Below are 922,746 nucleotides of genomic sequence, written 5' to 3' on the forward strand. Positions count from 1 at the left end.
TTTGTCATCCGCAACGTAACGGCGCCTTAAGCAGGATTCTATGGAGCAAACATTAAGTTCCCGCGTCTTCGCTCAAGACGATGATCCTATGCGCGGCGCTTCGGTATCTTTGACCGACTTGACGAAGACTTACGCCCGCTCCACGGCTGTGGCCGGGGTGTCGCTTGACATCTGCTCGGGCGAGTTTCTTACGCTATTGGGCCCCAGCGGTTCTGGCAAAACGACCACGCTCATGATGATCGCTGGCTTTGAGGTTCCCAGCACTGGGGACATCGCCATTGACGGGGTGTCGGTGGTCGAAAAGGCACCCTACCATCGCAATATCGGCATGGTATTCCAAAACTATGCGCTCTTTCCGCACATGACCGTGGCCCAGAACATCGGCTTTCCCCTGAAGCAGCGCGGCGTACCAAAGGCGGAGCGGGCGAGACTGGTCGGCGAGGCGCTTGAGATGGTGCGCCTGCCGGGCTATGGCGCGCGCTATCCGCGCCAGCTGTCCGGCGGTCAACAGCAGCGCGTGGCAGTTGCGCGCGCTATCGTCTTCAAGCCGCGCCTGCTCTTGATGGACGAGCCACTGGGCGCGCTCGACAAGCAGCTGCGCGAGACCCTCCAGTTCGAGATGCGCCGGCTGCATGCCGATCTCGGCATCACATTTATCTACGTCACGCACGACCAGGAAGAAGCGCTGACCATGTCGGATCGCGTCGCGGTCATGAACGAGGGCAAGATAGCGCAGGTCGGCCGGCCGGAGGATCTGTACGACCGTCCCTGCGATCGCTTCGTCGCAGGTTTCATCGGAGAGTCCAACTTTCTGCCAGCTGTCGTGTGCGGCCTCGAAGACGGCGTCGTTGTCGCAGAATGCAACGGCGTCCTAGTGCGGGCTGTCTCCTCCGTACGGCCGGCCACCGGCAGCAAGGTTACATTGACGACCAGGCCCGAACGCCTGCGCTTCGCGGACACGCCTGACGAGTCGGAGTCCGGCGTTAACCGGATGAGCGTTACCGTGGGCGAGGCCGTTTTCGCCGGCGAGCGTTGCCGCTTTGTGCTGAAGACCAATGATGGGACCACAATGGTGCTCAAGGAGCCCTCAAGTGCAGCGATCCGGCGCCGAGCGGTTGGTGAGCGTACAGAGATCGCGTGGTCGGTCGCGGACACGGTTCTTGTGTAAGGCGAGCAATGGCTGAGGTGATCACGGTTCCACCCCCGCCTGTCCTGCTCGGACGCAGGCAACCGCACCGGCGGCATCGCGCACTCGAGTGGCGCATTCCGTTGCTGCTCGCGACCCCACTGCTGCTGTACATGCTGGCGTTCTACGCTGTGCCGGTCGTATCGATGCTGCTGCGCAGTCTCAACGATCCTACCTGGTCGTTTGATCACTACACGGCCCTGCCAAGGGATGTGGTCTTCCTCAAGGTTTTCTGGGTTACGCTCAAAACCTCTCTTGTAGTAACGTTCGCCACGCTGGCGCTCGGCTATCCAGTGGCCCTGGCGCTGTCTCGCGCTCGCTCGAGCGCACCCCTTATCCTGGTCGTCATCGTCTTGCCTTTCTGGACCTCCGTCCTCGTGCGCAGTTATGCCTGGATGGTGCTGCTGGGCCGTCACGGCCTGATCAACGAGGCTCTGCTGGCACTCGAGCTAATCGCGCAACCGATCCGGCTACTTAACACGACGCTTGCAACTGAGATCGCTATGACGCACATCCTGTTGCCCTACATGATTCTGCCGATCGCCAATGCGCTCCGGCAGATCGACCCGTCGCTGGCGCGCGCAGCCGCGGGACTCGGCGCCACGCCATGGGGCACATTCCGGCAGGTCATCCTGCCCTTATCAATGCCCGGCGCGGCCGCTGGCGTGGTGCTGGTGTTTGTACTGGCGCTTGGGTTCTATATCACGCCCGCTATGTTGGGCGACTCGCGCGACGTCACGCTCTCGATGTTGATCGCTCAGCAGGTCGAACAGTTCAATTGGGGCTATTCGGCGGCGCTGTCCGTTGTCCTACTCGCGACCGCGCTCGGCCTCCTTGCTGTTGCACAGCGCCTGCCGGGCGTCGGCAACGCCTTTCGGATGAATCTGCGATGAGCGCCGCGCTGAACTTGGCGACCCGCCTGCTGCCGACGACGATCGTAGGGCTAATCCTGCTATTCCTCGCCTTCCCGATCCTCGTGGTGTTCGTATTGTCATTCTCATCGGCGAACTACCTCACCTTCCCACCGCCAGCCTTCAGCTTTAAATGGTACCGAGCCTACTTCGGCAACACCGACTGGCTGGACTCAACCTGGCTCAGCATCTGGATCGCCGCTTGCGTTGTGCTGTTGTCGACAACGCTCGGGACACTGTCTGCGATAGGTATCACACGCCTGCCGCGCGCTCTACAGGTTGTCGCGACCAGTCTCATCCTATCTCCGTTGATCGTGCCAGTGATCGTAGTGGCGATCGGGATCTATTACACATTCTCTCGCTATGGCCTCGTTGGCACGCCGATTGCGATCGTGCTGGCGCACACCTGCCTCGCCGTACCGTTCGTGGTGACCAGCGTCGGCGCCAGCCTAGCCGGCATCGACCGCAGACTTGAACAAGCGGCACTTAGTCTGGGCGCCACGCCCGCCGGCACGTTCTGGCAGGTGACTTTGCCGCTAATCCGGCCGGGCGTTCTCGTCGGCGCGTTGTTCGCGTTTATCACCTCCTTCGACGAGGTGGTCGTTGCACTGTTTCTGTCAGGATCGGGCGCGGTCACGTTGCCACGGCGCATGTGGGACGATGTGCGCTTGGAGATTAATCCAACGATTGCGGCGGTATCGACGCTCACAATCTTTCTAGCAGCTGTGCTCCTCGCCACTGCGCATATTCTGCGCAAACGCACCGAGCAGCTGCGAACCTTGAACTAACCGAATCTTGGTGCCAGCGGGCGACGAAGACTAGAAAGTCCGCGCTCCTCGCGCGCCTCCGGGCATAAAAAGAATGTAGTCGAAGAAGAACCAAGACTCATTCGAACGTAAGAGCTGACATCACTCGTGGCGACTTTTAGGCTTACCTACTCGGAGAACGAAAACCTGAAGCTGCACAATACCGCAGCGAAGCCGATCGGCAGTTGCTGACCAACTTGGCATCACCGACGGGCTATCGCAAATCATTCGCGGCCAGGAAGTCGAAACCGCAAAGGTCCATGTATGAGGTGTGTCGAAACATGGCCAGGTTAGCGCACTACAGACCCAAACAGAGGATCCGCAGCCTGATACCAAGGCGGGTTGCATGCGGGGCGCGCATTTGCGTTTGAGCCGGGCCACTTCGCTGCGAGACAGTAGCGGACGCTGACATTGCGCGATCGCGCTGATCCTGCGGCACGCATGTACCCGATCCAGCCGGCTCAAGTGGAGATGGTGGTCGTCCTTCCATAACGACGGAATAATGAATGAACAACTCATCAACCAATTGCAATGGGTCAATCCTCCAGCAAGCCGGGGCCGCTGTCGATTGCCATGTCCACGTATTCGACTCAAGTCGAGACGTCGCATCGCCGCGCTTTCCTCACCCCGAAGAGCCGGCCTCGGTTGCTCAACTCGAGCTTGTCGGTACGTCTTGCAACATTCAACGCTACGTGCTGACCCAGCCGAGCTTTCTCGGGTTCGACAATAGCCATCTGTTGAAAGAGCTGGCACTTCGGCCGCAGAACTTGCGCGGCGTTGTTTGGCTCGACGCCGATACAGATCCTGCAGCGCTTCCGGGGCTGGCTGCTTCCGGAGTGGCCGGTCTGCGCTTCCCGATGTTTTATTCTCGTGAGATGCCTGACTGGGATGCCTACGCCGATCTGGTGTCCGCCGCCGCCTCCTGCGGCATTCATGTTGAACTCGGTCTGCACGGGAGCGAGCTCATCAAAGCTCTACATTTTGTACTTAAGCGAAGTGCGAAAGTTGTTCTCGCTCATCTCGGCATGTTCGATTCCGAGGCTGGACCAGAGAGTGATCCCAGCTTCGGAGCGTTGCTGGATGCCGCCGCAACCCGTCAAGTCTGGGTCAAACTCTCGGCGCCCTATCGCACGACCGCCTTACACGCGGCCCGCGCATGTGAATGCCTCATCTCAACTCTCGGCCCGGAACGTCTGGTCTGGGGATCCGACTGGCCGCATATTGGTGCCCCTCTCGACCGCCGCGCCGCCTATGCCGAAACCATGCATTGGCTTCATCGCTGTGTTCCCGAGGCTGATCTCAGACGTAAAATTCTCGAAACATCGCCGGCCACACTCTATCACTTCGCTCTACCTGCGGGAGCCGAATAGCTAGCTTTCCATATGTTCGCCGCCGCCGAATAGACCCATTGCGCTACGCGCGACGCGGCCCGGACGCGCTTGGCGGCAATCTGTTGCGCAAGTTCTCCTCCTTTGCGCAAAGCTATATACTCGTCGCTACTGCTGCAGAAATTTGCAAAGAGCACCCTATTCTTGAGGGCGCGTGCCGGCGTGTATGAGGAGTTCATCGCCAAGACGTTTGTCTTGGCGCGAACGCGTCGTGGTTGGATTGTCGTCCGTGTGGAATCGTAATCTGGCAGACCGGCTTTTTTGCGATTGCAGGGTGTTGATGCTTCGGGGATCGGAACCTTGCAATTTCATTTTCAGGATTCCGTCGAATCGCCAGTCATGATTCCCTCCTCGCATCGGAGGGGGCGATGCGGCCGAAGAAGCAGAAGGCGATGGGATCGGGCGATCTGTTCCGGGCCAGACTGGACCAGATCATCAATATGAAGCACGAGCTGGTTCAGCTCGCCGGCAGGGTCGACTGGGACTGGATCGACGGGGAGATCGCGCCGCTCTACAGCGAGAACGGCCGGCCGGGCATCGCGACCCGCTTCGTGATTGGGCTGCTGCTGCTCAAGCAGATTTACGGCCTGTCCGACGAGGGGGTGTGCGAGCGCTGGGTCCACGACCCGTATTTCCAGTACTTCACCGGCGAAGAGTTCTTCCAGCATTCATTGCCGCACGAGCGCTCGGATTTGAGCCACTGGCGCAAGCGGCTCGGCGACAAGCTGGAGCTGCTGCTGGCCGAGAGCCTGCGGGTGGCGCACGAAGCCGGTGCGTTACGCAGCCAGGACCTCAAGCGTGTCACGGTCGATACCACCGTGCAGCTGAAGGCGATCACCTTCCCGACCGATGCCAAGCTGCTGCACGCAGCGATCAAGGGGCTCAACCACATGGCGAGAAAGCACGGGGTCAAGCTGCGTCAGTCCTATCTGCGCGTCGCCAAGACCGCGGCAATGATGGCGGGACGCTACGCCCATGCCAAGCAATTCAGGCGGCATCAGCGGGAGTTGCGCATCCTGCGCAGCCGGCTGGGCCGGATCATCCGCGATATCGGCCGCAAGATCGAAGGTCGAGCTGTGCTCGAGAACGCCTTCGTCCTCCCGCTCAGCCGGGACTTCGCAGATCCGCTCGCAACAGCAGCGTCAGCGGGGCTGGAAGCTTTATTCCTTCCACGCCCGGGAGGTGGAGTGCATCGGCAAGGGCAAGGCTGCCGCGCCTTACGAGTTAATGGCATGGACCACGCCCGCTCTCAGCGGCAACGTGCAGCCCGGCGGGGGGCAGCAGCAGGAGCGCAAGCCATGTCGAATACGAACCTTGTCACAATCGGCATCAATCTCGGGAAGAACACATTCCACGTCGTCGGTCTCGATGCCACAGGCGCAATTACGCTACGCAAGAAGCGGTCGAGAAATCAGCTTGACCAGTCGCTGGGCAATATTCCGCGTTGTCTGATCGGAATGGAGGCGTGTGCAGGCGCACATCCTCTGGGGCGCAGGCTCGAGAAATTAGGCCATTAAGTACGGCTCTTGCCGGCGCAGTACGTCAAACCATACCTCAAGGGTCACAAAAATGACTTTCGGGATGCTGAAGCGATCGCCGAGGCCGCTCAGCGGCCGACAATGCGGTTCGTTCCAGTGAAGTCAGCCGAACAACTTGATTTACAGGCACTACACAGAGTTCGCAGTCGATTGGTGACGCAGAGAACGGCGGTCATCAATCAAATCCGGGGCTTTTTGCTTGAGCGAGGGCTACCAGTGCGGCAGGGAGCGGCAGCACTCCGACTGGCACTTCCTCAGATTCTCTCAGCGCCAAACGACAACTTATCGCCTCGCGTGATCCAGCTCATTCAGGACTTGGCCGAGGACTGGCGCTATCTCGACCGACGGGTCGCGTCAATGACGAAAGAAATCGACGAACTCGCTGATCAAGATCCACACTGTCGCCGCCTAATGAGTGCGCCCGGCGTCGGGCCGATCATCTCAAGCGCGATGGTCGCCGCCATCGGAACCGGTGATGCCTTCCATAAAGGCCGAGACTTTGCAGCATGGCTTGGTCTGGTACCAAAGCAAATCTCGACCGGCGATCGAACCATTCTCGGGCGCATATCGAGGCGCGGTAATCGGTACCTGCGAACGCTGTTTATTCAAGGTGCCAGAGCCGTACTTCTGCAGCGTCAGAGTTGGCCTCGGCATGGCTTCGCAGCCTGGTTAGAGGCAGCGTCGAAGCGGCTCCACTCCAATGTCTTGGTTGTTGCCCTGGCCGCAAAACTTGCGCGCATGGCCTGGAGCATGCTCGCAAAGGGCCGTGACTAAGACGCCAACCTCCTGGGCCGCACCGCATAAGAAACAGGGCCGGAAAGGAAAATCCAAGGTCGGGATCAGAAGGCACAATAACCCGCCGAGGTTTGCGAGACGGAAAGGACGAATGGAGAAACGGTTCCACCGACACTCCTGAAGCCTGGTTCGACTCCATGGCCCTTCTTGAGGCCGGCGAGTTATTGAGGACAGAAGTGAGCGGATATCCATGATGGCTCGGGGCAACAGCCCCAAATTGAAACCGGATAGATTGGCGCAAACCGCTTCATCCCTTTGTCGATTCCTCTTGCAACGCGGGCGTGGTCCAAAGCCTCCATCGTCACCAACAACCGCCGTGCTCCCGGCGGCCTGTTCGTGCTGCACGCCAGGGCGCTACCCGATAACCCATATGATGGTCACACCTTGCGGGACGTCATCGACCGCACCGAGACACTCACCGGCTGCGCGATCGAGCGGGCCGACGTCGACAACGGATACCGCGGCCACGACGCACAAAATCCCCGCCGCATCTTCATCTCCGGCCAGAAGCGCGGCGTCTTTGGGGTCATCAAGCGCGAGCTGCGCCGCCGCTCCGCCATCGAACCCATCATCGGACACCTGAAGACCGATGGTCACCTCGGCCGCTGCTACCTCAAAGGCCGCGCCGGCGATGCGGCCAACGTCATCCTCTCGGCCGTCGGCCACAACTTCCGCCGCATCCCCGCCTGGCTGAGAGCTTTTTGGCGCCTGATCCTGACCACCCTCATCGCAGCCACCCGCGACCGCTCACCGCTGAAATCGAGTGCTTAACGGACGACTGGATTGTCTACCCTCTGCGGGACCGGAGTAGCGGATAATACATTTGAATCCCCTTGAAGCGAAATCCACAATATCTCCATTGCTTGCAAATGGGAGATCGCCTTGGTGCCCGATGCCGCTACCACCGCGCTCCTCGCGCCGTCCTCGATGAGGTTTACCAGAATCTATCGCGGGAGGCCACCGCGCGTCGCCTCGAGGATTTTGGAAGCCGCCAGCAGAGGTGAGATTACGCCCAAGGGCCTCAAGCAAATCGGTTGCAGCCCTTTCCGAAACGCCGACGATATGGCGGTAGGCCCGAAGGAATTGATGTTCAGATGAACTTCCAGGTCGCAGTCCTGATTTTGGTAAGCTATGCGCGGATGGGTTCGGCTCGATGGCGGAGCTTAAGCGCGACATGGCCATATTCGCAACGAGCACGCGAGTTGATGGGCGCACCAGGAGATTGGCCGCGTGCACCGAATCTCGACCTTTTCTCAACCGTTCGTTGAGCGAAGAAACAGTGGCTGGCGTATCCCGAGAAGGGACGAGCGGTCCTCCAATTCATCGAAACGCGGCCGTGGGGAAATCCGATGGGAGAAGTGGCGGCCGCCGGGCGGCGAAGCCATGATACCTCAATTGCCTCCTCTTGAAGTGGGCTCCCCTAAAGGGCCGTGATCGTGCGCATCGCTAGTCTTCAAATTGGCATCGCCGAGCTGCCCATGGCGATCGTACCGGCGTCCACGGCGCACAAGAGAAGACGATTGAAGCGTTATTGTCTGGTGTTGATCGGCAGCCCCCGGAAGATCGAACGACAAGGTTTGGCATCTGGCCAATCTTTTCATCCGAGGCTTACCCAAAAAAATGGTATAATGAGACGATGATGCATTGGCAGTAAGTAACCAAAACTGGGCCACAACGGTGACGGTCGAGAACGTGCAGTAGGCGTATACAAGCTATCCCGGGCCGCAGTAGTGCGGGCGATGGCGTCGGCTGTGGACGCGACAGAAGCCGTTTGGGGGCTGCTGATCCGCTTCGACGGCCCATATGGCCCGGCGTCGACGTCGGAAACAGGATCGTTATATTGCAGGATTTTCTGCAGTGTTGGGTCGATCTTCGTGCTCTTTAGGCATAAGCTCGCCTTAGATTTGCTTTGAGCGCTGTTGGACGGCGATAATCACCGTAGGTTGCTCCCAAGCTCCGAGCAGCTGGAGCGTGAAAGAATGTCGTGGGCGCACATGCGGCGACGGAGCTAATGCTTTGGCTTACTGCTCCGGCGGCTGTTCCAAACAATTCCGGTGCTGTTCATCGTTACCGGTGATCTTCGGCATGCTGCAGACGATTCCCGGCCATTCGGCGCGCGCTTTCGTTGGCCCCGGCGAGTTGTTGGACGAGCAGCAGCTCAATGTCATTCGCAAGGAACATAGTTTCCATCGCCGGTCGTTCTTCAACAGGCGCTCAGGCTCGGCAAGATCGTGCAAGGTGACATCGGCCGCTCGATACAGACCAATCGTCGAGTGGCCGGCGATCTGGCGGAGCGGCCCAGGTCACTCTCGGCTTTGGAATGATGGGTGCGCTGCTCGCGCTTGTGCTCTCGCTGCCAGTGGGCATCGCGTCCGCGATTTGTCGCGGACGATTTGCTGATCATGTTGCCACAGTACTCTCCGTCGGCGCCCTTGCCATCCCAGGCTTCTGGCTCGGAATTATCACGATCCCGCTGTTCGATGTGCAACTACGATGGCTGATATTCACCTTGTTGAGCGAGACGCGCCGCTAGAGCGGTACGGCATCAACCGCTTCTCGTCGAATGGTCCAGTTGGCATCTACCCTTGCAAGGAAGGCTCGGTTGGCATCGGTTGGCATTACTGCGACAACGCCGGATCATTGGAAATTGCTGTGCGTCGCCTAAAGATGGAGAGAGAAAGGGCCGAGGAAAAGCTCGCGACGAGAGAGCTGCGGTTTAAACGGCTCGATGAAGTCGAGCAGGCAATGATTCGTGCTCTGAGCGCGGGAACAGCTCTGCTGTGGGCCGAACTTGGCCGCCGGGTGCGGATCGTCGTCCTGTCGGACGCCGCCGGAATTCTGAGCCATCCGATCCTTGCGGCGCGAGAGTCGCAACCCTTTCCACGCGCGGCGGCCAGTTAAGGGTGCCTCGCACGCCCTCCGGTCTCAGCAAAACGCCGACGAGCAGAACACTCAACGCAGTGGACGGCGAGGAAATCGCTCTACCGCCGTCGTCCGCTCCTTCACCAGAAGGCCGAGCCGCTCAGAATGACTTGTCATTATCCGGCCTCACTGTTGTTGATTTCACCATGAAGTGGGCCGGACCGCTGGCGAGCCGGTTGCTCGCTGACCTTGGCGCGGAGGTTCTGAAAGTTGAGGCCGGCCGCTATCGCGATTGGTGGCGAGAGATGAATTGGACGCCGGAATATATCGCGAAGCAATATGAAGACTCCAAGCACTACTGCGCGCTCAATCGCGGCAAGCGTCGCATCAGCCTCGATCTCAAGAACGCTGCAGGTAAGAAGCTAGCGCTCGCGCTTGTCGTCAGGGGCGATGCTGTCATCGAGAAGCAGGCTGCCGGCGTGATGGACAAGTTAGGCCTCGGTACGGCGATCTCGTCACGGTAAATCCCAACGTCGTCATGACTTCAGATGTCGGCGTTCGGAATCGGCAAAGCCTGGTCAGACACGCGTGCATACGGTTCAACATTGGAACAAGGATCCGGACTGCCCCATTGCATAGGCAATTCCGGTACACCGCCGTCGATGGCGCACCTAGCCTGCGGCGATCCGGTCGGCGGGCTCTACGGCTGTGGGGCGCTCCTTACGGCGCTTGTCCACAAACGCCATGCCGGCGAGGGATAATACGTCAATCTCGGCTTGGTCGATTTCATGCTGCAGTTCACCACGCCGGCCTTACTGCGATATCAAGCCGCTCCCAACGCTCCGCTGCGGGCGGGGGAACAGGCATCCGCACTTTGCGCCGCACGGCATCTACCTGTGCGCGGGGGAGGACCGTTGGCTTGCCATCTCTGTTGACAGCACGGAGGCGTTCGCTAGCCTAGCGCGCGTGATCGGGCGCAGCGAATCGATCGGCGATGCCGCATTCGACTCGGCTGCATCGCGAAAGCACCATCATGATGATATCGATGCTGCTATCTCAGCCTCGACGAAAATGCAGGAGCCGCATGAAGCGGATGCGAGACTCCAAAGGGTTGATGTTGCGGCGGCGCCCGCCTTGCACACCGAGGACATCGTTCAAAGTCCACACCTCATCGCAGCCGGGCTTCTTCATCGATCCGCGGTATTTCAGGACCGCAGCGCCAAGCAGGTGTTGCTATCACGCAAGAAGGCAATCGTCCCGAGGCTCACACCCCGGCGCCACTACTCGGTGAGCACAGCTGGCTGGTTCTTGAGCGGTATCTCGGGATCGAGCGCGCGGCCTATGAAACGTTGGTGAATGACGGCGTTATCACGTTCGCTCCAACGTCCCTTCGAAGCATGCTGCAGCAACCAGACGATAAACGTTCACCTAAGTTCGCGAAGAGCGGAGTCCTCGTTTGAGCTCGACGGAACGCAACTGATTTGATAAGTGCAGTGCGCGTCGGCACCTGTTGCTCACAACACCCGCGGCATCCTGGAGGTCGAGCTGCGTCTCGTGCTTCAGCAACATCAGCTGGATCCTTTGCCCGCTTGATCGCCTCTGCATCTCATCGATCTCTTTTGTGTTCAGAGAGATCCGCGCGTACTTCGGCGGTTCAGGCTCACCTCTTGGGCCAGTGCTTTGAGGTGTGGCCTAGAACAGTGCACTCCATGGTGGGCTCCATCATGCCCTCTCGGGTAATCTTCGCAGGAGGACGGCGCTTTCACACTAACCGGCCAAGCTGCGGCTATTCTCGCCCGAGCACTGGAATCGCGAGATTGTCTCGGTTCTCTCCTTATAGTCCGGCGCACTTGACGTAAAAGGAAGCGAGCTGTTCCATACATATCGCTTATGACGCAGCGTCGAAATCTGCCGCGGCGCCCCTCCATTTGCATATTTTCTGCAATTGCGGAGGATTTCCGCTGTCTTTAGATGTCGATGCGCTCTTATGCTCAGCTAGCTCCTGCGATCTGATCAATCTGTCGTAACACGAATAAGTCGAATGATGCCTGCTGTGAAGACTGAAGGGAACGGGAGCGGCAGCAGGGCGCCGGTCCGTAGCGACTGGGAGCGCTCCGAGGCCAAAGCGCTCTATGGCCTGCCATTTGCCGACCTGATGTTTCAGGCGCAGAGCATTCATCGCGCGAACTTCGATCCAAACTACATCGAGACTGCAAGCCTGCTCAGCATCAAGACGGGCGGCTGTCCAGAAGACTGCGGCTACTGCTCGCAGAGCGCGCATTACGACACCGGCTTGAAAGCAACCCGCCTGATGGATCGCGACGATGTGATAGCCACTGCGCAAAGCGCCAAAGATGCTGGCGCGAGTCGCTTTTGCATGGCCGCGGCTTGGCGGAGTCCAAAGGACCGCGATCTTGATCAGGTTTGCGACATGATTGCCGCAGTCAAGCGGCTCGGCATGGAAACCTGTGTCACGCTCGGTATGTTGACGCCTAAACAGGCCGCGCGGCTCTCCAAGGCTGGGCTCGACTTCTATAATCACAACATCGACACCTCTCCAGAGTTCTACGGCAGGATCATCACCACCCGCACCCTGCAGGATCGCATCGACACGCTTGCGCATGTCCGCGAGGCGGGCATCAAGGTCTGCTGTGGCGGCATTATCGGTATGGGAGAGCGTGCCGAGGACCGCCTGGGCATGCTGGTGCTTCTTGCCAATCTTCCCAACCATCCGGAAAGCGTGCCGATCAACCTGTGGAACAAAGTTAACGGCGTGCCGGTCAATGACACTGCGGAACGTCCCGATCCGATCGCTCTGGTGCGGTTAGTTGCTACCGCACGGATCATGATGCCGAAGACCGTAGTGCGCTTGTCTGCCGGACGGCAGTATATGACCGATGAACTCCAAGCGCTGTGCTTCCTGGCCGGCGCGAATTCGCTCTTCATTGGCGATGTGCTATTGACGACCAACAATCCGGAGCGTGATCGCGACGCGCACTTGCTGCACCGGCTAGGCATTACCTCAGGGCTTGGGTGATGAAGCGCCTAGGATCCTGCGGACCCACAGCTTGGCTCGGACGCAAATCGCGCTCATGAACGGCAATGTCCATCGCACTTCCATAACCGACCCCAATCTGAACTGTGAGATCTCCATGTTTGGCGGCAAAATCATCATCGTGGGATATGCCTTATTCGAAGAGGAATATGCCAAGCCGTTCATTCCGCGCGTCGTACTTGTCGACTGGGAGACTCAAATATCGCGGGCGTGAAATTCTGAGGACCGAAGCTGACGCTTCGCAATTAATGAAGCTTTGCGTGATTGGGGTCCGTTCCGGGAGAAATAATGAAGACAAGTCATGCGGCCAAAGGCGGCGACTATGTCGCGGCTTTGCGTGCTCTGAAAGAAGCTGACCGGCTGCGCGGCCTCAAGCCGCGCGCGGGGATTGATTTTGTCTCGAACGATTATCTGGCGCTCGCGACTGCGCCGCGTATCAAGAACGCTATCTCAGCCGCGCTTGAGGCAGGCACCCCCATCGGAGCCGGCGGGTCGCGGCTTTTGCGCGGCAATTGTGAGGAGCACGAAAAGCTCGAAGCTCAAGCGGCTCGGTTCTTCGGAGCGGAGACGGCCCTCTTCTTTGGCGGCGGTTATGTTGCAAATTTCGCCGTCTTAACAACCGCTGCCACAGCGGGATGACTTGCTCGTCCTCGATGCCCTCGTGCACGCAAGTGTACATGAAGGTGCGCGAGCCGGTCGGGCCGAGTTTCGGATCAGCGAACATAATGATCGTCAGTCGGTCGAGAGCACGATTTGCGAATGGCGCGCGAACGGCGGCATTGGGCGCGTTTGGATCGTGGTCGAAAGCCTGTACAGCATGGATGGCGATTTCGCGCCACTCAAGGATCTGGTGGCTATCGGCTGACCGTTACGACGCGTTGTTCCTGATGATTGACGAGGCTCATGCCACAGGCGTTTACGGCGAGTACGGACGAGGACTCACGGCGCCCTACGAGAAGCGCGAATGTCCTAGTGGTTCACACCTGCGGCAAGGCGCTGGGCGCTGCTGGCGCACTCGTTACGACCACACGAGTGCTACGCGACTTCTTGGTAAATCGCTGCCGTCCATTCATCTTCGCCACTGGCTGTCGCCGTGCGAGAGGCACTCTTGATTCTACGAGAGGAACCTGAGCGGCAACAGCAACTGGCCAGCCTTGTCGCGTTTGCGCATCGGGAGATCCGCGTACGCGGTCTGCGGACTCCTTCGGGCTCGCAGATCATCCCCTACGTCGTTGGAGAGAATGCCCGTGCAATGGGCCTGGCATCCGCGTTGCAGGCTCGCGGCTTCGATATCCGCGGGATCCGGCCGCCAACGGTGCCAGCGGGCACGTCCCGCCTCCGGATTTCAGTCACGCTCAATGTCGGGGAGGACGAGGTCCGTTCAATGCTAGATGCTCTGAAAAAGGAGACGACGAACTGGTCTCAGTCAGCCGGTGCATCGTGGTGACCGGCACAAATACCGCAGTTGGAAGAACGGTCTTTTCTGCCGGTTTCGCCAAGCTCCTCGGCGCGAACTATTGGAACCGGTTCAGGCTGGCTCCGACCGAGAGACAGATATCCAGCTCGTCGCACGGTTGGGACGTCTCCCATCTTTCACCTAACGGAGTTCGGATCGACGCAGATTCGCTCCAGCTCCCGAATACTCGGAAACGGCCGCTCGTGATCGAAGGCGCAGGGAGCTAATGGTGCCGCGGACGCAAAGTATTCTTTACATTGACGCTATTCGAGGGATGGCGGCTTCCGATTGTGCCTTGTGCGAGCACGACTCGGCGCAGTGATTTACTCTCGACTTTCGATGGAAGCTCTGCGAAGGCGCCAGTTCAGAAATCGTGGAATGGCATTCATTGGCGAACGAAATGTCGACATTGAGAGGGCCATTTGCGAGATTGGAGCCGTACGTCGGTTGGGACGTTCGCCTTGGCTTTCTCCTCGCACCGCAGACGCGCTGCAGGCGCTTTCAGCGAATCGACGAAGTCGCCGATCTGGCATCCGTTTACGCAGCACGCGCTTCAGGACGATATGACGAAGATTGTGCGTGGCGATGGTGCTTACCTGTACACTGCGGATGGAGCTAGTATCATTGATGCGATCTCATCGTGGTGGGTCGTGACGAATGGTCATTGCCACCCACGAATTTTGAACGCAATTCAAGATCAGCCAAGCAGACCCAACCAGATCATCTTTGCCGGGTACACTCATGATCCGGTCGACGAAGTCGCGACGCAACTTCTGAAACTTACGCCCGATGGGCTTGAGCATGTCTTTTTCTCCGAAAGTGGTTCCACGTCCGTGGAAGTTGCTCTAAAAATGGCGCTCGGCTAGTGGCATAATGTCGGCAAGCGTCGAACGCGCATTGTCGTAATGGAACATTCCTATCCCGGCGACACGATTGGGGCGATGTCGGTCCGTTCCCGCGGCGTGTTCAACGTGGCGTGCGGGCCCCTGCTCTTCGACGTTGGCACAATTCCGTTCCCGACGAAGGGTCAAGAGCAGGCAAGTCGATGCGCTCGACTCCATTTGCTGAAAAGAAAGGCCAGCCGCCTTTATAGTTGAGCCGCTGATATTGGGGGCGGGCGGAATGCTGATGTACCCAGCCTGGGTGCTAAGACAAATGAAGCAGATCTGCGAGGCCTCGGACGTTCTGTTGATTGCCGACGAGGTCATGACGGGATGGGGCGCACCGTTACACCGTTCGCCCGCGAGCAAGCCAATGTCACGCCCGATACCGCCTGCTATTCCAAAGGTCTCACGGGTGGGGCGCTCCCTCGTGCGGTGACACTCTGCCGTGCGGATATTTTCGGCGCGCATTACTGGAAAGATCGTACGCGTACGTTCTTTCATTCGAGTTCATATATCGCCAATCCAGTAGCCTGCGCCGCCGCAACGGCGAACCTGGATCTCTGGCGGGACCAAGACACTCGTGAGCGTGTAGGGTTGGTCGCCGCAATGCAAGAACAGGCACTGGAGCCATTCCGCACCGACTCGCGCTTTGAAATGTTCGTCGGACCGAGACCATCACAGCGCTCGATCCGAAAACGGCCGATCCGGGTCATCTAGCGGGCATCGGCCCCGAAGCTTGGAGCCGTCTTCAAGGACCGAACTCTGCTGCTGCGGCCGCTTGGCAATACGATTTACGTGATGCCGCCGTATTGTGTCACGGCGGCAGACCTGGCTGGAATCTACGCCGCGATTAATGACGCTGCCGACACTGTGTAGCCGATCTTGTATCGGCTAGCTGTCTGAGGTTTCAGAATCGACTTGCCGGATGAACTCCTGCGCTAAAACGTGAAATTAGTCCGAAATGCGCAAATCTCGACAAAAGCGGGCCGATTTTCCTCCCTTGGATAGAGGTACCTTCCGTTGCTGGCGAGTGCTAGGAGGGCGCAACGGGTCAGCCGAAGTGAGCAGACGCGGCAACAAACGTGGCCGGATGACAAATTGCGACGCGATGGTTGACTAAGCGAGTCTCAGCATCACGAATGTGTCCCATGAAAATGCAACGCCACAGCTTCGGCCTTAGACGCGGCAAGGCCTTCTCATGGGAGCAACACGCGAACTCCTGTCTTCTATTATCTGGAAGGCGAGAGCAGGTGAGCAAGGAATGACTTAGGATGCATCGGTAGCGCCGCGCGCGTTCATGATGCAGGCATTTGGAGAGCACAGGATGGGATTGTTGGACGGCAAGGTAGCGATCATCACCGGGGCAGGCGGCGGTCTGGGCGAGGCTTATGCGACGCTGTTCGCCAAAGAGGGCGCGGCCGTCGTCGTCAATGACCTCGGCAGCTCGGTCGACGGTTCGGGCGCTAGCGGCGCGGCTGAAAAGGTAGCGGCTAAGATCATAGCGGCCGGCGGACGGGCCGTGGCCAATAGCGATGACGTATCCACAGTGGCCGGAGGTGAGAATATCCTCAGAACCACGATCGAGGCATTCGGCCAAGTTGACATCCTGATCTGCAATGCAGGAATCCTGCGGGACCGGACATTTGCCAAGACCTCGGAGGAGGATTGGGATCTCGTCGTCAAGGTTCATCTGAAGGGGGCCTACTGTTGCTCGCTACCCGTTTGGAACTGGCTCAAAGATAACCGTCGACCAGGCGTGATCATTATGACGTCCTCAACGTCAGGGCTTTTCGGGAATTTCGGCCAAGCAAACTACGGAGCGGCCAAGGCGGGTATCTATGGCCTGATAAGAGTTCTCTCCATCGAGGGTCGCAAATATGGCATCCGCGTTATGGGCGTGGCGCCGAACGCGGTCACTCGCATGTGGGCGGACGTTCCAGGCATCCGAGAGGGCGAACCCGATCCCATCTTGCGTCCCGAGAATGTCGCTCCTGGCGTGCTCTTCATGGCGTCCGACTTGGCGGCGAACCATTCGGGCAAGGTCCTCGCCGTATCGGGAGAAGAGATCGCTGAAATTAAGATGCTGATGCCTGAGGGCTTCCATCCTAAAGGACCGTACACAGCGCAGGACGTGGCGGCTCGTGCGTCTTCGGTATTCTTTCCGGCAGATATGAAGCGGATCCCATCGAAGGCCTCGGGGTAGGAAAAAATGAGCGCTGGCCGAGTCGGTCAAGGAGGGTCCGATGGAGCAATTGCGCGTTTGGTTGAACCGAAGGGGGGATTCCGGGACGGGCCGGTTTGTGATCCAAGATGCTGGCTGGGGTGGAGGCCCGCATCAAATGGGCCGCCCTTTCTCCCCTGGATTCGCGTGAGCGCAACGACCTACGGCCGCGATGCAACTAAGCCGCGACTTTCTCCACATCAGACGCTTGGAGCAACCCTGGCGTCCGCAACGAGGCGTTCGAGGCCTTTCCGCCGCGGACCCTCGCCATGATGCGATCACCTCATCTGGCCGTCGCCGGTCGAGGTGGTTGCGATCTCCTTCCAGAGCGCGTGGATGTCGCAGCGCCGATACGCCGTCTCGACTGCGCATGGTACCCGCCGGCGGATTAGCGACCGGGTTCGGCGATTAAGCCGCAGTAGCTCCTCGTTCTTACAGAAATTCCTTAAGCTCAGCGAATTTTCAACGCGTTAATTGGGTGCTCTTTACAAATTACGACCAATTGGGGAGAGGAAAAGGCATGATTGTCGTGCGTGTTCTTGCGGCCGCGTGTGGTCTGCTCGCGCTCAATGCAATGGTCTCTGCAGAAACCAAGGATACGCTTGTCGCTGCGCTTGGGGCGGAAGCCACAATGCTTGATCCAAAAAGGTACTCCGCCGGCGTCGATCACTACTTCATCGGGCAAATGTTTGAGCAGCTGATCCGCTTCGATCCGGACCTGAAGATGGTCAACTGGCTGGCCGAATCCTGAGCGATCGAGGGAATGTCGGACAACCCGATCATCGGCGGGCATTTCCGACAGGCGCCTTGGCGCGAGATCTTTGGATCCCTGAGCCGCTCGTAGGGGAATTCGAACTCACCCGAGGTCAATGATTGCCGTTGCGGAACTTGCCCCCTTTACGGATGGTGCAGGCGGGCGTTCCCATCACTCGATCCTGTTCGCGCTATCCAAACTTCCTCGTCGACCTGTCCTACAGCATCATCGATCTAAGGATCCCGCCCGTGAGTGCAATCTCGGCACCAACTCTTGTTACTGCCGTGGGGGACACGACCCGCGGACGTTTCTGATCCGTTTCCGGCTGAAGGGCAGGTCGTGGATTCCGATTCTGATCCTGTTGCTGATCATTGCCGCAGCTATCGGGGCGGAGACAACACCCAACGCCCTGAACCTGGCGTTTCGGCCGCCGTGCTGACAAGCTCGCGGCAGCTACGGATATTTGCTCTCACCGACAATCTCGGTCGAGACGTCTTCTCGTACATCATCGCCGGCTCGCGGGTATCCGCTATCGTCGCCCTCTAGCGATCGTATCATCGCGGGATACTTCGGATACTTCGGCAGCATCATTTGATGCAGTGATCATCCGCATTGCCGAAATCATGATGGCGATCCCCCGGTCCCGCGCTAATAGCGCTGACCTTTTCCGCAGCAATGGATCCCGGTCTTTCCGCGGTCGTCATCGTTATCATGCTCACCTATTAAACCTGGCAGCGCCGCATCATCTGCAGCGAGATCCTGTCGTTGCGCGAGCGGGATTACGTGGCATTCGCCAAAGTCGCCCGCTCACGATCGTCTTCCGGCACCTCCTGCCAAACAGCTTCAACTCACTTCGGGTTCTGACGAGGCGGCCGATCGGCCGGGCGGTGAACTTCGGCGGCAAGAGCCTCGGCAGGATGTCAAGGCACGAGACTAAGGCGCTCCTTCGGGATCCGTACGCCTCCCTTAAGCCGTGCTTAACGGTGCGCAGATCATACGGAGCCGACTACGAGCGCGACCACGCGAGGTTGAACGCACGATTGACCGAGCTTCTGGAGGCCGTCGAGCTGTCGCCATCCGCCGCTGACCTCTGCCTGCACGAATTCTCCGGCGGACAGCGGCAGCGTAACGTCATTGCGCGTGCTCTCAATCCGCTCATCATCTTCACGATGGACCGCTCGCGGCGCTCGACGTGTCGGTCCTCGGCGCAGCTAGCGAAGACCAGATCCCACCCTCACCAAATCCACATGCGACGTATTCATAGAGTCGTGCTGCAATATTAGTCTGGCGGATGCGACCCGGTACTGATCTGGTTTCCGCGGCCGAGTGACAATGAATCCCGTACTCGCCGACCTGTCGTGCTCAGCGCGTCGTCGCGACCGATACACGTGCCGTGATCAATACATGACAAAGATCGACTGACGCGGCCGTCAGTCTTGCTTCGGCCGCGAACTATCTTAGTTCGCATTCCTGTTTGACCCGTTCGACGTTCGGGCGCTGCCGCCATTACGACCTTGGTGTGATCCAGAACGGGTTCGCGACGTTTGGACGCACTGGGCTAGACCTTGCAACGGAAGAGCCATGCGCGCCTTCGAATATGGCGAGGGAGCGTACGACTGCAGGACTATACGGCTCGAATGGCGTTCGCTCTGCGTGAGCAAAAAAATATAGGCTGCACGCAGAACTGTCAGCAGTTTCGAGCTTAAGGGCGAAAGGCCGATCGCTCAATCTCGCGAGAAGCTCTTGCCGCGCGGTCATGAATTCCACGGCGCTAGACTAGGGGAGATCGGTTTCAAAGCCGGTGCTTGCGATTGTCAGCTCCGCCTGCAAGTTTGGGTAGCTTGAGCTGTTCTTCGAGGAGTTATAACCCGTATCGGGTACTCGCTAGAAGACGCCGAACTTCAATTCGCACGAGCGTATCATATCGGTCGATCAAGCCCGGAGTTAATGTCGTGCTCGTGACAAAGAAAGCGGGCGCGCGGCCGAATCGAAATCAGAATTGCGGCGAAGCATTGGAGAAATGTGGCTTAGGGGCAATGCAAGTTAGCGTAATCCGATAGTGGGCTGTATGCAGGTAGCCGTTGGGGCAATCGACCACATGGAGGGATCATGAACGGTTCGGAAAGTCTGGCGAGAATGCTGGTTGCGGGCAAGGTGGACGTGTTTTTCACCAATCCCGGTACTTCGGATATGCACTCCGTATCCGCGCTCGATCGCTTCGAGAGCGTGACCGGTCTGTTCGACGGCCTCGTGACCGGTGCCGCCGACGGCGACCACCGCATAAAGGGAGCGCCTGCGTCGATGCGACAATGGGATTGCCAATCTTCATACCACCAGGAAGGGCAAGTCCGGTATCGGGTTAGGTGCACACGTCGCCCGACGCGCGATCAGTGGCGCGCGACGGCGCCGCCGCGATAGAGGCGGGGCGGCATCGCCACGGCAGATCGTGATCCTGCGAGCGGACACCGCCTCGAGTGATGTCGACGGCGTCGCTGAAGTCGGCGCGATCTCGCACCAGCCGAGATATCGGCGTCGGCTCGTCGACGGCGTGGCAAAGAATCTCAAACGTTGGGAGTGCACATGTTAGGACGGGTCCAAGGAAAGGTCGCGCTGGTGACGGGCGGCGCGTCGGGCATTGGGGCTGCGATCGTGGAACTGCTGTCGCAGGAGGGCGCGACGGTCGTCGCGACCGACATCAACGAGATGAACGGACCTGAAATCGTCACGCGCCTGAAGAAGGCCGGTCGCGAAGTGAGCTTTCTCGTGCAGGACGTCACAAGTGAGGAGCGCTGGATCGAAGTCGTAGCCGAGATCGGCAAGCGCCATGGTCGGCTCGACGTGATGGTGTCCAATGCGGGGATCGGCATCGGCGTGCCCTCGATTGTCCACATGTCGCTGCAGGATTGGCGCCGGCAGACCGCGATTAATATGGACGGCGTCTTCCTGTCGGTGAAGCATTCTTTGCCGCTGATGCGCAAGCATGGCGGCGGCTCGATCATCATGATGTCGTCGATCGCTGGCCTGCGTGGTTCGGCAAATCTCGCCGGCTACTCCGCGACGAAAGGCGGTGTGCGGCTGTTCGCCAAGTCGATCGCAATGGAGTGCGCGCAAGTTGGCGATGGCATCCGCGTCAATTCTGTGCACCCCGGTATCATCGATACGCCTATCTGGGGCAAGATCCCGACCGGCGCTCCTGGCACCGGCCAGAACGCGCCGATCGGTCCGGAGGAGCGTGCAAGAGTCGTGGCGCCGCTTGGTCGTGCCGGGCAGGCAATCGATATCGCGCAAGGCGTGCTGTATCTAGCCTCGGATGCGTCACGGTATACGACCGGCACCGAACTCGTCATCGACGGCGGCATCAACGCCGGCGGTGTGGTGCGAGCGCAAGCCGCGGCTTGCTAGTGACCTGCCACTGCGTATTTCCTCCAGAAGGAGTTAGAGTCGGGCCCGAAGAAGGACGGACGAATGAATGAGCAAGGTTCACGAAAGAGCAGATTATCGCGGTATTGAAGGCGCATGAGGCTGGGGGCGAAGACCGAATTGAATCAAGAGGACCTGCGGTATGCCGTCCCGGGCGGCATCTTTTACTTCGATATTGGAGCAACTTTGGATCATGCAGTTGAACGGTGATCAGAAACTAGAGGCCTATCGGCTGATGCTGCGCATCCGTCGATTTGAAGAAGAGGGTATGCGCCAGTTCAAAGCTGGGAAGATCCCAGGTTCCTTCCACGCGAGCGTGGGTCAGGAGGCCGCTATCGTCGGGGCATGTCTCCCGCTTCGGGACGATGACGCCGTGACTGGAACTCATCGTTCGCACGGTCATCCGATCGGGAAGGGCGCCCATCTGGACGCGCTCATGGCTGAATTGATGGGAAAGGAGGGCGGCATTTGCAAGGGGCGCGGAGGTTCGATGCACCTTGCAGACAGATCGGTCGGGATCATCAGCGAATCGGCCATCGTGGGAGGGGGCATTCCTCTCGCCACAGGCTGCGCGTTCAGCGCCAAGGTGCGAGGCGTCGATCAGGTTACTCTTTGCTTTTTCGGCGATGGAGCGGTTAACGAGGGCACCTTCCATGAGAGTCTCAACATGGCATCGCTCTGGAAGCTACCGGTCATCTATCTTTGCGAGAACAACGGCTATGCAGTTTCTACCTCGGTAGCGCAAAGCCACGGGCAGCCGGACATCGCGCTGCGGGCGGCGGGCTACGGCATGCCAGGCGTTAAGGTTGACGGGCAGGACGTGAGCGCCGTCTACGAAGCCGCAGCGCAGGCCGTCACGCGAGCACGCGTGGGCGATGGGCCAACTCTCATAGTGGCTGAGACCTATCGGTTCGATGAGCACAGCTTCGGCATGGTGATTTCGGGGCCGCCGTACCGGCCGACCGAAGAAGTCGAGCGATACAAGCGCGAGCGAGATCCGATTGTACTCTATCGCAGCGAGTTGCTGAAACAGGGTGTCGACGACAATATCTTAACAGCGATCGAAGAAGATGTCATCGACGCCGTAAAGCAGGCTGTAGAATTTGCCTTGTCCAGTCCAACGCCTTGTCCGGACACTTTGGCCGACTACATGTTTAGTTCGCCGCTTCCGGACCATTACAGCTCCGTCAATGGGCTGGAGAGGAATTAGTCGACATGCAAACCGACGCCCAGAAACTTGCCGTGGCGCCCAGCACCTATGTTCTGATGAGCTATCTTGAAGCCATCCTACAGGCGCAGATAGAGGAAATGGAGCTCGATGAGCGCGTCATCCTCATGGGAGAGGACATTTCGGTGTATGGCGGCGGCAAACTCGTCGAACTATTCGGGACAAATCGAATTTGGAACACACCGATCTCAGAAGGCAGTTTTACCGGCGTCGCGGTCGGCGCCGCCATCAACGGGTTGCGTCCGATCGTAGACCTAACAATTGCGAGTTTCGTTTATCTGGCCTCGGACCAGATCATCAATCAGGCCTCAAAGTTACGATACATGACAGGAGGTCAGATCGACGTTCCAATCGTGGTTCGCGCCTGTATGTACTCGATGAAGTCGCTGGCAGCCCAGCATGCTGACCGACCTTATACGTTCTTCATGAACGTGCCGGGCCTTAAGATCATCAGCCCGACCAGCCCCGCAGATATCAAGGGGCTTTTGAAATCGGCCATTCGCGACGGCGATCCTGTACTCGTCTTCGAAGACGCCCGCCTATGGCCGCTCAAGGGAAATGTGCCCACAGATCCGAAACACATAATCCCGATTGGCAAGGCGGATATGAAACGCGAGGGAACAGACGTAACGCTCATCGCCGTTGCCGGCGCCATTCGGCCGACGATGCAAGCTGTCGACGCGCTCGCCAAGCAAGGCATTTCGGTCGAAGTCATTGACCCACGTACGTTGAAGCCGCTCGACCATGAGGCGTTCAAGAAATCGGTCGCGAAGACCGGAAGGCTTGTAATCGTTGAGGACGCGCACCCTGTCTGCAACGTCGGAAGTGAAATCGCAGCTGTGATGGTGGAAGAGGCTTTCGATTTATTGAAGCGACCCATCCTGCGCCTGAGCGCTCCGGACATTCACGTGCCCTTCAGTCCGTCCCTTGAGAACGACTTCTACCCGACGACGGAGCGCATTGTGGCTGCCGTACGGCGGCTGCTCTGAGATCCTCGAAGACTCTGAATAGAATGGAAGTAAAGATGCCGACAGACATCATTTTACCCTCCAGTGGAATGGGTATTGAGGAAGCTACGATCGTTCGATGGTTGAAAAACATCGGAGATAAGGTCAGGGAGGGCGAAATCATCGTCGAAGTTGAGACCGCCAAGGCCGCTGTAGATATCGAAGCGCCGGTGACCGGCATATTGACGACGATCGTCGCGCCGGAAGGTGTGACGATCGAGATCAACGCGGTCATTGGACACCCCTTCACCGAGAATCCACTGACGCCGTTGCGGAAAGCCATCTCCGCCCGGATGACACATGCAAACCAGACAATTCCTCACTTTCGTCTAGTTTCTAACATCGACGTTGATGCTCTCTTGCATTGGCGCACAGCGACAAATGCTGGGAATCCGACGAAAACACTATGGTCTCATCAAGGCGCTTGCTGGCGCAAGGCCCGTCACCGGCGATAGCCGACACGCGGCAGCGGGGAAGAAGCAAGGAGGTCTTCATGCATAAGGTGGTGGTGAATGGCGCGGCGATCCCGGTAATCGGGCTTGGGACCTGGACGCTCAAGGGCGAGGTGTGCTCGGAATTGGTCGCGAACTCGCTTTCGCTCGGCTATCGCCATCTCGACACCGCATCGACCTACGACAACGAGAGCGCAGTGGGCGAGGGACTGCGATTCTCCGGCGTGCCGCGCGACGACGTCTTCGTCACAACCAAAGTTTGGGATATCGCTCCCGGAGACCTGGAGCGATCGGCCGAGGAGAGCCTGAAGCGCCTTGGTCTCGAGACGGTCGACCTGCTGCTGATCCACTGGCCGAACTCGGAAATTCCGTTGGCGGGATCCATCAAGGCGCTGAACGCGGTTCGCGATTCCGGCATGACGCGGCACATTGGCGTGTCGAACTTCCCCACCGCGATACTCGCGGAGGCGGTTCGCCTGTCGGATGCCCCCCTTGCCGCTAACCAAGTAGAGTATCATCCATTTCTTGACCAGACCAGGGTCCATGCGGCCTGCCGAGCGGCCGGCATGGCCATGGTTGCGTATGCTCCGCTCGGTCGCGGCGAAGCGTTGTTCGAACAAGCGGCGATCACGGATGCCGCCAAGCGGCACGGCAAAACCCCGCCACAGATCGTTCTTCGATGGCACGTGCAGCAGGAAGGCGTGGTCGCCATTCCGCGCACCGAGCGCAATGAGAGGCTGGCTGAAAACCTCGATTTGTTCGATTTCGAGCTTTCCGGAGAGGAGATGTCCGCGATCTCGGGGCTCCGGCCGCGCAACCTACGCATCTACGATCCCGATTACTCGCCGCAATGGGACGAAGGATGAGCCTACTTAGTGTTCTGTCCCGCAAATTCGTAGCATATTTTTGGGTCTGTTTCAGGTATCCCGAGCGAAGAAGATAGCCGATGTGCACCGGACCCCGTAAGGCGATCCTAACGATTTCCAGCGAAGAAAGCGCGCAGACTGACGGCCATTGATCGCCCTTGCTCCCTGGGGCCGACGCTGCGAGCCAAGATCGTGCTGACCTGCGAACGTGGGGCGAGCAACATAGTCGTGGCGACGTGGCTTGGTGCCTTCCACCATACGATCAGCAGATGGCGCAATCGCTTCAATCGCATGGAGGATCGCTACGACGAGATGAGTGCCGGCAGGCCACGCACGGTCGGGCGAGGCCGTGGCCGAGCTGATCACTAAGACACTCGCTCGCAAGCCCAAAGTCGCGCCCCATTGGAGCATCCGCGTCATTTCAAACGAGATGGGAATTGCCAAAAGCACGGCTTATCGCCTGTTCCAACTCTTCGGCCTCGAACGAGCACTTGGTCCACGTAAGCCTAAAGGCAAGCCCTTTGATCGCTTCATCGAGTACCATCGCTGGACCGTGCCCGACAGGCGCAGGCCTGCGACGAAGAAGTTATCTTCCATTGGACCGCACGGGATGCAGGCCCCGCAGCCGCGGAGCTCGCGCCGCGTCATGTTGGTCGACGCACATGTCTCGTGAACGAATATGTGCTTGTCAGGATGACGCCAATCTCGTCCTCGAGATCCCATTCTTCTCGTTTATCCGGGACGTGCGGCCGCTCTTGCTCGGTGGTGTATACAGTCTTTTTTGAGCATGATCTTGCGACGCTGGAGAAAGCGCGACAACGCGGAGACGCTGAAAGTGTATTCGTCGGCGGCGATTCCGCCTTCAGCTCCTCCGATGTGATCTTCCCCCAACAAGTGGACGGGTTTTAAGCGCCTTTTAGCTCCATTTCGATCGGAGGATATATCCGATGGCGGAATGGAGCCGGGTTCGGTTGTACAATAAGACTCAAGAACGCCCACAAAACCGTTCTTCGCGAGGTTCTTTATCGATTTCATCCCTGGTTTGGTCGCCGAGTTTGCTTTCATGGAACGGTCGGGAAGGCTGATGATGTCGCTTTCCGCTGCTCTCTGGATGGATCGCAAGCGGATCGATGGTTGGAGGTTCCAGCATGGATGTTCGATCGGGCAGCATGCCCTGACGCCGAGCTTTTGGCAGCTCAGCCGTTTGTCAGCATCGATGCACTTGCGGCGCTCTCTGCGCTTGTCGATCTGGCGTTGAAGGGTCGAACGCCATCAGCTGCCCTGCTTTCTGGCGCATCCAGAGCCTCTCACGACCAGAATCGGGGAGCGACTCATGTCACGCCAGACGGCAATGCCAGGGAGCGGATACCGACACAATCGACAACCGCGGCCGCAGCCGCAGATGGATCTGTTCGGGAGTGGCCTGTCAAACGGCGCCATCGGCGCGCCCGCGTGGCTGGAGTTGCCGGCGGAAGCCCGGGAGGCCCTCACGGGCCTAATGACGCAGTTGATCCTCGACCATGCTGCGAGGACAGCAACGCTGCCCGCGAAGGAGGTCGATCATGATCTCTGACAAGGTCAGGCCTCACCATCTGGAGCGCAAGGCGATTCTTTACGTCCGTCAATCCTCGGCCCATCAGGTGTTGCACAATCGCGAGAGCAGCGCGCTGCAATACGCCATGCGGGACCGGCTGACGGCGCTCGGGTGGTCAGAGGTTGAAGTGATCGATGATGATCTCGGTCGTTCAGGCGCCGGCAGCATACAACGCGCTGGTTTTGCACGGATGGTAGCGGAGGTTTGCCTTGGCAAGGTTGGTGCGGTTTGCGCCCGCGAGGTCTCGCGCTTCGCCCGCAACAGCCGGGATTGGCAGCAACTCATCGAGATGTGCCGCGTGGTCGACACCGTTCTGGTCGATCAAGAGACCATCTATGCGCCAAGACACGGCACGACCGCCTGCTGCTCGGGCTCAAGGGCAGCCTCAACGAGTACGAGCTGGATCTGTTGCGCCAGCGCTCGCTCTCGGCCCGCTACGAGAAGGCGCGCCGGGGCGAGTTGGTTGTGACAGCCCCCGTCGGCTTCGTGAAGGCCGGCGACCGTTATGAGAAAGACCCGGATCGGCGTGTCCAGGAGGCGATCAAGCTGGTGTTCGACAAGGTCGAGGAACTGGGCAGCGCGCGCCAGGCGCTCTGCTGGCTCCACGAGTACAATCTCGATCTGCCGGTGAAGCAGACCAATGGCGACACGGCCTGGCGGCGACCAAACTACTCTGCCATCCACCGGATCATTGAGAACCCGGTCTACGGCGGCGCCTATGCCTATGGTAAGACGGCTGTGGCGGCGGGATACAGCACCGCGGGCGTGAGCGTGAAGATCCGCCGCAAGGCGCGGAACGCATGGCTGACGCTGAAGCCCAACACTCACGAAGGGTATGTGAGCTGGGAGAAGTACGAGGCGATTCGCACCATGGTCAGCAGCAATGTTCCCACCGGTCGGCATCACGGCGCGCCCAAGCATGGTGACGCGCTGCTGGCCGGTCGGATCCGCTGCAAGCGCTGCGGTCGCAAGCTCACACTCCGGTACTCCGGCATGGAAAGCCGTATCCCGCGCTACAGCTGCAGCCGCGCCTGGATGGACAATGGCGGGCCCCACTGCATCGCCTTTGGCGGACTGCGCGTCGATGATGCAATCGAGGAAGCACTGCTAGGCGTTGTCGGTCCGGGCGCTTCGTCGCTGCAACCACTGCCGCCAACGAGGCCAGCGAACGGCGCGATCAGGTGCGCGATGCTCTCAGTCGCGACCTCGAAGCGGCGCGCTATGCCGCCGACCGGGCCTTCCGGCAATACGATGCCGCTGATCCCGCGAACCGGCTGGTGGCGGGCGAGCTTGAAGCGCGCTGGAACAGGGCACTTGCTCACGCGGCGGAGGTTGAGGGCAAGATCGCCATGCATGAGGCGGCGACACCCACCCCCATTGCTGATCCAGCGTCGCTCGGCGTTCTGGCTTCGGACCTCAAAACGGTCTGGGATGCGCCGACGACAGATGCGCGCCTCAAGAAGCGGATTGTGCGCACCCTTATCCATGAGGTCGTGGCCGATATCGACGATGCGGCCTCCGAGATCATCCTCATCGTCCACTGGGTCGGCGGCGTTCACAGCGAGATACGCCTGCCCAAGCGCCGGCGCGGGCAGCGTAACGGCACCTCCGCCAACATCATCGAAGCTGTGCGCCGACTGGTGCTGATCGCGAGCGACGATCTGATCGCCGGCCTCCTCAATCGCAATGGCCTCAAGACCGGTAACGGCAATCGCTGGACCCGCGAGCGCGTCACCTCGATGCGCTCGAACTACCGCATCCGGGTGTTCAAGCCCGCCGAGGACGGGATCGAGCCCTGGCGCAACCTCAGCAACGCGGCAAAGCTCCTAAAGATTGCGCCCAAGACGCTCCGGCTCGCCGCCGAAGCAGGCGAGATCGAGTCCATCCATCCTCTGCCGGATGGTCCTTGGATCTTCGCCCGCACCTCGCTGATAACAACTGCTGCTCAATCTATCGCCGAACGAGGGCGACAGAACCCAAAATACCCCGCGGGATCGCATCCCGCTCAACAAAATCTCTTCTCTTCAATCACATAGCCAGATGGGTGTTCTGATGCGCAGTTGTAGAAGCCTTCGATGAAGGCGAAGATATCACGCCGGGCCTCGGTGCGGGTCTGATACTGCCGATGATGAACGAGCTCGGCTTTGAGCGTGTGGAAGAAGCTCTCCATCTGAGCATTGTCGTAGCATTCGGCTTTGCGGCTCATCGATGCGATGAAGCGACGGCAAGGGCCGCGCGATATTCGTGTGAAGCGTACCGGGCGGATTCAAGCGATCGTCGCAACACTACTCGCTAATGGCAGCAACTTGTTGAGCGCGTTTTCCAGCCCAGAGTCCTTCTCGGTCGAGCATTGAGGGCCGCTGCCAGGGCCGCCATTTCGTGAGCGCTGTGGGGTCTGTGCCTTTCGGGAAGTACATGATGTAGGAGGCCATTGGTGTTCTCGTTGGTGCCGCGCTGCCATAGTTTTGCAGTTCGCAGAAGTGGTTGGACATCCGCATCGGTCTTGAGACGATCACGTTGGGCCATTTCGGCTCAGTGATCCCAAGTCAGCGAACGACGCTGTTCGCGGGCAAGGTGATGGTGCTGCGCGTAATCGCCTCGCGCGCGGCTTCGCCCCCGTGTCCACGCGCGCATGGCCGTTCTTCGTGCGCCGAGCTTGACATGTCCCGGTAGCCGGGAAGATGCAATGGCCGAACTTCGCCGCGATGTCGCCTTCCAGCAGCCGGTCGCGGTTCTCCGAGAACTCCGAATGATCCCAGGCTGCGTCGTCAACGCCAATTCCGACGAACCAACGGAACAGCAGGTCCTATTCCAGCCGCTCCATTAGAAGCCGCTCGGAGCGCATCGAATAAAAACGCCTGCAATAGCATCGCCCGCAGCAGCTTCTCCGGCTGGATCGACGACCGCCCAATCGGCGAACAGAACGTGGCAAACTCGCGCTCCGGCGGCGCCAGCGCCTCGTTTACAATCGTCCGGATCGCTCGTAGCGGATGATCTCGCCGCACCGGCGCCTCCACATCGACGTAGCTGAACAGCTGGCTTGTTCGATTGTCGCCGCCGCGCACGCACCATCTCCGAATCTCGTCGGAGCCAATGAAACATGGTCGCTGGTCCGCGGCGAGCGCTTTTTTCAACAGCCTGTCTCTCATGTTTGCTGTCAAGGGACTCGATAAAGCGGAGCCGCTTCCGGCTGAGCGCCCGGACGCTGCACTTCGAAGGTGCCCACGGTAGGAGGTCAGGGCCAAAGACGACGGTTGATCAAGCTCTCATGCACGGGTTGGGTATCGCATGACCGTGGTTTCGTCTGGGGCTGCCCTGGTCTAGAGGGCGAGAGTCGGCAATCGCCGACCTCGGCAACCACCGTCACGGCAACGATGAAGGCGATGCCGCGCACGGAATGTACGGCCTCAACGAGTGGCGTCATCGAACATTGTGGCGCCAGCTGTTCGATCCGCTTGGTCAAGCCCTCCACACGGGCCTCAGCATCGGTCACGGCATGAATGTAGTCCTGCAGAACGATTGGCTAGCCGGGTCATCGAAGCGCACCGTGGTGAGCCAGGGACGATAAGCCAGGGTCCAGCCTTTCTTGCCGGCATAGATACGCCCATATCGCAGCAGGAAGCCTAGTAGATGTTTCCGCGCCTTGCCGACTACACGCATCGCCGTGACGCGGGCTCTCACCAAAGTCGCGCATTGCCTCACGCGCAGCATCCGAAACCCGCACCGCCGTCAGCTCGCCGCTCCGGTGCAACGTGGCCGGCATCGCCGCGTCGCGCCGGTCCGCCCTTGACGATCCCCAGCCTTCATCGGGATCAGCAAGGGGACCACCACGATGCAGTTGTGCCCCAGTCCCGTCACTTCTCGATTCAGGCATAGCAAAAACTTACCTGCCGGTCACCATTGCCAAGCTTCTTCGCCAGCTTGGCGATTTGATCAGCGCGGCTCGCTGTTACGCGATCACCTCAGGGTGGTTGCGAATCTCCTTCGCGCGCGGCCTGGGTGTCCCAGGGTTCGACTGCGCGTGGTATCAGCGAAGTGGAATTGTGACGGAGGCTCGGCCTTTAAGCCGCAGGAGTGTCCTCTTCTTTGCAGATTTTCCCTAATGCAGGGCCAGTTTTCAGCGCTTTTATTCCTGAGCAGCCCTTTACGATTGTTCGGCAAATCGGGGAGGAAAAAGCATGATCGTCTTGCGTGTTCTTGCGGTCGCGTGTGGCCTACTCGCGCTCAATGCAACGGTTTCGGCACAAACCAAGGACACGCTTGTCGCGGCGCTTGGGGCAGAAGCTACGATGCTTGATCCCACAAGGTCCTCCGCCGGCGTTGACTACTATTTCACCGCGCAGATGTTCGAGCAACTGGTCCGCTTCGATCCCGACCTGAAGATGGTAAACTGGCTCGCCGAGTCCTGGTCCATCGAGGGTACGCCAGACAAGCCGATCATCGACGTGCATCTCCGTAAAGGAGTGAAGTTCCATAACGGCGATCCATTAACCTCGGCCGATTTCGAATTCTCCTACGAGCGGCTCAGGGATCCAAAGATCTCGCGCTTATCTTACACACAGGCGAATGTCGAAAAGTTCGAGATCCTTGATGACCATCACTTCACGCTGCATTTCAAGGCGCCGGACGGTAACTACATCCCCAACGCGCTGCAGCTCTGGGCAATCCCTAAAAAGTATTTCGAGGCGGTGGGCGAGGAAGGCTTTGCCAAGGCACCAGTCGGCACCGGCCCGTGGAAGTTTGTATCACGTTCGATTAAGGAAGAGCTGAAGCTCGAGGCGTTCGAGGGTTACTGGAATAAGGATGCGCGGCCGAAGGTCAAGAACCTGGTCGTGAAGATCATTCCGGAAGACCTCACGCGCGTTGCGGCGTTCAAGTCGGGGGCTGTTGACTGGATCGACGCGGTTCCTGCGTCGGCCGTCGATGAGATCAAGAAGATGCCGGGCGTGAAAACCTTCTCGGCGAATTCGTCAAACAATCTCTACATCGATTTTCCCGCCTATAAGCCGGATTTACCCTTCAGCAAGCTGAAGGTGCGGCAGGCGGTGGCGCACGCAGTTGACGTCGACGCCATCATCAAGGGCGTGCTGTTCGGGCAGGGCGAGCGCTATACCGAGGTCGGCAAGGGCGAGGCCGGCTACGATCCGGACCTGAAGCCATACTCCTACGACGTGAAGAAGGCGAAGCAACTGCTAGCCGAAGCGGGCTATCCGAATGGCTTCGAGATGCCGTGCTACAACCTGATCACGCCGCGCGAGCCGAACGTGAAGGAAATGGGCGAGGCCGTGTTTGCCTATCTCAGCACCGTCGGCATTCGCTGTAAGGTGCAAGGGCTTGAGTATTCGGCCTGGATCAATCTTGGTCGCCGAGGCCGCAATGGGCCGCCCGAGATGGACGGTATCTTGATGTGGATGTGGGGCCATGGCCTCCCGGGTGATCCGGCTGAGCCATGGTCAGGGATGCTACACAGCTTCGTCCCCGGTAAGGGCTTCGGTAGCTATTCATATACAAACGACCCCAAAGCCGACGAAATGGTCGAGGAACTGAAGAATACCATGAACCCGGAGAAGCGGGTGGAGCTGATCAAGCAGATCGCCAGATACAAACATGAGAACGTACTCGGCGGCGTGACCACGTATCGTCCGGTCATTACGCTGGCCTGGCGCGACAACATCGATTTCCGGCCGTGGCCGTCCGGATCGTGGCGCGCGTTCCAAGAAGTCAGCTTCACGAAATAGCCCGAGCTCTCCCCGGGAAAGGTCAGGCAGTTGTGAAAGCGGTTTTTGCCAAGGGGTTGCTCAACGCCCTGCTCAGCGTTCTCGGTGCGAGTGTAATCATTTTCGTGATTTCACGCCTTTCGGGAGATCCGGTCGCACTGATGCTACCGATGGACGCCCCGCAGTCGGCGATCATTGCGCTACGACAAGATCTCGGGCTCGATCGCCCGATTTGGGAGCAGTTCCTGCTGTTCCTATGGAAGGCGCTCCAGGGCGATTTTGGTCAGTCCTATCGTTGGCAGATGCCGGCGCTGGCACTCGTGTTTGAACGGTTGCCGGCGACCATTTTCCTGGCCACTGCGGCGTTTGCCTTTAGTCTCGCACTCGCGATTCCGCTTGGCGTGTTGTCGGCAGTCCGTCGGGGCTCGTGGGTCGACCAAATCGGACGGATCATCGCCATGCTGGGCCAGGCTGTGCCCTCGTTCTGGGTTGGGCTTATCCTGATCCTGGTGTTCGCGGTCACACTGCACTGGCTTCCTGCCTTCGGTGCTGACGGTATTCAGCATGTTATCCTCCCAGCTATCGCGCTTGGTTGGTATCCTGTCGCAGCGCAGACGCGCATTATTCGTTCCGGCATGCTCGAGGTGCTCGACAGCGACTACATTCGCATGGGGCGTTCCGTCGGCACGCCGGAGCGCCTGCTGATCTGGAAATACGCTTTCCGCAATGCGTTGCTGCCGCTGGTCACCATCATGGGGGCCTACTTCGCTTCGATGCTGAGCGGCGCTTTCGTGGTCGAGACGGTATTCGCTTGGCCCGGACTCGGACGAACGGTCGTCGAAGCGGTGTTCGCGCGCGATTATCCAGTGGTGCAGGCGGGCGTGCTCGTCACGTCGATCTCGTTCGTGCTCTCGAACTTCCTCGTCGACTTGTCCTACGGCCTCATCGATCCGAGGATCCGCTTGTGAGTGTAGCCTCGGCACCAACGCCGGTTAGCGTCGTGGCGGATACGGCGCCGCCGCCATTTCTGGTCCGTTTCCGTCTCAAGGGCGCGCCCTGGATTCCAATTCTGATCCTGTCGCTGATCGTTGTCGCAGCCATTGGCGGAGAGAGCATCGCCCCCCATGATCCCAATGGACTGAACCTAGCCGCCGCGTTTCGGCCGCCGTTCTGGCAATCCGGCGGCAGCTACGGATATCTGCTCGGCACCGACAATCTCGGGCGAGACATCTTCTCACGCATCATCGCGGGCGCGCGGGTATCCGCGATTGTCGCTCTCTATGCGATAGTGTTTTCCGGCGCGATCGGCACGATGCTCGGGATCATCGCGGGGTATTTCGGCGGCATCGTTGACGCAGTGATCATCCGCATTGCCGAAATCATGATGGCGATCCCCGGTCTTGCGCTGGCACTGATCTTCTCCGCAACGATGGATCCCGGTCTTTCCACGGTCGTCATTGTGATCGTGCTCACCTACTGGACCTGGTATTGCCGCATTATCCGCAGCGAGATCCTCTCATTGCGCGAGCGGGACTACGTGTCTTTCGCCCAGGTCGCCGGCTGCGGCCCGCTCATCATTTTCTTTCGGCACCTCTTGCCTAACATCTTCAACACACTTCTGGTCCTGATGACGCTGCAGGTTGGCCAGGTGATCATCTTCGAGGCGTCGCTGTCATTCCTCGGCCTGGGCATCCAAGCGCCCGGCACGTCGTGGGGCCTGATGCTCGCCGATGCGCGGCAGTACATCACCTATGCCTGGTGGGGGATCACGATGCCGGGCATAGCCATCATGCTGACCTGTCTTTCCTCGAATCTCGTCGGCGACTGGCTGCGCGATCTGCTCGACCCGAAACGGAGACAACTGTGACCGCGGCGCCACTTCTGCAAGTCGAGAATCTCCAAATGCACCTGCATCTGCGCCGCGGCGTGGTGAAGGCGGTGGATGGCCTTTCATTTCAGGTGAACGAAGGCGAGACGCTTGGCATCGTCGGCGAGTCCGGCTCAGGCAAGACAATGACTTGCCTGTCGATCCTGCGCCTCCTACCAATCCATGGTGACGGCAGGCTGGACGGCAGTGTGAAACTCGACGGTGAGGACCTGCTGCAGCTCAGCGAAAAAGAGATGGCGAGCCGCGTGCGCGGTCTGAAGGTTGCGATGATCTCGCAAGATCCGATGACCTCGCTCAACCCGGTTTTCACGGTCGGCGACCAGGTCTCTGGGCCGTTTCTCTACCACAAGCTGGTCAGGACCGTTCGCGAGGCGATGGGTGCCGCCGCCGCCGGGCTTCGGCGGGTGCGCATTCCCTCACCGGAGCGGCGGCTGAGGAACTATCCGCACCAGTTTTCCGGCGGCATGCGCCAGCGTGTTGTAACCGCCATGGCGATCGCCTGCTCGCCACGCCTGTTGATCGCCGACGAGCCGACCACCGCGCTCGACGTCACAATTCAGGTGCAGATAATGAGCCTGCTGCGCAGTATTCAACGGGACTCGAGGCTCGGCATCATCCTGATCACCCACGATCTGTCGATCGTCGCCGGCCTCTGCCACCGCATTGCGGTGATGTATGCAGGCCGCATCATCGAAACCGGCAAGGTGAACGACATCTATCGCAACCCGCAGCATCCGTATACTCAGGCACTGCTGGAGGCGATCCCGCATCTCGGCCAGAAACGCAAACGTCTCGCCGCGATTCCCGGCCAGCCGCCAAATCTGATGAACCTGCCAACGGGTTGCCGCTTCGCGCCGCGCTGCCCGAAGCGGATGGCGGTCTGCGACGACTATCCGCCAGCGACGGAGCTGGGGGACGGCCATGCCGTAAATTGCTGGCTCGCGGCGAAGCAGTAACGATCATGGGTCTCGAACTTCACGATCTCTCAAAGCACTTTACGGTCCGCAGCGATCGTGGCGAGGCTACGGTGCGCGCGGTCGAGCGCGTGAATCTGGACATTCCCGAGGGCCAGACGGTCGCTCTCGTCGGAGAGTCCGGCTGCGGCAAAACCACGATCGCCAAACTCGTCCTCAAGCTCGAAAGGGCGACGTCGGGCGCCGTGACTTTCGACGGCAAGAGCCTCGAGGAGATGTCGCGGAAGGAGATCAAGGACTATCGCCGGCATGTGCAGGCGGTGTTCCAGGATCCTTATGCGTCGCTCAATCCGCGCCTGACGGTGCGGCGGATCATCACCGAGCCGATCACTGCGCACTACAAGCGTGACCGCGCGACGCTGAACGCGCGGGTGATCGAGCTTCTGGAGATCGTCGGGCTACCGCCGTCCGCCGCCGATCTCTACCCGCACGAATTCTCCGGCGGCCAGCGGCAACGCATCGCCATCGCGCGGGCGCTTGCGCTCGATCCGCGCATCGTCATCCTCGATGAACCGACCTCGGCCCTCGACGTGTCAATCCGCGCGCAGGTGCTGAACCTGCTGATGGACATCCAGGAGAAGTTCGGCCTCACTTACCTGTTGATCGCACACGATCTCGCGCTGGTCGAGCACCTCTCCACGCGCGTCGCGGTGATCTATCTCGGCAGCGTGGTGGAGACCGGTGAAAGCGCGCAGATCTTCGCGGCGCCAAGACACCCCTACACGCAGGCGCTGCTGAACGCGGTGCCGCGGCCAGATCCAAACTACGTGCCCCATGCGGCGGAAGTTTTCGATGATACCGGCAGCGCACTTGAACTGCCGAGCGGCTGCAAATTCCATCCGCGCTGCCCGTACGCAATGGCGGTGTGCAAGACCGAAAACCCGCCGCTCACGAAACTCGCCGATGGCCGCCAAGCTGCGTGCCACCTCCTCACCGGCCCGCATTCGGATCCGACCGATTAGAGAACAACGAAAAGAAACAGGACAATGGATAACACGCTCTTGGGTGTGACAATTATTGAAAATCCCGACGGCGTAGCGCGGCGCTGGAACGGCCGACTACGTGGGCCTGAAGCTGAAGCACACGCTATCGACGCCGCTCAACTTGCCAATTACTGGGCTTGGACTCCATGAAGAAGCTTCTTATCGCCAATCGTGCCGAAATCGCGATCCGCATCGCCAGATCCGCTGCCGACCTTGGGATCGAAACCCTTGCTGTGTTCGCTGAGGACGATAGCGGGTCCCTCCACGTGAAAGTGGCGGATCGCTCTGCTGGTCTCGGAAGAAAGGGGGCGGCAGCCTATCTCGATTGGGAGCGCATGCTCGACGTGGCGCTCCAGAACGGCTGTGATTCCGTTCACCCCGGATATGGCTTCCTCAGCGAGAATCCGGCCTTCGCGGCTGCATGCGAAAAAGCAGGGGTGACCTTCGTCGGACCAACGGCTGCGACGCTTTCGTTGTTCGGCGACAAGGCTGCCGCGCGCCGCGCAGCAGAAGCCTGCGATGCGCCCCTCTTGCCCGGCGTGAACCGCCCCGTCACCTTTCTTGAGGCTCGAGAATTTTTCGAGTCTCTCGGGCCGGGGCGCGCTGTCATGCTCAAAGCCATCGCTGGCGGCGGCGGGCGCGGGATGCGGCCGGTGATGTCGGTGGAAGATCTCTCCAGCGCCTTCGAACGTTGCAGTTCTGAGGCCCTCAAAGCCTTCGGATCCGGCGATCTCTACATCGAGGAGTTCTTCCCCCGCGCGCGTCATATCGAGGTGCAGATTATTGGCGATGGCCAAGGCGGCGTCGCGCATTTGTGGGATCGCGAATGCAGCCTTCAGCGCCAGCGTCAGAAGGTGATGGAGATCGCACCCGCATTCAAACTGCGCCCAGAGGTCCGCGAGCAAATTCTTGCTGCATCCGTGCGGATAGCGAAGCACGCGACATATCGGGGGCTTTGTACAATGGAGTTCCTGGTCGAGGCGCGGCCTGGATCCAAGAAGTTCGTCTTTATCGAGGCGAACCCTCGAATCCAGGTCGAACACACCGTTACGGAGGAGATTTTAGCACTCGACTTAGTCGCCGCGCAGCTGAAGATCGCCGCTGGCGCGACGTTGGCTGACCTGCAGTTGATGCAGGAGAATGTGCCCAGCCCGCGTGGGTTCGCCATTCAGGCGCGCGTCAACATGGAGCGCATGACGCCCGATGGAACGAGCGTCCCAACGGGTGGCGTGATCGATGTATACGAGCCGCCGAGCGGGCCCGGCGTTCGTGTCGACGGGTTCGGCTACGCTGGATATGAGACAAGCATCCGATATGACAGCTTGCTGGCCAAGGTGGTGGCGCATGGCCCAGATCTCAACACCGCCATCGCGCGGTCCCTGCGCGCGCTGAGCGAGTTCCGGATTGAGGGAGTCACAGTCAATCTTTCCTTCCTCCAGGCGCTCCTGAAGAGCTCCGCTCTCAGCGGCCACCATCTACATACCCGCTACATCGATGAGCACATCAAGGCCCTCATCGCGGAAGCCGGCGAGAGGCCACGGTACTTCTCGGATGTGAGCGAACGGTCGCCTCTTGCCGGACCCGACCTCGATTTGGATGACCCACTGGCGGTCCTCAACCTTCGGCCCGGTCAAACATTGAAGTCTCCGCCGCGTAAAGCGCGGAAAGCAACGCCGGCGGGTCCGCCCGGCTGCGAGGCGGTCGCGGCATCGATGCAGGGAACTGTTGTCACGGTGCACGTGCAGGTTGGGGATCAGGTCCGGAAAGGTCAGGCAGTCGCCGTAATCGAGGCGCTGAAGATGGAGCACGCGATTGTGGCAAGCGCGTCGGGCATCGTACGCGAAGTCGCCGTGATGCATGGCAGCGTTATCCATGAGGGCGCTCCGTTGTTGTTTTTAGAGCCGGCAGAGGTCACGGGTGGCGAACTGGTCGCCGAAACGTTGGTGGATCTTGACTCCATTGGCCCCCACCTCGCGAAAGTTCAACAGTTCCACGCGCTGACGCGCGATGACGCGCGAGCAGAGGCGACGGCGAAGCGAAGGCTAGCCGGGAAGCGTACCGCGCGGGAGAACATCGAGGATCTCTGCGACCAGGGCACGTTCCTCGAGTATGGCCCTCTGGTAACGCCGGCACGCCGACACAACGAGTCGCGAGATGAATTGGAGGCACGAGTCCGAAAGGCCCCGGCCGATGGCCTGGTCATGGGAATCGGTCGAGTGAACGGGGCTCTCTTCGGACCCGAACGATCACGCTGCGTCGCCATCTCTTACGACTACACGGTATTCGCCGGCACTCAGGGCGGGAAAGGCCACGAGAAAACAGACCGCATGCTCGAAGTCGCCGAGCAGCAGCGGCTTCCTTTGGTGTTCTTCACTGAAGGCGGCGGCGGTCGAACCATGGGCTATCCCGGCGATCCGCCGGCGCCGCCAGCGTACACGGGCGGGCTCAAGTTTGGCACATGGCGCCATCTTGGAAAGCTCTCGGGCTTGGTCCCGCTCGTGGGCATCACGTCGGGGCGCTGCTTCGCCGGAAATGCGCTCCTCCTCGCGCTGTGCGACGTGATCATTGCGACCCGAGACTCGACAATCGGCATCGGCGGACCGGCCATGATCGAAGGCGGCGGGCTTGGGCGGTATGCACCGGAAGAGGTTGGTCCCGTCGACGTCCAAGAGCCCAATGGGGTAATCGACATTGTTGTCGAAGACGAGGCCGAGGCCGTTGAGGTCGCCAAACGTTACCTGTCGTACTTCCAAGGACTTGTGACCGATTGGACCGCCCCAGACCAACGCGCCCTTCGTCATATGATTCCGCAGAACCGGAGATCTCCGTACGACATCCGGAAGATCATCGCCACGATAGCCGACGAGGGTTCGATGCTCGAGCTTCGTCGGCGATTTGGTCTCGCCGTGGTGACGGCGTTCATACGGGTACAAGGCCGCACGGTTGGCGTCATCGCCAGCAACAGCAGTTCGCCGACCGGCGGGGCTGTGGACTCCGATGCCGCCGATAAGACGGCTCGGTTTATGCAACTGTGTGACGCGTTCGACATCCCGATCCTCTCGATGTTGGATGTGCCCGGTAACATGGTTGGACCGGAGGCGGAAAAGACTGCCACGGTTCGGCATTGCGGGCGGCTTTATGTGACCGGCGCGAACGTCACCGTGCCCATGTTTGGGGTCGTCTTGCGCAAAGCGTACGGCCTTGGTGCGCTCGCGATGACGGGCGGGGGCTTCCATGTGCCGTCGTTCGTGGTGTCTTGGCCTACGGGGGAGTTCGCTGGGATGGGCCTCGAGGGCCAAATCAAGTTGGAGCGGCGCGGGGAACTGGCGGCCATCGAGAACATCGCCGAGCGCAAGGCTCGCTTCCAGGAACTTCTGGCGCAGGCCTATGACTGGGCATCCGCCGTGAACGGCGCAACCGTGTTCGAGTTCGATGACGTAATCGATCCGGCCGACACCCGGCGCTGGATCATCATGGGGCTTGAGGCGACTCCCCTCCCAGCGCCGCGGGAAGGCAAGAAGCGCGCCTTCGTAGACACGTGGTGATGACGTGGTGCTGCCACCCTTACCGCGCTTAGCGACGCGATCGTCTCCGCAGCGCTCATGCGTCAGTGCCAGGGCCTCTAGTTGACTGTACACCATCAAGCTCGGAGCGTTGGCGTTGACTGCAAGGCTGGGCGCAGCACCTCCGACGCAACCCGCACCATGCAGAGAACTGCCTACTTTGCGACGGTGAACACAGTCTTCTGGGCTACAACTCGAGGCTCCGTGACCGCGGGAGGCTTTCCGTCAAAGCCGCCTGTCCGTTCGGCGCGACGAATGGTTTATCCAGCATCACAGCTCGATGCTGTTCGGTGTCTGGAAACTGTCGAGCGATGCGACGAATAGCGTCAAGCATTCAACGCGAGGATCTCGAGGTGTTCAGCGCTCGCAAGTAGCCGGGGCAGATATCGAGCGAACAGCCCGGTCAGCTTTCACCGACACCAAAACGCAGCTGCCATGCTGCTGCTTACCAGATGGCTCGATCCTTGCACTTCGATGCGCCGCCGAAAACGGGCATAGCCCACCTTCGGTTGGCAGAATTTCGCGTCTTCTGGATCGGCTTTTGCTGCCATCTGTCGTCGTCTCTTGCATATGTTTTGCCTAGGAGAACAGCGGCAAGAGTGTTTGATGACCACAGTTCTGATCACAGGCGCGAACCGAGGCATCGGCCTTGCGCTCGCGCGCCAATACGCCGCGGAACGTGCCGATGTGATTGGCTGCTGCCGCGAGCCAGCAAGAGCAAAGGAGTTAAAGGAGGTCGCGCCGACGTCTGGCGGTCACGTGCAGATCATGCAACTGGACGTGTCCGACGAGGCCTCGATCGCGTCGCTGAAGGGCGCGCTCAGCAATCAGCCGATTGATATTCTCATCAACAACGCGGGAATCGTCGGCCCAGAGACTCAGTCAGCCGACTGCATCGACGTCGAGGGCTGGATTAAGACGCTGCGCGTCAACGCCCTTGCGCCGATACTCATAGGCCAGGCGCTGCGCGACAACTTGAGGCGCGGCTTCGGGAAGAAGCTGGTGGCGATCAGCAGCGATGCCGGTTCCATCAGCATCGACTGTTACGCTGGGAGCCCTTCCGGCCGTAATAGATACGCCTACCGGGCTTCGAAGGCGGCGCTCAACAACGGCATGCGTGGGCTCGCGCGCGACTGGGCGGACGACGGCGTGCTGGTCGCGATACTAAATCCCGGCTTTGTGCGGACCGACATGACAGGTAGACGCGCCGCTGGCTCTTCCGCATCCATCTCCCCCGAAGAGAGCGCGCGCGGCATCATCCGACGGATCGCCGAGCTGGCGCCGAACACCAGCGGTGCCTTCCAGGATTATCGGGGCGAGCCAATACCGTGGTAACCCCTTTCGCTTTAGCCTGAGCGCTCAGCGCAAGGACCCGCCCAAGGGGCGTCGAGACGGTTGGGAATAGCCGCCCATTGCGCATAATCTGCGCCGTTCGACCGAGATGCCGCGCAAGTGGGTGAGCAAAGTATGCGTACCAACACCGATCACTCGCAAGCCGATGCAGCACCTCTGGTCCGGCGCTGCTTGACACGGAAGCACGGTGGGCTGGTCCTCAAATACGCTTTTCTTCGGAACGGCGCGCCATGAAGTATAGGAACCGGTGAGCCAGTCGCTACGCTACTGCGCCACGCGGGCGCGCATCCGATATCGCGCACCCAGCTGCTGCAATCGGTCAAGAAGAGCATCGCGGTCTGGTCGCCGATGGGCGCCGCAATGATGAGAGCGCCGCGAGGCACTCCAAGGCGTTTTTAAGGTCCGAGCTAGACAGGACCCTAGTCTCCGCCGCCAAGGACAAGAACGCGCCCGAAAGGTTTCGGAGTAGCAATGAGCGGGCCGGACCGGCCGCGCTTCATGCTCACAACCGCCAGTGCAGAACAGCCTTATGGGAAAGCGTTGGGAGTTCAAAGCCGGCGCGGTGATCGCCGATGAGCTATCACAGCAGCGGGTGTATTCTAGCCGGCTGGCGGCCGGGCTCGACAGGAAGATTGGGGCCCTCACGAAGCAAGCGCAGCTTCCTCCGTGAGGGCCCGGCGCCGATCAGGAAACCCGGGACTGGAGGACGTCCGACTGTTCCCTTCTAGGCCACCGCACGTGAAATCTCGCAAGGGAGACGGGCCGGCCTCCGCTGAAGGGGACCTCAGAAGATCTCGAAGAGACCGGCGGCGCCCATGCCGCCGCCGACGCACATGGTAACGACGCCGTACTTCGCGCCGCGGCGCTTGCCCTCGTACATCAGGTGCGCCGCGCAGCGGGCACCCGTCATCCCATACGGGTGTCCGATGGAAATCGAGCCGCCCGAGACATTCAGCTTCTCGTTTGGGATCCCCAACTTGTCGCGGCAGTAGAGTACCTGGCTCGCGAACGCCTCGTTCAGCTCCCAGATGTCGATGTCCTCGATCTTAAGTCCGTTGCGCTCAAGCAGCTTCGTTATTGCGAAGACCGGGCCGATGCCCATCTCCTCCGGCCGGCACCCGGCCACCGCCATGCCGCGATAGGCTCCTAGCGCCTCCAATCCGCGCCTCTCGGCCTGCTTGCCCTCGATCAGGAGTACGGCGGCAGCGCCGTCCGCGAGCTGGCTGGCGTTTCCGGCGGTGACGTACTTGCCTTCCTTGACATAGCGGCCGCCCTTGAACACTGGACCCAACTTTTTGAGATCCTCCAGCGTGGTCTGCGCCCGGTTGCACTCATCTGCGGCGATCGTGACCTCCTTGACGGCCGTCTCCTTGTTGAGCACGACTTTCATCATCGTGGTCACCGGCGTGATTTCGTGTGCAAAGCGTCCTTCGGACTGTGCCTGGGCGGTCCGCCGCTGGGATTGCAGGGCGTACTCGTCCTGTGCCTCGCGGGATACGCCATAGCGCTCGCCCACGAGCTCAGCAGTTTCGATCATCGAAGTCCACAGCTCCGGCACATGCTCGTTGAGCCACGGATCGAGAGCCATGAAGCGGTTCACCTTATCGTTCTGCACCAAGCTGATCGACTCGATGCCGGCGCCGATCGCGATCGGCGCACCGTCATTGATGATGTACTTGGCAGCGACGGCGACGGCCATAAGGCCAGAGCTGCACTGCCGGTCGATGGTCATGCCCGAGACGGTGTTCGGAAGGCCGGCGCGCAGGGCAGCTTGGCGGGCGATGTTGTCGCCCGTCGTGCCCTGCTGCATCGCAGCCCCCATCGCGACGTCGTCAATCTCGCCCGGATCGACGCCGGCCTGGGCGACGACGGCCTTAATGGCTTCGCCGCCGAGCGTCGCGCCATGGGTGTTGTTGAAGGCGCCGCGATAGGCCTTGCCGATGGGGGTCCGCTTGGCGGCGACGATGACGGCTTCACGCATGTTGGGATGGTCCTTTCATTATCTTACTTGGTGGGAGAGATAGGCCACATCGCGGCCCGGGCGCAAACTGAGGGGAGAAGACGTGGAGCGTGAGGATGACCAAAGTCTTCCGCACGCTGCTGCTTTGCTTGCCAAGGTCCGTCATAAGGGAAGGGAGACTACGCCGGTTGACTAAAATCGGCGAATTTCCTACCCTCCGCGACCAGGGTTTCCAGCAGGGCGGCCGGTTTGAATTCGTCGCCCATGGTAACCTGGAGCTCCCTCATCTTGGTGAGGACCCCATCAAGGCCAATCTGGTCGGCGTAGTACATCGGCCCGCCGCGATAGATTGGCCAACCGAAGCCATAGAGCCAGACTACGTCGATATCCCCCGGTCGCGCAGCGATTCCTTGTTCGAGAATCCGTGCACCCTCATTGATGATCGGGTACATCATGCGTTCGAGGATCTCCTCGTCGCTAACGGCGCGACGCTTTCGCCCAAGGCGGGCCAAAGTCTGCTCGATCAGTGTTTCGACCGCGGGATCTGGTATCGGCGTCCGCGAGCCGGCTTCATATCTGTACCACCCCTTGCCGGTCTTCTGGCCAAAGCGACCGGCTTCGCAGAGGGCATCCGCGATCTCCGACTTGATCCCGCGATCTTTGCGCGAAAGCCAACCAATATCGTTGCCGGCCAAATCGCTCATCACGAACGGCCCCATGGGCATTCCAAATTTCGTCAGGACTGCATCGACTTGTTGCGGCAGCGCGCCCTCAAATAACAGCTTGCCTGCCTGCTTGCCGCTCTGATCATACATGCGATTGGCAACGAACCCATCGCAAAGGCCGACGACCACCGGCACCTTGGCGATCTGGCGCGAAGTCGCGACCGCTGTTATCAGCGCGTCTGGCGCGGTTCGCGGGCCCCGCACGATCTCGCAGAGCTTCATGATATTGGCCGGCGAGAAGAAATGCATGCCGAGCACGTCGTGGGGACGATTGGTCGACTTCGCGATCTCGTCGATGTTGAGGTACGAAGTGTTGGAGGCGAGCACCGCGCCGGGCTTGGCGAACTGGTCGAGCTTGCCGAACACTCCCTTTTTCACCGCCATGGTTTCGAACACTGCCTCGATCACCAGGTCGGCGTTTCCGACGTTCTCGATGCCCACTACGCCGTTGATCAGCGCCATGCGCTTGGCGGGCGCATCAGCCGGGATGCCGCCGCGCGCCGCGGTCGCTTCCCAGTTCTTCTGCATGATGCCCATGCCGCGCTTGAGCTGCTCTTCGCCGGGCTCGATCAGGGTGACGGGAATGCCGGCATTGGCAAAGGACATCGCGATGCCGCCGCCCATAGTGCCGGCGCCGAGAATGGCGACACGCTCCACCGGTCGCGACTTGGTGCCTTCAGGCACGCCCGCGATCTTGTGGGCCTTGCGCTCGGCAAAGAACGCGTAGCGCTGTGCCTTGGACTGATCGCTGGTGAGGAGCTTGAGGAAGCCCTCGCGTTCCTTCTTCAGACCTTCGTCGAACGGCAGGTCGATGGCATAGCCGACAGCGTCGGCGGCCGCGAACGGCGCTTCCAGGCCACGCGACTTCTTGGTCATGGCGGCGACCGCATTGGTGAAGATCGAGCGGTCGGCCTTGGCCGCCGCGATCTTGGACTCGTCATCGCGCAGGCGCCGCAGCGGGCGCTTCTCGGCGAGCACCTTGCGGGCGAACGCCTCGCCGCCTGCGGCCGGCCCTTCGATGATCTCCTCGATCAGCCCGTTCTTGAGCGCCTCGGCTGCAGGAATCGGATCGCCGCCGACGATCATCTTGACCGCAAGCTCCGGCCCGACTGCGCGCGGCAGACGCTGCGTGCCGCCGGCGCCGGGCAGCAACCCGAGCTTAACCTCGGGCAGGCCAAGCTTCGCTTCTTTAGTCGCGACGCGGAAATGACAGGCGAGCGCGAGCTCGAGGCCGCCGCCGAGCGCGGTGCCGTGAATCGCGGCGATGATGGGCATGGGCGAATTCTCGATCTCGGAGAGCACGTCGTTGAGCGCTGGCGGCTTCGAGGGCTTCCCGAACTCGGTGATATCTGCACCGGCAATGAAGGTGCGGCCCGCACAGGTCAGCACGATTGCCTTGATCGCGGGATCGACGATCGCATCCTTGATGCATTCCAAGATTCCGCCGCGCACCGCGGCGCTGAGCGCATTCACGGGAGGGCTGTTGACGGTGAGAACGGCGATCATGTCATGACGCTCGAGTTTGATAACTTTATCCAAGCTGCACCTTTTTGGTTTTTGTGTCTTCCATCGGCTTCCTGACTGATGAGACTCTCGGAGCGAGGCGAGCTGTCAGGTGATGACCGATACTCCGATAGACGCGCCGTCATGGTTATGTGCTTGGGCCATCAGTGGCGCCTCGTCTCCGGGTACCTGCTACTCTCTACCCGTAAGAAGTCCTAAGGCTGCCGCGGGCCGCACTTCAATCGCGTGCCGCTGATTACGTCTGGTCCACGACGGTCGCCGCGTGGGCGATACGCTCTTCACGCAGCTGACTGCGGCGCACCTTGCCAGCTTCGTCACGCAGAGGCTCGGCGACGAACTCAATCGTGCGCGGAAGCTTATAGGTTACCAGCCGCTCGGCCAGATGCACTAGCAGCGCGTCCGCAGTCAAACTGGGGTGAGCTTGAACGATGGCGTGGATTGACGAGCCCATGTCCTCGTGCGCCAGGCCAATTACGGCGCTCGACATAACCTGCGAGTGCTCGTCGATCGCCGCTTCCACCTCGGCCGGATAAACGTTAGACTCGCCCACCAGGATCATGTCAGTGCGCCGGTGAGCGAGGTATAAATAGCCATCGGCGTCGAAATAGCCGATGTCGCCAAGACTTTCCCAACCGCCCGGTAGGACGCGGGCTGTAGCACCGCGGTAGGAGTAGGAGGGCGGCGAGCCGTCCGGACGGCGCATATAGATCTCGCCCACTTCGCCTGGTGGCAGCACGTTTCCGCTGGCGTCGAAGGCCTTCATTTCACCTCTGTACACGCGCCCGACGGAGCCGCGGTGACCGAGCCATTCGCCTCCGGTGATGGTGGTGCTGGCCTGCTCCTCCGAGCCGCCATAGAGCTCCATGATCACCTCGGGCCCCAGCCAGTTAATGAAGGCCTCCTTGAGCCACGGCGGACAGGGCGCACCGAAATGCCAGAGCGTTTTCATCGATGAGACGTCGTAGCGGGCTCGCTCCTCCTCCGGCAGCCGCCAGATGCGGCTCATCATGGTGGGCACCAAGTAAGACCAGCTCGCCCTACGCCGCTCGATCTCCGCGAGCACGCGCTCGGCATCGAAGCGCAGCATCAACACAACATGAAGGTCGCTAGTTAAAGCGTCCATGGCGCACCCGAAGGGACCATTGTGATAGAGCGGTCCGGGAATCAGCGCCGTATCGCCGGGGCAAAAGCGCCAGGCCCAGCAGGCCTCAATGAAATCGACGCCGTTTGGCAGGCCGATGGTGACCAGATCGCCCAGTTTGACACCCAGTTCCTCCAAGGCGCGCGCAATGCGGTTGGCCCTCGCCTCCAACTGGCCCCAGGTGAGAGTGATCTCGCCACAACTAACCGCCGGGGCGTCCGGCGTCGCCTGGGCGCGGCGGGAAAGCTTCTCGCCCAAAGGGATGATCGCTTCAGCCATCTCTGTCACAGACCTTCCTTTTCAGTCGACCTTTTCACTCCGCGCCGGCTGGTTGCATGAGCAATCCGCCCACACCCAGCACAAGCAAACGCTGTAGGATTAATTGATCCTGCAGAAGAAAATCGCTTACATCTTCGGTGCGACACATAAATAAGTCGATTATTGCCAGCATGCGCAGCGAAACCTCGCCATGCGTCAGCCGCGTATTGCGCTTGCGCCGCTAATCACTGTGGTCACCCCGTACGGTCTTTAGGTGCCCGGCCGAGTTGCCCGAAGCTTACGCTAGCCATCACGTGAACAGATGGCACGCGACCATGCCGTCCCCCTCGGCAAGCAGCTTCGGCGTCCTCTCTTTGCATACCGGCATCGTGTGCGGACAGCGCGGATGAAAGCGCAACCCGGCGGTGGGCGCTGTGCGCTTGGCACCTCGCCTTGGATAGTCTGATGGCCGCGCCTGGCCTCAAGAGGGGATTTGGGATTGGAATAGCGCCCATTAGCACCCTAGTGTAGGGATGCTTCGGATTCGAATAGAGCTCCTCGCGCGCAGAGATCTCGACGATTGTGCCGAGATACATCACGGCGTTGCGCTGGCTCACATGCCGCACCGCCGCGGGATCGTGAGCGACGAAGATCATGGATATCCCGAGCTCTTCCTGCAATTCTTGAAACAGATTGACCACCTGGGCTTGAATCGACACGTCGAGCACCGAGACCGGCTCATCGCAGATCAACAGAGCCGGCTCTACTGCGAGGCGCGGGCGATGCTGACGCGCTGTCGCTGACCTCCCGAGAACTGGTGCGGATAGCGGTCGATCATATCGTGCCGCAGCCCGACCCATCGCGAGCAACTCCATTACCCGCGCCGCCCGTCTCTCCGCCTTGTTGCCGCGCAGTTTGTGTATCTCCAGCGGCTCGCCGATAATGTCGCCGACCCGCATGTGCGGGTCGAGCGATCCGAATGGATCCTGATAAACCATCTGGATGCGCCGGCGAACCGGCCGCATCTGCTTCCGATTATAGTTGGTGATGTCGATGCCTTGGAACGCAATCTTTCCAGACGTGATCGGCAGCATCCGCAGTATCGCAAGGCCTGTTGTCGACTTGCCGCACCCGCTCTCTCCGACCAGCCCCAGCGTTTCACGTTCATGCACCTGAACGACACACCGTCGACCGCCTTGACGGTACTGACCTCACGCTCCAGCAGCCCGCCATACACGGGAAAGTGGACCTTGAGGTGCTGAACGTCGAGCACCACAGTGGATTTTGCCGCGCCGCGCGGCTGCTCACGGGTCAACACATCAGACATGGGGCGCCGCCCAGCACGCGTGCAAATGCTTGTCGTTGGCCTTCATCAGTTCCGGCATGTCGCGTCGGCAGCGGTCCAGCGCCTCGCTGCAGCGTGGATTGAATGAACAGCCGAGCGGCAGCTGCGAGAGGTTTGGCGGCTGTCCCTTGACCGGGACCAGGGCCGTCCGGCTGGCTGGTCGAGAACGCGGGATTGAGGCCATAAGACCGCGGGTGTAGGGATGCATCGGCCTAGCGCAGAGATCGAGCGCGCTTGCCGTCTCGATGATCCTGCCGCCATCATCACACACACACGGTCGGCGTAACGTGCGACCACGCCGAGATCGTGCGTAATCAAAATCAGCGCCGTCCCGATCTCATGCGCTAGTTCCTTCAACAGTCCGAGGACCTGCGCCTGGACGGTCACGTCAAACGCGGTCGTCAGTTCGTCGGCGATGATCAGCTTTGGCTGGCAGGCGAGCGCCATGGCGATCATGATGCGTCGGCGCATTCCGCCCGAGAACCGGTGCGGATAAGCCGAAAGCCGGCTGCGGGCGTCCGGCATCTGCACGCGATCGAGGCATACGACGTTTGCTCGCACTAATTCCGACGCTAATCTTCGCCTCCCTCATAGTTTTTGTCACGATCCGCCTGATTCCCGGCAACATCGTCGACCTGATGCTGTCGCAGAACGACCCGAGTGCAGCCAAGCAAAGCCGGGAGCAGCTGGAGGCTGCGCTTGGGCTCAATACGCCCATTTACATCCAGTATTTCAAGTGGATCGGCGCGCTCTTGTTCAAAGGAAGCTTCGGCAACTCGCTCTGGACCAACACTCCGGTGATGGACGAAATCCTCTATCGTCTGCCGATTACTTTCGAACTCGGTCTGCTTTCGCTCATTGTATCGCTCATGTTCGGTATTCCGATTGGCGTCTATGCGGCGCTGAAGCAGGATACAATCGGCGACTACGTCCTTCGGACGTTCTCCATACTTGCGCTCGCAATACCGGGCTTTTGGGTCGGCACGCTGGTGATGGTTTTCCCGTCGATCTGGTGGGGATGGTCGCCGTCGGTGAAGTTTATTCGCTTCTCGGAAGCCCCTTTGGGCAATTTCCTGCAGCTGCTTATTCCGGCGCTGATCCTTGGTAATGCGTTTTCGGCCATTACTATGCGGCTGCCCCCCACGCTGATGCTAGTCAGGTGAATCTCAAGTTCGCCACATAAAGTCTGCTGGGCTTTGTGGCAGAAGCGTTTGACGGAAGCCAAAATCTGGTCTGCGGACTTGGTCCATTTGAAGGGCTTCGGGTTGTTGTTGTGCAGGTCGATGAAGGTACGGATGTCGGCCTCGAGCTGCCTGACGGAGGTGTGAACACCTCGCTGGATCTGCTTTCGGGTGAGCTCAGCGAACCAGCGTTCGACCTGATTGATCCATGACGCGGAAGTCGGCGTGAAGTGGACATGATAATGCGGCCGACGGGCGAGCCACGCTTTGATCTTGGGTGTTTTGTGAGTGGCGTAGTTGTCCATGACGATATGGACATCGATCCCTTCAGGGACTTGAGCGTCGATCTCTTTGAGGAACTTCAAGAACTCGACTGCCCGGTGGCGCTTGTAGCATTTGCCGATGACGAATCCAGAGGCGACATCGAGCGCGGCAAACAGCGAGGTCGTACCATGCCGCACATAGCTGTGCGTGCGCCGTTCCGGTACGCCCGGCATCATCGGCAGGACCGGCTGCTCGCGATCCAGGGCCTGGATCTGGCTTTTCTCATCGACACTGAGGACAAGGGCTCGGTTCGGTGGGGAAAGGTAAAGGCCGACGATATCGCGGACCTTGTCGACGAACAGCGGATCGCTCGACAGCTTGAATGTCTGGCTGCGGTGCGGCTGCAGGCCGAACGCCGTCCACATTCGGCGGATCGTGGTGTGAGAAAAGCCAGTTTCCGCAGCCATTGAGCGGATCGACCAGTGCGTCGCGTCGGGTGGCGTTGTCCGCAATGTCCGCTCAATTACCTCAGCAACCTGATCGTCGTCGATGGTTCGAGGGCGGCCAGGGCGGGCTTCGTCAAGCAGGCCATCACAGCGATCCTTCAAGAATCGGCGGCGCCACTTGCCAACGGTGTGTTCGTGAAGGCCGAGTTCGGCAGCTACAGACTTGCTTGGCAATCCATCCGCGCATCGCAGGACCGCGCGGCACCGCTCAGATAGCGACCGGGCAACACGATGACGACGAACTTGCCTCTCCAAGTACGCCCGCTCCGGCGGACTAAGCACCAACGGCGCGATCGGCCGGCCTCGCACACGTGCATTCGCCACTAGCGCTCTCCTCGAGATTCGAGCAATCAACTGATGCGACGAATTTGCGTTCCAGATGACTAAGGCTCGGACTCAATTGATCCAATAGGCAACGATGGCGGCGAGATGGATGGCAGCCAAGAAGTTCCTGGCTAGTTTGTCGTAGCGAGTTGCGACACGCCTGAAATCCTTGAGGCGGCAGAAACAGCGCTCGATGACGTTGCGCCCCTTGTAGGCGCGTTTGCTGAAGCTGTGGAGAGTGACCCTGTTGGATTTGTTTGGAATGACGGGCTTGGCACCACGATCGACGATTTCGGCTCGAAAGCCGTCGCCGTCGTACCCTTTGTCGCCAATGAGGGCAGACATGGGTGGCGCGAGTTCCAAAAGGGCTGGCGCTGCGGCAATATCAGCGTCCTGGCCTGGAGTGAGATGAAATGCGCAAGGTCTGCAGTCAGGGTCGCTCAGCGCGTGGATTTTCGTGGTCCGCCCGCCGCGCGAGCGGCCGATCGCTTGCTCATGCTCCCCCCTTTTCCGCCGCTCGCCGAGCGATGCGCTTTGATCGTGGTGGAGTCGATGGACAAAGTCACGCCGTCTTTGCCGCAGCGGGCGAGCGCTTCAAAGATCGCCCGCCAATGTCCGCGCTTGGCCCAGCGATTGAAACGATTGTAGATCGTCGTGTAGGGACCATAGTCGGGCGGGCAATCGCGCCAGCGTGCGCCGCACTGAAGCATGTGAATGATACCGCTGATGACGCGTCGATCGTCGTCGCGCACCGGTCCGGTCTGGTTCGTTGGCAGATGCGGCTCTATCAGAGCCCATTGCTTGTCGTTGAGCCAGAACAGTCCTTTGCGCATCGAAGTCCCCCGCGTGGAATCAACCCGCTGCGAGGGAATCAGAGTTCGCTAACTAGGTACAGACCCTAGAAGTGACGCGGCAGGACTATATCCGCATCTGCCGATTTGCTGGCTTCAGCCTGCTGAGTCTCCTGCTCACGTCCGGTGCGGCATGGTCCCAGACGAAGGTTGAGATGCCGAAATACAGATCCGCAAAAATGCCGGCAAATAGAAAAATGACGCAGATCAACGCGCCGGCAGCACCGAGCGGCTTCTCACGGACCAGGCGACATAAGAATTCGAAGGCGGCATTCGAACGTTTGACTGAGGCCTGAGGGATCGCGAGCGCGGTCTCGTTGATCTCGAACATCAGCGATCCCTCACTTTCGGGTCAAGAAAGCCGTAGCTCAGGTCGACCAGCAAGTTGATGAACACAATCGCAGAGCCGAAGATTAGGAAGACGCCGGTGATCGTCGGGTAGTCGCGCGAGCTCACGGCTTCCAGCAGCAGCAAGCCCATGCCAGGAATGACGAAGATCTGCTCAAGTATAACGGCGCCGCCAATCAACGCACCGGCTTGCAGACCGACCAGTGTGATGACGGGGATCAGAGGTCTAACATAAAAAGCATAGATGAAACCTGCACAGTTTGAACGCCCGAAGGTTACCGCAATTTTCAAGCCCCAACGGGCGGCGCTATTAAAACGTCCGCCGACTCATCAGGGCTCCGGAACATCTCGAACAGGCCCGTCGCACTCATGGCACCGCCAAGGCATTGGCGGCGGCCCTAGTTTGCGCCGCGGCGCTTGCCCTATATGAGGAGGCGGTGCAGCGGCCGCCAGTCAATGCCGTTGCGATGACCATTGAGATCGGGGGCGCCGGGGGCGGTCAGCTTGTCCTTGGGCTTGGGCTCACCCCAGCTTGTCGCGACGGTGGTGCGGCGGAAAGGCGAAGGCCTCATTTACTTCCCAGATCTTGATGTCGTCCATGGAGCACTTCCTACAAATCTCAATGCACAACGCCTGAGTACGAGCTGAACACATGAAAAATGAGCTCGAGGGCCCGGTCATCTAGAAGACGTGCTGTTGTTCGTAAATGCACGCGGTGAAAACGCTGAAAACGGACATGGGACGCGGAAGATCTGCGGATTTTGCATTTCATTGCGGGAAACGAGATTAAAAACCCGGTCACAATCGCTGACGGCTCAAAGCCAGTGGTGGAGCAGGCAGTTGGCTCTACCACCGTATGCGCGCGCGATTGGTACGTGACGCACAGCGATAAACACAGGGTCACGTTCACCCAAGCTACGTCACTTTCGGAGAGAGAAACATGGCAGGCGAAAGCTCCGCACTCACCGTTCTCCTCAATATCCCTACCGCGGAAGCCTATGCGCGACTTATCGCGGAGCGTTTCCCGAAGGTTCGTGCGATCGTGGCGTCGGACCCTGAGCGCCTTGTGCAGTACGTAGGGCAGGCGGACGTGCTGCTTGCTGCTCGCTTCCCCGTTGAGGTATTCGATCAAGCGAGGAAACTGCGATGGTTCCAATGTATTAACGCCGGTGTCGATTCCATGCTCCCAATCCGCGATAAGGCGAGGCACATCACGGTCACAAATGCCCGCGGCATTCATGGCGATATCATCGCGGATTTCGTCATGGCCGGCGTGACGATGCTGCACTGGGATTTCCGCAGGTATCTGCGCGAGCAATCGGAGCGGAAATGGAGACCACGATACGACGTGGCGCCATTGGCCGACAAGACACTCGGTGTATTGGGACTTGGGTCGATCGGGGCAACGATTGCCCGGCGCGCGAAAAGTGCCGGCATGACCGTCGTCGGCTCTAAGCGGGATATTTCCGTCCCGGTCGAAGGTGTCGACGCGCTGTTCGCTTCCGATGCCCTTGAGGATCTGCTCCCGCTTTGCGACTTTCTGGTCCTGGCCGTGCCGGCGACCGTAGAAACGGTGGGGCTCATCGGCGCGGCCCAGTTAGCGCGGATGCGGCGCGACGCCTTTCTGATTAACATCGCCCGGGGCTCCGTCATTGTGGAGGCCGAGCTGATCAAAGCGCTGCAGACGGGCACGATCGCCGGTGCGATGCTCGACGTTTTCAAGCGGGAGCCTTTGCCGTACGATAGCCCGCTCTGGGACATGCCCAACGTGATTGCAACACCTCATGTGGCGGGAAGTCCAACAAATTATACGGCGCGGGTGTTCTCTATCTTTGCGGACAACATCGAGCGCTTCCAGAGAGGCCAAGCATTGAAGAATGTCGTGGATCTGGGACGCGGTTATTAACCGGCAGGCACTGCGCGGCGAAAATCCGCTCGATGCTCGTTTCCGGGCGTCCCATGGCTCTTGCAAAGCAAACAGGATGCCAGAGGATTAGACGGGCTGCACGTCGTCGCTGTGCTGCCGCGCCCTCACGCGCAGGTATGTTAACGACATGGTGCACAACGAAATCCCGCCCGAAACATGCGAATCGGCCTGATATCGGCGCATTCCGGCCCATAGCCGGCTGATTTTCATCTTCATGAGAATGTACGGTTTTTCCGTTGAGTGCCCTTCTAATGGCACGGGCTGTTAAGCCGAATAGCGACCAAATAACTGCCTTCTGATCGGATGCCGACGTTCAGTCTGCGCAGGAAGTTATGTCAAAAAGAGCTCAGTGGAATGTCTAATAAACCTGTTGCGCGAAAATCTCACTCGGCGGCGGCCACGACAGTTGAGGATGTGGTCAGCGCGGGGCTCTGCGCAGGGTGCGGAATATGCGCCAGCATCGCGGGCCCCGCCATATCCATGGGCATCAATATCGAGGGCAACATGCGGCCTCTCGCTAGAACTGAAATCGGGCACGAGACGAACGCGCAGATCATGTCCACGTGCCCAGGCGTCTCGCTGCAGGGGCCCGCCAAACCTCAAGGAGTACCAGTTCATTCCGTGTGGGGGCCGATGCGTGAGATACATAGATCATGGTCGAGAGAGCCCCTCGTCCGTCACAAGGCCGCGGCAGGTGGCACGTTGACTGCGCTTGGCCGCTATCTTTTGGCTAATGGCCGTGTTGATGCGGTATTGCATGTCCGTGCCGATGATCGAAAGCCATGGCTTACGATGGCCACGGTCTCGAAAACGCCGGACGAAGTGCTGGCTGGAGCTCAATCGCGGTATGGCCCATCTTCGCCTCTCATCCATATTCACCGGCTGCTCGATGGAGGCAAGCCCTTCGCTGTAATCGCTAAGCCTTGTGACATCTCCGCTCTTCGCGCTCTTGGGCGTAGCGATCCCCGGGTGGAACAGCTCATCCCATACATGCTGACGATATTCTGCGGTGGCGTTCCCAGCGCTCACATAAGTTCGGCAATTATGCGCCACCATGGGGTTGACGATCAGGATGTCAGACTGTTTCGATTTCGAGGGGAGGGGTGGCCTGGCCCACTTCGAGTCCAGACACGCGATGCGACTATTTACGACTTGCCATATCCTGACGGCTGGAAAGGTAAGAAATACTCCTATGATGTTCAGTTCCGCTGCAAGATCTGTCCTGATGCGGTAGGAGAGGTGGCGGACATTTCTGTACCGGACGGCTGGATACTGCGATATGGAAAGCCGGTTTTTGATGAAGCACCGGGAATCAACGTCGCGCTCGTTCGCACTGCAGCTGGCGAAGAGCTGTTGAATGAGGCCATCGCTGCAGGATACCTTGAGGTTTCCCCTGTCTCCATCCAGGAAATCGAACAAATGCATTCGGAGAAGCCAGATAGGAAGGCGGGTGCCTTTACTGCCTTGCTCGCTTTGCGACTTATTGGTCAAAGGGCAATCAAGGTTTCAGGCTATCGGAGTGCAGACGCCCTGAAGCGTGCCGGCTTGCGCAGTTTCTTTCGGCAATTTGCAGGTGCGATCAGGCGGGTGATAGATGGAGACAACCGAGAGCATCTTATCTAATCATCGACGAGCAAAAGCGCGGGCCTCTCGTTCGGGCGGCATGCCCTAATGCGTGGGCATCATCTCGCGCCAGTTCCTTATTGCGAATCACGGTCGCATGGGGAGCTGGGAAGAAGCCGGCACCTTACAACGGATGGTCAGATACTTATTCGATCAACGATGAAATCGGGCCAGAGCTCGCAGAAATGCTCGGCTCGCGACGGCAAACTCGACGGTCGGTCTGGCCGGACCCGCCATGCTTGAACGGCGCGAACTTAACTTAGAGCTATGAGACCGGAAGAAGGCGGGCTGGTGAGCCTGCAGGTCCCGAACGGCGTGGTCAACATTGCGGATGGGGACAACCGAGGTCGTCGCAACGGCCATCAGTATCTATCGAATTATCGGGGCACGCTGTCCAACTAGCAATGGGGCGGGCCAGCGTCTACTTCGGCATATCGTGCCGTCCGACCGCTCGCGGACCCTGCGACATGCGCAAGCCAATCGAGACGCCACCGGATCGATGCTGGAGATTCGCCGTGAGTTCGGGGGGGCGGCATGATCATGGCGCTGATCAACATCGAAGCTAGGCCGATCGGAGTTTACGCAGAGAACAAGAGTGCGCGATGCGTGACATTCCGCTGCTATTCCTCTGCACACGCCAGGCATCATGGTAGGAGACAAGAGTGCCATACTCCCTGAGTGGGCCAAGCCATCTGGAGTTCACCTACTCGGCGGCACAACTGCAGAAGTGTCTCCAACATTGCAGAATTTCGCTAATTGCGGGGCGATTTTCAGCGTTTTTATTCTTGAGCAGCCCTCTACGATTGTTGGGCAAATTGGGGAGGAAAAGCATGATCGTCTTGCGTGCTTTTGCGGCTGCGTGTGCCCTGCTCGCGCTCAATGCAACGGTCTCGGCACAAACCAAGGATACGCTTGTCGCGGCGCTTGCGGCGGAAGCCACGATGCTTGATCCGACAAGGTCGTTCGCCGGCGTCGATTACTACTTCATCGGGCAGATGTTCGAGCAACTGGTCCGCTTCGATCCCGACCTGAAGATGGTAAACTGGCTCGCCGAGTCCTGGTCCATCGAGGGTACGCCAGACAAGCCGATCATCGACGTGCATCTCCGTAAAGGGGTGAAGTTCCACAATGGCGATCCATTAACCTCGACTGACTTCGAATTCTCCTACGGGCGGCTCAGGGACCCAAAGATCTCGCGCTATTCCCACCTGCAGGCGAACGTCGAAAAGTTCGAGGTCATTGATGACCATCACTTCAAGCTGCATTTCAGGGCGCCGGACGGTAACTACATCCCAAACGCTCTGCAGCTCTGGGCAATCCCGAAAAAGTATTTCGAGGCGGTGGGCGAGGAAGGCTTTGCCAAGGCACCAGTCGGCACCGGCCCGTGGAAATTCGTCTCGCGCTCGATTAAGGAAGATCTGAAGCTCGAAGCATTTGACGATTACTGGAATAAGGATGCGCGGCCGAAAGTCAAGAATCTGGTCCTGAAGATTATTCCGGAAGACCTTACGCGTGTTGCGGCGTTCAAGTCGGGCGCCGTTGACTGGATCGACGCGGTGCCGCTGTCAGCGGTCGACGAGATCAAGAAGATGCCGGGCGTGAAGACCTTCTCGGCGACTTCGTCAAACAACCTCTACATCGATTTTCCCACCTACATGCCTGATTCGCCCTTCAGCAAGCTGAAGGTGCGGGAGGCGGTGGCGCATGCCATCGATGTCGACGCGATCATCAAGAGCGTGCTGTTCGGGCAGGGGGAGCGCTATGCGGAGGTCGGCAAGGGCGAGACCGGCTACGATCCGGACCTGAAGCCATATCCGTACGACGTGAAGCAGGCGAAGCAGCTGCTGGCCGAAGCAGGATATCCGAATGGCTTCGAGACGCCGTGCTACAACCTGATCACGCCCCGCGAGCCGAACGTGAAGGAAATGGGCGAGGCGGTGTTTGCCTATCTCAGCACCGTCGGCATTCGGTGCAAAGTGCAGGGTCTTGAGTATTCGGCGTGGCTTAAGGTTCTCGTCCGCACCCCTATCGGCCCGCTGGACGGTATCGTGATGCATATGTGGGGTCATGGCCTCCCGGGTGATCCAGCGGAACCATGGTCAGGCATGCTACACAGCTTCGTTCCGGGCAAGGGCTTTGGCTCTGGTTCGCAAACCAACGACCCCAAGGTCGACGCGATGGTCGAGGAATTGAAGAATACGATGAACCCGGAGAAGCGAGTGGAACTGATCAAGCAGGTCGCCCGCTACAAGCATGACAACGTCCTCGGCGGGGTGACCACCTATCGACCGGTCATCACGTTCGCCTGGCGCGACAACGTCGAGTTCCGGCCGTGGCCGTCCGCATCTTGGCATGTGTTCCAGCAAGTCAGCTTTACGAAATAGTCCGAGTTCCCGGGAAAGGTCAGTCAGTTGTGAAAACCGTTTTTGCTAAGGGGGTGCTCAATGCCCTCGTAAGCGTTTTCGGTGCCAGTGTAATCATTTTTCGTGATTTCGCGCCTTTCGGGCGATCCAGTCGCCTTGATGCTGCCGATGGACGCGCCGCAGTCGGCCATCGCGGTGCAGGGCCAGGCAGTGCCGTCGTTCTAGATCCCGCTGATTTTCGTTCACACCCACTGCGACTGCCTACGTTGGCGAGCTGCGTACGTTATTTTGATCTTGAAGGAACTTTGGATCATGCAGTTGAACGGTGATCAGAAACTAGAGGCCTATCGGCGGATGCTGCGCATCCGTCGATTCGAAGAAGAGGGTGCGCGCCAGTTTAAAGCTGGGAAGATCCCAGGTACCTTCCACCTGAGTGTGGGTCAGGAAGCCGCTATCGTAGGGGCATGTCTCGCCCTTCGGCGCGATGACGCGATGACCGGAACGCATCGTTCGCACGGTCATCCGATCGGTAAGGGTGCGCGTCTGGACGCGCTTATGGCCGAACTGATGGGAAAGGAGGGCGGCATTTGCAAGGGGCGCGGAGGTTCGATGCACCTTGCAGACAGATCGGTCGGGATCATCAGCGAATCGGCCATCGTGGGAGGGGGCATTCCTCTCGCCACAGGCTGCGCGTTCAGCGCCAAGGTGCGAGGCGTCGATCAGGTTACTCTTTGCTTTTTCGGCGATGGAGCCGTGAACCAGGGCACCTTCCATGAGAGTCTCAACATGGCATCGCTCTGGAAGCTACCGGTCATCTATCTTTGTGAAAACAACGGCTACGCAATTTCTACCTCGATAGCGCAAAGCCATGGGCAGCCGGACATCGCGCTGCGAGCGGCGGGTTACGGCATGCCAGGCGTTACGGTCGACGGGCAGGACCTGAGCGCCGTCTACGAAGCCGCAAGGCAAGCGGTCGCGCGAGCACGCGCGGGCAATGGGCCTACTCTCATAGTAGCTGACACCTATCGGTTCTATGAGCACGCCTTCTCCTTGGCCATTCGCGGCAAGCCCTACCGGTCGGCCGAAGAAGTCGAGAGATACAAGCGCGAGCGAGATCCGATTGTACTCTTTCGCAGCGAGTTGCTGAAACAGGGTATCGGCGACAATATCTTAACAGCGATCGAAGAAGATGTTATCGACGCGGTAAAGCGGGCTGTAAAATTTGCCTTGTCCAGTCCAACGCCCTGTCCGGACACTTTGTTAGACTACATGTTCAGTTCGCCGCCTCCGGACTATTACAGCGCCGTCAACGGGCTGGAGAGGAATTAGTCGACATGCAAACTGACGCCCAGAAACTTGCCGTGGCGCCCAGCACCTATGTTCGGATGAGCTATCTTGAAGCCATCATACAGGCGCAGATAGAGGAAATGGAGCTTGATGAACGGGTCATCCTCATGGGCGAGGATGCAGCGGTATATGGCGGCGACAAACTCCTCGAGCGGTTCGGAAACAGAGTTTGGAGTACACCAATCTCCGAAGGCAGTTTTACCGGCGTCGCGGTCGGCGCTGCCATCAACGGACTGCGCCCGATCGTAGACCTAACAATTGCGAGCTTCGTTTATCTGGCCTCGGACCAGATCATCAATCAGGCCTCAAAATTACGATATATGACGGGAGGTCAGATCGCCGTTCCACTCGTGGTTCGTGCCTGTATGTACTCGATGAAGTCGGTGGCGGCCCAGCACGCCGACCGGCCTTATCCGTTCTTCATGAACGTGCCGGGCCTTAAGATCATCAGCCCGACCAGCCCCGCAGATATCAAGGGACTTTTGAAATCGGCGATTCGCGACGGCGATCCTGTACTCGTCTTCGAAGACACCCGCCTATGGCCGCTCAAGGGAGATGTGCCCACAAATCCGGAACGCATAATCCCGATCGGCAAGGCGGATATGAAATGCGAGGGAAAAGACGTAACGCTCATCGCCATTGCCGGCGCCATTCGACCGACGATGCAAGCTGTCGACGCGCTCGCCAAGCAAGGCATTTCGGTCGAAGTCATTGACCCACGTACGTTGAAGCCGCTCGACCATGAGGCGTTCAAGAAATCGGTCGCGAAGACCGGAAGGCTTGTAATCGTTGAGGACGCGCACCCTGTCTGCAACGTCGGAAGTGAAATCGCAGCTGTGATGGTGGAAGAGGCTTTCGATTTATTGAAGCGACCCATCCTGCGCCTGAGCGCTCCGGACATTCACGTGCCCTTCAGTCCGTCCCTTGAGAACGACTTCTACCCGACGACGGAGCGCATTGTGGCTGCCGTACGGCGGCTGCTCTGAGATCCTCGAAGACTCTGAATAGAATGGAAGTAAAGATGCCGACAGACATCATTTTACCCTCCAGTGGAATGGGTATTGAGGAAGCTACGATCGTTCGATGGTTGAAAAACATCGGAGATAAGGTCAGGGAGGGCGAAATCATCGTCGAAGTTGAGACCGCCAAGGCCGCTGTAGATATCGAAGCGCCGGTGACCGGCATATTGACGACGATCGTCGCGCCGGAAGGTGTGACGATCGAGATCAACGCGGTCATTGGGACGATTCAAGACTGATGGCCCACCCCTTCACCGAGAATCCACTGACGCCGTTGCGGAAAGCCATCTCCGCCCGGATGACACATGCAAACCAGACAATTCCTCACTTTCGTCTAGTTTCTAACATCGACGTTGATGCTCTCTTGCATTGGCGCACAGCGACAAATGCTGGGAATCCGACACAAAAAATATCGGTCAATGATTGTCTGATTAAGGCGGTTGCTCTGTCGTTGGTCGACAACCCCGCCGTTAACTGTCAGCTGACTGATACTGCGATCCAAAGATTTCAAAGCGCAGATATTTCGGTAGTAATTGCTGTTGAAGGTGGACTTGCGACGCCCGTCGTGCGTGGGGCCGAAGGTAAGTCTGTCATGGAAATCTCCACGATAGTAAAGGATTTCGCCGAGCGAGCAGGTCGCAACGCGCTCAAATTCAGTGAGGTATCGGGTGGATCGTTCAGCGTATCCAATCTTGGCGGGTATGGGGTTGAACAGTTCGACGCAATCATAAACGCGCCGCAATGTGCAATTCTGGCCGTGGGACGCGCGGCGCCGCGAGTAGTCGCAGATCCGCTTGGCGGAACGAGGCTCACAACGACGATGACCTGCACGCTCTCAGTTGACCATCGCGCGATCGATGGCGCCGAGGCGGGCAAGTTCTTGCAAAGTTTGCGGGACGTCCTTGCGGATCCAGAAAGATTGAGAAGAACTTAAGTCATTCCAGTTCCGGTAAGGAACACAGGTGGGTTTAAGAAACGCGCCGACGCCGCTTTTTTGTATACAGCCATTCTCGACGCGGAGAAAAGGAAGTGAGGCTCTATGAATAATGTGATGGTGAATGGCGCGGCGATCCCGGTAATCGGGCTGGGGACCTGGACGCTCAAGGGCGAGGTGTGCTCGGAATTGGTCGCGAACTCGCTTTCGCTCGGCTATCGCCATCTCGACACCGCATCGACCTACGACAACGAGAGCGCAGTGGGCGAGGGACTGCGATTCTCCGGCGTGCCGCGCGACGACGTCTTCGTCACAACCAAAGTTTGGGATATCGCTCCGGGAGACCTGGAGCGATCGGCCGAGGAGAGCCTGAAGCGCCTTGGTCTCGAGACGGTCGACCTGCTGCTGATCCACTGGCCGAACTCGGAAATTCCGTTGGCGGGATCCATCAAGGCGCTGAACGCGGTTCGCGATTCCGGCATGACGCGGCACATTGGCGTGTCGAACTTCCCCACCGCGATACTCGCGGAGGCGGTTCGCCTGTCGGATGCCCCCCTTGCCGCTAACCAAGTAGAGTATCATCCATTTCTTGACCAGACCAGGGTCCATGCGGCCTGCCGAGCGGCCGGCATGGCCATGGTTGCGTATGCTCCGCTCGGTCGCGGCGAAGCGTTGTTCGAACAAGCGGCGATCACGGATGCCGCCAAGCGGCACGGCAAAACCCCGTCACAGATCGTTCTTCGATGGCACGTGCAGCAGGAAGGCGTGGTCGCCATTCCGCGCGCCGAGCGTACGGAATGGCTGGCTGAAAACATCGATCTGTTCGATTTCGAGCTTTCCGGAGAGGAGATGTCCGCGATCTCGGGGCTCCGGGCGCGCAACCACCGCATCTACGATCCCCATTACTCGCCTCAATGGGACGAAGGATGAGCTTGATTCGTCATCAAAACTTAGGATCAACCGCTAGACGGGGTTCCGGTCTAAAGTAAGTCGCAAGGTTGATAGGGCGCTCGCCAATTCATTTCACTTGACCTAGGACTCAAAGACGTGTGCGGAGAAACGATGTATTCCAGCAGCCGCGCCGTAATGTCGGGGAGATCGATTCGTGTCGTGCGATCGAGCCGATCGCTTCGATTTGCAGCGTGGGCGACCGCCTGGTCGGAGTGGGACACCGCAGATCACGGATGACGCCCAAGGGTCGGTGACGGCGCTAACAAAAAGGCCGGGACGCGACCACGACCATCAGCAATACCATCGTGAGTGAAATGGTCGGCAGCGTCGTGCCGAAGTTCTGGGTAGCCATCCGCAGCAGCCGAACGCATATTCGGTCTTCCACGCAGGGATCGCTTCGCCAGTCGTGCCCCGCACAAATTTGGTTCAGCGCTTACGAACTCTTCGAAGCCTTTGCGCCGCGCCTAAAGGACATTCTCGCCCCATTGTGCGCGTTCCCTTCGGTTGATGGGCGTTCATAGGGATTTTGGAACTTTTATCAGTTGAAATCCTTGAGCCCAGAACAGCGCGCAGACAGATCGCGCCTTCCGGTGGTCCGGCGACGTCCACGAACGGCCGTCCGTTCATCGATCTTCCTTGCTTGATCGAGGGTGATCGGCCTCTTGCGGTCACGCTTTGCTTCAGGGGCTGTGAGTCGCCCGGGTCGATAACCGCCTGAAGCCGGCGATCTGATGATCTTCGACAATCGCGCGAAATTCCACTTGCCGCGACGTCTGGAACCGATGGTGGTCCGGGCGGTCATGCATCTCGGCTCCCAAGCTGAGCCGGCTCAAAAGGCGGAATAGCCACCGTCAATCACGAGAGTGTCAGCCGTGTGGTAAGATGACGCCTTGCTCATCAGATATACCGCGATTCCGCCAAAATCGGAGGGCTCGCCGACTCGTCGTTGCGGTATTCTGGGCACGACTTTGTTGATGAACCTTTGGTTGATTATGGTCTCGGCTGTCATATCACTCTTGATCCAGCCTGGGAGGATGGCGTTTGCGGTGACACCATAGCGCGCCAATTCCACACCGAGCGCGCGCACCACCGCGTTTATTGCAGCCTTTGATGCCGCATAATGCTCGTAGCGCGCCGTCCCAAAGATGGAAGCCAGGCTTGAAGTAGCAATCAGGCGCCCGAAGGCATCGCCAGCGTTGGCGCGCTCGGTCATGTGCCTAGCGGCGGCCTGTAACGTGAGGAAAACGCCGTCGAGGTTGGTGGCAAACATCTCATGCCATTCTTCTTCCGTTCGGTGGATAAAGGCGCGCCCTCCCGCGCCGCCGATGCCGGCGTTGGCGAAACAACCGTCGACCCGACCGAAGGTGTCAAGCGTCGCCTTCATTGCCGCATCGACGGATGCCCGGTCTGTGACGTCGCAGATACGTGTATGGACTTTGCCTGGCGCCCCCGCCATGCTGGCTGCAGCACTCTTGTTCTTCTCAGCGTTGCGGGCCCAGATCGAGACGCTGCAGCCTTGGGCCGAGAGCGCCTGCGAAATTCCGAGACCTATTCCGCTATTACCGCCGGTGACCACTGCAACACGGCCCGTGAGATCAAAGATATTCATGAGCATTACCTCTTGAGGACGCAGTGCGAGCAAGCGAAGCGGTGGGCTAGCCGGCAGCTACTTTCATCCGCGCGATTCGTTCATCACGCAGCTTGGTTCTGCGCACCTTGCCCGCCTCATCGCGAAGAGGCTCGTCGACGAACTCAAAAGTCCGCGGGCGCTTATAGCCCACCAGCCGGTCCTCGAGGTGTGCGAGCAATGCGCCCGCAGTGAGCCCCCCCCCAGCTTGGACGATGGCGTGAACAGTTGAGCCCATGTCCTCGTCTGGCATGCCGATGACAGCGCTCGACAGCACAAGGGGATGCTCTTCGATGGCGGCCTCAACTTCAGCGGGATACACGTTAGCGCCGCCGACAAGAATCATGTCGGTGCGTCGGTCGACGAGATACAAGTACCCATCCTTATCGAAATAGCCGATATCGCCCAGGGTTTCCCATCCGCCGGGAAGGACAGAAGCCGTCCCACCCCGTACGGTGTAAGCCGCTGGTCTATCGGCCGGGCGTCGCATGTAGATTTCGCCGGCCTCGCCCGGCGGCAGTACGTTACCGTCAGGGTCCACGGCAATCATCTCTCCGCCATACACACGTCCGACAGAGCCGCGGTGCTCAAGCCATTCGGATCCGGTGATTTGGGTATACACTGGGGTCTCGCTTCCGCCATAGCACTCCAAAATGGCCTCAGGCCCCAACCAGCGGATGAAAGCCTCCTTAAGCCACGGAGGGCATGGCGCAGCCAGGTGCCACAGCGTCCTGAGTGACGAGACATCGTATCGGTCACGCAACTCTTTTGGCAGCCGCCAGATCCGGTTCATCATCGTCGGGACAAGATAGATCCACGTTGCGCTCCGGCGTTCGACTTCTGCGAGCACAAGCTCGGCGTCGAAGCTAGGCATTAGCACCAAGTGGGCGTGCTGAAGAAACGCTTCGAGCGCACACAGAAAAGGCCCACCATGATACAGCGGCGCCGGTATGAGCATCGTGTCGTCGGCTCGCACGCGCCAGCTGCCGTCGCCAGCCGGCGCGGCAAAGGTCAAGCCGGGTGAGTTCGTGAAAACAAGCTTAGGACGACCTGTAGAACCGCCTGACGTCATAGCTTTGATACACGGAGAAACGCGCGACTTTAGCGGCCGGTCATCATCGCAAAGCGCCAGGAGATCCGCCACGCTAACTCGTCGCCGGTCCACCTCCATGCCGGGTAGGGCGATCACGACGCGTGCATCGGCTACATCGAGGATGGCCTGCAACTCGACGTTCGTTAGCCGGAAGGACACTGGTTGCGGCGTAGCGCCGAGTTTCCATGCGGCCCAGCAAGCCTCGATGAACTCAATCCCGTTTGGCATCCCAATCGTCACGACATCGCCAATCTTAATGCCGAGTTCCTCAAGCGCGCGCGCAATACGATTCGTTCGGGCTTCCAACTGCGCCCAGGTGAGGGTTGTCTCTCCACAACTAACTGCTGGCATATTGGGCGTCGCGTGGGCTCGTCGAAACAACATCTCGCCCAACGGGATCATGTCTTCAGTCATTTATTTCGCTTCCAGTACAGACTTTGCCTTTTCGCAGACGCGCTTGGACAGCTCGGCCGCGTCATGCCCACGCAGCCTAATGTATTGAGGGTTCAGCTATTGCTCGATGCAATCAAGGGCATGGTCACGCTGAATTTCCACATTTTCTTGATTAACTGCGAGGAAATCCTGCGCCCACCCGCTACGCCAACGCTCGGTTGTTTTCTCGGTGACCTCCCGAGTCTATTGAGCACCTGGGCCGTGAATTCGCGAGCGTGCGCTCTGATACTTTTAGTCGCCGCTCTAGCGAGAAAGGCAACAAGTGGAGAAGTGCGTCGGCTAGGTTACCGAAGTTAGTTGCCAACCCTCACCGACTAGACGGCCCCAAATGGGCCTCTTCACGCACGGTCGGGGTCGACTCCAAGCTAGTCTCCACCATGGAAATGGACTCTACCCGCCGGCGACAACGACATCCATGCGATTCGACCACCACCCGTTTTTTGGCAGCAATCGCGACTGCGATCCGCCAAGAGGTGCTGACGTTCGATTGTCATGCCTGAAACAAATACAGGTAGGCCCGCGCGAAGGGCAGCTGTTCGAGCAACGGGCTGTCGTACCTGGTGGAAAGTGCCGAGGCAAAAATCGCTCATCGATTTCAGCAAGATCGATGCCCGAGCGCTCGATCGCGGCTCGGATTGCATGCGCCGCGCGAGTAAGGGAGGGCGAAAGCGCCCTTGTATGCTCGCCCTATTGGAACGCGGGCTGTTGAAACAATTAGCGCTTCGCGCTTTGAAAAACTCCTGCCGATCGTGATTGGTCTACAAGAGGATGGACATTCGCGAATGCTGGCGTTTACAGCTGCGAGTCCGCTAGTCGCGGTCAAACTGGGTAGGCGCTTCGAATGTGAGTCGCCACGATCCTCGACAACCGACCTGGTCCGCCCAGTGAAAGGGTCCGCCATCTATGTTGGGGCTAGACTCATAGCTCCAGATTGAGATCGCGAGGTGCATTTTTGACCCTAGTACCCCGCTAGCTTCGCTAAGAAGTTCGCATGGTAGTCGGCGTCGCCGAACAATTCAGCCAGTACTCGCTGTCGTTTCATGTATAAGCCGATATCATACTCGTCGGTCATGCCGATGCCGCCGTGCATCTGTATGCCTTCCTGAACAGCGAGCGCGCTAGCCATGCCGCTCATGGCCTTGGCTACCATCACCGCCTGATCGGCCCTCTCGTCTTTGCCGTCCAGCAGCTGCTGGGCCTTGAGCACGGCGGCACGGGCAACCTCCATCTCCGCATAGAGATGGGCGGCGCGGTGCTGCAACGCTTGGAACGAGCCGATCAGGCGACCGAACTGCTTGCGCTGCTTGAGGTAACCGACGGTCATGGCCAAGGCGTGAGAGCCTACCCCCACCAATTCAGCCGAGACACCGGCGCGCAATGCGCTGAGCGTTGCCGTCAGGATGCCGAACCCGAGATCTATCTCTCCAATGACTGCGTCCCGGGAGACCTGTACGCCGCCGAACTTCACACGAGCGGCGAGGCTGGCGTCGGCGAGCCGGTCGGCTTCGGCCGTGAGATTAGCAACATTACTCTCGACTAAAAAGAGAGTGATGCCTAGCGGCTCGTGCTCGGAACCTGCGGTCCGGGCCGCCACGATCAAGAAGTTCGCCACGTGGCCGTAGGTCACGAAACGTTTTTCGCCCAGCAAGCGGAAGCCGTTGCCGACCCGCTCGGCATGAAGCCCGATCCGCTCCGGCCGATGGCGGGCGGTCTCGTCAACGGCGAGCGCGCCCACCGCCTCGCCGGCCAAGACGCGCGGTAGCCAGGCCTGGCGTTGAGTCGCCGATCCGCCTTTCAGCGTCGTCACCGCACCTACCGCCGTTTCAAGAAACGGCGAGGGCGTCAGGTTACGCCCAATCTCCTCCAGCACAATGCCGGCCTCGACATGACCGAGTCCTAAACCGCCGTCGACCTCGTCCATCAGGACGCCGGTCAGGCCGAGCTCAGCGAAGCGCTTCCAGAGCTCAGGCGAGAAGCCGGTCCGGTCGTCGGCATCTCGCAGTGCGCGCATATGGCTGACCGATGCTTGCTCGGCAAGGAACGGCCGCACCGTGTCAGCGAGCATTGCCTGGTCTTCGTTGTGAAAGAGAGGCACAGCGTCAGACTCCGGGGAGCTCGAGGATGCGCTTGGCTATGATATTGAGTTGCACTTCGGAGGTGCCACCTTCGATGGAATTGGCCTTGGTGCGGAGCCAAGCACGAACATTGGCGCCGCCGCGCGAGCGCTCGCTCTCCCACTCCAGCGCATCCGACCCACCGGCGTCCATCATCAGTTCGTGCCGCTGCTTGTTCAGCTCTGTCCCGAAGTACTTAATAACCGAGGCTTGGGCGGGGTGGGCCCGCTCGTGCTTCAATTCATCCACAAAGCGCTCGGACACGGCACTAAACGCCTGCGCGCGGACCTCGAAGAGGGCGACGCGGGCCCGCAAAATCGGATCATCCAGCCGACCGTCGGGTTCGGTACCGGTCGTCCGCTTGGCCATCTCGCCGAGCTCTAACTGGCCGCTTCCTGAGCCAAAGCCAGAAATGCTCTCTCGTTCATGACCCAACAGGTATTTGGCGACGTCCCAGCCTTTATTTAAAGCACCGACCAGATTCTTCTTCGGCACCTTTACATTATCGAAAAATGTCTCGCAGAAGGGTGAGGCGCCGGAGATCAGCTTGATCGGCTTTGTCAACACGCCAGGCGTTTCCATGTCGAACAGCAGGAAGGAGATGCCGCTGTGCTTGCTCGAGGTGTCGGTCCGCACCAAGCAGAAGATCCAGTCGGCCTTGTCGGCGTCGCTGGTCCAGATCTTTTGACCGCTCACGAGGAAGTGGTCGCCTTTGTCTTCCGCCCGCGTGCTCAGCGAGGCGAGATCGGAGCCTGCGCCTGGCTCGGAATAGCCTTGGCACCAGAGGATTTCGCCCCGGAGCAACTTCGGCAAGTGCTCCTGCTTCTGCTCCTCGGTGCCATATTTCAGCAGTGTCGGACCGAGCGTGGAAAGGCCAAACGAACTCAATGGACTGCGGCAACCGAGCCGGCCCATCTCGTTTCGAAGTATTTTTGTTTCCTCGGGCGAGAGTCCACCGCCCCCGTATCGCTCAGGCCAGTCCGGCGCTGTCCAGCCTTTCGCGACCATGCGGTCCAACCAGAGTTTTTGGGCTGGCTCCTTGTAGACGGCGCGACGGCCGCCCCAAACGAGATCCTCCTCGGAACGAATCGGCAGGCGCATCTCCGCCGGACAGTTCGCCTCGAGCCAGGCGCGCGTCGTTTGGCGAAACGTCTCAAGATCGCTCACGCCGTGAGCCTTTCCCGTTTAACCGCCTTCTTCTTGCGAAGCTCCGGCATTTTGCAGGCACTGCCCTCGGTGATCGTCGAGGGCCAGACAGTGCCGGCCCGGAACAACGAGTGTAGTGCAAGCCACAGCAATTCTTCAAAGCAACATCGGCGACGGAGGCGCGCTGCCTGGTGGCTTTCTCCAGGACTAGGTCGTCGCTCAACATCGAATGTTCTTTAGCCATTCTCAGCTTTCAAACACGCACTCGGTCTGGGCACGACGGCGTTTTGTGGGGCCGGATAAGTTTCAGGCTAACGCACCTCAAGCGAATAAAACCGCAAATTTCTCGGAACTCTACGCAGTTTTTCTGACGAAAGGCTCGTTTGGCGCGCTTCCTCGCGCAATTCGACTCAGACGTCAGATTTTGACTAAGGAATGCGCCCCGCGAGCGGCATGCCCTGATTAGATCGTGCAGTTCCGGAATCTGCGTATCCAGTCAGGCTGCCGCCGAGAGTCGGATCCCGCTTAGGCCGCCGCCTGCGTTGGCTTTGATGGTTCGTCCAAAGCCGGAAGCACGTGTCGCATAAGGCCTCCTTGTGTCAGTGCGACACGTGACCTTAAGAGCAGGGACTGCGTGCGAACCATGCCCCTGAGCTGTTGGTTGCCACAAGTCCTATCATCGTCTCTCAAGCAATCCGAGCGCCGGGCCAGGAGGCGAGAGCGAGGCACGTCCAAGGCCAGCTAGTTCATCAGATCTCGATATTTAGAAAGGTGTTTTCCAATGGTGGTATCGAGCCAAATTCCCCTGGTGGGAAGGCGATAGTAAGATTTGGCCCCCGCGAACGGCGAGTCGCGAGCCGGCGCCGACCTGCGATAGGAGGCGGGTCAGCGTCACGTCGATCACTTCATCTGGGTGGCCGGGCTGAGGCTAGCGCAGATCCATCCATAAATGCTGAACCGCGACGTCATGCCAGCGCTTCGGCCGTTCTGAGCTGCCGACTGCAACTGGGACTTGAAGCAGCGCAGAGCAGGTCGCATAGGGTGGCTCGGCGCATCGCCTCCGTCGAATGGTTACTCGGGCTAATACAGACGGCGCGACAAAGAGTATGCAATGTGCTGCGTATGAAACCTCCAGTCAGCTGGTGGATTCAACGCAGCGTGACCAAAGTGAGCTTGATGTCGGTGCCCAGCTTCGGGTTGAGCGCTCCCCATGCAAGCGGGAAAACTGCGTCGAATTGAACAGGAATGAAGGAACGCCGCGCCATCATCGTAAACCAAGAGGCAATCAGCATTAAATGAACGTATTGTTTTCGAGTTTGCAAAAGCCAGGGGGCTACAAAGGATGAGCAAGCCGAGCCGCTTGGTGCCAGTTCTCGATAACCGCATGGGATGATTTCCAAGTTGAGGCGAGCGCGACTTGAGGCGTCGAAATGACAAACCAATTAAGCACGAGAGCATTGTGCCCCTCGCTTCACGTATTCCGGTGCAGGGCGATCAGGCTCCCCCCACACCTGTGACAGTGGTTGATCGTCGCTCACTTGAGCGCAATACGCGACTTAGCATCGGCGCCGTGCTTCGCAGCCTGCCGCTATTCGCCGCATCACCAGAGAGCAACGCCGTGCCCGGCCCCGACATCTCGGACGAGGTGAACCGCGGAGGTTTCATGATCCTGAAGCGTCTCTCGTGTTGTGCCCTGCTGCAAAGTCTCGGCGGCACCAACGTCGCATTCGTGGCGGTTCACGGCGGTGCCCGTTTCAGGTCGGAAACGGCGCACACGTCATCTTCGCTGCTCATTGAACGTCATCTGGCAGGATCGAGACAGGCGCAAGGCTATCAAGAGCCACGGCGAGAAGAAGATCACAGCGTGATTGGACCCCTCGCTCGCGCAGCGGGCGGCCCTTACAGACAGCGTCCAAATCGAAGTGATGGCGATCGCACCCATAGAAGATAAGTCCCGAAATTCTTATCGGGTTCACATTTCCGGAGGAAATTTCATGCCGATCTACTACCCCGACATACTGGAGCGTAAGACCAAACCCCGCACCTTCACCTATCGTGAAAAGGACGTGATGCTGTATGCGCTAGGGATTGGCATGGGCCGAAATCCTATGGACGAGCGCGAGCTGTCGTTCCTCGATGAGAAGAACCTCAAGGTCGTGCCGACGGCTGCGACTGTGCTGGCATGGGGCATGGGACGGCGCGCCGATCCCGTGCTGGACAAGAAGACGGGGCTCCGGACCAGCGAGCTGGATCTCCTGACGCTGGTACATGGAGAGCAGAAGGTGGAGCTACATAAGTCACTCCCATCGGTAGGGACGTTCACGACAACAACCCGCACGATCGGCGCCTACGACAAGGGCAAGAATAAGGGCGCGATTGTTGTCGAGGAAACAGTGTGGATCGATAAGGCGGGCGAGAAAGTCGTCACTCTCATCGGGACAACCTTCGCCCGTGGCGACGGCGGCTTCGGCGGACCGTCGAAGGGTGGACCGGAGCCGCACCCTGTGCCGACGCGCAAACCAGACCTGTCGATCCCATTCGAGACGCGGGTGGACCAAGCGCTACTCTATCGATTGAACGGCGACCTCAATCCGTTGCATTCTGATCCCAATGTCGCCAAGCGGGCGGGATACCCCCGACCGATCCTGCATGGGCTGTGCACCTTCGGCATCACGTGCCGCGCTGTGCTGCAGGAGTACTGCGATTACGATACCAGCAGGATCGTGAGCCATCAGGCGCGTTTCTCAGCGCCTGTGTTTCCCGGCGAGACCATCGTGGTCGATCTCTGGCAGGATGGGGACGTGATCTCGACTGAGGCCCGGGTATTGGAACGCGGCGTTAGGGTGATCAAGAACGGCAAGACCGTGCTGCGCGGTGTAGTGGGCCCCGAATGATGCACAGGTGCAGGACCATTGACGGCGACGATGTGGGCCGCTCAATATAATGGACGCCCCATCGTTGCGAGTCTGAGAAACAATTCGCCGAGCTGCCGAACCGCCCAATCAACTGGCGCCGCAACTCCATGCATACGCGAAAGAAATTGTGGAGGTCGCCACGCGCATGGGCGGCCGGGCACTCGCGATGTCTTGTGTGATCTAGCACACGTGAAACCGGCCCTGGTAAATGCCCATACCTTTCTGAAAGGAGGGGAGATCTCCAAACGCTGGACGGCACTATGCCGCGCTTATTTATACAATACCGGATGAGGTCTGCGTGAACGTGGAGAATCGTAAGATGATTTCCGCGACGATCCGACATGTCATGCCGCTAGATCGTTCGGCTGGTCAGCCACGGGCGCGATGAAGAGATCGTTGAATGAGCACCCGACTGCGAGGGGGCTTTGGAGGAGACAATTAAGAATGTCAACACGTTGAGCGGGCGACTTGTCAGTAAGTGAGATGGCGCCCATGGAGAACATTTCTATAACATGCACGGCGCAGACATCTGGGATGCTTCATCGCGGCGTTGCGATGATTGCAGCGTTTGCGTGTGGGGCGCCGTGACTTTTGCGCATGGTCAAATCGCATAGCCTGGCGTAGGAACGTTTTTGAGACCCACAACATCTTGCTGGGGCTCTGCAACGGGGTAGACTGGCGGTTTTAGCCATGCTGCTCGGTATCGCGATCGGCGTTGTCTTTGATCAAGCGGCTTTCGGGCAACCGTCCTCAATTGTGCGACGGCTATATAAGTGTGTTTTCCCGTGACTTGCCTTCGCTGCTGCAGTTGTTGCTGTGGTTCAACCTAGCCTGACATCGGCATTCCGGCTGGTTCGAGCGAACTGTCGATATCGGGACGTCTTTAGTGCGGCGCTGTTTGATAAATTAGGGAGCTTATTGAAGCGGTGCGTGCCGCCTGTTGTCTGTCGATCAGGGGCAGTATGAGGCCAGCGCGATCGGCATGCATCCTCTCCAGACGCTACGGCGAACTATTCGTCCCCACGCGATGCGAATGATACTGTGGCAGATCCGAGGAGCCTGTAATCCGCGGGAACGCGTGTGAACGAAATCGGCCGCCCGCGGCCGAGCGCCTGAGTGGGAAACGTTTCGCGCTCGGAGTTCAGGAAACCGTAAGCCGCAAGCATATCGTTGCGTGATGATGAAAGTCGCGCCAGCCGCGTCCCTCGAGGAGGCCGAGCCCGACCTCCTGCTTGAGTTTCCTGATAATCGCGTTCGATGCGCCTGCGCAATTAGCCGTCTCAACGAGCGTTCGGAATGCCACGTCTTCGGTAATTTCGAGAGCCACTACTTGGCAGGCTGGTCCTCGCCTTACGGCCATTTGATCAGCAACAATTCATCCAATCGGCGCGTGGTTTGCCAATAATCACGATTGGGACGAGAGGAGCAGACCGCGTTCGAACAGCGAGCGACTCTCAGGGGCGCTCTAAAATGGCAAATGGTGCGACTGCGCACGATCCCAATAATTTTCCGAAGCAGGGGCACGCCTTCGCATACAGGAATTTGCAACGATAGTCCTTGTGTTTCGCTGCTGCGGCTTTGGCACAACTGGTTGGTTCGTAGGTCCTTCACCTTACTGACGGACCGGAGTTTCGCGAACGAACAGCAATCCGCTTTGGCCGAAAAAACCCGGGTACTCTGCTGGCGGCGCCGCGAACCGTAGCAGCACTCAGTCTATGGGGTGGAACGGGACCGACCATGCTGCGCGGGTGACAAAGCGTATTGGGCTCACAGCGGATGAACTATGAGCTGCCCGGCGCCCACAGCCAGGCCCCATCGAGCGACCACACTTTCCGCAGGACCAAGGCTGGTGTTGATTGAAGGTAATCCGCTTGGGAACAAACGATGTGTCTGGAGTCCGCTCAAGCGCGGAAGCTCGGCTTGGGCTGCGCCTTTACCTGCCGCGTTCAGAGCAAGATCGGGGCTTCGGCAGCGACCTCGTTCAATTCGTTCGGAGAATTCAGGTCTGCGGATGCTCTAGATAGCCCTATTTGATCTGGTAGCTGTTCAAGCGAGTATCCAGTGGTTTAGTTCGCTTGAGTAAGGGGATCGAGCTGCCCGTATAATTTGTAGAGTATGGCCATGTCGCCAACCGCTCGCTCAATCGGGGCACAGTGAGCGGCAGGTGTGGTAGAGCAGGGGCGAGAATGAAGAACAACAGCGGATTTCGCTTTCTGGACTGCTATCTGTCGGAACAGTTTCGTACCACCGACGCGTATCTCGATGCAACTGAGCCAACGGGTCTTACGTTTGCCTCAAGGGTCCAGAAACGAACGGGCCATTTTCTCGGGACAACCGGCTCCTTAGCAGCCGTCGTTGCCGCGACGTTTCGGTCGAGCGCATTCGGGAAGGCCTTCGGAAGTTCAGCGCGATATTTTTCGGAGGCAATGCTGCGCCCGCGCGGAGCCTGATCAATGCATAAACTCGAACACTTTCTGCGTCCGAAATCGATCGCCATTGTGGTGGGCAGCCGACCGCCCGGTCGCGCATCAAGTTGGGCTTGGGCGGCGAGAGTTGGCGCTCCCAACAGGGACGAAGTTGCTGGCCGCGAGGTTCACCGTTTAGTGGTTGAACTGTCGGCGGGCATCAAGCGGTACCTAAAATCGAGGTGGTCAAGATATTGCCCAAATGCGATGGCGACGACGCGTTGTCGGCCGGCTTTCTTGAAACCGCAGGCCATGTCCGGCACATGTCGGCTAGCTGTGAATTCAACATGCTGGTGCGACTTTCCGTGTTCGGAGCGCTGCCTGCACACCGACCGGCTGCCGAACTCTCGAGCGCCGGGGCTCAAAACCGACGAGGCGCAGGCTGATCGTGTCCTCGCTGAGGAGAACATGCTGGAGGAATCTTCAACGGACATAACGGCGTGTACCATCATGTTCGGCACATCGGAAGCCATGAACGCAGCTCAAGCGTGGTGCGCAATCTCCTTGGCTGGGGCGACGCCGTACAGATGCCACCGACGTGAAGATGAGGTTTGGCGATAGCACAGCTTTCCGAGGAGCACGCGCCGAAGATCATCAATGTTCCAGGTCGGCACCGGCACGGATACACAGTCGGCTCAACCATCCACATAGAGATGTCCATCCACAGGAACGAAAATCATGCTCGACTTTTCACTCAGCGACGAACAGCAGATGATCCGGAACTCCGTCCGCGCGTTCATCGACAAAGAAATCATTCCGCTCGAGACGCAAGTTCTTCGCAACGAGCGCGAAGGCCGTCCTGGTCTCGAGCCGGGGCAGCTGCAACAACTACAACTGAAAGCGAAGCGTGCGGGCTTTTGGGGCTTTGCGACCCCGAAAGAGTACGGCGGAGCCGGACTCAGTGCAATCATGGACTCACTCATCTGCATCGAAAGCGGGCGCACCTTCGTCCCATTCAATTTCGGCGGATACGCCGACAACATCCTATTCTCCGGCACGGAGAGCCAGAAGAAGGAATATCTTATCCCGGCGATCGAGGGCGAGCGGGTCAGCTGCTTTGCGATCACCGAGCCTGGCGCCGGCTCGGACGCTAGCGCAATTCGCACGCGTGCCGTGCGCGACGGCGACGACTGGATAATCAATGGCGAGAAGACCCTCATCACCGGCGGACACGAGGCCGACTTCGTGATAGTCTTCGCCGTCACCGATCCGAACAAAGGCGCCTCGGGCGGCATCACCTGCTTCCTCGTCGACCGCAAGATGGGCTGGCGGTCGGAACCAATCCCAACAATGAGCGAATGGAGCCCGGCATCACTCGTTTTCGAGGACGTTCGTGTCCCGAGCCGCAACATCCTCGGCGAACTGGGATGGGGCTTCAGGTTAGCGATGGAATGGATTGGCGCCGCTCGCTACGAGACAGCCTCGGTGGCCGTTGGCGCATCGGAGCGCCTGCTCGAGATGGCGATCGAGTACTCGAAGAACCGAGTGTCCATGGGACACCCGATCGCAGAATACCAGGCCATCCAGTGGCAGATTGCCGATTCACATGTCGAGATCGAGGCGGCGAAGTACCTGGTCCTCCTCGCCGCATGGCAGGCGGAGAATGGACACGACGCTCGGCACACATCATCGATCGCGAAATTGATCGGTTCGATCACCGCTAACAAAGTGGTTGATCGGGTCATGCAGATCCACGGCGGGATAGGCTATACTAAGGAGCTGCCAATCGAGAGGTGGTACCGAAAACTACGAGTATACCGTATTGTTGACGGCAGTGACGAGATCCAGCGACGCATGATCGCGCGAAATCTTCTTAAGGGGCACGTCAAGCTCGGTGTGATTGGCGCCTAGCCGGTCTTTAAAAAGGTCTTTGTGACGGCGATTCAGGCCGCAGGCCCGTAATCGGGCGGCCGCGAGGCGCCTCCTCAAAGGTGTCCGGCGCAGCAACCACGCGAGCGCACCTGCGCCGGCTCGCCCAAAGGCGTGGAACAATCGCGCCGAGTTGGCTCGAGGGATCCGCGCAAGGGGCAACAGGACAGCAAGCCCAGACCGGCGCGCGTACAGGTCTCGATCGCCGCTCATACTCGCAGTCGACATTGTTGTAGCGGTTTTGCACTGAAACGATGTAGGCTTGGCGCTGCGCCGCCGGGAGCTGCGCCGGGTTGAAGTTGGACATGCCGATGTGCCGGATCTTGCCGCCTCGCGTTGTAGTTTGACGAATGCTCCAAGCGGCTCGGCAAATGGCACTTTCGGATCAATGTGCTTGGGTCCTAGCCGCTTGAGGCCAGCCTCGCATGCCGCCGCGAGCCGATCAGGGCGGCAATCGACGCCCAAGATATCGGGGCCGGGCATGGCGCGTTCTCTTTGCACGCGCCCCTGACGTGGTACAGCGACTGCAGGTGGCCGGGCCCGAGCTGGCGCTGGATCCCCCGAGGGCGCGAGGTCCAGGCGGACGCCGGCCAAGCTCATGACGCTGATCCAGGGCATCGTCGGCATCTGTGTGAGCGACGCGCGCCGGAACGGATCAGGGGCCCGCCGCCACAGCCTCAACTACTGTGAACAAGCACCGGCTGCAGGTCGAGGCAACCGACCAGGCAAAGGCCGGTCCGTCTTGCCCGAGTGAGGCGCGGGCCGTCCATCACACTGCGCGACGCCCCAGATGGTCCCGGTCAAATGGCAAGGAGCTGGACATGTGCGTTATGAGGGGCGGCCATCCGCCGCTCAGCACGATCTTGCCGTTTCGGACGCGCAGGGTAGGCGCTACCTCATCGGCAGAAACGGACATATGGTTTGACTGTCCGCTTGCTAGCTGAGGCACTTTTCGGGCGCGCCGCGACTGCCCACCCACTTAGCGGCATTATGCCGAAAAAGGCGAGGTCCTTGGAAGAATCACAGCTTAAGCGGTGCATCACCGTACAAGCATGATACCGCACCTGGGGTTAATATCGAGCGCGTCAGCGATGACAAGCTCGGGCCAGAGGCGACCGCTATCACAGGAGGCTCCGCCTTCCAATGCGAGCGTATCCGATCCGCGATCAGAATGTCGGAAGTCCGACGATCTGTAGCGTCACATCCCATCGCAAGCTACCTTCATGTGCTTTCTCTCATTATGCCGCCGGCGGCAGAGCTTATACGGGTGGCACGCCGATTGCTCGTTCCTAGGAGCTCAGATGAGACCCGATCGATGATTCCAGTTGAATGCGCTGCTGTTCACGGTACGGAATCGAGAAGCGGTGAGATCAATAGGTGAAACTTACGGCGCGTCTGGCTTGGCCTTGTGTCAAGCTTTGAGGGAGAGGAGAAGGTCAAGATGATCTCCGAAGTGTTCATCACTTGTGCGGTCACGGGGGCTGGGAAGGCGCCGAGTAGCCCGTATGTGCCGGTCACCCCGGAGCAGATAGCCGTCTCCGCTATCGAGGCCGCGCGAGCGGGAGCAGCAGTGGTGCACATCCATGTGCGTGACCCCAAAACCGGGCGAGGGTCGCGGGATCCTGCGCTGTTTCGGGAAGTGGTGGGGCGCATTCGAGAGTCGGATGTGAAGCCGGTGATCAACCTGACCGCTGGAGTCGGCGGCGATCTCACGCTAGGTGAGCCGGATTGTCCTCTGCCGCCGAATCCGGCGGCGACAGACATGGCGGCCGCGCTTGAGCGTCTAGCGCATGTGGAAGAGCTGCGCCCTGAGATTTGCACACTGGATTGCGGCACGATGAACTGGGGTGCCCGCAGCCAATACATTATGGTGAACACCGCCGGGACTCTGCGCGCGATGGCCGCACGTCTAAAGGAGATCGGTGTGCGTCCAGAGCTCGAGGTGTTCGATACCGGTCAGTTGGTGCTGGTACACGACCTCATCGAGGAGGGGCTGATCGACGAGCAGGCGTTGATTCAGCTATGCATGGGAATTCGCTACGGTGCGCCGGACGATCCGACCACGCTGATGGCGCTGGTGCACAAGCTTCCGGCGCGGGCCGTCTACTCGGCCTTCTCGATCGGGCGGATGCAGCTTCCGTATGCGGCATTGGCCCCGTTGGTCGGCGCCAACGTGCGCGTAGGGTTGGAGGACAATCTGTACCTCTCCCGCGGGCGGCTTGCGACAAACTCCGAACTCGTGCAGCGGGCAGTGGAGATTGTCGAGTGGATGGGTGTGCGGGTAATGCGCCCCGATGATGTGCGCCAGAAGCTCGCGTTAAAAGTTCAGGGTTCAGAGCTCAAAGTCCACGTCTGAGAAAGAGGATAAAGTCCATGTCTGAGAAACGGCTGCGAACGGTTGGGTTGCTTGGCGGAGGGATCATTGGCGGCGGGTGGGCGGCGCGGTTTGCCCTCAACGGGGTGGATGTACGGCTTTATGGTCCGTCGGCTAGTGCGGTAGAGCGCGTGAAGAAGATGCTTGCCAATGCACGGCGAGCATATCGGCGCCTGACGCAGGTCCCACTCCCGCCGGAAGGCTCACTGACCGTTGTCGAATCTATTGCGGACGCGGTGCAGGGCGTGGAACTGGTGCAGGAGTCTGCGCCGGAGCGCCTGGACCTTAAGCAGCAGCTGCTCGCGGTTGCCAGCCGGGCGGCATCGGCTGACACCCTGATCTGCTCCTCGACGTCGGGGCTGCGACCGTCCTTGCTGGCGATTGGGATTGACCACCCCGAGCGCCTGCTCGTTGCGCACCCGTTCAACCCAGTGTATCTACTGCCCCTGGTTGAATTGTGTGCCGGACAGAGCACGGCGCCTGAGACGCTGGCACGCGCGTCGGAGGTCTACCGAGCAGTGGGGATGCACCCGCTGGTGGTACGCAAAGAGGTGGATGGGTTCATCGCGAATCGGCTGCAGGAGGCGATGTGGCGCGAAGCGCTATGGCTGGTGCACGACGACGTGGCTTCCGTGCAAGAGATCGATGACGCGATCCGTTATTCATTCGGGCTGCGTCGGGCCGTCATAGGCCCCTTCATCATCGGCGGCGGAGCCGCTATGCGCCAATCGATTGAGAAATGGGAACCTGAGCTGAGGTCGCCATGGACTAAGTACACGGACATGCCAGAGCACAGCGAGGCTTTCATCGACAAACTTGCCGAGCAATCAGATGCACGAGATGACAATCTGACCAGCCCTGAGCTCGAACAGAAGCGCGATGACTGCCTTGTGGCCGTGCTGCAGGGGCTGAGCGCTCAAAGCTATGGCGCGGGTGAGACGCTTGCACGCTGGGAACAGGGGCTACTCGATCGTGTTTGCACAGCTCAAGCAAAAACGCGATAGAAATCGTCTGACGATCGACTGGCGAGCTATCGCGATTTTGCTCACGGCGGGGCCGGTTAGGCTGCCGGGTTTTATGGACTGACGGTCGGCCGGCTTGGCGATGACCTCGATCCCGTCGTTGAAGGTCACACCAATAACGAGCTGCAGCAACCGGTTGTGGCAGTCGAGACGGCGCCAGCTTTTCTGTGCGCCCTCAACCAGTTTGAAGACCGTGGCGAGCGCGGCCCATTCGACAGACAAGCCTTCGATCGGATGGTGCGGTGGCGCACGGTAGCAAGGTGTTCGATCTTTGGTTAGACTAAAGAGTCGGCCGCCTTCTAGGGTCTGTACCTAGTTAGCGAACTCTGATTCCCTCGCAGCGGGTTGATTCCACGCGGGGGACTTCGATGCGCAAAGGACTGTTCTGGCTCAACGACAAGCAATGGGCTCTGATAGAGCCGCATCTGCCAACGAACCAGACCGGACCGGTGCGCGACGACGATCGACGCGTCATCAGCGGTATCATTCACATGCTTCAGTGCGGCGCACGCTGGCGCGATTGCCCGCCCGACTATGGTCCCTACACGACGATCTACAATCGTTTCAATCGCTGCCAAGCGCGGACATTGGCGGGCGATCTTTGAAGCGCTCGCCCGCTGCGGCAAAGACGGCGTGACTTTGTCCATCGACTCCACCACGATCAAAGCGCATCGCTCGGCGAGCGGCGGAAAAGGGGGAGCATGAGCAAGCGATCGGCCGCTCGCGCGGCGGGCGGACCACGAAAATCCACGCGCTGAGCGACCCTGACTGCAGACCTTGCGCATTTCATCTCACTCCAGGCCAGGACGCTGATATTGCCGCAGCGCCAGCCCTTTTGGAACTCGCGCCACCCATGTCTGCCCTCATTGGCGACAAAGGGTACGACGGCGACGGCTTTCGAGCCGAAATCGTCGATCGTGGTGCCAAGCCCGTCATTCCAAACAAATCCAACAGGGTCACTCTCCACAGCTTCAGCAAACGCGCCTACAAGGGGCGCAACGTCATCGAGCGCTGTTTCTGCCGCCTCAAGGATTTCAGGCGTGTCGCAACTCGCTACGACAAACTAGCCAGGAACTTCTTGGCTGCCATCCATCTCGCCGCCATCGTTGCCTATTGGATCAATTGAGTCCGAGCCCTAGCACTACTTTGGCAGATTGTGCTTTCGCCGCTGTTTTTCAAGGATTTGCTTTCGGCAATATGGGCAGTGCTGAGGCGGCGGCCGGAGGATGAGATCGACGATGGCGTGGCGTACGGCGGGCATGGTTGGTTGAGGCGGAGGCCCGTTGATTCTTTTTTTCCGCCCGCGTGTGCGAGGCGACGATGTTGCAGGAAGGCGTAGGCAATCATTGTCATCAGGGCGTGGCGATGAAGACCCTGCCATGATCGCCCCTCGACGTGATCAAGTCCAAGCTCCTCCTTCAGCTGCTGATGCGCCTGCTCACAAATCCACGTGCCTTGATGGTGGCGGCCAGGGTGCGCAGATCCGTCGCCGCCGGAGGATTGGCGAGATAGTATTTCTTCTCGCCGGAGGCGCGTTGCTCGCCAATGAGCCAGGCTTCGTCGCCTGGGAGATGCTGCTGTCCTTTATCCCATATCCGCTGCGGAGGGCCGTCGGCGGTCCGGACGCGGAGAGCAGCAAATTGGGCTTTGAGCCGACCTTTCGTTCCGCTACGCCAACTCACGGTTTTCCATTTGGCGCTGGCCAGCATTTGTTCTGCCGCAATCGACAAGATATCGGGCACGTGGTGCTTTCGTGGTTTCCCGCGGACTTTGGTATTCGGCCAAATGAGCTTCACATCGACCGGATACACTTTCAGGTGCCGAGGGATACCAACAGCCCAGGCCAGCCCGCGCTGTTAGCCCTTGTCGAAACGGTGCGCTGAGGCCGTATCCTGCATCAGCCAGCACACATCCAAAGCGCACGTTAGCTGCCATCGCGCGGTCAATCTCGGCCAAAGCAATCTCCGGCTCGGACCGTGGCGTTCGGTGTTCGACTGGCACCCGAGCGCGCTTCAAACGAGACACGTCGCTTGTCCAACTGTCAGGCAGAAAGAGACGTAACGGGACCATCTCTGGCACTTCGCCCCGGGAAAGCGTTACAGAGCCAGCGTTTGGCAATTTGCCCTTTTGCCGCGGGCCGACGCGTACTCAGCTTAACACCGACCGAGCGGCTCACCCTTCTTCGGCAGTGAGGTGCCATCAATAACCAGAAATGCATTCTTTCCGCCGACAAGTCGGTCCGCCTGGTTGAGAAGCTTTGTCTCCAGCGACGTCGCGTCCCAGACACCGTCCGCAATGAAATGGTGCAACTGGTCGTAGCTGCTCGTGGCAAGGCGTTCTGCCATCGGCTGAACGCTCTTGCGATCGCCAGGACCGATCAATCCCGCAACATATAGAGGACACATCCGCTGCCGGGTCTTATGACCCAGCCGGTCCAAGAACGGCATCAGCCAGCGTTCGAGTTCGTCTTCCCATCCCGGCATGGTCAGCCCTCCAAGAGCCGACCACCCATGAATCATTGAAAAATTGATTCGGGAATCCTCTAAAACGCGGCAAAATCAACAATCTGCCAAAGTAGTGCTAGTATTTCAGCGCGTAGCTTCGATGAAGGCGACTAACGCCAGCTCGCTAGCAACCTTCGTTTCGCTCCTGCAAGCGCGGTTGACTTTCGGCTGCAGACCCTCGGCAGCTTGGCGAGCACGTTTGCAGTCTTGTGCACCCAGCAGCGCTGCCCTCGCGTTTTTGGCCCGACCTCGCCGGCCGCTTTCCAGAAGCCGAGTGCGCCATCGGCGATGACGAGTCGCGGAGGCACCTCGAGCCCGCGCCGCTCCAGATCGAGCAGCAGTTCGCGCCACCATCGGTGAAACCGACCAGTTCCTTGCAGCCTTCCAACATAAAATCGATCAGCACGAGGATGCACTGCTTTTCAAGCAGCGCTTCCAGATGGAAGTCATCGGCCAGATGTAAACGTAGCGCTTCGCCGACAGATCGCGCATCTGCCACGCGGTGCGCTCGTCGACCCAGCATCCCTGACCACCAATGGCGGATGCGACAACCCGGCAACATCCTTGCCGAGCAGCGCAGCCAGCGACTCCGAGAAGCGGCCTGTCAAGATTCCTTTCAGGTAAAGGATCGGCAGCAGCGTCTCGATCGGCTTCGAACGCACATGTATGGTGGCGGGATCGGACGGGGAGAGCCGAATGCGTCGGGATCGGTGGCGTCCGCCTCGCGATCTCGCACACCTGGGTGGCGGATAGCGACCGGACCGATACCCGTGATCACCTCGTGCTCCAGCAGGTGACCGCGGCCGACGATGCGCCGGTGGCCGTCCGTCTTCATACCGTGAAAGTCCTTGACCTCGGCCAGGGCCGCCTCGGGGAAGGGCACGTGCCCGTTGCGCAACACTTCTGTGAGTTGATCGGCGGCGTTTCCTGGTTGAATCAGCTTGATGATGTTATCTTTGGGCGCAGCATATCGCTCCTTCCGTGGAGAAGTGGAGGGTTCAAGCAACGAAGGTATGCCGCCTTTCCGATTCCCGATCGTCACCAACTTTCGGCGATAGCTCTCAACTAACAGCGGCCACCGCACTGAGAGCGATCTGCAAGCGGTTTGCTCAAATCTGGCGACTGGCTTTATCAGTTCGTCCTAGCTTTCGCGATACTCTTTCAGGTTTGAACGAGGTGTAGCGACATCTCCTCGTTTCGAGTCTGAGGGGTCTTCTCAACGAGGATAGCAAATTGGCTTCGTGCGAAAAGGCCGCCGATAGTGTGTGGTTTCTGACTGCTAACGACGATTGTGGCGTTGAGAACACTGGGTGTCGTTAGAGGCGTGCGAGCTTTTTTCAAGCGCAACAGACGCTTCTGCACTTGAGCGCCGCTGGCATAGCCCTTGCTGTTGAGAATAGCCCCAGCGGGTGTGAGGGTGGATCAACGCACAAACGCGCAAGCAAGTATCGTAGCAAGGGTTGCGCTCGCCGAACAGGTTAACGGCACTGCCGAGGTCAGTCACCAGTTCTCGCTCGTTCGCAGGGCTATGAAGGCAGGTTCGATACTCGAGCCGCCCTCCAAAAAGAAATTGGACCGGTCCCAACTTTGCCGCTCTCCAGCTTCAGCAGATATCAAGGAATTACACGTCCATGAACAGTGAGAAGCAAGCAGCGAGCGATCCGCAGCTATGTCGTAATCTTCAATTCCTTTTCGAACCGAAAGGAGTTGCCGTTGTGGGTGCCTCGCCGAAACCGAGCCTCGCGAAAAGCATTCTTAACAACATTGTGTCCTCCGGCTTCGATGGAAATCTCGCTGGTGTCAATCCGAACTACAGTATTGTTGACGACGTGGACTGTTACAGGTGCATTTCAGACGTTCCGTTCCAGGTCGATCTGGCCATCCTATGCGTTCGAGCTGAGAACATTCTGCCCATTCTAGAGGAATGCGAACTAAAGTCAGTGCGGGCCGCACAGATCATCTCCAGCGGCTTCGCGGAAATTGATTCGAATGAAGGACGCGTTAGGCAGCAAAAAATTCTGCACTGGGCAAAACGCGCGACGACAACAATCGCTATCGGGCCCAACAGCTTCGGAGTCATCAATATGCACCGGCCGATGATTGCCGTTGGGGAAAGCAGCATAGCCAAGATCGCCGCTGGAGGCGTCAGCGGCGTCTTTCAGAGCGGACAGATGGCTGCAGTAGTGCATCCGCTGATCGGTAGGGGTGTCGGTATTGGCAAAATCGCAACGACTGGTAACGAAGTCAGCGTGACAACAGCCGAAGTTGTCAATTACTTCGCGGTCGATCCACAAACAGAAGTCATCATCAGTTATTCGGAAGGGATCAAGAATCCCGAAAGTTTCGCGGCTGCCTGCGCGCGCGCGCGGAAAGGAGGAAAGCCGATCATCATGTTGCGCGTTGGCGCTCATCCTGAGGCGCGAAGGGGCATCGGCCGACATACAGCGACACAAGCCGTAAACAACTATCAACGCGAACTCAAGTTCCTCGAAGAACTGGGTGTAATCACGGTCGGATCGGTCGAGGACCTAATCGAAACGGTTATGGCTTTCAAAGCGTCTGGCAGACCACGTGGGAATCGCGTTGCTTTCGTTAGCTTTTCAGGCGGAATGGGAAACATTATGGCCGACTCAATTTTGTCGACATCGGGCTTGAAGCTCGCTTCGTTCTCGGGCCGATTGTGCAAACGACTGGCAGATGTCCTTCCGAATTTCGCGAACAGCTTTAATCCCCTTGATCTGAGTGCCCAGAGTGCGTTCGATGCCGGGGTCCTGAGCGATTGCATGCAGGTACTCGGACAAAGTGGGGAATTTGACATCCTTCTCTGGGGCAAGGACTTGCCGATAAGCATCGATGATGAATCACCCGTTGGCCTCATGCTTAAGGAGCTAGTGCTCCAACATCCTGAAATCGTTGTTATCCCAGTTTCACAAATGAATGGACTCTGCCGAGATAGCGAGGGTGGTTCCCCACCCATGTTCGCCGGCCGACCTCTCTTGCAAGGCACGGGAGTCGCGGTTCGAGCACTGGGCAAAGTGATCGACTGGCATAGGTCAATTTAGATATTGGTGAGCCCGACGATCATACCGCAGGCGCTGTAGTGAGCATGAACCGCGTCGGGTCGAACCAGGATCGAAGCACAAGCCAAAAGTTGGGCGACACTTATCGTCAGGCGGACACAACTGGCGTGGTCGTAGCGTTACCGCAGATCTGGTGGTAAACAAGGCGAGGCGTCTGCTGCGGCGGACACCGCGACACGAAGATTCGCCGAAGACAGCGATACCTGAGCGTCTCCTGACTCTGTCTGCACTCTCATCGGTTTACGATCGGACTGCTGGGCGTAGTAGCGCTTCGGCTGCTTGCCCTACTCGCGATGGAAGCTGCTACCGCGGCCATCCAAACGTGGCACACGCGGCGAGGCCCCTGGTCGGTGGAGCGCCTGGTATGCAGCCGTCTGGATTGTGGTTGATCGGAGATGGGCGGTATCGGTACGCATGTGGCGCGGATGGCGGCGGGCTTGGATGCCGTGGTGACCATCCTCGATCCGATTGGTCGGCTTCGCTGATGAATTATTCCATGGTAGCACTCGAACGAGGTTCTCGGCAATCGAAAGCTATCGAGAAACGGTCTCCGCAGCCGACGTGTCATCGGGAGAGTGCTTGTGTGTGCAGTCCAGGGATCAGGAACGGGCGTTGAGCAGAAGCGCGGAGCGCAGGCGGCGTCGACGCGCTCATAGCCCAGTGCGGCTGCGGGCGCTCGTCGCTGGGCCGATCGGAAGGCAGCGGAAACAGGCGGGTTCTCAGCCGGACTGGAAATGGTGATCACCATCCTCTCCTACTAAGGAGTGCTTGACACGAACGAGAGCGCAACCCGCTGGTTCGCGGTCTCGGATATTACCGTCTTGGTTCGATCGTCGACACTCGTCGAGGTTATATTCGCGCTCAAAGCCGCGAGCGTCCACTGTGTGGTTCGGGCGGGTCCTGACCTCCTCTCCCAGCCTGAAGTTCTTCTCATGCTCAGCGGTTTACGCCTCAAGTTAGGACGAAAAGCGTTCGGCTGTGACGAGATCACTGCAAGAGCATGCCGGACCGCATCAATGACCGACCACATCGTGTAAGCTGCAGAGCGGTTGCTTACGGCCGCCCCAGGTGGCCAGCGGCTTGCGCGCGGAGAAACTGCGAAAGTATCCGATCTCCAGTGATTAGCGTGCGCCCATCAAACAGCACGAGCTGCAGTAGCTTACGCTGTCTTAGAACATTCGGTTCATCAGAGAATTGGTCGTGATTGTAGCAGGAGCTTCCCGGCGTGTTCGAGCGTGAGTGGCGGGACCTTCCTGCTCATAGCGGTTTGTGGAGACAGGTCCCGATAACGCTACCAGCTCGTTGGGTTGTCCGCGTGCATGATCTGCTGCAATCCGCAGTTCCCATCGACGCCGCCGATACTGACCTGGTGACCTTGCCCCCGAGTTTTATCCAGTTCTGAATCGCCCCGGTCGTTCGATTTGCCCGGTTGGGCGGTGGAAGCGACGGGAGCTGGCGCGGAGCCTTCGGCATAGCGCGGCGCCAGATGCCGGCGCGGCTGATAGTGAAGGCGAACTTCGACGGGGCTTTCCACCCGAGCTGCGAGTGTGGTCGTGCGTCGTTGTAATCGGCCCGCCAGCATCCAAGCGTGACGCGGGCCTGGGCCAGCAACGCGAACAGCGTCTCGTTCCACGGAGCCGGCCGTTGAAGCTCTCGATGAAGGCGTTCTGCATGGGCTTGCTTGGCGCGATGTAGTGTCACGCGACGCCGTCTGGTCGGCCTAGGAGCGGATGTGTCCTCCGTATGTTGCGGGATTGATCGGCCTCGGCGATCGCAAGAGCGCCCAGCCGATGGCCCGAACGTCTTCCTACGAGCAACTACGATCAGGTACACCACCTCATTGCGGATGGTGTCTGGGACGCGACGTCGCTGGAGACAAAGCTTCTCAACCAGGCGGACCGACTTGTCGGCGGAAAGAATGCATTTCTGGTTATTGATGGCACCTCACTGCCGAAGAAGGGTGAGCCGCTCGGTCGGTGTTAAGCTGAGTACGCGTCGGCCCGCGGCAAAAGGGCAAATTGCCAAACGCTGGCTCTGTAACGCTTTCCCGGGGCGAAGTGCCAGAGATGGTCCCGTTACGTCTCTTTCTGCCTGACAGTTGGACAAGCGACGTGTCTCGTTTGAAGCGCGCTCGGGTGCCAGTCGAACACCGAACGCCACGGTCCGAGCCGGAGATTGCTTTGGCCGAGATTGACCGCGCGATGGCAGCTAACGTGCGCTTTGGATGTGTGCTGGCTGATGCAGGATACGGCCTCAGCGCACCGTTTCGACAAGGGCTAACAGCGCGGGCTGGCCTGGGCTGTTGGTATCCCTCGGCACCTGAAAGTGTATCCGGTCGATGTGAAGCTCATTTGGCCGAATACCAAAGTCCGCGGGAAACCACGAAAGCACCACGTGCCCGATATCTTGTCGATTGCGGCAGAACAAATGCTGGCCAGCGCCAAATGGAAAACCGTGAGTTGGCGTAGCGGAACGAAAGGTCGGCTCAAAGCCCAATTTGCTGCTCTCCGCGTCCGGACCGCCGACGGCCCTCCGCAGCGGATATGGGATAAAGGACAGCAGCATCTCCCAGGCGACGAAGCCTGGCTCATTGGCGAGCAACGCGCCTCCGGCGAGAAGAAATACTATCTCGCCAATCCTCCGGCGGCGACGGATCTGCGCACCCTGGCCGCCACCATCAAGGCACGTGGATTTGTGAGCAGGCGCATCAGCAGCTGAAGGAGGAGCTTGGACTTGATCACGTCGAGGGGCGATCATGGCAGGGTCTTCATCGCCACGCCCTGATGACAATGATTGCCTACGCCTTCCTGCAACATCGTCGCCTCGCACACGCGGGCGGAAAAAAAGAATCAACGGGCCTCCGCCTCAACCAACCATGCCCGCCGTACGCCACGCCATCGTCGATCTCATCCTCCGGCCGCCGCCTCAGCACTGCCCATATTGCCGAAAGCAAATCCTTGAAAAACAGTGGCGCAAACACATTGTGTCAAAATCGATGGATACGAACAGGCCCTTGAAGTCGCCCTTGCCAGCTCGTCGACCGCCGCTCCAAACACTCTCCCGCCTTCTATCGTGATACCTGACAACACCGCTCCTTCAAACAGCCAATAGAAATGCGGCCCACTAGAACAGGTAGTGCCTAGATACTTGTTAATGATGTATGAACCACAAACTCTGCGTCTAGGCTAGTACCAGCTCATCAAGGCAGGATAAACGTGCAGCAATAGCGGGCTCACCTAATCCGTTACTCTCACGGCTTCTCGGGTACACTATGAACGCCCTTGCTTCTAATAAGGACGCCCAAGATGAATGGGCTGTCTCGATCACCCGGCCACGCCGAGTCAAAGGTGTACACGTTGCCGCGTCTCACGCCTGCTGCACTGGCAAGCCGAGATCTGGCAGATACGTTGCGCCGAGAGTCGCTCCGGTGATCGGCAACCTCGGAGAGCCTTCAAATAGAAGGTTGCTGCGCCGTTCGCAGACCTGTTTTGTGTCCCCTGAACCAGAAGAGCTTCAATGACGACACTTACAAAGTTGACACAACCCGAGCTGCAAGATCGCGTCGCAAATGCGTTGCGCAAGATCGATGCGCTGGAATCCGCATACGAGAGCGTCACGATCGGCCAGCTAGTCTCAATGCGGGCGAGAACGCACGGTTCAATGACCGCAATCGAAGTCTTCGAGCGCGGCGAGCGCGCGACGTACTCGCAGATGGACCGATTGACTAACCGATATGCGCGTGCCCTACGTGCAATCGGCGTAAGGAAGCGGGATCGTGTTGGTGTGATGCTGCCCAATCGGATCCAATTCCCGATCCTGTGGTTCGCGATGGCCAAGCTCGGTGCTGTAATGGTCCCCATAAACATGCGCTACACTCCGAGGGAAATCGAATATATTCTCAGCGATACGCAGGCCAAATTCGCCGTCATCGATGGGGCGGCGTGGTCAGTCTTCTCGATCATGGATCCATGGCCGCAACACCTCGCCAAGGAGCGAGTAATTCTCGTTGGACAGCCTTCCGACGGCGCACCCAATACCCTGGATAAGTTGCTCAAGGGAGTCGACAGTTCTGTGGTTGAGGAGGATGTCCGCCCGGACGACCTGTTGAACATTCAATATACTTCGGGGACAACGGGCTTTCCGAAGGGCTGCATGTTGACGCACGACTACTGGGGCGTGACTTCGTACCAAGGTACGTGCGGGGATGGGGAGCCGTACCAGAGGTATCTTGCTACACAACCGTTCTTCTATGGCGATCCGCAGGGATATCTTCTGAAGTCCTATCGTCAGGGCGGCACTCTCTATCTGGCTCCGTCACTCAGTTCGACGCGCTTCATCGGTTGGCTCAGGCAACACCGTATAGAGTGGTGCGTGTTTACCGAGTTGATAGCGCGTCAGGCCGAGGCGGCCGACGAAGACGGAGCGACATGTCTTAAGCAGACCCTGAATTGGGGTTGGAGTCCTGACACGGTGCGCCAGTTCCGCAAGCGGTTTCGAGTGCGCACACAGGATGCTTACGGGATGACGGAAATTGGGTTTGGTGCGACAATGCCGAAGGACCTTGACGAGATGGCCGACTCCGGGTCGGTGGGCATTCGTGCGCCCTTTCGGAACCTGCGACTGATGAATGACAATGGCACACCCACCCCGGATGGCGAAATTGGTGAACTGTGGATTAGCGGTCGTGGAATCTTCAAGGGCTACTGGAACCGCCCGGAGGCGAATGCAACTTCGTTCCAGGGGGAATGGTTCAAGACAGGGGACCTGCTGCGGCGAGATGAATTAGGCTTTTATTGGCTGATAGGACGCACCAAGGATATGATCCGACGCTCGAGCGAGAATATTGCTGCGCGCGAGGTGGAAGCTGTCATCCGCGAGATTCCTGAGGTTGCGGACGTGGCCGCCGTACCCGTTCGCGATGCAAAGCGCGGCGAAGAGGTCAAGATCTACCTGGAACTGAAGGAAGGCCTCACACCAGGTGATCTGCCAATCGAGCGCATTCTTGAACATGCTCGTGCTCGCCTTGCCGTGTTCAAGGTGCCGCGATACATCGCCTTTAATTCGGCGCTCCCCAGAACAACCTCCAGCAATAAAGTGCTCAAACGCGAGCTGATGGCCGTGAGTGATCCGCTCGCCGGCGCCTACGACACTGAAGAGAAGCGCTGGCACTGAAGCCGAGTTCTCATGCCAGTTCTTGCATGCTGCACTGATTGGGGGATCGAGGTATCGCGCTATTCTGGGATAGGAATTGTTTAGCCCGGCCGCGACACAGTCGGCAAGATCAATCGCTTGCTGCAGCGTAAATGCTTGAGCGCTTCCATTCTCATTGTGGTCTGAAATAGTACGACTTGCGGGCCCTATCCGTAATGCGAAAAGAGACCGCGCCGGTGATCACGAGTGACCTACTCCGCGGCTCCTGGCAGCGGCGGTGCGAGAATACCCCCTTTACGCGTTTAGCCCTCTTTGATTTGGTAGCTATCCAAGCCAGGCACCCAGCGGTTTAGTTCGTAAGATTTGCGAAGGTCCACTTCTGCTCGATATTGCCAATCCCTGCGGTTTTTGCGGGCGCAGCTGAGTGGTCACCTGCAACCCCTTGGAAAATGAACTGAGAATGAAATGCACCAGCAGATCGCTCCCACCGATATGGATTGCCTCACTGGAAAGTCTCGGAACTTCGCCCACGTGATAACCGAGAGCAAGCCATGTTTAGATGCCGGCGAGATGGCTGGCCTTATGACCGTCCGTGGACGTTCGGGGCGCGCGATTGGTTGGAGCAAGGATCCGCTTAACACCCGTCGGGAGGTAATTGACTTCGTGCGATGCTCTTACCTGGGCCTCGACAATCATCCGGTGATCGTCGCTGGCGCGATTGAAGCGATCGAGGCGCAGCGGTCATTGCATGGCTCCTACGCCCGAACGCGGCTCGATTTCGATCTTCTGGGAGAGCTTGAAGGACTCCTGTCCGAGCTGTTCCGTGCGCGCGTGCTCGCCTTCTCCAGTGACATGCTCGCTAATCTTGGCGCAATCGCCATCCTTGCTTCGGGTCAATTGACGGGCGGCAGGAAGCCGGTCGTCGTGTTCGATCACTCCGTACACATCTCGCTCGCTTATCAGAAGCCGGTTGTGGCTCAAGAAACGCGAGTGGAAACGTTAGCGCACAACGACGTCGAGGCGCTCGAGCGCTTGTGTAGAGAGCATCCAGCAGTTGCGTATATATGCGACGGCGTTTACTCCATGGGAGGGCATTTGCCAGTCAAGGAACTGCGCCATCTCCAAGAACATTATGGACTCTTTCTCTATATTAACGATGCCCACGGCATATCGATCTTCGGATGCCAAGGCGAAGGATTCGCTCGCTCTCAGCTTCCGCAAGTGCTCGATGAGAGAACGATTATTGCAGCCTCGTTGTCCAAGGGATTCGGTGCATCAGGCGGAGTGTTGATGCTTGGTGCGGCGGATCACGAGGCGCTGCTTCGAGGACAGTCTATTCCCGATGCGTTTTCAGCGGCCCCCGATCTGGTGGCTATTGGCGCTGCACTCGGATCGTGCAAGATTCATCGATCAGCAGAACTCTGCCAGCGGCAGCGGCGATTGGCGCAACGCGTCGACATCTTTGATCGTCGTGTCGCAACTGCCGAGCAAGGCAATTTACTTCCGATCAGAACGATCACGATCGGATCGGAGGCCAATGCGATTGCGATCGCAAGAGGGCTTCTCGATTGCGGCTTCTATACGTTGGCGACGTTCTTTCCCCGGCAACGAAGCGCAGGGATTCAGGTGTGCATTACCGCGGAGCATGAGGTCCGCGACATAGAGCGGCTGTGCGACTGCATTTTGAAAAAAGCAGCTGAAACCACGGGAAAGCCCTACCCGTTGAGGTGATCCGATGACTCAGCAGACGCTTGGAAGGTGCACTGGATTCGTTTGTGGGTGAGAACCGCTCGGAACTGGTAAGGGATAGCCGCGACCCGAGGAAGGCCGCGGCTGACGCCAGTTGCCACGAGTTCGAACTTACTGAAGCGATCCATCGCGACATAGAGGTAGAGCATGCCTCGGGCGGTCTGAGTTCGGCGAAGTTAACCCGCAATAAACCTTGACGCCCTTCTTACGCAGGCCTGCTGCCTTCAATCTGTGGCAGTCGGCTGATGCCAAAGCGTTACCGCAGCGATGCACGCAGGTACGCGTCAGATTGGGGGCGACTGCAGATATCGGCGAGCGGCACCATCGCATGCTGCCGCGGCCTCCTCCTCGATGGAGAGCGCGGTGGACTGGTCTTTTCTTGGGGGCTTGTCGGGAGGTCGGCTACGGTCTCTTGCTGCTTCCACTTTGCGGCGGTTTCTAGTTTATTGCAGAACGCTTGGCGAGGCGTCTCAGGCTCTCTAGCATTCTGTATTGCTCGACGACTGCCTCCATGTGCTGTGCGGAGCCGTGTAAAATCTGACCCATAGCGCTTCGTTCGAAACGTGCAATTAAGATGCAGGTTCAACGATGGGGACGTTCCATCGCGGTGCGCTTTGGTAGGTCGCATTCAGATGAGAGCTGAGGCTTTGGAAATAAGCTTGGTCACGACGTTTCGGGCCGGGCCTTACGCCGCGTCGGCCGTGCGACGCGCCTTTGTTTGCGCAGCTGTCTCGGTCAAATCGCATCTTGCCGAAGCAAACAAAGTTTGTTTCGATGTCGCCACGGTCGACCGTTTGCATCGGTCATGAGATGGGCCGCAACGACGCTTCGGCTACTCAAGCTGCGGATTCCGACGAAGTCGCCCGGGTGTACCGATATGAAGTCGCCCGGGGATTCCGAGACGATGTCGCCCACCTTTCCGATTTGATCTCGCCCGGGAGCGAGGCATTCTGGCCGATAGATTTTCTGGCATTGGGCGAGCCGGGCGGTCAACCCGGAATCGCGGCTTGAACTCTTCTGTTTCTGTTGCGGTTGCTGTGGGCATGTGGGCAACGCCTTGGCGTTGTCCAAGCGCAGCGGCATGTCCACAGGGCGACGGGCTCAGGTCTTTCGGGCGGGTTGCCGGCTTCGGCGCAGGCTCTCACCGGTGAGGTCGAGCCGATGGGCATTGTGGACGAGGCGATCGAGCACGGCGTCGGCATAGGTGGGATCTCCAATGAGCAGATGCCACTGGTCCACGGGGAGCTGGCTGGTGACGATGGTGGAGCGATGACCGTAGCGATCTTCGAGGATTTCCAGGAGGTCGTGACGGGCGCCGGCATCGAGCGGCTCGAGCCCCCAATCATCGAGGATCAGCAGATCGACACGGCCAAGGCCGCGCAACAGGCGTGGATGGCGACCGTCGCCGCGGGCGAGCGCCAGATCGTCGAACAGGCGCGGGACGCGCTGATAGAGCACGGAGCGATTGTCGCGACAGGCCTTGTGGCCGAGCGCCGAGGCGAGCCAACTCTTGCCGACGCCGGCCGGGCCGCAGATCAGGAGATTGACGTGGTCGTCGATCCAGCGGCCCTCGACAAGCTTGGCGAACAGCGGACGGTCGAGACCGCGCGGGGTGCGGTAGTCGATGTCCTCGACGCACGCCTGCTGGCGCAGCTTGGCGTAGCGCAGGCGGGTGGCGAGCCGTTTGTCGTGCCGCAGCGAGGCTTCACGTTCGAGCAGCAGAGCAAGCCATTCGGCGTGACCGAGGCTTGCGGCCTCACCGGTGGCTTCGATGTCGGCGAAGGCCTTGGCCATGCCGTGGAGGCCGAGGGCGTTGAGGCGGTCGAGGGTCGGATGGGTGAGCAAGGGATGATCTCCTAATTGTAGTAGCGCGGTCCGCGGATGTTGGCATGCAGGATCGGCGCATCGTCCGCGGAGCGCTGGTGAGCAGGACGCCGATCGAGATTATTGGCGAGGATCGACTTGACCGAGCCATAGGTGCGCGCGCCGATGTCGATCGCCCGCGCAGCCGCGGCGTCCAGCCGTTCGCGCCCATAGGAGGCGGCGAGCCTGAGGATGCCGAGGCAGGCGCGGAAGCCTTGCTCGGGGTGCGAGCGCTCGTCGAGAATGAGGTCGCACAACGCGCTGGTCGCCGGCCCGATCGCGGCGGCGTCCTGGCGGATACGCGCGATGGTCCAGCCGGCGTAGCGCCGATGGCTGGAGGCCATGTGCTCCGGCACGGTGGTGTGTTTGTGATTGCCGCTCATGCGCTGATGCGCGGCGATCCGCTCGCCCTTGTGGAAGATCTCGACGGTGCGGGCCGTGAACCGCACCTCGACCTCGGCGCGGGCGAAGCGATGCGGAACGCTGTAGTAATGCTTCTCCACCTCGACGTGGTAATCGAGACTGACGCGGCGGATCCGCCACTCGGCGAGGACGTAGGGGGACACCGGCAATGGCTTGAGCGCCGGCCGGTCGACCTCCTCGAGCAACCGGCGGCGTGTCACGCCGAGCCGTCGGATCGGCCGTTCCTCGTTCAGCCTCGTGAGCAGTTCGCCGATCGCCGCATTGACCTCGGCCAGGCTGTAGAAGGTGCGATGACGCAGGCGACCGAGCAGCCAGCGCTCGACGATGAGGACGGCCTGCTCGACCTTGGCCTTGTCGCGCGGCTTGCGCGGCCGCGCCGGCAAGATGGCGGTGCCGTAATGCGCCGCCATCTCCGCATAGGTACGATTGATCTGCGGGTCGTACAGGCTCGCCTTGATGACCGCGACCTTGGTGTTGTCGGGCACCAGCAGCGCCGGTATGCCGCCGATCGCCGCGAAGGCGCCAACATGGGCGCTGATCCAGTCGGCGAGCCCCTGCGTCCACGTCGCCTGCGCGTAGGTGAAGCTCGATGCGCCGAGCTCGGCGACGAAGATCTGCGCCGTTCTGCGCTCACCGGTCAGGCGGTCGACCACCACCGGCACGCCATCGCCGGCGTAGTCGACGAACAGCTTGTCGCCAGCCACATGGGCCTGGCGCATCGTCACCGACAGACGGCCCTCCCAGGCGCGGTAGAGCTCACAGAAGCGCGAGTACCGGTATCCGCCGGGCTCGGTGGCGATATATTCCTCCCACAGGATCGACAGCGTCACGTGCTTGCGTTTGAGCTCGCGGTGCACGGTCGCCCAGTCGGGCTCGGCGATGCGGCGGTGACCCTGACGGTTGCCATTGCCGGTCTTAGCGAACAGGCGAAGTTCCAGAACCGTGTCGGTGACGTCGTCTGGCAACGGCCAGCTCAAGCCCGCGGCCTCGAACCGCCGGAGCGCCAGCCGCACCGTCGAGGGTGCCGCGCCCACCCGTCGCGCAATCTCGCGGCTCGGCAGCCCCGCCGCCTTCATTCTGATCACATCGCGCACACGGCGCATCGCAAGCCTCTCCGTCGGCATCCAGGTCCCCTTCGCAAAGCCGAAAGGGTTGACCCTATGGGAGCCAGAAGAGGTCTCGTCACCCGGGCGACATCATCCCGGAATGGTGGGCGACATCATCTCGGAACGGGCGGGCGACTTCAAATCGGAATGGTGGGCGAGATCATCTCGGAATGGTGGGCGACATCGAGCGGAATCCGCACTCAAGCCGCTCAGGACTAGTCGCGATGCGTTCTCGTCATTGTGATCGCCGCAGTTCTGAAGTTCGTGAGATCGCCGAGTTGTTTTCGGCCGATTTGGCGGCGAGCGACGCGCTGATAGGCAGCGCTGCAAAAGCTCGTTTTTGGTAGGCGCGAGCTTCTTTATCACTCAAACCGTGCACAGCATTGCGGAGCGACGCCTACGCGGGCCGAAGGACGCCAGGTGCCGCGTCTGTTTGCCGCCAAGCGGAGTATAACTGAAGCTTCGGAGGGTCTCGGCCGGACGAGGAGACCTATCCGAGGGCGTCGTAGGCCGCCTTTCCGCAAGAGGCCCGGTGCTCGCCCTCTGGGGCGTTTGCGACACTCTCGAACTAGAGTTTACTAATCTTGTCGGGAAGATCAGGCAGTGCGCGGTAGCATGCGGTGTCTGTCTGAAAGCGATTGCTTCAGCTCGGTCAAATTGCCGCGAGCGCGACTTTGCGGAGCAGAATGCTCACAGCAATTCGCACCAGTGACCTGGCCCAAATCCTGCACACACCTCATGGAACTTGCTCGGCACATAGGCAAGCACGGCTCTGCCTGCCAAAAGCATGATGCAGTCGCAAGGCCGTCCTTGATGGGAGCACGTCACGTGACTGTTTGAGACAGAGTCGGTCCAAGGCTTCGCTGCGGTACATTATCGGTGGTCGAGAGACAGGTCTTAAGGGCGCCGGGCCATGATTTATAAACCGACTTCTGAGTTGCGAGACCACGGTAGTGCCATGGCGCGGAATGACGTTGAACAAACCGAAAGCACATAAATGTCCAAAGCCCTGCGCGCGATCCTCGAGCTTGAGGAGATCGAGGTGAATTTGTTTCGCGGAAAGAACCCGAATCCCAGTTTACAATGGGTGTTCGGCGGCCAGCTGATCGCACAGTCTCTGATGGCGGCATCCCGCACGGTGGGACTCAGGATGGCGCATTCGCTACACGCCTATTTCATTCGGCCCGGCGACCCCAAGGTGCCGATCATTTATAAGACCGAAGATCTGCGCGACGGCAAGAGCTATTCGATTCGTCGCGTCACGGCGATCCAGCACGGCATGCCGATCTTCTCTGTCATGTTTTCGTTTCACGCCGAGGAGCAGAGCGCCTTTGACCACCAGGCCATAATGGCCAACGTGCCGCCGCCGGAAGAACTCACCGACGAGAAGACGCTATCCAAGCGATCGATGCTGGCCGGACTGTCAAAGCGAACCCGTCGTCGGTACGGACCCAATCGCCCGATTCAGATGCCCTCTCCTCAGATTGAATTGCGCGCGGCTGAGATAGGCCGGAATGTGGGGCAGAAGACCGGCGATGGCCGCGTTCATCTCTGGATTAGAATTACTGAGGATCTGCCCGACGATCCGGCGCTGCAAATGTGCGCGCTGGCCTATGCCTCGGATTGGTCGCTACTTGATGCGATAATGGCGCGCTATGGCCGCACGTTACTCGATGGCCGTATGCTGGCGGCAAGCCTCGACCACGCGATGTGGTTTCACCGACCATTCCGGGTCGACGACTGGCTGCTGTACGCCCAAGAGTCGCCGAGCGCGCAGGGCGGACGCGGCCTTGCCCGCGGCATGATCTTCACGCGTGATGGCACGCTGGTGGCGTCCGTCGCCCAAGAGGGCTTGGTGCGCGAGCGACGCTGAATCACGACGTCACGCTTAGTTGGGCTTGCGAGGATATCCGCCTTCTCATGCGGGAATTCAAAACGGAGACACTCCTAAGGTCCGTGTCGTGGAAGGGTGAGGCGGGGACGCCAGACGCGGTCGATTTGACAACTGCGTTACGCTGATCATGAATCGTCTCGAAGGCGAGTGTCGAACTGAATTTTGCCGCGTTGCTCCGACCAGCAGCTCGTGATGAAGGGAGGGTGTAGCCCGACCGGAGTGACGAGCCCGGCGTCGGCGCGATGCGCGAGATGCCTGGCTTGAACTTGCATCGCGGGTCTTGTTGGTGACCAGCACTGGCCACGCCACAGGTAATCCTTGCCCTTCATACAAAAATGCCAGCGAGCACAGTGAGCGAGCCACGGCCACCCCGGCGATTTGATGGCCGCGCCGGACCAGGTCTTCCGCTAGAAACCTTGGCACCGAGAGATCTCATACCCGCTACGATCCCGGTCGACGGACTGGACCGGTGGCCACGCAAAATCATCAAAACCCGCGGCAGCTTCGCGAACGAGCTCTTGTCGCTCGCCATCAAGAACGCCGACGTCCGCCCCGAATACGTTAGCAATTTTGACACGAAAACTCCGCAGGCCTTTGCCACGATCGCCCACCGACCCCCGGTCCCACAGTAAGACCTCTCAACCGCTGACAGGTCCTGTTTGGGGAACCGATTTCTCGGCCGCGGCAACTACAATCCCACTGTTCTTCATACCACCGCGTTGAACCGCGTCTGCGGCTGAACGACGGAATTCATCATCGATCATTTCGATCTCGGACCATCTGAGCGTTGTCAGCCGGTCTCGCATGGCGTATCGCAACGCGCCACTCTCGCGGTTGTGCAGCACCTGATGTCCTTGAGGAGTGACGCACGTAAAGAAGTGCCTTGCGCTCCAGATGATGTGGTCGGAGGTTATCAGAGATCATGATCGGCCTCATTAACCGGCCGGCATCGCTGCTGTCGCAGCATGGTCGAGGATCAACTGCATCATCAGGCTTTGCGCGCCGCCCGCGCTTCCGCCAGAAGCTCCGGCCACGCGGGCGCGCGGATGGCGCCGTGCGAACGGCCGGTCGCCCGAACAGATCCATCTGCTTCGGCCACGATTGTCGATTGAGGGGTATCCGCTCCGTGGCATTGCGCGCTTCGAGCACATGAGCCTCTCCCCGATTCTGGTTGTGAAATGCGGCAGAAAGCAGGGCAGTTGATGGCCTTCGATCGTTCAACGCAAGATCGAGAAGCGCAGTAAGTTCCGCAAGTGCTTCGATGCTGGCAACGGTAGAGCTCGGCGTCAGGGTAAGCCGTCGGGTCGAACGTCCATGCTGAACTTCCAGCCAACGACCTGCTTGCGACCCGTCCGGGGTTCAGCGAAAAACGACATCTTGCCGACAGTCCCATGAACGGAAGCTCGGCGGCCACACCAAGAGTGATGCCGATGATCTTGCGAAGAACGGTCGTGTGGGCGTTCTTAAACGTCGTTGTAGTCGTTCGTGAAGAACGTCCCTGAGCACCGTTTTACGCAAGGTGTGATTGCGATAGGTGGCGACAGAGCATCCATAACAGGCCGCATAAAAGTTCGGTGAGCCAGCGGCGGAGCAGGCTGAAGTTGTAGCCGGCGGCGGCGAGCACGGCGTTGGTGCGGTCGCCGTCGCGACCCTTGAGATGGTTACGGCGCATTCGGTGGTCGTCCTTGAGATGGCCGATCACAGGCTCGACGGCGGCGCGACGCCGCATCTCGCGGCGGATGGCTTTGGTGACACGGCGAACCTGGCCACTGATCCAGACCTTGAACCGGTCAGGATAGTTGTGGCCGCGGTAGCCCTTGTCGCCGTGGATGCGGCGCGCTGCAACACCAGTGAGCTTTTCGAGGTCGGCGATGACGGGACCGAGCGTGTGGCCGTCATAGGGATTGCCGTGCAGGGCCTTGGCATGCAATACGAACTGCCCGCCTTTGGGCGCGGTGGCAGGCGTGGCAATCGAGACTTTGCAGCCAAATTCGTAAGGTGCCCGGGCCTTGCCTTTGCCGATGCACTCCACCTCGGGGGCGTGCAACGAGTAGACCTTGGGACCGCGCTGACGCTGCTCTTGATGGCGAACCCGGTGGGCGAGATCGAGCAGCGGACCAAAGCGATCCTCAAGCGCAGGGTCGCCCTCGATCTTGCGTCTGATGTCACGGATGATGCGGCCAAGCCGGGTGCGCAGGAATTTGAGCTCTCGCCGGGCACGCTTGAACTGGTGGGCATGCGTGTAGCGTCCCACCATGATGGCGGCGCGCCTGGCCACGCGCAGATAGCTTTGGCGCAGTTCGACGCTCTCGCGTTTGGCCAAACCGACCAGCTTCTCGATCGCCCGGTGCATGAGCCGTGCATCGCTCGGATGCGCGATCGCCTTCTCCTGTACGGTGGTATCCACAACGAGCCGCTCGAGATCTTTGGTCTCGATTGCCCCAGTTCGATGCGCCACCGAGAGGCTTTCTTGCAACAGCGCGGCGATCTGCTCCTCACCCAGCCGCTGGCGCCAGCGGGTCAGCGACGAGCGATCGAATGGCAAGTCGTGCCGGAACACCACCTCGCCGCAGAAATGCTGAAAATACGGGTTCTCGACCCACCTGTCGCACAGCGCCTCGTCAGAGAGATTGTGCATGTGCTTGAGGATGAATAGTCCGGCTACCAATCGTGTCGGCAACGGTGGCTGCCCCGGCCCGAGGCGACAGACCGAACTGAAGCGTCCCGCCAGGAAGTCCCAATCGATCTCCGCCGCCAGACGCACCAACGGATGGCGAAGGTTGATGATCTTCTCCAGAGATGGACGAAACAGATCGTCCTGACGATCGTCGCGCGGATGGCTCATGGGTTCTCCCCAATAGCGAATCTCGCCGTCAAAGGAATCACGAAGCCGCCCAATCCGGAATCCAAAAACGCAAGAAAACCAGGACCTACCCACGGCATTCTTGCAAAATCGAATACTTGCCCGCGTCAAATCACTGCGACAGATCAATCGCTTCCGAATTCTTCACGGGCGACGTTGTACAACGACGAACGACGCTAGGGGATGGAAGACCTCTGGTGTTCGCGTTCACCTGCCATCCGCGTGAAATTCGGCGCTGCGCTATGCCGAACGCTCCGCGCCAACTTCCGTCGCTGCGACCGCCCAACCGGGCAGGCCCAACGACCGGGCGAACCCAGAACCGGATAATACTTGCGGGCGCGGTCAAAACCCATACAGAACGGCAACGTCGAATCTTCTGACTTGCTCAACCGCGGGTGGCCGGTTTCCCCTCCTCGAAACATCCGACAGATCATCCGCCACAGCCCCGGCCTGACCCCACCACGATAGCGCTCAATAACGATCTGGCGCCGTCATGCGCTCTCACGTGTCAACGCCCCGCTTTTCCGATGCCGAATACGAGATTGCCACACCAGAGTAGGTAGTGTTTCGGTTTATTTCTAATCATGTAGTATAAGGAAATAAGCTTCTTATGATGAAGTAAGGTCCAGCAATGACTAACTCGCTTAATCACCTGCAGATTTCGCGCTTTCTTCAGAGGTATGATGCCGCGGCCAGCCAAAAAGGCATTAAGCTTTCGACAGGGCTCGATTTCCATAAATACATTTCGATCACACGAGCCACTCCAACCAAGGACCCTACATCTCGAACTTTCCAGCCCCGGATCAAAGCAGGCGATGGATTTTGGATGATAGGCGTCGACAATAATAATGACGTCGCTGTTTTACAGGCTGTTCGACTGTACGAGCTTTCGTGCATCAATTTTGCAGAGCATCTTGAAAAAGTGTTTGGCGACCGCCCAGCCGCCCATGCACATCCTTACGACAGTTGGACCTGTATAGCGCCAAGCGCGAAGAAGATCACGGGGAAAGTCGCCTACCACGGGGATGTATGGGTGCGCAGAGATTATAGAGGACGCGGTATGCCCAAGATCATGGGAGGGGTCGCATTCGGGGTATCTTTTGCGATGTGGGCTCCTGACTACGTATGTGCTCTTGTAACGCCCTGGCAACTCGATAAGGGCGTTGTTGCGCAATACGGATATGCACACCATGAGGCCGGCGGGCTACGGCAAATTGGGCAAAACGCTTTGAACGAGTATCTGCTAGTTTGGCTAACTGGCGAGGAGTTGAGGAGCCGTGTTGATCGCCGCGACGACAGCGAGCTGATTTCAGCCGCATGAGTTTCGCCGACGTGACCGGCTGCTACACAGAAATAACTCCGGTCTCTTGAACTATATCGGAGAGCCGCGCTTTGCGCGAGCGTCCTTCATATGTGTTCCGCCTCGAGAACGATTTGTACAGCGGGCCTGGCGTGATATGGCTCTGGTCCTTGCGCGGAAGCCCAGCCCAGTTCACGCATGTTTGGTCTTCTTGTTACCTTGAGCAATTTTCTTGACTGGCTAGGGCGGTCGTCGCGCCAACCGCGCCGATTCGGCCCGTTCGGCGCTGCAGAAAACAAGGCGCTTCCTCATTCAAAATTGCAGCGACCGTGCTTGCTTCATCGGCAGCTCTTGCACCGAACTATGATTTGACCGTTCCGGCATAAACTCCCGCCCTAAAAGCGAGTTAATACACTAAAAGGCCGGATCACCATCAACTTTCAGTGTCGACAGGTGCCGCGCTCAGGGCGAAAGATCCTGTCCCTAGCCTGGTGTAGCTGGCGGCGGGTCACCGCGTTCGCCCGCAAGAGCCGGACTGGTCAGCTGGCAATAGCCGGAAGGCTAACGGTTGGATCATCGCTCAATGGTGCGATGGTTTCCAGCGTCATGTAGCGGGCACGCTGGACGGCCCATTCATCGTTCTGTTCGAGCAGGATCGCGCCGATGAGCCGGACGATGGCGTCCTCATTGGGGGATGCCGACCACCTCGGTGCGCCGCTTGATCTCGCCGTTAAGGCGCTCGATCGGGTTGGTGGAGTGCAGCTTGGTGCGGTGCTGCGGCGGGAACGTCATGTCGGCCAGCACATTGGTCCCGGCCTCGTCGAGGAAGCCGGCGAGCTTGGTAGCTTGGGGCGGAGCTGATCGGCGACTTGCGCCATTGCGCGCGTGCGGCCTCGGCATCGTCCTGGGCAAACGCTGTGGCAATGAAAGCGGAGACGACGCGGCGGCCGCTTTTGCTGGCATGGGCCAGCGCGTTGCGCATGAAGTGCACGCGGGGATCGTTGAAAAAGTCCGAATTGACTGATTCCATTCTTGTTGGCGATTCGCGATCGGCGGAGCAAACGAGATGCTGGGGCGCAAGGAGCGGGATCAGCTTGAGCTCTTCATCACCGGCTCGCTCAAACAACTCGTCCCCGACGAGCACGTGCTGGCGCGGGTCGATCGTGTGCTCGACCTATCCTGGCTAAGGGAAGAGGTCACCGACTGTTACTGCGCGAATGATGGCCGGCCCGGCATCGATCCCGAAGCGGCGGTACGGCTGATGCTCGCCGGTCTGCTCACCGGCATCGTGCACGATCGCAAGCTAATGCGTGAAGCTCAGGTCAACACCGCGATCCGCTGGTTTGTCGGTTTTGGCCTGCATGAGCAACTACCGCACCATTCAAGCCTGACGCGCATTCGCCAACGCTGGGGCGAAGAGCGGTTCCGTAGGATCTTCAAGCGCACGGTCGAGGCCTGCCTGAAGGCCAAGATCGCCACTGCGGAGGTGGTCCACATCGATGCGTCGCTGATCCGCGCCAATGTGAGTTGGGACAGCCTCACCGAGCAGCATGTGGTGGATGTCCTGAGCGAAAATCAAAACGAGGATGAAAGCGAGGCTGAGAGAACGGGCCGGCAGAGCGGCAAATACAAGAAGGTCTGCACGACCGACCCCGATGCAACGATGGCCACGAATGCCCGCAACCGGCGGCTGGAGCCCTCTTACAAGCAGCGCACTGCCGTCGATGACAAAGTAGGAGTCATTTTGGACGTCGCGGTCAAAACCGGACAAACGAACGAAGGCGAGATGATCGAACCGCAAGTCGACGAGGTTGAAGCGATTACAGGTATTGACATTAAAACGGTCACCGCCGATGCCGGCTATGCCTCCGCTAAAGTATACGGTGCTCTCGAACGGCGCGGCATCGATGCCCTGATCCCAGCTAAAGCTGAACCGATCAAGAGTCGCGTACCGCTCAGGCGCTTCCGGTACGACGCCAAGAATGACATCTTGAAGTGCCCGCGAGGACGTATCTTGCGGCCCGCGCGACCCATCAAGCACGGCCGTTTCTTTTACTCGAAGGCAAAGGATTGTGCCCGGTGTCCGCTCAAGGGTGACTGCCTATCGAAGGGGCGAGTTAATAAGGCAGTTGTTGTAGGGAACGACTATCCTGCACTACTCCGCGCCCGGCGCCGTCGCGAACGATGGAGCTGGCAGGATCGACGGATCTATCAGCGCCATCGCTGGCGTTCAGAGGGCTTCCATGGCGAAGAAGACCTGGCATGGGCTGGCGCGCGCCATACGGCGTGGTCTACCGAACATGAAGATCCAGGCCTATCTGACGGCCGCCGCCATCAACCTCAAGCGGCTGGCAGCCGCTCTTGTTGCGCTTCTTTTGTGCTTGACCTCCTTCGACGCTTCGCAGTCGGCCTCGCGAGGAGTGCCGGGTTGATGTGAAGGCATGAATGGACCGGTTGCTGCATCGAGCGGATCCGTGAACCACTTCTTCAACGACCCCACGCGGCAACGCTGCCAACTAGCGTTGAGCACTTTGGCGACGGTCGCCTTGATGCCCTCATGGACCAGCTTGACGGCGCGCAGGCCGCGGAGGGCGAACTTGCGCAGGAACGCCGTGCAGAATGTCTCGGCTTCCGAGGGACCAATGTCCATGCCGAGAACTTCGCGCCGACCATCGCTGTTGACGCCGACTGCGACGATCACTTTAATGCGTGTGAAGTGCCAAGGAGGCATGGTTGATCTTCCCCCGAAAAATGGACGGGTTTTAGCAGCTTTTAGCTCCATCTAGATTGGGGCGATATATCCGATGGCGGAATGGAGCCTTGTTCGATTGTAGAAGCCCTCGATGAAGGCGAAGATATCGCGCTGGGCCTCAGTGCGGGTCTGATACTGGCGATGATGGACGAGCTCGGTCTTGAGCGTGTGGAAGAAGTTCTCCATTGGGGCATTGTCATAGCAGTCGGCCTTGCGGCTCATTGCTGCGGTGATGCCAGTGGCGGCAAGGGCCGCGCGATATTCGTGTGAAGCGTACTGTGGCGCCTTGAGATCAGATGGTACCGCAATCGAGATCGGGTTGGTGCCAAGCCGCGCCTCGCGCCCGCCAAACGGCGCGACATATTTACGTAAGCGACCGGAATAAGCGGCCGCAAGCCCGATCATGCCGGCGCTTGCCGCCATCAAGGGATAGGCGGCGAGCCGTCCGACATGGCTTTGCCTGAAGACTGTGCAGGCCACGACGTTAGCGGTCTTTGCTTTTTCGATCGCGAGCGCCATCGCCTTGGCGTTGACATGAAAGCCAAAGCCGCAATGGCCATCGATAACAGCCGTGGTGGGAGATTCTCGCACAATCGTCTACTCTGCGCCCGGCACGATATCCCCCGCGTTCATGCTGTCGATGTAGCTCGGAAGGGCGATGACTCCATGGGAATCACGACCAACCAGATTGGCATTAACGCAGCCGGTGGCGACTGCTTGCGCCTCGTTCTCTGAGGCGCCGGCAGCTTTCAGTAGCGCCGCTATCGGCAGTCCACACCTACGCGAGTTGCGGGTTGATCAACTCGAAACTGCGAAATCCGTAGCCCGAGCTATAGGTACCCACCCGTATTGGTAGCTGTGTCCTCTTGCGGCTATCGGCAGTGTGGGGACAAGCTATAAATATCAGCATTGGTGGGTGCTGGAAGAGGTTCGATTGACTGCGAATTTGGCGATGGTGCAAGCGCGACAAGAGGAATCGATGTACTGTGACCGACGTTGCAAGGGCAATGTTCGCTGTTGCTTTTTCTTCGCTTCGCTGGAAGCCTTTCTTGCGATGCCATTACAATTCCTGGAAGCGGAGCACATTGTAAACGACAGCCGGACGTCTAAAGCCACTCGACCGACGGCCCACCGCAACGGCGTGTCTTAGCCGTAAGCTGGTGGTCTTGATGCAGCCCAATGGTTCTTTGACCCGCTTACGGTTGATCTGCCGCTGGCCGAAATACCGGGTAGAACGTACGAGGAAACAGTCCATGCTCAGCGCCGAGAAGGCACACACGATGATCGACAAGGTCTTTGATCGCAGCAACGCCCTGTATGTCAAAAATGTGCCACGAAAAGGCCGTGGCGTATTTGCAAATATTCCGTTCAAAGTTGGAGATCTAATCGAGCGCGCTCCGACCTGGGGATTTGATGATGCCGCAGCCAAGCTGCTGGATCGTACAGGCGTCTTCGAGTACTACTTCGTGCGGCCCGATCAACATCTCATGAGCGGCCCTCTGACAGGCTACGTTGTTTTCGGTGTGATCTCGATGGTGAACCACTCGTTCAACCCGAATGCACAGGTAGTGTGGAACGATGAAGAGTCCGGCACTTGGGCGAGTATTGTGGCAATAAAAGACATAAGGGTGGATGAGGAAATAACACATCGCTATATGAACATATCGGCTTATCCTTCTAGCATCAAATTCATTGATTGAAGTGCAAAGCTCGTTGCTTGATCGATCTAAGAGCGCGTATGAGGATCAGAGAGCAAGTCATTTGCACGCGAGTGTGTCGCGGGACATCGCCGCAGATCGGGGCATGGGCAGACCAGTCTTGATTCCGGCGCCTGCTCTTCATCGACGAAATCTCGATCCAAATGACTCCGCTGCGCGGCTGGAGATGGAAGGGCGACCGAGTAGAGGCTTTGCACCGCATGGCCACTGACGAGCGTTGACGTTTCTCCGCGCTCTGCGATGGGATGGTCTCACCAGCCGTTGTGTGTTCGATGGATTGATCAACGGCGCATGCTTCAGTGCTTATGCCGAACATCAGCTCCGCAAGCCGATACCCCATCATGAGCAATCTGGGCAGCAAACATTTTATGAGCATCGCACATAAACACACCCGATGCCGCCGTCTGCCGAGCCGCCCCCTTATATTTGGTAGTATGCCAGGGTTGTCAGGCGTCTCGCTTTCGGGAAGCAGATCGGCGATAACTTTTCGTCTCCCCGTTCACTCGCTTGGCTCGACATAAGAGACCGAGTTGAAACTCGATGGAGTCAAAACAATGACGATCAGCAAAGGGCCGCAGGCATTCCCACGAACAGAGTACCTGCGAAGGCTTGCCGCGGTCAAATCGCAAATGGAACAGCGGGATCTCGATGCGCTCGTCGTAACGGACAGCTCCAACCTTACTTACCTTACGGGCTACACGGCAAAGTCACCAAGTGATCCAAAAGGACTAGTAGTGTCGCTTCATGAAGAGGAGCCGACGTTTATCTTGCGTAAGATGGATATGCCGGCAGCATTGCATCAGACATTTATCGAGCGTGGCAAAGTAGTCGCCTATCCGGAAGCGCTCATCGGAAATGCAGAAATGGATGGCTACGACGCATTGATCGATTTCCTCTTCGAGATAGGCAACGCAAACGGGGGCGTGGGTCTCGAACTTGGGGCCATGTCGGTACACTCGGCGGAGAAGTTCAAGGCGCGACTGCCGCATGCGAATATCGTGGATTGCACCGGCACAGTAACTAAGATCCGAATGGTTAAGTCCGATATCGAGATAGTGGTCATGAAAGAGGCCGCCGCTATCACTGATGCCGGAATTGCGTGTGCGGCGGATGTGATGCGCCCCGGGCTGCGGGAAGCCGATGCGATGGCGGAGATCTTGGCGACGCTGGTGCGCGGCGCCAATGGCAAGCCAGGAACGATGATTGAAATTCCGTATTTATGCTCTTCCCCGCGTACGGGAACAAGCCACATCACGTGGAGTGAGGACGTCTTCCGCCAAGGTTCACAGATAAACCTTGAAATCTCCGGTGTGCGCCACGGCTATACTGCCCCGATCAGCCGCACCTTCTCAATTGGCCGGCCCTCTGACCGTCTACATCGCGTGCATGAGGCTGGAGTCGCTGGCTTGGAAGCCGCACTGGTTACTGTCCGCGCGGGATGTACCTGCAGCGACATCGCCAAAGCAATCCATCGCACGATTGAAAAGCTGGGCCTCAAGAAGGAATCGCGCTGTGGCTACCCTGTTGGTATCGATTGGATGGAGCGGACTGCCAGCATTACGGAAGAGGACACGACAGTGTTGACGGCGAACATGACCTTCCATCTGCATTTAGGGAACTGGATGATTGATGAGGACTTCGGGTATGTCATCAGCGAGACTTTTCGTGTGACCGAGTCCGGCGCCGAGGTATTGACGAGTGCGCCACGAAAGCTTTTCGAGCTTGGCTAAAGACAGGTTCTAAGGAGTAGTCGCCGCGTGTCCTGCCCGAGCGCGGCGCTTAGTGGCTGGCTGCTACCAGAGATCCTCCCTCCTGGCTCGATCCGAGCGGCTAGGAGAGCACTTCCTCTTGCTTGGGTTTGTGGTGCCGCGCGGAAACATGATGCTGCGTCGCCGGAGCCCAATTACGGATGTCACGTCCTCGATCATGCGTCGGCGGAGGGACTCACCTGCGCCACCGAAACAATTTCTGTCTGAAGCTCTGAAAAGCCCCGATCCTCTCAGAGAGGAGGCGGGCGCTACGATTCAACCTAACCCCATCCCGTGTAGTAGGCTTGCTCTGTGCAATTGTGATGATCCAGCGGTCGGGCCGATCGGCTCCGCCCAACCACGTCACCCCTTCAAAACTGGCAGGAGGGCTCCATTCCCGGCTATCGCTGTAAGTTCGCGACCGAAGTCGAAGCTTGGTTCGCGACTGAAACGCACAATTTTGGAGGACGGCTGCCCGGGAAATGACCATTCGAGGCTACCAAATGAGAGAGCGCCAGAGACTGTTACGCACCAGAGATTCGTAAGAACTTTGACATGGTACCAAACTTCCTCGAAACACTCCAATGGTCTGTGCATGTGACCACTGAGGATTGATTAGATGCTCGGCAGGTGTCATTCCTCGCATCTGCCGACGACAGCATTTGAGCGCAGATGAGCGGATGCTAGTCGATTACGATTGCGAGGTCGGGCTCGGCCGCGACCTAATTCCGGCAGAAGCGGCCGGTCAATGCACTGAGATTAATGAACATCTGTGCTCATGCCGATTTAAATTTCAATAGGATGCTCTTTACCAAAATAGGTAGGGATTCGTTCCGTTGCTGATGCAGTAGTCTCAGTCAGACCGCTCTACAGTTGGCGACGCGGACTATCACGATGACAAGGGGTGCAGGAATGCAAAGCGCAGCTGCTACATTAGGCGCCTCACGGCTCATTCAAGTACATGATGACCACGCCGCTCGCAAAGACATTAGATTTTTGATAGGATTTGATTTCAATGAGTATATATCAATCGCACGGGCGACTCCAACTAAGGGGCCGACAAATCCGAATTTTCGTCCAGATCGCTCGCAAATTGATGCAGGCGAGGGGTATTGGATCGTGGGTTTTGACAGGAATAACAATGTCGCAGGGCTTGAAGCTGCTCGACTATACCGGCTTCCGCATACCAACTTTGCGGAATGTCTTGAATCCTTGAAGGCCTTTTACGCCGACCCGAAGAGGCAAGCCCATCCTCAAGACTGCTGTACTTGCACAGCACCAAGCGCGAAGAAGATCACCGGGAAAGTAGCCTACCACGGGGACCTTTGGGTCCGCGGAGACCTTAGAGGACAGGGGATACGCAGGATCATAACGCAAATCACGCACGGCTTTTCTTTTGCCATGTGGGAGCCTGACTTCTTATGTGCGCTTGTAGCGCGCTGGACTTTGGATAAAGGAGTCGACGATATGCTGCATCATGAGGCCGGTGGCGCGAAATTGAAGCTGGTGGAAGACGATATTGTGGAAGACAATTGGCTTTCCTGGACAACGGGTGTGGAGTTGAGGAGCCGGCTTGATCACGAAGGTGGGATCGACGTGCGCCTAAGTCCGTCATTGCTGCCGGCAGGGTCAGGTGGTGCTTAGCGGGCGTGCAGCCGCGCAAATGCTCTAAATGTGATCCGACGGCGGGGCCCCCTTGCCACGGCCGCACGTTAACTCCCCGCCGCAAGCAATCGTACCGCTGCTATCTTACGGACGGTAAGACCCAGTAATTGCAGCGATAGTGTTGTCGCACGGGCAAAAGCATGGAAACGAAGCTGTGCTTCATGGGCTGGCGCTGATAGAAGACTGCAGCGACCTGCTGGTCAACGCCTGTCTGACGCAGGTCGGGCGTGCCGAGCGGGGCGCGTTGCACATGATCGAGCATCGTGCTTTCAGCCGATAGCGATCACGCTGCGTGGCGAAAAAGGCAACATGTGGAAGACTTGATCGACGAGGTGCGCTCGTTGAATGCGGCGTAGCATGTTGCATAGAACACCAGCGGTCGCAGCTCTACGAGTGACGGGCGAACTACCGGTCGCGGCGACTATGCTGTCAGCCAGCTCACCCGCAAGCGGATCGAGGAGGCATTCGACTGCTCGAGACGGTCGCGGCGCAAGAGAAGACCCGCCCCTGGCGGTGATCGCATCTAATGGGCCCTTTCGCGTGCTGCCGCCGCCTCCGATCTGGTGCGGTTGCTCAAGCCGACCGCGGAACCGGCTTCGCCACGCCTTTGCTGGGCGCTGGCGCATTGTCGAGATACCTAGTGTCCAAACCGCCGAATCTGGCGGGCCTAGTGGTGAGCAGTGGCGCAAGCCTCGATGCCCATCATTCACGGCTCGAGCGAGGAGAAGAACGAATAATCTTGCCTCGCCGGAGGCTTCGTAGATTGCTCACTTGGCCTTTGCTATCAACTGCATGGACGTGAAATACGTGTTTCGAAACGCAATTGTCGCGGCTTAAGCGCGCCACTTGGCGCACAAAACTCCGAAGACTCTAAACTGCTGCTGGATGAGACACTCAGCGGTAGTGTCACATGAGCCCCGCCTCCCGACTTCACCTTTCAGGCTGTTGAAGAACTCCGCCGCATTCGCATACGAAGGCTGTCTCGTCGCCAATCCGCGCCGGGCGCCATGAAGTTCCGGTCGAGGCAGCATCCTTACACCAAACGAGCATGGCGCTGCAGGTGAGCTCGGTGCCATGGTCGGACACGATCATTCCCAGTGTGCCACGCCGAGCGATGATTGCCGTCACTTTCGCGGGCCACACGTCGACGACAATGTTGAGGATGCGCAAGCCTCACCGTTGGCGAACAATCGTGGCCAAGTCGAGCGACCAAGGCGCGTTGGGCCTTGCCTCGACCAGGATCGGGGCTCGAGCTCCCATAGCCTTGCGGCGCGATAAAGCAGGTAGATCCAGGTGATCCCCATGGCTCTCCCTCCTGCCGCAGCAGGACGAACAACCGGTGGTAGTCGAAACGCCGCCGCTCACTGGCGAGATCGCGCGATCGGTCACGCAGAAATGAGTCCGGCGGCGGACAGCTGGAGCAATAGCGGATCATTCTCGTGTCCGCACTCCAGGACCGAGCAGCCCGGCATTTCCGACAGGCTCATGATTGCCTACAGGCGCGTGACGCAGCGCGCTTGGCGGCGGGCGTACCATTCTTTTGATAGGAGCTCACGAAGTGCCGCCGCATGGAGCATGTGCTCGCCCACAATTAACTTCCGTCCTCCTCCTCCAGGGCGCTCAGACGCTTTGCTGCGGAAACGTGCCACCGAATTGTTCCTTCAAGCTGTAGATCGCGGCTTCGGAAACATTGTGCTTGCGAGCCAGGTGAGCCGTCTTCGCCCCAGCGCCATGCTCCTTCAATATCGCGATGACCTGCTCCTCTACATGTTATCGCCTGGCCATTTCTTGAAGTTGGCCTAGAAATCTCTGCCATATCGTTCGAACCGGCGATGTCGATGGCGCGGTGCCATGTCGCTTGCTTGAGGCAGACGAGAGCCAAGCCGGGAGATCCTTACCAGAGCTAATATCGGTCTTGAGGCGCGCGGCCATATTGACCGCTCTTTCTATGATGCGGCACGGTGATGGAGACTATCTGGGCGCGAGTTGCGTGTTGACGCTCCATCATCTCTAAAAGTGTGCGAAACGCGCCTGAATTATCTGGACTTTCCTGCTGTTCGGACACTGCCGCGACGGCACCCGTTAGATCATCTGACCCACTTCCTTTGGTAGCTACGCGCGAGCCACCGAATGGTCTAGTTCGTTGAAGAAAGGCAAGGCCGACTTGTTCGTAGGAGTTCCAGGATCTGCACGAGTCGCTCCAGATGCCGAGTATAGGTAACTTGGTGAGAGTTATTTCTTCACGAGAATGGAAAACTGAAATGCTCCAGCTGACCGAGAGTCTTTATACTTCCTCCAGGCAGGCCCCTTCGGAGCATCGCTAGCCTTGGTTACCGCGTCTGGTCGAAATAGTCGCGTAGGCGTGCCTCTCGAAAGTTCTCGCAGCTCTTTCCGAACCGTTCCCAAGGGTAACGGTGATAGAGAGGTTGGCGGAGCTTTACGCCAACACCGAAGCACTGTCGCCGGACTCGACGTTCAGGAAATAGCAACGCCGTCGATGCCGTCGAATCTGCGCCGTAGAGGGCGGTCTTTTGACGCGAGTCCCCCAGTTGCCTCACCTGGGAGGCCTCAGGCTCGCATTGGTCAGAAGGTGACTTTCCACCGCGCATATGAATTGACGGAACTATGGAGACATCGATGGAAGTGTTATCGCATATGCGGGTCATCGAGATCGGTAGCTCCGCTGCAGCCAGCTATTGCGCCCGGCTATTTGCCGATTTCGGAGCCGATGTTCAGAAAGTCGAACCGCCAGTGGGCGATAGTCTCCGACGAAGCGCACCACTTACACCTGGTGGGCAGAGCGCGTGGTTCGCATTTCTGAATTTCAATAAGTCGAGCATCATCATCGATGCTAAGGACCCAGATGCGATCACTCGGCTGACGAAGCTGATCGAGGATTGCGATGTCCTCGTCGACGGCCGTGATGTTGATTCTGCGGAGTGCCCATCGATTGATGTCGCAGCGATCCGCAAGAGGCGCCCCGAGTTGATCCACCTCGGCGTAAGCTGGTTCGGTCAAGAAGGCCCCTACGCCGGCTTCGCGGCAACGGATTCGGCGGTCCGCGCGCTCGCTGGTCTTATCAAGCTAGTTGGACCTCTCGAGGGCCCGCCATTGCAGGCACCGGATTTTCAGACGGGTATCGTAGCGGGCCTTTGGGGGTTCATCGCTGCCGCGTCGTCGACGCTTGCCAAACAGCGCGGTAGAGCAGGGCGCTCATGGACGCTCAATACCTTCGAATCGAGTCTTGTGCTGTCCGAATATCTCATGTGTGAGGCGTTCGTGCGAGGCGACGTTATGCAGCGGCTCGGCATCAATCGGTTCTGGCCTAGCTTTCCGGTCGGCATTTATGACACCAAACAAGGGTGGCTCGGCGTCACACTGCAAACGCCAGCTCAGTGGCTCGCGTTTTGCGATATGCTTGGTTTGTCCGAGTTGTCGAATGACCCGGCGCTCCTCTCCGGCGAAGATCGTCTGCAACACATGGACCAGATCGACCTGCACTTTGCGCCGCCGCTGAAAACGCGGACAGCGCAAGAATGGTTTGCGGAGGGGCTGAAACGAAAAATCCCCATCGTGCCGCTGCCTGAGATAGCTGATCTGCTCGAGGACTCTGAGAAGAAGGCGCGCGGCGCGATCGTACCTATCTTTATGAGCAATGAACAGGGCTTGACCGCCGGTTCGATGCAGCGGCTGACACTAACACCGCCCCGCCGGGGCGGAAGAGTTCCCGCTCCTGGCGAGCAGCAGGTTCGCTCGAACACGCGAAGGCACCTATCCAACTCTGGGGCACAGTCGTCTGGCTCCATCGATGCCGATCGGCAGCCATTGCATGGGATGCGCGTGATTGACTTCTCTATGGGCTGGGCTGGGCCATTGTGTACGCGCACATTGGCTGATCTGGGCGCGGACGTCATCAAGATCGAGGCCATCCAGTATCCGGACTGGTTCCGCGGCGTTGACCGTCGACCTGATTACGTCGACGCTGAGATGTACGAAAAAAGAGTACGTTTTAGCATCCTGAACCGCAACAAACGCGGTATCACACTCGACCTGAAAAGACCGAAAGGCCTCGCCCTTGCAAAGCGGCTTATCGCCGGAGCTGATGTGGTTGTTGACAATTATTCAGTTGATGTGCTGTCGAAGCTCGGTCTTGGATATGACGAGCTGAGAACACTCAACCCGCGGCTCGTTATGATGTCGATGTCAGCCTTTGGTGCGAACAGCGTTCATCGCGATTGCCGGGCCTACGGTTCGACTCTCGAACAGGCATCGGGGTTGCCGGGCGTGATCGGGAATCCCGATGGGCCACCGCTGATGAGCCACACCGCCTTTGGCGACCCCATCGGCGGGTTAAACGGCTGCGCTGCCGTTCTGGTGGCTCTGCTTCACGTGCACAGCACGGGACAGGGGCAGTTTATCGATCTCGCGCAGATCGAATGCATGATGCCGTTCGTGGCCCCATGGATGACCGTCCAATCGATCGGCGGCACGCCGCCGATAAGATACGGTAATCGACATCCGCAGTTTGTGCCGCACGGCTGCTTCCGATGTGCGGGTGAGGACAGCTGGATCGTGGTGGCGGCGACCGACTCGGAGATGTGGCATAGGCTTGCGCTGCTCATTGGCCGGCCCGACTGGGCGAAGGATGATTCGCTCAAATCTAATGAAGCTCGCCGGGCGATTGAGAGCGCCATCGAGATGGAGATCGCAGGTTGGACGCTTAGCCGCGATGCGGATACCGCCATGTCGGAGTTGCAGAGCTCAAAGGTTGCCGCGGGCGTTGCCCGGCTTCCAATTGACCTGCTCAAAGATCCGCATCTTCGGTCGCGTGCATACCTCCAGGAGGTCGAACGAGCTTTCATAGGTTTGCATCCGCAGCCCTCGATGCCAATTCGCGAAGGAGGAAGACCCCAATCCATCCGCACAGCGGCGCCGACGCTCGGGCAGCATAATAAAGAGATCCTATCAGAGCTTATTGGCCTCTCCGAGAGCGAAATAGCAGAGCTGGCGAGGGAAGGCATCATCGGCACGAAGATGCTCTCCGAACGAGAACTCGCGAAATCAAACAACGTGTTGTCGGACTGAAATATCGGCCTACCCTCTAGATTAGCGACATTTCGGCCTTGGCAGATGGGCCGCTTACTGACTAGGGATTTGTCGTCGCGCAAGACCCGACCCAGTCTCCGCCCGAGTGCGCGACGCAGCACCACTTCACGGCAGGCCGAGTCTCAAGCGCCTAACTCTGATGCATGGAGGACTACCAGCAAGAGTAGGTTCATTGCTGTCGATCCGCAGGTAAGTAAACAAGTCATTCTCGGAAGAAGGCTGTCGCTACTTCCTGAACCGCTTATTTACGAAGGAGACAACTATGGCTGGAGCGACTGGCGATTCACGTCGTTTGCAGACTTTCGAAGCATTAGAATCAAACGTCCGGCTATACTCGCGTTCGTTCCCAGCCTTGTTCAGTCGCGCGCGCGGCTCCATTATGCTATCGGAGGGGGGGCATAAGGTCATTGATTTCCTGTCTGGTGCTGGAGCCCTGAACTACGGGCACAACAATCACCAAATCAGAGCCGCCATTACAGAGTACCTGGCATCGGATGCTGTGGTGCATGGACTTGATATGGCCACTCCTGCAAAGCTCGAATTTATGGAGACTTTCAGCTCTGTCATTCTTCAGGAGCGGGGGCTGAAATACCGATTTCAATTCACAGGACCAACAGGTGCTAATGCAATTGAGGCAGCTTTAAAACTGTCTCGCAAAGTCACGGGGCGGCAAAATATCGTTTCATTCACGCATGCATATCACGGTCTGAGCTTAGGGGCGGTTGCTGCGACCGGTAGTCGTTTTCATCGCACGGCCAGCGGAGTCTCGTTATCGGGCATAACTTTCATGCCTTATGACGGCTATTTTGGACAGGCTATTGATACGGCTGAGTACATGCGGAAAGTACTGCTGGACAGTAACAGCGGCATTGATGCTCCAGCAGCCGTTCTCGTCGAATCTATACAGGGAGAAGGGGGTATAAACGCAGCAAGCAAGGAATGGCTGCAATCAGTTCAAGCCATAGCAAAAGAAGCTGGTGCTCTTTTCATAGTCGACGATATCCAGATGGGCTGTGGCCGCACGGGCGAATTCTTTAGCTTCGAGTTCGCGGGGTTGTCGCCAGATATCGTCGTAATGTCGAAATCGCTCAGTGGGTACGGTCTGCCATTGTCAATGTTGCTGATCAAAGAGGAGATCGATGCATGGGAGCCCGGAGAGCACACGAGTACCTTCCGAGGTAATAACCTTGCGCTTGTATCTGCAACCGCCGCTATTAATATCTATTGGCGCAGTCAGACGTTCTCGGAGGGTGTTCAACGTCTGTCAGACCTTGTTCGGCGCCGACTTGAGGCCATCTCATTCAAGCACGGAAACAGGTTTGCCGTTCGAGGGCGAGGTCTGGCCGTAGGCTTTGATTGCCAGATGGCCGAAATCGCAGAAGTGACCTCGCGTAAGGCGTTTGACAAGGGATTGATTGTCGAACGATGCGGACCTGATGATCAGGTTTTAAAAGTATTTCCTGCGCTCACGATTGACTCTGATACGCTAAGTCAAGGTCTTGAGATATTCGAGGAATCCTTGACCGAAACACTAAGAAGCTCGAAGTTATCGGACATCTAAAACGCGAGCGGCCGCCGACGGATTGGTACTTCTTCAGCATCTTTGCTTCGTCGCCGCTTTGGGCGATCGCCGTCGCAAGCAGGATAGATTCCGCCTGCGGCGCCAGCCACCGAACAGCCTGCAACAATTTGCGGCCTGTAGGTAGTCGTTCGTGAAGAACGTCCCTGAGCACCGTTTTACGCAAGGTGTGATTGCGATAGGTGGCGACAGAGCATCCATAACAGGCCGCATAAAAGTTCGGTGAGCCAGCGGCGGAGCAGGCTGAAGTTGTAGCCGGCGGCGGCGAGCACGGCGTTGGTGCGGTCGCCGTCGCGACCCTTGAGATGGTTACGGCGCATTCGGTGGTCGTCCTTGAGATGGCCGATCACAGGCTCGACGGCGGCGCGACGCCGCATCTCGCGGCGGATGGCTTTGGTGACACGGCGAACCTGGCCACTGATCCAGACCTTGAACCGGTCAGGATAGTTGTGGCCGCGGTAGCCCTTGTCGCCGTGGATGCGGCGCGCTGCAACACCAGTGAGCTTTTCGAGGTCGGCGATGACGGGACCGAGCGTGTGGCCGTCATAGGGATTGCCGTGCAGGGCCTTGGCATGCAATACGAACTGCCCGCCTTTGGGCGCGGTGGCAGGCGTGGCAATCGAGACTTTGCAGCCAAATTCGTAAGGTGCCCGGGCCTTGCCTTTGCCGATGCACTCCACCTCGGGGGCGTGCAACGAGTAGACCTTGGGACCGCGCTGACGCTGCTCTTGATGGCGAACCCGGTGGGCGAGATCGAGCAGCGGACCAAAGCGATCCTCAAGCGCAGGGTCGCCCTCGATCTTGCGTCTGATGTCACGGATGATGCGGCCAAGCCGGGTGCGCAGGAATTTGAGCTCTCGCCGGGCACGCTTGAACTGGTGGGCATGCGTGTAGCGTCCCACCATGATGGCGGCGCGCCTGGCCACGCGCAGATAGCTTTGGCGCAGTTCGACGCTCTCGCGTTTGGCCAAACCGACCAGCTTCTCGATCGCCCGGTGCATGAGCCGTGCATCGCTCGGATGCGCGATCGCCTTCTCCTGTACGGTGGTATCCACAACGAGCCGCTCGAGATCTTTGGTCTCGATTGCCCCAGTTCGATGCGCCACCGAGAGGCTTTCTTGCAACAGCGCGGCGATCTGCTCCTCACCCAGCCGCTGGCGCCAGCGGGTCAGCGACGAGCGATCGAATGGCAAGTCGTGCCGGAACACCACCTCGCCGCAGAAATGCTGAAAATACGGGTTCTCGACCCACCTGTCGCACAGCGCCTCGTCAGAGAGATTGTGCATGTGCTTGAGGATGAATAGTCCGGCTACCAATCGTGTCGGCAACGGTGGCTGCCCCGGCCCGAGGCGACAGACCGAACTGAAGCGTCCCGCCAGGAAGTCCCAATCGATCTCCGCCGCCAGACGCACCAACGGATGGCGAAGGTTGATGATCTTCTCCAGAGATGGACGAAACAGATCGTCCTGACGATCGTCGCGCGGATGGCTCATGGGTTCTCCCCAATAGCGAATCTCGCCGTCAAAGGAATCACGAAGCCGCCCAATCCGGAATCCAAAAACGCAAGAAAACCAGGACCTACCCACGGCATTCTTGCAAAATCGAATACTTGCCCGCGTCAAATCACTGCGACAGATCAATCGCTTCCGAATTCTTCACGGGCGACTAGGTACGAACCGCCTCCACCGCGCGTTGCCCGAACCCAGGGCCGAAGTTTGGCACAAAGCCCACGAGAAACTTGGGACATGCGGCTCGTTTCCAGAAATGGACAGGACGACGCCCTCGCGAGCCATGCGGAGCCAAACTTCGTGATCGACCAGTGGTGCCAAAGTCGTTCGCCGTCTCGATGTTTCGCCGAGCGGCGCGGCCGGGGCGCAGCACGCTGATCCGCGCGAGCTCCCATGCGGCGTTACAGAAGAATTTGTAGCAGTCGTGGCTCAAGTCGATAGTCGCCATTCCGGAGAATCTGGTCTGTTAGAAACGTGCGACCACGTAAAGTATGGGACCGGGACCAACCCGCCACGAACATATCGGCAGAGACGATATCGTCGCAGAATCCGGCCGCGCAGGCTAGCATCCTAACCCGTCATCGAATCCATTAGCTAAGACGGAGGTCGTGGCCGCCTGGTCGAAGCCACAAGGAGAGCCGCGATGGCCTCTTGCTCGAGCCGGACGGCCCGCCCTTCAAGTACCGAATGACGCGAACGTGTTCGCCTGCGAGGTTGATGAAACCACGCAGCCCTCTGGTTGCTGCTGCGGGAGAACGGCAAATATAACCTAGCTCCCAAAGCCCACCCGAAGGGATCGGGCAGCTCGTCTTCGTGCGCGCGGCTTGCCCCAGCTGCTAGTGAATCCTCGCCTCAGCTGGCCTCATGATGTTGGCCTCGGACCATCTTGCTCCGTCGAGCGGCCTCACACCGTGGGATTGCACCGCCTAAGCTCCAAATTGCTGACGGGGATTCTTGAAAGCGCCGGAGGCCTCGGAGCGTTTGTTTCGCGTGAACGTTCTATTTGGTTGCTTGGTTAGCTTATGGCTCGGCAACTTGCACGACGCTCAACCAGGCATAGCGTTCCGTTGCGGGCTCCTGTGCCACAAAGTGATTCTACGTGAGGAGTTCTATTTGGTATCGCGTGGGCGCTTCGGCTTGCGGCCTTTGGGCAGGGTTTTCGGAACTGTCGCCCCCTGGTCTGGCTGAACAACCAAGTCAGTCAGGGGAACACCTAACGTATCGGCGATACGCTCGATAAGATCAATCGTCGGGTTCGCTTTTCCGAGCTCCAGACCGCTCATATAGGAGTTGTCGATGCCCGCATCGTAAGCGAGTTGCTCTTGCGGAATGCCGCGATCCACGCGGATCCGGCGCACATTCCAGCCTACCAGCGCACGAGCTCTCATGCGCTAAAACAGCCATTTGTTAGGCCATCAAAACACGGTATAAAACCAAACTATTACAGTAAGTTTGTTCCTGATACAGGTAAGCGGAGCCTGCGCTTGGCGGCTGGATTGTCCCGCATCTTGATTGTGCAAATGGCGACGCCGCCTGGCTTGAGAAGCCCCAGATCCTCCGAACAAATTCATCTCTAATTCAGGGGCGTCCATCGCATTAGTTGATGCCTGTCACCTAACCATTGCGTCCCCACGTTAGTGCGTCGGCGAAGCGAGCGCGGTCGTGGGGACAAAGACATGGCATTTTCAACTCAGTGCATTGGCTTACATCGTTGCGACTTTGCGCAAGGTAAGTCGACGGCCGACATTGTTAGTCCTCATCGAATTGCGAGCGCGCCGATAGAGCGTCGTGTGAGCGTACCTCGTACACGCCGCACGGTCAGTTCATGTGCGCGCGCACCTCTTTTCTTAGCCGTGTATGTGCGGCGTACTGAGCTGAGGCAACGCGAGCATTCCGTAGCCTGCAGGGGATGTTCTGCGCGCAGCGAGTTGCCGACGGTGCCCGGTCACGCCGAGCACGAGCGGCCTGATGTGTAGCGCGTTCGCTTCTCGTTAGTTTGGTGCCGCGCGCGACAGGGGCGAACACCGACATCGACGGGTTTGTATTTTCCTACGTGAGAAACATAGGGGTCTATGTTTGCGTACTTTTGAGCGGAGAACTTCGGTGCTGAAAGACATCTTCGGACTAAGAGCGGATGGGCCAACCCTCTATTCAATAATATCTTTCCGGTCGTTGCATCGCCGCCGCGAGGGGCGTCGGGGCTTGTTGACCAGAGTGGCCGAGACCAAGTCACGCTCTGTCGTGATTGACGCGAGCGCTGAAGAGCCCCCGCTCTATTCGAACACGATTGTTAAGAAGGTCGTGCTGGCTTCAGCGGCAGGCGTGATCGCCTCTGGCGGGGCGCAGGCGGCCGATTTTCCCGTCAAAGCCAAAGCGATCGAGTACGTGAAGGTGTGCTCCACCTATGGTGCCGGATTCTATTACATCCCGGGCACGGACACCTGCATCAAGCTGGGTGGTTTCGTTCGCGCCGACGTGATGCTGGGCAGCAATAGTTTTGTTCTGAACCCGGTTTCCGGTGTCGGTGCTGCGCACAACCGCCTGAGCAATGCCTACACCGCTCGGTCTCGCGCAGACCTCAGCATCGACACGCGTACAGCAAGCGAATACGGCGTGGTCCGCACCTTCTTCGAGGGGAACTTTACCTGGAAGACGGGTTCGACGAGTGCGGCCGGATCGGGCGCAACAGCGTATTCCGGCGATGGGATCGGGCTCGGGACGCTTAGCATCTGGTATGCCTTCATCCAATTCGCGGGCTTTACGATGGGAAAGGCGGTCTCCCAGTTCAGCGCTCCTTGGACAAACTATCCGGCGAACAACTTCTTCGATGGTCTGCCGGGCGGCGGTGGCGATGCCTCGGGTGTCAACCAGTTCAGCTATACTGCTGACTTCGGCCAGGGGATTACGGCGACGCTTTCTGCGCAGGATCCAACGGCCTATTACCAGACCAATATCTGGAATACGACGAATGCCACGGCCGCCGGCATCGTGACGGGTACTTACGGCTCGCAGAGTTATGGCGGCACCGTGGCTCCCGATATTGTCGGCATGATGCGGATCGACCAGGCTTGGGGTCTCTTCCAGGCGTCGGCCGCGGCGCACAACAACCATGCGGCGTACTATGGTGGGAGCGAAGTCACAGGACACGCCGACGATAAGTGGGGCTGGGCCGGTCAGCTGGCGCTATCGATCAAGAATATTCCGACCGGCCCGGGGGACACGATCAATTTGCAGGCGGCTTACACCAAGGGTGCCAGCAGCTTTAGCATCCAGGAAAACATCCCGACCGCGTGGGCGATGTACGGGGGCACTGGCCGACCGGGGGCGTATCAGAGCCTCGGTTTCGCCGGCGTTGCTGATGCCATCTATTCCGGCTCGACGTCGGCAACTAGCACGGCTTTTCAGCTGACCACGACGTACGGCTTCAACGGTGGTTACATTCATAACTGGGATCCGTATTGGAATACTGCGGTTTACGGCGGGTGGGCCGCTATTCGCTACACCGATGCGGCCAAGGCTCAGATTTGCGGCAGCGCTGGCATGGCCGCACTCGGGTTGACAGGTGTTTGCAACCCCGACTTCAATATTGCTGCGGTCGGCACGGTTACGCGCTGGACGCCGGTCAGAAACCTGACGTTCTCCGCGGATCTGTTCGCCACATTCCTCGATCAGAAATATTCTGGCACTATTGCGGCGCCGGCGGTCCCGGCAGTTGCCAAACCTGCTGCAGTATATGAACTCAAGAACCAGAGCGCGTTCAGTATGCTGCTGCGCATCCAGCGCAATTGGTAGGTCGTCGCTTCGACGGGCGGAAATATGCTCCAGAAGAGTTCGCGAGGGTCGAGGCGGCCGTCCTCGATCGGGTGGCTAGCTCGGTGCTAACATCATTGTAAGGCGGCCGACGCGCGTCGGCCGCCTTCCAAGCTGAATACGAGGGTTCGATTCCTTTCACCGGCTCCAAAGGAATTTTGTCCGGCCCGGAGACATAGGTCACGGATCGTACCTAAGAGATGGGTGACAACCTCGTGCCGAACGGGTTGTCGAGGGGTTGCAGGGTTTTCTGCTCCAGGTCGAAATATCCCAAATCATAGTGCATGAAGCTGACGAGCCAAATGCCGTCGTCGACCTCCTTGATGCCGAGCTTTTGTCCGGCCAGCACGGTGGAGAGATTGATCCGCTTGCGATGCAGGCAAAGCCGTCCGCAGGCGGTGACGAGCAGCTCGTGATCGTGGAACGGATAGGTCAGTTCCGGCAGGCCGGCATAGCAGCGCGTTGAGGCCAGGTAGCGCTCGGCAGGGCAGTTCATGTCGAGGGCCTCGTGGGGAAGCTCGGCGTTGAACTCGCGGAGGAACGCGTCGAAGCGCTCCTGCTGCTGCAAGCTATTGGCGCCCGGCGGCCGAGTGGTTTCCTTCTTGAGGGTGAGATGCATGCGCTCGTGACGTCCGTTCTGCTGCGGATGGCCCGGCTTGATGCGCTCGATCGCAATCCCGAGCCGCAGCCACCACACCGAGAGCTTTGAGAGATTGAACAAGGCGTTGGGACTGGCGAAGGGCACGCCATTGTCGGAGCGGATGGCCAGCGGCAGCCCGCGCTCGCGAAACAGCCGCTCGAAGGCGGCAATGGCCGGCTCCTCGCGGGTGGAATCGAGCGCGTCGCACAGCAGCAGGAAGCGCGAGGCATGGTCGGTGACGGTCAGTGGATAGCAGTAGCGGCCATTGCCGAGCTTGAACTCGCCTTTGAAGTCGGTGCACCACAGATCATTGGGTCCAGCGCCCGCGGACAGCGGCGTGCCGCGCGCGCGGTGGCGCGGCACACCGCCGCGTTTGACCAAGCCATGGCGATCGAGCACCGCATGGATGGTGCTTTTGGCGGGAAGCCTGACATCGCCGTCGAGCCGCCGGATCAGCAGTTCACGGATCTTGCGCGCGCCCCAGTGCGGCTTCTCGGCTTTGAGGCGCACGATCAGGCCCTCGACCTGCTCCGGGAGCTGATTGGCATAGCGTACCGGCCGCCGCGAGCGATCGCTGAGGGCCGCCACCCCCTGTTCCTTGTAGCGATCGAAAATCTTGTAGCCGGTCTTGCGCGATATGCCGAACTCCCGGCAGACGTCCGTCATGGCCTCCCCGTCCAGCAGACGGGCGACAAAGCGAAGGCGCTCTTCCATCACCGAACTCGCTTTCCACGGCATCCACACCTCCCGCAGAACAAAAGCGGAAAGTGTAACCCATGTGTCCGGTACGGACCGTTACCTATCTCTCGGGTCGCTCATTTCCCTCAATGAAAGCAGGATATTGCATCCGCTTTTTGGGCCAGATTTTGTTGCTCGCTCTCGATTTTCATATAACCACCGTACCGAGCCCAAAGGCGGCCTGACGCGGCGCTCCGCGCGCCAATCTGGCTGGGCGGATCGGGCTTTTTTGGTCTCTACCCGGCAGTTCAACGCCGGCGTGGACCACTAAAGCAAGATTAACCCTCGCGGTTAGTCGCCGATTTCGCCGTTGACGCTGCGCACTCCTCTCAGCTCTGGTCACTCGCCATAGCTGAAGACATGTCTGCAAAAACGAGATCTAAGAAGGTGGATAAAGGTTCTTCGCGCCCTTGTGCAAAACGGCGCCGACAGTTGCCCGGGCTTGCCCCCATCGAGCCCTCCATCGCCACGCTGGCCCCGCGCAACATCCCAACCGGACCATTGGCTCAGCTGGTCAAGGGTATCTTGGAGCGCATCAGTGAGATGGCGAGCGCGCTCGGGGCCTATGAGGCGCTTCTTGCAGTACTCATCCTCACCGGCATCGCCGCGTTGCAATGCGCGAATGCGATAACGTTGCAGCCGATCTTCAGCTTGATCGCCCTCGGTGCGGTCCTCCCACTCGTTGCTCGGCTCATCAAGTCACGAGATTGATCTCACCTTGATAGAGAACTACCGGCAGTACGGCGTTTTTGACGAAACCGACCAGCGCTGCGCATTCTGGCCTAGGCGTCCCGCAGATGGCGTCAGGCCCTCGCGTGGCCTGGCCCTCAAGCAGTCGCGTCGCCAACGAGTTTCAAGACAGACACTACGTCACGATCGAGATTGCTTCTCACTTGAATATGGTTGACTTGCGTGGCGACGGTGCTGTCCGTATGGGAGTTCCGACCGATGTTGCGCGGGCCTCAAGGCAAACGCTGGCGCGACATCGGTCGCTCGCTTGGCACGAACATCCGCCCGGGCCAGACGGCATCGTCTATCCGTCACGGTTAAACGGCCAAACGAACCTCGCAATCTTTGACCGCGCGGTGCCAAAATTGAAAGCTATCGGAGTGCAGCCTCTGAGCGGCGTGGCCGGCCTCGCGACTGTGCTGGACGACCTTATGGTCGAGTTGGCCCCTTGAGCCGATCAACAATCAAGACTGCAGTGGCGGTCATTCGTCGTCGGACGGAACGATCGACATCCTTGTCAATATTCTTCCGACGCCAAGGCCCGCCCACCAGCCATCGCCGCCTTTGATGAGGAAGACCGAGCTCCCGGCGAGGTTGTTCCGCGTGACCTCTCGCCACGTCTTGAGATCGGTCCCGGATGGCGTCGACGAAAATCCGGGATGCGTATGCCACTCACCAACGAACGTATGAGTGCGCCCGCTCTCGGTCCATCGCCTCTTGGCGAGACCCTGATGCCCGGGATCGTCTCGATCAAACCGAAGTTGTGCACGGCGGTCGCGCCGCAGAGGCTCCGAACATTCGGTGATTTCGATGTGGGGACCTCTGTAGCAGCCGATCAGGATCCCTCCAGCCTCTGTCGCATTCTCGGGAATGCGCAAGTAGCGTTCTATCCTCATCATCACTTGGTTGTGGACGACGACGAGCCGCATGCCAGCGCGGAAGATCATTGAGCCCGTGTTTGGCAAGCTGGGCACTCTGGAGCGGGTGTGAGGTTCATATCTTTGATCTGGAAGCTGCGGTCGGGATCGAGCACACGTGTTCGGTAGCGATGCCTTGGCTCGCCGCTATTCCATGCGAGAACGAGGTCGAGCGCCAAGGCCGCCGCTGACATCGATGCCGAGACCGGGAACGGTGCATAGAGCCCGTCTCCGCAGGCCGGATTGCGTAGCAGCTCGTTGTCGGAGTCTGGACGCATGACCCGGTAGCGCGGCTCGCCAGCAAGCTTGGGCTTTCGGCATTTGAAGCACCCGTGCTCCGGTCCGTCGCAGAGCAAAACTTGAGCCGCACCGCCGTTGCCGACAATCCAGGCGTGAAGAACTGGCGGATAGTTCGGTCGCTGCGACACGGCATGATGGTTCAAGGCGATGGAGAACGGTTCCTCACCCGTTGCGTCGATGACCAGGTCGCCCGACAATCGCTTCAGGGTCGCTGTCGCGTCCACAGGACGGCTGTCGACGGCAAGGTGCGGAAGCTGTTCGCGAATGTACTCGGCACAACCGCCCGCTTTGTTCTGGCCGAGAAATGAGATTCCGAGAATATGCCGCCCTAGATTGGCCGGCGATAATCTGTCGGAGTCAATCAGCGTGAGGCATCCTCCTAGCGACCCGGCGCCGCTTTGCGCGAGATTGTAGGCGAGAAAGCCGCCGATGGTCCCGCAACCGATCAGAACAATGTTCTTTCCGGCGAGGCTCGGCACAGTCCCAAGATTGCGCTGGTAGAGGAAGCGCTCATCGATTGGAGAACCCAGATGGCGTTCGACCGCCACATCCTCGGTGCGGTCGAGCAGGAGCTTGGGCAGGGCCGACTTCCGGGATTTCATGAATTCGGGGCGATCAAATCGTTTGGGAATCTGGATCTCGGCGAGACAGATGGCATTTGGTGCGCAGATCGCGATCCAACGCGTCAGACCGGTGCCCAGCTCCAGCGCGAGCTTCAATTCGTGTGCTACGCCAATCCTGTCGAGGAATGCGGCAAGGCCTCGAAGATTGCGGGGCAGGGCTCCGCCTCGATCTGCGCCAAGATCGCGGTCCACGCGCACGATCCGGCAGGGGGCTGTTTCCGGAGTGGCCTTAATGCCGCGGTTAGCCGCATGTAGTGCCTTGAGGGAAGGGGCGAGGCCGTCCTTCGGTGCCAGCACCAGCTTGTCTTTAGCCGTCCGCGACAGCCCGACATAGAATATCTCACCTTCGCCTCGAAAACCCTGTGGCAGATCCACCAGGATTGAAGGCCCGGCGGTCCAGTACTGGCTGAATTCGTCGACGTAGTCGAGATCGGAGCGGCCACGAAGCCCGTCGCCCAGAACCTTCTCCGCCAGCTTTAGACATTGCAGAACGGTCCCGCCGGGATCGTACCGATCCAACACCATGGCGCTTTTTGCGACATAGCAGACCAGGTCGTCCGGCCCGAGCAAATGTGGCGTTCGCTTACCTTCCGCTTTGCCGCGCGAGAGCAGTTTGATGACCGGCGGATCGACGAAATCAAGGTCAGGCACCTCGATCGACACCTCGGCCTCCAGACCATGCCGTTCGATCCGTCCGACGTAGTATGGATGCGCGCTCTGGCTCCAATCCTTCTTGAAGCCCTCCTGTCTTAGTGCCGCATCGATGGTTCGGAGGACCTCCTGCTCATCCACTGGTCGACCGTCCCACAGACGGCGCCGGCGAGATGATGGCCGGTGCAGCTACAACAGCCGCAGCCGCAGCAGCGTGAGCCTTGACAAGATCGGGACGATTGGGAATTCGCTCGCCAAAGATGGCTTTCAGATGGTCCACGGCGACCTCTGGCAGGTAGCAATGGTTGATCGCGTCATCCAGCTGCTCGTGCATCGCGTTGGCAGCCTTGATGGCCTGCTGACGTTGCTCGCCGGTCCAGGATGACCCGAGAACTTCAGCGGTGTCGGCCGGATTGAGAATCTCACCGGCGAACATATCGGCCAGGCGCGAAGTCACCTCGAGGAGCGCGAGATCATCGCGGCGCGGGACACTCAGATGGCCAACGTCCTCGAATGCGTAGAAGGCGCAGGCCATCAGTATGATCGACGAGATATGTTCAAGTTTGTGATAATCCCGCCAGGCCTTCAGGTAGCGGCATTCGCGCCGCAAGAGTTCGCCATAGAAATCGACGGCATTGAGAAACCAGTCATGAATCTTTCGCGGGTCGGACTGCTTCCAGTTGTCCTTGCGGTGCGCGAGCAGAACCTTGTCGGAATCGACCTGATCCCAGCGGTCGATCCGCATCTTTCGCGAACCCATAAAGTCGATGTTGTCTTCGGAGTCGGCAATAGCCCGGTCCATCGCAGCCTTAGTCAGCCTGCCAAACTGATCGTCGGGAATGGCATACAAGGGGACGTCAACGTGGAGGCAATCGTCGATGATGACCCGCGCGCAGGTGTCTTTCTCCTCGAAGCCCTTCCACTTCTCGCGCTTGATCAGTACCTTCAGGGCGGCGTCGATAATGTCGAAGTAGAGTTTCGCCGCTTCGGCGGGACCGTTGCCCTTGACGAATGTCATCGGCAGATAGAGGCCGTCGTCAACGTCAATCTGCTGCGGCGGCATCCATGCGCGCCGATTGAGCAGTTTGTACGCCTCGCTGCCCTGCGTGAAGAAGCGCGGCGTGATCTGTCTTCCGAACTGCCGTTTCGTCTCGCTCGCGATCACCGTCCTGAGATGGTCGCGGATCTTTCGCTTGGCGTTTTGTAGCTTTTCCTGTTCGTCAGCTAGCAGCTCGAGCTTGGCAAGAAGATCGACGGCCCCTTGGGCGCCGTGAAGCAGCTTATCGACGTTTGCCACAGTGGTACCTTTTCTGGTTACAGCTCGCTCGCCACCGACGGTTCGGCGATCCGGGCGTCGGGGACGGCTTGCATCCAGCGGCACGAATCGATGGCTACGCTATAGAATAGCGCTTTTGGGGGGCTTTGGAGAACGAATTGACAACAGAATCCACCAAAAAGAAGCCGTTTCAGATACTTGCGCTCAGCGGGGGCGGGTACCTCGGGCTGTACGCGGCCGAGATCCTTGCCCGCCTGGAGGAAAGGGCTGGCAGACCCATTGGAAGCTGTTTTGATTTGATCGCTGGCACTTCCGTCGGTGGGATCCTTGCAGCGGGCGTTTCGCTGGATGTGCCGGCTGCCCGGATGCGAGACCTCTTCATCGAGCGGGGTCGAGACATCTTTTCGGGCCGGCCGCGGCCGAAGTTCGGCTGGATCGACGCGGGGCGGTCAGTGCTTGGTCCGAAATACGATGGCGAAGCCTTGCGGAGCCTTGTTTCCGAAATTATTGGCGACCAAACGATGCTGGCTGCCTGCAAGCACCGCTTGATCATCCCCGCGGTCAACATGACGAAGGGGAGTGTCCAGATGTTCAAGACGGGCCATCACCCGGATTTCACGCTGGATCCCAAGCGGCGATTGGTCGACGTGGTCATGGCGACCAGCGCCGCGCCGACCTACTTCCCACTGGCGGAGGTTGGCGCTGCGCACTATGCCGACGGCGGTCTCGTCGCCAATGCCCCTGACCAATGTGCCCTGCACGAGGCAACGCACTTTCTGAAGCAAGATGTGTGTCAGATCTCGATCCTCAGCATCGGCACCACTTCGACCGGATTTTCCCTCAAGCGATCCCTCGGTCGCGATCTCGGCAGCGCGAAATGGATGATGCGAGGCCGGCTATTGAGAACGATCGTTTCCTCACAGCAGCAGCTCGTCGATTACATGCTGCGCCACCAACTGGGCGAACGCTATCTGCGAATCGATGCCACCCAATCGGAAGAGCAGCAGGCAGATTTGGCCCTGGATGTTGCTGACGCGAACGCTCAAGGCACGTTGCTTGGCTTGGCGGAAGGTAGCTTCCAGAAGGTTTCTGCTGATCCTGCACTTCAAAAATTTCTGACTCACAAGCCCGATCCGCCCGACTTTCCCGGCGTGACCTCGGCTTAGACGGCGAACGCTCTAAAGTCGGTACCTGGAAGACCAAGTTCTCATAGGCGTTTCTTGAGTTGGATCGATCCCTTGGTATTGCGATCGGTCCAGTAATGACCGCTCATCTTCTTCGGCGGCGTACCGATGACGCGGTAGCGGAATGCGCCATAGTGGATTTCGGTCTGCGTGCCGCGGGCGAGAATGTCGGGGTCGCTCTGGTAAACGCCAATCACTTCATAGACACCGTCATTGTGACGGATCAGCCGTCCAGCTAGCTGAAAGGATCTATTTGTGTTGGGCTCTTCGCCTGTCACCAATCGAACCGATAACGATGTGTAGGTTTGCGTAATCGTGGCGGCGCCGGTTATCGTCTTGTTCTCTCGGCCACCCTGTTCGGCGTAGGAGGACAATAATTCAGCGCCCCACTCGCCGGAGAGGTCGGGTGTCTTGTGAAAAAGCCGGAACGGCCAGTGCCGCCATAATACCCGGTCGAAGGCCGTCAAGAGGCCGGTGACGACCGCGACCGTGACCGAAAATGGCTTGGCGTAATCCCAGGATAGGTCTACTCCGAAGTACAGGAGTGAAATTGCCCAGACCGCGGCCGCAACGATGATGATAACTGAGATCGAAAAGCCTGAAGGCATGTCCGAAGCAAATGTCTGAGGAAATGGATATCGAAGCGCTGCTTCGGAAAGTACATTCTGAAGGCCTTCCTCGCTACCCTTTGCTGGTCGTGTTCTTCACCGGAAGCGAAGAGCCGCCGGATTGTGTTTCGATGCTTCGCGTTCCGATGCTGAGTGGAGGCTTTGTCTTTGGCGAGGACTTTGGCAGCCGGGTTCGGCAAGCAATGGCGGATAACGAGAGCGCCCACGATGGAGCGGTTGCGTTCGGCCGATCGAGGAAGTCCAGCTCCTATAAGTGTGCGGGCTGGTCTTACCGCATTGTCGCGACAACAGCATCTGGTGCGGCAGAGGCAAACAGGGGTGCGGCTTACAACAGCGCAATTTCATTGTCGCTGAGCCGCGGTGTCGATCTCGTCTGCCTGTTTTCCCTGGATCTGGAGATCTTCGTGGGTGGGAGGCGGGCAACCCTCGTTGAAGGTCGCTAGTTCATATCATATGGGAAGCGATTGCGGTTGCTCCGCCGATAACCAGGCCGTCTGAATACCGATCCAGCCCAGCACGCTGGACGGGGAGGGCAGGAACCACCTTTTTGTCTCCAAAAAAAGGTCCGAATCGGCCGTAATCGCGTAAATCATTGATTTGGCAACGAAAACCTTTTTGAAATCTAGCTCTTGTAGGGTGTCAGAAGTTCTCCTATGTTTCTGACAACTGGAGTGAGAGCCATGACCGCCCTTAGCACCCGGATTTTGGAAGTCACCAAAGAACTGCCCGAAGGCGCGCCGATTGCTGCCAAGGCGCTTTTGCACCTTGGAAAGCGTGCTGCTGTCGATCAGGCCCTTTCGCGTCTTGCCGAGCGAGGAAAGCTCCTGCGCGCGAGGCGAGGGGTGTATCTGCGTCCGGTCGAAAGCCGTTTCGGGGTTAGAGCTCCGTCGGTCGAAAAAGTCGTCGAAGAAACCAAGGCTCGCAGCGGTGAGACCATTGTTTCCAGCGGCGCGGCGGCGGCCAACCATCTTGGTTTGACAACGCAGGTACCTGTCCGTCAGGTTTACCTGACCTCTGGTCCTTCTCGCGAGCTCCACCTTGGCAAGCAAGTTGTCCAGCTCAAGCATGCGCCGCTTTGGCAGCTTACGCTGGCGAACCGTCGTGCTGGTGAGGTGGTGCGTGCGCTTGCCTGGGTGGGTCCCAAGACGGCAGAACGAGCATTGCGGTCGGTCAGTCAGAAACTGACACCAACCGAAGTGAGGGAACTCAAGTCCGCGGCGTCTTCATTGCCGACTTGGCTTGCCAGGCCGGTAAGCGAACTACATGTCTGACAGGTTCCTAAATCTGTCTGACGCCGAGCGCCGAGAGGCGCTCGGCGTTGCTGCTTCCAATTCAGGACGTCCGGCACATCTCCTTGAGAAAGATGTCTGGGTTGTTTGGTGCTTGAACGCACTCTTTTCCTCTCCACTGGGAGAGCACCTCGTTTTCAAGGGCGGAACCTCCCTTTCCAAGGCGTACGGCGCAATCCGCCGCTTCTCAGAGGACGTCGACCTTACCTACGATATTCGGGCAATAGCCCCTGATCTCGTGAAAACAAGCGAGAGCAATCCCGTCCCTCAGACCCGAAGCCAGGGCAAAAAATGGAGCGACCAGGTCCGAGAGCGACTTCCAGTTTGGGTGAAAGAAAAGGCGCTTCCCGTTGTCAATCAGTGTCTGGAAAACGACAAGCTGAGTGCAAAGGCGGAAGCCGATGATGACAAAATCTTCGTCCGATACGCTCCCTTGGAGACAGGCAATGGCTATGTAAGCCCCGCCGTCATGCTTGAATTCGGCGCAAGATCCACCGGCGAGCCGAGCGAGCTTCACGACGTGGTTTGCGACGCCGCCCAGTATCTTGAAACTCTCGAGTTTCCCATTGCACGGCCGAAAACCATGAAAGCGGAGCGCACCTTCTGGGAGAAGGCGACCGCCATCCATGTTTTTTGTGTCCAGGGCAAACTGCGAGGCGAGCGTTTTGCTCGCCACTGGTACGATCTCGTGAGGCTGGATGACGCGGGGATCGCGGACGCCGCATTAAAAGACCGAGAACTGGCCAACACGGTGGCCGGGCATAAAACATGGTTCTTCTCTGAAAAGGACCGTGCCGGTACGACGATTGACTATCACAAGGTAGTCAATGGTGCATTGAAGCTCGTCCCTGAAGGCGAAGCGCGAGCCGTTTTGGAACAGGACTATCAACACATGGTCGACGACGGCCTCTTGCTGGATGAGCCGGAGACCTTTGAGACGCTAATGCAACGGTGTGCGGACATCGAACGCCGAGCGAACAGACCAGCCTTGAAAATCTAGAGATGGTCGGAGTTCATGCGCTGAGCTCGATCAGTTATCGTGCAGATCACCTAAACCGCGACGAAAACTCCGCTTACAGCTCGTACTCGAGCGACAGGTGCTGGATTGGCGGCTACGGATTCTCGGGGCTGCCGCCTGCCGCAGAGGGACTTCACGAGAGACCCTGAGGCGTGTGCCGCCATCGTTGGGCAGGTTGAACCCGTCTGTGCCGCCTCTCTCCCGGCTCCAACAGGAGCATGAAGCCGTAGCCGGGCGATGCGCTAAAGGGATTTCACCCGAACAGTTGCGGATTGGGCGGACCAGGCCGGATTCAATCCCCGCAGCAGTTTATTAAACTCGTTGGCGATAAGTCGTTGATCGAAGTGACGGAGAATGACGGTCTAAGCTATGTCGACTGGTGGCACGACGCGTCATTTCCGGCGAGATAAACTCCAAAACTGCCGACCGGGATATCGGCCAGCAAAGCCGCTGCATGCTGAAAAATCTGGCGCATCCGACGCGGCTACAGGTATTCCGACTCAAGGACCTTCGCTTGCGCGGCGAGACGGAGAAGTCTCGCGTCCCGTTCGACCACGAATTGAAAAGGCGGCCGAGATGTTCAAGCAGGCGATGGCGGGGCAAGCATGCGTGAGTTGCGGAGGGATCAAAGCGCAGCGTTCAGCGAAGGAAGCGAGCTTCAGCGGCCTTGACCTCGCGCATCTTCTGGAGCCTAAAAATCTCCTCCACCGGCAGAATATCCTTGTGGACGTTCTGAACGCCACCGTCAGCAATGATCCGGCGGAAAGTCTCCTGCATGGCAGTTGCAGCAGCGCGGATGCCGTAATTGCCATAGATCATCATACGGACATTGCCCAGCGCCTTGACCCGTTCGGCGTCGAGATCCGGATAGGCGTTCGGCACGATCACGAGCGGCACCGGATCGGTCCAGGCGCGCGAAAAGCTTTCGATCTCGGAGGGATCCCGCTTTTTCGAGTGGATCAGGATCATGTCAGCGCCGGCGTCCACATAGGCGTGGGCGCGCTGCAGAGCTTCCGCTTCGCCGAGGCCTGCGATCAAGGCCTCGGTGCGGGCGATCACGAGGAAATCCGGCTCCTGTCTCGCCGCGACGGCAGCCTCGATCTTGCCCTGGAACTCCGCAATGCGCAGCAGCTCCTGGCGCCCATCGGCTGCAAGGCTCGTGACCTTTGGAAAGGTCTTGTCCTCGATGACGACGGCGCTGGCGCCGGCGCGCTCATATTCGCCGATAGCATGGATGACATTGATGGCGTTGCCGTAGCCCGTGTCGATGTCCGCGATGATTGGCAGCGTCGTGCGGCCGGCGATCGCCCGCAGCGTATCCAGATGCTGCGTCATCGAGATCAGGCTCATATCCGCCAGGCCGTAAAGCGCTGACAGCTCGAAGCCCGAGGCCCACAGGCCCTCAAATCCCGCCTCTTCGGCGAGAATCGCTGAAAGAGGACTATGGGCAGCCATGATGTGGAGGAGGTTGGTTTCGGAGAGGCGCATACGGAGGCATTTGGCCGGGGGCATCGGCAGATCTTTCAGGACAGGGCCGCGCAGGCGGCGATGATGCGGTCACAGGCGCGGGTGAGGTCCTCGAGTGAGGAGGCATATGAAATGCGGATATAGGGCGAGGCCATAAAGCCGCTGCCGGGCACGACGGCCACGGCGATTGCGTCGAGCAAATACATGGCAAAATCGGTGTCGGTTTCGATCACCTTGCCGCCGGGCGTGCGCTTGCCAATGACTCCAGCGCAGGAGGGAAAAACGTAAAAGGCTCCGTCAGGCACCCGGCACGATAAGCCCTCGGCCTGGTTCAGCTTGCTGATCACGAGGTCGCGGCGCTCCAGAAAGGCGCGCACGAATTCATCGATATGGTCTCGTCCGCCAGACAATGCCTCAATGGCGGCGTATTGCGAAATCGAGCTGGTGTGCGACGACGTCTGGCCTTGGATGAGGTTCATGGCCTTGATCAACGGGAGGGGCCCCGCACCGTAACCGACACGCCATCCAGTCATTGCATCGGCCTTAGACACGCCGTTGACGGTCAAAGTGCGCTCATAGAGGTCGGGCGCGACGGCGGCCATGGTCGCAAAGTCGGCGTCATAGGTGAGCTTTTCATAAATGTCGTCCGACAGCACATAAATTTGCGCATGCCGCCGCAGCACCGCGGCGAGCGCAAGCAACTCGCTTCGGCTGTAGACTGCACCGGTTGGGTTGCACGGCGAATTCAGCATCAACCACTTAGTTTGCGGCGTGATCGCAGCCTCCAGCGCCTCGGGACGGAGCTTGAAACCATCGAGCTCATCGCAGGCGACAAGAACTGGCTTGCCACCGGCGAGCGCCACCATATCGGGATAGGAGACCCAGCACGGTGTCGGGATCACAACCTCGTCGCCCGGATCGAGGCTGGCAAAGAGCGCGTTGAACACAACCTGCTTGGCACCGCAGCCGACCGTGATCTGGTCGAGAGCGTAATCGAGCTCGTGGTCACGGCTGAAGCTCTCGCGGATCGCTTGACGCAACGGCTTGATCCCGGCGACCGCAGTGTACTTCGTCCGGCCGCCGCGGATTGCCCGGATGCCGGCTTCGCAAACAGCGGCTGGCGTGTCGAAATCCGGTTCGCCCTGACTGAGCGTAATCACATCGATGCCTTGCTCGCGCAGCTCGGCGGCACGCGCTGTCATGGCTTTGGTTTCAGAGGGGCGGACGGCGCGGAGGCGCTCTGCAATGAGAGACACGATAGAGGACCTGCGGACTTGGAAGGACAAATTCTTTACAGTTCCTACCCGCTTCCAAACAGTCTAACCAATCGCACAATCATGTTTTTGCATGAAATAATCGAAAGTGGCGATGCTTAGTTGCCGTCTCCGCCGGACCTGCCGCATCTGCGGACCGTCCAGGCGGCGATGGAAGACTCGCGGACGTTGAGACTGCACGGCCAGCCGCCTCGGTTCGGCACTCGATACCGCCTGGCAGCCCCAGGTGTCTTCGTACGGCGAGGAACCGTCGCGGACGCGCGTCGGAGTGAACAGTGTGCGAGGCGACGGTTGAGGCTTGAATGTCATCAGTCGACAGGATCGATCTTGTTGCGCCGGCGCACGCCAGCTCGGTTTCCGCTCTGTACGTTCACGACGGATCTGTGGGGAGGCGTTCCCGGCTAGAGCAATGGGTACCGACGGATAGAGCGCACTAGCAGCACGCAAAGTGGCTGGTGGCGATTGCGCTGCGTCCAGACAGATCAGATTCCGCTAAGTCGTAGATGTCCCAATGGTCTGAAGGACATCAGCAAAGGCGCGCATTGACCTGTGCTTGAAATGATGAGTGATCGTGTACATGCATGGTGAGCTGATGAGTTGGTTTGCAGTCCTATCCAACTTCGACGGGAACGGTTGAAGATCTTCACGAGCCTCGGATTGGTAACAATCGTAAATGGGGCGCGACGGGCGAGCAGTTCGCATCCATCTTGTCGAAGCAGCCAGCGCTCAGCAGTTGACGAGCGTCTGCAGGGCCTCAACGGCAACCCGGAGAGAGGCTGACGGACGTAGGCAGTCCATTATTGCGACTGGCGCGGGTGATCGGCTTCGAACGAGATAGGGCGCTGCGCTGGATCTTAACGAGCATAAGCGTGCTCCGGCCATCGCAGCAAGCGCGTACTTTCTTCGCGGCCAATCTGTCAGAAAGGAACACGTTGCTTCGAGCCGCAGCGCCCTTCGACATCTCGTCTTGGGCATCGCGTATTTGGTTGGTTTAGATCGAATTATTCGCTGACTGTCATCCAACTGTAGCAGGCCGGGTTTTGAAGCTCCTAACGGCGGCCGATGCGACGAGAGAAGTGGAATGGTTCTCGTTCGCTGCGAGTTTTCGGGACGATATGGAAGCGCTCGATTGGAACCTGAATTCGTCGGCAGCATCTGTTCGATTACGCGGCTCGTACGTCTCTTCAGTTGGCAAGCTCGGATCGTGATGTTGATCTCAGAGGCCCTCAGGCCATGGACCGCGATGCTCATCCTGCCCCGACCCGGGCCGGCATCCGTTTTTGTTGCCGCACGTTGCGGGCCAGGCATTCATATCTTTGGGCGCCGTGCAAGTGGGAGCCCAGCGCGGCCCCGTTTACGCCAACACCTGCTAGCGAAACGGTGGGCCGCAAATGCGAGCGCTCCATTGAGGGTGTCGCGCCGGATCGCGATCTTCGAGGCTCTCATTAAAACCACGCGGGGCCATGAGTCCGCGGGCGAACGCATCTGCAAATCGTCCATCGTGGCGCAGGAAGAGAGCGACGGGCGTTGCCGTTCACCGGCAATCGTTTCCAGCACGATCTCTGATGCACTGCACCGCGCGATCTTCTCGAGCCTCACGTCACTACAGATACAATCACAAACGGCGGAACAAGCACATGTCTAAAGATCATCAGGCCCGAACGGCGCCTATCAGCCTTGAACGGTCAACTCCACCGGCTTGTCCGAACCTGAAAGAGACAGTCAGAGAGGGCCTGCGTGCACTCAGTGCTTCAACGGCGATCCAAAACGGCGTAAGACAACATCGGTTTTCCGGAACAGAAGCGGACAAAGCTCATGCCGCGAACTGGCTGGCCTTGCGCTTCCTGCGGGCTGTCGATCCGCAACGCATCATCCTCACCAATGGGGCCCAGAGCGCGATGGTTCTTGCCCTCGCATCAGTCGCTGCGCCGGGCGATACCATCTTAACGGAGGAGCTCACCTATTACGGTTTTCGCAAGCATGCGCATCTTCAGGGCATCCGGACAGAAACAATAGCGATGGATGACGACGGCGCGGAACCTCAGGCGTTCGAGACGGCGTGCCGCAAATTCGCGCCGAAGGCGCTCTTTCTGATGCCGACTATCCACAACCCGACCACGATCGTCATGTCGCTCGAGCGACGACAACGAATCGTTCAAATCGCAAGGCAATATGGAGTGAGCATCATCGAAGATGATGTGTATGGAGTGCTCGCAGACAGCGTTCCAGCTCCCTTTGGCGCGTTGGCACCTGAGATAACATGGCATATCACAAGTTTTGCAAAATGCGTCGGCCCTGGTGTTCGGGTTGGCTACCTCGTTGCGCCTCATGGCAAGGCGGCGCAAACAACGCTTGACCGCTTCTATGGCATGTCGACTTGGTTTGCGGCCCCTTTCTCTGTCGAACTGGTGAACCTCTGGCTCGCCAGCGGTTCGATGCAAAAGATCGTAGCCGGCGTCAGAGAAGAGGCGGTCGCCAGACAGAGGATTGCCACGCAATGGCTCACTGGCATCTCATTTCGGACCCGGCCGGATGCGCTTTTCCTCTGGCTCGATCTTGAGGGGATTATCGATCAGGACGAACTGGTTGCGCAATGCGCTTCAAGATATATCACCATCCGGCCAGGGCGGATTTTTGCAACTGATCCGAAGTTGCCTGTAAACCATGTCCGTCTTGTCATCGGCAGCCCCGAGAGCCGCGATGAGTTGGAGGCGGCTATGGCTGTGGTTGGAGGTGTTCTCCAAGCGGCCCGTAAGGGGGCTATGGCGGGCGTTCGCTGATGTCTCGCGATCCCCGTTTTATTATCGCGAGCTTTGATGGTTTGCGCCCCGACCTCATTAGCCCGCAATTGACTCCTCATCTTTGGCGCATGAAGGCGGCTGGAGTGACGCTTGCTAAGCATCGCACCATCTATCCGAGCGAAACCCGATCCGCTTTCCCGAGCCTTGTCACCGGCGCCACCACCGACCGGCATGGCATGGTCGGCAACAAGTACCTCGATCGAGCCGTGACCCCGCCGCGCTATATCGACACGTCCGACGCGGTTCTGCTGCGCCGGCTCGATGTCGAGAGCAATAGCCGGCTTTATTCGGCGCCATCGCTCGGCGAGATCTTGGCGGCGAAGGGGCGGAGCCTTGCTGTCCTCGCCACCAACACAGCGGGTACCACCAGGCTATTCCACCACAAGGCCGAGGATTTCGGCCATATCCGTCTGTCCGGTCATTTTCGTGAGGCCTGTGCGCCAGATGATGTGCTCACCGAGATCGAAAGGCGTGTCGGGCCATTGCCTCCAGCTCCACCCAAAACCGAGCCCGATCGCAGCGGACAGGACTGGATCACATCCGCCTTTCTCGACGTCGTTTGGCCGAAATATCGACCCGACGTGACGATTCTCTCCTACGGTGAGCCGGACGTCACCTCGCATTTCCACGGCACGGCTGCCGAGGCGACACGCTCCATCATCGCTCATTGCGACCGCCAGTTCGGTCGCGTGCTCGACTGGTGGCAGGCCGAGGAAAAGCAGGCTGGGGTTCAGATTTTCGCGATCTCGGACCACGGCCATATCACCGGCCATACACGAGTCTCAGTCGCCAATAGTCTGCGCGCGGCAGGGTTCAACCCCGGTACGGCACCGTCTGCCGACGTTGACGTGGTGGTGGTGCCAGGCCAGGTTGGTGCTCTCTATCTTGCCAATCCAGAGGAGGCAAACGTCGCGCGGCTGGTTGCGGCTATGACATCCGAGCCATGGTGCGGTCCGCTGTTCACGCGTGCAAAGGATGAGGTCAACGGCATTGCCGCCGGGAGCCTGTCAAATCGCCTGATTTTTGCGGATCATCCCCGCGCCCCGGACGTCGCGTTTTCCTTCCGCGCCGACGATACCGTCGACCCGTTCGGCCTCTTAGGCGGCACCTTCTATGACAATGACCGCCGAGCGGGTCTCGGTCTTCACGGCGGCCTCCATCCGAAGGAGCTCGCGGCAGTCGGCCTCGTCGCAGGATCAGTGTTTCCGAATGCCGGATGCGCATCTTTCGTTGCGTCAGGTATTTGCGACATCGCACCGACAATTCTGAATCTGCTTGGCATTGAAGCACCCCCGACGATGAGCGGGCGGGTGCTCCATGAATTGCTTCGGCCGTCCGAAGCCTTCGACAGTCCTGTACGCGAGGAGAGCTTCGAGACGCGCCTCGGAGGCTACAGGCAGTTGCTCCGGCGCGAGCATGTCGGCCACGCCTGTTACATTGCCGGCGGTTGGAATTCCTATTGAAGTGAGAGGCCGCAAAGGTTTCACGCCAAGCGTCCATCGCGGATCATATGCATCTGTCAGATGCCGCTCATTCGGTAAGAAAAGATCGAGGCTATCAGCAGGAACGGGACCGCGATGGTGGCGGCCTTTGAGGTGCCAAGGCGCGATCCTCGGGACCTTAATCGAGTACAGCGTATCTGCCTCATTGTCGCAACGCGCGACGTCTTGGATGTCGCGGGTCTCGTCAGCTTCGTGCTGTGTGGCCGGTGGGAGCACGTCTGGTTTGCAATGCGCCGTCGACAGCCGGATCGGCCGTCCGTCAGTCCAGGCCAGCAGTGTTGTGGCGCCGACGCAGACCGGTTGATCACAATCAATGGTCGAAGGACCAAAAGCGCATGCCAAAATATAAGTTGGCGATCGGTGGGGTATGCCGACGCTGAGCCGGCATCGAGGGTATGGACATCAATGGATTCTGCCCATGTCGCATAATACCTGAAGGTCCGAAGTGCGCTTAGACGTGGGCCTTGAGAGCTCCGCAGGAGCAGCGCGCTGCTTGCGTTTGGTCGCGCGGACGCGCGCAATATGCAGTCAGTTCTTTGTTGTTGCCGGGTCTCGGATCGCATTTGGCCGAGATAAATTTCTAGGACCGCGAGCTATGGCCTGACGAGCATGTCACGCCTTGCTCAATTCCGGTCGCAGCAAGGTCTGCAGCGCTTCACGCGTTGCTGCTTCGACACATTCTCTTACCGAGCATCGGACGTCATCGTATTCGGACAAGCTCACATCGAATTATTCGATAGTCGTCATCCGGCTGTAGCAGTCCGATCTTTTAACGTCGCGCACAACAGCGGACACGCCCAAACGGGATTAAGCGATCTCAGTGCCGTGCTCAGCAACGCGTTCACGATGTGGGAGTAACGGCGATGGCATCGGTATCGATTGACGGGATCGTGAAGAACTACGGCCCGACGCCTGTCTTGCGTGATGTCTCGCTCTCGATAGCGGATGGTGAGTTCCTGACGCTGCTCGGCCCCTCCGGGTGTGGCAAGTCAACGCTCTTACGTGTGCTGGCAGGGCTCGAGATGCAGGATGCCGGCTCGATTTCAATTGGCGGACGGGTGGTCGATGGCCTCAGGCCGAAGCGGCGGGACGTGGCAATGGTGTTCCAGTCTTACGCCCTCTATCCGCATATGACGGTCGCCGCCAATATTGCGCTGCCGCTCCGGATGCGGCGGCTCACGGCGATCCAGAGGCTTCCCCTTGTCGGCCGTCTGCTTCCAGGAAGGGCGCGGATTGCTGCCGAAATCGATATGGAAGTCACCCGCACCGCCAAGTCCTTAGATATCGGCCATCTATTGACCCGCAAACCGGGACAGCTCTCCGGCGGCCAACGCCAGCGCGTGGCAGTCGGCCGGGCAATGGTACGCCATCCGGCTGTCTTTCTGATGGACGAGCCGCTGTCCAACCTGGACAGCAAGCTGCGCGTGCAGATGCGCGCGGAGATCAAGGAACTGCACCAGCGTCTTGGGGGAACCTTCGTCTACGTCACCCATGATCAGGCCGAGGCCATGACCCTGTCGGACCGCGTCGCGGTGATGCTCGATGGCGAGTTGCTGCAGGTCGCTCCGCCGCAGGACATTTATGGCGATCCTAGCGATCGGCGCGTCGCAGAATTCATCGGCTCGCCCAAGATCAACATACTCGAGGGCGTGATGCGCGAACGCGGGTTCATCGACGTGGCCGGATCGACAATCAAGATCGATGCCGCTGCACTTCCCGGTATGCATCTGAGCCTCGGAATCCGCCCGGAGGCTCTTCATCTCGCCGACCAGGGCGGGCAAAGCACGCTGACTGGTTCGGTTCGCATGATCGAGCATATGGGCTCCGATCTGTTCGTCCATCTCGATCTGGCGGGCCCCGACCAGCCGCTGGTCGCAAGACTTCCGGCCGAATACGGGCCTCGTATCACCCTCGGCCAGACCTTGCATGTCGGTATCAGGCCGGAGCGAGTCCTTCTCTTTAGCCCCGATGGACGGCGTTTGCGTGGCCAAGTCGAACTTAGCCGGGCATCGGTCATGCCGCTTCGCGAGGCCGCTCGATGAGGCGGCCTCGTGCGATGACTGGTGCATGCCACGAACTCTCCCCGAGGGGTGGTGCGTCGACGTTCCGATGTCCCGCCGCGTCCAAGCCGCCCGGACGAGGTCTTCGCGAAGCCCTGGCGGCTTGGATCTTGGCCGGGCCGTCAGTCTTCTTTCTGCTCATGCTCTACTGCCTGCCCGTGATCGGCGTTTTCGTCATCGCATTCACCGACTGGCAGTTCGGCATGGCGACGCTCTCCTTTGTCGGCCTCGACAACTTCCGCGAGGTCATTGCAGACGAGGACTTTAGGTCCTCACTTCGCAATACAGCGATCTACTTGCTGGTCGTCGTCCCTGGCACTGTCAGCGTCGGATTTTTGATCGCTCTCCTGATCGAAGGCGGCAAGTCCTGCCGCTCCTTCTACCGCGCGATTCACTTTTTGCCCTTCATGGCGACGATGTCTGCCATGGCCATTGCCTGGGAGGCGCTGCTGCATCCGACCATCGGCCTTGTCAATCAGACATTGTCTGCGATCGGCATGCCGGCCGCCAACTGGCTGCGCGACGAGCACACCGTTCTGCTGGCGCTCGCCGCAATAGGCATATGGCAGAACCTAGGCTTCGCGATGGTGCTGTTCCTCGCGGGCCTCAAGAGCATCCCTAAGGACATCTACGATGCGGCCAATGTCGACGGTGCTGACCTGTGGCTGGACCGCCTGCGTACCGTCACGCTGCCGATGCTCGGCCCGGTCTCGATGTTCGTTGTCATCGTTGTCGCGCTGAGAGCGTTCGCTTCGTTCGACACCGTAAAAGTGCTTACCCAAGGCGGCCCCGGCCACGCCTCGGAAATGCTGCTCTACACTCTCTATCGAGAGAGTTTCGAGTATCTGCGCACCGGATATGGCGCCGCGGTCGCCGTCGTCTTTTTGGCCATCGTCGTGACCCTCACCCTCGTTCAGGCCCACCTCATGGACCGGAAAGTGCACTACCAATGAGCACCAGAGCGCTTCGCGCTTGCCTGTTGTTGTCTCCGGCTGCGGTCTTCCGGCATACCGTTCTGCTCGCCACCGGCGCGCTCATCCTCCTTCCTTTCGTCTGGATGGTGTCGCTGTCAATCAAGCCACCGGGAGAAATCTTCCGGACCAGCTTTTCGTTCTGGCCCGTCCAATTCTATGGCGTCGAGAACTATACAAAGGCAGTGACCCAGGCGCCGTTGCCACGCTATCTCGGCAACGGCGTCATGATCTGCACATTGATCTTGGCGCTGCAAATCCTCGTCTGTGCCCCGTGCGCCTACGCACTCGCCAAACTCCGCTTTGCCGGCCGTGATACTCTCTTCGGCTTGGTGCTGATCGGGCTCCTGCTGCCGCATCAGGTACTTTCGCTGCCGCTCTTCATTCTCGGTTATCAGATCGGCATCCTCAACACCTATGTGGCACTTGTTTTTCCCTATGTGGTCTCGCCCTTCGGCATATTCCTATTCCGGCAGTTCTTTAAGACCATCCCAGACGACGTCGTTCACGCCGCGCGACTCGATGGTCTCTCCGAAATTGCAATCGTGTGGAAAATCATGGTGCCAATGGCGTTGCCCGCCGTGATCGCCTTCGCAATTTTCTCGATCGTCTCGCATTGGAACGATCTGTTCTGGCCGCTGATCGCGGTGCACGATCAATCGCTGATGCCGCCGCCGCTCGGAATCATGGTCTTCAAGAGCGAGGAGGCGGGCACCGACTTCGGCCCGCTCATGGCCGCAGCAACGCTTGTCGTTCTGCCTCTTATCGTCGCCTTCCTGGCCGCACAACGTTGGTTCATCGAAGGCTTGGCGGAAGGGGCGATCAAGTAGCAGTAAAAACCTGGCTGAAGTCGCCGAACGCCGCCTCAAACCATAGCGAGCGACCATAGGATCCGCTCGCGAGAAATACGAAATATTTCCAAAAATGGAGAAAGCCAGATGTGGCGCTATTTGAAAATCATTGTCGTCATCTCCCTCGCTAATGCCCTTGTTGGAGGCATCATGAGTCCGGCGAAGGCAGAGGACGGCAGGACGTTAAGGGTAACCGCAGCATCCTCTGACCTTAACGCGATGTGGGTCGAACTCGCGAGGACTTTCGAGAACGAACATCCCGGCGTCAAAGTTGAGCTGGATAATTCGACCAGAGGTTACGACGATCTCGTCCAGGCAACTCTGCGCGCGTCGCTCACAGGTTCGTTGCCGGACGTGTCATTCCAGGGCGCCAATCGTCTGCGAATCTACACCGATCGAAACCTTGCCGTTCCGCTCGGCCAATTTCTGAATACGGACACGAGTGACAGCCGAAAAGCGCTTTCTCCAGCGGTTGAAAAAATTGGAGCATCCAAGGGTGATAGCTATGCGCTAGGCTTCGGCGTCGCCGAGCCTGTCGTCTTCTACAATCTAGACCTCCTCGCCAGAGTTGGCGGCGATCCTTCTCACCTCCCGACGACATGGGACGAGATCATAAGACTTGGTTCGAGTATCACCAAGCTGGGCGAAGGAAATGTCGGACTGATTTTTCAATACAATAGTGAGGATTTTTTCTGGGACGCTCTGCTCTTTAGTCAAGATGCGACTATGATGAATTCTGATGAAAGCAAGATAGCTTTTGATGGACCGGAAGGCCTGAAGGCGTTGGAAATCATCAAACGGATCGGAGAATCGGGACAAGCTTCAGTTGATATGTCGAAAGACCAGGCTCGGTCTTTGTTTGCCGCCGGGAAGGTCGGCATAATCTTCGACTCAAATTCAAATCAGCTGCGCTTCGAAGAGGATAGCAAGGATAAATTCAGGCTTGCGGTCGGCAGGTTTCCTCTGATGGCAGCGAACGGCACGCTTCCCGCCGCCGGATCGATCGCAATGATGTTTGCGACCAAACCGGAGCAACAGAAGCTCGCCTGGGAATTCATGAAGTTTGCGAGCGGTCCAGCCGGACAGAAAATTGTGGCACTCAAATCCGGATGGCTGCCCGCGAACGACTTCGCTACGCGCGATTCAATAGAGCTCTCCGGCCACTTTGCAAAGAATGCCAACTATAAGGCGAGCCTCGAACAGCTACCGATTCTTCGCGCGTGGTACGCTTTTCCAGGAGAGAACGCGGCAAAAGTCACCAAGGTCATCGTGGACGCTATGCGCTCTGTCATCACACTCCAGAAGGCGCCTGAAGCGGGGCTCCAAGCAATGGCGTCGCAGGCGCGAAAGCTTCTCGGCGTTAAATGAGTGTTTGAGGCTAGCAAGCGAACAGTACCGATGGTCAATGCAGGCCTTTATCCGGACGAAAGATATGGGATGGCTTGCGCCATCCCGTATATCGAATGGAGCCGTCCCGGGAGAAAAGAGTGCGCCTTGGTGCTCTTCTTGACCGGCGGTGGTCATCTGGGGCGGATTTCTTATGGCTATCCTGACGGCGATCCCAGGGATTTTCTCGCCTATTGGCTAACTTCGATGGGGTACAATTTGGTTGTACCATCACCTCCGATCGAACACCCGGTGTTCAACTCTGCTGTTTGTGGACTGGATGTCACAACCTGGTCAGAAGTCTTGATCGATCTGGTGGCGGCAAAGCTGCATGCATGGAAGCTAAAGCCGCGTGTCCTGGTCGTTGGCTGGAGTATGGCCGGTAGATTTATTTCACGTCTGGCCGCGACGGCTTCCCGCAGAGACATTGCCATAGAGGCATTCGTAAGCCTTGCGGCAACGCCTCCGCTTCCAGGCCTCTCGCCGGTGAATCTCGAGGAAACACCCCTGTCGGCGCATGGCTTTCGATCCTTCCTTGCTCCATCCGAGGGGGGGGGCGAGCCGCTCAACCGATGCTGGCTGGCTGCTCTATCAGAACAGGATCACCTGGAGGGGAGATCAATTATTCCTTCCGAAATATACTTTAGACAGTTCGTTGGTGGCTCGCCGTTGAATCTGCATGGTGAAGCTCTTCGCTGGCGCAATGGGCGGATCCAACATTCGTTGTGGGATGCGGCGAAGGACGTGCTGGCTATGGAATTTCAAGGTGCTCCGCTGTGCGCAGCCATCATTCCGACTGCCTCGAGTGATAGGCACCACCTGCTAACGGATCGGGCCAACTGGTCATTCTTTAATGCCCACGTGATCGCGGCTCGCGCCGCCTCATTCGCTCCCAGTGCTCTAAATAAGGTCCGGTCACTCGTCGAGTCGCTGCCGAAGCGCTTGTCGCGAGAGACCACTGGCGGACATTTCTTCTTCGTTGGCGCGAAGGGGGCCTGCGCCACCGCGCAGGCAATTCTTGCACTTCATGCCGAAACGCTCGCTGTCGAGGCGGACCTGAAAAGCTGCTCGTAAGGATCAGTTTGAGCCACAGCCCCCGCGGTCGACTTTCGCGACAATGTTCGAGCAGAAGCGGCGGGGGAGCAATCTCTCAATCTCGATTCGCAGTCGCTGCTGTCCATGCAAGCCATCGAGCAGCCAGCGGCGGTTTTGCTTTCGGCGTACTCGCATTTGGGTTAGCGCTGTCCTCTATAAGCCGTGTTTGTCAATCTACATCCGTTTGCGGCAATGATGGAGCTAAGGCGCTTGCTAGCATTCAGAATGACGACTATTGCTGAGCGCGTCATACGAAGATCGAAAGCAGGGCTCCCCTCGCTTGGTGGCGGTGGCTTCTATGATGGCAGCGCTCAGGGGTGATTGAGCGACAAAGCGGGAGCAGGCCGCGTCGGCAAAGCGCGGCTTCAAGCGATCCGCTGAAATTGTTCCGATTTCTGAGGCTGCTGTATGCGCAATGCGCGTAAGATGTCACTGAGCAACGGGTAGGGCGGTTGTCACCTCGGCTGACCAGGAAAATTCGATCCTTCCATCCATTGCAGCATATCGCTCAAACAGCAGGCGGTGCCACCTCATCGTATCTTCCAGGCCGTTGATCTCAATGATCTTCTTGGTGTCGCTACGGGATAAACTCAGGCCCTCGAACTGCTCCCATGTTAAAAAGTCGTCCCAATAGAGCGCAAAATGGCGGACCTTGCGAAACAGAGGCGATGATTTGAGCTCATGCACGAAATTGACGGGTGCGTAGCGTCCGTCGCTGCCCTCAAAGCCGCCGATTACAAAGCCACGAATGTGCTGCTCGTGGTAACGCTCGTAATCTCGAAGCATCGCGCTTCTATCCAGATCCCGTCGAATCATGAGCACCGCGATAAGACCTGATGGGGTCAGGACCCGGTTCGCCTCCGTGTAGAATTTGGGTCGATCAAACCACGTTGCTGCGCTCGCTGCTGTCACCAGAGAAATGGTTCCGCTCTCAGCTGCAAGCCGTTCAGCGCTGCCTGGGATATGCTTGATATTCAAGATGCCCGCAGATCCGCAGATGGCTTTCAGACGCATATCGGCGTTCGGCTCGACGCCCGTAATGCTAGCAGAAGGGGGTAACAGCCTCGCCAGTTGCCTTGTAAAAAGTCCTGTGCCACTGCCGATATCAAGCACAGAGAGAGCGCAAAGTCCTGCAGGCTTCACGCGCTCGGCAATGAAGCTTACTAGTTCATCCGGATAACGCGGCCGATAGCTGTCATAAGCATCAGCAAGCCCTGTGTAGGCAGAGTGCGCATCGACCGTTTGACGGCGCATCGTTCACCTCCGATCGCTTGTTGTGGAACGAGAAAAGCCCGCTTGAATGGACGCGCCGCAGATCCTGCGAGGATGTCCTAGGCGCCGTTTAGAACGGCTACGGTACTTGGATGTACGAGCCCGATCCGGTTGTCTTGGATCTCGGGGGCGTTTCCGCAACAAAGTCATCGCTCGCAGAAGCAGGGCGGCCGCTAGAATCGGCGCTCTAAGGAAAGTTGTTTGTTCTCGCCGGGAGCTAGACATGAAGAACGTACTGGTTTTATTAAAAGCGCATCACGCGACAGCAGAGTTGCGTCGAATGCGGAAGGGCAAATTTGTCCCTTGCCAAGCCACAGCTTTCGTCGTCTCAATCGTTCACATACTCTCATTTTTATAAACTACCCACGTTGGTCGTTGATTGGAACGGCAGTTGCTTCATTTATGGCGAGTGTCGACCAAGCGCGCCAGCGAAGTCTCGCTCACATTCGGCCGGCAACCCTATCGATCCAATCATCCTGGTGGATCAACTCTGTCTTGCAGTGGTTCTCGCCCGCTGAGAGCGGGCGGCGGCCGCAGAGCTCTTGAGGAGAGGAGGAGGAATTGATCTTGGTGTTGCTGAGCAGCGTTGCTGGGCACCGTGAGCGGGCGAGAGGAGGCCACGGAGCGCTTCGGTGGGCATGAAGGCCTCTTCGACCATACTCGCCTTCGAGAGATCGTATGGTCTCGCTCTTCAGCGAGCCTCGGCCACCAGGCGCGAACGTGGATGTCTCCGAACTGGCAAGCATAGCGTTGTCTCATTGCACTGCTTACTTCAACTGGAGCCAGCAAAATGAATATCCCTGGCGGTCATCGACATGGAAAGCCAATCAGTCTTATAAGAACCACTCCGCCGACCCCAGAATGGATGGGGGCGGAGTTGTCGAGAACGCTGCTTGAGATATCTGAACGAGGGGATCTCGCAACACTGTTGAGATATCATCGTTTTCAAGGAACTGATTCTGATCGCCAAGCTGGAGCGGCGTGGCTAGCGAAGCGCTTCGGGGCTGCGCCGTCGATTGGCCGGATCATCGTTACGAACGGTACTCAGAGTGGCCTCCTAATCACATTGGTCAACGTGGTTGGAAGCGGCAATGTGCTGCTGACAGAAAGCTTGAGCTATTACGGGTTGCGGCGGATTGCCAGCTTCTTGAACATTTCCGTCAAGGGCATCGCCATGGATGACGACGGAGCGGCGCCGGAGGCGTTCGAGGACGCGTGTAGAAAGCTCAGTCCCAAAGCGCTATTCCTTACGCCGACACTCCATAACCCAACCACAATCACGATGTCGCAGGAACGACGGCTCGCGCTCGCCGATGTCGCGAGGCGACATGGCGTCGTGATTATTGAGGACGATGTTTACGGGCTGCTTCCACCGGAAGCTCCGCCCCCGATCAGTGCGTTGGCCCCTGACGTAACCTGGTACGCCGCAGGCCTCGCCAAGTGTATTGGCCCTGGTTTGAAGATTGCCTATCTGTTGATGCCCTCCGCTCAGGCGGGCACAAGCGCGTTTGATCGCTTTCACACGACCTCGACTTGGCATGTCACGCCCCTGTCCGCTTTGGTCGCTCAAAGCTGGATTGCCGATGGCACCGCTGAGAAAGTGCTGCTCGCTGTACGCAGTGAGGCGGTCGCGCGACAGGAAATGGCAGCAAGGTCGTTCATTCATGCAACGTACCGGAGCAAGCCGGAATCACTACACCTGTGGTTGGCGCTTCCGCGCAGATGGACGCAGCGGAGCTTTGTCGCGGCGGCAGCCGAGGCTGGTGTCTTGGTTCAGTCCGGAAGCATGTTCGCGGTCGATGAAGATACTTCCCCTAAGGCCATTCGCATCGTCCTAGGTAGCCCGGAAACTCGTGCCAGCCTTGGAGAAGCCTTGACAGCGCTCAGGCCTCTTGTGCACGAGAATATATAGCCTTCCGAAAAGCGAAGACTGTTGCGGAGATCGGCACATCCAGGTCGCTCTCGCAAACGATGAGCAGGGAAGTTCTGCCTCGACCTGAAATGCGGCACAAAGCGCAGGGCTCGGATCTGATTCAACAGATGCGGGGAGAAGCGATGATGTAGAATGACTGCCGATCGAACGAATGCCCGTGCCGTGCTCATCCAGAATAGACGAAACGGTCCGGTTCAGGGGGCCCGCTGGCGCGAGAACCCGAGCGGATGGCCTGAGCTGAGCCTGATCTTCGATTTGTCGACGATCAGCGACCTTGGCCCATTAGCGCTGTTGCCATCGGTGTTGCGCGAAAGCGTAAAATGGGTTGAGATGACAATAGCCGCCTGCACCAGATGCAGTGGCCATGCACTGGCCATAGGTGGAGAACTGGCAAATGCCAGGATATCCCCAGGGACGCCCTTTCAGACAATAAATGTCTTGTATGGCAGGCAGCACGTATTCCGCACGATGTCGGGCATCGGCGGTTGATAAGCCGGCCAGGGCGCAAACTGCGATCGCAATTATGAACTGAAGGTAGCGCATGGACGCCTCCGTCCCGAGAACCTTGTTACCTACAACTTTATTGAAGCTCAAACCGTCCGAATTGTACATTCACACGTTGGTCAAGCCCGAATGTCCGGCCGCGTGCGCCCGCCGCAGATCGCTTTCGGACCGCGCGTTCCCTTCGACTAAAGCTCAAAGGCGAGCAGGGTCGAGCGGAGCGAGAAGCCGCAATCAGTGGTGCGAGGTCGCCAACAGCATCAATGATTGGACGGCATGAGAGAAGAGAGAGGATCAGTTGGGTGAGCTGTTGGGGGGTAATTGTGCGCCTAAGGCAGGGACTATGCATTATTCCAGGTGACCGCGGTTGGAATGACGCATTTTTCCGGCTCTTGTCTCGTTCGGTGCGCAGGTATACCGCGTCATGGCCGCTACGCTTACGTTGAGCTGAGTGAGGGGCCTTCTGGTTCTGCCCAAATGGGAGTTTCGTCCAGTCTACAGAGGAGACAGGATCGCCCCGTCGCAAACGCGGCCCGCCAGTTGGCGCCGACCCTGCGGGTGGGCGAAATTTGCGAATCGGACATGACCAACACGAGGTAGTTGTCGTACGCTGCCACTACTTGTGAGTTGCTGGTTCGTTACTCGTCGTCATTGCCTTTAGGCAAAAACTTGTTCTGATCTTCTCGCGCATAACAGCCAAATTGGTGAGCGCTCTCCACTTATAGGCGGGTGGACGGATTTTTTTCTGCTCATTGCCATGGAGCCTCGCAGATGTCCCTCAAAGCAGTACCTTTCATGTTGTTCCTCGCAGTCGCTTTTGGTGCCCCTGCTTCCTCGCAAGCTGCAAAAGGGTCGGTGAGGCGTGCGGCGGCTTCGGCGGGATCAAATGTGACCGCGGACTTTGGTGCGATCCAACGCCAGGCCAATGTGGTTTTGCTGTTTCTTCAGGCGTATGCGTCAAGGCCGGCAAGCTTTGTCCGCAATCGCGTGCAAAATCAGTGATCCCGGTCGTGTCCCCAGTGATGGTGTAGCTCGGTAGAGTGAAGCCGTCCGCACGCGCGCCCTCAGATAGCGCCGTAGCGGGCGGACGGCTTTGCGGTGGTCACCGGCAGTTCGCCGGTAGGGTCGGGCGAGATGATGAACCTTCGCGCGCTCGTGGAGAAGGCCCCAGACGCCGATCTGCTTCGCGAGATGATTGGCTTTGCCGCCCAGCGATTGATGGAGCTGGAGGTCGCCGGGTTGACCGGAGCGGCCTACGGCGAGAAGAATGCCGAGCGCCTTGCCTAGCGTAACGGCTACCGTGACCGGACCTGGGAGACGCGCGCCGGCGCGGTCGAGCTGCGCATTCCCAAGCTGCGCAAAGGAAGCTACTTCCCGGGCTTCCTGGAGCCGCGTCGGATGGCCGAAAAGGCGCTCACCGCGGTGGTGCAGGAAGCCTATGTGCAGGACGTCTCGACCCGATCCGTCGATGATCTGGTCCAGGCCATGGGCATGACTGGCATCTCCAAGAGCCAGGTGAGCCGACTGTGTGCCGAGATCGACGACAAGGTGAAGGCCTTCCTCGCCCGCCCGATCGAGGGTGACTGGCTGTATCTGTGGATCGACGCCACCTACGTGAAGGTGCGCCAGAATGGCCGGATCGTCTCGGTCGCGGTGATCATCGCGGTCGGCGTCAATAGCGACGGCCGGCGTGAAGTTCTCGGCATGGACATCGGTCCCTCGGAGGCCGAGACGTTCTGGACCGCGTTCTTGCGCAAGCTCGCTCGGCGCGGGCTTCGTGGCGTCAAGCTCGTGATCTCCGATGCGCATGAGGCATCAAGGCCGCCGTCAGCAAGGTGCTCAACACCGCCTGGCAACGCTGCCGCGTCCACTTCATGCGCAACGTCCTGGCCCATGCCGGCAAGAGCGGAAGACGCGTCGTCTCCGCCTTCATCGCCACCGCCTTTGCCCAGGACGATGCCGAAGCGGCCAGGGCTCAGTGGCGCAAGGTCGCCGACCAGCTCCGTCCCAAACTGCCAAAGCTCGCCGCCTTCATGGATAAGGCCGAGCCAGACGTGCTCGCCTATATGAGCTTCCCGCCTCAGCACCGTGCCAAGCTGCATTCGACCAATCCGATCGAGCGCCTCAACGGCGAGATCAAGCGGCGGACCGAGGTGGTTGGCATCTTCCCAAATGAAGACGCCATCGTTCGCCTGGTCGGCGCGATCCTGCTCGAGCAGAACGACGAGTGGGCGGTTCAGCGGGCCCGCTACATGACGCTGGAAACCATCGCGCCCTTGAGCGATGATCCCATCGTCGGCTTGCCCGCCGTGGCAGGCTGATGCCTTCCGACCCGCCGGAAAATCGGCGGTGACCTGCCGTCAGCTACACCACGCCATGGGACACGATCGTGATCCCAGTCGGCGGTTGTGACGGAAAAAACTTACAACAACTATTGCGAGCGTCAGAAGAAGCGCGCCGGCAAGAAGAACGACGGAAGCTGTTGACGCGGATCGGCCTCTCATCGAGGAGGCGTGTCCGCCTTAGTATCCCTCAGGTTTGCGTGCCTTAGGTAGCTGCGATTGTTGTCACGAAATTTCTCGCTGGTAGGAGGCAAGATGATTTCAGCGAAGATATTCGGTGCACGTAGTGCACTTCTAATTGTTGGAGCGGCTAATTGTGCCGTGGCCGCCGATCTTCGTATCTATCGCCCCGATGGCAGTTTGCAATGCAACGAAAGAAAGGCCCGTACTCTCGATCAAGACAAAGCCGTGCTGGAGAGTCTCGGAGCTCACATTATTAGCCAAGAAAAGACAATCAAAGACTGCGGTTGTCTTCAAATATGACGGTACTATCCTTTGTGCCGAAGGCAGCGGAATCAAGCTTGACGAGATGGCCAACGAACTCACGCGCGCCGGAATTACGATTTTCAGTCAAGAGAAAGCCACCGACGGTTTGATGCGGCTCGTTCACCGGAGGCGTAAATGCCTACGAGATTGCGTCTTCCGACCTTCAAAAGCGCTCGACCTCGGCTTCTCCTATTTAATCACGCCTCAAACAGCGCCGTCCATTGTCGGCGAACAGGCTTCCAAGAAAAAGGCGCTTGATCCGGTTCCGGCTCGTTGCGAGCTACATTGAACGGTCCAGCGACAGCGTTGGCTCACGCCAATCGGCATCTTGCGCAATTGATCGCCTGGGCCGATAGGCGCCTAGCTCGCTGGCCTCATTCTCTTGCACTATTTCAGCTGCGACGAGGCGTCCTGCTAACGGGCCCAGGGTTATTCCGCCGTGCATGACCGCTACGTATAGTGTGCGGTCTTCGTCAATAGGGCCAATCATCGGCCGACCATCCGCCGGCATCGGGCGTACACCAACAGCCCATCTTTGTCCCATTTCCGCGAAATTCATGATCCACTGGCTTGCCGAGCTGATCAGAGAACGGCGCTCCTCCTCCATTCGCTCATGCTCGGGGCCGTCACCAGCGGCGGCCGCGACGCCAGCCAGAAATCCTCCGTGGTCACCCGGCCTGATATGGAGCTTGTCGGCATAGATAGCCCGTCGCACGCCTTGCGAGCCCAGCGAACAAGTGAGGTCCACAAGCGGGCCAGGTGCTGCCGTCAACCTAAGTGACATGAACCCGGCAGACGTGAGCAGTGCATTGGTGTCATTGCCGGCCGCCAGTACGAGAGAGTCGAATACCTCAATTCCTGTCGTTAGGCGCAAGCGTGCCTTTGACTGCAGCCTCTCAAGAGCCTGTACTCGCTCCCGCCGATACCGAACCGCGAACCGTCTGGTAGAGAGGTCGATCAGAGCCCCGCATAGCGCTCCCGCATTCACCCATCCTTCTTCCGGGACAAACACTACTTCGGCGGCCGATTCAGTCCTGATAGATGGCTCGAGGCGACCTGCTGCGGCCGCTGAAATGAATTCCACCTGACTTCCGTACTTGGAAAGGGCCTTGGCATTTTGTTCGAGTTTTTCAGCAACATTTCCAAAGGAAGCGAGCCGCAGCGTTCCAGTGGTGTGGAGGTTTCGCTCGCTTCCGACGTCGCGCGCGATCTCGCTGTGGTACTTGATTGCGTCGAGCCTAAACGGCAGGTCGGCTTCGGCTTGGCCAAACGCATTAAGACATGCAAATGATGTGGAGGAGACTCCGTTTCCAGGTTCGCCAATATCGAAAACCGTCACTCGCGCACCGGCCTTCCCGAGGTGATAGGCAATGGAGCTGCCAATGATACCAGCCCCGACGACTCCGATTTTCATCGGCTCCTCCTTCGTGAAAAATCTGCTCAAGTACTGGCGGTGAGCCCGCCATCAATGCGAAGAATCTGGCCCGTCACGAAACGGGATAGCGAAGACGCGAAGAAGTGCACAGCTCCCGCGACATCCTCAGGCGTAGCCAATCGCGCAAGCGGAATGTTCGCGGTGGCTCGCTTGAATGCGGCCGGGTCATCTAAGGCTTTTGCGTTCTTCTGCGTCCGTACCAGCCCAGGCGCGACACCATTTACGGTGATGCCGTACGGCCCCAATTCCGTTGCCAGTTGCTTCAACAATACCGCGAGCCCGCCTTTGGCGGCGCAAAAGGCGCTATAGCCGCGGTTTCGGAAGCCAAGCGATGAGCGCACGGAAAGAAGATGAATGTGACTCCCGCCCCTTCCGGCGGATAATTGCTGAGCAGCGACCGCCTGGGAGAGAAACATTCCGGCACGCAAGGTCCTGGAATAAACCTCATCGAAGGCTTCCGGCGTTACCTCCAACAGCATCTGCTCCTTATTGAAGCCAGTGCAGTTCACCAAAATATCTATGGAACCATGTTGTTGTTTCAAACACGCAGAGACCGCGTGCGCCACGTTGACGTCGCACGCGTCTAGCTCGATACCATGGGCAGAGAAACCTTGCGTGGCCAGCTCAGCGGCGAGAGCCAACGCCTGGTCGCCGCTTCGTCCCGCAATAATGGTGGTCGCACCCGCAAGGGTCAACACTTCCGAGATTGTTGTGCCGATCGCTCCGTAGCCGCCAACGATTAACGCCACCTTGCCATGCAAGCTCATCGGATGCTCGGATCCTGCTTCGATCGTTTGAACGTTCATTTGAATCTCCGTTGGATCCGGCGCGATAGGGTGGAGCTATCAGGAGTTACGCGACTTTGCGATGCATGAAACTCCGCCGAACCGTATTGGCCCTTGAAAACTGGTCCGAGATGCTCTTTTGCGCTGCCACCGAGCTGGACCGTTCCACTGATAGTGCCATCTTCGGCGACTTTGCCCTCGAAGCCATAGAATAGGGACATCGGTATCTGCTCGTGCGCAGCCTCGAACCGGATGTGGTCGCCGTGAATTTCACCGGACAGCTTGCCGGAAGATGATCCGGTGTGATGGACGCCTGATATGTGCGTCTTATTCTGCTCAAGGTCGAGATGATGTGTCGCCGAGCCATGAAGGAATTGAATTTCGATACACCAACCTCCTGAGACGTCAGCTTCGGCCTGAAGCGTTGACGGTCGTTCAGCAATGCACCGGGGCTCACGAAACGCGCGGGCCAACGCACGTCCGACGATTTCCGCCTCGTCATCGCCGAGATTGACGGGGTCGAGCACTATTGAGGTCGGCGTCGACCAAAAATCGTGGATGAGAATCCGTGGTCGCTGCCCTAAGAGCGCAAGCCGTAGATCTTCCGCGCTGAATGGAACCACTTCCTCGTCCCAGCTCACCTTGAGCCGGACTGCTGTGACAGAACCAGGCCAGGACAGCACCTCAGTTCTGACGCCAGGCTGGGTATTGAGCTCCGCCGCAATCAGCTTTAAGCGCGGAAGCCATTGGTCACGGTCGTGTTTGGCAGTTGCGAAATTCATCCAGCGGTCGAGTGCCACGACAGCACCCACAATCTCCTCTTTACCCAACTTCATCGCCCGGCCGAAGGCCTGGTGAGGCGCTCCGTTCCACCAGATTGCCTTGCATAGCCGTTCACTACCAAGCACGATGGCAGTCGATTGTGGGGCCCGGAGATATTTGCCGCCCGCATAAACCACCAGGTCGGCGCCGCATTTGACCCAGCGATCAGGCTTTTCTGGCGAAAGCCCGGCGGCCTCGACAAGAATGGGCACGCCGTGAGCACGGGCGAGGGGGACGGCTGCGCTCAATGGCAAACCGGACGCTGAATCCATGCGGCCGAGCAGACAGATCATCGCGGCGCTTCCGTCCAGGGCCTCTGCAAGTCCTTCTACAGTGGCAACACTCACAATCTCGCCGCCTGCGATACGGATTGCCTGTTCATAGGAAAACCGTTGGTCAGAGGGGATCAATACCTTGTTGGGTAGCCCCGATGTTTCCGGCAATCGCAACATCAATTCCGGATTGTTTCCGGCGATGCACGCCGCTGTGGCTAGCGCCAGTGTCGCCGCAGTGCCGGCGGTAATCACACCCCATTCGGCGCTCGTGAGTTCAGCGAGCCGTCGACCTGCAGCCTCTGCCAATTCATCCATGTCGACGAAAGCCTCTGCAGCCGCGTTCATTGCTACAATGACTTCGTCACTCGGATTGCTTGCTCCATATAATGTACGCACACCGGCGCATTGAATGAACGGCTCGACGCCGATTGCCCGAAAGATCCAGCCTCGCTCGTGCTCTCGTTGACGGGGACGCTGCAAGAGTTCAGGCCGGATGGTCATGCCAGCCACCGACGCAGGTACGATGCCCCCCCGACAATAGGTATCTCACGACCAAGGACGTGATGCCGAGCTGTTTCGGAGCTCAGAGAGATACAACGTTCAGGCAAGTGGCTACCGACCCGAATGTAATAAGTCGTCCGGCCAGGAACCCTACCAGCTGCTCGGATCATGCCTGCCTGCACATAGCTCGACAATCTGCCCATGGCTGTCAAAGAGAACGGCTAGCTAAGGTGGCCGAAGACACCACGACGAATATGCTAATTGCCGCATACATCGCCGGGCTGGGTGACGGCACGCGAATAGACGCGACGTGAGCGGCGGCAAGCAGCAGGAAACAGACGTTGACGAGCCACTCAAATAGTGCGGCTCCAATGAACGGCTTTAAAAGGAACAAGAGAGCCATTAGCGGCACGTCGTACGACAGAGGCACACCCAAGAAGTGCCCGTCGGACGATCTGCCGAAATTTGCAAAATAGCTAAGCCTGATGGCTCCCGCCACGAGCAGAGCAGTGGCCGTCGCGAGGGAAAGAATGGAGGCGTGGCTGAGCTGAATCACAATTGCCGTGGGCAAGACGGCTCCATAGATAATGTCCCCGAATCCGTCCAGGCTCTTGCCCATTTTTGCAACTTCCGGGTCACGGTTCGGCGTCCAGTTGGCCACGATTCCATCGATGTGATCTGCCAGGACAGCCCAAAGAGCCACTGCCACCGATAGCTCAAGCTTTCCGGATAGAGCGAGGAATAGACTAGCGGAAGAAAAAACAAGTCCCCCCGCAGTGATGGCATTTGCGGGATCCCAAAGGTATCTTAGCATTGGCACCTCACTGATCGCGCTGGTCACAGGATTTGCGAGCGCCATGCGCTCGTGAGAAAATGCGCTCTGCGAGATGCAGATCTTCGGCGGTATCGATTTCGCACCATCGGAGATCATCGCATCGCGCGGCTGTAAGCTGCAGGCCACGCCTCTCCACCAGATAGCCAAGAAGCTCCTCGGTGTAGGCCTGCCTGGCTCCGGACCCGATAACATCGTCCAGTGCAGGAACGATCGTTGCCTTGAGGGTCGAGCCCGAAAATCGTAGCAGGTTCATAGTTTTGAAAAGCTGCGGGCCGGCTGTGATAATGTTGGCCGCCGTTTGCTTCATGCGGAAACCTGTGATGAAGCCGTCGTCGGACAAAAGAGCTGCAGACCCTTCCATCGATTTGTCGAAGGGAGCGACTGCGACCACATCGCCCGCTGGGCCCGTCAGGCGGCGCAATGCATCTTGCTCGAAGAAAACGTCTCCCTCGAGGAGGAGGCAGTCTCCCGAAAGCAGTACCTCACGCGCCAACCACAGGGAATAAGCGCTCCCGGTGCGATCGAAAATCGTCGATTCGACGTAGTTGATCTCGACCCCGCCGAAGCGGCTGCCGCAGGCATACTGGATGGCGTCCTTGCGGTAGCCCACGACAACAGTCACCTCACCGACGCCGATTGCCTCCAGATTCCGCAGAGCGTTGTGCAGGATCGGCCTGCCGTTTACCTCGACCAGTGGTTTTGGCCGGAGATCCGTCAGCGGCCGCAGGCGCGAGCCGAGGCCGGCTGCAAGCACGATAGCGCGGCGAGGTACTTCAGCCATAGTGCTAACCTTCCGCAACGCTAAGCATACCGAACCCACCAGGGCTTCAGTTCCATGTGTTTAAAGTCACCGACAAACGCCGCAAGCCCTTGTCGAGCGAGCCAAGGTCAAATCCCATAGGAGAGCCGGACCCCGTCTGGATCGCCAAAGATTGTGCCCGAAGCTGCCGCGACACCCGCGTTCAGCAATACGTTAACGACATCATCGGCGTTGAATTCGGGACGCGGCCCCTTGGTGCTTTGCCGAAGTCCTTTGATATCTAAATAGAAGTAGAATCCGCCTTGAGCTGAAGGTTGCGGAATCGACTTCAGGGTCGAAAGAATCGAGAGCCCAAGCGTTCGCGCCTCGCTGACCTGACGTTGAAGTTTTTGTTGGAAGACGTCATCACTGGACTCCAGATGATGAAGCAGTGCATGTTGGGAAGTGACATCTGGGGTGCAGCCCGTATCGCGTTGTAGCGCCAGCGCGGCGTCTATAACGGATTTTGGACCGGCGAGATAACCGATTTGCCAGCCGGTCAGGGCGAGAGATTTGGAGAGCGAATTAGCGATTAGAGTGCGGTGACGCGCCTCGGCAGCGGCCGACACAATCGAATGATGGGTGTGTGGAGCATGGGCGAAAGCCCCATAGGATTCATCGAACACAATCCAGAGATCCCGCTCAGCCGCAAGCTGCGCAATTTCAGTAAGAATTTCGCGGTCGTAAATCGTGCCTGTCGGATTGTTCGGGGGGCTGACAACGATCGCTTTAGTCTTCGACGTAACTGCCGCAGCTAGATCTGAAGGCTTCGGCACGTACTTGGTGTCCCTTGTCTCGATGAAGATCGGCACTCCGCCTGCCATGAGAACCTGCGCGAGGAAAGAAGTCCAATGCGGAATGGGGATGAGCACCTCATCTCTCGGATTCAGAAGCACCATAGCTGCGTTGAAGAGAGCATGCTTGGAGCCGCTCGTAACTGCGACTTGATCCATCGACCAGGGTTGACCGGTCTCGGAGGAAATTCTGCGAGCGATCGCCTCTCGAAGCTTCGTCGGGGCGCCTGTCTCAGTGTCGCGGGTGATACTGCGATTGATCGCGATGATGGTGCCCTCGCGCACCATCGGCGGCAGATCACTCCGGATCTCCTCAGCGGTCAGATCGATGATCTGCTCGCCGCTCACTATAGCTGCTTTGGCCGCGGTCCATGCCGCAGCGCTGTCCGAGTGTTTTAACAGGGCTGTTCGCTCCGCCAGCATGTGCGCTCTCCATTAACTCGGCATGTCACGATTGCCGCTGCGAGGCGAACCTTTACATCAGCCGCCGACAAAATCGATGCCGCCGTTTGAATGAAAAGCCCCGCATCGCTGACCAGTCAGATATCGAGCTTCCGCTCGTGCCACTTCGTCACATCTTAGCAATTCAAAGACCTCATCAAGCGTCGCGATACGAGGCACAATGCTCGCAGTGTTCTCCTCGGTCATAATACGACGACAGACTTGCCGCATTGCCGCTCGCATCGAGCGATCCGCCCAGATCAGTGTGGAGATGCAAGCTTTGCGATACACAGAGATTGGCGCTTGATGATATTTCGTAGGTCGCGAGGGGATGTTCTTGCCAAGCGCGTCCAAACGCAATGATCTCTGCGGCACTCCTCGCGAGTGAATGAGGATCGCGTCGGCTCCGGCGTCCGCGTAAGCGCGCATCATTGCCTGGTCCATCCCTTTACCACCAATCAGTGCCTCGATCCGGGTTAAGAACGAAGTCTTCGGCCAATGCATCCTTCCGCGCGCAGACGGCCGGAGAATTGGTTGACTTCCGCGAGCGGATGTCGATCGCCAACAAATGAGCTCAACTTGGGAAAGTAGCTGTCCTCCCAGCGCGACACCGGTTGCGCTCTCGGTTGATGGACGAGCATTGAAGTTTCCAAAGCCGCCATCACCGTCGACGAGGACAGGTCGTCGGGTCGGGTCCACGATCCGCTCGACTACGTCGGGGAGTTGGCTCCAAGACGCTTCGTTCGCGACACGGTAACCGAGCGAGCGCGCGACCGACAGATCAGATGCCCAGAGCCCTTTAAAGCCTGCGCGATCGGCGATCGCGGCGGAGAGTGCGTCATGTGCTTTCATAAGGAACGAGAGTTGGTTGCTGGAGCAGACTTCGGCCGCCAACATTTCTGCAGCTGAAGAATCAGCGGAATGATCTGGTCGATTGGCGAGAACAGACTGGGACTGATCTTGCATGCCAATTCCTCGCTTAATCGGCCGACGTTCGTGCAGTGAAGATGACATCCATCTGTCACGTGAATCAATTACGAGGTTTGGTAGTTGACCGGAGTCGCAGGAACTTGGCTGAGACCAAGAGTGCATGTTTCCGCCGCTGCATGTGTGCGCAAGGGTGTCGTTCGCGCGTCCTGGAACTCTGCACTACCGAACGTCCGGCGCTCTGGCAATGTGGAAGGGTAGGTCCGTTAGAGCGAACGCAACTTCGCCATCCGTTTACAAGCACATCGTTTCTGGTTGGCACTCGAACAGCTTCTCATTGGATCGTCCCCTCTTAGTCGATCAACCGGAATGCGACAGCGGCACAATCTCGCTTTGCGCGCACTGGATGGGCGCTGGAAAGGCAACATTTATCGCACCATCGCGGAAGGCCGTTTTGGGCAGACCTTTATTCCCGACCGACACGACTGCGCAGACGGACCATTCGTCTGGTTAAATGGGGCTGCGCCTCATGCGGGGCGGCTATCGTGAGTTGCTCCTTACAAGAACAAAGACCAGCGCAATCCCGAGCGCTAGTCCAAATCACGCGTGCACGTGGGTTCAATCGAATCAAAGTTGAGGCGAGCTCTCGACACCGATAGTAAGTCGGGTCGTAAAGCATGGCCTGACAGCTGAATGATCAATGTTGGCGTCAGCCTGCCGTACCATGAAGGCTCACGTCGTGTAGCTGCTCCCGTCGGCGGCTACAGTCTTTAGAAGAAGGTCAAAAGCCGAGGCAGTAGATCGCCGAACGATCGGCGATGGGGTGTTTTGCGTTCGGTGCGGATGCGTGCTGATGCAGCAACGCGGGACCACGCCGGCCAGGCGCCCGTGCAGATTGCCGAGTTCATCGCTCGACAAATGATGTGCTTCTGTCATCTCGATCAATTGCCCGAAATGGTGGGAGACACTAATAGAAAAGCGTGCACTCCGGGCCGGACGTTGGACCGGCGAAGCCGAGATCCGCTTTTAGCTCAACATCGTGCTCATGTACGGAAGGGTTCGAGAGAAAAGCATCGGGCCATCCTGAAACGTCTTCTGATAATACTATGCAAGTTCGCCCGTAGCGGAGCGTATGACGAGGCGGAGCGTCCAGTATTCGGGCAGTGCTCATGGATCGGTCCGAAAATCGAGTTCAATTGCACGCGTTACCTCGATGATGCTTTCTGGATGGCCGCCGTTCTCGAAGAGAGCATATCTCAGAGCTTGGCTGCGGCTGATAAACAAGCCGCCAAAGGCGCCCCGTCGTTCGCGGGCGACCCAGTTACCGGCCCGATCTCGGCCAACGAGAACAACCCGTGGGGAGGAGCCAGGCGAACGGGGCTCGACGGGCGACTTATACTGCGCATGATGGAATGACATTAAGGATCATCTTCGTCGCGGCCCGCATAAGCTATTGCGGTTAGGTCGTGCCAAGCACGGCTGGTGTAGAGTACTTCAATTGCGGACCGGGTTCTCCTATCAGTTTTAGCAAGTGGGAGAGTCGCGGAAATGCGTGGCGAGAGCGCGGTGACGTCAAAAGCGGCGCGTGGCCTACTTTTGGTCTGTAGGGAGTGGGTGTCGCAAGGGCGGACGTCGATCGCTGCAAAAACTTCGGTTTGTCCCGGTCTGCCCTGGTCATCTTGAACGCAAATTCGTCGCATTAGTTGATTGCTCGAATCTCGAGAGGGGAGCGCTAGTGGCGAATGCAGGTGTACGAGGCCGGCCGATCGCGCCGTTGGTGCTTAGTCCGCCGGAGCGGGCGTACTTGGAGAGACAAGTTCGTCGTCATCGCGTTGCCCGATCGCTATCTGAGCGCTGCCGCGCGATCCTGCGGTGTGCGGATGGCTTGCCAAGCAAGTCTGTGGCTGTCGAACTCGGCCTCCACGAACACACCGTTGGCAAGTGGCGCCGCCGATTTTTGAAGGATCGCTGTGATGGCCTGCTTGACGAGGCCCGCCCGGGCCGCCCTCGAACCATCAACGACGATCAGGTTGCTGAGGTAATTGAGCGGACATTGCGTACAACGCCACCCGACGCGACGCACTGGTCGATCCGCTCAATGGCTGCGGAAACTGGCTTTTCCCACACCACGATCCGCCGAATGTGGACGGCGTTCGGCCTGCAGCCGCACCGCAGCCAGACATTCAAGCTGTCGAGCGACCCGCTGTTCGTCGACAAGGTCCGCGATATTGTCGGGCTTTACCTGTCCCCGCCGAACCGAGCCCTTGTGCTCAGCATCGATGAGAAAAGCCAGATTCAGGCACTGGATCGCGAGCAGCCGGTCCTGCCGATGATGCCGGGCGTACCGGAACGGCGCACGCACAGCTATGTGCGGCATGGTACGACCTCGCTGTTTGCCGCGCTCGATGTCGCCTCTGGATTCGTCATCGGCAAATGCTACAAGCGCCACCGGGCAGTCGAGTTCTTGAAGTTCCTCAAAGAGATCGACGCTCAAGTCCCTGAAGGGATCGATGTCCATATCGTCATGGACAACTACGCCACTCACAAAACACCCAAGATCAAAGCGTGGCTCGCCCGTCGGCCGCATTATCATGTCCACTTCACGCCGACTTCCGCGTCATGGATCAATCAGGTCGAACGCTGGTTCGCTGAGCTCACCCGAAAGCAGATCCAGCGAGGTGTTCACACCTCCGTCAGGCAGCTCGAGGCCGACATCCGTACCTTCATCGACCTGCACAACAAAAATCCCAAGCCCTTCAAATGGACCAAGTCCGCAGACCAGATTTTGGCTTCCGTCAAACGCTTCTGCCACAAAGAGACCTCTTCCTCGAACGTGGCAAAATGCCGGACTCAGGTCCTTCCTCGAGCGTCCGTTCTCAAGAAAGGCACGTCGCCCGCTTGGATCGCGCCGCCGATACGATCAGCGCTGTCGCCTGAGCGTCGATACTGACGGGAGGCGAGGGGTGTTCGCATCGCGCGGGCTTCGAGAGGACAACGTTAGGTGACAAAACCCGTCATCATAGATCAGCGGGGCTGCAGATATCGCTTTTCAGCCAATCCGAGTTCGTCATACCTCAGAAGCTCAAAGATCTCACTGACTGGAGCAATATGAGATTCAATGCTCGCAACGCTCTCGTGAGCTGCGATACTATCACAGACCCGCCGCATTGCAGCTGCGGCAGCTCGCATGGAGTGATTGGCCCAGACGACCGTGGAGATGCGCGCATCGCGGTAGGCAGAGACTGGCGTTTGAAAGTACGTTGTCGGAACAATCACGACAGGGAGCCGGTACCGCCACTCTGTGACGAACGAAAGTATCTCGTCCGCGGTACTCTTTCGCGAGTGAATCAAGATTGCATCGGCTCCCGCGTCGGCATAAGCGTGAGCACGCAAGATAGCTTCGTTCAATCCGCGCCCGGCGATCAGCGCTTCGATCCTGGCCACGACAACAAGGTGTTCAGCAACCGTATCCTTCACAGCCCGCAGACGACCTGAGAATTCATCGATATCGGCGAGCGGATGCCGTTCACCAATGAGCGAGTTCAGCTTCGGGAAGCAGCTGTCCTCAAGCGAGACGCCCGCCGCGCCAGCCTGATGAAGCTTTCGTGCGAGGAGGCGAGCATTGTTGAAATTACCAAAGCCGCCATCTCCGTCAACGAGCACAGGGAGCTCTGTAGAGTCCACTATGCGTTCGACGCTCTGGACGAGCTGGGTCCATGAAGCTTCATTGGCATCGCGATAGCCGAGCGAACTGGCAATCGACAAACCAGAGGCCCAGAGCCCCTTGAATCCTGAGCGCTGGGCGATCGTGGCAGACAGGCCATCATGTGCTTCCATCAGAAAGGCGAGCTCATCATTCGAGCAGACCTGGGCGCGAAGCATTTCGACAGACGACTGCCGAGCGCATTGACGACCCGCCGTAAGCCGAACGGCTTGTGGTTGATGCTGCATGCCAAACCCCCGCAAGCCGATCCTCGATTGCCGCCAACGTCACCGTTCATATCTTTTTGGGGGAGCGCCGATCAATGACCAGCATTGGTAGTTTTTTGAGACACGCGGATTTTTATAATTGCGTAGGAGTGGCGCCGAACGCAAAGCTTTCGCTATGGGACTGATTAGGGTCCCTAAAGGCTGGAAAGAAGGGCCTTGGTTGCAAAGGAATGACCTCGGTTCGCGAGCCTGGTCCTACGGCCCAAGGGAGAATTCCCCACTCCTTGGCGGGGAGGAGTGCTTAGCGAGAGGGTGATATCCGGCTTACATAGAGTTGGACAGAATTCCGACAGCCACGATTGTCGTAATGCTGATGTCGTGTTTACGACACATGTCGCAAGCCTATTGACAGGGCTGCACTGCGATGGCGATCTCGCGCGAATGTCGCGGCAATTGCCGAAGAAGTCATCCCGCCTCGCCGTGTTTGCTGGCGCCACTGAGTGGCATCGCATTTGCTGATGCCTCTCCTGTTCTGTAAAGTCCAGGAGGAAATCATGGCGGATGTGCAAGAGGTTGTGCTGTCGGAACGGGAAAAACAGTGTTTGCGATGGATCGAGCAGGGGAAGTCATCATGGGCAATCGGAGTCATCCTGAACGTGAGCGAGAACACTGTCAACTTCCATGTCAAGAACGCGATGCGAAAGTTGGAAACGACCAGCCGGACGCAGTGCGTCGTTAAGGCGCGGCGCTTGGGTCTTATTTAAAGTGCCGGCCGCGGCAGTTGTCGCTCATGTAGATCTAGCAACGCGTGGGTTGCTCCGGCGGAATGCGAGGCGGATTACGCGCCGCAGCTGTGGAGCTAAAGACGCAGTTACTCTCAGCAGGACGTGCTTCTATTTTCGCCGCCGATCGTCAAAGGGCGTCGCTGTCGATTTGGGGGCAGACGATGGGGTCGATGCTTAAGGGCCCTAATCGGAGCTGGACAAAAGCCGCATCACCGCTCCGGCTGATCAGCTCCACCATCTCAGCCTCGGCTGAGCCAACAATGTTCAAACGCCCCTGTGTCAAAATCATGCCGCGGCGCTGAGCGCTCATAATGCGATCGATCCTGCTGATGCCGGTTTGAAAGGAGGACGCCTATGCAGACGTGCAGTTGGCCTTTGAGGCACTAGCGGCCCCACTGAAGCATACACAGGACAGGCTCTGCGATCTTCCGGTACGGCGGCTCTGGCTGAACAGGGCGATGCCTATGTCGTTGCGAACCTGCGTGGGGGCGGCGAATTTGGCGGCAGCCAGGGTGGCCTCCTCGTTGGCGCGGCAATCACCCAACGTCCCGAACTCTTCAACGCGGCGATCATCGAGGTGCCGCTGTTTAACATGCTTCGATACACCAAACTAGGCGCGGGCGCCTATTGGATCGGAGAGTACGGTGACCCCGACATTGCCGAGCAGCGTGCGTAGATCGAACGGTACTCGCCCTACCAGAAGCTGTGGCGGGCAAGACCTATTTCGCGCCCTAAATTCTTGCCTCCACCAGGGACGATCGCGTGCATCCAGCGCACGGCCGCAAGGCTGCCGCGAAGCTCGCCGCGCGGCGCCAGCCTTACCCTTTATTACGAGAACATCGACGGGGGACACAGCGCCGCGGCCAGTCTCACTGAATACGCGCGTCAACTGGCGCTTGAATACACCTATGCATGGAGGCGGCTTTGTTCGGAGTAAAGTTCCGGCAACGGGCTGACCGAAGCAGATCAAATCGAGACCATTGGTTTTCTCAACGGCTTCACGTCGCTTCGCTGAATTCATCGAACCAAAGAGAGGCTGATCAGCCTCCGGCGGCGCGGCGAAGTTCGTCAGACGCGGAACTTACCGGTTTAAACCAAGCTCCGCCGTTTCCGAGCGGGTTTGGGCTTCCCAAATACAACATGACGAGCGGATAACTTGCCAAATGCGCTTCCTTGAGGATTGTCTCGGCAGACCCGTTCGTTTCGACAGGGCGTGACGTGCGGTTGACATCGGAAGACGAACAGCCAAAGCGTAGCCCTGCGAGCGTCTTCATGCTTGAGAAAGCATGTCAGGTATTTTCATGCAGGCATGCTCGGATTGATAATCCTCCTCCAGGCTGCGAAGGAGTTCATGGCCGCCCTGTTGTTCAACGTCGATGAAAACCATCCGCCGGCTCTGGATGAGCCCGGCATGTTCGAAGCTTCGCAACTCTTCTGTAAGCCGGTGGTGCGCGACGAGTGAAGCGAATATCAAAACGTCATCTGGGCTGAAGCCTTGCGGGAGAAACTGTCGTCGACGTCAGGTTGTTTGTCCCTTGCACGATGCGGCCGTAGCTAGACCAGGCGATACAGAAAACGAGCACGTGACCAGCGCAGCGATTCTAGGCATCTCTTGCCGTCGGTCTTGATGGCGGGGAGACTCTTCGTTAGATCACGATGGTTCACTATGGAGATGTCGCCGTGGCAATGGGTATTGTGAAGTGGTTCAACCCGACCAAAGGTTATGGGTTCATCAGGCCTGAGGACGGAAGTCCCGATGTCTTCGTGCACATCAGCGCCGTCGAAAAGGCCGGTTACACCACCCTCGAAGAGGGGGCCCGGGTAAGTTATGAGCTCAAGACCGGGCGTTCGGGTAAGACATCAGCTGAGGATCTACGCGTTGGCTGATCTGACCCGCCTCCGGACACTGCTCTACAAAGCGTGTTCTCGCACCTGTCCGGTGATGCCTGTCACGGCGCGCCGGGCATTCGGCCTTTCGAGCGTCTCTTCTACGCATGGGGCTGTCTCGTAAACCGCTTGAGAGCTTCGATCTTCTGGGACCATTGACCATTCGCTGCAGCCAGAGTCACAGCTGTACCAGCCAGGTCGCCGTGCCGCTGTGGCAACATATTTCGGCCAGCTAGAGCATGATGTTTTCATATGGAAACATTAAGTAGTTGGTGCTGCCTCCACGTCACGGAGCTCGGCAGCTCGCATGAGATGTTTGAGTCTGGCGAAGACCTGCTCGATCGGATTGAGGTCAGGGCTATATGGTGGCAAGAAGATGCTGTGGGCCTCTCTGGCGCGGATGGCTTCGCGAGCCGCTTTGCCCTTGTGGCTGCCAGGATTGTCGAGGATGACGATCTCGCCCAGTGCGAGGGTTGGTGCCAACACCTTCTCGACGTAAAGAAGAGCTCACCATTGATGGGACCATCAATCACCCAAGGCGCGCTGATCCGATCGTGACCCAGCGCCCCCATGAAGGCATTGTCCTCCAATGGCCGAAAGGTGCAGAGACTTAGAGGCGCTCCCCACAAGCCCCCCAGCCGCGCAGCGGTGCCATATTGGTTTTGATCCACGTCTTGTAGATCGTCGATCCTGCCTTGATGTGCTTTCCAGCGGGTCCGCTTACGGGCGACGTCAGGACGATCCTGCTCGGCTGGTAGAAGTGTTTTTTTAGGCTGAGCCCTTCGCCTGAACAAAAGTCCACACCGCCCGCACGTCTGTCTTGGGCGGTACTTCCTGTCTGCGCTGGAGAAGGCCTTCGCCGATCAAAGAGAGCGGCCCCGGTCAGCCAGGCTTCAGCCTGACGCGCGCGCCGGTCCAGTGACGGGTGGGGCCAGTTCGGAGCATGTCAGCGCATATCAAGAAGATATCGCCTTGCTCGTGCGCGGCTTGATCGCGTTCGATCAGGCACGAAAATGAGCTTGATCCCGTCATCGCCGCTGCCGTGCTGGCTTTCGGGTTCGTCTAGCAGAGCGGAGGGCGCTCGTCGGTTGAGTGCAGCGCGCAGTTCGTGCCGATTCCCCCTCGTTATAGCCCTTAAAGCTACTAAGGCATTGAATTAATAGAATAAATCATGCATTGACAGAGCAATATCACCTGCGTAATCCTTGGGAACAATTTGCTTGCGAGCGTTTTGGGAGCGGCTTATATTGTCATGCGTGTCATCGCAAAGGGAACGTTGCGCGACTTCTGGTGTCGGTACCCCGAGGCGGAGGAGTCCTTGCTCGCTTGGTACCGCGAGGCGGAAGCAGCCGATTGGGATCAACCCTCGTCTGTGAAGGCTAAATACCGGAATAGCAGCATTCTGAAAAACAGCAGGGTCGTCTTTAATATCAAAGGGAACGAATTTCGGTTGATCGTGAGCATCAATTATCCTCATCGGGTCGTCTACATCCGCTTCGTGGGGACGCATGTGGAGTATGACAAGATTGATGCGGAGGAGGTGTGAGATGAATGTGAAGCCGATTAGAACCAAAGCTGATTATGAGGCGGCTCTTGATCGCATTTCCGAGCTGATGGATGCGCGCGCGGGTACGCCCGAAGGCACTGAACTGGATGTGCTCGTTGACCTTGTCGAGCTGTATGAATCCAAGAATGTTCCGATGGGCTTTCCGAGCCCTGTTGCTGCTATTGAATTTCGCATGGAGCAGGCGGGCCTTTCGGCGCGTGACTTGGTGCCGTTTATCGGTAGTAGAGCGAAAGTCTCTGAAGTGCTTTCCGGGAAGCGCCAAATCACGATGACGATGGCGCGCGCCCTTCACGAGCATCTAGGTATTCCAAGCGATGTGCTGCTCAAGGGAAATTCTGTCGGAAGCAATGAAGAGTCTGAGATCGATTGGGCCAAGTTTCCCGTTGCCGAAATGATGAAGCTCAAATGGCTCCCGAAGCGCCCTAGAGTGGCGCAGTATGCCGAGGAAATAATGCGGGGGCTCATGCAACGAGCCGGGCGAACAAGTCTAGTCGTCGAAGCCATGTACAGAAAGAATGACCATGCCCGCGCAAACGCGAAGGCCGATCCATTTGCCCTAAATGCATGGTGCTTACAACTGCTGGCGTTGGCCTCGGAGAGAAAGCTAGCCAAGGAATATCGGCTGGGAACAGTTACTCAGGATTTCCTTAGGCAAGTTGCGAAATTGAGTTGGTCTGAGAATGGACCGCTATTAGCAAAGGAATTTCTTGAAAAGAGCGGTATTCATCTGATCATCTTGGAGCACCTTCCAAAAACGCATTTGGATGGAGCGGCTCTAAAGTTGGCAGATGGTACGCCCGTTATTGGGCTAACGCTGCGTTATGATCGGATCGATAATTTCTGGTTCTGCTTACTTCACGAGTTGGCCCACATCGGTAGACACTTTGACAATGCAGCAGACGTTGGTTTTGTCGATGACCTCACACTACGTGATAGCGCTGGAGCGAGCCGCGATTCTAGAGAGGTTGAAGCTGATCAGTGGGCCGAAGAAGCGTGCATTCCTCGATCCATTTGGGAGAATAGCGACGTGCGGTTTCGTCCCACTCCGACCGGCGTGTTGAATCTTGCGAGCGCACTTCAGATTCATCCCGCCATTGTCGCCGGGAAAGTAAGACATCAGTTTCGGAATTATCGGTTGCTATCCCACTTTGTTGGGACAGGTGAGGTGCGAAAGCACTTCAAGGGTTACGAAATGTCTCACTAGAACACCAAAGCGAAAAGGTTATGGCGGGTGCCTATATGGTGAATGTTCTCGATGTGGCGAGATCGCTTGGCATTGATTTCCACAAGGGTTACTCCCGAGATGGTGGCCAATGGCTAATCGCGGACTACATGAAGAAGCGGCGAGGCGGCTTTAACTACAACCCCGCTATTAACATAACCTTCGAGCTCTTCCCTGCCGGTCGTCGTCGATCTCCTCTTCACTCAACCGAGTTGGTATTGGGAGCGGAATTCCCAATCGGTAAGTCTCTCGGCCACGCAGCCACGCTTTGAAGGTAAATGTTCCCGCTCGGTAACTTTTCGCTGGGCTGAGCTACCCCACAAGCCCTTCCTCTTCGGCGAAGATGGCGTGTCGATGTCGCTTGCCGGTGTGCAGACGAAGCTCGCCGTCGCTCTGGATGGCGACACCCTGCACATACCGATCGACGGCGCGCCATCGACCCACATCATCAAGCCCGATGGCGAGCGCTTGCCTGGCCCCGTCCAGAACGAGGCATTCTGCCTAACGCTCGCGCGCATGATCGGAATCCCGACGCCGAAGGTGACGACCGGGACGGCAGGCGAACGTAGCTACCTGCTGGTTGAGCGCTATGACCGACGTCATGACGACAAGAGGTGGCGGCGGCTGCATCAGGAGGATTTCTGAGCGTTTTCGTTAATCGGCAGGTGACCCGTACCGTTGCGGTCTGGAAAGTGTATGGCTCTTGACCTTGCCCCCCGGGCTTAATCCAGTTTGAAGTTCGTTCTGGCCCACGACAAGGACCAGAGCATGAAGCGCAGCCGCTTTTCGGAAGAGCAGATCATCGGGATTTTGAAGGAGCATGAGGCCGGCGTGTCGGTCGCCGATCTGTGCCGCAAGCACGGCGTCAGCGACGCCAGCATCTACAAATGGAAGGCCAAGTTCGGTGGGCTGGAGGTGTCGGAGGCCAAGCGGCTGAAGACGCTGGAGGACGAGAATACGCGGCTGAAGCGGTTGCTGGCTGATGCGATGCTGGACAATGCGGCGTTGAAGGACCTCCTGGGAAAGAATGTATGACCCGCCCCGCCCGTGCAAGGGTCGTTTCGATCAGGACGATGCAGTCTGCACAAATGTATCCGGCCTCTTGCAAGTGGGCCGCTGTTGCGGCCAGGCCATGATGAGATCCGCGCGTGCCGTTCCCAGATAAATGGTCCGGGCTCAAAACCCGCTTTTTTGCACAGGGCTTACGGCGCGCCGATCGACTGTCTCGTCATCACTTTCACGAGCCTCGCAGTCTGGAACAAACGGGATCAGCTAAAGGCCGGATCCCGCCGTTCGTAGCTTGCGCCGGGCTTGGTCATCACCACCCATGCGATCCGCGCAATCTTTGCCGCCAAGGCGACGGTGACCTTGTTGGTGTGCATGCGTGCCTGAAGTCCATCAAGCCAGGCGCCAAGGTGATATCGCGAGCGATCAAGATGTGTCACGCAGGAGCGGGCGCCGTGGATGATCATCCGGCGCAGATATCGGTTGCCGCGCTTGCTTATCCCCAGCAGCTTCGTTTTGCCTCCCGTGGAGTATTCTCTGGGAACAAGACCCAGCCAAGCTGCCATATCGCGGGCCTTTTTGAACTGTCGGGCAGATCCAGCTGCTGCCAAAAGCGCCGTCGCCGCGAGTGGACCAATGCCCGGGATAGTCATTAATCGACGTGCGGTATCGCTTTGAGAGGCAACCGCCTCAATCTCGCGGTTGACTTCAGCGATCCGCAGCTCCAGCTGCCGCAGCTCGTCGAATGTAGATGCCAGAATGCGACGCATGGCCGACGTTAGATCATTCGATTCATCTGCCAAAACTCTCGGCAGATCTGCCTTGAACTTGCCGGCGCCCTGGTGAATAGCGATCCCATATTCCAGGCAAAAAGCGCGCATCTGATTTATGAGGCACGTCCGTTGCGACATCATCCGATCGCGAACACGATGCAGCGCTTGCAGGTCAATGTGCTCAGGCGACCTTAGCTCGACGAAGCGCATTGTTGGTCTCGTCACGGCTTCGGCGATCGCCGCGGCATCGATGATGTCATTTTTGTTGGACTTCACATATGGCTTCACGAATTGAGCTGGGATAATGCGAACGGTGTGCCCCATGGCGGCGATCTTGCGGGCCAACCATTGCGAGCCGGAGCAGGCCTCCATCCCCACCAAAGCCGGTCCTGCACGTTCGAAGAACTGCAAGAGCGTATCGCGCCGAAAGGTCGCCTTCTGGATCGGCATTCCGGCGGCGTCGAGTCCAACGACGTGGAAAAGGTTCTTGCCAATGTCGATCCCAAACACCGTTGCCGGCCTGGGCTTGTTCCGTGTCCTCATTGCTTCCTCCTTTCAAAAGCCAACTCAGTCTGACTGAGAGGACGGGGCGGGTCATCCCATTAGTGGTGACGCCCGCCGCCGAGCGGAAAGCAGTCGCCCATCTGCGAACGGCATTCGGGATGAGCGAACGGCGGGCGTGTAAAGCCATCGGCTGCTGCCGTATGACAGTGAGATACCAGACGGCCCGAGCGGACGATGCCGGCCTTCGCCAGCGCATGAGGGCGATCGCCCAGGAGCGCCGTCGCTTCGGCTATCGGCGCCTGCACGTTCTGCTCAAGCGAGAGGGTTATGTGATCAACCACAAGAAGCTGTTCCGGCTCTACCGGGAAGAGAAGCTTGCGGTGCGCCGCCGCTGCGGTCGCAAACGGGCGATCGGGACCAGGGCGCCGATGACCGTGCCGATGGCGCCCAACGACCGCTGGTCGCTCGACTTCGTGTCGGATCAGCTCACCGATGGCCGCCGCTTCCGCGTCCTGACCGTGGTTGATGATTGCACCCGCGAGTGCCTGGCGCTGGTGGCCGATACTTCGCTCTCCGGTACCCGGGTGGCGCGGGAACTGGACCGGCTGATGATGGAGCGCGGCAAGCCGAAGATGGTGGTCAGCGACAATGGCAGCGAGTTGACCAGCAACGCCATCCTGACATGGGCCGATGAGAGCCGTGTCGCATGGCACTACATCGCGCCGGGCAAGCCCATGCAGAATGCCTTCATCGAGAGCTTCAACGGCCGTCTGCGGGATGAACTGTTGAACGAGACGCTGTTCACGTCGCTGGCCCAGGCCCGCGTCGCGCTCGGATGCTGGCGGGCCGATTACAACAACGCACGACCTCACTCGCAGCTTGGATGGAAGACGCCGTCCGAGTTCGCCTTTACCCGCCACCCGCGCCGGGATCTGGCGCTGCGCTATGCCGAGGGCTCCGCGCCAGCTCCCGTCGCTACCACCGCCCAACCGGGCAAACCCAACCGTCAGGGCGAACTGAGGACTGGATAAAACTTGGGGGCAAGGTCACTCTCCCGACTGGTTCCAGGATTCCGCTGGCCAGATCATCGGCGTTCGCGGAATGCCCGAAGTGCCGGCCGGATACTCGCCGCTGATGATCACGCCAGGCATCGATAAATACCGGCTGACACATGGCGAGCCGTTCCGAACGATCTTGGGCTGCAGCGACGCTGCGCTGGAGAACGCCCGCGCCTATTTCTGCGTTGGTTATGGCTTTAACGACGAACACCTTCAGACCAAGCTGATCGAGCGTTGCGACCGCGATTCCGTCCCGCTTGTCGTGATTACCAAAGAGCTGACCACGTCCGCCCGGACCTTCCTTGGCGGCGGACGCTGCCGGCGCTACCTCGCGATCGAGGAGGGGACGATGGGGGCGCGCCTACATGCACGACGTGCCCAACGGGTTCGACGTAGATCAACCGATCTGGCGGCTCAACCGCTTCCTCAATGAGATGACAGGATTTTCCGCGTGAGCATTCTGAATTTTGCGGACGGAGAAGCGCTGGGTCGCGTCCAATCGGTCGACACGACCACGGTGATCGTCCACGTCGATGATGTCGAGGCGCTGCGGGCGCTGCAGGTGAACCGGCTGGTTGCGCTCCAGAGCAGCCTTGCCGGCCATAAGTTAATTGGTGTGATCCAAAAGATCATCCGTACCGCGCTCAATGAAGCGAAGATCGCCGATGTCGAGCTAGACGAGGCCGCGCATCCCGAAGTCAATCTGGTTCGGATTATGTTGATCGGCACGCTGCTCGATCGGGACGGACCGCGCGCCAATGTCTTCCGCCGGACGCTTGAGACCGTCCCGGAGATCGATGCCTGCCGCTTCGCTCTCGAACGCGAGCGCCTTACGCGCTTCATGGGGGGATTTCGGAGGTGACCGGCGGCGCGCAGCGCCTGTCGCTTGGCGCCTATTCACTCGATACCAACGCTCAGGCGTTCGTCAATGGCAATCGGTTGTTCCAGCGTCATGTGATCATCGTGGGCAGCACCGGCTCGGGCAAGTCGTGGACGACCGCGCGCCTGCTCGAGCAAATCGCGGAGCTCGACAGCGCCAATGCCATCGTGTTCGACATGCACGGAGAATATGCGTCGATGGCTGGCGACGGTTTCGTCCATCTTCGCCTCGCGGGCCCAAGCGACATCGAAGCGGGGAAGGGGCTGAACGATGGTGTGCTGTATTTGCCCTACTGGCTCATGAGCTACGAGGCGCTTGTCTCGATGTTTGTTGACCGCTCCCATCAGAACGCCCCAAACCAGGCCATGGTCATGTCGCGTACCGTCGTCGACGCCAAGACGGGCTTCCTGAAAGCCGGCGGTCATGTCGAGGTGCTCGCCAACTTCACGATCGACAGTCCGGTGCCTTTCAGAATGGAAACCGTGCTAGGCGAGCTCAACCGGCTCAACGCCGAGATGGTACCGGGAGCCAAAGGTGGGCACTGAGAAGCAGGGCGATTTCCACGGCAAGCTCAGCCGTCTAATCCAACGCCTCGAGGGCAAACGCACCGATCGACGCCTCGGTTTCCTATTCCCTGCGTCCGGCGTGGCGGACAGCTATGATTGGCTCGATCGCGCAGTTGAGCTGCTGCTCGGTGGCAGGGCGGCCAAAGGCGGCCACGGTGGCGTCAAGATCATCGAATTCTCTGAAGTTCTATCCGACATTTTGCCGCTGATCGTCGGCATGGTCGCGCGGATGGCCTTCCACATACAGCAGTGGAGCACGCAGGGGCCTCGCCATCCGGTGGCCCTGTTCTGTGACGAGGCGCATCTTATATTCCACAGGATCCGACTTCGGGCGCCGCGGAGAATGCGATCGCTACCTTCGAGCGCATCGCCAAGGAGGGGCGGAAATATGGCGTCGGGCTGGTGGTGATCAGCCAGCGCCCCGCCGAAGTGAACCGCACGGTCGCCAGCCAGTGCAACAATCTCATCGCGATGCGGCTAACCAACGGTGACGACCAAGCTGTCGTGCGACGGCTGCTGCCCGACAGCCTCGGCGGCTTCGGCGACCTGCTTCCGGTCCTCGACACGGGCGAAGCACTCGTCGTTGGCGATGCGATTCTACTGCCCACGCGTATCCGCATTGCCAAACCGATGAACGAACCGCTTAGCGGCACGATCCAGTTCTGGGATCGTTGGGCCGACCCAGCGGCTGCGGCGACGCTCGACAAGGCTGTCGAGAGCTGGCGCCGTCAGACGCTTGTCAAATAGTTGCCTTCCGGCAAGCCTCTCGCGCATCGCGATGCTGGGCGCGACGCTGCAGAAACTGATCCGGAGGGTGATCCTGCCTGCTTCCTACCATCCTTCTGCACTCGTCTTGGCAGTGCGTCCGCTACGTGGTGCTGATGCCGTCCGAGATGGTTGGGCGAAGGCAAATCTTGGCTGTCTCATCATCAACAGTCAGTACACGTTCCTGATACCTCAGATGTAGGGCATCATCAGCATCACGATGATCCGACTTGCCTTCAACGCCGTTCTAGAGGCGTTGGAGCGGCGCCTCATGCGGTGAAGGCGCCGGGCACAAATTGAGTGCGGCGGTGGCTGATCGGGCTCCTTCGATGAAGGCCGCCTTGGAAGATGGGATGCGGAGAGCAACTTCTTTCATCAAGGTGACACATAGCAAATTTCTGATCCCGAGATCTTGGCCGCAACGCCGGCTCGGTCAGAAAAGCCTACCTACGCGCCGCGCCGACTGGCCGCGGATCATTATTTACTCTTGAGACCAGCCAGCGAATTCACACGGCGCTTCGCGCCATCAGCAATCGATATGGCCATCTTCTCCGGAAATCCTTTTGGAAGCGCATTCAGCACCTGATCTATGGCTTTTGCGGCTGTATCGCCGAGCTGCTGGATGACAGCCGTGACTGTTTTGTCGGATAGACCGCAGCTTTTCGCAGTCTGCACGAAATGTCGGCCGAGAACCGTGTGGACGACGTAATGCCGGTTGCTACCGATCGCCATGGCCAGCTTCATTTGGTTTTGGCTGATCTGTCCAGCGTCCAGGCTCGGTTGGGTCGAAATGATGTCGTAAAGCGGAGCAAGATGAAAACGTCCGCCCGGCGCCAAATGAATGCTAAAATTCTTCGCATGGCCATCGGTGGCGGCAAGCAGCCAGAACACGATCTGCGCCTTGAAGAAAATGGCCCGGTCGTCCTCAGGCGTATCGCTGCCCTTGAGGAAATCCGAGATTTTGCGGATGCCAGGTCCGCCGTCGGATTCATGCTTGCGCGCGGGCGGAACCGATAGTGCCTGGCAGCAGTCTTCCTGCGGCAGCCGCAACAGGCGGCCGTCGCGCGTCCAGGTGCGATCGAACCGCTCAACTGCGAGCACGCGGCGCCCGGCGAAATCGATCATGCTTGATTTGGCGACCGGCAAGCCGAGTGCGGCAACCAGCTCGAGGCACAGATGCTCGTTTTCAACGCTGCTGGTCATGTCGATTCCGTTCGGCAACTTCCCGATCTGCGGCTTGATGATGTGCGTAGTTGCGGTCGTGCCATGAGGAACGTACCACTTGTCTTTCCAGTAAAGCAGCGCTGTCTTTTCCTGCGCACCGGCCAGAGAAATACGGAAATCCTGGTCGGGGCCGATGCCGAGTGGATTGCTGGCAAGATTGCCGAGAATGGCTGCAATCTCCTGATCGCTGGCGGCACGGCCATTAATAGCGCCGGCGGCTCCGGGCGTGGCACCATCGGGCAGGAACTGCAGCGCACCAATGCAGTCGCGGCCGATGGCGGAGAGCAGGCTGTAAGCGTCGGGGCCGTCAGCATGCGCACGTTCAGCGACGCGTTGGCGAATGTCGTCATTGTCGGGCAGAAGATTGTCAAAGACAGCGACGACTGGATCGCCAATATAACGATCCTCGCGCAGAGGCAGCGACACCGAAACAGGGATGGCATTTTCCCACGCGAGCCACTGCCTATCGTACTGGAAATCGATTGCGCCGCTGCTCTCGCGTCGCAGCCGGCCGACCAGCCGCGTGTTGAGGTAAACATTGAGCGGCGCCCGGGCAGGACGACGCGCCATCAAAAGAGATCCTCAATCGCTTCAGCCGTTAATTTGGTGCGCGGCCGGATGACGAGCTCGAGGTCGAGCCCGGCCAGCGCATCCATCAGAATGCGCAGCTGCGTTGCAGGTTCGCCGGCCTCGAGCTTCGAGACTGTCGCTTGACGCGCATGCATCTTCTCACCCAGGTCACGCTGGGTAAGCTTCTTCTGCCGCCGGAAGCGTCTGATTCCAGCGCCAACTTGTTGTGGGGTGCGGGCGATCGTATCCATCAAATCACGATACGCGAGTGCGTATATGACGTCAATATGCGCGTTCGCGAATATCCATCGATTATGCGCGTCCGCGTATTTGGCGAAGTGGCAACGATGCGGTCGTATCTCGCGCGCCAGCAACTCCTTGAAAGGGAAGAATTACACAAATAGATTCAAGGGCATGACTTGAGGCCGGATTGTTCCGCATGTAAAGACCGGACATAAACTCCGATCCGACTTTTGGAGCCTCGACAGACTGAGCTGGAAAGTTATATTAGAACATACTAAGAACGAATTGATCTTCCGGTTGTATTTTCGAAACCCACTTTCAATAAGGTTGTCCGGCACATCATGCGTTTAGCGCCGCCATCTCAGGAAGTCGGGCCCAGGAGCCGCGTCATTGACCTTGTTCCGCCATTTGCATGACGACGCGTTTTTGGCCTTCTCGCGCGATCACAAGCACCTGTACGCGGCCTGTCTGCTCGACCTCCATGAACGCTTCTTTTCAGGCGCGCCGTCGTTTCCGACCCCCCAGCAGGTCGTCCATGCCATCTATGACGTCATGCGCGCCAACCCCGCCCTCTGGAATGAGGGCGATGATTTCGGCAGCCTGCCGGAAATGATCTCCGCGGGACGCCGCCGGATCCGAAAGGCCGACGTCGCGCTCGCTTCCGAGAAGGGCGACAAGGCACTCGGTCTTGCCCGACAACTGTATGCAAGGCTGCTCGCCTGGGGATGGCTTGAAGAGGAGGAATACGGGCTTCGCGTTACCGTGGACATGGCTATGGGACCGCTGCTCGTGATCCAGCGACTCGCAAGCCTCAACAAGGATCTCTCGCAGCGATTCGGCGGCTTGATAGTGCAAATCCGCCTCAACCTGGAGGCGGTCGAAAAACTGAGGCCCGAGATCACCGACCGCAAGCAGCGCGAAGCCGCGCTCGCCGTCCGCGAGGCGCGCAATCAGGCCGACCAGTTCACGAAGAGCCTGCGTGCCATTCTGGCCGACCTGAAGCGCGTCCGACGGATCGTCATGGAGTCGAAAACAGTCGCTACCCGGCTGGAAGCCTTTTTCGAGGAGTTCGTCGACCAGCTCCTGCTGAAAGATTTCGAGTCCATCCTCACCGTCAACCATCCGTACCGCTTCCGCGACGCCATCGTCGATCTCGCGCGGAGGATCTCCTACACCCCGCAAACCATGCAGGTCCTCGCCGAGGAGTACACAGCCTCCAGCATGGCAGCCGACGTCGAGGACGGCCGAATGGCCGCGGCCGACGACCTGCTGGCCATCGAAAGCATCTTCGATCAGATCGGCGAGATGTTCGATAGGATCGAGGCCTTCCGCAGGCAGCTCGAAGCCCGGGTTCGCAACACCATTAAGTACGCCGAGCGGGGCGGGCAGGGACTCGTCGGCCGGGCCGGCGACCTGGTGCGGCGCCTGGATGCCCTACTGCGGGACGGCAGACACTACAAGGCGACAATCGAATGGAGCATCGAGCCGCTGCGGTCCCCCTGGTCCGAGCACCATCAGGCGCCGGCCAGGCAGCCGCGCCGCCCCGTCGAGGCAAGGGAGCTCGCCGAGCCGCCGTCGGACCCGCTGTACGAACTGCGGAAGAAGCTCCGCCTCGAATATATCGCTCGCATCGCGCCCCGCCCCGAGGATGTCAGACGATTCCTGGAGGGCCAGGTGCCGCCATTTGCGACCAGGGAAGCCCGCTTCATGGAAATCGATACCGTGGACGACTTTCTCGCCTTCGATTGCGCCCGCCGATATGCGTTGACGGGCGAGATTCCGGCGCACGTCGCGGCCGGGTTCGATCTGGAGCCGCGCCCAGACACGCCGCCCCACGACAGCGAATGGCTTCGGTGTGCGAACTTCGTGGTCAGGCGATCCGGCCCCCTCCGGAAAGCAGAGGCAGCCCGTGCTCAGTGAGTTCGAAAACATCGAGCGCTCCTACGGCGCGGAGAAGGCGGCAGACCTCCGCAAAGCGCTGCACTTCCTGCTGCGGCGGCAGTTCGTGTTCGCTGGAGATCCCCGGACTGGGACCATCTACAACACGATCATGGACGGCCGCTTTCGCGAGGTGGTCGACGGCTTCTTCGACAGTTGCGGATACAGCGTCCACCGCGATCCGGAGGCGCAGTGGGCCGGCATCGTCGCCATGGACGAGGACGTGCCGCTGCCCCGAATGAAGCTCGACGAAACCATCGTCATGCTGGTGCTGGCAGCCTACTGGCAGCAGGAGGTAAACGTCGGAGCGGTCGAGGACCGGGCCGTCGTAGTGGCCACTTTGAACGACCTGTTCGATCGCTACCGCGAGATGGCGCAACACGGCGGCGGAGGCGCGATCTCGGCCACCCGCTTCCGCGACATCCTGCGCGAGGCCGCCCAACGCAGTTTGGTCGAGATCGGTGATTTTGACGACGAGCAGCAGGACTGCGAGATCAGGATCCGCCCGATGATCAAGCTGATCAGTGGCGGCGATGCCCTCCAACGGCTTGAGCGCTACGTCCGCAGCGAGGAGGCACGGTTTCCGCAGCCCGCAGGAGACGAGGCATGATGGAGCTACGCCACCTGACCATGGTAAACTGGCACCTGTTCGACGTCGCCGACATCGACGTGACAGGACACGTCGGGGTCCTGGGCGAGAACCGGTCCGGCAAATCGACAATCCTCGACATGGCACAGGTCGTTCTCACCGGCGGGAGCCGGCGGTTCTTGCGCCTGAACGCGGTCGCCGGCGACAGCGGAAAATCGCGCAGCGGCTCGAAGCGCAGCGTCGTCGATTACTGCCTTGGGACCCTCGGCGAAGACCAGCGCCGTCGCGACGAGGCGCGCACCTACGTGGCGCTAGGCTTCGAAGACAAGGAAGGCGATCGACCGCCGGTCACGATCGGCATGGCGTTTGAGGCGCGCAAGTCCGACAGCAGGGAGACCGTGCTGGCACTTTTCGTCGCCGTCGGGACCGTTCTGAGCTCCAAGGATTTCATCGAGCAGCGAGGAAAGTCGCAATTCCCGGCGCAGTGGGATGACGTGCGCGCCCGGATCGTCGCTGCGGTCGGCGAAGGCAACTTCGTCAATCATCGCGACCGGGCCAGCGACTACGTCCGCGAGTACATGCGCCATCTTCTGCCGCATTCGCCCTATGGCGAGCAGAACGCCAGCGCGCTGCAGAAATCAATCGTCAACGCGATGACGCTCGACCACAACCAGACGGCCACGCAGTTCGTGCGGAACTACATCCTCGAGGACAGTCCGATCGGCATCAAAGAGCTGCGCGAGTCGATCCAGACATACCGCAACATCAGCGAAACCATCCGAAAGATGCGCCTCAGGCTCGAAGCCCTGAGGGCGCTTCGGGGCGTCCTCGGCACACTTGAAGAAGCGCTCGAGACCAAGTTCAGGGAGGAGTGGATCGCAAAACGCGCGACTTGGCTCGCGGCGCGCGCGACAAACCTGGACTTCAAGACCAAGCGGCGTACCGAGATGGCGCGCCGGGACGCGGCAGCAAAAGAACTCGATTTCATCGACGACGACGTCAAGGCCATCGATAACGAGATCGAACGCCTCACGGCCGCGATCGCCGAGCACGATGCCAAGACCGGCAGAAAGTCCCTGCAACAGACCGCAGACGTGGCCGGGCAGGCGGCGCACCGCGCCTCGACGGAGTTCAAGGCCCGCATGGAGAACATCCGTCGCCTGGAGCCGCTACGCGCGATGTGCGCGGACGGTTTCGAGGACTTCGTTCCTGCGCTTGAGCGTCTTCTGACCGCCACCGCCGGGGCCGACATCGGGCGCGTCTCCGACGAGCTCTCCGCGGCCGAGAAGTCCTTCGCGGTAAGCGGCGCGAAATGGCTGCCGAAGATCGACGAAGCGCGTCAAACGATCATCGCGGAGCTTTCCGGGCTCCGAGGCCACCGCGACGAGGTGCTCGAACGGATCCGACAGCACGCCGCCGGAGGCGCGCGCGCCTATCTCGGCGATGACACTGAACTCCTCTGCCGCAGGCTGCGGCAGAGGGGAATGGTCCCGCGCGTGCTCTGCGACATCATCGAAGTCGCCGAACCCGAGTGGGTAGGAGCCGCCGAGGCGCTCCTCGGCCGCGACCGGGAGGCCGTGTTCGTGGACAGGGCGGATATCAGCGCCGCCACCTCAATCTTCAAGGAAGGTCGCCGCGAGTTTCGCCATGCATCGCTCGTGAGCCTAAACAAGCTCGAGCAGTTTAGGGCCAAGCCGGAGCGCGGCACTTTCCCCTCGATCTTCCGGAGCCAGGATCCGGACGCTATGGCCTTCATCATGCGCCGCTACGGCAATGTCCGCCTCGCGGACACGCTCGACCAGTTCAACAGGCCCGGCCGGGCCATCATGAAGGACGGCCTCTACGACGACGGACTCGTCAGGACCCATCGCTGGATCGAAGCCGCGCAGCACAAGATTGGAAAGGCGGCCCAGGCGAACGCCCTGCGCTCCCTGCAGGATCAGGCCGAGGAACTGGATCGGCTTCAAGCGGAAAAGAGCAAGGAGACCCAGGCGGCAGAGCAGGCCTTTGCCGCGCTGAAGAACATCTGCGAGGGACGTGACGATCTGAAGGCGTGCGCCGCTGCCTTCGCGGCCGCGCAGACCGAGATCGCCGAAGCCAAAGCGAGGCTCGAAGCACTCGACGGCGCGGGCGACGGTGGACTTCGCGACAAGAAAAGGGCCCAGCAGAATCTGAAGAAGAAGAGGCTCGATGAGCAAAAGATCCAGCAGAAGGCGTTCGGCGAGCATGACGGCGAGGTCAGATCGGCGGAGAGGAGGCTCGGAGAGGGCGAGAACGTGCCCGGCTCCGAGCTCAACCTGCGGGTCGCCCGGTCGATCTATCGCAGGTCCTTCCCGCTCTACTCCGCCGCGAAGGGCAGGATCGTCTACCGCCAGCGCCTCGATGCTGCAGCCCAGAAGGGCTTTGCGGAGAAGCACCGCGCCATCGCGGACAGGGCGCTGAAGGATGCGGACGCCTCGGACGCAGAGCGCGCCCGCATCGAGCGGCGGGTCCGCGAGTTCCTTTACGATTACTTCGACCAGTTCGGGATGAGCTCGCAAGTCGGCGCGGAGAGCGAGCCGCTGCGGGAGGTGAAGCCCTGGATGGAGCAGCTCATCGCGGATATCGAATCCAACGAGCTCCGCCAGTACGAACGGCAGGCGCGGGAAGCGGCGGAAAAGGCCTCCACCCTACTGCGCGGCGAGTTCATCAACGCGCTCACGGCCCGGATCGGCAAGATGGAGCGGGAGCTGCAGTCGTTGAACCGCAGTCTCTACGCACATCCCTTCCACAACGAGCGCTATTCATTCCACCGCACCCAGGTCGTGGAATTCCAGCCGATCCTGAAGATCATCGAGATCGCCAAGACGTCCCCGGAGGCGCTCGATATGCTGTTCCGGGGCGACGTGCCCGATGACTTTCCGCACAAGGATACGATCGTCGCACTCGAGGCGCTGCTTGAGGACCCCGACAAGGATTTCACCCAGTTCGAGGACTACCGCAACTTCTACACTTTCGAGATTCACATGGAGGATGTAGCTACGGGTCGTTCAACCCGCTGGGAGCAGCGGCGCGGCACCGGGTCCGGCGCCGAACAGCAGGTGCCCATCTACGTCGCCATCGGCGCTTCGCTGGCCGCCGTCTACGGCAGCGCCGAGCGTCGCACGGGCAAGCCCGCCGGCTTCGCCCTCGCGATGTTCGACGAGGCCTTCTCCAAGATGGACGGCAAGAACCAGCGGCAGATGATGAGCTTCTACAAGAACCTGGGGCTCCAGTTCGTGATCGCGGCGCCGTTCGAGAAGCGGGTCGCCGTGCTCGAGCACATGGACACCATCGTGGAGGTGGACCGCATCGGCGAACAGTCCAGGGCCACAGTGGTGGAACTGAAAGAGAAGGCCAAGCGCGAGCTGATGGCCATCGATCCGGACCTGATGTCCGAAGATGAGCTCGCCACCCGTCTGGCCGCCGAGTAGCTATGGCGCGACGTTTCACGGACGCGATCGGCCTGCTGAATGACCTGCTCGATCGCTTCGAGGCCGGGGCCGCAAGCCCAATCGCCCACCCCGACTATGCCGCTTTCTCGTCGGTAGTCGCGGCGGACGCTTTCCTGAAGCAGATCAGGAACGCCGAAAGTGCCGGCTCGATCTCCATTGGCTGGGGCCGCGGCGCCAAACGAGACCAAGTGGCGCATGTGCGGTTGGCCTCAGCGGAGATCTTATACCGATATCTCGGCCGCACGCCGGCGTCGCGCCTCGCGGAGGACGCCGCCGCGCGGCTGGTAGCCGGATTGGCGCTGAACCAGTCCCTGAAGAACAGCGGCTCTCAAATCGCAGAGGTGTGGGCGCGGGGTAAGACGTGGCATGGATTCGCTTCGTCCGACGTCGACACGCTACGCCACGCATTCGTTCTCGCCCACGCGATCCTGGATAACAAGCATCTGGACGTCGACTACAAAACTTTCTCGCGACGTACGGTGGGGCACAGCAAGATACTCGAGCGCACCGAGGGTGCCGTGGTCCGGCTTTTGAACGGCTTAATGGACTTTCCGCCTGGCGCCCGCCCCCGCGATGCACTGCGAGCGATCGGACTGGAGCGCTTCGCGCCGCCGCTGCTGATCGCGGGCAAGATCGACCTGGACGGAGCCGATCTTTCCACGATATCTCCGCATTATCTCGGAATCGCTCCCAAGGAAGCAGATCGCGTCCGCTTCCGAGAGCCGCCGGCCTACGTTCTGACGATCGAAAACTTCGCAAGCTTCAACCGGCACATCGCCGAGGCAGACCCCGGCCGATTAGGAACGACCATGTATGTCGGCGGGTACCCCTCGCTTGCCACCCAGCAGGCGCTGCGGACGATCGCAGGATTAGTGTCCGAACAGACGCCGATCTTTCATTGGTCGGACATCGATCCGGACGGCACCTGGATCTTCAACACCATCGAGCGCGCCGTCGATCGACCGATCCGTCCCCACCTCATGAGCGTCGAAGTTGCCGAGCGCTTGGGACAAGTGCCGTTCAAAAAATCGGCACCCGCTCGATGTCCACCGGACTCCGGTATCGCGGCTCTGGCAGCGTACCTGGCGGAAGATGGAGCCAAGACGCTCGAGCAGGAAGAACTCGATCCAGTCCTGCCAGAGCTTCATTAGAAAATGCGCGCGGATCAACGCGGTGTCGATCCCGATGAGCTTCGTCGGTCGATGACCTCCGTCGGCCTTTGTGAACAACACCTGCGTTCCGCAGCGCGAACGCCATGACTAGGGCGGCTCCTTGCCGTACTTCGACAATCCCATTGGCACCACGGCGACAAGGCCCCGAAGCACCGCCGCTCGCCTCCAGCAGTGAAGAATGGGAATCTCTTATAACCGAGTGTTAATCCGTTGATTCGCCTACGAAAGCCCCAGCCGATCAACGGTTTGTAGACAATCACCGAAACAAGACCACTAACGTTGGTGCCGTCTCCATAAACGAAGCGGCGATGATCGCATCGCCGATCGACACTTGATGTCGTCCTCGGTGGTGATGCCGAGCTCGACCTTAGCCGGGTGCCAACGCCGCTTTAATGCCGGCAAGATGCCCCAGGCCAGCCCGAACAGACATTGTTGAGCTAGCCGCGCGATGGCTGGTTCGTGGCCGAGCGCAAGCACAATTTGCTCGCCCTGCAGCGGTAAAACCATGATCGGAGCCCACAGAATGATTGCAAATCCATAGCCCCATGCGCACTGGGCGCCGTACCAGAGCTCCGTCCGCCGCACCACATGCTTGGGCCGCGAACGGACCTGCCGCCGAGATCACCGGCTGCGAAGGTCACGCCGACCGACAAGATCATGCCGGCAAGCGCGGCTGCCGCCACTGCCTCAGTGCCGATATGGCCGATCCAGGCTAGATCCGTCGCCATCATCGTGATCTGTCCGAGCTGCGTGAGCGCGATCGGCGTGGCGAGTGTTGCCGTTGCGGAGAGTTCGTCGGTGAGTTGACGGCCAGCTACCCATTTCGCCAGCCGACGAGGCCGCGATGCGGGCGTTTTTTCTGCTGTCTTCCTCATGAACACGCTGCCCCGGATTGCGCGCTTCAGCTATCCTTTTCCTCGCTGACGCGATCTTATCGCTGAGGTCGCGTTCGCATCATCGGCGCCATGGCCAGCGATAGCAATTCTCATAGAACAACGCACCGCTCAAAAATGGTGAGAGCATTCTGGCCGACGTCCGCAAAATCTTCTCTATATTGCCCGCTGCAATAGTGAGCGCTGCTATCACCGTAGCGGTTGCGGCTTTGGCTGTCTCATTCAAGACGTCGTTTGTTTAAAAAACCGACAACAGCACCGCCGCCAACTACATGCTGCGGGCAACTGACATCGTTTCTTCATAAAAGCGCTCAAGCGGCATTGGCATGCCAGTTGCTTGAATATGTGACGAACCACTTTTGACTATGATGCTCATTCGGCATTCGGTCGAGGTATTCAGATGAAACTTGCTTAATCGGTGGCAGAGGTCTCCTGATGCGCTTTCCAAACCGTGCGGCTAACTCTGCCATCTTCGGATCGCGCTCCGGTTTGCCGGGCCGGAATCCGATCGTCTTGTAAAGGACTCGCGACGAATGGCGGTCCTCAACAAGATGGCGTACACCAGGGTAAAGGCGTATACCAGCACGATTGTTTGCGTCACTTTTGGCCGGTGACCCAAGCGCGCGCATCTGCGAGATGCCGAGCCTGGGTTCGTAGAGCTGCGCGGGCGGCCTTCAATCAGTGCTTTGCAGATGGTCAATGAGCTGATGCAGGACGATTGGGATCTCGATAAAATAGTCAGGCAACAGGACGAGCTCAAGGTCAAGCTGCTTCGCGCCCAATCGGTTGTCGAGGAATGTAAGGCAGGATTGGCGGATCTGGAGCGGAGGCTTGAGCGTCGAGCGGTCTCATCATCGATCGATGAGCGCCAGCGCAACCCTGCGGCCAACAGTTCAATACGTAACGCCCGACCGCACAAATCCCGAAGCGTCGATGATTCTGTTGATCAGAATGCTGGTGTGGCCTTTTCGAGTCGATCATGGGACCGCTGAAAACTGCCGCCGCGCCCATAGCGGCGAAAGGTTTTGTCGCGGAGTTGGTGAAGATCTCGAGACGCATGGGGTTGCGAGCCCGGCGGGCGAACCGGACAACCGGGTGCGGCCCTGTCGATAGGGTAGGCTTTTTGGCTGATCGCGATGCGTTGGCCAGGGGATGCGCGCAGAGTAGCACCACATACGTGACGTATCGCCGCGTCTTTGGCTAGAGCCTCCTGTTCCGGGGGCTGTGCACGGAGATGTCCAGAGTCGAATGTCAAAGCTCGCCACCTTGAGCCAGTTGGGTCGCTTTGTCCGTCTTCAAAGCGTTCAAATTGCCGGTAGACGTGTCTCGAGAGGGGCGCGAGAGGGCGCGTTCACTGACACGCTGGTCCGCTATGACCGTGGAGCAAGGCATGCGATGACGGGCGGTGCTGACCGCGGAAGCCATGCCTCATCCGGCATCGCATGGAGGATGATGAGAACTGGCTGACTATGTCCGCAAACGATCCCAATGCACCGAAAGAGGGCAGGTAACGGCAGTCACCCAAGTTCTTGAAACGCCAGGAAGAGGTTTCCCAGGCGAATGCGATGTGGTGCTGTCCGCGGCCTCGTCAGCTTCTCGAAAGCTTCTCCGAATAGGGACTGGCCCAGTGATCCTTGACGAGGAAGGTGGCATGGACTCGCACGATTTCGCCATATCCAATGCCGCACCTCCGCTATCGGTCCAGCACGCCGTTCTAGACGATCACCAACCGAACCAAGCGCGAGAAGATGCCTTTGAGCAACGACTGGATGCGGCGCGCGCGGCCGATTCCGCTGGTCTTGCCCGGCGCCCCGGCCGCAAACCTCCGCCGAATGTGTCGCGCGCCGATTTTGATTACATTCACGAGATGATGAGCGGTGTCAGTAGCTGTCGCCGTTGAGGCGAGTAATCATGCCGACGAGTTCCAACGTCGCTTTTCGGTCCATCCAGCTAAAACAAAACGTCGCTTCGGAATTCGGAATCGGCGGCTTAAGTTCTTCACGGACGGCGAACTCCGGCCGATGCTCGACTGTTGATTGTTACCCACTCATTGTCTCGGCGGCGTTGCACCGAGCAGGGAATGCGCATGGCTTCGCGGTACTTCGCGACCGTGCGGCGGGCAATATCAATGCCCGAGGCGCGCAAGCGTTCCACGATGGTATCATCCGACAGGATCGCCGAGGGTTCTTCCGAATCGATCAGCTGCTTGATGTGGTGACGCACCGCTTCAGCGGAGTGCGCCTCGCCGCCGTCGGCCGAGGCGATTGAGGTCGTAAAGAAATATTTCAGCTCGAACGTGCCGCGATTGGTCGCCATGTATTTGTTGGCGGTGACGCGCGACACCGTGGATTCATGCATCTGGATGGCGTCGGCGACCGCCTTCAGATTCAGCGGCCGCAGATGCGCGACGCCATGGGTGAAGAAGCCGTCCTGCTGGCGCACGATCTCGGTCGCAACTTTCAGGATGGTGCGGGCGCGCTGATCCAGCGCGCGCACCAGCCAGGTCGCATTCTGGAGTGCGTCGGTCACATAGGACTTGTCGCCGTCCCTGCCGATCTTCTTCGATAGCTCGGAATAGTAGGTCTGGTTGACAAGCACGCGCGGCAAGGTGTCGCTGTTGAGCTCGACATGCCAGCCGCCGTCGGGACCCGGGCGGACATAGACGTCGGGCACCATGGTCTGCAAGCGGGCCGAGCCGAACTTCATGCCGGGCTTGGGATTGAGGCGGCGGATCTCGCCGATCATGTCGGCGATGTCCTCGTCGTCGACGCCGCAGAGCTTGCGCAAGCTCGCGATGTCGCGCTTGGCCAGCAGATCGAGATGCTCGACCAGGGCCTGCATCGCGGGATCGTAGCGGTCGAGCTCGCGGAGCTGGATCGCCAGGCATTCGCTCAAATTGCGCGCGCAGACGCCGGGCGGATCGAATTTTTGCAGCACGGCAAGAACGTCGTCGACGTCCTTTTGCGATGCGCCAAGACGCTCGGCGGCCTGGCCGAGATCGGGCGGCAGATAGCCGGCCTCGTCGACGAGGTCGATCAGGTACTGGCCGATCATGCGCTGCGCCGGCGCGGTGAAGGCGACCGCGAGCTGCTCGGCGAGATTCTCCAACAATGTTGTCTCGGCTGCGACAAAAGCTTCAAGATTGTAATCTTCATTACCTGAGGCGCGGCCACCCCATTCGGCATAGGTGGTCGGCGCCGGGACCTGCGCGTTGTACGCGACCGCCTCGGCCGGCTGTTCGGCGCTGACCTGATCAACCTCAGTCAGGGATTCGATGCCAGTTGCATTGGCACTGGCGCGCTCAAGCAGAGGATTGCGCTCGAGCTCCTCCTCCACGAAGGCCTTGAGATCGAGATGGGCCAATTGCAGCAGCTTGATCGCCTGCATCAACTGCGGCGACATGATCAATGACTGCGAATGCCGTAACTCTAATCTCTGCGTGAGCGACATGAAGCGAGAACCAATACTGAAGCTAACCGCGTTTTGCTCATCTACTCAGGAGCTGATCCACGCGCTTTGATGCCGCGCAAAAAGCAGATCCGAGGTGTGATTCTGGTGCAAATGGCTGGAGGGACGGCAGATCCTATCGAGGCGTCCCTCGGGAGGGCCCATGTGCGCGCCACCACTCGAGAAATAGATACTAGCTGGTGGCACTGTGACTCGAGCGCATGGGCTGGCCCAGGCACTTCGGATGACGATAGTCCTGCAGACGGTGAATATCTCTTTATCCTGGCAGTACGGCAGAGGTCGGTAGATTGCCCCAGAGCGACTAAGATTTGGAAGATGAGCTCGGCACCAGCAAGTTCCGCAGCATATTGTTTCCAATAGCCTTTAAGTCGACGAAATTGCCGCACGAGCGAAAGTTGGTGCTGATTCAGTGCGCGGGCCTCGGCGCAGATTACATCAAACCTTGGCGTCGGGTCTCTGACATTGCTTGGGAAAGCTATTTCAAAAGAGCCTGCGCGCGCGCCCGGCTGACATGAATGAGGCGCAGGCATAGTCCTTGCTCAAGCAACCCGGATGACGTCAATGCGGATCTGCTGCGAGCCATATCCTTGGTCTGTCGCTTGGCGGGTTCACCCGGCTGGGTCGGCTAAAGAAGAAAGACTTTGGTGCGCACAGTCGTTCAGGCGTTGGCGCCTCTGTTGAAGACGACAGCCCCGCTAACGCAACAAGCTCAGCGCGAATAGAAACTCAAGCTGCGGAATAAGGCAGCACACCGAACCACTTCACCCAGTACCGCGAGGCTCCAATGAATAAAGTTCTCAGGGAGGCCAAGACTGTTCAGCTTGTGTTTCACAACGGTGGCAGCACACCTTTTGAGTTCGTGATGGATTTGTTACGGGAAGGGGCCGGCGGGCGTGAGCCTGATGCCCGCGCAGTGACCATTGCCCGACAGGGCAAGGTCTCCTGCGGCCCTTTTGAGCCATCAATCGCAAGGGTGATTCTCGATAGGGCGCAGGAACGCATCCAGGCTGCGGGACATCCGCTGCAGATCACCAGCGAGCCAGCCGGCGAAACAAAGGCGCCTCATTCGTCGGAAATGCAATTTAAATGGGCGATCGATGCGCTTAGCGATCTTGTCGGCAGCTTCCCGTCCGCTGCCAGATGACGGGCCTATGCCGGTGAATGCGGTGACCCACAGCCAGTTACACCACGCCCAGTGACACGATCTTACGCTTTCGTCAGAAAGACTGTCCCGGCACAATTACGGCCTCGCGGACAAGGTATCGCGAGATTGCTCTGTCAGGGAGAGCATCAGTGGCAGCCCTACCAGCACCGCTGGATTCAGCGCTGAGCATGGCTGCGTCATTCTCTCAAGCCTGCTTAAGGTCGGACTACAAACCTGACGCAGATCGATCAACTGGCGGATCTGTTAGTTTGCGCTAGTTACGCCAAACTCTTGCCGCATCGCCTTGAGATGGGGCTGTTCGTATGTGGGTGCACAAACGAAGAAAGCGAAATCTCAGACAGTTGCGGCGGGTAGAGCAGATTTGCCGGGCTGAAGCGGCGCGTGCCCACTTGGATCTCGAGCGGAGTGGGCTAATGAACATCGCAAAAGACTGCCGGCGCGTGGCCGAGGAGATCGAAAAGGCTTTGCAAATGTCGACATTGATCGGGCCGCTTGTGTGGACGTTCGGTTTTATGGGCTTGGTACTGTTCGTCGCGCTGTATCTTCCATGGTAGACCTTGTCGAGCTCTGCAAGTTTGGGGTCGAGGCAGCATCTTGTGAAGCTGGTGGCGCTGCGAAATCCCAGATTCTGTCCTGTGTATGCTTCAGCGGGACCGCCAACGCCTCAAAAGCCGACTTCACGTCTATGTAGGCAGCTTCCTTTAGGGCGCCAGCCGCGGGATCGATCTCGTTATAGGCGGTCAGCGCCGCTGCATAATTTTGATAAAGCGGCATTTGGGCCTCGTTGGTCCAGCCCAGACCGAGATGGTGGAACTGATCAGCGGGAACGTTGATGCGGCTTTTATCCAGCTCTCGGAGGTAGTCGGCCGACCAGTCGTGGATGGTATAGGATTCAATCTTATCCATCATCGACCGCCAGCGCTTGACACGCTCCTCCAGCGGCATGTTGGTCGCCTTCGAAATAGCATCTGCCATCTCTTCTGGATTGTTCGGGTCAATCAGAAGCGCCTCGTCTTCGCCGAAATCTTCAGCCGCTCCCGCAAACTTGGATAGTACGAGAACCCCGGGATCTTTCGGATCTTGGGCCGCGACGTACTCCTTTGCCACGAGATTCATGCCATCGCGCAGCGGCGTGACGAGACCTACAGGTGCGGCGCGGTAGAGGCGCGCGAGTGCAGCCTGGCTGAACGAATCATTCGTATAGTGGATCGGCCTCCGCTCGTCCATGCCGTGCTTAGCATTGACGTGACTAATCGCATTCTCCACGTCCTCCTTGTACTTCTGATATTCGTCAATGTCCGCTCGGGAGGACGGCGCGATCTGCAGCAACGAGATGCTGCTAGAACTCGCGGCTAGAAGGTGGCCCAACGCCTCGACCCTCTTGTCGATACCCTTCGTGTAATCGAGCCGGTCTACGCCGATCGCGAACTTGGCGCCTTCGAATTTCTGCAATAATGACGAAAGTGTTTCTTCTTCTGCGGGCGAAAGATCTGCCGCAAGATGCGCCGCGAACTGCTTGGGATCGATGCCGATCGGGAATTTTTGGAGATGCGTCTGGCCACGTTCCGTTGTCACGATGCCATCCTTGCTTTCCAGCGCGAAATATACCTGCAGACAGGCCAGGAAATTGTTGAGATCCCGGTTTGTCTGAAAGCCGAGCAGATCATACTCCAGCATCAGCTTCATAAGCTCGCGATGGTGGGGTACGCGCTCGATCATATCGGGCGCCGGCCATGGCGTGTGCAGAAAAAAGCCGGCTGGCCGATCGATGCCGAGCCTATGAAGTTCAGCCGCGAGCGGAAGTAAATGATAATCATGGACCCAGAATGCGTCACGATCCCGCACGTCGAAGGCGGCTCGCGCTATAAACGCGTTGACATTTCGATAGCTGTCATAATCGCCTTCGGCACCCGACATCCGCTGGAGCAGGGAGTGCAATGCAGGCCACAGTGTCGAATTGGAAAAACCTCGATAATAGCCGTGATAGTCTGCCTCTGGCAGGTCTAGCCTCGCCACGTCGCCTGCACCGGTCTTCACCAGCGGCAAGGGCTGGTCGATCCCATCTCGGCGGGTATCCGAGGAACCCACCCAGAGTGCACCGGAACGTTCGACGACCGGCTCCAGGCCCGCCGCAAGCCCGCCGGTCTGGGGCTTATCAGGGTCGAACGGGGCAACCCGGTTCGAGATGACGACCAGCTTCATATCGGGCTGCTGGTTTACGGTGTGGAGGCCGTCCTCCAGGTCGCTTAAGACAACAGCAGCGGAAGGTTCTGCTCCTTCGTGTTGCCCGTGCTCCAACGGCACCCCGTCCAGTTGCCTGTCGAAGGCAGTCGGGCCTCCACTTTCATCTCGCTCCGTAGCGCCTGAAGTTGCGGTGTCGACCGTGTCATGGATTCGAACCATCTCGCAACTCCGTTTGACGATGTTTCCGCTTGATGCATTCGCGGGTCGACCGAGAAGATCTCCACAATGCGAGACTGGCAGGTCCAGCTTTCTGGAAGCTGACCAATTTCCGGGTCAGATAGCCGCACAGACGCCGCTCCATGGGCGACGCAAGAGCAGCAGGCGGCCAAGGAACCTGCTGACGAGGCGGATGCGCGGTTTGGTGAGCTGACGCCGAAATCGATTGGCTGAAAGCAAAACGGTCGGCCTATGATCGTTAGGACTACCGCAGCCGGCGCGTTTCGTGTTCCTCAACGACGAGAGCACGCTCAGATGAAGCGTGCGTCCGCCCGCTAAGCTGATGAGAGCGCCACGCAAGAAGTGCAGGACAAGTATTGTTAAGCCAGACGCACGCACGCGTGTGGCTCTGGCGGAGCGCAAGCACAACGCGGCCGCGCAGAAGCGGTAAAACCATCATCCGCGTCCCCAGAACAAGTACAACCCATCGACCGTCTTATCCAAGCCTGTCCCTCATGGCGAGCTGTCCAAGCTACGTGAGTGCGATCGGAGCCGCGAACTTTGAAAATGCGTCTGGTTCGTCGGTGATTTGATGGCCTCCTACCCATTTTAGCCCTCCCCGGGGGCTGCGATGCCGTGCGTTGGCAGGTATCCATCTCATTTTACCGGCCGCTCAGATTGCACGCGCTTCAGCTATCGAGTCCGATGCGATCTGCTTGCTGCAATCGCGTTCACTTGATCTCGAACCGCGATGCCGTGCGCAAAATAGTGAGATTATGCTGACCTAAATCGGCAAAAGTCATCTTTTTCACTGAGTGCTGTCGTAGTGAGCGCTGTTGCGGACGTCGTGGCTGCGACTGTCGCTGTGTTGCTCAAAGGCATCGGTTGTTTCAAACGCAACAATAGGGCGCCAGCAACTAGGTGGCGCGGGAACGCCTAGGTGGTGTTCTCTACAGCTCAAGTGCATTGGCATGCCGGTTTCTTGAACCTGTGACGACACCACTTGTGACCATGATGCTCATGCAGCATCCCAGCCGGGATATGGGACGAACGGCGCGGGCGTCATATCGTGACGCTCCACTACAGCCGCGGCGCTGGGCACGCGACGGCCGTGGCCGTCGTGGTTGCGGATAAATGGCCTGAACCGGAATCGCATGAATTATGACGAGAACTGGCTGGCTACGTCCCACACAATGTGGCTCGGAGGGAAGTCGGCAAACAGCAGTCACTTGGCCCGTGTGGCGTCAGACAGAGTATTCCCGGCGAATGTAAGTCCGGCGCCGACCGTAAACTCGTCAGCTTCTCGAAAGCTTGTCCGAATACGGACTGATCAAACTGACCCGAACGAGAGGTTGCTGTGGACTCGTACAATTTCAAGACATCCAATGCAGCGCCTGCGCCATCGATGCAGCATGCCGCTTTGGATGATCAGCAGCCGAATCTAGCTGAACAAGACGCCTTTGAACGGCGACTGGATGAACCGCGTGGCCGATCCCTTGGGCTTGGCCGACCGCCCGGCCGCAAACCGCCCCGGAATGTGTCTCGCGCGGATCATGATTACATTCATGAGATGGTGCCACGTGTCAGTACTCAGCGAAAACTGTGAACGTCAACGGCTGAGAAGTATCTTCGAATGTCTTAGGGCGTTGGGTTTGGCGATCTAACCCGCGCCACATTTGCTGAGCGAGTGTCAGACAGTTCGCTTTAATGGCCGAACCGCAGCTACTATGTCGGCTGGGGGGCGGTCCCGTTGTCTTTTGGCTCGAGGCGTCGGCCGAAGGTGGAGGCGACGGAGCGCGCGGATTCCTTACCGGTCGTGCCTATAATCAATGCGGGCGCATAATTCATGAAGCGCTTCGAGCTCTCGAACCGTCGCACAATGCCCTATCGTTTTAGGCGCACATGCAAGGTGCTTCTGCACGATCGCAAGGTCGGGACTCCTGCTGCGTCTTACAAATGTCATCTTGCACAGGCCACTGACACGCGGACGGCTCGATCGAGCCAGCACTCCAGCAGACGCCACCGGCAGAGATGCACCTGACAAAGCACGAGGAGGTCGATGACAAAGCGTTTTCGCAACCGGGCCCTATTCTCCATACTCGTGTCCATGATTGTCTGCCCCGCCGCAAAAGCGCAAGACCGCCGGACTATCGCCGAACCTGTTGCACCTCATACGGTCTGCGATCGCCCTGTGCCTTCCGGCAAGAACGATACAGTTAACCTTCAGGACGCCATTGAACATTGTCCCGCTGGAGCTGCAGTCTATCTCGGGCGCGGCGAGTTTCACTCGGGTCCACTCGAGATGAAATCGGGCGTGACCTTATGGATCGGACGCGGTGCGGCGCTGATCGCCATCCCCGAACCAGCTGCTTACGACAAGGGCCGGGGACAATGTGGTCGCATCATGGGTAAGGGCGACGGATGCCGGCCATTCATCAGCTTTTCCAAAACGCGCGGCGGCGGCATCTACGGCGAGGGCATCATCGATGGTCAGGGCGGCGCAATGATGGGTGGCGGGGCCGAAACCTGGTGGCAGCTGGCCCGCCGCGCGCAAGCTGAGGGCGGCAACCAGAACGCCCCGCGCTTGATCCAGATCGATCATGCGCAAGACATCACGTTCTCTGGTATCACCTTGCGCAATGCCCCCAATTTCCATGTCGCGATGAACCGGGTGGAAGGTGCCACTTTCTGGGGCCTCACCATCGATTCACCGGCGGATGCGCGCAATACCGACGGCATCGACCCCGGCGCGAGCCAGGATGTGACCATCACCCACAGCTACATCCGCACGGGAGACGACAACGTTGCAATCAAGGCTGGCGACAATGGCTCAAGCAGCCATATCTCCATCCTTGATAATTATTTCGGCTGGGGGCACGGCATGTCAATCGGCAGCGAGGTGAATTCCGGAGTTAGCGACATACTGGTGCGTGATCTGACGCTGGACGGTACGACGTCTGGCCTGCGCATCAAGAGCGATGTCAGTCGAGGCGGTCTGGTCGAGCGCGTGACTTATGAGAACGTGTGCCTGAGGGGCAACCGGTGGCCGGTGGCGTTCGATGCAAAATATGATCCGCGCGCACAAGGCACGAGGATCCCGGTCTATCGGCAGATCGTTCTGCGCCATGTGCGTGGTGACAATGGTGTGCTGCTGATGCGCGGCGTAGACGAGCGCCATGCCCTCGACGTTGCATTGGAGGATGTCCGATTTGCCAGTTCCGCGACTTGGCAACTCGAACACGCCAAGGTGACCGCAAGTCCCTCTGACGTATCGCCGCCGCTGCCGGGACGAGCCACAGAACCGCTGCGCGGATTGGAGGCATGTGCCAGAGCATTCCGCGACGCCTATCGTTAAGTACGACACCCGGCGCCGAACCCGGCCGGTGAGTTCGGCGGCGGCCGCCTAAATCGCTGGTCTTGCAGACCTCAGCCTCAGGTCCGGTACTTCGTTGCTGGCCGCCGCCGGGTTTGCAGGACCGCAATTGCGAGAGTCGCGTGGGAAATCTGGGCTGGCGAGGAAAATGTGTTTGACCATGCATGGCGGCTATCCCCGGCGGTATCTCATATCGACTGCGTCGAACGGGTCGCGAACTCAACGAAGAGTGAGATCACATGCGAATTTTCGTGCCTTCCGCTGCGCTTCTGGCCGGATGTTTCTGCATCCAGGCAGGGTACGCTGAGCCACTATTCGTGTCGCATGCCGAAAATGCAGACTATCACTCCGTGCAGCAAGCCATCGACGCGTTGCCGGCGGAAGGCGGAAATGTCCGGATCGCGCCGGGCGTCTATCGCGAGAAGGTCAAAATCTCCAAATCCGGCATTCATATCGAAGGGACTGGCAGGAAGCCGGAGGATACGATCATTGTGTATGGCGACGGCGCGATCAATGTAGGAGGAACCGGCCGTTCGGCGACGCTGGATGCCGCTGGCGATGACTTGCGGTTCGAGAATCTGACCATCCAGAACGACTACGCCCTCAATCCGGCCAATCCCCCCTCGCAGGCCGTAGCATTGTCCGTTACCGGAGACAGGGACCTCGTTACGCGCGTCCGCCTGCTCGGTGCCCAGGACACGCTATTTGCTGGAAAGGGACCAAACGGCAGAATGTCACGACAATACTTCTCGAACTGCTACATCGAAGGGCATGTCGATTTCATCTTTGGTAACGCCAAGGCCTGGTTCCGGCAATGTGAGTTGCACGGCATCGCTAATCAAGCGGTCATCTATACCGCTCAGAGCAAGGCAGCGCCGGATGAGGACAGTGGCTATGTTTTTGATCATTGCAGGTTAACTGCCGCCCCTGCTGCGGGCTATATCGCACTTGGCCGCCCTTGGCGTCCCTACGCCACAGTGGTCTTCTTGTCAGCGAAGATAGATGCCCGCGTGATCGCGGAAGGGTGGCGCGAATGGACGCCCGGCAAGACCGATACCTTGAGGACAAGCTACTATGCTGAATACAGATCCGTCGGCGTCGGGGCCAACCCCTCAGCTCGCGAGCCTCACTCCCATCAACTGACAGATGGCGAAGCTGCGAGATGGTCGCTGAGCGTGTTCTTCGGAGGCGCCACAGATTGGCTGCCAAAGGGAACCATATCGATGGAAGACAAAGCAACGGTGACGAGACGACGGCGATCGTCGGATGAATGACGGGGGAGTGCGGATATGACGGCGGCGTAAGCTGTCACCGACATCGCGCTGGGTACCATATTTGTGGACAATCGAAACCTCACCAGACGGTTACTCACGAACAGGAAGACGCGCAACTGCGTGCGATAGCCCAGTGCTTGACGAACGCGATGCACGTGTGGAGCGCGATCAAGTTCACGATGCATGCCTTGCCTCGCGGCGATCGGCAGAGCCCTTGAGATAGGTCGGTGGCGAGGGGCGCTACAGCGCCTGGCTATGTCAGAAATGGCCGTGAACACCGCGATCCATCGGCCTCTTGATCGATCATTAATCCGGCGGCACCGAGCGAATAGGCCTGGACGGCTCGCTTCTGCGCCGAAACCCTTTCCATGAAGGCGCCGAGTATCCCCGGAAAGGTCTGTTCTCTCGAACAACGGAGGGATCGATCGTGCGCAACTCCTGTTGAGTTTCGAAGGTGGAACCGGCGGTAATAGCGACCTAGCCGTCAGGAGTGGAAGGTGCCGTTTGGCGTTTCCACGAGCTCACCGCTGGGCCGATGCAGCCGCCACGTGCGCAGGATCTTGCCGCATCCCTTTTTCCGGCCCTTCTTCCTGCCCGCTGCGCAGAACAAAACGAACAGGTCATGGTGTCGATTGTCCGCCATGGTCGCCGGAAAGCGTTAGCCAGGGAAGTCAAACTGCCCGCGTAGCCAGAGCAAAGCTCTGGATGGTTCCGTCCTCCACTTCCGATGCGCCGTTGAGGCCCGCTGAGATGCACGGGCTAGCTCTAGCGCACCACGGTCTTCAGGTACTGGTAGGCCTTAATGATCTCGACCAGGCGATCCTCCGTGGAGCGGTCGCCGCCATTGGCATCGGGATGGTGCTGCTTGACCAACGTCTTGTACTTCGCCTTGATCTCGCCGAGCGTCGCATTGGCATTCAGGCCCATCACCTGCAATGCTTTGCCCTCGCCATTGAAAATCTTACGCGCCTCAGGCTTGGCCTTCGGGCGGTGGCGGGCACCGCCGCGTCCGTTCAGCTCGGCGAGCGTGCAGAGTGTATGCCAGTCGTCCTCGAAATTAACAGTGCTGCCGGTCATTTTGTGTGCGCTGATGTTCTCGCCCATCTTCCAGGTCGGACGATGGCCGGTCAGCGCGTCCTTCTGGTAGCGCGCGACCGCTTCGGCGTCCATCCCCGAGAAGAAATTGTAGGACTGATTGTATTTGCGAACATGCTCGATGCAGAAGTGCCAATAGGCGCGCGCCTTGTCGCGGCCCTTGGGCGCGGGATGGGTAGCCTTGTTCTGGCAGCCGGGCCATTCGCATAGCGCCGCGGGCTGTCGCTCCTGCGCTTCCTGCTTATTGATGCGAATGGAGTCGAAGATTTCGGACGTGTCGATCAACATGACCTGGCTCCGTTGGCGCAGCGGCAGTTACAGCGCCGCTTCTATGCTAGAGACTTGGTTCGGACGGCAGGTCGGGTCTGACTCGGCCTTTGCGTCCAGTCAGTCGCATCATGTAACAGGCACTTCCTAGCAATGGACATGCCAGGACGCGCGAGCTTGGTTCAGACCATCATCTCTTTGCGATTTCAGATCAGCTCAATCGCAATTTGCTGTCGGGTTCTGCACACGGACGTCTTTAATGGGACCGGTGCGAATATTCTCAAAAATCCAGAAGGGCAATGCTCGGCGGTAATCTGCGCAGCGAGGAACGCGAGCGGCGTCTTATTTTGTTTAGAAGCTCGGAAAGTCTTCCGTCTTCTAGCGAAACAGAAAGCGCAATGTCGCGATCTGAAGGGAATTCGGCCCCGCTCGTTCACCGATCAATGCAAGTCACAGTACCCGCCCGCCGCTGACAAAGCCCCCTGCTCACCAGCCGACCCAGCAAAGTCTCGAACGATTCGCACTGTTAGGGCAGGTGGATGCTGGCACTGACACGGCAGCCGGGATTGTAGGAGGTGCGTGGCAAAGCGCTGGTCCACGTCCCGGATGCAGCTCTAAATGGCTATGTCGAGGCAACGTTTGCGGGGCGGGTCGGTGCAGCCGGATCCTATAAAACACCAGTTTATCTCCAATTGCCTCAAAGTACCGTGTGCCGAAGCGTCACCAGCGCGGCGATGTCGCCTTTGGACGACCGTTTTCGAGCCCCTGGCGCTTTTGGCGGCTTGGCGACGACGGGACATGCACCGTGAATAAGAAATTGGATCTCGATTATGCCGTCATCGGGTACTGGAATGCATGACCCCAACAAGCGAGATGAAATAATCGTGCCGATCAGTCAGCGAATATCCGTCCTGAATGATCGGGCAGAAGAGCATTTCAGACATCGTGCATGAGCAAAACCCGCCTGTTGTCGGAGTTGCAGCCCTATGCGCATTCGGCGCTGCCGGCCCGCAGTGGCGGCGATGGTTTTCGGCAACGCAACTGTATTTGCCCGAAAAGTTGCAGAGCCTGGACCTCACGCTTTTGTAAGAAACAGCTCTACCAATCTAGAGAGCGACCGCGCTCAAGACGTGAAATTGCAATCGGGCGAGTCCGTCATTAGGTCGACCCCATGATCGGTTCAAACTCTCCTACAGCCTGCGCACCTCCTCCGCCGCTTTACGGCGACAATCATCGTTGCCGCCGCTAGCCCTGTCCAATAGAAGGTCACCTTGATCCGAGGGCGTCGCGTTTGCGTGTCGCGCCGTCCGCCCGCATTCTATTTGCAGATCAGTATGTGCGGTGATCCGGCGGTCCCAGAGTAGGAATCCAATAGAAGATGGCGCACTATCGGCCTGCGAGGCGCTTTCGGCCAGCAACCCGTCAAAACAACTGTTTTGCATCCGGAAAGACCGGTGCGCAGCGATCCCCGGGGATCTTTCCGTCCGTCATGTACAAGTGCCCCATTGCCTACAAGTCTGCTTGCACCGTCTCATCATCGGATGTCGAAACGCCCAGCTTCCCGCAGTAAGAAGTCATATCGAGAGACATAGGGTTGGATGCCGCGCGGTATGCGGCGCGGGCGCCGACCATGAGGGGCAGCCGAGCCGTTGGATCTCGGTCAACTCACTGCCTTCGTCGACTGCCTGTCGGCAACGCAATAATTTTTTGCGGGGCCGTCGGTGGCTGGAGTAACCGCTCGAACCCACGTGGTACATGCTCGGAGATACTCCAATGCGTTTTGAGTGCGTTTTGTTGTCAGCCCACGAGGATTTTCTGCGCAGCTCGGGTGGCGGGCGCGGTAATTCAACGTTCGTGTTGCCAGTGGACCCTGCAATTTAAAAACGAAGTATGGGGTCAGTCGTTGATGCGCGCAAAGCGGACGACCTGCATTTAAAGAAATTTGTTAACTTCGGCCGACTTACAACCGGAGCGAACACGCAGCCGCTGCGCATGTAGTCGAGTTATCCGCAGAACCATTCGCATGACTGCGACGCTCGTATTTTTGAGTCACTTTGGTCGAGGTTCAAAATGCTCAATGTCGTGAAGTTTCGTCGACCTGGTGCGCCCATGCGGCGCACTGAGTTAATGCAAACGATGGCGATTGCTAAGCGTGACGCGCCATTAGCTCCGTTCGCAATAGCATGTGATTCCGGTCGAGGTGCAAATCAGCGGCTCAAAGCCGCCCGCGCCAACGCCAAGCTCACGATCGCGCATGCGATTGCCACGCTGGAGGAGAACCATCGTCAGATACGAGCGCTCATACATAAGATCGCCGATTCGTCAGCTGGGGCCAGGCTGGAAGCGGATCTCGATCTAATCGAGCGAGAGCTTGCTCTCGCCAAACGGAAATCTGCCAGCCTTTAGAGCTGACGTTCCGCGTTTTACGATGGGATCGCTGAAGTACATTCGAGGTAAGACGACCACCCTTTAGCAGAGAGCCACAACGAGTGTTCAAACATCAAAATCACCGGTCGATTGATAGCTGGGTTTGGATCACTTCTTCTGATGTCCGTTGCAATTGTCGGTTACTCGATCCATACCTCCCGGAGCGCGAACGAATTGTTGGCGACTGTGGTTCGCCAAAAAGACCACGTAGCCGAAGATGAGCATCGAAAAGCAAGTATTTGAAGCTCGGATGCATGTATGGATGGCCTTGGCAACCGATGATCCGTCGCATTGGGAGAACGCCGCAGACACCTATAGGCGAACATTTGCGCGGCTTGAGGATCTCGCTGCCGACACCAAGGACTTAGGACGCCGGGTGCGAGTGCTGGATCTCAAAAGAGCTATCGAGGACGATGAAACGAAGGCGCTCGGACTGAAGGAATTTAGAGGGAGAAATAGCGCGCTAGATACGCCCGCGGCGAGATCGGCCGTAAGTTCCGCACTCGCCGCCGGTGGTCGGGTTGACGAACTCTCAGAGCCGCTCGCGATTGATTACGAGAAGGCTTCGAGAGCCACTGCGTTAAAGGCGGAAGATGACCTTGGATTGGGTGTGATGATAGCCTTGATCCTTGGCGCTCTCAGTTTGCTGCTGGGTGTCCTCCTCGCGGTGTTTACCTCGCGCAGCATTAGCAGCCCGATCCGGAATCTGACAGCATCGATGCTCGAGCTGGCCGAGGGCAATTTCGATGTTGTACTCCAAGGCCTTGGTCGCAAAGACGAAATTGGGGAAATCGCGAATGCGGTCGAAAGGTTCAAGGTGAGGTCGGCCGAGAAGGCGGAGGCGGAACCCAAGCCAAACTTGCTCATGATCGTATCGCTGCTGAGCAACGAAAGTCCGACATGCGCGGGCTTGCAGATGCGTTCGACGCGGCCATCGGGGAAATTGTCGAAACCGTTTCCTCGGCGTCCACAGAACTGGAAGCGTCGGCTCGCTCACTGGCAAAGACTGCCGAATCGACACAGCGACTCTCGACCGCTGTAGCGTCGGTCTCCGAACAGGCGTCCGCGAACGTTCAGTCCGTTGCATCGGCCACAGAAGAAGTGTCGAGTTCCGTAAATGAGATTGGTCGGCAAGTCCAGGAGTCAGCTCGTATTGCCAGTGAAGCCGTTCGAACAGCCGCGAGCGCTGACAAGCGCGTTCTGTCTCTCTCCGAGGCCGCCGGCAAGGTCGGTGACGTCATCCAATTCATCAACACAATTGCATCTCAAACAAATCTTCTGGCCTTGAACGCGACAATCGAGGCAGCCCGCGCCGGAGACGCTGGGCGAGGGTTCGCGGTTGTTGCATCAGAAGTCAAAATGTTAGCGGACCAGACCGCGAAGGCGACCAAGGAGATAAGTGATCAGATTTGTGGAATTCAGTCATCTACCAAGGAATCGGTGGCAAGCATCAAAGAAGTCACTAGCGTTATTGGCCGAATCTCAGAAAGTTGCTCGGCCATTGCGTCTGCTGTGGAACAACAAGGCGCTGCAAACCAAGAGATTGCCCGGAATGTGCAGCAGGCGGCAATTGGTACGACCCAGGTCGCCACAAATATCGCCGAAGTCAATCGAGGTGCGGATGAGACGGGTACCGCGTCAACGCAGGTGCTTTCCGCTGCCAGGTCTCTAGCTGAGGATAGCGATCGTCTGAAGCTGGAAGTGCAGAGAGTCCTGGCCAGGGTAGCGGAAGCTTAGCAAAGCTTTGACGCTTCTGAAGAAGCGCTGCTCCAGTGCGCAATGTCCCTTTATCCTGGTCGGATGTATTTACCACGCCGACCTCTCGGGGGCGCGACCGACGGACAAGAGCCCCAATAGGGCTTGAGGGCAGCAGCTGCCGACAATAGGTACTCCATCTCGTGCAAAGCGCCACTTTGCGTGGAATGAGTGCACCTATGAATGGGATGATTGCCGCTTTTCGTCAGGTGTCAAAGCTAGATGCCGCGGTGGAGCACGTTCGCGGCAGCTCCGAACTTGGTCAAGCGACATCTGTTACTGTACGTCTGATCGCTCCAGCGGCTTCGAGCGAAAGAAGCCGAACCTGCCGGAATGCGTTCAGGCCGCCATCAGCTCGGCTGCCCTTTCAATACAAGAGCGGCCAATCGATAGGCCTATAAGTCCACTGCGGTTGATCTCAGCAAGCAGACTGTCAGCGCGATGTCTTGCCGGAATTCCAACGAGCCGTGCGCCCGCTGTCGCATCCGTCGCCACCGGATCACGAATGAACTCATACATCCTAATAATGAAATGGTCGGCAAGGTCTCGCGAAATCCTCCTCCGACCTCTTGGTGCTTACCGTAGAATCCTTGTGATCAAACTCCAGCTCGCCCAAACTATCGCTGTAAGCCAGGCGATCATTACGATCGTGGCAACTCCCCAGGAATCCGATAGGAACTAACTCATTGCCATTTCGCCGCCGTTCGCCTGCATCCAGGGTAAGAGACAATCAGAGCTGCCCGCCTGCATACACCGGCGAGCTGAGACAACGATCCGGGTTGAGCAGGACCTAGGAGTGACCGGGCCGGAAGCTGCTCTAATACTGCAAAGGCCGCTTCATAGGGTGGCCGTGCTCATCGAGCACCTTATCTCTAAGAGCCCCCTTGATCTCACGGGCGATCTCTTTGCGAACTGCGGCGCCCAACCCTAGCTTGGCATCCTCGACAAGGTCAGCTTCGACCCCGATCCAACCTTTGTCGGTGAGCTGTTGCTGCAGCCGGCTGTGGAACTCCGTGCCCATTGCAGCAAGGAGCTGCTCGTGCGCCCTGGTGTGGTCTTCGGGTGCGATGCGACTCACGACGTCGCCCCAGCGCTGCCAGTCCACCGCCAAATAGTCGGCGAATTCCGCCGCCTCTCGGTTGCGCACGGATGTCTCTGCGCTGTCAACGTCAGCGTCGGTCACACCGGAAACCTCAAGGAAGCGCATCTTCGGGGCGACGTGTCGCAGTCCCAGCCGCTCGCGGAGCTTATTTTGATAAGCAAGAGAGACCTCAATGGCGTCGATGTCTTCGACGTTGTTGGCCGAGCCTAGCGCGCGAACCTTCTCGCGCGCAATTCTGTCAAGCGCGTCCATGCGGAACATGACCCGCCCCAGATCGATGAGATCGGGAAGCCGGGCCTTGTGGTTATAGGCGCCGTTCTCGACCTCTGCGATGAGGCGTGCGGTCTCCGGTAGATTCGTCAACTGATTGTGGCTGGCGCGGAGAAACTGCAGCAAAGGACGGAGCACCTCCGGCAGTTCCTGCAACTGATTGTGGCTGAGGTCGAGAAGCTCGAGCTCAGCAGGTAGGACCGCAGGCAGGCTCGTCAGCCGGTTTAAGCTCGCGTCGAGACTCTGAGCTCGATCGGAAGCTCGGGCAGGGTGGTCAGCTGATTGCCCCTAACGTCAAGACGGCGGAGCGAAGCAGGGAGGTTATCGGGCGGAGTGGTCAACCGATTGAAGAGCGGACGTTGGAGAGCGTGCGCTCTTGCTTCGCAGGCAGTTGGACAAAGGCACCGCCGCCACGCGCGGGCTGAGCTGCTGCCGGTTTGATGGACACTGAGCTGCTGCCGGTTTGATGGACACCGAGATTGGGTGTTTTATCAAGCCGGAGGGTTGGTCATGCAGAGACGGAAGTTCAGCCGAGAGTTCAAGATCGAAGCGGTCAAGCTTGTCAGGGAGCGCGGGGTGTCGGTGGCGCAAGCCGGCCGCGACCTGGGGGTTCATGAGAACGTCCTGCGCAAATGGGTGAAGGAGTTCGGCTCTGACCCGGTACAGGCGTTCCCCGGCCACGGGCAGATGAAGCCGGAGCAGCAAGAGATCGAGCGGCTGCGCCGTGAGGTGGCTAAGTTGAAGGCCGAGCGGGATATCCTAAAAAAACTGTCACGGGCCGTTGCCCGCCTGCGCGCGGTAGAAACAGCCCGTGCTATCCTCGTATCTCGGAGGGTAGCGGCCGTCAGCTTATTGGAGGCACTAGTCCCCGTTAAAAAACGTGGTCCATGGGTGCATGCGAACTTGAGAGTGGTGACGCCGTTCCTGCGGCGATCCCGATTAGGAAGATGACGATTGGCATAGCCCAGACCCTCCTGCCCACAATCGGATGGAGGATTTGCGATGCCCAAGAGGACGACCGGTGACCGCCCGGAATTGAATCCCGTCAATGTTGGCGCAGCCGCCATCGACATTGGATCAAAAATACACATGGCAGCGGTCGACCCGATCTGCACCGACACTCCGGTACGTGCGTTCGGCACATTTACGCAGGACCTGCATGATTTGGCAGACTGGTTCAAAGCCTGCGGCGTGACTAGCGTCGCGATGGAATCCACCGGGGTCTATTGGATCCCAGCCTACGAGATTCTCGAGCAGCGCGGGTTCGAGGTCATTTTGGTCAATGCGCGTTACGCCAAGAACGTGCCTGGGCGCAAGACAGACGTCAGCGATGCCGCATGGCTGCGCCAGCTCCATTCCTATGGTCTGTTGCGCGGGAGCTTCCGCCCTGATGCCGAGATCGCAACCCTGCGGGCTTATCTGCGTCAGCGCGAGCGGCTAGTGGAATACGCGGCCGCTCACATCCAGCACATGCAAAAGGCCCTGATGGAGATGAATCTGCAACTTCATCACGTTGTCTCTGACATCACCGGTGCGACCGGGATGCGGATTATCCGAGCGATTGTCGCGGTCAGGACGAGCGCCATTGCCATCGCCCGGCCGGCCGTCTGCGGCCGGACGCGATGAACAGAATAGATTTTGGAAGGCGATTGCCACAGGGCAGAGCAGCGAAGATGCTGCGTTTGAGGCCGGATTATCGCAACCTGTCGGAAGCAGATTGTTCCGAAAGGCAGGCGGCATGCCACCAGCGATGTTCAGATCTTCGGCCAAGCCTCTCTCCGGGCGCTACCTTTCATTGGCTGAGCGCGAGGAAATCGCCCTTTTAAAGGTGCAGGGCCATTCCATACGGGAGATTGGGCGCCGCTTGGGGCGGGCCGCTTCGACGGTTTCCCGTGAATTGCGGCGGAACGCGGCCACCCGCGGCGGCGGGTTAGATTATCGAGCAACAACTGCCCAATGGCATGCAGACCGATCTGCCCGCCGGCCCAAGCCGACCAAGCTTGCGCCGAACGCAGCCTTGCGCACATATGTGGAGGAGAGACTTGCCGGCAGTGTTGTGGCCCCGAGCGGAGCTTGTATTGCTGGCCCCACCGTTCGGTGGAACGGCCGCCGGCATGGCCCGCGCAAGGATCGGCGATGGGCCAAAGCATGGAGCCCTGAGCAGATTGCCCGACGCTTGCCGATCGACTTCCCGGACGACAAGACGATGCGCATCAGCCACGAAGCCATCTATCAGGCTCTCTTCGTTCAGGGCCGGGGAGTGCTGCGCCGCGAACTGACGGCCTGCTTGCGAACCGGACGCGTGTTGCGCGTGCCCAGGGGGCGCGTACGCAGGCGGGGCAAGGGCTTTGTCTCGCCGGAGATCATGATCAGTGAGCGCCCCGCTGAAGCGGCCGATCGAGCCGTGCCGGGACATTGGGAGGGAGACCTCATCCTCGGTCTTGGCAGCTCGGCGATCGGCACGTTGGTCGAACGCACCACGCGCTTCACAATGCTATTGCACCTTCCCCGGTTAGCGGGGCATGGCGAAGCTCCGCGCGCGAAGAACGGGCCCGCCCTCGCGGGACATGGGGCCGAAGCCGTGCGCGACGCGATCACGCGCACCATCATCACTTTGCCCGAAGAACTACGTCGCACGCTGACTTGGGATCAAGGAGCCGAAATGGCTCAGCACGACCGCCTAAAGATCGATGTGGGCATCCAAGTCTACTTCTGCGACCCGCAAAGCCCTTGGCAGCGCGGCACTAACGAGAACACCAACGGGTTGCTGCGGCAGTACTTTCCGAAAGGTACAGACCTGAGCATCCACAGCGCCGACGAGATATCCGCTGTAGCAGCGGCCCTCAACGCCCGACCGAGAAAGACACTGGGCTGGAAAACGCCGGCAGAAGCGCTTGACGAATTACTGTCATGAGTGAAAACAATTGGTGTTGCGACGACCGTTTGAATCCGCCCAGTACACCAGCGAACAGTTCCAGCGCCTGATGGCCGATCACGGCATCGTTTGCAGCATGAGCCGCTCCGGCAATGTCTGGGACAACGCGGCGATGGAGAGCTTCTTCTCCTCGCTGAAAACCGAGCGTACGGCCAACAAGATTTATCGAACCAGAGACGAGGCACGCGCCGATGTGTTCGACTACATCGAACGATTTTACAACACGACCCGGAGGCACTCGACCATCGGCTATCTCAGCCCGGTTGAGTTCGAGCGCAAGGTGGGATTAGCTTAACCGGGTGTCCATCAAACCGGCAGCAGCTCAGGCTTTATACTCGAGCCGCTGCTGAGTGGTTATGCGCGGAAACGCGTCAGTGGAAAATATCTTACGGTCGGGCATCGGCCAATCAAACTCCTGCACCCAAGGACATGCCAGATTCGTTGCCATCGAGGCCACTTACGGCGACAGTCTGTCAGCTTATCGAAAGCTAAGGTCCTAGAGCATTGTCCACCGTGCTGGTAGTTGCCGTTGGTGGCGAGCCAAACGATCTGCGTGTTTTTGCGGCGGCACTCGTCAGCTGATCGACAGGTGGGCGTGCTAACGGCGGAGGGCTGCCACCGTCGACGCTTCTTCGGACTCATCTGGCCAACGAGATGGCAGGCTGCGGGCGCAGCATCGATCTATTGTCCAGGTTGGGCTCGTATCGGCCCGTGTCTAAGAGGTGCTGGACGGCAGTCGCGGGCCACGCGCACAGGCCTTCGAATGATCATTTGCTCTGCGGACCTAGCTGCTTCGCGGCATTGGGAAGCGGAGGTGTACTCGTTAGTTCTGACGATGGTGAGATTGATGGACACAGGACACGCACAGCGGAGCGCGGCTTCCTCCCCGGACGCATTTGAAGAGGTGGAGCAGGAAAGCTATCTCGGCGGATTCAATCGTGCCGTCGCGAATTTGGTCGAAACGTTGACAGGGTATCGGACCCCAGCCTCCGCGCGCGCGCAGATCCTGGACAATTGGGTTGCCGAAGAGGGGCAGGGCGAAGCCGAGAATAGGCGACAGGGGCGCAGACGAATCAGGAATTCGGATAACACTGGCTCGCGCTCGCTGGATTTGTCCTCGCTCTCCCTGACCGCTCTGCCCGCCGCCCTGCCGCCAAGGTTGCGGGAACTGCGCGCCAGGCATAACGAGCTAAGCAGCCTGTCTGCCATGTTCCCACCCGGTCTCCAGCATCTTCTCATTAGCCATAATCGCTTGACCAGTTTGCCGGACGATCTTCCGGCGACCCTCACTGAGCTGGAGGTCGCTGATAACAGCTTGACCAGTCTGCCGGCAAACCTTCCGGCCGGGCTCGAGATCCTGAACGCAAACGACAACCGGCTCATCAGCCTGCCGGACGCTCTCCCGACCGGGCTCACCGCGCTTGCGGTCAGTGGCAATCAGCTGACCGAACTCCCCGAGTCCCTCCCATCGTGGCTCATTGAACTCAATGCCAGCGGTAATCAATTGGCCAACCTCCCCGACCCTCTTCCGAGCACGCTGCAATCACTCAATGTCAGCGGTAACCGGCTGACCAGCCTGCCTGAAGGTCTTTTGGATGCTCTTGTGCCGAATAATAGCCTCTACTACCCGCATCTGGAGAGCCTCGAATTGGAGGATAACGCGCTGCCGGACGACATCCTCGCTCATCTGGCGGCGGCTGAAGCGCCGCCGCAGCTTGCGCAGCAATCCCCGCATGAAGCTGCCGCACACTGGCTCGCAGACGAGCCGGCCACGCTGGCCGAATGGCAGCACTTTGCGGATGAGCCCGGCGCCCAAGACTACGCACAGTTCCTGGAGAAGCTACGAGGCACGGTCAACTACGGCAATGACGAGTTTCGGCAGGCAGTAGCTGATGATCTACGGCACGCGGCCGCCAATCCGACATTGCGCGAACAGTTCTTTGCGCAGGCTTCCGAGGCCAACACGAGCTGCGAGGATCGCGTCACCTTGCACTGGAATGGTATGCAGACCGCGCGCATCAACGCTGACGTCAAGGACGGGGTATATGACGATCGGCTTGGCGATCTGATTCAGCGCGGACGTGTCGCCTTCCGCTTGGAGGCGTTGGACGAGATCGCGCGCGACAGGATCAACTCGCTCGCGAGCGGCAACTCGAACGTAGACGACATCGAAGTCTATCTGGCCTATCAACATCGGCTGCGCGAGCCGTTGGAGCTCAATCATCTCGCCCCTGACATGCGCTTCCTAGAGGTCTCTCACGTCAGCGAGGATGATGCGACGGAAGCGCTCGACCTGGTCCGGGAGCGGGAAGCAAGCCAGTTCAACGCCTACATGGCAAGCCGCTGGCAACCCTGGGACACGGTGCTGAGGCGCATCGCTCCAGACGAACATGCCGCGATGGGAGACCGGGTGCGCGACGCCATGGGCGAAGAGTTTCAAATCCGATTGGATCAGCGCCTCGCCGAGTATGGTCTTCGAGGCGATCCGGATGCCGAGCGGGTGCTCGGAGCCCAAGTCCGAAACGAGATTGCTGGCGAGATCAAAGGCGAGGTCATGCAACGTGTGCTCGCAGAGCGTGGCCTCGAACTATGAGGCTCCCAAACCGCCGCAGCGATATCTATTATTGCTCCGCGGCGGTACCTAAACATCGATCGTGAAGGCTCGGCCATCGCTGCCAAGGTGCTTTTGCGCTTTGGCAATGCGCTCCCGTCGATCAGGGTCTTTCGGTCTTGCCGAGTGACGAAAATTCCCGCGTGCCAGGCGAGGGCGTATCTACGTCCAGTCGAACGCGCTTCGTGACGAGAGATTCTCGGTCGAAAAGTTCGAGGAGTCCAAGGCGCGCAGCGGTGAAATCATCGGTTGCCGAGGCGCTGCCGCAGCCTTCGGCGCACGATCGATAGGCGATCCATTGTTGCGCCCGCCGAGGAATTTCGTCAGCTCGAACTGGCCGGCGAAGAGGTGCGGCAAAACTGGAGCGATGCCGTCCCTGGTCAGGCGAGTGCCGATCCTAGGCGAGCCTCGCGCCCAGCAGTATCCTGATCTCGTCAGTTTTTCGAAAACAACAATCGAGAATCTGACTCTTGCGGAACGAGCTGCTATTTGGCCGTAATCCAGACCGTACGGATTGCTGCAGGGTCCACGCAAACATGAGGAGAGCAGGATGGATCCGGTTGACCCATTCTTCCATTCAGGAGCCTGGATGCGAGAGTACGCCGGCCCTTCAGGGGCGATGTGGGCAGCGAGCGGGCAACCCAAGCGAGCAGGGTGACTTTGAAGGGCGGCTGCAGGACTTGAATCTCGATCCGTCTGATGAAAGCAAGTCGGTTTCGCCTGAGCGGCCTCCCGCAGGAGGTGGTCGAACAGTCCGGCGGGACGATTTCGGCGGTTCGATGCGGGTGCAGCCGCACTCCGCTTTCAGGGAGAGTGCGCTAGTCGGCGCGCGACGGAGCGTAGACATTCCCAGCTTCCAGCTTCCCACTTCGACGCAAGTGCCGCAGTCTAGTTTGCGAGATGATTTGTTCAGCAGCGCACGTTACAGCTTTACGGGCGCAGAGTCTGCCGTCTCGGCCAAGAGCGGAAAATGCCGCGGATTATGGTCGCGCTTCAAGTCGGGAATCGGCAGGCCCTTGGCGGAAAGTCGTCGCGCGACGCGGTCCAACCTGACGTCTCTTCGACGAATGTACGAATTGATTATGCAAGGCAGCCGGGCCGGACGCGCGGGGTCAATTCGGCCGATGAGGAGCTCATTGAAGATTTCAGAAACAAGGCGGCGGGTAATCTCAGCGACGGCACCATCAAGAATGCGGCAGCCGATTTGCGCCATTTGAGCGCGCGCCTGGCTCAGTCAGTTTTCTCAAGCGGCAACCTCTCCACTGTCCGTACATCAGGCCCGAGCCTGGCTCGAAAGGTTGCGAGGCGACAGTCTCTTAAGCGAGCGCGGCGTGAACCCGATTGAATCATACGACCGGGTACGTGCGCTGCAAGATCCGCATGTGAGACAACATCTGGCAGCTGTCAAATTGCATGACGACGGCCTCTTGGTACCATCACGTTTACTGGTACGGCATAGGGAAGAACGAGCACGCTTGTTTCCAGAATTCGCCCATTGTCGCTGCGAACAGCCAGATCCGGAGGCGCTAAGTCCGGAACCAGTGGCAAAACACGAATCCCGACAGAACCAAATCACGAGAGCAGGCGGCCACAACGAGGAGGGAGGCTGTTCCGGTTGCCGTTCTGAGTCTTGATGTTCGGGACAGGCTGCCCATGATCGCCAGAGTTGAGGCGACATCGGTCCGTCAAAGCCAGGAAGACCAGCGTCGTCCAGGGCTATCTCGCACCACAACCGCTAATCGATCACCCATCGCAGAAGGGCCTGCCAATGAGAGAACCCGCCTCTACTCGGTACAACAACCCCGATGCCATGTGGGGCGGATCGATCCTCGCTAAGAAATGGGGCGCAAGCAAATGGTTGGCCTCAACGATGGCTCGGCGGGGCAATAACGTCGCGGTATTCCCGACGGTCGCTCATGAGAACTCTGCTCCGCGCCGAAAGGCGATGTGCCCTTGCCTGAAAGCGGACATCTCGCCCTTCCTAAAGCTCGTCTGGTTATTAATCATCGAGCAGTCGCCGAAGCTCCTCTGGAGAAAATTGCTCTGGCCCGAAAGTAAATTCTTCTGGATCAATGGAAACAGGAGGAGCGAAGTGATCATCCCGGAGTCCGTGAAGCGCGTCGTGCAAGTTCTTTTCCAGTTGCCGCAGCTCCTCTGGAGGGACGGAGACGGACGAGCCGCTGGGTTGATCACCGAGATGATCCAGTACTCGCCGAAGATCTGCCTGAGGGAGCTGCTCCGAATCGGATGCGACTTGCTCCTGGATGAAAGCCGAGGTGGCGGGTTGATCATCTCGCCCCCCGGTAAGCTCCTGTGCGTCTTCATCATCGAGCAGTCGCCAAACCTCCGCTGGAGAGAACTGGTCTAGATAGATAGACTCTTCTGGATCAAAGGGAAACGAGGGATCAGGGGGATCCTCCGATTGCTGGTGAAGCTCGTCACGCAACTCCTTTTCCAGCTGCTGAAGGTCCTCTGAAGGCAGGGAAATTGGCGAGGGGATAGCTTGGTCATCAAGATGGTCGCGCAGGCCCCGAAGCTGCTCCTGAGGAAGCTGCTCTGGATCGACCGCAACCTGTCCTTCGAGGAGAGCCGATGGGACAGGTTGATTGTTGTGTCCTTCCTGATGCTCCTCTTGCCGACTAGCTCCGTACTGCGGAGCGGCGCTGTCGATGCGTGTCGATTCTGTCAGTAAAACGGTTTCGGGATTGATGAGCGCCGCGTTCTGAGGGGCGGGATTGAGTTTAGCGCGAGTGCGCCCTGGACGCACGATGGGCACGACACCCCCCCGTCGACCGAAAGGTCCGCAGATGCTCCAATGCTTTAACGAGTCTGTTGCTTTTAGAGGCACCGCTGAACTCGCGCACGTCACTGCCATCGCTCAGCGATTTGCCGTCTAGCCGAGCAACAATGCTTGGTTTGTTTTTTGCGAAGAGCCAACGGCTATAGCCAATAAGAGAACCTGCATGCTGCTTCGCCGTAACGGCGGCCGTCCCGCCCTCAATAAGCGCCTCCTCAAGCCGGAAGATATCGGCAGCATCCTCGGGATGAAGAGGCCGCTTGTCCCACTGCCCCCGGATTATGACGCCGGTTGAGGCGACCGGCATTGCTCGGCCACTTCCTCATGAAGCGGCGCTTGCGCTCGGTTTCCGATATACCAGAACCTCTTCCAGATCGTTCAGCGTCCTGTGTCTCTTCGCTGGTCTCGATTGAGCCGTGTCATGTTCATGATTGATGGGGACCTCCTCGCTTGCCAGGAGATTGCTCCGGGCACGTGGATCCATCGCATCGTCCTGGGATCGCGGGCCATGGTTGGAGGCGTCTTTCGCGGAGGGGAGCGTGCGCGGTCGCCCGCGAGAAACCAAATGATCGGAATCATGAGACGCACGAAGGACGCTTACACCTGTCTTCATGAGGGCGTCATTGGGAAAGTAAGTATCTAGATGATTAACCAGGGACTGGTGGTCCCTTAGATCAATCGTTTGGCCACGGGCGCGGAGATCATTCGCCAGTCGGCGAAGTGCCTGAGTATAAAGCTTGACCGTGTTCGGTTGTGGGTTCTTCTGATCCACATATTGAGCAATCGCCTTGTCGATAAGGTCCCGGTCTTCTGTAGATAGATGGGGATAGGAGCCTCGACCGCCGACGGAAGCGGGTTCGGTCAGCCTTGCCTCAGCCAAGTGCTGCTCAAAGCCTCCGGCCTGGCTCGTCTTCGGCTCTTGCGAGACGTCGTGCTGCACCTGCGACCAAGCTGGCACGTTAGAAGGGTCAAAAGTTTGGGAGTCCACGCTAGGCTCACTCCAGGATCACCTGAACAGGTCTACCTAGTTCGGCAAGCTTTCGAGAACCTGACTTGGCTATGGTTCCGCGGCGAAGAGTTATTCGGGGTGGCCAACCTCGGAAATGACGGATCAGGCTCTCCTGAACAATCCGCCTCACTCTCCCTGGGATCCCACGACATCTTTCGTCCATACGCTCTTACAGTGGGGCACCCTTAGATCCCAACGGGCTCGTCTGGCGCCGGTCCCTCCAACAAGATCGCAAAGCTCAAGTCCCATGCGGCTCGAGAAGGCGGCAAAATGGCACTTGCGATGGTCAGAAGAATATTAACGTAGATACCAACAGATTGAGCGCGTGTTCCGTTTGGGGCGTGTGCGTGATGCTTGTGGGGTTATGAATGTATGATAATCCAACGCCTGCATATATTCCCGGAGCAAGACGGGCGGTATATGTTCCGGTGATTGCCGTGGTATCACGATGCGCAAGCTGGCCTTTAGCCAGGGCAGCGTCCACCGCAAATTTGCTCCAGCTCGTCTTGCTAGCAACGAGTGCAATCAGATCACTGGGCCGGCTATCAAAGGGGCCTTTTGCATAAAGACGAAGCTCGCAATATTGGCTAATCCTGTTGAGGTCAGGCGGAGCTCCCATGATGGAGAAGCCGCCATAGATGCCGCGAGACGGCAACCCAAGGGGGTCGCTCTGCCAGAGCTGCCTGTCTGCAGCGATGTAGTGAAAATGATTCCCAGTCTCCCTTTGTTGCTTGGGGTCCGCCAAATTCGTGTAGCGGCTACTGTTCAAACCAACGCCCGCCCGCAGCCACGTGTCGGGTACGCCGGGAGCCGACTTGCTCTTGTAGCCGGCTTCGTCAACGAGAAGGATGCCTGCATTGGCCGTGCTCCAGTTCAGGCCGGTGGGATTCTCGATTATGTGGGAATAGGCACCATCTGGACTGATTGAGCGCTGGACGGAAACCTTGTTGTACAAGCGATCGTCAAAATTGTACTTCAAGTTGACCGCCGGCGTCGGCGCAGCATTGGTGCTCATCCCTGCCTGGAACAAGGCAGACATGTTCGATCCTGTAATCCCTCCGAACAATGTGCCGGTGAACTCATTTTGGTTTCTGAGGTAGCCAAGCTTGAGTTCTAGCGTCCTGTCGAAGAAAGTCTGGTAGTAGGCGAGCGTATTGATTCCTACTCGATCTGGTCCCGGGCGATCCCACGTCCAGTATTGCTGCTCGGCTCCTACGACAATCTGTCCGTCGGCAATGCCAAACCGGCTGAGATCGTAGGTAACGATCATGAGGGTTACCGACGCGAAGGTCGGATTCTGGCCCATATAGAGCTGGTTTGCGATAGTGCTTCTGGCCGCATTCGGCAGCTGGTTGTTTACAAAGCTGTTGTGTGTCCAGCCGATGTAGCCGATGCCGACATCTGCCAGCGCCGATTTAACGCCGTTCTTGTCCTGATCAATCGTGTCCGCAGGGCCAGGTATGTTGAACCATAACCCTTTTTCACGCAGCTTGTCGTATCTTTCGAAGGGATCGATCGTCTGTTGCGGTCTCGTCTGAGCACCCCTGCCCGCATTGCCGCGCTTCTCAAAAGGCATTCCGAGACCTGCTGCTGGAGCCGAGGCAGAAGCGCGGATTTCCTGACGGATCAGGTCGATCGGGAGCCTTGCGGCCCGATTGGGGGTCTTTCCTCTTTTGCTGGCCTGATCCACGGAGTGGTTAGTCGGATCAAGTCCGCTAGCGGTTTGTGCCAGTACGGAATTGCCGACGAGACAAGCCGCTAGCGAGAGCGCGATAACAAGCCAAAATTGCTTTCCCCTGGATCGCAAATTGAACGAAAGTGCTGCCGTAGCCGAGTTTTTCCGAGGTGAACTCGTCGCAAGTAGGCAACCGCGCATGGCGTACTTCGGGTCAATGTGTGCCGGCGATGAATAGATTGAACTGCGGCCTGATTGGCCAGAGTGAGCTCCCGGCGTTTGCGCGTCCGAGGGCGAGGGGGAGCCAGAACACGATCTATCCGAAGAGGACCACTGAGGTTTCCTGAACCTCTCACCCCGTGGCACGACGATGATCTGGTCCGAAACTTTGCTGGTGCATAACGCCGGTGCGCCGAGGGCCAAAGCAGGGCGCTGGCTCGGCAAATGCTCACGACGAGCGTGCGGGGGCTCGCTGTCCTGGCCAATAAAACATTGCGAATGTCCGCCCTGCTCACTGTGAGTCTGGCGGTGTCGCGCGTCTGCATCGAAGGCGGCTTTCGGGACGAAGCGGCAGCGACCGGCAAGCAAGGCTCTCCGTGCAAGAAGCTTGGATTCACGAAGGGCTTTAGCGGTATCGTTCTCAGCGAAACACAAGACAATAGCCAGGCTTGAACTTGCTCGCGCGCCAACCTCACCACAACATCCATAGTGATGGCCTAAGAGACCGGAGGAATCATCTATCGAGCAGCTTTGGCGAGTATCGGCAAATAGTTGCTGGCTGCCATGAGCGCGGCACAACCCGTCCTGCATCCGAATCCTTGACGTACGCGGCGTTCGTTGGTCACCCTTGCCACGAGCCCGTCATCTCGAACAATCTGCCGAAATTGGTAGTTGACCAGGTACAGTGCTTGCCGTTCCAATCGGCCATTGCCGCTTGGCCGATCAGCCGTGGCCGCCCCGGATGAGGTTGCTGCTCCGGCAAGAGGGGCTCCATCGAACACTCTGCAGGAATGAGTGGACGGTTTGCATTCCTGCCGCGAGTAAGAAAATCGCCAAGGTTCTCCTGAATGGCGAGAAACGGCTGCGCCATCGCCGGCGAAGATGAGCACCGTTGCTCGTGGCGACGCTATCATGGAGGACGCGCGCAAATTGTCGCGTTGCGTTCCTCAAGAAGCAGCGTTTCATAGGAGCAGGGTGGCCGATCGGGAAGATCGGCAAGATGGAGTTATTGTCGACGCTCGCAGCTCCTGGAGCGCGTGAGCATCGCAGCCTATCGCGTCGACGAAACAAGCCTGCTGGAATAGGATCTTGAGCGAGGGACAATGGACTTGATGGATCAAGCGGCCGCTTCAGACTTGAGGCCGCTTTTGCGCGGGCCGTCAAGACGGATCCTCCCGGTTTTGGTGCTCCCGCTTGTCCTCGTTGGCTCGTGTGCCGCTGGCGCCTGGCTTTGGGCTAACCTTGAAGCCTTTGTCGAGACGCCGGAAGCTTCAACGATGAGCCTGTCACTGGAGGACAGGGCATCCTTGTTTGAGATAAAGTGGGCACAGCAGAAAACCGGAGATGAGATCGCAGTACTCAACAGCCGGATCGACGCTCAGCGGGATGACCTCAAAGGGATCCTGGATCAGATCACCATTCTGGCTTCGCGGATCGATTCGCTGCAGAGTTTAACACCTGTTCCTTCTGCTGCTTCCGAGCCTCCTTTGTCGCCAGCCCGGGCTGCTTCGAGCGTCGCCAGGAAACGCTTCGGGCGATCCAAACCAGAGGGACCTGTTTCCGTCGGAGGCGCGCCAGTGATCGCCGCACCAAAGACAGCCGAGCCTTGAGGTCTGAGACGCTGCAGGCGCGGTCGAGTCTCCAACTGTGCTCGATGAGGTGGCCCGTAGGTTCGCAAAGCTGCCTCCGGCCGTAAAATACACGGAGCTTGTGCGGGCGCCGTCGTCTCCAGCGGCATGTAGTGAGGCCGTCACTGTCATCGAGAGCACTCCAGGGCGGGTGGTGCAGAGCACTTTCCGCATGATCGAGCCGTGGCCCTGAAGCGCATTTCCTTTAAATCAGCTCTCTTCCAATCAGCCTCGCCAGTTTTGAGATCATATCTGAAAGGTCGTGTCATCACACCAATCTGGCGTGCCTGCCCGATGGCTTCTTCGGATCGCCCCCGCGAAGAGCTTAGAGGTCTGGGATCTGCTCACATGCGTGGCTTAGTTAATAGGGATGCGGTCGAGATAAGTGTCGAACGCGGCAGCAACAGCGCGAACGACAAACCGGTGCTCCTGCTTGACCCGAATAAATCCCTTTTCAATGTCTACTACCCCATCTTCTGCAAGCATTCCCAGGCGGTCGGCCGAACCGAGAAGAGGAATCGGATCAAATCGGTGAGCAGCACAGATCGCTGGCACGTCGGCCTGCAAATCGCACATCAGACGCTCGATGATTGCGGCGCGGATGCGATCTTCGGTGGTGAGACAGTAGCCTTTTGAGGTTGCCAGGCGGCCGGCCTGAATGTGTTGGTGATAGGAAGCGGTTGCGATCTCGTTCTGCACGTAACCGTCGCGCAGACGGCCGATGGCTGACGGACCCAAGCCGATTACGGTTTTGCAGGTATCAGCCGAATAGCCCAGAGAGTTGCGGCGCAGCCGACCAGCTTTCTGGGCCAGCGCGAGCTCGTCATTGGGCAGGGCGAAATGGTCGAGCCCGATCTGGCGGTAGCCGGCCGAGACCAGCGTATCTGCAATAGCCGCGGCTTGCTCAGCGCGGGCGACATTATCCGGCAGCGCCGTCTCATCGATCTGGCGCTGACGTTTCATATAGGAGGGGACGTGAGCATAGCCGAAAACCGCAAGCCGGTCTGGCCGCATGGCTAGAGCCGTCCGCGCGGAGTCAACGCAGGACCGCACCGTCTGATGCGGCAGTCCGAAGAGAAGGTCGAAATTGATGCGCCTTATCCCATGCTGGCGAAGCCTTTCGACGACAGAAGCCGTCTGTACCTCGCTCTGGACTCGGTTGACCGCTCTTTGGACTACGGGGTCGAAGCTTTGCACGCCTATGCTCGCGCGGTTGATCCCCGCCGCTTGTAACATTTCGACCATCTCGGCCGTGACCCCACGCGGATCGATTTCTATGGCGATGGTAGCTGATTTACTGAACGCAAAGCAGCGGCGCAGGAGTTCCATCAAGGCGAGAAAATCGCTCGGTGCAATGGTGGTCGGCGTCCCGCCGCCGAAATGCACGTCGCGCACCGGCAGAGCGCGAGGCACTTGCTCTGCGACCAAGCGTATCTCGTCCCGCACTGCTGCCAAGTAATTGCGGACCGGTCGCTCACCGCGCGTGAGGCTTGTAGGAAAACCGCAATACCAACAGATAGAGCGACAGAACGGAACGTGGATGTAGAGCGATACGGGCTCGTCGGGAGGCAGCCGCCTCAGCCATGTCTCAGAAGTCTTGGCACCGACCATCGCGGAGAAATCCGGTACGGTTGGATAGATGGTGTACCAAGGCAGGCGAGCATCGCAATACTTGTTTAGAAGGGAGGTCTGCAAGATTTAACTTTCCCATGCTCAACAGCATGAAGCTGACCGATGCCCTCAATTGTGTCTTTGCGTTATGTCAAACGTAGTGGTTTCTGAGATCTGGTCCCGTTTTCGATGTTACTGCCAACGCGGCTTAGGGGGCAGAGCAAGGAGTGAGAGCCGCTCGTTGGCGATTATTTGGACGTTTAGGTATGAATTCTCTCGTCCGAGCACGGTTGAAGCGGCTAGAGAGCCGGCGCGAGCGATCAATCGCTCATCCGAGGGCACGCCGGTGCGCATCCGCTGACGGCCCGTCATTTTTGCGACAACACAGGGACTTGTAGGTCTCACCAAGAGCAGCTCGGCTTCTCGATCTTCAAACCGGTTTTAAAGCAAAGCCGATTGGTTGCTCACAGAGTTCGACGGATGCCTCCGTCAAAGGCCGGCGTGACACAAAAGATAAGTTGCTTGCTAGATGAGAGCGCGAGGAGCGCAATAGCACAAAACCTGACGCAACGTGCGATTCAAAGTCCTTTAGCGCGGCCGACGATAGCCATTCTTAATCTCTAGTATCGAACGCATAAGCCTCAATTCCGCCACGCTGGTTGTCTCATTGCCACAAGCATCATCACGGATGTACTGATGGTGTTGGGGCGACCCCAGCGCACTTTCAGCCCCCCGGCGAAGTGCGTCGGGGCGCCTTGGTTCGGCGGCATCGTCGCTGTCTAATGCAGCTCACCAACTCACAACGACTTTGGACGTCCGCTGATGGCAAGCGAATCCCGGCCAGATGCAATCGGACGAGACACAATCTGCAATAGTTTCTATTCTGCTTCAAACTGGGTTGTTTTCTTTTTACATCGGCTTTGGAGCTATCGATCCCTGCCAGATCGCGCATATCTATTCCGTTAGCCTCCATTGGCGTCGTATCGATGCGATGCACCTGCAGCTCTCAGCTTCACATAGACCGCCTGGTCAGGTTTCGACCGACCCGTCACTGTGTTCTGATGCTGCGAGCTGGGGCTGCCATGCAGGAGCCGACTACGCTTCATACCGCTCGCGCGCCGTGCCGACATTGACCCTCCCGGCAACTGGAAAGCGCGAACGGGATGTGACTAGGTACGGACCGCTCGGCTCATGACGATCAGCTGGGATGCACGAGGTGATCCGCCCCATCGCCGCTCGATCCGACAGCTTTTCGTCTTCGCGTTGGCGGCTTTCAGAGTTAGTCAAGGCACGCGGACAGACATAAGCTGCCGCCTTCATCATGTTGCACCCCGATCTCACCGTGCTGGATCTCCTGCCGATCCACGAAAGATGGGAGTTGAGACTTTCAAGCGAGAACCAATTGGATGCCGGCAACGAGCATAACGGCAACAAGGATAAATCTGATGCCCGCGGGGTTCAGGCAGTTCAGGCTGACTATCGTTCCAGCGACCGCACCCGCCAGCGCGAAGATAGCGTAAAGAACCAAATCCGGAGAGGGAAATTGGCCGCTGAAAAGAGCTCCGACGAATCCGACTGTGGAATTGGCCAGAATAAAAGGGGGTGATAACGCGACGGTCTGCTTCGGTGATGCCCAATTCAGTGTGATGAGCGTCGGCGCGAGGAACACTCCACCACCCACGCCGGTCAGACCGGAAACCAGGCCAAGGGCCGCGCCAATGCTCACGATTGCCGTGAGCGGAGTTTCACAAACACGATCAGCCGCGCGTCCCCGCTGCATGATCATCACGGCGCTCGCCAGAAGAAGAACGAGCCCGGTCAGCGTCTTATACATGTGGTCATCGAGCGCAATCAAGCCGCCGGCAAGCGACGCTGGCACGGACGAAAAGAGAAGCGGGCGCAGGATGGCCCAGTCAACGACCTTGTTGCGGTTGAAGAGCCACGTAGAATAAGCCGCGACGACAATGTTGAGACCAAGTGCCGTCGGGCGCATCTCTGTCGATGACATACCAAAAAATGCCATTAGCGAGAGGAATGCAGTGCCACCAGCCTGGCCAACGCTCGCATAGAGCAGTGAGATGATCGCGATGAGCAGACAAGCCATGCTTCACCGATCTTGGCGACGATCTTCGCCTTTTTTCACCGAGCCCATCATGAGTCGCGCAATCAGGTGCGGCCTGACTGTTTTTGCTTGGGGACGGATCGACCCCCGCTTCGCCGGAATAGCTGGCAAAGGTCCAGTCAGTTCAAGTTCCTTTAGCGAGTGCCATGTTTGGACCGTCCAATCAATTGCCGTACTTGGTACTTGACTGGCGGGAATAGGACTGTGTTGCGCCCTGAGGAAGCAGCACTCGACGGGCCGCCGAGGTGAGCTGCATTTCTTGCTGTAACTCACCTCGTGTCGCGTCTCGCGACGTGCTGTCGGCTTTCCGCATGTCATGAATGCTTCGACGGACCTACGTCGCGCCAACCATGCGCGTTCGAAGCTCTTTCTGGTCTGTTTTTGTGAAATCAGCAGTTGGTATGACACTTGCTGGTCTGGCGCGGGTCGTCTCCCTGCTGGAGAAGCGCATGCAAAATGTCTTCCGCATCAAGCAGATCTCGCGGTTACGAGTATCTATCGTTGCGCCGTTAAGGTGGTCCCTTTCTGCACGTTTGGTACGTTTGCGCCAGGCCTGCCGGACGGATTCGATGAGACGGCGCACAATGATGCGGGGAGTATGGCTTCTGCCTCGACTGTTCCGTGTTGCTCATCGATCCCGTGCCCGGCGCCGTCGCACGGAGAAGAATCGGCGAACGGTTAGCGATGGCAATTCGCAAGATTGGGAAAAGACATGAATCTCGTATTGTTCGTCCCCAAGCAAAGAATGGATGCTCACAGGACGCTCCTCGCGTCCCGCGCCGCCAAGCCCCTCGAGCTTAGCCGTATCGCGCAGATCAGAGCCCAGGATCTCGTCGTGCTCGGCCTCGAGACAAACCAAAGCGTCGTTCGGCTGCGTTCTCTCGCCATGCACGCTCAACAGAGCCGAACCTCTGGCCGGCGGAGCTGTTTGGAAGCTCAGTCCGGGACCCGCGGACCATCGGGGCCGCCATGATCAAACGGGACACTGTTGGTTGGTATCGATGGCATCATCCTTCAACACGGATCGCGGGCGATGATTTCCGACCTGGCCAGTGCGTTATCGGCAAGCTGGACCGATCACTTCAGCTCAGCCTCGGAGACAGGGATGATGGCGCTATATCTGGTGGTTTTTGATGCGATCCTGCCGGCGCATTCGGCGGGGGCGCAACGAATTCGTCCAATGGCGTCCAGCATAGCGCGAGCGCTCAGACTGGACGAATAAACTAACCCTCGAGTTCAGCTCATGGACTGGAATTTGGCTCGGCCTGAAGCAAGCGCAATCGAACACGATGAAGGGGAGGTTGATCGTCGTACTGAAGCGTCCAGCATGGACCTCTTTAGCTTCACCGAATGCGCTAACCAGACTCATTCACTCAGAGCACTATTCGAGCTTCTTGTAGGCTGTGCCACGAGGGAAGGCTTCAGTGAAGTTGCATACGGCGCTCTCAACTTCGTTGAGCCACTTCGGCTGGCGGAGTATCCGCCCCCGACTGTGGCTGTGAAGTGGCCGCCAGACTGGTGCGACCGATACTTCAAGCGCAAGTACCATACTATCGATCCGGTGGTCCGGCGTACGCCGATGCTTTCGCGGCCGTTCTTGTGGGATCAACTCGCCGACGACTACCAGCTTCAACCGGACGAAAGACGCGTACTTGACGAGGCGAGAGAGGCGGGGCTGAAGCATGGCATGAGCGTCCCGTTGTTTGGCCCGTTGGGTCGGATATCTGTGGTGTCGTTTGCATCTGCGTTCGATGATGCTGATCCTCAGGATCGCATCGGGCATCTCAACGCGCTGGCTTGGCAGTTTCACACCGCCTATGGCGACATCGCTCGTCCCTGCGATAATGGTTGCGACAGAAAAGTTGCACTGTCGCCGCGGGAGACCAGTTGCATGCGGTGGGTGGCAGAGGGGAAGTCGTCATGGGAAATTGGGAAGATCCTGGGAATCAGTGTTAATACAGTCAACTTTCATGTCAAGAACGCAATGCGAAAGCTGGGGGCAGCCAGCCGGATTCAAGCGCTGGTTGTGGCGGTTCGCCTAAATGTTCTTTGAATTTGAGAACGGGACACTAGCAGCCAAATCGTGGGCTTCCAGCTTCTGACATAGTGCATGGCACCTTCGGCGAGCTCGCCACACGCCTTAGAGCAAGTCCGTTATCTCACGCTGCGTGAGGTTGTGGGACTGTCACGAGAGCGATGAATTCTCGAATCGACTGACCTGTTCCTCCAGTGTGTTGGCGGCTTCTCGGCCACACTCCAACTGGCCTCTGGATTCCATTACTCAGACGAGCGCGCACCTGGTGCTTCGGAACTGATTGGGGCCGGCAGGGTGAGGAGCAGCTGAGGAAAGAACCCCGACCGGGGGTCGGGGTTCCGATTCACGCGACCGCGTGGAGGTCTCTATTTGGCAAAGGGCGAGCCAAACTTATAATTGAGTCGCGCCGTGATGAGATCGACATCCTGGTGCACGCGATCCGCGCCAAGAGCCGCTGGGAAGCTTATGTTACTGCGTTGCATGAACAAGTGGTTATACTCGACGCCAGCTGACCAGTTTGGCGTGAAGCTGACTTCGGCACCGGCGCCCAGCACGCCACCCCAACGCACGTCATTGTTTTTGCCAATCTCGGCGCCAGTAGCCACCGAGTTGACGTGATAGATGTTGCTCGTCACCGCAGCGCCGCCCTTGCCATAAAGGAGCACGGCATTGAACGCGTATCCGATATGGCCCGTGAGTAGACCGAATGCATCTGTCGTGGTGCCAACGGTGTCTGCCGGGAACGCGGTGCTGACATTGGAACCGTTGAAGTCGGCCCAGTTGCCCTGACCTTCGATGCCGTAGACCATGTTGAAGATTTGCCAACGATAACCAATCTGGCCGCCAATGGTCCCACCAGTCGAATTATGGCAGCCCTCGGGGGTAACACCATTGAAATCCCAGCAGTTGCGGCTCGTTCCCCAGCCACCATTGACGCCGATATAGTAACCAGACCAATCGATGATCGGGGCTGCGGCTGGCAGTGGTACCGCCTTAACCTTGGCAGGTTGCCCCGCCAAGTCGGTGCCGAATGAGGGAGCGGCGGCACCGAGTGCGCCGATGCTTGCAGTCAGAATGAGAATCTTTTTCATTCGAGTGTCGTTTCCTTTCGGTGCCCCCCGGCGCCGTGCGTTTAACAATATGAACGCGAATTGCTGTAACTTCCGCACAACATGTCTTCGAAAGAAACGGGTCCAATCGTACGCCGCGTCAGATTGTGGAGCGCGCAACTTGCCATGCACTGCCTCGACCGAAATGCTGGGGCCGGGACACTGGTCGCTTGGCGCAGATGATTCTTTGAATACGATCCGTTCATGATGGCTGTGACGGGACGCAGTGCTACGAGCTGTTTGGCTCTCTCTTTCGCTGACTTGCGACAAAGCCAGGCTGCGCCAACACGTCCCGGGCATGCTCGTTCAGAGAGTTCGGCAAATGAAGACTGCTGATCCAGAACGCGTCTCTTGCGATCAGGCTCACTTCCCGGCAGGAGGATCGTGCTGCCGCTTGCAATCGTGAGTGATACGGCGATGATCGATCGCAGGCTTGGACCGCTCTGGCTCAGGACCTATCGCAAGTTTAGCACGATGTTCCTCAACCTCGACCTCGATCGACGGGTGTCAAGGAGCCGATGCGGCTGCTTGACGAGGCTCTTGCTTGAACTTGCGGGACCTCGTGCCGAGCCAAAACTCAGGAGAGGAAACGGTATGGCTCTTCCTGGCGCCAGCGAATATTAGGGCGGCTGTCCCGGCTCGTCGCCGACATGCACTGGATTCTAGGTGGCTGGTCTGGGGTCACCATAATAGTCGTCGCGAACGTGCTCCTCTTCAACGGGCTGAACATGACTGGAGGGGAAGCTCCACCACGCTCTGCCCCGGTGTTTTCCGCCGCATAAGGTCCCCAAGACCCTCAACAAGCCAAGCTTATGTGGCAGTACGGGTTCAGGCGCCTATTGCTCGGTCGACCGCGCCAGCTCAGCCCGCAAGTTGCGTATCGCCTCGTTCGCCAGATTCAACGTATTCCGTTCGCCCTTCTTTATCGAAGACTCAAGGAAAGTGCACAACCGGCTATGGAGGACCGTCTTGCGATTATGCGCCAGCAACGGATCCTTCTCAACAAAGCGCCAGGCTTTATCAAATGCGACGCTCACGATAGCATCTTGCATCTGCTGATCCATCTCAACACTCCACGCCGTCCTGATACAAGGAAGTACCTTCGCAAAAGCAAACCGAGCGTCTGTGGCTTGTCCCAGCTAGTAAGACATCAGAGCCGCAGCACGCTCGGACATCGAGCTGCTCTCGATGTTCAATGAATTTACAGATGTTTGTTGAAGTTCCGATGACCCGGCGTGTCGGATTGCCAGGCGCATTCGAATAATTCTGAAGCGGCTGAAACGAGCTCGCGCTGTTCGCGCGGCTTCGTTGCCGAAGTGCTCTTGTTGCTCGGTATCGGTCGATAATTGAGGCTCTTCTTCCTGCAATCGGAAGACCGGGCCATGCCAATCACGAGTACGGCCGAACATCGATGCAAATGGATCGTTCCCCTCCTTTCCCAGTCTCTAGCTAAGACGCGTTCATCGAAGCGTGTGGCGTTTTCCGGCCACTGCTTGTTTGCTTTCTGACATGTGTCCGCGGGGCGTCGTTCTTTGCTCGACCCTTCGCGACCTCCTGCTCTGGGTGCGGGCTACCGCTTTTGAGCGTGGTGGCGAACAGTTGTGATTCGGAAAGGCCAGCTGAACCGGCTCGCTTACGGGACGGTAGCCCATAAACACCGAGTCGCCGATCCCTGGCGTACGACCGTCGCTGTCAGCCCAGCGATAAACGTTCAATAAAAGCGGCATCAACCACAGAGAAACCCAAATGAAATCTCAGTCTACTGTTGCACGTGACAGAATTAGTTTCGCGATCTTCATTTGATTAGCGGGAGTTCGGAGCACTTCGGGTAATGCCGCCACGGCCTGATCGAAAAGGCGTCCCAAAATTTGAAGGTCTTCTGGGTAGTAAACGCCACGGTCTCGCGAGAGTCGCGTCGTTTGCTGGTCGCGGGCGGGGTCCCCGGTTTTGGCATCCCCGAGCTGCCCGAGCTCCAGTTCCGCCATGATCATTTGGTTTGTCAGGGCATTTAGCAGTCGGACCGCTTCGAGCTCGTTGCCTTCTTCGCGTACGAGGGCGGCCACGAGGTCGAGTTGCAGGTCGATGCGATCCTCGAGGTCCTCTGAGCGTGAATTGGAAGGGTCAAGTTCCACGGTGTTTGCTCCGGTTAGTTAAATGCAGGAAGTAGGCTGAGTAAGGGTTGTGTCGTGCTTTCCCGGCCGCGAGACCGCAGACGCGGCGAATGAACGAATGGCTGCTGCACAAGCCAAGGTGCGCACGCGCGGTCGCCGAAGGGAGAGGGTTGCAGGCATGTGCCACGAAGAGAGCGCAAAGGCGGAATCGACCAGAGAACGCTGTGAACTGTCCTGTGATTCGACCATTGAGCCGATCCAGCGCCTCGACGGTCGCAGTACCTCCAGCCGGCGGGGACGCCGCGATGACGGCAAGTCGAGAATTGCGGCTCGAACTGCTGCACGATTGCTTGTCGCCTGACCTAGCAATCCAGACGTAACCGGAGGCCTTGCCAGGCAGAGTGCCACAAAGTGCGTTCGGCGCTGGACGAAGCTGTTGCTGAAGGCGCGCCGTCAGCTGCTCCAGACCGGTCTGGTCATCATGCCAGACGTTTATGGCCCAGCTCATGCAGGCAACCCAGAATTAACCCGCTTCACATGTCTGCGGTTTCTCTCTGCATTCGTTGACAGGCGATGCCTGGCCCGGCGAGGGGGCGGATCGGCTCCTGGAAGGGGGGCGCGATAAGAGACAAGACCGGCAGATCGCGTCCACCCCTCGTTGCGGTGGCGATGTAAGGATTGCAGAGAAGGGATAACCGCGCCGGGGTATGGTCGAAGAGGGCCGGCGCATAGAATGAGATAGGGTAGCGTCAGTCTGTAGGAAATGGGTGCGGGAGCCGCCCGTCGACGAAGAAAGAGGACGCGCGCAGAGTGAGAATCCACGATCACACGACTTGTAGGGGTGGGCAGTAAGATCGCGAGGCTGGTCGCATCACACCGATCGACATCAGTGCCTCGTCCTGGCCGGAGAATAGCGTGGTCAGATAGCCAACTGCACTGCTTTGTTTGGAGGCCGCAACGGCGTCGGATCGTCGGCGCTGCCCGCCTGGTCAGGGAAAAAAGTGCAGCCTGCACCGGTTTAGCGGACGGTTCGCCTGCCCCAATTCTATGCAGCGCACGCATTTGCCTTGGCCAAGCAGTGTGCGTGAGAGTCGATCTTCCTGGAGGGCCTTAGTATGATTGCAAAGGAGGAGGCGCCAGCGCGACAGATTACGCGCCAGACGTTGCGATTAGCGATCTGACCGCATTTACGCCGCTCGTGCGTCGATGCCAAAGATTGATGGCTGTCGTTGGCGAAGCAGCCACGAGAACCTTGAAGCGCCCTGCGACTATGCTGAAAGTAAAATGGGTTCATTTCTCAAACGACATCCGTGGAATGTGCTTTCCGGAAACCGGCGATCGACTTATGGGTATTTGGCTGAAATTGGTAAAATCGAAAGTGTCGATGGGATGCATCCAGTTCGTGGATCGCGGACGGGCGTAATCTCACCTCTTACATCGAAAGCGGGTCAGTTAGTTGTTTCCTGCCGGCTTGGTGCAGTGAGCTTATGGGCCTCTTAGACGAGCTTGCTGATTCGTTGATGACCGGCGGCCTAGAAGGGTCACAGCAGCGAGCGCAGGCGAATACCTCTAAATTGGACTCCAGATCTCACGAAGGTGAGAGAAACTCCTCGATCCCCATAAGGAAGGGAGGGTCATAGAGTCTCGTCCGGACTGTCCGAGCAGCTCCGGCCTCCCGCAGATGCAGGATGAGCCCTGAGCAATCGCGGGTCTTCATTGAAAAGGTCCGCGTGATCAAAGCGGACGAAGAGCGTTCGGCCGCGGATAAGTTGATAAAGCGGTTCGCAGACAACTTAGCCAAAGCTGTCCCCAAAATAGGAACGCGAGGCGGTCAGATATCGCCGCCATTGAGGCTGACGGTCGCCTTGCCCCGGGCAACGACAACCAATATGGCAACCAGCCTCGGATAACTTCAGTGCGTCGGTATACTTACCACGCATATGATCCCCCAACGCAGTCATTATCCGCCGAAGCTACCGAGAATTTCAGTTTTAATTGCAGTTGCGGTGTACACGGAAATCTCCAGCGGTAGGTTTCCGAATGCAAGCTGGCAAAGCAAGTAGTTGGCACCCGCCACTTCCATCTGCTGGAGAAGGACCTGTCGGACGGAAGCCGGCGTTCCAACGACGCACAATTCGTTCTCAAGTGCTGCATCGAAGGTCAGCGGAAGGGCGGGCGGTGTCGGAATGGCGTTAAGCTCGTAAAGAAACTTAAAGCTCTCCAGCCATCGGCGATACGCAGTTTCGGCCGCCGCATGAGCGTCCTGATCAGACTTCGCAATCACGACCATGCGGGCCAGCCCGAGAAGTGGCTCGCGGCCGTGTGCGGCTGTGTTGTGGGGTCGATGGGAACGGTAGGCGTCCGTAACGTTCCGGACAGCGCAGGCGGGGCCTATGCACGCCAGATTGGCGCCATTTGCCGCGGCCCACTGCGCCGACTCTGCCCGATTGCTTGCGATCCAGATGGGCGGAGATGGACGTTGATGGGACCTCAACGCCAAGGGTACGTCGCTCAACTCGAAGTGGTCTCCCTGATAAGATAGCGTGTGTCCCTTCAGCGCAATATTCAAGATTTCACTGGCTTCCGCATAACGACTTGGTGCAGCGTCTGCACTGATGCCGAAATAGCCCCATTCAATCGGCTGGGAACCGCGGCCTATCCCGACCTCGAGCCTGCCGCCGCTCAATTGGTCAAGCATGCAGATCTCTTCGAATGCGCGCAATGGATGATAAAGGTTGAGCAACAGTACGAGCGGACCGAGCCGTAATCGCCGGGTGCGCTGCGCGACACTTGATAGGAACAGGTGCGGCGAGGGCCCTCTGCCATGAGGTGTGCAGTGATGTTCGGCCAGGTGATAAGCGAAGAATCCGAGCGAGTCGCAGACCTCGATCAGCTTGAGACGATCTTCATATTGTCGTGCGGCATCTTGGCCGTCGTCATCCAAATGGTCGAAAATGCCACACCTTAGTCTTGAAGAAAGGCCACTCTTCACTCGATCAATCTCCGATTACGGTCAGATGGCGGGTCCTGGTTGCTTCGTGCCTTTGCGCTCAAAGGGGTCTCGTTCGTCGTTTGACCGGTCAGGCCGTTTTTTCTTTGAGTGCGTGGATCTGGGCTTGCACCATGTGAGCGGGTGACGAGAATGCGAAATGCTGTCGCCGCGCCGTTGATAGACGTCCGCGAACCGCCTCCAAAAGCGAGTTATGCTTGACCAGAAGCATCGTTACTCGCTTCAGAGGTCCTGTGCCTCGCGAGTCAGATCAGCCCGGCACGGCTACTATTTATCTATCATTGGACGTAGCGTCTCCGTCAGGGCGACGTCGGGTAGCTCTGCAAGCGCTGCAACGAACGCGAAAAACGCTCCAAAGGCTGCAAGTATGAGAGAGCTTGCGAGTATCGCTTCTCCGACCTGAGCGCGTCTCATTGTCCGTGTCGCTTTGGCTTCGGGGAGATGGCGATAACGCCAATCAGTTCTGCTCGACAGTTTCAACACGGCCCTCTCGCCAACGGTAAACCAGAAAGCCAGGAGCCGCATTGTCTCCCTTTCTATCGAACCGGACTGGGCCAATCACGGTATCGGTCGGCCGTGAACGAAGTGCGCTAGCTACGCGCGCAGCATTCAAAGAACCGGTCCGGTTCACCGCCTCTGCCCATGCTTGCACGGCCGCATAGGCGTAAAGCGTGTAGCCTTCAGCGGACAGGTTGGAAGCTTTGAGTGCGGCCACCACGCCGGCCGCATTGGCATTCCTGGCGGGGTCCGGCATGAAGGTAAACAACGTGCCATTTCCGGCGCTGCCTGTAATGGCCCAGAATTCAGAGGTCATCAAAGGATCGTTCGCCATGACCATAAGTTCCGCTCTTGCTTCTGACGCCTGGCGTACAAACAATCCGATTTCGGTATGATAACCGCCGATATAGGCGACACGCACCCGTTCCTTCTTCATCCTTGAGACCAGCGCTCTGTAATCCTTTTCACCGGCTACATAGCTTTGCCGAATGACTTGTTCACCGAATCTCCGAAGCTGTGCTTCAACGACGTCGGCGATACCCTTGCCTGCGGTGCTCTTGTCGTCGAGCACTGCGATCTTGTGGTTAGGGAAGGTCCGGTGAATATACTCTGCGGCAACGATGCCCTGTTGGTCGTCGCGGCCGCAGATCCGAAAGACGGTGTCAAGGCCCCGTTCTGTTAGCTGAGGATTTGACGAGCCAGGTGACACCTGAATGATGCCTGCTTCGGCGTAGATCTCGGAGGCCGGGATCGACGCAGAAGAACAAAAATGGCCAACGACCAACCGGACCCGCTCTGTTGTGAGCTTATTCGCGACCGCGACAGCTTGCTTCGGGTCGCACGCGTCGTCGGCGACAGTCAATATCACCTTGGTATCGAGAAGTAGACCAGAAGCGTTCAACGCCTCGACTGCCGCAGCTGCACCATCGCGCATTTGTGCGCCGAACGCAGCGCTGCTTCCGCTCATTGGGCCAGCCACGGCAATATTGACGTCGGAGCCGCGCGCAACAGAGGCGAGGGCGCAGAAGAGAAGCGCGACACTCGCAGCAGGCGCACAACGATTTAACATTGTAAAGCTCCCAATGTTCACCTGAAGTCTAACCGCCGGCAGCTGTGATCAGACGTGTCTACACGTTGAGATTGTCTGTCAAAGCGAAGCTTGCGTTGGTCGCCAGATTGCGACCACGGTAGAACTTACAATTTGACGTTAGGTGCGTTTCAAGGCCGTTTTTTTTGAGCCACGACGGTGCATCAGGGAGCGCGGATTGACGGGGTCACGACGACTGTCCGGTTTAGTCCATAAAACTGTTGGCCCGCATCAGAGCCGACGAGCGCCTATCGGCAATGCCGTGCGGAGCCGGCCAGGAGGACGTCAGTACGGCTGATCCTCCAACCCGCCAAGGGCCAAATCGAGATATTGCATGAGGCAGGGATCCCAACCAGCCAGACTACGGGGGGCGCTTAATCGTGCAAGTACCTTCAGGATCATCGAAACGCGTGAATCGGCGCCAGCGATTTCGCCGATCAGCAAGCGTGCTGCAACTGCGACAGCCTTTGCCCGCTCGCCGCAAGGATGCTCGCCTCGATCCATACAATCACGCAGGTCGTCGCGGATCCGCCGCCACCGCTCCTCGCGATCTGCAGCTAACTTGCAGGTGCATCGGGACGTCTGATTATGCGTCTCGACCCGCGACATGGCATTGAGGGTGGCAGGCAGCTCATCCACACTTACCTGGATATCACTGTCGATGGTCATGTTGCGCAAGCGATCTCGCAGCAGAGTTGCTCGAGCGACTTGAAGTTCTATCCGTTCTAAATGTTTGCGCAGAAGATCGGTAAGTGAGGTCGTGCCCTCCATAGCTTTACGGATCTCGACAAGGGAGAAGCCAAGCTCACGTAGCGCTCGAATTTGGTGAACCCGTTGCACACTTTCGCGGTCGTACATCCGGTGGCCGCCGTCAGTACGCTCTGAAGCTGCTAGGAGCCCGGTGTGTTCATAATGATGCAGCGTGCGTACCGTTACTCCGGTCGCCTCTGCAAGTTCGCCAATGCGCCATCGACGCCTTCGTGGTGTAGCTTTGCTCATGTTGTTCATTTCAAAGCCTACAACCTGACGTCACGTGTGATTCAAGCTATTTCAAAGCTCTAGCTGGATCGTCTTCCATTCCAGCGACGAGACTGGTGACTATCCTCAGAATGGCGTGGGATCAACCCTGAGGGGAAATGGTGATCAACAAGTTCGTCAGGCATGCCAGTTGAGCCTCGCCAGCCGCTGTACGCTCCAGGATGAGTTTGGCGATTGCTGTGCGATTTTCCGGACTTCGCATCGATGGGGGTAGCGCGGCGATCGCACTATCATAAAGGCGTCCCAGGGCGGAAAGCTCTTCCGGATCGAATACGCCGCTGCATTGCTCCAAGTTCAGCTCCTTGTTTGTCATTGCGTCATGGCAGCGCACGTCGTCAAGACGTTTGGCTGCGATAGGGCCAAAAGAAGTCAGACCCGCGGCGCGGAGCGACGAAGATGCGATGTACTCCCATGTGATGCGACAGGGCAACATGCCTGCGCGAGGCTTGCCTCGACGCCGCAAGAGATCGTGGTCATGTGCATGATCGATGACCATCACGCGCACGGTGCGTGATGGTACGGCTTCCGAAGAAGCACAAGCGTCTCCGCTCTTCGGGAGCCACTGCTGATTCGGAGAGTTGACGAGGGCAGCCCAGCGCCGCTTCTGCTGTATCGACAGCAGGTGCGCCAGGCGGCCGGGTGCAACGTACGCCCCTATCTTTAAAACCAGGCCAACACTGACCCGCCGCTCGCACGTCGAGCCTATTGCCAACGTGCGGAAGACGTACACATCGTCGTCATGATAGCCGTCTGTTGCGATGATCTTTATAGAGCGACCATGAATTCGAGCGAGGCGAGCCAAACTGTATGCGTTGAGACATTCGTTGGGATATGAGGCTCGCAGATCCTGCGAACGTCCTTACGACAACGGCGAGGCAGATCGTGCGAAATCCCCGGCAGAATGAGCTCGTTCCGAAGTGCAGATCATGGAGGCTTCTTGCCCAGTTGCCATGCGGGTAGCTTCCTGCAACAATATCTCTCGCATCCACAGGCTTTCCGGGTCGCTATTGTGAAGGACGGGCCATTGAACCGCCTCAGTGAAGGCGGGAAATGGCTGCGGGAGCTCCGCAATGCGAAGGGGCATTGTTCTTTGGAAATGCTTTACGAGCCCTAATGGCATCGTCCCTATGCGGTTGGTGCCCACCAGCAGGGGCGGGATCATGCTGAAGCTCTGCACGAGAATGTCGATGCGCCGATTGAGACCTAAATCGAGTAAAAGGGATTCTTCGACCGGCGTCTGGCGCGCGCCTTTGACCTTAACCGCAACGTGGCCCATCGACATATACCGATCAAATGTAAGCCCCCGTAGTAGTTGGCTGTTCGTGGAGCAGCCTACGCAGACGAGTCTCTCCTCGAATAGGGGCGCCCTGGGGTGCGCGCCGGACATGAATAATTCCGGCAAGATAACAAAATCGACTTCGCCGCGGCGGAGAAGCTCATCGTGCTCATCGGTGAGCGCGACCAGTTCGAAGCTGACGGCCGGTGCTTCTCGCGCGACGCGCTCCACGACATTTCGGAAGAATACGACTGTTATAAAATCAGAAAGGCCGATCCTGAATCGCCGGTTCGATCGAGCTGGATCGAACATGTCCCGCGCGATAATTGAAAGATCGATGTGCGTTAGAGCCTCGCGTACAGGGGCTGCGAGTCCTTCCGCGCGTGAGGTCGGGACAAGTTCCCGCCCCCTCATCCCAAACAGCTCGTCACGGAAGTAGGATCGCAGCCGGGCAACGGCTGCGCTCATGGCCGGTTGACTAAGATTAATCTTGCGGGCCGCTGCGCTGAGGTTGCGCTCGGTCATTAGAGCATCCAGCGCGACGAGAAGATTTAGATCCAGACCTTTGAAACGCATGTCTTCTTATCCGGCACGAACGTAATTGGGCGCATACACCAAGCGATGACGGCTGCGTCTGGAGAGGTCCTTGGCTCGCACGAACGGACATCGTTTCCATCCTACGACCGCGAAAAAGACGCTCGTGCAATGATCGCAACAATGGAGAGCAAGGCGGTAGGCCGGCCAGCAGCGGCCGGAAGCCGTCAGGAGTCCCAAAGGTGATCGGTGTCGCCGGTTCCGGCGACCCACGCGACAGGACCCGGCCGGTTGGTTAATGGCAGATCAACCCAATGTCCGGCCAGTGCCGTGAGTTCGCCAAAGCGTCCAGTCGAGAGCCGCCTAGCGCAGCTTTCATCACGGCGGTCAACCTACAACCTGACGCAGTGTGTGGTTCAAGCGATTTTATGCGACAGGCCAAACATTATTGCACTGGAGGAGGCGTGTTGTGCCGCGATAGTGCCGGGCGTCGCCTGTTTGCGGTGCAAGCGCCTCATCTGCGAGGTCACCACGCTCGACTCGGCAAGTCTTCGCAGCCGATCGCCCGTCGCTGGCAGCTTGGCCTCAGAGACGTTGAAGTGACGAAAGCGGCCGAGTAGGTCGAAGGATTGTTAGCGTATTTGGAACATGCCGAGAGTGGCTTACGGTGAGCCTAGCAGCGCCTGCGAGTTGGAGGCTCCTGATGCCCAGATGCCATGTTGGATGCTTCCTCCAACAATATCCGCCGCATCCAAATGCTCGCCGGATCGGTATTGTGGAACGCAGGCCACTGCACAGCCTCGGTGAACGTGGGCAGGGCGAGCGGCGGTTCGACGATCCGCAGTGGCATCCGCTTTTCGAAGTGTTTGGCGAGTCGCAAGGGCATTGTGCCGATACGGCCTGTGTCTAACAATATCGGCGGAATCAGGCTAAAGCCCTGCACAACGATCTCAATGCGTCTCTTGACGCCGTGCTCAAGCAAGAACCACTCTTCGATGTTTGGTCTGAGCGCCCGTCCGAACTTCGCCGTAACGTGCCCCATCGAAATGTATTTCTCGAATGTCAGCTGCCGCGATAGCTGCTTGTTCTCGCGGCATCCGACGCATACGAGGGTCTCGTCAAACAGCATCGCCTTAGGATGCGCGCTCGACATGAACAGCTCCGGCAGAATGAGAAAATCCACCTCGCCCCGGCGGAGCAGCTCATCGGGTTCGTCGGAAAATGGCAGCAATTCGAAGCGCACCGCGGGAGCTTCCTGTGCAATACGGTCCACAATTTTGCGAAGAAAGACGATCGTCATGAAATCGGAGAGGATGAACCTGAAGCGTCGGCTCGACTGAGTAGGGTCGAACGCGTCCCGCGATATGATCGAGAGTTGGATATGCAGCAGGGCTTCGCGCACCGGACCTGCAAGCGCCTCCGCGCCTGGTGTCAGGACGAGCTCGCGACCTCGCATGGTGAACAGTTCATCGCGGAAATAGGTGCGCAGCCGCGCGATCGCAGCGCTCATAGCGGGCTGGCTCAGGTGAATTTTGCGCGCCGCCGCTGTGAGGTTGCGCTCCGTCATCAGAGCGTCGAGCGCAACGAGAAGGTTTAGATCAAGTCCCTTGAACCGCATGTTGTAAGTCTATCCATCGTGTGGATGTGTTCCATCGGAACAATCGATTTTACCAAATTGCTGGACGTTGGATAGCAAACATCAGTTTGCAAAAGTAATCAGGCATACCACGATGGCTGCTGCTCGCTCACGCTGGCTCAGAGAAAAGCTCCTGGATGTGCGAGCAGCCGGCGCATCCGCTTCGAGGGCGGCCATGGGCGCGCCGTGCGAGCCGCGTCGCTTCGTCTCGATGCGAAGGTCGCTCGATAGAGACGCCAGGCAGATCTCCGTAAACCTTGGTATGCGTGTTTCATCCGTTTCCATATTGCAGGTTTACCCGCGTACACTTGAGAGCGCGTTCAGCCGCGTTCTAGTGTCGGGAAATAGCGGCAGGCGCAGATTGCGGATGCCCAGTCATTCAGGCAGCTCTCCAAATGGCTCGCCTGTCCATCGCATTCAGGGCGCGTCGAAGATGTATAAGAACCAGTGTGATCTGATGCCACTCGGCTGCGCCATCGATGAGGCGCCGCGCATCGAAGGCCTGCCCGCAGACCTCAAAACGTCTCCAGAGATGTTAGACGAGGCCGAAAAGCTCCGTGGTGCAGATAGGATCTGGCTAGTCCAATCGCCTCACCGGCATCTTCCGGCCTATCTCGCGCAGGGCATTGGCCGGATGACGAGCGCGAGCCATGAGATCGCTTCGTCGCGAGCGAAGGCGCCTGGCGCGGTGCAGGCGAGGAGTGCCGCGCTCCGAGGGGCATCGCAGCGCATTTCAGTATTGATCAGCGGTTCGGCGACTAGCGAATTCGCGTGACCATCTCCGCTCATAATTCCACTGGCGCAAGGAAGCCCGCCATGAACATTGCCGCATCCCGGACTGCGGGAGCCCCTACTGCGCGCGCTCAAGTGCAGTGGAGCCTCCGCTGGGAAAGCGAACTGCGGCTCGCTGATCATGCGGAGCTCGCCGAGTTCTTCCGCAAAAGTTACGGGCCGACTGGTGCGTTCAATGCGCAGCCATTTGAGGGCAACCGAAGTTGGGCCGGTGCAAGACCTGAGGTCCGCGTAATCGGTTACGACGCGCGCGGGATAGCTGCTCACATCGGGCTACTACGCCGTTTCATTAATGTTGGTGGGGTCGATCTTCTCGTTGGCGAACTGGGGTTATATGCGGTGCGCCCGGATCTTGAAGGCCTGGGAATTAGCCAGGCAATGCGCGTGATGTATCCCATGCTGCAGCAGCTTGGGATTCCATTCGGCTTTGGCACGGTTCGGCCCGCGCTTGAGAAACATATGACCCGACTGGTCGAAAGGCAGGGGCTCGCCACCCTCATATCTGGCATTCGCGTCCGCTCCACGCATCCGGATGTCTATCCCAATTTGTCGCCGATCCGCATCGAAGACGTGATCGTGGTGGTTTTTCCGGTTGGACGCTCGATAAGCGAGTGGCCGGCCGGGACCATCATCGATCGGAACGGGCCCGAGTTATGAAAGAGCTTTTCCCCCTATCTGCTGTCCGTTGTGACTACGCTGACGTGAGTGGAAGTCGCCCCGTGTATTTGACCTTTGATGATGGGCCAAATCCATTTTGCACGCCAGAGGTGCTCGATGTGCTGGCGCAACATCGGACTCCGGCGACGTTCTTCGTGATCGGCACGTACGTGGCCGAACAACCTGAACTCGTTCGACGAATGATCGCGGAAGGGCACGAGGTTGCAAACCACACGATGACGCATCCGGATCTATCCAGATGCGGACCAGCGGAGGTACGCGATGAAGTTCTGGCGGCGAGCGAGGCGATCCGTTCGGCGTGCCCGCAGGCCTCACTCAGGCACATGCGAGCACCTTACGGCATGTGGACACAAGAGGTGCTCGCTGTATCAGCGAGCGCTGGTCTCACAGCTGTGCACTGGTCTGTCGATCCGAGAGATTGGTCCCGCCCTGGGGTTGATAGAATTGTAAATTCAGTACTGGCGAGCGTTCGCCCGGGTGCAATTGTGCTCCTGCACGACGGATATCCTCCTGATGAGGAGCGACCGTGCACTGATGCCACGCTGCGAGATCAGACCACCATCGCGCTGTCACATCTGATCCCGGCGCTACAACGGCGCGGGTTTGTAATCCGTCCACTCCCTCAAATTCACTGAAAAAAACAGACACCCTATGGACCTGCTCGCTACAACAAGCGCTGTCGCTGTTTCGTCTTATGCGCTGCTCTCGACGATCTACAAGAGCGCGCAAGCGCTTTATGCCCAACCGACGACGAACCTCCCATCGCGGCAGGACAACCTGGGACGATCGGAGCCGGTCCTTCCCAGTGTAGACGTCATCGTACCGTGCTTCAACGAGGATCCAATCACGCTCGCCCAATGTCTGGAGTCACTTGCGAGTCAAGACTACACCGGAAAGCTACAGGTGTATGTGGTAGATGACGGATCTTCAAATCGCGACGTTGTCGCGCCTGTACACAAAATCTATGCGAACGATCCGAGGTTCAGCGTCATCTTGCTGGCAAACAACGTTGGAAAGCGCAAGGCGCAGATCGCCGCAATACGCAACTCATCCGGTGACTTGGTCCTCAACGTCGATTCGGATACGATACTTGCCGCTGACGTTGTCACGAAGCTTGTATTGAAGATGCACGACCCGGAAGTCGGCGCGGCCATGGGTCAGTTGATAGCGAGCAACCGCAGCCAAACCTGGCTGACCAGGTTGATCGATATGGAATACTGGTTGGCATGCAACGAGGAGCGCGCGGCGCAGGCGCGTTTCGGTGCCGTCATGTGCTGCTGCGGCCCATGTGCCATGTATCGTCGCTCCGCGCTCGCCTTGCTTCTCGATCAATACGAAGCCCAATTCTTTCGTGGGAAGCCGAGCGATTTCGGCGAGGATCGCCATCTAACGATCCTCATGCTCAAGGCGGGATTTCGAACGGAATACGTCTCGGACGCGATCGCAGCAACAGTCGTCCCGGACAGCCTTGGGCCATATCTACGCCAGCAACTCCGCTGGGCGCGCAGTACCTTCCGGGACACGTTCCTTGCATTACGCCTGCTGCCAGAACTCGATGGCTATCTGACGCTAGACGTTGTCGGGCAAAATCTCGGCCCGTTGCTTCTCGCCCTGTCATCACTGGCTGCGCTCGCACAGCTCCTAATCGCCGGTTCTGTACCCTGGTGGACGGGATTGACGCTTGCAGCAATGACAATGGTCCGCTGCAGTGTGGCGGCCCTTCGTGCTCGCGAACTGCGGTTTCTCGGCTTCGCGCTCCACACACCGATCAATATCTTTCTCTTACTTCCTTTGAAGGCCTATGCGCTTTGTACCTTGAGCAACAGCGATTGGCTATCGCGCAAGGTCGCCAATGTGCCGGCCGAAGGGGAAAAGCAGTCTGTCATCCTGCACCCGAACGCTGAACCAAGTGCTGCAAGTAAATGGGGAATGTCTGGAATAATTCATAAGGCGGGGCTTTCGAGCCCTGAATCGAGCCTGACGGCAACGAAGAGTGTTTGCGGTTGCGATCGTTCGACCGCCTGCAAGTAGGTGATAGGCTCATGATCCCGGACGCAAACCATCAGCTATTAGAGCGAGAGTTGTCTGCCGACGATCCATGGCGCCTCGACAGTAGTTCCTTCGAGCAGGAGCGATACGCGCAAATGCTCCGGATGTCGCGTTGCAATGGAGACGTTGCGTGTGCCCTCGAAGTGGGATGTGCAGCCGGTGCATTCACCGGCATGCTGGCGCCGCTATGCGAACGGCTCACTGTGGTCGATGTCATGCCGCAGGCCATCGAGCGAGCGCGACGACGGACCAGGAAGTGGTCGCATATCACGTGGGTGACCTCCGACATCCAGCGGTTCTCGACCATCGAGCGGTTCGATTTGATTGTCGTGGCCGAAGTTCTTTACTACCTCAAGGACATTGTTGAGATGCACGCGGCTATCCGCAACCTAGTGAGTATGCTTGCGCCAAATGGAGCTCTGATTTTCGGGTCCGCACGTGATGCCGCATGTCAACGATGGGGCCATGCTGCTGGTGCCGAAACGGTGATCGCTCTCTTCAACGAGAGCCTATCGGAGATCGAGCGTCTGCATTGCCACACCGAGTCGGTCAACGAAGACTGCTTGATCGTCCGGTTCCGGAAGCCGGGTCATTCGTCAGAACAATCAAACGTCGGCCACTAGACCAGGGGATCGTATGCGCATCTGCGGCATCAAGTTAACACATGACGGGGCAATTGCTGTCGTCGAGGACGGGCGGCTTGTCTTTTGCACCGAGCAAGAGAAGCGCGGCAACAGTCCACGCTATCAATCCGTCGAGAATCTCGATGCAGTCGTGCTCGCCTTGGCGGAGCATGGCCTGGATCCGCGGGATATCGATCAGTTCGTCATCGACGGCTGGGATGGGGAGATTGAGTCGCAGTTCCAGGTCCTAAGTGGCGCTGTGCCGATCGCGCTGAAAGGGGCGCCGTATGTCGAGCGCCATGCTGAGGGCCTTCTTGATTCCGTCGACGGCTTTGGCCTGATCCTCGGAGGCAAGGTGTTTCCATATAAGAGCTACCCGCACGTTACGGGCCACGTCGCGTCAGCATATAGCACCAGTCCCTTTGCCAGCGCGGGAAAACCCGCGTTCTGTCTGGTATGGGATGGCTGCATCTTTCCGCGCCTTTACTATGTGGAACCCGGGGGGGCACGGTTCATCGCATCCCTGTTTCCGATGATCGGCCATGCCTATGCTGCCGCGGGCCTTCACTTCGGCCCATACAGGCAGCCAAACCGCTCCAGTTGGGATTTAGGCATCGCCGGCAAGCTGATGGCTTACATCGCGCTTGGTTCTATCGACGAAAGCATTGTGGCAGTGTTTCAGGAGCTCTATGAAAAGCGCTTCGCCGCTGACACGGAGCAGGCTCGTTGCTACCGCGCTGACATCAACAATGCAGAATCGTCGCTTGCAGCTGTGCACGACTTCTTCGAGGCAAGCGCATTGCGCCTGACGGCCAAGCGAGCGGAGGACGTCCTTGCGTCGTTTCATGTGTTCGTGGAACGTCTTCTTGTCAAGGAAATGGCGGTGGTTTTGCTGCGATACTCGTCGCTTCCGGGAGCGCGAAATCTATGTATCGCCGGAGGTTGCGGTCTCAATATCAAATGGAACAGCGCGCTTCGTGCGGCGGGATTGTTCGATGATGTTTGGGTGCCGCCGTTTCCGAATGACAGCGGCTCGGCAATCGGCGCTGCTTGCGGCGCGATGGCAGCGCAAAATGGCTTCGGGCCATTGGAATGGTCAGTCTACAGTGGTCCGGCCCTGCAGGACAGCCAGCTTCCGCCGGATTGGGAGGCGGCGCCATGCAGTCTGCGTGAACTTGCGGTGATTCTGGCCGACAACAAGCCCGTCATCTTCCTTTCGGGGCGCGCCGAGCTTGGGCCGCGGGCGTTGGGCGGCAGAAGCATTCTTGCAGCGCCGACCTCCCCGGCAATGAAGGATCATCTCAACGAGATTAAGCGTCGCGAGCACTTCCGGCCGGTGGCGCCGATCTGTCTGGAGGACCGGGCGCCAGAAATTTTCAGCCCGGGTACGCCAGATCCTTACATGCTGTTCGATCACCAGACCCGGGCGGAATGGCGCGACAAGATCCCCGCTGTGGTCCATCTTGACGGCTCCGCTCGGCTGCAGACCATCTCCCGCAACTCTCCGCACAAAATCGCCGCGCTTCTCGTCGAATTTGAGCAACTCACGGGGATACCGCTGCTCTGCAACACGAGCGCCAACCTCCACGGGCGGGGATTCTTCCCGGATGCTGCCGCGGCCTGCCAATGGGAGCGTGTCGAGCATGTGTGGTGCGACGGCCAGCTCTGGACCAAAACGGTGGTAAGGAAGCCATTGTCGGCCGAGCGACTTTTGTCAGCCTAAGGGTGACCATGTCCACCGTAGCAATCGAGCTTGCCGACGTGAAAAAGTCATTTGGCGACAAGGTCATCGTCAATGAACTATCGTTCTCGGTTGCGCGCGGAGAATGCTTCGGCCTGCTTGGTCCAAATGGAGCTGGCAAGAGCACGATTGCGCGTATGCTCCTCGGCATGATTTCGCCGGACGCAGGCAAGATTACGGTCCTCGATGAGCCTGTGCCTTCCCGCGCTCGTGTGGCGCGCGTGCGCATCGGCGTGGTGCCGCAGTTCGATAACCTTGAACTCGAGTTCACCGTTCGAGAGAACCTGCTTGTGTTTGGTCGCTATTTCGGCATGAGCGCTCGCAAGATCGAGGCGGTCGCGCCATCGCTGCTCGAGTTTGCGCGCCTCGAAAGCAAGGCGGACGTGCGCGTGTCCGAGTTGTCCGGTGGTATGAAACGGCGGCTGACGTTGGCGCGTGCGCTAATCAATGACCCGCATCTGCTCGTGATGGACGAGCCGACGACTGGCTTGGATCCGCACGCCCGCCACCTGATTTGGGAACGTCTGCGAGTTCTGCTTGCGCGCGGCAAGACGATTCTCTTGACCACTCACTTCATGGAAGAGGCCGAACGCCTGTGCGATCGGCTGTGTGTCCTCGAGGGTGGACGCAAGATCGCCGAAGGCAAGCCGGACGACCTCATAGATGAGCATATTGGCTGCAACGTGGTCGAAATCTATGGCGGTGATCCACATCAGCTCTGCGAGCTGATCAGGCCGCATGCAAGGCACCTTGAAGTGAGTGGAGAGACGCTCTTTTGTTATGCGCCATATCCGGACCAGGTACGCGTGAAACTGCGCGGGCGAGCGGGCCTTCGTATTCTGCAGCGTCCCCCGAATCTCGAGGACGTGTTTTTGCGGCTGACCGGGCGCGAGATGGAGAAGTGAGCGATGGGTGAAAGTTTTACGGCGGTGATGCCCGCTAACGCGTACAATTGGATTGCGGTATGGCGTCGGAACTTCCTAGCATGGAAGAAAGTCGCACTTGCATCGATTCTCGGCAACCTCGCAGATCCTATAACCAATCTGTTTGGCCTCGGCTTTGGCCTCGGACTGATCGTGGGGCGCGTTGAGGGGACATCGTACATCGCGTTTCTGGCGGCAGGCATGGTCGCGACCAGCGCCATGACGTCCGCGACCTTTGAAACCATGTATGCAGCCTTTGCACGCATGGACGCCAAGCGCACCTGGGAAGCAATCCTCTCCACTCAGCTCACGCTTGGCGACATCGTTCTGGGTGAACTGGTGTGGGCGGCGAGTAAGTCCGTTCTGGCCGGAACAGCGATCTGGATCGTCGCTGCCACGCTGGGTTATGCGTCATGGCCATCCATTCTGTATGCGATGCCAGCAATCGCCCTTACTGGCCTTGTCTTCGCCAGCCTGGCGATGGTCGTCATATCTCTTGCGCCAAGTTACGATTACTTCGTGTTTTACCAGACACTTGTCCTCACTCCTATGGTGTTTTTGTGTGGCGCGGTCTTTCCGACGAGCCAACTGCCCGGCTCATTTCAGCATTTCGCTGGCTTGTTGCCTCTCGCACATTCGGTCGACCTTATTCGCCCAGCGATGCTTGAGCGCGGCGGTGACACCGCTGCCCTGCACGTAGGTGCGCTCTGCGTCTACGCGGTCCTGCCCTTTTTCGCGTCGACAGCACTATTTCGGCGCCGCCTGCTGCGTTGATGTGAGTTCAGCGAAAATGGCGAAAGTCACATCGATACAATGTCACATGCGTTCTGCGGAAGCTCGGGATGACCTGGTCTGTCACAGCAGCTGCTTCAATGGCCTTAAGAGGCCCCGATCGAGCAAGGTCTACGGCCGTCTGTTCGGTCGATCGTGCGGACGCCAGCACCTGTACTTTCTGAGCGCCTGTCGCTAGGCGCCTAGAGGGACTTTGCAAAATTGTGTTGTGCTGTCTGGCCCGCGCACCCGACGGAGCGTGACTGTCCAGATTAGATAGGTGGGACGCAGTTAGCGTTCCCGGCAGGATCATATGGAGAACGAGATGTTGTGCCTGGGAGTGAGTGGCGGACTTGACAGAATCTATGAAAGCACGCCGGAGCTGCCGAATACATTTCTTCACGATGGCGCTGCGGTTCTTGTCCAGGATGGCCGCGTGATCGCTGCTGTCGAAGAGGAGCGCCTCAACCGCGTGAAGCACTCTAACAAGTTCCCGAGCAATTCGATCCGATACTGCCTTTCTACCGCAGGAGTTGAGCTCGGCGAGATTGACCGTATCGCGTTCTACGCGACTGAAGCCTACTGCAACACCATGCTCGAGCGCCTTTCTGTTTCTCAGCCCGTTCCGTTGGACGCCAAACTGTTGCTGCGCCAGCTGCTAGCACGGGAGTTCGGCGCTGAGATCGATCCGTCGCGGCTTTCCTTCGTGAATCACCACGAAGCGCATGCCGTGAGCGCGTTTGCCATGTCCGGCTTCGAGCAAAGTCTCGTTTTTGCCGTCGACGGCGGTGGCGATTTTCTCTCCGGCTTATTGGCGGTGGGATCTGGCACCGAAATTGCGCAACTTGCAAGCTTCCCGGAATATAACTCCCTGGGGCTGTTCTATCTCGAGACGATCCGATATCTCGGCTACGGGTTGTTCGACGAGTACAAAGTGATGGGGCTTGCCCCGTATGGTGATCCCGCTCCCTATCGCGAGCTCTTCGCGCAGTTCTACGAATTGTTGGAGAACGGTGGCTATCGCGTTCACATGGACCGGATCGGTCCGGCCCTGGTCCGCAACATCGAGGTTCGGCGAAAAGGAATGCCATTCACCCAACAGCATCGAGATGTCAGCGCTTCGCTGCAGGAGGCGCTGGAGCGGATCGTGTTTCACATCCTACGGCACCATCGTGAAGCGACGGGCATTACACGCTTGTGCTTGGCTGGGGGAGTAGCCCATAATTGCACACTGAATGGTAAGCTGCTTTATTCCGGGCTATTTGACGACATCTTTGTTCAACCCGCGGCGCACGACGCCGGCTGCGCGCTCGGCGCTGCGTTGATGCTGTCAAACGAGCTGGGCAGGCCGGCGCCGCGGGAGCGACTGCCGGACGTTTATTGGGGGCCCGATCTCGGCAACGAGCAAGCCGTTGAGCAGGAGCTCAACGCATGGTCAGGCCACCTCGACATTCAACGAAGTGAAGACATAGCATCTAGTGCGGCAGACTGGATGGCGAATGGCGATGTAATCGGCTGGGTTCAGGGCCGCTCTGAGTTCGGCCCACGTGCGCTTGGTAACCGCAGCATTCTTGCGGACCCGCGGCCTGCGGAAAACAAGGACCGCATCAACGCGATGGTCAAGAAGCGCGAGGGCTATCGCCCCTTTGCGCCATCTGTACTGGAGGAGGATGCGAGCGAGTTCTTTGAGCTCCCGGACGGCACGCGGCAGCTCCCCTTCATGAACTTCGTGGTTCGTGTGCGTGAAACCAAGCGTACCGTGCTCGGTGCGATCACACACGTTGATGGGACCGCTCGGCTGCAGACAGTATCGCGCAAGGCAAACCCCACCTACTGGGATGTAATTAATGCGTTCAAGAGGCGAACGGGCATCCCAGTTCTTCTGAATACCTCATTTAACAACAATGCCGAGCCGATCGTGGAGTCCGTGTCAGATGCGATCACCACGTTCTTGACGACTGACCTGGACGGACTTGTTGTTGGGCCGTTCCTCGTCAGAAAGCGGCCAGCATCACTGCAGGATTGGAGTGCGCTGGGCGTTTCATTGCCGCCGTATGCATCCCTGCATCGTGTTCGCTCCCACACAGCGCCAGAACGTCAGGAAACGGTCTGCGAGATCCGCACAGGACATTCCGCCCACGATAGTATGCGTATCTCACATGAGCTTTTCGAGATCTTGATGCGGATCGAGGGCGAGGCGTCGCTCGGCTGGCTTCTCGACGCAACCATGCAGGACCAGGCCAAGCGTGAAGATCTCGTGAAGGAGCTGCGGCTCGTGTGGGAGCTGCGTGGCGTTCGGCTGCATCCGCCGCGCGCGGCTTGCGGCTGCAATAAAGTGCAAAGCGAAACATAGCCGGAACTCATGAGCATGGCCATGCCTATGCCTGCATGTGAGGAGGCCAGACCATCCGACGCACGGGGGGGCATCGGGAATCCGACTGAAATCGGGCACGTCGACGCATCACCGATCAAGAAAAGACGGAAAGTGTTGCGAGAACGCGGCCCATCACGGATAGCGCTGCTATGAAGTTCTACCGACGCAGCTCGCCGGCACCGCGGTTTCAGACCGTGACGTCGGACAAGATGATACGTGAGACGTCTGCAATGACGTCTCTTGTCCAACCAGGAGCCCGGGAAGAGGCAATGCAGAGCGGTTCGAAGAATGATAGGTTCGTAGTTTCCCGGCGACGCACGGGGTTCGGCGACTGCCTGTGGTCACTGGCGGCAGCTTGGCGTTTTGCAAAGCAGACAGGACGGACGCTAGCCATTGATTGGCGGGGATCTTGTTATCTCGATGAGCCATCCACGAACGCCTTTCCAGTCTTCTTCGAACCGGTTCAAGGCATTGCTGGCGTGCGGGTGATTTGCGACAACGAGATCAATCATTATTCATTTCCGGGACCATTCTTCCCGGCATGGTGGAACAAGCCATCCATCGATTGCATCTACCGTCCGGACGAACAGATTTTCCGAGAACGCGACGAACTCGATCAACTGTTCCAAAGTCGGAAAGATAGTGACGCTAAGACGGTTGTGTGTGACGCCTGCCTGATGTGGCGCTGCGATCAGGAGGCCGAACGAGAAGTCTTCCGGAGCATCAAGCCACGACCTGAAATTCAGTCTCGGATTAATGCGATCTACCGCGAGCACTTTGAATCGTACAGCGTAATCGGCATTCATGTCCGGCATGGCAACGGCGAGGACATTATGGGGCATGCTCCCTACTGGGCTGACCCTGAGCGCGCCTTGCGACAGGTCTGTAATGCCATTGATAAGGCTAGGGAGTTACCCCACTCAAAACCCGTGAAGGCTTTCCTGTGCACGGACAGCGCGATCGTCCTTGAGAAGGTTTCGACTATATTTCCTGATGTTTTCACGATTCCAAAACAGTTCCAGGCCCCTCAGGCCGGCCCATTGCACAACGCCACGCTCGGAGCCGAGGGCGGCTTTTCCGCCCTCATCGATATGTACCTCCTTGCGCGCTGCGACACTGTGATTCGTTTTCCCCCGACGAGCGCCTTTACGCGCTATGCGCGTCTCTTTGCCCCACGCGTTATAGAATTCGATTTGAACGATCCGAGCCGATTGATCCTGATTGAAGAATCCTCGCAAGCGCTCGTGGCTTCATGAGAGCCGTTGCCCGCGTGATTGATCTGATTGCCGCTTTTTGCATCCAGCAGTATTGGCAGATCTTTCGGGGCGGGAATTGTCTGGCCGAAGTGATGCTCTGTCGCGAACTTCCACCGGAGAACAGAGCGACGCGGGGGCCGAATGTCTTCCGCTGAAGCTCGACGTCGACAACAATGACCTTAGCGTGGCTGCCGCCACGGTAAACAGGTGTAACACGTCCTCGCTTCGGGGGCGCAAGTCGACGCTAATCGGTCGTCGATCGCGGATGAATATATCGAAAGGCTCTCCGTTCATCCCGTGAGCTCCGTCTTGGCGGTCGGTACTCGCTGGTGTGAACGGGCGCTCTCGAAATCCACTATTTTGAAGAAACATTCAGTACGCCAGGTCGCGGTCCGGAATCAATCCGCCCGGCGATGTGCCAGTGCTGGATACGTCCGAGCAGGCCGCGATGAAGTCGGCATCAGTTGCCGACGAATCTAACGTGCGACTCTGGTAACGTCAGCTTTCGAGTTGGGGCGCTGCCCGCAGCCTTGTCTTTACGACGGCGAGTGTGCTCGCTAGTTTACGTAGCTGATGCACCATCGCTGTCGCAAAGCACACGCACTATGTCTTGAACGAACCGAGCATTCCGCGTGCGCGACACTAGGACGCAAAACGGAAGCGGATTTACATGCATCGCAGTGGCCCAAATCCTGCTACGCATGCCGCACGCAGCAGGAGAGGAGGCGGGCGTGGATTTCGATCTGCCAAAGAACGATCTGATCGAAGGCCAGGTGCCCGACACAAATTTAGCTTGCCCTTTTCAGACCGATAAAGCCCGTGTTCATGGCGGAGAACAGAAAGTGATGTTGCTCACCGGAGCATCGCGCGGAATTGGTCACGCCACTGCCAAGCTGTTCTCTGAGGCGGGCTGGCGCATCATTTCTTGCGCGCGTCAGCCGTTCGACGGCCAGCGATGCCCCTGGGAGGCAGGGAACGAAGATCACGTGCAGATCGATCTCAGCAATCATCGAATGCTGCCGCGCGCGATCACTGAGGTCAAAGAGCGCTTGGCCGGTGCACCTTTGCACGCACTGGTGAACAATGCCGGCGTCTCGCCGAAAACGCCCGCTGGCGATCGGATGACGTCGTTGACGACGTCGATCGAGACCTGGATGAGGGTGTTCCATCTCAACCTGGTGGCCCCGATCCTGCTGGCGCAGGGGCTGTTTGACGAGCTAAGAGCCGCGTCAGGATCGATCGTGAATGTGACTTCGATTGCGGGCTCGCAGGTGCACCCGTTTGCGGGCAGTGCCTATGCGACGTCGAAAGCTGCGCTCGCGAGCCTGACACGCGAAATGGCCCACGATTATGCACCGCATGGAATTCGCGTGAATGCGATCGCGCCCGGCGAGATCAGGACGGACATGTTATCGCCCGACACAGAAGCGCGTCTCGTGCCAAGTATCCCGCTTCGCAGAGTGGGAACCCCGGACGAAGTGGCCAAGGTCATCTTCTTCCTGTGCTCGGATGCGGCGAGCTATGTCGCGGGGGCCGAGGTGCCGGTCAATGGTGGGCAGCATCTGTGAATGAGCCGGCCTTGGGGACACCGCTGACTTGAGCTGCAGCAGCGGTAGTTATGTTCTCCGCTGACGACGCGTGCGCAATCTGCAAAATGGAATGAAAGCACACCGTAAGTTTACCGTCGTGCCATGAAAAGGTGTTACGGTTCTATGTCATCTCGTGAACACTTGGCGTCAGATCGAGAGCGACATGCAAAACGAAGCTCGCCAACCCGGACAAAGTACCAGGGAGGATGATCGAGAGAACGGAGACCGCCTCATGCTGGATATACCTTCCTCATGCGAACGACCCGCACCGCAACCGGAGCCGGAACGTAAGCTCTCGAGCGAGCCGTTGCGTGAGAGCGCGCTGACCGGCATCTTCGAGATATCGAAAATACTCACCGCTCCTTGTCGGCTCGAGGTCACGTTAGCCAACGTTCTTGATCTTCTGCAGTCGTTTGTGCAGATGCGCCACGGCATCATTTCACTGTTCGATGACGACGGCATGCCGGACATTACAGTGGGGGCGGGCTGGAGCGAAGGCAGCGACGAACGTTACCGGATGCGGCTGCCGCGGAAAGTAATCGACCAGATCATCGCGACGGACAGGCCTGTTGTCGTCGAGAACGCGGCCGCCGAGCCGGTATTCAGCGCTGCCGACCGGGAAGTGCTCGGCGCCTCTGATGATACGCCAGTTTCGTTCATCGGGGTTCCGATTCGCATTGAGCCGAAGGTCGTGGGTACGCTGACGGTTGATCGTATCCGGGACGATAGGTCGAGTCTCGGGATCGAGTACGATGCGCGACTGCTCGCCATGATCGCCAACCTGGTGGGACAAACAGTGAAGTTACATCGCTTGTTCGCCTGCGATCGCGAACGATTGATGGCGGAGAAAGACCGGCTACAAAAGCAAGTACTCGACCTCAGGCAACCCCCTCGGGAGCGCAAGAAGCTACACGCCCATGGAATCATTGGCGATAGTCCAGCCCTGCGCGGGCTGCTGGAGAAGATCGCTATTGTAGCCAGATCTAATAGCACGATTCTGCTGCGTGGCGAATCCGGTACGGGAAAGGAACTCGTAGCCAAGGCCATTCACGAATCATCGTCCCGCGCCAGGCGCCCGTTTGTTAAGCTGAATTGCGCGGCACTTCCTGAGACCGTCCTGGAATCAGAATTGTTTGGACATGAGAAAGGCGCGTTTACCGGTGCGTTCAGCTCGCGCAAGGGACGCTTCGAACTTGCTGACAAAGGAACGCTGTTTCTTGACGAGATTGGCGAGATCTCAGCTCCGTTCCAGGCGAAGTTGCTGCGCGTTCTCCAAGAGCAGGAGTTCGAGCGCGTCGGCAGCAACCAGACTGTTAAGGTCGATGTTCGAGTGATAGCTGCGACCAACAAGAACCTTGAAGAGGCTGTCGCAAGGAGCGAGTTCCGCGCGGACCTTTACTATCGCATAAGTGTAGTGCCCTTGCTGTTGCCGCCCTTGCGCGAAAGACGCAGTGATATTCCGCTTCTAGCCAGGGAGTTCCTCAGAAATTTCAATAACGAGAACGGTCGTACTCTGACCTTGGAGGCGAGCGGGATCGATGTACTGATGAACTGCGGCTTTCCGGGAAATGTCCGCGAACTCGAAAATTGCATCGAGCGGACAGCGACGCTGTGCGCCGGATCATCGATTGTGAGAAGTGACTTTGCATGCTGCCACGGCCAGTGTCTTTCTGCGATGCTGTGGAAAGGCACCTCCGACGAGAGACTGGACCAGCTCGCACCCACGCCGTCGGTGCCTGCAAGATCCACCATTCCGCTAGCTGAAGCGACCCAGCCGGTCCAGTCTGTCGGCGGCGAACTGGCCTCACTGGGGCCTCCCGGCACAGTTCTCGTTAGTGGCGCCAAGATGGCCGATCGCGAACGGGTCATTGCGGCCATGGAAAGATCTGGATGGGTGCAGGCAAAAGCAGCGCGCCTGCTCGGGCTAACGCCGCGTCAAATTGGCTACGCGCTGAGGAAATATGGAATAGAGATAAAGCGGTTCTGAACGACGACATCGGTCGGAACTGCTACTGCGAAATAGCTACACGAGAACGATCTCCGATAGGCATTCTCATCACAATCTGAAGGAAATGGGTCTGCCCACGGGGGCAACTTGGCCCCGAGCATCCCGCGCGCTTGCGGGACTGCTGTCGAAGGGCGGGTTCACCTGGTTCGATGACAAAGGGACTTGCTCACGGGCCATGCAATCGCGAACAGTCGGTTGCGGATCATGTAACGAGCGTCATGCCTATCCGTCGATCAAGCTCCGGACTAGTGAGCGCCCAATGCTCATTGAACGTCACCCGGTCAGCCGGTCGCCGGTGATTGGCTGGGTAATCTGTCGCAAGCCGTCCTAGCATCACTCAGCTGGCGCGGCCTGCTGAAAAGCGCTGTCGCAGTTCTGACAGTGTTAGGATTCGTTCGTCGGGGAGCGGCCTAGAGGCGCGCATTACCGGGACTAAGCCTCTGTGATGGCAAGCCGATCCCAAAGGGCGGGCGATGGTACGACACTTGCTGTGCTCTCCGCAGCTGTCGCAGCTTTTGGGAGCAACACCGTGCACAACGTCGTCTGCATCAAACAGGTTCCGGACTCGGCGCAGATCCGCGTGCACCCCGTGACCAATACAATCATGCGTCAGGGAGTGCCGACCATCATTAACCCATATGACCTCTTCGCCCTCGAGGCCGCGCTGGAGCTGCGCGATCGGTTCGGCGGCGAAATTACGGTGCTTACAATGGGACCACCATCGGCGGAAGACTCTTTGCGAAAGGCGCTGACTTACGGCGCCGATCGCGCCGTCCTGCTCACCGATCGCTGCTTTGCGGGCTCCGACACCCTGGCCACGACGTATGCACTTGCAACTGCCATCCGAAAAATTGGTAAGGAATATGGCCCGACAAACCTCATCTTCACGGGGAAGCAGACCATCGACGGCGATACGGCGCAGGTTGGGCCCGGCATCGCAAAGCGGCTGGGCGTATTGCAGCTAACCTACGTTGCGAAAGTCAGATCCTTAGATCTCGCCGCCCATACAATTGAAGCAGAACGACGCGCCGAAGGTGGTGTCCAGGTGCTGCACACGAGGCTGCCCTGTCTCATCACCATGCTGGAGGCAACGAATCAGATTCGGCGAGGCGCGATGGCGGATGCCTTGCGCGCCGCGCGCGCCAAAATCGTGAAATGGAGCGCAAACGATGCGGGTATCGAGGACGTCTCCAAATGCGGCCTCAAGGGATCGCCGACTGTCGTCAAGCGAGTGTTCGCTCCCTCTGCGCGGGCTGAGAAGGCCGCGCTGGTCGAGGCCGGCGAGCAACCGGCGCAGGCGTTGATAGACGCGATTTTCAAGCGTCAGCCGAAGCTCGAAGCCGATCTTGCTGCACTTGCCCGTGCCGCTTGATCTGGAGCGAAACGGTCAAAGATGTACCAACACCGGAGGCACTCGTGTGGACGCGCAAGATCTAGCTAGGTATTTCAGCTCGCGACCTGCGCGTTATGGTCCATGGCGTTCCTCGATTTCCAAGGGCATCGGGGACCGCGTGTTCCCTAGACCGCGTTATGGCCTCGATCAATGCCCGGAGTTGGCCGCGATTGTCAGGTGCATCGACAAAGGGCTGCGAATGCGTCCAGATCCCACTATATGGTCGTGTTCGATGGCGTTGAGGCAACTGCTTAGCGCGTAGTTGTCGCGAGCGAAGATGGATTACGTCAGCGAACGGGATCACCATGCCAGCGCCCGCTTCCCAAAGCGCTTGTCGCGCTGTTCAAGGCGCGAAGCCGACTTTTGTGGCACTTTGAACCAATCTCCGCGGTTCAGTATCCCTATACTCATTGGCCCGTTGTGAGTGGCGGGTGGCTCTTCGCCGTCTGGTGTCCGACAGCGGTGCAAGCGCTGTCAGGTTCAATACACTTGCGACGAGGAGTCGGCCGCGATTTTGTCAATATACTCAAAATCTTTGGAGCGAGTGCACGATTTGGCACGGTGATTGCTGTAAGCGTGCAAGAAGACATCGTGGTGGCACTCGCTAACGTGAAACATAGCGTCGGTCTCTTTGAGAATCTCGTGGCAGCCAGCAGCGAGCCAGGTAGATGCGGATAATCCTTGCAAAGCTGTACGAAGCTCACAGCGGTTCGATCGACTGGCAGGAGCAGCAACAGCGAGGGCCCGCGCGGCGTAATATCTCACCATGACGCTGAAAGCGTATGATGGCCGGCCCGGAAATTCGCGGCATCGAACGTTTCGTGGACCGGAATCCGTCTTGATCGCCGCCGCTCAGTTGATCTACGTGCTCCGTTCGATGCGGGTTAGCAGCACTGAATGCCGCTGTCTGCTACCGCGAAGGCGCAACCAAAAATGTTGCCTAGATGGTGAACGCGAGACAAGCCCATCGAAACCAACGAACTCGCGGTGGCCCATAGCTGGCGCGGTGCTCCGTCAAAGACCGTTCTCTCCTCATCACCAGGAGTCACATGACATCTCAAGCGTCTCGATTGACACCCGATCAGTCTCCGCAGATATGCTGCAAGTATTTGACTGAGCAAGCACGAGCCCTGTTCGGCCCGCACCCGTTCGCTGCGGAGATGTCCAAGGACCAGGTCGCTCGCCTGCTGCCTGACTATCTGGCGATGTCACAGGCGTTCCCGCACCTGCAGGCGGGGTCGCAACGGGAACTCATTTTCGATGCAATGAATCACAATCGAGATATTGCGAGGGACATTGAACTGACCAGCGTGGTTGGAAATTTCATCTGTTGGGATGAGACGGGCGGTTATGGCCAAATTCTCCAGGGAGGCAAGGCGGCGCTACCCGACATTCTGGTGACTGAGAACTTCCACTCCAACCTGCTTAGAAGGGATGCGTCGCAACTACTCGGCAGAGCAATACGGCCCAACTACAGCGCCACGACCAAGCGGTACCTGCATTCTCTCTATGCCGGATTGTCATCGAACGATCCCTTAGTGCGTTGCGCCTACATGGTCGCTTTTGAGCTACATGCTGCGGACATGATCGAGTCGCTATGGACCACTCTGGTCAAAACCTTTAAGGCGCGGCCTGACGATCTTGAGTACTTCCGTAGCCACGTCGGCGGAGAAGATCCTGCGGAGAAGTACCACGGAGAAATGACAGGCCGGCTGATCGGCGAACTTATCCCGGCTGATAGGAATAACCACTTTTTGGATGAATTCGATCGAGCCTATCGGCTCAGCCTACAGTGGTGCCGCGATCTGCGCCGAATTGCCTCACTGAAGGGAGATGATCACTCGGAGGTCGAGCATCATGGCCGTTGTCATTGTGGTTCTGTCAAGTTCTACGTCAAAGCACCGCGAGAGCTCTCTGCAGTTCGATGCAACTGTTCAATCTGCGAAATGTCTGGATTTATGCACTTGCTCGTACCCGGCAATAAGCTTCGCATTGAGTGCGGCGAAGAATTCCTCACGACGTATCAGTTCAATAAGAACATCGCTCGGCACACGTTTTGCCGGGTTTGTGGCGTAAAGCCATTCTATAGGCCGCGCTCGAACCCCGCCGGGTTCAGCGTAAATATTCGATGCCTCGATAAAGGGACGATCGAACGCATAACAGTAAGCGAGTTCGATGGCGAGCATTGGGACCAAGCCTTCCGCTCGATGCACCAGGACCTTCAGTCCTGCGTCGAAGATAAAACCCTGGAGTGAACTCGAATGGCGCGCGCAATGAATCATAAATCTCGTCTTCTTTCAGAAGAAGCTTTGACAAAATACCGCATAGAACTGCTGGTAAAGGGGACGGTCGTGATCGGCCCCCAGATATTGTTCACCGAAGATGACTTGTCCAAAATCGATCAGCTGCAGGCTGAGATTTCCGAAGAAGAAGTGAGGCAGGGAGATGCCGGCGACTCGCACAATGTTTTCGTCAAACGCGTGAGGGTAGACCCGCCCGGCCGCGCTCCTAGCGACGTGAGCGGTGAAGCTCCACGGCAGATCATGGAACTACTTGAAAGGAAAGACCGCAGCTTCGCGGTAAGAAAGATCTTGGGGGCCACGTCGGATCACGTGATTCGCAGATGCCAAATGCATCGGATGCCTCCTGGTTCGTTTGTTGGCATTCATCTGGATTCTGCGAGCGATCCGGATTTCGAGTACGCGGTCATCGTGCAGCTGGCGAGGGACTTCGAGGGCGGGGAGTTCGTGGTATATCCAAGCGGGTACGAACACCAGGTATTCCGACCGCCATTTGGCGCTGTGCTTGTCACCACATGTAAGCTCCGGCACGAGGTGAAGCCTGTGCTGTCCGGCGAGCGCCGATCGCTCGTCTACTTCTGTTCAAAACGCAGCGGCGCGAACCGCCGGATCGTCGAAAGTTCTACCGCTGGCACATGAGGTGGGGTGGCTGAGATCGCTTTCGAATGAATTTGGTAAGCGTGAGCTCTCAGGAGAGGGTAGTAGCTTGGCATCTTGTGCTCAGACTGGCTCTGTCAAAAGCTGCCGGGGCGATGAGCATGTGGAAGAAGAGTTGCTTCGAAATGAACCGGATCTCGCCGCCCGGACCCGATTCGTTCAACCTGCGCAAGCCCAGCTGCTGCGCTTGATCCCGAGCCACCACGACCGCGTACAAGCCTCCAGCAGATCGTCAATGATCAGGATGGTAACGATACCGCCGATTTCCTGTTCGTGCCTGTGAACGATGCGGGCGTTACTGGTGCCGGCGCCCACTGGTCGCTTCTGTTGGTTGAGGCGCGTGCCTACCGCCCCGGTTGCCTATCACTATGACTCCGCCCAGTCTGCCAACAGTACCGTTTGCAGAACAGCTCGCAGCACGTCTCGGCTTCCGCCTGCAACCGGCCCGCTGGCCCGGCAGCAGAACGGCCTGGATAGGGTACCCAGGTGGTAGACGCGACGCCAGCGCTGATTGGACGATTGGCGCAGGGCGAGAGGCCAGTCCATGAGCCGCTGCACCTCGAGGACCTCATCACCGATCGGCACTTCAGTAGCGACTTAAGGGTGATCCCGATTAGGGTTGACAGAGCTCGAGTTAGACGAGGCAAACATTCACGTCCCATCGTCAGGTATCTCGCGCGATCGAAAGCAGGGACAAGTGCAGATGATGAGCGGTTGAAGATATGGTCGCTGGGATCTCAATCAAACCATTCGCAGTAGGTGGTACTGCAGATCGCGGGCCGCTGCCCTATCGCGCGCAATCACAAGGCACTCCACGGTGCCAGCCTCTGGGTCGGCAGCAAGCGGGATCACGCCCTCCTTGCGTGTGCGGTCGAACAGAAAGCCTTCCTTGACCAAACGATCATGCGCTATTTGTAGGGATCCTGATCGAACATCCCTTACGGATAAAAGAACGTTGCAACCGGAATAGTCGAAGCCCAGCAGCCGGACGGCAATGGTGTGTAACACCGAGCCGCCACCCCAACGGCCGTTCGCTTCGTTAAACAGCAGCCGTCCGTCATCCGCGAAAATGGCGTCAATGTTGATCATTCCGCGATATCCCAGGTTTCGCGCAAGCGCCACAAATCGGTAGGCATGCGCCTGGGCAGTCAACCATTGCTCGTTCCTCAGGTCGCTTGGAAGCTCAAGTCCTGTCCAGATCAGAGCTCTATCGGATCGGTCGGCGCTTTTACGCAGACGTATGTTTCCACTGCTCATGAAAACGATTGAACCATCATGCTCGATTTCATACTCGAGATAGAACAAAGACGCAGCCAGGTGGTACGACTCCACGACCAGCGTCTTACATGATGCCGTTGTCATCTCGGACCAAAGCGCGTCAGGATCAAACGAGGGCCATGGAATTCGCCGGGTATCTCTTGCCCCAGGTAGTGGATCGCTTTCATTGCCGGTCAGGATGACATTTCCGACTCCGCCGGCTCCATTGTCCAGCTTTACAATGACGCTGCCGGTCTCGGTTCTAAGTGAAGTGACCGCTCTGAATAGCTCGTTTGAGTCTGTCGTGACAGATCCATTCGGCAGTGGAAGTGCGACGCTTGTCGCCAATTGACGGAAGTGGCTCTTGCGGTTCAACAGATCAGGCCCCCGCTGCAGAGCGAAGTCGTCGCCTGTCTGCGGTATGCCCAGCATGGCCGCCAGGCGTGCGACGCCTTCAGTAGAGTAGCAGGGATACAATCGCCAGGTTGATTTCTGACGAATATGTCTGTTGATTCGCTCAACAACAGTCTTGGACAGGAGTGTGCAATCATCAAGCACCGGCGATTGGTTGCCGCCTTGAGGTACAAGCAGACAGAGACTCGATGCGTCGAAATTAAGCGTCGCGCCAATGAAGGATAGCAGATCTGCGGGGATGACTACCGGGGAGACTATCAGGTCACCCTCATGAGCAAACCACGCTGAACGGTATGCCGAATTGGCGGCCAGCGAAAGTTGAGCTCGTGTCAGATCGGAGCCCGACATTTGGGCCGTACCGGCATTCATGATCAGGATCCTCGGCATCCGCGACCTCCGGGCATTTGGGCGCGATCAGACAGGAATCGTGATGCCAACAATGGTGAACCTGCTGCGCCGTGTTGAGCCCTGAGCGAAGCTTCATTTGGCGCCGTCCTGCTCCGAGAGAGGCTAGGTCGGTGAGCGCGAGCGATATGGTCAGTCTGTCGGCCGAGGCCGACGTAGCTGAGAGGCTGCCCTTCGAAATGGATCGCAGTTTCGCCAGCTTTTTGGTCGGTCAGGCTGCGGAGATTCAACTCGATATTCAAGCGCCTCACGCCCGCATAGTACGCTTGCAGCGAGTGGCTTCCGCCGCAACCCGGAATTGCTTGGCGAGTCTCCGATGACATGATTCGGTTGGCCTTTATACAGGCTATGATCAGACGGCCTTGGAGGGATGATGGTTCTCATGGGTTGCGAACAATGGATATTGCTTGAGGGATCTCGGCCGATTGATCACTCTCTCTGTTCTGCTGGGCGACGGTCGTGTGCATCTGTCCGTAGTGATAAAAACACCACGAAGACAGTTTCTTGCCGCGTCTTTGATATACAGGCTCGCCGCACATATAGGCCTCTCTGGCATCTCCATCTTTGAAGCCCATGATGCAGCGGCATTGGCCTTCAATATGGTCGATCAACAGGACCTTCTTGAGGCCGTCGGGCTCTTTCAACTTGCTGCTCCATAATGCCAAGCAATATTTTGCGATGCCGCGCGGGCCAAGCAGAGCGACAATTGCAGCTCAGGCTCCTTGAAAACCTGCGCAGGCCAGCCATCTGTCGCACCTTTGCGCGATCGCCATGCCTTGCCACCACGAGAAAGCAGTGACTCTTAGGGGGGCGGATGGAGGTCTACGTCGCTCAACTCTGATCTCGTCGGCTCTCTGGCGCCCCGGGCCAGAACAGCCACGTGGTCTCGCTTTCGGAATGGCGAGCCTTTCAAAGCTACGCTCGAGCCATAGCGCCGCAAATAGGACTGGCTGCAGAATCCTTCCGACTGCCCCCGCCACCGGGATGAGGATCATGATTGACCATGGGGACGAGGATCTGACCAGCTGAGACATTCGCAATCCTTCACGATTTCGGCAACAGACCGAGACAGGTGCCCATCTCAATACCGTACGACTTAACGTTACGTCCGATTCAAGCCCTTTTATGCACTGTGTGAACGTGGCCAAGCTCTTAAATCGGCTCGCTGGCCGGTCCGGTGTCGCACGTATTCAGCGCTGCGTTTTGCGTCGAGAAAGTTCGTCTGCCTTTGAGCTCAGGGCCGCTGCCGATAAGCCCATTCTCGAAACGTTCGCCCTTTCGCGACCAGGGGCTCGCGCCCTTTGCAGCCGATTGCCCGCCTGACCTCCGCTGCCGTCATTGGATAGCTCAGTCACTTCTATGATTTTGCAATGCCAAATCCGGCATCCGACCGATAGTTTTCGATGAGTCGGCGAGAGGGGGCTGTAGGCCGTGGGGGTGGGCGAGGAACGGTCCTGCGAATGTGCCGACGGCCGTCATCAAACGCACGTCGCGGTCACTGACTTCGCTTGGCGTCAGGATTATCGCAGCGTCTGATACAGGCGGTACAGCAAACGCGCGCGAGGCTCAATCGACGAGATGTAGAGTCGCTCATGATGCGTATGCGCGCCCGTGCCGTCAACGCCAAGGCCATCAAGGGTCGCGGTATGCGGCGCGGTGAAATTGCTGTCGGAGCCGCCGCCGCTGAACGCGTCGAGCAGCTCGAAGCCAAGTTCGGCGGCAAGCGTTTTGGCGTGTGCGTAAAGTGCGGCGCCGGCGCTGGTCTTCCCATATGGCGGACGGTTCAATTCGCCTGATACCTTCACGCTGACGCCGTCGGAGCGCGAGGTGATGCCGAGAATCTTAGGCACCAGCTCGTCGGCATGTTCCATGGTGGGGACGCGCACGTCGACTTGCGCATAGGCCAGTTCCGCGACGACGTTGGGCCTGGTGCCGCCGCGGACGACGCCTACATTGACGGTGATACCGCGCGTGAGATCGTTCATCGCCTCCAGCGTCTGGATCACATGGGCGAGTTCCCGGATCGCGCTGCGGCCGTCCTCGGGCCGCGTACCTGCATGCGCCGGAGCGCCCTTGATGAATACGTCAAAGCGCGCAACGCCCTTGCGTCCCGTGATGACCTTGCCCCCGTCGCGAGCGGGCTCGGTCACCAGTACGTATTTGGCCTTGCGGCCCTCGGCCTCGATCAGCGCGCGCGAGGTTGGGCTGCCGATCTCTTCGTCCGAAACGTAGAGGTGCGTGATGCCGAGCGGCGGGCGTGCATCATCGGCGCAGATTTGCCGGAAGGCGTGATAGGCGAGGTAGGCACCGCCTTTCATGTCGTAGATGCCAGGGCCGAACGCACGATCGCCCTCGATCTTGAATGGTAGCCGTTCGATGGACCCCATCGGATGAACTGTGTCGAGATGGCTTAACACCAGAACGCCCGGTGCGCCCTGCCCCCAAGAAGAGCGGCTGACCAAATGATCGCCGCAGCCGTCACGCCCCGCAACGCGCTCGACACTGGCCGGCAGGTCGCGATAACCTGCTGCGACGACATCAGCGAGTTTGTTGATCTGATCCGGCCGCTCCGTCGGAGATTCGATCAGGACCCAGCGGCGAATGCCCTCGAGAATCTGGGCGATTTCGAACCCGTTGCTGGACAGAGTTGTCTGACGCCTTTGAATTCGATTTGTCATCGCATCTGCAAGATCATAATATCCCTATGTCCTCACGTCCGAATCGAGCTGAAAGATCTAGAGAAGCGCCAACCATTGTGACCCGGGGCGTGCCTATGAACCCGATCCTGCTGCGGCAACGATGCTTACTCGCCTGTCGCTCACAACTGATCTACCAAAGCTGGTAGTTTTCGAGAGGATTATGCAGTTGTCCTGACCAGGTACCCGCACGCGTCGTGGCGCGGGAGGTCGCAGACCGGCACAAGCATAGCTCGACAGGCGAAGCGCCCGAAATCGCCGGAGCTGATGAGACCTTTCAATACGAGCCTAATCTGTGGAACCAGTCGCAGCCCAGGCAATTGTTCGATCGCTGTCGTGGAAAGCGACTAGGGAGTGAGGCCGTCGACCATCCTGCTGTCCCGACGGGGTCTGCGCAAAAACCGCACTCAGTCTAGCAGTAAAGTACGAAGTGCGCCCCGGAAGTTGATCAATGGATTTCCATCGCTTTGTCGGGTGGCGATAATTCGTCCGATAAAGACAGTGTGTGTGCCAAGCAACTTGTGGTCATACAAAACGCATTCGAGCGCGCAAAATGCGTTGGGCAATAGCGGTACATCGAGGGCGCCCTGATCCCAGGCCCCGGTATCGAAGCGGTGAACGCCTTTCGCCCCCTCCCCACCGCCAAAACGCAGCGCAAGGTCCTCCTGGTCACTGCGGAGAACACTGACTCCAAAGCTGCCGTTGGCAAGGATCTCATCATGTGCCTCGGAGCGGGCATTGATGCCAACGACCAGGCACGGCGGCTCCATGCAGATGGACGTCACAGAGCTCACCGTCAGTCCACATCGTCCGGCTGCCGTCCCGGTCGTCACGATGGCGACACCGCTCGCCAGGCTTTGCATAGCATGGCGGAACTCTGCCAATTGGATAGATGGCATATCCCGGATCGCGGGAGGGAACTGGTGGCTCATGATTAGCCTCTGCAGTTGAACCCCACTACTAGTGTCTCCACACCCAGAGACGACTTTGATCCCCATGGGGCCTGTAATGGGGGAGCCGGTGTCGAAATTGCGTGACGAGTAGGCTCAGATTGAGACCGGGTATGACTTCGATGTCCTCTGGATTAGCTGACAGTCACAGCCGGACGGACGTGCAATATCTCGGCGGGTTACGCCGGATGGCGATCGCAGCGGCAGAACTAAGAATTGCCGTCGCCTCTGTTTCGACAGGGCGTCCATTAAACAGCAAACCGCGCTGAGCAGCCCGGCGACGCGCCGGTGCACAGGGAATCGTGGTCGCGATCCAAACAGCTGGGCTGGAATCTGGCTCGGCCCCGTGGGGAGGGAATGATGCCGATTGCGGTAACAGCGCGCCTGCCAGAGTTTCTCCGCATGTAGACGGCATCGGCGCGCGCCTAATGTACTTTTAGGAGAACACGTGTTTTTGCCGCGAGAAGATGCTCATCGAGCGTCGCGTGCAGCACACCCCGCAACTCCGGTGGGATTGAGCTATCCGTATCGATCAATTCCCGAAACTTCCGTATGATGTGTTCTATCGCAGCAATAGATCCGAGTGTTTCAATCCTCTGCCGGGACATCATCATCTCCTTAGGCGCGCAGCACGTTTCATTGCGGGTCCTCACCTTGGCAATGTGGGCTGCGACAGGCTCTCATCGCGAAGAAGGCTAGCTCTCGCGCCCGGGCTCGGCGCGAATTGCTTTCGTCAGGACGAGCGCTGGCGGCGCAGGCTCCTTGAAATCTCGCAGAAATGACGTGCATTCGTGGCTCCAATATTGTCGCGCTCGTGAACAGCAGCACCTGGTCGCAATACTGGAAGATCGGTCAGCTCGCCTGTCAGGCGTTCGAAATCGCGATCAGGCGCTTCAGTCGAGCGGCTGCGGCGCCGCGATCGAGTGATTCTTGTCCAAGTGCTACGCCTTCCTGCAGGGTCGAGGCCCGCCCAGCCACGACCAACGCCGCTGCCGCGTTCAAAAGTGCGGCGTCGCGAAATGGACCTGGTACGCCATCAAGCACATTTTGCAGCGCAACGGCATTAGTCTCCGCATCGCTGCTTTCCAGCGCGTCGTTGCGGCGGCGGGGGAGCCCAGCTTGTTCCGGCGTCACTTCGAAGGTGCGGACTATACCCGCCTCAAGCGCAGCAACAAACGTTGGGCCGGTGAGGGTTATTTCGTCGAGCCCGTCCGAGCCATGAACAACCCATACCGACTCGGCACCAAGGTTCTTCAAGACGTACGCCAGAGGCTGCACCCATTGGGCAGAAAATACCCCAACGATCTGTCGCTTGACCCCGGCCGGATTGCACAGAGCCTCGATCAGATCAAAGGTCGTATGGGTTCCAACTGCGGCCCGGATCTGCCCGATGCGCTGCATCGCCGGATAATGGGCTGACGCAAACACGAAGCCGATGTTGGCTTCCTGCACGCAACGTGCAATCGCGTCAGGCTTGAGATCAACCTTTACACCGAGGCGCGCCAACACGACTGGGGCGCTTGAACCCGAAGACGCAGCGCGGTTGGCATGCTTGACCACAGGAATGCCGGCCCCGGCGACGATGAAGGAAGCACACGTCGACACGTTGACCGAATGCATAGGGGTCTTGCTCGTGCCAGCGAGGCCGACGGGGTCGCATGTCGGCTCGACCCGCGGCATTCTATTCCGCATCGCCAAGGCGGCGCCAGTGACTTCTTCGACCGTTTCGCCCCGGACCCGCATCCCCATCAACAAGGCGCCGATTTGCGAGGGAGTCGCGTAACCCGACATCATGCTGTCGAAGGCTGACGCAGTTTCCTCACGCGTCAGAGTGGCGCCTGTGGCAACTTTGCCCATGATCGATCTAAGCACTTCCATCGAACTTTACACGTTCCTGTCCAAACCTCGAGCTCTTCCGCAAGACATCGTTGAAGAGACCCGGCACCGATTGCCTTGATGCAGTGGCCCGTCCCACGTGGCATGGCCTCATTGATGCTTGAGGCGGCAGGCGGTTGAGTGTGGGCATGCTTGGTGAGGCTACAACCTGACGCTACGTGAGGGTCAAGCTCTCCATTTCGGTGGTGCCGTCGAGAGGAGATCGTCGGTCAGCTAGAACACTGCAGTTGCTTGTCGCAGGACTGATGACGCTGTTTTTTGGCGGCAATGGCCTTATGTCGCGGTGTTCCGGCCGGATCACCTCATCCTTCTTATAGCCTGCCGTCGCCGCGGTGGCGAACCGTTGAAGCGGCTTCATCTACCTGCTTCCAGGCTATCCGTGATGGGGAGGTCGAGCCCGATCTCAGCTGGCTCTACACAATAACCCCACCTGGTTGTAAATGAAGGTGGCCCGTTCATAGTGCGATGGACGCGTCCCGTTGATCCGCCCGCGTGAGGGCCGGTCATGTTCGGTTCTGCCTTACAGCAGAATACGCCCTGCTGTGGCGCGTCGAGGCGATCGGTGTTCAGAGCAGCCTCTGCGGTAGCAAGATGATTTTGGAGATCATGGAACGGCGTGATGTGCCTGCCTTGCATGATGCCGCTGTCGATCCATACGCCATGCGGATCGAGACGAAGTACTTTGCTTGGGCGGGACGTATACGCGTATCGGAGCCGCCGCGCAGGGCCTGAGCTCGATTGCATGCCCAGTTGAAACAATGTCGGACTGCGAAAGTGCAGGTCCTGGACGAACTTTGCAAATGGGCTGCACCGAACATTCGCGCTCGAAGAGGGGTTCCGCATCAACCTCATGGTAGGATTGCAAGCGAATTTCAAGCTTGTGCAGCGTTTTGATAACGTACGCCACACCCCTATTGGCAATCAATCGAAGGGTTACTTCTGCACTCGCCTATCTCGACAAGCGCGACTGAACCATAGCGTTGGTCAATTGTGGGCGGCCATGCTCGTCACCTGACCGCGGGTGACCATCCTGCAGGTCACGCTGGGATCACTTCCCCGGATAGGCACATGAACAGGCCGCCACATTCACTTCGAGTCGCTGCTTTTCTTGCCAGTGTCTCGCACGGAGATCACGTAGCGACATCGCTGACTGAGGCTCGCTTGCTTGGATCTGAGGCAGGCAGTGATAGCGGTGCGATCTGGTATGTGGCTGCTACAAAGGCGGAACACGTCCTCCATGCAAGCCTCTTTCTCTTCTGCGGTCGGCGTTTCATCGCGCGCGTTGACCGGCCCTGGGATTACAGCCGTCATTGCGGCGACAAGAGCAATGGCGCAGCGGGAGATTGTGAGGCGCGAAGCCAACTGACTTCGTTGATTTTGAGTCATGATATCCATTCAAGTCCGGTTGGCTGCGTTACTGATCTTCCTGCGCGAAGCGCAACGTGACCTGTCAGCCAGGAAACAGGCCGGAACTGCTTAAGGAAGGTGCCGGCATGCTCGTTCTTCCGCTTTTGCGTTCGTGCGGTGCTGGTCATCCGTCCGGCACGACAGAAACAACACCTGCTGTAGTGGCGGAGCACCACGAAGAGTGGAAGTACTGGCGGCTGAGCTGGCCCAGCAAGTAATCATTCGGGAGCATCCAGTGGTTCGGTGCATGCCTGGATGTCGCGAGGCACTGTTTGGGCCTGACATGTGCTCAGGTACTCTGGCGCAAGCTACCACCGACTGACCAATGACGCCGTAGCCGGCGCGACGCCGGGATGAAGGGCATGGCCCTATCGCGAGGCATGGAGAGCAGGCAAAACCCGCAGGTGCGCCAAGCCACTGTTCATGATGCATTCGATCGTTCAGAGCGAATCATGATGGCGCTCGCCGAGACTATGTTTGCTACAGTCGCGCCTGTGTTCCGCGTAATGTGAAGACGTTGGGTGAGGTATCTGGGATGGAGTCTCCGTCTGGCGTTGCGCTGAGGTTGCGGTGATGGGAGCGCCCGCCGTGTAGAGCTCGAAACGCGCGATTTCGTCCAGTCGCGATAGGAGCAGCTCCGACGCAGCGCGGACAAGGATGCACCTTGAGGATCTTAGCGTCCTGACCGAGTCGCGCCAGGTGAGTTTGGATATCTGAAACATTCGCGATTCTCTTGACGTGTCTGGAACGGCCTGGATTGTCGGAGGTGGTTCCCGCTTGTCTAGGATCGTACAATCTAACGCTACGTGTGATTCAAGTCCCTTCGTGCGTCTAATCGTCTGAGGATGTCGAGGCTGTGCATTCTTTGTGCGAGCCTCGCTGTTACGTGATTATACGGAGCGCCGGTGTCGCATTTCTTTGATCTGCGAATTGCATGCTCTCGGCATGAATACGAAAAGTAAACTCTACCAACCCGAGCACTGGCGAGGCCGTGCGGAAGCAACGCGAAAGAAAGCGGAAGCGCTCGCTGACGGGAGAGCCAAAGACAGGCTGCTCAAAATTGCCGTGGAATACGACAAGCTAGCTCGGCGCGCCCACGTGTGGCAGATGCACAAAGACGAGGACGATACGTGACGCGAGGAAGAGCTGTAAAGTGTTGATCGCTATCCGACCCAATGGCCACGCAGATGTCGCACAGCAAGCAAGTCAGTGCGTGGAAGGGACGTTGAGGGGGCACCGTAGGGCGGGGCATCCTGACGGTCCTGTCCCGCGCTCCAGATAGCGACATATAAGGCGGAGCAATCCGCCTGCCCAACGCTCCTTCAGCCCTACTTCCTTAGTCAGCTTCTCGAAAGCAAATACTCATAAGAAAATGCGCAGCCTAGACCTCAATTTCCAGTCTATGCGTCGCAGTAACGCGGAAGCCCGGAGCCAATCCGCGCCAGAACGTTCAGCTGTTACAGGTCAGTATGTGGAACTTCGTTGCGGCTGCAATGGCATATCAGTTTCGCCAATTCGAGATATCTGCGTCATTGATGGTGCGTGCCTATACGGTGCGGCCGCGGATGCGAGAGGCGTCGCAAAGCGCCTAGCGCCTCTGCCATCCGCCAGCTTATTCAGAAGAACGCTGCAATGATCCAGTAGAGCCCGGCCCAAAGCAGCACATTTATGAGGAGTGCGGCCAGCGGCCAAGGGTTCCACCTCCTTTGCGCCGACCGGGAGCGACAATCGGCGCCGTAATGCCTGATCGGTGGGTGCTTTGGTGCTCGCCAATGCGTCATTTCATCAGACGTCGCGCTGGTCCGCTGAGAAATGCCGGACTTCGCATGCCTCGTACCACTCATAATCTCGCGGTCCTCTTGCAAGGAGAGTATCGGAATGTTTGTCTGTTGCGCGGCGAGCCTCCGTCCGATGGTATGCTCGCGTATCATCGGTACAGTTAGCGTCGCTTTCCGTCACCGCAGCAATCTACATGCCACGAGGCAGAAGTATCCGCACCGCTTTGATGCCACCAAAAGCGCGTAGGTCGGGCGTTGGCGACATAGAGCCGCTGCCAGAGGTCGGATTCTCGACGTCCATGTCTGAAAGACAACACCCGCATTAGCTGCAAAAGGCTGAGCGTATCGCGAGCGCCATACCCTGAGCAATGAGTTCGAATTCGCATCGTAGCGTCGCGTGGAGATCGGCCGACGATGATTGAGATCGACTAATCATTGTTCCTGACCGTTAGCTTACGAGGAGAGGCCGAGATGGCAGGCGATCCGCTCGATGTCGTCGGTTCGACGTCAGTTCATGCCAGGCGTCCGCGGCTCTGGGCGCAGGCCGATTCGCGCACCCTGTTTCTATCGTGTCGGGCGCATTGCCACTGTTCAGAATCGACGAGAAAGCCGTGAATGATCAGGCACGATCTCGCCAAGCAGTAATATCGTCGGATCAGCTGGAGCCATCACTGGCTTTGCCAGACACCATGGAATCTAGATGTCAAGGCCCACTATAGAGAGAATGCCATGATGACGACCAATTCATTGAAGAGAGGGTGCCGCCAGTTTCTTGCGTTCAAGCGCGATGACATGAATGCGTACTAACGCTTGCTTGAAGCGCGGGAGAGCGATGGCAGACATAAGTGTTGCTGATGCGCGCTGTATTCGGCGATGTGCGACCAATACTGGCCGGCATCGATGAGTAAGATGCTTTGCATGAAAGGGGCTCGATGACGAGTTGTAACTATGAGCCGGGAAGGTGCGGTCGGCGGACCGATTCGCCATCGCCCAGATCGTGCTACCGCTCGTACTCACGTAATCGGTGGCCCCTGAGGGCGTTCCGCCCACGATGCGATCGTTAGAAGACTATAGCAGGAGAACGAGTGATGATGGACATCTGCGGCTTTCTCAGATGGTGCTCTGAAGAGCGGTACAGTAACGGTTTGCGAGACAACGTAATCCGCGTCGGTCTTAAGGCCCTCCGAAAAGCAAAGGAGCGGGCGTGCGAGCGCAGTTGATAGACAAGCTGGAGGCCGGCCGCGTGCAACACGGCCGGTTCGCTACGGTTCCGGGATCAGGTCCTTGCGGCGTGTTCCTTGTGCAGGGGCCTTGCGGGTGTGAACTAAAGATAAGTGGATTTGTTCGTCCTGGCTGGGAGCATGTTGCGGTCTCGACGCCGCGGCGCTGTCCGAATTGGGAAGAGATGTGCTTTGTAAAAGACCTGTTCTGGGATGAAGAGGAATGCGTCATGCAACTGCATCCGCCATATTCGCAGTATGTGAATAACAGCCGATATTGCCTTCACCTGTGGAGACCCACTCATCGGGACATCCCGATGCCGCCGCCGAGCTTTGTAGGCATCGTTGGACTAGGGCCCTCAGAGGCAGCAATGTTGTTCGCGCGGATGAGCGCGGCACCATGATGAGCTGATTAGGAATATCCAAGCGCAAGGTGACGCCGAGCGGCTGCAGAAGACCGATTCGGCGCCGCCGGACCGAGGCGCCAAGAGCGTGTATATGTTAGGATCAATTGACCGTAGCCGTGCGCGGGGGGCAGCCGAATTAGCTACTATCGACCGGGAGAAGCTAACAGTGCACTGACCCCGGTAAAGAATGCGGAGCCGTGCTGAGCGCGGTTCGGCGGCAACAACAGCATCTCGCCAGGCCGACGATCATCCTCACAAGGCATCACTGGGCGATCCGACGGCGCGAATTGCGCACTCTTTGGAGCGAGAAGTGTGTGCCGACCGGCGGCGTAACGCGATGGTTGTGAGATCGAGGCCAAGGCGACGGTCTCATTCAGTGACGAAGGCGCTCTCGCCCCATCACCTGACTGCATCCGGAATTGCAGAAGGTCGGGCCTGCCGTCGCTGTGCGACAGTCATCAGCTCGCCGGCCACAATCCCGCATCTGGAGCGGGCTCGTGAGCAGCGTCGGTCGAGATACTAATTAGGCGCGGGGCGGTAGCTTCGCTAATTTATCTGGTTGTCAGCTCGTCGTCAGCTTGCCACAAGATCATTCGCAGGCAGAGCGTAAGCAGCCCGCGCTCGCTCTGAGGAAACGTACGCTGAAGAAGCAGGCGAACCGGCATGTATAATCGAGTTAGTGACCGATCCACGCGCCCTAATCAAGCTGACGAACCGAGTGGGTCGGCGGACAGTTACCAATTTGCTCAAGCAATGACGGATCTCGCTCAACGGGAGAGCCCGCCATGCGGGGAATTGTCCGACAAAATGGGCCTCTGCTGCAGCAAGCCACAGACCTCAAATGCAATCATTTACAGTCCAAGCACCTCGGAGCCCAGCACATCCTCTCTGTCCTCCAGCTCAAATCCATCGTCTCCAGCGAGGCCTATTCGTCCTCTGTTCGAATACAGGACTGCGGAATTGTCCGGCGCCAATGTCAACGGAATCTGCGTTGGCTTGGCAGCGGAGTGGCTCCTCAATCTCCCGAGTAGCCCATCATCCCGGATGACGGCGCTGCGCCCGGGGACTCAAAATCACAGATCAGCGGCAATGCGGCAGCAGCGGTATGAAGACCTCAAGAGTCTGTTGCGAAGCAACAGGGCGGAAGGTTCCCACGACCTTCAGGCAAAAAGTACGATGTTACGCGAAGCCGGCCTAGAGCCGTTCGCCCAAGAGACGCGATATAGGTTTGGTACATCTTCGCGCATTGAGCAGATCGTGAATGAGGTCGCCGACGATGGGTCGATCTTCTTGGTCAGCTTGCGTTTCGCCGCAGGTGGCGCCCACACAATCGTAACGTCGACATCGAATGGAATGACGACACTCTTTGATCCCAATTATGGGGAATTTACTGTTCGCTCAGATCAGATGGGTGAGTTGTTCAAAAGTCTCGCCGACCGCTACAGGAACCCGAACCGAAATGATATATCGACCGTCGTCACACTAAGGATGACGTGAGTGTTTGGGACGTTGCAAAGATACTTGGCCGAGGCGCGCGAGTGGACCCTTTCGCGATCGATGCCGGACACCCGCAACGCGTCCGGCATTGCAACCACGGCAGGGAACACGGATTGTGGCGCCCTCAACGCGCGCCCGACGTGAAGCAGAGCTCAGGGCGCCCCCTTCCGACATTGGAGCGCCATGCTCGGTGGAAGCTCTCTGGAAGTAATGCAGCGAGGAGAAAATGCCCAGAGAGAGGCTGGCCGGTCACTCAGATTGATGAGCTCGTGCCCTGGCGCGTCAAAGCCTGGATGGGCTGCGCTTGCACTCAAGCAGGAACGGTGGCCCGTTAGACTTTCCTTTAAGTTGGCTAAGCTCCTCGTGTGGGTTTCGACGCCTTTAGCCCTTGCGCTCAGGGCTAAGGGCGGGCACCACGCATCCAACACAATCGGCACAAGTTGTATTTTCGTCTGCTTTGGAATCGTCGCCGGCCGCTTCTCCACTGACCTCGCCAGGCAAGCAGCTGCTGTCAACGACAATGCGTGCCGTCGCACCAGCGCACGACCGAGACGACGCTCGCCATGAGCTCGGCAACAATCCGTGCTTGTCCTCGTCATTCCGCTTTTGCTGTGGTCCGGATCTGCTTGAAGATCTCAACATCAGAACCGAAAGTGAAAACTATGCACTATGTTCGTTCCAAGCCTAACGGCAAACTTTTGGGGCGAGCCGACTACAAGCTCATTCAACAATTTTCGAATTTACGGCCTGGACCCCCTCTCTGCTGAGCTGGCTGTTGGTTTGATCTGGAAGATCCGATGACTTACATATGATCCCAGTGTTGCACCGGAAGCAGCGCGGGCGCGACTCGGCGCTGGTCAGGACGGTGAATCAGACGCTGTCGCTGCCACGCCCGCACTGGTTGAAGTTAGCAGAAACGTGACTCGGCGCCCGAAAGCCCCACGCATACACGGGGCAAGCGCTGTCCCTACCACGCGCCGCTAACTTCCATGTCACTGTAGAAGGACTAGCTTTCCGAAAGCTGACGAACCCGACGCGATTCACAAAACGAAAGCGGCCGGTGTGGGGCGATGCCATCCTGGCTGGAAGCCACCCATCTGTCCAGCGGACGTCCGACTTAAGGGTATGGTTAAGCATAGACATAAGCCGATCTCTTCAAAGAGGTCGTGAAACTCGCATATGCCATGTGCCGCGAGAAGGTGTCAGCAGAAGCCCATCGATATTTGCAAGGCGCGGCTCTGCGACATCATTCACGAAAGACGATCCTTTACCTCCGCGACTTCGACGACAGCCGGGCAAAGGGATCGGAAACCAGTCCAACGGGCGGCCTTTCACTGTTATCCGATGCCCTCGGTCGCGTCCTCCGAAGGTTGTCGGCGGTGTGTCGGACGATGTCGAATAGCTCGATGTCACAGGTGACCCGTCTTTTCCCGAGCACGTACATATGCGGCCCGTGCGGCCCATAGATTTTATCGCCGCTTCATAGCGGACAGTGATGCCGGTGTCTTCGCATTGTCCGGAAGCTGGAAGGCGCGTCAGCGCATCACGCGGGCCAAGATAACCGTGAAGCGCCAATCAAAACGGGATCCGATCTACGCTTACTGTTCACGACTCATCGTTTGTCGATATTGTGGCCGAAATCGCACGGTAGTCTCTCCTGAAACAGCTGCCCCGCGAGTCCGAGCAAGCCGCTCGCGAAGCGTGCCCTCCAGAGCGGAAGCCCCGCGACGATTGAGAGCTGCGGGGCAGTTTCCTTTTTGCCGATGTGGCGATGCATTGCTTCACGAGCGACGGCCTCGTCAGCTTCTGGAAAGCCTATCCATAATAGGGTCAGCTCAATTGAGTTTTTGGACGTGAGGCTAGCGTACGGTGGCAGGAGACAAGGAGAACCAAGCATGCAAATCGTCGGCATGGACATCCACCGATCGTTCGCCCAGGTGGCGATCCTGGAGGACGGAGCAATAATCCGACAGCTCCGCGTAGATCTCGTCCACGATCGGCTTGTCGCCTTTGCCAAGACACTCAGCCTCGAAGATGAGGTGGTCATCGAGGTGACGGGCAACAGCGCGGCTGTCGAACGTATTCTGCGCCCGCACGTTAAGCGCGTCGCGGTCGCCAATCCGAGGCTCGTTCGGGCGATTGCCTATGCGCGAGTCAAAACGGACAAGGTCGATGCTGGGACCCTGGCAAAGTTGCATGCTGCCGGCTTCTTGCCGGAGGTCTGGGTTGCTGACGAGGACACCTACAGCCGCCGGCGCCAGATGGCCGAGCGCGCTGGCGTCTTGGCGCAGATCATCCGGATTAAAGGACGCATGAAGGCTATCCTGCATGCCAACCTCATCCCGCCCTACAAAGGCTATCTCTTCGGCAAGCGCGGACAGCATTGGCTGGACAGTCTGCCTCTCCCATCGGAGGAGCGTGCAATGCTCTGGCGTGTGATCGTGGAACTCGAACGCGTGACGAAGCAACTGTCGGAGATCGACGAAGTCGTGGCCCAGCAGGCTCTGGACGATCCACGGGCTCTCAAGCTGATGACGATCCCCGGCGTGAGTTCGGTTGTCGCATCGAGTGTACTGACCTCCATCGGCGACATCGCACGCTTCCCGTCGCCGGATAAGCTCAGCAGCTATTTCGGGTTGACTCCGCGGGTTCGGCAGTCAGGCGAGCACCCGGCACGGCATGGCCGGATCTCGAAGCAGGGCAACCGTGACGCCCGCAAGATGCTGGTTGAGGCGGCGTGGTCAGCCAAGACGGCGCCGGGTCCGTTGCGAGCATTCTTCAACCGAACGCAGAAAAAGCACGGGGCCGGGGTCGCAGCCGTCGCGACGGCGCGCAAGCTCGCAGTCATGATCTGGCACGTCCTGACGACCGGGAAGGACTACGCTTACGCGCGGCCAGCGTTCACGGCGATGAAACTCCGGAAGGTGGCTCTGAAGGCTGGGGCTCCCCGTGCCTACGGCAAGGCTGGCCCGGGCCGGGACTATTGGATCAAGGAACTCCGCGAACGGGAAGCTGGTTACGTCGCACGCGTCGAGCAGGCCTACGAACGCATGGTGGCTGCCTGGAAGGAAAAACCAAAAAAAGTTGCCACGAACTGAAGGTAAGGACTTCTCAACACCATCCGTGGAGAGGCACACGCGCCCGTCCTCGAGGAACAAGGTGAAGCTCGTCCAGCGCTTCAGGATGTAGTTGAACGCCTTGGCCAGGTCATGCCCACGGGAGAGCTTGGCGAGTTGTTCCCGCATGTAGACCTGAAGATCATCGATCAAGGGACGGCTCAGCGTCTGCCGCACCTGAAGTCGCTTCTCGACACTCTTGCCATTGATGGAGCGCTCGATCTCGAACAGTGCATCGATCCTCCGCACGACTCGATCGCGATCGGCGGGAGCGGGATTTCCTTCTTGCCGGCTGCGTTGCGCCGGGCATTCTCTAAGTCGTGCATGTACTCAAGAAGCGGCTTGCTCTTTTCGTTACGCACAGCGGGACGCTCGTCGGCGTCCCGGCCGTTGATGGTGCGCTCGATCTCGACATCGAGGTGTCTGACCGGAGCGAGATTAGGTTAGGCCCTCATAGCAGCCTGTCGGAATTCTTCATGGTCCTTTAATCCGGATGATCTGCGCCAAGACGCCAGCGCGCTCGGCCATCTGGCGCCGGCGGCTGTAGGTGTCCTCGTCAGCAACCCAGACCTCCGGCAAGAAGCCGGCAGCATGCAACTTTGCCAGGGTCCCAGCATCGACCTTGTCCGTTTTGACTCGCGCATAGGCAATCGCCCGAACGAGCCTCGGATTGGCGACCGCGACGCGCTTAACGTGCGGGCGCAGAATACGTTCGACAGCCGCGCTGTTGCCCGTCACCTCGATGACCACCTCATCTTCGAGGCTGAGTGTCTTGGCAAAGGCGACAAGCCGATCGTGGACGAGATCTACGCGGAGCTGTCGGATTATTGTTCCGTCCTCCAGGATCGCCACCTGGGCGAACGATCGGTGGATGTCCATGCCGACGATTTGCATGCTTGGTTCTCCTTGTCTCAGGAGCCAGTGGCTTGCACGACATCTACGGATCCGCGCTCGCAGCGCAGCCGGGCAAGTCGTAGGGGGCGGCCAAGTAACAAAGCGAGCTCACAGCTCATGGTCATGGCGGCCTGCCACCGTTTCGTGCTCCAGCGCCCCTATCCCGGCTTCGACAGACTAATCCGGACGACCAGTCCTCTCCACCGGGTTTGAGCGCTGAAAACATCATGCCCTTTAACAATGCCGCCGAGCGAGGGCTGAGGGGCATTGCTCTTGGCCGAAAGTCCTGGCTGTTCTGCGGCTCCGATCGCGGCGGACGGCGTGCGGCGGCCATGTACAGTGTCGCGCGGCGATCAGGATGGAAGGCAGCGTCAATCAAGGTGAGAGAGTTTCGCTGGGCTCGTGACGTAGGGAGGGCGTAGCCCGACCGGAGTTACGAGCCCAGCGTCGGCGCGATCCCGAGGAGGACCGCGCCGACTGGTGATCGCGGCCGGCGGGGTTATGCAAGTGGTTCTTCCGCCAAGAGGAATCACTCGCGTGCCCGGCCGACACATCACAGATCACCAGATGAGGCTCTACATGAAGTACCGTCAGACCGATAGCCCGCCAGTGGCGGCGGCCAAGGCATCATTCAGTGCGTCGACCGCCTATCGGATCGAGAGAGACCCCCGATTTCCATCGCAAAGGAAGGCGCCCCGCGGCCGGCGACGGCCGGACCCGCTGAGCGACGTGTTCGAGACCGAGATCGTCCCGATCTTGAAGGCGGCACCTGGCTTACGGCCGGTGGCGGTGTTCGAGGAGATGCTACGGCGTCATCCGGATCTCGGCAGCGGTATCCGTCGTACCCTGGAACGTCGGATCCGTGCATGGCGGGCGATCCACGGCGAGGAGCAGGAGGTGATCTTCCGCCAAACCCACGAGCCTGGCCAACTCGGCCTCTCCGACTTCACAGACATGGACGAGTTGGGTGTTACGATTGCGGGTGCACCGCTCGATCATCGTCTCTATCACTTCCGTTTGGCCTATTGCGGGTTCGAGCACGCCCATGTCGTGCTTGGCGGCGAGAGCTTTGTTGCCTTGGCCGAAGGCCTGCAGAATGCCCTCTGGTCGCTCGGTGGGGCGCCGCGGGAGCATCGGACCGACAGTCTGTCGGCCGCATTCTGCAATCTCGATCGTGATGCACGGGACGATCTGACGCAGCGATACGAGGCCCTTTGTGCCCATTACGGCATGCGGCCTTCCCGCAACAATCGAGGTGTTGCTCACGAGAATGGTTCGATCGAAGGGCCCCACGGTCATCTCAAGCGAGCAATCGCGGATGCCTTGCTGCTGCGCGGAACTGTCGACTTCGATGATCTTGCCACCTATCGCGGCTTCATCGACGAGATCGTCAGCCGCCGTAATGCCCGCAACGCCAAGCGGATCGATAGCGAGCGCGTGGTGTTGCAGGAGCTGCCCGATCGGCGCACCTCCGACTACGAAGAGGTGATCGTCCGCGTGACATCGTCCGGCGGCTTCACCCTGCGCAAGGTGTTCTACACGGTGCCATCGCGCCTGATCGGTCACCGGCTGCGGGTGCGCCTTTACGATGATCGTCTCGACGTGTTCGTCGGCGGCACCCATCTCGTCACCCTGCCGCGTGGGCGGCCGCATCCCAATGGCAAGTACGACCAGGTCGTCGATTATCGGCACGTGATCCATTCCCTGCGGCGCAAGCCGATGGCGCTTCTCAATCTGGTCTACCGAGATCGGCTGTTCCCGCGCGATGCCTATCGGAAGACCTTCGATCGCTTGCGCGAACGCTTGCCGGACAAAAAAGCCTGCCGGATCATGGTCGATCTCCTCGCGCTCGCTCATGAACGCGGCTGCGAGACCGAACTCGCCGATCAGCTCTCCGCCGACCTCGAGGCCGGCCGACTGCCCGACCTCAACCGGCTACGTGCTCACTTCGCCCCCGATCCCGCCAACCTGCCGAACGTCGTGGTGCAGCTCGTGCCGCTTGCGACCTACGAATGCCTCATCGGTACCGCCGAGACCGGAGGTGCCGCATGAGCGTAACGAACACGGTGGATGCCGCGCGCCTCAATCTGTTGCTCAATGAGCTCCGGCTGCCTGCCATCAAGGTGCTGTGGGCGCAATTTGCCGAACAGTCCGACAAGGAAGGCTGGCCGGCCGGCCGCTTCCTCGCGACCATCGCCGAGCACGAGATCGCCGAACGCGGCCGCCGTCGGATCGAACGACACCTTGTCGAAGCACGTTTGCCCGCCGGAAAGACCTTCGACAGCTTCGACTTCGAAGCCGTGCCGATGATCTCGAAGGCGCAGGTGATGGCGCTCGCCGCCGGTGACAGCTGGCTGGGCAAGGGCGCCAATTTGCTGTTGTTCGGCCCGCCCGGCGGCGGAAAGAGCCACTTGGCGGCAGCGATTGGCCTGGCCCTCATCGAGAACGGATGGCGCGTCCTCTTCACCCGGACCACCGATCTCGTGCAGAAGCTCCAGCTAGCGCGACGCGAGCTTAACCTCGAGGCGGCCATCAATCGTCTCGATCGCTTCGATCTCCTGATTCTTGATGATCTCGCTTACGTCACCAAGGATCAGGCCGAGACCAGCGTGCTGTTCGAGCTCATCAGTGCACGCTACGAGCGCCGCTCGATGCTGATCACCGCCAATCAGCCATTCGGCGAATGGAACAGGGTCTTCCCGGATCCCGCAATGACCCTCGCCGCTATCGATCGCCTCGTTCACCACGCCACCATCGTCGAGATGAACGTCGAGAGCTATCGCAGACGGACCGCCCTCGAACGAAAACGCGGTCCAGGACGGCCGCCATCGCACGCGACACCTAAAACCGTGGCTGATTGACGCTGCGCGACAATCAGAGTTCAACAAAACTCTTGCGCGCGACAATCATCGCGGCAATCATCATCAGGCCGCGACACTGCCTCGCCATCCTGATCGCCGCGCACTTCCTACCCAGATTGCCGCGCTACACTGCTCAATCGTCACTCCGTCGACGCCGGCTGCGCCACCATTGGATCGCACCTGCAGATATGCTTCGTACACCTCTCTCTTGTCGATGTTGAACGGCTTGCTCGGCTGGTTCATCGACATCCTCCTGTCGCCAGTTGTGACGATGGCCAGCCCACCTGATCCGATCCCTTCGCTCCGGCCCCATTACGAGCCTTCGTCGCTAATACGGATCGGTCCGTCCCAGTGCTCCGCGTCGGTAATCTCGCCTCACGGTCTTCTCCGCTTGTGCTTCTCCCTTTCCATCGGAGCGACTGGTTCCTGCAGTTCCGCGACAGCGCCTGCATCCGATTCACGCCCCCTCAACGCCGGTCGCCGCCCGCCCAGTCTTCAGGCCTCCGGCGGACTGATCCCAGAGGGACGACACACCTCTGGTTTCGACGACAATTTCCACGTTACGACGGTTCATCGGTGGGTTCATTTTCATTCGTCTCTCGGACGCGTATCCGTTCGGGTATCCCCGACCGTTAGCTTCAACGCTCACGACCACGCCTCTTAAGCGAAGCCGCTTGAAGTGATTTGAGACCTACTCCTGAAAGTCGATCCCGAGGGGCCTGCCCTCATCGCTACCGCAGCTTGTGCACACAGATTCTCAGACCATCTCGATCATCCTTTCTGTGTGCTTCTGCAGCACACTGTCATCTGCGTGGATGCGCTCGGCTGCGAAGACGTGACTCCGGATCGCCTCGACCAGAGGCATCAGGGTCGCCGCGTAGGCACCTACCCCCTTGCGCGAGCGTCGAAACGTCGAGATCGATGCCTTCACGCTGGTAGACATCGCTCTGACGATGAAGCGGGGTGCAGGCCGTAATTGGCAAACAGAACATGGGCCAGCAGCTTGGGCCCTGCACGCCCGCGCGCAATCGGATGCGAGGGGGGCCGGCGGTTGGGTCATCGCTTCGCAGGCCCGGCAGACGAGCTTCTCGCGCACGTGCTGGATCACCTTCCACTGGCGCGGAATAAACTCCAGCGTCTCGGTTACGTCCTCGCCAATCTTGCACAATCGGCTGTCGCCGCAGCATGGGCAGGTAGCCGGCACCGGATAGACAATGCGCTCTCGCGGCAATTGCTCCGGCAGCGGCCGGCGAGCTTGCTTGCGGCGCTCGAACGATGGCACCGCAATCTTCTCGGCTGCCACCTTCGCCGCGGTCTCTGCTTGCGCCGCGTTCTCCAGGTCGGCAAGCTGTAACTCGAATTGGTCCAGCAACGCGCCTCGCTCGGAGGACTGCCCGAACTGCTCATGCCGCAGCTTCTTGATCGTGAGTTTGAGCTTCTCAATCAACAATGTTCCCGCCTGGGCTTCCGCCTCCGCGGCCAACCGGGCCGCTCGCTCGGCGCGCAGAATCGCCTGCAGCGTGGTCACATCGTCGGGGAGAGAACCATCAGCGCCCATCGCCGACCAGAGAATCACAACACGCAATGTCTGTCCGGACTGCTGATCGTGCCACGGATTCAAAATCCCAGCGGTCAGCCGGCTACTGCGGCCGCCACGTGTGTTGCGGCATCCCCCAATCGATGCCCTCCAGCGAGGGGATTGAGGAATGTCCCCGATAGTGAGTCTGACGAATCATTTCCTGAGGTGGTCGAGGTTAGGGACCCCCACCATCCTTTGTGGGGCCGCTCATATCGAGTGATCAGGAAGATCGGCCAGCGAGGCCGAGGCATTCCCGCTTCGTATGAAGTTGAGTATCGCGCAGGGAGCAGTCTTCTGATTCAAGCAACCGCAATCGAATATTATGGAGAAGAAGCAAATCAGATTAAGCTGAGTATGGAGGCTCTACTCGAGCTTTTATCGACAGCGGATTGTCCCGACGCACATGAGCATGGATCCAGCCGATCTTTGGTCGACGCTGACGCCCGCGCTCCGACGCCAGATCGTCGAAGACGTCGCCGCGATTTTGGCGGAGATCTCTCATGAAGTCCGAGTTGATCACACCAAGCCACTTGGCGCGCAAAGCCGTAGTCTACATCCGGCAGTCGACGCCTCACCAGGTCGTAAGCAATCAGGAGAGCCTGCGCCTTCAATACGCGCTTCGCCAGCGCGCCCGCGAACTCGGATGGCGTGAGGCGGCCATCCGACGTGATTGATGCCGATCTCGGGTTGAGCGGCGCGTCTATAGCACAGCGTAGCGGCTTCAAGGAACTCGTTGGCCGTGTTGGCCTGAGTGAAGTGGGACTCATCCTGTCCATCGACGTGACCCGCTTGGCGCGTAATTGTACCGACTGGTATCCGCTCCTGGATATCTGTGGTCTACGTGGCTGCCTGATCGCCGACCGCGATGGTGTCTATGATCCGGGCACTCCCAACGGTCGGTTGCTTCTCGGGCTGAAGGGTTCGATCTCCGAGCTTGAGCTACATACGATCCGCAGCCGGCTGACCGCCGGCCTGCTGGCCAAAGCCGAACGCGGTGAACTTGCGGTTATGCTGCCAATCGGGCTGATGCGGGACCCGAGCGGCGTGGTCGTTAAGGATCCCGACATGGCCGTGCAAGGGCGGCTCGGTCTCGTCTTCCAGTTGTTCCTGCAGCTGCGCAGCGTTGCCAAGGTTATGCGAGCGTTGAACGAGCGTGACCTGGAACTGCCGCGTCGTGATCGGTATGGCGATTTGTGCTGGACGCGCGCGACGCTGGCTGCTGTCGCGGCGATCTTGAAGAACCCCGCATACGCGGGCGCCTTTGTCTATGGACGAACCCGCTTCCGGCCGCCCAGGCGGGAGGGTGCCCTGCCACAAAAGGCTCCGCGGCCGATGGAGGAGTGGCGGATCGTCGTTAAAGATCGATATCCAGCCTATATCGACTGGCCAATTTATGAAAAAATCCGATCCGTCATCAGAGATAACCGAGCCGAATACATGCGCATCAAAACCCGCGGCGCGCCTCGCAATGGCGAGCTCCTGCTCCACGGCATTGCCTGGTGCGCACGATGTGGCCATAAGATGTACGTCCGCTACAAGGGCGGCGGCGAGTATGTATGCAATCACCTGCGTACCCAGGAAGGTCAGCCAACCTGCCAACACATCCGCGCCGCCCATATCGATGCAGCCGTTGGCGACGCATTCCTAACCGCACTAGCGCCGGCCGAACTCGATGCCTTGTCGCGCTCCCGCCGGGTGCAGCAGCAGATGAACAATGCGTTACGCTCCAGTGCAGAGCGAGAGCTCGAGCGCAAGCGGTACACGGCGGCGCTCGCCGAACGGCAGTTCAACCGAGCTGATCCAGATAATCGGTTGGTCGCCTCGGAACTCGAGCGCCGATGGGAAGCGGCACTAAACGACGTACGCGCCGCCGAAGAGGCGCTTGCCCGACAGACGCCGTCCAAAGCCATCGCACAAGTGGCCATGAGCAAGGAGCTCAACGACAAGGTCATCAGTCTCACCGGCCGCCTCCCGCAGATATGGGGTGACGAGACTATCTCGGATGCGCATCGCAAGGCGCTGTTGCGATGTCTTATCGAAAAGGTCGTTCTCGACCGCGGTGAGCGCGACTTGGCCCTGGCTAGGATCGTCTGGCGGGGAGGCGCTGTGACGGAGCTCGAAGTGAAGATGAGCGTCAACTCCGTCACCAGATTGACGCGAGGCACAGAGATGCAGGAGCGCCTGCTGACGCTCGCTCGCGACGGCGTCCCAGACGACGAGATCGCCGCAATCCTTACTCGGGAAGGTCACCGCTCTCCCCGTTGCGCCGATAAGGTGCTGCCTATCACCGTTGGGCGGCTCCGTCGTGCTGCTGCCATCAAGGTCGCTACCCAGCGCAACCGATGGGAGCATGACGTCTCACTCCTCAGCCCGCCCGAACTGGCCCAAAGGCTCGAGATTCCGGTGAACTGGCTCTATGTACAGATCCGAACCAAGCGTTTGCTGATTGATCGCCAGCCCAGCGGCGCCTATCTCTTCCCGAATACACCATCCGTTCTTCACGCCATCGGAGACCTTCGAAACCACGTCATTGCACAACTTGATCTAAGAATCTGTCAGCCTAACAAGGAGGGGCATCAACATGGGTGATCGAGCAGGTAGCCAAGCTGGACTGGGGTGATTGTCACCACGCCATCAGCCGCGACGGCCACAGGAAGCGGCCGCGCTCCAGCCGCTTGGCGTAGAGCGACATGCCCAGCCAATCATGCCAAAGGATCTTGATCAGCTTGCCGATCCTGCCACGGACCACATAAAGGTCGCCGCCGTGCGGGTCTCGCTTGAAGGCTTCCTGCACCAGCAAGCCCAGCGAGTTCATGCCGCGACGCATATCAGTGTGGTCGGTCGCAATCCACACCCGCACGCCCGGAGCAATGGGTATCACCGTAGGCGTCCATCCGCCAGCGCGGCCACGGCGGCCTTCGGCGTCGCCGCGTCGACAGCGCCCGTGATCCGCATCCGAGCCCCGGCCGCAAACTCGATCTCGATCGACCCGCCGCTGCTAGCCGGCGCGACTGGACAGGGCGTCGCACCTGCTTCCGCGACCACCATCGCGGGTACGAAGCCAGGGGGATCGGCGGCATCCTTCGGCTCAGGCCCAAAACGAGCGCCGCCATCGCAGCAGCGCGAGCAAAATGGTTGGCAGATCACGGGTACCGAGACCTGCTCGGCGGCGGAGTTGCGAAATAGCAAGAATCTGCCATCGCGCATCGTGTAGCCGAGAACGAAGTTCTCCAGCCGCAACCCGTGCTCATCGGTGCGAATCGCTTGATGCACAATTCGTCTCACCCCTGCAAACCCGAGCTGACAGCTGGCGCGTACCCGTTTGGGATCACAAATAAGGCTTCCTAACCCGCACGCCGGTACCCACGGACTTTTGCGGATTTGGCCCAATCACCGCGGCGAAGTGGCTTCCGTCAAATTCTCCTACCAGGCCAAGTCGGCAAGCAAGTAGGTCCAAGTTCGCAAAGGGGGCGCACCGATCTTCCATCGGGCAGCATCCGACGGGCAACTAAGTGGCTGGTGTGGCGTACTGCCTAGCGGTCCTACGGCGACCCGCGTGATAGGCGATCGCGTGTAGTGGCCAGAGATAGCCAAGGCGTGATCACCGGGCAAGACCTCGCTCGCAGCCTGATCCACGGATTCGTGCTTTCAGCGTACCGAGCCGAACGGGCGCTCTAGCATGCGTCGGACGCGTACGGGCTCAGGACCTATATGGAACGCACTGGCTTGCCGGTCCAGCGCACGTTCCGATTGCGTCGCGCGGTTTCGTTGGCGCAGGTAATCGAGCCATGTTGGGCAATGATAGCGCTCTGTCCACAGTTCAGGATCTGCAATGTCGCGAGCAATGGACCAGCCATAGGCTCCGTTGCGCTGCCGAAATAGCTGGACCTCTTGCATCACATTATGGAAGGCGCGTGCATTCTCCTGCAGGACGCGATATTCGATTTCCACTACAAGCGGTCCGCTGCGTCCGGTCAGCGGCAGGCGAACCTTAGGATCGTCGAGCATCTCGGGCTCTTCGCCTCGCGCGCCGATGCGCGGCATGGGCAGCCAAAGCCCAAGCAGCGGCGAAGAAAGTAAGAGGGCGGCTGATACTAGGAGAGCCACGTCGACCCCGGCCGCATCTGTCACGTGGCCCCAAGTCCAACTGCCGATAGCAATCCCGCCGGAGCTAGCGGCCTGATAGGCCGCTAGCGAGCGCCCCGCTACCCAGCGGGGCGCCGAGAGCTGCACGCCAACACTAAAGAGCAACCATATCATCATCCACATGGCGCCCGCCAACACCAGCGCGATAGCAGTCAAAACTGGCTCGCGGCTGAGCGCCACTCCAGCTATCGCCCCGCCCATCGACACAGCGCAAGCACGGATCGCTGCCTCGCCGCTCATGCGCTTGCGGACCTCGGTGATGTTGAGCGCCCCGATCACCGCGCCCAGCCCAAAGGCGCTGGCCATCATACCGTATATTTCTGCGCCTCCATGCAAGAGATCGCGAGCCACTAATGGCAGCAGGGCGATGATAGCGCCTCCGATCAGACCGATGACCATGGAGCGGGTCAGAACGATCTTGATCGGCGGCGAATTCATAATGTAGCGCAGGCCAGAAACCATTGCGCGAATAAGCGTTTCCGGCGGAAGAGTCGGCGGTTCAGTGATGCGCTTCCAAAGAAACAGCGCGGCTATTAAGGGTAAATAGAGCAGAGCGTTGAGCGCGAACGCAGCCACCGCGCCCGCGGCAGCAACGACGATGCCGCCAATCGCAGGCCCCACGCTGCGTGCGATATTATAACTAATACCGTTGAGCGCGACGGCCGCAGGCACGGCTTCGGAGGGCACCTGTTCGTTTACCGAGGCTTGCCAAGCGGGTCCCATCAGAGCCATGCCAGTCCCGACGGTAAAGCAGAGTGCAAGCAGAATATTCGGCGTGACCATGCTCAACCAGGCGAGCATCGTTAGCGTAGTCGCGGCGGCGAGCGTGATACCCAGCGACACGAGTGCCACTATGCGCCGGTCATGCATGTCGGCGACCGCACCGGCCGGCATTGAAATCAACATGACCGGCAGCATCAGCGCGGTCTGCACCAGGGCGACTTTATCGGCCGATGATGTCATCTGTATCATCGCCCAGGCCGCGCCTACGCCCTGAATCAAAATACCAAGATTTGACAGCAGGCTCGCAAGCCAGATGCGGCGAAATGTTGGAAATCGTAACGGAGCAGTGATCCGATCCGTGGCCAATTCCTGGGCATTGGACAGATCGGTCATCACAGCTCCAATCTGGTTTCCGACCTATCAATCCTGACGGGGGTTCGCAGTGACCGATGAGTGCTCGCGGCGCGCTGCTGCCTTAGCGCGTTTCCAACCTTGTCTACTTTGTAAAGTTTGCCTCTGGAGCGCCCATGGGGCCGATACGCTTGTCGGGACATCCCTCGCAATCGGGGATTCCCATCTCCATCGCCAGACGCTGTCTTTCGGCATGAGAAGCTGAGCGGCAGGAAGCCACTGTGATGCCTCACCATTTGGATGAAAACATCGGCCCCAGTGCGTGGATGCGGCGCAAATATTGAGCGTCCCAGCCAGTTGATGCCGCTCACATTCTGGATGGATATCGTAGACAATATCTCAGTCCTTTAAGACCAGGTCGCGTCTGGGTCGCGCAACTAGGCAATAGACAATACCCGACCTCTTAATCTTCTTTGACACTTTTCATCTAAATTCGGACATCACACCACAGTGAGCGGATGACAGCGTGCAGATTTTGCGCGTCGAACGGTAATAGCGAGAAGTTCTCATCATCGCAAAAGTCAATGCATTGCCGCGCTGGTGTTACGCGCGAGTGAGCGATAAGAAAGTGCGCAAACGCAGAGTTCGCCCTTGAGTAACGCACTCACTCCTCGGCAGGCGCCTCAATTGGAACCGCAAAACCCGACTTCACACGGTCCATAATAACCATTGTCTTGACACCCTTAATATCCGCATTCTCATAAAAGAATCGCCGCGTGAACTGTTCATACTCTTCCATGCTGTGTGCGGTAACGTAGAGGACGAAATCTGAATCGCCGGTCACGTAAAATCCATTGACGACCTCGACTGACGATTTGATCGCCTTCTTGAACCTGTCGATAATATCTGAGCGCTCCCGTTCCAGGCTCACCAGCACAAGCATTTGAATAGGTCTTCCTACGGCCTTCGGAGAGACAATTGAGACATCGGCTTCGATAATGCCTTCCGAGCGGAGCCTCTTCAGCCGTCGTTGACACGCCGTCGCAGAAAGCCCGGCCAGTTCACCGATCACCTCAGAAGTTAGGCGGTTGTTTTTTTGCACGATCTCCAAGATCCGGGCATCTATTCGATCGTAGTTCATGATCTCTCTCCAGCCTTCAAGTGTGCTTCGCCGCAAAGTGCCTGTGCCATGCAGGAAATCCTCCCGACGGCAGGAAAATGCGATGCAAATCAGTTCGCGACATCAGTATCCTGATTGCCGAGGCAATTTCAACAAATGACGCGTTTGGACTCCGCCAATGGCCCATCAAATCGTTCGGCACCAAAGTTCGCATTTTGTCGGCCTTGCTACCAGGCACCTGCAGCGTCTGCGCCGCCGCGACTTCTTGGCGGGGGCGGCGCTGGTCGACGGCCGATGGATCTCTGGCGATCAGCGAGATGTTGTGGCCGATCCGGCGACGGCCGAAGATATCGCGGATGTTGCTCATTGCTCTGCCGCGGACATGAAGCAGGCGATCGCGGCAGCTGAGCGATCGTTTCCCGCGTGGCGAGAGCTCTTGCCAGCAAGGCGTGGCGCAATTCTTAGGTCTTGGGCGTCGTTGATGCTGCAGCATTCGGAAGAGTTGGCCATCCTCGTGACGAGCGAGCAAGGCAAGCCGCTCGCCGAAGCGCGCCAGGAAGTCGCGTACGGTGCAGGATTTCTCGAGTGGTTCGCCGCAGAGGGTGAGCGCGCTTACGGAGAGACTATCCCTAGCCATAAGCCCGAAAGTCTGCTTTACGTCCGAATGCAGCCGATTGGTGTCGCCGCCGCCATCACTCCGTGGAATTTTCCTGTCGCCATGATCACGCGAAAAGCTGGGGCTGCTCTTGCGGCCGGATGTCCGATGATCGTGAAACCTGCTCCCGAGACGCCGCTCTCCGCACTCGCCGTCGCTCGGTTGGCTGAACAAGCCGGAGTTCCGCCTGGCGTTCTTCAAGTGCTTACGGGCAATCCGATCGAGCTTTCGACGCCGCTGTTGCGTGACAAAAGAATACGGGTTCTGTCGTTTACAGGTTCTACGGAGGTGGGTCGTCGATTACTTGAGGGGGCGTCCGACACTGTTAAAAAGGTGTCGCTGGAACTGGGCGGCCACGCTCCCTTCCTCGTTTTTGATGATGTCGACCTTAAGAAGGCGGTCAGGGGTGCAGTGGAGGCGAAATTTGCGACCTCGGGTCAGGATTGCTTGGCCGCCAATCGCATCTACGTCCAAAGAGGCGTCTACCCTGCTTTTGTCGACGAGTTTGCCGCCTTAATCGCCCAGTTCAAAGTCGGTCACGGTCTAGACCCCGCAACTGAGATAGGCCCAATGACCAAGTTGGCCGTCGCAAACAAATGCAGGGCCCAAATCGATGATGCGGTAAAAAAGGGCGCGCGGGTTCTCTTCACTCATCACGGCGCGACGCTGGGGGCCAACTTTGTACCTCCGACGTTGCTAACCGATGTCACGGAAGAAATGCTCATCGTGCATGAGGAAACATTTGGGCCGGTAGCTGCTGTACTTCCGTTCGATTCCGAAGAGGAAGTTATCGCCCGCGCCAACGCTAACGAAATGGGGCTGGCGGGATATGTCTACACAGAGAGCCTACGTCGAGGGCTCCGACTGTCCGAGCAACTCGAGTGCGGCATGATCGGCGTCAATACGGCGTCGTTCACGGGCCCTCCCATTCCCTTCGGCGGTTGGAAACAATCTGGGCTCGGTCGCGAAGGTTCGCGGCACGGTTTGGCGGAATACATGGAGCTGAAATACGTGTGTTTTGGCGATTTAGCGGCTTAGGAGAAACGGTATGATTGATATCAAGGCAATCGCTGAGCTCGATCGCTCCAGTGTTCTTCATCCTTTCACTCAGCCCAAGGACTTTGCGAAGGGAAAACTCGGTGATCCTACGATCGTCACAGGCGGCCAAGGGATTCGCATTCAAGACGCCCAGGGACGTAGTTACATCGATGGTTTTGCCGGGCTCTATTGTGTAAATATCGGCTACGGTCGCACTGAGGTGGCGCAGGCGATCGCCCGGCAGGCTTACAAGCTCGCATACTACCACACGTATGCGGCACACACGAGTGAAGAGCTGGCGATCCTCGCGGGTCGTCTCGTAGAGATGGCGCCTGGCAAGCCGAGCAAGGTGTTCTTCGGGCTGTCTGGATCAGACGCCAACGAAACGCAGGCAAAGCTCGTCTGGTACTACAATAATCTGCGCGGGCAGCCGAAGAAGAAGAAGATTATCTCTCGCGAGCGAGGATACCATGGCTGCTCAGTCATTTCGGGTTCAATGACCGGCATGTCCTTTTATCACGATCACATGGATCTTCCCTTTCCTGGCATTTTGCATGCCGGCACGCCGCACCATTATTGGGGGGCCGAACCAGGCGAGACACAGGAATCCTTTTCCGGCAGGCGTGCCGCCGAGCTTGAACAATTGATTGTGCGAGAGGGGCCGGAAACGGTCGGTGCTTTCATTGCCGAGCCGGTGCTGGGTACTGGCGGGATTACACCGCCTCCCACCGGTTACTGGCGTGAGATTCAAGCTGTCCTCAAGCGTTACGACGTTCTTCTGATCGCTGACGAGGTGATCTGTGGCTTTGGCCGAACCGGCGCAGACTTCGGAAGTATGCTCTATGGTATTGAGCCAGACCTGGTAACAGTCGCCAAAGGTCTGACATCCGGCTACGTTCCGCTTTCGGCAGCTATCGTCGGCGAAAAAGTCTACGCGGTTATGGAGGAGGCTGCGGATCGTGTCGGCGCGTTTTCGCACGGTTATACCTATTCCGGCCATCCGATTGCTGCCGCTGCTGCCAACGCAGTTCTCGACATTGTCAAAACAGAGCGGCTAACCGACCGCGCGAGGATCGTCGGATCCCACTTCCATCGTCGACTGAAGGAGCGTTTTGCTCAGATGGAGATCGTTGGGGAGGTTCGAGGTGTCGGCTTACTCGGCGCAATAGAGTTCGTTGCGGATCGTCAGACGAAACGGCGCTTTGACCCTGCGCTCAAGGTCGGGCCGCGCATTTCCAAGGCTGCTCGTGATCGTGGACTCATTGTACGAGCAATGCCGCATGGAGACATTCTGGGATTTGCTCCGCCTCTTGTTGTAACCGAGTCTGAGATAGACGAGATCGTTGATCTGGCCTATCAGGCGACCAAGCAAGTCATGGACGAACTTGCGAAAGAGTCAGCAATCGCTTGAATGTGCAGACCAGTGCGGCGCAGTCAACGCCAAACACGCAAGATATAGGCGCCTTTCCCCTGCTGATGAGTTGCGAGGGCCGATCGAAAGAATGCGGCCCGCGAATCCTTTGGCGTGTTGTTGCAGCGTCAAGCCTCGTCGCATCACATCTCTAGACATAATCATGAGTGCTATCCGAATTGACGGAAAGGCCATCGCTGAGATCCTGCGCGCTCGCATTGCGCGAGAGGTGGCGTTGCTCCAGGCCGAGTACAACGTCACGCCAGCATTGGCCGTGGTGCTGGTCGGCAAAGACCCGGCAAGTTCGGTTTATGTGAAGACCAAAGCCAAACAGGCTCAAACCGTAGGCATCAAGTCGCAACAATTCCTGCTGCCAAGCAATGTCGATGAAGCCGTATTGCTGGATTTGATCGGCCGGCTCAATGCCGACGATTCCATTGATGGCATCCTCGTTCAGCTTCCGCTGCCCGGACACATCGATCGCTGGCGCGTGCTGGAGGCCATCGATCCGGCTAAGGACGTAGACGGCTTCCATCCCTACAACGTGGGACGATTGTCCGCGGGTCGACCAGCGCTCGCTCCTTGCACTCCACTGGGAGTGACCCATCTGATTAAGACAGTCGCGAGCGACCTGAATGGGCTTGACGTTGTCGTCATAGGTCGCTCGAATATCGTCGGAAAACCTTTGGCAGTTTTGCTCGGCGATGCCGGATGTACCGTGACAGGTGCGCAGCTGCAGACGCGAAACCTGCCGGACCTCTGTAGAAAGGCTGATATTGTTGTTGCTGCGGCCGGTTGTGCAGGACTGGTCCGCGGCGATTGGCTTAAACCAGGTGTGGTTGTCATCGATGTTGGAATCAATCGTGCGATCGATACGACTGGAACTGTCAGGCTTGTGGGGGACGTTGCTTTCGCCGAAGCGAGCACGCGCGCGAGCTACATAACTCCGGTGCCTGGCGGTGTTGGGCCCATGACCGTCGCCTATTTGCTCGCAAACACAGTTAATGCGGCAGTTTCTCGGCGAGGCTTGTCGTTGGTGCTCAATCCCGAGGTCGGCCACGTTTTGCCATCATCCACGGGAGTGGCGCTCGAGCACGTCGATCTGCAGCGGGCAACTTAGGTCGCGTACGGCCGTTCGATTCAAGCGTCCTTGCGAGAGCACCGGACAATTCGGACAAAGATGCGTGCGGCTCAGCATCCGCCGCTTATCGTGTCGGGCTCCCTGTCAGCAATTTCCCTTCCTGTGAACTTAACAATTTTCCGCGTGTCTCACCGACGAGAAGCTTGTGGCTTTGTGCGCGTCAACCACCGGCGTGAAGACGCAAAATCTCCCCTTTTCTCTATCCGACGCAGAATTTCTCTTTCATGGAGGGCTACAATAGCGAAATTCTGATCGACGGCTCGATACTATTTTCGGCGAGACGACGCTTCCAGCTGACCAGTCCGCGATCATGTGCGCGCAGGAGCTCAAGTTTTGCATAGTTCAGTACAGCCTGCGCGCTCGAATGGGCACGCCTCGTTCGTAAGCGGCCACCGGGCGGGACCATTCCGGCAAGGGGCTCGGCTTGGGTCCGATGGCTCATGAGGTTCACAGCGGAACCAACAACCAAACTGCATATCACGACCCGCCACGCCGCCACCCTTAGAGCGCCATCCTCTCGTTCATCCTTGGGATACGCTCAGACCTGCTTGAAACCACTTTTTTGAGTCACGGAATGCAAAGCAAGCTGCCCACTCACGCGGAATTCGTCGTCATCGGCGGTGGCATTATTGGCCTGTCCACTGCCTATCACCTCACGCGTCTTGGGCATCGCGATGTGCTGCTGCTCGAACGCGATCAGCTGACCTGCGGTACGACGTGGCATGCCGCGGGGCTCGTCACCCAGCTTCGAGCCAGCGAGAATATGGCGAAGCTGGCCCAGTACACCGCGGGATTGTTCCGCGAGCTCGAAGAGCTAACGGGTCAGCATACTGGCTTTCGGCAATGTGGGTCGATCACAGTCGCGGCGACACCCGCTCGGCTGGAGGAGTTGAGGCGAGGTGCCTCGATGGGGCGCTCTTTTGGCCTTGATGTCGAGATCATTGACGCCGCCGAAGCTAAGAAACGTGTGCCGTTGCTCGATGTGGCCGATGTGCTGGGCGCGGCATGGATCGCGTCCGATGGTAAGACTAATCCGGTGGACACAGCGCGCGCGTTCGCGACTGGCGCGCGGCAGGGTGGCGCGAAGATACTGGAGCGCACGCCAGTGACGCGCCTCGTGGTCGAGAAAGGGCGGATCGTCGGTGTCGAGACGGCAGAAGGGATCGTTGGTACTGAAAAGGTCGTCATCTGCGCCGGGATGTGGAGTCGGACGTTAGCGGCCGATGTCAATTGGACAGTGCCGCTGCACGCGGCGGAGCATTTTTACGTCGTGACAGAGGCCATGGGGGGCTTGTCACCCGATACTCCCACTGTGCGAGATCTTGATGCGTGCTTCTACGCAAAAGAAGACGCGGGTAAACTGCTGGTCGGCTTTTTCGAACCGAAGGGCAAGCCCTGGGGGATGGCGGGGATCCCAGTTGAGTTCAGTTTCGATTCGCTTCCCGACGACTTCGAGCACATCGAGCCTCACCTCGCCAATGCCATGCGGCGCATGCCGGCCCTGGAAAATGTAGGGTTGCAACTCAGTTTCAATGGCCCCGAGAGCTTCACCCCGGACAATCGGTTCTTGTTAGGACCCGCCCCCGACATCGCCGGCCTCTACGTGGCTTCGGGATTCAATTCATGCGGTATCGAGTCTTCCGGCGGGGCCGGCAAAGTGGTGGCCGAGTGGATGTCTACCGGCATGCCCGCAAATGACTATTGGGAAATGGACGTCCGCCGAGCGATGCCATTCCAGCGCAATCGGCGATATCTGCGCGACCGAACGGGTGAAGCGGTTGGACTCCTTTACGCGCTGCATTGGCCTCACAAGTCACCTGAGACGGCTCGTAATGTGCGGGTCTCGCCGCTGCACGATCGTTTAGCGGCCGCAGGCGCGAAGTTCGGCGAGGCCGCGGGCTGGGAGCGGGCGCAATGGTTCGGCACTCCCGAGGGGCCGGCCTACGCCCATGCTACATTTGGTCGCGACGATTGGTTCAAGTCGAGTGGGGCTGAACACGACGCGACTCGGTCCGGTGTCACGCTTTTCGATCAAACCTCTTTCGCGCACCTACTGGTGCAGGGGCGTGATGCGCTCTCTTTTCTTCAGCGCCTCTCCACTAACGACGTTGACGTGCCAGTGGGCCGCATCGTGTACACTCCGTGGCTCAATGAGCGGGGTGGCATGGAGTCCGATGTCACAATCGCGCGAACGGGAGATGAGGAATTCCTCGTCGTTACAGCCGCTGTGCAGCGCATCCGGGATCTCGCCTGGCTACGAATGCATGCCAAAGGCGCCGGCCACGTATTCGTCACGGACGTGTCGTCCGGATACACCTGCCTCTCTGTCATGGGGCCACATTCGCGAGAGCTCCTCACGCGCGTAAGCCCGGCGGATTTTTCTGAAGCTGCGTTTCCGTTCGCGACGGCGCGAGAAATCGAGATCGGCCATGGTACGGCCGTTGCTTTCCGCATGACCTTCGTCGGAGAACTCGGATGGGAGCTGCACATCCCGACCGACCAGACGCTGGGTATTTACGATGCGCTGGTCGTTGCGGGACGCGATCTCGATCTGCGCCACGCAGGTTACGTGGCACTCAATACGTTGCGCCTTGAAGCCGGTTACCGCGACTGGGGCGCGGACGTCAGTGATGAGGACACGCCGCTCGAAGCTGGATTGGGGTTCACAATCGCCTGGAACAAGGGTGAAGATTTCATTGGGCGGACGGTTCTCGAAACACAGCGCGGACAGACTCCGCGCCGACGCCTCGTCCAGCTTGCCGCTCCCCGCGCGGTGCCGCTCCTGTTCGGAACAGAGCCTGTCTGGCGCAACGGATCGCTCGTCGGATACTTGCGCTCCGCCGGGTTCGGCCACACCCTCGGATGCGGCGTAGGCATGGGGTACCTCCACTCCGAAAGCGGTGTGAACGCCGCATGGCTGTCCGAAGGAACTTTTGAAATCGAGATCGCCGGCGAACGGCACGCGGCCATCGCCTCCCTTCGTGCCTTCTACGATTCGAATCGTACGCGAGTGAAAGGCGAATGGCGGAAGCTCGATGACCTCATCGCCCCAGAGCTCCTCAGAGCACGCTCTAGGGAATGATGCTCATCTTTTTGCTTGCCACAACGCAGTTTACGAGGGACCCCGTAGGGCAAATGACTGCTATGTTCGACCGTTCCATGATCCTCGCGTTGTCCTGCCCTGATCGTCCAGGCATCGTATCCGCGGTCTCGAGCCTTCTGTTTGAGTCGGGCTGCAACATTCTCGATGCTCAGCAGTTCGAGGATACCGGGACCACCCACTTTTTCATGCGCGTTGTCTTCGACCGTCTCGAGCAAGCCAAACCTGAAACAGATATCGCCGCCTCGATCGAGGAGCTCGCCAAACGTTTCGCCATGACTTTCACTTTGCGGAAAAGTTCCACAAAGAAGCGGGTGATGCTCCTGGTTTCAAAATTGGACCATTGTCTGGCCGATCTAATTTATCGATGGCGCATCCGCGAACTGCCAATGGAGGTGACAGCGATCGTCTCCAACCATGGCCGCGAGCATTTGGCCTCTAGCGATTTGGCCGAGCTTCCGTTCCACCATTTGCCGGTCACCAAACAGACGAAGATGGAGCAAGAAGCGCGAATCTGGGAGCTCGTTCAGGAGACCAATACGGATCTTGTTGTTCTCGCGCGCTACATGCAAATTCTATCGGACGGCTTCTCGGCCAAGTTATCGGGACGCTGCATCAACATTCACCACTCCTTTTTGCCAGGCTTTAAGGGCGCAAGGCCTTATCACCAGGCTCACGAGCGAGGCGTCAAGCTGATCGGCGCGACAGCGCATTACGTCACTTCCGATCTCGACGAGGGACCGATCATCGAGCAAGACGCCGAGCGAATCTCTCACCGTGACACGCCAGACGATTTGGTCCGCAGGGGCCGCGACATTGAACGACGTGTACTCGCCCGCGCCGTACGCCATCACCTGGAGGATCGCGTTGTGCTGAATGGCAAGAAGACTGTCGTCTTCACCGGCTGATCTGCACTGATTTTACGCGCCGATTGGCCCCGTTCGAGCGCGATGCCGCGGCCAAGAACATGCACCAGCTATCCTGACGCCAAAGAGAGGCAAGAACGCACAACGCCTGCCCCACGCCTCAGTAGGCTTCCCGCAGTTTTGCGCAGTGTGGAAGATCGTGTCCCATGCCGTGTAGCTGACGGCAGGTCACCGCCGATTTTCCGGCGGGTCGGAAGGCATCAGCCTGCCACGGCGGGCAAGCCGACGATGGGATCATCGCTCAACGGCGCGATGGTTTCCAGCGTCATGTAGCGGGCCCGCTGAACCGCCCACTCGTCGTTCTGCTCGAGCAGGATCGCGCCGACCAGGCGAACGATGGCGTCTTCATTTGGGAAGATGCCAACGACCTCGGTCCGCCGCTTGATCGTAAGCGTAGCGCCGAGGCCCTTTGGATTGTTTGCGCGGAGTCTTGAGAGCACCGTTAGAAGAGTCATCTTCTGGAAGGGGGCTCACAATGGACGACCATTCTGATGACATAAGACGACCGTTGTCACCGCGTATTGAAGTGTTCGCTGGCGCAGGTCGAAAGCGCTGGCCGGATGATTTGAAGGCGCAGATTGCCGCGGAAAGCCTCGAGCCGGGGGCGGTTGTCACAGACGTCGCCCGTCGCCATGGCTGCCGGCCCCAGCAGGTGCATGACTGGCGGCGCCGGGCGCGTTTGGGCCAGTTGGTGCTGCCGGCTTCGGCGGAGACGCTGTCGTTCATGCCGGTGGTGTCGCAATCGGCGCTACCGGCGGCCGCAGAGCCTACCGGGTCGCCGGAAGCAGCCATTGTGACGGTTGAGCTCCAGGGAGCACGCGTGGAGGAGCGGGGGGCGCCTGGCCTTGCTGTGTTGAGTGATGTGTTCTTAGCGCTTCGGCGGACACGTTCATGCTGACGCCGCCTGCGAGCCTTACGATTTACGTGGCGACGCAACCAGTGGACTTCAGAAAAGGTGCGGAGGGCTGTACGCCTCCGACGAGGGCCGTCTTGCGTGACGGGTGGTAATTCGCGAAGCGTGTGACCTTAAGTCTAGCTTTAAGGTCATCAGGCGATGCGGGTCGAGGTTTTGGGCGGGCTGGAGCGGCGGCGGCGTTGGTCGCAGGACGACAAGGCACGGATTGTCGAGGAGACGCTGGCACCGGGCGCGAAGGTAACTGAGGTTGCGCGGCGCAACGGAGTGGCGGCCAGCCTGGTGTTTACCTGGCGTCGACAAGCACGGACATCGGAACAAGTTGCACCATGTTTTACGCCGGTGCAGATCGCCGCCGTAGCGGCCTCGGCTGAAGAAACTCCGAAGCTTTTGCCTACGGTTGATGGCCGAGTTCGTTCGGCGGCAGCCGCGCGTACTGGATTGATAGAGATCGATCTCGGCAACCGACGGTGCATCCGGGTGGATGCGCACGTCGATCCGGAGGCGTTGGCGCGGGTCCTCGATGTGCTTGGACGCCGATGATTTCTGTACCAGGGAATGTGCGAGTGTGGCTGGCGACAGGCTACACGGATATGCGCAGAGGCTTCCCGTCGCTGGCCCTCCAAGTTCAGGAGGTGCTGCACAAAGAACCGCTCAGCGGTCATTTGTTTGTCTTCCGTGGTCGCCGCAGCGATCTTGTGAAGGTGATCTGGCACGATGGTCAGGGAGCCTGCTTGTTCACAAAAAGACTCGAGAGAGGAAAGTTTATCTGGCCATCGGTTGCCGGTGAAGCGGTAACGATCTCGCTGGCGCAGTTGAGCTACCTGCTCGATCACCCATGTTGATGCCCCTCCTTGTTAGGCTGACAGATTCTTAGATCAAGTTGTGCAATGACGTGGTTTCGAAGGTCTCCGATGGCGTGAAGAACGGATGGTGTATTCGGGAAGAGATAGGCGCCGCTGGGCTGGCGATCAATCAGCAAACGCTTGGTTCGGATCTGTACATAGAGCCAGTTCACCGGAATCTCGAGCCTTTGGGCCAGTTCGGGCGGGCTGAGGAGTGAGACGTCATGCTCCCATCGGTTGCGCTGGGTAGCGACCTTGATGGCAGCAGCACGACGGAGCCGCCCAACGGTGATAGGCAGCACCTTATCGGCGCAACGGGGAGAGCGGTGACCTTCCCGAGTAAGGATTGCGGCGATCTCGTCGTCTGGGACGCCGTCGCGAGCGAGCGTCAGCAGGCGCTCCTGCATCTCTGTGCCTCGCGTCAATCTGGTGACGGAGTTGACGCTCATCTTCACTTCGAGCTCCGTCACAGCGCCTCCCCGCCAGACGATCCTAGCCAGGGCCAAGTCGCGCTCACCGCGGTCGAGAACGACCTTTTCGATAAGACATCGCAACAGCGCCTTGCGATGCGCATCCGAGATAGTCTCGTCACCCCATATCTGCGGGAGGCGGCCGGTGAGACTGATGACCTTGTCGTTGAGCTCCTTGCTCATGGCCACTTGTGCGATGGCTTTGGACGGCGTCTGTCGGGCAAGCGCCTCTTCGGCGGCGCGTACGTCGTTTAGTGCCGCTTCCCATCGGCGCTCGAGTTCCGAGGCGACCAACCGATTATCTGGATCAGCTCGGTTGAACTGCCGTTCGGCGAGCGCCGCCGTGTACCGCTTGCGCTCGAGCTCTCGCTCTGCACTGGAGCGTAACGCATTGTTCATCTGCTGCTGCACCCGGCGGGAGCGCGACAAGGCATCGAGTTCGGCCGGCGCTAGTGCGGTTAGGAATGCGTCGCCAACGGCTGCATCGATATGGGCGGCGCGGATGTGTTGGCAGGTTGGCTGACCTTCCTGGGTACGCAGGTGATTGCATACATACTCGCCGCCGCCCTTGTAGCGGACGTACATCTTATGGCCACATCGTGCGCACCAGGCAATGCCGTGGAGCAGGAGCTCGCCATTGCGAGGCGCGCCGCGGGTTTTGATGCGCATGTATTCGGCTCGGTTATCTCTGATGACGGATCGGATTTTTTCATAAATTGGCCAGTCGATATAGGCTGGATATCGATCTTTAACGACGATCCGCCACTCCTCCATCGGCCGCGGAGCCTTTTGTGGCAGGGCACCCTCCCGCCTGGGCGGCCGGAAGCGGGTTCGTCCATAGACAAAGGCGCCCGCGTATGCGGGGTTCTTCAAGATCGCCGCGACAGCAGCCAGCGTCGCGCGCGTCCAGCACAAATCGCCATACCGATCACGACGCGGCAGTTCCAGGTCACGCTCGTTCAACGCTCGCATAACCTTGGCAACGCTGCGCAGCTGCAGGAACAACTGGAAGACGAGACCGAGCCGCCCTTGCACGGCCATGTCGGGATCCTTAACGACCACGCCGCTCGGGTCCCGCATCAGCCCGATTGGCAGCATAACCGCAAGTTCACCGCGTTCGGCTTTGGCCAGCAGGCCGGCGGTCAGCCGGCTGCGGATCGTATGTAGCTCAAGCTCGGAGATCGAACCCTTCAGCCCGAGAAGCAACCGACCGTTGGGAGTGCCCGGATCATAGACACCATCGCGGTCGGCGATCAGGCAGCCACGTAGACCACAGATATCCAGGAGCGGATACCAGTCGGTACAATTACGCGCCAAGCGGGTCACGTCGATGGACAGGATGAGTCCCACTTCACTCAGGCCAACACGGCCAACGAGTTCCTTGAAGCCGCTACGCTGTGCTATAGACGCGCCGCTCAACCCGAGATCGGCATCAATCACGTCGGATGGCCGCCTCACGCCATCCGAGTTCGCGGGCGCGCTGGCGAAGCGCGTATTGAAGGCGCAGGCTCTCCTGATTGCTTACGACCTGGTGAGGCGTCGACTGCCGGATGTAGACTACGGCTTTGCGCGCCAAGTGGCTTGGTGTGATCAACTCGGACTTCATGAGAGATCTCCGCCAAAATCGCGGCGACGTCTTCGACGATCTGGCGTCGGAGCGCGGGCGTCAGCGTCGACCAAAGATCGGCTGGATCCATGCTCATGTGCGTCGGGACAATCCGCTGTCGATAAAAGCTCGAGTAGAGCCTCCATACTCAGCTTAATCTGATTTGCTTCTTCTCCATAATATTCGATTGCGGTTGCTTGAATCAGAAGACTGCTCCCTGCGCGATACTCAACTTCATACGAAGCGGGAATGCCTCGGCCTCGCTGGCCGATCTTCCTGATCACTCGATATGAGCGGCCCCACAAAGGATGGTGGGGGTCCCTAACCTCGACCACCTCAGGAAATGATTCGTCAGACTCACTATCGGGGACATTCCTCAATCCCCTCGCTGGAGGGCATCGATTGGGGGATGCCGCAACACACGTGGCGGCCGCAGTAGCCGGCTGACCGCTGGGATTTTGAATCCGTGGCACGATCAGCAGTCCGGACAGACATTGCGTGTTGTGATTCTCTGGTCGGCGATGGGCGCTGATGGTTCTCTCCCCGACGATGTGACCACGCTGCAGGCGATTCTGCGCGCCGAGCGAGCGGCCCGGTTGGCCGCGGAGGCGGAAGCCCAGGCGGGAACATTGTTGATTGAGAAGCTCAAACTCACGATCAAGAAGCTGCGGCATGAGCAGTTCGGGCAGTCCTCCGAGCGAGGCGCGTTGCTGGACCAATTCGAGTTACAGCTTGCCGACCTGGAGAACGCGGCGCAAGCAGAGACCGCGGCGAAGGTGGCAGCCGAGAAGATTGCGGTGCCATCGTTCGAGCGCCGCAAGCAAGCTCGCCGGCCGCTGCCGGAGCAATTGCCGCGAGAGCGCATTGTCTATCCGGTGCCGGCTACCTGCCCATGCTGCGGCGACAGCCGATTGTGCAAGATTGGCGAGGACGTAACCGAGACGCTGGAGTTTATTCCGCGCCAGTGGAAGGTGATCCAGCACGTGCGCGAGAAGCTCGTCTGCCGGGCCTGCGAAGCGATGACCCAACCGCCGGCCCCCCTCGCATCCGATTGCGCGCGGGCGTGCAGGGCCCAAGCTGCTGGCCCATGTTCTGTTTGCCAATTACGGCCTGCACCCCGCTTCATCGTCAGAGCGATGTCTACCAGCGTGAAGGCATCGATCTCGACGTTTCGACGCTCGCGCAAGGGGGTAGGTGCCTACGCGGCGACCCTGATGCCTCTGGTCGAGGCGATCCGGAGTCACGTCTTCGCAGCCGAGCGCATCCACGCAGATGACACCACGGTGCCGGTCTTGGCAAAGGGCAAGACCCGGACGGGCCGGCAGACCGTCCGTTTGCCGGCCCAGATCCGCCGGCGGCGGTTTCTTCTACTCGCCCGATCGTGGCGGTGCGCATCCGGAGCAGCATCTGGCGGGTTATGCCGGACTGATGCAGGCCGACGCCTACGCCGGCTTCGGCAGGCTCTACGAGGCCAATCGCAAGGGCGGTCCATCATCGAGGCCGCGTGCTGGGCGCACGGCAGGCGCAAGTTCTTTGATCTCGCGCGCTCAGCAAGGCGCCGATCGCGGCCGAGGCGGTAAAGCGCATCGATGTTCTGTTCGCTATCGAGCGCGAGATCAACGGTTTTACTGCGCAGGAGCCTTTGCGTGTGCGCCAGGAGCGTAGCCGCCCTCTGATCATCGAGCTGGAGGCGTGGTTGCGCGAGCAGCGCGCCAAGCTCTCCAGGAACAACGACACGAGCAAGGCGATCAATTACCGCCTCAGCCGGTGGGATGCATTTAGCCGCTTCCTCGATGACGGACGGCTTTGCATGACAACGGATGGTGTTGAGAAGTCCTTACCTTCAGTTCGTGGCAACTTTTTTGGTTTTTCCTTCCAGGCAGCCACCATGCGTTCGTAGGCCTGCTCGACGCGTGCGACGTAACCAGCTTCCCGTTCGCGGATTTCCTTGATCCAATAGTCCCGGCCCGGGCCAGCCTTGCCGTAGGCACGGGGAGCCCCAGCCTTCAGAGCCACCTTCCGGAGTTTCATCGCCGTGAACGCTGGCCGCGCGTAAGCGTAGTCCTTCCCGGTCGTCAGGACGTGCCAGATCATGACTGCGAGCTTGCGCGCCGTCGCGACGGCTGCGACCCCGGCCCCGTGCTTTTTCTGCGTTCGGTTGAAGAATGCTCGCAACGGACCCGGCGCCGTCTTGGCTGACCACGCCGCCTCAACCAGCATCTTGCGGGCGTCACGGTTGCCCTGCTTCGAGATCCGGCCATGCCGTGCCGGGTGCTCGCCTGACTGCCGAACCCGCGGAGTCAACCCGAAATAGCTGCTGAGCTTATCCGGCGACGGGAAGCGTGCGATGTCGCCGATGGAGGCCAGTACACTCGATGCGACAACCGAACTCACGCCGGGGATCGTCATCAGCTTGAGAGCCCGTGGATCGTCCAGAGCCTGCTGGGCCACGACTTTGTCGATCTCCGACAGTTGCTTCGTCACGCGTTCGAGTTCCACGATCAGACGCCAGAGCATTGCACGCTCCTCCGATGGGAGAGGCAGACTGTCCAGCCAATGCTGTCCGCGCTTGCCGAAGAGATAGCCTTTGTAGGGCGGGATGAGGTTGGCATGCAGGATAGCCTTCATGCGTCCTTTAATCCGGATGATCTGCGCCAAGACGCCAGCGCGCTCGGCCATCTGGCGCCGGCGGCTGTAGGTGTCCTCGTCAGCAACCCAGACCTCCGGCAAGAAGCCGGCAGCATGCAACCTTGCCAGGGTCCCAGCATCGACCTTGTCCGTTTTGACTCGCGCATAGGCAATCGCCCGAACGAGCCTCGGATTGGCGACCGCGACGCGCTTAACGTGCGGGCGCAGAATACGTTCGACAGCCGCGCTGTTGCCCGTCACCTCGATGACCACCTCATCTTCGAGGCTGAGTGTCTTGGCAAAGGCGACAAGCCGATCGTGGACGAGATCTACGCGGAGCTGTCTGATTATTGTTCCGTCCTCCAGGATCGCCACCTGGGCGAACGATCGGTGGATGTCCATGCCGACGATTTGCATGCTTGGTTCTCCTTGTCTCAGGAGCCAGTGGCTTGCACGACATCTACGGATCCGCGCTCGCAGCGCAGCCGGGCAAGTCGTAGGGGGCGGCCAAGTAACAAAGCGAGCTCACAGCTCATGGTCATGGCGGCCTGCCACCGTTTCGTGCTCCAGCGCCCCTATCCCGGCTTCGACAGACTAATCCGGACGACCAGTCCTCTCCACCGGGTTTGAGCGCTGAAAACATCATGCCCTTTAACAATGCTCCCGAGCGTGAGCTACGGGCGCTCGCCGTGGGACGAAAGAATTGGACCTTCGCGGGCTCCGATGAGGACGGCCGACGTGCGGCCGCCATCTACAGCCTTATCGCCACCGCCAAGCTCAATGATATCGACCCGCAGGCTTGGCTTGCCGACGTGCTGGCGCGCCTACCGGATCACCCTGCCAAGCGCATCAACGAACTGCTGCCTTGGAATTGGCAGCCTCAAAGCGTCGCCCACGCCGCTTAAGCACCATCAGCCTTCCGCCTATACCCTAAGCCAGGGACCTTAGCCGGATGCGTACGATTCGCACGACGCATAAGCGTCTGAAACAAGCCTATAACAACCACATGCCCTTTGCTCGAGGCACTTGCGTTCATCAATCTCTAAGAGACCGCGCCTTTTGCGAATCAACCTCTGTTCTTCGAATTGGCTTAGAGTCTCAGTGACCCCGGCCCGGCGCAATCCCAGGACAGAAGAAAGATACTCATGGGTAACTGGAAGCACACGAGCGTCCACGGCGTCGCTAGCCAGACAGAGCCAACTCGCGAGCCGCCTTTCGCGGCCGTGCCGGACCCCGCACAATCCTGTCTGGGCGCAATGCAGGGCGAGTGCTTGATCGTACCTGGAAAGATGTTCCCGGATTTCAGGACGATCATTCATCACGTGGCGCAAATCCTCCACACGAATCCTGTGCGCATTTCCGGGAAAGAGCACAACAGCTTGATGCGTCGAGATTTGTCTGCCCATTAAAAGCGAAGCACCAATCGCGCCACGATACCCTATTACCGCCACCTCCAGGAGGCTACCTGTCGCGACAATCCTGAGTGAGACGAGCCCCGACTCGACAAAATAGACATGATCAAGGGGCCTTTTCGGCTCCTGTAGCAGGGTCCGTTCTTTCAGGACAATCGGCTCAAGGAACGGCCCTAGGGCCGCCAGGTCTTGAGGAGAACATTTCGCTAGAATTGCGTTTCCGACAAAGGACTGAGGGCCACGAGCCTTTCCAGGCCGGCGAAGCATTTGCTGTGTATCGGACACCTGTTTCAGGACGGCATCCGCGGGGCGGTCGAGCCCTTCCAAGATATCGGGCACGGGGTCGCTCATAGTGTGGCCTGTCTCTTTGCAATTGATCTAGCCGAGCAGCTGACTCTAGCGATTCTGCTATGTTGATTTGCGCAATGAGCCTCGTGGCAACGCCCAAATCCCGCATCAAATCGTCTTTTTCGGTGGATTCAACGCATCGAGCGTGGCCGACGGCCTTGCCGCCTTAGGCAACGCGCGGAGAAGCGCCTCTATGGATACGGATTGGGATAGTCTCCGATTAGCGGCCGACGTGATAGAAGCAGGCCGATGGCGACCTCGTTGAGAACGGGAGCTCAGGAGCATCCTGGACGCCGTGTCAGATTATTGGGCGGCGATCCGGGCTTCCGCCTTCCGCCATCGCCTGCACTTCGACAACGACGGCCGCCTCCACCTGCGCCGAAGGATGCCCACCTAGCGACGAATGGGTCTCCTACCAGAGAGAGTGGTGAGAGCTCGGCGCGTCTCACTCGCTCCGGCAGCCCACAGCAAGACGCAATCGAGATCGACTATTCAGGCGAGGCTTGATGAGGATCCCCAGCGATGTAGATGCCGCACCACTAAGCGCTGCAGTCCGCGACATTGGCAAGCTATGGCAGCGATGATCCCGATGCCGTCTCCCGGATGGATCGCGACCCGCCAGACCGCCTGGTTGCGTGAAGATCTGAGCAACCGTCGAGCTTCATGCATCCGAAGTTGTTCCCGTCGAAGGTACTGGATTGATCAACCGATAAGGGCCGACACGGCGTTTGCGCATCCCCAAGAGAGACTAAATCCGGACCCACCGTGTCCGTAATTATGGACTACGCATGTACCCGTCTCTAACATCTCTCGTTCAAGCCTGAGGCCTGACGGCCTTACTGGCCGCACTCCGACGACGAGCTGCCGAGGCCGTTCGCTTGCACTATGCCGAACCCAAGGAACGTAACGGCCGGCCCGGGCTACCACGTCCGACCACTTGATGGTTTCGACGAGGTCATTCAGGCCAGCCTCCGCACTACCGCCAATCATGACCTCTCCCCCCCTGGGTATCACGTAGGCCATGCCGTCTGGATGGTCGTCGTCTCCAATATATTCGATGGGCGATCCGTCATTGGATGCGACCACAAAGTATTGCCCTTTGTAAGGTTCAAAAGCTTCGTCGTTGACGAGGGTTGCGGCTCCCAATCCGGTGCAATTAACGACAATATCATGTTGACAGCTGAGATCAGCCAAGCGCTCGACGTGCTGTCGCCTGAACTGCACGTTCCTCCTCTCGGCCTGCTCGACTAGCCAGTTCAGATAAGAGGACATTTTCGCCGCCGGCGCCTTCAATCGGTACCCCCACTTCACAGGGGCATTCGAAAGTGAGCTAATGGAGCCATGGAGCGCGCCTTCCGGCTCATTAAATCTCTGCAGCTCGTCATCTGTTAAAAACGCGAACTCGGGTGGAATATGCGACCAGGCGGGCACATGCCTCCGCTGGGCTCTAAAGAGCTCAACGCCACCAATGATTTCAACGCCGGATTCCGGATAAAGACGGGATATATCAAGCAATCGTTGCAGCGTCACCGAAGACCACTCAAGTACTTCCGCGGTTTCAGGGACGAGATACACGTGCCACACAGCTGTGGCTTTGACCGAATCAGTATCGGCTCCGAACTTGTCAGCGATGATTTGCACTTCATACCGGCTGGCTAGTACGATTGCAGTGGTGAGACCGACGACACCAGCTCCCACGACGCAGATGGACTTTGTCATCGGGAAGCCCTCGTATTTAAGAGCACACGCTGAAACGCCTTGAACAATTTTTCTGCCGCCGCGGCACGATCTTTGCGCAACTCCGTTGCTGTCTGCGTCACAACATGACCCGGAGGCGTCAATGGAGATCCTCCCAGCGAGAGAGCCAGAATCTGCACTCTACATGCAACTTCCATATAGTGCTGCAAATAGACCGCTTCCTCGATGTTTGGGGCCACGACGAGGAGCCCATGGTTGCGCAGCAGGCCAACTCCTCCTGTCTCAAACAGTCGCATGAGGGCAGGGTCAATCTCTGCCTCACGGAACAGTCCCTGATACTCGACACAAATCGTTTCAGGAATGAGTTCGACGGCTGTCTGCGAGACTGGAAGAAGCCCTGCGGCGGTTGTGCCAACAGCCAAGGCATTTTCGGAATGCGTGTGCAACGCGCTACCTGGTCGCGCCCGTACCTTATGGATCAGCCGATGAAGCTTATATCCGTCGGCATTCACACCCAGCTTTTCTGGATTCAGCTTGTCAATTTCATCGAGAGGAACCGTGATCCAGTCCGATGGCGTCATTTCAACGGCAAGAACACCATCGGGATTCATGGAAACAAAGATGCGTCCTCGACCGTCGACCCATGCGGTTGAAATGTGATTAAATATTGCGTCAACGTAATTCAGCTTTCCAAGTATTCGCCATGCATCTGTCATCTTGGCGTTGACAAGGTGCATATCACTTCCCTCGTTCAGCGACGCAAAGTCTTATTCCAAGATCTTCATATGCATTGTATGGAGGATCAAAGCTTCTGAACGTTATTTCCGCCGCTTCGATCTCGGACGATAGCCACGAGGACCCGCGCGCAACCCGATCATCCAGGCCACAGACGTCTGCTTCTTGCCGGAAGGCCTCTTCAGAGTATGGCTTTGCTTTTGAAAGCGTCCATTCCCAGACATTGCCGACGATATCATGAAGACCACTCGAATTGAACGGAAATAGCCCGACGGCGCAGGGCCGAAGGGCCCTCGCCTCCTCGTTACTTTCTGCGGCCCGCAAATGAGCGTTCTCGTAAGGAGCCCCCTCCGTCCAGGGATAGGGGTTGTCTCCACTCAGTTGCCGGGCCACGCTCTCCCACTCGGCTTCTGTCGGCAGACGTACCTGTTGACCTTTGTCCAGTTTTCCCTCCTTGCGAAGCCGGGCGTCGATCCAGCTCGCATAAGCCAGCGCCTCCCACCAATTCACCCCGACAACCGGTTGATTTGGCCTGTTGTGTGAAGGGGCGGACCAGTACATCGGGGAAGATCGCTTTATCATTCGCTCGCATTGATCCGGGAAGTCTTCAGCAATCAGGCGCTGCCCAAGCACTTCACTCGTGAGGTGCGTCGGTGCAACGTCCCGAGCACGGTTCAGGACGGCATTGCGGAAGTCATCATCACCGCTTGCCCACGTCCATCCTTCGGCACTCTGCCAGTGCTCCCGCTGCTTGTAGCCTCCATCATCCAGGAACTGCTTGTATTCGGCGTTGGTCACCAAGAACGCCGATAACGCAAAGCGGCTTAGCATTCCCTTGATGGGAGGTGAGGCAGGAACGCTGGAATATTTCGTTATTCTCGTGATATGGTTGGTCGATCGCCCAATCTGCCTGGGTCCGGTCTCTAGCCAGAATAGCCTCGAACTGAACTCGGCCTCGAGCCTCGGGTCGCCTAACGTGCCCAGAAGATCGCCGATCCGCATCCTCTTCGAGAACGGCAGCGAACGCCTGCTCAGCCACTTGAGCAACTCGGATTGGGTCGCCAGGATCCTCTGTTTGAGGTCCCGCATCAAGTTCTGACCATGCGTGACGGATACTACTTCGCTGAGCATTTCGGCTCGGGCCAGAGCAGCTTCGATCGTGCGGCTTCCAGGCCCACCTCTCAATTCACCAACGAAGGCGTTTATTTCGTTCTTTCCTTCTTCGCTTGCCGCCCGCAGTCCGGCCCAATACCGGATCGGCGGATGCCACTTCTCGAGCAATGCGTAACCGCGTCGCTGAGTGACCGGCCGCTTGGCTAACGCATAACCGGCCAGCACCTCCCGAAACACGTTGTGCGCGAAGTCGTATTCATTTCGCCGCAGCGGCGGCAAGATGCCATGTCCGCGCCGAATATGAGCCGCAATGCTCGTGATAAGGTTTTCCCGGGTCTCGAAGAGCGTCGCTTCCGAGAGCCGGCACGTGTTTTTTGAGACGCGCCGAAGGTCTTCGTCAGTCAGGATCTTTGTCCCGCCCTGTACGAGCCGTTCTTGCGCCGTGAAGGCGGCTTCCGCAAGCGCGTCCAGTATCCAGCTTGCATGATCGGTAACGAGAAGCTTCTGTTCGCCGAACAGGTGCTTTTTGATGAAGAGCCGGTCAACAGCTCTGAGGCACAATTGACTCACAGATGAGGGGATATCGCGGCTCTCGTCCGAATAGATCGTTTGCAGGATGTTAAGCATCAACGGCGTTAAGCAAACAGCACCGAGCTCGGAGTTCGTCGAAATTGCACTGGCTACATCGAGTTTGCGCTTCTCCAGATCTGCTGTGTTAAGCCCTTCTTCTGCGCGAAGTCCAATCGCAACGTCGTGCCAGCGAACCACTGCTTCCCTTGCCTGTTCTGGCGAGAAATTAGAGATTTCAAACAGGGCCGCTGGCCTTATCTTGGTTCGATCGTCCTCGTGCCAGTCCGCCACGCGGCTGGTCACAATTGTGCTGAGGCCACCTGTCCGGAAGCTCTCGTTGTTTGGGATGTTGACGCTTCGTATCAAAGCGGCAGCCTCAATCCGTGTAGGTATCTGGTCGCCGGTTCCGTGCGTCAGTGGAAGCTCGTCCAGGCCGTCGAAAATCAACGTGGCGGTCTTCACGGATTTTTCCAATTCGAGGAGCGCCCCTTCATCCAACTCGAGTTCAACTGCTCGCAGTGCACACTCTACGATCGCCCGCTGATTGGTCCTGTCTTTTAGCTTCAAAGACGCGAGTGGCACGTAGAACGCAAAGCGGTCCAACTTGCTTGCAAGAAATTCTTGAGCAAATCTGGTGGTCAGGAATCGAGCAAGGGTCGATTTGCCATATCCCGGATGGCCAATCACGACCGCACATTGCGCTGTGGTCGTCCAAAGAGCATTTATATCCCGCTCGACATTTCGTTCATCGGCAGTTCGGAATGTCGGCGGCACCCATAGCTCGCGGAGATTGCTACGCCGGGCAGCAGCCCGACCGGACCGATCGAAGACGAATTCGGCAGGGTCTCCGTACTCCAGGCTATCCAGCTTGGCGATCGCTGCAGCCAAATACTGTGCTTCGCCGTCGGCGAGTGATCTTCGAACGGAAGAGGATGATGGCGCTACTCTGATCACTTTCTCTTCAGGAGTTCGCTGCCTTTTCGGGCCATCGCCATCCATCTGTTCCTCGCAATATACTTTACGAATCTCGCATACACGGAAATTGACTCAGCGCCGTCAGAGTCCCGGTCGCGGAGCGTCTCCAACACCTCCCTTCCCGAGACACAAAATACAGGACCGGTTCTGGAATCTGGCTCGGCTCCCGATCGTCCAGCAGCGGCACATTGAATGTGTTCTGGTTGGGCAAAATCGGCCTTTGCGTATCCACCAAGGGCCGGCCCTCAGCTTCGACCCGCCAAACATAGATCGGCGCCTTTGTCAGGTTCTGTATTTCGAGATCCCACTGCCGGCCCCTCACCAGATCTGTGACATCCTCTTGCACGAGCTGCGACGTGAGCCAGAGATAGACCGCGGTCTGTTCATCAATCGACTTCTGTTCTTGTTCCTTTCGATTTTTCACAAACTGCCAGATGAGCGACACCAACGCGGTCATTACGCCAAGAAACGTCGCGCTACCGGATACAACCTGGCCCCAAGAGCCGAATTTTTGATAATCAATTGCGCCGAGCCGAATGCCCCAGTAATTGACCGTAACGAGCATCAAACAGAAGAAGAGCAGCAGCAGAACAGCTACCGAAAGTAACGCAAACACGATCTGGTCAGTCGTGCTGCGCCGCAGTCCAGGGCCGCGCATTTCGGTCACCTGACCCTATAGGGGTCCTCGCCAGACTTGATCATGTTGATGATCGATGCGACCGCCCGATTGGCCATCGCATCCCGCGCATCGCTGGTAAGCGAAGCAATGTGGCCGGTTATCATTAGTCGTGTCGGTATGAGCACCTTGGCAGCACCGGCGATCTCGGCCTGCTCGTAAAACCCATCGAAGGCTGCATAGCCGAGCCTTCCTGCCAAAAGGGCGTCCAACAAAGCTGTTGGGTCAACGATCTCGGCGCGCGCGCTGTTGATCAGAATGAGCCCGGGCCTGAACCTGTCAAACTGTCTTCGCCCGATCAAACCGCGCGTTTCGTTATTGCCTGGTGTCATGACAATCAGGACGTCGACACTCTCCGAAAGCTCGTCAAGCGGCCGGTAAGTCAACCCAAGGCGCGCCTCCTCGGCTGGCTTTCGCGTTCTTGAGAAGTAAGAGACGGGACAATTAATGCCCCATCTCAGAATTTCAGCAATACGGGTGCCAATGCCACCGAGACCCACGATTCCGACATGCAGATTCGCCAAGTCTCTTTGTTTTTCTTCCTTCCCGGAATTTCCCTCAGAGTACGCCAGCGCGTATTGATGGATGCGGCGGGTCGAGTTCAAAAGCAGGCCGATTGTGAATTCGGCAACGGCATTGCTGAGAGTGCCCGGCGTGTTGGTGACTGCGATCCCACACCTGTCAGCCGCATCGGCATCGATAAATGATTGATACCCCATTCCAAGAAAGGCGATTATCTTGAGTTTCTTTGCGCCTTGAAGTGCCTTTGCTGTTGCAAACTCGTCTCCGCCCAAGAGGTATCCCGCCTTATCGGCCAGGGCTGCCGCGAGTTCATCCTCAGATAACAGATTTGTCGGGTTCTCGACCACAAATCCCGCTTCAACCAGCGGCTTTAGCAATTCCTCGCGAACGCTGGTGCCAGTTACCAAGATCTTGTCTGACATGATCACTTCCTCTGTGTTAAACGCCCAGCTGCGCCTCGCGCAGCAGCTCGTCATAGTAGCGCACCCTGGCGCTGACGCCGTGCGACGCGCCGGCCAGATACTGCCGCGCGTCATAGCCTAGCTTTTCAAGCGCGGTCGCCGCTTCAGCGATGAGGCGGGTATGCGCCTCGTCTTCTCCAATGTTCGCGTGAAGGAAGCTCTTGTAGTCTGCTGTTGGCAAAGCGGTATCGAAACAAGCCTCCACCGCTCGATATTCGGCGAGAAGCATTTGCTCATTTCCGACGCCAAGAGCTCCAAGCGCTCGCATTGGATCAGCCTCAGTTTGCTGCAACGCTTCGATGAACGATGCTACCGCTTCGGTTACTTTGACCGGTCGATCTGATAGCCCAATGGACCTGCACAACTTCCAAATGAGCCACGGGTGAGAACGATCTGCAATCCCGCCACGGACTGAGCTGTGCTCGCCATCGACGACCGGCATCAGAAGTGAGCGAACGTGAACATTCGCAATCCTGGCAATTACTCGAAGCAGGATCTGCGAAAACGGGTTGGTGACCACAGCCTCCTGGCTCGCCCAAAGTGCTAGAGCATCTGGGTGATTCTTTGCGTACTCGAAAAAGGGATGCACCTCTATTCGAGCGCGCCGCTCAATCGCTTCCGCTTCAGCAATGAATGGGGCAATCGGCCAATGGACAATTGGCTGGAAATATTTGTCCACCGGAAACGCGGTCCTTGGCAAAGCATCGCTATTCATAGCTTCCCTCAGCATTCCGGGCACACCCCTCCGTGCGAGTTCATAACAGGATCAAAAATACATATTCACCGCGATTTCATCGTCTTTCGCAGTACTCCAATCCGCTCAAGACCAAGAAGCACGCCCATCATGATAGATTGTAAAATTTGGGCCGCACGGCGCTCTTCATTTAAGATGCATCAACGCAATGGCGAGCGGCTGCGCGCCCCTTACAACAAAATGCCACCTATTCGTCCAATACCGCCTTCCTTGTACCGGCCCAGCCCATCCCGCCGAGCCAAACCGGAAAATGTTCGCAGATGGCTGCCTGCAAGACGTTGCGCAGTTTTGATTTTGATCACGAGATCGAAGCCCTATCTGCGGTCGCTGTTCGACCGAGTCTTTTTAATTGGAACAGCGACGAGAAGTTGCGAGACAAACGGCCAAACGGCGCAGGAATTCACCGATTTTTGGGCCTCCGCGCAGCATCGAGGCCAACACCATCGTCTGGAGAAGGTCACGAGCTCGCGAGACAGCGCTCTGTCGGGACGCCCATAGGGAAATCGTGAGTCGAACTAGATGCTGATGAGGGGCGGGCAGCGCTGAGACCGGGTTCGAGGGTGAATCCGCCGCGTTCGCCTCGGGCGCTTCGCGTCGCGCTGAACATCGACGGCTGGCGCGTACGAATGGCGGGTTGGACACCTGGTCCAGATCGGACCATGGACAAGGTTTCGATCGCAGCTTCTGGCAACAGCCCAGCTTTTCATCGTTCAGTACAACGCTGGAGCCGCCCCATCATCTCCGCTATCTCGATTTTCTCAAGGGTGCGTAATGGCGCGCCCCAAGAAGGCGCAGCGCGAGCATCCGATCAACAGCTAAAGATGGAGAAAGTGACATGATAGCCGACTGAAAGACCGGCAGACGACCTGTGCGAGGACGTAAAAACAGGGAATGACCTGCGTTCTCTACTTATCGATCTTTGAGAACGTATTGATGACTGCAACAGAATCGCGGACGGCACGCGCGAGCGTCAAGAGATTGGATCAGACCACGGATATCTTCAAACGGCCCCTGGATCTATGGGGCCTATCCGGGCTGTAGCGAGAAGCCTTACGGTCTACCAAACGGCTGGGCAAGGCGGGAGAGGATCATCCTTGGACGACCATGCCTGGTCTCGGCTCGCGGCAGCAAAGATCGGGGCTTAAAAAGGGGCACGCGAACCGGGGTGGTGGGCGACGACAGCAAAGTGGGCGCGTCTGCACGGTGCCCTCGACACCTTCCCTGCCTCTAAATCGAGATACTTGCAGATGCGCAGCGATGTGCGGCTGTGTGAGGCCGCCATCGGCCTGATCTGTCGAGCCTGCGTCGCGGCCCGCCTTAAGCGTTGTTGAGGTAGCCTCCTCGCCTCGCCACCGCGTTGCGCGAGTTCACCAACCGGCACATCCGTGCCAACCGCCATGACCACGTATAAGCCTTCCGAAAACCAGGAGCAGGGTAGTGTTCTAGGCCCAGGCGGGCCGGCGCAGCGCTCGCTGCCCCTAAGGTGCTTTGCGGGGCAACAGCCATGAAACATCCACTATGGACCTTGATAGTTTTCGAAGCGCAACCCGCGATATAGTCTCAGTCACGCGCCAATTCAGCCTCATGAGAGAACAGTCGGGTGGAAGAAGCATTCGCAATAGTTACTCTGCTAGCCATTCGACTTCGCTGAACCCGACGTCCACGTCGAGAGGCCGTTAAGACGCGGGAACGCGACGCAGCGCGGATATTCGCTTCGCTCTGGGGATGCTGTCGCAGCGAGCATGCAGGCAAGGAGACTGGCCGAGGATCAACAGGAGAGTGTACAACGAGAGTACTGCCAACAGCCCCTATGCATAGGTTCGCGCCCGTCAGTTCGATCGGCCGGCGTTATCTCGAATTGCAGGCTCGTCTGAGGCTGAGGCTACGCTGCTCGCTACAACAGTCTGAACGTAAGGAAAAGTCATGCCGGACATCGTCGTAACGGATGTAATCGCTTCTTCCATGCTACAGGCGATCGAGCGGCGTAATGAGGATTTCGGTGGTGTCATCACCGGCGTCGGCAATAGCCGACCCATTGCTATGGTATCACAGGATTCCCCGACCAAGCGCGCTCTCGGCGGTGCGTAGGACTTCCATCGGCAGGACTGCTGTTCCTGGACTCGTTCTTTCTGCCAAGGCAATTGCGCGGGAGGGGTTTTGGAAACGCGATCTTGAAGACATTTGAAGAAGAGGGCCGACAGTGCGGCTGTCGATCGACCTTCCTTTACACCGCCAATTTTCCGGATTTCTACACTCGGAACGGATGGAAGGCCTTCGGCCGAACGCCTTGCGACCCGCCCGGAGCATTCCGCGTTTTTATGACCAAGAGCCTGGAAGCGCGCTCATAGCCTGCTTAGGGCCCAACAACAGATGGATAGACCAGATAATTGCCCAAAAGAGCGCCCCACATCGCAAATTCGGATGGCTATGGTTCGCTGTTGCGACTCACAGCTGCGTGGATGTGGTCGGAAGAAGAGCGAAAACAGACGCATGGCGTGTCGGAACCGAACTCCAGAATGAACTGTATGCGTGCGACGAAGGCCTAGGCCGCATGCAGGCCTGAAATCGGATCAAGCCGAACAGGAAATGCACTTCCAAAGCTACGAATGCGGCCTACCGAGTAGGGTCGTCGCGACGCCGCACTCTCACCAGAACGCGTCCCAGCGTGGCAGCTGGAAATCTCACCCCTACCACAACTATCAAAGGCCGAAAGCATGTTGTTTCGAAGGACAGCTATCGGGAGCAAAATTCTCCAGCTCGGCCAGAGGGCCAGCAAGGCCACATGCCGAGCCTCCCGCAGTAGTGAGGTGGGTTGCCCTGCACTACGCGACGGAGATTCAGCCGGGCTTGGCCGGCTCCGATGAGCGTCGCGGCGCGCTGCACTCGCTCGAGTTCGTAATCAGCGTTGAGCGCCGTTAGGTCTCATTGTTCTGGCAGATCGTCCAACCAGCAGGCAGCCTCGACGTAAGGCCGGGAAAAGATTTGTCCGATCTTCTCGGGAACTTTGTTTTGGTGATATCGCATGTACACGCGGCCATCCTCTCCCAAATCCAGTATTTCGATCTTTCCTGTGTAATGAGACATGATGTATTTGAACGTCTTCTCGATGCCACTAAGGCGCTGGTTGACGCCGCGAGCAATCTCTATTCCCCGTCGGAGCGCAACCTGAAAATGAGATGCGCCCTTCACGGGCCTCGCTTGAAAGAGGTAGTAAGGGCGCACTCCGGTGTCGTGGCATTTGGCGAAGGTTTCTGCGAGGATTTTGGGATCATCGTTGACCTTCGCGAGAAGTACGGCCTGGTTGAGGAACTGCACGCCTTGCGCTCGCAACGAGCGAACTTTGTGCTCCGCATCGGACGAGATCTCACCAACGTGATCGAAATGCGTGACGATTATTGGAGCTTTGCCTGCCTTGTGAATCCGCTCGAACAGTGTCGGCAGAGCAGAATCTTCAAACCGCCTTGGTTCATAGGCGAGCATTTTTGTGCCAAATCTGATCGAACTCAAATGATTGATAGGCAGCAGGTGGTCAAGGATCCTATTCAGCTTGGCCGTACTAAGCACGAACGGGTCGCCTCCCGATAGCAATACGTTGGTCATCTCAGGATGGCGCGCAATATACTGCGCGACCTGATCGAAGTCTGGTGCGATTTCATCGGAATCCTTGCCCACGATTCGCTTGCGAAAACAATAACGGCAATATGAACCGCAGCGTTCCGTCACCAGCAACAGGCCGGTCTGCGGGTACTTGTGCTGCAGTCCCGGAACGACCGTGTTGTCGTGTTCGCCACTCGTATCCAAGGTGCCTGGGCTCTCGAACTCGTCCAGTGAGGGCTCTACAATGCGCCTCAGCTGATCGTAGTAGCTGCCTTTGGCAATCTGCTCGCGATAGAACTTTGTGACATGATAAGGCGTGATGTTGTTGATTTGCAGTTCGCTCTCGCTAACTACGCGCGTTTCTTCGATGAAGTTCAGTACGCGTGCTTTGCAATCCTGCGGATCAGCTATGGTTTCCATTGCGACACCTCGTCTGTCCTGACCAGCGCGTTTTATGCGATACGAGCTGCTCGTCTACACTACAGCAACAACAGTGGATCGATACCTACCGGGTGTGGTGAGGGCTACCAGAGTCGGGAGTTGAGAGAGGCACTCTGTCCAGCTCAGCCGCACATTTGCAGGTGTCCGGTCGCCGGCGTTCAAGGCAGTCCAAGCAGCGGCTGCAAGCCCAATGCTCTGGTAGGCACCAGGCACGCTGGCACTGCCAAACATAGCAAAGCTCTGCGGAGCCAAGCTCTGGAAGTTGTAGCGGGTAGCACCATCGGTGTAGACCGCTTGCATGTTGATGGTCTCACCGGAGCCGGTCGGAAGATTCTTGATGGGCGATGCCAGCTGAGCAGCCCAACCCCGCTTGTCGCCCGGATGACGGCTCGGCTCGGTCGCACCGTAGTACGCAACATGATTGTTATGCGCTGCGACCGAGGCCTGAAAAAGCCCCAAGCCTGATCGGCGCGGACCGAGCCCTGGATATCAGGAGCCCTCGTTGCGCCAAGGTCATTGGTGCCAAAGCTGCCAGAACCAAAGCCTGCCACTGACGTAAGGCCGGCGCCGACATTATATAGGTTACTCTGGTAGTAACGGTCGAATCAACAGCCGAGATCGATGCAGTCCTGCCCTGGCCGAAGTCTGCGCAAAAGAAGTCGGGTCGACGTTTTCCGACGACGTCCAACTACTTTCGCCCCCAATTCATCATGACTTGCGGCGCCCTCTCGAACGCTACCGATGGATCGACGAGCTAACTAGCGTCGCGATACGGATGATTCCGCTCGCGCCAATCATGCCTGATCGAGCTCGTGAGAGGCGCAATAACTTTGTACGAAACGAACAAACGTGCAGGCTGGCTCCTCCGTTGTGATCAAATGGAGTCACAACCGTCCGAGGCAACAGGTGACTCGAAAACTTGCTATGCGCGCGACAACATTGCAGAGCGCCAGTTCGGTGATGAGCTGGGGGCACATCGATCTGGGCGACATATTGCGGAGCTCTTCGCAGCGTTCTCGGCGCCAGCAATACTGATCGCGGGTCACTACCAGCTGACGCTATCTGCGCGTGGATCGTGGTTTTGTGAGCACAGAGCGCGGGTCCGATAGACCGATGTGCTGCCTCCTCTTGGGCATCGCATCGCGATCGCTCTCGATGGCGAACTCGCCATCGAGCTCATTCATGGTTCAAACGACTATCAGCGCTGCCGAATTTTTTGACCTTGCCCAACGGGTTAATCCAGTTTGAAGTTCGTGCTGGCCTACGACAAGGACCAGAGCATAGAGCGCAGTCGCTTCTCGGAAGAGCAGACCATCGGGATTTGAAAGGAGCATGAGGCCGGCGTTTCGGCCGCCGATTTGTGCCGCGAGCATGGCATCAGCGACGCTACAAATGAAAGGCCAAGTTCGGGGGACGGAGGTCTCCGAGGCCAAGCGGCTGAAGACGCTCGAGGACGAGAACACGCGGCTGAAGCGGCGGCTAGCAGACGCCGTGCTCAAAATCTGCGCTGCCGCGCATTGATAGACGGCCGACATACCAGCGCTTGTGCGGCTCGCCCCATTAGCGTCGGGGAACAGCGATTCGGTGACACGCATCGAATAATTCGATCAAAACCTCAAATTTGATGGGATTTTAAGTTAGGTTATAGCCAGTGGTTTGATGACCATCAAAATGGCTGCTTCCGCGCATGAGAGCTCGTGCGCTTGTGGCTTATAATGTGCGCCGGATCCGCGTCGAGCGCGGTATTCCGCAAGAGCAATTAGCCTACGATGCAGGTATTGACCGCTCCTACATGAGCGGACTTGAGCGCCAACAGGCAAACCCGACAATCGATCTTCTCGATCGCCTGGCCGAGACGCTCGGCGTGGCCGTCTCGGAGCTGTTTGTTCGGCCGTCCAAGGGTGCGCCGCCGCCCGCTACCTTACCTAAAGGTCGCAAGCCGAAGTCGGCACGCCGCAAAAAGACGTAGCCCCCGTTACAGCACCGAGCTGTTGACGCAGATCTTCTGCGGTCCTGGACCAGTATCAGTGGCCTAGCGTGGAGTTTAAGCGCAACCGACCCTTTATAAGCTGCAATCCCCCTGTGGACATCGAGTAATGTGATGAATGTTCATTCTGGCGCCGGAGCAGACAGTGGCGGCTCAAGACGACGACGTTCCTTTGAACGCCATCCGCGCTTTTGTGACCGTTGCCCGCGAAGGCAGCGTCACGCGCGCTGCCACCACTTTGGGAACAACACAGAGTTCAGTCAGCCGCTATTTGTCTGTACTGCGGGACTATCTGGGTGCTGACCTGATCGAGCGGCGTGGACGGCGCAGTGATTTAACCGAGTTTGGGAGGCTATTCGCAAACGCAGTCTCTGAACCGATCGAAACGGTCGGCTTCACCGCGAAGAGAATGCGACGCCGTGCAAGCGCAGGAGGCAATCGGATTGTGGTCCGCACGTCACTATCGACCTTTGCTTTCTCTCTTCTTATTCCAAATCTGCAGGCGTTCTCTTCTGAAGCCGGTGGCGTGATCGTGGACATCGTCAGCTCGCTGGCGCCGCCGACATCTTCGGATGATTTCGATATTTTGATTACACGGGATCTTTCCGTCATCGAACCCGCCGACAGTTGGGAGATCTACAAAGAGGAGCTGGTGTGTGTCGGCCCGCCAAAGCTCGTCGGGGGCAGAGAGCTCTCGATTGTCCGCTCAACCCCTATACTGAACATCACGTCCCGTCCCGACATCCTGCCGACATGGCTGAGAGCCATGAACCTGTCTTCAAGTGACATACGAGCGGGCGCACGGTATGATCACAACTATCTTGCTTTGCCGGCCGTCATGACAGGAAAATGCCTTCTTGTCGCGCCGGAAATCATCGTCAGTGATCTGGTGCGAGGGGGCGCTTTGCAGATAGTCCCCGGCTCCCGGGCTCCAAGTGGCATGCAATACCGCGCCTATGCTGTGGATCGCAGCGCGCACCCCGAGATTGCACGTTCTTTCTGCCGATGGCTGGCTCGGCTTTGCAAGAAGGTCGCACTTGCACAGGCTGCCTGACGTCTAGCGGTCTCCCTCAATCCGGTACAGCAGGAGATCAATGTTCAAGTCGAGAGCGCTCAAGTTAGAAGCTATTCCAGCATAGCCGTCAAAGCCTACGCAGATGGCGCCGCTCGGGTGCAACAATCAAGACGCCAACCATGAGATCTGAGCGCAAAGTCTTTATGCTATCCGACATCGTGCCATGGCAGCAGAAGAATTGGCCGGCAGAACGGAAGGTAGGCCGCTTATCGCGCCGCCCCCTCTACTTGTCATCCCTACCCCTGCGTTTGTTGAGCAATGCTCGCCAGCGAAGGCGCATGAGGCGACGCCCCAGCTTAACAAGACGAACGGTTCGGCTGCGCAAATCGTCTGTTTTCCAGGCGCGCTCGGCCACACGATGACTTCCAAACAGGCCTTGCGCAATTTGGCGGTAGCTATTTCCTTCCTGCCATCCATCCACTGCGCGCAGCGCAAGGATCAGCCGACGCTGCTTCAAAGCCGGCATAGCAAGAGGAGGCTGTCCGAGCGGCCGACGCTCGAGGGCGAGCCAAAATCGACGTGCAGCCCCCAAGCGAAGCTCGAAATCGGCGTCGAGCGGAAGATCAAGGACGACAGCATATCCGCTCACTGGAGGCTCCTTCAGCCAAAGGCGATGCTTCGTACCCCCGAGCGGCACGATCGCATGCCATCCATCCGGCGCGCGGCGAAGCTCGCCGCCCCGCAGATTGTCGAAAGCGAGCTGATAGCTTTTGGGTGCAATGCAGTTGGCCGGCCGCACAGCCAGTACGGTCGGCAGCACCTCGGGTGCCCAAAAGACTGAATGCTCGTCGAAAGTCCTTTGCGGGTCAGCAGGAAAACGAGAGCCCCCACTTGCGTCGGAACTGGCCCGCCGCTGCGCTTGAACGTTCGCGGCGAGATAGCCGCTTATAATCCTCTTGGTAGTCGCGATCCCGGCGCAGCCATTCCCAGGCCAGGTCGGCAGCATCCGCCTTCTTCAGGCCGCTGTACGCTTCCTCAGATCTCCAGTCAGTATCCGGCATCGCACCCTTCCCGCATAATCTTCAGACGCGGCGAAATGCACCCGATGATTGTGGCTCTTTCCGGTGCTTCCTTACCGTGTGCGCGCCTCGCACGCACTTAATGGATGGAATGATCAACTTTTGCGATCGCGAGGCATTCGGCCGATCCTGACATCCGCGCTGATCATTGTTTTGGCCAACCGCTACGTAGCAGATCGCGATAGCCGTGGCCCGCTAGCCACTTGGCCCGCGTCAGATGACTTTCGAATGTGCGTCGCGCACGATCCGGTTCAACGGCGGGGTCAAGCCCAAGCACAATTCGCGCGACTTCGCGCCAGTCTGCCTTGTCCGCGTCCGCATCAAGAAGTCGCATGTAGGCAACAGCGTGCTCCTTGTCATATGACGTAAGCTCGTCGACGGTGGGCGCCAATTCTGCGACCTTCGGCTCGGCTGGCACTGCCTGAAAACTCCTACCCAGCTGAAAAATCGACCGAAATCAGAGCAACGATAACTAGTTTGAGGTCGTGTTGGTACCTGCCCAATGGTCGCACGCCAACCTCCTTTTCGCGCCAAGACGGCAATCGCATATCGGCTCACACTGACCTGGTGGCCTCCATCCTGCGCTTTCACGTTTTCATCGCAGTCCATACTGGAAGCGATTGCAGATGTGCCCGATAACAAGGTTGTCCTTGCTGTTCTGTTCCTCGGCCGAAGGCACGGTGGTCCCCAGTGACCGGCCCGGTCGCACTCGTGAAAGGCAATAACCAGAATCGGCCAATTGAAGAATATTCGTTTCTCTTTCGAGCCATATTTGAAGATTCGTCCTATCTAGTCGCGGTCCCGGGAAAACGCCGCAGGTTGCTCTGAACGCGATTTCTTCTCTGCCGCTAATGGCAAGCTATGGCCCCGCGAGAACGCTTGTGATGGTCAACGAGAAGGCGGGCACGCGCTAGCTGCGTCTGCATCTCACCGTTGCCTTACTCCTCGAAGCAATTGGGCAGCACAGCCACTGCTGCTCCGAGCTTATCGTAACAGTCCGGCTATAACCAGTGGTTTCATAATCATCGGAATGGCTGCCTCTGCGCATCAACGCTCGTGCGCTTGCGGCCTGGAGTGTGCGCCGGATCCGCGTAGAGCGCGGCATTCCGCAAGAGCAATTGGCCAATGATGCCGGGATCTACCGCTCATACATGGGCTGCATTGAGCAGAAGAAAGAGAACCCGACCATTGAGCTCCTGGACCGCATCGCCGCGCCCTCGGGTGTTCACTTGTCCGAATTGTTCGCTGAGCCGGTCAAGGATGCGACGCCCCCAAGCCCGACGCAAACCGGCGCGCCCCCTGTCAGAACAGGAGGTAATTATTGTGAGAGCGATGTTTCAGCTAACGCGGGGAGGAGCGAGCCGGAGCGGCCCACATGCTTCATCGATCTACAGCCGACGCTTCCGATCTCCTGCTCCAGCCGATGTCGTCCAGCAGGGTTCCGCTTAGCGACCCCCTGGGCAGCCTGTCATAAGGCCGATTCTTCAAAATGAGGGTTGCCCCGCTCGCCGTAAACCTACCGACGGTCGCTTGAAACAGAGGTTTTCGAAGAGTCTGCTTGGAGCTGTGGTCGGCTATCGGGTGGGGTCCGGGTGATCGCAACGCGGCAACCAAGAGACTTCCGCAAGGGCATGGAGGGACTTGCTACCCTGGTGCGCAAGAGCATGAGAGCAGATCCCTCGTCTAGAGCTGTCGGTCGGAGGATCAAGCTGGTGTGCGGCTTGAGGATGGGACCTCTCGCTGGCCGAAGATCGGGAAAGTGTGGTTTCCTTGCATGGGCGCAATTTAGGCGCTCCTGGAAGGCTCGACCGGCGGTCTGTTTATGGAACACGTAAGACGCCGGCACGATCGCGAGCGGGATAGTTTCAGCCGGCGCCGGATGCGGTGAATCAGGGCCCTCCGACGCGTCGCGGGATGGTGGCGAATATGTTCTGAATTGGGTGTGAGCTACCCCCGGCCTGACTATCCCGATACGATGAAGGGGATGCTGCTCGCCGAGCGAGAGCCAACGGTTTCATCAGATCATCAAAAACGCAGCGTCACCGGTTTGACCGGCGAACAGAGACGATGCCTGAAGATTAATGCTATTGGGCCTGGAAGAAGTTGAGCAGGTGGCAGCTGCGCCCGTTAGCCGGTCTGGCGCATAAGAAACCCGGCTCCGCTCGACATTGCAGGGCCGCAACTTAGCGTTAGGTCTCCCGGCGTCTTGCGAAATCCGGGAGATGCGGACCATGTCAGGCAGCCTTTGCGGCCCTTGATTTTGGCCTCTTCACGTGCCGTACGCGGGCGTCAATCGCAAGCTGGTCCATGGCCCAGTGAGGACTGCCGGTATTGTTGACAGGATACGGCTCAGTCACGCGATTGTCCCAGATTACGACGTCGCCTGATTTCCAGTTCCAGCACAGGGTGTTCCGGGGCGCAATGAGATAGGATTGCAACCGTTCAAACAGTCTTTGGCTGGGATCGCGCTGCAGGCCGACGAAGTTGTTCACGGAACGACCGAGCGATAGCATGCGTTCGCCGGTCTCGGGATGAACACGAACAATCGGATGTGTCGTTTCGTAGATCGTTCCGGTGGATACGCCGTAAAACCAACGCCGCTTGTTGGCTTCGCTGGCCCTCTCTGACGCAGTGAGATCAGATGCGACGAAGCTCACAGCCCAGAGGTTATCTGCGAGCATCCGCAGGGGATCGGGAAGATCAAGATAAGCGGCCGCCCTGCTCGACCAAGCAATGTCGCCACCAAAAGGCGGGTCCGCTGCGAGCCGCAGCACCGAAATGGCTGTGCGGACCTGCTCATCGTTCATCTGGTTGAGATGACTGCAGCCGCGATCAGACAGCTCTTGCCGGATCGTTGAACCGCCCATTGTGTCCGCCATTGTGGGATTCGGTATCAGCGAGCCGAGCCGGCGCACAAAGCCCTGCTGCTGTGCATCGTCGAGATGTCCCTGATCACGGAAGAAGATGACCTTATGCTCTAGCAGAAGCCGGTTGAACGCTACGATGACATCGTCAGGCAAATCGTCCGACAGCGCAATGTTCTTGATTTCGGCACCAAGCCGCTCCGCGTGCTTGACGATATCTGCTCGCGGAATGACATTTTCAACAGCCATTGTTCCACTCATGACGGCGCCTCTTTCTGTGCATGTCCAAACAAGCTCAGTGGTGATCGCGTCTGGTGACAAACCCAGCAAAACCAGCTGGACGCTACAGATCCGAATTGTCTGAGCTAGGATCACCGCGCCGCTCAATTGGGCGGCTGAATTCTGATACACACCACCAGCATCTTAGAATCCGACTCCCTCTGCGTGTCGAGACGGCTAGTGCCGTTCTCATCGCAGGACACTCGCATATGAGGCCCCCAGATCGATTTGCAGCCTCATCAACAGTGCAGATCATAGACGCAATCCATGTCCAGTCTATGAAACGAAACCAGCTTTCTTTTCGAGCTCGCGCAACGTTCTCCTCGTTCAGAACTCATGCTTGGAAAATCCTTGAACACGACTGCGCTGGACCTCATTCAACCCGCGCGACCTCATGGGCACGATCAAGATTGGAAGTGGTTCGAGGCCTGCGCTTGCGAAGCGGATAGCACCACGGCCTTGAAAGTTAGCTCTATCTCTAGATGTACACGCTAGCTCTATCTACAGATGTATACTACTGCCTCAACTACTTCAACGGGTTCGTAATCATTTTTCTGCGACTTAGAGTTGTTCATTGAGCGGCTTGTTTGATCAGCTGATCTTGCTGTCATCACTTGGAGTAGCGGGAGAGCCGCGCAAAGTGAGGAGGCTGCAACTTCCGATGCAGCTTAACAATGGACTCAATCCCTCCATTTTCTCCGAAATTTGCACTTGGCACGAATGCAGGTGCCCCGGCGCTGACCGCCTTTGGTTCGCCCGGAGACGGTAGATTTTCCTTACTGAGTGCATGCCGTTTGGCTTTGTAGCAGTTGAGCACACATAATAGAAACAGAGCCCGACCGCCGAGGAATATCGCTCCCCTGAGACAACAAGGCGTCTTTTGCGCTCTCAGACTGCAAGCCGCAAATTCCTACTGGCTATTTTTGCCTTTACGACACTGAACGCCACGCCAGATTTCAGATTCACAAGCCGGGCTTTCATCTTCCTCATGATCGCCCTCTCTTACTCACCTCCACAATTGTGAAGCACTCTTGTCAGTTTCATACTAAAAAGCACTCGCTGGAGGCTCTCCATAGCGCCGACGCAAAAGGCCCGGTGAACCCGCCGATAGCTCGACGAAACCGGTGAGACGGGCAGTGCGACGATGAGGAAATTTAGACTGGACAAACTCGATCACGGCGGCGCGATGCCGGTACGCTGACTGACCAGGCGCTCGCGGGTCGGGCGCCTTCGCGTCTACTCCTCTACCAGTTGCGATGCTATCTTGGCGGTCAGCGCAGTGGCCGGGTTGTCTGCCTCAAATCGGCAATGTCGCTTCATTTGAAGGACTCCTGATTGACGACATCTAAATCAGCAGCCGCACGCCATTTGTCGCCCAAACGCTTGCACCCTCGTTTGGGTGAAGCCTGGCGCTCATTTAAGCACGAAGACTACGGCGCCGGGGTCTTCCTTGCAATGAAAGCCGTTGAAGTGGCCGTGCGCGACGCTGCTGGTATGTCGCCCAGCGATCTAGGGATGTCCTTGATGCGCAAGGCGTTCAATGTTTTTGCCGGCCCGCTGTCGGATTATAGTGCAGAATCTGCCGAACGACAGGCCCGCAGCGACCTTTTCGCCGGAGCTATCGGCTCTTACAAGAATCCTCATTCGCATAGAGACGTATTGCTCGACAATCCGGCTGAAGTAGCCGAGATAATGATGTTCGCGAACCACCTATTGCGAATTGTCGATGCAAGCGCAGCTCGCACGTTTGCTTCGATCACCTCTCAGCCGCTTACCCCGCAAGAGGAGAGAATTTTACGCATGTGGTTTACGATCGACATGAACGATGGGCGCTCGCTGAAAGAAATAGGTTTACAATTCGGATTAGCGCCGAGAGAGGTTCAAAAGATCATTCACAAGGCGATGCGAGAATTGAAGCATCGCTCCGTCTATAACCAGCTAATAGCGGCTTGCTAACACGAACCTAAAGGATATGCAGGGTTTGCTGGACAAGCTCGAGCAGTCGCAGCTCGGTAAGCAAGTATCGTCGTGGCTCGGTAAGGGCAAGAACTTGCCGATCACAGCTGATCAGCTTCGCGCAGCATTGGGCAATGATCAGGTCCAACAGCTAGCGATGTACTTTGATTTCGCGATGGATAAGATGCTGGCCGTTACCGCTGAGAATCTTCCAGATATCGTGGACAAATTGAGCCCTAACGGAAAGTTACAGCCGCTAGTGGTTGGCTATTGGCTAATTGCTTTGATGTGATGCTGTCGAACGATCGGCATAGCCAGGCGACTTTTCGGACCGCAATTTCGCACTGAGTGGCATGACCGAAGTGCACGTTATGGCCCTTCGCAACCGACACCGTCCTATTCGGCTTGGGGCCAATCAAGACGGTTTAGCCTGATCTCTGTCATACCCGGTCTACCGTCACAGCCGACATCCAGGCGGCGGGCCTGCCGCCGCTGGATGCAAGCATTACCGAACCGGTGACCGGCGCTCCTGGCTTCAGGGAATACGACGGGGTGTCTAGAAGGTTCTATCGTTTACAACTATCAGCCGATGGGATGTTATCTCTCAATTAAGGGGCGACACATGCGTTTGGTATCTGCCCATTTGTCGGTGGCTAACGCTCTCGCGGAGCAAGAGCGGCTTGCGGGCAGCTCTATCATTTCAGACGGTTCCAGAAAAATGAAATGTCCACTCGCGAAGCGGACCGGGCTTACTTTTGTCGGAGTTTTATCCACGCGCTCGCGCAGCGTGTCGGCGGCAACGGGCGTGTGAGCGGCGGCAGCATCGCAAGGCCGTATTCCTTGCCCACCTGCTGCACCGCCTCCACGATGATTGAATCGCGCGCGCCATAACGAGCACCTTGCCCTCGAAGTCCTCCCGCACCAGAATTTCCAAGGATTGACCGAGCTCGAGGCGGTCGGCCGCGATGCGAGCAGGATCAGGTCCGGCAGATCGGTGGCGAGCCGGCCTGCAGCTCGTTCGCACTGCTGCACGCGCTGGTAACGAAGCGTCGTGCGCTGCTCACCTGCTATCGGCGAGCTTTCGAGGGTACCACAACCTTCAACATGTCGTACCTGCCTTATCTGATAGCCCAGGATCGCAAGGCAGTGACATCCGTCAGGCCTCGATCCATCAGCAGCGAATTCCACCTCGAAGTGACTTGCATCCGTTGTCTTCTCGATCGACAGGTCTCCAGCCGCCACATGCCCACATTCATGCAGGAGAAGAAACTGGATCGCGAAGAATCTAAGGTTGCTCCCAGCCTCAAGTGGGTACCGCCGGATGTCGGTGACAAGGGAATTGCGCCAAGTTTCCAGATCACGTCCGGCGTGTCAGCTGTCCCGAGGTGAACGTACCAGTGGATCATCATTCCGAACTGCCAGCCGATCTGTTTAGAGAACCGCTTGGCGAGGTAGGGCGGGGCATCTTCGTCCCATTGCTTTCGTTCGGGTGCCGGCGGTACCGACTCCTCGTCGTCGAACCACAGCAAGATCAGCGTCTGGTCCCATTGCCCCAGATGACGGGTGTCTTCGATGAGCGCTCCGTCACGCTCCCAATCCTCGAACCGCGCATCAGGCTCGGCTTCCTCGAGGCCGGATAGGCTCTCGCCGGCGCGGACGCGCACGCTGTAGGAATCGGCCGGCAGAGGCACGCCCAGTTTGATCCAGACCTTAGCCTGACGGAGGCGCGCGCACCGATCGGGCGCTGTAGCGGATCTTGCCCCCTTCCGAGACGACAAAGGCGCAAAGTTCGCGCGAGAAAGTCGCGAATCGCGAGCCGTTGGAAAGCAGCGACGCGTCGAACTCGTCCGCCAGTTCGCCGATCGCGGCGAGTCGCGTGCCGGCGCTGTCGACCCTGGCTTGAACCACTGGTAGGGCAGCAGCAGTTCGGCGGTGAAGACGTCGCGCGATGTCGCCCGGCGGTCGGCGCGCATACAGGCGCAAGACTGACGCTCTATGACGAGGAACACTTCCGCTCAAGGTCCCTAAGCAGCCCTAGTTGTCCCTGAGCGGGGACCGCTCCTTTCGTAGCGGGAAAACGAAAGGCCGCCAACCGAGGCGGCCTTTGATTATTTCAGAGAGCTGTTGATCGAAGCGAACTTCGTGCTGAGTTTCGTGCCCAGTCCATTCACAGCTGCAATGATAGCAAGTGATATACCCGCGGCTATCAACCCATATTCTACGGCGGTAGCTCCAGACTCATCGCGTAAAAAACGAACTAGGATTTTCACGGTGCGTGCCCTTCTCAAGGTTAAGCGCTCAGGACTTTGCCGGCAATTTGTTAAAGTCAGCAAACGCTCGTTCGTTATCGGCGCGCGAACTTTGTACGGAACGGACCGAGATATGCGCGCGCTCTGTAAGGCCGAGGTCAACCTCTTATCGGCGCAGCCCTAGCCGCAATCTGGTGCAGGTGGCAATTTCGGCGCTGGCAATTCGGGCTTGTCGCCCAAGCAGCTTCGAGGCTCGAGGCTGCATTCAAGTAGCCACTTTCGCGCGCCACATAGAGGTGATGCTGCTTTGTCGACTTCGCCTTAGGAAACGAGTCACTCTCAAGTGCAAAAAAGCCGGGACACCAGTGGCGCCTTTAGCAATTCCAGCGGAGGCGCAATGTTAGTTCATCGCTACGTTTAACCAGCCGCTCCGGGAGATCCCGCATGCCGACTCAGATGCGCCGCGTCGCAGTTAAAACGTTCGTTGTTACCGCCTGCGTGGCGTTCGCCTTCACTTGCTTGCCCAAGGCCGGCATGGCGCAGGAACAGCCGATCCTGACCATCAGCGGCAAGATCAATGCCTCCGACGCCGAAGCGGGCCTCACCTTCCGCCGCTCCGACCTCGAAGCGATGGGAATGGTGAGCTTCGAAACCAGCACGCCCTGGTACAAGCAGCCCGTCAAGTTCGAAGGCATTCGACTCGATAAGTTGATGCAGAACGTCGGCGCCACTGGTCAGCGTGTGATCGCTATGGCGCTGAATGACTACAGCACCGAGATTCCCGTCGAGGACTTCGCGAAATACAATGCTATCCTTGCAATCAAGCGCGACGGCGAATATATGCCGATCCGCGACAAGGGGCCGCTGTTCATCGTCTACCCATACGATTCGGACCCAGAGCTGCGAAGCCAGAAGTTCTACAGCCGCTCGGCGTGGCAGGTGAACCGCCTGATCGTGAAGTAACATGCAAACTCACGTGTCGCTCGACTGATGACAGCCAAGTCGAACCTTCGCACGATCAAGATCTTGCTCGCGCTGGTCATCGGCGTGTTCGTTGCCGCCACCGTCTACATCTCCGCATTGGTGATAGAGCGCCAAAGCGCGCTCGAGCGCGTCTCGCGTTACAATGTCGCTTGGTTGGTCGGTCAGGCGACATCGGAGTACACGCGTCTCCAGCAACGGGTAAGCGCCTTTGGCCTCCCGGACAGCAAGGTCAGCGTGGACGAGGTGCGCCTGCGCTTTGACATCATCGTCAATCGACTTTCGCTCCTGCGCACCGGCGAGGTCGAGCAGTTCGTGAAAGAAGATGCGGAATACGCCGCGACCATCGACGCGCTCGCGCGAGCCCTTGATACCGTCCAGCCGTACCTCGACGATCTGAAGCCGGCGCATGTTCCGAGACTGCTGGAGATCCTGCTGCCGCTGGATGCCCGTCTCGCCCAGCTTGCTGCCGCTGCCAATCGCGTCGGCGGCGACCGCGTCGCGGACGATCAGCGTCAGCTGATCCGCCTGCACTGGAGCTTCTCGGCAATGGCGGCGGGGCTGATCGTGTGTGGAATCGCACTGATCATCTTGCTTGCCTGGCACAATCGCCTGCTACAGAGAGCCCACAACGAGATGCAAGCGCTCACCAACGACCTCCGGGTCACATCGGAAAACCTGGCAGAAGCTCATCAGGAGGTGCAGTTCGCCAATGCCGAGCTGGAGCGGCAGAACGAGACGCTTGTCCGGCGCGATCGTGACCTGCGCACGCAAAACGAAAGGTTCGAGGCTGCACTCGGCAACATGTCGCAGGCACTTTGCCTGGTGGACGCACAGCAGCGACTCGTCATCTGCAACCAGCGCTATCAAGCCATGTTCGGTTTCGACAAGAACCTCCTCAAGGCCGGCACGCCGATGCGTCATCTCGCTGAATTCCTTTCCGCGAGCGGCGAGAATGGCGCCAGCCTGTACCAGGTTTATGCCAATCAACAGCCCCTTATCCGTGAGAACCGCCCCCGGACCTACTTCGAGGAATTGACCGACGGCCGGACCGTGGGCGTATCACATCAACCGCTCAGCGAGGGGGGCTGGGTGGCAACATATGAGGACCTGACGGAACGGAGGCGTGCCGAGGCGCGGATCGCGCACATGGCGCACCATGATGCATTGACCGGTCTGCCAAACCGCACGTTGTTTCACGAGCACATGATTGCGGCGCTTGAGCGTGCCGAAGATGGCGGAGCGTTTGCAGTTATGCTGCTTGACCTCGACCGTTTCAAAACGGTGAATGATACGCTTGGCCATCCGGTCGGAGATGCGCTGCTGAAATCTGTGGCGGAACGCCTGAGCGAGACCGTGCGGCCCATCGATCTGGTTGCCCGGCTCGGCGGAGACGAATTCGCCGTGCTGGCGATCGATGCATCCAATCACGACATTTCCCAGTGTGCCGACCGAATACTTCGGGCGATGGCCGAACCATTCGAGACCGGTGGACACCACATCAACATCGGAACGAGCATCGGCATCGCGCTCGCACTCGCCGACGGCAATGCTCCTGATGAGCTGCTCAAGAATGCAGACCTCGCCCTGTATCAGGCGAAGGCAGCGGGCCGGGCGACCTTCTGCTTTTTCGAAGCAGAAATGGATCTGGAGCTGCAGGCGCGCCGGCAGATCGAGTTAGACTTGCGGGTTGCGCTGGCGGAAGGTGAATTTCACCTCGTGTACCAGCCGCAGGTCAATCTGACCTCGGGCCGGATAACCGGGTGCGAGGCGTTGCTTCGCTGGAACCACCCGGTGCGGGGACCTGTGCCACCGTCCGAATTCATTCCCATCGCTGAAGAAGCGGGCTTTATTCCTGCGATCGGTGACTGGGCGCTGCGTCAGGCCTGCCATGAAGCGGCTGGCTGGCCATCCGATGTCAAGATCGCGGTCAACATGTCACCTGCGCAGTTCAAGAATCCGAACCTTCCACACAACGTCGTGATGGCGCTGGCGGCCTCAGGTCTCCCAGCCGAACGGCTAGAGCTCGAGATCACTGAATCGCTACTACTGCAGGATAATGACACCACGATGGCTACCCTGCATCGGATGCGCGAACTCGGGGTCGGGATCGCGCTTGATGACTTTGGCACCGGGTACTCCTCGCTCAGCTATCTTCGGCGCTTTCCGTTCGACAAGATCAAGATCGACCAGACATTCGTCCGCGAGATGACCACCGATGCCGATTGCATGTCGATCATTCAGTCCGTAATCGATCTCGCGCACACGCTGCGCATGAAGACAACTGGTGAGGGAGTGGAAACAGTGCAACAGAAAGACAGCCTGCAAGCGGCCGGCTGCACCGACGCGCAGGGTTTTCACTTCTTCCGGCCTATGCCAGGCAAACAGATTGCAGATTTGCTGGCGCCTGGTGCGAATCGGGGGGCGGCGGCCTAGGCGGAAGTTATCGGGTCGGCGCTTTGCCCCGCCGCGTTGCACGGTTACTCAAGTCTACTCGCGATCGAGACAGCATTTTGCGAAGCTGACGTCGGAATATATCTGCGCGCTGAGCAACAATACCTCCTTTATTTGGCGCATCGATGGGCGCGCGCAGTGCATTCAGCATTCGGACGGCTCATGGCGACAGCATCTGGGACGAGTATCTCGGCTCAACTATTCCGTGGCGTTGAAGCTGCATCTCTACCAATACGTTTCGCGCATCGCCGAAGGTTACAAGCAATACAAGAGCAGTGGCCTCAACTACGATCCGAAATTCCATTGGCTATCAAGACTTGAGTCCCTGGAACTTTACGTCCGGCACACCCGACCGGCGTTGAGCGATGTGCTCCGGCTCGTCCTGCCGTTGCTCGGTCCGGTACGCTATAAACTCTCGATGAAGCAGTTCGCTAATTATCATGAACTCTGGCGCGAGGCGTGAGCCATTGCGTGGCAGCATGCGGATGGGACTGGACGGACTCCTGGGCATCAACGTGCTTGCGATCGCGGCCTCTTGTGAAGTCAACGACTGTCCAGCCCAGCGAAGTCGACAGTCTCGACTCGTAATGCAAGTTCGATCGAAATGTGATCCTCTCGCGTGAAGGGCGTCTCGAGGAAGGACTGAGGCGGCGTGCGGAGACGCATTCTAAGAGGATAGTCCCTCGTTTTCGTCACTGTCTTTCCGCTCGCGACGGAAGTCGTGCGCCCTCTCGGGACATGAGTCGGCGCGAGGCGCCGCCCACGGGCTCACGCGAAGATGTCGTGCAGTCCTGAACGTTTGCGTCACTAGGGCGTCAGGCTCCGGCCGGATTGCAGTAAATCGCGGAGTTGCCGCTATGTTCGCAGACTTGCACGCTTTCAAGCCACACTCTGGCCGCGGTCTTCTTCACGACATAGTCCGATACGTGATCGAAAGCGTACCTTGCAACCGCTTCGCACCCTACCGCCGGCAACACGCGAAGCTCTGCCAACCCCGCGCGCTGCAATGATTCAAAGGCGGTCAGGTGCGGATCGTCCGCCGCGGCCAGCGTCGTGTGATCGAACATGTGATGCAGCCACGCCTTGACCTCCTTCAGGCCGCCGAAATCGAAGCACCAGTTGCACTCGTCGAGTTCGCGCGTGGCGAAGACAAAGGCGAAGGACAGGGCGTACCCATGCAGCAGGCTGCAATGCGAGTGCGTCGCGCGCCACTGCCGGAAGCAGCATGACAAGCCTTCGCTGTGACCGTACGTCTTGGTCGAACGGTAGATCGGACCGGCAGCGGCGGGTGCAAGCGGCGGCGAGGAAGGTTGAGGCAGCAGCCCAGTTACCATGCGCAATTCCTCGTCTTGACGAACGCTCATGCGGTGATGCGCCGTTCCAGCGCCAGCGCCTCGTGCAGGAATTCGTTCTTCAGATCTTGATTGTGCAGCATCTCACCGAAGAAGGCGCTGTTGATCATCCGGCTCTGCTCGCTCGCGCGGACCCCGCGGTGGGTCCTACACATGTGAACCGCGCTGATCCGGATGGCGAGCCCCTTCGGGGCAGTCGCGTCGACGATGTAGTTGCCTATCTGGGAGACGAGCTCCTCCTGGATCTGCAGTCGCGCGCAGAAGTACTCGACGATGCGGTCGTATTTCGACAGGCCGATGATCTTGCCCTCCGGCGATGGAAGCACGCCGACGAAGGCTTGTCCGTGGATCGGCAGGAGGTGATGCGCACACGTCGAGCGCACGTCGATTGGGCCGGTGATAATCAGACGATCATAGCGTTCGACGTTTTCGAATTCGGTGATTTTCGGCGGCGCATCGTAACGCCCGCGCAGTACTTCCTCAACGAACATCCTGGCGACCCGTCGCGGCGTATCGCGGGTGTTATGATCGTTGACATGGTCGATACGCAGAACGTCGAATAACTCCTCCAATTTCTGCGACGCTTCCGCGATCATCGCGGCTTTCGCCGCTCGATCGGCAAATCCCTCAATAGCTTCGTTGCAAAGTGCGGCGCCGTGCGGCGACGGCCGCAATGTCTTGACATTGTCATCCATGCTATCCCCTACTGCGTTCCGTGCGATCCCTGGCTGGCATGTCACTCGCGTAATCTGGCCGAACCCCCGGTTCAGTTTAAAGGCATCGGTTGATTCGGCGCGAGCGAGCCGGCGGGCGCCACCGGTCAGAAAGTTGTTCGAAGAGAACTTCGTTCTGAGTTTCGTGCCCGGTCCATTCACAGCTGCAATGATAGCAAGTGAGATACCCGCCGCCATCAACCCATATTCTATTTCTATGGCGGTAGCTCCAAGACTCATCGCGCAAAAAGCGATCTAGCGTTTTCATGGTGCGCGCCCTTCCAAGGTCAAGCCTCAGGATCTTGCCTGCAATTTGTTAAGATCAGCAAAATCTCGCTCGTTATCGGCGTGCAAACTTTGTACGAAACGGACCAAGATATTGCGCGCGCTCAGTAAGCGCCGCGGTCAACCTCTTACCGGCGCAGCCGTAGCCGCAATCTGGTGCATGTGGTAATTTCGGCGGGTGGCCAACTCGGGCTTGTCGCCCCAGCGGGTCGACCTCGAGATCACTGAGTCCGTCTTCCTGCCCGAGGCGGATGTTAATCTCGCCCCCCTGCATCAACTGCGCGGGCTCTTTTGGTCAAATGCTGCGCCGGGGCTGTTCGACAGCAAGCCTCTGCAATGCGCCGTGCCGAAGCCTAGCCGAGCTCAAGCGGTGCTTTCCGGCGAAACGCTCCGCAACTAAGATGGAAAGCGGCACGCTTTCTATGCGATACTTCACCTCGATCCTCTCCGGGATTGGCGGCGGCGGGGTCCGGCCGGGTTAGCCTCCGTTGCCGGGCCTCGCTTCCGATCCTCGTGTTCGCCCGCGTGATCTGCGCAGCTGTTCTTGTCCAGGGCGAGTGGGGCGCATTCGAGCGCCAAACGCTGGCTGCCGCGAAGAATGCGAAGAAATTCCGTGCCACCGGTTGACTTGACGGATTTGCCGATCGGCGAACAGAAATCGTCGATTAGCTTTACGGTTTCGCCGATAGCTTGACGCCAGCGGCGATATTGTTGGAGAAACCTGGATGCGCACGCCTTGGCAGGTCAGCGATGCCCTGGACGCTGTGTTGCGTAGAACAGCGCGCCCCCGCAAACGCTGGCGCTGCGCTATGCCGAAGGCTCTGCGCCAGCTTCCGTCCCGCCCAACTGGGCAAACCCAACGACCGGGGCGAACTCAGAACCGGACAAAATTTGGGGGCAGGGGTCAATCGATATTACGCCGAGTTTTAGGATTTCTTTGCCGCAATACGGATTGCGATGATCTCGCCTGGGTGTACCGGTTTGATCTCGCCCAGTATTCCAAGATGATCTCGTCCACCATTCCGATTTGACCGTCCGGGGCGCGAGGCGTTCTGGCTGTCTGGTTTCGGGCATCGGCGAAGCCGCGTGGTCAATCTTGAATCGCGCCTCGAAGGACTTAAAATCCGTGGGCCGCAAGGCCTGTGCCGGTTCGAGTCCGGCCGCCCGCACCAGAACATTCAGATGAAATTGGGATGCCGATGAAAGAGCGATTTGAAGGAGAGCAGAACCGCCCTCAACTCGTTGCTTCGCTCCGCCGCCAGGATTTTGCAGGCGGCCAGCTTGAGATCGCCAAGGCTCTGGCCGACGCAGGAGAACTGGTCGAGTTTAGACCCGGCGAGAACATCATCGTCCAAAATGCTGTAGATAATGACATCTATCTGCTTGTGGCCGGAGTGATCGCCATCATCGTGAATGGCGCGCAGGTCGCCACGCGATCAGCCGGGCAACACATCGGCGAGATGGCAGCCATCGAGGCATCTCTCCCGCGCTCGGCAACGGTCACCGTTCTTGAGCATGCGGTGGCGCTCAAATTGAGCAGTGCGGCGTTTATGGGGATCGGCGAGAAGTTTCCCAGCGTGTGGCTGCCGATTGCCCAGGAGCTGTCCAAGCGGCTGCATCAGCGCAACAAGACCATCTATCTCCCGAACCAAGCTTCCAAGCTCTTCGTCATGTCGTCATCCGAGGCGCTCAAAATCGCGCATGCGCTTCGCACCGGACTGGAGAAAGACGTATTCAGCACTGTTTGGGATGACGGGGTCTTTTTCGCGGGCGGTTACCCTCTTGAGGCTCTGGAGAAGCAGGTGAGCGAGGCCGATTTTGCCGTTGCCATCGCCGAGCCTGACGACATCTCGGAATCACGCGGGAAAAGGGCGCCGACGGTGCGTGACAACGTGCTCTTCGAGCTGGGACTTTTCATGGGTAAGTTGAGCCGGTACCGCACCATCCTCGTTCATCCGAGAGTGAAAGACCTGAAGCTGCCCTCGGATCTCCAGGGCCTGACCCTCGTCCCCTACCAGGCAGGCGACGATGCAACCGTCGCTGAGCGCATCGCGCCGGTGTGCGAAACGATCCGCGAACTCGTGAAGCGGCTCGGTGTGCGCACCTTCGCTATCGAAGAAGATCGATAAGCCGCACGAACCAGCCGCGCTTGAGGTTGGCTTCGCTTTCAGCTTCCACTTCAATGACGAGCGGCGATGCTTGTGCGCGGAACGCCGTCGCGGAGAGATGGAGCGTCGAGCGGCGCGCAAGCGTGACAATCAGCAGCACCGCAAAATTGACGCCGACGTTCGGGTCTTCGACGATGTCGCGCATCGCATTCTGGTCTTGCAGGCTCGGCAGCGGCTCAAACGAAGGATGGGAGTGCCATTCTCCGAGATAGTTGAAGCGCTGGTAGTCGTGCCCCGTCCGCGCGAAGAACCCGTTCAGGAAAGCGCGGTTGTGGTCCAGGTCTCTCACGAAATGGGTCGCCGAGCCTCCGCAGCGCTGGATTGATAGGTCTGCGATCCGAAAAGTCTCGTCGCCGACATGCTCACCGACGAGAACTCCGCCAATCTCGCGAACGCCAGCTCCCTTGAGCTCTGCAACCAGCGTTTTGACGACGGCATGAGGAAGGATCATTTTCATTTTATGTCGAATATCTTGGCAATTTCGACGATCTCCGCAGTCGTCTCCTCGGCAGAGAGTGTCATTGCTTTCTCTATCGGAGGGGCTTCCGGCATCGGAATGGGATAGGTTTCAAAGGCTTGCGTGAACAGTCCTTCTTCCGGAGCAAGTCCTAACACGTAGACCGGCACAGGAAAGTAAGATGGATCGCGGGCGAGGAGCGTATCGATGGCCAAGCGCGCGGTCGCGGCGGCGATGCTGGTGACATCCGCGTCATCCGCGATCATCGGCGGACCTTCGCCGCCGGTCGCGTAATCTCTCGTCGCCGCCTTGGGCTGATAATTCCGCTCGGCAAACCAGTTCTCGATCGCGCGGCGCATGAGCTGAGGTGACGGCTCTACGCCGGGTCGGTAGCGGGCGATCAGACCGCCGAATCCTCCGCCGTACACCTCCGCCCAGACAACGGGCTTCGCGGCGGACTCCGCGACGGCAGAAACCAGGTTGTGGACATTGGGATTGGCGGTGGCGTTGATAATGAGATCTCTTGCCAGCAACGAGGTAATGGCGGTCTCGGCACTTCCGCTCGCTTCCTGACCGGCCATACGGACCTTACGGACGTACACTTTGGCGTTCGGATTCACGTTCTTGATCCGCTGGGTTACAGCATCCACCTTGTGGGTGCCGACATCGCGCCAGTCGAGGTCGTGCCTGACCAGGTTGTCGGGCAGCAGCAGGTCGTCGTCGAGGAGGTAGAAGTTTTCCACCCCGGAACGCGCGAGCATCGCCGCGACCTTGCTCCCCAACGATCCGCAGCCGATCACTGCGACGCTCATGCCGCGCAGTGGTTCGTGGCTGTCATCCAGCCGCCGGACCTCGGGCTCCTGCGGAATCGTCGCAAACTGGATAGCGTACTCGGCGGCTCCCCAGAAACAATGCGCCTTACTTCCTTTCAGGATCACAATGATTGACGCGTTCTCTTCGAATCCCAATGCCGCAATGGCGGTCTTGTAATCTGCCGGATTGGAGGTCGGTGGCAGCGCTTGGGCTTTCGCAATCCGCAAAATCGGGACCGTGCGCTCGTAGGTTTCGCTGCTCAAGGTCGGCGGCACGTCAGGATTGATCCAGACCTCGCCATCGCTCTTTGTGACCTTGTCGATGATGTAGACATTACTCTCAGGCCGGCAATGCACCAGCATGTTGCCTTTGAGCATTTCGCCTGTCTGCATCTCCGCAAAGAAGTCAGCCAACTTGCGTGTCATCAGCAGTCGCAACGTACGCGTGCGCAGCGATTGGCCCAGCGATACTTCGTGCCCCGAAGGCACCCTCTCCGCCTTGCCTTCGGGTGGATTTTCCGTGAAGAGCAAGCGATGCGCGCTTTCCAGCAGCATCGCGCCAGTGACGTCGCTGGTCCAGTTGTCAGGGCGGTATTCGAGGCAAAGCTCACCACCGGGACCGAACTGATGGTTCGACCACAAAGTGGTCTGCTCACCACGCGGATAGACCGAAGGAGGTGTGTTGGGGAAATGCGCGGGATAACTGAGAAAAACCCGATAGGTGCGGGTTCCGATCGTGATGTCGGCATCGAAAATCAACCTCTTGGCCTCGTCGGTCCGCCATCCAAGCGGCGTGAGCCAATCCGCGTTGGCGGCCAGGGCGTCAAGCCCTAGCCGTTCGCTCTTGAAACGGGCGAGATCGGAAAGATACCACCACATCAAGCAAAGCCGCCCGGCGTCGCCGGTCCGGTCGCCCGGTTGGGAAAGCTGAACGGCTGGGCTGCGGCGGCGGCTAGCTGCAGGAGCGATCCGGCTGACAGTGCTTTGGCAGCTTTTGCCGCCTTGTCGCCCTTGGCCGACATCTCGTTGACAGCGGTTTCGTAATCCAAACCGGCGCGTTTGCGGCCTGAACCAAAGATCGCGCGCGCGGGCTCCGAGGCCTTGGCATATGCGTTCGGTCCGATCGCAGTTTCAGTCCCGGCACAGCGGGATTGCTCCTTCTCCGCCGCCAACACGCCACGGCTCACGGAGCAGCGGATGAGTTCGCCCTTCATACCCAGCCGCGTGACGTTCATCGGCCCGAAATCAAAGCCGATGGCCAGGCCCAGACTGGACGCATCGGTACCGTTTGCCTTCAGGCGGGCAAGAGCCAGGTTGAAGCTGCTACGCATTCCACCAGCGCAGAGGGTCATGTTGCTGATGGTCGCTTCCACGTCGGTGGTCTGCGCGGTGCCCTCCACCAGAAGGCCATGGACGCAATCGCCGATGAACCGGACCTTCACACCCTTGAAATCCTCGTGAAGCGCTGCATCTAGTTCGGCCCTCAACACGTGGAGCGCGCGAACGACGTGCTTCGCGCCAGCATCGGTGGCGATGTTGTTACCGACATAGTTGGTGAAACCGTCCAGATCTCCATAGACCGTGCATGCATCCTGGCGGCGCGAGTTCTTCGCGGATAGCGCTTCAATATCGAGCGTCGAATACGGCGGCGTATGCCCGGAAAACTCGAAGGCCCCGATGGGGTTGTTCTTGAGGTCTTCCTGCCACTCCTTCACGATCTCCGTGGCAGTGATCTCAAGCTTGGCTTCCCTCTGACTGGTCGCGATCTCGGCGGCCGTAAGGGGCGTGGCGTCTACGTTTGTGGCCTCCGAAAGCCCTATGGCTTTTCGTGCCTTGTTGGTCAGATAGATACCCGTTGCAGTACCTCCACCAGCGCGCTTGGCCGCGTAATTCGCTGGCTCGCCCAGGAACAGCGGCTCGCGGTGGCCGCGACGGCCATTGTTCACCGCCAAGGCCTTGCCGGTGTCGATGCCGACCCGCACCTTAGCGGCAGGATGATCGGCGTCTTCGCCAGTTTGCGCCAAAACGTCGATGACCAGTTGCGCTGTCGCCACGGCCCGATGCACGCGCTTGGCTTCGTTATCGTAAGGCTTGGCAACCACGGAGTGGAGGCGCTGGTTGTGGAAGTCGACCAGGATGGCGTCCACACGCGCGATAATCCGGTGCGCCGCGCGGTAGTGCATGTTCAGAAACCGCAGCGTGCGCTTGTGGCAGGTCTCACCCTCAACGTCGGTGACCGCCAGCATATCCTTGACGTTGAGAATGTCGGCGTAGAGGTGCACGCCATCGACGCGGTACGCCACCGTGTTCGCCAGGTTTGAGAGATCGGTGTCGCGGACGTATTCCTTGATCTCGATCGCCTTGAGCGGAAGCCCGTCGATCTTGGTGTCGATCCGCTTTGTAGCCCGCTCCTTATTCCAATTCCGGCCTGCCATTGCTGTGCTCCGTTGTTGCGCGGCACGAGCGGGACCCGAAATGAGGCACAACCGGCAGTAGCAGCGCTGTTTGGTGTCCGCGCTGCCAAGGTATTCGTTGCCCTTGCACGCGCAGCGGGTATATTTAGAACATAAAAGGAACCTTCGGAATGTGCATGGAAGAAATATAGGCAGTTATCCCCGTACTTCCGGGTTGCAGAGATTTAGCCACCCTTTCTCTGCAAAAATTGACGAGAATAGGCTTGTCGATGATGAGATTGGGACCCATAATCTCTGCAAAGGATAATGAGATTATGGTCTGCATTCATGAAATCGGGGAGTGGCCGACCTTCCACTGGAATTTGGAGCGAATTGCTGCCCGCTTGGCTTCCGTGCGTCACAAGCAGGGTCGCCTGCTCGGGCGGATGGAACGTCTCGGATTCCCGCTCAAAGCCGAAGCAACTCTCCAGACCCTCACCGAAGAGGTGGTGAAGTCCAGCGAAATTGAGGGAGAGGTCCTGGATCGGGACCAGGTCCGGTCATCCATTGCCCGCCGACTTGGCCTGGACATCGGCGCACTGCCTCCGACGGATCGCTACGTGGAGGGCATGGTGGAAATGATCCTTGATGCCACCGAACACTACGATGCCGAACTCACGGCCGAGCGTCTCTTCGGCTGGCACGCTGCGCTCTTCCCCACCGGGCGGAGCGGCATGACGAAGATTGTCGTCGGCGCGTGGCGCACTGCTGAAACCGGACCGATGCAGGTCATCTCGAGCCCCATCGGGCGAGCGCGTGTCCACTATGAAGCGCCACACGCCGATCGCCTCGACAAGGAAATGCAGACATTCCTTGACTGGTTCAACGGCAACGCCAGCGGCATCGACCCTGTTTTGAAAGCTGCGCTTGCGCACCTCTGGTTCGTAACCATCCATCCCTTTGAGGATGGCAACGGCCGCATCGCGCGCGCCATCGCTGACCTCGCTCTCGCCAGATCTGAGCAGAGCGCCCAGAGATTCTACAGCATGTCCGCTCAAATCCGCCGTGAGAGGAATGAGTATTACGCCATCCTTGAGAGAACCCAGAGAGGTAGTCTCGATGTCACCGACTGGCTGACGTGGTTTCTTGACTGCCTGGATCGCGCCTTCGACGGCGCCGACACCATTCTCGGCAGCATTCTCCGCAAGGCGGACTTCTGGGACCTTCACGCGGCGCGGCAACTTAATGAGCGTCAACGGCTAGTACTCAACCGCCTCTTCGATGGATTCGAAGGAAAGCTCACGTCGTCGAAATGGGCGAAACTCACGAAAGTCTCCCAGGCGACCGCCGCGAGGGACATCGACGAACTTGTTGGCCACGGCATCCTCAAGAAGGATGCAGCCGGAGGCCGGAGCACGAGCTACTCGCTCATAGAGTTGAAAACCTGATAGTTGACCATGAAAGACGATCAAGAAGAGGCATTGAGAAGATTCTCTCAACGCAACTCAGCCGCAATATCGACTTGGTTAAGTTCGCGGAGACGAAAATGACCGCGCTGCTTACGTTTTCTTCGGCCTGGATCATCGGCTCCATCAATCTACTAACCGGCCAAAGCATCCTTCCGCTCGGCTACAACGTGGCTTTCTGCGTAGCTCTTCCGCTTTTTGCGCTCCTGAACTTATCTGCATTCTTTCTTCTATTCGCCAAGTCTTGGCGCACTTCCATCAGCCGTACGATGACGCAAAGAGCCTTCTTTACTGGGCGTACATCGCCGACATCCCCGTGGGCCGATATCACGAGCGGGTCACGGAACGCTATAAACCTGGCGAGAACCACAGTGTCACCGAGCGCTATCTGATAGCCTGCGCGTTCAGATAACCCTAGCAACTCCCATCGGGAGACGAAGCGCGCCGAGCCAAGCGCGCCTCCCGGGTTGAAGCCCCACCATCGGTGCAGTGAGTGCAAGATCGTGAGAACGAGCCGCATGAGCCAGATCGTCACGCGCGCCACCAGCACGATGGCTCGCAGCAGCGAAAGCACAATCTGCACCATGGGTCAGTCTCGCATGCGTTCGTAAAGCGAGCCAGCAACTGCACTTCGAAGATGCAGGTCGCCGAAATAAGTCAATGAAAGAGCGTGCCCCGGGCAGGTATCCCAGCCCTACATCCGACATCGGTTCGCGCAGTCCCGCCGCCATGTCAAGGACGAGCGGCAAGCCGCCCTTGACACGGCGTCGTGCCGTCGCAGTGACATTCAGTTGACCCAGCTTGATGCTGCTGGGCGCGAGCGGGTCTTTTGCGAAAAGAAAAGTGATGTGATCGTCGACGACCAATCAGCAGCGGCCGTACCACACGGATCGACACAGTCGAGACGACTCTTGTGGCCGCAAACAAGCCCGCAGTCGACCTGAACTCTTCGCTTAATCATTCCAAACGAACCAACCAACGTCGTTCTCGCCTAAGACGGCAACGACGCCTAAGACGGCAACGACTTCGGCAACCACCAGCCCGGAACGGATGAGGGCTGACTGTTTCGCCCGCGAGGAAAGTATCAATTGGTCGGACTGATGCCTGATCAAGTCAAGGAGCACTTCCTGGCTGAATGTGCTGGTCCTCCCCGCCTGAGCTCAGCAAACTGGCGCAGCATGACGAATAGCGCGATTATTCCAGCGCCGACCTCAGCGATGGCTTGACTGGCCAACAATCCACTGAAGCCCGATATGACAGGGAATAGAAGTACCGCCGGTATGAAGAGATATCCTTGCCTCGCGAAAGATACGACCGCGCTGAGGCGTGCTCTGCCAAGCGACTGAAGCATTGTCGTCACGAAACTCTGAATACCGTAAAGTCCAAAAAACAGGTGAAAGACGATGCAGGTCAAGACGGCAATATCGGTGACCTTGTCGCTATCGCTGAACAACCTGACCAAAGGCCGGACAAAAAGCATGACGGCTGCCGAATATGCAAAGGAAAGCGCAACCGTGATAGAGAGCATGAACTTCGCAACCTTCAGCACACGGGCAAAGTCGCGGGCGCCCCAACCGAACCCCAGGACAGCTTGAGAGCCGATACAAAAGCCGGTGATCGGCATCGCCCCGATTGTCAAGATTCTTACAGCTATTCCCACGGCCGCAACGAACTCGTCACCGAATCGGGCAGCGGCTCCGTACAAGAACATACCGGCAAGAGCCGATAAGATACTCGTCATCGTCGCCGGCGCTCCAATGAACGCGAGCTCTCTGATGCGATCCACCCGCAACGAGACCTGAGACATTCTGACGAAGGCAGTGCCGCACCGCTTGGTAAAATATCCGATGTAGAGGCTTATAGCGGCGATCTGAGATAGCAACGTCGCTAGGGCTGCGCCTCGCACACCCAAGTCTAGTAAGAATATAAAAAGGGGATCAAGCAAGGCATTCAATACGAAAGCGCTAAGCATGGTCCACATACTGAATCGTGTGTTGCCTTCAGCTCTTGCGATGAAGCCGCTGACGATGTTTAGGAGCATCAAAGTAGACCCCGGCAAGAGGATCGTAGCGTAGTCGAGCGCGATGGGCAGGATGGTTGGGGTTGCCCCGAGTGCGACGAAGATGCCTCGTAGGCTCAAAAGCAGGGCGACGGTCATGATCACGCCGATCGGAGCGGCGAGCGCGAGCGCCGTACTAGCACCTCGACTCGCCTCTAACTCATTACCAGCGCCAAGATGACGGGAAATGAAGGAGGCAGTGCCCACACCGATCCCCTCTCCCACCGCCGCAAGCAGAATAATGACCGGCATAGTCATGCTGACGGCCGCGATCGCCTGCGCACCAAGTGAGCCAACAAAGATAGCGTTGAGGAGCTGCTGTAGGGCGTTGATCGACAACCCGATAACAGATGGAATGGCAAGCCGCAGAAGAAGGCTTGGGAGTCTTTGGTCCGATAGATCCACGTGCCGGTTTTTCTTTCGCATCGCATCGCGCTCATTCATGGTTGACTCTCGTGAGCGCTGCGAATTCATCGATCGTCTGCAACAGCTCTTGTTGCAAGACCGTGCAAAGATGGCGGGTCACCTCATAACCGACCTGGCTTGGATCATACCTCATATCAATCTGTAGACGGCCGGATTGATATCCGACATCGAACCAGAAGAGGTGGATCGCCGCCGCTTGAGCCATGTGTTCGCCGATCCAAAGTGGAGAAGGGTCTGCGTCTAGAAAACAGCGCGCGAAATGGCGCTGCAGACCGGCGCGATAATTGACCCCAATTCTGGGCAGTGGCAGGCGATCGAGCCGGCACCGCACGGCTGGATCTCGGTTTAGGAATTTTAGGGCTCGAAAGCCTATTCCCCACGCGGCAGCGCATTGCGCTGCCGGTATATTGAACGAGCACGGCCGGAACGCGACTCCCTTCCGGTGACATTCAATGGAAGCGGGACGAGCTCGCTGATGAGGCCAATGATCTGAGATGAATCGCAATCGTCAAACAGCCGACCTCGTGTCGAGGTCAGGCTATCAATCCAGAGCGAATAGTTGCCGAACAGGGCTCCAAACGCACCGGACATCGCAGCAAGAAACACATCAAAGTCCTGACAATGCGCTGATCTGGCTCCAATACTGAGGAGACCCGCTGTCGCCTCCCCATCGATCTCAAGATGGTACTTGGCCTGATCTACCCGAAGTGAACGGCCGTTCGAAACCTCCCGCCGACCTCCGAGACTTGGATCGTGAAGCTCTCTCGCGCTTTCTTCGGCGACACTCGGGCCGCGCCATGACGCGTCGCTGACACGCAAGTTGAACTGATCGTAGTCAATGCCCTCCCAGTGCTTGAGTTCGTGTAGTGCTTCGCTGTTCGCGTAGTGCTCGAGGCGCTTCAACCAGGGAGAGAGCCTTTGTACGGTCTCAGGACCATTCACATCATGGCCTGCAGCAAGAGCGTTGTATGCGTCCTCCAATGCTTCGAGGAATAGCCGATAGCCTATTCCATCCACTACGAAATGATGTATCAGCAGCAGCAGATAGTAATCGCCGCTTTCCGAAATACGGAAGGCCGTAACGTGAACAAGAGGCGTGTGGCCGTCAAACCGAAACATGTGTTGACATCTTGCCGAGACACTCTCGATTGTCCTGCGCTGGTCTGGGCCGGTCATTCGGACCAGATCGATCTCCTCCACGATGCGCTCGGCCGGACAAGGCCCGATTCCCAGCCGGAGTCCATCTTGGGTTCGGGCAACGCGCAGCCTGAGGCCTTCGTGCCGCTTGATGATATGGGCGAGAGCGCGGTCCAGGATCTTGATGTTCAGGATGCCACCGGGCAAGAAGAACAGATCCCCGATGTTAAAATGCTCGTCAAAGCCGACAAGAGAATTCCAATACGATATTACGGGAGGCACAGGCAGTAAGCCGTCCGCGAAATCGACGTTGTGGGGTGCCGCCTCCGCTTCCCCCGCCGCCAAATCCCTGATGGTCGGTGTTCGATAAAGTTGGTTGACGGTGAGATTAAGCCCGGCTTTGCGCGCCAGCGTGACGCAACGTACGCTCAGAAGAGAATCGCCTCCGATATCAAAAAAACTGCTGTCGATTCCCACCCCCTTGGCGCCTAATAGATCCTCCCAGATCCGAGCAAGAACTCGCTCGTTCCTGGTGCGGGGCTCAGCAGATGGATTGGTCTCGATCTCGCGGTAAGGAACGGAAGATAGGCGAGCTCGCTCTATTTTTCCGCTCGTCGTCAGGGGAATACTGTCGACCAACCGGAAGGCTGCGGGAATCATGTAAGATGGCAATTTTTTGCGCAGGTGGGCGAGAATCTCTCCAGAGCTTAGATTCTCCCGAGCAGGCACCACGCTCGCCGTCAAGCGGCGATCGTCATCGATGCCTTCTGCGAAGACCGCGGCCTTTGCGATTGCCGGATGAGACTCAAGGGCGCCTTCGACCTCCTCCGGCTCGATGCGAAAGCCCCTCACTTTGATCTGGTTGTCCGATCGGCCGCAAATCTCGAGAAGGCCGCTGGCTGAGATGCGTGCGATGTCCCCACTCCGATAAAGCACGTTGTATTGTCCGCAATCATACGGATTCGGCACGAAACAGCGGTCAGTCCGATCTTGATCCTGCCAGTACCCAGCGCTCAGACAGCGGCCCGCGATGCACAGTTCGCCGGGGGCTCCAACAGGCACTCTCTTCAATCGTGCATCGAGCACGTAGAGTTTGACGTTGTCGATTGGCCGCCCCACTGGGACAAGCGCCGAGTTGTCATCCGCATCCGATGTTTCGTGCACGGCTGCATTGGACGCACATTCCGTCGCACCATAGAAGTTCCACAGCGGCACACCCGGAAAAGACCTACGCCAGCGAGCGGGCAGCGAAGAAGGCATCGGTTCGGCGCTGCTTGTGACCAATCTCAAGGCGGTGCTTTGCGGTTGCCGTTCCTGAGCCCCGATGAGACCGGACAGGAGTGGTGGAGAGGCTAAAAAGCGTGTCACGCGATGTTTTGCCAAACTGCACAACAACAAATCCGGAGCTAGCACCTGCCCTTGGGTGAGGATCAGCGTGGGCACACCTCTCAGAAGCCCGCCAAAATACTCCCAAGCGGACGCAACAAGGCAGGCGGACTTCTGGACAACCATGACGTCGGTGCTGTCGAAGGGAAAGCGTCGCCACATCCAGTTCAGTCGATTAAGAATGGCCCATTCCGGTATAAGAACCCCCTTCGCCCGGCCTGTTGAGGAGGACGTGTATATGAGGTTCGCAATTGGGTGATCTGACGGTGTGTTGCTGGGCGCGAAATCATCCCTCGACACACTGCACGTTTCTAAGGCCAACAGACAAATCGAAGGTATCTCAAAGCCAGGCTCCGTGATATTCGCGTGAAGCAAGAGCTTTGCCTGACTATCTCGCAGGATATGTTGGATCCGATCACGCGGATAATCCGGCGATATCGGCACAACGACAGCATCCAAGCCTCGCGCCGCAAGCATGATAGCGGCAACGTCCGGCGAGCGGTCAACAAGCATGGCGACCAGATCGCCGGCCCCCACCTCCATATTCCGCAGTGACGAGCGGATAGCGGCGACGCGCTCACGCAGCTGGCCGAATGTGACCTCCCCGAACTCGCCAAAATATGCTAAATTGCTCTGATTGGACAGGCTGATCTGCTCGAAGGCTTCAACAAGCGGACATTCAGATTCATATCGCTGGATCGACCCATCCAGCGAATCCAGTATAGTGAGGTCTGAGGAGCTGAGGCAGTTTAGTTCCTCAATGGGCACAAGCGGCTTATCAACGCAGGCGGCAATCAGACAGCGCAGAGTGTTGGCCATGCGAATAGCCAGATCACTCGAGATTATGTCTTCCGCATACGCCAGTTGGAGTGCAATTTCATCGCCCAGATCTTGCGCGTACAGTGTTAGGTCGAATTTGACATAGCCTGTGTCGTACTCGCGGAATGTCAGAGCCAACTCGTCTTGACCAAGTGGCTCGGCGCCTTCGGAATACATGTTGAACATGACTTGGAAGATCGGTGATCGCCCCGGTTCGCGACATAACCTACTATCCCTGACCATCCATCCGAATGGATAGGCCGAATTTGCGATGGCATCGCTGACCAGGCCCTGGATGCGCGTGGCATGAGCAGCAAAGCATTCACCGCCATCGACTGTGGCACGGATTGGCAGCATATTCAGGAAAAAGCCGACGATGTCGGCGCTGCCAGGTTGATCCCGTACAGCGTGTGGTATGCCGACGACAATATCGTCCTGACCGCTATACATTCGTAGCAGTAGCTTGAAGCACGCCAGCAGTGTTGTCGACGTGGTGCAGCTGTTTCCGCGCGCAAATTCTCTTACGCGACTGGAGAGATCGTCGCCAAGCAGCACTGGATGCGAGGCGCCGCGGTATGAATTTGTCTGAGGGCGCGCTCGTCCCGTTCCAAGCGAAAGCACCGGCGGATCATCACCAATCTGACGACGCCAATAGTGACGTTGGCTCTGCAGCGCTTCTGGAGAAGCATGTTGTGTTTCCCACGCCGCGTAGGCCGAGAGTGATGCCCGGTTCTCTGGCCAAGGCGCCACGGCATCTAAATATTTTCGCTGAAGATCTCTGAGCAGAATAGAGATCGACCAGGCATCGAGGATGATTTCATGAGCGGTGATCAATATGAGATGGTTGTCGGGACCAGACCGGACCATACGCGCGCGAAACAAGCGGCCTTGTCGGAGGTCAAAACCGTCTTTCACCTCCGTTCGCCGCAGCTGTGCGATGAGCTCTTCAGCCTCGGAGGAGGTGAGATGAGATACATCGGTCAATCCAAGGCTAGTAGATGGCGGAGCATCGAAGCATTGAACCGGACCGTCTTCGTCGATGAAGCGCGCCGAAAGTGCCTGGTGGGAATGAATGACCTCGGCCCAGGCGCGAGTGAAGCGAGCTAAATCGATGTTTCCCCTAACTCGCAGGCCCCCTTGAATGATGTAGTTCCTTGCAGATGGATCGAGCTGCGAGAGGAACCATAGGTGCTCCTGGAGTCGTGTCAGAGGCGATCGGTTGAGCTTTCGGTATGTAAAAGCTGCGCGGGAATTGGGCTCGGCACTGTGCGCGATCGAAGCGGCAAGAGATCGAATGGTCCCGTGCAGGACTAGCCTGAAATCAGCTCTCACTCCGAGCAAAGTCTGCAACTGTCCCAATATGAGCATTGCGCGGAGCGAATCTCCGCCGAGGCTCATGAATTGGTCATTCACACCTATCTGGTCGATCCGCAAAATACCGGACCAGATTTGACGCAGCCGGACTTCGAGGCCTGTGCGCGGCTCCTCAAATGGCGTTGACAATGGAGGGCGAACAGTGGCCGGGTCAGGCAACGCTGCAAAATCGACCTTTCCGTTCCTGGTCAGTGGAATAGCGCTGACGTGGATGATTCTTTCCGGAAGCATGTAGCTGGGGAGTGCCTCAGCAAGAAAATTCTGAAGGTCGCTTTCCGCCAGTTCAGCTGGAGCTGACACATACGCAACTAGTCGCCGCGATCCGGCTTGCGCCTCGGCCCCACCTATATCTCGCGCGGTAAGCTTTACGCCTGCGCAGACAGAGGCGACTGCGACGGCGCCATGCACCAAGTGATGAGCGGACAAGCGAGCCTCGATTTCCCCCAGCTCGATTCTGTGCCCGCGAATTTTGACCTGACGATCCCGTCGACCGAGACATTCCAAAAGGCCGTCGGAGCGAAGGCGGCCAAGATCACCTGTCCGATATAGGCGCCGGAAGGACAGGTCGTTTGAGAACGGGTTTGGCCCAAACGCATCCTTGGTGCGGACATGGTCATTGACGTAACCGGCAGCGACGCCAACGCCGCTAACACAGATTTCGCCGACCTCTCCTACGTTGCAGAGCCGTGGTCCGTCCGCGATATAAACCTGAACGTTTTCAATTGGCCTGCCGATCGGTACATAAGGCTCCGCCAGCGCAGGCGGCACGGAAACCAGATGATGCGTCACGCCGTCCGCGCACTCGGTCGGCCCGTAGTGGTTGAGAATGGAAACGCGGGGATACAAGGCAAGCCACGCGCGCGCCAATCCCGGTGTTAGAGGTTCTCCGACGGTAGAAATAATCCGCAAGCCGTCCATGGCTCGCTCGGCCGCAGCAAGCGACTGCAGATACTCAACAAACACTGCCAGCACCGACGGAACGAATTGCACAACCGTGGCGCCGCACCGTTGAATTGCTTGAAGGAGCGATGACGGCGACCTCAGTGTCGCATCATCAATAATTGCCGTAGAGGCTCCGACGCAAAGCCCAGAAAGAAGCTGCCACAGCGAGATGTCAAAGCAGTGCGATGCGGTTTGCGCGATGCAATCCGTCTGAGTGAGACTTAAAGCGTCGACCTTCGCCGCCAAATGATTGCTTAGGCCGGCGCGCTCGATCATTGCGCCCTTAGGCTGCCCTGTCGAACCAGACGTAAACAGAATATAGGCAAGTCCATCCACGTTCAGCGATGGCACAACAGACGAGGTCTGTACCCTGCGCAGTGCCGCCTCTATAGCTACGAATGGAGGGGCTCCTTTGCTGCTCTCCTGGGATAGGCTGAGCGACTCCGGCCGGTCTCGGCCTATCAGCAGAGCGCAGCGGCTCTGCTCGATCATGAATGATGTGCGGGAAGCCGGCAGCGATGGATCGAGCGGTAGGTACGTTGATCCAGCATTCAAAATTGCGATGACCGCCGTCGCCCAGTCGAGGTCGCGCCCCCCCCAATAGCCGACAACCGCCCCGCGAGCACCCTTCTCTCGTAAGGTCCTCGCAAGGGCTTCCGATCTTGACCGTAGCGCCTCATATGTGAGTTCGTCTGCGCCGTGCCTCAGCGCAACTCTCTCCGGATCCGAACCTGCAAGCCGATTAATCGCCGTGATCGCGTCAACCGGTTGACGTTCCATAGACTGCTTCTTGCCTGATTGATTTTCCGTAGGCACGCGACCCGCCATTCGTCGCCTTCTGCGGCGCCCAAGTCGGAACGCCGAAGCTCGTCTTGTGCATGCGCAGCCACCCTGGCTTTCGCACGTCGTAAGGTTTTGTCCGTATGACCTTGTCGGTGTTCGCTTCTGGCTCGATGATCAGCAGAGGGACAGGAGGACGCTACGAGCCTGAATCCACTTTGGCACCTACCTACTCTTGTAGTGGACCTGCCATCGTCTGCAGGGCACCCGTAATCAACGCGCCCACAGGCGCGTTATGGCTTGTGATTAGCGTAATTGTCCGATTTCGCGGCACTTGAGCCGGCACCACCTATCCCGTCGAAAGCGTGTTCGCCACCGGGTATACAGTTTGTCCGGGCAAAACGCTCCTTATCGCGGCCACCGCCAGACCGATGGTGTTCAAACGCCGGTGATCGTCGCATCAAGGACCCGGCGACGCTCAACACTAGAATGAATTATCGAAGCGTGAGCTGCCAGTCCGGCGGACGGCATTGAGGTCATCCAAGGGCTGGCACCGGCGAAGAAAACGCCTGATCACCTCCTCACCTAAATCCGCATAGCTCAGCCTATTTGGCCGTCATTCAACTGAGATTTCTTTATGACTTTGGATAACGAGAAGGACGCCCCACCTATCCACAGATGCGCCCTATATGCTCACCAAGCTATGGGGAGCGAAGATTCTCGATGATCCGGAGCTTGCGGAAAGCGCAATCCGAAAAGCCCTTCGACAGCGAGGGCGACACTACTCCACCTTCATGTTCACAAGTTTTGCCCCGGTCACGGCGTCTCCGCAATAGCCTTGTTGGCTGAAACGCTCATGACCCTACATACTTGGCCTGAGAGGTCCTCGGCCGCCGATGTGTTCGTATGTGGCGACAGTAATCCTCCGAACGCCGCGCCAGTTTTGGTGGACCGTTTCAGCCCGAACGTTCGTCGCTTCCGGAGAAGTGTGTCAAGCAAGCAAACGGGATGAAGGAGTGGTCGGTCACTTGGTATAGCCGCTCCTTTTTTGACTGTAGGCCATCTCCGAAGGTGGCTGACGGCGAGAAAAGGCGGCATATCGTATAATCACCCGCGACGACCTGCGTGAAGAGCGCGCAAGTCGGATCGGCCATAGCGATCATCGTCTCAACGGATTTCTCGTCTGCGGCCGCACTGATACTATGTCGCAGCAGTCCAGTCCGCCGGTACTAGATGTGATTGCGACCCTTGGTGGGCTGGGGGAGACTTGACACGTTTGGCGTTGGGCTGAGACTTTGTCCGCCAGCCAAACGCGCAACCTGGTGGCAGATTTGGTGGGGCAGCGCCAGCTGCTCGCATGGAAGGTGGTCGATGTCACGGGGCCTAAATGCCGCAGCGGGATCTCTCCCGGGCGATCGCGGCAAGGCCCAACATCACGTCGCGGTTGATGCCGAAATGGAGGCGATAGAGCCACCAGATTGCGCAGCACCGGTCGAGATCGGAGATGGCCCGAGCGCGCTTTATTGCTGCGGCCATCCGCGCTATCGGCTTCATGCCACGTCTCATCTGGAAACCTGAACGTCTCGGGACCGGTGCTGTAAATTTGCTGAGTTTTTGGTCGGTGACGGCCCGCTCTCGCGCGCGTGCATCGGTAAAGAATTGGGAGCTGATATTCATGTTCGCTGTGGCACTGCTTTGCGCGTCTCGAAGCTGGATGGGAACACACTCATGTGCATCCGAACCTTTCCGTAACCTTACGATGCAAGTACTGCTTCCCAAACGCCCAGATCTGGTAGTGACAATTGACAGCGCACTTATGCGATAAGTACGCGGTGGCGCGCGTCAGCTCGCAGACCGGATGCTGGCGCATCGAATGGTTCGGAGTCGATGGCGTTGGCCGCAGCTCGGAAAACGGCGTAGGCTCTGGCGGCGCGGGCCAGGAGCCATGCGATATCGCCTCGACTCATCCATGGCCGGTTGACGGTCCTGAGCTTTATTCGCGCGTGATGAACCCGCTCCTCGCGAGCTGGCCGTTATTTGGAGGCGGTGATCCACTGCGACTTCATGCCGCTGTGGACGACGGGGTCAAGGAATGTGCATTCGCCATTTGAACAACTCGCCGGCCGACCACCCAACCGAATGGACACGCGATATAGCCAGGGTATACGGCAAAGCTGCCCGCCCATAACATTGGTCCGGCGCGGTCAACAGCACGTTGCGCAGCTTGAGCGGCCTTCACGAATATTGAGGCCAAGCCAATACGAAGCCGTTGCGCACCACCCACCCTCTGAAGTCGAGCCCTTCAACTGCATATTACCAATACATTATCATGCTGTGCGCACACGCATGCGCCACTTTTCTGGTCACCATGATCGGGGTTCGATGACTCTGTACTTGCGGCGTCTATACCGCAGAGGAGATCCTTTGTGCCAGGCCTGTGAGCGAGCGGGTCCATTTCTGGCTGCGCGGCGATGGGGCAGTTCAGCGGCCGCCCGTGAGCATGGTCCGCAAGCGGCCACAAAAGCTGCTGTTCGTTTGTGAATTGCTGCACGGGTTTCGTCAGCTTTTGGAAAGCTAGCCTGAGTACAGACGCGCTGGGGTTAGCGACGTGGTAGAGACAGCGCCTACCAGAATGGGACAGCGCCGAGTCACGTTCCTGCTAACCTCAATCTGCAGCGCAGGCGCGGCAGGGACGCTCCGATCTAGCCCCAACCGACCGGCGCCGAGTCGCGCCCGCGCTGCTTCCGGTGGCCGAGAAATGTCTCCTGCTGGCAGCACCGTCATGCTCGTTCCGGCATCGACAGCCGGTCAGCTTGTGCCGAGGGAGGCTGACGATGTTAAAGTTTGGGGCGCTTGTGGTCTTTCAAGCGTTTGCTTCCATGCCTCCCGTCTTACCCCGCCAGCATTCTCAACTCTGTCATGAGCGGCAGCGCGCAAGCCTTTTTCATGCAGCCGAGCGGTTTAGTATGCGGACATCTCCAATTTCTTCACGAGGCAGCGGACCAGCTTAAAAGTAGCAGACGATCCGACCAATTCAGGTAGGTGATTGGCAGTCGTGCTAAGCCTACAACTTGGGGCACCCCAGGGGGCGAAGTGTCAGCGTTGATACCGAATGGGACAAGGCTGGCACCAAAGTTAGCGGCGCGTGGCAGGGACAGCGCTTTTCAGAGCCTTGAGCGCCGAGTCATGTCGCCGCTAACCTTTGACGTCGCTGGTCCGGTAGGGACAGCGTCGTCGTTAACGGCTTGCCCACCACTCCAGGTAGGTGCGCTTGCGGTAGCTCTCAACGATCAATTGGTAGCACTGTTGGGGATTGCCTCTCACGGGAGCAAAGGTGGCGGGCATTGGCCGACCACAGAGGCTTGCGGCATCTGTTAGGAACCTCGCTTCCAGGACCAGCGCTTACAGCGCGTTCACAACGCGAGCGCCGAGGCTACCCCCGCTGGTTTCGCTGGCATAGTGGGCTAGCAGGACCAGCATCGGATTCTCTCACATGGCGCCAGTCGCCTCGCGCGGCTCCCCGTCTCCTGCAACAACTCTTTCCTGACACCCTCATCGCTATTGCACATGGGCGTTTTTTTTTAATCGGACTTTCTCAGCTGACCGAGCTTGGCGTATGCCGGCTCCGCCGCGCTCGATTGGTACGGACCCGGCCAAAGGCGAAATCGCTTCGCCCTGGTCTCAACCCGGCGCTGAGTCGCAATTTGTCCAGGCTCAGACGTCATGGGAGCAAGGATACGCGTCGCTATCTGCTCATTTTGATACTGGCGGATCCAACCGCGACGTCTGCCCCCTTGCGCTCGCGCTCTCGCCTTGGGCGTTCTGAAGTCGCCACTGCGGGACTTTGGTCAGACCGCCGCTGTTGTGCAGTCAATAGCTCCCGCCAAAGTAGCTTGCGACTTGCCGTACCGGGTTCGATCTGAATTGGTCGTTGTAATCGGTAACCCAACCGGCGCGCGTTCCTTTTTTCAGCTGAGAGACTTCACCGTCTTGCGTTTTGAGCGGACGGGAGACGCTTAGCAATTCATGGACATGGTGCAACCATTCAGTATGTGCAGCTTAGTGGTTTCCCGCTGATGCAGGGCTGAAAACCCCTCTAACGTTTCCCGAACGGCTGTCGCTGCGATCTCAAAGCTTGGGCCGGTTCGTTCCTCGGGGCTGCAACTCGATTTTGTTGAACAGGCCACCACCAAGAGCGTGATGGAGAGCAGCCATATCAAGTTGCACATTGCAGGCGTTCTACCTGATGGCGTCCAGCAAGAAGGGCATTAGCGCCCACCAGCTCCATCGCATGCTCGGCATCACCTACAAGTCGGCTTGGTTCCTCACCTATCGCATTCGCGAAGCGATGCGCGCGGGCGGCCTGCTCCCGCCCATGGGCGGCGGCGGCAAGCCGGTTGAGCTTGAGGAGACTTTCTACAGCCGCCTTCAGGGTATGCCGAAAGGGCCGTTACGCTTGGGCGAACAAAAACGTTGTGCTTACGCTTGTGGAGCGCGGCGGCGCTGCGCGCAGCTTCCACATTGACAGCGTTCGCGCTGGAGAACTCCTGCCGATCATCCGCGCCAACCTCAGCACAGAGGCGCGCCTGATGACGGATGAAGCCAACGCCTACAAGTACATTGCCGAAGTCGAAGATCTCAACCATGAGACCGTGAACCACTCCAAGGACGAGTACGTTCGCGGCGACATCAGCACCAACACGGTCGAAGGCTACTATTCGATCTTCAAGCGCGGCATGAAAGGCGTCTATCAGCACTGCGCTGAGAAGCACTTTGACCGCTACCTCGCGGAATTTGACTTCCGCTATTCAAACCGCTCTGCGACCGGCGTCGGATGGGAACGTGCGGACCTTGCCGTCAAGAGCGCGGCTGGCAAGCGTCTGACGTATCGTCAATCTCACTAAGCGCGATCTATCACGGCTGGCGCGGCGCTTCCTGCGCTGGCGAGCGAAGAAGTATCCGCCAAAGAAGCTGCGGAAGTGGTCTGCCACCACCTAGACTCGCAGCGGAGAATCGGTTCCACTTCTCCGTTGAGTCGAAAAGCCCGCCCTTCGCGGGGGCGGGCTTCCGATACCGCAATCAACATTAGGGGTCGATCGCGGTCCAATAGGGAATTCACATCTGGAAGAGACTCCAGATTCTCCTATGCAGTCAAGGTCGGCCCGGCATTCAGAAAGGGGCCGGAATGGCCTTCAAAGTGCAGAACATCAACGTCGATTTGATGAACGAACAAGCAACACTGGTTGCCTTCGACAATCCGACATCGCCCACTCCGGGCAATCCACCCCATATGCCAAAAATGCTCCAAGTCACCTTTCCGTTTGATCCACCTGCGCGAGAAGGCAAGGAGAAGGATCTGGCGATTGCGGAAGCGAAGAAGGTTCTTCAGCAGGCGCTGAACGAAATCTAAGCTGTCTTTCAAGTAACAAAACCCGGCTTTCCAAAAAGGAAAGCTGGGTCCTTTCGAGATTACCCATCACTCTGCTTCCGTCTTTTTTTGATGCTGCCTTTCTTCGCAGCCGTCCGGGGCTTTTCCTTCAGCGGCTCATGAGGCGTCTTGAGTGCGCCACTTAGCGCAGCCTAGAAACGCTTTTGAGACTCCTTCTCGTCGTATGTGCCGTTCTTATCTTTGCTCATAAGGCCCTTACATGCCTCGCAATCGCGGAAAAAAGGCGCGCGATAAGCGCGATTTCGTCACCAAGGAACTTACGCTCGAAGAGCGTAACGCCATGCTAGACGCCATCCTAACACCGCCGGTGGCCATCTCGTACGCCCTAATCGGCGCGCTAGCAGTCGAGCACGAACTAGAGCTTTCAATCAAAGCCAGACTTCGCCGCATTTCCCAAAACGAATGGGAAGCCATCCTTTCCGATAAAGACGGCCCGCTCGGCACGTTTGATCGCAAGATCAAGTTCGCCAACTACCTCGGCATTCTAGACAGCAGCATGCGCGCGAACCTGGATGTCATCAGGAACATACGAAACAAATTCGCTCACACCAAACGCCTCATGGACTTTGATCATCCATTTATCGCAGATGAATTAATCAAACTTTCGGCGCCGAAGGGGCAAAAGCGAAATTTCGCAAAGTCCAGCAAATACCCGCCACAATGGCGCTATGTATCGCTCTGCCTCCATGCCTTGCGGCTGATGAGCAAGAAGCGACACGGCAACAGATCGGCGGCATTCAAGGCGTGGTCGAAAAGGCAGGAAAAAAGAAACAAGCAGTCCTTCGGACTATTGGGAGGACTTTTTGCCTCCTCAGCACCTAGCGGAAGCTTTCCTGCGCCGCCGCCTCCTCCATCGCTTCTAACACCCACTCCGCCACTTCAGATGAAGAAAACAGAGTTCGATCCCAGCAATCCAACTCCCTACGGATTGCTTTCAGGACTACTTCCCTATCTCGAAGATAAAAAGGGAAAGACATAACCGCGGGCAAGTATATAATCTCCGGCTGAGCTCCGGCCAGCGCCCCGGAAAACATGCGCCGCAAACTGATAGACATTCGGTGCCGGCGGCGTGATGCAACTAAAGCAATGTCTGCTTTGCCCCCACAGCGACCGACTTCGTGCGGCAGCGCAATATGTCGCGATGGGCCAAAGGACTAAACCGCTCGCGCGGTAGGACACTGCGGCGGGCGACACAGCCAAGAGGATAGCGCAACGGAGGCGTCCTGTTTTGAGATGAGGGGTTCGCAACCTTCACTCAAAACAGGAGCATCCCATGACCGACGAGGCAGTGAGCCCGCTGCGCCGGCGCATGATCGAAGACATGACGATCCGCAAGTTCGCGCCCCAAACCCAACATGACTATGTGCAAAGGGTCAAGAACTTCGCGGCGTTTCTCGGGCGATCACCGGATACAGCGAGTTTCGAGGACGTGCGCCGCTACCAGCTCCATCTGGCGGCGAGCGGCATTGGCGTGCCGACCATCAATCAAACGGTTTCGACGCTGCGGTTCTTCTTTAAGGTCACGCTGAAGCGCCACGAGATCGTCGAGCATACCCATGTCATTCACGAGCCGCGCAAGCTGCCGGTGGTGCTCCGCGTGGAGGAAGTGGCGCGGCTGCTCGATGCCGCACCGGGGCTCAAGTACAAGGCGGCGCTGAGCGTGGCCTACGGTGCGGGACTTCGTGCCACGGAAGTGGTCTCGCTCAAGGTCTGCGACATCGATAGCAAGCGCATGATCATTCGCGTCGAGCAGGGCAAGGGCGGCAAGGACCGGAACGTCATGCTGTCGCCGAGCCTGCTCGAGTTTCTGCGCGCCTGGTGGAGGGCGGCGCGCCCGCAGGGGTGGCTGTTCCCGGGTCGCGATCCGGCCCAGCCGATGCCCACGCGCCAGCTCAATCGCGCCTGTCATGCCGCCGCCCAGATGGCGGAGATCAACAAGCGCGTCTCGCCGTACACCCTGCGGCACAGCTTCGCCACCCACCTCTTGGAGCAGAACATCGATGTTCGCGTCATCTAGGTGCTGCTCGGGCACGCCAAGCTCGACACCACGGCGCTCTATACCCGCGTCGCCACCAAGATGATCAGCGAGGTCATGAGCCCGCTGGAGCACATCGCCCTCAAGCTCAAGGAGATCCGGCCGCCCGGCTGACGCGCGGCGCTGGTGCCGCGCCCGGCCTTGGAGGTTGCGGATATCTTCCGCAGCCATGGCGTAGCATGGCGTCACGCCCATGCCGGCCATGTCCAGCCTCGAGAAACTGAAGGTGATGTCGGCGATCGAGCGCTGCCGCACGGCGGAGCTCGGCGGCCATGTCGCGCGCTGCGCGGACTGCGCCTACACCACCATCGCCTACAACTCCTGCCGCAACCGGCACTGCCCGAAGTGCCAGGGCGCCGCCGCAAAGGACTGGCTTGCCGACCGCGAGGCCGAGCTGTTGCCCGTGCCGTACTATCACGTGGTGTTCACGCTGCCTGCGGCCATCACCGACCTCGCCTACCAGAACAAGGCGGTGCTCTACGAGCTCTTGTTCAAGGTCTCGGCCGAGACCATGCTAATGATCGCCGCTGATCCGAAGCATCTGGGTGCACGGATCGGTATCACCTCGGTGCTGCACACCTGGGGCTCGGCCATGACCCATCACCCCCACGTGCACATGATCGTGCCGGGCGGCGGCATCTCCCCCGACGGCGAGCGCTGGGTGTCCTGCCGGCCGGGATTCTTCCTGCCTGTGCGCGTGCTCTCCCGCCTGTTCCGCCGGCTGTTCCTGCAGAAGCTCGTCGCCGCCCACCAGGCCGGCCGCCTCAGTTTCTTCGGCGGCCACGCCGATCTTGCCGATGCGCAATCCTTCGCGGCCTTCCTGGCGCCGCTGCACACGGCCGAGTGGGTCGTCTACTCAAAACGGCCGTTCGGCGGCCCTGAGGCGGTGCTGACCTATCTGTCGCGCTACACCCACCGCGTCGCCATCGCCAACAGTCGCCTGATTGCCTTCGACCAGCAGCACGTCACCTTCAAGTGGAAGGACTATCGCATCGAGGGCCGCGATCGATACAAGCGCGTGACGCTCGGGACCTTCGAGTTCATCCGTCGCTTCCTCATCCACGTGCTGCCCAAGGGATTGCACCGCATCCGCCACTACGGTCTGTTCGCCAGAAGCGCGTGCGCTGACAACATCGCACGCGCGTGAACTCCTCGCCGCTGTAAAACCGGAAGGCCAGCCCACCGCTGCTGCCGTCGATCCCAACAAGCCGAGCTGTCCATGCTGCGGCGGTCGCATGATCATCATCGAAGTGTTCGCGCGTGGTGCAACGCCATGGCATCAGCCGACGGCTCCACCGAACCGCATCAGAATCGACACCTCATGACCGTGTCACAGTCCGGCAAATCTGCCCGTCGCACTCGCTGGCTCTCGACCAGCCACGACAGAGCACGCCCGGATATCTGCCAGCCGTCGCAAGAGGTCGGACAACTTCTAGGGTCCGATCCCATCCGCCGTGCATTCGTCAGCCGCTTCACCGTCGCACCACTCGTTGCATCGGCTCGATCCAAATCAGCCAGCTCGCCTGCGACGCTCAAATCCCCATAGCGCCTGCCGCACGCCATTCCGTCCCTTAAGCGCGGTTTCCTCCCTTGGAGGCTTTCGGACGCCGGCCGCTGAACACGCGGCGCCGTCTCTCAAGCGGCCGGCATCCGAAACCCTTCACAGAAGGCGACTCCGCCCGGCGGTCACGCGTCGGTCCCGACTTGAATCCTGAAAACGGTCGTTGCCGCGCTCGTCTCCGAAAATGCGAATAGCCATAAGCAGGTCGCGGGCCCGGCCGCCTACGCGCTTTTGCCGTGCCGGTGATAACCCCAGTCCGCTTAGCCGCAGGAAGCGGGCCTCCTCCAGACGACGCGCAACTTCGCTGATGGCCACGAGCAGACATTCGTCGCTGCGCCGTCGCCCCATATCCTCCCTTACCGAACGAGACGCTCCACGCTGGCTATTTTTGCAAGTCAAAGCTCTGGAGCATTTTCTTATCCAGAATAACAATCTGGCGCTGCGTATTGCCTACGAAACTAAGAACGCCCTCACAATGAAGTCGCGATACAGCCCGCGAGACCGTTTCTAGGGTTAGGCCGAGATAGTCGGCAATGTCGCGTCGAGACATTGGAAGCGACATCGTGTTCGCTCCAGTTCGGGCATCCATTTCGGCTAAAAAGGCGGCGACCCGTTCTACTGCGGTTTTGCGACCCAAGAGCAGCATGTGATTTTCCGCGTGCTCTAGGTTTCTGGTCGTCATGCTGAGCAGGTTGCGCGCGACCACTGCGTCTGCTTCGGCTATGACCTGGAGACTTTCTCGTTTGATCAAGCGGACGGTGGTTTCCACGACAGCTTCTGCCGTAAATCGATGCTTCTCGCCGTTTTCGAGCCCGAAGATATCGCCCATTAGGTGGAATGCCCCAATTTGTCGCCGACCGTCCGCGAGCAGCTTGTAGCTTCGGACGGCGCCACGCTTCACTTGATAGACGTGCTCGGCAGGTTCCTTCTCGCCGTAGATTTCGCAGCCCTTTCGATATGTAAATTCATTCAAGCTGACGGTGTGGCTCGACGCACTCCCGAAGCCGAAATCATCAATAGTATTGAGTTTGCGTCGATCCGAGGTACGCAACAACATAGGTAAGCTCCCCTACATATCGAACGACCGTGTGCGGAATGAGAGACGTTTCCCTGTCGAAGCCGGTCGAAGAAAAGTAGGGTAATCAATGATTGTTCTTTAGATCATTGTCTCAAGGTACAATGTCAGGTTGCTGGCCAGAGCCGGTACTTTGTCCGCTGAGGGTCATTTTCGAGGGATTTGGCAAAGATTGAGAGCTGGTTGATGTCCGCTCCTTTCCGTAAGCGCCGTACCAGGGTCGGGCCAGGAGTGTTGCGTTTGGCCGGACTGCCGTGATTCAACCCTTTGGGCAAGAGGTACTTACCTCGCTTCAGCCGCGAACGATCCCACGTCTTAATTCACGCTCTTGCAGCCTTTGACGGTGCAACACCGAAGCATCGAGCAACAGTCTCACAGCACTTTGCACCAGCGCACGATTGCTAATTTGTGTCGCCCGCACAATGCAGGCCAGCTCTCTCTCCAAGCCAAATAGAATATGGGCGTGCGCTTCCGTTCCGTCTTATTCAGCTAGAATAGTTTACTCGCGCTCGTCGCGTTCCATGCTAACCAAGCCGCCTTGGTACGTTGCGGGCTACTTGTCGATCGGCGGACCCGATTATGATCCCGCTCCGCAAGAGCGGTTGGCCAGTCCATGAATAGTCGGTTTAGCGCGGCTCATGCAGTCTCGTGCGCTTAGCGGATCAGTTTCCAGGACGGCGCGCTCCTTGAATGTTTGGATATCTTGATCATGGATCGAGACTGGCGTGCTTAATCCTGTTTGGTTGAGCTGTCGCCGGGTTCGCCAGCATCGCTACTTTCGGGTGATCGACGACGAGCTTGCTGATGCCACATCGAAGGAGCGCTGGTTAACGCTTTCTGTCCGACTTGCCGGAGAACTTCGACGGACGTCTCGCCTCGCCAGGCGGCCTCTAGAATTTTGGAAGCGACATGCGTCCGGGTGCCGGTCTCGTTAGGGGATAGTCCTTGGCAAACCTCGTCCAGAACTCGACGAAGGCAGGCAGTTGTTTCGGAGTCGAGCATAGATGATCTTCTCCAATGGAGGGGTGCAATGACCCCACTGCAGGTGAACTTCATGACATAAATATTAGACTGGGCACGCCGACGGAAGGAAATGGCTTCTGTTCTTCCCTACTTATGGTTGCCAAATCATACAATAAACCGTGCTGCGTGTCTTCTCCCTGATCTCTCAGCAAGATCGCCGACGAATTCGGAAAAGTGTTTCGACTAATTTGATCTTCTGGATGCCAAGCAGGGCCGCGCGGCTGAAGAGATCCGCTCGCGGCGCTCACCAATGATTGGCGATTTATTCGATATCGTGAACCCAACAAGCTCCGTTGGCGACGCGGATGGCCGCGCTGCGCGATCCAGTTCACGTTCCGAAGTGTCCGCGCAACCTGCATTCCCAGCTCCAGCGCGTGAGCAATTCCTGTAGCAGCACCAAAAAACATCGCGGCTCTACTCCTGATCAAGGCTCTAGTTCCGGCCAGCCTTGCTCTGTCTGAATTCATCAGCCAAGCCCGGCTCGGCTTGGCATGACTGGCAATCGACTGAAGAAGCGGCGCCGCCATCTGATCCTCGGAGGGAAGTCGAAGTCCGGCTACGCCCGTTCAGGACAGTGAGTGACGCGTTGTGCGCACTTAGTTTACCTGGATAATGTTCTTGCCAAAAATCGCCCTCACCTAGCGCCCGGCGAGGAGCGCCGCGCATCCAACGTGATGGCCTCTCACAGCGTCTTCAAATATTCAAGAAGCGCCCGCCGCTCGGCGCCGGTCAATTCTGGCCCGATGACCCCCGGGGGCAGCTTCGTTAAATCCGTTTCCCGCCCTTGAAAGGAATGCCCGCGATTGCTGTTGCCAAGCAGCGATACGTTGAAGTCCGTCAGGCCGGCCGGGCAGGCGTCGTTCGCTCGCACTTTCGCAACGAGTCCGACGCTAACAGGATCGAATTTGCGGCTACCAACGCAGAAAGAACTTGGCCGCTGGCCCTGCGGCAATAACATGTCCTTCAGCGTCGGCACCGATCCATTGTGCAGATACGGAGCTGTTGCCCAAACTCCGTCCAGCGGACGTGCCCGGTACTGAGGTTCCAGAGTAAGGACATCTTCGTCCTTGCCGTTACGGCGCACACGCGCTTCAATGTATGCTCGCGGGTTTTGGCAGTTCTTCCGCGGCCCCCACATCTGCTGCTTGGCTTTTTCGGAAGAGTTATTGGCGAGGTTCCATTGATCGATCGTCTTACCCACGACATCCATCAGGGCGAGCACAAACAAGGGATTTGCCGCCTTATCGGCCGGAAGGCCGCACCCCCAGGCTTTGTTCAAGTCATCGATCGGATTGAGACCGAGTGCCTCGGGTAAGTGAACACGCCGCGTCATCAGGACATTGGATTGTTGACGATCGGTGCCGATGACGTTCACTGGTAGCTGAGCAACGTTGAAATAGTGGCGTCCGCCGATCTCCACCCAATTTTTCTCGCCCTTGGCAGAGCGATCTGGGTTCTCCGGCTTCCAGAACGAATCTTCCGGCCACTTTGCATCGAATGCGGGATCGTTGACGGGTCCACGGTGGCATTCAAAGCAGTGCGAGCGATAAAGATCGCGACCCTTCTCGACGAGGTTTTCGTCGATGGCCCAGGCCGGGTCGCCTCGAAACCTGTCCTGCGCATCCTTCCATCGTGGCGCGACAAGCCCGTTGAATTTCCTACCACTTGCTTCCGCCGACGAAAAGGGATCGGTACCGCGCAAAAGCTCCTCGAAACCCGCAATATCCGACAGATGGATGGATGATTCAAAAAGCGGCCGTCCCGGCGCGGGTGCCCTCATGTTGATTTTCGCGCTGACACCGAGCGCTTCGCCAGAATTGCGAACAAGCTCGTTGAGAACAGAGGCGTCATACTGCGCCCAAAGGAAGTAGGGCGTGTCCCAGATTGGCGGAAAACTCACAGGAGCGTCGTTGCGCGCGAAGTTGCCCTTGAGGAGCGGATCTGGGAGTTCTCCGGTCACAGGGTCGAGAAAATTGGTGTAAAAGACCTGGTTGCCGATCCGGTTCAAGGCATCAAGTCGACCAAAACCCTCGTCGAGATTCGTCACGCCCTGCCTCGTCAAAAGGCTATCGTTTGCGGCCTTTTGCTTCTTGATCTTTTGAAATGCGAGCTCCAGATCACCTCGAAGCTTCTTGCGATCGAGGCTTCGACCTTCAACGCTTTCCAGCCGGTCGGCGAAGCGTTCAAACCGCCACGGCAAGATCAGCGTATAGCCGATTGATAGACCAATAACCCGTTCAACCTCGCCAAGATTGACCATCGCTGGCCCACCATCGTAGCGAATGCTGACATTTTTGTACTCCAAATGACCCGTATGACAGGCGGCGCAGGTTAGTCCGATCTGATCTTCGTAGAAGCCCCCCGTTGTCGGGTCGACGCCCCCCTTCAGGATCGCGAAACCTACAGGCAAACCATTTGCATTGTCAGGCGTGCTCGCTGTCCAAGTGGAGCTAACACCCTTGGCATCCTCCTGGTAGCCGTACGCAGGTGAGCTAGCGTCAAAGTCCTTTGAGCTCGGACTTGGGATGAAACCAAGGCGTCGCAGGTACTCGCTGTCCGCCAGGCTCGTGTAACGGACCGACAACTCAGGACGTTCTAAAGCCAAGAACCATCTATAGGGCACAGGAATGGTCGCCGTGCCTTGGGACGTGTGGTGGAACCAGTAACGCTGCCGCGCAGTCCAGTTCTGTGGCAGCCAGTATGCGCTCTCGATCTTCGATGGCGCAGGCAGTGTCGCGGGCAGCAATTGGGCAACCAGATTTGCGGCATTCTTGACCTTGAGCGCCGCGTCGCGCAGCTTCTCGGGTGCGAAATACGCCAGCCCTATTGACGCCACCGCGACGAACACAATGGCGAACAAGAGAGCGACGACATGAGGCCACCGCCTCACCAGTCCACCGATCCATGCGCTGAACGAACGCGCCCCCATAGCAACCTCTCCTTAATCTTAAAGGCGCCTGCAGCCGCGCGAGCGCCTGCCCTGTTCCGACATGGCGCTTATTACTTGTTCAGCAATTGGCTATTGATGAAGGTGACGACGTCAGCGGTCTCGGCTGCCGCGCGTCGCGTTATGGTCGCGGCCGCTGGGCCACCATGCAAGAACGAGGGGAACCAACCGAAATTGCGAACATTCCAGTCTTCTTTCGGTAGAACGGCTCGGTTCACGCCGGACACCGCGAAGCCTTGCACTTTCCTGGCGAGTGGCTGCGCGGTTTCGGTGTGACAGCTCACGCAGTCCGTATTGAAGAAATGGCTCTTCTTCGTATCGGCAATGATATTGACGATCTCGAGTACGCGGCTATTTGGCACCTTGGCATCGATGAAATCGGCCGTCGAAACACCCTTACGATTGGCAAGAGGCAGGGGAGGCTTCTGCAGCGCCGCGTGGCGACACGTCGTCGGATTCTGGTTGTTCGTGGCAGGCCGCGGGACTACGTGCGTTCCGCCGACGATGCTGAACATCTGTGCGGTATGAAGGCCATCGAGCGTCGGGCCAGGCACTGGTATCAACCCGGCCTGCGGGACCCTTAGCATCGAGACGAACACCCAGGGTTCGGGTGGTGAAATCCCCATGACGGCCATGGTGTTAAGACGCTGCGGCGAGAGATGCTTTTCCAGCAGAGCTTTGACAGCATCACGAAATGTTTTTGCGGATGCACCGACAAGGCCCGGGTGCACGTTCATGTCACCGGCAGTCGAGACCTTGACATTGCCGAACTTTCCAGCCGCAAGTTGATCACGCAAAGATGCAACATCACGAACGATTGCCTTAAAGGCTTGATCGTCGGGTTTAAATCGCGGGAATGGCGCACAACCATCAAGAGGTGACTCCGGTTCGAGGTTGAAACTGAAGATAAGATGACCGGCAGTGTCATGGACCTTGAATCCTTGCGGTCCATTGGTCACCGGCTGAATAATCAGGCGGATTTGCGGTTGTCGGCCAAACTGGGCAATAACATCAGCAGATAATCCCGGGGCTCCGGGATCGATCCGGATGCCTGCAACGAACCAGGCATCGATCTTTTTCACGACGTCAGGCAGCTGAATGCGACGCGCGCCCGAGTCCGGCACGCCGTCGCGTTCTGGATTTTCGGCGTTTGCGATAAAACGCGCGAAATCCTCATCGGACAAAAGCCGCTGCGGAGCCCCAGTGGGGCCGGCGAGATCGGACAGCGCGATCAGATTGACGAGGTCTGCTGGCGCTTTCGGTGGAGGAAACAGGATGGACACATCGTTGGCTGAAAGCGGCTTGGATGGCGTCTCGGCCCGGGCTATTCCTGCTCCCGAGGCAATGGCGACGATCAGTCCCGCTGCTGTAAACAGGCGACCAAGCTTTGAGCGGCGGATTTCATCTTTTGCCATCGTCGGCAATTCCCCTGTAAGATTGAAAAGTCGAAAGTCCGATCTAGACCGCTTTCAGTCACATAATCTCCGCCCGCGGCCGGGGATCAGGATGCTTACTCGCTGCCGTAAAATTTGCTCTGCAATGTCTTGAGTTGCGTTGGATGTAACGCCTCTTCAATGCAGCCGAGAAACATCTGGCTTCTTGCATTGACACGCTCCCTATCGAGAGGGCCATGCTCCATGTCTGTTTGCAAGGCGCGCACGGCGATCCAGTCCTTCGAGGGATCCTTGAGCAAGTCAAACAGCGTTCGGTTCTGATAGAGATGAAGCCGAAAGTGAGCGAAAGCGACTTTGGCTGAGATCTTCGCATCACGCAGTGCGTCGGGAAGCGCGAGCAGATCAAGCCCCGCCAGTTCTCCGATCTCTTGCATCTGATTCTGCGCTTCCTGATATTGCTCGCGTCCAACTAGTTGATACATTCCTCGGGGGCGAAACAGCCAACCATCGTCCGTACCCACTTGGTTTCCGAACGGGTTGCCGTGGTAACCAAGAACAAAGTTGGCCAACTCCTGGGGATGGTTGAGCAATGCATCCAGGCCGACGGGCGGTTTGTTCGCAGCCGCTAGGTCGGCGTTGTTTTTTTCTATCCGATCGCGCCATTTGCGCGGCAGTTGCGCGACCCCGCTGTAAGAGAAGTCTTCGCTGCTGCGTGTAAAGTCGGCGCTGTCGTAGGAAATTGCCCCCAGGATATAGGCCAGGATCCGCGGATCCGTCTCCTCAATGCGGTCCCATTCCTGCAGCAAGGCTTTGACCTGCTCGGCCTGGAAATACGCCATATAGCTCTTTCGATATGGCGGCACTGGCGCAGGAGCCGGCGAATGGTCCTTGATCGACTGCGCCAGCTGGTGCTCGTACGCAGAAACTTTATCCTGGTATTTCTGATAGCCGCGGTCCTGCAACCACTTGTTTTCATAGCAGGCAAGTAACGGCTGCGGTTTAATCTTTGGAGCGGGCCTGTATTCTTGGTCTAACTCGTCAGCATAAGCTGCCTGGGCAAGCTTGGCTTCTTTGAGCGTTTCAAAGGCGGATGCGACGGAGCCGTTCAAGATATGAAACAACTTCACTTGCAGGCAATCGGCATTGCTCTGCTTCTTGCGGGATTGATCGAAGTCATCGTTCGGCACACAATCCCAAAAGCGGCCGCTACTTAGCGAGATGATATCTTCGGTTTTCTGAGATAGCGTCCAACCAAGCGGCAGGTTGTAAAACGAGCCTGTTATGTCTATTCGGCCGAACGTTGGAAAGCGTTGCACGCTGGGCGTCACATCGCTTGTTGGCCGACGATCAATATTGTTCGCGCGGTTGAGGGCAACATAGGTCCGAGAGCTTCGCGTGCTCAAGAGCGCGCGCACCGGCTCCATGAGCTCACCGAACATGAAAGAGCCGTGATCTCCGAACTGACCGCTCACAAGCGACAGCAGATAAATCCGGAATTTTGGCGCGTCAGAGGTGCCCTTGATGCTGTTGAGCCGCTCAATCAAATCGAGCGCGGTCTCAATTCCGGAATTCTCGACATATCCTCCGTCCACGAGGCGCGCCTGCGGATTGGCGGTAATACAATCGTTCCGCAAGGAGACCGTCGCTGCCGGCGTCACCCATGGAAACCGCGCGCTGGTAAAGGCCGCAGCGCTAAGCGGGATACGCAGCGAGTGGCTCTTGACAGTTTGATCGGCTCCGGTGCCGACACGATCAAGCATCGAGAGAATACAGAGGTCTTTGTCTTTGGCGTGAAGCGGGTCGATATCAAAGGGAGAGATGACAACGCGTTTGCCGCTACCGGCATCTGTCGTGTTCAACAACAGCGCCGGCATATTGTTGGAAGGTGTCCAATGTGACTGAAAGTCGGCCTTTAGCAGATTGGATTGGTCGCCGGCGCCCTTTTTGTTCTTGAGCATTCTATCTGCAGCATTCTCCAGCGTGTACTCCAGAAATCGCGCGCGATCGAAACTTGGGATAGCGAGCGGAGAAAACAGCTGCGTGAAGTCAGTAAATAGAAAACCGGCAACCAAGGGCGAGAGAAAATCCGTCTCCAAGACACTTGCAACGCGCTGTTCTACCTGCCCTGGGGCATCGATATCCTCAGCCCGGCCGACGCCGGCCAGAAAGTCGGCGATCTTCGGGCATGTCTTTGCGTCGGGCGCGATCGTATCAAGCGGCGCATTGCCGGCATGAAGCGCAGCTGCGAAAATTGCCGAGCCGACGCTCCCTCCGGAGACGCCGCTTATCGCAAACAGATGCTGCCGAAATGCCGGACAGAGATCCTGCATCCTGGCAAGAAAACGCGCCGCATTGCTGGCTGCGTAGATGCCGCCGCCCTGGGCAGCTACAATGAATACCGGATACTCTCCGAGCCTCTCGGCCTCGGCCAGGCGCGGTTTTTGCCGAAGCCAATCCCGAAATGCTTCGACTGCAGAAATGCGCATCTCTTCTGATGAGGCGGTTGCTCTGGCCACGCTGCGCAGCCCGTGGTCATCGCCTCCGAACAATGAGGCAACCAGGAACAATCCGCCAAACACAACCGGTATAAAAGGAAAATCGAACCTGATCGTCAGTAGCGCAAAGTGGGTGGTGAGACCGGCCACGCACATCGCAAAGAGAGCGATTACACCGAACGATCCGACGAATTGTGCAAGTCTGTCCGGAAACAAAACGAACCCGGTCGTCAACAGGGCGATGCCGCCGATCGTGAGCGCGAGAAATCTGTAGCGGATGAAATAGGTGATGTTGGCCCGGTTCGCGAGTACGGCCGAGCGATGTTTTGACCCCATCTGCCAAGCGAATACAACAAACAAGGCAAGCAGGATCAACATGGCAAGCGCAAGGATGAGCAGCATGTTCCGCTCGAAGGCGAGCGCTTGGTCCTGAATGCGGAAGATACTTCCGACTTCCTCGACCTCACCGATCTTTTCAGCCGGGCGCGAGGCGAGTTGACCTGCCGTCGCGGCGAGGATCGGCAGAGCCCCGAGCACAACGGGCGCAGCTTTGCTATAGAAGGCCATGCGCCCCTTAACGGGCGGGATATGAGGCAGGGTTGCGGCGCTTAGCTGGAAAGCGGCCGCCCAGATCGTTAGCGCAATCAGGCCCACGGCGACGAACTCCTTGAGCGTTACCCACCCAATGTCGTCAGCGGCTATCCGGTAGAGCTCCTGAATCTGATCCGGCAAGTACAGCAAAATTGAAATGCCGACCGAAAGAACAGCAATCCACCGGAGGTTGCGGAACAATGTAAAAATCTGCTCGCGCACAGTCATCGCGTCAATGTCCCATAGTGTTATCGGAGCTAGTCCTGAGCGAGCAATAGGCTTTGGATTCTGGAAATTCGTACCGACCCTCGTCGAAGGCCGGCGTGGTAGATAGCGGGCGGTCCGCAACAAATTGACCGGAGATCTCCTATCGGACACCGCTGTGAAAATTGAGAACGTAACCTACAGTAGTGGCGCGATTTATCTAACGTTCTCTTGAATCGTCAAGAGATTTTCGATGCCAAGAATCAAGACCCGTGATGTCGGCGTTTTTCGCTCTCGATCCGCCACCTTGCGCACTTTTTCTTCTCTCATTCGCTTAGAGCGCAATAAAGCCGCATGACCGCACCTCTCTCTCGCGGTCGATCGCAGATAGTCATCACTGGACGCGGGCTTCAACCCTTACGGACACGCGAACAGCGTCAGGCAATCCGCTACTATGGAAGCTTTGCGACCTCACACCGATCGGGCCCGCCTATCTGCAACCTGCTTATCCAGCCACTGGGGACATGTGATCTCGGCTCGCCTACGTTCGTTCCGGTGCCATCAGCATAGCAGCGCCAGATGTCGGATATGTCTCGGCCACTGCCCGACTGAACGTTCGAGACTGTTCTTGACGTGACAGTCGTAGGCTGTCGACTAATCAATCCAGCACTCCTGCGGAACGAGATCGCGGCCGTGCGAGTCGGCTGAACCCTGCTGCACGCCTTAGTCCCCAAGAGCAGGTCGCAGTCGAGGTAAATCTGGAGGACCGTGCTGCTCTTCCTCTCTCGCGCGAGCTCGATGTCGGCCACCTCAAGACCAGATACCAAGTCGGATAGACTTTCGACCGCACGGAGTCCGCACACATGCGGTATTTTCTCGAAGATTTTTCCGCGATGATCGATCTTACCCACACCGGACGATTTGGGTTGCTCGGCGAACACGTCGGGCCACGCTTTCCTTGGCGGCTATGGCATGAAGTCAGCTATGCCGTCCGCTCTCGATGAACCGCTCCATAGGATTTGACCTGGTACACGGATTACCGCGTAAAATCAGCGATATAGAGCAATTATTGCATGATTTTTCAATGAAAAAACTTGCGACTTGGGCCTATCGGACTATATTGCTAGTTATGAGCAACCTCGAACAACTCAAACGCCACCTGAAACCGGGCCGCGCCTATCGGCGTGCGGACTTGGCCCGTTGGTCGACGTCCGTCGACCGACATCTCAAACAGTTGGTTGAGCAGGGCACGCTCAAGAAACTTTCAGGAGGTCTCTATGCCTATCCGAAGGAAACGGCATTCGGCCCGGCTCCGGCTTCCGACAGGGATGTCGTGAGCGCCTTTCTGAAGGACGATACGTTTCTGCTGGCTTCCCCCAATGCCTACAACGGCCTCGGCGTGGGTACGACGCAGCTTTATGACAAGACCATCGTTTACAATCACAAGCGCCACGGCCTGTTTCAGCTCGGCAATCGTAAGTTTGCTTTCCGCATGAAGCCGCGCTTTCCAAAGTCTCTGACCACGGAGTTTCTGCTCGTCGATCTTGTCAACAACCTTGATCAACTTGCCGAAGCCAAGGACGAGGTTCTCAAGCGCGTTGAGCAGCGCGCCATGTCGTCTGACCGTCGTCGCCTGCGCCGCGCAGTGCGCGAATACGGAAACGAACGCACGAAGAGATTCTTCGATCGTGCCTTAAGACCGGGCGAACTGCGTGCCACGTGATTTCCTTCACAATCATCCGCAGTTCGCGGATCTGATCCGGATCGTGGCCGAAGAAAAGGGCATTGATCCAGCCCGGTCGAAAAAGGCTACTGGATCATGCATTCCCTTTATGGACTTCAAAAGCTTGGCTTCACATTCCAGCTCAAGGGCGGAACGTCACTTTCCAAGGGCTATCAGATCATCAACCGATTTTCGGAAGATATCGATATCCTGATTGAGCCTCCGCCTGGCCAGGCTTTGAAGACAGGCAAGAACCACGACAAACCGGCTCATATTCAGTCACGGAAGGCTTTCTTCGACTGGCTTGCGCAGAGGATCAAGATTGACGGCATCATAAAGGTCGAACGCGATACCGCGTTTGACGATGTCCCGGGCTATCGAAACGGGGGCATCCGTCTGATCTGTAACAGTATCACCGAACCGATGGATGGGCTGCGGGACGGCGTTCTGCTGGAGGCCGGCTTTGACAAAGTCGCTCCAAATACGCCGAAGGATATCAGCTCCTGGCTTTACGACCGGGCCGTCGCCAGCAATGTCGATCTTATCAATAATCGAGCGAAGGCCGTGCCTTGCTATGATCCTGGCTACACCTTCGTAGAAAAGCTGCAGACGATCTCAACCAAATTTCGCAAACAGCAGGCTGATGGCAGCGATCCAGTCGGATTCATGCGACACTACTATGATGCCCACGAATTGCTTCAACACAAAAAAGTCCAGGACCTCGTCGGCACAGACGAATACAAACAACACAAGCAAAAGCGTTTTCGTCAGGGCGACAATCAAAACATCGCCCAAAACGAGGCGTTCATTCTAATCGATGCGAGGACACGCGCGCTGTATGCAGACGCCTATGAGCGCAGAAGTTCGCTCTACTACGCGGGTAAACCAGCCTTCGAGCAGATACTGGCCGAGATTGGTAAGTGGACGGACAAGTTATAGCCTAGTCGTTTCGCCGCGCGTTCATGGCGTGTGCCGACCCAGCGTACCATCTTGGTAAGCACGAATGAGATCGGCATCGGGATCGGGGTGCTCGACCAGCGCCCCTTCAAAGATGCCCGAGCGCAGGCATTGTGCCGTAATCACCTCGAGATCATAAAGCGGATCGTCACCGCATTGCTCATAATATTGGTGCTACCTCTCGGAGTCGTAGACACCAGGCGCTCCTCCGTGGATCACCGAGTTGCGCAGCCGAAGAGGAAGTCTCAATCGATTATAGTCGAATCCATTTCCGCCGTTCTGCCCGATCGCATCGATGACTGCCTGGGTCGCGCGGCTTGAATCCCCGAAAATTGCATCCAACGCCATAAACAGCCAGGGGAGGCGCTCGTGTGAATCAAGCGGCCACGCTCGATAGAAGTATTCGAGCGCGCGATTTGTCGTCGCGTTAAATCGTTGGTCGGTCCAATTTGATCGGGAGCATAGAGAGCCAATCGTGATCGGATTGCCGAACAACTATGTCTTCGGACATAGCTCGCATCTGCGGCTCACCAAATGTGATATTCATGCGCCCTCGTATGTCGAACGAACAGAAGCCACCGAACATGCTTCGCATCGAAAATTGATGCCGGTACTGGAGATGAGGCGTGAGCGCTAGGGCACCAAGACAGCTACTTTGATCTTGTTAGACGCCTGAATGTTGGGTGACCGTATGCCGAGCCAAGATGGCTGCTTTTTCGGTCCTTGCGTCCCAATTAGCTACGGGTGGAAATACTTCGGGCGAGAACGCGGGCACCCTTATGTTATGTCGAGATCACTTTCGCCGACTGAACCGGGCTGAAGGAGAAAGAAGGCGACGAACGAAATTCAGTCTCCACCACGACGGCACCAGCGAATAGAGCGCAAGGCAACTCTTGGGTTGAATAGTTCTGATGCGGCGAGCAAATCGGCCAGCCTGATCTTTACGTCCTGCCCAATGAGCTCATTGTATGACTCCTCGAATTACCGGAGGAATGTTTCAGTAGCGAAAGAGCCGTGGTGCGCAATTGTAAAGGATCTGAGCTGGCTTTGTATATCGTTCATGGCTGTCGATCCGAGGTACGGCGGCCCTACCTTTCTTATGTAAAGCGCCGCGCGAACCGCAACCGGCGTCTAAAGAACACAAATGTACTGATGCGCTTCTGCCAGAGTGGCGTTCCTGGCGGACCGACCAAGAACCGATTTTCGAGCCCCTCGTCGCCTGGCGTACGGTACATGGCGGACAAGAGCAGCTCGATGGCTTGCAAATTTAGAGTGTCAGACGTAGCTCCAGAATAGCGGAGTATTGCAGAAAACCCCTTCCGGGACCTGACGGCTCCGTGGCCGAAACGTCGGTTCCCATTGTTGCCCACGCGCAAAAAAGGCTCATCAAATGGCCGCGCCTCGAGTCCTGCCTCTTCGCTCGTTATCGATGAGTGCCGTAACGGTTGCCAGTTCTCGAATTGAGATAAGTCCCGCCACGGTGTGACGAGCCGGATCCGCCCAAATAGCTGCCGCCATGACTGGTAGTGTGATGTCCGCCGCCGTAGCTGACGCGCCCTCCATGTCCTCCGCGTGCGTTTGCTTGTCCGATCACGCCGAGCAGCAACAGACCGGCAACTATTGCAATCAACTTCATATTTCGCCCACCCCTTTCGAATGTCGAAGCCTATCCAAGCGCAGCCGATGAGTGATAACAACCTTTGATACGCGCAAAATGTGCAGCTTTCCGCAGAGAAAACTGGAGCCGAGCCGCTTTCCGGCGAGTAAAGCGCGCGCTTGCCCCCGAAATGTCTCGATCTCCAAATGGAGTCGCTGACCTCGTCTGAATGCCCAATCCGATCGTGCAGAAATACCGCACACGAAGGACCCTCTACGCTGATTATCATCATGGCCCCGATGCTAACATAGGCCTGCTACTTCTCGGGGCCAACATTGTCATCGCAGGAATTTTCCACCCAGCCGACTGCTGCAGCCGATCGGGATCTAACCTTCGTAGTAATTGAGCGTCATCGCGAGCTGTCGGCGCATTACGATGCGGCCATGTCCATATCTGCGAAGCTCGACGGGCCCGAGTTTGATGCCGCCGACGAAATCAGCAGTCAAAGGAACCATGCTCTCGCGGAGCATGCGAATGTGCTCATCCGTTCAACGCCAACGACGATCGCGGGCGTTATTGCTCTGATCCGTTACGTAAGCAGCCTAAGAGAGTGGGAACTTCCCGATGATGATGCATGGTATGGGGTTTTCTTAGAAGGACTGGCAGACGCGGTCGATCGAATCGCCATGGCGCAACGGCTTTGGCGAGACGGCGATTAACATGGCGCTCGCTGTCATCTTCCGCGGCATACTTTTCTGGGGGGCCATTGCTGCGCTTCTCTATTTCGTGTGGAATTTGCCCTTCTGAAGCCCGACGACTAGGGGCTCGCCCGAACCAGTGTGAGCAATGAGGAGCGGCGATCACTCGGCGGCCCTCAAGCAGAGCATCGCGAGATTCAATCGGGTCAACGCCTGATGTGGATTGTAGCTGTCCGCACAACCTCGACAGTGCCTGAGTTGGCCACGGTCGCGCGGCCCAAACTCGTCTTAGCGTCAACAAAGACCCACGGCGGCACTAGTCCCGGCCTCTAGGTAGCTTTCTTGTAGTTGAAGTCGACTTTGGTGAGCGGCTTGTGGCAGTAGTAGCTTCCCTTGCTCAAAGCCGGGCTGATGCTGGGATCCCGCTAGCTCGCACCCCAGTCGCATCAGGTTACATTGCAGCCAGAGCCTCTGCTTTAAATCACGCTTGCTGCGCCGAGAAAGGGTCCCGACATACGAGCCCGTGCGGAGACGGTACAAATGCTTTCATGTTCTGCTCCTGTGCAGCAATAGCCAAACTAAATGTGGCCAATTGTCCCGTTGCCTTCCAGACCGCCGAAATTTCCTAAGTGAGGCATCTCGTTCAGCGCTGACATTGTAGCGCTCAATGAAAATCGATTAATGCAACAAATCTAGGATCAGCGCTAAATTCGGCGGCTTGCCGGCTTCTTGCGTGGTTTTTGTTGCACGGATTATCGGTTTTCCGCGGCAGAGCGCGATGCTCGAGCACCGCGCCTGCTGTGATCATGGATAAAGGCCTGCGACGTAGCGGATTGGGAAGAAAGGCGGTGACTGGGATCTTAATAGCAACTGATCCCTCCTGCCCGGGCGAAGAACTGGCCTTGGGCGAAGCCCGTCCTATGACCTCATTTCTTGCTTTGCGTTACGACTAGGGTTTACCCGCTGAGCGTTGATGCCGGCTCTACCGCCGACGGAAGCAATAGCGGGACAAGGCGCGGCTTACCGGTGCCGGCCTACGTCATCAGAAGCGCAAATTGCGGAGATCAGATTGTTGATTCTCGAAATGATTGCGCCGCAAAGCCCCAGCGATCACATCGCTTGACCAAACTGCTCGTTAGTTCCGTCCTGCTCGGCAATGCCGCATTCGGCTGCGTCTTCCTCACGTTCAGGGCATAGCTTCGCCCTGCACCGGGAGGGTGCTGTTCGTAAATTGGCCGCAAACTGCGAACGCGACGTCCACGGCGGCCTGTATTTCGAGCAGGTATGTTTCCTGGGCGTGCACGCCGATATCGGCGGCGGCGATTTGGAAAACGAAGCCGGGTGGGATGTGGCCCTGAACTGGACGGTTGCCGGCGCATCGCTTATCCCGGATCGGCTCAAGCATGACCAAAGCTTCCTGCAGCTTTCGCCGGACCCGGCCGGCCCCCAGCACAAGGAGCAGGCCCGGTGGATTGCTCAAGGCCGGCATGCGTTGCCTACCCGTGGATCCAAACGCGGTCGAGTCCACCTCCGCTGCACAAATCCGTCAATGCGCGCTTGGCGGCAGGGCCGGTCCTGCTGTACGACCGACGGGAAACTATCGTCCCAACAACATGAGCGTACACGTCGACTTCAAGCATTACTTCGACCAGATCACACCGACCCGCCGAGACTTGGTCGCTGACCATATCGAGCTCAATGGGAGAAGGCCAACTTTGGCGGTCGTCTATAGCTTTTTGGAGCTGTGTTCGGGCGGGGCAGGCTCGAGCGTGCCGCAAGGTCGAATTCGCTCCGTCGCGCCAAACTCGTGCTGCGATCAGCTTCCTACCGGTGCTTTCGCTGCGGTCACGGAATTCAGCGCATTGACGCGTCCGCGCCCCCAAATGTTCGGCAATGGCGCAGGCGGGGCGTCGGCATGGTCACCGAGCAGCTTGGCCACCTGATCTTGCTTGAGCGTGGGCTTCACCTGCAGCATTGCCGCAACCACGCCCGCAACATGTGGAGCCGCCATACTGGTACCCTGCTTGGCCGTAAATGGCTTGCCAGCAACATCGAGCTCCGGGTGCGGCTCGGCGTTGACGGCCTTCGCCGAAATGATCAACTGACCGGGCGCGCACAGAGTGGGAAATTGACGGTCGTCCAACGTCGGTCCCTGGCTCGAGAACGCCGCGGGCTTGTGCAGATCGGCGGACGGTCTCGTAACGTATGCTCCAACCGAGATGGCCTTGAGCGCGGTCGCCGGAATCGTACCGGTACTTGCAGCGCTCGTTTGCGACGAGGTGAACGCGGTTGCGGGAATCCCCTTGCGTCCTTTCGGGGCACGCAGAAAGCCATGATAAACGCCAGCGTCGGCACCGGTCCCCACCGTGACACCCGACAAGGTAATCGACCATGTCCCAGGAGCAATCCGCAGACCGTCCCGACGAATGGCGATGCTGATCCGGTTCTTGTCGTGGCGAGGAACGGCAATGGCGGATGCGAGACTAACGGTCGAGCGGCCGAGCGTGCGCCGCACCGAGCCCCCGCTTGCCGCGAGCGACATTGAAACTCCCGAAGGATCGGTGACAACTACATCGAACCTTTCCGCAGTCGACTTCAGGCCGTACCAGATTTCGATGTCCAGCTCCTTGGCCATCTGCCTGTCATCGATGCGGAAAGTGATCCGATCGGTGGCGCCGCGCGCGACCCTGCCCCGAACGTGCTTGTTCTTGTTTCCATCGTTGCCGGCTGAGACGACGATGGCGCGCCCCTCAGCCCCGAGCGCAGCATCAATCGCCTTTTCATCCAGGCTACGACCGTCGCGCGCGCCCAACGGTTGGCCCAAACTGAGATTGATAACGCAGGGACAGTTGCGCGCTCTCGCTCGTTCCTGGATGTATTCGATCCCCTGCCGTATCAAGGCGAAGTTGAACTTGGTCGCGACAACGATCAGATCCGCGGCCGGAGCCATTCCGACGAAAGCTGTCGCCGGGCCGCCGGGCGAAGCGGCGCCATTGCCAGCGGCAATTCCCATGACATGGCTTCCGTGTGGATCGTCAGGCACGTCCTTGGTGCGCAGCGGCCGTCCACCCGTTCTCAACGCGTCATTTATGGCAGTTTCGGTGAATTCCACACCACTGCGAGCCGTACCGTCAACATTGTTTCCGGGAGAACCTTCCGAGGGAAAGCGGGGCGGACGACCCGGTCGTGCCGGCACGGGTTCGAGGCGCTGGTCCCAGATCGAGAGGATTCGGGTCTTGCCATCGGGTTTGCGAAAGCTCGCATGCGTATAATCGATGCCAGTGTCGACGATGCCGATGATCACCCCCTTCCCCACTTCGCTCCCGATCACGGGCTGCAGCACGTCAGCCTTGATGTCGGATCGGCTAACGTCGAATGGCGAGTATAGCGTGCGCGCGAGCTCTATATATTCGATGCCCAGGCGGTGGACCTCGGGCAGGCTCGACAGCGGCATCTCGGCAGAGATGATGCCACCGGCCGTCGCGTGCAGCCGCATTCCCAAGGCAACAAGTTCCTTAAGATCGCCATGCCATTCGAACGTGACCGGCACCCGTGTCGTCGCCCGCTCGTGTGCGGGCGTGTCGTCGTACATCCATTGCAGATGCGGATCGATGACCGTCATGTCGCTTCTCGCAATCGGTGGAGGGTAAGACACGTTCGATATTGACCGATCAAGCGTTCTACGGCAAGTTGCAAGGGGGATCTTGGACCATTTCGTCCGACCGCATTTCTGGACTTCCTGTTTTCGGCACGACGTTTTTGCTTAGGGGATTGGACCATGGCGGGCGTCGCTGGGCCGGCTAGAATTTCCTTTATCGCCATTCGCGCGATGGAAGACAGGTCGGATGGACCGCTTGAGGCCGTCGTCATCGGCACCAACGATCTGGACGGAACCGACTGGCGCTACGTTTGCTACGATCTTGCGGTCTTCAAAAATCTTCTCAGGGATCGTGACAACCCGTTCGCTCCGAAGAACCCGCTCTACGGGGCGAATGCCCGTTATCACGACGGCAGCGACGCGAACGACCCGCATCTGGGTCACGCCGCCGTCGATGACGATCAAGACCCAACCCCGCCAGCATCTGCGATCGAACTTCGCGGCATCGCTCTGTTCACGGCATATCGCGCGCCGACCAACTATGCGGCGGAGAAGGATCCGGTCAAGCGGCAGCAGAAGGCCTGGGACGTCTTCGACGAAGGTCCCCTCGCCCGCTTCGAGACGATCGCCCTGGCCCGCACGCTGGCCGACAAGCCGGCGCCGCGATGGCAGGTTTCGAAGCTCGTCATTACGCCGGCGACCGGAAAATCCGGCACCTTCAAAGCGCTCGCGATCAGGCTTCAAGTTCGCCTCGCGTTGAACGGCCACTGGATCAGGCCGAAAGTCGCCACCTCAGGCGACCGCTATGACACCCGCTTTCACGTGGGCCTCGATGTGGTCCAGGCGACAACGACACAATCCTTGTGGAAAACCGCCGCCGCGCCGAGAGGCGCGCTGTGCCGGCTTATCCAGATCGCCCTCACGATTGGTCCATGGGATCGTGGAGAACCTGCGCTCAGCATCGTTCCACTACGCTATGCAAATAGCGATTTCATCGACGCGATCGTCAAACCCGATGACGGCAATCTCACCACCGATCAGGTCGACGTAATACCTCTGTTCGTCGATCAGGGCATTCCCAGTCAACCGCCCAACCGTCCGCGCCGCGAATTCGGGCTTCGTGCGGTCGAGCACCAATTCAACAAGGACACGGGCTCCCATGACATCATCCGTGTCGCTCTGCGCTTCGAGCTAACCCTTTGGAACTATAGCGGCAAGATCGGCAGTATCCTCAAGCGGTTCTTTTCCAAACCCGAGCTTCTGCCGGTCAAAGGCCGGGTCCGCTTCTCCCAAGAGCAACGCGTCGGTGACATCGGCGCCCGCGCCCTCAAGCCGTTCGTACCGGTGCAATGGATCGTCGCCGCCCGCCTCGATCCACTCAACGTCGATCCTAAAGCGGACCCAAAGCTTCGGCGACCCGATCAGATAACCGACTTCGTCATCGACGCGTTCGATGCCGTCATCGAGGATGAGCATGACAGTCTGCGCAAGGTCCGTGACGGGACGCCACTGAGCGTCATCCCTGCACTGGCCAAACGCAAGTCGGAACGCGGAACGCCGTGGCACGCAGTCGGGTTGCTGCGCGAGAATTCCGCCTGGCGCCGTGTCATCGTGCCGACCACCGGCACCGTCAAGGATGCGGCCGATAAGCGGCGCCAAACGGCTTTCCTATCCTTCGAGCCGCGGTTCATCCCCGATATGTGGCAGGGGGTCACCGCATTCGAGCTCGTCGAGAAAGGCAAGTCGGACGAGGATCCGCGCTTGGCCTCGCCTTGTACGGCGACGTTCGCTCGTATGATCGCAACGGAGGGCACGGCGCCGGTCTGCAAGGCGCGCATCTCCGCGCCGTTCGTCGCCGCGAGCACCGATGTCCAGCCCGGCGCGTGCACGGACGGACCGGCATGGCAGCCTGCTATCACGCAGACCGACGATCTCGGTACTGTGCCGACGATCAAGTTTGGCTTCTCGCTCGAAAGCACCGATGGCTCGGAGATAGCACTCGGCGCACTGGGCTTCTCGCTTCTAAAGGCGCCGGACCTCACGATGGTCACCAAGGCGGATCTGACCGGGCTTCTTGCCCGATCCGGTGGTGACGATCTGCCAGATGCGCAATTGCAGGCGGTCGTTAAGTTCCCGATCGAGCGCGTGAAGCCAATCGGCCAGGACGACCTGCCTCCTCAGATCCGCAGGCAGTTGCTCGGTCGCCCGACGCCCATTTCGGATGACCCTGACGAGCCGCTCCTGCTCGAACTGGACTACCGCGGCGGCTCCGAGCAACCCGATGACGAAAAGCTCATTCAGGCCTTGGTCGCCACGGAATCACTCGCGCCCGGTGAAAATCAGTCGGTCTCCCTTTCGCTGCGCGCGATCAGATCGACCACGACAACCAGCGCCGCTCCAAGGCGGCTCGCCTTGGTGATCGACCCGACCCCGTTCCGGGTCGCCGCCGTGGAGTATGTCGAACCCGCTCGGGCCGCCACCGATCAGAGCAACGAAGTCGCGATATGGAGCGACGAAGGGGACGTGTCCTGGCGCGTGCTTGATCCTTCCGAAGCGGTGCGGATGGTACTGCCGCCTCAGGTCATCGGCGAGGCGATGGAGAAGAACGCAACCGCAATCGTCGGCGCCCCAAAAGATATCGAACCAGGCCGCCCGGCGGCCGCGCGGTTTGGCGCGCACGCACGCCTGGAGGTCGACCCCACCTTTGCGGACACCAACTTCCGCGAGCCAGGCTGGAATCTCCGTCGTAACATGGGCTATCCGACCATGCGAACGCCGGGCTCCCGCTTGAAGGAGCTTCGGCTCGAGCTGCTCTACGGTTTGACGACGAGGATCAGCACCACCGACAAGAGCACCGAGGCCTTCGTCACCGAGATCGGCGCAACGATCGGAGCGCCCGTATCTCCCGTGTCCGATACGGCAAGCGCGTCTCGCGCGACACTAAAGAGCCACCTGCAACTCGCGAGCCTCGTGCTGCGGGCCCAGCGCAGGCGACTTGCCGTCGACAAGCTCTGGAGCGGTCACCCCGATGCCGAGCTGAAGATCGAGGACGGCGTAAGTTTCAGGCTACGCACCGGAGGATTGGACCCGGCGCATGGACCCGCGACCCCTCTTCGCTGGCCCGTACAAGGCGAAATCCCGGCAGATACCGGTGGTCTAATCGAATCGAAGAAGCTCGCGCAGACGTTTTCGACCAGCCAGGACGACCGGGAGAGTTTTCCCGGCGGGGTCGCCTGGGCCTTCGAGAGCGCTAATATCCTGATGAAGGTCTACAGCCGACCGGACGCGGACGGGGGTTCGGCGAAAGGCGTCCACCTCTCCGCGCACGGTGGCTATGGCGGCCAGCGGGCGCTGTTCGACGAGAAGAAGACCGTTGTCGAGACCGAGACCGGCCAGGGCCGCGTCCACCGTTACAAGCTCGAGCGCATCGGGCGCATCGGCGCTCTCTGGAATCGAGCCAAACACGTCATCATCTATGAGCGGTCCGTCGTACCTTCCGCGCAATTCTTCAATTTCGACCCGATCGGCCTGTTGCAGGACGAACACGTCGGACGCCCGATCCTTCGCAAGGTCGAGGAGTACGTCGAGCTGCTGCAGCCGGTGCGCCGCTATCCCGAGGGCGGCAAGTCGATCGCAGCCGCCGGATTTCTCGTCGGCGTCGAGTTCAAGTCGGGCAAAATCCGTGTCGATAGCCGCTGGGGCGGCGATGTGCGCCGTGAAGGCTGGCAAGTGCCTCTGTGGAACAGGGCCTTCGCGACCCTCCCTCCGGTATTGGCCCCCTCCAGGCCAGGCGATCCCCCGATTAATCCGGACGATCCCTCGCTGATCTATCCGAAGCCGCAGATTCGTTTCCTGCTGGCGGGAGAAGGCGACGGCGAAATTTCCGTCGAGGTCGACGAGCCGGAAAAGCTCGTCTTCTACACTTCCGTGGTCCACGGCGAAAGCGGCGACGACACCGATGCATGGCGATCGGTGCGCGATATCGATTTCATCGATCTACCGCCACCGGCCGCCGGCCGCATGAAACCCAACAGCGCCAATCTCACCGACGCCATGATGCCGTCAGAGCCGGCGCACGCACCTGGTTTCGAGCGGATGACCGTCGGCCTGGTCCGTGCGAAGGAGCCGGCTGTCCTCACCCACGGCCGGGCTCCCAGCGGCCCCGGCACGATACTCAAGAACATAACAATTGCCCGCGCCGCACCACTAACCGCCGTCGGCGCCCCAAGCCCAGTGACGATTTTCGGGCAGTCACTGACGCAGCATAGTTCCGACCTACGGGCGGCCATCGATGCCAAGGTCGGCCAAGCGCTCGGCGTCCTCGAGAAACTGGATCCCGAGAAGCCTCTCACCGATGTCAAAAACGACGCCGTCGCAGCCATCGGCGCGGCGCTCGACCATCCGAGTTTCGTCGGCGATCTCAGGTCCGCGACTTCCGACATCAAGAACTCGCTCAAGTCGATCGATCTGAGCAAGGTTGACCCAAAATCGCCCTGCGCCTCGCTGGTCAACCGCCTGAAGGATGCTGCCGAGGGACAGGTCGACCGTCTGCGCAAGATCGCCGGCGAAGCGATCGATTCCACACTCGACGGTGGCCTGAGGCCGATCCGCAACATCGCCGGCATCGTTCGCGACGTCAGCGTGTTCCTCGACAGCGAGGATGCATGGCTATCGCCGGACGAACGCGCCGACCTGATCGACAAGCTGTCGGGACTGCAGAACCGGATTGCCACCGTGGCGGACGAAGTGCGAGCGGAAATCGAGCTGCTGTCAAAGCGGGTGACGGCCGATCTCGAGGCCGTCAAGGCAGTCGCCGGCGCCTCACTCGGTGAAGCGCAAGACGTGGCAATTCCGGCCGCACTCGGCAAGATCCACGATGCGTTCAAGACGCTGAAGGACGACGTTGGCACGGCGACGGTGGTCAACGATTCGATCGCGGCGTCCGCACGCGCGACGCTTGACGAGCTTCGCAAGCAAGCCCAGCAAATCGACACCGAACTTTCGCATATCGACGATACGGCAGCTCTCATGGCAGCGCGCCGCATCCTGCCGGCCATCCACGACACGTTGGGACAGGCAATCACCCTCTCCGATGGTCTTACTCACGTCGGTGCTGTGATCAGTGACAACGTGAGAGCGGCTCTCGCTTCCTACGAGGCGTCGCTCAAGCAGTTTGAGGACGCATTGAAAGCCCGTCTCGGTACCGCCGGCGGATCACTCCAAGCGCTCGCCACCAAACTCGATCAAATCATCGCCGAGGCACAGAATGCCGCGCGCGCCCTCGTCGTGTTTCTCGAAGACACGATCGACGCGGGCCTTGATGAGGCAACCAGCATCTTCGATCGGATAGCCGATGCGATCATTGCCCTCTCGGCTCCTGAAGATCCCGACGACGATGCCGATTCCACCGGCGCTATCCATCGGGCGCTGACGGCAATAGCTGACGCCAGCGGATTGATCGAGAAGGCCGTGGTAGCGCAGGGCGAAATTGTTGCAACCGCTCTACGGAAGACACTCGACGCGCTCGCTGCCGGCATCACCGCCGCGATCGACGACGTTGGGAAGGAACTCAAGGATGCCTGCGCGGTATTCGACAACTTTATAGGAGAGATACGGAAGGACGCGCAGAAGGTCGCCGATTGGCTGCAGAATGCCCTCGACGTCGACGGTTACAAGAGACGGTTGGACGATGCGGTAAAGCAAGCCATCAACGATGCACAGGGCTCCGTCGAAGACCTGAAGCGGCGTGCCGCGGAAGAAGCCGAACGCGTCACGCGCGAGGTCGAAAATCGTGCACGACAGATCTCCGGCGCGGTCCAGGAGACTTTGCGCGACGCGCTGGGAACAGATCCAGTGGAATTGGCCGACCAGGCCAATCGGCTCTATCAGGAAGGCAGCGATACCTTACGGCTCCTTCGTGGCGTCGGTGACCCACCAAAAACGGATCGGCTCGGTTTCAATCGACCAGAAGTCGCCTACGTGCTCGCCGAGGCCAACAAGGTCGTCGACATGACCCCGGCGATTGCGCTGGTCAACCGGGTTTCGGATACGCTTGCGGCGGCCGACAAGGCCGGCAAGGCGGTCGGCGACATGCTTCAGTCGTTCGGCGTGCGGCTGCCCTCGAGTGGCGTTGCCGAGCAGTTCATTCCCGACAAACTGAAGCAATTGTCCGTCGCGGATCTCATACCGAATATGGGCGGTATCGATTTCCGCGGCCTGCTTCAAAGATTTGCCTTCCCGGATCTTGACGACTCCAAGGCCATCAGGGTTCAGCACGGTTTCGACAACGTCCAGATGCGCGCCTGGCTTCAGACCGACATCGACGTCCCCTTCACTGAGCCCGCGCCCCTCTTGTCGTTCGGCCCCGTCGAGATCGTCGTCGACGAAGCCAAGTTCAATGCCAAGGCGCGGATGTCGGTGGGCCGCGACGGGACCCAAAAGATATTCAATGGCCGCATCTTCGGCGACTGGCGAGTCGTGACCAGCGGACAGGACATCCTCACATTCCGTCAGACCGGCTTGTATTTCGACGACTCCGGCAAAATCGACTTCAAGATCGATCCGGAACGTGTCGAACTCGCCGACGCGCTGGCGTTCCTGACTGATTTTCTTGCCGCTTCCGGCGAGGGGGACGGGCTCGTCATTGAACCGCTGATGCGTGGCGGCGTGCCCGCCGGCATCGCAGCCACGCTCGACATCGATCTGCCGGACCTGCAGCTCGGCGTTTTCGGAATCTCAAATCTTTCGTTGCACATTCTGTTCGGCATCGCCGCAGTTCCTCAGTTCGAGTTGATGTGTGAACTGTCGGTCGCCACCAAGACAATGCCATTCACGCTGAGCGTCTGGATCCTCAACGGCGGCGGATTCCTGACGCAGCGGCTATCGTTTCTTCCAATCGCCAAACCTCACCCGATCCTGACCTATTCGCTCGAGGTGGGTATCGTCGCCGGCGTTGGACTAGGCTTCAACTTTGGCGTGGTATCGGGTGGCGTCTGGCTTCAGGTCGGCTGTTCGATAACGATGACGTGGTCGACCGGCCCCGGTGGCAACACCACTGCAATTTCAGTTTTCATACTCGCGCGCGGCAACGTCGACGTCGCAGGCCTGATCACGGCTGCCATTTCGCTGCTGCTGGAGGTTACCTACGACGGCTCGTTGATGATCGGGTCCGGAACGCTCCGGCTGAGTTTCAAGATCAGCGTCTTCTACACGCTGCGCGTCTCCCAGCACGTCGAGTATCAGTTTGCTGGCGAGAAAAAGCAGTCTGAAGGTTATTCCGATTCTTACGCTTGATTTTGTTGTACCCCAAGGACCGATCGTCGATGGCTCCCGATCCGCGCAATCTCAGAATAAAGGTCCAGGCGGATCGTCTGCCGGACGTGAGCAACAAGGCTCAGATCTCGCTACGGGTAAGCGCGGTCATCGATGGTTCCGACGGAGCGCTTCTGACGGATGCGATCGGTGAGATCCTGCCCTGGAAGTGGCGCCTGGCGGATGGCAGCGGGACCTGGAATCCGCATGACGTCACCGCCTGGCGATTCTGGCGCATCGTCGACATCGCAGGAGTTCCTACCGCCCAGGATCTGGACGCCGGAACCACCGTCGCGGCGGCCGCCAATGCGCCGGTGGATTTCGATCTTCCCGGCGCCGACGGAAGCAGGCGCTTTCACCGCCGGCTCGAGGAGGAAATCGCCTCAATCGTCAACACGAGTGGCCTCGAAGCTGCCCTGTGCATGCCGGCGGGTACGGCAGAGGTGACTGGGCGCACCGTGTTTGGGCTTGTCGAAAGCCTGACAGGATTGCCGAACCCAGTTCCGATTGCAAACAAGGTGTTCACCGTCTTCACGCTCGACCCAGCGCCTGACAAGAGCACGACTTTCATCGCGGCACCATTGTTCGGTCCGACCGGCGGCGGTACCTACACGCTCGATCCGGCCGGTCCCACCATGATCTCGGATCAAAATGGCGAGTTCTGTCGCGTCGACCTTGTACCGACGCCTGGTCCTGGTCCCGCGCCCATGTTCGCGGACGGATCCGTCGACATGCGACCGAGCTTGTCATGGGATGATCTCAGTCCGTCCGGCGATCCCCAGCGGCTCATCGACATGGAGACCATGCTGATCAAGAGGCCGGCCCTCGGTCACGGCTTGACCGATGAGGACTGGGCCGCCTCCCTCTCAAGACGGATCGCCGAAGTCGTTGATCCGTGGGCCCGTGTGTTCGGCGTGCTGGATGCGACTGTGACCAGTGAAATCACGAAGGTGGCGGGCGGCGACGAGCTGCGGCGCGCGCTTGCCCGGGATCTCGCCTCAGAACTGACGCCAAAGTTTCTCATGGCCCTTGATTCGATTTCATGGTGGGTCGTGGGCAGGCGCAGCGCCGCTTCCGCGATTGCGCTGCCACCCGGCTTCTCGATACTGGAAGGCCTCTCCCTCCGCCAAGCCGATTTCTGGAATCTCACAGCGGCCCTGATCCTGGGCGCCGCTGAACGTGACCCCGGAAGCGTCAGCAACAATCCGCTTCGCGCCCGCTTTGCTTCCGTCAATTCACGCAGGTTGAAGGGGCTGCTCGGTTTGCCGCTCGATCCTCCGGGCTCGGCCATAGCCCCCGAAATCGAGAGCATCGAGTCAGACGATGGCCTGCGGAAGTTCGTGGCACGCAATTGGCTCGGCGGACCGGATCTTTCGTCCGCCGGTCCTCATCCGCTGCTGATCGCTGCGCCTCGCGTGATCGCCGCACGGACATTGACTATTCCCCCCGACGCTCAAGCGTTCGGCCCTGGAGCCACCCAAGCAGTATCGAGCGCTGTGCTGGACCTTGGGCCGGCCGCATCCGCGGCCCCCATCGCGCCGGCGGCACCGACGAAAGTGGCGTTCGATCTCGCTCTCACGCCGCCCGCAGGCGATTTCAAGCTAGTCGTGGCGTTCGTGACGACGCCAGGTCGCCCCATCCCACCCGAAATTCGTATCGCCGGGATGGCGGCGTCTGCCACGTTGGACGTTGCCATCTTTCAGGATGGCGCCTCCGTCATCTCAACGACGCGCGCGCGTGGAGCGGCGATCCGCGTCGAGATTGCGATCATCCGACCCGACGCAAATGCGGCCGTCAGCGTCACGTTATCGGCCGGCGGTTCTGCGCCTGTGCCGGCCGACCGTCTGCTCGGGGCAGCCTTCTATCTGTCGATGAAGGCAGATGTTTCGGACATTCCGGACGTTGGCATCATCATGCCCGACGCGACTGCAACGCCGCTGCGTACCGCGTTGGACCGCATTACGACCGGACCCGGCCTTCGCGCCGATCTCGCATTGGCCGTGATCGGGCCGTACATTCCTGGACTGACGGCCGGACGATTGACATGGGACGCGCCCCAGCCTCAGAACGAGCAAGATGCGGCTGCGCAGCTTCCCCTCGACGAGCGGCTGGTAGCCAGCGTTGCCGCCCTCGTCGGCGCCGAGCGTGCCGACGGCAGCCGTCCCGCCGCGTCATTGTATGATCTGATCATCGGTGCAGCGCTCACCGATGCGGGCCTCACGGCTGCCAGTCCCGGGAGTGATGAGGAGAAACTTGCCAATTTGCTGAAAGCGATCGTCGAGGCCGCTCGCCGCGATGCCGTTCGTCACGCCGGCAGCCTCGTGCCATCAACGACAGACGAGTCAGGAAGCGGCGATGATTCCAGCCGCCGCCTCACCGTCGATTCGCCTCCACTGGTTTTCCGCTTCGACCAGCTCCAGAGCATTGCCGGTGCCGCCGACCTTTGGACCCGGCTGTCTGGTGTGGGAGCCCTGATGGCCCGTACCGACACCTTGAGCGATCCGATCCAAGCGTGGCGTAGCCTCAACGTTGCCACGCTGCATGCCCCCGACACTTCGTCGCAAGGTTCGGCGCGAGCTGCGCTCAGTGAAGCCAACGCGGTGATGGTCCGTAATCTTGCCTGGGCCAGCGGAGCCATCGTTGATCCGGTCCCACTGCAGGTCGGAGAGATTGGCGGCATACGGGCTGCCTTGATTTCATACGACAATCGCTCGCCGGTGACCGAGATGGTCACCGATGCCGCGCTAGACAACGTTCCATCCTCGTTCGCGCGCCGCATCGAAGCCTATCGGTTTCCGTCGACCACGGGTGATGGCGCCACCGACTATCGCCTGTTCGCGCTATCATTCGGCTATGCCTTCCACGTCGTCCCATACGTCATCGGTCACGGCGGGACCCTACCTCCGATCTTGCGCAATGATCCCAATGATCCATTGACGATCCGGCCGATTGAAACGACCGGGCCGCTCAAGGGACAGGTTAAGATCGCAACAAACACGGATGCGGTGCGTCGGTCAGCGCTCTACCGACGAACACGTCCAATCGGCGCACCAAGGCTTGCGGGCGACCGATCCAAAGCGATTCCCGACGGCGTCGTGCCGCTCGCCGGTGAACTACCGATACGGCCAGCTCCCGTGACCATCGGAGGCGATGTGCAAGGACGTTTCTTCCTCAATCGGGAAGGACGTGCCGGCGTTCTCGAAGTCCGCGCCGGTCCCGACCCGGGTTTGCGGATCGACATCGGCCGCATGGAGTGGCCTGAAACAAACGAAGCGCGCAAGCTGTCCATCACGTTCCGGGGCCGCTCGGGGCCGAGCGAAGCCATCACCGACCTGCTGACATTGACGCACGACGTTGGCAGAAGCGGAGCGATTCGGGTCGAAGCGTTCACGGCCATAACGACGATCGCCGCGGGAGTTGACGAGCCCGAATGGGCCGAGGATGAATTTGATTTCCCGGCGGCAACGCAAGACTTGCAGCAGCCCGCCAGCGACATCGCGCAATGGCGAGACGTCCTGATCATTATCGCGACGGACAAGGACGTCGACATCGAACCCCCGATCGTCACACCGATTGTTAGTCAGCTCGACAGCGCGGGAAACTTCGCAAGCATCGCTGTCGGTAAGCCGCGAATTGCGCCGGAATCGGGCCATCAAATGCGCGCGACCTACGTGCTCGACGGCATCCAGGTCGGCGCCGCGACGGGCGCTCGCCAGATGACGATCCGATTGCAACGACCGACGGTGGAATTTGGTACTTACGGGCGATGGATCAACCCTCCCCTGTTCGACGATCGAGTTGTCGCCAGCCGACCGGTCGTTGCCAAGGCGCTCGACGCCGCGCTCGGCGTAGCAACGAGCCCAAACAAGGCCAAGGACGATCGGTCCCTCGATGATCCGGCCGTGACACAATTGTACGGTGAACTGGTATGCATCTTTCCAACTTTTCAGAAGTTCAAGATGGCAGCAGTCGGAGCTGCCTGGACCTCCCTCGAGGACGTGCTCGGCTTCGATGGCTCTGGCCGTCGCCATGTCGCGCCGACGCCGTCCATGACCATCAAGGTCGATCCAAATGGACGGGAAGGTCTGACCGGCGATACTGCCACACTCTTGCCGGGTCGCATCTACGAGTTGCGCGTCTATGCAGGATTGCCGGACAAGCAAGACAAGCTTTGCCCTTTCACGCGCGACCAGCGGCTTTCGCCTGCTGTTAAGGCCACGCTCAGACACTGTCCGATCGACGCGAAGATGCGGCTGGCGGGCCCCCTGGTGCTGACGCTCGAAGTCGCGACCGAAAACGTGCCCGAGATCTTGGGAACACAGCCGCTGAACATCGACCTGCGCCGCGCCCCCGAATATGCCGAGCAGGCATGGATTTCATTGACGGCGGCGTTCACAGGAAGAACGGCGACGTATCCTGCCTTGCGCTATTGCCATCTCGCTGCGCTCGAATCGCAACGCTGGAGCTGGCGCGGCAGGCCGCAGGACGACCAATGGTACCGGCTGGCCACGACCGGAGCCGAGGCAATCGACCAACCCCGGTATCGGGAGCTGTTCGACACCTCGTTCTCGGACCGTCGCAACGATGACGTTGGGGAAGTCCTCGAACGTCGCATCGAGCGTGCCCATGTCTATGGCGGATTGAGGCGGCGCAGCGATCCTGCCGCAAGCAACCCCATTCCGCGCCTGTTCGATAAGAGCCTCGACTGGCGTGGCGGCATGAATTTGTGGCGCTTCGGTCTTCGCATCGTGAGCCGCTACAAGGCGATGCGGCCTGGACGGCCGGAATTCATGCGCTCCAGTCATCGGGGGCCGAACGGCAGCGCGATCTGGCAGAACAAGGTGCTGGCCGATCGCTCCAATGACCGTCGTCCCAAGCGTCCGGGTCTGGCGATCGTTCTGCCACTGACCGAACGCGCCATGGCGTGGGGAACCGTTCCTCCGCTCCTGGCCTTGTTTAACGAACCGCTCTATCCGAATTTCCATGTCGGAGATGGCATCGACGCCATGGTCGAAATGGCCCGGCATCCGATGACACGAGCCGAACGAAAAACGCGTGTCGCGACGATCGATAAGCTTTTGAATCCATCGGACGGCACCGCTCCGCCGACTGGAGAAGCGCTCGACAGATTGGTTGCGGAACGAGCTGCGCTTCAACGCAATATCGACGCCGGCACCGACGGGCCGACAGATGCCCTCAAATACTGGCAGGAGCACGGCCCGGACTCGATCCGGAGCGGAAGCGGGTCCGGCGGCGCGATCATACCGCTGCGGATCGACGGTCCCATCGGCTACACCTTCGACCTCGCAACAGAGGCCGGGCGTTTCGATCACGCCGGTTTGATGATAACGCCCGTCAAACCCGACGTTGTTCCCTGGTCGTTCGTGAAACTGAAGTTTCGTCGTTTCGAGGCTCCGGAGAGCATCGACCCTGCGACCGCCCTCACTGGCCAGGGCCTCGCTCCAGCATCGTACAATAAATTCTATTGCGAACCGCGCCTTCTGGCGATGAACGATGCATCCAACCGCTTCCGGCTGACCAACAGCCGCAAGATTATGCGGGACTTTGCGCCGGAAGACTTCAAAGACCTCAAGGACGTCGTCGGCAAGGGCATCTTCCCCGCCGAGCATGAAGGGCTCGCGATCGACATCGCCAGCACGGAAGACCTGGACGGCTCGGCGATCCGCTTTCAATTCACTGACGACAGCGACAGCGAGTTCGTTCGTATCACATTCAGCGTGAAGGGCGACGGCGCAAAACGGAGCATCGCTTTCCAATTCTTCACGCAGTTAGGTGATGCCGGCACCTGGACGCTGGACGTCCCGGCCGGCGGCGACGTGCGTTTACGTCTGATCGTGTCGGCCCGGGACAAACCGGAGAAAGGCGAAACGTACAAGCCGGCCGGTGACATCGCTGTGCGCGCCCGAATCGCACGCGATACGACGGATGAGATTTTGTTACCGACCGAAAATCGTTGGCTATCGGTGGCGTGCCTGCCGCTGACCAGTGCAATCGAGGTTCCCATCAATCAGCCCCTCACGATGGTCATGAAGGCGACGGGAGCTCAGGCGGCCATTTCGCCGGCAAGGCTTTCTACGTTTACACCATCGCTGTGGTGGCAGTTTGCCGAGCCCATGTCTCTGTTCGACGCTGTCATCGATGGAGTTGTGTCGACGGTGTCGACGGATGATCTCACCGCCTCAGTGACGGGGACCATAGTCTCAATCGAGCGCAAGCCCACCGCGCAAGGACGGGTGCAGAAACTGCAGTCGCTCGCGCCAGCGGTGGATCAGCAAGCGGGACAGCTCGAGGAAGTCCTCGTGCTGGTGCTGACACGCAACATTCACGATGCGCTCGATCGCGTTCGGGAGCGTCCAGTCGCGGTCAAGCTCTGGGACGGCACGTCCACATCGCTGGACCTCGCCAAACCCGATTGGCCAACATTCGAGGATCCGAACGAGGGGCCAAAGCTCGGCGATGGCGGGAAGATCCGCTTCCTCCGCATTCTGCGTCCAAAGACGCGCGCGAGGGGCGGCTATCTCGAGACCGCGCCGTCGTTTCCGTTGGATTTCTTTCAGTACGAAACGATCGAAGGGGACCTCGACATGAATCCTCCGGACGCCAAAGGAATGGTGCTCGGAATGTCGATGCCGATCCCGTGGAAACACGCGTGACGTGTTCAGGCATTCGTCAATCGTGACTTACGATCGCGAGACTAGCGGCAGAAATCATCGGGGGACCAAATGGCTGACGGGGACGTGGAGAGGCTCGCTAAAATCGTTTTGGGAGAAACGAGCGGATTGACCGCAAAGGGAACGGATTCAGCAAAATCGTTGGAACGCCTCTGGTCGGTCGTCGCAGGCATTGCAGTAGCTGCGCGCTGGGACGGGCTTCAGGATCAAATGAAAATCGCCGGCAACATGCTGCCTGCCGACGAAGCGGCGAACTACACGATCATGAAGGCCGTTGCCGAAAAGATCTCGCAGAACCGCTACGACGGCGCCGTCGCATTGCCCAAGCAAGCAACGCTCTGGCAAATCGATCGAAATGGCGCGCCGTCGAAGGACGTCGGCACGCCGCCCGACTGGATCTACAAGACCGGCGGGACCGAGGGCCTCGAATTCCAGGACAAATCAGGCCTGACGTACCGCCTCTATGGAACGAGCGAAGAGGCTCCCGGCAAACTTGGCTTCACCTCGTCGTATAGCCTTACCGGCCTGGCGCCGCGATCATGGAGCGTTCCCAAGCCGATGAGGATAGCGGCATGGTGGCTCGGTTCGATCGCGGCCTTGATCTTCGTTTTCGGTGGCATCTCGGCCATATGGTCGGGACAGAGCGACGGCAATGCACGGAGCCAACTCCGAAATCTCGACATACAGTATCGTGTGCTCGACAAGCTGGCCGACAATTGCGTCTCGGATGCAGCTCTGCTTCCCAACTGGAAGCGGAGCGTTTGCAGCTTCCTTGATGCCGGCGGCAAGTACGTGAAGCCAGCCGCAGTTGCCCCTGCCGCGCCTCCGCCGGCCGCCCCACCGGCCGCGCAGGTGCCGCCGGCCGCCGCATCGCCTGCGCCGGCCGCTCCCGCTCAGCCGATCGTTCCGTATGGCCCGAAGGTCGGAGTGGCTCTCGCTACGATCCGGAGCTGCCTCGACCATGGGCCTTCCGCGGCGGACACAAATGCGGCTCCGCCGTCGAAGAAGCCGCCAGAAACAGATGGCGCGGCCGCAACGGACGCGACGCTGTCGTGCGAGCTTGTGGTGCGTAGCGCAGTCGATGCCGGCATTATCGCGATCACGCCGAATACGTCCATTTGGTCCGGCATCGCGAATGCGCTTCTCGGACTGCGAGACACCCCCGGCACGCGGTCGATCATCGTGCAATTTCTGGCGATGACCCTCGGTATTGCCGGACTCGCCATCGCGCTTGGCCTGGGGACCAAGGGGCGCATGGTCGGCATCTGGGTCGACGAGCGTAACCGGGTATCCCTGGCACGGGCGCAAGTGACGCTCTGGACCATCGTCGCACTTGGCGGCTTCGCCACCGCGGCGCTTTTCAATGTTGGCCTTGGCGGACCAGGTACGTTCCCCCAAATCCCGGCATCCATCGCCGCGGCACTCGGGATCGCCTTTGCCTCACCGATGATCTCCGCGTTAATCCTGAATACGAAGGCATTCGGAATGGTCGGCTCTCCGTCGGATCAGATCACGACGATCGGTGGCAGGCCAAAGGACAGTAACGACCAGGCCGATCGTGGCCTGCTGACGGTGTCGAGTGACTCTTCAGCCGTCGAAGTCCGTTCGGACCCGACGATGGCGTCTCTTGCCGACGTCTTCGTAGGTGAACACGTGGCCGACTCGGGCGACGTCGATATTTCCCGGCTGCAAAATGTCGTGCTCACTGTCACCCTGGTCCTGGGCTATTTCGCGATGCTCGTCGAGCAACTCCGCGGACTCGCACCAGACGTGCTGCTGACCGGAATCCAGAGCTTGCCCGATCCCGGAGGTGCCTTCACGTCGGTGCTGCTGATCAGCCACGCGACTTACCTAGGGACGAAAGCCTACAAGGGAAGCGGGAAAGGCGACACAGCTCACTAGCGTTCACCATTGAGGACCCTGCTATGCCCGACTCGAATGCAGCAGCACTGATCGGTCTGGCTTTGACCGCAGCCGGTTTTGCCTTCGGCCTCTATCAGTATCGGATGAATAGCGAGCAAGCGAACTTGACCCGTCAGCGCGAGCGCGCGCTGGCGGCATCCGACCAAACAAAGGAATTCTTCGAAGATGCGGACGTGCGTTTCGTCATGCGCCTTTTGGACTATGGCAACGCCCAGTTTTGGAAGGAAGACACGCTGAAGGGCCAGACCTTCGGCGTCCGTGACCTGCCCACCGCGCTCGCCGTCCACTGGAAGCTGATGCCAACTGAAATCGAAAAGGAAACATTCACGGACCGAAATCTGGCCGTCCGCTCCGCTTTCGACAACTTTTTACTCTGGCTGGAGCGGATCGAACATCTCATTCGCTACGACGTCATCGGGGCGGTCGGCTTCGGCGAGCTCTTCTCGTATTGGCTGGTCCTGCTCGGCGAAATCCCGCAACCCGGTGACAGGATCAATCATCTCTCCAATGAGGGGCGTGCCGCGCTTTGGGAGTACATTCGAGCCTATGAGTTCAATTCTGTCGTTCGCCTTTTCGCGCGCTACGGTCGCGCCGGCCCCGTCGGAAGAGATGGATTCCTTCCCCGCAAAACGACCTCGAAAGAGGGGGGCTGACCACGTCACGCCGGACACGCCGTCCACTCCCGTCATTGCCTAGAACGATTTACCTAGAGGAGACGCAGCAACAATGCCAACATAAGCCTGACCGGGAAAGCCATTGATGGCGATCCAGATACGTACTGGATTAATTTATTCGCCGCAGATAGCACCTGGCAGTCGGGCATCCTTGGGAAAGATTAGACTCCAAAACCCCTGAAGAAGCCGACTGATCTACTGCTTGACAGCAGTCGCGAGCAATGCCTCACGATAACCTACGTAACCGGAACGAAGGTCGTCGACGGTGATGTTGTAGAATATGTCTGGCGTCACACCAAGATCTTCAATCGGAGATCCGCTGCTCCGCCAGGCAAGTGTCCAAGTTAATTTGAAATCTGAAATGCCGGCTTTCTTGAAATCAGGCGAAAGTTCAACGGAGCGCACTAGCCCTCCGGCTCCTCCAGTTCGCTGACCAAAAATGATAGCTTGATGGTTATCTTGCATAATTGCTGCGAGAAATTCGGCAGCGGAGAAGGAATTTTCATTGACAGCAACGACTACCTTTTTCGTGTAGTGATTTGGCGCTGGTGCAATTGACCTGCCACTGAGCATTTCCTCCAGAAGGAGTTAGAGTCCGGCCTTAGGAAGGACGGACAGATGAAGCGAGCAAGGTTCACGGAAGAGCAGATAATCGCAGTGCTGAAGGAGCATGAGGCTGGGGCGAAGACGGCCGACCTGGCTCGCAAGCACGGAATCTCCGAGGCGACGATCTACAATTGGAAGGCCAAATTTGGCGGCATGGACGTTTCCGAGGCCAAGCGGTTAAAGGCGCTGGAAGAGGAGAACGCGAAGCTGAAGAAGCTTCTGGCCGAGCAGATGCTGGACGCGGCCGCCCTTCGCGAGCTTCTTTCAAAAAATGTATGACCCGCCCCGCCCGTGCAAGGGTCGTTTCGATCAGGACGATGCAGTCTGCACAAATGTATCCGGCCTCTTGCAAGTGGGCCGCTGTTGCGGCCAGGCCATGATGAGATCCGCGCGTGCCGTTCCCAGATAAATGGTCCGGGCTCAAAACCCGCTTTTTTGCACAGGGCTTACGGCGCGCCGATCGACTGTCTCGTCATCACTTTCACGAGCCTCGCAGTCTGGAACAAACGGGATCAGCTAAAGGCCGGATCCCGCCGTTCGTAGCTTGCGCCGGGCTTGGTCATCACCACCCATGCGATCCGCGCAATCTTTGCCGCCAAGGCGACGGTGACCTTGTTGGTGTGCATGCGTGCCTGAAGTCCATCAAGCCAGGCGCCAAGGTGATATCGCGAGCGATCAAGATGTGTCACGCAGGAGCGGGCGCCGTGGATGATCATCCGGCGCAGATATCGGTTGCCGCGCTTGCTTATCCCCAGCAGCTTCGTTTTGCCTCCCGTAGAGTATTCTCTGGGAACAAGACCCAGCCAAGCTGCCATATCGCGGGCCTTTTTGAACTGTCGGGCAGATCCAGCTGCTGCCAAAAGCGCCGTCGCCGCGAGTGGACCAATGCCCGGGATAGTCATTAATCGACGTGCGGTATCGCTTTGAGAGGCAACCGCCTCAATCTCGCGGTTGACTTCAGCGATCCGCAGCTCCAGCTGCCGCAGCTCGTCGAATGTAGATGCCAGAATGCGACGCATGGCCGACGTTAGATCATTCGATTCATCTGCCAAAACTCTCGGCAGATCTGCCTTGAACTTGCCGGCGCCCTGGTGAATAGCGATCCCATATTCCAGGCAAAAAGCGCGCATCTGATTTATGAGGCACGTCCGTTGCGACATCATCCGATCGCGAACACGATGCAGCGCTTGCAGGTCAATGTGCTCAGGCGACCTTAGCTCGACGAAGCGCATTGTTGGTCTCGTCACGGCTTCGGCGATCGCCGCGGCATCGATGATGTCATTTTTGTTGGACTTCACATATGGCTTCACGAATTGAGCTGGGATAATGCGAACGGTGTGCCCCATGGCGGCGATCTTGCGGGCCAACCATTGCGAGCCGGAGCAGGCCTCCATCCCCACCAAAGCCGGTCCTGCACGTTCGAAGAACTGCAAGAGCGTATCGCGCCGAAAGGTCGCCTTCTGGATCGGCATTCCGGCGGCGTCGAGTCCAACGACGTGGAAAAGGTTCTTGCCAATGTCGATCCCAAACACCGTTGCCGGCCTGGGCTTGTTCCGTGTCCTCATTGCTTCCTCCTTTCAAAAGCCAACTCAGTCTGACTGAGAGGACGGGGCGGGTCATCCCATTAATGGTAGGGCCCGCCGCCAAGCGCGCTGCGATCGCGCATCTGCAGGCCGTCATGAGCCTGTCGGAACGGCGGGCCTGCTCGATTGTGGGGGCGGATCGGAAGATGATCCGCTATCGCTCCAGCCGCCCGCCGGAGGCAGTTCTGCGTGGCCGATTGCGCGATCTCGCCAACGAGCGGCGGCGTTTCGGCTATCGCCGGTTGTTCGTCTTGCTGCGGCGGGAGGGCGAGCCATCGGGGATCAACCGGATCTACCGGCTTTACCGCGAGGAAGGGCTCACCGTCCGCAAGCGGCGGGCTCGCCGCAAGGCGGTGGGGACCCGGGCCCCGATCCTGGTCGAGGCGAGGCCGAACGCGCGCTGGTCGCTGGATTTCGTCCACGACCAGTTCGCCAATGGCCGACGCTTCCGCATCCTCAACATCGTCGACGACGTCACCAAGGAATGCCTGGGCGCCATTCCGGAGACGTCGATCTCGGGGCGGCGCGTGGCCCGCGAACTGACGGCAATCGTCCAGCGACGCGGCAAGCCAGGAATGATCGTGTCCGACCATGGCACCGAATTCACCTGCAACGCCATGCTCGCTTGGTGCAAGGACGCAGCCATCGATTGGGACTTCATTGCGCCGGGAAAGCCGATGCAGAACGGCTTCGTCGAGAGCTTCAATGGCCGGATGCGCGATGAGCTACTCAACGAGACCCTGTTCTTCGATCTCGATGACGCCCGCACCAAGATCGCCAATGGGTCGCCGACTACAATCTCCAGCGTCCCCACTCGTCGCTGAAATACCTCACCCCCGCGGCCTATGCCGCCCACCTCACCGCAACGGACGATCGGCTGCGCAACCCCGACCAGCTCCGCCGATCGTCCGTTGCTCCAACCGCCCCACTTGGCGTACAAAACCCCGAGGCTCTAACCGCCATCGGATGAAATCTCAGTGGCAGGTCACAATCTCAGCGATGCCTCCAACGAAGCCCGGCCTCGTGTTCTTCGTCCCAAGTCCACGCCCCTCCTTTAGCTCGGAGAGTACGAAGCGCGCGTATGCGACCGATTCAGGTGTATCTTCAGATGTTAAACTACCTCGAGCCGTGGCATAGGGCGTGCAGTGCATTTGTTGCGTGGGAATTTCAGTGTCCCGGCTCAGGAATAAAGGGCGCCGCGTATTTTCGTGACACGAGTGTCGTCTTTCCTTGGGACACTCGGCGCGATTTCGTAACAGGTCAATGTAGGAGGAACTATTGAGCCACGAATTAACTCCGCAACGGTCCAGGTTCCTCGTACGAAGAGGGACCATCGGCTGGATGGTCTATGATCGAGAACGCAAGGCGCCGGCGCTGTTAAAGGATCATTGGCCGAGAAGCTGTCTAGGGAACGGGCCGAGCAAGTAAGGCACGCACTGGTTGATGGTTCGATTGACTGTTGGCTATGATCCCTTGAGGCTAATCCTTCGATTCCGGGAAATGAACGTCTACCTTGCGTTCAGCTCCGCTCTGGGGTCTCGACGCTGAGAACATAGCCATTCGTTCATGCGCCCCGCCGGGGCTGGTGAGTTGCCTATCACCTTCCGACAATCGGCCTCCGAACGGCTCGCGCGTCGGACAAAACGCGTAGTCTTGGCCTTGCTTGCAGCACCAGCCCTTTTGCAAAGCCCCCGTCCGTCGACCGCTAAGCCCCAGACCGAGATGCTGAACCCATTTCGCCGGCGAAACGCTCAGTGAAGATCTGGCGCCCGCACAGGACGGCGTTGCGGCGGAAGCGGTGGGCGATCACCGGAGCTGTACGACCCAAACGGCCAGCGGCAGATCGGTCATGCGTCACCGCATCGTTCTTGGATACGCCGCGAAATTGTCCCCCATCCCGCAGCGGTTTGAGTCTCAGGCCTTTTGCAGCGAGAGCGAACTTTGGACCACCCAGAATTAGAGTTTTGCGCCGTGTGTAGCGAGACCGAACTTTGGACCACCCAGAACTAGAGTTTTGCGCTCTTATCACGTTGGCGGGCTGGTGGCGCCGGCGTGATTTTGCAGCAAAATCGGCGGCCGATTGCCGATGGCTCCATGGGGCCGCTCCTCGTTGTAGTATCTGCGCCAAGTCTCCACCTTTTCCCGGGCGTCCGCAAGCGACAGAAACCAATGGGCATTGAGGCATTCGGCCCGGAAGCGGCCATTGAACGCTTCGATAAAAGCATTATCCGGCATGATGTAGCCGGTGTCCCGTGTTTCCAGACTCGATCTAGCCCATTAGCGTAGACCGATCCTGGCCTCGGGGCACCGGGAGCACGCAAGTGCGGGCAGGCCGTCGCACTGACATGAACTGCGAGTTCGAGGTCGTTATCTGGCCGCCCCTGCGACTAGCCCGGATGCGCTGCGAGCGCGGATCCGCAATTGTCGTGTTGCCCGCGGCTCCCTTTCGCACTGACCATGGAGGGAGAGATGCGCATCATTGGCATGGACATCCATCGCGTGGCGGTCGAAGCCGTGGCGCTGCTCGAGGGACATCTAACGAAGCTCGGCCGCATTCCCATGACTCGTGACAGCTTGGAGTCTTTCGCCAGGAAGGAACTCACCCATGACGATCACGTGGTCGTCGAGGCGACTGGCAATGCCGCGGCCGTTGTCGAAGTTCTGGCGCCGTATGTCGACCGTGTTGTCATCGCCAACCCGAAGCAGGTGCGGTTGATCGCGCACGCAAAGATCAAGACGGATGCGATTGATGCCGCCGTGCTCGCGAAGTTGTACGCCACCGGATTTCTTCCGGAGGTCTGGGTACCCAATGAGCGCACTATGGCCCTTCGACGCCAAGTCGCGCGCCGTACGCAGCTCGTGCGGCAGCGGGTACGCTTGAAAAACCTCATTCAGTCGATCCTTCACGCCCACCTCATTCCGCCCTGTCCACACCTCAACCTTGTAGGGATCAGCGGTCGCAGGTGGATCGCCGCCCAGATAGTACCTCCCGACGAGCGTGCCGCAATCGAGCGGCACCTGGCGCAGATCGACCTGATCCAGGGTTCGTTGAAGGAGGTCGAGGCGGATATCGCGCGTGAAGCGATGTCCGATCCGGTCATTCGGCGGCTGATGACGCTCCCGGGTGTGGATATGACGGTGGCTTCGGGCGTGGCCGCGGCCGTCGGCGACATTCGGCGCTTTGCCGATCCGACCAGGCTGGTGAGCTACCTGGGGCTAAACCCGAGCGTAAGGCAGTCTGGCGAGGGCTCCGCCTACCATGGCAGGATCACCAAGCAGGGCCGCGGCCAAGCTCGCGGAATGCTCGTCGAAGCGGCATGGGCTGTAGCCCGTTCGCCGGGACCGCTGCGTGCATTCTTCCGGCGCGTGGCTTCACGACGCGGCAAGCACATCGCGGCAGTCGCGACGGCGCGGAAGCTGGCGATGATCATCTGGCATATGCTGACCAAGAGCACTGACTACATCTGGACCAGGCCGGCCTTGCTGGCGCGCAAGTTCCGGAGCATCGAACTGCGCGCTGGATTACCCACCAGCCATGCCAAGCGTGGATCGGCCTATGATTACAACATCCCCGCGAAGAGGGCTGAGGAACGAGCACGCGTGGAATCCGCCGAGAAGGAGTACACGAGGTTCACGTCCCGGTGGCGGGCAAAGCCGCGATCCCGACGCCGCAAGGCTTCTGCGACATAGGGCTTGTCTACAACATCCGTGTCGGTCGGCTTGCCCGGGCGTGATAAGTCCAGCGTGACGCAGCGCTCATATGCTCACGTGTCCAGATCGCGCGACACCATTCGCTGCGGTGATCGACGCGGCACGTTACCGGTACTTTCTTGCAGGCCCTCTCCAGCACCTCCACCGCGGAACCCGAACCGTGGCACCAGTCCTGCAGCATTTCCTCCTCGAGCGACAGCCGAGATCCCGATCCGTAGCAGCCGCTGCCGAAAACGAATGCAGAGATCGAAGAAAAATCGAGATTGTGACGGGGGACGCGATTAAACGACCCTACCAATTTTTGCAGAAGATTGCACGGCTTAGGTTGGTTAGCTTGCTGATGTTAGTGACTTTGGGAGATATGTCAGTGTTGATTGTCGAAACTATTTTGAAGCCAGACCAGTTTGGCGGTATTGGACTTTTCTCTGCTACTCTTTTGCCTAAAGGTGCATTGATTTGGATTCACAATCCAATCGTTGACATTGCCGTGACACCTGAACAGTACGAAACTTTACCTCGAACATTCCAAGCTTTGCTTGACAAGCATGCCTATCCAAGAGACCTCGACGTTGACGATGGTATTCTAGAATACAATGCCGACAACGCCCGTTTCATGAATCACAGCAGTCAACCAAACACGTACCAAGACGATCATTGCCGAATTTTCACAGCCTGTGACGTACAACCGGGTGAAGAACTCACTTGCGATTACTTGTCTTTCGATCCAAGGTGCGATTTATCGTGGGCTAAAGTGCTATCGCCGTAATGTTGTTGCCGTAGTGGGCTAGGTGGTAGTGGATTGAGTTGCGTCTGCGACTTCGATTCCGTTGGCGAATTTACGCAGGGAGAGTTTTTCCGCAACGGGTTGTGGCCATCGACGCGCCCCAGCTTTTCTTGGCGGCCTCGGCGAGCTTGAGGATTGCAACGAGTCTTGTTCGACAGACATCCTGTGCACGGTGCGGCGACACACGGTCGGCAACGCGCTTCCGACGACGTTGGTCGTCGTCCTACGTGGAGTCCTCCACATGTGTTGTGCCAATCTAAGACTTCGTTACCGGCGCGCTTTTCCGCAAATGTCCACGATGAGTCCGGCAGTGACAACACTGGGCTGCTGTTATGTTCCCGGTAATTGTCTAGGGGAATTGATGAGGCGCTTCATGAAGAAGCAGATCGTGGACAGCGGGCGCTGCAGCCCGAATAACTTCGATGACCTCATTGACGAGAGCGACCTGTTCGGGTGATCGACGTATCTCTCGATGCGCTCGGTTTGGCTGAGATGAGCCGTGAGGTAGCGGAGCCAGCGGTTGGCGTCGCGCTCCCTCTGTTCTCCTCGAACTCCGCCAAGAGATGGGTTCTTCGACGCGAAGGCGTCGCCAGCGTGGCAGCAAGTTCAAGGGTTGAGTTCTTGCTGCATGGCGCTGGTTCTCTCCCAATCAATGCGCCGGAGATCCCTCGGCCCGAACGAGATCTGGTCCTCGCCGAGGAAGTCATACGCTTGTCAGTTTACCGAGCCGGCAGCGGTCGGGCCAGAGACACAGACCCAACGCGGTTTGTCTGCAAGCAACATCCCAGCGCCCTGGAATGCAGCCACGGCGCAACTAATCCCTACTTGATCAAATGCAAAGACGGCATCCTTGGTTTGATACTTCAGTTTATCCGCTGCCCGGAGCACCCCTTCGGCACCATTTTCAAACGTGGCGTTCATCGTCCAGTAGTCTTGATTCGCGACAACAAACGCGTGGAATGCCTTCTTGATATCCCGATAAGATACAAAACACCTTGTTGTACATTCCACTAGAATGGTGAACGTCCAATTTTTCATTGTATTTGGAGACATGGTCTATAGAGACGCCATCCTGTGGCGGGTCGCACATATATCGCAAGGACGTGCCAGCTTTTTTGGTAACATCCGCCCGCACCGTCAAGTCAGACCCCGATCTTCCGAATGTATCGCCATACTTGTGAAGTAATAGTACTCGGCAGCTTCTCCTGCCATGTCGGAAAACGACTCGTTCATTCCACCTGACTGGTACTTATATTCGAGTTGCGAATTCTGTTCTGTGAACCCGTGCGACACTTCATGGGCAACGACATCCAAGCCGACGAGAGGGTAGTACTTCGTTTCCCCGTCGCCAAACGTCATTGAGCTGCCATTCCAAAATGCGTTCTCTTCGTTGCTACCGTAGTGTACGCGCAATGCAGTTTCTGCTTCAAAGGACTGACGCCGTACCAGTCCTTATACATGTCCACAACAACCTTCCCAAAGAATTGGGCATCATTGAGTGGTGAGAACGCGCCATTGGTGGGGTCCTCTGCGTTGTTGTAACACCTGAACGTAAAGGGCTTGTTTGTACCATTTTCAGAATTGTGCAAGTGCTCGGTGAAAACATCTGGACTATCCATTTGGCAGTGCTGCCCTGCTCGCTCACTTCGAAGGGCGGAACAGTTTCACTTCCATAGGTGTACTGGCCAGTCTTGGGATTTCCGCCAGGCCCCGTTCCTTTTTGTGCGCGTTGTATGTTTTCATAGGAATTCACCGTTTCGCCTGTGATAGCGTCGATAAACAACACAGGGCGTGTCGGACGTGGCGCTGCTGCGCCGCTCTCGAGAGTTGTAAAGAACGACGTGCGGTACACAAGCCGCATCTCGCCATCGCTCGACATCCTTGCGCGGGGCGAACAGCCGATCGCGGCTTTCCAAGCATCGCCCAAGGCAGACGGTGTAGCAAGCAGCACCTATTTGGGTTCAGATATCTCTGACGTCACGGAGGCGCGGCCGCAGCAGACACCAAATGCCCCCGGCTACGATCTGAACTTCGAGAACTTGCCCGTCGCCACCGTTCTAAAGGTGATGCTCGGCGACATTCTCGGTCTCGGCTATACCATCGATCCGCGCGAGCAGGCCACAATCAGCCTGGTGTCCGCGCGACCGGTGCCCAGATCGGACATCGTTTTTGTGCTCGAGAGCGTTGCGACTTTCCGGCCTTGCGCTGGTACGCGATGGCGGCGGATACAAAGTGACGCCGCTCGGCAATGCCACTGGAGCCGGTCACCTCGATGCCGAAGCTCGTCGTTCCGAAGCCGGCTATGGAGTGTCAGTGGTACCGCTGCAATATGTTGCAGCGAAAACCATCCTCAAACTAATGGACAGCTTTGCAACGCGCGCCGGAAGCGTACGTGCGGACTCCACGCGAGACCTGCTTCTGATCCAAGGGACGGGACCCGAGCGGCGAACGGCCGTCGAGACCGCCTCGACCTTTGATGTCGACTAGATGAAAGGCCAATCGGTGGGCATCTATCCCATTAACAATTCCGCGCCCGAGCCCCTGATCGCGGAGCTCGAGACCATCATCGACTCCGGCGACAACGGGCTTAGTCATGAACTTGTGAAGCTCCAGGTCATCTCTAGGTTGAATGCCATCATGGTCGTAACGCGCAAGCCGCCCTTGCTCCAGACCGTAGCGACTTGGATCCATCGACTCGATCAGTCAGACATGGCTCAAACCGGCGTTCGCGTCTATCGCGTCCGCTATGGTGACACCCGCCACTTGGCCAAGGTGCTGACCCAGATGTTCGGCGGCAGCGCCTCGACGTCGACCGACATCGCCGATAAGGAGGTCGCTCGCACGACCTCGGTTGCCGAACGGCTGTCTGCCAATACGTTCCCCTCATCCGCCGGCCTGTCCACCCCCGGGTCGGGCGGCAACGGAGTAAGTACCCCATCCTCAGGCTTGAATTCGTCGAACGGAGCGGATGCCAGCAATGGACTTCACACACCAACCGGTGGTGGACCGCCGGCCATGCCCAACGTGCGGATCACCCCTGATACCGTGAATAACTCTGTCTTGATCTATGCCAGTCGCGAAAACTATCGGATCATCAGTTCCACCTTGAAGCAGCTCGATCAACCCGTGCTGCAGGTCGGCATTGAGGCGACGATCGCCGAAGTAAAGCTCACGAACGAGCTGAGTTACGGTGTCCAGAGCTATCTGACCAGCAAGCAGCTTGGATTGAAGGCCGACTAGGGGTCTATCCTTACGACCTCGACCAGCGGTGCGGTGAATAAGGCAGCGAACGCTCTGCTAAATCGCACAATTCCGGGCATCAACTTCTTGATCGGATCGGAGTCCCAGCCGGCCATTATCCTCGGCGCGCTGCACGGGGTGACCAGCGTCAATGTGTTGTCCAATCCGTCACTCGTTGTCACCAACAACCAGCCTGCAACCCTTCAGGTCGGCGATGTCGTTCCGGTCGAGACTAGCAAGACGAATTATCTATCGCAAAGCGGCGCCACGGTTAGCACTATCGACTACCGCAACACAGGCATTATTCTTCGTGTTGTTCCCCGTATCACCACAAGTGGAAACGTCAGTCTTGAAATCGAACAGGAGATCAGCCACGTATCCTCGGCCGGTTCATCCGGGCTTACGCCGACCGTGTCCCAACGCAAGGTGAAGAGCGCGGTCTCTGTGGCAAACGGCCAAACCGTGGTCCTGGCCGGATTGATCAGTGAAGACCAGAAGGGGGATCGCAGCGGCATTCCGCTACTTGACGAGATTCCTGGTCTTGGTGATTCGTTTTCACACCAGAGTAAAAAGGGGCAGCGGACGGAGTTGATCATCTTCATTCGGCCCCAGATCATCCAGACCGGCAACGATGCGCATCAGCTGGCAGAGGAGCTACGTTCAAAGTTTCGCGGTGAAGTCGGCGCGAGCATTACAGATGACCTGCGTGTCCGCAACGTTCGCTGATCATTGTCATATGCCGCCGTTTGCTCGACGCAACATTATCTGGCTCGTGCCGGCGCAAATGACGGCTCTGCTTGTCGCGCTAGCGCCGGCACGCGCAGACCCCATTGCATCAGCACGGAGCGCCTATGCACATGGGAACTATCAGAAGGCAGTCGGCCAGCTCACCCCACTTGCGTTACGGGGCAACGCGCAAGCACAGGCGATGCTTGGCTTCATGTACGAAAACGGCTTCGGCGCACCAAAAGCCTACGATGCTGCAGTCGGCCTATATATTCAGGCCGCAAATGCCGGAATTCCATTTGCCCAGGCGATGCTTGGCCTGATGTATGACAAAGGTCATGGCGTCCCGCAGGATGTCGTTCTCGCCTATAAATGGATGAATCTTGCGGCAGCTCAGGCCCGCAGCGCTCAAAGGGATTATTTTCTCCGCTTGCGCAACGCGATTGCGTCCAAAATGTCCATGAATGAGATCGCGCAGGGGCAGACATGCGCGCTGGCGTGGACACCAGGTCCATGGTCAGGCCGGACGCGCAGCTCCCCCTTGCAGTTCTCAAAGGACGAAGCGGCGCGCCGCGCAATTCGATCTAGAGGCGCTCGCGGTGGTACAGCCGGGAAGCCCTAGCTGAACCCACAGCGAAGGCGTCGCGCCTTCCAGCCGTAAAGGTCTTCTAGGGGGGTGGGGACGATTGCCGGTTTCGTGCGGATGCGGCGGCACGGTCCCAGCCAATGCTACTAAGCATAGGTCACAAAGCGTCATACGTGGCGCATCGATCCAGACGCTGGTCGCCGGCCCTGAGACGGCCTCGGCTCGAGCCGCGTCGTCGGACTCCTGGAATTGCTCCGGAACTATTGCTGGAGCAGAGACGCCAGCGTGTCACGCAGCGGCAGAGGAAGTTACCTAATCCGTTCATCTGAGTGATGCTTGGCAGTCTTGCCGCCACCTTCCGGGAGCACCCGATCGCGCGTAAGCCTATCAACGTCAGGCGTGATCTCTCGCTTGCGCGAAGCAAGCAGCGCCCCGGCCGCCCTTTCGAACCGGTTCGCGGGTCCGCTGCGGCGTTGCCCCGCCGCGCTTGGAAATCACGCGAAATCTCGTGCCACAAAAGAGCTCGCTGCGGACCATCGAGACTCCAGTCAGCCATGTCATGGCGTCGTCGAGCACCGTGTACGGAGTGTGCGCAGCAGTTTCTCCTTAAGTGCCCCTTGGTCGCGCTCCGGTAAAGAACCGGCGCGCCATCTCCAGTCCAAGTCCTGGCGTCAGGCCGAGGGGCACCGTACCCTACCCAAGATCTCGGCGAATCTTGCTCAATCTCGCAGTTACTCACCCAGCACTTGATAACGCTCGACCAACTCCCAATCCCTGCAAAGATGGCCCGCAAACTGATCCTGATATTCTCTGGTCATGCGCAAATTGTGCCGTTTGACGTCAGAGTCGCAGATGTGCTGTTCACCAACGCTCTTGATGACGATCGCTTGCGGCTCGATCTTTGCCCCTCGGTTCACTTTCGCACGTAACGAAGAGGTAGAAAGCCGCAATGTCGTGAGACCGCGCGCCGCAGCGTAATCGAGGGGCTCGTAATAGCACAAGACGAAATATCTGTAATCCTTCAGATCGCGACTGTAGTCTGCCCCGAAGTAGCGCAAGTGAAGTGCCGTTCCAAAGCGATAGAAAACGGCCAGCCCGGTTATCTCGTTGTTGCACTCGGAAATTGCTGCGGCACCGAACTGCGACACACCCGCCTTTCTCTGCCCGGCGAGTATCCTTTCCATCCAGTCGCGACCCTGGGTGCTTCCGTGTCGAGACCTGTTTTGAGTTATGAGATCAGCGACTATGGAGTCATCGAGTTCTTCGGCTGAGGCCCATCCGATCTTCCCCCCGGCTCGACGGAACGCCGCGACCTCAGACCTGCTTTGATTACGATCATGCGCGCATGAGCGCGCCATCATCCCGGTCACCCCCGTATGCGGCACTTCTAGATAGGCTTCGGCAGAATGCAAAACGACCGTCCCACCGATATGCTCCGCGAACTCCACCGCCGCTGGGTAGGGCATGTACGGCATTACGACGCCGGTATATCCCCGCTCCTGAGCATAGTTTAGAGCGCTGCGTCCAAACTCGCCTAAAGCCTCGTACCTTCGCCTGCCCTGAATGCAGGGTATTTCGTTGTGGGTATTGCGCCGACCACCTAGCCAGAGAAAGCTTTGTTGCCAAGGGCCGGGAATTCCCGCCATGCAATCTGGTAGGAAGAACAAGCCAGGTGATTGGTCTCCCTCCCAAAGCGTGCACGCAGCCACAACTCCGGCCGGCCCGCGGACCGCAAGCACGTCTGTTGCGCCGAACGAATGTTCGAGGGCTCGCAGCCACCGGTAGCTATTATAGAAATTGTTGTCACCGACGAGGGCATCCCATTCATGCTCGTCAAAGCCGCATAGACCTTCCGTGACTGCTGAGGAGAACGGGGCTGACAATGTGCTCCTGAATGGTACAAACGTCATGGGTGTCGTTCCGCATGGCGTGGGACACGGATGCCTTCAATGATGATGGCGTGCGGGCTTTGGAGATATGCATGCAGCTCCTTGGGAAGCTGATCTATATGGGCGTGCGTTGGCACAAACAGTTCTCGCCATTTCAACGATCGGAACCCGGCTTGTGCTAATGAACTCTCCAAAGAAGGAGCGGGCCAATGCCATGCGAATACCCCGCCTTGTTCTCCATTTTTGCAGAACTCGACCTTGATACGTCCACCTTCTAAATATGGGTTCTCAGGATCGTCCACGACGAGCCTGAAGCCACAGGGTTCGTACCAGTTTGGATGTGGATTATAAGCTGGATGAGTCGACAACGATATCAAGCGCCCGCCCGGACGCAACAGCCCGCCCATTTCAGCGCACATGCTGTCCAGCTCAGTTTTGGTAGCGGCATAGGGTAGCACATAAGATGCAAGTACCAAGTCGAACTGGGCTGCCATGTTGGCATGGAGATGGGTCACGAAGGAGAGATTGATCGCCTCTTTCTCTGCGCGACGCCGCGCGTAGTTTAGCATGCCTGGCGCCGGATCATATCCTACAACATAGGCTGCTCCGCGTTGCTTAAGTATTCGCGAATATGCTCCCGCGCCGCACCCAAAATCTAGGATGGACAGACCACCAACATCGCCGATCACCTCTAGTACGCTCGGCACTTCGATGTATTTCTGAAGGGGCCATTCAGTCATATTCTCGTGCAGGCTTGCAAATTCATCGAATTGGGCCGCGCTGTCGGACACAGACGCAGCTCTCGATTCGCCATACTCATGTTGGCACGAACCCAGTGTTTCTTCTTCGGGGGACGGGCAAGAACCGGCGGATAACGCGACTTTAGCTGTGAGCGGTGAGGATCCGAGACTCATGCTTCGATCCGTTCCGACCAGACCGACACTGTTTTAGATCTGTCGAGATACTTTTCGTAGAGTTCTTCGAGCATTTTCTTGCCGACGACGGCGAGCTCAGCTTGATAGGCTTTGCGATCGGTCACCTCAATGCGCTCGATATAGTCCCACGGCCCGCCTGATATGCCGGCGCCGGTTTCCGTGATACGGTGCGTCGAATAGCTGACAATGGTCTTCAATTTACCGGCGACGACATAGTCGACCTCACGTTCGAAGCGTTCATACTCCGCTGCGCTGACACCCGGCTTCAGTGCGGCAAATACAAATCGGACAACAGCCATTTTCGATCCTTCTCGTTTCGTGGCATATCAAAGTTCAAGTGGTCAGCGCTGAGCCAAGAGACTAGGCGACGATCGCCTCGCTGCATTCCAGGGCGACGCTCTTGCGCTGCTCGCTTTAGCTGATGGATATCGCTCGGCGAAAGCGCTCGCGCAAAATGCGCAGAGCGCCTCGTCCCCTAAAGGAACAAACCGATGAGGTTGCCCCCGGTAACATGAGCGGTAGTTGGCGCGCGCTCGATGATTGCCGATGGTCGTCTGTGATGCTCGGCGCATTCCTACGCGTCGCTGCCGCTCTCCAGGGCGTGAGTAAGGGCCAAGTCCTGCACGGCACCAACGACAGAAGCAATCGCGGCGCACCCGACCGGTTTTCAATTGACGGCTTGTCGATCGCCTTGATGTGATTAACCGACTAAGCGCCATATGAACTCCGGGCTCGGCTATGTACCAGACGGCCACATTGAAACGAGTTTGCGCAGGGCCTCAGCAAAGTGCGTGCCACAAACGGCTTATGCAACTTGCGTAGCAGGCGGACACAACAACCACTTCCGCCGCACGGCGGAATACTTGGCCGGCCTTGTCGCATTTCGCACGCGCACGTCTTGATCCAGACACGGCTGAATATGACCACGGCGACTGCATGGCAGTCGCACTGCTATTAAGATCGCGAGGCAAGGTCATGGGCAGCCTGATTTCCTACCTCTTTGTCCAGTGCAATGTAGGAAGGAAACGCAGACAGTCGTCGAAAGCGCCGATAGCTGTGTTCCGCCTCAAAACACATCGGACCCACGAGACTCGTCTGCATAGAGAGACAGCTGTGAAGAGGGCGAGGAGAAAACAGTTCGAGGCGGCAAGCGCCTGCTCTCGGCCCTGTCGATGGCGCTGAGGAAGGAAAATCGCGTTGCGCCGAGGGCGGCTCAGAGGTCTTGTGCGCACGAGGGAGAGTTGTGGACGAGGGTTTTGCCGAGCTGCAGATTTCGGCACGTTCGCCGGCTTCCGCCATGGCGATAAAAGAACAAGGCAAAGTGGGTGGACCGAATGTACCACGCCGGCGAACGTGAATTCCTCTCGGCTACTCACGACCACCGATCGATGTTGGATCGGGGCAGCGATCTCGACAGCGGATGTCGGTATCTGGCCGCGCTGACCAAGCGTCTGGGCGCTTGCGCCGGCCCTGCTCCATTTAGGTGCCGAGCGATCGTCAGCAGGGTCCCTGTCCGGCTTTGCAAGCCGTGTTACTCGATTGAGGTAGGCACCAGATGATCGGCCAGCGAGCCAGCGCTGTTTCGATTGCTTTCTGCTGAGTGCAGAATGCTTGCACAGCATTATCACATCCGCAGAACAGCGCGTCCGCGACGCGGCCCCGATAGCTTGTAAAGTCGCTCGGTACTGGCATGCTAATTGCTGCCTGCGTCAGGCAAATGGGGGAGGAATCATTGACCTGCCAACGCCCTTAGCTTGCCGCCTGCGCCTCGAAAGACGGCTGGTTCAACGTTAGCTGCGGAGCCTATTGACCTACATGTGCGGAATTGTCGGCATTTTGGGACGCGGTCCAGTCTTTGAACAATTAGTCATTTCCCTGAAGCGGCTAGAGTATCGGGGCTATGACTCTGCAGGCGTCGCAACGCTGGACGGCGGTCATTTCTACCGACGGCGCGCCGAAGGCAAGCTCAAGGCGTTAGAGAACCGACTGCGCGCCGAGCCGGTGTCTGGGCATATCGGCATCGGGCATACCCGCTGGGCCACCCACGGAAAGCCGAGCGAGAAGAACGCCCATCCGCATGCGACCGACAATGTGTCGGTCGTTCATAACGGCATTATCGAGAACTATCTTGAGCTGCGCGCTGAATTGGAACGAAAGGGTGCACAATTCGCCTCCGAGACCGATACAGAGGTCGTCGCTCACATGGTCGAATCCCATCTGATTAAGGGCTATTCGCCTGAGGACGCAGTGAAGGCTTCGCTGCCCAAATTGCGGGGCGCGTTCGCGCTGGTTTTTCTGTTCAAGGGCTGCGACGATTTATTGATCGGCGTTCGCAACGGATCGCCACTTGCTATCGGTCACGGCGATGGCGAAATGTATCTGGCATCGGATGAGATTGCACTTGCGCCTTTCACAGAGACCATTACCCATTTGGAAGACGGCGACTGGGCCGTTCTGACCCGCAACTCCTTCATGATCTATGACCTGCAAGGCGTCATCGTCGATCGCGAGGTGCTGAGATGTAGAGCGTCGCCGACCCTCATCGAAAAGGCAAACTACCCTCATTTCATGATCAAGGAGATCCACGAGCAGCCGGAAGTCGCCGGCCATACGCTGGCGCGCTATGTCGACCCGGCGGGCGATCGCGTCGCATTGCCTCAGACGCTCCCATTCGACTTCAATGACATTGGTCGAATACTGATCACCGGTTGCGGCTCCGCCAGCCATGCCGGCCACATCGCCAAATACTGGTTCGAGCGGCTGGCCCACATCCCCGTCGAGGTCGATGTCGCCTCCGAATTCCGCTACCGAGAACCGCCCTTGCGCGAGCGCGATCTCGTCATCCTCATTTCGCAATCCGGCGAGACGGCTGATACGCTGGCTGCGCTGCGTTTTGCCAAATCGAAAGGACTGCGCACGCTCTCCGTGGTCAACGTGCCGACGTCGACGATTGCGCGGGAGAGCGAGACTGTGCTGCAGACGCTGGCCGGGCTCGAAATCGGCGTCCCCTCGACCAAAGCCTTCTCGTGCCAATTGATCGTGCTCGCGGCTGTTGCGATCGCCACCGGGAGATCGCGTGGCGAATTGTCCAGGGCCAGCGAGGCCAGGCTCGTGCAAGAGTTGGTCGAAGTTCCTCGCCTGATGACAGCTGCACTTGCAACCGAATCACAAATCGAGAAGCTTGCGCGGCAGGTCGCCAAGTCGCGCGGCGTGCTATACATCGGTCGCGGCAGCTCCTTTCCGCTGGCGCTGGAAGGCGCGCTGAAGCTGAAAGAAATCGCTTACATCCACGCCGACGGCTATGCTGCCGGCGAGCTTAAGCACGGTCCGATTGCGTTGATCAGCGACGGTGTGCCAGTCGTGGTGATCGCCCCTCCCGACCCGCTGTTCCAAAAGACGGTCTCAAACATGCAGGAAGTTGCAGCAAGAGGCGGCAACATCATCCTAATAACCGACGCAAAGGGGGCCGAGGCAGCCTCTGTGAACCCGCTCGCGACCATCGTATTGCCTGACATGGGGACAAGCTTTACTCCGATAGTTTATGACATTCCGATGCAGCTCTTGGCGTATCATACTGGGTTGCTGATGGGCACAGACGTTGACCAGCCACGCAATCTCGCTAAGTCGGTCACTGTCGAATAGGTTGCCTCGATTTTCGCCGATCCGACGCTCATCACCGCTCGGCGTACTTGAGCGGTTGGTGACATCGGTGTTGCGTCCAGCGCGCCACAGCTAGGCTCTCGCCTTTGAACCTAAGCTGAACTGGAAGGCGCCGGACTTGGGCGATCGCCGCTCAGCACTTGCATCACCTAATCAGCACCGCGCCAGCGCTCCCCTCGGGGCGAGACTATCCAGGATAAAGGTCAAGACTTCGTGGCATCGGGACGCTGTCTTTCGAACGGCGCTCAAAATATTCCGCTTTTCTTGGCCGCATCCGATCCCCCGCATGCTGGAACTCGCCGGCACAACGGTTGAGGCGTGCTTATCTGCGCGGCGACCTCACTGTCATTCATTCGCTGGACGATGGACCTGGTTCGTAAGGGTGAGCAGCACCCAGAGCGCAAGTTTAAAAAGGCCGCTACGGTATACGTGTCAACGGACGATAATGAGATAGTCGGCCACGTCTGCTGCGGCGGGCCCTTGGCTTCATTCAGCGAGGTCAGCACTGCTCCTCGATGAAGCGGCCCTGGCAGCGGCATAATTGAGATTCAATCCGGTACGGATCGATGACGGCGGCGTAAAGCTGCTGCTTGAGAACTGGGGTGGCGACGTATTTCTGGCTCGAGGATGAAAGGCTTGAGAAGCTTGTCGCGGGCATGGGACGCGCTCGCATGCTCGAAGTTGCCGTTCCGGTCGAAAAGACCAACCAGTGGCTTTCTGCGGGCCGTGCAGTGGTTGGTGCATTCGCTCGAACGCTTGGCTGTCGGCTAGATCACGGCGCCTTCGACCTGTACACGATGGAGCCGTTAGGGGCGGCCGCGATCTTCGCTGTTCATACCGCCGGCGAGACGACGTTCAAGAGGGTCGGCAGAGGTTACTCGGCAGGATACAGGTCCATCCGCTGACGGTGGCGCGCTGAAGGCCCGCTCGCGGCCGGCCACCGCGAAGGGCCTACTTATGCTGCGCCGACAGGTTTTCCGGCGCCTGGAGTAAAAAACAATTCCGCAAGAATCTGCCGAATGCGCCCGGTCAGAGCTTCGGATCCAGCTAAATAGTCGGAACGGTCGGTGATCGTCTCCCTCGATTTGAGGCCCAAATCTCTACGATCAAAGGAACTAAACTTGCATACATTTGCATATGGTCTGGTGACCTTGGGTTACCTGATCCTCTTCATCCTAAGCCTGGGCTCCTGATGCCACGCCGCAGGGCGGCTTCGGGGCCCTAGCTTCCGTTGCGCCGGATATCGGCCGCTGCCGAATCCGGCCGGACACGCCCTGCGTCATGACCAGGAGCAGCTTCAATTCGTCGGGCGAGAAGGAAACATCGCGGATCGACTGTATATCGGTGACCACGCTGCCCTTGAGCGGCCGCACCGAGATCGTTGACGCATCGGTATGCGCATATGCAGGCGCTCATGGAAGGCCGATTGCGCCTTGCCGTATTGCAGCAGTCTCTCCGGGAAAATGATGCTCTTCCCCCGCCCTCCGGCAAATGGACGAGCATAGGCAACAATCATCGTGGTCGTAAAGGCGATCTGTTGGATCGGCACGCTTCCCCGCCGCAGGAACGACAGGGAATGCCACCCGTCTTGAGGATATACTGGGCGCTGGAACTGGCTATCGCCAGGTCGCAGTGTGAGGCGTGCAATTTCTCATAGAGAGCGCGATCCCGCGGCAAGTCAAGTCTCCAATCATCGTGTCATCCGGGTATCACTTCAGGGCCACTTAGGGAGTTTCCATGACGGACATCTTAATTCTGGTCGATGATCGGCAAGGCCGAGACGATACATCCGTTGGATAGGCCGATCTTCGATCGCCTCAAGAATTCTCTTGGCTTTGACCTGCAGTGCCTGCCTCGCAATTAAACAACCCTGCAGCGAGCGTTGCGGCTGCCATGGCCCAATCAGTTGCGCGATGATGAAGGGAACAACGCTACTCGGAGCGATGCCGGCAAAGGTGTCGGACAGCGACCGTGCGATCGTCACCGCGGGATTGGCGAACGAAGTGGATGCGGTGAACCAGTAAGCGGAAGTTACATACAAGCCAACGCCGTAAGGGACCGCAGCGGGAGTTCGGCTCGCGCAGCCGAAGATCGTGACGAGCAAACCGAACGTTGCGGCGGCTTCTGAGATCCACTGTCCGGCTCCCGTTCGTTGTGTGAGCGAGACCTGCCAGAGCTGAATATCGAACATCAAATGCGCCGCAAAGACCCCCGCGAGCGAACCGGAAATCTGCGCAAGAATATAGGCCCACATGGCTCGCCACGTCAGTTCGCCGCGCAAAGTCAAGGCCAGACTGACTGCGGGATTGAAGTGCGCTCCAGAGAGCGGACCGAAGACCAGGATCAGGACCACCAGGATCGCACCAGTGGAGATGGTGTTACAGAGAAACGCGAGCGCGACGTTGCCCCCGGCGAGCCGTTGCGCCATGATCCCGGACCCGACCACGGCAGCGACAAGGAACGCCGTTCCGAGCCACTCCGACACAATGCGCCGTCCCATGGACGGCATCAGAATTGTCCGAGCGGCGCCTTTCGTTGGACCGATCTCCTTGAGTCCGCTCTTTCGCGCCATTTCATCTCGCTGATCATCGGCCTGCATTGACTGTTCCTGCACAAGAGACATTTTGGCTCGTCGATTGCTGCGCTGTAGGCGTTTCACGCTCGTCGCAAGGATGCAGTGAAGCGGCTCAATTCAGCCTTCAACTTAGAACTACCCTTGGACAGCGCCTGCGCCGACTGCAGGACGCCGCTTGCCGCTGTATCCGTGGTTCCGGCGGCATGGGCGACCTGGCTCATTCCGCTCGCAACGTCCGAGGTTCTCGCGACGGTCTGTTGAATGTTCTGCGCGATCTCGCGCGTTGCCAAGAGCTGCTGTTCAACAGACTCCGACACAGCACCGGAGATCTGCGAAATGCGGTCGATCGTTGCGCCAATGGAAGCGATTTCAATCACCGATTTGCGGGCGACAAATTGCATAGAGCCGATTTGCGCAGCAATCTCCGAGGTGGCATCAGAAGTCTGATCCGCCAGAGCCTTGACTTCCTGCGCGACCACCGCAAAGCCGGTGCCGTATTCGCCCGCACGAGCGGCTTCAATCGTGGCGTTGAGGGCAAGCAGGTTGGTCTGGCGTGCCACTTTCGCTATGAGCCGAACGACGTCGCCGATCCGTTCGGCCGCTTCAGTGAGCTCGGACATCTGCCTGTCAGTCTGCGTCGCCTGGCGGACCGCCTCCAGCGCAATTTTCGAGGATTCCTGCACCTGTCGCCCAATTTCGGAGGCGGAGGTCATCATCTGTTCCGTCGCGGCAGCAATGAGCTGGATGTTGGAAGAGGCGCTGTCGGATGCTGTCGAGACGTGGCTCGAAACGCCGGTCGTGTGTTTGGCCGATTGAGTAAGGCCAAGTGCCGCGCTTTCAAGCTGGCAGGAGGCGTTAGCCACCGTCTCAATAACGTTACCGACGGCCGCCTCGAAGCCATCAGCAAGCCGCACGAGCTCCGCGCGGCTTCGCTCGCCCTGCAGGCGGTCGCGCTCCAACTGTTCGGCAAGGTCGCGCTCGGCCTTCTGGCGCATGCCGTGCTTGAAGTCCTCGACCGCACGTCCCATGTCTCCGATCTCATCTTTACGATCAAGGCCCGGCAGAACAACCTCGAACTGACCGGCACCAAGCTGACGCATCGCCGCCGTCATCCGTGAAATGGCACTGCCAATGCGATGGCCGAACAGCATCGCAAAGGTCGCGACCAGGCCCATTGCCCCAAGCACCAGCCAAAACAGGAGATCGCGGGCATTTGCCGCGCGTAAGCCAGCCGCGGCGTTTCGGCGATCGGCTTCTGCGATCGCCTGTGCCAATGCCGGTCGATGGCTGCCATAAACCTTGGCAATATCCTCCATCTCATCGTTCAGCGACTGCTGGACCAACATGAAGGCAGAAAATGCGGCTTGATAGGCCTTGAGAAGACCCTCAAGTTCAGCGCGAATACCCGGTGAGAGCTCTGAGGTGGCCAGCAGCCCGGCGAACTCGGCGCCAGTCTTGTCAAAATCCTGGCTGTATTTTTCTTCGCCGCGCAGCATGAAATCCTTCTCGTACCCGCGCATGGTCTCCATGAGCGCGGTCAACCTTGGCTGGTCGAGCGCGGCAAGCCGCCCTTTCAGCTGAAGCTCGGCTATACGCAGCCCGCCCTGCAGCCCCTCCTCGCTCTTGAAACCGAGCGCGCGCTCGGCCGAGACGATGTTCTGAAACCGAGCGGCGTAGAGGTCGATCCCGCTCCGCAGTCCGGAGGAGCTCTTGAGAGGGTCGCCCTCAGGCAATCGCGCCGCAAAGGCTTCGATGTCGCCGAGCATCGCCATTTCTTGCTTGAGCAGCTCCGCATGGCGCTCAATCATTGCATCGTCGCGGCGACGCAAGAATTCGGTCGTCACATGTTGCGATTCCAAAAAGCTCTGGGAGAGCGCCGCAAACCGATCACGGACGCGAGCGGCCTCGTCCGCATCGTGCTGGACCTGCGCTGCGCGATTCAGCCCGACCAGGCAGATCGAGCCGGTCGCAATGACCGCGATAATGCCAAGCAGGCCGATCTTTAATCGCAAGGAGGCACTAAATGTTCGGTTGGCCAGTCTAGGCTGCTCGAGCAAGCGCCACAATGACGTGGGTTTAAACGAAAGTGCGCGAAGTGTGAGAGCTGAGAACAATGCTTTCTTTCCTTCTAAATGGCGTGCTTTGCCAATCCTGCGGACGATGAAACACTGTAAGACGCGAGACAGTCACTCAACGCTGAAGAATGCTGCTGCCGATGTCGGCAGCGGCCCAGCCAAGTCTAGGCGAAATGGCAGACAGATCGGCCCGCCAGTGGATTGGGTGTATCGGTGCTCGCAAAGAAAACCATCACGACGAGAGCACAGGTCAGTTGGAGCTCGTCATTCAAGTGGCTTGGCTAGCGGCAACATATCGGGGCCCACGGCGGTTGCGCGCGAGGGAAACACTAGGTTGTTACGGGAACAGTCCGCGTGTTTCCTTGGCACCGCGAACACGCTCGACGCCTATTGCCATGGCCGCGGTGCGATTGAACAGATTTTCGCCTTTGCTTCGCGCCAGGACGCGATCGAAGGCTCGATCCAGGAGCTGATACTCCCGGCGCATGACTTCCTCCTCCTCCCAGAACAATCGCTGAAGGTCTTGCACCCATTCAAAGTAACTGACGACAACACCTCCCGAATTGCAGAGAATATCGGGAATGACGAACACCTCGTCCTGGCGTGCTTCCAGGATTCGGTCAGCTTCCGGCGTGGTCGGTCCGTTGGCGCCTTCGGCAAGGATCCGGCAGCGCAGCTTAGCGGCCATTCCAGCGTCGATGACCCGTTCGACGGCAGCCGGAACAAGCACGTCGCACGGCACGGTCAGGATCTCCGCAGGATCGAAAGCGAGCTCGTTGGAGTAGCCATCAAGGCTTCCTTGCGAGGAAGCATGCCGGACAAGTTGCGGTATGTCGAGCCCTTGAGGGCGGTAGAGCGCGCCGGTGTGATCGCTGACCGCGATCACTTTCACTCCCATGTTATGCAGCTCAAGCGCAGCGATCGAACCGACGTTTCCAAATCCTTGAACCACGGCCGTTGAGCCATTGAGACGGATTTTGAGTTCGTCCGCAGCGCGTCTGACCAGATGAGCCACACCCCGTCCTGTCGCTTCACGGCGGCCGAGCGTTCCACCGGCGCTGACGGGCTTGCCCGTCACGATCTCGGTGACGGTTTGGCCCTGGTACATCGAATATGTGTCCATGAACCAGGCCATGATCTGCTCGTTCGTACCGAGGTCAGGAGCCATAACATCGGTGTGCGGCCCAACGAACGGGATCATTTCCTGCATATAACGGCGCGACAGCGCCTCAAGCTCCCGCTTCGACAAGGTCGAGGGGTCGACATTGATTCCGCCCTTAGCCCCGCCATACGGCAATCCGACCAGGGCACATTTCCAGCTCATCCAAATGGCGAGTGCTGCAACTTCGCCGAGGTCGACTGTGGGCGCGAACCTGGTGCCCCCTTTTGTCGGGCCAAGCGTCAAATGATGCTGTACCCGGTAGCCCTCGAACACCGCGGTCGTGCCATCATCCCGGTGAATTGGACACGATACTGTGACAGATCGCTTCGGCAGCAACAGGCGCGGTCTGGCATCATCCGGTATGCTCAGGTAGTTCGCGATCACCTCGAATTGCTTTACGGCCATCTCGAACACTGGCCCACGATATGAAGTCACGCTAGCTCCTCAAGCTGGATATGAAAAATTGGATGCTCATGCGTCCGGACGCTTTTGAACCCTGAACGGTGATGTGGTTTCGGGAGGTGGAGATAGTCGGCGTTACCGCAAGAGCGCAGCTTGCGCTCACGCCCAGTAGAGGACTAATGCAACGACAGCGAGATTGATGAGAGTGGCCACGATCGCCAGCAACCAAGTGGTCGCAGGCGAAAGGTCTGGAGCATCTTGCGACTCTGGTATCCAAAGGGGCGGCGGCGGCATCTCAATGTCTCCAAAAGCTTGCATTGCAGCGGATCGAGCAAGCAAGATGAAATTGCCTCATGGCCATCAGGCGAGCCAGTTGCTCAAATCTAGGGCGCGGCCGCGCTGATCTTGATCAAGAGTCGATAGGCTCCAAACCATGCTTAGCTCCTGTCGCTTACATCGCCTTGACGATGTTCTCGGTGACCTTCTTGGCGTCGCCGAGCAGCATCATGGTGTTGTCGCGATAGAACAGCGGATTGTCGATGCCGGCATAGCCGGACGCCAGCGAGCGCTTGATGAACATCACGGTGCCGGCCTTCCAGACCTGGAGCACGGGCATGCCGTAGATCGGCGAGGTCTTGTCCTCTTCGGCCGCCGGGTTGGTGACGTCGTTGGCGCCGATCACGAAGGCGATGTCGGCCTGCGCGAACTCGGAGTTGATGTCCTCGAGCTCGAACACCTCGTCGTAGGGCACGTTGGCTTCGGCCAGCAGCACGTTCATGTGGCCGGGCATGCGGCCCGCGACCGGGTGAATCGCGTATTTCACCTCGACGCCTTCCTTCTTCAGGATGTCGGCCATCTCGCGCAGCGCGTGCTGGGCCTGCGCCACCGCCATGCCGTAGCCGGGCACGATGATGACCTTGGAGGCGTTCTTCATGATGAAGGCCGCATCGTCCGCCGAGCCCAGCTTGGCGGGCTTCTGCTCGCCCGTACCGCCGCCGGCCGCGGCGGTCTCGCCGCCGAAGCCGCCGAGAATGACCGAGATGAAGGACCGGTTCATCGCGTGGCACATGATGTAGGACAGGATCGCGCCGGAGGAGCCCACCAGCGCGCCGGTGATGATCAGCGCGGAATTGCCCAGCGTGAAGCCGATGCCGGCCGCGGCCCAGCCGGAGTACGAGTTCAGCATCGAAATCACGACCGGCATGTCGGCGCCGCCGATCGGGATGATCATGAGCACGCCGAGGGCCAGCGCCAGGATGACGTTGAGCCAGAAGAACACGGGGCTGCCGGTGACGACGAGCCCGACGATGCAGGCGACCAGGGCGACCGCGAGCGCGATGTTGATAAGGTGCCGCGCCGGCAGGATGATCGGCGCGCCGCTCATGCGGGCCGACAGCTTCAGGAACGCGATCACCGAGCCGGTGAAGGTCAAGGCGCCAATGGCGACGCCGAGCGACATTTCGACCAGGCTCTGGGTGTGGATGTTGCCGGGGGTGCCGATGTCGAAGGCTTCCGGCGCATAAAACGCGCCGGCGGCGACCAGCACCGCGGCCATGCCGACCAGCGAGTGGAAGGCGGCGACCAGTTCCGGCATCGACGTCATCGGCACGCGGCGCGCGATGACGGCGCCGATCGCCGCGCCGATGGCGATGCCGACGATGACGAGCAGCCAGGCGAGGCCGTCCGCCGGCGGATGGTTGGCAAGCGTCGTCGCAACCGCGATCGCCATGCCGATCATGCCGAGCAAATTGCCCTGGCGCGAAGAGGCCGGGCTCGACAGCCCGCGCAGCGACAGGATGAACAGCACCCCCGCCACGAGATACAAGAATGCAGAGAGATTGGCGCTCATCTCAGGTCCCCATTGATCCCATCAGCCCGAGGTGGCCGCTTACTTCGACTTCTTCTTGTACATCGCCAGCATGCGCTGGGTGACAAGGAAGCCGCCGAAGATGTTGATGCAGGCAAAGATCAGCGCGACGAAGCCGAACGCGCGCGCCCAGCCCGAGCCGCTCGAGACATTGGCGACGCCGCCGGCAAGCAGCGCGCCGACCACGATCACCGAGGAGATCGCGTTGGTAACGCTCATCAGCGGCGTGTGCAGCGCGGGCGTCACCGACCACACCACGAAATAGCCGACGAAAACGGCGAGGACGAAGATCGACAGCCGGAAGATGAAGGGGTCGACGACCTGTGCAGCATGCTCCATGACGGGTCTCCTTAAACCTTCGGCTGGAAGTTCGGGTGGATCACCGCGCCGTCCTTGGTCAGCGCAGTCGCCTTGACGAGCTCGTCGTCCCAGTTGACGGCGAGCTTCTGCTCCTTCTTGTCGACCATGGTCTCGATGAAGGAGAACAGATTGCGGGCATAGAGGCTGGAGGCCGAGGCCGCGACGCGGCCGGCGACGTTGGTGTAGCCGACGATCTTGATGCCATCGAGGTCGACGACCTCGCCGGCCTTGGCGCCCTCGACATTGCCGCCGCGCTCGACGGCGAGATCGACCAGCACCGAACCCGGCTTCATCGACTTGACCATCTCGGCCGAGACCAGCTTCGGCGCCGGCCTGCCCGGGATCAGCGCGGTCGTGATGACGATGTCCTGCTTCTTGATGTGCTCGGCGGTGAGCGCGGCCTGCTTGGCCTGGTATTCCTTGGACATTTCCTTGGCGTAGCCGCCGGCGGTCTGCGCGTTCTTGAACTCCTCGTCCTCGACGGCGAGGAACTTCGCACCGAGCGATTCCACCTGCTCCTTGGTCGCGGGGCGCACGTCGGTCGCGGTCACGACGGCGCCGAGACGGCGCGCGGTCGCGATCGCCTGGAGGCCGGCGACGCCGACGCCCATCACGAACACTTTTGCGGCGGGCACGGTGCCGGCCGCGGTCATCATCATCGGGAAAGCGCGGCCGAAGGCCTCGGCGCCCTCGATCACGGCGCGGTAGCCGGCAAGGTTAGCCTGCGAGGACAGCACGTCCATCACCTGCGCGCGGGTGATGCGCGGCATCAATTCCATTGCGAAGGCGGCGACGCCGGCATCGGCGATCGTCTTCAGCGCCGCCTCGTTGCCATAGGGATCCATGATGGCGATGACGAGCGCGCCGCGCTTGTACTGCGCAAGCTCGGAGGCTTCAGGGCGCTTCACCTTGATGATGATGTCGGCGTCCGTCAGCGCATCGGCGCTGACGGTGGCGCCGACGGCGGTGAACTCGGAATCCGGCAGGCCCGATTTGAGGCCGGCGCCCGGCTCGACCACGACCTCGGCGCCCAGCGCCTTGAATTTCTTCACCGTATCAGGCGAAGCGGCGACGCGCGGCTCCGACGGATCGATTTCCTTGGCAACGGCGATCTTCATGAAACCTCCCGGCAAGCGCCGTCTGTTTTCGTACAGCAGTATTCCGAGGCCGCTGGCCTGCAGAACGCCCGAATTGGTTCGTAGTGATGACTTGCACGCACTGAATATAAGGCTCGTTTGGCAGACTCTATCGGGCGCCCTGCGCCGTCCCCTGGGGGCGCCGAGCCTTTCAAGCTCTATCGACCGAGATCGACTTTGCACCGCTCCCCAGTCGGCCCGATCTGCCGACCACACTGTCAGTCTATCCGCTTCGTCCGGATGAAGAGACAATATTGCCGGCGCGTCATTCATGACAGGTTCATCCCGGCTTGGGCCGAGCCGGGATACCGTCCCTCGCGTCACGGGCGCAACGAAAGCTAGCTCACAATCGCAGCGGATGAGACCCAAGATCAGGCGCCAGTGCTGCGCGCAGCCGCCGATTGTGCGTCACATTCGCCCCCGTCCCATTGCACTTCCCCTCGCGTCACGGGCAAGCTAGCACTGGGAAGGCGTCGTTTCTCGGCGATCTGACTGCCTTCGTTGGAAACTAACGGTGAAATCCTACGAAAGATTGGAGGTGAGCGAACGATTTCTGCGAGATACGATGAATTTGGACCGCGCGATCGAATCAGCGTCGGAAAGCACCCGCGCCGAACGTCGCGCGCTCCTGGCGCAGCCGGGAGACCTAACCCGTCGTCGAGAGGTTGAGCTTCAGCGTGCGCGGCAGCGATCGTCCGCCGTCCATGACGATTGATTGTCCCGTCACCGCGGAAAACTCCGATGTACAGAGAAATGCCACCATCCAGGCGACCTCCTGTTCCGTGACCAGTCGCGCCATCGGCGTTTCCATGACGACGGTGGCCTTGTAGTCGGCCATCGTATCGGTACGCTCGCTGGCGATCTGGCCGGGCACGATCGCATTGACCGTGACGAGCGGCGCAAATTCGAGCGCGAGGCACTGCGTCAAATGGATCAAAGCCTCTTTGGCAAGCCCGTATACCGAATGCGACCTCGCATAGGCCGAGGTTGCGCTCACATTGATGATTCGGCCCCAGCCCATTCGCTCCATGCCTGTGATCGCGCTTTGAGCAAGCTGGTACGGAGCCCTCAGATTCACCGCCATGACCGTCTCCCACTCCGACAGGGGTAGCGACCGAAACGGCGTATCCGAATAGGGACCCGCATTGTTGACCAGGATGCCTAAGGCTCCCAATCGCTCTGTGACCTGGCATACAAGCGCTGCAGCCGCTTCTGGATCTCTTAGGTCAACGGGAAACAAAGTCGCTTTTCCACCGATCGCTCCGATGCGAGCGACAATGCTTTCGCCCTCGCTCAAAGCACGCCGGCAATGCACCGCGACACGCGCCCCACGCCGGGCGAGCTCGAGTGCGATTGCAGCGCCGGCGCCTGACGAGGAGCCGGTGACAAGGGCGACCTTGCCGTTGAGATTGCATTCGCCCGCACTCATGAATCGATTCTCCTAGACCAGATGAACTTCAGCTTCGACTCGTCCAGATACCTGTCGTGTATCAGGTCGATCAGATCCTTGGCGGATGTGGTCAGCTCCGCCTCATAGACGGCGCGATCGGTCACCTCGATGCGCTCGATGTAATCCCAGGGGCCGCCGTCGAACGGCACCGGCTCCGTCAGGCGATGGATCCGATAGCTGATGATCGTCTTCAGCTTTGCTGTAAACGGATAGTCGACCTCGCGCTCGAAGCGTTCGTATTCGTCCGGGTCGACACCGGGTTTCAAGGCGGTCAGGACATAGACGACCGTCGTCATCATTTACTCCTCAGGAATATTGCTCAAAGAGGACGAGCGAGCTTTGACAGCCTCGAAGCCAACCATCCGCCAGCAGATTTCAATGTTTGGATCAGCGGGCGCCGATAAAGTACCTCTGCGCGTCAACAACGAGCCATTCATCCTCACCATCCCGCTGGTCTCCGGCGCCGAGCTACACGCGTCATCCGTCACATCCCTGGCGGTGCTTCGATCAGCGCGGCGCAAAGAGGCCCGCGATAAGGGCTACCAGCCCTCTTTTCTGCAAAAAGGTCGGCTCGAGGCTTATATCTGGCGTTCGCTCGACGCTTTCGCGAAAGCCGCCTTGACCGCCGGCCAGACTTGCGTTCCGAAGCGCATGATCACGTCTTCGTAACTCACGCCAGGAGCCGGAACCGGAAAGATGTTGAAGCCGGTGACTCCGGCGCGGCGAAGGTCAATGACGTGCTGGGTCACCTCTTCGACAGTCCCGCAGAGGGTGAGAGCGTCGACATGGCGGTCTGTGACGAGAGGAAATAATGCGGCGAACGGGGCGACGCCGGCAGCATAAGGGACCGGACCAATGGCTTCGACAGCCTCTTTTGGCAACGTAAGTCCCTGTGTCTGAAGCGTGTAGAACCGCGAAGTGGCTTGCGCAATGATCCGCGTCACTGAAGGGCGCAATATATCGCGCGCCTGCTTACCGTCATCGGCGATACAGCAATCAAGGCGCGCGACAAGCTTGATCTCGCCCGGAGAACGGCCGGCCTTCGTCGCTCCCTCGGCGACGGCCGACGCGAAGGCCTTCGCTTCTTCGACAGAGCCGCACCCTTCCATCATCACGCCATCGGCGACTGCGCCGCCCATTTTCTGACCGAGCGGCCCATTGCTTGCGACGCGAACAGGGACGCACGCGCGCGGCGGCGTGAAATTCAATCGGCCGCGGTGAAATTGAATGATCTCGCCCCGGTAGTCGACCTCCTGCCCGGCCATGAGCTGACGGATCAGATCGACGGCTTCGCAAATGGCGAGAGGCGGCTTGCGGGATTGGATCCCGAGCTCAGCGAAGCCGGAGACGCCCGCCCCAATGCCGAGAATGGCGCGGCCCTCCGAAATTTCATCGAGGGTTCCCAGGGCCATGGCAGTCAAAGCCGGGTGGCGCGCGAACGGATCGGTCACGCAGGGACCAAGCTTGACGCGTGAGGTTTGCCCGGCCAGATACGACAGACACGTGTAAGTTTCCCGGTAGAAGCGCTCATCCGCAAGCCAGACGGTTTCAAATCCGCTCTCTTCGGCAAGCCTGGTACGAGCGGCAAGGCGGGACACCGGTTGGTCGCCGAGCATCAACAGTTCTATCGACATGAACGTCTCCGAGAATTGCCTCCGTCCGCGCTCAAGCAGCTGATCCGGCCGAGAGGTGATGAAGAAAATGGCTTGACTTGCCGCCTCGCCGATCTCGCGGCTAGGTCCCTAACAGACGACGCATCCGATCCTTGCGGACGAATGCGCAATGACGCCGAGCGACGTATTCGGGCCTCGCCATGGCGCCGGCCCCGGCCTTCACGACGGCGGGATTACCGCGCAACAGATAGGCGAGGAGAAAGCCGATCACGCCGACGCCAAACAGGGTCGGCGCCAGCAGAGAGCTGCTCGGCGAGGCACGAAAGCGAAGAACGACATGACTTTGCCAGCGCGTCCAGGCCGCTTTCAACTCAGTTTCATTTTGTTGAAGCGCTCGAAGGAATCCCAGTACTTCGCAACGCCCGCGAGCTCGGAACGCGTCACCCTCGCCCAATTGTCATACCAAAGCAGACCCCAGGTCGCGTCATCCAGAAGAATCTTCTGCGCCGCCCTGACTGCGGCCATGCGCCTCGCTGGATCAGCCTCTCGGATATTCTCGTCGATGATCTTGTCGAGGGCAGGATTGGCGTAGCCCCCCTTGTTGGTCGCGCTAGCCTTGCTGTGGAAGTTCCAATAGAGATGATAGAATGGGTCGTTGATCCAGGACTGCCACGATTCGATCGACAGCTCGTGCCCGCCGCTCGATGACAGTTGGCGGAAGGTCGCGTCAGTCTCCTTCTCGATGCTGACCCGGAATCCGATCGTCTCGAGTTCGCGCTGAATCCATATCGCTGCTTGCTCATGCGGCGCATAGCCGACACGCACCGCGAGCTTGACCGGGATCGGCGCAGAGCCGAACCCCGCTTCCGCCATCAGTGATTTTGCTTTGGCGACATCATAATTGTACGGCGAGAGCGAACCATCATAGCCGGGCGTTTGCGCTGCAATCGGGCTTTTCATCTGTTCGCCATAGCCGTAGAGCACGTTCGGGATGATCGCGTGGATCGGCATCGCGTAGTTGATCGCCTGACGGACCTTCACGTTATCGAACGGTTTTTTCTTCAGATTCATGCAGAGGAAATTGCAATTGGTGTCGGGCAAGGACACGACGTTGAGGCCGGGCTCGCCCTCAAGGCTCTTGAGATTCTTCGGCGACATCGAGTTCGGTCCGATCACCATGTCGATGGCCTTGCGTTTAAGCAGGAGAATCCGGTCCGCTTCATTCGCCGTGGATTTGATGACGACGCGTCTGAAATAAGGGGGCGCACCCCAATAGCCTTGCGTGGCTTCCAGGACCACCTCGACACCCGGCTCGTTTCTGACGGGTTTGTAGGGCCCAAGCCCAGCCGTGTTTCGCTTGAGCCATTGAGAGGCCCAAGGATCGTCGGCGATCGCGTGCAGCTTGATCTCTTCGGGATCGAGAAGTGCGTTGTTGGACAAGGCCAGCACGTCCAGCAACATGGCACTTGGCGCCGGCAGGTTGATCGCAAAGGTGCTATCGTCGCGCACCTCGAATTGATCTGCCTCCGTGACCCCGATCATGGTCGGAAAGATCAGGCGCATGTATCCAGAGGATTGCAATCCACGGTCAAAGAGATATTTCACCGCGTTCGCGTTCACCGGCCGGCCGGTCGGAAACTTCAGGCCACGACGGATCTTGATGACAAGGGTTTTGTTGTCGTTCTCATATGTCCAGCTTTCGCCGATGCCGCTTGTGAAAACACCGGGCTTGGAAATCGCAAGGTTGGGCGATCCGGCGACTGACTCTGCACCCCAACCCAGCACCGTGTCGTAGATGTTTGCCTGAACGATATAAGCGCCGTCGGACTTGAACTGCGCCGGATCGAAGGAATCGATATCCGTGCCCCAGGCGACCGTGAGCGTCGGAACATCCTGTGCATTTGCAGAGCCGGTACAAAGGCCCGGCGTGAACATCGCAGTTCCGCTTGCCGCCAACTTGAGAAAGTTGCGGCGTGATTGATGTCCAAACATTCAAGTCCCCCTGCGTAGATTCTGGATTTGCGTGAACAAGCTCGAATGACATGGAAGTTCTGTCTCGTGCGCACGAGTCTTCGAAGACGCTCCAGCAAAGGAGCGACCCAGAAGGTTCCGTTTGCGTCCGTACAATCGACGATCGCGGAGATAAAGGATGCGACTGACGTGCTCAGACGCACAGCTCGGGATAAAGCATGAACCGCTGCAGGATCCTCAGCCAGAGGCGCTTCCGCGCCTGCCTTTCGGAGTGGCAGCCGATCGTTTCTTTTCAGGTTTATCGATAACGCGCGACAGGCAATTGGCCGCCTGCATGATGTCATCGGTCACAGCCGCGCGGGCGGCGGGGCCGTCGCGATGCGTCAGCGCATCAAGGATGCGGCGATGAGCATCCATGGAGCGGCGCAGGTGCGCGGCGTCGGGCGCAACGAGCACGAAGCACGGTCCCATCAGAACCCAGAAATTCTCGACCGCACCAAGGATGATGGGCGCTTGGGCGATCTCATAGATTCGCCTATGAAAGGCGAAGTTCGCCGATAAATAAGCGGGCACATCGACCGCATCGGCCGCTGCCTGGAGACGACCATAGAGCTGAGCGATCTCGCTATCATCAACGCCTGTCATGCGCACTGCTGCGCGCTCGGCCAGCAGTCCCTCAAGCGCCACTCGTGCATCGCGCACGTCGCGTAATTGCGCCGGTGACAGATGAACTACGCTCAGGCGCGCCGTGTCGCTGAACTCGAATGCACCTTCAGCCTGCAGACGGCGCAGCGCCTCGCGCACCGGCATCGGGCTCGACCCCAGCGCCTCGGCAAGTCCGCGAATTGTCAGCCTCTGGCCCGGCGCGAAGCGACCGGCCATCACGCCATCACGCAAATGTCGGTAAACCTGATCTGCCAACGAATCCCTGGCAACGGACGGCAGTGGCGGCAGCGGATTCTTGTTCTTCACCTTCGCGGGTCCCCCCATTTCGGATATGTGATCACAAATTCACGTCGACGTCAAGTTTGCAGGCTAGCCGCTTCGTCTTTTTCGAACGTGAAGTCCAGAGTTGGCGGGTTATCGGCCAACGATAGACTTCGGGCAGGACGGCGAGTGGCAAAGCACCGTTCGTCCCGCGGATCGCGGGCCCATTTCAAAGCCAGTTCTTAGAAAGACCTCCGGCGGGCATGCCGGAGGTCTTATTGGAGGTCAAAGTCGGTTCTGAAAGCCTCTTCCTTTCTCCTTCAAGCTAGTTGCCAAAACGGATCACCAATTGCGCTGAGCTCGCAGGAGCAAACTCACCGTGCTCTGGTCCTTCAACTCGTAGGTAGCGCCGGGTTTGGCGATACCCGTCTGCGTCGGTAACACCACAGTGCTGCCAGCGGCGTACTTCTGGTCGAGCATGCTGTATGCCAGATCGGCTGAGAAGGTCAGGTTCTTGACCGGAGTCCAGCGTGTGATCACGCCTGCGACCGCATAGTTGAAGTCGGGGTTGCAGCCGGCCGCGCCGCTCGAGAGCGCAAGGCCCGCGACGACTGCACCGCATATATAGCCTCTCGCTGCGCCATTGTATCGTGCTGCAGCCCACGCACCGTAGATGCCAGTGTTCCAGTAAGGATCCCAGTTATGGGTATAGCCGCCGCGGAAGCCATAGGTGGTGGTCAGTTCCTGACCGGAGCCGATCTCGAACACCGAGTCAGCGAGACCGGCAAGGCCGACGCTCTGGTAGGCCCCCGCAAGGCCCGAGCCGCCGTACATCGCGTAGGTGGTGGGCACGAGGTCCTGGAAATTGTAGCGGCTCGCGCCATACGTATAAACGCCTTGCACGTTGATTGTGTCACCCGGACCTGTCGGGAGATTCTTGATTGATAAAGCCAGTTGACCCGCCCAGCCCAATTTTGTCGCCGGGATGACCGGTCGTCTCATCGGCGCCGTAGTAGGCGGCGTGATTGTCATGTGCTGCAATTGAGGCCTGGAACAGGCCCCAAGCCTGATCGACGCGAAGCATGGCGACAAGGTCAGGAGAGCTTGCACCGGCAATGTCGTTCGCGCCGTACGCGCCTGTTGCAAGACCAGCCACTGTCGCGCCGCTGATGTTCCAGATATTGGTCGTGTAGTATTGAACCTGATCCTGCGCCGAGAATGATGCAGTGATACCCTGACCGAAGTCAGCGGTGTACGTGAATTGATTCACACCTGTAACCGCACCGCCGCCGCCTGGCAGACCGTCAAAGTTGTTCGCGGGGTAATTGATCCAGGGAGTTGAGAACTGGGAGATGGTCTTGCCCATCGTGAACCCGGCGAACTGGATGAAGGCCAGATAGACACCAACTGATCCACTGGCGATGCCGGTTCCGCCATAAACGGTCGAGCCATTAACACCGCCTACGCCGACACCGGTATAGCCGCCCGAGCCCCAGTCGAACACGCCATCGAAGAAGGTACGAACCATACCGTATTGTGTCGCGGTGCGCGTATCGATCGTCAGATCTTCACGAGCATTGGTGGAGTAGTAGTTGCGCAGCCGATTGCCCGCTCCGGGCGCACCATTCACCGCGCCCTGCGTGTAGATCGAGTTGGTGTTCAACGCCGCATCAACGCGCAGATAACCTCCGAGCTTAATGCAGGTGTCGGTGCCGGGGATGTAGTAGAACCCGGCGCCATAGAGAGAGCAGACCTTCACGTATTCAACCTGCCTTGCCTTGGCCGGCAGGTCGGCGCCCTGTGCACCGCCCATCAAGCTGAGCGCAGCGGCCGAACCGCAGAGCATTCGGATAAACGTCTTCATAAAGCCCTCCAAAATTTTCGGCGGCGCTCCCCCATGGGCGGTTGCCGGAGAATGAACCCAAGTTCACGACTGTTGCTTTTCGTCTCGCGCATCGACGTCTTCGCCATGCGCGAATGGATCGATCTGCTTGACGTGCGATGAAGGATCGCCCTCGTCACGGCCCAGATATTATATAAGGTACTTATATATGCAACTGATATAAGTTAGCAAAGCGCTTGATCGGGAGAGGGTCGTGACATTCAAGCAACACCGATTGCGCCGCACTGTTGCTGTGTCTTGCAAAGCGGGTTAGGTAAGTAAGCGAAATAATGAAGAGGAGGTCTCGGATATGTCCCGAGATACGACCCGGCAGCAGCCCTCGCCCAGCGCGAAAGGTCACAGGACAAGCAAACAGACCGCGCCGTCAGACCGAATTATCGGAGAAGTCGGTTGGGACATCGCGGCAATCAATGTGCATCTGGAGGACATCCGGCGTACGTGGGCAAAGGCGCTTGGCGTCAGCGGCCCTCAATGGCTGATCCTGATGGCGATTGGGGATCTGGACCAAGGAGCGGGCGTTTCCGTCGGAGATGTGTCTGCGAAGATCAACGTCCGCTCACCATTCGTGACCGCAGAAACCAAGATGCTGGAAAAGGGAGGCTTCGTAACTCGCACCGCCTCCCCCGCGGATGGAAGGGTCGTGTTGATGTCGCTGACCGAAAAGGCTCGTAAGGCGATTACAAGCCTTGCAGCCGAGCGCAGAAAACTGGATGAGACGATCTTTGCAGATCTGGGGCACGAAAGGCTGCAAGATTTCAGAGAAGTGCTTTCGACCATCAAGCGCAGAATGGAGAAAGTGGCCCTTCAGCTCGAGCTGGATGCAAGCAAGCCTGACGTGTGAGTGGCTATCTTACAGGAGCCAATTCGGCTCCGAAGAATTTTATGAGCAGATTGTGCAGGCTCAAGCGCGAGAGCGATTGATCCTGATTGAATTCGCACTCTAGGCGCTCGACGCAGTGCGAGTATCATTGACCGCCAGCTGCGGAGCGTTCTTTATGCAATTCTTTCGCGTTGGAATGGTAGGCGCCTGGTCCTTTCGATCGAGGCGCAGCTTGTCCCTTAGCCAATCGAAGATAAACTGCCGCCCAATGCTCGGATTGTCGAGTTGCCGGTGCGATGAACCGGTCTCCTCGCCGCTGAAGATCTTGAGATCCATGGGTACGCCCGCGGCGCGGCAGTGCTCATGCAAGGCAGTGATATCCTCCAGCCTGACGTAGTCGTGCTCTCCCACAACGACCAGGGATGGACATTTGATCTGACGGGCAAGCTTACGGGATGGGGATCGTTTTATACCTGCACCGAAGAGGCTGGCGGTGACATATCTTTGCTCGAGATCTTCCCAAAACCCGCCGTCGCAAACGGCGGCAGCCCACCTCATTTCAGTTGCCGCCACGCGCGTGGCGAGGGCTCCTCCAAGACCATCGCCTATCAACGCGATTCGCCTCGGATCGACGTCATCGCGGCTAAGTAGATAGTCCAACCAGCGGCGTAGAGCCGTGCCTTGATAATGGTGAACCGGGGAATCCTGAAAGCACTCGATCTCTTTCGGCAGATCGATAGCGAGCAATGACAGGCCGCTCGCAATGGCATGAGATTGAAATCTCACCAATAGGTCTTCTTTGGTATCTCTTTCCTCTCCGAACGCCACGACCACCGGGGATTTGCGTGGCGCGGCGGATGAACGAATGAGATAGCCTTGGAGCCAATCGGTGCCGAAGCGAATGTCCAGCACCTCTCCGCGCGGAGACAGCAGCTCCAGGAACGCTTCAGCACATGACCGGGCGATGCGAGACAGTTCGGCGATTCTCGGATCGCTGCGAACAAGAAAGGCGGAAGCTGTGCGATAGTAGTTCAAGGCGCGCAGCCATTCGTTCCTTGCCGTTGTAAAGTGGCCCTCTGCGCTTGACAGGCGCGCGCGCTTTGCGATCCGGTCGGCTAAGCCACGCCACTCACCGAGCCAGCTCTCATCGTCGCCCACAACGATCTTGCCCGCAATCATGAGGCACTCGGACACGAAGCTTGCGCCCTCTTGGGCATCTCCCAGCAGGCGTCTCAGCTGCGTGCTCTCGACCTCATGATCCGGCCAGTGGGTCCAGCCGTCAGCGTCATATCTGGGCGAGCAGTGGACACTTTTCGCCTGTTCTTGCATCATCCTGCCCTCCCTGTTAGGCCGCGTAGAACGCCTTGTTCTTGGCGGTCGATCTTTTTTTCATCCGAGCGCTGAATTGAGCACGTGGCGACATGTCATATGGTACGGCGCGCGCTTGCGATGCTATTTGAACTCATGCTCGAATCAGAAGACCTGACGATGTATGCCGGTTGGTCAGATTGGATCGCCGTGGGCTCGGCGCGTGCGACGTGAGACCATTTCGTGTTCGACTACGCTCGGCGGAATCTAGCTGATGACGCCGCAGGCGCTTACTGCAGAGAGCCAGGCGCAATTCACAGCGATATCGCTACACCGAGCTCTCCGGTCGTCGCCTCCGGGCGCTGATCGGGAGCCGCCGGCGGGTGTCGTCAGAGCTGGCGCCGGTCTCATTGGCCCAAAGGGCGCCACACAGATCGGACGGTCAGAAGCCGACATCGCTCGTCCCTTTCAGCTTCAGCATGGCCCGAGCCTCGTCCGGCGTTGCCGCCTCTAAGCCGATTCCTTTCAGGATCGAGCGGACTAGCCTTACTTGCTCCGCGCTGGAGGTGGCGAGCTTGCCGGGCCCTGCCCAAAGACTGTCCTCGAGTCCCACGCGGATATGGCCGCCCATCGCTATGGCCATCGCGCCTATGCGCATCTGCGCGGCGCCAGCGCCGAGTACCGACCAGACATAGTCATTGCCGAACAGCCGCTCGGCCGTGCGGCGCATGGTGGCGATGTCCTCATGATGCGCGCCGATCCCGCCGAGCAACCCGAAGACGGACTGGATGAAGAACGGCGGCCGTACAAATCCGCGGTCGACAAAGTGCTTAAGATTATAGAGGTGGCCAACATCGTAGCACTCAAATTCAAATCGCGTACCACCGGGCGCGCATAGTGTGAGGACCTGCTCGATATCGGCGAAGGTGTTGCGGAAAACGAGGTTGCGTGAGGACTCCAGATGCTCGCGTTCCCACTGGTGGGTGAACTCGTGATAACGCTTGAGCATGGGAAATAGGCCGAAATTGAAGGAGCCCATGTTGAGGGAGGCCAGCTCGGGCCTGAAATGTCGGGCGGGCTCCACGCGTTCGGCAACTGTCATGAATGGGCTGCCGCCGGTCGTAATGTTGATCACGGCCCCCGACCTGCGGCTCAACTCCGGCAGAATCTTCGCAAATCCTTCGACCGATTGGTCCGGCTGACCGGTTTTCGGGTTGCGTGCATGCACATGCAGAATCGCAGCTCCCGCTTCCGCAGCTCGCACGCCCTCTTCGATGATCTCCTCCGGTGTCACCGGGAGGTGCGGGGACATTGAGGGCGTGTGGATCGCGCCGGTCAGGGCAGAAGTGAGAATAACCTTGGCCATGTGAAACCTCCAGAGCAAATCGGTGATGGTAAGCGGCGGCCGCGGAATTTTCGGCTTTGACGGCAGGACGGCCGCCAGGACCAGGAGTGACACCGCGCTTGCGCACGATGGATCTCCTCGCCGCTGATTGATGAAGCAGCTTTTCGCGGGTCAGCTGGCGAACCGCGGCTCCGGAATGCCCTGGACACCAAGCCTTTTGATTGCAAATAGGGCCCCGCGCTGCTGTCCGTCATCGGGAAATCGCGGCAAGGGTGGCTTCGCCATGGAGGTCACGTACAGAATGTCGAGGTCGGGACCACCGAACATCACGCTCGTGACCTTGCGCACCGGCATCTCGATAACGCGCTCAACGCTGCCGTCGGGCGCGTAGCGCACGAGCTTTCCATCATAGACGAGCGCGTGCCAAAGAAATCCTTCTGCATCGACCGTGGCGCCATCGGCAGCACCGCCGTTTGAGCGATCAACAGGCGCGAAACGGCGCCGCTTGGTGGCAGCGCCGGTCTCGATGTCATAGTCATAGGCCCAGATTTCCCCAGTCCAGGTGTCGGCGAAATAGAAGGTCCGGTCGTCCGGGCTCCAGCACGGGCCATTGGACACGATGATCTTCTCGTCCAGGACGTGCAGCGAGAGATCGGGATCGAGCCGATAGAGGCGGCCGGAGGCCTCATCCTCCAGCGTATCCATGGAACCGAAGACGAAACGCCCGCGGCGATCGACTTTGCCGTCATTCAACCGATTGCGCGGCAAATGCGCCTCGGGTGCCGCGATGAGCTTCAGCTCCCCGCTCTCCAGATCGAGATCATGTACGCCGGATTGCAGCGCGACGAGCGCATGCGTACCGTCACGACGAAGGGCCATCGAGCCGATTTTCGCCCCTACATCCCAGGCGCGAAGCTCACGTCCATCTGCGGTCGCACGAAAAATGCGGCCATCGATACTGTCTATCCAGTACAGACGCTGCTGCTCGGTATCCCAAAGTGGGCCTTCGCCAAGCGTCGTCTTCAGATCCGCTATGATCTCGATCTGCAAGCCATCCCCCAATCTTGCGGTTCACAGGTATTCCACATTCCCGTCGATGCTGATCGCCTGGCCAGTCACGTTGCGTCCACCTGGCGAGCAAAGGAATAAAGCCATGGCTGCAACGTCCTCGGCCGTCACCATGCGACGCAGCGAGATCTTCTTGAGGTATTCCTGGCGCATCGCCTCGTAGCTGGTCTGGAGCTGCTCCGCGCGCGCGCGGATCACGCCCTCAATGCGCGGGCCCTCGACGATACCAGGCAAGAGCGCGTTGACGCGGATGTCATCGGGGCCGAGCTCGGCGGCAAGCGATTTGACGAGCCCAATGATGGCCCATTTCGTTACGGCGTATGGGGTACGCCAGGCATAACCGAGGCGGCCGGCAACGGAGGCCATGCAGAGGATTTGCCCATAGCGAGATTGACGAAGCATCGGGATAGCATGATGGGCGAAGCGGTACTGTGCATTGAGATTGATATCGATCGTTTGCCGCCAGTCGGACTCTGAAATGGCATCGATTCCGCCGGTCGGTCCGGCAATACCTGCATTGTTGATGAGCACGTCGAGCCCACGCCAACGCGCAGCCTGCGCGCGAAAGACGTCGGCGACCGCGTCGCGGTCCGATACGTCGGCCTTGGTGGCAAGCACCTGCGGATGTTGATTGCGGAAGGTTGCAAGGGCATCGTCGTTGATGTCGCAGATATGCACATGCGCACCAGCCTCAACGAAGGCACCGGCAAGTGCGGCGCCAATACCCGACGCGCCGGCCGAGATCAGGACGCGCAGCTCGGGATGAGGCACAAGACGCTGCAGCACGCTCATGCCGGTCGCCCCCGTCTCGGAACGGCCGCGGCGCGCTCGTTGCCCCCATTATCAAGAATGCGGGACAGACAATTGGCGGCCTGCATGATGTCGTCTATCACTGCAGCGCGTGCGGCGGGCGCATCGCGGTTCAAGAGCGCATCGAGTATCTGGCGGTGCGCGTCCATGGAACGCTGCAGGTGGGCAGCATCGGGAGCAACGAGCACGAAGCACGGACCAACGAGCAGCCAAAAATGCTCGACGGCGCCGAGAATCGCCGACGCCTGCGCGATTTGGTAGATCCGCCGGTGGAAGGCGAAATTGGTCCAGAGATAAGTGCGGCCATCGACTGCATCAGCGGCGCTCTGCAGCCGGCCGTAGAGTTGGGTCACCTCGGCATCATCGGCGCGCGTCATACGCGAAGCTGCGCGCTCGGCCAGCAGCCCCTCGAGGGCTACGCGCGCATCGCGCACATCGCGCAGCTGTGCCTCGGACAGCCTCCCAACGCTCAGTCGCGCCGAACCGCTGAATTCGAAGGCGCCCTCTGCTTGCAGACGGCGCAGGGCCTCGCGTACGGGCGTCGGGCTTGAACCCAGCGCCTCGGCAAGACCCCGGACCGTCAGCCTCTGACCCGGCGCAAAGCGTCCGGCCATCAGACCATGTCGCAAATGCCGATAGACCTGATCCTCCATCGAGTCCCGGACAAGGGCCGGCAATGGCAGCAAGGCGATGAGATTGCGCAATTCCGACGGCCCCCTCTACGTTTGAGATATGTGATCACATCGTAAAAAGTCCGTCAAGTATCGATCGGCGAGCCTGTCGGGTATTCCGAATGGCGCGGTGAGGCAGTCGCGGCCCGGCTCCAGCGCCAGTAAAACGCCTCGTAGAGGAGGCAAAGAGGGTTGAGCTTTTCACGCACCGAGGAGTTCGTTCGATGACAGCTGAAGGATGCCGACTGCGTAGAGCCCATCCACGAAGGTCCGGTACTGCGGTCGCGCCGCGGCGATGGCGGCAACGAGTCTCCTCCCCGAGGCAATTTCGCCGGCGCGGATCAGCAGCACGCCCTTCCAGAAGGTTGGCTCTGGGTCAGCGCCGATCAATGCCTGGGCCTCCGTGAGCATGCGCAGTGTCTCTGCAAGCTGCGGACCTGTCGCTGCCGCCTCGCCCGAGAGCAACCCAGGTGTGAAGACAGATGCGCCGAAGATCGTGTGTGCCTGAGAGAGCTTGGCGAGCCTGCGCAATTCGGCAAGTGGCTCGGGATGGTCGTCAACTCGCACATCGATGAGCCGGTTAGCCCAGGGCGTTGGAGCGATGGCGGCGGGCACCAAAAGGAGCGCGGCCGACATCCGGCCACGGGCGTCACCTCCAGCGGCTTCACCTGCATCCATTGCCGCGAGCATTCGGTCGAGAAGTGCGCCGCCAGTACCCTCGTACGCTGCCAGCATGGCGGGAACCACGGCGTCGCTGGCGAGCATATTTCCCAGCACGATAACGTTGCTGGCTTCGAGCTGAGCGCGGTGGGGAACACAGCGATCGCCAGTGAACATTGCTTTGCCGCCGCCGACATCGAGAAAGGCGACTTGGCGCAACTGTCGGTCTTCGTCCTTTGCAAGTAGGCTCGTGAGCGCCGTCGCCGCCGATGCGCCGGAGGCCATGAGATCCAGCCCGTTCGGCCCGTAAGCTGGATTAACGAACGACTGGGTCGCAACAACGCCAACACCGGCTCGCGCAAACGTCACAACGCGCCCGAGCGCGAAATAATGCGATTGGCTGGCAACACCCAATTCACCGGTGATCGGGTCTCGGGCGATGATCGAGTATGTCATCTTCTGGACTCCGCATGCGCAAGGTGTGCCTTGATTGCGGCGATCAAAGCCGGCGGATCCTCCAGCATCGGCAAGTGACCAATGCCTGGCAGGAGAACGTGCGGAGCACGCAGCGCGGCTGCCATTTCTGCGCCGGCTGCGAGAGGGCAGGTCAGGTCGAACTCGCCGGTCAGAACCGTCACAGGACAACTGACGCTGGCCACATGGGCACGGATATCGGCCGCGCAGGCGGCTCTCCACACGCGACGGATGTCGTCCTTTTCGTTTGGATTGCGCAGCGCAATGGTCTTGGCCACCACTTCGGCAGACGCGTTTGGACCGAGTGCATATTTCGGCAGGATGAGCTCAAACATCTCGTCGACGGTGTGATGCTCGAGGGTGGCTAGAACAGCCGCATTGTCAGGATCTTGCGAGTAGAGCTGACTGCCTACCGCGACAACCGAGAGAACCCGTTTGGGCTCGGCAGCGGCGAGATAGACCGAAATCGCTCCACCAAGCGAACCGCCGATGGCGTGGAAGCGATCGATGCCCGCCCGGTCGACGGCATCGATGCAGTCCTGCGCCCACCGGGCAAGGTCGTATTGTTCGGCCGGCGGCGAGTCACCGAATCCACGCATGTCGGGGACAATCGTGAACCGGTCGGCGAATGCCGGCACGATCTCCGCCCAGGCCCCGCCCTTGAGATTGATGGGATGCACGAACAGAATTGGCGGCCTGCTCGCGTCGGCTTCCCCATGGTAAGAAACCGCAATCGGACCGACCGGTCGCTTGATAGTGAGCCGCCTCATGAGTCCTCCACGGTCACGACGCTCCGAACGGCCGAAAGGACGCTCGATTGCGTGTCGCTTTTCCTTTCCAGTGAGGCTCGCGCACTACGGTCCATCCGCTTCTCGGAGGCCACATCGGGCGGCAACTTCAGCTGGAAAATCTTCTCTGGATGTTCTTCGCCCCGGCGGTCAGTCCGTTCGCCGGGTGCAGGATGCGCGGCCAGCCCGGCAGGGCGCTCGCTTTGATTACGGCCCTTGGTCGTCCGTAACCGAAAAGCTCTTGCCGAAGCGGGGCGGCAGATAGCCCACGCCGCGGCTGGCATAGCTATCGCCGAACGGCTGCCGGATCTTGTCTTTGGGCGCCATCTCCGAGCAGTGGAAGTGCCAGATCTTCCACTCCGGCTGCCCCTCTCCGTCGTTGCGCACGTAGATTTCGGTGCTGCGCAGGTACTGGTCCGGTTTGTCGGCTTCTTCGAAATTGCCCTCGCAAAGCAGGTAGGCCATATCGCCATGGACATCCAGACGCCAGATGTGCATCACCGCAGGCTTCGATCGCGGCCTGTCCTTGAACGACTCCCAAAAGGCGGTCAGCTCCTCCCGCCCGAAGTACGGATCGCCGCTAAGGTTGAAATTTAAGAACGCGGTGCCACTCGGGAAGCAGGTTCGCATCAAGGGGATATCCCACTTGTGATTGGCAATCCACCAGTCGCGGTGCACTTTCAAAATGGCTGCTCGGTCCTCATCTAAAGTCGGCATGGATGCTCCTGGGTGGTGTGATCGTAAAATTGGCCGCCGGGGAAATCCCCCTTTTATCGGCGGCCTCATCGGCCTCGGGTGCAAAGACCGAGGCAGATTCTCGTGCTTGATCCTCGGCCGCCGGCAGTCGCTTCGGGACAGCAGTTCTGAGCGGTTCAGCTGAGGGCGCGCCAAGAAGACGCAAAATCGCGAGAGCTAAAGCGGGACGACGCTGCTGTTCCTCGTGATCGACTAATGTCGCCGGCGGTTAGAATGCACTGGGACCGCTCACCAGTGCGCCAAACGCTGGCAGACTGAAGCTTGCTGGGCAATCAATGCCCAGCCGAAAGCGTGCGCTGGCATGATAATGTGGCTCACTCCAAGGCCCCTCCATTTCAGATATGTGATCACAAATCAAATTACACGTCAAGGCCAGCCCCGCACGCACCGGCATCGTCTGAGGCTCGCGCGCGACGCGCTCCGGCTAAGTCATTTCAAGAGCGCGGGGCGGAGGGATGTCTCCTCCATCCCGATGGTCGTCCAGTCCCGTAACAATCGGAGTGAGCGGCGGAGGGTTCAGCGAGGCGAGATAACGATCATCAGCAACTTCGCCATAGAGCGTCGTACGTTGGCGCGGCAGGCGTGCCATGGCCCGGATGAGCTCTTCCATTTGTTTTGGAGCCATCTCGTGGCCATGCTGGGCGCCGGCTGAACGCGAGATCGTTTCGTCCATCAGCGTGCCGCCGAGATCGTTCACACCAGCCTCAAGGCAGGCGCGAACGCCTTTTTCGCCGAGCTTCACCCAAGAGGTCTGGATGTTGGAGATTTTCGTGTGGAAGACGAGCCGTCCGATCGCATGCATGAGAACGACCTCGCGGAAGGTCGGCCCCTTGCGCGAGCGCCCCTTCAAGTAGATCGGGGCTTCCATGTGCACGAACGGCAATGGGACAAATTCAGTGAAGCCACCGGTCTCGGTCTGAAGATCCCGGATGCGCAACAGATGCTTTGCCCAATGCTCGTAACGGTCAATATGACCGAACATGATTGTTGCGGTGCTGCGCAATCCCGCTCTATGGGCCGCTGTCATGAACTGCAGCCATTGCGCGGTGTTGATCTTATCGGGACACAGAATCGCGCGGACCTCGTCGTCCAGGATTTCTGCAGCCGTCCCTGGCAATGTACTAAGACCAGCGTCCTTCAATTCGCGCAGAAACTCCTCGATCGAAATTCCGAGCGTTTTGGCCCCCTGGAACACCTCGAGGGGCGAGAAAGCATGGATATGCATTTCGGGCGTGAACTGCTTTACGGTCCGACAAATCTCAACATACTTTGCGCCGGTGTAGGCGGGATGGATGCCGCCTTGCATGCAGACTTCGGTCGCGCCGCGCTCCCAGGCTTCGCGGGCGCGCCGTCCGATCTCATCCATGGAGATATCGTACGGCCTCCCGCGCAAGTTCTCGGCGAGCTTTCCTTTCGAGAACGCGCAGAACTGGCACCTGAAGTAGCAGATATTGGTGTAGTTGATGTTGCGGTTGACGACATAACTAACGCAATCGCCATTGACGGAGCGGCGCAGCTCGTCAGCAGCACGGCACACGGCCGTGAAATCGCGCCCCTCGGCCTCGAACAGCGACACGATCTCTGCCTCGTCGAGTCGTGCCCCAGAATGAGCCTTTGCGACAATTCCCCGAAAACTGCCGGTTAAGACGGCGGGCGAGCTGGCATCTTCACGCAGCATCGCGAGGTCGCCGGCAGGCGGATCGCACTTCGCTCCAGGGCACCATTCGTCCAAACGCGGCCAGCCATTTCCGTCGACAAGACCGAGCAGGTTTTTCTGCAGGGACGCGTCAGTCCAGCGAGCATATTGACGCGCATAGGCCGGGTAAACTGCGAGGCGTTCGACGAGCGCCTTGCCGCATTCAGCGGTGGCCTCGGACAGGCGTGTCACATGCGGCCAAGGCGCCTCCGGATTGACGTGGTCCGGTGTAACCGGGGATACGCCGCCCCAATCATTAATGCCAGCGGCCAGGATCATGTGCAGTAGGCCCGGACTGAGATTGGGGGGCGCCTGGATGTTCATGTCGGGCCGGAACAGCAATCGCGTGAGCGCAAGGGTCCACAGATGCTCTTCCATAGTCGGCGCCAGCGCGTCCCTCATGCGGGTTTCCGGCTTCGGCCTGAAGTTCTGGATAATGACTTCCTGAATGTGCCCGTAGCGATCGTCCAGATTGCGCAATGCAAGCAGCGAGGAGATGCGCTCAAGCGGCGTCTCGCCGATGCCGATCAGCAATCCGCTGGTGAACGGGACCGAGAGCTGGCCTGCGAGTTCGATTGTTCGCAGCCGACTTGCGGGCTCCTTGTCAGGAGAGCCGAAATGTGGCCCCCCGGGCTCGCACAGCCGTGCCGATGCGCTCTCGAGCATGATCCCTTGCGAGATGGAGACCTTGCGCAAGGCTGCGATATCGTCGGCCTCCATCAAACCTGGATTGAGGTGCGGCAACAAGCCAGTCTCGCGGAAAACCACGCGCGCGGCTTCCTGGAGGTACGCGAGCGTCGATGCAAAGCCCATCTCGTGCAGCTCTCGCTCGGCCTGGCGGTAGCGCAGCTCAGGCTTGTCGCCCAGCGTAAATAGCGCCTCCTTGCAGCCGGCCTCACGACCGGCACGCGCAATCGCCAGCACCTCATCGATGGTGAGGTAGGCACGCTGCCCTTTTTGGGACGGATGGGCGAATGTGCAGTAGTGGCAGACATCACGGCATAACTGGGTCAGCGGAATGAAGACTTTTCGCGAGTAGGAGATCTTTCTGCCGTGAGCCTCATCCCGCTTTGACGCCGCCATCCGCATGAGATCGGGAAGGGACACGTCGCTGACGAGAGACAGGGCCTCGGAAGCGGAAATGTCGCTTCGCCTTAACGATTCCAGAAGCATCCGATCCACCATTCCCAGAACTCCTCACGCGCCGCGAAAAACGGCGGAGGTCTCTCCATTTTGAGCAACCAACCCCGAGCTCAGTTCGGCCGCCGCATCGACGCTTGCGCGCCCCGTCTTATTGGCTCCCATGCCCAGCCGCCTTTGGCCCAGATCAATCGAACGCAAATAACGATCGGTGGCTGTGGACGTGTTCAGGTCAAGAAAATCAAAGAGATCGGCGGGAGCATCGAGATCCAGCCCAATTCTTGCATTCCGCCACACGATAGGCTCAATGCCGAGCCGATCGGCTGCGGCGATGTGGCGGGCGAAGCTATCGGGGCCGAAACATGGCTGCAAGGCTCGCGCTAAGGTGAATGCAACCGCGTTGGTGCCGCCATCGCGCGGCGCTGGGACGATCACTACGGCGTTGGCTTCCGCGGCTTGGAGAAGCGTCGAAACGTCCTCGCTCAAGATTGCCGGGACGTCACTCGGCAGAACAAGGACGAGTTCGTCCCCATGACTTTCGACGGCGGCGAGCCCGGCTGCCACTGCGGCGTTGGTTCCGTCCGCACCGCCGTCATCAATCACGACAGTCCCCAGACGAGCCGCCTCTTGAGCGACATCCTCAGCATTTGTTACCACAACGATATGATTCAATTTTATCACGCCGCATGCCGAGCTCAGAACATCGGCCAGCATCGACCGGGCCAACAGGGCGCGCTCGGATGGCGTCAGCAATGGAGAGAGCCGCTGCTTCGCGCACGAGAACGATTTTGCCGGGATGACTAACCATGCATCACGTGTCGTCATGATGCGCCCCCTTCGAAGGAGGTCTGCTCCGCCGTTCGTGCTTTGCGCGAAGGCTCTCACCGAACGCCAGCGCATGCTCGGCGAGCGTGATCTTCGACTGCAAGTCTGTCATGAGCGTAGGTGCCGGGTGTACGTCGACGCCAAGGTCGGCCGAACCTGCGGCGTCCGCCGAGTCTATGACGAGACCGTCGAGCAGCCCCGCATAATGTCTGGCAATCTCGGCGTTTGACGGCTCGAGGCCGAGTTCGTCCATGATCTTGCGCGTCGGCCCTTTGATTGCCTGACCGTCGATAATCGGGGAAATGGCCACAACGGGAACGCTGGTCGCACGCAGTTTTTCAGCCATCCCTGGAACAGCCAGGATTGGATCGATGCTGAGATAGGGATTGGAAGGACATAGGATGATGAGGCGGAGATCCTCGGCATCGAATGACGCAAGCACCTCCTCACTCAGGCGAGCGTTTCGCGCCCCGTTGAACCAGATCTGCTTGACGACGGGTTCGCAGCGACGTCCCACGAAATAGCGCTGGAATTCGAGCTCGCCTTCCGAGCTGTCGACCATGGTGGAGAGCTTGTCGTTGGTGACGGGCAGCACGACCGAACGAACACCGAGCCGGCGCGCAATGTCGCTGGCAATCGCTGTGAGACTTTCGCCGCTTGAGCGTCGGCGGGTCCGCTCGACATGCATCGCCACATCGCGATCGCCGAGCAAGAACCAGGTCTCGCCCCCGATCTGCTTCAAAGCCTCCATGAAGTTCCAGGTTTCATCGGATCGACCCCAACCGCGCACCGGGTCGCTGAGACCTGCGAGCGTATAAAGAACTGTGTCCAGGTCCGGCGAGATATGAAGTCCGAGATGTTCGAAATCGTCGGCCACATTGACGACAACGCTCAATCGTTCTCCGAGAACGTGCTGCAATCCGACAGCGAGCTTTGCTCCTCCGACGCCACCGCAGAGCGCCACAACACGCCCTTCTCCCGGCAAATACTGTGACCGCCCGTTCATCTGAACATATCCCGTTCTTTCGCACGCATGAGCGCGGACGCCGAATTGATTGGCGCGCGAGAGGAGAATCCACGGACATGGATGACGGGCTGGCCTTCGGCTGCCTGTCCCATCAAGAGCGAGGCGGCAGCTGCCAGCTCATCCGCTAGCGCGATCTCTGTCACCTGCATGGGCCGCCCGAACAGATCGGGCTTGCCGATCATGCTCTGAAGGGCAGGAATTCCAGCACTTCCGAGCGCCACGCCAACGACGCCGTTGCGCCACGGGCGGCCGAAGCTGTCGTTTATAATGACACCGACATCGACACCGAATTGTTGATCGAGGCCAGTCTTGAGGCGTTGGCAACTGGTATCTGGATTTTCGGGCAGCAACAACACGCGATGGCCTCGATCCTGCTCGATATTGGATTCATCTATGCCGGCGTTCGCCATCACGAAGCCGAGGCGGTGAGCAACGATGATTATATTCTGTCTTGCGCGAAGAACCTCGGTCGATTCTGAGAGCACCACCTCGATGTGCCGGGGATCCTTGCCGACCGTTTTTGCAAGCTCCAGAGCGCGGTCGGAAGGGCTCACATCATCGAGATAGACGTACCTGTTTTCCGCCTTCGACACGATCTTTTGCGCAATGACAAAAATATCGCCGGATGCGACGACGATCCCTCCGGCCCTCACGCCATCCACGATGACGTCAACCAGATCGTCGCCCGGTCCCACCAGAGGAATCCCGGGGAGCGCGCTGTAAGTGATGCTCCTCGTCATCGCGACTTCTTCCTCCTTCGCCGCTGCCCACATGTCTTGTTGTCTCTGGCGCGTGGGCATCTCTCCTCGAATACAATCTCTAAGAGCCGTACCCGAAATCAGTTTGGTATCCTAACGCTTCTCCTTAAGCAGACCTAGCTGGGACACCTCCCGGATAAGTCTTCGTTCCGATCCTGCAGGCGTGCTGACGAGCGTTTCCGCGCCACCTCCCGCCTTATTCCGGACTCCGCTTCGCAACCGGCAACGCTAGCCATGAAGCGCTGCCGGAGAAATTGACCGCTTTACGACAGTGCGCATTGCGAAGCTCGATTGCAGTCTTGCCACGCCTGGCAGGCGTGAGAGGTGCTGCTTATGAATGCGTTCGTAATCCTCCATGTCGCGCGCCAACACCGAAAGCCGATAATCGTCCGTACCGGACATCAAATGGCAGGCGATAACGTCGGGGCATTTCTGAATTTCGGCCTCGAAAACCCTAAGCGCGTCCTCGCTTTGGCGGTCGAGCGTGATGTGGACGATCACGGTCAGGGGAAAGCCAAGCGAGTTTGCATCGATCTCGGCTGAATAGCCTTTAATGACCCCGGCCTTCTCCATTTGCAGCACGCGCCTTGCGCAAGACGTTGCCGAGAGGCCGACCCGTTCGGCCAACGCCAGCTGGCTTATTCGGGCATCCCGAATGAGCTCGCTTAGGATTTTACGGTCCAGAGGATCGAGGGCTGTGAGCATCGTTGCGAACGCCCGTTGAGGTTTTCCATTCACGTCAGGCCGGAAATCGTGATGCCGGCACCTTTCACTTTGTATTTGCGGTTGATCGCGATCAGGACGGAGGTAAGAGCCTCGGCTGCGGCCGAGTTCGCGAGCGCACCGCCATCGATCCCGCGATTGCTCACCGCATCCGCCAGCAGCATCACCTCCTTGCGGGCCTCAGGATCATCGCTGAACACGAGGACGTCGCAGTCCGCCTTGCCTCCGGCATGGAGCTTCTGTGAGCCAACATTGTGAAACGCCCCGACCACCCGCGAGCTCGGATCAAGCTGCGACTGCGCGATCAGCGCAGCCGACCCGGCGCTCGGGAGTTGAACAACAGAGACCTTCGGCGGCACGAGCGGCACGACCGCGGTGACAACGATCTTGCCCTTGGCCGCGTCCCTGATCTCGGCCAAGCTTGTCTCATAGCTCGCAAAAGGCACGGCAACGACGACAATATCGCTCTTTGCTGCGGCGGCAACGTTGGTGTCGCCACTCACATTGGCGAACCCGTCGGATTTTAAGAGCGCTACTGCATCTTGAGCACGCTCAATCGAGCGCGATCCAAGAATGACGGAGTATCCGGCGCGACTCCAGCTGCGGGCAAGGCCGGATCCGAGATCTCCAGTGCCGCCGACGATTGACAAAGTCGGAAGGGGCGCGTTCGACATTTGGCTTACACTCCTTTGCTTGCGGCATGACGTCTTGACGGTGAACACTCTGCATTGCTTGAGCATGTCGGACGGTATTCACACCAGGCCGAACACTCAACAGGTCAGTCGGACACCGCCACGTCACGTGAATGAACTATTTCAAGGACGGCTCGGTGAGAGGTCAACAATTCTCGGTTCCTCCCCAACCAAAGGAGTTCATGCTAGCCGCCTTCAAGATAGGGAAAGAAATTAAGTTCGGCTCCGTCTTTGACTTCAGCCGACAACGGCACAACCATGTCACCTATCGAGGCCAGCCAGACCTCATGCTCGGCACTCAAGGAGCCGACCACGTTGAGAATCGTCGCTCCCTCGGGGAGGTCAAGCTGAATGGATCCAACTCCGCCGGGCAAGAACCGGCGGAGATTTCCATGCATATTGACCTCGACGCGGATCATGGGTGCCGGGCTCGCATTGTGGCGGCAATTTTTTCAGCGGTCATCGGCAGCGAATTCGGCCAGCAACCGGTCGCCGCCGCGATCGCATTGCCGATAGCAGCCGGTGGCTCGATGCACGGTGGCTCCCCGACGCCCTTGGCACCGTAAGGACCGGCAGCGGAGCGGCATTCGACGATAATGCTCTCGATCTCCGGGACATCCATCGCTGTCGGCATCTTGTAATCGGTCAGGTTCGCATTCATGACGCGGCCATCCTGATAGACGATCTCTTCCGACAGCGCCTGGCCTATACCTTGCGCCACGCCGCCCTCGATCTGGCCCTCGATATAGGTCGGATTGATCGCATATCCGACGTCCTGGGCCACGACATAACGATTGATCGTAACCTTGCCCGTGGCTTGATCGACCGAAAGATCGACGGCGTGGGCATGGTAGCTCGGCGTATTCCAGACAGGGAGCGGATGGTTCTTGACGCGTGCCGGATCATAGGCTGGCGCTGGCGAAATGGCCGTGCCATGCGCGATGAGTCCGCCGCCGGCCAGACGCGAGATGCGCGCCAGCTCCGCGATCGAAATCGACTTGTTGCCTGCGACCACGTGCTTGTCCTGCAGCTTCATGTTCTCAATCGGTGCTTCTAGCTGCTTGGCTGCGAGCTCGAACATCTGCCGTCGCAGCTCTTTAGCTGCCGCAATGCACGCATTGCCGACAGAGAAGGTCGTGCGGCTGCCCTGAGCGCCGTAGTCGAACGGCGCGGCCTGAGTGTCCACCCCGGTGACGTTGATGTCCGTCAAGTCGAGAGACAGCTCCTCGGCCAGCACTTGAGCAGCTCCCGTGATCGCGCCGGTGCCGATTTCGACGGCGCCGCTGACGAGCGTCGCACTCCCATCGGGGTTGATCTTGACGTAGACCCCAGACGAGCCGCCCGTCGTCATCCACCAGCTGCAGGCGATCCCCTTGCCGCGTCCTGGCTCGGGATTACGATCGTGCCAGCCGATCGCATCGGCTGCCTTGCGCAGACATTCCTCGATGCTCACGGAGGTGTGCGTCTCGCCCGAAGGACCAGGATCCCCCTCCTTGACGACGTTGCGCAGGCGCATTTCGAGAGGATCCAGGCCGAGATCCTTTGCGATCATGTCGATCTGGCTTTCCATCGCGAAATTCGCCATCGGCCCCGCCGGAGCACGGAAGGAGCCCGAATGGACCTTGTTCGTGTAGACAGCGATGCTTTCAAACGCGAGCGCTCCGGTCTTATAGGGGCCGGCCATGACCTGAAGTGCGATTGCAGCCGTGCCGGGACCTGAGCCTGCATAAGCGCCACAATCCACGATGACCCGGCCGCTTCGGGCAAGAAGATGCCCTTCCTTGTCGACGGCAGTTTTGAGCAGAACGACGGAGGCCTGACGCGGAAGCGCGGCTGTGAGCTCCTCTTCGCTCGTCGACATCACCTTGACCGGGCGGGCGGTCTTGCGCGCTAAGAGAGCTGCGAAGTGCTCGACACCAATCCTCAGCTTGCCGCCGAAGCCACCACCAATTCCTGGCACGGTCACGCGCACCCTCGCGGCGGGCAAATCGAGAATTTCGGCCAGTGTCGTTTGCGTGTCGAACGGCAATTGGGTGTTGCACCAGACCGTCACGATTCCGTTCGCGTCCCAATCCGCGGTCGCAACGCGCGGCTCGGTGTAGCCTGGATGCTGTAGCGAGGTCGTGAAACGATGCTCGTAGACCTTATGAGCTTTTGCGAAGACTGCCTCGACATCGCCGACGTGAATACGGGCTTGACCTGCGATGTTGTTGTTGCGCGAAATGATCGGAAGCGCCTTGTAGGTTTCCCAATCGGGATGGATACGGATATCGCTTGTGAGCGCCTCCTCCGGATCGTAAAGTGCCGGCAGATCCTGGTATTCAACCTCGATGGCTTCAATCGCGCGCTCGGCGATCTCGGAGGAGGTGGCAGCGACCGCGGCGACTGCATGTCCCATGAACAGGACACGATCGGTTGCGAACACGGTCGTGTCGCGCACCGCAGTTCCATAGCGGACCTGCGGGATATCAGCGGCGGTGATGATCCCGCGCACGCCGTCGATCGCAGCCGCGCGAGAGACGTCGATGTTCTTGATCAGAGCGTGCGCGCGAGCACTGCGCAGGATCTTGCCGTAGAGCATACCGGGCAGCTTGAAATCCGCAGCATAAACGTGCTTTCCGGTAACTTTGCCGACGCCATCCCGCCGGGGCAGGCGGTGACCGGCAACGCGATGGGTTTGAGCGTTCATTGCTTGGCTCCCGAAAGTGCGATGCGGTCCGCCGCGGTTTCCACCGCATCGATGATCTTGCGATAGCCGGTGCAGCGGCACAGGGTTCCTGCGATGGCTTCCCTGATCTCCTCGCGCGAGGGGCGGCAGCCCGGATGTTCGTCCAGGAATGACTTTGCCGTCAGGATCATTCCCGGGATGCAGTAGCCGCACTGAACGGCGCCGCATTCGATGAACGCTTCCTGAAGGGGATGCAGATGCTCGGGATCGCCGATCCCCTCGATCGTGGTGATCGAGCATCCCTCAGCCTGGCCCGCAAGCAGGATGCAGGAATTGACGGCCCTTCCATCAAGCAGCACCGTGCAGACGCCGCACTCTGCTTCCAGGCAGTTCTCCTTGGTGCCCATCATGCCGATCTCGTTGCGCAGGACCTGCAGCAGCGTCCAATGGGGCTCGATAAGCAGCTGGTGGCTCTCGCCATTGACAACGATATTGAGAATTTTCCGGTTCATTGATCCTGTTCCCGAATTCGTTGCAAACACGTCTCAAGCGCGCGCTCGACCATCACCGCGACAAGGCCACGGCGGTAGCCGGCCGAGGCGCGGACATCGGAGATCGGACTGGACGCCTCCGCAGCGAGCCTGCCTGCCTCCGCAAAATTTTCCTTGCTGGCGGACTGGCCAAGGAGATAGCTCTCCGCCTGTTCGGGACGGAATGCCTTTGGGCTTGCGGCCCCGATGGCGAGGCGCACGGAAGCGCAGCGCGAGGTGGAAGCCTCCAGCGTCAAACAAGCAGCAACACAAACCACCGATATTTCCATGGCGCGCCGGCGACCTTCCTTCAGGAAGGCGGTTGCGGATCTGGCTGGAAGCTTGGCAAACCGGATGTTCGTCACGATCTCGGCGGGCAAGAGAGCTGTCTTTCCCGGACCGACGATGAAGTTGCGCAACGGGGAAGAGCGCTGTCCATTGGGACCTGCCATGTCGACACTGGCATCGAGCGCGAGCAGCGGCGGCACAAAATCGGCGGCAGGCGACGCATTGACGATGTTGCCGCCGATGGTCGCGATGTTTCGTACCTGATGGCCACCGACCACGCTGGCGGCCTCTTGCAGCGCCCGCAGGTTAACCCGAAACGCAGGATGCGTTTCGATCGCGCGGTACCTCGTCAGCGCCCCAAGAGTGAACGCGCCGGCAGCCTCGGTGATTTCGTTCATGCCGGGCAGGCACGCGACATCGATCAGATGGACCGGATCGATCTTCTTCCGATGGATCTGGATGACTGTATCGGTTCCGCCGGCAACATAGCGTGCGGTGGGCGCAAACCGTTGAGCAAAGTCGATAGCTTCGGTGACGCTGGCTGGACGATGCAGATCAAAGCTCATGACTTGCTACCTTCCCTTCGCCTGGGCAACAGCAGGCCACACTTGGGAGCCCATCATCGCGATCGTCTCCTCGATCGTACCTCCTTCAGGCGCAAAGGGCATGATGATGATCCCGTCGACGCCGGCCTGGCGCAGCTCGATCACACGCGCGGTCACCTCCTCGACATTGCCGGCCAGAGTGAAGGCATTGATATGGCGATCGGTCACATATGGCAGCAGAGGAAGATAAGGCGTCACGCCAGCGGCGTAATGGGCGCCCTGAACCGAGGCGAGTATATCCTCCGGCAAGGTCAGCCCCTGCTCTTCGGCCGTTTCGAATTTGAGACGCCCTGCACCGAGCAATCTTGCAACCGTCGGCCGCAGCGCGTCGCGGGCGGCCTGACCGTCTGGGGCAACACAGGCGTTGAGCCGGACGATAAGCCTGACGGACTTGGGATCGCGACCTGCCTTCTTCGCTCCATCATCCAGTCTCGCACGGAACGCCTTGACTTCCGGAGCATTGCCGCCTGCTTCCATGAACGCAGCGTCGGCGCAAGCGCCTGCCGTCCGTTGGCCGAGCGGACCGTTGCTGGCCACATAGATTGGGATATCAGCGCGAACAGGAGTGAAGTTCAGCTTGCCCTCCTTGAACTGAATGACCTCTCCGTCGTAGGTGACGGTCTCGCCACGCAGGAGCATCCGGATCACCTCGATCGCTTCGCTGATAGCGCGCGCCGGCTTCTTCCGATCGATGCCAAGCTCAGCGAAGCCGGAAATACCGGCGCCGAGGCCGAGAATTGCGCGCTTGTTGGAAATCTCGTCGAGTGTCGCAATCGCCATGGCTGTCAGTGCAGGATGTCTGGCGTAGGGATCTGTCACGCAAGGTCCGAGCCTGACCCGAGACGTATTTTGCGCGAAATATCCCAGACACGAATAGACCTCCCGATAGAACCGTTCATCGGCAAGCCAGACCGTGTCGTATCCGCTCGCTTCGGCGAGCTTGACGCGATCAAGCATCTTGACCATGGGCGCGTTGCCGAGAATCAGCAGGTCGAGGGTCATCTTGTCGGTATCCTGTTTGCGCATACGTCTTGGATCAGGCAGAGCTCAACGCGAAGGAGGGATCATTCTATCTCGTCGCTGACGAAATAGATGTTCTTCGAGCGATCGAGATACTTGCCATAAAGCTCTTCTCGCAGTGCAACACCAGCCGGTGAGGCAAGGTCCTTGTCGTGTTGCTCCAGGCTCTTGACTTCGATCCTTTCGATATATTGCCACGTTGAGTTTTCGGCGCCCTGGATGGGGCGGCGAATGCGATGAACCTTATAGCTCACGTAATTGTCGAGGCTACGCACGAGAACGTAGTCGCGCTCGCGCACCCAAGCCTCATATTCCGCCGGGTCGACCCCTTCCTTGAGCGTGCTGATCAGGAAACGGACTGGCATGTGACTTTCTCCTTGGCTGTTTGCCCCATTCGGGTTGATCGAATATTGCCGACCACTTTGACACGCACGCGCATGGCATTTCCGGGCAGATAGGCGATCGGCGTATCCTCCGCCTCGACCAGCGCGAGCGATTCTGAGTCCGCGCCGGCCTCCACTGCCCGGGATTCGGCAAGCTTGCGTGCTGAAGCAACCGCCTCGTCTCGCGTCAGTCCCTGAAACACCTGGTCGACTTCACCACTGACCTGGGCAATGGCTGCGCCAACCGCATTCGCGCAACCACCGTGCTGAACCCGGACGACACGCCCGACGCCCTGCAATTCTTCCGGAACAAGAAACGCGCCGCCACCGACCGCAATCAGCGTGATGTCTGAAGCGTTTGTCTTCATCCGGTCGACGTTCTCTTCCAGCATCTCCTTGCAGCGGCGCAGAATCCTTTTCACGTCATCGGCAGCGATGTGTGCCACACGCTTGCGATCGCCGAGATCGATCAGTCCCGCGGCAACGCCGATGTCCGTCGCCGTCACGCGATTGCCGCCAAACACCAGCGCTTCCGTGGACAGGCGATACCCAACGCTAAGCGGCCCGATGGTTGCCGCTTCAAGGTCGATATGGCTGCCGCCACCTAGTCCGATCGAAACGAGATCCGGCATACGGAACAGGGTCCTGACGCCTCCAATATGAACAACCGCGTTGGCTTCACGGGGAAAGCCATTTCTCAAGTAGCCAAAGTCCGCCGTCGTGCCGCCGACGTCGACCACCACCGCATCTTTGAGCCCCGAAAGATAGGCCGCACCACGCATTGAGTTGGTCGCACCGGAGGCAAAGCTGAACACCGGGTAGGTAGCGGCACGCGAGGCCTCCGCGACCGTGCCGTCGTTTTGCGTGACAAAAAGCGGCGCGTTCAGCCCGACTTTTGACTTGGCATGCTCAAAAGCCGTGATGGTCTCCCGCGCAAGCGCAATGAGAGAAGCATTGAGAATGGCCGCGTTCTCACGTTCGAGCAATCCTATCCCGCCGAGCAAATGTGCGCAGGTCACCGACACATCGGGGATTTCTTCGCGCAGGATGGCGGCGACCGCTTCTTCATCGGACGGATCAAGCGGAGAGAACAGTGCGTTGACCACGACGTATTTGAGGCCGAGATTGCGTATTTCGCGCGCAATTCTTCTGGCTGCGGTAGTATCCAGAGGGGCGAACCTGCGCCCGTCGTAATCGTGGCCGCCTTCAATTTGAAAGACCCCGCCATTGGCGAGCTCAGCGAGGCCAGCCGGCCAATCGGTGAAGGGCGGCAAGGAGCTCGTGGCGGGGAGCGCGACCCGGATCACCGCCACTTTCGTCAGATGACGGCGCTGAACGACCGCATTGATGAAGTGGGTCGTGCCGATCATCAGCGCGTCGAGACCACTGTCATGCTCGGCGCTCAGATCGAGTGCCTCGATGGCCGCAGCCACACCACTGGTGACGTCGGCCGTGGTCGCGACCTTCACGCCCTGCACGACCTTTCCGCCGTCGATCAGCACGGCATCCGTATTGGTGCCACCTACGTCAATCCCAATGCGTCTCATGAGCAGAATACCGACTTGAAATCGATGTCATAACCAAAGGCGCGGGGGCCGACATGGTCGAGTCCGCGCGGCGAGAGGAAGACCGGAGCCGCCGGCAGCGCGATCACCGTCGTCCGCTGCCCGTAGCGAATGGTTTCCGTTCCGATCGCCTCGCCGGATTCGCTGTCGAGAACGCAAATAAGGTCCGGCGTCGAGACGAGCGCCTGCCCATCACGCCACACGACGATCCACTCATTCTGGAAGTCGATCCGGATCTGGCTGCCGTGGTCATCGCCAAGCCCCTCCACGACCGTGCGGCCGCGCAGGAAGCCCTCCGTTGTCCGCCGCTCGACTTCAACGATCTTGCCGGAGAACAGGAACTTGCCGGATTCCGCCTTCAGAATGGCCGCAATCGGGTCGGCGTGTTCCCGGTTGGCCTCAGCAACCGCCCGTCCGAGATTAATGGCCTTGGATGTGGTATGGGGAATGGCCCACTTTTTCACCTCAGCACCGGTGCGCGGCGCCTTGCAGGTCGCAACGATGGACCCGAACTCAGTGCAAAGCTTTCGGCTCACGCGCTCCATCCATTTCCAGGACGAGGTTTTGCCAACGATGGCCTCATTACCGCGCGGGTCTACTGAGGTCAGCGGATAAGGAGCGAGATTGCCCACTGCAAAGCTTGTCATTTGCGCTTCGGGATAGGCCCGGCCCATCGCATCGGCGTCGACAACTGGAATTTTCAGGTGAACGGCAGCAAGCAAGGACTGCATGCCGTTGCCGCCGCCGATCTCGACCGCCATCACCGCCCTGAACTTGCGGCCAAGATGCTCCTCCATAGCCGAAACGGCGCGAGCGATCAGCCTGCTGTCAACCAGACGTTCCTGGAAGACAAGCGGCGCGCCCATGATGGAGACAACCGCGATCGCATCATCATCGTCCAGCTCATCAGGATCGATCAGATCGACGCGAACGCCCGCATCGTAGAAACGTCGCAAATTCAAGAGCGCGTGATACGGACTCCCGCCCCCGCCTGTTCCGAGAATCCAGGCACCGACCGAGAGCGCCTCGATATCCTCTGGACTCAATTGCCTCATCTATATCCTCCAAGCCGCATCGATTGCGGCGATAAAAAACCGATCAAGCAGCAACCGGGCCGCCGCCTCTGCCAAGCGCGCGCTGCGCCCGCTGCAGCAGAAACTGATCGCCGAAGCGGTGCGCTATGCGCTGAGCGGCAGTTGTAAGCAGCGTGATCGCGCGATTCCTCTCCTCATCGCTCATGTGCGAGGCTGGATACGAAATACAGAACCCCACGGTCTCGCGGATTTCTGGATCGGAGACGCTCACTGAGATTGAGCCGACCCCGGGGATCGCCTCATCGAGGGCCTCGGCCCAGCCGAACCGGCGCGGCTGATCCAGCGCCGCCACCAGCTCGTCGACATTTTGAGGCGCGCGCGGCGAAGGCGGAGTGACACCTTCAACATGAAGCGAGCGCACCACGCCATCCGGAAAGCGCGAGAGCAGACTGCGCCCAATCGCAGTCGCAAAGGCAGGAGCACGCTGACCCAGCGGCGTGAAGACACGCAAGGCGTGGGAGCCCTGATGCATCCGGATGACCAGAACATCCGCACCATCAAGGATCGAGACATAACCGGTGTGCCCGGTCTCTCGAGTGATCTCCTTTACGGCCTCATCGACGGCGTCAATCAGGGAAGAGTTCAGCTTGTAGAGGCGCGAAATCTCGAAAAGCAGATTTCCGACCTTATAGCGCGGCGGATTCTCCGAGCGCGACAGCAGCCCCTCAAGCAGCATCGTCTTCAGCAACCGAGATGCTGAACTTTTAGGCATATTCAACAGTTGCGAGACATCTGTCACCGAGACCTCAAGCCTGCCTGGCCCGAAAAGTCTAAGGATTTGCGCTGCGTTTTCTATTGAGCCCACTTTTTCATCACCTAGTTTCGTATGTTGAAACTGAGTTGACAATAACAGAACGATGACAATAATGCAAGCCATCGCGCACCGGATGACCGGCAAATCTTTCGCGCAGAGTCAGGAGGGGAATGAGATGACCAGCGACACGCGCCGTCGGGACTTTTTGAAGTTTGCCGCAACCAGCGTCGCGGCCCTCACATTCACCGGCACAGCTCGTTTGGCTGCCGCACAGGAAAAGCGAACGCTGACAGTCGCCTGGGATGCCGACATCGACACGCTCGATCCGGCCTCCTTCAAGACGTCGGCCGGCTACACGGTGCAGGCCAACGTTTACGACAGCCCGCTGATGTGGAAGGTGCAGCCGGTCGAGGGGAAGCCGGGGGTGTCGCAAGCAAAGCCTGGCGAGATCGAGAGCGGCATCGCCCAGTCCTGGTCCTTCGAAAATGGCAACGCCACGCTGGTGCTGAACATCCGCAAAGGCTTGAAATTACCGAGCGGCCGCGATGTCAACGCCACGACCGTGAAGTATCTCCTCGACCGCGGGCTGCAGTCACCGGGTTATATGCGCCTCCTGTTTCCGCGCCTTCTTGGGATAACCAAGCCCGAGCAGTTCAAGGTGCGCGACGACTTCACGATCGAGATCAACATGCCCTCGCCCAGCCCGATGGCGCTGGACATGATGGCGCTTATGAATAACGCGCTGCTTGATCCGGAAGAGGTCAAGGCGAATGCGACCGCGGACGATCCCTGGGCCGCCAACTGGTTGAAGCGAAGCACAGCCGGCCTCGGGCCGTATCAGCTAGTCAAGAACCAGCCGGGCGTCGAGGTCGTCCTGGAAGCGCAGGCCGATCACTGGCGTGGTCGTCCCTATTTCGATCGGATCGTCCTCAAATATGTACCGAACGAAGCCGACCGCTTGCTGCTGCTCAAGCGCAAGGCCATCGACATGGTGGTTGGCAGATCAACGCTGTCTCCGCGCAATGTGAAGAGTCTCGAGGCGGAGCCAGGTTTGAAGACCGTCTCCGTGCCGGACACCCTGTGTCACTGGCTTTGCATGAACACGCAGAAGGCGCCGCTTAACAATGTCAAAGTGAGGCAGGCCATCAACTACGCGATCCCGGTCCAGGCCATCATCCCGAGCGTGCTGTATGGTTTTGGCACCGAGATGAAGAGCCCTGTGCCTAGTTTGACGCCCGGTTACGACAACACGATCAGTCCCTACAAGTACGACATCGCAAAGGCCAAGGAGTTGATGCGCGAGGCGGGCTTCGGCAAGGAGCCGGTTCCGATCGACCTTGCGGTACGCGCTGGATGGCAGCCGCACGAGCAGGCCTCGGTCTGGCTCCAGACCGAGCTGGAGAAGATCGGCTTCAAGGTGAGCATCGTCAAGGAAACCGAAGCCACCTTCCGCCAGATCGCAACCAAAGGCGATCACCAGCTTTCGATCGAGTCTTGGCAGTCCTGGATCAACGATCCCTTCTATCACCTGTTCTTCAACTTCCACAGCACAGCGAAAGGCACGAACACCTCATTCTATTCCAATCCGGAAGTCGACAAGCTGATCGATGAGAACATGCATGAAACCGACACCAGCAAGCGTCTGGCGGCGGCAAAACGCCTGCAGGAGATCATCATCGGCGACGCCGTCTGGGGGCACCTCTGGTACGAGAACTGGACCCGCGTCATGCGATCCGACCTCGTTGGCATTGAGAAGCGTTGGGATAGTTATGAGCGCTTTTTCAGCATGAAGCTCGCCTGAGCACGTCGTCTTCGTACAAACGAGAGAGCGCTCCAATGGGTTTCTTCAATTATGTCATGCGACGGTTTGCGCTGGCTCTGCCGACCTTGTTCGGGGTCAGCGTGATCTGCTTTACCCTCACCTACCTGCTTCCGGGCAATCCGGCCATGGTCAAGGCGGGCCCGTTTGCCACGCCCGAACATCTCGCTGAAATGGAGCACCAAATGGGCCTGGATCGCCCGTTCCCGGAGCAATACTACCGCTACGTCGCCGGCATCTTTCAAGGCGATCTTGGCGAGAGTGCCTCGACGGGACGGCCGGTGTCTCAGGACTTTCTGCAGCGCCTGCCCGCCACTCTCGAGCTCAATCTGGCGAGCCTTCTCATCGCGATTGTGATCGGACTGCCTCTTGGGGTCTTGTCAGCGGTGCATCGCGACACATTGATCGACCATATCGGACGAGTGGTCGGCATCATGGGTGTCGCCATGCCGAGCTTTCTGACCGGACTCGTGTTCGTTTACGTCTTCTTTTACATGTTCAACTTGGCCCCCTCACCGCTTGGACGCTTGGGATCGGGCATAGAACCTCCGGCACACATAACCGGACTTTATGTGATCGACTCCCTGCTTACCGGAAACTGGATCACCTTACGATCAAGTCTGCATCAGCTCATGCTGCCTGCAGCGACCCTCGGGCTCAGCGCGATCGCGCCAGTCGCACGCATGGTGCGGTCCACCATGCTTGAGATCCTCGAGTCCGACTACATCAAGGCGGCCTGGGCGGCCGGATTGCCGCGAAGAACGGTGATCTATCGGGATGCGCTGCGAAATGCGCTGATACCTGTGATCACGATTTCCGGAATCGTTTTTGGATTCTTGATGGCCGGAAATGCGGTGGTCGAAAGCGTGTTCTCATGGCCTGGTATTGGAAATTACGCGGTGACTGCATTGCTTACGAAGGACTCGGCTCCGATCCAGTCTTTCATCCTCTTCGTCGCAGTGACGTGTGTCATGGTCAATTTGGCGGTCGATATTGCGTACGGCCTCGTTGATCCCCGGATTAGGTTCAGCTGATGTCCTCATCATTGTCTGTCTCCTCTTCGATTTCGCAACCAGCGGCTTCATCTCTGGTGTGGCAGCGGCTTCAGCGCAATCCCGTCTCCTTTGCGGCACTGTGCGTGATCATGCTGATCGCGGCGGCCGCGATATTGGCGCCGATCGTGGCGCCCTACGCGCCCGATGCCACCGACCCTGCAGCTTCTTTGCAGCCGCCTTCCTGGCACCATGCGCTTGGTACTGACGAGTTCGGACGCGATCAACTCTCGCGAATCATTTTTGCGGCCCGAGTCGACCTGCTGGTTGCCTTTGCGGCAACGTTTGTTGCCGTTTCAATCGGAGGGTTGCTTGGAGCGGTCGTCGGATACAGCCGGGGGTGGGCTGATGCGATCGCGATGCGCGTCGTCGACGCTCTGATGGCCTTCCCGGCCTTCGTACTGGCCATGGGCATCACGGCGGGGCTTGGCAATTCCACCACCAATGTCGCAATTGCCATCTCGATCACACAAATCCCGGCCTACCTGCGGCTGACCCGTGGAGAGATGCTTCGGCTTCGCGAGATGGAATATGCCGATGCTGCTCGCACGCTCGGCAATCCGACCTGGAGGATTGTGCTGATTCACCTGCTGCCGAACTGTCTTCCGCCGCTGATTGTGCAAGCGACGCTCTCGACGGGCTTTGCCCTTCTGACGATGGCCTCGCTCTCCTTCATTGGACTTGGAATTCAGCCGCCACAGAGCGAATGGGGCGTGATGACCGCAGAAGGTGCCTCACAGATCGTTACCGGAGAATGGTGGCTGTTCCTGTTTCCCGGCCTTGCGATCATGACCTCCGTTCTCGCATTCAACCTTATCGGTGACGGATTGCGTGATTTGCTGGACCCGCGCATGAGGGGTTTGAGATGACCGAGCTGCTTGAGATCTCTGATTTGACCGTCCATTTTGAGATCAACCAGGGCGCCATCGAAGCAGTCGACCACATCAACCTGACCATCCGCCGGGGGGAGGTTCTCGGGCTGGTCGGCGAGTCCGGGTCGGGAAAGTCGGTCACGTCTTTTGCCATTCTGCGCCTGATCCGTCCGCCAGGGCGTGTCTCCGGAAGGGTTCACTTTGACGGCGTAGACCTTGGCACGCTTTCTGAGGAAGAGATGCGGCGCATGCGCGGCGGAAAGATCGCGATGGTATCGCAGACGCCGCGAACCGCGCTCAACCCGCTCCTGACCGTTGGAAAGCAGATTTCACGCTTGCTGATGGTGCACGCCGGCTTGTCGCCACGAGAGGCCGACAAGAAGATGCTCGAGATGCTGCGCCTTGTCCGCATTCCGGCGCCCGAAAAGCGAGCCAAGCAATACCCGCATCAGCTCTCGGGAGGAATGTGTCAGCGGATCATGATCGCTATGGCGCTTGCAACCTCCCCTCAGCTCCTGCTCGCGGACGAGCCAACGACCGGGCTCGACGTTTCGATCGCGGCCAAGATTCTTGATCTGCTGCGCGAATTGAGCGCGAAAACAGGTGCGGCGATCATGCTCGTCACGCACGATCTTGGCGTCGTTGCCGAGATCTGCGACCGCGTCGCCGTTATGCATGCCGGCCAGGTTGTTGAATGCGCGCCCGTGCGGGAGCTGTTCCATAATCCGGCCCATCCCTACACGAAGGCGCTCGTCCGATCGATACCGAGGGTCGATCGCGACGTCGTTCTAGAGCCCATACCAGGGTCGGTTCCTTCCCTGGTCAACCCGCCGAGCGGGTGCCGTTACGCAGGGCGCTGTGAGTGGGTGATGGATCGCTGTCGCGCCGCACGCCCTACGATGATCGAGGCCGGTCCCGGCCATGTTGTAGCATGTTATGGATTCGAGGAACGCCGTGGCACTTGTTGAGATACGTGATCTGCAGATGCATTTTCCGCTCGGCGGGGTGGCCGGCACTCTCGCGCGCCTACGCGGTCAGGAACAGCCCGTCGTGCGGGCGGTCGATTCAGTCTCCTTCGATATAGAAGCCGGCGAGACGGTTGGATTGGTTGGCGAATCCGGCTGTGGAAAATCGACCGTCGCGCGTTGCTTGGTTCGGCTAGTCGAGCCGACGGCGGGATCCGTCCGCTATGATGGCACGGACATAGCGAGGCTTGATGCCCATGCCATGAAGCCGTTGCGCCGCGATATCCAGATGGTGTTTCAGGATCCTACTGCCTCGCTCAATCCTAGACTAACGGTGAGACGGATGGTCGAGGAGGCCCTCACGCTCCATACCAAGCTTCCGGCGAAGGAGCGGCGCGAGCTCGTCGAGGAGCTCATGCAGGAGGTGGGGCTCGGCCGCGATCTGTTGGACCGGTATCCGCACGAGCTTTCGGGCGGTCAACGCCAGCGGGTCAATATCGCCAGGGCGATTGCAACGAATCCCCGCTTCGTTGTTCTTGACGAGCCAACCTCCGCACTCGACGTATCGCTACGCTCGCGAGCAATTCTCCTGCTGGAGAAACTGCGCGAGCAACTCGGGTTGTCTTACCTGTTCATTTCACACGATCTGGCCACTGTGAAGTACCTGGCGAGCCGCGTTGCCGTGATGTATCTCGGCAGCATAGTGGAGATGTCGGGCACCAAGGATCTGTTTGCAAAGCCCTTGCATCCCTACTCGCGCGCTTTGCTAGCGGCCGTTCCAGTTCCGGATCCTGACGCAAAGCGCGACGATTTCGCTTTGTCGGGCGAAATTCCAAGCCCTATCGATATCGCGCCTGGATGCAGGCTGAGAGGTCGCTGTCCGTTGGCCAAACCTGTATGCGCGGAAAGACCGCCTTTGAAGGAGGTTGCGCCCGGCCGGTTCGTGGCCTGTCACCTGGTCTGATAAGGACGTCTATAAATGTTAGAGCCGCGGTGCTGAGGAGCTCGAGTTCAAGATGGCTGTTGTCCGGTTTGTTTTTGCGGCATTGAAGCCTTGAGGTCAGCGCAGTTGACTATGAACGAGTCGAACGCGACGTGGATTGTGTGTTTCCTTCGAAGTTGAAGTTGATCGTGAGCTATCGCACGCATCGAATCACCGAAACGACCTCTCCTGTGGCCCGCGGGACTATTGAGCGTAGACCCATCGTGCGGTCTGCGAGGCTGAACTCGCTGTCGCAGGCAAGCGAACTGATCGACGACCTTTACGAGAAGCATTTGGTTGGATAAATCGAAGACGGTATCGGTCTGGTCGGAACGTATCGAGCCGTGACACCCGCGACGAGGCGCTTGGTCTGGATGCGTCTGCTTCGGATCTACTCGTTCTGATGCACCTACGCCCTGATCATCCGCGCCGGTTCTGAGGAAGAGCCCGGGGGATGCTTCACGTAGATTCAATCACCCTATAAAAGGGGCCAAGCCAACAAACACGAATTCTCGGCTTCGGCTGGGCAAGATTGCAGGCCGGATGCCCTTCGCGTCCTTAAAAAAAGGGCCACTCCAAGGAGCGGCCCTTAAGTGAGGGAGGAAACGTCCCATAGGGACTTCTGGGATCAGGCCGCAGCCTGTTCGATCGGGGAGAATGGCAGGCCTAGGCTCTCGGCTACAGTCCTGTAAGTGAGCCGGCCGCGATAGATATTGAGGCCAGCGCGCAGATGCGGATTTTCGAGGACCGCCGCGAAACCCTTGTTGGCGAGCGCCAACCCGAACGGCAGTGTGGCATTGTTCAGTGCTTGGCTTGACGTGAGCGGGACGGCTCCGGGCATATTGGCGACGCAATAGTGAATTACGCCATCGACCTCGTAAGTTGGATCCGCGTGCGTGGTCGGGCGCGATGTTTCGAAGCAGCCCCCTTGATCGATGGCGACGTCAACGATGACGGAGCCCTTGCGCATTGATGCCAGCATGCTGCGGCTGACGAGTTTCGGCGCGCTTGCACCGGGAACGAGGACCGCGCCGATGACAACGTCTGCTGCAAAGACTTCCTCTTCGACGGCGTCTATGGTCGAGAATCTGGTACGAACGCGGCCTTCGAACAGTTCATCCAGCTCGCGAAGGCGCGGGATCGAGCGGTCGAGGATCGTGACCTCGGCACCCAGGCCGGCGGCTATTCGGGCCGCATGACTCCCAACGACGCCGCCTCCGATCACGACGATGCGAGCCGGCTGCACGCCAGGAACGCCGCCAATCAACAGCCCCCGCCCGCCGGTATAGCGCGTCAGGGCGCGGCCTGCCGCTTCGACCGCAAGCCTTCCCGCAACTTCGCTCATCGGCGCGAGCAGCGGAAGCCCGCCATGCGCATCCGTCACCGTCTCATAGGCGATGGCGGTGCATCCAGATTCGAGGAGTCCCTTCGCCTGTTCCGGGTCTGGCGCCAGATGCAGGTAGGTGAAAAGGATCTGCCCCTCTCGCAGCTCAGTCCATTCGGAGGGTTGGGGCTCCTTCACCTTTACGATCATCTCGCTCGATGCGAAGACCTCACGAGCTGAGCCGACAATCGATGCGCCGGCGTTGCGATAATTGTCATCGCTCGCGCCAATGCCGGCACCCGCATTGGTCTCGACCAGTACACTGTGACCGGCAGCTACATATTCTCGGACGGCGCCAGGGGTTAGACCCACGCGGTATTCGTGCGTCTTGATTTCCTTAGGCACCCCGACCTTCATATGCAATCTCCTCGTTGGACGCCCCCCTTCTAGTCGAAAGGCCAAGTTGTTTCTCTGCAAAATCGGGGAGAACGGGCGGCATAACGGCGAGAATCTCCGCTCTCCGAGGGCATCTTGCAGAATTCCAAGCAGTCGCTGTCCTGTCCTTTCTCAGGGGGCGCGGCGCGCGGCCAGAATCCGATTGCGGCGAGTGGCCGCTCGGGGCTCAGTTCTTGAGGCATGCGCCACAAGCGTCCGATTGCTGCTGATGATGCAGCCAAAGGCGAAGGTGCGCCTGCCCGTGGCGTTTTCCCGCCCAGAGCCGGCTCAAGGGCAGCAGCGCCAGCGCAGCGACGCCAGCTGTTCCTGCACGACGGGCTCGTTGCAATCGTGCAGTGGTACCGAGCGCGCGCATGACGGACGGCAAGGGCTTCAACGTCGATCTGATCGGCCTACCCGGCGGCGGACGGCGCGCCATCCGCGTGCGTAAGGAAGCCAGTGGCTGATCATATCATCAGGAGCCTGAGGACACCGACGTGGCTCTGTGCGAATCTTCCCGGAGCAGCGGCGAGGCCCGCTGGCGTGGCAAGGGAGACCATCCTCAAGCCTTGGAATGGTTGAAGTCCGTTGAGAGCTGATGACCCGCAAGGTCCAGAGCTACTTGCCCCGCATTGGAAACGATGCGGGGCACTTTTGTTGAACTAATTTCGGGCTCAGCCTTTAGGTTCGCTGCATTTCAGAGATGCATCAGAAGTGGTCGCCTTTGCTGGTGAAGCACCTCCGACGGAGTTTTTGAGCAGATCGCCAAATCTTTGTTTCTCCTCGGCAGGGCCGATTACCGCCCAGTACGAGACGATCGTGCAGTGCCCATCCTTGTCGTGGCCCCACCCGGTAAGGTTTCCAATGAAGATGTCGTCGTTATCCGTTTCGAGCCGCTGCCCAACAAATGCGCCCATCCCTAGCTTGTCAGTGCTCGAAATGTACGTGAACATCAAAAGATCTCCGGAACGGGAGCCCTTCACTTTGAAGTTGCGGGGATTCCCTTTTCTGTTGGTACGCTCGGCAACGTCTCGATCCTGGATCATCCTTCCAGAGGCCAGAACGTGCCGGGACACTAGGAATTCGTATTGATCGGCAGGACCATCAGAAGGATCAGTGTAGATGTACAGCGCCTGCTCAAGACTCATCAGCCGTATGAGCCAAGGGATGACGTTTTGCTCGAACGGGTCACGAATAAAGCCGACGACAACGGCTGCCACGACAAAACCTAGCGCTGCTTTCAGGCCCTGACGCGCCAGATCAGGCGCCAGCGGCCGCACCGCGTCGCGAGCCCGCTTCCAATACCTTTTTGCGAGCAGAAATCTCGGAGGTAATACGAGCTCTTTGCCAGCTCGTGTCTTGCGCGAATTGCCCATGCTCCCACCCCAAAGAACTTCTCGGGCGCAAAACGCCCGAGAAGCCTTTTGCATCCTTAACCGCCGCAGAGCGTCGAGTTTGCCCTGACGATGACCGGTGCCGACGGACGAGAGCTGCGCATCAGATCCTCCATGCGAGCAGTAGAGTTGCTCGCTCTCATCATGTTGGAAGGCGAAAGGAGCGGTTCAAGAGAGTCGATAAAAAAACCAGAGCTTTCCGGTAAGTGCCGGATATTATTTGCTTCCCATCACCTACCGCATCGCAAACAGCTACTATAGTCCTATGCTTACCGCGACATTACAGGCGCGCCCCACGCCATCTGCCATTCGAAAACAGCGAATACTCGGGCAACTCGAGTCGGAGAATTTCAGGCGTTTCGCCACGACGTCCGCGCTCCTACAGTCCAAAAATACAACAACCGTCTGACAAAGAGCCGAAGCACCAGCTGCGCTAGCGGCCAAGGCATTGAAGGTGCTCTGCAGGTTATAGGCAGCTCCCAGGGCGTTGAGCTTTTCAGCCTCTTCCCTCATCCCAATCGTCCCTTTGACTCCGGCAAACTTGTTTCCTGAATTCACCTTCGCAGACAAGAACCACAAACTGGCGGCCAGGATCGCTAGAGCGGCCGTCGCCAAATTGAAGAAGTGCTTCGCTGTCAATCTTTCCCCCGTATGTTTGCGAGCCGCGGGGCCATCTAACGGCAGCGCACCTTCGCATAGATGGTGCAGCCCTGCGTCCCGTCGCAGAACAAGACCTCTTTCCATCCGGAGGGGTCACAGTCGCCCTCCCAGCATTTATGGTTCGGAGGAAGGGTGCTGCAATCCCGGTGCGGGCCGTCGCGCAGAATACCGGCGATAGCTCCCGCCCTCATTATTGCTTGCGCCTCTTCAGGCGTCTTCCGCTCCGTTGCGTAGCCCAGCTGATGCGCTTCCTCGACCGACTGCGGAATCCTTACGGCGCCTGCCATTTACGGCCCTCCTTTGCGAATGGCTGCCGCGACGGCTTGTCCGATCAGTGCGGCGTTGTGGATTGCGGCGGCTTCGGCGGCGGCGGCGTCCCCAGGCGGTGCGATGGTGATGGTCACATCGTGGGTACGTGTGCGCGTAGCGTTCACGAATGGAGAGTCCGGGTTGGCCGTAAACTCCACCAGCTTCCACGTTGGCGTAACCGAACCACCATAAACAACCACGAAGGTCACCTCGTAGCTGAATGCGCTGTAAGGACCAATGATTGTTCCTGGCACGGTCGACAAGAAGATCTTCTTATCCAGGAACTGGCCGATCTTGAGATCTCCCTCGATCAGTATCTCTCCTGGCCTCTCGCACGGATTTACAATCGGCCGAGCTGAGCGCAGCTCCCTGAGCGGGTAAGTGAAGGAGATCGTTTCAATTCTTGTCGCTTCTGAAGAGGCATTCACTCCAGCGCCGAGCGTGAATGACCTCGTATCGGAAAGAGTTCGCACCCACGACAGGCCTGGGTTCGCGCTGCCCTTCTCATCAACGGTCAACTTTAGAGTAACTGTTGCCAACCAGTCTTTGATCCAATCAGCCTTGTTGCCGCTCCGTTGACCCGCCCCATAGTATTTCCGGATCGCATCATCCGCTCCCTTGTGCAGCTCGCACTTGATGTGGTTGATGATACGATTTTCTGTAATTTTCTGGCTTTCAGGAGGCTCGTGCCACTCCTGCATCTCCGGGACGTAAGCCCCGCAGCCCCCAAAAAGGGCAATAGCTGCCGCGCAAAGCAGAAGCCCACAAATCCGCATGATGAAAACCGCTCAACGAAAACTAAACTACTGCATGTCGACACACTCTCGGCTTGGTCGCAACGGCTCCCGATCGGGCGGCATCACAGAATCTTCAGTTGTATCAATTTCGCAACATTGGGTTGAGCCCTGCTCAGCTTGCAGTTGCGACGCCGCTAAAACGCGAAATCGCATCTGCCGGTAAGACAGAAGGCTCAGGCGATCCTTTTATCGTGGCCTGCCCGCCAACCAGCATCCATCGCACGATCTGAGAAGCCACGCCTGATCGTGCCTTGAGGCCGATTCGATCACCCGCCTCCGCCTACGGTGCGAAACGTTCGGCGGTTTAACGATCAGGGTCCATTCGCAGCTGGGATTCAGCAAGCAGTATCCAGACGCCAGGGCGGCGAAGATGACCAGGTCGGCCTGTCTTCGCCCACGGACCAACAAACTCATTCTGGCTCGGTTCTGCGTCTCAGGCCCACTCCCGTGTGAAGGCTGCATCCACTCCGCTGCCTAGAGGACTGGGAATTTGGACCCGAAGCGCATCAGGGCAAGCCATCCGACTGTCTGCCGGAGGGTCCCTCGGTCGGAGCCTCCTTGCCCCGCCGCTCATCCTTTGTGTCCTATGACTTCCCGTCCGGCAACGAATGGCGCGGCCGGTTAAACCAGCGGGAGTACGAAAGATGAAACGCGACGAAAATTACCAAGCGCCGCATGGGGTCTATATGGTCGAGGGTGAAGGCGAAGCCTTCTGGACCAGGATCGGCACAGCATGGCCTCACAAAAACGGCAAGGGATTCAACATCCACCTCAGCAGCTTGCCACTCACGGACGCCTCGTCATCCGTGAGCCGAAGGCAGCCAAGGGCGACGCGGAGGTGGGGCAATGAGCCCCCGCCGCCACGCGGCGCTACCGCGTCCGTCTCAACGACAGGGATTTTCGCGACATGATTGTCCTCGCCATCAGCAAGGAAGCGGCAATCGTCAAGTCAATTGCCATCAACGACCTAACTGGCCTCGGTCAGTTGTCCACCAGCCCGAGCGATGTGGATTGGGATGCGAGCGTTGTCAGCCTGCAGGTGCTCTCATGAGCGACCTCTTTCGCAACACAGTCGTTCACGGAAACTGCATCAATGTGATGCACGAGATGAAAGTCCGCCTGGGTGGACTTCATCCTCACCGCCCCGCCCTACCTGTGCCGCTACCAGTCCCGCGATGGGCGGACCATCGCCAACAACGACCGCGACGGCTGGCTGATGCCTTTGCCGAAATGCACCGCGTATTGAATTGTGCCTAGCTTGTACGGCTGGAATGCCGCCGACAAGCTCATCGGCGCCTGCGTAGCGGGATGCCGAATGGTGGGCCATATCGTCTTCACCAAGCGCTACGCTTCCTCGTCGCGCTTCGTGCTGAGCAAGCAGGAGCGGCCCTACCCGCTCGCCAAGGGTGAGCCCGCGCGACCGTGAAAGCCAATCGACGACGCGCGCGACTGGCGCTACACCGGTAATCGGCTTCATCCAATTCAGAAGCCAATCAAAGTCTTCCGTCCTCTTATTGAAGCGCTCTGTCCAGCGAGCGGGCTGGTGCTCGACCCGTTCTACGCGTCGGTCTTCACCCTGATCGGCGCGCAAATGACGAGCCGTGATTATGCCGACATCGTATTGGATGCGCAGCATTGCGAAACTGTTCGTATGCGGGTGGCCTGCAATGAGTTGCGCAGTTTCGCGACCCTGCCCCGGCTCGCGAGCCGAGGCACATCCTTTGCGTTTCGGTCTAGGAGCGCTCCGAGCACGTCTGCCCGGCAGGCTTCTTGGCAACGTCCGGACGCATCTCCTTAACTGCTTTCGCTAAACTCGCTAACTCCTTATACGCATCTGGGTTGTTTATTTGTCGCTCATCGATGATCGGCTTTATCCTATCAAACTGCTGACAGTACCAATTACCCGATATCTGCTTGAAAGTTGCCAGGTCATAGACGCCGGAATTTACGCCAACTGAAAACGCCTCTAGAGTTCTCAGTTGGGCGCGGAGTTCTTTCTCCGGGGTCTCTTTGTTGAGATGAGGTAAATCGAGCTCGCTTCTAACCTTCATCCAAGCATCTACCGTTGCTTGGATTTTGCGATTGAGGCTGTCTTCCCTAGCTGATTTAGAAAGAATATTTGTTGCTCTGACTAGCAAGGCGGTAGCGACAACCAGCAGCAACGTAGCCACCCCAGTTAAGAACTCTCCCGGATTTGCCTTTGCATGTTCCAGCAGCTTTTCGAAAAACTCCTGCATTGCGCCTCCTGTGTGAGTGCAGTTACAGAGCTAGGATGCCATTATGCGGCTGCGATTTAGCTTGACGCTGTTCTATGGTGCGAGGAGCCGTCTCAACTTTAGCAAGGATCAACGAAGTAGCCAACACGATTAGCCCTCGGCGTGTCGCTGCTTCGGTTCGCCACTCGCCGCGCGAATTGCCTGCTGGCACCTTCGTTCCGCGGACCTGAAGGGCGTCCGGGGGCTTTGCCCTGCGAAAACATCGGACAATACATGTCCGCTGAAGGCCATGCGCCCGGGTCCGCTCTCGGCTTCTGACCAACACTCTCTTCTCTGATCCCTGTTGCAGGATTGCATGCCAGGAGGCGAGTAAGAGTGTGCAGCAAACGGAATGGCGCACTTATACATCGCTACGCGACATAGATGCACGGCCAGCGCAGGCGCATGGCCGTAAGGCGTCGCTCCGCAAACAGAAGCGGAGCGACATGGCGTCTTATCATTTCTCTGTTCAGCCGGTTAAGCGCTCGGACGGGCGCTCCGTGCTGGCGATGACGACCTACCGGGCTGGCGAACGGCTGAGGGATGAGCGGCGCTGGATAGACGTTGACTTTTCAAGGCGGCGCGGTGTGGTGCATGCTGAAGTCCTGCACCCGAGGACGCAGCCGAATGGCTGCTTGATCGCGCGTCGCTTTGGAATGGCTTGGAGTGGAAAAGCGCCGTGATGCCCAGCTCGCACAGGAAATCAACATGGCATTGCCTCACGAACTCAGTACGGATGAGCAGCTTCACATTAGCCGCTCGTCCTCTCCGCTATGACCTCATAGCAGGCGCGAGTGGAACATGCGTACCCTGCGCGCAACGTCAAGGCGTTCAGCAAGATGGTGACAACGACTGGGGCTCGCCGAACCACGATGAGGAAGCAACTGGAGAAGTACGAGCCTATCCTGCAGCTATAGACTCCTCCGCCTGCCGCTTCGCCAGGTCGCGTGCACGCCCTGTCCGGCTGGCAAGCGTCTTGTCCTCCGAAGCACCTTGTTATGAACCCGTCCGCAAGCCGCGTGACGAGGCATTGCGGATCATCGACCAGCTGGATCGCCTGTTTCTCGCCCTGCTCGGCGTCCGCGAGTCTCAGCTAATGCGCCACACCAAGTGGGCAAACCGGCTCCGGTGGCGCCGGTCGCATCTCATTGAGTCCCTGCCAGTGCTTGGGCGCTTTCGCAGCCGCTTGCCGTCTTCCTAGGCCAGCTGTCGTACTTGCCCCACTAGTGGACATTGCGCCAGGAGCGGTAGTTGACCTTCCTGGCCAGCAATGCGAACCGCAGTATGTCGGAGCGGTACAGCACGATGGAGCGCTTGCCCGGAAGCCTCAGGACGTCCGATGGGTCGAGCAGGCCATCAGCTTCGCCAGAGCTTGGGCGTCATCCCGCTCATGCCAGGTGCCGGTTCGCACCATGTCGAGCGGATTGAATTTGTCCGAGCAGACGGGTTTCAGGGTGTCGAGCGCACGCACCCTACCCATCTTCCGTCGCTGGCTTCCGTGAAAGCGCGGCTTTCGCCCTTGATGTCCGGGCAGACGACCGAGCCCTTATGGGACAGAGGTTGGATATGACGATGCCTGTTCCTTTGCCCGCGCCCATCGGCGTGAAGACCGGGGACCATGTCGTCCTTGTTGAACCGTAAAAATGAATGCTCGATCCGGCCGACTCTTGGTCCATTTTCCCTCCGTACGCCGGATAGCAACATTTCCCAGTTGGTGGCTGTGACGAGAACACGGGCGCGGCTTCCGCTGCCCAACACCACAATAATGATTTTGCCGAAGAAACAATCCCATGCACAAGCAGGAGAAGGGCCAGCAGGGTTTTGCGGAGGCACCCCCCCATGCCTCAGCTTGACCGTAACAGAATGATGTTGGCCAGGCCTGACCGCTTCCAGCCTGATCGTAACGTCCCAACAGTCTGTGGTATTACGGGGGATACCCATCGCAAGGGGCTTAGCATTGGCGCCGATGGCCCCGCTTACAAGAACACGTCGGCGCTCATTTGGGTCTGCATTGCGGATCAGTTTGCGCAGCAAGGGCAATTTCATCCGGAACGCAATAAGTGATGCCATCGTAGAAAGACGCAATCTTGACCCAATGCTCTGACGCCACGGCTTTTTGAATCGCGTTTATGGCTTCCATATCCTCGCGGTGTCGTGGTCGTCCGATTTGAAAAGATAGCTGTACCGGTCCATTTTAACCTGAACGGCTATGCCGGCAAAGATCTGAACTGGTGTTCGCTTAGTTCGCACACGATCCAGGAGGCCCCCGCGAAGGCCGCAAGGCGTGCTAATTGAAGCGCAATACGGCAACTTGCCGCGTTTCTCGAGCAAAGTGTGGAGATCGGGCAGGCCCATTTGGCTCACCGAATTCTCTGGGTGCGTCAGCTTGTCGACAGCTGGTCCTAATAGAGCGAGAACCAGAGAGCGACCCATTCGAACCGAGGGGGACATGGACCCATTTAACCGCATCAACCCATTCGACCCAGAGTTCTCTGCTTACAACCCCGCGGTGCCGCAAGCGCAACAGCAGCAAGCGGAGTTTGAGCCGTACTTGGATGAAGTGCCTCAGCTTGGTACCTCTACCGTCGCAGAGAATCCGGTTTCTCCTGATCCCTACTATCCTCATCTGTCTGAAGAAGGCCTCAGGCTCGCCGAGGCCTTGGGACTTGAGCACCAGAGGGCCGACGGTTCTCATTCCGAACACGCAGTCACCGGACGCGAGGACGCCGCTGCCCTGATGGGCGAGGGCTACGCCTGCCAGTTGAGGCCTACGAAGAGGCAGAGGACACTAAGCCAGTCGGAAGGCGATGCCATTGAGCGCCAGCCCACCGAGCCTAGCAATTCAGCCGCTCGCGAGCTGATTGAAGACGCCGGCGCACCGTTTCGCGCCAGCGGTCCGTTGATCCTTCCTCCGGACGACTACGATCAGGATCTGCTGTGGGCGATGCTGCGAAACGCCGGCTCATCGTCGTCTCTCGAGGCAACCGCCCCTCATGACCACGCCTTGGATTCAAGAGCGGCCGTTCGTTCCGTCAACTCGCGGCAAGACGACCGGCGCACGTCAGCTGCGCATGAGGGTAGCAGCGTCCCGCCAAGCCAGGACAGCCCACCCGCTCCTTTCATAGTTCATAACGACCGCTTCACGGCGCTGTTCGTACCCGCGACGGCGATGAGGGGCGGCTCTCCACTCAATCTATCAGGCGCAACCATTCATTTCGGATCTCGCCCGGAAAGCGTTTCGCAGCCGAGCGCACAGCCGGCGAATCGGCTCTCGCCAGCACTGCTTGCGCAGACGGTGGAGCAAGCCGCTCCGGCGTCCGCCAGAGCTGAGACGACGCCGCCCGCGGCCCGCGAGATTTACGCCGCATCATTCGCCGTTCCTGAGGGCTTTTCGCACGGGACCCAACCCGCCCCAATCACCATGATCTCAAAGCTCGCCCGCTCGGGCCTCTTGCCGGACGCAGCGCAGCCGATGAAGCAGTACGACATTCGCGGCGAGCGTTACACGGCTCTCTTGGGGCCGGGCGGACCGAACGACGTTCGGCTCATCCACCATCCACAGATGTAGACACCAGGGACAGTCGCTACGTGAGGGGCCAGTCCAGATAGATCAAGTAGCGGATTCGTTGATGGACGATAGCTTGCTTCAGCGACACTTGCGAGCTTAGTGAGGTTCTGCGCGGTGGGGATAAGCGCGGCAGGCCCCGATGAACTTGCGGGCGCCATCGCTTAGCGGCTCCTTGTTGAGCCGAACAGCGATGGCTCCTTTTTGTTTGCGAAGAGCGTGATCACGTTGCGGGCTGGTTGGGGCGAGGTGATAGTGCAGAAAAATCAGAGGTGACTGCCGCCCCCCAGGGGACCGCCGTCGCTATGATGTGTGCCCTGGTGTCTCCACCTTCTTTCTGGCAAGGCACGGAATGGGCATTGACGCATTCGGCCGCTGCTCTTACCGCGAGAAAGTCCAGCGCCGCCGCGCTGAGAGTCCACAGGTCGCGATCGCTCGCCTCTTGATCGGCGCGGATCTTTACTCGGAATCCCACCGACCTGCAGTATCGCAACGCCAGCCAGCGCGATATCCACAGGCTGACGGGGATCGATCGCAAGACGATCCGGCGTTACGGGGCGCTGCGGGCCGGTGCGGCCCCCGGGGAAGTGACCACCGGCCCGGTGAGCGTGGACGGCCAAATTCCTCCACCCCGACCACCGGCTTCTGAGGCATCGGGAGCGACGGTCACCAGCGGCCTGGCCCGCTCGGCTTGCGAACCATATCGGACGTGGATCGAAGAACAGGTCCGCCTGAAGCGGAATGCGCAGGCGATTTACCAGGACCTGGTCGACCAATTTGGCTTTCCGTCCAGCTACCAGAGCGTCAAGCGGTTTGTGCGCACGTTGCGACACAGCGATCCCGAGCAGTTTGATCGACTTGAGTTCCTGCCCGGCGAGGAGGCCCAGGTCGACTATGGCGAGGGCGCTCTGACGATTGATCCCAGGAGCGGCCGGTACCGCCGTCCCCGCCTGTTCGTGATGACGCTGCGCTACTCGCGGCGCAGCTTCCGGCGGGTGGTCTGGCAGTCCAGCCAACACGTCTGGGCGCAGCTCCACGAAGAGGCGTTCCGGTATTTTGGCGGGGTCCCCAGCTATGTCGTGCTCGACAATCTGAAGGAAGGCGTCCTCAAGCCGGATTTGTACGAGCCCGAGCTCAACCCGATTTACAGCGCGATGCTGGCTCATTACGCCGTGGTCGCCGATCCCGCGCGGGTGGCCGATCCCAATCGGAAAGGCTGCGTCGAGAGTGCGATTCAACATACCCAGGGCACCGCGCTGGCCGGACGGCGCTTCGAGACACTGGAAGCCCAGAACGAGTTCTTGAGGCACTGGGAAGAGAATTGGGCCTCCAAGCGCATCCACGGCAGCACGCGTCGTCAGGTCGAGGCGATGTTCCAGGAGGAGAGGCCACACCTGCGGCCGTTGCCAGTGGCTGCCTTCCGCATCTTCACCGAGGTCGTTCGGACCGTCTGCGACGATACCACCGTGCGTGTTGATAGCAGCTATTACGCCGCGCGGCCTGCGCCCATCGGCAGTCAGGTCGTGGTGCGGATCTACGCCTCCACGATCGAGATCCGTGATCGCCACACCCATGCGCTGCTGCGTGTTCATCCCCGGATGACGCACTCCGGTTCTGTCGTCCTGGGGGACATACCTGGGGGACAACACCATGAGCACGACGATCCTCGATCGCCTGATGCATCATTGCCATCTGCTTGAGTTCGACGGACGCAGCTATCGGCTCAAAGAGGCCGCTGAAACTCTTGCCCGGGAAACAAAGGCAAACTAACAATCACCATGTCCTGCCTCGGGGTGGAGGAATTTGACTGACCATACCCGGAGGAATTTGAAGTGACCCGCGGGGGATTGTTGAAACTATTTTGAAACCAGACAAGTTTAGCGGTGTTCGACTTTTCTCAGCGACTCGTTTGCCTAAAGGCGCGTTATTTCACAGCCCGTGACGTACAAGCTAGTGAAGAACCTACTTGCGATTACTTGTCTTTCGATCGAGGGTGAATCGTGGAATAAGGAGCCATTGTCGACCTCCGACCCTGCTTTCGAAGCAGCGCGGAGCCGGCTCCGACAGGTTGAATCCTGCGCTGTACGCGTTGGTCTGTGATTCAGTGAGCAGCTCTCGACACCCTAAAAATCTCGCCGTCCAATCGCGCGGCGGGAGCAGTGTCGCTTTTGGAGCGTACTCGCGACGTTCAGGGCATTACACGCTGTAATCGAGTGCAAAAGCAGTTCATGAAGCCAAAATTCTGCACAGGGAAGTTGTTTTTTGAGTGATTTCACCGGGATGAGTGTGTGAAGGTGCTTTGCACCTAGGCAGCTTCGGCACCAGACGTGTCTGCCAAGAGAGTTGGCACGGAAGCGAGTTGGTGGGATTGCTTATTGCCACGAGATTCGACGCTTCGAACTCGGCGCATATGTTGTCGCCGGCAACTGCGCTCTGCTCGCCCGGAATAGTTTTAAGATAGAGGCGCCCTGAAATCTGATGCCGTCCAAGCTACCAGGATTGAAAAGACGACTCCAGAAGAGCCCTGTCGCGAGTCAGGATGTACTCAGGCGATTCACGTGGGAGATCAGAGCCATTAACCTGTGTCTGGACGACCTTCGCTATTTCCAGGCGCATGCGCTGGGCATTGCTGCACCACAAATGATGATCTTGATGGCGTTGATCGACTTGGAACAGGACGACGGAGTTCCGGTCAACGTGGTTGCAAAGTTGATGAAAGTTGAGTCCGCCTTCATTACGAGGCATTCGAAACAGCTTGAGGATAAGCGATTTGTGCGACGTAAGCGCTGCGCGAGCGATGCACGAATCGTCAATCTGTCGCTAACCGACAGCGCTCGCAGACAACTTGCGAGCATCGCGGCGCAGCAGGAAGAACTCGATGAGTTTGTTTCTGGTTATCTCGATATTACGAACTTTGCAAAGCTGGCTAGTTGCCTTATTGGAGTCAGGCAACGGCTGGAAAAGGCTCGCCTGCACGCAGCGTTAAAGATGCGAGAACCTTCAAGAGAGCAGCAGCTGCGGGACGCCTAGCCGGTCAGCAACTTGAGCCTACGAACCTACTCGCCGCGGCGATCACAACGAGCACAACCCATCCTGGATCGCGAGCTGGATTTACTCTGCCGCCCTGCAACACAGCTCAAGCCGGACCCAAGTGATCAAATTCGGTGCTCCAAGCTATAGCTGTGCGCATGCTGAAGGAGCCATGCGCCGACAGAAGCTGCAACGCAGCGATTTACGTCGACTCTAGCAATCGTTTCTGCATCTTGTTCCGTGAGACGATGATAAGCGATAACTCTGCGGCATTTGGCCAATCCTTTGCTCGGAGGCGCAGTATTCTACTAGCGCCGCCTCAGAGCGGTATGGGCTATCCCCGGGACAGCTCGTCGCGTCGTTCTCGGTTGCGCCGTTTGGACCAATCGTAAGAATGATTTCACCGTCCCGTGCGAGGACAACTGACCGAGATGCGTTCATTTTGCACGAGGCAGCACCCTACACCGTTGCTTGATACTTCTCTTCTGTTAAGAACGCATTATTTTGCAGCCACGACGCGCCATCGAATTGCGGCGAGCACCATCGTCGATGTCTTACAGCAGAGAAGCCGGGATTTCCTGGACAACGGCCCCTGGGGGCGCATCCTGTATTCTCGCGTTTGTTACATGACTCCTATTGAAGCAATCAAACGTTGGTACGTGCCCCTGGACGACGGACTTCAATCAGACATCGCGTATATGTTCGTATCTCTCACGCTCGGAGACCACCAGTTTTCGCCTGCTGCAGCGTTCGAAGACTGCTGCATGGTTCGAGCTGCGCAGCGCAGGCACGGAAAATGAGGATGTGCTAGCCGCAGTCGTGTTTCGCGTCTCGTTCGAGTACATGTTTGCCGACCGCTTCGCGGCCCGCCGATTCGGAATGAAATTGCGTGAGACCAGGCAGGCGATTAGAACGGCAACTGCCAAAGAGGGGTAGAAAAGCCACCCGAGAGCGCCCCAAAAGAGCACCGCCGCGACAGCGAAATACAGTGGTCCAAGCAATGCCATCCCAGTCGACATTGTCGGTCTGGGAAGTATTAACCTTGCAGAGACATAAAGAAGATGAGCTGGCATTAAACCAAGCAATGCCCGCTCAGCGCTGCGGCAAGTTCCTAGCCTGTTCGGTGCCTCCGCGCTCGGACGTGACACCGGCTGGCGGCTCCTCGCGGGTCATGAGCCGCGCGCGCTCATGTGCGTGCGGATCAATCGGCATGAGCATTTCCTTCTGTGGGCTCGATACCTTGCGGGGCTTCTTCACCGCTTTTGCGGGTCTGAGAAGATGATGACGTTGCGAGCCATGCTGCCCTCCCCGTTCGATGCGTGGCTGCAACCCGTGCTTCCATGACTCACGAGCCGAGCAGAACCCACAACCCTGGCCGTGGATAAGGCGCACAACTACTTCGATATTCAAAGTCGCCCCTTATTCGCGATGCCGGTTCTCAGGGAGAACAAGGCGCGCTGCGGTTCAGGCCGCGACGGAATTTTTGGCCTGAAACCGATACAGGAAGCCCGCCGCGTCTTGAAGATCGCGCGTTTGTCGTTCTTCAGCACCTTGATCCAAGAGGGGATATAGGAGGCGTGCCCCTCCCTCACCTCCGGTGTCAGGCCGAGATCGGCGGACAGGAAGGTCGCGCCAAGCTCTGCGACCAACTTTTCCAGCGTAGCCTTCATCGCCGAAGCGCTTGCGACCGAACTCGCGATTCAGGCGGCTCTCGTCGCGGTATGTAGTGTCCAACGCCACTCATCGCGCGCGTCGCGGCAGAAATGGAATACGTGGCCCTCGCCTTTTCAGGTGGTGTATCGACCTGCGCCAGAGTACCTGCGATGCTTGTCGAGATGGCCACCGCGATCAGTTGGAGCGAGATGTAAAACAGTGCGGGCGCGGCTCGGTGCTAACCGGGCCCGGGGGCTGAAACCAGGCCAACTAGTCCCTACCACATCCGCACTGCCGTTGAGACTAGCGGGAAGGTGACTCGGCGCCGATCGATCTGGAGCAATAGCGCTGTCCCTGCCACATCCCGTTAACCCCAAACGGCTCTGTATCTGTGATAGCTTACCGCAAGCTGACAGGCCTTTTGCGCAGTCGGTCAATGGTACGTGTGGGCTATCATTACCCGCTCAATGTGCCACGGAAATTCCTGCAACCACTCAGACATGCTCTCAATGCAGTCGGCCGTCATGACTTCAGGATCACCCGGAAGGTTCAGGCTGCCAATCAGTGACACATTGTCGGTTGCGGACCGTACCATCGTAGATACTGCACCCGTTAGAGGCAGGTCTCGCTGTGGCGTCAGATCGCGAATTCGGTGCTTTGCGCCCGCCCATACCTCTGCCTGCATATTGTACTGCCATGTTCGTCGCAGTCTGTGTATCGGTCGACTGTCGCAGTACGTTTGTGGAATTCCAGCAAGCCTCAATCTGGGAGACTGCGGATTAACGAAAAGCGAGAGAGATAGGCGAGACTGAGGCGTAGCTGATCGCTCGGATTCATCCCCAGGCAGATTGCGGAGAATGAGCAAAGACTGGCTTGCCGACGCCCGGCCGATAACGTCGTCCGCCAAGCCTCATCATTGAAGGAGTTCTTAGTCCTCGACATCACTCATCGACAAGCCGCCGGGATGCATAGGTATATTCTAAAGCGATCCGGCGTGCCTGTTCAATGAGGTTGGCGGCGGCGCTATGCCCCCCATCTGTATTCTCATAATAGAGGTACGGTTGGTCCAACGCAGCGAGCCTCGCCGCCGCCTTGCGGGCATGCGCCGGATGCACGCGGTCGTCCTTGGTGGACGTGAGAATGAAGGGGGCCGGGTAGATCTTTCCTGGCACCAACCTGTGATAGGGCGAGTAGGCCTCGAGCCACTTGCGCTGTTCGGGAATGGTGGGATCGCCATACTCGCCGATCCAGGAGGCTCCGGCGCCTAGCTTGGTGAACCGAACCATGTCGAACAGCGGAACCTGTAAGATGGCCGCATTGAAGAGCTCGGGTCGTTGGGTCATTGCGGTCCCTACCAGGAGGCCTCCTTGGCTACCGCCGACGACGCCCAGCCGGCGGGGAGAAGTGATCTTGCGACGGATCAAGTCCTCCGCGACAGCGATAAAATCATCCCATGTGCGTTGCTTCGTTGCGCCTTGAGCAGTCTGGTGCCATTGAGGCCCGAACTCACCGCCACCGCGCAGGTTCGCGACAACATACGCGTTTCCCTGCTCGAGCCAAAGTCGTCCCGTGAGGCCCGCGTAAGAGGGGCAGAGCGGAATCTGAAACCCACCATAGCCATAGAGAAGGGTTGGAGTTGATCCGTCAAATCTTGCGCTCTTGGGTCGTAGCAGAAAGTAAGGAATGCGGGTGCCATCGCGCGAGATTGCCTCGAACTGTTCGACGACAAGTCTCGAGGCGTCGAACCTAGGAGGTGTCGCCTTCAGTGTCTCAAGGCGCTCGGTTGCAGCGTCGAAGTACCAGAGCATCGTCGGGCTAAGAAAGCTGGAGACGGTGAACATCGCCTCGTCCGTTTCATGCGATGCCGCAGCCAGACCGACAGTCGCATTCTCTGGAAGCGGGATCGGCGTGACCTGCCAGGCGCCCTGATGGTACTTGTAGACGAACGCCCTACTCTGAACATTGTCGAGAATCGCTAGGATTAACAAGTTTCTTGTGGCCGTGAATCCGCTGAGCGCTTGTCGAGGCCCAGGCTTGAAAACGAGCGTGGGTCTGGCGTGCAGCGGATCCTGCTTCCATTCGGTCAGGTCATACGAGATGATCGATCCGGCTGAGAAGGGGGTGTCTCCGGACGGTGGCATCCAGTCTTCGTTTAGCGTCACCAGCAGGCGACCACTCGCGATGCCCCCAATGGTCGCCTTCTTTGGCAGATTGAGCTTAGTCGGCTTGGACCCAAAGAGAACATACTCATGCTCAAACGCACTGATGCTGCGGATGGCGCCGGTCGCATGGATCGTGCCTTCACTGTCGCGCAGCACGAATGGTGTGGCCTCGACATCGGTCGGCTCTCCACGGAAGACCTCGTGCGCTTCCACGAGTGACTGAGCGCGCTTGAGCTCCTTCACAACGAAAGGGTAACCAGCTTGCGTCATGGTCCCTTCGCCCCAATCTCGTGCAATTAGGAGCGTGTCACTGTTTACCCAAGTGACCTCCTGTTTTCCTTCAGGAAATTCGAAGCCGTTCGTGACGAAGGTTTTGGCGACTGCGTCGAACTCCCGGACGAACACAGCGTCTTTTCCGCCCTCGGACAGGTTGAGCAAGCATAGGCGCTCTTCAGGCGGAAGGCAGCTCACCCCTTTAAGAACCCAGTTCTTCTTGTCCGCGTCAGCGAGAGCATCGACGTCGAGGATGGTCTCCCATCGAGGGCTCTGGGTGCGATAGCTTTCAAGCGTCGTACGCCGCAAGACGCCGCGCACCTGGTTCTCGTCCTGCCAGAAATTATCGAGACCGCGCCGTCCCAATGACACGTACGGAATCCGGTCCTTGGCCTGAAGAACGTAGAGGGCTTCGCCGTAGAAGCGCTGGTAACGTAGATCGGATTGGAGCGCACTGAGTGTCTTGGCGTTCTCGGTGTGAGCCCAAGCCAGTACGCGCGGCCCTTCGATCTCCTCAAGCCAAAGAAAAGGATCCTCGGTGCCGGTCGCAGGCGCTAGCGTCTGGGACAATCCCGCGGCCATCAAACAGCTCATGGATAGCGACGCTGCGAGAAAAAGCGAACTTTTCATGGGAGTCGTCCTGAAGTTAGCCAGCCGGACTTGAGTGTCTTGCTAGGTGAGGGGAAGAATTCGGAAGATGCATACTCGGCAAAGCGCGGGCATGCGGGAATTGCGTCCGCTGGCTGTTGATGGAGCAAGCAGCGTGCCGCTTGAATATTGAAGATTCTCCAGGCGTTTCCGCCCCATGTAAGTGTCGACTTTTGGACGTCCGTCTCAAACCTGACAGTCGGTTCTTAGTAAGGGCGGCATGTTGCGCAGCGGCCGCGTTGCTCATCGTCGCAGTGCGTAGATCCTCGAGGATCGCTTGCGCCGTCCGTTCGGCCACTCACAACTCTGCTAGGCGTGAATTGCCTTGAGCATGTGGCTCACCTCGCAAACGTTGGAAGGGGTATCGCTGGAAGCATTGCGGTAAAATTAAACCATGTAGCGTTTTAGACGCGCATCGAGCAGGAATCGGCGAAGCTCTCGACAAGGCCTCTGTAGCCGTCCGAAATGACCGTTCCGGTTCCGGCAAAGATCGCGGTCGATTTTCTTGAGAGGTAGCGCTCCATGCGGAGCTGTTCGTTCTCCTGGCGCAGGCGGGCGATCTCCGAAGCCTGGTCCGCCGACATTAGCGGCGCATGCGTTGTGGGGCGCCACGCCGCCAATTTCGGCTCCTGCCGGAGCTTATCCACGCAGCGTCGTAGCACCGAGTCGCGCAGACCTAGTTCCTTGCTCCTACTGGCTGTAGTGCTAGAGCAAGTCTCTTCTCTCTGTATTGGCTTTCGCCCAGGGTTTGTACCCGGCGACGTCGCCCACGTTCACCTAGTGAATCAAGACAGAAACCGCCGTCCTCTCACCCCGGGAACGCGGGAAAGCTGCGTCGACCTCGATCTACGTGTCTCGGTCAAGCGCGAGCGTTCGCAATTTGGCGCAAATGATGCGCAGCTGAGGAGTAATTTCACGGAGCTCTTCCGAGAACCATGCTGCTATGCACGCAGAACGCGAGAAGCGAACGGGCAAGCATTCTCGAGTAAACGTGGCGATTGGTGTCGCTTGCGCCCGGGCGCACTCCAACCTTGAGCGGCGGCAAGCGCCTTGGCGATGAAGGGCCTAGCCCATTGGCGCCTTAGGCAGCGGACGCAACCTGGCCCGAGGCGGAATGGCTCGAGTCATCGTCAGTGGTGTGCGACGCCCGTCAATCTTGTCGCACACTCGCCACAGCAGCGCAAAAGTCTGCAGCCACCTGACGAATGCAGCAGGTTCGCATATTTGTCTTTGCCGTCCAGGCCAGCGATCAGATCACGGGCTAAATGGTGGCGGAGAGGCCGGCATTTTTATTGCAGACTTTACGGTGAGCTTCGTCGTGACACGCTTCAGCCTACATATTGCCTGGCGAAATGGCCGTGAGGGACGGGAGCGGGCAGCGCAATGCAACGGGGCGTCCTGTCTGGCCAAAATCTTGGGTCGGAATCGCGCTTCAGATTAGGTCGAGGGTGTCGAGGCAATCTACTCGAGAGAGACTGGAGCCGGTCCTCAATCCCGCAGAGGAACGCTTGACGAGCCGCGCCGTGTTGGGCGCAACCATCGGCAATATTCTCGAATTCTACGACTTCGGGACCTACAGCTTTTTCGCGATACAGATCGGCCAAGCGTTCTTCCCGACAACCGACTCTTTCGCTAGCCTCATGCTTTCACTCGCAACCTTCGGCGCAGGTTTTGTAACCAGACCGATCGGGGCCATCGTGCTCGGCTCGTATTCGGATCGGGCCGGCAGACGGCCCGCGATGACCACCAGCTTTACCATGATGAGTGCCGCGGTCCTATTGTTAGCTCTCACGCCATCGTATGAGACAATAGGGCTTGCCGCTCCGTCACTGGTCGTCTTCGCACGCTTGCTCCAAGGCTTTGCTCTCGGAGGTGAAGTGGGTCCGACGACCGCCTACTTGATGGAAGCGGCCCCCGCTGAGGCGCGCGGTCTTGCTGTCTCCTTTCAGCCCGCGAGCCAACAGATAGCTGCGACGGCCGGAGCGTTGGTTGGAGAAATACTCTCGCTCACCATGACAAGCGAAGCGCTCAATGCGTACGGATGGCGGATCGCGCTGTTGCTCGGCGCCGCTACGTTGCCGTTTGGACTTTGGCTGCGGAGCGGCTTACCCGAAACGTTGCACCGGCCCGAGGCGCACGTTCTGGTCAGCCGGCCCGGAGGCCAATCGCGTGCCGATCGCCGCATCATGAGCTTGGGATTTGTCATCTTGGCCAGCTGCACGATCACGACTTATGTGACGGGATTTATGACCACCTACGCGATGAACACCCTCCACGTTTCTGCGCCGCTTGCCTTTGCTACCACGCTCATCAGCAATGCGGTCGGAATTGCTGCAGCACTGCTGGGCGGCCTGCTCGCCGACCGCGCAGGCCGTCGTCGCATCATGATATGGCCGCAGGTCACCGCATTGCTGGTGACCTATCCGGTATTCTTGTGGATTGCAGAGAGCCGCAGTGCCTTCGCCCTTCTAGGAGGTCTCGGCGCCCTCACCCTGATCGGAACGATTCCGTATAGCGCCTTCTACGTGAGCATGGCCGAAGGTTTGCCCAGGAACATTCGTGGTGGCGCCTTCGCGACGATCTACGCTTTTGCGATAGTGGTTTTCGGAGGCACAGCTCAACCAATCGTCGCTTGGCTGATCCACCTTACCGGGAGCGCACTCGTGCCCGCATGGTACATGCTTTTCGCTGCCGCGGCCGGGCTCTTTGCCATGCTCATGATGCCGGAGACGGCGCCACTCAATTTGACGCCCGACCATAAACGAACCTTCCTAATGCCACGACGGCTACCTCGGCATAGCCGGGAAGAATAGACATCCATGACGTCCGAAATGCGAACCATCGAACCGAAGGGCGGCACGGGCTTGACATGGAATAGCTATAGAAATTCGACTAGTTTTAGATCGAGCTGCGGCTCGCATCGGAACACAGCATCGGGATCTAAAACGACTTTTCCCGTTTACCCAACCTACGCCGATGCGGCGGCTGCGCGATTGGCGGTGGTCAACGATTGGCTGAAAGTGAGCAATCGCTTTGATCAACTTAAGAGAATTAAGATGGCGCCACTTGCACCATCTGCCAGCGTAACCGTGCGGCACGAGGACGCGGCCGCAGTCGGAGCAAGCGGCCGCACGAGGCTCGATCCTCGTTCTCTGCTTGATTTGTTTTCCGTCCTCAGTGTCGCACGCACGAGGGATCGGTCAAACAAAAGAACAGGTCGCAGATACCTTCCAACGGGTCGTCCGCGCACTGAGGATATGATGTATCGGCTACCCCCACCCTGCCGGCAACCGGTTGCGCGGCAACTTTTGCAGCAAAAGGAGGCACCGCCGCCGTTGCAAGCGCGAGGGCGCTCGCCGTCACTAACACAGACTTTTTCATTCGAGAAATCGCTTCCCTAGGTTAGCCCCAACCGTCCTCAAGGGTCTATATGACGACCCTGTAAGCAGTAAAATTGATTTTCTTGATCAGATCTATCTACGGAATGGATAAGCTCGGACATCACCGTATGGCTCAATCTTAACCCGCTCGGAACCTGCAAATCTGCTTCGTGATCGAACGCTCGACGAGCCTCGGAGCCGTCGATGTATGTCTCGTGGTGCTCGAGCAGAGCGTTTTCTTGGATCATTCTTTTCAACGTCCGAGCGAGACCATAGCCGTTTTTCATGGTTGCGAACATGCGCTTCCCCAAACTCACTTGCGTCACGGTTGGACGCACGATTGCTCCTCAGCGCGTGGGAGGAGTGCGAAGATCGTCGAGGCGATGGGCGACGAGTTTCACACGCGGCTTAACCAACGGCTCGCCGAAGCAGGCCTAACGGGGCGATACCGATGCCGAGCGAACGTTAGGACCTCAAGTCGTTAGCGAGATCGCCCGCGAGATCAAAGGCGCGGTGCTGCACCGGGTGCTTAGGGCGCATGGCATCGAGCTGTAAAAGACGGTCAGACCTATGTCGCTGTCGTGAGCTCGGGCCCTGACTCAATGGACAGTCTCCGCCAAGCTGATCGGGCGGTGGAGGCCCTCTTCGGGCGATGCCGCCGGTCGGTCGCTCGTGACGGCGACTGAACAAGCAGCGACATGACTGACCATGCGCTCATGTATTGGGATTGTCGGAGCGGCTCGGCGCGCCATTGCAGTTGAAGCAAAGCACCTTTGACGTCACTCGGCTCGAGACGCTCAAGGAAGAACGACGAGCCCCAGCATCTTTTGGGGGCCAAGGAGGCGTGATGCTGGGGCCGTCGTAGCCCTTTGCAAGAGTAGCAAACAGGCAGCGTTGTTGTGCACCGCCCGGTTTGATTCGTCAAAGCGGCCCGGATAGTCAGCTCCCCTGCACCCGGACCATCCGCGATCTGTTGAAGCTCTGCCGATGGTTTGCGCGCCAGTTTGCCGCGGCCAGGCAGGTGAAAGCACTGTTACATCCGGCGGGCCGCCGGCATCAGGTACATGTTCTCCATCTGCAATACTCGGCGGCCTAACTGCCCGCATCGGCGCCGATGTTCGCCACTGCCCGGAATGGCAGCTTGCTTCCGGAACAACCAACAATCCTCCGGGCCGCCGGTTGGTAACCGTGCCGTGAGGTGTGCTCTCTCCCAGGCTCCGTTCTTCTCCAAGATGGAGCTGAAGGACCAAGGCGCTGCTCAGGCAATGCGCCGAGCCGATTCTAAGGCATGAACGCTGCCACCGAACGGCTCACCGCCGCAAGACAACCAGCTCACTCGATCCGCAGTTGAGCCAGCTGCGTTGAAACGTGCTGCGGATCGGCAAACGGCTGCCACCGCTGGCCAGCGGCGGTGCTCAACAAGGACCTACAGAACGCAGGGGTGAGCTTGCCGCGGTGGATCACGACATTCTCGTGACCCTCGGCGGCTCGCGCGTTCTGCCAATGCTGATTGGATCCGCGCTGTTCGTCGGACTTCACGTGGCAGGCGGCGAATTCGCGATCGCTAAGCGTTGCCAATTGCCAGGCATGAGGCGGCCGCTCGGTATGTATGTGCCCCCACATCGGCCTTGGCATCGCGCCGCTGCGCAGCGCCCTGGGCTGCAGCTTGATCTCGAATAGCTTCCCTGGCTCTCCCTTCAAGGCGCGCGGCGGATCCACTGACTCCAGTTCCCCCGCCGCGCGCAGCTGTTCGAGGTACTTTTGCGATGGAAACGGGTAGGTCTTCATGCAATCACTCGTGATCACTGCCCTCTGCGCTTTCAATGATCTTGCCTGTCCCTGCAGCTCGGACAACATCCCATTGAGCCGGACTATTTTGTCGTGCACTTCGGGAACTTGCGAAGGCGTGAGCAGGCCGCGTCGGCGAGGCTCCTGCAGCGCGGTAACACAGGCCCCACTTTCGTCGGCCTGCGTCTGCAAGCGCGTAATAACCCGACCCAAGACGTGTTCGGCATCCTCGGGCTTCATCTGGCGCACCTGCGAGACCGCGCTCTGCTGAGCCGGCAGATCGAACTGCAGCAGCTTGTCCAATCGCTCAAGTAATCCCGCCAGGGCTTCCTTGGACGGCGGCGCCTGCCACATCTGGAGGTGCTCGGTTGCAGCGGATGAGGCGCGTGCTTCCTCCATGGTGGCGAGCTTCTTGGTACCGAGATCTGAGCGCACGATAACCTTGCGCGTCGGAGCCGTAGCGGTATCGGGCCTGGCGAGTTGCGGCTCGGATGAGCTGGCCGTTGAACTCCCCTCGCCTGCAGCCGCCGCGCGCCTTCCTTTTGCTTTTCCTTTTCCTTTTCTGCCTGAATTGCCTTGGCTCACCCCGGCAGTATTTTCCGGCAGCGCAGCCCAAGCCGGCGGTTCAATCGTGGCTGGCGTAGTTGGCTGCAATGCAAGCAGCCGCATGACCTCGTTCGCGGTCACCCACGCCCCTTCCTCGATCTCGTCCAGCAACTGCAGGGGAACTTCAGCTCCCGTTCCGACCTGCCTCAGGCTGGCAACCATGCCGCTCAGCCCAGATGCAAATTCCGAAAGCCGCTCCATGACTCCTTCCAGAACGGCGCGATGCTCCGCGTCGAGCACTGCTCCATCGCGGTGCAGAACGGCGTCGCACGTGGAGACGAATGCTGGAAAAACATCCCCGACGAAGGTCTCGAGCAGACGCACCCGCCCGCTCTCGTCCATCAGGGCATCGCGCACGTCTGGGTCGAGCGTGCTCGCTGGCGAGTCAATCAAGAGCTTCGCGAGAGCAATCCGCGTTTGCAGATACACGCACCTCGTGTTGAGAGCCCAGCCAGTATGCAGTCTCAGTGCAGCCTCTTCGGCCTTGCGCATCTCGGGCGTGCTGCTTGGCAAGTGGGCAGTAGCCGCACAGACAGACTGTATCCGCTCAAGGCGCAACACCTTCTTTCCCCACCATTCCATGTGGGCTGCATAGTGGTTCGCCACGCTTTTATACGAGCCGCTCACCTGGACGGGCGTACCGGCGCCTTTGATCCTCTCGAGCCAGCCTAATGCTTCCTTTCTTTTCTTCTCCAGCTCGTAGACAATCTGGGTGGCGACTGCGTTACATTCTTCGGCCGCGTCCAGTGTGTCGTCGCGTAGGCGGCGAGCCCGGTCGTCGGGCAGAATGCGACGCGCCAAATTGGCAGGCAGATCCGCGTAGTACTCCAGAACTGTTGAGCCTGCTTCGACGACTTGATCGATCAGCTCTTGCGCCTCTTGCAAGTTCTGGGCGCGCGTGGCCGCTCGACGACTAGCTTCAAGCTCCTCAAGCAGGCTGCCCATTTTTTGCCTTGCTGCCTTGATCTCGTCCCGCGTTGGCGCCGCCACATCCGAAGTTGAGTTGCCAAGCGCCGCGATTCTGTCTTGAGGTCCAGAGCGCATCCGCTCCAAGACGGCATCGAAAGATTGACTGCGTGCTCCCGGGAAGAGGCTGGGCTCCATGCTCGAACCGCTCACGTCTTCGGTGTTGCCGGCTCCTACGCCCCAACTTCCGATGCGCCGGGTCGGCCAATGCCTGTCATGCTTCGTCTTCAATAAAAGTCGCGAATGTGCAGCCTGTCTGGATAGACCGCCTGACTGACGACTAGCTGACCAAAAGCGGTCTTGCGCATGCACAAGAAAGCCGATGTCACCTGAAGTTCCAATTCCGCCGGAGCTCTGATGTTGCTGAACAGAGCGATGCGGGTAACCGCGTCGGTGTAAGCAGCCGAGACGTGACCGCGGCTGAGGCTTCCCTGGCCGTGACGCGATCCGGTACGAATCCTGCCCCTTTGCCGGCGGCTCCGTCCACGCCAACTGGGTCAACTCGTCCCACAAGTTCGCAGGTAGCCGGGAGAACACTCGCAGCCCAATCGGCTAATGATGGTCAAGCAGAAATGGCCAGCTTATATAGATTGGCAGACCTACGTTCGGCGCGCGCGTGCTGCTAACGGCAAGGCGACTTTGACAGAAGAGCTTAACAACCTAGCGGCCGTACACCGATGACGACGAGATGCAGAAGGTCGATCCAGAAGCGATATTTTCCTCGTTCGAACCGGCTGAATCGATCTTTCGCAGATCCTCACGCTGCATTTCGCAAAAGTGCGGCGCCCATCCGGGTCCGGTGAGATCACCTTCATAGAAACATTGCAGCGAGCACACCAAACGCACCGAGAACCAGCCCAATCAGCGAACCGGCGGTCGGCACGTCTCTGAAGAGCAGAACCGTGAGTATCGGTTCCACGACCAGGATCGCTCCCACCGATATCGCTACAATGATCCAAATATTCTTCAGATGCATGTAGCCTAGCGCGTATCCGAGAACGAGCAGGATGCCACCCAAGCATACAAGGAGAAACATCGGCCAAAGCATCGCCAGATCGCCACCGGCCTTTCCGAATTGCCTTGAGGCAATTAACTCGGCGAATATCGAAAGAGCTTCTCCAAGGAAAATCGCTGCCACAGCTACAATTTTCAACATCAAGGTCATTGGCCTCTATGCTTTCGGCTATTCGAGGTGGCCCGGGACCTGCATCGGAGTGGCCGTTGAGGTTCAATTATCGGCATGCCAAGCGTTTGCGAGTCGAGACGCGCGCCTCACCTGTCGCTTCCCGCAGTCCTTCCAAGCGTCTGCCGGGCCGGTAATTGCTTCCGCCATGCAGCATTGTTTCCCGTCGATCATCCCATCTGCATTGCTTGCAGAAACCAAAGATGGTTCAGGACAAGCCCGCCCCGCCGCCTGCCCTCTGCGTGAGCAGAGCAATTTGGGCCTAAGCTGCAATCCGCACGGGGAGAGCGGAATAGCCGTGCACGAAGTTAGATGCAATCCGCTCGGGTTCGCCGACAACCTCGCACCCCAATTGCGCAGACAAAATCTCTTCCCAGAGGACTCTCAACTGAAGTTCCGCAAGATGTCGACCAAGACAGCGATGGATGCCGAATCCGAACGAGAGATGCTGCCTCACATTTTTGCGGTCGATCATGAAATTGTCGGCGCCGTCAATAATCTCTTCGTCCCTGTTACCGGAGATGTACCACATGACGACCTTGTCGCCTTTCCTGATCTGTTTTCCGCCTATGATGCTGTCGATCGCGGCGGTACGGCGCATATGTGCGATTGGCGTCTGGTACCGAATAATCTCGGACACGGCGCTTGAGATTAGCTTGGGATTGTCAATTAGCTTTTGCAGCTCGGAGGGATATTGACTCATGAACAGGAGGCCTCCGGTAATTGAGTTGCGCGTGGTGTCGTTTCCCCCAACGATCAGCAGAATCAGATTTCCGAGAAACTCGCTCGGCTCCATCTGGCGTGTGACGGGCGAATGCGCCATCAGGGAAATCAAATCGAGGCGCGGCTCGGCATTGATGCGCTCGTTCCAAAGCCGGGTGAAATACTCCAGGCACTCGGACAAGATGGTGCTTCGCCTGTCCCAGCTGTCGATTGCATGGCCTGCTTTCGGAGCTGTAACAGCAACGTCTGACCAATAGGTCAGCAGTCGCCGATCCTCAAATGGAAAGTCGAACAGCGTGGCGAGCATTTGCGTCGTCAACTCTATGGACACCATGTCCACCCAGTTAAAGGCCTCATTGCGCGGCAAGCCCGCGAGAATCGCCCTGACCCGAGACCGGATCAAGCTTTCGAGCTTCGTCAAGCTTTCCGGTCCGACGATCGGGCTCACGGTATTGCGCTGCTCGGCGTGCTTGGGAGGCCCCATCTTGATGAAGCTCGGGGTCCAGTGCTCGCCAGGCACGTCGACAATAGTGACACCTTGTTCGGACGAGAACGCTTTGTGGTTTGTGTCGACGGCTACGATATCCCGGTATTTCGTCACGGACCAATATGGACCATGAGCACTGTCTTGACAGTAGTGAACGGGATCTTCCTTTCGCAACCGCTCAAAGCAAGCCCACATGCTGTCGTCTTGAAAGCGCTTGCCGTCGCTTACATCCAGCTTACTGAGCGGGATAACACACGAATCCTCAGCCCTATAATCTTCCGATCGCCTTGTCATGATCATCTCTGCAGATTCTGCTCTCGAGAGTTTACGGCGTGGTGCGATTCGTCGCCTTCGAGCTGCCGCAGCGCTCGGCTGCGACGGGCCGCTCGACCAGGCTACCTCACAGTGCAACCAGCCTCGCCCTACCATGTCGGGCAGTAAGGATCGCATTGACTTTCCAAGTCGATGTACTCAATGGATCAATGAGTGCTCTCAGCGCTGGTTAGAGATGGCTATGCGTTCGAGGCAACATCAAGCCGAGTACACCTTCATAAGGTGACGCTCGCTTTGGGATACGGCCGGAACGGATAGCTTTCTCAAGGTCATGGATGAATAATCGTCTGGCTAGGACTGTTCAGGCAGATCGATCCAGATATCCGAAGGACCCTTCACGAGAGTATCTTGATCTGGAACGTAGATATTATCGAAGATCCTGAGACCATGAGCCGTTGCCGCTCCAAAAATGATGAAAGGGAGCTCGACTTGCTCCAGGTCTTCGAAGTTGTCGGCGCCGACGATTCGAACAAAATCGAGATTAAACTGCCGGAACTTGGTCTGAGATGTGGCCGACGCGACCAAATCCTTCACACTAGATACCCCTCGGGCGATCTCTTTCCTCGAATGGTTGAGTGCCGTGAAAAGGCACGACAGTTCATCAAGCTCGGAACGGCTAAATCGCCTCAAACGCGACGAAATGGGCACTCCGTTCTTGTATCTCACGGTCGGCACAAACCTTATCTCGCAATCCAGAAGGAGGTCTGCCACGGCGCGCTTCACCAGGATCGCCTGACCGATATCTTTCAGGCCGAAGTAGCTGCGAGTTGGCCTCGCATAGCAGATCCAGCGGACTGCCCCGGTAACGGCTTCCTTCAAATAGGCGTCAGGCCCCCCTAGACGCAAATGACAGTCGCCTTGCGATACAAAGGTTCGATAGCCAGGCGGGAACATTTCGGTGTCGTTCGAGGAAATTACGGCAGTTGCTCCCGAGCGCAATGCAAGTCCAATATCCTCGTCCAAATTGAAGTCGTAGCTCCCACCCGGTCTAAGCTGGATCTTGTTCGGGTAGACTGTGACGATCGCGACGTCATTTTCCGATGCCGCCCTTTTGATCAGTTCTGCATGCCCAAGATGCAGGGCTCCGAGAGTATGTACCGTCCCGATAGTCTGCCCTGTTCTCGCCACCTCCCGGATGAACGCTTTACCTGCGGAAAGACATGCCAGATGCATTTTCTACTCCAGTCTCTTTGAATGCCAGTCCCTGAATCCGTCAGGTAGACCCTTCTCGACCCCGTCTGATCAAGGATGAGAATTCAGTCAGATAGCTTAATGGCTCGCGTGGCTGATCCCCCTTCAGAGCGGCCTGTAGGCCCGGACATCGGTCTGCAAAGAACGGTGGCTCGAATGTGGTTATCTTAGCGCCCGAAAAGTCCACCTTTACGAAGCTGGCCTGGAACGGCGACATCCCACTCAGGTTCGCCTCGCGCAAGGACGATTGGTTCATGCGAACGTACGCGGCCCGCGTTGCCTCCAGATTGGTTCTCGTCATTCCTGCGGCGAGATATGCCTGAACGAGATTCGATCCTTCGAGATTTGCCTCATCCAGTGCCATTGATTGCGGGGGATCACCGGTGATCATCGACCTGTAAAGGTAAGCATTGGATAGGTCTGCACGTTCGAGATCGCAGTCGCGCACAAAGCTAGAGCGGCCACGAAAGCCCGATAATTTGGCGGCTCGCATTGTGCTCTCTGTTATAGAAATGCATTCGCCTGATGCCAGAGACAGGTCCGCTCCGTCGAGCTCGCAGGAATGAATGGATGCACCGTTAAGCACGGCACCGACGAGGTTTGCGTTGGACAAGCTTACAGACAGAAGCCGTGCCTCGGTCAGGTCCGTCTGCTCAAGCTCCGCATTTGGAAGATTTGACAAGTGAATATCAGCAAATGGTGCGCACATGCCTCTCGCTGCGATGCGGCCGCTTACCTTTGAGAGTCTCAGATACGGAAGATGAGCGCCTTCCAGGACAAGACCATCGACCGAGGTGGGACGCACAATCGATAAACAGTTCCCCTTTGACTGGAAGAACGAGCAAGACGCCAGATGTGATTTCGTGATCGTGAGTTGGCTCAGCTTGGCAAAGCGGAAGGAAGCGGAAGGAAGGAAACATTCATTAATGGTCGAACCCTGTAGCTCCGCGCCATCGAATACAGCATCACTCGCGTCGCATTGGTAAGCGAGAAGCCCGCTGAGCATGGCGTTATCGAAGCGTGTCCTTTTCATGCTGCAACCGTGAAACAGGCTGCCTGTTGCATCAATTACATTGCGCAGACTGGCATCGTCGAAGTTGCACACCTGCGCTGCAATCGCATGCATATACGCATAATCGAGCTTGGCCCCACGGAAACTTGCCCTCTCTAGCCCCGGACAGATAAGATTCGCCCCAGAAAGGTCTGCCCGATCCAACATTGCTCCGTAGAGCTGCGCACGATTGAGGGTACAGCGTCGCAACGGGAAGTCTGACAGGTCGTGACCGTTAAAGTTCTCGGACGATAGCTGCAAGCCAATCCCGGTCCTTCCGATCGCCTCTTCGGTTCGCCTCCCAACCGCAGCCACCGCGCGCAGCCGATCGGCAGCTCGGCTCCAGTACCGAACAAAGTCGCCATCTGATGATAGATTGTGCTTCGGATCTGACCAGTGCTCTGCCCCTTCATTCGCGGTGCACTCACTATCAGGGCCGATCGTTTGCGACATGACGATTCCGTATTGCCCGGATTGCGGGGGGCCTGTTATCGACCTCTCTTGCTCCGCCTTGAAGGTAAGCTATGCGACCTGTGGCGAACTCATCGGCGAAATGACGACACGATGCCTCGATGAGGCGCCTATTGTGTCGGTGACCTCCGCAGCCGGCACGCTTGAGCACGTCATCCGAATTCTAGTCATGCGCCCCCGCTGCAGCGCGCTGACGTTGTTCACCGAGTCCGGCAACGTTGACAACGCAACCGTCTTTTGACATTGCCGTCCAGTCGTTGCGATTTGTCTCGTCGGCTCTTCTAGGCAAATCCAATTCGCTCTCCATCAAACCGAATGCGAAAACTTCAGGGCCTTGCTTGTTTTTCAGAATGAACCCACGGCTTCCGGGGGAAAAGTGATCGTTCACAGGGCTGAAGTGGGCCCCTACTCGGCGTTACCTCATTTCTGATAGCAATGACCGTGCCAGCCGCATCAGTCGCAATTAACGGCTGAATAGGCGTCTTGAAATCATTATTGACGCCGAATGTTTTGAACCTGACAAACACACTCTCGTTGTCAGGGACCGCACCATGATGGCAAGGCTATCGTGAAAGCGAAGATTGCGAGCTCGTTTGCAGGGGCGCAAGAGCCGCCTGTCCTTTGCGAGCACGCAATCGGTGACTTGCAATCCGACATTTGCGGATCGCCGAGCTCAGGGTTAGAACTCGACTCGCCCTGCTCCGCGCGCCGACCGGTCCATCTAGTGGGAACCCGTGCCACGGACTGTCCTGTTCGAGCGGTGAATGAGCGCGTAATCGTGACCAACTCGGCGCGCAAAGGCGAATGCCCCGCGATCGGAGATAGACAATTTTATGATAAAGAATCGGATTCGAAGGCGTTCATGCGATGCCTTCTTCGAGGATCGTAGCTGAACGACCTATCTGGTGGTCGCGCACAAGACGCGGCATGGCGGCGATAAGGCTCTTGGTATATTCAGAGTCTGGATTGCGAAATATCTCTTCAGTGGCGCCACTATCGACGATTCTCCCCCGGCGCATAACTATGACGCGATCGCTGATGTGACGAACAACACTGAGATCATGCGAGATGAAGAGATAACTTACGCCGACGCGGTCCTTCAGATAGCCGAGCAGGTCCAAGACCTGGGCCTGGATCGAGACGTCGAGCGCCGAGACCGGCTCATCGCAGACGATGACGGCAGGATTTGGCGCGATCGCGCGGGCGATCGCAACGCGCTGGCGCTGACCGCCCGAGAGCTCGAGCGGTCGTCGGTCCAGCAAGGCCTGGGATAGCCCGACCAGATCGAGCAGCTCGATAACGCGCTCCTGCCGCTTGCGCCGCGTCTCAACGTCGCTCGAAAGGCTGTCGGATATGATGCGTCCGACCGTCCAACGTGGATCAAACGAGCCAAGAGGATCCTGGTAAATGGTCGATAGTGACCGCCGCCGAGCCCGCCGTTCGCGCTCGGCGAGCGCGGTCCAAGGCCGGCCTGCAAACTGAACGGCTCCCTCGTCAGGCTCCTCGAGCGCCAGGACCATGCGCGCCATCGTTGACTTTCCTGATCCGGACTCACCTACGATGCCCAAAGTCTCGCCGGATCGCAGTTCGAAGGAGACGCCGTCCACAGCCGTCCGTAAAGTGCCATCCGGGCCCTTGAAGCGCTTCACCAGACTTGTCGCTTCGAGCAGGATGGGACGAGATGTCGGTGGGGATTGCACTTCTGGCTGCGTTTGCCGGGCAGGCGCACGCACAATAGCGGATGGTGAGAGGCGTGAGCCGCGCGGCCGGCCTGATGGCACGGCGTCCAGCAGCTGCTTAGTATAGGGGTGCTCCGGATCTTTGAATATTTGGCCGGCGTTACCGCGTTCGACGACCTCGCCTTCTCGCATGACGAGGATCTCATCCGCCACGCGGGAGACCACTGCCAGATCGTGACTGATCAGAATCAGAGCCTTGCCCCTCGTTTTGGTCTCCTCAAGGAGCGACAGCACATGAGCTTGCGCCGTCACATCGAGAGCGGTCGTCGGCTCGTCGGCAATCAGGATGCGGGGATCGAGCGCAAGTGCCGAAGCGATGAGAGCCCGTTGACGCTGGCCGCCGGATAACTGATGCGGCAGCTGCTTGGCCTTGGTCTCGGGGTCGGGGACACCGACGAGCTTAAGAAGAGCAATGACGCGCTGCGCGAGTTCCTTGCGCGATGATACCGCGCCGTGGAGGAGCAAGCCTTCACCGATCTCTTTGCCGATCCGGCGAAGCGGATCAAGTGAGACGAGTGCATCTTGTAATACAAAGCCAATCTCGTTGCCGCGGATGCGCCGCCAGGCACGATCGCTAAGACCCATCAGGCTCGTTCCGTCGAAGCTTAGCTGGCGTGCATGAACATTGGCGTAGCGACCAGCGAGGCCTATGAGAGCCCGCGCAGTCACGCTCTTGCCCGAGCCGGATTCACCGACAATCGCGAGACACCGTCCCGGTCGGAGGGAGAAGGATATGCTGCGCACAACCGCTTTCTCGTCGGTGGCGCGACCGAAGGAAACACGCAGCGAATCGACCGTGAGGAGGTCTGGCTGCTGCGGGACAGGCTGTAGCCGACCCTGTGACATTCACGTTTTTCCTTCCAGACGGTCCTGTAGATGGCGCCCGATGATGGTGAGGCTGAGGGCAAACGTCGTAACTGCCAAACCGGGTATGATCTCCAGCCACCAGGCGTAGATTACATAATTGCGCCCGGCATTGAGCAGCGCGCCCCATTCAGGCGCCGGGGGAGCGACGCCGAGTCCAAGAAAAGCAAGACCGGAGGCCCATATAATCGCCTGACCTACGCCGATCGTCATCATTGCCGTCAGAGGGTTCATGGCGTTGGGAAGTATATGCCTCCAGACAATACGGGGAAATGGATGGCCCAGCACCTTGGCGGCCTCCACATACCCTGTCCCCTTGATGGCAAGCACCTGGCCCCTGATCATGCGCGCATAGCCTGGCGCTGTGCTGATTCCGACAGCTATGACCTCAGTCAATACCGACGGCCCAAAAACGGTCACGAACACAAGGGCGAGCAGGAGCGTGGGAATTGCGAAGAGCATATCGACAATCCGGCTCAGGATGCTGTCGCATACGCCACCAGAAATTGCGGCGGCGACGCCGAAAACGATCGCAATGGACATGCTCAGCGCCGTCGCACCTAGTCCAAGAGCCAGCGATTGGCCTGCCCCCTCGACTACTCGAGAGTAAAGATCTCGACCCAATTGATCAGTTCCCAACCAATGGGCGATCGACGGAGACTGTAATGACGATCTCAAATCAATAGCGAGCGGATCGTGCGTCTGCAGCACCTTTGGCGCCACAGCCGCGAGGGCAAAGAGGCCAATGATGATAAGACAGGCGGCAACTCGGAACGGAACATGGCCGACGATTGCCAGGATCCCTTTGAGCGAACGAGACACGGTGGCTTCGGCGAACATGCTTATGTCAACCTGATCCTCGGATCGACCACCCGGTAAGTCAGATCGACAATCAAACTAACAAGAACGAACAGGCCCGCAGAGACCAGAACAGCTCCCGAGACAATCGGAACGTCTCGCGAGGACGTTGCAGCAACAAGGACTCCACCTAGGCCTTGACGGGCGAAAACCACCTCGATCAAAATCGCGCCCGAAAGCAGTTTGCCGAGCGCCCAACCTGATAAACTAATGCCAGGCAATGCGGCATGGCGGAGGACGTGGCGAAGCCTGACGCCGAAATCACTCATGCCTCGGGCCCGCGCGGACGTAACGAACGGCTGCTCGAGCACGCGCGTGAACTCGTTCTGAACGACTTGTCCGAAAAAGCCCGATAGTTCAAGAGCCAACGCAAGTGTCGGCAGAATGAGCCCGGCCGGAGAACTTCCACCGATGACCGGAAAAATGCGCAGCTTTACCGCAAAAACAACCAGCAGAATTGTGGCCAGCCAATAGGGCGGCGCGGTCGCAAAAAAGACCTGCGTGTCATTGAGCAACTTCGCCCACATGTTGTCTCTGCCGGCGATGAACAAGGTCGTCAGGACTGCGATAATCCATGCGAACAGCAGCGCGGTGACCGCCAGAATAATGGTAGGGCCAATCTGTTCCGCGATGATCCCTGCGACAGGCCGATGCTGCTGGTACGACTCGCCAAAGTCTCCATGCAGGCTTCGCAGTATGTATTTTCCGTATTGAACCGCGAGCGGTTGATCAAATCCGTATTTCGCATTGATCGCCGCAAGTTCCGCCGAGGACGCGACTCCGACGTTGCCGCTTGTCGCATTGATGATGATCTGGGCGCGGTCCCCAGGGAGCACACATTGGATCAAAAACGCGAAGGTTGCGGCAGCCCACACCACGACCACACCGGAGAATATCCGGCGCGCGAACCAAACAATGGGATGATGGGCTGCTATTTTCACGGCGTCACTTCCCATCATCGAAATGAGCGTCATAGAAAACGGGTTCGCCGACCGAGCCGCGGTCCAACCAAACGTCTTTGAGGTTTGGCTTGGTCGCCAACGTTACGTCCAGCACCGTGAGGCCAATCACAGGAGCCTCATCCACGATCTTCCGTTCCGCCTGCTGATAGAGGGCGACACGTTGCGCCCCATTGAGTTCCTGCTCCGCCCTTTGAATGATGTCCCAAAGCGTCAGATCTTGATAGCGTGAGGGATTGAAGCGATTAGTCTCGCCCTTCTGATCGGGCTTCCACGAGATCCGGAATATCTCCGCGCCGGGGGCAACCCAATAGAGGAGAACAATCTCATAATCATCGGGTCCGAGGTTTTTTCCTGCGAAGAAATCAGCTGGATTGGTAGGCTGAAGACGTACGTCAAAACCGGCCGCTCTTGCCTGCTGCTGGATAACTTGCAAGGCTTGCTCGCCATCTGGCTTCAGAAAAGCGTTCGAATAGGACACGCGCACGATGAGCGGGTTGCCATTCTTAACACGAACGCCGCTAGGATTACGCTCGGTCCAACCCGCCTGGTCAAGCAATTGATTGGCCTTCCGAATATCGTACGTATACGACTGCCCGAGCTCAGGCAGGTATTCCGGCGAGCTCTGACTCAGCGCACCGTTGCCTTCAAATGGCAAAGAGCCAAGGAATGATGTGTCGACTGCGGCCTTCCGGTCAGTAGAGTAGGCAAACGCCTTGCGGACGAGCACATCGTCAAATGGGGGCCGTGCCGTATACAACGCCAGGCGCAGAGGGGTACCGCCAGTAATGTGCCGCAATAATGGAAAACGGGAATTGGCCTCCTTCCATGCGATAGCTGGGATATCGTATATGGCATCGGTCTCGCCCGCGATGAACGAGCCATACCGCACGGTCTGATCTGGCAGGAACTTCCAGCTGATTCCGTCAATGTAAGCCGGCCCTTGATGTTTGGCGGTGGCCGGCGCCGAGTTGTAGTCGGGATTGCGGCGGAAGGTGACCTCCCGTCCATGACGCCATTTGTCGACAATGAATGGACCTGAGCCGACTGGGTTCTCGCAGTTTACCGCAAGTCCGCGTTTGAGCGCGGAAGGTGAAAGAATGCCTTGCGAGGATTGAGCAAACACGTTCAGCAAGGGTTGAAATGGCACCTTCAAGGTTACCTGTAACCTCAGAGGAGCGATTGCGGTTGCCGATTCGAAGCTATCGCTAAGATACGGAGCAGCAGTCGGATTACGCAGATCAGGGTCGTTGCTGAGCCATCCGTTGATGTTGTCCGCAATGGCTTGCGCATCCAGAGAAGTGCCATCCGTGAACTTCACATTCGGCTTTATCTCGAATGTGTATATCTTCTTGTCATCGGAAATTGTCCATGACTCGGCCAGCCATGGCACAATCTTGCCATCCTCGCTGCGGGCGACCAGATTATCGCTGTACTGGCGTTGCAGATACCATTGCTGCACCCATCCTCCGAAGAGGCACGCCGGCTCCTGAAAGTGCCCGTAACGAATAACGCCTCCTCGCTTTACGCTCCCGGCTACCCCTTCTTGAGCATGAATACTTGACGGCAGTTGCGACAGGCCCAAGAGCACGAGGAGGGCCGCCTTCACGGTTCTTGCTGGATAGTCCGACTTTCCAGTGAATCGCCTCGTTGACCGCGCATTCGACAAATGCATATCCAGTCTCCAAATCATTTGATGTTGAGGAAGCGTCATAGCGGCGGGCTAGCTGTGGCTCGTGCCGGCCCGAAAGGAATGGAAAGCCCGAAATGCTCTCGCAGCGTCTGCCCACGATATTCTTTGCGAAAGAGCCCGCGCTTCTGCAGGATGGGGACCACATTGTCGACAAACGCCGAAGTGCCATCTTGCAGCACGTCCGGAATGATGTTGAAACCATCAACCGCGCCAGCGCGAAACCATGCCTCAATCGAGTTTGCGATCTGCTCGGGCGCACCCACGAGCGCGCGGTGGCCAAACGCTTGAACGCTGCTAATGATTTCGCGAACCGTCCGACCTTGACGCGCCAGAGTCTCAATCGTGCGATGGTGACCGACAGAAAACGGAACATCATCTGCAGCAGGCAAGATCTCCTCCGGGATTTGCCTTTCGAGGCTGAGCTTCTCGACTGCCACACCCATGCTTCGTGCAAGAGCAGCGATGGCGCGCTCCATATCGAGGAGTCCGTCAAGGTTTTTCTTGCGACGAACCGCTTCTTCCTCGGTACCCCCGATACAGGTGACAAGGCCTGGCAGGATGAGCGGGGCCGCAGGGCGGCCGAATTGCCGAGAAAGCGCGCGCAGGCGCTCTGCCTCCTGCATCGCCGTTGACAAGTCCCCGGCTGCCGCAAACACGACATCTGCACTGCGGGCGCCAAGCCGTAATCCGGGATCCGAACCGCCAGCCTGAACGATGACTGGGTGGCCTTGAGGCGAAGCGGGATGCGTAAGTGGGCCCCGGATGCCGAAACTATTGGTAGCGGGATCGAGCAGGCGAAATTGGCTCTGATCTGCGTAAACGCCCGCAGCCTGATCGGCGATGACTATCTCGCCGCTCCAGCTCAGCCAGAGAGCACGGACCGTTTCAACGAAGTCCTCCGCACGTCTGTAGCGATCCGCTCGCCCAACCTCTCGGCCGCCAAAGTTCGCAACCGTCGCCGGACTCGACGTCGTGACCGCATTCCACGCAACGCGCCCGCGGCTGATGACATCGAGCGATTGGAAGCGCCGGGCAAGATTGTATGGTTCGTTGTAGGTAGTCGACGCCGTCGCAATCAGACCAATCCGATCCGTTTCACGTGCAATCACAGCGAGAACCAGCGTCGGTTCGAGCCCATTAAGCGGCGGCTGGTGCGTGATGTCGGAACTTATCGCGGGGGTGTCGGCGAGGAATACAGCATCCATCAGACCATGCTCCGCAATCTTCGCAGCGCGGACGTAATGCTCGATGTCGAAAAAGGCGCTTGGATTCGTGCCCGGCCAGCGCCATGCGGCGGAATGACCACCGGCACCATGAAGATTTAAGCCAAGATGAAGCATGGAGTTACCCGAAGACATAACCGTCACTCATGCGGCGGCATCTGAGCTGCTTGGCGGGCCTTGTGGACAGCCAGCCTGCGCTTTCGCGCAAGCGCATCTTGCATGTGCTCCGGGCAGCCAATTTGAGGCATAGACAACAAACAGCCGGCTGATGTGAGAAGAATGTCACCAAAGAAGCTTTTGGTAGGTCTTGCGATCTTCTCCGAGCGGGCGCGGCCAAGAAGAGCTTCGACCACGCTGGTTGCCGATTGACACCGACCTGACAGCTTGTCTCCAGCGGCGGGTTGCTTCCACACGAGTACATTCACATCGGCTCTCCAGAATTCATCAAGAAGCCAGCTCCTTTTCAGGAAGATGTTTGGATGGGATTCGCGATCGAAACGTTTGGACTCCCGACCGAGCGAGCTAATGATCATGCTAGAGGATCTTTAGAGGTCCAGACCATGCAAACGCAATAGTTGAGTATTTCAATCTACTATCGTCCCTTGGCATCCTCTTCTACTGCCGTTTCTAACCTTCCCTCGCGTAATCCCAAGCGTTCTCTGATCAGGCTCACCGAACACGCGCTGCGTAATTGCAGCAGCTGCAATTGGGAGCGCCGGCGCGTCCGCGAAAGAGATAACCGCGATGCGATCGAGAACACACGGCAATTTTGGCGCGACATGATTGGTCGACCGCTTGCTGCCGCGCTGCAAAGTGACATCCGATCAATAAGGCGTCGCCAAGCCCAGCATCTAATAATGCGATGAACCATTCGAGATTATAGATGCCGCATTACGGCAACGCTTCGAAGCTGCGCTGGATTCGAGGATGCTGGAGCGTCGTTAATTCTCGCGCGCACGGCGCATGTCCTCGCGTACTCTACGGGTGTGATGACGCACCGCCAATTTTCCAAAAAGGCCCGTCTTCACGGCCCCACGACCGCGCCGATATGTGCACGGGACTCAGCTACCTTGGACACAGCCGCCTTTGAGCATCAAGAATCGCGGCGCATCAACGTCGACGAAATCACCCAGCTGGATATCGGACCGCCTCACTTACCGGCACATGGGAGTGGGACGCCTCTCGGGATGGATCGTTCGTGGTCATGTCACGTCTGGTTGGCGATCCAACGTCTCGGCGGATGTCCGGATTGAATTGCATCGAGCGGGTCGTGTTTTGCGACCAGCCTTCACCGCGCCCGCGCAACTCCTCGCCCCAAACAGCAGTCCCAACAAAGCACAATGAGCTTCACGCCAGACCGGCGCAATCACGAGCCCGATGGCTGCGGCATCGGCTACTCGGATCAGAGCTAGCCCCTGGACGAGCCTTTCAACGACATCGACTTGCGCACAATGCAAGCTGACGCAGATAAACTTATCCACCCAGCGCAAGCTCACCGATTGCAGCTCTTTCGCGCACCGCTTCTCCCAGACCATTCACACCGCGCTGCCGTGGAGCTGGACAGGGGCGAAGGGTCCATCTCGCCAAACTCAACCCTGCAATGAACAACAGGCCCGCCAGCACAGCTGGCAAGGGCCCGGACTTCACTTCAACCAATGGGCCTGGTCAGCTATTCGACAGCTAAGCCCTTTAGCATAGTAATATCTGTATCGGACTAGCAGGCCCACTTGATGGCTCAAGACCTGGAGGAAAAGGACCTGGATCCTGGCTCAGCCCGTTCCGCCCCCCTCAACATACCGTCCGCTGCAATTTTATCGAGAGTTGCGCCCGGCTCAGCCTCTGATCCTCATCGGACCAACTTTGCTCGATGATATTGACAAGGCAACCAGTGAGAATGGAATGGACCCATTTGACAAGGTGAACCCGTCCGCGCTCGCATCAGTTGCGTCGAGCCGCAACAGGAAGAGACCGCGCCGCAAGCAGACTTTGAGCTGCGGCTTAGAGAGCACCGGCCAGTCCTCCCAGCACCAGCTTCAGCCGGCGCTGGATCGACCCGAACTGCAACGGATGGCAATAGGAGAGCGGACCTTATCCCGAAGAACGAACGGTGCACAGCCGCATCCTTTGTAAAAGCGCGCGCTCAACTCGCCGTAACGCTGACCTGCGCGAGCCTTGCGGAACTCAGAAGGGAAATCGAACTCGCCGCGCAGACGTCAACGCCATGGTCAGGAGCGACTGGACCGTCGACCGGCGGCGTGGATGGTAGCCGCGTTCACGACGACGTAGTGGCATCCTCATACTTGGAGCTGCAGCGCTTCCAAAACCACGCTAGCCATTGCAAGCCGCGCGGGTTCGCCAATCAGAGTGCAATGGCCCATTTGCGTTCCATGGCGGCTTCGCGTTTCGACGCCGCCCCCTGGAATATCTGGGGAGGCCAACGACTTGATCTGGGTCGCGCAGCGGCAGAGCACATGAGGGGCGACACCACTTCTTCGCCCTTTGTGTCGCTGTCCGAGGAGGCCTCCCAATTGCTCCTCTCGCCAGACGACGACAACGAGTATGGCGCCAAAGTGATCGCGGAAAATGCGAATGAGTTGCACACGTACACGGTGCCAAGGATCACCGCTTGGACGGCCGACGAGATCGTCAGTATTCTTGAGGACGGGACTGAGGATGATGAACCCAATCTGGCCTGGGTGAGTGATACCCCAACTGAGGAGCGCGAGGTACTGTTTTTGGGCGGGAATCTGGATGACTACCGGACCGCGAGCGCATCGAATCCCTACAGAAAGTCAGGGAAAGAAGATTAAGGGTAGAGGCTTAGCACAACTTGGCTGTTTTCGATGTTCGGAAATCGAAAGCAGCCTTCGCTCCGTCTATACTGCTCCCGCCGAGCTGGCCATCAGGGGAGGTGGCCCGCGTACCGCACCTGGAAAATCAGAATTTCAGCCGAAGCCTGTACCGTCTTTACGTTCGCCGCCTCGTCGTCGGGTTCGAAAAGGCAGTTGCCGACCAATATTCATTCTTACTTTCCGCCCGGCCAGATCAGGTTTTGGAAAGCTAACGTGGGTAGCGAAAGAACGAGGAAACGAAGCGAGCGGACTGCAGCATGGATCGAAACAACGCGATCAACCCAGCGTATAAAGATGCCGCTACGTCAGATACCACGGTTGAACAACCCAAAGAACCGCAAGCGGTGTTCGAGCAACACTTGCGAGAGGTGCGACAGCTTGGCCCGGTATATTCCCATAGCGGGCTTTATGACATCACCGAACAAGACGATCGCCTCATCCAAGCAGCGTCTGGTGCTGCCCTTCACCGAGGCCCACCGCCAATGCGATTACCATTGAAATCTATGACCGTCGGCTTCGCAAATTGGCCGAGCTGCTGAAGCGGTCTGGTCACTCGATTGCTGAGCTCGATGACGACACGTTGCTCGAGCGCTCCAAGACGCTACTGCCAAAAGACAAGGTGATCTTTTCTGCATTGTCAATGGTGAGTAGGTACCGGGAGCCCAGCGATACCGCTCCGCCGCTCAGAACACATTATCGTCCGTCCAAGGAAGATACCAATCTCATCAGAGAGGCGACCGAGGCGGCCTTTGGTCGAGCAATGGACGCAAAAACCGCTGGAAATTACGCTAGCAGTCTTCGCAAGCTAGCGGCAGCACTGCGCCCCTTGTCGATTGCCAAGCTCAGCCACAAAGCGCTGCTCGGCTATACCGATGCTTTGTTTCCGAACGACAAGAAGCTCATCTACGCGTTGAACAGGCTGAACGACTACCGCCGAACCGCGGGGCGGGACAACTCGCCGAGTTACGTGGGCGATTCGCGCCGGTCAATGCAGCCGGCCGCCGATTTGTCCGTCCAGCTTTTCGAACGTGAGCAGCCTTTAGGGAACGCGGACGGCTCATTGCCGGCGGGCGGCTTCAATGCTCAGCAGTTTTGGGAGGGAACGGGTTTAACCGCTCGTTCTCCCGCGCAACTTGTCGCCCAGAATATGCTTTTCGACGCTGTGCGCCAAAACAATGTGCCTCCACCTTCCATTGCGTGCCACCCCCTCGCCCCTGCAGAGTTTCGCTCAGGAAGCGCTTTTCGATGCGGCCGATCGCGAGGGCCTGCCGCCAGTCAATGCACCGGTGCTTTGGCCGAGCATGAGTTCGGTCGCCTACTCACCCGTGCAAGATGTCGCCCAGGAACAGCTTTTAGGTGCAGCTGATCGCGAGGGCTTGCCGACGACGTTCTACGATGCGCCGGTACGCTGGCCAACTGCCGGTTCAGTCACCCATTCGCACGTGCAAAGTGTCATCCAGCAAGAGCTTTTCGATGCCGCGGATCGAGACCAGTTTGCGCCTGCTTTCGATCTTCAGGCATCGAAGTTATCGTGTTAGGACCGCGTGGGGTAGCGATCTTCAGCTCATCCATCTGCGCTCTCCTGCTGTTGGCGATACATTTGACGTTTCATTCGCAGTGCCCAACGATTTTTCTCATCGCAACCAGCTCGCTCCCGATATGATGCTTTCCAAGCTGGGCAAGTGGGACTTCTTGCCTAATGCGCAATATCCGCTCATGAACTATGAGATTGGTGGGGAACGCTATACGGCCGTGCTCGGGCCGAGAGGATCCAATGACGTTCAACTCATCCATCACCCAAGGTTCGCTTCGGGGAGTGAAGCTGCGTCGGTGACTCCGATGGCTTCCCCGCATACCTACGACGGCCTCGCATCTGGGCTTGATCGGCCCTCCGGGTTCGAATTGCAGGCGGCGAACCTCCAACCGCCGTCCGCCGCGCCCCCCTCGGGCCACCACCCGCTCCCGCAAGTTCCTGAACTCGGAGAGTGGTTCGGCCTAGACTGGGGGCACGGCCCGCGAGAAGCTTCGACTCTCGTGATTGACATGCTCCAAAACCTGGGCCTTCTGCCGAGCCAGGACGTCCCCATGACCCGCTTTTTGATCCATGGCGAGCCCTACACGGCTGAAAGCCTACCCGGTGGCCGCGTTCTTCTCTTCCATCGGCCGCAATCTGGCTGAACGATATGCTGTCGGCACCTCGGGCAGCCGCACAAGCTCCCGAATCCACTCGGATCGCCTATTTTCGGAAATCCGAGCCACGTCCGAACAACAATTGAGACGGCGAGTAAACCCCGTAGCCGCCATTCACAGCATGATCTTAAGCGGGGTGGTTCAATCACCCTGCGGCTGCATTCGGCAGCACGGAAGGTTCAAGTGAAGAACGCCAAAAGACGCGGCATGAAAGATACCGGCTCATCCTGAGCGGGCCGAGGGTCGAGCGAAATCATCGCGAGCCCGCCGCTTGATCGGCTTGTAAATACACTCCCAACAGGACCGCGGAGGGCGTGGGGACGTACCTTGCCCGCTCATCTGGAGCGTTCGACTGAGAAGCCGGGGCTCCAACCCATATGATGACATCCCGAACCGCCGATCCTCCAATCGCTGAGACGAATGGAGATCGACGGCCCTCACGCCCAACGTTGGTCAAACAGCAGCAACTTGGCGCAACTCGGATCCTTCACGATTCGGATCAACTCTTCGGAGCGCCCCTTTTCTCTGTGCTCTTCGTTACCAGATGAACTTTGCGCCATCCGGCAGTTCGCAGATGAATTCGCCTTGGTTCACAAGCTCGGCGGTTCCTACAACAAGCTTCGAAGCTCGCACCGTCAGCTTGCCTTCGCGGCTAAGGCTATGGCGGATGTACTCGGTCACGGCATGTCCAGAGGTGTCGACCGTTTGGTGAGCATTGGAGAAGCTGATTCCATTCTGGACCGTCACCCTGAATGCATTGATAACCAGACCGGCCTGCGTCTCCGATGCAGGTTTGCCGCCCTCCGCGGGGCTACAGTGGCTCATGTCCAGTATGAGCTTCACATTCTTCCCCGCCTGCAGGGCATTGAGCACCTCAGTGTATTTCGGCGAGGGCTCATCGGCTCTCGCCAGAGCGCTAGCGCTTGCGACCGAAAGCAAGGACAACAGGATCGTCAGTCCTTTGCCGGTGATCTTCATATGCTCTTCTCCCTCGATAAGTACTACAGCTTACCTTTTTCAAGATGTCGTGCTCGCGCGTTGTTTGGCTTTCATTCAGCAAGCGCGCTCGCCTGTACAAAAACAGCCTGCCGCAATCAGGCGCAAGTAGTTGCGACGGCTATTCCAACATCACAACCTCGTAGGTCAGGTTCTGGGGGCATTCGCCTTGCGGGCGTTGACAACGATTTGTTCGATGGTCGGCCGCTTGGAAACCACAAACGACGAGCGGTCGCGCTGGTCCACTCGGGCGCAATGAGCGAGGACATGCAGCCGTCACATCTGCAGGAGCAGACTTCTACGAAGGAAGCACTCGATCAGCCGCATGCGCTTGCGTGTCCCTCTTAGTCTGCAAGGACTGTCTGCTCTAGGCGACAGGTGAAGCGAACGCAGCGCGGCGGTCGAGGAACCCGGTCTCAGCTTAATCGATGTCAGCTTCTCGAAAGCTGCACCTGCAACAATCCACGCCGATAGGCGGCACTTCGAAGGGAGTAGAGAGATGAATGTTGATCCACAGAATGCCGCAGACAATTCGTTTGAGGTTCAGCGGCCGCACCACGTCGGTCGACAGCAGGACGAGCTTAGCGCCCAAACCATCGCAGCGAGACGTTCAGAAGACCAAGCAAACTTTGAGCAGCAGCTGAATGACTTGGCTCCAGATGACTTGGATTCGGTCTACCGCACCGCGGCGCCAGTCTCCCTCCTTAGCGGCAGATTCCGCGAGCGCCGCGCCCTCATCTGCGCCAAACGAGGCGATCTCGGAACCCAGTCGATATCCAGCCTCATCATACGTCAGTGGGCGCGCTCAGCTTGCCGCAACACTGACGGGTGCCACTCTTGAAGCACTTCGGAACGAGATCGAACTTGCCGCGCAACAGGCAGCACGTTGGTCATCGGCGACCGACGCTGCCATTGATCGAGATCGCGTATTCGACGACGTGGCGAGGTCGTCATATATCACACTGCGGCGTTTTCAGAATCAGGACACTGATTGCAAGCCGCACACGGAAGAAAACACGAGGGCAATATCTCATGTCCGCAACACGGCTCGAGATCATTCTTCCGTTGGAGATCCTCTGGAGCGGTATCCCCTGGACCGAGCCCGCCAGGCTGGTTGGCATATGCGGGGAAAGACTACAGTCTCAGCCTTCGTATCGTTAGTCGAGGATCCGTCAAAACTTGTCGCCTCTCGCGATCCGTGGGCGAGAGCGATTGCCAACAATGCGGACGCGCTACACACCTACACCGTACCGAAGACCACAATCTGGACGCCCGACGACGTGCTGAGTAGCATTGGGCTTGGAATGAACGCCGAGGATCAGGACACCATCGATGGAGATGTCGATTTGATGTGCTCACTGGGCAGAACGCCGACCCGGGAAACCGAGCGCCTGTTCCTTGGAGGCAATTTGGAAAGCTACCGCACCAGTAGTGAAGCAAATCCCTACAAGCGCGAGAGTAATGAGTAGATGGTCGATCGCACCATTTGGCAGGTTCGTTGGCGACCAAGCGCCACAACACCCTGCAACGAAGAAAAGCGGCGCATCAGCTCCGCCTCATGCAACAACAGACGGAGCGTAAGGGGGGCGACCGACGGCCCGATGAAGGCGCCGATCGAGCCGTATAGCGGTTGACAGTTCCGACGGAAGGTCAGGAGGACACCGATGTTGTCCCCTCGTCCCTTTCCGCTCGTTGAAGCATCGTGGCATCTTGGGTGCATTGTGTCGCGAGGCAGGAATTTATCAGCCGGCTTCAGGGGTTGGCAGGCGGATTTGGCGAGGTAAGCCGCCGAAAGCGCAGCATCCCTCGCGTTAGCTAACTCTTTCTGACAATAATCGCGCGTCAACCAACAGTGTTCGGCCGCGATGGCATCATACATTCACTCACCCGTAGCAAGCGGCGCTATGGCATTACAGCCGATCCGCAACCTGGATGCGTTCCATCAAAACAATCGATTTTGCCGAGCATGCCAAAAGGCCTCATAGTCGATCGAAATGTATGGAGACCGCATTCAAGATGACGTCTGGCAATCGATTCTCTCCTCAGTCGCCTACCAAACAACTTGGCTCGAGCGATCGGCAGTCTCGCGTCACATCGACGTCCCGCGCCCGCCCCGATTTTCCCACTAAATTGCCGAGTATGAGGCAGATCGGATTGGCCGATCTTTTGGCGTCATAGCCGAACGACTGCCTCTTCGCGCGCTTCAAGGCGTTATGGCGCTACGCTTGATTGGACAGACAAATGCTCACGACCTTGGACAGAGCGCGATTGACCTTCGCACAGCTCGACAGCATGGCCTCACTGTGTCGTCATTGCCTCACAAGGAGTCCGATGTTGATGGCGCCGATACAAAGAGCCCTTAAAGGCACTTGAATCTCACCCAGCGTCAGATTGTAGGAATTACGACAGTCTCGCGACAGACTCCACTCGCGTGAACTCTTCCTGACAGGTAGCGACAATTGCGAACGTCTCAGAACCTCGATGCTCGGCCGATACGGCTTGGGACACTTCTCGACTGCTCCGATTCAGATCTTGCATCGTTAATCTGCTTTGTGAACGCAAGACGAAGCGCGCTCTTCGCAGTCAGGCGAGGATCCAGCGCGCGAGAACAAGGCGAGCAATCGCCGTACCGATCACAGGCTGAGTCCAAGCTCGAGACTAGATCGTTCTTGCGCCGTTCAACCCGTCTGACGAAATTGAGCCGGCCTCACTGCCTCAGACAATGCGCGACAGCAATGCCAGGCTCAATTTGTTCTTCCTTGGCAGCCTTCGCTCGGCTGGCGCGGAGAAGATCTTGGAAGTAACCGAGCTTCAGGACGGTTGACATCATGTTTGGCCATTATCACCGGCTGGCGAGACAATGTCTAACCCGCCCATGGGCGTGTTGAGCGTTTCATCGCTCTTGGCCTTTTACAGCCTGTCGTCCGCCGCATAGCGCGTAAACTGTCTTAGACGCGGAAAACTTGTATCGTAGTGACTTGACGACACTACGGGCTCAACAGCCTTGCAGGACTGACCGCGGATCAAGACGATTTGGGAGTTCCAATGTCGGTTTCGCAAGTCCGTTCGGCGGCAAATACAGCCGCTCTCGCCTGCGCCTTCCTTTCACTCCGCGAGTTTGGCGCGATCGCCACTGCAGGCGTTCGCGTAATGCATGCAGCCATCGCTATGTTTAGCCCGCAGATGAATCAGCACATCGCCAGGGCTCTCGTCCTCGTGAGAGATTGCCGATCACTTGCCGGCGTAAAGGAGATTTTGAGCCCCGCCGCGGGCTGGAACCATCCGCCGCAGGCCTCGCCTATCCGCCGACGGCGGACGTGCACTGCCTGCCAACAGGCTCTTGCGTATCGCGCACGGGTTTTCGAATTCACGCCAAAGCGGCATCCTCTGGGTTCCGCCGATCGTCATGGTCAAGCGTGACACGCTCAAGTCCTGCCAAGGATGGAGGAGAGGCGATGAATGCGAATTCTCCTGGTTGATCATCATGCGGACTTTGGCCGCGCCGTGAAGGAAACGCTGCTGAATTGCGGGTTCGCCGTCGACGTGACGCGAACGCTGGATGAGGCGTCGGCCGCGTTGGATTGCGCGAACTACCACATGATACTGCTCGACTCCTTCTTGCCCGATGGAGATGGTTTGGACTGGTTGAAGCAGTTGCGGCGCGAAGGACGATCAATGCCGACTATAATGATGAGCAATCTCAATGATCTCAGTCGGCGGATTGCGATCTTCAACGCCGGAGCGGATGATTTTCTGCCCAAACCCGTTTCTATCGACGAGCTCGTTGCTCGCATGCGAGCTATTCTGCGACGATCAACGCAGATGATGGCGCCGGTGGTGACATTCGGGAATCTGCATTTCGATCCGATCGCGAGACAAGTCTCCGTCGGTGGACGAGTACTGAGAATTGCGCGCCGCGAAGTGTGCATTCTTGAACATTTGCTCAACCGCGCGGGCCGTACCGTGCCGCGCGCATCGCTCGAAGAAAGCTTGTATGCATTTGACGACGAGGTCTCGACCAATGCGCTGGAAGTCGGGATTTATCGCCTGCGCACGCATTTGAGCCAGGCGGGTGCAACGCTCAGGATCAAGACCGCGCGCGGTGTCGGTTACACCCTTGAACTCGTTGGCGCAGCATCGGCTGCCTAGCCGATCGAACTTGAAAGCAGCACTTCCTTGAACTTCGTCAACAATGACGCCGGCGCTGATGGACCGTCGATGGTCGCCAGCGGCTCGCATTATGCCGCTTTTCCCCGCCTCTGCTACGCCCTGTGCGCAGTTGCTCTGCTACTTCCGCTTGCTGCCGCGGCTCAGGCAAAGCGAGATGGCAAAGGAGAACCGCCACGAGCCGCGCCTGGCAGCACCACCGGCACGCTCAACCTTACCTCCTCACAGGGAAAGACAGTTCATCTGACCGGACCGGCTGCGAGCATTTTTATTGCCGACCCTGCCATTGCGGATTATCAGGCGCCGTCGAACACCACGATTTTCGTGTTTGGCAAAAAGTCGGGACGGACTAGCCTGTTCGCCCTAAACGACAATGGGGAGGCTCTCGCCGAGCTGCGTGTTGTCGTCACCCAACCGATCGAGGATCTGCGGGCCGCGCTGAAGGCCGAGGTCGGCGACTATCCGATTCAGGTCAGCTATACCCCGCGCGGCGCGATCCTTAGCGGTACGGCGCCTAATGCCGAGGTCGTCGAGACCGCCAGGAAGGTCACTGAGCAGTTTCTTGGGGCTGGCGCGCTGGTTGTCAACAAGATCCAGGTCGCCGGCTCATTACAGGTGAATCTCAGCGTACGGGTGGCAGAGGTCTCCCGCATCGCCGCCAAGGATCTCAACATCAACTTCACCGCCTTGAGCCCAAACGGCGCTTTCCTTGTCACCGGCAAAGGGGGAGGGTCCGGCGCAGCCGGCGGCGGCGGCACGATCGGGATTGGATTTAGCGCCGGCAACACCAACTTGAGCGCTGTTCTGGACGCTCTCGCAAGCGAGCACCTCGCCTCAATCCTGGCTGAGCCGAATCTGACGGCGATGTCCGGCGAAGCCGCAAGCTTCCTCGCCGGCGGCGAATTCCCTATTCCGGTGATGCAGGATAACCGGCAGGTTTCGGTCCAATTTCGCCAGTTCGGCGTGAGCCTCGAGTTCGTTCCAACGGTTCTCAACAATAATCAGATCAATGTCCGTGTGAAGCCCGAAGTCAGCGAACTGTCGAGCGAAGGCGAAGTCAAAATCAATGGCATGGCGGTCCCTGCCCTCTCCACTCGGCGGGCGAGCACCGTCGTCGAGCTCGCCAGCGGTCAGAGCTTTGCAATCGGCGGCCTCATCAGGCGCAACTTCAACACTGATATCGGCGAGTTTCCCTGGCTCGGCGATGTGCCGATCCTGGGCGCGCTTTTTCGCTCCTCATCGTTTCAAAAACGTGAAACCGAGTTGGTCATTATTGTCACGCCCTACATCGTGCGGCCCGGACCGAATCCGAACCGGATGAGTGCGCCGAGCGACCGCATCTCACCGCCCTCAGACGCGGGGCGGATTTTGACGAACACGGTCGCCCGGCCGCCGCGAGAGCGCGATGCGCCTCGCGCCAGCGCACCAGGATCGACCGGCAGCGCGGGCTTTATTATCGAATGAGGATCGCCAAATGACTTTGCGACATCTGTGCTACCCGATCGTTATTGGAACAACATTGGGGGGCTGCGCAAATACTGCCTCGATCCAGCCCGGGCCGGCTGACCAAGAGATCCAGGTCGAGCAGAAGAGTAACGTGCTGTTCCTGCAGAGCCTTCGTGGCCCCGAACGGCATCGGCTGCGAAGCTTTATTGCAGCGACCAGTCGCGGCCGGCTGGATGCCCTCCATGTGGGTGTCATCGGCCCGCCCAGACTCATTGCACAGGTGGCCCACGAGGCTCGCGCCATGGGCGTTGCCACCTACAACATCCGCCTGTCCGCTTCTCGTGTGGATTTGCCGGCTCGTTCCGGGGTGAGGATCGAAGCGATCACTTTCGATGCCCATCCACCGGTCTGCCCCTCGCTCTCCATCGTCGGTCCTACGGTGAACGAGAATTCGTTCAATCCAACCCTTGGCTGCTCAGTCCGGAATAACCTTGCGGTCATGGTCAATGAACCTGGCGACTTGTTAGGCAATGGCGCTGTCATGCCGACCAGTGGTGATCGTGCAGTGCTTCCCATCACCGCACGTGGGGCCACGTCGGGGGACAACAGGAGCAATTTGGAGGATGAAACGCATAACAGGGTTGCGCCAGAAACCCAATAAGCGGCTCGTAAGACCCGAGCAGCATGAACGTCGGTTGGCCATTCTTGTCCATATCAGTCTTGGAATCGGCCGACGAGCCTCCGGGAATCCAATCTTTGCTCGATCCTTTTCTTGGGATCGTGCAGCTTACAGATCAGGTTTTGGGACAGTTGGATCGTTGACCAAAGATTTGAGCGCATCGCTGTTTTGTGCGACGCTAAACTAGGCCGGCGGCAAAGACTGCCTTTGCAACCCTCTCGAAACACTCCATCGGAACGGCCTTGCCCATCGCACCTTTTCGGATCAGCTGACGCGCCAACACATGATCCTCGACAATGCTCAGACGTTGGGCGCGCGCCTCCGCCAGTAACTGTGAAGCCGTTTCGCCCTCGCCGCGGCACACCAGTACTGGGACGCCGGTCTCGCCCCGAACGTAGCGCAGCCCAATCAATGTCGCTCGCCCCGTCAGTATCAATGTCGCCCGATGGATGCCGAGCGGAGACTCGTTCGCCGACTCCCGACGGAGCCTACGGTGTTCACCCTTGATCTGCGGATTACCATCCTGTTCCTTGGACTCGCGCTTGGCTTCGCTCTGCGTCATGCGCATGTCGCGCAAGAACAACCAACGCTGAATGAGCAGATCGGCCAAGCCGCCAATCAGAAGAGCGCCGGCAGCAATCGCGATCAGCACTTTGAGCTCTTTAAAGACAAAACCAAAGCAGCTCAAATCGCACACAGGCAAGTATACCAGTGCCCTCCAACTTGCGAGCACAGTGAAAACGAACGCGGCGCCAAGAACCAAAACTTTGACAATAGACTTTCCAAGCTCGACAACCGACCGCTGGGAGACAATCCGCTTCAGCCCTTTGACGGGATCCAATTTCTCAAAGCTGGGTTTAAGCGGCTCAACCGAAATCGTCAGCCCCCCGCCGGCCAAGACACCGGCCAGAATCGCCGCGACAACCGCCGCACCTAGGATGGGAGCCGCGGCTGTTATAGAAAGGTCCATAAATCCGACCAGCGCCTGCCGGGCCGCACTGTTGAAGGGCTGTTCCTGCAGCTTGTCGGTGAGCCGCACGGCTTCGCGCCATCCGTCTTCGATCGAGCTGGCCCTGAAGCACAGGCAACCGAAACCAGCGCAAAGGCTTGCCGCGGTAACAAAGTCGGCGCTGCGCGGGCTCTGCCCCTTCTTACGCGCGTCTCTCAGCTTCTTGTGACTTGGTGGAAGGTTTTTCTCTTCGCTCGTGTCGTTCATTTCAAGAACTTCTCGAGCCACTCCAGCACGCCGTTGAACCGAATGATCTCTGCTCCCATATATTCGATGAGGAAGACGGCGTAGCTGACCACAATAATGCCAAAGGCGGCATTCTTGATGGTCGGAGAGAGATCGTTCAGCTTGATTTGCGGCGCAAAGCGCCCGAGCAGCATGAGGGATACGTCAATCAGAAGCAGCAGAGCCAGCACGGGCCCGGCGACCACAAGAGTCGTATGCATGATATGGTCGAGAAGCCCGATAAACTCCATTGCCCCTTGCTGGGTCAGAGGAGGTAGCAGCCGATACACGGGCCAGATCAGATAACTTCCATAGAGGCATCTGACCATGGTCTGCAGACCTCCTGATACAACGAAGATCGTAACCGCGGCAGTCCCGAGAAAGAGCCCCATCGCGGCGGTTTGACTGCGTGTCGCAGGATCGTCCAGCTGGCTGGAGATGCCGCGCTGGGTATCAATGATGTCACCAACGGCCTGGATGCTCCAAAGTGGTATACTAAGCAGAAAACCAAACAGCAGGCCGATAAATATCTCCTTCAAACCGAGGAGCGAGACCGCAACCATACGGGTGCCCGGATCTAGTGTCTGCAAGCCGTTCCTGATCTGCATCAAGCAAGGCAATCCAATCACAATCGTCGCGCTTGCGCGGATAATCCCGCCAATGTGCGGTCGCGTGAATACCGGAAGAACCAGCATAATGCCGAGGGCCCGGGCCGCGCCAAGACCGGCCGCAACGACGAACTCGACAGCAGTCTGAATCAGAGCTTGCGTCTCGGTGGGTGACAAGGCATCCATTTGAGCTCAGCTCGTCGCGCCTTCAGCCAATGCAACCGTCGCACTCACGTCGCCATGATGTGAGACGTCAAGAACTCTGCAGATCTCGTGTCCCAGCGGTTGCAGAGCGACAGGCCTCCCAGGGCAGATGACTTCGGCTTCAACTATCCATATGACTACCGCCATCCGGCGCAGAGGTATGGCCATTCGATGAGAGCACCCGCGAAATCGCGCGCGGCCTACAAGCCACGCTTCTTCCGCTCTCACCGGCCGCAGCGCGGTTTGGAGATCTGAGGGCCAATTTCGCAGTCTATGGAGATCGGTCTCGAGCGGCACCTTCATTCGCAGGCTCATTCACCAGAATGCCAGAAACTTGGGGCCGCTTGCAATCAAAGCGGTTGCCCGTTCACTTGTGTCGACAACTCGCCAGGCTGTGCATCGAGGACCAGGTCTCAGCAGGTAATTCCATTACATCGTAAGCACACCTGAATCGAACGGATAGACATTCTAAATGGAGTCATCCTTCCTCCGAATACGGCGGGCTCATAGAGCCGAACAGGACAGTTCGGATGTCTATCCGTCTCATAATAGTGAGGCGAACTTTCGATAAGATGACGAACTCGCCTTTTGTGGTTCGCAATGAAGGCCAACAAACGAGACGCTAAGCTGAAACGTAGACAGGCTTGCGTTCCGCGCGCACTAATACCTCGCTGTGAGCGCGGGGAACTCAGTAAAGATACGCTGGGCTTGCTCGATCAGGGGCGCGCTCAGCACCGGAGCAAACAGAACGAGCACGGCGACGACGACGAGGAGCTTCACGGTAAGCGGCAAGGTTTGATCCTGGAGCTGGGTTGCTGCCTGCACGATGCCAATACCCAATCCGGCCACGAGGGCTGCCAGAAGCGGCGGTAGAACCCAGATCATGAACAGGACTAATGATCGGCTCAGGTGGGTGAGAATGCTGGCCTCCTCCATCTCACCCCCCCGGGGATGCGTAGCTTAAGACCAATCCGTGCATGAGCCGCGACCAGCCGTCGATTGTGACGAACAGAAAGAGCTTGAAAGGAACGGATATCATTGTTGGTGATACCATTGACATGCCCATGGCCATCAGAATTGTCGTCACAATCAGGTCGATCGTGATGAACGGAAGATAGAGAAGGAAACCGATTTCAAACGCACGCTTAAGCTCCGAGATCAAAAAAGACGGCACGAGGATCGCAAAATCGTCGGCTGTTGCGTTGGCGCGCATCTCCTCCGACCAGATATGTTCCGTCGACGACAAGAAGAACGTGCGCTGCTCCTCAGTGGTGAACTTTTTGAGATGGGCGCGCAGCGGCTCGCTGCCTTCCTTGGCGGCGGTCAACCAGTCATCGGCGGTTTGGTAACGAAGTTGCGTATCGGTCACGCGGTTGTAGGTTTGCTCGAATACTGGGGCCCCTATGAACACGGTAAGGATCAATGCAGCACCATACAAAACGATGTTCGGTGGTATGGACTGAGTGCCGAGCGCGTTGCGGATCAGGAAGAGAACGACGGAAACCTTGATGAACGCCGTTGTTGTGACAACTGCGAACCCCAGCAGGCCAAGACCGGCGGTCGCCGCAACAAGCGCAAGGATGCTCGGTTGAATGTCAACCATTGGGCGCCAACTTGCTCAGTAGCCGGATGCCCAACGCTTCACCGACACGTACAATGTCGCCGCGGCCGATCAATTGACCATTGGCAACAATGTCGACCGGACCGTCCACCGGCCGGCCAAGCTCGAACACGTGCCCCTCGTTGATGCTTCTCAACGTACCCAGCGTGATGGGCCAGCGGCCGCATTCGAACACAAGCGTGATCTCAACACTGTCGATGTCGGCTTCCGAGGGCGGGATTGCTTGTTCAGCTTGGGGGCGTATCGTCATATTTGCATACCTTAGAGGATGGGACTGCAGGCGGAATGGTCCCCGAAGGATAAGTCTGTCGCCCGCCACCTGCGCCGGCGCCCACAACTTGTCCGCAGCGAGGATGAGCTGGTCATGGGCAAAGGGAATGACCTCGGGCAGCAGTGCGTCGCCGGGCTGTGCTTGGCGAAGAAGCTTGATGGGCGCGCGCAGCGAGCCGATCTCTCTCGCAATTACGACCGGCAATTCCGAAGAAATCTTACCTAAATCTCGCGGTAATTGGCCGATCAACTCGCCTAAGACACGAAACGCAGACGGTACCCGACCGTCAAGAGGCGCGAACAAGAACAGGCGAGCCTTGGCCGCCAGCGGCCCGAAAGTAACGTCGAACTCCAAATAGGGGTCTTTGGCCGTTGTGTCTTCGACGCGGATCAGCTGCAAATTCCGCGCGAGCACGATCTCTAATGCAGCGAGCCAAGGTTCCAGTGCAAGTTCGAGAAGGAGCGAGCGAGTTGGGTCGGAAGGTATAGTAAGGCCATGCTGGACAGTTGAAATCAGTGCCTCGACGAGAAGGCGGGGCAAGGACAACACAGCGGTCTCGCCTTCGGCGCAAAATACGCAGTCGAGCACCGACGTGGCATATGGCTCGGCCTGCCAAACAAGCCGGCTCACACGGATCGATAGCGGCTTATCGCCAATGCGGCTCTGCAGAACCGTGCGCGGTGCGGCGGTCTCGTTGAGCCAGGAGACCACTTCATGCGACAGCTTTGCCGCTGGCTGATATAGTGCGGGTTCACCCATGGCATTTATCGACAGGTTCCGCGGGCGCAGCTCGCGAGTTGATAAGAGAACCAGCCATTAGTTCGAGTCATCGACCGTCTGGCTACGCGAACCACCCTGATATCGGAGCAAAACCTCATCGTCGGCATCGATTTCGGCTGCAAACTCCGAACGGACAGCGGTAGTGCGCTGGACATCGCCCTCAATCTCCTGCCATTTCTGGCTCGCCGCCGAACGCTTGGCCCACATGGTCCGCGCCTCATTCACCGCCCGCTGGGCCTGCTCATGCGCGATGCGCGCCTGCTCACGCGCCTGGCGTGCCGATTCGATCTCTGCTGCCAGCCGCCCAAGGACGAGTTGACAGCGACGATCGAGCTCGGTCACGGACATCATCTCGAGCGACGCCAGCTCCTGATAAAGTTCAACTTCGGCCTTGGCGCGACGATCCTCCGCGCCTTTAAGATTCTCAGACGCTCGCTGCAGCGCTGCGACCGCAATTTGGCGCCTGGCTTCCATGTTCGACAATTCACGAAGCGCGCTTCGCTCTCTCATGTCTTTCACCAGCCGCAATTTCGACGCTTGCACGAGATTCAGGCCGTCAGACGCGACATCCATGAAACGGTCTCCTCAAAGCTCGACGGCTCGTCCTGTGCCTGGCGCAAGAATGCGCGCAGTTCCTCGATTGACTCGATTGCCCGATCAGTCAGTGGATCGTTGCCCGGCTTGTATTCACCGACCTTGATCAGGAACTCAGCCTCATTGTAGCGCGAGAGCAGATCGCGGAATGCGGATGCCGCCTTGCGATGTGGACCAGAGGCGACCGCATCCATGACACGACTTCGGCTCGACAGCACGTCGATGGCGGGAAAATGCTCTCGGGAGGCCAGTGCGCGCGAAAGAATGATATGACCGTCGAGAATGCCGCGCGACTCTTCGGCGATCGGATCGCCCGTGCCGTCACCTTCGACAAGCACGGTATAAAATGCCGTGATCGAGCCCCGCTCGCCCATACCGGCTCGCTCCAACAGACCAGGAAGCAGCGCAAAGACGGAAGGAGGAAAGCCGCGCCGGGTGGGAGGTTCTCCGGCGGCAAGGCCGATTTCGCGCATCGCACGGCTAAAGCGGGTCAGCGAATCCATCATCAGAACGACCTGCAGCCCTTGATCACGAAAATACTCGGCGAGTGCGGTCGCCATATGAGCGCATTGCGCCCGCTCCATTGCCGATCGATCGGATGTCTCAACGACAACGATCGTGCGAGCGAGGGCATCTCCAAGATGACGTTCGATGAATTCACGCACCTCGCGCCCACGCTCCCCTATGAGAGCAACCACGGTGACATCGGCGGCCGCGCCTTTTACAATTTGCGACATCAGCGTCGACTTACCGCAACCGGCATCTCCATAGATTCCGATGCGCTGACCTTCGCCACACGTCAGAAGTCCATCCAGAACGCGAACGCCGAGCGGAAACGGCTGCTCGATGCCACGCCGCCTCATCGGGTTCGGCGCCTTGCCGCGGAGCGGACAAGTGTGGACCGTCCTTATCGGCCCCTTGCCATCGAGTGGACGGCCGAAGCTATCGATCACGCGGCCGAGCAGGCCGGGCCCGACTGACACTTCCTGCATGCGCCCTGTTGGGAGCACTTCCGCGCGGTGGGACAAGCCTACCATATCGCCAATGGGCGTCAGCAAAACCCCGTCCGGCAGCAAACCGATGACTTCCGCTTCAAGTGACCATCCGGAAGCGTGATCCTGCAATAGGCAAAGTTCTCCAACACGGGCCCCTGGCAACACGGCATGGAGCAAGGTGCCGATCGCACGCGTGATCCGTCCCCGCACGGCACGCGTATCGACCTCCTTTGCTGCGAATCTCAGAGATGCTATCGTCGCATGCACATCTCCTTCTCCGCCGGCTTGATCATGGCCTGATTGTTGCGTCGTCACGGTTAGCTTTCCTGAGAAGATGGATCAAGGCCGAGACGCAATGTGCGGAGCTGCGCGGCAAGTCCTAAATCGACACTGCCGAACTCACTCCACAGAACGCACTGGTCCGGCCCCACGGCAGGGTCCGGATCGATTCTGACTTTCGGCCGACTATTCGTTCCATCGAACGCCAGGAATTCATGTCTTAGTGCATCAGCGTTCACAGGAGACACGTGAAGGCATATTTCTGCGCTGCCATATCTTTTCTCGACAGCGTGACGAACGGTTCTTACCAACATCTCACCCGGATCAAAGGAGCCCAACAAATCGGTCAATATCTCAATGACGAGCTGTGGTAACTCCTGTTGCAGAACGGCTTTTCGCCCGGCCACATCGGAAGCAGCTCGGGCAATCAGCTGTGCCATTTCGTCCGAGCCTGACCTTAGACCCTCGCAGTGCCCGCGCTCCCGCTCCTGCTGATAGGCCTTCCTTGCCCAACTGCGAACCTGCCGAAGGTATCGCTCGGCTAGCGCGCGCGTCTGCACCGCATCGTACCAGATGCCAAGTTCCGCGGCTGGTATGAGCGGACCGAGCGGCCGAATCTGCGGGCTATATGGCAAGACTGTTTCATTGGCCGTCATGCCGCTGGCTCCTGCGTGGCCAAGTGGGCCACCACCAAAGACAGTAACTGACCCGCTGAGTTGTGGTGTTCGGCTGCTGGAGATTCGGCGGTGGTCCCCACAGGTAAGCGGAGAAGAACGCGCACACGGTCAAGTTCTGATGCGTCCTTGAGCCAAGCGCCAAGGCAGGCAAATCCGTCATTCTCAATCTGGCTCGCGAGCTTCTGCGAATCGTCAATCGATGTGGTTGCGACGGCGCTGGATAAGTGTCGGATTGCGAAAGCATGTGCTTCGGCACCAATGTTTTCGATCAGAATCGCTACATCATGCCTTGACACAAGCTTCAGCACCGAACGGGCATGCCAGATACTGCCAGCGAGCAGCGCCGCCCGACGCGGCTCATGCCCGAGCAGAACGTCCCTACCCCAGTCGGTTCCGCTCGAAACCAGCTCACAACCTAGCAGCAATTCGACCAGTCTTTGCTGCAGTCTAGGAGACTTCTGCAACTGCAGCACTGTGGCGTCCGACAGAAGCCCATCAAGATGGCCGGCAAACCGGCTGGGATGGATCAAAGCGGCAAGCTCGCGCAGGCGATCGGAATGCGGGTTGAGTGAATAAGTTGGGTTAGTGGATGCCATCGATACGGACCTGCTGCCGCTATTTCGGATCGGAGGAGAGCTTTTTGCAGGCGGACTGGCCCGCTGGCTTGCTGGCATCTCTGCCGAAACTTGTCACTTTGAGCCAGGATTGACGAAGCTGTCGCCCACGTGTGCTCAGCAGCACGTAAGATAGAATGCCCAACGCGGCGAGCCCACCTCCTGCACCAATCGCAATGTGGGCTGCAATGAACTTGGTTGGTTCGGTGGAAGCTGCCGCTGGCACAACGGAGACCTCATGCTGAGCCCGCTCAACCGGCACGAACACGACCGCCACCTTGTCGTATGATAGACCTTCGATGCTGTTGGCGACGAGCATCTTGATCTGCGGCAGCAAGGCTGAGAGCTTCGCATTCGAGGCGTATCGAATGAACACCGACGCCGAAGACGGGGTTGCATCCTGTCGTAAAAGATCATTCTTCGGCAGAACGACATGAACACGGGCGGAGAGAACCCCATCGATATCGTTGATCGTGCGCGACAATTCTTCACTGAGAGCATAGACGTAGCGGGCTCGCTCCTCAACCGGAGAGGCAACGAGGCCCGCCCCCTTGAACACCTCACCAAGGCTCTTGAAGGGTTGGCGCGGCAAGCCCTGGTTATTCAGAAGCTCGATTGAGTAGGCGAGCTGCTTTTCTTCCACCTGAATTGTGCTGGTCCCATCCTTACCGACAACACGGACGGCATCGACGCCCTTGCTCAGGAGCAGCCCAAGCATCTCGTTGGCTTCGCGTTCTTGAACTTTGGTATACAGATCAGCTTTGCAACCGGCGAGGGTCAGCAAAAGCGGCAACAGGACGAGAGCATGAAGCCGCTTTCTTGCGGGACAGCCGTTACCGATCTTGTCTTTCGTCAAGACAGCCAATGGCCCTCAGCCCGCCGATAGAAGCTTGTTCAGAGATGAACTGACAGCACCTGTCCCCTTGGAGACGAGCGAAACCTGGATAACGCCGTTGTAAACATCCCGCAGATTCGCCAGCGCCGAATCGAAATGATCCGCACCTTCCGGTTTCCCCGCCGGATGTACCTCAACTTGCTGCACACGCAAGACTGGCTGCGCTGCCGGCCCAAGCTGGAAACCCTTGGTAGGATCAGGCTCGCCGACGAGCGTCGGCGAAACTGCACCCGACGGAAATGGTTTGCCCTGATGGATAGCAGAAATGCTCTGAAGGACACGATCGCCGAGCGGGCTCGGCGACATGACTGCGCGCGGTACTTCCGGCAGCAATGGAGCTGGCGCGCGCTCGCTCACAGAAGAGGCGGCACCTTGGTTCGAGGCCGCCTGCGCAAGACTCTCATCAAACTGGGCGTGTGCCGGCGAACAGCCGTTGGAGGCACACTCGACGGAGTTGACAGGGGTCGGCGTAATGCCAAACAACATGGAGGAAATCATTTCTGTCACGTAGTGAGGTGAGCCATCAGTTCACACGAACGGGCCGGCACCTTAGAGAAGCAAGCTGACCAAAAACTGACGAGCAGCTGTCATCTAATGATCACGGTCAGCTCCCAATTTTCGACGAGGCAGCGGCTTCCAAATTTTGGGACGAATTCCAGTGCTTGTTCTCAAGCGAAAAAATAGCAGGAATGCTCATTCCATCTACAAGGCGGCACATCTTGAAGAAACTTCTCTATGCTGGTGTTTTCATTTGCTTGGGCGTCGTCGAGGCGCTCGGCGCTCCCCTGGCGCTGCCATCGACGCCTTATAGTTACACAGTTCTGGATCAGGACCTTGCGGCCGCACTGCAGGAATTCGGCAACAACCTAAACATCAGAGTCAATGTCAGCGCCGGGGTGAAGGGGCGGATTCGCGGGCGAATGTCCGATCTCCCACCGCGAGAGTTCCTCGAACGGTTGATCAATCTCTACAATCTTCAATGGTACTACGATGGGATGGTGCTCTATGTATCCGCCGCGCATGAGGCGCAAAGCCGCCTTTTGGTCTTGAGTCCGATCAGCTTCGATGCGTTCAAGGCGGCACTCGATGCGCTCAACATCTCCGACGAGCGTTACATCGTGAGAGCCGTACCGGGAGATGGCCTCGTCTTCGCCTCTGGTCCACCCCGCTTTGTCGCGCTTGTGGAGCAAACACTCAAAGGACTTGCGGCGGAGGCACAGGCACGGCGAAACCCGAGCGGTGACGAAAAGCCACGGCACGAGTCGGTCTTGATGCTGTTTCGGGGATCCTCCAGCGTGGTCGTTCGCGAAGGACGACCGAATGACGCTCCTTCGCCGGAGGCACCACATCAAGACGGCAGGGTCCACCTACCCGACGCAGGCAAGAAATGACCTCACGACAACAGATCGCCTACGAAGACGTGCAATGCGTCTGTTTATGCCCTCTCTCAGCTTTACGAAAGCTACTGCTGCCATTGTCAGAGTGCGGATATGTAGATGGCCGATGCCGCGGGGCGCCGCAATAAACGCCCCGGCCGGAGCCGCGGATGTGAACCAGAGTCCTGGCCGGCAGCATCGGTGACCGTGCTTTGCCGCTTTAGCACCTCGTGCGAGCTTTTGAACAACTCTACGAACTCTGCCATGCAAAGGAGCTTCGTCGCAAAAGAATGAAAGCCCCTCCGTTGTCCAAAAGGAGGAGCAGCATGGAGTTCAACGCGCTAAGCCCGGTGGACAACAGTCCAGCGTCCCACTCGTCCTCGTCGCCCGCCTGTCCGAGAGAGTCGCATTGATAAAATACCCGAATACAGCCAGGATCTAATTTGGCAGGAACTCGGAGGCAGATTATCGCGTGTCGAGCTATCATTGAGCGGCGGCGAGCGGACCAATTCCCAACAGCCGATCGCTCAGCACCGCGTGGACGCCTCCGATTTCGGCCACGATCCGGGTCACCTCACGCCGGACCGTCTCAAGCGGAGCTCGCGTTGCCGGCACAGGTTGCTCCGCCGGAACTTGGAGATTTCGAAATGCTAAAAAGCCGCGATCTCATACCGACCAGGGCTGCCCGGACAACCATGTTCACCAACCTGGGTGTGCCTCACGGGGCGGAATGGCGAGAAGAAGGTTTTATTCGTCTTAAACCATCGCTAGACGCTGACCTTTGGCCTGTAGGTTCGAGCGAACACTCGCCAAGCGGATAAGCATGATGACATAAAGAATGCCAGGCGCAGCCGAGCTTCGATCCGCTCGGGGCAACACGGTTCGCACAATACCGTTGGACTCTTTCGAGCATCTACGCCAGTCAATCTGATACGATCACTCTGTATCTGGCTCATCGGGCAGACGCCAACACTCTCGTTGGGCGCAGGCGAGGTCGCTAGGCGTGGGTGATTTCACCATAAGATGCTGCGGAGACCTGCGACGTTGTTGCAGGAATTAGCGCACGTGACCATCCGCAGAGCGGCAGACTCGGATTCATTAATTCGACCTAATTGGCGTGGAGGCGAGCGATCGAAACAAAGCAGACAAGCCGATTCCGATATCAAGAACCATGACCGCCTTTCACACTGTCATTTCGCGTTTCGTTATGAAACCTCTGAATGCCGTCAGCTTTTGGAAAGCTAATCGAACCTACCATACGGCGTGAATATCTAGACGGCGATGTGCCTATAGATTGTAGCGGAACAGAGCGCTGGGGCGCACTGAGCAATCGGAAGCAAGTGGTAGGAGCCATCGAATCCTATCAACATTTATTGCTCGTTGTTCGTCGCGATTCTCGGGCTGCGCCACATGACCGGCTTGTGGTGCGATCTCAAATCAGAGGACGTATAATGTCAGTCAACAACCTGTCGCTAACCGCGAGCTCCACTTTGTCAGGGCTGGCGCCTGGGCCCTCATCGGCGCGGGATCTTTCAAATTTCGAGGCGATGCTGGCTAGTTTCTCGTTGAAAGACAAGGTCGATGACGATTCCGCGCCGCAGGAGCCGACGGCTGCAGACTCAGCCAAGCAGCTGACGGAGGAACTCACGCAGGAGGTACGGAACATCCTCCCGCCGGAGATCAAGGCCGCACTGGACGCATGTCAGCAGGCGCCAGAGCCATCCGCCACGGAGTCCTCCTCCGCTGCGAGCGCACCGAAGATTGCAGAGGCGCCCGTACAAAGCTCCAGGATCACGTGGAACAGCGGCACGTTGACTGATGCCGAGCTGGAGATTGTGTCGGTGCTGAACCGACACAAAGACAAATGCCCGCTGGATTGGAAATCTCTCGGCGATCTGGCCAACGATCCCTCCACACCGCCGGATCTAAAGGCGGCGATCGAGGCGTTGCAACAGGACCCAGAGCTCTTCTATGCGATAGGCTCGCAAGGTGACGGCCGCTGCGGCGGAAAGATCAAAGCAGGTGATCTCTCCGGCTTCTCCGATCACCACCCTCAGGTTGCTGCTTTCCAGGAGCAGCGGGCAGAGAGCTATACGCAGAACTATATCCCTTCCGACGGCACCCGGAATGGCGAGCCATCGGTTATGACCCAGACCGATGCGATGCGCGAGCTCTATCGCTATGCCGACAATCTGCCTAAGAACCTGAGCCTTGCGGATTTCAAGCGGATCGTCGACGGCGAAGCCAAAACCGGCAAATGCCCGCCACAGGTCCTCGCTGCCGCTCAATACTTCCTCGACCACCCGGATGAATGGAAGCAGTTGTACGGTGGCTCGATAGACAAGGTCCACAAAGAGGACTTCCTGCAGGTTGCTTCATCATCGATCAATCTCACGCAAGCCGAGCTCGATACGCTCAATACGATGGGCAAGAACCAAAACGCTTTCTTCGGGAAGGGTGACCTGACCCGGGAAAAGCTGGCGAGCATGGTCGATGATAAGAGCCTCGCGCCCGAGGTGCGAAAGGCGGCCTCCCAGCTGCTCTCCGATCCTGTGTTGTTCGGGTTGATGAACAACGCGATTACGGGCTACAAAACCCACCACAAGTTCTTCGACTTCGGCGGCGGCCATACGGTCGATTCCGGCAACATCAGCAACAGCGACTTCGACCAGTTCTTCAACAACATGTCGGGTGCGAACCGCACCGTTCACCAAGTGAAGACGCATGCCGTCCGAACGCCTGCCGAGCAGGACGCGGTCGCGGACATGACGACGGGCATGGCAGACCAGCCCGACATCAAGTCTCCCAAAAAGAACGGTGGCGCCTTCATGCACGCACTTAACGACGTGCTCAAAGTTGGCTCTAAGGTATTCGACTGGGCCGCAACAGCAGTCGGTGTACTTGGTTTCATTCCAGGCTTGGGTGAATTGGCCGATCTGGCGTCAATGGTGCTCGAAGCCGAGGCGCAAGCTGCAAATCTTCTTCACACTGCCATCAGTGGCGGCAACATAAAGCAAGCGCTGGAAGAAGCCGGGCTGAGCCTTGCGGCACAGGCGGTGGGCTGCATCGCCGGACCTGAGGTCAAATTAGCAATGCGAGAAGGCTTGGTGAAGCAGGCCATTCAAGAAGCCGCGACGGCAGGCATCAACCTGCCGGTTTCGGTGGCCCAGTCCTACGCGGAGGATTATTTAAATAACCTGAAGGCTCGCATCGAGTCCGAGCGCTTGCAAGCTGCAGGCGCTTACGCCTAGGCGGAGCGACGCTATCCTCTCAGGATGACGCTCGAAACTGAGCTTGCGCGACCTCCGCGCGTCGCGCAAGCTCTACCAGCACACTTGAGACCGCCCCCGAATCCGAGGAACTTATTTCGGCCCTTCGCTGCGCACAAACTATGTCGGCCGCACTCGATCGTTCGAATCCGGCCTCAAACCCAGTCTGCCGCTGTGACGTTCCATTGACTGCATACGCCGCCTGTCAACATCGCGATGCATTAACAATACCCTACAGACGGCCACAGCCGAGGAGCCAGCCGATTGCGCAAGGATCGAGAGCACATTGGTCCAGAGCGGTAGAGCCGAAGGGCTCTTTCTCGAGCAGCGGGCTCCTGCTCGGCCCGAAATGGGTCGCGATTGACGGATCTGCCATGGGCCAGCTAGGGCCGATGGACCGCTCTGGCCGCTGGATCGGCCGTCACTCTGGCTTTCAGCCTCGCTCCCGACGAGGTCAAGCTCCGTGCCGCATCGCCTGACCCCAAGCAAATTGTCGAAAGAGCTCGGAGGCATCGCAAGAGACATGAGCCCGAGATTGCAGCACGTCGAGCCCAAAACGCTTTTATTAGTGGCGGCTTTGATATTTCGCCAATTGAACGCTTTCGAAGCGATGAGCAACGTGCTCACCCGATCAAGCTCCACAAACGATTGTTTGTCTTAACCATCTGATCTCCAGCTTTGGCCGGCAACCTTTCAAATACGGTCTGCTGGTGAAACGTTTAATGACGACCCACCATCGGCTCATTGTATTTTCTACGACTCGTCAGCTTGTCGAAAGCTAATACTTGCATAGGTGGAGGGTGGAAACCGCCTCCATTGGCACATCGAATTGACACAGGAGAACTCCATGCGCGTTGCGAGCTCTAGCGCCGCTGGACACGTTGATGCTGACCTCCATGCGGCTGGCGGCAAAGGCGGCGGCAAAAAGGGAACTCAAAAGCCTGGCGAGCGCGACGATCATGGCCGATCGCCTGATGCCAACATTCCCGCAAACGGCGGCGCGTCCAATCCGGGCACTAACTCGCATGAAGCCGCTATGCAGCAAGCGTTCAACGTCGCTCTGGGAGCCATTGCTCTCCAATTTGCGAATAGTGCAATGAGCCGTTTCGACGATGTCATGGCCGAGACAGACGAGGATTCCTGACGTCGCATGTTGCGACGTTAGGAAATAGGAGCCGCACGTGGCGGCGAAATCGAGCAAACAGGAGAATAGTATGGGTAAAGGAGTTGGTGCGTCTGGTACCTCGACTGCAGGTGGGGCAGCCGGCACCGCTACTGCTGCAGCCGCTTCCGCGGGTGCTGAAGTTGCTGGAGAGGCGGCATTCCAAAAGCAAATCGCCGCTCTGACTGCGACCAGCACAAAGGCTGCTGAGAGGGATGTGGAACTTCGCGTTGTCTCGACTGAGCTTTCGACTGTCAAAAAAGCGGCCGATGAGCGGGTGCAGTAAGGGATGAGATGGGGCGGCGTCGCCGCCCCACTTTCCCCGGCTGCTTAGTCTGTGAAGTCGCAAGGGCCGTACGGCTTGCCGTACGGTCCCGTTCACTGTTCAGGAAACCGACCGTGAATGAACCAAATTGCCTGCATTTCGAAGTGCTGTCCGGGTGTTATTCTGGGCTGACAAGTAAAGTGGGGGGCGGATCGTGTCTGATTGGCAGCAGCCTCGACGCAGACTTAATCTTCGTCGAACAAGGCCTCGAACCGCACCATCTTCGTGTTGCCCCGCATTTCAATTCAATCGAGATCGAGGCCCTTGCGAGGGACGTCAGGATCGAGGGGCACGAGACTGTTTTAGCTAATGGGTCCATTGTTGTCTCTCTTCCTGTCGTTTTGCATGCCGGGGCGATGTCCATTCGCTGGACGATCGAGGACTACAAACAAGCTGGCTCCATCGACCGCCGGCGTATATCGCTCGCCGTTCTCACTTTGGTCCTGATCAGTTCTGCCGCGGTTGGCGCAGTCTCATCCAGTTTTGTCCAGACCGACACCACCTTGGCGTCAAGTCCGTCGTCCCCTGCTACTGACATTGCACCCAAGCTGGCGCTCAGCGCTCCTGATGCTCTGGCCACCGATGCAGCTGCCGAGCGGCTGCAAGAGGAAGTTGATAGAGCGGGTCTTGTCGGCATCAAGGTCGGCTCTGGGGTGGGCGTTGTCACCGCCGACGGCACCGTTGCGCCCGCCTCGCTCGCCACATGGCGAGACGTCCAGCAGCGGTTTGATCAAAATAGCAATGGCGCTTATACGCTCGTCAATGCGGTCGCCATCAAGGATGAGAAGACGCCCCCCGCAATTGAGGTCCAAGCTGTTTGGCGCGGGAGCGAACCCTATATTGTCATTGCTGGTCAAAAGTATTTCGTCGGCGCGCTCTTGAGCAATGGATGGACCGTCTGCGGGATTGAGGAAGGACGTGTTCTGCTGAGCCGGGATGGCCGGCTTGCCACCCTACCCTATTAGCGGTTTAGCCCGCAGATAAGAAAGCAAAGTGCCATGACTAGGCTGCCCCCGAATCCCGTCAAGCCTGGCACCTCTTTTCAGGAGCCAAACGTCGATCATCATGCATCTGCCATCACGCCGGTTAGTTCTCGAGGTAAGTCCATCGGGTTTGATCGGAGGCGTGGCAATGATAACAAGAGCCACACCTCAATTTCTCGTCACAGCGACGTGCTGGATCCGTTGGTGGACGCCACGATCGAGAGCGCGCTCGAGCTCAGTTCGATCGATGCAGTTTCGCGCGTCAATCTCGACGAGGCGCGCGCCCCGCCAGGTCAGGTCGAGCCAGGCTCGGAATTCGCTTGGCTTAATGAGCCCAATCTCGCGCACGGTCTGCTCTCCTTCGTGACGCCGCGCTTACGTCACTCGCATGTTCTGCGTCCAGAGCAACACGGCCTTCTTCTGGAGCGTTTGGCTGATACGCTATCAGCTGCGCCAGAGGATTTGGTGTCACGTGAAGGGGCCGCGCTTCTACAACTGGAGCTGCAGCGATTAATCCTGCTCCGGCAGAGTCACAACGGCTTGATCAAAGGCTAACGATGGACGGGCCAGATAACGCGCAACACTTCACATCTACACAGCGCGTTTCCGAAGCCGGCGCTGTCGAGCTGATCTCTGGGCCGGAGCGAGATTTGCTCTGCGTGCTTTCTTATGTCTACCTTGCCTGCGGACAGAGCGACAAGAGCCTGGCTCTGTTGCGACTGGTCGCTCACGAACAGTCCCAAGACATCGGCTTGCTCCGCATCCTGGCCTACGCTCTCATCTCGGAGCGTCGCGGTGACGAAGCACTGTCGGTATTGGACAAGCTTGACAAACTGGATGACGAGCCGTCTTCGTGTCTGCCCTTGATGCTGATGCGCAGCCACGCGCTGCGTCACGCTGGCCGCATGACCGAAGCGCAAGCCGTCTTCAAACGCTATGTTTTGTTGCGGGGCAGCACAGCTTCAATCGAACAAAAATAAGGCTTCTCATGGCCAACCTTCTACGAAATCTCATCACGCGCGCGCCGGCTCACCCGGACTTGATGGTCGCGTTGATGCTTCTTCTGGCGATCGGAATGATGATCATGCCGATCCCGATCATCGTGATCGATATGCTGATCGGCTTCAATCTAGGGTTTGCCATATTGCTGTTGATGGTAGCCCTGTATCTCAACACGCCGCTCGACTTTTCGTCCCTACCGGGCGTCATCCTGATCTCCACCGTCTTTCGTCTCGCTCTTACCGTTGCAACGACGCGACTGATCCTATCCGAGGGCGATGCCGGCAGCATCATCCATACGTTCGGCGATTTCGTCATATCCGGCAACATCGCCGTCGGCATTGTCATATTCCTGATCGTGACCATGGTGCAGTTCATGGTTCTCGCCAAGGGCGCCGAACGGGTGGCGGAGGTATCGGCGCGCTTCACGCTCGATGCGCTGCCGGGCAAGCAGATGGCAATCGACGCGGAGCTGCGCAACGGCCATATCGATCAGCACGAAGCCCGCAGCCGGCGCGGCGCGCTCGAGCGAGAAAGCCAACTGCACGGCGCGATGGACGGCGCTATGAAATTCGTGAAAGGCGACGCCATAGCCGGACTTATAGTCATCTGCATCAACATGCTGGGTGGCATTACGATCGGATCACTCTCCAAGGGCATGTCCCTCGAGGAGGCGATGCATCAATACACCATCCTGACGATCGGTGATGCGCTCATTTCGCAGATTCCGGCTCTGCTGCTGTCAATTACGGCAGCAACCATTGTTACTCGTGTCAACGGTCCTTCCAAACTCAATCTCGGCGCCGATATCGTCAACCAACTTACGGCCAGCACACAAGCGCTACGCTTGGCCTCCTGTGTCTTGCTTGTGATGGGGCTCGTTCCTGGCTTCCCTTTGCCCCCCTTTGTCATACTGGCCGCGCTCTTCTCCGCCGCCAGCTTTCTCAAGGTTGGCGTGCAAGAGGGCAAGACCGCTCCCAAAGCCGGCGCCGGTCCCACCGGTTCGGCTCCCGCTTCCGCACAGGGTCAGAAGCAAGCCGTGCCCGCGGAGGCACTTCCAATTACGCTGTTGCTAGCGCCGAGCCTGATGCAGGCAATCAACGTAGGGGAACTTGAGCAGTGCGTCGCCCGGGTTTCGGCACTAGTTTCAGCTGATCTTGGCATCACAATTCCACGCATTCCCGCCCAAAGCGCAAAGCACCTGGCCCAATTGCAATTCCGGGTGGATGTCGAAGGAGTGCCCGTGGAAGAGGGCGCCATTGACCCTACACAACTCTTACTTAATGACGACGTGGCGAACATTGATTTGAGCGGAATCCCCTTTTGGCACGACCCAGACACGAATCGGATCTGGATCAAACAGGTCCATGCGCCTGCTCTCAACGCTGCCGGAATTGGGCACCACCGTCCGAGCGAAATCATCGCCTTGCGCGTCCAGTCAACGTTGACACGCTATGCACAGCGCCTGGTGGGCATTCAGGAAACGCGTCAGTTGCTTGGCCGGATGGAGCAGGAATATGCCGATCTGGTGAAAGAGGTGCTGCGCACGACACCAATCCCTCGCATCGCGGATGTCCTACGTCGCTTACTGGACGAGGGCATCCCGATCCGGAACACCCGCTTGGTTTTGGAGGCGCTTGCAGAATGGAGCGAACGGGAACAAAATGCCGTACTGCTCACCGAATATGTGCGCTCCGCTCTGAAGCGGCAGATCTGTCACCGCTACGCCAACGCCCATCGTGTTGTGGCGGCTTTTATCGTCGAGCGCGAGACCGAGGATATCGTGCGCAGTGCCGTGCGCGAGACAGCTGTCGGTCCCTATCTCGTTTTGGAGGATCGGCAAAGCGAGATGCTGCTTTCACAATTTCGCCAGATCCGTTCGAGCATCGCACGTAGTCAGAACCAGCCAGTTATCCTGGGATCGATGGATATCCGGCGCTTCGTCCGCGGCTTTCTCACCCGCAATGGAATAGACCTACCTGTTCTCTCCTATCAGGATCTCGCCTCGGATTTCACCGTCCAGCCGATTGGCTCCGTCAAACTTGCGCCTGGTAAGGACAAGACTCCTACAGGCGGGCATCGTGACCTCCTCCCTGCGGCCGGCTGACGAGCACAGGTTTGGGGTCGTGAGGTCGCTTATGAATTCATGTAAGATTAACGTTCTGCGGCGCTGGCGTAACATTCGGCGCCATTCGTGCTCGGCCTTTCTTCCCATGCTTGCCATTGTGCTGCTTGCGGGTTGCGTTAACTCGCACAAGTCGGATCTTTCAGAGCAGCCGACGTCCGCGGCAGAGCTGGTCGGGGCCAAGGAGGTCGACCCAGCTATGCGGGAGCGCATCGCTCTCGCCCTCGGTCCGGATGTTGACGAGAAGGCTTTGCGCGATGCGCTGAAGCAACGACCGGATAATGTTGATGCCGCGATTCCTCTTGCGCGGGCTTTGCTGGCACGCAAATGCCCGAATGATGCGCTTGAGGTGCTCGACGGGATCTTATTGGCAGCCCCTGGCGACCTGCGCGCATTGAATGCCAAAGCAGTTGTTCTCGATCACGAGGGCCGACATCGGGAGGCCCAAGAACTTTACCGCCAAGCTCTCGCAGCGGAACCCGCAAACCCGATGCTGCGCAATAACTTCAAACTGTCCCTCGCTCTTGAAGGTAAGACGGAGACCGGCGGCGCCAACCCAGCACCGCAGGCGGACGGCCCGCACTTCGCGGCGCTATCTCGAACGAGCCCATGCGGGACCGGATCGGAACGGTAACGTCTTGATGCTTAGCTATCAGCATGCCGACAGCTAGGCTTACCATCAACGCGGAACACTCAATCGGCGAGCAGCCCCGGCGACCTAGGGTCTGTACCTAGTTAGCGAACTCTGATTCCCTCGCAGCGGGTTGATTGTAAGCGTCGTTCTCAGGCCACGGCTTTGAGGTCGTGACGGCAATAGGCCCACGGAAGCAGCCGATCGATGTCGCTGTTTGGATGGCCGTTGACGATCCTGGTGAGGGCGTCGGTCAGATAAGCGAGTTGGATCGATGTGGTTCAGCTTACAGGTTTCGACCAGGGAGGCGATGATGGCCCAATGCTCGGCGCCGCCGTCGGAACCTGCGAACAGTGCATTCTTCCGGTTCAGCGCGATCGGACGGATCGAGCGCTCGACGGCGTTGTTGTCGAGCTCGACACGGCCATCATTGATGAAGCGCGTCAGGCCCTCCCAGCGTGAGAGCGCATAGCGGATGGCGTCGGCCAACTTGCCCTTTTGGCTGATCAGCGCGAGCTTTGCGCGGAGCCACCGTTCGAAGGCTTCTGCCAGCGGCCGGCTCTTCTGCTGCCGGACGAGGCGGCGCTCCTCGGTGCTGCGGCCACGGATATCCTTCTCGATCGCGTAGAACTCGGCGATGTGCTGAAGCGCCTCGCTTGCGATAGGCGCGGGACCGGGTGTGGCAAGCTCGTAGAAGTTACGCCGCATATGCGACCAACAGAATGCAAGCTGAACCTCGCCACGCTCGGCGAGCTTGCCATAGCCGGCATAGCCATCGACCTGCAGGATCCCCTTGAAGCCTGCAAGATGGGCGATCGGCCGGTCGGCTTTGCGATCCGGCGCATAGACATAGGCGACGCCCGGCGGATCAGCGCCGCCCCATGGCCGGTCGTCCGCCGCATAGGCCCAGAGCTGACCGGTCTTGGTGCGCCCGCGGCCGGGATCGAGCACCGGCATCGTCGTCTCGTCGGCGAACAGCTTTGGCCGTTGCCTGAGCTTGCCAAGGACGCGTTCATGCAACGGACGCAGATGGAAGGCTGCCTGCCCCACCCAGTCCGCCAGCGTCGAACGATCGAGCTCAATGCCCTGGCGGGCGTAAATCTGGGCCTGCCGGTAAAGCGGCAGGTGATCGGCATATTTGGAGACCAGGACCTGGGCGACGGTGGCTTCAGTCGGCAGTCCGCCCTCGATTAGCCGGGCGGGGGCCGGCGCCTGCATGATGCCGTCCTCGCAAGCCCGGCAGGCGTATTTGGGACGCCGGGTCACGAGGATCCGGAACTGCGCTGGGACCAGGTCCAGCCGCTCGCTTCGATCCTCGCCGATCCGGTGCAACTCGCCCTGGCAGCAGGGACAGGTCTTGTCCTCGATGTCGACGACGACCTCGATCCGCGGCAGGTGCGTCGGCAAGGCACCCCGGTTGCCGCGGCGCTTGCGAGCCCGCGCCTCACGGCCTTCAGGCGTGCTCACGTCCTGTGCCGTCTCGCTGTACGCTGCGACCTGCTCGACGTCTTCCAGGCCCAGCAGCATTTGATCTTCAGGCAGCGTCTCTGCCCGCCGGCCAAATCGATGCCGCTGCAATTCCTTGATGATCTGACGCAGCCGTTCGCTCTCGCAACGTTCGGCAAGCAGCATCGCTTTCAGCGTCTCGGGATCGTCAGGCAGAGCCTCGTTCACACCCAATTCAGAGCATATTCGCCGCCATCTGGCGACGCGTCCGACGCTCCTGATTCACTTCGCCGCAGCACCGCCAACATTATCCCGCTTGTGCTGGCGCCGGCGCCGCCCGTGCTTCATGCACAAGCCGCCAGTCGTTGCGCAGCTGACAGACGCATCACACCGTCCTCGATCTTCGGCCAGCGGAAGATTCCATCCTCGAGCCTCTTGGCGAACAGACACAAACCCGTTCCGTCCCAGAACACCAGCTTGATCCGATCCGCCCGCTTGGCCCTGAACACATAGACAGCTCCCGAGAATGGGTCAGCCCCCATGTTCTCGCGCACCAGGGTCGCAAGCCCCTCCATTCCTTTGCGGAAGTCTACCGGTTTGGTCGCCACCATCACCCGGACCGCACCCGACGGACCGATCACCGGCTCGCCTTCAGCGCCTGGACGATCGACGCAATCATCGCCGTGTCCGCACCACGACCGGCCCGGATCGTGATGCCGTCGACTTCGATCTCGATGATCCCGCTATCTGCCTTGCGCCCCACTTTACGCTCCCGGTGAGCGGTCGGCACCGGCACCACGGCGTCCACCACCGCCGGCACAAACTGCACTTCGTCCGCTTCGGAATGACCGCCTACGGCTTCTCGCAACTGACGCCGCCAGCCAAACAGCTGCTGCGGCGACAATCCATGGCGTCGAGCCACGGAACACACCGAGTCGCCACTCGCCACGATCTCCGCGACGATTCGCGCCTTGTCCTCGTCGCTCCACTTGCGCCGACGGCCGGCTCCCGTGAAGACTTCAAGCCGTCGCACCGGCTCCGTGATAGCAGTATGCACTGTGTCCATTCTAAGCCTAACGGTCGAACCGAACCGCAGACTCGCAGATCACTCCGTCATCCGGTAGGTGGCCGCTGAACAGCGCTTACGGTTGATTCCACGCGGGGGGACTTCGATGCGCAAAGGACTGTTCTGGCTCAACGACAAGCAATGGGCTCTGATAGAGCCGCATCTGCCAACGAACCAGACCGGACCGGTGCGCGACGACGATCGACGCGTCATCAGCGGTATCATTCACATGCTTCAGTGCGGCGCACGCTGGCGCGATTGCCCGCCCGACTATGGTCCCTACACGACGATCTACAATCGTTTCAATCGCTGGGCCAAGCGCGGACATTGGCGGGCGATCTTTGAAGCGCTCGCCCGCTGCGGCAAAGACGGCGTGACTTTGTCCATCGACTCCACCACGATCAAAGCGCATCGCTCGGCGAGCGGCGGAAAAGGGGGGAGCATGAGCAAGCGATCGGCCGCTCGCGCGGCGGGCGGACCACGAAAATCCACGCGCTGAGCGACCCTGACTGCAGACCTTGCGCATTTCATCTCACTCCAGGCCAGGACGCTGATATTGCCGCAGCGCCAGCCCTTTTGGAACTCGCGCCACCCATGTCTGCCCTCATTGGCGACAAAGGGTACGACGGCGACGGCTTTCGAGCCGAAATCGTCGATCGTGGTGCCAAGCCCGTCATTCCAAACAAATCCAACAGGGTCACTCTCCACAGCTTCAGCAAACGCGCCTACAAGGGGCGCAACGTCATCGAGCGCTGTTTCTGCCGCCTCAAGGATTTCAGGCGTGTCGCAACTCGCTACGACAAACTAGCCAGGAACTTCTTGGCTGCCATCCATCTCGCCGCCATCGTTGCCTATTGGATCAATTGAGTCCGAGCCCTAGTTCGATACAAATGGGAGGCTTCATGTTTCAGCGCACCAGAAATTTATCCGATATCAAATGCGCTTCCGAGGCCGATGAAATGAGAACGCGCGCGACTAATGACCGGTACTACGCGCATCGTCAAAATTTCGCCGGATATACTCTCATTCCTGAATTCGGCGCCATCGAGTTTCTCCTCTGATTCATTTTCGACTGCAGTCCCGCCATACGCACTGGTCGACGAGCCACCAGTGGTTGAGATCAAGATCTTCAATCGGGAACAAGCTGGCAGCGTTTTATGGCGGACACATCGAGCATATTGCTGCGAACCCGCAGCGATACTCTAGCTCGGGTGTCCTGAAAGGCTAAACGCACAGTGGAATTGCGTTTTGCTTCGGCACGAAGTCTGGTTCGGTGAAAGCGCGATATTTCACCTATCAGCTCGGGAACACGAGCGCCGGGCTCCTGAGAACGGAAGCCGGAGGTCGCCCGAGTGAGCTGTTCGAGCGCAAAAATGATCGGCGCGAGCAATTTCCTGGGTGAGATGGACTCACCTCAATAAAAGATTTCCGGGCTACTCATCCGCTTGTCGATAATGCGGGCCATATGTTGCTTGAACATCAGCTCCGGATCGACGGCAACGAACAGCTCGTCCTCTCTCACTCTTTCAATCCGGAAGCGAAAGCCCGCGCAGCAGCGTTTGGCTTGTTGAGGTAAGTGACTCGATGATGGTGCTTGATCCAACCAAGAAGGAGGACAAATGGAAAAACAAAGGATGCAAATGGTAACGAGCGGGCAAACCGCCCTTGTATCCTGCCGCAACTGAAGACAAGAGCGGCAACGCCAGGTGTACCGAGAGTGCGGCAAAGCCCGCCAGCGATCCCCATGATGATGAATATGACTTTATGTAGAACGCACAGGCTCTACACGAAGATAACCGATGTCATTGGCCAAATCGACTTTAGGGAGGTCAGCCTCGCATCTCATGCCCTTCGCCATATAATTCTTGATCAATGATTTCTGCATCCGCACGGGATGGCGGAATTGAGCTTGATAAGCGCAGGTTCCGCTTTCCTTGCGCGGCGCAACATCGGAAACTGGATCGTTTGGCCAGCATTGCCTTTCATGATCCGACCTATTGGCCAGGTGGTGGATACTTTTCATTGTCGAGCGGAATCAAGCAGGACGTGCAGCAGAACAACTGAAGTATCTCTCGATCTCTGCGATCGCGCGTTCCTCCCACTCTGCAGCTTGCGCTAGCAATGAGTCCCGTTGGATTGGCCGAAATGTGGCTGACTGACGGCACAACGAAGCTATCGCGCGATAGCGGCGCACGTTTTCCATAACGGCCGGTCCGCTCATGTGTGGATCTCCTCCCCTGCTATCCCGGGCAAGAACTTGCTCGAAAACCGTTTTCGATCCGTTAGCGGTCGGAGTCGAAGCCGTGAATGGTTGGCAGAACCTTGCCGGCATGACGGGGCCGAAAAAAGAATGTTTTCCACAAGGACCACATCCACATAAAACCGCTCGGCAGTGCTCCATCCGGGCGCTTCTGCACCCGTTGGCTCAGCTTATTGGTTGGATAGCGGAGTTAGCAGCAGCTAGCGCGAGCGAGGCACGTTTCGGCTTGCAATCTCAATCAGGATAACTGTGAACTGGCCTGTCTTTGGGTTCCTCACTAACTAATTTGAGCAATCCGTTTATTGGTGATTTGAAAGACAGAGAGCCGGTGCTTTGTCGCCATCCTTTTTCCTCCATAAACAGCAAACGGCACGCAACTGTGACTTCCTCCGTCTCATCGAAAGCTAGCGAGATTGAGCAGCTGTTTACCTCGCCGGTCGACAACCGAAATGCTGCTTGCGACGGATCCTCTCAATCGCGCAACCCTCGGCAATCTACCAGGTAGCGTAAGCTTATCGCATAACCTTCCGAGTCTCTTCCGTAGCTCCGTTTACTTGATTTAGCGGTGCGCTTGCGCGGCCGGAGTGCACAGGGATTTCAGTGAGAATTTAGCAGAATCGAAGAAGACCAGAGATACTCATCGATACTCATGGGAAGTAGTATCGCCGCAATCCCGAAAATTAAAGGGCTATGGGAACGAGACTAACGTTCGGGATCCAGTTGGACGCAGACTACCACCATTGGTCCACACCCGATTGATGCCGGGCCTCCCATCGGATGCCACGTGTGCCGCAAATTGTGCTTCAAAACGTGCCGCAGTCCTACCCCTCAATATGCGGCACCGTCGATCTGGTGAAACTATCGTGCCTGTCAGCATGGCGGCCCGCCAGAGCGCCCTCGCGAGGTCAAGTGAGGCCGTTTTAGACCCGGAACTAGCAATGACAAGTGTCCCTGGTTTTGCGGCCGCGTGGATCACAAAAGGCTAATGCGCCATTCAAGGGGACGCTTCACCGGCCGAAAGACCTCTGGCCATCAGCCTACCAAAACAAGGAGGCGACGGGCTCTTGTTTGTAGCATATGCTCTGCGAGCGTACGGACGACAGCAATTGTGCGCCGGCGCGCTCGCATCCTACGGGTTTAGGGGCACTTGGATGATCACGCCGTTTCGACGGAACTGGAGTCCAAAAGAGTTATTCAATACTCTTACGCCAGCGATGTTCGCCGCCGAGCCGCCGGCTGTCCGCGCACGTTGGGACAAATTGTGGCCTGATCTGTACACTGAATATGACGCCCGGTACTTGAAACAAGAATTAGTCGCGAGAAATCTTATCGCTTCCGATGAAGCTGCTGCATTCTTTAACGCCTGGGCGATTGACGAAGAGCGCCACACCGACGGATTCATCCGGGTCATTGAACTTGTCGCAAATAGATCCGAGAGGACTCTTCGGGAGAGATTGGAGGCTCGATCTCATGATTTTGGGCCGATCGTTGAACACCTGAAGGACGAGTTTTCCGTGATGGTTATGATCGCATTTGATGAAATGTGCACTTGCCGCGCCTATGCAGCAGAAAAGCCGTTTTATGACGCCCTTGGGAACACCACGTTCCATCATTGGCTGCGACAGGTAATTGCTGACGAGGCGGTCCACTCGATGAACGCCGTTAATGTTATCCGCTCGCGCTATCGCGACCGCATTGGCCAAGTCGGCACAATTCTCGACAACCTAATCCGCGCGGCGGATAACCTATGCTATTCTGGCACCTTCGTCCTGGACTACTTCGGCGCAGTGTACTCCAAGGAGCTGCTGGCAGACTCCCGCCTCGCTACCATGAGAAATATTGCCAAGCCACTCATCGTGTAGAGCGAGATCTGTAACCGCGAGCCTACGGACAATTGCTCGGACGTCATACCGCCAGCTCAATCCACCTCTTCTGCAAGTTTTCCATTGTGCCAGTTGACGCCAGGTTATCCCTGACGCGTTGTCTGTAAATGTCGTGTTCACGACATGTCGACGGTTCACCTTTTGCCAGGATGGTAGGTGCCAGTTCCGTTTTGTATCCACTTGGCGTGCGCGCGGCCGTGAGTACACCACTCCAGCAACTGGTCCGGTCTTTGCTCTGCTGTTTGGCAGACAACGAGCGGCTCCGCGCTTTGTCGGATTTGTCTGCCGTGAACGTGGATCAGCATGGAATGAAAGGCGCTACCATGAAGAATCTGATTTCGGTCACCGCCGAGGCAGGAGGTACCGCCGCTAATACTTCCGGCTCGACGACGCCCACCGCGCCGGCGGTCGAGCACAGGATGGATGACAGCACTGACTTATATCTACCTGAAGAGGAGAGCGTCCTTGCCGACAGGGTCAGATCGGATCGACCCGCTAGCTTCACGCTTCAGAACGGCCTCCAGGTGCTCGTGATCCCAGATCATCGCACACCCGTTGTGACTCAGATGATCTGGTATAAGGTCGGCTCCGCCGACGAGCCGCCTGGCAAATCGGGGCTTGCGCATTTCCTCGAACACCTGATGTTCAAGGGCACCTCCAAACATCCGGCTGATGCCTTCTCCACGGCCGTCCTACGCGCCGGCGGCAATCAGAACGCCTTCACCGGGCTTGACTACACCAGCTATTTCCAGCACGTGCCGCGCGAGCACCTCGGCAAGATGATGGAATTTGAAGCCGATCGCATGACCGGTCTCATTCTCAAGGATGAGGACGTGCTTTGTGAGCGCGACGTCGTACTGGAGGAATTCAATATGAGGGTCGCCAACAATCCACGTGAACGTCTCGCCGAGCAGATGATGGCGGCGCTTTACCTCAACCACCCCTACGGTCGCTCCATTATCGGGTGGCGCCATGAAATCGAAAATCTTACCCGAGAGGATGCGCTTACCTTCTACAAGCGCTTCTATGCACCGAACAACGCGATCCTGATAGTCGCTGGCGACGTCGCCCCCAAGGAAATCCGCTCGATGGTGACGGGACGTTTGGCGGCATCCCCACGCAAGCATCAATTCCCCTGGAACGCCTGCGGCCGCAAGAGCCGACGCCGGCAGCGCCGCGCACAGTGACGTTGGCCGATGCCCGCGTCGAGCAGCCAGCCCTGCACCGCTATTATCTTGTACCATCGGCTCGCACCGCGGCCGCGGGCGAGGGTCCAGTGCTTGACGTGCTCGAGCAGTTGATGGGCGGCGGCGTCAACTCATACCTCTATCGCTCGCTGGTGGTCGAAAAGCAGCTCGCCGTCACTGCCGGAGCGAGCTACCACTCTGCCGCGCTCGATCCCTCGCTATTCGCGATTTTTGCCCTACCAAAACCCGGCGTCAAACTCAGCCAGATCGAGCGCGCCATCGACGAGGTAATAGCCGACATTGCGGGTAATCCCCCGAGCACCGAAGATCTCGAGAGGGTCAAGACGCGGCTGATCGCGCAGGTGACCTACGTCCAGGACAATCAGGAAATGCTAGCCCGCTGGTATGGCCGCGGCCTGACAACGGGACTATCCGTCGACGATATTCGGGGATGGGCTGACGGCATCCGCGCGGTCGGTGCACAGCAGGTGCACGACGCCGCGCCGAAATGGCTCGACAAGAAACGATCGGTGACCGGCTATCTCATCAAAGAGTCCACCCCAAAACAGGGGGAGAAGCTCTAATGATCCATCCTTGCACACGACGTGAGATCCTCCTCGGGGGAGCCTCGCTCTCAATCGCGATGCTCGCTTCGCCCAATTCGCTTGCCGCCACGAGGACGCTTGCCCGGACCGGGATCAAGCGTCTGGTTTCGTCTTGCGGTATAGAAGCCTGGTTCGTGCAGGATTCCACTGTCCCGTTGATCGCGATGGAATTTGCCTTCACCGGAGGCGCGACTCAGGACCCCGAACAAAAACCTGGCGTGAGCCACATGGTCGCTGGCCTGCTCAAGGAAGGTTCCGCCGGGCTTGACTTCAAGACCTTCCATGAGCGGCTCGACCATCGTGCCATTGATCTGCATTTTCACTCGACCCATGATCACTTCCGAGGTTCCTTGCGCACGCTCAAGGACAACGCAGACGAAGTCTTCGACCTTTTACGGATGGCGCTAACCTCGCCCCGTTTCGACGCGACCGACGTCGAACGGATCCGTGCCACTGTGCTTGCGCGCCTTCGGCACGACTCGACCGATCCTTCGTCTCTGGCCCATCTCAAGTTCCTCGAAGTCGCCTTTAGCGATCATCCTTATGCTCGCCCAGCCGGGGGCTCGCTGGAGAGCGTGCCGAAAATCGAGATCGCGGATCTCAAGGGCTATGCCCGGCGCGTGATCGCAAAAGACACTCTCAAACTTGCGGTGGTCGGCGACGTCCGTCCAGAGGTCCTCTGCAAACTGCTCGACAAGACCTTTGGCAGCCTGCCGACCGAAGCGGAAGCGGCGCCGGTTCCTGAAGTCGTTGCAGCAAAGCCGCCACGGCGGCTCTTTATTCCGCTCGACGTGCCGCAGACAGTTGTGACTTTTGGCGGTCCAGCATTCCGTCGCAGCGAGCCCGATTTCATGGCAGCCTATGTCGTCAACCACATCCTCGGCGGCGCCGGCCTGACGTCGCGTCTGTTCCGCGAAGTCCGCGAGAAACGCGGACTAGCCTATTCGGTTCGTGAGAACCTGGTCTGGCTGGATCATTCAGCCATGTTTCTCGGGAATAGTGGCACCTGCGCCGATCGTGCCGACGAAACGGTCGAAGAAATCGAGAAGCAGGTCCGCGACATCGCCGAGGAGGGACCCACTCAGCAGGAACTCGATGATGCAAAGTCCTACCTGAAAGGGTCGCAAATACTGGCTCTCAACACATCATCAAAGCTTGCGCGGACGCTGCAGCAGCAGCAGCTTGACAAGCTGCCCATCGACTATTTCGAAAAGCACAACGCCGTGGTCGATGGGGTGACGTTGGCGGACGCCAAGAGAGCGGCACGGCGCTTGTGGGGCGATGGTCTGCTCACAATTATCGTCGGCCGCTCCCCCAGGGACGCAGCGCAACCGACCACCATGCCACCGGCGACCACACCTCCGCCAGGCGCTCGGCAACTAGACGCCGCCCCGACGGCTCCACCGAATTGACGTTCTAGCAGCCCAGGCGCTTGGCAAGCCCCTGGCTGTTGCGCGCAGACTGGGTCTAACCACCGGCTTCAGCCTGCAGAGATATTCGCTCGTGGACAGTTACCATGCGGCCGCTCAAGCGCGTTGCCAAACAAGCAGTCCGGGTTGAAGTCTTTAGGACAACCAAATGCAAGATAGAAATCGGGGCTCCGCGAAGACTAAGTTGAGGCACTGTCGTCCTGCCATTGGGCAATAGCTCGGACGTGGAGATAACCGCTTACCAAATGGCTTGCCCTAATTCTTTTCATTTCCAGCCCAACCAGCGATGGCCGGATTTTCAGGATCATCTCAGTACTTGTCTGCCGAAAAGACGACGATCTGATCCAGCAGACCCTTTGATGATTGTCCAAGCCATAGTCGTACCGCGTAACACCGCCTTTACTCTTCGCTGAGCTCGCAATCTGACGCTACGTAAGATTCGGTTGCTTTATGCCGATCTAGATAGCGGCGTCGATAGATAACCTATGGCGATGCGACGACCACAGGCATACCGTTGGTTCTTGGCGCGCTTTTCAGCCGCTTACAAACCTCACGTAGATCACCACCACAAGTGATTCACTCCCCATTCGCGGTGTGCGTTGTCGTTGCCATCTAAGGACGTCACTCGCTCGATGTTGACAATGTTCATCGGTTGAAGAGCTCTCGCGTCCGAAGGGTCATTGCCCCTTCTTTCTGCCATGTTCGCACCCAAAGCAGAGACGCGCCGGTTGCGCAATTTGCGCGCGGCAATAGCAAGTGTCTCAGGAGATTTCCATGGTGAAGCCAGTTGTAATTGTGGTAGGTGCGGACAAGGGCGGAGTCGGCAAAACGACCGTATCACGAACGCTACTGGACTACTTCAGCGTCAACAACGTGCAAACACGCGCATTCGACACGGAGTCGCCGCGGGGAACGCTGAAGCGCTTTTATCCCGAGATCACCGAGATCGTTGACATGACGGTGACAGCGGACCAGATGAAGATCTTCGATACCCTGAACTCAGGGCTGTCCGTTACTGTCATTGATGCTCGCGCAGGCTTACTGTCCTCTGCGCTGGCTTCCTTGCGCGACATCGGATTTCTGGACTCGGCGCGGTCTGGCCAGATAACGTTCGCCGTGTTCCATATCCTGGGATCATCCATCGCTTCGTTAGACGAGATCGCGGAGACCGCGACCTTCATGAACGGCGCAAAGTACTACCTAGTCAAGAACTTCATCAACGACACTCAATTCTTCCAGTGGGATCAAGCGACCTATAATTCCTATTTTCACCGCATCAAACATGCGACTGAGTTGGTCATACCGAAGCTTAACGAGATGGCTTATGAGCAAGTGGAAGTCGCATCCGTCCCATTCATAGACTTCGTCGCGAACAAGGGGCGGAACGATGAACCCGCGAACAACTCCTTCGTGCTGCGCGGCTATGTCCGTCACTGGCTGGCACATGTCTGGAGCGAATTTGATCGCATCAACTTGACGGAATTGGCCGGCGCCAAGTCCGCCACCCGGGTCGGCGAGAAGTAGTCGCATATCGGCGAGCTCAGGTCGGGCCCACGTACGAAACGAAATTGATCTGCCGGCTATGTTAGCGACCCCCATCTACATCATTTGCTCTCCTAGCCCGCAGGTCGGTAAAACTCTCATCGCTCGGGCCATGAGCGAGTTCTTGCTGCTGAAAAATGGCACAGCACTGTCGTTTGATGTCAACTTGAAAGAGCCGTCGTTGCTCGACTACCTCCCCAACATCACGGAGACCGCGGATGTGACCGACACTTATGGCAAGATGCAGCTGATGGACCCTCTTATCGTCCACGACCGGGTAGCCAAGGTAATCGATCTCGGCTTTCACGCCTTCGACGAATTCTTCAGGATGTGCGAAGAGATCGGCTTCATGAAGGAGACGGCGCGCTGCTACGTCGCCCCCATCATTCTCTTCATCGCGGGCGCTGACCGCATCTCCTTTCGCGGTTATGAAATGCTGCGGCGGCGAATTCCGGCGGCATCGCTGGTCATCGTCCACAATGAATTCGTGCTTCGTAGCGAATTACCTGAAGCGATGGATGGCGAGCGGGTGCTTCGGATTCCCGCTCTTCCGCTGTTCCTCAAGAGATATATAGACCGGCTTGGCTTTTCATTCACTGGATATCTACGCAACGAGAATGACTGGTCCACCGAGCTGCATCAATGGATTCGACGGAACTACAGCATGTTTCGCGATCTGGATACGAGTGTGATGCTGAGAAAGGTCTATCGATCTCGGGGCACGGATATCGACAGCCTACGTTGCACAAGGGCCACTTGAGATTCCGATCTGCTTACCATCTATTCGTCCGGCCTAAGGGTTGGTCTTCGATGGCGCTCTCAACGGTCTCGCACGCATGAATTGCGATTTACGACCCTTCAGTGGACTGCGCATCTTTGCTCACCGAACGAACGGGCGGGAAAGTCGCGAGTCTTCGGATGCAATTATTCGGCAGGAATGCGGAGCCAAGGAATGGCCGCTCGATGACCATCGCTATGCTTGATACTCCAGGGACGAAGCATCTGTGATGACTTCAATTGATGATGCATTAAGTGAGATCAGATCGCTGAGGAGCGAAATCTGGCGGTGCCGTCGACTCCTTAAAACGGACCTACCTGGCGCGGAGCGCGAGGCCGTTGAAAATCGTCTGGTTGAACAACTTTCTGCCTTTGAACGGCTCTTGTCGACGGCGTTTCCTTTGACCTTGAGCCCGAAACGGTATTCGGCCAAGAGCATCACGATCGGGCAAACTGATTCCCTTGAAGCACCCATCGACAACGCCGCAGTGGCATCAAGCAGTTCCTTCGGGAAGTCGATGGGCGGATAACAAAAGAGGTTTCCTGCTCTATCTGTATCTTGAGCCCGGCAGTCGAAACCAGGCTATTCTCCAACTGAGAAACCTGACGAAGAGCACGACGGAACAACCTCCAACGCTAACGTTCCGGCGATGTTTTGCCAGTTATAGCCGACTTAGCCACCTGCCGGAAAATAATTGGTTGCCGACCACAACGCCACAGATTGATGGGCAGCACGAATTCCTGCAGATGTCCTGCCGTAACCACCGCAGTTACGCAGATTGTCCCTCCGACCAGCTACGACCACGCCGATGGCAATCTCACGGCGGGCCCAAAGTCGGCGGATCGCTGCAGCGCTGAAGAACGCAACTGCTTCAGTACGAAATTGAAGTTCAGAGCGCATTGCAATCTCGTATCACGTGTGGGCGCACATCGATCGCTGATCGGGGCAAATCGATTCACGGAGCTCAGCCCCCGGATAGATGAATTGCGGCGCGGCCGGCTAATGCTTCAGCCCGATCGACTTTAGGCCACGCTGGCCAAACTCTGGCCCGTAGGCCTGAACACCTCACTGTCGCTCAGTTTCTGCAACTGCCACTCGGACGCCTCACTCTCGATGAAGGACGACCGGAAGCCTATTGAGACGCCGTCTTGGTCCTTCGTTTCTCTCCGCCGCAATTGGCATCATGCGGCGGCATTCGCCGCGTAAATTCTTGAAATTGTCCCTAAGGCAAAAGATGGCTACCTCCACATCGCTAGGCCCTTTAAAGCGGTCACAGAAGCGCATCACGTCTAGTCTGCACGACATTAAGACTTGCTCGGCCCCACGATCTCGCGCACGAGCTTGTTCTGTGCACCACGTGGCTGCGATCGCGATCACGATCGCAGCGAGGGCGGATGCACAGCAATGCGCATTGCAAATCCAGCTCATTCGTCGCTCTTGATTCACCAAACCTGTCTTAAGCCGCATATCCTTCACTATTATTCTTTGCCCCGCGAGCGTAATCTGTTTGCCGGATTGGGCGCCTCGGCAGCCATGATCGAGCCTGTTGCGGGGCAGCCGAAATGATTACGGCCTCCGAATCATCGTCCCGCCACGCGCAACGCGCTCATGCGAAGACGGAGGTACGACAAGATCGGCCGTTTAGAGCATGTGTGGCGATGCTGTCTCCCCGGTGGCGTTCTGCTTCGCAATGCCTACAACCTGACGCCACGGTCGATTCAAGCACTTTGAGCGTCCGGCACGTGTGAATACGTGCTGAGACGGGCTTACCCACATTGGTGGCAGTAGGACGAACTCCCGACAACTGCACGCCTGACCGACGGCCTTCAGGTAGGAACGTCACCGATGTTGGTGGCGATCAGCTTAGTGTGGGGGTGGAAGGCTCAAAGCGCACGCATCGAGGCGAGCAGCGACAAGCTGCGCCGGCGCAGCTCGCTTTGTTCGCGGTTTCAGCCAGCTGACCTGCAGAGTCAAATGGTGCCGTACGGGTGAGTTTCCGAGAAGCACGGAGGCTTGGAACCGACAGGCCGGGATTCCTGTGGCTGGATGATGATTTGTCGCACCCGTCACGTACCGTCGATTCGACAGCCTCAAGCCGCTCGCTGCAATTCACAGTGCGCAATTGCATGAAACCAGCCCAGCAGGCTTCGCCCTTGGGCCCTGGCACGCCGGTTGCTATAGCACCGGCGGAGCGTCGGCCTGGGTGCAGCCTAGCCTAGCATACGGAAGACACCATTCGTTGACTGCTGCACGTCGTTCTGCGGGCGGACGCGGACCGAGCGCTATGTTTGCGATTCCAGGATCTAGGAGAAAAGCGAGACATCACATGAGGAAAATAGTGGTAAGCGAGCTTTCCAGGGCCTGCAGGTTAAGTGTTGTGGCGTCAGCCATTCTGGTTTCCCCAGCAGCCGGCGCCAATGAGGATCTGATGCGCGCCGCCAAGCGGATTTTCAAGCCGATTCCCTCAGTCGTTCCAGTGGTGAAGGACAATCCTATCACCCATGAAAAGGTCACGCTTGGCAAATCCTTGTTTTTCGATTCGAGGCTATCTGCAAGCGGAGTTATCAGCTGCAACACGTGTCATAACCTTGGGACGGGCGGGGTAGATGCCGGCCCGAGATCGATTGGTCATCGCTGGCAGCTGGGGTCTCGTCGTGCGCCAACAGTCTATAACGCAGTCTTCAACGTGGCGCAGTTCTGGGATGGGCGAGCGGCGGATCTCAAGGCGCAGGCAGCAGGCCCTGTCCAGGCCAGCGTCGAAATGAATGCGACGGCCGATCGCGTACTCAACACATTGAATTCAATGACCGATTACGTCGTTATGTTCAGTAAGGCTTTTCCCAACGAAGCGGTGCCCCTTACGTTTGAAAACTTCGCCAAGGCCATCGAGGCTTTCGAAGCGACCTTGATTACTCCCCACGCCCCCTTCGATCAGTACCTCGAGGGCGATGAGTATGCTCTCAACGATCAGCAGAAAGCCGGGCTAAAGCTATTCATCGAAAAGGGATGCTCCTCTTGTCACAACGGAATCAACGTCGGCGGACAGGATTATTTTCGCTTCGGCATCATTAAAAGGCCAGCCGAAAGCCAGCTTCCAAAGGAGGACAAAGGTCGTTTTGCCGTCACCAAGGACCTCGGCGACGAGTATGTTTTCCGCTCGGCGCCGTTGCGCAACGTCGCATTGCGTCCGCCCTACTTTCATTCTGGTCAGGTTTGGAGTCTTAAGCAAGCGGTCGGCGTGATGAGTGAGGTTCAGCTTGGAGCAGAGCTCAGCGATGAAGAAACTGACGAAATTGTCGCCTTTCTGAATTCGCTCACCGGACAGCTGCCGAAGATCGAGTACCCGATACTGCCCACGCGCACCATTGCAACGCCAAAGCCCTCCTTAGACAAATAGGCCTTAAGGATAGCGACACGCTATGCGGTCCAAGCTGGAGCATTCAGCAGGCTCAAATTGCGGGCCTCGAGCCCCAACCCGTTCGTCGCCGACGCCAGAGTTCCTTAGGGGCCGGTCAAATCATCCCATCTTGGGCAGCTCAATCCCGCGTCGACTCGCGAGTCGACGAAGGCCCGCGCGCCCTGAAATATGTCCGTAACCCGTGCTGCTAGCAAGACGTTCTGCCGTAGCTCGCGGGCACCGCATATCATCTCACATCAGCCTTTTTTTCAAGCGCCCGGCCCCCGACCTTCTCCTCCGCACAGATCGGAACGTGCGCCAGATCGGATGGCATGCGCTTGTCCCTCATTGACGAGTTTTACGCTCATGTTCGCCAAAGCACCATCCCCAATCCAAAAGGCGACGGATCATCCTCAGCTTCCATGTGGTAGCTCCTACATTTGTGCGCATGGCGACGCGAGCGTCGACAGTCCTACAATAAGATGCGGCGACTTAAGACGTCGGGTGAAGACCGATACAAAACCTCGCTTGCCGCAAGACGCGCAGAAAATTCCTTGAAACGGCACGCGGATTGCTGGGTAGGAATCAACCAGTCGCCGCCAAGGAAGGAGCGCGGGGAGCCGGAGTTTCAATGAGATTTATCCGATTCATCCTGATCGATCTGGCTTTGATGTGCTCGCGCCCGAGAATGCAGAAGCCATGACCGTGGCTCCCGGCGCAAACTTCAAATCGGCTAGCAAAGCCGTGGGATCCTTGATGCGGATTTCCGGCTCCGAGCCAGTATTCAGCTCTGGCCTGAGCCGACATCTTTACCGCCAAACCTCTCAAGCCGCGCAATTTGGACATTCAGCAGAAGCCGCCGGACCGGCGAAGCGGGCTGAAAACCTCGCGCTAAGGGACAGGCGCTTTGCCTCTCATTGGCAAGCGCACTGGGCAGCGTCCGACTGTCACGATCGTCGCGGCGCGGAGATGCTCAAGAAGCCTCTGATCTTAACACAGATCTGCAGTCCGCCGCCGCAGCTTACGCCCTCAGGCGAGCAGAGACGCCGTGCTGGAGCGGCACAGGCCGGATTATCTGAGGCATGGCGATCATCTCTGTTGCAGCGATTGTGCTCGTGACTTGGATGGGAAGACACAGCACAGGCGCAGGTTCATGAGAGAAGCAAAAACGGGCTATATTGAGGTTGCGTTCAACGGCTCTCTCGCGAACATTCCGTTAGATGCGCAATTCAGGCTGCCGGCCAAAGGCGTCACGGCAATTTTTGGTCCGCCCGGGTGCGGCAAGACCACACTCGCGCGCTGCATCGCTGGCGTGCAGCATGTGCCGACTGGATTTTGTGCGGTCGATGGAGAGATTTGGCAGGATGAGACGACCTTTCGACCGCCTCATCTGCGTCCCGTCGCATATCTATTCCGACCACCAATTCCTCTTTCTCATTGGTCTGTACGGCGCACCCTCCTATACAAGGCGTCAACATCGACACCAACACTAATCGATTTTGATGGAGTGGTCGAATTGCTCGACTTGTCACCGCTGCTCGAGCGTTCGCCGTCACATCTTTCCGCGGCCGAGCGACAGCGACTTGCCCTTGGCAGCGCGCTGTTGGGCCAGCCCCAGCTACTTTTGCTGGACGATCCACTCATTGTGCTCGATCGCGCCGCCAAATGCGAGATCCTGCCATTTCTCGAGCGCATGCGGGAAAAGCTCCCATTGCCGATGATCTACATCACCCAAGATTACGCTGACATCGAGCGTTTTGCCGATCATCTTGTCATGATGAAAGATGGCGTCGTGACTGCGGCCGGGCCGCTCAACGTCGTTCAGAGCGATCCGGCGCTAGCCGGGCGCGGCGAAGCGGCAGTCTGTCTTGATACCTTGGTCGGCGGTTATGACGGGCGCTATGGGCTGATCATGCTTCGCCTCAACGGGGCGCGCCTTCTGATACCTGGAGTGCCGCTTAGACCGGGCGCGCAGCTGCGGCTGCGCATCGCAGCCGGCGATGTCAGCATCGCGTGCGAGCCCCCACGTGCAAGCTCTATCCTCAATGTATTTCCGGCACGCATCAAAGCCTTTCTGCCGTTCAACGAGGCGGAGGTCACCTTGGTTCTGGCTCTTGAAACTGGCCGTTCCGGCGTGCCGCTTTTGGCGCGCATCACGCGCCGCTCCTTTGATGCGCTACGGCTCAGCAATGGGGCGAACGTTTTTGCGGAGGTCGCGCGCGCCGTTCCGCTAGCGGCTGCCGAGCGGTGCTTGCAACGCCTGCCACGATCCGCATGAGAGCGTTCGACAGCATTGCCCCGATACGAGAAACACATCAACAGGAACCCGGCCGTGATCGATAATCTGGATGAGATCGATCCGAATAGTGTGGGGGCTATTCTCTACCGTCCAAAAGACGATGTGGATAGGCTACTCGCCGATTTCGCGCAGGATATCGCGCAGCAAGGGGTACGCATCGGCGGCATCGTGCAGCGACACGCGAGATGCGCAAATGGCACGCACGTCATGCTCGCAATCGACGTTGCGACAGGACAAGAGATCTCGATTTCCCAGCCACTCGGCAGCGGAGCTATGTCCTGTAATCTCGATACAAATGGGCTTGCCGAGGCCGCAGCTGTCGTTTCCCAGGCACTTCGCAAAAAGATCGATCTTCTCGTGATCAACAAATTCGCCAAACAAGAAACCGCTGGCCGGGGCCTGCGCGCCGAATTCGTTGACACGATCACCCAAGGCGTACCAGTCCTGACAGCCGTTCCGAAAAAACGCCTTGCCGACTGGCGAACCTTCACCGCGGGCGTTAGCACGCTGCTGCCTTGTGATCGTCAATCCTTGGAGCAGTGGTGGCGCGAGATCTCAACGCGCCGGGCGCGCGGGGCCATCAGCACCAGCTCCGGTTATTTGGGGACGATGATACCGGATCGCTTGATGACGACGATGGACTGTCGACAACTTCGTCCCCGAAATCGCCCATCGGGCTCTTTCGCCGCCTCCGAAAACAGCCTTAGCTCTTGCGTCCGCTCCCACGCTCTGCGTCCCGCGATGCCTTCGAACGTGCCGATTGCGGACCTTCTATGGCGAGAGTTCAACCAGCTGCCCGTTCAGCGGCGCTGTGTAGCGCATGCTGCTGAACGGCCTTGTCCCGCAAGTCAGATTGGTAATCGGTTGCGGCCGAGCCAAGATGAGCGTGCGGAACATCGACGCTATAACGCGTGCTGCTGAAGGAACTGTACCGCAGGTTGGACCTTGGCGCACCGGAATCGAACCACCAATATCCTTACGGCGGATATTTTCATGCGACCGGGCGGCTGGAGCCTCGGGGGAACTCGCCTCAGGCAAACTCTGCTCAGAAGAGCGGAGCTGCAGCTCGTCCAACTGCTGCTCGAAGCCAGCTTGATCCGGAGGCTCGGCATCGGCCTCTTGCGCACGCTGCTCATGTTGCTCGGCGCACCAGCGCATCCAATAGTTCGGATCCTTATAACCCGGCTCCATACCACTCTCCCTAGATGACATAACTCTTCATAGCCGCCCCAGAGTCACACTCGTGTGCACCGACCATGTAGACTCCAGCTCAAAAAACCCGACCGACGAGATCGATGCCTGAACAAACGAGACCTCCATCACACGCCGCACCAAGCTCGTGCACTACTCACACCTGCCCAACCTTCTGCAGCAGAGCGCCCGCTCCTGAGTGGCATCGTAAAGCCGAAAACGCCGAAAACAGTCCAAGATAAACTAAAGCCAACTTGCCTCATTCCAAGAGCAACGGCGTTCGTGCACTCCTCCCCCCGGGCAAGGCCGCATGCCGCACATCTGGATCGAGATTGGGCTGATCAATTGCCGTTGGAAGACCCACCGTGATTTGATACTTGCAACGGAACGTCCCGCTTCGCATTCGATTCTTCACGCCAATGCCCTCACTTCCGCGACAAATCGGGTCGCGCCTGCACAGCCACATGCCTAACGCACCTAAGATCTTGAGACATTGAGGTCTCTCCTTCTCATAAAGGAGCTTCAGAGTGATCGCCGCATGTATGATCCAGACTGTACAACCTGACGCCACGTAGAGTCCAAGCCCCAATCGCCGCCGAAGGCGAGCCCGGTTGGCTTTGAAGCGTTTCAGGATCCGGCAAACCCTCGAGCCTGGCGATCTAGCGCCGCTTGAAGCGCCTCAATGCGCGAAGCGCCGTAGCCTATGATTACTCGCACCTTGTTTGGCAGCCGCGAGCATCTGGCCTTACTGGCGCAATCTGTTGTCGCGGCGATACAGCCGCTCTTGTTTGCGCTAGATGCTACGAACCTCGCGCTTCGTCAGGTTCCCCATTTTTTTATTAGATCTCGGCAGGCCGGCAATCATTTATCACATTGATGGCGAGATGAGGAAGTTTGCTCTAAGGGACGCAGAACGGTCTTTGACCAGACGCTTGCAGTGCGAACATCTCAGGCGGCCGCGCAAAGCAAGACTGTTTTCATGAGCCTTGGTAAAGGAAGCGCTTGGCTACAGATTTTTCTCGGATCGACGCTCCAAGCGCCCGGGCATGCCTGTATCAAAGCCGCTGGACTCCACTCCTGAGAACGCATGGCACATAGCTTGCTTCAACAGTGAAGCCACCTTCTACAGAGAGCGAATTTGTGAGGACAGCATGCTCGGAATTGGAAGTCAGTTGCCGCCGTTCGAAATCACAGGCGTGAAGCCCGGTTTTCAAGCGCAGGAAGAAGGAGGACAGAGTGCATTCGAGACGCTGACCGAAGCGAGCTTTCCAGGAAAATGGAAGATCATCTTCTTCTATCCCAAGGATTTTACCTTCGTCTGCCCGACAGAGATCGCTGAGTTTGCCCGGCTTTCCAAGGAATTCGCCGACCGCGACGCGGTGGTACTGGGTGGTTCGACTGACAATGAGTTCTGCAAGCTCGCTTGGCGGCGCTCACATGTCGACCTACACGAACTTCCAATCTGGCAGTTTGCCGACACAAAGGGAACGCTCGTCGACGGTCTTGGCGTGCGTTCACCCGAAGGGGTTGCCTATCGTTACACCTTTATTGTTGACCCCCAAAATACGATCCAGCACGTCTATGCGACGAATCTCAGCGTCGGGCGCAGTCCTAAGGACACGCTCCGCGTTCTGGACGCGCTGCAAACCGACGAGCTCTGTCCCTGCAACCGCGAAATCGGCGGCGAAACCTTGAAGGTTGCTTGAGGCAGCATGTCGTCGATCAAACAACTAAGCGACCAGATTCCCGATTTCGCGAAGGATGTCAGGCTGAACTTGACCTCCTTGATGGCCGATGAGACGCTTTCGCCACAACGAAAATACGGGCTGCTGCTGGCGAGCGCGATTGCCACTCGCAATGAAGTCCTGATTGCCGCGATGGAATCGGCTGCGTCCGCTGTGATGACATCTGTGGCGATTGCCGCAGCGAAAGCCGCAGCCAGCCTCATGGCAATGAACAACGTTTACTACCGCTTCGCTCACCTTGTCTCCAACCCGGAATACAAAACGATGCCGCCACGGCTGCGTATGAACGTGATCGGCAATCCCGGCGTGGACAAGTCCGATTTCGAGCTGTGGTCGCTTGCGGTCTCCGCCATAAACGGCTGCGGTGCCTGCATCGATGCCCATGAGAAGACACTCAGAGCCGCGGGCGTCAATTCCGAAGCGATCCAGACCGCCGTGCGCTTTGCCGCGATCATGCAGTCAGTGGCAATCGCAATCGAGGCCGCCGGGCCCGACCCCTCTCAGGCGAGGGGCTGATCCTTCCTCTACCATCCGGTTGACTACGTTGTGGCGCCACTCAGTGAGGTCACAACCAGTCCTTCGCGGCTCCCGAACGAGCGGCACATCTGCACGTTATGGCTTGTGCGGCGTTCCCCCGAAGAGTGTCTTGCTCGACGTCCCGGCGCCGCGCAAGTGACGCGGAATGCGCCAATGATGCGGTGAAGCCCTATCGCCTAACTCGGTCGCACCACGGCTCTGTTCCACTATCAGCCAAACTTGAACTGCACTCCATATCCGCCGCGCGGATGGCTCCATTCGATGTCGCCGGTGGGCTCGGCGATCACGCGGCAGGTACCGCACTCGATGCAGCCGTCAACTGTTATCTCGACTTGGCCGTTGTCGTTTAGCTCGTAGCATCGCGCTGGGCAGGCTTTCAAAAGTGCAAGGAGCTGCGGCGATGGCGTCGTGTGCGCACGGACCTTGACGTGAGGGTGACCGATGTCGACAAGATAGCGATTATAATACAGCTTGTCTTCGACGCGGACTGGCGATTCGACATTCATGCTTTGACCTTCCATTGTTGGGCTTCACAACTGTCGCGGTCAGCGCCAGGCCCGGGCAAAACGACAAGCATCACCGAACAGACCTGCCCATGACCGCGCCTTGACAAAGGATTTCAGGGTCGCCTTCTCCTTCTCAGCCTTGGGCGTACCATCGACGCGCACGAAGTTTTGCATCGCCTTGGAGATGAGCTGCGGATAGGTGAGAAAGAAGTTTTGTGACTGGGTATGCATTAGGGGCGGCAAATCCTTGTACTTCTTTAGATCTTTGATGACGAAGGAATCGTCTAGCATCTTCTTGTAGATCGACAGATTTGCTGCACTCATCGGCTCGCCGCGCGATTTCACCAGACCTATCGCTTCGGCGGCGATGCGGCCGGAAGTCATCGCGAGATTGGAACCCTCACGATGAATGGCATTGTTGAGTTGGGCCGCATCGCCCACTACGACCCAGCCTTCCCCATACAGCTGCGGGATCGACTTGTACCCGCCTTCAGGAATGAGATGGGCCGAGTACTCCTTGACTTCGGACCCTGCTACCAGGGGTGCCACGGAGGGATGGCTCTTGAATTGATCGAGCAGGCCGTATGGCGTCTGGCCCGTGCGCTGGAAGTCGGCGACGAGACAACCAATGCCCAGCGAAATGCACTCTTTGTTGGCATAGATGAAACCCATTCCGGTCATGCCGCGGGAAATGGTACCGGCCGCCTCGATCACGACGCCTTCATCGCCCTTGAGATTGAAGCGCGCCTCGATAGTCTCGCGGGGCAAGAAGTGCATCTCTTTCACCGCGAGCGCAACGTTGTCGGGTCTCGGCCGCGCGCGCAGGCCCGCGCGCGTCCCGAGCAGGCCATTGACCCCCTCGGCCAGCACGACGACATCGGCATGTATTTCGCCGTCTCGGCGATCTGTACGAACACCGACGATTCTTTCACGCTCGTCCCGTACGAGCTCGGTGACGGTCGTCTCGCACAGTAAGGTCGCGCCAGCCTCCCGCACCTTGGAAGAGAACCATTTGTCAAACTGGGCGCGTATAATCGTGTACCTGTTCGGCCGTTCCTCGTTGAATTCGTCTGAACGGTAATGCATGCCGACATGGGAACGATCGTCCATGATCCAGAACCGCTGCTCAATCACGTGACGTTCGAGCGGCGCCTCCTCTCGAAACTCGGGGATCAGCTTTTCCAGCATGTCGGCATAGAGGATGGCGCCCTGCACATTCTTCGATCCTGGATATTCGCCTCGCTCGAGCTGCAGCACCTTCATGCCGCGCTTAGCCATGGTCAATGCCGCCGCGTTGCCGGCCATACCGGCTCCAACCACGATCGCATCGAATCTCTCTTCAATCATCATCATCTCCTCTAGACCGCGATCCGGGCGCGCGAGTTCGGCAAAAGGCGGGCGCGAAATGCGGCCGTCAGCGCGGGTAGCAGTTGGATGGCGTCGCTCACGATCGCGAGATGGGCAAAGTCGAAGATCGGAGCATTCTTGTCAGTATTGACGGCGACGATCAAATCCGCGCCCTCGACGCCAACGCGGTGCTGGATCGCTCCGGAAATGCCGGCGGCAATATAGAGCTTTGGCCGGATGGTTTTCCCCGTCTGGCCGATTTGGCGGTCAGACGTAACCCACCCTTTTTGCACCAGAGGACGCGAGCAGCCATATTCAGCGCCAAGCAGAGTTGCGAGCTCGCGCACCAACCGAAAGTTCTCAGGCGATCCCAATCCCAGGCCGCCCGCAACCACGACATCGGCATAGGCCAGATTGGAGGTTTCTGCATCGCGGTCGGGTAGAAACGACAATACCTTTGTGGCAATATCATCTTCGAGAAGACCGAGCGGATGGACGATGATACGAGCGGCATCGCGTACGACGCGCTCAGGCATCGGCATGACCCGCGGGCGGACGGTTGCCATCTGCGGACGATAATTCAAGGTATAGATCGTGCAGAGCAGCGAGCCGCCAAAGGTCGGACGCGTCGCCGCGAGCGAACCATCGGCGTCGACGTCGAGCGCGGTGCAGTCGGCAGTGAGCCCCGTCGACAGAGTCGTCGCCACGGAACCTGCGAGATCGCGACCGAGCGTCGTCGCCCCCAACAGCAGGATCTCGGGCTTGTAGGTGTTGACGAGTTCGGTTAGCGCTTTGGTATAGGATTCGTTTCGGTAATCCGACAAAACGTTGTCGCTCACGAGGTAGGCCAGATCGGCGCCATAGCAAAAGGCGTCAAGCGCGGCGTTACGTGTGTGCTGCCCTTCCGGACCGATAACGACAGCGGCAAGATTCACCTTTAGCCTGTCGGCCAGCCTGCGGCCCGCACCCATGAGCTCCCATGAAACCGGATGCACCTGGCCACGCTCCAGCTCGACGAAGACCCAGACGTGCTTGTACGCCTTGAAGTGCTCCGGCAGTTCTTTTTTGGCTGCTGCGCGCCCGGCCGGCGCCGGCATGATCGTTCTGGTGACATTGCTCATACTCTAAATTCCCCTCAAAGATAGGCGCGCCCGCGCCACAGGTTGCTTTTTAGCTTCCTTAACTGAAGATCACTTTTGGTCAGCAAGTGGCCGGCTGCTCTGCCCCGTCTGCTTGGTCCGACCGGCCTCACAACAAGACGCGTCGTCGCGATAGACGTACCGGTCCGGCAGGATTTGGCGAGGTCTTCCACACTGAACGCTTGCGCGCCGCGTTTGACGAGCGCCACCGCGGTGGCCAGGGCGCCGCGGTGATTCTGACCATTCGCTTCCATGCCCGAGTTGGCGATTCCGTTCGCTGCGCAATACTTGCGCCTCAGTTTCCGCCCACCAGCTCCACATTGACTGTGACGACGAGCGCGATACCGGCGACGCACCTGTCACGCGATCCATGCCGAGCCTCCAGCGCGGACAGCCCGTATGGGCTGACGTTGGCCCTCTTCCTGACGCATGTTGCTATCCAGCATGAGTTGGATACAAATCTGAGCGAAATCCAGGGCCGATTTGATGCGGGCGACGCTGTGCATACCCTCTCCAGGTGTAGCGCGAACGGGCGACTTATCCATTGACCACCATCTCACCGTCCATATGGAGCCTTGATCGCGTCAAAGACCGTTTCGAGCGGACCTGGCGCGATCGTACGCCACGAGATGATGGCGCAGGGCTCGGCAGGCACTAAAAGCAGCATCATGGGTCTTCCTTCAATCTCATCTCGGACGACTACCATCCGTCGGCATCGACGATCGGGTCGGCAGGACAGCAGCAAGTGTCGTACCAGTTGCAAAAAATACTGAAAGTCAGTCGAAAGTAATGGTTTGGCAGACACTTGAAATCCGCTGATACCTGGACACGACCAGTCCAGACATGGGTCGGGAATACGACAGCCGCCGCTCGGGTGATAGCTGCAGAGAGTTGACCCGGATAAAGACGAAGGCCGCACATCGGGTTGCCACGGTGCCCCGTCGGGCACACCTTGCAGTGGAACGCTAGATCACTTCAGCTCGCTCAATGGGACAAAGGCCGCCGCCTTCTTAGGGTCTGCGGCGCCCTCCTTCAAAACCTTGAACACTCGCTGGTCGATCGGTGACGATGCCACGAAATCCGCATAGGCCCGCTCCAGCATCGCCTTGCACCGAGCTCTGATTTCCGGCTCTGCGGCACCAGCAAATTGCTCTTTTGCAAAGTATTGTCCCATGCGCTTTAAGATGTGAAGGCGCGCGACATTCACGATTTTAGGGTCGTAATCGACGCCAAGTAGCGAAAAAAAATCCTCCGCCGATGAGGCCTTGCTGAGCCGATCCAGGATACCGGCTGCCGGGGACGAGTTGATCATGAAAAATTCTCCTTCGGATTAGCTCTGGACGGTAACTGCTGGCGGGATCAATGGCCAAACCACGATCGAGGCTGACGCTCGTCAGGACGGTCGCCGGACCGGAACTCAGCGCGAGAAGACGCCGATTGGCAGTGCGGGGCGGCTCGCCATTGGGTAGGAGGTCACAGCATGTATGGCGGAACGGGAAGTAAGATCTGGAGATGAGATCGCGCCAGGGGATCTGACGTGCGAAAGCTGGACGCCGTGCGGGCCCATCAGCGATATCGGACGCCATCCTTGCGGCGCGTCTGTTTACGCAAACGCTGCTGGACACGGCTTTTCACGCGGGGTGGGTTGCCAGGCATCCGCACACGTCGCGCCAGATCGCCGCCACGGTTTCGCGCTCGACCGAGCGCTTGTGCTCGATGGCATATTTGCGGACTCGCGACAGAATCTGTCTGGCTTGATCGGCGTTGGCGACGAGCTGCAGTTCATCGAGTAACGCGGTGATCGCCCCAAGTCCGGAATGCTTGCCGATCACAAAGCGGTTGCAGCGGCCAAACAAAACCGGATCAAGCGATTGATAGGTGCGTTGATCCTTCAAAAGGCCAGCGACATGAATGCCGGATTCGTGCGTAAATACATGCTCTCCGACGATGGCCTTGTTCACAGGAATCGCACGTGCGGCCGCGGCTGCAACCACCGCGGCGACGTTCTCGAGCTCCGGGAGTATGATGCCAGTCTCGCGCCCGTAGAGCTGTTTGAGTGCGACCGCGATTTCCTCGAGCGGGGCATTTCCGGCCCGCTCGCCCAGCCCGATGACGGTCACTGAGGCGTGGCTCACGCCGGCCTTGATAGCGGAGAGCGTGTTGGCGGTTGCGAGTCCGAGATCATCGTGACCGTGAAATTCGAGTTCGAGATCGGTGGTCGCACGCAAATTCCTGACCAGCACGTAGGTTGCGTCGGGATCGAGCACACTGAGCGTATCTGCAATACGAAAGCGACGCGCGCCCGCGGCTTTTGCAGTTGCCATCAGTCTGATGAGAAAATCGATGTCGGCGCGGGAGGAGTCCTCACCACCGACGGCGACCTCAAGTCCGCGCGCACGGGCATAGCCTACCAGGCGCTTCACCCGTTCCAGCGCCAGGTCGCGATGACCACCTAGCTTGGCCGCGATCTGGACGTCGGAGGTCGGGATCGACATATTGATCATGGATACCCTTGCTTCGATGGCCGCGTCGACATCCGATTCCCGCATCCGGCACCAGCCTATGGTGGTCAGCGGAAGATCTGCTTCGACAATGGCGCGAATAGCGGAGATCTCCTCGTTGCCCATCGCCGGCGTTCCCGCCTCGATCTCCGTGACTCCGGCCCGCGCCAGCGCCTGCGCAATCGCTAGCTTTTCCTCTGTGGTGAACGCAACGCCAGGTGCCTGCTCGCCGTCGCGTAACGTCGTGTCGTTGAGCACGGTGGGCTTGGCGCGCACCTGGTCGGACCAAGACGATTTTGCGGCGGTGCTAGCGGCAATCACGCGAGAGCTCCTCATTGTTTGACCGACCTAAGCTTCAGCAAATGGATTGTCGTAAATGCGACAGGCTCATGAAGCGGACGCCTTGCCTATTGCCCCGCTGAGTTCGAACTTCAATGCAGTTGCGGCACGCCAGGATGTGAGAATTGTTGCGGAGCACTTGAGCCGCCGCCGCCTTGGACACATGGTCGCTCGCTCGAAACGGCGTCGGCCGCGCCCTCAACCTTCCGCGCGGCTTACCAAATCCTGCGAGGCTTTCTCCGATGATGGTGCGATCGCGGACCCTTGTGGCAGCTCAGATGGCCAGTCACCGGCAACGACCGGCCGAGCGGCCTGCAACAGAAAATCCCGCCGGCGCTCGGTCATCCGGCTCTCACCGCTTTCTTCGCCGAAGCAGATGTTGAAGTCGTCACATTGGTTGCACACGGGTGTCGTGCACATCACGAGGCCTTCATTCTCGCAAAGCATGCGGTAGAAGAAGCGCTTCCAGCGCATATTGTTGACATTGCGCGCGGCGAGCGGCGCGAAATGGCGGCTCAGCAGCCGGGAGAGTTCGCCGCGATTGCGCAAGCCGAGAGCTTCCCACAGATGGCCTGGCTCAATGGCGCGCCGCGCTATCATGGCAGCCAGCCAGCGGCCAATATCCCGTTCCGTCGAGCGTTGCTTGAGCAAGAGATCGCGCAGCATTGCGATCTCTTCGTCACCTTCGCACCTGAAAACCGAGAGCTGCTCCGCGAGCTTGATCTCAAGCGAGGGAAAGTACTGCTCCAGCAAGGCCGCCAGTTCAAGGCCGGACAGGCCGGCCTTCTCGGGAAGGGAGCCACCATCCATTGTGGCAGCCGCCAAGATAGACGCTAAGACATGGCAATCGAAACTGCTGTCACTGGCAATATCGGCATCTGCAGGAGGCACACCGGTGAGTAGGCGGTAGGTTGCAATTCCCCTGTGCATCTGACTGTTGGCCTCAACGGCACAATCAGCCATCAACGGAAGGAAGTGCGCTTCGGACATAATTTTGCGAGTTTCCACAATGGTCTGGCTTGAGCTGCCGCATCCTGGTTTTGATCAGGGTCGATCGTCAGAATGCCGGCCTCCCGGGATGGGCGGTGAGGGAGACCGGCATTCGTCGCGCGCCTTCGCAAGGCCGCGACTCGCGACCTTTACGAGGCCGCGAGTTCGGCGGCGGTCTTGCCGATGATGGATTCGTCCACGGGCTTCATAATGCCATGCTCCATCAGCATGTCCTCGAGCTCGTCCATGGAGATTGGAGTCGGGATGATGCCTTTGCCGCCATTTTTGTGAACCTTGGTCGCAAGATTGCGATAGTGATCGGCCTGCTTGGAATCGGGTGCATACTCGAGCACCGTCATGCGACGTAACTCGGCATGCTGCACCACGTTGTCGCGCGGCACGAAGTAGATCAGCTGAGTGCCTAGCTTCTTGGCCAACGCTTCCGCCAGTTCCAGCTCCTTGTCGGTCTGCCGCTCATTGCAGATCAGACCGCCCAGCCGCACACCGCCAGAGTTTGCGTATTTCAGGATTCCCTTGGAAATATTGTTCGCGGCATACATAGCCATCATTTCACCGGACATCACGATATAGATTTCCTGCGCCTTGTTCTCGCGGATCGGCATCGCAAAGCCACCGCAAACGACGTCGCCGAGCACGTCGTATGAGACATAGTCAATGTTTTCGTAGGCGCCGTTCTCCTCCAGGAAATTGATCGAGGTAATGACGCCGCGGCCGGCGCAGCCGACACCCGGCTCAGGACCACCAGACTCCACGCAGCGAATGTCCTTGTAGCCGACCTTCATTACGTCCTCGAGCTCGAGGTCCTCCACGCTGCCGGCACTCGCTGCAAGGCTCAAAATCGTGTCTTGCGCCTTGGCGTGCAAAATCAGGCGGGTCGAGTCCGCTTTCGGGTCGCACCCTACAATCAGGATTTTCTGACCCATCTCAGCCAGCGCCGCCAGCGTGTTCTGCGAAGTGGTCGACTTGCCGATGCCGCCCTTCCCGTAGAACGCGATTTGTCTCAGTGAAGACATGTTGCTCTCCATCAACCGATTTGCCAAAGTTGCGCGCTTCTTGCGCGCGAGCTTGTTTCTCTCTCAGAAACGGGGCACACGGGTTTAAGGGAAGGAGCACATCGCTCGTCTTACGCGTCGGCGTGCACTCAGCCCTCACTCAGTGTTGCTACCGCTTATTAGCAACCGCCGTGCCAACGTTTGACCGTGCTCCTTAACCTTCTGATTACGTTTCCGAAAACCAACTAGCTGGTGAGCAAGGTCCTGGCTGTTTTGGATCTAACAGGATCTGCGCGGCTGTCAGAAAACTAACAACGACTACAACCATCACCGCGAAAACACCGATTTGGCGCGCCTGTTCCGATGCCTTCAGTTGTGGAACGGAAGTTGCTCCGATCTCACGATAGTGAATATGCCGGTCGGGCCCGAAACCTGGCGAACCAGCGACGAGGTTGCATACATGGTACGGCGCTTGGTGCGCTGACTTTGAAGAAATTGAACGGGCTCCCGAAGCAGCCGCGGCTTGCCAATCGTTCAGCTCCGGCGCGCCTACATAGGTATGTCGTGGCGACAATCATCTTATATCAGAAGCCCGGCTGCGCCACTAACGCGCGCCAGATTCAAGCGCTGAAGTCCGCCGGCGCCGACGTGATAGCCCAAGACATCTTGAAGGAGCCATGGGATGGGGAGGAATTACGTAGGTTCTTCGGCCATATGCCCGTCGGCTCCTGGTTGAACCGAGCTGCGGCACGTATCAAGTCAGGCTAAGTCAATCCCGATACTATCGACGCGGCAAGCGCACTCGCATTGATGGTGGGCGATCCGCTCCTGATACGACGACCGCTGATCGACATAGGCGGGGCACGATTTGCCGGGCTCGATCATGAGTCCGCGCTGTCACTGCTTGGCCGCAAGACGCAAGAAGATCTCGCTTGCACGAAGCAAACCCCACGCGTTGTCCGCAGACCTGAGGAAACGAAGACGCCTCCCCCAGGGCGCCTAACAAGCCAAAGATGACGCTTCCCACTCTCGGCTTTCTGCGGCTTCTTGAAGAGACCGGCCTCTCTTGAATTGAATAACGATCAGGACAGATCTCGACGCTTCGCGACCGTGATCCTTATGCAACTTAGCGGCATAATTGCGCTCTGCTCGCTCCATTTTGATCGGCATCAAATCTCCGCCATTAGCCTTGTGTGACAGAGATCTCGCGCGGCTCTTCGCGCGATGTTTTGGAATGGAGAATTCGATGAGAACAAGGAGAGTTCTGACGAGGGCATCACTCCTCGCGCTAGCAACCTCGTTGGCCAGCACCCCGGTACAGGCTGCAGATCTGGCCCGGGCGCCGATCTACTATAAAGCGCCCCCGATCGAACCCTTCAATCCATGGATGATACGCCTGCGCGTGCTTGGCGTTTTGCCGGATACCTCAGGCAGCTCAGTCAGCGTCGCCGGGGCGCCCTCGCTGTCCTCACCAAGTTCTGGGCTTTCGATCAGCGATCAAGCCATACCCGAGCTCGACATCACCTACTTCTTCACGCGAAACGTTGCCGCCGAACTCATTCTTGGCGTGACCAGCCATCACATCAGCGGCAATGGCGCGCTCACTGGCCTCGATATCGGCAAAGCCTGGCTGTTGCCGCCAACATTGACCCTGCAATATCACTTCACCGATCTCGGCGCGCTCAAGCCCTATATCGGCGCGGGCATCAACTACACCGCATTCTTCAACCAATCGGCAGCCAATACGTCGCTCGGCGGTCTTGCCGTTACGGATTTGCGCATCAGCAACCAATTCGGCGCGGCGGTCCAATTCGGCTTCGATTACATGCTTAACCGTAACTGGGGCCTCAACTTTGACGTGAAGAAGCTATGGCTGCGGCCGGAGTACTCCGCGACCGTAAACCATTCGATTCCCGTCGCCGGGCGAGCCAACATCGATCCATGGCTCGTCAGCGGCGGCGTCACTTACAAGTTCTGACGCTAGAACAGGACCAGAAAGAGAAATCCGCTTGATCAACCCGGACGCGGCGAGCTCATCCAGCGCGTCCTCTAATCTCACCGCAGTGCAAGCAGAGCGAAATGACGCGTCAAGGGCGCGTCATTTCGCGAAACGCCGGAGCCATTTGCAGCAAAGATCTTGCTGTGAGCTACGAATCGCGCGGCATGGAGTGACCGTACACAAACAGATTGACCTAGAATGCGCGCGTTGCAAAGGCGCCATTTGCCGATAGGGCCGGAGAAGAAGGGCGGCACGCGCGGAAACGTCAATGACTTGCTGTTCTCATCCGGGACGTGATAGCTACGCTCAATCTCAGACGATCTGACCTCCGAGCGGCCAGCTCATCGCCGGACAAGCCGTCGATGCGTGCTAGCCCAGGCAAGTGGCCGCTAATCGAGGCGTCTAGCTTCGCTTTAACACCATCACAAGGCGGTCGACACGTTTTCCCTGCTTGAGGTGGGAGTTTACAATTTCGTCAATATCCTCAGGCGTGATCGCGCGATACCACACTCCATCGGGATAGACGACCATCAAGGGACCAGAGTTACAAAAGCCAAGGCAGCCTGCCATCGTGAAGCCAATATCGTTGAGGCCTTCCGCTTCGATCGCCTTGGCCATTCGATCCCACAGGGCTTGCGCGCCGGAGGCGCCACAGCTGCCGTGCGGATGAGTTGGCGGACGCTGCGTGTTGCAGGCAAATACATGATGCCTATAAAGTTGAGGAAGCTCGAATTCGGTTTCTGTGTTCATGCGCCGATCCTGTGATCAATGTGCTTCATCTGAGAAGAGACAAGATGCGAGCACATCGCAACCCACAATCTCTTACGATTGAACGCCGCATCAACCGAGTGATGCTTATGATTCCCACTCGCGCTTGCCAAGGCAGGCAAAATGAACGAGCGCCATAGTGATTGTCGTCGCTGAAGATCAGCGATAGATATCTTCGCGTCCAGAGCAGCCTCCTCGATCAACTTCAACCTCTTCTGCTCTCATCACGATCTTTCTGCTCCCGCATCACTTGCTCACCATCCAACTTCTGTAAGCAAGTTGCGCACCAGAAGCGTAACGTTCGTTTCTGCAACGAACCTTGCTTTGCGACTCATAATGATTGCGAAAGTTGCGACAAGGTCGTTCGCTACTGTCTCGGACACGACAAACCTCGCACTGCGTTTGACCTCCCGCTTCACCCTTCTGCAATTTGTACGCAGAATAACCGAGAAGCTCGGTTAATTTTTCCAGCTCTGCGCTATCAAATCTTGGAATGAGCAGCGATCTTCATGACCGTCAAGCCGCCTAGCGGGGAGCTCGAAAATCGTGCGGAGAATCGAGCGCCGTGTTCTGCCATGGGTGATCGGCTCGCCGCATTGACTGGCGCGAGCCCACAGCATCTTTTTCGCCCTGAAGCTGGACGCTGCGTCGCGCCGCTGCCCATCTATAGAGCCTGCCGCGAGAGCCCAACGAGGCAGGGATGATCACCGAGTCACCTTTGAGGCTGCAGACCAGGCCGGTCGCAATTCCGAGCGGCAGCACCGCTAAACCGCAACACATTGGGATCACGCTTAATACGGCCGGTCAAGATGCGCTTGCAGTGGAGAATGCGGAACAACATGCACGTGCACATGAATGCATTTGCTCCTAGCCGGTCCTAACCGACGATGGTGTCGCCAATCGCTAAGAGCGTCGCACGAACCGAGGTTTGGCATGGCAGTTGCAGCGCAGGCAACAACGCCAGCTGCACCGGCCGGCCTTCTGACACAGGATCGTCGTTCCTCATCCCCCAAACGATCCTGTCAGTCTGGGTCCCGCCATTCTCCAAGCCCAGACGATGCCCTCGGCGAACTTCCAGCCGCCGAGGGCATTTCCCCTCAAACATATCGACAGCGATAGGAAGCGGGTCCCGCCTGCCGGCCTCGATTTGACGAGCCAGCACAAGAGCAGCTTGTTGGTGCTGCGGAAGTCGCGGAGTGCAAGTTCGCAATCCGACGAGGTGGCCGTTTTGTCTCACCCAATCGAAAGCTGTGACTCGCGTCTACCAACGCTCACGAGTACAATGGCCTCATTCGAGGGCAAAGCGCCTCAGGCAGCTTGAGCACAACAAAGCGATAGGCCCGTTAGTCCGGATGGATCGTAATATCCATGGTCTCGTCGCTGTCCCCGAAGGGGTCGGCAAACCGATCGTCCTCCAGCAGATTGACGCCGCACAGGCAGACGTCACCTTCGATCACGGCGAGCGCTACCAGCTCAAGCGATTGTCCGTCACAGGGGCCGTCGATGCACATCCCAGTGTCGATCTCGAATCTCGCTCCGTGCCGGCCGCATCTAAGAAAGGAGCGGTCCGTCGAGAAAAACGTACCGGAGCCGATGTTCAGCCAGACGCTCTCATGCGGACAACGATTCACGTAACCAAAATAGTCATTGCCGAAGGTGCGCACCACAATAATCTGAAGCGGCCGGCTCTCGCCCCTATCGTCAATCCGCGACAGGCTAAAGCTCATGGCCCCACTCCGCTCGATGGCATCGGCCGGACAGACGACAAAAACCTCGATCTGACCGCTCACCAGGTTGTCGATTATAGGTTCGCTGATCCCGGCCTCGCAGTTTCCTGCTTGAAGGCTTCGATCGCAGTTCGGCTCAGTTGAAAAATCCCACGACCACGAGCGAGCGCTCGATAGGCGGAGCTGGCACGGGTGTTGAGGACGTCAAACCACTGGTTCGGCGTGAGCTTCGCCGGACGCTCGCTGATTTGGATCACCCTTCCGTTCGGAGCGAAGCGGACGTGGATGATGACTTGTTGCGAGTTCATACCGATCCCCCGTTTTGGTAACTCTAAAGATCCTGAGCGGAGACTCTCGACTTTGATGTGCTTGGCTTTGGGCACCTTGACGCGTAGGCTCTCAAGCCGCGCCTTGGACGCGCCGCCTTCTCTGCTATCGAGCAGGTCTTCTTCGCGCTCGCTAGGAGCATTTCTCTTGCGGTCTTAAGTCGAGTGCATACCTCCAGCGGCATGCGGCACGCTTCCGGCATGTGGGGCACGATGTATCCGACAACGCTGCCACAAAAACGATCCTCGGTCCGTTGCTCATCTCTTGCGATGAGACCTACCACGCTCATCGCAACTTCAACCCTCGTTCTTCCGTGTCGTGGATGACAATCATCTTAGTAAATCGCGGCACCCGCTCCCACGTTTATCGACGCATCTTTCATGGTCTCGACGATAAACTCGATCTGCTTGTTCGTGAGATGGGTGTGAAACGGAAGCGCAAGAGCGCGATCTGCTATTTTTTCCGCAACCAGGAAATCGCAACGCCGATAGCCAAAGTCAAAGTAGTGGCGTTGCAAGTGCAGCGGTTGGCAATAGGCGGCGGATTCAATCTGCGCGCCGCGCAGATCTTCGATAATGGCGTCGCGCCCCAATCGCGTGAAGCGCGTCCCCAGATGAACGAGATAAAGCAACCAGTTCACCTCGGTTACATCAGGGCCAACATAAGGCGGCTTGATGCCCTCAAATGATTGCATATGCGCGTTATAGAGCTGCTCGACGAACCGACGGCGCTCCAGGATTTCATCGAGACGTTTGAGCTGCGCTAGGCCCAAGGCAGCCGTGAGATCGCTCATGCCAGCCTGATAAGGTGCCGTGCTACCGACGACAACGGAAGAGCGCTCGTCCACGCGATGGGCGCGATGGCGACGCAAGCCGAGCGCGATGTCGATATCGTCGGTCACCACCATTGCGCCTTCGCCACAGGTCAGGGCCACCGGCTGAGCAAAGTCGAACACCGCGGTGTCGCCAAAGCGGCCGACGAGCTCACCCTTGTAGCTCGATCCGATCGCCTCGGTGGAATCCTCCAAAAGCAGCAGCTGATGGCGCTGCGCGACCGCGCGCAGCTCCGACCACGGCGCTGGATGACCGTTGGGATTGCCGGCGACAATCGCCCGCGTGTTGGCCGTGATGCGCTCTTCGGCCTTCGCTGGGACTAATGCTCCCGACCAATAGTCGATATCTGCAAATACCGCTCGTGCGCCTGCGAGACTGATGGCATGCGCGGTCTCACGAAAGGAGTAGGGAGAGGCGATAACCTCGTGCCCGGGGCCAATGCCGAGCGCCCTCAGCGTAAGGAGGAGCCCTATGGTACCACTCGAGACCGCAACAGCATATTTGCGACCAAGATAGGCGGCGAAAGCGTGCTCAAACGCCTCAGTAGTCCGCCCGTTGGAGATTTGCGGCGAACACAGCAGCGTTTCAACGGCAGAGAGCTCGGCGAAGGTGATATCAGGATCGGACAGTGGAATGAATGATGTATTCTCCTCCACAGTGAGCGCGCCATCAAGCCGATACTCTGCTAGTGCAGTGCTCACCGCTCAACATTCCTTTTGGCCAGTACGATGCCGGTGGCCCGCGTCGGATCGGCCGTAATCTGCACGCGGTGGTCCGATCCATCGATCAGATGAAGGTCGAAACGCGGAAACTGCCGAAACGGCTGATCCGCCACATCCGACGCATCACAGCGCACCCAAGCAAGTTGCGGAAAGCGGCGGCGCAGCTCGACAAACGGACCCTTCTCGGCGCCCTCGGCTGCAAGCAGCCGCTCAATTTCGATCACTTCCTCCGCGGTGAGCGCCATCGTGGCTCCTCTTTGACTCCTAAAAGGCCGGTCTTCATTGCCAAAACAGACGCTCCGGATCCGCGTTCAATTCGTCGATTGCAGAAGTCAACCGATGGCAAAGGCTGTAAAATTCCCAGATTCCTCGCGCGTGGTTCTTGCGAAACAGCTTCCAGACCCCGCACACGGTATCATAAAGAATCAGCGCGACATCGATGAGAGCGCCATCCTTGTTGACGTTGCGCGAGCAACATGGGCTCTCGACGAGGTAGCCGCCCCTCACCGGCGTCACGTTCGGCGAGACGTAGAGATAGCGCCTGCGTGAGCTCAAGCCGCGCTCGATCCGTTTTCGATCGAGCTCGTTGGGGTGGGGCACCAGCCCGGCTTTTATCTTTCTCATCAGCGCAGCATTCATGGCGAACGCCTCCATTCAAAGCACTGTGATTTCTTCCTTAGACAGCCGATGAGCAGCTGCTTACCAAACTCGACAACGTAGATCGGCACGTTCGCTTCGGTATTGATCGCGACGTTGATGATCTCTCCGCTCACTCCGGCGGCGAGCAAGACTCCCTCGGGTTCTGTATCGGGAAATGAGTGGTCGTTAACGAGGTCGACTGCGGTCTTGGCCCGCTCGCCACGCCAATATTTTGGAAAGCCGCGCTGCGTCATGACTCCTCCGGCAACGGCAGATCATCGACCTCCGCGCAGGTGTCCACCGGCTCCAGTTCCCTGCGCTTCATGCCAACCCGGTAGCCGCTTTCCAGATATTCGACGCCGTAGATGTAGAATTGCTGTAGAAACGTGCCGATCGATACGACGTAACCCACCTCTCCCTTCTTGACGAGAACGTCGCCAATCTCCTTGCCGCGATAGGTGCCATCATTGCGGATGGTGCGATTGGTTCGCACCTTTTCGCCAAAGCTGAAGGCAGGCGGCTCGGTGAGCTCGACGACGTCGCTGTCCCGAACGATGCTGTTCATGTATCGCTCCTCATGCTTCGCTCCTTTGGAGATGCGGGGAGCCGCCGCGCCTACCGCAGGCAAGATCCTGCATCACTTCATGATCGCGCAGCATCGTTAGTTACATCGACGATGGCAGCCCTGGCGGGAACGCCGCTCTCGGCGGCGCGAACCGCCTTTGCACCACCGCGCGGAATGAAATGCCCGCCAAGGCCGTGCTGCCGACCAGCTACAGCACGAACGCACGGCAATCCAGCGCAGTCCTCGTCCGTGATGGAGGACCGAACGTCGGCGCCTGCGCCGCCGCCAACGCGCAGCACGTAGCTAATGACGCTTTCTGAACCAGCTATTGGCATGCCACTCATGGGCCTCACGCTTTAAGCTGGCGCCTGGTAGCGAGGCAAGGATGTGTCAACCACGCAGGTGTTGTCGACCGGACAGGCGGCGACACATTGCGGCTCGTCGAAATGGCCAACACATTCAGTGCATTTCGCTGCTTCGATGACGAAGCTCCCCCCCTTCTCCGAGATAGCATCGTTCGGGCATAAGGGTTCACAGGCTGAGCAGCTCGTACACTGCGAGGCGACAATCTTGAACGGCACATATTCCCCTTTACGCTGCAGAGATCCCAGATCCTTGCCGGATCGCGGCGCCGCCGCGCTGCACGTGCTGGATCTCCCCGCGTTTCACCTTGTCCAGATAGGATTTGAACCAGGCGATCGCCGACTTCTCAATGAACTCATGGGCGTATTGATCGACGGGCTCGATCCCCGCCTCGATCAGTTTGCTTTTCGGGCAGCCGCCGATCTTGGACACGAAGACCGCATGGCAGTCATGGATGCCCCCCATGATGGCGGAAAGCCTGTTCTCCTCGCCATAACCACCCTGGCAGTAAACGTCCACGCGGCGGTAGCCGACGAATTTGGCGCCGGATGTAGAAAGTTCGTAAACCTGGAATTCCTTTGCATGCCCAAAGTGCTCGTTGATCAACCCCGAGCCCTTGGTTGCGACGGCCACTAGAAGAGTGATCGCGCTCATCTCTCCGGCACATTCGGCAAGCTCCTTTTGGCCGGCCGCGACTTTGGCGGCACGCTCACGGTCTACCCTGCTCTGATATTCCTTGCGCATGTCTAAGTCATATTGGACGTCCATTTTCATGACCTGATCGGTGGTGAACTCTGCGCTGCGATCCTCCCCGAGTAGACCGACCGCATCGGCGCGGCACTGGCGGCAGTGCCGCATCATTTTTATCTCCCCTTCACAAGCATCTTGCAGCGCCTTCAATTCCCACGCAGTCGGTCCGCGCTGACCGTTGAGGCCAAATACGGTGCCGTGCTCGGGCGCGGAGATCAGTGGCATGATATTGTGAAGGAAGGCACCGCGCGACTTCACCGCCTTGTTGACCTCGACCAAGTGGCGGTCGTTGATGTTCGGGATCATCACCGAGTTGACCTTGCACAGGATACCTCGTTCGCTAAGCATCTCGAGGCCTTGCAGCTGGCGATCGGTAAGTATTCTTGTCGCGTCGATGCCGGTGTAGCGCTTGTGGTTGAAGAAGATCCACGGATAGATCTTGGCGCCGATTTCGGGATCGATCGTGTTGATAGTGATGGTGACGTGGTCAACTTTGGACCTGGCGACGGTATCAATATGGTCCGGGAGAGCCAGTCCGTTGGTTGACAAACAAAGTTTGATGTCTGGAGCCGCCTTGGCGACCAGCTCGAAGGTCTTGAACGTCTTTGCCGGATTGGCCAGGGGGTCGCCGGGACCAGCGATGCCAAGGACCGTCATCTGCGGAATGGCGGTCGCGACCGCGAGCACTTTTCTTACCGCCTGCTCGGGCGTGAGCTTCTCGCTTACCACACCCGGACGCGATTCATTGGTGCAGTTGTATTTTCGGTTGCAGTAATTGCACTGGATGTTGCAGGCAGGCGCGACCGCGACATGCATGCGAGCGTAATGATGATGCGCTTCTTCGCTGTAGCAGGGATGGTTCTTGACCTTTTCCCAGATTTCGATCGGCAGATCGCCTTGCCCTGCCTGCGAGCCGCAGCTCGCCTGCCCGGTGTTGGCGGAAGCGCGGCAGCCCTTATGCTCGGCGGCGGACTTCATCTTGCCGCCATCCACTGCAGCTTCGACATATTTTCCGCGTCCCACGACCGCGTTCATTTTCATTTTTCCCTTCAGGCATCATCGGCCCCCAAGACCATCCGTGAGCCAGCCTCAAGAAGCTGGGTAGCAACTTGCATGCCATGGCGGAGACGATGAAATTGCAGCCATACGCCCACGAATTGGCGGAAACGATGGGCGCTGACTTATGTAAGAACATGCAATTGTTGTCAGTGCGACAGATACGTCGTCATTCTCACGCAGCGCTTCATGGCTTGCGCATTCATTCTCGCGCTGAGCTCACCGGAACCCGGCTCCATCTGAACGGATCTTCTCGCGTTGCGGCTCTCGCAAATAACTCGACACGAGCTGGGGGATTCGGGCTTCACAAGGGCGCTAATGCGTGATCAGTATCTCAACCGCGCAAGGGAGCCCGGTCGCAAGCGGTGTAAGGCCTTGCTCGAGAAGCTCGTTGCGAGAGAGCGCGTCCGGGATCCGCGATCGCATAGTGGGTGTCGGCCGAGCGCTTGATGATCTGCCGGGCATAGCTACGCAAAGGGCTGATCGTTGAAGCGACAGCCGATGAAGAGAAAGGTCTGTCCGGTGTTCGCCTTTCCTTGATGATGTCCGGAATTGGTGTCTGAATGTCGATTTCGGTCAACGCCTCGACATGTGTGCGTCGGAAATAAGGAAGTTGTTGGCCGGCTGCAGGCTGTCATGCGGCTTGTACAACACCGTCGCCGAGCTGCCGGCCACAGCACTGACGACCTCTTGGCCAAGTGAATCGTAAAAGCGATACCAGCAATCCTCGTCAATGGCGATGCGGGTGATACCCTGCACTTCGCCCTATCCATCGCGCTCACCCAGCACGTCCGCATAGCGGCATCATACCACGGGTCGACTATGACGGGCAGGGACAGGGACGCAAGATGATGGCGCAAACGCGTCGGCTCGACTGGCCGAGCGAAGGCCTGCGTCATCAATGCCGTCATGGCGGACGGTGTTTGCTGATCTCGATATGCTGCGCCAACGCATTGTCGCTAGCCCGCCGCGGCGGCGTAACCTTGCTCGCGAAGAAGCTGGCCAACGCCTCTGGCGTGGTCGGCATATCGGATCTGCACGATTCGGCGAGGCCAGGACCGAGATAGGGAATGGCGCGCGCGGCCCTCAACCCGGCAGCGATGTCCACGAGCTCGCCTTTGCATCGGCACCATCGACAAAGTCGATCTGTGGGGGCGCCTTCACGGATCGTCCCCCTTCCCGGCCCGTTTTTTAGCGTTAATTGTGATCGGTAACGGTGTGCCGCTCGGCATCTCAGGCAAATCAAGCACCCAGCCATTAGCTACTTTGATCCAGCCGCCCCATAGCGTCTCGTACTCCGATTCAACGATTGGCTCTTCGAGATCCTTTTTTGGCACGTAGATCGACAGGCCCGCGTCCGGAGACCGGCGGATCATGATTTTCACAAGGTCTACTCCCTGACTGCGACGGGGGAGGTGGCGCGCAGGCGAGCCACGATGTCGGACACTGCGCACACGACCTCATCGACCTCCGCGACAGAGGTTTCACGCGACAGGGAAAAGCGCACGACGCCGTGCATCCGCCACTGCGGCACCTGCATGGCACGCAGAACATGCGATGGCTGAATGGAGCCGGAGTTACAGGCGGATCCGAGCGACACAGCGATGCCTGCCCGATCGAGATGGTGGGCGATGGCTTCGCCTTCGAGATTGTCGAAGGCAATATTGGTCGTGTTCGCCAACCGATTGCCGGTGTCGCCGAGCACAACGCACTCGCCACTCTTCAAGATTCCCTGTTCAAGACGGTCGCGCAAAGCGCCAATGCGAACGCGTTCGGGTTCAAGCCGCTCCGCCGCAAGCTCGGCGGCTTTTCCCAGGCCGACAATGCCGGGAATATTCTCAGTCCCGCCTCGGCGCCCTCGTTCCTGTGATCCGCCGCAGATCAGCGGCCGGAATTTTGTTCCTCTGCGCAGATATAGCGCGCCGGTCCCCTTGGGGCCGTGCAATTTGTGCCCGGATAGCGACAGCATGTCGATCGCACTGTCCCTCAGGTTCACGCACACCTTACCGATGGCCTGGACCGCATCAGTGTGAAACAGCGCGCCGGCCTCCCGGGCCAACCCGGCCAGAAACTCCACGGGAAACATCGTTCCGGTCTCGTTGTTGGCCCACATAACAGAGGCAATCGCTGTGCGTGGCCCGAGTGCGCCGCGAAACGCCTCGATGTCGAGCCGGCCGCGGGAATCTACGGGCACGATGTGCGTCTTGACTCCTCTTGTCTCCAATTGCTCGGTTAGCGCAAGAATGGCGGAGTGCTCAACTGACGTGGTGACAATCTCGTCGCGGTCTTCGTGTGTCGCAAGCGCAGAGAGGATCGCGGCATTATTAGCCTCGGTCCCTCCCGAGGTAAAAACGATCTCTTGATCGCATGCGTTCCCTAGCATGATACGCAAGCTACGCCGGGCCCGCCTCACAGCGACTGCGACCTCGCTGCCAAACGCATGCGTGGACGATGCATTTCCGAACTTCTCGGTGAAAAACGGCAACATGGCTTGCACGACGGATGGATCGGTCCGAGTCGTTGCATTGTTATCGAGGTAAATCAGCATTGGATTTTCGCTCAATCCGCCACCTCGCCTGCAGCCACGACGGGGATCAGGCGACCCAATTCGTCGCGTTTATCGACAAGCCGCGCCTGAATACCTTTCAGCGTCACGCTCGAAAGCTTACACAACGTGCGGGCAGCGGACAGCCTGACCATGACCCTACTGCGATTGATCCAGATCAGGTGACAGTCGCGACCATCGCGTCCCAGATTGGGTCGGATCTCTTCGATAGCGCCGCGAATGCGGCGCTCTCGGCCTGTCGCAATGGGCGACGATTGCCTCAGTTGTTCCGGTTGGGCCGGCATGCTTCGATGTCCTCCTCATCAGCTGAACGATCTGTTTCATCAGCCAAACGATTTTCCGCACGAGCAGTTCGCGGTGGCGTTCGGGTTGTGAAACGTAAAGCCAGAACCCTCCAGTGCCATTACGAAATCGATGGTCGTCCCGATCAGATGCTCACGGCTCTTGTTATCGACGAACACCTTCAGCCCATCGCATTCGATCACGGCGTCGTCAGGATTCGGTTCTTCGACCAGACCCATCTTGTATTTGAATCCATTGCAGCCGCCCGGTTCGATCATGACGCGCAGACCGCCGGTCGGGTGCGTCGACGATGAAATCGCGCTCTTGATTGCGTTCACTGCGCTGTGCGTCAGGTTGATCACGGCTTTCCCTCATCATCTTGGATCTAGCTGCTAGGGGCAAGTCACGTGCCAGCGCGCAGACGCTTGATGATGCTCACTTCTTTGAATCGCGACTGTTGGTGTTGGAAACCGGTGTCGGGTTTCCGACAAGGCTCCGTGAGCCGATAGCAGGCACTGACGCGTTTTCTTTTAAGTTACGGCGAAGGCCGCTACGCATGGAACGGCAAGCAATTTGCATCGCATCTAGCACCGGCCAAGGCGTCGGTGAAGAGTTTAGATCGAGGACGAATTTAATGACTGCAATCGAGAACACCGCACTCGGCAGACTTGAGAAGGAGGGCCGCCTGCTCAATGCTGTACTCAAAGGCGGGACTACGAAGGCCGGCCGGTTCGGCTTCCGCGGCGACGTGGCACTACAATTCCAGAATCAGGTCGCGGACGAGAAACGACCGCCAGACTATTCGATTGAGCAGGTGTTGACGATCGGGCAGGACGGCGAACGCACTATTCCGGTGCTGGCCGGCTACCTGCATTCCTTCGCCTATCTTGCTGACGTCGCAACCGTCCTTGACGGCGCCTTAAGCCCAACCGGCCGCTACTTCATGTTCTGCAACAACATTGATTTACTGGCGAAGTACCGAGTGAAGATCGGTGATATTAGCTTTCACGTCCTACCGTGCGATGAATCCACGGTCTGGAAGGAGATGATGGACCTGGTTGGGCTCAACAAGGACGACATCAAGAAGCTCGATCCGGGCGGAAAGCTTGATTACCTTCTCGATGCCGCAAGGGATCTCGACCTGTCCTGTGAGGAGATCTCGTACGACGACGGGCTAAAGAGGATGGAGCCTGTGAAAAACCGCAACGAGAACCGTCCGGTCTGAGCGTGGTCTTCAGTTGTTGGCCGATGCATCCTCTTCGACAAGATGAACACCAGCGACGCAGATATCACCATCCAGAACTGCCAAGGCGATCGGGGTGAGCGCCCTACCTTGACATGGACCTTCGACGCACCGGCCGGTGCCAAGTTCGAAGGTCGAACCATGCTTGCCACACATCAGCCTGATACCGTATGGATCGAGGAATTCGTTTCGCACCCAGTCCAAATTGACGCCGTTGTGCGGGCATTTATTGGTGTAGCCAAGCACCTTTTTGCCCCAGCGCACCACAACGATGGACCACGGCCGGTGATTGCCGCGATCATCCACGGCCATAAGATGGAATCCCATAGCTTGGCGGCTCGGAATGTCGTTAAAGCTGCAGATCGCGTAGACGGGATTTGGCTTCATTTATCGCCCATTCATTGCAAGACGCTTTTCATTGTCGCTGTGCAAGCAACCTGCAAGAACCGTACAAGTGCCGGGCTGATAGTGTCTGTGGTAATCCAATGCGCAAGCCAGCCATTGATGGCTACCCAATTACCCGCATATTCCGGACCAATGAGTTCGACAATTTTGGACTTGCTGCCGTGTCCATGGCGGCCGCGCAGCTGCAGCTTTCGGGTCCAGGCCCTCTGCACCATTTGCCGGATAGCTAGCTGCGGTGGCTGATCGTTGCTGCTCGTTGATGGTCACTCTGTAGGGAGCCCCCCGTTACGCCCCTCGGATCGCATCCCACCGCAGTTTCGTAAGCGCCTTCGGAGAAAGGTTGAACGACCGTTTCAGCCGGCGGGGACGACGCAGCGAGCGTACGCCCCCTTTGAAGCAAGACCGTTGAGCCCGGGACAGAACGGTTAAATGTCCGTCATTTCAGGCCCGCTGCTGCTATTGCAGCGGATTTACTCCATGTGCACCTCCCTAAGAGCGCGCTCCAAGTAAAATGAAGGGTCATCGTCCGATGAGTCTGTTTCGTAGCTTCTCTGAGGACCGACATCACTGCCCCCATCTTTGGAAAGATACTTCGTAGGCTTGCCTACCCGCTGCCACTCATGGTTCTCGTTCTTCGCCCACACATCGGGGCGCTGGTGAGGATCAAGCACCCAGTGGTTACGACCTACGGGAACAAAACCCATATCCGCTAGACGAGGTTCCATGCCTGTTAGGGCCGGCCGCGACAAGATCAGTGGCTGGTCCCCGTCCTCTCGCAGTTGATGTTCTAGCAAGATATCGCCAGCGTTCTCGACAAGCGGATGAGTCACCCTAAGATCTACGACGGACGTGATCGGCGTGACTACCTCTGCGCGTGAGTTACAAATGTCGCTGCGACAAGCCGCGATCTGTGGGTAGAATCGCACGTAAGATCGCCGGCTGCCGATCCGTCACAGAGACCGACGTCTAATGATGATGACTCGCAGATTCCCTATCAGCAGATGGGTACCAGGCTAGCGCTGCGGGAGGCGCGACTCGCCTTCCACGAATAGGCAGACCTTGAAGAGGAGTGGTTTGTGAGCAGCGGCTTGTTGTATCGGCATAACATAGCTGGCCCCAACCAATCGAGATCCTTGCGCGGTTCTCACCATGAGTTCACCTGATCAAAATTGCACCTTTCCTCACCTATATCTCGCCTGCCGCGACAGGACGAGTGTGTTCACTCACGCCGCTTCAGGTATAGCTGATGTGTGAGTCTGGCAGTTGGCCGGGCAAACCCTGGCGCATGCACCGCAGCCAATGCAGGCGCCTTGATCATTCAGAACCATGACCTTCTTTTCGATCTCATCGTCGTTGTCATCGAGGTTGACAAATTCGCCATCCTCGCTGATTCCTTTCAACGTCATGACATCACGGCCGCAAACCTTGAAACAGCGACCACAGCCGATGCACTTCTTGGCATCGATCGAGATCAGGTATTGTGGCGTCCAGTCGCGTCCGTCTCGTGTTTGAAACGACATGCGTTGCCCCTTTTAAGTTTTTTCAAGCGCCTTCAAGTCGAGGCCCTTCCGCTCAAGTTCGGCATAGGCATCGTACGCCTTCTGCGCCACCAGCATGATCGAGGTCCAGTTGATGGGTAATTCTTCGGAAAGGTCGTGCAGATCCATCTTCGCCTGTATCGCCTTCGCCGACACCTTCCTTAGTTCCGCCTTCAATGTTTCACGATCGCTCATGAGTATCCCCAATGGTTTGCCACGTCCGGAAATTTCCGAATCAAGTCGATTCCGTCGCTGACGTACTTGTCGCCCTCCTGCGCGAGCTTTACGAAATTATCAAATCCGAAGCGATGGACGTCGCGCAGCTGCTTGTTCACGGCGATCAGCCGACCTGAGATGAGCACCATGCGGCCGAAGCCTTCATGATGCAGATCCAGAATCGGCTGGATTATCCCGCCGGTCTCCTTCTCGATCGAGAGCGCGACCGCATCGAAGAACAGCTTAAGCCGCCACAGTGTATCGGAATCGGGATCACCGATAATCGGCAATGCGCGCCTTTTCTGCTTGTCCAGGATATAGGGTTCGAGCAGGTCAAGATCACTCTTCGCCTCCCAGGCTCCGTTGGTATCCTGAGCACGCCAAATCTTGATCAACTCCTTGAGAAACGGCGCGTCGACGGCGCTGCCCTGTTGCTCTATTTTTGCGGTCATATCACCTCATTCGTCGAACTCGAACGTACGCCCTCGGTCCTTTGCCATGACCTTGCGTAGCCAGGGAGGTGGCGTGCCCTTCAGTACGCGCTCGAGTTTTTCGAGCAACACCAGAATGCTTTCTGGCTTGTTCACCTTGATAGGATGGATCTTGTTGGCCACCACTCGCGCAGCCCCGGCACCACCAATGGCGGCGACGTAAAGGATTGCGCAATCCTTGATCGCCTCGATCTTCGGCGCCAACTTGTCGTCGTTGCCGTCTTCCTTTAGATCGCCCTCAAACTCAATCGCTTTGAGAAGCACGTGCCCTCCAGGCGTGACATCGTAGATTGCGATATTCTTTGCCCAACCAAAATGGGCGTCGACTCGTTTCAGGTCCTGAGTGGCAAACGCGACTTTCATCCAATCGACCCCGCAGCCGCGCCGGTGGAGCTGCGATAGCCCGAGCAAAGTGGCAGCCGGGACGCAGTCCGCCACTTATCGGGCGTAGGCCGATCGTTTTCCTCGCGGTGCGCGATCACGAGGTTGGCGATTTCAAAGATCAGATTGCGGGTACCACGATAGCCCACGGATAGTTGGTGTCCCGCACCAAGTCGATCGAACATCGGAAAACCCGTGCGATAGAACGGCAATTTCAGCCGAGCCGCCGCTTGCCTGCCATGCGAATGCGTGATCAAGAGGTCGCAATGGTGTGTTTTGGCAAGCCCTTCCAGATCCTCGAGATCGCCAATGAGTACCTCCTTGGTCTTGATCCGCTCGATCACCTCCGACTGAGTGGTCGTCACGACCGCTGTCACCTGCGCGCCCATGTCGTGCAGCATGCCGGACAGATCGAACAGAAGATCTGGCTCAGCGCCGATAGCAACTTTGCGACCGCCAATATGGAAATGTGCGTCCAGCATTGCATCGGCGAGCTGACCGCGCTGGCGCCGATATTTCAAGGGTATGGGGCGGCCGCTGATCTCGCTCAGGAAGGTCATGAATTCGTCGCTCGGACAGAGACCACACAGCCGCTCGAAGACACGAAAAGGCACGCCGGTTTTGACCTGCATGACCTCTGCCGCACGCTGCATCTGCGCCCCGATTGCAATCGTCCATCCGGCGCGCCCCATGCTCGCAATTTCGTCGACGCCGATGCCGCCGATGGTCGTTGGCGTATACTCATCGGGGATATGCCCATCGAGCGATCCCGCCAGGTCAGGGAGGAAGGACGGGCACAAGCCGAAATCCTCCACTATGGCGCGGAGTTCATCAATGTCGCCGGGCGTCAGGTGACATCCTGGCAGAACATTCACTTTCAATGGGTCCCTCAGGCCATTGGCGCTGGGCCCTTCCACCAGCACCTCCACAATGCGTGCCACAGCCTTCTCCCACCCGTCCTGGAACGCGCCCTTGAAATCAGGCGTCGAGACATACACCATTGGCAACTTTGCGAGTGGCGGATGCTTGTTGCGGATTAGCTTGAGGTAGGCATCCACATCGTCGCCATTGGTCTCGGTGACACCGGTCGAGCAGATACCGATGATCTTTGGCTTGGTACGGTTGTAGATGTTCAGTATCGCCTGCTCGAGATTCTCATAACCGCCGAGCACGGTCGCGACCTCGCTCATCGCCGTGGTCTGCAGCGGTACTGCCTCTTTGAAATGCCGGACGAAGAGCGTGAGCCCGAAGGATGTGCATCCCTGGGAGCCGTGCAGAAGCGGCATCGCCCCGCGCAGCCCCATGAAGGCGAATGCGCCGCCGATCGGCTGACTCATCTTCAGCGGGTTGACAGCGCAGGCTTTCGTCGGCGCCGTGACGATGGCCATGACGCCTCCCTATTCTGCGGCCTGTCGCATGGCAGATGGCTCGGACACCAAGATACCTTCGATGCGTCTCTGGCAGCAGCCACCGGCCGCATTGGTATGCTCTCTCACCGCGGCGACGCTTCTCAGGCCGTGCGCGTAGATTGCATCCTCAATCGTGCCCAAATCGACCGCGTTACACACGCAGATCTTCCTCGCGCGGCGCGCGGTTTCGGCGAGCGCCGGATCGCAGGCGATCGCGGCCACGGGCGATTGCATCTGCTCCATCGCCTTGGCCAATACCTCCCATGGAGCCGGTCGACGTAGCTGCTCCCACATCGGACTCGAGAGTGACTTATCGATCTCCTCCACCAGCTTGACCATTCCGACATAGCCCATATAGGCGTGGCAACGCTCCTGATTGATATCGAGCCATGGCATCGCCGCTTTCAGCGCGACGAACTGCGACTTGCCGCCCGATAGCATGATGTCCGCTTTTGCGTCCTTTAACATCTTAAACATCTCGCGCGGCGTCATGTCCTCAATCATGTGGGCATCCTGCCCCATGAGCTCCTTGATGCGCTCCTTGTCTTTCCTGGTTGATTTCTTGACGCTGGTTCCGACTAACTCAAGCCCAGATTCCTGGAGTGCCGCAACGATCGACCATGACTTGACGCCTCCGGTGATCAATAAAGCCTTCTTGCCTTCGAATCGTGGCTTGTACGGCCCTATCGCAGCCCGGGCCCACGCTTCCTCGCGCGCGATCACCGATTCAGTGCGCCCGAGCAGATCTGCAGGCGCGCCGCGCTCAACCAATAATCGGGCAAGCTGACGCAGCGATTCGCTCGAATCTTGAATACCGTAGAACGCCCCCTCGAAGAACGGAATCCCGTAGCGTTGCTCCATCTTGCGTGCGACGTTGATCATGGACTTTGAGCACACCAACATCGCCGCCCGCGCGCGATGGGCTGAAGCGACTTCGCGATACTTGCCATCGCCGGAGATGCACGAGAGAATCCGTATTCCAAGTTCGTCTAGCAGTGGCTTCACTTGCCAGAGCTCTCCCGAGAGGTTGTATTCTCCGATCAGGTTGATATCGTACGGGGTGGTGTAGTCTGGCTCTTGCGTCCCGATCACATAGTCGAGCAACGCCTCGCCGGCGAGCTTGTTACCGAGGTTCTTCGAGCCGACGAAGCCCGGGGAATTGATCGGGATCACCGGCTTTGCGAACCTTTGAGATGCGGCCTTACAGACTGCGTTGATATCGTCGCCAATCATCGCTGGAATGCAGGTTTGATAAACGAAGATCGCGGGCGGGTCGCACTTGTCGATGATCTCCTTGATCGCTTTGCAGAGCCGCTTCTCGCCTCCGAATACAATATCGGTTTCGCTCAAATCGGTTGTGAACGAGGTGCGCCACAGATTCGAGCCTGACGACGCCGCGCCGCGATTGTCCCAGGAATTCCCTTCGCACGCGATCGGACCATGCACCAAGTGAGCGACATCGGTGAACGGCTGTAGCGCAACCTTGGCGCCATCGAAAGCACAGCCGCCCGCAGCGCTACCCGGCTGCAGTTGTTTGGTGCAGCCGTTCTTGCGTTCAGCCTCCGACTTACTGCCGTTCTTGGCGCAGCCCGGCTCGTCAAAAATATTCTGGACCGTGGCCGCTAGTGATCTCATCCCTTTTTCCTCTCAGCGCAAACTAATCGCATGGTCAACGGTCATGTGCTTGTGCCATCGCAGTTATTGCGATGGCACGCGACACGGTCGCTCATCAACGAACGATGTCGAAGCTGTAGTCAGTTTTGCCAAGAACGTTCGTCTTCTTGTCCATCTCATCGAAGACCTTGTCCAGGATCTTCACGAGCACATTCAGGCCGCCCTGATAGCCCCATAGGGGGGACCGGTGATGGTGATGCCGATCAAAAACCGGAAAGCCGATGCGGATCAGTGGCGTTCCAGTATCCCGCTCCAGATACTTGCCATAGGTGTTGCCAATCAGAAAATCGACTGGCTCGGTGAACAGGAGTGAGCGCATGTGCCAGAGGTCCCGGCCCGGATAGGCTTGGCAGCCCTGCCCGAATGGCGAGCTTGCAAGCAGCATCTGCATTTTTTCGTGCCATGCCCTGCTGCCGTTCGTGGACAGCACATGGGTCGGTTCGGCGCCGAGTTCGAGCAGAAACGCAGCCAGCCCATAGCAAAGATCCGGATCGCCATAGATCGCGAACTTCTTGCCATGGATATGCGCGCTGGAGTCAGCGATGGCGTCGACCAAGCGGCCACGTTCTCGCGCGAGCTGCTCGGGAATCTCCTTGCCGCTGATGCGTGACAGCGCCAAGATAAAGTCATCCGTTGCGGATAAGCCCACCGGGTAGTTGAAGGATACGATGTCCTGCCCATGGTCAGCAACGAATGGCAGCGTTTTTTCGGTGCACCACTGCTGCATGGAGATTGTCGCCTTGGCGTGAACCGCGTTGGCCGCATCTTCCAGCGTCGTGCCTCCGTCATACATCCGGAATTCGCCGTCTGTCGGAGTATCGAAGACTTCAGCATTATCAGCGAGAATCGTGTGCTGGATGCCCATCAACGCCAAGATGCGCTTGATTTCGCGAAGGTTCCCGACGGTATAGCCATCGAACCCACCAATGATGTTGATCGCCCCGTTCTGCTTGCGCTCCAGCTTCGGCGCTGTTCCGGCCTTACCGTCCCAAAAATGCTCCAGAATGCCCTTGAGCGCATTGTCATAACCGGTGACGTGGCTCCCGACGAACGCCGGCGTATGGGCGAATGGCACGTCGAAGTCCGCCGGGACCGAGCCTTTTTCTTTCGACGTTTTGATGAAGGCATTGAGGTCATCGCCGATCACCTCGGCCATGCAGGTGGTCGAGACCGCAATCATCTTGGGTTTGTACATGTTGTAGCTGTTCGCGAGCCCGTCGATCATGTTGTTCAGACCGCCGAATACGGCAGCGTCTTCCGTCATCGACGAGGAGACGCAGGAAGAAGGCTCCTTAAAGTGCCGCGACAGATGGCTGCGGTAGTAGGCAACGCAGCCTTGCGAGCCGTGGACGAAGGGCAGCGTGCCCTCAAAGCCAACAGAGGCGAATACGGCGCCAAGCGGCTGGCATGCCTTGGCCGGATTTACCGCTAGCGCCTCCCGCGCAAAGTTCTTTTCGCGATATTCGGCCGTCTTCGTCCATTCCTTGATGCGTTCGATCTCGGCGGGATCGCGCGGATTCTCGAATATCTTCTTCTTGGCCAGCATCTCCTGGTATTCTGGACCTCGGAACAGTTCGAGATGATCGAGCACGTGTTCGGCACTCTGCGCCATCGTTGAAATCCTTCACAATCGAGATTGGTGTCGCCCCGGCCTTCGCGCAGACCGAGATGAGTTGGTTTATTCTGCAGCCAGGAGCTTGGCCCTCGAAGCTTCCTTCCAGGGGGCCTTCGTTTTCTTCCAGACGGGCGAGTTGATGGCCATGTCCATGTCGCGGGCAAAGATGGCAAAGCCGTCATAGCCGTGATATGGGCCCGAATAGTCCCAGGAGTGCATCTGCCGGAACGGCACACCCATCTTTTGAAAAACGTATTTTTCCTTGATGCCCGAGCCGACGAGGTCAGGCTGGAGCTTTTCTACGAAGCGCTCGAACTCATAGCCATTAACGTCATCGTAGATGAGCGTGCTGTCCTTTACGTAGTGCTGAGCTGTGCGCTGATAGTCGTCGTTGTGACCGAACTCGTATCCGGTACCAATGACTTCCATCCCGAGGTCCTCGTATGCGCCGATCACATGACGCGGACGGAGCCCTCCGACGTACAGCATCACCGTCTTGCTCTCCAGGCGCGGGCGATATTTTGCGATCACAGCGTTCACCAGCGGTTGGTACTTTTCAATCACCCGCTCGGCGCCTTCCTTGATCTTGTCGTCGAAATAGCCAGCAATCTTGCGCAGCGACTCTGCGATCTTTGAAGGTCCGAAGAAGTTGTACTCGCACCAGGGGATACCGAACTTCTCTTCCATGTGGCGCGAGATGTAGTTCATAGAACGGTAGCAATGCAGAATGTTGAGCTTTGCCTTCGGCGTTGCCTCGAGCTCAGCTAGTGAACCGTCGCCGGACCACTGCGCTATCACCCGCAGGCCCATCTCCTCTAGCAGAATTCGCGATGACCAGGCGTCCCCGCCGATATTGTAGTCTCCGATGATCGCAACATCGTACGGCGTCGGCTCAAACTTTGGTTTGCCATCGGACTCAAGCTGGTCGAAAATCCAATCGCGCACCGCATCGTTGGCGATGTGATGGCCTAGTGATTGCGACACACCCCGAAAGCCCTCACAACGGACCGGCACGATGGTCTTGCCGCCGTATTCCTTTGACTTCGCTCTCGACACGGCCTCGATGTCGTCACCGATCAATCCGATTGGGCATTCCGATTGGATCGTGATGCCGTTGTTGAGCGGAAACAGCTCCTGGATTTCGTCAAGAATTTTGACCAGCTTTTTGTCGCCACCGAATACGATATCCTTTTCCTGGAAGTCGGAGGTGAACTGCAGGGTCACGAAGCTATCGATCCCCGTCGTGCCAACGTAATAATTTCGTCGGGAGCCCCACGAATATTGACCGCAGCCTACCGGGCCATGGCTGATATGGACCATGTCCTTGATCGGTCCCCAGACCACTCCCTTTGACCCTGCATAGGCGCAGCCTCTGATTGTCATCACACCAGGTATGGATTTGATGTTGGACTTCACCCCGCAATCTGACTTGCCGGCTTGGTGAACGTTGAGGTGCTTGGCACGCCGTTTCGCGGTTTTCTCCGGATAGACCTTCAGCACCTCCTCGATGAGCTCTTTATTGCGAGCCCTGATTTCTGCGATGCTCTGGGTCGTGGCGAGACTCATCTGATGTCCTTCAAAAGTTAGCTGTTGCGAGGGCGGCCTCTTGGGAAAGACTTTTGCAACCAGCATGCCAGCGCATCATAAGCACCAAAAACTTAGCAATCAAAATCGCTTAGCGCGCCTCGTGCGGTTACGGTGGCTGGTGTTGCGAACCCGACATTACGCTTGGGGCAGAGAACTCTGGCTTGGCCCTGTTCGAAATTGAACAAGGGCTGGCTATGCGTGAAGTTGCCAGCCCAATTCTCGAGCGTGTTCGCGATCGCAGTACTCTGCGATCGACCTCGCCGAAGGCGCCGCACTGGAAGACCGGCCGCAAGAGCGGCTGGCCGACACAGGCCCATCAATCCTATGTATGCTTGTTGCGACCTACAGGTGCTTACCTGCTGTTATGCGATGAGGTGCATGACCTCATCCTCCAGGCCTCAATGCGAGCTGCCCACCTGGAGATCGCAGGCTCGCCGAATCACGAGAGCAGCTGCCGCGCCTTGATAAGCGCACGCACGAGCACATCGATCTCCTGACGTGTATTGTAAAGTCCGAGGGACGCGCGGCACGTTGCCAGCACGCCGAAGCGCTTGAGCAGCGGCATCGCACAATGGGTCCCCGCCCGCACCGCCACGCCGGCGCGGTCGATGACGGTGGCAATATCATGCGCATGCGCCCCCTTCATATCAAAGGAAACGATCGGTCCCTTGTGTGCCGCGGTCCCGATCATGCGCATGAAATTTATCCCCGCCAGCCTCTCCTGCGCGTAAGCGAGCAGTACGCTCTCGTGCCTGCGGATTTGCACCGTGCCTATTGAATTGATGTAATCGATAGCTGCCCCTAAACCGATGGCTTCGACGATCGGCGGCGTACCTGCTTCGAACCGGTGTGGCGGATCACCATAAATGACGCCGGAACGCGAGACCTCGCGGATCATCTCCCCGCCGCCGTTGAAGGGCGGCATCGATGCCAGATGCTCAGACTTGCCGTAAAGAACACCGATCCCGGTCGGACCATAGAGTTTGTGGCCTGTCATGACGTAGAAATCGCAATCAATGTCGCAAACGTCGGCGCTCAGATGGACGCAAGCTTGCGAGCCGTCAACCAGCACCGGGATATCACGAGCATGCGCGATCCTCACCACGTCTTTCACCGGCAATACCGTGCCGAGCACGTTCGACATTTGTGTGATTGCAACCATCTTGGTGCGCGGGGTCAGCAGTCGCTCAAACTCATCGAGCAAGAAGTTTCCGTCATCATCCACTGGCGCCCATTTGATCACTGCACCGAGTCGTTCCCTGAGAAGGTGCCATGGCACAATGTTCGAATGGTGTTCCATAATGGAGAGCACGATCTCATCACCCGACTTAATGCGTTCACGGCCAAAAGTCTGGGCGACCAGATTGATTGCCTCCGTGGCGCTCCGAGTGAAGATGATCTCTTCGTTTGTACGCGCGTTCACAAACCGCGCCACCTTGGTACGGGCGCCTTCATACGCCTCGGTCGCCGCGTTTGCGAGGTAGTGCAAGCCGCGATGAACGTTGGCGTATTCGCTGGAGTACACCCGCATCATACGGTCAAGCACCGCGTTTGGCTTTTGCGAGGATGCAGCGTTATCGAGGTAAACAAGCGGCTTGCCGTACACCGTCATGGCGAGCGCGGGAAAGTCCGTACGTATACGGTTGACGTCGTAACTGCCATTGCTCACGGCGGGATGTGCGCTCATCGCACCGCCTGCAGCCAGTGTTCAGCTTGAGCTGTCACAAAATCGCGCAGATTCTCGGAAGTGATCTCCTCAATCGACTCGCCAAGGAACGCCTTAATCAGCAACGACTTCGCATCTTTCTCGGGTAGCCCTCGAGCGCGCAGATAGAATACGAGACTGTTGTCCAGCGCACCCGATGTCGCTCCGTGGCCGCAGGTCACGTCGTCAGCCAAGATTTCAAGTTCCGGCTTACTGTCGGCCTCAGCCTCGTCGGATAAGAGCAACGCTCGCGTCGTCAGGGTGGCGTCCGTCTTCCGGGCGGCAGGACGAACGACAATTTGGCCCTGAAATACCGAGCGGCCTCGATCGTCGACGACCGCGCGGAACTTCTCCCGACTGGTGCAATGTGGCACGGCATGGTCGACCACCATCGTTGTGTCGGCGTGAAGCTCGCCCCTGATGAGATTAACTCCATTCGCCGAGACCTCGGTTCCCTCGCCAGCCAGCGAGATGAATCCCTGATAGCGGCTGATGGAGCCGCTGCAGGTCATGCTGAAGAGGTCGAGCTTAGCCCTGGCGCCGACTGCGATGATCGCCGACGAGATATTCACGGCGTCAGAGGCCGCGGCTGCGACGCGGATATACGAAAGGCTCGCCTCGTTACCGACTAGGGCGATTATCGCATCGTTGGCTTGATAGCCGCTCGCGCGTTCAGCCGAGACGAAACTTTCCACGATGGCCGCACGCGCGCCTTTACCAAGCTGTAGATACGAGCGTGTAAAGGTGGACACCGACACGCCGGTTGCAACGTGAACGATTTGAATTGGACGCTTCACCGCGTTGCCGTCGGAGATCGTAATCACCAGGCCATCTGTTGCCATTGCGGCGTTGAGCGAGATAACGGAATCGCTCGTCGTCGACAGCACCAGACCTGCGATGTCGCCAGGGACCGAATGCTCCAGAACCTCTCGCAGCGACCGCACAACAAGTCCATTTTCCAGCTTGCCGAGATCGGATAGCTCCGGCACGAATATACCATCCACCAAAACCAGTTTGACCGCCTGATCGGCAGACACATGCTCGGCCGACACCTTTGCGCGCACTAGTGCCTCCGCATCCGGTCGCGGAGCGAGTGGCAGCACCTCGCCGATCAGGGCGCGCAGATCGGTGTATTTCCAGTCCTCCATGCCCCGATGCGGAAGGCCGGTACGCTCGTAGGCCTCAAATGCGCTCGCCCGGATTTGACGAACAAGGCCTGCACCAGGCAGCCGTCCACGCGCCGCAGCGAAAACATTGCCACTTGTGCGTTCGGGGTCGGCTTTGGGCAAAACCTGCTTCATCGGGTCCCTAGAGCCGTCAGGCCGCGTCTTCGAATTGGCCGTAGCCATAGGCTTCGAGCTCCAGCGCGAGTTCCTTGTCGCCGCTCTTCACGATCCGCCCTTTAGACATCACGTGCACAACGTCCGGCACGACATGGTCGAGAAGCCGCCGATAGTGCGTGATCACGATCATCGCTCGTTCGGGCGAACGCAAGCCGTTGATGCCATTGGCGACGATACGCAGCGCGTCGATGTCGAGGCCGGAATCGATCTCGTCAAGGATGCACAGACTCGGCTCGAACAATGCCATCTGCAAAATTTCGTTGCGCTTCTTCTCGCCGCCGGAGAATCCGACATTAACGCCACGCTTGAGCATGTCCTGGCGAATGTTGAGTGAACCGGCCACCTTGCGGACTCTTTTCAGAAATTCGGGGGTGGAGAATTCCTGCTGGTCCCGCGCCTTTCGCTGGGCGTTCAGTGCCGCCCGCAGGAAGTTCATGGTGGTCACGCCAGCGATCTCGACCGGATACTGGAATGCCAGGAACACGCCCGCGGCGGCGCGTTCGTCCGGGTCCATCTCGAGAAGGTCCTCGCCCTTGAACAGGATCTGACCGTCGATGACTTCGTAGCCGGGTTTGCCGGCAATGACGTGCGACAGGGTCGATTTGCCGGAGCCGTTCGGTCCCATGATCGCGTGCACCTCACCCGCATGGACGTTAAGATCGAGGCCGCAAATAACTTCGCGGTCTTCGACACCAACATGCAAATCTCGGATTTCGAGTAGCGCCATTCTAATCTGATCCCTGAAATGTCATCTGGCGAACCGCATTCGGGGCGGCTCGCGGGAGGTTGGGTTATCCGACAGCTCCGTCGAGCGAGATCGAGATTAGCTTCTGCGCTTCCACTGCGAATTCCATCGGCAGCTTTTGCAGAACTTGCTTGACGAAGCCGTTGACGACGAGGCCGACGGCCTCTTCCTGCGAAAGGCCGCGCTGGATGCAGTAGAACAGCACGTCCTCGGAGATCTTCGAGGTCGTCGCCTCGTGCTCGAATGTCGCGGATGAGTTCTTGGCCTCGATATACGGCACGGTGTGCGCGCCGCATTTGTCGCCGATCAGCAGCGAATCGCAGGCGGTGAAGTTGCGCGCGCCGGTCGCTTTCCGATGCGCGGTGACGAGACCGCGATAGGTGTTCTGCGACTTGCCCGCTGCGATGCCCTTGGAGATGATGCGGCTCGACGTGTTCTTGCCGAGATGGATCATCTTGGTGCCCGAATCGACCTGCTGGAAGCCGTTCGAGATCGCGATCGAGTAGAACTCGCCGCTCGAATTGTCGCCACGCAGGATACAGCTCGGGTACTTCCAGGTGATCGCCGAGCCGGTTTCGACCTGGGTCCAGGAGATCTTGGAACGATCACCGCGGCAGTCGCCACGCTTGGTGACGAAGTTGTAGATGCCGCCCTTGCCTTCCGAATTGCCCGGATACCAGTTCTGCACCGTCGAATATTTGATCTCGGCGTCATCGAGCGCGACGAGCTCGACCACGGCCGCGTGCAGCTGATTCTCGTCGCGCTGCGGCGCGGTGCAGCCTTCGAGATAGGAGACGTAGGAGCCCTTGTCGGCGATGATCAGCGTGCGCTCGAACTGGCCGGTGTTGCGCTCGTTGATGCGGAAATAGGTCGACAGCTCCATCGGGCAGCGCACGCCCGGCGGCACGTAGACGAACGAGCCGTCGGAGAACACCGCCGAGTTCAGCGTCGCATAGAAATTGTCCGAGGTCGGAACCACCGAACCGAGATATTTCTGCACCAGCTCGGGATGCTCGCGGATCGCCTCCGAGATCGGCATGAAGATCACGCCGGCCTTCTTCAGCTCAGCCTTGAATGTGGTCGCAACCGAGACCGAATCGAACACCGCGTCTACCGCGATCTTGCGGGTCGGCGTCTGCTCGCCGCCGGGTGGCGGCTCAACGCCCTCGAGCGCCGCGACCTCGCGCAGTGGGATGCCGAGCTTGTCGTAGGTTTTCAGGATCTGCGGATCGATCTCGTCGAGCGAGGTCACCGTCTTCTTCGGCTTCGGCGCCGCGTAATAGTAGATGTCCTGGAAGTCGATCTTGGGATACTCGACACGCGCCCAGGTCGGCTCGGTCATGGTCAGCCAGCGCCGATAGGCCTCCAGCCGCCACTGGAGCATCCAGGCGGGCTCATTCTTCTTCTGCGAGATGAATTTTACGATCTCTTCCGACAGCCCCTTGGGGGCCTTTTCGGAGTCGATCAGGGTCTCAAACCCATATCGATACTGGTCGCCGATGCGCTTCACGCGCTCGACTGTCTCTTGTAAGGCTACCATTGCCCGCTCCACCGGGGCAACGACAACTCCCGCCGGCAGGGACTCCGCCGCAATCGATCCAAGCGGATCGCGCAAGTCGCCGGCAACTCGGGGCCAGCGAGTGAGAGAAACAGAAGACGAATCCGACGGACGGCCGCTGTCGATAGCGTCTTCATCATGTTTCGCGCAGGAGCTCCCCTCATCGACTACTCCACCTATGCCGGCACACAGGTATCTGGCACCGGGCAAACGACCGCGCATTGCGGCGCGTCAAAGTGCCCCTCACATTGGGTACACTGGGTCGGATTGATCACATATATATCGTTCTTCAGGCTGATCGCGGCATTGGGACATTCGAACTCACATGCACCGCACACGGTGCACTGGGATGCGATTATCTTGTAGGCCATCACTGCGATTCCATGAGCGAAAGTTGCGGACAGTTTCTTGCTTTCAAGTCTTGTGCCAAACAGTTTAACCCGATTTTGCCTCAGCTATTTTTGATAACGCAAGTCGCGGCCTCGACACCGTGTCGCAAATCCCACAGCGCGCATGACAGTAGCTTGTGCTGGATGCCGTGGTTTGCGCATGGTTCATCTCACGGCATTCAGCGATCAGGTGAACCGCGTTCGCCAAACCCAGGGAACGATCTGCGATCCTTGCTAAGGCCGCCGCGCCGCGGCGATGATGGATGCGCCGCGCGACTTCAAAAAGTTCTCCGCCGGTGTGTCGGGTCGCCCCCGAGCCGCCTCTTGATGGTTCCACTCACCGGTACAGTGGCGGCGCCGGCGACAGCACCACGGTAAATAACCCGCGGCAGTCATCACCGGCCCGGTTGGCGTCTCCACAGCCAGTCAGATTGGCGGCGATCAAGCCAGACAAAGTCGCTCCGGTGATCGCGGGCCCTCACGGGCGCATTTTCAATTGGCTCGGATTACCTGGCAAAACCGGCATTCATATGCGCTATATGGGCGAATGTACATTGTCTCGCATCGTGCGGGGACTAAAACGAGGGGCTCGTCTGGCGATCCTTCGCTTCGCTCCACGTTCGAAATGCATGCCGGCGCCGGTAGCAGATCGATGGAGCCGAAAAAAAGAAGCCACCCCGGAGGAGGGTGGCCTAAGTCAGGGAGGAAATGCCCATAAGGGCCTCTGGGATCAGGCCGCAGCCTGTTCGATCGGTGAGAAGGGCAGCCCGAGGCTTTCGGCCGCCGCTTCGTAAGTTAGCCGGCCCCGATGGACGTTGAGACCTGCGCGCAAATGCGGATTTTCGAGCACGGCGGTAAAGCCCTTGTTGGCCAGAGCCAAACCAAACGGCAGCGTCGCGTTGTTCAGTGCCTGGCTCGAGGTCAGCGGCACGGCCCCGGGCATATTGGCCACGCAATAATGAATGATACCATCCACTTCGTAAGTAGGATCAGCGTGAGTGGTTGGGTGCGATGTCTCAAAGCAGCCGCCCTGATCGATAGCGACGTCCACCAGCACCGCCCTCTTGCGCATCGAGCTCAGCATGCTCCGGCGGACCAGCTTCGGCGCGCTCGCACCTGGAACGAGCACCGCACCAATCACCACATCCGCCGCAAATACCTCTTCCTCCACAGAGTCGATAGTCGAAAACCTAGTGCGAGCGCGTCCTTCGAATAGCTCGTCCAACTCGCGGAGCCGGAGTATCGAACGGTCGATGATGGTGACCTCTGCGCCCAGACCAACCGCCATGCGTGCCGCGTGCGTACCAACGACGCCACCTCCGATCACCACGATTCGGGCAGGCTGAACACCAGGCACTCCACCGATCAACAGCCCTCGTCCGCCTGCACTCCGCTTCAGGGCGCTGCCCGCCGCTTCGATCGCAAGCCTACCCGCGACCTCGCTCATCGGCGCCAGCAGCGGAAGACCACCATGCGGATCAGTTACGGTCTCGTAGGCGATCGCAGTGCATCCAGATTTCAGGAGGCCCTTGGCCTGCTCCGGGTCGGGGGCCAGATGCAGATAAGTGAACAGGATCTGATTTTCCCGCAGCTGACACCACTCGGACGGCTGAGGTTCCTTAACCTTTACGATCATCTCGCTCGATGCGAATACCTCAGCTGCCGAAGCTAGAATCGTTCCCCCAACAATGCGATAATCGTCATCGGTTGCACCAATGCCAGCGCCGGCATTGGTCTCGATCATCACGCGGTGGCCCGCTGCCACGTATTCGCGGACAGCTCCCGGGGTAAGGCCCACGCGATATTCGTGCACCTTGATTTCCTTGGGGACTCCGACCTTCATTTGAAAACTCCTGCCTGAAGCGCCTTTCTAATCGGAAGCGAGCGGCGATGCTGCGACGCAGCCGTCAAAATGGCGCAGAAATTCAACGATATTTGACAAGGTTCGCAGTATTTCAAACCCACGGGTGCCGAGCGGATCGTGTGACCATGCGCTGCGCAACCGTCGAAACTGCGCGATGGCCATGAATCGTTTCGAATTGCGTTCTCGGCTCGTGGAAAAACTAACAACCGATATTCAGCACGCCCAAAGAGCAAACTCGCAGTCTGCCGGTGGGCAGATTGCCCATAGAAGGGATGGTTTCCAGAGCTGATGGGTGATGGCTCACGACCATTGATCATAAACTTGGCTTCCAAAAGCTGGACGATGCGCAGCGTGTCAACAGATCCGAGGCAATTGTTCGCCCCACAACCAGTCGACGATTCGTCGACCGCCGAAACCGGTCGCCATCTGGACGAATTTCCGATTGTCAGCCACCGCTTCGCCAATATCAGCTGCATCGGACCCGAGCGGGTGTGCCTTCATGGCTGCAAGCACGGCGTCAGCCAAATCAGGTGCGACGATGGCAACGAGCTTGCCTTCATTGGCGACATGGATGGGATCCAGTCCAAGGAGTTCGCAGGTAGCCGCAACCGCCGGCTTCACCGGAATGGATGCTTCGTGCAGACGGAACCCGAGCTCGGATTGATGCGCAATCTCGTTGAGTGTCGCGGCAAGCCCACCCCGCGTGGGGTCGCGCATCACCCGGATGCCGCTACCGCCGGCGGCAACCATGACCGCCACGAGATTATGCAAGGCTGCGGAATCCGAGCCGACCTCGGTCTGAAAAGCGAGGTTCTGACGCTTTGACATGATCGTCACCCCATGATCGCCGAGGCTACCGGACACCAGCACACGGTCCCCCACCCTTGCCTTGTCGGCGGAGAGATCGAGCCCATCGGCCACAATCCCGATCCCGGTTGTAGAGATGAACAGACCATCCGCCTTGCCGCGCTCAACAACCTTGGTGTCTCCGGTAATGATGTGAACGCCGGCACTGCGCGCTGCCGAGCCCATCGAATCCGCGATCACCTTCAGATCAGAAAACGGGAAGCCTTCCTCGATGATAAAACTGGCCGACAGATAGAGGGGACGCGCCCCGGACATCGCGACGTCATTGATGGTGCCGTGCACAGCCAGTGACCCGATATTGCCGCCGGGAAAGAACAGCGGCGAGACCACATAGCCGTCGGTCGTCATCACCATTCTGCCCGCCGCAACCTCAAACGCTGACTGATCATTGCAGCGGGCGAGCCATTCATTACCGAAGGCTTGGTGAAAAAGGCCGGAGATCAGCTGTGCCATGGCACGGCCCCCGGATCCGTGGGAAAGATCAACGCGTCCGTTCTCGAGGTCGAGCTTGCGCTGATAGCCCTTTACGCTCATGACGTCCGCCTCAACGGTTCATCGCGAACTCGGCCATAGGTCCAATACGCCGCGCAAGCGCCTTCCGACGATACCATGCAGGACCCCATGGGAGTTTCCGGCGTGCAGACGGTTCCAAACAGCTTACAATCGACTGGCCGCTTGGCGCCACGCAGAATCGCGCAGCACTCGCAGGCTGGATTGTCTGCGACACGCAGGTCGTGGATCGCAAAACGCGTCTCAGCGTCGAATTGCGCGTAAGCCGGTTTCAGCTTCAGTCCGCTGTTGGGTACCAGTCCGAGCCCACGCCATTCAAACTGCGCACGCAGTTCGAATATCTGCGATACCTCGTCTTTGGCACGCCGATTGCCTTCACGCGTCACCACGCGACTGTACTGGTTCTCCACCTCATTGCGATCTTCGTTCACCTGCCGCACCAACATCAGGATAGCCTGCAACACATCGAGCGGCTCAAATCCCGCGATCACGATCGGCTTGCCAAATTGTTCTGCCAGGGGCTCGTAAGGCTGCGTACCAATAATGGTGCTGACATGTGCAGGCCCGATGAAGCCGTCAATTGGAACCCCGCCGGTGTCGCGGATTTTGGGGTTCTCGAGAATGCTGTGCATCGCAGAGGGTGTAAGCACGTGGTTGCAGAACACGCTGAGGCCCTTCAGCCGCTTCTTCTCGGCAATTCGGATCATCACCGCCGTCGGCGGCGTCGTAGTCTCAAATCCGATGGCAAAGAAGACCACCTCGCGGCTCGGTGCCTGTTCGGCGAGCCTGATAGCATCGAGCGTCGAGTAGACCATCCGAATGTCGGCGCCGAGCGCTTTAGCTCGCAACAGGGACTGTCCTTGAGACCCAGGCGCGCGCATCAGGTCGCCGTACACGCACAGAGCGACCTCTGGTCGGTCGACAAGCCGGATCGCCATATCAATTCGACTGGCGGGCAGAACGCAGACCGGACAACCGGGCCCGTGGATCATGCGGACGTTCGCAGGCAGCAGATCCTCCAGGCCATAACGGGAGATCGCATGAGTGTGCCCGCCGCAGAACTCCATGAACCGATAGGCCCTTTGCGAACTAACCTCGGCGCCAATCGCACGCGCAATTCCTTGAGCGATGGCCTTGTTGCGAAATTCGTCGGCAAATTTCATGATCGGCGTTCCCCTGCGCTGCCTAGCTCCTGCAGCAGCTCCAGCGTGCGCTCGGCTTCCACCGGATCGATCTTGGCCAACGCATAGCCCACATGGACAAGGACGCAATCACCGACCTCGAGCTCGTCGACGAGAGCAATCGATATCTCTAGGCTGATGCCGTCGATGGACACTATGGCCATGTCGTTGGGAAGAATTTTTGCAATCTTTGCCGGAACCGAAAGACACATAGTCAGGTTGATCCTCCCCTGGCGGACGACTGTTGAGCTATCTGCAGAGCGGCAATCCAGGCCTGGCCAAGGCTCAAACCGCCATCATTGGGCGGCACCCGCCGTGGCACGAGCGGGATAAGGCCGGCAGCGCTGCAACCGCGCGGGATTTCATCCGCCAGCGCCGCGTTCAGGAAGCAGCCGCCGCTCAGAACGACCGTGTTAACGCCAGTTGTCCGCGCAGACCGCGCGACCCAGTCAACGCAGGCGGCGGCGAAAGTGCCATGAAACAGGCCGGCTCCGCCCACCGCGTCAATGTCATCTGCAATCAACCGCGCAAACAGCGGGCGAAGCGACAGCACGCCACCATCGATCGTCCAGCCGGCTTCGAGAATCGCAGTCCGCCGCACCAGCGCCTCGAGCTTCATCGCCGCTTCGCCCTCATAGCTCTGCAAACTCGCAATTCCCAGCAGCGCCGCTGCGGCGTCGAACAATCGGCCCGCACTGGTCGTGGTGGCCCCGCCCGGCTGTTCGAGCAACGCCGACATACATCCAGCCTGCCGTTGTGCCGCAAAGCGCAGCCCGATTTCGTTACCCCGACCGAGTCCGTGTAATACTGCGCTGGCCATCCGCCACGGCTCGCGGGCTGCACGATCTCCACCGGGCATTTGCAGGGGCGCTAAGTGCCCGATGCGTTGGCACCCCGCCCCTTCGCACAACAATAGCTCGCCACCCCAGTTACCGCCCTCGGAGCCAAGGCCATGGCCATCCAGCACCAGGGCAAGCGCAGGTCCCGCATGACCGTGCTCGGCGATCACTGCGGCAGCGTGTGCGTGGTGATGCTGGACAGCGACCAACGCGCGGCCATTGGCTTCCGCAAACCGGGTAGAAGCCATATCAGGATGCAGATCATGGGCCATGGCGACAGGCTCTACATCGAGGCTCGATGTAAGGTGTCGGATCGTCTCCTCGAACGCGCGGATGCCTTCGGCCGTATCCAGATCGCCAATATGCTGGGAGACGAACGCTTGGTTGTCCCGCGTGATGGTGACGGTCGATTTCAGTGCGCCGCCGACGGCGAGCACGGACGGCACCGACTTCGCAAGCCTGATCGGTTCGGGAACATAGCCACGGGCACGACGAATGAATCGCGGCCGGCCAGCCACCACCGAGACCACGGAGTCATCAGCACGTGTCACTATATCGCGATCATGGGTCACGATAAGGTCGGAGATCCCCTTGAGCCGCCGCAGCGCCTGCGCGTTGTCGATCAGGAGCGGTTCGCCGCAAAGGTTGGCGCTGGTGGCGACGATGATCGGGCTGGTCCGCGCACATGCCCCTGCCGAGCGAAGCGCATGAAGGATGAGGTGATGCAGCGGCGCTACAGGCAGCATGACACCCACGCGCGATAAGCCAGGAGCTATGGCGGGCGCCAAATTGTTGCGCGAACACAGAAGGACGATGGGGCGTGCTACGGATTCGAGCAGCGCAAGCTCGGGCGCATTCGCCTCCGCGATGTCGCTGACCCGCTCTATGGAATCGACCATAACCGCGAACGGCTTCTGAAGGCGCTGCTTTCTCCTGCGCAAACGCTGCACGGCATCCTGGTTACGCGCGTCGCAAAGAAGCTGGTATCCTCCGAGCCCCTTGATCGCCACGATTTGTCCGCCCGCGATTGCCGCGGCAATGGCGCTGATCCCATGGCTGAGCCGAGGCCCGCATGTCGGACACGCGATCGCCTCCGCATGGAACCTGCGGCTCGCCGGATCGGCATATTCGGCCGCGCAGGCAGCGCATAGCCTAAAAGCCCGCATCACGGTGTTGCGGCGGTCGTACGGAAGCCGTTCGGCGATGGTGTGCCGTGGGCCGCAATGGCAGCAACTGACGAAGGGGTAAAGGTAATGCCGACTTTCTGGATCGAACAGCTCGCTGAGGCATTGCTGGCAGGCAGCAGCATCAGCGACGATCTGAGTTGACAATTTGCCGGCTTCGCTCGTGCCGATCGAAAATTCTTTCGCCTCGAGCGCCGCCGTCTCCCGAACGCAGATGTGGTCGATGCGTGCCAATGGAGGTGCCTCGAGCGGCAACGTTGCTACAAAGTCCGACGCACGTTTGCCCTCGACCTCGATCGTAACGCCCTCGGGGCCATTGATGACAAACCCAGCCAATCCGTAGCGCACGGCGAGTCTATAGACGTAAGGACGAAAGCCGACCCCTTGCACGGCCCCAGCCACGCGCACGCGCAGTCGCGTTCGGTCGCAGGTGGTTGCGGCGCTCATCGCCTTATGTCCTCTACGGCGCGCCTTTGATGCCATGCCCGTCTTTCGATCCAGGCGTAGAGCGCACCAAGCCCCTCGCCCGTATGAGCCGAAACTAAAAGCACCTCGATGTTTGGATTGACTCGTCTGGCGTATTCGATCGTCTTGCCGAAATCGAACTCAAGCAGCGGGGCCAGATCAATCTTGTTGATCACCATGAGCGAAGAAGCTGCAAACATATCAGGATATTTGAGCGGTTTGTCTTCACCTTCGGTAATGGATAGCAGCACGATCTTGCAGGCCTCGCCCAGATCGAAGGCTGCGGGACAAATCAGATTACCGACGTTCTCGATGAAGAGAATACCACCCGTGAGCAGTGGCAACTGGCGATAAGCCTCGCCAATCATCGCAGCGTCGAGATGGCAACCCTTGCCGGTGTTAACTTGAATGGATGGCACGCCGGCGGCCCGAATGCGTTCGGCGTCGTTCGAGGTGTGCTGGTCGCCCTCGATAACCCCAACCGGCCGGCTGCGCTTGAGCTCAGACGCCGCGCGGACGAGTAGCGTCGTTTTACCTGCACCGGGACTGGATAAAAGATTAAATACAAGCAGGTCATTGGCGAGAAAGAGTGCGCGGTTGTGCGCCGCAATCCCATTATTCTTGCTAAGAATATCGCGCTCGATCTGAATGACCCGCTCTCTGCTCATACCCGCCACCTTTAAGCCAGCCGGCCCGGCACCACTCAGAAGCGCCTGCCCACCATGAGCCTGGTGATGGGCAGAGCGAGGATTGCGACTATGACTATCGCCAGCATAGTTCGAACGCTGCCGCCCTTGGTCGTCATGCGGACGGGCACAATGGCGATCGCAATCGCCCTGCATATGGGCATCGTATCCCTCATGGCGCTCCGCATCATGCGCCTTGGCGCGTTTGGTCGACGGCGTCCATTCGGTGCAGCCGCAAACGGTACACATCAATCGATCTCCAGCTCTTTCACGCGCATCTGTTCGCCCGCGGTTACCTGCAACTGATAGCTGCCGCAGCAAGGACAGCATTCACCGCGTCGCGCAATCTCGACGCTCTTCGAACAGCTCATGCACCAGGCAACGCCTGGCAGTTCGACGATATTAAGGACTGCCCCCTCGGCGGCCGTCCTCGTTGCAACGACAGCAAAGCAGAACCTGAGCGCTTCAGGCGCGGCATGGGTCAGCGCTCCCATCTCTAGACAGACGCTCCGCACCCGCGAGAACGATCGCCGACGTACCTCCTCCTCGACGATTTGAATGATGCCGAGACAAATCGCCATTTCATGCATCGCCAACTTCGCGAAAATTGAGGGTGAACCCGACGCACGGATCGAGCGATGCGATCACCGCATCGACTGCATCCCGACGTCGTCCAGCCGTCAGCACCGCTCCCTGCAGGCTGCGGACAAGCGGTCCGCACGGGTGGAAGTTCCACTCCGTCGGCGCAAGGAATTCGAAGCGGGATATCCGGCCTTGAGGATCGAGCTCAACCGCGTGGTAGAGACGCCCCCTGGCGCATTCGACCGCGGCCGCCGCACGGCCGGGCCCTAACTTGTATCTTTCGATAATCCCGTGCTCTGCCGAGTCAATCTGAGCACCGGCCTTGAGCCAGGCACATAACCGGAGCGTTTCAGCAATTCTGGCCCTCAGCCGCTCGGCCGCACCGGAAGGGCTGGGCGAGAGTCGATCACGCGTCATTTGGCGCGCCCATGGACCCGTCTCGGGCACGTTTCCGTCAAGATCCGGACAATAGCAAAACCTCGCGCCATCCACGAGCAGCCGCGTAACGATGTTGAGGTCGTCAGCAACGGACAGGAACGAGTGCTCCGCCGGAATTCGCTTAAGGTCGATCTCATCAAGCGCTGCAATGCGAAGCGCCAATGGGCTACCGGACCTCACCGCGCCCCCCTCATTCGTCATGCCGAGCGCGTTCAGTGCAGCCACGATCCGCGCTGTTGCTTCGCATTGAGCGGAGTGCCGGGGTGAGTGTGCGCTGCCGAGAAGCGCTGACATTGCCCGCATCAGGGAGCGAATTGCCGCCGCACTGGCGATGTCTTGCGTAAGATGTCCGACAAACAGGGCCCGTAGCAAATCCGCGATGCGCTCGATAACGACAAGCGTAATACGACGCTGTTTTGTTGTACGAGTGATCACTTCGTCCCGCGCCGTCTCGACCGCGGACAGCAGTGCAGTTTGCTGTGCAGCGGCACACAATGCGAACAGCCGCGGCAGCACCTTGAGCAGCGACGAGACTTGCTTGCCAGCGAACAGCCGTGCCAGCGGCGGCCTGACTCGCGGAAGGATCTCGATCGCGGCGACTACGTCGGCAGCTAGCGATACGGTGACATCGATTTTGCTGCCGGCAGCGAGGCTCATGCGCACCGCTCCACCAACATCCTGGGCGAGGTATGCCGGCGGTCGCCGCGCCCGCTCCGTCTATGGGATCCTTCCAGAAGGCGAACCTTCTCCAAGCTTTTCATGTGAAGTACGCCTCAATAATTTCCTGCATGCGATCGGCAGAGTCCTGCAAATCCTCGTCGGCGGCCAACGCTAGCATCGGCACGCCGCCGACCTCCAACGTATCAAGGATGATATTGTCCGCAGAATTGAAGAACTGGACCGACCAGACGTTCCTGATCCCGGTCGCCTGCACTCGGCATGTGCTGTAGCCGCGGAAGACGAGTTGGACCGGACCATTCCCCAGGCTTTGCTGCAGGAATGCCAGGTCTATAACGCTCATCGGCAGCAAGGTAAGATTGATGACATGCGCGCGCATTCCAAAGCGCCAGATGCGGGCCCGCTCGCGTATTTCGGCGAGGACCGGTTGCACGTTCATCGCGCCGTCGGGCGCGGGGCCGATCGCAAGGTCGGCGGACGTCAGGTCAGTTGCGGCGCGCCGGACAATCTGCGGGATCGCTCCGACCTCAAGATATTCGCGCGCCGGCTCGCTTCCGATGAGCACGCGCCAAATTCCTGCAAGCACGGACTCACGGATTTGCGCCAAAGAGCCATCTGGCAGCGCAACCACCCCAGCGATCTCACCGGCTCCTAGCACTTCGCCTATCAGCTTGCGCTCGGGATCGCTGAGATTCGCGAGTCCGTACAGTTGTGTCCGAGCGCAGCTCTTCTGTCTGCCAACGGCAGCGGCGGCATTTGATAATAGCGCGGTGGCATTCGGATAGGTCCTTGCAAGCTCGTCGCCGTCGCGCCAAGCGCGCTTGGCGAGCGCACTCGCACTCGTTAACCCGCTGTAGAATACATCGAGACTTCCAGAGCCGGTGGCAAGGTCATTCGCCGCCCCGTAGGCGACGTCGGATACAACGCGGATCGCTGTTTTCATAATGCGATGTTCCGTTGGCTGCATCGTGAGGCAATGCACTTGCCGACACAAGTGATGCCGGCGTGTGGCCGGACCCTCGGTACCGAAACGCGATCCATCGCGACGAAACGGACCGGTCTCCTACCCATCAGGCGGAGTGTATCGTGCCGTCGGGTGAGGATCGGCGTCGACGGGCCTCGCGGGTCGAGCCACTCAACCAGTTCGCCACTTACGGCGCGCGCAGGCACTGCCCCTTGCCTGCGCCGCCGAAACGTCTTGACCATCTCAGAAAGTAAGAATGCGACCTGGATGATGCGGAGCAAATATGTGGGATCAGCCGCCGGCAGCGGCATCACGGCCGCTTTCACGGGAGCATGCGCGACCAGGCGCGCATCGACGCTGACGCGCTCGGCGTCGGACGGAGCGGGCCGCGCCAGACCATGCTGCGCCGGCTGCAACTTCATCACACGCCTTTCTGATACTGTTCGGTTCTGCTAGGAGGGTAATAGCAAGGCGCGTGCCAATCAGAAGCGCCTGACATTTTCCATGCCGAGGTTACGTGCGACTGGAATTCGATTTGTGAGCAAGCGTGATCGGCGCAACTGGCGAGCGGAGCTGCTAGCGTAGGTGCTCGGGCAATTGCGGCTCATGACCGATCAAGTCCGCAAAGAAGCGATCGCAGTCCTGGCCGTTGAGGGTGGCCTCAAGTCCTTCAAGTGCTTCCGAGATCAGCCTTGCTTCATTTTCATCCAAAAGCCGCACCGCGGTATCGATATGAACGAGCACCTTGGCGCCGGCCGAGGCGTCGGAGAGCAGCATGACCGAGACGCGCCGCTGTTCATTGCCATACTTGCAGAGCGCCACGATGCCGTCGGTCTCGACAATCGTCATTGGCAGGCCAAGGCACATGGTCAGTCGCGGGCCGCTAGATCGGCTGCGTCCATCTCATAGTTTGCACGGTCGATATTGTTTGCCAACAGCCGTTCTGATGCAGGCAGCGGCGCGGTCCGCGGCTTTGCCGGCGAGCCCCACTGCACCAGGAGTTTGCAAGCCAGTTTAATCGCAGGCGCAATCTGGAGGCGTACCGGGGTGGTCAGCGGACCGCCCCAATGCTCCAGGTTCATCGGCTGACAGCCGATGAGAGCGAGCTCTCGCGGGCGACGGCCAAGCAGGTCGGCCGCACTCAAGACCTCCTGAAAGCCGGTCTGATGTAGGCTCACCTTCTTGACGGCGGTAAATTTTGGCACTTCGTCATCTCGCACCAGCTTCAACTGCCCGGGCAGCAATCCATAGTCGACGGCATCGAACACGATCAGGCAATCGGCCTGCTCCAGAAAACTGACGAGGTAGAGTCCCTGTGTGCCGCCATCGAGGACCGTTACGTTGTCATCGATCACGTAGTGCCGGTGAAACTCCTCGACCGCCCGCACGCCGAATCCCTCATCGGCCCACAGGATATTGCCGATGCCGAGCACCAGGATCCTTTTCTTGTTTTCCGGTTGCATCCGCTTTCCAGTCAATCGCGAAACCCACACTCACCCGATATCACAGAAGCGATGCTGCGGCGCGACATTAGTCTTCCCGGACGGCCGCGTAGATGTGGACCAGCGCAAAGGTCACGATCACCCACAGGCCGAGATGATGCCAGGTATGGACGTCCTGACTGTTCGGCCAAATTGAAAATACCCAGCCGAATAGCGTGTACTGCCAACTGTCAGTGCCGGCACCTTGCCCATAAAGTGCAAAGCCTGTGACGACCATGAACGTAATTGTCTGCGTAAACATGAAGAACATCGCGAGCTGAGCAAGACGGTTGTGCCCGACGCGCCTCCCGGGCTCAACTGTCAGGAACGCATACCGGCGAATCTCGTGGTACACTTCGCGCCAAAAGCACTTGCGCCAGAGCGGCACCCAAAAGATCTGCATGGCATACGCGTTTCCGACTAACGCCCAGTAGATCCGCAGAAGAAAGCCGATACTGAGCACATATCCCGCCGAGAGATGAGCAAAGCGGATATAGCCGAACAGGAAATTGCCGCTTGCCTCTCCCGACATTGCCGGTGTCCCGGTTCCAATGACATAGCCGCTTAAACTCAGCATCAGAATGGCCGCAGCATTAACGCAATGCCACAGTCGCACCGGTGCGTAAGCGATGGCAGCGCCGATGCTGCGTTCAGTGGGTTCCGCATCGACGGCGGCAATGAGCTTCCGAGCTCTGTCCAGCATGTCGTTAACGAACATTCACTGAGGCCATTTCCTGGCCGTCAGGACTCATTACGTGGGTCGAACAAGCCAAGCACGGATCAAAGGAATGGATCGTGCGCAAGATCTCCAGGGGCCGCTGCGGATCGACCATCGGGGTACCGATCAGGGCGGCTTCAAAAGCGCCAATATTGCCCTTGTGATCGCGAGGAGATCCGTTCCACGTCGTCGGCACAACACATTGATAATTGTCGATCTTGGCGCCCTTGATCTTGATCCAATGCCCAAGCGCGCCGCGTGGGGCCTCACTGAACCCGTAACCCTTAGCCTCCTTGTGCCAGCTTTCCGGCTTCCACTTGCTGACGTCGGCAGTTGCCGTATTGCCTGCCTTGATGTGGATTACCAACTTATCCTGGAAATAACGCATCTGATGCGCCGCCCACTGGCATTCGAGCGCCCGCGCCGCAGTACGGCCAAGCGTCGAGAACAGCGCAGTCAGGGGAAGATTGAGCCCCTTGAGTAGTCTCTCGGCCGGCTCCTTGAACTCGGCTTTGCCTTGCGCATAACCGATGATGTATCGCGCCAACGGCCCGACCTCCACGGCCTGGCCGCGCCAGCGCGGCGCTTTGATCCAGGAATACTTGCCGCCTTCGTCGAGTTCCTTGATATCTGTCTTGCTGCCTTTGAGTTTTGGCCCAAGTTCAAAAGACGGCTCGGTGATACCGTCCCAGGGATGCAGTCCACAACGATCGCTGGGGTATCTATACCATGAATGCGAGACGAATTCCTGGATCTGCTCGGGATCACCATGGTCGATCGGAAGGATCTCCTTGAGATTGCCACCAAGAATGACCCCGCGCGGCAGCTTGAAACAGGAAGAGTCATTTGCGTTTTCGGGGATATCGCCATAGGACATCACGCTCTTGCTCGAAAGTCCGCCGCCATGGAGCCAGTCCTTATAGAACGAGCAGATCGCGACAATGTCGGGCAGGTAGACCTGCTCGACAAACTCGATCGAACGGTCGATGATCGAGGAGACGATGTTCAGTCGCTCCATATTGATTGCACCCACCGCACCAGTTCCGTCGATGTTGATCGCGCAGGGCACGCCGCCGACCAGCCAGTTCGGATGCGGGTTCTTGCCACCATAGATGGCTTGGATCTTGACGATCTCCTTCTGGAAGTCCAGCGCTTCCAGATAATGCGCTACAGCCATCAAGTTCGCTTCCGGTGGCAGCTTGTAGGCCGGATGCCCCCAATAGCCATTCTTGAACGGACCGAGCTGCCCTGATCCGAAAAATTTGGTGAGCCGGATCTGCAAATCCCTAAAGTAGCCAGGGGACGACAGCGGCCAGGGCGAGATAGACTGCGCGAGCGCCGAGGTAGACTTGGGATCGGCCTTGAGCGCGGAGACCACGTCAACCCAATCCAACGCGTGCAGGTGATAGAAATGTACGAGGTGATCATGCACGAGCAGACACAGCTGCATGATGTTGCGGATCGAATTGGCATTCTCCGGAATCGCAATTCCTAGTGCATTTTCAACCGCGCGCACGGAGGTGAGCGCATGGGTGCCGGTGCAGACCCCGCAAATCCGCTCGGTGAACGCCCAGGCGTCGCGCGGATCGCGTCCGCGCAGGATGACTTCGATGCCACGCCACATCGTCCCGCTTGAGACCGCATTGCGGATCACATTGTCCGAATCGAGATTGGCTTCGACACGCAGGTGGCCTTCGATCCGCGTCAGCGGGTCGATGACGATTCGCCTGCCTGAACGATCGAGATTGAACCCATTCGGTGTCTGGACGGCCAACGTCGCCCCCTCCTCAACTCAGTTTACCTTTGGGGGCTGCGCGATCCGACTTGTGGGTCAACCGCTTCACTGCGGTGACCGCCGCATGGGCAGCGACCGTTAGCCCAACTACGCCAGCAGCGGCCATGCCGATCTGGTCGGCGTTCTCCTCGATGCCGAACTGCTTGATGGTTGTGAGACGGTCGTAAAAAGACCCATTATCCCAGAAGCCGTCTTCGGAACAGCCGAAGCAGCCGTGCCCGGATTGAATCGGAAATGAGACGCCGCCGTTCCACCGAATGGCCGAACAGGCATTGTAGGTGGTTGGCCCTTTGCAGCCCATCTTGTACAGGCAATAGCCCTTGCGCGCGTACTTATCGTCCCACTCTTCGACGAATTGGCCAGCGTCGAAATGGGAACGCCGATAGCACTTGTCGTGAATGCGCTCGGAATAGAACATACTTGGACGCCCTCGGCGATCGAGCTCCGGAAGCTTTCCGAACGTGGTGATGAAAGTCACGAGGCCACTCATGACCTCTGCGATAGGCGGGCACCCGGGCACCTTAATGATCGGCTTGTTGGTGATCACCTTATCGATCGACGCCGCGCCAGTCGGATTGGGCTTGGCCGCGTGCACGCATCCCCATGACGCACACGTGCCCCAAGCGATGATCGCCATGGCCTCTTCCGCCATGCACCTGAGCTTTTCAACGAACGGCTTGCCGCCGTCAATGCAGAACATGCCCCCCTCATTCAGCGGTGGATTGCCTTCGACGGCGAGCACATACCTGCCTTTGTACTTGGCACGAGTTTCCTCCAGGATGGCTTCGGCCTGGTGTCCCGCCGCCGCCATGATCGTATCGTCATAGTCGAGCGAAATCATCGAGAGCAGCGCGTCCTTGATCAAGGGATGGGCCGAGCGGATAAAGCTTTCCGAGCAGCAGGTACATTCGAGCCCGTGCAGCCAGATGACGGGCACACGTGGTTTGGTCTCCAAGGCGTTGGCAATACTGCTTGCGGCGAGCGGACTAAGTCCCAAGCTCGCGGCAGTCAAAGTGCAGAATTTGTGAAAACTACGACGCGTCATACCTTGGCGTCTGATCACGCTGTAGAACGTTTCCGTTGGACCACCCATAAAGCCTTCCGTGTGAGTGTCGTCGGCCGTAACGAATTACTGACGTTCAGCAAGAAACAAGCCAGCGAAGCGAAACACTTGACTGATACCAAGTCACCGCTTCGGCACTGCGGACTGTCGAAAGCAGCGAGCCACAGGCTGCGCCATTGATCTTTCATGCAAACGGTGTCCGGTTTTGGACGTTCATGTGAGCACTTCTACAGAGCAGCAATATAGTTCATCACTGCATGGCGACTACGTCATGCTCGCTTTGACACCTCCGGAGGTCGCTGAAGGCACAAAATCAGCCGTACCCGCTTGGGCGCCTTCCACTTGAAGCAGAACGCAGCTTGGGTATCGGGGGCCCACATCAAACTGCTATAGTCGCGCGCATGATGGCTGAATTGACCGTTGCCCGGATCGGCTGCGGTACCCCATACATCCACGAGCGCCAGAGCCACTCGACCGGACCGAACCGATAGCGGCGCAGCCACCAAGCGCTGAACACCACCTGCGTGACATACACGAAAATGCCGATCGCCAGTGTCGCGGTCACGCCGAGGCGGCCAAATTGGCCTAGACCATAGCCGTAGAAGATCCAGCCGCAGATCACAGATTGCGCCAGATAATTGGTGAACGCCATGCGGCCAAGCGGCGCGGCCCAGCCGAGCATTCTCCGCCCGCCCGGGAGGTTCACAGCGGCGATGACTGCGGCGGCATAACCCAGGGACAATACGACCACGCCCAGCTCTTCCACCAGAAAGCGCGCGCGACCGAGCGACGGCCAATCGAAGAGCTCTTGTCGTGCTGCCGGGAGACTCAATCCGCCGCCGAGAAGAATGGCAGAGGTTGCGATGACGAACAGCAGGCGCCGGTTCGCCGAAGCCCGACGCAAAACTCCGCTGCGCCACGCAAGGGCGCCGATGAGGAACAGCGCGACAGTGCGCGGAAACACCATGACGTGCAGCGGAAACATCGCCGGCACCTCGCGGATCCGAAACGCGAGCACATCGAAAAATCCGCCCGTGCCGTACACACGCGTCGCCTCCGCGGCAAGAGCGGCCATCTCGGCTGCACCCGGCAGCGGCACGATCGGCGGTAACAGCGGCATGGTCACGTAGAGCCCCAGGAGCAGCAAGGCTGCACCTGCCATAAGCCACCGCGGGCCGCCGAGGAAGAGCAGCACCACGAAGCCCGCCAGCGCGTATTCGACGAGAATGTCCCCGTTCCAGATCAAATAGAGATGCACCAGGCCAATAGCCAGCAACACCAGCAGCCTGCGCACGAGCAAGATCATGCGCCGTGCATTGCCGGCAAGCCGCTCGAATTGGATCGCAAGGCCAACCCCGAACAGCAGCGAGAGGAGCGAAAACGCCTTCAACTCGACCACAACCGTCAGCACAGCCGCCACCACCTGGTCGAGCGGCCCCGCCCGCTCCACGTTCGGTAAGAACAGCGCGAAGATGGAGATCCGAAATATGGTCACGATGTTCATCGCGAGCACGCCGAACAGGGCCACGCCCCGCAGCACGTCAATCGCGTCGAGCCGCTCCGACGGGTTCATAGGCTTTCTTGACGCGTCACTCGCCGGCGCAGGTTGCGAGCCTATGCTTCCGCCGGTCATTGCAGGATTCCCCCCCATTTGCGATGGAGAGATTTAGAATGCCGCCTCGTACCGCGTCAAACTACCAGAATTGGGCAAAGTCTCACATTGCACTCGATGTGAGTTCGGGGTTTTGTCGGATCTAGCCGATGTGGTCCGGATGGGACCGGCAAGGTCCGGTTGAGGTTCAAGGCTCCCCTCCGCAGCCAGCATGCCCTTGGTCGGGTCATCTCTCGGACGAGGACATCGCCGCGCTCTGAGTTAAGGTCAGCCACGCGTCACAAGCTGACATGCGCGACCGAGAGAGGCGATCAACTAAGGGGGCACTGCGCTCAATTATCTTCTTGGCAAGGGCCACCTGATGTGGCGGATCGGTCAGGTCGAGCTGAACGAAGAGACAGGTAAAAAAAGCCGTAGCTTCAGGTGATGCTTCTGTCAGCTTAGCTCCCAAGTTTCGGGCATAGGTCGTAAAATGAACCTCCAGGCCAGATGTTTTCGTTGGCCAACTTGGTAATTTCTCCGAAGTCATGCGCAAGAAGTATCTCGATCATGTGACTGCCGAAACCCCTCCTGGTCGTTGGGCCGCCGGTTTCCCGCCAAGAGAAGCAGAACTCCTCCCCCTCGAAAGCCCAACCGATAAGAACATAGCCTTCATCACAGGAAAGGACCCCATGCTTCACCAGCGTTCGTCGCGAACTCGTGGATCGCCATCGCAAGGGACAGAGCCTGCTTTGACTTCAGCTCCACTGCTGGACCCGACAACCTTAAGCGATCGGCGCTCGAGCCGTACGGTGCGAGGAGCGGTGTGCACTGAATTGAGCCGATTCCAGCAGCCGTGGCGGCCATAACAAACTTGTTCATTGTAGGCTCGCAAGGATTGATGGATCTGGCTTGCAATACTGCTGCTCGGTCGTGATCGGATATGTCCGACCCGCTAACCTAAGACCGTTCGGTGCCGCTCCTGGCACAGTGTCGGTCGATGAGGGCTAAGGTGGAGATTGCCGCAAAGGCGAACATCACCATACCGCCGGCAACTACACTCGCCTCGCGCCAGCGCGATGCTTGGGCGTAACTACGACGTAGGCTGACAAAACCTTGGTGCGCCCAGGAATGTTGCCGCCGATCATCATCACGACGCCGAATGTGCCGATCGTATGAGAAAAGCCAACCACGGCGGCTTTAACAACCTCCAATCGCGCCAGCGGCCCCCTGATGGTAATGAAGGCATACAACGACGAAACGCGCCCCGTCGTTTCCAAGTGGCGATCTCCTATCCCAACAAAGGCGTTACGGATCGGCTGCACCACCAACGGCAACGCCGAGAGGACCGATCCGATCACATTTCCTGCGAAGGTAAAAGCGAGCGTGCGCTCGCCCCACAAAGTGGCGAGAACGCCACCCGGCCCGTTTGGGCCGAGCAACACGAGTAAGCAAAAGCCGAGAGCTGTCGGCGGTAGCACCAGCGGCAGGGCAATCATCGTCGTCACCGCCTCACTCAAAAGAGTCTTTGAGCGTGCTAGCCACCAAGCGAGGGGCACACCAATCACGAGGAGGATCACGGTCGTTACGGCGGCTAGCTCAATCGTGAGCGCAACAGATTGCGCAATCTCTGCCGAAAGACATCCATGTGCGTCAGCCCAAAAGTGAAAGCAGGTCGTCTTACGGTTCCAGTGATCGCCTGCACGTCCGGCTCGCCCAGGCATGTGGCGCGGGTCGCCTTTTAGTCGCGCCGCGCTTCATGGCGGCCGCCACATTTACGCGCGTCGTTTCTACGAGCAAGAGCAGCGTCGCAGGTCTCATCGACAACTGCCGCCTCCATCCATCTGACGGCGGCACCTCCTCGTTTGAAATCAGCAATTCCTGTGCCGCGTGCAAACGGCGCGGCGCTATGCGCGACATGGGAGAAATTCGCATAGACGTCGACGTCGCTGTGGCGCGGAACTAACGCTATGTCAGATTTCTGGCATCTCTGTTGCCGAGCAGACAGGCACGGTCACGCAACGGAACGGCAGAATTTGATGCGGCCAGAGATGCCTAGGTAGTTTGTCGGTAGCTCAAACACCGTCCTCGTTGGGCCGATAATGAAACGGATCGCAGGAGGCCTGCCCCTTGGCAGCAACGCGAACGATCTAGCTGAGTAATCATCGTGACGCAGCTTCTGCGACGCGGCAGAAGGCGCGAGCCGAGCGCGAAGGCGGAATCACGACCAACCTGCCTAATGCGCATCGTTTGCGCAGGCTGGAGACAAATGCCCCGTGCACGACGAGCTTTGCCGCTAGCGACAAGGCAGTGCATCGATTCAAGATATTGTCACGCAATCGAGCTCCTAAAAGGCTTCCATCTCGTGGATGAGTGCGATCCAAACTATCAATTTTACCGATCTCATCTACTGTTGCATCCATCAGCAGTTGGCGCATATCGATCACGCTCGGGCTTCTATCCCGAGACGGGACTACGCTAATGCGCTCAGCCGATCAAGTTGCGCGTCTCGCTGCGACTTTTTGTTTCGACCTTGCGAACGCGGGCCGAGCACCCAAACCGATACCGCCCGGAGGCAGACGGTTTGTCCGAGACTGCTTAATGGGGCGCACTTTGAGCAACTGGTGCATATCTTGCTTAACGAGAAGGGATAACGCAACTAAACGCCTGCCTTTGGAACGACGCGCCGGCTCTCGGAACCGTCTTCAATCGGACACGGCTAAAATGATGAGTCTCGCATGACGCTGTCGTCTCTCAATGACGCGGCGGCTCGCATTCGAGTATATTCGGGAAGGAAGCGTCATGACCACCATGGCAACTGCGGCGCCCGCACGCGCGTCGCAAGCTTGGTATAAGATTCTCTACGTGCAGGTGCTGATCGCGATCTTGATTGGCGCCATGGTCGGTTGCCTATGGCCCCCTGTCGCGACCAACGACTGGGTCAAGGCGCTCGGTGACGGATTTATCAAGCTCATCAAGATGGTGATCGCGCCGATTATTTTCTGCACCGTCACATCTGGTATTGCGCATATTCAGGATGCGAAGAAAGTCGGGCGCGTCGGCGTCAAGGCGCTGGTCTATTTCGAGATCGTCTCCAGTTTTGCCTTGGTATTGGGCCTGCTTATGGGCAATCTGGTCCAAATCGGTCATGGCCTTGCGGTCAAGCCGGATGCCGCGGCGGTCGCCAATTACGTCAAGCAGGCGGAAGCCTCGAAGACCGTCGATTTCTTTCTCAATATCATTCCGGATACCGTAGTCGGCGCCTTCGCCCGCGGCGATGTTCTGCAGGTTCTCCTGTTCGCGATCCTATTCGGCTTTGCACTGATGGCGCTAGGAACCCGCGGGGAGCGACTGCGAGGCATGATTGACGACGTCGCGCACGCGGTGTTCGGCGTGATCGCTATCATCATGAAAGCGGCTCCGATCGGCGCCTTCGCGGCCATGGCCTTCACTATCGGCAAGTTCGGGCCGGCAGCACTCGGCAATTTGATCGGTCTGATCGCGCTGTTTTACGCGACGGCGGCGTTGTTTGTCGTGGTGGTGCTCGGTTTGATCGCGCGCCTCGTCGGCTTTTCAATCTTCAAGTTCATTCTCTATATCAAGGACGAGATTTTGATCGTGCTCGGCACATCGTCCTCTGAAAGCGCGCTGCCGCAATTAATGGAGAAGCTCGAACGGCTGGGCTGCTCCAAGCCCGTGGTCGGCCTGGTGGTGCCAACTGGCTACTCCTTCAACCTCGACGGCACCAATATCTATATGACACTTGCGACATTGTTCATTGCCCAGGCACTCGGGGTCGATCTCACCTTTGGCCAGCAGCTCACGATCCTGCTCGTGGCAATGCTAACGTCGAAGGGAGCAAGCGGCGTCACCGGCGCGGGCTTCATCACGCTCGCTGCGACGTTGTCGGTGGTCAGCCCAGCGCTGGTGCCGGGCATGGCAATCGTATTTTCGATCGACAAGTTCATGAGCGAGGTGCGCGCCCTTACTAACATCACCGGCAATGGCGTCGCCGCCGTGTTCGTATCCTGGTGGGAGGACGAGCTCGAGCACACGACGCTGCAAGCTCGGCTCAACCAGCCCAACGTTTCCAACACTATCGACACACGATGAGATAGGTCCCGGATCCTGACCGCCGCCATTCAAAGACGGGTTGAATGCAAGCGCAGCGACATTTCTCGTAGTTTGAATCGAGACAGCCGACTTGACGAGCCGGAACTTTCACGCGCGATTGCCAGTGCGCAGCCCTTGCCCCACCTCGCCCGGGGCCAGCCGCCCTGAAAAGATGCCCGTCGAGCAAAGGAGTCGGGGCTTTTTTACCAGTCATTTTCAAGCGCGTCTTTCACCGTCAAGCTTCCAGCCATCTGAACGCTTCTGCGACATTTGCCGCGCCAGATATCAGGACTGCGACAGAACGGGTCGGCCTGACAAGCTAGTTGTTGCTCCGCGCACAATCGCATGTGTGCGGTCACTGCGCTTGCCTCGTCCGGCCAACGACGTGGGTGGCGATCCTGTGACGCGACTCACTCCCGTGTTAAGGTCCGCGCTGTCGCATTAGATCAGATGGTGTGTGATCAGCACGGATTAGATGGCACCTTGACAGAGCTGTCGCGGGTCGCAGACGGCTAGTATCGGTTCGGCGGCGCTGCGCGCGCGCTCGGTTCCGGCCAACGCCCCGGAGGCAAGTCCTCCGCACCGAGGCGTGAAGGCCGCAGGACATACAAAGCAGTCGCGTAACTTCGCCTTCGTATCTCCGCACATGACCATTGCGTTTTCTTCCGCATGACCGATCGTACCGGCGAGATGAGTGGTTCGGCAGCTTGTCTTTGTTCTTTCCGGTTCAGCCAGGCGCCCCTGATTGTTCCGGCTCAACGTCTTGACTGAACTGCAGCCGCTGTCCTCCTGCGGCTGGTTATCCTCGGCTGCAGCCTCGAGCGCCTGCCCGGAGTTATCGGCAACGGAGGAAAGCAGGCACTGAGCATCGATTGCAGGCGTGTCACCGCACCATATTGAAAGGTTTAGGACGACTATACGTACGTCTGTAATGCAATTTTTCTCTGCGCGTGCTCAGTTCACCACCAAGCAATCGAGCGGAACCGCTCACCAGCGGGTGCTGGTGCTGAGTATTGCCCTATTTTTGCCTAAAATGTTATAGCTCCCCCGCCGGAGAAAAAAGGCCGGACGGTATCAGAATGCGTAGCCCGATCAGCAGTTTAGAACGTTCAGCCCCTCAGCTTACGTTCGGCAGCATAGCGCTGGCCGTGGTAACTCTGGCTTGCTTGTACCTTCACGCCCATTTCGCCGCGACGGCGTTCGCCTATTTGTTAGTGGTATTGCTGTTTTCGTTGATGGGAAGCTTCATTGCGTCGTCCGCGCTTTGCATCATAGCCATCGCTGCTCTCGCTTACTACTTTGCGCCGCCGGCGTTCAGCCTGCGTATCGATGACCCCCAAGATCTGCCGGTGGTTGTTGCATTCTTTATCGCCTCGATTGTGGGAGCGCACCTGATCGGAAAGCTCCGCCAGGAAAGAGAGGCTGCGCGTGTCGTTGCGGCCAAGCTTCAGCGGAGTGCGGCCGATTTGGAGGATCGCGAAAAGCGGTGGCGCGCCATCTTCGAGCACAATCCCGCCATGTACTTCATGGTCGATGAAGCCGGCACTATCCTCAACGTCAATTCACTCGGCGCGACACAACTCGGCTATGCTCGTGCTGAACTGGTCGGCCGATCAGTGCTGGACGTATTTCTCGAGGAGGATCGCGCTTTCGTTCGCGAATGCGTTCGGACGTGCCTTGAGGATGTCGGACAAACGCGCACTTGGGACGTCCGGAAAGTCAGGAAGGACGGCTCGGTATTGTGGGTACGTGAAAACGCCAAAGCCATGCTCTGGGGCGATGAGCAGCCCATTGTCCTTATCGCCTGCGAAGATATCACGGAGCGAAGGCGGACAGAACTTGCCCTGCAGCGGAGCGAAGCACATTTAGCCCAGGCGCAGGAATTGAGTCACACAGGCAGCTTCAGCTGGAACCCCACTACGGGCGAGGCCTTCTGGTCAAAGGAAACATTTCGCATTTTCCAATTAGATCCTGACACAGTGCCGCCGGGGCCGCAGCTCGTCGTTGAGCGCACTCATCCAGATGATAGGGCTTCAGTTAAAGAACTTATCGATCGCGCGATGCGAGACCCGAGCGATTTCGAGCACGAATACCGGCTCCTGCTACCGGACGGCTCGGTAAAGCACATCCATGCGCAGGCGCGAGCGACGAGAACAGCCTCTGGTGACATCGAGTTTGTTGGGGCAGCTACGGATATCACGGCGGCGAGGCGAGCAGAACAGCAGCTGCGCCGCAGCGAGGCCTATCTGGCCGAGGCTCAGCATCTCAGTCACACTGGCAGCTGGTCCTGGGACGTCTACCGTCTAGATTTCATATATCGGTCCGCCGAGGTCGATCGTCTGTTCGGCTTTAGCCCACAAGAGCCGGTATCGATCGAGACCATTCGATCGCGCATCCATCCGGACGACTTGCCGCGGCTACAGGAGGTGCAGCGCCAGGCGATTGAACACAAGGAGCGGCGGTTCGAATATGATTTTCGTATCCTTCTACCGGATGGCGGGATAAGACGCATACACTCCGTTGCGCACGTGGTGGTTGGCAGCGATGGCAACGTCAGCGAGCTGATCGGAACACATATGGATGTGACCGAGCAACACGCAGCTAGAGAACGCCTGGAAAACACACTTGCCGCGCTGCGCGAAAGTGAACAGCGCTTTCGCGACTACGCCGAAACAGCTTCCGACTGGCTCTGGGAGACCGGGCCGGATCATCAGGTCACTCGCTTATCCGAGCACACCAGCGCTGCGGGAATTTTGGCGACAGGATTGATCGGCCTGCTTCGCTGGGACATTGCGTGCGACCTCGAAGAGGAACCCGAGAAGTGGCGGCAGCATCGGGCGACATTGGAGGCCCATCTTCCGTTTCGGGATCTCGTCTACCGCACCGTGAATCGGACAGGTTCTCCGATCTACGTCCGCACGAGTGGCAAGCCTTTTTTCGATGGAAAGGGCAATTTTCTCGGCTACCGTGGCGTCAGCACTGACATCACCGCCACCATTCGCGCCGATCAAGCCGAACAAGAACTACGAAGGGCACAGTCGGAGCTTGCGCATGTGACGCGTGTAACGACATTAGGAGAGCTGACAACCTCCATCGCCCACGAAATAAACCAGCCACTCGCCGCCATTATCAGCAATGCCGATGCGTGCCTCGGTTGGATGGGCCGGGAAGCGCCTAATCTTTCCGCCGCCCGCTCTTCGGTGGAGTGGATCATCGAAGACGCAATCCGGGCAAGCGAGGTGATCCGTCGTATTCGCGCGCTCGCAAAGAAGGGCGAGATTGAGATGGTGCCGCTCGATATCAATGAGGTCGTTAAGGACGTCATTGCGCTGGTAACACGAGAGCTGGTGAGCCACCGAGTGACGTTACGAACCGAGTTGACGGCAGGGCTGCCTAGGATCCTCGGCGATCGGATTCAGCTACAACAGGTGATCATCAATCTCGTGATGAACGGAATCGAAGCCATGGATGCAGTTACAGAGAGGACACGCGAACTGCTGGTTCAATCATCGAAGGACGATGTGGGGCACGTCCACCTTGCCGTGACCGATTGTGGCGTCGGCATCGCCGAGAACGACGCGGACCGCGTCTTGGATCCCTTCTTCACCACCAAATCGACTGGCCTTGGAATGGGTCTTTCAATCTGCCGGTCGATTGTGGAAGCTCATGGAGGACGACTGTCGATGGTCCACAAAAATGGACCGGGTGCGACGTTCCAGTTCGCCTTACCGCTGTATAAGGAGGCCGTCTCGTGACTGCACGATTTGGCGCGCCAGATGAAGGCAGCAATGCCGAGGCCTCGACAAAGGCGACCGTCTTCGTCGTCGAGGATGACATCTCCATGCGTCGCTCGCTTACGAACCTTTTTCAATCGGTAGGGTTAGGCGTCATTGCATTCGGATCGGCGCGCGAAATGCTGCAGAGCCCAATCCCGGACATTATTAGCTGCCTAGTTCTTGATGTCCGGCTGCCAGGCTTGAGCGGCCTTGACTTCCAGACCGAGCTCGCGAGGTTGAACATACATATTCCGATCATTTTCATTACCGGCCATGGCGACATTCCAATGACTGTCAGGGCCATGAAGGAAGGAGCGGTCGATTTTCTCAGCAAACCGTTTCGCGATCAGGAACTGCTTGATGCCGTGGTTGCGGCGACCGAACGCGATCGCAAAAGGCGGGAGGCTCAGCAGACGGTCGCGAACCTGCAGTCTTTATTTGAGACCTTAAGCCCGCGCGAGCAGGCGGTGATGAAACTGGTCGCTGCCGGCCTGATGAACAAGCAGGTCGCCGCCGAGCTTGGGCTCGCCGAGATTACGGTCAAGATCTACCGGGGACACGTAATGAAAAAGATGCGTGCACGCTCGCTGGCCGACTTGATCAGAATGACTGAGACGCTGGGAGTTCGCACTAATCGTCCTGAACAAACGCAAGTATGATTTTACAAGTTCATCAGTCGAGCCCACTTTTCGCGCAAGGTGGCTAATGCTTGCAGCCGCTATTCCCGCTTCAGGAGGGCTCGTCTTGTCCACGCCTTTGATTTCCGTCGTTGACGACGACGCCTCAGTCCGTGCGGCGACAGAGAATCTTTTGAAATCGCGTGGCTACATCGCCCAAATATTTGCGTCGGCCGAGGAACTCCTGAGGTCCCCGCAATTGGGCGAGACATCCTGTGTCATTACCGATATGCAGATGTCGCCTATGAGCGGCCTGGAGCTGATGGCAGAGATGCGGACACGGGGTTACGACGCACCATTCATTTTCATTACCGCTTTCCCCAACGACCGCGTGCGCGCGTCAGCGCTGGGTGCCGGAGCGATTGGCTTCCTCGCCAAACCCTTTGCCGGACAAACGTTAATCGAGTGCCTCGACACCGCGCTGAACGGCCGAGGCGGCATCTGATGCAATCAACATGCGGCTTGAATTGCTGTGCGATCTAAACGCTCCACGCGTCGATCTCGCCACCGATCAACCTCTTCGGAGTCAAACACGCTAGTTGCTCTAAAAAGCGAACGAGAGGACGAATTGTTGTCCTGTCCACGCGTTACCAACTATCGCCGCGCGGCTAGTTTGGCGCAGAACAATCTTATCGCTGCGAGGACCGGAAGGGCACGTTAGCTCGGCTCATTCTGTAGGTCAACGTTCAACTTAACGCTCACGCAGTCGGCGACTTAAGCACTTCTTAACTCGTCTGGATCGAGGCTATATACTTCACCGCAGAGTGGAGCTGGCACAAGAGCGCTCGGTAAAGCAAGAGATTGGCTGTTCGCAGCCCGACTGCAGTGACGATGATAACGGTGCTTCGCCAGGACAACCGCCTCGCGTGTTGTGTTGAGCCTTTTCTGGTGAAAGAGCTCTGCACGATGCGCGATCACGACGTCGTTATGTCCGTTGACGTATGCCGGCCGTCTTGCCCATAAACGCCGCTTCGCTATGCATTTCATTGCCGACCGACTCGGGCAGGCGCGACGCGCTTACTACTTCGTAGGCCGTCCTCTGTAGGGTGCTTCTGCCTCCAAGCCGCCCAAGGTGCTCGGCGCAACACGCCAGGCCCCTGGGGGGCCGGGCGCACTTTGGCGGCACCCCATGCAGGTCCTCGCCGCAGCGAGCATTGCCGTATTGCCTTGCGCAGTCAGCCCCATACTTCCAACGCTCAAACAACTCAGCAACCGCCGGGCCAAGGAGCACTCTGGGGGCGGTCTTCTGAGCCAACTCAGAGGAACTCTCAGCCGAAAAGGCCATAAGCACAGAGGAGCCCGGAGCAGGCTAGATTAGTCTACTCCATCGGGCCCAATCTCCGGTGATCCCATGGTCACATAAAATCATCCTCATAATCGTATGTAGCGGCTCGCTGGGATCTCGGTATCACTACCTTCACTGTCGTCAGCTTTGGAAAACCGCGCAGGAGCGCCTTTTCGCTGCCATTTGCCGTCGCTTTTCCTTACCCACTTGTCTGACTTCTCTGGGTCGAGAACCATGTTGTCGGCGTCAACCTCGATGAATCCCATCTTTGCCGCACGGGCTCTTGCTTCCGGATTAGCCGGACGCGAATTGAGCAGCGGCTGTTCGCCGTCCATTCGAAGCTGGTGCTCGAGCAGGATATCGCCAGCGTTCTCGACAAGCGGATGAACGACTCGAAAATCCACAGTAGAGGTAGTCCCGTGGTCGCATCTAGTTTTGGCTTCTTGGGCCTAGCGGCGCTGATAGGGAGCCTGGCTTAGCAAAACTTGACGTGGCCGCCCTCACGTTGGCTTGTCATAGGACTTCTTTCTGAACGACACGGGGACACACGCTCGTGCCGTTGGCATTCGCCAGGTTTTGATGAGAGGTCGCGAACAGCTCCGAGGAAGCTCCTTTATTAGGAATTTGGTTGATCGCCGTCTCATATCCGGGTTTTCTTTTCGACGTTCCAGTGGAACTCGCGGACCGCCTTCAACGGATTGGCCCATTTCCAGAATTTGAGCAACGATATCGCCTGCCCAGAAACGTAGCCTAACGTCGGCTCGTAGAAGCGCGACCGGGCGTTCGGCGTCAACGCTCATTTACCCAAATCCGCATTTCGCCTTCGCCGCGGTTAGCCCAGCTGAACAACGGAATGAATGTCAGCTGCTGCGGTTCTAGCTGTCCAGGCACTTTGTCGTAGTGATAAAGCGCCGCTTCTTCATAATGCGTGTGTTGCAACCGCGTCCCGTCGGCCTGCAGCAAGATCTTGCCACTAAAGAGACCAGTTCCTTCGATAAGTGAAAACCGACTGTCTGCATTAAGCCAAAGGTTGTGTAACTCGGTCCCGTTGTCGGCCTCCTCCAGACAATAAATTAAGGGCCCACGCTGGATGGCCACCTTGCCGGCCAAATTGCGAAGTTGTGGATGGCCGTATACGCGACGCACTTGCATTGGCAGCGATAGTTTGACGCGATCTCCCTGCCGCCACGTTCGGCGAATGTGCAAATAGCCCTTGCGCGGCTCGCAATTCACGGGCTCGCCGTTCACGCTCGCCTGCGGCGCGCTGCACCATTCCGGCAGGCGCAGGGCGAGCGTGTGGGCAATTGGCGGCGCAGATTCGACGGCGATTTCCACCTGGTCTCTCCAGGGATAGCTGCCGCTTATGAGCAACCGCAGCGCATGTCCGTCGACGGATATTGCCACCCTATTACCAACGTAGAGATTTACATAGAGCGCGTCGGTGCTGGGCGTGTAGATGTAGTGACCAATCGATGTGAAAAGGCGTGCGATGTTCGGTGGGCAGCACGCGCAGCCAAACCAGCGTCGTCGAACCGGCGAGACGTGATTGTAGATGCCATTAGACCTCAGCGTTTTGGGATGCACTTCGAGCGGGTTAACATAGAAATAGTGACGCCCGTCGAACGCGATGCTGCCGAGAACGGTATTGTAGAGCGCGCGCTCCATCACGTCGGCATAGCGGCCGTCCAGTTCCATCTCCACCATGCGGCGCGCGAACATCATCAGGCCAATCGACGCGCAACTTTCCGCGTACGCCGTATCATTTGGCAAATCGTAATCGCTGCTGAACGCTTCGCCGGCGCCTTGCGAGCCGATGGCGCCGGTAATATAGATCTGGCGCTGAACCATGTTTTGCCATAGCCGCAGGCAAGTTTGGCGCTGCTGCTCGTTCTGGCGCAGACGCGCGAGATGAGCTACTGCCGTCATGAGGTATACAAAACGAACCGCATGACCGGTTGCGGTTCGCTGCTCCGAAAGCGGCAAGTGCGCTTGGCTATACGCTTTGTTTTTTACCATCCAAGGCGCGGCATCGGATTTGGGCACGCAGGATTGCTGGCGCTTCTCGTACTCAATGTCGTAGAAGTGTGGCTCCGTGCCGCGTTGCTCTACGAAATAATTAGCCAGCGTGAGATATCGCTGCTCTTTTGTCGCTTCGTAGAGGCGTACCAACGCAAGTTCGATTTCCGGATGGCCATCATAGCCGTGCAACTGATCGCACTCTGGGCCGAAAACTGTGCAGAGGTGGTCAGCAAGCCTGCAAACGACCTCCAGCAACCGCCGTTTGCCAGTCCCCTGAAAGAATGCGACACCCGCTTCAATTAAGTGGCCAGCACAATAAAGCTCATGGCACTCCGTTAAGTTGGTCCAGCGCTCCTGAGGCGCGTTCAGTATGAAATAAGTGTTGAGGTAACCGTCGCCGCTTTGGGCAGCCGCAATCAATTCAACCAGCTCGTCGACGGCTTTCTCCAGCTCTGGATTTGGTGCCTGGCATAGCGACCATGCAGCCGCCTCAAGCCATTTCGCGACGTCACTGTCCTGAAAAATCGTGCCATGAAACTCGCCGCTCGCACGCCCGGCAGCAAGGCGGAAGTTCTCTACCGCGTGACTCGGTATCACCTCGGGATTGCGATCGTTTAGCACCTCCCATTGGTAGGGAATTGCCGCTTCCCTGACCAGCTGCTGGCATTGCCCAATCAGTGGATCCGAGACCTGTAGGTTGTGAAGATCGACTTCGCCCACATTTCGTTCATTCATCGCGTTCCTCCTTGAAGTGTGGCGAGCGGAGACCTAGCTCGGCAAGCCATCTCACCACGATTGCGTTGTTGAGCTTGTCGCCCGGAGATTTTCGGCTACACCCTCGTACTCTCGGGGCGAGGCTTCAAAACGATCAAATGGAGAGGCCGCCCTAAGGCGCCGCCCTCCCAGACATGCGTTGAGAGCAGTCCGTCGAGGAGCGCGACAGCAAATCCCGTGCCCGGAATAAGGAGCGGTTCTTCTGGTCAACCAGATCTGCGGCTCCCCGTAGGAGCCCAATGCGATTGCTGCCCGCCAACCGGATTTGCCAGTCGTGCTAAATCCCGCGTCGCTGCAAGGCTGGTTGATCCTGCTATATGAGCGGGTCGGCCGTCGCTGGATAGAATAGTAGTACTCTCCTGCCGCTACAGCCGGGGGCACCGCGTCTTTCCGGTGCGACGCCCCTGCACTTGATTATAGGCCCTCGACCTAGCGCGAGAATGTTCGGTTTCTAACAATCCATTTGATGACACGTAGCAGCTGGGAGGGCCGCAGTGACGCGTATGGTCCAACAGGATTGCGTGAGCCGCTGCTAGGCGCCGAAGCGACAAACTTGACTGCTAATCCTAAGCAATCGTCGCAGGGAGTCGAAGTGCATGCTCGACGTGCCCGACATGTGGGCGGATGTGGGCAATCGGGAAAAGTAGGTTGTTGCGCGTATGCGCCGCTGTGAACAATCCGCGACGGAGCGGCTCGAAGCTGTTGTGTGCACCGACTTGCTCGTCGGCTTCGGCAAGGTGGGAGGATGAGTTAGTGAGTCACTTTTGTGCACCGAGCTTCAGGCTGATTTGGCCCTGCAAAGCAGATAGCAGGCTGGATAACCGAGAGCCGACTTGGATCTCCCAATTGTGCGTAATTCCCACTTTTTATCGACCGTTCCGCTCGAACGACAGCATGGTAACGTTCACGCCATTGGCGTTGGCCGGTTAACGATGATGACGGAAGCAGGACTGACTCTGCTCATCGAGCTGGATCGGTCTACGATTTAGCTGTTGATAATGGGATCGTTCTCCTTGAGCTCGCCCACTCCATTAGTGGCCTCACCGCTCAAATATGACACTGCCGCCTCATTCCACAGTCACCGATTTTGCTAGATTACGCGGCTGGTCCACGTCCGCGCCCCTTACGAGCGCGGTATGGTAAGCCAAGAGCTGAACCGGAATGGCATAGACCATTGGCGTAAAGCTTGCGACCATCTCCGGCAGCACAATGGTCATGAGTGTGTCCACCGTTGCTTCCAAAGCACCCTTCGAATCGGTCATCAGGATGATCTTGCCGCCCCGAGCCGCAACTTCTTGCATATTCGAGACGGTCTTTTCGAAGACCTCGTCATAAGGCGCGATCACCACCACAGGCACTGCCTCATCTATCAGCGCGATCGGTCCGTGCTTGAGCTCGCCGGCGGCATAACCTTCTGAGTGGATATAGGCAATTTCCTTCAGCTTGAGTGCGCCCTCCAGTGCCAGGGGGGCCGATGTGCCACGACCTAGATAGAGCACGTCCCTTGTGTCGGCGATATAACGCGCGAGCTTCTCGATCTGCGGCTCAATCAACAGTGCCGTAGCAATCAACCGCGGCACTTCGATAAGCGCACGCACAAGCTTCGTTTCCTCGATCTCAGACAGTTTATCGCGCTCTTTGCCTGCTGCGACGGCAAGCGCGGCCAATACCATCAGCTGGCAGATGAATGCCTTGGTGGAGGCGACGCCGATTTCTGGCCCCGCCAGCGTCGGCAGAACGGATTCGCTCTCCCGCGCAATCGTCGACGTCGGGACATTGACCACAGATATCGTGTGCACGCCCTGGTCCTTGGCGTATCGCAACGCAGCTAACGTGTCAGCGGTTTCGCCCGACTGCGAGATGACGATCGCGAGATCGCCCCGGCGCAATGGCGCCTCCCTGTAGCGGAACTCGGACGCTACATCGATCTCGACAGGCAAGCGCGCCAGCCGCTCGAACCAGTATTTGGCGATGTGCCCGGCATAGCTTGCAGTGCCGCACGCCGTAATTGAGATGCGCTGAATGGATTTAAAGTCGAATGGCAATGTGAGCGGCAGGGCGACGCGCTCGGCCGCCGTGTCGAGATAATGCGCCAATGTCTTGCCGGCCACTGTCGGCTGTTCGTGAATTTCCTTGGCCATAAAGTGGCGATAATTCGCTTTGTCCACAAGGAGGGACGATACGCCAGACTTTGATGTTTCCCGCTCGACGACAGATCCGTCTACGCTATAGATCACGTACATCGTGCGCGTAAGCACGGCCCAGTCGCCGTCTTCAAGATAGGTGATGGTGTCGGTCAAAGGCGCGAGCGCGATCGCATCCGATCCTAGATACATTTCGCCGTTACCATGCCCGATCGCAAGGGGCGACCCCCTACGCGCGCAGATCAAAAGATCGTCGTGGGCCTTGAACAGGAACGCCAGCGCGAAGGCACCGCGCAGCCGGGGCAGCGACGCTTGTACCGCATCCTGCGGCGAGTAACTCTTCATGAGATAAGATTCGACGAGATGCGCCACCACCTCTGTGTCTGTCTCTGAGTTAAAATGGGCCCCATTCCGCTCCAGTTCGGCTCGCAACTCGCGGAAATTCTCAATGATCCCGTTATGAACGACCGCGACATTTTCCGTCGCATGCGGGTGAGCATTGCTCTCGGTCGGCTTTCCATGGGTCGCCCAGCGGGTATGACCGATTCCCGTGTGACCCGACGGCGGATAATAGCGCAGCCGCTCCTCAAGGTTTCTCAGCTTACCTTCAGCGCGGCGGCGCTCGATATTGAGACCTTCGAGAGTCGCGAGGCCTGCGGAGTCGTAGCCCCGATATTCCAATCTCTTGAGCGAGGCCAGCAACTGCCCAACGACCGGACCACGCCCCAAAATACCAACAATTCCACACATATCGATCAATGCAGCCCAAGTTTAAGGAGTCAGGAACCCGGTCATGAAATTCGCTTGCCCGATGGTAACAGGTGTCGAGTTCGGTTTTCGCGACCGCCTGTACCGCCGCCGCATTCACAAGCGTGAGTTAGATCTCTTTCAGCCATCATCGCTTCGCGGCTACATTCCACTTGTAACTGGCGATCGAGTACAAACGGCGGAGCAGCTCTAGCTTGAATTGTTCCGCGTTCTGGACACGTTTTTCCAGCGCGGGTTTAGGAGACTTATCATACTTGAACCGAGGCAACTTACGCTCGGCCAGGTTAAAGGATTGGCGCCGAAGCTCCATTGTACGAAAGTAAGCTCTCGATATCGAAACGTTCGTCGATCTATACCAACGTTTGCTACTCTTTCTCACTTTGTCGCGCCTCGCCCCTCACTGCCTGCCGCGAGCTGGACATTAGCAACGGCACAGATCATGGTTGATGAGTCGACCCAAGATTGCGTGTTCTGTTCGGAAGTTAAACGCGCTTTGTGGACTGCGGCTCTATGAGCAAGTTTTGGCTGTGTTCTGACTTGCGTGCCGCCATTCCGACAGATGCATTGACGAATGCGAAGTCGCTCTCCCACGCCATGACGAGACCGCACGAAATGCACACTTGCTCCTGAGGACAGATAAGGAGCACAGACCGCCGCTTCTATCTCATTACAAATGTCGCCCAGGGGCAAACGCGCCGCGAGCACGCGTAAGGGCGTTTTGCCATCCATCTCGCCTGCTTAGGAACATCGCGTCGCTAGGGTTACTTGGCTTCATTTTTGAAGCTCAATGTGTTCGCATCCTTCAGTCGAGATATAAATGAATGTATATAGTGTGCATTCCTGCATGATGTGTATGACTGAGCTAACGATCGCTTTCTTTTAATTGCGGGTGGAGCGCGTGTGCGCATCTAGATTTTTCGAGAAACGGCTTCGCAATGGTGTTTCTTTGCGGCGCTACTAAGGGAAACCATGGCGGCTCAGGAGTCAAAACGGCGCGTTGCGCTGATTACGGGCGTCACCGGGCAGGACGGCGCCTATCTCGCCGAATATCTGCTGTCGCTCGGCTATATCGTGCACGGCATCAAGCGCCGCTCGTCCTCGTTCAACACCGCGCGCGTCGATCACCTCTACCAGGACCCGCATGTCGGCAACGGGCCGTTCCTGATGCACTATGGCGACATGACGGATTCGACCAATCTGATCCGCCTGATGCAGCAGATCCGCCCCACCGAGATCTACAATCTCGCCGCGCAGAGCCACGTCGCCGTCAGCTTCGAGAGCCCGGAATATACCGCCAATGCCGACGCCATCGGCGTGCTGCGCCTCCTGGAGGCGATCCGCATCCTCGGCATGGAGAAGCAGACGCGGTTCTACCAGGCCTCGACCTCCGAGCTCTACGGCCTCGTGCAGGAGATCCCGCAGAAGGAGACCACGCCGTTCTATCCGCGCTCGCCTTATGGCGTCGCCAAGCTCTACGGCTACTGGATCACGGTGAACTACCGCGAAGCCTATGGCATGTTCGCCAGCAACGGCATCCTGTTCAACCACGAGAGCCCGATCCGCGGTGAGACCTTCGTCACCCGCAAGATCACCCGCGCCGTCGCTCGGATCGAAGTCGGCCTCGAGGACACGCTCTATCTCGGCAATCTCGAAGCCAAGCGCGACTGGGGGCATGCGAAGGACTACGTCGAAGGCATGCACATGATCCTCCAGGCCGACAAGCCTGACGATTTCGTGCTCGCCACCGGCGAGACGCGCTCGGTGCGCGAAATGGTCGAGCTGGCCTTTGCGCAGGTCGGCCGCCGCATCGCGTGGCGCGGGCAGGGCGTCGACGAGACCGGCGTCGATGAGACGACCGGCAAGACCGTGGTGAAGATCGATCCCACCTATTTCCGACCGACCGAGGTCGATCTCCTGGTCGGTGACGCCAGCAAGGCGCGCCAGGTGCTCGGCTGGAAGCCGAAACGGACGTTTGCGCAGCTCGTCGAGGAGATGGTGGCGAGCGATCTGGCGGAGGCAAAACGGGACGCCGGCCGTGGCAAGCACAGCGTTTGAGCTGAAAGATAAAAGCGTCTACGTCGCCGGCCATCGCGGCATGGTCGGAGCCGCGCTGGTGCGCCAGCTCGAACGGGAGGACGTCAAGCTCGTCACGGTGGATCGCCGCGAGGTCGATCTCTGCAATCAGGCCGCCGTGTTCGACTGGTTCGCGCGCGTGCGGCCGCAGGTGATCTTCCTTGCCGCCGCAAAGGTCGGTGGCATCGTCGCCAACAACACGCTGCGCGCCGAATTCATCTACGACAACATTGCGATCGCGGCCAACGTGATCCATGCCGCGCACCAGAACGGTGCCGAGAAGCTGATGTTTCTGGGCTCGTCCTGCATCTACCCGAAGCTGGCGCCGCAGCCGCTAGGCGAGGATTCCGTGCTGACAGGCCCGCTGGAGCCGACCAACGAGCCTTATGCGATCGCCAAGATCGCCGGCATCAAGATGGTGGAGGCCTATCGCAGCCAGTATGGCAGGGACTTCATAAGCGTGATGCCGACCAATCTCTACGGTCCCGGCGACAATTATCATCCCGAGTACAGCCACGTGGTTGCCGCCCTGGTCCGCCGCTTCCACGAGGCAAAGCTCGCGGGCTCGAAGAGCGTTGTGGTCTGGGGCACCGGCACGCCGCGCCGCGAATTTCTCTACGTTGACGATCTCGCCGACGCTTGCATCCATCTGATGAAGACCTATTCCTCGCCGGAATTGGTCAATATCGGTACCGGCGAGGACATCAGCATCGCCGAGTTAGCACTCATGGTTGCGGCCGCCATCGGTTTTCGCGGTGAGATCAGATTTGACACGTCGCGCCCTGACGGCACACCGCGCAAGCTGCTCGACGTCGGGCGGCTGTCCAGGCTCGGCTGGCGCGCCACGACCTCGCTTGAGGACGGCATTCAGCTGGCGTACCGGGCGTATCGCGCCGACGGCGATGAACGGTACCAAAGTGATCTGCCTGTTCCGGGATAACGGGCCCAATCCTAGGCATCAATCCGCGGTGAATGTCCAGCCGAGCGCACTTGCCGCTCACGTCCTCCAACTTTGCTTCGCAGTTGACAAGCGTTCATTGTCACCGGGCTCGGTCGGACGCCAAGACCCCAAGTGACGCGGTGTATCATAGCTACGACGCAGCCAACCACCATGGCCATGATCGAGACCTGCTACCATGAAGTCGAGAGCTCATCGTCTCTAAGCCGCTAAGTGCCGACCGCTGGACGGTCATTAGTCGGAAGCTTACTGGTGTCCCTTTCCTCTCGGCCAACGCCTTAGCGATGGTCTGTCATCATCCTCGCTGACAGCGTAACGATGGACATGAGCGCGCCCAATATCCCAAACGCCACGCGCAAGCCAAACATGTGTGCGACGAGCCCAATGCCGGCGGGTCCAACGAGTATACCCGCGTAGCCGGCTGTCGTGACAACCGCGATCGCAACGGCTGGCGGCATTATTTTCTGTTTGCCGGCGCGTCGACAAAGTACAGGTACAACATTAGAAATGCCCAATCCAATGAGCAGGAACCCCGCCATAGCAATTAACGCAACGGGCGCGGCCACCACAGCCAAGAATCCTGTTACGATCGGCAGAGTCCCAAGTATCAATATGGCACGGTCACCGATTCGCGCCACCACGGCATCTCCACCGAGACGCCCTGCGGCCATTGCGATTGAGAAGAGCATACAACCAATGCCCCCATGCGCTTCCGCGAGAAGATCTCGTTCAACGAGAAGCAAAGCGCTCCAATCGAGCATTGAACCTTCGACAAGGAAAGTGATAGCCGCGAGCACAGCTATTAGCAACACGCTGCGATTGGGCAAAACAAACGATGGCCCCTGCTGCCCCGCCCAAGCCGCGAGCAACCCCGGCCAGGCCGATACAATCGCGATCGTCATCAGCGCCGAACAGACCAACGTCGAAAAAAGCGGGCCAAGCTGCAGCGACAGGAGCGAGGTCACGGCGGCAGAGCCGGTGAATTCCCCAATGCTGTACTGGGCGTGGAAGCCAGACATCAATGGACGGCCCGTGACGCGCTCCAATTCAATCGCGTGAATGTTCATGGCTACATCGATCGAGCCCAGTGAAACGCCGAAGCAAACAGCGTAGCACCGAGCCTGACAGGTGTGTTGGCAATTCCAAGGCACGGCAATAAGATCGCGAGTCCAAGTCCCCCAAGGATAATGGGCTTGCTGCCGTACCGCGCATTCAATACGCCGGTCAAAAGCATCGCGATAACGGATCCCGTTCCGAGACAGAGCAACAGAAAACCAAGCATGCGGTCACCGACCGCGAGCCGCTCCTTGGCGAGGGGCACCAAAGGCGCCCAGGTCGCGAGGCCGAATCCGGCCACAAAAAATGCGAGCCGGATCCCAAGCAGGCCGGCAGACCAATTAGCAGGCAGTATCACGGGCGCTCCTGAGAGAACGGGGCCGCGAGCGCGACGCCCCTCATCCTGCGTGCGTCGCCTGCAGGCGGCGCTATCGACAATGATGGCCTCAAGCTGGCATTCTTTATCCCTGCAAATGCAATGCCGTCACAAAATTAGTAGACTACCTCACTAGGCAAGCGGACGGTGATCGTCGAGCCCGTGGATAGGGTGTGTCGGTTGTTCCTTCCCGGTTAAGCTGGCCATAAGAGGGTGACAGTTTTTGCTGATCTGCGACAACCGGAGGCGCAACGCTCACTGTGGCTTTGTCGCAAAGCCTACAAACCTCGCAAAGCCAACGGGGCGTGAAGATCTCGATTCGTAAGGTAACGTGAAGCGATCGCAGGCTCCTTCGCGTACCACACTGAGCGAACCTGGATTGATTTTATCGTCATTGCTTGGCCATCTGGGCATCAGCAGCGCCGGTGAGGTCGAGATCGGCAGCGATCTTCGCGCGGCCGGAGCTCGCATCGGCACGATGATCGGACGCGATCGCGACATAGACCGCCGGCAGCACGAAGAGCGTGAACAGCGTGCCCACAGACATGCCCGCGACGAGCACGAGCCCGATCGAGAAGCGACTCGCGGCGCCAGCTCCCGTTGCGGTCATCAGGGGTATGAAGCCCGTGACCATCGCCGCAGTGGTCATCAAGATCGGACGCAGTCGGACGCGCGCCGCCATCTCTATAGCCGAGCGACGGTTAAGTCTCTCTTTGAGCTGCAGCTCATTGGCGAACTCAACCATCAGGATGCCGTGCTTGGAAATTAACCCGACCAGTGTCAACAGTCCGATCTGGGTGTAGATGTTCATCGTCGCCCAGCCAAAGAATGGCGGGATCAAGGCGCCGACGATTGCCATCGGCACGCTGATCAGGATGATGAGGGGATCGCGCAGACTTTCGAACTGCGCCGCAAGCACCAAGAATATGATTATGAGTGCAAATGCAAAGGCAATGGCCAGTTGGTTACCCTCGTGCACATATTGGCGCGCGTCGGCAAGGAAGTCGTGACTGAAGCCTGCGGGCAGTTTCTTCGCCTCCGCTTCCAGGAAGTCCACAGCCTGACCGATCGTGACGCCGGGCATCGGCACAGCCTGAAAGGTCGCGCAGTTGAGCTGATTGTAGTGGGTGAGCGCGTTCGGATCGGTTGCAGTCTCGATGGAGACTACGGTCGAAAGCGGAAGCATCGAGCCCCCCGCAGTCTTCACATAATAGCTCCCGATTGCTTGCGGCGCCAGGCGTTCTTCGCGGGGCACCTGCGGGATCACCTCGTAGGAGCGGCCCTGCAAATTGAAGCGGTTGACGTAGTTTCCGCCGAGTAAGGTGGCGAGCGCGTTTCCGATGGTCTGCATGGTGATGCCAAGCTCGTTGGCCTTGGATCGATCAACCTTGATTCGCACCACCGGCCGGTTGAACTCGAGGTCGGAGTCGCTCACCATGAATAGACCGCTCTTCTGCGCGGCTTCCTTCAGCTTCGACATCTGCTCGTAGACGGATTGGAAGTCAAACGTCGAATTGATCACCATCTGCACTGGTAGGCCATCCGAACCGCCCGGAAGTGGCGGCAAACTAAAGGCAAACGCGTTGATGCCTTCAATTTTGGACAGCTCGGCCTGGAGGAGCGACTTAAGCAAGATCGATGAGCGCTTGCGCTCGTCCCATGCCTTGAGCAACATGCCGGCCATGCCACTCTGCTGGCCGCCAACACCATTGAGTACAAAGCTCAAATCGGTCTCTGGGAATTTTTGGAGCGCGTGTTCGAGCTTGGTGCCGTAATAATCGAGGTAGTCGATATTGGCGTATCTCGGCGCCTTGGTTAAAGCGAATACGATACCTTGATCCTCCTCGGGTGCGAGTTCCTTGGAAGTATTCACATAAAGAAAGCCGACGAGGCCCAGCATGGTCAGCGCAAACAGGCCGGTAATCGGACGATAGTCGAGCGAGCGGTCGAGCTTTCGGCCGTACCATCGTGTCATGGTGCTGAACCCGCGGTTCACAAATGTTGCAAACCGCCCCCCCTCTGCGCGCCTCAGGAAGACCGAGCACATCATCGGCGATAGGATCAAAGCAATCACGCCCGACACGATCACCGCTCCTGCCAGCGTAAACGCAAACTCGCGGAACAGCGCGCCAGTGAGGCCGCCGAGAAACCCGATTGGAGCATATACCGCAGCCAAGGTAATCGTCATGGAGACGACGGGGCCGACGATTTCGTGCGCGCCCCTTATAGCAGCCTCTAGAGGCGGCGCACCTTCTTCCAAATGGCGATGAATGTTCTCCACCACAACGATCGCGTCATCGACCACGAGACCGATTGCGAGAACCATCGCAAGGAACGTCAGGAGATTGAATGAAAACCCCAGCGCCAGCATCATGCTGCAGACACCAACAAGCGAGAGCGGAATAGTGACCACAGGAATGATGACCGACCGCAGCGACGCCAGGAAAAGGAAGATTACCGCCACCACGATCACGACGGCTTGGATGAGCGTCTTCTCCACCTCATCGAGCGACGATTGAATGAATTTAGTGGAGTCGTAGGCCACGTTCATCTTCAGTGACGGCGGCAGGTTACGCTCCATTTCTGGAAACAGCGCCCGAACGCCTCGCGCTATGTTTAGCGGATTGCCTTGCGGGCTTGCTCGGACGCCGATAAAGACCGCGTGCTCGCCGTTTATAGTGACGCTAGTGTCAGTGGTCTGCGCGGCAAGCTCGACTATCGCAATGTCCGCTATGCGCACAAAGCCACCGTCATTGGATTTGACGATCATGCGCTTGAAGTCATCGACACTCCGCAGATCCGTGTTTGCCGTGACATCGGAGATAGTGAAATAGCCCTTGGTCTGGCCGGCCGCGGCCTGGAAGTTGTTAGCGGCGAGTGCAGCCGACACTTCGGCCGGCGACACGCCGTGCCCTGCCATTTTCGCGGTATCGAGCCATAGCCGCATCGCAAAGCTCTGGCCGCCCAGGATGTCTGCCGCTGCGACGCCGTCGACCGTTGACATAGCGGGCTGCACAACGCGCGAGAGGTAGTCGGAGATCGCGCTGGCCGCCAGTTCCTCGCTGGAGAAGGCGATATACATGACAGCGGTGGCCTGACCGGACGACTTAGTGACGACCGGATCGTTTGATTCCTTCGGAATTAAGTATTTAACTGAGTTTACTTTGGAGAGCACCTCGGTGAGCGCTTCATTGGGATCAAAATTGAGCTTGATGTAGACTTGGATCGTGGAGGTACCGAGCACCGATGAGGAAATAACGTAGTCGACGCCCTCGGCGGAAGCGACTGCCTGCTCCAGGGGAGTGGTGATGAACCCCTGGATCGTGTCGGCCGAGGCCCCAGGATAGGAAGTAGTGATATTGACGACCGTATTAGATAGCTTGGGATATTGCCGGATCGGCAGTACCGTGGCCGCGCGAACGCCGATCAGTAAGATCAGGCAACTAACGACGACAGACAATACCGGACGTTTGATGAAAAGCTCGGTAAATGCCATCTCGACTCGCATTTCAAGAGGGGTATGCAAATTCGCCGGCAACGTACACCAGCGATGATCATCAATGCGGCGACTGTACTAGAGACCCGAGCACAAGCGACGCGTTATTGGCTACTCTAAGAGCTCACGCGCTGGCTAGCGCGGACGCCCTGGCCTCCGCTTCCAATTTCGTCGCTCAATAAAGTGCTATTCCGCTGATCTGGTGGCTGATCGGGATCTCGATAGTGGCACCTTCTAGGAAGCTCCTGCCCTTTTTGCGTGCAACAAGATGTTCGTCTCAACACCTGATTGGAACGCGCCGACTTCTGCAAGGCATCAGTTCAAACTTCGCACTGAACCGCAGATCGAATGATCTAGGTTCGACATCGAAAGTACAAACGATCTAACCGGCGCTCAATTCTACAAAGGTAAGTGGGTGATATAGCATCGGCTGCAAAGCACTAAACCAAGGTTTGTCGAATTGGCCGCTGATCGCCGTCAACAAGACTTACAGGGTTGCCGGACACAACGTTCACGGCCCCACACATTCCGTGCGCACGCACTGTCGCTTAGCTGACGCGCCGAACAAATTCGTATCGGCGCTCGCCCTCTGCTACCAGCTCGATCCGCCTCTCGTAACAGTGGCTTGAGTGTTTCTTGCTCGATACACTGCCCACGGTTTGGCCACTCATTACGCTACCGGGTTGGCAACGCCAGTATTACGTTGTCGATCAGCCGCGTTGAGCCAACATAGGCGACCGCACAAAGCGCCGCGGGGCGCAGCAGTGGCCTCGGTTGCGATCTGTTTTACCTGTGTGACGCGGTCGTCGAACGCTCCGACTTCCGGGCACGTGGCAGCCAGGGTTTGGCTTGGCGATGCAAAATGTCTTATGCAGCGATCACGGTCCATCCAAGCCTTCTTCGCGGAAAGCTTGGCCGTTTGGCGAAACTGCAGCGCGCTGCAGTCTTCGTCACGCCACCTTACGATTACGCTTGGCACTATGGTCCCTCGGCCATTCCGCGTCAGAGGCGCATTCTTATGGATATCCATCCGATCATCACGGGAGTACGCTAAGATTCGGCATCTTCAGCTTCCTCGTTCAGGGATGGACAACCGACCGAAAACTCACATCTAAGTGGTCTCACAGGCATCCTATTCGAAGCGGCGGCCCCTTGCGGCCCTCTAGAAGCGCGCGTATGCGCGCAGCGATCTGCCGTGCTTCGTTCGGCCGCAGGTTGGGCGTCATGCAATCGAGTATGGCTAGCATCGCCTGAACTTCGTCGATGTTAAATATTGCGGCGTCGCGATCTGATGGTCCCAGCGACTGATCGGCGGCACGGGCTTGATTGGCCGCAAGCACCGCAAGGGCTTGCGACCGCAAGGACATGATATGCCGCTCGAATATATGCATTTGTTGGCCTGAGCTGCCCTGTGGGCATAGTGCCGCAAGCGCTGGTGGCCAACCCCGTCACGAAGACTGGAGTTGGCCACCTTTGCTCCCGGGAGGCTCAAATCCTCAAGGCTATCAACTTGTATCGTCTAGAAGTACCGAAGGGCACCTACCAAAATCGGTCGGTCCCATCCTCACCGGCGGCTCTCTAAGCTAGGTCTTCGCCCTTAGATAAATTGGAGACACCAGCATGCCCAGACACGAGCGCTGTGCATAAACAGGAATGAACGGCCAAACGCGCATGAGAGACGCGAGAACGTTGACGGAGTAAATCCAGACGGAGCGCGATAGAGGCAGTCCCTTGGAAAGTTTATCCGAGACCTCGAAAGCCACGACAGGGAGTATCGGCAACGCAGTCGGCGTCGTCGTCGCTACACACGGCGGACACAATTGCACCAAGATAACCGCGGCCGCGGCTTCGCAGGCAAACCTCCTTCCCTTCCAGGGGGTTGGTGATGATTGATCGGAAGCAGTGCGGCGCGGCTCGGCGCCGTTTGGTGGCACTGGCGCAGACGTTGTCCCTTGCCCGTCCCCATTGCTAATTGAACTTAGCACTCGGCGCTCGTCCCCCACGGGGCAGCGCTGCCCCTGCAACCCCGCTAACAGGCTCCAAGCTCAGCTAGCGGTGGCAAAATGCTAATCGGGAGCTTAGCGCTCGCAACACGAGTAATATTGCCAGAACGAGACCTAGCCCGTAAGTCGGAAGCAGTGCGAACACGGCTCGGCGCCTGACGGCCTGGGGGCATCATGAGGCACGATCTCTGCCGCATCCGCGGTGCAATGAGCTTAACGGAAGCGTAACTCGGCACATGGTGGTCCTTCAGCTCATGCGCTGTCCCTGCCACGCCCCCGTTAAACCCAACGATTGTTTATCGGGGCTGGCTTACCGAAAGCTGACAGACCTGCGCAGCAATTTACATAACGAAAAGCAGCCCATGTGGCCGCTTGCCACCGAGAGCGATATCGACGTTTACCTCTCGGATAGTAGCCACTCGGCATGTTTGCGATCAGCGGCAGCCGCTCCGGGGCAACGCGCCGGATAGCGCGCAGCCAATCCACTGCACGTTTATGACTGAGTGACCTCACGCCCCCCGGCTCGTGCCGGCTTTTTGACCGCGCAGGACTGGCCATTCGGATCGCGCATCAGTTGCTTTCGAACCCGAATACGCCGCGCCGCTTACCGGCGTCCGCTCCACGCTAGGTTCTCGTACCGAAGATGATTGTGTCCGTTTCGCCAAAATGCGCTACCAAGCCTTCATGAGGCCCATTAGCCTGTGAGCGTCTAAACTAGACTGAATTGGCGAGTTCGACAGAAAGCAGCGCGCATGCGACTCGGCGCCTATATCAAGGAGCTTTCCCTATCACGTGCCGCTGGCTCAGTAGTTAGCCCCCGGGGATCACAAGGTAAGGCACCCGGCTTTCCTGCGATGCCCGTCGCCTCAGGGTACGGTGGGACTTTAGCGATAGAGCGTCCTCGGGTGACCTACCAGCATTGGTGGTCATGCACAGCAATCGAGAAACTGCTGGTCGAACTTGAAGATATGCGCGTTTACCCCGCTGATCCTGGGCAGGTTGAACTTCCCCGCTGCTCCGGTGGGTGCCCGTGGATAGCTGATTACGGTGCCTCCTCAGCATAGATTGCCCGCGGTGCTTCTCACCTCAGTTAAGCAAGTGATGGGTTCTGGGATCTGATGCTGAGGTCGATCATATCGGTCGTTCGATGCGCACCACGGCTGCCGTGAGCAATACCACTACGTTGTAAACCGTCGAGAACAGCGCGACACTCGAGCCGTTTCGCGGTGGCGGACGTATTGAAGTCGCATCAGAGCTCATCGGCACGATGAGACCCCAACCCTCAATGCAAACTGGAATAGGAACGGTCGTATCAAAGTCTCTTTGATAACGAGTTTGATACGGTCGCCGCCTTTGGCCGTCACAGAGAGGCATGTAAAGCAAAGGAGGACATCAATTGATCAGACCTTCGGGCCTCATCCTGCGGCTCGCCATTCCCGCCTCTCGTCGGTGCATCTTTCGCTCATGGGGCAAAGGGTCGTGGGCCAGCGAAAGGCATCGATTTCGTCAAAGATCGGTACCTATGGTGCGCTTTGCTGGTTCGAACGCCTGTTTCATCGAGGAAGTTATCTGGTGGCGAAGGGCCACGAGGTAACTACGCCAAACTCGGAGGTTGTCTCTCGACGCCGGTGACGATTACGTCGAGCGCGTGGGTCTTACCGTGTGCCGTCGGTCCCTAGACCAAGGTGCCGCTCGTAAGCTGTGACTGCGGCGAACAATATAGTTCCCCACGCGCTTGGCTCATCAGTTACGGCGAGATTGTCAGGTAAGACAAGAACTTCGGATGCCAAGCACGCGCCGACGCGGGAGATATCTTCCAAAAGAAGCGGCTCCAAAAACTAAATTTCCTCCCGGCCCGTTTCCACGCAATATCCAGGCTCATCGGCCTGGCCCTAGTAGTCCGCCGATCATTGCCCGAACCGCGAAGATCATTTCCGCTCGCCTGGATAGACCTGCTAGAGACATTTGAGCCATCGGGTCCAATCAGAGCGAACTGGTGGCGAAATCGATAGCTGGAACAGAGTCCGTGACGGAGCCCGGAGTTTCCACCCTGGTATTCGCTAGATTGAGACGATATGCCCCTCCGAGCAGTATCAATTCGGCGCAAGCAAGGCCGTTCGCTCCCCTCTTTTTCATCGATTAAGCACCCGATTGCACGACGAGCTCATAGCGGCCGTTGCACTTAGTTATCATCCGAGCAGGATGCTCGAGATGATCAGTCCCCACCACCTCTTGTCGACTGGCGCCAGCGCGGGTGCGTGCACCTCGTTGAGCCTCGCGATGGCGTAGAGGCTCGATCGTGCGGGAAGCTGATCGTAAATTTGTCTTGCAGACGAATCCAGACAAGGCGATCTTACGTCTCGCGCGAGTACTTGCTCGGGTGGCCGCGAGGGAAGATCATGAAAGAGAGCTCGCCAATCGAAGAGACGACAAGGAAAAGAGCGACGATCTATGCTCGATTCTCAACCGATCTGCAGAACGAGCGGTCGATTGAGGATCAGCTTTCACTTTGTCAAAGCTATGCCGAGCGCCAAGGTTTGACTGTTGTCAGTACCCATGAAGATCGGGCTCGTTCAGGCGGGTCCGTCATGGGCCGCGAAGGCCTTCTGCGGATGTTGGACCAGGCGCGAGAGAGATCCTTCGACGTGGTAATCGTCGAAGCGCTCGATCGCCTCTCTCGCGACATGGAAGATCTCGCTGGCATTCATAAGCGGCTGTCATTTCTCGGGATCGAGATCCGGGCGGTCCACGAGGGAGTCGTTAACACTGTGCTGGTCGGCCTTCGCGGTTTGGTCGGACAACTCTATCGTGAGGACAACGCGCACAAAGTGCGTCGCGGCCAAGCGGGGCGGGTCAAGCAAGGTTTGGCTGGCGGCGGCCTGACATACGGGTACGCCGCGGTCACTGGAAGAAGCGGCGAACGAGTGGTTGTCGAGACCGAGGCACAAGTGATCCGGCGCATATTTCAGGAATACGTGGACGGTCGTACGCCTCGGGAGATCGCGCATGATCTCAATAAGGAGGGGGTATCACCTCCGCGGGGGCGAGCCTGGAACGCCTCAACAATCAATGGCAATCAAGAGAGGGGCGCCGGCATTCTGCTGAACGAACTCTATATGGGGCGCCTTATCTGGAACAAAGTCAGGATGGTGAAAGATCCCGACTCGGGGAAGCGCCTGTCACGACCAAATCCGAGGAGTGACTGGCAGATCGCTGAAGTGCCGCATCTTGCAATTGTCAGTCCAGAGTTGTTCACAGCCGCCCAGCAACGCAAAGGGGAGCGCAGCCACGGCCACCCCAGCCATCAACGTCGGCCCCGTCGGATGTTATCTGGCTTACTCCGTTGCGGTTCATGCGGCTCGGGTATGGCAACGAATGGACAGGACAAATCGGGGCGCGTTCGGATTCGTTGCTCGGCGGCCACCGAAAGTGGCACGTGTCCTGACGCCAAGACGTTCTATTTAGACACGGTCGAGAGTGCAGTCCTCAGCGGGCTAAAGGCCGAATTGCGCGCGCCGAAGGTTCTTTCGGAATACGTGCACACATATCTAGAGGAGCGGAAGCGCCTCGCAGCTACATCAAACGCAAAACGGCAGCGCCTTGAGCAGCAGCTTGGGCAATTAAACCGGGAGATAGAACGACTGGTGGATGCGATCGCAAAAGGACATGGCGATCCGTCTGTTCTCGGACCGCGATCAACCGCACTGGATGTCGAACGAAAGCGGATATCCGAGGAGTTGCAGAGTGAACCCCTCGCCCCGAAGGAAATCGCGCTGCATCCGGCCATCCTCAAACGATACGAGGAGCAACTCGGTCGGCTTGAAGAAGCACTAGCAATAGGTGCCAGTGCGGGCGACGGAGAGGCCGCAGAAGCCATCAGAGACCTGGTCGAGACGGTCACTGTGTTCCGCGATCCAGCGCGCCCAGGTGGTGTAGCCGTCGAGATAGCAGGCCGGCTAAATGCCTTGCTCGGGGAAAACGCCTATCCCAACCAAGTCAAAGGAGTGTGGGGAAAGGTGGTAGCGGGGGAGGGACTCGAACCCCCGACCCCAGGATTATGATTCCCGTGCTCTAACCAGCTGAGCTACCCCGCCACAGGGATCGCGGCGGCGAATAAGGCCGATCTCGCGAACGCGCGGCATATAAGGAAGGGGGCGGCGGGAAGTCAAGCAAAGTGGGGGCGATTGAGGGCGTGATTTCGCAGGCGAAATCGCCCCGTCTGGGACCGAACTCGCCCATTTGCCCGCACTGGACTCGCGGAGAGTCCCCCTCACCCGGAATCCGCGCCTTTGCGCGGATCCGGCCTCTCCCCGCGCGCGGGGAGAGGCGAAGGAATCCACCTATTTCGGCCGTACCGTCGGGTCGCCGCCGGGGCTGCCGGGGGCGGGATGACGGGCATGCTGCCGTCCGTGCTCGGCGCGGGGGCGTGCATTTCGGGGTCGACGCCCGCGGGCGGGCAGATCACGCCGTCGGATTTTGCCAGTTTGTCGCCGAGCGGTTCCCGGGCCTGGCCGGTGGTGGTGCCGTCAGGCGCCGTGGCGCGGTTCGGGCGGTCCTGCGGGGTGCAGTTGGCCGCATGTTGCGGGGATGGCGGCGCGGTCTGTTGCGGCGGCGTCGCCGGGGCGGGCGGAGCCTGCGCGATCGCACTGCCTGAGGCGGCGATCAGAAGGCTGACCAGGATGATGTTTGATGTCGTGCGCATGGGACGGAAACGCGCAGGCCGCGCGGGGCGTTCCCGGGTCGAGTGCGATGTGATCGGATGAATAGGTTGCCTGTGGCCATCCTTCGAGACGCCCGCTTTGCGGGCTGCTCAGGATGAGGTCACGTTGCGAAGCAACAGGCGCGCCACCCGACAGCGCAAGCGCGAAAAATCGCGCTCACGATTTGCGGTAGCGGATCAGCGAGAAATGGCCCATCGGCGGCATTGGCCTGCGCTCCGCGAGCGTGACCCCACCGTGCCTGGCGGCCCAGCCTTCGAGGCGGGCCCACGGGAACTCCGGACGCCAGCCGAGACGGCGGGCGAGCGGCGCGAAGGCGAGCTCGGAGAGTTTGCGAAAACCCTTCTCGGCGCCGATGTGGTTGACCAGGATCAACTCGCCGCCGGGCTTGAGCACGCGCACGAACTCGTCGAGCGTGCCTTCGGGGTCGGGAACGGCGGTGATGACATATTGCGCGACCACCGCGTCGAAGAAGTTTCCGGGGAAGGCGAGGTTCTTCGCATCCATCACCGAGAGCACTTCGACGTTGCTGAGGCGCAGCGCGCGCACGCGCGCCTGCGCCTTGCGCAGCATCGGCTCGGAAATATCGACGCCGCAGATTTTTGTGGTGCGCGCGTAATCCGACAACGACAGACCGGTGCCGACACCGACATCGAGGATGCGGCCGCCGATGCGGTCGGCCTCCGCGATGGTGGACTGCCGGCCGGCATCGAAGACCTTGCCGAACACGAGATCGTAGACCGGCGCCCAGCGGCCATAGGCCTTCTCGACCCCGGCCCGCGAGATGTCTGCTGCCATGCCCCCTGCCCCGGAAATTACTTAGCCGCGGACGGCTTCCGCGAGTGGCCTCGCTGAACTCGCCGCCACCTTCGCGGCGGCGCTCTGGATAAAGCCACCGCCGAGCACGCGCGCCTGCCCAGACGGCGCGTCATAGAACACGCAGGCCTGTCCCGGCGAGACGCCCTCTTCGCCGGCGACGAGCTCGACCTCGTAATGACCGTTCGCACCGCGCAGCCAGGCCGGCTGCGGCGAGCGGGTCGAGCGCACGCGCACGAACATTTCGAGGCCGCCTCCGATGGCGCGATCGATGTCGCCGCCGCCGATCCAGTTGACGTCGCGCAAGCTGATGCGGTGCATCTTCAGCGCATCACGCGGGCCGACGACGACGCGGCGGTTTGCGGCATCGAGCCGCACCACGAACAGCGGCGCGTGGGCCGCAATGCCGAGGCCGCGGCGCTGGCCGACGGTGAAATTGGCGATGCCGTTGTGCCGGCCGAGCACGCGTCCGTCGAGATCGACGATGTCGCCGGGGTCCATCGCGTTCGGACGCAGGCGCGTGATGATGTCGGTGTAGCGGCCCGTCGGCACGAAGCAGATGTCCTGGCTGTCGTGCTTGTCGGCGACCGCGAGACCAAAGCGGCGCGCGAGCTCGCGCGTCTCGGGCTTGGTCATGTCGCCGAGCGGGAAGCGCAGGAAATCGAGCTGCTCCTGCGTGGTCGCGAACAGGAAGTAGCTCTGGTCGCGGTCGCTGTCGGCGGCGCAGACCAGCGCGCGCGAACCGTCCTCGCGGCGGCGCGAGGCGACGTAATGTCCGGTGGCGAGCGCCTGCGCGCCTAACTCTCGCGCGGTCTTCAGCAGGTCGCGGAATTTGACGGAGCGGTTGCACTCGATGCACGGCACCGGCGTCTCGCCGAGCGCATAGCTGTCGGCAAAGTTGTCGATGACGGACTCGCGAAAGCGATCCTCGTAGTCGAGCACGTAATGGGGAATGCCGAGCTTGGCGGCGACGTCGCGGGCGTCGTGGATGTCCTGGCCGGCGCAGCAGGCGCCCTTGCGGTGGGTCGCCGCGCCATGATCGTAGAGCTGGAGCGTGATCCCAACGACGTCGTAGCCTTCGGCCTTCAACAGCGCAGCCGTCGTCGAAGAATCGACGCCGCCCGACATGGCAACGACGACCCTGGTGTCCTCAGGACGGCCTTCGAGATCCAGACTGTTGAGCATGGCTTTAAAGTTTGTGACGGCGGCGTTCGGCGATCCGCGATTTGCTTCTGACCGGGACATCGGCGCTCCCCGGGAACTTTGGTTCCCGAAGGGCACGGCTTGCCCGGTCGAAAGCGGCTGAGAGCTGCCTCTTTAATATAGGCGCCATTCCGGTGAAGCAATCGCGCCGGCCGGACGCTTAGGGCAATTCTTGCCGGGGCGGCAGAAATGGCGGGGGCCGGCAGGAGGCGCGGGCGGCGACACCAATTCATCAAGATATTGATTTTATTACATAAACTGAACATCAGGGAGGCTGGCCCGCTCCTTGCTCCCTCCTTACGCCGAAGATGTTTCCAAGAGGTCGCCTGTGGTCGGTCGGACGTCAGATGTAGCCGCCAGCGTGCAAGTTCCGAGCGCGCAGCAAAAGCCTGCGAAGCCGCAGAGCAGCAAAGATGCGTCGGACTCCTTCGGCTCGCTGGTCGACAGCAACACCCAGGCGATCAGCAACAACGCGGCCTCGCAGGACACCGCCCCGCGCCGGACCGATTCCGCGACGTCGTCCGCGTCCGCCTCGGACCGGAGCACGCGCGAGCCGTCATCGACCGAGCCCTCCTCGCAGAGCAAGGCGCGCGACGACACCGATTCGTCCGCGAGCGCCGGCACGGACACGACGACAGATTCGGCCAAAGCGGCGGACAAGACCGGCAAGACCAAGGACAAGTCCGAGACCTCCGACGCCAAGCCGGCGGACAAGTCCGACGAGACCAAGGCTGACAAGACCGACACCAGCGACGGGCTTGCCGCCGCCGTCGATGCCGCAGCGGCCGCGCAGACCGACGCGACGCAGGCAGCCGTGCCCGATCCGAACGCGATTCCCGTTGCCGCGCCCGTCGTGCCGGTCGATCCGAATGTGGCCGCGGGCCAGGCCAGCGACGCCGCATCTTCGCCGCTGACTATCGCCGCTGCCGGCCTTGCCGCCAGCGCCTCCACCGCGGCGCAGATCGCGGGCACCAAGACCGACACCGCAACGCCGGGCGACAAGAGCGCCAAGACGGCCGGCGCCAAGGTCGATGCCGACACCTCGGCAACGCTAGGGGATACGGCCGCCACCACCGATGGCACCGCGACCGATGCCAAGACCAGCGGCGGCCTGATCGCCGTCGCCGACCTCGGCACGCCAAAAACCTCGTTCAAGGCCGCCGCCACCGCGCAAGGGCAGACCGACGTCTCCAATATCGGTCAGGACGCCGGCAAGGCCAACGCCACACAAGCTCAGGCGGCGACGACCGCCAACGCCGCGCATGCGCAAGGCACCAAGCCGCAAGCCGATTCCAGCCTGGTCGACGCCAAGGCCGATGCGAAGGCCGGCGCCACCGATGCGACACCCGCCACCACCACGCACCATGCGGGCGCGCAAGCGGCCGTGCCCGACACCAGCGCGCAGGCCGCCTCCGCCATTCAGGCGCCGCTGACCAATACGACGTCGGCGGCGACCGCTTCGACCGCGACGCTGACCGCGACCGCGGCCACCAATGCGGCCGTGCCGCTCAACGCGGTGCCGATCGAGATCGCCGCCGCCGCGCGCGCCGGCAAGACGCGGTTCGACATCAGCCTCGATCCGGTCGAGCTCGGCCGCATCGACGTCCGCATCAATGTCGACCGCAACGGCCAGGTCACCTCGCATCTCACGGTCGAGAAGCCGGAGACGCTGGCGATGCTGAAGCAGGACGCGCCGCAATTGCAGCGCGCGCTCGACGATGCCGGCTTCAAGACCGGCAGCAACGGGCTGTCCTTCAGCCTGCGCGACCAGAATTCATCGGGCCAGCAGTCCGGCCAGAACAACGACAATGGCGGCAACGCCCGCCGGCTGATCATCAGCGAGGACGAGACCGTGACTGCCGCGCCGGTCGGGCGCGGCTACGGCCGCATGCTCGGATCGAGCAGCGGCGTCGACATCAGAGTGTGAGGAGTATTCGATCATGACCACCACGAATGCCACCACCGCGCCTACGCCCGTCTCCGGCACGACGGACGTCCCGAAATCCTCCTCGAACTCGTCGCTGAGCTCGAGCACGGGCTCGACGCTCGCCGGCAACTTCCAGACCTTCTTGACGCTGCTGACGACGCAGCTGCAGAACCAGAACCCGCTCGATCCGCTCGACACCAACCAGTTCACCCAGCAGCTGGTGCAGTTCGCCGGCGTCGAGCAGCAGCTGAAGACCAACGATTCGCTGTCCCAGCTCGTCACGTTGCAGCAGACCACGCAGGCGACCCAGGCGCTGGGCTTCGTCGGCAAGACGGCACTGGTCGACGGCTCGACCGCAACAATGACGAAATCGTCGGCGACATGGCACCTCAACGTGCCGAGCGACTCCACCGTCGACATCACCGTCGCCAATGCCAGCGGCCAGACCGTGTTCACCGGCAAATACACTGCCTCAGCCGGCACCGATATTCCCTTCACCTGGAACGGCCAGGGCAATGACGGCACGCAATGGCCCGACGGCAAGTACACGATCTCGGCCACCGGCAAGGACGTCGCGAACAACAATGTCGGCATCGCCGCGCAGGTCCAGGGCGTGGTGTCCTCCGTCGACCTCACCCAGTCGCCGCCGCTGCTGACGATCGACGGCGCCAGCTACACGCTGAGCCAGGTGAAGAGCATCATCGCGACCAGCAGCAATTGAGGCCACATAGCGCCGCCACACATTCGGTGTCGTCCCCGCGAAGGCGCGAACCCATACACCCAGGAAGTCGTTATCGCATGAGGTCGTAACCCCGAGTCTTCACCAAACCACTCCCTGGGGTTATGGGTCCCGGGCTCGCGCTTCGCGCGCCCCGGGACGACAGTTGAGAGCTCTGCGGCGTCACCGCGAGCATCTGTTTGTTAGTAAAGTATTTACCTTCTGCCCCGCCCGGCCCGCCGAAACCGCGTTTTCGGCCCCCGGGCCGGCCGCGTTCCCGCAAGATTCAACGAGAATTGTATTGAAGCCTTAGGCTTAGCGGATTTTTAAGCCGCCGGGCGTAGGGTTACCGCGTGAGTTCAGTGGTTGAGAGTTTGTGAGTACGCCATGACAGAACCCCATCGCCCGAGGGTAAAATACGTCATCGGGCCGGACGGCAGTCCGCTGACGATCGCAGATCTGCCCGCGCCCGGCACCAAACGCTGGGTCATCCGCCGCAAGGCCGAAGTCGTCGCCGCTGTGCGTGGCGGGCTTCTCTCCCTTGAGGAGGCCTGCAGCCGTTATACCCTGACGGTCGACGAATTCCTCTCCTGGCAGTTTTCCATCGACCAGCACGGTCTGGCGGGTCTTCGCACCACCCGCATCCAGCAATATCGCCAGTAAGCGATCCGGAAATCTGCTGCTTTTGAACAAAATCGGCCTCGCCCCGCGAGGCCGATTTTTTTCATGTTTGCTTTTGGCACCACTTTTGTCCGACCTCTTAACCTTCGTTAACCATATCGAAACCATCACCTAGGCAATAATTGCCCAGTCGGCCGCTCTTGGAATGCGGGTCGAAGCTGTCGGGGCGGTTGCTTGCAAGGTCTTGCGGACTTCTTAAAAAGTATCGGCGCCGCCCGGTTCGGGGCGATGATCGCGGTCACCGCCGCGCTCATCGGCTTCTTCGCCTTCGTCATCATGCGCGTCACCACGCCGCAGATGACGACCCTGTTCACCGACCTCAGCGTCGAAGATTCCTCCAGCATCATCAAGGACCTGGAACGCCAGGGCATCCAGTTCGAGCTGCGCAACGAGGGCAGCATCATCATGGTGCCCAAGGACAAGGTCACGCGGCTGCGCATGAAGCTCGCCGAGGGCGGCCTGCCCAAGGGCGGCGGCGTCGGCTACGAGGTGTTCGACAAGTCGGACGCGCTCGGCACCACCTCCTTCGTCCAGAACATCAATCACCTGCGCGCCCTCGAGGGCGAGCTCGCCCGCACCATCCGCGCCATCGACCGCATCCAGGCCGCCCGCGTCCACCTCGTGCTGCCCGAGCGCCCGCTGTTTGCGCGCGAGGCGCCGGAGCCGTCGGCCTCGATCGTGGTACGCGTCCGCGGCGCGCTGGAGGCGCAGCAGATCCGCGCCATCCGCCACCTCGTCGCCTCCGCCGTCAACGGGCTGAAGCCGCAGCGGGTCTCGATCGTCGACGAGGCCGGCCAGCTGCTCGCCGACGGCGCCGCGACCGACCCCGAGCAGGCGGTCGGCGACGAGCGCCGCATCGCCTTCGAGAAGCGGATGCGCAAGCAGGTCGAGGACATCGTCTCCTCCGTGGTCGGCTCGGGCCGCGCCCGCGTCCAGCTCTCCGCCGATTTCGATTTCAACAAGGTCACCCAGACCTCGGACAAGTTCGATCCCGAGGGCCGCGTGCTGCGCTCCAGCCAGACCCGGGAAGAGAGCAGCCTCACCGCCGACAACAACGGCCAGGTCACCGTCAACAACGAGCTGCCCGGCAACCAGCAGAACAACGGCGTCGCGGCCAAGGACCAGAGCAAGAAGACGGAAGAGACCAACAATTACGAGATCTCCCGCACCACCAAGACCGAGGTGACCGAGGCCGGCCGGGTCAACCGCATCTCGGTCGCGGTGCTGGTCGACGGCATCTATTCCAAGAACGAGAAGGGCGATCTGGCCTATCAGGACCGCACCAAGGAGCAGCTCGACCGCATCGCCGCGCTGGTGCGCTCGGCCATCGGCTTCGACCAGAAGCGCGGCGACCAGGTCGAGGTCGTCAACCTGCGCTTTGCCGATGCGCCCTCCACTGCCCCGATCAGCGAGCCCTCGGGCTTCCTCGGCATGCTCCAGTTCACCAAGGACGACGTGATGTACTTCGTCGAGCTCGGCGTGATGATGCTGCTCGGCCTCGTCGTGATGTTCATGGTGATCCGCCCGCTGGTCAAGCGCATCCTCGCTTCCGACGAGGTCGCCGCCGCCATCTCCGGCGTCCTCGCCGGCCCCGCCGCGAGCGACGAGGCCGCGCCCGCCGGAAGCCAGCCGCTGTTGCCGGGCGGTGCCGCGAGCGCGATCGACGTCGCCACCATCCAGGGCCAGGTCCACGCCCAGTCCGTTCATCGCGTCGGCGAGCTCGCCGAGCGCAACCCCAACGAAACCGTCGCCATCATCCGCCAGTGGCTCACCGAGCCAGCCAAATAACCTAAGCCAAGTAACTGCCAAGTGAATCAAGAAGTGATCTGACATGGCCGCCACACTGCAAAACGCCAACTCCAACGACATCACCAGCGTGATCTCCACGCTCGGCCAGCGCGCCGGCAGACGCGCCAAGGACGGCAAGGGGGCCGAGCAGCTGTCCGGGCCGCGACGCGCCGCGATCCTCATGCTGGCGCTGGGCGAGCAATATGGCGGCAAGATCTGGTCGCTGCTCGACGACGACGAGGTGCGTCAGCTCTCGCTGGAAATGTCGACGCTCGGCACCGTCGAGGTCGACACCGTCGAGGACATGCTGCTCGAGTTCGTCTCGCGCATGTCGGCCTCGGGCGCGCTGATGGGCAATTTCGACGCAACCGAGCGCCTGCTGCAGCAATACCTGCCGCCGGAGCGCGTCAACGGCATCATGGACGAGATCCGCGGCCCTGCCGGGCGCAACATGTGGGAGAAGCTCTCCAACGTGCAGGAAGAGGTGCTCGCCAACTACCTCAAGAACGAATACCCGCAGACCATCGCCGTCGTGCTCTCGAAGCTGAAGTCGGAGCACGCCGCCCGTGTGCTCGGCATCCTGCCCGAGGAGCTCGCGCTCGACGTCGTCAACCGCATGCTGAAGATGGAAGCGGTGCAGAAGGAGGTGATCGAGAGCGTGGAGAAGACGCTGCGCACCGAGTTCATGTCGAACCTGTCGCAGACCCGCCGCCGCGACGCCCACGAGGTCATGGCGGAAATCTTCAACAATTTCGACCGCCAGACCGAAACCCGCTTCATCACCTCGCTGGAGGAGGACAACCGCGAATCGGCCGAGCGCATCAAGGCGCTGATGTTCACCTTCGACGACCTCGTGAAGCTGGATTCCGGCTCGGCCCAGACCTTGATGCGCAACGTCGACAAGGACAAGCTCGGCGTCGCGCTCAAGAGCGCCAACGAGGACGTCCGCAATTTCTTCTTCGGCAACATGTCCTCGCGCGCGGCCAAGATGCTCCAGGACGACATGGCGGCGATGGGCCCGGTGCGCCTGCGCGACGTCGACGAGGCCCAGGCGCTGCTGGTCAACCTCGCCAAGGACCTCGCCGCCAAGGGTGAGATCATGCTGACCAAGAACCGCGCCGACGACGAGCTGGTGTACTGATGGCGGCTCCGGCAAAATTCCTGTTCGATACCGACTTCGCGGCGCCCGAGCGGACGACGCGCGAGAAGGCCGCAACCGCGGCCGAGATCGCCCAGAAGGTCGCCGAAGCCGAGGCGCGCGCCTATCAGGACGGCTTTGCCGCCGGCCAGCGCGAGGCCAAGGCCGAGAGCGACCGCCGCGTCGCGCTCGCCATGGAAGAGATCAACATCGGCATCCGCGGCGTCGCCGCCGGCATCGGCAACATCGAAAGCAGGATGGAGACCGAGGCGGTCGAGGTCGCGATCGCGGTGGCGCGCAAGCTGTGCGCCGACCTCGTCGCCGCCGAGCCGCTCGGCGAGATCATGGCGCTGGTCAAGGACTGCTTCGCGCATCTGGTCGCGACGCCGCATCTGGTCGTCCGCATCAACGACGCGCTCTACGACGCCGCGCGCGAGAAGATCGAGCGGCTCGCCAAGCAGAGCGGCTTCGAGGGCCGGCTGGTGATCCTGGCCGAGCCTGAAATCGCCACCGGCGACTGCCGGATCGAATGGGCCGATGGCGGCGTCGTGCTGGAACGCGGCGTCATCGCGGCCAAGATCGACGAAATGGTCGGACGCTATATCGCGTCTCGGAGGGGGAGCTAAGCCATGAGCGACACCGACGGACAGGTCCCGCTGCCCGATCTCAACGGTCCGCTACCGCCAACCAACGCGGATGTCGGCTACAACGAGGACGAATATGCGGCGCGCGCCGCCGCCGACCTCGAAGCCGTGTTCGACGTGCCGGTGCAGGTCTCGGCCGTGCTCGGCCGCTCCAAGATGGACGTCGGCGAGCTGCTCAAGCTGGGGCCCGGCACCGTGCTCGAGCTCGACCGCCGCGTCGGCGAGGCCATCGACATCTACGTCAACAACAAGCTGGTCGCCCGCGGCGAAGTCGTCCTGGTCGAGGACAAGCTCGGTGTGACCATGACCGAAATCATCAAGACCGAACGCACGTGATGACGCGCAACAGCGCGACCAGACGGACAGGAGACTGACATGCGGCTTCTCATCGTTGGCACATTGAAGGGCCAGCTCACCACCGCCACCAAGATCGCGATGGAGAACGGCGCCACCGTGACCCATGCCGAGGATCACGAGCAGGCGATGCGCGTGCTGCGCGGCGGCAAGGGCGCCGACCTGCTGCTGGTCGACGTCGCCCTCGACATCCGCGACCTCGTGATGCGGCTGGAGGCCGAACACATCCACGCCCCGATCGTCGCCTGCGGCATCACCAACGACGCCCGCGCGGCGGTCGCTGCGATCCACGCCGGCGCCAAGGAATACATCCCGCTGCCGCCGGACCCGGAGCTGATCGCCGCGGTGCTCGCCGCCGTCGCCAACGATTCCCGCGAGCTAGTCTATCGCGACGACGCCATGGCGCGCGTGATCAAGCTGGCGCAGCAGATCGCGGGCTCGGACGCTTCGGTGATGATCACCGGCGAGTCCGGCACCGGCAAGGAAGTGCTGGCCCGCTACGTCCATATCCGCTCCGCCCGCGCCAAGCGCCCGTTCATCTCGATCAACTGCGCCGCGATCCCCGAGCACCTGCTGGAGTCCGAGCTGTTCGGCCACGAGAAGGGCGCCTTCACCGGCGCGGTCGCCCGCCGCATCGGCAAGTTCGAGGAAGCGACCGGCGGCACGCTGCTGCTGGACGAAATCTCGGAGATGGACGTCCGCCTGCAATCAAAGCTGCTGCGCGCCATCCAGGAGCGCGTGATCGACCGCGTCGGCGGCACCAAGCCGGTGCCGGTGGACATCCGCATCATCGCGACCTCGAACCGCAACCTGGCCGAGGCCGTGCGCGAAGGCACATTCCGCGAGGATCTGCTGTTCCGCCTCAACGTCGTGAATTTGAAGATCCCGCCCCTGCGCGAGCGTCCCGCCGACATTCTCGAACTCGCCCAGCATTTCGTGAAAAAGTACGCCGAGGCTAACGGCGTGCCGATGCGCCCGATCTCGGCGGAGGCGCGCCGCGTACTCTCCACCAACCGCTGGCAGGGCAACGTTCGCGAGCTCGAAAACACCATGCACCGCGCGGTGCTGATGGCGCAGGGTGACGAGATCGGCCCCGACGCGATCATCACGCCGGATGGCGACCGCCTCGACCTCGCCAAGACCGCACCCGCCGTTGCGCACGCCACCATGGCTGCCGAGCAGGTGACGCGCGCGCTGGTGGGACGCACCGTCGCCGACGTCGAGCGCGACTTGATCCTGGAGACGCTCAAGCACTGCCTCGGCAACCGGACCCATGCCGCGAATATCCTGGGCATCTCGATCCGCACGCTGCGCAACAAGCTCAACGAATACGCCGACGGCGGCATCCCGATCCCGCCCGCGGGCACGCCGGGCGAGTATCCGCGCATGCCGGCCATGGGTTGAGCAACAGCTCATCGATCTCGTCAAGCCCGCCCGGGCATTCGCATGAGGCGTGCGAGTGGCCGGGACGAGCCCAGCCACCACCACCGAGTGTCTCGCCTCATGGCGGCGTCACGCTCACAAGAGGCTACTTGCCGGGCGGAACGTAGACGCTTGCAAGCTTCGCGGCCTTCTCCGCGACGCTCTTGAATTCACCCATCTTCCAGGCGCGTACGGTTTCGATTTTGGCGATGGCGCCGCTCGCCGCGGCCGCCATTCCGAGGGCGACAGCATCGGCTCCATCGGGGAACTCCGCTACGATGATCGCGTCGTGTGCGCCTGTTGTCATGAACGCTCCCTGGAGCTTTCCGCCGGCTTTTTCGATAATCGGTCCGATGACCGCGCTGCGATCGGACGGTTTGTCGACCAATCCCTTGATGCCGGCATTTGAGTACGAGACGTATGAGATGAACAACGGCATGTTTTCTCTCCGTCGAAGTTAGAGCGACAACACCTGTGGTTTTGGAAAGAGCCCTCCGAGCGAGAGCAAGGCACGGCCTGCCGACGGCACGCGAGCTGCCTTGAAAATAGAGCTGCGGACCTCGGCACGTCCAACTGGCAGCTTGTGCCGACTATAACCAACTCCGCAATACGGCGCGAACGGTAAGCCAAGCCTACCCATTGGGGCGCGACTATCGTGCCGCCGCGAGTGAAGCAGTTCACTATCGATACGCATCAGGACCGATAGAATTTGGAGTGAGGTGATGTCGGCCACGGACCGCGTCCGCCTTCGCAAACGTGGTTCAACTCGAAAGGGAAAGCCATGGAATACTCCTCGTGGACGATCTCCCGCCTATCGATGATCGTTATGCTGCTCGCCGCCTCGATGACGCTTGCGCGCGCTGACGTGATCATGGACTGGAACGCCAAAGCTGACGCGATCGCTGCCGAGAAGCAAATCCCTCCGGCGCCCCACAGCCGCGCGTTGTCCATGATGCACGTTGCGATGTTCGAGGCGGTCAATGCGATCGACCACCGCTACGCGCCGTACAAGCTCTCGCTGTCCGCGGACCGCTCGACCTCGCGCGAAGCGGCGGCGTCGGTTGCGGCTCACGACGTGCTGCTGTCGATCTATCCAGACCTCAAGCCGGACCTGGATGCAACGCTGACCAATGCTCTGGCGCCGATCACCGACGGCGAGTCCAAGACCGCCGGCATCGCGCTCGGCAAAGAGGCTGCGGGGCAGATTATCGAGCTTCGTGCCAGGGACGGCAGCAGCGCCGTGGAAACGTACCGGCCCCTGACCACGGCGGGCGCCTATGTCCCGACCGTGGTCCCGCTCTTCTCGACCACGGGCGCGACGACGCCTTGGGTCATGACATCGGGATCGCAGTTCCGCCCCGGACCACCGCCCGCGCTTGATTCCGAAGTCTGGACCAAGGACGTCAACGAAATCCGCGAGGTTGGCAGCCGAGGCAGCCCGACCCGGACGCCTGAGCAAACCACGATCGGCCGCTTCTGGTTCTTCGTCGGCGCCCGCACCTACAATCCCATCGTGAGGCAGGCTGCGATGGCCAAGGGCATGGATCTCATCGACTGCGCCCGCCTGTTCGCCTTGACGTCGATGACCGGCAACGACGCCATCGTTGCCGTGTTCGACGCGAAGTACACTTACAATTTCTGGCGACCGATCACGGCCATCCGCAATGCCGATCTGACGGCGAATGCTGCGACGCCCCGCGATGCATCCTGGCTGCCGCTCGGCGACACGCCGATGCATCCGGAATATCCCTGCGCGCACTGCATCGTCTCGGCCGCGATCTCGACCGTGCTGCAAACTGTCGTTGGAGATTTTGGCGAGTTCTCGCTGACCAGCCCCACCGCACCAGGCGTCACACGCAAATGGTCGCGGCTCCAGGACTATAGCGACGAAGTCGCTAATGCGCGCATCTGGGCCGGCTTCCACTACCGCTTCTCGACTGAAGTCGGCAAGGACATGGGCCGAAAGATCGGCGCGTTGACCGTCGCGACGCAGCTTCGCGGCGTGGAGGCAATGGCCCAGCCGAGCCGCTAGGCCGGTTGCCTTTTTCGAAGCGCCGAACACATGGCCGCACCGCATCCGGCGACTAGGTCATGCCTGCGCAAGGCTCTATAACCTCGCGTGAGAACCACGCGAGGATACACATGTCTCAAGCTCAAATCACGGACTGGCTGACGCGGCAGAAGCAGGCCATGATCGACCTTCTGCGCGATGTCGTGAACATCGATTCCGGGTCCTATGACAAGGCAGGCGTCGATGCGGTCGGGGCGCGGTTCGAGCGGCACTTTGCCGAGCACGGCATTCCCTGCCGGCGCGAAGCCAACGCCACCTTCGGCGATGCGATCCATGCTGAGGTGGCAAAGCCCGGCAGCAACGAGAAGCCGGTGCTGTTGATGGGCCATCGCGACACCGTGTTCGGCAAGGGCGAGGCCGGGCGGCGTCCGTTCACGATCAAGGACGGCCGCGCCTATGGGCCCGGCGTCGCCGACATGAAGTCCGGCCTCGTCATGAACGTGTTCGTGGCGACCGCCTTCCACAAATTCGGCGGCTCGCCGCATCCGATCAAGGTGCTGATCACCTCGGACGAGGAGATCGGCTCGCCCTCCTCTCGCCCCGTGATCGAGCGCGAGGGACGCGCGGCGCGTGCCGTGTTCAATTCCGAGCCGGGCCGGCCCACAGGCAACGTCGTGACGGGGCGCAAGGGCGGCATCTTCATGCACATGGCCATCACCGGCAAGGCCGCGCATTCCGGCGCCAATTTTGCCGCCGGCGTCAGCGCCATCGGCGAGCTCGCGCAGAAGATCATTCACATCCATGCGCTGACCGATCTCGACAAGGGCATCACGCTCAATGTCGGCCTGGTCTCCGGTGGACAGTCGGTCAACACCACGGCGCCTTATGCCGAGGGGCAGATCGACCTGCGCTATGTCGACCCCGCAGATCGCGCGCGGATCATGCGCACCATCGAGAGGATCGTCGCGACGTCTTACGTGCCGGGCACCAGCGCGACGCTGACGATCAAGGGCGAGTTCGTGCCCGTGGTGCAGAGCGCGGACTCGAAGGCACTGTTCGAGAACTATCAGGCCGCGGCAAGGCAGGTCGGCCTCACGACGCTGCAGGGCGAGTTCTCCGGCGGCTGCGCCGATTCCGGCTTTACCGCGGCGGTGGGCACGCCGACCATCTGCGGCCTTGGCCCGGTCGGCGGCCTCGCGCACACGCCGGAGGAATATCTGGAGATCGACAGCATCGTGCCGCGCGCACAGGCGCTGGCGCTGGCGATTTTGCGGGGATGAACACAGGTGCGGTAGGGTGGGCAAAGCGAAGTGTGCCCACGAAGCTTTCGCGGCCGCAGAGAGGTGGTGGGCGCGGCGCAAGTGCGCCTTTGCCCACCTTACGAGACTGGCGATCTTGAGAGGCTAGCCGCCGCACACGCCGTCGTCATGCCCGGGCTTGACCCGGCCATGACGAGGAGAGAGCCTCACGAATAACTCGGCGCGTCGGGCTTGCGGAAGATGTGGATGGGGTCGCCGGGGATGATCGGCTTGCCCGAGAACGTCGCATAGGCGTAGAGCGCGAGATAGGCGATCGCGAGCGCGCCGATGGCGTAGAAGGCGAAGGTCGCGACGCGCTTCATCGTTCCGCTCCATTGCCGTCCCGGTGGGACGGCTCAGGGCGCTTCTAGAGCGATGATGGGGAAAAGACCAGCCTGAGGACGGCGATCAAATGCCGCGCCGGCTGCGCGCGGGCACGCTGACATCGGCGAGCCTCGCCGCGTCCTCGTCCTGGTCGACCGCCACATACTGCCCGTGCCAATAGGCCAGCGCAGCGTTGCGGGTCGAGTTCCTGACGTCCCTGACACGACCGATGACGATGCCGTGCGAATGACGCTCGAGGATCTCCTCGACCTCGCAGTCGAACACCGACAAGGCGCCGACCAGCAGCGGAACGCCGGAAACCGCCGTCACCCAGTGGCTGCCGGCGAAGCGATCGGCGCCCTTCAGCCCGCCCTTGCCGGCAAAGCGCTCGGCGACGTCGAGCTGGTCGGCATTGAGGATGCTCACGCCGAAGGCGCCGTGGCGCTTGATCAGCGGGAAGGAAGAGGCATCGCGGTTGATGCTGACCAGCAGCGTCGGCGGCTCGACCGACAGCGAGGTTACGGATGTAACCGTCATGCCGGTGATGTCCTTGCCCCGCCCGGCGGTGATGATGCTGACGCCGCCGGTGAGGTGGCGCATGGCGCCGCGGAAATCGGCGGGCGAGACGGGGATTTCGGTCATGAGGTCGCGGGGCACTACATTCATGGCATGCTCCCCGAAGCGGGGGGTCCTCTCTATTTAGGTACGATCGTCCGCCGACAACAGGTGGCTCAGGATCGAGCCTTCGAGGCCGGCAAGCTCGGCCGAGCCGCGCTCCCGCGGCCGGGCGGCGTTAACCGTGACGTCATGGGCGATGCGGCCCTCCTCGATCACCAGCACCCGGTCGGCCAACGCGACGGCTTCAGAGACGTCGTGGGTGACCAGGATCGCGGTAAAGCCCTGGTCGCGCCAGACCCGCTCCAGGAGGCGCTGCATCGAGATGCGGGTCAGCGCATCCAGCGCACCGAGCGGCTCGTCGAGGGCGAGCACGCGCGGGCGCGACACCAGCGCGCGAGCGAGCGCGACGCGCTGCTTCTGGCCGCCCGACAGCACCGACGGCCACTGGTCGCGCTTGTCGGCAAGACCGACCTCGCTCAGGGCTTTCTCGGCGCGCGCATGCGCATCCTTCGATGCACGATCGCGGCCGAGGCCGACCTCGACATTGGCGAGCACGCGCGCCCAGGGCAACAGCCGCGGCTCCTGGAACATCACGCGGATGTCTTCGGCCTGAACGTCCTGGCCGAAGCTGACGCTGCCGGCATCGATCTTTTCAAGGCCGGCGATGAGACGCAGCAGCGTGCTCTTGCCGCAGCCGCTCTTGCCGACGATTGCGACGAACTGCCCGGCCGGGATGTGCAGGTCGATGCCGCGCAGCACCTCGTTGTCGCCGAAGGATTTGCGCAAGCCGCGGATGCTGAGCGGCAGGCCGCTGGTCTGCACTCGGCGTTCTTCTTGCCGCTCCTCGCGCACGACGCGCGCCGTTGGCGCGAAACTGGCGCGGTTGGCGAGCTCGGTCTCGGGAAGGGAGGTACGAAGCGCTGTCTGCATGTGATTCCCAGTATTCTGCTCAACGTTTCTGGAAGGCGGGGTGCCAGGAGAGCGTGAGGCGCTCCAGCACGCGGGAGGCGCTGTCGGCGAGCTTGCCGAGCAGCGCGTAGATCAGGATCGAGAGCACGACGACGTCGATCAGCATGAACTCGCGCGCCTGCATCGCCATGTAGCCGAGACCTGACGACGCCGCGATGGTCTCGGCGACGATCAGCGTCAGCCACATGATGCCGAGGGCGAAGCGGATGCCGACGAAGATCGAGGGCAGCGCGCCTGGGAAGATCACGCGGCGGAACAATTCGCCGTCGGTCATGCCGTAGATGCGGCCCATCTCGATCAGCTGCGGATCGACGGTGCGGATGCCGTGCAGCGTGTTGAGATAGATCGGGAAGAAGACGCCCAGCGCCACAAGGAACAGCTTGGCGCTCTCGTCGATGCCGAACCAGAGGATGACCAGCGGGATCAGCGCCAGATGCGGCACGTTGCGCACCATCTGCAGCGTGGTGTCGGTGAGCTTTGCCGAGAGCTGCGACAGGCCGTTGGCGAGACCGAACGCGAAGCCGATGCCGCCGCCGATCAAAAAGCCGATCGAGGCGCGCCAGAACGAGACCCAGATGTTCCGGCCGAGCTCGCCGGAGAGCAGCAGCTTCCAGCCGGCGAGCACGACGTCGCTCGGCGCCGGCAGCACGCGCGTCGGCACGAAGCCGGTGATGCTCGCGACCTGCCAGATCGCGATGATGGCGAGCGGCACGATCCATTGGACCAAGCCATCGACGCGCGGCAGGCGGAAGCCCCGCGGAAGTGAAGCGCTGTCGATCAGGCTCATGACTGCGACACCCTGTGCTGCGGACGGAAGTCGCTGCCGACCGTTTCGCCGAAGGGACCGCCATTGAAATGAAGCTTCGTCACGTTGGAGGGCTGCTCCAACGACAGTAATGGGAACACCAGCTCGGCGAAGCGATAGGCTTCCTCGAGGTGTGGGTAGCCCGACATGATGAAAGTATCGATGCCGAGATCCTGATACTCCTTGATGCGGGCCGCGACAGTCTTGGCATCGCCGACCAGCGCCGTGCCGGCGCCGCCGCGCACCAGGCCGACACCGGCCCACAGGTTCGGGGCGATCTCGAGCTTGTCGCGCTTGCCGCCGTGGAGCTGCGCCATGCGCTGCTGGCCGACCGAGTCCATGCGGGCGAAGTTTGTCTGCGCCCGCGCGATGGTGTCGTCGCTGACATGCTTGATCAGCTCGTCGGCGGCGCGCCAGGCTTCTTCATTGGTCTCGCGAACAATCACGTGAAGCCGGATACCGAAGGAGAGTTTTCGGCCGCGTGCGCTCGCGACCTCCCGCACCTTCGCGATCTTCTCGGCGACGAGCGCCGGCGGCTCGCCCCAGGTGAGATATTTGTCGACGGTATCGACGGCGACGTCGATGCCGGCATCCGATGAGCCGCCGAAATACAGCGGCGGGCGCGGCGACTGCACCGGGGGAAACAGCAGCTTGCCGTCCTCGATGCGGATGTGCTTGCCCTCGACATTGACAGACTTTCCGGCGAGCAGGTCGCTATAGACGCCCAGGAACTCGCGGGTGACCTCATAGCGCTCGTCATGAGCGAGGAAGATGCCGTCGCCCTTGTTCTCGACGGGATCGCCCCCGGTAACGACGTTGACGAGAAGACGTCCATTGCTGATGCGATCGAGCGTCGCGGTCATGCGCGCGGCCACACTCGGCGATTGCAGACCGGGGCGAACGGCGACGAGATAGCGCAGCCGCTCGGTGAACGGCGCAACGCTCGAGGCGACGATCCAGGAATCCTCGCACGAGCGCCCCGTCGGCAGCAGCACGCCGTAATAGCCGAGTTGGTCGGCGGCCTGTGCGACCTGACGAAGATAGTTGAAGTTGACCTCGCGACCGCCGATGCCGGTGCCGAGATAGCGGCCGTCACCGTGGGTCGGCAGGAACCAGAGGATGTTGGCGTTGCTCATGGATGTGCTCCTAGCCGTAGGTCGTGCCGACGGCGGCCGCGACGATGCCGACCGACAGGGCGATGACAGCGATCACGCGTTGAACGATACGCTTCATGTTCACACCTTTTGAATTGGGAAGAGTGGTCGGCACGCTTCACACTGCCGGATTGCGCCAGACGATGTCGCGGATGACGATTGGCCTCGGGATCAGGCCGAGCTTGTGGAAGCGGTCGGCGACGCCCTGCTGGGTCGCGACGATGTCGTCGGTGACGGGGCCGACCACGAAGGACGAGCGGTTGGCCGCGATGGTCTGGATATCGAGGGGAATGCCGGTGACCGCAGCGAGCGATTTGGCGACCTCGTCGCGGTGCTGCTCGGCCCATTTGGCGGTCGCGGTGGTCACGTCGACGATCTGTTGCAGGATCGCGCCATGGTTTTTCGCGAAGTCGCGGTTGGCGATATAGAAGGAATTGGTCTTGGTGACCTCGCGCGCATTGATCAGGATGCGGCCGTTCTGCTTGGTCTCGCCGATCGCGAAATACGGATCCCAGATCGCCCAGGCCTCGATGCTGCCGTTGGCGAAGGCGGGGCCGGCGTCCGGCGGCGTCAGGTAGACCGGGGTGATGTCGGCATAGGTGAGGCCCGCCTTCTCCAGCGTCTGCACCACGATGTTGTGGGCGCTGGACCCCTTGGTGAAGCCGACGCGCTTGCCTTTCAACTCGGCGATCGTACGGATCGGCGAATCCTTGGGCACCAGGATGCCCTGGCCGTTGGTGATCGGCTGTCCGGCGGCATAGACGATCGCCGCGCCCGCGGCCTGCGCGAACACCGGCGGGGAATCGCCGACCGCACCGTAATCGACGCTGCCGACATTCATCGCCTCCATCATCGGCGGGCCCGAGGAGAACTCGACCCACTTCACCTCGATGCCTTGCGGGGAGAAATGTTTTTCCAGCGCGCCCTGCTGGCGCGTGATGACCAGCACGCCGTTCTTCTGATAGCCGATACGAATTTCCTTCACCGCGCCTTGCGCGATTGCAGGCGATGCGAAGGCAGCGGCGGCGGCCGTTCCGACGGAGAGCTTGAGAAAGTCACGACGCTGCATTCCACACTCCCGGCCGGGTGCGGCCGATGTTCATTGCGATGCGGGAATGATGGTGTGGGTCAGCGGAGCTGTCGAGACATCGGGAAAAATAGCGATGCGCGCACTGCGCGCGTGGCGGCGCGCATGATTAATCTTTCAATCGCGCGCAATGATGCAGACGGAATTTTTCCGCACGCGAATGTGAGCGCGGCACAGACTTTTGTCCGACGCTCGCGCGATCGGAACAAAAACGCGAAAACAACCCCATGCACAGTAGCCGGGGAATGCGAAATCAACGACTTACTGATTATCCGAAGATAATTTGACACGTCGGGCAAAACAGGGGCATAGTAGCACTATGGCGGACTGGGAACTACGGCGGTGAAAGCCCATTGGCAACCTCGCTGTCATTCCCCGCCACCGGGTCTCGCCTTCGGCGAGCCCGATGACAGGCTGCAGCGGGGATTCCAGTATCCCAGAGACGTTTTTTTTCGTCACAACACTGCCGCGGCGTACTGGATCGCCCGCCTTCGCGGGCGATGACACCAAATTTGTGGGGAGAGGCGGGCCACACGCACCGGGGTTATGCGCCCCCGTCCCTACGGCATGATCTCGTGACGCTGCGCTCCGAGATTCGCGATGCCGCATTCGAGCACGTCCCCGACTGCCATGTAGCGGTTCTTGCCGAAACCGACGCCGGGCGGCGTCCCCGTCGCGATGAGGTCCCCTGGCAGCAGCAGCATGTGCGTGGAGAAATAGGCCACCATCTCGTAGACGTCGAATAGCATGTCGCTGGTATTGCCCTGCTGCTCAACCTTGCCGTTCAGCTTGGTCCACATCTCCAGGTTCATTCCATCCACGCCAGTGGTCAGATACGGGCCGATGGGGCAGTAGGTCGGGCGCGATTTGGCACGCACCAGGTGTTGCTGTCCCTCCGCATCCACCTGCGTCGATCGATCGGAGACGTCGTTCAGGCACAGATATCCGAAGATGTGACTGGCGGCCTGGGCGGCAGTGACATCCTTCGTCTCCCGGCCGATGACGATCGCAAGTTCAGTCTCCCAATCGAGCTTCACCCCCTGATTGGGGCCGCAGGAGATCGGGTCCGACGGTCCGGCGAGCGAGGACGTTGCCTTCAGGAACACCTCGGGTTCGGTAGGCGGCTTCATGTGAAATTCCGCGATGTGCTTCCTGTAGTTGAAGCCGGTCGCTGCAACCTGGCGAATGCCTTCAATCGGAACGAGATAGGAGAACTTGCCGGAGACCGGAGATAGACGCGCAGTGTCGATGTTGGCCAGGGCACCGGCGGCGATGATATCAGGCGTAATGTCCGGTATGGCCGGACGCAGATCGAGGTGTTCATCGCCTTTCAGGATGACCGGAACGACACCTTTGTCCGTAAGTACGCGCGCGAATTGCTGCATGGTTCACCTGGCTCCTTATCGCTGACGCCCGATCTAGGTCGCCCGAAGAGGAGAAGTGAATTCACAACGATTCGACCTTGCCGTTTCGTCGTATGTTCAGAACAACCGCCCATGTTTTGAACGAAGCCGGCGCGGTTTCACAGCCAATGCATCCGCCGCCACGCCATCGGGCTGAGGCCCGTCTCCTTCTTGAAGGCGACCCCGAATGCGCTTTGATTTGCAAAACCGACAAGCTTCGCGATCGACGCGAGACTCATCTCGCGGTGACGGAGCAGAACCTTGGCCTTGTCGATGCGCTGGCGGCGCAACCATGCGTGTGGTGCGATCCCCATCGACTGCTTGAAGGCGATCGAGAAATGCGACGTCGACAGATTGCACGCGCTCGCGACCTCGGACAGCGACAGGTCATCGGCCAGACGGCTAACCATGTATTCGCAGGCGCGGCGCAACGCATTCGGCGCAAGTCCGCCTCGACGCACGAAGGCGACCGCGTCCGGATGGTTGGAAAAACTTCGGAAGACATGCAAGGCGAGCAGTGTGACGGCAGTCTCGGCATAGAACAGGCCTTGCCGCGCCTCGCTTTCGCATTCCGCGGAGATGATCTGCGCAAGCTCCCAGGTCAGAGGGTGGTTATAGTCCCACGCTTCCACGAACTCGACGTCGTGGCGGTGCTGGAGCTCGACGGTGCAGAGCAGGTATTCCGGCTCAAACTCGATCGCCAGGAAACGATAATTCGACTTCTCCTTGATCCGGAATTCCACGGCTGTCTCGGGCGGCAGGATCAGGCCGTATCGAGGCCTGTTCTTGTAGGCACGAAGCTCTTTGCCTGATTCAGCATCCGCCTCGACATAGCCGGAGTTCCACGAAAATTGCAGCGCGAGCGATCGCGTGCGAATTTCAGCGGCGCCAGTGACTTTGCCGATGCGGTGCGCGGCGGCGATCCCGCCGGCCCACCTGATCTGCCGCGATTGAAGCACGCTTCCCTTGACATCGGACCAGACGGTATCGCGGTGTCCGGGCGCACTGAACATGGCGACGGGAGGTCCTGCTGGCGGCGGTGGCGCGGCGCGCTGTTGCCCATCCGAATCTGACATGTCCGCCTCCTCGTCCGTACGGTCTCGGCGATAAAATCGTTGTCCCGGATCCAGGCCCTAATGTAACCACCTCACCGGCAAATTCTGCAAGCCCCGGAAGGCCCAGCCGCCGATCCGCACCGGCTCGTCGTCGGCGATCTCGATCCGCGCCGCGCGCGCGAACAATGTCGGCAGCGCGACATCGGCGATCATGGCGCGCGAGGCGAAGGCGCCGGCGCAGAAATGGGGGCCGGCGCCGAAGGCGACGCTCTTGGACGTGTCGCGCCGCAGGTCGAACTGGTCGGCGCGCTCAAAATGCGTCTCGTCGCGATTGGCGGAGCCGAACATCAGGAACACGCGCTCGTCCAGCTCGAACGCGACGTCGCGGATGCTCCAGGGCTTTGCGATGCGCCGCGGCGACATGCCGATCGGCGAGATCCAGCGGGCATATTCCTCGAAGGCCTGGAGCCAGGACACTTCACCGCGCAGGACCAGATCGAGCTGCTCGGGATGGGTCAAGAGCGCCCACACGGTACCGGCGATGGCCTTGCGCGGCTCGTTCTGGCCGCCCGAGATCGCGAGTTTTACATTTGCGCGCACGCTCTCCATCGCCATGCCGGAGGCGAGGAGCACGCCAAGAATGCTCTGGTCGGGATGCTTGCGCATCACCGGCAGGATGTCGTCGATCGCAGCATCGATGCCCGATGTCGCCGCATGGCAGCGCGCCTCGACCGCGGGATCGCCGGCATAGTTGGCGATGCCTTCGATCATGCCTTGCGACCATGCATCCATGTCGGCAAAGCCGATATTGGTGAGGCCGGTGATCGACTTCAGGCATTCGCCGGAGAACGGCAGCGCGAAGTCGCGCATGAAGTCGATCCGCCCCGGCGCGATCGCATCGATGATGCGGTCGGCATGGGCCTGGAACAGCGCGGTCCAGTGCGCCTTCACCGTCTTCGGCGAGATCGTCGGAAACATCGCGCGCCGCTCGACCTGGTGCGCCTCGCCGTCCTTGCGCATCATGTTGTGGCCCATCAGGCGGTTCATCAGGCCCGCGGGCTGGTGCGAGGAGAACACGTCGATCTGCTTCTCGGAGATCGAGATGTCGTCGCGGCTCGTCAGCAGCGTCGAGCCGAGCTGCGGCACGAAGGCGATCGGCGCCTCCTTGCGCATTTTGGCGAGCATCGGATACGGATAGGACCAGAACGCAGCCGGGTCGATGTCGATGCGCGGCGCGGTGCTCAAGGCTGGCTCCCCTGGGTTCTCGTTTCCTCCAGGCGAGACTAGCGCACCACCGCGCCGGCGTCTGTCCCTAGCGATAGGGACAGGAAGCAAAGGTTCGGCTAAGCATCGGGAAGGGATCACGCCGCGCAAAGGATCGTCGGCATGGCCTGCGCCTATAGCTGCTCACGGCCGAAGGATCGAGCCGCCATCGGCAAAGCTTGCGCAAGGCGTCTACCGACCGCGTCTAAGGACCAGGGGTGGACGCTGCCTTATCAAGCGAAAATCCGCGATTTCGCAGAATCGTTTGGATCGTCTTGTCGTGCTGGTTCAACTTTGCAGCGGCTAGCACCTCGGTTGCAAACGCCTTTGGCGCGCTGGTGTTGGAGGGGTGGTCCAACAAAGATCGCCATGCCTTCATAAGTATCGGATCAATCACATCCCCGGTTAGCCGATTGCGCATTTCCCAGAACGCACCGCCCCAAATTTCGCCGGCAGTCCAGGGATCATCTTTCAAAGCCTTTGTTGCCTTGAACTTCAGTCTGTTGTCGAGGCAGCGGACATATGGCTGACCGGGGCGGATGACCTCAGCGGAAATTTCACCCACCCGCGGGTTGTTCAAGAAGCTTGCCGGAAAGTAGTCGGCAAGGCCCGACTCGATCCCGGCGAAGTTTCCCGTCCATGGATTGTTGGTTTTGGACGTCAGAGCGTGATGGCTATATTCCCGCAAGGCCACAAAAGCATCGCGGGCGATCCTAGAGTCGATTTCGAGCGTGTTATTTTGGTATTGGGCATAGTGCCCGGGCACCGTACCAATCTTGATCTTCGCCTGAACCAGGTCAGGCGGCGAACCAATCTTGTCGAGGTAAGCAATGTATGCCTCGAGTTTTTCCTGGAGCTCGGCTTGAATGTCCGCTGTCAGATCAGTTGTAGACTCAAAGGCAAATCGTCCCGGCGATGGTAGCGACGGACCTTTACCCGGCTGCCGACGATCAAGATACTCTCGAAGAGAGGTGGCTAGATCTGTCTCGACCACCAAGCCTGCTCCGAGCAAAAACTCCAGATTCTTGGCCGCGGCTTCGGTGTCGCCGGTCTTGATCATTTCAAGAATACGCGTGGACTCCGCCTTGCTCGTCTCAAGCTTCAGCTGGGTCCTCCCGTTGAAAAAGGTGACTAAGAGGTTTCCCAATGCAGCCAGAGCGGCGGCGCAAATCGCGACAAAGAGAGGATTGAACCATTTAGAGCTGACTTGCTCGCCTTCGCGAAGCGAAAGCTCTCGTTCCTTGAGAGCAAGCTCGCGCGCGCGCATCTCACGTTCGTCGCGCCATTTCTCCTTGTCGAATTCAAGCCGAAGAGCCTCGCTACTCAGCTCGTTCTTGGCTGCCTGCGCGAGGCTTCTGGAGTTCGCAAATGCAAGGGCAAGCGCCGCGATTGGCCAAGCCGCCACCGCACCGGCAAGTTGCGTGACAAAATCGCGACGTCTCATGTCGGGACTCGCTCCTCCCCCGAGTTGACAACGCGCCCGTAGATCTGTCTGCGAAGTGCCTCACATTCCGAGGGCCGTGAACGAGGTTTTTGCGACCGAAGTCGTCCAATTCAAGTACCGGGCCTCATCCGCCGCCCCCTCGATAGGGCGGGATGATACGATGCCATCCCAAGCCATCGAAGCGATGAACCGCTCGCTTTGATTGATCCGCGATTCCGCAACGGCGGACATCGACAAACGCATGAGCGAACGTTCGCTGAGGCGGGAAGCCAGCTTAAACGCGACGTCTTGAATTGCCTCCTCGTCCTCAGTTGCAGACCGAGGACGGCGGACCGAGTTACTGGGCCTCGGCGATCCTCGGTCCGGATGACAGCATCTGCGCGTTGGCCGCCAAGGGCCGCTTCGGCGATGCCGGGTCCGGCAACCGGAACGCGGCGTCGGTCGGCGCGCCCTGGGAAGGCCGGCGGGCTGCGGTTGCCGGAAGCACGATCACCTTCGCTCCGACTTTCACCCGCTCATAGAGGTCTACGACGTCGTCATTGGTCAGTCGGATACAGCCGGACGACACCCGCTTCCCGATCGTATCGGGGTTGTTGGTGCCGTGAATGCGATATTCGGTCTCGCCCAGATACATCGCCCGGGCGCCGAGCGGGTTGCCGGGACCGCCTGCCATGAACCGCGGCAGATAAGGCTGACGCCCGATCATCTCCGTGGGCGGATGCCAATCCGGCCATTCTGCTTTACGGGCCACAGTCTGCTCACCGGACCATGTGAAACCCTCGCGGCCGACACCGATGCCGTAGCGCATCGCCTGCCTGTCGTTCAGGACGAAATAGAGGAATGTGTTTCCGGTATCGATGATCACGGTGCCCGGCGCCTGGTGGCTGGCGTAGTCAACCACCTGGCGGACCAATGCTCCGGGACCGTCAGCGGCTTTTGGCGGCTCGACCAGAGGCGCCGAGGCCGGAAGCGGGGCTGGGGCCGGGGCCGGCGCATGAACTGGAGTTGCCACATAAACCGGCGTTGACGACGCCCTGGCTTGGGTCGCGGGCGGCTTCTGCATCGGCTGATTGCTCGCCGAGCCAGACAGCAAGCCGTACCCCAATGCGGCGACGGCCACGGCACCAATCGCAACTCTTGCGGCCATTGGCAGTGCAAGCGTCTCCGCCTTTCCACGTTTGGCCCGCTTACCCATATCTTTCCCCAGGTCACTGTGCCTGGAAGAGGTACCCAGCAAAATTTAAGAAACTTCGAAGCGATGTCGCTCAGAAGGGAGCCGTTCGCTATGGTTAACGCGAGCTCTTGTTCGGCAACATGAACAATGGGCGTATTGCTGGTTATGTCGCGACGGGGACGACGCGCTTCCATTGCGAAAACCACCGAAGATCAGAATCGCCCGGCGGAGCGGACACGCTCCGACCTTGGCCCGCTCTCAGTCCGACAGCCGACATTTTGACGCCCGAGACGGAGGACAGCTAACGGCCCATTAGCGGACTCCAGAACTTGCATCTCATTCTCTCCAACAAGGAAGCCGCGAGCTTTGGAAAAGTGCGTGTGATCTTCTTCGAATGTGGCGAGAGTAATTACAGCTCTTGGCGCGCTCTGTTTGGTAGCGCCAGCACATAGTGAGGGATTTCTTTACAGCGACGGCTCCTACACCGCAAAATGCTCGCACGGAAGCACAAGGATGAGCGCCAGATCGTCGGCGCTTCTTCAAACGGTAGTGCCACTTTTGGTTTCCAATACAGCAGCGGCGGCGGTGCGGACCAATGCTGAATCCCACGCCGCCGCGCAATCGGCTCTGCCGAAAATGCCTCCTTCAACGCGAATTGACATCGACAAAATAACCCCTCTTCAGGAACTCGAAGTCGTCATCCTTAGTCGAATAAAGCGCATACCGGTGCTCAATTAGCGCCCGCGACCGGCAGTCCTTATCCTCTAGGCTGCAAGTTACAGCAACCCCGCTCACCAACAGTTCTTTTGCTACGTCACGACGAACATACATTCGTGTGCTGTCAATGATGAGGGGTTCATATGACCGAGTAAATGACGCTAGCTTGTGGAGCATTGGAATCTCTGCCCACATCTGATGGGCCTCGATTACCTCGGGGCGCTCGGTAGATATGACCTCGTCGAGTGCGCCGTACCCTTGATGGGCAAGGATTCGGTTCGCGAGAAGGCCTAAATCCACGATCCTCACGCGTGAGCAACAAAGGCCGACACCACCCACGTCTGGCGTCAGAAAGCTAATACTCGCCCTGCCTGTCAATTCCCGGATCCGATCCACGGCAAGTCCGGTCAGTCGGTAGGATGCTGGCGTTACACCGAGTGGAGCAGACTGTGCCTGTGATCTGATTGTCAGATAAGCTTGCGAGAGCGGAGGCTTGGCGCTTGACCACCAGCTGACTACAACCGTAACTATTGTGGCAATCAAAACATATGAGCGTTGCAGCTCACTGCGAAACAACTCAAGTTTCTTAGACCAAAATGCGAATAGAAGAAGTGCAAACGGGAAAGCGAGCGTTTGCATTCGCCCCACGTAACCCCAATTAGTCCCTATTGCAGAGTTGAACGCAATTACTCCGAACATGGGGGCAAAGAGATATAATGACTTGGTGAATAGCTCCGTTCGCTGATTAAACGCGTCTAAAAAGCAAGCAAAGTGCAAATACACTATGATAGCTATGGACGAGAACAACAGTGGCATCGCCCTTACGACCTCGAATGCCGCAGAGACCTTTTTGACTAACTCCCTCAGGTTGTCTCCGTGATAGGGAGGCTGCATTTTGGCGTAGATGGTGTTAGGAACCCAATCCGAGAAAAGCCAGAGCCGCAGGGCCTCTGTCCCACCCAGCACTGCCGTGCCTGTAAGCGCCAGGATTACGAAGTCTTTGGTCCGGCGCTCGTATAAAAGCGGTGCAAGGATGAATGCGTAGTAGACCATTGCCTCAAAACGAGTAAGGAGGAACACACTCCCGAAGGCTGCTGCCCGCAACAGATTTGGGCGAAAATATAAATTCCGCACGACTCCAACTCCCGTGAAACACAAGAGCGGCATTTCCATTCCGTTCGCGATTTCGCTCAGAGACATTCCGAGAGCAGCGTAAGTCGAGAGCAACAGGGCCGAGGCGGACTTGTCGAGTTTAAGATCCTTGGTTAGCAACCAGATCTGAAGGATCGAAAGGCAGAAAAAGAGCCCCGTCATGCCCTGAGCAATGGCGATGGCAGTAGCAAAGCTCGGCTGGAACAGGGCCACGAACGAATTAATTAGGAACCACGCGATAGTGGAAAACCCCTCCGCCTGTTCCGAAAGCGGCGTCAGTGCGATGCGGCCGGTCGCAGCGAAGGTCTTCGAGTAAGCGAGTGTGATCGCGCCGTCGTCCCATCCCCGTGTTCCGACTAAGAGGACTACAGCCATCGTGATCGCCACCTGCATTGCAATCGGCACTGCGATCGCAATTTTAGTGTTCGAGTTTCGAATCTCACGGTTCATCTCACGCCTGCCATGTCATCGAAAGAGGATCATTGAGGCAGTCCCGGACTAGCGCAGACGATCATGCTGGCGGGGCTCTTTATGGCACCGGTCGGGCGTCGACCGGTTACTGTGCATCAGACTCAACTTGCGTCCCCAATCGAGGATCGGCGCTTCAATGACGACGTGCAAGGCGGACGCGAAACCGATGGAAAGCAGAATGCTGGCGATGATTGTCCCGACGGTGGATAGTCGCCACAACCCGGAAAGGTCGGCGATCCCATTCACCAGCAGGTAATGGACGACATACAGCGAGTACGAAATCTTCCCGAGCCATTGCAAGACCGGCGAGAAGGATCGCCCTTCGATCTCGGCAGCTATCACGGCATGGATGAGCAATCCTGCGCCAAGGCCATAGGTCAGGACGCGTGCGAATTGTGGATCGGTCGATCCGTGCACGAAGATCCAGTACCAGCCGGCCACGAACAGGCCCGCAGATATGGTTAGAAGACGGCGCGAAAATCGCAATCCGCCGTTTCTCGCGAGAGAGGCGATGCTAACTCCGGCGCCGAATTCCAGCACCATTGGATGGGAGTAGATTCCAATCTGCAGGTGGAGGACGAGAGCAACGATGACCACGCCGAGCGCCGCGAACAAGAGCTCGAATAGTCGGTTCGGCTTGATCGCCAGGATGAGCGCGACCGCGGCATAGAAGTGCAGCTCGAAAGCAAGTGACCATGCTGGCGCGAGGTACCAGTTGGGATATGTCCACGCGAAGATGAGTCCGAGGTCAAGCGCCGGGCGCTTCTCCGGCGACAGATCGATCCAACAGGAACTGATCAACGCCGCCAGCAACACGAACCAGTAGACCGGATAAATCCGAATGGCTCGTCTGAAAACGAAATCCAGCGGGTTGTCTTGTGTCGTCGCAGTGATTGCGATGATGAAGCCGGAAATCACGAAGAAGATATCGACGCCGCTCGCAAGAATGGTCAGTGCGCCCTCGGCGAGCCTCGACCCGACCATATCGGGTCGCGCACTGATTGCATGTCCGCAGACCACCGACAGCGCAGCAATGCCGCGCATTGCCTGTACACCCGCGAAGACCCGCAAAACGGCCCCAACACGTTCATTCCAAACACAAAACAATCTAAGCGGGAAAAATATTAACGAACGGTTGTATTGATGCGAGAAGATATCAAAGGAGGTGCATCAAACCGGGGTCCGAGCGGTATCCGCCAGGTCGGCTTCGGGGCAAAAGCCGATGATCCCGGCGGCAGAGGCCCTGTCCGCTTTGCCCTCGGAAGCCGATATCGCGGACTTGGAGTCCCCGTTAGTTCAGGTTGCGCGGCCCCGCGAGCAGGCCCTGCACGATCGCAAACAGTTCGAACAGCGCGGCGAAGTTCGAAGCGCCGTCTGGGGTGTCAGGGCATCAACGCCGCTAAGTTCGCGGCGTCGGCTGCGACGGGGATGGCGTGGCAGGCTGCTGCGAAGATGGAGCAGGAGGTTGCTGCTGCGGAGTGGTGACCGTCTGCTGATCGCCGCCACCATGCGGGACACACGTCCCCACGTTGCTCAGCAGTCGCTTGGCCTCAACATCGCGGGCCTTTTTGTAGTCCCTGCGCCGGTCGATCCTTGCCGCAGCCATGCGGTCCCACGCATCGAACGCATCGGCATAGTGCTGTCGCATCTGCTCCTCGGCGGCGAGACAGTCGCTGAACCTATCGAACACCAGATCGGTGTTGACGGGAGAGACGCCGCCTACCAGAACTACCAGCATCCATTTCATAACATCCGCCTACGTTCGTGCCCGCTCACCGGGAACGACGAGGCATCGGCAAAGTTCCGAACCGCGAGGCTGCTTGGGTCACAGGACACCCAAGCACATGCACGGCGATCAATTGCACACTTCTCTCATCCGGCCAGCCATCACCGAGGCACCATCCATGCCGATGGGAGCCGATTCTATCCTGCACCCTTTGCCGACCGGACGGCATCCGGCAGAATTGCAATATACTTGGCCAGATGCTTGCGGCTTCGATGGCGACGATTCAACCTGCTTCCGATCAGCGGCTTCGGAGCCGGGCTTCTTCTCTGCTGCCTGCTTGTCGGCCAGAGCCTTCGCAACAGCGGCCTCAATCTCTTTGCGCCGTTGCTCGGCTGCGGCGGCTTTCCGGCGCGCAAACGTCCGCTTCGGGTCGAAGCGCGAGGATCCTGGCGGCAGACGGCCTGTCCGCTTTGCTCTCGGAAGCCGATATCGCGGACTTGGAGTCTATCTCAGTTCAGACCGTGAGGCCCCGCGAGCAGGCGCAGCACGATCGCAAACAGTTCGTTCTGCGAGGAGATGCCGAGCCGCTCATAGGCGCGCTTGCGGTAGGTCAGGGTCGAATGCAGGCTGATGCCGAGTCCTTGGGAGATCGCCTCGGAGCTGAAGCCGAGCAGGATATGGCGGCAGACCTCCTGCTCGCGCGGCGTCAGCGCGCAGAGCGGCGCGCGCGTTGCGAACAGCGCGGCGAGGTTCTGGTCCGGCGTTGCGGCCTGCTGGAAATGACGGGCGACGCTGGCGCCGATCGCGGGCGCAATCGCCTGAAGCCGCGCACGCTCGGCATCGCCGAAGCGGCCCTGGGACGTGATGCGGTAGAAATTGACGTAGAAGCAGGTGTCGCCAGTCCAGATCGCGGTGGCGCATTTGTCGACGATGTCGGAATCGTTGAAGAAGATTTTTCGGTAGCGCGCACTGTACATGCGCGGCGCGAACGCGGGCAGCATGATCGGCGCACCGCCCTCGCCCTCGAACAGCGCATCGCGATTGGGATCGGATTCGTGGAATTGCCCGGCATAGGCCGCGCCGAGATCGGCGCCGGTCGGGATGTTGCCGGCATCGAGCAAACAGCTCGCCGCGCCGGCACGCGTCAGCGCGAACACCATGCAATGGCCGACTCCGGCCTGCCGGCGCAGCGTGTCGATCAGGACCTTCGGGAAATCGGGGCGGCCGATGGCGAGCACTGCGGACGTGACGTCACCCGCCGCCAAGCCTGAGCCTGCCCCATGGGATCGCATTGCTTCCTCCGTCAGACGCTTTTGTTGGAGGATAGCAGCAAGAGGATTTTACCGGAAGCCGGCGAGGCCGCCGTACGCAGCGGCTAGGTCGACCGATTCCGATTCACTAGTCCAAGCCTACCTAAGTATGGCCCCTCCATACCCCTGCGCAATGGCGCCATCCGAGTGCCTGATGCTACCAATAAATCCAGAGTGAGAAGCAACGGAACCGGTCTTGCGAGCCGGCAGTTGCGGGGCAGGGTCGGCGGCGTAGCGCCCGCCGGCCTTTCTCGACCTTTAGGTTTTACGCACGATCTATCCGGAAAACCGCTTCGCACTTTTCCGGATCATGCTTTAGCGGCGCGCTGCCGCTCAATTGGTGTCTACTGCCACGCTTGGCCGCAGAGAGTACGCCATGAGAAACATCGCCGATCTCCTGATGCGGTTCTGGCAAGGAAGCCAGTCCACATCCCATGCAGAGGTTGCGGTCGTTGCCGAAAACCGGGATCAATCCAGCATGGCTGATTTTGTCCGGATCCTGCAGTCCTACGATCAAGACCAGTACGGCAGCAGCTGAAGCGGAACGGCTGGGGTTCTCGCTTGCGGAGACACCCTCTCCCGCAAGCGGGAGAGCGAGCGCACCTCCCCCGTTGCCGCATCAAACTTCATCGCGCTTCGCCAGTCCGTCATACGATCGTCCCAGCAAACGATTTGTCCGAGACGTACACGACCTCTCTCGCGTGAGACGTTCAGCCCACCGGCCCCGGTGTCCAGTCGTCGCCTGAAAGCGGGCTGACTTTGACGTCCTGGATGACTCCGCGCTCGAGGCTTGGATCGAAGTGCCGCATCGTGCGCTCGTTGAAGTCGATGATGCGGCCGGGCCTGAGTGGTCCGACGTCGTTGATCTTGACGATGACCTTCTTGCCGACGGCCTCGACGAGGGCGTATTTCGGCCGCTCACCAAATAGGACCCCACCAAATTTCCTGCGCAGACTCGTCTTGATGGCCGCGGTCCACTCCGAGGGATTATAGCGCTCGCCGGAAGCTGTGCTCGGCCCGCCCTCCTCCTTGCCGGGCTTGAATGGATTGTACATGGATGCAGCGCCGACGACTGCATTTCCGGAAGCGGCATCAACGACGGTGCTTGAAGGAACCCCACGCGTTTCACCCCGGGCAACGGTAACAGAAACGGCAAGCGCAACCAGGGCGCCGCAAACTGCGGCGCTCGAGCGGAACGACATCATAACTCCTGTGATTTTTTAGATCGCCGGTTCCCGACACCGCAAACAGCGCAAAGCGAACGCGGACGCGTTCATCAAGCTTGCACCGGACTTTTACGGAATCGTGCCAACCCCTTGGCTATGGAACCGTCGTGCGAACCAAAGTGGTTCCCACGCAGTGTTTTACGTTGTCGCCGGTTAAGACAGAGAATGCGTCAGCAACATGACCTTACGAACAGCCTATTCCGCCGCCGCCTTGGCTGGTGCGACATTGATCGCGAGCTTGCCGTAGCGATCCGTGAAAGCCTGCGTGTCGATCTCTTCCAGCTTGATCTCGCCGCTCATCACGCCCTGCTTCCACGCGGCCTGCGCAGGATCATTCTGGAATTCCGGCATCACTTCGCGGCCGAACAGCTCGAGCGATTCGCAGATGTGCTCGTGGCTGTTCTTGCCCGCTTGATTCAGCAGAATGACCTGATCGATATGCGAGGACTGGAAGCGCTTCAGCTTCTTTCGGATCGTCTCGGGCGAGCCGATCAGACCGCCGCGCAGCGCAGCCTCCTGCGCTTCCGGGTTGTCGCGCTTCCACTTGTTGTACTCGTCCCACATGTTGACGGTGTAGGGCGCGGGACGCTGGCGATTCTGCGAGGCGCCGTAGAAGCGCAGCGCGAACTGGAAGAAGGTGGCGCCGTCGGCGCGCGCACGAGCTTCCTCGTCGGTCTTCGCGCACATGAAGAACGAGACCAGCGCCATGTTCGGATTGATGCCGTAGTCGGCAAGCTTGTGCAGCCGCTTGGTCATGGCGTTGTAGTAGGCGTGCACCCAGGCATGCGCGGCATCGGCGCTGACGAACTGGAAGCCGAGCGCGCCAAAGCCGTGACGGCCGGCGCGCTCGATGGTCGGCAATTGCGAGCAGGCCATCCAGAGCGGCGGATGCGGCTTCTGCACCGGCTTCGGCACGACATTGCGCAAGGGGATGTCGAAATACTTGCCGTAGTGCTCGCTGCCTGCGTCCTTGAACATCGGGAAGATCGCGGCGACGGCCTCCTCGAACACCTCCTTCTTGGTCTCCATGTCGCGGCCGAACGGCGTCAGCTCGGTGATCGACGCGCTCTCGCCCATGCCGAATTCGCAGCGGCCGTTGGAGAGCAGATCGAGCACCGCGACGCGTTCGGCGACGCGCGCGGGATGGTTGGTGGTGAGCTGGAGGATGCCGTGGCCGAGGCGGATGTTCTTGGTGCGCTGGCTCGCAGCTGCGAGGAAGGATTCCGGCGACGGCGAGTGCGAGTATTCTTCGAGGAAGTGATGCTCGACGACCCAGGCATGGTCGTAGCCGAGCTTGTCGGCGAGTTCCATCTGCGAGAGCGCATTCTGGTAGAGAGCGAGCTCGTCCCCGGGGCCCCAGGGCCTCGGCAGCTGCAGCTCGTAGAAGATGCCGAACTTCATGACGCCTCTCCCAGTTTTCTTGCCCGGTTTTCTTGTCCAGTTTCTTGCCCGCTTGTTCTCGTTGCGGGCATCTTAATGGGTGGGGCGGCACTGTCTACGCAGTCGCAATTCCGCTGCGCGGGAGAACGCGCTTTTCCGCGCGGCGGCCATTCAGCACCGCGCCGATGAAGGTGAAGCGCACCATCAGATGATAGCTCGCCAGCATCGGCGGAATCGCGACGACGAGAATGATCGCGAACTTGACCAAAGCGGGCCAGTCGCGTTGCGACAGCACGAGCTGGAGCGCCATCACGATTGGCATGTGGATCAGATAGAGCCAGTAGGAGGCATCGGCGAGGTAGCGCCGAGTCGGGCTGAAGCCCGACATGAAGCGAAGCGCGAGCCCCATGACCGCGAAGGTCGCAATCCATATCGCCGGTGCGTAGAGAACGGCGGAGACATGCCTGAGTGTCGCGAAACTGATGGGCAATTTCGGCGCGCCCGGCGCAGACAACATCACACCTGAGAGCACGAAGCTGATCAAGATCAGGACGATCGCGAGCAGGAGGTGCGCAAGCCAGCGCCGCTCGATGAGCCGCAGCAGGTCGATCTGCCGATGCAGCAGCCAGCCGGCGGCGAAGGCGGTGCCGAAGCCGATCCAGGCCTGCGCATTGGTGATGAGCGATTGATCAGGCGTCCTCACACCCATCACATTGATCCAGCGTTGGTCGAGACAGAAAGCGATGCCGATCGGGATCGCCAGAACGAGGGGGCCGCCGAACTTCTCATGATCCCTGCGAAGAGGCGATCAATCACCGCGCGCCACGCGCCTGATGCATCGAACCAGACAAATGCGCCGCGCAGCAGCAGCATGGCGACATAGAGCTCGAGCAGCACATAGATGAACCAGAGATGGGTCAGGGGGAAATTCGGCAGCACCGGCGGCCAGCTGCGGGACCAACCGCCATTCGGGAAATGAGACGCCCAGATCGCAATGAGACTCATCGGGACGAACAGGATCGGCCAACCGATCACGAGCGGCAGTCCAATCCTCTGCAGCCTGTCCCGGACAAAACCCCTGGTGCCCCGGCGATGAAAGCTCATGCGCGCGAAGAAACCCGCCATCAGGAAGAAGGTGGTCATCCGGAAGACGTGGATGGTGAAGGACAACAGGCCCAGGAGCAGGCTTGGATGGGTGTCCTGGATGAACCAGAACCGGGGCGTGGCAGGCACGAACGACAATGTCGCGTGCAGGACGATGCCGAGCAACAGCGCACCGCCCCTGAGCGCATCGAGAGCGTGGAGCCGTTCTGATGTCGGGGCGACGGCGGGCATCACACCTTGTCGTCTCCGTCAGGGAACTCAACTCTCGCATCGCCTTCGCGCCTGCACAATCTAAACTTGCGCTTGTGGTCGTGGCGGCGCCCCCTCGTTGCAACCGGACAGCTTGATCCAGATCAACGCGTTAGCGGTCCTGCTACATTTAAGGTGGAGCAAGGCAACGGCCCGGATGCCGTCCCGATTCCCAATACCATTTCAGAGAGACCGAATATGTCGGCCCCTGACGACACGACCTCGCGCGTGCGCCGTAAGCGCATGGAGATTTTCGCCTTCCTGTTCCTGACCGCGGTCGTGATGCCCGTCCTCGCGGTCGGAACGGTCGGCTCCTACGGCCTCGGCGTCTGGATCTACCAGATGTTCGCCGGTCCGCCCGGCCCGCCGCCCTCCCCGCATTGATCCCGACAAGCGAAAGACAGGCATCATGGCCCAAACCACACTCAACCGCCGCGCATTGATCACCGGCCGGGTGCTCAGCACCGAGCGCGTCATCTCCCCGCCCGGCTGCGAGATCGCCAGCATCGTCGTGCAGGCGCGCCCCGAGCGCCTTTCCGAATTGGCAGCCGAGATCGCCGCACTTCCCGGCTGCGAAATTCACGGACGAGATCCGCGCGGAAAACTCGTCGTCGTGACCGAGGCGCCGGATGCCGGCAGCCTCGGCACCCTGCTCAACACCATCCAGTCGCTGCGCCACGTCTATTCCGCGGCGCTCGTCTTCCACGCCATCGAAACGACTTAAGGGCCGGAGAGCCGTCATGACATCGCCGAAGCTCGACCGCCGCCAGATGCTGAAGCTGGAAGCCGCCGCCATCGCGGCCGCCGCTGCCGGCATGCCTGCGCCGTCGCTTGCCGCCAATCTCGTCACCGAGCGCGACAACAGCGAATTGAAATGGGACAAGGCCGCCTGCCGCTTCTGCGGCACCGGCTGCTCGGTGATGGTCGCGACCAAGGACAACCGCGTCGTCGCCACCCATGGCGACATCAAGGCCGAGGTCAATCGCGGCCTCAACTGCGTCAAGGGCTACTTCCTCTCCAAGATCATGTACGGCCATGACCGCCTGACGCAGCCGATGCTGCGCAAGAGCGGCGGCAAGTACGACAAGAACGGCGACTTCACGCCAGTGTCCTGGACCGAAGCCTTCGACATCATGGAGGCGAAGTGGAAGGAGGCGATCAAGAAGCGCGGGCCGAACGGCGTCGCCATGTTCGGCTCCGGCCAGTGGACGATCTGGGAGGGCTATGCGGCGTCAAAACTGTTCAAGGCCGGCTTCCGCACCAACAACATCGATCCCAATGCGCGGCACTGCATGGCCTCGGCCGTGGCCGGCATGATGCGGACCTTCGGCATCGACGAGCCGGCTGGCTGCTATGACGACATCGAGGCCACCGACGCGTTCGTGCTGTGGGGCTCCAACATGGCGGAGATGCACCCCATCCTGTGGACGCGCCTCGCCGACCGCCGGCTCTCCGCGCCGCATGTCCGCGTCGCCGTGCTCTCGACCTTCGAGCACCGCTCGTTCGACCTCGCCGACATCGGCATGGTGTTCGTGCCGCAGACCGATCTCTACATCCTCAACGCCATCGCCAACCACATCATCACGACCGGCCGCGTCAACAAGGATTTCGTCAACGCCCATACCATCTTCCGGCGCGGACAGACCGACATTGGTTATGGCCTGCGGCCCGAGCATCCGCTGCAGAAGAAGGCGACGGGCGCGGCGAAGGCCAACGACTCCACCGAGATGAGCTATGACGAGTTCGTCAAGTTCGTGTCGGACTACACGCTGGAGAAGGCGGCAAAGATGTCCGGCGTGCCGCTGAACCGGCTCGAGGCGCTCGCCGAGCTCTACGCCGATCCCAAGACAAAGGTGGTCTCGTTCTGGACCATGGGCTTCAACCAGCACACCCGCGGCGTCTGGTGCAACAACCTCGTCTACAACATCCACCTTCTGACCGGAAAGATCTCCTCGCCCGGCAACAGCCCGTTCTCGCTGACCGGCCAGCCCTCGGCCTGCGGCACCGCGCGCGAGGTCGGCACCTTCTCGCACCGCCTGCCCGCCGACATGGTCGTGACCAACAAGGCGCATCGCGATCACGCCGAGCACATTTGGCAGCTGCCCGAAGGCACCATCCCCGACAAGAACGGCGCCCATGCCGTGCTGCAGAGCCGGATGCTGAAGGACGGCCTGATCAATGCCTATTGGGTGCAGGTCAACAACAACCTGCAAGCCGGCCCCAACGTCAACGAGGAGACCTATCCGGGCTTCCGCAACCCCGACAATTTCATCGTGGTCTCGGACGCCTATCCGACCGTGACGGCGCTCGCCGCCGACCTGATCCTGCCGACCGCGATGTGGGTGGAGAAGGAAGGCGCCTATGGCAATGCCGAGCGCCGCACGCAGTTCTGGCACCAGCTCGTCAATGCGCCGGGCGAAGCCAAGTCCGACCTCTGGCAGCTCATGGAGTTCTCGAAACGCTTCAAGATCGAGGAGGTGTGGCCGGAGGAGCTGATCGCCAAGAAGCCGGAGGTTCGCGGCAAGACGCTGTTCGACGTGCTCTACAAAAATGGCCAGGTCGACAAGTTTCCAACCTCGGAGATCGAGGAAGGCTACGCCAACGAGGAATCCAAGGCGTTCGGCTTCTACGTGCAGAAGGGCCTGTTCGAGGAATACGCCCAGTTCGGCCGCGGCCACGGCCATGACCTCGCGCCGTTCGAGAGCTACCACAAAGAGCGCGGCCTGCGCTGGCCGGTGGTGAATGGCCAGGAAACGAAGTGGCGCTTCCGCGAGGGCAGCGATCCCTATGTCAAGCAGGGCACCGACGTGCAGTTCTACGGCTATCCCGACGGCAAGGCGCGCATCTTCGCGTTGCCTTTCGAGCCGGCGGCGGAATCGCCCGACAACGACTATCCGTACTGGCTCTCGACCGGCCGCGTGCTGGAGCACTGGCATTCCGGCACCATGACGCGCCGCGTGCCCGAGCTCTACAAGGCATTCCCGGAAGCGGTCTGCTTCATGCATCCTGACGACGCGCAGGACATAAAGGTGCGGCGGGGCGACGAGGTGAAGGTGGTCTCGCGCCGCGGCTACATCCGCGCCCGCGTCGAGACGCGTGGCCGCGACCGGCCGCCGAAGGGTCTCGTGTTCGTGCCGTGGTTCGACGAATCCAAGCTGATCAACAAGGTGACACTGGACGCCACCGATCCGATCTCGCTGCAAACCGACTTCAAGAAATGCGCCGTGCGCATCGAGCGGGTGACCCAGTCATGATGAAACGATTTGGCATAGCGCTGCTCGCGGTCGCGATCGCGGCCGGCGCGAGCTCGCTGACCGCGCAGACCGTGACGTCGGGCCTGCGCGGCCCGGCCCCGCTCAATGACGAGGGCCCGGCGCCGCCGATGCTGCCGAACCGCAACACGTCCGAGCGGGAGTCGCGCAACTATCCGGAGCAGCCGCCGGTCATTCCGCACACCATCGACGGCTACCAGATCGACCTCAACGGCAACAAATGCCTGTCCTGCCATGCGCGGGCGCGCACGGCGGAATCGCAGGCGCCGATGGTCTCGATCACGCATTTCATGGATCGCGACGGCCAGTTCCTGGCCTCGATCTCGCCGCGCCGCTTCTTCTGCACCGAATGCCACGTGCCGCAGAACACCGCGACGCCGCCTGTCAGCAACGATTTCACCGACATCGACACGCTGCTGTCGCGCGCAAGCCCGGGTGGCCGGCGATGACGACGACTGCTGACGGGCCCAACGAAAAGCTGGAGCAGGAGAAGGCCAAGCGCGGCTTCATCGCGCGAAGCTGGGACTTCGCGCTCGAGCTTTGGGGCGTGCTGACGCGGCCGAGCACGGTGTTCGCATTGGGCACATTGGTGCTCGCCGGCTTCATAGCCGGCGTGATCTTCTGGGGCGGTTTCAACACCGCGCTGGAGCTCACCAACACCGAGAAATTCTGCACCGGCTGCCACGAGATGAAGGACAACGTGTACGCCGAGCTGAAGTCGACCATCCACTTCACCAACCGCTCCGGCGTGCGCGCCACCTGCCCCGATTGTCACGTGCCGCACAACTGGACCGACAAGATCGCGCGCAAGATGCAGGCCTCCAAGGAGGTCTGGGGCAAGATTTTTGGCACGATCAATACGCGCGAAAAATTCCTGGATCACCGGCTCGAGCTCGCCGCACATGAATGGGCGCGCTTCAAGGCCAACGATTCCCTGGAATGCCGCAACTGCCACAGCGCCGATTCCATGGACATCACCAAACAGTCGCCGCGGGCATCGGTCGCGCACCAGCGCTTCCTGTTCACCGGCGAGAAGACCTGCATCGATTGCCACAAGGGCATCGCGCACCACCTGCCCGACATGCGTGGCGTTCCCGGCTGGCAGTAGCCGCATCGCGGCCAAAGCCTCTACCGCGTCATGGCCGGGCATAGCCGTCCGAAGGACGGCGTCGCTTCCGCTCGCCTATGTCCCGGCCATCCACGCCTAGCCACGCCGCACCAAGAACGTGGATGCCCGGGACAAGCCCGGGCATGACGACCTCTTGCGCCGGCATATATGGGATTGCCTGCTAATAGTAGGAGTAGCCCCGCGCTTGAACGGGCGGGGCGAATGGTTAGTTTTGGGAGACGGCGAATCGCCTCGTTTCGCCCCTCCTCAAGACAGACATGGCCACCTTCACCCCGCATCAGGACGCCGCGCTCAAGGCCGTTGGCGACTGGCTGAAAGCAAAACCCGGACGAGGCGGCACCCCGCCGGTGTTCCGCCTGTTCGGCTTTGCCGGCACCGGCAAGACCACGCTGGCGCGGCATATCGCCGAGGGCGTCGACGGCGAGGTGAAATTCGCCGCCTTCACCGGCAAGGCGGCGCTCGTCATGCGCAACAAGGGCTGCGACGAGGCCTCGACCATCCATTCGCTGATCTACCGCGCCCGCGAATCCGGCGAGGAGCAGCCGAGCTTCGAATTGTGGGACGACGCGCCGGCGTCCAAGGCCAAGCTGATCGTGATCGACGAATGCTCGATGGTCGATGCTGAATTGGGCCGCGACCTGATGTCGTTCGACTGCCCGCTCTTGGTGCTGGGCGATCCCGCGCAGCTGCCGCCGATCCAGGGCGGCGGCTTCTTCACCAATTCCGAGCCCGACGCGATGCTGACCGAGGTGCACCGCCAGGCGCAGGACGATCCGATCGTGCGGATGTCGATGGACGTGCGCGAGGGCCGCGAGCTCGACATCGGCCGCTATGGCGAGAGCGAGGTGGTGTCGCGCAAAGAGCTCGATCCCGATCGCGTCATGGGCGCCGACCAGGTGCTGGTCGGCCGCAACAACACCAGGCGCGCCTACAACATGCGGGTGCGCCAGCGGCAGAACATCGAAGACCAGTTTCCCGTCGCTGGCGACAAGCTCGTGTGCCTGCGCAACAACCGCAAGAAGGGCCTGTTCAACGGCGGCCTCTGGCGCGTCAAGTCGCGCAACACCTCGCGCTCTAAATCGCGCATCCTCTCGATGCGGCTGTCGCCGGACGAGGACTTCGGGCACAAGGTGACGAAGGTCTCGGTGCGCGCCGATTGCTTCGAGGGCGGCATCGAGCAGATCGCCTGGGAGCAGCGCAAGCCCTACGACGAGTTCGACTACGGCTATGTGCTGACCGTGCACAAGTCGCAGGGCTCGCAATGGGACGACGTCGTGCTGTTCGACGAGAGCTTTGCGTTTCAGGACAGCCGGGCAAGGTGGTTGTACACGGGCATCACGCGGGCGGCGAAGCGGTTGAGCATCGTCGTGTGACGCTGGCGTAGGGTGGGCAAAGGCGCGCAGCGCCGTGCCCACCGTTTCTCTCATAAACGATAAAATGCGTGGGCACGCTTCGCTTTGCCCACCCTACGGCGCCGCTGCCTCAATCTCCGCTGTCGTCCCGGACAAGCGAAGCGCAGATCCGGGACCCATACCCACAGGAAGATGTTTTGCGACGACTCGGAGTGGGCGCCTTGCCCCGCACTTCTCCCTGGGGTTATGGGTCCCTGCGTTCGCAGGGACGACAGCGGAGATTGACGCTCCGCCATCCCACACGCCGTCCTCACTTTCCCGCCGCGAAATAAAAATCCTCGCGGCCCGGCGGGGAGCCGTAGGTGAACGGCTGCTGCTCGTGCTTGGTGGCGGCCCAGACGTCGTCGCGGATGATGTCGAACAGCTTTCGGATCTCGACCTTCGGCTCCTTGATCTCGCGGGCGAGCGCGGTGGCGAAGGGGCTGTCGGCGCCGCCGTCGCCGTCCATCGCGGTCTCGCCGTGCTTGGCGGCGTAGACCACCATGAAGCCGGCGCCGGGCTCGATGTTGGAAAAGCCCTTGTCGACCAGCTTCAGCGACAGCGTGCGCTGCATGGTCGGCGCAAACGGATTGTCGCGGCAGGCATCAAGCATTACCAGGCGCACCTTTCGCGCAGCACCGACGGCGGCGATGACCTGCTCAAGCGCAACCGCCTGGCTCTCGGCGTCCGTGTCGGCAGCGAGCTTGGCGTCGACGGGAACGAGATAGTTCACCCCGCCGATCTCGAAGCCGTGGCCGGCGTAATAGACCACGGCCCAGTCAGCCTTCTCCGCTTCGGCTGCGAACCTCTGCAGCGCTTCGAAGAACTTGTCGCGGGTGAGATCGCTGACGGAGATCACGGTCTGGAAGCCGACATCGCGCAGCGCGTTCGCGATCAGTTTGGAGTCGCGCGGCGGATTGGGCAAGGCGTGGACGTTCTTATAGGCGCCGTTGCCAATCACGAGCGCGACGCGGCGCCCACCCACGCCGGCGGGCGCCTGCGGCGTCAGCGCGGCGAGCCGCTCCCGCGCGATGGCGCGGGCGCGCGCGACGTCGATCTCGTCGAAATTCGTCAGCGAATAGGCCGCCGAGCGATAGTCGGCGCGGGCCTGGGCGAGATCCTTCTTCCGCTCGTAGATCTGGCCGCGGCCGGAATGGGCGCGAACATTGTTCGGATTGATCTGGATCGCCGTGTTGAAGTCCTTCAGCGCGGCGTCGAGATCGCCTTTCATCATGCTGACGTCGGCGCGATTGTTGATCGCGTAGACGTTTTTCGGCTGCCGCTCGATCAGGGCGTTGCAATCGGCAAAGGCCTGGTCGTACTTGCCCATCAGGCCATAGGTGATGCAGCGGTTGCTGGCGATCTGCGGCGCGGCCGGATCGATCTTCTCGGCCTCGGCGAAATCGGCGATCGCGCCGTTGTAATCCTTGATCAAGGTGCGCGCGCGGGCCCGGTTGGTCCAGCCGAGCAGGAATTTCGGCGTGTACTTGATCGACAGGTTGAAATCGTCGATTGCGCTTTGTATCGCCCCGCGGCGCAACTGGATGACGCCGCGATTGTTGTAGGGCACGCCGTAGGTCGGCCGCTTCTGGAGCGCGAGGTTGTAGTCGGCCATCGCGAGATCATCCTGGCCCTTGCGCTCATAGGCGAGGCCGCGGAGGTTGAGCGCGATGACGTAGTCCGGATCGAGGTCGATGGCCATGGACAGGGTCTCGATCGCGTGGACGTAGTCGCGCTTGTTGAGCAGCGTATTGCCGCGCACGGACAGCGCAATGGCCTTGTCCTTGCCGGTGACACGGTCGGCATTGAGCAGATTGTCGCAGGCTGTCGCGCGTGCCTGGGCCTCGCCCTGGCGGTCGCGGCAAATGGCGAGATCGTCGCCGGCTTGCGGCTCGGCCGCGGCGATCGCGGCCCCCGCGACGAGGACGACGAGGGTCAGGGAAACGACGCGCAGCATGTTGTCAGGTCAGCTCCAGCCACCACTTTTCTAAGTCGATCGTCGATCGCGCGGGTTCATCTGTTGTTTGAGCATGATCTTTGCGCAAAACCGCTTCACACTTTTCCGGATCATGCTCTTAGCCCGGAGTTCCACATCTCGCCAAGCCGGCCGTCTCAGTCGGCGGTCTTCACAGCCTCGTGTGCCTGACGGCGTAACAATCGCCGGCTGTGCCCGTATCTTGGATGACGCGAAAACGCGGCCGGGCGGACTGTTCGCCCGCCGCCAAGCGCCCTAGACTGCCAGCCCTTCCGAAAGAGGATCCGCCATGCGCCGACCTGTCCTTTTGTCCCTGCTCGCCGCCACCGCCGCCGCGACGCTGGCCCTTGCCATGCCGTCGCGGGCCGCCGAGGACGCGGTCGTGATCCCCGCTCCCGCGATGGACGCAGGGCCGGCAACCGGCATCCAGACCGCCGTGGTCGCCGGCGGCTGCTTCTGGGGCGTGCAGGGCGTCTTCCAGCACACAGCAGGTGTGGTCAACGCGGTCTCCGGCTATGCCGGCGGCACCAAGGCGACCGCCGATTACCAGACCGTTTCGAGCGGCCGGACCGGCCACGCCGAGTCGGTCGAGATCAAGTACGACCCGAAGAAGATCTCGTACGGCAAGATCCTCCAAATCTACTTCTCGGTGGTGCACGACCCGACCCAGCTCAACCGCCAGGGCCCCGACACCGGCACGCAATATCGCTCGGCGATCTTCACCACCTCCGACGAGCAGAAGAAGGTGGCGGAGGCCTATATCGCCCAGCTCGACAGCGCCAAGGTGTTCAATAGGCCGATCGTGACCAAGGTCGGCGCGCTGGAGGCGTTCTACCCGGCCGAGGCCTATCACCAAGACTATCTGACGCTGCACCCGAACCAGCCCTACATCGCCTACAACGACCTTCCCAAGGTCGAGAACCTGAAAAAGCTGTTCGCGGATAACTACATTGAGAAGCCGACGCTGGTGAGTGCCAGCAAGGCCACCAACTGATCGCGAGTTCACAGAAGAAACGGGAGACCCATGCCCGACACCAAGGCAAAAACCACCGACGACAAGGTCATCAAGAGCGAGGAGCAGTGGCGGCGCGAGCTGACGCCGATGCAGTACGCAGTGCTGCGCGAGAAGGCGACCGAGCGTCCCTTCACGGGCGAATATGAGCACGACCCCCGTGCCGGCACCTATGTCTGCGCCGGCTGCGGCAATGTGCTGTTCGAATCCGACGCCAAGTTCGATTCCGGCTGCGGCTGGCCGAGCTTCACCCAGCCCTCCGTCGAGAGCCATATCGACGAGGAGCGCGACGTGAGCCACGGCATGATCCGCACCGAGGTGCTGTGCTCCAAGTGCAGCGGCCATCTCGGCCATGTCTTCCCTGATGGTCCCGGGCCGACCGGGCTGCGCTACTGCATCAACTCGGCGGCGCTGAAGCTCGAGCCGAAATAATATTACGCGCCATCGGGTTCCATGATGGAACCCGATGGCACTCATATGGTTTTCTCTCCTGGCGGTGCGGCCGATGCGCACAGTCCGGCGGCCGCCAGGGAGGATGCCATGACGCTTGGGACCATCCTGATCATCCTGGTGATCATCTATCTCTTGGGCGGCTGGTCCGGCCGGATCGGCGGCTACGGCTATGGCATGGGCCATTCCGGCATGGGGATCGGCGGCGTCGTTCTGGTGGTGCTGATCGTGCTGCTGCTTCTTGGCAAACTGTAAACCATACAAGTATTTGAAATTACTTGATTTATCGCGCCTGCGGGGCTGCCATGCATGGATTCATCATCTCCCATCGCAGGGGTCGCAATTTTGTCAAATCGGCCTATATTAGTGGGCGAAAATGACATGTGCGGCGGGCCCGCTCGATTGCGGCCCCTGCCCTCCCAAACCCCACGCGCTTAAAGCCCCAGAGAAGATCACGAGGTCTTTGACCATGCGTCCACTGCGTCCGTTCAACTTCAACACTTCCGCCGAACTGTTCCCCGCCGCAATCCGCAAGAAGAAGCGCGCGGGCTTCACCTATCGCCGGTTCGGCACCGCGGCCGAAGCCGTGCAGTTCGCGATGGAGCAATTGCCGACGGATTCGCTGAACGGCGCCTATCTCCAGGTCGAGGAAGCGCGCTTCGACCAGAACGGCATCCGCTCGCTCTATGAGAGCGAAGCCTTCCCGCTGCCCCGCCGTCCCAAGCCGGCGCCCGCCGAGACCGACGCCGACGCGGCGTAAGTTTCTTCGCAAAACTTCGATGTGCGCAGGAGCGCGATGGCCTGGAGGTCATCGCGCTTTTTGCTTTTGAGGGCGATGGTTGCTTTTATCCGTCATGGCCGGGCTTAGCCGTCCGAAGGACGGCGTCGCTTCCGCTCGCCTATGTCCCGGCCATCCACGCCTTGCCTAGCGGAACGAAGAACGTGGATGCCCGGGACATCTAGCGCGAAGACGCGCTTCGCGCTTCTGCCTGGGCATGACGACCAATACTGAATGCGGAAACAGAGCCTCACATCCGCGGCTGCTTGTCGAGCCAGCGGCGGAGCAGGCGCACGTTGCGCATGTTGGCGCGGAACATGACATCGAAGGCATCGCCGGCGAACGGCACCATGCCGACCACGCCGTCGACCGCGACATTGCCGAGCATGCGCGCCGTGATGTACCAGGGCGCGCCCAAGGCGCGCGCCTCGCGCACCAGCCACAGCGAGATCGCGGTGGTGATGATGTCGCCGATGACGGGGATCAACCCGATCAGCCCGTCGATGCCGTAGCGGATATTGGTGCCGGGCAGGATGAAGGCGACGTCGAGCAGCTTGGCGATCGCCTCGAGCCGCGCGATGCGCTGCTCGCGGGTGAGATTGCCGAATGGACTACCGGTGAACGGATTGTCCTTGCCGAACTCGAAGCGAAACTCGCGAAACCCCTGATCCAGCGTCTCGGGGCGGATCTCGTGCCCCTCCTGGTCGATGATCGGCCCGCGCGCCTCGCGGTCCGAAAAACGCGCGCGCGAGCGCTCCCCCGAACGGGATTTGCGCGGAGCAAGGATGTCGTCGTCGGACATGGTCATGGTCTCTGGAGAACGCGCCACCGCGGCGAGGGTTGCTGCACCGCGCCCAAAGGCCGCGTGCTCAGGTCGGGGCCGCCGCCGGCCGCGGCTCCTCGACATATCTATGCACGAGCCAGGACGAAAGCACCGCCGGCACGAACCCGACCAGGCCGTACAGGATGAACTGAACTGCGCCGGAGTCCGGCCCGCGCGAGCTGTAGGTCAGCGAGGCCAGCACGAAGGCGAACAGGCCGACCAGGAGCATGCGCACGACCGGGCCGATCCGCCTGACATGGAGCAGGATGTCGTCGACCGCGCCGATCATCAGCGAGGGCAGGAAGCCGAACAGGTAGCTGTATTGCAGGGTCTTGAAGAACACCACGAACAGCTTGCCGACCTCGCCGAGATTGGTCTGGGCCCAGTAGCCGGACTGGTAGGTGGTGGTCAGCAGCAGCAGGAATCCGCCGACGAACGGACCGACCAGCGCAAACACCAGATAGCGTTTCATCGAACACCCTCGTTACTCCACCCCCGTTATAGCAGCGCCGCGGGAACCTTGAACAGCGGGCGCGGGCGCGGCCTCGAGGGGGAACAAGTGGCAAGGCGCCGAGTTCAGACAGGACCTGAAACATTCCTGCCGGATTGGAGCCGCCGATGTCCCGCAAACTTGTTCTGGCGACGATCACGCTGGTCGCCATGAGCGGCCTATCCGCCGCTCTTGCACAAGGCCACATGGGCACGCAGCAAGAGCAGAACGCCTGCTCGCGGGACGCATCGCGGCTCTGCCGCAAGGACCTCGGCAATGACGGTGCGGTGCAGAGCTGCCTGCAGGCCAACCGCGCCAAGCTGTCGCGCGCCTGCGCCAAGGTCTTCCAGAGCCACGGCATGTGAGGATCGCGCCCCCGCGGAGATCGGAGACGTCAGACATGCTGCGCGACGAACAACTCTCGATCCTCAGGGACATCAGCCAATCCGTTGCCTTCGCCGATGACCGGCACGGCAAGATCGGCGAGTTGATCGCCGACGGCTACGTGATGAAGGACGGCGATCTGTTCGAGCTCACGCCAAAGGGCATCAGCGCCGTCGAGGAACACGCGGCTGCGCTCGGCGCTGATGACGCGGACGAAGCGAGCGCATCGTCCGATCGGGTCTGACCGCGCGTTGCTGCTTTCCGCGTGACGCGCGCGCAACAATCGCGAATTCCTTCACGTTGACCATTGCAGCTGCGTGACAATGGCGCATACTCGAATCGGGCGGCGCAGCACTTTTCGATTCGGACATCAGGAAATCGAGCGACTACATGCGGGAGCAGGCTCCCGGCGTGAAGGCTGTGACATGCGGCAGATCAAGCCGCGTGCGGCGCCCCAAAATCAAAATGGCTCAAGCCCAAGGGAACTCGGGGACGTATCTGCATGTCACGCTATCACACCATCGTTTCGCTGTTGGCCTTCACCGCCGCCATCGCACTCCAGACATCACCCGGCCTCGCCTTCTCGTCGGAAGCACAGCAGATGTGCTCCGCCGACGCGATGCGGCTGTGCTCCAGTGAAATCCCTGACATCCCCAGGATCACTGCCTGCATGGTCCGGAACAAGTCGCATGTCAGCCCCGGCTGCCGCGCCGTGATGGACCGCGAGCACGCGGCGGCCGCAGCCGCGCGCAAGCGGGAAGCTGCGGCGCAATAAGCGCTCGGCCGCCGACAGCCTCGAACAGCGGCGGGTGCGACAACGCGCTCGCCGCGTGCTCAACATCACGGGAACCATTGTTCGGTTCCCGACATTGATCCTTTCGAACGAGCATCGGAGGGGATCATGGCTTCACGCACATGTGGAACGCTGGTCGCGATCGTCCTTGCCGGCATCGTCACGCCGGCCCTCGCGCAAGGCACGAGCGGAGCTGCTGCCGGCTCGGGCGGCACCGGTTCCGCGAGCGCCGCCGCTGCAGCGGGTTCGACGGGCGCCTACGGGAACGGGGCCTATGGGGCGGGTGGCTACGGCGCATACAGCGGAACCAACACCATCAGGCCGGCGACCAATTTGGGAATAACCGGCGGCACGGTCGGAACCACAGGCCGCACGACGGGAACCACCACAGGCCCAATCTTCACGCCAAGGAAGGCGACGAACTATTTCGTGCCGTCCGATCCATCGCTCGTTGGTCCAAGCGCGACGGCGTCCGCTCAGAGGAGTACGGCCATCAACGGTTCGAACACGGCACCGGGAGCGGATCAATCAATGGGCGCCGTCGGCGCGGCCGGTGTCGGCGTCGGCCATACCGCCAACGGGCAGCCGATCGGCAGCTCCGGCTCGGGCCTTGGCTCTCCGGAGAATCCGATCGGCTCGACGTCGAGGTAATGGGCTAATCGCCCCACTGCGCGAAGGCGTCGTTGAAGGCGCGCTCGCCGGGGGCGCCCTTCTCGATGGCGATGATGGCGCGGCGCTGGTTGGCGTAGACCAGCGGCACGTCGAACCATGAGCGCTCCTTCAGGAGCTGGACGTTGCGGGCGCGGTCGGCATCGACGTTGGAGAGGCCGACCAGGAAGAAGCCGTCGGTGACCTTGACCGCGAGGCCGGCGAGCGGCGTGCCGCGCGCCTGCTCGTTCGACTTCATCAGGATGCCCGGCACGTTGGAGACGCTGCCGCCCGGGAAATCCGGCGGCAGGATGAAGGTCAGCTCCGCGGTGTGGCTCGCCGGCAGCGAGGAGTCGGTGTTGCGGCGGAACGACATCGTCATCTTGAACTTGCGGTCAGGAATCTCGATGTCGGCGCGCACGGCGACGTCGGCCTTCTGGTTGCCCGACGCCTTGATCGGCTCGAGCCGCCACACCACCGAGCCGACATATTGCTTGCCCTTCGGATCGGACGGATCCTCGTCATAGAGCACGACCTTCTGCGCCACCGGCGCGACCGGCTGATCGCTGGCCGAAGGCTGGCCGACGCGATCCGGAATCTTCGGCTTGCTCTGCGGCTGCGACGAATCCTTCGGCGCCTCCACCACCTGGGTCGGCGAGGACTTGAACAGATTGGTCGCGGTCTGGACCAGCTGCTTGCCCCAGAGGATGCCGGCGCCGACCAGGATCAGCACGATGCCGACAGCGATCGCGCTCTTGAACGGGAACATCGAGCCGGTGCGGGCACGCTTCTTGGCCTCGCGCTCGGGCGCGATGCGCGGACGCGGCGAAGGCGGCTGCGCCGCGTAGCGCTCGGCCTCCTCGATCGACTCGTCGTAGGAATAGGGTGCGTCCTGCTCGCCGGCGCGGTTTTCCAGGCTCGGCTCCAGCCGGTCGAATTCCGGCGAGGGCGAGGGCACGTTGGCGTAGGTGCGGCGCGCGGCGCGATTGGCCTGCGCGGCGGCGCCGCCGAGATCGTTGGCGTCGGCGGTGATGTCGCGGAAGCCGCGCACGCCCGGCGCTGGCGGCAGCGGCGGCGGAGGTCCGATGTCCGGCGGACGGCGCCCGCCGGCGCGGTCGCGCCCGGCCTGCGGAGGCGCCGGCGGCTCCGGCATCGGCGGAGCGGGGGGACCCGGCTGGCGCGGGGCGTCGAAACGCGGCGCCCGCGGCGGACGCTGGGCATCGCCCTGGTCATCGACGTTGAAGGACGGACGATCTGCCCGCGGCGGTGGCGGGGCCGGACGGGTGCGCGGCGGGGCACCGGGCTGAGGTGCAGCCGGATTGCCCTCGGCGGCGCGGGTGCTGGCTCTCCGGAACGCATCGCCACTGCCGCCGCGCCCACCGCCGCCCCCGCCGGGGCGGGAGGCCTCGCGGGCGCGCTGGGCGGCCTCCGATTCGACCTTGCGAACCGCCTCTTCCAGCGACAGCCGTTCGCGGGTGATCTCGGACTCGGAGAGCGGCGGCTGCACGCTGCGCAGCTGCGCGATCAGCGCCGTGCGCGCGCGCTCATAGAGCGCGCGACGGCTCTCGCCGGGAGCGTTCGGGTCCAGGGCAGCAATAGCGCGGGCGATTAGCGGATAGTAATCAGCCATTTCTACTCAACTATACGCGCGTCCCGGTAAGATTTCGTTAAGCCTCAAACGGATTTTGCACCAGGATAGTATCTTCACGTTCGGGGCTGGTGGAAAGCAGCGCCACCGGGCACCCCACCAATTCCTCGATCCGGCGGACATATTTGATGGCCTGGGCCGGCAACTGTGCCCACGACCGTGCATTGGCAGTCGGCTCCTTCCAACCCTCGATGGTCTCGTAGATCGGCTCGACCCGGGCCTGGGCGCCCTCGCCGGCCGGGAAATGGTCGATCTCCTTGCCGTCGAGCTTGTAGCCGGTGCAGACCTCGATGGTGTCGAAACCGTCGAGGATGTCGAGCTTGGTCAGCGCGAGGCCAGTGATGCCGCAGGTCCGCACGGTCTGGCGGACCAACACGGCGTCGAACCAGCCGCAGCGGCGCTTGCGCCCGGTATTGACCCCGAACTCGCGGCCCCTGCGGCCGATCTCCTCGCCGATCTCGTTCAGCAGCTCGGTCGGGAACGGGCCCTGGCCGACGCGGGTCGTATAGGCCTTGCAGATGCCGAGCACGTAGCCAACCGCGCTCGGGCCAAGGCCCGTTCCGGTCGCAGCCTGCGCCGCCACCGTGTTGGACGAGGTGACGTAAGGGTAGGTGCCGTGGTCGACGTCGAGCAGCGCGCCCTGCGCGCCTTCGAACAGGATGCGCTTGCCGGCGCGCCGCTCGGTGTCGAGCAGGCGCCAGACGGTCTCCGCATAAGGCAGCAGCTGCGGCGCCAGCGCGCTCAGCTCCTTCAGGATCTCGTTGCCGTCGAACTCCGGAAGGTTGAGGCCGCGACGCAGCGCGTTGTGGTGCGCCAGCAGCCGGTCGATCTTGTGCGGAAGCGTGTCGAGATCGGCAAGGTCCATCAGGCGGATCGCACGGCGGCCGACCTTGTCCTCATAGGCAGGTCCGATGCCGCGACGCGTGGTGCCGATCGCGGTCGCCGAATTGGACGATTCACGAAGCGCATCGAGCTCGCGGTGCAGCGGCAGGATCAGGGTCACGTTCTCAGCGACGCGCAGATTCTCCGGGCCGACCAAGACGCCCTGGCCGCGCAGCTTGGTCACCTCGTCGAGGAAGGCCTGCGCATCGAACACGACGCCATTGCCGATCACCGACAGCTTCGACGAGCGCAGCACGCCGGAGGGCAGCAGCGCGAGCTTGTAGGTCTCGCCATTGATGACCAGCGTATGGCCGGCATTATGGCCGCCCTGGAAGCGCGCGACGATATCCGCCTGCTCCGACAACCAGTCGACGATCTTGCCCTTTCCTTCGTCGCCCCACTGGGCGCCGACGACGACAACATTGGCCATTCGCGGGTAATCCTTCGAAGATTTCTCTGTAGGTGGCACGATCCGAACGGAAAACCGGAATCCGCTTTTCCTAAGATCGTGCCTGCGCCCAGCCCAATTCCCGGCCCAAGGCCGTTCGCACGCGAGGCAGCCCCACCGGATAAAGGAAGCGGCCCCTCTAGGCAAGCAAGAACGGGGCTTTTTCGCGGCTCGAAAGCCCTTCCAAGCCTTTGATATACCCTTAAAATCTCGCAACCTTGGCGGCCGGCGCCATGGCTTCGACCAAAGCGTGAGAAGCCGCCTTCGTCGCTGCATGGTCGCGATGCATCCGCCCCCCGTTGATGCAACCGCGATTTCCGTGTCTTTGAGCCAGGCCGGGCTATCAGCCGGCCTGGACATCGCCGGGCCGGGGCCTCGGCGCATGACGCGGGGCCATAACAATCACAATGACCGCCACCGGCCAGACCACAGGCGCGGAGACCTCCGGCCACAACTGGATCGCCAACCAGCCTTATCTGCTGCTCAGCATCACCGCGCTGTGCTGGGCCGGCAACGCCATCGTCGGGCGGCTCGCCGCCGGCCACATCCCGCCGGTGACGCTGTCGTTCCTGCGCTGGACCTTCGCCTTCCTGCTGGTGCTGCCGTTCGCCTGGAAGCATCTCGCCCAGGACTGGCCCGCGATCCGGGGGCGGCTCGGCCTGATGATCACGCTCTCGATCATCGGCATCGGCGCCTTCAACACGCTGCAATATTGGGCGCTGGAGCATACCCAGGCGCTCAACACGCTGCTGCTGCAATCGGCCGCGCCGCTGCTGGTGGCGCTGTGGTCGCTCGCCATCCTCGGCGTCCGCCTCACTGCAGGCCAGGCGTTCGGCGTGTTGCTGTCGATGTGCGGCGTGCTGACCATCCTGTTGCAAGGCGATTTCACCGCGCTGTCGAACATCGCATTCAACAAGGGCGATCTCATCTTCATCGTCGCGCTCATCATCTTCGCGCTGTATTCAGTGCTGACCTTGAAGCGGCCGCCGATGCACGGCCTGTCGTTCCTCGCCTTCACCTTCGGCGCTGGGGCGGCCTGTCTGATCCCGCTGGAGATCTGGGAGTTGTCGGCGCGTCCCGTCATGAAACTCGACGGGCCGAACCTCTTGACGCTGTTCTATGTCGCCGTGTTCCCTTCGACGCTCGCCTATCTCTGCTTCAATCGTGGCGTCCGCCTGATCGGCGCCAACCGCGCCGCGCCGTTCTTCCACGTCGTGCCGGTGTTCGGCTCGATCATGGCGATGGCGTTCCTCGGCGAGCACCCGCAGGCGTTCCACTTCATTGGATTTGCGCTGGTGCTGTCGGGCGTGTTCGTGGCGTCGCGAAAGCAGACGACGTAAGATCGCCCTCAGATATAACGCGCGGCGCCCATGCAGAGCGCGGTGATGCCGAGCAGCCCCGCCGCCACTCGCTGCGCGGTCGCAATGCGCGAACGCACGCCCTGGAGATCGCCGGTGCCACGACGCAAGGTGGTGACCGCGCGAGGGCCGATCGCCGCCTGAACGCCGACGGCGATCAATGCGCACACCGCGCCGAGCGCCAGCACCTGCTCCGTCGTGCCGAAGCTGCCGGCATGAACGAGATGGCCGAGATAGCCTCCGGTCACGATTGCGATCGTGGCTGCGCCAAGCTGTGGAAAGACGAGTTGCTCCCCGCCGGCAGCGCCGGTGCGCGCCAGTGCGAAGCTTGATCCCGCCCAGAACACGGACGACAACACATGAAGCGACAGCGCGATCACGAGGGCAGTCTGCATGGCAAGCTCCGGCTTTCCAATTTTGATATACATAATGTATAGTCAATTTATGGACACCGCAAGGCCGTGACGAAGCGCAACTACGTCAGCCCGGCGAGGGCCTCTGCGGCCGCGGAGACGCGCGAGCGCATCATCGCAGCCGGCGCGCGTCTGTTGCGCAAGGACGCCGGCATCGCGAACTTCTCCCTCGACGTCGTGGCGAAGGCGGCCGGCGTCACGCGGCTCACCGTCTACAACCAGTTCGGATCGCGGGGCGGCTTGCTGGAAGCCGTGTTCGACCACATTGCCCGCGAGGGCGGCCTGTTCGAGCTGGCCGAGGTGATGACGATGGCGGACCCGCACGCCGCGCTCGACCGCGTGGTCGCGATCTTCTGTCGATTCTGGTCGCACGATCCTGCCATTGGCGGGCTCAATCAGGCGATCGCGACCGATCCCGAATTCGGCGACTCGCTGCGCGAACGCAACGAACGCCGGCGCGAGCTGCTAACCGGGCTGTTGCCGCGGATCGTCGGCAAGCAGGCCGCAAAGGGCGCCGTGCAGGATGCGGTCGATCTGATCTTCGTGCTGACGAGCTATCCGACCTTTGCGGCGCTGAGCCGGCAGCGATCGGTGGAAGATGTCTGCCGCCTGTTGCAGAAGGCGTGTCGGGACGCCGTGGATGCGCTGGCGGAGGAGCGGAGGAAATGAGGGTATTGCGGCGCCGCCTCTTCTTCCTTCTCCCCTTGTGGGAGAAGGTGGCATAGGCGGCCTTTGGCCGCCGTTCCTGAGAACGCCGAAGCAGAGCTTCGGCTATGGCGCCGGATGAGGGGTCTCTCTCCGCGTATTCAATGAGAGTTGGATTCGCTGAGAGAGACCCCTCACCCGTCTCGCCGCTGTCGCGGCGAGCCACCCTCTCCCACAAGGGGAGAGGGGAAGAAGCGCCCCCCGCGACTGACATCGCTATTTCGTCTTGAACTTGCTGTAGGCCTCGCTCGTCGCGATGATGACGTGCTCGGCGCAGGCGTTGACGCGGTGCGGGTCGGCCTCACGCTCGTAAGCCTCGGACGTCATCATGTCCAGGAACGCCGCGACGGTCGGATAATAGACCAGCGCGACAAAATCCCAATCGTTGCCCGCATGCGGGCCGAGCGCGATCGCCTTGGCCTCGCCGGTCCACAGCAGCGTGCCGCCACGCGTCTTGATCATCGGCACTGTCACCGCGCTGTAGCGCAGATAGGCATCCCAGCCCGAACCGTCGCCGTCGCGCGCGCGGGCGTGGAAACGCATCAGGTTCAGCATCGCCACAGGCGCGTTCCGGTCGAGCCGTTCCAGCCCTTCGATGTTCAACATATTAACCGCCAATGACACCTCCTCGGCTGGTGCGCGCATTGTAGCATTGCGGCGGCGTGACTTGTGCCGTGACGGCGGTCCGGCGCAAGCTCGTATCCAACGCCCATGACGATCGCTTCGCCCGCGCCACCGGCCGCCAATCCGGCCAGCTGGCTCAACAACCAGCCTTATTTGCTGCTCAGCCTGAGCTCGCTGTTCTGGGCCGGCAACATCGTGCTCGCGCGCCATGTCGGCGCGCATGTGCCGCCGCTGACGGTGACCACGATCCGCTGGTTCGGCGTGTTCCTGATCCTGCTGCCATTCGCCTGGCCGCATCTGAAGCGCGACTGGCCCGCTTTGCGCGCGAGCCTTCCCTTGATGCTGTTCCTGTCGCTGGTCGGCTTTGCCTTCAACAACGCGATCTCGTACTGGGCGATGCAGTACACGGAGGCGCTGAACGCGCTGCTGATCCAGTCGGCAGGTCCCCTGTTCGTGGCGCTGTGGTCGCTGGTGCTGTTCGGCGTGCGGCTGACCGGCGGACAGTTCGCCGGCATCGCGATCTCGCTGCTCGGCGTGCTGATCATCATCCTGCGCGGCGATCTCGCCGCGCTCGCCGGCATCAGCTTCAACAGGGGCGACCTCATGTTCGCAGCCTCGCTGGTGGCGTTCGGACTCTATTCCGCCTTCATCCCGCGCCGGCCGAAGATCCACCAGCTCTCCTTTCTCTCCTTCACCACCTGCTGCGGCGCGACGATGCTGCTGCCGGCCGCGATCTGGGAGACCTGGAGCGGCAGCGTGCTGCAACTCGACACCGTGACGCTGATGACGCTCGGCTACATCCTGATCTTCCCCTCGACGCTCGCCTATCTCTTCTTCAACCGCGGCGTCGCGCTGATCGGCCCGAACCGCGCCGCGCCGTTCTTCCATCTGGTGCCGGTGTTCGGCTCGGCGATGGCAATCCTGCTGCTCGGCGAAAAGCTGCAGCCGTTTCATCTGATCGGCTACGCCCTGGTGCTCGCCGGCGTCGTCATCGCCTCGCGTCAGGGCTCTGCGGTGAAGTAATTCCGCGAGGTGGGCGACAAACTCCCGCCTTCCGATTTGAGCGAAGAGAAGCTAGGTTCCCCGCCAACGAAAAAAGAGGGAACGTCCGCACATGCTGTCATCACTGATCCGGGCCCTGCGCACCGCCGGCGCGGCTCTGTTTTGCTTCGCCACCGCATCCGCCGCGCAGGCCGATACGTGGCCGAGCCGCAACATCACGCTGGTGCTGCCGTTTGCCGCCGGCAGCGGCACCGACACCACGACGCGGCTGATCTCGCAGCATCTGTCGCAGGCGCTCGGCGTCGGCATCGTGATCGAGAACAAGGCGGGCGCCAACGGCATGATCGCGGCGACCTATGTCGCGCGCGCCGCGCCCGACGGCTACACGCTGCTGGTGACGACCAACACGACGCATTCGGCCAATCCCTATCTGCTCAAGAGCCTGACCTACGACCCCGTCAAGGATTTCACGCCGATCGCGCGCACTGGCGATCTGCCCTTCATGCTGGTCATTCACCCCGACGTGCCGGCCAAGAGCGTCGCCGAGCTCGTCGCCTACGGCAAGGCCAATCCGGGCAAGCTGAGCTACGCCTCGGGCTCGTCCTCGGCGATCGTGTCGGGTGCGACCTTTGCGCACAATGCCGGGCTCGACCTGCTGCACGTGCCCTACAAGAGCTCGCCGCCGGCGCTCAACGACGTCATGGGCGGCCGCGTCTCGATGATGTTCGTGGACATCCTCACCGGCCTGCCCCACGTCCAGGGCAACGCGCTGCGCGCGCTCGCCGTCACCACCAAGGACCGCACGCCGCTAGTCCCGAACCTGCCCTCAATGCAGGAAGCCGGCGTGCCTGATTTCGACATCTCCTCATGGCAGGGCTATTTCGGCCCCGCAGGCATGCCCAGGGAGATCGTGACACGGCTCAATGCCGAGATCCGCAAGATCGTCGAGAAGCCGGAGATCAAGGCCCAGCTCGCCACGCTGGGCATGGATGCGTTCTCGGGCACGCCGGAGGAGCTCGGCACGTTCGTGAATGAGCAGCTCGTGCTGTGGGAACGGCTGATCCGCGACGCGGGGATCGAGAAGCAGTAGGACGGTTTCGTAGGGTGAGCAAAGCGAAGCGTGCCCACCGAGACGTCACCGCAAACTCGAAAAGAAAGGTGGGCACGACGTTCGCGTCTTTGCCCACCCTACGAATTCGGCATTCTCCGTCATGGCCGGGCATAGCCGTTCGAAGGACGGCGTCGCTTCCGCTCGCCTATGTCCCGGCCATCCACGCCTGTCCGCGGATGAGGTGCTCAAGAACGTGGATGCCCGGGACAAGCCCGGGCATGACGTCGTGGTTGGTAGCAGTGCTCGCGCGTTGAGCTACGCCGCTCGCACCTTGGCGAGGAAGCTGTCCACCGCGCTGCGCAGGGCGCCGGACTGGCTGTCCAGCTCGCGGGCGTTGGTGAGCACGTCGGTGGCTGCCGCACCAGTCGCTTCCGCGGCCGAGGTGACGCTGCCGATATTGGCGTTGATCTCGCTCGAGCCGGCCGCGACCGACTGGATGTTGCGGGCGATCTCGCGGGTGGCTTCGCCCTGCTGCTCGATCGAGGCGGAGATGCCGGCGGTGATCTCGCTCATCTCGGCAATCGTCTGCGTGATGCCGGTGATGGCCGCAACCGCGTCGCTGGTCGAGGTCTGCATCGCCGCCACTTGCGCCGAGATCTCCTCGGTCGCCTTCGCGGTCTGGTTGGCGAGCGCCTTGACCTCGGAGGCGACGACGGCGAAACCGCGGCCGGACTCACCGGCACGCGCCGCCTCGATGGTGGCGTTGAGCGCGAGCAGGTTGGTCTGCGCCGCGATCGAATGGATCAGCTTGACGACCTCGCCGATCTTCTCGGCGCCGGAGGAGAGCACCTGGACGGTGGCATTGGTGCGCTCGGCATCGTTGACCGCCTTGCTCGCCACTTCGGTCGAGCGGGTGACCTGGCGGGAGATTTCCGCAACCGAGCTCGACAGCTCTTCGGCGGCGGCGGCAACCGTGCCGACATTGCCGGAGGCCTTTTGCGAGGCCGCGCCGACGGTGGCCGCGCGCGAGGAGGCATCGCTCGCGGTCGCGGTCATCGACTGCGCCGTCGACTGCATGCCGGCCGCGGCCGAGGAGACCGAGCGGACGATGCCGTTGACGCTGCGTTCGAAATCGTTGGCAATGCCCTCCATCGCGCTGCGACGTTCCGTCGCGACGCGCTCCTTGGCGTCCGCCTCGGTCTTCTCAAGGTCGCGGATGCGCACTGCGTTGTCCTTGAAGATCTGGACGGTGGACGCCATCGCGCCGACCTCGTCGCCACGGCCGACGCCGGGGATCTCACCCTCGAGCTTGCCGTCGGCGAGATCCTTCATGCGGGCGCCGAGCAACGCGAGCGGACGGCTGATGCTGCGGCCGATCATCCAGGCGACGCTGCCGGCGACGATGACGATGCCGAGCATGGCGAAGCCGAGCATCCAGTAGACCGGTCCCATCTTGGCGTCGATGTCCTCGAGATAGGCGCCGGTGCCGAGATACATCTCGAAGCCGGGGACAGCGACCGCGTAGCCGAGCTTGCGGATCGGCTTCTCCTGGCCGGGCTTCATGTATTCGTAGAAGAGCAGGAGTTCACCGTTGGCCTTGACGCCGTCCATGAACTCGCGGGACAGCTTGCGGCCGTTCGTCTCCACATCCATGCGGTTCTGGCCGATCACCCTCGGATCAGGCGCAATCTGCGTGATGCCGTCATAGCTGGTGCCGAACAGATAGCCGGAGCCCTTGTCGTAAGTCATCGCGCTGCCGTAGCGACGCAGGTCCGCAAACGCGGCGTCCTTGGTCATCTCGCCGGCATTGACCCGCTTCATCAGCGTCGCGGCATAGTTGCGGGCCAGTTCGACGATCGCCTTGGTCTGGTCGATGCGGGCATTCACCATCTCCTGCTTCATCAGGTACCCGGCCAGAACGCCGGAGATGCACAGACCGAACAGGGTGACGCCGACAAGGATGCCCAACTTGGGGGCGATCTTCAGATTGCTCAACTTCACGGGATGACTCCGGCGAGAAAGGGATACGGCAAGCGAGTGAATCGATACAAATTGAATCAACTTTTAGTGTGAGACCCCTTAGCAAGTTACTTACGTGCCTCCGTAGAAGCCCGGAATATGCCGTTGAAATCGGCAAATATCCTCGCGAGGGACAACCGGGAATTGTACGCGCTCGCATCGATTTCGCGTAAAAGACGCAAAGGCCCGCCAGAAGGCCGGGCCCGCAACAAGAACCGACAAACCAAATCGGGAGCCAGAAATGCCGAAATACAGGGTGGTAACGCCGAAGGGCGCGAGCTTCACGGTCGCGGGCAGCGATTACTCCTACGAGCGCGAGGCGCTCGATCCGATCGACGCCGAGATCGTCGAGGCCCCCGCCAACGAGGCCGAGTTCATCGCCGCCGCGAAGACCGCCGACGCCATCTATGCCAAGGGCATCCCGATCACCAAGTCGATCATCGACGCGCTGGACAATTGCAAGGTCATCACGCTCGGCTCGGTCGGCGTCGACAGCGTCGACGTCAAGGCCGCCACCGCCCGCGGCATTCCCGTCACCAACATCCCCGACACCTTCATCGAGGAGGTCGCCGACCACGCCATGATGCTGCTGCTCGCGGGCTTCCGCCGCCTGGTCGAGCAGGACCGCATGGTGCGCGACGGCCGCTGGGCCGAGGGCCGGCCAGCGCTCCTGAAGATTCCGCGGCTGATGGGCCAGACCCTCGGCTTCATCTCGTTCGGCCGTGTCGCCCGCGCGGTTGCGAAACGCGCAGCGCCCTTCGGCCTGCGCATGATGGCCTACGATCCCTTCATCCAGGAGACGCTGATGTACGATCACGGCGTCATCCCGGCGACGCTGAACGAGGTGCTGTCGCAATCCGACTTCGTCTCGATGCACGCGCCGGCAAGACCCGAAGTGCATCACATGCTGACCGAGAAGCACTTCCAGCAGATGAAGAAAGGCTCGGTCTTCATCAACACCGGGCGCGGCGCCACGGTGGACGAGGAGAGCCTGATCAAGGCGCTGCAGGAGGGGTGGATCGCGCATGCCGCGCTCGACGTGCTGGAGAAGGAACCGCCCTCGCACAACAACCCGCTGCTCGGCATGGAGAACGTCACCCTGACCGCCCATGTCGCCTCGGCCTCGGCACGGTTCGACGAGGCGCGCAAGCGCCGCGTGGGCTACGAATTGTCACTGGTGCTTCAGGGCATGTGGCCGGTAAGCTGTGTCAATCCGTCGGTGCTGCAAGACACCGCGCTCCGCCGCTGGCAGCCTGTCAGCATGGATCGCGGACCGAACAGCTAGGCGGACGGCGCGCAAAGGCGCCACAGACGGACGAGACCCTTCACCGGCGATCAACGCCGGGAGGGGACGACAACAGGGAGGAACTGATGAGGAACGACCTTACACGTCGTGACGCCTTGGCGCTGGGCCTGTCCGCCGCAACGCTTGCTGCCACCGGTGCTGCAGCGCAAACATCCACTATCAAAGCTGCCGATGTTCCGGCACCCAAGCTCGAGATCGAGAAGGGCGCATCGCTGCGCATGCTGCGCCCGGTGCGCTTCGTCCAGGCCGACGAGGACGTGTTCCGCGCCAACGCGGCGAAATTCAGCAAGGAGACAGGCGTCGAGGTCAAGGTCGACTTCGTCGGCTGGGAAGACATCAACCAGCAGACCGCGGTGACCTCGAATTCCGGCGCCGGCCCCGACATCATCATCGGCTTCTCCGACGCGCCGCACATCTATATCGACAAGCTGATCGAGCTCACCGACGTCGCCGACTATCTCGGCAAGCGCTATGGCGGCTGGCTGCCGCTGGCGCAACGCTACGGCAAGAAGAACAAGAGCGATGCCTGGATCGGACTGCCGTTCGGCGCCACTGCCGGTCCCCTGATCTACCGCAAGTCGGCCCTGCAATCGGTCGGATTCGACAAGGTTCCGGAAGATCATGCCGGCGTGGTCGACCTGTGCCGCAAGCTCCACAAGGCCGGCAAGCCGGCCGGCTTCGCACTCGGCAACGCCAAGGGCGACGGCAACGGCTTCGCCAACTGGGCGCTGTGGTCGCACAACGCCTCCCTGCTCGACGAGGAGGGCAATGTCACCATCAACAGCAAGGAGACGATCGCCGCGCTGAACTGGGTCAAGGAGCTGTACCCGACCTTCATCGCCGGCACGCCGTCATGGAACGACGTCAGCAACAACCGCGCCTATTCCTCGCAGGAGATCTCGCTGACGGCCAACGGCGTCTCGCTGTACTTCTCGCTCAAGAACGACCCCGCGACCAAGGCGATCGCCGAGGATAGCGAGCATCAGCTGCTGCCCAAGGGCCTCGCCAAGGTCTCTCCGATGGCCGGCCTGACGCTGAACGCCATGGTGTTCAAGCACAGCCCGTACCCCAACGCCGCAAAAGCCTTCCTGCAGTACATGATGGAAAAGGACCAGTACGAGCCTTGGCTCAATGCCAACTCCGGCTACTGGTCCCAGCCGCTGGCCGCCTATGCCGAGGCGGCCGTGTGGTCGCAGGATCCCAAGGTGAGGCTGTTCAAGGACACGATGAACAGCACCTATTATGACGGCTACAAGGGCCCGATCTCGACCGCGACCGGCGCGGTCAGCGCCGATTATGTGCTGATCCAGATGTGCGCATCCGTCGCAACCGGCGCTGCCACGCCGGAGGCCGCGGCGGCCGAGGCCGAGCAGCGCTGCAAGCGGTACTTCCGGCGGCAGAAGTAGTGCGCGACGATCGAGCCATCGTCATTGCGAGGAGCACGTGACAAAATTGCGAAGCAATTTTGCACTGAAACGACGAAGCAATCCAGACTATCCCTTCGAAAACAGACTGGATTGCTTCGCTTCGCTCGCAATGACGGTGTGGTGACTTTCAAAGACAGGACAACGCCCTGATGTCCGTGACTACCCTCTCCTCCCCCGCACTGGCGCAGCGGCAGCCGAACTGGGTCGTGCGGCTGTTCGATTACAAGCCGTTCCTGATCGCGATGTGCCTTGCACCGGCGCTCGGGCTGCTCGCGGTGTTCCTGACCTATCCGCTTGGCCTTGGCATCTGGCTCGCCTTCACCGACACCACGATCGGACGGCGCGGCATCTTCGTCGGTCTGGAGAACTTCCAGTATCTGCTGACCGATCCCCTGTGGTGGAACGCGGTGTTCTACAGCGTGTTCTACACGGCGGTCGCGACCTTCGGGAAGTTCGCGCTCGGCTTCTGGCTCGCGCTGCTGCTCAATAATCATTTTCCGTTCAAAAGCCTCTTGCGCGCCATCGTGCTCCTGCCCTGGATCGTGCCGACGGTGCTGTCGGCGCTGGCGTTCTGGTGGATCTACGATCCGCAATTCTCGATCATCTCCTATCTGCTGGTCGACGTGTTGCACTGGCGATCGAGCAATATCGACTTCCTCGGCTCGCCCTGGCCGGCGCGGTTCTCGCTGATCGCCGCCAACATCTGGCGCGGCATTCCCTTCGTCGCGATCTCGCTGCTGGCGGGCCTGCAGACCATCTCGCCCTCGTTGTACGAAGCCGCGATGCTGGATGGCGCCAGCGCCTGGCAGCGCTTCCGCTACATCACCTTCCCGATGATGATGCCGATCCTCGCCATCGTCATGACCTTCTCGATCATCTTCACATTCACCGACTTCCAGCTGGTCTATGCCATCACCCGCGGCGGGCCCGTCAACTCGACCCATCTGCTCGCGACGCTGGCGTTCCAGCGCGGCATCGCCGGCGGCGAGCTCGGCGAAGGCGCCGCGATCGCGGTATCGATGATCCCGTTCCTGGTGTTCGCGACAGTGTTCTCCTATTTCGGCCTGGCGCGCCGCAAATGGCAGCAGGGAGAGAGCAATGACTGACACCGTCGCGCAAGGCTCTGCCGTCGCCAAGGCCGCTCCCGACACCATGGCCTGGGATTCCGGGCTGCGGCGGCTGATGATGATCTACCTGCCGCTCGGCTGCTTCGTGCTGATCCTGCTGTTTCCGTTCTACTGGATGGCGATCACCTCGTTCAAGCCGAACGCGGAGCTGCTCAACTACAAGGACCATAATCCGTTCTGGATCTCCTCGCCGACGCTAGCGCACATCAAGCATCTGCTGTTCGACACCTCCTATCCGCGCTGGCTGAAGACGACGATGCTGGTCGCGATCGGCTCGACCACGCTGTCGCTGCTCGCGAGCACGCTGGCGGCCTATGCCATCGAGCGGCTGCGCTTCCGCGGCAGTCCTTATGTGGGACTCGGCATCTATCTCGCGTACCTCGTGCCGCCGTCGATCCTGTTCATTCCGCTGGCCACCGTCGTGGTGCAGTTCGGCCTGTTCGACTCGCCGCTTGCCCTGATCCTGGTCTATCCGACCTTCCTGGTGCCGTTCTGCACCTGGCTCCTGATCGGCTATTTCAAGTCGATCCCCTACGAGCTCGAGGAATGCGCGCTGGTCGACGGCGCGACGCGGCTGCAGATCCTGCGCCGGATCACGCTGCCGCTTGCGGTGCCCGGCCTGATCTCGGCCGGCATCTTCTCCTTCACGCTGTCCTGGAACGAGTTCATCTACGCGCTCGCCTTCATCCAGAGCGGCGCCAACAAGACCGTTCCGGTCGCGATCCTGACCGAGCTCGTTACCGGCGACGTCTACCAATGGGGTGCGCTGATGGCGGGCTCGCTGCTCGGCTCGCTGCCGGTCGCGATCTTCTACTCGCTGTTCGTGGACTATTACGTGTCGTCGCTGACCGGCGCGGTCAAGGAGTAGCAGCGTCCGCGCGACCACGGCTTATCGTGCTATCGTGGTAGATCGCTTGCCTTCTTTGGTGCTACCACCCGTCCCTGCGGCCGGTTCGATCGTTGGCGCCGCCAATAAGCATCGAAGAAAGCGAGCATTGCATGGGATCGCCAGAACTCCCTTCGTTGTCCCGACGGGGCTTTTGTCTGTGCTGCGTCGGCGGCGCCTTTGCCGCGACAACGGGTTGGCTCACGCCGCGACAGGCCTTCGCAGAGGCGCGCGGCCTCGTCAGCCTGATCAAGGACAGTGCGGCAACGTCCCCGATCACGACCTACAAGCTGCGCAACAATATCAGTGTGCTGGAAGGATCCGGCGGCAACATCGCCGTCCTCACGGGACCTGACGGCAAGCTTCTGGTCGACGCCGGCATCGGCGTCTCGCGCCCTCAGCTCACCAAGGCGATGGCCGAGCTCGGCAAGGAGCCGATCGCGCACCTCATCAATACGCACTGGCACTTCGACCATGCCGACGGCAATGAATGGCTGCAGGCGGCCGGCGCCAAGATCATTGCGCACGAAAATACCCGCAAGCACCTCTCCGTCGTTCAGCGGGTCGAGGACTGGGACTATAACTTCCTCGCCCTGCCCGCCAGCGCCGTCCCGGCCCAGGTGTTCGCCAAGGAGCATGATCTCAAGGTCAACGGCGCATCGATTGCGATGAGGTACTACGGGCCGGCACATACCGACGGCGACATTTCGGTGATGTTTACCGAGGCCAACGTCCTTCATGTCGGCGACACCTACTGGAACGGCATCTATCCGTTCATCGACTATTCGACCGGCGGCAGCATCAACGGCATGATCGCGGCGTCGGATGCCAATCTGGCGGCGGCCAACAACGACACCATCATCATTCCCGGTCACGGCAAGCCCGTCAGCAACAAGGCGGAGCTGCAGGCATTCCGCGACATGCTGGTCGCGATCAGGGACAATGTCGGCAATCTCAAGAAGCAGGGAAAGTCGCGCGACGAGATTGTTGCTGCCAAGCCCACGGCCGCATTCGATGCGAAATTTGGGCAGTTCCTCGTCGATCCCGGCTACTTCACCAGGCTGGTCTATGAGGGCGTGTGATGCCGGCTGCAGCGCTTGCGATGCGCTGCGACTCACCCGCGCGGTAAGGGAGTAACCGGGCCCTGCGGCCATTCGCCCGGTTTCACAAAACTGCAACACGCAATCCGCATAAGGCGTCGTCCGCTTAACAGGAGACGCACATGCGCGCGACTTTTCTTGCCACCGTCGCAACGATCATTCTCACAGGGAGCACCGCGCTCGCGCAGAGCGAGGGCGAATTCCCGGCCAAGCTCGCCGGCCACGTGGTGATGCCGGCCGCCACCTACATCGACGCGCCGGCCGACGCGCCCGCCGATCTCAAGACCTCCGGCAAGTACACCACCGGCAAGCGCGTCGACGCGCTCGGCACCGTGATGGGCAAGTCCTATGAGCGTCCGACCGGCGTCTCGCTGCCGTTCAAGGGCCAGCCGCTGCAGGGCCATTCCGGCATCAAGCACATGGCCGACGGCAGCTACTGGGTGATCACCGACAACGGCATGGGCGCGCGCGCCAACTCGCCGGACTCGATGCTGTACCTGAACCGCTATAAGATGGATTGGGCCAGCGGCAAGATCGAGCGCCAGGAGACGGTCTTCCTGCACGATCCCGACAAGAAGGTCCCCTTCCGCATCGTGCACGAGGACACCCAGAAGCGCTACCTGACCGGCTCCGACTTCGACACCGAAGGTTTCCAGATCATCGGCGACGTCTTCTGGATCGGCGACGAGTTCGGCCCCTACATCCTGAAGGCCGACAAATCAGGCAAGATCCTCGCCGTGTTCGAGACGGTTGCCGACGGCAAGCCGGTACGCTCGCCTGACAATTGGGCGGTGGCAACGCCGGGCGCGCCGGGCCAGACCTACACCAACGTCAATCTGCGCCGCTCCAAGGGCTATGAGGGCTTTGCCGCCTCGAAGGACGGCAAGTTCCTCTACGGCCTGCTCGAGGGACCGCTGTGGGATGCCGAGAAGAAGGACTGGGAGAAGGTCGACGGCAAGGAAGCCTCCCGCATCCTCGAATTCGACGTCGCCGCCGAAAAATTCACCGGCCGCTATTGGCAGTATGTGTTCGAGCAGAACGGCAACGCCATCGGCGACTTCAACATGATCGACCCGACGGCCGGCCTGATCATCGAGCGCGACAATGGCGAAGGCACCGCCGACAAGGCCTGCCCGCAAGGCCAGCGCGGCGAGAACTGCTTCCCTGACATCGCCAAGTTCAAGCGCGTCTACAAGATCGAGCTCTCGGACGCCAATGTCGGCAAGCCCGTGCGCAAGATCGGCTATATCGACCTCTTGAAGATCCAGGACCCCGACAAGAAGGCGCGGAAGCCGCTCAACGACGGCGTCTACACCTTCCCGTTTTTCACCATCGAGAACGTCGATCGCGTCGACGACACCCACATCATCGTCGGCAACGACAACAATTTGCCGTTCTCCTCCAGCCGCGATCCCAACAAGGCCGACGACGACGAGTTCATGCTGCTCGAAGTCGCGGATTTCCTGAAGGCGAAGTAAGGCGAGGCGCTCTCCCCGTTCTTACGGGGAGAGGGTTGGAACCGACAGCGGCGCCTCACCCTCCGTCATTGCGAGCGCAGCGAAGCAATCCAGACTGTCTCGGCGGAAAGATTCTGGATTGCTTTGCTGCGCTCGCAATGACGAGGATAGAATTCCATTCCCGCACTCTCGATGAGTTTGCTGAGACAGCCCCTCACCCCACCCTCTCCCCGTAAGAACGGGGAGATGGAGTGAGACAGCGTCGTCACCTCACCGTAAATTCCACCGGGATCGAAAAGCTCATCGCGCCGTTCTTGATCTCCTCGGGGATCGGCGGAAACGGCGAGGCCTGGCGGACCATCGACATCGCCTGGGCATCGAACGCGGCAACGCCGGACGAGCCGCCGAGACGGCTCGATGTCACCTGCCCGCTGCGGCCGACGGTGAAGCTGAGCCTTGCGACGCCGCGCTGGCCGTTGCCGCCGGACGGGTAGGAGTGGAAGCGCATCAGATGCGCGCGGACGCGTTGATTGTAGGACGCGATGGCTGAAGCGACTGCGCCGGCGCTCATGGCCGATGCCATCGGCGCCGCGCGCGCGGCGCGCGGCGGGGCGCTGGTGCGCGGCGCAGGCGTTGCGTCCGACGGTTTCTTCGCCTCGCGGCGGACCACCTTGGGCTTCTCGGGCGCTGGCTTTTCGACCGGCACGATCTTCGCCGGCTCGGGCCTCGCCGGTGTCGGCTCGAGCTTCTGCTCCGGCGGCGCCACCACATCCGGCTTCTCCTGCGGCGGTGTCGGCGCAAGCATCTCCTCGACGGTCTGCTGCTGCACCGGCTCCGGCGGCGAGGCGTCGGCCTGCTCCATGACAGGTCCAGGCGCGATATCGAGCGCCGTCGACTGCGGCGCCGAGGTCTCCGGTGTCATGTCGATCATGATGGCCGGCAGGCTGACGCCCTGCTCCGGCTGCGACTTGATCCAGTTCATCGCGAGCAACGCAGCGGCAATATGCAGCGCTACCATGACCGCCGCCGAGACGCCCCACCGCGCGGTTTCGCGCTCATGAAGCGGCTCGTGCAGGGCGAAGGCGTTGGCCGTCATCAGCTGCGCCCGTCGAGGCCGACGAGGGCGACCTTGAGATAGCCGGCATTGCGCAACGTGTTCATCACCTCCATCAGGTCGCCGTAGCTCACCGCCTTGTCGGCGCGCAGATAAATGCGCTCGTCCTTGCGGCCCTTGGTGGCGGCATCGAGTGCCGCGGCGAGACCATCGCGCGCCATGGTGTCCTCGCCGACGGCGACGGTCAGATCCGGCTTCACCGTGACGAAGGTCGGCTTGTCCGGCCGCGGAGCTGGCTCGGCGGCGGTCGCCGGCAGCTCGACGCCGATATCGACAGTGGCGAGCGGGGCTGCCACCATGAAGATGATCAAGAGCACCAGCATCACGTCGATGAACGGCGTGACGTTGATCTCATGGGTGACGTCGAGATCGTCGGGGTCGCCGCGCCTCAGCGGCGATCCGGTGCGTGCACCGAGCTTGGAAGCCATGGCCTACTCCGCCGCCCGAGCCAAACGGAAATCTCGGTGATCGCGCTGGCGGCTGACCAGCAGCATCAGCTGCGCCGAGGCGTCCCCGAGCAGCGCGCGGTAATTGGCGATGCCGCGGACGAGGTGATTGTAGATCACGACCGCCGGGATCGCGGCGACGAGGCCGAGCGCGGTCGCAAGCAGCGCCTCCGCGATGCCGGGTGCGACGACCGCAAGGCTGGTGGTGTGGCTCTCGGAAATGCCGATGAAGGAATTCATGATGCCCCAGACCGTGCCGAACAGGCCGACGAACGGCGCGGTGGCGCCGATGGTCGCGAGCACGCCGGTGCCGCGCGCGATTTGCCTCGACATCGCCGCCTCGACTCGCTCCAGCCGCAGCGCGACGCGCTCCTGAAGGCCGTCATCGAGCACGCCGCCGGAGAGCTCCGCCTCTTTGGCGCAGGACTGGATCAACTGGGCGACCGCGTCGTGCGCATCGCCGGCCCGTTCGGCGGCTTCCGCAAGCCTGATATTGCCTTCGAGCGCGCGCGTGCGCCGCAGGGCAAGCGCACCCTTGCGGCGCAGCTCGATGCTCTTGGCGAGCCACACCGTCCACGTCACCAGCGAGGCGATGCCGAGCCCGACCATCACCGCCTTCACGACAAGATCGGCACCGAGGAACATGCCCCACGGCGACAAATTGCGCGGCAGCAGCGCCTCGTCGATCGCGAAGGCCGGCGCCGGCGCAAGCGTCAGCGCGATTGTCACGATCATGTGCCGAAGCCTGAAAATGCCCTGCATCCTGATCTCCCGTCGATAGAAAGTGGCTACGCGGCGATGCGGTCCGCAAGCTGCCGGAAGCGCGCCAGCTGATCGCTGCGCAGCGCCCGGGTCTCGTCGCGGCCGACGAACACCTTGAACATGATGCCGCCGTCGGCATCGACGAAGGCAATGAAGGCGGACGTCTTGCCCATGAAGGGACGCTCTACGAATACAACGGCCGCGCAACGCTCGTCGCGGAGATGGCCGTGCAGTCCCTTCGGCTGCATCAGGTTGAAATAGCCGCGGCCGATCTCGCCCGCGGGAATGCTGCCCGTGAACTCGAAGATCGCATCATCCGTGTGGACGATCAGCGTGACCTCGCCCCACTCCGCGATGTCCTGCATGGCGGCGGCGAAATGCTCGCCGCCGCCGATGCGCACCATGGACGGCGGCAACGCCTCGATCACGGCGCGCGGGCTGACCTTGCGCTCGCGTGCGACGTCCTCGATCACCGCGCCGGGATTGTCGGCCATATACGCCTTGAGCTCGGCGAGATCGGTACTCAGCATGTCCGGCTCCTCTCCCGCGCTATCTAAGCGGCCGCGGCCTTGCGCTCGCTCTGAATCACTTCAAAGCCTTCGAACTTGGGGTGACCAAGATAGAGGCTCTCGCCGGTCCTGTTGTCGGCGCGGGCATGAGCGCGGCGGAATTCCTCCGAGCGCGTCCAGGCCTCGAAGGCTGCCTTGTCGACCCAGGTGGTGTGCGACGAATACAGCGTGTGGTCCTCGGCTTCCGGGCCCCTCAACAGATGAAATTCGACGAAGCCCGGCATGTTGCCGAGATAGGATTCGCGGGTAGCCCAGACGGTCTCGAACGCGGTCTCCGCGCCCTTCTTCACCTGAAACCGGTTCATGGCGATGAACATAAAAGTCTCTCCTTCTTCTCAAGACGAAAGTGCGCCGAAGCCGCGCTGGAGCATCAGCGCGGCCCGGCGGAAGTTTGTGGTGTTGCGGCGCCCCAGGGCTTACGCACCTCCGAAGTGGATCCTCAGGCCGGCCTTGTAGACCCTGCCCGGACCCGGACTCGTCCACAGCACGTCGTTCTGCGTGGTGCCGTCGGTCGAGCTGCCGGGAATGGCATAAGGCCGGTAGTACTGGTTCAGCAGATTGTCGATCGAGGCCGAGAACACGATGTCCTTGGTCGCGGCGTAGGTCATGTAGAGGTTGATCAGGTCGTATCCGGTCGAAGGCACATAGCCGGCGGGGATGTCGTTGTTCGGGCCGTAGGACGCCCACTGCGCCGACAGGACCAGGCTGCGATCGAGCAGGCGGACACCGCCTGTGGTCACGACCTTGGTCGGGGTGATGGTCGCGAGCCCGATATTGGTCTGGACGTTCTTGCCCTTGATGTAGTGGCCGGCGAGGCCGACGAACCAGTCGCCGGCATCGTACATCGTCTCGGCCTCAAAGCCCTCGATGCGGGCCTGCGCGACGTTCTGGTATTGGTAGAACTGGCTGAACGAGCCAAACCCGGTCGGGACCCGCGTCGAGGCGACGAGGTCGATGTAGTCGCTGACGTCGTTACGGAACAGATTGATCTTGCCGCGGAAGGAGTCGGAGGCGGTGAAGATGTTGTCGTATTTCAGGTTGATGCCGATTTCCTTGTTCTTGCCGACCTCGGGGCGAAGATTCGGGTTGGGCAGGAAGCAGAACAGACCGGTCGTGCCGTTCGGACAGACGAAGAAGGCCGGTCCGCCGCCGGTCGCATGCGCGCCGGAGATCACGGTTTCGGTGATCGAGGGCGCGCGATAGCCTTCGGCATAGCTGACATAGGGCTGGAAGCCCGCGACCGGCGTGACGCCGAGCGTGATCTTCGGCGAGAAGCGGTCGCCACCGGTATTCGTCGTGCCCGACTGCAGATTATAGCGGTCGTAACGGATCGCACTGATGGCTTCGAACCATGTGTCGTAATTCTGCTTGAGCTGCAGGAAGCCGCCCGACACGGTGCGGATGCCGCTCGGCGTCGTGATGTTGGAGTTGCCGCGGCTGTCGGTCGTGATCACGTCGTCCTGGAACGCATCGACCCCGTAGGTCACGGCATTGCGCCAGTCACCGACATTGAAGCGTGTGGTGTTGTTGGCGTCGAAGCCGACGGTGTTGAGCGTGTAGCCGCGCTTGTCGCCGACGCAGCCCGAGATGTTGTTGCCGAAATTGCCGGCGCCGCAATAGGCCGCGCCTGAGGTCGAATAGTGATAGGTCTTGGTCTGGTCCTGGTCGGTGCGGTTGCCGTAGAGCGATACGTGCGTGTCGAACAGATTGTCGCTCGGCAGCGAGTAGTTCCAGGTCACCGTACCGGCGTAGTTCTTGACGTCGGAAGCATAGACCGACGAGCCCTGATAGAGCGCACGCTGGGCCGCGGTCGCCACCGGGCCGGTGTTGAACTGGCCGATATTGTATTGACAGTCCTGGAAGGTGGCACCGAACTTGACCTCGTGACCGAGCGCCGGGCGCACCGTGAGCTTCAGTAACCCGGCTTCGACCTGGTTGCCGGTGTTGCCGATCTCGGTGCCGTTGCCGTCCTTGTAATTGCCCTGCGTGCGGTAGACCGCGCCGCCGAAGATGTCGACGTCGGGCGTGGCGCGCACGCCGCCAAACACCGAGCCGAGGCCGCGCGCATTGTTGGTGCCGTAGGATCCGGAGAGATCGACGCCCCAGCGCTCGCCGGGACGCAGCACGTCGTTGATGTCCTTGGTGCGGAAGGAGACCAGACCGCCGATCGCACCCGAGCCGTAGATGTTGGCTGTGGGTCCGCGCACGACGTCGACGCCGCCGATCAATTCAGGATCGAGGAAGAACGAGCCGTTGGCGTTGTGACCGGTGCGCTGGAAGTTCTGCCGCGCGCCGTCGACGACGACAGCAACGCGGCCGAAATCCTGCAAGCCGCGAATGTTGATGACTGTCGCGGGATCGTCGCCGCGCTCCTGGAACGACACGCCGGGCACAGCATAGAAGATGTTCGACAGCCGGTTCGGCTGAAGCCCCTGGATCTGATCGAGCGAGATCGAGCTGACGGGAGCGAGCGCGTCGATCGCGCGCTCCTTAGTCTTCGTTGCGGCGACAGTAATAGTATCAAGCACCTGAACCGGCGCCGTGCCGCCGGCCTGCGCGCGGGCATTCATGACATCAGCCGTTGCCTGCTGCGCAACTTGCGGGTTGGCCGGCTTGCGCCTGGCCTGCTTGGTGCGTTCCGACGACGCATTTTCGACCTGCGGCGGAGCGGTCTGCGCGAGACTGCTCTCCGTCACCACGGCCGTCATTGAAACCACCGACGCGCCCAAAATCAGGGCGCGCGAATACCTAGCCCCGTCAGCCATATCAGCCCCAGCCTGCACTTCACTTCAGTTTTTTGGAGTCGTTTGGCTGGCGTGCGTTCGCAAAGCGAACGACTGGCTGGCTGGCTGATTTTCTCGAGTCGCGGACCTGCTGTCCGCTGTCACAATTGGTTACGTGGCAACACTCAGGCGGTCAATGACGTCAGGTTGCAGTTTATATCGATTGTAAATTGCGGCCGTTGGAATGCGCTTCGCGCCGCTTATACAAACAGGCAGCACTCAAGCATTCGAAAGCGCATCACACGACCATGTCGGCAGCGTCCGGAGACAATAGCGGCGATGCGGCAGGGCCGACACAAAGCCCTTCTGCAACAACGAGAACCTTGACCATGCGAGGAAGCCGGATCGACAGCCGCGAGCTGTTTGCGGCGGAGCGCGAGATCATCATCACGCATGGCGAGGACAGCTATCGCCTTCGTCTGACCTCGCAAAACAAGCTGATCCTGACGAAGTAGATCGCAATGGCATTTTGTCGCACCCTCGCAAACCTCCTGCTGTCAGGCACGATCGCGCTCGGCTCCTCGGCGCACGCCGCCGGCATCACCGTGCATGATGCGCGCAATCGCGATGTCACCGTTGCCGACTTCGCGCGCACCGTCTCGATCGGCGGCGCCATTACCGAGATCCTCTATGCGCTCGGGCTCGAGAGCCGGCTGGTCGGCGTCGACACCACGAGCCTCTATCCGGCGGCAGCGCTGCACGACAAACCCAATGTCGGCTACATGCGCCAGATCTCGGCCGAGGGCGTGCTCGGCCTCAACCCGACGCTGATCCTGGCGATCCAGGGCTCGGGCCCGCGCGAGACCATGGACATCCTGGAGACCGCGAAGGTGCCGCTGGTGCTGGTGCCCGAGACCTTCTCCGAAGACGGTTTGCTCGCAAAGATCAGGCTGGTCGGCCACGCCATGGGCGTCGATGCGCGCGCCGAATGCCTGAGCGCCGCGGTCGGCGCCGATCTCGCCCAACTCCGCGCGCTGCGCGCCAAGGTGACCAAGCCGGTGCGCGTGATGTTCGTGATGTCGCTCCAGAACGGGCGGGCGATGGTCGCCGGCCGCAAGACCGCGGCCGACGAGATCATCCAGCTCGCCGGCGCTGCCAATGCCGTCGACGATTACGACGGTTACAAGATCATCGGCGACGAGGCGATCGTGGCAGCCAAGCCCGATGTTGTCCTCTCGATCGAGCGCGGCAAGGATTCGCTGCAGGCCGACGCGGTCTATGCCCATCCCGGCTTCGCGCTGACGTCGGTCGCCGCCAACAAGAGTTTTGTCACGATGGACGGGCTCTATCTGCTCGGCTTCGGGCCGCGTACGGCGGCGGCGGCGCGTGATCTCTCCGTAAAGCTCTATCCGGCATTGGCCGAGGGCGGCACGTTCACATCGACCCTGTCGTCGGCGAATTGCCGGCAATGAGCGTGGCGGTCGGCACCGAGGGACGGAGCCCACGACGCGCCGGTGCAGGCCGTCGGTTCACATCGGTCGCGATTCCCCTCCTTCTCGCCGTGCTGGTCGTCACCGCCATCGTTGCGCTGACGGTCGGTGCGGCTGGCATTCCTCTCACTCGTCTGTCTGCGGCGCTCGGTTTTTCCGGCAGCACACCCGCCGATGCCATGACGGCGCGCGACCAGCTCGTACTGTGGTCGATCCGCATTCCCCGGATCGCGGCCACCGCGATGGTCGGCGGCCTGCTCGCCGCAGCTGGCGCGATCATGCAGGGCCTGTTCCGCAATCCGCTGGCCGATCCCGCGCTGGTCGGCGTCTCCAGCGGCGGCGCACTGGCGGCTGCAAGCGCGATCGTCTTCACGGATTCGCGCTTCGGCGAGACGCTGCGCTTTTCCCAGACCGAGCTGTTGCCGCTCGCGGCCTTCGCGGGATCGCTGGCCACCACCGGGATCCTCTACGGCATCTCCAGCCGCGCGGGACGGACTTCGATCGCGATCTTCCTGCTCGCCGGCGTCGCCATCACCGCCATTACCAATGCCGGCATCGGGCTCCTGGTGTTCATCGCCGACGACCGCCAGCTTCGCGACATCACGTTCTGGATGCTGGGCTCGATGAGCGGCGCGACCTGGACCAAGGCCGCCGTGCTCGCGCCGGTCCTCGTCATCGGGCTTGCCGCCTGCGCGTTCATCGCGCGCGGTCTGGACCTGCTGGTGCTCGGCGAAGCCGACGCGTTTCACGGCGGGGTCGATGTCGAGCGTCTCAAGAAAATCTCGATCGTGATGGTCTCCGCCATGACGGGCGTCGCGGTGTCGATCAGCGGCGTCATCGGCTTCGTCGGCATCGTGGTGCCGCATCTCTTGCGCCTCGTCATCGGGCCGGCGCATCGGCTGCTGCTGCCGGCATCAGTTCTGCTCGGTGCGATGCTCATGGTCGGCGCCGACACGCTGGCGCGCACCATCGTGGCGCCCGCGGAGATGCCGATCGGCATCCTGACCGCGGCGGTCGGCGCGCCGGTCTTCCTCGGCATCCTGCTGCGGCAGCGCGGGCTCGCCTCGCTATGACCGCCGTGATCGAGGCGCGGGGCTTAAGCAAGCGCGCCGGTCGCGCGACGCTGCTCGACGGCGTCGGCCTGACGGTCGCGGCCGGCGAGATGGTCGCGATCATCGGCCCGAACGGCGCCGGCAAATCGACCTTGCTGCGGCTGCTCTCCGGCGATCTCCGCCCGAGCGAGGGCGAGGTGCGGCTGAAGCAGCGCGACATCAGCAGCTATACGCCGCGCGAGCTCGCCGCGCGCCGCGCCATGCTGTCCCAGCACATCAACGTCACCTTCCCGTTTACCGTCGAAGAGATCGTGCTGATGGGCGCGAGCGAGCGCAGCCCGCGCGATGCTGGCGCGCTCGTCGACGCGGCGCTGGACGAGGTTGGCCTCTCGCATTTCCGCGACCGGCAATTGCCGACGCTATCAGGCGGCGAGCAGCAGCGTGCCCATTTTGCCCGCGTGCTGGTGCAGCTCGCCTGCGGCGAGGCCGAGCACGGGCCAGGACTTCTATTGCTGGACGAGCCGACCTCGAGCCTCGACCTGCGTCACCAGATCGACCTCGTCGAAGCGGCGCGCCGCCGCGCTGGCACCGGCACCGCCGTGATCGCCATCCTGCACGACCTCAACCTCGCGATCCGCTTTGCGAATCGGCTCAACGTGCTGAACGGCGGCCGGCTTGCCGCCGACGGCCCGCGCGTAGACATCGTCACGCGCGAGATCATCCGCGACATCTTCGAGATCGACGCCGCCGTGCACAGGGGCGATGACGGTGTGCCGTATGTGCTGCCACAATCGATGCGGGCGGCGGTGCAAGCTGAACTGCCACCGCGGTGAAGCTGCGCTCCCTCCCCCGCTTGCGGGGGAGGGTTGGGGAGAGGGTGTCTCCGCAACGGGACAATCTCCTAGAGGACAGAGCCCTCACCCGCAAGCGGGAGAGGGAGCGCGGCTAGCATCCTAGCCCGCCGGCGCGATCACCATGCCCTTGTCCTTCGGCCAGCGGACGCGCCAGGCGAAGTTGATGTCCTTGACTTCGCCGGGCTTGGCGTCGAACGACCATTCCAGCACGCCGCGCTTGTCGCGGATGTTGCTTGCTGTCGGCGGCGTGGTCGCGGGCAGCATCTCGACGACGATGTCCTCGTTCTCGCTGACCGGCAGCTGATCCTCGATCGCCACGCGAATCGGGAAGTCGTGGCCGTTGCGGATCGTCGTCTTGAACGAACGCTCGTCGGTCTTCGACGTCGTCACGAGCAGGCCGGCCGAGCCTTCGTTGCGCTTGAGCACGGCGCGCTCGATTCTAACCTTGTCGTCGGCACCGAAGCCGAGCCGCACGATGTCGTCCTTGGCCGACGCCGAGAGCTTGCCGCGGCCGACGAAGACGCCATCGCGATAGATCGCGACCTTACCCGGCAAAAGCGCCGTGTCGTCGGTCTGCTTGAAGCTGGCTTCGAGGAAGGCGGTCGGGTCGATCACAGGCGCCGCGCGGACGGCAAGATCGGCGGGCACGTTCATGGAGGCGATGCGCAGGCTCTTGGCGCCTTCGGCGGCGCCAAGGCTGACGCGGCCGGGAATTTTGAACGTGGCCTGGAAGTCGCCGATCTCCGCGACGGCCTGCTGTTCGTCGGCCCGCTCACGCGGCTCGGGCGACTCCGCGACCTTGGCTGCGAAGGATGGGCTCTGCATCTGTCGCGCTACTGGAGCGGGCCGCGCCAGGTCTGACGCCGCGCCGAGCGCCATCGGCTTGGGAATTTGCGGATATTGCGCCACCAGCGAACCCAGCTCCGGCGCACTGCCGCCGCGGCTGATGCGGACCGTGGAGACGCCGAGCGTCACGTTGGACCAGTCTTCGCCGGTCGATTGCGTGACCTCGGCGCGGCGGACCAGCTCCAGCTGCGGCTTGCGGTCCTTGGCGCCGGTGTCGAGCCGGGCGTCGTAGAGCGGCAGCCAGCGCGCATTGCGCACATTGTAAGTGACCCGCAACGTCGCCTTGGTGGCGGCGGGCGAAGCAATGTCCATGCGGACTTCGAGCTTGCTCGGCGGCTTGGCCTTGCGTTCGACTTCGAGCTGGGCGATCTGCCGATCGATCTCGCGCAGCTTGCGCGTGGCGTCGCGGACGGCGGTATCGGCGCTCGCGATTTCCTCGCCGACCGCGGCAAAGGCCGCGCGCCATTCGGCGATCGGCCGCGCCTCGCCCTTCTCGCCGATGCCGACGGGGGACGCTTCCGCAAAGTGTTCCGCAAACTTGCGTCGCGCATTCGCCGCGTCGATCGCGCCTTGCAGGTCGGTCCGCTGGTCGTTCAGGGCCTCGATGCGCTTGTCCAGCTCGGGCAGGTTGACCGGTGCCGCGCGCGGCGTCCGTGCATCGATCGTGCCGATGGTGAGTTTTGATCCGCCCTCACCCTCGACGCGGATGGAGGAGCTATCGAGACCAAGTGGAAAGTCCTTGGCGACCAGGGTCGTGTCGCCGGACGGCAGGTCGACCGAGATGATCCGAGTGACCGTGGCGCCATCGGGATAGACGGTGACGGCGTCGATGGCCGATGTGGCGTCCACATCGGCGGCCCATGAATGCGACGCGAAGACCGTGGTCACCAGAACCAGGCTCGTCGTTGCCAAAAATCTTGCGGTGATGCGCATAAAATTCCTCTCTGCCGGTATCGCCGCGCCGCCAGCCGGACGCGCGCGATCAAATGCCTCGCCAACATGGTTGGACGCGGCGGGGAAGGAACCGGTTCGATTGAGGTTTCCATGGGGCACCGCTACGGCGGCACCATGGCCGCGGAACGAGTCGTCCCGCGGCGGAAGGCCGTCAGCCCTGATTGGGCGAGCCCTGGCCGAAGATGCGGCGGAGCAGATCGGTCACGTTCTTGGCGCCGGCCTTCTTCAGGATGCTGGCGCGGTAGCCCTCGATCGTCCGCGCGCTCAGGTGCATGCGCCGGGCGATCTCCTTGTTGGTGAGGCCGGCGGCGAGATGCTCGAGCACCTCGCCTTCACGCCCGGTCAGGGGCTCGCAGCCCGGCAGCCAGCGCTGGCGGTTCGAGGCAGGCTGGCCGAACTCGTCGATGGCGGCATCGATCCGGCCGACGATGTCGTGGGTGCGGAACGGCTTCTCGATGAAGTCGGCCGCGCCGCTCTTGATGGCGTCGACCGCCATGGAAATGCTGCCGTTGGCCGAGGTCACCAGCACCGGCGCCATGCAGTTCTCCTCGCGCAGGCGCTTGAGCACGTCGAGGGCGGAGCGATCGGGCGGCATCTCCAGCAGCACGCAGGCCGGCATCCGCGCCTTGGCTTCCGACAGCAGCGATGCGCCATCGGCAAAGCAGATCACGTCATACGCACTCTGCTGGAGCGCGTTGGCAAGTTGTTCGCGGGAGGCGGCGTCGGTGTCGATGACGAATACCTCACCCTTGGAAAGCATGTTCCCAGGCATAATCCCGATCCAGCAATGTCTTGGTCAAATGGGTCCGAGACGGAGGCGGGCCCCATCGCCCAGCCACGCCGTCGTGAGCACGGCATTCACGCCGGTGCTTCGGTTTCTCTTATGTATGTTCCATCATGTTCCCGGATTTGACGGATCGGGACAGAAACTTTACATTTCGGGACATCTGCGGGAATGGCTGGCACGAGCGGTTCACATGACCGATCTCATTCGCAGCGCAGGCTTGAGCTACTACGCGGAGGTCGCCCGGTCGGTCGGGCTCGACCCTAAGCAGATGATGCGCAAGGTCAGGCTGCCGCTGGCCGTGCTGGACAAGCCCGATACGCCCATTGCCGTGACGAGCCTGCGCCGGCTGCTCGAATTGTCGGCAAAGGCGTCGGGTGCCGAAGATTTCGGCTTGCGGCTCGCCGAGCGCGGCGGCCTCACCAATTTCGGCGCTGTCGGCCTGATCGTGCGCGAGCAGGCGACCGTCCGCGAGGCCATCGCGGCATTCTCGCGCTTCATCCATGTCCATCATGACGGCATGAAGCTCGACGTCATCAAGGACAAGCAGACGGTGACCCTCACGCTGCATCTGCGCGGCAGGCGGCCGACTGCGCCGCGGCAGTCGATCGACATGGCGCTCGGCAGCATCCATCGCATCATCCAGTCGCTGTTCGGCAGCGACTGGCGGCCGCAGGAGGTGCATCTGCACTATCCGCCGCCGCATGACCGCAAGCGCTACCGCGATTTCTTCGGCTGCCGCGTGGTCTTCAATGCCGATGAGGATGCGATCCTGCTGTCCGCGCACGACATGGAGCGGCGGATCCCGAGCGCGCATCCGCTGATCGCGAGCTATTTGCGCAAGCGCATCGAGGCGATCGAGACCCGGCCGGCGAGCTGGGAAGGGAAGGTCGACGAGGTCGTGCGCAGCCTGCTCGCCAGCGGTGACTGCACGGTCGAGCGGGTGGCCGAGCACCTCGCCTGCACCCGCCGTACCATCCACCGTCACCTTGCCGAAGCCGGCACCAGCTTCTCGGCGATCCTCGACGCGCAGCGCGCCGATCTCGTGATCCAGCTGATCGACGATCCCGACCGGCCGCTGGCCGACATCGCCACCCAGCTCGGCTTCTCCGCACAGAGCGCGATGGCGCGCTGGTTTCGCGGCCATTTCGGCTGCAGCATCACCGAATGGCGGCGCGGCGTGCGGCCGCTGGGCAAGCCGGCCGGCGTGCCGTCGGCCAGCGCGGCCTAGACCTCAGCGGGCGGGAGCCGGCACGCCCATGATGGCGAGTGCGCGCCGCGGGCTGCCGGCGAGCAACGGCCCGAACGCGACCGCAAAGCCGAGGAAGGCGACGATCCAGCCGCAGGCGGCGATGTGCAGGAGCACATCGCCATGCGCGGGCAACACCACGGCCGCGACCCGCGCCAGCGCCGCGACGATGATCGCGACATAGATTCCTTGCGTCGCGAGCGAAGCCGTCAGCGCCTGTCCGGTATGGCCGAGACTTGCCCGTGTCATCACCGCGAGCGTCATGGTGCCGGCCGCGCCGGCCATCCAGGCGTGAATGCCCGCGCTCGGCGGCAGTTCGCCGAAGGCGGCCAGCGCATTCAGGATGAAGCCTGATGGCACGAAGACATAGCCGACATGCAGGATCAGCAGCAGCCGCTCGCGCGTGGTGCGATCGCCGGCCCAGCGCGCAAGGCGCACGAGGTGCAGCACGCCGACGAGCGCCATCAGCGCGCCGGTGATCATGTTCAACGGCGTCACGATCCACGCGATGAGCGCGAGCGCGCTCAATCCGATCACCGCGCCGTCGAAGCGGCCGAACGGCACCGGCAGGCGGCCGGGCTTGAACTTGACCAGCCAGTTGCGGGTGAAGCTCGGGATGATGCGGCCGCCGATCAGCGCGATCAGCAGCATCACCACACTGATGCCGACGCGGATGCTGACATCGGCGGCGCCCTCATAATGCGCTTCGAGATGAAAGCCGACATTGCCCGCGAGCAGCACGAGCACCAGAAGCACCACCGGCAGATTGCGCCAATTGCCGCCCGCGATGATCTCGCGCGTTGCGGCGGCGACGACCAGCGCCAGGAAGGCGGCATCGACGACAAGGGCAAACGCCCATCCGATCTCGGCGGACAGGGTCACTGCAAGGCGTCCCGCAAGCCACACCACCAGCAGCGCGCCCAGCGACGTGCCCTGGATCGGCAGCCGCCCGGTCCAGTTCGGGATCGCCGTGAACAGGAAGCCCGTGATCACCGCCGGCAGGAAGCCGTAGAGCATTTCGTGGACGTGCCAGTCGCGCGGTGCGAAAGCTGATGTCACCGATAGCTCGCCATAGAACATCGGCAGCCAGGCCAAGATCGACAGTGCGGCCTGGATCGCAGCGAGCAGGAAAAAGGGCCGAAAACTGTTCGCAAACAGCGGCCAGCCCTCAAAATTACGGGATCGGGCGCCAGCCATGGGGCAACTCCTGTGAATTCGGACCTTTGTCTGGAAAAATACTGCCGTCCGGCCGGCCCGTTTTGCGCTATCGCAAACTGCCTGACGATTGCAGGTGCCATCACACTCCCTGATGCCAAGGAGGCAGAATGGCCAAGGTCGACACATCGCTGGTTGCGCATTTGCCGCTGTTCGCCGGCGTCAGGCCGGAGGACCTCGAGGAGATCCTGCGCGAGGCCCGCTCGGCGCGCTATCCCAAGAACACCGCCATCTTCGAGCAGGGCGCGGACGCGCAATCGTTCTTCCTGCTGCTGCACGGCCATGTCCGCGCCGCCAAGACCACCCCGACCGGCGAGCAGATCGTGGTGCGCTATGTCGCGCCCGGCGAGACTTTTGGGCTCGCGATGGCGATCGGCACCGCGCATTATCCCGCGACCGCGATGGCGGTCGATGACAGCGTGGTCCTGATCTGGCCGAATTCAGCCTGGCCGCGGCTGGTCGAGCGATTTCCCTCGCTCGCCGCCAACACGCTACAGACCGTCGGCGCGCGGCTCCAGGAGAGCCACACCCGCATCCTGGAAATGTCGACCCAGCAGGTCGAGCAGCGCGTCGCGCATGCGCTGCTGCGGCTCGCCAAGCAATCCGGCAAGAAGCTCGACCACGGCATCGAGATCGACTTCCCGATCAGCCGCCAGGACATCGCGCAGATGACCGGCACCACGCTGCATACCGTGAGCCGCATCCTGAGCGGCTGGGAGAGTCAGGGTCTCGTCGAGAGCGGCCGCCAGCGCATCATCCTGCGCGATCCGCACCGGATCGTGGTGCTGGCGGAACGGACGGCGGACAGCGGGCCCTCATGAAAATAGGGGTGAGGGCGCTTCCGCTTACGGCGAAAGACCGCCCTCACCCAGGAATTCGCGTGACACGCGCGAACTCCAACCCACCTCACGCCGGCACGCATTCGCACAGCGCGGCGAGGAATTTGTCCTGGTCGATACCATGCTCGCGGCAGGCGTCCTCCACGGTATGGAAGGTTGCGATCGGACAGCCGACACAGGCCATCCTGAAAGCGAGGAACACGCGGATCGAGTGCGGCGCCGTACGCATGATGTCGTCGACCAGATCGTCAGATCGGAAGGGCATGGACAACTCCGTTCCGAAGTGACCATAGCGGAGCTGACCTGAGTTTCTTTGTTGGAGCGCAAGCTGGTGATTGCTTCTCCCTCTCCCCGTTCTTACGGGGCCGCGACGAGCGACGCTCGCGCTGGGAGGGTTGGGGTGAGAGACCTCTCTCCGCAGATGAGACCGTCGAAAGACCTGTACCCCCTCACCCGGAATTTGCTTACGCAAATTCCGACCTCTCCCCGCAGGCGGGGAGAGGTGAAACTACACTGCCCGGCTGTGCAGCTGCTTTCCCGGATCCAGATGCGCGTCGAACGCGGCGGCGACGCTGCGCACCAGGAAGCGCGAGTCGTTTGCGACCGCGAGGCGGTCACCGTCGAGCTTGACCACGCCGTCCGAGATCAGCGGCTTCAGGCGCGAGGCCGATTGCAGCATGGCCTTGGGCTCGGCGCCATGGCGCGCGCAGATGTCGCCGAGATCGGCACTGAATTCGCACATGATGCGCTCGATGATATCGGCGCGCAGCCGGTCGTCGTCGGTGAGCCCGTAGCCTTTGGCGGTGGCAAGACGGCCCGATGTGATGCTCTGCGCATAGGCGCCGATCTGCACTTCATTCTGGACGTAGCCTTGCGGCAGATGTCCGATCGCGCTGGCGCCGAAGCCGATCAGGACCTCGCCCTTATCGGTGGTGTAGCCCTGGAAATTGCGGCGTAGCGTCCGCTCTTCGAAGGCGACGGCCATGGCGTCGTCGGGGCGCGCGAAATGGTCGAGGCCGATCTGGACATAGCCGGCCTCTTTCAAAGCATTGGCGATCGCGCAGGCCTGATCGTGACGCGCAAGGCCGTCCGGCAAGGCCGCCTCGTTGATCATCCGCTGATGCTTCTTGAAAGCGGGCACATGCGCATAGCCGAACACCGAGAAGCGGTCGGGCCCGAGCTCGAGCGCGCGCCGCACGGTGTCGAGGCAGGAGGCCACGGTCTGATGCGGCAGCCCGTAGATCAGATCGAAATTGATTCCCGCGATACCGGCCTGCCGGAGCATGTCGACCACGGACGCCGTCTGCTCATAACTCTGCACCCGGTTGATCGCGCGCTGCACGACCGGATCAAAACTCTGCACGCCGAGGCTGGCGCGGTTGACGCCGGACAGCCGCATGGCCTCCACCATCTCCGTGGTCAGCGTGCGCGGATCGATCTCGACCGCGATCTCGGCCGAAGGCAGCACGAAGAACGAATGGCGCATCGCCGCCATCAACTCCGCAAAGGCCTCCGGCGCCATGATCGTGGGCGTACCGCCGCCGAAATGGATGTGCTCGACCTTGATGCGACGGCCGATGGTCTTCGCGACCTCCGCGATCTCGCTGCGCAGCGTCCGCTGATAGGCGGCGATCAGGCCGTCGCGACGGACGATCTGGGTATGGCAGCCGCAATACCAGCACATCTCGCGGCAGAACGGCACGTGCAGATAAAGCGACGCGCTGGCGCCCGCGGGCAGCTCGGACAGCCATCTGGCGTAGGTGTCCGCGCCGATCGCCGACGAGAAGTGCGGCGCGGTCGGATAGCTGGTGTAGCGCGGCAGGCGTTCTTCGCCATAACTCGCTGCGAGATCGGTCCTCATGTCGTACCCATGCGTAGATCGATGCCGCACGATGGGGCGGCAAAACCCGAATGGCACTGGATTACCCGTTTCCGGAGGCGCCACCTTGCGCTTCCTCAAAGTCCGAGCGCCTGATCGGGTCCATGGTGACGTTTGATCGTTACCCTCTGGAGATAGGCCATGGCGTCGTTCGCGCTCGATCTCGTTCTCTGGCTGACCGGCATTCGCGGCCATATCCCCCGCTTCGACGATTTTCGTCCCGTGCCGGCCGCGCCCGCTGCCGGCGCAAATCATCTCGTGCGCGTGCTGGCCGTCATGGCGGCGGTCTTCGCCGCGCTCTCCGTCGCGGTCTGGGGCACGGTCTGGATTGCGATCCATCTGCTCTAAAGCGCGATGAGATCAGGATGAATCGTCATCGCTTTAGCTTGTTGTTTGCGCATGATCTTTTTGGAAAGCCGCTGCGCACTTTGCGCTAACGGGGCCCTTCGGGTCCGGATCATGCTTTAGCCGGCGCATCCAAACATTCGCGATCAGACGCGACTGAACATGCGAACGACTTGCCGCTGGCGCGGCTGATGTCGCGCCCGTGCGCCGTCGTGCTCTTCGCATCGCCGACATCGCTTCGGCGGACCGCTTAAGCAATTCACCGGAGCCGAATCCGGCAAAAGCTTGTCGCAGCGCAAACACTCTTGCCATAACAGGCGCAAACTGCATCCGTCATCAAAACCCTTTCACATGAAGGATGCTTTCCGATGTTCACCCGCAGAGCCGCATTGATCAGCGCCGCCGCGACCGCCCTGATGCTGGCGACACCCGCCCTGGCTGCCGACGATCTCAAACTGCCGCGTCAAAAGGTCGAGCTGGTCGCTCCGCCGTTCGTGCATGCGCACGAGCAGGCGACCAAGCAGGGTCCCAAGATCATCGAGTTCAAGCTCACGATCGAGGAGAAGAAGGTCGTCATCGACGAGAAGGGCACGACCTTCCAGGCCATGACCTTCAACGGCTCGATGCCGGGCCCGCTGATGGTCGTGCATGAGGGCGACTACGTCGAGACGACGCTGGTCAATCCCGCGACCAACACCATGCCGCACAACATCGACTTCCACTCCGCGACCGGCGCGCTCGGCGGCGGCGCGCTCACCCTGATCAATCCCGGCGAGCAGGTCGTGCTGCGCTGGAAGGCGACCAAGACCGGTGTGTTCGTCTATCACTGCGCGCCGGGCGGCCCGATGATCCCCTGGCACGTCGTCTCCGGCATGAACGGCGCCGTGATGGTGCTGCCGCGCGAGGGACTGAACGACGGCAAGGGCCACGCGCTGAAGTACGACAAGGTCTACTATATCGGCGAGCAGGACATGTATGTGCCGCGCGACGAGAAGGGCAACTTCAAGTCCTACGACTCGCCGGGCGAGGCTTTCACCGACACCGAAGAGGTGATGAAGAAGCTGACGCCCACCCACGTCGTGTTCAACGGCAAGGTCGGCGCACTCACCGGCAAGAACGCGCTGACCGCCAATGTCGGCGAGAACGTGCTGATCGTGCACTCGCAGGCCAATCGCGACAGCCGTCCGCACCTGATCGGCGGCCATGGCGACTATGTCTGGGAGACCGGCAAGTTCGGCAATGCACCCGAGGTCGGGCTCGAGACCTGGTTCATCCGCGGCGGCTCGGCGGGAGCGGCGCTTTACAAATTCCAGCAGCCCGGCATCTACGCCTATGTCACGCACAATCTGATCGAGGCCGCCGATCTCGGCGCCACCGCGCATTTCAAGGTCGAAGGCAAGTGGAACGACGATCTGATGATGCAGGTGAAGGCGCCTGCGGAAATCCCGGCCGCCACCAACTAGAGGCGACGAGGGGCCGGTCATCACCGGCCCCTTTTTCCTTCGGGGGACGACGATGTTGATCGCATTCAAGCTGAAACTGCTACTCGCTTGCGCCGCGGGACTCGCAGGGCCGATCGCGATGGCGCCACTGGTCTCGGACATGGCGGTGCACGGCACGGCGACGGAGCCCGCCATCATCAGGGTCGCGCCGGGCAGCTTCGCCTATCGCGAGGCAGGCGACTTCACCCGCGCCGGGCAGCAGGCGGAAGTACCGCTGCGCGCGATGCGGTTCGAGAGGCCGCTGCACATCATGCGGAATCAGGTCTCGTCATCCGACTATCAGATCTGCGTGCAGGACGGCGCCTGCCGGGCGCTCGATCGCGGCGTGGCGGTCGCCATCGATCGTCCCGCGGTGCAGGTGAACTGGCACGACGCCGAGGCCTATGCCGGCTGGCTGTCGCGCAAGACCGGCAAGCATTACCGCCTGCCCAGTGACGAGGAATGGGCGTTTACAGCGGGCTCCCGATTCAAGGACGATGGCGCGCCGGTGGACCAGGACAATCCTTCGAAGCGCTGGATCAGCCGCTATGAGCGCGAGTCCGAGCGCGACCCCTTCGACACCGCGGCTCATCCGTTCGGCAGGTTCGGTGCCAACGAGCATGGCATCGAAGATCTCGCCGGCAATGTCTGGGAATGGACCTCGACCTGCTTCGTGCGCGCGCGGATCGACGAAGCCGGCAATGCCGGCCGCCCGACCGTCAACTGCGGCGTGCGCGTCGCCGAAGGCGCGCACCGTGCCTACGTCACCGACTTCATCCGCGACGCCCGCGCCGGCGGCTGCGCGCAGGGCGTGCCGCCCGCCAATCTCGGCTTCCGTCTGGTGCGCGAAGAGCCGTCGTGGGTCGCCAGCGTGTCGGCGCGTTGGGGCAAGGTGTGGGCGGCGAGGTCGTAGCGGGACTACCGCGTGAAATGAACCTCGGCAGCGCCGCGCACTCCGTCATTGCGAGCGAAGCGAAGCAATCCAGAATCTCTCCTTTGAGACAGCCTGGATTGCTTCGTCGCAAGGGCTCCTCGCAATGACGATGTGGAGACAGCCCCGTGCCCCACTCAAATCGCCCGCGCGAACATGCGAAAGCCGGGCGCGCCGATGATCGCCTCGAAGGCCGGATCGCGCTTCTCTTCCGCGAAGGCGAAGCCGGCCTTGGCGTAGGCGCGCTCGGCAGGCATGTTGCCGATCAGGAACGATATCGTCGTCCGTTTGAATCCGGCCGCCCGTCCCTGATCCAGCGCGTGCGCGATCAGCGCCTGCACGAGGCCGCGGCCGCGATAGGCGGGATCGGTTGCGACATGCTCGATCATCCAGTCGCCCTCGCCGCCCTGAACCCAGCAGGCGCGCGTGTAGGTACCGCGCTGGCGGATGGCGGCGAGCTCGGAAGCAGGGAGCCCGGTCGCGGAAGCGACCTCCTCGATCGCGCGCCAGGCGGCAGGACCGGTGCCAGCCGCAGGCACGGAACAAAGCGCCGCGCCCGGCTTACCATCGACCTCTGCGATCCAGAACTGCGAGACGTGCCACATCGACACGGCGCGCGCGACCGCGACACGCGCGATGAAATCGCGGCATTCCGCTTCGGGCCAGCCGAGCGCAACGTCGAACCAGCCTTGCGGCCAGTAGCCGCGCATCGATCGCAGGATGGTCAGTGCGATGAAATCGGCGTCTTCGGGACGCGCAGACCGTATCGTCATACGCGCCCCCTTCGCGATCGCCTTACGTGTTCTTCAACGCGACGCGGAATTCAGCTTCGGTCTTGGCCTTGACCTCGTCGAGCGTGACGCCGTCGGCGAGCTCGATCAGCGCCATGCCGCCGTCGCCGTGCTTGTCGATGGTGAAGACGGCAAGATCCGTGACGACCATGTCGACCACGCGCTCGCCGGTCAGCGGCAGAGTGCACTGCTTCAGCAGCTTCGAGCCGTCCTTGGCCGAATGCTCCATCACCACGACGACGCGCTTGACGCCGGCAACGAGATCCATCGCGCCGCCCATGCCCTTGACCATCTTGCCAGGGATCATCCAGTTGGCGAGATCGCCGTTCTGGGCGACCTGCATGGCGCCGAGGATCGACAGATCCATGTGGCCGCCGCGGATCATGCCGAACGAGTCCGCGCTCGAGAAATACGAGGTCGAGGGCAGCTCGCTGACGGTCTGCTTGCCGGCGTTGATGAGGTCGGCGTCGACTTCGTCCTCATAGGGGAACGGGCCCATGCCGAGCATGCCGTTCTCGCTCTGCAGGCTGACGTCGACCCCCTCGGGGATGAAATTCGAGACCAGCGTCGGGATGCCGATGCCGAGATTGACGTAGTAGCCGTCGCGCAATTCCTTCGCGGCGCGCGCAGCCATCTGTTCACGGGTCCAGGCCATGTGAGTCTCCTGCGCTTAGGCGGCGGTACGCGGGCGGGTGTTGCGGAATTCGATGCGCTTCTTGGCCGTGCCGACCTCGACAATGCGCTTCACGAAGATGCCGGGCGTGTGGATGTGGTCGGGATTGAGTTCACCGGCCGGAACCAGATGCTCGACCTCGGCCACGGTGATCTTGGCAGCGGTCGCCATCATCGGGTTAAAGTTGCGCGCGGTCTTGCGGTAGATCAGGTTGCCGGCAGTGTCGCCCTTCCAGGCGTGCACGATGGCGAGGTCGGCGAACAGGCCGCGCTCCATCAGGTACTTCTCGCCGTCGAACTCCTTCACTTCCTTGCCTTCGGCGATCAGCGTGCCGACGCCGGTCTTGGTGTAGAAGGCCGGGATGCCGGCGCCGCCGGCGCGGATGCGCTCGGCCAGAGTGCCCTGCGGATTGAATTCGAGTTCCAGTTCGCCGGCGAGGAATTGCTGGGCGAACAACTTGTTCTCGCCGACATAGGACGAGATCATCTTCTTGATCTGGCGGGTTTCGAGCAGGCGGGAAAGGCCGATGCCGTCTACGCCGGCATTGTTGGAGACCACCGTCAGGCCCTTGACGCCGGACTCGCGGATCGCGTCCGACAGCTCCTCGGCGATGCCGCAGAGGCCGAAGCCGCCCGACATGATCATCATGTTGTCTTTGAGAATGCCAGAGAGAGCCGACTTGGCGTCGGGATAGACCTTGTTCATGCAAAAAACCTTCGACTGAACCTTGGGCTGGCAGGCGTCGCGCCTTATTGGCGGCGATTATTAGGCGAAATCGTCCGAAGCCGTCAATGATACGGGGTTCTCCACTCCGAGCGCCGGTGGTAGAAGCTGCCCACACCGTGGGCAGACCCGCCCGCGGCCTTGAAAGCGACAAGAAAACCCATCAAGTTGCGGGGGTTGGGAGTGGGCACGCAGGTTTCCCGGCCCGCCCTTCCGGCTCCAACGACCAACCCGACCAGGACATGCCATTGACCATGGCCCAAGGAATAAAGCGCCTCGGGACGCCGATCGCGGCGCTGCTCGGCGTCGCGCTGATCGCCCTGATCGCGACCTCATGGCTCATCAACCGCGACGCGCTGCGCAAGGCCGTGGAGGCGCAGATCCGCGACGTCACCGGGCTCGAGCTCAATGTCGCGGGCAACATCGACATCTCGGTGCTGCCGGCGAGCTACATCTCGTTCCATGACGTCGGCCTGAAGGGCGGCGGCACCAGCGATCCCGCACTCCATGTCGACGTGCTCACCGCCAATCTGCGGCTGCTGCCGCTGCTGCTGCAACGGTTCGAGATCGCCGACCTGACGCTGCTGCGGCCGCGCATCCATGTCAGCCTCAGGCCGGATGGCGAGAGCAACTGGACGCCCTTCATCCAGACTATCGCGCGGACCATGAAGCCGGGCGCCGACAACCAGGTCTCGTTCTCCGAGATCCGGATCCAGGACGGCGTGCTCAATTACGAGGATGCCGCCACCCACGCCACCGAGAAGTTCGAGGACATCGACCTGTCGCTGGCCTGGCCCTCGATCTCGCGTTCCTTCGCCGCGACCGGACAGTTCGACTGGCGCGGCGAGCGCGTCGACGGCTCGATCAGCTTTTCCGATTTCGTCGCCGCCCTCTCCGGCGACCGCTCGGGCCTGAAGGCGCGGATCGCCAGCACCCCGCTCAAGCTCGCCTTCGACGGCAGCGTCGCCAACCGCACCAGCCCGATGATGGAGGGCACGCTCACCATCGACAGTCCGTCCTTGCGCAACGCGCTGCGCTGGACCGGCCAGCCGCAGCCCGGCAGCGGCGGCTTCGGCCGCTTCGCGCTGAAGGCGCGCGCCAACGTCGTGGGCGCCTCGATCGCGCTCACCAACGTCAATGTCGAGCTCGACGGCAACACCGCCGAGGGCGTCATGACCTACGCCAACAACGGAAGGCAGACGCTGCAGGCGACGCTCGCCGCCGACGCGCTCGACTTCACGCCCTATATCTCCACCTTCCGCCTGCTCGCGAGCGGCGCGCGCGACTGGAACAGGCAGCTGTTCGACCTCAACGGCCTCTCGACCACCGACCTCGACATGCGCCTGTCGGCGGCCAGGCTGACGGTCGGCGCATCGAGGCTCGGCCGTACCGCGATCGGCGCCAATTTGCGCAACGGCACGCTGGCGCTTTCGGTCGGCGAGGCCCAAGTCTATGGCGGCATCGCCAAGGGCTCGTTCGGGATCGCGCGCTCCGACACCGTCGCCGACGTCAAGGCGCAATTCCAGTTCACCGATGTCGACCTCCAGGCCTGTGCCTCCGAGCTGTTCGGCCTCAACAAGCTGTCCGGCCGCGGCAACATCAACGTCTCCCTCGTCGCCTCCGGCTCGAGCCCGTTCGGCCTCGTGCAGTCGCTCGACGGCACCGCCACCGTGACCGGGCATGACGGCGCGATCGCCGGCATCAACGCCGAGCAGCTTCTGAAGCGGCTGGAGCGGCGGCCGCTGTCGGGCGGCGGCAATTTCCGCAACGGCTCGACGCCTTACGACAACCTCACCATCGCGTTGAAATTCGCCGACGGTGTCGCGACCGCCGAGGACATCCGCATCGAGGGACCTTCGGCGAAGATCACGATGACCGGCACCGCGTCGGTGCCGACGCGCGAATACGACATGAAGGGCGTCGCGAGCCTCAACACGGCCTCGGGCTTCCAATTGCCCTTCGTGGTGCAGGGGCCCTGGGACGATCCCCTGATCTTCCCCGATTCGGAAGTCCTGATCCGCCGCTCGCCCTTCGCCGCGCCGCTGCTCAAGGGCAAGGACGACAAGAGCGGCGACACGGTGCGCTCGGTCATCGAGAAGATCACCGGCGTCAAGCGCCCCGCGCCCGCGGACTCGCCGACGGCCGAGAACACCAAAGAGAACGCGAAATCCAATTGAGGACGGATCGGCCGGCATCGGCCGACCGGCTGCGAATTGATCCGGCCGAATTGATGCGGCGATTGGATCGATGCACGCATTAAGCATCTCATCCCGTCCGCGACCCCACGACCTAGGTCTGACAAGATGCCGCTAGATCGGCTCACCGCCATGCGCTAGTGTTTTATACGACCGGTTAAAAACTCCGGCCGTTTGAGGGAGAAAAACGTGAGATCCAAGGTTATTGGCGCAGTGTCACTGGCGGTCGCTGCGGCTGGGCTGTTTGCCGCCACTGCACCCGCCTTTGCGCAGCAGAAGACGATTACGGTCTGGTGGGGCAAGGGCTTCTACCGCTCCGAAGACGACGCGCTGATCGAGACGATCAAGAAATTCGAAGCCAAGACCGGCATCAAGGTCGAATTGTCGCAATACGCGATCCAGGACATGATTCCGAAGACGGTCGCCGCGCTCGATGCCGGCACCGTGCCAGATGTCGCCTATTCCGATTCCTATGACGTGCAGGCGCAGGGCAAGTGGGCCTATGAGGGCAAGCTCGAGGACCTCACCGACGTCATGGAGCCGATCAAGGACCGGTTCGTGCAGAACACGCTGGACGCCTCGATCCTGTACAACGACGTCACCAAGAAGAAGGCCTATTACGGCTTCCCGCTGAAGCAGCAGAGCATGCACGTCCAGATCTGGAACGACATGCTGGAGAAGGCCGGCTTCAAGGTGAGCGACATCCCGAACGACTGGTCGGGCTATTGGACGTTTTGGTGCGACAAGGTGCAGCCGGCGATCCGCAAGGCCACCGGCCAGCGAATCTATGCCGTCGGCCAGCCGATGGGCGTGGAATCCACCGACGCGTTCCAGTCATTCTACACCTTCATGGACGCCTACCACGTCAAGCTCGTCGATAACGACGGCAAGCTCCTCGTCGACGATCCCCAGGTGCGCGAGAACCTGATCAAGGCGATGAAGGACTACACCGACACCTACATCAAGGGTTGCACCCCGCCCTCCTCGACCACCTGGAAGGACCCGGACAACAACGTCGCCTTCCACAACAAGACCATCGTGATGACCCACAACTTCACGATCTCGATCGCCGCGAAGTGGTACGAGGATTCGCAGAACCAGGCTCTGACCCAGGAGCAGCGCGACGCCGGCAAGAAGGCCTATGAGCAGGACATCATCACGGCGTCCTTCCCGAAGGCGCCGGATGGTTCGACCATCCGCTACCGCTCCGACGTCAAGACCGGACTGATCTTCACCGCGGCCAAGAACAAGCCCGAGGCCAAGCAGTTCATCAGCTTCCTGCTCCAGGAAGAGAACGTCCGTCCCTACATCGAGGGCGCACTCGGCCGCTGGTTCCCGGTGACGAAAGAAAGCCAGGAAAGCCCGTTCTGGCAGGCTGACAAGCACCGCAAGGCTGTCTACGCGCAGTTCAAGGGCGGCACCGCGGCGTTCGACTTCACCAAGAACTGGAAGTTCACCATTCTCAACAACGAGAACGTGTGGGCCAAGGCGATGAACCGTGTGGTCAGCGAGAAGGTCCCGGTCGACAAGGCCGTGGACGAGCTGATCGCCCGCATCAAGCAGGTCGCAGGTTAAGTCGTGCTACCCTCTCCCCGCTTTGCGGGGAGAGGTGTAAGAACAACACCGGCCGCGTTTCGCGGCCGGCTTCTCCTTGAAGAGTCCTAAAGAATGGCGATCACGCTCTCTGGCGATCAGGCACTCCCCGGCCCGCCCCTGTCGTCGCGGCTGACCCCGGCGCAGGTCTGGGGCATCATTCTGCTCGCGCCCTATCTGCTGGTTTTCCTCGCCTTCGTCGTCTACCCCGTCTGCTACGGGCTATGGCTGGCGCGCGCTCCGGCGAACTATGTCGCTCTCGCCAACGATCCGATCTTTGCGCGTGCCGCGGTCAACACGCTGATCTTCCTGGTCATCGGCATCAACATCAAGATGCTGATCGCGCTGTTCCTGTCCGGCTTCTTCGCCATGCAGCGCACCTGGATCAAATGGCTCTCGGTGATCTTCATCCTGCCCTGGGCGGTGCCGTCGATCCCGACCATCCTGTCGGTGCGCTTCATGCTCAACCCCGAATGGGGCGTGATCAACCACCTCATCTTCTCCTTCACCGGCGATGACGGCCCGAACTGGCTGAACGACCCGACCGTGGCGCTGAGCATGGCGATCGGCGTGCACATCTGGAAATCGCTGCCGTTCTGGACGCTGATCCTGATCACCGGACGCCTTGCGATCTCGCACGACCTGTTCGAGGCCGCCGAGGTCGACGGCGCGAGCTGGTGGCAGAAATTCCGCTACATCACCTGGCCGTCGATGCAGACGCTCTACGTCACCTGCACGCTGCTCTCGATGATCTGGACGCTCGGCGATTTCAACAGCGTCTATCTGCTCACCGGCGGCGGTCCGGCCGACCTCACGCATGTGCTGGCGACGCTCGGTATCCGCTATCTCCGGCTCGACCAGCTCTCGCTCGCGATGGCCTCCATCGTCTGCGCGATGCCGTTCGTCCTGCCGCTCGTGTACTTCATGATGAAACGGTTGTCGCGATGAAGCTTCCCTCTCTCCGTGACGTCGCGACGGAAGCGCGGCTGCTGCTGATCGGCATTCCCGTCTTCCTGTGGACGATGATCCCGATCTACCACATGTTCCTGTTCGCGATCTCTCCGAAGGAGGACGCGTTCTCGGGCAAGCTGTGGCCGGACCACCCGACGCTGCACAACTTCGAGATCGTGTTCAAGCAGCAGCATTACTTCCTGCGCGACTTCTACGTGCAGTTCTGGAATTCGACGCTGATCGCAGCCGCGGTCGGCGTGCTGACGCTGTTCATCGCGACCGCCGCGGCGTTCTCGATCTCGCGGCTGAAGGTGCCGGGCGGGCGCATGGTGCTGAACCTCGCGCTGTTCACCTATTTCATCCCCGCGGCGTTCCTCGCCGTGCCGATGTACCGCACCATGGGCAATTACGGCCTGCTCAACAATCACTGGTCGCTGATCCTGGCGATGGTGACGATCGCCAGCCCCTACGCGATCTGGGTGCTCAAGCAGGCTTCCGACAAGTTGCCGGTCGAGCTGGATGAGGCCGCGGTGATGGACGGCGCCACCACGCTGCAGATCTTCCGCCTGGTGTACCTGCCGCTGATGATGCCCTCGCTGGTCGCGATCGGCACCTATGCGGTGCTGCTGGCCTGGAACGAATATCTCTACGCGTTCCTGCTGCTCTCGAACGACCGCCAGATCACCCTTCCCGTGGCGCTCGGCAACTTCCTCGCCGCCGACGACTCGCCCTGGGAGCTGTTGATGACCACCGGCTTCATCTACGCGCTGCCGCCCGCCGCGGTCTATTACGCCTTCCGCCGCTACATGGTGGGCGGACTCACCGCGGGCGCGGTGAAGTCCTGAATGTCGGACGTGCACTTCCCGCGGTGCGCCCGTAGAAGGGCGGCCGCGGGGAGATGCTCTCATCCCGCCTTGCGCACCGTCTGCAGAAACTCCGCGACGTCCTTCTTGAGCGCGCGGGCCTGATCCTGCAATGCCGACGCGGCCGTGAGCGCGGCTTCGGCGCCGGCATCGGTCTCACCCGCCACGGTGCGGACGGCGCCGACCTGGTCGGTCACGGCAGTCGTGCCGTTCGCCGCCTGCTCGACATTGCGGGCGATCTCGCTGGTTGCCGCACCCTGTTCCTCGACGGCGGAGGCAATCGTCGTCGCGATCTCCGTCATCTCGGCGATGGTTCTGCCGATCTGGCCGATCGCAGCGACCGACTGTCCGGTCGAGTTCTGAATCTCGGCGACGAGCCCTGCGATCTCCTCGGTGGCGCGCGCGGTCTGGGTTGCGAGGCTCTTCACCTCGTTGGCGACCACGGCAAAGCCCTTGCCGGCGTCGCCGGCCCGCGCCGACTCGATCGTCGCATTGAGCGCCAGGAGGTTGGTCTGGCTCGCGATCGCCTGGATCAGCTGCACCACCGTACCAATCCGCTCGGCGGAATCCGACAGCGCGCGCATCAGCGCCTCGGTCCGCGAGGCCTCTTCCTTGGCCTGGTCCGACACCGATACGGAGCGCGCGACCTGGCTCGAAATCTCCTTGATCGAGGCGGCGAGTTGATGCGTCGCGGCCGCAACGGTCTGCACGTTCGAGGATGCCTGGGCCGATGTCGCGGCGACCTGCTCGGCCAGCGAGCGGCCCCGCTCGGCGACGCGGGCGAGGCTCGCGGCGCTCTGCCCCATCTCCTCGGCACGGCAGGAGACGCCGCCAATGACGCCCTCCATGCCGCTATCGAAGCGATCGGCAAGCTGCGCCATCATCGCCGCACGCTCCGTCTCTGCTGCGGCACGCTGCGCGGCAGACTCCTGCTCCATGCGTCGTACGGTCTGCGCGTTCTGGCGGAACACTTCAACAGCGCCAGCCATGTGACCAATTTCGTCACCGCGCCCGCCGCCGGGGATCACCTCATCGAGCTCGCCCGCCGCGAGGCTCTGCATGCGCATGGTCATCTGGCCGATGGGCCGCGACACGCTGCGTCCGATCAACCAGGCCAGCAATGCGCCCAGCACGAGCGCGGACGCTGCGACCGTGAACACGAGATTGCGGGTTTGATCGACCGATCCAGCCGTCAACCGGCTCTGCTCGGTGCGCGTCGCACCCAGAGCCCGGCTGATCTCTGCGGCCTTGGCGTCGATCGCGCTGCTGGATTTGACCAGATCGGCCTGGGCCTTGCGCAGCTCGCCCATCGCGGCAGACAGCTCCGTCAACGTCGCCGATTGGTCGGTGAGCACCTTCTTCAGGGCCGCGATCAGATTCTTCAGTCGCGGCGCCTCGACGTTGGCGATCTCCGCCTCGCTATCGGCTACCGCGGCCAGCACATAGCCAATCGTCAGCCCGGCATCGTCGGCATCGACCTGAGCCTGGGTGATGGTGTAGCGCAGCACCGAGACCCGCATTGCATCCACCGTGCCGGCCAGACGCAGGGGCTGGAGCAGACGGTCGGGCTGGTTGGCAAGCGCGACATTGATCGCGCCGACATCGAGACCAGCCGTGGCACCGAGCGCCTCGCTCTTGGCGCTTGCGTTGCGCAAACGGTCGACAGCGCCCGCGACTGCCGTGAAGGATTTTCGATAGGTCCCGAGCGCCTCCACCAGCGCGGCGCGGCCGGCGGCAATCGCCGGCAGGCGGCCGAACTGCTGATCGACCTGATCAAAGGTCTGGCCAAAGCCGTCGATCGCCTTGATGGCGCTGTCGCGATCGCCGAGATTGCGTGTGCGGACGAATTTCTCGACGGTGACGTTCGCCGTGAGCAGCGCAGCGTGCACGCGCGCCATGCCGGCATCGCCGTCGGCGCTGGTCACGAGCTCTCCGACAGTGCTGCCAATCTCGGACAGCCGCATGACGGCGAGCAGCGCCAGCACGCAGAGGAAACCCAGCACCAGCGCGAAGCCGCCGAAGATGCGCGGGCGGATGCCGATGCGTGACAGGATCAATGACAGGTTCATGATGTTTCCCGCGCGATTACGGCGTCGCCCGGATCCGGGCGAGCAGATCCTTGCCGAAGCGCTTCTCGAACTCGGGCTCGAGAGGCTTCACGGCATCGATGAAGGGCTGGCGGTCGACCTTTTCGATGATCTCCATGCCGCCCTTGCGAAGCTCCTCGATTTTCTTCGTCTCCTCCGCGACGCCACTCTTCCAGGTCGCCTCCGCGCCGGCCTTTGCCGCGGCGATGATCGCGGCCTGGTCCGCGGGCGTGAGAGTCTGGAACGCATCGCGATTGGCAACGAAAGCAATGGGAGCGAAGAAATGCCCCGTCAGGCTGGCATATTTCTGCACCTCCTCGAGATGGCTGGCAGCAATCGTCGCGACCGGGTTCTCCTGCCCGTCGATACGGCCGTCCTTCAGTGCGGAATACACCAGCGTGAATTCCATCGGCACGACCTCGGCGCCCAGCGCCTTGAAGGTCATCTGATAGACCTCGTTCGGGAGCACGCGGATCTTCAGGCCCTTGAGATCCGCGGGTGTCTGTATCGGCCGCTTCGAATTGGTGACGTTGCGAAAGCCCTGCTTGCCGATCGCGAGCAGCACCAATCCCTTGTCGGCAAAATGCTTGGCGAACAGCGCGCCGACCGGCCCGTCAGCGACCGCCTTGGCCTGCGCCGCATCGCGGAACAGGAACGGCACGTCGAACACGCCGAACTCCGGCACGGCCGAGCTGACCACCGAGCCGGACAGCGTCGCCATGTCGACCACGCCACTGCGCATGGCGGCCAGGATCGCCGTCTCGCTGCCCATCGCGTTGCCGGCGCGTGCATCGAGGATGATGCGGCCCTGTGCGGTCTCGGCGAGCCTGCGGCGGAATTCGTCGGAGCCGATCTGCTGCGGCGACTGCGGCGAACCGTTGTACACCAGCGACACCATCTGCGTCGCAGCAGCCGACGGCCGAACAGTGAGACAGAGTAACGCCAGAACAATGCTGGCCACACCAATATAAAGCCGCTTCATCGCCCTCTTCCCCAAGCGAGGCGACAATAGCCAGATAAGCTATATGAATTGTTAACTATGTCAGGTGGTGCCTGAGCACCATATATATGATGAGTTTTACGCCTACAGCGGCGCTGCGCTCTCGCCCTTCGAGCTCGACAGTTTCGAGGCGAGCGAGGCGATCACGATCACCACCGCGATCAGGCCGATCACCAGCGTGCAGATCGCGTTGATCTCCGGCTTCACACCGAGCCGCACCTCCGAATAGATCCGGATCGGCAGCGTCGCCGAGCCGGGGCCGGTGGTGAAGCTGGCGATCACGAGATCGTCGAGCGAGAGCGTGAAAGCCAGCATCCAGCCCGCGACTATCGCGGGCGCGATCAGCGGCAGGGTGACGGACACGAACGCGCGGACCGGATTGCAGCCGAGATCCATCGCCGCCTCCTCCAGCGAGCGGTCGAGCGAGCCGAGACGGGACTGCACCACCACCGCGACGAAGCACATGGTCAGCGTGGTGTGGGCGATCGTCACCGTCCAGAAGCCGCGCTCGGCGTTGAGCGCCACGAACAGCAGCAGCAGCGACAGTCCCGTGATCACCTCCGGCATCACCAGCGGCGCATAGAGCATGCCGGAGAACAGCGTGCGGCCGCGGAACCGCTCGCCGCGCGAGAGCGCGACGGCCGCGAGCGTGCCGAGCAGCGTCGCAATGGTCGCGGAGGCGACCGCGACCCGCAGGCTCATCCAGGCCGCCTCGATCATGGCGCGGTCGTTGAGGAACTCGCGGTACCAGCGCAGCGACCAGCCGCCCCACACCGTCACCAGCCGCGAGGCGTTGAAGGAATAGATGACGAGGATGAGGATCGGCAGATAAAGGAACGCCAGTCCCAGCGCGAGCGAGGCGATATTGAAGCGGGACAGGCGGGAGATCTTGTGCATCGCCTCAGCGCCCCTGTTCCAGCTGCCGCTTCTGCAGCCGTTCGTACAGCAGCAGAGGTAGCAACAGCACGACGAGCAGCACGATCGCAGCCGCGGAGGCGACCGGCCAGTCCTTGTTGGTGAAGAACTCGAGCCACAGCGTCTGGCCGATCATCAGCGAATTGGAGCCGGCCAGCAGGTCCGGGATCACGAACTCGCCGACGATCGGGATGAAGCAGAGTAGCACGCCGGCGCCGACGCCGGGCAGCGACAGCGGAAAGGTGACGAGCCAGAACACCTGCCAGGGCGGCGCGCCGAGATCGGAGGCCGCCTCTTCCAGCGCCGGCTCCATCTTGGCGAGCGTGGCGTAGAGCGGCAGGATCATGAACGGCAGATAGGAATAGACGATGCCGATATACATCGCGCCGTCGGTGGAGAGCCACACCACCGGCTGGCTGACCAGATGCAGCGCCAGCAGGATCTGGTTGAGCAGACCGTCATGCTGGAGGATATTGATCCAGGCATAGATGCGGATCAGGAACGAGGTCCAGAACGGCACGATCACCAGCACCATCGCCACCGCCTGCCAGCGCTTCGGCAAGCGCGCCATGCCATAGGCGATGGGATAGCCGATCAGCAGCAGCAGCGCGGTCGCCGCGACGGCGACGGTGAGGCTGCGCACATAGGCGAACACGTAGATGTCGTCGGAGCCGAGCAGCCTGAAATTATCGATCGACAGCGCGCCAAAGGCGGACTTCAGCGCTTCCCATCCCGCGGTCAGGTCGAACACCGGCTCGTAAGGCGGCTGCGCGATCGCGGTCTGCGACAGGCTGATCTTCAGCACGAAGGCGAACGGCACCAGGAAGAACAGCACCATCCAGACATAGGGCGCGATGGCGGCGAAGCGCGCAGGCCTTGCGAAGATGCGGCGCGCGCTCATGACGGCAGCACCACGCAATCATCAGGCGTGAACCAGGCGACGACATGCTGGTTCAGGCTGAAGGCGTCAACGTCGATGCGCGCGCTGTTGGCGACGGAGGCCTCAATCATCCCGCCCGTGTCGAGCTTCACCTTGTAGGTGGTGGTACCGCCGAGATAGCAGATGTCGGCGATCACGCCGTCGAGGGTGTTGATCGCGGTTTCACGACCAGCCTCGCTCACGGGCGCACGCCGCGACAGCTTGACCTTCTCGGGGCGGATCGCGACCGCAAATCTTCCCGCGCCGACCGGTTCGCGCGGCTCGGCCACCACCAGCGGACCCGCATCGCGCGTGCCGATGACCAGACGATGACCGTCGCGCAATTTGGTCTCGCCGTCGAACAGGTTGATGTCGCCGACGAACTCAGCGATCCAGCGCGAGCGCGGCGCCTCGTAGAGTTCGCGGGGACGCGCGACCTGGGCGAGCTTGCCTGATTTCATCACGCCGATCCGGCTCGCCATCGTCATGGCCTCCTCCTGGTCGTGGGTGACGATGATGAAGGTCATGCCGAGCCGGCGCTGCAGCTCCATCAGTTCGCCTTGCGTGCTCTCGCGCAGCTTCTTGTCGAGGGCTGCGAGCGGCTCGTCGAGCAGCAGGAGTTGCGGCCGGCGCGCCAATGCACGCGCCAGCGCCACACGCTGGCGCTGGCCGCCGGAGAGCTGGTCCGGCTTGCGCTTCTCCAGGCCTTCGAGCTTCACCAGCGCGACCATCTCGGCAACGCGGGTGGCGATCTCGGCACGCGCCATGCCGGCGCGCTTCAGGCCGAAGGCGATGTTGTCACGCACGGAGAGGTGCGGGAACAGGGCGTAGTTCTGGAACATCATGTTGATCGGACGCTCATGCGGCAGCGCCTGCGCGATGTCCTTGCCGCCGAGCAAAATGCGTCCCTCGTCCGGCGACTCGAAGCCGGCGAGCATGCGCAAGAGCGTGGTCTTGCCGCAACCGGAGGGCCCGAGCAGCGCAAAGAACTCGCCGGCCTTGATGTCCAGCGAGACGCCGTCCACCGCCCGGAACGTCCCAAAGGTCTTCGCGACGTTCTCGATGCGCAATAGCGGCTGGCCCGCAGGAAGCGCATCTCCGCCGGCCGCCGCCGCGGCGCCTGTTCTGGGCAACTCGTCCGTCATGGTCCCTGCCAACCCCGATTCCGCCGCACGCTAGCGGCCGATCGGCCTTTGCTCAACCGGTTCGGGGCGGGTCGTCCCAAATTGGCCTTCATAACGGATGTCAAAAGACCATGACCAAATTACTCAATGAGGCCTTCGAGGTCGCGCGCCGTCTACCCGCAGAAGTGCAGGATGGCATCGCTGTGGTCGTGCTTCAGCTTGCCGGCGTGGAAGCGGCCCCTCCCGTCATCCTGTCGGATGATGAGAGGACAGCAATCGCCGCATCCAAGGAGGCGGCGGCACGAGGCGAATTCGCGACCGAAGCTCAGATCCGAGCGACTTGGCGTAGATCCCTTTAGCTCACCCCGCCATGAACGCCGCCAGCGCATCGCGGTCGGCGGCCGGCATCGTCAGGCCAAGCTTGGAACGGCGCCAGAGGATATCCTCCGGAAAGCGCGCCCATTCGTGGGCCATCAAATAGCGCACCTCGGCGCCGGTCAGTTCGGGTCCGAACGCGGGGCCCAGTTCTTCGCGGGTCTTCACTTCGCCCAGCACCGCGGACAAACGCGAGCCGTAGGCCGCGACCAGGCGCTGGGCCTGCGGCTCGGTGAGAAAGCGCCAGTGATCGCGGGCGAGGTCGACTTCGGTGTCGAAGCGATCCCAGGCGAATTCGCCGCCGGGCAGCGCTGCACCCGCCGTCCAGGGGCGCGACATCGGATAGAACGGCGTCAGGCGCGTCACCGCGCGCTCGGCGCGCAGGCGCGAGGTGGTGACGTCGCCGCCGAACATCGTGATCAGCGGCGCCTTGCGCCGGCGTGCGTGGAACAGCGTCGTGCCGTCGCGCCCGCGCGCGGACGCCAGCGTCAGGTTGACACCGGAGACCGTGCGGACCACGTCGGTCGGGGCGACGCGCTCGCGGAAATAGCGGCTCGCCGCCTCGCAGAGATAGCTGACGTCGGCTCCCGGCATCGCCACGATGGCGGGATCGCCGGTGAACGCATGCGTGACCGTGCCGATCAGCGTGAACTCGCGCTCGAAGGGCTGTGCGAAGATCAGCCGTCCATCGCTGTTCTGGAAGACGTAGACATTGTCGGACTCGAATAGCCGGGGCACGATGATCTGGCTCATCTGCGTGGCCGCCATCGCAGGCTGCGGCTGCCGCAGCACGGTGTCCGCGACCAGCGGGGTCCAGGCGCCGGTGGTGTTGGCGAGCGCACGCGACGTGATGGTGCGGCGATGGCCGCGATCGACCACCGCGAGCCGCCAGGTGTCGGTCCTGTCGGCCCGCACGCAGCGCGCCCCGGTGCGGATCGCGGCGCCGCGTTCGGCTGCGTCCAGCGCCGTGAGCACCACCAGGCGGGAATCGTCGACCACGCAGTCCGAATATTCGAACGCCATGCCGAACGGGCGCTTCAGCGCGTTACCGACAGGATGATGCGTGATGTCGAGGGTCACTGACGGCGGCAGGCCGCCTCGCTTCGTTAGGCCGTCATAAACATAAAGGCCGGCTCGCAGCAACCAGGGCGGCCGTTCCTCGGAATGGGCGGGGATGACGAAACGCATCGGCCGGACCAGATGCGGGGCGATTGCGAGCCAGATCCGCCGCTCAGCGAGCGCCCGGCGCACCCGCCAAAAACCGCGGCGCTCCAGCACCGACAGATCGCCATGAATCAGCCGCGGCGTCGCCGACGAGGCCGCGCCGCCGAGATCGCCCTGTTCCAGCAGAATGACACGCAGGCCGCGGCCGGCCGCATCGCGGGCGAGACTGACACCGTTCAGGCCGCCGCCGATGATCGCAAGGTCGTAATCCGCCATGAAGCCGTCAGATGAGAGGATAGGCTCTCATCACTAGAGCCATTTCCGTTCCGATGAAATCGGAACGGGGCTCTAGATTTTTGCTTTTTACGCGTTTTCCTGACGCGAACCGGCGGCCACTTCGCTCGAAAACGCACTAGCCGGTCTTGAGCGCAAGCTCCATGGTCTCGGCGCGGCCGACGAGGCCGGCATATTTGCCGATCGGCAGCGGCTTGCCGAGCAGATAGCCCTGCACGCCGTCGCAGCCTTCCTTGGCGAGGAAGGCGAGCTGCTCGACGGTTTCGACGCCCTCGGCAATGATCGACATTTCGAGGCCGTGGCCGAGATCGATCACGGCGCGGACGATCGCGGCCGATTGCGGATTGCGGCCGAGATTGATGATGAAGGCGCGGTCGATCTTGATCTTGTCGAACGGGAACGCCTGGAGATAGCTCAGCGAGGAATAGCCGCTGCCGAAATCGTCCATGGAGATGCGCACGCCGAGCGCCTTCAGCCGGCGCAGCAGCGCCAGGCCGCGATCAAAATCCTCGATCAGCACGCCCTCGGTGATTTCGAGCTCGAGCCGGCCGGGCGCGAGGCCCGTCTCGATCAGGATCGAATGGACGAGCCCGACCACGTCGCCGTGCATGAACTGCGCCGGCGACAGGTTGACCGCGACCTGGAGCGGATTCGGCCAGGACGCCGCCTCACGGCAGGCCTCACGCAGGATCCACTCGCCCATCTCGACGATCAGGCCGCTCTCCTCCGCGATCGGGATGAATTCGGCCGGCGAGACCTGGCCACGCACCGGATGCTGCCAGCGCGCCAGCGCTTCGAAGCCGATGATGTCGCTTTCGGCGACGCTGTGACGCGCGACGCCCTGCGGCTGGAAGGCGAGCGAGAGCTCGCCGTTCTTGATCGCCATCGACAGGTCCTGGTGCAGCACGCGGCGGTCGCGGATCTGCTGGTCCATCTCCGGCTGGTAGAGGCTGATCGTGCCGCGCGACTTCTGCTTGGCGCGGAACAGCGCCGCACCGGCGTTGGCGAGCAGCGAGGCGGCGTCAGCGCCATTGTGCGGGAAGATCGACATGCCGGTGGTGACGCCGGCGCGGACCGGCCGGCCGTCGATCTGGAATTCCTGCGCGACGGCCTCGCCGATCTGCCGCGCCAGCGAAAGCCCCGCCTCCGGCTGCTTGCCGTCGATGATGAGGCCGAACTCGTCGCCGGACAGGCGCGCCACCACGCCGCCGCGTGCGGAATCCTGGAGCCGCTGGGCCACCTCGATCAGCAGCTTGTCGCCGAGCGCATGGCCGAAGACGTCGTTGACCTCCTTGAGGCCGTCGAGATCGACGCAGAGGACGGCGAACTCCTCACCGGTGCCTTCGCAGGCCTCGATCATCTGGGTCAGCGCCTGGAGGAAGGCGGCGCGGTTCGGCAAGTCCGTCAGGCCGTCGTGATAGGCCATGTGCGCCATGCGCGACTCGGTCTGCCGGCGGTCGGTGACGTCCTCGTGGGTCTTGATCAGATATTGCGGCTCGCCGGCATCGCTCAGCACGGTGGCGCGGCGGGTCAGGAACAGCCGCAGGCCGTCCTTGGTGGAGATCGGATGCTCTTCCGTGATCATGCCACGCTTCTTGATCGCGGCCTCGTCGCGCGCGATGATCAGCTTGGCTTCCTTGGCATTGAAGATGTCGGACGCCGTCAGGCCCGTGGCTTCCTCGCGCCTGCGGTTGAGGATCGTCTCGGCGCTGCGGTTGGCGAGCAGATAGCGGCCGTCCTTGACCTGTTCGACGATCAGCGCCACCGGGATGTTGTCGACCACGAGCTCCAAGAACTTCTTCGTGCTCTCCAGCTCCTGCGACAGCGAGCGGCGGTCGGTGATGTCCTCGAACACCAGCATCAGGAATTCGGGCTTGTTGCTCTCGTTGCGGACCACGATCCGGATCGAGGCCACCATGCGGCGCTCGCCGCCGCGCTCGACCTCGAACTCGTTGCGATATTGGCCGTCCGGCGCCAGCAGTGCGGTCCGGTCGGTCGCCTCGATGCTCGCGGCCGATTTCGGCGCGAACAGCTCGCGCGCGTTCTTGCCGACGACGTGGTCGCGCGAAAAGCCCCAGAAGCGCTCATAGGCGCTGTTGGCGAAGATGTAGCGGCCGTCCTCGATGTTCTTGGCCGCGACGCAGGCCGGCACGTTGTCCAGCACCGTTTCCAGGAACTGCTTGGTGGAGGCGAGCTGCCGCGACAGCTTGCGCTGCTCGCTGACGTCGAGATGGGTCGCCACCGACCCGCCGTTCGGCAGGATGAAATATTTGACCAGGATGGCCCGGCCGTCAGGCAGCTCGGTGACCAGGCCGTTGGGGCTCGCCGCCTTTTCATAGAACTCGTCGTCGGAGGCGCCGCCAAGCACGCCGCGTTTGCGGCGCAGCTCGAGGAGCTCGTAGCCGTTCATGTCGGCCCAGAGATCCGACCGCGAGAGGCCGTAGATCTCGAGATAGCGGTCGTTGCAGAAGATGATGCGCCGCTGCGCATCGGTCATCACCACGCCCTGGTTGAGATTGTTCATGGCGGAGGAGACGAAGGCATTGCGCCGCAACTGCAGGCGCCTGGTCCGCCGCAGCGAGGAATGGATCCACAGCACAATCGCGGCGAGGAACGCGCAGATCGCGATGCCCGCGATCAGGGCCTCCCACACCACGTTGGGATCGAGCTGGCCGAGATAGCTCGGCGGGGCGAAGCTGTCCGAAAGGGCATAGGCGCGCGCGGGCGCCACCGCGCCGGCCAGGCACACGACGGCCTGCACAGCAATCGGAAGCGTGCTGCCCTCGTGCCAGTTCTTCTCAGCCATCAGCCACCCGCGATTTCAACGTCGGATTGTCTGGCCTCGCGCGTTTGGATCGGGTAAACGCCTGTACGCGCAACAGAAAAATGTGACGTGAAATACGGCAATTGCCCTGACATGATAAATGCTTCCTTAATGGAAAACGGCCCCGCGCCGTCGCAGCCGGGTTTGGTGCCACCAGCGCTTCCAGCGGATATGCTGCACAACCATGGATAGGGTCGACTGTGTCGTCATCGGAGCCGGCGTGGTCGGTCTCGCGGTGGCTCGAAAGTTCGCCCAGGCCGGGCGCGAGGTCATCGTGCTGGAGGCAGCCGAGGCGATCGGCACCGTCACCTCCTCCCGCAACAGCGAGGTGATCCATGCCGGCATCTACTACCGCGCCGGCAGCTGGATGGCGCGCATGTGCGTCAGCGGCAAGCACGCGCTCTACCGCTACTGCATCGAGCGCGGCATCCCGCACAAGAATTGCGGCAAGCTGATCGTCGCGACCAGCCCGAAAGAGACCGAGAAGCTGCAATCGATCAAGGCGCATGCCGAGGCCAATGGCGTGCTCGACATGCAGCTGCTGTCAGGCGAAGCGGCACGCGCGCTGGAGCCGGCGCTGGCCTGCGACGCTGCGCTGCTGTCGCCGTCGACCGGCATCATCGACAGCCACGCCTACATGCTGTCCCTGCGCGGCGAGGCCGAGGAATCCGGCGCGGCCTTCGCGTTTCACACGCCGCTGCTCCGCGCCAAGGCGGCCGGCGGCGTGATCGAGATCGACGCCGGCGGCGAAGCGCCGATGACCTTGCAGTGCGGCCTGCTCGTCAATGCCGCGGGGCTCTCGGCAACCATGGTGGCACGCCACATCGACGGCATGCCGATCGACCGGATTCCGCCGGCCTATCTCGCCAAGGGAAACTATTTCAGCTGCAACGCCAGGGCGCCGTTCTCACGCCTGATCTATCCGGTGCCCGAGCCTGGCGGACTAGGCGTGCATCTGACGCTGGACATGGCAGGGCAGGCGCGTTTCGGTCCCGACGTCGAGTGGATCGAGACGATCAATTACGAGGTCGATCCGTCACGCGCCGAGCGCTTCTATCCGGCGATCCGCAAATACTGGCCGACGCTGCCTGACGGCGCGCTGATGCCGAGCTATTCGGGCATCCGTCCGAAGATCGTGCCGCCCGCGGTCGCCACGCAGGATTTTCTGATGCAGGGTCCGCGCGATCACGGCGTCGAAGGCCTGATCAATCTGTTCGGCATCGAATCGCCGGGACTGACCTCGTCGCTCGCGATCGCCGATCACGTCGCCGAGCTCGCAGGACTCTAAGCACCGCGCAAACATCCTCGCGCGGTTTCGCACCTTCCAGCAGGGACGAGCGCAACAACTCTCATCCCTGCGTGAAGGGTGCGGTCAAACTCTACACTGTTACGGGGGTTACTAGTGGAGCGTATCGCCTTGCTTCAGACGCTCGATCTGGTCCTTGACCATCAACTTCCGGCGCTTCAACTCAACAATTTGCAGGTCGTCTGTTGAAAGGTGCACGAGAGCTTCGTGCAATTCGTTTTCGAGAAGTTTGTGCTTCCGCTCCAATTCAACAAGATGTGCCTGAATTGTCATTCGAAACCTCCTCGGTAGGGTTGAACCTCAGGATTCGATCCGGACGCGCAAGTCTACATCACCGATTCGTTCTGTCGATAAGTATCCGCCGAGCCAGCTTCATTTTTGAAAATTCATATGTAACGATCGGTGAGTAAGGAACCGCGCTGGAAAAATCCATGATATCAATGCGCTTGCGCAGCGCTGCCGCGAATCGCCTGAAATATCTCGCGGGAGATCGGTGAGCAGCGGCCCGAGATCGCTTGCGATCACGCCGCGCAAGGACGATAATTTCCACAGGGCATCCACAGCCTTAATCTCAAGCCCATCGGTTTTCGGCCACCGCAGACATGACCAATGAAGACGAGCGTGAGCTCGAAGCCGAGCTCACCCGGTTGCAGCAGGAACACCGAGATCTCGATGCGGCGATCGATGCACTGCATCAATCGCCCGCCCCCGACCTGTTGCGGTTGCAGCGGTTGAAAAAACGCAAGCTGTTGTTGCGCGACCGCATCGCGTTCATCGAAGACCAGATCACGCCCGACATCATCGCCTGACCCGCGCCTGCGTTTCGCGGCGGCCTTCCGCGCCTCTGAATCCGCTTGACTCCAAAAGAACAAAATAGGAACATTCAAACACCCTACGCCCCCAGGAAACGCCCAAGGACTCCGCAAGGAGACTACACGAGGACAACGCAGATGTCGGCAACCGCCCTTCTCGACAACAACCACTATGAACAGGCCTGCGATCAGGCAATCGCGATGTGCGACGGCAATCTGCGCAGCACCATCAAGGCGCTGATCATGGCCAATGAATATCTCGAAGCCGAGCTCGAGGAATTGCAGGCAGCGATTGCGGCCGGCTGCATTCCAGAGACCTCACGCAGCAAGATGCGGAGCAACAGCGCCGCTTGACTTTCATTCCCGGAGCAACGCCATGTCGGACGTGACCTACTACGTTGCAATGCCCTTCCTGATCGATGCCGACGGATCGCCGGTCGCAGGCACCGCGGAGGAATGCCAGAGCTCGACGGCCGCGTTGCGGCGCGCCGAGATCATGGCGCACGTTGCAGGCCATATCGGCGCGGTCGCGTTCAGTCGCAGCGGCGATCCCATGACCGGCGAATTCGGCGACGCCACGCTATTGCGCAAATTCGGCAACGTGCCGGAAGATCTCGCGACGCTGTAGAGTCAGCTGCCCACAAGCCTGATGCGCGGCTCGTGCCGCCGGCGCGCCTTGCGCACATACATGGCCGCATCGGCCTCCTCCAGGGCGCGGCCTGCATCGGACTGTGCTCCGAGCAATGCAACGCCGGCGGATGCGCCGGCGGTCACGCCCTGGCCGCGAAAGCTGAAGGACAATTCGTCGATCGCTTGCTCCAGGGCCGCGGCTTTGGCCTGGGCATCGGTCTCGCTGAGATTCCAGAGCAGCAACGCGAACTCGTCGCCACCGAGCCGGCCAACCACATCAGAGGCGCGGACCTGCCGCGTCAGCGTGGCCGCGATCGCCTTGAGCACCTCGTCGCCGGCCGCATGGCCGAAGGAATCATTGATCGGCTTCAGGCGGTCGACATCGAGCACGATCAGCGCGCCGCTGGCGCGATAGCGCTTCATGTAGGCGATGGCGCGCACCAGCTCGCGCTCGAAACTGCGCCGGTTCGGAATCTCGAGCAGGAAATCGGTATCGGCAGCGGCTTCGAGTTCCGCAACCCGCAGCAAGGCCGCCTTCAGCTTGCCCCGCAGGTCGCGGATAGTTTTTGCGTTCTCCGTCGCGCCGCCGTCAGACGCTCCGCGCCGCGCCGGCTTGGCAGAATGCCTGGCGGCGCGCTTGGGAGCGGCCTTGGATCGGCTGGCACTGGTCTTGGGGCCCCTTTTGGCCTTCGCAGCACGCGCCCTTTTTGGTTTCTTCATGGGCATCCTGCTCAATGAAGGCTTGCGGGGATTCACCAAGACAGGATAGTGCATTCCCTTCTCCTTGCCACCGCCTTGCGAGCCGCCGGCCGGAACCATTAATCTGGCCTATCTTTCTGTTTTCCGAGCACAATTGACGTCATGACCGCGCCGATCGCCATCATCATGGGAAGCCAGTCGGACTGGGAGACGATGCGGCACGCCGCCGACACGCTCGCAGCGCTCGGCATTGCCGCCGACACCCGCATCGTCTCGGCGCACCGCACCCCCGACCGGCTGTTTGCCTTCGCCAAGGGCGCCAAGGCGGCCGGCCACAAGGTCATCATCGCCGGCGCCGGCGGCGCGGCCCACCTGCCCGGCATGGCCGCGGCGTTGACGGAACTGCCGGTGTTCGGCGTTCCCGTCGAATCCAGGACGCTCAAGGGCATCGATTCGCTCTATTCGATCGTGCAGATGCCCGCAGGCATCCCGGTCGGCACACTCGCCATCGGCAAGGCCGGCGCGATCAACGCGGCGCTGCTTGCCGCTTCCGTGCTGGCATTGTCCGACCCGGCTCTGTCGGATCGCCTCGCCGCCTGGCGCAAGGCGCAGACCGAGGCGGTTGCCGAGCGCCCGGAGGACAAGGCGTGACTGACGCAAAGCAGGTGAAGCTGAAGCCCGGCGACACCATCGGAATCCTCGGCGGCGGACAATTGGGGCGGATGCTGGCCATGGCCGCCGCGCGGCTTGGCCTGCGCTGCCAGATATTCTCGCCCGATCCGGATTCGCCGGCCTTCGACGTGGTGCTGAACGCGACCTGCGCCGAATATGCCGACGTCGAGGCGCTGGAGTTGTTCGCGGGCGACGTCGACGTCATCACCTATGAATTCGAGAACGTGCCGTCCGCGGCTGCAATGGTGCTGAACGCGCGCCGCCCGGTGCTGCCGAACCGCAAGATCCTCGAGACCACGCAGGACCGGCTCGCCGAGAAGGATTTCGTGACCAAGCTCGGCATCGGCACCGCGGCCTATGCCGACGTCACCTCGGTGGCCTCGCTGCGCGAGGCGATCCTGAGGATTGGCCTGCCGGCGGTGCTGAAGACCCGCCGCTTCGGCTATGACGGCAAGGGCCAGGCCATCATCCGCGAGGGCGACGACATCGCCAAGGTGTGGACCAGCCTCGCCACCAAATCGGCGATCCTGGAAGCCTTCGTGCCCTATGAGCGCGAGATTTCCGTGATCGCCGCGCGCTCGGCCACCGGCGAGGTCGAGTGCTTCGACGTCACCGAGAACGAGCACCGCGACCACATCCTGAAGATTTCGCGCGCGCCTGCGCCGATCCCGGATACGCTCGCCGAGGAAGCGCGCAGCATTGCCGGCAAGATCGCAACCGCGCTCGACTATGTCGGCGTGCTGGCGGTGGAGATGTTCGTGCTCGCCAACGGCACCGGACCGAAGGTGCTGGTCAACGAGGTCGCCCCGCGCGTGCACAATTCCGGGCACTGGACGCTCGACGGCGCCTCAGTCTCGCAGTTCGAGCAGCACATCCGCGCCATCGCCGGCTGGCCGCTCGGCAAGCCCGTGCGTCACGGCGAGGTCGTCACCATGACCAATCTGATCGGCGACGAGATCCACGATTACGAGAAGTGGCTGAGCGTGCCGGGTGCGACCGTGCACGTCTACGGCAAGGGCGCGCCGCGCCCGGGCCGCAAGATGGGCCATGTCACCGAAGTCAGGCCGCCGAAGTTCAAGTAACGGGACCGCAGCGAATGCTGCGATCCCGCCTGTCGGCTAGGCCGTCTTCACGCCGGCGACGACGCCGGCGGGCTCCTCGCTGAGCCAGCGATAGATCACTCCGCCCAGCGCGCCGCCGATCAGCGGTGCGACCCAGAACAGCCAGAGCTGCGCCAGCGCCCAGCCGCCGACGAATAGCGCCGGGCCCGTGCTGCGCGCCGGGTTCACCGAGGTGTTGGTGACGGGGATGCTGACGAGATGGATCATCACCAGCGCAAGCCCGATCGCGAGCGGCGCAAAGCCCGCGGGCGCGCGGCCATGCGTTGAGCCCATGATGACGAACAGGAACATCATCGTCATCACCACCTCTGTGATGAAGCACGCGACCATGCTGTACTGGCCGGGCGAATGCGCGTCATAGCCGTTCGAGGCGAATCCCTTGGTAATGTCGAAACCGGGGGCGCCGCTTGCGATCACATAGAGCAGCTCGGCGGCGACGATCGCACCGCAGACCTGTGCGATCACGTAAGGCAGGATCTGGCCCGCCGGAAAGCGCCCGCCGGCGGCAAGCCCGATGGTGACGGCCGGATTGAGGTGGCAGCCCGAGATGTGGCCGATCGCATAGGCCATGGTGACGACGCTCAAGCCGAACGCCAGGGAGACACCGACGAGGCCGATGCCGACCTGGGGGAACCCGGCCGCGATCACGGCGCTGCCGCAGCCGGCGAATGTGAGCCAGAATGTGCCGATGGCCTCGGCGGCGTATTTCTTCATATCCATGTGGCGTCTCCCCTGATTGCAAGATCTCCGGATCAACTTCCGGAAAGCGGCCCGTCCTGGGCGCCAAATCACCCCAAAATAGGGCCGCATAGGGCATTTTCGCCGCATTTAATGGCTGAACTTGGCCCGAAAACCCGCTTGGCCGGTGGACATCAGGGGTTTTGTCTGATACATCCGCGCCCTCAGGTTAAGGGCTTGTGCGTTTTGCCATCCCCTTTGACTTACCAGAATTCAAATCCGATCCACTGAAGAGGATGCCGCGTGCAGGTTCTCGTTCGCGATAACAATGTCGATCAAGCCCTCAAGGCGCTGAAGAAGAAGATGCAGCGCGAGGGTATTTTCCGCGAGATGAAGCTCCGCGGTCATTACGAGAAGCCCTCCGAGAAGAAGGCCCGCGAAAAGGCCGAAGCCGTGCGCCGTGCGCGCAAGCTGGCCCGCAAGAAGCTGCAGCGCGAAGGCCTGCTGCCGATGAAGCCGAAGCCGGTGTTCGGCGCCGGTCCCGGCGGTGAGCGTGGCGGCCGCGGCGGCCCGGGTGCTGGTCCGCGCGGACCGCGCTGATTTGCCGAACTTGTAAGATCTCAGTTTTCGATGACGCGGGCCCCTGGCCCGCGTTATTGTTTTGTGAGCGGTGCCTTGCTGGGACAGGGCACTACCGATGCGGCACTGACGCGCGACGAGATCCGGATGAATCGTCATCGCGCTTTGGATTGTTGTTCGAGCATGATCCGGAAGAGCGCTGCGCACTCTTCCGGATCATGCTCTAGCGCGAGCGAACGGTAGATGGCCTCCCTTTTTCCCGAGCGCGGCTTGGCGCGACTCCGCCAGATCTGGCAGCAGCCGCCCGCGCTGGCTTTGATGGGAGTTGTGCTATGTGGCTGCTCCTTCGACCTGGGATCGCTGATGCCGGAGAAGGACAAGCCGCAGGAGGCGCCCAAGGCCGCCACCGCTGCCGAGAGCGCGGTCAGCGCCGGCAACGTCACCGAGGCCCAGTCGCACACCGCAAAGGCCCAGTCCCTCGCCAAGTCGGGCGAGACCGCGGCTGCGCTCGACGAGTTCAATCGCGCGGTCGGGCTCGACCCCTACAATGCGCAGGCGCTCTATGGCCGCGCCCTGATCTACCAGGGCAACAACCAACACGATTTCGCCATCGCCGATTTCAGCGCCGCGAGCGGGCTCAATCCGCAGAAGGTCGAGCCGCTGCTCGGCCGCGCCAACAGCTATCTCGCGCTCGGCAAATTCAAGGAGGCCGCGGCCGACCTGGACGAGGCCTCCGAGGCCGATCCGCACAATGCCCAGGTCTGGACCGCTCGCGGTCAGGCCTATGAGCGGCTCGGCGACAAGGCCAGGGCCGCCGCATCCTACAACAAGGCGGTCGCTCTTCGTCCACGCGACGACGCCGCCCGCAGCGGTCTCGCCCGCGTCGGCGGCTGACGGTTTTGGCGCCGCGCAGGCGCCGACTTAATCGGGGGTCCCGCTCTTCGGCAGAACGGCGTGGAACATCGACTTCATGCCGGACAGCATCTCGTCGGCGACATTGCTCTTCTTCGTCCTCGGCATGGTCGCGCCGGCATCGGCGCGCAGGTCGAGCGGCGGTGCGATCACCGGCACCGGAATGTCGGCCGGTGGCGTCAGCCGGTTCGGATCGTCATTGCCGACCGAGGCCGTATAGGGCGGGTTCGCCTGTGACGCGCCGTCATTGCCATACATCTCGGTCGACGGCGTCGACACCGTGATCGGCGGCGGCAACGGACGCACCGCGGACGGCTCCGTCATCGCGCGCGGGGCTTCTGGGGTACGGGCCGCTTCCCGCACCGCAGGCTCCGCCGGCTTCTCGGCCGGCTTGACCTCTGAAGACTTGGTTTCAGAAGACTTGGTTTCAGAAGACTTGGTTTCAGAAGACTTGGTTTCGGAGGATCTGGCCTCGGCAGCCTTGCCCTCGGGCGATTTGCGCAGGCGCTCGATGGCGGCGCGCGCGAGATCGTTGGCGTCGGGAGTTGCGGCCGGGGTTGCCGCAGCCGGCGCCGAATTGGCCTCCACCACCGGTGCGGCAGGCGCGGGCGCCGCCGCGGGGGTCGACTTGGCGGCGGCCTTCTCGCGCGCGCCGTTGCGGCCGCGCGGACCGGTCTCGGCGGGAGTCACGTCGGCGGCCTTTTCAGCGCTCTTGGAATCGGCCGGATGGTCGGCAGACTTGTCAGCAGGCTTCTCGGCCGCTGCCTTGTCGGAGACGCTCTTCTCGGAGACACCCTTGGCCTTGACGCCGGGCGCCGGAAGGTTGGCGACGTCGGCGGGCTTGCCGCTCTTGCCGGCGTCGGCGGGGGCGACCACGGCCGCAGGGGCGTCGGCCGGCTTGGCGTTAATGTAATGATTAACGATGTAGGCCCCGATGATCGTCGCGAGCACCGAGGGGAAAATATCCATCGATATTTTAGCGAGGTATTTCAGCATTTCTCGGCCACTCCCCGCGCGATCTGATGCGGGAACTTTGGGGCATTGTAAGGGATCAACTGCGACGGATCGATGGCAAAAGGTAACCCGCGCCTTACGGCTTCAGCTCGATTTCAAGGAACACGATCTCGGTTGAGGTTTCGTTAAGTACGTCGTGTTGGACGCCGGCCTTGCGGAAGTAGGATTTTCCCGCCGCAAGCTGCGCCTTGGACCGCTCGCCATTGGGCGCCACGATGGTCATCTCCCCCGCCACCACGGGCACGATGACGTAGTCCATGCCATGGGTGTGATGCCCCGTGGCACTGCCCGGCGCGAGCCGCCACTCGGTCACTCGGACCTGCTCGTTCTCGATTTGAACCTCGGATTTGGCGGCAAGCATCGGGAATCCTTCTACGGGACGAACACCATGAACACGTAGACGGCAAATACCACCATATGGACCAGCCCGAACAGGACGTTGGTCCTGCCGGTGCCGAAGGTCAGCATGCTCAGCAAGAATGTCAGGAACAGCAGCGCCGTGTTCTGGGGGTTGAGGCCCAGCACGAGCGGCTGGTCGAGGGCATAGGTGGCGATCCCGACCGCCGGGATGGTCAGGCCGATGGTTGCAAGCGAGGAACCGAGCGCCAGGTTGATGCTCTTCTGGAGGTCGTTCTTGCGCGCCGCCGCGATCGCCGAGACGCCCTCCGGCATCAGGATCAGGAGCGCGACCAGGAGGCCGGCAAAGGCCGGTGGCGCGCCGATCCTGACGGCGACGGCGTCGACCACCAGCGAGAATTTCTTGGCGAGGAGGACGACGGCCAGGAGCGAGATCAGCAGCAGCGCGACGCTGAGCGCCAGCATCTTGCCCGACAGATGCGCTTCCGCGCTTTCGCCCTCCGCCCGCTCGTGGACGAAGTAGTCCTTGTGCAGAACGGTCTGGGTGTAGAGAAACACGCCGTAAAGCACGATCGTCACGAGGTCGACGAAGCCGAGCTGAAGCGTCGAATAGATCGGGCCCGGCGTGGTCAGCGTGTAATTGGGCATGATCAGCGTGATGGTCGCCATCGCGGTCAACACGCTGAGATAGACGTTGGCGCCCGAGACCTGAAAACCCTGCTCGCGGTAACGCATGCCGCCGATGAAGACGCAGAGACCGACGAGGCCGTTGCAGACGATCATCACCACCGCGAAGACGGTGTCGCGCGCAAGCTCGGGGGCCGGCTTGTCGCCAAGCATGATGGTGGTGATCAGCGCGACCTCGATGATGGTGACCGCCAGCGTCAGCAGCAGGGTGCCGAAGGGCTCGCCGATCCGCTCCGCGATCACCTCGGAATGGTGAACGGCCGCGAACACGGTGCCGAAAAGAATCACCAGCAGCACGATCGCGAACAGGCCACCGCCGGCCGACAGCGTGAAGCTGTAGCCGGTCGCGGTGACGATCAGGAACAGCAGCACCGCCAGAGCGGGGAAGATCCATGACGACCGCGGCATCGGTCCGTGTGCGCTCATACAGGCGATTCCTTCAATAGACAGACGGATTATGCGCGAGAAGATCGCGCCCGTCAGCCCTCAGGAGCCATTGATGAACTGGCGCGCGATCTCGATGGCGCCAAAGTTACCGAGATCGTCATGCCCGCCATTGGGAATGCGAACGAACCGCTTCGGCTCGTGAGCCAGCGCAAACAGCTTCTCGCCGAATGCGATCGGGATGGTCTGGTCCTGCGCGCCGTGCATGATCAGGAGCGGCACTGTGACGCGTCCAATGCGCTCGTCCGAGTGAAACGTGTCCCGTATCAGGAGACGAACCGGAACGAAGGGAAAATGCGCGCCGGCGATGTCGGCGATCGAGCTGTAGGGCGCCTCCAGGATCAGCTTCCCGACCGGATGCTCGGATGCGACCGCGACCGCTACGCCGGTCCCGAGCGAGAAGCCCCAGGCGACGATGCGCTGGGCGTCATAGCGTTCCGCCGCGAATGAATACGCAGCCGCGCCGTCACGCAGCAGCCCGTCCTCGCTCGGCGCGCCGCTGGAGCCCGCATAGCCACGATAGGACAGCGCGACGAGCCCGGTGCCGTCGGCCGTGATGGCCTTGAAGCGGCCGCCCAGGCCGGCGAGGAAATCGCCGTTACCGTGGAAGAACAGCACCACGACGCGGCCGGGCTTCGGCGGCACGTGCCAGAGGATCACCTTCTCGCCATCGGACGTGGTGAGAACATGCTCCTCGGCTTGCGGAAATCCCGCGGCGGCAGGTGCGGTGCGCTCAGTGGACGGGATCGGAAACAGCATGGCGCGCTGCTTCACGAACAGCAGGACGAGGCCGGCGCAATAGCCGGCCGCGAGGATGATGGCCGCCCATTTCAGGAATGTCATCGCGGCCCTGTCATTCCACGGCTCAGGGCTTGCGGCGACGCTTGAGCAATTTGAGGACGTCGGTGCGGATGCTCAAGGGGATCTCGCGACAGCCGCACGCGGTAGCATGTGCGGCATGCCATGCGACGCGCTGCTCGCGCGTCGCCTTCTGTGGCATGCGATGGGAGCGGTGCCATTCCCTGTTCAGGGCCATGGTCCGCTCCCCCTGCGATTACATCGCCTTGACGATGTTCTCGGTGACCTTCTTGGCGTCGCCGAGCAGCATCATGGTGTTGTCGCGATAGAACAGCGGATTGTCGATGCCGGCATAGCCCGACGCCAGCGAGCGCTTGATGAACATCACGGTGCCGGCCTTCCAGACCTGGAGCACGGGCATGCCGTAGATCGGCGAGGTCTTGTCCTCTTCGGCCGCCGGGTTGGTGACGTCATTGGCGCCGATCACGAAGGCGATGTCGGCCTGCGCGAACTCGGAGTTGATGTCCTCGAGCTCGAACACCTCGTCGTAGGGCACGTTGGCTTCGGCCAGCAGCACGTTCATGTGGCCGGGCATGCGGCCCGCGACCGGGTGAATGGCGTATTTCACCTCGACGCCTTCCTTCTTCAGGATGTCGGCCATCTCGCGCAGCGCGTGCTGGGCCTGCGCCACCGCCATGCCGTAGCCGGGCACGATGATGACCTTGGAGGCGTTCTTCATGATGAAGGCCGCATCGTCCGCCGAGCCCAGCTTGGCGGGCTTCTGCTCGCCGGTACCACCGCCGGCCGCGGCGGTCTCGCCGCCGAAGCCCCCGAGGATGACCGAGATGAAGGACCGGTTCATCGCGTGGCACATGATGTAGGACAGGATCGCGCCGGAGGAGCCCACCAGCGCGCCGGTGATGATCAGCGCGGAATTGCCCAGCGTGAAGCCGATGCCGGCCGCGGCCCAGCCGGAGTACGAGTTCAACATCGAAATCACGACCGGCATGTCGGCGCCGCCGATCGGGATGATCATGAGCACGCCGAGGGCCAGCGCCAGGATGACGTTGAGCCAGAAGAACACGGGGCTGCCGGTGACGACGAGCCCGACGATGCAGGCGACCAGGGCGACCGCGAGCGCGATGTTGATAAGGTGCCGCGCCGGCAGGATGATCGGCGCGCCGCTCATGCGGGCCGACAGCTTCAGGAACGCGATCACCGAGCCGGTGAAGGTCAAGGCGCCAATGGCGACGCCGAGCGACATTTCGACCAGGCTCTGGGTGTGGATGTTGCCGGGGGTGCCGATGTCAAAGGCTTCCGGCGCATAAAACGCGCCGGCGGCGACCAGCACCGCGGCCATGCCGACCAACGAGTGGAAGGCGGCGACCAGTTCCGGCATCGACGTCATCGGCACGCGGCGCGCGATGACGGCGCCGATCGCCGCGCCGATGGCGATGCCGACGATGACGAGCAGCCAGGCGAGGCCGTCCGCCGGCGGATGGTTGGCAAGCGTCGTCGCAACCGCGATCGCCATGCCGATCATGCCGAGCAAATTGCCCTGGCGCGAAGAGGCCGGGCTCGACAGCCCGCGCAGCGACAGGATGAACAGCACCCCCGCCACGAGATACAAGAATGCAGAGAGATTGGCGCTCATCTCAGGTCCCCATTGATCCCATCAGCCCGAGGTGGCCGCTTACTTCGACTTCTTCTTGTACATCGCCAGCATGCGCTGGGTGACAAGGAAGCCGCCGAAGATGTTGATGCAGGCAAAGATCAGCGCGACGAAGCCGAACGCGCGCGCCCAGCCCGAGCCGCTCGAGACATTGGCGACGCCGCCGGCAAGCAGTGCGCCGACCACGATCACCGAGGAGATCGCGTTGGTAACGCTCATCAGCGGCGTGTGCAGCGCGGGCGTCACCGACCACACCACGAAATAGCCGACGAAAACGGCGAGGACGAAGATCGACAGCCGGAAGATGAAGGGGTCGACGACCTGTGCAGCATGCTCCATGACGGGTCTCCTTAAACCTTCGGCTGGAAGTTCGGGTGGATCACCGCGCCGTCCTTGGTCAGCGCAGTCGCCTTGACGAGCTCGTCGTCCCAGTTGACGGCGAGCTTCTGCTCCTTCTTGTCGACCATGGTCTCGATGAAGGAGAACAGATTGCGGGCATAGAGGCTGGAGGCCGAGGCCGCGACGCGGCCGGCGACGTTGGTGTAGCCGACGATCTTGATGCCATCGAGGTCGACGACCTCGCCGGCCTTGGCGCCCTCGACATTGCCGCCGCGCTCGACGGCGAGATCGACCAGCACCGAGCCCGGCTTCATCGACTTGACCATCTCGGCGGAGACGAGCTTCGGCGCCGGCCGGCCCGGGATCAGCGCCGTCGTGATCACGATGTCCTGCTTCTTGATGTGCTCGGCGGTGAGCGCGGCCTGCTTGGCCTGGTATTCCTTGGACATTTCCTTGGCGTAGCCGCCGGCGGTCTGCGCGTTCTTGAACTCCTCGTCCTCGACGGCGAGGAACTTCGCACCGAGCGATTCCACCTGCTCCTTGGTCGCGGGGCGCACGTCGGTCGCGGTCACGACGGCGCCGAGACGGCGCGCGGTCGCGATCGCCTGGAGGCCGGCGACGCCGACGCCCATCACGAACACTTTTGCGGCGGGCACGGTGCCGGCCGCGGTCATCATCATCGGGAAAGCGCGGCCGAAGGCCTCGGCGCCCTCGATCACGGCGCGGTAGCCGGCAAGGTTAGCCTGCGAGGACAGCACGTCCATCACCTGCGCGCGGGTGATGCGCGGCATCAATTCCATTGCGAAGGCGGCGACGCCGGCATCGGCGATCGTCTTCAGCGCCGCCTCGTTGCCATAGGGATCCATGATGGCGATGACGAGCGCGCCGCGCTTGTACTGCGCAAGCTCGGAGGCTTCAGGGCGCTTCACCTTGATGATGATGTCGGCATCCTTCAGCGCATCGGCGCTGACGGTGGCGCCGACGGCGGTGAACTCGGAATCCGGCAGGCCCGATTTGAGGCCGGCGCCCGGCTCGACCACGACCTCGGCGCCCAGCGCCTTGAATTTCTTCACCGTATCAGGCGAAGCGGCGACGCGCGGCTCCGACGGATCGATTTCCTTGGCAACGGCGATCTTCATAGGCCCTCCGGCGGCGCGGGACAGCGCGCGCACAAAAAAACAGCGTTACTCCCGCAACGTTCGTTACCGGTTTTGGAACCGGCTTGGATGCAAATAGTGTGGGCAGCTGCCGCCGCAGGCGTAGGCAGCCGCCGGGTCGATCAGGTCAGGTCAGGAAGATCGCCATCAGGATCACGATGAGCGCGACCGACGCCGTGCCGTATTTCACGAGCTTGATGAAGCCCTCATAGGTCTGCTCGTGCGCGACGTAGTCGTTGCCGTCGGCGGTGGTGTACGCCACTTCGCTATGGTCAGCCATGGATTGTCCCCAGTCGAAAGCCGAATTATTGGGCTGGGATACCGCAAACCTTCCGGCAGGGCAACGGCAGCCAGGCGCGGTTTTGCCGCAAATCAGGTCATTTGGAATTCCGATTGCCGGGAATTCAGGGTCTCGCGCCGCTCAGCCCTGATCGATCATCGTCACGGTGACGCTCGCGGCCGGTCGCTGGCACATCGGAAGGCCGAGCGCCGCGCGGACCGCGTCGATCGCCGGCTCGCCCGCTTCGGTAAATCGGGCCGTGTGCGGATCAATACCGCAACCGACCGCGACCGGATTGTCGCCGGACAGGAAACCATGCGCCATGTGGAAGCCCAGCGCGCGGTAGACCTCGAACTGCTCCTCGGAAAAGAACTGGTCGCCCGTGGTCTCGTGCGGGAACGTGGCGTGCCGTCGCGCATAGTCGCGGATGTAGTCGTTCTCGTCACCGGTCAGGGACGACTTGAGGTAGACGAGATAACCGGTGTCGCCGGCACCGTAGTCGATGGTGCCGATGGCGACATGAACGTGATCGATCTCCTCGTCATCGTGCCGGTGCGGCGTCGCCGCCGTCTGAGCGCTGCAAGCCATCAGCGCCCGCGTGCGGTCGCGGATCGGCGCCCAGGGCAGATCGATCCGGACTCCGAGATCGATGCGGGCATAGCGCTGCAGCGTCATCAGCGAGGCGAAGTTCATCGGCGTGTCCGCTTCCGCATCCACGGCGATGATGACGCGGCAGCGCCGGCGCAGCAATTCGTAGACGCCGAGATTCTCGATATGGCCGCCGTCGGTGAGATAGACACCGTCGCTGTTCTCATAGAGGCGGCCGGAGATTTCTGACCAGAAATAGAGCGGCGAGAAACGGCGGAACGAGCGTGCGTTGACATAGCGCGGGTTCCTCAGCCAATAGCCGAGCCGGACGTTCAGAAGGGCGAGCGTCGGCGTTAGCGCGCGGATCGAGTTCGACCCCATGTTCGAGGACGCCGCGGCTCCGGAGATCGCCATGGCCGTGGCGAGGTCGAGACTCTGCTCGGCCCGCTCCACCGCCAATGTCGCCGCGTAGCCGGTCGCCTCGCTGCCGACATTGCGCGGCGAAAACACGAAGAAGTCGGCGTTGCGGCCGCGCCGGTTGGCGAAATCCGAGCCCTGGATGTTCAGCGCGGTGTTGATGAGGTGATAAGGCGCCAGCAGCCTCGAGCCGGCTTGCTGACCGTCCGCCGAACCGTCTGCAACAGCATAGAGGTCGCTCAGCTTCATGCGATCGAGCGCCTTGAAGTCGCGGCCCTGGTCGAGACTGGCCTCGGCGCGCGCGATATCGCTCTCGGCCGGGCGGGTCGGGTCGAACAGGAAGGCCTTGCTCAAGCGGTCGCGGTAGAGCCGGTGAAGCGAGTTGGCATTCGGCGTCAAAAGCCAGGAGACCAGGAATAGCAACAGGCCGGTCAGCGCATACAGGACGATCACCGGCAGGGTGAAGGAGTAGGCTGCGTCGGACCCCGATCCCTGGAACAGGTCCGGAAAAAATGGCTGAACCCTGTGTGCGACCCATTGTGCCGCGGGGTGGAGCCAGGCCGGCGCGTGCCAGGTCGCCAGCCGGTCGGAGTCCATACTGATACGCGCCTCGGTGACCGGAGCGGCGCTAGGTTCAACGAGCTCGATGGCGGCGTTGCGGTCCAGCTGCACCTTGCCTGCCAGCGCTCCCGGGAGCGAGGCGTTCAACTTTGCCTTGGCAATGCAATCCCTCTGCTCGGTCTGGGCCGAGCAATCCCTGAAGATGTCGTTGGAGATCCCCCAATAGGACAGATTGAGATAAGCGACCCAGATAATCAGCGGCAAGGCGAGCCCGGCAATCCAGAGCGCGGCCTTGGCAACGACCGCGAGGAGCATCGATCCCCACTGCGAGGAGACGCTGTTGCCCTTGAGCAACTCCAGGAACTGCTGCCGGAACGCGGTGACGAACACCCCGATCGGCGCCGCGACGGCGGCAAGCGACTGGATCCAGGTGACCGCGACGCCGCCAACCGGCCCGCCGATCACGTGGCTGTCGGCAACATCGAACATCTGTCGCAGCATGAACGGCTGAAACTCGAAGAACGCGATGGCCGCCAGCAGGACCAGGAAGGTCGCGGCCACGGTCGGCAGGTGCGAACGGAATTCCTGGCGCTTGTCCGGGCCGGCGAAGGACCGGACGATCGCCCACAGGAAGAACAGAACGACGACGATGATCGCCGTTGCCAGAGTGAGCGCGAAGTTCTTCACCTGGAGCATGCGCGCCACGTCGCAGGCGGCGCCGACGACAAGGAATATACCGGCCGCATAGATGCAGACGATGGCAGGACCACTTCCTCTTTCGGACCGCGAGCCGAGATAAGCCAGCGCGCTGCAGGCGAGCAGGATCGCGGCGGCGATGACGCCGATCATGGTGAATCCGTGCTGATTGACGAAGCTGAAATCGTGCAGCTCGCATGTCTTGGAATCGGCGAAGCTGACGCCGAACAGATTGGCGACCGTCAGGCATGTCCGGGTCGGGGTCGACCAGATGGTGACCGCGGCCAGCATCAGGATGATCGGAAGGATGATCCCGATATTGGCGATCAGCCCGCGCACCACGATGGCAATTCCGGTGAGGAAATCACGCACGCCGGCGGGGATCAGGTAGTTGGAGTAATTCCTGATGTGCCCGACGGAGGCCGTGTCGCTGATCTCGTTCGCGGTCGCGGTGCCGCCCGAAGGCCTTTCCCCGAAGACGAAGCGCTGCGTGACCGTCATGGTTGCGCTGAGCGAGGTACCGATATAGCCGCCGCCGGATACGGTCGACAGATAGTCGATCCGCCGGAACAGGTTGTGGTGATTCAACGCCTGAAGAACGCCGAGGCAAAGGGCGGAGGAGCGAATGCCGCCGCCGGACAGGGCGAGCCCTGTAACATCCAGCATCTGGCAGGATTGCAGACCATCCGTGGGAATCTGGCGCGCTTCCTCGCGCCTTGTGTTGATCGCCTCGATCTCGTCGCGGACGATCTGATGGTGCTTCTCGCACCAGGGCATCTCCTCGGCGGACCGCGGCGTCCGCGCGGGCTGCGTAGGCTGAACCTGATCGAGCATGCGTGCCTCCCCGAAGCGGCGGAGCACCGGCAATCAAAGATTGTGAAACCGATAAAAAATAGCCTTATGAGGATTTGTCTCGCCGGGGATGCAAACGTTCAATCTCGCATCGCAAGCGCGTGCGCCTCGCCCAAAAAGGTCGAGGCGCCGAATGGAACTCGGGCCGGTGCCAACTCTCGCGAAAGTGTGCTGCACCGCGCTCTGGAGAACGGCCCGCCCTCTCAGCCCATCGCCTCGAGCTCGTCGATCATCCCGGCGATGACCGAGAGGCCGCCGTCCCAGAATTTCGGGTCCTTGGCATCGAGACCGAACGGCCGCAGCAGCTCGGAATAATGCTTGGTGCCGCCGGCGGCGAGCATGTCGAGATAACGCTCGGCAAAACCTTCGGCCGCGTGCTCGTAGACGGCGTAGAGCGAGTTCACGAGGCAATCGCCGAACGCGTAGGCGTAGACGTAGAACGGCGAATGGATGAAGTGCGGGATGTACATCCAGTAATTCTCGTAGCCCGCCTTGATCTCGATTGCGGGTCCCAGGCTTTCGCCCTGCACCGACAGCCAGAGCTCGCCGAGCCGCGTTGCGGTGAGCTCGCCGTTCTTGCGCTCGGTGTGGACGGCGCGCTCGAAGGAGTAGAACGCGATCTGCCGCACCACGGTGTTGATCATGTCCTCGACCTTGCCGGCGAGCAGCGCCTGGCGCTGCTTGGCGCTCTTGGTCTGCGCGAGCAGCCGCCGGAAGGTCAGCATCTCGCCGAACACGCTCGCGGTCTCGGCCAGCGTCAGCGGCGTCGGCGCCATCAGTGCGCCGTTCTTGGCCGCCAGCACCTGATGCACGCCATGGCCGAGCTCATGGGCGAGCGTCATCACGTCGCGCGGCTTGCCCTGATAGTTCATCAGCACGTAAGGATGCGCCGACGGCGTGGTCGGATGCGAGAACGCGCCCGGCACCTTGCCCGGACGCACCGGCGCATCGATCCAGCGGTCGGTGAAAAAGCGCTCGGCGATGTCGGCCATATCAGGCGAGAAGCCGCGATAGGCGGTCAGCACCATGTTGCGCGCATCGGGCCAGCCGATCACGTTGGTCGCGGCAAAGGGCAGCGGCGCGTTGCGATCCCAATAGGCCAGGCGCTTCTTGCCGAACCACTTCGCCTTCAGCGCGTAATAGCGATGCGACAGCTTTGGATAGGCCGCGCGCACCGAGGCGACCAGCGCATCCACGACTTCGCGCTCGACGCGGTTGTTCAGGTGGCGGGAATCCGCGACGTCCTGAAAGCCACGCCAGCGGTCGGAGATGTCCTTGTCCTTGGCGAGCGTGTTGGTGATCAGCGCAAAGGTGCGCTCATTGGCCTTGAAGGTTTTCGCCAGCGCTTCCGCCGCGGCCTTGCGCTTGGCGCCGTCGCGGTCCTGCAACAGATTGAGCGTCGGCTCGATCGCGAGCTCTTTTGCGCCGACCTTGAAGCGCAGGCCCGAGATGGTCTGGTCGAACAGGCGGTTGAAGGCGGAATAGCCGGTCTGCGCCTTCTCCAGGAACAGCTGCTCGAGCTTGTCGTCGAGCTGGTACGGCTTCTCCTTGCGCAGATCCTCGATCCACGGACGGTAATGCGCCAGCTCCGGCGCTTGCATCGCGCGGTTCAAAATATCGTCATCGACACGATTGAGCTCGAGCGCGAAGAACAGCAGATGCGTGGACGCCGCCGTCAGCCGCTCGGACACATCGCCGTAAAACTTTGAAATCTTGGGATCAACGCTGTCGCCGGCATGGACGAGGCCGGCATAGGAGCCGAGGCGGCCGGCAAGATCGTCGATCGCCTCATAGCGTCGTACGGCCTCGGCGAGCCATTTTCCGCCATCTTCGTTTGCTGTCCCTGTCGCGAGCTTGCCCTTGTAGTCGGTCTCGAACGCGACGCAATCGGCATCCATCTTTTCGAGGTCGCGGGCCACTTCCGGCGCATCGATCCCCGAATAGAGATCGGCGAGGTTCCACTCGGGAAGCCTGCCGGCCTTGCTCGGAGCTTTGGAGGGTTTTGCCTTGGCGGCAGATTTCTTGGTGCTTGGCTTGCGGAGTGCGGGCTTGGCGGCGGGCTTCTTGAGAGCAGACTTGTTCGAGGCGGACTTGGAGCGCGAATTCATTGTGTGGGAAACCTGTGTTCAACAATCGCGACGGCGGGCGGGGGCGGCAAGGTTTAAGAGTGCGTTAATCGGCTTCGGCCAGAGTGACCCGATTCGAGACAGATAGTAGTAGCGTGCGGGGAACACCATGGCTGCCTGTATTTTGATCGCCGACGACGACGCTGTAGCCCGCCGTCTGGTCGAGAACATGGTGCAGAAATGCGGCTATGAAACGGTGGTCGTCGACTCCGGCGACGCCGCGATCGCCACCCTCACCGCCCCCGACGCACCGGCCATCGACGCCGTCATCCTCGATCTCGTGATGCCAGGCCTCGACGGCATGGGCGTGCTGGCGAAGATCCGTGACGCCGGGCTCAGCATCCCCGTCATCGTGCAGACCGCCCATGGCGGCATCGACAACGTGATCTCGGCGATGCGCGCCGGCGCGGCCGATTTCGTCGTCAAGCCGGTCGGCGTGGAGCGGCTCCAGGTCTCACTTCGCAACGCGCTCAACACCAGCGCGCTCAAGGGCGAATTGCAGCGCATCCGCCACAGCCGCGAGGGCCGGCTGAGCTTCTCCGACATCATCACCCGGGCCGAGGCGATGGCCCCGGTGATGCGCGCCGCGCAGAAGGCGGCGGGCTCCTCGATCCCCGTGCTGATCGAGGGCGAGTCCGGCGTCGGCAAGGAGATGTTCGCGCGCGCCATCCATGGCAGCAGCGAGCGCAAGGCCAAGCCGTTCGTCGCGGTCAATTGCGGCGCGATCCCCGACAATCTCGTCGAGTCCATCCTGTTCGGCCATGAGAAGGGCGCCTTCACCGGCGCCACCGAACGGCACACCGGCAAGTTCGTCGAGGCCCATGGCGGCACGCTGTTCCTGGATGAGGTCAGCGAGCTGCCGCTGACCGCGCAGGTCAAGCTGCTGCGCGCGCTTCAGGAAGGCGCGGTCGAGGCGGTCGGCGGCCGCAAGCCGTTGAAGGTCGACGTGCGCATCATCTCGGCGACCAACCGCAAGCTGCTGGAGCGGGTAAAGCAGGGCCACTTCCGCGAAGATCTGTTCTACCGGCTCCATGTGCTGCCGCTGACCATCCCCTCGCTGCGCGCCCGGCGCGAAGACATCCCGCATCTGCTGCGGCATTTCCTGGCGCGCTTTGCCGCCGAGGAGAACCGCGCCATCACCGGCATCAGCGGCGAGGCGGTGGCGCATCTCGCCCAGCTCGACTGGCCCGGCAACATCCGCCAGCTCGAAAACGCGGTCTACCGTGCCGTGGTGATGAGCGATGGCGACCAGCTCGGCCTTGGCGACTTCCCCCTGCTCACCACGCAGCCGCATCCCGCAACCGAGATTCCGACCGCGCCGCTGATGCTGGAGCCGTTGGCCGCGCCCTCGGTGGTGTCGGGTAATGAAATACCGATCGCGCCGCTGCCCCTGGCGGGATCGCTCTCCATGCTGACGCCGACCGGCGACGTCCGTGCGCTGGAGGACATGGAGAACGAGATCATCCGTTTCGCGATCTCGCATTACCGCGGACAGATGTCCGAGGTGGCCCGCCGCCTCAAAATCGGCCGATCGACCCTCTACCGCAAACTCGACGAGGCCGGGGTTCCCGGCCATGGCGGCAAAAGCGGTGAGGAGACGCACTGAGCCTGATGCGAACGGAGGTTCGCCTGACCTGACGATGCCGCCCCAAGCCGTTGAATTACGGCAAAATTCGGCGGCCATTCGAACCGTGACTTGGAAGTGACAGACACAGGGAAAAGCGCGCCGCGGGGGCGCACAATCCGTTGCAAACAGACCTCCCTGAAGTCAGTTTGTGGTGAGTTGCCCTGGGGAGCGCTGGCTGCAAAACCGGGGCCTGTGTATCGTCTGTGTGGGAGTCGTTGCGTGCAGGCGTGCAACTTTCGCGAGGCCGGCGCGGTTTAGCCGAAGCTCATTTGGACGATAACGAAGCTGTTCCATGCGGAACAGTTCACCCGAGGGGTGCGACACAATGCGTGACTGTTTGAACCACCGTGCAGGCTTTGACCGTGTCTTGATGACGGTCGCGGCGACCTTCCTCACGGTGTCGGCCAGCTCCGCCCTGGCGCAGGATCAGGCGCGCAGCAGCGCTGCCGAGCTCGCGATCGAAGCCGCGATCCCGCGTCCCGAGCCCGCAAACGTCCCGCCCCCGACCGCCGCCGACATCAAGCTCGACACCACAGCCACGGTTCAGGACAACGCCAAGGAACTAGGCAAGGAACCGGGCAAGGAGCCTGTGAAGGCTGAAGCCGCTCCCGCGCCGGCTGCGGAGAAGGTCGAGACCAAGCCCGCCGATGTCGCCACCACGCCCGCCTCTGAGGCGCCGAAGAGCGAGACCGCAAAAACAGAACCTGCGCAGACCGAGCCTGCGAAGACCGACCCCGCCAAGGCCGACACCGCAACGGCAACGCCGGCCGTTCCCGTGGCCCCGGCTGCCGCGGCTCCGGCCCCCGAGCCGGTGAAGGCTGCCAGCAACGTGCCCGCCGCCGACCAGCCGGTCGCCGACAAGCTGAAGGACCTCATCGGTGCCAAGGCCTCGCGCCATTTCGACCGCAAGAACGAACGCGCGGCGATCGAGAAGTTCTACGGCGCGCGCGACTTCGCGCCGGTGTGGACGCAAGGCGGCAGCCTGACCGCTGCGGCCAAGGGCGTGATCGCGCGGCTGAAGGACGCCGCGTCCGAGGGCCTCAATCCGGCCGACTATCCTGTGCCGGATTTCGCCGCCGCGACGACGCCCGATGCGCTCGCCGACGCCGAGCTGAAGCTCACCGCCAGCATGTTCGACTATGCGCGCCAGGCGCAGAGCGGCCGCATGCACTGGTCGCAGGTCAGCGCCGACATCCTCTATCCCGAGCATCCGGTCGACCCGAGCGAGGTGCTCGCCAAGGTCACGACCGCGGCTGACGCGTCCGCGGCGCTCGACAGCTACAACCCGCCGCAAAAGCTCTACAAAGAGCTGAAGGCCAAGCTCGCCGAGCTGCGCGGCCAGGGCAACGGCGCGGCGATCGAGATTACCGACGGTCCGGCGCTGAAATACACCCCGGCCGGCAAGAAGCAGGCCGAGATCGTCGTGGACGATCCGCGCGTGCCGCAGCTGCGCGCCAAGCTCGGCATCGTCGAGAACGCCAGCGACACCCGCTACGATGCCACCGTCGCCGAAGCCGTGCGCAAATTCCAGAACGGCGCCGAGATGAAGCCAACCGGCATCCTCGACGACAAGACGGTCAAGGCGCTCAACACGCCGAAGCGCGACAAGCAGATCGACGTGGTGCTGGTGAACATGGAGCGCTGGCGCTGGCTGCCGCGCGACCTCGGCGTGCCCGCACTGGGCGATGCCTATGTCATCCTCAACATCCCCGACTACACGCTGAAGGTGATGCAGCACGGCCAGCAGGTCTGGACCACCCGTGTCGTCACCGGCAAGCCGGGCCAGCACGCAACGCCCCTGCTGACCGAGACGATGAAGTACATCACGGTCAACCCGACCTGGAACGTGCCGCCGTCGATCGTCTACAACGAATATCTGCCGGCGCTGCAGCAGGACCCGACCGTGCTCCAGCGCATGGGCCTCAAGCTCGAGCAGAACCGCGACGGCTCGGTCCACATCTCGCAGCCGCCCGGTGAGGCCAACGCGCTCGGCCGCGTCCGCTTCAACTTCCCGAACAAGTTCTTGGTCTATCAGCACGATACGCCGGACAAGAACCTGTTCGCCAAGGAAGACCGCGCCTTCAGCCATGGCTGCATGCGCGTGCAATATCCGGATCAGTACGCCTCCGTGCTGCTCAACATCACCATGCCGAACGAGAAGTACACGCCCGAGCGCGTGCGCAGCATGTACGGCAAGAGCGAGATCGACCTGAAATTCCCCACCCCGATCCCGGTCAACATCACCTATCAGACCGCGTTCGTGGACGATGCCGGCAAGCTGCAATTCCGCAAGGACGTCTATGGGCGCGACGCGACCATGCTCAACATCCTGAAGAACGGCCGCGGCAAGGACCTCGAGAACGTCGTCGCCCATTCGCAGCCGAGCTATTCGCGCCCGGCAACGACGCTGCCCTCGGGTGTGGCGATCGCCAACAATGGCGGCGGCTTCGGCTCGTCGGGCCCGAACTTCTTCGAGCGCCTGTTCGGAGCGCCGACCCCGCCGCCGGCTCCGGTCGGCCGCCGGCCGCAGCGGGTGTTTACCCGCTGAGCCCGGCCAAGCGCCTCATTTCCTGAAATTCTGCAATGAAATCAGCGACCCCGTCCAAAGACGGGGTCGTTTAACGTTAACCATTCTGCAACCCGCCCTCGGGCACCGGGCGTTTTTTTGCCACAGTCAACCGTTTAGGTTCGTATTCTGACTTGGTTTTGGGGGCGGGAAGGTCAACCTCGAATTAACCTTCTCGCTTTAAGAAAGCGTTCATCCTCTTTCGCGCGCTAACGGGGTTGGCGGGAGAGTCCATTTTGAACGCTCGTCGACTGGGTGGGCTCATACGTGCTGATTTGTCTCGCACGCCAATTCGCTGTGCTGTCGTTGTCCCATGCGGGAGTGAAGGCCGGATCCCGGATCGGCCTTGCTTCCGTGCTGCTGCTTGCCGCCGCGGGCTCGGTCCATAACGCCACCGCGCTGAACGAGACCAAGACGCTCTCGTTCCACCACACCCATTCCGGCGAAGACCTCACGATCACCTTCAAGCGCGACGGCCGCTACGACGACGCGGCGCTGAAGCAGCTCAACCACTTCCTGCGCGACTGGCGCACCCAGGACGAGACGGTCATGGACCGTCACCTCTTCGACATTCTCTGGGAAGTCTATCGCGACGTCGACGGCAAGCAGCCGATCCAGATTATCTCCTCCTACCGTTCCCCCGCCACCAACGCCATGCTCCGCCGTCGCTCCTCCGGCGTGGCGCGCTTCAGCCAGCACATGCTGGGGCATGCGATGGACTTCTACATCCCCGGCGTGCCGCTGGAGCAGATCCGCTTCGCCGGCCTGCGCCTGCAGCGCGGCGGCGTCGGCTTCTATCCGACCTCCGGCTCGCCCTTCGTGCATCTGGACACCGGCAGCATCCGGCATTGGCCGCGCATGACGCATGACCAGCTCGCCCGCGTCTTCCCGGACGGAAAGACGGTGCATCTGCCGACCGACGGCGTGCCGCTGAAGGGCTATGAGTTCGCCAAGGCCGAGATCGAGCGCCGCGGCAGCGGCGATGATTCCGGCAGCAAGCCGAACTTCTTTGCCGCCCTGTTCAGGAGCAAATCGGCGCCTGCCGCCGCGGGCAGCGACGAGGACGACGAGGGCGCACCCGCCCCAGCCGCCAGGCCCGTGGCGCCGACCGTGGTCGCCGCCGCGGCCAAGCCCGCCGATCCGGTGCCGACGCCGCGCGCCAAGCCCCAGATCGCAGCCGCCCTCCAGCTAGCCTCGGCCGATGCGCAGCTGGTTGCGCCGCCCAAGCCGAAGCCCGCGCCCGTGGCTGAGAAGCCGGCGGCCGGCAAATCTGCCGACGCCAAGCCCGAGACCCCGGCCGACATCATCAATGCCCGCGGCTTCTGGGATGACATCCCGGCGGCGCCGCAGCAGGCGACGCCGGCGCAAGTGGCGGCGCTGAAGGCCCGCCAGGCGCTTGCAGCCGCGACGGATCCGCAGGCAACAGCGAGCGTCTCCAACGCAACGCTTCAGGCCCTGGCTTACGCGCCGGCTGCCTCCCCGGTCGACCGCACCAATGTCGTCGCCGCCTCGGCGCCGATCCCCCGCTCCACCCGTCCCGGCTCGCGCGGCGCCGCGCCCGCCACCGAGATCAACAGCGTGGTCGGCAAGAGCGTCGACGGCCTGGTCGCCACCGCGACCCGGCTCTCCGCGGCCAAGGGCGAGAGCATCTGGCTCAAGATCGTGATGCTGTCGCCGAGCGCCAGCCGCGCGATGTCGGTGACGCTGATGGGCGAGCTCGATATGGCCGCGCTGCGCAGCTATTTCGTCAAGCCACAGACCGTGATCGCGAAGGGCTTTGTCGACGACCCGATGCAGGGCCTGTCCTGCGACAGCTTTACGGGCAGTGCCACCGCGAAGCTCGAGACGACGTCGTTCGTCGTACGCACGGCCGCGCTGCGCTGAGGCGGATCGCCTCTACTCTTCCCAAGAAGTTAGTCTGGTAGCCCGGATGCGCGACCTCTATCGCGCTTTCTTCCGCCGCCGATCCAGATGATACGTCAGCGCCAGCGACAGGCAGACCGAGAGCTCCCGCTTCGGCAGCTTACCCGCCACCGGTAACAGCAGCGCCCGCGTCTGCCGATATTCGAACTGATCCGGAAAGCGCTCGCGGAACGTGTCGACCAGCGTCGTCTTGCAGTTGAACAGGACGGCCGCGTGCTCGGAGTCCTTGAGGCGACCGAGGCGAATCGTCGAGCCGCTGCCACTCTCATCGGTGAGGTAAGCAGGCTCGCCCCATTTCAGCGTTTCGGTGAGGCGGCCGACGTCGTCATGCGTCGCGGCCGTCGCGAAGATCAGCTCGCGCACTTGCAACAGCCGCTTGCCGATCGGCGCCGGAAGGGCGCCGAAGGCACGGTTCACCTCGCGCGGCAGCGGCGGCGCAGGCACGGCGGTCTCCGTTCACAGACGAAGTGCAACACGCGCAATTTGTGGCCCGGAGGGAGCCGAGCGCAATCCCGGCTACCGGCCAAAGTGGTGCCTGAGGCGCGAACGCCTCAGAGCATCCCCAGCGCCTGCATGTAGGTCTCGAGAATGGCCTCGGCCTCGGCGCGCTCGTTCGGGTCCTGCTTGCGCAGGCGCACGATGGTGCGCAGCGCCTTGACGTCATAGCCGTTGCCCTTGCTCTCGGCATAGACGTCGCGAATGTCGTCGGAGATCGCCTTCTTCTCTTCCTCCAGCCGCTCGATGCGCTCGATGATGGATTTGAGCTGGTCCTTGGCAAATTTCGTCGCGGGCTCGTCGTCGCGGACGGCGGCGGAGGTGGCCATCTTGGTACTCCCAATGGAACTGGCAAAACGAGGTGACGCCGGCATCCACCGCGCGTGCTGGCAAAACCCTTAGGGTTCGCACCCCCTGCGTTCAAGCAAGCATCGCGCTCGTCCACAGCGCGCCCACACCTTCCTGCGGGGAGCTCAAGAAAGCTGTTGTGTGGTGCGACTCAGAGGCCGCGAACGAGGCCGTCAGTGGCCGTGAGGATGGACCTTCTTCATCGCCTCGATCTGCTCGGGCGTGGCCGATCCCTGGTATTTCGACTTCCAGGTCTCATAGGGCATGCCGTAGACGGCCTCACGGCTCTCGTCCTTGCTCAGCGCGACGCCCTGGGCGTCGGCGGCGTCCTTGAGCCAGTTCGACAGGCAGTTGCGGCAGAAGCCGGCCAGATTCATCAGATCGATGTTCTGGACGTCGGTCCGCTCACGTAAATGATCGACCAGGCGGCGGAAAGCGGCCGCCTCGAGCTCCGTTCTGGTTTTGTCGTCGATTGCCATGGTTGGATCCCTGAATTGGCTCTGACCCCTGATCGGGTCACCCTTACGGGATCAGGTGGGTCCTGTCACAGATTTTGCCATATCGCGGGTCACACGAGCCCCTGCGGGCCTGACGGGCGGTTCCCCCCGGCCCTACGCCAAATCGTCAATCATCTGGTATACGTTCCGCGACAATGATCGCCGAATCTTCCCGCTTCTCCGTTCGCCTGCTTGTCCGGTTGGTCCCGGTGCTGGCGGTTGCCTTGCTATGTCTTTCGGCAAGCCCGGCCGCCGCCGATTTCCGCCTCTGCAACAATACCTCGAGCCGGGTCGGCATTGCGCTCGGCTACAAGGACGCCGAGGGCTGGACCACCGAGGGCTGGTGGAACATCTCCTCCCGCTCCTGCGAAACCCTGCTGCGGGGAACACTGGTCGCCCGTTACTATTACATCTACGCCATCGACTATGACCGCGGCGGCGAATGGTCGGGGCAGGCCTTCATGTGCTCGCGCGACAAGGAATTCACGATCCGCGGCACCGAGGATTGCCTCGCGCGCGGCTATGACCGGACCGGCTATTTCGAGGTCGATACCGGCGAGCAGCGGGCCTGGACCGTGCAGCTCACCGACGCCAACGAGCAGCCGTCACAGCAGCAGCGCGTGCCCGGCCTTCCGGGTCCGGTCGGCCCGGGCGGGGTGCCCGGTTTGCCCAATAGTCCGCCCGGTGGTACGCCCCCCGCCGCGCCTGGCCTCCCGCCAGCTCCCTCGCCCCCATCTGGAAATAAGCCATGAGGCGTCTTCGCCGTATCAAGATTCTCGCGACCCTCGGACCTGCCTCGTCGGACCTCGCGATGATCCGCCGTCTGTTCGAGGCTGGCGCCGACATCTTCCGCATCAACATGAGCCACACCCCGCATGACAAGATGCGGGAGCTGGTGGCGACGATCCGCAACGTCGAGAGCAGCTACGGCCGGCCGATCGGCATCCTGGTCGACCTCCAGGGCCCCAAGCTCCGGCTCGGCGCTTTCGCCGAGGGCGCGGTGCAGCTCCAGAACGGCCAGATCTTCACGCTCGATTCCGACAAGACGCCGGGCGATGCCACGCGCGTCAACCTCCCCCATCCCGAGATCCTCGCCGCGCTGCGGCCCGGCCATGCGCTGCTGCTCGACGACGGCAAGGTGCGGCTGATCGCGGAGGAGACCTCGAAGGAGCACGCGGTGACGCGCGTGGTGGTCGGCGGCAAGATGTCCGACCGCAAGGGCGTCAGCCTGCCCGACACCGACCTGCCGGTCTCGGCGATGACATCGAAGGACAAGGCAGATCTCGAGGCGGCGCTGGTCACCGGCGTCGACTGGATCGCGCTGTCCTTCGTGCAGCGCGCCGACGACGTGATCGAGGCCAAGAAGATGATCCGCGGCCGTGCCGCCGTGATGGCCAAGATCGAGAAGCCGCAGGCGATCGACCGCCTTGCCGACATCATCGAGGCCTCCGACGCGCTGATGGTGGCGCGCGGCGACCTCGGTGTCGAATTGCCGCTGGAGCGCGTGCCGAGCCTGCAGAAGCAGATGACGCGGATGGCGCGCCGCGCCGGCAAGCCGGTGGTGATCGCGACCCAGATGCTGGAATCGATGATCCAGTCGCCGGTACCGACCCGCGCCGAAGTCTCCGACGTCGCCACCGCCGTCTATGAGGGCGCCGACGCCATCATGCTGTCGGCGGAATCGGCCGCCGGCAAATTCCCGGTCGAGGCGGTCTCGACCATGAACCGCATCGGCGAGGAGGTCGAGCGCGACCCGACCTATCGCTCGGTGGTCGCCGCCCAGCGCCCCTCTCCCGAATCTACTGCCGGCGATGCCATTGCAGACGCCGCGCGGCAGATCGCCGAGACGCTCGACCTGCCGGCCCTGATCTGCTGGACCAGCTCGGGCTCGACCGCAGTGCGCGTGGCGCGCGAGCGGCCGAAGCCGCCGATCGTTGCGATCACGCCCAACATCACCGCCGGCCGCCGGCTCGCCGTGGTCTGGGGCGTGCACTGCGTGGTGGCGGAGGACGCGCGCGACCAGGACGACATGGTGAGCCGCGCGGGTCAGATCGCGTTCCGCGACGGGTTCGTCCGCGCCGGCCAGCGCGTCATCATCGTCGCCGGCGTGCCGCTCGGCATCCCCGGCACCACCAACATGGTGCGCATCGCCTCGGTCGGCCCCGAGGGCGACGCGAATATGTAGGTCCGCAAAAGCGGCCAAAACAAAAAGGGCGAAAACAACCCCATGCACAGTAGGCCGGCCAGTCCGGCCGTTGTGCTCGGGTTCTGCGAAAAGGCGTGCTCAGGCAATGACCCGAGCGCGATCAGGTCCCGGCCTCGGTCGCATTGGGCCTTTCAGGCCCCGACCAGCGCCTTGGCGGTCGGCAGCAGCGTCTGTTGCACCACCAGGCCCCGGGCGCGGGCGTCCATGACGCCGACCGCGCGCAGCGCCAGCAGCGTCACGGTCTGCACCGCGTCGCGCATCTTCACGGGATCTTCGAGATTGTCGGGCGCGAGCGGCCCGACCAGGGCCTCATGCAGCGCACCGAGCAGGGCGGTTGCGGCGAGCGCGGTATCCTGCGCCGGCAGATGACCGGCGCGGACGGCGGCATCGATCCTGGCGGCAATCTCGCCTGCGATCTCGCGCCGGCTGGCCAGACGTGACGCGCTGACATCGACATCGACCGGCTCGGCCAGGATGCCCCAGGCCAGGCGGCGCTGCGACAGGGTGTGGACGGCCACGGTGGTGACAGCGGCGGCCAGCGCCGAGGACGGACCTGGAGCCGCGTCGGCTGCCCGGCGAATCGCCGCGAGCTCATCGCGAGAGACCTCGCCGATCAGTTCGGAGATCAGCTCAGCCTTGGAGGGGAAGTAGCGGTAGACCGTCCCGGCCGCGACATTGGCCCGGACCGCGACCGGCGCGATCTGCACCGCCGCCATGCCGCCCTCCGCCGCCGCCTCGCGCGCCGCCGCCAGTATCGCACTGCGCCGGGCCGCCAGGCGCTTAACCACTTGATGCGTCCGCCGATAAACCATGGCGCGCTTCCTGTCCCACACGCCCGCCACACGCCCTGCGGCCGAACGCTTCGTCACTCAATTCGTTGCAAATCGTCCCGCAAGGACTGAACAACTATTCAGGGTGGATGACAAGATGCAAATGAACATACGGCCCGCCCGCAATTCCGAGCCCCAAACGAGCAACTCGTAAACGCATCCTTGCACAGCGTGACCCCAGCGACCCGGTCCCAGTTTACAACAACTTAAAGGAGAACATGCTCAGGTGCCGACGCATTGTTGCGCGTGGTCGTTCAACTCCCGAGAGTCCAATGTCGGTTTCCACAACAAGCAGCGTTCCCGTCCGCAGTGTTGCGCGCTGGCTCCTGCCGTTCTGCATCGGCGCCATCGTCTACGCGTTCTTTCTGGGCATCGGCGACGTCATGCTGCGCGACACCGATACGTGGTGGCAGATCAAGATCGGCCAGTGGATTCTCGAACACCGCGCACTGCCTGACCACGACATCTATTCGTTCACGCGGGCCGGTGAAGCCTGGATCTCGAGTTCCTGGCTGGCGCAAGTCCTGTTCGCACTTGTTTACGAGCCATCGAACTGGTCGGGCGCAGTCATCCTGACATCGCTCGCGATCGGTGCGACCGCGGCGATTTTTGTCTACCTGCTCGAGCCTTATCTGGAGCCTGTACGCGCCTTTCTGCTCCTCATCCCCATCCTCTGGATGTCGGTCGGCCACTTTCTCGCTCGTCCGCACATGCTGGCCCTGCCTGTCATGCTGGCCTTTGTCGGCGGGCTGCTGGTGGCCGCCGATCGGCGCGCCGCGCCTTCCTGGCTGCTGCTGCCCTTGATGGCGTTATGGGCCAATCTCCACGGCGGCTTCGTCCTGGGGCTGGTATTGATTGGACCCATTGGCCTCGATGCGATCGCGTCCGCCGATCGCAAGGATCGATCTGCGCTGGCGGCGCGCTGGGCCTTGTTCGGGCTTGCTGCGATTGCCGCGAGCTGCTGCACGCCCTACGGCTCGGAGACGCTCCTCGGAGCCACGAAAATCCTCAGCCTCGGCAAGCTGCTCTCGTTGATCTCGGAGTGGACGCCGGCCGACTTCAGCTCGTTCAGCCTGTTTGAAGCCGTCCTGCTGGGTTTGATCGGCATCGGCTACTACAGCGGGCTGGTGCTGCCGTGGACCCGTATTCTCCTGCTGCTCGGCCTGACCTGGGCGGCACTCACCCACGCCAGAAACATCGAGGTCTTCGCACTCCTGACCCCGCTCGTGGTTGCGAAGCCGATCGCAGAACAATTGCGATGGACGAGAGATGTCGCGCACCAGGCGCGGTCCTCCTTGGCAATGACCGCAATCGCGGCGCTCGCGATCGTCGCGGCCGCCTGGGGTATCACGCGCTCCTACGCCACGCCGTACCGGTATGCCTTTTCCGGCGTCAACAGTCCTACGGCTGCGGTCGACCTGCTCGAACGGCGGCACGCGCAACGGATATTCAGCACGGCTCCGATCGGCGGCTATCTGATCACCCGCAACATCAAGACCTTCATCGATGGCCGGGCCGAGCTATATGGGGAGCAGTTTGTACTCGACTATTTCGACGCCATCGAGGGCAAGAACGTGGAGACTCTGCTGCGTCTGCTCGAGACCTACCGGATCGACGCGACGCTGCTGAATCCCACCATTCCCGCCGCCAGAATCATGGACCATTTGGCGGGCTGGAAGCGGCTCTATGCGGACGATATCGCGGTGGTTCACGTCCGCGACCACGCGCCGGCGCAGCTTCCTTCCGAGTCACGGTGAGTCAAGACAAGGCCACCGGCTGTCGCGTTCCCCGGCCACGCACACGAGGAAACTGCGGCGGAAAGTCTGCCTTCGAGACGCCCGCCTGCGGCCCTCAGGACGAGGTCGGGTTTTGCAAGCCTGCTCATGGTGAGCAGCCTCCCGCCAAAGCGGCGTGCATCGCCGGGCGAACCATGCAGGGCCGGATCATGCTCTAGCGCAACCGCCCCAAAAGAAGAGAGCCCCGTCAGTGACGGGGCTCTCGAAATTCCCAGGTCGTCCGATCTTACTTCAGGCTGGACGAGATCGAGCCGAACTTGGTGTTCAGCGTGCTGCCGAGGTTGTTGACGACGGTGATGATCGCCAGCGCGATGCCGGCGGCGATCAGGCCGTATTCAATCGCGGTGGCGCCGGATTCGTCCTTCACGAAACGCGAAACGAGGTTCTTCATAGACTGCTCCAAAGAGTACACGAGGCTACAACTGATCTGGTCTTTTCGGCTTCCCAGCGCCGCCCGACCATGGAACCAAACGTAGAGGCAAAGACTTGCGTCGCAGTTAACTTGGCTGCGTAAACACGGAGTGGTTTGCGCGTATTCGCCGATGGTAAAGGGGAATTGAAAACAATCCGTTAAATTGTCGGCATTCGCAGCGAAGCCGGCCTCACAGGTTTACCCGAAGTTATGACAGGCCGTGCTCCAATGCCGCCTGACGCGCGATGGGATAAATCGCTCATCATGCTCGAGCCGACAAGAACAAGCAGGACGACGAGGCGGCATGTCCCTTTCCTTCGCCAACAGCATCGCGGTGCAGAGCCGCGCGCGCGCGCTGGTGCCGCTGTGCGCCGGTGCCGGCGCCTACCTGTTCTTCCTCTATGTCGGCGACACGCTGCTTCAGGACTCCGACTCGTTCTGGCAGATCAAGATCGGGCAATGGATCCTCGATCACGGCGCGGTGCCGTACACCGACTTCTATTCCTTCACGCGGACCGGAGCGCCGTGGGTCTCGACGTCGTGGCTGTCGCAGGTCCTGTTCGCCTTCTCCTATGCGCAATGGGACTGGGCCGGGCCGGTGATGCTGACCGCGATCGGGATGGCGCTCACGGTCGCCATCTTCGTCCATCTGCTCGACGCGCAGATCGTAGCGCCGCGCGCGGTGCTGTTCGCGATGCTGGCGCTGATGCTGTCGATCCATCACGTGCTGGCGCGGCCGCACATCCTGGCGCTGCCGGTCATGGTGGCCTGGGTCGGCCTGTTGATGGCCGCTGCCGACCGCAGAACCGCACCGTCATGGACCTGGCTGCCGCTGATGGCGCTGTGGGCCAATCTGCATGGCGGCTTCGTGCTGGGCCTCGCGCTGATCGGCCCGATCTCGCTCGAAGCGGTCGAGCATGCCGAGAAAGGACAGCGGCTTTCGCTGTTCATGCGCTGGGTGCTGTTCGGCATCGCCGCGCTGATCGCGAGCTGCTGCACGCCCTATGGCTGGCGCACGCTGATGGGCGCGACCAACATTCTCAGCCTCGGCGAGCTGCTCACGCTGATCTTCGAATGGATGCCGGCGAACTTTGCGACGTTCACTGCGTTCGAAGGCGCCCTGCTCGGCCTGATCGCGCTCGGTTATTATCGCGGCCTCGTGCTCTCGGCGCCCCGCATCTTCCTGATCCTGTTCCTGACCTGGAGCGCGCTGAGCCATGTCCGGAGCATCGAGGCTTTCGCCTTCCTGGTGCCGCTGGTGCTGGCAAAACCGCTCGGCGAGATGTTCCCGCGTCCGCAGCTCGAGACCGTCGGCGTAGACCTCTGGCCGGCCCGCTATGTCACCGCGCTTGGCGCGCTGATGATCGTGGCCGCGAGCTGGACCACGACCGCGCTCTACATGGGCCACCATCGCTTCACCTTCACGATGACGCAGACGCCGGTTGCGGCAGCGGACCTGATCGAGAAGCTCGGCGCCAAGCGCATCTTCAACGCCTATCAGTTCGGCGGCTATCTGATCTCGCGCGGCATCCCGGTTTACGTCGACGGCCGCGCCGAGCTCTATGGCGAGAAATTCGTCATGGACTTCTTCAAGGCAACGGAAGGCAAGAAGCCCGCGCTGCTGCCGCGCCTGCTGGATGAATACGAGATCGACGCGACGATCCTGGTCGCCGATGCTCCGGGCCCGGAGATCCTCGACCAGCTCAAGGGCTGGAAGCGGGTTTATGCGGACGACATCGCGGTGGTCCATGTGCGGGATGATAGCGCGGCCGCGGCGCCACCGAAGTGAGGACACGGCGTGAGGTGCATCATCAACACGTAGCACCTCTTCCCGAGCTAGCACTCCCCCTGGCCGTCCCCCGCAAGTGCAGGGCAATGAACATTCACCAGAGAACGTCACGCCCGGGCTGGTCCCGCCTGCGCGGCCGAAGCCGCTTCGGCGAGGCGAAGGCCCGGGCATCCACGTTCTTTGTGCCACTCGGCGAGGTGTGGATGGCCGGGACAGGCCCGGCCATGACGCTGTGGAAGCTTCAGTGCCCCAAGTTCTTGGGCCATATGCGATAGCCCTCCCCGCGAGGGGGGCCCACAAGGGGAGGGACGCACCTTCGTCGGAGCACTCAGCTGGTCCTGTTATCTGCAGGGATGGCGGTTGCCGTCGAAACCGAGATAGGTCCCCGTCGCCGGATCGAACGACCGGAAGCGCTCGGCGCACGAACGCGACGTAGCACCGTCGGCGCGCGCCAGGACGTTGCCCACGCCTGCTGCGCCGTCCGGCAATTCCAGGCCACGCCGGCCCGCCGGCGTCAGCGTGCCGTTCAGGTTGCGATTGGGGTTCTCCGCTTCGTACGTATTGGATGGCTGCTCGCAAAACCGGATTGCGCGTAGGCGGTGGTCGCAGTCAGGGCCGACAGCACAGCCACGGCAGCAAGGATTTTCAGTCCAGTCATAGTCGATCTCCATCATTGGCCGGTGCAGCGTGCGGCCGGTGCGATGGGAAGTGGATCGACATGGTGTGTACGACAAGCTCGCCGCGCTCCAGATTCGCCGCCAGGCGCGATCTGGCCGTTCAAACACAGAAAGAGTCGTTTGCTTATGCAACGCGGCAGGCTCGCAACGACGGGAATCAATTCCCCGTCTGCAGCTCGCCAAAGCGCTCCCAGCTCTTGCCGTTGAAGCGCATGAACTGCATCTGGTCGACCGGGACGTGGTCGGTCGGGCCGGTGTTGACCTTGATGCCGGGCAGCAGCATCGGCAGCTCGAGATCGCGGATCGCATAGGCCTGCTTCAGGATGTTCTCGGTCGAGAGGTCGTCGCCGCAGGCCTTCAGCACCGCCTCCAGCGCCATCGCGCTGTTGTAGGAATTGACATAGTTGGTGTCGTGCTGATCGGCCTCGGGCACATATTTGGTCATGAACTCGCGCCAGCCCTTGACGCCCGGATCGTCCTTCCAGGCGGGATCGTCGGGGTCCTTCACGTAAGCGGTGGAGAGAATGCCGGTGCCGGCCTCTAACCCTGCGGGCTCCATCACCGTCGAGACCCACACCGCGACGTTGGAGAGGAACGTCATCGGACGCCAGCCGATTTCGAAGGACTTTCGGATCGCTTGCGCGGCGAATTTCGGCGTTGCCGCGATCACGAACACGTCGGCGCCTGACGCTTTCAATTTCACGATCTGGGAATCGATGGTCGGATCCTGGATCTCGTAGGTCGCGTTGGTGACGACAACATCGTATTTCTCGCCGAGCACGTCCTTGAGGCCGGCGAGATAGTCACGGCCGTAATCGTCGTTCTGCGAGATCACGGCGAATTTCGCGTTCGGATTTTTCGCCAGCGCATAGCGCGCATAGAGCCGCGCCTCGTAGCGGAACGGCGCCTGCACGCCCATCGTCGCCTGCGGATATTGCGCGATGTCGGCGAATTTCGAGGCGCCGGAGCCGATGAACAGCTGCGGCACGTTCTTGGACTGCAGATACTTTGCGATCGCCGTGTTGTGGGCGGTGCCGATCGAGGAGAAGATCAGTGCGACCTCGTCGCTCTCCACCAGCCGGCGGGTCTGCTCGACCGATTTCGGCGGCGCATAGCTGTCGTCGAGCGAGATCAGGTTGACCTTGCGGCCGTTGATGCCGCCCTTCTCGTTCAGCATCTTGAAATAGCCGACCTCGCCCTTGCCGAGCGCGCCGAAGGCCGACACCGGCCCGCTATAGGGCATGGTCTGGCCGATCCTGATTTCGGTTGCGGTGACGCCGCGCATCTCGGCGGCGACCGAAGCTGCGGGCAATGTTGCAATTGAAACGGCGCCAAGCGCGCCCAATGCCATCGCAAAGCGCATCGGCTTCCCCTCCCCCTTTGTTGGTGCGATCGTGCCGCACCTTTATTTGAAGGGAGCATGCCATGACATTGCGGCGAACTCCAATCATTATAAGTAACGGCGATCGTAGGGGGCAAAGCGACTTGTCTCGCCGTAGCTCGAAGAGCGAAGGCGGAAGCGTGCCCACCACTTCTTTGCGGTAACTGAAAGATGGCGGGCACGGCGCAAGCGCGCCTTTGCCCACCCTACGACCGATCGCTAACAGGAATAATCATCATGCTGCTTCGCAATCTCTTCGCCGCGCTTCTCGTCACGATCTCGCTCAGCGCGGCGCATGCGGCGCCGCGATGGCTGAACCTGCCGCCGACGCCGACATTGCCGAAGGCGGCGCAGAGCGGCTTCGCACCCGTCAACGGAGTGAAGATCTGGTACGCCATGTTCGGCCGCGGCGAGCCCGTGGTCCTGCTGCACGGCGGCCTCGCCAACGCCAATTACTGGGGCCACCAGGTCCGCGCGCTGCAAGGCCGCTATCAGGTCATCGTCATGGACAGCCGGGGGCATGGGCGCAGCAGCCGCAACCAGGAGCCCTACGGCTACGATCTGATGGCCTCGGACGTGGTCGCCCTGCTCGACCACCTGAAGATCAAGAAGGCCGTGATCGTCGGCTGGAGCGACGGCGCGATCATCGGCCTCGACATCGCCATGAAGCATCCGGAGCGGGTGAGCAGGCTGTTCGCCTTCGCGGCGAACTCGGATCCGTCGGGCGTTGCGGACATCGCTTCGAGCGAGGTCTTCAACGCCTACATCGCGCGGGCCGGCGAGGAGTACAAGCGCCTCTCGCCGACGCCGACGGAGTACAAGAGCTTCGTCGCGGAGATTACGAAAATGTGGGAGAGCCAGCCGAAATGGACGGCCGCGGATCTCGCGGCGATCAAGGTCCCGACCTGGATCGTCGACGGCGACCACGACGAGGCGATCAAGCGCGAGAACACCGAGTTCATGGCGGCGAACATTCCGGGCGCCGGCCTCTTGATCCAGCCGGAGGTCAGTCACTTCTCGTTCCTGCAGGATCCCGAGCAGTTCAATGACGATGTGCTGCGGTTTCTCCAGCGCCGAGATGCAGCACCGAAGTGAGATGCCGTAGGGTGGGCAAAGCGCAAGCGTGCCCACCACGTCTATCGGGACCGCGGAGAGATGGTGGGCACGGCGCTACGCGCCTTTGCCCACCCTACGAGATCGGTGCCGCATCGTTGGAGCTAAGTTGCATCCACATCGTCATTGCGAGCGCAGCGAAGCAATCCAGACTGCCTCTGCGGAAAGACTCTGGATTGCTTCGCTGCGCTCGCAATGACGAGGCCAACAAAAAACGCGGCGTTTCCGCCGCGTTTTTCGATTTCATCTGCCGCTCCGCGATCAGGCCTGCGGCTGCGGCTCCAGGCCGGGATCCGGATCGGGGCGCGGGCGCGACTTGCCGGCCGGGGGCACGGCGGAGGCGCGCGGCGTGGTCGGCTCGAGCACGGACTCGCGGTTCGGCTTCTTGCCCTTGAGCAGGTCGACGATCTCGTCGCCGGTCAGCGTCTCGAACTCGAGCAGGCCCTTAGCCAGCGCTTCGAGGTCGGCGTGCTTCTCGGTGAGGATGCGGGTCGCTTCCTTGTAGCCTTCCTCGACCAGGCGCTTGATCTCGGAATCGATCTTCTGGACGGTGGCCTCGGACGCGTTCTGCGTGCGCGACACCGACATGCCCAGGAACACCTCGTCCTGGTTCTCGCCATAGGAGACGGTGCCGAGCTCTTCGGACAGGCCCCAGCGCGTCACCATCATGCGGGCAAGGCGCGTGGCCTGCTCGATGTCGGAGGCGGCACCCGAGGTGACCTTCTCGCGGCCGAAGATCAGCTCTTCGGCGACGCGGCCGCCCATCATGATGGCAAGGCGCGAGGTCATCTGCTCCAGCGACATCGACAGCTTGTCGCGTTCGGGAAGCTGCATGACCATGCCGAGCGCACGGCCGCGCGGGATGATGGTCGCCTTGTGGATCGGATCGGTCGCCGGCACGTTGAGGCCGACGATGGCGTGGCCGCCCTCGTGATAGGCCGTGAGCAGCTTCTCTTCCTCGGTCATGACGAGCGACTTGCGCTCGGCGCCCATCATCACCTTGTCTTTTGCCTCTTCGAACTCGGCCTGCGTCACCATCCGCTTGTTGCGGCGGGCGGCGGTCAGTGCAGCTTCGTTGACGAGGTTCATCAGGTCGGCGCCGGAGAAGCCCGGGGTGCCGCGCGCGATGGTCTTGAGGTTGATATCGGGCGCCAGCGGCACCTTGCGAACGTGAACCTTGAGGATCTGCTCGCGGCCGACGACGTCGGGATTGGGCACCACGACCTGACGGTCGAAGCGGCCCGGACGCAGCAGCGCGGGATCGAGCACATCGGGGCGGTTGGTGGCGGCGATCAGGATCACGCCTTCGTTGGCCTCGAAGCCGTCCATCTCGACCAGCAGCTGGTTCAGCGTCTGCTCGCGCTCGTCATTGCCGCCGCCGAGACCGGCGCCACGGTGACGACCGACCGCGTCGATTTCGTCGATGAAGATGATGCAGGGCGCGTTCTTCTTGGCCTGCTCGAACATGTCGCGGACGCGGCTGGCGCCGACGCCGACGAACATTTCGACGAAGTCCGAACCCGAAATGGTGAAGAACGGCACATTGGCTTCGCCCGCGACCGCACGCGCGATCAGGGTCTTACCGGTGCCGGGAGGGCCAACCAGCAGCACGCCGCGCGGAATACGGCCGCCGAGGCGCTGGAATTTGCCGGGATCGCGCAGGAATTCGACGATCTCCTGGAGGTCCTGCTTGGCCTCGTCGACGCCGGCGACGTCCTCGAAGGTGACGCGGCCATGCGCTTCGGTCAGCATTTTGGCGCGCGACTTGCCAAAGCCCATCGCCTTGCCGGCGCCGCCCTGCATCTGCCGCGACAGGAATATCCAGACACCGATCAGCGCGATGAAGGGCAGCCAGGAGACCAGCAGCGAGACGAACCACGGCACGTTGTCGCCGGGCGGCTTCGCGGTGATCTGGACCTTGCTGTCATAGAGGCGCTTCACCAGCGTCGGATCGTTCGGCGCATAGGTCTGGAAGCTTGAGCCATTGGTGAAGGTGCCGTGGATCTCCGGCCCCTGGATCACGACGTCGCGCACATTGCCGCGATCAACTTCGCTCAGCAGCTGGGAGAAGGCGATGTCCTGCGAGGAGGCGCGCTGACCCGGATTCTGGAAGAGCGTGAACAACGCCAATAGCAGCAAGACAATGATGACCCAGAGGGCGAAATTGCGCAGATTGGCGTTCATCGATCTTCCTTCGTGGTCGCGCGGATCGCGGCCCTGATCCTTCGGGAGCTAATTGCCCATTTATCTGGCCCAGTTACCGTGGGCAATGCGAGGAAATCCCCAAGGAATCCCCATCGTTAGACGTATACAATTTAGGTACCGCCCCCGTCGCTGCCAAGGGAACGAGACGGGACTATTTATCCCATCTTAGAGCAATTCCCGCTGAAATAATGGCGAGCTGGCCGGGGTTTTTCCTGCCTGGTTAAGGTGTCCTGACGCGGTACGGCGGGAAACGGCCGGTGTCATGATCCGCTGTCATCCGCCCTTGGATCGCCGAGCCGGCGCCGGCGCGATGTGGATACGCCCGCCGGCAAGGCTGATCAAGGCTCCCGCAAGGGTTTGCTTCAGGATCGCACGGCCATTTGCGGGTGCACGGGGGTTTGCCGCCATGGCCCGATCGAGCGCGGCCAGGAGGGTTTCCACCTTGCCGAGTTCCGCCGGCCCTTCATGGCCGAGGGCGTCGATGGCCCGCAGCAGGAGCCGCAGCCGGACTTCCTCCGGAAGCAGGGCAAAGGCCGAAGCCTCGAAGCTTCGGCGAGGGGCCTGCGACGCATCGCCGCGATCCCGCAGGCGAAGGAAGCGCTCGGCGCCGTCGGCCAGCACCTCGACCGCCGCATTGGCGCGGGCGAGCCTGCCTGCAAGCCGCGCCAGGCTGCGGGCATCGCCGCCCTCGGCGGCGAGCTGCGGCAGCAGCGCGCGCAGCCGCGGCCGGGTGAAATTCGCATCGCGGTTGGTGGGATCGTCGGCGAAGCCGATCTTCGCCCGCCGCAACGTCGCGATCAGCTGCGACTTCGGGACGTCGAGCAGCGGACGGGCCAGCACGATGCCGTCGCGCATCGACAGACGCGCCATCGCCGACAGTCCGGCCAATCCGCTGCCGCGCAGCATCCGCATCAGCAGGGTCTCGGCCTGGTCGTCACGGGTGTGGGCGGTCAGCACATGGCTCGCGCCGGCCTTGCGCGCGGCCTCTGCGAGGAGGCGGTAGCGGGCCTCGCGCGCCGCCGCGGGCAGCCCCGTCCTCGGCTTTTCGCCGCGCCAGCGCAGGGTCCGGTGCGGTAGGCCGAGCTCGGCCGCGAGCCGCTTGACCTCGCGCGCCTCACGCGCGGCTTCCGGGCGCAGGCCATGATCGACGGTGACGACAAGGAGGCGCGGAGCGCGCGAAAAACTGCGCTGCCAGCGCGCCGCAAGCCACATCAGCGCGACGGAATCAGGGCCGCCGGAGACCGCGAGCACCAGCGCGGGTGCGCTTTTCAGCCCGGCGAAGAGCTGCTTCGCCTCGCGCGCCGAGATCGGTGAATTGTCGTCGTCTGACATGACGCTGCAATCGTCCGCGGATGGATCGACTGTTTAGCGCAACGCCGTCGGCTTTGTCAGCGGATCAGCACTTCACCCGCTTCTGCTCGCGATCGACCGCGGCTTTGACGCCGGCCGAGGCGCGCGGATATTTGCGGCCGACCTCGCCGAAGGCGGCGCAGGCGGCTTCCTTCTCCTTCAGCGCCGCCAGCGACTGGCCGAGCCGCAGCAGCGCATCGGGCGCCTTGGCCGATTTGTCGTATTTGGTGGTCACGGCGAGGAAGGCCTCCGCGGAGTCGCGATATTGCTGGCGCTGGTAGTAGCTTTCCCCGAGCCAATATTGCGCATCGCCGAGCAGCGGGTCGTTCGGATGTTTCTGCGCAAAATTCTTCATGGTCTGCTCGGCGAGCGCGTAGTCCTTGCGCTGCATGTAGCCGATGCCGAGGTCGAACTCGTCGCGCGGCGTTGCCGAGGGCGGCAGCGTCGTCAGGCCGGTGCCGCCTGATGGCGCGGGATAGCCCTGTTGCGCCGGGGGATAGCCGGGCTGTGCTGCCGGCGGCACGCCTTGCTGGTAGCGCGGGCTGGTGTTGGCGAGATCGATCGGCTCGCCGGCGTTGCGGCCGCCGGGGGCACCGACCTGGCCGGTTGCCGGCATCGGTTGCTGGCCGCCGCCGAGCGCGCGCGGCGCGCCGGGCGCATTCGGGCTCTGGCTCGGGTCGAAGGCATCGCCGCGGCGGCGCGTGCCGGGGGCGCCGGGTGCCGGCTGCTCCTGAACGATCGGCGCGGGAGAGGCGATCTGGGGCTGCTCGTAGCCCGGCTGGGCCGGTTGCTGTTGCGGCTGCTGGTGGCGGTAGGGCGGCGCGACCTGAGCCGGCGGCATCGCCGCGACATTGGGCACCTGTCCGGGGGCGGCTTGCGCGCCGCCCTCGAGCGCGCGCAGGCGCTCTTCGAGCTGGCGGTTGCGATATTGCAGCTCTTCGTTCTGGCCGGTGAGCTGGCGCAGCTGGTTCTCGAGCCGCTCGATCCGCATCTCGGGATCGTCATCCGACTGCGCCAGAATGGACTGCGCCAAAACAGGCGGGCTCAAGACCACGGGCGAGCACAAGGAGAGCAGCGCGGCGATCGCCGCAGTGCCGGTAAAGACCTTAAATCTGGATGACATCTTGCCCTGACGACGAAAGCGAAATGGCCTGCGACGGAACCTCGACGCGCCACACATTGAAGTGGAGTACGCCAAAAATGTGACTGCTACAAAGGGGTTTCGGTCACAGATCGCTGAAACGAAACCGGCGCCCTTGAGGGCGCCGGATCATCCGTATCTGAAGCTGAACGGCAGCTGACTGAAAGCGTTACGAGCTCGCGTTCAGCACGGTGACGGCGCGCCGGTTCTGCGACCAGCAGGAGATATCGTTACAGACTGCGACGGGCCGCTCCTTGCCGTAGGAGATCGTGCGCATGCGGTTCGGATCGATGCCGCGCGAGGCGAGGAACGAGCGCACCGACTGGGCGCGGCGGGCGCCGAGGGCGATGTTGTATTCGCGGGTGCCGCGCTCGTCGGCATGGCCCTCGATGGTGAAGGAGTAGCGCGGATAGGTCTGCAGCCACTGCGCCTGCTTCTCCAGGGTCACGATCGCCTGCGGGGTCAGATCGGTCTGGTCGCTCTCGAAGAACACGCGGTCGCCGACATTGACGACGAAGTCCTGCTGACTGCCGGGCGTCGCCGCGCTCGCATTTGCATCCAGGCCCCCGTTCTGCTTTGCGCAGGCGCCCATCGACAGCGCGATTACCACCACTGCGGCCAGCTTCAATCCCTGGAGGATACGCATAGGATAGTTCATTCGGAGCCTCCACGCTCACGTTCGTCCACTGCTGTCCGGTCTACAGGGGGTTGGTTAAGCGAACGTTCCGTCAACCTTGACGGAACCTTGCCTCACACGGTCAAATGCCCCCAACCTGCGAAAAGCACCCGTCATGGTTAATGGGTTGTAAATGTGGCGCGAGGGTGAAGGCAAGCCGCGCCGGGACGCAAAATGCCGGGTTTTGCTGGAATTTTGGACAGGAGAGGCTAAGCGGCCACGGAATGCTCGTGAGAACCCCCCATCAGCCCGGGGACACGACTCAAGCCGGGCTGAGCGGCGCTGAAACGAGCATCGGCCGGGACACGGCCTGGCGCTGGCTGGCACGATCGAACAGCATCCGGCGCTCGAAAGCGCTCGAGCGCATGATCGGAAAGCGGGTCAGGACCCGCTCGCGGAGCTTGGCGAAATCCGAGGCCATCAGGACCACCTGGCGCGAATGCCAGCCCGGAAACGGCCGCGGCTCGGTGAGGGTCTCGTGCAGGAAGACGCGACGATAAAACGCCTGGTGATCCGTCCGCACCATCGCGAGCCCGAGATCGGCCTTGAAATGATCGCAGGCCAGATAGGCCAGCCGCAGCGTCAGATAGGGCAGCTCGTGAAACCGCTGGCTCTTTTCGGGGTCCGCGGCAAACCGCGCAGGATCGACGAAAACCTCGCCGCGATCGAGACGAGGGTGAAGAACGTCGCCGAACAATTCGGATGTGTAGGACATCCGCTGCTCAGACGTCAGGACGTGAAGGCGAAGAGAGCTGCAGAGTTCGCCGTCGAGATAGATGCCGAAGATCCAGGCATTGGGCGATTCGTCGTAGACGTCGACGATCCGGTGAGAGTCCGACGGCGAGATCAATCCGCCGTGCAGATAGGCCCGGTAGCGCATCTCATAGACGGCATCTCGTTCTTCGGGAGTCTCGATGAGACGGTAGTCGACGCGGTCGAACAGCCCGGCCCCCCGCATGTCCTGCGGTGCTCGCGGTTCGGCTCCTGACTTCATCTGGTACTCCCGACACTGCAAGCAACTTCCGCGAGTGCAGGGGAAGATTAATGAGTCCTTAATAAAATTGCAAAGGATTAGGGCCTTTACGGTTAACTTTCAGGCCCGCAAGACTCCGGTGACGTGCCAGAAACACACTGGAAATACAGGAGAAAACAGGAGGGCTGCGTGCGCGCCGCTAGGCGAAGTAGCGCGAGGAGATCGCGATGACCTGGGCGTCCGCGATGCGGCGGCCATGCGAGGCGTCGAGCAGCTGACGAATCCGGATCGCCGGCACGGGCCGACTGAACAGGTAACCCTGCCCTTCGGAGACGGTGCCGTCGGCGCTGATCAGCTCGAGCTGCTCGTTGGTCTCGATGCCCTCGACCACCACCGCCATGCCGAGGTCGGCGGACAGCCGCGCCACGCCGCGCAACAGCGTCAGCGGACGGTCGGTGTCGATACCCTCCAGGAAGGAGCGGTCGATCTTGACCTTCTGCATCGGGAAATTGTGCAGATAGCTGAGGCTGGAATAGCCGGTGCCGAAATCGTCGAGCGAGATGCGCACGCCGAGCGCATGCAATTGCGACAGGATGTCGTGGGTGAGCTGGGTGTTGCGCAGCAGCGAGGACTCGGTGATCTCGATCTCGAGGCGATGCGCCGGCAGGCCTGAGACCTCCAGCGCATAGCGGATCTCGCTCAGCACGTCGCGCTGGTGGAATTGCTGCGGCGAGAAGTTGACGGCGACGCTGACGCCATCCGGCCACTTCATGCATTCCATGCAGGCGCGGCGCAGGATCCAGCGGCCGAGATCGACGATCAGCCCCATGTCCTCGGCGACCGGGATGATGTCGACCGGCGAGACCGTGCCGCGCACCGGATGATTCCAGCGCAGCAGCGCCTCGCAGGTGGTGATCTTGCCGGACTTGAGATTGACCAGCGGCTGGTAGAACAGCTCGAATTCCTCGTTGGCGAGCGCCTTGCGCAGGTCGAGCTCGAGGATGCGGCGCGCCTCGACGGTGGCCGCCATCTCGTCGCGGAAGAAGCAGAAGGTGCCGCGGCCGTCGGCCTTGGCGCGGTAGAGCGCCATGTCGGCGTTCTTCAGCAGCGTATCGGCGCTGACTCCCTCCGGCGAGGTCAGCGCGATGCCGACGCTCGCGCCGATCTCGACCAGATGATTGTCGATGCGGTAGCGCTCGCTCAGGCGTTCGACGATGCGGCGCGCGAGCGCTGCGGCATCCTCCGGCGCAGTGAGGTTCTGCTGGAACACGACGAACTCGTCGCCGCCGAAGCGCGCGACGAAATCCTCCGGACGCAGCATCTCGCGCAGACGATTGGCGACCGCGCAGAGCAGCTGGTCGCCGCAGGGATGACCGAGCGTATCGTTGACCTGCTTGAACTGGTCGAGATCGATGAACAGCAGCGCCGACAGCCGCTCGGCCGAATGCGAGGCCGCCAGCAGGCACTCGATCTCGTTGCGGAAATGGACGCGGTTGGGAAGCGCCGTCAGCTCGTCGTAGCGGGCGAGATGGGTGATCTTGGCCTCGGCGTTGCGCCGCTCGGTGACGTCCTCGAGCAGCACCACCGCGCCCCCGTCGGCCATCGGCTGCACGGTCCAGGCCAACGATCGGTTTCTCTGCGCGTCGGGATCGACAGTCACGATCTCCTTCGCCCGCGAACTCTCGATCTCGGCGACGATCGACTCGCCGCTCGCAGCCGAGATGGAGCCGGAGGAGACGCACGCCGCCACGATATCGCGCGCGCTGACGCCGCTACGCACGAGCGTGTCGGGCAGGTCGAGCATTTCGCCGAAGCGGTGATTCATCACCGCGAGTTGCCTGTCGACACCGAACATGCACAGGCCGTGCGGCATGTTGTTCAGCGCGGTGTCGAACTGCCCGGCGAGTGCCGCCTCGCGTTCGCGCGCCACGACGGCCCGCATGAAGATTCTGTGCAGATTGGCGGAGAGCTGCATGATCGCCAGCAGGAACGCGGCGCTCACGATCGACATCGCCACGTAGTAGGGCGTGGCGTGCCATGCCAGCGCCACGACCGCCGGCGCGAACATGAGCGCAGCCTGCAGATGGTAGATCGAGGGACGGCCGTAAGCCCTCCCCGCACCCCCGCCGACAATCCCGGTGGTGATGGACAGCGCGATCATGTGGACGACGGCGTCGTCGGTGCTCACCAGAGCGAGGGAGCACCACGTTCCGATCGCGGCAGCCTGGATCACCGCGCCGACCAGATAGCGCTTCTGCCAAAGCGCAGCTTCTTCGGGGGTCAGGCTCGATTTGCGAGGCAGGAATCGCCACAGATCGAACAGCCGGATCGCTCCGGCCAGTATGATCAGGCCCAGGGTTGCCCAGGTCAGGAGCTGCCCGGTTCTCAATGCAGTGATGGCCGCTCCGATGGCCACGAAGATGATTCCGGCGAGCAGCGGACCGGGGGCCTCGAAGAGAGAATCGATCTGCGCGGTCGACGCCTTCGGCGCGGCCTGTCCCCGATCGGGTTCTCCGGTCTGGCTTGCGAACTGCATCTGGTTTGTACGCGCGTCCTGTTTGACGCGTACTTTTACCCAGACCAGATGAAGTCTTTCTGAGGGAACATCGTTAAAGTCGAGTTGTTTTTCGGCAATAACGAATCTATTTCCGCTTATATATCAATTAGCTAGGCAAGCCTTGCCGGGCACAAGGTAAAGGAACACTTGCGGCTGCGCGGGGGACGCGAAAAAATCGGTGCTTTTTTTCGAAAACATCGCGCGTCTGAACGCGCGATGTTTTAGCCGCGTGCGCGCTTATTGGCCCGCGGTCGAGGACAATAGCGGCGACCATGCCGGATCGGAGGCGAAGCCCGGCGTCGGCACCTTCAGCTCGTTGCGGCCGGAGATGTCGACGGAGTACAGCGACGGTCCGGCATTGCCGCCGGGGTCGCGGAAGAACATCAGCACGCGGCCGTTCGGCGAGAAGGTCGGCCCTTCATTGTGGAAGCCGGAGGTGAGCAGCCGCTCGCCCGAGCCATCCGGCTTCATGACGCCGATCGAGAACTGCCCGCCGCCTTGCCGGGTGAACGCGATGTAGTCGCCCTTCGGCGACCACACCGGCGTCGAATAGCTGGCGTTGGTGTCGTCCTTGGAGAAGGAGATGCGCTGCGCCGCTCCCCCGCCCGCGCCCATCACATAGATCTGCGACCTGCCGCCGCGATCGGACTCGAAGCAGATGCGGGTGCCATCAGGCGAATAGGAAGGCGAGGTGTCGATCGCCGGCGTGTCGGTGAGGCGCGTGGTCGAACGCGAGCGCAGATCCATCACGAACAGGTTGGAATTGCCGCCCTGCTGCAGGCTCATGATCACGCGCTGGCCGTCCGGCGAGAAGCGCGGCGCAAAGGTCATGCCGGGGAAGTTGCCGACGATCTCGCGCTGGCCGGTCTCGATGTTGAAGAGATAGACCTTCGGATCGCCTTGGCCGAACTCCATGTAGGTGATCTCTTGCGAGTTCGGCGAGAAGCGCGGCGTCAGCACGAGGTCGGAGCCGCGGGTGAGGTACCGCACATTGGCGCCATCCTGGTCCATCATGGCAAGCCGCTTGACGCGGCGCTCCTTCGGCCCGGTCTCGTCGACGAACACGACGCGGCTGTCGAAATAGCCCTTCTCACCGGTCATGCGCTCATAGATCTGGTCGGAGATGATGTGGGCGATGCGGCGCCAATATTCCGGCGAGGTGAAATATTGCTGTCCCGCGAGCTGCTGGCCGGAGATGACGTCCCAGAGGCGGAATTCGGCCTTGAGCCGCCCGTCCGGCTGTCGCGTCATGCGGCCGGTGACGAGGGCCTGCGCGTTGAGGGTCTTCCAGTTCTGGAATTGCGGGGCGACGTCGATGTTGCTGATGCGCTCGATGAAGGCAGCCTGGTCGATCGGCGCGAACAGGCCCGAGCGCTTCAGGTTGTTGGTGATGACCTGCGTGACGCCGTTGCCGACGTCGCCGTCGGACGGCGAGCCCGGCACGAAATTGGAGATCGCGATCGGGATCGGCTGGAATTCGGTGGGATCGATGCGAAGCCGCGGCTGACTCTGCGCGAAGGCATGTCCGCCCCCGAGCATCGCGAGCGTCGACCCGGTCAGGGTCATGAAGCGACGGCGGTTCATCGATCGAGCGTCATTCATTGCAAAATTCTTTTGTTCGGATGTCACAACATGTCTTTCAGGCCGAAAGTCATCGGAATGAGCTTCCAGCTGTCGTATTGCTGCTTCGGCATGAACGAATAGACCTGGCATTGCACGATGGCGCGCTTGGCGCTCTCCGCCACCGCCTGCGCGATCGAGCGCGACGGCCCCCTCACCGCGACGACGATGGGCTCTGACGCGAGCGAGCCGTCGATCTTCATGGGAATGTCGATGTCGGCTTCGTACTGATCCGCATCCTGCCCGTTATAGGTGGGTGTGAAGCAGCGCTTGACCGCACCCTGGAACGCACCGCGCCAGGTCGCGACGTTGTTGGCGGCGGTCCCGGTTGCCGCTCCCAGCGACGCCGATGCATTCAGCGTGGAGCCGGCGAGCTCATGCCGGGTCGCGGCGCGCTTGTCGAGGTCGCGCTGAATCTGCGCGGGATCGAAGCTGCGCTCCTTGGGCTTCGGCTGCTGCTGCGGCTGGACCGCGGCGACCTTCTGCTCCACGGGCTTCGGCGGCGGCTTCTTCGTGTCCAGCTTCTTCTGGAGCTCGGCGATCGGATCTTCCTTGGCCGGATCAGGCTTCTTTTCCTGCGGCTTCGGCTCTTCCTTCGGCTTCGTCTCGGCGACGGGCTTCGGCGGCTCGGGCTTCTTCTCGACCGGCTTCTCGGCGGGCTTCGGCGGCGGCTCGGGCGTCGAGTTGGTCTTGATCAGCTCTTTCTTCTCGGTGACCTTGCCGACGGCATCTTCCTCGGGCTTGGCCTCGGCGATCTTCTCGACCTTGGGCTTCGGCTCTTCCTTCTTGCCGGTCTTCTGCCCCGCCATCATCTGCGCGAGCTGGTCGGTGGAGATGATGTCGACCGGAAGCGACTCTTCCGGAGCGATGTAGGCCTTGCTGCTAAAGGTGACGAGGCCCCATCCCAGCACGAGGACATGGAGGGCAATCGACGCAACGAGTGTCTTGTCGACCTTCACCTTCACCGGCCTAGGACCCCTGATCCGCTTCCGTGACGAGCGCCAGCTTCTTGAATCCGGCTCCCGACAGTAGCCCCATCACCTTGGCCACCGTGCCGTAATCCGCCTTCTTGTCGGCGCGGAGATAAATGCGCTCCTCGAGCCCGCCACGCGCATCCGTGATCGCCTTCAGCTTCGGCACCAGCTCGTTGATCGCGATCTCCTGGTCGTTGATGAACACCTTGCCCTTGATGTCGACCGACATCTGGATCGGCTTCTGGTCGTTCTGCTCGAGACTCTTGGCCTGGGTCTGCGGCAGATCGAGCGGCACGCCGACGGTGAGCAGCGGCGCCGACACCATGAAGATGATGAGCAGCACCAGCATCACGTCGACCATCGGGGTGACGTTGATCTCGGCCATGACCGGCTTGCGCCGGCTGCGGCGGCCGCCGCCTCCGGACGAACTCGCGACGTTCATGCCCATGGTCTGGTGCCCAAATTGCCCTTCACACTAAAGACCTTTCCGTTCCGATGGAATCGGAGCGAGACTCTGTATCCTTGTTTTGACGCGTTTCTTTACGCGAACCGGTACCCACTTCGCTCGAAAACGCTCTATACATGCCGTCCGTCAGCCCCGCTCGTCGATCTGACGCGACAGGATGGCTGAAAATTCATCCGCGAAGCCCTCGAGCCGCTGCGCCTGCCGGTTCACCTCGGACGTGAACTTATTGTAGAAAATAGTGGCAGGAATGGCGGCGATAAGGCCGACTGCGGTCGCAAACAGCGCTTCCGCAATACCGGGGGCCACCACCGCCAGAGAGGTATTTTTCGACGCGGCGATCGACTGGAAGCTCGACATGATGCCCCAGACCGTGCCGAACAGGCCGACAAAGGGGCCGGCGGAGCCGACCGTGGCGAGCACCAGGAGCCGGCGTTCCAGCCGCTCGACCTCGCGTGCGATCGAGACGTTCATGACCTTGTCGATGCGCATCTGAAGGCCGGCGACCGAGCGGGCGTGGCTCTCGAACGAGCGCTTCCATTCGCGCATCGCCGCGACGAAGCACGCGGCCATGGAATGCGTCGGCTTGGCCGAGAGGGTGCGGTAGAGCTCCTCGATCGACTCGCCGGACCAGAAGGCCTGCTCGAAACGGTCCATCGAGCGGCGGGTGCGGGAAAACAGGAAGATCTTGTCGATGGCGATCGCCCAGACCCAGACCGAGCAGGACAGAAGTCCCAGCATGACCCCCTTCACGATCCAGTGAGCCTGCCAGAACAGCGCGATCAGCGACACGTCCGCGGTAGCGGCAACCGGAAGGGCTGACTGAGCCACGTCGGCCGGATTCATAAGCAGTATCCTCTCAAGGCGATCGTTACCTGATGTCCGTGACAGCAAATGGCTGCCGGTTCCCAATTGCCGCGCCAGCACCGGCGCGGCCGGCAAGCCCGCTCAAAGCCTTGTCTGTCTGGGGTGCAGGGGCTGGTCCAAAGCCGGCCGCCTGCATTCCCTGCCAAGATGTCAAAACTATGGGCCTCGACCTCGGGCTTTGGGCGCGATTGTCCGTGAATACCAGACCCCGCCGATGGTTAATGCCGGGTTACCAGGGGTGAATTTGGCTGCCGGAAAGGTAGGCAGCGCAGAGGGATGGCCGTCTTGCCGCAGCGAGGGGGTGTGGGGCGCGGCGGCTGACTTGGGCGCGCCGCCGCCCCCGGGCGTAATCGGTTCCCTCCCCCCTTGCGGGGGAGGGTTAGGGAGAGGGGTGCCACACGGGGACTCGTTCTGAGGCGCGAAGAAATTGGAGGCACGCAACGAACACCTTTTTCCGGGCCACCCCTCTCCCCCCCGCCCTCCCCCGCAAGGGGGGAGGGAGCGCAGTGCGGCCCGGGGCTGAAATCGCGCGTCACCAGATCCTCGCACTCCCTCAGCGGGCACGAGCTGATAGGCTCCGCTCGCGGACAACAACGTGCCGATGTCATCGGCCAGCCCTAAGGAACTCCCATGCCGAAACCACAAACAAATGTGCGGTGGATGACCGCCGCGATCGTATCGGTCAGCCTCGTCACGTTCAGCCCGGGTCGCGCCGCGTCGGTTTCGCCGGTCGCCGCGGAAAACGGCATGGTGGTCTCAGCGCAGCATCTGGCGACACAGGTGGGTGTCGATGTGCTGAAGCGCGGCGGCAATGCCGTCGATGCCGCCGTGGCCGTCGGTTATGCCCTGGCCGTGGTCTATCCAGCGGCCGGCAATCTCGGCGGCGGCGGCTTCATGACGATCAATCTCGCCGACGGCCGCAAGACCTTCCTCGATTTCCGCGAGACCGCGCCCAAAGCGGCGACGGCCAACATGTATCTCGACAAGGATGGCAACGTCATCAAAGGCATCTCGACCAAGGGGCATCTGGCCGTGGGCGTGCCGGGATCCGTCTCCGGGATGGAATATGCGCGCGAAAAGTACGGCACCATGAAGCGCGCCGACCTGCTCGCCCCGGCAATCCAGCTCGCCGAGCAGGGCTTTGCACTGGACCAGGGCGACATCGACTTGTTGCGCACCGCCACCGCGGATTTTCGCGACGATCCCGCATCGGCCGCAATCTTCCTCAACAACGGTCAGCCGTTCCAGGTGGGCGAGAAGCTGGTGCAGGGCGAGCTCGCCAAGACGTTGCGCGAGATCAGCAGCAAGGGCACCGACGGCTTCTATAAAGGCTGGGTCGGCGGCGCCATCGTGGCGTCGAGCCAGGCCGGCAAAGGTCTGATCACGCAGGACGATCTCGACACCTACAAGACGCGCGAGCTTGCGCCTGTCGAGTGCGACTATCGCGGCTATCACGTGATTTCCGCACCGCCACCGAGCTCGGGCGGCGTCATCATCTGCGAGATCCTGAACATCCTGGAGGGCTATCCGCTCAAGGAGCTGGGCTACCACTCCGCGCCGGCCGTGCACGTGCAAATCGAAGCCATGCGGCACGCTTACGTCGACCGCAACAGCTACCTCGGCGATCCTGACTTCGTGAAGAATCCGCTCGACCGCCTGCTCGACAAGAATTACGCGGCCAATATCCGCGCCGTGATCGATCCGAACAAGGCTGGCGTGTCCAAGGACATCAAGCCGGGCGTCGCGCCGCACGAGGGCAGCAACACGACGCACTATTCAATCGCGGACAAGGACGGCAACGCAGTCTCAGTGACATACACGCTGAACGACTGGTTCGGTGCCAAGGTCACCGCGGCCAAGACCGGCGTGCTGCTGAACGATGAAATGGACGACTTCACCGCCAAGGTCGGGGTGCCGAACCTTTATGGCCTGGTGCAGGGCGAGGCGAATGCCATTGCTCCCGGCAAGCGACCGCTGTCCTCGATGAGCCCGACCATCGTCACCAAGGACGGCAAGACCGTCATGGTGGTGGGCACACCCGGCGGCAGCCGCATCATCACGGCCGTGTTGCAGACCATGGTCAACGCAATCGACTACGGCATGAACGCGCAGGAAGCCGTCGACATGCCGCGCATCCACCAGCAATGGCTGCCCGATCTGACCAATGTCGAGACCTATGCGCTGTCACCGGACACGCAGAAGATTCTGGAGAGCATGGGCCACAAATTCGGCCCGCCGCAGCCGGCCAACCATCTCGCAGTCATCATCGTCGGCGCGCCGTCACTGAACGGCGAGCAGGTCGGCAACAATCGCTATTACGGTGCCAATGATCCGCGCCGCAACTCGGGACAGGCGGCGGGGTATTGAGGGAACGCGTAGGGTGGGCAAAGGCGCAAAGCGCCGTGCCCACCACCGAGCGGCGCGCTCTAATCGAACGCGGTGGGCACGCTTCGCTCTGCCCACCCTACGGGAGAACGGCTCGACGGACAGTCGCACCCCTCACCACTTCTCCTTCGAGGTCCGCACATCGAGCTCGAACGACCAGGCGCGTTCGGGCTGGCGGTAGAGGAAGGCGAAGGCATCGACGATGCCTTCGATGTCGATCAGGCTGTCCTCGCGGCTGGCAGCATCAGGAAAGCGCGCAAAGATCTTGTCGCCTGCGATGGCGCCGTCGACCACGACGTGGCCGACGTGGATGCCGTCGGCCGCGTATTCCTTGGCCATTGCCTGCGCCAGCGTGCGTAAGCCCGCCTTGGACGAGTTGAAGGCACCGTAGCCGGAGCGGCCGCGCAGCGAGGCGCTGGCGCCGGTGAAGAGCAGCGTGCCCGATTTCTTCGGCACCATGCGGCGGACCGCCTCGCGGCCGAACAGGAAACCGCCGAAGCACACGACGCGCCAGGCTTTCTCGAAATAGTCGGCGTCCATCTCGATGATCTTGCCCGGCGTGTTGTTACCGGCGTTGTAGATGGCGAGGTCGAGCTCTTCGCCGGCGGCATCGAACAGAGCGGCGATATCGCGCTCGCTGGTCGCATCCGCAACAACAGGCACGGCCGCGCCACCCGCTTTCGTGATATCGTCGGCAACCGCCTGCAGCGCGGACAGCGTGCGGCCCGCGACGATCACCTTGAGGCCGTCGGCCGCAAAGCGCTTGCAGAGCCGGGCCCCGAGCCCGCGGTCCGGGCCGACGCCGATCACGATTGCCGTCTTCATGGGACTCTCCGAAGCTTGATGGATCACGCCGCCGAGGCGGGCTCGGGGCAGTTGGTCAGCCGCGCGGGATTGCCGATCGCGGTGCAGCCGGCGGGAATGTCTGACGTCACGACCGCATCGGCACCGATCCTGGCAAAATCGCCGACGCTGATGTCGCCGAGAATGGTCGCGCCGCCGCCGATGTAAACGCCGCGGCCAATGCGCGGCGAGCGCGCCGGCAATTCACTGCGGCGGCCGATGCTGACGTTCTGAAGAATGGTGACCTCGTCGGCGATCACCACATTCGCACCGATCACGATGCCGGTGGCGTGATCGAGATAGACCGAGGATCCGATGCTGGCGGCCGGATGAATGCTGACTTGCAAGACGTTCGACGCCTCGTTCTGAAACAGCAGCGCCGCGTCGCGATAGTCATGACGCCACAGCCAGTTCGAGACGCGCCAGGCCTGCAGCGCGACATAGCCCTTGTAGTGCAGCAATGGCGGCAGCAGGTCGGTGATTGCGGGATCGCGGAGCGCGATGGCCCTGAGGTCGCGGCCGGCGGCTTCGATCAGCTCGGGCTCACTGCGAAAGGCGTCGCGGGAGAAGGACGTGAAGCGCGCGCGCTCGGTGGCGCTGGCGCCAAGCCGTTGCCCGATCAAAGCGGCCAGCGCCGCGGCAAAATCGTCATGGGCGAGAATGCTGCCCGCAAGCGCCTTGCCGAACACGGGATCGGCGGCGGCCGCGCGCTGCGCCTCGCTGCGAAGCTTACACCAGAGGCTGTTGCTCGCCATGATCGCGGCTTCCGCCATTGTCGCCTCCGGTGTTCCTGCTCAGGTGCCGAATATAGGGCGTGGGTGGCCCCCGCGCCACGGCGCACGCGTGGCCCCCGAGCAACATGCCGCAGCTCCCCGTGAGGCTACGAGCTTGCATGCCAGGCACCCGCGACCATATAGTCGGTTCGCAATTCGGCCGACGCTGTGTCGGCCGGGGATGTCCACGCAGAGCATCTCAAGCCCCCGCGGTGGTCCGCCATCCGCGGGTTTTTCGTACCCGGCGTCCGTCTGAGCAGCCGGCACGGGATCCTGATCCCCTCACCCAAGGTCAACGCCAAGACATGTCGCCTAACACGCCTGCCGACGATCATCACGACGACGTCATGTACCCCTCCGCCATACCGTTCGTGCTGGTCCATCTCGGCTGCTTCGCGGCCATCTGGTCGGGCGTCACCTGGGAGGCCGTCACGATCTGCGCTTCACTCTATGTCGCGCGCATGTTCGCAATCGGGGCCGGCTACCACCGCTATTTCTCCCACAAGGCTTTTGCGACCGGCCGGGTGTTTCAGTTCATCCTGGCCTGCCTCGCGCAGAGCAGCGCGCAGAAGAGCGTATTGTGGTGGGCGGCCAAGCATCGGCACCATCATCTGCATTCCGACACCGAAATGGACGTGCACTCACCGCGTCACCGCGGTTTCCTGTACAGTCATGTCGGCTGGATCTTTTACCGGCAGCACGACGCCACCGACCTCGTGAAAGTCGGCGATCTCACGGTCTATCCGGAGCTGATGTGGCTACACCGGCTGGAGCTCCTGCCCGCCGTCGTGCTTGCAGCGCTCTGCTTCCTGGTTGCAGGGTGGTCGGGTCTGGTGGTCGGCTTCCTGTGGAGCACGGTGCTGCTCTATCACGCGACCTTCTGCATCAACTCCCTCGCCCATGTGCATGGACGCAAGCGCTACGTGACGGGCGACGATTCCCGCAACAACTGGCTGCTGGCGCTACTCACTCTCGGTGAGGGCTGGCACAACAATCACCACGCCTATCAGAGCAGCGTACGGCAAGGCTTCCGCTGGTGGGAAGTCGACGTGACCTATTACGTCCTGAAGGTGCTGTCCTGGTTCGGCGTGGTCTGGAACATGAAGGCGCCGCCCGAACTCGTGCTGCGCAACGAGCAGCCGCTCGGCGCACGGGTCATCAATCGGGCGGCCCGTCAGCTTGCCGGACGGTTCGACGCTCACGCGCTGGCGCACGCGATTTCGTCGGCGCTGCACCGCGCCGATCTCGCCCAGCTGCAACTGCCGACGCTGCACGACATCCTCAATCGCGCCCATGACAGCGTCGATGCGCTGACGCATCTGCACCTGCCGAAGATTCCGACGCGCGAGGAATTTCTCACTGAAGCCAGGGCGATGTTCGCGCGGACGCGATCGCTCAACGAGATCGTGGACCACGCCTACGAACAGTTTTTGACGTCGGTTCGCGCGCAGCTCGTCACGGTGCGCTGAACTCTTCGGCGCCGCTTGTGCCGCCGGGACGCGTCCCCTCGCACGCGCGGCCCGGCTGGGCCCGCTTGCGCAGGCTAAGCGCATGAAGCCAGCCGCCCGCCGCGAAGAGGACCGGCAGGACGAAGAGCACGAAATCGCGGAGCAGGATCATGGGGCAAGCTCCGCTGTCGCAAACTTGACGGCGCGCCGCAGCGCGAACGCGGCAAGCTCGTAGAGGGCGCAACTGAGAAAGATCTTCCGGGCCTCGGTGGTCACGAGGTCCTGGTAAGACTTGATCTCCGTCGGCCAGTGGTTGAGGAACGCGATCGCCAGCGGCACTGAGACGCCGAACCGATCGAACAGCCCAGAAGCGCGCTCGAGAAGCGCGAGCCGCCGTCTCATCTCTTTGCGTTCGACACTGGTCACGGTCGGCCCTGTTGGCGCGCGGGAAGCGCGCTGTCACGGCTTGGTCGGGCCGGGCGCGGATCGGGTTCTATCGGCCCTGCACATGTGCGTGATCGACGCCACAGAGCGAGCGCCCGCCGGCGCAGAGCCGGAAATGGCAGTCGGGATCGAGCGCGCAGCCGCCATAGACGAAGCTGATATAGCCGAGCACCGCGAAGGCGGTGATGCCAAGCAGCAGGCGGGTGGTGAGGTCCATGCGCTTTTAGTGTCGGTGAACCGTGGGACGGTTCGGGAGGCTTGATCTACCCCCTCTCCCCGTTCTTACGGGGAGAGGGTTGGGGTGAGGGGCTCTCTCCACACATGAGATCGTCGATACACCTGTACCCCCTCACCCGGATCGCAAGAGCGATCCGACCTCTCCCCGCAAGCGGGGAGAGGTGAAAACCAAACCGCCCGTCTGCGGGTTGCGCAGACGGGCGGCTCGGGGCCATCAGGACTTTGGGGGCATGCGCCTGAAGGCTTTGAGAGGTATCAGCCCTGCTGCTGGTCGGTCGGCGGCGGGGTTGGACGCGTCTTGTGCTGGGCCATGAACTGGTCGAACTCTTCCTTGTCCTTGGCGTGGCGCAGACGGTCGAGGAAGTTCTTGAACTCGACCTGCTCCTCCTCGAGCCGGCGCAGCGTTTCAGTGCGGTATTCGTCGAAGGCGCGGTTGCCGGAGGACGGCGGACCAAAGCCAAAGCCGAAGCCGCGGCGCTCCATGCGGTCACGCATGCGATCCATCTTGTACTGCATCCGCTCCATCTTGTTCTGCCAGCGATCCTGGTGGCTCCAGCACGACATTCTTCTGCTCCCGAGTGTGAAAAAGAGAAGGGCAAGTCCGATCGGCCACCAGATGATGAAGCCGAGAATGGTCACGGCAATCCAGCCAGGATGCCAGGGCGTATCGAGCATGTGGGGCCGCTCGTACTGCTGTTGGTCCGAGGGGCCGCGCCAGCGATTGACATCAGCGGTGTAGGCCATTTCCCTTCTCCATCACGGCACCAGCGCCGTTGTGAATGTAAATAACATTTACATAGCTAGACCATCCCGCGATTTTGTCAAGCTGGCCACCCGACAGGCCCGCGGAATTATTTGCGCAACTTTATTTCGGCTTGCCCCAAGGACCGCCTGGAGTGCCGCCCGGCGGCACCCCAGAACCGGAGGAAGCCTCCGGCGGCACTGGCGGCGGCTCGGCGCCCTTCTGCGGGGGGCGGCGGTCGGTCGGGAAGCCGAGGCCGCGCAGATAGATCAGCACCTCGGCCTCGAGCAGCTCGTCCGGCGACATCGGCAGCTTGCGCCGCGCTGCATCGCCGCGGGAGAACAGCGAAGCGACGCCGTGCGCCATCGACCAGATGTGCAGCGCCATCATCATCGCCGGCGGGCGCGGCGTGCCTGGAGGCGCGAGCGCCGCGAGACGCTCGGCGGCGGCGCGAATGACGTTAAAAGCGCGCTCGCTTGCGGCCTGTAGCGCCGGATTGGCATCGACCGGCAGGCCGGATTCGAACATCGCGTTGTAGAACGCGGGCTCTTCGCGGGCGAAGGCGAGATAGGCCCGGCCGACACGCTCGAACGCGGTGACGGTGTCGGGGCGCCCGTCGTCCCAGGCTGCGGTGAGACGCGATTCAAACTGTTCAAAGCCGCGCTGGGCGATCGAGGACAACAGCTCGTCGCGGTCGCGAAAATGTCGGTACGGCGCCGCCGCGCTGACGCCGGCCATGCGTGCGGCATCGGCGAAGGTGAAGCCGGCCGCGCCCTTCTCGGCGATCAGCCCGAGGGCAGCCTGCAATAGGGCTTCCTTCAGATTACCGTGGTGATAGCCGCGCTCCGCGCGGCGCTGCTCCTTGCGCCAGCTCATGTGAACGACTTTTACATGAGCCGCGCGTGAAGGTCACTAGCACAGACCGGGTTTGATTAACCCGTATTTTCACTGTCATTCCGGGGCGATGCGAAGCATCGAACCCGGAATGACGGTGACTGGAGGCTACATCTGCGGAATCGCCAGCACGGGCATGACCTCGACCGCCTCGCCCGGGAAGATCGCGAAATGCGGATGGTTCGCGAACAGCTTTGCAGCCTCCTCCTGCGAGGCGGCCCGCACCACCGTGAAGCCGGTCAGCGCGTTGCTGATCTCGGCGATGCCGCTTGCGTCGATCCGGCGGGTCTTGCCGAGCGGGCCGCCCATCTCGACGATGACGTCCTTGTGCTTCTCGACCCAGCCATGCCAGGCGGCCATGCCCTCGCGCTCTTTTGCCTTTCGTTCGGCTTCGGGCATCGCGTGCCAAGCTTTCATTTTTTCGCCGCTCGCGCTGCCAAGATAGACGGCGAGGAATTTGTGCTCGGTGCTCATCGGTTCTCTCCTTGTTGATCGATTGACGGCCGCCGCGAATTCACGGCGGCATGGTGGCTACTTCTTGAGGTCGCCAAAGCCGGCGGCGGCCGCCTGCACGTCAGGCGGAAAGTCGCTCATCTCCTGCACCTGCCGGATCTCGATGACCTCGTTGGCCGAGGCCGGGCACTTCTTGGCCCAGGCGATCGCCTCGGCGCGCGAGGCAACCTCGATCATCCAGTAGCCGCCCAGGACTTCCTTGGCCTCGGCGAACGGGCCGTCGGTCACGACGGGCTCGCCGGTCGCAAACGAGACGCGCGCACCCATCGACGGCGGGTGCAGGCCGTCGAGCGTGATCAGCACGCCGGCATCCTTCAGCGCCTCGTTGTAGCGCATCATCGCGGCGACGCGTTCGGGATCGAGTTGCACGTCCGGCGGCGCGGTCTCGTAGCCGAGCGGGATCATCAGCATCATGAATCGCATGAGGGTTCCTTGCTTTCGCTGTCGGAGAGAGGGGCGGCTGAGCCACCCGCCCTCACCTCCAAGACGAGCGGGATCCTACCGAACCGACAAGGCGGCGAAAATTATTCGGCAGGTTATTGCGCGGCCCTGAAGCGCGATGAGATCAGGATGAATCGTCATCGCGCTTTAGCTCGTTGTTTGCGCATGATCTTTTCGGAAAACCGCTATGCACTTTTCCGGATCATGCTTTAACGCGGCTGCGGAAGGAAACGGCCGTCCTGCCGGGCAGCGCCGAAATAGACGTCGATCCGGCGGACCTTGCCTCCGGCCAAGGTGAAGAACTCGGTGTTGCGAAAGCTCCTGCCATCTCTGGCCAGGCAGTGATAGGTGACGAAGGCCTCGTCGCCGCGGACGAAGATGCGCTCGATCTCATGGCGCGCGATCCAGCCGGTATCCTTCCAGCAGCGTGCGAAATAGGACGCCTTGTCGAGATCGTCGTCGAACGGGCTGGTGAAACGGAAATCGTCGGCGAGCGCATCGCTGACCCGTTGCCGGTCATTGGCGAGATAGGCGTCAAACAGGTTCCGAATCACGCGTTCATTGTCATCGGGCATCGATCGTCTCCGCGGTGGATGTCTTTGCTGATGGAAGACGATTCACCCCCGCTCACACCGACATCGCCCATCGCTGTCGCAAGAAATGATGCGTATGCGCGCCCGTAGGATGACGGCCCGACCTATGGACTTCGCCGTGCATATGAATCCGGAAGACATGGTCTTTCTCCTCCAGACCAAAGGGCAGTAAAAGGAGCCCGCACTCACGCGCGTTCCCTTTGTACACAGGACAGATCCCCCCATGCCCCCTGCCCCGCAAAAAGTCGCCCTCGTCACTGGAGCCGCGCGCGGCATCGGGCTTGCGACGGCGAAGAAGTTCCTGGCCGAGGGCTGGCGCGTGGCGCTGCTCGACATCGAGGGCGAGTTGCAGGCGCGCGCGGCCGCAGCACTGGAAAAGCTCGATGACACGCTGGCGATCAGCTGCGACGTATCCGACGCGGCGGCCGTTGGAGCTGCAATGGCCGCAATCATGAGCCGGTTCGGCCGGCTCGATGCGCTCGTCAATAATGCCGGCGTCGCCGTGTTCGCGCCGGTGCTGGAGACCAGCGACGCGGACTGGAACAGGATCATGGCGGTCAACCTCACCGGCCCGTTCCTGTGCACCAAGGCGGCTGTGCCCTTGATGCGCGAGCTGGGCGGCGGCGCCATCGTCAACATCACCTCGATCTCGGCGGTGCGCGCCTCGACGCTGCGCTCGGCCTACGGCACCAGCAAGGCCGGCCTTGCGCACCTGACAAAGCAGCTCGCGGTCGAGCTCGCCTCGCTCAACATTCGCGTCAATGCGGTGGCGCCGGGGCCGGTCGACACCGCGATGGCGAAGCAGGTGCACACCAGGGAAATCCGCGCCGACTATCACGACGCCATGCCGCTCAACCGCTACGGCCTGGAAGAGGAACTCGCGGAGGCGATCTACTTCTTCTGCTCGGAACGATCGAGCTACATCACCGGCCAAATTTTGGCCGTTGATGGCGGCTTCGATGCAGCCGGCATCGGCCTGCCGACGCTGCGCGGGCAGCGGCGGAACGGGTAGGCACGGGATTTGTAGGTGGGCAAAGGCGCAACGCGCCGTGCCCACCAATTCTCCCAATTTGCGGCGCGATTGGTGGGCACGCTAAGCCCGTCATCGGGCGCGCATCCGCGCGACCGGTGGCTTTGCCCACCCTACGAAAACCGAGTTGGTGGAGAGTTCATGCAACGCATCACCGTCCTCAAAGCCCTGATGCTCGCATCTGCGCTGCTCGCCGCCGCGCCCGCCGCGGCCGAAATCCGCATCATCCAGTCGCCGGGTGGGCAGGTCGGGCCGTTCCTCGATCTGTTCGAGCAGGTGCGTGAGAGCGGCGAGCGCGTGGTGATCGATGGTCCGTGCCTGTCAGCCTGCACGCTGGTGCTGAGCATCGTGCCGGGCGAGCGCATCTGTGTGACAAAGCGGGCCGTGCTCGGCTTCCATGCCGCGCGGTCGGTCGACCGGCGCGGGCGCTTCTATGCCGAGCCGGAAGCATCCGAGGCGGTGCTCTCCGCCTATCCCGGCCCGGTGCGCGACTGGATCAGCCGCCGCGGCGGCCTTACCTCACGGCTGCTCTTGCTGAAAGGGCGTGATCTCGCCGCGATCTACCCACGCTGCCGATGAGGTTTTCGCGGCCGGCTGCTCCCGCCCGCACAGAGCGCGGCGGGCACCGGCTGTTCCTCTAAAAGAGAGTTTGGATCAACGGCGCCAGCTTCAAGCTTGCGCAGATGAGCATCCCCCAAAGGGCAAAATTGATCTGTAGCGCCGCTGCCATCGGTCGCTCCCCTTCCAAGTCCGTTCATCCCGGTTTGTCGGTCTTGTGAACCAGAATTAGCGATTTTGTCACGGAGATGACAGCTTAATCTTGCGCCAATTGTTGTGCGCTGCGGTCCGCGCCATATGACGCGAACCGCAGTTTTCGTTGACTGCATCAAGCGTCCACGCGGGCCTACATGCCTTCGGCGGGACAGTTCACCATCCAGGGAATGCCGAACTTGTCGACGCACATGCCAAAACCCTTGGCCCAGAAGGTCTTGCTGAAGGGCATGGTGACGGTGCCACCATCGGCAAGGGCTTTGAACTTGCGCTCGCCCTCCGCGGGATCCATCACCGTGAGCGAGATCGAAAAGCCCTGCGGCTTGTGAAAATGCTCGGGCGGCGTGTCGGAGCCCATCAGCACGGCGCCGCCGGGCAGCGTCATCCGCGCATGCATGATCGTCTTCTCGCGGCCGGGCGGGCCGGGAGGCATATCTGATGCCGGCGCTTCCGAGAGGCGCATCATGGCGTCGATGTTGCCGCCGAGAATCTTGGCGTAATAATTGAACGCCGCTTCGCAGGTGTCCTGATAGAACAGATAGGCGCTGAGCATCGTTTCTCTCCTCTTCTTCGCTTGCTTGAGGGCGTTACTTCTCGGTGAGCTTCTTCAGGCTGGCGAGACCGGCCTCGAAGTCCTTGCCGATCATGTTGTCCATGTTGATGAAGACCTGCATGAGCTTCGACATGAAGGGGGCCGGACCGTACATCGCCCATGTGACCAGTGTGGCATCGCCTTGCGGCACAAAGGTGAACTCGGCGGTGTTATGACCTTCGAACGGGCGCTCGAAATCGAGCTTGATACGGAGCTTTGACGGCGTATTCGCCTCGAGGATCTCCATGTGGCCGGCGCCGACATTGTTGTTGCCGTCCCAGGCATAGGTCGCACCCTTTCCTGCCGCGGTTCCGCCGTAGGTACGCTTCATGGCGGGATCGCGGTTCTCGTAAGGTGACCACCCAGTCCAGAAGCGGAAATCGGAAACCAGCGGATAGACCGCAGCGGCCGGCGCCTTCACGGCGATCGAGCGCTCGACACGGAACGTGTCGGGTTTTGTCACGGCGAAGACGAGGATGGCCGCAATTCCGACCGCGAGCACTACGGCAGCAATGGCAACAGCTTTCAGCATGAATGGCTCCCTTGGATATGGAATTAAGACGAAGGGGAACGGCGGGGGCCGACAATTCGAGGTCGAAAATTATTTGCCGTCATTCCGGGGCACCCGAAGGGTGAACCCGGAATCTCGAGATTCCGGGTTCGGTCCTACGGACCGCCCCGGAATGACGGCGTGGTTGGGTGCCCCGGAATGACGCCCGCGGCGTCACTTCACCTTCGCGGCCTGCTTCGTGCCTCCGCCGCCGCTTTTCGGCTGGCTGTCGCGGATCAGGCGGTCGAGATGCATGCGGATGTGGGCGGCTTCCGCGGAGGTGTTGGCGAGCGCGATGGCGCGGTCGAAGGCGATGCGGGCTTCGTCGTTGCGGCCGAGCTGCATCAGGAAGGCGCCGCGCACGCCATAGAAATGGAAGTAGTTGGCGAGCTTCGGCGCCAGCGGCTCGATCAGATCGAGCGCGGCTTGCGGCCCGCGCACCTTGGAGACCGCGACCGCGCGGTTGAGCGTCACCACCGGCGACGGCTGCACCACCTCAAGCGCACCATAGAGCAGGTCGATCTGGGTCCAGTCGGTCTCTTCCGGCGTTGCCGCGCGCGCATGCAGCGCGGCGATCGCGGCCTGTATCTGGTAAGGCCCGCTGCGACGATGTCGCATCGCCTTGTCGATCAGCGCGAGGCCCTCCGCGATCATGGTGCCATTCCACAGCGAGCGGTCCTGGTCGTCGAGCAGGATCAGCGAACCATCGGCGGCAAAACGCGCGGCGCTGCGGGCATGCTGCAACAGGATCAGCGACGTCAGCCCCATGATCTCCGGCTCGCTCTGGAACAGCCGCAGCAGCAGCCGCGCCAGCCGGATCGCCTCCTCGCAGAGCGGCTTCCTGATCTCGGCGGTGTCGCCGCTCGCCGAATAGCCCTCGTTGAAGATCAGGTAGATCATCGCGGCGACGCCGGCGAGCCGCTCCGAGCGCTCGACCGCGCCGGGCGCCTCGAACGGCGTCCCGGCCTCGGCGACCTTGGCCTTGGCGCGGGTGATGCGCTGCTCCATCGCCGCCTCCGACACAAGGAAGGCACGCGCGATCTGCTTCACCGTGAGGCCGGAGACGATGCGCAAGGCGAGCGCGATCTGCTGCGTCGCCGGCAGTTGCGGATGGCAGCAGATGAACATCAGCCGCAAGATGTCGTCGCGATAATGCGAGCCGTCGAGCCGCTCGGCGAGCGCGCCTTCGGCGTCGTCGAGATCGGAGATGGCCTGGTCGTCCTCCGGCAGCGGCTGCTGCTTGCGGGCGCGGCGCACCTCGTCGATCGCGACGTTGCGGCCGACCATGATCAGCCAGGCCGCGGGATCGCGCGGCGGCCCGTTCTGCGGCCAGGTCTTCAACGCGCGCAGACAGGCGTTCTGAAAAGCCTCCTCGGCGGTGTCGAGATCGCGGAAATAGCGCAAGAGCGCGCCGACCGCCTGGGGTCGCGCCGAGGTCAGCGCAGTCTCGATCCAGGCGGTGTCGGTATCGCTCACGCCGAAATTCCTCCGGGCCGGAACACGCCGACCGGACGCACCTCGTAGGCGCCGCCGGGGTTGGCAGCGCCAAGGTCGCGCGCAACGTCGAGTGCCTCGTCGAGATTCTTGCAGTCGACGATGTAGAAGCCGAGCAGCTGCTCCTTGGTCTCGGCATAGGGACCGTCGAGCACCAGCGGCGGGTCCTCCTTGCGCAAGGTCGCAGCCGCCGTGGTCGGCAGCAGCCGCGCCACCGGGCCGAGCCGGCCCTGCTTCGAAAGGCCCTCCTGCACCACGGCGAGCTTCTTCATCACGGCCTCGTCCTGCTCCCTGCTCCAGGAGCCGACGAAGTCCTCGTCGTGATAGCAAAGGATCGCATAAAGCATGGGCAGCACTTTCCCTGAACGCTTGTTTTGAAGACGATCCACTATGCCCCGCCCCGACAGTGCTGCGGAAAAAATTTGCGAGAAAAATCCGGCAGATCGTGCCAAGGAGGGTTTTTGAACGCGGAACCGACGAGGCACTTCGAAATGAGCATGGGCACACTGGCCGTCCTGATCAACAGCACGCAGCAGAACTGGCTGCCGGAGCGCTGGAAGGCCCGGTTCGATGCGGTCTGCGGCGGCCGCCGCGTGGTGCTGCTGCCGGATGCCTCCCTCGATCCGGCCGAGGTGCACTATGCTGCGGTGTGGAAGCCGGTGCCGGGCGACCTCGGCTCCTTCCCCAATCTGCGGGCGATCTTCAATCTCGGCGCCGGCGTCGACGCGCTGATGGCGGACAAGAGCCTGCCCGACGTGCCGCTGGTGCGCGTCGCAGTGCCTGACCTGACCAACCGCATGACCGAATATGTCGCGCTGCACGTGCTGATGCACCACCGCCAGGAGCTTTACCTGCGCGAGTCGCAGCGCGCGAAGCGCTGGGAGCCGCAATATCAGTGGCCGGCGAGCGCGGTGACGGTCGGCGTCATGGGCCTCGGCACGCTCGGCGCTGACGCGGCCGACGTGCTGCGCCGGCTCGGCTTCCGCGTCGCCGGCTGGAGCCGCAGCCCGCGCACCATCGCGGGCGTCGACTGCTTCCATGGCACGGCCGGCATGGATGCCTTCCTGCGCAAGACCGACATCCTGGTCTGCCTGCTGCCGCTGACGCCTGATACAAACGGCATTCTCAACCGCGATGTGTTCGCCAAGCTCAACCGCAAGAGCCCGCTCGGCGCGCCCGTGCTGATCAATGCCGGCCGCGGCGGCCTGCAGAACGAAGCCGACATCCTGGCCTGCCTCGACGACGGCACGCTGGGCGCCGCCTCGCTCGACGTGTTCGTGCAGGAGCCGCAACCGAAGGACAGCCGGTTCTGGACCCACCCGAAGGTGGTGCTGACGCCGCACAACGCGGCCGACACGGATGCGGATGCGATCTCGGCCTATGTCGCCGAGCAGATCGCGCGGTTCGAGGCGGGCGGGGTGCTGGAGAACGTGGTGGATCGGGCGCGGGGGTATTAGGCCCTCGGGATTTCGCGAACGCTGGCGCCTCATTCTCGGTGTCATCCCGGCGAAGGCGGGGACCCATAACCACAGGGAGCAGTTTTGCGGAAGGTCGTAGTTCGGAACTGCGACCAACGATCATCGATGGATTCCGCTGTATGGGTCCCCGCCTTCGCGGGGACGACAGCTTTTCTGGGGCCGGTAGCCCCGCGCATAATTGCTGCCACCGCGCCCCACAACCACCCCGCGCCCCCGTCCCGTTCACCCTCTCTTAGCGAGAAGTTGATAGGCGTTGTTAACCAACGCTCAAACAACGAGTCGGACATGCGGGCGAGCCTCGGCCTCAGGATGCGGATCACGGTTGCGCTGGCGGTGACAGCGGCGGCGACCGCGCTGTTTGCCGTGCTGGGCGCGATGTGGATCATCTCAGGGATCATCGACCGCGCCGACCAGCGCGAGCTGCGCAGCCATTATGATGCGCTGCTGTCACGCATCGCCGAGGAATCTCGCCGCGCCGCCGCCATGAGCACGGTGGTGGCCGCGATGCCGGCGACGCAGGATGCGATGGCGAAGCAGGACCGCAACGCCCTCGTCGGCCTGTTCGGGCCTGTGTTTGCCGCGACCAAATCGGACTACGGTGTCGAGCAGTTCCAGTTCCATGTGGCACCAGCGACATCGTTCCTGCGCGTGCATCAGCCGGCCAAATTCGGTGACGACCTCTCCGGCTTCCGCAAGACGGTTCTGATTGCCAACCAGGAGCGCAAGGTCGTGGTCGGTCTCGAGGGCGGCGTCGCCGGCCTCGGCATCCGCGGCGTGGTGCCGATCGCGCAAGGGACCAATCATCTCGGCTCGGTGGAGTTCGGCCTGACCTTCGGTCAGTCCTTCCTCGACGACTTCAAGACCAACCGCCATGTCGACGTCGCCTTCCATCTCGCCGACGGCGCTGGCTTCAAGCTGTTCGGCGGCACGCTGAACGGCAAGAGCTTCTTCGATGCGGCGGATTACGCCCGCGCTGCCGGCGGCGATTTTACGGTGCGGCAAGGGAAACTGGACACGACGCCAGTCGCCGCGCTGCTCGGACCGATCAGGGACTTTTCCGGCAAGCCGCTCGGCGCGGTCGAGCTGGTGATGGACAATGCCGATTATGTCGCGTCCGCCGATCGCGCCTGGTGGCTGTCGCTCGGTATCGCCACGCTCGGGCTGGCGCTGGCGGCGATCGTCGGCTACCTCATCGCCCGCAGCATCTCGCGTCCGATCCTCTCGATCACTAGCGTGATGCGCGAACTCGCGGACGGACGGCTCGATGTCGAAGTTCCCATCAACAAGGCGAACGACGAGGTCGGCGCCATGGTGAAGGCGGTCGCGGTGTTCCGCGACAATGCCGTCAGCTTCAACAAGCTCCAGGCCGATCAGCTCGAGGCCAAGGCGCAGTCGGAAGCGGAGAAGCGGCGCGCCTTCGCCGCGCTCGCCAACAATTTCGAGGCATCGATCCGCGACGTCGTCACCACCGTGTCTTCGGCCGCAGTCGAGATGGAGCACACCGCGCGCTCGATGTCAGCCATCGTCGAGCAGTCGCGGCAGCAGACCCGCAACGTGTCGTCAGCCTCGGCGCTGGCCTCGGAGAACGTGCAGACGGTGGCTGCCGCCGCGGAAGAGCTGTCTTCGTCGATGACCGAGATCAGCCGCCGCCTTGCGCACGCGACCGAGGTGGTGGGCAAGGCCGCCAGCGACGGACGGGCGTCGAATGCGCGGGTGCAGAGCCTTGCCGATGCCGCGCAAAAGATCGGCGACGTCGTTTCCTTCATCAACGGCATCGCGGGCCAGACCAATCTGCTGGCGCTGAACGCGACGATCGAGGCGGCGCGCGCCGGCGAAGCCGGCCGCGGCTTTGCCGTGGTCGCTTCCGAAGTGAAGGCACTGGCAACCCAGACCGCGAAGGCGACGGAAGAGATCGGCGCGCAGGTCACGGCCGTGCAGGGTGAGACATCAGGCGCGGTGGACGGCATCCAGTCGATCTGCGCAACGATCCAGCAGGTTGATGAGATCTCGGCGGCGATTGCCGCCGCCGTCGGCCAGCAGGGCACGGCGACGCAGGAGATCGCGCAGAACGTCCAGCAGGCCGCCGCCCGCACCGGCGAGGTCTCGCAGAACATCGCAGGCGTCACGGACGGCATCGCGGCGACCGGCACCGCCGCTGAGGAAGTGCTGGGCTCGGCGATCGAGCTGTCAAAACAGTCGCAGCGGCTGCGGGACGAGGTGGATCGATTCCTCGCGCAGATTCGGGCGGCGTAGTAGCCACGATCTGTCCCCAGTACAGGTGTCGTCCCTCGCGAAGGCGGGGACCCATAATCACAGGGAGAAGTTGTTAGGCGAGCCGGTAACTCCGAGTCTTCGTCAAACTTCTCCCTGTGGTTACCGCGACGAGCGCAAGCGCTCGCGCTGGGGTCCCGGGCTCGCGCTACGCGCGCCCCGGGACGACAGCTTACGGCTTGGCTCCCACCATCACGTCGATCGCGCCCTTCACGATCGCCTCGAGCTCCTTGCGCGAGACGCGGGCGCGCGAGCGGATGGCGATGGTGTGGACAGTGGCGGAGGCGATCTGCGCCAGCGCGACCGGATCGGCGCTCTCCGGCAACTCGCCCTTCTCCCTGGCGCGGCGGAAGCAACTCGCAAAAGCCTTGTCGAGCCCTGTAAGACCGTCGAGCACCATGGCGCGAATCTCGGGATCGCTCACGGCCTCGGACGCCGCGGTCACCACCGTGAAGCAGCCGCGCGGGCCGGTGTCGCCGGACAGATAGATGTCCAGCGCTGAAGCGTAGATGCGCTCCAGCCGCTGGCGCAGCGGCATCTCCTGGCGGAATATCTCGACCATCGCCGCGCCCGCTTCGTCGCGATAGCGCTGGTAGCTCTTGATGTAGAGCTCGCGCTTGTCGCCGAAGGCGCCATAGAGGCTCGGCCGGTTCATGCCTGTGGCTTCGCTGAGATCATCGAGCGAGGTCGCGGCAAATCCCTGCTTGCGGAACAGGTCAAGCGCCTTGCCGAGCGCGACATCGGGCTCGTAGGTGCGGGGCCGTCCCCGGCGCTTAGGTTCGCCACGGCGCTCGGGTTCACTGGTAGCAGCTGGCGGCTTCGATTTTTGTACCATCTCGCAAAATAATCCTTGACCCTCGATATATTATGCACGATGGTACAAAAATCAATCTGGCCAGGTTGAGCGACACCCAAGAGGAATTGCCCAAGGAGGCCCAAGATGGATCTTTATTTCTCGCCACTCGCCTGCTCCATGGCGACCCGCGTCGCGCTCTATGAAGCGGGTGCGGACGCGAACTATCTCGAAGTCGATCCGCCGACCAAGAAAGTGCTGAACGACGGCACCGACTTCCGCACCGTGAACCCGATCGGCCTCGTGCCGACCCTGCGCACCGACGAAGGCGTGGTGCTGACCGAGAACGCCGCGATCCTGCAATATGTCGCGGACCGTTTTCCGCAGTCCGGCCTCGGCGCTTCACAGGGAATCGAGCGCACGCGGCTGCATCAATGGCTGTGCTTCATCGGCACCGAGCTGCACAAGGGCCTGTTCATCCCCGTGCTCGACCGCAAGGCGCCGCAGGAAGCGAAAGCCTATGTGCTGGAGAAGAACCTGTCGCGGCTCGACTATCTCGACAAGTATCTGGAGGGACGCGAGTTCCTGCTCGACCATTTCAGCGTGGCGGACGCGTACCTCGTCACGGTCATCAACTGGACCATGGCGACGCCGCCGATCGAGCTCGCCAAATGGCCGAACGTGAAGGCCTATTACGAGCGCCTGCGCCAGCGGCCGTCGGTGGCCAAAGCGATCGCGGAGGAGTTCGAGCTGTACAAGGCCGAGCAGGCGCGGAAGAAGGCGGCGGCTTGAGGCCAAAGCGATATCTACGCGTAGCGACGTCGTCCCGGCCAAACCGTGACGGCGTCGTTCTTTCAGCGATTCAGCTATCTCGGCGCCTGCAGCGCGATCCCGTAGCGAGCGTAGATCCGATCGATCGTGCCATCGTTGCGCAGCCGATCCAGCGCTCCGTCGATCGATTCGCGTAACGCATCATCCGGGCGAACCATGCCGACGGCGACATTCCAGTTGAGGTCGGCCACGCCCTCGTCGCGATCCAGGATCCGGAGTGCCTTGTCCGGATGGGTCAGATTGAAATAGCTGGCCGCAGTGGGCGTCACCGCAGCCGCATCGATCTCATGATTTGATACGGCGTCGAGGCTGTCGGTCTCGAAGCCGAAGGTCGACGTCGGCACGCGCCGTTGACCGATGATCATGGCGGCGACAGAGCCGACCTGCACCCCCACCTTGGTATGCCCGCCGAGGCTCTTGAACGATGTCAGCGCGCTGGATGACGGCACCGCGAGCGCGACACCCGTGCGATAGTACGGTTTCGAGATTCTCAAGCGGGTTTCGCCTTGGGCTTCGCGGTCGGCGATGACGTCCAGCAGAATGTCACAGCCGGCGCTGCGCATCTGGTACTGCGTGATGATCCAGTCGAGCCTGAGTGAAACTCCAAGCTCGCGCGCCAGCGCGCGCCCCAGCTCGACCTGGAAGCCGGGCGGATCACCGGCCTTGCTCGCAAAGGGAAGCGAGTTGGGATGCGCACATAGTCCGAGCGCGCCGCTCGCACGGATCGCGTCCAGAGTTCGCGCCTGCGTCGGCTCCGACAGAACGATGGCGGCAGCGACGATAGCCAGGACAATTGCCTTCATTCCGCGTCCTCATCTGCAGGGATCAGGTCTCGGCGGGTCAACCCGCGCGCGGCTTCAAGGCGCGGATGTATTTGATGATCTGGTCGATCTGCGCGTCATTGAAGCTCTCGCCGAATGCCGGCATCGCACCTTGCTTGCCGGTCTTGATGCGGTTGTGCAGAAACTCGTCGTCGCGTGGCGAATTCATCAGTTGCGGTCCCCTGCCAGCAGCCCGGCCGCCGTCGGAGTGGCAAAAGCCGCAGGTCCCCGCGAACAACTGCTCGACATCCAGCGACCCGTTGTCCGGCGCAGGCGCAGCAGGTTGTGCTTGAGCCACCACGACGCACAGCAACGAAGCACCCAGCACCGCCGGATACGACTTCAAATGCAGTTTCAACACGTCCGCTCCATTCCCAGATCACGCGCGGCCGCTGCAATCGACCGAGGAGCGGGCTCGCACCCGCTCCTCGACAGATCGTTCAAGGTGACTATTTCAGGCTGAAGACGATGAGCGCGCCGTCGTCACGCGGCATGCTCTTGTAGACGCCACCGAAGTTCGGCGCATATTCGTCTGCCAGCATACCGCCGAAGCCTGCGGCCACGGCGATATATTGCTTGCCGCCCACGGAGTAGCTGACGATGCCGCCCTGGTGGCCGGTACCGTTGTTGTGCTTCCACAGCTCGGCCCCGGTTTCGGCATCATAGGCGTGAAGGACACCGCGGGAATCAGGCACGAACACGAGATTGCCGGCGGTCGACAGCACGCTCCCGAGCGGCGGCTCGGGATAGCGAACCTCCCATTTCTTTGCTCCCGTTATGGGGTCACGCGCGTCCAGATGTCCGTAGATCTCGCCGCTCGGAGGCGGCGCCATCTTGAAGTCCGCCCCAATGTTGAGCTGGACCTGCGGCGCGGTGACCGGCGTCGTCTTCTGAATATCCAGCGTCATGCACCATTCCTGGCCGAGCTTGTAGTAGAGACCGGTCTTCGGGCTGTACGACCCGGCATTCCAGCTGATGCCGCCGCCGATGAACGGACAGAGCGGCACTTCAGTGACTTTTCCGACGGGGAAATCGCGACGGCCGATCAGCGCGCCTGTCTTGGGATCGATATCCTTGACGAAGTTGATGTTCTCAACCAGACGCCAGACGTTCTTCACGCCGAGATTACGGTCGTAGACGAACACGAAGCCGCCCTTGTTCGGATGAACCACGTATTTTTGGCCGTCGCGCTCGAGCATCACGAACTCACCGACGGCGCTGTCGAAGTCCCAGGCGTCGTGCGGCAGTTCCTGATGGTAGGATTTCAGCTTTCCGGTATCGATATCGAGAGCGATAACCGAACTCGTATAGAGATTGTCGCCGGGCCGCGCACCTTGCGTCTTGTAGTCGGCGCCCGACCAGTCGTAGAGCGGCGCCGGGTTCGCCGTGCCCCACAGGATGGTGTTGGTCTCGGAGTCGTAGGTGCCCGGCATCCAGCCGCCGCCACCGCCAGTGCGCCAGGAGTCGTTACCCCAGGTCTTCATGGCTTCGTCGGTGCCCGCGACCGTCAGGAACTCCCACTTCTTCTTGCCGGTGGTGGCATCGACGGCGAAGATCGGGCCGCGACCCGGCCATTCCCCTCCCTGCGAGCCGATGATCACGCTCCCCTTTGCGTAAAGCGGCGCGCCGGTGAAGCCGACCGTGAGCTTCTGCGAGTCGATCAGCCTCGTTTCCCAGAGAACCTTTCCCGACTTCGCATCGAGGCCGAAGAGACGACCATCCATCGTACCGACGAAGACTTTGCCTTCACCAAGAGCCACGCCGCGGTTGTAGGGCGAGTGAGTCTGTCGGCTGATGAGCGCTTCATCGAGTTCCGGAAAGAACGACCAGATGACCTCGCCCGTCGCGCCGTTCAGCGCAAAGACCCGGCTGTAAGAACCCGAATAGTAGAGTACGCCATCGGCTACGAGCGGCATTGACTGCAGGCCGCGCGTCGATCGCCCGGGAATGTGCATCCAGGCGACGCCCAGATTGCCGATGTTGTTCGCATTGATCTGCGCGAGTGGGCTGTAGTGATGGGACTTGTATGAACCGTGATAGGTGAGCCAGTCGTTCTGGCCGGCGGCCTCGATACGGGCCGTATCCACAGATTGGGCCAACGCCGCCGATGCCGCAAATGCCGCAACGGCGAGAACAGGTAGGCCCGAGTTGAGCCACTGCTTCCTCATATGCACTTCCTCCCGCTTGTGTTTATTGATTGCGTCTCGTGAACGCCGCTGCGAGGAATGTTTGCAGTTCAGTACGCGTCGATTGTTCTCCATCGGAGGTGAACTGCCAATAGATCTCCCTCTCCCTCGGCGATCGCTAAAGGAGCTGCGTTCACTGGCGTGGTTGCTGTCGCACGTCTGCATGCACAGCGTACGACGGATTGCAGGGGCGTGCAAAGACGGAATGCGCGCGGGGGGCGAATTGGCGCAGAGGGCGAATGGAAACGACAGCAGCGCTGACCGTTCGATCTCCGTGGGAGCAAAACGGCTATCCGTACAACACCCGCGGCAGGATCGTGACGATGCCGGGCCACAGCGTCAGCAGCAGCACGAAACCGATCATGATGACGAGATAGGGCAACGTGACCCGCGCGATGTAGCCGAGGCCGTCTTCGGTCAGGCCCTGAATCACGAACAGGTTGAAGCCGACGTGCGGAGTGATCTGCGCCATCTCGACGGCGAGCACCAGGAAGATGCCGAACCAGATCTCGTCGAAGCCGGCGCCCTTCACGATCGGCAGCACGATCGGCAGCGTCATCACGATCATCGAGAAGCCGTCGAGGAAGCAGCCGAGGATCAGGTAGAAGATGATCAGCACCACGATCAGCATGAAGGGCGAGAGGCCGAGGCCCTTGACGAAGGCGGCCACCGCCTGAGGAATGCCGAGGAACGCCGCGGCGTTGCCGAGGATCGAGGCCCCTAACACGATCAGCGCGATCATCGAGCAGGTGACGACCGAGCCGATCAGCACGTCGCGCATCACCTGCTGCGACATCGAGCCCTGCGCCCAGGCGACCAGCCCGGCACCGAGCACGCCGACGGCGGCGGCCTCAGAGGGCGTCGCGAGCCCGCCATACATCGAGCCGAGCACGCAGGCGATCAGGAATAGCGCCGGCGCGAGATCCTTCAGCGCGGCGAAGCGTTCGCCCCACGGCACCTGCGAGAGCTTGGCCTCTGTCTCCGGCACCATCGCAGGCTTGAGCGAGGTGTGCAGCATGACCCAGCCCATGAAGGTCGCGGCCAGGAGCAGACCGGGCAGCACACCGGCGGTGAAGAGCTTGAGAATGGAAACGTCGCCAAGCACGCCGTAGATGATCATGATGTTGGACGGCGGGATCAGGAAGCCGAGCGTGCCGGCGCCGGCGAGCGACCCGATCGCGATGTCACGGGAATAGCCACGGCGCAGGAGCTCGTTGAGCGACATGCGGCCGATCACCTGCGTGGTCGCCGCCGACGAGCCCGAGATCGCCGCGAAGATGGTGCAGCCGATCACGTTCACATGCAGCAATCGGCCGGGCAGAAGGCCGGCCCAGGGCGCAAGTCCCTGGAACAGCGAGCGCGACAGGCGGGTGCGAAACAGCAATTCGCCCATCAGGATGAACAGCGGCAGCGCCAGCAGCTCCTGCGTGGTCAAAATATTCCAGGCGTATTGCGGCAGCAGCTTGTCGAGCGGGATCGAGCGGAACATCGCGAGCAGCAGCGTCGCGGTGAGCGCGAGTGTAAGTCCGATCCAGACGCCCCCCGCCAGCAGCGCGAACAGAATCCCGAACAGGGCAACGACTTCGATGGTCATGCGATCTTGAATCCAGTGGCGAGCAAGGCGGTCATTCGACGGGGGAGGCCTTCATGCGATGATCCTCCAGTGGCAGGCCGAGCACCGCCTGGATCGCGCGCGCCAGGAACTGGAGCGTGAGCAACAGCATGCCGAAGGTGACGACGGCTTCCGGAAACCACAGCGGCGTATCGCTGGAGGTCGAGACCTGGCCGCGCAAATAGGCGCTCCACGCGAACTTCGCCATGGACGAGGTCAGGAATGCCATGAAGGCAAAACCGGCCGCCGCCGAGAGGATCTCGATCGCCCGCTGCAGCGGGGGCGACACGTTTTTCAGAAGCAGCACGACGCGGATGTGGCCGCCAACGCGGAGCGTCATGGCGGCTCCGAAGGTGAAGGATGCCGCCATCAGATAAGAGGAGTATTCCCAGGCGATCGAGATGGTCGGCGGGAAGAACGGCAGGAAGTTCGAGAGGAAGCGGGTGGCAACCTCGCACAGCATCAACAGCGTCAGCGTGAGCAGGCAACCGCCACCGATCCAGCCGTCGAGCCGGCCAAGACGGTCGATGCCGTCGAGCAGGATGCGCAGCGGTGCCGGCGCCGCCGCGTTGAGACTTTGCGGAGCCGCCGGTGAAACGCTGGTCATGAGCTCGACCTCAGCGCTTCATTTCGGCGAGATAGGCCCGCACCGGCTTTTCGGCCGCCGGCACGCGCTTGAGGAAAGCATCGAGCTGCGGCGCGGTCTTGGCGCGGATGTCCGTGATCATCGCGTCAGACACCGGCACCACCTCCATGCCGCCCTCCTTGAGGCGGTTGAGGCTGTCGACATCGGCCTTGAGCGAATTCGCCCAGAAGCCCGGCTCCATCTTCGCTGCGATATCGGCGACGAGCTTCTGCTGATCGGCGCTGAGCGCCTTCCAGGAATCGAGATTGACGGTGAGCATCTGCGACGACCAGACGTGATTGGTCGGATAGATGTATTTCAGGAACTCCCAGAACTTGCCGTCGACGCCCGACACCGCCGAAGTGGACACGCCGGAGACTGCGCCCGACGCCAGCGCAGGGATGGTCTCGCCCCAGGGAATCATCACCGGCGCCATGCCGACGACGGCCAGCATGTCGACCGCATTCTTGTCGGGGACGCGGATCTTGATGTTCTTCAGGCCCTCGACATCGGCGACCTTGGTCTTGAGATGCAGATACTGCGTCGGCCACGGCACGATGTAGAGGATCTTCTGGTTGTTGCGCGCGGCGACCTTCTCATATTCGGGCCGCACATATTTGTGCAGCACCTTGAGCTCGTCCATCGAGCCGCACAGGAAGGGGATGCTCTCGACGCCCATGAAGGGCTCGTCGCCGACCTGCTGGATGTTGAGGACGTCGGCGAGCGGCACGAGGCCGTCGCGCACGGCGCGCAGGTGCTCGGGACCCTTGAAGCCTAGCTGGCCGCCGGCCTTCACGGTGATGGCGACCGAGCCGCCGCTCTGCTTCTTCACCTCTTCCGCAAACGCCATCGCGTTCTGGGTGTGGAAATTGCCGTCGGGCCAGACCGTCGACATGTCCCAGCTTGTCGTCGCGGCCCGCGCGCGGGTCGAGATGTGGCCGGCGGCCAGCAGCGTGGCTGCGCCCGCGGTGAAGTTCCGTCGCGTGATCATCGAGCCCCTCCGTTTATCAAGCGCGCTGATGCATCAGCGCGCGTAGCCATAAACTGCAGCCGCATTGTCGGCGGACACGAGACCGCTTTCGATGTCGTCCTTGACCGCGGCGCGATCGCGCATCGTCGGCGCACCGATGCCGGCGCCCCCGGGCGTCATCACCACCAGGCGGTCGTCCGGCGGCACCTGCTGAAAGCCTTTGCCACGCAGCTTCTTGCCGGACTTGAGGCCGACATAGCCTGCCTCGCCGTTCTTGCCGCCGTCCCGCCCCCGCGGCGGATGATCGATCCGGTCGAACGCGGCGAGGATGTCGAACGGCGCATCGACGCCGCTGCCGACCTCGATGATCTGGCCGAGGCCGCCGCGGGTGCGCCCTGCCCCGCCGGAATCCGGACGCAGCTCCTTGCGCCAGAAGATCAAAGGCGTCTGCGTTTCCGCGATCTCGACCGGCGTGCCGCGCACGCCGCTGGGATAGGCGGTGGCGGAGAGGCCGTCCTTGCCGAACCGCGCGCCGGTGCCGCCGTTGGAGGTCACCGCCATCGAGAACCCATAGTTGCCGCCGACGCCGGAGCGGGTCTGGCCGCGCACGTTGAGATTCCACAGGCAGGACGTGCCTTCCGCCGGCACGCGTTCGGGGATGATCTGGCGCAGGCAGCCGAACACGACGTCGGGCAGCATCTGGCCGATGATGTGGCGCGAGGCGACCGGCGCCGGCTTCGGCGCGTTGAGGATCGCACCCGATGGCGCCGACACCGTCAGCGGCGACAGCGAGCCGGCATTGTTCGGGATCTGCGAGGCGACGACGCAGCCGAGGCCGAACACGGTGTAGGCCGTGGTGTAGGACAAGGGCACGTTGATGCCGAACTTCGAGGCGGCCGAGGTGCCGTCGAAATCGACGTGAATGCCGTGATCGGAGATCGTCAGCGTCGCGGCCAGCGTGACCGGCGCATCATAGCCGTCGACCACCATGGTGTTGCGCCAGCTTCCCTTCGGCAGTTTTGCAATCTCGGCCAGCACGGCCTCGCGCGAGCGGTCGCAGATGTAGTCGCCGAGTGCGTCGAGCGTGTCGATGCCGAACTCGGTCATCATCTCGACCAGCCGCTCGCAGCCGACATCGTTGCAGCCGGCGAGCGAATAGGTGTCGCCCTCGGTGTCTACGGGCAGCCGCGTGTTGGTGCGGATCATCGCCATCAGCGTCTCGTTGACGACGCCCTGGTCGATCAGCTTGAGCATGGGGATGTAGAGCCCCTCCATGAACACGTCGGTGGCGTCAGGGCCGAAGCCGATGCCGCCGATGTCCATGAGATGGCTGGTGCAGGAGAACAGCGCGACGATCTTGCCGTCCTTGAAGCAGGGCGTGGTGACGACGAAGTCGTTGAGATGGCCGGTGCCCATCCAGGGGTCGTTGGTGATGTAGGCGTCGCCCTCCTTCATCGTCTCCAGCGGGAAATGCGCGATGAAGTGCTTGACCGATTCCGCCATCGAGTTGACGTGGCCGGGCGTGCCCGTCACCGCCTGCGCCAGCATGCGTCCCCTGAGGTCGAACACGCCGGCCGAGAGGTCGCCGCATTCGCGCACGATCGGGCTGAAGGCGGTGCGGAGCAGCACCTGGGCCTGCTCCTCGACCACGGCGATCAGCCGGTGCCACATGATCTGAAGGTCGATCAGGCTCGCGCCATTTGCCTTGCTCATGATCAGGCTGCCTTCCGTTCCATGACGATGCTGCCGGCACCGTCGATATGGGCGTCAAAACTGGTGGAGACGAAGGTGGAGGTCTCGTCCTCCGCGATCACGGCAGGGCCCGCGATCGTCGCGCCCGGCGCCATGTCCTCGCGGCGATAGAGCGGGATCTCGATCACCTCGCCGGCGCGGCCGTCGAAGAATTTCCGACTGCCGGACGCCTTGGCCGCGGGTTTGCGCGCAATGGCGGCAACGGGCGACGGATTGCGCGCTTCGGTAGTTGCGAGCACCGACCAGCTCAACACCTCGATCGCTGCGCCCGGGATCGGGCGCTCGAACATCGCGGAATAATCCGCCTCGAACTTCTGGCGCAGGCCAGCAAGGTCGGCTGACGTCAGCGGCCGGTTCGGCAGCTCGACGCTGATCTCGTGGCCCTGGCCGACATAGCGCATGAAGGCGGCGCGGCGCTCGCGCACCGGCGCACCGGCCGCGCCGGGCTCGACCAGCGCGCGGGCTTCGCTCACCATCTCCTGCAAGAGGTCGGAGACCGCTTCGGTATCGAAATCGTCGAGCCGGACATGGCGGCTTCGCACCAGCTCATAGGCGATGGGAGCTGCGAGGAATCCGACCGCCGAGCCGACGCCGGCATTCGACGGCACGATCACGCGGGAGACGCCGATCTTCTCGGCCACGCGCGCCGCATGCAGCGGTGCCGCTCCGCCAAAGGCGATCAGCGTGTGCTGGCCGACGATCTCGCCGCGCTCGACCGCGTGCACGCGCGCCGCGCTCGCCATGTTTTCGCAGACGACCTCGTGCACGGCATAGGCCGCGGTCTCCGCGGAAAGGCCGAGCGGCGCGCCGACGTCGCGCAGCAGCGCCTGCTTCGACAGTTCGGGATCGAGCTTGATCGTGCCGCCCGCAAAGGCATCGGGATCGATCATGCCGAGCGCAACGTCCGCATCCGTCACGGCCGGACGCTGGCCGCCGCGGCCGTAGCAGGCAGGGCCCGGCTCCGACGAGGCGCTCTCCGGGCCGACGGTGACGCGTTTCATCGCGTCGATATGCGCGATCGAGCCGCCGCCGGCGCCGATCTCGACCATCTCGATCACGGGGATGCGCACCGGCAGGCCCGAGCCCTTCAGGAAGCGCGCCGCGCGGTCGACCTCGAACACGCGCGAGGTCTCGGGCTGATACTTTTCGATCAGGCAGATCTTTGCCGTGGTGCCGCCCATGTCGAAGGAGAGCACCTTGCTCTCGCCAAGACGCGCCGCGATCTGCGCCGCGAAGATGGCGCCGCCGGCCGGGCCGGATTCGACGAGGCGCACCGGAAAGCGCCGCGCCGTCTCGATCGAGGTGACGCCGCCGCCTGACGTCACGAGATAGATGGCACCGCGGAACTGCTCGACCTGCAAGGCATCGGCCATGCGGGCGAGATAGCCGTCGATCAACGGCTGCACATAGGCGTTGGCGACCGCGGTCGAGGTGCGCTCATATTCGCGGATTTCCGGGCAAACGGCAGAAGACACCGTCACGGAGATGCCTGGCATCTCTTCGCTGATGATCGCAGCGGCGCGGCGCTCATGCTCGGGATTGGCATAGGAGTGGAGGAAGGCTATCGCGACGCTCTGGACGCCTTGCTCGCGCAATTTCGGCGCGAGTGCGCGCACGGCCGCTTCGTCCAGCGGGAGGCGGACGACGCCATGGGCGTCAATACGCTCGGGGACAGTGAAACGCAGCGAACGCGGCGCCAGCGGCTTCGGCTTGTCGATTGAGAGATCATACTGGTCGTAGCGGCTCTCGGTGCCGATATCGAGCACGTCGCGAAAGCCGTCGGTCGCGATCAGCGCTGTCCTGGCGCCGCGCCGCTCGATGATGGCGTTGGTCGCCAGCGTCGTGCCGTGAATGAAGACGTCGATGTCGCTGATATGGGCGCGCGCGTCAGTGAGAATAAGCCGCATGCCCTCCAGCACCGCCTGCTCGGGCCGCTGCGGCGTCGTCAGCACCTTGCGCGTCTTGCGATCCTGCCCCACGTCCAGCACGATGTCGGTGAACGTGCCGCCGATATCAACGGCAAGCCGCACCTCGGCTCCTTCAAGCATTCCAAACTTCTCCGGCTGATCGTCAAGAGTGGACCAAAAGCGCAGCAATTTCCATGCCATGGACGACGAGGAGAACGCCGCGCCCGGCTATTCTGCTTGGCACCTATGCAATAGGCAAGGCATGTTCGCCGCCTGCGCGATCAGAGCAGGAATGCAAGCGCCGCTTCGCAGCGCTCCTCGACCTTGAGCGTCAGCAGATCGTCGGCGCGGGTGCGGCCGAGATTGACGGCGGCGATCGGAATGTTGCGCTGCGCCGCCGCCTGCACGAAGCGGAAGCCGGAATAGACCATCAGCGAGGAGCCGACGATCAGCATGGCGTCAGCCTGCGCCAGATGATCCTGCGCGGTGGCGACGATGTCGCGGGGGACGTTCTCGCCGAAGAACACCACGTCGGGCTTGAGGATGCCGCCGCAGGCCTCACAGGGAGGCACGCTGAACGACGAAAAGTTCGCGTGCTCCAGGTCGGCATCGCCATCGGGCGCATCGGCGGCATCGAGCGTCAGCCATTCGGCATTGACGCGGCCGAGCCTGTCCTGGAATTCGCTGCGCTGCGTCTTCGCCCCGCAGCCCATGCAGCGGACGAGGTCGAGCCGGCCGTGCAGATCGATCACCTGCCGGTGGCCGGCGGATTGATGCAGCCGGTCGACATTCTGGGTCAGCAGCATGCCGCAGCGGCCGCTCGCCTCGAGCCGGGCCAGCGCATGATGCGCATCGTTCGGCTTCGCCTGGCCGAACCGGCGCCAGCCGATCATGCTTCGCGCCCAGTAGCGCTGGCGCGTGTGCTCCTCCGACATGAAGGCCTGGAAATTGACCGGCTGGGTCCGCTTCCAATTGCCATGCCTGTCGCGGTAGTCGGGAATGCCCGAATTGGTGCTGCAGCCGGCGCCGGTCAGCACGAACAGATTGTCGTGCCGGCCGACGAAATCTTCGAGCGGGGAATTTGCCGGAGGGATTGTCATGGCGCAGATGTAGTCTGCGCCGACCGTTTTTGCCAGATCACTCCCGCGCCGGCGGCTCGACCCCGGCGATCAGCTTGACAAGCTCGCTCTGCCGGGCGGTGCCGGTCTTGCGGAAGACGTTGTGGAGATGGGTCTTGACGGTGGCCTGCGTCAGCCCGAGGGCCTCCGCCAGAGCTTTCACCCCGCTCACCTTCATCACCGCGTCGATCACGCGGATCTCGCTGGCCGTGAGCTTATACATCTTTGCCAACGCCTCCAGCGGCGGCGGGCTTGCCGGCGAGGTCCTGCGGACGAAGACGGCAGCCACCGCGGAATGCAGCGCGACGGTGCGCTGCCGGTTGCCGGAGGTCAGCGGCAGGACATTGGCGAACCAGCCCCCTTGCAAGGTCGCGAGCGGAATCGGGCCGCCACCGTCCATTGCCGCGTTGCCGTTCTCGGCGGCGAGACACGCTTCGCGCAGCGCGCGTTGCGCATCGGGTGCAACGGCGAACAACAGTCCGTTTCTTTCGGTGAGCAGTGCGGCCTCGTCCAGCACCGCGCGCCCCGGCGCGTTGGTGAAGACGAGCCGTCCGTTGGGCCCGACCAGGAACACGGCGGCCGAGACGTTGTCGAGTGTTTGGGTCAGGACCGCCTGCGCGGACTTGCTCTGATCGAACAACCGCCCAATCGATACCGCGCGCTGGAAGTGCGGTACGATCAACCCAAGCCGGCGGCGGTTGTCCGTATCGACAAGTCCATCGCTTTCATGCATGCGGACGGCAATGATGGACGAACTGGTCGCGCCCTTTTCAAGATTGGCAGCGACGAGGTCGATGATGCCCTGCGGCTTCATCCATTCTTCGTAGAAGCGTGTCTCCACCATCTCGTCGAACGGGACGAGATCGGTGGATCCATAGACGTGACCGGCGTCGCAGAAAGCGGCCGCTGGAAAACACGGATTTAGAGGAATGTATTTCTCGAAATAGAGCTTGGTGTAGTGCGGTTCGTCGTTGAAGAGATGCAGCACCGCGGACTCTTCGGTCGCCGCGTCGTGCCAGAACAAGTTTCCTGAAGAACCGCCCACGAACCGGCACGTCTGCTCCAGAGCACGCGGCCACAGGGCGGGATCAAGCGCGGCGTCGTAGACAAGACCGATCAGCTCCGACAGCAAAGCGGATTCAGACGCCACGACCAACCTTCATCATTCCAAACGACATGCAGGGCATTTGCGCCTTCAGTACCACGCTACCATAAGTTTTGCGACGAAAGCAAAACGTCGCACGGCGATCGCCTTGCTTGATCCTCGTGCAAGCCGCATCCGGCCCTCATTGCGTCGCAGTCGGAGCGGGCTGTCTCGAAGGCCCCACCGGCTTCGACGGCGCAGCCTGCTTCTGCGAGGCGACGGCCTTGCTCTCCGGCGGCTCGGGCGCAACCGGCGCGGTCTGGCCGACCAACAGCGACACGCCGAACACGCGCCATTGTCCTTCGACCGGTGCGAACAGCAGTTCGAAATTCACCTGCGAGGGCACCGACGGGAAAAATCCTGCCATGTGCAGCATTCCGTTCGGCTCGATCTGCGGCAACAACGACAATTGCGGATCGATGACGGTCACGCCAGAGAGATCGAGCTTGTCGCCGCGCTGCTTGGCGAAGATCTCCGCAAGTTTTGCTGCGGTGTTGACCTGGAAGCCCGGCGCGCCGAGATCGCGCAGCACGGTATAATTCCCGGTCTTGTTGGCGTGATCGAGCGCAACCAGCGTCGAGCGGATCAGCATCAGCACGCCATTACGATCGATATTCGCGGGCTTGGCCGCCTGTGCCTGCGGCGTCGGATGCGGCTGGGGCGACGTTTGCTGCGCCGATGTCGTCACCACGCCGAGGATCAAGAGCCCAACGATCGGAAGACCAAGTCCAGCATTCAACCAGCGCAGCGCCATGACCGCACGCTGCCTACCACTGGATCGACACGGCACCGCGGCCACCGGCAACGTTGCGCTCGAGCCCGATGCCGCCGCCGGCATTGGCGATGACCGCATAGCTCTTGCCGTCATAGAGCAGCGCGGTGGCACCGAGCGCAAACGCGTTGGCGCCCTCGAAATTGCCGTAGCCGGCCGAGAGCGCGAATTTGCGGCCCGGTTGCAGCGCCGGCATCGAGCCGGCCGCGAGCGCCACTGCCGTGCCGCTACGCGCCTCCAGCCGATTGTCCATCACCTGCGACTGCAACGATGTCATCTGGGATTGCAGCGATGTGAACTGCGATTGCAGCGAGTTGATGCTCGCCGGATTGAAGCTCGACGTCGCGAGATTGCCGGCCGCGTCGGTGGTCACGAAGGAGACCGGTCCGGTCTGCGCGGCGAGGCTCGCTGCGGACGCCACACCGGCCATACGATAGGTGTTGGTCGCCGTGCCGATCGCCATCTGATTCGCCGTTGTCGCGGTGGCGCCGGATCCGATAGCGGTGGAGTTCGCAAGGCTCGCGGTGGCGTTGGTCCCGATTGCAATTGCATTCGCGCCGGTTCCGGCGGTGGCACCATCGCCGATCGCGACGGCACTCGCCCCGGTGGCATGGGAGTTATTGCCCGCCGCGAAGGAATTGGTGCCTGACGCGGTGACCGTGTTGCCCAGGGCGACGGCGTTCGTGGCGCTGGCGGTGGCTCCGCTCCCAATGGCCGTCGAGGACACCGCCGCCGCGGTGCTGCTAAGGCCGATCGCAATCGATTTGTCGCCGTTGGATTGCGCGCCCGTGCCGGCCGTTCCGTCGCCGCCAGCCCCGATCGCGACGCTATAGTTTCCTCTCGACATGGGCGCGTAGTTTACGCCTCCGGTGATCACCCCGGAGCCGATCGCGGTGCTGTACTGACCGACTGGAAACAGACTGGTATTGGCGTTTGCGCCGATACTCGTGGTGCCGATGGTGCTCCCTATGCCTGCGGCATCTCCCACCGAAGTGGCTCCGGCTGCAATCGCGCCGGCGGCGGTGCCGATCGCCGTCGCGCCTACACCGGTGCCGCCGGACGTGCCGTTAGCGACTGCGCCGTTACCACACGCGAGATCGCGCGTAGCGATTGCAACTCCGCTGCCGCAAGTCTGTTGGGCCGAGGCCGAACCGGCGAGCGCCACAGCCGCGACAAACGCTATCGCGGCGATCGCGATGCTTAAGATTCGAGCATCGCTCGCGACAGATCTGACAGGGCCATGATGAAAAGGACGAGGCATTTGCGCTCACAACTCCACGACGCCGCAGCTTCCAACCGGCGACCGAGCGCGACTGTGGGCCAGGGCAATAGGCCGGACATCAACCGTTCGGTTGAACTTGGCCGGCGGCATCTTCCTTTTTTCGGAGTGTTGCTGAATGGCATCGGAAAGCATCAATCATCCGCATAATCGCCAAGAGATGGCGGGAAGCTCCGACATTCCAATAATCACGATCGCGCCGCCTTGAACTTCAAATACATTCTGCAATAGTCGTGCAAGCGATCTGCGGTGGGCTGTTTGCTGCCGCAGTCAGGCGCAAGTGCCGAGAATACCGGGAATGCATGTTCGATACAGTTTGGGTTGGCCGTGACGTCTGAAGCCTCGACGCTCTCGGATTTGATCGGCGATATCTACGACGCGGCACTTGATCCGACCTTGTGGCTGCGGGCGCTGGAGCGCTCCTGCAATTTCATCGGCGGCTCTTCGGCCGTGCTGTATTGGCATGATGTCGCCAGTGAAAGTTCGGCCGCGCTCCATCTGTTCAACGACGATCCGCACTACACGCGGCTGTATTTCGAGAAATACATGCCGATGAATCCCGTATTCCCAGCCGCAACCTTCATCGAATCCGGATTGATCTACACGCCGACCGACATCGTTCCCGAAGCAGAGCTATTCGATACACGCTTCCACCGGGAGTGGGTCCAGCCGCAGGGGATCACCGATGTCGTCTGCGTCAACCTGGAAAAGGGTACGACGAGCTCTTCCGTGCTCAATATCCGCAGGGACGAAACCCACGGGATCGTCGACGACGCGGTGAGGCAGCAGGCGGCACTGCTCGTGCCGCATTTTCAGCGCGCGGTCGCGATTGGCCGGCTGTTCGACCAGCGCAAGACGGCACAGGCGGTCCTCACTGAAACGCTCGACAATGTCGAGGCCGCCATCTTCCTGTTGGGGCTGAACGGCCGGATCGTCTTTGTGAATGAGCTGGCGCGCACCATGCTCGACGAGGGCGCGCTGCTGCATGAGCGGCGAGGAGCGTTGGCGGCGGTCGCGCCCGACGCACAGCGCTTGCTCCGCGAGCTCGTGGTCGCGGCCGAGAGCGGCGACCTGGCGGCTGGAAGCCGTGGCGCAGCGATACCGCTTTCGGATTCGCCCTCGCGCCGCTGGTTCGCGCATGTCTTGCCTCTGACGGCAGGCGACCGCCAGCGGGCCGGCGCGCTGCATTCGGCGGTGGCGGCGGTGTTCGTTCGCAAGACATCGCCGGCCAGCCCGCCGCCGCTGGAAGCGCTGGGAAAGCTGTACAGCCTCACAGCCAGCGAAATCCGCGTGCTCGACGGCATCATGAAGGTGAGCGGTGTGCAGGCTTTGGCCGATCTCCTCGGGTTGTCGCAGGCGACGGTGAAAACCCACCTGCATAACGTTTTCCGCAAGACCGGCACCGCGCGGCAGAGCGAACTGGTAAAGCTGATTGCCGGCTTCGAACGGCCGGCGACCGATTGATCTTCAGCGGAAGCTGGTCCGCCCACGCATTAGCTTGCCCAGTTCTCGCGGAATTCCGGAAACAGCGTCAGGCCTCCGCAGGCGTAGATGGTCTGCCCGGTGATGTAGCTCGCTTCGTCCGAGGCGAGGAAGGCGAACACGGCGGCGATCTCCTCCGGCGTGCCGACCCGGCCGAGCGGAATGTGGCTGGTGACCACGCCTCGCTTTTCGGGATCGCCGGTCCAGGCCGCGTTGATCGGCGTGTCGATCGCGCCGGGGCCGACCGCGTTGACGCGGATGCCGCGGCCGGCGAATTCCAGCGCGAGCGTGCGCGTCAGATTGGCCATGCCGCCCTTGCTGATTGAATAAGCGAGATAGCCGGGCTTGGGAATGATCTGGTGAACGCTGGAGCAGTTGATGATGCTGCCGCCGCCACCGCGCGCGACGAAATGCGCGAGCGCCTTCTGCGCGCAGAGCACGGCGCCGTTGAGATTGACGTCGATGATGCGGCGATAGGTGTCGATGTCGAGCGCTTCGCTCGGCGATTCCCGCTGGAAGCCGGCATTGTTGACCAGACAGTCGAGGCGCTTGAAGCGCGCCAAAACCGTCTCGAACATCGCAGCGACCTCCTGCTCGTTGCTGACGTCGGCCTTGACGACGATATGATCGAGCTTGCCGTGACCGCGGTCGCTCGAAGCCGTTCGTGCCAGCGCCAGCGACTCTTCAGCCTTTTCGGGATGGTCGGCATAATTGATGGCGACGGTCGCGCCCTCCTGGGCGAGCCGAAAGGCAACGGCGCGGCCGATGCCTTGCGAGGCGCCGGTCACCAGCGCGTATTGGCCGACGAGGCGCGAAGCAAAAGGGGGTGAGCGGTCGGTCTGTGGCATGAGCTTTCTCCGGGATGCTTCATCATGGATGGAACAGGCTTTTTGTTCCATCCCGTCAGCGCATCTCTGGGATTCATTCCGCGCGGCGCGCGAGGGGCGAGGTCAGGATCTGGTAGAGGATGATGGCGCCGAAGGTCGCAGTGCCGATGCCGCCGATCGTGAAGGCGCCGAATTTCAGCGTGAGGTCGCCGGCGCCCGCGGTCAGCGCCACGGCAACGGTGATCAGATTCGCCGGATTTGCAAAGTCGACCTTGTTCTCGACCCAGATCCGCCCGGCCATCGCCGCGATCAAGCCGAACAGCACGATCGAGAGGCCGCCGATGACGGGGCCCGGGATCGACAGGATCAGCGCGCCGAATTTCGGCGAGAAGCCGAGCAGGATCGACACCGTGGCCGCGAACGCAAACAGCAAGGTCGAATAGACCTTCGTCGCCGCCATGACACCGATGTTCTCGGCATAGGTGGTGACGCCGGTGCCGCCGCCGCAGGCCGCGACGATCGTCGCAAGGCTGTCGGCGAACAAAGCGCGGCCGAGATAGGCATCGAGGCTCCGGCCCGTCATAGCGCCCACGGCCTTGATGTGACCGAGGTTCTCGGCGACGAGGATGACCGCGACCGGCGCGATCAGGAAGATCGCATCGGCCTGGAACGTCGGCGTGGTGAAGCTCGGCAGGCCGATCCACGGCGCGGCCGCAAGTTGCGCAAAATCGATCGGCTTGCCGAAGCCGAGACCGTTCGCGAACAGCAGGTACAAGAGATATCCGCCGATCGCCCCGAGGATGATCGGCAGACGGCGCCACAGGCCGGGAGCCGCAACGGCCACCACGCCAATCATCAGCACGGTCGCAAGGCCGATCCAGGTGTCGAATGCGCCAGCGCTCACCGCCTTGACCGCCACGGGCGCGAGGTTGAGGCCGATCGCGGCGACCACGGCGCCGGTGACGGCCGGCGGCATCAGGCGCTCGAGCCAGCCGACGCCCGACCACATCACGATCAGCGCGATCACGCCATAGAGCACGCCGGCGCCGACGATGCCGCCCAGCGCAACGGAGATATTCGGGTTCGGCCCATGGCCGGCATAGCCGGTGGCGGCAAGGACGACGGCGATGAACGCGAAGCTCGAGCCGAGATAACTCGGCACGCGTCCCGCGACGATGACGAAGAAGATCAGCGTGCCGATGCCGGAGAACAGGATCGCAACATTGGGATCGAACCCCATCAGCAACGGTGCGATGATCGTCGAACCCGACATCGCGACGCAATGCTGGAGACCTGAGACGACGGTCTGGCCCCATGACAGCCGCTCCTCGGGCATGATCACGCCCGAGGTCTTGAGTTTCCAGCGCGGGAAATAGCCCTGCCCTTGCTCGTCAGAGCTTGCCGTCGTTGTCATGTTCCCCCCGTTGCGGTGCAGCGACTGATCTTCGTGCGATCCGACAAAAATGTGATTGTCGCTTCTGCGGCGCCCATCACATGATGCAGGACATACAAGATTCAAATCTTGCCCGACTCAAATCTTGCAAAATCAATGCGTCCCGGGGCCCACAATATGACACAAGTCGCGATCCAGCCAGCCGTCCATCGCCGGCATCAGCCCTGGTACAAGATCCTCTACGTCCAGGTGCTGATCGCGATCGTGCTCGGGGTGCTGATCGGCTATTTCTATCCCGATCTCGGCAAGGCCTTGAAGCCGCTCGGCGACGGTTTCATCGCGCTGATCAAGATGATGATCGCGCCGGTGATCTTCTGCACCGTGGTGCACGGCATCTCCTCGATGGGCGACCTCAAGCGCGTCGGCCGGGTCGGACTGAAGTCGCTGATCTATTTCGAGACGGTCTCGACCGTCGCGCTCGCCGTCGGCCTCCTGGTCGGCGAGATCCTCCAGCCCGGCCACGGCTTCAACATCGACCCGGCGTCGATCGATCCGAAATCGGTGGCGACCTACGTCACCAAGGCCAAGGAAGAGGGCATCGTCGCCCATCTGATGGCGATCATTCCCGACAGCTATGTCGGCGCGATCGCGCGCGGCGACCTGCTCCAGGTGCTGCTGATCTCGATCCTCTCGGGCTTCGCCATCGCCTTCCTCGGCAAGGCCGGCGAGCCCATTGCCGAGGCGATCGACAAGGCGGCGAAGATGTTCTTCGGCATCATCCGCATCATCGTGCGCGTGGCGCCGATCGGCGCCTTCGGCGCGATGGCCTTCACCGTCGGCGCCTACGGCCTCGGCTCGCTGCTCAACCTCGCCGCCCTGATCGGCACGTTCTATCTCACCAGCATCCTGTTCGTGCTGATCGTGCTGGGCTCGATCGCCCGCCTTGCCGGCTTCTCGATCCTGCGCTTCATCGCCTACATCAAGGACGAGCTCCTGATCGTGCTCGGCACCTCGTCGTCCGAGACGGTGCTGCCGCAGATGATCCAGAAGATGGAGCATCTCGGCGCCTCGCGCTCGGTGGTCGGCCTCGTGATACCGACCGGCTACAGCTTCAACCTGGACGGCACCAACATCTACATGACGCTGGCGACGCTGTTCCTGGCGCAGGCGACCAACACCCATCTGACGATCTGGCAGGAGCTCGGCATTCTCGGCATCGCCATGATCACCTCGAAGGGCGCCTCGGGCGTGACCGGTGCCGGCTTCATCACGCTTGCAGCGACGCTCTCGATCGTGCCTGACATCCCGATCCAGTCGATCGCGATCCTGGTCGGCATCGACAAGTTCATGAGCGAGTGCCGCGCGCTGACCAATCTGATCGGCAACGGCGTCGCCTGCGTCGTCATCAGCATCTCCGAAGGCGAGCTCGACCGCGAGGCGCTGCACGAGACCATGGCCCATCCGCTGGAGATCGGCGAGGCGCTGGAGCCGGGCGGCAGCGCGGCATCGTAGGCCGCACCGGGCCGGGCTCGCCCCTGCTCCGACGCGGTAGTTTCCCGGAGTAGAAAAAGGTCACGGCGCGCGTCACAACAGTGGCGTTGGGATCACTGATTGATACTCATTTTCCACCCGACGCGCTGGGGGCAGGGCGTCGGGTTTTTATTGGTCGAATGACGGGCGCCTGGATTCACGCTCGCCCGCGAGGTCAAGCCGCCGCGTGACCCCGATCGCCTGCAAGAACGCCTCATCATGACTGACGACGAGCAGCGCGCCATCATAGGCTCTCAAGCCTGCTTCGACAGCTTCGATGGACTCGATGTCGAGATGATTGGTCGGCTCGTCCAGGATCAGCAGGGATGGTGCCGTCACCCCACCGAGCACGCAAGCAAGTCCCGCGCGAAGCAGCTGGCCGCCGCTCAGGTTTCCAACGATCTGCAAGGCCGCGTCGGCGCGAAACATGAAGCGGGCCAGGGCGGCATGGCATTGATTCGTGCCGGCCTTCGGATTGAGGCGCCCGAAATTCTCCAGGATGGAGATCGAGGGATCGAGCAGGCTGGCCTTCTGGTCGAGCAACGCGACGTCCGGCCTGACCCGCACGGCGCCCGAGAACGGGCGCAGCTCGCCGGCGATGACTCTCAGCAGCGTCGTCTTGCCGGAGCCGTTCGGCCCGAGCAGCGCGGCACGTTCCGGCCCGATGATGGCAAATGAGAGATCGCGCAAAACCGGCCGCTCCGGCCGGTAGCCGGCGCTGATGCGGTCGAGCGAAAGCACCTCCCTGCCCGCCGGCAGGTTCGTCGCGGGCAATTGGACGGACAGCGGCTGAAGAATCTCGATGCGCCGGCGTGCCGTGTCGACGGCCTCAACGGCCTCCACGCGCCGCCGCTCGGCGATTTGCGCATTCCTGCCGCCGCTATCCTCACTGCGGTCCTGGCGCGCGCCGGCGAGTATCCGCGGCATGTCTCCCTTCGCGCCCTTCTTCCGGCCGCCGCTGTCCTTGCGCGCCTTCCTCTCCGCAGCTTCCTGCGCCTTGCCATCGATCTCGGACAGACGCCTCTCGGCGTGCGCGAGGTCGTGCCTCGCCGCAGCCAGCTCGACGGACTTCTGTGCGCGAAAACTGCTCCAGTTGCCGCCGTATGTCGTGGCGCCCAGCGACCTCAGCTCAACGATCGCATCCATGGTTTCAAGCAAATCCCGATCGTGGCTGACGACGATCGCACCGCCGCGCCAGGCGGCGAGGAGATCGGTCACGGCCTTGCGTCCGTCCCGATCGAGATTGTTGGTCGGCTCGTCCAGCAGGAGGAAGTCGGGCTCGGCAAACAACAGCGCGGCGAGACGAACCCGCGTGATCTGGCCGCCGGACAGGCAGGACAGCTCCGTATCGGGAGATGGATCGAACCCGACGCGCGCCAGTGCGGCCTCGAGCCGCGCTTCGAGCGTCCAGTCGATCGCAGCAATTTCGTCGGCAGAAGCATCACCCCGCTCGGCACGGCGCAGCAGCTCCAGTGCCTGCCGCACACCGAACAGATCGGCCACGGTCGCGCTCGCAAGGACCTGCACGTCCTGTCGCAGCAAGCCGATGCTGCCCTTGGTCAGGACACGCCCGGACTGGGGAACATGGTCCCCGGAGATCGAGGCAAGCAGCGTCGTTTTTCCGACGCCGTTGCGGCCGACGAGACCGGTCCGCTCGGCCGCGAATGTCAGATCGATGCTCGAGAGAAGAGAACGGCCGTCAGGCGTGGACAGCGACAGGTTCGACAGGATGATTGAAGCAGGCATGGAATTCCCCGTGAGCAAGGCGGATGGGCTTTGCGGTCGGGGTGAAATCCATGGCTTTCGAATATCCTGATCGATGAAGTCTCTTACTAGCCTCGCAATCGGGCGAGATCAAGTCGCGGGGACGGCAGCGCCGGGCGCTGACGTCCCTCGTCGAAAAATTGCGATCAGCCCTTGAGCGCGGTGACCACCACCTCGATCAGCGCACTGCCGCCGAGATCGGCGACGCCGACGGTGGCGCGGGTGGGCAGATTGTCGCCGAAGAACTCGGTCCAGGCCGCGTCCATCTCCTTCTTCTTCGAAAGGTCCGTGACGAAGATCGAGGCGCTGACGACGCGCGACTTGTCGGTGCCGGCCTCCTTCAGATAGCCGGCGATCTTGCCGAGGATGTTGCGGGTCTGCTCGCCCATCGAGACCGAGGTGTCGTCGGCGATGGTGCCGCCGAGGAAGACGAAGCCGTTGGCCTCGACGGCGCGGTGCATGATGGGCGTGCGGATGCTGCGGGTGATGCTCATGAAGTCCTCTTTGGCTAGAGCGTGGAAGGATGGAAGCGGTCGATGCCGAGATCGCTGACGCGGGTCTGCGTGCCGCCATTGACGATCAGCTCCGCCATCACGGCGCCGGCGCCGGGGCCGAGCTGGAGACCGTGCAGCGAGAAGCCGAACTGGTGATAGAGCCCCCTGTGGCGGGAGCTCGGCCCGAATACCGGGATATCGTCCTTCATCTTTGCTTCGATACCGGCCCAGGCACGCACGATCGTCGCGCGGCGCATCACCGGGAACAGTTCGAACACGGTCTGCGCGCTGGTCGCAAGGCTCTTCCAGTCCAGCACCGTCTCGTTGCGGTCCTGGTCGGGCGTCGCGAGATGGCCGCCGCCGATCAGCACGGTGCCGTTCTTGAACTGCTTGAAGGAGAGCTTTCGGCCACGCAGGATCACGACGGGGTCGATGAAGTGCGGCACGCGCGATGTGATCATCAGCATCGGCGCCACGGTCTCGACCGGCACCGGCTCTCCCAGATCCGCCGCGATCTTGCCGGCCCAGGCGCCGGCGGCATTGACCAATACCGGAGCGGCAAAGCTCTCCGAACCCACATCGACATGCCAGAGGCCGTCGTTGTAGCGGATGTTGCTGGCGGCCATCCCTTCGCGCACGGTCGCGCCGAGTTGCTGGGCCTTGCGCCGGAATGCGGTCGTCGTCTGCGCCGGATTGGCCGCGCCGTCGCGGCGCGAAACCACGCCGCCGGGACAGGTCTCGGCAACGGCCGGCACGAGGCGCCGCAGCTCGGCCGCGTCGATCAGCTCTTCATGGGTGAAACCGAGCGCGTTGAGCTCGGCGACGCGCGCGCGGCAGACGGCGAGCTCCTCCTCGTTCTCGGCGACGAGCACCTGGCCATAGCTCTCGAAGCTGCAATCGTCGTCGAGGAGATCGTTGATCTTCTCCCAAATTCCCATCGAGCGGATCGACAGCGGAATTTCGGGAATGTGTCGCGCGAGCTGGCGCACGCCGCCGGCATTGACGCCGGAGGCATGGCGGCCGGCATAGTCCTTCTCGATCAGCACCGGCTTCAGGCCGGCGAGGCACAGATGCAGCGTCGTCGAGCATCCGTGGATGCCGCCGCCGACGACGATCGCATCCACGTTTTGGCTCATCCGCGCACCACGGCCTTGACGTCGGCCTCGCTCTTCGGGACGGCGGCGAGCTCGGCGAGCGTGATCGGCTTCACCGGCGCACGCAGCCGGTAATAGCCGATCTCCTGCGGGGTCTTGCCGCGCGCCTGCGCCATCAGCTCGGTGACGGTGAGGCCGCAGAGCCGGCCCTGGCAGGGACCCATGCCGGTGCGACGATAGGCCTTGAGCTGGTTCGGCCCGGTCGCGCCGATCGCGACGGAATCGAGAACGTCCTTGGCGGTGACCTCCTCGCAGCGGCAGACGATGGTGTCGCCGGAGGGAATCCGGAATTGCGATGACGGGCGGAACAGCGTGTCGAGGAAGACGCGGCCACGTTCGGCCTTGGCGAGATCGGCGCGGAGCGTTGCCGTCGCGGGGAGCTTCGGCGCGGCCGCGGGCGCCAATGCGTCCACCGCCGCGCGGGCCGCGATGCGGCCGCGGACCACGGCGGCATTGGCACCGCCAATGCCGGCGCCGTCACCGGCAATCGCAATGCCTGCGACCGATGAATTGCCGCTCGCGTCCAGCACCGGCGACCAGCACAGTTGCAGATCGTCCCAGCGATGTTCGACACCGGCCGCCATCGCCAGATTGACGTTGGGCACGACACCCTGATGCAGCAGCAACAGATCGGCAGGGATCGTCTCGCGCTTGCCGCCAGCGACGTAGCTGACGCTCGCGAGCTGGCCATCCCCGGCCGCAGCAAGCTCGGTGACGCCGGAGACGACCTGCACCTTCGCCTTCACCTCGCGCATCATCGATAGGCCCTTGGCAAAGTAGGGCGAGGTCAGGAAGGCGAAGGCGTGCGGCAGCGCTGCGAAATAGTTGCCGCGTTCGGTGGTGTCGAGAATGCGGTCGATGCGGCCACCGAGGCGGAGGATCTGTGCGGCAAGCAGCCAGAGCAACGGCCCCTGCCCGGCGATCACGGTGCGGCCATCGGGCACCAGCGCCGACGATTTCAGCATGGTCTGCGCCGCACCCGCGGTCATCACGCCCGGCAGCGTCCAGCCGGGAATCGGAAACGGCCGCTCCAGCGCACCGGTCGCGAGGATCACGCGCTTTGCCTTGACGAAGGCCGACGCGCCGCCGATCGAGACGGCGATCTCGAGATTGCGATCGAGGCTCCAGACCGTGGCGCGATGGATCACCTCGGCATTGCTCGCGCGCAGCGACTGCACGAGATCTGCACCGACCCAATAGTCGGCGCCAAGCTGACTGCGGTCGGTCACCGGCGTCGAGGAGATGGCACGGAACACCTGCCCACCGGGGCCGATATTCTCGTCGAGCAGCAGCGTCGAAAGACCTGCTTCAGCGGCGGTCGCGGCAGCAGCGAGGCCAGCAGGGCCGGCACCGATCACCACGACGTCGTAGTCTTCGCGCTTGGGAGCCACAGTCATCGTCCGATCTCCCGCTTGCCCTTCTGGATCTCGATCTGCATGCCCTCGGCGACGGGCACGAGGCAGCCCTGGCGGTTGCCGACGCCGTCGATGGTGACGAGGCAGTCGAAGCACACGCCCATCATGCAGTAGGGAAGACGCGGCGCGCCGCTGACCGCAGTGGAGCGCCGTGCGTCAACACCAGAGGCCAGCAGCGCGGCAGAGACGGTGTCGCCTTGGCGCGCCGCGACGGCGACGCCGTCGACTAAGATCTGCACCTGTGGACGCTTGTCCTGTTCGGATCTCTTAAACATGGGGATGCCTCTTGGCTCCTTTTCTAAACTCGATGGAGCGTGGGAAAATCGGGAGCCGCCGCTATCGCTTCACCTCTCCCCGACGGGGAGAGGTCGGATTGCGAAGCAATCCGGGTGAGGGGCCGCAGCACGAGGTGAGGCCGTAACCCCTCACCCGGACCGCATCTTACGATGCGCTCCGACCTCTCCCTATGGGAGAGGTCATCCGAGTTCCTGGCCGCCATCGATTCAACCACAGACATTTGCACCTCAGTAGCCGCTGTCGTTCGCAGCGCCAGCGCCGCCAAAGCGGCTCGCGGAGAACGCGCCGACCAGCTCCGGCTCGAGCGCGCCCTGCGCCACCATGCGCGCGATCTCGAAGGCATGGTTGGAGGCGAGCGTCACGCCGGAATGGCAGCAGGCGACGAATGCGCCGGGATGCGTTTCCGACTGGTCGTAGATCGGAAAGCCGTCCTGCGGCATGACGCGGATGCCGGCCCAGCTCCTGACCACGTTGAGCCGCGACAGATGCGGGAACATGCGCTGGGCGCGATCGGCCATCACGCCGCTGATCGAAGGCTTCATCGTGCGTTCGTCGAGCTCGTCTTCCTTGCTGTCGCCGATCATCACCGTGCCCTCGTCGGTCTGGCGGATCGTGGTGAGGGGATGGGGCAGGAACGGCATGGTGCGTTCGGTCACCACGATCTGGCCGCGGGTCGGTCCCATCGGCGCGTAGAGGCCGACCATCGGCGCCAGCGCCTGGTTTGCATTGCCCGCGGCAAGCACGATCTTGGCGGCACGCAGCTCGCCCTTCGGCGTGGCCAAGCGGAATTCGCCGCCGCTCTTGCTGATCGCCGAGACCGGACGCTCCGGGAAATAGTCGATACCGAATGCCCTGAAGCCGGTGTGGAAGGCGCGGAACGTGCGCAGCGAATTGACGTGGCCGTCGAGCGGGCAATAGCTGCCGCCGGAAACCTCCGGCCCGATCAGCGGCAGCGCCTTCTTGATCTCGGAGGGCCGCAACATCTCCATCTTGTAGTCGGCCGCGCCAACCTGGTTGTGCATGCGCTTGACGAGCTCGGTGCGCTGACCGAATTCGTCCTCGCCGAGCGTGAGGTGAAAGCCGCCATTCTGCTGAAGGGCAACATCGAGCCCCGTCTGCTGCTTCAGCTCGGACGCAAGCCGGCCCCACGCTTGCGAGGCCTGCACGGTCCAAACCGTATAGGCGGGCATACCGAGCCCCTTGCTCTGCACCCAGACCAGCGCAAAGTTCGCGCGCGAGGCGCGCTTGGTGATGTCGCCTTCGTCGAGCACGGCCACGCTCTTGCCGAGCCGGCCGAGGCCCCAGGCAATGGCGGAACCGAGCAAACCGCCGCCGACCACGGCGACGTCGTAATCCCTGGACATGGGTTCTCCTATCGTCCGGTATCGCCACCCTTGCCGGCGAGCACGCGGTCGAGCCCGTAGAAGCGGTCGAGCAGAATGAGGGCGGTCATGGTGATCGCGATCACGCAGGCCGAGACCGACGTCACCAGCGGATCGATGTTGTCCTGGATGTAAAGGAACATGCGCACCGGCAACGTCTCGGTGCCGGGCGCCGCGAGGAAGACGGTCATGGTGAGATCGTCGAAGGACTGGATGAAGGCGAGCGCCCAGCCGCTGATGACGCCGGGCAGGATCAGCGGCAAGGTCACGCGGCGGAACAGCGTCCAGCCATCGGCGCCAAGCGAGACCGCGGCCATCTCGACCGAGAGGTCCATGCCGGTCGCCGCCGCAAGCGTCAGCCGCAGCGCGAACGGAAACACGATGATGACATGCGCGATGATCAGCGCGGCAAAGCTGCCGCCGAGCCCAGCCGAGGTGAAGAAGCGCAGGAAGGCGATGCCGAGCACGACATGCGGGATCATCAGCGGCGACAGGAACAGCGCCGCCAGCGCATCACGGCCGCGGAAGCGATAGCGCGCGATCGCCAGCGCCGCCGGCACCGCGAACAGCAGCGCGATCAGAGAGGACAGCGCGCCGAGCCCGAGGCTGACCCAGAAGGCGTGGATGAATTCGGGATAGTTCGCGATGGTCCTGAACCAGCGCAGCGAGAAGCCGTTGGTCGGCAGCGAGAGAAAACCCTCGGGCGTGAAGGCGACGAGGCACACCACCAGGATCGGCGCCACCATGACGATGACGAAGATGGTGTGGAAGATCAGCGCGAGCGGTCCGTTCCGTCTCATCGGAACACCTCCGCATAGCGGCGCTCGATCAGCGCGTTGCTGCCGACGACGATCAGCACCAGCGCGACCAGCAGCAGCGTCGCGACCGCGGCACCAAGCGGCCAGTTCAGCGTGTTGAGGAATTCGTCATAGGCGAGCGTCGCAGCGACCTTGAGCCGGCGGCCGCCGATGATCGCCGGTGTCGCGAAGGCGCTGGCCGAGAGCGAAAATACGATGATCGCGCCCGACAGCACGCCCGGCATGATCTGCGGCATGATGATGCGGCGGATGATGGTCACGGGTCCGGCGCCAAGCGACATCGCGGCATTCTCGATCTGCGGATCGAGCCGCTGCAGCGCGGCCCACACCGAGAGAACCATGAACGGCATCATCACATGCGCGAGCGCGACGACCATGCCGGTTTCGGTGAACATGAAGGGAATGGGGAAACGGATCACGCCGAGCGACATCAAGAGCTTGTTGACGAGCCCGTTGTTGCCGCCGAACAGCAGCGCCCAGCCGAGCGTGCGCGCCACCACGGAGATCAGCAGCGGTCCAAGAATGACGAGCAGGAAGAAGCTCTTCCAGCGGCCGCTCATGCGATTGAGAATGTAGGCCTCGGGGGCGCCGAGCACGGCGGTCAGCAGCGTGGTCAGGATGGCGATGCGAAAGGTGCGCCAGAACATTTCGGCGTAATAGGGATCGGTCGCGATCTCGTGCCAGTTCTTCAAGATGAAGACCGGCTCGATGCCCTTGTACTGGCCCCAATCGTGGAACGACAGCATCACCGTCATCGCGAGCGGAATGAGCAGCACGCCGACGAACAGCATCAAAGCAGGCGCCGTCAGCGCCCACGGCGCACGCGCGCTGCGTTCCTCCGCGGCCGCGCTCATGCGCCGGCCCTCGCGCGCACGCTCATGTCCTCGGGCCGCCAGGTCAGGCGAACGGCGTCGCCTTCGGCCGGCTGCGCTTTCCCGTCATTCTGCCGGATCACGATGGCCGGGCCGCATTCGCTGTCGCACTGGAACAGCCAGTGATTGCCCTGGAAGATACGCGTGATGATCTTTGCGCTGAGCCCTGTGTCGCCAAAGCCGATTCTTTCGGGGCGAACGCTCACGGTCACGGGACCGCCAAACCCGGCGGGCGCCGGTGCACGCCAGGAGCCCGCCATCAGTTGCGTCGGCGAGACGGTCCGGTCGATCGTCCCGGCAAAGTCATTGGTCTTGCCCAAAAACTGCGAGACGAACGCCGAAGCCGGCTTCTCATAGGTTTCTTGTGGCGTGCCGATCTGCTCGATCTTGCCCTGGCTCATCACCACGATGCGGTCGGACAGCGACATCGCCTCGTTCTGGTCGTGGGTGACGAGGATCGTCGTTGTGCCGATGGTGCGCTGGATCTGGCGCAGCTCGATCTGCATTTCCTCGCGCAGTTTTGCGTCGAGGTTCGACAGCGGCTCGTCGAGCAGCAGCACGCTCGGCTTGATCACCAGCGCGCGCGCCAGCGCCACGCGCTGCTGCTGGCCGCCGGACATGCGGCGGGGATGGCGGTCCTCGTATCCGGCGAGGCCCACCATCGCGAGCGCGGCACGGACGCGCTCGGCCCGCTCGCTGCGCGGCACGCCTCGCATCTCCAGGCCGAACGCGACGTTCTCCGCCGCGGTCATATGCGGAAACAGCGCATAGCTCTGGAACACGATCCCGAGTCCACGCTTGGCCGGATGGATCGCGGTCAGGTCCTTGCCCTCGAGGCGGATCGCGCCGCGCGTGGGATCGAGGAAGCCCGCGATCATCTGCAAGGTCGTGGTCTTGCCGCAGCCGGACGGGCCGAGGAAGGAGATGAATTCCCCCTTCCCCACCGACAGGCTGAAGTCGTCGACCACAGTCTGCGCGCCGAACTGCTTGGCGACCCGATCGAGCTCGAGATAAGCCATGACGTTGTCTCCGCTGCGACCGATCAGCGTTCGACCTCGCGATTCCAACGCTTGGTCCACTCCTCGCGCTTCTCGTTGATGACGGTCCAGTCCGGATTGTAGAGCTTGGCCGCGCGTTCGCCGATCGGCGCCATCTTGCCGAGCTCCGGCGGCACCTTCAGCGATTTCAGCACCGGCCCGTAGCCGTAGTCCTTCAGCATGACGAGCTGGATCTTGGGATCGAGCAGCATCTTGACGAAGCTCGAGGCCAGCGGCGAGGCGCTCGGCTTGTTGATCGGACAGGCCGTCGTCAGCAGCGTCGCGGCGCCTTCCTTGGGATAGACGAAGTCGACGGGGAAGCCGGTATTGGCAAAGCTCTGCACGCGGCCGGTGCCCCACACCGCGATCACGGCCTGGCCGGACTGGAACAGCTCGGTCATCTTGCCCGGCGACGGCTCATAGGCGAGCACGTTCGGATTGATCTGCTCCTTGAAGATCTTGAAGCCGGAATCGACGTTGGTCTCGCCGCCGCCGTTCATCTTCGAGAGCATCACCAGCGCTTCGAGGCCATAGGTGTTGTTGATCGGCGGGATCACGAGCTGTTTTGCGTATTTCGTGTCCTTCAGGTCGTTCCACGAGGTCGGCGGCGCCCAGCCTTTCTCGGCGAACACCTTGGTGTTGTACATCAACCCGGTCGCGACGATGCCGATCGCAACGGCGCGATCGTCCTTGAAGCGCGCGGTGTCGTAGAGATCGGCCGGCAGGCCATCGAGCTTGCCGCAGAAGCCGAGCTGGATCGCCTGGTACATCGGGCCGTCGTCGACGATAGCGACGTCGATCTGCTGGTTGCCCTTCTGCGCCTGAAGTTTCGCCAGCGTGTCGGTGGAGTTGCCGGCGACGTACTCGACCTTGACGCCATTCTCCTTCTCGAAGGTCGGGATCACCTCGTCGCGGATGGTCTTCTCGAACGAGCCGCCATAGCCGGCGACATAGAGCGTCTTTTGCTGGGCCGAGGCGGCCGACGGGACGGCGATGAGCGCTGCGATGCTGACCGCTGTCAGGAGGCGAAGAGTCTTCATATGGACCGATCTCCAATACCGGAATGAGGTGACGTGCCGACGAGTCTCGCTGGCTGGAGCGCGTTGCCGCATTTCCTTCCGCGCCAATCCGTTTCCGATCAGGGCTCCGGCCCCCATTCGGCGGTTTTGGCGCGATCTGGAAGTTTGAACCCCTCCAATCTGCCGAAAAAGCGGGCTGACCCCAGTCCTGATGAAAAAGATCGCAACCTATACTTCCATCGTCCAATGAATAATGGCACCCTTTGCATGCATAAATGTTATGATTGGAATCCGGGATGGCGCGGATCAATTCGCGGCAGGTAGAGGCCTTCCGCGCGACGATGCTGACCGGCAGCGTCACCGAGGCGGCGAAGCTGATGGCGGTGACGCAACCGGCGGTGAGCCGGCTGCTGCGCGACCTCCAGGCGCTGCTCAAGATGGAGCTGTTCGAGCGGCGCGGCACCGGGCTCGTGCCGACCGCGGCGGCGATGGCGCTCTATACCGAGGTCGAGCGCTCCTTCGTCGGCCTCGAACGCATCACCGCGGCTGCCGAAGAAATCCGCGGCCGCCGCACCGGCTCGCTTCGCATCGCCGCACTGCCGGCGCTGGCGAACGGCTATCTGCCGCGGCTCGCGGGGCACTTCCTGATGGAGCGGCCCAACCTCAACCTCGCCTTCTTCGGCGTGATCTCGCCGATCGTGGTCGACTGGGTGCTGAACAATCAATGCGACATCGGCTTTGCCGAGGTGCCGATCGCCCATTCCGGCCTGCCGAGCCAGCGGCTGCCGGCCTTGGCGCGCGTCGCGGTGCTGCCGACCGGTCATCGCCTCGCAGAGAAAGAAGTGCTGGAGCCGCGCGATTTCGAGAGTGAGACCTTCATCTCGCTGTCGGCGGGATCGTCGAGCCGGCATCTCGTCGACCAGGTCTTCCATCGCCACGATGTCCGCCGGGTGCTGCGCGTCGAGACCACGCTGTCGGAGATCATGTGCGGCATGGTCTCGTCGGGGCTTGGGGTTGCTATCTGCGATCCCTTCACCGCGCAGGAATTTTCCACCCGCGGTGTAATCGTGCGCCGGTTCCTGCCGCGCATTGATTTCGAATTCTCTGCGGTGTTTCCGGCGCAACGTAGCGCCTCGCCGATGGCACTGGATTTCGTCGAGACGGTGCGCAAGGCGCTGGTCGAATTCGATAACTAGCCGTTGAAAGCGGCCTGCGCCTCCGGCAGGTCCCAGATCTTGCCGATCGCGGCGCTGCCGACGGCGGTGATCGCCGCCTCATCCGCGCCGAGATAGCGGCCGGCATCGACCAGAATGCGGCCGTCGACCATGACCTGATCGATATTGGCGCGGTTGGCGAGTGCGATCAGCGCGCGGCGCGGGTCGAATAGCGGCTGGAGATGCGGATGGGTGAGATCGACCACGGTGAGGTCGGCGGTGGCGCCGGGCTCGATGCGGCCGAGATCGGGCCGCTTGATGACGTCGGCAGCGACCGCCGTGTTCGCCTCGATCAGCGCCGGCGAGTTCGCGACGTCGGGACGCGCCGAGGTGATCTTGGAGATCAGCGATGCCGCATTGAGCTCGCCGAGCAGGTCCATGTTGTAGCCGTCGGTGCCGACCACGGTGCGCACACCATGCTCGGCGAAACGGCTGAACGCGGCGGTGACGCCGGCGCGGGCGAACACGCGCGGGCAATTCAAGACGGTCATGCCGCGCGCGGCCATCAGCTTGAGATCGTCGTCGCTACTGAACATGCAGTGCGCTGCCATGAGATCGGGCGCGAGCAGGCCGAGCCAGTCGAGGTACGCCGCCGGCGTACGGCCGCCATAGCGCTTGCCGATGGTCTCGACCTCGGCACGGCTCTGCGCCATGTGCGTCGTGATGGGCACGCCGAGCTCGCGGGCCCGGGCGGCGCAGGCCTTCAAGAGATCGGGGCCGCAGGTGTCGGTGGCGTGTGGGCTCATCGCCAGGTTGATGCGGCCGTCGCCACGGTTGTTCCAGCGCTGATAAAGCGCATCCCAGGTCGCCATGTCGGCGGCGCCGTCGTCGCCGGAATAGTGCACCACGCCATCGGGGCCAGCCTTGGCATCCGATGTCGAGAACAGATAGGGCGCGCCGTAGAAGCGGATGCCCATCTCTTCCGCCGCGTCGAACATTTCAGGGATCGAGTTGCGGAACGGCTCCATCACGGTGGTGGCACCGCCCTTGAGCAGCTGGAGGATACCGAGCCGCGCGATGGCGAGGCGCTCTTCCGCCGACAGGATATCGGCGCCGCGCTTGGTCAGCGGCAACAGCACCGTGTAGACGATGCTCTGGTTGTTCTTGCGGCCGTTGCCGTCCTCGGTGTGGCTGCGCGCCACGGCTTCTGAGAAGCAGTGATTGTGCAGGTTGAGCAGACCCGGCAGCACCAAGCGCCCGGGGCGGTCGTAGACCTGATCCGCACTCGGCTTACTGCGCGTGATCGCGGCAATCCTCTTGCCTTCGACCAGAATCCAATGGTCGCGCAGCACATCCTGCGCGCCGTCTTTCCGTGACAGCACATAGCTGCCGAAGATTGCTGTGGTGCTCATGCGGGGCGTACGTTCCAGAACACGGCGGTGCCGTCGAGAATGCCGGTGATGGCTTTGCGGTAGGCGGTCGGCTGCTTGTACAGGCCGATCGGAATATAGGGGATTTCCTCGAACGCGACCGCCTGGATCTCGCGGCAGATGCGCTGCTGTTCGGCGAGTTCTGAGGCCGCCAGCCACTGGCTGCGCAACTCACCCATCTTATTGCTCGCATACCAGCCGGCGACCTTGCCTTCGCCTCGGATGTTGGTGTTGCCGGCCGGGTTGAGCCAGTCGATGCCCTGCCAATTGCCGACCGCCGCGCTCCAGCCGCCTTGCCCGATCGGATCTTTCTTCAACTGACGCTGCAGGACAACCGCGAAATCGAGCCCGGCATATTCGACGTTCATGCCGGCCTTGCGTAAGCTGTCCACCGCGATCTCACCGAGCGGCTTCTGCGCCAACGAGTTGGTGGGGACGAGCAGCACGATCTTCTCGCCATTGTAGCCGGCGGCCTTCAGGTCAGCCTTGACCTTGTCGTAGTTGCGCGGGCCGCGGAAGACGTCGAGGCCGACATCGCTCGCCATCGGCGTACCCGGCGCGAAGAAGCCGATCGGCGAGACCTGGAAGGCGGGATCGGTGCCGGCGACCGCCGTCATGAATGCAGACTGGTCGATCGCGCCCAAGAGCGCACGGCGGATGGCGGGATTGTCGAATGGCGGCTGCAGATGATTGAGCCGCAGCATGCAGGCGTAGCCTCTGGGATCGAGGATGCGCGTCTCGATGTCGCCGGCCGCCTTGATCACCGGCAATAGATCGTGCGGCGTGGTCTCCTGCCAATCCTGCTCGCCGGTCTGGAGCGCGGCGACGCCGGTGCCGGCATCGGGCGTCGTGGTCCAGACCACGCGGTCGTAGTGCACGATCTTGGGTCCCGCGGTCCAATCCGGCTTGCCGTCGGTGCGCGGCTGGTAGCGTTCGAACCTGGCATAGGCGTTGCGGGCACCCTGCACGCGCTCGTCGGCGAGATAGCGGAACGGGCCGCTGCCGATCACCTCGGTCAGCGGCTTGAACGGATCCTGGCTCGCCAGCCGCTCCGGCATCATGAAGCAGGCGTTGATCGCGGCCTTGCCGAGCGCCTGCGGCAGCAGCGGGAACGGACGCTTGAGACGGAAGCGGATGGTGCGGTCATCGGCGGCTGACAGCTCGTCGGTCGCTTCCATCAGCTCGCCGCCAAAGCCATCGCGCGCAGCCCAGCGGCGGATGCTCGCAACGCAATCGCGCGCGAGCACGCGTCCGCCGTCGTGCCAGAACAGGCCGTCGCGAAGCGTCAGGTCCCACTGAAGCTGGTCGGCCGAGATGGCGTGGCCCGACAGCATCTGCGGCGAGACCTGCAGCGACGAGCTCATGCCGTAGAGCGTGTCGTAGACCATGAAGCCGTGGTTTCGCGACACCTGCGCGGTCGAATAGATGGGATCGACGAAGGCGAGGTCGATGACGGGGATGAAGCGCAGTGTGGACTGAGATTCGGCGCGGACGATGCCCGGCAGCGACAGCGCCGGCATGGTCGCGGCGGCCTTGAGGAGCGAACGGCGGGAGATAGGCATGACAAGAGGCTCCTGAAGGTCTCTTACGTGTTCAACAAGACTGCGCCGATCGCAGCCGCGACGGCTTGCTGTGCGGGCTCAACGACCGGCACACCGATCGCATCGGCAATCGCCGCACGATGCGAGGCCATCCCGGCGCAGCCCATCACCACGACATCGGCGCGGCATTGGGTGACCAGCGCACGGCCGGCCTCGATCAACCGGCCGCGGATGTCCGCGCCAGCTGTCTCGGCGGCGCTCGCGCCGACCGACCAGCTGCCGGCATAGCGGCTGTCGACGCCCATCACCCGCGCCATGCGCTGCTGGCGGCGGATGCTCGACGGCGACAGCGCGATGATACCGAACCGTTCGCCGAGCATCATCGCGCGAAAGATCGCGCACTCGGCGATGCCCATCACCGGGCGGCTGCCTGCCGCCTCGCGCACCGCATGCAGGCCGGGATCGCTGAAGCAGGCGAGCACGAACGCATCCGCATCGTCGCCCGTGACGCGACCAACCAGCGGCATGACGACGCTGTCGGCATCGCGCTGCGTGCTGATGCCCGGCGGGCCCTCGGCAAGGCCGACCACCTCGATCTCGGGCCCACCGGCGATCCGCAGCGGCGCGACCGCGTCGTCGATCGCCGCCGTCACCGGCGCCGACGAGTTGGGGTTGATGACGAGGATGCGGCGGCGGGTCATGGCAGGGCTCAGCGGTTGCCGGCTTCGTGCCGCAGGAAGTTCTCCGAGATCTTCTCGCCGGTCGTGATCCAGACGTCCGGGCACGATTTTGCGTAAGTCAGGAACTCGCGCAGCAGCCGCAGCCGCATCGGACGGCCACTGCATTGCGGATGCAGCACCGTCGTCACCATCGCGCCCCAGTCGCGCAGCTCATCCAGCTCGTCCTTCCACATCGAGAGCACGTGCTCCTTGGGGAAGATCGAGCGCGGGCTGAAGCGGGCGGAGAGGCCGTGCATCCAGTCGTCATAGCTCGCCGTGACCGGCAGCTCGATCGTGCCGGGCTTGCCGTCGGCGAGGCGATGGCGGTAGGGCCTGACATCGTCGCGGAACGAGGACGTGTAGACGATGCCATGGCGCACCAGCGCGACCCGCAGCTCCTCGGTGAACTCGCCATAGGGCGCGCGATAGCCGGTCGGCCTGACACCGAGCCGGCGCTTCAGCGCCTCGAAACCGCGCTCCAGCTCCTCCTCGATCCAGGGATCGCCGGGGTCCGGCAGCAGATGGTGATAGCCGTGATGGCCGATCTCGTGACCGGCCTTCAGAATCGATTCTGCCATCGCCGGATGCGCATCGACCGACCAGCCGGTGACGAAGAACGTCGCCTTGAGATCGAGCTGGTCGAGCAGCTCCAGCAGCTTCGGCGTGCCGACGCGCGCTTCATAGCCGCCATAGCTCATGGTGATGAGCCGCTGCGCATGTACCGCGTCCTTGCTGGTCCAGGCGCTCTCCGCGTCGACGTCGAAGGACAGGAACATCGCGGAGGTGTACGGCTTCGGCCAGGGATATTCGGGCGCGGGATCCGCGGTATTGGCTGGGGTGAGCGGAATGCTCTGGAGTGCCTTACTGTCCAGCATTGATGGTCGCCTTTTCGAGTGCGTTGTCAGTCAGTTTCCACTTGGCAAGCAGGGTCTTGTAGGTGCCGTCCGCGATCAGCGCGTCGACCGCCTCCAGCATCGCCTGCTGCAATGCCTTTTCCTTGACCGGCAGGGCAATGCCGGTGAATTGCTGCGCGATGGGCTCGCCCACAGTCGCATAGGTGTTGGGCTCGAGGTCCATGATGTAGGGCAGCGTCTCGTTGCCTTGGGCTGCCGCATCGATGCGGCCCTGCCGGAGCTGGGTGCGTGCGTCGGCCGAGCCGTCGGTGCCGACGAACTGGATCGGGCTGCTGCCGCAACTCTTCTCGCTCCAGGCCGCGATCTGTGCCGGAAACATTGTGCGGCGGCTGGCGCCGATCTTCTTGCCGCACAGCGCCGCCGCATCCTTGAACTCCGCCTTGCGCGACTGCTGCACGAAGAACTGCGGACCGCTGCGCAGGTAGTCGACGAAGGAGGCAATCTCATGCCGGCTTGCATAATCCGTGAAGCCGGACAGGATGGCATCCACCCGCCCCGTCGAAACCGACGGCATGAACTCGGCAAAGCTGGTCTCCGTCCATTCGATCTTGACGCCGAGCTTGCGGCCGATCGCCTCGCCGAGATCGATGTCGAAGCCCGTGAGCGCGTTGGTGGCGGGATCGCGAAATTCCATCGGGGGATAGTTCGGCACCAGTGCCACCTTGAGGCTGCCGCGCTTGGCGATGTCAGGCGGCAGCTCGATCGCCATCGCTGAGACGCTCATGGCGCCCAGAAACGCCGCCGCAACCAAAACCCTCTTCATCGACACGCCCCCATTTCAGATCACAGCCGAAAGAAATGCTTTTGTGCGCTCCTCGCGCGGCGCGCCCAGCACGTCCGAGGCGCGCCCCTGCTCAACGATTGCGCCCTGGTCCATGTAGACGACGCGGTCGGCGACCTCGCGGGCGAAGCCGAGCTCGTGCGTCACCACCATCATGGTCATGCCGCTCCTCGCCAGCTCCTTCATGACCGCAAGCACCTCGCCGACGAGCTCGGGATCGAGCGCGCTGGTCGGCTCGTCGAACAGCATCAGCATCGGCTTCATGGCGAGCGCCCGCGCGATCGCCACGCGCTGCTGCTGGCCGCCGGAAAGCTGGGCGGGATACCAATCGGCCTTGGCTGCGAGCCCGACGCGACGAAGCAGTTCGATGGCTTCCGCGCGGACCTCGTCGGATTTGCGCCCCTGCACCTGGGTCGGACCTTCGGTGATGTTCTCCAGCGCGGTCTTGTGCGGAAACAGGTTGAAGCGCTGGAACACCATGCCGGTCTTCAGCCGCTGCCGTCCGATCTCCCACTCGCTGAGACGATAGAGCTTGCCGCCCCGCTCGCGCACCCCTAACAGCTCACCGTCGAGCCAGATGCCGCCAGCGTCGATCACAGCCAACTGGTTGATGCAACGGAGCAGCGTGGTCTTACCCGAGCCGGAAGCGCCGATCAGACACATCACCTCGCCGGGCCAGACGTCGAGCGAGACGCTCTTGAGAGCCTGGAACTCTCCAAAACTCTTGCTGACGGAGCGGATCGCGACGAGGGGTTTTGTCATCGCGCCAGCCGCAATGTGCCGCGTGCAAAGCGGCGCTCGAGCAACATCTGGAGCGGGGTCAGGATCGAGACGACGAGCAGGTACCAGAGCCCGGCCACGATCAGAAGCTCGATGACGCGGGAATTGGCGTAGTAGATGTTCTCGGCGTTGTGCAGTAGTTCCGGATACTGGATGACGCTGGCCAGCGAGGTCGCCTTCACCATGCTGATGAACTCGTTGCCGAGCGGCGGGATCACCACGCGCATCGCCTGCGGCAGCACGATCCGGCGCAGCGCACGCAGCCGTCCCATGCCGATCGCCTGCGCCGCCTCATACTGCCCAATGTCGACCGACAGCATGCCGGCGCGCATCACTTCCGATGTATAGGCGCCCTGGTTGATGCCGAGCCCGAGCAGTGCCGCAAGGAACGGCGTCATGACGTCGACGGCGCGCGCGGACCACAGGCCGGGAATGCCGATGGTCGGAAACACCAGCGCGAGATTGAACCACAGCAGCAGTTGCAGAATCAGCGGCGTGCCGCGGAACAGCCAGGTGTAGCCGGCGGCGACCGTCTTCAGCACCGGATTGGGCGACAGCCGCATGATCGCGACGACGATGCCGAGGACGATGCCGAGCGCCATCGCCAGCACCGCCATCACCATGGTGTTGACGATGCCTTCGAGGATCACCTTGGCCGTGAGGAAGCGGCTGACATAGGACCATTCGATCTGGCCGTTGGCGAAGGCGCGCGCAATCGCCGCCAGCACGAGGACGATCAGGGCCGCGCTGATCCAGCGAAACCAGTGCGGCTCACGCGCGATCCGCATACCCGACAGATCGGGGAAACCTTCCGCGAGTGCCGGCGCCGGCCTCATTGCGGCGCCGCGTTCAGCATGGGCTTCTCGACTGCGTTGGCACCAAGGCCCCATTTGTCGAGAACGGCCTTGTAGGCGCCGTCGGCGATCATCGCCGCGAGCTTCTCCGTCACGACCTCACGGAGCGCGGCATCGTCCTTGCGGAACATGATGCCCTGATAGCCTTTCGCAAACGCCTCGCCGACGATGCGGTATTTGCCGGGCTCCTGCGTCTGCGCATAAGGCAGCGTCTCGCTGCCTTGCACAGCGGCGTCGATGCGGCCCTGCTTGAGCTGGTTACGCACGTCGATCGAGTTCTCGCCAGGAACGTACTGAATCGCCGGCTTGCCGGCCGCCTCGCAATTCTGCTTGCTCCACTTCTCGATCTCGACCGGGAAGCTGGTGCTGCGGGTGGTGCCGACCTTCTTGCCGCAGAGATCGGTCGCGTCCTTGGCCGCGTTATCGGCCATGACGAAGAACTGCGGGCCGGTCGCGAGGTAATCGACGAAATCGGCTGTCTCGCGTCGCGAGGCGCGGTCGGAGATGCCGGAGATGATGAAATCGGCGCGCCTGGTCTGGAGCGAAGGGATCAGCTCGGCGAACGGCGTCTCGCTCCAGACGATCTTGAGTCCGCCGAGCCGCTTGGCGAGCTCGTTCGCCAGATCGATGTCAAGCCCGACCAGCTCGTTGCTGGCGGGATCGCGGTATTCCATCGGCGCGTAGGTGGAGTTGACCGTGAGCTTCAGCGCGCCCGCCTGCTTGATTTCCGCCGGCAGCTCGGCGGCCTGCGCGGACGTCACGGCAGCCAAGGCTGCGGACCAGAGGAAATGCGAGAGGCGTGTCATGTCAGCTCCTTTGCCAGCGCCGTGCCACTTGCTCAGTCCGCGTCGAGAACAGCCGGCTCGATGACGCCGGCGCGTTCGGTGATCACCCTGTATTGCTCGGGCCGCCGGTGGGCGGCGAAGTTGAACATCTTGTCCTTGCCCTGCCGGCAGAGATCGAGATCGATGTCGGCGACGATCACCTCGTCGGCCAGCGTCTGCGCCTGCGCGACGATGCGGCCGTTCGGATCGACGATGCAGGAGCCGCCGATCAGGCCGGAACCGTCCTCCTCGCCCGCCTTCGCCACCGAGATCGCCCAGGTCGCGTTCATGTAGGCGTTGGCCTGGGTCACCAGCGTCGAGTGGAAGGTGCGCAAGGCTCCGTCTTCCGTCGTGCCGCCGTTGGGATCGTAGGCGGCCGAATTGTAGCCGATGCAGACGAGCTCGACGCCTTGCAGGCCCAGCACGCGCCATGATTCCGGCCAGCGGCGATCGTTGCAGATCATCATGCCCATGATGGCATGGGCCCAGGCCGAGCCGGCACGGAAGGCGGGAAAGCCGAGATCGCCATATTCGAAATAGCGCTTTTCGAGCTGTTGGTAGCGAGCGCCTTCCCGAGGCTCGACCGAGCCCGGCAAATGCACCTTGCGATAACGGCCGAGGATCTCGCCGTCGCGATCGACCAGAACGGCGCAATTGTAGCGGCGGCCGTCCGGCGTCAGCTCGGCATAGCCGACATAGAAGCCGACGCGGAGCGCACGCGCGCGGTCGAACAGCTTTGCCACTGCCGGGTTCGGCATGCCGCGCTCGAAATACTGGTCGAGCGCCGCGCCTTCGAGCAACCAGCGCGGAAAGAAGGTGGTGAAGGCGAGCTCCGGAAATACCACAAGGCTGGCGCCGCGGCCGGCCGCCTCCTCCAGCAGCGCGAGCATCCGCCCCAACGTATGCTCACGCGTATCGGCTTTTTGCGTCGGCCCCATCTGGGCGGCGGCGGCGCGAAGGACACGAACCAAGATTGCCTCCAATCTGTGCGCAATGCTGCCTCAATGGGCGAATGAACCCTTTGATGCGACGCGCAAATCCGCTGCCATTACGGGGAAGCAGGGCTGCAAAATCAATTCGCTCTGCTATGATGTTTTGGCCCAGAGTATAATCGGCAGTGATATGAACCTGCGTCAGCTCGAAATCCTGCGTGCCGTCATCCGCCACCGCACCACGGTGGCGGCGGCCGACGAGCTGGCGCTGTCGCAGCCCGCCGTCAGCAACGCGCTGAAGACGATGGAGGCGCAGGCGGGCTTTGCGTTGTTCGAGCGCGTCAACAACCGGCTGTTTCCGACGGCGGAAGCGATGGCGCTCTACAAGGAGAGCGAGGCGATCTTCGCGCTGCACGCCAAGCTCGAGAACCGCGTGCGCGATCTGCGCGAGAACCGCTCCGGGCATCTCGCCATCGTGGCGACGCCCCCGCTCGCCTACAGCATCATCCCGTCCGCATTGTCCGGCTTCCTGCGCCGCCGCCCGGAGACGCGCGTGTTCTTCGACGTGCGACGCTACGAGGGCATCATCGAGGGCGTGCTCAGCCGCGTCGCCGAACTCGGCTTCGCGCTCGGGCTGACGCATCATCCGGGCATTGCGCATGAGGTAGTGCATACCGGCGAGATGGTCTGCGTGCTGCCGCCGCAGCATCCGCTCGCAGGCAAACCGGTGATCTCGGCCGCGGACCTGTCCGGCCTGCCCTTCATCGGGCTCGAACGCGGCACACGGCTTGGCGAAGCCGTGCGCGACAGTTTTGCCCGAGCCGGCGCGCCGTTCCGGCCGACCGTCGAGGTGCGCTACTGCAACACGGCCTGCGTGCTCGCCGCCGCCGGCGTCGGCGCCGCGGTGGTCGATCCGTTCTCGCCGCGGCAGAACGGCGGCAGCGGCCTCGTGGTGCGACCGTTCGCGCCGACGACGCACGCGGTCGCTTACATGCTATGGTCGGAAGCCGAGCCGCTGTCGCGACTCGCCAAGGCGTTTCTCAACGAGGTCCGCAAGGAGAGCGCGCATCTCGAGCGCACAGCGCCACACCAGCAACATGGGGCAGGAAGCGGCTGAGCTTCGCAACCTTTTCATCCGGGGGGCACATGGCACGCATCACCATCATCGAGACCGGGCGGGTTCCGCAAAAGTATCGCGAGCGTCACGGCTCGTTTCCGGACATGTTCGAGCGCATGGTCCGCGCCGAGGATCCGACGACCACGGTGGACGTGGTCAGCATTCCCAATGGCGATGCGCTGCCCGATCCGCGCAAGCTCGAAGCCGTGCTGATCACCGGCGCTGCCGCCGGCGTCTATGACGGGCTCGACTGGATCGCGCCGCTCGAAGACTTCGTCCGCACCGCCTACACCAACAAGACGCCGATGGTCGGCGTCTGCTTCGGCCATCAACTGATCGCGCAGGCGCTCGGCGGCACCGTGCGCAAGTCGGAGAAGGGCTGGGGCATCGGGCGCCACGTCTATCGCGTGCTGCGGGAGAACGGCGTCGTCGATGGCGAAGCGGTCGCGATCGCTGCCTCACATCAGGATCAGGTGGTCGAGCCGCCGAAGGACGCGCTGACAATCCTGTCCTCGGACTTCACCCCGCATGCCGGCCTGCTCTACGCCAACGGTTCGACGCTGACCGTGCAGCCGCATCCGGAATTCGACGCGGCGTTCGCAGAAGTGTGCTGCGAGCTACGCGACGGCAAGGCGCCGGACGATGTCGTTGCCACGGCCAGGGCGTCGCTGGCGGAGCCGATGGACAACGCGAAGCTGGGCGGGGCGATTACGCGGTTCTTGGCGAAGCGTACGGCGACCTAAGATTTAGTTCGCAACAGTCACCGCACGGCCTCTTCCCTTCTCCCCTTGCGGGAGAAGGTGGCGCGAAGCGCCGGATGAGGGGTTCTATCCGCACGCTAGACTACTCATGGGGGTAGATACCCCTCACCCGTCTCGCCGCTACGCGGCGAGCCACCCTCTCCCGCAAGGGGAGAGGGTGCAGTGCACTTGCCGCGCTATCTCGCGAAGATCAAAACGGATCCGTCCCCAGCCCGGGCACGTCGGCCGGCCGCGGCCCGGGCGCGGCCCAGTGAAACCGGCGATCCTTCTCGGCAATCGCGATGTCGTTGATCGAGGCTTCGCGCCGCTTCATCAAGCCGTGCTCGTCGAACTCCCACTGTTCGTTGCCGTAGGAGCGATACCACTGGCCTTTTCCGTCGTGCCATTCGTACTGGAAGCGCACGGCGATGCGGTTGCCGTCGAAGGCCCAGAGGTCCTTGATCAGGCGATAGTCGTGCTCCTTCTCCCACTTGCGGGTGAGGAAGGCGACGATGGCCTCGCGGCCCTGGAACACTTCGGAGCGGTTACGCCAGCGGCTGTCCTCGGTATAGGCGAGCGAGACTTTCACCGGATCGCGCGAATTCCAGGCATCCTCGGCCATGCGCGCCTTTTGCGCGGCGGTCTCACGGGTGAAGGGCGGGAGTGGCGGGCGCGACATGGTAGCCTCATCGGGTTGGTGGCGGCCGCAAATCTATCCCCGCACGCGGTGGAGTCGATAGGCTGTCAGCTATTGGCCGATCACTTATCGGGCGATCAGGAAATCAAATCGGCTTTCATCAGCGCACGGATCGATTTCGGGATCGGCTGGGCGCGGCCGCCGCTGATGAAGGCGACGCGGACCTCGGCCTTCACCAGCACGTCTTCGCCGCGCCGCACCTCCTGCGCCAGCATGATCGAGGCGCCCTTCACCGCGACCGGCCAGGTCACGACGTCGAGCACATCGTCCATCCGTGCGGGCTTGAGGAAATCGAGGTGCATCGAGCGAACGACAAAGGCAAAGCCGGCGCCTTCCGTTTCGACCTGCTCGAACAGAGCCTGCTGCTCGGCGCCCATCAGCCTGAGATGATTGGTGCGCCCGCGCTCCATGTAGCGCAGATAATTGGCGTGATAGACGATGCCGGAAAAATCCGTGTCCTCGTAATAGACGCGGACCTGCATGTGATGGCGGCCGTCGCGGATCTCGCCGTCGAGATGGGCAGTCATTTCGGAAACTCTCGCTTTATGTCTCGACGTCCATCCAAGACCCGCACAATGACTATGCGATCAGTCTGGACGAGGTAAAAGGCAAATAACCATCGATCGACAGCCCCCGAAGCGACGCCCTTAGCTCACTCCGATCTGGTCCTAGAAACGGGAATTGTCGCAACTCATCGAATCGCTCCGAGAACCTTGCAGCCAATCGATCCGCTGCCGCTAGGCTACGCTCGGCGAGATATGAATGGATATCAAGAAGGTCCGTGCGAGCGCGCAAGGACAAAACGACCTGCACGCGTCCCTACCGCTTCGCCCGAGTTTGCTTGAGAAACTCGTCAAGGTCCCAAGGGACCACGCGCTCAGCCTCTACGTCCGCCATCCCTTCATCGATCGCATCTTTGAGAGCCCGAAACTTCTTGGCTTGCGACAACAAATAATCGGCCGCGGACTCCTGCAGTTCCTCAGGCAGCAGCTCAAGAGCTTCGACAGCTTTCTCGATGGCAGAACTCATCGCATCAATATAGCGCAGCCTTAGACGGGTGCCCAGATGCCTCACCCGAAATTTGAAGGCTACACCACCAGCGGTCCCCGCCCCAGCGTCACCTCGACGATCTCGGGCGGCACGCCGACGCGGATCGGCATCAAGCTGCAACCAAGTCCGCCCGAGATGATGACGTCGCATTTCATCCTGACATGACCATAGGCGAGCTTCCCGCTATTCGGACCCCGAACAGCCGGCGACCAGCCGAGCACGCGGACCTGGCCGCCATGGGTGTGACCGGACAGCTGCAGCGCGACGCGCGCCGGCACGCGCCAGGCGATGTTGGGCTCATGCGCGAGCAGGATGATTGGCGCATCGTCGGTGACTTTTGCCAGCGTGCCCTCGAGATCGTCGACACCGAACCGCGCCGTGCTCCGGAAGCGCTGCGCCGGCGCAAAGGCGAGCTGATCGCCGAGGCCGGCGAGCCAGAAGGAGCGGCCGCCCTTGGTGAGGCGCACGGCGTCGTTCTCGTAGACGGGAATGCCGGCCGCCTCCAGCGCGCGGTGCGCGATGGTCGGCCCGCGCCAGGCTCGCTGCACAATCCTGTCGTCCCAATAATCGTGGTTGCCCATGACGGCGTGAACGCCGAGCGGTGCCTTGAGGCCGGCGAGCACCCTCGCCCATTCGCTCGACGGAATGATGCGCGTGACCTGGTGAACGCCGGCGACATAATCGCCGAGCAGCACGATCAGGTCGGCATTCAACGCGTTGGTACGATCGACGATCGCCTCGATCCGCTCCAGCGACATCCAGGGATCGCAGGCATGGATGTCGGCGACCGCCGCGATCTTCAACGGGAAATCCGCCGGCCATTGCCGCGGGGTGGGATGATAGCGGGTGACACGGAGCCGCATCGGCTCGACGCCGACGCCATAGGCGGCGGTCGAGACGCCGAGGGCGGACAGGCCGCCGATGGACCGGATGAGATGACGACGCGAGATCATTCAAGTCTGCTTCTGATGCGGCGTTTGATGCGGTCCGATTGAAGCGGAATTGGGGTGCGGTGGTGCAGACCGCCTGCATCCTCGTGCAAATTGCCTGCACAAAGATTACCGGAAGTTCATGACAACCGGACCCTTGCTTCGACGCGATCAGTCGTCGCTCTCGTCCGTGCCGAACAGGCCGAACTGTGCCGCCGCATCGCGCGAGGGCTCGGCGATGCCTAGGTGGCGGAAGGCGTGCGAGGTGAGCAGCCGGCCGCGCGGCGTGCGCTGGAGATAGCCGCACTGGATCAGATAAGGCTCGATGATGTCCTCGATCGCATCGCGCGGCTCGGACAGCGCCGCGGCCATCGTCTCGACCCCGACCGGGCCGCCGCCATAGTTGAGCGCGATGGTCGAGAGATAGCGGCGGTCCATGGCGTCCAGGCCCGCCGCGTCGACCTCGAGCGCGCTCAGCGCGTGGTCGGCGATCTTGCGGTCGATCTTGTCGGCATTGGCGGCTGAAGCGAAATCGCGCACGCGGCGGAGCAGACGGCCGGCGATGCGCGGCGTGCCGCGGGCGCGGCGCGCGATCTCGTTGGCGCCATCAGTGCTCATGCCGACATTGAGAACACGGGCGCCGCGCGTGACGATGCTCTCGAGCTCCTCGATCGTGTAGAAATTGAGCCGGACCGGAATGCCGAACCGGTCGCGCAAGGGATTGGTGAGCAGGCCGGCGCGCGTGGTGGCGCCGACAAGGGTGAATTTCGACAGCTCGATCTTCACCGAGCGCGCCGCCGGTCCCTCGCCGATGATCAGGTCGAGCTGAAAGTCCTCCATCGCGGGATAGAGCACTTCTTCGACCGCGGGGCTGAGGCGATGGATCTCGTCGATGAACAGCACGTCGCGCTCTTCGAGATTGGTGAGCAGCGCGGCGAGATCGCCGGCCTTGGCGATGACAGGGCCTGACGTCGCACGAAAGCCGACGCCGAGCTCCTTCGCCACGATCTGCGCCAGCGTGGTCTTGCCGAGGCCGGGCGGACCGACGAACAGCACGTGATCGAGCGCCTCGCCACGCTTGCGCGCCGCCTCGATGAAGATCGAGAGGTTCTTGCGCGCCTGCTGCTGGCCGACGAAGTCGGACAGCGATTGCGGTCGCAGCGCAGTGTCGCCGACATCGTCGCTGCGGCGCTCGGGCGAGACCATGCGATTGGCCTTGGGGTCGCTCACTTCGCGAGCTCCTTCAGGCCGAGGCGAATGAGCTGCGCGGTCTCGGCGCCTTCACCCGCGCTGCGCGAGGCTGACGCGATGGCCGCGGCGGCCTGCGGCTGGCCATAACCCAGATTGACCAGGGCGGAGATCGCATCCGCAACGGGGCGCGGCGCGCGCTGGTCGTCGACGGCACCGGCAAGATGAACCACGGCCGGATCGACATTGGCAAAGGCCGGCGCCTTGTCCTTCAATTCGGTGACGATGCGCTCGGCGACCTTGGGTCCGACGCCGGGCGTACGCGCCACCGCGGCCTTGTCGCGCAGCGCAATGGCGTTGGCGAGATCGGCCGGCACCAACGTGCCGAGCACCGCGAGCGCGACCTTGGCGCCGACGCCCTGCACGGTCTGGAGCAGGCGAAACCACTCGCGCTCCTGATCGGTGCGGAAGCCGAACAGTTTTATCTGGTCCTCGCGGACATAGGTCTCGATCGACAGCACGGCGGCTTCGCCGGGCGAGGGCAGATGCTGCAGCGTGCGCGACGAGCAGTGCACCTGATAGCCGACGCCGCCGACGTCGAGAATCACAAAATCCTCGCCGTAGGAATCGATCAGGCCCTTGAGCTTGCCGATCATAACCCCGCCACCTTCAGCCTGAGCGCCGTGCTTTGGCGGTGGTGGGCGTGGGTGATCGCGATGGCGAGCGCGTCGGCGGCGTCCGCGGACGGCGGCTCGGCTTTCGGCAGCAATATCTTCAGCATCATCGCGATCTGTTGCTTGTCGGCGTGACCGGCGCCGACCACGGTCTTCTTGACCTGGTTCGGCGCGTATTCGGCGACAGAGATGCCGAACATTGCGGGCGCCAGCATGGCGACGCCGCGGGCCTGGCCGAGCTTCAGTGTCGCGACGCCGTCCTTGTTTACAAAGGTCTGCTCGACCGCTGCTTCCATCGGCTGGTGGCTGGACAGGACGGAAGCGAGCTCCTCGTGGATCGCGAGCAGTCGGCTCGACAGCGGCAAATCGTCCGGCGGTTCCACCGAACCGCAGGCGACGTAGATCAAACGATTGCCCTCAGCCTCGATCACGCCCCAGCCGGTGCGGCGCAGGCCGGGGTCGATGCCGATGATGCGAACGGGGCCACGAATCGGGAGCGCGGTCATGGGCCAGTGATAGCGGCTGGCTGCGATGGGGGAAACAGAAACAGAACGGAAGTAACAGGGGAAAGGCAGATGGTCGGATGGCATCCGCCCTGCATTCCGCAATCATACCCCGCGAAAGCGGGGTATCCAGTACGCCGCGGCCTATCCGTACCCCTCAGGCGTCTCGGAGTACTGGATCGCCCGCTTTCGCGGGCGATGACAGCGGTGGATGAGGCTACCGGACGGCCTACCCGCCCATCTTCGCCATCAGCGCGTCCGACACCTCGAAATTGGCATAGACGTTCTGGACGTCGTCGTGCTCGTTGAGCAGGTCCATCAGCTTGAGCAGCTTCTCGCCGGTCTCGTCGTCGACGGCGACCGTGTTCTGCGGCTTCCAGATCAGCGCGGCCTTGCGCGGCTCGCCGAACTTGGCCTCCAGCGCCTTGGCGACGTCGCGATAGCTCTCGGTCGAGGCGTAGATCTCGTGGCCGCCTTCGCCGGAGACGACGTCGTCGGCGCCGGCCTCGATCGCGGCATCGAGCACCGCGTCGTCATCGGCGACGCTGCGGTCGTACTCGATGATGCCGGTGCGGTCGAACATGAAGGAGACCGAGCCGGTTTCGCCGAGATTGCCGCCCGACTTGGTGAAGAAGGAGCGGATGTCGGAGGCGGCGCGGTTGCGGTTGTCGGTCAGCGCCTCGACGATGACGGCGACACCGCCCGGGCCGTAGCCCTCGTAGCGGATCTCGTCATAGTTCTCGCCGTCGCTGCCGAGCGCCTTCTTGATGGCGCGCTCGATATTGTCCTTCGGCATGTTCTCCTGCCGCGCGGCGATCACGGCGGCGCGCAGGCGCGGGTTCATGTTCGGGTCAGGCGTGCCGAGCTTGGCGGCGACGGTGATTTCGCGCGCCAGCTTGCCGAACAGCTTCGACTTCTGCGCATCCTGCCGCCCCTTGCGGTGCATGATGTTCTTGAATTGGGAATGTCCGGCCATGCGTGGTCTCGTAAAGGAATCGTGCGCCAAGGTGAGCTTAGGGAAGCGCGGCCTTATAGGCCGTCCACCCACCGGAATGAAAGGGGCTCTACGACTTTAAGGTAACACCGTACTGGCCCCTGCCTAGAGGTCAGGCACCGTTAACCCTGATTTCATTCCGGACTGCGAAAATAGCGCCCGACCGTTCCCCGACAAGAGAAACCCGATGGCGTTCGGACTATTTCGGAAGCGTCTGCCGGAGATGGCTGCGCCCGCCCCGGAGGCTGCGCAGCCGGCGGCCCATTCCGAGCCCGCGCCGGCTGCCGAGGCTGATTCGGCCCGGGAGATCCTGGAACTGCTGGAACTCGAGCTCGGGGCGATGATCCGCCAGCTTGAGCGCGCCGCCAATTCGGTGGCCGGCGGCGCCGAGGCGACCGCCGCGACGCTTGCCGCCATCCGCGACCGCACCGACGCCCTCACTGGCCGCACCCACGCCGCGCAGTCGACCGCCTCGACCTTCGCCCATGCCGCCGACAAATTCACCCAATCCGCGCAAGGCATCGGCGCCCAGGTCCGCGCGGCTGCCAAGCTCGCCGACGAGGCCAGCACCGCGGCGCAGGAGGCCCGCGCCAATGTCGACCGCCTGCGCGAGTCCTCGGCCGCCATCGGCAACGTTGTCAACCTGATCGCGCAGATTGCGCGGCAGACGACGCTACTCGCGCTCAACTCGACCATCGAGGCCGCGCGCGCGGGCGCGGCCGGCAAAGGCTTTGCGGTCGTCGCCACCGAGGTGAAGGCGCTCGCGGTGCAGACCCAAGGCGCCACGGAAGAAATCTCCAAAAAGATCGACGCGCTGCAGCGCGATGCCGCCGGCTCCGCCGACGCCGTGCACCGCATCTCGCAGGCGATCGAGGCGATCCGGCCGGTGTTCGACACCGTCAACGGTGCGGTCGCCGAGCAGAACGCCACCACCAGCGAAGTCTCCGGCAATGCCGCGAGCGCGTCGGAGTTCATCATCTCGGTCGGCGAAAGCGCGGCCGAGATCGACGCCGCGACCAAGGCCGCCGAGACCCATGGCGAGAACGTCGCCAGCGCCGGCAAGGCCGTCACCACCTTCGCACAGAAGCTGAAATCGCGCTGCGCGGTGCTGCTGCGCCAGAGCGAGCACGACGACCGCCGCAAGACCGAGCGGCTGCCCTGCCATCTCAAGCTCGAAACGACGCGCGGCGTGATGCCGGTCTACGAGATTGCGATGGACGGCGTGCTGATCGGCGGCGCCGAGGCTGGACGGCTGGCACCGCACACGATGATCGAAGGCAGCCTCGAAGACGTCGGCACCTGTCGCCTGCGCGTGATCGAGCAGTCCAAGGCCGGCGCCCGCGCGCAGTTCGTTGCTCCCAATGCCGAGCTCACCGAGAAGATCGAGGACAAGCTCTGGTCGATCCACGAGGAGAACACCGAGTTCGTCACCCGCGCGATGGAAGCAGGCAACGCGCTGACCCAGATCTTCGAGCAGGCAATCGCGCGCGGCGAGGTCAAGGTCGACGACCTCTTCGACACCGATTACGCGGACATCGCCGGCACCAATCCGCAGCAATACCGCACCCGCTATCTGGACTGGGCCGACCGCGCGCTGCCGCCGTTCCAGGAGGGCTTCCTCGCCAGGGACCCGCGCATGGCGTTCTGCGCCATGGTCGACCGCAACGGCTTCCTGCCGGTGCACAACAAGATCTATTCGCATCCGCAGCGGCCGGGCGATGTCGCCTGGAACACGGCCAACAGCCGCAACCGGCGGATCTTCAACGACCCGGCGGGGCTCGCCGCCGCGCGCAACCTGCGATCTTACCTGGTCCAGAGCTATGCGCGCGACATGGGCAACGGCAACACCGTGATGATGCGCGAGATCGACGTCCCGATCCGCATCCGGGGCCGGCACTGGGGCGGATTCCGCACGGCCTACAAGCTCTAGCGCATGGCCCGCAGCGGTCTTTCGACCAGACCATGCGCACTCCAAAGAACCAGGGCGCAAATTGCGCCCTAGTGCACGCTCAGGCAAGACGCCCGCCGCGAATCATCCTTTAAGGTCGGATTTGGAATGGGAATGCCGCGTGGAGCCGGCGTACGGCTCCGACTGGAGGACCCTCGAGACATGTCCGTCGCACAACTTGCAGTTATGGACACCGGCTCCAACCGGACGCTGGCTGAACGGCTGATCGACCAACTCGCCGACCGCATCGGCGGCCTCGGCGTCGAGCTCGCCGACATCGCCGGCAACGTCCAGGAAGTCGCAAACCGCGTCGCCAACCAGTCGGAACGGTTCCACCATCTCCAGAAGACGGCGGAGACGATGGTCTCGGCCAATCACGACATCGCCAACGCATCGCAGGCGGTGCAGTCGACGACGTCGGCCGCGGTCGGCGAGATCGCGCAGTCGCGCAACGCGGTCGACACCGCCGTCAGCCACATCTCCGAGCTGGTCGCAGCCGTCGAACGTATCGAGGCTCGCTTGAGCGCGGTCGGCTCGGCGCTGGCGCAGGTCGCGAAAGTGTCCGGCTCGATCGAGGCGATCGCCAAGCAGACCAACCTGCTTGCGCTGAACGCAACCATCGAAGCGGCGCGCGCCGGCAATGCCGGCCGCGGGTTTGCTGTGGTCGCGAGCGAGGTGAAGAACCTCGCGGAGGCCACCCGCCAGGCCACGCATCAGATCTCCGATACCGTGCGCGACCTCGATGGCCAGATCGAAGGCCTCATCGGCGAGAGCAGCGATGCCTCGCAGCGCGCGAAGACCGCAGGCGAAGGCGCCCAGCAGATCTCCGGCATCATCTCGCGCGTCCAGCAGGGCTTCGCCTCAGTGGAAGCCGAGATCGACAGCGTCACCCGCGCGGCGACCTCCAATCTCGGGCACTGCGACACCGTGATCAGCGAGCTCAATGAGCTTGCCAAGGGCGTCGACCTGTCCTCGCGCGATCTTGGGAATGCCGACCGGCGGATTGCCAAGCTGCTCGACACCTCCGAAGGGCTGATCGCGCTGATCGCCGACAGCGGCGTCGAGACCTCGGACGCGCCGCTGATCCGTGTCGTCGTCGAGACTGCCAGGCGTATCTCGGCCGAGTTCGAAGCCGCGATCGACCGCGGCGAGATCACGCTCGACCAGCTGATGGACGAGAACTACCGGGAGATATCAGGCACCGATCCCAAGCAGTACAACACCGCCTATGTCGACTTCACCGACCGCGTGCTGCCCGCGATCCAGGACCCGATCCAGAAATCCGATCCGCGCATCGTGTTCTGCGTCGCCTGGGCCAGGGGCGGCTATTTGCCGACCCACAATCCGAACTACCGCCTGCCGCAGGGCAAGGACCCGGTCTGGAACAACGCCAACTGCCGCAACCGCCGCCTGTTCACCGACCGCGCGGTGAAGAAGGTCGCGGCGAACACAAAACCCTTCCTGCTGCAAACCTATCGCCGCGACATGGGCGGCGGGCAGTTCGTGCTGATGAAGGACCTGTCCTCGCCGATCACGGTTCGCGGCAAGCACTGGGGCGCCTTCCGGATGGGTTTTCGGCAGGGCTGATGGCCGTTCCTGCGTTCTTGAATCAAAAATCTGAAAAACAACCCCATGCACAGTAGCCTGGGTGTGGGGAATCAATGGCTTGCAGTCGGCGGGCCTGGCGCGGCTTGACGCGTCGGGCAAAACAGGCGCACAATGCTATTATTCCGAAATTGCTACCCCCTTCTCCCCTTGTGGGAGAAGGTGGCGCGAAGCGCCGGATGAGGGGTCTGTCTCCGCGGTAGAGCTGCCTAAGAACGGGAGGGCGTCATACGGGGATAGAAACCCCTCACCCCAACGTGCTCGTGTCTACCGACGTCGCCGCCCTCTCCCACAAGGGGAGAGGGCACAGCAATGCCGCGCTCGCCACCATCCCGACTTTCCCAATCGCACGAAATTCGTCATCGCATGTTTTTGCGCGTTCGCACGATCATCTGCGTCGATCGGTGACGGGCGCGTTGAAAATGCGTCAAAATATGACGATTATCATATCAATTAGCCCAAGATCGCCGTAGTGATCGCCGCACAAATTCGTGAACGTCATGGCCCGACGCTTCGTTCGCGCAAATATGCATTGCGAGAAATAACGATGCTTCATCGTTTTGCATCGGTATGATTATGGTCGCGCACGAGTTCGCGAACTGGATCGCCGCAAGCGATCCAGAGAGCACAGGGAATGCATATGGCAACGACACTCACCATCAACGGCGAACAAAAATCCTTCGACGCGCCACCTGAGATGCCCTTGCTGTGGGTGCTGCGCGACATCCTCGGGATGACCGGCACCAAGTTCGGCTGCGGCATCGCGCAATGCGGCGCCTGCACGGTGCATGTCGACGGCAAGGCGGTGCGCTCCTGCGTGCTGCCCGTCAGTGCGGTCGCCAACCGCGCCGTCACCACCATCGAGCATGTCGGCAGCACGCCTGCCGGCGCGAAGGTGCAGAAGGCCTGGCTCGAGGCCGAAGTGATCCAGTGCGGCTATTGCCAGTCCGGCCAGATCATGGCGGCCGCCGCATTGCTGGCGGCAACGCCGAACCCTGATGATTCCGACATCGACGCCGCGATGGCCGGCAACATCTGCCGCTGCGGCACCTATGTGCGCATCCGCGAGGCCATCAAGCACGCGGCCAACGGCCGTCAGTCGTGAGGTCCGCCATGAATGCACACAACAGCGTCTCCCGCCGGTCGCTCCTGACCGGGGGCCTCGCCACCGGCTTCCTGCTCGCCTTCCATCTGCCGCTGCGCGCCGCCGCCAACGAGCCGGTGCAACGCGATGTGACCGACGGCAAGTTCGCGCCCAACGCCTTCATCCGCATCGACGAGACCGGCCGCACCGTGCTGATGATGCCGCAGGTCGAGATGGGCCAGGGCACCTACACGTCGATCTCGGCCGTGATCGCCGAAGAGCTGGATGCCGACTGGAGCAAGGTCGAGGTGCAGCATGCCCCGCCCAACGACAAGCTCTACGGCAACCCGACCTTCGGACTGCAAGTCACCGGCAATTCCAACTCGATCCGCGCCTGGTGGCTGCCGCTGCGCAAGGCCGGCGCCACCGCGCGCGCGATGCTGGTGCAGGCCGCAGCCAGCCAGTGGGGCGTCGAGCCCGCCAGCTGCACGGCGTCGAAGGGCGAGGTCGCGCATGCCGCGAGCGGCCGCAAGCTCGGCTATGGCGAACTGGCGCTCGCCGCCCAGGGCCAGACGCCGCCGAAGGACGTCGCCATCAAGGATCCCAAGGATTTCGTCCTCATCGGCCAGCCGCTGAAGCGGCTCGACACGCCGGACAAGGTCAACGGCAAGGCGCTCTACGGCATCGACGCGATCCTGCCCGGCATGAAGATCGCCGCGATCGCCAATTGCCCTGTGTTCGGCGGCAAGGTCGGCAAGGTCGATGACAGCGCCGCGATGAAAGTCGCGGGCGTGCGCAAGGTCGTCGTGCTCGACGACGCCGTCGGCGTGATCGGCGATCACATGTGGGCGGCAAAGAAAGGTCTCGAAGCGCTCAAGATCGAGTGGAACGAAGGCCCGAACGCTGAGATCACCACCAAGGACATCTGGGACGATCTGCGCAAGGCCAGCCAGAAGGACGGCGCGGTTGCGAAATCCACCGGCGACATCGCCAAGGCGCTCGCCAGCGGCGACAAGTTCGAGGCAGCCTACGAGCTGCCGTTCCTGGCGCATGCCTCGATGGAGCCGATCAACGCCACCGTCCACGTCAGGCCGGATGCCTGCGAGATCTGGACCGGCACGCAGATCATGACCCGCGTGCAGTCGGAGGCGGCGAAGGCCGCCGGCGTTCCGATCGACAAGGTGATCGTCAACCAGCATCTGCTCGGCGGCGGCTTTGGCCGCAAGCTCGAGCCAGACATGGTCGTTGCGGCGGTGAAAATTGCAAAGCAGGTCGACTATCCCGTGAAGGTGATATGGACCCGCGAGGAGGACATCCAGCACGACGTCTACCGTCCGGTCTATCGCGACCAGATCACGGCATCGCTGGTCGACGGCAAGGTCGCGGGGTGGAAATACAAGGTCGCGGGCTCCGCCGTGCTCGCGCGCTGGCTGCCGCCGGCGTTCCAGAAGGGCATCGACATCGACGCGATTGATGCCGCAGTGGATGCGCCTTACGACTTCGCCAATTTCCACGTCGAATATGTCCGCGCCGAGCCGCTGTCGGTGCCGACCGGCTTCTGGCGCGGCGTCGGCCCGAACAACAACGTGTTCGCAGTCGAATGCGCGATGGACGAGCTCGCGCGCAAGGCCGGCAAGGACCCGATCGAGTTCCGGAAGTCCATGCTGACCAAGAACCCGCGCATGCTCGCAGTGCTCGACCAGGTCGCAGAGAAATCCGGCTGGGGTCAGCCATTGCCCGCCCGCGTCGGCCGCGGCGTCTGCGTGCAGCCGTCATTCGCAAGCTTCATCGCGACTGTGGTCGAAGCGGAGATCGACGATTTCGGCGAGATCGTGCTCCGCCGCGTCACCTCGGTGGTCGACACCGGCATCGCGGTCAACCCCGATACGGTGAAGGCGCAGATCGAGGGTGGCCTCATCTTCGGCCTCACCGCCGCGCTCTATGGCGAGATCACCATCGACAAGGGCCGCGTGCAGCAGTCGAATTTCCACGACTACCGCATGATGCGCATCAACGAGACGCCGAAGATCGAGGTCACCGTCGTGAAAAGCGGCGAGGCCCCCGGTGGCATCGGCGAAGCGGGGGTCAATGCCGGGCCGCCGGCACTGCGCAACGCGATCTACGCCGCAACCGGCGTGGCGCTGCGGCGCCTGCCCATCGATCGGAAACTGCTGGCTGCGGGGAAGAAGGCATGAGCAGGACAATGCGTATCCTCGGAAGCCTCGTCGTGATCGCCATCGTGGTGGCGGGACTCGCGGTCTGGATCATCCGCGGGCCCGGCCCGCTCGACTTCGCCGGCGGCACCAAGGTGGCGCTGGCGGACTACCGCGCCGGCAAGCCGACGGGCGTACCGGCCAAGCTGGAGAAAGCGAGCCTCGTCGAACGCGGCGAATATCTCGCCAAGGCCGCCGACTGCATGGTCTGCCACACCAAGCCGGGCGAGAAGGACTATTCCGGCGGGCTCGCCTTCAAGCTTCCGTTCGGCACGCTCTATTCGACCAACATCACGCCGGACAAGGACACCGGCATCGGCAATTACAGCGATCAGGATTTTCTGATCGCGGTGCAGCACGGCAAGCGTCGTGACGGCGCCCGGCTCTATCCGGCGATGCCCTACACGTCCTACACCTACATGACCGACGAGGACGTGCTCGCGGTGAAGGCCTACCTGTTCAGCCAGCCGGCGGTGCGTGCCAAGGCGCCGGACAATACGCTGTCGTTCCCGTTCAACCAGCGCTGGGCGATGATCTTTTGGTCGGCCGTGTTCAATCCGGACACGCGCTTTACGCCCGATACTTCGAAAAGCCCGGAGTGGAATCGCGGTGCATATCTTGCGGAGGCGCTGGCGCATTGCGGCGAGTGCCACACGCCGCGCAATCTCGGCTTCGCGCTGGATAACCGCAAGAAGTTCGCCGGCGCCATCACCGCCGGCTGGCGCGCCTTCAACATCTCCTCGGACAAGGCGACGGGCCTCGGCAATTGGAGCGACCAGGATCTGATCTCGTATCTGTCGCTCGGCCACGCGCCAGGCCACGGCTCGGCGTCGGGCCCGATGGGCGAAGCGGTCGACCACAGTTTTAGCCAGTTCGCGCCCGAAGACATCAGCAGCATCGTTGCTTACCTGCGCAGCGTGCCGCCGCAGCCCTCGCCCGACCTGCCCGCCACCACGGCGCCCGTCGCGCCCGCCTCGCACAAGGAAGGCGTGACAGCGGACGCGCGCGGCAAGAAAGTGTTCGCCAGCGCCTGCGCCAGCTGCCACGGCTGGAGCGGCGAGAGCCCGGTCTCCCCGATGGCAACGCTGACCGGTACCTGGGCCGTCAACGACCCCGCCGCCACCAACGTCGCGCAGATCGTGATCTCAGGCACCAAGCGGCATACGCCTGACGGTGCGCTGTCGATGCCCGCATTCGGAAGTGCGTATACCGACGACGAGATCGCGGCGGTGGCGAACTACGTGACGGCGCGGTTCGGCACCAAGGGCTCGAAGCTGACGGCGAAGGACGTCGCGGAGCTGCGGGAACAGACGGCGGATTGAATTTAGCCGCAACCGCCGCTGCCCCTTCTCCCCTTGTGGGAGAAGGTGGCGCGAAGCGCCGGATGAGGGGTTCTCTCCTCGCTCTCAAGCGCCAGACGACTCGCGGAGGCAACCCCTCACCCGGCTCGCCGCTATGCGGCGATCCACCCTCTCCCACAAGGGGAGAGGGTGCACCGTCAATGCCGCCCGAGAACGATTAGGAAGCCGACTCTAACCGCCTCACGTAAGCGCAATCGGGCAGCCGTTGCTGCCCGTGGCGCCCTTGATCGGGGCCGGCGCGAAGCAATAGACGAACTGGTACTTCTTGTCGGCGATCAGATCGTCGAAGATGAGGTTCTCGTGGTTGTGGATGCCGTGCTTGGTCTGCAGCTCGGAGTGGACCACGAAAGCGAGCGACTTGTCGGGATTGGGCACCACCTCCACCGCCCAGGTGTCGGCGCCGGTGAGCGCGAGATCCTTCTCGATCACCCATCTGGCCGCATCCATGCCGATGCCCGGCTCGCCGCTGTTGAAACGGTCGTTGTTCTTCATCCACAGCGAGCCCCAGCCGGTGTGGAACATGATCGCATCGCCCGGCTTGATGTCGCTCTCGGGAATGTTCTGCTTCGCCAGCGCGGCCTTGATGTCGGCCGCGGTGATTTCCTGGCCGACATCCATCATCCCGCCCTTCAGCGCGACCATGTCGACCAGATGCGCGCGGGTGAACAGCGGCTTGAGCTTCTCGACACCGAGCTTCTTCAAACCGTGGGCGTCGCTGATCTCGGTTGCGGTGAAACCATTGTAGAACCGCATCTCGTTCTTGTCGCCGTCCTTGCCCAATTGGATTCCGATATGGCCGAGGCCGTCGAATTGCGTACCGGTCTGGCCGATCTCGGTGGTCAGGAATTCGTCGTGATAGACCATCTTGTTGTCGCCGAACGGGCCGCCGGTCGGGCTGCCGGGAATGCGCAGCGTGAACGCGCGCGGACCGAACAGCGGCATGCCGCCTTCGTAGACGCGACCAATCTTGTAGATCTTGCCGTCCTTGATCCATTTCGCGGCATCCAGGACCTTTTCGGGCGTGATGTGATTTGATGCGCCGGACTCGTCGTCCTTGCCCCATTTCGACGGCCACCACGGCTTGTCGGTGCCCTTGGGCATGGAGGTCGCGGTCTGCGCCTGGGCTTCGCTGATCGGTGCAAGCGAGAACTTGCCGTGCATCGAGCCGGCGAGAGCGGCACCCGCGACGCCGGCGATGCCCGCGGTGCGGAGCAGGGTCCGCCGATCGGTCGTGGAGCCGCTCTCGTCTTGATCTACGTTGTTGATCTCATTAGACATTGCACCCTCCCAGGTTGTGGTCAGAACAAAATCTGACTCTCAAATTGTTTCCGGCTACCCTCCTCCTCCGCTACGCTGTTGTCCAGCGACAAAAATAAGACTGATGGCGCGAGTGTCCCATGAGCCTGTTCGAAAGCGACAAATCCGCTCAGCGGCTACCGGTGTCGCTGATCACCGGCTTTCTCGGCAGCGGCAAGACCACGCTGCTCAATCGCCTGCTGCGCCGCGACGACATGAAGGACAGCGCCGTCATCATCAACGAGTATGGCGAGGTCAGCCTCGATCATCTCCTGGTCGAGCGCGTCGATGGCGAGGTTGCCGTGCTCGCAAGCGGCTGCATCTGCTGCACCATCCGCAGCGACCTGGAACAGACGCTGCGGGACCTCCTGGTCAAGCGCGACCGGGGCGAGATTCCGCCGTTTCGCCGCATCCTGGTCGAGACCACCGGGCTCGCCGATCCCGCGCCGATCGTGCAGCTGCTGCTCAACAACCCGCTCGTCTCGCACTTCCTGCGGCTCGACACCATCGTGACCACGATCGACGCGGTCAACGCATCGCATCAGCTCGACCGTCAGTATGAGGCGGTGAAGCAGGTCGCGCTGGCGGACCGGCTGTTGATCACCAAGCGCGATCTGGTCGACGATGTCGGCTCGCTGGAGCTGCGTCTACGCCAGCTCAATCCCGGCGCGAGGATCGAAACCGTCGATCATGGCGAGATCGATCCGGCCCATCTATTTGGTGCGGGCCTGATCGATCCCGGGAAGAAAAGGATCGACGTTGCGCGCTGGCTGAATGAGCACGCCTTCGCCGAGCCGCATGCGCATGCCGGCCATTCGCATCATGACCGTCACGCGCATCATGACCATGATCATCACGATCACGACGCGTCCATCACCAGTTTCATGCTGGCATTCGACGAGCCGCTCGACTGGATGGCCGTGACCCACTGGCTCGCGCATTTGCGCAACGCGCGTGGCGCGGATCTCTTGCGGGTGAAGGGGATTCTCAACCTTCACGGCGAGGCGGCGCCGGTCGTGATCCACGGCGTGCATCACGTCTTCCACCCGCCGGTGGCGCTCGCCGCCTGGCCCGACGGCGATCGCCGCTCGCGCATCGTCTTCATCACGCGCGGCATCTCGCGCGCGGACGTGCTGGAGCTTTGGCAGGCGGTTCGCGCGGCGGCGTGAGGCGGCCGGTTGAAACGAGCGCTAGCGCTATCCCTTCTCCCCTTGTGGGAGAAGGTGGCGCGAAGCGCCGGATGAGGGGTCTTTCTCCGCGCGTTCAGATGCGAGAGATTCACTCGCGGAGAGAAACCCCTCACCCGTCTCGCCGCTATGCGGCGAGCCACCCTCTCCCACAAGGGGAGAGGGTGCACCGTCGATGCCGCTCAAAATTCAGCGTCGTAGGGTGGGCAAAGCGACTTGTCTGCCGTAGCTCGAAGAGCGAAGGCGGAAGCGTGCCCACGCACTTGCGAACATGGAGAAAGATGGTGGGCACGGCGCAAGTGCGCCTTTGCCCACCCTACGATTTCCGATCGTGTAGCTTCGTTCTTCAGCTCAGCCAGAACTTCGGCGTGGCCGGCTCCAGCCTTCCACCAACGCGCACCGGCGCGATCTTGAGCGCGAGGCCCGTGGCATCGTCGGTCTCCACCGCAACGCCGCTGAGGGTCGCGACGCCCGCGGCCGGCTCGAAACGGCCCGACGGAATCCCCGATGTGAACCGGCGCAGCGGTTCTTCCTTCTGCATGCCGATGATGGAATCGTAGTCGCCGGTCATGCCGGCGTCGGTCATGTAGGCGGTGCCGCCGGCGAGGATCTGATGATCGGCGGTCGGCACATGCGTGTGCGTGCCGACGACGAGGCTGGCGCGTCCATCGCAGAAGAAGCCGATGGCCTGCTTCTCGCTGGTCGCTTCGCAATGGAAATCGACGACGATGGCATCCGCGGCAACGCCGAGCGGACAGGCGCCGAGCTCGCGCTCGAGCGCGGCGAACGGATCGTCGAACGGGGTCATGAAGACCCGGCCAAGCGCGTTGACGACGAGCGCATGCTTGCCGTTCTTGGTCTCGACCAGAGCGGCGCCGCGGCCGGGCGTTCCGCGCGGATAGTTCGCGGGACGGACAAGGCGGTCGGCGCGCTCGATGAACACCAGCGCCTCGCGCTGGTCCCAGGAATGGTTGCCGAGCGTCACCGCATCGGCGCCGGCCTCGACGAGCTCCCGGTAGATCGCTTCCGTGATGCCGAAGCCGCCCGCGGAATTCTCGCCGTTGACGACGACGAAATCGAGCGACCAGTCCTTGACCATGCCGGGCAAATATTTGGCGACGGCCTCGCGCCCGCTACGGCCGACGACATCACCCACGAAGAGAATGCGCAACTTCAGAACTCCGGAAATCGAACACGTCCGATTCCGTTAGCACATAATCCAGCGCCACGTCGTGGGATAGTGCCGGAACCGCCTCGATCTCCTGCGCTGCAAAAGCAAGCCCGATGCCGACAATGTGCTTGACCTTGCGCAAATGCGCGAAGGTGAAATCGTAATGCCCCGCGCCGTAGCCGATGCGATGGCCGAGGCGGTCGAACGCCGCAAGCGGCGTCAGCATGATGTCGGGAATCACTTCGGCGGCTGCCGGCGACGGCTCGGGAATGCCGAGCGGGCCGAGCATCAGGCGGTCGTTCGGATGGAAGATGCGGAAGATCAGCGCCTTGCCGCGCGTGGTGACGCAGGGCAGCGCCAGCCTTGCGCCCTCCTCCGCCAGCTTCTTCAAGAGCGGCATCGGATCGATCTCGCTGCGGATCGGCGAATAGCCCGAGACGATGCTGCCGGGCAAGAGGTCGAACGGCAGCCCGCGCTTGGCGAGCTTTGCAGCGGCGGTCGCGCGCTTCTTCTCGCTGAGCGCGTCGCGCTTGGCGAGGGCTTTGGCGCGGAGTTCGGCTTTGGAGTTGGACATGTGCTTCGGTCCCCCAAGGTCATCACCCGCCTTGTGCGCCCTTGCGCACTGGGGCGGGTGATCCAGTATTCCAGAGACGTCAGTGCAAGAACCTCGACGCCGCGGCGTACTGGATGCCCGGTCGAGCCAGGGGCATGACACCAAGACTGAATTGAACCGCAAGCGTGTCGGGGACGCAAATTCGACAGGCACGAACCAGAAGAAAACAGTGCGAAGCCGCGGACGCCGTTGAAGCACTCGATCCCGGAGTTCCCTACGAAAGTAGGTGGGCACCATATGTCCGAGCCCACGGGCCCGGCCAGGGACAGTTCCCTAAAGGATCGATAAGGCCCCGGGGATATATGGCTCCTGACGCGCGTCGCAGCCTCGCCGGGGCAATGTAACAACGATGTTGACGAATCGCCAGCCCGGGTCGCGGCTGGTCCCCACCTCTCCCGCTTGCGGGAGAGGTCGGCGCGAAGCGCCGGGTGAGGGCTCTCTCCTCTTGGGGGTTCTTCGTTGTCGAGACACCCTCTCCCCAACCCTCCCCCGCAGGCGAGCGAGGGAGCGCACCGCGGGCGTGGCAGAAATGGGGACTGGGCCTTCCGCAGCCCTACCCGATCGCAATCCCATTGCCGACGGTCCGGTTCAGCACCTGGGTCGACTTCTCGATTCGCTCGGCCGCGGCATTCAGCGCGTTCACCACGGCGGTCTGCGTCATCCTCGCGCGCTCGACGGCGGCATTGCGGAAATCCCGAAGTTCGGTCAACTCCTGCTCGAGGGTTCGGACACGGTTGCTGGTGTCGACCAGCTCGTCGCAGACGGTCAGCGCGGCCATCACGGTCAGCCGTGCATCGCCGATCTCGCCGAATTTTCCGCGCAGCGACTGGATCCGTGTCTCCAGGGTTTCGGCGAGCTTAAGCAGCCGCACCTCCTGGCCCTCCTCGCAGGCCATGCGGTACTGCCGGCCGTTGATGGTGACGTTGATGTGGCTCATCCATCCTCTCCGGTATCGAGCACCGAACGTATCGTGACGATTGCGGAATCCAGCCGGTCGGAGATCTCGCGATTGGTGCGCTCGAGCTTGCGCGCCTTCACCAAGGCTCCGTCGAGCTCGTCGGCAAGCCGCGAGCGATCGGCGCCGAGAGCCTGGATCCGCGCGGCCAGCTCGTTCTCGTCGCGATCGGCATCGCGCCGCCGCTCCACCGCGCTTTCCAGCGCGTCGAGCGCCGCCATCAGCCTGCGCGTCGCGATCTCGATCTCGACGGCCGAGGACTCGGTCATGGCAGAGCTGTTGGAAACGCGATCGTTCATGCAGTCAGCGGCGGAACCTACCGGCCTTTACCCAGTGGCCTTTCCCTGGAGCTTGCCGTCCGGCAAAAGACTCGGTTCGGCAAGCGCTTAGAAGCAGAAATTTACGTGGCAAGCTAGCCAAGCGCAACGCCGGCGCGAAACTATGCACCGATCCTTGAGGGCATGATCCCCGCGCGAACACCCCGCGTTTGTCGCAAGCAACACAGGGCCGCCACTTTTCCAGAGCCCGCATCACGCAACTTTTGCGGCCAAACCGGCGTTTGATTGCCTTGGACTTCCGGAACCGAGGTGCTATCCCAGCCCGACCTTACGCGGCCGAGAGGCCCCCTTCCCGCGCGGGCGTCCACCGCCAAGCGCCTCATTCCAGACGGATTTCAGACATGACGCAGGTCGACCACACCCGTATGGCCAACGCGATCCGCGGCCTTTCGATGGACGCTGTCGAGAAGGCGAAGTCGGGCCATCCCGGCCTGCCCATGGGCGCCGCCGACATCGCCACGGTGCTGTTCACGCAGTTCCTGAAATACGATGCGGCCGTGCCGTCCTGGCCCGATCGCGACCGCTTCGTGCTCTCGGCCGGCCACGGCTCGATGCTGCTCTATTCGCTGCTGTATCTCACCGGCAATTCCGAAATGACGCTGGACCAGATCAAGCAGTTCCGCCAGGTCGATTCGCTGACCCCGGGACACCCGGAGAATTTCCGCACCAATGGCATCGAGACCACGACCGGCCCGCTCGGCCAGGGCATCTCGACCGCAGTCGGCATGGCGCTCGCCGAGAAGATGCTCGCCGCCGAGTTCGGCAGGAAGATCGTCGACCATCACACCTATGTGCTCGCCTCCGACGGCGACCTGATGGAGGGCGTGTCGCAGGAAGCAATCGCGATGGCCGGGCACTGGAAGCTGAGCAAGCTGATCGTGCTCTACGACGACAACGGCATCTCGATCGACGGCCCGACCTCGATCGCCGATTCCGTCGACCAGGTGAAGCGCTTCAAGTCGGCAGGCTGGGCCGCCGAGAAGATCGACGGCCAGGATCAGGCCGCGATCACCGATGCCATCACGCGCGCGAAGAAGTCGAACAAGCCGACGCTGATCGCCTGCCGCACCACCATCGGTTTCGGCGCGCCGCACAAGGCCGGCACGTCGAAGGCGCACGGCGAGGCGCTCGGCGCCGACGAGCTCAAGGCCGCCAAGGAAAATCTCGGCATCTCGCTCGAGCCGTTCTCGGTGCCCGAGGACGTGCTGAAGGCCTGGCGCGCGGCCGGCAGCCGCGGCGCATCCGCCCGGCAGGAATGGGAGGCGCGGCTCGGCGAGCTCGGCAGCCGCAAGCGCGCCGAGTTCGAGCGCCGCCTGCGCCATGAGCGGCCGGCCTCGCTCGCCAAGGCGGTGCGCGCCTACAAGAAGGAGCTCTTGGAAAAGCCGATGAATGCGGCCACCCGCAAATCCTCGGAAGCCGTGATCGAAGTGATTGCCAGCGCGATGCCGATGGAATTCCTCGCCGGCTCGGCCGATCTCACCGGCTCCAACAACAACAAGGCGAAGTCGGCGACCGCCTTCTCCGCCAAGACGCCGAAGGGCCGCTTCATCCATTACGGCATCCGCGAGCACGGCATGTGCGCGGCGATGAACGGCATCTTCCTGCATGGCGGCTTCGCGCCGAACGGTGCGACCTTCCTGGTGTTCACCGATTATGCGCGGCCCGCGATGCGCCTTGCCGCACTGATGGGCACCGGCGTCGTCTACGTGATGACGCATGACTCCATCGGCCTCGGCGAGGACGGTCCGACCCACCAGCCGGTCGAGCATCTCGCCGCGCTTCGCGCCATTCCCAACATGCGCGTGTTCCGTCCCTGCGATGCCATCGAGGTCGCCGAGTGCTGGGAGCTCGCGCTGAACCGCATCGACGGCCCGACCGTGCTGGCCTTGACGCGGCAGAACCTGCCGCAGCTCCGCACCACCGCGCCGAACGATAGCCCTTGCGCGGCCGGCGCCTACGAGCTGGTCGCCGCGCAAGGCGAAGCCAAGGCGACGCTGTTCGCCTCGGGCTCCGAGGTCGAGATCGCGGTCGCCGCCCAGAAGCAGCTCGCCGAGCGCGGCATCGCGTCACGGGTGGTCTCGGTGCCCTCGCTCGAGCTGTTGTTAGCGCAACCAGAGGCCAAGCGCGCCGAGATCATCGGCAACGCGCCGGTGAAGGTCGCGATCGAGGCTGCCGTGCGCTGGGGCTGGGATGCCGTGATCGGCCAGGATGGTGAATTCGTCGGCATGCATTCCTTCGGCGAAAGCGGCCCGGCGAAGGACCTTTTCAAGCATTTCGGCATTACCGCCGAGGCTGCGGTTAACGCTGTGCTGAAGCGCGTTTCCTGAGAGTTGAGCTTGCCAAAAAAAAGGACTACGTAACTCCTCATATGATCAAGCACCGCCCGGCCGAACCGGGCGTCCGTCTAAAAAACCCTCGCAAGCGCGCCAAGCGCGTTGTGCGGGACGATGGGGTTATTGAACAGCCGTCACTGAACGGTCATTGAAGGAGACGAAACATGGCAGTCCGCGTCGGAATTAACGGTTTTGGCCGCATCGGCCGCAACGTGTTGCGGGCTATCGCCGAGTCCGGCCGCAAGGACATCGAGGTCGTCGGCATCAACGATCTCGGTCCGGTCGAGACCAACGCCCATCTTCTTCGCTTCGACAGCGTCCATGGCCGCTTCCCCGGCACCGTCACCGTCGACGGTGACTCGATCAGCCTCGGCGCCAACAAGATCAAGGTGACCGCCGAGCGCGATCCCTCGAAGCTGCCCTGGAAGGATCTCGGCATCGACATCGCGCTGGAGTGCACCGGCATCTTCACCGCGAAGGACAAGGCCTCCGCGCATCTGACCGCCGGCGCCAAGCGCGTGCTGGTCTCCGCCCCCGCCGACGGCGCCGACGCCACCATCGTCTACGGCGTCAACCACGACACCCTGACCAAGGATCACCTGGTCGTCTCCAACGGCAGCTGCACCACCAATTGCCTCGCACCGGTCGCCAAGGTGCTGAACGACCTCGTCGGCATCGAGACCGGCTTCATGACCACGATCCACGCCTATACCGGCGACCAGCCGACGCTGGACACGCTGCACAAGGATCTCTACCGCGGCCGTGCGGCTGCGATGTCGATGATCCCGACCTCGACCGGCGCCGCCAAGGCGATCGGCCTCGTGCTGCCGGAGCTGAAGGGCAAGCTCGACGGCGTCGCGATCCGCGTGCCGACGCCGAACGTCTCGGTCGTCGATCTCAAGATCGTCGCGAAGCGCGCCACCGACGCCAAGGAAATCAACGCGGCGATGAAGCGCGCCAGCGAGCAGCAGCTCAAGGGCATCCTCGGCTACACCAATGCGCCGAACGTCTCGATCGACTTCAATCACGACCCGCACTCCTCGACCTTCCACGAAGACCAGACCAAGGTGCAGAACGGCACACTGGTGCGCGTGATGTCCTGGTATGACAACGAGTGGGGCTTCTCCAACCGCATGGCGGACACCGCCGTCGCGATGGCGAAGGTGATCTAAGGGGAGCGCAATGCTTCCTGCCTGGATCGGAATTCCTGGCGTCATTCTGCTGTTCGCATTGATCGCGTATGGCATGCGCCAGGGAGACAAGGTGACGACCAGGCAGGAAGGCGATCCGCCCGAGCGCGGCGATCCGCCGTAACGCCGTCAGTTAACGAGTGATCAGGACATGGCCAAATTCCGCACCCTCGACGACGTCGATGTGAAGGGCAAGCGCGTGCTGCTGCGCGTCGATCTCAACGTGCCCATGGACAACGGCCGCGTCACCGACGCGACCCGGCTCGAGCGCGTCGCGCCGACCATCACCGAACTCTCGGACAAGGGGGCTAAGGTCATCCTGCTGGCGCATTTCGGCCGGCCCAAGGGACGCGATCCCAAGGAGTCGCTCAGGCCCGTCGCGGAAGCGCTGTCGAAGGTCGTGAAGAGGCCCGTCGCCTTCGCCGACGACTGCATCGGCGAGCCCGCGGCCACGGCCGTGGCCGCCCTGACGGATGGCGACATCCTCTGCCTGGAAAACACCCGCTTCCACAAGGAAGAGGAAAAGAACGATCCCGCCTTCGTCGCGGAATTGGCAAAGCTCGGCGACATCTGGGTCAGTGACGCGTTCTCGGCCGCGCACCGCGCCCATGCCTCGACCGAAGGCCTCGGCCACAAGCTGCCGGCCTATGCCGGCCGCACCATGCAGGCCGAGCTCGATGCGCTGGAGAAGGCGCTGGGCTCGCCGACCAAGCCGGTCATCGCCATCATCGGCGGCGCCAAGGTTTCGACCAAGATCGACCTGCTCGAGAACCTCGTGACCAAGGTCGACGCGCTGGTGATCGGCGGCGGCATGGCCAACACCTTCCTGCACGCCCAGGGCGTCGCGGTCGGCAAGTCGCTGGCCGAGAAAGATCTCGCGCCGACCGCGCTGCGCATCATGGAGAAGGCGGAAGCCGCCAATTGCGCCATCATCCTGCCGGTCGATGCCACCGTCGCCTATCATTTCGCGGCCAATGCGCCCTCGCATGCCTACGGCCTCGATGCGATTCCGGCCGACGGCATGATCCTCGACGTCGGCCCGCAATCGGTCGCGCGCGTCCACGCCGCGATCGACGACGCGGCGACGCTGGTCTGGAACGGCCCGCTCGGGGCCTTCGAGATGCAGCCGTTCGACCGCGGCACCGTCGCGGCCGCCAAGCACGCGGCCGAGCGTACCAAGGCCAAGAAGCTGATCTCGATCGCGGGCGGCGGCGACACCGTTGCCGCGCTCAACCAGGCCCATGTGGCCGGTGATTTCACCTATGTCTCGACCGCCGGTGGCGCGTTCCTTGAATGGATGGAAGGCAAGCCCCTGCCCGGCGTCGAAGTTCTGCGCACCAAGTAATCAGAACGGCAAGCAAGAAGCGGCCCTGTAGGCCCAAACGGAGAGAAAGACAGATGGCTCGGATCACGTTGCGTCAATTGCTCGACCATGCGGCTGAGAACGATTACGGCGTACCGGCCTTCAACATCAACAACATGGAGCAGGCGCTGGCGATCATGGACGCCGCCAACCAGGTCGACGCACCCGTCATCATCCAGGCCTCGCGCGGTGCGCGTTCCTACGCCAACGACGTCATGCTCAAGCACATGATGGACGCGGTGACCGAGATCTATCCGCACATCCCGGTCTGCGTGCATCTCGACCACGGCAACGAGCCCGCGACCTGCATGACCGCGATCCAGGCCGGCTTCACCTCGGTGATGATGGACGGCTCGCTCAAGGCCGACGGCAAGACCCCCGGCGACTGGGGCTACAATGTCGGCGTCACCAAGACGGTGACCGACATGGCCCATCTCGGCGGCATCTCGGTCGAGGGCGAGCTCGGGGTGCTCGGCTCGCTGGAGACCGGCATGGGCGACAAGGAAGACGGCCACGGCGCCGAGGGCAAGCTCAGCCACGACCAGCTCCTGACCAACCCGGACGAGGCCGTGAAGTTCGTGCAGGAGACCAAGGTCGACGCGCTCGCGATCGCGATGGGCACCTCGCATGGCGCCTACAAGTTCACCCGCAAGCCTGACGGCGACATCCTCGCCATGAACGTGATCGAGGAGATCCACCGCAAGCTGCCGAACACGCATCTGGTCATGCACGGCTCCTCCTCGGTGCCGCAAGACCTGCAGGACATCATCAACGCCTATGGCGGCAAGATGAAGCCAACTTGGGGCGTGCCTGTTGCCGAGATCCAGCGCGGCATCAAGAACGGCGTGCGCAAGATCAACATCGACACCGACAACCGCATGGCCATGACCGGCCAGATCCGCAAGGTCCTCAAGGACAATCCGGAAGAGTTCGACCCGCGCAAGTACCTGAAGCCGGCGATGGAAGCCATGACCAAGCTGTGCAAGCAGCGGCTCCAGGAGTTCAACACGGCGGGCCAGGCCTCCAAGATCAAGAAGGTGCTGACCACCGCCGAGATGGCCAAGCGCTACGCCAAGGGCGAGCTTGACCCCCGCGTCGCGTAAGCGATCGCGGTGGCGTGAGCCGCCGCGGCTCCCCTTGGCCCCGCTAGCGGCAGGCCAGTCGCATTTGAACATTCACGAGAGGTCGTCATGCCCGGGCTTGTCCCGGGCATCCACGTTCTTGGTGCCGGGGGCAAGGCGTGGATGGCCGGGATAAGCCCGGCCATGACGCTGTGGAAGCTCCGGTGCCCCAAGGCTCTGATCTCGCACGTGATTGCCTGCTGCAGGCGGGAAGAGGTAAACAGCCGATCCCCCTTTACCCTGCGACCAACGTTAACTCGGCAATTGCCCGAGAACGGTCTATTTTCACGGGCAAGGGCAGAATCGTTTTGGGAGGACCTCTCGATGAATCTGACTGAGCTCAACAGGATCGCGACCGCCATGGTCGCCCCCGGTAAGGGCATCCTTGCCGCCGACGAATCCTCCGGCACCATCAAGAAGCGTTTTGACGCGATCGGCGTGGAATCGACGGAGACCAACCGCCGCGACTATCGCGAGATGCTATTCCGCTCCAAGGACGCCATGAGCCAGTACATCTCCGGCGTGATCCTCTATGACGAGACGATCTGGCAGGATGCGAAGGACGGCACGCCCCTGGTCAAGCTGATCGAACAGAGCGGCGCCATTCCCGGCATCAAGGTCGACGAGGGCACGCAGGCCCTGCCGATGTGCCCGGGCGAGCTCGTCACTGTCGGGCTCGACAAGCTCGCCGAGCGGCTGAAGAAATATTACGAGCGCGGCGCGCGCTTTGCCAAATGGCGCGCGGTAATCGACATCAGCAGCGGCATTCCCTCGATGACCGCGATCAGCGTCAACGCCCATGCGCTGGCGCGCTATGCCGCGCTATGCCAGGCGGCGCAGATCGTGCCGATCGTCGAGCCTGAGGTGCTGATGGACGGCGATCACGACATCGACCGCTGCCATGAGGTGACGAGCCGTGTGCTCAACAAGACCTTCCAGGAGCTGCGCGTGCAGCGCGTTGCGCTCGAGGGCATGGTGCTGAAGCCGAACATGGCGATTTCGGGCAAGAAATGCGCAAAGCAGGCCTCCGTCGAGGAAGTTGCGGAAAAGACGATCCGGCTGCTCAAGGCCTGCGTCCCCGCCGCGGTGCCGGGCATCGCCTTCCTCTCCGGCGGCCAGTCCGACGAAGAGGCGACCGCGCATCTCAACGCCATGCACAAGCTCGGTCCGCTGCCCTGGGGCCTGACCTTCTCCTATGGCCGCGCGCTGCAGGCCGCGCCGCAGAAGGCCTGGTCGGGCAAGGCCGAGAATGTCGCGGCTGGACAGAGCGCGTTCAGCCATCGCGCACGCATGAACGGTCTCGCCTCCAAGGGCGAATGGCAAAGCAGCCTGGAAAAGAAAGCGGCCTAGATCTTGTCGAACAAACCGCCTCCGCCGCGCCCGGCGCCGCGTCTCTATCTCGCGACGCCCGTTGTCGATGATCCCGCGACGCTCGTGGCCGAATTGCCGGGCCTGCTCGCCTCCGCCGATGTCGCCGCCGTGCTGCTGCGGCTGAAGGAGACCGACCAGCGCACCATGATCTCGCGCGTCAAGGCGCTGGCGCCGCCGGTGCAGAAGGCGGGCGCCGCGCTGCTGGTCGACGGCCATGCCGAGCTGGTCGCGCGCGGCGGCGCCGACGGCGCGCACCTGCCCGGCATCGCCGCGCTGAAAGAGGCGCTGCCATCGCTCAAGCCCGATCGCATCGCCGGCGTCGGCGGGCTGACGACGCGGCACCATTCCATGGATGCGGGCGAGATGGGCGCCGACTATGTGCTGTTCGGCGAGCCCGACGCGAAGGGACAGCGACCGTCGTCGCAGGCGATCGCCGAGCGGCTCGACTGGTGGGCCGAGCTGTTCGAGCCGCCCTGCGTCGGCTTTGCGACGTCGCTGGAAGAAGCCTACGACTTCGCCGCCAGCGGCGCCGATTTCGTGCTGGTCGGCGAGTTCATCTGGGCCGATCCGCGCGGACCGAAGGCTGCGCTGATCGAGGCCGACGCCGCGATCAAGAAGGCCCATGCCACCGCGCCTGCGGGTCAGGAGCACGGCTAGCGCCCGACATGAAGCTCCCGTGCATCACCATCCTGGCCACGCTGCTGTTGACAGTGCCCGCGGCCGCACAGCTCCAGATCACGCCACCGGCGACAGTCCCGAGCCCGCCCGCCGAGAAACAGAAGCCCAAGCCGCCTCCCGCTGCCAAGAAGAAAGAGGCCGCGCCGGCGCCGAAACCGTCGGCTTCGCCCAAGCCGGCCGCTTCCCCAAAGCCTCAACTGCCCGCAACCGTGATCCCGGCGCCGCCCACCGACACGCCGGGCGTCGATCTGGTGTTCGGCGCCTATCAGCGCGGCCAGTACAAGACCGCATTCGATCTCGCCAGCACGCGCGCCGCGACCGGCGATCCCAAGGCGATGACCATGCTCGGCGAGCTCTATTCCAACGCCATGGGCATCCGCCGCGACTACGCCAAGGCGGTCGAATGGTACAAGCGCGCCGCGGATGCCGGCGACCGCGAGGCGATGTTCGCGCTGGCGATGCTGCGCATGGCCGGCCGCGGCGGCGCGGTGGACAAGGGCGAGGCAGTCAAGCTGATGGCGTCAGCCGCCAAGCTCGGCGAGCCCAAGGCGGCCTATAATCTCGCGCTGCTCTATCTCGACGGTCAGACCCTGCCGCAGGACGTCAAGCGCTCCGCCGAGCTGCTGCGCCAGGCTGCGGACGCCGGCCTGCCCGAGGCGCAATACGCGCTCGCGACCTTCTACAAGGAGGGCACCGGGGTCCCGAAGGACCCCGAGCGCGCGGTGCGCCTGCTCCAGGCCGCCTCGCTCGCCGACAATGTCGATGCCGAGGTCGAATATGCCATCGCCATGTTCAACGGCACCGGCACGCCGAAGAACCATCCGGCCGCCGTCGCGTTGCTTCGTAAGGCCTCCCGCCAGGGCAGCGCGATCGCGCAAAATCGCCTCGCCTGGGTGCTGATCAACGGCATGGGCGCGGCCGTGGACAAGGTCGAGGGCTTCAAATGGCATCTGGTGGCCAAGACCAGCGGCAAGGGCGATCCGGAGCTCGACAAGCAGCTCTCCGACCTGCCGGCCGAGGACCGGGCCAAGGCGGAGGCCGCCGCCAAGAAATGGCTCGGGACCAAATGACTTGACGCAATGACTTGACCTGAGGCCCCCCGCAGGGCACCCAATCCCTCAAACAGGCGTGCTTTCGCGCCCTTTCCCCCGACAAGACCCAGAGCTCATGCTTTATTCCGCAACTATCAACGTCATGGTCAAGGCCGCGCGCCGCGCCGGCCGCAGCCTCAAGCGCGATCTCGGCGAGATCGAGCATTTGCAGGTCTCGCTGAAGGGACCGGCCAATTTCGTCTCGCTCGCCGACAAGCGCGCCGAAGAGATCCTCTACCAGGACCTCGCCAAGGCACGGCCCGGCTACGGCTTCATCGGCGAGGAAGGCGGCACCCGCGAGGGCACCGACAAGAGCCACACCTGGATCGTCGATCCGCTCGACGGCACCACCAACTTCCTGCACGGCATTCCGCAATTCGCGATCTCGATCGGCCTCGCGCGCGAGGGCATGGTCATCGCCGGCGTGATCTACAATCCCGCCAATGACGAGCTCTACATCGCCGAGCGCGGCAAGGGCGCCTTCCTCAACGACCAGCGCCTGCGGGTGGCCGGCCGCCGCCAGCTCAACGAGTGCGTGGTCGCCTGCGGCCTGCCCCATATTGGCCGCGGCGACCACGAGGAATTCCGCCGCGAGATGACCGCGATCCAGGACCGCGTCGCGGGCCTGCGCCGCTTCGGCGCCGCCTCCCTCGACCTCGCCTTCGTCGCAGCCGGCCGCCTCGACGGCTATTGGGAGCGCAATCTGCAATCCTGGGACATCGCCGCCGGCATGCTGATGGTGCGCGAAGCCGGTGGAACGGTGTCGGGCGTCCAGGGCAATGACGATCCCCTGCTGACCGGCCATGTGGTGTGCGGCAACGAGTTCGTGCACGGCGAGCTGGTGAAGATTTTGCGGAAGCCAGCGTAAGGCGAAAGCTCGCGCTCTCCACATTCCGCCGTCATCACCCGCGAAGGCGGGTGATCCAGTATTCCGCGGCGTCTCGGTTCAATCACAGGCGCCGCGGCGTACTGGATGCCCCGCCTTCGCGGGGCATGACAGTTTTGCCTTACGGCTTGTCCACAGCGGCTCGACCTGCAACGACTAAGCGTCGTCTTCGTCGGAGTCCTCGTCGCGATATTCACCGCCAAGAGTCAGGCCCTCGATCGTCGTGGCGCCTTTCGGCTTGATCACCCGGCGAAGCGGGACCGAGCTCTCGCTTCGCAATGCCTCCATCAACTGTTCCGAATGCGTGACGATCCAGATGTCGGCGCGGCCCGATGCCTTGACGATCAGCCGGGCCAATGGGGCGAGCAGCGACGGATGCAGGCTGGTCTCGGGTTCGTTCAGCGCGATGAACGGTGGCAGCCGATAGCCCATGAACACTGCGAGCAGGCAAATATATTTCAGCGTCCCATCGGACAGTTCATGAGCCCTGAACGGCCGCGGCATATCCGTCAGTTGCAGATCAAATTCACACGAGCCATTTTCTTCCCATGCGCGGAGCTCGGCGCCCGGAAATGCATCTTCGATTACGTCCTGCAGCTCGGTGGCGTCTTCCCGAATGGTGTAAAGCGTCGCCAGGGCCGCGGCCAAATCACTCCCATCGGCACTGAGCGAGGGCGTCGTGATCGCGAGACACGGCTTTCGTAGCGGCGAGGCCGGATCGGTGCGAAAGTCGTGATAGAAGCGCCAGCCCAGCATTGCGTTTCTGACCAAATCGATTTCGGGGCATTCCTTGCCATCGGAAAAGCCCGCAAGCGCCGTCTCGGACGGCAGCACCGCATCCTTGTGGCTGCTCCATGCGCCGCTCTCGCCGCGCACGCTGACGAGCGAGTTTTTTCGCTCCATCAATTGAACCGTTCGTTTGCCCTGCGTCGCCTCGATACTTTCGGACTTGATCATCGGCTCGCTGGAAAACGCCGCCTCGAGCGGGCCAGGAAATCCGATCTCGATGGAATATCTGAATCTATCGAATTTGGCCGACAAACGTAGTCGCCCATCTTCGCCTTTCTTGCGAAGACCGGACCAGCAGACCGAACTCAATCCGCCTTCCTCGGCGATCGTGCGCGTGATTCGACCTGCCGCCGCGTCGCGCAACAGCGACAAGGACTTGTAGAGATTGGATTTGCCGACGCCATTCTCACCCACAAACACGGACAGGGGGTGGATTGGTATGGAGAGCCGCCGAATGGAGCGATAGTTGGAGATCGCAACGTCGGTCAGACGCATTACATGCTCGCAATCGGCAGGTTGGCCGCGCATTCGCGCCGCGGTGCGAATACATTTCAATCCAGAGATGCAGTCTGGATTGACGCCCCCGAGAAAGCAAGCCGGCCGATCCGGCGTTCAGTGGCCGGCCCTCGCCGGCGCCGGCGGCCCATACGCTTCGCCTTCCTTCGCGGCCTTCGGCTCCCGATCCCCCGCCAGCACGCGCTGCACCGAGACGAAGAACACCGGCACCATCAAGAGCGCCAGGATCACCACCGCGATCATGCCGCCCATCACGACGCTGCCGAGTGCCTGCTGGCTGGCCCCGCCGGCGCCGTGGGCGATCGCCATCGGCAGCACGCCGCAGATGAAGGCAAGGCCGGTCATCAGGATCGGGCGGAAGCGCAGGCGGCAGGCTTCGATGGTGGCGTCCACCAGCGGCTTGCCTTCCTTTCGCAGATCCTTGGCGAACTCGATGATCAGGATCGCGTCCTTGGCGGCAAGGCCGATGATGGTGATGAGGCCGACGGTGAAATAGACGTCGTTGGGCAGGCCGCGCAGCATCGCGGCGATGACCGCGCCGACGATGCCGAGCGGCACGGTGAGCAGCACCGCGAGCGGGATGGTCCAGCTCTCGTAGAGCGCGGCCAGACACAGGAAGACCACGAGAACCGAGAGGCCGAGCAGAAACGGCGCCTGCGAGCCCGACAGCTTTTCCTGCAGCGACTGGCCGGTCCATTCGTAGCCGAAGCCGCGCGGCAGCCTGCCCGCAAGCTTCTCCATCTCGGCGATGGCATCGCCCGAGGTGAAGCCGGGCCTCGCTTCGCCCGAGATGCGCACCGCGGGATAGTAGTTGAAGCCGGCGATCTGCGTCGGACCACGCGCCCATTCGACCGTGGCGAAGGAGGAGAACGGCACCAGCTGGCCGCGGCTGTTCTTGACGTTGTAGTTGAGGATGTCCTCGGTCCGCATGCGATCACGGCTATCTGCCTGCACCACGACGCGCTGCATGCGGCCGCGGTTCGGGAAGTCGTTGATGTAGTTCGAACCGAGATTGGTCGAGATCGTGTTGTTGATGTCCTCGAAGGTGACGCCGAAGGCGCCGGCCTTCTCGCGGTCGATCACGAGATTGACGACGCCCGCCTCGGGCAGGCCCTCGATATAGACCTTCTGCAGCACCGGGCTCGCATTGGCGTCCGCGATCAGCTGGTCGGCGGCACGCATCAGGGCGGAATAGCCCTTCTGGCCGCGGTCCTGGAGGCGGAACGAGAAGCCCGAGGAGTTGCCGAGATTGTCGATCGGCGGCGGCTGCAGCGCAGAGATCTTGGCGTCGCGGATCGACGACCCCAGGTCGCGGTTGATGTCGTTGACGATCGCCGCAGCGGAATCCTTCGGCCCGCGCTCGGACCAATCCTTCAGCGTGATGAAGGCCTGCGCGGTGTTCATGCCCTGGCCGGAGAAGCTGAAGCCGGTGAGGAAGGTGACATCCTTCACGCCCGGCCGCTCGGCGAGATATTTCTCGACCTTCTCGATCACGGCCTCTGTCCGCGGATAGGACGAATCCGACGGCGTCTGAACGTCGGTGGTGACAAAACCCTGGTCGTCGATGGGCAGGAAGCCGCCGGGCAGGCTGACGAAGGCCCAGGAGAGACCCACCAGCAGCGCTGCATAGACCAGCATCAGGCGGCCGGTGCGCTTGAGCGAGAAGCCGACGGTGCGGGAATAGCGCTCCTTGCCGCCTTCGAGCATGCGGTTGAACCAGCCGAACACGCCCCGCTTCGCGTGGCCATGACCGGCCGTGACGGGCTTGAGCAAGGTCGCGCACAGCGCCGGCGTCAGCGACAGCGCGAGGAAGGCGGAGAAGCCGATCGCGGCGACCATGGTCACCGAGAACTGGCGGTAGATGATGCCGACCGAGCCCGGGAAGAACGCCATAGGCACGAACACCGCCATCAGCACCAGCGTGATGCCGATGATGGCACCCGATATCTGCGACATCGCCTTGCGCGTCGCCTCCTTCGGCGACAGCCCCTCCTCGCTCATGATGCGTTCGACATTCTCGACCACGACGATGGCGTCGTCGACGAGGATGCCGACCGCGAGCACCATGCCGAACATCGAGAGCATGTTGATGGAATAGCCGGCGAGCAGCAGCGTGGTACAGGCGCCCAGAAGCGCCACCGGCACCACGATGGTCGGAATGATGGTGTAGCGGATGTTCTGGAGGAACAGGAACATCACCACGAACACCAGCACCACGGCTTCGACCAGCGTCGTCAGCACCTTCTTGATCGAAGCCTCGACCACGGGCGTGATGTTGTAGGGGATCTCGTAAGTGATGTTGGCCGGGAAGAAGCGCGACAGCTCCTTCATCTTCTCCTCGACCGCGCTCGCGGTCGCCAGCGCATTGCCGGTCGGCGACATCAGCACGGAGAGACCGGCGGTCGGCTTGCCGTTGAGGCGCGTGTTGAACTGATAGCTGAGGCCGCCGACCTCGATGCGCGCGACGTCGCGCAGGCGCACGGTCGAGCCGTCGGGATTGGCGCGCAGGATGATGGCGCCGAATTCGTCCGGCGAGGAGAGCTGGCCCTTGACCAGCACCAGCGCGGAGGTGCGCTGGGTCGCGGTCGACGGCTCGGCGCCGATACTGCCGGAGGCGACCTGCGCGTTCTGCGCGGCGATCGCCTTGTTGACGTCGTCCGCGGTCAGGCCATAGCCGACGAGCTTTGCCGGATCGACCCAGACGCGAAGCGAGCGCTCGGTCGAATAGAGCGTGGCACGACCGACGCCGGGGATGCGGCGGATCTCGCCGAGCACGTTGCGGATCATGAAGTCGCCGAGGCCGACCTCATCCAGGCTGCCGTCGGTCGAGTTCAGCGTGATGATCTGCAGCACCGCGCTGGATGCTTCCTCGATCAGGATGCCCTGCTGGATCACCGCGCGCGGCAGGCGCGCCTCGACGCGCTTGATGCGGTTCTGCACCTCGACCGAAGCCGCACTGGTATCGGTGCCCGGCTGGAAATTGGCGATGATCTCGACCTGGCCGAGCGAGTCGCTGGTCGATTCGAAATTGAGGATGCCGGAGGCGCCGTTGAGCTCCTCCTCGATCAGGCGCGTGACGCTGTTGTAGAGGTTTTCGGGCGAAGCGCCGGGATAGCTGGTCGAGATCGAGATCGAGGGCGGCGCGATGATCGGATATTGCGCGATCGGCAGCAGCGGCACCGCGATCGCGCCGATCAGACAGATGAACAGCGCGACCACCCAGGCAAAGATCGGCCGGTCGATGAAGAAACTCGGCATGGCGGATTACCGCGTGACTTTCTCGGCGTGCCGGTTGTCAGCGGTCGCGTCCGCCTCCGACCAGGATTGCGGCTTGACCTTGTCGCCGGCGGCAAACTTCTGGAAGCCCTCGACCACGACCTTGTCGCCGGCCTTCAGGCCCTCGGTGACGAACCAGAAGCCGTCCTGCACCGAGCCGGTGCGCACCGGCTGCACCGCGATGCGGTTGTCGTCCTTGACGACGAACACTTCGCTGCCGCCGCCGCCATTGCGCTGGATCGCCTGCTGCGGCACCGCGATGGCATCGGAGTCGAGGCCCTGGTCGATGCGAACGCGGACATACATGCCCGGCAGCAGCTCGCGCTTCGGATTGCGGAACTCGCCGCGCAAGGTCACCTGCCCGGTATGGGCGTCGACCTTGGCGTCGGAGAACAGCAGCTTGCCGTCGAGCGAATAAAGCGTGTTGTCGTCGAGCACGAGACGCACCTTGGCGGCATCGGCGGCGATCCGCTCGAGGTCGCCGCTCTCGAAGGCACGGCGGAGCTGGTTGAGCTCGGTCACCGACTGGGTGAAGTCGGCATAGATCGGATCGAGCTGCTGGATGGTGGCGAGATTGGTCTCGTTCTGCACCGCGAGCGCGCCCTCGCTGACGAGGGCGGCACCCACGACGCCGTCGATCGGCGCGCGCACGGTGGCATAGTCGAGATTGAGCTTTGCGCGCGCGAGCTCGGCCTTGCGGCCTTCGACCTCGGCATGGGCCTGGCGCTCGGCGGCCACGGCCTTCTCGTTCTCGGCCTCGGGCGCGGCGCGCTGGCTGGTCAGCGTGGCGATACGGTGCGCCTGCTGCTTGGCCTGCATCAGCGCAGCCTCGGCCTTGGCGAGCCCGGCCTCGTTGGCCATCACCTCGACCTCGAACGGGCGCGGATCGATGCGGTAGAGCGGATCGCCGGCCTTCACCTCGCTGCCCTGGCGGAACAGGCGCTCGACCACGATGCCGGAGACGCGCGGCCGCACGTCGGACATGCGCGTCGGCGCGATGCGGCCCGGCAGCTCGCGCACCACGGCGCGGGCTTGCTGCTTGACGACGACGATGCTGACGTCAGGGTCGGCCGGTGGAGCGGCGGAGACGGCCGAGCTCGATTCCTCGCAACCTGCGAGCAGCGGCGCAAAGGCCGCGAGCATCATTGCAACGCATGCCGATCGCGCGCGAAGTCCTGACATGAAGGTAAGTGCCCCGATGTTGTTGAAACTGGTCACACGCCGCACCGGCCCGTTCTGGGCGATTCCGCGCGGCTGATGCCGTCAAAATAGAATGGAGCTGCTGCGACGCAACGCATCCAGCGGGCGGCTCAATGTCACACGGCCTATCACGCTGACTTCTGGGGACTTTTTTGGATTCACCGGATTGTGAGTCGGGTTCCATCACGGCGTGCTGCGACGGAACATCGCAATCACTCCGCGGCCTTCATCCGGTACTGGCTGACGCCCCATTCGGTTCCGTCGGCATAGCCGAACGCCCCTGAGGTCGCGAGCAGGAACCAGCGCCAGCGCCGCATCCAGAGGCCTGTCTCCTCGCCATGGATTTTGCGCAAGGACGCTTCGATCGCGTCGCGATGCGCATCGAAATTGCCGAGCCAGTCGTTGGCGGTGCGCTGATAATGCGTGCCGCTCCAGCACCATTCCTTCTCGAGCGCGAAGATGTCGTCGAACTGCCTGACGAGGTGATGGCTCGGCATCAGCCCGCCGGTGAAGACATGCTGGGCGATCCCGTCCTCGCGATCGGTCCGGTCGAACAGATCGGAGCCGGCGCGATGGGTGGCGATGTGCATGAAGAAGCGCCCCTCGGGCGCGAGCCACGACCGCAGCCGCGTCATCAGCTTGCGCCAGTTCATGACGTGCTCGAACGTCTCGACCGAGACGATGCGGTCGAACGCGCCTTCGGGCGCGAACCCGCACATGTCCGCATCGACCACGCGCAGGTTCGACAGCCCGCGCAGCCGCGCCTGCTCCGCGACATGGGCGCGCTGCGCCTGCGAGTTCGACACCGCGGTCACCGTCGCGTGCGGAAACTGCCGCGCCATCCACAGCGACAGCGAGCCCCAGCCGCAGCCGAGATCGAGGATGGCCTGGCCGTCGGCGAGACCGGCGTGCTCGACGGACTGCCGCAGCGCTTCCTCCTCCGCCTCCTGCAAGGTGGTCGCATCGGTCTTGTAGAAGCAGCATGAGTATTTGAGGTTGGGGCCGAGCAGCTGCGCAAAGAACGCCGCCGGCACCTCACGATGTCCGGCATCCGCTTCGCCAGCGATCGGCCGCAGGATCATCCGCCCGGCGAAGGCGGCATCGTCGGCTGCACCCAGCGTGGACAGGCGCGAGGCCGTGCGCGAGCACAGGCGCTGGATCGCGGCGCGGATCACGACGTCGGGCAGCGGCACGCGTTCGGCAGTCCCGATGATGGCGGAGACGACGCTCATGCGACCACTCCCTTGGCCAGGTCTTATGGGGGCAGCGGAGGAAAGAACGCAGATGCCGGCAACAGGCCGGGGACAGCCCCAGGGCATCGGCGGCCTGGGGATGGGCAAACTTTTGCAGACAACGCGTTATCAAAGCACGGTTTCCGCTTTGGGTTCCGGGCGCTGTCCACGAAATCGGCTCATCCGGCGCTTTTTTTGGGCTGGCGCTGTGCCATAGTGCGCACTGCAATCACGTTCGTAACGGATGATACCGGCCATGCCGCCTGGCGCCCCGCCCCGCTCCTCCATGGATATCGAGTATACGAAACTGTCCGCACCCAGCGTCTTCCTGGTGCGGATGCTGGTCTTCCTGGTGCTGTGCACCCTGGTGGGCGTGGTGCTCTACAGGCAGATCATCCAGGCCTTCTTCGCCAATCCCGGGCTCAATGCCCTGATCGGCGGCGTGCTGTTCATCGGCATCATCCTGGCCTTCCGCCAGGTGATCCGGCTCTATCCTGAGGTGTCCTGGGTCAACAATTTCCGCATTGCCGATCCCGGCCTCGCCCCGTCCCGCCACCCCAAGCTGCTGGCGCCGATGGCCGCGATCCTCGGCGGCGAGCGCTCCGGGCGGATGAGCATCACCCAGACCACCATGCGGCATTTGCTCGATTCGATTGCGACCCGCCTGGATGAAGCCCGTGACATCTCCCGCTACATGACCGGGCTCTTGGTCTTCCTCGGCCTGCTCGGCACCTTCTGGGGCCTGATCGAGACGGTCGGCTCGGTCGGCAAGGTGATCGACGGGCTCAAGGTCGGCGGCGATTCCGGCGCCCTGTTCGACACGCTGAAAGAGGGCCTCGCCGCTCCGCTCGGCGGCATGGGCATTTCGTTCTCGAGCTCGCTGTTCGGCCTCGCCGGCTCGCTGATCCTCGGCTTTCTCGATCTGCAATCGAGCCAGGCGCAGAACCGCTTCTACACCGACCTCGAAGACTGGCTCGCCACCACCGTGCGCGAATATGGCAGCGGCGAAGTCGCGGTCGCAGCCGCCGCTGGCGGCGGCGTCGCCAGCGGCGAGCTTCAGGCGGCCGTCGAACGCTTACGCTCCGTGCTCGAGGAGGGCAGCGGCAGCCGCGGCACCACCGCGGCGATGGCAAGCCTTGCCGAGGCGATCCAGGCGCTGGTCTCGCATATGCGTACCGAGCAGCAGATGATCCGCGAATGGGCCGACGGCCAGGGCGAGCAGAACCGCGAGATCCGCCGCCTGCTGGAACGGCTCGCGCGCCAGCCGGAGAAGGGTTAGCACATGGCTCTAGCGCGCGGCCGCCGCAGCGAAGGCGCCTTCAACTACTGGCCCGGCTTCGTCGACGCGCTGTCGACGCTGGTGCTGTCGATCGTGTTCCTGCTGTCGGTCTTCCTGGTCGTGCAATTCTTCCTGTCGCAGGAAGTCACCGGCAAGGACAAGGCGCTAGAGCTGCTCAATGCCAAGATCGCTCAGCTCAACGAGCTGCTCTCGCTGGAGAAGCTCGGCAAGCTCTCGCTCGACGACCAGGTCTCGCAGTTGAAAGCGGGCCTTGCCTCGGCGGAGTCCGAGCGCGACCGCATGAAGGGCCTCTATGAAGGCCTTGCCAACGCCGGCAACGACGCGCAGGGCAAGACCGCCGAGCTCGGCAAGGCGCTGGACTCGGAAAAGGCGGTCTCGGCACGGGCGCTGGCGCAGATCGAGGTGCTGAACCAGCAGATCAGCGCGCTCAGGCGGCAACTGGCGGCGCTGGAAGAGGCGCTCGATGCATCCGAGAAGCGCGACAAGGAATCGCAGAATCGCATCGCCGACCTGGGTTCTCGCTTGAATGTTGCATTGGCGCAGCGCGTGCAGGAATTGTCGCGCTACCGCTCGGAGTTTTTCGGCCGCCTGCGCGCGATCCTGGGTAACCGCCCCGACATCCGCATCGTCGGCGACCGCTTCGTGTTCCAGTCTGAAGTGTTCTTCGACACCGGACAGGCGACCTTGCTGCCCGAGGGCCGCGCCGAGCTCGAGACATTGGCGACGGCGCTGATCGATCTCGACAAGAAGATCCCGAACGAAATTCCCTGGGTGCTGCGCGTCGACGGCCACACCGACTTGCGCCCGGTCACCGGGGTGAACTTCAAGTCGAACTGGGACCTCTCCGCGGCCCGCGCCATCTCGGTGGTGCAATACCTGATCTCGCTCGGCGTCCCCGCCCAGCGCCTCGTCGCCGCAGGCTTCGGCGAATTCCAGCCGCTCGACACCGGCAACACCGAGGAAGCCTACAAGCGCAACCGCCGCATCGAGCTGAAGCTGACGGAGCGGTAGTGTGAGGGTCGCGCGATACTCACCGCACCGTCATGGCCGGGCTTGTCCCGGCCATCCACGATCTTCGGTCCGCGCTGATAGAAAGGCGTGGATGCCCGGGCATAGGCGAGCGGAAGCGACGCCGTCCTTCGGACGGCTATGCCCGGGCATGACGACCTTCGTAGAATGAGCGCGCTCCACCTCCGCCCCTATCGGCCCGAGGACGAGGCAGCCTCGATCGATCTCTGGCATCGCACCTGGCAGCAGGCCTATCCGCAGATCGATTTCGCCGCGCGCCTCGCATGGTGGCGCGAGCGCTGGCGCAAGGATCTGGTGCCGAAGGCCCAGATCGTTGTCGCCGAGCAGGACGGCGCGCTGACCGGCTTCGTCACCATCGACGGCGAGGGCTATCTCGACCAGCTCGTGGTCGATCCCGATCGCTGGGGCTCGGACGCGGCGCGATTGCTGGTGGATGAGGCGAAACGGCTGTCGCCGTCGGGCATCACGCTACTCGTCAACAAGGACAATGCCCGCGCCATCCGCTTCTACGAGCGCAACGGCTTTGCCCACGCCGGCGACGACGTGAACCCGACCTCGGGCCGGCCGGTGCTGAAGATGATCTGGAAAGCGTGATCTAGCGGGCGTGACGCCGATCACGCGGGGATCCCGCGCCGCCGGTTATTCGTTGTGTCAGCGATGGCACGCGGATGGAGATGGTCGATGAAGCTGAGCGAGCTCGCCAAGGGGTCCTCGGTGATGCTGGGCGTCATCGTCGCCGGATATGTGTCGACGACCTATGTCGACCATCGCTTTGCGGCATCAGAGACGGCGAGCCCCCCTGCGCCAACGAACAGCCCCGGACCGTCGGCCTGCGTGGACGCGGACGGGAGCTGGAAGAACTGGCTTTGGCCGAACGTGCCGATGGGCTCGCCGAAGTGCCGGTGATCGCGGGTTCTTCCCTAACACTCCGCTGTCATGCCCCGCGCAGGCGGGGCATCCAGTACGCCGCAGCCCTTCCGCAATCTCACCAGCTTCTCGGAGTACTGGATTCCCCGCCTTCGCGGGGAATGACACTGTGGTTGTGGTGACGATCACAGAGCCTCACGCCCCCTCGAACTGCAGCCTCGCCAGCCGCGCATAGAGCCCGTTCGCCGCGACGAGCTCGGCATGCGTGCCCTGCTCGACGATCCTGCCCTGGTCCATCACCAGGATGCGGTCGCAGGAGAGCACGGTGGCGAGGCGATGCGCGATCACCAGCGTGGTGCGGTGCTTCATCAGCTCTTCGAGCGCGGTCTGCACCAGAGTCTCGCTTTCGGCATCGAGCGCGGAGGTCGCTTCGTCGAGCAGCAAGAGCGGCGCGTCGCGCAAAATGGCGCGGGCGATCGCGATACGCTGGCGCTGGCCGCCTGACAGCGTCACGCCGCGCTCGCCGAGCGGGGTCTCATAACCTTCGGGCAGGCGGCGGATGAACTCGACGGCGTGGGCGAGCTCGGCGGCGCGCTCGACCTCGGCATCGGTCGCATCGGGGCGGCCGAAGCGGATGTTCTCGCGGGCGCTGGCGGCGAACACGTTGGACTCCTGCGGCACCAGCGCGATGCGTGAGCGGAAATCGCGGGGATCGGCGGACCTGACCGGCACGCCGTCGAGCGAGATCGCGCCGCTGCGCGGATCGTAGAAGCGCAGCAAGAGATGGAAGATCGTGCTCTTGCCGGCGCCGGAGGGACCGACGATCGCGACCTTCTCGCCGGGGCGGATGGTGAACGAGACGGCGTCGAGCACATTGACATCGGGCCGCGCGGGATAGGCGAAGCTGACGTGGTCGAAGCCGACCTCGCCGCGCGCTGGCACCGGCAGCGTGCGCGGCGATGCGGGCGCGGCGATCTCGGGCTGCACGTGCAGGATCTCGAACAGGCGCTCGGCGGCGCCCGAGGCCGCCGCGACCTCGCCCCAGACCTCGCTGAGCTGGCCAAGGCCGGCCGCAGCGAACGCGGCATAGAGCACGAACTGCCCGAGCCGGCCCGGCGAGATCGCGCCGGTCAAGACGTCATGCGAGCCGATCCAGAGGATCGCGACCACGCTTGCGAACACGATGAAGATGATGATGGCGGTGAGCACGGCGCGCGCCTGTGTCGAGGTCCGCGCGGCCTCATAGGCCTGCTCGACCTCGCCGCCAAAACGCTTCGCGGCCAGCCCCTCGCTGGTATAGGCCTGCACGGTGCGGATCGCGCCGACCAGTTCGCCGGCATAGGCGGAGGCGTCGGCGAGCGTGTCCTGCGCATTGCGCGACAGGCGCCGCACCCAGCGCCCGAAGGCGACCAGCGGCAGCACGATCAGGGGAATGGCGAGCAGCACGAATCCGGAGAGGCGCGGGCTGGTGATCACCATCATCGCCGTGGCGCCGAGAAACATCATCAGGTTGCGCAGCGCGATCGAGACCGAGGCGCCGACCGCGGATTTGATCTGGGTGGTGTCGGCGGTGAGGCGCGACACCAATTCGCCGCTGCGCGCGGAATCGAAGAAGGAGGGCGAGAGCGAGAGCAGATGGGCGAAGACGTCGCGCCTGAGATCGGCGACGATGCGCTCGCCGATCGTCATCACGAGGTAGTAGCGCGAGGCGCTGGCGAGCGCGAGCACGGCGACCACCGCGATCATCACCGAAAAATAGCTGTTGATCAGCGCGATGCCTTCCGGCGAGAGACCGAAATCGATCATCCGGCGCACCGCGATCGGGACCAGCAGCGTGGTCAGCGCCGCGATCGTCAACGCCACGAAGGCGAGCGCAGCACGACCGCGATAGCGGGCCACATAAGGCGCGAGCGCCAGCAGCGGCCGCAGCCTGGCACGGCCCTTGGCGGGCTGCTCGATCAGTTCGGCTTCGATCAACGGGGCTTCGGTCGGTGCGCCGTCGCGCTCGTCGCGGTACTGGTCGTCAAGCCGTTCCACAGCGCTCATGAGATCCGGACCCAGGAAGACAAGTTAGCTCCACATAGGCCGGTGAAAGGGGAGTGGCAAATCCGGGATGTCCCTTAGGGGACGGCCCGGTTCGCAAGTCCCCACAATGGCTTGTTTTAAGGGGGCCTGTGGGGTATAGAGCCGCCAAATCCGTCATTCGATAGTCACTCAAGCAAGGCGCCGGGCGCCGAGGAATTGCCATGAAAGCCGAAATTCACCCGAATTATCATACGATTACGGTCGTCATGACGGACGGAACCGAGTACCAGACCCGCTCGACCTGGGGCAAGGAAGGCGACAAGCTGCACCTCGACATCGACCCGAAGTCGCACCCGGCCTGGACCGGCGGCTCGGCCCAGATCATGGATCGCGGCGGCCGCGTCTCGCGCTTCCAGAAGAAGTTTTCGGGCTTTCTCAAAAAGGATTGATCCGGCCCGCAAGGCTGGTGACGAAAAACGCCCCCGGAGGACCGGGGGCGTTTTTGTTTTTGCCCGTCATTCCGGGGCGCCTGAAGGGCGAGCTACGATGCGCAATTGCGCATCTGAGAATCCATAACCACGATCGGGAGTATGGATTCCGGGCCCGCGCCAAGTGGCGCGTCCCGGAATGACGACCGAGACTGTTGATAGACCTTACCGCTCGAACGCGGCCTTGAGCGCGTTGAGGTGCGGCACCAGCGGATTGCCGATCGCGACGTGATCGGTCGGCGGGGTGTGGATCGAGGTGTCGAGGCGGCGGACGCGGGTCTGCAGGCTCATCGAGCGATGGATCAGGTCCTGCAGCTGGGCCGGCAGCTTCTCGACGGTGTCGGCTGGGCCGGGATCAGCTGCGGTGAGCTTGACCTTGGTCTTCTCGCGGTTGGCCTGGACCAGCGTCATCTCGCCTTCCTTGACCGCGCGGTGCAGCAGCAGCCACGAGGCGAGCTGCATCAGGCGGGTGGTGAGGCGCATGCTCTCGGTCGCGTAGGTGAGGCTGACGGCACGGTCGAGCGCCTTGGCCTCAGTGCGGCCGGCGCCGTCGAGATAGGAGGCGGTCTCTTCGACGAGGTCCATGCCCTCGCGAAACAGGGCGCCGAACGCCGCAGAATTGGTGAACCGCTCGCTGAGTTGAACGAGAGCGCCGTCGGCCTGCAAACGTTCCATGGTTAACGCCCCTTACGCAACTGTTTACCCACCCGGCTTTGGCGCCGGATTATGATGAACAAATCATTGCGCGGGCGAAGCGCGGAGTCCAGCGACAAGCGCGGATATGGTTTCCGCGGGTCTTTCCTCGGAATTCAACCGAAGGGAGACTCTTGTTTTGACGGGTTTTCTTGACGCGAACCGGTACCCACTTCGCTCGAAAACGCTTTGGACCAAAAAAAGAGCCGCCGGAGACCGGCGGCTTTGAAAGTTGATAACAGGGAGGCGTCAAACAGAGTGGACAGGAGCCACTCGGTGTCCAAACGAGGACGGTTCCAGTCATAAAGCGAAAAGCTTAATCCGGAGTAAACGAACTAATTTTTTGAGGGTTCGTTAGCCATGTCGGCCAGAGGCCGAGTGCGATGCGGAACGATTTCCCGTCATGCCTGGGCTTGTCCCGGCCATCCACGTTCTTGCTGGCGATGACGAAAAACGTGGATGGCCGGGACGAGCCCGGCCATGACGATGTGGAAGCGACCGCGTCTCTCTCTTCGCGTCATTCCGGGCTCGCGCGAGCCCGGAATCCATAACCACGCGCGGAAGAGATGGCCCGTCGCTATCGGCCTGCCCGTTTCAACGTCCTGTGGTTATGGATTCCGGGCTCGGCGCTACGCGCCGCCCCGGAATGACAGCAGGAGATATTTTGCGCGAGACATGGTCCCGGCTCTGCGGCGCGTCACCATAGCGCGTCGAAGACGCGCGTAAACGCGCTTTAAGTGCCGCACCACGTCCGCGACACGAGAGCCGTGAAAATCCTACGACTTGAAAAAACTGTTCGCCGCATCGCGCGAGGCGCGCTTCTTGTTGGCGGCTTCTTCCAAGCGCGCGATCTCGGTGTTCAGCAGAGCCACGCGCTCGGTCAGCTCCTCCACCGACAAGAGTGAGAGATCCTGTCCGATTTCATGGCTGATCTTCTTGCGCGGGCGGTCGTCGTCTTCGATCGGCATGCTCGTTCCTCCTGCGTTCGCGCTCGCACACGGCTGAGGCGGTTGCCAGCTTGGGCCGCGCTGGCTAAGCAAAGGCCTCGTTTCCTCCCGCACCTTTGCTCAAGGACACATCATGGACAAGCTGCCCGCGCAAATGACCGTGGTCGCCATCTCCAAGCCCGGCGGACCGGAGGTGCTGGTGCCGGAACAACGCCCAGTGCCGCAGCCCGGTCCGGACGAGATCCTGATCAAGGTCGAGGCCGCCGGCGTCAATCGGCCCGACGTGGCGCAGCGCTCCGGCGCCTATCCGCCGCCGCCCGGCGCCAGCGATTTGCCCGGCCTCGAGATCGCCGGCGAGGTGGTCGCGGTCGGCAGCAACGCCAAGCGGCACAAGGTCGGCGATAAGGTGATGTCGCTGGTCGCCGGCGGCGGCTATGCGCAGTACTGCATCGCGCAGGACGCCCAGGCCATGAGCGTGCCGCCGGCGCTGTCGATCAAGGAAGCCGGCGCGCTGCCGGAGACCCTGATGACGGTCTGGCACAACGTGTTCGAGCGCGGCGGCCTGAAGGCCGGCGAGACGCTGCTGATCCATGGCGGCTCCTCCGGCATCGGCACCATGGCGATCCAGCTCGCGAAAGCATTCGGCGCAAAGGTGTTCGTCACCGTCGGATCGCAGGACAAGGTCGATGCCTGCCTCAAGCTGGGCGCCGACCGCGCGATCAATTACAAGACCGAGGACTTCGTCACTGTCGTCAAGGAAGAAACCGGCAAGGCCGGCGTCAACCTGATCCTCGACATGGTCGCTGGCGACTATGTCGACCGCAACTATGACGCCGCCGCGGTCGACGGTCGCATCGTGCAGATCGCAACCCTCAACGGCCCCAAGATCACCGCCAACATCGCCAAGGTGATGGTCAAGCGCCTCACCCATACCGGCTCGACGCTGCGCCCCCGTAGTAATGCGGACAAGGCAGCGATGGTGGCCGCGATCGAAGCCAAAGTGATGCCGCTTTTGCGCGAAGGCCGCGTCAAACCGGTGATGGACAGCTCTTTCCCGCTGGAAAAGGCGGCCGACGCGCACCGGCGCATGGAGACGAGTGCACATATTGGCAAAATTGTGTTGGAGGCCTAGGCCGCTGACCCACAGGGGACGGCGGAAACCCTTTGATTTTCCTCGCTTTCGTGGCATCTATCGCGACGCGCCGAACCACTTCCGGTCCGGTTTGAAATCGTCCTTTAGAATCGCCTTGCACTCGCAGTTTGCGTCGAACGCGGAGAACTGACCTTGCGTCTGATCAGGTGCCTCGCGTCCATCGCGCTGGGCCTCATGATTCTTGTCGCCGCGTCGCCTGCACGCGCGCTGGATGCTGTCAGCGTCCGTAGTGACGCGCCCGCGATCGACCTCACCGGCGTGATCGAGCATCAGCGCAGCGATGCCGACCGCATCCAGGTCTCCACCGCGCCCGGCACCGACGGCATCGTCCGCCGCATCGAGGTGCGCGCCCGCGAGGGCGGCGTGAACTGGGTGGTGTTCGCGCTCGCCAACAACACCGACGACCAGCTCGACCGCCTAATCGTCGCGCCGCATTACCGCATCGTCTCCTCGGGGCTGCTCTGGCCCGATCTCGGCCTCTCACGCATCGCGACCATCACGCCGTCGATCGGCGACCGCCCGGAGCGCCAGGAGAGCGCGACGGCCGACGTCTTCCGCATCACGCTCGATCCCGGCGCCGTCGTCACATTTGTCGCGGAGTTGCGCACCGACAAGCTGCCGCAGCTCTATCTGTGGGAGCCCGAGTCCTACAAGGACAAGGTTAACTCGTTCACGCTGTACCAGGGCATCGTGATCGGCATCTCCGGGCTTTTGGCCCTCGTTCTCACCATCCTGTTCGTGGTGAAGGGCAGCATCATGTTCCCGGCCGCCGCGGCGCTGGCCTGGGCGGTGCTGGTCTATATCGGCGTCGATTTCGGCTTCTGGGGCAAGGTGCTCGACATGTCGAACAACGCCGAACGCATCTGGCGCGCGGCGGGTGAAGCGATATTGGCGGCAACGCTGCTGGTGTTCCTGTTCGCCTATCTCAACCTCAGTCGATGGCATGTGCGCTATTCGCACATCACGGTGGGCTGGCTGGCGTTCCTGGGCTCCCTCGTCGCGCTCGCTTTGTTCGACCCGGCGGTGGCCTCCGGCATCGCCCGCATCTCGCTGGTGCTGATCGCCTTCGCAGGTTTTGCGCTGATCGTTTATCTCTCCACCCACGGCTTCGACCGCGCGGTGCTGCTGATCCCGACCTGGTTCCTTCTGGTGGTCTGGGTGGTCGCGGCCGGCATGACGGTGGCGGGCTCGGTCACCAACGACATCGTCGGCCCTGCCCTGCTCGGCGGCCTGGTGCTGATCGTGATGCTGATCGGCTTCACCGTCATGCAGCACGCCTTCGCCGGCGGCGGCGCCACCACCGGCGTCGTCTCCGACATCGAGCGCCGCGCGCTGGCGCTGGCCGGTTCCGGCGATCTGATCTGGGACTGGGACGTGTCCGCCGACAAGGTATTCACCAGCCCCGAGACCGAAGCCCTGCTCGGCCTCAAGCGCGGCACGCTGGAGGGCCCGGCGGCATCGTGGCTCGAAGTGCTGCATCCGCTCGACCAGGACCGTTTTCGCGCCGCGCTCGACAGCGTGCTCGACCAGCGCCGTGGCCGCCTCGTCCAGGACTTCCGCCTGCGCACTCCGGACGGCCATTTCATGTGGTTCGCGCTGAAGGCGCGCCCGGTGGTCGGCTCGGACGGCGAGGTCTCGCGCGTGGTCGGCACGCTCACCGATGTCACCGAGCTGCGCAACGCCGAGGAGCGACTGCTGCACGATTCCGTGCATGACAATCTCACCGGCCTGCCCAACCGCAAGCTGTTCATGGACCGGCTCGGTGCGGTCGCGCATTTCGCCAAGACCATGCCGACGCTGCGGCCGACGCTGATGGTGATCGACCTCGACCGCTTCAAGCAGGTCAACGATTCCGTCGGCATCGCGGTCGGCGATTCCATCCTGCTCACGCTCGCCCGCCGCCTCACCCGCATCCTGAAGCCGCAGGACACGCTGGCGCGGCTTGCCGGCGACCAGTTCGGCCTGATCCTGCTCTCGGAGCAGGACCCGGCCCGCATCACCGCCTTCGCCGAGACCATCCGCAAGACCATCCGCGCGCCGATCGCCTTCAACGACCGCGAGATCTTCCTCACCGCCTCGATCGGCCTTGCGCTGTCCGATCCGCAAACCCAGCTCACGGACGAGATCATCAAGGACGCCGAGCTTGCGATGTATCACTCCAAGCGCATCGGCGGCGACCGCATCGACGTCTACAAGCCGGCGATGCGTGCGCGAAAGACCGACCGGCTGACGCTGGAGAGCGAGCTGCGCCGCGCCATCGAGCGGCAGGAGATCACGATCCTGTATCAGCCGATCGTGCGGCTGGAGGATCGCTCGATCGCCGGTTTCGAGGCGCTGTCGCGCTGGGATCACCCGAAGCTCGGACGCATGGCGCCGTCGGAATTCATCACCATCGCCGAGGAGACCGGCCTGATCGTTGACCTCGGCATGTTCGTGCTCGACCAGACCGCAAAGCAGCTCTCCGTGTGGCAGCGCGCGATGCGCTCGCGCGAGCCGATCTTCGCGAGCGTCAACGTCTCCTCGCGGCAGCTGCTGCGCCACGACCTGATCCACGACGTCCGCACCGTGCTGTCGCGCTCCTCGGTGGCGCGCGGCACGCTCAAGCTGGAACTGACGGAATCGCTGGTGATGGAGAATCCGGAGCACGCAGCCCAAATGCTGACGCGCATCCGCGAGCTCGGCACCGGCCTGTCGCTCGACGATTTCGGCACCGGCCATTCGTCGCTGGCCTATCTCCAGCGCTTCCCGTTCGACACCATCAAGATCGACCAGTCCTTCGTCCGCACCACCAGCCGCGGCACCCGTCCGGTGATCCTGAAGTCGATCATCGCGCTGGCGCATGATCTCGGCATGGACGTGGTGGCGGAAGGCGCCGAGACCGATTCCGACGCGGTCGAGCTCTACCAGATGGGCTGCGAATACGCGCAAGGCTTTGCCTTCGGCGAGCCGATGGACGCGGACGCTGCGATGCGCCTCCTGACGGAAGTGCGGCTGGAAGCTGCGAGCTGACCTCCCTCTCCCGTCCTTGAGGGGCCGCTTTCGAAGCGCGCGGGGTGAGGTGCCGATGAGACCTTGCTTGATCCAGATCAATGGACCGCTGCTCAACCGCCGCGAAAAATGGTGTGCAGCATTCGATCCAGAACGGTTTCGTCATCGAGGTCGCTGGGCTCGCCACCGTCGTTCTCGGCGTGCCGCGCGCGTCAAGCGCAACGGCTGGGATGAGCGGACCAAGCGCGTCCTTCTCAGGAGTTACGGATGACCCGGCACCTTTTCCACGCGATCACCCTCATAGGCACCGGAATGTTCCTCGCCTCGTCGGCCGAAGCCGTGACGGCGGCACGATGCGAGGATCGCGGCGCAAACTGCATCGGCTCATGTGCCATCTACACCGGCGGTGCCGGTGACTTTCGGGGCCGCCAGAACGTGTGCATGCGCACCTGCGACCAGCAGACGACCAGATGTCTGATACGAGCACACGCCGATGATGAACGCTGGTCCCGGTGGCGCCAATGAAGGCCTTGGTTCGACACCTTCAGGTTATTGTTTGAGAACCGTAGGGTGGGCAAAGGCGCACTTGCGCCGTGCCCACGACCCAACATTGCAACTGAAGTGGTGGGCACGCTTCGCTTTGCCCACCCTACGATACTGTCGCGCTGCGAAACGACCTTCCCCTCCAGAGCAGGGCAGCAGCCTCACTCGCCGTACTACCGGCGCCGGTCGTTCTTTCGCTTCGTAAACCGCACGCTCTGGCCATCCGGCATCCGCGTCGCGACGAAGCCGGCGGCGAGGCAGGCTTCGCGCTGCGGCATCTGGATGTCGGGGCTGCGCAGGCTGTCCCACCACGAGGCGCGGTTCGCCGCCCGCGGCAGGGCCGCGCCGATGATCTCCTCGATCTGTTCGAATGTCAGGACGAATTCGGCCTGCTTCTGCCGCATCAGATAGTCGCGCAACGCATCGTAGTCGTTCACAATCGTCCTCTCGTCCGGGCTGGGTCTCTTCGAGACCTGCCGAAAAACGCTAGCCCATTAAACCGATTCTTAACTCATCGCGGCTTCGCCGTCGCGGCTTAAACACTACGCAAGCTTTCGGGCGCATCCATCAGGGTCGGGAGCTAGCGATGCTGTCTGGATGGCGCGAAGTCACGGCCCGCCGGCCGTGGCGTATTTCGGCGAAGCTGCTGATCATCTCGTCCGTCGTGACGGTGATCGGCTTTTCAGCCATTTGCGTCAACGTCATGCTCGACATGCGCCGCGGCGAGGAGGCGCTCGCCCGCCAGACGCTTGAGAACCTCGCGACCACCATCGAGTCCGACATCAGCCGCAACATCGAGATCTACGATCTGTCGCTGAAGGCGGTCGCCGGCAACATGCTGCTGCCCGAGCTCGCCACGGTCTCCAAGCCGATCCGTCACCTGATCCTGTTCGACCATGCGACCACGGCGAAGCATTTCGGCGCCATCCAGGTGTTCGATACCGAAGGCCGGCTGAGCATCGACGCCTCCACGCTCGATCCGCTGCCGGAGAACCGCGGCGAGGAGGATTACTTCACGGTCCATCGCGACAATCCCGGTGCCGGGCTCTTCATCAGCCGGCCGATGCTGTTCCGCGGCGCCTATTCGATCGTGCTGAGCCGGCGCATCAGCGACAACGACGGCGGCTTCCTCGGCGTCGTCGCCGGCTCGATCCGCTTCAGCTATTTCCACGAATTATTCGAGCGGCTGAGCCTCGACCCCGACGACACCATCACCGTGCTCAAGCGCGACCGCACCATCATGATGCGGCGGCCGTTCGATCTCGACATCATCGGCAAGAACCTGAACGAGCGTCAGACGACCTGGAAGGCCGACAATCTCCGCATCGGCACCGCCTATTCGGGACAGGGCCCGGTCGATCCGACGCCGCGGCTCTATGTCCGCAGCGCCGACAACGGACCACTGTTCGTGGTGGCGGGCAAGCCGCTGGCCGCGGTGTTCGCGCTCTGGCAGAAAGAGGCGTTTCGCATCGGCGCCGTGGTGCTGGCCCTGGCGCTGTTCGTGCTGGCATCGACGCTGGTGCTCGCGCGCGAGATCGGCCGGCGCGCTGCGGCCGAGCGCAAGCTCGAGGAGATGGCGACGACGGACGCGCTCACCGGCCTGAAGAACCGCCGCAAGTTCGATTCCGTCATCGACGTCGAATGGCGCCGCGCGATGCGCCAGAAGACGCCGGTCGCGCTCTTGATGATCGATGCCGATCACTTCAAGGCCTACAACGATACGTTTGGCCACCAGGCCGGCGACCAGGTGCTGGTCGGCATCGCCATCTGCATCTCGGATTCGGTGAGCCGTGCCGGCGATTGCGCCGCGCGTTATGGCGGCGAGGAATTCGCGGTGCTGCTGCCGAACACCTCGGCCACCGACGCGTTCAAGGTCGCCGAGACCATCCGCGCCAAGGTGCAGGGCTGGTCCGACGACCAGACGACGTCGACGGTGTCCTGCGGCATCGCCAGCCTCGTGCCCGCGAGCGGCATGGACTGGTCGATCCTGGTCGCCGCCGCCGACAAGGCGCTCTATGCGGCGAAGGCGGGCGGCCGCAACCAGTCGGTGGTCGCGAGCATCCCAAAACTGTCGCTGGTGGCGTGATCGACGCTCTTGCCGTCATTGCGAGCGAAGCGAAGCAATCCAGACTGCCTCCTCGGGAGTAGTCTGGATTGCTTCGTCGCTTCGCTCCTCGCAATGACGAGTGGGGAGATAGCGTCGCCCGCTTACTGCCCCAGATACTTCTTCATTTCCGCGATCAGCCCATCGCGCAGCTCAGGGCGCTTCAGGGCGTAGGCGATGTTGGCGCGGAGGAAGCCGGGCTTGGAGCCGCAATCATGGCGCTCGCCCTCGAACTCGACACCGTAGAATTTCTGCGTCTTGGCGAGGCCGATCATGGCGTCGGTAAGCTGGATCTCGCCGCCGGCGCCGCGCTCCTGGGTCTCCAGGATCTTGAAGATCTCCGGCTGCAGGATGTAGCGGCCGGTGATCGAGAGGTTGGAGGGCGCGGTGCCCTTGGCCGGCTTCTCGACCATGCCGTCGACCTCGAACATCTTGCCGTTGCGCTTGCCGACGCCGCAGATGCCGTATTGATGGGTGAGATGGTCGGGCACCGCCTCGACCGCGATCAGATTGGATTTCTCGCCGAGCGAGGACGCCATCTCGATCATCTGCTTCAGGCAGCCCGGCGTGTTGAGCACGAGCTCGTCCGGCAGCACCACCGCGAACGGCTCGTCGCCGACGATGTCGCGCGCGCACCAGACCGCGTGGCCGAGGCCGAGCGGCGCCTGCTGGCGGGTGAAGCTGACGGCGCCGGCGTCCGGCTGGTTCTGCGCCAGGATCTCCTGCTCGGCCTTCTTGCCGCGCGCGGCCAGCGTGGTGTCGAGCTCGAACATCTTGTCGAAATGATCTTCGATGACATTTTTGTTGCGGCCGGTGACGAAGATGAAGTGCTCGATGCCGGCTTCCCTGGCCTCGTCATAGACGTACTGGATCAGCGGCTTGTCGACGATGGTCAGCATTTCCTTCGGCATCGCCTTGGTGGCGGGCAGGACGCGGGTGCCGAGGCCGGCGACGGGGAATACGGCTTTGCGAATCTTCATGGGATTGATCGAATACCTGAGGAAGGGAGCAATGGTATCTTGCTAGCCTGTTTGCAGCCGCCAACAAAGGCGGATGTGGGGCCCCGCGCTCATAGAGTTAAGAAAAAATCAGCCACCAAAATTTCACCTTTGTTAAGCTATTGGCAACCGTCGCCAGGCCTCTTGACGGGCGGATTTTCGGCCGGACGGACAGGACATGACGCAATCGATGGCAGCACTGACGAAACTTGCCGGATCTTTGACCGGAGTGATTGTTGCAGTTGCAATAGTGCTGCCGGACAGCGTGAACGCCCAGTCGCAAAACGGCCTGTCGAACCTGTTTGGCGGTATTTTCTCAGGCACCAATCCGGCGCCCGCGCAGGCCCCTCCCGGCCCCGGCGGCGCGCAAACGGGAGTCCAACCTTGGAGCGGCGAGGACGGCGCCTCCGGCCATCCGCTGATGACGGCCGCAGCGATCCGCGAGGCGGCCGGCAATTTTGACAATTGCGTCGCCGGCATGTGGCCCGATGCCGCACGGCGCGGCATCACCCAGGACAATTTCCAGCGCTTCACCGCGGGGCTCTCGCCCGACCTGCGCATCATGGACCTGATGGACTCGCAGCCGGAATTCACGAAATCGATCTGGGACTATCTCGACATCCTCGTGAACGACAATCGCCTTGCCAAAGGCCGCGAGGTGCTCGCCAAATACAAGGCGCAGTTCGACGCCACCGAGAAGGCGTATGGCGTCGATCGCTACATCATCGCCGCGATCTGGGGCATCGAGTCCAACTACTCGACGCAGATGGGCGACCGCAGCGTGCTGCAATCGACCGCGACGCTCGCCTGCATCGGCCGCCGCCAGGCCTATTTCAAGGACGAGTTCCTCTCCGCGCTGGAAATCCTCAACCGCGGCGATCTCAGACCTGAGCAGATGCGCGGCTCATGGGCCGGCGCCTTCGGCCCGACCCAGTTCATGCCGACTGCGTTCAAGCGCTTTGCCGTCGATGGCGACGGCGATGGACGGCGCGACGTCGTCGACAATCCCACCGACCTGATCGCGTCGACCGCCAACAATCTGAAGAAGGACGGCTGGCAATCGGGCCAGACCTGGGGCCTCGAGGTGGTGGTGCCGCAGGGCTTCAACTACATGCTGGCCGATCGCGCCAAGGCGATGACGATCGCGCAGTGGGAGAAGCTCGGCCTCAAGCGGGCGACGGGCCAGCCCTTCCCGCATCCGGGCGAGAAGGCCTATCTGCTGGCGCCGGCGGGCGCGCAAGGCCCGGGCTTTCTGATGCTGCAGAACTACCGCGTCATCATGAAGTACAACCCGGCCGAGGCCTATGCGCTCGCGATCGGCCATTTCGCCGATCGGCTGCGGGGCGGGCAGCCCTTCGTGCAGCCCTGGCCGCGCCAGGAGCGCGAATTGTCCCGCACCGAGCGGCTGGAGCTCCAGCAGCTGCTGGCCCAGCGCGGCTTCTACAAGGGCACCCCGGACGGCCAGTTCGGCGGCCAGACCCGGGAAGCCCTGCGCAATTTCCAGGCCTCGATCGGGATCCCCGCCGACGGCTTTGCCTCCTCCGACGTGCTGGACCGGCTGCGCGGGCGGTAAAATCGCGCCAAAAGTAACCCTGAACAGGGATTTTGACTGGCAGCCTTGACGGAGGCGGCAGTTCCCCGGTGTATGGGCAAAGAATCTGTGACGGAATCTGCCCGTTTGGCGCCTGATTCCGTTATTATATCGAGCCTATCCCAATCCCCATTGCGCGTGCCCGAGATCGCATGTCGAAGCCCAGGCCCCAGTCCAAGTCCTTCTTGAAGGCGCTGACCGAGACCGGCCCGTTGATCGCGCTGGGGACGGCGCTTGCGATCCTGGTCTCGATCGCGGGACCCGCCTCGGCGCAGTTCTTCAACTTCCCCGGCTTCGGCGGCCCGCCGCAGCGCCAGGCCCCGCCGCCGCGCCAAGGCGGTGGTGGCGGCGGCTGGTTCGGCGGCGACTTCTTCGCGCCGTTCCAGCAGCCACAGCAGCAGGCCCCGCGTCAGGATTTTTCGCGCGCGCCGGCACCGGCCAAGCGCGACACCACGCCCGACAAGAACGTGCTGGTGATCGGCGACGCCATGGCCGACTGGCTCGCCTATGGCCTCGAGGACGCCTACACCGAGCAGCCCGACATGGGCGTGATCCGCAAGCACAAGACCACCTCGGGCCTGATCAAGTACCAGCCGAAGGGCGAGCCCTCGGACTGGGCGGCGGCTGCGAGGGGCATCCTCGAGACCGAGAAGCCCGACGTCATCGTCGTCATGCTCGGCCTCAACGACCGCAGCTCGATCCGCGAGCCGGTTGTCGACAAGTCGGACAAAGACAAGGACAAGGACAAGAAGAACGACAAGGGCGCGCGCGCCAAGCCGCAAGCCAAGCCGGGCGAGGCCAAGTCCGGCGACGCCAAGCCCGGTGACGCCAAGCCCGGTGACGCCAAGCCGGACACCGCCGCCAAGCCCGACGACAAGCCGGTCGATACCGATCTGCCGCAGGACGACGCCGACAACGCCGATACGCCTGCGGCCGCGCCGGAAAAGACCGCGCGCAATCCGAACGGCGTCTATGAATTCCGCGACGAGCGCTGGGTCGAGCTCTACGGCAAGAAGATCGAGGAGCTCGCGGGCGTCCTCAAGGCCAAGGGCGTGCCGGTGCTCTGGGTCGGCCTGCCCGCGATCCGCGGCCCGAAGGGCACGGCGGACATGCTGTTCCTGGATTCGCTCTATCGCGAGGGCGCGGCCAAGGCCGGTATCACCTATGTCGACGTCTGGGACGGCTTTGTCGACGAAGCCGGCCGCTTCCTCCAGAAGGGACCGGACTTCGAAGGCCAGATCCGCCAGCTGCGCAGCGGTGACGGCGTCTATTTCACCAAAGCCGGTGCGCGCAAGCTCGCACACTATGTCGAGCGCGAGATCACGCGCCTGCTCGCGGGGCGCTCCGGGCCGATCGCGCTGCCGAGCGAGCCGGCGACGCCCGACACCAGCGCCGAGCCCGGCAAGCCTGCGCCGCGGCCGCTGGCTGGCCCGATCGTGCCGCTGGTCGCGGCTTCGATCTCGACCGATCAATTGCTGGGCGGCCCGGGCTCGCGTCCCGCCGCCGTCGATGCGCTCGCTGCGAAGACGATGGTGAAGGGTGAGCCGCTGACGGCGCCCGCCGGCCGTGCCGACGATTATGCCTGGCCGCGCCGCGAAGTCGGCCGCGAACAGGCCAAGGGCGACACGCCGATGGCTGCGACAACGCCTGAGGGCGGTACTGCGCCGAGTTCGGCAGGCACGGGCGCCGCCGCCGCGATCGCGCCGCCGAAGCTTGCGCCGAAGAAGCCGCCGGCACCGCCACAGCAACCGGCGCAGGCCGCGCCGTCATTCCGTGACTTCTTCGGCTTCGGCTCGCCGCAGCCAGCACCGCGTCAATTCGCGCCGGGGCCGCGCAATCCGAATCCCACGATCCCGCGTCCGCCTGGCAATGTCGGGCGCTCGGCCGAGATGTTCCGGTGGTAGATCAAAGTCTCGTGTCACGGACGCGGCGCAGCACCTCTTGGTGAGGCGACGCAGAGGCCGGGACCCAGCTTGTGACGACATGCACAAGAAAGAATAGGCCCGGCTCAGCGACGCAGCGTTTCACGCTGCATCGCGTCCGGGGCACGAGAGATCAGGCTTCGGCAGCTAACTTTAGTAGCGCCAGCGCGACGGCGGGGGACGACGCGCGGGACGCGACATCAGCAGCGCGAGTGCGAAGCCGATACCGCCGGCGACCAAGAGTGCGCCGAGCGGATTGTCCTGCACCTTCTTCGACAGCGCCTGTGTGCCATCGCGGAAGGTACCGCCGCTGTTCTCATAGGCGTCCTTGGCGTAGCCCGTCGCGGTGTCCGCGGCATCGCGCACGGCATCCTTGGCCTGGCCGTAGAGATTCTGCACCGTGCCCGCGGCTTCGCGCGCCTTGCCCGATGCCTGCGTCTTGGCGTCGCCTGCCATGTCTCCGACTGCGCCTTCCGCGCGTCCGGCATATTCCTTCGCCGATCCGACAATCCGATCCGTGTCCATGATGCTCCTCCTCAGGGGTCAGCCCAAGTAACCGATCAGGCGCGACGGGGTTCCAGCGGGGCTAGAGAATGAGTCCCCCATCGACGACCAGCGTCTGGCCGATGATGTAGGACGACAGCGGCGAGGCCAGGAACAGCGCGGCGCCCGCCATGTCGGCCGGCGTGCCCAATCGCCGCAGCGGAATGCGCAAAAGTGCACCTTCGAGCCGCTTGGGATTGTCGGTCGTCACTTTCGTCATCTTGGTGTCGACGAGGCCCGGCGCGATGCCGTTGACGCGGATGCCGTCCTCGGCCCACGCCTCGCCGAGCGTGCGCGTCAATCCGACCGCGCCGGTCTTCGAGGCGTTGTAGGCGGGATTGCCCATGGTGGAGTGATAGGCCGCGGTCGAGGACACCATGATCAGCGCGCCCTTGGCATCCCGCAACATGGAATGGAATCGCGTTGCGCAAGCCATCAGGCTCATCAGATTGACCTCGACGACCCTACGGAAGCCGCTCATCTCGAACTCGCCGCGACGGTAGATCACCGCGCCCTGCGCGAGCACCAGGACATCGAGCCGGTCGAAGGACGGCGTGAACGCCTCGATCGCACCGGCATTGCTGACGTCGAGCTGCGCGTAGGCAAGACCGGTGAGATCGGAGCCTTCCGCCGCCGAATATTCCGTTGCGTGAGCACGCGTGCCGCAGACCGCTACGCTAGCGCCCCTGGCACGAAACGCTTGCGCGATGCCGTTGCCGATGCCGCTGGAACCGCCGACGACCAGCACCTGCTTGCCTGAGAAATCGAGCTCGTTCGCCATCGCGGCCTCCCTTCTTGTTTTGCTTGTTTGACCTGTCTGCGGATCGATGCCAGCCTTGTCAATCATAACAACAAGCAAGACGCCGCGAGGAAACAGCATGACCGAGTCTAGAGAGCTCAGCCGGTCGGTGAAGGGCCTGACCGTTCTCGTCACCGGCGCGGCCAGCGGCATGGGACGCGCGACCGCGCGCGTGTTTGCGACCGAGGGCGCGAACGTTGCCGTCACCGATCATGACGAGCAAGGTGCGCTATCCGTTGCCAAGGAGATCGCGGCGAGCGGCGGCGCGGCGAAGGGGTGGAAGCTCGACGTCGCCGATGCCGGCGAGATCAAGCGCGTGGTCGGTGACGTAGCCGCGTATTTCGGCGGGATCGACATCATCGTCAACAATGCCGGCATCTCCGTGCGCGTCGCAATCGACGACGAGGCTTACGAAGACGCCTGGGCCAAGGGCATCGCCGTGATGCTGACAGCGCATCCGCGCATCATCCGCGCCGCGCTGCCGCATTTGCGCAAGTCGAAGAGCCCGCGCATCGTCAACATCGCCTCGACCGAGGCGCTCGGCGCCACCGCGCTGCACAGCCCCTATTCGGCGGCCAAGGGCGGCGTGGCGAGCCTCACGCGCTCGCTCGCGGTCGAGCTCGGCCGCGAGGGCATCACAGTCAACTGCATCTGCCCGGGGCCGATCCGCACCGCGATCACCGACCGCATCTCGGAGGAGCACAAGACCATCTACGCCAAGCGCCGCACGGCACTCGGCCGCTACGGCGACCCCGAAGAGGTCGCGCATATGACGCTGAGCCTGTGCCTGCCGGCGGCGTCGTTCCTGACCGGTGCAGTGATTCCGGTCGATGGTGGCCTGATGGCGCGGAATGCGTGAGAGCCCGTCAAACGCTGGGCGTCGCATTTGAGGTATCCGCTATAGACACCAACTGTATCGAGGACGTCATGGCCGGGCTTGTCCCGGCCATCCACGCCTTGCCGCGCAGCTAAGAGAACGTGGATGCCCGGGACAAGCCCGGGCATGACGACCTCTTGTGAATGTTCAAAGGCTGCCATGCGCGCCGCGCGTTGACAACTCCGAGTGCAGGAGTAGCTTTTTCACTGACAGAGCGGGACCAACCGCTCGCAGCCCGCGGGAGAAAACGCCATGACGATCGCCATCCGGCAGCTTCAGAAGCATTTTGTCGGCGAGGTTTCCGGCCTCGACCTGCAAAAGCCGCTCACACCGGATGAGGCGCGCGAGGTCGAGGCCGCCATGGACAAATATGCGGTGCTCGTCTTCCACGATCAGGACATCACCGACGAGCAGCAGATGGCGTTCGCGCTCAACTTCGGCCGGCGCGAGGATGCGCGCGGCGGCACCGTGACGAAGGAAAAAGACTACCGTCTCCAGTCCGGCCTCAACGACGTCTCCAATCTCGGCAAGGACGGCAAGCCGCTGGCGAAGGACAGCCGCACGCATCTGTTCAATCTCGGCAACTGCCTGTGGCATTCCGACAGCTCGTTCCGGCCGATCCCGGCAAAATTCTCGCTGCTCTCGGCGCGTGTGGTGAACCCGAAGGGCGGCAACACCGAATTCGCCGACATGCGCGCGGCCTACGACGCGCTCGACGACGAGACCAAGGCGGAGCTCGAGGACCTCGTCTGCGAGCACTCGCTGATGTATTCGCGGGGTTCGCTCGGCTTCACTGAATACACGGATGAAGAGAAGGAGATGTTCAAGCCGGTGCTGCAACGGCTGGTGCGCACCCATCCGGTGCATCGCCGCAAGTCGCTGTATCTGTCATCGCACGCCGGCAAGGTGGTCGGCATGAGCATGCCGGAAGGACGCCTGCTGCTGCGCGATCTCAACGAGCATGCGACGCAAGCAGAGTTCGTCTATGTCCACAAATGGAGGCTGCATGACCTCGTGATGTGGGACAACCGCCAGACCATGCATCGCGTCCGCCGCTACGACCAGTCCCAGCCCCGCGACATGCGCCGGGCGACGGTGGCGGGGACCGAGCCGACGGTGCAGCAGCAGGCGGCGGAGTAGCGAACATACTCCGCTGTCGTCCCGGACAAGCGAAGCGCGATCCGGGACCCATAACCGCAGGGAGGGGTTTGGCGAAGGCTCGGAGCTACCAGCCTGCGCAACAACTCCTCCCTGGGGTTATGGGTCCCCGCTTTCGCGGGGACGACACCGAGGGTGGAGCGCGACTGCGCCAGCTAAGCGTGCCCGGCCTCGTTCGAGAGCATCCCGGGGTCGATGCCGATCTTGCGCAGGGCCCGGCCGTATTTCTCTTCGACGTCGTCGCCGAAGATCAGGTCGGCATCCGCGTCGCAATGCAGCCAGCCATTGCTCTGGATCTCGGTCTCGAGCTGGCCCGGCGCCCAGCCGGCATAGCCGAGCGCGAGGATGGCGTGCTTGGGACCGGAGCCGTTGGCGATCGCGCGCAGGATGTCGACGGTCGCGGTGAGGCAGACACCGTCGTCGATGCGCAGCGTCGCCTTCTCGATGTAGAAGTCGCTGGAATGCAGCACGAAGCCGCGGCCGGTGTCGACGGGACCGCCCTGCAATACCTTCATGGTTTCGGCATTCCCGGGCAGCTTGATGTGCTCGCCCTTCTTGATGATGCCGAGCTGCTGCAAGAGCTCGGGAAAATCGATGCTGCCGGCCGGCTGGTTGACGATGATGCCCATCGCGCCCTCGGCCGAATGGGCGCAGAGATAGATCACCGAGCGTTCGAAGCGAGAGTCACCCATCACGGGCATTGCGATCAGGAGCCGGCCGTCGAGGTATCCGGCCGAGCTGGGGAGCGCAGGGCCTGCGCTGCGGGTGCCTTCCCCCGTCCTCTTGCCTGTAGGAGCCATGGTGAAGCACTCCGGTTTCAATTCCTATCCTGATGTCGGGCCGGGCCGCTGTCAAATCAAGGCTCGCAGAGACTTGGTTCGAGTGCATCCATCACAAGCAATTCAATGGTTTGGCCCAGGGTGACCCTGTAAAGACGTGACATGCTGACAAGAGTTCCCCCGCGTGCGGCGTTTGGCGTCGCGACAACCTTGCTTGCGTCGTCGCTGGCGTTTGCTGCCCATGCCGATGACGCCTCGCCCTGGCAGCGCGACGGACATTCCGCGGTGCGGCTGGTCGCGGGCTCGCGCAGCGGCGCGGTGCTGCTCGGCGGTATCGCCTTCCAGATCCAGCCCGGCTGGAAGACCTATTGGCGCATGCCGGGCGATTCCGGCGTACCTCCGCGGTTCGACTTCTCGAAGTCGAATAATGTCGAGGCGGTGACTGTGATGTGGCCGGCGCCGCAAAAATTCGCCGACGGCGCGGGCGGCCATTCGATCGGCTATCACGACCAGATCGTGCTGCCCTTGCGCATCGTGCCCAAGGCCGCCGACAAGCCGGTGACCTTGCGCGCCGAGATCAACTACGCCGTGTGCGAGAAGCTCTGCATTCCCGTCGAGGCCAGCGCCGAGCTCGGCTTCAACAACGTCGCCTCGACCGAGGACGCGAACCTGCGCGCTGCGCTCGACACGGTGCCGAAGCCGGCCAATATCGGCGATCCCAATCCGCTGACCATCCGCGACGTCAAGCGCGACGGACCGAAGAACGTGGTGGTCGACGTGGTCGTGCCTGACAGCCGCAACGTCAACCTGTTCGTGGAAGGGCCGACGCCGGACTGGGCCTTGCCGATTCCGGCCCCGGTCGACCATGCACCGCCGGGCGTGAAGCGATTTACCTTCGAGCTCGACGGACTGCCGCCGGGCGCCAAGGTCGAGGGCGCAGCGTTGAAGTTCACGCTGGTTGGGCCGGAGAAGTCGTACGAGTTCAACACGAACCTGGAATGATGCTTCCCGATCGCCCCCGCCCCCGCGCATGATGCACACGAGAACGTGTACTCGAGAAGGCGCAGACGTCAGGCTCTGACGCTCAAGCGGAAATCTCACGATCAGCCAGAGCATTACCGTTCCTGGACCCAGAGCAGTCCCAATTTTGGCGATGCGCAAGCAGCATGGTCAGTCTCGCGAGCGTCGTATAGGCTCTCCCAGACGTGGCATTCCGCGCCACGTCAAACCACAAGGAGCAAGCCATGATGAATCGATGGATTCTTGGCGCGGCCGTGGTTGCGGCATCCGCCCTGTTCAGTTCTGCCGCACCAGCGCAGTGGGCCCAATCCAATCCGGATCTCTGCCAAGCTGAATTCGCCAACTGCACGGGTCTTGGAACCGGCAGTACCCCAACCGGCCCCCGGTATCGGCAAGTATCTCGTCGAGCGGCGTATCAACAGCCGGCGCCAGTAACCGGTCCCCTCGGCGGCACGGCCTATCCCGGCAGCTGGGGCAATTCCTACGCGATGTACGGCGGCGGCGGCGAGTACGGCTGGAACGGCAGCTGGTCTACATATGCCGCCCGCAACGGCATCGTCTGCAAGCCCGGCACCTATTACAAGGGTGCCGACGGTCTCCGGCATCTCTGCCAATAACCCATCCGCTCTGAGGCTACATCAGGCGGCCCCAAAGGGCCGCCTGTTCATGCTGGACCATGGTTCTCGTCCTGAGTGGGCCAACGTGGAGGCGGCCAGGCGCTTGTCTTCCAGCCGATGGTCGCGGGCCCCTCTCGGCACAGCGCTCACCTCATACGCGCCCTGACCACCGCGCCAGTTCATGCGTACGCGCCCTCGGCCGGGACAACATCGTTGACCCAACCGTATCTTAACGAATGGTTGCTAGGTCAATGGCTGCCGCAGCATGCGGAACGCTTGGTGCGGGACGCTTGCTACCGGACGCTTGGGGATCTCGACGTGGCCGTGATGGATGCAGAGCCAGCAACGACCGGACCGGCCGGACTGATCGCGCGGCTGCGCGGCAAGCTGTCGGGCGGATCGAGCGAGGCGTCGCTGACGCGGCGGCTGGCGGGCACCATCTTCATCATCCGCGTCATCAGCGCCGGCCTTGCCTATGTCTCGCAGGTGCTGCTGGCGCGCTGGATGGGTACCTCCGACTACGGCATCTACGTCTATGTCTGGACCTGGGTTCTGCTGCTCGGCAGCATGATGGATTTCGGCATCTCCGCCTCCGCGCAGAAGATCATTCCGGAGTACCGCACCAGCGGCGAGCATGCGCTGCTGCGCGGCTTCCTCTCCGGCAGCCGCTGGCTCACCTTTGCGGTGTCGACGCTGGTGTCGCTAGCCCTCGCCGGCATCGTCAGGCTGCTGTCGCCCTGGATCGACCCGGCCGAGGAGTTGCCGCTCTATATCGGCTGCATGACGCTGCCCGCGTTCGTCGTCGCCAACACCCAGGACGGCATCGCGCGCTCGCATGACTGGATGCAACTCGGGCTGATGCCGCAATTCATCATCCGCCAGGCGTTGATCATCGGCATCACGGCCGCGGCGTTCCTGCTCGGCTATCATCTCGGCGCGGTCGCGGCGATGGTCGCAAGCCTCGGTGCGGTGTGGATCGCGATGACCGGACAGATGGTGGTGCTGAACCGCAAGCTCGCCGGTCACGTCGAGCCGGGCCCCAAGGCCTACGACATCAGCGGCTGGCTCGCGGTGTCGCTGCCGATCCTGCTGGTCGAGAGTTTTTATCTGCTGCTGTCCTACACCGACGTTCTGGTGCTGCAGCAATTTCGTCCATCCGACGAGGTCGGCGTCTATTTCGCTGTTGTGAAGACGCTGGCGCTGGTCTCCTTCATCCACTACGCGATGTCGGCGACGACGGCGCATCGGTTCGCCGAGTACAACGCACTCGGCGACAAGGCGCGGCTGTCGGCTTACGTCGCGCATGCCATCAACTGGACGTTCTGGCCCTCGCTGGCGGCAACCATCGTGCTGCTCGCGCTCGGCAGGCCGCTGCTCTGGCTGTTCGGGCCGCAGTTCGTGGTCGGCTACGACATCATGTTCGTCGCCGCGATCGGCCTCGTGGTGCGCGCCGCGATCGGCCCGGTCGAGCGGCTGCTCAACATGCTCGGCCAGCAGAAGATCTGCGCCCTCGCCTACGCGCTGGCCTTCGTGATGAATCTCGTGCTCTGCATCGCGCTGGTGCCGCGCTACGGCGGCCACGGCGCTGCGGCAGCAACCTCGATCTCGCTCACCTTCGAGACGGTGCTGCTGTTCTGGATCGTGCGGCAGCGGCTCGGGCTGCACGTGCTGGCGTTTGGCAAATAGGCGCTACACGCCTGCCGGTGCGAGGGAAACGGCTGTTTCGCGATACGCTGGCAAAGGGGGCAAAATTCCTACCTGTTTACAAGCAGCAGCATGATTTTTCTTATTCGGCTCAAGCTGTTGCGTTACAGGGGAAATTTATTCTACGTCGTATTGCCCAACTGACGAGATAAACCTAGATTCACCCGACATGATCGATCCGCTCTATGTCGCCTCTGGTTTCGGCGTCGGCCTGCTTGTCGGGATGACCGGCGTGGGGGGCGGCTCGTTGATGACGCCGCTCCTGATCCTGCTGTTCGGCATCCATCCCACGACCGCCGTCGGCACCGACCTGCTCTATGCCGCCGCCACCAAGACCGGCGGCAGCGTGGTGCATGGCTGGTCGCGCAGCGTGCACTGGCCGGCGGTGCTGCGGCTGGCCTGCGGCAGCATTCCCGCGAGCGCGCTGACGCTGCTGGTGCTGTGGAAGCTCGACCTCAAAAGCGATTCCGAGCGCAGCCTCGTCAACGTCGTGCTGTGCTTTGCGCTGCTGCTGACCGCGACCTCGCTGATCTTCCGCAAATCGATCATGGAGCGCTACCGCAAGCGCCTCGAAGGCGTTGACGAGCACACCACCGCGATCGCGACCGTCGTCACCGGCATCGTGCTCGGCGTGCTGGTCTCGATCTCGTCGGTCGGCGCCGGCGCGGTCGGCGTGACCGTGCTGCTGCTGCTCTACCCGCGGCTGCCGATGGCGACCATCGTCGGCTCCGACATCGCCCATGCGGTGCCTCTGACGCTGGTCGCGGGCGCCGGACACTGGCTGCTCGGCTCGGTCGACTGGGGCCTGATGGGCGTTCTGCTGCTGGGCTCGCTGCCGGGCATCATCCTCGGCAGCTACAGCGCGACCCGCGTGCCCGAGACGGTGCTGCGCGCCGCGCTCGCCTGCGTCCTCGTCGTGGTCGCCGGCAAGATCATGTTCGCGGAGCTGAACTTGTCGTCCGCGATCGTGACGGCGCTGGCCTGGAGCCATTAGACGAGGCTTGCGCTTCGTCCCCGCTCTCGTAGGGTGGGCAAAGCGAAGCGTGCCCACCCTTTCTCGCGATCGGACAAAGCGGTGGGCACGGCGCTGACGCGCCTTTGCCCACCCTACGGCACCGGGCCGTTACTCCGCGGTCCAGCCGCCGTCGATCGACAGATTGGTGCCGGTGATCTGCGCGGCGTCGTCGCTGCACAGGAACAGGGCGAGCGCGGCGACCTGCTCGGAGGTGACGAACTCCTTGGTCGGCTGCGCGTCGAGCAGCACGTCGTTGATGACCTGCTCGCGCGTGAGGTTGCGGGCCTTCATGGTGTCGGGGATCTGCTTCTCCACCAGCGGCGTCCAGACATAGCCGGGGCTGATGCAGTTGCAGGTGATCTTGTGGGTCGCCACTTCGAGCGCCACGGTCTTGGTGAGACCGTTGATGCCGTGCTTGGCCGACACGTAGGCCGACTTGAAGGGCGAGGCGACCAGCGAGTGCGCCGAGGCGGTGTTGATGATGCGGCCCCAGCCCTTCTTCTTCATGCCGGGAACGGCGGCGCGGATGGCATGGAAGGCCGAGGACAGGTTGATCGCGATGATCTGGTCCCACTTCTCGGGCGGGAACTCCTCGATCGGCGAGACGAACTGGATGCCGGCATTGTTGACGAGGATGTCGACCGAGCCAAAGGTCTTCTCGCCGAGCGCGATCATGCCGGCAATCTCGGCCGGCTTGGTCATGTCGGCGGGCGAATAGACCGCCTTCACGCCGAAATCGGACTCGATCTTCGAACGCTCCTTCTCGATGTCTTCAGGGGAGCCGAAGCCGTTGATAACGACATTGGCGCCGGCGCCGGCGAAGGCGCGCGCATACGCAAGCCCGATACCGCTGGTCGAACCGGTCACGACGGCGTTCTTGCCTGAGAGAGTACCCATCTTATTCGCTCCTTTTTGCCGGGGGCGCGGTGACGTCCCCCGTGAGATCGTAGGTCACCATGGTCTCGCCGGACTGCGGCTTCTCCAGCCAGTCCTTGTGGCGCATCGACAGATGCACGTCGCGCACGCCGGCTTCCCAATGCTCGACCATGGCGACGTGCGAGAAGTCGTAATCCTTGGACGAGGATTCGTAGTTCTTGCTGCGATAGATCAGATGCACCACAGTGACGGTACTCTCACGTGCCGCCTTCGCAAGGAATTCGACGGAAGGATCGTTCTTGAGATAATCGGGCAATTTGGAAATCAGGTCGCGCACCGCCCGGCGGGCGTTGTGGATCTGCTTGTTCTTGTCGGTGTTCATCCGCGTGCGGCTGGAGAAGCGGATGTCCTTCTCGCGCTCGGTGGCCTCGAGCAGCGAATTCGGCAGGTCGCCGCGGGCGCTGAACAGGTCGACCTGGAAGATCAGCATGTCGCGCGCGAGCTCTGCATCGAGCACGAAGTCGAGCGGGGTGTTGGAGGCGATGCCGCCGTCCCAGTAATGCTCGCCGTCGATGACGACGGACGGAAAGCCGGGCGGCAGCGCGCCGGAGGCCATGATGTGCTCGGGGCCGATTTTCTTGCCGAGCTTCTTGAACTCGTAATTGTCGAAATATTTGAAGTTGCCGGAGGTGACGCCGACGGCGCCGACCGACAGGCGCGTCTTGAGGTCGTTGATGCGGTCGAAATCGACCAGACGCTCCAGCGTCTTCTTCAGCGGCGCGGTGTCGTAATAGCTTTCGGCTTCGCGATGGCCCGGCGGCCAGAGTGGCGCGGGCGGCACGCGCGGGACGAAGAAGCCGGGCACGCCGAAGGTCGCGATCAACGCGGCGCTGGTCGAGTTGAACAGCTCGCGGCTGTGGTCGCTCTTGCCGATCGGTTTCCACGGCACCGGCGCGGAAACCATCTCCCAGAATTCCTTCAACCGCTTGACGCGGATGTGCCCCTCGTTGCCGGCGATGATGGCGGCGTTGACGGCGCCGATCGAGATGCCGGCGACCCATTCCGGCTCGAAACCGTAGCCGCACAGCGCCTGATAGGCGCCGGCCTGGTACGAGCCGAGGGCGCCGCCGCCCTGGAGGACCAGGACACGTTGCGCATTCGCGGGGACGCTGGCGGATTCCGGGCTATGGTCGGTCATACGAGAACAATAGCAAAAGGCGAGCCACCGTGGCGACAGTTTCGCCACCGCGTCAATGCATCCCGGGATCAAGTCTGGCTTATCGGTCCGTCGAGGCCAGGATCATGGTCCAGAACACCTTGTATTTGGTGCCCGGAGCATAGCTCGCCGCTATGCCCAATTTTGTGACACCGTTCTTGAGCATGTTGGCACGGTGCGGAGGCGAGTCGCGCCAGCCGGAAAACGCTTCCGCCAGCGTATGATAGCCGGCCGAGATGTTCTCGACCGCCACGGTCGCGGGATAGCCGCCGGCGGTCAGCCGCTTGGCCAGCGGAGCGCGGACGTCGTGGTCCATCTTGTTGGCCGCCGCCATGGCCTGGGACTGGGATTCGGCAAGCAGCATCAAATCGGGATCGACCACAACCGTGCCGAGCATGTTGTTCTGACGGTATTGCGAGATCATGATCGCGGCCGCCTGGGCATCGAGCTTGGAGCCGGGAACGGCCATGTCGGCATACATCGACGGCTGCTGGACCGGCGCCTCATTGCCGGCGCAGCCGGCGAGAAGCAAAAGGATGAGAATTGCGGCCGCAGCGCGCATGGATCGAGGCCCCCAAATGAGGGGCCGTTGTTGCATACCAACCGTGGCTGAAAGGTGAATTTTGAGGAAAATCGTGGCTGTCATTCCGGGGCAGCGCGGAGCGCTGAACTACGGTGCGCAATGGCGCATCTGAGAATCTTTCCCCTATAATCTCGAGATTCCGGATTCGCGCTGGCGCGTGCCCCGGAATGACGGGGGAATTCTAGCCTGTAAATATCCGGTAACGCCTCAGCTCGAGGCCGATAGTGTCGCCGGCGCGGAGTTCCTTGTCGCGGGGGGCATCGATCTCGATGGTTTCGCCGCCTGACAGGGCGACCTCCGCCCGCTGCACCGGGCCGAAATTGCGGACGTGCTGGACCGCGCCCTCGAAAGCGCCGCTGCCGGGTGGGCCGACCAGCATGTCATGTCGCCGCACGAACAGTTTTGACGCGCCAGGCGCAAGCCCGTCCGCCGCAAGCGGAAGCTGCCGGTCGCCAAGCCGGATCACACCGCCGTCGACATGCACCGGCAGCTCGATGGATTCGCCGATGAAGCCGTGGACGAAGGCGGTCGCCGGCGTCTCATAGACGTCGTCGGGCGAACCGATCTGCTCGATCTTCCCCTTGTCCATCACCACGACGCGGTTGGCGACCTCGAGCGCCTCCTCCTGGTCGTGGGTGACGAAGATCGAGGTGACGTTGATCTCGTGATGCAGTGAGCGGAGCCACCTTCGCAGTTCTTTCCGCACCTTGGCGTCGAGCGCGCCGAAGGGCTCGTCGAGCAGGAGGATGCGCGGCTCGATTGCAAGCGCGCGGGCGAGCGCGATGCGCTGGCGCTGGCCGCCGGAGAGCTGGCTCGGATAGCGATCGGCGAGCCAGTCGAGCTGCACGAGATCGAGCAGCTCCTTGACCCGCGCACGGATAGTCGCCTCGTCCTTGCGGACCGCACGGGGCTGTACGCGCAGGCCAAAGGCGACGTTCTCGAACACGCTCATGTGGCGGAACAGCGCGTAATGCTGGAACACGAAGCCGACGTGCCGCTCGCGCGCGCCCTGTGCCAGCGCGTCCTCGCCGTTGAACGAGACCTCGCCGGAGTCGGGCCAGTCGAGGCCGGCGATGATCCGCAGCAAGGTGGTCTTGCCGGAGCCGGAGGGGCCGAGCAGCGCCAGCAACTCGCCATTGTCGACCCTGAGGTCGACGCCATCGAGCGCGGCAAAGCTGCCGAACTTCTTGACGAGATTTTTGACTTCAATGGTCATTGACGTCGTGTCCTTCGTCGAGGTGACGTTCGAGAATTGTCTTAGCGATCAGCGTGATCAGCGCCAGCATCGCGAGCAGCGAGGCGATCGCGAAGGCCGCGACGAACTGGTACTCGTTGTAGAGAATCTCGACCAGCAGCGGCATGGTGTTGGTCTCGCCGCGGATATGGCCGGAGACGACGGAGACCGCGCCGAACTCGCCCATCGCGCGGGCATTGCAGAGCAGGACGCCGTAGAGCACGCCCCATTTGATGTTGGGCAGCGTGACGCGGAAGAAGGTCTGCAAGCCCGAGGCGCCGAGCGAAATCGCCGCCTCCTCTTCCTGCGTGCCCTGCTCCTGCATCAACGGGATCAGCGCGCGCGCCACGAACGGGAAGGTGACGAAGGTGGTGGCGAGCGCGATGCCGGGCACCGCGAACAGGATCTGGATGTCGTGATCCCTGAGCCAGCTGCCGAAATAGCCCTGCGCGCCGAACAGCAGCACGAAGACCAGGCCGGAGATCACCGGGCTCACCGAGAACGGCAGGTCGATCAGCGTGATCAGGAAGGTCTTGCCCGGGAAATCGAATTTTGCAATCGCCCATGCCGCGACGAGGCCGAATACGAGATTGAGGCCGACCGAGATCGCCGCGACGATCAACGTCAGCTTGATCGCCGCCATCGCCTCCGGCTCGGCGAGCGCGGCGAAATAGGCGAGGACGCCTCGCGAGAACGCCTGCGCGAACACCACGACCAGCGGTAGCACGACGAATACCGAAAGGAACAGCACCGCCAGCGAGATGATGATGGCGCGCACCGCGCGCGGCTCTGTCCTCAGGCTGTCGCGTGCCGCGGCCGCGTGGGCACGCGCGCGCGCATCGGGCGACGTCAGCGACACGGTGTCTGCGATCTGCATCGTCATCGCATCCCCCTCAGCGCGCCGGAATCCGGCTCTGCGCCCAGCGCTGGAGCCGGTTGACGGCGAAGATGACGACGAAGGAGACGACGAGCATGACCACCGCAATCGCGGTCGCGTCGGCGTAGCGGAATTCGGAGAGCCGGATCACGATCAAGAGCGGCGCGATCTCGGAGACGTTGGGCAGATTGCCGGCGATGAAGATCACCGAGCCGTATTCACCGACCGCGCGGGCAAAGGCGAGCGCAAGTCCCGTCAGCAGCGCCGGCGCGAGCGAGGGCAGGATCACGCGGATGATGGTCTGCCAGCGGCTGGCCCCCAGGCTGCCCGCGGCCTCCTCGATCTCGGGATCGAGATCCTGGAGCACTGGCTGCACCGTGCGCACCACGAACGGAATACCGATGAAGATCATAGCGACGAAGATGCCGACCGGCGTGAATGCCACCTTGATACCGAGCGCGGCGAGCGGCGCGCCGAGCCAGCCCTTCTCGGCGAACAGCGCGGTCAGCGCGACACCGGCAACCGCCGTGGGCAGCGCGAAGGGCACATCGACGATGGCATCGAAGATGCGCCGGCCGGGAAACCGATAGCGGACCAGCGCCCAAACGATGATGCTCCCCATCACGAGGTTGACGCAGGCCGCCGCGAAGGCGAGGCCGAACGAGACCCGGAGCGCATTCAGGGTGCGGCGACTGGAGAGGATGTTCCAGAATTGTTCGGGACTGAGCTCGAGCGATTTCAGGAACAGGCCCGCGAGCGGAATCAGGATGATCACGGACAGCCAGGTCAGCGTCAGTCCCATCGTGAGACCGAAGCCCGGCAATGTCCGGCGTCGTGCTGCGAGTGCGCTCACCAGGCCCCCTGTTAAAGCCCCTTCGACAGCGCCCGATCAGTTCTTGTAGATCTGATCAAAGACGCCGCCGTCGGCAAAATGTTCCTTCTGCGCCTTGGTCCAGCCGCCGAAAACGTCGTCGATCGTGAACAGCTCGACCTTGGCGAAAGAGTTTTCGTGCTTTTTGGCGATCTCGGGATCGCGCGGACGGTAGAAATTGCGCGCGGCGATCTCCTGACCTTCCTTGGTGTACCAGTACTGGAGGTAGGCATCGGCGGCGTTGCGGGTGCCTTTTTTATCGGCAACCTTGTCGACGATCGCGACCGGCGGCTCGGCGAGGATCGATTGCGGCGGCGCCACGATCTCGAATTTCTCCGGACCGAATTCCTTGAGCGCAAGGAATGCCTCGTTCTCCCAGGCGAGCAGCACGTCGCCGACGCCGCGCTCGACGAAGGTCACGGTGGCGCCGCGCGCGCCGGTATCGAGCACCGGCACCTGCTGATAGAGTTTGCCGATGAAGTCCTTGGCCTTGTCGGCCGAGCCGTACTTCTTCTGGGCAAAGCCCCAGGCCGCCAGATAATTCCAGCGCGCGCCACCCGACGTCTTCGGGTTCGGCGTGATCACGGCAACGCCGGATTTAAGCAGATCGTCCCAGTCCTTGATGCCCTTGGGATTGCCCTTGCGCACCAGGAACACGATGGTCGAGGTGTAGGGTGATGAATTCTGCGGCAGACGCTTCTGCCAGTCGGCCGCGGTGAGGCCTTTGCCGGCGATGGCGTCGATGTCATAGGCGAGCGCGAGCGTCACCACGTCGGCTTGCAACCCGTCGATCACCGCGCGCGCCTGCGAGCCGCTGCCGCCATGCGACTGCTTGATCTCGACGCTCTTGCCGGTCTCCTTCTGATAGGCGGTCGCGAACGCCTTGTTGAACTCGGCATAGAGCTCGCGCGTCGGATCGTACGACACGTTCAAAAGATTGATGTCAGCGGCGAGAGCCGAGCTTGCCACGAGACTCGATACGAGCAGTCCTGCAGCGAGCGGAACGATACGGCGCATCATGTCCATCTCCATTCACTTCGACGACGCCAATGTCAGCGAAGGCATGCAGGCGAAACTCGTGGCGAAACGCGCTCAAGTCAACGGAACCGGATTTTCTTGTTCGCAGCGTGGCAGATCGACTGTGCTACGAAGTCTTCATCGTGTGGATGCCGCATTCTGTCTTGGCGCGGCCGCGCCAACGACCCGCGCGCTCATCCTCGCCTTCGGCCGTTCTGCTCGTGCAAGGCATACACCCGACCGAGCGAAAACCGGACGCCGCAAGTGGGTGACGCGGCAATTTGGCGCGGACGAAAATCGCTTCGAGTTCCTCGCGCGAGACATTGGCAAACGGATTGAACTTCAACCGCGCGCCATCGTCCTCTACCACCGGAATGTCGGCGCGCGCATTGCCCTGGAAGCGCTTGCGCCCGTTGAGCCAGGCATCGAACGGTTTCAGCGCGCGCGCCAGCGGTTCCACCTTGCGGATGCGGCAACAGGCGTCGGGATTGGAGAACCAGAGGTCGCGCTCGGGATCCTCGCGCGACAGCGCTTCCTCGGCCGGCTTGATCGAGCGGACGTCCTTGAGGCCCAGCGTTTCGATCAGCGTGTCGCGATAGGCCAGCGTCTCCTCGAACAGCCAGCCGGTGTCGAGAAAGATCACGGGGATGGCGGGATCGACGTCCGCCATCACCTTGAGCAGCGTCGCCGATTCCGTGCCGAACGACGACACCAGCGCGAGCTTGTCGCGCCCGACCGTCTTCAGCGCCGCCGCGATGATTTCCGCGGGCGAGGCATCGCGCAAGGCGCGATCGAGCTCTTCCGCCGAGGGCAGCGCAGAGACGGATGAGACCTGAGGCGCGATCGCGTTCACGTGCCGACACCTTCGGAATGACGCAGCTGCATGCGCCGGTGCAGCGCCGTGATGCGGCCGTCACCGGTCGGCTGGTAGAACACCGAATAGCGCTTGGCGGTCTGCATGAAGGCTTCCGCATCGGCCTGCTTCTTGACCTCGAAGGAATCGAAGCCGGCGCGCAGCATGAACACGAACTGGTCGCGCAGGATCTGGCCGGTCGCGCGCAGCTCGCCGCGGTAATTGTAGCGCTCGCGCAGCAGGCGTGCCTGACTGTAGGCGCGCCCGTCGCGGAAGGTCGGGAACACCAGCGCAACCGCGGCGACCTTACCGAGATACGGCACCAGCTCGTCGATGTCGCGGTTGTTCGGCCAGATCACGCCGACCTTGCCGGCACGCTTGAGCAACGTTTCGGCGTCGCCGAGGAAGCGCTCGGCCGGCACCAGGATGTCGCCGCTCTCGGGCAGCGGCGTGTCGACGGCAAGCTTGACGAAGCTGTCGTCGGCGATCTTTCCGCCGTTAACGAGTGGCATAGACGCGCTCCTTGAAGGGTTCGACGCCGAGGCGCTTCACGGTGTCCATGAACAGCTCTTCGGGCCGCTCGCGCAGCGCGAGATAGGCTTCCACGATGTCCTCGACGACGTCGGCGACCTCGTCGAACTTGACGCCGGGACCGATCAGGGTGCCGAGCGCAGCGTTCTCGTCGGCACGGCCGCCGATGGTGATCTGGTAGACCTCCTCGCCGTTCTTCTCGACGCCGAGAATGCCGATGTGGCCGACATGGTGATGGCCGCAGGCATTGATGCAGCCGGAGATGTTGATGTGGAGCCGGCCGATCAGATTGGCGAGCTCATGGTTGGCGAAGCGCCGCGTCAACTCCTGCGCGATCGGGATCGAACGTGCATTCGCCAGCGAGCAATAGTCGAGCCCCGGGCAGGCGATGATGTCGGTGATCAGATTGACGTTCGGCGTCGCAAGGCCGAGCTTGTCGAGCGCCTTCCACAGCGCCGGCAAATCGCGCTTGGCGACGTGCGGCAGCGCCAGGTTCTGCTCGTGGCCGACGCGGATCTCGCCGAAGGAATATTTATCGGCGAGGTCGGCGAGCGCATCCATCTGCTCGGCCGTGGCATCGCCCGGAGGCCCGCCGGTCGGCTTCAGCGAGATCGTGACGATGGAATAGCCCTGCACCTTGTGCGGAGCCACCGAGTTCTTGCGCCATGCCTCGAACTCGGGATCGGCCGCGGCCTGGCGCAGCTCGTCCGGCATGTGCGGCAGCTTCTCATAGGCGGGATAGGTGAAGCGCGAGCGGATGTCCTCGATCACCTCGTCGTCGATCTGGAGCGAGGAGTTGCGGATGTGCTGCCACTCGTCCTCGACCTCGCGCGAGAATTTCTCGATACCGAGCTCGTGCACCAGGATCTTGATGCGCGCCTTGTAGATGTTGTCGCGGCGGCCGTACTGATTGTAGACGCGCAGGATCGCCTCGATGTAGCTGAGGATGTCGCGGCCATGCACGAAGTGCTTGATAGTCTTGGCGATGAACGGCGTGCGGCCGAGGCCGCCGCCGACTAGAACCTCGAAGCCAGTCTCGCCCTTCTCGTTCTTGATCAGGCGGAGGCCAATGTCGTGGATCCTGATCGCGGCGCGGTCATGGTCCGACGCGGTGATCGCGATCTTGAACTTGCGCGGCAGGAACGAGAATTCCGGATGCAGCGTGGTGTGCTGGCGGATCAGCTCCGACCAGATGCGGGGATCCTCGATCTCGCCCGGCGCGACGCCGGCCCACTGGTCCGATGTGACGTTGCGCATGTTGTTGCCGGAGGTCTGCATCGCATGGATGCCGACCTGGGCAAGATCTTCAAGCGCATCCGGCAGCTCGGCGAGCTTGATCCAGTTGAACTGGATGTTCTGCCGAGTGGTGAAATGGCCGTAGCCGCGATCGTATTTGCGCGCGACATGGGCGAGCGCCCGCAACTGGTTTGTCGCCAGCGTGCCATAGGGGATCGCGACGCGGAACATATAGGCGTGCAGTTGCAGATAGACGCCGTTCTGAAGCCGCAGGATCTTGAACTCGTCTTCGGTGAGCTCGCCCGAGAGGCGGCGCTTCACCTGGTCGCGGAACTCCGAGACGCGCTCGTTGACGAGCGTGCGGTCGATTTCGTCGTAAGCATACATAAGAAAGCGCCTTAAGCCTGGGCCGACGACCCGATGGTCACACCGGTGCGGCGGATCTGTTCGCGCAGGTTGCCGGGTTCGATCTTGCCGTCTGCGCCGACCTGCACCGGGGCGATATAGGGGCCGATGGCGCCGACGTCATCGGCCACCGACTCCGCAAGCAACGCTTTGGCCTCGTCGGAGTTGCGCACGATCGCGGCTTCCGAGAGGTCGGCGGACCAGCTCTTGGCGGCGGTGCGGTAGACCACGATGCCGTCCCAGGTTCGGTTGGCGGTCACGACCGAGGGGCCGGCGATCTTGATCTTCTTCTGTTCGAGCGGGGAGGTCATTCGGCTGCATCCAATAGGTCAGAGATGATTTGTTTCGGGGTTTGACGGCGAAGCGAACCGGCATGCCGGACCACGTCGCCGATGATGAGGATGGCGGGACCGCCATGGGTTCGTCGCACGAGCTCGGGCAGATCGCGGAGCGTGCCGATCGCGCCTTGCGCGTCCGGCCGCGTGACACGGGCGAAGACGCCGACCGGCGTCTCCGGCGAGCGGCCGGCGGCGAACAGGCCCTCGCGGATCGCGGGCGCGGCGGTCATGCCCATGTAGACCACGACGGTCATCCTGGTGTCGGTCAGCGTCGACCAGTCCACGGCTTCCGCATCGCGCGCCTTGTGCGCGGTGAGGAAGGTGATGCGGGTCGCTTCATGACGGAAGGTGAGCGGCACCTCGAAATCGGCGGCGCCGCCGAGCCCTGCGGTGATGCCGGGAATGATGGAGTAGGCGATGCCGGCGGCACGCAGGGCCTCGACCTCTTCGCCGCCGCGGCCAAACACGAAGGGATCGCCGCCCTTGAGCCGCACCACGCGCTGGCCGGATTGCGCGGCCTCGATCATGCGCTTGTTGATGGCGTCCTGGCCGATGCCGGGCTTGCCGACGCGGCGGCCGACCGCAACGCGCGTGGTGTCGCGGCGGATGCGATCGAGGATTTCGGGCGAGACCAGCTCGTCATGGAAAACGATATCTGCGTCCTGCAGCGCGCGCAGCGCCTTGATGGTGAGCAGATCGGGATCGCCGGGGCCGGCGCCGACCAGCGCGACAGAGCCTTCCGGCTTGTCCGCGCGTGCAAATGCCGACGGATCAGAAATGGACTCGAGCGCCGCGTCCGCCTCGCCCTTGCGGCCGGCGAGCACCGAAGCGCCGATCGGCCCGTCGATGACGCGCTCCCAGAAGCGGCGGCGCAGCGGAAACTCGGCGATGCGCTCGTTGATCGATTTGCGAAAGGTGCCGATGAACTCCGCGAGCTCGCCGATGCGCGCCGGCAGCAGCGCCTCGATCTTCTCGCGCACGCGACGCGCCACCACCGGCGAGGTGCCGCCGGTGCCGACCGCGACCACGACATCGCCGCGGTCGACGATGGCCGGGAAGATGAAGCTGGAATGCTCGAGATCGTCCATGACGTTGACGGGCAGGCCGAGTGCCTTGGCGCGGGCCGACATGGCGACGCCGACATCACCCGCACCGGCGCAGACGATCGCAATGACGCCGGCGAGATCGGCGGTCAGCGGATCGCCGCTGGCGAATTCAACGCGCGCTGCTTCCTCGGAGCCGAGGCCGAGCTCCTGATTGCCGTCGATCGCATGCACGCGGATGCGCGCGCCGGCAGCGGCGAGCACGCGCAATTTTGCGCGCAAAAGCTCGCCCGCGCCGATGAGGACCACCGGACCGGCCTTGAGATCGAGAAACACCGGCAAGAACCGCATGCGATACTCGCTTCCCCCACATCCGGGGTTGACTGGAATTATTTTCTATATATGTGTCGTTTCGAGCGCGCAAAGAGAAAATTTTTTCTTCTCTTCTGCACCGCAACTATAGAATTTTCGCCTCCAAACGCAAAGTGGCAGAGATGCATCTTCTCAAGGACGATTCCGCAGTTGTCGGTGTGAGCAGCCAGGCCCTCGTCAGCCGCGCGGGCTCGCAAGAATTTTCTGCTGATCTTGCGCCCAGTATGGACCATCTCGACCAGCTCGAGGCGCAGAGCATCTACATCTTCCGCGAAGCCTTTGCTCGCCTGAAGAAGATTGCCCTGCTGTGGTCGCTCGGCAAGGACTCCAACGTCATGATCTGGCTGGCGCGGAAAGCCTTCTTCGGCCGCATGCCGTTCCCGGCCCTCCATGTCGACACCGGCAAGAAGTTTCCGGAGATGTATCGCTTCCGCGATCATTACGGGAAGGAATGGGATCTCGACCTGCGTGTCGAGCCCTGCCCGCCGATCGATGCCGTCGACCCGACGCTGCCGCCGGCCGCCCGTTCCGCCGCGCGCAAGACCGAGGGCCTCAAGATGGCGCTCGGCAAATACGGCTTTGACGGCCTGATCGCCGGCATCCGCCGCGACGAGGAGGCCACCCGCGCCAAGGAGCGCGTGTTCTCGCCGCGCGGTCTCGAAGGCAATTGGGACGTGCGCGACCAGCCGCCGGAGTTCTGGGATCACTTCAACGCCTCGCCGCCGCAGGGCGCGCATCTGCGCATCCATCCGATCCTGCATTGGACCGAGGCCGACATCTGGGCCTACACCAAGCGCGAGAACATCCCGATCATCCCGCTCTATCTTGCCAAGGACGGCAAGCGCTATCGCTCGCTCGGCGATCAGGACATCACCAATCCCGTGAATTCGACCGCGTCGACCATCGACGAGATCCTGATCGAGCTCGAACAGACCAAGGTGCCGGAGCGCGCCGGCCGTGCGCTCGACCATGAGACCGAGGACGCTTTCGAGCGCCTGCGCGTCGCCGGCTATCTCTGATCTTAGGACGCATCGCGGTCATGAACATGCTCGTCACCCCCACCTCGCCGGCCACCCCGAACGGCACCACGCGTCCGCAGGTCCGCATCGTCATCGTCGGCCATGTCGATCACGGCAAGTCGACGCTGGTCGGCCGCCTGCTGCACGAGACCGGCAGCCTGCCCGAGGGCAAGCTGGAAATGCTGAAAGCCGTCAGCGCGCGGCGCGGCATGCCGTTCGAATGGTCGTTCCTGCTCGATGCGCTGCAGACCGAGCGCGACCAGGGCATCACCATCGACACCACGCAGATCCGCTTCCGCACCAATTCGCGCGACATCGTGCTGATCGACGCGCCCGGCCACGCCGAATTCCTGCGCAACATGATCACCGGCGCCTCGCAGGCCGACGGCGCGGTGCTGATCATCGACGCGCTCGAAGGCGTGCGCGACCAGACCCGGCGGCACGGTTATCTCCTGCATCTGCTCGGCGTGAAGCAGGTCGCGATCGTCGTCAACAAGATGGACCGCGTCGACTTCTCCGCCGATCGCTTCAAGGCGATCAGCGACGAGATCTCCGCGCATCTCAACGGCCTCGGCGTGACGCCGACGGCGGTGATCCCGATTTCCGCGCGCGACGGCGACGGCGTCGCCGAGCGCACCGACCGCATCGGCTGGTACAAGGGACCGACCGTGGTCGAGGCGCTCGACGGGCTCGAGCCGGCGCGGCCGCTGGAAGCCTTGGCGCTGCGCCTGCCGGTGCAGGCGATCTACAAGTTCGACGACCGCCGCATCGTGGCGGGCCGCATCGAATCCGGCAGCCTGATCGCCGGCGACGAGATCGTGATCATGCCGGCCGGCAAGATCGCCAAGATCAAGACGGTCGAGAGCTGGCCGGTGACGCCGGTGGCGGGACGGCAAGGCGCAGGCCGCTCGGTCGGCATCACGCTCGACCGCGAATTGTTCATCGAGCGCGGCGACATCATCGCGCATGCCAATGCCGCGCCGCGCGAGACGCGGCGGCTGCGCGCGCGCATCTTCTGGCTGCACGACAAGCCGCTCAATAAGGGCGACCAGCTCCTGGTCCGCTGCGGGCCGAAGGAAAGCCGCGCCACCGTCGTCGCCATCGAGAAGGCGGTCGATCCCGGTGAGCTCTCCAGCAGCGAGAACAAGGCGATCGGCCGCAACCATGTCGGCGAGATCGACATTTCTCTTTCGAATCCGATTGCCACCGATCCCTACACCGAGAATCCGCGCACCGGGCGCCTCGTGATCGAAGTGTCCGGACGCATCGCCGGCGGTGGTCTCGTGCTGTCGGTCGATGCCGGCCAGCGCGCCGAGCCCGTCGACATCGTGCCGGTGGAATCCGCGCTGCGGCTAGATGAGCGCTCGGCGCGCTACCGCCATAACGGCGCCGTGGTCTGGCTCACCGGCCTTCCCGCGTCCGGCAAGTCGACGCTGGCGCGGGCGCTGGAGCGGCGCCTCTTCACCAATGGCGGCTCGCCGATCCTGCTCGACGGCGACACGCTGCGCGCCGGGCTGAACAGCGATCTCGGCTTCTCCGCTGCCGATCGCAGCGAGAACATCCGCCGGCTTGCCGAAGTTGCGACGCATCTCGCCCGCAACGGCCACATCGCGATCGTCGCCGCTGTCTCGCCGGCCCGCGAGGACCGCGCCACGGCGCGCCGCATCGCCGACACCGCCTTCCGCGAGATCCATGTCGCCACGCCTGCGGAGGTGTGCGAGGAGCGCGATCCCAAGGGCCACTACAAGAAGGCTAGGGCCGGCGCGCTCGCCTCGTTCACCGGCATCGGCAACGACTACGAGGCGCCGCAGGCGGCCGAGCTCGTGATCGACACGTCGAAGCGGACGGTGACCGAGGCGGCCGACGAGATCGAGCAGATGCTGAAGACATCAGGCGTGCTGTTCGACGAGCTCGTGGACCTCGCCGCGAATATTTGAGCACACTTTCGTTGCGGCATTCGCTGCCACCACAAATGCAGTGCGTTCCCTCCCCCCTTGCGGGGGAGGGTTAGGGAGAGGGGTCCACACGGGGACTCTCTCCATCGGCGCGAGCTGACTTCACGTCGAACTCAGACACACCGTTTCCTGGGCCACCCCTCTCCCCCGCCCTCCCCCGCAAGGGGGAGGGAGCGCAGTTGTACGTGTGGCGCGAAGCCGGGCCCCATCGGTTTGTAAAACGAGCCAGCCGCCTCGCCTTGACATTTTGACAAACCTTTGGGGGTCTTCTCACCGCCTCGATTTTGGGGCTAATAGGGCCCCGAAAGCCGCCCCCTCGCGGGCGCATTTTGCTGCTGTCGGGTCAAAAGCAGCGAAAGACAGCCATTTCCAACAAGAAAGCCCATCATGAAACGCGTCGATGCCCACGGATTGAAGATCGCTCCCGTCCTGTATGACTTCATCGCCAAGGAAGCGGCCCCGAAAACCGGGATCGCGCCGGATGCGTTCTGGGCCGGGGTGGCAGGCATCATCAGGGAGTTGGGGCCGAAGAACCGCGAGCTGCTCGCCTTCCGCGACGCGCTCCAGGCCAAGATCGATGACTGGCACCGCGCCAACAAGGGCAAGGCGTTCGACCTCACTGCCTACACCGCGTTCCTGAAGGAGATCGGCTATCTGGTCCCGGAGCCGGCGACGCAGAAGGTCGAGACAGCCAATGTCGACGAGGAGATCGGCAAGATCTGCGGTCCGCAGCTCGTCGTGCCGCTCACCAATGCACGCTATGCGCTCAACGCGGCGAACGCGCGCTGGGGCTCGCTCTATGATGCCTTCTACGGCACCGACGCAATCCCGCACGATCCCTCCGAGGGCGGCAAGGGCTACAACAAGGCGCGCGGTGACAAGGTGATCGCGAAAGCCAAGGCGCTCCTCGACGCCGCCGCGCCGCTCGCGACCGGCAGCCACACTGACGTCACCACCTACAGCGTGGTCGCGGGCCAGCTCGCGGTGAAGCTCAAGAGCGGCAACGCCACCGCGCTGAAGAACGCCGCGCAGTTCGCCGGCTTCCAGGGCGATGCTGCCGCACCGTCAGCGGTGCTGCTCGTCAACAACGGCCTGCATGTCGAGGTGAAGATCGACCGCAGCAGCGCGATCGGCAAGGACGATCCGGCCGGCGTCGCCGACATGATCATGGAAGCCGCCGTCTCGACCATCCTCGACATGGAAGACTCGGTCGCCGCGGTCGATGCCGAGGACAAGGTACTGGTCTATCGCAACACGCTCGGCCTGATGAACGGCACGCTGTCGGCTGATTTCGAGAAGGGCGGCAAGACCCTGACGCGTTCGCTCAACGCCGACCGCGTCTACAAGACGCCGGACGGCAAGGGCGAGCTCAAGCTGCACGGCCGCAGCCTGCTCCTGATGCGCAATTGCGGTCACCACATGTTCACCGACGCGGTGCTCGACGAGAAGGGCGAAGAGGTCCCCGAAGGCCTGCTCGACGCCGCCGTCTCCGGCCTGCTCGCCATCCACGACCTCAAGGGCAACTCCAAGGTCAAGAACAGCCGCACCGGATCGGCCTATATCGTCAAGCCGAAGATGCACGGCCCCGATGAGGTCTCGCTGACCTGCGAGATTTTTGATCGCGTCGAGAAGATGCTCGGCCTGCCCGAGAACACGCTCAAGGTCGGCATCATGGACGAGGAGCGGCGCACCACCGTCAACCTCAAGGCCTGCATCCAGCGCGCCTCCAAGCGCATCATGTTCATCAACACCGGCTTCCTCGACCGCACCGGCGACGAGATCCACACCTCGATGGAAGCGGGTCCGATGATCCGCAAGAACGAGATGAAAGCGCAGGCCTGGATCAAGGCCTATGAGGACTGGAACGTCGACATGGGCCTGATCGACGGCCTGCCCGGCCATGCCCAGATCGGCAAGGGCATGTGGGCCGCGCCCGACAAGATGGCGGACATGCTGGCGCAGAAGCTCGCGCATCCGCAGGCCGGCGCCACCACCGCGTGGGTCCCCTCGCCGACCGCCGCCACGCTGCATGCCCTGCACTACCACCAGGTCAACGTGATCGCGCGCCAGCAGGAACTGACCAAGGCCGGTCCGCGCGCAAAGCTCTCCGACATCCTCACCATTCCGGTGTCGAAGTCGAACTGGGCGCCTGATGACGTCAAGCAGGAGATCGACAACAACTGCCAGGGCATTCTCGGTTACGTCGTGCGCTGGATCGACCAGGGGGTCGGCTGCTCCAAGGTCCCTGATATCCACGATGTCGGCCTGATGGAGGACCGCGCCACCTTGCGCATCTCCAGCCAGCATCTCGCCAACTGGCTGCACCAGGGCGTGATCACCGAGGCGCAGGTGATGGAATCGCTGAAGCGCATGGCTGTCGTTGTCGACAAGCAGAACGCCGGTGACCCGATCTACAAGCCGATGGCGCCAGCCTTCGACGGCGTTGCCTTCAAGGCCGCCTGCGACCTCGTCTTCAAGGGTCGCGAGCAGCCGAACGGTTACACCGAATACATCCTCACCGCGCGCCGCCGCGAGGCCAAGGCGGCGGGCTGAGCGAGGTCACAGAAACGTCAAAAGCCCCGGTGCAAGCCGGGGCTTTTTTGTTGGACGAAACGCCGCGGCGCGTCGCGGAACGGCTGCGTGCGCCTCGCGTTGTTCGGCCATCAACCAACGGGAGAGGGTCATGGACTGGAATCGCATCGAAGGAAACTGGAAGCAGTTCAAGGGATCGGCCAAGGAGAAATGGGGCAAGCTCACTGACGACGATCTCCAGCTGATCGAGGGACGCCGCGAGCAGCTCGAGGGCCGGCTCCAGGAACGCTACGGCAAGGCCAAGGACCAGGTCCGTCAGGACGTCGACGACTGGCTCAAGTCGCTGCACTAGCACCGCACGAACGAAGCCCCGGCTCGCGCCGGGGCTTTTTCGTCGGGCACGTGTAACCCGGATGGAGCGAAGCGCAATCCGGGTTACGAGGCCCAATCGCCGCCCGCTAGAACACGGTGAGATATTTCAGCAGCGACACCACGCCGATGATGATCACGATCACGCGCGCGATCTGCTTGGCGCGGCCGTCCATCGGCAGCATGTTGATGAGATAAAGCACGAGAATGACGACGAGAAAGGTGACGAGTACGCCGACCAGCATCGCGATGCCCCCTTCAGGCAATTGCCAACGGTAGTCCTAACGCCGATCTCGCGCGCCGGTTCCATCAGGGCAACCCACTACAACTTCTGGTAATTCCGTATTTCTACAGTGCGGCCGGCTGCCTAAAACTTTACCCTTTTCCTTTCAGATGCGGAAACCGTTCGGGCTCCGAGCCGCAAACGGTATGCGATTGCCGATCTGCTCGCCCAATGTTTTCGATTTTGCCGGGCGTCTTCACGACTTTTGGAAATGGGACTTTGGGGGGACTTCGATGCTCAATCGTCTGACCGTATCCGCGCTGCTGAAGGCGGTGATCGCGCTCACGTCGGTCTGCGTGGTGATTGCGCTCTCGCTCACCGCCTACGAGTCCTGGGACCGCCTCAAGACCGCCAACCGCATCTCGCAGATCGCGGATGCTTCCGCCGATCTGTTCAAGGCGATGCACAATCTGCGCACTGACCGCGCGAGCACCAACCGGCTCCTCAATGCGACCGAGCCCATGGATTCCGAGATCGAGAAATATCTGCGCACGACCCGCGACGCCGAGATGCCGGCGATGGCACACGCGCTGGAACTGCTGCCGAGCATGGATTTCCCGCAATCGGGCACGCTAGTGCCGGAGCTCGCGCGCCTCTACAAATCCGCGAGCGAGCAGCAGAAGCAGTTCTGGGAAGAGGTCGCCAAGCCCAAGGACCAGCGCCGCGCCGGCCTGCCGAAGGAATACATGGAGACGACGCAGGGCCTGCTCGAGACGCTCGACAAGCTCTCGAACATCCTGGCCGCCAGCGTCAACCATCAGGACGCGGAGATCGACCAGCTGCTGTCGATCAAGCAGAACGCTTGGCTGCTCCGCAACACCGGCGGTGAAGCCTCGCTGATCATCTCGAACGGGCTCAACGCCGGCCGCATCACGCCGGAGGCCCGCCTCGCCTACATCCAATATGTCGGTGGAACGGCCGCGGCGTGGAAGGCGCTGGAATTGTCGACCTCGGGCATGCAATTGCCGCCGGCCCTGTCCTCCGCCATGGGGACGGCCAAGACCGGCTATTTCGATCCGCAATATCTGGCCCTTCGCGATCGCATCGCCAATAC

At 60.7% G+C, this 922,746-nt stretch carries 721 protein-coding genes, 1 tRNA gene, 1 other RNA gene and 62 pseudogenes (1 of these 785 only partly in view); 348 read left to right on the top strand and 437 right to left on the bottom strand.

The genetic code is table 11. The annotated features are described in order from the left end of the window. Nucleotides 1-88 precede the first annotated feature (88 nt). The 26 genes and pseudogenes from QA642_RS39355 (at nucleotide 89) to QA642_RS39485 (ending at nucleotide 28,459) form a co-directional block, all read left to right on the top strand. Entirely contained in the window at nucleotides 89-1,168 is a 1,080-nt protein-coding gene (locus QA642_RS39355) for an ABC transporter ATP-binding protein (RefSeq protein WP_283081680.1), read from the top strand. An 8-nt stretch (nucleotides 1,169-1,176) separates the two neighbouring features. After that, a complete protein-coding gene (locus QA642_RS39360; protein ID WP_283081681.1) occupies nucleotides 1,177-2,079 on the top strand; it encodes an ABC transporter permease in 903 nt (300 codons plus the stop codon). After that, a complete protein-coding gene (locus tag QA642_RS39365) occupies nucleotides 2,076-2,885 on the top strand; it encodes an ABC transporter permease (RefSeq protein WP_283081682.1) in 810 nt (269 codons plus the stop codon). Before QA642_RS39360 ends, QA642_RS39365 begins: the two co-directional genes overlap by 4 nt. A gap of 524 nt (nucleotides 2,886-3,409) precedes the next feature. Further along, complete coding sequence (locus QA642_RS39370; RefSeq protein ID WP_283081683.1) at nucleotides 3,410-4,273, top strand: amidohydrolase family protein; 864 nt, start codon at nucleotides 3,410-3,412, stop codon at nucleotides 4,271-4,273. A gap of 386 nt (nucleotides 4,274-4,659) precedes the next feature. Next, nucleotides 4,660-5,515 (top strand): annotated as a pseudogene (locus tag QA642_RS39375) (IS5 family transposase); the annotation flags it as partial. Between the two features lie 74 nt (nucleotides 5,516-5,589). Beyond that, nucleotides 5,590-6,603, top strand: a pseudogene (locus QA642_RS39380) (IS110 family transposase). A 309-nt stretch (nucleotides 6,604-6,912) separates the two neighbouring features. Then, a pseudogene (locus QA642_RS39385) lies at nucleotides 6,913-7,320 on the top strand (IS5/IS1182 family transposase); the annotation flags it as partial. Nucleotides 7,321-9,117: 1,797 nt separating this feature from the next. Next, on the top strand, nucleotides 9,118-9,525 hold the full coding sequence (locus QA642_RS39390; RefSeq protein ID WP_283081684.1) for a hypothetical protein: 408 nt from the start codon (nucleotides 9,118-9,120) through the stop codon (nucleotides 9,523-9,525). A 167-nt stretch (nucleotides 9,526-9,692) separates the two neighbouring features. Beyond that, nucleotides 9,693-10,247: pseudogene (locus QA642_RS39395) on the top strand (CoA transferase). Nucleotides 10,248-11,527: 1,280 nt separating this feature from the next. After that, a complete protein-coding gene (gene bioB / locus QA642_RS39400; RefSeq protein ID WP_283081685.1) occupies nucleotides 11,528-12,523 on the top strand; it encodes a biotin synthase BioB in 996 nt (331 codons plus the stop codon). Between the two features lie 55 nt (nucleotides 12,524-12,578). After that, the gene (locus QA642_RS39405) at nucleotides 12,579-12,755 is read left to right on the top strand and encodes a hypothetical protein (RefSeq protein ID WP_283081686.1); all 177 of its coding nucleotides are present in this window, start codon (nucleotides 12,579-12,581) and stop codon (nucleotides 12,753-12,755) included. A 74-nt stretch (nucleotides 12,756-12,829) separates the two neighbouring features. Continuing rightward, nucleotides 12,830-13,988 (top strand): annotated as a pseudogene (locus tag QA642_RS39410) (8-amino-7-oxononanoate synthase). A 572-nt stretch (nucleotides 13,989-14,560) separates the two neighbouring features. Further along, a pseudogene (locus QA642_RS39420) lies at nucleotides 14,561-15,757 on the top strand (adenosylmethionine--8-amino-7-oxononanoate transaminase). A 448-nt stretch (nucleotides 15,758-16,205) separates the two neighbouring features. Beyond that, entirely contained in the window at nucleotides 16,206-17,084 is an 879-nt protein-coding gene (locus QA642_RS39425) for an SDR family NAD(P)-dependent oxidoreductase (RefSeq protein ID WP_283081687.1), read from the top strand. 538 nt (nucleotides 17,085-17,622) lie between these two features. Continuing rightward, on the top strand, nucleotides 17,623-17,853 hold the full coding sequence (locus QA642_RS39430; RefSeq protein WP_283081688.1) for a hypothetical protein: 231 nt from the start codon (nucleotides 17,623-17,625) through the stop codon (nucleotides 17,851-17,853). A gap of 2,112 nt (nucleotides 17,854-19,965) precedes the next feature. Next, a pseudogene (locus QA642_RS39435) lies at nucleotides 19,966-20,356 on the top strand (hypothetical protein); the annotation flags it as partial. 80 nt (nucleotides 20,357-20,436) lie between these two features. Further along, nucleotides 20,437-21,258 carry an SDR family oxidoreductase gene (locus QA642_RS39440; protein ID WP_283081689.1) on the top strand — a complete coding sequence of 274 codons (822 nt, stop codon included), beginning with the start codon at nucleotides 20,437-20,439 and terminating at the stop codon, nucleotides 21,256-21,258. Between the two features lie 211 nt (nucleotides 21,259-21,469). Further along, the gene (locus QA642_RS39445; protein ID WP_283081690.1) at nucleotides 21,470-22,486 is read left to right on the top strand and encodes a thiamine pyrophosphate-dependent dehydrogenase E1 component subunit alpha; all 1,017 of its coding nucleotides are present in this window, start codon (nucleotides 21,470-21,472) and stop codon (nucleotides 22,484-22,486) included. Nucleotides 22,487-22,491: 5 nt separating this feature from the next. Beyond that, nucleotides 22,492-23,493 carry a pyruvate dehydrogenase complex E1 component subunit beta gene (locus QA642_RS39450; RefSeq protein ID WP_283081691.1) on the top strand — a complete coding sequence of 334 codons (1,002 nt, stop codon included), beginning with the start codon at nucleotides 22,492-22,494 and terminating at the stop codon, nucleotides 23,491-23,493. A gap of 35 nt (nucleotides 23,494-23,528) precedes the next feature. Further along, on the top strand, nucleotides 23,529-23,966 hold the full coding sequence (locus QA642_RS39455) for a biotin/lipoyl-containing protein (protein ID WP_283081692.1): 438 nt from the start codon (nucleotides 23,529-23,531) through the stop codon (nucleotides 23,964-23,966). A gap of 38 nt (nucleotides 23,967-24,004) precedes the next feature. After that, on the top strand, nucleotides 24,005-24,829 hold the full coding sequence (locus QA642_RS39460; protein ID WP_283087068.1) for an aldo/keto reductase: 825 nt from the start codon (nucleotides 24,005-24,007) through the stop codon (nucleotides 24,827-24,829). Between the two features lie 349 nt (nucleotides 24,830-25,178). Then, the gene (locus QA642_RS39465) at nucleotides 25,179-25,502 is read left to right on the top strand and encodes a hypothetical protein (RefSeq protein ID WP_283081693.1); all 324 of its coding nucleotides are present in this window, start codon (nucleotides 25,179-25,181) and stop codon (nucleotides 25,500-25,502) included. A 729-nt stretch (nucleotides 25,503-26,231) separates the two neighbouring features. After that, nucleotides 26,232-26,402 (top strand): hypothetical protein, encoded by a 171-nt coding sequence (locus QA642_RS39470; RefSeq protein ID WP_283081694.1) that lies wholly within the window; start codon nucleotides 26,232-26,234, stop codon nucleotides 26,400-26,402. Further along, entirely contained in the window at nucleotides 26,392-26,892 is a 501-nt protein-coding gene (locus tag QA642_RS39475) for a recombinase family protein (RefSeq protein ID WP_283081695.1), read from the top strand. The genes QA642_RS39470 and QA642_RS39475 overlap by 11 nt, the downstream gene beginning before the upstream one ends. A gap of 80 nt (nucleotides 26,893-26,972) precedes the next feature. Next, nucleotides 26,973-27,470: pseudogene (locus QA642_RS39480) on the top strand (recombinase family protein); the annotation flags it as partial. 134 nt (nucleotides 27,471-27,604) lie between these two features. Next, entirely contained in the window at nucleotides 27,605-28,459 is an 855-nt protein-coding gene (locus tag QA642_RS39485) for a hypothetical protein (RefSeq protein ID WP_283087157.1), read from the top strand. Nucleotides 28,460-28,482: 23 nt separating this feature from the next. On the opposite strand, the pseudogene QA642_RS39490 reads toward QA642_RS39485, so the two are convergent. The 3 pseudogenes from QA642_RS39490 to QA642_RS39500 all read right to left on the bottom strand — a co-directional run. Beyond that, nucleotides 28,483-28,682 (bottom strand): annotated as a pseudogene (locus tag QA642_RS39490) (IS3 family transposase); the annotation flags it as partial. A 57-nt stretch (nucleotides 28,683-28,739) separates the two neighbouring features. Continuing rightward, nucleotides 28,740-28,883 (bottom strand): annotated as a pseudogene (locus tag QA642_RS39495) (IS30 family transposase); the annotation flags it as partial. 232 nt (nucleotides 28,884-29,115) lie between these two features. Continuing rightward, nucleotides 29,116-29,488, bottom strand: a pseudogene (locus QA642_RS39500) (transposase); the annotation flags it as partial. 1,113 nt (nucleotides 29,489-30,601) lie between these two features. Between QA642_RS39500 and QA642_RS39505 the strand changes: the two are divergent. The 7 genes from QA642_RS39505 to QA642_RS39535 all read left to right on the top strand — a co-directional run bounded on the left by QA642_RS39505 (nucleotide 30,602) and on the right by QA642_RS39535 (nucleotide 40,883). After that, nucleotides 30,602-32,161, top strand: coding sequence for an ABC transporter substrate-binding protein (locus QA642_RS39505; RefSeq protein WP_283081696.1), 1,560 nt, complete (start codon nucleotides 30,602-30,604; stop codon nucleotides 32,159-32,161). Between the two features lie 32 nt (nucleotides 32,162-32,193). After that, nucleotides 32,194-33,108 carry an ABC transporter permease gene (locus tag QA642_RS39510; RefSeq protein ID WP_283081697.1) on the top strand — a complete coding sequence of 305 codons (915 nt, stop codon included), beginning with the start codon at nucleotides 32,194-32,196 and terminating at the stop codon, nucleotides 33,106-33,108. Next, nucleotides 33,105-34,007, top strand: a complete 903-nt coding sequence (locus QA642_RS39515; protein ID WP_283081698.1) for an ABC transporter permease — start codon at nucleotides 33,105-33,107, stop codon at nucleotides 34,005-34,007. The genes QA642_RS39510 and QA642_RS39515 overlap by 4 nt, the downstream gene beginning before the upstream one ends. A gap of 35 nt (nucleotides 34,008-34,042) precedes the next feature. Continuing rightward, entirely contained in the window at nucleotides 34,043-34,984 is a 942-nt protein-coding gene (locus tag QA642_RS39520) for an ABC transporter ATP-binding protein (protein ID WP_283081699.1), read from the top strand. Between the two features lie 5 nt (nucleotides 34,985-34,989). Further along, nucleotides 34,990-35,964 (top strand): oligopeptide/dipeptide ABC transporter ATP-binding protein, encoded by a 975-nt coding sequence (locus tag QA642_RS39525; protein ID WP_283081700.1) that lies wholly within the window; start codon nucleotides 34,990-34,992, stop codon nucleotides 35,962-35,964. Nucleotides 35,965-36,131: 167 nt separating this feature from the next. Further along, nucleotides 36,132-39,530, top strand: coding sequence for a carboxyl transferase domain-containing protein (locus QA642_RS39530; protein ID WP_283081701.1), 3,399 nt, complete (start codon nucleotides 36,132-36,134; stop codon nucleotides 39,528-39,530). A gap of 624 nt (nucleotides 39,531-40,154) precedes the next feature. After that, the gene (locus QA642_RS39535; protein ID WP_283081702.1) at nucleotides 40,155-40,883 is read left to right on the top strand and encodes an SDR family oxidoreductase; all 729 of its coding nucleotides are present in this window, start codon (nucleotides 40,155-40,157) and stop codon (nucleotides 40,881-40,883) included. An 802-nt stretch (nucleotides 40,884-41,685) separates the two neighbouring features. Here QA642_RS39535 and QA642_RS39540 read toward each other — a convergent pair. The 6 genes and pseudogenes from QA642_RS39540 to QA642_RS46645 form a co-directional block, all read right to left on the bottom strand. Beyond that, nucleotides 41,686-42,882: an acetyl-CoA C-acyltransferase gene (locus QA642_RS39540; RefSeq protein WP_283081703.1), complete on the bottom strand. Its 1,197-nt coding sequence runs from the start codon at nucleotides 42,880-42,882 to the stop codon at nucleotides 41,686-41,688. Between the two features lie 158 nt (nucleotides 42,883-43,040). Continuing rightward, a complete protein-coding gene (locus tag QA642_RS39545) occupies nucleotides 43,041-45,125 on the bottom strand; it encodes a 3-hydroxyacyl-CoA dehydrogenase NAD-binding domain-containing protein (RefSeq protein ID WP_283081704.1) in 2,085 nt (694 codons plus the stop codon). Between the two features lie 220 nt (nucleotides 45,126-45,345). Continuing rightward, nucleotides 45,346-46,530, bottom strand: coding sequence for an AMP-binding protein (locus QA642_RS39550; RefSeq protein ID WP_283081705.1), 1,185 nt, complete (start codon nucleotides 46,528-46,530; stop codon nucleotides 45,346-45,348). Between the two features lie 233 nt (nucleotides 46,531-46,763). Further along, on the bottom strand, nucleotides 46,764-47,681 hold the full coding sequence (locus tag QA642_RS39555; protein WP_283081706.1) for an ATP-binding cassette domain-containing protein: 918 nt from the start codon (nucleotides 47,679-47,681) through the stop codon (nucleotides 46,764-46,766). A gap of 147 nt (nucleotides 47,682-47,828) precedes the next feature. Further along, complete coding sequence (locus QA642_RS46640; protein ID WP_349253810.1) at nucleotides 47,829-48,062, bottom strand: oligopeptide/dipeptide ABC transporter ATP-binding protein; 234 nt, start codon at nucleotides 48,060-48,062, stop codon at nucleotides 47,829-47,831. A 251-nt stretch (nucleotides 48,063-48,313) separates the two neighbouring features. Beyond that, a pseudogene (locus QA642_RS46645) lies at nucleotides 48,314-48,379 on the bottom strand (hypothetical protein); the annotation flags it as partial. 26 nt (nucleotides 48,380-48,405) lie between these two features. Here QA642_RS46645 and QA642_RS39565 point away from each other — a divergent pair. Next, the gene (locus QA642_RS39565; protein ID WP_283081707.1) at nucleotides 48,406-49,017 is read left to right on the top strand and encodes an ABC transporter permease; all 612 of its coding nucleotides are present in this window, start codon (nucleotides 48,406-48,408) and stop codon (nucleotides 49,015-49,017) included. 32 nt (nucleotides 49,018-49,049) lie between these two features. Here QA642_RS39565 and QA642_RS39570 read toward each other — a convergent pair. The 5 genes and pseudogenes from QA642_RS39570 to QA642_RS39590 all read right to left on the bottom strand — a co-directional run. Next, nucleotides 49,050-50,129, bottom strand: a pseudogene (locus QA642_RS39570) (IS630 family transposase); the annotation flags it as partial. Nucleotides 50,130-50,201: 72 nt separating this feature from the next. Further along, a protein-coding gene (locus QA642_RS39575) for an IS5 family transposase (protein WP_283081708.1) occupies nucleotides 50,202-50,962 on the bottom strand; the annotation gives its coding sequence in 2 pieces (ribosomal slippage) (nucleotides 50,202-50,629 and nucleotides 50,629-50,962; 762 coding nt in all). Between the two features lie 85 nt (nucleotides 50,963-51,047). Beyond that, entirely contained in the window at nucleotides 51,048-51,311 is a 264-nt protein-coding gene (locus QA642_RS39580; RefSeq protein ID WP_283081709.1) for a hypothetical protein, read from the bottom strand. Next, a complete protein-coding gene (locus QA642_RS39585; RefSeq protein ID WP_283081710.1) occupies nucleotides 51,311-51,619 on the bottom strand; it encodes an ABC transporter permease subunit in 309 nt (102 codons plus the stop codon). The genes QA642_RS39580 and QA642_RS39585 overlap by 1 nt, the downstream gene beginning before the upstream one ends. A 131-nt stretch (nucleotides 51,620-51,750) precedes the next feature. Then, a complete protein-coding gene (locus tag QA642_RS39590) occupies nucleotides 51,751-51,900 on the bottom strand; it encodes a hypothetical protein (protein WP_283081711.1) in 150 nt (49 codons plus the stop codon). Nucleotides 51,901-52,268: 368 nt separating this feature from the next. Here QA642_RS39590 and QA642_RS39595 point away from each other — a divergent pair, with 368 nt between their 5' ends. From QA642_RS39595 to QA642_RS39630, 8 genes are all read left to right on the top strand, one after another. Next, a complete protein-coding gene (locus QA642_RS39595) occupies nucleotides 52,269-53,234 on the top strand; it encodes a D-2-hydroxyacid dehydrogenase (RefSeq protein ID WP_283081712.1) in 966 nt (321 codons plus the stop codon). A gap of 723 nt (nucleotides 53,235-53,957) precedes the next feature. Then, nucleotides 53,958-54,878 carry a Coenzyme F420 hydrogenase/dehydrogenase, beta subunit C-terminal domain gene (locus QA642_RS39600; protein ID WP_283081713.1) on the top strand — a complete coding sequence of 307 codons (921 nt, stop codon included), beginning with the start codon at nucleotides 53,958-53,960 and terminating at the stop codon, nucleotides 54,876-54,878. Nucleotides 54,879-55,708: 830 nt separating this feature from the next. Then, complete coding sequence (locus QA642_RS39605) at nucleotides 55,709-57,262, top strand: ABC transporter substrate-binding protein (protein ID WP_283081714.1); 1,554 nt, start codon at nucleotides 55,709-55,711, stop codon at nucleotides 57,260-57,262. A 291-nt stretch (nucleotides 57,263-57,553) separates the two neighbouring features. After that, the gene (locus QA642_RS39610; RefSeq protein WP_283081715.1) at nucleotides 57,554-58,570 is read left to right on the top strand and encodes a thiamine pyrophosphate-dependent dehydrogenase E1 component subunit alpha; all 1,017 of its coding nucleotides are present in this window, start codon (nucleotides 57,554-57,556) and stop codon (nucleotides 58,568-58,570) included. 5 nt (nucleotides 58,571-58,575) lie between these two features. Further along, complete coding sequence (locus QA642_RS39615) at nucleotides 58,576-59,574, top strand: transketolase C-terminal domain-containing protein (protein ID WP_283081716.1); 999 nt, start codon at nucleotides 58,576-58,578, stop codon at nucleotides 59,572-59,574. 35 nt (nucleotides 59,575-59,609) lie between these two features. Then, nucleotides 59,610-59,846, top strand: coding sequence for a biotin/lipoyl-containing protein (locus QA642_RS39620; RefSeq protein ID WP_283081717.1), 237 nt, complete (start codon nucleotides 59,610-59,612; stop codon nucleotides 59,844-59,846). Continuing rightward, complete coding sequence (locus QA642_RS39625; protein ID WP_283081718.1) at nucleotides 59,846-60,541, top strand: 2-oxo acid dehydrogenase subunit E2; 696 nt, start codon at nucleotides 59,846-59,848, stop codon at nucleotides 60,539-60,541. The genes QA642_RS39620 and QA642_RS39625 overlap by 1 nt, the downstream gene beginning before the upstream one ends. 105 nt (nucleotides 60,542-60,646) lie before the next feature. Continuing rightward, nucleotides 60,647-61,471 (top strand): aldo/keto reductase, encoded by an 825-nt coding sequence (locus QA642_RS39630; protein WP_283081719.1) that lies wholly within the window; start codon nucleotides 60,647-60,649, stop codon nucleotides 61,469-61,471. Nucleotides 61,472-62,030: 559 nt separating this feature from the next. Here QA642_RS39630 and QA642_RS39635 read toward each other — a convergent pair. The 6 genes from QA642_RS39635 to QA642_RS39660 all read right to left on the bottom strand — a co-directional run bounded on the left by QA642_RS39635 (nucleotide 62,031) and on the right by QA642_RS39660 (nucleotide 69,217). Beyond that, nucleotides 62,031-62,294: a hypothetical protein gene (locus tag QA642_RS39635; protein ID WP_283081720.1), complete on the bottom strand. Its 264-nt coding sequence runs from the start codon at nucleotides 62,292-62,294 to the stop codon at nucleotides 62,031-62,033. A 27-nt stretch (nucleotides 62,295-62,321) separates the two neighbouring features. Next, complete coding sequence (locus tag QA642_RS39640; protein WP_283081721.1) at nucleotides 62,322-63,101, bottom strand: SDR family oxidoreductase; 780 nt, start codon at nucleotides 63,099-63,101, stop codon at nucleotides 62,322-62,324. A 46-nt stretch (nucleotides 63,102-63,147) separates the two neighbouring features. After that, the gene (locus QA642_RS39645) at nucleotides 63,148-64,626 is read right to left on the bottom strand and encodes an AMP-binding protein (RefSeq protein ID WP_283081722.1); all 1,479 of its coding nucleotides are present in this window, start codon (nucleotides 64,624-64,626) and stop codon (nucleotides 63,148-63,150) included. Nucleotides 64,627-65,623: 997 nt separating this feature from the next. After that, a complete protein-coding gene (locus tag QA642_RS39650) occupies nucleotides 65,624-66,730 on the bottom strand; it encodes an acyl-CoA dehydrogenase (protein WP_283081723.1) in 1,107 nt (368 codons plus the stop codon). Nucleotides 66,731-66,764: 34 nt separating this feature from the next. Further along, nucleotides 66,765-67,946 carry an acyl-CoA dehydrogenase family protein gene (locus QA642_RS39655; RefSeq protein ID WP_283081724.1) on the bottom strand — a complete coding sequence of 394 codons (1,182 nt, stop codon included), beginning with the start codon at nucleotides 67,944-67,946 and terminating at the stop codon, nucleotides 66,765-66,767. A gap of 1,127 nt (nucleotides 67,947-69,073) precedes the next feature. Then, entirely contained in the window at nucleotides 69,074-69,217 is a 144-nt protein-coding gene (locus tag QA642_RS39660) for a hypothetical protein (RefSeq protein WP_283081725.1), read from the bottom strand. Nucleotides 69,218-69,919: 702 nt separating this feature from the next. Here QA642_RS39660 and QA642_RS39665 point away from each other — a divergent pair. The 4 genes from QA642_RS39665 (at nucleotide 69,920) to QA642_RS39680 (ending at nucleotide 78,552) form a co-directional block, all read left to right on the top strand. Beyond that, nucleotides 69,920-70,819 carry a MaoC family dehydratase gene (locus QA642_RS39665; RefSeq protein ID WP_283081726.1) on the top strand — a complete coding sequence of 300 codons (900 nt, stop codon included), beginning with the start codon at nucleotides 69,920-69,922 and terminating at the stop codon, nucleotides 70,817-70,819. A 3,164-nt stretch (nucleotides 70,820-73,983) separates the two neighbouring features. Continuing rightward, nucleotides 73,984-75,156, top strand: a complete 1,173-nt coding sequence (locus QA642_RS39670) for an acyl-CoA dehydrogenase family protein (protein ID WP_283081727.1) — start codon at nucleotides 73,984-73,986, stop codon at nucleotides 75,154-75,156. Between the two features lie 1,459 nt (nucleotides 75,157-76,615). Next, the gene (locus QA642_RS39675; protein WP_283081728.1) at nucleotides 76,616-77,530 is read left to right on the top strand and encodes a 3-keto-5-aminohexanoate cleavage protein; all 915 of its coding nucleotides are present in this window, start codon (nucleotides 76,616-76,618) and stop codon (nucleotides 77,528-77,530) included. A gap of 17 nt (nucleotides 77,531-77,547) precedes the next feature. Next, nucleotides 77,548-78,552, top strand: coding sequence for a 3-hydroxyacyl-CoA dehydrogenase NAD-binding domain-containing protein (locus QA642_RS39680; protein ID WP_283081729.1), 1,005 nt, complete (start codon nucleotides 77,548-77,550; stop codon nucleotides 78,550-78,552). 75 nt (nucleotides 78,553-78,627) lie between these two features. Here the strand turns inward: QA642_RS39680 and QA642_RS39685 are convergent. Then, a pseudogene (locus QA642_RS39685) lies at nucleotides 78,628-78,827 on the bottom strand (IS256 family transposase); the annotation flags it as partial. Nucleotides 78,828-78,938: 111 nt separating this feature from the next. On the opposite strand from QA642_RS39685, the pseudogene QA642_RS39690 reads away from it, so the two are divergent. Continuing rightward, nucleotides 78,939-79,696: pseudogene (locus QA642_RS39690) on the top strand (IS5 family transposase). A 49-nt stretch (nucleotides 79,697-79,745) separates the two neighbouring features. Here the strand turns inward: QA642_RS39690 and QA642_RS39695 are convergent. The 3 genes and pseudogenes from QA642_RS39695 to QA642_RS39705 all read right to left on the bottom strand — a co-directional run bounded on the left by QA642_RS39695 (nucleotide 79,746) and on the right by QA642_RS39705 (nucleotide 82,080). Continuing rightward, a pseudogene (locus QA642_RS39695) lies at nucleotides 79,746-81,089 on the bottom strand (IS701 family transposase). Nucleotides 81,090-81,167: 78 nt separating this feature from the next. After that, nucleotides 81,168-81,424 (bottom strand): annotated as a pseudogene (locus tag QA642_RS39700) (transposase); the annotation flags it as partial. 266 nt (nucleotides 81,425-81,690) lie between these two features. Beyond that, a complete protein-coding gene (locus QA642_RS39705; RefSeq protein ID WP_283081730.1) occupies nucleotides 81,691-82,080 on the bottom strand; it encodes a hypothetical protein in 390 nt (129 codons plus the stop codon). Between the two features lie 625 nt (nucleotides 82,081-82,705). Between QA642_RS39705 and QA642_RS39710 the strand changes: the two genes are divergently transcribed. Continuing rightward, nucleotides 82,706-84,136: a CoA-binding protein gene (locus QA642_RS39710; RefSeq protein ID WP_283081731.1), complete on the top strand. Its 1,431-nt coding sequence runs from the start codon at nucleotides 82,706-82,708 to the stop codon at nucleotides 84,134-84,136. A gap of 1,507 nt (nucleotides 84,137-85,643) precedes the next feature. Here the strand turns inward: QA642_RS39710 and QA642_RS39715 are convergent. Then, a pseudogene (locus QA642_RS39715) lies at nucleotides 85,644-85,851 on the bottom strand (transposase); the annotation flags it as partial. Nucleotides 85,852-85,881: 30 nt separating this feature from the next. On the opposite strand from QA642_RS39715, the pseudogene QA642_RS39720 reads away from it, so the two are divergent. From QA642_RS39720 to QA642_RS39730, 3 genes and pseudogenes are all read left to right on the top strand, one after another. Further along, nucleotides 85,882-87,115, top strand: a pseudogene (locus tag QA642_RS39720) (IS701 family transposase); the annotation flags it as partial. Nucleotides 87,116-87,670: 555 nt separating this feature from the next. Further along, complete coding sequence (locus tag QA642_RS39725; protein ID WP_283081732.1) at nucleotides 87,671-89,326, top strand: class I adenylate-forming enzyme family protein; 1,656 nt, start codon at nucleotides 87,671-87,673, stop codon at nucleotides 89,324-89,326. Between the two features lie 444 nt (nucleotides 89,327-89,770). Next, nucleotides 89,771-91,036: an aminotransferase class I/II-fold pyridoxal phosphate-dependent enzyme gene (locus tag QA642_RS39730; protein ID WP_283081733.1), complete on the top strand. Its 1,266-nt coding sequence runs from the start codon at nucleotides 89,771-89,773 to the stop codon at nucleotides 91,034-91,036. A 1,119-nt stretch (nucleotides 91,037-92,155) separates the two neighbouring features. Here QA642_RS39730 and istB (QA642_RS39735) read toward each other — a convergent pair. Further along, nucleotides 92,156-92,899, bottom strand: coding sequence for an IS21-like element helper ATPase IstB (istB, locus tag QA642_RS39735; RefSeq protein ID WP_271597274.1), 744 nt, complete (start codon nucleotides 92,897-92,899; stop codon nucleotides 92,156-92,158). Nucleotides 92,900-92,910: 11 nt separating this feature from the next. After that, nucleotides 92,911-94,443: an IS21 family transposase gene (gene istA, locus QA642_RS39740; RefSeq protein ID WP_283087069.1), complete on the bottom strand. Its 1,533-nt coding sequence runs from the start codon at nucleotides 94,441-94,443 to the stop codon at nucleotides 92,911-92,913. Nucleotides 94,444-95,443: 1,000 nt separating this feature from the next. Between istA (QA642_RS39740) and QA642_RS39745 the strand changes: the two genes are divergently transcribed. Then, nucleotides 95,444-96,319 (top strand): acyl-CoA thioesterase II, encoded by an 876-nt coding sequence (locus tag QA642_RS39745; RefSeq protein WP_283081734.1) that lies wholly within the window; start codon nucleotides 95,444-95,446, stop codon nucleotides 96,317-96,319. Nucleotides 96,320-97,850: 1,531 nt separating this feature from the next. Here the strand turns inward: QA642_RS39745 and QA642_RS39750 are convergent. Continuing rightward, nucleotides 97,851-99,185 carry an IS5 family transposase gene (locus QA642_RS39750; protein ID WP_283081735.1) on the bottom strand — a complete coding sequence of 445 codons (1,335 nt, stop codon included), beginning with the start codon at nucleotides 99,183-99,185 and terminating at the stop codon, nucleotides 97,851-97,853. Between the two features lie 649 nt (nucleotides 99,186-99,834). Between QA642_RS39750 and QA642_RS39755 the strand changes: the two genes are divergently transcribed. Further along, the gene (locus tag QA642_RS39755) at nucleotides 99,835-100,524 is read left to right on the top strand and encodes a hypothetical protein (protein WP_283081736.1); all 690 of its coding nucleotides are present in this window, start codon (nucleotides 99,835-99,837) and stop codon (nucleotides 100,522-100,524) included. A gap of 518 nt (nucleotides 100,525-101,042) precedes the next feature. On the opposite strand, the pseudogene QA642_RS39760 reads toward QA642_RS39755, so the two are convergent. After that, nucleotides 101,043-101,497 (bottom strand): annotated as a pseudogene (locus QA642_RS39760) (transposase); the annotation flags it as partial. Between the two features lie 72 nt (nucleotides 101,498-101,569). Here QA642_RS39760 and QA642_RS39765 point away from each other — a divergent pair. Further along, nucleotides 101,570-102,935 (top strand): annotated as a pseudogene (locus QA642_RS39765) (IS1182 family transposase). A gap of 65 nt (nucleotides 102,936-103,000) precedes the next feature. Here the strand turns inward: QA642_RS39765 and QA642_RS39770 are convergent. The 3 pseudogenes from QA642_RS39770 to QA642_RS39780 all read right to left on the bottom strand — a co-directional run. Then, nucleotides 103,001-103,210, bottom strand: a pseudogene (locus QA642_RS39770) (transposase); the annotation flags it as partial. Nucleotides 103,211-103,285: 75 nt separating this feature from the next. After that, nucleotides 103,286-103,534 (bottom strand): annotated as a pseudogene (locus QA642_RS39775) (IS3 family transposase); the annotation flags it as partial. Nucleotides 103,535-103,597: 63 nt separating this feature from the next. Then, nucleotides 103,598-104,026, bottom strand: a pseudogene (locus QA642_RS39780) (Ldh family oxidoreductase); the annotation flags it as partial. Between the two features lie 482 nt (nucleotides 104,027-104,508). Here QA642_RS39780 and QA642_RS39785 point away from each other — a divergent pair. The 6 genes and pseudogenes from QA642_RS39785 (at nucleotide 104,509) to ectB (ending at nucleotide 115,053) form a co-directional block, all read left to right on the top strand. After that, nucleotides 104,509-104,955, top strand: coding sequence for an SET domain-containing protein-lysine N-methyltransferase (locus QA642_RS39785; protein ID WP_283081737.1), 447 nt, complete (start codon nucleotides 104,509-104,511; stop codon nucleotides 104,953-104,955). 101 nt (nucleotides 104,956-105,056) lie between these two features. Beyond that, nucleotides 105,057-105,280, top strand: a pseudogene (locus tag QA642_RS39790) (IS630 family transposase); the annotation flags it as partial. A gap of 247 nt (nucleotides 105,281-105,527) precedes the next feature. Next, nucleotides 105,528-106,703, top strand: a complete 1,176-nt coding sequence (locus tag QA642_RS39795; protein ID WP_283081738.1) for a Xaa-Pro peptidase family protein — start codon at nucleotides 105,528-105,530, stop codon at nucleotides 106,701-106,703. 930 nt (nucleotides 106,704-107,633) lie between these two features. Then, a complete protein-coding gene (locus QA642_RS39800) occupies nucleotides 107,634-108,365 on the top strand; it encodes a hypothetical protein (RefSeq protein WP_283081739.1) in 732 nt (243 codons plus the stop codon). Nucleotides 108,366-111,023: 2,658 nt separating this feature from the next. Next, nucleotides 111,024-113,471 carry a CoA transferase gene (locus QA642_RS39805; protein WP_283081740.1) on the top strand — a complete coding sequence of 816 codons (2,448 nt, stop codon included), beginning with the start codon at nucleotides 111,024-111,026 and terminating at the stop codon, nucleotides 113,469-113,471. A 283-nt stretch (nucleotides 113,472-113,754) separates the two neighbouring features. Next, nucleotides 113,755-115,053, top strand: coding sequence for a diaminobutyrate--2-oxoglutarate transaminase (ectB, locus tag QA642_RS39810; protein ID WP_283081741.1), 1,299 nt, complete (start codon nucleotides 113,755-113,757; stop codon nucleotides 115,051-115,053). A 176-nt stretch (nucleotides 115,054-115,229) separates the two neighbouring features. On the opposite strand, the gene QA642_RS39815 is transcribed toward ectB, so the two are convergent. Continuing rightward, the gene (locus tag QA642_RS39815; RefSeq protein ID WP_283081735.1) at nucleotides 115,230-116,564 is read right to left on the bottom strand and encodes an IS5 family transposase; all 1,335 of its coding nucleotides are present in this window, start codon (nucleotides 116,562-116,564) and stop codon (nucleotides 115,230-115,232) included. A 1,124-nt stretch (nucleotides 116,565-117,688) separates the two neighbouring features. After that, on the bottom strand, nucleotides 117,689-117,967 hold the full coding sequence (locus tag QA642_RS39820; RefSeq protein ID WP_283081742.1) for a helix-turn-helix transcriptional regulator: 279 nt from the start codon (nucleotides 117,965-117,967) through the stop codon (nucleotides 117,689-117,691). A gap of 898 nt (nucleotides 117,968-118,865) precedes the next feature. Here QA642_RS39820 and QA642_RS39825 point away from each other — a divergent pair. Beyond that, complete coding sequence (locus QA642_RS39825; RefSeq protein WP_283087070.1) at nucleotides 118,866-120,371, top strand: porin; 1,506 nt, start codon at nucleotides 118,866-118,868, stop codon at nucleotides 120,369-120,371. A 211-nt stretch (nucleotides 120,372-120,582) separates the two neighbouring features. Here QA642_RS39825 and QA642_RS39830 read toward each other — a convergent pair whose 3' ends face one another. After that, nucleotides 120,583-121,767: an IS481 family transposase gene (locus QA642_RS39830; protein ID WP_283081743.1), complete on the bottom strand. Its 1,185-nt coding sequence runs from the start codon at nucleotides 121,765-121,767 to the stop codon at nucleotides 120,583-120,585. A gap of 387 nt (nucleotides 121,768-122,154) precedes the next feature. Here QA642_RS39830 and QA642_RS39835 point away from each other — a divergent pair, with 387 nt between their 5' ends. The 3 genes from QA642_RS39835 (at nucleotide 122,155) to QA642_RS39845 (ending at nucleotide 123,446) form a co-directional block, all read left to right on the top strand. Continuing rightward, on the top strand, nucleotides 122,155-122,478 hold the full coding sequence (locus QA642_RS39835) for a hypothetical protein (RefSeq protein ID WP_283081744.1): 324 nt from the start codon (nucleotides 122,155-122,157) through the stop codon (nucleotides 122,476-122,478). 188 nt (nucleotides 122,479-122,666) lie between these two features. Then, nucleotides 122,667-122,948: an RES domain-containing protein gene (locus tag QA642_RS39840; RefSeq protein ID WP_283087071.1), complete on the top strand. Its 282-nt coding sequence runs from the start codon at nucleotides 122,667-122,669 to the stop codon at nucleotides 122,946-122,948. A 279-nt stretch (nucleotides 122,949-123,227) separates the two neighbouring features. Continuing rightward, a complete protein-coding gene (locus QA642_RS39845; RefSeq protein ID WP_271608625.1) occupies nucleotides 123,228-123,446 on the top strand; it encodes a hypothetical protein in 219 nt (72 codons plus the stop codon). Here QA642_RS39845 and QA642_RS39850 read toward each other — a convergent pair. Further along, nucleotides 123,440-125,128, bottom strand: a complete 1,689-nt coding sequence (locus QA642_RS39850; RefSeq protein WP_283081745.1) for a ThiF family adenylyltransferase — start codon at nucleotides 125,126-125,128, stop codon at nucleotides 123,440-123,442. The two genes, QA642_RS39845 and QA642_RS39850, sit on opposite strands and share 7 nt — an antisense overlap. Beyond that, a complete protein-coding gene (locus QA642_RS39855; RefSeq protein WP_283081746.1) occupies nucleotides 125,121-126,284 on the bottom strand; it encodes a CBASS cGAMP synthase in 1,164 nt (387 codons plus the stop codon). Before QA642_RS39855 ends, QA642_RS39850 begins: the two co-directional genes overlap by 8 nt. Before the next feature lie 137 nt (nucleotides 126,285-126,421). Here QA642_RS39855 and QA642_RS39860 point away from each other — a divergent pair, with 137 nt between their 5' ends. After that, nucleotides 126,422-127,429 (top strand): CBASS cGAMP-activated phospholipase, encoded by a 1,008-nt coding sequence (locus QA642_RS39860; RefSeq protein WP_283081747.1) that lies wholly within the window; start codon nucleotides 126,422-126,424, stop codon nucleotides 127,427-127,429. 41 nt (nucleotides 127,430-127,470) lie between these two features. On the opposite strand, the gene QA642_RS39865 is transcribed toward QA642_RS39860, so the two are convergent. Further along, nucleotides 127,471-128,055 carry a hypothetical protein gene (locus QA642_RS39865; RefSeq protein ID WP_271608621.1) on the bottom strand — a complete coding sequence of 195 codons (585 nt, stop codon included), beginning with the start codon at nucleotides 128,053-128,055 and terminating at the stop codon, nucleotides 127,471-127,473. Nucleotides 128,056-128,066: 11 nt separating this feature from the next. On the opposite strand from QA642_RS39865, the gene QA642_RS39870 reads away from it, so the two are divergent. The 3 genes from QA642_RS39870 (at nucleotide 128,067) to QA642_RS39880 (ending at nucleotide 130,365) form a co-directional block, all read left to right on the top strand. Beyond that, the gene (locus QA642_RS39870) at nucleotides 128,067-128,519 is read left to right on the top strand and encodes a hypothetical protein (RefSeq protein WP_283081748.1); all 453 of its coding nucleotides are present in this window, start codon (nucleotides 128,067-128,069) and stop codon (nucleotides 128,517-128,519) included. A gap of 237 nt (nucleotides 128,520-128,756) precedes the next feature. Further along, the gene (locus tag QA642_RS39875) at nucleotides 128,757-129,347 is read left to right on the top strand and encodes a DUF6088 family protein (protein WP_081494606.1); all 591 of its coding nucleotides are present in this window, start codon (nucleotides 128,757-128,759) and stop codon (nucleotides 129,345-129,347) included. After that, the gene (locus QA642_RS39880) at nucleotides 129,340-130,365 is read left to right on the top strand and encodes a nucleotidyl transferase AbiEii/AbiGii toxin family protein (RefSeq protein ID WP_283081749.1); all 1,026 of its coding nucleotides are present in this window, start codon (nucleotides 129,340-129,342) and stop codon (nucleotides 130,363-130,365) included. Before QA642_RS39875 ends, QA642_RS39880 begins: the two co-directional genes overlap by 8 nt. Before the next feature lie 657 nt (nucleotides 130,366-131,022). Here the strand turns inward: QA642_RS39880 and QA642_RS39885 are convergent. Further along, nucleotides 131,023-131,871, bottom strand: coding sequence for an isocitrate lyase/phosphoenolpyruvate mutase family protein (locus QA642_RS39885; protein WP_283081750.1), 849 nt, complete (start codon nucleotides 131,869-131,871; stop codon nucleotides 131,023-131,025). A gap of 35 nt (nucleotides 131,872-131,906) precedes the next feature. Continuing rightward, complete coding sequence (locus tag QA642_RS39890) at nucleotides 131,907-133,106, bottom strand: pyridoxal phosphate-dependent aminotransferase (RefSeq protein WP_283081751.1); 1,200 nt, start codon at nucleotides 133,104-133,106, stop codon at nucleotides 131,907-131,909. Between the two features lie 1,655 nt (nucleotides 133,107-134,761). Between QA642_RS39890 and QA642_RS39895 the strand changes: the two genes are divergently transcribed. The 7 genes from QA642_RS39895 (at nucleotide 134,762) to QA642_RS39925 (ending at nucleotide 143,769) form a co-directional block, all read left to right on the top strand. Further along, a complete protein-coding gene (locus QA642_RS39895) occupies nucleotides 134,762-135,904 on the top strand; it encodes a PLP-dependent aminotransferase family protein (protein ID WP_283081752.1) in 1,143 nt (380 codons plus the stop codon). Then, entirely contained in the window at nucleotides 135,904-137,388 is a 1,485-nt protein-coding gene (locus tag QA642_RS39900; protein ID WP_283081753.1) for an alkaline phosphatase family protein, read from the top strand. The genes QA642_RS39895 and QA642_RS39900 overlap by 1 nt, the downstream gene beginning before the upstream one ends. Nucleotides 137,389-138,290: 902 nt before the next feature. Further along, nucleotides 138,291-139,469, top strand: coding sequence for an ABC transporter ATP-binding protein (locus tag QA642_RS39905; protein ID WP_283081754.1), 1,179 nt, complete (start codon nucleotides 138,291-138,293; stop codon nucleotides 139,467-139,469). A gap of 128 nt (nucleotides 139,470-139,597) precedes the next feature. Beyond that, complete coding sequence (locus QA642_RS39910; protein ID WP_283081755.1) at nucleotides 139,598-140,440, top strand: sugar ABC transporter permease; 843 nt, start codon at nucleotides 139,598-139,600, stop codon at nucleotides 140,438-140,440. Further along, nucleotides 140,437-141,288 (top strand): carbohydrate ABC transporter permease, encoded by an 852-nt coding sequence (locus tag QA642_RS39915; protein ID WP_283081756.1) that lies wholly within the window; start codon nucleotides 140,437-140,439, stop codon nucleotides 141,286-141,288. Before QA642_RS39910 ends, QA642_RS39915 begins: the two co-directional genes overlap by 4 nt. A gap of 108 nt (nucleotides 141,289-141,396) precedes the next feature. After that, complete coding sequence (locus QA642_RS39920) at nucleotides 141,397-142,677, top strand: extracellular solute-binding protein (protein WP_283081757.1); 1,281 nt, start codon at nucleotides 141,397-141,399, stop codon at nucleotides 142,675-142,677. A gap of 126 nt (nucleotides 142,678-142,803) precedes the next feature. Next, complete coding sequence (locus tag QA642_RS39925; protein ID WP_283081758.1) at nucleotides 142,804-143,769, top strand: hypothetical protein; 966 nt, start codon at nucleotides 142,804-142,806, stop codon at nucleotides 143,767-143,769. A 450-nt stretch (nucleotides 143,770-144,219) separates the two neighbouring features. Here the strand turns inward: QA642_RS39925 and QA642_RS39930 are convergent, their stop codons facing one another. After that, the gene (locus QA642_RS39930) at nucleotides 144,220-145,044 is read right to left on the bottom strand and encodes a class I SAM-dependent methyltransferase (RefSeq protein WP_283081759.1); all 825 of its coding nucleotides are present in this window, start codon (nucleotides 145,042-145,044) and stop codon (nucleotides 144,220-144,222) included. An 883-nt stretch (nucleotides 145,045-145,927) separates the two neighbouring features. On the opposite strand from QA642_RS39930, the gene QA642_RS39935 reads away from it, so the two are divergent. Continuing rightward, nucleotides 145,928-146,974 carry a PLP-dependent aminotransferase family protein gene (locus tag QA642_RS39935; protein ID WP_283087072.1) on the top strand — a complete coding sequence of 349 codons (1,047 nt, stop codon included), beginning with the start codon at nucleotides 145,928-145,930 and terminating at the stop codon, nucleotides 146,972-146,974. A gap of 303 nt (nucleotides 146,975-147,277) precedes the next feature. Here the strand turns inward: QA642_RS39935 and QA642_RS39940 are convergent, their stop codons facing one another. After that, a complete protein-coding gene (locus QA642_RS39940; RefSeq protein WP_283081760.1) occupies nucleotides 147,278-147,538 on the bottom strand; it encodes a DUF3551 domain-containing protein in 261 nt (86 codons plus the stop codon). Nucleotides 147,539-148,267: 729 nt separating this feature from the next. On the opposite strand from QA642_RS39940, the gene QA642_RS39945 reads away from it, so the two are divergent. The 3 genes and pseudogenes from QA642_RS39945 to QA642_RS39955 all read left to right on the top strand — a co-directional run bounded on the left by QA642_RS39945 (nucleotide 148,268) and on the right by QA642_RS39955 (nucleotide 150,613). After that, nucleotides 148,268-148,498: a hypothetical protein gene (locus QA642_RS39945; protein ID WP_283081761.1), complete on the top strand. Its 231-nt coding sequence runs from the start codon at nucleotides 148,268-148,270 to the stop codon at nucleotides 148,496-148,498. Nucleotides 148,499-148,630: 132 nt separating this feature from the next. Then, nucleotides 148,631-149,817: pseudogene (locus QA642_RS39950) on the top strand (IS256 family transposase). A 337-nt stretch (nucleotides 149,818-150,154) separates the two neighbouring features. Then, nucleotides 150,155-150,613, top strand: a complete 459-nt coding sequence (locus QA642_RS39955; protein ID WP_283081762.1) for a hypothetical protein — start codon at nucleotides 150,155-150,157, stop codon at nucleotides 150,611-150,613. On the opposite strand, the gene QA642_RS39960 is transcribed toward QA642_RS39955, so the two are convergent. The 7 genes from QA642_RS39960 to QA642_RS39990 form a co-directional block, all read right to left on the bottom strand. Then, a complete protein-coding gene (locus QA642_RS39960; protein WP_283081763.1) occupies nucleotides 150,605-151,738 on the bottom strand; it encodes an FAD-binding oxidoreductase in 1,134 nt (377 codons plus the stop codon). The two genes, QA642_RS39955 and QA642_RS39960, sit on opposite strands and share 9 nt — an antisense overlap. Before the next feature lie 26 nt (nucleotides 151,739-151,764). Further along, nucleotides 151,765-152,565, bottom strand: coding sequence for an SDR family oxidoreductase (locus tag QA642_RS39965; RefSeq protein WP_283081764.1), 801 nt, complete (start codon nucleotides 152,563-152,565; stop codon nucleotides 151,765-151,767). Next, nucleotides 152,562-154,142, bottom strand: coding sequence for a hypothetical protein (locus tag QA642_RS39970; protein ID WP_283081765.1), 1,581 nt, complete (start codon nucleotides 154,140-154,142; stop codon nucleotides 152,562-152,564). The genes QA642_RS39965 and QA642_RS39970 overlap by 4 nt, the downstream gene beginning before the upstream one ends. A 208-nt stretch (nucleotides 154,143-154,350) precedes the next feature. After that, a complete protein-coding gene (locus QA642_RS46650) occupies nucleotides 154,351-155,073 on the bottom strand; it encodes a CDP-alcohol phosphatidyltransferase family protein (protein ID WP_349253811.1) in 723 nt (240 codons plus the stop codon). Next, entirely contained in the window at nucleotides 154,964-155,758 is a 795-nt protein-coding gene (locus tag QA642_RS39980) for a phosphocholine cytidylyltransferase family protein (RefSeq protein ID WP_283081767.1), read from the bottom strand. Before QA642_RS39980 ends, QA642_RS46650 begins: the two co-directional genes overlap by 110 nt. 107 nt (nucleotides 155,759-155,865) lie before the next feature. Next, the gene (locus QA642_RS39985; protein WP_283081768.1) at nucleotides 155,866-156,993 is read right to left on the bottom strand and encodes an aminotransferase class I/II-fold pyridoxal phosphate-dependent enzyme; all 1,128 of its coding nucleotides are present in this window, start codon (nucleotides 156,991-156,993) and stop codon (nucleotides 155,866-155,868) included. Nucleotides 156,994-157,050: 57 nt separating this feature from the next. After that, nucleotides 157,051-157,977 carry an isocitrate lyase/phosphoenolpyruvate mutase family protein gene (locus tag QA642_RS39990; RefSeq protein WP_283081769.1) on the bottom strand — a complete coding sequence of 309 codons (927 nt, stop codon included), beginning with the start codon at nucleotides 157,975-157,977 and terminating at the stop codon, nucleotides 157,051-157,053. A 276-nt stretch (nucleotides 157,978-158,253) separates the two neighbouring features. Between QA642_RS39990 and QA642_RS39995 the strand changes: the two genes are divergently transcribed. Beyond that, complete coding sequence (locus QA642_RS39995; RefSeq protein ID WP_283081770.1) at nucleotides 158,254-158,487, top strand: hypothetical protein; 234 nt, start codon at nucleotides 158,254-158,256, stop codon at nucleotides 158,485-158,487. A gap of 1,186 nt (nucleotides 158,488-159,673) precedes the next feature. Continuing rightward, nucleotides 159,674-160,753, top strand: a pseudogene (locus QA642_RS40005) (IS630 family transposase); the annotation flags it as partial. Between the two features lie 209 nt (nucleotides 160,754-160,962). Here the strand turns inward: QA642_RS40005 and aepX are convergent. Continuing rightward, complete coding sequence (aepX, locus tag QA642_RS40010) at nucleotides 160,963-161,820, bottom strand: phosphoenolpyruvate mutase (RefSeq protein ID WP_271608644.1); 858 nt, start codon at nucleotides 161,818-161,820, stop codon at nucleotides 160,963-160,965. A gap of 617 nt (nucleotides 161,821-162,437) precedes the next feature. Between aepX and QA642_RS40015 the strand changes: the two are divergent. From QA642_RS40015 to QA642_RS40025, 3 genes and pseudogenes are all read left to right on the top strand, one after another. Continuing rightward, nucleotides 162,438-162,632, top strand: a pseudogene (locus QA642_RS40015) (helix-turn-helix transcriptional regulator); the annotation flags it as partial. Nucleotides 162,633-163,131: 499 nt separating this feature from the next. Continuing rightward, nucleotides 163,132-163,329 (top strand): prolyl oligopeptidase family serine peptidase, encoded by a 198-nt coding sequence (locus QA642_RS40020; protein WP_283087073.1) that lies wholly within the window; start codon nucleotides 163,132-163,134, stop codon nucleotides 163,327-163,329. Nucleotides 163,330-164,333: 1,004 nt separating this feature from the next. Next, nucleotides 164,334-164,540, top strand: a complete 207-nt coding sequence (locus QA642_RS40025) for a cold-shock protein (RefSeq protein ID WP_271608595.1) — start codon at nucleotides 164,334-164,336, stop codon at nucleotides 164,538-164,540. Nucleotides 164,541-164,819: 279 nt separating this feature from the next. Here the strand turns inward: QA642_RS40025 and QA642_RS40030 are convergent. Further along, a pseudogene (locus QA642_RS40030) lies at nucleotides 164,820-165,362 on the bottom strand (transposase); the annotation flags it as partial. 430 nt (nucleotides 165,363-165,792) lie between these two features. Here QA642_RS40030 and QA642_RS40035 point away from each other — a divergent pair. From QA642_RS40035 to QA642_RS40050, 4 genes and pseudogenes are all read left to right on the top strand, one after another. Beyond that, nucleotides 165,793-166,086 (top strand): type II toxin-antitoxin system HigB family toxin, encoded by a 294-nt coding sequence (locus QA642_RS40035; RefSeq protein ID WP_283081772.1) that lies wholly within the window; start codon nucleotides 165,793-165,795, stop codon nucleotides 166,084-166,086. A 1-nt stretch (nucleotide 166,087) separates the two neighbouring features. Beyond that, nucleotides 166,088-167,311, top strand: coding sequence for a plasmid stabilization protein (locus QA642_RS46655; protein WP_349253812.1), 1,224 nt, complete (start codon nucleotides 166,088-166,090; stop codon nucleotides 167,309-167,311). A gap of 372 nt (nucleotides 167,312-167,683) precedes the next feature. After that, nucleotides 167,684-167,974 carry a HipA domain-containing protein gene (locus QA642_RS40045; RefSeq protein WP_283087074.1) on the top strand — a complete coding sequence of 97 codons (291 nt, stop codon included), beginning with the start codon at nucleotides 167,684-167,686 and terminating at the stop codon, nucleotides 167,972-167,974. Nucleotides 167,975-168,097: 123 nt separating this feature from the next. Further along, a pseudogene (locus QA642_RS40050) lies at nucleotides 168,098-168,355 on the top strand (transposase); the annotation flags it as partial. A gap of 242 nt (nucleotides 168,356-168,597) precedes the next feature. On the opposite strand, the gene QA642_RS40055 reads toward QA642_RS40050, so the two are convergent. Further along, nucleotides 168,598-169,650: an IS110 family transposase gene (locus QA642_RS40055; RefSeq protein ID WP_283079773.1), complete on the bottom strand. Its 1,053-nt coding sequence runs from the start codon at nucleotides 169,648-169,650 to the stop codon at nucleotides 168,598-168,600. A 62-nt stretch (nucleotides 169,651-169,712) separates the two neighbouring features. Between QA642_RS40055 and QA642_RS40060 the strand changes: the two are divergent. From QA642_RS40060 to QA642_RS40085, 6 genes and pseudogenes are all read left to right on the top strand, one after another. Continuing rightward, nucleotides 169,713-170,642 (top strand): annotated as a pseudogene (locus QA642_RS40060) (IS3 family transposase); the annotation flags it as partial. Nucleotides 170,643-170,712: 70 nt separating this feature from the next. Further along, complete coding sequence (locus tag QA642_RS40065) at nucleotides 170,713-171,102, top strand: hypothetical protein (RefSeq protein WP_283081773.1); 390 nt, start codon at nucleotides 170,713-170,715, stop codon at nucleotides 171,100-171,102. Nucleotides 171,103-171,186: 84 nt separating this feature from the next. Continuing rightward, nucleotides 171,187-171,531 carry a hypothetical protein gene (locus QA642_RS40070; protein ID WP_283081774.1) on the top strand — a complete coding sequence of 115 codons (345 nt, stop codon included), beginning with the start codon at nucleotides 171,187-171,189 and terminating at the stop codon, nucleotides 171,529-171,531. Next, nucleotides 171,528-172,094 (top strand): ATP-binding protein, encoded by a 567-nt coding sequence (locus QA642_RS40075; protein WP_283081775.1) that lies wholly within the window; start codon nucleotides 171,528-171,530, stop codon nucleotides 172,092-172,094. The genes QA642_RS40070 and QA642_RS40075 overlap by 4 nt, the downstream gene beginning before the upstream one ends. After that, nucleotides 172,084-172,524 (top strand): hypothetical protein, encoded by a 441-nt coding sequence (locus QA642_RS40080; protein ID WP_283081776.1) that lies wholly within the window; start codon nucleotides 172,084-172,086, stop codon nucleotides 172,522-172,524. Before QA642_RS40075 ends, QA642_RS40080 begins: the two co-directional genes overlap by 11 nt. Next, the gene (locus QA642_RS40085) at nucleotides 172,518-172,862 is read left to right on the top strand and encodes a hypothetical protein (protein ID WP_283081777.1); all 345 of its coding nucleotides are present in this window, start codon (nucleotides 172,518-172,520) and stop codon (nucleotides 172,860-172,862) included. Before QA642_RS40080 ends, QA642_RS40085 begins: the two co-directional genes overlap by 7 nt. A gap of 495 nt (nucleotides 172,863-173,357) precedes the next feature. On the opposite strand, the gene QA642_RS40090 is transcribed toward QA642_RS40085, so the two are convergent. After that, complete coding sequence (locus QA642_RS40090) at nucleotides 173,358-174,674, bottom strand: type II toxin-antitoxin system HipA family toxin (protein ID WP_283081778.1); 1,317 nt, start codon at nucleotides 174,672-174,674, stop codon at nucleotides 173,358-173,360. Next, nucleotides 174,674-174,925, bottom strand: a complete 252-nt coding sequence (locus QA642_RS40095; RefSeq protein WP_129144881.1) for a helix-turn-helix transcriptional regulator — start codon at nucleotides 174,923-174,925, stop codon at nucleotides 174,674-174,676. Before QA642_RS40095 ends, QA642_RS40090 begins: the two co-directional genes overlap by 1 nt. Nucleotides 174,926-175,307: 382 nt before the next feature. On the opposite strand from QA642_RS40095, the gene QA642_RS40100 reads away from it, so the two are divergent. From QA642_RS40100 to QA642_RS40115, 4 genes are read left to right on the top strand one after another with little or no spacing between them, the layout of a single operon-like run. Continuing rightward, complete coding sequence (locus tag QA642_RS40100; protein WP_283081779.1) at nucleotides 175,308-176,837, top strand: Wadjet anti-phage system protein JetA family protein; 1,530 nt, start codon at nucleotides 175,308-175,310, stop codon at nucleotides 176,835-176,837. Further along, nucleotides 176,827-177,465: a DUF4194 domain-containing protein gene (locus QA642_RS40105; protein ID WP_283081780.1), complete on the top strand. Its 639-nt coding sequence runs from the start codon at nucleotides 176,827-176,829 to the stop codon at nucleotides 177,463-177,465. The genes QA642_RS40100 and QA642_RS40105 overlap by 11 nt, the downstream gene beginning before the upstream one ends. Continuing rightward, complete coding sequence (locus tag QA642_RS40110; protein WP_283081781.1) at nucleotides 177,462-180,896, top strand: SbcC/MukB-like Walker B domain-containing protein; 3,435 nt, start codon at nucleotides 177,462-177,464, stop codon at nucleotides 180,894-180,896. Before QA642_RS40105 ends, QA642_RS40110 begins: the two co-directional genes overlap by 4 nt. 2 nt (nucleotides 180,897-180,898) lie before the next feature. Further along, nucleotides 180,899-182,068 (top strand): Wadjet anti-phage system protein JetD domain-containing protein, encoded by a 1,170-nt coding sequence (locus QA642_RS40115; RefSeq protein WP_283081782.1) that lies wholly within the window; start codon nucleotides 180,899-180,901, stop codon nucleotides 182,066-182,068. Between the two features lie 294 nt (nucleotides 182,069-182,362). Here QA642_RS40115 and QA642_RS40120 read toward each other — a convergent pair whose 3' ends face one another. Both QA642_RS40120 and QA642_RS40125 read right to left on the bottom strand, forming a co-directional pair. Next, on the bottom strand, nucleotides 182,363-182,596 hold the full coding sequence (locus tag QA642_RS40120) for a hypothetical protein (protein ID WP_283087158.1): 234 nt from the start codon (nucleotides 182,594-182,596) through the stop codon (nucleotides 182,363-182,365). Continuing rightward, nucleotides 182,527-182,964 carry an MATE family efflux transporter gene (locus QA642_RS40125; RefSeq protein ID WP_349253813.1) on the bottom strand — a complete coding sequence of 146 codons (438 nt, stop codon included), beginning with the start codon at nucleotides 182,962-182,964 and terminating at the stop codon, nucleotides 182,527-182,529. The genes QA642_RS40120 and QA642_RS40125 overlap by 70 nt, the downstream gene beginning before the upstream one ends. Nucleotides 182,965-183,674: 710 nt before the next feature. On the opposite strand from QA642_RS40125, the gene QA642_RS40130 reads away from it, so the two are divergent. Together QA642_RS40130 and QA642_RS40135 are read left to right on the top strand one after the other, a co-directional pair. After that, nucleotides 183,675-183,974: a hypothetical protein gene (locus QA642_RS40130; RefSeq protein WP_271608582.1), complete on the top strand. Its 300-nt coding sequence runs from the start codon at nucleotides 183,675-183,677 to the stop codon at nucleotides 183,972-183,974. Between the two features lie 659 nt (nucleotides 183,975-184,633). Further along, nucleotides 184,634-184,882, top strand: a complete 249-nt coding sequence (locus QA642_RS40135; protein ID WP_283081783.1) for a hypothetical protein — start codon at nucleotides 184,634-184,636, stop codon at nucleotides 184,880-184,882. Nucleotides 184,883-184,980: 98 nt separating this feature from the next. Here the strand turns inward: QA642_RS40135 and rpoN are convergent, their stop codons facing one another. Beyond that, nucleotides 184,981-186,432, bottom strand: coding sequence for an RNA polymerase factor sigma-54 (gene rpoN, locus QA642_RS40140; protein ID WP_283081784.1), 1,452 nt, complete (start codon nucleotides 186,430-186,432; stop codon nucleotides 184,981-184,983). 802 nt (nucleotides 186,433-187,234) lie between these two features. Between rpoN and QA642_RS40145 the strand changes: the two genes are divergently transcribed. Next, a complete protein-coding gene (locus QA642_RS40145; protein ID WP_283081785.1) occupies nucleotides 187,235-187,594 on the top strand; it encodes an ATP-dependent Clp protease adaptor ClpS in 360 nt (119 codons plus the stop codon). Between the two features lie 531 nt (nucleotides 187,595-188,125). Here the strand turns inward: QA642_RS40145 and QA642_RS40150 are convergent. Then, nucleotides 188,126-190,018, bottom strand: coding sequence for a trehalose-6-phosphate synthase (locus tag QA642_RS40150; RefSeq protein ID WP_283081786.1), 1,893 nt, complete (start codon nucleotides 190,016-190,018; stop codon nucleotides 188,126-188,128). 2,056 nt (nucleotides 190,019-192,074) lie between these two features. On the opposite strand from QA642_RS40150, the gene QA642_RS40155 reads away from it, so the two are divergent. Together QA642_RS40155 and QA642_RS40160 are read left to right on the top strand one after the other, a co-directional pair. Continuing rightward, nucleotides 192,075-193,370: a glycosyl hydrolase family 28 protein gene (locus QA642_RS40155; protein WP_283081787.1), complete on the top strand. Its 1,296-nt coding sequence runs from the start codon at nucleotides 192,075-192,077 to the stop codon at nucleotides 193,368-193,370. 257 nt (nucleotides 193,371-193,627) lie between these two features. Further along, nucleotides 193,628-194,662, top strand: a complete 1,035-nt coding sequence (locus QA642_RS40160) for a pectinesterase family protein (protein WP_283081788.1) — start codon at nucleotides 193,628-193,630, stop codon at nucleotides 194,660-194,662. Between the two features lie 765 nt (nucleotides 194,663-195,427). Here QA642_RS40160 and QA642_RS40165 read toward each other — a convergent pair. After that, complete coding sequence (locus QA642_RS40165) at nucleotides 195,428-196,045, bottom strand: DnaJ domain-containing protein (protein WP_283081789.1); 618 nt, start codon at nucleotides 196,043-196,045, stop codon at nucleotides 195,428-195,430. A 2,049-nt stretch (nucleotides 196,046-198,094) separates the two neighbouring features. On the opposite strand from QA642_RS40165, the gene QA642_RS40170 reads away from it, so the two are divergent. Together QA642_RS40170 and QA642_RS40175 are read left to right on the top strand one after the other, a co-directional pair. Next, nucleotides 198,095-198,430, top strand: a complete 336-nt coding sequence (locus tag QA642_RS40170; protein ID WP_283081790.1) for a hypothetical protein — start codon at nucleotides 198,095-198,097, stop codon at nucleotides 198,428-198,430. 688 nt (nucleotides 198,431-199,118) lie between these two features. Then, nucleotides 199,119-200,188, top strand: a pseudogene (locus QA642_RS40175) (HAMP domain-containing methyl-accepting chemotaxis protein); the annotation flags it as partial. Nucleotides 200,189-201,023: 835 nt separating this feature from the next. On the opposite strand, the gene QA642_RS40180 reads toward QA642_RS40175, so the two are convergent. Then, nucleotides 201,024-201,704, bottom strand: coding sequence for an NEL-type E3 ubiquitin ligase domain-containing protein (locus QA642_RS40180; RefSeq protein ID WP_283081791.1), 681 nt, complete (start codon nucleotides 201,702-201,704; stop codon nucleotides 201,024-201,026). 384 nt (nucleotides 201,705-202,088) lie between these two features. On the opposite strand from QA642_RS40180, the pseudogene QA642_RS40185 reads away from it, so the two are divergent. The 5 genes and pseudogenes from QA642_RS40185 to QA642_RS40205 form a co-directional block, all read left to right on the top strand. Further along, nucleotides 202,089-202,346 (top strand): annotated as a pseudogene (locus QA642_RS40185) (transposase); the annotation flags it as partial. Between the two features lie 234 nt (nucleotides 202,347-202,580). After that, a pseudogene (locus QA642_RS40190) lies at nucleotides 202,581-203,147 on the top strand (IS110 family transposase); the annotation flags it as partial. Nucleotides 203,148-203,328: 181 nt separating this feature from the next. After that, nucleotides 203,329-204,381 (top strand): annotated as a pseudogene (locus QA642_RS40195) (IS30 family transposase); the annotation flags it as partial. Nucleotides 204,382-204,408: 27 nt separating this feature from the next. After that, nucleotides 204,409-204,808, top strand: a pseudogene (locus QA642_RS40200) (IS3 family transposase); the annotation flags it as partial. Nucleotides 204,809-205,360: 552 nt separating this feature from the next. After that, nucleotides 205,361-207,106: an NEL-type E3 ubiquitin ligase domain-containing protein gene (locus tag QA642_RS40205; protein WP_283081793.1), complete on the top strand. Its 1,746-nt coding sequence runs from the start codon at nucleotides 205,361-205,363 to the stop codon at nucleotides 207,104-207,106. A 940-nt stretch (nucleotides 207,107-208,046) separates the two neighbouring features. Here QA642_RS40205 and QA642_RS40210 read toward each other — a convergent pair. The 3 genes from QA642_RS40210 to QA642_RS40220 form a co-directional block, all read right to left on the bottom strand. Continuing rightward, complete coding sequence (locus tag QA642_RS40210) at nucleotides 208,047-208,337, bottom strand: hypothetical protein (RefSeq protein ID WP_283081794.1); 291 nt, start codon at nucleotides 208,335-208,337, stop codon at nucleotides 208,047-208,049. Between the two features lie 786 nt (nucleotides 208,338-209,123). Beyond that, entirely contained in the window at nucleotides 209,124-209,900 is a 777-nt protein-coding gene (locus QA642_RS40215; RefSeq protein ID WP_283081795.1) for a hypothetical protein, read from the bottom strand. Between the two features lie 1,316 nt (nucleotides 209,901-211,216). Continuing rightward, entirely contained in the window at nucleotides 211,217-212,620 is a 1,404-nt protein-coding gene (locus QA642_RS40220; protein WP_283081796.1) for a carbohydrate porin, read from the bottom strand. Between the two features lie 429 nt (nucleotides 212,621-213,049). On the opposite strand from QA642_RS40220, the gene QA642_RS40225 reads away from it, so the two are divergent. After that, on the top strand, nucleotides 213,050-213,277 hold the full coding sequence (locus tag QA642_RS40225) for a hypothetical protein (protein ID WP_283081797.1): 228 nt from the start codon (nucleotides 213,050-213,052) through the stop codon (nucleotides 213,275-213,277). An 824-nt stretch (nucleotides 213,278-214,101) separates the two neighbouring features. Continuing rightward, nucleotides 214,102-214,434, top strand: coding sequence for a hypothetical protein (locus QA642_RS40230; RefSeq protein ID WP_283081798.1), 333 nt, complete (start codon nucleotides 214,102-214,104; stop codon nucleotides 214,432-214,434). 375 nt (nucleotides 214,435-214,809) lie between these two features. On the opposite strand, the gene hemN (QA642_RS40235) is transcribed toward QA642_RS40230, so the two are convergent. Next, the gene (hemN, locus tag QA642_RS40235) at nucleotides 214,810-216,147 is read right to left on the bottom strand and encodes an oxygen-independent coproporphyrinogen III oxidase (protein ID WP_283081799.1); all 1,338 of its coding nucleotides are present in this window, start codon (nucleotides 216,145-216,147) and stop codon (nucleotides 214,810-214,812) included. Nucleotides 216,148-217,450: 1,303 nt separating this feature from the next. Next, a complete protein-coding gene (locus tag QA642_RS40240; protein ID WP_283081800.1) occupies nucleotides 217,451-218,167 on the bottom strand; it encodes a sulfite exporter TauE/SafE family protein in 717 nt (238 codons plus the stop codon). A 1,006-nt stretch (nucleotides 218,168-219,173) separates the two neighbouring features. Between QA642_RS40240 and QA642_RS40245 the strand changes: the two genes are divergently transcribed. Together QA642_RS40245 and QA642_RS40250 are read left to right on the top strand one after the other, a co-directional pair. After that, complete coding sequence (locus QA642_RS40245; protein ID WP_271608566.1) at nucleotides 219,174-219,407, top strand: hypothetical protein; 234 nt, start codon at nucleotides 219,174-219,176, stop codon at nucleotides 219,405-219,407. A 105-nt stretch (nucleotides 219,408-219,512) separates the two neighbouring features. Continuing rightward, nucleotides 219,513-220,238, top strand: coding sequence for a LuxR family transcriptional regulator (locus QA642_RS40250; protein ID WP_283087076.1), 726 nt, complete (start codon nucleotides 219,513-219,515; stop codon nucleotides 220,236-220,238). Nucleotides 220,239-220,585: 347 nt separating this feature from the next. On the opposite strand, the gene QA642_RS40255 is transcribed toward QA642_RS40250, so the two are convergent. From QA642_RS40255 to nodD1, 9 genes are all read right to left on the bottom strand, one after another. Beyond that, entirely contained in the window at nucleotides 220,586-221,311 is a 726-nt protein-coding gene (locus QA642_RS40255) for an outer membrane beta-barrel protein (RefSeq protein WP_283081801.1), read from the bottom strand. 854 nt (nucleotides 221,312-222,165) lie between these two features. Then, the gene (locus QA642_RS40260) at nucleotides 222,166-222,393 is read right to left on the bottom strand and encodes a hypothetical protein (RefSeq protein WP_027562761.1); all 228 of its coding nucleotides are present in this window, start codon (nucleotides 222,391-222,393) and stop codon (nucleotides 222,166-222,168) included. A 690-nt stretch (nucleotides 222,394-223,083) separates the two neighbouring features. Next, on the bottom strand, nucleotides 223,084-223,461 hold the full coding sequence (locus QA642_RS40265; protein WP_271608564.1) for a NolY: 378 nt from the start codon (nucleotides 223,459-223,461) through the stop codon (nucleotides 223,084-223,086). Between the two features lie 1,939 nt (nucleotides 223,462-225,400). Next, nucleotides 225,401-226,432, bottom strand: a complete 1,032-nt coding sequence (locus QA642_RS40270; protein WP_283081802.1) for an LLM class flavin-dependent oxidoreductase — start codon at nucleotides 226,430-226,432, stop codon at nucleotides 225,401-225,403. 475 nt (nucleotides 226,433-226,907) lie between these two features. Next, nucleotides 226,908-228,017: a branched-chain amino acid ABC transporter substrate-binding protein gene (locus QA642_RS40275; RefSeq protein ID WP_283081803.1), complete on the bottom strand. Its 1,110-nt coding sequence runs from the start codon at nucleotides 228,015-228,017 to the stop codon at nucleotides 226,908-226,910. A gap of 303 nt (nucleotides 228,018-228,320) precedes the next feature. Beyond that, nucleotides 228,321-229,034, bottom strand: a complete 714-nt coding sequence (locus tag QA642_RS40280) for a MerR family transcriptional regulator (RefSeq protein WP_194394345.1) — start codon at nucleotides 229,032-229,034, stop codon at nucleotides 228,321-228,323. 121 nt (nucleotides 229,035-229,155) lie between these two features. Next, entirely contained in the window at nucleotides 229,156-229,875 is a 720-nt protein-coding gene (locus QA642_RS40285; protein ID WP_283081804.1) for a hypothetical protein, read from the bottom strand. Between the two features lie 57 nt (nucleotides 229,876-229,932). Next, nucleotides 229,933-230,925, bottom strand: a complete 993-nt coding sequence (gene nodD2, locus QA642_RS40290) for a transcriptional regulator NodD2 (protein WP_283081805.1) — start codon at nucleotides 230,923-230,925, stop codon at nucleotides 229,933-229,935. A 631-nt stretch (nucleotides 230,926-231,556) separates the two neighbouring features. Then, entirely contained in the window at nucleotides 231,557-232,501 is a 945-nt protein-coding gene (nodD1, locus tag QA642_RS40295) for a transcriptional regulator NodD1 (protein WP_271611101.1), read from the bottom strand. 451 nt (nucleotides 232,502-232,952) lie between these two features. Here nodD1 and QA642_RS40300 point away from each other — a divergent pair, with 451 nt between their 5' ends. From QA642_RS40300 to QA642_RS40370, 15 genes are all read left to right on the top strand, one after another. Then, the gene (locus QA642_RS40300; protein ID WP_283081806.1) at nucleotides 232,953-233,294 is read left to right on the top strand and encodes a hypothetical protein; all 342 of its coding nucleotides are present in this window, start codon (nucleotides 232,953-232,955) and stop codon (nucleotides 233,292-233,294) included. Between the two features lie 41 nt (nucleotides 233,295-233,335). Beyond that, nucleotides 233,336-233,968 (top strand): NodA family N-acyltransferase, encoded by a 633-nt coding sequence (locus tag QA642_RS40305; protein WP_283081807.1) that lies wholly within the window; start codon nucleotides 233,336-233,338, stop codon nucleotides 233,966-233,968. Continuing rightward, the gene (gene nodB / locus QA642_RS40310; protein WP_283081808.1) at nucleotides 233,965-234,624 is read left to right on the top strand and encodes a chitooligosaccharide deacetylase NodB; all 660 of its coding nucleotides are present in this window, start codon (nucleotides 233,965-233,967) and stop codon (nucleotides 234,622-234,624) included. Before QA642_RS40305 ends, nodB begins: the two co-directional genes overlap by 4 nt. A 16-nt stretch (nucleotides 234,625-234,640) precedes the next feature. Continuing rightward, nucleotides 234,641-236,020 (top strand): chitooligosaccharide synthase NodC, encoded by a 1,380-nt coding sequence (gene nodC / locus QA642_RS40315; RefSeq protein ID WP_283081809.1) that lies wholly within the window; start codon nucleotides 234,641-234,643, stop codon nucleotides 236,018-236,020. Nucleotides 236,021-236,031: 11 nt separating this feature from the next. Further along, entirely contained in the window at nucleotides 236,032-236,661 is a 630-nt protein-coding gene (gene nodS, locus QA642_RS40320) for a nodulation methyltransferase NodS (RefSeq protein ID WP_283081810.1), read from the top strand. A 13-nt stretch (nucleotides 236,662-236,674) separates the two neighbouring features. Then, entirely contained in the window at nucleotides 236,675-238,384 is a 1,710-nt protein-coding gene (gene nodU, locus QA642_RS40325) for a nodulation protein NodU (RefSeq protein ID WP_283081811.1), read from the top strand. Between the two features lie 8 nt (nucleotides 238,385-238,392). Next, complete coding sequence (nodI, locus tag QA642_RS40330; protein ID WP_283081812.1) at nucleotides 238,393-239,307, top strand: nodulation factor ABC transporter ATP-binding protein NodI; 915 nt, start codon at nucleotides 238,393-238,395, stop codon at nucleotides 239,305-239,307. A 3-nt stretch (nucleotides 239,308-239,310) separates the two neighbouring features. Beyond that, a complete protein-coding gene (locus QA642_RS40335; protein ID WP_283081813.1) occupies nucleotides 239,311-240,099 on the top strand; it encodes an ABC transporter permease in 789 nt (262 codons plus the stop codon). Nucleotides 240,100-240,421: 322 nt separating this feature from the next. Then, the gene (locus QA642_RS40340) at nucleotides 240,422-242,449 is read left to right on the top strand and encodes a carbamoyltransferase (protein ID WP_271608639.1); all 2,028 of its coding nucleotides are present in this window, start codon (nucleotides 240,422-240,424) and stop codon (nucleotides 242,447-242,449) included. 170 nt (nucleotides 242,450-242,619) lie between these two features. Further along, complete coding sequence (locus tag QA642_RS40345) at nucleotides 242,620-243,726, top strand: nodulation protein NodZ (RefSeq protein ID WP_283081814.1); 1,107 nt, start codon at nucleotides 242,620-242,622, stop codon at nucleotides 243,724-243,726. Nucleotides 243,727-244,457: 731 nt separating this feature from the next. Then, entirely contained in the window at nucleotides 244,458-245,294 is an 837-nt protein-coding gene (locus tag QA642_RS40350; protein WP_283081815.1) for an SDR family oxidoreductase, read from the top strand. A gap of 253 nt (nucleotides 245,295-245,547) precedes the next feature. Next, nucleotides 245,548-247,302, top strand: coding sequence for a nif-specific transcriptional activator NifA (gene nifA, locus QA642_RS40355; protein ID WP_283081816.1), 1,755 nt, complete (start codon nucleotides 245,548-245,550; stop codon nucleotides 247,300-247,302). A gap of 550 nt (nucleotides 247,303-247,852) precedes the next feature. Then, nucleotides 247,853-248,695: an electron transfer flavoprotein subunit beta/FixA family protein gene (locus QA642_RS40360; protein ID WP_092217786.1), complete on the top strand. Its 843-nt coding sequence runs from the start codon at nucleotides 247,853-247,855 to the stop codon at nucleotides 248,693-248,695. Nucleotides 248,696-249,765: 1,070 nt separating this feature from the next. Then, complete coding sequence (locus QA642_RS40365) at nucleotides 249,766-250,971, top strand: GFA family protein (RefSeq protein ID WP_283081817.1); 1,206 nt, start codon at nucleotides 249,766-249,768, stop codon at nucleotides 250,969-250,971. Between the two features lie 6 nt (nucleotides 250,972-250,977). Then, entirely contained in the window at nucleotides 250,978-251,655 is a 678-nt protein-coding gene (locus tag QA642_RS40370; protein ID WP_283081818.1) for a 2OG-Fe(II) oxygenase, read from the top strand. Between the two features lie 759 nt (nucleotides 251,656-252,414). Here QA642_RS40370 and QA642_RS40375 read toward each other — a convergent pair. From QA642_RS40375 to trpD, 5 genes are all read right to left on the bottom strand, one after another. Then, on the bottom strand, nucleotides 252,415-253,731 hold the full coding sequence (locus QA642_RS40375) for a peptide ligase PGM1-related protein (RefSeq protein ID WP_283081819.1): 1,317 nt from the start codon (nucleotides 253,729-253,731) through the stop codon (nucleotides 252,415-252,417). Nucleotides 253,732-254,129: 398 nt separating this feature from the next. Further along, the gene (locus QA642_RS40380; protein ID WP_271608542.1) at nucleotides 254,130-254,393 is read right to left on the bottom strand and encodes a hypothetical protein; all 264 of its coding nucleotides are present in this window, start codon (nucleotides 254,391-254,393) and stop codon (nucleotides 254,130-254,132) included. Nucleotides 254,394-255,269: 876 nt separating this feature from the next. Beyond that, nucleotides 255,270-256,427, bottom strand: a complete 1,158-nt coding sequence (locus QA642_RS40385; RefSeq protein ID WP_283081820.1) for a M20 family metallopeptidase — start codon at nucleotides 256,425-256,427, stop codon at nucleotides 255,270-255,272. Between the two features lie 425 nt (nucleotides 256,428-256,852). Further along, on the bottom strand, nucleotides 256,853-257,377 hold the full coding sequence (locus tag QA642_RS40390) for a flavin reductase family protein (RefSeq protein WP_271608539.1): 525 nt from the start codon (nucleotides 257,375-257,377) through the stop codon (nucleotides 256,853-256,855). 882 nt (nucleotides 257,378-258,259) lie between these two features. Further along, nucleotides 258,260-259,273 carry an anthranilate phosphoribosyltransferase gene (gene trpD / locus QA642_RS40395; protein ID WP_283081821.1) on the bottom strand — a complete coding sequence of 338 codons (1,014 nt, stop codon included), beginning with the start codon at nucleotides 259,271-259,273 and terminating at the stop codon, nucleotides 258,260-258,262. A 5,790-nt stretch (nucleotides 259,274-265,063) separates the two neighbouring features. Here trpD and QA642_RS40400 point away from each other — a divergent pair. Both QA642_RS40400 and QA642_RS40405 read left to right on the top strand, forming a co-directional pair. Next, on the top strand, nucleotides 265,064-265,600 hold the full coding sequence (locus tag QA642_RS40400; protein WP_283081822.1) for a YopT-type cysteine protease domain-containing protein: 537 nt from the start codon (nucleotides 265,064-265,066) through the stop codon (nucleotides 265,598-265,600). A 1,910-nt stretch (nucleotides 265,601-267,510) separates the two neighbouring features. Beyond that, complete coding sequence (locus tag QA642_RS40405; RefSeq protein ID WP_283087077.1) at nucleotides 267,511-268,698, top strand: IS110 family transposase; 1,188 nt, start codon at nucleotides 267,511-267,513, stop codon at nucleotides 268,696-268,698. Between the two features lie 27 nt (nucleotides 268,699-268,725). Here QA642_RS40405 and QA642_RS40410 read toward each other — a convergent pair. Together QA642_RS40410 and QA642_RS40415 are read right to left on the bottom strand one after the other, a co-directional pair. Beyond that, nucleotides 268,726-269,042, bottom strand: a pseudogene (locus tag QA642_RS40410) (transposase); the annotation flags it as partial. Nucleotides 269,043-269,190: 148 nt separating this feature from the next. Then, nucleotides 269,191-269,610 (bottom strand): transposase, encoded by a 420-nt coding sequence (locus QA642_RS40415; protein ID WP_283081823.1) that lies wholly within the window; start codon nucleotides 269,608-269,610, stop codon nucleotides 269,191-269,193. A 501-nt stretch (nucleotides 269,611-270,111) separates the two neighbouring features. Here QA642_RS40415 and istA (QA642_RS40420) point away from each other — a divergent pair. Together istA (QA642_RS40420) and istB (QA642_RS40425) are read left to right on the top strand one after the other, a co-directional pair. Continuing rightward, nucleotides 270,112-271,662, top strand: coding sequence for an IS21 family transposase (gene istA, locus QA642_RS40420; RefSeq protein ID WP_283081824.1), 1,551 nt, complete (start codon nucleotides 270,112-270,114; stop codon nucleotides 271,660-271,662). Continuing rightward, nucleotides 271,659-272,471 (top strand): IS21-like element helper ATPase IstB, encoded by an 813-nt coding sequence (istB, locus tag QA642_RS40425; protein WP_208764263.1) that lies wholly within the window; start codon nucleotides 271,659-271,661, stop codon nucleotides 272,469-272,471. The genes istA (QA642_RS40420) and istB (QA642_RS40425) overlap by 4 nt, the downstream gene beginning before the upstream one ends. A gap of 63 nt (nucleotides 272,472-272,534) precedes the next feature. Here the strand turns inward: istB (QA642_RS40425) and QA642_RS40430 are convergent, their stop codons facing one another. Together QA642_RS40430 and QA642_RS40435 are read right to left on the bottom strand one after the other, a co-directional pair. Then, complete coding sequence (locus tag QA642_RS40430) at nucleotides 272,535-272,714, bottom strand: hypothetical protein (RefSeq protein ID WP_283081825.1); 180 nt, start codon at nucleotides 272,712-272,714, stop codon at nucleotides 272,535-272,537. Nucleotides 272,715-273,228: 514 nt separating this feature from the next. Next, a complete protein-coding gene (locus QA642_RS40435) occupies nucleotides 273,229-274,047 on the bottom strand; it encodes an IS66 family transposase zinc-finger binding domain-containing protein (protein ID WP_283087078.1) in 819 nt (272 codons plus the stop codon). A 503-nt stretch (nucleotides 274,048-274,550) separates the two neighbouring features. Between QA642_RS40435 and QA642_RS40440 the strand changes: the two genes are divergently transcribed. Next, nucleotides 274,551-274,724 (top strand): hypothetical protein, encoded by a 174-nt coding sequence (locus QA642_RS40440; RefSeq protein ID WP_283081826.1) that lies wholly within the window; start codon nucleotides 274,551-274,553, stop codon nucleotides 274,722-274,724. After that, nucleotides 274,717-276,639: a recombinase family protein gene (locus QA642_RS40445; protein WP_283081827.1), complete on the top strand. Its 1,923-nt coding sequence runs from the start codon at nucleotides 274,717-274,719 to the stop codon at nucleotides 276,637-276,639. The genes QA642_RS40440 and QA642_RS40445 overlap by 8 nt, the downstream gene beginning before the upstream one ends. A 34-nt stretch (nucleotides 276,640-276,673) precedes the next feature. Here the strand turns inward: QA642_RS40445 and tnpB (QA642_RS40450) are convergent, their stop codons facing one another. The 5 genes from tnpB (QA642_RS40450) to QA642_RS40470 all read right to left on the bottom strand — a co-directional run bounded on the left by tnpB (QA642_RS40450) (nucleotide 276,674) and on the right by QA642_RS40470 (nucleotide 280,757). Then, nucleotides 276,674-276,931: an IS66 family insertion sequence element accessory protein TnpB gene (gene tnpB, locus QA642_RS40450; protein WP_271609294.1), complete on the bottom strand. Its 258-nt coding sequence runs from the start codon at nucleotides 276,929-276,931 to the stop codon at nucleotides 276,674-276,676. Then, on the bottom strand, nucleotides 276,928-277,290 hold the full coding sequence (locus QA642_RS40455) for a hypothetical protein (RefSeq protein ID WP_283081828.1): 363 nt from the start codon (nucleotides 277,288-277,290) through the stop codon (nucleotides 276,928-276,930). Before QA642_RS40455 ends, tnpB (QA642_RS40450) begins: the two co-directional genes overlap by 4 nt. A 408-nt stretch (nucleotides 277,291-277,698) precedes the next feature. Continuing rightward, the gene (locus QA642_RS40460; protein ID WP_283081829.1) at nucleotides 277,699-279,312 is read right to left on the bottom strand and encodes an MFS transporter; all 1,614 of its coding nucleotides are present in this window, start codon (nucleotides 279,310-279,312) and stop codon (nucleotides 277,699-277,701) included. Between the two features lie 622 nt (nucleotides 279,313-279,934). After that, the gene (locus QA642_RS40465) at nucleotides 279,935-280,411 is read right to left on the bottom strand and encodes an Lrp/AsnC family transcriptional regulator (RefSeq protein ID WP_283081830.1); all 477 of its coding nucleotides are present in this window, start codon (nucleotides 280,409-280,411) and stop codon (nucleotides 279,935-279,937) included. 16 nt (nucleotides 280,412-280,427) lie between these two features. Further along, nucleotides 280,428-280,757 (bottom strand): hypothetical protein, encoded by a 330-nt coding sequence (locus tag QA642_RS40470; protein WP_283087159.1) that lies wholly within the window; start codon nucleotides 280,755-280,757, stop codon nucleotides 280,428-280,430. Between QA642_RS40470 and QA642_RS40475 the strand changes: the two genes are divergently transcribed. The 5 genes from QA642_RS40475 to purU all read left to right on the top strand — a co-directional run bounded on the left by QA642_RS40475 (nucleotide 280,656) and on the right by purU (nucleotide 288,643). Continuing rightward, on the top strand, nucleotides 280,656-282,083 hold the full coding sequence (locus tag QA642_RS40475) for an NAD-dependent succinate-semialdehyde dehydrogenase (RefSeq protein WP_283087079.1): 1,428 nt from the start codon (nucleotides 280,656-280,658) through the stop codon (nucleotides 282,081-282,083). The two genes, QA642_RS40470 and QA642_RS40475, sit on opposite strands and share 102 nt — an antisense overlap. 10 nt (nucleotides 282,084-282,093) lie before the next feature. Next, a complete protein-coding gene (locus QA642_RS40480; RefSeq protein WP_283081831.1) occupies nucleotides 282,094-283,494 on the top strand; it encodes an aminotransferase in 1,401 nt (466 codons plus the stop codon). Nucleotides 283,495-283,657: 163 nt separating this feature from the next. Continuing rightward, nucleotides 283,658-284,614: a bifunctional methylenetetrahydrofolate dehydrogenase/methenyltetrahydrofolate cyclohydrolase FolD gene (gene folD / locus QA642_RS40485; protein WP_283081832.1), complete on the top strand. Its 957-nt coding sequence runs from the start codon at nucleotides 283,658-283,660 to the stop codon at nucleotides 284,612-284,614. Between the two features lie 595 nt (nucleotides 284,615-285,209). Beyond that, nucleotides 285,210-287,717, top strand: a complete 2,508-nt coding sequence (locus QA642_RS40490) for an FAD-dependent oxidoreductase (protein WP_283081833.1) — start codon at nucleotides 285,210-285,212, stop codon at nucleotides 287,715-287,717. A 53-nt stretch (nucleotides 287,718-287,770) separates the two neighbouring features. After that, entirely contained in the window at nucleotides 287,771-288,643 is an 873-nt protein-coding gene (gene purU, locus QA642_RS40495) for a formyltetrahydrofolate deformylase (protein ID WP_283081834.1), read from the top strand. Nucleotides 288,644-288,861: 218 nt separating this feature from the next. Here purU and QA642_RS40500 read toward each other — a convergent pair. Beyond that, a pseudogene (locus QA642_RS40500) lies at nucleotides 288,862-289,047 on the bottom strand (transposase); the annotation flags it as partial. 89 nt (nucleotides 289,048-289,136) lie between these two features. On the opposite strand from QA642_RS40500, the gene QA642_RS40505 reads away from it, so the two are divergent. The 3 genes from QA642_RS40505 (at nucleotide 289,137) to tnpB (QA642_RS40515) (ending at nucleotide 290,419) form a co-directional block, all read left to right on the top strand. Beyond that, on the top strand, nucleotides 289,137-289,559 hold the full coding sequence (locus QA642_RS40505; RefSeq protein WP_283081835.1) for a transposase: 423 nt from the start codon (nucleotides 289,137-289,139) through the stop codon (nucleotides 289,557-289,559). Nucleotides 289,560-289,715: 156 nt separating this feature from the next. Further along, complete coding sequence (locus QA642_RS40510; RefSeq protein ID WP_283081836.1) at nucleotides 289,716-290,117, top strand: transposase; 402 nt, start codon at nucleotides 289,716-289,718, stop codon at nucleotides 290,115-290,117. Further along, complete coding sequence (tnpB, locus tag QA642_RS40515) at nucleotides 290,114-290,419, top strand: IS66 family insertion sequence element accessory protein TnpB (protein WP_283081837.1); 306 nt, start codon at nucleotides 290,114-290,116, stop codon at nucleotides 290,417-290,419. Before QA642_RS40510 ends, tnpB (QA642_RS40515) begins: the two co-directional genes overlap by 4 nt. Here the strand turns inward: tnpB (QA642_RS40515) and QA642_RS40520 are convergent. Then, nucleotides 290,407-292,329: a recombinase family protein gene (locus QA642_RS40520; RefSeq protein WP_283081827.1), complete on the bottom strand. Its 1,923-nt coding sequence runs from the start codon at nucleotides 292,327-292,329 to the stop codon at nucleotides 290,407-290,409. The genes tnpB (QA642_RS40515) and QA642_RS40520 overlap by 13 nt on opposite strands. Continuing rightward, nucleotides 292,322-292,495 carry a hypothetical protein gene (locus QA642_RS40525; protein WP_283081826.1) on the bottom strand — a complete coding sequence of 58 codons (174 nt, stop codon included), beginning with the start codon at nucleotides 292,493-292,495 and terminating at the stop codon, nucleotides 292,322-292,324. Before QA642_RS40525 ends, QA642_RS40520 begins: the two co-directional genes overlap by 8 nt. 521 nt (nucleotides 292,496-293,016) lie before the next feature. Between QA642_RS40525 and QA642_RS40530 the strand changes: the two are divergent. Next, nucleotides 293,017-293,451: pseudogene (locus QA642_RS40530) on the top strand (IS66 family transposase); the annotation flags it as partial. Nucleotides 293,452-293,767: 316 nt separating this feature from the next. After that, the gene (locus QA642_RS40535) at nucleotides 293,768-294,160 is read left to right on the top strand and encodes a transposase (protein ID WP_283087080.1); all 393 of its coding nucleotides are present in this window, start codon (nucleotides 293,768-293,770) and stop codon (nucleotides 294,158-294,160) included. Nucleotides 294,161-294,352: 192 nt separating this feature from the next. Here QA642_RS40535 and QA642_RS40540 read toward each other — a convergent pair. After that, nucleotides 294,353-295,525 (bottom strand): annotated as a pseudogene (locus tag QA642_RS40540) (IS110 family transposase); the annotation flags it as partial. 224 nt (nucleotides 295,526-295,749) lie between these two features. Between QA642_RS40540 and QA642_RS40545 the strand changes: the two are divergent. Continuing rightward, entirely contained in the window at nucleotides 295,750-296,028 is a 279-nt protein-coding gene (locus QA642_RS40545; protein WP_349253814.1) for a transposase domain-containing protein, read from the top strand. A gap of 39 nt (nucleotides 296,029-296,067) precedes the next feature. Here QA642_RS40545 and QA642_RS46660 read toward each other — a convergent pair whose 3' ends face one another. The 7 genes from QA642_RS46660 to QA642_RS40580 form a co-directional block, all read right to left on the bottom strand. Then, nucleotides 296,068-296,886, bottom strand: coding sequence for a Crp/Fnr family transcriptional regulator (locus QA642_RS46660; protein ID WP_349253815.1), 819 nt, complete (start codon nucleotides 296,884-296,886; stop codon nucleotides 296,068-296,070). A 699-nt stretch (nucleotides 296,887-297,585) separates the two neighbouring features. Continuing rightward, nucleotides 297,586-298,602: an FAD-dependent oxidoreductase gene (locus QA642_RS40555; protein WP_283081838.1), complete on the bottom strand. Its 1,017-nt coding sequence runs from the start codon at nucleotides 298,600-298,602 to the stop codon at nucleotides 297,586-297,588. Next, nucleotides 298,599-299,318 carry a class II aldolase/adducin family protein gene (locus QA642_RS40560; RefSeq protein ID WP_283081839.1) on the bottom strand — a complete coding sequence of 240 codons (720 nt, stop codon included), beginning with the start codon at nucleotides 299,316-299,318 and terminating at the stop codon, nucleotides 298,599-298,601. Before QA642_RS40560 ends, QA642_RS40555 begins: the two co-directional genes overlap by 4 nt. Nucleotide 299,319: 1 nt before the next feature. Continuing rightward, nucleotides 299,320-301,998 carry an SUMF1/EgtB/PvdO family nonheme iron enzyme gene (locus QA642_RS40565; RefSeq protein WP_283081840.1) on the bottom strand — a complete coding sequence of 893 codons (2,679 nt, stop codon included), beginning with the start codon at nucleotides 301,996-301,998 and terminating at the stop codon, nucleotides 299,320-299,322. Nucleotides 301,999-302,017: 19 nt separating this feature from the next. Continuing rightward, nucleotides 302,018-302,632, bottom strand: a complete 615-nt coding sequence (locus tag QA642_RS40570; RefSeq protein ID WP_283081841.1) for a hypothetical protein — start codon at nucleotides 302,630-302,632, stop codon at nucleotides 302,018-302,020. A gap of 5 nt (nucleotides 302,633-302,637) precedes the next feature. Next, nucleotides 302,638-303,594 carry an NAD(P)-dependent oxidoreductase gene (locus QA642_RS40575; RefSeq protein ID WP_283081842.1) on the bottom strand — a complete coding sequence of 319 codons (957 nt, stop codon included), beginning with the start codon at nucleotides 303,592-303,594 and terminating at the stop codon, nucleotides 302,638-302,640. 16 nt (nucleotides 303,595-303,610) lie between these two features. Next, nucleotides 303,611-304,348 carry an iron-containing redox enzyme family protein gene (locus QA642_RS40580; protein WP_283081843.1) on the bottom strand — a complete coding sequence of 246 codons (738 nt, stop codon included), beginning with the start codon at nucleotides 304,346-304,348 and terminating at the stop codon, nucleotides 303,611-303,613. Between the two features lie 1,962 nt (nucleotides 304,349-306,310). Between QA642_RS40580 and QA642_RS40585 the strand changes: the two genes are divergently transcribed. Next, complete coding sequence (locus QA642_RS40585; protein WP_283081844.1) at nucleotides 306,311-306,475, top strand: hypothetical protein; 165 nt, start codon at nucleotides 306,311-306,313, stop codon at nucleotides 306,473-306,475. A gap of 834 nt (nucleotides 306,476-307,309) precedes the next feature. On the opposite strand, the gene QA642_RS40590 is transcribed toward QA642_RS40585, so the two are convergent. Next, nucleotides 307,310-308,404 carry a KamA family radical SAM protein gene (locus QA642_RS40590; RefSeq protein ID WP_283081845.1) on the bottom strand — a complete coding sequence of 365 codons (1,095 nt, stop codon included), beginning with the start codon at nucleotides 308,402-308,404 and terminating at the stop codon, nucleotides 307,310-307,312. A 195-nt stretch (nucleotides 308,405-308,599) separates the two neighbouring features. Next, nucleotides 308,600-309,080: pseudogene (locus tag QA642_RS40595) on the bottom strand (porin); the annotation flags it as partial. Between the two features lie 625 nt (nucleotides 309,081-309,705). Here QA642_RS40595 and QA642_RS40600 point away from each other — a divergent pair. From QA642_RS40600 to QA642_RS40610, 3 genes and pseudogenes are all read left to right on the top strand, one after another. Beyond that, nucleotides 309,706-309,922, top strand: a pseudogene (locus tag QA642_RS40600) (transposase); the annotation flags it as partial. Nucleotides 309,923-310,112: 190 nt separating this feature from the next. Then, nucleotides 310,113-310,394 (top strand): helix-turn-helix transcriptional regulator, encoded by a 282-nt coding sequence (locus tag QA642_RS40605; protein ID WP_271609295.1) that lies wholly within the window; start codon nucleotides 310,113-310,115, stop codon nucleotides 310,392-310,394. Between the two features lie 136 nt (nucleotides 310,395-310,530). Beyond that, a complete protein-coding gene (locus QA642_RS40610) occupies nucleotides 310,531-311,466 on the top strand; it encodes a LysR family transcriptional regulator (RefSeq protein ID WP_283081846.1) in 936 nt (311 codons plus the stop codon). Nucleotides 311,467-311,710: 244 nt separating this feature from the next. On the opposite strand, the gene QA642_RS40615 is transcribed toward QA642_RS40610, so the two are convergent. From QA642_RS40615 to QA642_RS40625, 3 genes are all read right to left on the bottom strand, one after another. Continuing rightward, nucleotides 311,711-312,247, bottom strand: coding sequence for a DUF2285 domain-containing protein (locus QA642_RS40615; protein WP_283081847.1), 537 nt, complete (start codon nucleotides 312,245-312,247; stop codon nucleotides 311,711-311,713). A 46-nt stretch (nucleotides 312,248-312,293) separates the two neighbouring features. Next, the gene (locus tag QA642_RS40620; protein ID WP_128931960.1) at nucleotides 312,294-312,488 is read right to left on the bottom strand and encodes a DUF6499 domain-containing protein; all 195 of its coding nucleotides are present in this window, start codon (nucleotides 312,486-312,488) and stop codon (nucleotides 312,294-312,296) included. Nucleotides 312,489-312,651: 163 nt separating this feature from the next. Continuing rightward, nucleotides 312,652-312,924 (bottom strand): DUF2285 domain-containing protein, encoded by a 273-nt coding sequence (locus tag QA642_RS40625; protein WP_271609299.1) that lies wholly within the window; start codon nucleotides 312,922-312,924, stop codon nucleotides 312,652-312,654. 658 nt (nucleotides 312,925-313,582) lie between these two features. On the opposite strand from QA642_RS40625, the gene QA642_RS40630 reads away from it, so the two are divergent. Continuing rightward, a complete protein-coding gene (locus tag QA642_RS40630) occupies nucleotides 313,583-313,999 on the top strand; it encodes a helix-turn-helix transcriptional regulator (protein WP_283081848.1) in 417 nt (138 codons plus the stop codon). 741 nt (nucleotides 314,000-314,740) lie between these two features. Here the strand turns inward: QA642_RS40630 and QA642_RS40635 are convergent. Further along, nucleotides 314,741-315,619 (bottom strand): TauD/TfdA family dioxygenase, encoded by an 879-nt coding sequence (locus QA642_RS40635; RefSeq protein ID WP_283081849.1) that lies wholly within the window; start codon nucleotides 315,617-315,619, stop codon nucleotides 314,741-314,743. 1,365 nt (nucleotides 315,620-316,984) lie between these two features. Here QA642_RS40635 and QA642_RS40640 point away from each other — a divergent pair. Together QA642_RS40640 and QA642_RS40645 are read left to right on the top strand one after the other, a co-directional pair. Next, nucleotides 316,985-317,605 (top strand): TIGR02391 family protein, encoded by a 621-nt coding sequence (locus QA642_RS40640; RefSeq protein WP_283081850.1) that lies wholly within the window; start codon nucleotides 316,985-316,987, stop codon nucleotides 317,603-317,605. 25 nt (nucleotides 317,606-317,630) lie between these two features. Further along, complete coding sequence (locus QA642_RS40645) at nucleotides 317,631-317,897, top strand: YidB family protein (RefSeq protein WP_283081851.1); 267 nt, start codon at nucleotides 317,631-317,633, stop codon at nucleotides 317,895-317,897. A 479-nt stretch (nucleotides 317,898-318,376) separates the two neighbouring features. Here QA642_RS40645 and QA642_RS40650 read toward each other — a convergent pair. The 4 genes and pseudogenes from QA642_RS40650 to QA642_RS40665 form a co-directional block, all read right to left on the bottom strand. After that, nucleotides 318,377-318,669, bottom strand: a pseudogene (locus QA642_RS40650) (diguanylate phosphodiesterase); the annotation flags it as partial. A 54-nt stretch (nucleotides 318,670-318,723) separates the two neighbouring features. Continuing rightward, nucleotides 318,724-319,296 (bottom strand): hypothetical protein, encoded by a 573-nt coding sequence (locus QA642_RS40655; protein ID WP_283081852.1) that lies wholly within the window; start codon nucleotides 319,294-319,296, stop codon nucleotides 318,724-318,726. A 19-nt stretch (nucleotides 319,297-319,315) separates the two neighbouring features. Then, entirely contained in the window at nucleotides 319,316-319,588 is a 273-nt protein-coding gene (locus QA642_RS40660; RefSeq protein WP_283081853.1) for a hypothetical protein, read from the bottom strand. Nucleotides 319,589-319,713: 125 nt separating this feature from the next. Beyond that, nucleotides 319,714-319,875, bottom strand: coding sequence for a Flp family type IVb pilin (locus tag QA642_RS40665; protein WP_283081854.1), 162 nt, complete (start codon nucleotides 319,873-319,875; stop codon nucleotides 319,714-319,716). A gap of 435 nt (nucleotides 319,876-320,310) precedes the next feature. On the opposite strand from QA642_RS40665, the gene QA642_RS40670 reads away from it, so the two are divergent. The 3 genes from QA642_RS40670 (at nucleotide 320,311) to QA642_RS40680 (ending at nucleotide 323,752) form a co-directional block, all read left to right on the top strand. Beyond that, a complete protein-coding gene (locus QA642_RS40670; RefSeq protein ID WP_283081855.1) occupies nucleotides 320,311-320,817 on the top strand; it encodes a molybdopterin-dependent oxidoreductase in 507 nt (168 codons plus the stop codon). A gap of 27 nt (nucleotides 320,818-320,844) precedes the next feature. Then, a complete protein-coding gene (locus QA642_RS40675; protein WP_283081856.1) occupies nucleotides 320,845-323,271 on the top strand; it encodes an EAL domain-containing protein in 2,427 nt (808 codons plus the stop codon). 223 nt (nucleotides 323,272-323,494) lie between these two features. Further along, the gene (locus QA642_RS40680; RefSeq protein ID WP_283081857.1) at nucleotides 323,495-323,752 is read left to right on the top strand and encodes a hypothetical protein; all 258 of its coding nucleotides are present in this window, start codon (nucleotides 323,495-323,497) and stop codon (nucleotides 323,750-323,752) included. A gap of 352 nt (nucleotides 323,753-324,104) precedes the next feature. Here QA642_RS40680 and QA642_RS40685 read toward each other — a convergent pair whose 3' ends face one another. Next, nucleotides 324,105-324,653 carry a 6-carboxytetrahydropterin synthase gene (locus QA642_RS40685; protein WP_283081858.1) on the bottom strand — a complete coding sequence of 183 codons (549 nt, stop codon included), beginning with the start codon at nucleotides 324,651-324,653 and terminating at the stop codon, nucleotides 324,105-324,107. Beyond that, the gene (locus QA642_RS40690) at nucleotides 324,650-325,552 is read right to left on the bottom strand and encodes a GTP cyclohydrolase I (protein ID WP_283081859.1); all 903 of its coding nucleotides are present in this window, start codon (nucleotides 325,550-325,552) and stop codon (nucleotides 324,650-324,652) included. Before QA642_RS40690 ends, QA642_RS40685 begins: the two co-directional genes overlap by 4 nt. A gap of 1,280 nt (nucleotides 325,553-326,832) precedes the next feature. On the opposite strand from QA642_RS40690, the gene QA642_RS40695 reads away from it, so the two are divergent. After that, nucleotides 326,833-327,768 (top strand): TIR domain-containing protein, encoded by a 936-nt coding sequence (locus tag QA642_RS40695; protein WP_283081860.1) that lies wholly within the window; start codon nucleotides 326,833-326,835, stop codon nucleotides 327,766-327,768. On the opposite strand, the gene QA642_RS40700 is transcribed toward QA642_RS40695, so the two are convergent. Genes QA642_RS40700 through QA642_RS40710 form a run of 3 tightly spaced genes read right to left on the bottom strand, consistent with a single transcriptional unit; the run spans nucleotide 327,749 to nucleotide 331,511 of the window. Next, nucleotides 327,749-328,264 (bottom strand): Mov34/MPN/PAD-1 family protein, encoded by a 516-nt coding sequence (locus QA642_RS40700; protein ID WP_283081861.1) that lies wholly within the window; start codon nucleotides 328,262-328,264, stop codon nucleotides 327,749-327,751. The two genes, QA642_RS40695 and QA642_RS40700, sit on opposite strands and share 20 nt — an antisense overlap. Further along, a complete protein-coding gene (locus QA642_RS40705; RefSeq protein ID WP_283081862.1) occupies nucleotides 328,261-329,955 on the bottom strand; it encodes a ThiF family adenylyltransferase in 1,695 nt (564 codons plus the stop codon). Before QA642_RS40705 ends, QA642_RS40700 begins: the two co-directional genes overlap by 4 nt. Next, entirely contained in the window at nucleotides 329,955-331,511 is a 1,557-nt protein-coding gene (locus QA642_RS40710; protein WP_283081863.1) for a transcriptional regulator, read from the bottom strand. Before QA642_RS40710 ends, QA642_RS40705 begins: the two co-directional genes overlap by 1 nt. Nucleotides 331,512-331,804: 293 nt before the next feature. Here QA642_RS40710 and QA642_RS40715 point away from each other — a divergent pair, with 293 nt between their 5' ends. Then, on the top strand, nucleotides 331,805-332,917 hold the full coding sequence (locus QA642_RS40715) for a Fic family protein (protein WP_283081864.1): 1,113 nt from the start codon (nucleotides 331,805-331,807) through the stop codon (nucleotides 332,915-332,917). A 181-nt stretch (nucleotides 332,918-333,098) separates the two neighbouring features. On the opposite strand, the gene QA642_RS40720 is transcribed toward QA642_RS40715, so the two are convergent. The 5 genes from QA642_RS40720 to QA642_RS40740 all read right to left on the bottom strand — a co-directional run bounded on the left by QA642_RS40720 (nucleotide 333,099) and on the right by QA642_RS40740 (nucleotide 343,535). Beyond that, nucleotides 333,099-333,521, bottom strand: a complete 423-nt coding sequence (locus tag QA642_RS40720; RefSeq protein ID WP_283081865.1) for a hypothetical protein — start codon at nucleotides 333,519-333,521, stop codon at nucleotides 333,099-333,101. Between the two features lie 522 nt (nucleotides 333,522-334,043). After that, complete coding sequence (locus QA642_RS40725; protein ID WP_283081866.1) at nucleotides 334,044-335,438, bottom strand: MATE family efflux transporter; 1,395 nt, start codon at nucleotides 335,436-335,438, stop codon at nucleotides 334,044-334,046. Beyond that, a complete protein-coding gene (locus tag QA642_RS40730) occupies nucleotides 335,431-335,625 on the bottom strand; it encodes a hypothetical protein (protein WP_283081867.1) in 195 nt (64 codons plus the stop codon). Before QA642_RS40730 ends, QA642_RS40725 begins: the two co-directional genes overlap by 8 nt. Nucleotides 335,626-335,789: 164 nt before the next feature. After that, nucleotides 335,790-341,906: a non-ribosomal peptide synthetase gene (locus QA642_RS40735; protein ID WP_283081868.1), complete on the bottom strand. Its 6,117-nt coding sequence runs from the start codon at nucleotides 341,904-341,906 to the stop codon at nucleotides 335,790-335,792. Between the two features lie 1,335 nt (nucleotides 341,907-343,241). Continuing rightward, nucleotides 343,242-343,535, bottom strand: a complete 294-nt coding sequence (locus tag QA642_RS40740; RefSeq protein WP_283081869.1) for a hypothetical protein — start codon at nucleotides 343,533-343,535, stop codon at nucleotides 343,242-343,244. Between the two features lie 2,520 nt (nucleotides 343,536-346,055). On the opposite strand from QA642_RS40740, the pseudogene QA642_RS40745 reads away from it, so the two are divergent. From QA642_RS40745 to QA642_RS40765, 5 genes and pseudogenes are all read left to right on the top strand, one after another. Beyond that, nucleotides 346,056-346,762: pseudogene (locus QA642_RS40745) on the top strand (IS1595 family transposase); the annotation flags it as partial. Between the two features lie 281 nt (nucleotides 346,763-347,043). Next, a complete protein-coding gene (locus QA642_RS40750; RefSeq protein ID WP_271609451.1) occupies nucleotides 347,044-347,268 on the top strand; it encodes a hypothetical protein in 225 nt (74 codons plus the stop codon). 238 nt (nucleotides 347,269-347,506) lie between these two features. Next, nucleotides 347,507-348,286 carry a hypothetical protein gene (locus QA642_RS40755; protein ID WP_283081870.1) on the top strand — a complete coding sequence of 260 codons (780 nt, stop codon included), beginning with the start codon at nucleotides 347,507-347,509 and terminating at the stop codon, nucleotides 348,284-348,286. 294 nt (nucleotides 348,287-348,580) lie between these two features. After that, nucleotides 348,581-349,456: pseudogene (locus QA642_RS40760) on the top strand (tyrosine-type recombinase/integrase). Nucleotides 349,457-349,468: 12 nt separating this feature from the next. Further along, a pseudogene (locus QA642_RS40765) lies at nucleotides 349,469-350,667 on the top strand (IS91 family transposase). A gap of 618 nt (nucleotides 350,668-351,285) precedes the next feature. Here the strand turns inward: QA642_RS40765 and QA642_RS40770 are convergent. The 4 genes from QA642_RS40770 to QA642_RS40790 form a co-directional block, all read right to left on the bottom strand. Further along, nucleotides 351,286-351,960 (bottom strand): helix-turn-helix domain-containing protein, encoded by a 675-nt coding sequence (locus tag QA642_RS40770; protein WP_283081871.1) that lies wholly within the window; start codon nucleotides 351,958-351,960, stop codon nucleotides 351,286-351,288. A gap of 1,723 nt (nucleotides 351,961-353,683) precedes the next feature. Continuing rightward, entirely contained in the window at nucleotides 353,684-355,930 is a 2,247-nt protein-coding gene (locus tag QA642_RS40780; protein ID WP_283081872.1) for a di-heme-cytochrome C peroxidase, read from the bottom strand. 71 nt (nucleotides 355,931-356,001) lie between these two features. Continuing rightward, entirely contained in the window at nucleotides 356,002-357,363 is a 1,362-nt protein-coding gene (locus QA642_RS40785; RefSeq protein ID WP_283081873.1) for a hypothetical protein, read from the bottom strand. A 95-nt stretch (nucleotides 357,364-357,458) separates the two neighbouring features. After that, the gene (locus tag QA642_RS40790) at nucleotides 357,459-360,656 is read right to left on the bottom strand and encodes a hypothetical protein (protein WP_283081874.1); all 3,198 of its coding nucleotides are present in this window, start codon (nucleotides 360,654-360,656) and stop codon (nucleotides 357,459-357,461) included. Nucleotides 360,657-361,761: 1,105 nt separating this feature from the next. Between QA642_RS40790 and QA642_RS40795 the strand changes: the two genes are divergently transcribed. The 3 genes from QA642_RS40795 to QA642_RS40805 all read left to right on the top strand — a co-directional run bounded on the left by QA642_RS40795 (nucleotide 361,762) and on the right by QA642_RS40805 (nucleotide 365,628). Then, entirely contained in the window at nucleotides 361,762-362,355 is a 594-nt protein-coding gene (locus tag QA642_RS40795) for a hypothetical protein (RefSeq protein WP_283081875.1), read from the top strand. Nucleotides 362,356-362,451: 96 nt separating this feature from the next. After that, complete coding sequence (locus QA642_RS40800) at nucleotides 362,452-363,294, top strand: nucleotidyl transferase AbiEii/AbiGii toxin family protein (RefSeq protein WP_283081876.1); 843 nt, start codon at nucleotides 362,452-362,454, stop codon at nucleotides 363,292-363,294. 1,950 nt (nucleotides 363,295-365,244) lie between these two features. After that, a complete protein-coding gene (locus QA642_RS40805; RefSeq protein WP_283081877.1) occupies nucleotides 365,245-365,628 on the top strand; it encodes a hypothetical protein in 384 nt (127 codons plus the stop codon). A 1,165-nt stretch (nucleotides 365,629-366,793) separates the two neighbouring features. Here QA642_RS40805 and QA642_RS40810 read toward each other — a convergent pair. Both QA642_RS40810 and QA642_RS40815 read right to left on the bottom strand, forming a co-directional pair. Continuing rightward, nucleotides 366,794-367,012, bottom strand: coding sequence for a hypothetical protein (locus QA642_RS40810; protein WP_283081878.1), 219 nt, complete (start codon nucleotides 367,010-367,012; stop codon nucleotides 366,794-366,796). Nucleotides 367,013-367,423: 411 nt separating this feature from the next. Beyond that, nucleotides 367,424-369,229 (bottom strand): S8 family serine peptidase, encoded by a 1,806-nt coding sequence (locus QA642_RS40815; RefSeq protein WP_283081879.1) that lies wholly within the window; start codon nucleotides 369,227-369,229, stop codon nucleotides 367,424-367,426. 156 nt (nucleotides 369,230-369,385) lie between these two features. Between QA642_RS40815 and QA642_RS40820 the strand changes: the two genes are divergently transcribed. The 4 genes from QA642_RS40820 to QA642_RS40835 all read left to right on the top strand — a co-directional run bounded on the left by QA642_RS40820 (nucleotide 369,386) and on the right by QA642_RS40835 (nucleotide 385,784). After that, nucleotides 369,386-376,498 (top strand): apolipoprotein A1/A4/E family protein, encoded by a 7,113-nt coding sequence (locus QA642_RS40820; protein ID WP_283081880.1) that lies wholly within the window; start codon nucleotides 369,386-369,388, stop codon nucleotides 376,496-376,498. Continuing rightward, nucleotides 376,495-383,190, top strand: coding sequence for a hypothetical protein (locus QA642_RS40825; protein ID WP_283081881.1), 6,696 nt, complete (start codon nucleotides 376,495-376,497; stop codon nucleotides 383,188-383,190). Before QA642_RS40820 ends, QA642_RS40825 begins: the two co-directional genes overlap by 4 nt. Before the next feature lie 69 nt (nucleotides 383,191-383,259). Then, nucleotides 383,260-385,110 (top strand): hypothetical protein, encoded by a 1,851-nt coding sequence (locus tag QA642_RS40830; RefSeq protein ID WP_283081882.1) that lies wholly within the window; start codon nucleotides 383,260-383,262, stop codon nucleotides 385,108-385,110. Between the two features lie 23 nt (nucleotides 385,111-385,133). Continuing rightward, the gene (locus tag QA642_RS40835) at nucleotides 385,134-385,784 is read left to right on the top strand and encodes a hypothetical protein (protein WP_283081883.1); all 651 of its coding nucleotides are present in this window, start codon (nucleotides 385,134-385,136) and stop codon (nucleotides 385,782-385,784) included. A 216-nt stretch (nucleotides 385,785-386,000) separates the two neighbouring features. On the opposite strand, the gene QA642_RS40840 is transcribed toward QA642_RS40835, so the two are convergent. Next, on the bottom strand, nucleotides 386,001-386,378 hold the full coding sequence (locus QA642_RS40840) for a S41 family peptidase (RefSeq protein ID WP_283081884.1): 378 nt from the start codon (nucleotides 386,376-386,378) through the stop codon (nucleotides 386,001-386,003). A gap of 45 nt (nucleotides 386,379-386,423) precedes the next feature. On the opposite strand from QA642_RS40840, the pseudogene QA642_RS40845 reads away from it, so the two are divergent. Further along, a pseudogene (locus tag QA642_RS40845) lies at nucleotides 386,424-386,681 on the top strand (transposase); the annotation flags it as partial. 242 nt (nucleotides 386,682-386,923) lie between these two features. Here the strand turns inward: QA642_RS40845 and QA642_RS40850 are convergent. Next, nucleotides 386,924-387,976: an IS110 family transposase gene (locus QA642_RS40850; RefSeq protein WP_283079773.1), complete on the bottom strand. Its 1,053-nt coding sequence runs from the start codon at nucleotides 387,974-387,976 to the stop codon at nucleotides 386,924-386,926. Nucleotides 387,977-388,038: 62 nt separating this feature from the next. Between QA642_RS40850 and QA642_RS40855 the strand changes: the two are divergent. Continuing rightward, nucleotides 388,039-388,964: pseudogene (locus QA642_RS40855) on the top strand (IS3 family transposase); the annotation flags it as partial. 1,055 nt (nucleotides 388,965-390,019) lie between these two features. Here QA642_RS40855 and QA642_RS40860 read toward each other — a convergent pair. Further along, nucleotides 390,020-390,223, bottom strand: a pseudogene (locus QA642_RS40860) (transposase); the annotation flags it as partial. 240 nt (nucleotides 390,224-390,463) lie between these two features. Here QA642_RS40860 and QA642_RS40865 point away from each other — a divergent pair. Further along, nucleotides 390,464-391,684 (top strand): IS110 family transposase, encoded by a 1,221-nt coding sequence (locus QA642_RS40865; RefSeq protein WP_283081885.1) that lies wholly within the window; start codon nucleotides 390,464-390,466, stop codon nucleotides 391,682-391,684. Nucleotides 391,685-392,066: 382 nt separating this feature from the next. Further along, a complete protein-coding gene (locus QA642_RS40870; RefSeq protein WP_283087081.1) occupies nucleotides 392,067-392,471 on the top strand; it encodes an SET domain-containing protein in 405 nt (134 codons plus the stop codon). A 732-nt stretch (nucleotides 392,472-393,203) separates the two neighbouring features. On the opposite strand, the gene QA642_RS40875 is transcribed toward QA642_RS40870, so the two are convergent. Then, nucleotides 393,204-393,527, bottom strand: coding sequence for a M4 family metallopeptidase (locus QA642_RS40875; RefSeq protein WP_283081886.1), 324 nt, complete (start codon nucleotides 393,525-393,527; stop codon nucleotides 393,204-393,206). A 1,194-nt stretch (nucleotides 393,528-394,721) separates the two neighbouring features. On the opposite strand from QA642_RS40875, the gene QA642_RS46665 reads away from it, so the two are divergent. From QA642_RS46665 to QA642_RS40885, 4 genes are read left to right on the top strand one after another with little or no spacing between them, the layout of a single operon-like run. Further along, nucleotides 394,722-394,976: a secretin N-terminal domain-containing protein gene (locus QA642_RS46665; protein WP_349253816.1), complete on the top strand. Its 255-nt coding sequence runs from the start codon at nucleotides 394,722-394,724 to the stop codon at nucleotides 394,974-394,976. Next, nucleotides 394,977-395,729: a secretin N-terminal domain-containing protein gene (locus QA642_RS46670; RefSeq protein ID WP_349253817.1), complete on the top strand. Its 753-nt coding sequence runs from the start codon at nucleotides 394,977-394,979 to the stop codon at nucleotides 395,727-395,729. A gap of 33 nt (nucleotides 395,730-395,762) precedes the next feature. Further along, a complete protein-coding gene (locus QA642_RS46675; protein ID WP_349253818.1) occupies nucleotides 395,763-396,455 on the top strand; it encodes a type II and III secretion system protein in 693 nt (230 codons plus the stop codon). Next, nucleotides 396,427-397,077 (top strand): tetratricopeptide repeat protein, encoded by a 651-nt coding sequence (locus tag QA642_RS40885; protein WP_349253819.1) that lies wholly within the window; start codon nucleotides 396,427-396,429, stop codon nucleotides 397,075-397,077. Before QA642_RS46675 ends, QA642_RS40885 begins: the two co-directional genes overlap by 29 nt. A gap of 695 nt (nucleotides 397,078-397,772) precedes the next feature. Here QA642_RS40885 and QA642_RS40890 read toward each other — a convergent pair. From QA642_RS40890 to QA642_RS40900, 3 genes are read right to left on the bottom strand one after another with little or no spacing between them, the layout of a single operon-like run. Beyond that, complete coding sequence (locus tag QA642_RS40890) at nucleotides 397,773-398,951, bottom strand: peptidogalycan biosysnthesis protein (RefSeq protein WP_283081887.1); 1,179 nt, start codon at nucleotides 398,949-398,951, stop codon at nucleotides 397,773-397,775. Next, nucleotides 398,948-399,844 carry a class I SAM-dependent methyltransferase gene (locus tag QA642_RS40895; RefSeq protein WP_283081888.1) on the bottom strand — a complete coding sequence of 299 codons (897 nt, stop codon included), beginning with the start codon at nucleotides 399,842-399,844 and terminating at the stop codon, nucleotides 398,948-398,950. Before QA642_RS40895 ends, QA642_RS40890 begins: the two co-directional genes overlap by 4 nt. Further along, the gene (locus QA642_RS40900) at nucleotides 399,841-400,164 is read right to left on the bottom strand and encodes a hypothetical protein (RefSeq protein ID WP_129146370.1); all 324 of its coding nucleotides are present in this window, start codon (nucleotides 400,162-400,164) and stop codon (nucleotides 399,841-399,843) included. Before QA642_RS40900 ends, QA642_RS40895 begins: the two co-directional genes overlap by 4 nt. A 1,516-nt stretch (nucleotides 400,165-401,680) precedes the next feature. Between QA642_RS40900 and glmS (QA642_RS40905) the strand changes: the two genes are divergently transcribed. Next, nucleotides 401,681-403,507, top strand: a complete 1,827-nt coding sequence (gene glmS, locus QA642_RS40905; RefSeq protein WP_283081889.1) for a glutamine--fructose-6-phosphate transaminase (isomerizing) — start codon at nucleotides 401,681-401,683, stop codon at nucleotides 403,505-403,507. 620 nt (nucleotides 403,508-404,127) lie between these two features. Then, complete coding sequence (locus QA642_RS40910; protein ID WP_283081890.1) at nucleotides 404,128-404,430, top strand: hypothetical protein; 303 nt, start codon at nucleotides 404,128-404,130, stop codon at nucleotides 404,428-404,430. An 809-nt stretch (nucleotides 404,431-405,239) separates the two neighbouring features. Here the strand turns inward: QA642_RS40910 and QA642_RS40915 are convergent. The 13 genes and pseudogenes from QA642_RS40915 to QA642_RS40975 all read right to left on the bottom strand — a co-directional run bounded on the left by QA642_RS40915 (nucleotide 405,240) and on the right by QA642_RS40975 (nucleotide 420,927). After that, nucleotides 405,240-406,124, bottom strand: coding sequence for an MIP/aquaporin family protein (locus QA642_RS40915; protein ID WP_349253820.1), 885 nt, complete (start codon nucleotides 406,122-406,124; stop codon nucleotides 405,240-405,242). Nucleotides 406,125-406,180: 56 nt separating this feature from the next. After that, entirely contained in the window at nucleotides 406,181-408,112 is a 1,932-nt protein-coding gene (locus tag QA642_RS40920) for a methyl-accepting chemotaxis protein (RefSeq protein ID WP_283081891.1), read from the bottom strand. A 400-nt stretch (nucleotides 408,113-408,512) separates the two neighbouring features. Then, a complete protein-coding gene (locus QA642_RS40925) occupies nucleotides 408,513-409,772 on the bottom strand; it encodes a Glu/Leu/Phe/Val dehydrogenase (RefSeq protein ID WP_283081892.1) in 1,260 nt (419 codons plus the stop codon). A 418-nt stretch (nucleotides 409,773-410,190) separates the two neighbouring features. Then, complete coding sequence (locus QA642_RS40930; RefSeq protein ID WP_283081893.1) at nucleotides 410,191-411,588, bottom strand: NAD(P)(+) transhydrogenase (Re/Si-specific) subunit beta; 1,398 nt, start codon at nucleotides 411,586-411,588, stop codon at nucleotides 410,191-410,193. Nucleotides 411,589-411,627: 39 nt separating this feature from the next. Next, the gene (locus QA642_RS40935; protein ID WP_014492434.1) at nucleotides 411,628-411,945 is read right to left on the bottom strand and encodes a proton-translocating transhydrogenase family protein; all 318 of its coding nucleotides are present in this window, start codon (nucleotides 411,943-411,945) and stop codon (nucleotides 411,628-411,630) included. 11 nt (nucleotides 411,946-411,956) lie between these two features. Then, a complete protein-coding gene (locus QA642_RS40940) occupies nucleotides 411,957-413,084 on the bottom strand; it encodes a Re/Si-specific NAD(P)(+) transhydrogenase subunit alpha (protein WP_283081894.1) in 1,128 nt (375 codons plus the stop codon). Between the two features lie 664 nt (nucleotides 413,085-413,748). After that, entirely contained in the window at nucleotides 413,749-414,531 is a 783-nt protein-coding gene (locus QA642_RS40945) for an SDR family NAD(P)-dependent oxidoreductase (RefSeq protein WP_283081895.1), read from the bottom strand. Beyond that, complete coding sequence (locus tag QA642_RS40950; protein WP_283081896.1) at nucleotides 414,528-414,848, bottom strand: hypothetical protein; 321 nt, start codon at nucleotides 414,846-414,848, stop codon at nucleotides 414,528-414,530. The genes QA642_RS40945 and QA642_RS40950 overlap by 4 nt, the downstream gene beginning before the upstream one ends. A gap of 282 nt (nucleotides 414,849-415,130) precedes the next feature. Then, the gene (locus tag QA642_RS40955) at nucleotides 415,131-416,186 is read right to left on the bottom strand and encodes an LLM class flavin-dependent oxidoreductase (protein WP_283081897.1); all 1,056 of its coding nucleotides are present in this window, start codon (nucleotides 416,184-416,186) and stop codon (nucleotides 415,131-415,133) included. Nucleotides 416,187-416,286: 100 nt separating this feature from the next. After that, entirely contained in the window at nucleotides 416,287-416,535 is a 249-nt protein-coding gene (locus tag QA642_RS40960) for a hypothetical protein (RefSeq protein ID WP_283081898.1), read from the bottom strand. Further along, nucleotides 416,532-418,157 carry an ABC transporter substrate-binding protein gene (locus QA642_RS40965; protein WP_283081899.1) on the bottom strand — a complete coding sequence of 542 codons (1,626 nt, stop codon included), beginning with the start codon at nucleotides 418,155-418,157 and terminating at the stop codon, nucleotides 416,532-416,534. Before QA642_RS40965 ends, QA642_RS40960 begins: the two co-directional genes overlap by 4 nt. A gap of 216 nt (nucleotides 418,158-418,373) precedes the next feature. Beyond that, nucleotides 418,374-419,108, bottom strand: coding sequence for a GntR family transcriptional regulator (locus tag QA642_RS40970; RefSeq protein ID WP_283081900.1), 735 nt, complete (start codon nucleotides 419,106-419,108; stop codon nucleotides 418,374-418,376). 297 nt (nucleotides 419,109-419,405) lie between these two features. Further along, nucleotides 419,406-420,927, bottom strand: a pseudogene (locus QA642_RS40975) (porin). Nucleotides 420,928-421,255: 328 nt separating this feature from the next. Between QA642_RS40975 and QA642_RS40980 the strand changes: the two are divergent. Further along, entirely contained in the window at nucleotides 421,256-421,807 is a 552-nt protein-coding gene (locus tag QA642_RS40980) for a MarR family winged helix-turn-helix transcriptional regulator (RefSeq protein ID WP_283081901.1), read from the top strand. A 99-nt stretch (nucleotides 421,808-421,906) separates the two neighbouring features. Here the strand turns inward: QA642_RS40980 and QA642_RS40985 are convergent, their stop codons facing one another. The 23 genes from QA642_RS40985 to QA642_RS41095 all read right to left on the bottom strand — a co-directional run bounded on the left by QA642_RS40985 (nucleotide 421,907) and on the right by QA642_RS41095 (nucleotide 445,419). After that, nucleotides 421,907-423,118: a dienelactone hydrolase family protein gene (locus tag QA642_RS40985; RefSeq protein ID WP_283081902.1), complete on the bottom strand. Its 1,212-nt coding sequence runs from the start codon at nucleotides 423,116-423,118 to the stop codon at nucleotides 421,907-421,909. A gap of 418 nt (nucleotides 423,119-423,536) precedes the next feature. Next, complete coding sequence (locus QA642_RS40990; protein ID WP_283081903.1) at nucleotides 423,537-424,460, bottom strand: 3-keto-5-aminohexanoate cleavage protein; 924 nt, start codon at nucleotides 424,458-424,460, stop codon at nucleotides 423,537-423,539. A 150-nt stretch (nucleotides 424,461-424,610) separates the two neighbouring features. Continuing rightward, the gene (locus tag QA642_RS40995; RefSeq protein ID WP_283081904.1) at nucleotides 424,611-425,489 is read right to left on the bottom strand and encodes an SMP-30/gluconolactonase/LRE family protein; all 879 of its coding nucleotides are present in this window, start codon (nucleotides 425,487-425,489) and stop codon (nucleotides 424,611-424,613) included. A gap of 21 nt (nucleotides 425,490-425,510) precedes the next feature. After that, nucleotides 425,511-426,299 carry an SDR family oxidoreductase gene (locus QA642_RS41000; protein WP_283081905.1) on the bottom strand — a complete coding sequence of 263 codons (789 nt, stop codon included), beginning with the start codon at nucleotides 426,297-426,299 and terminating at the stop codon, nucleotides 425,511-425,513. Further along, nucleotides 426,296-427,021, bottom strand: a complete 726-nt coding sequence (locus QA642_RS41005; RefSeq protein ID WP_283081906.1) for a GntR family transcriptional regulator — start codon at nucleotides 427,019-427,021, stop codon at nucleotides 426,296-426,298. The genes QA642_RS41000 and QA642_RS41005 overlap by 4 nt, the downstream gene beginning before the upstream one ends. Before the next feature lie 168 nt (nucleotides 427,022-427,189). Then, on the bottom strand, nucleotides 427,190-428,104 hold the full coding sequence (locus tag QA642_RS41010; RefSeq protein ID WP_283081907.1) for a DUF1028 domain-containing protein: 915 nt from the start codon (nucleotides 428,102-428,104) through the stop codon (nucleotides 427,190-427,192). Further along, entirely contained in the window at nucleotides 428,101-428,892 is a 792-nt protein-coding gene (locus tag QA642_RS41015) for an alpha/beta hydrolase (protein ID WP_283081908.1), read from the bottom strand. The genes QA642_RS41010 and QA642_RS41015 overlap by 4 nt, the downstream gene beginning before the upstream one ends. 225 nt (nucleotides 428,893-429,117) lie before the next feature. Next, nucleotides 429,118-429,627: a nuclear transport factor 2 family protein gene (locus tag QA642_RS41020; protein WP_283081909.1), complete on the bottom strand. Its 510-nt coding sequence runs from the start codon at nucleotides 429,625-429,627 to the stop codon at nucleotides 429,118-429,120. Nucleotides 429,628-430,090: 463 nt separating this feature from the next. Then, nucleotides 430,091-432,547 carry a 5-amino-6-(D-ribitylamino)uracil--L-tyrosine 4-hydroxyphenyl transferase CofH gene (gene cofH, locus QA642_RS41025; protein WP_283081910.1) on the bottom strand — a complete coding sequence of 819 codons (2,457 nt, stop codon included), beginning with the start codon at nucleotides 432,545-432,547 and terminating at the stop codon, nucleotides 430,091-430,093. A gap of 12 nt (nucleotides 432,548-432,559) precedes the next feature. Beyond that, nucleotides 432,560-433,327: a 2-phospho-L-lactate guanylyltransferase gene (gene cofC / locus QA642_RS41030; protein WP_283081911.1), complete on the bottom strand. Its 768-nt coding sequence runs from the start codon at nucleotides 433,325-433,327 to the stop codon at nucleotides 432,560-432,562. Next, nucleotides 433,314-434,333, bottom strand: coding sequence for a 2-phospho-L-lactate transferase (gene cofD / locus QA642_RS41035; RefSeq protein ID WP_283081912.1), 1,020 nt, complete (start codon nucleotides 434,331-434,333; stop codon nucleotides 433,314-433,316). Before cofD ends, cofC begins: the two co-directional genes overlap by 14 nt. Continuing rightward, nucleotides 434,330-435,094 carry a coenzyme F420-0:L-glutamate ligase gene (cofE, locus tag QA642_RS41040; protein ID WP_283087083.1) on the bottom strand — a complete coding sequence of 255 codons (765 nt, stop codon included), beginning with the start codon at nucleotides 435,092-435,094 and terminating at the stop codon, nucleotides 434,330-434,332. The genes cofD and cofE overlap by 4 nt, the downstream gene beginning before the upstream one ends. A gap of 246 nt (nucleotides 435,095-435,340) precedes the next feature. After that, nucleotides 435,341-435,817 carry an Lrp/AsnC family transcriptional regulator gene (locus QA642_RS41045; protein WP_283081913.1) on the bottom strand — a complete coding sequence of 159 codons (477 nt, stop codon included), beginning with the start codon at nucleotides 435,815-435,817 and terminating at the stop codon, nucleotides 435,341-435,343. A gap of 29 nt (nucleotides 435,818-435,846) precedes the next feature. Beyond that, nucleotides 435,847-436,509 carry an NADPH-dependent F420 reductase gene (gene npdG / locus QA642_RS41050; RefSeq protein ID WP_283081914.1) on the bottom strand — a complete coding sequence of 221 codons (663 nt, stop codon included), beginning with the start codon at nucleotides 436,507-436,509 and terminating at the stop codon, nucleotides 435,847-435,849. 203 nt (nucleotides 436,510-436,712) lie between these two features. Beyond that, complete coding sequence (locus tag QA642_RS41055; protein WP_283081915.1) at nucleotides 436,713-436,946, bottom strand: MoaD/ThiS family protein; 234 nt, start codon at nucleotides 436,944-436,946, stop codon at nucleotides 436,713-436,715. Next, complete coding sequence (locus QA642_RS41060; protein ID WP_283081916.1) at nucleotides 436,943-439,216, bottom strand: xanthine dehydrogenase family protein molybdopterin-binding subunit; 2,274 nt, start codon at nucleotides 439,214-439,216, stop codon at nucleotides 436,943-436,945. The genes QA642_RS41055 and QA642_RS41060 overlap by 4 nt, the downstream gene beginning before the upstream one ends. Beyond that, complete coding sequence (locus tag QA642_RS41065; protein ID WP_129146051.1) at nucleotides 439,213-439,707, bottom strand: (2Fe-2S)-binding protein; 495 nt, start codon at nucleotides 439,705-439,707, stop codon at nucleotides 439,213-439,215. Before QA642_RS41065 ends, QA642_RS41060 begins: the two co-directional genes overlap by 4 nt. After that, a complete protein-coding gene (locus QA642_RS41070; RefSeq protein WP_283081917.1) occupies nucleotides 439,704-440,579 on the bottom strand; it encodes a xanthine dehydrogenase family protein subunit M in 876 nt (291 codons plus the stop codon). Before QA642_RS41070 ends, QA642_RS41065 begins: the two co-directional genes overlap by 4 nt. 6 nt (nucleotides 440,580-440,585) lie before the next feature. Continuing rightward, a complete protein-coding gene (locus QA642_RS41075; protein WP_283081918.1) occupies nucleotides 440,586-441,620 on the bottom strand; it encodes an LLM class flavin-dependent oxidoreductase in 1,035 nt (344 codons plus the stop codon). Between the two features lie 62 nt (nucleotides 441,621-441,682). After that, nucleotides 441,683-442,003: a hypothetical protein gene (locus tag QA642_RS41080; protein WP_283081919.1), complete on the bottom strand. Its 321-nt coding sequence runs from the start codon at nucleotides 442,001-442,003 to the stop codon at nucleotides 441,683-441,685. Continuing rightward, the gene (locus tag QA642_RS41085) at nucleotides 441,985-443,568 is read right to left on the bottom strand and encodes a hydantoinase/oxoprolinase family protein (protein ID WP_283081920.1); all 1,584 of its coding nucleotides are present in this window, start codon (nucleotides 443,566-443,568) and stop codon (nucleotides 441,985-441,987) included. Before QA642_RS41085 ends, QA642_RS41080 begins: the two co-directional genes overlap by 19 nt. Next, nucleotides 443,565-444,641, bottom strand: a complete 1,077-nt coding sequence (locus QA642_RS41090) for a DUF917 domain-containing protein (protein ID WP_283081921.1) — start codon at nucleotides 444,639-444,641, stop codon at nucleotides 443,565-443,567. The genes QA642_RS41085 and QA642_RS41090 overlap by 4 nt, the downstream gene beginning before the upstream one ends. A 43-nt stretch (nucleotides 444,642-444,684) precedes the next feature. Then, nucleotides 444,685-445,419, bottom strand: a complete 735-nt coding sequence (locus QA642_RS41095; RefSeq protein WP_283081922.1) for an IclR family transcriptional regulator — start codon at nucleotides 445,417-445,419, stop codon at nucleotides 444,685-444,687. A 190-nt stretch (nucleotides 445,420-445,609) separates the two neighbouring features. Here QA642_RS41095 and QA642_RS41100 point away from each other — a divergent pair, with 190 nt between their 5' ends. Genes QA642_RS41100 through QA642_RS41120 form a run of 5 tightly spaced genes read left to right on the top strand, consistent with a single transcriptional unit; the run spans nucleotide 445,610 to nucleotide 451,106 of the window. Further along, complete coding sequence (locus QA642_RS41100) at nucleotides 445,610-447,235, top strand: ABC transporter substrate-binding protein (RefSeq protein WP_283081923.1); 1,626 nt, start codon at nucleotides 445,610-445,612, stop codon at nucleotides 447,233-447,235. A gap of 35 nt (nucleotides 447,236-447,270) precedes the next feature. Continuing rightward, nucleotides 447,271-448,287 carry an ABC transporter permease gene (locus tag QA642_RS41105; RefSeq protein WP_283081924.1) on the top strand — a complete coding sequence of 339 codons (1,017 nt, stop codon included), beginning with the start codon at nucleotides 447,271-447,273 and terminating at the stop codon, nucleotides 448,285-448,287. Further along, on the top strand, nucleotides 448,287-449,174 hold the full coding sequence (locus QA642_RS41110) for an ABC transporter permease (RefSeq protein ID WP_283081925.1): 888 nt from the start codon (nucleotides 448,287-448,289) through the stop codon (nucleotides 449,172-449,174). Before QA642_RS41105 ends, QA642_RS41110 begins: the two co-directional genes overlap by 1 nt. Continuing rightward, nucleotides 449,171-450,145, top strand: a complete 975-nt coding sequence (locus QA642_RS41115) for an ABC transporter ATP-binding protein (protein ID WP_271610468.1) — start codon at nucleotides 449,171-449,173, stop codon at nucleotides 450,143-450,145. The genes QA642_RS41110 and QA642_RS41115 overlap by 4 nt, the downstream gene beginning before the upstream one ends. Next, nucleotides 450,132-451,106: an ABC transporter ATP-binding protein gene (locus QA642_RS41120; protein WP_271610467.1), complete on the top strand. Its 975-nt coding sequence runs from the start codon at nucleotides 450,132-450,134 to the stop codon at nucleotides 451,104-451,106. Before QA642_RS41115 ends, QA642_RS41120 begins: the two co-directional genes overlap by 14 nt. Nucleotides 451,107-451,752: 646 nt before the next feature. Here the strand turns inward: QA642_RS41120 and ald (QA642_RS41125) are convergent. From ald (QA642_RS41125) to QA642_RS41135, 3 genes are all read right to left on the bottom strand, one after another. Further along, entirely contained in the window at nucleotides 451,753-452,865 is a 1,113-nt protein-coding gene (gene ald, locus QA642_RS41125) for an alanine dehydrogenase (RefSeq protein WP_283081926.1), read from the bottom strand. Nucleotides 452,866-453,557: 692 nt separating this feature from the next. Next, nucleotides 453,558-454,259 (bottom strand): hypothetical protein, encoded by a 702-nt coding sequence (locus QA642_RS41130; RefSeq protein ID WP_271610464.1) that lies wholly within the window; start codon nucleotides 454,257-454,259, stop codon nucleotides 453,558-453,560. A gap of 965 nt (nucleotides 454,260-455,224) precedes the next feature. Further along, nucleotides 455,225-455,947, bottom strand: coding sequence for a hypothetical protein (locus tag QA642_RS41135; protein WP_283081927.1), 723 nt, complete (start codon nucleotides 455,945-455,947; stop codon nucleotides 455,225-455,227). Nucleotides 455,948-456,950: 1,003 nt separating this feature from the next. On the opposite strand from QA642_RS41135, the gene QA642_RS41140 reads away from it, so the two are divergent. The 3 genes from QA642_RS41140 (at nucleotide 456,951) to QA642_RS41150 (ending at nucleotide 457,841) form a co-directional block, all read left to right on the top strand. Further along, nucleotides 456,951-457,094, top strand: a complete 144-nt coding sequence (locus QA642_RS41140; RefSeq protein WP_271610461.1) for a hypothetical protein — start codon at nucleotides 456,951-456,953, stop codon at nucleotides 457,092-457,094. 72 nt (nucleotides 457,095-457,166) lie between these two features. Beyond that, complete coding sequence (locus tag QA642_RS41145) at nucleotides 457,167-457,289, top strand: hypothetical protein (protein WP_283081928.1); 123 nt, start codon at nucleotides 457,167-457,169, stop codon at nucleotides 457,287-457,289. Nucleotides 457,290-457,556: 267 nt separating this feature from the next. Then, a complete protein-coding gene (locus QA642_RS41150; RefSeq protein WP_283087084.1) occupies nucleotides 457,557-457,841 on the top strand; it encodes a hypothetical protein in 285 nt (94 codons plus the stop codon). On the opposite strand, the gene QA642_RS41155 is transcribed toward QA642_RS41150, so the two are convergent. Both QA642_RS41155 and QA642_RS41160 read right to left on the bottom strand, forming a co-directional pair. Continuing rightward, the gene (locus QA642_RS41155; protein WP_271610459.1) at nucleotides 457,777-458,280 is read right to left on the bottom strand and encodes a hypothetical protein; all 504 of its coding nucleotides are present in this window, start codon (nucleotides 458,278-458,280) and stop codon (nucleotides 457,777-457,779) included. The two genes, QA642_RS41150 and QA642_RS41155, sit on opposite strands and share 65 nt — an antisense overlap. 1,345 nt (nucleotides 458,281-459,625) lie before the next feature. Continuing rightward, complete coding sequence (locus tag QA642_RS41160; RefSeq protein WP_283081929.1) at nucleotides 459,626-459,778, bottom strand: hypothetical protein; 153 nt, start codon at nucleotides 459,776-459,778, stop codon at nucleotides 459,626-459,628. 969 nt (nucleotides 459,779-460,747) lie between these two features. On the opposite strand from QA642_RS41160, the gene QA642_RS41165 reads away from it, so the two are divergent. From QA642_RS41165 to QA642_RS41180, 4 genes and pseudogenes are all read left to right on the top strand, one after another. Further along, complete coding sequence (locus QA642_RS41165) at nucleotides 460,748-461,866, top strand: hypothetical protein (RefSeq protein WP_283081930.1); 1,119 nt, start codon at nucleotides 460,748-460,750, stop codon at nucleotides 461,864-461,866. Nucleotides 461,867-462,318: 452 nt separating this feature from the next. After that, nucleotides 462,319-463,488: pseudogene (gene istA, locus QA642_RS41170) on the top strand (IS21 family transposase); the annotation flags it as partial. Then, nucleotides 463,475-463,633, top strand: a pseudogene (locus QA642_RS41175) (ATP-binding protein); the annotation flags it as partial. The pseudogenes istA (QA642_RS41170) and QA642_RS41175, both read left to right, overlap by 14 nt. Before the next feature lie 708 nt (nucleotides 463,634-464,341). Continuing rightward, entirely contained in the window at nucleotides 464,342-464,893 is a 552-nt protein-coding gene (locus tag QA642_RS41180) for a MarR family transcriptional regulator (protein WP_283081931.1), read from the top strand. 1,406 nt (nucleotides 464,894-466,299) lie between these two features. Here the strand turns inward: QA642_RS41180 and QA642_RS41185 are convergent. From QA642_RS41185 to QA642_RS41195, 3 genes and pseudogenes are all read right to left on the bottom strand, one after another. After that, nucleotides 466,300-466,600: pseudogene (locus QA642_RS41185) on the bottom strand (zincin-like metallopeptidase domain-containing protein); the annotation flags it as partial. 887 nt (nucleotides 466,601-467,487) lie between these two features. After that, nucleotides 467,488-469,611, bottom strand: coding sequence for a prolyl oligopeptidase family serine peptidase (locus QA642_RS41190; RefSeq protein WP_283081932.1), 2,124 nt, complete (start codon nucleotides 469,609-469,611; stop codon nucleotides 467,488-467,490). 422 nt (nucleotides 469,612-470,033) lie between these two features. Further along, on the bottom strand, nucleotides 470,034-470,249 hold the full coding sequence (locus QA642_RS41195; protein ID WP_283081933.1) for a hypothetical protein: 216 nt from the start codon (nucleotides 470,247-470,249) through the stop codon (nucleotides 470,034-470,036). An 828-nt stretch (nucleotides 470,250-471,077) separates the two neighbouring features. Between QA642_RS41195 and QA642_RS41200 the strand changes: the two genes are divergently transcribed. Continuing rightward, nucleotides 471,078-472,442 carry an MFS transporter gene (locus QA642_RS41200; RefSeq protein ID WP_283081934.1) on the top strand — a complete coding sequence of 455 codons (1,365 nt, stop codon included), beginning with the start codon at nucleotides 471,078-471,080 and terminating at the stop codon, nucleotides 472,440-472,442. Nucleotides 472,443-474,341: 1,899 nt separating this feature from the next. Here QA642_RS41200 and QA642_RS41205 read toward each other — a convergent pair. From QA642_RS41205 to QA642_RS41255, 11 genes are all read right to left on the bottom strand, one after another. After that, nucleotides 474,342-476,507 (bottom strand): hypothetical protein, encoded by a 2,166-nt coding sequence (locus QA642_RS41205; protein WP_283081935.1) that lies wholly within the window; start codon nucleotides 476,505-476,507, stop codon nucleotides 474,342-474,344. Nucleotides 476,508-477,180: 673 nt separating this feature from the next. Continuing rightward, entirely contained in the window at nucleotides 477,181-477,534 is a 354-nt protein-coding gene (locus tag QA642_RS41210; RefSeq protein WP_271609019.1) for a hypothetical protein, read from the bottom strand. A gap of 280 nt (nucleotides 477,535-477,814) precedes the next feature. Beyond that, on the bottom strand, nucleotides 477,815-479,056 hold the full coding sequence (locus tag QA642_RS41215) for a cytochrome P450 (protein ID WP_283081936.1): 1,242 nt from the start codon (nucleotides 479,054-479,056) through the stop codon (nucleotides 477,815-477,817). A 330-nt stretch (nucleotides 479,057-479,386) separates the two neighbouring features. After that, nucleotides 479,387-480,268 (bottom strand): pantoate--beta-alanine ligase, encoded by an 882-nt coding sequence (locus QA642_RS41220; protein ID WP_283081937.1) that lies wholly within the window; start codon nucleotides 480,266-480,268, stop codon nucleotides 479,387-479,389. A gap of 40 nt (nucleotides 480,269-480,308) precedes the next feature. Then, nucleotides 480,309-481,790 (bottom strand): pentapeptide repeat-containing protein, encoded by a 1,482-nt coding sequence (locus QA642_RS41225; protein ID WP_283081938.1) that lies wholly within the window; start codon nucleotides 481,788-481,790, stop codon nucleotides 480,309-480,311. Between the two features lie 878 nt (nucleotides 481,791-482,668). Next, the gene (locus QA642_RS41230; protein ID WP_283081939.1) at nucleotides 482,669-484,393 is read right to left on the bottom strand and encodes an ABC transporter ATP-binding protein; all 1,725 of its coding nucleotides are present in this window, start codon (nucleotides 484,391-484,393) and stop codon (nucleotides 482,669-482,671) included. Next, nucleotides 484,394-485,251: an ABC transporter permease gene (locus tag QA642_RS41235; protein WP_283081940.1), complete on the bottom strand. Its 858-nt coding sequence runs from the start codon at nucleotides 485,249-485,251 to the stop codon at nucleotides 484,394-484,396. It lies immediately after the preceding gene. Between the two features lie 2 nt (nucleotides 485,252-485,253). Further along, a complete protein-coding gene (locus tag QA642_RS41240; RefSeq protein WP_283081941.1) occupies nucleotides 485,254-486,243 on the bottom strand; it encodes an ABC transporter permease in 990 nt (329 codons plus the stop codon). Continuing rightward, complete coding sequence (locus tag QA642_RS41245; RefSeq protein ID WP_271609027.1) at nucleotides 486,215-487,837, bottom strand: ABC transporter substrate-binding protein; 1,623 nt, start codon at nucleotides 487,835-487,837, stop codon at nucleotides 486,215-486,217. Before QA642_RS41245 ends, QA642_RS41240 begins: the two co-directional genes overlap by 29 nt. Before the next feature lie 101 nt (nucleotides 487,838-487,938). Beyond that, nucleotides 487,939-489,261: an NtaA/DmoA family FMN-dependent monooxygenase gene (locus tag QA642_RS41250; RefSeq protein WP_271609028.1), complete on the bottom strand. Its 1,323-nt coding sequence runs from the start codon at nucleotides 489,259-489,261 to the stop codon at nucleotides 487,939-487,941. Nucleotides 489,262-489,284: 23 nt separating this feature from the next. Then, nucleotides 489,285-489,677: a hypothetical protein gene (locus QA642_RS41255; protein ID WP_283081942.1), complete on the bottom strand. Its 393-nt coding sequence runs from the start codon at nucleotides 489,675-489,677 to the stop codon at nucleotides 489,285-489,287. Between the two features lie 1,767 nt (nucleotides 489,678-491,444). Here QA642_RS41255 and QA642_RS41260 point away from each other — a divergent pair. From QA642_RS41260 to QA642_RS41270, 3 genes are all read left to right on the top strand, one after another. Continuing rightward, the gene (locus tag QA642_RS41260; RefSeq protein WP_283081943.1) at nucleotides 491,445-491,954 is read left to right on the top strand and encodes a hypothetical protein; all 510 of its coding nucleotides are present in this window, start codon (nucleotides 491,445-491,447) and stop codon (nucleotides 491,952-491,954) included. Nucleotides 491,955-492,519: 565 nt separating this feature from the next. Then, complete coding sequence (locus QA642_RS41265) at nucleotides 492,520-493,362, top strand: hypothetical protein (protein WP_283081944.1); 843 nt, start codon at nucleotides 492,520-492,522, stop codon at nucleotides 493,360-493,362. A 107-nt stretch (nucleotides 493,363-493,469) separates the two neighbouring features. Further along, nucleotides 493,470-494,174, top strand: coding sequence for a hypothetical protein (locus tag QA642_RS41270; RefSeq protein WP_283081945.1), 705 nt, complete (start codon nucleotides 493,470-493,472; stop codon nucleotides 494,172-494,174). Nucleotides 494,175-494,723: 549 nt separating this feature from the next. Here the strand turns inward: QA642_RS41270 and QA642_RS41275 are convergent. Then, nucleotides 494,724-495,164, bottom strand: coding sequence for a VirK family protein (locus QA642_RS41275; protein ID WP_283081946.1), 441 nt, complete (start codon nucleotides 495,162-495,164; stop codon nucleotides 494,724-494,726). A 1,139-nt stretch (nucleotides 495,165-496,303) separates the two neighbouring features. On the opposite strand from QA642_RS41275, the gene QA642_RS41280 reads away from it, so the two are divergent. The 4 genes from QA642_RS41280 (at nucleotide 496,304) to QA642_RS41295 (ending at nucleotide 501,456) form a co-directional block, all read left to right on the top strand. Further along, nucleotides 496,304-496,651, top strand: a complete 348-nt coding sequence (locus QA642_RS41280) for a hypothetical protein (RefSeq protein ID WP_283081947.1) — start codon at nucleotides 496,304-496,306, stop codon at nucleotides 496,649-496,651. Between the two features lie 1,990 nt (nucleotides 496,652-498,641). After that, on the top strand, nucleotides 498,642-499,331 hold the full coding sequence (locus QA642_RS41285; RefSeq protein WP_283081948.1) for a response regulator transcription factor: 690 nt from the start codon (nucleotides 498,642-498,644) through the stop codon (nucleotides 499,329-499,331). Nucleotides 499,332-499,400: 69 nt separating this feature from the next. Further along, nucleotides 499,401-500,813, top strand: coding sequence for a type II and III secretion system protein family protein (locus QA642_RS41290; RefSeq protein ID WP_283087085.1), 1,413 nt, complete (start codon nucleotides 499,401-499,403; stop codon nucleotides 500,811-500,813). Between the two features lie 10 nt (nucleotides 500,814-500,823). Further along, nucleotides 500,824-501,456, top strand: a complete 633-nt coding sequence (locus QA642_RS41295; protein ID WP_283081949.1) for a CpaD family pilus assembly lipoprotein — start codon at nucleotides 500,824-500,826, stop codon at nucleotides 501,454-501,456. A gap of 196 nt (nucleotides 501,457-501,652) precedes the next feature. Here QA642_RS41295 and QA642_RS41300 read toward each other — a convergent pair whose 3' ends face one another. From QA642_RS41300 to QA642_RS41350, 11 genes are all read right to left on the bottom strand, one after another. Beyond that, the gene (locus QA642_RS41300; RefSeq protein ID WP_283081950.1) at nucleotides 501,653-502,690 is read right to left on the bottom strand and encodes an EscU/YscU/HrcU family type III secretion system export apparatus switch protein; all 1,038 of its coding nucleotides are present in this window, start codon (nucleotides 502,688-502,690) and stop codon (nucleotides 501,653-501,655) included. Next, nucleotides 502,687-503,502, bottom strand: coding sequence for a type III secretion system export apparatus subunit SctT (sctT, locus tag QA642_RS41305; protein WP_283081951.1), 816 nt, complete (start codon nucleotides 503,500-503,502; stop codon nucleotides 502,687-502,689). Before sctT ends, QA642_RS41300 begins: the two co-directional genes overlap by 4 nt. A 678-nt stretch (nucleotides 503,503-504,180) precedes the next feature. Next, nucleotides 504,181-504,456, bottom strand: a complete 276-nt coding sequence (locus QA642_RS41310) for a flagellar biosynthetic protein FliQ (RefSeq protein WP_283081952.1) — start codon at nucleotides 504,454-504,456, stop codon at nucleotides 504,181-504,183. A gap of 1 nt (nucleotide 504,457) precedes the next feature. Further along, nucleotides 504,458-505,123 (bottom strand): type III secretion system export apparatus subunit SctR, encoded by a 666-nt coding sequence (gene sctR, locus QA642_RS41315; RefSeq protein ID WP_283081953.1) that lies wholly within the window; start codon nucleotides 505,121-505,123, stop codon nucleotides 504,458-504,460. Further along, nucleotides 505,116-506,171, bottom strand: a complete 1,056-nt coding sequence (sctQ, locus tag QA642_RS41320; protein ID WP_283081954.1) for a type III secretion system cytoplasmic ring protein SctQ — start codon at nucleotides 506,169-506,171, stop codon at nucleotides 505,116-505,118. Before sctQ ends, sctR begins: the two co-directional genes overlap by 8 nt. Nucleotides 506,172-506,228: 57 nt before the next feature. Further along, complete coding sequence (locus QA642_RS41325) at nucleotides 506,229-506,765, bottom strand: hypothetical protein (RefSeq protein ID WP_283081955.1); 537 nt, start codon at nucleotides 506,763-506,765, stop codon at nucleotides 506,229-506,231. Then, the gene (sctN, locus tag QA642_RS41330) at nucleotides 506,741-508,096 is read right to left on the bottom strand and encodes a type III secretion system ATPase SctN (RefSeq protein WP_283081956.1); all 1,356 of its coding nucleotides are present in this window, start codon (nucleotides 508,094-508,096) and stop codon (nucleotides 506,741-506,743) included. The genes QA642_RS41325 and sctN overlap by 25 nt, the downstream gene beginning before the upstream one ends. A 2-nt stretch (nucleotides 508,097-508,098) precedes the next feature. Continuing rightward, nucleotides 508,099-508,716 carry a type III secretion system stator protein SctL gene (sctL, locus tag QA642_RS41335; protein WP_092218273.1) on the bottom strand — a complete coding sequence of 206 codons (618 nt, stop codon included), beginning with the start codon at nucleotides 508,714-508,716 and terminating at the stop codon, nucleotides 508,099-508,101. Continuing rightward, entirely contained in the window at nucleotides 508,713-509,333 is a 621-nt protein-coding gene (locus QA642_RS41340) for a nodulation protein NolU (protein WP_283081957.1), read from the bottom strand. The genes sctL and QA642_RS41340 overlap by 4 nt, the downstream gene beginning before the upstream one ends. A gap of 19 nt (nucleotides 509,334-509,352) precedes the next feature. Then, a complete protein-coding gene (gene sctJ, locus QA642_RS41345) occupies nucleotides 509,353-510,192 on the bottom strand; it encodes a type III secretion inner membrane ring lipoprotein SctJ (RefSeq protein ID WP_283087086.1) in 840 nt (279 codons plus the stop codon). 30 nt (nucleotides 510,193-510,222) lie between these two features. Continuing rightward, nucleotides 510,223-510,744, bottom strand: coding sequence for a nodulation protein NolB (locus QA642_RS41350; RefSeq protein WP_283081958.1), 522 nt, complete (start codon nucleotides 510,742-510,744; stop codon nucleotides 510,223-510,225). A 191-nt stretch (nucleotides 510,745-510,935) separates the two neighbouring features. On the opposite strand from QA642_RS41350, the gene QA642_RS41355 reads away from it, so the two are divergent. The 9 genes from QA642_RS41355 to QA642_RS41395 all read left to right on the top strand — a co-directional run bounded on the left by QA642_RS41355 (nucleotide 510,936) and on the right by QA642_RS41395 (nucleotide 521,119). Further along, nucleotides 510,936-511,637, top strand: a complete 702-nt coding sequence (locus QA642_RS41355) for a secretin N-terminal domain-containing protein (RefSeq protein ID WP_283081959.1) — start codon at nucleotides 510,936-510,938, stop codon at nucleotides 511,635-511,637. A 1,436-nt stretch (nucleotides 511,638-513,073) separates the two neighbouring features. Further along, nucleotides 513,074-514,873 carry an HrpF/NolX family T3SS translocon protein gene (locus QA642_RS41360; RefSeq protein ID WP_283081960.1) on the top strand — a complete coding sequence of 600 codons (1,800 nt, stop codon included), beginning with the start codon at nucleotides 513,074-513,076 and terminating at the stop codon, nucleotides 514,871-514,873. A gap of 865 nt (nucleotides 514,874-515,738) precedes the next feature. Next, the gene (locus QA642_RS41365) at nucleotides 515,739-516,035 is read left to right on the top strand and encodes a hypothetical protein (RefSeq protein WP_283081961.1); all 297 of its coding nucleotides are present in this window, start codon (nucleotides 515,739-515,741) and stop codon (nucleotides 516,033-516,035) included. Between the two features lie 37 nt (nucleotides 516,036-516,072). Continuing rightward, on the top strand, nucleotides 516,073-516,339 hold the full coding sequence (locus tag QA642_RS41370) for a nodulation protein NopA (RefSeq protein WP_244553895.1): 267 nt from the start codon (nucleotides 516,073-516,075) through the stop codon (nucleotides 516,337-516,339). A 113-nt stretch (nucleotides 516,340-516,452) separates the two neighbouring features. Beyond that, complete coding sequence (locus tag QA642_RS41375) at nucleotides 516,453-517,343, top strand: hypothetical protein (RefSeq protein ID WP_283081962.1); 891 nt, start codon at nucleotides 516,453-516,455, stop codon at nucleotides 517,341-517,343. A 33-nt stretch (nucleotides 517,344-517,376) separates the two neighbouring features. Beyond that, nucleotides 517,377-517,916, top strand: coding sequence for a hypothetical protein (locus QA642_RS41380; protein ID WP_283081963.1), 540 nt, complete (start codon nucleotides 517,377-517,379; stop codon nucleotides 517,914-517,916). A 2-nt stretch (nucleotides 517,917-517,918) separates the two neighbouring features. Next, entirely contained in the window at nucleotides 517,919-518,341 is a 423-nt protein-coding gene (locus QA642_RS41385) for a histidine kinase (RefSeq protein ID WP_283081964.1), read from the top strand. Between the two features lie 8 nt (nucleotides 518,342-518,349). Beyond that, nucleotides 518,350-520,467 (top strand): type III secretion system export apparatus subunit SctV, encoded by a 2,118-nt coding sequence (sctV, locus tag QA642_RS41390; RefSeq protein WP_283081965.1) that lies wholly within the window; start codon nucleotides 518,350-518,352, stop codon nucleotides 520,465-520,467. 106 nt (nucleotides 520,468-520,573) lie between these two features. Beyond that, nucleotides 520,574-521,119: a tetratricopeptide repeat protein gene (locus tag QA642_RS41395; RefSeq protein ID WP_283081966.1), complete on the top strand. Its 546-nt coding sequence runs from the start codon at nucleotides 520,574-520,576 to the stop codon at nucleotides 521,117-521,119. 149 nt (nucleotides 521,120-521,268) lie between these two features. Here the strand turns inward: QA642_RS41395 and QA642_RS41405 are convergent. From QA642_RS41405 to QA642_RS41415, 3 genes and pseudogenes are all read right to left on the bottom strand, one after another. Beyond that, a pseudogene (locus QA642_RS41405) lies at nucleotides 521,269-522,748 on the bottom strand (IS66 family transposase). Nucleotides 522,749-522,906: 158 nt separating this feature from the next. Next, the gene (gene tnpB / locus QA642_RS41410) at nucleotides 522,907-523,203 is read right to left on the bottom strand and encodes an IS66 family insertion sequence element accessory protein TnpB (RefSeq protein ID WP_283081967.1); all 297 of its coding nucleotides are present in this window, start codon (nucleotides 523,201-523,203) and stop codon (nucleotides 522,907-522,909) included. Then, entirely contained in the window at nucleotides 523,200-523,595 is a 396-nt protein-coding gene (locus tag QA642_RS41415) for a transposase (protein WP_283081968.1), read from the bottom strand. Before QA642_RS41415 ends, tnpB (QA642_RS41410) begins: the two co-directional genes overlap by 4 nt. 139 nt (nucleotides 523,596-523,734) lie before the next feature. Here QA642_RS41415 and QA642_RS41420 point away from each other — a divergent pair. Both QA642_RS41420 and QA642_RS41425 read left to right on the top strand, forming a co-directional pair. Then, a pseudogene (locus QA642_RS41420) lies at nucleotides 523,735-524,495 on the top strand (IS5 family transposase). A gap of 35 nt (nucleotides 524,496-524,530) precedes the next feature. Continuing rightward, entirely contained in the window at nucleotides 524,531-524,689 is a 159-nt protein-coding gene (locus tag QA642_RS41425; RefSeq protein ID WP_246789869.1) for a hypothetical protein, read from the top strand. 974 nt (nucleotides 524,690-525,663) lie between these two features. Here QA642_RS41425 and QA642_RS41430 read toward each other — a convergent pair. After that, nucleotides 525,664-525,849, bottom strand: a complete 186-nt coding sequence (locus QA642_RS41430; RefSeq protein ID WP_092218283.1) for a hypothetical protein — start codon at nucleotides 525,847-525,849, stop codon at nucleotides 525,664-525,666. A 1,190-nt stretch (nucleotides 525,850-527,039) separates the two neighbouring features. Here QA642_RS41430 and QA642_RS41435 point away from each other — a divergent pair. From QA642_RS41435 to QA642_RS41460, 6 genes and pseudogenes are all read left to right on the top strand, one after another. Next, nucleotides 527,040-527,750, top strand: coding sequence for a hypothetical protein (locus QA642_RS41435; protein WP_283081969.1), 711 nt, complete (start codon nucleotides 527,040-527,042; stop codon nucleotides 527,748-527,750). 440 nt (nucleotides 527,751-528,190) lie between these two features. After that, nucleotides 528,191-529,542, top strand: a pseudogene (locus QA642_RS41440) (pitrilysin family protein). A 59-nt stretch (nucleotides 529,543-529,601) separates the two neighbouring features. Then, a complete protein-coding gene (locus QA642_RS41445) occupies nucleotides 529,602-530,975 on the top strand; it encodes a pitrilysin family protein (protein WP_283087087.1) in 1,374 nt (457 codons plus the stop codon). Nucleotides 530,976-531,767: 792 nt separating this feature from the next. Then, complete coding sequence (locus QA642_RS41450; RefSeq protein WP_283081970.1) at nucleotides 531,768-532,517, top strand: hypothetical protein; 750 nt, start codon at nucleotides 531,768-531,770, stop codon at nucleotides 532,515-532,517. A gap of 58 nt (nucleotides 532,518-532,575) precedes the next feature. Next, nucleotides 532,576-533,295, top strand: a complete 720-nt coding sequence (locus QA642_RS41455; RefSeq protein ID WP_283081971.1) for a hypothetical protein — start codon at nucleotides 532,576-532,578, stop codon at nucleotides 533,293-533,295. 247 nt (nucleotides 533,296-533,542) lie between these two features. Next, nucleotides 533,543-533,842, top strand: coding sequence for a hypothetical protein (locus QA642_RS41460; protein WP_283081972.1), 300 nt, complete (start codon nucleotides 533,543-533,545; stop codon nucleotides 533,840-533,842). A 143-nt stretch (nucleotides 533,843-533,985) separates the two neighbouring features. Here the strand turns inward: QA642_RS41460 and QA642_RS41465 are convergent, their stop codons facing one another. Next, nucleotides 533,986-534,213 carry a hypothetical protein gene (locus QA642_RS41465; RefSeq protein ID WP_283081973.1) on the bottom strand — a complete coding sequence of 76 codons (228 nt, stop codon included), beginning with the start codon at nucleotides 534,211-534,213 and terminating at the stop codon, nucleotides 533,986-533,988. 1,426 nt (nucleotides 534,214-535,639) lie between these two features. Here QA642_RS41465 and QA642_RS41470 point away from each other — a divergent pair. From QA642_RS41470 to QA642_RS41480, 3 genes and pseudogenes are all read left to right on the top strand, one after another. Further along, nucleotides 535,640-536,710: a cytochrome-c peroxidase gene (locus QA642_RS41470; protein ID WP_283081974.1), complete on the top strand. Its 1,071-nt coding sequence runs from the start codon at nucleotides 535,640-535,642 to the stop codon at nucleotides 536,708-536,710. 1,153 nt (nucleotides 536,711-537,863) lie between these two features. Next, entirely contained in the window at nucleotides 537,864-538,988 is a 1,125-nt protein-coding gene (gene modC, locus QA642_RS41475; RefSeq protein WP_283081975.1) for a molybdenum ABC transporter ATP-binding protein, read from the top strand. Between the two features lie 123 nt (nucleotides 538,989-539,111). Continuing rightward, nucleotides 539,112-539,492 (top strand): annotated as a pseudogene (locus QA642_RS41480) (DUF2478 domain-containing protein); the annotation flags it as partial. Nucleotides 539,493-539,780: 288 nt separating this feature from the next. Here QA642_RS41480 and QA642_RS41485 read toward each other — a convergent pair. Continuing rightward, the gene (locus QA642_RS41485) at nucleotides 539,781-540,200 is read right to left on the bottom strand and encodes a hypothetical protein (RefSeq protein ID WP_283087160.1); all 420 of its coding nucleotides are present in this window, start codon (nucleotides 540,198-540,200) and stop codon (nucleotides 539,781-539,783) included. A 1,151-nt stretch (nucleotides 540,201-541,351) separates the two neighbouring features. Here QA642_RS41485 and QA642_RS41490 point away from each other — a divergent pair. Together QA642_RS41490 and QA642_RS41495 are read left to right on the top strand one after the other, a co-directional pair. After that, entirely contained in the window at nucleotides 541,352-541,906 is a 555-nt protein-coding gene (locus tag QA642_RS41490; RefSeq protein ID WP_092218291.1) for a peroxiredoxin, read from the top strand. Between the two features lie 6 nt (nucleotides 541,907-541,912). Continuing rightward, nucleotides 541,913-542,461 (top strand): carboxymuconolactone decarboxylase family protein, encoded by a 549-nt coding sequence (locus tag QA642_RS41495; RefSeq protein ID WP_283081976.1) that lies wholly within the window; start codon nucleotides 541,913-541,915, stop codon nucleotides 542,459-542,461. Nucleotides 542,462-542,691: 230 nt separating this feature from the next. Here the strand turns inward: QA642_RS41495 and QA642_RS41500 are convergent, their stop codons facing one another. The 7 genes from QA642_RS41500 to nifH all read right to left on the bottom strand — a co-directional run bounded on the left by QA642_RS41500 (nucleotide 542,692) and on the right by nifH (nucleotide 550,338). Then, entirely contained in the window at nucleotides 542,692-542,988 is a 297-nt protein-coding gene (locus QA642_RS41500) for a ferredoxin family protein (protein ID WP_092218293.1), read from the bottom strand. Nucleotides 542,989-543,027: 39 nt separating this feature from the next. Beyond that, entirely contained in the window at nucleotides 543,028-544,335 is a 1,308-nt protein-coding gene (locus tag QA642_RS41505; protein ID WP_283081977.1) for an FAD-dependent oxidoreductase, read from the bottom strand. Nucleotides 544,336-544,346: 11 nt separating this feature from the next. Further along, a complete protein-coding gene (locus QA642_RS41510) occupies nucleotides 544,347-545,456 on the bottom strand; it encodes an electron transfer flavoprotein subunit alpha/FixB family protein (RefSeq protein WP_092218294.1) in 1,110 nt (369 codons plus the stop codon). 988 nt (nucleotides 545,457-546,444) lie between these two features. Further along, nucleotides 546,445-546,786, bottom strand: coding sequence for a nitrogenase stabilizing/protective protein NifW (gene nifW / locus QA642_RS41515; protein WP_092218295.1), 342 nt, complete (start codon nucleotides 546,784-546,786; stop codon nucleotides 546,445-546,447). 319 nt (nucleotides 546,787-547,105) lie between these two features. Next, complete coding sequence (gene nifV, locus QA642_RS41520; protein WP_194394371.1) at nucleotides 547,106-548,293, bottom strand: homocitrate synthase; 1,188 nt, start codon at nucleotides 548,291-548,293, stop codon at nucleotides 547,106-547,108. Between the two features lie 219 nt (nucleotides 548,294-548,512). Beyond that, nucleotides 548,513-549,304 carry a nitrogen fixation protein NifQ gene (locus QA642_RS41525; RefSeq protein WP_283081978.1) on the bottom strand — a complete coding sequence of 264 codons (792 nt, stop codon included), beginning with the start codon at nucleotides 549,302-549,304 and terminating at the stop codon, nucleotides 548,513-548,515. Nucleotides 549,305-549,453: 149 nt separating this feature from the next. After that, entirely contained in the window at nucleotides 549,454-550,338 is an 885-nt protein-coding gene (gene nifH, locus QA642_RS41530; protein ID WP_283081979.1) for a nitrogenase iron protein, read from the bottom strand. A gap of 1,213 nt (nucleotides 550,339-551,551) precedes the next feature. Here nifH and QA642_RS41540 point away from each other — a divergent pair. Next, complete coding sequence (locus QA642_RS41540; protein ID WP_283081981.1) at nucleotides 551,552-552,295, top strand: OmpW family outer membrane protein; 744 nt, start codon at nucleotides 551,552-551,554, stop codon at nucleotides 552,293-552,295. 423 nt (nucleotides 552,296-552,718) lie between these two features. Here QA642_RS41540 and QA642_RS41545 read toward each other — a convergent pair whose 3' ends face one another. The 16 genes from QA642_RS41545 to QA642_RS41620 all read right to left on the bottom strand — a co-directional run bounded on the left by QA642_RS41545 (nucleotide 552,719) and on the right by QA642_RS41620 (nucleotide 563,276). Next, nucleotides 552,719-553,066: a (2Fe-2S) ferredoxin domain-containing protein gene (locus tag QA642_RS41545; RefSeq protein ID WP_092218297.1), complete on the bottom strand. Its 348-nt coding sequence runs from the start codon at nucleotides 553,064-553,066 to the stop codon at nucleotides 552,719-552,721. Between the two features lie 1,361 nt (nucleotides 553,067-554,427). Next, the gene (locus QA642_RS41550) at nucleotides 554,428-554,877 is read right to left on the bottom strand and encodes a Rieske 2Fe-2S domain-containing protein (protein ID WP_283087088.1); all 450 of its coding nucleotides are present in this window, start codon (nucleotides 554,875-554,877) and stop codon (nucleotides 554,428-554,430) included. Between the two features lie 8 nt (nucleotides 554,878-554,885). Further along, nucleotides 554,886-555,119: a hypothetical protein gene (locus QA642_RS41555; protein WP_283081982.1), complete on the bottom strand. Its 234-nt coding sequence runs from the start codon at nucleotides 555,117-555,119 to the stop codon at nucleotides 554,886-554,888. A 353-nt stretch (nucleotides 555,120-555,472) separates the two neighbouring features. Next, a complete protein-coding gene (locus QA642_RS41560; RefSeq protein WP_283087089.1) occupies nucleotides 555,473-556,627 on the bottom strand; it encodes a DegT/DnrJ/EryC1/StrS family aminotransferase in 1,155 nt (384 codons plus the stop codon). A 41-nt stretch (nucleotides 556,628-556,668) separates the two neighbouring features. Then, the gene (locus QA642_RS41565; RefSeq protein WP_283081983.1) at nucleotides 556,669-556,938 is read right to left on the bottom strand and encodes a hypothetical protein; all 270 of its coding nucleotides are present in this window, start codon (nucleotides 556,936-556,938) and stop codon (nucleotides 556,669-556,671) included. Between the two features lie 34 nt (nucleotides 556,939-556,972). After that, the gene (locus tag QA642_RS41570) at nucleotides 556,973-557,332 is read right to left on the bottom strand and encodes a DUF3024 domain-containing protein (RefSeq protein WP_027563340.1); all 360 of its coding nucleotides are present in this window, start codon (nucleotides 557,330-557,332) and stop codon (nucleotides 556,973-556,975) included. Further along, complete coding sequence (locus QA642_RS41575; RefSeq protein ID WP_283081984.1) at nucleotides 557,329-557,586, bottom strand: nitrogen fixation protein NifZ; 258 nt, start codon at nucleotides 557,584-557,586, stop codon at nucleotides 557,329-557,331. Before QA642_RS41575 ends, QA642_RS41570 begins: the two co-directional genes overlap by 4 nt. Next, entirely contained in the window at nucleotides 557,583-557,897 is a 315-nt protein-coding gene (locus QA642_RS41580; protein ID WP_283081985.1) for a nitrogen fixation protein NifZ, read from the bottom strand. The genes QA642_RS41575 and QA642_RS41580 overlap by 4 nt, the downstream gene beginning before the upstream one ends. Before the next feature lie 356 nt (nucleotides 557,898-558,253). Continuing rightward, complete coding sequence (locus QA642_RS41585) at nucleotides 558,254-558,478, bottom strand: 4Fe-4S binding protein (protein WP_035730299.1); 225 nt, start codon at nucleotides 558,476-558,478, stop codon at nucleotides 558,254-558,256. A 10-nt stretch (nucleotides 558,479-558,488) separates the two neighbouring features. Further along, complete coding sequence (gene nifB / locus QA642_RS41590) at nucleotides 558,489-560,045, bottom strand: nitrogenase cofactor biosynthesis protein NifB (RefSeq protein ID WP_283081986.1); 1,557 nt, start codon at nucleotides 560,043-560,045, stop codon at nucleotides 558,489-558,491. A 597-nt stretch (nucleotides 560,046-560,642) separates the two neighbouring features. Further along, on the bottom strand, nucleotides 560,643-560,825 hold the full coding sequence (locus tag QA642_RS41595; protein WP_283081987.1) for a hypothetical protein: 183 nt from the start codon (nucleotides 560,823-560,825) through the stop codon (nucleotides 560,643-560,645). A gap of 148 nt (nucleotides 560,826-560,973) precedes the next feature. After that, nucleotides 560,974-561,174: a hypothetical protein gene (locus tag QA642_RS41600; RefSeq protein WP_283081988.1), complete on the bottom strand. Its 201-nt coding sequence runs from the start codon at nucleotides 561,172-561,174 to the stop codon at nucleotides 560,974-560,976. Between the two features lie 52 nt (nucleotides 561,175-561,226). After that, nucleotides 561,227-561,451 (bottom strand): putative nitrogen fixation protein NifT, encoded by a 225-nt coding sequence (gene nifT / locus QA642_RS41605; protein WP_283081989.1) that lies wholly within the window; start codon nucleotides 561,449-561,451, stop codon nucleotides 561,227-561,229. A gap of 5 nt (nucleotides 561,452-561,456) precedes the next feature. Then, a complete protein-coding gene (gene nifS, locus QA642_RS41610; protein WP_283081990.1) occupies nucleotides 561,457-562,629 on the bottom strand; it encodes a cysteine desulfurase NifS in 1,173 nt (390 codons plus the stop codon). Continuing rightward, entirely contained in the window at nucleotides 562,626-562,916 is a 291-nt protein-coding gene (locus QA642_RS41615; RefSeq protein WP_283081991.1) for a NifU family protein, read from the bottom strand. The genes nifS and QA642_RS41615 overlap by 4 nt, the downstream gene beginning before the upstream one ends. A gap of 39 nt (nucleotides 562,917-562,955) precedes the next feature. Then, nucleotides 562,956-563,276 carry an iron-sulfur cluster assembly accessory protein gene (locus QA642_RS41620; RefSeq protein WP_092218303.1) on the bottom strand — a complete coding sequence of 107 codons (321 nt, stop codon included), beginning with the start codon at nucleotides 563,274-563,276 and terminating at the stop codon, nucleotides 562,956-562,958. 272 nt (nucleotides 563,277-563,548) lie between these two features. Between QA642_RS41620 and QA642_RS41625 the strand changes: the two genes are divergently transcribed. Then, nucleotides 563,549-564,139: a hypothetical protein gene (locus QA642_RS41625; protein ID WP_283081992.1), complete on the top strand. Its 591-nt coding sequence runs from the start codon at nucleotides 563,549-563,551 to the stop codon at nucleotides 564,137-564,139. A 9-nt stretch (nucleotides 564,140-564,148) separates the two neighbouring features. Here the strand turns inward: QA642_RS41625 and QA642_RS41630 are convergent, their stop codons facing one another. From QA642_RS41630 to QA642_RS41790, 33 genes and pseudogenes are all read right to left on the bottom strand, one after another. Next, nucleotides 564,149-564,544 (bottom strand): Rieske 2Fe-2S domain-containing protein, encoded by a 396-nt coding sequence (locus QA642_RS41630; RefSeq protein ID WP_092218305.1) that lies wholly within the window; start codon nucleotides 564,542-564,544, stop codon nucleotides 564,149-564,151. Nucleotides 564,545-565,032: 488 nt separating this feature from the next. After that, nucleotides 565,033-565,416, bottom strand: a pseudogene (locus QA642_RS41635) (host specificity protein); the annotation flags it as partial. A 369-nt stretch (nucleotides 565,417-565,785) separates the two neighbouring features. Then, nucleotides 565,786-566,082, bottom strand: coding sequence for a ferredoxin III, nif-specific (gene fdxB / locus QA642_RS41640; RefSeq protein ID WP_092218306.1), 297 nt, complete (start codon nucleotides 566,080-566,082; stop codon nucleotides 565,786-565,788). Nucleotides 566,083-566,094: 12 nt separating this feature from the next. After that, on the bottom strand, nucleotides 566,095-566,295 hold the full coding sequence (locus tag QA642_RS41645; RefSeq protein ID WP_092218307.1) for a CCE_0567 family metalloprotein: 201 nt from the start codon (nucleotides 566,293-566,295) through the stop codon (nucleotides 566,095-566,097). Next, nucleotides 566,292-566,768, bottom strand: coding sequence for a NifX-associated nitrogen fixation protein (locus tag QA642_RS41650; RefSeq protein WP_283081993.1), 477 nt, complete (start codon nucleotides 566,766-566,768; stop codon nucleotides 566,292-566,294). The genes QA642_RS41645 and QA642_RS41650 overlap by 4 nt, the downstream gene beginning before the upstream one ends. A gap of 6 nt (nucleotides 566,769-566,774) precedes the next feature. Then, nucleotides 566,775-567,170 (bottom strand): nitrogen fixation protein NifX, encoded by a 396-nt coding sequence (gene nifX, locus QA642_RS41655; protein ID WP_283081994.1) that lies wholly within the window; start codon nucleotides 567,168-567,170, stop codon nucleotides 566,775-566,777. Next, entirely contained in the window at nucleotides 567,167-568,576 is a 1,410-nt protein-coding gene (gene nifN / locus QA642_RS41660; RefSeq protein WP_283081995.1) for a nitrogenase iron-molybdenum cofactor biosynthesis protein NifN, read from the bottom strand. Before nifN ends, nifX begins: the two co-directional genes overlap by 4 nt. 9 nt (nucleotides 568,577-568,585) lie before the next feature. Beyond that, nucleotides 568,586-570,232, bottom strand: a complete 1,647-nt coding sequence (gene nifE, locus QA642_RS41665) for a nitrogenase iron-molybdenum cofactor biosynthesis protein NifE (protein ID WP_283081996.1) — start codon at nucleotides 570,230-570,232, stop codon at nucleotides 568,586-568,588. A 94-nt stretch (nucleotides 570,233-570,326) separates the two neighbouring features. After that, nucleotides 570,327-571,883 (bottom strand): nitrogenase molybdenum-iron protein subunit beta, encoded by a 1,557-nt coding sequence (gene nifK / locus QA642_RS41670; protein ID WP_283081997.1) that lies wholly within the window; start codon nucleotides 571,881-571,883, stop codon nucleotides 570,327-570,329. Nucleotides 571,884-571,949: 66 nt separating this feature from the next. Then, nucleotides 571,950-573,452 (bottom strand): nitrogenase molybdenum-iron protein alpha chain, encoded by a 1,503-nt coding sequence (gene nifD / locus QA642_RS41675; RefSeq protein WP_027563321.1) that lies wholly within the window; start codon nucleotides 573,450-573,452, stop codon nucleotides 571,950-571,952. Between the two features lie 460 nt (nucleotides 573,453-573,912). Then, complete coding sequence (locus QA642_RS41680; RefSeq protein WP_283081998.1) at nucleotides 573,913-575,160, bottom strand: cysteine desulfurase; 1,248 nt, start codon at nucleotides 575,158-575,160, stop codon at nucleotides 573,913-573,915. Continuing rightward, nucleotides 575,157-576,479 carry a Fe-S cluster assembly protein SufD gene (gene sufD / locus QA642_RS41685; RefSeq protein ID WP_283081999.1) on the bottom strand — a complete coding sequence of 441 codons (1,323 nt, stop codon included), beginning with the start codon at nucleotides 576,477-576,479 and terminating at the stop codon, nucleotides 575,157-575,159. The genes QA642_RS41680 and sufD overlap by 4 nt, the downstream gene beginning before the upstream one ends. A 16-nt stretch (nucleotides 576,480-576,495) precedes the next feature. Continuing rightward, entirely contained in the window at nucleotides 576,496-577,248 is a 753-nt protein-coding gene (sufC, locus tag QA642_RS41690; protein ID WP_283082000.1) for a Fe-S cluster assembly ATPase SufC, read from the bottom strand. 64 nt (nucleotides 577,249-577,312) lie between these two features. Next, the gene (gene sufB, locus QA642_RS41695; protein WP_283082001.1) at nucleotides 577,313-578,806 is read right to left on the bottom strand and encodes a Fe-S cluster assembly protein SufB; all 1,494 of its coding nucleotides are present in this window, start codon (nucleotides 578,804-578,806) and stop codon (nucleotides 577,313-577,315) included. 194 nt (nucleotides 578,807-579,000) lie between these two features. After that, on the bottom strand, nucleotides 579,001-579,195 hold the full coding sequence (locus QA642_RS41700; RefSeq protein ID WP_035730311.1) for a 4Fe-4S binding protein: 195 nt from the start codon (nucleotides 579,193-579,195) through the stop codon (nucleotides 579,001-579,003). A 748-nt stretch (nucleotides 579,196-579,943) separates the two neighbouring features. After that, nucleotides 579,944-581,056, bottom strand: coding sequence for an alanine dehydrogenase (ald, locus tag QA642_RS41705; protein WP_283082002.1), 1,113 nt, complete (start codon nucleotides 581,054-581,056; stop codon nucleotides 579,944-579,946). Between the two features lie 27 nt (nucleotides 581,057-581,083). Next, nucleotides 581,084-581,239 carry a hypothetical protein gene (locus QA642_RS41710; RefSeq protein WP_167380821.1) on the bottom strand — a complete coding sequence of 52 codons (156 nt, stop codon included), beginning with the start codon at nucleotides 581,237-581,239 and terminating at the stop codon, nucleotides 581,084-581,086. 192 nt (nucleotides 581,240-581,431) lie between these two features. Then, nucleotides 581,432-582,478, bottom strand: coding sequence for a hydrogenase expression/formation protein HypE (gene hypE, locus QA642_RS41715; protein ID WP_271611023.1), 1,047 nt, complete (start codon nucleotides 582,476-582,478; stop codon nucleotides 581,432-581,434). Continuing rightward, nucleotides 582,475-583,617: a hydrogenase formation protein HypD gene (hypD, locus tag QA642_RS41720; RefSeq protein WP_283082003.1), complete on the bottom strand. Its 1,143-nt coding sequence runs from the start codon at nucleotides 583,615-583,617 to the stop codon at nucleotides 582,475-582,477. The genes hypE and hypD overlap by 4 nt, the downstream gene beginning before the upstream one ends. Further along, on the bottom strand, nucleotides 583,614-583,847 hold the full coding sequence (locus tag QA642_RS41725; protein ID WP_092216239.1) for a HypC/HybG/HupF family hydrogenase formation chaperone: 234 nt from the start codon (nucleotides 583,845-583,847) through the stop codon (nucleotides 583,614-583,616). Before QA642_RS41725 ends, hypD begins: the two co-directional genes overlap by 4 nt. 2 nt (nucleotides 583,848-583,849) lie before the next feature. After that, nucleotides 583,850-586,105 carry a carbamoyltransferase HypF gene (hypF, locus tag QA642_RS41730; RefSeq protein ID WP_283082004.1) on the bottom strand — a complete coding sequence of 752 codons (2,256 nt, stop codon included), beginning with the start codon at nucleotides 586,103-586,105 and terminating at the stop codon, nucleotides 583,850-583,852. Then, a complete protein-coding gene (gene hypB / locus QA642_RS41735; protein ID WP_283082005.1) occupies nucleotides 586,102-587,058 on the bottom strand; it encodes a hydrogenase nickel incorporation protein HypB in 957 nt (318 codons plus the stop codon). The genes hypF and hypB overlap by 4 nt, the downstream gene beginning before the upstream one ends. After that, a complete protein-coding gene (gene hypA / locus QA642_RS41740; RefSeq protein WP_092216236.1) occupies nucleotides 587,058-587,399 on the bottom strand; it encodes a hydrogenase maturation nickel metallochaperone HypA in 342 nt (113 codons plus the stop codon). The genes hypB and hypA overlap by 1 nt, the downstream gene beginning before the upstream one ends. Continuing rightward, nucleotides 587,392-588,486, bottom strand: a complete 1,095-nt coding sequence (locus QA642_RS41745) for a hypothetical protein (protein WP_283082006.1) — start codon at nucleotides 588,484-588,486, stop codon at nucleotides 587,392-587,394. Before QA642_RS41745 ends, hypA begins: the two co-directional genes overlap by 8 nt. A gap of 100 nt (nucleotides 588,487-588,586) precedes the next feature. Continuing rightward, entirely contained in the window at nucleotides 588,587-589,450 is an 864-nt protein-coding gene (locus tag QA642_RS41750) for a hydrogenase expression/formation protein (RefSeq protein WP_283082007.1), read from the bottom strand. 597 nt (nucleotides 589,451-590,047) lie between these two features. Further along, nucleotides 590,048-590,338, bottom strand: coding sequence for a HypC/HybG/HupF family hydrogenase formation chaperone (locus QA642_RS41755; RefSeq protein WP_027557843.1), 291 nt, complete (start codon nucleotides 590,336-590,338; stop codon nucleotides 590,048-590,050). 2 nt (nucleotides 590,339-590,340) lie between these two features. Beyond that, the gene (locus QA642_RS41760) at nucleotides 590,341-590,934 is read right to left on the bottom strand and encodes a HyaD/HybD family hydrogenase maturation endopeptidase (protein ID WP_283082008.1); all 594 of its coding nucleotides are present in this window, start codon (nucleotides 590,932-590,934) and stop codon (nucleotides 590,341-590,343) included. Between the two features lie 11 nt (nucleotides 590,935-590,945). Beyond that, nucleotides 590,946-591,655: pseudogene (gene cybH, locus QA642_RS41765) on the bottom strand (Ni/Fe-hydrogenase, b-type cytochrome subunit). 4 nt (nucleotides 591,656-591,659) lie between these two features. Next, a complete protein-coding gene (locus QA642_RS41770; protein WP_283082009.1) occupies nucleotides 591,660-593,444 on the bottom strand; it encodes a nickel-dependent hydrogenase large subunit in 1,785 nt (594 codons plus the stop codon). A gap of 13 nt (nucleotides 593,445-593,457) precedes the next feature. After that, nucleotides 593,458-594,558 carry a hydrogenase small subunit gene (locus tag QA642_RS41775; protein WP_194389724.1) on the bottom strand — a complete coding sequence of 367 codons (1,101 nt, stop codon included), beginning with the start codon at nucleotides 594,556-594,558 and terminating at the stop codon, nucleotides 593,458-593,460. Nucleotides 594,559-594,907: 349 nt separating this feature from the next. Further along, nucleotides 594,908-596,101 carry a DUF418 domain-containing protein gene (locus QA642_RS41780; protein WP_283082010.1) on the bottom strand — a complete coding sequence of 398 codons (1,194 nt, stop codon included), beginning with the start codon at nucleotides 596,099-596,101 and terminating at the stop codon, nucleotides 594,908-594,910. Between the two features lie 693 nt (nucleotides 596,102-596,794). Further along, a complete protein-coding gene (locus tag QA642_RS41785; RefSeq protein ID WP_283082011.1) occupies nucleotides 596,795-597,001 on the bottom strand; it encodes a hypothetical protein in 207 nt (68 codons plus the stop codon). Between the two features lie 78 nt (nucleotides 597,002-597,079). Next, nucleotides 597,080-597,747 (bottom strand): annotated as a pseudogene (locus QA642_RS41790) (molybdenum ABC transporter permease). Between the two features lie 1,174 nt (nucleotides 597,748-598,921). On the opposite strand from QA642_RS41790, the gene dctA reads away from it, so the two are divergent. The 4 genes from dctA (at nucleotide 598,922) to QA642_RS41810 (ending at nucleotide 605,130) form a co-directional block, all read left to right on the top strand. Continuing rightward, nucleotides 598,922-600,232 (top strand): C4-dicarboxylate transporter DctA, encoded by a 1,311-nt coding sequence (gene dctA / locus QA642_RS41795; protein WP_283087090.1) that lies wholly within the window; start codon nucleotides 598,922-598,924, stop codon nucleotides 600,230-600,232. 1,079 nt (nucleotides 600,233-601,311) lie between these two features. Next, nucleotides 601,312-603,987: a PAS domain S-box protein gene (locus tag QA642_RS41800; protein ID WP_283082012.1), complete on the top strand. Its 2,676-nt coding sequence runs from the start codon at nucleotides 601,312-601,314 to the stop codon at nucleotides 603,985-603,987. Then, the gene (locus QA642_RS41805) at nucleotides 603,984-604,667 is read left to right on the top strand and encodes a response regulator transcription factor (protein WP_028146457.1); all 684 of its coding nucleotides are present in this window, start codon (nucleotides 603,984-603,986) and stop codon (nucleotides 604,665-604,667) included. The genes QA642_RS41800 and QA642_RS41805 overlap by 4 nt, the downstream gene beginning before the upstream one ends. An 85-nt stretch (nucleotides 604,668-604,752) precedes the next feature. Further along, on the top strand, nucleotides 604,753-605,130 hold the full coding sequence (locus tag QA642_RS41810) for a response regulator (protein WP_027565169.1): 378 nt from the start codon (nucleotides 604,753-604,755) through the stop codon (nucleotides 605,128-605,130). A gap of 926 nt (nucleotides 605,131-606,056) precedes the next feature. Here QA642_RS41810 and QA642_RS41815 read toward each other — a convergent pair. The 3 genes from QA642_RS41815 to glmS (QA642_RS41825) all read right to left on the bottom strand — a co-directional run bounded on the left by QA642_RS41815 (nucleotide 606,057) and on the right by glmS (QA642_RS41825) (nucleotide 611,657). Further along, nucleotides 606,057-606,374, bottom strand: coding sequence for a hypothetical protein (locus tag QA642_RS41815; protein ID WP_283082013.1), 318 nt, complete (start codon nucleotides 606,372-606,374; stop codon nucleotides 606,057-606,059). Nucleotides 606,375-606,759: 385 nt separating this feature from the next. Then, a complete protein-coding gene (locus QA642_RS41820) occupies nucleotides 606,760-608,724 on the bottom strand; it encodes a beta-L-arabinofuranosidase domain-containing protein (RefSeq protein WP_283082014.1) in 1,965 nt (654 codons plus the stop codon). Between the two features lie 1,106 nt (nucleotides 608,725-609,830). After that, nucleotides 609,831-611,657, bottom strand: a complete 1,827-nt coding sequence (gene glmS, locus QA642_RS41825; protein ID WP_283087091.1) for a glutamine--fructose-6-phosphate transaminase (isomerizing) — start codon at nucleotides 611,655-611,657, stop codon at nucleotides 609,831-609,833. Nucleotides 611,658-611,700: 43 nt separating this feature from the next. Between glmS (QA642_RS41825) and QA642_RS41830 the strand changes: the two genes are divergently transcribed. From QA642_RS41830 to QA642_RS41840, 3 genes are all read left to right on the top strand, one after another. Next, nucleotides 611,701-611,868 (top strand): hypothetical protein, encoded by a 168-nt coding sequence (locus QA642_RS41830; protein ID WP_283082015.1) that lies wholly within the window; start codon nucleotides 611,701-611,703, stop codon nucleotides 611,866-611,868. Between the two features lie 776 nt (nucleotides 611,869-612,644). Further along, nucleotides 612,645-613,730, top strand: coding sequence for a GDP-mannose 4,6-dehydratase (gene gmd, locus QA642_RS41835; RefSeq protein WP_283082016.1), 1,086 nt, complete (start codon nucleotides 612,645-612,647; stop codon nucleotides 613,728-613,730). Then, complete coding sequence (locus QA642_RS41840; RefSeq protein ID WP_283082017.1) at nucleotides 613,711-614,688, top strand: GDP-L-fucose synthase; 978 nt, start codon at nucleotides 613,711-613,713, stop codon at nucleotides 614,686-614,688. Before gmd ends, QA642_RS41840 begins: the two co-directional genes overlap by 20 nt. 296 nt (nucleotides 614,689-614,984) lie before the next feature. On the opposite strand, the pseudogene QA642_RS41845 reads toward QA642_RS41840, so the two are convergent. Together QA642_RS41845 and QA642_RS41850 are read right to left on the bottom strand one after the other, a co-directional pair. Then, nucleotides 614,985-616,120 (bottom strand): annotated as a pseudogene (locus QA642_RS41845) (MFS transporter). A gap of 409 nt (nucleotides 616,121-616,529) precedes the next feature. Further along, entirely contained in the window at nucleotides 616,530-619,634 is a 3,105-nt protein-coding gene (locus QA642_RS41850) for an efflux RND transporter permease subunit (protein ID WP_283082018.1), read from the bottom strand. 4,402 nt (nucleotides 619,635-624,036) lie between these two features. Between QA642_RS41850 and QA642_RS41855 the strand changes: the two genes are divergently transcribed. Next, nucleotides 624,037-625,698 (top strand): recombinase family protein, encoded by a 1,662-nt coding sequence (locus tag QA642_RS41855; protein WP_283087092.1) that lies wholly within the window; start codon nucleotides 624,037-624,039, stop codon nucleotides 625,696-625,698. Here the strand turns inward: QA642_RS41855 and QA642_RS41860 are convergent. The 4 genes and pseudogenes from QA642_RS41860 to mnmA all read right to left on the bottom strand — a co-directional run bounded on the left by QA642_RS41860 (nucleotide 625,655) and on the right by mnmA (nucleotide 628,356). After that, nucleotides 625,655-625,731 (bottom strand) — tRNA-Met (locus tag QA642_RS41860). The genes QA642_RS41855 and QA642_RS41860 overlap by 44 nt on opposite strands. A gap of 246 nt (nucleotides 625,732-625,977) precedes the next feature. Further along, nucleotides 625,978-626,339 (bottom strand): annotated as a pseudogene (locus QA642_RS41865) (hypothetical protein). Nucleotides 626,340-626,514: 175 nt separating this feature from the next. Then, the gene (locus QA642_RS41870; protein WP_283082019.1) at nucleotides 626,515-627,153 is read right to left on the bottom strand and encodes a class I SAM-dependent methyltransferase; all 639 of its coding nucleotides are present in this window, start codon (nucleotides 627,151-627,153) and stop codon (nucleotides 626,515-626,517) included. 21 nt (nucleotides 627,154-627,174) lie between these two features. Beyond that, on the bottom strand, nucleotides 627,175-628,356 hold the full coding sequence (mnmA, locus tag QA642_RS41875; RefSeq protein WP_283082020.1) for a tRNA 2-thiouridine(34) synthase MnmA: 1,182 nt from the start codon (nucleotides 628,354-628,356) through the stop codon (nucleotides 627,175-627,177). 346 nt (nucleotides 628,357-628,702) lie between these two features. On the opposite strand from mnmA, the gene QA642_RS41880 reads away from it, so the two are divergent. The 8 genes from QA642_RS41880 (at nucleotide 628,703) to QA642_RS41915 (ending at nucleotide 637,028) form a co-directional block, all read left to right on the top strand. Next, a complete protein-coding gene (locus QA642_RS41880; RefSeq protein WP_283082021.1) occupies nucleotides 628,703-630,301 on the top strand; it encodes a flagellar hook-length control protein FliK in 1,599 nt (532 codons plus the stop codon). Between the two features lie 13 nt (nucleotides 630,302-630,314). After that, nucleotides 630,315-631,022 carry a flagellar hook capping FlgD N-terminal domain-containing protein gene (locus tag QA642_RS41885; protein ID WP_283082022.1) on the top strand — a complete coding sequence of 236 codons (708 nt, stop codon included), beginning with the start codon at nucleotides 630,315-630,317 and terminating at the stop codon, nucleotides 631,020-631,022. Between the two features lie 384 nt (nucleotides 631,023-631,406). Then, entirely contained in the window at nucleotides 631,407-631,682 is a 276-nt protein-coding gene (locus tag QA642_RS41890; protein ID WP_002714638.1) for a DUF1153 domain-containing protein, read from the top strand. Between the two features lie 192 nt (nucleotides 631,683-631,874). Then, nucleotides 631,875-633,488: a flagellar basal-body MS-ring/collar protein FliF gene (fliF, locus tag QA642_RS41895; protein ID WP_283082023.1), complete on the top strand. Its 1,614-nt coding sequence runs from the start codon at nucleotides 631,875-631,877 to the stop codon at nucleotides 633,486-633,488. 43 nt (nucleotides 633,489-633,531) lie between these two features. Continuing rightward, the gene (gene fliG / locus QA642_RS41900) at nucleotides 633,532-634,629 is read left to right on the top strand and encodes a flagellar motor switch protein FliG (protein WP_283082024.1); all 1,098 of its coding nucleotides are present in this window, start codon (nucleotides 633,532-633,534) and stop codon (nucleotides 634,627-634,629) included. After that, nucleotides 634,629-635,252: a FliH/SctL family protein gene (locus tag QA642_RS41905; RefSeq protein ID WP_283082025.1), complete on the top strand. Its 624-nt coding sequence runs from the start codon at nucleotides 634,629-634,631 to the stop codon at nucleotides 635,250-635,252. The genes fliG and QA642_RS41905 overlap by 1 nt, the downstream gene beginning before the upstream one ends. Nucleotides 635,253-635,255: 3 nt before the next feature. Then, nucleotides 635,256-635,606 (top strand): flagellar motor switch protein FliN, encoded by a 351-nt coding sequence (fliN, locus tag QA642_RS41910; protein WP_027560936.1) that lies wholly within the window; start codon nucleotides 635,256-635,258, stop codon nucleotides 635,604-635,606. Nucleotides 635,607-635,645: 39 nt separating this feature from the next. Beyond that, nucleotides 635,646-637,028 (top strand): sigma-54 dependent transcriptional regulator, encoded by a 1,383-nt coding sequence (locus tag QA642_RS41915; RefSeq protein ID WP_283082026.1) that lies wholly within the window; start codon nucleotides 635,646-635,648, stop codon nucleotides 637,026-637,028. 124 nt (nucleotides 637,029-637,152) lie between these two features. On the opposite strand, the gene QA642_RS41920 is transcribed toward QA642_RS41915, so the two are convergent. After that, nucleotides 637,153-637,485 carry a GYD domain-containing protein gene (locus tag QA642_RS41920; RefSeq protein WP_283082027.1) on the bottom strand — a complete coding sequence of 111 codons (333 nt, stop codon included), beginning with the start codon at nucleotides 637,483-637,485 and terminating at the stop codon, nucleotides 637,153-637,155. A gap of 342 nt (nucleotides 637,486-637,827) precedes the next feature. On the opposite strand from QA642_RS41920, the gene QA642_RS41925 reads away from it, so the two are divergent. Further along, complete coding sequence (locus QA642_RS41925; RefSeq protein ID WP_283082028.1) at nucleotides 637,828-639,078, top strand: vanadium-dependent haloperoxidase; 1,251 nt, start codon at nucleotides 637,828-637,830, stop codon at nucleotides 639,076-639,078. A 110-nt stretch (nucleotides 639,079-639,188) separates the two neighbouring features. After that, nucleotides 639,189-640,337 (top strand): M20 family metallopeptidase, encoded by a 1,149-nt coding sequence (locus tag QA642_RS41930; protein ID WP_283082029.1) that lies wholly within the window; start codon nucleotides 639,189-639,191, stop codon nucleotides 640,335-640,337. Nucleotides 640,338-640,522: 185 nt separating this feature from the next. On the opposite strand, the gene QA642_RS41935 is transcribed toward QA642_RS41930, so the two are convergent. The 16 genes from QA642_RS41935 to QA642_RS42010 form a co-directional block, all read right to left on the bottom strand. Further along, nucleotides 640,523-640,678: a hypothetical protein gene (locus QA642_RS41935; protein WP_283082030.1), complete on the bottom strand. Its 156-nt coding sequence runs from the start codon at nucleotides 640,676-640,678 to the stop codon at nucleotides 640,523-640,525. Between the two features lie 85 nt (nucleotides 640,679-640,763). Beyond that, on the bottom strand, nucleotides 640,764-641,345 hold the full coding sequence (locus QA642_RS41940) for a flavin reductase family protein (RefSeq protein ID WP_027560942.1): 582 nt from the start codon (nucleotides 641,343-641,345) through the stop codon (nucleotides 640,764-640,766). Nucleotides 641,346-641,378: 33 nt separating this feature from the next. Then, nucleotides 641,379-642,227, bottom strand: coding sequence for an ATP-binding cassette domain-containing protein (locus tag QA642_RS41945; protein WP_283082031.1), 849 nt, complete (start codon nucleotides 642,225-642,227; stop codon nucleotides 641,379-641,381). A 19-nt stretch (nucleotides 642,228-642,246) separates the two neighbouring features. Continuing rightward, the gene (gene ssuC, locus QA642_RS41950; RefSeq protein WP_283082032.1) at nucleotides 642,247-643,053 is read right to left on the bottom strand and encodes an aliphatic sulfonate ABC transporter permease SsuC; all 807 of its coding nucleotides are present in this window, start codon (nucleotides 643,051-643,053) and stop codon (nucleotides 642,247-642,249) included. Beyond that, nucleotides 643,050-644,207 carry an FMNH2-dependent alkanesulfonate monooxygenase gene (gene ssuD / locus QA642_RS41955; RefSeq protein WP_283082033.1) on the bottom strand — a complete coding sequence of 386 codons (1,158 nt, stop codon included), beginning with the start codon at nucleotides 644,205-644,207 and terminating at the stop codon, nucleotides 643,050-643,052. The genes ssuC and ssuD overlap by 4 nt, the downstream gene beginning before the upstream one ends. Nucleotides 644,208-644,217: 10 nt before the next feature. Next, nucleotides 644,218-644,340 (bottom strand): hypothetical protein, encoded by a 123-nt coding sequence (locus QA642_RS41960; RefSeq protein ID WP_283082034.1) that lies wholly within the window; start codon nucleotides 644,338-644,340, stop codon nucleotides 644,218-644,220. Nucleotides 644,341-644,343: 3 nt separating this feature from the next. Further along, nucleotides 644,344-645,294 carry a sulfonate ABC transporter substrate-binding protein gene (locus QA642_RS41965; protein ID WP_283082035.1) on the bottom strand — a complete coding sequence of 317 codons (951 nt, stop codon included), beginning with the start codon at nucleotides 645,292-645,294 and terminating at the stop codon, nucleotides 644,344-644,346. Between the two features lie 578 nt (nucleotides 645,295-645,872). After that, nucleotides 645,873-646,697, bottom strand: coding sequence for a fumarylacetoacetate hydrolase family protein (locus QA642_RS41970; RefSeq protein WP_283082036.1), 825 nt, complete (start codon nucleotides 646,695-646,697; stop codon nucleotides 645,873-645,875). A 137-nt stretch (nucleotides 646,698-646,834) separates the two neighbouring features. Then, nucleotides 646,835-647,791: an AraC family transcriptional regulator gene (locus QA642_RS41975; RefSeq protein WP_283082037.1), complete on the bottom strand. Its 957-nt coding sequence runs from the start codon at nucleotides 647,789-647,791 to the stop codon at nucleotides 646,835-646,837. 57 nt (nucleotides 647,792-647,848) lie between these two features. Next, the gene (locus QA642_RS41980) at nucleotides 647,849-649,015 is read right to left on the bottom strand and encodes a cytochrome P450 (RefSeq protein WP_283082038.1); all 1,167 of its coding nucleotides are present in this window, start codon (nucleotides 649,013-649,015) and stop codon (nucleotides 647,849-647,851) included. A gap of 223 nt (nucleotides 649,016-649,238) precedes the next feature. Further along, nucleotides 649,239-650,477 carry a hypothetical protein gene (locus QA642_RS41985; protein ID WP_283082039.1) on the bottom strand — a complete coding sequence of 413 codons (1,239 nt, stop codon included), beginning with the start codon at nucleotides 650,475-650,477 and terminating at the stop codon, nucleotides 649,239-649,241. Nucleotides 650,478-650,814: 337 nt separating this feature from the next. Continuing rightward, nucleotides 650,815-651,672, bottom strand: coding sequence for a L,D-transpeptidase (locus QA642_RS41990; RefSeq protein ID WP_283082040.1), 858 nt, complete (start codon nucleotides 651,670-651,672; stop codon nucleotides 650,815-650,817). 624 nt (nucleotides 651,673-652,296) lie between these two features. After that, on the bottom strand, nucleotides 652,297-653,970 hold the full coding sequence (locus QA642_RS41995) for a hypothetical protein (protein ID WP_283082041.1): 1,674 nt from the start codon (nucleotides 653,968-653,970) through the stop codon (nucleotides 652,297-652,299). A 48-nt stretch (nucleotides 653,971-654,018) separates the two neighbouring features. Beyond that, on the bottom strand, nucleotides 654,019-655,035 hold the full coding sequence (locus QA642_RS42000; protein WP_283082042.1) for an acyltransferase: 1,017 nt from the start codon (nucleotides 655,033-655,035) through the stop codon (nucleotides 654,019-654,021). A 355-nt stretch (nucleotides 655,036-655,390) separates the two neighbouring features. Further along, on the bottom strand, nucleotides 655,391-655,738 hold the full coding sequence (locus QA642_RS42005; protein ID WP_283082043.1) for a hypothetical protein: 348 nt from the start codon (nucleotides 655,736-655,738) through the stop codon (nucleotides 655,391-655,393). Between the two features lie 488 nt (nucleotides 655,739-656,226). Beyond that, a complete protein-coding gene (locus tag QA642_RS42010; protein ID WP_283082044.1) occupies nucleotides 656,227-657,009 on the bottom strand; it encodes a helix-turn-helix transcriptional regulator in 783 nt (260 codons plus the stop codon). A 394-nt stretch (nucleotides 657,010-657,403) separates the two neighbouring features. Here QA642_RS42010 and QA642_RS42015 point away from each other — a divergent pair, with 394 nt between their 5' ends. After that, nucleotides 657,404-657,565 carry a hypothetical protein gene (locus tag QA642_RS42015; protein WP_283082045.1) on the top strand — a complete coding sequence of 54 codons (162 nt, stop codon included), beginning with the start codon at nucleotides 657,404-657,406 and terminating at the stop codon, nucleotides 657,563-657,565. A 172-nt stretch (nucleotides 657,566-657,737) separates the two neighbouring features. On the opposite strand, the gene QA642_RS42020 is transcribed toward QA642_RS42015, so the two are convergent. The 4 genes from QA642_RS42020 to QA642_RS46685 form a co-directional block, all read right to left on the bottom strand. Further along, on the bottom strand, nucleotides 657,738-658,232 hold the full coding sequence (locus QA642_RS42020) for a septal ring lytic transglycosylase RlpA family protein (protein ID WP_027560958.1): 495 nt from the start codon (nucleotides 658,230-658,232) through the stop codon (nucleotides 657,738-657,740). Between the two features lie 216 nt (nucleotides 658,233-658,448). After that, nucleotides 658,449-659,654 (bottom strand): LLM class flavin-dependent oxidoreductase, encoded by a 1,206-nt coding sequence (locus QA642_RS42025; RefSeq protein WP_283082046.1) that lies wholly within the window; start codon nucleotides 659,652-659,654, stop codon nucleotides 658,449-658,451. 94 nt (nucleotides 659,655-659,748) lie between these two features. Continuing rightward, complete coding sequence (locus tag QA642_RS46680) at nucleotides 659,749-660,342, bottom strand: acyltransferase family protein (protein WP_349253822.1); 594 nt, start codon at nucleotides 660,340-660,342, stop codon at nucleotides 659,749-659,751. Then, a complete protein-coding gene (locus QA642_RS46685; protein ID WP_349253823.1) occupies nucleotides 660,342-660,968 on the bottom strand; it encodes an acyltransferase family protein in 627 nt (208 codons plus the stop codon). Before QA642_RS46685 ends, QA642_RS46680 begins: the two co-directional genes overlap by 1 nt. A 216-nt stretch (nucleotides 660,969-661,184) precedes the next feature. On the opposite strand from QA642_RS46685, the gene napE reads away from it, so the two are divergent. The 6 genes from napE to QA642_RS42060 all read left to right on the top strand — a co-directional run bounded on the left by napE (nucleotide 661,185) and on the right by QA642_RS42060 (nucleotide 666,760). Further along, nucleotides 661,185-661,370 carry a periplasmic nitrate reductase, NapE protein gene (gene napE, locus QA642_RS42035; RefSeq protein WP_027532529.1) on the top strand — a complete coding sequence of 62 codons (186 nt, stop codon included), beginning with the start codon at nucleotides 661,185-661,187 and terminating at the stop codon, nucleotides 661,368-661,370. A gap of 25 nt (nucleotides 661,371-661,395) precedes the next feature. After that, nucleotides 661,396-661,710, top strand: a complete 315-nt coding sequence (locus QA642_RS42040; protein ID WP_283082047.1) for a chaperone NapD — start codon at nucleotides 661,396-661,398, stop codon at nucleotides 661,708-661,710. Between the two features lie 16 nt (nucleotides 661,711-661,726). After that, nucleotides 661,727-664,240, top strand: a complete 2,514-nt coding sequence (gene napA, locus QA642_RS42045; RefSeq protein ID WP_283082048.1) for a nitrate reductase catalytic subunit NapA — start codon at nucleotides 661,727-661,729, stop codon at nucleotides 664,238-664,240. Then, nucleotides 664,237-664,707, top strand: a complete 471-nt coding sequence (locus tag QA642_RS42050) for a nitrate reductase cytochrome c-type subunit (RefSeq protein WP_283082049.1) — start codon at nucleotides 664,237-664,239, stop codon at nucleotides 664,705-664,707. The genes napA and QA642_RS42050 overlap by 4 nt, the downstream gene beginning before the upstream one ends. Continuing rightward, on the top strand, nucleotides 664,704-665,366 hold the full coding sequence (locus QA642_RS42055; RefSeq protein ID WP_283082050.1) for a NapC/NirT family cytochrome c: 663 nt from the start codon (nucleotides 664,704-664,706) through the stop codon (nucleotides 665,364-665,366). Before QA642_RS42050 ends, QA642_RS42055 begins: the two co-directional genes overlap by 4 nt. Nucleotides 665,367-665,644: 278 nt before the next feature. Beyond that, on the top strand, nucleotides 665,645-666,760 hold the full coding sequence (locus QA642_RS42060) for an ATP-dependent RecD-like DNA helicase (RefSeq protein ID WP_283082051.1): 1,116 nt from the start codon (nucleotides 665,645-665,647) through the stop codon (nucleotides 666,758-666,760). Between the two features lie 289 nt (nucleotides 666,761-667,049). Here the strand turns inward: QA642_RS42060 and QA642_RS42065 are convergent, their stop codons facing one another. Continuing rightward, nucleotides 667,050-668,735 carry a caspase family protein gene (locus QA642_RS42065; RefSeq protein WP_283082052.1) on the bottom strand — a complete coding sequence of 562 codons (1,686 nt, stop codon included), beginning with the start codon at nucleotides 668,733-668,735 and terminating at the stop codon, nucleotides 667,050-667,052. Between the two features lie 307 nt (nucleotides 668,736-669,042). Between QA642_RS42065 and msrA the strand changes: the two genes are divergently transcribed. The 4 genes from msrA (at nucleotide 669,043) to QA642_RS42085 (ending at nucleotide 670,975) form a co-directional block, all read left to right on the top strand. Further along, entirely contained in the window at nucleotides 669,043-669,747 is a 705-nt protein-coding gene (msrA, locus tag QA642_RS42070) for a peptide-methionine (S)-S-oxide reductase MsrA (protein WP_283082053.1), read from the top strand. Nucleotides 669,748-669,777: 30 nt separating this feature from the next. Further along, the gene (msrB, locus tag QA642_RS42075) at nucleotides 669,778-670,197 is read left to right on the top strand and encodes a peptide-methionine (R)-S-oxide reductase MsrB (protein ID WP_283082054.1); all 420 of its coding nucleotides are present in this window, start codon (nucleotides 669,778-669,780) and stop codon (nucleotides 670,195-670,197) included. Between the two features lie 108 nt (nucleotides 670,198-670,305). Then, complete coding sequence (locus QA642_RS42080) at nucleotides 670,306-670,470, top strand: DUF3309 family protein (RefSeq protein WP_235543602.1); 165 nt, start codon at nucleotides 670,306-670,308, stop codon at nucleotides 670,468-670,470. Nucleotides 670,471-670,684: 214 nt separating this feature from the next. Continuing rightward, the gene (locus tag QA642_RS42085; protein WP_271597491.1) at nucleotides 670,685-670,975 is read left to right on the top strand and encodes a hypothetical protein; all 291 of its coding nucleotides are present in this window, start codon (nucleotides 670,685-670,687) and stop codon (nucleotides 670,973-670,975) included. A 268-nt stretch (nucleotides 670,976-671,243) separates the two neighbouring features. On the opposite strand, the gene QA642_RS42090 is transcribed toward QA642_RS42085, so the two are convergent. Both QA642_RS42090 and QA642_RS42095 read right to left on the bottom strand, forming a co-directional pair. Then, nucleotides 671,244-671,801, bottom strand: a complete 558-nt coding sequence (locus QA642_RS42090) for a DUF4112 domain-containing protein (RefSeq protein ID WP_283082055.1) — start codon at nucleotides 671,799-671,801, stop codon at nucleotides 671,244-671,246. A gap of 61 nt (nucleotides 671,802-671,862) precedes the next feature. Next, nucleotides 671,863-672,288 (bottom strand): DUF5413 family protein, encoded by a 426-nt coding sequence (locus QA642_RS42095; RefSeq protein WP_283082056.1) that lies wholly within the window; start codon nucleotides 672,286-672,288, stop codon nucleotides 671,863-671,865. Between the two features lie 146 nt (nucleotides 672,289-672,434). Here QA642_RS42095 and QA642_RS42100 point away from each other — a divergent pair, with 146 nt between their 5' ends. The 4 genes from QA642_RS42100 (at nucleotide 672,435) to QA642_RS42115 (ending at nucleotide 674,134) form a co-directional block, all read left to right on the top strand. Next, a complete protein-coding gene (locus QA642_RS42100) occupies nucleotides 672,435-672,671 on the top strand; it encodes a hypothetical protein (protein WP_283082057.1) in 237 nt (78 codons plus the stop codon). Nucleotides 672,672-672,706: 35 nt separating this feature from the next. Then, entirely contained in the window at nucleotides 672,707-672,934 is a 228-nt protein-coding gene (locus QA642_RS42105) for a hypothetical protein (protein WP_283082058.1), read from the top strand. A 258-nt stretch (nucleotides 672,935-673,192) separates the two neighbouring features. After that, the gene (locus QA642_RS42110; RefSeq protein ID WP_283082059.1) at nucleotides 673,193-673,465 is read left to right on the top strand and encodes a hypothetical protein; all 273 of its coding nucleotides are present in this window, start codon (nucleotides 673,193-673,195) and stop codon (nucleotides 673,463-673,465) included. 126 nt (nucleotides 673,466-673,591) lie between these two features. After that, complete coding sequence (locus QA642_RS42115; protein ID WP_283082060.1) at nucleotides 673,592-674,134, top strand: hypothetical protein; 543 nt, start codon at nucleotides 673,592-673,594, stop codon at nucleotides 674,132-674,134. Between the two features lie 4 nt (nucleotides 674,135-674,138). Here QA642_RS42115 and QA642_RS42120 read toward each other — a convergent pair whose 3' ends face one another. Further along, nucleotides 674,139-675,761 (bottom strand): hypothetical protein, encoded by a 1,623-nt coding sequence (locus QA642_RS42120; protein ID WP_283082061.1) that lies wholly within the window; start codon nucleotides 675,759-675,761, stop codon nucleotides 674,139-674,141. 37 nt (nucleotides 675,762-675,798) lie between these two features. After that, entirely contained in the window at nucleotides 675,799-677,091 is a 1,293-nt protein-coding gene (locus QA642_RS42125; protein WP_283082062.1) for an adenylosuccinate synthase, read from the bottom strand. Between the two features lie 425 nt (nucleotides 677,092-677,516). On the opposite strand from QA642_RS42125, the gene QA642_RS42130 reads away from it, so the two are divergent. After that, nucleotides 677,517-678,449: a DMT family transporter gene (locus QA642_RS42130; protein ID WP_283082063.1), complete on the top strand. Its 933-nt coding sequence runs from the start codon at nucleotides 677,517-677,519 to the stop codon at nucleotides 678,447-678,449. An 8-nt stretch (nucleotides 678,450-678,457) separates the two neighbouring features. Here the strand turns inward: QA642_RS42130 and QA642_RS42135 are convergent, their stop codons facing one another. Beyond that, a complete protein-coding gene (locus QA642_RS42135; protein WP_283082064.1) occupies nucleotides 678,458-678,862 on the bottom strand; it encodes a hypothetical protein in 405 nt (134 codons plus the stop codon). Between the two features lie 66 nt (nucleotides 678,863-678,928). Here QA642_RS42135 and QA642_RS42140 point away from each other — a divergent pair, with 66 nt between their 5' ends. Then, a complete protein-coding gene (locus QA642_RS42140) occupies nucleotides 678,929-679,549 on the top strand; it encodes a TetR/AcrR family transcriptional regulator (RefSeq protein WP_283082065.1) in 621 nt (206 codons plus the stop codon). A 252-nt stretch (nucleotides 679,550-679,801) separates the two neighbouring features. On the opposite strand, the gene QA642_RS42145 is transcribed toward QA642_RS42140, so the two are convergent. After that, on the bottom strand, nucleotides 679,802-680,191 hold the full coding sequence (locus QA642_RS42145; RefSeq protein ID WP_283082066.1) for a DUF1330 domain-containing protein: 390 nt from the start codon (nucleotides 680,189-680,191) through the stop codon (nucleotides 679,802-679,804). 105 nt (nucleotides 680,192-680,296) lie between these two features. Here QA642_RS42145 and QA642_RS42150 point away from each other — a divergent pair, with 105 nt between their 5' ends. Together QA642_RS42150 and QA642_RS42155 are read left to right on the top strand one after the other, a co-directional pair. After that, nucleotides 680,297-681,232, top strand: coding sequence for a DMT family transporter (locus QA642_RS42150; RefSeq protein ID WP_283082067.1), 936 nt, complete (start codon nucleotides 680,297-680,299; stop codon nucleotides 681,230-681,232). 91 nt (nucleotides 681,233-681,323) lie between these two features. Further along, nucleotides 681,324-682,301: a tripartite tricarboxylate transporter substrate binding protein gene (locus QA642_RS42155; protein ID WP_283082068.1), complete on the top strand. Its 978-nt coding sequence runs from the start codon at nucleotides 681,324-681,326 to the stop codon at nucleotides 682,299-682,301. A gap of 276 nt (nucleotides 682,302-682,577) precedes the next feature. On the opposite strand, the gene QA642_RS42160 is transcribed toward QA642_RS42155, so the two are convergent. Continuing rightward, on the bottom strand, nucleotides 682,578-684,263 hold the full coding sequence (locus QA642_RS42160) for a methyl-accepting chemotaxis protein (RefSeq protein WP_283082069.1): 1,686 nt from the start codon (nucleotides 684,261-684,263) through the stop codon (nucleotides 682,578-682,580). Between the two features lie 259 nt (nucleotides 684,264-684,522). Here QA642_RS42160 and QA642_RS42165 point away from each other — a divergent pair, with 259 nt between their 5' ends. The 6 genes from QA642_RS42165 (at nucleotide 684,523) to QA642_RS42190 (ending at nucleotide 691,605) form a co-directional block, all read left to right on the top strand. Next, nucleotides 684,523-685,566, top strand: a complete 1,044-nt coding sequence (locus QA642_RS42165; protein ID WP_283082070.1) for a C-terminal binding protein — start codon at nucleotides 684,523-684,525, stop codon at nucleotides 685,564-685,566. Between the two features lie 86 nt (nucleotides 685,567-685,652). Next, complete coding sequence (locus QA642_RS42170) at nucleotides 685,653-686,993, top strand: extracellular solute-binding protein (RefSeq protein WP_283082071.1); 1,341 nt, start codon at nucleotides 685,653-685,655, stop codon at nucleotides 686,991-686,993. A 170-nt stretch (nucleotides 686,994-687,163) separates the two neighbouring features. Continuing rightward, nucleotides 687,164-688,120, top strand: a complete 957-nt coding sequence (locus QA642_RS42175; protein WP_283082072.1) for a sugar ABC transporter permease — start codon at nucleotides 687,164-687,166, stop codon at nucleotides 688,118-688,120. Then, nucleotides 688,113-689,009, top strand: a complete 897-nt coding sequence (locus QA642_RS42180; protein WP_283082073.1) for a carbohydrate ABC transporter permease — start codon at nucleotides 688,113-688,115, stop codon at nucleotides 689,007-689,009. Before QA642_RS42175 ends, QA642_RS42180 begins: the two co-directional genes overlap by 8 nt. A gap of 131 nt (nucleotides 689,010-689,140) precedes the next feature. After that, on the top strand, nucleotides 689,141-690,109 hold the full coding sequence (locus tag QA642_RS42185) for an MBL fold metallo-hydrolase (RefSeq protein ID WP_283082074.1): 969 nt from the start codon (nucleotides 689,141-689,143) through the stop codon (nucleotides 690,107-690,109). 140 nt (nucleotides 690,110-690,249) lie between these two features. After that, entirely contained in the window at nucleotides 690,250-691,605 is a 1,356-nt protein-coding gene (locus tag QA642_RS42190; RefSeq protein WP_283082075.1) for an esterase-like activity of phytase family protein, read from the top strand. A gap of 244 nt (nucleotides 691,606-691,849) precedes the next feature. Here QA642_RS42190 and QA642_RS42195 read toward each other — a convergent pair whose 3' ends face one another. The 6 genes from QA642_RS42195 to QA642_RS42220 all read right to left on the bottom strand — a co-directional run bounded on the left by QA642_RS42195 (nucleotide 691,850) and on the right by QA642_RS42220 (nucleotide 697,240). Next, nucleotides 691,850-692,680: an energy transducer TonB gene (locus tag QA642_RS42195; protein WP_283082076.1), complete on the bottom strand. Its 831-nt coding sequence runs from the start codon at nucleotides 692,678-692,680 to the stop codon at nucleotides 691,850-691,852. Beyond that, the gene (gene exbD / locus QA642_RS42200; RefSeq protein WP_283082077.1) at nucleotides 692,680-693,126 is read right to left on the bottom strand and encodes a TonB system transport protein ExbD; all 447 of its coding nucleotides are present in this window, start codon (nucleotides 693,124-693,126) and stop codon (nucleotides 692,680-692,682) included. Before exbD ends, QA642_RS42195 begins: the two co-directional genes overlap by 1 nt. A 3-nt stretch (nucleotides 693,127-693,129) precedes the next feature. Beyond that, nucleotides 693,130-693,906 carry a tonB-system energizer ExbB gene (gene exbB, locus QA642_RS42205; protein WP_283082078.1) on the bottom strand — a complete coding sequence of 259 codons (777 nt, stop codon included), beginning with the start codon at nucleotides 693,904-693,906 and terminating at the stop codon, nucleotides 693,130-693,132. A 26-nt stretch (nucleotides 693,907-693,932) separates the two neighbouring features. Next, complete coding sequence (hutX, locus tag QA642_RS42210) at nucleotides 693,933-694,436, bottom strand: heme utilization cystosolic carrier protein HutX (protein WP_283082079.1); 504 nt, start codon at nucleotides 694,434-694,436, stop codon at nucleotides 693,933-693,935. Between the two features lie 23 nt (nucleotides 694,437-694,459). After that, nucleotides 694,460-694,792, bottom strand: a complete 333-nt coding sequence (locus QA642_RS42215) for an antibiotic biosynthesis monooxygenase (RefSeq protein WP_283082080.1) — start codon at nucleotides 694,790-694,792, stop codon at nucleotides 694,460-694,462. 99 nt (nucleotides 694,793-694,891) lie between these two features. Continuing rightward, the gene (locus QA642_RS42220) at nucleotides 694,892-697,240 is read right to left on the bottom strand and encodes a TonB-dependent hemoglobin/transferrin/lactoferrin family receptor (protein ID WP_283082081.1); all 2,349 of its coding nucleotides are present in this window, start codon (nucleotides 697,238-697,240) and stop codon (nucleotides 694,892-694,894) included. Between the two features lie 266 nt (nucleotides 697,241-697,506). On the opposite strand from QA642_RS42220, the gene QA642_RS42225 reads away from it, so the two are divergent. Genes QA642_RS42225 through QA642_RS42240 form a run of 4 tightly spaced genes read left to right on the top strand, consistent with a single transcriptional unit; the run spans nucleotide 697,507 to nucleotide 700,573 of the window. Beyond that, nucleotides 697,507-697,713, top strand: a complete 207-nt coding sequence (locus tag QA642_RS42225) for a hemin uptake protein HemP (RefSeq protein ID WP_027560996.1) — start codon at nucleotides 697,507-697,509, stop codon at nucleotides 697,711-697,713. A gap of 6 nt (nucleotides 697,714-697,719) precedes the next feature. Next, the gene (locus QA642_RS42230; RefSeq protein ID WP_283082082.1) at nucleotides 697,720-698,670 is read left to right on the top strand and encodes a hemin ABC transporter substrate-binding protein; all 951 of its coding nucleotides are present in this window, start codon (nucleotides 697,720-697,722) and stop codon (nucleotides 698,668-698,670) included. Then, a complete protein-coding gene (locus QA642_RS42235) occupies nucleotides 698,667-699,761 on the top strand; it encodes an iron ABC transporter permease (protein WP_283082083.1) in 1,095 nt (364 codons plus the stop codon). Before QA642_RS42230 ends, QA642_RS42235 begins: the two co-directional genes overlap by 4 nt. Beyond that, complete coding sequence (locus tag QA642_RS42240) at nucleotides 699,758-700,573, top strand: heme ABC transporter ATP-binding protein (protein WP_283082084.1); 816 nt, start codon at nucleotides 699,758-699,760, stop codon at nucleotides 700,571-700,573. Before QA642_RS42235 ends, QA642_RS42240 begins: the two co-directional genes overlap by 4 nt. Nucleotides 700,574-700,693: 120 nt before the next feature. Here the strand turns inward: QA642_RS42240 and QA642_RS42245 are convergent, their stop codons facing one another. Next, nucleotides 700,694-702,373 (bottom strand): mucoidy inhibitor MuiA family protein, encoded by a 1,680-nt coding sequence (locus QA642_RS42245; RefSeq protein ID WP_283082085.1) that lies wholly within the window; start codon nucleotides 702,371-702,373, stop codon nucleotides 700,694-700,696. A gap of 172 nt (nucleotides 702,374-702,545) precedes the next feature. After that, nucleotides 702,546-703,166, bottom strand: coding sequence for a response regulator (locus QA642_RS42250; RefSeq protein ID WP_283082086.1), 621 nt, complete (start codon nucleotides 703,164-703,166; stop codon nucleotides 702,546-702,548). Between the two features lie 205 nt (nucleotides 703,167-703,371). Between QA642_RS42250 and QA642_RS42255 the strand changes: the two genes are divergently transcribed. Further along, entirely contained in the window at nucleotides 703,372-704,409 is a 1,038-nt protein-coding gene (locus tag QA642_RS42255) for an AraC family transcriptional regulator (RefSeq protein WP_283082087.1), read from the top strand. Between the two features lie 3 nt (nucleotides 704,410-704,412). On the opposite strand, the gene QA642_RS42260 is transcribed toward QA642_RS42255, so the two are convergent. Beyond that, nucleotides 704,413-705,624, bottom strand: a complete 1,212-nt coding sequence (locus QA642_RS42260; protein WP_283082088.1) for an NnrS family protein — start codon at nucleotides 705,622-705,624, stop codon at nucleotides 704,413-704,415. Nucleotides 705,625-705,752: 128 nt separating this feature from the next. Between QA642_RS42260 and QA642_RS42265 the strand changes: the two genes are divergently transcribed. Further along, nucleotides 705,753-706,463, top strand: coding sequence for a Crp/Fnr family transcriptional regulator (locus QA642_RS42265; protein WP_283082089.1), 711 nt, complete (start codon nucleotides 705,753-705,755; stop codon nucleotides 706,461-706,463). A gap of 85 nt (nucleotides 706,464-706,548) precedes the next feature. Here the strand turns inward: QA642_RS42265 and QA642_RS42270 are convergent, their stop codons facing one another. Together QA642_RS42270 and hemN (QA642_RS42275) are read right to left on the bottom strand one after the other, a co-directional pair. Continuing rightward, nucleotides 706,549-706,746 carry a DUF1858 domain-containing protein gene (locus tag QA642_RS42270; protein ID WP_283082090.1) on the bottom strand — a complete coding sequence of 66 codons (198 nt, stop codon included), beginning with the start codon at nucleotides 706,744-706,746 and terminating at the stop codon, nucleotides 706,549-706,551. Between the two features lie 243 nt (nucleotides 706,747-706,989). After that, nucleotides 706,990-708,342, bottom strand: coding sequence for an oxygen-independent coproporphyrinogen III oxidase (hemN, locus tag QA642_RS42275; RefSeq protein ID WP_283082091.1), 1,353 nt, complete (start codon nucleotides 708,340-708,342; stop codon nucleotides 706,990-706,992). Nucleotides 708,343-708,501: 159 nt separating this feature from the next. Between hemN (QA642_RS42275) and QA642_RS42280 the strand changes: the two genes are divergently transcribed. From QA642_RS42280 to QA642_RS42290, 3 genes are all read left to right on the top strand, one after another. Then, entirely contained in the window at nucleotides 708,502-708,708 is a 207-nt protein-coding gene (locus tag QA642_RS42280; RefSeq protein WP_283082092.1) for a hypothetical protein, read from the top strand. 365 nt (nucleotides 708,709-709,073) lie between these two features. Further along, on the top strand, nucleotides 709,074-710,168 hold the full coding sequence (gene nirK, locus QA642_RS42285) for a copper-containing nitrite reductase (protein WP_283082093.1): 1,095 nt from the start codon (nucleotides 709,074-709,076) through the stop codon (nucleotides 710,166-710,168). A 52-nt stretch (nucleotides 710,169-710,220) separates the two neighbouring features. Next, the gene (locus tag QA642_RS42290; RefSeq protein WP_283082094.1) at nucleotides 710,221-711,099 is read left to right on the top strand and encodes an SUMF1/EgtB/PvdO family nonheme iron enzyme; all 879 of its coding nucleotides are present in this window, start codon (nucleotides 710,221-710,223) and stop codon (nucleotides 711,097-711,099) included. Nucleotides 711,100-711,254: 155 nt separating this feature from the next. Here QA642_RS42290 and QA642_RS42295 read toward each other — a convergent pair whose 3' ends face one another. From QA642_RS42295 to QA642_RS42305, 3 genes are read right to left on the bottom strand one after another with little or no spacing between them, the layout of a single operon-like run. Then, entirely contained in the window at nucleotides 711,255-711,890 is a 636-nt protein-coding gene (locus QA642_RS42295; protein WP_283082095.1) for a GNAT family N-acetyltransferase, read from the bottom strand. A 22-nt stretch (nucleotides 711,891-711,912) separates the two neighbouring features. Continuing rightward, nucleotides 711,913-712,563, bottom strand: a complete 651-nt coding sequence (locus tag QA642_RS42300) for a CoA transferase subunit B (protein WP_283082096.1) — start codon at nucleotides 712,561-712,563, stop codon at nucleotides 711,913-711,915. Nucleotides 712,564-712,578: 15 nt separating this feature from the next. Continuing rightward, nucleotides 712,579-713,286 carry a CoA transferase subunit A gene (locus QA642_RS42305; protein WP_018317833.1) on the bottom strand — a complete coding sequence of 236 codons (708 nt, stop codon included), beginning with the start codon at nucleotides 713,284-713,286 and terminating at the stop codon, nucleotides 712,579-712,581. 272 nt (nucleotides 713,287-713,558) lie between these two features. Here QA642_RS42305 and QA642_RS42310 point away from each other — a divergent pair, with 272 nt between their 5' ends. From QA642_RS42310 to QA642_RS42325, 4 genes are all read left to right on the top strand, one after another. After that, nucleotides 713,559-715,481, top strand: a complete 1,923-nt coding sequence (locus QA642_RS42310) for an AsmA family protein (protein WP_283082097.1) — start codon at nucleotides 713,559-713,561, stop codon at nucleotides 715,479-715,481. 207 nt (nucleotides 715,482-715,688) lie between these two features. Continuing rightward, nucleotides 715,689-717,074 (top strand): ABC transporter substrate-binding protein, encoded by a 1,386-nt coding sequence (locus tag QA642_RS42315; RefSeq protein ID WP_283082098.1) that lies wholly within the window; start codon nucleotides 715,689-715,691, stop codon nucleotides 717,072-717,074. Nucleotides 717,075-717,167: 93 nt separating this feature from the next. Further along, on the top strand, nucleotides 717,168-718,040 hold the full coding sequence (locus QA642_RS42320) for a sugar ABC transporter permease (RefSeq protein WP_283082099.1): 873 nt from the start codon (nucleotides 717,168-717,170) through the stop codon (nucleotides 718,038-718,040). Beyond that, the gene (locus QA642_RS42325; protein WP_145680376.1) at nucleotides 718,037-718,888 is read left to right on the top strand and encodes a carbohydrate ABC transporter permease; all 852 of its coding nucleotides are present in this window, start codon (nucleotides 718,037-718,039) and stop codon (nucleotides 718,886-718,888) included. Before QA642_RS42320 ends, QA642_RS42325 begins: the two co-directional genes overlap by 4 nt. A 59-nt stretch (nucleotides 718,889-718,947) precedes the next feature. On the opposite strand, the gene QA642_RS42330 is transcribed toward QA642_RS42325, so the two are convergent. The 5 genes from QA642_RS42330 to QA642_RS42350 form a co-directional block, all read right to left on the bottom strand. Further along, entirely contained in the window at nucleotides 718,948-720,975 is a 2,028-nt protein-coding gene (locus tag QA642_RS42330) for a methyl-accepting chemotaxis protein (protein ID WP_283082100.1), read from the bottom strand. Nucleotides 720,976-720,991: 16 nt separating this feature from the next. Beyond that, entirely contained in the window at nucleotides 720,992-721,975 is a 984-nt protein-coding gene (locus QA642_RS42335) for a TRAP transporter substrate-binding protein (protein WP_283082101.1), read from the bottom strand. Nucleotides 721,976-722,077: 102 nt separating this feature from the next. Next, nucleotides 722,078-722,890 (bottom strand): ABC transporter permease subunit, encoded by an 813-nt coding sequence (locus tag QA642_RS42340; protein WP_283082102.1) that lies wholly within the window; start codon nucleotides 722,888-722,890, stop codon nucleotides 722,078-722,080. 4 nt (nucleotides 722,891-722,894) lie between these two features. Further along, nucleotides 722,895-723,809, bottom strand: a complete 915-nt coding sequence (locus QA642_RS42345) for an ABC transporter permease (RefSeq protein ID WP_283082103.1) — start codon at nucleotides 723,807-723,809, stop codon at nucleotides 722,895-722,897. Beyond that, nucleotides 723,806-724,972, bottom strand: a complete 1,167-nt coding sequence (locus tag QA642_RS42350) for an ABC transporter ATP-binding protein (RefSeq protein WP_283082104.1) — start codon at nucleotides 724,970-724,972, stop codon at nucleotides 723,806-723,808. The genes QA642_RS42345 and QA642_RS42350 overlap by 4 nt, the downstream gene beginning before the upstream one ends. A 110-nt stretch (nucleotides 724,973-725,082) precedes the next feature. On the opposite strand from QA642_RS42350, the gene QA642_RS42355 reads away from it, so the two are divergent. After that, complete coding sequence (locus QA642_RS42355) at nucleotides 725,083-725,310, top strand: hypothetical protein (RefSeq protein WP_283082105.1); 228 nt, start codon at nucleotides 725,083-725,085, stop codon at nucleotides 725,308-725,310. 1 nt (nucleotide 725,311) lies between these two features. Here the strand turns inward: QA642_RS42355 and QA642_RS42360 are convergent, their stop codons facing one another. After that, complete coding sequence (locus QA642_RS42360) at nucleotides 725,312-726,766, bottom strand: glycerol-3-phosphate dehydrogenase (protein WP_283082106.1); 1,455 nt, start codon at nucleotides 726,764-726,766, stop codon at nucleotides 725,312-725,314. 136 nt (nucleotides 726,767-726,902) lie between these two features. Continuing rightward, the gene (locus tag QA642_RS42365) at nucleotides 726,903-729,590 is read right to left on the bottom strand and encodes an EAL domain-containing protein (RefSeq protein ID WP_283082107.1); all 2,688 of its coding nucleotides are present in this window, start codon (nucleotides 729,588-729,590) and stop codon (nucleotides 726,903-726,905) included. Nucleotides 729,591-729,792: 202 nt separating this feature from the next. Here QA642_RS42365 and QA642_RS42370 point away from each other — a divergent pair, with 202 nt between their 5' ends. Next, nucleotides 729,793-730,896: an NAD(P)/FAD-dependent oxidoreductase gene (locus QA642_RS42370; RefSeq protein WP_283082108.1), complete on the top strand. Its 1,104-nt coding sequence runs from the start codon at nucleotides 729,793-729,795 to the stop codon at nucleotides 730,894-730,896. Between the two features lie 111 nt (nucleotides 730,897-731,007). On the opposite strand, the gene QA642_RS42375 is transcribed toward QA642_RS42370, so the two are convergent. Then, on the bottom strand, nucleotides 731,008-731,187 hold the full coding sequence (locus QA642_RS42375) for a DUF465 domain-containing protein (RefSeq protein ID WP_025034152.1): 180 nt from the start codon (nucleotides 731,185-731,187) through the stop codon (nucleotides 731,008-731,010). Nucleotides 731,188-731,516: 329 nt separating this feature from the next. On the opposite strand from QA642_RS42375, the gene QA642_RS42380 reads away from it, so the two are divergent. From QA642_RS42380 to QA642_RS42390, 3 genes are all read left to right on the top strand, one after another. After that, entirely contained in the window at nucleotides 731,517-731,723 is a 207-nt protein-coding gene (locus tag QA642_RS42380; protein WP_008546179.1) for a DUF465 domain-containing protein, read from the top strand. Nucleotides 731,724-731,864: 141 nt separating this feature from the next. Continuing rightward, nucleotides 731,865-732,080 carry a hypothetical protein gene (locus QA642_RS42385; RefSeq protein ID WP_283082109.1) on the top strand — a complete coding sequence of 72 codons (216 nt, stop codon included), beginning with the start codon at nucleotides 731,865-731,867 and terminating at the stop codon, nucleotides 732,078-732,080. A gap of 22 nt (nucleotides 732,081-732,102) precedes the next feature. Further along, nucleotides 732,103-732,354 (top strand): hypothetical protein, encoded by a 252-nt coding sequence (locus QA642_RS42390; RefSeq protein ID WP_027561025.1) that lies wholly within the window; start codon nucleotides 732,103-732,105, stop codon nucleotides 732,352-732,354. A 2-nt stretch (nucleotides 732,355-732,356) separates the two neighbouring features. Here the strand turns inward: QA642_RS42390 and QA642_RS42395 are convergent, their stop codons facing one another. Continuing rightward, nucleotides 732,357-733,076, bottom strand: a complete 720-nt coding sequence (locus QA642_RS42395; protein WP_283082110.1) for a GGDEF domain-containing protein — start codon at nucleotides 733,074-733,076, stop codon at nucleotides 732,357-732,359. Nucleotides 733,077-733,217: 141 nt separating this feature from the next. Here QA642_RS42395 and purE point away from each other — a divergent pair, with 141 nt between their 5' ends. Further along, nucleotides 733,218-733,706, top strand: coding sequence for a 5-(carboxyamino)imidazole ribonucleotide mutase (gene purE / locus QA642_RS42400; RefSeq protein ID WP_027561027.1), 489 nt, complete (start codon nucleotides 733,218-733,220; stop codon nucleotides 733,704-733,706). Continuing rightward, on the top strand, nucleotides 733,703-734,809 hold the full coding sequence (locus QA642_RS42405) for a 5-(carboxyamino)imidazole ribonucleotide synthase (protein ID WP_283082111.1): 1,107 nt from the start codon (nucleotides 733,703-733,705) through the stop codon (nucleotides 734,807-734,809). The genes purE and QA642_RS42405 overlap by 4 nt, the downstream gene beginning before the upstream one ends. Nucleotides 734,810-734,845: 36 nt before the next feature. Here QA642_RS42405 and aqpZ read toward each other — a convergent pair whose 3' ends face one another. Then, nucleotides 734,846-735,568, bottom strand: coding sequence for an aquaporin Z (gene aqpZ / locus QA642_RS42410; protein ID WP_283082112.1), 723 nt, complete (start codon nucleotides 735,566-735,568; stop codon nucleotides 734,846-734,848). A gap of 261 nt (nucleotides 735,569-735,829) precedes the next feature. Between aqpZ and rpsU the strand changes: the two genes are divergently transcribed. Together rpsU and QA642_RS42420 are read left to right on the top strand one after the other, a co-directional pair. Beyond that, complete coding sequence (gene rpsU, locus QA642_RS42415) at nucleotides 735,830-736,126, top strand: 30S ribosomal protein S21 (protein WP_027545547.1); 297 nt, start codon at nucleotides 735,830-735,832, stop codon at nucleotides 736,124-736,126. A 222-nt stretch (nucleotides 736,127-736,348) separates the two neighbouring features. Beyond that, nucleotides 736,349-736,999: a tetratricopeptide repeat protein gene (locus QA642_RS42420; protein WP_283082113.1), complete on the top strand. Its 651-nt coding sequence runs from the start codon at nucleotides 736,349-736,351 to the stop codon at nucleotides 736,997-736,999. 27 nt (nucleotides 737,000-737,026) lie between these two features. On the opposite strand, the gene QA642_RS42425 is transcribed toward QA642_RS42420, so the two are convergent. The 10 genes from QA642_RS42425 to QA642_RS42470 all read right to left on the bottom strand — a co-directional run bounded on the left by QA642_RS42425 (nucleotide 737,027) and on the right by QA642_RS42470 (nucleotide 748,987). Next, nucleotides 737,027-738,013, bottom strand: a complete 987-nt coding sequence (locus tag QA642_RS42425) for a hypothetical protein (RefSeq protein ID WP_283082114.1) — start codon at nucleotides 738,011-738,013, stop codon at nucleotides 737,027-737,029. A 94-nt stretch (nucleotides 738,014-738,107) separates the two neighbouring features. Beyond that, entirely contained in the window at nucleotides 738,108-738,392 is a 285-nt protein-coding gene (locus QA642_RS42430) for a cupin domain-containing protein (protein ID WP_283082115.1), read from the bottom strand. Between the two features lie 11 nt (nucleotides 738,393-738,403). After that, entirely contained in the window at nucleotides 738,404-739,501 is a 1,098-nt protein-coding gene (locus QA642_RS42435) for an ionic transporter y4hA (RefSeq protein ID WP_283082116.1), read from the bottom strand. A gap of 60 nt (nucleotides 739,502-739,561) precedes the next feature. After that, the gene (locus QA642_RS42440) at nucleotides 739,562-740,362 is read right to left on the bottom strand and encodes an alpha/beta hydrolase (RefSeq protein ID WP_283082117.1); all 801 of its coding nucleotides are present in this window, start codon (nucleotides 740,360-740,362) and stop codon (nucleotides 739,562-739,564) included. Nucleotides 740,363-740,573: 211 nt separating this feature from the next. Next, nucleotides 740,574-741,971 (bottom strand): NAD(P)(+) transhydrogenase (Re/Si-specific) subunit beta, encoded by a 1,398-nt coding sequence (locus QA642_RS42445; RefSeq protein ID WP_283081893.1) that lies wholly within the window; start codon nucleotides 741,969-741,971, stop codon nucleotides 740,574-740,576. 39 nt (nucleotides 741,972-742,010) lie between these two features. Beyond that, nucleotides 742,011-742,328 carry a proton-translocating transhydrogenase family protein gene (locus tag QA642_RS42450; protein WP_014492434.1) on the bottom strand — a complete coding sequence of 106 codons (318 nt, stop codon included), beginning with the start codon at nucleotides 742,326-742,328 and terminating at the stop codon, nucleotides 742,011-742,013. Nucleotides 742,329-742,339: 11 nt separating this feature from the next. Then, nucleotides 742,340-743,467: a Re/Si-specific NAD(P)(+) transhydrogenase subunit alpha gene (locus QA642_RS42455; RefSeq protein ID WP_283082118.1), complete on the bottom strand. Its 1,128-nt coding sequence runs from the start codon at nucleotides 743,465-743,467 to the stop codon at nucleotides 742,340-742,342. 145 nt (nucleotides 743,468-743,612) lie between these two features. Further along, the gene (locus QA642_RS42460) at nucleotides 743,613-743,765 is read right to left on the bottom strand and encodes an aa3-type cytochrome c oxidase subunit IV (RefSeq protein WP_008136857.1); all 153 of its coding nucleotides are present in this window, start codon (nucleotides 743,763-743,765) and stop codon (nucleotides 743,613-743,615) included. A gap of 141 nt (nucleotides 743,766-743,906) precedes the next feature. Beyond that, nucleotides 743,907-746,861, bottom strand: a complete 2,955-nt coding sequence (locus QA642_RS42465; RefSeq protein ID WP_283082119.1) for a patatin-like phospholipase family protein — start codon at nucleotides 746,859-746,861, stop codon at nucleotides 743,907-743,909. Between the two features lie 221 nt (nucleotides 746,862-747,082). Then, a complete protein-coding gene (locus QA642_RS42470) occupies nucleotides 747,083-748,987 on the bottom strand; it encodes a M3 family oligoendopeptidase (protein ID WP_283082120.1) in 1,905 nt (634 codons plus the stop codon). 127 nt (nucleotides 748,988-749,114) lie between these two features. Between QA642_RS42470 and QA642_RS42475 the strand changes: the two genes are divergently transcribed. From QA642_RS42475 to QA642_RS42485, 3 genes are all read left to right on the top strand, one after another. Then, the gene (locus tag QA642_RS42475; protein WP_283082121.1) at nucleotides 749,115-750,611 is read left to right on the top strand and encodes a sigma-54 dependent transcriptional regulator; all 1,497 of its coding nucleotides are present in this window, start codon (nucleotides 749,115-749,117) and stop codon (nucleotides 750,609-750,611) included. A gap of 346 nt (nucleotides 750,612-750,957) precedes the next feature. Further along, nucleotides 750,958-753,180: a L,D-transpeptidase family protein gene (locus tag QA642_RS42480; protein ID WP_283082122.1), complete on the top strand. Its 2,223-nt coding sequence runs from the start codon at nucleotides 750,958-750,960 to the stop codon at nucleotides 753,178-753,180. A gap of 273 nt (nucleotides 753,181-753,453) precedes the next feature. After that, complete coding sequence (locus QA642_RS42485) at nucleotides 753,454-755,082, top strand: DUF882 domain-containing protein (protein WP_283082123.1); 1,629 nt, start codon at nucleotides 753,454-753,456, stop codon at nucleotides 755,080-755,082. A gap of 57 nt (nucleotides 755,083-755,139) precedes the next feature. On the opposite strand, the gene QA642_RS42490 is transcribed toward QA642_RS42485, so the two are convergent. From QA642_RS42490 to QA642_RS42500, 3 genes are all read right to left on the bottom strand, one after another. Then, a complete protein-coding gene (locus QA642_RS42490; protein WP_283082124.1) occupies nucleotides 755,140-755,565 on the bottom strand; it encodes a DUF1801 domain-containing protein in 426 nt (141 codons plus the stop codon). Nucleotides 755,566-755,672: 107 nt separating this feature from the next. Then, nucleotides 755,673-755,945: a DUF2312 domain-containing protein gene (locus QA642_RS42495; RefSeq protein ID WP_283082125.1), complete on the bottom strand. Its 273-nt coding sequence runs from the start codon at nucleotides 755,943-755,945 to the stop codon at nucleotides 755,673-755,675. 192 nt (nucleotides 755,946-756,137) lie between these two features. Then, nucleotides 756,138-756,443: a DUF1244 domain-containing protein gene (locus QA642_RS42500; protein ID WP_283082126.1), complete on the bottom strand. Its 306-nt coding sequence runs from the start codon at nucleotides 756,441-756,443 to the stop codon at nucleotides 756,138-756,140. Nucleotides 756,444-756,616: 173 nt separating this feature from the next. On the opposite strand from QA642_RS42500, the gene QA642_RS42505 reads away from it, so the two are divergent. Together QA642_RS42505 and pyk are read left to right on the top strand one after the other, a co-directional pair. After that, the gene (locus QA642_RS42505; protein ID WP_283082127.1) at nucleotides 756,617-757,213 is read left to right on the top strand and encodes a DUF1036 domain-containing protein; all 597 of its coding nucleotides are present in this window, start codon (nucleotides 756,617-756,619) and stop codon (nucleotides 757,211-757,213) included. Next, nucleotides 757,210-758,646 (top strand): pyruvate kinase, encoded by a 1,437-nt coding sequence (gene pyk, locus QA642_RS42510; protein ID WP_283082128.1) that lies wholly within the window; start codon nucleotides 757,210-757,212, stop codon nucleotides 758,644-758,646. The genes QA642_RS42505 and pyk overlap by 4 nt, the downstream gene beginning before the upstream one ends. A 152-nt stretch (nucleotides 758,647-758,798) precedes the next feature. Here pyk and QA642_RS42515 read toward each other — a convergent pair whose 3' ends face one another. Continuing rightward, a complete protein-coding gene (locus QA642_RS42515) occupies nucleotides 758,799-759,479 on the bottom strand; it encodes a TetR/AcrR family transcriptional regulator (RefSeq protein ID WP_283082129.1) in 681 nt (226 codons plus the stop codon). Nucleotides 759,480-759,880: 401 nt separating this feature from the next. Between QA642_RS42515 and QA642_RS42520 the strand changes: the two genes are divergently transcribed. Then, nucleotides 759,881-761,254 (top strand): hypothetical protein, encoded by a 1,374-nt coding sequence (locus tag QA642_RS42520; protein WP_349253824.1) that lies wholly within the window; start codon nucleotides 759,881-759,883, stop codon nucleotides 761,252-761,254. A gap of 265 nt (nucleotides 761,255-761,519) precedes the next feature. Here QA642_RS42520 and QA642_RS42525 read toward each other — a convergent pair whose 3' ends face one another. Continuing rightward, on the bottom strand, nucleotides 761,520-761,684 hold the full coding sequence (locus tag QA642_RS42525) for a Flp family type IVb pilin (protein ID WP_128949876.1): 165 nt from the start codon (nucleotides 761,682-761,684) through the stop codon (nucleotides 761,520-761,522). Between the two features lie 325 nt (nucleotides 761,685-762,009). Here QA642_RS42525 and QA642_RS42530 point away from each other — a divergent pair, with 325 nt between their 5' ends. Next, complete coding sequence (locus tag QA642_RS42530; protein WP_283082131.1) at nucleotides 762,010-763,494, top strand: hypothetical protein; 1,485 nt, start codon at nucleotides 762,010-762,012, stop codon at nucleotides 763,492-763,494. A 341-nt stretch (nucleotides 763,495-763,835) separates the two neighbouring features. Here QA642_RS42530 and QA642_RS42535 read toward each other — a convergent pair whose 3' ends face one another. Next, nucleotides 763,836-764,168 (bottom strand): BA14K family protein, encoded by a 333-nt coding sequence (locus QA642_RS42535; protein ID WP_283082132.1) that lies wholly within the window; start codon nucleotides 764,166-764,168, stop codon nucleotides 763,836-763,838. A gap of 160 nt (nucleotides 764,169-764,328) precedes the next feature. Next, complete coding sequence (locus tag QA642_RS42540) at nucleotides 764,329-765,534, bottom strand: ABC transporter substrate-binding protein (RefSeq protein ID WP_283082133.1); 1,206 nt, start codon at nucleotides 765,532-765,534, stop codon at nucleotides 764,329-764,331. A gap of 255 nt (nucleotides 765,535-765,789) precedes the next feature. On the opposite strand from QA642_RS42540, the gene QA642_RS42545 reads away from it, so the two are divergent. Next, nucleotides 765,790-766,647 (top strand): alpha/beta hydrolase, encoded by an 858-nt coding sequence (locus tag QA642_RS42545; RefSeq protein WP_283082134.1) that lies wholly within the window; start codon nucleotides 765,790-765,792, stop codon nucleotides 766,645-766,647. Between the two features lie 279 nt (nucleotides 766,648-766,926). Here the strand turns inward: QA642_RS42545 and ftsH are convergent, their stop codons facing one another. The 10 genes from ftsH to tolQ all read right to left on the bottom strand — a co-directional run bounded on the left by ftsH (nucleotide 766,927) and on the right by tolQ (nucleotide 779,470). Further along, nucleotides 766,927-768,849, bottom strand: a complete 1,923-nt coding sequence (gene ftsH, locus QA642_RS42550; protein ID WP_283082135.1) for an ATP-dependent zinc metalloprotease FtsH — start codon at nucleotides 768,847-768,849, stop codon at nucleotides 766,927-766,929. Between the two features lie 294 nt (nucleotides 768,850-769,143). Continuing rightward, a complete protein-coding gene (tilS, locus tag QA642_RS42555) occupies nucleotides 769,144-770,202 on the bottom strand; it encodes a tRNA lysidine(34) synthetase TilS (RefSeq protein WP_283082136.1) in 1,059 nt (352 codons plus the stop codon). 64 nt (nucleotides 770,203-770,266) lie between these two features. Continuing rightward, a complete protein-coding gene (ybgF, locus tag QA642_RS42560; protein ID WP_283082137.1) occupies nucleotides 770,267-771,343 on the bottom strand; it encodes a tol-pal system protein YbgF in 1,077 nt (358 codons plus the stop codon). A gap of 187 nt (nucleotides 771,344-771,530) precedes the next feature. Then, nucleotides 771,531-772,019 (bottom strand): peptidoglycan-associated lipoprotein Pal, encoded by a 489-nt coding sequence (pal, locus tag QA642_RS42565; protein WP_283082138.1) that lies wholly within the window; start codon nucleotides 772,017-772,019, stop codon nucleotides 771,531-771,533. Between the two features lie 280 nt (nucleotides 772,020-772,299). Further along, nucleotides 772,300-773,031, bottom strand: coding sequence for a hypothetical protein (locus QA642_RS42570; RefSeq protein ID WP_283082139.1), 732 nt, complete (start codon nucleotides 773,029-773,031; stop codon nucleotides 772,300-772,302). A gap of 178 nt (nucleotides 773,032-773,209) precedes the next feature. Beyond that, nucleotides 773,210-775,546 carry an EAL domain-containing protein gene (locus QA642_RS42575; protein WP_283082140.1) on the bottom strand — a complete coding sequence of 779 codons (2,337 nt, stop codon included), beginning with the start codon at nucleotides 775,544-775,546 and terminating at the stop codon, nucleotides 773,210-773,212. A 258-nt stretch (nucleotides 775,547-775,804) separates the two neighbouring features. Continuing rightward, nucleotides 775,805-777,169: a Tol-Pal system beta propeller repeat protein TolB gene (gene tolB / locus QA642_RS42580; RefSeq protein ID WP_283082141.1), complete on the bottom strand. Its 1,365-nt coding sequence runs from the start codon at nucleotides 777,167-777,169 to the stop codon at nucleotides 775,805-775,807. A 23-nt stretch (nucleotides 777,170-777,192) separates the two neighbouring features. Next, entirely contained in the window at nucleotides 777,193-778,152 is a 960-nt protein-coding gene (locus tag QA642_RS42585; protein ID WP_283082142.1) for a protein TolA, read from the bottom strand. Between the two features lie 4 nt (nucleotides 778,153-778,156). After that, nucleotides 778,157-778,609, bottom strand: coding sequence for a protein TolR (gene tolR / locus QA642_RS42590; RefSeq protein WP_235543495.1), 453 nt, complete (start codon nucleotides 778,607-778,609; stop codon nucleotides 778,157-778,159). A gap of 144 nt (nucleotides 778,610-778,753) precedes the next feature. Next, entirely contained in the window at nucleotides 778,754-779,470 is a 717-nt protein-coding gene (gene tolQ / locus QA642_RS42595) for a protein TolQ (RefSeq protein ID WP_283087093.1), read from the bottom strand. Nucleotides 779,471-780,121: 651 nt separating this feature from the next. On the opposite strand from tolQ, the gene ggt reads away from it, so the two are divergent. After that, the gene (ggt, locus tag QA642_RS42600; RefSeq protein WP_283082143.1) at nucleotides 780,122-781,858 is read left to right on the top strand and encodes a gamma-glutamyltransferase; all 1,737 of its coding nucleotides are present in this window, start codon (nucleotides 780,122-780,124) and stop codon (nucleotides 781,856-781,858) included. A 132-nt stretch (nucleotides 781,859-781,990) separates the two neighbouring features. Here ggt and QA642_RS42605 read toward each other — a convergent pair whose 3' ends face one another. Beyond that, nucleotides 781,991-782,701 (bottom strand): SDR family NAD(P)-dependent oxidoreductase, encoded by a 711-nt coding sequence (locus QA642_RS42605; RefSeq protein WP_283082144.1) that lies wholly within the window; start codon nucleotides 782,699-782,701, stop codon nucleotides 781,991-781,993. A 23-nt stretch (nucleotides 782,702-782,724) separates the two neighbouring features. Further along, nucleotides 782,725-783,492 (bottom strand): serine acetyltransferase, encoded by a 768-nt coding sequence (locus QA642_RS42610; protein WP_283082145.1) that lies wholly within the window; start codon nucleotides 783,490-783,492, stop codon nucleotides 782,725-782,727. 305 nt (nucleotides 783,493-783,797) lie between these two features. On the opposite strand from QA642_RS42610, the gene QA642_RS42615 reads away from it, so the two are divergent. Next, nucleotides 783,798-784,961 carry a fatty acid desaturase gene (locus QA642_RS42615; protein ID WP_283082146.1) on the top strand — a complete coding sequence of 388 codons (1,164 nt, stop codon included), beginning with the start codon at nucleotides 783,798-783,800 and terminating at the stop codon, nucleotides 784,959-784,961. On the opposite strand, the gene QA642_RS42620 is transcribed toward QA642_RS42615, so the two are convergent. The 8 genes from QA642_RS42620 to QA642_RS42655 all read right to left on the bottom strand — a co-directional run bounded on the left by QA642_RS42620 (nucleotide 784,948) and on the right by QA642_RS42655 (nucleotide 788,786). Continuing rightward, the gene (locus QA642_RS42620; RefSeq protein WP_283082147.1) at nucleotides 784,948-785,112 is read right to left on the bottom strand and encodes a hypothetical protein; all 165 of its coding nucleotides are present in this window, start codon (nucleotides 785,110-785,112) and stop codon (nucleotides 784,948-784,950) included. The genes QA642_RS42615 and QA642_RS42620 overlap by 14 nt on opposite strands. Then, complete coding sequence (locus QA642_RS42625) at nucleotides 785,109-785,342, bottom strand: hypothetical protein (RefSeq protein WP_283082148.1); 234 nt, start codon at nucleotides 785,340-785,342, stop codon at nucleotides 785,109-785,111. Before QA642_RS42625 ends, QA642_RS42620 begins: the two co-directional genes overlap by 4 nt. A 91-nt stretch (nucleotides 785,343-785,433) precedes the next feature. Further along, complete coding sequence (locus QA642_RS42630) at nucleotides 785,434-785,601, bottom strand: hypothetical protein (protein ID WP_283082149.1); 168 nt, start codon at nucleotides 785,599-785,601, stop codon at nucleotides 785,434-785,436. Nucleotides 785,602-785,876: 275 nt separating this feature from the next. Then, nucleotides 785,877-786,365 (bottom strand): DUF2852 domain-containing protein, encoded by a 489-nt coding sequence (locus QA642_RS42635; protein ID WP_283082150.1) that lies wholly within the window; start codon nucleotides 786,363-786,365, stop codon nucleotides 785,877-785,879. 121 nt (nucleotides 786,366-786,486) lie between these two features. Continuing rightward, on the bottom strand, nucleotides 786,487-787,239 hold the full coding sequence (locus QA642_RS42640) for a TetR/AcrR family transcriptional regulator (RefSeq protein WP_283082151.1): 753 nt from the start codon (nucleotides 787,237-787,239) through the stop codon (nucleotides 786,487-786,489). 126 nt (nucleotides 787,240-787,365) lie between these two features. Continuing rightward, nucleotides 787,366-787,731 carry a hypothetical protein gene (locus QA642_RS42645; RefSeq protein ID WP_283082152.1) on the bottom strand — a complete coding sequence of 122 codons (366 nt, stop codon included), beginning with the start codon at nucleotides 787,729-787,731 and terminating at the stop codon, nucleotides 787,366-787,368. A 57-nt stretch (nucleotides 787,732-787,788) separates the two neighbouring features. Further along, nucleotides 787,789-788,193: a YciI family protein gene (locus tag QA642_RS42650; protein WP_283082153.1), complete on the bottom strand. Its 405-nt coding sequence runs from the start codon at nucleotides 788,191-788,193 to the stop codon at nucleotides 787,789-787,791. Nucleotides 788,194-788,420: 227 nt separating this feature from the next. Continuing rightward, entirely contained in the window at nucleotides 788,421-788,786 is a 366-nt protein-coding gene (locus QA642_RS42655) for a nuclear transport factor 2 family protein (protein ID WP_283082154.1), read from the bottom strand. 241 nt (nucleotides 788,787-789,027) lie between these two features. Here QA642_RS42655 and QA642_RS42660 point away from each other — a divergent pair, with 241 nt between their 5' ends. Together QA642_RS42660 and QA642_RS42665 are read left to right on the top strand one after the other, a co-directional pair. Further along, complete coding sequence (locus QA642_RS42660; RefSeq protein ID WP_283082155.1) at nucleotides 789,028-789,816, top strand: SDR family oxidoreductase; 789 nt, start codon at nucleotides 789,028-789,030, stop codon at nucleotides 789,814-789,816. Nucleotides 789,817-789,975: 159 nt separating this feature from the next. After that, the gene (locus QA642_RS42665; RefSeq protein ID WP_283082156.1) at nucleotides 789,976-790,413 is read left to right on the top strand and encodes a hypothetical protein; all 438 of its coding nucleotides are present in this window, start codon (nucleotides 789,976-789,978) and stop codon (nucleotides 790,411-790,413) included. A gap of 325 nt (nucleotides 790,414-790,738) precedes the next feature. On the opposite strand, the gene QA642_RS42670 is transcribed toward QA642_RS42665, so the two are convergent. The 4 genes from QA642_RS42670 to QA642_RS42685 form a co-directional block, all read right to left on the bottom strand. Further along, nucleotides 790,739-791,158: a VOC family protein gene (locus QA642_RS42670; RefSeq protein ID WP_283082157.1), complete on the bottom strand. Its 420-nt coding sequence runs from the start codon at nucleotides 791,156-791,158 to the stop codon at nucleotides 790,739-790,741. A gap of 34 nt (nucleotides 791,159-791,192) precedes the next feature. After that, nucleotides 791,193-791,729 (bottom strand): SRPBCC family protein, encoded by a 537-nt coding sequence (locus tag QA642_RS42675; RefSeq protein WP_283082158.1) that lies wholly within the window; start codon nucleotides 791,727-791,729, stop codon nucleotides 791,193-791,195. 192 nt (nucleotides 791,730-791,921) lie between these two features. Further along, on the bottom strand, nucleotides 791,922-793,223 hold the full coding sequence (locus QA642_RS42680; RefSeq protein ID WP_283082159.1) for an RNA polymerase sigma factor: 1,302 nt from the start codon (nucleotides 793,221-793,223) through the stop codon (nucleotides 791,922-791,924). Beyond that, a complete protein-coding gene (locus QA642_RS42685) occupies nucleotides 793,220-793,588 on the bottom strand; it encodes a YciI family protein (protein WP_283082160.1) in 369 nt (122 codons plus the stop codon). The genes QA642_RS42680 and QA642_RS42685 overlap by 4 nt, the downstream gene beginning before the upstream one ends. Before the next feature lie 144 nt (nucleotides 793,589-793,732). Here QA642_RS42685 and QA642_RS42690 point away from each other — a divergent pair, with 144 nt between their 5' ends. Both QA642_RS42690 and QA642_RS42695 read left to right on the top strand, forming a co-directional pair. After that, nucleotides 793,733-794,698, top strand: coding sequence for a glyoxylate/hydroxypyruvate reductase A (locus tag QA642_RS42690; RefSeq protein ID WP_283082161.1), 966 nt, complete (start codon nucleotides 793,733-793,735; stop codon nucleotides 794,696-794,698). Nucleotides 794,699-795,004: 306 nt separating this feature from the next. Next, nucleotides 795,005-796,972 (top strand): methyl-accepting chemotaxis protein, encoded by a 1,968-nt coding sequence (locus QA642_RS42695; RefSeq protein ID WP_283082162.1) that lies wholly within the window; start codon nucleotides 795,005-795,007, stop codon nucleotides 796,970-796,972. A 190-nt stretch (nucleotides 796,973-797,162) separates the two neighbouring features. Here the strand turns inward: QA642_RS42695 and QA642_RS42700 are convergent, their stop codons facing one another. Continuing rightward, complete coding sequence (locus tag QA642_RS42700; protein ID WP_283082163.1) at nucleotides 797,163-797,825, bottom strand: TetR/AcrR family transcriptional regulator; 663 nt, start codon at nucleotides 797,823-797,825, stop codon at nucleotides 797,163-797,165. 105 nt (nucleotides 797,826-797,930) lie between these two features. Here QA642_RS42700 and QA642_RS42705 point away from each other — a divergent pair, with 105 nt between their 5' ends. Then, a complete protein-coding gene (locus QA642_RS42705; protein WP_283082164.1) occupies nucleotides 797,931-798,575 on the top strand; it encodes a glutathione binding-like protein in 645 nt (214 codons plus the stop codon). Nucleotides 798,576-798,649: 74 nt separating this feature from the next. Here QA642_RS42705 and QA642_RS42710 read toward each other — a convergent pair whose 3' ends face one another. The 12 genes from QA642_RS42710 to QA642_RS42765 all read right to left on the bottom strand — a co-directional run bounded on the left by QA642_RS42710 (nucleotide 798,650) and on the right by QA642_RS42765 (nucleotide 812,509). Then, the gene (locus QA642_RS42710) at nucleotides 798,650-799,417 is read right to left on the bottom strand and encodes a transporter substrate-binding domain-containing protein (protein WP_283082165.1); all 768 of its coding nucleotides are present in this window, start codon (nucleotides 799,415-799,417) and stop codon (nucleotides 798,650-798,652) included. Nucleotides 799,418-799,454: 37 nt separating this feature from the next. Beyond that, nucleotides 799,455-799,796, bottom strand: a complete 342-nt coding sequence (locus QA642_RS42715; RefSeq protein ID WP_283082166.1) for a cytochrome c — start codon at nucleotides 799,794-799,796, stop codon at nucleotides 799,455-799,457. 88 nt (nucleotides 799,797-799,884) lie between these two features. Continuing rightward, on the bottom strand, nucleotides 799,885-801,603 hold the full coding sequence (locus QA642_RS42720) for a PQQ-binding-like beta-propeller repeat protein (protein ID WP_283087094.1): 1,719 nt from the start codon (nucleotides 801,601-801,603) through the stop codon (nucleotides 799,885-799,887). A 307-nt stretch (nucleotides 801,604-801,910) separates the two neighbouring features. After that, complete coding sequence (locus QA642_RS42725; RefSeq protein ID WP_283082167.1) at nucleotides 801,911-803,215, bottom strand: TRAP transporter large permease subunit; 1,305 nt, start codon at nucleotides 803,213-803,215, stop codon at nucleotides 801,911-801,913. A 31-nt stretch (nucleotides 803,216-803,246) separates the two neighbouring features. Continuing rightward, nucleotides 803,247-803,840 carry a TRAP transporter small permease gene (locus QA642_RS42730; protein WP_283082168.1) on the bottom strand — a complete coding sequence of 198 codons (594 nt, stop codon included), beginning with the start codon at nucleotides 803,838-803,840 and terminating at the stop codon, nucleotides 803,247-803,249. Nucleotides 803,841-803,850: 10 nt separating this feature from the next. Then, nucleotides 803,851-804,849: a TRAP transporter substrate-binding protein gene (locus tag QA642_RS42735; RefSeq protein ID WP_283082169.1), complete on the bottom strand. Its 999-nt coding sequence runs from the start codon at nucleotides 804,847-804,849 to the stop codon at nucleotides 803,851-803,853. Between the two features lie 33 nt (nucleotides 804,850-804,882). Continuing rightward, nucleotides 804,883-806,541, bottom strand: a complete 1,659-nt coding sequence (locus QA642_RS42740) for a hydantoinase B/oxoprolinase family protein (RefSeq protein WP_283082170.1) — start codon at nucleotides 806,539-806,541, stop codon at nucleotides 804,883-804,885. A gap of 2 nt (nucleotides 806,542-806,543) precedes the next feature. Then, nucleotides 806,544-808,628, bottom strand: a complete 2,085-nt coding sequence (locus QA642_RS42745) for a hydantoinase/oxoprolinase family protein (protein WP_283082171.1) — start codon at nucleotides 808,626-808,628, stop codon at nucleotides 806,544-806,546. A 140-nt stretch (nucleotides 808,629-808,768) separates the two neighbouring features. Then, a complete protein-coding gene (locus tag QA642_RS42750; RefSeq protein ID WP_283082172.1) occupies nucleotides 808,769-809,587 on the bottom strand; it encodes an NAD-dependent protein deacetylase in 819 nt (272 codons plus the stop codon). Between the two features lie 37 nt (nucleotides 809,588-809,624). After that, entirely contained in the window at nucleotides 809,625-810,737 is a 1,113-nt protein-coding gene (locus QA642_RS42755) for a helix-turn-helix transcriptional regulator (RefSeq protein WP_283082173.1), read from the bottom strand. A 154-nt stretch (nucleotides 810,738-810,891) separates the two neighbouring features. Then, nucleotides 810,892-811,503, bottom strand: coding sequence for a hypothetical protein (locus tag QA642_RS42760; RefSeq protein WP_283082174.1), 612 nt, complete (start codon nucleotides 811,501-811,503; stop codon nucleotides 810,892-810,894). Between the two features lie 13 nt (nucleotides 811,504-811,516). Then, nucleotides 811,517-812,509 (bottom strand): YadA-like family protein, encoded by a 993-nt coding sequence (locus QA642_RS42765; protein WP_283082175.1) that lies wholly within the window; start codon nucleotides 812,507-812,509, stop codon nucleotides 811,517-811,519. A 618-nt stretch (nucleotides 812,510-813,127) separates the two neighbouring features. On the opposite strand from QA642_RS42765, the gene QA642_RS42770 reads away from it, so the two are divergent. Next, nucleotides 813,128-814,264, top strand: a complete 1,137-nt coding sequence (locus QA642_RS42770) for a helix-turn-helix transcriptional regulator (RefSeq protein ID WP_283082176.1) — start codon at nucleotides 813,128-813,130, stop codon at nucleotides 814,262-814,264. 29 nt (nucleotides 814,265-814,293) lie between these two features. Here QA642_RS42770 and QA642_RS42775 read toward each other — a convergent pair whose 3' ends face one another. Both QA642_RS42775 and QA642_RS42780 read right to left on the bottom strand, forming a co-directional pair. Then, nucleotides 814,294-815,130: a glucose 1-dehydrogenase gene (locus QA642_RS42775; RefSeq protein WP_283082177.1), complete on the bottom strand. Its 837-nt coding sequence runs from the start codon at nucleotides 815,128-815,130 to the stop codon at nucleotides 814,294-814,296. 73 nt (nucleotides 815,131-815,203) lie between these two features. Continuing rightward, nucleotides 815,204-816,523 (bottom strand): solute carrier family 23 protein, encoded by a 1,320-nt coding sequence (locus QA642_RS42780; RefSeq protein ID WP_283082178.1) that lies wholly within the window; start codon nucleotides 816,521-816,523, stop codon nucleotides 815,204-815,206. A gap of 156 nt (nucleotides 816,524-816,679) precedes the next feature. On the opposite strand from QA642_RS42780, the gene QA642_RS42785 reads away from it, so the two are divergent. Then, a complete protein-coding gene (locus QA642_RS42785; protein ID WP_283082179.1) occupies nucleotides 816,680-818,014 on the top strand; it encodes a dicarboxylate/amino acid:cation symporter in 1,335 nt (444 codons plus the stop codon). Nucleotides 818,015-818,161: 147 nt separating this feature from the next. Here QA642_RS42785 and QA642_RS42790 read toward each other — a convergent pair whose 3' ends face one another. From QA642_RS42790 to QA642_RS42835, 10 genes are all read right to left on the bottom strand, one after another. Then, entirely contained in the window at nucleotides 818,162-819,778 is a 1,617-nt protein-coding gene (locus QA642_RS42790) for an ABC-F family ATP-binding cassette domain-containing protein (protein ID WP_283082180.1), read from the bottom strand. Between the two features lie 164 nt (nucleotides 819,779-819,942). Beyond that, the gene (locus QA642_RS42795; protein WP_018317734.1) at nucleotides 819,943-820,290 is read right to left on the bottom strand and encodes a RidA family protein; all 348 of its coding nucleotides are present in this window, start codon (nucleotides 820,288-820,290) and stop codon (nucleotides 819,943-819,945) included. A gap of 14 nt (nucleotides 820,291-820,304) precedes the next feature. Continuing rightward, complete coding sequence (locus tag QA642_RS42800) at nucleotides 820,305-821,426, bottom strand: FAD-dependent oxidoreductase (protein WP_283082181.1); 1,122 nt, start codon at nucleotides 821,424-821,426, stop codon at nucleotides 820,305-820,307. Continuing rightward, entirely contained in the window at nucleotides 821,423-822,841 is a 1,419-nt protein-coding gene (locus tag QA642_RS42805) for an FAD-dependent oxidoreductase (RefSeq protein ID WP_283082182.1), read from the bottom strand. Before QA642_RS42805 ends, QA642_RS42800 begins: the two co-directional genes overlap by 4 nt. Then, nucleotides 822,838-823,134 (bottom strand): (2Fe-2S)-binding protein, encoded by a 297-nt coding sequence (locus QA642_RS42810; RefSeq protein WP_283082183.1) that lies wholly within the window; start codon nucleotides 823,132-823,134, stop codon nucleotides 822,838-822,840. The genes QA642_RS42805 and QA642_RS42810 overlap by 4 nt, the downstream gene beginning before the upstream one ends. A gap of 249 nt (nucleotides 823,135-823,383) precedes the next feature. Next, the gene (locus QA642_RS42815) at nucleotides 823,384-824,520 is read right to left on the bottom strand and encodes an FAD-dependent oxidoreductase (RefSeq protein ID WP_283082184.1); all 1,137 of its coding nucleotides are present in this window, start codon (nucleotides 824,518-824,520) and stop codon (nucleotides 823,384-823,386) included. Between the two features lie 8 nt (nucleotides 824,521-824,528). Further along, on the bottom strand, nucleotides 824,529-825,338 hold the full coding sequence (locus tag QA642_RS42820; RefSeq protein WP_283082185.1) for an ABC transporter permease: 810 nt from the start codon (nucleotides 825,336-825,338) through the stop codon (nucleotides 824,529-824,531). Continuing rightward, complete coding sequence (locus QA642_RS42825) at nucleotides 825,335-826,210, bottom strand: ABC transporter permease (protein ID WP_283082186.1); 876 nt, start codon at nucleotides 826,208-826,210, stop codon at nucleotides 825,335-825,337. Before QA642_RS42825 ends, QA642_RS42820 begins: the two co-directional genes overlap by 4 nt. Then, entirely contained in the window at nucleotides 826,207-827,247 is a 1,041-nt protein-coding gene (locus QA642_RS42830; protein WP_283082187.1) for an ABC transporter ATP-binding protein, read from the bottom strand. Before QA642_RS42830 ends, QA642_RS42825 begins: the two co-directional genes overlap by 4 nt. Nucleotides 827,248-827,270: 23 nt before the next feature. Further along, the gene (locus tag QA642_RS42835) at nucleotides 827,271-828,305 is read right to left on the bottom strand and encodes an ABC transporter substrate-binding protein (RefSeq protein ID WP_283082188.1); all 1,035 of its coding nucleotides are present in this window, start codon (nucleotides 828,303-828,305) and stop codon (nucleotides 827,271-827,273) included. A 275-nt stretch (nucleotides 828,306-828,580) separates the two neighbouring features. Between QA642_RS42835 and QA642_RS42840 the strand changes: the two genes are divergently transcribed. Further along, a complete protein-coding gene (locus QA642_RS42840) occupies nucleotides 828,581-829,480 on the top strand; it encodes a LysR substrate-binding domain-containing protein (protein WP_283082189.1) in 900 nt (299 codons plus the stop codon). Here QA642_RS42840 and QA642_RS42845 read toward each other — a convergent pair. Genes QA642_RS42845 through QA642_RS42885 form a run of 9 tightly spaced genes read right to left on the bottom strand, consistent with a single transcriptional unit; the run spans nucleotide 829,477 to nucleotide 838,219 of the window. Then, entirely contained in the window at nucleotides 829,477-830,850 is a 1,374-nt protein-coding gene (locus QA642_RS42845) for an amidohydrolase family protein (protein WP_283082190.1), read from the bottom strand. The genes QA642_RS42840 and QA642_RS42845 overlap by 4 nt on opposite strands. After that, the gene (locus tag QA642_RS42850; protein WP_283082191.1) at nucleotides 830,847-832,430 is read right to left on the bottom strand and encodes an ABC transporter substrate-binding protein; all 1,584 of its coding nucleotides are present in this window, start codon (nucleotides 832,428-832,430) and stop codon (nucleotides 830,847-830,849) included. The genes QA642_RS42845 and QA642_RS42850 overlap by 4 nt, the downstream gene beginning before the upstream one ends. A 23-nt stretch (nucleotides 832,431-832,453) precedes the next feature. After that, nucleotides 832,454-833,110, bottom strand: a complete 657-nt coding sequence (locus tag QA642_RS42855; protein ID WP_283082192.1) for an aspartate/glutamate racemase family protein — start codon at nucleotides 833,108-833,110, stop codon at nucleotides 832,454-832,456. Nucleotides 833,111-833,118: 8 nt separating this feature from the next. Beyond that, the gene (locus QA642_RS42860; protein WP_283082193.1) at nucleotides 833,119-834,003 is read right to left on the bottom strand and encodes a polysaccharide deacetylase; all 885 of its coding nucleotides are present in this window, start codon (nucleotides 834,001-834,003) and stop codon (nucleotides 833,119-833,121) included. After that, entirely contained in the window at nucleotides 833,990-834,805 is an 816-nt protein-coding gene (locus tag QA642_RS42865) for an ABC transporter substrate-binding protein (RefSeq protein ID WP_283082194.1), read from the bottom strand. Before QA642_RS42865 ends, QA642_RS42860 begins: the two co-directional genes overlap by 14 nt. 15 nt (nucleotides 834,806-834,820) lie before the next feature. Further along, nucleotides 834,821-835,585, bottom strand: coding sequence for an amino acid ABC transporter ATP-binding protein (locus QA642_RS42870; RefSeq protein WP_283082195.1), 765 nt, complete (start codon nucleotides 835,583-835,585; stop codon nucleotides 834,821-834,823). Beyond that, complete coding sequence (locus tag QA642_RS42875) at nucleotides 835,582-836,439, bottom strand: amino acid ABC transporter permease (RefSeq protein ID WP_283082196.1); 858 nt, start codon at nucleotides 836,437-836,439, stop codon at nucleotides 835,582-835,584. Before QA642_RS42875 ends, QA642_RS42870 begins: the two co-directional genes overlap by 4 nt. Continuing rightward, a complete protein-coding gene (locus QA642_RS42880) occupies nucleotides 836,436-837,263 on the bottom strand; it encodes an ABC transporter substrate-binding protein (RefSeq protein ID WP_283082197.1) in 828 nt (275 codons plus the stop codon). The genes QA642_RS42875 and QA642_RS42880 overlap by 4 nt, the downstream gene beginning before the upstream one ends. Nucleotides 837,264-837,295: 32 nt before the next feature. Further along, a complete protein-coding gene (locus QA642_RS42885) occupies nucleotides 837,296-838,219 on the bottom strand; it encodes an N-carbamoyl-D-amino-acid hydrolase (protein WP_283087095.1) in 924 nt (307 codons plus the stop codon). A gap of 184 nt (nucleotides 838,220-838,403) precedes the next feature. Here QA642_RS42885 and QA642_RS42890 point away from each other — a divergent pair, with 184 nt between their 5' ends. Both QA642_RS42890 and QA642_RS42895 read left to right on the top strand, forming a co-directional pair. Continuing rightward, the gene (locus tag QA642_RS42890; protein ID WP_283082198.1) at nucleotides 838,404-839,330 is read left to right on the top strand and encodes a LysR family transcriptional regulator; all 927 of its coding nucleotides are present in this window, start codon (nucleotides 838,404-838,406) and stop codon (nucleotides 839,328-839,330) included. A gap of 29 nt (nucleotides 839,331-839,359) precedes the next feature. After that, entirely contained in the window at nucleotides 839,360-840,073 is a 714-nt protein-coding gene (locus QA642_RS42895) for a type 1 glutamine amidotransferase (protein ID WP_283082199.1), read from the top strand. Nucleotides 840,074-840,281: 208 nt separating this feature from the next. Here the strand turns inward: QA642_RS42895 and QA642_RS42900 are convergent, their stop codons facing one another. From QA642_RS42900 to QA642_RS42910, 3 genes are all read right to left on the bottom strand, one after another. Further along, complete coding sequence (locus QA642_RS42900; RefSeq protein WP_027561108.1) at nucleotides 840,282-840,749, bottom strand: nuclear transport factor 2 family protein; 468 nt, start codon at nucleotides 840,747-840,749, stop codon at nucleotides 840,282-840,284. Nucleotides 840,750-840,844: 95 nt separating this feature from the next. Further along, a complete protein-coding gene (gene ybgC / locus QA642_RS42905) occupies nucleotides 840,845-841,294 on the bottom strand; it encodes a tol-pal system-associated acyl-CoA thioesterase (protein WP_254125426.1) in 450 nt (149 codons plus the stop codon). Nucleotides 841,295-841,346: 52 nt separating this feature from the next. After that, nucleotides 841,347-841,580, bottom strand: a complete 234-nt coding sequence (locus tag QA642_RS42910; protein ID WP_283082200.1) for a type II toxin-antitoxin system RelE/ParE family toxin — start codon at nucleotides 841,578-841,580, stop codon at nucleotides 841,347-841,349. Between QA642_RS42910 and QA642_RS42915 the strand changes: the two genes are divergently transcribed. Then, nucleotides 841,530-841,820, top strand: a complete 291-nt coding sequence (locus tag QA642_RS42915; RefSeq protein WP_283087161.1) for a hypothetical protein — start codon at nucleotides 841,530-841,532, stop codon at nucleotides 841,818-841,820. The genes QA642_RS42910 and QA642_RS42915 overlap by 51 nt on opposite strands. A 35-nt stretch (nucleotides 841,821-841,855) precedes the next feature. Here QA642_RS42915 and QA642_RS42920 read toward each other — a convergent pair whose 3' ends face one another. The 5 genes from QA642_RS42920 to QA642_RS42940 all read right to left on the bottom strand — a co-directional run bounded on the left by QA642_RS42920 (nucleotide 841,856) and on the right by QA642_RS42940 (nucleotide 846,087). Then, nucleotides 841,856-842,770, bottom strand: a complete 915-nt coding sequence (locus tag QA642_RS42920; RefSeq protein WP_283082201.1) for a metallophosphoesterase — start codon at nucleotides 842,768-842,770, stop codon at nucleotides 841,856-841,858. Between the two features lie 147 nt (nucleotides 842,771-842,917). Beyond that, entirely contained in the window at nucleotides 842,918-843,976 is a 1,059-nt protein-coding gene (ruvB, locus tag QA642_RS42925; protein ID WP_027561111.1) for a Holliday junction branch migration DNA helicase RuvB, read from the bottom strand. Next, nucleotides 843,973-844,590, bottom strand: coding sequence for a Holliday junction branch migration protein RuvA (gene ruvA, locus QA642_RS42930; RefSeq protein WP_283082202.1), 618 nt, complete (start codon nucleotides 844,588-844,590; stop codon nucleotides 843,973-843,975). The genes ruvB and ruvA overlap by 4 nt, the downstream gene beginning before the upstream one ends. Beyond that, nucleotides 844,587-845,114, bottom strand: coding sequence for a crossover junction endodeoxyribonuclease RuvC (gene ruvC, locus QA642_RS42935; protein ID WP_283087096.1), 528 nt, complete (start codon nucleotides 845,112-845,114; stop codon nucleotides 844,587-844,589). Before ruvC ends, ruvA begins: the two co-directional genes overlap by 4 nt. Before the next feature lie 226 nt (nucleotides 845,115-845,340). Then, nucleotides 845,341-846,087 carry a YebC/PmpR family DNA-binding transcriptional regulator gene (locus tag QA642_RS42940; protein ID WP_283082203.1) on the bottom strand — a complete coding sequence of 249 codons (747 nt, stop codon included), beginning with the start codon at nucleotides 846,085-846,087 and terminating at the stop codon, nucleotides 845,341-845,343. 205 nt (nucleotides 846,088-846,292) lie between these two features. On the opposite strand from QA642_RS42940, the gene QA642_RS42945 reads away from it, so the two are divergent. The 5 genes from QA642_RS42945 (at nucleotide 846,293) to QA642_RS42965 (ending at nucleotide 854,277) form a co-directional block, all read left to right on the top strand. Further along, complete coding sequence (locus tag QA642_RS42945) at nucleotides 846,293-848,035, top strand: methyl-accepting chemotaxis protein (protein ID WP_283082204.1); 1,743 nt, start codon at nucleotides 846,293-846,295, stop codon at nucleotides 848,033-848,035. Between the two features lie 180 nt (nucleotides 848,036-848,215). Continuing rightward, nucleotides 848,216-849,640, top strand: coding sequence for a methyl-accepting chemotaxis protein (locus tag QA642_RS42950; RefSeq protein WP_283082205.1), 1,425 nt, complete (start codon nucleotides 848,216-848,218; stop codon nucleotides 849,638-849,640). A 658-nt stretch (nucleotides 849,641-850,298) separates the two neighbouring features. Continuing rightward, nucleotides 850,299-850,763, top strand: a complete 465-nt coding sequence (locus tag QA642_RS42955) for a (2Fe-2S)-binding protein (RefSeq protein ID WP_283082206.1) — start codon at nucleotides 850,299-850,301, stop codon at nucleotides 850,761-850,763. Between the two features lie 8 nt (nucleotides 850,764-850,771). Further along, a complete protein-coding gene (locus QA642_RS42960) occupies nucleotides 850,772-852,937 on the top strand; it encodes a molybdopterin cofactor-binding domain-containing protein (protein WP_283082207.1) in 2,166 nt (721 codons plus the stop codon). After that, the gene (locus QA642_RS42965) at nucleotides 852,934-854,277 is read left to right on the top strand and encodes a cytochrome c (protein ID WP_283082208.1); all 1,344 of its coding nucleotides are present in this window, start codon (nucleotides 852,934-852,936) and stop codon (nucleotides 854,275-854,277) included. The genes QA642_RS42960 and QA642_RS42965 overlap by 4 nt, the downstream gene beginning before the upstream one ends. A gap of 219 nt (nucleotides 854,278-854,496) precedes the next feature. Here the strand turns inward: QA642_RS42965 and QA642_RS42970 are convergent, their stop codons facing one another. After that, complete coding sequence (locus QA642_RS42970) at nucleotides 854,497-855,594, bottom strand: cyclase family protein (RefSeq protein ID WP_283082209.1); 1,098 nt, start codon at nucleotides 855,592-855,594, stop codon at nucleotides 854,497-854,499. A 119-nt stretch (nucleotides 855,595-855,713) separates the two neighbouring features. On the opposite strand from QA642_RS42970, the gene QA642_RS42975 reads away from it, so the two are divergent. After that, a complete protein-coding gene (locus QA642_RS42975; RefSeq protein WP_283082210.1) occupies nucleotides 855,714-856,781 on the top strand; it encodes a GTP-binding protein in 1,068 nt (355 codons plus the stop codon). A 364-nt stretch (nucleotides 856,782-857,145) separates the two neighbouring features. Here QA642_RS42975 and QA642_RS42980 read toward each other — a convergent pair whose 3' ends face one another. The 5 genes from QA642_RS42980 to QA642_RS43000 form a co-directional block, all read right to left on the bottom strand. After that, complete coding sequence (locus QA642_RS42980) at nucleotides 857,146-857,970, bottom strand: TIGR00282 family metallophosphoesterase (RefSeq protein ID WP_283082211.1); 825 nt, start codon at nucleotides 857,968-857,970, stop codon at nucleotides 857,146-857,148. Then, on the bottom strand, nucleotides 857,948-858,544 hold the full coding sequence (locus tag QA642_RS42985) for a 5-formyltetrahydrofolate cyclo-ligase (protein ID WP_283082212.1): 597 nt from the start codon (nucleotides 858,542-858,544) through the stop codon (nucleotides 857,948-857,950). Before QA642_RS42985 ends, QA642_RS42980 begins: the two co-directional genes overlap by 23 nt. 209 nt (nucleotides 858,545-858,753) lie before the next feature. Then, nucleotides 858,754-858,914, bottom strand: a non-coding RNA gene (gene ssrS / locus QA642_RS42990) — 6S RNA. A 222-nt stretch (nucleotides 858,915-859,136) separates the two neighbouring features. After that, entirely contained in the window at nucleotides 859,137-859,520 is a 384-nt protein-coding gene (locus QA642_RS42995; protein ID WP_060737138.1) for a cell division protein ZapA, read from the bottom strand. Further along, complete coding sequence (locus QA642_RS43000; RefSeq protein WP_011084341.1) at nucleotides 859,517-859,807, bottom strand: DUF4164 domain-containing protein; 291 nt, start codon at nucleotides 859,805-859,807, stop codon at nucleotides 859,517-859,519. Before QA642_RS43000 ends, QA642_RS42995 begins: the two co-directional genes overlap by 4 nt. A gap of 401 nt (nucleotides 859,808-860,208) precedes the next feature. Between QA642_RS43000 and tkt the strand changes: the two genes are divergently transcribed. From tkt to QA642_RS43045, 9 genes are all read left to right on the top strand, one after another. Next, nucleotides 860,209-862,203: a transketolase gene (tkt, locus tag QA642_RS43005; RefSeq protein ID WP_283087097.1), complete on the top strand. Its 1,995-nt coding sequence runs from the start codon at nucleotides 860,209-860,211 to the stop codon at nucleotides 862,201-862,203. A 170-nt stretch (nucleotides 862,204-862,373) separates the two neighbouring features. After that, nucleotides 862,374-863,381 carry a type I glyceraldehyde-3-phosphate dehydrogenase gene (gap, locus tag QA642_RS43010; protein WP_283082213.1) on the top strand — a complete coding sequence of 336 codons (1,008 nt, stop codon included), beginning with the start codon at nucleotides 862,374-862,376 and terminating at the stop codon, nucleotides 863,379-863,381. A gap of 10 nt (nucleotides 863,382-863,391) precedes the next feature. Further along, entirely contained in the window at nucleotides 863,392-863,523 is a 132-nt protein-coding gene (locus QA642_RS43015; protein ID WP_283082214.1) for a hypothetical protein, read from the top strand. Between the two features lie 27 nt (nucleotides 863,524-863,550). After that, nucleotides 863,551-864,744, top strand: coding sequence for a phosphoglycerate kinase (locus tag QA642_RS43020; protein WP_283082215.1), 1,194 nt, complete (start codon nucleotides 863,551-863,553; stop codon nucleotides 864,742-864,744). A gap of 53 nt (nucleotides 864,745-864,797) precedes the next feature. Beyond that, nucleotides 864,798-865,865, top strand: a complete 1,068-nt coding sequence (fba, locus tag QA642_RS43025; RefSeq protein WP_035998315.1) for a class II fructose-bisphosphate aldolase — start codon at nucleotides 864,798-864,800, stop codon at nucleotides 865,863-865,865. Between the two features lie 342 nt (nucleotides 865,866-866,207). Beyond that, the gene (locus QA642_RS43030; RefSeq protein WP_283082216.1) at nucleotides 866,208-867,233 is read left to right on the top strand and encodes a class I fructose-bisphosphate aldolase; all 1,026 of its coding nucleotides are present in this window, start codon (nucleotides 866,208-866,210) and stop codon (nucleotides 867,231-867,233) included. 3 nt (nucleotides 867,234-867,236) lie between these two features. Beyond that, on the top strand, nucleotides 867,237-867,911 hold the full coding sequence (locus tag QA642_RS43035) for a thiamine phosphate synthase (protein WP_283082217.1): 675 nt from the start codon (nucleotides 867,237-867,239) through the stop codon (nucleotides 867,909-867,911). A gap of 8 nt (nucleotides 867,912-867,919) precedes the next feature. Next, nucleotides 867,920-869,002, top strand: coding sequence for a tetratricopeptide repeat protein (locus QA642_RS43040; protein ID WP_283082218.1), 1,083 nt, complete (start codon nucleotides 867,920-867,922; stop codon nucleotides 869,000-869,002). Between the two features lie 97 nt (nucleotides 869,003-869,099). Continuing rightward, nucleotides 869,100-869,891 (top strand): inositol monophosphatase family protein, encoded by a 792-nt coding sequence (locus QA642_RS43045; RefSeq protein ID WP_027561130.1) that lies wholly within the window; start codon nucleotides 869,100-869,102, stop codon nucleotides 869,889-869,891. A 174-nt stretch (nucleotides 869,892-870,065) separates the two neighbouring features. On the opposite strand, the gene QA642_RS43050 is transcribed toward QA642_RS43045, so the two are convergent. The 4 genes from QA642_RS43050 to QA642_RS43065 all read right to left on the bottom strand — a co-directional run bounded on the left by QA642_RS43050 (nucleotide 870,066) and on the right by QA642_RS43065 (nucleotide 876,922). Continuing rightward, entirely contained in the window at nucleotides 870,066-871,193 is a 1,128-nt protein-coding gene (locus QA642_RS43050; protein WP_283082219.1) for an AAA family ATPase, read from the bottom strand. A gap of 117 nt (nucleotides 871,194-871,310) precedes the next feature. Next, on the bottom strand, nucleotides 871,311-874,472 hold the full coding sequence (locus QA642_RS43055) for a multidrug efflux RND transporter permease subunit (RefSeq protein ID WP_283082220.1): 3,162 nt from the start codon (nucleotides 874,470-874,472) through the stop codon (nucleotides 871,311-871,313). Between the two features lie 6 nt (nucleotides 874,473-874,478). Next, nucleotides 874,479-875,672: an efflux RND transporter periplasmic adaptor subunit gene (locus tag QA642_RS43060; protein WP_283087098.1), complete on the bottom strand. Its 1,194-nt coding sequence runs from the start codon at nucleotides 875,670-875,672 to the stop codon at nucleotides 874,479-874,481. A gap of 230 nt (nucleotides 875,673-875,902) precedes the next feature. Continuing rightward, a complete protein-coding gene (locus QA642_RS43065; protein ID WP_283082221.1) occupies nucleotides 875,903-876,922 on the bottom strand; it encodes a cyclopropane-fatty-acyl-phospholipid synthase family protein in 1,020 nt (339 codons plus the stop codon). 256 nt (nucleotides 876,923-877,178) lie between these two features. On the opposite strand from QA642_RS43065, the gene QA642_RS43070 reads away from it, so the two are divergent. From QA642_RS43070 to QA642_RS43085, 4 genes are all read left to right on the top strand, one after another. Continuing rightward, entirely contained in the window at nucleotides 877,179-878,201 is a 1,023-nt protein-coding gene (locus tag QA642_RS43070; RefSeq protein WP_283082222.1) for a flagellar motor protein MotA, read from the top strand. A 3-nt stretch (nucleotides 878,202-878,204) separates the two neighbouring features. Then, nucleotides 878,205-879,233, top strand: a complete 1,029-nt coding sequence (locus QA642_RS43075) for a peptidoglycan -binding protein (RefSeq protein WP_283082223.1) — start codon at nucleotides 878,205-878,207, stop codon at nucleotides 879,231-879,233. A 165-nt stretch (nucleotides 879,234-879,398) separates the two neighbouring features. Then, complete coding sequence (locus tag QA642_RS43080; protein ID WP_283082224.1) at nucleotides 879,399-879,845, top strand: GNAT family N-acetyltransferase; 447 nt, start codon at nucleotides 879,399-879,401, stop codon at nucleotides 879,843-879,845. Nucleotides 879,846-879,932: 87 nt separating this feature from the next. Continuing rightward, the gene (locus QA642_RS43085; RefSeq protein ID WP_283082225.1) at nucleotides 879,933-880,157 is read left to right on the top strand and encodes a hypothetical protein; all 225 of its coding nucleotides are present in this window, start codon (nucleotides 879,933-879,935) and stop codon (nucleotides 880,155-880,157) included. A gap of 156 nt (nucleotides 880,158-880,313) precedes the next feature. Here QA642_RS43085 and QA642_RS43090 read toward each other — a convergent pair whose 3' ends face one another. Continuing rightward, a complete protein-coding gene (locus QA642_RS43090; RefSeq protein ID WP_283082226.1) occupies nucleotides 880,314-882,164 on the bottom strand; it encodes an ABC transporter ATP-binding protein/permease in 1,851 nt (616 codons plus the stop codon). 200 nt (nucleotides 882,165-882,364) lie between these two features. Between QA642_RS43090 and rpmE the strand changes: the two genes are divergently transcribed. Beyond that, nucleotides 882,365-882,592, top strand: a complete 228-nt coding sequence (gene rpmE, locus QA642_RS43095; protein WP_027553890.1) for a 50S ribosomal protein L31 — start codon at nucleotides 882,365-882,367, stop codon at nucleotides 882,590-882,592. Between the two features lie 204 nt (nucleotides 882,593-882,796). Here the strand turns inward: rpmE and QA642_RS43100 are convergent, their stop codons facing one another. Continuing rightward, on the bottom strand, nucleotides 882,797-883,306 hold the full coding sequence (locus QA642_RS43100; RefSeq protein ID WP_283082227.1) for a DUF1465 family protein: 510 nt from the start codon (nucleotides 883,304-883,306) through the stop codon (nucleotides 882,797-882,799). Between the two features lie 794 nt (nucleotides 883,307-884,100). Beyond that, nucleotides 884,101-884,292: a DUF1192 domain-containing protein gene (locus QA642_RS43105; RefSeq protein WP_283082228.1), complete on the bottom strand. Its 192-nt coding sequence runs from the start codon at nucleotides 884,290-884,292 to the stop codon at nucleotides 884,101-884,103. A gap of 112 nt (nucleotides 884,293-884,404) precedes the next feature. Between QA642_RS43105 and QA642_RS43110 the strand changes: the two genes are divergently transcribed. The 3 genes from QA642_RS43110 to QA642_RS43120 all read left to right on the top strand — a co-directional run bounded on the left by QA642_RS43110 (nucleotide 884,405) and on the right by QA642_RS43120 (nucleotide 888,937). Next, nucleotides 884,405-885,403, top strand: a complete 999-nt coding sequence (locus QA642_RS43110; protein ID WP_283082229.1) for an NAD(P)H-quinone oxidoreductase — start codon at nucleotides 884,405-884,407, stop codon at nucleotides 885,401-885,403. A 153-nt stretch (nucleotides 885,404-885,556) separates the two neighbouring features. After that, nucleotides 885,557-888,433 (top strand): EAL domain-containing protein, encoded by a 2,877-nt coding sequence (locus QA642_RS43115; protein ID WP_283082230.1) that lies wholly within the window; start codon nucleotides 885,557-885,559, stop codon nucleotides 888,431-888,433. A gap of 246 nt (nucleotides 888,434-888,679) precedes the next feature. Continuing rightward, nucleotides 888,680-888,937: a hypothetical protein gene (locus QA642_RS43120; protein ID WP_283082231.1), complete on the top strand. Its 258-nt coding sequence runs from the start codon at nucleotides 888,680-888,682 to the stop codon at nucleotides 888,935-888,937. Nucleotides 888,938-889,128: 191 nt separating this feature from the next. On the opposite strand, the gene QA642_RS43125 is transcribed toward QA642_RS43120, so the two are convergent. After that, nucleotides 889,129-889,392, bottom strand: a complete 264-nt coding sequence (locus QA642_RS43125) for a hypothetical protein (RefSeq protein ID WP_027561145.1) — start codon at nucleotides 889,390-889,392, stop codon at nucleotides 889,129-889,131. Between the two features lie 149 nt (nucleotides 889,393-889,541). Here QA642_RS43125 and QA642_RS43130 point away from each other — a divergent pair, with 149 nt between their 5' ends. After that, complete coding sequence (locus QA642_RS43130; protein ID WP_283082232.1) at nucleotides 889,542-891,041, top strand: diguanylate cyclase; 1,500 nt, start codon at nucleotides 889,542-889,544, stop codon at nucleotides 891,039-891,041. Between the two features lie 122 nt (nucleotides 891,042-891,163). On the opposite strand, the gene galU is transcribed toward QA642_RS43130, so the two are convergent. Then, nucleotides 891,164-892,039, bottom strand: coding sequence for a UTP--glucose-1-phosphate uridylyltransferase GalU (galU, locus tag QA642_RS43135; protein ID WP_283082233.1), 876 nt, complete (start codon nucleotides 892,037-892,039; stop codon nucleotides 891,164-891,166). Between the two features lie 196 nt (nucleotides 892,040-892,235). Between galU and QA642_RS43140 the strand changes: the two genes are divergently transcribed. Then, the gene (locus tag QA642_RS43140) at nucleotides 892,236-893,630 is read left to right on the top strand and encodes a lytic murein transglycosylase (protein ID WP_283082234.1); all 1,395 of its coding nucleotides are present in this window, start codon (nucleotides 892,236-892,238) and stop codon (nucleotides 893,628-893,630) included. A gap of 170 nt (nucleotides 893,631-893,800) precedes the next feature. Further along, the gene (locus QA642_RS43145; protein WP_283082235.1) at nucleotides 893,801-895,552 is read left to right on the top strand and encodes a DUF459 domain-containing protein; all 1,752 of its coding nucleotides are present in this window, start codon (nucleotides 893,801-893,803) and stop codon (nucleotides 895,550-895,552) included. 171 nt (nucleotides 895,553-895,723) lie between these two features. On the opposite strand, the gene QA642_RS43150 is transcribed toward QA642_RS43145, so the two are convergent. Together QA642_RS43150 and QA642_RS43155 are read right to left on the bottom strand one after the other, a co-directional pair. Beyond that, nucleotides 895,724-896,095 carry a CsbD family protein gene (locus QA642_RS43150; RefSeq protein WP_283082236.1) on the bottom strand — a complete coding sequence of 124 codons (372 nt, stop codon included), beginning with the start codon at nucleotides 896,093-896,095 and terminating at the stop codon, nucleotides 895,724-895,726. A 61-nt stretch (nucleotides 896,096-896,156) separates the two neighbouring features. Next, on the bottom strand, nucleotides 896,157-896,894 hold the full coding sequence (locus QA642_RS43155) for an SDR family oxidoreductase (protein ID WP_283082237.1): 738 nt from the start codon (nucleotides 896,892-896,894) through the stop codon (nucleotides 896,157-896,159). Nucleotides 896,895-896,991: 97 nt separating this feature from the next. Here QA642_RS43155 and QA642_RS43160 point away from each other — a divergent pair, with 97 nt between their 5' ends. Both QA642_RS43160 and QA642_RS43165 read left to right on the top strand, forming a co-directional pair. Continuing rightward, nucleotides 896,992-897,771: an SDR family NAD(P)-dependent oxidoreductase gene (locus QA642_RS43160; protein ID WP_283082238.1), complete on the top strand. Its 780-nt coding sequence runs from the start codon at nucleotides 896,992-896,994 to the stop codon at nucleotides 897,769-897,771. Nucleotides 897,772-898,041: 270 nt separating this feature from the next. After that, nucleotides 898,042-898,929, top strand: coding sequence for a TauD/TfdA family dioxygenase (locus tag QA642_RS43165; protein WP_283082239.1), 888 nt, complete (start codon nucleotides 898,042-898,044; stop codon nucleotides 898,927-898,929). A 173-nt stretch (nucleotides 898,930-899,102) separates the two neighbouring features. Here the strand turns inward: QA642_RS43165 and QA642_RS43170 are convergent, their stop codons facing one another. After that, nucleotides 899,103-899,747 (bottom strand): YqgE/AlgH family protein, encoded by a 645-nt coding sequence (locus QA642_RS43170; protein ID WP_283082240.1) that lies wholly within the window; start codon nucleotides 899,745-899,747, stop codon nucleotides 899,103-899,105. Nucleotides 899,748-899,888: 141 nt separating this feature from the next. Between QA642_RS43170 and QA642_RS43175 the strand changes: the two genes are divergently transcribed. From QA642_RS43175 to QA642_RS43190, 4 genes are all read left to right on the top strand, one after another. Continuing rightward, the gene (locus QA642_RS43175; RefSeq protein ID WP_283082241.1) at nucleotides 899,889-900,728 is read left to right on the top strand and encodes a protein-disulfide reductase DsbD domain-containing protein; all 840 of its coding nucleotides are present in this window, start codon (nucleotides 899,889-899,891) and stop codon (nucleotides 900,726-900,728) included. A gap of 242 nt (nucleotides 900,729-900,970) precedes the next feature. Beyond that, nucleotides 900,971-901,363, top strand: coding sequence for a hypothetical protein (locus QA642_RS43180; RefSeq protein ID WP_283082242.1), 393 nt, complete (start codon nucleotides 900,971-900,973; stop codon nucleotides 901,361-901,363). Between the two features lie 327 nt (nucleotides 901,364-901,690). Then, complete coding sequence (locus QA642_RS43185; protein ID WP_283082243.1) at nucleotides 901,691-903,049, top strand: flippase; 1,359 nt, start codon at nucleotides 901,691-901,693, stop codon at nucleotides 903,047-903,049. Nucleotides 903,050-903,236: 187 nt separating this feature from the next. Further along, nucleotides 903,237-904,061 carry a sulfite exporter TauE/SafE family protein gene (locus QA642_RS43190; protein ID WP_283082244.1) on the top strand — a complete coding sequence of 275 codons (825 nt, stop codon included), beginning with the start codon at nucleotides 903,237-903,239 and terminating at the stop codon, nucleotides 904,059-904,061. Between the two features lie 129 nt (nucleotides 904,062-904,190). Here the strand turns inward: QA642_RS43190 and QA642_RS43195 are convergent, their stop codons facing one another. The 12 genes from QA642_RS43195 to cysG form a co-directional block, all read right to left on the bottom strand. Beyond that, entirely contained in the window at nucleotides 904,191-904,979 is a 789-nt protein-coding gene (locus QA642_RS43195) for a 3-hydroxybutyrate dehydrogenase (RefSeq protein ID WP_283082245.1), read from the bottom strand. A gap of 1 nt (nucleotide 904,980) precedes the next feature. Further along, entirely contained in the window at nucleotides 904,981-906,156 is a 1,176-nt protein-coding gene (locus tag QA642_RS43200; RefSeq protein ID WP_283082246.1) for a patatin-like phospholipase family protein, read from the bottom strand. A 79-nt stretch (nucleotides 906,157-906,235) separates the two neighbouring features. Beyond that, a complete protein-coding gene (locus QA642_RS43205; protein ID WP_283082247.1) occupies nucleotides 906,236-906,736 on the bottom strand; it encodes a CAP domain-containing protein in 501 nt (166 codons plus the stop codon). 202 nt (nucleotides 906,737-906,938) lie between these two features. After that, nucleotides 906,939-907,973: a sulfate ABC transporter ATP-binding protein gene (locus tag QA642_RS43210; protein WP_283082248.1), complete on the bottom strand. Its 1,035-nt coding sequence runs from the start codon at nucleotides 907,971-907,973 to the stop codon at nucleotides 906,939-906,941. Beyond that, nucleotides 907,963-908,874: a sulfate ABC transporter permease subunit CysW gene (gene cysW, locus QA642_RS43215; RefSeq protein WP_283082249.1), complete on the bottom strand. Its 912-nt coding sequence runs from the start codon at nucleotides 908,872-908,874 to the stop codon at nucleotides 907,963-907,965. Before cysW ends, QA642_RS43210 begins: the two co-directional genes overlap by 11 nt. 10 nt (nucleotides 908,875-908,884) lie before the next feature. After that, complete coding sequence (gene cysT / locus QA642_RS43220) at nucleotides 908,885-909,670, bottom strand: sulfate ABC transporter permease subunit CysT (protein WP_283087099.1); 786 nt, start codon at nucleotides 909,668-909,670, stop codon at nucleotides 908,885-908,887. 87 nt (nucleotides 909,671-909,757) lie between these two features. After that, nucleotides 909,758-910,759 carry a sulfate ABC transporter substrate-binding protein gene (locus tag QA642_RS43225; protein ID WP_283082250.1) on the bottom strand — a complete coding sequence of 334 codons (1,002 nt, stop codon included), beginning with the start codon at nucleotides 910,757-910,759 and terminating at the stop codon, nucleotides 909,758-909,760. A 124-nt stretch (nucleotides 910,760-910,883) separates the two neighbouring features. Next, nucleotides 910,884-911,609 (bottom strand): phosphoadenylyl-sulfate reductase, encoded by a 726-nt coding sequence (locus QA642_RS43230; RefSeq protein WP_283082251.1) that lies wholly within the window; start codon nucleotides 911,607-911,609, stop codon nucleotides 910,884-910,886. After that, nucleotides 911,606-912,121, bottom strand: coding sequence for a DUF934 domain-containing protein (locus QA642_RS43235; RefSeq protein ID WP_283082252.1), 516 nt, complete (start codon nucleotides 912,119-912,121; stop codon nucleotides 911,606-911,608). Before QA642_RS43235 ends, QA642_RS43230 begins: the two co-directional genes overlap by 4 nt. After that, nucleotides 912,108-913,763, bottom strand: a complete 1,656-nt coding sequence (locus QA642_RS43240) for a nitrite/sulfite reductase (RefSeq protein ID WP_283082253.1) — start codon at nucleotides 913,761-913,763, stop codon at nucleotides 912,108-912,110. The genes QA642_RS43235 and QA642_RS43240 overlap by 14 nt, the downstream gene beginning before the upstream one ends. A gap of 11 nt (nucleotides 913,764-913,774) precedes the next feature. After that, entirely contained in the window at nucleotides 913,775-914,092 is a 318-nt protein-coding gene (locus QA642_RS43245) for a DUF2849 domain-containing protein (RefSeq protein ID WP_092216576.1), read from the bottom strand. Continuing rightward, nucleotides 914,089-915,513 carry a siroheme synthase CysG gene (gene cysG, locus QA642_RS43250; protein WP_283082254.1) on the bottom strand — a complete coding sequence of 475 codons (1,425 nt, stop codon included), beginning with the start codon at nucleotides 915,511-915,513 and terminating at the stop codon, nucleotides 914,089-914,091. Before cysG ends, QA642_RS43245 begins: the two co-directional genes overlap by 4 nt. 245 nt (nucleotides 915,514-915,758) lie before the next feature. Between cysG and cysD the strand changes: the two genes are divergently transcribed. The 4 genes from cysD (at nucleotide 915,759) to QA642_RS43270 (ending at nucleotide 921,392) form a co-directional block, all read left to right on the top strand. Then, a complete protein-coding gene (gene cysD, locus QA642_RS43255; protein WP_027561170.1) occupies nucleotides 915,759-916,553 on the top strand; it encodes a sulfate adenylyltransferase subunit CysD in 795 nt (264 codons plus the stop codon). Between the two features lie 20 nt (nucleotides 916,554-916,573). Then, complete coding sequence (gene cysC / locus QA642_RS43260) at nucleotides 916,574-918,490, top strand: adenylyl-sulfate kinase (protein ID WP_283082255.1); 1,917 nt, start codon at nucleotides 916,574-916,576, stop codon at nucleotides 918,488-918,490. A 405-nt stretch (nucleotides 918,491-918,895) separates the two neighbouring features. Continuing rightward, nucleotides 918,896-921,061 carry a malate synthase G gene (locus QA642_RS43265; RefSeq protein ID WP_283082256.1) on the top strand — a complete coding sequence of 722 codons (2,166 nt, stop codon included), beginning with the start codon at nucleotides 918,896-918,898 and terminating at the stop codon, nucleotides 921,059-921,061. A gap of 130 nt (nucleotides 921,062-921,191) precedes the next feature. Beyond that, complete coding sequence (locus tag QA642_RS43270; protein WP_008546815.1) at nucleotides 921,192-921,392, top strand: CsbD family protein; 201 nt, start codon at nucleotides 921,192-921,194, stop codon at nucleotides 921,390-921,392. 106 nt (nucleotides 921,393-921,498) lie between these two features. Here QA642_RS43270 and QA642_RS43275 read toward each other — a convergent pair whose 3' ends face one another. After that, nucleotides 921,499-921,654: a Thivi_2564 family membrane protein gene (locus tag QA642_RS43275; RefSeq protein ID WP_042335954.1), complete on the bottom strand. Its 156-nt coding sequence runs from the start codon at nucleotides 921,652-921,654 to the stop codon at nucleotides 921,499-921,501. Nucleotides 921,655-921,925: 271 nt separating this feature from the next. On the opposite strand from QA642_RS43275, the gene QA642_RS43280 reads away from it, so the two are divergent. Then, nucleotides 921,926-922,746: the start of a methyl-accepting chemotaxis protein gene (locus QA642_RS43280; RefSeq protein WP_283082257.1), read on the top strand. 1,273 nt of this gene lie beyond the right edge of the window; the window shows 821 of its 2,094 coding nt (coding positions 1-821); it begins with the start codon at nucleotides 921,926-921,928; its stop codon lies off the right edge, out of view.

Origin of the sequence: Bradyrhizobium sp. CB2312, from assembly GCF_029714425.1 — a bacterium.
Lineage (GTDB): Bacteria > Pseudomonadota > Alphaproteobacteria > Rhizobiales > Xanthobacteraceae > Bradyrhizobium.

Excerpts from the sequence above, each read along its gene's own strand:
- QA642_RS42985 (WP_283082212.1), bottom strand. The coding sequence starts at position 858,544 with ATGTCCAACTCCAAAGCCGAACTCCGCGCCAAAGCCCTCGCCAAGCGC.
- QA642_RS42800 (WP_283082181.1), bottom strand. The coding sequence starts at position 821,426 with ATGAGCCAAAACGTGGATGCGATCGTCGTCGGCGGCGGCATCCACGGA.
- QA642_RS42830 (WP_283082187.1), bottom strand. The coding sequence starts at position 827,247 with ATGGCTTATCTCGAGCTCGATCGGGTCGCCAAGCAGTTCGGCGCGCAG.
- pal (WP_283082138.1), bottom strand. The coding sequence starts at position 772,019 with ATGAACTATCCTATGCGTATCCTCCAGGGATTGAAGCTGGCCGCAGTG.
- QA642_RS42645 (WP_283082152.1), bottom strand. The coding sequence starts at position 787,731 with ATGAGCACCGAGCACAAATTCCTCGCCGTCTATCTTGGCAGCGCGAGC.
- QA642_RS41450 (WP_283081970.1), top strand. The coding sequence starts at position 531,768 with ATGGTGAAGCCAGTTGTAATTGTGGTAGGTGCGGACAAGGGCGGAGTC.
- rpmE (WP_027553890.1), top strand. The coding sequence starts at position 882,365 with ATGAAAGCCGAAATTCACCCGAATTATCATACGATTACGGTCGTCATG.
- QA642_RS42085 (WP_271597491.1), top strand. The coding sequence starts at position 670,685 with ATGCGTCCACTGCGTCCGTTCAACTTCAACACTTCCGCCGAACTGTTC.
- QA642_RS42850 (WP_283082191.1), bottom strand. The coding sequence starts at position 832,430 with ATGCCTATCTCCCGCCGTTCGCTCCTCAAGGCCGCCGCGACCATGCCG.
- QA642_RS42060 (WP_283082051.1), top strand. The coding sequence starts at position 665,645 with ATGGCCACCTTCACCCCGCATCAGGACGCCGCGCTCAAGGCCGTTGGC.
- QA642_RS39745 (WP_283081734.1), top strand. The coding sequence starts at position 95,444 with ATGTCCAAAGCCCTGCGCGCGATCCTCGAGCTTGAGGAGATCGAGGTG.
- ald (WP_283082002.1), bottom strand. The coding sequence starts at position 581,056 with ATGAAGGTCGGAGTCCCCAAGGAAATCAAGGTGCACGAATATCGCGTG.
- QA642_RS42670 (WP_283082157.1), bottom strand. The coding sequence starts at position 791,158 with ATGCTCAGCGCCTATCTGTTCTATCAGGACACCTGCGAAGCGGCGTTC.
- QA642_RS41680 (WP_283081998.1), bottom strand. The coding sequence starts at position 575,160 with ATGAGCGCACATCCCGCCGTGAGCAATGGCAGTTACGACGTCAACCGT.
- QA642_RS41905 (WP_283082025.1), top strand. The coding sequence starts at position 634,629 with ATGGCGGCTCCGGCAAAATTCCTGTTCGATACCGACTTCGCGGCGCCC.
- QA642_RS42700 (WP_283082163.1), bottom strand. The coding sequence starts at position 797,825 with ATGGTACAAAAATCGAAGCCGCCAGCTGCTACCAGTGAACCCGAGCGC.
- QA642_RS42575 (WP_283082140.1), bottom strand. The coding sequence starts at position 775,546 with ATGCAGTTCGCAAGCCAGACCGGAGAACCCGATCGGGGACAGGCCGCG.
- QA642_RS40935 (WP_014492434.1), bottom strand. The coding sequence starts at position 411,945 with ATGGAGCATGCTGCACAGGTCGTCGACCCCTTCATCTTCCGGCTGTCG.
- QA642_RS42790 (WP_283082180.1), bottom strand. The coding sequence starts at position 819,778 with ATGCCTGCTTCAATCATCCTGTCGAACCTGTCGCTGTCCACGCCTGAC.
- QA642_RS39365 (WP_283081682.1), top strand. The coding sequence starts at position 2,076 with ATGAGCGCCGCGCTGAACTTGGCGACCCGCCTGCTGCCGACGACGATC.
- QA642_RS42865 (WP_283082194.1), bottom strand. The coding sequence starts at position 834,805 with ATGAAGAGGGTTTTGGTTGCGGCGGCGTTTCTGGGCGCCATGAGCGTC.
- QA642_RS42380 (WP_008546179.1), top strand. The coding sequence starts at position 731,517 with ATGACCAATGAAGACGAGCGTGAGCTCGAAGCCGAGCTCACCCGGTTG.
- QA642_RS41760 (WP_283082008.1), bottom strand. The coding sequence starts at position 590,934 with ATGCAACCGGAAAACAAGAAAAGGATCCTGGTGCTCGGCATCGGCAAT.
- QA642_RS39920 (WP_283081757.1), top strand. The coding sequence starts at position 141,397 with ATGTGGCGCTATTTGAAAATCATTGTCGTCATCTCCCTCGCTAATGCC.
- QA642_RS41855 (WP_283087092.1), top strand. The coding sequence starts at position 624,037 with ATGAAAGAGAGCTCGCCAATCGAAGAGACGACAAGGAAAAGAGCGACG.
- QA642_RS42020 (WP_027560958.1), bottom strand. The coding sequence starts at position 658,232 with ATGATGTCGTTCCGCTCGAGCGCCGCAGTTTGCGGCGCCCTGGTTGCG.
- QA642_RS42305 (WP_018317833.1), bottom strand. The coding sequence starts at position 713,286 with ATGAACAAGGTCTATCCCGACGCCAAGTCGGCTCTCTCTGGCATTCTC.
- QA642_RS46680 (WP_349253822.1), bottom strand. The coding sequence starts at position 660,342 with ATGGGTGTGAGGACGCCTGATCAATCGCTCATCACCAATGCGCAGGCC.
- QA642_RS39635 (WP_283081720.1), bottom strand. The coding sequence starts at position 62,294 with ATGACCGCCCGGACCACCATCGGTTCCAGACGTCGCGGCAAGTGGAAT.
- dctA (WP_283087090.1), top strand. The coding sequence starts at position 598,922 with ATGACCACCATGGCAACTGCGGCGCCCGCACGCGCGTCGCAAGCTTGG.
- QA642_RS41780 (WP_283082010.1), bottom strand. The coding sequence starts at position 596,101 with ATGAACCCGTCGGAGCGGCTCGACGCGATTGACGTGCTGCGGGGCGTG.
- hypD (WP_283082003.1), bottom strand. The coding sequence starts at position 583,617 with ATGAAATTTGCCGACGAATTTCGCAACAAGGCCATCGCTCAAGGAATT.
- nifN (WP_283081995.1), bottom strand. The coding sequence starts at position 568,576 with ATGGCCATCGTCACGGCGCCGACGAAAGCCTGCGCTGTCAACCCGCTG.
- QA642_RS40900 (WP_129146370.1), bottom strand. The coding sequence starts at position 400,164 with ATGGCTGTTGTCCGATTTGTATTTGCCGCACTGAAGCCGGGTGTCAGC.
- QA642_RS41540 (WP_283081981.1), top strand. The coding sequence starts at position 551,552 with ATGGAGAATTCGATGAGAACAAGGAGAGTTCTGACGAGGGCATCACTC.
- QA642_RS40610 (WP_283081846.1), top strand. The coding sequence starts at position 310,531 with ATGTTCATTCTGGCGCCGGAGCAGACAGTGGCGGCTCAAGACGACGAC.
- QA642_RS40480 (WP_283081831.1), top strand. The coding sequence starts at position 282,094 with ATGATTGATATCAAGGCAATCGCTGAGCTCGATCGCTCCAGTGTTCTT.
- QA642_RS39875 (WP_081494606.1), top strand. The coding sequence starts at position 128,757 with ATGACCGCCCTTAGCACCCGGATTTTGGAAGTCACCAAAGAACTGCCC.
- cofH (WP_283081910.1), bottom strand. The coding sequence starts at position 432,547 with ATGGTGGATCGGATGCTTCTGGAATCGTTAAGGCGAAGCGACATTTCC.
- QA642_RS42675 (WP_283082158.1), bottom strand. The coding sequence starts at position 791,729 with ATGCTGAAAGCTGTTGCCATTGCTGCCGTAGTGCTCGCGGTCGGAATT.
- QA642_RS40790 (WP_283081874.1), bottom strand. The coding sequence starts at position 360,656 with ATGACTGTGCGCGAGCAGATTTTTACATTGTTCCGCAACCTCCGGTGG.
- QA642_RS40735 (WP_283081868.1), bottom strand. The coding sequence starts at position 341,906 with ATGGCGGGTCGCGTGCCTACGGAAAATCAATCAGGCAAGAAGCAGTCT.
- QA642_RS39640 (WP_283081721.1), bottom strand. The coding sequence starts at position 63,101 with ATGAATATCTTTGATCTCACGGGCCGTGTTGCAGTGGTCACCGGCGGT.
- QA642_RS42040 (WP_283082047.1), top strand. The coding sequence starts at position 661,396 with ATGGCCCAAACCACACTCAACCGCCGCGCATTGATCACCGGCCGGGTG.
- ssuD (WP_283082033.1), bottom strand. The coding sequence starts at position 644,207 with ATGAGCAACGCCAACATCCTCTGGTTCCTGCCGACCCACGGTGACGGC.
- QA642_RS40945 (WP_283081895.1), bottom strand. The coding sequence starts at position 414,531 with ATGAGTGCGGGCGAATGCAATCTCAACGGCAAGGTCGCCCTTGTCACC.
- QA642_RS43065 (WP_283082221.1), bottom strand. The coding sequence starts at position 876,922 with ATGAGCGTCGTCTCCGCCATCATCGGGACTGCCGAACGCGTGCCGCTG.
- QA642_RS39960 (WP_283081763.1), bottom strand. The coding sequence starts at position 151,738 with ATGAAAATCGGAGTCGTCGGGGCTGGTATCATTGGCAGCTCCATTGCC.
- QA642_RS42655 (WP_283082154.1), bottom strand. The coding sequence starts at position 788,786 with ATGCCCGATGACAATGAACGCGTGATTCGGAACCTGTTTGACGCCTAT.
- nodS (WP_283081810.1), top strand. The coding sequence starts at position 236,032 with ATGATCCCGGACGCAAACCATCAGCTATTAGAGCGAGAGTTGTCTGCC.
- QA642_RS39905 (WP_283081754.1), top strand. The coding sequence starts at position 138,291 with ATGGCATCGGTATCGATTGACGGGATCGTGAAGAACTACGGCCCGACG.
- QA642_RS41155 (WP_271610459.1), bottom strand. The coding sequence starts at position 458,280 with ATGCAGGAGTTTTTCGAAAAGCTGCTGGAACATGCAAAGGCAAATCCG.
- QA642_RS42430 (WP_283082115.1), bottom strand. The coding sequence starts at position 738,392 with ATGCTTGCCGCCAAATCCGAGGTTCAAATCGAGAACGAGCAGGTCCGA.
- QA642_RS41140 (WP_271610461.1), top strand. The coding sequence starts at position 456,951 with ATGATTGTCCTCGCCATCAGCAAGGAAGCGGCAATCGTCAAGTCAATT.
- QA642_RS42280 (WP_283082092.1), top strand. The coding sequence starts at position 708,502 with ATGGCGTCGTTCGCGCTCGATCTCGTTCTCTGGCTGACCGGCATTCGC.
- QA642_RS40525 (WP_283081826.1), bottom strand. The coding sequence starts at position 292,495 with ATGAAGTCCGAGTTGATCACACCAAGCCACTTGGCGCGCAAAGCCGTA.
- QA642_RS42615 (WP_283082146.1), top strand. The coding sequence starts at position 783,798 with ATGTCGCCTAACACGCCTGCCGACGATCATCACGACGACGTCATGTAC.
- QA642_RS46650 (WP_349253811.1), bottom strand. The coding sequence starts at position 155,073 with ATGATCTCCGATGGTGCGAAATCGATACCGCCGAAGATCTGCATCTCG.
- QA642_RS42530 (WP_283082131.1), top strand. The coding sequence starts at position 762,010 with ATGTCCCTTTCCTTCGCCAACAGCATCGCGGTGCAGAGCCGCGCGCGC.
- QA642_RS40830 (WP_283081882.1), top strand. The coding sequence starts at position 383,260 with ATGGCTGACGGGGACGTGGAGAGGCTCGCTAAAATCGTTTTGGGAGAA.
- QA642_RS40385 (WP_283081820.1), bottom strand. The coding sequence starts at position 256,427 with ATGACAAATCGAATTCAAAGGCGTCAGACAACTCTGTCCAGCAACGGG.
- cysT (WP_283087099.1), bottom strand. The coding sequence starts at position 909,670 with ATGGGACTGACGCTGACCTGGCTGTCCGTGATCATCCTGATTCCGCTC.
- QA642_RS40940 (WP_283081894.1), bottom strand. The coding sequence starts at position 413,084 with ATGAAGATCGCCGTTGCCAAGGAAATCGATCCGTCGGAGCCGCGCGTC.
- QA642_RS42300 (WP_283082096.1), bottom strand. The coding sequence starts at position 712,563 with ATGGCCTGGACCCGTGAACAGATGGCTGCGCGCGCCGCGAAGGAATTG.
- QA642_RS42395 (WP_283082110.1), bottom strand. The coding sequence starts at position 733,076 with ATGAAGAAACCAAAAAGGGCGCGTGCTGCGAAGGCCAAAAGGGGCCCC.
- QA642_RS41360 (WP_283081960.1), top strand. The coding sequence starts at position 513,074 with ATGTCAGTCAACAACCTGTCGCTAACCGCGAGCTCCACTTTGTCAGGG.
- QA642_RS41925 (WP_283082028.1), top strand. The coding sequence starts at position 637,828 with ATGGAATACTCCTCGTGGACGATCTCCCGCCTATCGATGATCGTTATG.
- QA642_RS39935 (WP_283087072.1), top strand. The coding sequence starts at position 145,928 with ATGGGGGCGGAGTTGTCGAGAACGCTGCTTGAGATATCTGAACGAGGG.
- QA642_RS41270 (WP_283081945.1), top strand. The coding sequence starts at position 493,470 with ATGCCGCGGATCGAGACCAGTTTGCGCCTGCTTTCGATCTTCAGGCAT.
- QA642_RS39725 (WP_283081732.1), top strand. The coding sequence starts at position 87,671 with ATGACGACACTTACAAAGTTGACACAACCCGAGCTGCAAGATCGCGTC.
- QA642_RS43080 (WP_283082224.1), top strand. The coding sequence starts at position 879,399 with ATGAGCGCGCTCCACCTCCGCCCCTATCGGCCCGAGGACGAGGCAGCC.
- QA642_RS39830 (WP_283081743.1), bottom strand. The coding sequence starts at position 121,767 with ATGCCGTGGAAAGCGAGTTCGGTGATGGAAGAGCGCCTTCGCTTTGTC.
- QA642_RS43040 (WP_283082218.1), top strand. The coding sequence starts at position 867,920 with ATGAAGCTCCCGTGCATCACCATCCTGGCCACGCTGCTGTTGACAGTG.
- QA642_RS39595 (WP_283081712.1), top strand. The coding sequence starts at position 52,269 with ATGGCAGGCGAAAGCTCCGCACTCACCGTTCTCCTCAATATCCCTACC.
- QA642_RS42130 (WP_283082063.1), top strand. The coding sequence starts at position 677,517 with ATGACCGCCACCGGCCAGACCACAGGCGCGGAGACCTCCGGCCACAAC.
- QA642_RS42365 (WP_283082107.1), bottom strand. The coding sequence starts at position 729,590 with ATGGCTGAGAAGAACTGGCACGAGGGCAGCACGCTTCCGATTGCTGTG.
- QA642_RS42260 (WP_283082088.1), bottom strand. The coding sequence starts at position 705,624 with ATGGCTGGCGCCCGATCCCGTAATTTTGAGGGCTGGCCGCTGTTTGCG.
- QA642_RS40570 (WP_283081841.1), bottom strand. The coding sequence starts at position 302,632 with ATGCGCGGCCCTGGACTGCGGCGCAGCACGACTGACCAGATCGTGTTT.
- nifW (WP_092218295.1), bottom strand. The coding sequence starts at position 546,786 with ATGATCAACTCGTCCCCGGCAGCCGGTATCCTGGATCGGCTCAGCAAG.
- QA642_RS41885 (WP_283082022.1), top strand. The coding sequence starts at position 630,315 with ATGACCACCACGAATGCCACCACCGCGCCTACGCCCGTCTCCGGCACG.
- QA642_RS46655 (WP_349253812.1), top strand. The coding sequence starts at position 166,088 with ATGAATGTGAAGCCGATTAGAACCAAAGCTGATTATGAGGCGGCTCTT.
- QA642_RS43055 (WP_283082220.1), bottom strand. The coding sequence starts at position 874,472 with ATGCCGAGTTTCTTCATCGACCGGCCGATCTTTGCCTGGGTGGTCGCG.
- QA642_RS40750 (WP_271609451.1), top strand. The coding sequence starts at position 347,044 with ATGGCCTTCAAAGTGCAGAACATCAACGTCGATTTGATGAACGAACAA.
- QA642_RS42250 (WP_283082086.1), bottom strand. The coding sequence starts at position 703,166 with ATGCCTGGGAACATGCTTTCCAAGGGTGAGGTATTCGTCATCGACACC.
- QA642_RS43235 (WP_283082252.1), bottom strand. The coding sequence starts at position 912,121 with ATGCCACTCGTTAACGGCGGAAAGATCGCCGACGACAGCTTCGTCAAG.
- QA642_RS42495 (WP_283082125.1), bottom strand. The coding sequence starts at position 755,945 with ATGGCCACCTCCGCCGCCGTCCGCGACGACGAGCCCGCGACGAAATTT.
- QA642_RS43225 (WP_283082250.1), bottom strand. The coding sequence starts at position 910,759 with ATGATGCGCCGTATCGTTCCGCTCGCTGCAGGACTGCTCGTATCGAGT.
- QA642_RS43110 (WP_283082229.1), top strand. The coding sequence starts at position 884,405 with ATGGACAAGCTGCCCGCGCAAATGACCGTGGTCGCCATCTCCAAGCCC.
- purU (WP_283081834.1), top strand. The coding sequence starts at position 287,771 with ATGACTGCTATGTTCGACCGTTCCATGATCCTCGCGTTGTCCTGCCCT.
- QA642_RS39475 (WP_283081695.1), top strand. The coding sequence starts at position 26,392 with ATGATCTCTGACAAGGTCAGGCCTCACCATCTGGAGCGCAAGGCGATT.
- QA642_RS42355 (WP_283082105.1), top strand. The coding sequence starts at position 725,083 with ATGACCAAATTACTCAATGAGGCCTTCGAGGTCGCGCGCCGTCTACCC.
- QA642_RS42915 (WP_283087161.1), top strand. The coding sequence starts at position 841,530 with ATGGATATCAAGAAGGTCCGTGCGAGCGCGCAAGGACAAAACGACCTG.
- QA642_RS42345 (WP_283082103.1), bottom strand. The coding sequence starts at position 723,809 with ATGAGCGCGCGCCGCATCTTCGCAAGGCCTGCGCGCTTCGCCGCCATC.
- QA642_RS39530 (WP_283081701.1), top strand. The coding sequence starts at position 36,132 with ATGAAGAAGCTTCTTATCGCCAATCGTGCCGAAATCGCGATCCGCATC.
- QA642_RS41500 (WP_092218293.1), bottom strand. The coding sequence starts at position 542,988 with ATGAATGTCGAATCGCCAGTCCGCGTCGAAGACAAGCTGTATTATAAT.
- QA642_RS43185 (WP_283082243.1), top strand. The coding sequence starts at position 901,691 with ATGGATGCAGAGCCAGCAACGACCGGACCGGCCGGACTGATCGCGCGG.
- QA642_RS42605 (WP_283082144.1), bottom strand. The coding sequence starts at position 782,701 with ATGAAGACGGCAATCGTGATCGGCGTCGGCCCGGACCGCGGGCTCGGG.
- QA642_RS43090 (WP_283082226.1), bottom strand. The coding sequence starts at position 882,164 with ATGAGCGCTGTGGAACGGCTTGACGACCAGTACCGCGACGAGCGCGAC.
- QA642_RS40890 (WP_283081887.1), bottom strand. The coding sequence starts at position 398,951 with ATGACGTTTGTACCATTCAGGAGCACATTGTCAGCCCCGTTCTCCTCA.
- nirK (WP_283082093.1), top strand. The coding sequence starts at position 709,074 with ATGTTCACCCGCAGAGCCGCATTGATCAGCGCCGCCGCGACCGCCCTG.
- QA642_RS41355 (WP_283081959.1), top strand. The coding sequence starts at position 510,936 with ATGCTCATTCCATCTACAAGGCGGCACATCTTGAAGAAACTTCTCTAT.
- QA642_RS39785 (WP_283081737.1), top strand. The coding sequence starts at position 104,509 with ATGCTCAGCGCCGAGAAGGCACACACGATGATCGACAAGGTCTTTGAT.
- QA642_RS43240 (WP_283082253.1), bottom strand. The coding sequence starts at position 913,763 with ATGTATGCTTACGACGAAATCGACCGCACGCTCGTCAACGAGCGCGTC.
- QA642_RS43145 (WP_283082235.1), top strand. The coding sequence starts at position 893,801 with ATGTCGAAGCCCAGGCCCCAGTCCAAGTCCTTCTTGAAGGCGCTGACC.
- QA642_RS41160 (WP_283081929.1), bottom strand. The coding sequence starts at position 459,778 with ATGGGTAGGGTGCGTGCGCTCGACACCCTGAAACCCGTCTGCTCGGAC.
- QA642_RS39680 (WP_283081729.1), top strand. The coding sequence starts at position 77,548 with ATGTCTGAGAAACGGCTGCGAACGGTTGGGTTGCTTGGCGGAGGGATC.
- QA642_RS42225 (WP_027560996.1), top strand. The coding sequence starts at position 697,507 with ATGTCGGCAGCGTCCGGAGACAATAGCGGCGATGCGGCAGGGCCGACA.
- QA642_RS40755 (WP_283081870.1), top strand. The coding sequence starts at position 347,507 with ATGCCTCGCAATCGCGGAAAAAAGGCGCGCGATAAGCGCGATTTCGTC.
- QA642_RS39840 (WP_283087071.1), top strand. The coding sequence starts at position 122,667 with ATGGTTGACTTGCGTGGCGACGGTGCTGTCCGTATGGGAGTTCCGACC.
- fliG (WP_283082024.1), top strand. The coding sequence starts at position 633,532 with ATGGCCGCCACACTGCAAAACGCCAACTCCAACGACATCACCAGCGTG.
- QA642_RS41210 (WP_271609019.1), bottom strand. The coding sequence starts at position 477,534 with ATGACCTTGATGTTGAAAATTGTAGCTGTGGCAGCGATTTTCCTTGGA.
- QA642_RS39885 (WP_283081750.1), bottom strand. The coding sequence starts at position 131,871 with ATGCGCCTCTCCGAAACCAACCTCCTCCACATCATGGCTGCCCATAGT.
- QA642_RS41100 (WP_283081923.1), top strand. The coding sequence starts at position 445,610 with ATGACCAGCGACACGCGCCGTCGGGACTTTTTGAAGTTTGCCGCAACC.
- QA642_RS42785 (WP_283082179.1), top strand. The coding sequence starts at position 816,680 with ATGACACAAGTCGCGATCCAGCCAGCCGTCCATCGCCGGCATCAGCCC.
- QA642_RS40045 (WP_283087074.1), top strand. The coding sequence starts at position 167,684 with ATGTCGCTTGCCGGTGTGCAGACGAAGCTCGCCGTCGCTCTGGATGGC.
- QA642_RS40205 (WP_283081793.1), top strand. The coding sequence starts at position 205,361 with ATGGACACAGGACACGCACAGCGGAGCGCGGCTTCCTCCCCGGACGCA.
- QA642_RS42465 (WP_283082119.1), bottom strand. The coding sequence starts at position 746,861 with ATGCTCGATCAGGTTCAGCCTACGCAGCCCGCGCGGACGCCGCGGTCC.
- QA642_RS41545 (WP_092218297.1), bottom strand. The coding sequence starts at position 553,066 with ATGAACACAGAAACCGAATTCGAGCTTCCTCAACTTTATAGGCATCAT.
- QA642_RS40300 (WP_283081806.1), top strand. The coding sequence starts at position 232,953 with ATGTATAAGAACCAGTGTGATCTGATGCCACTCGGCTGCGCCATCGAT.
- QA642_RS46685 (WP_349253823.1), bottom strand. The coding sequence starts at position 660,968 with ATGCCCGCCGTCGCCCCGACATCAGAACGGCTCCACGCTCTCGATGCG.
- QA642_RS41290 (WP_283087085.1), top strand. The coding sequence starts at position 499,401 with ATGGTCGCCAGCGGCTCGCATTATGCCGCTTTTCCCCGCCTCTGCTAC.
- QA642_RS39965 (WP_283081764.1), bottom strand. The coding sequence starts at position 152,565 with ATGAACGTTCAAACGATCGAAGCAGGATCCGAGCATCCGATGAGCTTG.
- QA642_RS40490 (WP_283081833.1), top strand. The coding sequence starts at position 285,210 with ATGCAAAGCAAGCTGCCCACTCACGCGGAATTCGTCGTCATCGGCGGT.
- hutX (WP_283082079.1), bottom strand. The coding sequence starts at position 694,436 with ATGCTGAGTACCGATCTCGCCGAGCTCAAGGCGTATATGGCCGACAAT.
- QA642_RS42135 (WP_283082064.1), bottom strand. The coding sequence starts at position 678,862 with ATGCAGACTGCCCTCGTGATCGCGCTGTCGCTTCATGTGTTGTCGTCC.
- QA642_RS42740 (WP_283082170.1), bottom strand. The coding sequence starts at position 806,541 with ATGAGCAAGGCAAATGGCGCGAGCCTGATCGACCTTCAGATCATGTGG.
- QA642_RS39360 (WP_283081681.1), top strand. The coding sequence starts at position 1,177 with ATGGCTGAGGTGATCACGGTTCCACCCCCGCCTGTCCTGCTCGGACGC.
- QA642_RS39645 (WP_283081722.1), bottom strand. The coding sequence starts at position 64,626 with ATGACTGAAGACATGATCCCGTTGGGCGAGATGTTGTTTCGACGAGCC.
- QA642_RS42730 (WP_283082168.1), bottom strand. The coding sequence starts at position 803,840 with ATGACCAGCGTTTCACCGGCGGCTCCGCAAAGTCTCAACGCGGCGGCG.
- QA642_RS40280 (WP_194394345.1), bottom strand. The coding sequence starts at position 229,034 with ATGAGCAAAGCTACACCACGAAGGCGTCGATGGCGCATTGGCGAACTT.
- QA642_RS42955 (WP_283082206.1), top strand. The coding sequence starts at position 850,299 with ATGGCAACGACACTCACCATCAACGGCGAACAAAAATCCTTCGACGCG.
- QA642_RS41445 (WP_283087087.1), top strand. The coding sequence starts at position 529,602 with ATGCTCGCTTCGCCCAATTCGCTTGCCGCCACGAGGACGCTTGCCCGG.
- QA642_RS42475 (WP_283082121.1), top strand. The coding sequence starts at position 749,115 with ATGGCTGCCTGTATTTTGATCGCCGACGACGACGCTGTAGCCCGCCGT.
- QA642_RS41800 (WP_283082012.1), top strand. The coding sequence starts at position 601,312 with ATGCGTAGCCCGATCAGCAGTTTAGAACGTTCAGCCCCTCAGCTTACG.
- QA642_RS42270 (WP_283082090.1), bottom strand. The coding sequence starts at position 706,746 with ATGCCCTTCCGATCTGACGATCTGGTCGACGACATCATGCGTACGGCG.
- QA642_RS41380 (WP_283081963.1), top strand. The coding sequence starts at position 517,377 with ATGACTAGGCTGCCCCCGAATCCCGTCAAGCCTGGCACCTCTTTTCAG.
- QA642_RS39540 (WP_283081703.1), bottom strand. The coding sequence starts at position 42,882 with ATGCGTGAAGCCGTCATCGTCGCCGCCAAGCGGACCCCCATCGGCAAG.
- QA642_RS42840 (WP_283082189.1), top strand. The coding sequence starts at position 828,581 with ATGGCGCGGATCAATTCGCGGCAGGTAGAGGCCTTCCGCGCGACGATG.
- QA642_RS42295 (WP_283082095.1), bottom strand. The coding sequence starts at position 711,890 with ATGACGATACGGTCTGCGCGTCCCGAAGACGCCGATTTCATCGCACTG.
- QA642_RS42215 (WP_283082080.1), bottom strand. The coding sequence starts at position 694,792 with ATGTTCATCGCCATGAACCGGTTTCAGGTGAAGAAGGGCGCGGAGACC.
- QA642_RS40090 (WP_283081778.1), bottom strand. The coding sequence starts at position 174,674 with ATGGCGCGTCGTCCTGCCCGGGCGCCGCTCAATGTTTACCTCAACACG.
- QA642_RS39845 (WP_271608625.1), top strand. The coding sequence starts at position 123,228 with ATGCCCGGGATCGTCTCGATCAAACCGAAGTTGTGCACGGCGGTCGCG.
- QA642_RS39665 (WP_283081726.1), top strand. The coding sequence starts at position 69,920 with ATGCCGATCTACTACCCCGACATACTGGAGCGTAAGACCAAACCCCGC.
- nodC (WP_283081809.1), top strand. The coding sequence starts at position 234,641 with ATGGACCTGCTCGCTACAACAAGCGCTGTCGCTGTTTCGTCTTATGCG.
- QA642_RS42705 (WP_283082164.1), top strand. The coding sequence starts at position 797,931 with ATGGATCTTTATTTCTCGCCACTCGCCTGCTCCATGGCGACCCGCGTC.
- QA642_RS40065 (WP_283081773.1), top strand. The coding sequence starts at position 170,713 with ATGCCCGAAGTGCCGGCCGGATACTCGCCGCTGATGATCACGCCAGGC.
- QA642_RS42290 (WP_283082094.1), top strand. The coding sequence starts at position 710,221 with ATGTTGATCGCATTCAAGCTGAAACTGCTACTCGCTTGCGCCGCGGGA.
- QA642_RS39370 (WP_283081683.1), top strand. The coding sequence starts at position 3,410 with ATGAACAACTCATCAACCAATTGCAATGGGTCAATCCTCCAGCAAGCC.
- QA642_RS41495 (WP_283081976.1), top strand. The coding sequence starts at position 541,913 with ATGTCGTCGATCAAACAACTAAGCGACCAGATTCCCGATTTCGCGAAG.
- QA642_RS41525 (WP_283081978.1), bottom strand. The coding sequence starts at position 549,304 with ATGTCCGAAGCGCACTTCCTTCCGTTGATGGCTGATTGTGCCGTTGAG.
- QA642_RS40095 (WP_129144881.1), bottom strand. The coding sequence starts at position 174,925 with ATGGATACGATCGCCCGCACCCCACAACAAGTTGGCGCTGGAATCAGA.
- QA642_RS42335 (WP_283082101.1), bottom strand. The coding sequence starts at position 721,975 with ATGAAGCGGCTTTATATTGGTGTGGCCAGCATTGTTCTGGCGTTACTC.
- QA642_RS40440 (WP_283081826.1), top strand. The coding sequence starts at position 274,551 with ATGAAGTCCGAGTTGATCACACCAAGCCACTTGGCGCGCAAAGCCGTA.
- QA642_RS42690 (WP_283082161.1), top strand. The coding sequence starts at position 793,733 with ATGAGCATGGGCACACTGGCCGTCCTGATCAACAGCACGCAGCAGAAC.
- ybgF (WP_283082137.1), bottom strand. The coding sequence starts at position 771,343 with ATGTCATCCAGATTTAAGGTCTTTACCGGCACTGCGGCGATCGCCGCG.
- QA642_RS42940 (WP_283082203.1), bottom strand. The coding sequence starts at position 846,087 with ATGGCCGGACATTCCCAATTCAAGAACATCATGCACCGCAAGGGGCGG.
- QA642_RS41490 (WP_092218291.1), top strand. The coding sequence starts at position 541,352 with ATGCTCGGAATTGGAAGTCAGTTGCCGCCGTTCGAAATCACAGGCGTG.
- QA642_RS39865 (WP_271608621.1), bottom strand. The coding sequence starts at position 128,055 with ATGCCTTCAGGCTTTTCGATCTCAGTTATCATCATCGTTGCGGCCGCG.
- QA642_RS42435 (WP_283082116.1), bottom strand. The coding sequence starts at position 739,501 with ATGAGCGCACACGGACCGATGCCGCGGTCGTCATGGATCTTCCCCGCT.
- QA642_RS39505 (WP_283081696.1), top strand. The coding sequence starts at position 30,602 with ATGATCGTCTTGCGTGTTCTTGCGGTCGCGTGTGGCCTACTCGCGCTC.
- nifA (WP_283081816.1), top strand. The coding sequence starts at position 245,548 with ATGCTGGATATACCTTCCTCATGCGAACGACCCGCACCGCAACCGGAG.
- QA642_RS41920 (WP_283082027.1), bottom strand. The coding sequence starts at position 637,485 with ATGCCGTTGTTCATCTCATACGTCTCGTACTCAAATGCCGGCATCAAG.
- QA642_RS40895 (WP_283081888.1), bottom strand. The coding sequence starts at position 399,844 with ATGAGTCTCGGATCCTCACCGCTCACAGCTAAAGTCGCGTTATCCGCC.
- QA642_RS42875 (WP_283082196.1), bottom strand. The coding sequence starts at position 836,439 with ATGAGGCCGGCGCCGGCACTCGCGGAAGGTTTCCCCGATCTGTCGGGT.
- QA642_RS41070 (WP_283081917.1), bottom strand. The coding sequence starts at position 440,579 with ATGAGCTTTGATCTGCATCGTCCAGCCAGCGTCACCGAAGCTATCGAC.
- QA642_RS39620 (WP_283081717.1), top strand. The coding sequence starts at position 59,610 with ATGCCGACAGACATCATTTTACCCTCCAGTGGAATGGGTATTGAGGAA.
- tolQ (WP_283087093.1), bottom strand. The coding sequence starts at position 779,470 with ATGAATCCGGCCGACGTGGCTCAGTCAGCCCTTCCGGTTGCCGCTACC.
- QA642_RS41650 (WP_283081993.1), bottom strand. The coding sequence starts at position 566,768 with ATGACCGCAAAAATAGAGCAACAGGGCAGCGCCGTCGACGCGCCGTTT.
- QA642_RS41565 (WP_283081983.1), bottom strand. The coding sequence starts at position 556,938 with ATGGCGCTCACCGCGGAGGAAGTGATCGAAATTGAGCGGCTGCTTGCA.
- istA (WP_283081824.1), top strand. The coding sequence starts at position 270,112 with ATGCAAGTGGTTCTTCCGCCAAGAGGAATCACTCGCGTGCCCGGCCGA.
- QA642_RS39805 (WP_283081740.1), top strand. The coding sequence starts at position 111,024 with ATGGAAGTGTTATCGCATATGCGGGTCATCGAGATCGGTAGCTCCGCT.
- QA642_RS41850 (WP_283082018.1), bottom strand. The coding sequence starts at position 619,634 with ATGGCATTTACCGAGCTTTTCATCAAACGTCCGGTATTGTCTGTCGTC.
- QA642_RS40535 (WP_283087080.1), top strand. The coding sequence starts at position 293,768 with ATGACACCACGGTGCCGGTCTTGGCAAAGGGCAAGACCCGGACGGGCC.
- QA642_RS42975 (WP_283082210.1), top strand. The coding sequence starts at position 855,714 with ATGAGCCTGTTCGAAAGCGACAAATCCGCTCAGCGGCTACCGGTGTCG.
- QA642_RS40585 (WP_283081844.1), top strand. The coding sequence starts at position 306,311 with ATGCCGGACATCGTCGTAACGGATGTAATCGCTTCTTCCATGCTACAG.
- QA642_RS42695 (WP_283082162.1), top strand. The coding sequence starts at position 795,005 with ATGCGGGCGAGCCTCGGCCTCAGGATGCGGATCACGGTTGCGCTGGCG.
- QA642_RS39795 (WP_283081738.1), top strand. The coding sequence starts at position 105,528 with ATGACGATCAGCAAAGGGCCGCAGGCATTCCCACGAACAGAGTACCTG.
- ssuC (WP_283082032.1), bottom strand. The coding sequence starts at position 643,053 with ATGAGCCTGATCGACAGCGCTTCACTTCCGCGGGGCTTCCGCCTGCCG.
- QA642_RS42885 (WP_283087095.1), bottom strand. The coding sequence starts at position 838,219 with ATGGGGCCGACGCAAAAAGCCGATACGCGTGAGCATACGTTGGGGCGG.
- QA642_RS41830 (WP_283082015.1), top strand. The coding sequence starts at position 611,701 with ATGAAATTCGCTTGCCCGATGGTAACAGGTGTCGAGTTCGGTTTTCGC.
- QA642_RS39970 (WP_283081765.1), bottom strand. The coding sequence starts at position 154,142 with ATGACCATCCGGCCTGAACTCTTGCAGCGTCCCCGTCAACGAGAGCAC.
- ruvA (WP_283082202.1), bottom strand. The coding sequence starts at position 844,590 with ATGATCGGCAAGCTCAAGGGCCTGATCGATTCCTACGGCGAGGATTTT.
- QA642_RS40700 (WP_283081861.1), bottom strand. The coding sequence starts at position 328,264 with ATGAAAATGATCCTTCCTCATGCCGTCGTCAAAACGCTGGTTGCAGAG.
- QA642_RS42120 (WP_283082061.1), bottom strand. The coding sequence starts at position 675,761 with ATGGCTGATTACTATCCGCTAATCGCCCGCGCTATTGCTGCCCTGGAC.
- QA642_RS39605 (WP_283081714.1), top strand. The coding sequence starts at position 55,709 with ATGATCGTCTTGCGTGCTTTTGCGGCTGCGTGTGCCCTGCTCGCGCTC.
- QA642_RS42610 (WP_283082145.1), bottom strand. The coding sequence starts at position 783,492 with ATGGCGGAAGCCGCGATCATGGCGAGCAACAGCCTCTGGTGTAAGCTT.
- QA642_RS42440 (WP_283082117.1), bottom strand. The coding sequence starts at position 740,362 with ATGACATTCCTGAAATGGGCGGCCATCATCCTCGCGGCCGGCTATTGC.
- QA642_RS42805 (WP_283082182.1), bottom strand. The coding sequence starts at position 822,841 with ATGACTGTGGCTCCCAAGCGCGAAGACTACGACGTCGTGGTGATCGGT.
- QA642_RS42125 (WP_283082062.1), bottom strand. The coding sequence starts at position 677,091 with ATGGCCAATGTTGTCGTCGTCGGCGCCCAGTGGGGCGACGAAGGAAAG.
- QA642_RS41075 (WP_283081918.1), bottom strand. The coding sequence starts at position 441,620 with ATGACCCTCGACCTGCTGATTCTCGGCAACGCGCCCATGGTCAAGATG.
- QA642_RS43105 (WP_283082228.1), bottom strand. The coding sequence starts at position 884,292 with ATGCCGATCGAAGACGACGACCGCCCGCGCAAGAAGATCAGCCATGAA.
- fdxB (WP_092218306.1), bottom strand. The coding sequence starts at position 566,082 with ATGTCGTTTCAAACACGAGACGGACGCGACTGGACGCCACAATACCTG.
- QA642_RS42330 (WP_283082100.1), bottom strand. The coding sequence starts at position 720,975 with ATGAACCTGTCATTGATCCTGTCACGCATCGGCATCCGCCCGCGCATC.
- QA642_RS40135 (WP_283081783.1), top strand. The coding sequence starts at position 184,634 with ATGGACTCGCACGATTTCGCCATATCCAATGCCGCACCTCCGCTATCG.
- QA642_RS39895 (WP_283081752.1), top strand. The coding sequence starts at position 134,762 with ATGTCTAAAGATCATCAGGCCCGAACGGCGCCTATCAGCCTTGAACGG.
- QA642_RS42010 (WP_283082044.1), bottom strand. The coding sequence starts at position 657,009 with ATGCGATCCCATGGGGCAGGCTCAGGCTTGGCGGCGGGTGACGTCACG.
- QA642_RS40305 (WP_283081807.1), top strand. The coding sequence starts at position 233,336 with ATGAACATTGCCGCATCCCGGACTGCGGGAGCCCCTACTGCGCGCGCT.
- QA642_RS41970 (WP_283082036.1), bottom strand. The coding sequence starts at position 646,697 with ATGCAGCAATTCGCGCGCGTACTTACGGACAAAGGTGTCGTTCCGGTC.
- QA642_RS40555 (WP_283081838.1), bottom strand. The coding sequence starts at position 298,602 with ATGACAAAGTCCATCTGCGTCGTGGGAGCTGGTGTCGTCGGTCTCACC.
- QA642_RS39940 (WP_283081760.1), bottom strand. The coding sequence starts at position 147,538 with ATGCGCTACCTTCAGTTCATAATTGCGATCGCAGTTTGCGCCCTGGCC.
- QA642_RS40820 (WP_283081880.1), top strand. The coding sequence starts at position 369,386 with ATGGCGGGCGTCGCTGGGCCGGCTAGAATTTCCTTTATCGCCATTCGC.
- QA642_RS42535 (WP_283082132.1), bottom strand. The coding sequence starts at position 764,168 with ATGATGGAGATCGACTATGACTGGACTGAAAATCCTTGCTGCCGTGGC.
- QA642_RS40800 (WP_283081876.1), top strand. The coding sequence starts at position 362,452 with ATGCATTCCCTTTATGGACTTCAAAAGCTTGGCTTCACATTCCAGCTC.
- QA642_RS41215 (WP_283081936.1), bottom strand. The coding sequence starts at position 479,056 with ATGACAAGGCGATCGGAAGATTATAGGGCTGAGGATTCGTGTGTTATC.
- QA642_RS41785 (WP_283082011.1), bottom strand. The coding sequence starts at position 597,001 with ATGAACAAGTTTGTTATGGCCGCCACGGCTGCTGGAATCGGCTCAATT.
- QA642_RS41080 (WP_283081919.1), bottom strand. The coding sequence starts at position 442,003 with ATGCCAGTCCGTTTCCTGATCAGCACGCTCAAGGAAGGGGTCGACCCG.
- istA (WP_283087069.1), bottom strand. The coding sequence starts at position 94,443 with ATGCGCCGTGTGCGCGATGTGATCAGAATGAAGGCGGCGGGGCTGCCG.
- QA642_RS40770 (WP_283081871.1), bottom strand. The coding sequence starts at position 351,960 with ATGTTGTTGCGTACCTCGGATCGACGCAAACTCAATACTATTGATGAT.
- QA642_RS40705 (WP_283081862.1), bottom strand. The coding sequence starts at position 329,955 with ATGTGGTGGTATCTTTCCGATCTCGCCCGTTTCAAGAGCGAACGGCTA.
- QA642_RS41020 (WP_283081909.1), bottom strand. The coding sequence starts at position 429,627 with ATGCCGACTTTAGATGAGGACCGAGCAGCCATTTTGAAAGTGCACCGC.
- nifK (WP_283081997.1), bottom strand. The coding sequence starts at position 571,883 with ATGGCGCAGAGTGCCGAACACGTGCTCGATCATCTCGAACTGTTCCGA.
- QA642_RS46660 (WP_349253815.1), bottom strand. The coding sequence starts at position 296,886 with ATGAGCGACCCCGTGCCCGATATCTTGGAAGGGCTCGACCGCCCCGCG.
- QA642_RS40225 (WP_283081797.1), top strand. The coding sequence starts at position 213,050 with ATGCTCACGACGAGCGTGCGGGGGCTCGCTGTCCTGGCCAATAAAACA.
- QA642_RS42825 (WP_283082186.1), bottom strand. The coding sequence starts at position 826,210 with ATGAGCGCGGCCGCGGAGGAACGCAGCGCGCGTGCGCCGTGGGCGCTG.
- QA642_RS43045 (WP_027561130.1), top strand. The coding sequence starts at position 869,100 with ATGCTTTATTCCGCAACTATCAACGTCATGGTCAAGGCCGCGCGCCGC.
- QA642_RS43170 (WP_283082240.1), bottom strand. The coding sequence starts at position 899,747 with ATGGCTCCTACAGGCAAGAGGACGGGGGAAGGCACCCGCAGCGCAGGC.
- QA642_RS40150 (WP_283081786.1), bottom strand. The coding sequence starts at position 190,018 with ATGGTTCGAATCCATGACACGGTCGACACCGCAACTTCAGGCGCTACG.
- ectB (WP_283081741.1), top strand. The coding sequence starts at position 113,755 with ATGGCTGGAGCGACTGGCGATTCACGTCGTTTGCAGACTTTCGAAGCA.
- nodD1 (WP_271611101.1), bottom strand. The coding sequence starts at position 232,501 with ATGCGGTTCAAGGGACTTGATCTAAACCTTCTCGTTGCGCTCGACGCT.
- QA642_RS39535 (WP_283081702.1), top strand. The coding sequence starts at position 40,155 with ATGACCACAGTTCTGATCACAGGCGCGAACCGAGGCATCGGCCTTGCG.
- QA642_RS41645 (WP_092218307.1), bottom strand. The coding sequence starts at position 566,295 with ATGAGCGATCGTGAAACATTGAAGGCGGAACTAAGGAAGGTGTCGGCG.
- QA642_RS40795 (WP_283081875.1), top strand. The coding sequence starts at position 361,762 with ATGAGCAACCTCGAACAACTCAAACGCCACCTGAAACCGGGCCGCGCC.
- QA642_RS43200 (WP_283082246.1), bottom strand. The coding sequence starts at position 906,156 with ATGACCGACCATAGCCCGGAATCCGCCAGCGTCCCCGCGAATGCGCAA.
- QA642_RS40835 (WP_283081883.1), top strand. The coding sequence starts at position 385,134 with ATGCCCGACTCGAATGCAGCAGCACTGATCGGTCTGGCTTTGACCGCA.
- QA642_RS42025 (WP_283082046.1), bottom strand. The coding sequence starts at position 659,654 with ATGAAGTTCGGCATCTTCTACGAGCTGCAGCTGCCGAGGCCCTGGGGC.
- QA642_RS41325 (WP_283081955.1), bottom strand. The coding sequence starts at position 506,765 with ATGGATGTCGCGTCTGACGGCCTGAATCTCGTGCAAGCGTCGAAATTG.
- QA642_RS42105 (WP_283082058.1), top strand. The coding sequence starts at position 672,707 with ATGCTGCGCGACGAACAACTCTCGATCCTCAGGGACATCAGCCAATCC.
- QA642_RS41975 (WP_283082037.1), bottom strand. The coding sequence starts at position 647,791 with ATGTCAGATTCGGATGGGCAACAGCGCGCCGCGCCACCGCCGCCAGCA.
- QA642_RS40035 (WP_283081772.1), top strand. The coding sequence starts at position 165,793 with ATGCGTGTCATCGCAAAGGGAACGTTGCGCGACTTCTGGTGTCGGTAC.
- QA642_RS41280 (WP_283081947.1), top strand. The coding sequence starts at position 496,304 with ATGCGGGGAAAGACTACAGTCTCAGCCTTCGTATCGTTAGTCGAGGAT.
- QA642_RS40725 (WP_283081866.1), bottom strand. The coding sequence starts at position 335,438 with ATGAATGAGCGCGATGCGATGCGAAAGAAAAACCGGCACGTGGATCTA.
- QA642_RS40730 (WP_283081867.1), bottom strand. The coding sequence starts at position 335,625 with ATGGCTCAAGCGGCGGCGATCCACCTCTTCTGGTTCGATGTCGGATAT.
- QA642_RS42165 (WP_283082070.1), top strand. The coding sequence starts at position 684,523 with ATGCCGAAATACAGGGTGGTAACGCCGAAGGGCGCGAGCTTCACGGTC.
- QA642_RS39980 (WP_283081767.1), bottom strand. The coding sequence starts at position 155,758 with ATGGCTGAAGTACCTCGCCGCGCTATCGTGCTTGCAGCCGGCCTCGGC.
- QA642_RS42835 (WP_283082188.1), bottom strand. The coding sequence starts at position 828,305 with ATGAAGACTCTTCGCCTCCTGACAGCGGTCAGCATCGCAGCGCTCATC.
- QA642_RS39990 (WP_283081769.1), bottom strand. The coding sequence starts at position 157,977 with ATGCAAGATCAGTCCCAGTCTGTTCTCGCCAATCGACCAGATCATTCC.
- QA642_RS39405 (WP_283081686.1), top strand. The coding sequence starts at position 12,579 with ATGAACGGCAATGTCCATCGCACTTCCATAACCGACCCCAATCTGAAC.
- QA642_RS42310 (WP_283082097.1), top strand. The coding sequence starts at position 713,559 with ATGGCCCAAGGAATAAAGCGCCTCGGGACGCCGATCGCGGCGCTGCTC.
- QA642_RS39630 (WP_283081719.1), top strand. The coding sequence starts at position 60,647 with ATGAATAATGTGATGGTGAATGGCGCGGCGATCCCGGTAATCGGGCTG.
- sctL (WP_092218273.1), bottom strand. The coding sequence starts at position 508,716 with ATGACGGCCAATGAAACAGTCTTGCCATATAGCCCGCAGATTCGGCCG.
- QA642_RS42100 (WP_283082057.1), top strand. The coding sequence starts at position 672,435 with ATGTCCCGCAAACTTGTTCTGGCGACGATCACGCTGGTCGCCATGAGC.
- QA642_RS41240 (WP_283081941.1), bottom strand. The coding sequence starts at position 486,243 with ATGACGCTCATTTCGATGATGGGAAGTGACGCCGTGAAAATAGCAGCC.
- QA642_RS41570 (WP_027563340.1), bottom strand. The coding sequence starts at position 557,332 with ATGAATGCTGCGCTGATGAGAAAGATAAAAGCCGGGCTGGTGCCCCAC.
- QA642_RS40055 (WP_283079773.1), bottom strand. The coding sequence starts at position 169,650 with ATGAGGACACGGAACAAGCCCAGGCCGGCAACGGTGTTTGGGATCGAC.
- QA642_RS43175 (WP_283082241.1), top strand. The coding sequence starts at position 899,889 with ATGCTGACAAGAGTTCCCCCGCGTGCGGCGTTTGGCGTCGCGACAACC.
- QA642_RS39670 (WP_283081727.1), top strand. The coding sequence starts at position 73,984 with ATGCTCGACTTTTCACTCAGCGACGAACAGCAGATGATCCGGAACTCC.
- QA642_RS42945 (WP_283082204.1), top strand. The coding sequence starts at position 846,293 with ATGGCGTTCGGACTATTTCGGAAGCGTCTGCCGGAGATGGCTGCGCCC.
- QA642_RS41250 (WP_271609028.1), bottom strand. The coding sequence starts at position 489,261 with ATGCTTCATCTTGGCTTAAATCTTCATGGTGCCGGTGGTCATTCCGCC.
- QA642_RS39425 (WP_283081687.1), top strand. The coding sequence starts at position 16,206 with ATGGGATTGTTGGACGGCAAGGTAGCGATCATCACCGGGGCAGGCGGC.
- QA642_RS42370 (WP_283082108.1), top strand. The coding sequence starts at position 729,793 with ATGGATAGGGTCGACTGTGTCGTCATCGGAGCCGGCGTGGTCGGTCTC.
- QA642_RS40115 (WP_283081782.1), top strand. The coding sequence starts at position 180,899 with ATGGCGCGACGTTTCACGGACGCGATCGGCCTGCTGAATGACCTGCTC.
- QA642_RS41285 (WP_283081948.1), top strand. The coding sequence starts at position 498,642 with ATGCGAATTCTCCTGGTTGATCATCATGCGGACTTTGGCCGCGCCGTG.
- QA642_RS39880 (WP_283081749.1), top strand. The coding sequence starts at position 129,340 with ATGTCTGACAGGTTCCTAAATCTGTCTGACGCCGAGCGCCGAGAGGCG.
- sufD (WP_283081999.1), bottom strand. The coding sequence starts at position 576,479 with ATGAAGCAGGTTTTGCCCAAAGCCGACCCCGAACGCACAAGTGGCAAT.
- QA642_RS41255 (WP_283081942.1), bottom strand. The coding sequence starts at position 489,677 with ATGATCATTAGCTCGCTCGGTCGGGAGTCCAAACGTTTCGATCGCGAA.
- QA642_RS43015 (WP_283082214.1), top strand. The coding sequence starts at position 863,392 with ATGCTTCCTGCCTGGATCGGAATTCCTGGCGTCATTCTGCTGTTCGCA.
- hypB (WP_283082005.1), bottom strand. The coding sequence starts at position 587,058 with ATGTGTACCGTTTGCGGCTGCACCGAATGGACGCCGTCGACCAAACGC.
- QA642_RS41000 (WP_283081905.1), bottom strand. The coding sequence starts at position 426,299 with ATGAGCGTGCTGCAGCGTCTTGTGCCTCATCCCGAGCTGCGCGTCCTG.
- QA642_RS41350 (WP_283081958.1), bottom strand. The coding sequence starts at position 510,744 with ATGATTTCCTCCATGTTGTTTGGCATTACGCCGACCCCTGTCAACTCC.
- istB (WP_208764263.1), top strand. The coding sequence starts at position 271,659 with ATGAGCGTAACGAACACGGTGGATGCCGCGCGCCTCAATCTGTTGCTC.
- QA642_RS39525 (WP_283081700.1), top strand. The coding sequence starts at position 34,990 with ATGGGTCTCGAACTTCACGATCTCTCAAAGCACTTTACGGTCCGCAGC.
- QA642_RS40875 (WP_283081886.1), bottom strand. The coding sequence starts at position 393,527 with ATGAAAAATTGGACGTTCACCATTCTAGTGGAATGTACAACAAGGTGT.
- QA642_RS39445 (WP_283081690.1), top strand. The coding sequence starts at position 21,470 with ATGCAGTTGAACGGTGATCAGAAACTAGAGGCCTATCGGCTGATGCTG.
- QA642_RS39590 (WP_283081711.1), bottom strand. The coding sequence starts at position 51,900 with ATGAGGCCTTCGCCTTTCCGCCGCACCACCGTCGCGACAAGCTGGGGT.
- QA642_RS39430 (WP_283081688.1), top strand. The coding sequence starts at position 17,623 with ATGATTGTCGTGCGTGTTCTTGCGGCCGCGTGTGGTCTGCTCGCGCTC.
- QA642_RS42880 (WP_283082197.1), bottom strand. The coding sequence starts at position 837,263 with ATGACACGCCTCTCGCATTTCCTCTGGTCCGCAGCCTTGGCTGCCGTG.
- QA642_RS41130 (WP_271610464.1), bottom strand. The coding sequence starts at position 454,259 with ATGGGCAATTCGCGCAAGACACGAGCTGGCAAAGAGCTCGTATTACCT.
- nodU (WP_283081811.1), top strand. The coding sequence starts at position 236,675 with ATGCGCATCTGCGGCATCAAGTTAACACATGACGGGGCAATTGCTGTC.
- QA642_RS42890 (WP_283082198.1), top strand. The coding sequence starts at position 838,404 with ATGAACCTGCGTCAGCTCGAAATCCTGCGTGCCGTCATCCGCCACCGC.
- QA642_RS42870 (WP_283082195.1), bottom strand. The coding sequence starts at position 835,585 with ATGACAAAACCCCTCGTCGCGATCCGCTCCGTCAGCAAGAGTTTTGGA.
- QA642_RS42660 (WP_283082155.1), top strand. The coding sequence starts at position 789,028 with ATGCCCCCTGCCCCGCAAAAAGTCGCCCTCGTCACTGGAGCCGCGCGC.
- QA642_RS42000 (WP_283082042.1), bottom strand. The coding sequence starts at position 655,035 with ATGCGCGGCATTGCTGCGCTGTCGGTGGTCTGCGGACATGCAATCAGT.
- ybgC (WP_254125426.1), bottom strand. The coding sequence starts at position 841,294 with ATGACTGCCCATCTCGACGGCGAGATCCGCGACGGCCGCCATCACATG.
- QA642_RS39455 (WP_283081692.1), top strand. The coding sequence starts at position 23,529 with ATGCCGACAGACATCATTTTACCCTCCAGTGGAATGGGTATTGAGGAA.
- QA642_RS42650 (WP_283082153.1), bottom strand. The coding sequence starts at position 788,193 with ATGCGATTCATGATGCTGATGATCCCGCTCGGCTACGAGACCGCGCCG.
- QA642_RS42845 (WP_283082190.1), bottom strand. The coding sequence starts at position 830,850 with ATGAGCACCACAGCAATCTTCGGCAGCTATGTGCTGTCACGGAAAGAC.
- ggt (WP_283082143.1), top strand. The coding sequence starts at position 780,122 with ATGCCGAAACCACAAACAAATGTGCGGTGGATGACCGCCGCGATCGTA.
- exbD (WP_283082077.1), bottom strand. The coding sequence starts at position 693,126 with ATGGCTTCCAAGCTCGGTGCACGCACCGGATCGCCGCTGAGGCGCGGC.
- QA642_RS41230 (WP_283081939.1), bottom strand. The coding sequence starts at position 484,393 with ATGTCACAGGGTCGGCTACAGCCTGTCCCGCAGCAGCCAGACCTCCTC.
- QA642_RS41750 (WP_283082007.1), bottom strand. The coding sequence starts at position 589,450 with ATGAAAACAGCGATCCGCGTTGTATCCGACGTCGCCTACGGGGCGGCG.
- gmd (WP_283082016.1), top strand. The coding sequence starts at position 612,645 with ATGGCGGCTCAGGAGTCAAAACGGCGCGTTGCGCTGATTACGGGCGTC.
- QA642_RS42195 (WP_283082076.1), bottom strand. The coding sequence starts at position 692,680 with ATGACGGCCAACGCCTTCGCCCTGCACGAGCCGCTTCATGAGCGCGAA.
- QA642_RS40710 (WP_283081863.1), bottom strand. The coding sequence starts at position 331,511 with ATGGCAGGCCGGAATTGGAATAAGGAGCGGGCTACAAAGCGGATCGAC.
- QA642_RS41700 (WP_035730311.1), bottom strand. The coding sequence starts at position 579,195 with ATGGCCTACAAGATAATCGCATCCCAGTGCACCGTGTGCGGTGCATGT.
- QA642_RS39615 (WP_283081716.1), top strand. The coding sequence starts at position 58,576 with ATGCAAACTGACGCCCAGAAACTTGCCGTGGCGCCCAGCACCTATGTT.
- QA642_RS42815 (WP_283082184.1), bottom strand. The coding sequence starts at position 824,520 with ATGTCCAGGGATTACGACGTCGCCGTGGTCGGCGGCGGTTTGCTCGGT.
- QA642_RS41485 (WP_283087160.1), bottom strand. The coding sequence starts at position 540,200 with ATGGAGCCGGGTTATAAGGATCCGAACTATTGGATGCGCTGGTGCGCC.
- QA642_RS41220 (WP_283081937.1), bottom strand. The coding sequence starts at position 480,268 with ATGCATCTGGCATGTCTTTCCGCAGGTAAAGCGTTCATCCGGGAGGTG.
- QA642_RS41015 (WP_283081908.1), bottom strand. The coding sequence starts at position 428,892 with ATGAGGCGGCTCACTATCAAGCGACCGGTCGGTCCGATTGCGGTTTCT.
- QA642_RS40990 (WP_283081903.1), bottom strand. The coding sequence starts at position 424,460 with ATGGCCAAGGTTATTCTCACTTCTGCCCTGACCGGCGCGATCCACACG.
- QA642_RS42920 (WP_283082201.1), bottom strand. The coding sequence starts at position 842,770 with ATGATCTCGCGTCGTCATCTCATCCGGTCCATCGGCGGCCTGTCCGCC.
- cysG (WP_283082254.1), bottom strand. The coding sequence starts at position 915,513 with ATGCGGTTCTTGCCGGTGTTTCTCGATCTCAAGGCCGGTCCGGTGGTC.
- QA642_RS40840 (WP_283081884.1), bottom strand. The coding sequence starts at position 386,378 with ATGCTCAGTGGCAGGTCAATTGCACCAGCGCCAAATCACTACACGAAA.
- QA642_RS42425 (WP_283082114.1), bottom strand. The coding sequence starts at position 738,013 with ATGCTGAAATACCTCGCTAAAATATCGATGGATATTTTCCCCTCGGTG.
- sctR (WP_283081953.1), bottom strand. The coding sequence starts at position 505,123 with ATGGTTGACATTCAACCGAGCATCCTTGCGCTTGTTGCGGCGACCGCC.
- sctQ (WP_283081954.1), bottom strand. The coding sequence starts at position 506,171 with ATGGGTGAACCCGCACTATATCAGCCAGCGGCAAAGCTGTCGCATGAA.
- nifX (WP_283081994.1), bottom strand. The coding sequence starts at position 567,170 with ATGAAAGTCGCGTTTGCCACTCAGGACCTGAAACGAGTCGACGCCCAT.
- QA642_RS40260 (WP_027562761.1), bottom strand. The coding sequence starts at position 222,393 with ATGGATCAGCAGATGCAAGATGCTATCGTGAGCGTCGCATTTGATAAA.
- tolR (WP_235543495.1), bottom strand. The coding sequence starts at position 778,609 with ATGGGCATGAACGTCGCGAGTTCGTCCGGAGGCGGCGGCCGCCGCAGC.
- QA642_RS41055 (WP_283081915.1), bottom strand. The coding sequence starts at position 436,946 with ATGATCCGCGTCGAGGTCAATATGCATGGAAATCTCCGCCGGTTCTTG.
- QA642_RS42970 (WP_283082209.1), bottom strand. The coding sequence starts at position 855,594 with ATGTCTAATGAGATCAACAACGTAGATCAAGACGAGAGCGGCTCCACG.
- QA642_RS40120 (WP_283087158.1), bottom strand. The coding sequence starts at position 182,596 with ATGGTTTTACCGCTGCAGGGCGAGCAAATTGTGCTTGCGCTCGGCCAC.
- QA642_RS40965 (WP_283081899.1), bottom strand. The coding sequence starts at position 418,157 with ATGTTTGGACATCAATCACGCCGCAACTTTCTCAAGTTGGCGGCAAGC.
- QA642_RS40365 (WP_283081817.1), top strand. The coding sequence starts at position 249,766 with ATGACATCTCAAGCGTCTCGATTGACACCCGATCAGTCTCCGCAGATA.
- QA642_RS43180 (WP_283082242.1), top strand. The coding sequence starts at position 900,971 with ATGATGAATCGATGGATTCTTGGCGCGGCCGTGGTTGCGGCATCCGCC.
- QA642_RS42520 (WP_349253824.1), top strand. The coding sequence starts at position 759,881 with ATGCTGCGCGACACCGATACGTGGTGGCAGATCAAGATCGGCCAGTGG.
- QA642_RS39915 (WP_283081756.1), top strand. The coding sequence starts at position 140,437 with ATGAGCACCAGAGCGCTTCGCGCTTGCCTGTTGTTGTCTCCGGCTGCG.
- QA642_RS41275 (WP_283081946.1), bottom strand. The coding sequence starts at position 495,164 with ATGAAGATCACCGGCAAAGGACTGACGATCCTGTTGTCCTTGCTTTCG.
- QA642_RS42385 (WP_283082109.1), top strand. The coding sequence starts at position 731,865 with ATGTCGGCAACCGCCCTTCTCGACAACAACCACTATGAACAGGCCTGC.
- QA642_RS42820 (WP_283082185.1), bottom strand. The coding sequence starts at position 825,338 with ATGAGACGGAACGGACCGCTCGCGCTGATCTTCCACACCATCTTCGTC.
- QA642_RS41340 (WP_283081957.1), bottom strand. The coding sequence starts at position 509,333 with ATGGCATCCACTAACCCAACTTATTCACTCAACCCGCATTCCGATCGC.
- exbB (WP_283082078.1), bottom strand. The coding sequence starts at position 693,906 with ATGCAGGGCATTTTCAGGCTTCGGCACATGATCGTGACAATCGCGCTG.
- glmS (WP_283081889.1), top strand. The coding sequence starts at position 401,681 with ATGTGCGGAATTGTCGGCATTTTGGGACGCGGTCCAGTCTTTGAACAA.
- QA642_RS39900 (WP_283081753.1), top strand. The coding sequence starts at position 135,904 with ATGTCTCGCGATCCCCGTTTTATTATCGCGAGCTTTGATGGTTTGCGC.
- QA642_RS39550 (WP_283081705.1), bottom strand. The coding sequence starts at position 46,530 with ATGGCTGAAGCGATCATCCCTTTGGGCGAGAAGCTTTCCCGCCGCGCC.
- QA642_RS42255 (WP_283082087.1), top strand. The coding sequence starts at position 703,372 with ATGACCGATCTCATTCGCAGCGCAGGCTTGAGCTACTACGCGGAGGTC.
- QA642_RS42240 (WP_283082084.1), top strand. The coding sequence starts at position 699,758 with ATGACCGCCGTGATCGAGGCGCGGGGCTTAAGCAAGCGCGCCGGTCGC.
- aepX (WP_271608644.1), bottom strand. The coding sequence starts at position 161,820 with ATGCTTCGCGCCCAGGTCTGCTCGAATGATGAGCTCGCCTTTCTGATG.
- QA642_RS42170 (WP_283082071.1), top strand. The coding sequence starts at position 685,653 with ATGAGGAACGACCTTACACGTCGTGACGCCTTGGCGCTGGGCCTGTCC.
- cysD (WP_027561170.1), top strand. The coding sequence starts at position 915,759 with ATGGACCATCTCGACCAGCTCGAGGCGCAGAGCATCTACATCTTCCGC.
- QA642_RS43245 (WP_092216576.1), bottom strand. The coding sequence starts at position 914,092 with ATGACCTCCCCGCTCGAACAGAAGAAGATCAAGATCGCCGGCCCCTCG.
- QA642_RS41115 (WP_271610468.1), top strand. The coding sequence starts at position 449,171 with ATGACCGAGCTGCTTGAGATCTCTGATTTGACCGTCCATTTTGAGATC.
- QA642_RS40405 (WP_283087077.1), top strand. The coding sequence starts at position 267,511 with ATGGACATCCACCGATCGTTCGCCCAGGTGGCGATCCTGGAGGACGGA.
- QA642_RS42635 (WP_283082150.1), bottom strand. The coding sequence starts at position 786,365 with ATGGCCTACACCGCTGATGTCAATCGCTGGCGCGGCCCCTCGGACCAA.
- QA642_RS42390 (WP_027561025.1), top strand. The coding sequence starts at position 732,103 with ATGTCGGACGTGACCTACTACGTTGCAATGCCCTTCCTGATCGATGCC.
- QA642_RS41745 (WP_283082006.1), bottom strand. The coding sequence starts at position 588,486 with ATGAGCCTCGCTGCCGGCAGCAAAATCGATGTCACCGTATCGCTAGCT.
- QA642_RS41615 (WP_283081991.1), bottom strand. The coding sequence starts at position 562,916 with ATGCCGGCCCAACCGGAACAACTGAGGCAATCGTCGCCCATTGCGACA.
- QA642_RS40670 (WP_283081855.1), top strand. The coding sequence starts at position 320,311 with ATGCGCCGCGTCGCAGTTAAAACGTTCGTTGTTACCGCCTGCGTGGCG.
- QA642_RS42065 (WP_283082052.1), bottom strand. The coding sequence starts at position 668,735 with ATGCTGCGCGTCGTTTCCCTGACCCTCGTCGTCCTCGTCGCGGGGGCC.
- QA642_RS41575 (WP_283081984.1), bottom strand. The coding sequence starts at position 557,586 with ATGACGCAGCGCGGCTTTCCAAAATATTGGCGTGGCGAGCGGGCCAAG.
- QA642_RS40460 (WP_283081829.1), bottom strand. The coding sequence starts at position 279,312 with ATGACCGATCTGTCCAATGCCCAGGAATTGGCCACGGATCGGATCACT.
- QA642_RS39625 (WP_283081718.1), top strand. The coding sequence starts at position 59,846 with ATGGCCCACCCCTTCACCGAGAATCCACTGACGCCGTTGCGGAAAGCC.
- QA642_RS39750 (WP_283081735.1), bottom strand. The coding sequence starts at position 99,185 with ATGAGCCATCCGCGCGACGATCGTCAGGACGATCTGTTTCGTCCATCT.
- QA642_RS42450 (WP_014492434.1), bottom strand. The coding sequence starts at position 742,328 with ATGGAGCATGCTGCACAGGTCGTCGACCCCTTCATCTTCCGGCTGTCG.
- QA642_RS43020 (WP_283082215.1), top strand. The coding sequence starts at position 863,551 with ATGGCCAAATTCCGCACCCTCGACGACGTCGATGTGAAGGGCAAGCGC.
- QA642_RS41505 (WP_283081977.1), bottom strand. The coding sequence starts at position 544,335 with ATGATTGAAGAGAGATTCGATGCGATCGTGGTTGGAGCCGGTATGGCC.
- mnmA (WP_283082020.1), bottom strand. The coding sequence starts at position 628,356 with ATGCTCAACAGTCTGGATCTCGAAGGCCGTCCTGAGGACACCAGGGTC.
- QA642_RS41205 (WP_283081935.1), bottom strand. The coding sequence starts at position 476,507 with ATGGAGCCCAGCCTCTTCCCGGGAGCACGCAGTCAATCTTTCGATGCC.
- QA642_RS40915 (WP_349253820.1), bottom strand. The coding sequence starts at position 406,124 with ATGCAGGCCGATGATCAGCGAGATGAAATGGCGCGAAAGAGCGGACTC.
- napE (WP_027532529.1), top strand. The coding sequence starts at position 661,185 with ATGTCGGCCCCTGACGACACGACCTCGCGCGTGCGCCGTAAGCGCATG.
- QA642_RS42630 (WP_283082149.1), bottom strand. The coding sequence starts at position 785,601 with ATGGACCTCACCACCCGCCTGCTGCTTGGCATCACCGCCTTCGCGGTG.
- QA642_RS40510 (WP_283081836.1), top strand. The coding sequence starts at position 289,716 with ATGCGGGTCGAGGTTTTGGGCGGGCTGGAGCGGCGGCGGCGTTGGTCG.
- hypE (WP_271611023.1), bottom strand. The coding sequence starts at position 582,478 with ATGAGCGTAAAGGGCTATCAGCGCAAGCTCGACCTCGAGAACGGACGC.
- QA642_RS39710 (WP_283081731.1), top strand. The coding sequence starts at position 82,706 with ATGAACAGTGAGAAGCAAGCAGCGAGCGATCCGCAGCTATGTCGTAAT.
- QA642_RS43100 (WP_283082227.1), bottom strand. The coding sequence starts at position 883,306 with ATGGAACGTTTGCAGGCCGACGGCGCTCTCGTTCAACTCAGCGAGCGG.
- QA642_RS42245 (WP_283082085.1), bottom strand. The coding sequence starts at position 702,373 with ATGCGCATCACCGCAAGATTTTTGGCAACGACGAGCCTGGTTCTGGTG.
- QA642_RS41190 (WP_283081932.1), bottom strand. The coding sequence starts at position 469,611 with ATGAAAAGTTCGCTTTTTCTCGCAGCGTCGCTATCCATGAGCTGTTTG.
- QA642_RS39945 (WP_283081761.1), top strand. The coding sequence starts at position 148,268 with ATGTCCCTCAAAGCAGTACCTTTCATGTTGTTCCTCGCAGTCGCTTTT.
- QA642_RS42005 (WP_283082043.1), bottom strand. The coding sequence starts at position 655,738 with ATGAAATGGATGCTGGTAGTTCTGGTAGGCGGCGTCTCTCCCGTCAAC.
- QA642_RS42540 (WP_283082133.1), bottom strand. The coding sequence starts at position 765,534 with ATGCGCTTTGCGATGGCATTGGGCGCGCTTGGCGCCGTTTCAATTGCA.
- nodI (WP_283081812.1), top strand. The coding sequence starts at position 238,393 with ATGTCCACCGTAGCAATCGAGCTTGCCGACGTGAAAAAGTCATTTGGC.
- QA642_RS42055 (WP_283082050.1), top strand. The coding sequence starts at position 664,704 with ATGACGACGACTGCTGACGGGCCCAACGAAAAGCTGGAGCAGGAGAAG.
- QA642_RS41300 (WP_283081950.1), bottom strand. The coding sequence starts at position 502,690 with ATGAACGACACGAGCGAAGAGAAAAACCTTCCACCAAGTCACAAGAAG.
- QA642_RS40370 (WP_283081818.1), top strand. The coding sequence starts at position 250,978 with ATGGCGCGCGCAATGAATCATAAATCTCGTCTTCTTTCAGAAGAAGCT.
- trpD (WP_283081821.1), bottom strand. The coding sequence starts at position 259,273 with ATGGAAGTGCTTAGATCGATCATGGGCAAAGTTGCCACAGGCGCCACT.
- cofE (WP_283087083.1), bottom strand. The coding sequence starts at position 435,094 with ATGACGAGGAGCATCACTTACAGCGCGCTCCCCGGGATTCCTCTGGTG.
- QA642_RS46670 (WP_349253817.1), top strand. The coding sequence starts at position 394,977 with ATGAAAGGCCAATCGGTGGGCATCTATCCCATTAACAATTCCGCGCCC.
- nifH (WP_283081979.1), bottom strand. The coding sequence starts at position 550,338 with ATGTCTTCACTGAGACAAATCGCGTTCTACGGGAAGGGCGGCATCGGC.
- napA (WP_283082048.1), top strand. The coding sequence starts at position 661,727 with ATGACATCGCCGAAGCTCGACCGCCGCCAGATGCTGAAGCTGGAAGCC.
- cysW (WP_283082249.1), bottom strand. The coding sequence starts at position 908,874 with ATGACGATGCAGATCGCAGACACCGTGTCGCTGACGTCGCCCGATGCG.
- folD (WP_283081832.1), top strand. The coding sequence starts at position 283,658 with ATGAGTGCTATCCGAATTGACGGAAAGGCCATCGCTGAGATCCTGCGC.
- QA642_RS41135 (WP_283081927.1), bottom strand. The coding sequence starts at position 455,947 with ATGCAGGAGTGGCACGAGCCTCCTGAAAGCCAGAAAATTACAGAAAAT.
- cofD (WP_283081912.1), bottom strand. The coding sequence starts at position 434,333 with ATGAACGGGCGGTCACAGTATTTGCCGGGAGAAGGGCGTGTTGTGGCG.
- QA642_RS40985 (WP_283081902.1), bottom strand. The coding sequence starts at position 423,118 with ATGATGCAAGAACAGGCGAAAAGTGTCCACTGCTCGCCCAGATATGAC.
- QA642_RS40720 (WP_283081865.1), bottom strand. The coding sequence starts at position 333,521 with ATGGTGCAGATTGTGCTTTCGCTGCTGCGAGCCATCGTGCTGGTGGCG.
- aqpZ (WP_283082112.1), bottom strand. The coding sequence starts at position 735,568 with ATGGATATGAAGAAATACGCCGCCGAGGCCATCGGCACATTCTGGCTC.
- QA642_RS43160 (WP_283082238.1), top strand. The coding sequence starts at position 896,992 with ATGACCGAGTCTAGAGAGCTCAGCCGGTCGGTGAAGGGCCTGACCGTT.
- QA642_RS40465 (WP_283081830.1), bottom strand. The coding sequence starts at position 280,411 with ATGAACTACGATCGAATAGATGCCCGGATCTTGGAGATCGTGCAAAAA.
- QA642_RS40565 (WP_283081840.1), bottom strand. The coding sequence starts at position 301,998 with ATGGATGGCGATGGCCCGAAAAGGCAGCGAACTCCTGAAGAGAAAGTG.
- QA642_RS43075 (WP_283082223.1), top strand. The coding sequence starts at position 878,205 with ATGGCTCTAGCGCGCGGCCGCCGCAGCGAAGGCGCCTTCAACTACTGG.
- QA642_RS46640 (WP_349253810.1), bottom strand. The coding sequence starts at position 48,062 with ATGCATCCCTACACCCGCGGTCTTATGGCCTCAATCCCGCGTTCTCGA.
- QA642_RS41455 (WP_283081971.1), top strand. The coding sequence starts at position 532,576 with ATGTTAGCGACCCCCATCTACATCATTTGCTCTCCTAGCCCGCAGGTC.
- QA642_RS40810 (WP_283081878.1), bottom strand. The coding sequence starts at position 367,012 with ATGCTTGAGCCGATCCGGGATAAGCGATGCGCCGGCAACCGTCCAGTT.
- QA642_RS42265 (WP_283082089.1), top strand. The coding sequence starts at position 705,753 with ATGGCCAAGGTCGACACATCGCTGGTTGCGCATTTGCCGCTGTTCGCC.
- QA642_RS42095 (WP_283082056.1), bottom strand. The coding sequence starts at position 672,288 with ATGAAACGCTATCTGGTGTTTGCGCTGGTCGGTCCGTTCGTCGGCGGA.
- QA642_RS40980 (WP_283081901.1), top strand. The coding sequence starts at position 421,256 with ATGTCCCGAGATACGACCCGGCAGCAGCCCTCGCCCAGCGCGAAAGGT.
- cysC (WP_283082255.1), top strand. The coding sequence starts at position 916,574 with ATGAACATGCTCGTCACCCCCACCTCGCCGGCCACCCCGAACGGCACC.
- QA642_RS43150 (WP_283082236.1), bottom strand. The coding sequence starts at position 896,095 with ATGGACACGGATCGGATTGTCGGATCGGCGAAGGAATATGCCGGACGC.
- QA642_RS40145 (WP_283081785.1), top strand. The coding sequence starts at position 187,235 with ATGAATAAAGTTCTCAGGGAGGCCAAGACTGTTCAGCTTGTGTTTCAC.
- QA642_RS42460 (WP_008136857.1), bottom strand. The coding sequence starts at position 743,765 with ATGGCTGACCATAGCGAAGTGGCGTACACCACCGCCGACGGCAACGAC.
- QA642_RS40155 (WP_283081787.1), top strand. The coding sequence starts at position 192,075 with ATGACAAAGCGTTTTCGCAACCGGGCCCTATTCTCCATACTCGTGTCC.
- cofC (WP_283081911.1), bottom strand. The coding sequence starts at position 433,327 with ATGACGACACGTGATGCATGGTTAGTCATCCCGGCAAAATCGTTCTCG.
- QA642_RS42760 (WP_283082174.1), bottom strand. The coding sequence starts at position 811,503 with ATGGCGCTGCGCTGGTTGAATGCTGGACTTGGTCTTCCGATCGTTGGG.
- QA642_RS40130 (WP_271608582.1), top strand. The coding sequence starts at position 183,675 with ATGGTCAATGAGCTGATGCAGGACGATTGGGATCTCGATAAAATAGTC.
- QA642_RS41985 (WP_283082039.1), bottom strand. The coding sequence starts at position 650,477 with ATGAGACGTCGCGATTTTGTCACGCAACTTGCCGGTGCGGTGGCGGCT.
- QA642_RS42235 (WP_283082083.1), top strand. The coding sequence starts at position 698,667 with ATGAGCGTGGCGGTCGGCACCGAGGGACGGAGCCCACGACGCGCCGGT.
- QA642_RS42725 (WP_283082167.1), bottom strand. The coding sequence starts at position 803,215 with ATGACCATCGAAGTCGTTGCCCTGTTCGGGATTCTGTTCGCGCTGCTG.
- QA642_RS39730 (WP_283081733.1), top strand. The coding sequence starts at position 89,771 with ATGCACCAGCAGATCGCTCCCACCGATATGGATTGCCTCACTGGAAAG.
- tnpB (WP_283081837.1), top strand. The coding sequence starts at position 290,114 with ATGATTTCTGTACCAGGGAATGTGCGAGTGTGGCTGGCGACAGGCTAC.
- QA642_RS40560 (WP_283081839.1), bottom strand. The coding sequence starts at position 299,318 with ATGCACCTTGTCAACGCCAAGATGACAGATGCATGGCGAATACTTGGA.
- QA642_RS40580 (WP_283081843.1), bottom strand. The coding sequence starts at position 304,348 with ATGAATAGCGATGCTTTGCCAAGGACCGCGTTTCCGGTGGACAAATAT.
- QA642_RS40885 (WP_349253819.1), top strand. The coding sequence starts at position 396,427 with ATGACCTGCGTGTCCGCAACGTTCGCTGATCATTGTCATATGCCGCCG.
- QA642_RS39870 (WP_283081748.1), top strand. The coding sequence starts at position 128,067 with ATGTCTGAGGAAATGGATATCGAAGCGCTGCTTCGGAAAGTACATTCT.
- QA642_RS42795 (WP_018317734.1), bottom strand. The coding sequence starts at position 820,290 with ATGAGCATCACCCGCAGCATCCGCACGCCCATCATGCACCGCGCCGTC.
- QA642_RS40240 (WP_283081800.1), bottom strand. The coding sequence starts at position 218,167 with ATGGCTTGTCTGCTCATCGCGATCATCTCACTGCTCTATGCGAGCGTT.
- QA642_RS43070 (WP_283082222.1), top strand. The coding sequence starts at position 877,179 with ATGCCGCCTGGCGCCCCGCCCCGCTCCTCCATGGATATCGAGTATACG.
- QA642_RS39755 (WP_283081736.1), top strand. The coding sequence starts at position 99,835 with ATGACTAACTCGCTTAATCACCTGCAGATTTCGCGCTTTCTTCAGAGG.
- QA642_RS41065 (WP_129146051.1), bottom strand. The coding sequence starts at position 439,707 with ATGAACCGGAAAATTCTCAATATCGTTGTCAATGGCGAGAGCCACCAG.
- galU (WP_283082233.1), bottom strand. The coding sequence starts at position 892,039 with ATGAAGATTCGCAAAGCCGTATTCCCCGTCGCCGGCCTCGGCACCCGC.
- QA642_RS41580 (WP_283081985.1), bottom strand. The coding sequence starts at position 557,897 with ATGAACAGCATCGTTCGGGACAGCGACGTCGTCGAGCTCACCGAGCCG.
- QA642_RS42470 (WP_283082120.1), bottom strand. The coding sequence starts at position 748,987 with ATGAATTCGCGCTCCAAGTCCGCCTCGAACAAGTCTGCTCTCAAGAAG.
- QA642_RS40505 (WP_283081835.1), top strand. The coding sequence starts at position 289,137 with ATGGACGACCATTCTGATGACATAAGACGACCGTTGTCACCGCGTATT.
- sctT (WP_283081951.1), bottom strand. The coding sequence starts at position 503,502 with ATGGATGCCTTGTCACCCACCGAGACGCAAGCTCTGATTCAGACTGCT.
- QA642_RS43210 (WP_283082248.1), bottom strand. The coding sequence starts at position 907,973 with ATGACCATTGAAGTCAAAAATCTCGTCAAGAAGTTCGGCAGCTTTGCC.
- QA642_RS41225 (WP_283081938.1), bottom strand. The coding sequence starts at position 481,790 with ATGTCGCAAACGATCGGCCCTGATAGTGAGTGCACCGCGAATGAAGGG.
- QA642_RS39460 (WP_283087068.1), top strand. The coding sequence starts at position 24,005 with ATGCATAAGGTGGTGGTGAATGGCGCGGCGATCCCGGTAATCGGGCTT.
- QA642_RS43050 (WP_283082219.1), bottom strand. The coding sequence starts at position 871,193 with ATGCGTCTGACCGACGTTGCGATCTCCAACTATCGCTCCATTCGGCGG.
- QA642_RS41235 (WP_283081940.1), bottom strand. The coding sequence starts at position 485,251 with ATGTTCGCCGAAGCCACCGTGTCTCGTTCGCTCAAAGGGATCCTGGCA.
- QA642_RS40695 (WP_283081860.1), top strand. The coding sequence starts at position 326,833 with ATGCCGATGAAAGAGCGATTTGAAGGAGAGCAGAACCGCCCTCAACTC.
- QA642_RS40950 (WP_283081896.1), bottom strand. The coding sequence starts at position 414,848 with ATGACGACGGTCGTCTATGTCCTGACCGCCTTGAAACCCGGTGTCGAC.
- QA642_RS40230 (WP_283081798.1), top strand. The coding sequence starts at position 214,102 with ATGAGCCTGTCACTGGAGGACAGGGCATCCTTGTTTGAGATAAAGTGG.
- QA642_RS42640 (WP_283082151.1), bottom strand. The coding sequence starts at position 787,239 with ATGAGCTGGCGCAAGGAGCAGCGCCGCGCGGAGCGCGGCTATCACCAC.
- QA642_RS41930 (WP_283082029.1), top strand. The coding sequence starts at position 639,189 with ATGTCTCAAGCTCAAATCACGGACTGGCTGACGCGGCAGAAGCAGGCC.
- sctV (WP_283081965.1), top strand. The coding sequence starts at position 518,350 with ATGGCCAACCTTCTACGAAATCTCATCACGCGCGCGCCGGCTCACCCG.
- bioB (WP_283081685.1), top strand. The coding sequence starts at position 11,528 with ATGATGCCTGCTGTGAAGACTGAAGGGAACGGGAGCGGCAGCAGGGCG.
- QA642_RS39650 (WP_283081723.1), bottom strand. The coding sequence starts at position 66,730 with ATGCTCGCTGACACGGTGCGGCCGTTCCTTGCCGAGCAAGCATCGGTC.
- QA642_RS42900 (WP_027561108.1), bottom strand. The coding sequence starts at position 840,749 with ATGTCGCGCCCGCCACTCCCGCCCTTCACCCGTGAGACCGCCGCGCAA.
- QA642_RS42080 (WP_235543602.1), top strand. The coding sequence starts at position 670,306 with ATGACGCTTGGGACCATCCTGATCATCCTGGTGATCATCTATCTCTTG.
- QA642_RS41945 (WP_283082031.1), bottom strand. The coding sequence starts at position 642,227 with ATGCAGACAGCGCTTCGTACCTCCCTTCCCGAGACCGAGCTCGCCAAC.
- hemN (WP_283082091.1), bottom strand. The coding sequence starts at position 708,342 with ATGAGGACCGATCTCGCAGCGAGTTATGGCGAAGAACGCCTGCCGCGC.
- QA642_RS41090 (WP_283081921.1), bottom strand. The coding sequence starts at position 444,641 with ATGAGGCAATTGAGTCCAGAGGATATCGAGGCGCTCTCGGTCGGTGCC.
- QA642_RS39985 (WP_283081768.1), bottom strand. The coding sequence starts at position 156,993 with ATGCTGGCGGAGCGAACAGCCCTGTTAAAACACTCGGACAGCGCTGCG.
- QA642_RS42860 (WP_283082193.1), bottom strand. The coding sequence starts at position 834,003 with ATGCTGGACAGTAAGGCACTCCAGAGCATTCCGCTCACCCCAGCCAAT.
- QA642_RS39470 (WP_283081694.1), top strand. The coding sequence starts at position 26,232 with ATGGATCTGTTCGGGAGTGGCCTGTCAAACGGCGCCATCGGCGCGCCC.
- QA642_RS42090 (WP_283082055.1), bottom strand. The coding sequence starts at position 671,801 with ATGACCATGTCCGACGACGACATCCTTGCTCCGCGCAAATCCCGTTCG.
- QA642_RS42500 (WP_283082126.1), bottom strand. The coding sequence starts at position 756,443 with ATGGCAATCGACGACAAAACCAGAACGGAGCTCGAGGCGGCCGCTTTC.
- nifB (WP_283081986.1), bottom strand. The coding sequence starts at position 560,045 with ATGAACGCGGTCGTGGGACGCGGAAAATATGTCGAAGCTGCAGTGGAT.
- QA642_RS40605 (WP_271609295.1), top strand. The coding sequence starts at position 310,113 with ATGAGAGCTCGTGCGCTTGTGGCTTATAATGTGCGCCGGATCCGCGTC.
- QA642_RS41870 (WP_283082019.1), bottom strand. The coding sequence starts at position 627,153 with ATGGCAGCAGACATCTCGCGGGCCGGGGTCGAGAAGGCCTATGGCCGC.
- QA642_RS43155 (WP_283082237.1), bottom strand. The coding sequence starts at position 896,894 with ATGGCGAACGAGCTCGATTTCTCAGGCAAGCAGGTGCTGGTCGTCGGC.
- QA642_RS41465 (WP_283081973.1), bottom strand. The coding sequence starts at position 534,213 with ATGCGCTCTGAACTTCAATTTCGTACTGAAGCAGTTGCGTTCTTCAGC.
- QA642_RS41725 (WP_092216239.1), bottom strand. The coding sequence starts at position 583,847 with ATGTGTCTTTCGGTTCCGGCAAAGATTGCAAAAATTCTTCCCAACGAC.
- QA642_RS42050 (WP_283082049.1), top strand. The coding sequence starts at position 664,237 with ATGATGAAACGATTTGGCATAGCGCTGCTCGCGGTCGCGATCGCGGCC.
- QA642_RS41755 (WP_027557843.1), bottom strand. The coding sequence starts at position 590,338 with ATGTGCCTTGGCCTGCCAATGACGATTGTCGAGACCGACGGCATCGTG.
- QA642_RS42340 (WP_283082102.1), bottom strand. The coding sequence starts at position 722,890 with ATGCACAAGATCTCCCGCCTGTCCCGCTTCAATATCGCCTCGCTCGCG.
- QA642_RS39355 (WP_283081680.1), top strand. The coding sequence starts at position 89 with ATGCGCGGCGCTTCGGTATCTTTGACCGACTTGACGAAGACTTACGCC.
- QA642_RS42110 (WP_283082059.1), top strand. The coding sequence starts at position 673,193 with ATGTCACGCTATCACACCATCGTTTCGCTGTTGGCCTTCACCGCCGCC.
- QA642_RS39390 (WP_283081684.1), top strand. The coding sequence starts at position 9,118 with ATGGCTGATATTCACCTTGTTGAGCGAGACGCGCCGCTAGAGCGGTAC.
- QA642_RS40210 (WP_283081794.1), bottom strand. The coding sequence starts at position 208,337 with ATGGCGCAAATCGGCTGCCGCATTCTTGATGGTGCCGTCGCTGAGATT.
- QA642_RS42150 (WP_283082067.1), top strand. The coding sequence starts at position 680,297 with ATGACGATCGCTTCGCCCGCGCCACCGGCCGCCAATCCGGCCAGCTGG.
- QA642_RS42190 (WP_283082075.1), top strand. The coding sequence starts at position 690,250 with ATGCGCGCGACTTTTCTTGCCACCGTCGCAACGATCATTCTCACAGGG.
- QA642_RS39800 (WP_283081739.1), top strand. The coding sequence starts at position 107,634 with ATGCAAAGCGCAGCTGCTACATTAGGCGCCTCACGGCTCATTCAAGTA.
- QA642_RS40430 (WP_283081825.1), bottom strand. The coding sequence starts at position 272,714 with ATGAACCAGCCGAGCAAGCCGTTCAACATCGACAAGAGAGAGGTGTAC.
- QA642_RS39815 (WP_283081735.1), bottom strand. The coding sequence starts at position 116,564 with ATGAGCCATCCGCGCGACGATCGTCAGGACGATCTGTTTCGTCCATCT.
- QA642_RS43275 (WP_042335954.1), bottom strand. The coding sequence starts at position 921,654 with ATGCTGGTCGGCGTACTCGTCACCTTTCTCGTCGTCATTCTCGTGCTT.
- QA642_RS41460 (WP_283081972.1), top strand. The coding sequence starts at position 533,543 with ATGACTTCAATTGATGATGCATTAAGTGAGATCAGATCGCTGAGGAGC.
- QA642_RS41385 (WP_283081964.1), top strand. The coding sequence starts at position 517,919 with ATGGACGGGCCAGATAACGCGCAACACTTCACATCTACACAGCGCGTT.
- QA642_RS42445 (WP_283081893.1), bottom strand. The coding sequence starts at position 741,971 with ATGAGCGCCAATCTCTCTGCATTCTTGTATCTCGTGGCGGGGGTGCTG.
- QA642_RS43085 (WP_283082225.1), top strand. The coding sequence starts at position 879,933 with ATGAAGCTGAGCGAGCTCGCCAAGGGGTCCTCGGTGATGCTGGGCGTC.
- QA642_RS40415 (WP_283081823.1), bottom strand. The coding sequence starts at position 269,610 with ATGCAAATCGTCGGCATGGACATCCACCGATCGTTCGCCCAGGTGGCG.
- QA642_RS42895 (WP_283082199.1), top strand. The coding sequence starts at position 839,360 with ATGGCACGCATCACCATCATCGAGACCGGGCGGGTTCCGCAAAAGTAT.
- QA642_RS39610 (WP_283081715.1), top strand. The coding sequence starts at position 57,554 with ATGCAGTTGAACGGTGATCAGAAACTAGAGGCCTATCGGCGGATGCTG.
- QA642_RS41915 (WP_283082026.1), top strand. The coding sequence starts at position 635,646 with ATGCGGCTTCTCATCGTTGGCACATTGAAGGGCCAGCTCACCACCGCC.
- QA642_RS42515 (WP_283082129.1), bottom strand. The coding sequence starts at position 759,479 with ATGGTTTATCGGCGGACGCATCAAGTGGTTAAGCGCCTGGCGGCCCGG.
- rpoN (WP_283081784.1), bottom strand. The coding sequence starts at position 186,432 with ATGTCGCTCACGCAGAGATTAGAGTTACGGCATTCGCAGTCATTGATC.
- QA642_RS41295 (WP_283081949.1), top strand. The coding sequence starts at position 500,824 with ATGACTTTGCGACATCTGTGCTACCCGATCGTTATTGGAACAACATTG.
- QA642_RS40170 (WP_283081790.1), top strand. The coding sequence starts at position 198,095 with ATGCTCAATGTCGTGAAGTTTCGTCGACCTGGTGCGCCCATGCGGCGC.
- nifE (WP_283081996.1), bottom strand. The coding sequence starts at position 570,232 with ATGAGATCACTAGCGGCCACGGTCCAGAATATTTTTGACGAGCCGGGC.
- modC (WP_283081975.1), top strand. The coding sequence starts at position 537,864 with ATGAGAGAAGCAAAAACGGGCTATATTGAGGTTGCGTTCAACGGCTCT.
- QA642_RS41105 (WP_283081924.1), top strand. The coding sequence starts at position 447,271 with ATGGGTTTCTTCAATTATGTCATGCGACGGTTTGCGCTGGCTCTGCCG.
- QA642_RS42480 (WP_283082122.1), top strand. The coding sequence starts at position 750,958 with ATGCGTGACTGTTTGAACCACCGTGCAGGCTTTGACCGTGTCTTGATG.
- QA642_RS42180 (WP_283082073.1), top strand. The coding sequence starts at position 688,113 with ATGACTGACACCGTCGCGCAAGGCTCTGCCGTCGCCAAGGCCGCTCCC.
- QA642_RS41935 (WP_283082030.1), bottom strand. The coding sequence starts at position 640,678 with ATGAAGCGCGTCGCGACCTTCGCCTTCTACGCCATCGGCGCGCTCGCG.
- purE (WP_027561027.1), top strand. The coding sequence starts at position 733,218 with ATGACCGCGCCGATCGCCATCATCATGGGAAGCCAGTCGGACTGGGAG.
- QA642_RS41365 (WP_283081961.1), top strand. The coding sequence starts at position 515,739 with ATGCGCGTTGCGAGCTCTAGCGCCGCTGGACACGTTGATGCTGACCTC.
- QA642_RS40635 (WP_283081849.1), bottom strand. The coding sequence starts at position 315,619 with ATGGCTGTTGAAAATGTCATTCCGCGAGCAGATATCGTCAAGCACGCG.
- QA642_RS40815 (WP_283081879.1), bottom strand. The coding sequence starts at position 369,229 with ATGACGGTCATCGATCCGCATCTGCAATGGATGTACGACGACACGCCC.
- QA642_RS40340 (WP_271608639.1), top strand. The coding sequence starts at position 240,422 with ATGTTGTGCCTGGGAGTGAGTGGCGGACTTGACAGAATCTATGAAAGC.
- gap (WP_283082213.1), top strand. The coding sequence starts at position 862,374 with ATGGCAGTCCGCGTCGGAATTAACGGTTTTGGCCGCATCGGCCGCAAC.
- QA642_RS42810 (WP_283082183.1), bottom strand. The coding sequence starts at position 823,134 with ATGTTTAAGAGATCCGAACAGGACAAGCGTCCACAGGTGCAGATCTTA.
- QA642_RS39520 (WP_283081699.1), top strand. The coding sequence starts at position 34,043 with ATGCACCTGCATCTGCGCCGCGGCGTGGTGAAGGCGGTGGATGGCCTT.
- QA642_RS43190 (WP_283082244.1), top strand. The coding sequence starts at position 903,237 with ATGATCGATCCGCTCTATGTCGCCTCTGGTTTCGGCGTCGGCCTGCTT.
- QA642_RS41085 (WP_283081920.1), bottom strand. The coding sequence starts at position 443,568 with ATGAGACGCATTGGGATTGACGTAGGTGGCACCAATACGGATGCCGTG.
- fliN (WP_027560936.1), top strand. The coding sequence starts at position 635,256 with ATGAGCGACACCGACGGACAGGTCCCGCTGCCCGATCTCAACGGTCCG.
- QA642_RS41060 (WP_283081916.1), bottom strand. The coding sequence starts at position 439,216 with ATGAACGCTCAAACCCATCGCGTTGCCGGTCACCGCCTGCCCCGGCGG.
- QA642_RS42950 (WP_283082205.1), top strand. The coding sequence starts at position 848,216 with ATGTCCGTCGCACAACTTGCAGTTATGGACACCGGCTCCAACCGGACG.
- QA642_RS39440 (WP_283081689.1), top strand. The coding sequence starts at position 20,437 with ATGTTAGGACGGGTCCAAGGAAAGGTCGCGCTGGTGACGGGCGGCGCG.
- QA642_RS42710 (WP_283082165.1), bottom strand. The coding sequence starts at position 799,417 with ATGAAGGCAATTGTCCTGGCTATCGTCGCTGCCGCCATCGTTCTGTCG.
- QA642_RS42175 (WP_283082072.1), top strand. The coding sequence starts at position 687,164 with ATGTCCGTGACTACCCTCTCCTCCCCCGCACTGGCGCAGCGGCAGCCG.
- QA642_RS43195 (WP_283082245.1), bottom strand. The coding sequence starts at position 904,979 with ATGGGTACTCTCTCAGGCAAGAACGCCGTCGTGACCGGTTCGACCAGC.
- QA642_RS43205 (WP_283082247.1), bottom strand. The coding sequence starts at position 906,736 with ATGCGCGCTGCGGCCGCAATTCTCATCCTTTTGCTTCTCGCCGGCTGC.
- QA642_RS41395 (WP_283081966.1), top strand. The coding sequence starts at position 520,574 with ATGCTTGCCATTGTGCTGCTTGCGGGTTGCGTTAACTCGCACAAGTCG.
- QA642_RS40335 (WP_283081813.1), top strand. The coding sequence starts at position 239,311 with ATGGGTGAAAGTTTTACGGCGGTGATGCCCGCTAACGCGTACAATTGG.
- QA642_RS40955 (WP_283081897.1), bottom strand. The coding sequence starts at position 416,186 with ATGTCGATAGAACTGTTGATGCTCGGCGACCAACCGGTGTCCCGCCTT.
- nifD (WP_027563321.1), bottom strand. The coding sequence starts at position 573,452 with ATGAGTCTCGCCACGACCCAGAGCATCGCAGAAATCAGGGCTCGCAAT.
- QA642_RS42745 (WP_283082171.1), bottom strand. The coding sequence starts at position 808,628 with ATGCTTGAAGGAGCCGAGGTGCGGCTTGCCGTTGATATCGGCGGCACG.
- QA642_RS42220 (WP_283082081.1), bottom strand. The coding sequence starts at position 697,240 with ATGGCTGACGGGGCTAGGTATTCGCGCGCCCTGATTTTGGGCGCGTCG.
- QA642_RS43060 (WP_283087098.1), bottom strand. The coding sequence starts at position 875,672 with ATGTCAGGACTTCGCGCGCGATCGGCATGCGTTGCAATGATGCTCGCG.
- QA642_RS42570 (WP_283082139.1), bottom strand. The coding sequence starts at position 773,031 with ATGAAGTCAGGAGCCGAACCGCGAGCACCGCAGGACATGCGGGGGGCC.
- QA642_RS41775 (WP_194389724.1), bottom strand. The coding sequence starts at position 594,558 with ATGGGTGGTCCAACGGAAACGTTCTACAGCGTGATCAGACGCCAAGGT.
- npdG (WP_283081914.1), bottom strand. The coding sequence starts at position 436,509 with ATGTCGAACGCGCCCCTTCCGACTTTGTCAATCGTCGGCGGCACTGGA.
- QA642_RS40375 (WP_283081819.1), bottom strand. The coding sequence starts at position 253,731 with ATGCCGAGGATCCTGATCATGAATGCCGGTACGGCCCAAATGTCGGGC.
- QA642_RS43265 (WP_283082256.1), top strand. The coding sequence starts at position 918,896 with ATGAAACGCGTCGATGCCCACGGATTGAAGATCGCTCCCGTCCTGTAT.
- QA642_RS41310 (WP_283081952.1), bottom strand. The coding sequence starts at position 504,456 with ATGGAGGAGGCCAGCATTCTCACCCACCTGAGCCGATCATTAGTCCTG.
- QA642_RS42855 (WP_283082192.1), bottom strand. The coding sequence starts at position 833,110 with ATGACCCGCCGCCGCATCCTCGTCATCAACCCCAACTCGTCGGCGCCG.
- QA642_RS40110 (WP_283081781.1), top strand. The coding sequence starts at position 177,462 with ATGATGGAGCTACGCCACCTGACCATGGTAAACTGGCACCTGTTCGAC.
- QA642_RS42115 (WP_283082060.1), top strand. The coding sequence starts at position 673,592 with ATGGCTTCACGCACATGTGGAACGCTGGTCGCGATCGTCCTTGCCGGC.
- QA642_RS41045 (WP_283081913.1), bottom strand. The coding sequence starts at position 435,817 with ATGCTCACAGCCCTCGATCCTCTGGACCGTAAAATCCTAAGCGAGCTC.
- QA642_RS40675 (WP_283081856.1), top strand. The coding sequence starts at position 320,845 with ATGACAGCCAAGTCGAACCTTCGCACGATCAAGATCTTGCTCGCGCTG.
- QA642_RS43140 (WP_283082234.1), top strand. The coding sequence starts at position 892,236 with ATGACGCAATCGATGGCAGCACTGACGAAACTTGCCGGATCTTTGACC.
- sufB (WP_283082001.1), bottom strand. The coding sequence starts at position 578,806 with ATGGTAGCCTTACAAGAGACAGTCGAGCGCGTGAAGCGCATCGGCGAC.
- QA642_RS40930 (WP_283081893.1), bottom strand. The coding sequence starts at position 411,588 with ATGAGCGCCAATCTCTCTGCATTCTTGTATCTCGTGGCGGGGGTGCTG.
- QA642_RS42155 (WP_283082068.1), top strand. The coding sequence starts at position 681,324 with ATGCTGTCATCACTGATCCGGGCCCTGCGCACCGCCGGCGCGGCTCTG.
- QA642_RS42960 (WP_283082207.1), top strand. The coding sequence starts at position 850,772 with ATGAATGCACACAACAGCGTCTCCCGCCGGTCGCTCCTGACCGGGGGC.
- QA642_RS39450 (WP_283081691.1), top strand. The coding sequence starts at position 22,492 with ATGCAAACCGACGCCCAGAAACTTGCCGTGGCGCCCAGCACCTATGTT.
- QA642_RS42350 (WP_283082104.1), bottom strand. The coding sequence starts at position 724,972 with ATGACGGACGAGTTGCCCAGAACAGGCGCCGCGGCGGCGGCCGGCGGA.
- QA642_RS40685 (WP_283081858.1), bottom strand. The coding sequence starts at position 324,653 with ATGAGCGTTCGTCAAGACGAGGAATTGCGCATGGTAACTGGGCTGCTG.
- QA642_RS40850 (WP_283079773.1), bottom strand. The coding sequence starts at position 387,976 with ATGAGGACACGGAACAAGCCCAGGCCGGCAACGGTGTTTGGGATCGAC.
- QA642_RS40740 (WP_283081869.1), bottom strand. The coding sequence starts at position 343,535 with ATGAATATCAGCTCCCAATTCTTTACCGATGCACGCGCGCGAGAGCGG.
- ald (WP_283081926.1), bottom strand. The coding sequence starts at position 452,865 with ATGAAGGTCGGGGTGCCTAAGGAAATCAAGACGCACGAATACCGCGTG.
- QA642_RS41510 (WP_092218294.1), bottom strand. The coding sequence starts at position 545,456 with ATGAGCAATGTCACCAGAACGATCATGCCGGCGCCGGCCGGGCGCGCA.
- QA642_RS40575 (WP_283081842.1), bottom strand. The coding sequence starts at position 303,594 with ATGTCAGACAAGATCTTGGTAACTGGCACCAGCGTTCGCGAGGAATTG.
- QA642_RS40160 (WP_283081788.1), top strand. The coding sequence starts at position 193,628 with ATGCGAATTTTCGTGCCTTCCGCTGCGCTTCTGGCCGGATGTTTCTGC.
- QA642_RS43165 (WP_283082239.1), top strand. The coding sequence starts at position 898,042 with ATGACGATCGCCATCCGGCAGCTTCAGAAGCATTTTGTCGGCGAGGTT.
- QA642_RS41995 (WP_283082041.1), bottom strand. The coding sequence starts at position 653,970 with ATGAACCGTGAGATTCGAAACTCGAACACTAAAATTGCGATCGCAGTG.
- QA642_RS42685 (WP_283082160.1), bottom strand. The coding sequence starts at position 793,588 with ATGCTTTATGCGATCCTTTGCTATCACGACGAGGACTTCGTCGGCTCC.
- QA642_RS42375 (WP_025034152.1), bottom strand. The coding sequence starts at position 731,187 with ATGACAATTCAGGCACATCTTGTTGAATTGGAGCGGAAGCACAAACTT.
- QA642_RS41990 (WP_283082040.1), bottom strand. The coding sequence starts at position 651,672 with ATGGGTAAGCGGGCCAAACGTGGAAAGGCGGAGACGCTTGCACTGCCA.
- QA642_RS42775 (WP_283082177.1), bottom strand. The coding sequence starts at position 815,130 with ATGCCACAGACCGACCGCTCACCCCCTTTTGCTTCGCGCCTCGTCGGC.
- QA642_RS42545 (WP_283082134.1), top strand. The coding sequence starts at position 765,790 with ATGCTGCTTCGCAATCTCTTCGCCGCGCTTCTCGTCACGATCTCGCTC.
- hypF (WP_283082004.1), bottom strand. The coding sequence starts at position 586,105 with ATGAGCGCCGCAACCACCTGCGACCGAACGCGACTGCGCGTGCGCGTG.
- hypA (WP_092216236.1), bottom strand. The coding sequence starts at position 587,399 with ATGCATGAAATGGCGATTTGTCTCGGCATCATTCAAATCGTCGAGGAG.
- QA642_RS40275 (WP_283081803.1), bottom strand. The coding sequence starts at position 228,017 with ATGTTAAATCGTTGTGCGCCTGCTGCGAGTGTCGCGCTTCTCTTCTGC.
- QA642_RS39580 (WP_283081709.1), bottom strand. The coding sequence starts at position 51,311 with ATGTTCGAGATCAACGAGACCGCGCTCGCGATCCCTCAGGCCTCAGTC.
- QA642_RS41425 (WP_246789869.1), top strand. The coding sequence starts at position 524,531 with ATGTTTCAGCGCACCAGAAATTTATCCGATATCAAATGCGCTTCCGAG.
- tilS (WP_283082136.1), bottom strand. The coding sequence starts at position 770,202 with ATGTCAGACGACGACAATTCACCGATCTCGGCGCGCGAGGCGAAGCAG.
- QA642_RS40715 (WP_283081864.1), top strand. The coding sequence starts at position 331,805 with ATGGTCTGCATTCATGAAATCGGGGAGTGGCCGACCTTCCACTGGAAT.
- QA642_RS42780 (WP_283082178.1), bottom strand. The coding sequence starts at position 816,523 with ATGACAACGACGGCAAGCTCTGACGAGCAAGGGCAGGGCTATTTCCCG.
- fba (WP_035998315.1), top strand. The coding sequence starts at position 864,798 with ATGGCTCGGATCACGTTGCGTCAATTGCTCGACCATGCGGCTGAGAAC.
- nodB (WP_283081808.1), top strand. The coding sequence starts at position 233,965 with ATGAAAGAGCTTTTCCCCCTATCTGCTGTCCGTTGTGACTACGCTGAC.
- QA642_RS41180 (WP_283081931.1), top strand. The coding sequence starts at position 464,342 with ATGCCGTCCAAGCTACCAGGATTGAAAAGACGACTCCAGAAGAGCCCT.
- ruvC (WP_283087096.1), bottom strand. The coding sequence starts at position 845,114 with ATGACCGCGCTCCCGATTCGTGGCCCCGTTCGCATCATCGGCATCGAC.
- QA642_RS42620 (WP_283082147.1), bottom strand. The coding sequence starts at position 785,112 with ATGATCCTGCTCCGCGATTTCGTGCTCTTCGTCCTGCCGGTCCTCTTC.
- QA642_RS42145 (WP_283082066.1), bottom strand. The coding sequence starts at position 680,191 with ATGTTGAACATCGAAGGGCTGGAACGGCTCGACCGGAACGCGCCTGTG.
- QA642_RS39675 (WP_283081728.1), top strand. The coding sequence starts at position 76,616 with ATGATCTCCGAAGTGTTCATCACTTGTGCGGTCACGGGGGCTGGGAAG.
- sufC (WP_283082000.1), bottom strand. The coding sequence starts at position 577,248 with ATGGCGCTACTCGAAATCCGAGATTTGCATGTTGGTGTCGAAGACCGC.
- QA642_RS40780 (WP_283081872.1), bottom strand. The coding sequence starts at position 355,930 with ATGGGGGCGCGTTCGTTCAGCGCATGGATCGGTGGACTGGTGAGGCGG.
- QA642_RS43120 (WP_283082231.1), top strand. The coding sequence starts at position 888,680 with ATGACCCGGCACCTTTTCCACGCGATCACCCTCATAGGCACCGGAATG.
- QA642_RS40620 (WP_128931960.1), bottom strand. The coding sequence starts at position 312,488 with ATGCCGGATACTGACTGGAGATCTGAGGAAGCGTACAGCGGCCTGAAG.
- msrA (WP_283082053.1), top strand. The coding sequence starts at position 669,043 with ATGCGCCGACCTGTCCTTTTGTCCCTGCTCGCCGCCACCGCCGCCGCG.
- QA642_RS40785 (WP_283081873.1), bottom strand. The coding sequence starts at position 357,363 with ATGGCAAAAGATGAAATCCGCCGCTCAAAGCTTGGTCGCCTGTTTACA.
- QA642_RS41940 (WP_027560942.1), bottom strand. The coding sequence starts at position 641,345 with ATGAATGTAGTGCCCCGCGACCTCATGACCGAAATCCCCGTCTCGCCC.
- QA642_RS41470 (WP_283081974.1), top strand. The coding sequence starts at position 535,640 with ATGAGGAAAATAGTGGTAAGCGAGCTTTCCAGGGCCTGCAGGTTAAGT.
- QA642_RS40255 (WP_283081801.1), bottom strand. The coding sequence starts at position 221,311 with ATGAAAAAGATTCTCATTCTGACTGCAAGCATCGGCGCACTCGGTGCC.
- QA642_RS41110 (WP_283081925.1), top strand. The coding sequence starts at position 448,287 with ATGTCCTCATCATTGTCTGTCTCCTCTTCGATTTCGCAACCAGCGGCT.
- QA642_RS41710 (WP_167380821.1), bottom strand. The coding sequence starts at position 581,239 with ATGGCCATCGCGCAGTTTCGACGGTTGCGCAGCGCATGGTCACACGAT.
- QA642_RS42735 (WP_283082169.1), bottom strand. The coding sequence starts at position 804,849 with ATGATCACGCGACGGAACTTCACCGCGGGCGCAGCCACGCTGCTGGCC.
- QA642_RS42995 (WP_060737138.1), bottom strand. The coding sequence starts at position 859,520 with ATGAGCCACATCAACGTCACCATCAACGGCCGGCAGTACCGCATGGCC.
- QA642_RS40865 (WP_283081885.1), top strand. The coding sequence starts at position 390,464 with ATGCGCATCATTGGCATGGACATCCATCGCGTGGCGGTCGAAGCCGTG.
- QA642_RS41555 (WP_283081982.1), bottom strand. The coding sequence starts at position 555,119 with ATGAACTCGCAACAAGTCATCATCCACGTCCGCTTCGCTCCGAACGGA.
- QA642_RS42965 (WP_283082208.1), top strand. The coding sequence starts at position 852,934 with ATGAGCAGGACAATGCGTATCCTCGGAAGCCTCGTCGTGATCGCCATC.
- QA642_RS43130 (WP_283082232.1), top strand. The coding sequence starts at position 889,542 with ATGCTGTCTGGATGGCGCGAAGTCACGGCCCGCCGGCCGTGGCGTATT.
- QA642_RS42750 (WP_283082172.1), bottom strand. The coding sequence starts at position 809,587 with ATGACAATCCCTCCGGCAAATTCCCCGCTCGAAGATTTCGTCGGCCGG.
- QA642_RS42525 (WP_128949876.1), bottom strand. The coding sequence starts at position 761,684 with ATGAAGAACCTCGTTTCGCGTTTCGTGAAGGACGAATCCGGCGCCACC.
- pyk (WP_283082128.1), top strand. The coding sequence starts at position 757,210 with ATGAGGCGTCTTCGCCGTATCAAGATTCTCGCGACCCTCGGACCTGCC.
- QA642_RS41165 (WP_283081930.1), top strand. The coding sequence starts at position 460,748 with ATGGACCCATTTAACCGCATCAACCCATTCGACCCAGAGTTCTCTGCT.
- QA642_RS40590 (WP_283081845.1), bottom strand. The coding sequence starts at position 308,404 with ATGGAAACCATAGCTGATCCGCAGGATTGCAAAGCACGCGTACTGAAC.
- QA642_RS41630 (WP_092218305.1), bottom strand. The coding sequence starts at position 564,544 with ATGAAGCCAAATCCCGTCTACGCGATCTGCAGCTTTAACGACATTCCG.
- QA642_RS42015 (WP_283082045.1), top strand. The coding sequence starts at position 657,404 with ATGAGAAACATCGCCGATCTCCTGATGCGGTTCTGGCAAGGAAGCCAG.
- QA642_RS40470 (WP_283087159.1), bottom strand. The coding sequence starts at position 280,757 with ATGAGCAACATCCGCGATATCTTCGGCCGTCGCCGGATCGGCCACAAC.
- QA642_RS39820 (WP_283081742.1), bottom strand. The coding sequence starts at position 117,967 with ATGAGAGCTCGTGCGCTGGTAGGCTGGAATGTGCGCCGGATCCGCGTG.
- QA642_RS42455 (WP_283082118.1), bottom strand. The coding sequence starts at position 743,467 with ATGAAGATCGCCGTTGCCAAGGAAATCGATCCGTCGGAGCCGCGCGTC.
- QA642_RS42420 (WP_283082113.1), top strand. The coding sequence starts at position 736,349 with ATGGCCTCCCTTTTTCCCGAGCGCGGCTTGGCGCGACTCCGCCAGATC.
- QA642_RS41010 (WP_283081907.1), bottom strand. The coding sequence starts at position 428,104 with ATGACATACTCGATCATCGCCCGAGACCCGATCACCGGTGAATTGGGT.
- QA642_RS43000 (WP_011084341.1), bottom strand. The coding sequence starts at position 859,807 with ATGACCGAGTCCTCGGCCGTCGAGATCGAGATCGCGACGCGCAGGCTG.
- QA642_RS41430 (WP_092218283.1), bottom strand. The coding sequence starts at position 525,849 with ATGAGCGGACCGGCCGTTATGGAAAACGTGCGCCGCTATCGCGCGATA.
- QA642_RS41820 (WP_283082014.1), bottom strand. The coding sequence starts at position 608,724 with ATGAATGAACGAAATGTGGGCGAAGTCGATCTTCACAACCTACAGGTC.
- glmS (WP_283087091.1), bottom strand. The coding sequence starts at position 611,657 with ATGTGTGGAATTGTTGGTATTTTGGGGCGTGGTCCGGTCGTTGGGCAG.
- nodD2 (WP_283081805.1), bottom strand. The coding sequence starts at position 230,925 with ATGCGTTTCAAAGGTCTGGATCTAAATCTTCTCGTCGCGCTGGATGCT.
- QA642_RS40165 (WP_283081789.1), bottom strand. The coding sequence starts at position 196,045 with ATGTTGATCGACACGTCCGAAATCTTCGACTCCATTCGCATCAATAAG.
- QA642_RS42185 (WP_283082074.1), top strand. The coding sequence starts at position 689,141 with ATGGGATCGCCAGAACTCCCTTCGTTGTCCCGACGGGGCTTTTGTCTG.
- QA642_RS39660 (WP_283081725.1), bottom strand. The coding sequence starts at position 69,217 with ATGCTGATTGCCTCTTGGTTTACGATGATGGCGCGGCGTTCCTTCATT.
- QA642_RS41625 (WP_283081992.1), top strand. The coding sequence starts at position 563,549 with ATGACTGCAATCGAGAACACCGCACTCGGCAGACTTGAGAAGGAGGGC.
- QA642_RS43030 (WP_283082216.1), top strand. The coding sequence starts at position 866,208 with ATGAATCTGACTGAGCTCAACAGGATCGCGACCGCCATGGTCGCCCCC.
- QA642_RS40390 (WP_271608539.1), bottom strand. The coding sequence starts at position 257,377 with ATGAGCCACCAGTTCCCTCCCGCGATCCGGGATATGCCATCTATCCAA.
- QA642_RS42360 (WP_283082106.1), bottom strand. The coding sequence starts at position 726,766 with ATGGCGGATTACGACCTTGCGATCATCGGCGGCGGCCTGAACGGTGTC.
- msrB (WP_283082054.1), top strand. The coding sequence starts at position 669,778 with ATGCCCGACACCAAGGCAAAAACCACCGACGACAAGGTCATCAAGAGC.
- QA642_RS42320 (WP_283082099.1), top strand. The coding sequence starts at position 717,168 with ATGGCGATCACGCTCTCTGGCGATCAGGCACTCCCCGGCCCGCCCCTG.
- QA642_RS40250 (WP_283087076.1), top strand. The coding sequence starts at position 219,513 with ATGGACCTCTTTAGCTTCACCGAATGCGCTAACCAGACTCATTCACTC.
- tolB (WP_283082141.1), bottom strand. The coding sequence starts at position 777,169 with ATGAATGACGCTCGATCGATGAACCGCCGTCGCTTCATGACCCTGACC.
- QA642_RS42625 (WP_283082148.1), bottom strand. The coding sequence starts at position 785,342 with ATGAGACGGCGGCTCGCGCTTCTCGAGCGCGCTTCTGGGCTGTTCGAT.
- QA642_RS42720 (WP_283087094.1), bottom strand. The coding sequence starts at position 801,603 with ATGAGGAAGCAGTGGCTCAACTCGGGCCTACCTGTTCTCGCCGTTGCG.
- QA642_RS40345 (WP_283081814.1), top strand. The coding sequence starts at position 242,620 with ATGAAGTTCTACCGACGCAGCTCGCCGGCACCGCGGTTTCAGACCGTG.
- QA642_RS40125 (WP_349253813.1), bottom strand. The coding sequence starts at position 182,964 with ATGAGGAAGACAGCAGAAAAAACGCCCGCATCGCGGCCTCGTCGGCTG.
- QA642_RS41435 (WP_283081969.1), top strand. The coding sequence starts at position 527,040 with ATGATCACGCCGTTTCGACGGAACTGGAGTCCAAAAGAGTTATTCAAT.
- QA642_RS41890 (WP_002714638.1), top strand. The coding sequence starts at position 631,407 with ATGACAGAACCCCATCGCCCGAGGGTAAAATACGTCATCGGGCCGGAC.
- QA642_RS42505 (WP_283082127.1), top strand. The coding sequence starts at position 756,617 with ATGATCGCCGAATCTTCCCGCTTCTCCGTTCGCCTGCTTGTCCGGTTG.
- ftsH (WP_283082135.1), bottom strand. The coding sequence starts at position 768,849 with ATGAACGCCAATCTGCGCAATTTCGCCCTCTGGGTCATCATTGTCTTG.
- QA642_RS40870 (WP_283087081.1), top strand. The coding sequence starts at position 392,067 with ATGTCAGTGTTGATTGTCGAAACTATTTTGAAGCCAGACCAGTTTGGC.
- QA642_RS39930 (WP_283081759.1), bottom strand. The coding sequence starts at position 145,044 with ATGCGCCGTCAAACGGTCGATGCGCACTCTGCCTACACAGGGCTTGCT.
- QA642_RS42665 (WP_283082156.1), top strand. The coding sequence starts at position 789,976 with ATGCAACGCATCACCGTCCTCAAAGCCCTGATGCTCGCATCTGCGCTG.
- QA642_RS43270 (WP_008546815.1), top strand. The coding sequence starts at position 921,192 with ATGGACTGGAATCGCATCGAAGGAAACTGGAAGCAGTTCAAGGGATCG.
- QA642_RS40690 (WP_283081859.1), bottom strand. The coding sequence starts at position 325,552 with ATGGCGGCGGGTATCTCACTTGCTATCATTGCAGCTGTGAATGGACCG.
- QA642_RS42325 (WP_145680376.1), top strand. The coding sequence starts at position 718,037 with ATGAAGCTTCCCTCTCTCCGTGACGTCGCGACGGAAGCGCGGCTGCTG.
- QA642_RS42230 (WP_283082082.1), top strand. The coding sequence starts at position 697,720 with ATGGCATTTTGTCGCACCCTCGCAAACCTCCTGCTGTCAGGCACGATC.
- QA642_RS41965 (WP_283082035.1), bottom strand. The coding sequence starts at position 645,294 with ATGCAGCGTCGTGACTTTCTCAAGCTCTCCGTCGGAACGGCCGCCGCC.